The organism is Sphingobacterium sp. ML3W (assembly GCF_000747525.1).
Lineage (GTDB): Bacteria > Bacteroidota > Bacteroidia > Sphingobacteriales > Sphingobacteriaceae > Sphingobacterium.
Map to the genome: position 1 here is coordinate 1959306 of NZ_CP009278.1, position 922746 is coordinate 2882051.

778 protein-coding genes, 4 tRNA genes and 6 pseudogenes (2 of these 788 running past the window's edge) are annotated in these 922746 nt (G+C 37.0%); 455 read left to right on the plus strand and 333 right to left on the minus strand.

Going from position 1 to position 922746, the window contains the following annotated elements:
- Nucleotides 1–1107, minus strand: partial view of a lysine--tRNA ligase gene (gene lysS, locus KO02_RS08510; RefSeq protein ID WP_038697526.1) — the 5' portion only. The gene continues 612 nt to the left of window position 1, outside the view; the window shows 1107 of its 1719 coding nt (coding positions 1–1107); the start codon lies at nt 1105–1107; its stop codon lies beyond the left edge, outside the window.
- A gap of 232 nt (nt 1108–1339) precedes the next feature.
- Here lysS and KO02_RS08515 point away from each other — a divergent pair, with 232 nt between their 5' ends.
- A complete protein-coding gene (locus KO02_RS08515; protein WP_038697528.1) occupies nt 1340–1945 on the plus strand; it encodes an RNA polymerase sigma factor in 606 nt (201 codons plus the stop codon).
- Between the two features lie 17 nt (nt 1946–1962).
- Entirely contained in the window at nt 1963–3381 is a 1419-nt protein-coding gene (locus KO02_RS08520; RefSeq protein WP_038697531.1) for a hypothetical protein, read from the plus strand.
- Here KO02_RS08520 and KO02_RS08525 read toward each other — a convergent pair.
- Nucleotides 3378–3989 carry an HAD family hydrolase gene (locus KO02_RS08525; protein ID WP_038697533.1) on the minus strand — a complete coding sequence of 204 codons (612 nt, stop codon included), beginning with the start codon at nt 3987–3989 and terminating at the stop codon, nt 3378–3380. The two genes, KO02_RS08520 and KO02_RS08525, sit on opposite strands and share 4 nt — an antisense overlap.
- 43 nt (nt 3990–4032) lie before the next feature.
- Entirely contained in the window at nt 4033–5229 is a 1197-nt protein-coding gene (locus KO02_RS08530) for a proline dehydrogenase family protein (protein ID WP_038697534.1), read from the minus strand.
- Nucleotides 5230–5322: 93 nt separating this feature from the next.
- Between KO02_RS08530 and KO02_RS08535 the strand changes: the two genes are divergently transcribed.
- From KO02_RS08535 to KO02_RS08545, 3 genes are read left to right on the plus strand one after another with little or no spacing between them, the layout of a single operon-like run.
- Complete coding sequence (locus tag KO02_RS08535; protein ID WP_038697536.1) at nt 5323–5529, plus strand: RNA-binding S4 domain-containing protein; 207 nt, start codon at nt 5323–5325, stop codon at nt 5527–5529.
- A 48-nt stretch (nt 5530–5577) separates the two neighbouring features.
- Complete coding sequence (aroB, locus tag KO02_RS08540; RefSeq protein ID WP_038697538.1) at nt 5578–6642, plus strand: 3-dehydroquinate synthase; 1065 nt, start codon at nt 5578–5580, stop codon at nt 6640–6642.
- Between the two features lie 11 nt (nt 6643–6653).
- Nucleotides 6654–7376, plus strand: a complete 723-nt coding sequence (locus tag KO02_RS08545; RefSeq protein WP_038697540.1) for a ThuA domain-containing protein — start codon at nt 6654–6656, stop codon at nt 7374–7376.
- Nucleotides 7377–7412: 36 nt separating this feature from the next.
- On the opposite strand, the gene KO02_RS08550 is transcribed toward KO02_RS08545, so the two are convergent.
- Nucleotides 7413–9308, minus strand: a complete 1896-nt coding sequence (locus KO02_RS08550; protein ID WP_038697542.1) for a TonB-dependent receptor plug domain-containing protein — start codon at nt 9306–9308, stop codon at nt 7413–7415.
- Nucleotides 9309–9394: 86 nt separating this feature from the next.
- The gene (locus KO02_RS08555) at nt 9395–10339 is read right to left on the minus strand and encodes a zinc dependent phospholipase C family protein (protein WP_038697544.1); all 945 of its coding nucleotides are present in this window, start codon (nt 10337–10339) and stop codon (nt 9395–9397) included.
- Between the two features lie 148 nt (nt 10340–10487).
- Between KO02_RS08555 and KO02_RS08560 the strand changes: the two genes are divergently transcribed.
- The 3 genes from KO02_RS08560 to KO02_RS08570 are packed head-to-tail and all read left to right on the plus strand — an operon-like array spanning nt 10488 to nt 13086.
- Nucleotides 10488–11474, plus strand: a complete 987-nt coding sequence (locus tag KO02_RS08560; protein WP_038697546.1) for a glycosyltransferase family protein — start codon at nt 10488–10490, stop codon at nt 11472–11474.
- A 6-nt stretch (nt 11475–11480) separates the two neighbouring features.
- Nucleotides 11481–12191: an FKBP-type peptidyl-prolyl cis-trans isomerase gene (locus tag KO02_RS08565; RefSeq protein ID WP_038697548.1), complete on the plus strand. Its 711-nt coding sequence runs from the start codon at nt 11481–11483 to the stop codon at nt 12189–12191.
- Nucleotides 12181–13086, plus strand: a complete 906-nt coding sequence (locus tag KO02_RS08570) for an aldo/keto reductase (RefSeq protein WP_038697550.1) — start codon at nt 12181–12183, stop codon at nt 13084–13086. The genes KO02_RS08565 and KO02_RS08570 overlap by 11 nt, the downstream gene beginning before the upstream one ends.
- A gap of 1 nt (nt 13087) precedes the next feature.
- On the opposite strand, the gene kdsB is transcribed toward KO02_RS08570, so the two are convergent.
- The 7 genes from kdsB to hutH form a co-directional block, all read right to left on the minus strand.
- Entirely contained in the window at nt 13088–13831 is a 744-nt protein-coding gene (gene kdsB / locus KO02_RS08575; RefSeq protein ID WP_038697552.1) for a 3-deoxy-manno-octulosonate cytidylyltransferase, read from the minus strand.
- Between the two features lie 105 nt (nt 13832–13936).
- Nucleotides 13937–14551, minus strand: a complete 615-nt coding sequence (locus tag KO02_RS08580) for a deoxynucleoside kinase (protein ID WP_038697554.1) — start codon at nt 14549–14551, stop codon at nt 13937–13939.
- Between the two features lie 17 nt (nt 14552–14568).
- The gene (gene trpS, locus KO02_RS08585; RefSeq protein WP_038697557.1) at nt 14569–15567 is read right to left on the minus strand and encodes a tryptophan--tRNA ligase; all 999 of its coding nucleotides are present in this window, start codon (nt 15565–15567) and stop codon (nt 14569–14571) included.
- 109 nt (nt 15568–15676) lie between these two features.
- Nucleotides 15677–16636, minus strand: coding sequence for a formimidoylglutamase (gene hutG, locus KO02_RS08590; RefSeq protein ID WP_038697558.1), 960 nt, complete (start codon nt 16634–16636; stop codon nt 15677–15679).
- Complete coding sequence (locus KO02_RS08595; RefSeq protein ID WP_038697560.1) at nt 16626–18641, minus strand: urocanate hydratase; 2016 nt, start codon at nt 18639–18641, stop codon at nt 16626–16628. Before KO02_RS08595 ends, hutG begins: the two co-directional genes overlap by 11 nt.
- Nucleotides 18638–19891 carry an imidazolonepropionase gene (gene hutI, locus KO02_RS08600; protein WP_038697562.1) on the minus strand — a complete coding sequence of 418 codons (1254 nt, stop codon included), beginning with the start codon at nt 19889–19891 and terminating at the stop codon, nt 18638–18640. Before hutI ends, KO02_RS08595 begins: the two co-directional genes overlap by 4 nt.
- Before the next feature lie 3 nt (nt 19892–19894).
- The gene (gene hutH / locus KO02_RS08605; RefSeq protein ID WP_235212369.1) at nt 19895–21475 is read right to left on the minus strand and encodes a histidine ammonia-lyase; all 1581 of its coding nucleotides are present in this window, start codon (nt 21473–21475) and stop codon (nt 19895–19897) included.
- Nucleotides 21476–21778: 303 nt separating this feature from the next.
- Between hutH and KO02_RS08610 the strand changes: the two genes are divergently transcribed.
- Nucleotides 21779–22687: a LysR family transcriptional regulator gene (locus KO02_RS08610; protein WP_038697564.1), complete on the plus strand. Its 909-nt coding sequence runs from the start codon at nt 21779–21781 to the stop codon at nt 22685–22687.
- 107 nt (nt 22688–22794) lie between these two features.
- Here KO02_RS08610 and KO02_RS08615 read toward each other — a convergent pair whose 3' ends face one another.
- Entirely contained in the window at nt 22795–24339 is a 1545-nt protein-coding gene (locus KO02_RS08615) for a SulP family inorganic anion transporter (protein WP_038697566.1), read from the minus strand.
- A gap of 403 nt (nt 24340–24742) precedes the next feature.
- On the opposite strand from KO02_RS08615, the gene metA reads away from it, so the two are divergent.
- Entirely contained in the window at nt 24743–25687 is a 945-nt protein-coding gene (metA, locus tag KO02_RS08620) for a homoserine O-succinyltransferase (RefSeq protein WP_038697568.1), read from the plus strand.
- 130 nt (nt 25688–25817) lie between these two features.
- Here metA and mazG read toward each other — a convergent pair whose 3' ends face one another.
- A complete protein-coding gene (gene mazG, locus KO02_RS08625) occupies nt 25818–26630 on the minus strand; it encodes a nucleoside triphosphate pyrophosphohydrolase (protein WP_038697570.1) in 813 nt (270 codons plus the stop codon).
- A gap of 54 nt (nt 26631–26684) precedes the next feature.
- Nucleotides 26685–28172: a PLP-dependent aminotransferase family protein gene (locus KO02_RS08630; RefSeq protein ID WP_038697572.1), complete on the minus strand. Its 1488-nt coding sequence runs from the start codon at nt 28170–28172 to the stop codon at nt 26685–26687.
- Between the two features lie 392 nt (nt 28173–28564).
- On the opposite strand from KO02_RS08630, the gene KO02_RS23750 reads away from it, so the two are divergent.
- The 4 genes from KO02_RS23750 (at nt 28565) to KO02_RS08645 (ending at nt 34758) form a co-directional block, all read left to right on the plus strand.
- A complete protein-coding gene (locus KO02_RS23750) occupies nt 28565–28714 on the plus strand; it encodes a hypothetical protein (protein ID WP_158500275.1) in 150 nt (49 codons plus the stop codon).
- Nucleotides 28704–31640 carry a DNA polymerase III subunit alpha gene (gene dnaE, locus KO02_RS08635; protein ID WP_038702359.1) on the plus strand — a complete coding sequence of 979 codons (2937 nt, stop codon included), beginning with the start codon at nt 28704–28706 and terminating at the stop codon, nt 31638–31640. The genes KO02_RS23750 and dnaE overlap by 11 nt, the downstream gene beginning before the upstream one ends.
- An 802-nt stretch (nt 31641–32442) precedes the next feature.
- On the plus strand, nt 32443–34041 hold the full coding sequence (locus KO02_RS08640) for a hypothetical protein (protein WP_038697574.1): 1599 nt from the start codon (nt 32443–32445) through the stop codon (nt 34039–34041).
- A 75-nt stretch (nt 34042–34116) separates the two neighbouring features.
- Nucleotides 34117–34758: a hypothetical protein gene (locus tag KO02_RS08645; protein WP_038697575.1), complete on the plus strand. Its 642-nt coding sequence runs from the start codon at nt 34117–34119 to the stop codon at nt 34756–34758.
- Nucleotides 34759–35170: 412 nt separating this feature from the next.
- Here KO02_RS08645 and KO02_RS08650 read toward each other — a convergent pair whose 3' ends face one another.
- Nucleotides 35171–35806, minus strand: coding sequence for an MgtC/SapB family protein (locus KO02_RS08650; RefSeq protein WP_038697577.1), 636 nt, complete (start codon nt 35804–35806; stop codon nt 35171–35173).
- A 390-nt stretch (nt 35807–36196) separates the two neighbouring features.
- Here KO02_RS08650 and KO02_RS23215 point away from each other — a divergent pair.
- The 4 genes and pseudogenes from KO02_RS23215 to KO02_RS08660 all read left to right on the plus strand — a co-directional run.
- Nucleotides 36197–36386, plus strand: a pseudogene (locus KO02_RS23215) (transposase); the annotation flags it as partial.
- Between the two features lie 552 nt (nt 36387–36938).
- Complete coding sequence (locus KO02_RS23220) at nt 36939–37109, plus strand: integrase core domain-containing protein (protein ID WP_081918330.1); 171 nt, start codon at nt 36939–36941, stop codon at nt 37107–37109.
- A gap of 148 nt (nt 37110–37257) precedes the next feature.
- Nucleotides 37258–37830: a Crp/Fnr family transcriptional regulator gene (locus tag KO02_RS08655; protein ID WP_081918483.1), complete on the plus strand. Its 573-nt coding sequence runs from the start codon at nt 37258–37260 to the stop codon at nt 37828–37830.
- Nucleotides 37831–37900: 70 nt separating this feature from the next.
- Nucleotides 37901–38380 carry an SRPBCC domain-containing protein gene (locus KO02_RS08660; protein WP_235212370.1) on the plus strand — a complete coding sequence of 160 codons (480 nt, stop codon included), beginning with the start codon at nt 37901–37903 and terminating at the stop codon, nt 38378–38380.
- Between the two features lie 69 nt (nt 38381–38449).
- Here KO02_RS08660 and KO02_RS24245 read toward each other — a convergent pair whose 3' ends face one another.
- Complete coding sequence (locus KO02_RS24245) at nt 38450–38578, minus strand: hypothetical protein (RefSeq protein WP_262506689.1); 129 nt, start codon at nt 38576–38578, stop codon at nt 38450–38452.
- Between the two features lie 57 nt (nt 38579–38635).
- On the opposite strand from KO02_RS24245, the gene KO02_RS08665 reads away from it, so the two are divergent.
- The 3 genes from KO02_RS08665 to KO02_RS24345 all read left to right on the plus strand — a co-directional run bounded on the left by KO02_RS08665 (nt 38636) and on the right by KO02_RS24345 (nt 40401).
- Nucleotides 38636–38860, plus strand: a complete 225-nt coding sequence (locus KO02_RS08665) for a helix-turn-helix domain-containing protein (RefSeq protein WP_038697579.1) — start codon at nt 38636–38638, stop codon at nt 38858–38860.
- A gap of 143 nt (nt 38861–39003) precedes the next feature.
- A complete protein-coding gene (locus KO02_RS08670) occupies nt 39004–39996 on the plus strand; it encodes a hypothetical protein (protein WP_038697581.1) in 993 nt (330 codons plus the stop codon).
- A 204-nt stretch (nt 39997–40200) separates the two neighbouring features.
- On the plus strand, nt 40201–40401 hold the full coding sequence (locus tag KO02_RS24345; RefSeq protein ID WP_410528211.1) for an integrase core domain-containing protein: 201 nt from the start codon (nt 40201–40203) through the stop codon (nt 40399–40401).
- A gap of 190 nt (nt 40402–40591) precedes the next feature.
- Here KO02_RS24345 and KO02_RS08680 read toward each other — a convergent pair whose 3' ends face one another.
- From KO02_RS08680 to KO02_RS08690, 3 genes are all read right to left on the minus strand, one after another.
- Nucleotides 40592–41395 carry a hypothetical protein gene (locus KO02_RS08680; protein WP_038697585.1) on the minus strand — a complete coding sequence of 268 codons (804 nt, stop codon included), beginning with the start codon at nt 41393–41395 and terminating at the stop codon, nt 40592–40594.
- Nucleotides 41396–41903: 508 nt separating this feature from the next.
- Complete coding sequence (locus KO02_RS08685) at nt 41904–42932, minus strand: YhcG family protein (protein ID WP_038697587.1); 1029 nt, start codon at nt 42930–42932, stop codon at nt 41904–41906.
- 362 nt (nt 42933–43294) lie between these two features.
- Nucleotides 43295–43843 (minus strand): hypothetical protein, encoded by a 549-nt coding sequence (locus KO02_RS08690; RefSeq protein ID WP_038697589.1) that lies wholly within the window; start codon nt 43841–43843, stop codon nt 43295–43297.
- Nucleotides 43844–44862: 1019 nt separating this feature from the next.
- Here KO02_RS08690 and KO02_RS08695 point away from each other — a divergent pair.
- The 4 genes from KO02_RS08695 to KO02_RS08710 all read left to right on the plus strand — a co-directional run bounded on the left by KO02_RS08695 (nt 44863) and on the right by KO02_RS08710 (nt 51662).
- Nucleotides 44863–45561: a hypothetical protein gene (locus tag KO02_RS08695; protein WP_038697591.1), complete on the plus strand. Its 699-nt coding sequence runs from the start codon at nt 44863–44865 to the stop codon at nt 45559–45561.
- Nucleotides 45562–45660: 99 nt separating this feature from the next.
- Nucleotides 45661–49005 carry a SusC/RagA family TonB-linked outer membrane protein gene (locus KO02_RS08700; protein ID WP_038697593.1) on the plus strand — a complete coding sequence of 1115 codons (3345 nt, stop codon included), beginning with the start codon at nt 45661–45663 and terminating at the stop codon, nt 49003–49005.
- Nucleotides 49006–49016: 11 nt separating this feature from the next.
- Nucleotides 49017–50375: a RagB/SusD family nutrient uptake outer membrane protein gene (locus KO02_RS08705; protein WP_038697595.1), complete on the plus strand. Its 1359-nt coding sequence runs from the start codon at nt 49017–49019 to the stop codon at nt 50373–50375.
- A gap of 18 nt (nt 50376–50393) precedes the next feature.
- Nucleotides 50394–51662, plus strand: a complete 1269-nt coding sequence (locus tag KO02_RS08710) for a TlpA family protein disulfide reductase (RefSeq protein WP_081918331.1) — start codon at nt 50394–50396, stop codon at nt 51660–51662.
- A 57-nt stretch (nt 51663–51719) separates the two neighbouring features.
- Here KO02_RS08710 and KO02_RS08715 read toward each other — a convergent pair whose 3' ends face one another.
- From KO02_RS08715 to KO02_RS08725, 3 genes are all read right to left on the minus strand, one after another.
- Nucleotides 51720–51950, minus strand: coding sequence for a hypothetical protein (locus KO02_RS08715; RefSeq protein ID WP_038697599.1), 231 nt, complete (start codon nt 51948–51950; stop codon nt 51720–51722).
- Between the two features lie 301 nt (nt 51951–52251).
- Nucleotides 52252–52875: a Crp/Fnr family transcriptional regulator gene (locus KO02_RS08720; protein WP_038697601.1), complete on the minus strand. Its 624-nt coding sequence runs from the start codon at nt 52873–52875 to the stop codon at nt 52252–52254.
- 3 nt (nt 52876–52878) lie between these two features.
- Complete coding sequence (locus tag KO02_RS08725) at nt 52879–53481, minus strand: hypothetical protein (protein WP_038697604.1); 603 nt, start codon at nt 53479–53481, stop codon at nt 52879–52881.
- Nucleotides 53482–53833: 352 nt separating this feature from the next.
- On the opposite strand from KO02_RS08725, the gene KO02_RS08730 reads away from it, so the two are divergent.
- The 15 genes from KO02_RS08730 to KO02_RS08790 all read left to right on the plus strand — a co-directional run bounded on the left by KO02_RS08730 (nt 53834) and on the right by KO02_RS08790 (nt 71831).
- Nucleotides 53834–54823: a hypothetical protein gene (locus KO02_RS08730; RefSeq protein ID WP_038697605.1), complete on the plus strand. Its 990-nt coding sequence runs from the start codon at nt 53834–53836 to the stop codon at nt 54821–54823.
- 973 nt (nt 54824–55796) lie between these two features.
- Nucleotides 55797–56441, plus strand: coding sequence for a DUF6266 family protein (locus KO02_RS22725; RefSeq protein ID WP_051959822.1), 645 nt, complete (start codon nt 55797–55799; stop codon nt 56439–56441).
- A 52-nt stretch (nt 56442–56493) separates the two neighbouring features.
- Nucleotides 56494–57048, plus strand: coding sequence for a DUF6266 family protein (locus tag KO02_RS08740; protein ID WP_144243281.1), 555 nt, complete (start codon nt 56494–56496; stop codon nt 57046–57048).
- A gap of 15 nt (nt 57049–57063) precedes the next feature.
- A complete protein-coding gene (locus KO02_RS08745; RefSeq protein WP_038697609.1) occupies nt 57064–57510 on the plus strand; it encodes a DUF5675 family protein in 447 nt (148 codons plus the stop codon).
- A gap of 40 nt (nt 57511–57550) precedes the next feature.
- Nucleotides 57551–57838: a hypothetical protein gene (locus KO02_RS08750; protein WP_038697611.1), complete on the plus strand. Its 288-nt coding sequence runs from the start codon at nt 57551–57553 to the stop codon at nt 57836–57838.
- A complete protein-coding gene (locus tag KO02_RS23935) occupies nt 57825–57989 on the plus strand; it encodes a hypothetical protein (protein ID WP_200878618.1) in 165 nt (54 codons plus the stop codon). Before KO02_RS08750 ends, KO02_RS23935 begins: the two co-directional genes overlap by 14 nt.
- A gap of 223 nt (nt 57990–58212) precedes the next feature.
- Entirely contained in the window at nt 58213–58719 is a 507-nt protein-coding gene (locus KO02_RS08755; protein ID WP_038697613.1) for an RNA polymerase sigma-70 factor, read from the plus strand.
- Between the two features lie 121 nt (nt 58720–58840).
- Nucleotides 58841–59980 (plus strand): FecR family protein, encoded by a 1140-nt coding sequence (locus tag KO02_RS08760; protein WP_038697615.1) that lies wholly within the window; start codon nt 58841–58843, stop codon nt 59978–59980.
- Between the two features lie 180 nt (nt 59981–60160).
- Complete coding sequence (locus tag KO02_RS23940) at nt 60161–62281, plus strand: SusC/RagA family TonB-linked outer membrane protein (RefSeq protein WP_200878619.1); 2121 nt, start codon at nt 60161–60163, stop codon at nt 62279–62281.
- Between the two features lie 6 nt (nt 62282–62287).
- A complete protein-coding gene (locus KO02_RS23945; protein WP_200878620.1) occupies nt 62288–63538 on the plus strand; it encodes a hypothetical protein in 1251 nt (416 codons plus the stop codon).
- A 21-nt stretch (nt 63539–63559) separates the two neighbouring features.
- Nucleotides 63560–65338, plus strand: a complete 1779-nt coding sequence (locus KO02_RS08770; RefSeq protein WP_038697617.1) for a RagB/SusD family nutrient uptake outer membrane protein — start codon at nt 63560–63562, stop codon at nt 65336–65338.
- Between the two features lie 32 nt (nt 65339–65370).
- The gene (locus KO02_RS08775) at nt 65371–66228 is read left to right on the plus strand and encodes a discoidin domain-containing protein (protein WP_038697619.1); all 858 of its coding nucleotides are present in this window, start codon (nt 65371–65373) and stop codon (nt 66226–66228) included.
- 76 nt (nt 66229–66304) lie between these two features.
- Nucleotides 66305–68602, plus strand: coding sequence for a M60 family metallopeptidase (locus KO02_RS08780; protein ID WP_051959823.1), 2298 nt, complete (start codon nt 66305–66307; stop codon nt 68600–68602).
- A 434-nt stretch (nt 68603–69036) separates the two neighbouring features.
- The gene (locus KO02_RS08785) at nt 69037–70419 is read left to right on the plus strand and encodes a DUF1080 domain-containing protein (RefSeq protein ID WP_038697621.1); all 1383 of its coding nucleotides are present in this window, start codon (nt 69037–69039) and stop codon (nt 70417–70419) included.
- Complete coding sequence (locus KO02_RS08790) at nt 70419–71831, plus strand: Gfo/Idh/MocA family oxidoreductase (protein ID WP_038697623.1); 1413 nt, start codon at nt 70419–70421, stop codon at nt 71829–71831. Before KO02_RS08785 ends, KO02_RS08790 begins: the two co-directional genes overlap by 1 nt.
- A gap of 135 nt (nt 71832–71966) precedes the next feature.
- Here KO02_RS08790 and KO02_RS08795 read toward each other — a convergent pair whose 3' ends face one another.
- From KO02_RS08795 to KO02_RS08820, 7 genes are all read right to left on the minus strand, one after another.
- Nucleotides 71967–73793, minus strand: coding sequence for an alpha-L-fucosidase (locus tag KO02_RS08795; RefSeq protein WP_051959824.1), 1827 nt, complete (start codon nt 73791–73793; stop codon nt 71967–71969).
- A 53-nt stretch (nt 73794–73846) separates the two neighbouring features.
- Entirely contained in the window at nt 73847–74656 is an 810-nt protein-coding gene (locus KO02_RS08800; RefSeq protein WP_038697625.1) for an endonuclease/exonuclease/phosphatase family protein, read from the minus strand.
- Between the two features lie 82 nt (nt 74657–74738).
- Nucleotides 74739–76274 carry a SusD/RagB family nutrient-binding outer membrane lipoprotein gene (locus tag KO02_RS08805; protein WP_038697627.1) on the minus strand — a complete coding sequence of 512 codons (1536 nt, stop codon included), beginning with the start codon at nt 76272–76274 and terminating at the stop codon, nt 74739–74741.
- A gap of 19 nt (nt 76275–76293) precedes the next feature.
- Entirely contained in the window at nt 76294–78951 is a 2658-nt protein-coding gene (locus tag KO02_RS08810) for a SusC/RagA family TonB-linked outer membrane protein (protein WP_200878621.1), read from the minus strand.
- The gene (locus KO02_RS23950; protein ID WP_200878622.1) at nt 78938–79600 is read right to left on the minus strand and encodes an STN and carboxypeptidase regulatory-like domain-containing protein; all 663 of its coding nucleotides are present in this window, start codon (nt 79598–79600) and stop codon (nt 78938–78940) included. Before KO02_RS23950 ends, KO02_RS08810 begins: the two co-directional genes overlap by 14 nt.
- A 186-nt stretch (nt 79601–79786) precedes the next feature.
- Entirely contained in the window at nt 79787–80998 is a 1212-nt protein-coding gene (locus KO02_RS08815; protein ID WP_051959826.1) for a FecR family protein, read from the minus strand.
- Nucleotides 80999–81132: 134 nt separating this feature from the next.
- Nucleotides 81133–81729: an RNA polymerase sigma factor gene (locus KO02_RS08820; protein ID WP_038697629.1), complete on the minus strand. Its 597-nt coding sequence runs from the start codon at nt 81727–81729 to the stop codon at nt 81133–81135.
- A 538-nt stretch (nt 81730–82267) separates the two neighbouring features.
- On the opposite strand from KO02_RS08820, the gene dinB reads away from it, so the two are divergent.
- Complete coding sequence (dinB, locus tag KO02_RS08825) at nt 82268–83443, plus strand: DNA polymerase IV (protein ID WP_051959827.1); 1176 nt, start codon at nt 82268–82270, stop codon at nt 83441–83443.
- A gap of 60 nt (nt 83444–83503) precedes the next feature.
- Here the strand turns inward: dinB and KO02_RS08830 are convergent, their stop codons facing one another.
- Nucleotides 83504–84382 (minus strand): AraC family transcriptional regulator, encoded by an 879-nt coding sequence (locus KO02_RS08830; RefSeq protein ID WP_038697632.1) that lies wholly within the window; start codon nt 84380–84382, stop codon nt 83504–83506.
- 143 nt (nt 84383–84525) lie between these two features.
- On the opposite strand from KO02_RS08830, the gene KO02_RS08835 reads away from it, so the two are divergent.
- The 8 genes from KO02_RS08835 (at nt 84526) to KO02_RS08870 (ending at nt 98121) form a co-directional block, all read left to right on the plus strand.
- Nucleotides 84526–88020 (plus strand): PVC-type heme-binding CxxCH protein, encoded by a 3495-nt coding sequence (locus KO02_RS08835; RefSeq protein WP_038697633.1) that lies wholly within the window; start codon nt 84526–84528, stop codon nt 88018–88020.
- Between the two features lie 15 nt (nt 88021–88035).
- Nucleotides 88036–88773 carry a ThuA domain-containing protein gene (locus KO02_RS08840; RefSeq protein ID WP_038697635.1) on the plus strand — a complete coding sequence of 246 codons (738 nt, stop codon included), beginning with the start codon at nt 88036–88038 and terminating at the stop codon, nt 88771–88773.
- Between the two features lie 18 nt (nt 88774–88791).
- Nucleotides 88792–89901 (plus strand): Gfo/Idh/MocA family protein, encoded by a 1110-nt coding sequence (locus KO02_RS08845; protein ID WP_038697637.1) that lies wholly within the window; start codon nt 88792–88794, stop codon nt 89899–89901.
- A 9-nt stretch (nt 89902–89910) separates the two neighbouring features.
- Nucleotides 89911–90765: a sugar phosphate isomerase/epimerase family protein gene (locus tag KO02_RS08850; RefSeq protein WP_038697639.1), complete on the plus strand. Its 855-nt coding sequence runs from the start codon at nt 89911–89913 to the stop codon at nt 90763–90765.
- Between the two features lie 5 nt (nt 90766–90770).
- Nucleotides 90771–92294: an MFS transporter gene (locus tag KO02_RS08855; protein WP_051959829.1), complete on the plus strand. Its 1524-nt coding sequence runs from the start codon at nt 90771–90773 to the stop codon at nt 92292–92294.
- A gap of 104 nt (nt 92295–92398) precedes the next feature.
- Nucleotides 92399–95578: a SusC/RagA family TonB-linked outer membrane protein gene (locus KO02_RS08860; protein WP_081918332.1), complete on the plus strand. Its 3180-nt coding sequence runs from the start codon at nt 92399–92401 to the stop codon at nt 95576–95578.
- 28 nt (nt 95579–95606) lie between these two features.
- Nucleotides 95607–97436 (plus strand): RagB/SusD family nutrient uptake outer membrane protein, encoded by a 1830-nt coding sequence (locus KO02_RS08865; protein WP_038702382.1) that lies wholly within the window; start codon nt 95607–95609, stop codon nt 97434–97436.
- Between the two features lie 16 nt (nt 97437–97452).
- On the plus strand, nt 97453–98121 hold the full coding sequence (locus tag KO02_RS08870) for a DUF3823 domain-containing protein (protein ID WP_038697641.1): 669 nt from the start codon (nt 97453–97455) through the stop codon (nt 98119–98121).
- A gap of 226 nt (nt 98122–98347) precedes the next feature.
- On the opposite strand, the gene KO02_RS08875 is transcribed toward KO02_RS08870, so the two are convergent.
- The 4 genes from KO02_RS08875 to KO02_RS08890 all read right to left on the minus strand — a co-directional run bounded on the left by KO02_RS08875 (nt 98348) and on the right by KO02_RS08890 (nt 101770).
- Nucleotides 98348–99004: a 4'-phosphopantetheinyl transferase family protein gene (locus tag KO02_RS08875; RefSeq protein ID WP_038697643.1), complete on the minus strand. Its 657-nt coding sequence runs from the start codon at nt 99002–99004 to the stop codon at nt 98348–98350.
- A gap of 45 nt (nt 99005–99049) precedes the next feature.
- The gene (locus KO02_RS22730; RefSeq protein WP_051959830.1) at nt 99050–99376 is read right to left on the minus strand and encodes an EthD family reductase; all 327 of its coding nucleotides are present in this window, start codon (nt 99374–99376) and stop codon (nt 99050–99052) included.
- Between the two features lie 4 nt (nt 99377–99380).
- Nucleotides 99381–100403, minus strand: a complete 1023-nt coding sequence (locus KO02_RS08885) for a methyltransferase (protein ID WP_038697645.1) — start codon at nt 100401–100403, stop codon at nt 99381–99383.
- A 197-nt stretch (nt 100404–100600) separates the two neighbouring features.
- A complete protein-coding gene (locus tag KO02_RS08890; protein ID WP_038694775.1) occupies nt 100601–101770 on the minus strand; it encodes an IS4 family transposase in 1170 nt (389 codons plus the stop codon).
- A gap of 159 nt (nt 101771–101929) precedes the next feature.
- Here KO02_RS08890 and KO02_RS08895 point away from each other — a divergent pair, with 159 nt between their 5' ends.
- Nucleotides 101930–108076 (plus strand): non-ribosomal peptide synthetase, encoded by a 6147-nt coding sequence (locus tag KO02_RS08895; RefSeq protein WP_038697647.1) that lies wholly within the window; start codon nt 101930–101932, stop codon nt 108074–108076.
- Nucleotides 108077–108284: 208 nt separating this feature from the next.
- On the opposite strand, the gene KO02_RS08900 is transcribed toward KO02_RS08895, so the two are convergent.
- The 4 genes from KO02_RS08900 to KO02_RS08915 form a co-directional block, all read right to left on the minus strand.
- Nucleotides 108285–109217 (minus strand): 1-phosphofructokinase family hexose kinase, encoded by a 933-nt coding sequence (locus KO02_RS08900; protein WP_038697649.1) that lies wholly within the window; start codon nt 109215–109217, stop codon nt 108285–108287.
- 122 nt (nt 109218–109339) lie between these two features.
- On the minus strand, nt 109340–110398 hold the full coding sequence (locus KO02_RS08905) for a class I fructose-bisphosphate aldolase (RefSeq protein ID WP_038702386.1): 1059 nt from the start codon (nt 110396–110398) through the stop codon (nt 109340–109342).
- A 319-nt stretch (nt 110399–110717) separates the two neighbouring features.
- On the minus strand, nt 110718–112319 hold the full coding sequence (locus tag KO02_RS08910; protein WP_038697651.1) for a Na+/H+ antiporter: 1602 nt from the start codon (nt 112317–112319) through the stop codon (nt 110718–110720).
- Nucleotides 112320–112905: 586 nt separating this feature from the next.
- Nucleotides 112906–113313 (minus strand): hypothetical protein, encoded by a 408-nt coding sequence (locus tag KO02_RS08915; RefSeq protein WP_038697653.1) that lies wholly within the window; start codon nt 113311–113313, stop codon nt 112906–112908.
- 163 nt (nt 113314–113476) lie between these two features.
- Here KO02_RS08915 and KO02_RS08920 point away from each other — a divergent pair, with 163 nt between their 5' ends.
- A complete protein-coding gene (locus KO02_RS08920; RefSeq protein WP_038697655.1) occupies nt 113477–113713 on the plus strand; it encodes a hypothetical protein in 237 nt (78 codons plus the stop codon).
- 261 nt (nt 113714–113974) lie between these two features.
- Here KO02_RS08920 and KO02_RS08925 read toward each other — a convergent pair whose 3' ends face one another.
- From KO02_RS08925 to KO02_RS08935, 3 genes are all read right to left on the minus strand, one after another.
- Nucleotides 113975–114562 carry a hypothetical protein gene (locus KO02_RS08925; RefSeq protein WP_038697657.1) on the minus strand — a complete coding sequence of 196 codons (588 nt, stop codon included), beginning with the start codon at nt 114560–114562 and terminating at the stop codon, nt 113975–113977.
- 7 nt (nt 114563–114569) lie between these two features.
- Complete coding sequence (locus KO02_RS08930) at nt 114570–115253, minus strand: PEGA domain-containing protein (RefSeq protein WP_038697659.1); 684 nt, start codon at nt 115251–115253, stop codon at nt 114570–114572.
- A gap of 257 nt (nt 115254–115510) precedes the next feature.
- Nucleotides 115511–115984 (minus strand): Lrp/AsnC family transcriptional regulator, encoded by a 474-nt coding sequence (locus tag KO02_RS08935; RefSeq protein WP_038697661.1) that lies wholly within the window; start codon nt 115982–115984, stop codon nt 115511–115513.
- 86 nt (nt 115985–116070) lie between these two features.
- On the opposite strand from KO02_RS08935, the gene KO02_RS08940 reads away from it, so the two are divergent.
- The 3 genes from KO02_RS08940 (at nt 116071) to KO02_RS08950 (ending at nt 120102) form a co-directional block, all read left to right on the plus strand.
- Nucleotides 116071–117516: an MFS transporter gene (locus KO02_RS08940; protein WP_235212371.1), complete on the plus strand. Its 1446-nt coding sequence runs from the start codon at nt 116071–116073 to the stop codon at nt 117514–117516.
- Between the two features lie 722 nt (nt 117517–118238).
- Nucleotides 118239–119054: a hypothetical protein gene (locus KO02_RS08945; protein WP_038697662.1), complete on the plus strand. Its 816-nt coding sequence runs from the start codon at nt 118239–118241 to the stop codon at nt 119052–119054.
- A 409-nt stretch (nt 119055–119463) separates the two neighbouring features.
- Nucleotides 119464–120102 carry a hypothetical protein gene (locus KO02_RS08950; protein WP_038697663.1) on the plus strand — a complete coding sequence of 213 codons (639 nt, stop codon included), beginning with the start codon at nt 119464–119466 and terminating at the stop codon, nt 120100–120102.
- Nucleotides 120103–120374: 272 nt separating this feature from the next.
- Here KO02_RS08950 and KO02_RS08955 read toward each other — a convergent pair whose 3' ends face one another.
- Both KO02_RS08955 and KO02_RS23755 read right to left on the minus strand, forming a co-directional pair.
- A complete protein-coding gene (locus KO02_RS08955; protein ID WP_038697664.1) occupies nt 120375–120971 on the minus strand; it encodes a methyltransferase domain-containing protein in 597 nt (198 codons plus the stop codon).
- A 72-nt stretch (nt 120972–121043) separates the two neighbouring features.
- Nucleotides 121044–121217, minus strand: coding sequence for a hypothetical protein (locus KO02_RS23755; RefSeq protein WP_158500276.1), 174 nt, complete (start codon nt 121215–121217; stop codon nt 121044–121046).
- 423 nt (nt 121218–121640) lie between these two features.
- On the opposite strand from KO02_RS23755, the gene KO02_RS08960 reads away from it, so the two are divergent.
- Nucleotides 121641–122789, plus strand: coding sequence for a GAF domain-containing sensor histidine kinase (locus KO02_RS08960; RefSeq protein ID WP_038697665.1), 1149 nt, complete (start codon nt 121641–121643; stop codon nt 122787–122789).
- A gap of 184 nt (nt 122790–122973) precedes the next feature.
- Here KO02_RS08960 and ilvD read toward each other — a convergent pair whose 3' ends face one another.
- From ilvD to KO02_RS08975, 3 genes are all read right to left on the minus strand, one after another.
- Entirely contained in the window at nt 122974–124662 is a 1689-nt protein-coding gene (ilvD, locus tag KO02_RS08965; RefSeq protein WP_038697666.1) for a dihydroxy-acid dehydratase, read from the minus strand.
- 11 nt (nt 124663–124673) lie between these two features.
- On the minus strand, nt 124674–125240 hold the full coding sequence (locus tag KO02_RS08970; RefSeq protein WP_038697667.1) for a Crp/Fnr family transcriptional regulator: 567 nt from the start codon (nt 125238–125240) through the stop codon (nt 124674–124676).
- A gap of 606 nt (nt 125241–125846) precedes the next feature.
- On the minus strand, nt 125847–126068 hold the full coding sequence (locus KO02_RS08975; protein WP_235212372.1) for a DUF1456 family protein: 222 nt from the start codon (nt 126066–126068) through the stop codon (nt 125847–125849).
- A 161-nt stretch (nt 126069–126229) separates the two neighbouring features.
- On the opposite strand from KO02_RS08975, the gene KO02_RS23530 reads away from it, so the two are divergent.
- The 9 genes from KO02_RS23530 (at nt 126230) to KO02_RS09015 (ending at nt 136845) form a co-directional block, all read left to right on the plus strand.
- Nucleotides 126230–126427 (plus strand): hypothetical protein, encoded by a 198-nt coding sequence (locus tag KO02_RS23530; protein ID WP_144243283.1) that lies wholly within the window; start codon nt 126230–126232, stop codon nt 126425–126427.
- Between the two features lie 388 nt (nt 126428–126815).
- Nucleotides 126816–127634: a sugar phosphate isomerase/epimerase family protein gene (locus tag KO02_RS08980; RefSeq protein ID WP_038697670.1), complete on the plus strand. Its 819-nt coding sequence runs from the start codon at nt 126816–126818 to the stop codon at nt 127632–127634.
- A 38-nt stretch (nt 127635–127672) separates the two neighbouring features.
- Nucleotides 127673–128434, plus strand: coding sequence for a phytanoyl-CoA dioxygenase family protein (locus tag KO02_RS08985; protein ID WP_038697672.1), 762 nt, complete (start codon nt 127673–127675; stop codon nt 128432–128434).
- A 28-nt stretch (nt 128435–128462) separates the two neighbouring features.
- The gene (locus KO02_RS08990) at nt 128463–129302 is read left to right on the plus strand and encodes a helix-turn-helix domain-containing protein (protein ID WP_038697674.1); all 840 of its coding nucleotides are present in this window, start codon (nt 128463–128465) and stop codon (nt 129300–129302) included.
- A gap of 46 nt (nt 129303–129348) precedes the next feature.
- Complete coding sequence (locus tag KO02_RS08995) at nt 129349–132477, plus strand: SusC/RagA family TonB-linked outer membrane protein (protein ID WP_038697676.1); 3129 nt, start codon at nt 129349–129351, stop codon at nt 132475–132477.
- 11 nt (nt 132478–132488) lie between these two features.
- Entirely contained in the window at nt 132489–133976 is a 1488-nt protein-coding gene (locus tag KO02_RS09000) for a RagB/SusD family nutrient uptake outer membrane protein (protein WP_051959832.1), read from the plus strand.
- Between the two features lie 5 nt (nt 133977–133981).
- Complete coding sequence (locus tag KO02_RS09005) at nt 133982–135355, plus strand: glycoside hydrolase family 47 protein (protein ID WP_144243284.1); 1374 nt, start codon at nt 133982–133984, stop codon at nt 135353–135355.
- The gene (locus KO02_RS09010; RefSeq protein WP_051959833.1) at nt 135346–136002 is read left to right on the plus strand and encodes an HAD family hydrolase; all 657 of its coding nucleotides are present in this window, start codon (nt 135346–135348) and stop codon (nt 136000–136002) included. Before KO02_RS09005 ends, KO02_RS09010 begins: the two co-directional genes overlap by 10 nt.
- A 582-nt stretch (nt 136003–136584) precedes the next feature.
- Complete coding sequence (locus KO02_RS09015) at nt 136585–136845, plus strand: TlpA family protein disulfide reductase (RefSeq protein WP_038697678.1); 261 nt, start codon at nt 136585–136587, stop codon at nt 136843–136845.
- Nucleotides 136846–137166: 321 nt separating this feature from the next.
- Here KO02_RS09015 and KO02_RS23955 read toward each other — a convergent pair whose 3' ends face one another.
- The 4 genes from KO02_RS23955 to KO02_RS09030 all read right to left on the minus strand — a co-directional run bounded on the left by KO02_RS23955 (nt 137167) and on the right by KO02_RS09030 (nt 140269).
- On the minus strand, nt 137167–137745 hold the full coding sequence (locus KO02_RS23955) for a helix-turn-helix domain-containing protein (protein ID WP_200878623.1): 579 nt from the start codon (nt 137743–137745) through the stop codon (nt 137167–137169).
- The gene (locus KO02_RS23960) at nt 137733–138629 is read right to left on the minus strand and encodes an FAD-dependent oxidoreductase (protein WP_200878624.1); all 897 of its coding nucleotides are present in this window, start codon (nt 138627–138629) and stop codon (nt 137733–137735) included. The genes KO02_RS23955 and KO02_RS23960 overlap by 13 nt, the downstream gene beginning before the upstream one ends.
- 207 nt (nt 138630–138836) lie before the next feature.
- Nucleotides 138837–139634: a DNA alkylation repair protein gene (locus tag KO02_RS09025; RefSeq protein WP_038697680.1), complete on the minus strand. Its 798-nt coding sequence runs from the start codon at nt 139632–139634 to the stop codon at nt 138837–138839.
- Nucleotides 139631–140269: a peroxiredoxin-like family protein gene (locus tag KO02_RS09030; RefSeq protein WP_038697682.1), complete on the minus strand. Its 639-nt coding sequence runs from the start codon at nt 140267–140269 to the stop codon at nt 139631–139633. Before KO02_RS09030 ends, KO02_RS09025 begins: the two co-directional genes overlap by 4 nt.
- 92 nt (nt 140270–140361) lie before the next feature.
- Between KO02_RS09030 and KO02_RS09035 the strand changes: the two genes are divergently transcribed.
- The 5 genes from KO02_RS09035 (at nt 140362) to KO02_RS09050 (ending at nt 145266) form a co-directional block, all read left to right on the plus strand.
- Nucleotides 140362–140703 carry a winged helix-turn-helix transcriptional regulator gene (locus tag KO02_RS09035; protein WP_038697684.1) on the plus strand — a complete coding sequence of 114 codons (342 nt, stop codon included), beginning with the start codon at nt 140362–140364 and terminating at the stop codon, nt 140701–140703.
- A gap of 503 nt (nt 140704–141206) precedes the next feature.
- Complete coding sequence (locus tag KO02_RS09040) at nt 141207–142379, plus strand: M20 aminoacylase family protein (protein WP_038702394.1); 1173 nt, start codon at nt 141207–141209, stop codon at nt 142377–142379.
- A gap of 320 nt (nt 142380–142699) precedes the next feature.
- Nucleotides 142700–143440, plus strand: coding sequence for a substrate-binding domain-containing protein (locus KO02_RS09045; RefSeq protein ID WP_038697686.1), 741 nt, complete (start codon nt 142700–142702; stop codon nt 143438–143440).
- A 25-nt stretch (nt 143441–143465) separates the two neighbouring features.
- Entirely contained in the window at nt 143466–143552 is an 87-nt protein-coding gene (locus KO02_RS24350) for a LysR family transcriptional regulator (protein WP_410528212.1), read from the plus strand.
- A 289-nt stretch (nt 143553–143841) separates the two neighbouring features.
- Complete coding sequence (locus KO02_RS09050) at nt 143842–145266, plus strand: amino acid racemase (protein ID WP_038697688.1); 1425 nt, start codon at nt 143842–143844, stop codon at nt 145264–145266.
- Nucleotides 145267–145632: 366 nt separating this feature from the next.
- Here the strand turns inward: KO02_RS09050 and KO02_RS23540 are convergent, their stop codons facing one another.
- Complete coding sequence (locus tag KO02_RS23540) at nt 145633–145797, minus strand: hypothetical protein (RefSeq protein ID WP_235212373.1); 165 nt, start codon at nt 145795–145797, stop codon at nt 145633–145635.
- 264 nt (nt 145798–146061) lie between these two features.
- On the opposite strand from KO02_RS23540, the gene KO02_RS09055 reads away from it, so the two are divergent.
- Nucleotides 146062–146775, plus strand: coding sequence for a hypothetical protein (locus KO02_RS09055; protein ID WP_051959834.1), 714 nt, complete (start codon nt 146062–146064; stop codon nt 146773–146775).
- A 67-nt stretch (nt 146776–146842) separates the two neighbouring features.
- Here KO02_RS09055 and KO02_RS09060 read toward each other — a convergent pair whose 3' ends face one another.
- Complete coding sequence (locus tag KO02_RS09060; RefSeq protein ID WP_038694773.1) at nt 146843–148018, minus strand: IS4 family transposase; 1176 nt, start codon at nt 148016–148018, stop codon at nt 146843–146845.
- 133 nt (nt 148019–148151) lie between these two features.
- Between KO02_RS09060 and KO02_RS09065 the strand changes: the two genes are divergently transcribed.
- The 7 genes from KO02_RS09065 (at nt 148152) to KO02_RS09090 (ending at nt 154099) form a co-directional block, all read left to right on the plus strand.
- On the plus strand, nt 148152–148667 hold the full coding sequence (locus tag KO02_RS09065; RefSeq protein ID WP_144243285.1) for a hypothetical protein: 516 nt from the start codon (nt 148152–148154) through the stop codon (nt 148665–148667).
- Nucleotides 148668–149514: 847 nt separating this feature from the next.
- Complete coding sequence (locus tag KO02_RS09070; protein WP_038697690.1) at nt 149515–149748, plus strand: hypothetical protein; 234 nt, start codon at nt 149515–149517, stop codon at nt 149746–149748.
- A 31-nt stretch (nt 149749–149779) separates the two neighbouring features.
- Nucleotides 149780–150019 carry a hypothetical protein gene (locus tag KO02_RS09075; protein WP_038697692.1) on the plus strand — a complete coding sequence of 80 codons (240 nt, stop codon included), beginning with the start codon at nt 149780–149782 and terminating at the stop codon, nt 150017–150019.
- Between the two features lie 144 nt (nt 150020–150163).
- Entirely contained in the window at nt 150164–150703 is a 540-nt protein-coding gene (locus KO02_RS09080) for a GNAT family N-acetyltransferase (RefSeq protein ID WP_038697694.1), read from the plus strand.
- 451 nt (nt 150704–151154) lie between these two features.
- Nucleotides 151155–151604 carry a nuclear transport factor 2 family protein gene (locus KO02_RS09085; RefSeq protein ID WP_038697696.1) on the plus strand — a complete coding sequence of 150 codons (450 nt, stop codon included), beginning with the start codon at nt 151155–151157 and terminating at the stop codon, nt 151602–151604.
- 411 nt (nt 151605–152015) lie between these two features.
- A complete protein-coding gene (locus KO02_RS23235) occupies nt 152016–152192 on the plus strand; it encodes a hypothetical protein (protein WP_235212374.1) in 177 nt (58 codons plus the stop codon).
- Nucleotides 152193–152212: 20 nt separating this feature from the next.
- Nucleotides 152213–154099, plus strand: a complete 1887-nt coding sequence (locus KO02_RS09090) for a fimbrillin family protein (protein ID WP_144243286.1) — start codon at nt 152213–152215, stop codon at nt 154097–154099.
- A 117-nt stretch (nt 154100–154216) separates the two neighbouring features.
- On the opposite strand, the gene KO02_RS24355 is transcribed toward KO02_RS09090, so the two are convergent.
- On the minus strand, nt 154217–154348 hold the full coding sequence (locus KO02_RS24355) for an IS3 family transposase (RefSeq protein WP_081918336.1): 132 nt from the start codon (nt 154346–154348) through the stop codon (nt 154217–154219).
- Nucleotides 154349–154398: 50 nt separating this feature from the next.
- Entirely contained in the window at nt 154399–154902 is a 504-nt protein-coding gene (locus tag KO02_RS09095; protein WP_051959836.1) for a hypothetical protein, read from the minus strand.
- 1148 nt (nt 154903–156050) lie between these two features.
- Here KO02_RS09095 and KO02_RS23760 point away from each other — a divergent pair.
- From KO02_RS23760 to KO02_RS09145, 9 genes are all read left to right on the plus strand, one after another.
- The gene (locus KO02_RS23760; protein ID WP_158500277.1) at nt 156051–156197 is read left to right on the plus strand and encodes a hypothetical protein; all 147 of its coding nucleotides are present in this window, start codon (nt 156051–156053) and stop codon (nt 156195–156197) included.
- A gap of 74 nt (nt 156198–156271) precedes the next feature.
- Nucleotides 156272–157447, plus strand: coding sequence for an IS4 family transposase (locus KO02_RS09105; protein WP_038694773.1), 1176 nt, complete (start codon nt 156272–156274; stop codon nt 157445–157447).
- A gap of 140 nt (nt 157448–157587) precedes the next feature.
- Complete coding sequence (locus tag KO02_RS09110) at nt 157588–159618, plus strand: right-handed parallel beta-helix repeat-containing protein (protein ID WP_038697702.1); 2031 nt, start codon at nt 157588–157590, stop codon at nt 159616–159618.
- A 677-nt stretch (nt 159619–160295) separates the two neighbouring features.
- Complete coding sequence (locus tag KO02_RS09115; RefSeq protein ID WP_038697704.1) at nt 160296–160754, plus strand: hypothetical protein; 459 nt, start codon at nt 160296–160298, stop codon at nt 160752–160754.
- 275 nt (nt 160755–161029) lie between these two features.
- On the plus strand, nt 161030–161839 hold the full coding sequence (locus KO02_RS24110) for a hypothetical protein (RefSeq protein ID WP_235212375.1): 810 nt from the start codon (nt 161030–161032) through the stop codon (nt 161837–161839).
- A 929-nt stretch (nt 161840–162768) separates the two neighbouring features.
- The gene (locus KO02_RS09130) at nt 162769–163803 is read left to right on the plus strand and encodes a hypothetical protein (RefSeq protein ID WP_051959837.1); all 1035 of its coding nucleotides are present in this window, start codon (nt 162769–162771) and stop codon (nt 163801–163803) included.
- A 463-nt stretch (nt 163804–164266) separates the two neighbouring features.
- Complete coding sequence (locus KO02_RS09135) at nt 164267–164755, plus strand: transcriptional regulator (RefSeq protein ID WP_038697709.1); 489 nt, start codon at nt 164267–164269, stop codon at nt 164753–164755.
- Between the two features lie 65 nt (nt 164756–164820).
- The gene (locus tag KO02_RS09140) at nt 164821–165414 is read left to right on the plus strand and encodes a nucleotidyl transferase AbiEii/AbiGii toxin family protein (RefSeq protein WP_235212376.1); all 594 of its coding nucleotides are present in this window, start codon (nt 164821–164823) and stop codon (nt 165412–165414) included.
- A gap of 189 nt (nt 165415–165603) precedes the next feature.
- Nucleotides 165604–166005, plus strand: a complete 402-nt coding sequence (locus KO02_RS09145; RefSeq protein ID WP_038697713.1) for a hypothetical protein — start codon at nt 165604–165606, stop codon at nt 166003–166005.
- A 185-nt stretch (nt 166006–166190) separates the two neighbouring features.
- Here KO02_RS09145 and KO02_RS23245 read toward each other — a convergent pair.
- From KO02_RS23245 to KO02_RS09160, 4 genes and pseudogenes are all read right to left on the minus strand, one after another.
- A pseudogene (locus KO02_RS23245) lies at nt 166191–166406 on the minus strand (IS66 family transposase); the annotation flags it as partial.
- Nucleotides 166407–166558: 152 nt separating this feature from the next.
- A protein-coding gene (locus KO02_RS23250; protein WP_410528205.1) for an IS3 family transposase occupies nt 166559–167679 on the minus strand; the annotation gives its coding sequence in 2 pieces (ribosomal slippage) (nt 166559–167430 and nt 167430–167679; 1122 coding nt in all).
- A gap of 50 nt (nt 167680–167729) precedes the next feature.
- Nucleotides 167730–167927, minus strand: a pseudogene (locus KO02_RS23255) (integrase core domain-containing protein); the annotation flags it as partial.
- A 150-nt stretch (nt 167928–168077) separates the two neighbouring features.
- Nucleotides 168078–168443: a winged helix-turn-helix transcriptional regulator gene (locus KO02_RS09160; RefSeq protein ID WP_038697717.1), complete on the minus strand. Its 366-nt coding sequence runs from the start codon at nt 168441–168443 to the stop codon at nt 168078–168080.
- A gap of 155 nt (nt 168444–168598) precedes the next feature.
- Here KO02_RS09160 and KO02_RS09165 point away from each other — a divergent pair, with 155 nt between their 5' ends.
- From KO02_RS09165 to KO02_RS09180, 4 genes are all read left to right on the plus strand, one after another.
- Nucleotides 168599–169273, plus strand: a complete 675-nt coding sequence (locus tag KO02_RS09165; RefSeq protein ID WP_038697719.1) for a YceI family protein — start codon at nt 168599–168601, stop codon at nt 169271–169273.
- Between the two features lie 175 nt (nt 169274–169448).
- A complete protein-coding gene (locus KO02_RS09170) occupies nt 169449–169916 on the plus strand; it encodes a hypothetical protein (RefSeq protein WP_038697721.1) in 468 nt (155 codons plus the stop codon).
- 211 nt (nt 169917–170127) lie between these two features.
- Nucleotides 170128–171864, plus strand: coding sequence for an alpha-L-rhamnosidase C-terminal domain-containing protein (locus KO02_RS09175; protein ID WP_038697723.1), 1737 nt, complete (start codon nt 170128–170130; stop codon nt 171862–171864).
- Nucleotides 171865–171941: 77 nt separating this feature from the next.
- A complete protein-coding gene (locus tag KO02_RS09180; RefSeq protein WP_051959839.1) occupies nt 171942–174812 on the plus strand; it encodes an alpha-L-rhamnosidase in 2871 nt (956 codons plus the stop codon).
- A 75-nt stretch (nt 174813–174887) separates the two neighbouring features.
- On the opposite strand, the gene bglX is transcribed toward KO02_RS09180, so the two are convergent.
- The 5 genes from bglX to KO02_RS09205 form a co-directional block, all read right to left on the minus strand.
- Entirely contained in the window at nt 174888–177176 is a 2289-nt protein-coding gene (bglX, locus tag KO02_RS09185; RefSeq protein WP_038697725.1) for a beta-glucosidase BglX, read from the minus strand.
- 34 nt (nt 177177–177210) lie between these two features.
- On the minus strand, nt 177211–178557 hold the full coding sequence (locus tag KO02_RS09190; RefSeq protein ID WP_038697727.1) for a glucoamylase family protein: 1347 nt from the start codon (nt 178555–178557) through the stop codon (nt 177211–177213).
- Nucleotides 178558–178644: 87 nt separating this feature from the next.
- Nucleotides 178645–180072: a RagB/SusD family nutrient uptake outer membrane protein gene (locus KO02_RS09195; RefSeq protein WP_051959840.1), complete on the minus strand. Its 1428-nt coding sequence runs from the start codon at nt 180070–180072 to the stop codon at nt 178645–178647.
- Nucleotides 180073–180091: 19 nt separating this feature from the next.
- Nucleotides 180092–183208 carry a SusC/RagA family TonB-linked outer membrane protein gene (locus KO02_RS09200; RefSeq protein ID WP_038697729.1) on the minus strand — a complete coding sequence of 1039 codons (3117 nt, stop codon included), beginning with the start codon at nt 183206–183208 and terminating at the stop codon, nt 180092–180094.
- Between the two features lie 360 nt (nt 183209–183568).
- Nucleotides 183569–186454 (minus strand): triple tyrosine motif-containing protein, encoded by a 2886-nt coding sequence (locus KO02_RS09205; RefSeq protein ID WP_038697731.1) that lies wholly within the window; start codon nt 186452–186454, stop codon nt 183569–183571.
- Between the two features lie 401 nt (nt 186455–186855).
- Here KO02_RS09205 and KO02_RS09210 point away from each other — a divergent pair, with 401 nt between their 5' ends.
- Nucleotides 186856–187305, plus strand: coding sequence for a c-type cytochrome (locus tag KO02_RS09210; protein WP_200878626.1), 450 nt, complete (start codon nt 186856–186858; stop codon nt 187303–187305).
- 61 nt (nt 187306–187366) lie between these two features.
- Here the strand turns inward: KO02_RS09210 and KO02_RS09215 are convergent, their stop codons facing one another.
- From KO02_RS09215 to KO02_RS09235, 5 genes are read right to left on the minus strand one after another with little or no spacing between them, the layout of a single operon-like run.
- Nucleotides 187367–188641, minus strand: coding sequence for an MFS transporter (locus tag KO02_RS09215; protein WP_038697733.1), 1275 nt, complete (start codon nt 188639–188641; stop codon nt 187367–187369).
- Nucleotides 188642–188658: 17 nt separating this feature from the next.
- Nucleotides 188659–190812 (minus strand): FN3 associated domain-containing protein, encoded by a 2154-nt coding sequence (locus KO02_RS09220; RefSeq protein ID WP_038697735.1) that lies wholly within the window; start codon nt 190810–190812, stop codon nt 188659–188661.
- A gap of 6 nt (nt 190813–190818) precedes the next feature.
- Nucleotides 190819–191844 (minus strand): peptidylglycine monooxygenase, encoded by a 1026-nt coding sequence (locus KO02_RS09225; RefSeq protein ID WP_038697737.1) that lies wholly within the window; start codon nt 191842–191844, stop codon nt 190819–190821.
- 9 nt (nt 191845–191853) lie between these two features.
- Nucleotides 191854–193305 (minus strand): DUF1501 domain-containing protein, encoded by a 1452-nt coding sequence (locus KO02_RS09230; protein WP_038697739.1) that lies wholly within the window; start codon nt 193303–193305, stop codon nt 191854–191856.
- Nucleotides 193306–193308: 3 nt separating this feature from the next.
- Nucleotides 193309–195630 carry a PSD1 and planctomycete cytochrome C domain-containing protein gene (locus KO02_RS09235; RefSeq protein ID WP_038697741.1) on the minus strand — a complete coding sequence of 774 codons (2322 nt, stop codon included), beginning with the start codon at nt 195628–195630 and terminating at the stop codon, nt 193309–193311.
- Nucleotides 195631–196526: 896 nt separating this feature from the next.
- Here KO02_RS09235 and KO02_RS09240 point away from each other — a divergent pair.
- The 3 genes from KO02_RS09240 to KO02_RS09250 all read left to right on the plus strand — a co-directional run bounded on the left by KO02_RS09240 (nt 196527) and on the right by KO02_RS09250 (nt 199824).
- On the plus strand, nt 196527–197777 hold the full coding sequence (locus KO02_RS09240; RefSeq protein ID WP_038697743.1) for a site-specific integrase: 1251 nt from the start codon (nt 196527–196529) through the stop codon (nt 197775–197777).
- Between the two features lie 144 nt (nt 197778–197921).
- Nucleotides 197922–199094, plus strand: a complete 1173-nt coding sequence (locus KO02_RS09245; protein WP_038697745.1) for a DUF262 domain-containing protein — start codon at nt 197922–197924, stop codon at nt 199092–199094.
- On the plus strand, nt 199084–199824 hold the full coding sequence (locus KO02_RS09250) for a hypothetical protein (protein WP_038697747.1): 741 nt from the start codon (nt 199084–199086) through the stop codon (nt 199822–199824). Before KO02_RS09245 ends, KO02_RS09250 begins: the two co-directional genes overlap by 11 nt.
- 64 nt (nt 199825–199888) lie before the next feature.
- Here KO02_RS09250 and KO02_RS09255 read toward each other — a convergent pair whose 3' ends face one another.
- Together KO02_RS09255 and KO02_RS09260 are read right to left on the minus strand one after the other, a co-directional pair.
- Nucleotides 199889–200170 carry a helix-turn-helix domain-containing protein gene (locus tag KO02_RS09255; protein ID WP_038697749.1) on the minus strand — a complete coding sequence of 94 codons (282 nt, stop codon included), beginning with the start codon at nt 200168–200170 and terminating at the stop codon, nt 199889–199891.
- On the minus strand, nt 200167–200463 hold the full coding sequence (locus tag KO02_RS09260; RefSeq protein WP_038697751.1) for a helix-turn-helix domain-containing protein: 297 nt from the start codon (nt 200461–200463) through the stop codon (nt 200167–200169). Before KO02_RS09260 ends, KO02_RS09255 begins: the two co-directional genes overlap by 4 nt.
- A 194-nt stretch (nt 200464–200657) precedes the next feature.
- Here KO02_RS09260 and KO02_RS09265 point away from each other — a divergent pair, with 194 nt between their 5' ends.
- The 3 genes from KO02_RS09265 to KO02_RS09275 all read left to right on the plus strand — a co-directional run bounded on the left by KO02_RS09265 (nt 200658) and on the right by KO02_RS09275 (nt 202962).
- Complete coding sequence (locus KO02_RS09265) at nt 200658–201452, plus strand: helix-turn-helix domain-containing protein (protein WP_038697753.1); 795 nt, start codon at nt 200658–200660, stop codon at nt 201450–201452.
- Between the two features lie 65 nt (nt 201453–201517).
- Nucleotides 201518–202372, plus strand: coding sequence for an SDR family oxidoreductase (locus KO02_RS09270; protein WP_038697755.1), 855 nt, complete (start codon nt 201518–201520; stop codon nt 202370–202372).
- A gap of 2 nt (nt 202373–202374) precedes the next feature.
- Nucleotides 202375–202962 (plus strand): ASCH domain-containing protein, encoded by a 588-nt coding sequence (locus tag KO02_RS09275; RefSeq protein WP_051959841.1) that lies wholly within the window; start codon nt 202375–202377, stop codon nt 202960–202962.
- A 265-nt stretch (nt 202963–203227) separates the two neighbouring features.
- Here the strand turns inward: KO02_RS09275 and KO02_RS09280 are convergent, their stop codons facing one another.
- Nucleotides 203228–203722 (minus strand): DUF3408 domain-containing protein, encoded by a 495-nt coding sequence (locus KO02_RS09280; protein ID WP_038697757.1) that lies wholly within the window; start codon nt 203720–203722, stop codon nt 203228–203230.
- Between the two features lie 549 nt (nt 203723–204271).
- Between KO02_RS09280 and mobA the strand changes: the two genes are divergently transcribed.
- The 6 genes from mobA to KO02_RS09310 all read left to right on the plus strand — a co-directional run bounded on the left by mobA (nt 204272) and on the right by KO02_RS09310 (nt 213092).
- Nucleotides 204272–204706, plus strand: coding sequence for a conjugal transfer protein MobA (mobA, locus tag KO02_RS09285; RefSeq protein ID WP_038702414.1), 435 nt, complete (start codon nt 204272–204274; stop codon nt 204704–204706).
- 4 nt (nt 204707–204710) lie between these two features.
- Entirely contained in the window at nt 204711–205973 is a 1263-nt protein-coding gene (gene mobB / locus KO02_RS09290) for a conjugal transfer protein MobB (RefSeq protein WP_038697759.1), read from the plus strand.
- A 713-nt stretch (nt 205974–206686) separates the two neighbouring features.
- On the plus strand, nt 206687–210706 hold the full coding sequence (locus KO02_RS09295; protein ID WP_051959842.1) for an RHS repeat-associated core domain-containing protein: 4020 nt from the start codon (nt 206687–206689) through the stop codon (nt 210704–210706).
- Between the two features lies 1 nt (nt 210707).
- Nucleotides 210708–211385, plus strand: coding sequence for a hypothetical protein (locus tag KO02_RS09300; RefSeq protein ID WP_038697761.1), 678 nt, complete (start codon nt 210708–210710; stop codon nt 211383–211385).
- 639 nt (nt 211386–212024) lie between these two features.
- Nucleotides 212025–212339, plus strand: coding sequence for a hypothetical protein (locus tag KO02_RS09305; protein WP_038697763.1), 315 nt, complete (start codon nt 212025–212027; stop codon nt 212337–212339).
- Between the two features lie 378 nt (nt 212340–212717).
- Nucleotides 212718–213092 (plus strand): hypothetical protein, encoded by a 375-nt coding sequence (locus KO02_RS09310; RefSeq protein ID WP_038702418.1) that lies wholly within the window; start codon nt 212718–212720, stop codon nt 213090–213092.
- A 123-nt stretch (nt 213093–213215) separates the two neighbouring features.
- Here KO02_RS09310 and KO02_RS09315 read toward each other — a convergent pair whose 3' ends face one another.
- Nucleotides 213216–213764 carry a DUF6705 family protein gene (locus tag KO02_RS09315; protein ID WP_144243287.1) on the minus strand — a complete coding sequence of 183 codons (549 nt, stop codon included), beginning with the start codon at nt 213762–213764 and terminating at the stop codon, nt 213216–213218.
- A gap of 11 nt (nt 213765–213775) precedes the next feature.
- Entirely contained in the window at nt 213776–215146 is a 1371-nt protein-coding gene (locus tag KO02_RS09320) for a hypothetical protein (RefSeq protein WP_144243288.1), read from the minus strand.
- 337 nt (nt 215147–215483) lie between these two features.
- Between KO02_RS09320 and KO02_RS09325 the strand changes: the two genes are divergently transcribed.
- The 9 genes from KO02_RS09325 to trxB all read left to right on the plus strand — a co-directional run bounded on the left by KO02_RS09325 (nt 215484) and on the right by trxB (nt 225714).
- Complete coding sequence (locus tag KO02_RS09325) at nt 215484–216539, plus strand: sugar phosphate isomerase/epimerase family protein (RefSeq protein WP_038697769.1); 1056 nt, start codon at nt 215484–215486, stop codon at nt 216537–216539.
- Nucleotides 216540–216631: 92 nt separating this feature from the next.
- Entirely contained in the window at nt 216632–217756 is a 1125-nt protein-coding gene (locus KO02_RS09330; protein ID WP_158500278.1) for an AraC family transcriptional regulator, read from the plus strand.
- Between the two features lie 244 nt (nt 217757–218000).
- Nucleotides 218001–218912, plus strand: a complete 912-nt coding sequence (locus KO02_RS09335; RefSeq protein WP_038697771.1) for an AraC family transcriptional regulator — start codon at nt 218001–218003, stop codon at nt 218910–218912.
- 283 nt (nt 218913–219195) lie between these two features.
- A complete protein-coding gene (locus tag KO02_RS09340; RefSeq protein WP_038697773.1) occupies nt 219196–220200 on the plus strand; it encodes an NAD(P)H-dependent glycerol-3-phosphate dehydrogenase in 1005 nt (334 codons plus the stop codon).
- Between the two features lie 6 nt (nt 220201–220206).
- A complete protein-coding gene (gene hemF, locus KO02_RS09345) occupies nt 220207–221106 on the plus strand; it encodes an oxygen-dependent coproporphyrinogen oxidase (RefSeq protein ID WP_038697775.1) in 900 nt (299 codons plus the stop codon).
- Between the two features lie 19 nt (nt 221107–221125).
- Complete coding sequence (locus KO02_RS09350) at nt 221126–222379, plus strand: M16 family metallopeptidase (RefSeq protein ID WP_038697777.1); 1254 nt, start codon at nt 221126–221128, stop codon at nt 222377–222379.
- The gene (locus KO02_RS09355; protein WP_038697779.1) at nt 222369–223673 is read left to right on the plus strand and encodes a M16 family metallopeptidase; all 1305 of its coding nucleotides are present in this window, start codon (nt 222369–222371) and stop codon (nt 223671–223673) included. Before KO02_RS09350 ends, KO02_RS09355 begins: the two co-directional genes overlap by 11 nt.
- A 92-nt stretch (nt 223674–223765) precedes the next feature.
- Nucleotides 223766–224716, plus strand: a complete 951-nt coding sequence (locus tag KO02_RS09360) for a 3'-5' exonuclease (RefSeq protein ID WP_038697780.1) — start codon at nt 223766–223768, stop codon at nt 224714–224716.
- A gap of 44 nt (nt 224717–224760) precedes the next feature.
- On the plus strand, nt 224761–225714 hold the full coding sequence (gene trxB / locus KO02_RS09365; protein WP_038697781.1) for a thioredoxin-disulfide reductase: 954 nt from the start codon (nt 224761–224763) through the stop codon (nt 225712–225714).
- Between the two features lie 104 nt (nt 225715–225818).
- Here trxB and rnhA read toward each other — a convergent pair whose 3' ends face one another.
- Nucleotides 225819–226316 carry a ribonuclease HI gene (gene rnhA / locus KO02_RS09370; RefSeq protein WP_038697783.1) on the minus strand — a complete coding sequence of 166 codons (498 nt, stop codon included), beginning with the start codon at nt 226314–226316 and terminating at the stop codon, nt 225819–225821.
- 108 nt (nt 226317–226424) lie between these two features.
- Here rnhA and KO02_RS09375 point away from each other — a divergent pair, with 108 nt between their 5' ends.
- From KO02_RS09375 to KO02_RS09405, 7 genes are all read left to right on the plus strand, one after another.
- Complete coding sequence (locus KO02_RS09375; protein WP_144243289.1) at nt 226425–228266, plus strand: alpha-L-fucosidase; 1842 nt, start codon at nt 226425–226427, stop codon at nt 228264–228266.
- A 43-nt stretch (nt 228267–228309) separates the two neighbouring features.
- On the plus strand, nt 228310–228756 hold the full coding sequence (locus KO02_RS09380) for a hypothetical protein (RefSeq protein WP_144243290.1): 447 nt from the start codon (nt 228310–228312) through the stop codon (nt 228754–228756).
- A gap of 21 nt (nt 228757–228777) precedes the next feature.
- Nucleotides 228778–229479 (plus strand): Sir2 family NAD-dependent protein deacetylase, encoded by a 702-nt coding sequence (locus KO02_RS09385; RefSeq protein ID WP_038697787.1) that lies wholly within the window; start codon nt 228778–228780, stop codon nt 229477–229479.
- Nucleotides 229480–229612: 133 nt separating this feature from the next.
- Complete coding sequence (locus tag KO02_RS09390) at nt 229613–231115, plus strand: alpha-L-fucosidase (protein WP_144243291.1); 1503 nt, start codon at nt 229613–229615, stop codon at nt 231113–231115.
- An 89-nt stretch (nt 231116–231204) separates the two neighbouring features.
- On the plus strand, nt 231205–232305 hold the full coding sequence (locus KO02_RS09395; RefSeq protein WP_038697789.1) for a DUF2891 domain-containing protein: 1101 nt from the start codon (nt 231205–231207) through the stop codon (nt 232303–232305).
- A gap of 150 nt (nt 232306–232455) precedes the next feature.
- Nucleotides 232456–234345, plus strand: a complete 1890-nt coding sequence (gene htpG / locus KO02_RS09400) for a molecular chaperone HtpG (protein WP_038697791.1) — start codon at nt 232456–232458, stop codon at nt 234343–234345.
- Between the two features lie 117 nt (nt 234346–234462).
- A tRNA-His gene (locus tag KO02_RS09405) sits at nt 234463–234536 on the plus strand.
- A gap of 37 nt (nt 234537–234573) precedes the next feature.
- Here KO02_RS09405 and KO02_RS09410 read toward each other — a convergent pair.
- The 3 genes from KO02_RS09410 to KO02_RS09420 form a co-directional block, all read right to left on the minus strand.
- Complete coding sequence (locus KO02_RS09410; RefSeq protein WP_038697793.1) at nt 234574–234993, minus strand: DUF1801 domain-containing protein; 420 nt, start codon at nt 234991–234993, stop codon at nt 234574–234576.
- A 2-nt stretch (nt 234994–234995) separates the two neighbouring features.
- Entirely contained in the window at nt 234996–235847 is an 852-nt protein-coding gene (locus KO02_RS09415) for a TraB/GumN family protein (RefSeq protein WP_038697795.1), read from the minus strand.
- A gap of 139 nt (nt 235848–235986) precedes the next feature.
- Nucleotides 235987–237573: an ABC-F family ATP-binding cassette domain-containing protein gene (locus KO02_RS09420; protein ID WP_038697797.1), complete on the minus strand. Its 1587-nt coding sequence runs from the start codon at nt 237571–237573 to the stop codon at nt 235987–235989.
- 307 nt (nt 237574–237880) lie between these two features.
- Here KO02_RS09420 and KO02_RS09425 point away from each other — a divergent pair, with 307 nt between their 5' ends.
- From KO02_RS09425 to KO02_RS09470, 10 genes are all read left to right on the plus strand, one after another.
- Nucleotides 237881–238303: an HYC_CC_PP family protein gene (locus KO02_RS09425; protein WP_038697799.1), complete on the plus strand. Its 423-nt coding sequence runs from the start codon at nt 237881–237883 to the stop codon at nt 238301–238303.
- Between the two features lie 89 nt (nt 238304–238392).
- Nucleotides 238393–239787: a TolC family protein gene (locus KO02_RS09430; RefSeq protein ID WP_038697801.1), complete on the plus strand. Its 1395-nt coding sequence runs from the start codon at nt 238393–238395 to the stop codon at nt 239785–239787.
- Nucleotides 239788–239797: 10 nt separating this feature from the next.
- Complete coding sequence (locus KO02_RS09435; protein ID WP_038697803.1) at nt 239798–242941, plus strand: efflux RND transporter permease subunit; 3144 nt, start codon at nt 239798–239800, stop codon at nt 242939–242941.
- 9 nt (nt 242942–242950) lie between these two features.
- Nucleotides 242951–244045, plus strand: a complete 1095-nt coding sequence (locus KO02_RS09440) for an efflux RND transporter periplasmic adaptor subunit (protein WP_038697805.1) — start codon at nt 242951–242953, stop codon at nt 244043–244045.
- Between the two features lie 13 nt (nt 244046–244058).
- Entirely contained in the window at nt 244059–244502 is a 444-nt protein-coding gene (locus KO02_RS09445; protein WP_038702426.1) for a hypothetical protein, read from the plus strand.
- 275 nt (nt 244503–244777) lie between these two features.
- Complete coding sequence (locus KO02_RS09450; protein WP_235212377.1) at nt 244778–245335, plus strand: RNA polymerase sigma factor; 558 nt, start codon at nt 244778–244780, stop codon at nt 245333–245335.
- Between the two features lie 3 nt (nt 245336–245338).
- Nucleotides 245339–245701, plus strand: coding sequence for a hypothetical protein (locus KO02_RS09455; RefSeq protein WP_038697809.1), 363 nt, complete (start codon nt 245339–245341; stop codon nt 245699–245701).
- Nucleotides 245702–245893: 192 nt separating this feature from the next.
- Nucleotides 245894–246181, plus strand: a complete 288-nt coding sequence (locus tag KO02_RS09460; RefSeq protein ID WP_038697811.1) for a hypothetical protein — start codon at nt 245894–245896, stop codon at nt 246179–246181.
- Between the two features lie 16 nt (nt 246182–246197).
- On the plus strand, nt 246198–246632 hold the full coding sequence (locus KO02_RS09465) for an Hsp20/alpha crystallin family protein (RefSeq protein WP_038697813.1): 435 nt from the start codon (nt 246198–246200) through the stop codon (nt 246630–246632).
- A 399-nt stretch (nt 246633–247031) separates the two neighbouring features.
- Entirely contained in the window at nt 247032–250151 is a 3120-nt protein-coding gene (locus KO02_RS09470) for a GH92 family glycosyl hydrolase (RefSeq protein WP_038697815.1), read from the plus strand.
- A gap of 246 nt (nt 250152–250397) precedes the next feature.
- Here KO02_RS09470 and arsB read toward each other — a convergent pair whose 3' ends face one another.
- Genes arsB through KO02_RS09490 form a run of 4 tightly spaced genes read right to left on the minus strand, consistent with a single transcriptional unit; the run spans nt 250398 to nt 252893 of the window.
- On the minus strand, nt 250398–251429 hold the full coding sequence (gene arsB / locus KO02_RS09475) for an ACR3 family arsenite efflux transporter (protein ID WP_038697817.1): 1032 nt from the start codon (nt 251427–251429) through the stop codon (nt 250398–250400).
- A 6-nt stretch (nt 251430–251435) separates the two neighbouring features.
- Nucleotides 251436–252044 (minus strand): low molecular weight phosphatase family protein, encoded by a 609-nt coding sequence (locus tag KO02_RS09480; RefSeq protein ID WP_038697819.1) that lies wholly within the window; start codon nt 252042–252044, stop codon nt 251436–251438.
- 13 nt (nt 252045–252057) lie between these two features.
- A complete protein-coding gene (locus KO02_RS09485) occupies nt 252058–252513 on the minus strand; it encodes a DUF6428 family protein (protein ID WP_038697821.1) in 456 nt (151 codons plus the stop codon).
- 53 nt (nt 252514–252566) lie between these two features.
- Entirely contained in the window at nt 252567–252893 is a 327-nt protein-coding gene (locus tag KO02_RS09490) for an ArsR/SmtB family transcription factor (RefSeq protein WP_038702428.1), read from the minus strand.
- A 244-nt stretch (nt 252894–253137) separates the two neighbouring features.
- Here KO02_RS09490 and KO02_RS09495 point away from each other — a divergent pair, with 244 nt between their 5' ends.
- The gene (locus tag KO02_RS09495) at nt 253138–253977 is read left to right on the plus strand and encodes a universal stress protein (RefSeq protein ID WP_038697823.1); all 840 of its coding nucleotides are present in this window, start codon (nt 253138–253140) and stop codon (nt 253975–253977) included.
- Nucleotides 253978–254013: 36 nt separating this feature from the next.
- Here the strand turns inward: KO02_RS09495 and KO02_RS09500 are convergent, their stop codons facing one another.
- Entirely contained in the window at nt 254014–255546 is a 1533-nt protein-coding gene (locus KO02_RS09500; RefSeq protein ID WP_038697825.1) for a SulP family inorganic anion transporter, read from the minus strand.
- A gap of 391 nt (nt 255547–255937) precedes the next feature.
- On the opposite strand from KO02_RS09500, the gene KO02_RS09505 reads away from it, so the two are divergent.
- The 3 genes from KO02_RS09505 to KO02_RS09515 all read left to right on the plus strand — a co-directional run bounded on the left by KO02_RS09505 (nt 255938) and on the right by KO02_RS09515 (nt 259544).
- Nucleotides 255938–257170: a DUF418 domain-containing protein gene (locus KO02_RS09505; RefSeq protein ID WP_038702430.1), complete on the plus strand. Its 1233-nt coding sequence runs from the start codon at nt 255938–255940 to the stop codon at nt 257168–257170.
- Nucleotides 257171–257692: 522 nt separating this feature from the next.
- The gene (locus KO02_RS09510) at nt 257693–258814 is read left to right on the plus strand and encodes a sensor histidine kinase (protein ID WP_038697827.1); all 1122 of its coding nucleotides are present in this window, start codon (nt 257693–257695) and stop codon (nt 258812–258814) included.
- Nucleotides 258789–259544, plus strand: coding sequence for a LytR/AlgR family response regulator transcription factor (locus KO02_RS09515; protein WP_038697829.1), 756 nt, complete (start codon nt 258789–258791; stop codon nt 259542–259544). Before KO02_RS09510 ends, KO02_RS09515 begins: the two co-directional genes overlap by 26 nt.
- 109 nt (nt 259545–259653) lie before the next feature.
- Here the strand turns inward: KO02_RS09515 and KO02_RS09520 are convergent, their stop codons facing one another.
- From KO02_RS09520 to KO02_RS09545, 6 genes are all read right to left on the minus strand, one after another.
- Nucleotides 259654–261066, minus strand: a complete 1413-nt coding sequence (locus KO02_RS09520; protein WP_038697831.1) for an efflux transporter outer membrane subunit — start codon at nt 261064–261066, stop codon at nt 259654–259656.
- The gene (locus KO02_RS09525; RefSeq protein ID WP_038697833.1) at nt 261066–264221 is read right to left on the minus strand and encodes an efflux RND transporter permease subunit; all 3156 of its coding nucleotides are present in this window, start codon (nt 264219–264221) and stop codon (nt 261066–261068) included. The genes KO02_RS09520 and KO02_RS09525 overlap by 1 nt, the downstream gene beginning before the upstream one ends.
- Before the next feature lie 19 nt (nt 264222–264240).
- A complete protein-coding gene (locus KO02_RS09530; protein WP_235212378.1) occupies nt 264241–265383 on the minus strand; it encodes an efflux RND transporter periplasmic adaptor subunit in 1143 nt (380 codons plus the stop codon).
- 407 nt (nt 265384–265790) lie between these two features.
- On the minus strand, nt 265791–266774 hold the full coding sequence (locus tag KO02_RS09535) for an aldo/keto reductase (RefSeq protein WP_038697837.1): 984 nt from the start codon (nt 266772–266774) through the stop codon (nt 265791–265793).
- A gap of 12 nt (nt 266775–266786) precedes the next feature.
- The gene (locus tag KO02_RS09540; RefSeq protein WP_038697839.1) at nt 266787–267074 is read right to left on the minus strand and encodes a putative quinol monooxygenase; all 288 of its coding nucleotides are present in this window, start codon (nt 267072–267074) and stop codon (nt 266787–266789) included.
- Nucleotides 267071–267676 carry an NAD(P)H-dependent oxidoreductase gene (locus tag KO02_RS09545; protein WP_038697841.1) on the minus strand — a complete coding sequence of 202 codons (606 nt, stop codon included), beginning with the start codon at nt 267674–267676 and terminating at the stop codon, nt 267071–267073. Before KO02_RS09545 ends, KO02_RS09540 begins: the two co-directional genes overlap by 4 nt.
- A gap of 227 nt (nt 267677–267903) precedes the next feature.
- Here KO02_RS09545 and KO02_RS09550 point away from each other — a divergent pair, with 227 nt between their 5' ends.
- Nucleotides 267904–268800, plus strand: coding sequence for a LysR family transcriptional regulator (locus tag KO02_RS09550; RefSeq protein WP_038697843.1), 897 nt, complete (start codon nt 267904–267906; stop codon nt 268798–268800).
- Nucleotides 268801–268924: 124 nt separating this feature from the next.
- Here the strand turns inward: KO02_RS09550 and KO02_RS09555 are convergent, their stop codons facing one another.
- The 4 genes from KO02_RS09555 to KO02_RS09570 form a co-directional block, all read right to left on the minus strand.
- Nucleotides 268925–269344: a GNAT family N-acetyltransferase gene (locus tag KO02_RS09555; protein ID WP_235212379.1), complete on the minus strand. Its 420-nt coding sequence runs from the start codon at nt 269342–269344 to the stop codon at nt 268925–268927.
- A 138-nt stretch (nt 269345–269482) separates the two neighbouring features.
- Nucleotides 269483–269887, minus strand: a complete 405-nt coding sequence (locus tag KO02_RS09560) for an NUDIX hydrolase (RefSeq protein ID WP_038697845.1) — start codon at nt 269885–269887, stop codon at nt 269483–269485.
- Nucleotides 269888–270031: 144 nt separating this feature from the next.
- Nucleotides 270032–270493, minus strand: coding sequence for a hypothetical protein (locus tag KO02_RS09565; protein WP_038697847.1), 462 nt, complete (start codon nt 270491–270493; stop codon nt 270032–270034).
- Nucleotides 270494–270866: 373 nt separating this feature from the next.
- A complete protein-coding gene (locus KO02_RS09570) occupies nt 270867–271691 on the minus strand; it encodes a helix-turn-helix domain-containing protein (protein WP_038697849.1) in 825 nt (274 codons plus the stop codon).
- A 291-nt stretch (nt 271692–271982) separates the two neighbouring features.
- Between KO02_RS09570 and KO02_RS09575 the strand changes: the two genes are divergently transcribed.
- From KO02_RS09575 to KO02_RS09600, 6 genes are all read left to right on the plus strand, one after another.
- Nucleotides 271983–272999, plus strand: a complete 1017-nt coding sequence (locus tag KO02_RS09575) for an alpha/beta hydrolase (RefSeq protein WP_235212380.1) — start codon at nt 271983–271985, stop codon at nt 272997–272999.
- 114 nt (nt 273000–273113) lie between these two features.
- Entirely contained in the window at nt 273114–274265 is a 1152-nt protein-coding gene (locus KO02_RS09580) for an efflux RND transporter periplasmic adaptor subunit (RefSeq protein ID WP_038697853.1), read from the plus strand.
- Nucleotides 274266–274268: 3 nt separating this feature from the next.
- Nucleotides 274269–277418 (plus strand): efflux RND transporter permease subunit, encoded by a 3150-nt coding sequence (locus KO02_RS09585; RefSeq protein ID WP_038697855.1) that lies wholly within the window; start codon nt 274269–274271, stop codon nt 277416–277418.
- A gap of 28 nt (nt 277419–277446) precedes the next feature.
- Entirely contained in the window at nt 277447–278859 is a 1413-nt protein-coding gene (locus tag KO02_RS09590) for an efflux transporter outer membrane subunit (protein WP_038702434.1), read from the plus strand.
- 13 nt (nt 278860–278872) lie between these two features.
- Nucleotides 278873–279352 carry a hypothetical protein gene (locus KO02_RS09595; RefSeq protein WP_038697857.1) on the plus strand — a complete coding sequence of 160 codons (480 nt, stop codon included), beginning with the start codon at nt 278873–278875 and terminating at the stop codon, nt 279350–279352.
- A 59-nt stretch (nt 279353–279411) separates the two neighbouring features.
- On the plus strand, nt 279412–279891 hold the full coding sequence (locus KO02_RS09600) for a cyclophilin-like fold protein (RefSeq protein WP_038702436.1): 480 nt from the start codon (nt 279412–279414) through the stop codon (nt 279889–279891).
- 157 nt (nt 279892–280048) lie between these two features.
- Here KO02_RS09600 and KO02_RS09605 read toward each other — a convergent pair whose 3' ends face one another.
- Nucleotides 280049–280945 carry a helix-turn-helix domain-containing protein gene (locus KO02_RS09605; protein ID WP_038697859.1) on the minus strand — a complete coding sequence of 299 codons (897 nt, stop codon included), beginning with the start codon at nt 280943–280945 and terminating at the stop codon, nt 280049–280051.
- Between the two features lie 196 nt (nt 280946–281141).
- Nucleotides 281142–282317, minus strand: coding sequence for an IS4 family transposase (locus KO02_RS09610; protein WP_038694773.1), 1176 nt, complete (start codon nt 282315–282317; stop codon nt 281142–281144).
- A 104-nt stretch (nt 282318–282421) separates the two neighbouring features.
- On the opposite strand from KO02_RS09610, the gene KO02_RS09615 reads away from it, so the two are divergent.
- Complete coding sequence (locus KO02_RS09615) at nt 282422–282895, plus strand: GNAT family N-acetyltransferase (RefSeq protein WP_051959844.1); 474 nt, start codon at nt 282422–282424, stop codon at nt 282893–282895.
- A gap of 94 nt (nt 282896–282989) precedes the next feature.
- On the opposite strand, the gene KO02_RS23260 is transcribed toward KO02_RS09615, so the two are convergent.
- Nucleotides 282990–284075, minus strand: coding sequence for a carboxymuconolactone decarboxylase family protein (locus KO02_RS23260; RefSeq protein WP_081918342.1), 1086 nt, complete (start codon nt 284073–284075; stop codon nt 282990–282992).
- Nucleotides 284076–284314: 239 nt separating this feature from the next.
- Between KO02_RS23260 and KO02_RS09625 the strand changes: the two genes are divergently transcribed.
- The 5 genes from KO02_RS09625 (at nt 284315) to KO02_RS09645 (ending at nt 290543) form a co-directional block, all read left to right on the plus strand.
- Entirely contained in the window at nt 284315–285490 is a 1176-nt protein-coding gene (locus KO02_RS09625) for an IS4 family transposase (protein WP_038694773.1), read from the plus strand.
- Between the two features lie 506 nt (nt 285491–285996).
- Entirely contained in the window at nt 285997–287166 is a 1170-nt protein-coding gene (locus tag KO02_RS09630) for an IS4 family transposase (RefSeq protein ID WP_038697861.1), read from the plus strand.
- A gap of 258 nt (nt 287167–287424) precedes the next feature.
- Nucleotides 287425–288183, plus strand: coding sequence for a hypothetical protein (locus tag KO02_RS09635; protein ID WP_144243293.1), 759 nt, complete (start codon nt 287425–287427; stop codon nt 288181–288183).
- Between the two features lie 227 nt (nt 288184–288410).
- A complete protein-coding gene (locus KO02_RS09640) occupies nt 288411–289010 on the plus strand; it encodes a hypothetical protein (protein WP_144243294.1) in 600 nt (199 codons plus the stop codon).
- Nucleotides 289011–289403: 393 nt separating this feature from the next.
- Complete coding sequence (locus tag KO02_RS09645) at nt 289404–290543, plus strand: hypothetical protein (RefSeq protein WP_038697867.1); 1140 nt, start codon at nt 289404–289406, stop codon at nt 290541–290543.
- A gap of 380 nt (nt 290544–290923) precedes the next feature.
- On the opposite strand, the gene KO02_RS09650 is transcribed toward KO02_RS09645, so the two are convergent.
- Nucleotides 290924–291394, minus strand: a complete 471-nt coding sequence (locus KO02_RS09650; protein ID WP_038697869.1) for a hypothetical protein — start codon at nt 291392–291394, stop codon at nt 290924–290926.
- Between the two features lie 655 nt (nt 291395–292049).
- On the minus strand, nt 292050–293225 hold the full coding sequence (locus KO02_RS09655; RefSeq protein ID WP_038694773.1) for an IS4 family transposase: 1176 nt from the start codon (nt 293223–293225) through the stop codon (nt 292050–292052).
- A 150-nt stretch (nt 293226–293375) separates the two neighbouring features.
- On the opposite strand from KO02_RS09655, the gene KO02_RS09660 reads away from it, so the two are divergent.
- The 9 genes from KO02_RS09660 to KO02_RS09695 all read left to right on the plus strand — a co-directional run bounded on the left by KO02_RS09660 (nt 293376) and on the right by KO02_RS09695 (nt 309558).
- Complete coding sequence (locus KO02_RS09660) at nt 293376–295898, plus strand: DEAD/DEAH box helicase (protein ID WP_038697871.1); 2523 nt, start codon at nt 293376–293378, stop codon at nt 295896–295898.
- A 365-nt stretch (nt 295899–296263) separates the two neighbouring features.
- A complete protein-coding gene (locus tag KO02_RS09665; RefSeq protein WP_051959845.1) occupies nt 296264–296713 on the plus strand; it encodes an IS110 family transposase in 450 nt (149 codons plus the stop codon).
- Nucleotides 296714–296764: 51 nt separating this feature from the next.
- The gene (locus KO02_RS23765) at nt 296765–296935 is read left to right on the plus strand and encodes a hypothetical protein (protein WP_158500279.1); all 171 of its coding nucleotides are present in this window, start codon (nt 296765–296767) and stop codon (nt 296933–296935) included.
- Between the two features lie 249 nt (nt 296936–297184).
- Nucleotides 297185–297574 (plus strand): IS66 family transposase, encoded by a 390-nt coding sequence (locus tag KO02_RS22735; protein ID WP_081918343.1) that lies wholly within the window; start codon nt 297185–297187, stop codon nt 297572–297574.
- 324 nt (nt 297575–297898) lie between these two features.
- A complete protein-coding gene (locus KO02_RS09675) occupies nt 297899–299458 on the plus strand; it encodes a type I restriction-modification system subunit M (RefSeq protein ID WP_038697873.1) in 1560 nt (519 codons plus the stop codon).
- On the plus strand, nt 299448–300707 hold the full coding sequence (locus KO02_RS23265) for a restriction endonuclease subunit S (protein ID WP_144243295.1): 1260 nt from the start codon (nt 299448–299450) through the stop codon (nt 300705–300707). The genes KO02_RS09675 and KO02_RS23265 overlap by 11 nt, the downstream gene beginning before the upstream one ends.
- A 37-nt stretch (nt 300708–300744) precedes the next feature.
- Nucleotides 300745–304011, plus strand: coding sequence for a DEAD/DEAH box helicase (locus tag KO02_RS09685; RefSeq protein ID WP_038697875.1), 3267 nt, complete (start codon nt 300745–300747; stop codon nt 304009–304011).
- Between the two features lie 99 nt (nt 304012–304110).
- Complete coding sequence (locus KO02_RS09690) at nt 304111–306411, plus strand: AAA family ATPase (RefSeq protein WP_038697877.1); 2301 nt, start codon at nt 304111–304113, stop codon at nt 306409–306411.
- 9 nt (nt 306412–306420) lie between these two features.
- On the plus strand, nt 306421–309558 hold the full coding sequence (locus KO02_RS09695) for a type I restriction endonuclease subunit R (protein ID WP_038697879.1): 3138 nt from the start codon (nt 306421–306423) through the stop codon (nt 309556–309558).
- Between the two features lie 62 nt (nt 309559–309620).
- Here the strand turns inward: KO02_RS09695 and KO02_RS09700 are convergent, their stop codons facing one another.
- The 4 genes from KO02_RS09700 to KO02_RS09715 all read right to left on the minus strand — a co-directional run bounded on the left by KO02_RS09700 (nt 309621) and on the right by KO02_RS09715 (nt 314983).
- A complete protein-coding gene (locus tag KO02_RS09700; protein WP_038697881.1) occupies nt 309621–313445 on the minus strand; it encodes an ATP-binding protein in 3825 nt (1274 codons plus the stop codon).
- A 115-nt stretch (nt 313446–313560) separates the two neighbouring features.
- On the minus strand, nt 313561–313821 hold the full coding sequence (locus tag KO02_RS09705; protein WP_038697884.1) for a GNAT family N-acetyltransferase: 261 nt from the start codon (nt 313819–313821) through the stop codon (nt 313561–313563).
- A 249-nt stretch (nt 313822–314070) separates the two neighbouring features.
- On the minus strand, nt 314071–314328 hold the full coding sequence (locus KO02_RS09710) for a helix-turn-helix domain-containing protein (RefSeq protein ID WP_051959847.1): 258 nt from the start codon (nt 314326–314328) through the stop codon (nt 314071–314073).
- A 34-nt stretch (nt 314329–314362) separates the two neighbouring features.
- On the minus strand, nt 314363–314983 hold the full coding sequence (locus tag KO02_RS09715) for a hypothetical protein (RefSeq protein ID WP_038697886.1): 621 nt from the start codon (nt 314981–314983) through the stop codon (nt 314363–314365).
- 987 nt (nt 314984–315970) lie between these two features.
- Here KO02_RS09715 and KO02_RS09720 point away from each other — a divergent pair.
- The 4 genes from KO02_RS09720 (at nt 315971) to KO02_RS09735 (ending at nt 322759) form a co-directional block, all read left to right on the plus strand.
- On the plus strand, nt 315971–316669 hold the full coding sequence (locus KO02_RS09720; RefSeq protein ID WP_038697888.1) for a hypothetical protein: 699 nt from the start codon (nt 315971–315973) through the stop codon (nt 316667–316669).
- Between the two features lie 97 nt (nt 316670–316766).
- Nucleotides 316767–320111: a SusC/RagA family TonB-linked outer membrane protein gene (locus tag KO02_RS09725; RefSeq protein WP_038697890.1), complete on the plus strand. Its 3345-nt coding sequence runs from the start codon at nt 316767–316769 to the stop codon at nt 320109–320111.
- Between the two features lie 10 nt (nt 320112–320121).
- A complete protein-coding gene (locus KO02_RS09730) occupies nt 320122–321480 on the plus strand; it encodes a RagB/SusD family nutrient uptake outer membrane protein (protein ID WP_038697892.1) in 1359 nt (452 codons plus the stop codon).
- A gap of 25 nt (nt 321481–321505) precedes the next feature.
- Nucleotides 321506–322759, plus strand: coding sequence for a TlpA family protein disulfide reductase (locus KO02_RS09735; protein WP_038697894.1), 1254 nt, complete (start codon nt 321506–321508; stop codon nt 322757–322759).
- A 78-nt stretch (nt 322760–322837) separates the two neighbouring features.
- On the opposite strand, the gene KO02_RS09740 is transcribed toward KO02_RS09735, so the two are convergent.
- The 3 genes from KO02_RS09740 to KO02_RS09750 all read right to left on the minus strand — a co-directional run bounded on the left by KO02_RS09740 (nt 322838) and on the right by KO02_RS09750 (nt 325051).
- Nucleotides 322838–323065: a hypothetical protein gene (locus tag KO02_RS09740; protein ID WP_038697896.1), complete on the minus strand. Its 228-nt coding sequence runs from the start codon at nt 323063–323065 to the stop codon at nt 322838–322840.
- Between the two features lie 497 nt (nt 323066–323562).
- Entirely contained in the window at nt 323563–324450 is an 888-nt protein-coding gene (locus KO02_RS09745) for a helix-turn-helix transcriptional regulator (RefSeq protein ID WP_158500280.1), read from the minus strand.
- A gap of 211 nt (nt 324451–324661) precedes the next feature.
- Nucleotides 324662–325051: a hypothetical protein gene (locus KO02_RS09750; protein ID WP_144243296.1), complete on the minus strand. Its 390-nt coding sequence runs from the start codon at nt 325049–325051 to the stop codon at nt 324662–324664.
- Between the two features lie 465 nt (nt 325052–325516).
- On the opposite strand from KO02_RS09750, the gene KO02_RS09755 reads away from it, so the two are divergent.
- The 6 genes from KO02_RS09755 to KO02_RS09780 all read left to right on the plus strand — a co-directional run bounded on the left by KO02_RS09755 (nt 325517) and on the right by KO02_RS09780 (nt 329935).
- On the plus strand, nt 325517–326518 hold the full coding sequence (locus KO02_RS09755) for a hypothetical protein (protein WP_038697902.1): 1002 nt from the start codon (nt 325517–325519) through the stop codon (nt 326516–326518).
- Between the two features lie 98 nt (nt 326519–326616).
- Complete coding sequence (locus KO02_RS09760) at nt 326617–326988, plus strand: hypothetical protein (RefSeq protein ID WP_038697904.1); 372 nt, start codon at nt 326617–326619, stop codon at nt 326986–326988.
- Between the two features lie 428 nt (nt 326989–327416).
- On the plus strand, nt 327417–328088 hold the full coding sequence (locus tag KO02_RS09765) for a DUF6266 family protein (protein ID WP_038697906.1): 672 nt from the start codon (nt 327417–327419) through the stop codon (nt 328086–328088).
- 112 nt (nt 328089–328200) lie between these two features.
- Nucleotides 328201–328725, plus strand: a complete 525-nt coding sequence (locus KO02_RS24115) for a DUF6266 family protein (protein WP_410528213.1) — start codon at nt 328201–328203, stop codon at nt 328723–328725.
- A 26-nt stretch (nt 328726–328751) separates the two neighbouring features.
- Nucleotides 328752–329183, plus strand: a complete 432-nt coding sequence (locus tag KO02_RS09775) for a DUF5675 family protein (RefSeq protein WP_235212381.1) — start codon at nt 328752–328754, stop codon at nt 329181–329183.
- 425 nt (nt 329184–329608) lie between these two features.
- Nucleotides 329609–329935 (plus strand): hypothetical protein, encoded by a 327-nt coding sequence (locus KO02_RS09780; protein WP_038697911.1) that lies wholly within the window; start codon nt 329609–329611, stop codon nt 329933–329935.
- Nucleotides 329936–330474: 539 nt separating this feature from the next.
- Here the strand turns inward: KO02_RS09780 and KO02_RS09785 are convergent.
- From KO02_RS09785 to KO02_RS09795, 3 genes are all read right to left on the minus strand, one after another.
- Nucleotides 330475–331428 carry a nucleotidyl transferase AbiEii/AbiGii toxin family protein gene (locus KO02_RS09785; RefSeq protein WP_038697913.1) on the minus strand — a complete coding sequence of 318 codons (954 nt, stop codon included), beginning with the start codon at nt 331426–331428 and terminating at the stop codon, nt 330475–330477.
- Nucleotides 331428–331997 (minus strand): hypothetical protein, encoded by a 570-nt coding sequence (locus tag KO02_RS09790; protein WP_038697914.1) that lies wholly within the window; start codon nt 331995–331997, stop codon nt 331428–331430. The genes KO02_RS09785 and KO02_RS09790 overlap by 1 nt, the downstream gene beginning before the upstream one ends.
- A gap of 191 nt (nt 331998–332188) precedes the next feature.
- On the minus strand, nt 332189–333319 hold the full coding sequence (locus KO02_RS09795) for a hypothetical protein (protein WP_038697916.1): 1131 nt from the start codon (nt 333317–333319) through the stop codon (nt 332189–332191).
- Between the two features lie 335 nt (nt 333320–333654).
- On the opposite strand from KO02_RS09795, the gene KO02_RS09800 reads away from it, so the two are divergent.
- Entirely contained in the window at nt 333655–335094 is a 1440-nt protein-coding gene (locus KO02_RS09800) for a serine hydrolase domain-containing protein (RefSeq protein ID WP_038697918.1), read from the plus strand.
- Nucleotides 335095–336037: 943 nt separating this feature from the next.
- Here the strand turns inward: KO02_RS09800 and KO02_RS09810 are convergent.
- The 4 genes from KO02_RS09810 to KO02_RS09825 all read right to left on the minus strand — a co-directional run bounded on the left by KO02_RS09810 (nt 336038) and on the right by KO02_RS09825 (nt 339403).
- The gene (locus KO02_RS09810) at nt 336038–337018 is read right to left on the minus strand and encodes an LLM class flavin-dependent oxidoreductase (protein ID WP_038697922.1); all 981 of its coding nucleotides are present in this window, start codon (nt 337016–337018) and stop codon (nt 336038–336040) included.
- A 61-nt stretch (nt 337019–337079) separates the two neighbouring features.
- Complete coding sequence (locus KO02_RS09815) at nt 337080–337886, minus strand: TIM barrel protein (RefSeq protein WP_038697924.1); 807 nt, start codon at nt 337884–337886, stop codon at nt 337080–337082.
- A gap of 13 nt (nt 337887–337899) precedes the next feature.
- Nucleotides 337900–338709 (minus strand): sugar phosphate isomerase/epimerase family protein, encoded by an 810-nt coding sequence (locus KO02_RS09820; protein WP_038697929.1) that lies wholly within the window; start codon nt 338707–338709, stop codon nt 337900–337902.
- A 94-nt stretch (nt 338710–338803) separates the two neighbouring features.
- A complete protein-coding gene (locus KO02_RS09825) occupies nt 338804–339403 on the minus strand; it encodes a Crp/Fnr family transcriptional regulator (RefSeq protein WP_038697931.1) in 600 nt (199 codons plus the stop codon).
- Nucleotides 339404–339864: 461 nt separating this feature from the next.
- Here KO02_RS09825 and KO02_RS09830 point away from each other — a divergent pair, with 461 nt between their 5' ends.
- The gene (locus KO02_RS09830) at nt 339865–340143 is read left to right on the plus strand and encodes an integrase core domain-containing protein (RefSeq protein WP_200878627.1); all 279 of its coding nucleotides are present in this window, start codon (nt 339865–339867) and stop codon (nt 340141–340143) included.
- 235 nt (nt 340144–340378) lie between these two features.
- Here the strand turns inward: KO02_RS09830 and KO02_RS09835 are convergent, their stop codons facing one another.
- Nucleotides 340379–341803, minus strand: coding sequence for an aldehyde dehydrogenase family protein (locus KO02_RS09835; RefSeq protein WP_051959848.1), 1425 nt, complete (start codon nt 341801–341803; stop codon nt 340379–340381).
- 365 nt (nt 341804–342168) lie between these two features.
- Between KO02_RS09835 and KO02_RS09840 the strand changes: the two genes are divergently transcribed.
- Both KO02_RS09840 and KO02_RS09845 read left to right on the plus strand, forming a co-directional pair.
- Nucleotides 342169–342408, plus strand: a complete 240-nt coding sequence (locus KO02_RS09840) for a hypothetical protein (RefSeq protein WP_038697933.1) — start codon at nt 342169–342171, stop codon at nt 342406–342408.
- A 494-nt stretch (nt 342409–342902) separates the two neighbouring features.
- Nucleotides 342903–343124, plus strand: coding sequence for a tautomerase family protein (locus KO02_RS09845; protein WP_038697934.1), 222 nt, complete (start codon nt 342903–342905; stop codon nt 343122–343124).
- Nucleotides 343125–343344: 220 nt separating this feature from the next.
- On the opposite strand, the gene KO02_RS22740 is transcribed toward KO02_RS09845, so the two are convergent.
- Nucleotides 343345–344244 carry a helix-turn-helix domain-containing protein gene (locus tag KO02_RS22740; protein WP_051959849.1) on the minus strand — a complete coding sequence of 300 codons (900 nt, stop codon included), beginning with the start codon at nt 344242–344244 and terminating at the stop codon, nt 343345–343347.
- A 335-nt stretch (nt 344245–344579) separates the two neighbouring features.
- Here KO02_RS22740 and KO02_RS09855 point away from each other — a divergent pair, with 335 nt between their 5' ends.
- The 9 genes from KO02_RS09855 (at nt 344580) to KO02_RS09895 (ending at nt 360046) form a co-directional block, all read left to right on the plus strand.
- Complete coding sequence (locus tag KO02_RS09855; protein ID WP_038697936.1) at nt 344580–345821, plus strand: TolC family protein; 1242 nt, start codon at nt 344580–344582, stop codon at nt 345819–345821.
- A 53-nt stretch (nt 345822–345874) separates the two neighbouring features.
- A complete protein-coding gene (locus KO02_RS09860; RefSeq protein WP_158500281.1) occupies nt 345875–346894 on the plus strand; it encodes an HlyD family secretion protein in 1020 nt (339 codons plus the stop codon).
- Complete coding sequence (locus tag KO02_RS09865) at nt 346894–348531, plus strand: hypothetical protein (protein WP_038697940.1); 1638 nt, start codon at nt 346894–346896, stop codon at nt 348529–348531. Before KO02_RS09860 ends, KO02_RS09865 begins: the two co-directional genes overlap by 1 nt.
- A gap of 131 nt (nt 348532–348662) precedes the next feature.
- Entirely contained in the window at nt 348663–349268 is a 606-nt protein-coding gene (locus KO02_RS09870) for a Crp/Fnr family transcriptional regulator (RefSeq protein WP_235212382.1), read from the plus strand.
- Nucleotides 349269–349465: 197 nt separating this feature from the next.
- Entirely contained in the window at nt 349466–350182 is a 717-nt protein-coding gene (locus KO02_RS09875; RefSeq protein ID WP_144243298.1) for a hypothetical protein, read from the plus strand.
- A 623-nt stretch (nt 350183–350805) separates the two neighbouring features.
- On the plus strand, nt 350806–351813 hold the full coding sequence (locus KO02_RS09880) for a cell envelope integrity protein TolA (RefSeq protein ID WP_051959850.1): 1008 nt from the start codon (nt 350806–350808) through the stop codon (nt 351811–351813).
- A 590-nt stretch (nt 351814–352403) separates the two neighbouring features.
- Nucleotides 352404–358388 (plus strand): alpha-2-macroglobulin family protein, encoded by a 5985-nt coding sequence (locus tag KO02_RS09885; protein WP_038697942.1) that lies wholly within the window; start codon nt 352404–352406, stop codon nt 358386–358388.
- 139 nt (nt 358389–358527) lie between these two features.
- Complete coding sequence (locus KO02_RS09890) at nt 358528–358851, plus strand: MazG-like protein (protein ID WP_038697944.1); 324 nt, start codon at nt 358528–358530, stop codon at nt 358849–358851.
- A gap of 262 nt (nt 358852–359113) precedes the next feature.
- Complete coding sequence (locus tag KO02_RS09895) at nt 359114–360046, plus strand: hypothetical protein (RefSeq protein WP_038697946.1); 933 nt, start codon at nt 359114–359116, stop codon at nt 360044–360046.
- A 685-nt stretch (nt 360047–360731) separates the two neighbouring features.
- Here KO02_RS09895 and KO02_RS09900 read toward each other — a convergent pair.
- Nucleotides 360732–363119 carry a glycoside hydrolase family 127 protein gene (locus KO02_RS09900; protein ID WP_038697948.1) on the minus strand — a complete coding sequence of 796 codons (2388 nt, stop codon included), beginning with the start codon at nt 363117–363119 and terminating at the stop codon, nt 360732–360734.
- A gap of 599 nt (nt 363120–363718) precedes the next feature.
- On the opposite strand from KO02_RS09900, the gene KO02_RS09905 reads away from it, so the two are divergent.
- From KO02_RS09905 to KO02_RS09955, 11 genes are all read left to right on the plus strand, one after another.
- A complete protein-coding gene (locus KO02_RS09905) occupies nt 363719–365680 on the plus strand; it encodes an alpha-L-arabinofuranosidase C-terminal domain-containing protein (RefSeq protein ID WP_038697950.1) in 1962 nt (653 codons plus the stop codon).
- Nucleotides 365681–365697: 17 nt separating this feature from the next.
- Entirely contained in the window at nt 365698–368277 is a 2580-nt protein-coding gene (locus tag KO02_RS09910) for an alpha-L-arabinofuranosidase C-terminal domain-containing protein (protein ID WP_038697952.1), read from the plus strand.
- Nucleotides 368278–368285: 8 nt separating this feature from the next.
- Nucleotides 368286–369362 (plus strand): glycoside hydrolase family 43 protein, encoded by a 1077-nt coding sequence (locus KO02_RS09915; RefSeq protein WP_038697954.1) that lies wholly within the window; start codon nt 368286–368288, stop codon nt 369360–369362.
- Between the two features lie 426 nt (nt 369363–369788).
- Nucleotides 369789–372914 carry a SusC/RagA family TonB-linked outer membrane protein gene (locus tag KO02_RS09920; RefSeq protein ID WP_038697956.1) on the plus strand — a complete coding sequence of 1042 codons (3126 nt, stop codon included), beginning with the start codon at nt 369789–369791 and terminating at the stop codon, nt 372912–372914.
- A gap of 12 nt (nt 372915–372926) precedes the next feature.
- Nucleotides 372927–374783, plus strand: coding sequence for a RagB/SusD family nutrient uptake outer membrane protein (locus KO02_RS09925; protein WP_038697958.1), 1857 nt, complete (start codon nt 372927–372929; stop codon nt 374781–374783).
- 11 nt (nt 374784–374794) lie between these two features.
- The gene (locus tag KO02_RS09930) at nt 374795–375472 is read left to right on the plus strand and encodes a DUF3823 domain-containing protein (RefSeq protein WP_038697960.1); all 678 of its coding nucleotides are present in this window, start codon (nt 374795–374797) and stop codon (nt 375470–375472) included.
- Between the two features lie 76 nt (nt 375473–375548).
- On the plus strand, nt 375549–377471 hold the full coding sequence (locus KO02_RS09935; RefSeq protein ID WP_038697962.1) for a family 43 glycosylhydrolase: 1923 nt from the start codon (nt 375549–375551) through the stop codon (nt 377469–377471).
- 46 nt (nt 377472–377517) lie between these two features.
- Nucleotides 377518–379461, plus strand: a complete 1944-nt coding sequence (locus KO02_RS09940; RefSeq protein ID WP_038697964.1) for a glycoside hydrolase family 97 protein — start codon at nt 377518–377520, stop codon at nt 379459–379461.
- 113 nt (nt 379462–379574) lie between these two features.
- Entirely contained in the window at nt 379575–380690 is a 1116-nt protein-coding gene (locus KO02_RS09945; protein ID WP_038697966.1) for a glycoside hydrolase family 88 protein, read from the plus strand.
- A complete protein-coding gene (locus KO02_RS09950; protein WP_200878628.1) occupies nt 380687–381922 on the plus strand; it encodes a DUF2264 domain-containing protein in 1236 nt (411 codons plus the stop codon). The genes KO02_RS09945 and KO02_RS09950 overlap by 4 nt, the downstream gene beginning before the upstream one ends.
- Nucleotides 381923–382425: 503 nt before the next feature.
- Nucleotides 382426–384930 (plus strand): cation-translocating P-type ATPase, encoded by a 2505-nt coding sequence (locus tag KO02_RS09955; protein WP_038697970.1) that lies wholly within the window; start codon nt 382426–382428, stop codon nt 384928–384930.
- A gap of 179 nt (nt 384931–385109) precedes the next feature.
- On the opposite strand, the gene KO02_RS09960 is transcribed toward KO02_RS09955, so the two are convergent.
- The 3 genes from KO02_RS09960 to KO02_RS09970 form a co-directional block, all read right to left on the minus strand.
- Nucleotides 385110–385808 (minus strand): DUF1003 domain-containing protein, encoded by a 699-nt coding sequence (locus KO02_RS09960; protein ID WP_038697972.1) that lies wholly within the window; start codon nt 385806–385808, stop codon nt 385110–385112.
- 38 nt (nt 385809–385846) lie between these two features.
- A complete protein-coding gene (locus KO02_RS09965; RefSeq protein WP_038697974.1) occupies nt 385847–386191 on the minus strand; it encodes a cupin domain-containing protein in 345 nt (114 codons plus the stop codon).
- 187 nt (nt 386192–386378) lie between these two features.
- The gene (locus KO02_RS09970; protein ID WP_038697976.1) at nt 386379–386939 is read right to left on the minus strand and encodes a helix-turn-helix domain-containing protein; all 561 of its coding nucleotides are present in this window, start codon (nt 386937–386939) and stop codon (nt 386379–386381) included.
- 374 nt (nt 386940–387313) lie between these two features.
- Between KO02_RS09970 and KO02_RS09975 the strand changes: the two genes are divergently transcribed.
- The 11 genes from KO02_RS09975 (at nt 387314) to KO02_RS10020 (ending at nt 404140) form a co-directional block, all read left to right on the plus strand.
- Nucleotides 387314–387979 (plus strand): BON domain-containing protein, encoded by a 666-nt coding sequence (locus KO02_RS09975; protein WP_038697978.1) that lies wholly within the window; start codon nt 387314–387316, stop codon nt 387977–387979.
- Nucleotides 387980–388031: 52 nt separating this feature from the next.
- A complete protein-coding gene (locus KO02_RS23270) occupies nt 388032–388202 on the plus strand; it encodes an SDR family NAD(P)-dependent oxidoreductase (protein WP_081918348.1) in 171 nt (56 codons plus the stop codon).
- A gap of 104 nt (nt 388203–388306) precedes the next feature.
- Nucleotides 388307–389689: an NAD-dependent succinate-semialdehyde dehydrogenase gene (locus KO02_RS09980; RefSeq protein WP_038697980.1), complete on the plus strand. Its 1383-nt coding sequence runs from the start codon at nt 388307–388309 to the stop codon at nt 389687–389689.
- A 589-nt stretch (nt 389690–390278) separates the two neighbouring features.
- A complete protein-coding gene (locus KO02_RS09985) occupies nt 390279–390869 on the plus strand; it encodes an RNA polymerase sigma factor (protein WP_038697982.1) in 591 nt (196 codons plus the stop codon).
- A gap of 90 nt (nt 390870–390959) precedes the next feature.
- Nucleotides 390960–392054 carry a FecR family protein gene (locus tag KO02_RS09990; protein WP_038697984.1) on the plus strand — a complete coding sequence of 365 codons (1095 nt, stop codon included), beginning with the start codon at nt 390960–390962 and terminating at the stop codon, nt 392052–392054.
- Between the two features lie 73 nt (nt 392055–392127).
- Complete coding sequence (locus tag KO02_RS09995; protein WP_081918349.1) at nt 392128–395226, plus strand: SusC/RagA family TonB-linked outer membrane protein; 3099 nt, start codon at nt 392128–392130, stop codon at nt 395224–395226.
- Nucleotides 395227–395235: 9 nt separating this feature from the next.
- On the plus strand, nt 395236–396918 hold the full coding sequence (locus KO02_RS10000) for a RagB/SusD family nutrient uptake outer membrane protein (RefSeq protein WP_038697988.1): 1683 nt from the start codon (nt 395236–395238) through the stop codon (nt 396916–396918).
- Nucleotides 396918–399395 carry a hypothetical protein gene (locus KO02_RS10005; protein ID WP_038697990.1) on the plus strand — a complete coding sequence of 826 codons (2478 nt, stop codon included), beginning with the start codon at nt 396918–396920 and terminating at the stop codon, nt 399393–399395. Before KO02_RS10000 ends, KO02_RS10005 begins: the two co-directional genes overlap by 1 nt.
- Nucleotides 399388–400329 carry a hypothetical protein gene (locus KO02_RS10010; protein ID WP_038697991.1) on the plus strand — a complete coding sequence of 314 codons (942 nt, stop codon included), beginning with the start codon at nt 399388–399390 and terminating at the stop codon, nt 400327–400329. The genes KO02_RS10005 and KO02_RS10010 overlap by 8 nt, the downstream gene beginning before the upstream one ends.
- Entirely contained in the window at nt 400319–402238 is a 1920-nt protein-coding gene (locus tag KO02_RS10015; protein WP_051959851.1) for an FAD-dependent oxidoreductase, read from the plus strand. The genes KO02_RS10010 and KO02_RS10015 overlap by 11 nt, the downstream gene beginning before the upstream one ends.
- Nucleotides 402239–402286: 48 nt before the next feature.
- Nucleotides 402287–404140: a carbon starvation protein A gene (locus KO02_RS10020; protein WP_200878629.1), complete on the plus strand. Its 1854-nt coding sequence runs from the start codon at nt 402287–402289 to the stop codon at nt 404138–404140.
- Between the two features lie 160 nt (nt 404141–404300).
- Here the strand turns inward: KO02_RS10020 and KO02_RS10025 are convergent, their stop codons facing one another.
- The gene (locus KO02_RS10025) at nt 404301–406094 is read right to left on the minus strand and encodes an erythromycin esterase family protein (protein ID WP_038697992.1); all 1794 of its coding nucleotides are present in this window, start codon (nt 406092–406094) and stop codon (nt 404301–404303) included.
- Nucleotides 406095–406272: 178 nt separating this feature from the next.
- Here KO02_RS10025 and KO02_RS10030 point away from each other — a divergent pair, with 178 nt between their 5' ends.
- On the plus strand, nt 406273–407571 hold the full coding sequence (locus KO02_RS10030) for a Gfo/Idh/MocA family protein (protein ID WP_235212383.1): 1299 nt from the start codon (nt 406273–406275) through the stop codon (nt 407569–407571).
- 350 nt (nt 407572–407921) lie between these two features.
- Nucleotides 407922–408278 carry a two-component system response regulator gene (locus KO02_RS10035; protein WP_038697993.1) on the plus strand — a complete coding sequence of 119 codons (357 nt, stop codon included), beginning with the start codon at nt 407922–407924 and terminating at the stop codon, nt 408276–408278.
- A gap of 242 nt (nt 408279–408520) precedes the next feature.
- Here KO02_RS10035 and KO02_RS10040 read toward each other — a convergent pair whose 3' ends face one another.
- The 6 genes from KO02_RS10040 to KO02_RS10065 all read right to left on the minus strand — a co-directional run bounded on the left by KO02_RS10040 (nt 408521) and on the right by KO02_RS10065 (nt 416053).
- The gene (locus KO02_RS10040; RefSeq protein WP_038697994.1) at nt 408521–409528 is read right to left on the minus strand and encodes a purple acid phosphatase family protein; all 1008 of its coding nucleotides are present in this window, start codon (nt 409526–409528) and stop codon (nt 408521–408523) included.
- Between the two features lie 12 nt (nt 409529–409540).
- Nucleotides 409541–411190, minus strand: a complete 1650-nt coding sequence (locus tag KO02_RS10045; protein ID WP_038697995.1) for a RagB/SusD family nutrient uptake outer membrane protein — start codon at nt 411188–411190, stop codon at nt 409541–409543.
- A gap of 15 nt (nt 411191–411205) precedes the next feature.
- A complete protein-coding gene (locus KO02_RS10050) occupies nt 411206–414010 on the minus strand; it encodes a SusC/RagA family TonB-linked outer membrane protein (protein ID WP_200878630.1) in 2805 nt (934 codons plus the stop codon).
- Nucleotides 413968–414231, minus strand: a complete 264-nt coding sequence (locus KO02_RS23965; RefSeq protein WP_038697996.1) for a hypothetical protein — start codon at nt 414229–414231, stop codon at nt 413968–413970. The genes KO02_RS10050 and KO02_RS23965 overlap by 43 nt, the downstream gene beginning before the upstream one ends.
- 20 nt (nt 414232–414251) lie before the next feature.
- Nucleotides 414252–415361 carry a FecR family protein gene (locus KO02_RS10060; RefSeq protein ID WP_038697997.1) on the minus strand — a complete coding sequence of 370 codons (1110 nt, stop codon included), beginning with the start codon at nt 415359–415361 and terminating at the stop codon, nt 414252–414254.
- 167 nt (nt 415362–415528) lie between these two features.
- Nucleotides 415529–416053, minus strand: coding sequence for a sigma-70 family RNA polymerase sigma factor (locus KO02_RS10065; RefSeq protein ID WP_038697999.1), 525 nt, complete (start codon nt 416051–416053; stop codon nt 415529–415531).
- Between the two features lie 84 nt (nt 416054–416137).
- Here KO02_RS10065 and KO02_RS10070 point away from each other — a divergent pair, with 84 nt between their 5' ends.
- A complete protein-coding gene (locus tag KO02_RS10070; protein ID WP_144243299.1) occupies nt 416138–416338 on the plus strand; it encodes a hypothetical protein in 201 nt (66 codons plus the stop codon).
- Nucleotides 416328–417251 carry an NAD(P)-dependent oxidoreductase gene (locus KO02_RS10075; RefSeq protein WP_235212384.1) on the plus strand — a complete coding sequence of 308 codons (924 nt, stop codon included), beginning with the start codon at nt 416328–416330 and terminating at the stop codon, nt 417249–417251. The genes KO02_RS10070 and KO02_RS10075 overlap by 11 nt, the downstream gene beginning before the upstream one ends.
- On the opposite strand, the gene KO02_RS10080 is transcribed toward KO02_RS10075, so the two are convergent.
- A complete protein-coding gene (locus tag KO02_RS10080) occupies nt 417229–418029 on the minus strand; it encodes an aspartate dehydrogenase domain-containing protein (protein ID WP_038698003.1) in 801 nt (266 codons plus the stop codon). The two genes, KO02_RS10075 and KO02_RS10080, sit on opposite strands and share 23 nt — an antisense overlap.
- A gap of 439 nt (nt 418030–418468) precedes the next feature.
- On the opposite strand from KO02_RS10080, the gene KO02_RS10085 reads away from it, so the two are divergent.
- Nucleotides 418469–419806, plus strand: a complete 1338-nt coding sequence (locus KO02_RS10085; RefSeq protein ID WP_038698005.1) for a M60 family metallopeptidase — start codon at nt 418469–418471, stop codon at nt 419804–419806.
- Nucleotides 419807–420353: 547 nt separating this feature from the next.
- Complete coding sequence (locus tag KO02_RS10090; protein WP_038698007.1) at nt 420354–421412, plus strand: NAD(P)-dependent alcohol dehydrogenase; 1059 nt, start codon at nt 420354–420356, stop codon at nt 421410–421412.
- A 96-nt stretch (nt 421413–421508) separates the two neighbouring features.
- On the opposite strand, the gene KO02_RS10095 is transcribed toward KO02_RS10090, so the two are convergent.
- Nucleotides 421509–421838, minus strand: a complete 330-nt coding sequence (locus KO02_RS10095; protein WP_038698009.1) for a DUF6122 family protein — start codon at nt 421836–421838, stop codon at nt 421509–421511.
- A 231-nt stretch (nt 421839–422069) separates the two neighbouring features.
- Nucleotides 422070–423410, minus strand: a complete 1341-nt coding sequence (locus tag KO02_RS10100; protein WP_038698010.1) for a WG repeat-containing protein — start codon at nt 423408–423410, stop codon at nt 422070–422072.
- A gap of 169 nt (nt 423411–423579) precedes the next feature.
- Here KO02_RS10100 and KO02_RS10105 point away from each other — a divergent pair, with 169 nt between their 5' ends.
- Nucleotides 423580–423924, plus strand: coding sequence for a DUF4870 domain-containing protein (locus tag KO02_RS10105; RefSeq protein WP_038698012.1), 345 nt, complete (start codon nt 423580–423582; stop codon nt 423922–423924).
- 87 nt (nt 423925–424011) lie between these two features.
- Nucleotides 424012–424587 carry a hypothetical protein gene (locus KO02_RS10110; RefSeq protein WP_038698014.1) on the plus strand — a complete coding sequence of 192 codons (576 nt, stop codon included), beginning with the start codon at nt 424012–424014 and terminating at the stop codon, nt 424585–424587.
- Between the two features lie 140 nt (nt 424588–424727).
- On the opposite strand, the gene KO02_RS10115 is transcribed toward KO02_RS10110, so the two are convergent.
- Complete coding sequence (locus KO02_RS10115) at nt 424728–426212, minus strand: TPM domain-containing protein (RefSeq protein WP_051959853.1); 1485 nt, start codon at nt 426210–426212, stop codon at nt 424728–424730.
- A 546-nt stretch (nt 426213–426758) separates the two neighbouring features.
- On the opposite strand from KO02_RS10115, the gene KO02_RS10120 reads away from it, so the two are divergent.
- The 4 genes from KO02_RS10120 (at nt 426759) to KO02_RS10135 (ending at nt 430316) form a co-directional block, all read left to right on the plus strand.
- Nucleotides 426759–428252, plus strand: a complete 1494-nt coding sequence (locus KO02_RS10120) for a right-handed parallel beta-helix repeat-containing protein (RefSeq protein WP_051959854.1) — start codon at nt 426759–426761, stop codon at nt 428250–428252.
- 423 nt (nt 428253–428675) lie between these two features.
- Nucleotides 428676–429500 (plus strand): NAD(P)H-hydrate dehydratase, encoded by an 825-nt coding sequence (locus KO02_RS10125; RefSeq protein WP_051959855.1) that lies wholly within the window; start codon nt 428676–428678, stop codon nt 429498–429500.
- A gap of 150 nt (nt 429501–429650) precedes the next feature.
- Complete coding sequence (locus KO02_RS10130; protein ID WP_038698016.1) at nt 429651–429833, plus strand: hypothetical protein; 183 nt, start codon at nt 429651–429653, stop codon at nt 429831–429833.
- A gap of 72 nt (nt 429834–429905) precedes the next feature.
- Nucleotides 429906–430316 (plus strand): hypothetical protein, encoded by a 411-nt coding sequence (locus tag KO02_RS10135; protein ID WP_038698018.1) that lies wholly within the window; start codon nt 429906–429908, stop codon nt 430314–430316.
- A gap of 82 nt (nt 430317–430398) precedes the next feature.
- Here the strand turns inward: KO02_RS10135 and KO02_RS10140 are convergent, their stop codons facing one another.
- A complete protein-coding gene (locus KO02_RS10140) occupies nt 430399–431295 on the minus strand; it encodes a helix-turn-helix domain-containing protein (RefSeq protein WP_038698020.1) in 897 nt (298 codons plus the stop codon).
- A 281-nt stretch (nt 431296–431576) separates the two neighbouring features.
- Between KO02_RS10140 and KO02_RS10145 the strand changes: the two genes are divergently transcribed.
- The 3 genes from KO02_RS10145 (at nt 431577) to KO02_RS10155 (ending at nt 434884) form a co-directional block, all read left to right on the plus strand.
- Nucleotides 431577–432719 carry an aldo/keto reductase gene (locus KO02_RS10145; RefSeq protein WP_081918351.1) on the plus strand — a complete coding sequence of 381 codons (1143 nt, stop codon included), beginning with the start codon at nt 431577–431579 and terminating at the stop codon, nt 432717–432719.
- An 85-nt stretch (nt 432720–432804) separates the two neighbouring features.
- Nucleotides 432805–434343 (plus strand): SulP family inorganic anion transporter, encoded by a 1539-nt coding sequence (locus tag KO02_RS10150; RefSeq protein ID WP_051959856.1) that lies wholly within the window; start codon nt 432805–432807, stop codon nt 434341–434343.
- A gap of 70 nt (nt 434344–434413) precedes the next feature.
- On the plus strand, nt 434414–434884 hold the full coding sequence (locus tag KO02_RS10155) for a DinB family protein (RefSeq protein WP_038698022.1): 471 nt from the start codon (nt 434414–434416) through the stop codon (nt 434882–434884).
- Nucleotides 434885–434949: 65 nt separating this feature from the next.
- Here KO02_RS10155 and KO02_RS10160 read toward each other — a convergent pair whose 3' ends face one another.
- The 4 genes from KO02_RS10160 to KO02_RS10175 form a co-directional block, all read right to left on the minus strand.
- Nucleotides 434950–435909: a helix-turn-helix transcriptional regulator gene (locus KO02_RS10160; RefSeq protein WP_038698024.1), complete on the minus strand. Its 960-nt coding sequence runs from the start codon at nt 435907–435909 to the stop codon at nt 434950–434952.
- 209 nt (nt 435910–436118) lie between these two features.
- Complete coding sequence (locus KO02_RS10165; RefSeq protein WP_038698026.1) at nt 436119–437117, minus strand: ATP-grasp domain-containing protein; 999 nt, start codon at nt 437115–437117, stop codon at nt 436119–436121.
- A 13-nt stretch (nt 437118–437130) separates the two neighbouring features.
- Complete coding sequence (locus KO02_RS10170; protein WP_038698029.1) at nt 437131–438969, minus strand: flavohemoglobin expression-modulating QEGLA motif protein; 1839 nt, start codon at nt 438967–438969, stop codon at nt 437131–437133.
- The gene (locus tag KO02_RS10175) at nt 438956–439741 is read right to left on the minus strand and encodes an N-formylglutamate amidohydrolase (RefSeq protein ID WP_051960272.1); all 786 of its coding nucleotides are present in this window, start codon (nt 439739–439741) and stop codon (nt 438956–438958) included. Before KO02_RS10175 ends, KO02_RS10170 begins: the two co-directional genes overlap by 14 nt.
- A gap of 119 nt (nt 439742–439860) precedes the next feature.
- On the opposite strand from KO02_RS10175, the gene KO02_RS10180 reads away from it, so the two are divergent.
- Genes KO02_RS10180 through pdeM form a run of 4 tightly spaced genes read left to right on the plus strand, consistent with a single transcriptional unit; the run spans nt 439861 to nt 445595 of the window.
- Nucleotides 439861–440877, plus strand: a complete 1017-nt coding sequence (locus KO02_RS10180; protein ID WP_038698030.1) for a ligase-associated DNA damage response exonuclease — start codon at nt 439861–439863, stop codon at nt 440875–440877.
- A gap of 14 nt (nt 440878–440891) precedes the next feature.
- Nucleotides 440892–442472 carry an ATP-dependent DNA ligase gene (locus tag KO02_RS10185; RefSeq protein ID WP_316929687.1) on the plus strand — a complete coding sequence of 527 codons (1581 nt, stop codon included), beginning with the start codon at nt 440892–440894 and terminating at the stop codon, nt 442470–442472.
- Nucleotides 442469–444961: a ligase-associated DNA damage response DEXH box helicase gene (locus KO02_RS10190; protein WP_038698034.1), complete on the plus strand. Its 2493-nt coding sequence runs from the start codon at nt 442469–442471 to the stop codon at nt 444959–444961. Before KO02_RS10185 ends, KO02_RS10190 begins: the two co-directional genes overlap by 4 nt.
- Nucleotides 444945–445595: a ligase-associated DNA damage response endonuclease PdeM gene (gene pdeM / locus KO02_RS10195; RefSeq protein WP_051959857.1), complete on the plus strand. Its 651-nt coding sequence runs from the start codon at nt 444945–444947 to the stop codon at nt 445593–445595. Before KO02_RS10190 ends, pdeM begins: the two co-directional genes overlap by 17 nt.
- Before the next feature lie 80 nt (nt 445596–445675).
- Here the strand turns inward: pdeM and KO02_RS10200 are convergent, their stop codons facing one another.
- Nucleotides 445676–446668, minus strand: coding sequence for a 2-hydroxyacid dehydrogenase (locus tag KO02_RS10200; RefSeq protein WP_038698036.1), 993 nt, complete (start codon nt 446666–446668; stop codon nt 445676–445678).
- Between the two features lie 424 nt (nt 446669–447092).
- Here KO02_RS10200 and bla point away from each other — a divergent pair, with 424 nt between their 5' ends.
- The 8 genes from bla to KO02_RS23970 all read left to right on the plus strand — a co-directional run bounded on the left by bla (nt 447093) and on the right by KO02_RS23970 (nt 457166).
- The gene (gene bla / locus KO02_RS10205) at nt 447093–447998 is read left to right on the plus strand and encodes a class A beta-lactamase, subclass A2 (RefSeq protein ID WP_038698038.1); all 906 of its coding nucleotides are present in this window, start codon (nt 447093–447095) and stop codon (nt 447996–447998) included.
- A gap of 65 nt (nt 447999–448063) precedes the next feature.
- Nucleotides 448064–448432 (plus strand): DUF2200 domain-containing protein, encoded by a 369-nt coding sequence (locus KO02_RS10210; RefSeq protein WP_038702480.1) that lies wholly within the window; start codon nt 448064–448066, stop codon nt 448430–448432.
- Between the two features lie 369 nt (nt 448433–448801).
- Entirely contained in the window at nt 448802–449338 is a 537-nt protein-coding gene (locus KO02_RS10215) for a sigma-70 family RNA polymerase sigma factor (RefSeq protein WP_038698040.1), read from the plus strand.
- Nucleotides 449339–449377: 39 nt separating this feature from the next.
- Nucleotides 449378–450415 (plus strand): FecR family protein, encoded by a 1038-nt coding sequence (locus tag KO02_RS10220; RefSeq protein ID WP_038698042.1) that lies wholly within the window; start codon nt 449378–449380, stop codon nt 450413–450415.
- A 23-nt stretch (nt 450416–450438) separates the two neighbouring features.
- Nucleotides 450439–453762: a SusC/RagA family TonB-linked outer membrane protein gene (locus KO02_RS10225; protein WP_038698044.1), complete on the plus strand. Its 3324-nt coding sequence runs from the start codon at nt 450439–450441 to the stop codon at nt 453760–453762.
- An 80-nt stretch (nt 453763–453842) separates the two neighbouring features.
- Entirely contained in the window at nt 453843–455612 is a 1770-nt protein-coding gene (locus KO02_RS10230; protein WP_038702482.1) for a RagB/SusD family nutrient uptake outer membrane protein, read from the plus strand.
- Nucleotides 455613–455970: 358 nt separating this feature from the next.
- Nucleotides 455971–456891, plus strand: a complete 921-nt coding sequence (locus KO02_RS10235; protein ID WP_038698046.1) for a hypothetical protein — start codon at nt 455971–455973, stop codon at nt 456889–456891.
- Nucleotides 456892–456989: 98 nt separating this feature from the next.
- Nucleotides 456990–457166: a quinol oxidase subunit 4 gene (locus tag KO02_RS23970; RefSeq protein ID WP_200878631.1), complete on the plus strand. Its 177-nt coding sequence runs from the start codon at nt 456990–456992 to the stop codon at nt 457164–457166.
- Between the two features lie 135 nt (nt 457167–457301).
- On the opposite strand, the gene KO02_RS10240 is transcribed toward KO02_RS23970, so the two are convergent.
- Nucleotides 457302–458045, minus strand: a complete 744-nt coding sequence (locus KO02_RS10240; protein WP_038698048.1) for a DUF1080 domain-containing protein — start codon at nt 458043–458045, stop codon at nt 457302–457304.
- 374 nt (nt 458046–458419) lie between these two features.
- On the opposite strand from KO02_RS10240, the gene KO02_RS22745 reads away from it, so the two are divergent.
- From KO02_RS22745 to KO02_RS10255, 3 genes are all read left to right on the plus strand, one after another.
- Nucleotides 458420–459199 carry a hypothetical protein gene (locus KO02_RS22745; RefSeq protein ID WP_051959858.1) on the plus strand — a complete coding sequence of 260 codons (780 nt, stop codon included), beginning with the start codon at nt 458420–458422 and terminating at the stop codon, nt 459197–459199.
- 42 nt (nt 459200–459241) lie between these two features.
- Nucleotides 459242–460048, plus strand: coding sequence for a class I SAM-dependent methyltransferase (locus KO02_RS10250; protein ID WP_038698050.1), 807 nt, complete (start codon nt 459242–459244; stop codon nt 460046–460048).
- 112 nt (nt 460049–460160) lie between these two features.
- Nucleotides 460161–460790: a hypothetical protein gene (locus KO02_RS10255; RefSeq protein ID WP_038698052.1), complete on the plus strand. Its 630-nt coding sequence runs from the start codon at nt 460161–460163 to the stop codon at nt 460788–460790.
- A 746-nt stretch (nt 460791–461536) separates the two neighbouring features.
- Here the strand turns inward: KO02_RS10255 and KO02_RS23555 are convergent.
- Complete coding sequence (locus KO02_RS23555; RefSeq protein ID WP_144243300.1) at nt 461537–461689, minus strand: lmo0937 family membrane protein; 153 nt, start codon at nt 461687–461689, stop codon at nt 461537–461539.
- 888 nt (nt 461690–462577) lie between these two features.
- On the opposite strand from KO02_RS23555, the gene KO02_RS10260 reads away from it, so the two are divergent.
- Nucleotides 462578–463084, plus strand: a complete 507-nt coding sequence (locus tag KO02_RS10260) for a sigma-70 family RNA polymerase sigma factor (RefSeq protein ID WP_038698054.1) — start codon at nt 462578–462580, stop codon at nt 463082–463084.
- A 232-nt stretch (nt 463085–463316) separates the two neighbouring features.
- Here KO02_RS10260 and KO02_RS23770 read toward each other — a convergent pair whose 3' ends face one another.
- On the minus strand, nt 463317–463484 hold the full coding sequence (locus KO02_RS23770) for a hypothetical protein (RefSeq protein ID WP_158500282.1): 168 nt from the start codon (nt 463482–463484) through the stop codon (nt 463317–463319).
- A gap of 26 nt (nt 463485–463510) precedes the next feature.
- Nucleotides 463511–464716 (minus strand): glycosyltransferase family 4 protein, encoded by a 1206-nt coding sequence (locus KO02_RS10265; protein ID WP_051959859.1) that lies wholly within the window; start codon nt 464714–464716, stop codon nt 463511–463513.
- 411 nt (nt 464717–465127) lie between these two features.
- Between KO02_RS10265 and KO02_RS10270 the strand changes: the two genes are divergently transcribed.
- The 9 genes from KO02_RS10270 (at nt 465128) to KO02_RS23560 (ending at nt 474080) form a co-directional block, all read left to right on the plus strand.
- Nucleotides 465128–466594 carry an ATP-binding protein gene (locus KO02_RS10270; protein ID WP_038698056.1) on the plus strand — a complete coding sequence of 489 codons (1467 nt, stop codon included), beginning with the start codon at nt 465128–465130 and terminating at the stop codon, nt 466592–466594.
- Nucleotides 466595–466597: 3 nt separating this feature from the next.
- Complete coding sequence (locus KO02_RS10275) at nt 466598–470179, plus strand: response regulator (protein WP_038698058.1); 3582 nt, start codon at nt 466598–466600, stop codon at nt 470177–470179.
- Between the two features lie 15 nt (nt 470180–470194).
- Complete coding sequence (locus KO02_RS10280; RefSeq protein ID WP_038698060.1) at nt 470195–470566, plus strand: response regulator; 372 nt, start codon at nt 470195–470197, stop codon at nt 470564–470566.
- Complete coding sequence (locus tag KO02_RS10285; RefSeq protein WP_038698062.1) at nt 470567–471397, plus strand: CheR family methyltransferase; 831 nt, start codon at nt 470567–470569, stop codon at nt 471395–471397. It abuts the gene before it with no gap.
- Between the two features lie 13 nt (nt 471398–471410).
- Entirely contained in the window at nt 471411–471986 is a 576-nt protein-coding gene (locus tag KO02_RS10290) for a chemotaxis protein CheB (protein ID WP_038698064.1), read from the plus strand.
- A 63-nt stretch (nt 471987–472049) separates the two neighbouring features.
- Nucleotides 472050–472424 (plus strand): response regulator, encoded by a 375-nt coding sequence (locus tag KO02_RS10295; RefSeq protein WP_038698066.1) that lies wholly within the window; start codon nt 472050–472052, stop codon nt 472422–472424.
- A gap of 288 nt (nt 472425–472712) precedes the next feature.
- Entirely contained in the window at nt 472713–473237 is a 525-nt protein-coding gene (locus KO02_RS10300; protein ID WP_051959860.1) for a ferritin-like domain-containing protein, read from the plus strand.
- Nucleotides 473238–473321: 84 nt separating this feature from the next.
- Entirely contained in the window at nt 473322–473534 is a 213-nt protein-coding gene (locus KO02_RS10305) for a hypothetical protein (protein WP_038702490.1), read from the plus strand.
- 186 nt (nt 473535–473720) lie between these two features.
- Complete coding sequence (locus tag KO02_RS23560; RefSeq protein WP_038698068.1) at nt 473721–474080, plus strand: hypothetical protein; 360 nt, start codon at nt 473721–473723, stop codon at nt 474078–474080.
- A gap of 176 nt (nt 474081–474256) precedes the next feature.
- On the opposite strand, the gene KO02_RS10315 is transcribed toward KO02_RS23560, so the two are convergent.
- Nucleotides 474257–475474 carry an MFS transporter gene (locus KO02_RS10315; protein ID WP_051959861.1) on the minus strand — a complete coding sequence of 406 codons (1218 nt, stop codon included), beginning with the start codon at nt 475472–475474 and terminating at the stop codon, nt 474257–474259.
- 101 nt (nt 475475–475575) lie between these two features.
- On the opposite strand from KO02_RS10315, the gene KO02_RS10320 reads away from it, so the two are divergent.
- On the plus strand, nt 475576–476412 hold the full coding sequence (locus tag KO02_RS10320; RefSeq protein ID WP_051959862.1) for an AraC family transcriptional regulator: 837 nt from the start codon (nt 475576–475578) through the stop codon (nt 476410–476412).
- A gap of 273 nt (nt 476413–476685) precedes the next feature.
- Nucleotides 476686–478398, plus strand: a complete 1713-nt coding sequence (locus KO02_RS10325; RefSeq protein WP_038698070.1) for an FAD/NAD(P)-binding protein — start codon at nt 476686–476688, stop codon at nt 478396–478398.
- Nucleotides 478399–478489: 91 nt separating this feature from the next.
- On the opposite strand, the gene KO02_RS10330 is transcribed toward KO02_RS10325, so the two are convergent.
- A complete protein-coding gene (locus KO02_RS10330; RefSeq protein WP_038698072.1) occupies nt 478490–478786 on the minus strand; it encodes a hypothetical protein in 297 nt (98 codons plus the stop codon).
- 1195 nt (nt 478787–479981) lie between these two features.
- Between KO02_RS10330 and KO02_RS10335 the strand changes: the two genes are divergently transcribed.
- Nucleotides 479982–480614 carry a fibronectin type III domain-containing protein gene (locus KO02_RS10335; protein WP_038698073.1) on the plus strand — a complete coding sequence of 211 codons (633 nt, stop codon included), beginning with the start codon at nt 479982–479984 and terminating at the stop codon, nt 480612–480614.
- A 204-nt stretch (nt 480615–480818) separates the two neighbouring features.
- Here the strand turns inward: KO02_RS10335 and KO02_RS10340 are convergent, their stop codons facing one another.
- A complete protein-coding gene (locus tag KO02_RS10340; protein ID WP_038698075.1) occupies nt 480819–482999 on the minus strand; it encodes an ATP-binding protein in 2181 nt (726 codons plus the stop codon).
- A 226-nt stretch (nt 483000–483225) separates the two neighbouring features.
- Nucleotides 483226–484401, minus strand: a complete 1176-nt coding sequence (locus KO02_RS10345) for an IS4 family transposase (protein WP_038694773.1) — start codon at nt 484399–484401, stop codon at nt 483226–483228.
- Nucleotides 484402–484730: 329 nt separating this feature from the next.
- On the opposite strand from KO02_RS10345, the gene KO02_RS10350 reads away from it, so the two are divergent.
- The 4 genes from KO02_RS10350 to KO02_RS23775 are packed head-to-tail and all read left to right on the plus strand — an operon-like array spanning nt 484731 to nt 486458.
- Nucleotides 484731–485351 (plus strand): hypothetical protein, encoded by a 621-nt coding sequence (locus KO02_RS10350; protein WP_038698077.1) that lies wholly within the window; start codon nt 484731–484733, stop codon nt 485349–485351.
- 2 nt (nt 485352–485353) lie between these two features.
- Nucleotides 485354–486010: a response regulator gene (locus tag KO02_RS10355; RefSeq protein ID WP_038698079.1), complete on the plus strand. Its 657-nt coding sequence runs from the start codon at nt 485354–485356 to the stop codon at nt 486008–486010.
- Between the two features lie 48 nt (nt 486011–486058).
- On the plus strand, nt 486059–486280 hold the full coding sequence (locus KO02_RS10360) for a hypothetical protein (protein ID WP_038698081.1): 222 nt from the start codon (nt 486059–486061) through the stop codon (nt 486278–486280).
- A gap of 13 nt (nt 486281–486293) precedes the next feature.
- On the plus strand, nt 486294–486458 hold the full coding sequence (locus tag KO02_RS23775; protein ID WP_158500283.1) for a hypothetical protein: 165 nt from the start codon (nt 486294–486296) through the stop codon (nt 486456–486458).
- 71 nt (nt 486459–486529) lie between these two features.
- Here the strand turns inward: KO02_RS23775 and KO02_RS10365 are convergent, their stop codons facing one another.
- Nucleotides 486530–486997: a hypothetical protein gene (locus tag KO02_RS10365; protein WP_038698083.1), complete on the minus strand. Its 468-nt coding sequence runs from the start codon at nt 486995–486997 to the stop codon at nt 486530–486532.
- 23 nt (nt 486998–487020) lie between these two features.
- Nucleotides 487021–487527 (minus strand): pyridoxamine 5'-phosphate oxidase family protein, encoded by a 507-nt coding sequence (locus KO02_RS10370; RefSeq protein WP_038698085.1) that lies wholly within the window; start codon nt 487525–487527, stop codon nt 487021–487023.
- Nucleotides 487528–487894: 367 nt separating this feature from the next.
- Here KO02_RS10370 and KO02_RS10375 point away from each other — a divergent pair, with 367 nt between their 5' ends.
- Together KO02_RS10375 and KO02_RS10380 are read left to right on the plus strand one after the other, a co-directional pair.
- Nucleotides 487895–488605 (plus strand): type 1 glutamine amidotransferase domain-containing protein, encoded by a 711-nt coding sequence (locus KO02_RS10375; protein WP_038698087.1) that lies wholly within the window; start codon nt 487895–487897, stop codon nt 488603–488605.
- Nucleotides 488606–488628: 23 nt separating this feature from the next.
- Nucleotides 488629–489567 (plus strand): YihY/virulence factor BrkB family protein, encoded by a 939-nt coding sequence (locus tag KO02_RS10380; RefSeq protein ID WP_038698088.1) that lies wholly within the window; start codon nt 488629–488631, stop codon nt 489565–489567.
- 135 nt (nt 489568–489702) lie between these two features.
- Here KO02_RS10380 and KO02_RS10385 read toward each other — a convergent pair whose 3' ends face one another.
- Both KO02_RS10385 and KO02_RS10390 read right to left on the minus strand, forming a co-directional pair.
- On the minus strand, nt 489703–490857 hold the full coding sequence (locus KO02_RS10385; RefSeq protein WP_038698089.1) for a hypothetical protein: 1155 nt from the start codon (nt 490855–490857) through the stop codon (nt 489703–489705).
- Nucleotides 490858–490977: 120 nt separating this feature from the next.
- Entirely contained in the window at nt 490978–491904 is a 927-nt protein-coding gene (locus KO02_RS10390; RefSeq protein WP_038698091.1) for a diacylglycerol/lipid kinase family protein, read from the minus strand.
- A 65-nt stretch (nt 491905–491969) separates the two neighbouring features.
- Here KO02_RS10390 and surE point away from each other — a divergent pair, with 65 nt between their 5' ends.
- Both surE and KO02_RS10400 read left to right on the plus strand, forming a co-directional pair.
- Entirely contained in the window at nt 491970–492695 is a 726-nt protein-coding gene (surE, locus tag KO02_RS10395) for a 5'/3'-nucleotidase SurE (protein WP_038698093.1), read from the plus strand.
- Nucleotides 492696–493078: 383 nt separating this feature from the next.
- Complete coding sequence (locus KO02_RS10400) at nt 493079–493756, plus strand: DUF421 domain-containing protein (RefSeq protein WP_038698095.1); 678 nt, start codon at nt 493079–493081, stop codon at nt 493754–493756.
- Between the two features lie 11 nt (nt 493757–493767).
- Here the strand turns inward: KO02_RS10400 and KO02_RS10405 are convergent, their stop codons facing one another.
- The 4 genes from KO02_RS10405 to KO02_RS10420 all read right to left on the minus strand — a co-directional run bounded on the left by KO02_RS10405 (nt 493768) and on the right by KO02_RS10420 (nt 497157).
- Complete coding sequence (locus KO02_RS10405) at nt 493768–494268, minus strand: hypothetical protein (RefSeq protein ID WP_038698097.1); 501 nt, start codon at nt 494266–494268, stop codon at nt 493768–493770.
- 4 nt (nt 494269–494272) lie between these two features.
- Nucleotides 494273–494767, minus strand: a complete 495-nt coding sequence (locus KO02_RS10410) for a ferritin-like domain-containing protein (RefSeq protein WP_051959863.1) — start codon at nt 494765–494767, stop codon at nt 494273–494275.
- Nucleotides 494768–494978: 211 nt separating this feature from the next.
- A complete protein-coding gene (locus KO02_RS10415; RefSeq protein WP_038698099.1) occupies nt 494979–495362 on the minus strand; it encodes a sensor histidine kinase in 384 nt (127 codons plus the stop codon).
- Nucleotide 495363: 1 nt separating this feature from the next.
- Entirely contained in the window at nt 495364–497157 is a 1794-nt protein-coding gene (locus KO02_RS10420; protein ID WP_038698101.1) for a hypothetical protein, read from the minus strand.
- 509 nt (nt 497158–497666) lie between these two features.
- Between KO02_RS10420 and KO02_RS10425 the strand changes: the two genes are divergently transcribed.
- Together KO02_RS10425 and KO02_RS10430 are read left to right on the plus strand one after the other, a co-directional pair.
- Nucleotides 497667–497876, plus strand: a complete 210-nt coding sequence (locus KO02_RS10425; protein WP_144243301.1) for a hypothetical protein — start codon at nt 497667–497669, stop codon at nt 497874–497876.
- A 166-nt stretch (nt 497877–498042) separates the two neighbouring features.
- Entirely contained in the window at nt 498043–498927 is an 885-nt protein-coding gene (locus KO02_RS10430) for an SDR family oxidoreductase (protein ID WP_038698105.1), read from the plus strand.
- A 196-nt stretch (nt 498928–499123) separates the two neighbouring features.
- Here the strand turns inward: KO02_RS10430 and KO02_RS10435 are convergent, their stop codons facing one another.
- Nucleotides 499124–499624, minus strand: a complete 501-nt coding sequence (locus tag KO02_RS10435; RefSeq protein WP_038698107.1) for an RNA polymerase sigma factor — start codon at nt 499622–499624, stop codon at nt 499124–499126.
- Between the two features lie 577 nt (nt 499625–500201).
- On the opposite strand from KO02_RS10435, the gene KO02_RS10440 reads away from it, so the two are divergent.
- The 3 genes from KO02_RS10440 (at nt 500202) to KO02_RS10450 (ending at nt 502858) form a co-directional block, all read left to right on the plus strand.
- Nucleotides 500202–500804 (plus strand): DUF4142 domain-containing protein, encoded by a 603-nt coding sequence (locus tag KO02_RS10440; protein ID WP_038698109.1) that lies wholly within the window; start codon nt 500202–500204, stop codon nt 500802–500804.
- Between the two features lie 245 nt (nt 500805–501049).
- On the plus strand, nt 501050–502039 hold the full coding sequence (locus tag KO02_RS10445; RefSeq protein WP_051959864.1) for an aldo/keto reductase: 990 nt from the start codon (nt 501050–501052) through the stop codon (nt 502037–502039).
- A 324-nt stretch (nt 502040–502363) separates the two neighbouring features.
- Nucleotides 502364–502858: a hypothetical protein gene (locus KO02_RS10450; RefSeq protein WP_038698111.1), complete on the plus strand. Its 495-nt coding sequence runs from the start codon at nt 502364–502366 to the stop codon at nt 502856–502858.
- Between the two features lie 123 nt (nt 502859–502981).
- Here KO02_RS10450 and KO02_RS10455 read toward each other — a convergent pair whose 3' ends face one another.
- Together KO02_RS10455 and KO02_RS10460 are read right to left on the minus strand one after the other, a co-directional pair.
- A complete protein-coding gene (locus KO02_RS10455; protein WP_038698113.1) occupies nt 502982–504775 on the minus strand; it encodes a glycoside hydrolase family 15 protein in 1794 nt (597 codons plus the stop codon).
- The gene (locus KO02_RS10460; RefSeq protein WP_081918355.1) at nt 504753–507014 is read right to left on the minus strand and encodes a bifunctional alpha,alpha-trehalose-phosphate synthase (UDP-forming)/trehalose-phosphatase; all 2262 of its coding nucleotides are present in this window, start codon (nt 507012–507014) and stop codon (nt 504753–504755) included. The genes KO02_RS10455 and KO02_RS10460 overlap by 23 nt, the downstream gene beginning before the upstream one ends.
- A 661-nt stretch (nt 507015–507675) precedes the next feature.
- On the opposite strand from KO02_RS10460, the gene KO02_RS23780 reads away from it, so the two are divergent.
- A complete protein-coding gene (locus KO02_RS23780) occupies nt 507676–507840 on the plus strand; it encodes a hypothetical protein (RefSeq protein WP_158500284.1) in 165 nt (54 codons plus the stop codon).
- 143 nt (nt 507841–507983) lie between these two features.
- Here the strand turns inward: KO02_RS23780 and KO02_RS10470 are convergent, their stop codons facing one another.
- Nucleotides 507984–508448: a hypothetical protein gene (locus KO02_RS10470; RefSeq protein WP_038698117.1), complete on the minus strand. Its 465-nt coding sequence runs from the start codon at nt 508446–508448 to the stop codon at nt 507984–507986.
- 37 nt (nt 508449–508485) lie between these two features.
- Nucleotides 508486–508740 carry a hypothetical protein gene (locus KO02_RS10475; RefSeq protein ID WP_038698119.1) on the minus strand — a complete coding sequence of 85 codons (255 nt, stop codon included), beginning with the start codon at nt 508738–508740 and terminating at the stop codon, nt 508486–508488.
- Nucleotides 508741–509095: 355 nt separating this feature from the next.
- Between KO02_RS10475 and KO02_RS10480 the strand changes: the two genes are divergently transcribed.
- Nucleotides 509096–509503: a hypothetical protein gene (locus tag KO02_RS10480; protein WP_144243302.1), complete on the plus strand. Its 408-nt coding sequence runs from the start codon at nt 509096–509098 to the stop codon at nt 509501–509503.
- A 127-nt stretch (nt 509504–509630) separates the two neighbouring features.
- Here KO02_RS10480 and KO02_RS10485 read toward each other — a convergent pair whose 3' ends face one another.
- Both KO02_RS10485 and KO02_RS10490 read right to left on the minus strand, forming a co-directional pair.
- Nucleotides 509631–510041: a response regulator gene (locus KO02_RS10485; protein WP_051959865.1), complete on the minus strand. Its 411-nt coding sequence runs from the start codon at nt 510039–510041 to the stop codon at nt 509631–509633.
- 166 nt (nt 510042–510207) lie between these two features.
- A complete protein-coding gene (locus KO02_RS10490; protein ID WP_038698123.1) occupies nt 510208–511149 on the minus strand; it encodes an alpha/beta fold hydrolase in 942 nt (313 codons plus the stop codon).
- A 386-nt stretch (nt 511150–511535) separates the two neighbouring features.
- On the opposite strand from KO02_RS10490, the gene ligD reads away from it, so the two are divergent.
- Complete coding sequence (gene ligD, locus KO02_RS10495; protein ID WP_038698125.1) at nt 511536–514025, plus strand: DNA ligase D; 2490 nt, start codon at nt 511536–511538, stop codon at nt 514023–514025.
- Here the strand turns inward: ligD and KO02_RS10500 are convergent.
- The 3 genes from KO02_RS10500 to KO02_RS10510 form a co-directional block, all read right to left on the minus strand.
- Nucleotides 514022–514777, minus strand: a complete 756-nt coding sequence (locus tag KO02_RS10500) for a Ku protein (RefSeq protein ID WP_038698127.1) — start codon at nt 514775–514777, stop codon at nt 514022–514024. The two genes, ligD and KO02_RS10500, sit on opposite strands and share 4 nt — an antisense overlap.
- Nucleotides 514778–514847: 70 nt before the next feature.
- Nucleotides 514848–515036 carry a hypothetical protein gene (locus KO02_RS10505; RefSeq protein WP_038698129.1) on the minus strand — a complete coding sequence of 63 codons (189 nt, stop codon included), beginning with the start codon at nt 515034–515036 and terminating at the stop codon, nt 514848–514850.
- Between the two features lie 299 nt (nt 515037–515335).
- Nucleotides 515336–516187 (minus strand): YeiH family protein, encoded by an 852-nt coding sequence (locus KO02_RS10510; protein ID WP_200878632.1) that lies wholly within the window; start codon nt 516185–516187, stop codon nt 515336–515338.
- 405 nt (nt 516188–516592) lie between these two features.
- On the opposite strand from KO02_RS10510, the gene KO02_RS10515 reads away from it, so the two are divergent.
- The 8 genes from KO02_RS10515 (at nt 516593) to KO02_RS10550 (ending at nt 529906) form a co-directional block, all read left to right on the plus strand.
- Nucleotides 516593–517198, plus strand: a complete 606-nt coding sequence (locus KO02_RS10515; RefSeq protein ID WP_038698137.1) for an RNA polymerase sigma factor — start codon at nt 516593–516595, stop codon at nt 517196–517198.
- 103 nt (nt 517199–517301) lie between these two features.
- A complete protein-coding gene (locus KO02_RS10520; protein WP_038698139.1) occupies nt 517302–518465 on the plus strand; it encodes a FecR family protein in 1164 nt (387 codons plus the stop codon).
- Between the two features lie 102 nt (nt 518466–518567).
- Nucleotides 518568–522188 carry a SusC/RagA family TonB-linked outer membrane protein gene (locus KO02_RS10525; protein WP_038698141.1) on the plus strand — a complete coding sequence of 1207 codons (3621 nt, stop codon included), beginning with the start codon at nt 518568–518570 and terminating at the stop codon, nt 522186–522188.
- A 16-nt stretch (nt 522189–522204) separates the two neighbouring features.
- Nucleotides 522205–523653, plus strand: coding sequence for a RagB/SusD family nutrient uptake outer membrane protein (locus KO02_RS10530; protein WP_038698143.1), 1449 nt, complete (start codon nt 522205–522207; stop codon nt 523651–523653).
- A 171-nt stretch (nt 523654–523824) separates the two neighbouring features.
- On the plus strand, nt 523825–525015 hold the full coding sequence (locus KO02_RS10535) for a thioredoxin family protein (RefSeq protein ID WP_038698145.1): 1191 nt from the start codon (nt 523825–523827) through the stop codon (nt 525013–525015).
- A gap of 2 nt (nt 525016–525017) precedes the next feature.
- On the plus strand, nt 525018–526166 hold the full coding sequence (locus KO02_RS10540) for a TlpA disulfide reductase family protein (RefSeq protein ID WP_051959866.1): 1149 nt from the start codon (nt 525018–525020) through the stop codon (nt 526164–526166).
- A gap of 928 nt (nt 526167–527094) precedes the next feature.
- A complete protein-coding gene (locus tag KO02_RS10545; protein WP_200878633.1) occupies nt 527095–528204 on the plus strand; it encodes a D-TA family PLP-dependent enzyme in 1110 nt (369 codons plus the stop codon).
- A 223-nt stretch (nt 528205–528427) separates the two neighbouring features.
- Nucleotides 528428–529906, plus strand: a complete 1479-nt coding sequence (locus KO02_RS10550; protein ID WP_038698149.1) for a glycoside hydrolase family 130 protein — start codon at nt 528428–528430, stop codon at nt 529904–529906.
- Here KO02_RS10550 and KO02_RS10555 read toward each other — a convergent pair.
- A complete protein-coding gene (locus tag KO02_RS10555) occupies nt 529884–532100 on the minus strand; it encodes a glycosyltransferase family 4 protein (protein ID WP_038698151.1) in 2217 nt (738 codons plus the stop codon). The two genes, KO02_RS10550 and KO02_RS10555, sit on opposite strands and share 23 nt — an antisense overlap.
- Nucleotides 532101–532675: 575 nt before the next feature.
- On the opposite strand from KO02_RS10555, the gene KO02_RS10560 reads away from it, so the two are divergent.
- Nucleotides 532676–532864, plus strand: coding sequence for a CsbD family protein (locus KO02_RS10560; protein ID WP_038698153.1), 189 nt, complete (start codon nt 532676–532678; stop codon nt 532862–532864).
- Between the two features lie 198 nt (nt 532865–533062).
- Nucleotides 533063–535183 carry a catalase gene (locus tag KO02_RS10565; RefSeq protein ID WP_038698156.1) on the plus strand — a complete coding sequence of 707 codons (2121 nt, stop codon included), beginning with the start codon at nt 533063–533065 and terminating at the stop codon, nt 535181–535183.
- A gap of 1427 nt (nt 535184–536610) precedes the next feature.
- Here the strand turns inward: KO02_RS10565 and KO02_RS10570 are convergent.
- Nucleotides 536611–536684, minus strand: a tRNA-Ile gene (locus KO02_RS10570).
- Between the two features lie 88 nt (nt 536685–536772).
- Here KO02_RS10570 and KO02_RS10575 point away from each other — a divergent pair.
- From KO02_RS10575 to KO02_RS10610, 8 genes are all read left to right on the plus strand, one after another.
- On the plus strand, nt 536773–537411 hold the full coding sequence (locus tag KO02_RS10575; RefSeq protein ID WP_235212395.1) for an HAD family hydrolase: 639 nt from the start codon (nt 536773–536775) through the stop codon (nt 537409–537411).
- An 88-nt stretch (nt 537412–537499) separates the two neighbouring features.
- A complete protein-coding gene (gene rpsU / locus KO02_RS10580; RefSeq protein ID WP_038698160.1) occupies nt 537500–537694 on the plus strand; it encodes a 30S ribosomal protein S21 in 195 nt (64 codons plus the stop codon).
- A 93-nt stretch (nt 537695–537787) separates the two neighbouring features.
- A complete protein-coding gene (locus KO02_RS10585) occupies nt 537788–538666 on the plus strand; it encodes a tyrosine-type recombinase/integrase (protein ID WP_038698162.1) in 879 nt (292 codons plus the stop codon).
- A gap of 15 nt (nt 538667–538681) precedes the next feature.
- Complete coding sequence (gene hpf, locus KO02_RS10590) at nt 538682–539026, plus strand: ribosome hibernation-promoting factor, HPF/YfiA family (RefSeq protein WP_038698164.1); 345 nt, start codon at nt 538682–538684, stop codon at nt 539024–539026.
- Nucleotides 539027–539236: 210 nt separating this feature from the next.
- Nucleotides 539237–539611: a DUF6686 family protein gene (locus KO02_RS10595; RefSeq protein WP_038702506.1), complete on the plus strand. Its 375-nt coding sequence runs from the start codon at nt 539237–539239 to the stop codon at nt 539609–539611.
- Between the two features lie 179 nt (nt 539612–539790).
- Nucleotides 539791–540318, plus strand: a complete 528-nt coding sequence (locus KO02_RS10600) for a ferritin (RefSeq protein WP_038698166.1) — start codon at nt 539791–539793, stop codon at nt 540316–540318.
- A 138-nt stretch (nt 540319–540456) separates the two neighbouring features.
- Entirely contained in the window at nt 540457–543210 is a 2754-nt protein-coding gene (locus tag KO02_RS10605; RefSeq protein WP_235212385.1) for a TonB-dependent receptor, read from the plus strand.
- Nucleotides 543210–544181: an NAD(P)H-quinone oxidoreductase gene (locus KO02_RS10610; protein WP_038698168.1), complete on the plus strand. Its 972-nt coding sequence runs from the start codon at nt 543210–543212 to the stop codon at nt 544179–544181. The genes KO02_RS10605 and KO02_RS10610 overlap by 1 nt, the downstream gene beginning before the upstream one ends.
- Here KO02_RS10610 and KO02_RS10615 read toward each other — a convergent pair.
- Entirely contained in the window at nt 544150–545046 is an 897-nt protein-coding gene (locus KO02_RS10615) for an AraC family transcriptional regulator (protein ID WP_051959867.1), read from the minus strand. The genes KO02_RS10610 and KO02_RS10615 overlap by 32 nt on opposite strands.
- 141 nt (nt 545047–545187) lie before the next feature.
- On the opposite strand from KO02_RS10615, the gene fucP reads away from it, so the two are divergent.
- From fucP to KO02_RS10650, 7 genes are all read left to right on the plus strand, one after another.
- Complete coding sequence (fucP, locus tag KO02_RS10620; protein ID WP_051959868.1) at nt 545188–546444, plus strand: L-fucose:H+ symporter permease; 1257 nt, start codon at nt 545188–545190, stop codon at nt 546442–546444.
- 17 nt (nt 546445–546461) lie between these two features.
- A complete protein-coding gene (locus tag KO02_RS10625) occupies nt 546462–546794 on the plus strand; it encodes an L-rhamnose mutarotase (RefSeq protein ID WP_038698170.1) in 333 nt (110 codons plus the stop codon).
- 4 nt (nt 546795–546798) lie between these two features.
- Nucleotides 546799–548463, plus strand: coding sequence for a UxaA family hydrolase (locus KO02_RS10630; RefSeq protein ID WP_038698172.1), 1665 nt, complete (start codon nt 546799–546801; stop codon nt 548461–548463).
- Nucleotides 548464–548627: 164 nt separating this feature from the next.
- Entirely contained in the window at nt 548628–549392 is a 765-nt protein-coding gene (locus KO02_RS10635; protein ID WP_038698174.1) for an SDR family NAD(P)-dependent oxidoreductase, read from the plus strand.
- A 57-nt stretch (nt 549393–549449) separates the two neighbouring features.
- Complete coding sequence (locus KO02_RS10640) at nt 549450–550307, plus strand: fumarylacetoacetate hydrolase family protein (protein ID WP_038698176.1); 858 nt, start codon at nt 549450–549452, stop codon at nt 550305–550307.
- Nucleotides 550308–550316: 9 nt separating this feature from the next.
- Entirely contained in the window at nt 550317–551144 is an 828-nt protein-coding gene (locus tag KO02_RS10645) for an amidohydrolase family protein (protein WP_038698178.1), read from the plus strand.
- An 8-nt stretch (nt 551145–551152) separates the two neighbouring features.
- Nucleotides 551153–551944 carry an SDR family oxidoreductase gene (locus KO02_RS10650; RefSeq protein ID WP_038698180.1) on the plus strand — a complete coding sequence of 264 codons (792 nt, stop codon included), beginning with the start codon at nt 551153–551155 and terminating at the stop codon, nt 551942–551944.
- A gap of 81 nt (nt 551945–552025) precedes the next feature.
- Here the strand turns inward: KO02_RS10650 and gap are convergent, their stop codons facing one another.
- From gap to pfkA, 3 genes are read right to left on the minus strand one after another with little or no spacing between them, the layout of a single operon-like run.
- A complete protein-coding gene (gene gap / locus KO02_RS10655) occupies nt 552026–553024 on the minus strand; it encodes a type I glyceraldehyde-3-phosphate dehydrogenase (protein ID WP_038698182.1) in 999 nt (332 codons plus the stop codon).
- 4 nt (nt 553025–553028) lie between these two features.
- Complete coding sequence (locus tag KO02_RS10660; RefSeq protein WP_038698184.1) at nt 553029–553880, minus strand: hypothetical protein; 852 nt, start codon at nt 553878–553880, stop codon at nt 553029–553031.
- A gap of 21 nt (nt 553881–553901) precedes the next feature.
- Complete coding sequence (gene pfkA, locus KO02_RS10665; protein ID WP_051959869.1) at nt 553902–554834, minus strand: 6-phosphofructokinase; 933 nt, start codon at nt 554832–554834, stop codon at nt 553902–553904.
- Nucleotides 554835–555054: 220 nt separating this feature from the next.
- On the opposite strand from pfkA, the gene KO02_RS10670 reads away from it, so the two are divergent.
- The 7 genes from KO02_RS10670 to KO02_RS10700 all read left to right on the plus strand — a co-directional run bounded on the left by KO02_RS10670 (nt 555055) and on the right by KO02_RS10700 (nt 566310).
- The gene (locus KO02_RS10670) at nt 555055–555726 is read left to right on the plus strand and encodes an NUDIX hydrolase (protein WP_081918356.1); all 672 of its coding nucleotides are present in this window, start codon (nt 555055–555057) and stop codon (nt 555724–555726) included.
- 158 nt (nt 555727–555884) lie between these two features.
- Nucleotides 555885–556496, plus strand: coding sequence for a TetR/AcrR family transcriptional regulator (locus tag KO02_RS22750; RefSeq protein WP_051959870.1), 612 nt, complete (start codon nt 555885–555887; stop codon nt 556494–556496).
- A 20-nt stretch (nt 556497–556516) separates the two neighbouring features.
- A complete protein-coding gene (locus tag KO02_RS10680) occupies nt 556517–557845 on the plus strand; it encodes a TolC family protein (protein WP_038698189.1) in 1329 nt (442 codons plus the stop codon).
- 12 nt (nt 557846–557857) lie between these two features.
- Nucleotides 557858–558916 carry an efflux RND transporter periplasmic adaptor subunit gene (locus KO02_RS10685; RefSeq protein ID WP_038698191.1) on the plus strand — a complete coding sequence of 353 codons (1059 nt, stop codon included), beginning with the start codon at nt 557858–557860 and terminating at the stop codon, nt 558914–558916.
- A gap of 16 nt (nt 558917–558932) precedes the next feature.
- Nucleotides 558933–562109: an efflux RND transporter permease subunit gene (locus tag KO02_RS10690; RefSeq protein WP_038698193.1), complete on the plus strand. Its 3177-nt coding sequence runs from the start codon at nt 558933–558935 to the stop codon at nt 562107–562109.
- A 175-nt stretch (nt 562110–562284) separates the two neighbouring features.
- On the plus strand, nt 562285–564126 hold the full coding sequence (gene glmS / locus KO02_RS10695) for a glutamine--fructose-6-phosphate transaminase (isomerizing) (RefSeq protein WP_038698195.1): 1842 nt from the start codon (nt 562285–562287) through the stop codon (nt 564124–564126).
- A gap of 6 nt (nt 564127–564132) precedes the next feature.
- Nucleotides 564133–566310, plus strand: a complete 2178-nt coding sequence (locus KO02_RS10700) for a DUF4954 family protein (protein ID WP_038698197.1) — start codon at nt 564133–564135, stop codon at nt 566308–566310.
- 253 nt (nt 566311–566563) lie between these two features.
- Here the strand turns inward: KO02_RS10700 and KO02_RS10705 are convergent, their stop codons facing one another.
- Nucleotides 566564–566836 (minus strand): hypothetical protein, encoded by a 273-nt coding sequence (locus tag KO02_RS10705; protein WP_038702516.1) that lies wholly within the window; start codon nt 566834–566836, stop codon nt 566564–566566.
- Between the two features lie 186 nt (nt 566837–567022).
- Nucleotides 567023–567862 carry an aldo/keto reductase gene (locus KO02_RS10710; protein ID WP_038698199.1) on the minus strand — a complete coding sequence of 280 codons (840 nt, stop codon included), beginning with the start codon at nt 567860–567862 and terminating at the stop codon, nt 567023–567025.
- A 129-nt stretch (nt 567863–567991) separates the two neighbouring features.
- Between KO02_RS10710 and KO02_RS10715 the strand changes: the two genes are divergently transcribed.
- The gene (locus tag KO02_RS10715) at nt 567992–568636 is read left to right on the plus strand and encodes an NAD(P)H-binding protein (protein WP_038698200.1); all 645 of its coding nucleotides are present in this window, start codon (nt 567992–567994) and stop codon (nt 568634–568636) included.
- Nucleotides 568637–568902: 266 nt separating this feature from the next.
- Nucleotides 568903–571116: an NADP-dependent isocitrate dehydrogenase gene (locus KO02_RS10720; RefSeq protein WP_038698202.1), complete on the plus strand. Its 2214-nt coding sequence runs from the start codon at nt 568903–568905 to the stop codon at nt 571114–571116.
- A gap of 78 nt (nt 571117–571194) precedes the next feature.
- On the opposite strand, the gene KO02_RS10725 is transcribed toward KO02_RS10720, so the two are convergent.
- The 8 genes from KO02_RS10725 to KO02_RS10760 all read right to left on the minus strand — a co-directional run bounded on the left by KO02_RS10725 (nt 571195) and on the right by KO02_RS10760 (nt 581578).
- Nucleotides 571195–571422, minus strand: a complete 228-nt coding sequence (locus tag KO02_RS10725) for a hypothetical protein (protein ID WP_038698204.1) — start codon at nt 571420–571422, stop codon at nt 571195–571197.
- An 81-nt stretch (nt 571423–571503) separates the two neighbouring features.
- Complete coding sequence (locus tag KO02_RS10730) at nt 571504–572010, minus strand: MepB family protein (RefSeq protein ID WP_038698206.1); 507 nt, start codon at nt 572008–572010, stop codon at nt 571504–571506.
- Nucleotides 572011–572322: 312 nt separating this feature from the next.
- Nucleotides 572323–573588: a hypothetical protein gene (locus KO02_RS10735; RefSeq protein ID WP_038698208.1), complete on the minus strand. Its 1266-nt coding sequence runs from the start codon at nt 573586–573588 to the stop codon at nt 572323–572325.
- Nucleotides 573589–573594: 6 nt separating this feature from the next.
- Nucleotides 573595–575595: a hypothetical protein gene (locus KO02_RS10740; protein ID WP_038698210.1), complete on the minus strand. Its 2001-nt coding sequence runs from the start codon at nt 575593–575595 to the stop codon at nt 573595–573597.
- A gap of 6 nt (nt 575596–575601) precedes the next feature.
- Nucleotides 575602–576285, minus strand: a complete 684-nt coding sequence (locus KO02_RS10745) for a hypothetical protein (protein WP_038702518.1) — start codon at nt 576283–576285, stop codon at nt 575602–575604.
- A 178-nt stretch (nt 576286–576463) separates the two neighbouring features.
- Nucleotides 576464–577093 carry a response regulator transcription factor gene (locus KO02_RS10750; RefSeq protein ID WP_038698212.1) on the minus strand — a complete coding sequence of 210 codons (630 nt, stop codon included), beginning with the start codon at nt 577091–577093 and terminating at the stop codon, nt 576464–576466.
- On the minus strand, nt 577071–579347 hold the full coding sequence (locus KO02_RS10755; protein ID WP_144243303.1) for an ATP-binding protein: 2277 nt from the start codon (nt 579345–579347) through the stop codon (nt 577071–577073). The genes KO02_RS10750 and KO02_RS10755 overlap by 23 nt, the downstream gene beginning before the upstream one ends.
- A gap of 719 nt (nt 579348–580066) precedes the next feature.
- Nucleotides 580067–581578, minus strand: a complete 1512-nt coding sequence (locus tag KO02_RS10760; RefSeq protein ID WP_038698214.1) for an FMN-binding glutamate synthase family protein — start codon at nt 581576–581578, stop codon at nt 580067–580069.
- A gap of 557 nt (nt 581579–582135) precedes the next feature.
- Here KO02_RS10760 and KO02_RS10765 point away from each other — a divergent pair.
- From KO02_RS10765 to KO02_RS10775, 3 genes are all read left to right on the plus strand, one after another.
- Nucleotides 582136–582660, plus strand: a complete 525-nt coding sequence (locus tag KO02_RS10765; RefSeq protein WP_038698216.1) for a hypothetical protein — start codon at nt 582136–582138, stop codon at nt 582658–582660.
- A 209-nt stretch (nt 582661–582869) separates the two neighbouring features.
- Entirely contained in the window at nt 582870–583838 is a 969-nt protein-coding gene (locus tag KO02_RS10770) for an ROK family protein (RefSeq protein ID WP_038698218.1), read from the plus strand.
- 280 nt (nt 583839–584118) lie between these two features.
- Entirely contained in the window at nt 584119–586776 is a 2658-nt protein-coding gene (locus KO02_RS10775) for a DUF5916 domain-containing protein (RefSeq protein WP_038698220.1), read from the plus strand.
- Nucleotides 586777–586823: 47 nt separating this feature from the next.
- Here KO02_RS10775 and KO02_RS10780 read toward each other — a convergent pair whose 3' ends face one another.
- A complete protein-coding gene (locus KO02_RS10780; protein ID WP_038698221.1) occupies nt 586824–587330 on the minus strand; it encodes a GNAT family N-acetyltransferase in 507 nt (168 codons plus the stop codon).
- 391 nt (nt 587331–587721) lie between these two features.
- Between KO02_RS10780 and KO02_RS10785 the strand changes: the two genes are divergently transcribed.
- The 4 genes from KO02_RS10785 to KO02_RS10800 all read left to right on the plus strand — a co-directional run bounded on the left by KO02_RS10785 (nt 587722) and on the right by KO02_RS10800 (nt 591431).
- On the plus strand, nt 587722–588888 hold the full coding sequence (locus KO02_RS10785) for an MFS transporter (RefSeq protein WP_038698223.1): 1167 nt from the start codon (nt 587722–587724) through the stop codon (nt 588886–588888).
- 425 nt (nt 588889–589313) lie between these two features.
- Nucleotides 589314–589787: a hypothetical protein gene (locus KO02_RS10790; RefSeq protein WP_038698225.1), complete on the plus strand. Its 474-nt coding sequence runs from the start codon at nt 589314–589316 to the stop codon at nt 589785–589787.
- Between the two features lie 90 nt (nt 589788–589877).
- On the plus strand, nt 589878–590678 hold the full coding sequence (locus KO02_RS10795) for an SOS response-associated peptidase (protein WP_038698227.1): 801 nt from the start codon (nt 589878–589880) through the stop codon (nt 590676–590678).
- An 18-nt stretch (nt 590679–590696) separates the two neighbouring features.
- Nucleotides 590697–591431 (plus strand): hypothetical protein, encoded by a 735-nt coding sequence (locus KO02_RS10800; RefSeq protein ID WP_038698229.1) that lies wholly within the window; start codon nt 590697–590699, stop codon nt 591429–591431.
- A gap of 199 nt (nt 591432–591630) precedes the next feature.
- On the opposite strand, the gene KO02_RS10805 is transcribed toward KO02_RS10800, so the two are convergent.
- From KO02_RS10805 to KO02_RS22755, 3 genes are all read right to left on the minus strand, one after another.
- Nucleotides 591631–594168, minus strand: a complete 2538-nt coding sequence (locus tag KO02_RS10805; RefSeq protein WP_038698231.1) for an outer membrane beta-barrel family protein — start codon at nt 594166–594168, stop codon at nt 591631–591633.
- Between the two features lie 160 nt (nt 594169–594328).
- Nucleotides 594329–595021 carry a LytR/AlgR family response regulator transcription factor gene (locus KO02_RS10810; protein WP_051959872.1) on the minus strand — a complete coding sequence of 231 codons (693 nt, stop codon included), beginning with the start codon at nt 595019–595021 and terminating at the stop codon, nt 594329–594331.
- Nucleotides 595011–596051 (minus strand): sensor histidine kinase, encoded by a 1041-nt coding sequence (locus KO02_RS22755; protein WP_051959873.1) that lies wholly within the window; start codon nt 596049–596051, stop codon nt 595011–595013. Before KO02_RS22755 ends, KO02_RS10810 begins: the two co-directional genes overlap by 11 nt.
- 377 nt (nt 596052–596428) lie before the next feature.
- Between KO02_RS22755 and KO02_RS10820 the strand changes: the two genes are divergently transcribed.
- A complete protein-coding gene (locus tag KO02_RS10820) occupies nt 596429–597301 on the plus strand; it encodes an alpha/beta hydrolase (protein WP_038698233.1) in 873 nt (290 codons plus the stop codon).
- Nucleotides 597302–597501: 200 nt separating this feature from the next.
- On the opposite strand, the gene KO02_RS10825 is transcribed toward KO02_RS10820, so the two are convergent.
- Nucleotides 597502–598065, minus strand: coding sequence for a DUF1648 domain-containing protein (locus KO02_RS10825; RefSeq protein WP_200878634.1), 564 nt, complete (start codon nt 598063–598065; stop codon nt 597502–597504).
- Nucleotides 598066–598208: 143 nt separating this feature from the next.
- Between KO02_RS10825 and KO02_RS10830 the strand changes: the two genes are divergently transcribed.
- The 3 genes from KO02_RS10830 (at nt 598209) to KO02_RS10840 (ending at nt 601246) form a co-directional block, all read left to right on the plus strand.
- Nucleotides 598209–598547, plus strand: coding sequence for a cupin domain-containing protein (locus KO02_RS10830; protein ID WP_038698235.1), 339 nt, complete (start codon nt 598209–598211; stop codon nt 598545–598547).
- Nucleotides 598548–598616: 69 nt separating this feature from the next.
- Complete coding sequence (locus KO02_RS10835; RefSeq protein WP_038698237.1) at nt 598617–599111, plus strand: GNAT family N-acetyltransferase; 495 nt, start codon at nt 598617–598619, stop codon at nt 599109–599111.
- 350 nt (nt 599112–599461) lie between these two features.
- Nucleotides 599462–601246, plus strand: a complete 1785-nt coding sequence (locus tag KO02_RS10840; protein ID WP_144243304.1) for a DUF4091 domain-containing protein — start codon at nt 599462–599464, stop codon at nt 601244–601246.
- 105 nt (nt 601247–601351) lie between these two features.
- On the opposite strand, the gene KO02_RS10845 is transcribed toward KO02_RS10840, so the two are convergent.
- Together KO02_RS10845 and KO02_RS10850 are read right to left on the minus strand one after the other, a co-directional pair.
- Nucleotides 601352–601822 carry an SRPBCC family protein gene (locus tag KO02_RS10845; protein ID WP_038698239.1) on the minus strand — a complete coding sequence of 157 codons (471 nt, stop codon included), beginning with the start codon at nt 601820–601822 and terminating at the stop codon, nt 601352–601354.
- 311 nt (nt 601823–602133) lie between these two features.
- On the minus strand, nt 602134–603198 hold the full coding sequence (locus KO02_RS10850) for a 3-oxoacyl-ACP synthase III family protein (protein ID WP_038698241.1): 1065 nt from the start codon (nt 603196–603198) through the stop codon (nt 602134–602136).
- Nucleotides 603199–603555: 357 nt separating this feature from the next.
- Here KO02_RS10850 and KO02_RS10855 point away from each other — a divergent pair, with 357 nt between their 5' ends.
- Nucleotides 603556–604254 (plus strand): formylglycine-generating enzyme family protein, encoded by a 699-nt coding sequence (locus tag KO02_RS10855; RefSeq protein ID WP_051959874.1) that lies wholly within the window; start codon nt 603556–603558, stop codon nt 604252–604254.
- 183 nt (nt 604255–604437) lie between these two features.
- On the opposite strand, the gene KO02_RS10860 is transcribed toward KO02_RS10855, so the two are convergent.
- On the minus strand, nt 604438–605760 hold the full coding sequence (locus KO02_RS10860; RefSeq protein WP_081918358.1) for a mechanosensitive ion channel family protein: 1323 nt from the start codon (nt 605758–605760) through the stop codon (nt 604438–604440).
- Between the two features lie 549 nt (nt 605761–606309).
- Here KO02_RS10860 and acnA point away from each other — a divergent pair.
- Nucleotides 606310–609084, plus strand: coding sequence for an aconitate hydratase AcnA (gene acnA / locus KO02_RS10865; protein ID WP_038698245.1), 2775 nt, complete (start codon nt 606310–606312; stop codon nt 609082–609084).
- Nucleotides 609085–609334: 250 nt separating this feature from the next.
- On the opposite strand, the gene KO02_RS10870 is transcribed toward acnA, so the two are convergent.
- Nucleotides 609335–610273 carry a metallophosphoesterase family protein gene (locus KO02_RS10870; RefSeq protein WP_051959875.1) on the minus strand — a complete coding sequence of 313 codons (939 nt, stop codon included), beginning with the start codon at nt 610271–610273 and terminating at the stop codon, nt 609335–609337.
- Nucleotides 610274–610681: 408 nt separating this feature from the next.
- Here KO02_RS10870 and pepF point away from each other — a divergent pair, with 408 nt between their 5' ends.
- Nucleotides 610682–612556, plus strand: a complete 1875-nt coding sequence (gene pepF, locus KO02_RS10875) for an oligoendopeptidase F (protein ID WP_051959876.1) — start codon at nt 610682–610684, stop codon at nt 612554–612556.
- 104 nt (nt 612557–612660) lie between these two features.
- On the opposite strand, the gene KO02_RS10880 is transcribed toward pepF, so the two are convergent.
- Nucleotides 612661–613167 (minus strand): pyridoxamine 5'-phosphate oxidase family protein, encoded by a 507-nt coding sequence (locus tag KO02_RS10880; protein WP_038702536.1) that lies wholly within the window; start codon nt 613165–613167, stop codon nt 612661–612663.
- Nucleotides 613168–613417: 250 nt separating this feature from the next.
- Between KO02_RS10880 and KO02_RS10885 the strand changes: the two genes are divergently transcribed.
- The 10 genes from KO02_RS10885 (at nt 613418) to KO02_RS10930 (ending at nt 626049) form a co-directional block, all read left to right on the plus strand.
- The gene (locus KO02_RS10885) at nt 613418–614317 is read left to right on the plus strand and encodes a helix-turn-helix domain-containing protein (RefSeq protein WP_038698247.1); all 900 of its coding nucleotides are present in this window, start codon (nt 613418–613420) and stop codon (nt 614315–614317) included.
- Nucleotides 614318–614507: 190 nt separating this feature from the next.
- On the plus strand, nt 614508–615668 hold the full coding sequence (locus KO02_RS10890) for an efflux RND transporter periplasmic adaptor subunit (protein WP_038698249.1): 1161 nt from the start codon (nt 614508–614510) through the stop codon (nt 615666–615668).
- A 21-nt stretch (nt 615669–615689) separates the two neighbouring features.
- On the plus strand, nt 615690–618854 hold the full coding sequence (locus KO02_RS10895; RefSeq protein WP_038698251.1) for an efflux RND transporter permease subunit: 3165 nt from the start codon (nt 615690–615692) through the stop codon (nt 618852–618854).
- Between the two features lie 26 nt (nt 618855–618880).
- Nucleotides 618881–620308, plus strand: coding sequence for an efflux transporter outer membrane subunit (locus KO02_RS10900; RefSeq protein WP_038698253.1), 1428 nt, complete (start codon nt 618881–618883; stop codon nt 620306–620308).
- A 117-nt stretch (nt 620309–620425) separates the two neighbouring features.
- Nucleotides 620426–621745, plus strand: coding sequence for an inositol-3-phosphate synthase (locus KO02_RS10905; RefSeq protein WP_038698255.1), 1320 nt, complete (start codon nt 620426–620428; stop codon nt 621743–621745).
- A 70-nt stretch (nt 621746–621815) separates the two neighbouring features.
- Nucleotides 621816–622529: an NDP-sugar synthase gene (locus tag KO02_RS10910; protein ID WP_038698257.1), complete on the plus strand. Its 714-nt coding sequence runs from the start codon at nt 621816–621818 to the stop codon at nt 622527–622529.
- On the plus strand, nt 622526–623434 hold the full coding sequence (locus tag KO02_RS10915; protein ID WP_038698259.1) for a hypothetical protein: 909 nt from the start codon (nt 622526–622528) through the stop codon (nt 623432–623434). Before KO02_RS10910 ends, KO02_RS10915 begins: the two co-directional genes overlap by 4 nt.
- The gene (locus tag KO02_RS10920) at nt 623427–624353 is read left to right on the plus strand and encodes a CDP-alcohol phosphatidyltransferase family protein (protein WP_038698261.1); all 927 of its coding nucleotides are present in this window, start codon (nt 623427–623429) and stop codon (nt 624351–624353) included. Before KO02_RS10915 ends, KO02_RS10920 begins: the two co-directional genes overlap by 8 nt.
- Before the next feature lie 49 nt (nt 624354–624402).
- The gene (locus tag KO02_RS10925; protein WP_235212386.1) at nt 624403–625329 is read left to right on the plus strand and encodes a lysylphosphatidylglycerol synthase transmembrane domain-containing protein; all 927 of its coding nucleotides are present in this window, start codon (nt 624403–624405) and stop codon (nt 625327–625329) included.
- 12 nt (nt 625330–625341) lie between these two features.
- Nucleotides 625342–626049 (plus strand): HAD family hydrolase, encoded by a 708-nt coding sequence (locus tag KO02_RS10930; RefSeq protein ID WP_038698265.1) that lies wholly within the window; start codon nt 625342–625344, stop codon nt 626047–626049.
- A gap of 115 nt (nt 626050–626164) precedes the next feature.
- Here KO02_RS10930 and KO02_RS10935 read toward each other — a convergent pair whose 3' ends face one another.
- From KO02_RS10935 to KO02_RS23290, 3 genes are all read right to left on the minus strand, one after another.
- On the minus strand, nt 626165–626911 hold the full coding sequence (locus KO02_RS10935) for a glucose 1-dehydrogenase (RefSeq protein ID WP_038698267.1): 747 nt from the start codon (nt 626909–626911) through the stop codon (nt 626165–626167).
- A 70-nt stretch (nt 626912–626981) separates the two neighbouring features.
- Nucleotides 626982–627977 carry a helix-turn-helix domain-containing protein gene (locus tag KO02_RS10940; protein ID WP_144243306.1) on the minus strand — a complete coding sequence of 332 codons (996 nt, stop codon included), beginning with the start codon at nt 627975–627977 and terminating at the stop codon, nt 626982–626984.
- A gap of 205 nt (nt 627978–628182) precedes the next feature.
- The gene (locus KO02_RS23290) at nt 628183–628407 is read right to left on the minus strand and encodes a hypothetical protein (RefSeq protein WP_081918361.1); all 225 of its coding nucleotides are present in this window, start codon (nt 628405–628407) and stop codon (nt 628183–628185) included.
- Nucleotides 628408–628803: 396 nt separating this feature from the next.
- Here KO02_RS23290 and KO02_RS10945 point away from each other — a divergent pair, with 396 nt between their 5' ends.
- The gene (locus tag KO02_RS10945) at nt 628804–629367 is read left to right on the plus strand and encodes a Crp/Fnr family transcriptional regulator (protein ID WP_038698271.1); all 564 of its coding nucleotides are present in this window, start codon (nt 628804–628806) and stop codon (nt 629365–629367) included.
- A 230-nt stretch (nt 629368–629597) separates the two neighbouring features.
- Nucleotides 629598–629987 carry a RidA family protein gene (locus KO02_RS10950; protein ID WP_038698273.1) on the plus strand — a complete coding sequence of 130 codons (390 nt, stop codon included), beginning with the start codon at nt 629598–629600 and terminating at the stop codon, nt 629985–629987.
- A 226-nt stretch (nt 629988–630213) separates the two neighbouring features.
- Here the strand turns inward: KO02_RS10950 and KO02_RS10955 are convergent, their stop codons facing one another.
- Entirely contained in the window at nt 630214–630858 is a 645-nt protein-coding gene (locus KO02_RS10955) for an alpha/beta fold hydrolase (RefSeq protein ID WP_038698275.1), read from the minus strand.
- A 352-nt stretch (nt 630859–631210) separates the two neighbouring features.
- Between KO02_RS10955 and KO02_RS22760 the strand changes: the two genes are divergently transcribed.
- From KO02_RS22760 to KO02_RS23305, 5 genes are all read left to right on the plus strand, one after another.
- Nucleotides 631211–631750: a hypothetical protein gene (locus tag KO02_RS22760; protein WP_051959720.1), complete on the plus strand. Its 540-nt coding sequence runs from the start codon at nt 631211–631213 to the stop codon at nt 631748–631750.
- A gap of 47 nt (nt 631751–631797) precedes the next feature.
- Nucleotides 631798–632727 carry an IS3 family transposase gene (locus KO02_RS10965; RefSeq protein ID WP_235212387.1) on the plus strand — a complete coding sequence of 310 codons (930 nt, stop codon included), beginning with the start codon at nt 631798–631800 and terminating at the stop codon, nt 632725–632727.
- 412 nt (nt 632728–633139) lie between these two features.
- Entirely contained in the window at nt 633140–633262 is a 123-nt protein-coding gene (locus KO02_RS24360) for a heavy metal-binding domain-containing protein (protein WP_410528206.1), read from the plus strand.
- Nucleotides 633259–633486, plus strand: coding sequence for a hypothetical protein (locus KO02_RS23300; protein ID WP_081918363.1), 228 nt, complete (start codon nt 633259–633261; stop codon nt 633484–633486). Before KO02_RS24360 ends, KO02_RS23300 begins: the two co-directional genes overlap by 4 nt.
- Before the next feature lie 60 nt (nt 633487–633546).
- Nucleotides 633547–634062: a DDE-type integrase/transposase/recombinase gene (locus tag KO02_RS23305; protein ID WP_081918364.1), complete on the plus strand. Its 516-nt coding sequence runs from the start codon at nt 633547–633549 to the stop codon at nt 634060–634062.
- A 199-nt stretch (nt 634063–634261) separates the two neighbouring features.
- On the opposite strand, the gene KO02_RS10975 is transcribed toward KO02_RS23305, so the two are convergent.
- The 3 genes from KO02_RS10975 to KO02_RS10985 all read right to left on the minus strand — a co-directional run bounded on the left by KO02_RS10975 (nt 634262) and on the right by KO02_RS10985 (nt 636750).
- On the minus strand, nt 634262–634555 hold the full coding sequence (locus KO02_RS10975; RefSeq protein ID WP_038698277.1) for a hypothetical protein: 294 nt from the start codon (nt 634553–634555) through the stop codon (nt 634262–634264).
- A 346-nt stretch (nt 634556–634901) separates the two neighbouring features.
- The gene (locus tag KO02_RS10980; protein WP_038698279.1) at nt 634902–635432 is read right to left on the minus strand and encodes a hypothetical protein; all 531 of its coding nucleotides are present in this window, start codon (nt 635430–635432) and stop codon (nt 634902–634904) included.
- Nucleotides 635377–636750, minus strand: a complete 1374-nt coding sequence (locus KO02_RS10985; RefSeq protein ID WP_144243308.1) for a hypothetical protein — start codon at nt 636748–636750, stop codon at nt 635377–635379. The genes KO02_RS10980 and KO02_RS10985 overlap by 56 nt, the downstream gene beginning before the upstream one ends.
- A gap of 461 nt (nt 636751–637211) precedes the next feature.
- Here KO02_RS10985 and tnpA point away from each other — a divergent pair, with 461 nt between their 5' ends.
- Complete coding sequence (gene tnpA, locus KO02_RS10990; RefSeq protein ID WP_038698283.1) at nt 637212–637421, plus strand: IS66 family insertion sequence element accessory protein TnpA; 210 nt, start codon at nt 637212–637214, stop codon at nt 637419–637421.
- An 884-nt stretch (nt 637422–638305) separates the two neighbouring features.
- Here tnpA and KO02_RS22765 read toward each other — a convergent pair.
- A complete protein-coding gene (locus KO02_RS22765; protein ID WP_051959879.1) occupies nt 638306–638740 on the minus strand; it encodes a hypothetical protein in 435 nt (144 codons plus the stop codon).
- A gap of 493 nt (nt 638741–639233) precedes the next feature.
- Nucleotides 639234–639392 (minus strand): DUF1398 family protein, encoded by a 159-nt coding sequence (locus tag KO02_RS23310; RefSeq protein ID WP_081918489.1) that lies wholly within the window; start codon nt 639390–639392, stop codon nt 639234–639236.
- Between the two features lie 26 nt (nt 639393–639418).
- Between KO02_RS23310 and KO02_RS11005 the strand changes: the two are divergent.
- Nucleotides 639419–639718, plus strand: a pseudogene (locus KO02_RS11005) (transposase); the annotation flags it as partial.
- Between the two features lie 151 nt (nt 639719–639869).
- Here the strand turns inward: KO02_RS11005 and KO02_RS11010 are convergent.
- Nucleotides 639870–641036, minus strand: coding sequence for an MFS transporter (locus KO02_RS11010; protein WP_038698288.1), 1167 nt, complete (start codon nt 641034–641036; stop codon nt 639870–639872).
- Between the two features lie 107 nt (nt 641037–641143).
- Here KO02_RS11010 and KO02_RS11015 point away from each other — a divergent pair, with 107 nt between their 5' ends.
- Both KO02_RS11015 and KO02_RS11020 read left to right on the plus strand, forming a co-directional pair.
- A complete protein-coding gene (locus KO02_RS11015; RefSeq protein WP_038702544.1) occupies nt 641144–641533 on the plus strand; it encodes a VOC family protein in 390 nt (129 codons plus the stop codon).
- Between the two features lie 276 nt (nt 641534–641809).
- Complete coding sequence (locus KO02_RS11020; protein WP_038698290.1) at nt 641810–642559, plus strand: DeoR/GlpR family DNA-binding transcription regulator; 750 nt, start codon at nt 641810–641812, stop codon at nt 642557–642559.
- 203 nt (nt 642560–642762) lie between these two features.
- On the opposite strand, the pseudogene KO02_RS23315 reads toward KO02_RS11020, so the two are convergent.
- A pseudogene (locus KO02_RS23315) lies at nt 642763–643972 on the minus strand (IS3 family transposase).
- A gap of 210 nt (nt 643973–644182) precedes the next feature.
- Here KO02_RS23315 and KO02_RS24365 point away from each other — a divergent pair.
- Together KO02_RS24365 and KO02_RS11040 are read left to right on the plus strand one after the other, a co-directional pair.
- The gene (locus KO02_RS24365) at nt 644183–644407 is read left to right on the plus strand and encodes a C10 family peptidase (protein WP_410528214.1); all 225 of its coding nucleotides are present in this window, start codon (nt 644183–644185) and stop codon (nt 644405–644407) included.
- The gene (locus tag KO02_RS11040) at nt 644404–644733 is read left to right on the plus strand and encodes a hypothetical protein (protein WP_144243309.1); all 330 of its coding nucleotides are present in this window, start codon (nt 644404–644406) and stop codon (nt 644731–644733) included. The genes KO02_RS24365 and KO02_RS11040 overlap by 4 nt, the downstream gene beginning before the upstream one ends.
- A gap of 561 nt (nt 644734–645294) precedes the next feature.
- On the opposite strand, the gene KO02_RS11045 is transcribed toward KO02_RS11040, so the two are convergent.
- From KO02_RS11045 to KO02_RS11055, 3 genes are read right to left on the minus strand one after another with little or no spacing between them, the layout of a single operon-like run.
- A complete protein-coding gene (locus KO02_RS11045) occupies nt 645295–645690 on the minus strand; it encodes a hypothetical protein (protein WP_038698297.1) in 396 nt (131 codons plus the stop codon).
- Nucleotides 645691–645750: 60 nt separating this feature from the next.
- Nucleotides 645751–646323: a hypothetical protein gene (locus KO02_RS11050; RefSeq protein ID WP_038698299.1), complete on the minus strand. Its 573-nt coding sequence runs from the start codon at nt 646321–646323 to the stop codon at nt 645751–645753.
- A 3-nt stretch (nt 646324–646326) separates the two neighbouring features.
- A complete protein-coding gene (locus KO02_RS11055) occupies nt 646327–646689 on the minus strand; it encodes a hypothetical protein (RefSeq protein WP_038698301.1) in 363 nt (120 codons plus the stop codon).
- A gap of 649 nt (nt 646690–647338) precedes the next feature.
- Between KO02_RS11055 and KO02_RS11060 the strand changes: the two genes are divergently transcribed.
- From KO02_RS11060 to KO02_RS11080, 5 genes are all read left to right on the plus strand, one after another.
- Complete coding sequence (locus KO02_RS11060; RefSeq protein ID WP_038698303.1) at nt 647339–648043, plus strand: hypothetical protein; 705 nt, start codon at nt 647339–647341, stop codon at nt 648041–648043.
- 98 nt (nt 648044–648141) lie between these two features.
- The gene (locus KO02_RS11065) at nt 648142–648804 is read left to right on the plus strand and encodes a hypothetical protein (protein WP_038698304.1); all 663 of its coding nucleotides are present in this window, start codon (nt 648142–648144) and stop codon (nt 648802–648804) included.
- A complete protein-coding gene (locus KO02_RS11070; protein WP_038698306.1) occupies nt 648794–650185 on the plus strand; it encodes a TlpA family protein disulfide reductase in 1392 nt (463 codons plus the stop codon). The genes KO02_RS11065 and KO02_RS11070 overlap by 11 nt, the downstream gene beginning before the upstream one ends.
- Before the next feature lie 12 nt (nt 650186–650197).
- A complete protein-coding gene (locus KO02_RS11075; protein WP_038698308.1) occupies nt 650198–653431 on the plus strand; it encodes a SusC/RagA family TonB-linked outer membrane protein in 3234 nt (1077 codons plus the stop codon).
- Between the two features lie 12 nt (nt 653432–653443).
- Nucleotides 653444–654823, plus strand: coding sequence for a RagB/SusD family nutrient uptake outer membrane protein (locus KO02_RS11080; protein WP_038698310.1), 1380 nt, complete (start codon nt 653444–653446; stop codon nt 654821–654823).
- Between the two features lie 95 nt (nt 654824–654918).
- Here KO02_RS11080 and KO02_RS11085 read toward each other — a convergent pair whose 3' ends face one another.
- The 4 genes from KO02_RS11085 to KO02_RS11100 form a co-directional block, all read right to left on the minus strand.
- Entirely contained in the window at nt 654919–655299 is a 381-nt protein-coding gene (locus KO02_RS11085) for a hypothetical protein (protein ID WP_038698312.1), read from the minus strand.
- Nucleotides 655300–655448: 149 nt separating this feature from the next.
- Nucleotides 655449–656033: a MauE/DoxX family redox-associated membrane protein gene (locus KO02_RS11090; RefSeq protein ID WP_038698314.1), complete on the minus strand. Its 585-nt coding sequence runs from the start codon at nt 656031–656033 to the stop codon at nt 655449–655451.
- Nucleotides 656034–656415: 382 nt separating this feature from the next.
- Nucleotides 656416–657297 carry a hypothetical protein gene (locus tag KO02_RS11095; RefSeq protein ID WP_038698316.1) on the minus strand — a complete coding sequence of 294 codons (882 nt, stop codon included), beginning with the start codon at nt 657295–657297 and terminating at the stop codon, nt 656416–656418.
- Nucleotides 657298–657302: 5 nt separating this feature from the next.
- Nucleotides 657303–658280 (minus strand): AraC family transcriptional regulator, encoded by a 978-nt coding sequence (locus tag KO02_RS11100; RefSeq protein WP_038698318.1) that lies wholly within the window; start codon nt 658278–658280, stop codon nt 657303–657305.
- A 710-nt stretch (nt 658281–658990) separates the two neighbouring features.
- Between KO02_RS11100 and KO02_RS11105 the strand changes: the two genes are divergently transcribed.
- Nucleotides 658991–659719 carry a hypothetical protein gene (locus KO02_RS11105; RefSeq protein ID WP_144243310.1) on the plus strand — a complete coding sequence of 243 codons (729 nt, stop codon included), beginning with the start codon at nt 658991–658993 and terminating at the stop codon, nt 659717–659719.
- Between the two features lie 89 nt (nt 659720–659808).
- On the opposite strand, the gene KO02_RS11110 is transcribed toward KO02_RS11105, so the two are convergent.
- Both KO02_RS11110 and KO02_RS11115 read right to left on the minus strand, forming a co-directional pair.
- Complete coding sequence (locus tag KO02_RS11110; RefSeq protein ID WP_038694773.1) at nt 659809–660984, minus strand: IS4 family transposase; 1176 nt, start codon at nt 660982–660984, stop codon at nt 659809–659811.
- Nucleotides 660985–661058: 74 nt separating this feature from the next.
- Entirely contained in the window at nt 661059–661445 is a 387-nt protein-coding gene (locus KO02_RS11115; RefSeq protein WP_038698322.1) for a hypothetical protein, read from the minus strand.
- A 419-nt stretch (nt 661446–661864) separates the two neighbouring features.
- On the opposite strand from KO02_RS11115, the gene KO02_RS11120 reads away from it, so the two are divergent.
- Nucleotides 661865–663340 carry an MBL fold metallo-hydrolase gene (locus tag KO02_RS11120; RefSeq protein ID WP_081918366.1) on the plus strand — a complete coding sequence of 492 codons (1476 nt, stop codon included), beginning with the start codon at nt 661865–661867 and terminating at the stop codon, nt 663338–663340.
- Between the two features lie 66 nt (nt 663341–663406).
- Here KO02_RS11120 and KO02_RS11125 read toward each other — a convergent pair whose 3' ends face one another.
- From KO02_RS11125 to KO02_RS11135, 3 genes are all read right to left on the minus strand, one after another.
- Nucleotides 663407–663808, minus strand: coding sequence for a hypothetical protein (locus tag KO02_RS11125; RefSeq protein WP_038698324.1), 402 nt, complete (start codon nt 663806–663808; stop codon nt 663407–663409).
- Nucleotides 663809–663880: 72 nt separating this feature from the next.
- A complete protein-coding gene (locus tag KO02_RS11130) occupies nt 663881–664342 on the minus strand; it encodes a hypothetical protein (RefSeq protein WP_038698326.1) in 462 nt (153 codons plus the stop codon).
- Nucleotides 664343–664490: 148 nt separating this feature from the next.
- On the minus strand, nt 664491–665102 hold the full coding sequence (locus KO02_RS11135) for a hypothetical protein (RefSeq protein ID WP_038698328.1): 612 nt from the start codon (nt 665100–665102) through the stop codon (nt 664491–664493).
- A gap of 410 nt (nt 665103–665512) precedes the next feature.
- Between KO02_RS11135 and KO02_RS11140 the strand changes: the two genes are divergently transcribed.
- The 5 genes from KO02_RS11140 to KO02_RS11160 all read left to right on the plus strand — a co-directional run bounded on the left by KO02_RS11140 (nt 665513) and on the right by KO02_RS11160 (nt 672772).
- On the plus strand, nt 665513–665725 hold the full coding sequence (locus tag KO02_RS11140) for a hypothetical protein (RefSeq protein ID WP_038698330.1): 213 nt from the start codon (nt 665513–665515) through the stop codon (nt 665723–665725).
- Nucleotides 665726–665856: 131 nt separating this feature from the next.
- Nucleotides 665857–666474, plus strand: coding sequence for a peptide chain release factor H (gene prfH, locus KO02_RS11145; RefSeq protein ID WP_038702547.1), 618 nt, complete (start codon nt 665857–665859; stop codon nt 666472–666474).
- Nucleotides 666475–666905: 431 nt separating this feature from the next.
- A complete protein-coding gene (locus tag KO02_RS11150) occupies nt 666906–670301 on the plus strand; it encodes a SusC/RagA family TonB-linked outer membrane protein (RefSeq protein ID WP_081918367.1) in 3396 nt (1131 codons plus the stop codon).
- 43 nt (nt 670302–670344) lie between these two features.
- Complete coding sequence (locus tag KO02_RS11155; protein WP_081918368.1) at nt 670345–672291, plus strand: RagB/SusD family nutrient uptake outer membrane protein; 1947 nt, start codon at nt 670345–670347, stop codon at nt 672289–672291.
- A 34-nt stretch (nt 672292–672325) separates the two neighbouring features.
- Nucleotides 672326–672772, plus strand: a complete 447-nt coding sequence (locus KO02_RS11160; protein ID WP_144243312.1) for a DUF5018-related domain-containing protein — start codon at nt 672326–672328, stop codon at nt 672770–672772.
- 108 nt (nt 672773–672880) lie between these two features.
- Here KO02_RS11160 and KO02_RS11165 read toward each other — a convergent pair whose 3' ends face one another.
- On the minus strand, nt 672881–673279 hold the full coding sequence (locus KO02_RS11165) for a hypothetical protein (protein ID WP_144243313.1): 399 nt from the start codon (nt 673277–673279) through the stop codon (nt 672881–672883).
- A gap of 177 nt (nt 673280–673456) precedes the next feature.
- Here KO02_RS11165 and KO02_RS11175 point away from each other — a divergent pair, with 177 nt between their 5' ends.
- Nucleotides 673457–676630 (plus strand): PVC-type heme-binding CxxCH protein, encoded by a 3174-nt coding sequence (locus KO02_RS11175; protein ID WP_038698341.1) that lies wholly within the window; start codon nt 673457–673459, stop codon nt 676628–676630.
- Between the two features lie 78 nt (nt 676631–676708).
- Here KO02_RS11175 and KO02_RS11180 read toward each other — a convergent pair whose 3' ends face one another.
- From KO02_RS11180 to KO02_RS11210, 7 genes are all read right to left on the minus strand, one after another.
- Nucleotides 676709–677668 (minus strand): 2-hydroxyacid dehydrogenase, encoded by a 960-nt coding sequence (locus KO02_RS11180; RefSeq protein WP_038698343.1) that lies wholly within the window; start codon nt 677666–677668, stop codon nt 676709–676711.
- Between the two features lie 187 nt (nt 677669–677855).
- Nucleotides 677856–678341 (minus strand): VOC family protein, encoded by a 486-nt coding sequence (locus tag KO02_RS11185; protein ID WP_038698345.1) that lies wholly within the window; start codon nt 678339–678341, stop codon nt 677856–677858.
- Nucleotides 678342–678376: 35 nt separating this feature from the next.
- Nucleotides 678377–679543: a mandelate racemase/muconate lactonizing enzyme family protein gene (locus tag KO02_RS11190; protein WP_038698347.1), complete on the minus strand. Its 1167-nt coding sequence runs from the start codon at nt 679541–679543 to the stop codon at nt 678377–678379.
- Between the two features lie 203 nt (nt 679544–679746).
- Nucleotides 679747–680634 carry a sugar phosphate isomerase/epimerase family protein gene (locus tag KO02_RS11195; RefSeq protein WP_038698349.1) on the minus strand — a complete coding sequence of 296 codons (888 nt, stop codon included), beginning with the start codon at nt 680632–680634 and terminating at the stop codon, nt 679747–679749.
- A gap of 50 nt (nt 680635–680684) precedes the next feature.
- Nucleotides 680685–681554, minus strand: a complete 870-nt coding sequence (locus KO02_RS11200) for a ThuA domain-containing protein (protein WP_038698351.1) — start codon at nt 681552–681554, stop codon at nt 680685–680687.
- 384 nt (nt 681555–681938) lie between these two features.
- Nucleotides 681939–683150: a multidrug effflux MFS transporter gene (locus KO02_RS11205; RefSeq protein WP_038698353.1), complete on the minus strand. Its 1212-nt coding sequence runs from the start codon at nt 683148–683150 to the stop codon at nt 681939–681941.
- A 391-nt stretch (nt 683151–683541) separates the two neighbouring features.
- On the minus strand, nt 683542–683859 hold the full coding sequence (locus KO02_RS11210) for a hypothetical protein (RefSeq protein ID WP_038698355.1): 318 nt from the start codon (nt 683857–683859) through the stop codon (nt 683542–683544).
- A 205-nt stretch (nt 683860–684064) separates the two neighbouring features.
- On the opposite strand from KO02_RS11210, the gene KO02_RS22770 reads away from it, so the two are divergent.
- From KO02_RS22770 to KO02_RS11230, 4 genes are all read left to right on the plus strand, one after another.
- On the plus strand, nt 684065–684433 hold the full coding sequence (locus KO02_RS22770) for a hypothetical protein (protein WP_051959880.1): 369 nt from the start codon (nt 684065–684067) through the stop codon (nt 684431–684433).
- Nucleotides 684434–684609: 176 nt separating this feature from the next.
- Entirely contained in the window at nt 684610–687735 is a 3126-nt protein-coding gene (locus tag KO02_RS11220; RefSeq protein WP_038698357.1) for a SusC/RagA family TonB-linked outer membrane protein, read from the plus strand.
- A gap of 3 nt (nt 687736–687738) precedes the next feature.
- Nucleotides 687739–689190: a RagB/SusD family nutrient uptake outer membrane protein gene (locus KO02_RS11225; protein WP_038698359.1), complete on the plus strand. Its 1452-nt coding sequence runs from the start codon at nt 687739–687741 to the stop codon at nt 689188–689190.
- An 83-nt stretch (nt 689191–689273) separates the two neighbouring features.
- Nucleotides 689274–690524 carry a hypothetical protein gene (locus KO02_RS11230; RefSeq protein WP_144243314.1) on the plus strand — a complete coding sequence of 417 codons (1251 nt, stop codon included), beginning with the start codon at nt 689274–689276 and terminating at the stop codon, nt 690522–690524.
- Between the two features lie 184 nt (nt 690525–690708).
- Here the strand turns inward: KO02_RS11230 and KO02_RS11235 are convergent, their stop codons facing one another.
- The 5 genes from KO02_RS11235 to KO02_RS11255 all read right to left on the minus strand — a co-directional run bounded on the left by KO02_RS11235 (nt 690709) and on the right by KO02_RS11255 (nt 695173).
- Entirely contained in the window at nt 690709–691803 is a 1095-nt protein-coding gene (locus tag KO02_RS11235; RefSeq protein WP_038698362.1) for an alpha/beta fold hydrolase, read from the minus strand.
- Between the two features lie 842 nt (nt 691804–692645).
- Nucleotides 692646–693446: a tRNA pseudouridine(38-40) synthase TruA gene (gene truA / locus KO02_RS11240; protein WP_038702551.1), complete on the minus strand. Its 801-nt coding sequence runs from the start codon at nt 693444–693446 to the stop codon at nt 692646–692648.
- Nucleotides 693447–693658: 212 nt separating this feature from the next.
- Nucleotides 693659–694123 carry an OsmC family protein gene (locus tag KO02_RS11245; RefSeq protein WP_038702553.1) on the minus strand — a complete coding sequence of 155 codons (465 nt, stop codon included), beginning with the start codon at nt 694121–694123 and terminating at the stop codon, nt 693659–693661.
- A 74-nt stretch (nt 694124–694197) separates the two neighbouring features.
- On the minus strand, nt 694198–694542 hold the full coding sequence (locus KO02_RS11250) for a hypothetical protein (protein WP_038698364.1): 345 nt from the start codon (nt 694540–694542) through the stop codon (nt 694198–694200).
- On the minus strand, nt 694526–695173 hold the full coding sequence (locus tag KO02_RS11255; RefSeq protein WP_051959882.1) for a SatD family protein: 648 nt from the start codon (nt 695171–695173) through the stop codon (nt 694526–694528). The genes KO02_RS11250 and KO02_RS11255 overlap by 17 nt, the downstream gene beginning before the upstream one ends.
- 217 nt (nt 695174–695390) lie before the next feature.
- On the opposite strand from KO02_RS11255, the gene KO02_RS23975 reads away from it, so the two are divergent.
- Nucleotides 695391–695537 (plus strand): hypothetical protein, encoded by a 147-nt coding sequence (locus KO02_RS23975; protein WP_200878637.1) that lies wholly within the window; start codon nt 695391–695393, stop codon nt 695535–695537.
- 191 nt (nt 695538–695728) lie between these two features.
- Nucleotides 695729–696148, plus strand: a complete 420-nt coding sequence (locus KO02_RS11260; RefSeq protein WP_144243315.1) for a hypothetical protein — start codon at nt 695729–695731, stop codon at nt 696146–696148.
- A gap of 24 nt (nt 696149–696172) precedes the next feature.
- Here the strand turns inward: KO02_RS11260 and KO02_RS11265 are convergent, their stop codons facing one another.
- A complete protein-coding gene (locus tag KO02_RS11265; protein WP_038698368.1) occupies nt 696173–696943 on the minus strand; it encodes a LuxR C-terminal-related transcriptional regulator in 771 nt (256 codons plus the stop codon).
- A gap of 98 nt (nt 696944–697041) precedes the next feature.
- Between KO02_RS11265 and KO02_RS11270 the strand changes: the two genes are divergently transcribed.
- From KO02_RS11270 to KO02_RS23785, 6 genes are all read left to right on the plus strand, one after another.
- Nucleotides 697042–697692 carry a DUF1349 domain-containing protein gene (locus KO02_RS11270; RefSeq protein ID WP_038698370.1) on the plus strand — a complete coding sequence of 217 codons (651 nt, stop codon included), beginning with the start codon at nt 697042–697044 and terminating at the stop codon, nt 697690–697692.
- 575 nt (nt 697693–698267) lie between these two features.
- Nucleotides 698268–701324, plus strand: a complete 3057-nt coding sequence (locus KO02_RS11275) for a SusC/RagA family TonB-linked outer membrane protein (protein ID WP_038698372.1) — start codon at nt 698268–698270, stop codon at nt 701322–701324.
- A 13-nt stretch (nt 701325–701337) separates the two neighbouring features.
- The gene (locus KO02_RS11280; RefSeq protein ID WP_200878638.1) at nt 701338–702804 is read left to right on the plus strand and encodes a RagB/SusD family nutrient uptake outer membrane protein; all 1467 of its coding nucleotides are present in this window, start codon (nt 701338–701340) and stop codon (nt 702802–702804) included.
- 26 nt (nt 702805–702830) lie between these two features.
- Nucleotides 702831–704420, plus strand: coding sequence for an arylsulfatase (locus tag KO02_RS11285; protein ID WP_038698374.1), 1590 nt, complete (start codon nt 702831–702833; stop codon nt 704418–704420).
- A 20-nt stretch (nt 704421–704440) separates the two neighbouring features.
- Nucleotides 704441–706066 carry an arylsulfatase gene (locus KO02_RS11290; protein ID WP_051959883.1) on the plus strand — a complete coding sequence of 542 codons (1626 nt, stop codon included), beginning with the start codon at nt 704441–704443 and terminating at the stop codon, nt 706064–706066.
- A gap of 536 nt (nt 706067–706602) precedes the next feature.
- Nucleotides 706603–706749, plus strand: a complete 147-nt coding sequence (locus KO02_RS23785) for a hypothetical protein (RefSeq protein WP_158500285.1) — start codon at nt 706603–706605, stop codon at nt 706747–706749.
- Between the two features lie 188 nt (nt 706750–706937).
- On the opposite strand, the gene lon is transcribed toward KO02_RS23785, so the two are convergent.
- Nucleotides 706938–709406 (minus strand): endopeptidase La, encoded by a 2469-nt coding sequence (lon, locus tag KO02_RS11295; protein ID WP_038698376.1) that lies wholly within the window; start codon nt 709404–709406, stop codon nt 706938–706940.
- A 328-nt stretch (nt 709407–709734) separates the two neighbouring features.
- Between lon and KO02_RS11300 the strand changes: the two genes are divergently transcribed.
- Nucleotides 709735–710412 (plus strand): tetratricopeptide repeat protein, encoded by a 678-nt coding sequence (locus tag KO02_RS11300; RefSeq protein ID WP_038698378.1) that lies wholly within the window; start codon nt 709735–709737, stop codon nt 710410–710412.
- Between the two features lie 93 nt (nt 710413–710505).
- Here KO02_RS11300 and KO02_RS11305 read toward each other — a convergent pair whose 3' ends face one another.
- Together KO02_RS11305 and gpmI are read right to left on the minus strand one after the other, a co-directional pair.
- Entirely contained in the window at nt 710506–711060 is a 555-nt protein-coding gene (locus KO02_RS11305; RefSeq protein ID WP_038698380.1) for a hypothetical protein, read from the minus strand.
- A 2-nt stretch (nt 711061–711062) separates the two neighbouring features.
- Nucleotides 711063–712595, minus strand: coding sequence for a 2,3-bisphosphoglycerate-independent phosphoglycerate mutase (gene gpmI / locus KO02_RS11310; RefSeq protein ID WP_144243316.1), 1533 nt, complete (start codon nt 712593–712595; stop codon nt 711063–711065).
- A 202-nt stretch (nt 712596–712797) separates the two neighbouring features.
- On the opposite strand from gpmI, the gene KO02_RS11315 reads away from it, so the two are divergent.
- The 6 genes from KO02_RS11315 (at nt 712798) to KO02_RS11340 (ending at nt 716830) form a co-directional block, all read left to right on the plus strand.
- The gene (locus KO02_RS11315; protein WP_081918369.1) at nt 712798–713256 is read left to right on the plus strand and encodes a DUF4783 domain-containing protein; all 459 of its coding nucleotides are present in this window, start codon (nt 712798–712800) and stop codon (nt 713254–713256) included.
- Nucleotides 713257–713323: 67 nt separating this feature from the next.
- A complete protein-coding gene (gene nadC / locus KO02_RS11320; RefSeq protein WP_038698386.1) occupies nt 713324–714178 on the plus strand; it encodes a carboxylating nicotinate-nucleotide diphosphorylase in 855 nt (284 codons plus the stop codon).
- Nucleotides 714179–714194: 16 nt separating this feature from the next.
- Nucleotides 714195–714839 carry a glycerol-3-phosphate 1-O-acyltransferase PlsY gene (gene plsY, locus KO02_RS11325; RefSeq protein WP_038698388.1) on the plus strand — a complete coding sequence of 215 codons (645 nt, stop codon included), beginning with the start codon at nt 714195–714197 and terminating at the stop codon, nt 714837–714839.
- A gap of 49 nt (nt 714840–714888) precedes the next feature.
- Nucleotides 714889–715683 carry a M48 family metallopeptidase gene (locus KO02_RS11330; protein ID WP_038698390.1) on the plus strand — a complete coding sequence of 265 codons (795 nt, stop codon included), beginning with the start codon at nt 714889–714891 and terminating at the stop codon, nt 715681–715683.
- Nucleotides 715684–715816: 133 nt separating this feature from the next.
- Nucleotides 715817–716470 carry a DUF937 domain-containing protein gene (locus KO02_RS11335; protein WP_235212243.1) on the plus strand — a complete coding sequence of 218 codons (654 nt, stop codon included), beginning with the start codon at nt 715817–715819 and terminating at the stop codon, nt 716468–716470.
- 54 nt (nt 716471–716524) lie between these two features.
- A complete protein-coding gene (locus KO02_RS11340; RefSeq protein ID WP_038698394.1) occupies nt 716525–716830 on the plus strand; it encodes a hypothetical protein in 306 nt (101 codons plus the stop codon).
- Between the two features lie 71 nt (nt 716831–716901).
- On the opposite strand, the gene KO02_RS11345 is transcribed toward KO02_RS11340, so the two are convergent.
- Nucleotides 716902–719940 carry an AAA family ATPase gene (locus KO02_RS11345; protein WP_038698396.1) on the minus strand — a complete coding sequence of 1013 codons (3039 nt, stop codon included), beginning with the start codon at nt 719938–719940 and terminating at the stop codon, nt 716902–716904.
- 4 nt (nt 719941–719944) lie between these two features.
- Nucleotides 719945–721177: an exonuclease SbcCD subunit D gene (locus tag KO02_RS11350; protein WP_038698398.1), complete on the minus strand. Its 1233-nt coding sequence runs from the start codon at nt 721175–721177 to the stop codon at nt 719945–719947.
- Nucleotides 721178–721285: 108 nt separating this feature from the next.
- On the opposite strand from KO02_RS11350, the gene KO02_RS11355 reads away from it, so the two are divergent.
- From KO02_RS11355 to KO02_RS11365, 3 genes are all read left to right on the plus strand, one after another.
- The gene (locus KO02_RS11355; RefSeq protein WP_051959884.1) at nt 721286–722011 is read left to right on the plus strand and encodes a prolyl oligopeptidase family serine peptidase; all 726 of its coding nucleotides are present in this window, start codon (nt 721286–721288) and stop codon (nt 722009–722011) included.
- 322 nt (nt 722012–722333) lie between these two features.
- Complete coding sequence (locus KO02_RS11360) at nt 722334–725648, plus strand: carboxypeptidase regulatory-like domain-containing protein (RefSeq protein WP_038698400.1); 3315 nt, start codon at nt 722334–722336, stop codon at nt 725646–725648.
- A gap of 238 nt (nt 725649–725886) precedes the next feature.
- Nucleotides 725887–726738: a M12 family metallopeptidase gene (locus tag KO02_RS11365; RefSeq protein WP_235212397.1), complete on the plus strand. Its 852-nt coding sequence runs from the start codon at nt 725887–725889 to the stop codon at nt 726736–726738.
- 90 nt (nt 726739–726828) lie between these two features.
- Here KO02_RS11365 and lgt read toward each other — a convergent pair whose 3' ends face one another.
- On the minus strand, nt 726829–727653 hold the full coding sequence (lgt, locus tag KO02_RS11370; protein WP_038698404.1) for a prolipoprotein diacylglyceryl transferase: 825 nt from the start codon (nt 727651–727653) through the stop codon (nt 726829–726831).
- A 336-nt stretch (nt 727654–727989) separates the two neighbouring features.
- Here lgt and KO02_RS11375 point away from each other — a divergent pair, with 336 nt between their 5' ends.
- From KO02_RS11375 to KO02_RS11385, 3 genes are all read left to right on the plus strand, one after another.
- On the plus strand, nt 727990–729105 hold the full coding sequence (locus KO02_RS11375; protein WP_038698406.1) for a M42 family metallopeptidase: 1116 nt from the start codon (nt 727990–727992) through the stop codon (nt 729103–729105).
- Between the two features lie 35 nt (nt 729106–729140).
- Nucleotides 729141–729473 carry a DUF3467 domain-containing protein gene (locus KO02_RS11380; RefSeq protein ID WP_038698408.1) on the plus strand — a complete coding sequence of 111 codons (333 nt, stop codon included), beginning with the start codon at nt 729141–729143 and terminating at the stop codon, nt 729471–729473.
- Nucleotides 729474–729694: 221 nt separating this feature from the next.
- Nucleotides 729695–731203, plus strand: coding sequence for a carbon-nitrogen hydrolase family protein (locus KO02_RS11385; RefSeq protein ID WP_038698410.1), 1509 nt, complete (start codon nt 729695–729697; stop codon nt 731201–731203).
- 64 nt (nt 731204–731267) lie between these two features.
- On the opposite strand, the gene KO02_RS11390 is transcribed toward KO02_RS11385, so the two are convergent.
- Together KO02_RS11390 and KO02_RS11395 are read right to left on the minus strand one after the other, a co-directional pair.
- Nucleotides 731268–731717, minus strand: a complete 450-nt coding sequence (locus tag KO02_RS11390; RefSeq protein WP_038698412.1) for a cold-shock protein — start codon at nt 731715–731717, stop codon at nt 731268–731270.
- Between the two features lie 225 nt (nt 731718–731942).
- Nucleotides 731943–732509 (minus strand): YqgE/AlgH family protein, encoded by a 567-nt coding sequence (locus KO02_RS11395; RefSeq protein ID WP_038698414.1) that lies wholly within the window; start codon nt 732507–732509, stop codon nt 731943–731945.
- Between the two features lie 129 nt (nt 732510–732638).
- Here KO02_RS11395 and pdxH point away from each other — a divergent pair, with 129 nt between their 5' ends.
- From pdxH to ruvB, 5 genes are all read left to right on the plus strand, one after another.
- Nucleotides 732639–733292 (plus strand): pyridoxamine 5'-phosphate oxidase, encoded by a 654-nt coding sequence (pdxH, locus tag KO02_RS11400; protein ID WP_038698416.1) that lies wholly within the window; start codon nt 732639–732641, stop codon nt 733290–733292.
- A 3-nt stretch (nt 733293–733295) separates the two neighbouring features.
- Nucleotides 733296–733787 carry an NADH-quinone oxidoreductase subunit C gene (locus KO02_RS11405; protein ID WP_038698418.1) on the plus strand — a complete coding sequence of 164 codons (492 nt, stop codon included), beginning with the start codon at nt 733296–733298 and terminating at the stop codon, nt 733785–733787.
- A gap of 21 nt (nt 733788–733808) precedes the next feature.
- Nucleotides 733809–735005 carry an NADH-quinone oxidoreductase subunit D gene (locus tag KO02_RS11410; RefSeq protein WP_038698420.1) on the plus strand — a complete coding sequence of 399 codons (1197 nt, stop codon included), beginning with the start codon at nt 733809–733811 and terminating at the stop codon, nt 735003–735005.
- A gap of 239 nt (nt 735006–735244) precedes the next feature.
- Nucleotides 735245–735970 carry a polyprenol monophosphomannose synthase gene (locus KO02_RS11415; RefSeq protein WP_038698422.1) on the plus strand — a complete coding sequence of 242 codons (726 nt, stop codon included), beginning with the start codon at nt 735245–735247 and terminating at the stop codon, nt 735968–735970.
- Nucleotides 735971–735992: 22 nt separating this feature from the next.
- A complete protein-coding gene (gene ruvB, locus KO02_RS11420; protein WP_038698424.1) occupies nt 735993–737015 on the plus strand; it encodes a Holliday junction branch migration DNA helicase RuvB in 1023 nt (340 codons plus the stop codon).
- Between the two features lie 174 nt (nt 737016–737189).
- Here ruvB and KO02_RS22775 read toward each other — a convergent pair whose 3' ends face one another.
- The 3 genes from KO02_RS22775 to KO02_RS11435 all read right to left on the minus strand — a co-directional run bounded on the left by KO02_RS22775 (nt 737190) and on the right by KO02_RS11435 (nt 741740).
- Nucleotides 737190–737741 (minus strand): hypothetical protein, encoded by a 552-nt coding sequence (locus tag KO02_RS22775; protein ID WP_051959885.1) that lies wholly within the window; start codon nt 737739–737741, stop codon nt 737190–737192.
- Between the two features lie 3 nt (nt 737742–737744).
- Nucleotides 737745–740231: a S9 family peptidase gene (locus KO02_RS11430; protein ID WP_038698426.1), complete on the minus strand. Its 2487-nt coding sequence runs from the start codon at nt 740229–740231 to the stop codon at nt 737745–737747.
- A gap of 90 nt (nt 740232–740321) precedes the next feature.
- Nucleotides 740322–741740 (minus strand): ATP-dependent RecD-like DNA helicase, encoded by a 1419-nt coding sequence (locus KO02_RS11435; protein WP_038702565.1) that lies wholly within the window; start codon nt 741738–741740, stop codon nt 740322–740324.
- Nucleotides 741741–741831: 91 nt separating this feature from the next.
- Here KO02_RS11435 and KO02_RS11440 point away from each other — a divergent pair, with 91 nt between their 5' ends.
- The 3 genes from KO02_RS11440 to coaD are packed head-to-tail and all read left to right on the plus strand — an operon-like array spanning nt 741832 to nt 743618.
- The gene (locus KO02_RS11440; protein WP_038702567.1) at nt 741832–742620 is read left to right on the plus strand and encodes a DUF3822 family protein; all 789 of its coding nucleotides are present in this window, start codon (nt 741832–741834) and stop codon (nt 742618–742620) included.
- Nucleotides 742611–743144 (plus strand): 16S rRNA (guanine(966)-N(2))-methyltransferase RsmD, encoded by a 534-nt coding sequence (gene rsmD, locus KO02_RS11445; RefSeq protein ID WP_038698428.1) that lies wholly within the window; start codon nt 742611–742613, stop codon nt 743142–743144. Before KO02_RS11440 ends, rsmD begins: the two co-directional genes overlap by 10 nt.
- A gap of 3 nt (nt 743145–743147) precedes the next feature.
- Complete coding sequence (gene coaD / locus KO02_RS11450; RefSeq protein ID WP_038698430.1) at nt 743148–743618, plus strand: pantetheine-phosphate adenylyltransferase; 471 nt, start codon at nt 743148–743150, stop codon at nt 743616–743618.
- Between the two features lie 253 nt (nt 743619–743871).
- Here the strand turns inward: coaD and KO02_RS11455 are convergent, their stop codons facing one another.
- Nucleotides 743872–744120, minus strand: a complete 249-nt coding sequence (locus KO02_RS11455) for a hypothetical protein (protein WP_038698432.1) — start codon at nt 744118–744120, stop codon at nt 743872–743874.
- 87 nt (nt 744121–744207) lie between these two features.
- Nucleotides 744208–745539 carry an NADP-specific glutamate dehydrogenase gene (gene gdhA, locus KO02_RS11460; protein WP_038698434.1) on the minus strand — a complete coding sequence of 444 codons (1332 nt, stop codon included), beginning with the start codon at nt 745537–745539 and terminating at the stop codon, nt 744208–744210.
- A gap of 216 nt (nt 745540–745755) precedes the next feature.
- Here gdhA and KO02_RS24370 point away from each other — a divergent pair, with 216 nt between their 5' ends.
- The 3 genes from KO02_RS24370 (at nt 745756) to KO02_RS11470 (ending at nt 751671) form a co-directional block, all read left to right on the plus strand.
- The gene (locus tag KO02_RS24370) at nt 745756–746022 is read left to right on the plus strand and encodes a hypothetical protein (protein WP_410528215.1); all 267 of its coding nucleotides are present in this window, start codon (nt 745756–745758) and stop codon (nt 746020–746022) included.
- Between the two features lie 91 nt (nt 746023–746113).
- Entirely contained in the window at nt 746114–750436 is a 4323-nt protein-coding gene (locus KO02_RS11465; RefSeq protein WP_038698436.1) for a CusA/CzcA family heavy metal efflux RND transporter, read from the plus strand.
- A 5-nt stretch (nt 750437–750441) separates the two neighbouring features.
- Nucleotides 750442–751671 (plus strand): efflux RND transporter periplasmic adaptor subunit, encoded by a 1230-nt coding sequence (locus KO02_RS11470; protein ID WP_051959887.1) that lies wholly within the window; start codon nt 750442–750444, stop codon nt 751669–751671.
- A 49-nt stretch (nt 751672–751720) separates the two neighbouring features.
- On the opposite strand, the gene KO02_RS11475 is transcribed toward KO02_RS11470, so the two are convergent.
- From KO02_RS11475 to KO02_RS11485, 3 genes are all read right to left on the minus strand, one after another.
- Nucleotides 751721–752053 carry a HopJ type III effector protein gene (locus tag KO02_RS11475; RefSeq protein WP_038698438.1) on the minus strand — a complete coding sequence of 111 codons (333 nt, stop codon included), beginning with the start codon at nt 752051–752053 and terminating at the stop codon, nt 751721–751723.
- Between the two features lie 39 nt (nt 752054–752092).
- Complete coding sequence (locus KO02_RS11480) at nt 752093–752623, minus strand: YceI family protein (protein WP_038702571.1); 531 nt, start codon at nt 752621–752623, stop codon at nt 752093–752095.
- An 897-nt stretch (nt 752624–753520) separates the two neighbouring features.
- Nucleotides 753521–754696, minus strand: coding sequence for an IS4 family transposase (locus KO02_RS11485; protein WP_038694773.1), 1176 nt, complete (start codon nt 754694–754696; stop codon nt 753521–753523).
- Nucleotides 754697–754804: 108 nt separating this feature from the next.
- On the opposite strand from KO02_RS11485, the gene KO02_RS11490 reads away from it, so the two are divergent.
- The 3 genes from KO02_RS11490 to KO02_RS11500 all read left to right on the plus strand — a co-directional run bounded on the left by KO02_RS11490 (nt 754805) and on the right by KO02_RS11500 (nt 760978).
- Entirely contained in the window at nt 754805–755182 is a 378-nt protein-coding gene (locus tag KO02_RS11490; protein WP_038698440.1) for a hypothetical protein, read from the plus strand.
- Between the two features lie 104 nt (nt 755183–755286).
- On the plus strand, nt 755287–756396 hold the full coding sequence (locus tag KO02_RS11495; protein ID WP_038698442.1) for an efflux RND transporter periplasmic adaptor subunit: 1110 nt from the start codon (nt 755287–755289) through the stop codon (nt 756394–756396).
- Nucleotides 756397–756418: 22 nt separating this feature from the next.
- Nucleotides 756419–760978 (plus strand): efflux RND transporter permease subunit, encoded by a 4560-nt coding sequence (locus KO02_RS11500; protein ID WP_038698444.1) that lies wholly within the window; start codon nt 756419–756421, stop codon nt 760976–760978.
- 66 nt (nt 760979–761044) lie between these two features.
- On the opposite strand, the gene KO02_RS11505 is transcribed toward KO02_RS11500, so the two are convergent.
- Genes KO02_RS11505 through KO02_RS11530 form a run of 6 tightly spaced genes read right to left on the minus strand, consistent with a single transcriptional unit; the run spans nt 761045 to nt 767376 of the window.
- Complete coding sequence (locus KO02_RS11505) at nt 761045–762289, minus strand: sulfate adenylyltransferase subunit 1 (RefSeq protein ID WP_038698446.1); 1245 nt, start codon at nt 762287–762289, stop codon at nt 761045–761047.
- 35 nt (nt 762290–762324) lie between these two features.
- Nucleotides 762325–763215, minus strand: a complete 891-nt coding sequence (gene cysD, locus KO02_RS11510; protein WP_038698448.1) for a sulfate adenylyltransferase subunit CysD — start codon at nt 763213–763215, stop codon at nt 762325–762327.
- 11 nt (nt 763216–763226) lie between these two features.
- Complete coding sequence (locus KO02_RS11515) at nt 763227–763928, minus strand: phosphoadenylyl-sulfate reductase (RefSeq protein ID WP_038698450.1); 702 nt, start codon at nt 763926–763928, stop codon at nt 763227–763229.
- Nucleotides 763915–764499, minus strand: a complete 585-nt coding sequence (locus tag KO02_RS11520) for a bifunctional precorrin-2 dehydrogenase/sirohydrochlorin ferrochelatase (RefSeq protein WP_038698452.1) — start codon at nt 764497–764499, stop codon at nt 763915–763917. Before KO02_RS11520 ends, KO02_RS11515 begins: the two co-directional genes overlap by 14 nt.
- Nucleotides 764500–765258 carry a uroporphyrinogen-III C-methyltransferase gene (gene cobA / locus KO02_RS11525; RefSeq protein WP_038698454.1) on the minus strand — a complete coding sequence of 253 codons (759 nt, stop codon included), beginning with the start codon at nt 765256–765258 and terminating at the stop codon, nt 764500–764502. It abuts the gene before it with no gap.
- Nucleotides 765259–765273: 15 nt separating this feature from the next.
- Nucleotides 765274–767376, minus strand: a complete 2103-nt coding sequence (locus KO02_RS11530) for a HEPN domain-containing protein (RefSeq protein ID WP_038698456.1) — start codon at nt 767374–767376, stop codon at nt 765274–765276.
- Nucleotides 767377–767521: 145 nt separating this feature from the next.
- Between KO02_RS11530 and KO02_RS11535 the strand changes: the two genes are divergently transcribed.
- From KO02_RS11535 to KO02_RS11555, 5 genes are all read left to right on the plus strand, one after another.
- Complete coding sequence (locus tag KO02_RS11535) at nt 767522–768493, plus strand: PstS family phosphate ABC transporter substrate-binding protein (RefSeq protein ID WP_038698458.1); 972 nt, start codon at nt 767522–767524, stop codon at nt 768491–768493.
- A 1-nt stretch (nt 768494) separates the two neighbouring features.
- Nucleotides 768495–769391, plus strand: coding sequence for a phosphate ABC transporter permease subunit PstC (gene pstC, locus KO02_RS11540; protein WP_038698460.1), 897 nt, complete (start codon nt 768495–768497; stop codon nt 769389–769391).
- Nucleotides 769384–770238, plus strand: coding sequence for a PstA family ABC transporter permease (locus KO02_RS11545; RefSeq protein ID WP_038698461.1), 855 nt, complete (start codon nt 769384–769386; stop codon nt 770236–770238). The genes pstC and KO02_RS11545 overlap by 8 nt, the downstream gene beginning before the upstream one ends.
- Nucleotides 770193–771002 carry a phosphate ABC transporter ATP-binding protein gene (locus KO02_RS11550; RefSeq protein WP_038698463.1) on the plus strand — a complete coding sequence of 270 codons (810 nt, stop codon included), beginning with the start codon at nt 770193–770195 and terminating at the stop codon, nt 771000–771002. Before KO02_RS11545 ends, KO02_RS11550 begins: the two co-directional genes overlap by 46 nt.
- A gap of 73 nt (nt 771003–771075) precedes the next feature.
- Nucleotides 771076–772308, plus strand: a complete 1233-nt coding sequence (locus tag KO02_RS11555) for a PQQ-dependent sugar dehydrogenase (RefSeq protein ID WP_038702572.1) — start codon at nt 771076–771078, stop codon at nt 772306–772308.
- Between the two features lie 110 nt (nt 772309–772418).
- Here KO02_RS11555 and KO02_RS11560 read toward each other — a convergent pair whose 3' ends face one another.
- The 5 genes from KO02_RS11560 to KO02_RS11580 all read right to left on the minus strand — a co-directional run bounded on the left by KO02_RS11560 (nt 772419) and on the right by KO02_RS11580 (nt 775248).
- A complete protein-coding gene (locus KO02_RS11560) occupies nt 772419–772862 on the minus strand; it encodes a GNAT family N-acetyltransferase (RefSeq protein WP_038698465.1) in 444 nt (147 codons plus the stop codon).
- On the minus strand, nt 772853–773233 hold the full coding sequence (locus KO02_RS11565; protein ID WP_038698467.1) for a diacylglycerol kinase family protein: 381 nt from the start codon (nt 773231–773233) through the stop codon (nt 772853–772855). Before KO02_RS11565 ends, KO02_RS11560 begins: the two co-directional genes overlap by 10 nt.
- 71 nt (nt 773234–773304) lie before the next feature.
- A complete protein-coding gene (gene bshB1 / locus KO02_RS11570; RefSeq protein WP_038702573.1) occupies nt 773305–774030 on the minus strand; it encodes a bacillithiol biosynthesis deacetylase BshB1 in 726 nt (241 codons plus the stop codon).
- 68 nt (nt 774031–774098) lie between these two features.
- A complete protein-coding gene (locus KO02_RS11575) occupies nt 774099–774593 on the minus strand; it encodes a glutathione peroxidase (RefSeq protein ID WP_038698469.1) in 495 nt (164 codons plus the stop codon).
- Between the two features lie 16 nt (nt 774594–774609).
- Nucleotides 774610–775248: a DUF4294 domain-containing protein gene (locus tag KO02_RS11580; RefSeq protein WP_051959889.1), complete on the minus strand. Its 639-nt coding sequence runs from the start codon at nt 775246–775248 to the stop codon at nt 774610–774612.
- Between the two features lie 150 nt (nt 775249–775398).
- Between KO02_RS11580 and KO02_RS11585 the strand changes: the two genes are divergently transcribed.
- From KO02_RS11585 to KO02_RS22785, 24 genes are all read left to right on the plus strand, one after another.
- On the plus strand, nt 775399–777615 hold the full coding sequence (locus KO02_RS11585) for a RelA/SpoT family protein (protein ID WP_038698471.1): 2217 nt from the start codon (nt 775399–775401) through the stop codon (nt 777613–777615).
- A gap of 82 nt (nt 777616–777697) precedes the next feature.
- On the plus strand, nt 777698–778192 hold the full coding sequence (locus KO02_RS11590) for a Fur family transcriptional regulator (RefSeq protein WP_038702577.1): 495 nt from the start codon (nt 777698–777700) through the stop codon (nt 778190–778192).
- Between the two features lie 126 nt (nt 778193–778318).
- Nucleotides 778319–779596, plus strand: a complete 1278-nt coding sequence (locus KO02_RS11595) for an adenylosuccinate synthase (RefSeq protein ID WP_038698473.1) — start codon at nt 778319–778321, stop codon at nt 779594–779596.
- A 3-nt stretch (nt 779597–779599) separates the two neighbouring features.
- Nucleotides 779600–780886 (plus strand): anthranilate synthase component I family protein, encoded by a 1287-nt coding sequence (locus KO02_RS11600; protein ID WP_038698475.1) that lies wholly within the window; start codon nt 779600–779602, stop codon nt 780884–780886.
- A gap of 66 nt (nt 780887–780952) precedes the next feature.
- The gene (locus KO02_RS11605) at nt 780953–781609 is read left to right on the plus strand and encodes a TatD family hydrolase (protein ID WP_038698477.1); all 657 of its coding nucleotides are present in this window, start codon (nt 780953–780955) and stop codon (nt 781607–781609) included.
- A 3-nt stretch (nt 781610–781612) separates the two neighbouring features.
- Entirely contained in the window at nt 781613–782338 is a 726-nt protein-coding gene (locus KO02_RS11610; RefSeq protein WP_038698479.1) for a ThiF family adenylyltransferase, read from the plus strand.
- 56 nt (nt 782339–782394) lie between these two features.
- Entirely contained in the window at nt 782395–782634 is a 240-nt protein-coding gene (locus tag KO02_RS11615) for a hypothetical protein (RefSeq protein WP_038698481.1), read from the plus strand.
- 500 nt (nt 782635–783134) lie between these two features.
- Nucleotides 783135–785966 (plus strand): heavy metal translocating P-type ATPase, encoded by a 2832-nt coding sequence (locus KO02_RS11625; protein ID WP_038698484.1) that lies wholly within the window; start codon nt 783135–783137, stop codon nt 785964–785966.
- Nucleotides 785967–786092: 126 nt separating this feature from the next.
- Nucleotides 786093–786383: a LapA family protein gene (locus KO02_RS11630; protein ID WP_038698486.1), complete on the plus strand. Its 291-nt coding sequence runs from the start codon at nt 786093–786095 to the stop codon at nt 786381–786383.
- 139 nt (nt 786384–786522) lie between these two features.
- Nucleotides 786523–786595, plus strand: a tRNA-Lys gene (locus KO02_RS11635).
- Between the two features lie 256 nt (nt 786596–786851).
- Complete coding sequence (locus tag KO02_RS11640) at nt 786852–788159, plus strand: tyrosine-type recombinase/integrase (protein WP_038698488.1); 1308 nt, start codon at nt 786852–786854, stop codon at nt 788157–788159.
- Between the two features lie 56 nt (nt 788160–788215).
- Complete coding sequence (locus KO02_RS11645) at nt 788216–788482, plus strand: hypothetical protein (RefSeq protein WP_038698490.1); 267 nt, start codon at nt 788216–788218, stop codon at nt 788480–788482.
- Nucleotides 788482–789054 (plus strand): hypothetical protein, encoded by a 573-nt coding sequence (locus tag KO02_RS11650; RefSeq protein ID WP_038698492.1) that lies wholly within the window; start codon nt 788482–788484, stop codon nt 789052–789054. Before KO02_RS11645 ends, KO02_RS11650 begins: the two co-directional genes overlap by 1 nt.
- A 9-nt stretch (nt 789055–789063) precedes the next feature.
- On the plus strand, nt 789064–789672 hold the full coding sequence (locus KO02_RS11655) for a 3'-5' exonuclease (RefSeq protein WP_038698495.1): 609 nt from the start codon (nt 789064–789066) through the stop codon (nt 789670–789672).
- Nucleotides 789673–789705: 33 nt separating this feature from the next.
- Nucleotides 789706–789996, plus strand: coding sequence for a hypothetical protein (locus KO02_RS11660; protein ID WP_038698497.1), 291 nt, complete (start codon nt 789706–789708; stop codon nt 789994–789996).
- 2 nt (nt 789997–789998) lie between these two features.
- Nucleotides 789999–790340 carry a hypothetical protein gene (locus tag KO02_RS11665; protein WP_038698498.1) on the plus strand — a complete coding sequence of 114 codons (342 nt, stop codon included), beginning with the start codon at nt 789999–790001 and terminating at the stop codon, nt 790338–790340.
- A 4-nt stretch (nt 790341–790344) separates the two neighbouring features.
- Complete coding sequence (locus KO02_RS22780) at nt 790345–791025, plus strand: hypothetical protein (RefSeq protein ID WP_144243317.1); 681 nt, start codon at nt 790345–790347, stop codon at nt 791023–791025.
- Between the two features lie 2 nt (nt 791026–791027).
- Nucleotides 791028–791300 (plus strand): hypothetical protein, encoded by a 273-nt coding sequence (locus KO02_RS11675; RefSeq protein WP_038698500.1) that lies wholly within the window; start codon nt 791028–791030, stop codon nt 791298–791300.
- Complete coding sequence (locus tag KO02_RS11680) at nt 791300–791938, plus strand: hypothetical protein (RefSeq protein ID WP_038698502.1); 639 nt, start codon at nt 791300–791302, stop codon at nt 791936–791938. Before KO02_RS11675 ends, KO02_RS11680 begins: the two co-directional genes overlap by 1 nt.
- 249 nt (nt 791939–792187) lie before the next feature.
- The gene (locus KO02_RS11690) at nt 792188–792469 is read left to right on the plus strand and encodes a hypothetical protein (protein ID WP_038698505.1); all 282 of its coding nucleotides are present in this window, start codon (nt 792188–792190) and stop codon (nt 792467–792469) included.
- 147 nt (nt 792470–792616) lie between these two features.
- The gene (locus tag KO02_RS11695) at nt 792617–792985 is read left to right on the plus strand and encodes a hypothetical protein (protein ID WP_038698507.1); all 369 of its coding nucleotides are present in this window, start codon (nt 792617–792619) and stop codon (nt 792983–792985) included.
- Nucleotides 792972–793337: a hypothetical protein gene (locus tag KO02_RS11700; protein WP_038698509.1), complete on the plus strand. Its 366-nt coding sequence runs from the start codon at nt 792972–792974 to the stop codon at nt 793335–793337. Before KO02_RS11695 ends, KO02_RS11700 begins: the two co-directional genes overlap by 14 nt.
- Nucleotides 793321–793677 carry a hypothetical protein gene (locus KO02_RS11705; protein WP_038698511.1) on the plus strand — a complete coding sequence of 119 codons (357 nt, stop codon included), beginning with the start codon at nt 793321–793323 and terminating at the stop codon, nt 793675–793677. The genes KO02_RS11700 and KO02_RS11705 overlap by 17 nt, the downstream gene beginning before the upstream one ends.
- On the plus strand, nt 793674–794129 hold the full coding sequence (locus KO02_RS22785) for a hypothetical protein (RefSeq protein ID WP_051959891.1): 456 nt from the start codon (nt 793674–793676) through the stop codon (nt 794127–794129). Before KO02_RS11705 ends, KO02_RS22785 begins: the two co-directional genes overlap by 4 nt.
- 130 nt (nt 794130–794259) lie before the next feature.
- Here KO02_RS22785 and KO02_RS11715 read toward each other — a convergent pair whose 3' ends face one another.
- The 9 genes from KO02_RS11715 to KO02_RS11750 all read right to left on the minus strand — a co-directional run bounded on the left by KO02_RS11715 (nt 794260) and on the right by KO02_RS11750 (nt 801150).
- Complete coding sequence (locus tag KO02_RS11715; protein ID WP_038698513.1) at nt 794260–794781, minus strand: hypothetical protein; 522 nt, start codon at nt 794779–794781, stop codon at nt 794260–794262.
- The gene (locus KO02_RS11720) at nt 794738–795157 is read right to left on the minus strand and encodes a hypothetical protein (RefSeq protein ID WP_038698515.1); all 420 of its coding nucleotides are present in this window, start codon (nt 795155–795157) and stop codon (nt 794738–794740) included. The genes KO02_RS11715 and KO02_RS11720 overlap by 44 nt, the downstream gene beginning before the upstream one ends.
- A 9-nt stretch (nt 795158–795166) precedes the next feature.
- Nucleotides 795167–795706, minus strand: a complete 540-nt coding sequence (locus KO02_RS11725; protein ID WP_038698517.1) for an N-acetylmuramoyl-L-alanine amidase — start codon at nt 795704–795706, stop codon at nt 795167–795169.
- Nucleotides 795707–795825: 119 nt separating this feature from the next.
- Nucleotides 795826–798786 (minus strand): hypothetical protein, encoded by a 2961-nt coding sequence (locus tag KO02_RS11730; RefSeq protein ID WP_038698519.1) that lies wholly within the window; start codon nt 798784–798786, stop codon nt 795826–795828.
- 11 nt (nt 798787–798797) lie between these two features.
- Nucleotides 798798–799028, minus strand: coding sequence for a hypothetical protein (locus tag KO02_RS23575; protein ID WP_144243318.1), 231 nt, complete (start codon nt 799026–799028; stop codon nt 798798–798800).
- Nucleotides 799021–799278, minus strand: a complete 258-nt coding sequence (locus KO02_RS11735; RefSeq protein ID WP_038698521.1) for a hypothetical protein — start codon at nt 799276–799278, stop codon at nt 799021–799023. Before KO02_RS11735 ends, KO02_RS23575 begins: the two co-directional genes overlap by 8 nt.
- Nucleotides 799256–800044 carry a hypothetical protein gene (locus tag KO02_RS11740; protein ID WP_038698523.1) on the minus strand — a complete coding sequence of 263 codons (789 nt, stop codon included), beginning with the start codon at nt 800042–800044 and terminating at the stop codon, nt 799256–799258. Before KO02_RS11740 ends, KO02_RS11735 begins: the two co-directional genes overlap by 23 nt.
- A gap of 135 nt (nt 800045–800179) precedes the next feature.
- Nucleotides 800180–800854 carry an antA/AntB antirepressor family protein gene (locus KO02_RS22790; RefSeq protein WP_051959892.1) on the minus strand — a complete coding sequence of 225 codons (675 nt, stop codon included), beginning with the start codon at nt 800852–800854 and terminating at the stop codon, nt 800180–800182.
- A complete protein-coding gene (locus KO02_RS11750; RefSeq protein WP_038698525.1) occupies nt 800854–801150 on the minus strand; it encodes a hypothetical protein in 297 nt (98 codons plus the stop codon). The genes KO02_RS22790 and KO02_RS11750 overlap by 1 nt, the downstream gene beginning before the upstream one ends.
- Nucleotides 801151–801509: 359 nt before the next feature.
- On the opposite strand from KO02_RS11750, the gene KO02_RS11755 reads away from it, so the two are divergent.
- Entirely contained in the window at nt 801510–801986 is a 477-nt protein-coding gene (locus KO02_RS11755) for a hypothetical protein (RefSeq protein ID WP_038698526.1), read from the plus strand.
- Between the two features lie 10 nt (nt 801987–801996).
- Nucleotides 801997–802428, plus strand: a complete 432-nt coding sequence (locus KO02_RS11760; protein WP_038698528.1) for a hypothetical protein — start codon at nt 801997–801999, stop codon at nt 802426–802428.
- Nucleotides 802429–802457: 29 nt separating this feature from the next.
- Here the strand turns inward: KO02_RS11760 and KO02_RS11765 are convergent, their stop codons facing one another.
- The 12 genes from KO02_RS11765 to KO02_RS11820 all read right to left on the minus strand — a co-directional run bounded on the left by KO02_RS11765 (nt 802458) and on the right by KO02_RS11820 (nt 823553).
- Nucleotides 802458–809726, minus strand: coding sequence for an LPD38 domain-containing protein (locus KO02_RS11765; RefSeq protein ID WP_038698530.1), 7269 nt, complete (start codon nt 809724–809726; stop codon nt 802458–802460).
- Between the two features lie 3 nt (nt 809727–809729).
- On the minus strand, nt 809730–811181 hold the full coding sequence (locus KO02_RS11770) for a hypothetical protein (protein WP_038698533.1): 1452 nt from the start codon (nt 811179–811181) through the stop codon (nt 809730–809732).
- A gap of 4 nt (nt 811182–811185) precedes the next feature.
- A complete protein-coding gene (locus tag KO02_RS11775) occupies nt 811186–811914 on the minus strand; it encodes a hypothetical protein (protein ID WP_038698535.1) in 729 nt (242 codons plus the stop codon).
- Nucleotides 811911–812303 (minus strand): hypothetical protein, encoded by a 393-nt coding sequence (locus KO02_RS11780; protein WP_051959893.1) that lies wholly within the window; start codon nt 812301–812303, stop codon nt 811911–811913. Before KO02_RS11780 ends, KO02_RS11775 begins: the two co-directional genes overlap by 4 nt.
- A 2-nt stretch (nt 812304–812305) precedes the next feature.
- Nucleotides 812306–813217: a hypothetical protein gene (locus KO02_RS11785; RefSeq protein ID WP_038698537.1), complete on the minus strand. Its 912-nt coding sequence runs from the start codon at nt 813215–813217 to the stop codon at nt 812306–812308.
- The gene (locus KO02_RS11790; protein WP_038698539.1) at nt 813214–817464 is read right to left on the minus strand and encodes a DUF5977 domain-containing protein; all 4251 of its coding nucleotides are present in this window, start codon (nt 817462–817464) and stop codon (nt 813214–813216) included. The genes KO02_RS11785 and KO02_RS11790 overlap by 4 nt, the downstream gene beginning before the upstream one ends.
- Before the next feature lie 2 nt (nt 817465–817466).
- On the minus strand, nt 817467–818198 hold the full coding sequence (locus tag KO02_RS11795) for a hypothetical protein (RefSeq protein WP_038698541.1): 732 nt from the start codon (nt 818196–818198) through the stop codon (nt 817467–817469).
- Nucleotides 818199–818230: 32 nt separating this feature from the next.
- Nucleotides 818231–818842 (minus strand): hypothetical protein, encoded by a 612-nt coding sequence (locus KO02_RS11800; protein WP_038698543.1) that lies wholly within the window; start codon nt 818840–818842, stop codon nt 818231–818233.
- Nucleotides 818839–819510, minus strand: a complete 672-nt coding sequence (locus KO02_RS11805; protein ID WP_038698545.1) for a hypothetical protein — start codon at nt 819508–819510, stop codon at nt 818839–818841. Before KO02_RS11805 ends, KO02_RS11800 begins: the two co-directional genes overlap by 4 nt.
- Nucleotides 819511–819540: 30 nt before the next feature.
- A complete protein-coding gene (locus KO02_RS11810) occupies nt 819541–820710 on the minus strand; it encodes a hypothetical protein (RefSeq protein ID WP_038698547.1) in 1170 nt (389 codons plus the stop codon).
- Nucleotides 820711–820864: 154 nt separating this feature from the next.
- On the minus strand, nt 820865–822316 hold the full coding sequence (locus KO02_RS11815) for a hypothetical protein (RefSeq protein WP_038698549.1): 1452 nt from the start codon (nt 822314–822316) through the stop codon (nt 820865–820867).
- Between the two features lie 34 nt (nt 822317–822350).
- A complete protein-coding gene (locus tag KO02_RS11820; protein WP_038698551.1) occupies nt 822351–823553 on the minus strand; it encodes a hypothetical protein in 1203 nt (400 codons plus the stop codon).
- A gap of 98 nt (nt 823554–823651) precedes the next feature.
- Here KO02_RS11820 and KO02_RS11825 point away from each other — a divergent pair, with 98 nt between their 5' ends.
- The 3 genes from KO02_RS11825 to KO02_RS11835 are packed head-to-tail and all read left to right on the plus strand — an operon-like array spanning nt 823652 to nt 824332.
- Nucleotides 823652–823846, plus strand: a complete 195-nt coding sequence (locus tag KO02_RS11825; RefSeq protein ID WP_038698553.1) for a helix-turn-helix domain-containing protein — start codon at nt 823652–823654, stop codon at nt 823844–823846.
- 17 nt (nt 823847–823863) lie between these two features.
- Nucleotides 823864–824136, plus strand: coding sequence for a co-chaperone GroES family protein (locus KO02_RS11830; protein ID WP_038698555.1), 273 nt, complete (start codon nt 823864–823866; stop codon nt 824134–824136).
- A gap of 22 nt (nt 824137–824158) precedes the next feature.
- Complete coding sequence (locus tag KO02_RS11835) at nt 824159–824332, plus strand: histone H1 (RefSeq protein ID WP_038698557.1); 174 nt, start codon at nt 824159–824161, stop codon at nt 824330–824332.
- A 77-nt stretch (nt 824333–824409) separates the two neighbouring features.
- On the opposite strand, the gene KO02_RS11840 is transcribed toward KO02_RS11835, so the two are convergent.
- The 13 genes from KO02_RS11840 to KO02_RS11905 form a co-directional block, all read right to left on the minus strand.
- A complete protein-coding gene (locus KO02_RS11840; RefSeq protein WP_038698559.1) occupies nt 824410–826806 on the minus strand; it encodes a hypothetical protein in 2397 nt (798 codons plus the stop codon).
- An 11-nt stretch (nt 826807–826817) separates the two neighbouring features.
- Nucleotides 826818–828929, minus strand: a complete 2112-nt coding sequence (locus tag KO02_RS11845) for a hypothetical protein (protein ID WP_038698561.1) — start codon at nt 828927–828929, stop codon at nt 826818–826820.
- Nucleotides 828930–829017: 88 nt separating this feature from the next.
- Nucleotides 829018–830010, minus strand: a complete 993-nt coding sequence (locus tag KO02_RS11850; protein ID WP_038698563.1) for a hypothetical protein — start codon at nt 830008–830010, stop codon at nt 829018–829020.
- A gap of 9 nt (nt 830011–830019) precedes the next feature.
- Nucleotides 830020–830220, minus strand: a complete 201-nt coding sequence (locus KO02_RS11855) for a crAss001_48 related protein (RefSeq protein WP_038698565.1) — start codon at nt 830218–830220, stop codon at nt 830020–830022.
- Between the two features lie 4 nt (nt 830221–830224).
- Nucleotides 830225–830809 (minus strand): hypothetical protein, encoded by a 585-nt coding sequence (locus tag KO02_RS11860; protein WP_038698568.1) that lies wholly within the window; start codon nt 830807–830809, stop codon nt 830225–830227.
- A 1-nt stretch (nt 830810) separates the two neighbouring features.
- On the minus strand, nt 830811–831059 hold the full coding sequence (locus KO02_RS11865) for a DUF2829 domain-containing protein (RefSeq protein ID WP_038698570.1): 249 nt from the start codon (nt 831057–831059) through the stop codon (nt 830811–830813).
- 11 nt (nt 831060–831070) lie between these two features.
- Nucleotides 831071–831391: a hypothetical protein gene (locus KO02_RS11870; RefSeq protein WP_038698571.1), complete on the minus strand. Its 321-nt coding sequence runs from the start codon at nt 831389–831391 to the stop codon at nt 831071–831073.
- Nucleotides 831392–831424: 33 nt separating this feature from the next.
- A complete protein-coding gene (locus KO02_RS11875; protein WP_051959894.1) occupies nt 831425–832408 on the minus strand; it encodes a 3'-5' exoribonuclease in 984 nt (327 codons plus the stop codon).
- A 4-nt stretch (nt 832409–832412) separates the two neighbouring features.
- Nucleotides 832413–833399, minus strand: a complete 987-nt coding sequence (locus tag KO02_RS11880) for a hypothetical protein (protein WP_038698573.1) — start codon at nt 833397–833399, stop codon at nt 832413–832415.
- 2 nt (nt 833400–833401) lie between these two features.
- The gene (locus tag KO02_RS11885; protein ID WP_038698575.1) at nt 833402–833746 is read right to left on the minus strand and encodes a hypothetical protein; all 345 of its coding nucleotides are present in this window, start codon (nt 833744–833746) and stop codon (nt 833402–833404) included.
- Nucleotides 833747–833748: 2 nt separating this feature from the next.
- Complete coding sequence (locus KO02_RS11890; protein WP_038698577.1) at nt 833749–834360, minus strand: hypothetical protein; 612 nt, start codon at nt 834358–834360, stop codon at nt 833749–833751.
- Nucleotide 834361: 1 nt separating this feature from the next.
- Entirely contained in the window at nt 834362–834796 is a 435-nt protein-coding gene (locus KO02_RS11895; protein ID WP_038698579.1) for a hypothetical protein, read from the minus strand.
- A gap of 415 nt (nt 834797–835211) precedes the next feature.
- Nucleotides 835212–835940, minus strand: coding sequence for a hypothetical protein (locus KO02_RS11905; RefSeq protein WP_038698582.1), 729 nt, complete (start codon nt 835938–835940; stop codon nt 835212–835214).
- Between the two features lie 69 nt (nt 835941–836009).
- Between KO02_RS11905 and KO02_RS11910 the strand changes: the two genes are divergently transcribed.
- Nucleotides 836010–836441: a hypothetical protein gene (locus KO02_RS11910; protein WP_038698584.1), complete on the plus strand. Its 432-nt coding sequence runs from the start codon at nt 836010–836012 to the stop codon at nt 836439–836441.
- Nucleotides 836442–837392: 951 nt separating this feature from the next.
- Here the strand turns inward: KO02_RS11910 and KO02_RS24375 are convergent.
- Nucleotides 837393–837476, minus strand: a complete 84-nt coding sequence (locus KO02_RS24375) for a DUF2158 domain-containing protein (protein WP_081918371.1) — start codon at nt 837474–837476, stop codon at nt 837393–837395.
- Between the two features lie 1660 nt (nt 837477–839136).
- On the opposite strand from KO02_RS24375, the gene KO02_RS23790 reads away from it, so the two are divergent.
- The 18 genes from KO02_RS23790 (at nt 839137) to KO02_RS12005 (ending at nt 848446) form a co-directional block, all read left to right on the plus strand.
- Complete coding sequence (locus tag KO02_RS23790; RefSeq protein ID WP_158500286.1) at nt 839137–839286, plus strand: hypothetical protein; 150 nt, start codon at nt 839137–839139, stop codon at nt 839284–839286.
- 2 nt (nt 839287–839288) lie between these two features.
- Entirely contained in the window at nt 839289–839513 is a 225-nt protein-coding gene (locus tag KO02_RS11915; RefSeq protein ID WP_038698586.1) for a hypothetical protein, read from the plus strand.
- Between the two features lie 180 nt (nt 839514–839693).
- Nucleotides 839694–839909 (plus strand): hypothetical protein, encoded by a 216-nt coding sequence (locus tag KO02_RS11920; protein WP_038698588.1) that lies wholly within the window; start codon nt 839694–839696, stop codon nt 839907–839909.
- 83 nt (nt 839910–839992) lie between these two features.
- Entirely contained in the window at nt 839993–840793 is an 801-nt protein-coding gene (locus KO02_RS11925) for a hypothetical protein (RefSeq protein ID WP_038698590.1), read from the plus strand.
- 422 nt (nt 840794–841215) lie between these two features.
- The gene (locus tag KO02_RS11930) at nt 841216–841575 is read left to right on the plus strand and encodes a hypothetical protein (RefSeq protein ID WP_038698592.1); all 360 of its coding nucleotides are present in this window, start codon (nt 841216–841218) and stop codon (nt 841573–841575) included.
- A gap of 176 nt (nt 841576–841751) precedes the next feature.
- Nucleotides 841752–841955, plus strand: a complete 204-nt coding sequence (locus KO02_RS11935) for a hypothetical protein (protein WP_038698594.1) — start codon at nt 841752–841754, stop codon at nt 841953–841955.
- 218 nt (nt 841956–842173) lie between these two features.
- A complete protein-coding gene (locus KO02_RS11945) occupies nt 842174–842431 on the plus strand; it encodes a hypothetical protein (protein ID WP_038698598.1) in 258 nt (85 codons plus the stop codon).
- Nucleotides 842432–842476: 45 nt separating this feature from the next.
- Nucleotides 842477–842848 carry a Cas9 inhibitor AcrIIA9 family protein gene (locus KO02_RS11950; RefSeq protein WP_038698600.1) on the plus strand — a complete coding sequence of 124 codons (372 nt, stop codon included), beginning with the start codon at nt 842477–842479 and terminating at the stop codon, nt 842846–842848.
- Nucleotides 842848–844134, plus strand: a complete 1287-nt coding sequence (locus KO02_RS11955; RefSeq protein ID WP_038698602.1) for a PcfJ domain-containing protein — start codon at nt 842848–842850, stop codon at nt 844132–844134. Before KO02_RS11950 ends, KO02_RS11955 begins: the two co-directional genes overlap by 1 nt.
- Nucleotides 844135–844418: 284 nt before the next feature.
- Complete coding sequence (locus KO02_RS11960) at nt 844419–844730, plus strand: hypothetical protein (RefSeq protein WP_038698604.1); 312 nt, start codon at nt 844419–844421, stop codon at nt 844728–844730.
- A 19-nt stretch (nt 844731–844749) separates the two neighbouring features.
- Nucleotides 844750–845097 (plus strand): YopX family protein, encoded by a 348-nt coding sequence (locus KO02_RS22795; RefSeq protein WP_200878543.1) that lies wholly within the window; start codon nt 844750–844752, stop codon nt 845095–845097.
- A 185-nt stretch (nt 845098–845282) separates the two neighbouring features.
- Nucleotides 845283–845642, plus strand: a complete 360-nt coding sequence (locus KO02_RS11975; RefSeq protein WP_051959896.1) for a hypothetical protein — start codon at nt 845283–845285, stop codon at nt 845640–845642.
- A complete protein-coding gene (locus KO02_RS11980) occupies nt 845642–845905 on the plus strand; it encodes a hypothetical protein (protein WP_038698606.1) in 264 nt (87 codons plus the stop codon). Before KO02_RS11975 ends, KO02_RS11980 begins: the two co-directional genes overlap by 1 nt.
- A 5-nt stretch (nt 845906–845910) precedes the next feature.
- Nucleotides 845911–846264, plus strand: coding sequence for a hypothetical protein (locus KO02_RS11985; protein ID WP_038698608.1), 354 nt, complete (start codon nt 845911–845913; stop codon nt 846262–846264).
- Between the two features lie 7 nt (nt 846265–846271).
- Nucleotides 846272–846748 carry a hypothetical protein gene (locus tag KO02_RS11990; RefSeq protein ID WP_038698610.1) on the plus strand — a complete coding sequence of 159 codons (477 nt, stop codon included), beginning with the start codon at nt 846272–846274 and terminating at the stop codon, nt 846746–846748.
- Nucleotides 846749–846960: 212 nt separating this feature from the next.
- Nucleotides 846961–847914: a reverse transcriptase domain-containing protein gene (locus KO02_RS11995; protein WP_038698612.1), complete on the plus strand. Its 954-nt coding sequence runs from the start codon at nt 846961–846963 to the stop codon at nt 847912–847914.
- On the plus strand, nt 847901–848203 hold the full coding sequence (locus KO02_RS12000; protein WP_038698614.1) for a hypothetical protein: 303 nt from the start codon (nt 847901–847903) through the stop codon (nt 848201–848203). The genes KO02_RS11995 and KO02_RS12000 overlap by 14 nt, the downstream gene beginning before the upstream one ends.
- 18 nt (nt 848204–848221) lie before the next feature.
- Nucleotides 848222–848446: a helix-turn-helix domain-containing protein gene (locus tag KO02_RS12005; protein WP_038698616.1), complete on the plus strand. Its 225-nt coding sequence runs from the start codon at nt 848222–848224 to the stop codon at nt 848444–848446.
- A 54-nt stretch (nt 848447–848500) separates the two neighbouring features.
- Here the strand turns inward: KO02_RS12005 and KO02_RS12010 are convergent, their stop codons facing one another.
- From KO02_RS12010 to KO02_RS12055, 10 genes are all read right to left on the minus strand, one after another.
- A complete protein-coding gene (locus KO02_RS12010) occupies nt 848501–848827 on the minus strand; it encodes a hypothetical protein (RefSeq protein WP_038698618.1) in 327 nt (108 codons plus the stop codon).
- Nucleotides 848828–848856: 29 nt separating this feature from the next.
- Nucleotides 848857–850332, minus strand: a complete 1476-nt coding sequence (gene dnaB, locus KO02_RS12015) for a replicative DNA helicase (RefSeq protein ID WP_051959897.1) — start codon at nt 850330–850332, stop codon at nt 848857–848859.
- A gap of 12 nt (nt 850333–850344) precedes the next feature.
- Complete coding sequence (locus KO02_RS12020; RefSeq protein ID WP_038698619.1) at nt 850345–851019, minus strand: hypothetical protein; 675 nt, start codon at nt 851017–851019, stop codon at nt 850345–850347.
- 17 nt (nt 851020–851036) lie between these two features.
- Nucleotides 851037–851771, minus strand: coding sequence for an MBL fold metallo-hydrolase (locus tag KO02_RS12025; RefSeq protein ID WP_038698620.1), 735 nt, complete (start codon nt 851769–851771; stop codon nt 851037–851039).
- Between the two features lie 2 nt (nt 851772–851773).
- Complete coding sequence (locus KO02_RS12030) at nt 851774–852652, minus strand: hypothetical protein (protein ID WP_051959898.1); 879 nt, start codon at nt 852650–852652, stop codon at nt 851774–851776.
- Between the two features lie 163 nt (nt 852653–852815).
- Nucleotides 852816–853538: a hypothetical protein gene (locus KO02_RS12035; RefSeq protein ID WP_038698622.1), complete on the minus strand. Its 723-nt coding sequence runs from the start codon at nt 853536–853538 to the stop codon at nt 852816–852818.
- Between the two features lie 5 nt (nt 853539–853543).
- The gene (locus KO02_RS12040; protein ID WP_038698624.1) at nt 853544–853969 is read right to left on the minus strand and encodes a hypothetical protein; all 426 of its coding nucleotides are present in this window, start codon (nt 853967–853969) and stop codon (nt 853544–853546) included.
- Between the two features lie 27 nt (nt 853970–853996).
- Nucleotides 853997–856138, minus strand: coding sequence for a hypothetical protein (locus KO02_RS12045; RefSeq protein WP_038698626.1), 2142 nt, complete (start codon nt 856136–856138; stop codon nt 853997–853999).
- A 273-nt stretch (nt 856139–856411) separates the two neighbouring features.
- Nucleotides 856412–856483: transfer RNA gene (locus tag KO02_RS12050), tRNA-Phe, on the minus strand.
- Between the two features lie 173 nt (nt 856484–856656).
- Entirely contained in the window at nt 856657–856953 is a 297-nt protein-coding gene (locus tag KO02_RS12055; RefSeq protein WP_038698628.1) for a hypothetical protein, read from the minus strand.
- Between the two features lie 132 nt (nt 856954–857085).
- Here KO02_RS12055 and KO02_RS12060 point away from each other — a divergent pair, with 132 nt between their 5' ends.
- Both KO02_RS12060 and KO02_RS12065 read left to right on the plus strand, forming a co-directional pair.
- Nucleotides 857086–857652: a helix-turn-helix domain-containing protein gene (locus KO02_RS12060; RefSeq protein ID WP_038698630.1), complete on the plus strand. Its 567-nt coding sequence runs from the start codon at nt 857086–857088 to the stop codon at nt 857650–857652.
- Nucleotides 857649–857921 carry a helix-turn-helix domain-containing protein gene (locus KO02_RS12065; RefSeq protein ID WP_038698632.1) on the plus strand — a complete coding sequence of 91 codons (273 nt, stop codon included), beginning with the start codon at nt 857649–857651 and terminating at the stop codon, nt 857919–857921. Before KO02_RS12060 ends, KO02_RS12065 begins: the two co-directional genes overlap by 4 nt.
- A gap of 354 nt (nt 857922–858275) precedes the next feature.
- Here the strand turns inward: KO02_RS12065 and KO02_RS12070 are convergent, their stop codons facing one another.
- Nucleotides 858276–858620 carry a YciI family protein gene (locus tag KO02_RS12070; protein WP_038698634.1) on the minus strand — a complete coding sequence of 115 codons (345 nt, stop codon included), beginning with the start codon at nt 858618–858620 and terminating at the stop codon, nt 858276–858278.
- 72 nt (nt 858621–858692) lie between these two features.
- A complete protein-coding gene (locus tag KO02_RS12075; protein ID WP_038698636.1) occupies nt 858693–859529 on the minus strand; it encodes a sigma-70 family RNA polymerase sigma factor in 837 nt (278 codons plus the stop codon).
- Between the two features lie 668 nt (nt 859530–860197).
- Here KO02_RS12075 and KO02_RS12080 point away from each other — a divergent pair.
- Complete coding sequence (locus tag KO02_RS12080) at nt 860198–860563, plus strand: nuclear transport factor 2 family protein (RefSeq protein WP_038698638.1); 366 nt, start codon at nt 860198–860200, stop codon at nt 860561–860563.
- Nucleotides 860564–860602: 39 nt separating this feature from the next.
- On the opposite strand, the gene KO02_RS12085 is transcribed toward KO02_RS12080, so the two are convergent.
- The 3 genes from KO02_RS12085 to KO02_RS12095 form a co-directional block, all read right to left on the minus strand.
- Entirely contained in the window at nt 860603–861217 is a 615-nt protein-coding gene (locus KO02_RS12085; protein WP_038698640.1) for a class I SAM-dependent methyltransferase, read from the minus strand.
- Nucleotides 861218–861449: 232 nt separating this feature from the next.
- Nucleotides 861450–862151: a helix-turn-helix domain-containing protein gene (locus KO02_RS12090; RefSeq protein WP_235212244.1), complete on the minus strand. Its 702-nt coding sequence runs from the start codon at nt 862149–862151 to the stop codon at nt 861450–861452.
- Nucleotides 862152–862511: 360 nt separating this feature from the next.
- Complete coding sequence (locus KO02_RS12095) at nt 862512–863117, minus strand: hypothetical protein (protein ID WP_038698644.1); 606 nt, start codon at nt 863115–863117, stop codon at nt 862512–862514.
- 420 nt (nt 863118–863537) lie between these two features.
- Between KO02_RS12095 and KO02_RS12100 the strand changes: the two genes are divergently transcribed.
- From KO02_RS12100 to estT, 3 genes are all read left to right on the plus strand, one after another.
- On the plus strand, nt 863538–863807 hold the full coding sequence (locus KO02_RS12100; RefSeq protein ID WP_235212245.1) for a DUF4180 domain-containing protein: 270 nt from the start codon (nt 863538–863540) through the stop codon (nt 863805–863807).
- Between the two features lie 213 nt (nt 863808–864020).
- Nucleotides 864021–864269, plus strand: coding sequence for a methyltransferase type 11 (locus tag KO02_RS12105; RefSeq protein ID WP_235212246.1), 249 nt, complete (start codon nt 864021–864023; stop codon nt 864267–864269).
- 316 nt (nt 864270–864585) lie between these two features.
- Nucleotides 864586–865455 carry a macrolide hydrolase EstT gene (gene estT / locus KO02_RS12110; RefSeq protein WP_051959900.1) on the plus strand — a complete coding sequence of 290 codons (870 nt, stop codon included), beginning with the start codon at nt 864586–864588 and terminating at the stop codon, nt 865453–865455.
- 252 nt (nt 865456–865707) lie between these two features.
- Here estT and KO02_RS12115 read toward each other — a convergent pair whose 3' ends face one another.
- Nucleotides 865708–866076, minus strand: a complete 369-nt coding sequence (locus KO02_RS12115; RefSeq protein ID WP_038698648.1) for a winged helix-turn-helix transcriptional regulator — start codon at nt 866074–866076, stop codon at nt 865708–865710.
- Between the two features lie 117 nt (nt 866077–866193).
- Between KO02_RS12115 and KO02_RS12120 the strand changes: the two genes are divergently transcribed.
- The 3 genes from KO02_RS12120 to KO02_RS23980 all read left to right on the plus strand — a co-directional run bounded on the left by KO02_RS12120 (nt 866194) and on the right by KO02_RS23980 (nt 868470).
- Entirely contained in the window at nt 866194–866556 is a 363-nt protein-coding gene (locus tag KO02_RS12120) for a DoxX family protein (protein ID WP_038698650.1), read from the plus strand.
- A 312-nt stretch (nt 866557–866868) separates the two neighbouring features.
- Nucleotides 866869–867372 (plus strand): dihydrofolate reductase family protein, encoded by a 504-nt coding sequence (locus KO02_RS12125; RefSeq protein WP_235212247.1) that lies wholly within the window; start codon nt 866869–866871, stop codon nt 867370–867372.
- Nucleotides 867373–867531: 159 nt separating this feature from the next.
- Complete coding sequence (locus KO02_RS23980) at nt 867532–868470, plus strand: DUF1348 family protein (RefSeq protein WP_200878545.1); 939 nt, start codon at nt 867532–867534, stop codon at nt 868468–868470.
- A gap of 843 nt (nt 868471–869313) precedes the next feature.
- On the opposite strand, the gene KO02_RS12140 is transcribed toward KO02_RS23980, so the two are convergent.
- On the minus strand, nt 869314–869943 hold the full coding sequence (locus KO02_RS12140; RefSeq protein WP_038698654.1) for a DUF6266 family protein: 630 nt from the start codon (nt 869941–869943) through the stop codon (nt 869314–869316).
- 400 nt (nt 869944–870343) lie between these two features.
- On the opposite strand from KO02_RS12140, the gene KO02_RS12145 reads away from it, so the two are divergent.
- The gene (locus KO02_RS12145) at nt 870344–871519 is read left to right on the plus strand and encodes an IS4 family transposase (protein ID WP_038694773.1); all 1176 of its coding nucleotides are present in this window, start codon (nt 870344–870346) and stop codon (nt 871517–871519) included.
- A 367-nt stretch (nt 871520–871886) separates the two neighbouring features.
- Here the strand turns inward: KO02_RS12145 and KO02_RS12150 are convergent, their stop codons facing one another.
- Nucleotides 871887–874148 carry an inorganic phosphate transporter gene (locus KO02_RS12150; protein WP_038698656.1) on the minus strand — a complete coding sequence of 754 codons (2262 nt, stop codon included), beginning with the start codon at nt 874146–874148 and terminating at the stop codon, nt 871887–871889.
- Between the two features lie 215 nt (nt 874149–874363).
- Here KO02_RS12150 and KO02_RS12155 point away from each other — a divergent pair, with 215 nt between their 5' ends.
- From KO02_RS12155 to KO02_RS12170, 4 genes are all read left to right on the plus strand, one after another.
- Entirely contained in the window at nt 874364–876868 is a 2505-nt protein-coding gene (locus KO02_RS12155) for a DUF1549 domain-containing protein (RefSeq protein ID WP_081918372.1), read from the plus strand.
- A gap of 22 nt (nt 876869–876890) precedes the next feature.
- A complete protein-coding gene (locus tag KO02_RS12160) occupies nt 876891–878315 on the plus strand; it encodes a DUF1501 domain-containing protein (RefSeq protein ID WP_038698658.1) in 1425 nt (474 codons plus the stop codon).
- 193 nt (nt 878316–878508) lie between these two features.
- The gene (gene gltS, locus KO02_RS12165; RefSeq protein WP_038698660.1) at nt 878509–879708 is read left to right on the plus strand and encodes a sodium/glutamate symporter; all 1200 of its coding nucleotides are present in this window, start codon (nt 878509–878511) and stop codon (nt 879706–879708) included.
- 45 nt (nt 879709–879753) lie between these two features.
- Nucleotides 879754–880578, plus strand: a complete 825-nt coding sequence (locus tag KO02_RS12170; protein WP_038698662.1) for an ATP-binding protein — start codon at nt 879754–879756, stop codon at nt 880576–880578.
- A gap of 146 nt (nt 880579–880724) precedes the next feature.
- Here the strand turns inward: KO02_RS12170 and msrB are convergent, their stop codons facing one another.
- The 15 genes and pseudogenes from msrB to KO02_RS12240 form a co-directional block, all read right to left on the minus strand.
- Nucleotides 880725–881141 (minus strand): peptide-methionine (R)-S-oxide reductase MsrB, encoded by a 417-nt coding sequence (gene msrB, locus KO02_RS24380; RefSeq protein WP_410528216.1) that lies wholly within the window; start codon nt 881139–881141, stop codon nt 880725–880727.
- 153 nt (nt 881142–881294) lie between these two features.
- Nucleotides 881295–881819 (minus strand): annotated as a pseudogene (msrA, locus tag KO02_RS24385) (peptide-methionine (S)-S-oxide reductase MsrA); the annotation flags it as partial.
- Between the two features lie 432 nt (nt 881820–882251).
- Nucleotides 882252–883166, minus strand: coding sequence for a sugar phosphate isomerase/epimerase family protein (locus KO02_RS12180; RefSeq protein ID WP_038698666.1), 915 nt, complete (start codon nt 883164–883166; stop codon nt 882252–882254).
- A gap of 5 nt (nt 883167–883171) precedes the next feature.
- Nucleotides 883172–884494 carry a Gfo/Idh/MocA family protein gene (locus KO02_RS12185; protein WP_038698668.1) on the minus strand — a complete coding sequence of 441 codons (1323 nt, stop codon included), beginning with the start codon at nt 884492–884494 and terminating at the stop codon, nt 883172–883174.
- A 17-nt stretch (nt 884495–884511) separates the two neighbouring features.
- On the minus strand, nt 884512–886026 hold the full coding sequence (locus tag KO02_RS12190; RefSeq protein ID WP_038698670.1) for a RagB/SusD family nutrient uptake outer membrane protein: 1515 nt from the start codon (nt 886024–886026) through the stop codon (nt 884512–884514).
- 12 nt (nt 886027–886038) lie between these two features.
- The gene (locus KO02_RS12195) at nt 886039–889344 is read right to left on the minus strand and encodes a SusC/RagA family TonB-linked outer membrane protein (protein WP_081918373.1); all 3306 of its coding nucleotides are present in this window, start codon (nt 889342–889344) and stop codon (nt 886039–886041) included.
- Nucleotides 889345–889456: 112 nt separating this feature from the next.
- Nucleotides 889457–890659 carry a FecR family protein gene (locus KO02_RS12200; protein ID WP_038698672.1) on the minus strand — a complete coding sequence of 401 codons (1203 nt, stop codon included), beginning with the start codon at nt 890657–890659 and terminating at the stop codon, nt 889457–889459.
- A 64-nt stretch (nt 890660–890723) separates the two neighbouring features.
- Nucleotides 890724–891323: an RNA polymerase sigma factor gene (locus KO02_RS12205; protein ID WP_158500287.1), complete on the minus strand. Its 600-nt coding sequence runs from the start codon at nt 891321–891323 to the stop codon at nt 890724–890726.
- Between the two features lie 245 nt (nt 891324–891568).
- Entirely contained in the window at nt 891569–892075 is a 507-nt protein-coding gene (locus KO02_RS12210) for a 4'-phosphopantetheinyl transferase superfamily protein (RefSeq protein WP_038698674.1), read from the minus strand.
- Nucleotides 892072–892326 (minus strand): acyl carrier protein, encoded by a 255-nt coding sequence (locus KO02_RS12215; RefSeq protein WP_038698677.1) that lies wholly within the window; start codon nt 892324–892326, stop codon nt 892072–892074. The genes KO02_RS12210 and KO02_RS12215 overlap by 4 nt, the downstream gene beginning before the upstream one ends.
- A gap of 4 nt (nt 892327–892330) precedes the next feature.
- Nucleotides 892331–893602, minus strand: coding sequence for a beta-ketoacyl-[acyl-carrier-protein] synthase family protein (locus KO02_RS12220; RefSeq protein ID WP_038698679.1), 1272 nt, complete (start codon nt 893600–893602; stop codon nt 892331–892333).
- Entirely contained in the window at nt 893599–894036 is a 438-nt protein-coding gene (locus KO02_RS12225) for a 3-hydroxyacyl-ACP dehydratase FabZ family protein (RefSeq protein ID WP_038698681.1), read from the minus strand. The genes KO02_RS12220 and KO02_RS12225 overlap by 4 nt, the downstream gene beginning before the upstream one ends.
- A 19-nt stretch (nt 894037–894055) precedes the next feature.
- Entirely contained in the window at nt 894056–895108 is a 1053-nt protein-coding gene (locus tag KO02_RS12230) for a type III polyketide synthase (protein ID WP_038698682.1), read from the minus strand.
- Complete coding sequence (locus tag KO02_RS12235) at nt 895105–895818, minus strand: methyltransferase domain-containing protein (protein WP_038698684.1); 714 nt, start codon at nt 895816–895818, stop codon at nt 895105–895107. The genes KO02_RS12230 and KO02_RS12235 overlap by 4 nt, the downstream gene beginning before the upstream one ends.
- Nucleotides 895809–896942, minus strand: coding sequence for an NAD(P)/FAD-dependent oxidoreductase (locus KO02_RS12240; protein ID WP_038698686.1), 1134 nt, complete (start codon nt 896940–896942; stop codon nt 895809–895811). The genes KO02_RS12235 and KO02_RS12240 overlap by 10 nt, the downstream gene beginning before the upstream one ends.
- Before the next feature lie 933 nt (nt 896943–897875).
- On the opposite strand from KO02_RS12240, the gene KO02_RS12245 reads away from it, so the two are divergent.
- Entirely contained in the window at nt 897876–898736 is an 861-nt protein-coding gene (locus KO02_RS12245; protein ID WP_038698688.1) for a DUF3347 domain-containing protein, read from the plus strand.
- A gap of 388 nt (nt 898737–899124) precedes the next feature.
- On the opposite strand, the gene KO02_RS12250 is transcribed toward KO02_RS12245, so the two are convergent.
- Complete coding sequence (locus KO02_RS12250; RefSeq protein WP_038698690.1) at nt 899125–900507, minus strand: M20/M25/M40 family metallo-hydrolase; 1383 nt, start codon at nt 900505–900507, stop codon at nt 899125–899127.
- Between the two features lie 185 nt (nt 900508–900692).
- Nucleotides 900693–901034 carry a Rieske (2Fe-2S) protein gene (locus tag KO02_RS12255; protein ID WP_051959903.1) on the minus strand — a complete coding sequence of 114 codons (342 nt, stop codon included), beginning with the start codon at nt 901032–901034 and terminating at the stop codon, nt 900693–900695.
- Nucleotides 901035–901104: 70 nt separating this feature from the next.
- On the opposite strand from KO02_RS12255, the gene ychF reads away from it, so the two are divergent.
- The gene (gene ychF / locus KO02_RS12260) at nt 901105–902205 is read left to right on the plus strand and encodes a redox-regulated ATPase YchF (RefSeq protein WP_038698692.1); all 1101 of its coding nucleotides are present in this window, start codon (nt 901105–901107) and stop codon (nt 902203–902205) included.
- A gap of 55 nt (nt 902206–902260) precedes the next feature.
- On the opposite strand, the gene KO02_RS12265 is transcribed toward ychF, so the two are convergent.
- Nucleotides 902261–903919 (minus strand): GLPGLI family protein, encoded by a 1659-nt coding sequence (locus KO02_RS12265; RefSeq protein ID WP_038698694.1) that lies wholly within the window; start codon nt 903917–903919, stop codon nt 902261–902263.
- Between the two features lie 661 nt (nt 903920–904580).
- Between KO02_RS12265 and KO02_RS12270 the strand changes: the two genes are divergently transcribed.
- Nucleotides 904581–905171, plus strand: a complete 591-nt coding sequence (locus KO02_RS12270; protein WP_038698696.1) for a riboflavin synthase — start codon at nt 904581–904583, stop codon at nt 905169–905171.
- A 17-nt stretch (nt 905172–905188) separates the two neighbouring features.
- Here KO02_RS12270 and KO02_RS12275 read toward each other — a convergent pair whose 3' ends face one another.
- Nucleotides 905189–906997 carry a chloride channel protein gene (locus KO02_RS12275; protein ID WP_235212248.1) on the minus strand — a complete coding sequence of 603 codons (1809 nt, stop codon included), beginning with the start codon at nt 906995–906997 and terminating at the stop codon, nt 905189–905191.
- An 8-nt stretch (nt 906998–907005) separates the two neighbouring features.
- Nucleotides 907006–907944 (minus strand): hydrogen peroxide-inducible genes activator, encoded by a 939-nt coding sequence (locus KO02_RS12280; protein WP_038698698.1) that lies wholly within the window; start codon nt 907942–907944, stop codon nt 907006–907008.
- Between the two features lie 140 nt (nt 907945–908084).
- On the opposite strand from KO02_RS12280, the gene KO02_RS12285 reads away from it, so the two are divergent.
- A complete protein-coding gene (locus KO02_RS12285; protein ID WP_038698700.1) occupies nt 908085–910250 on the plus strand; it encodes a S46 family peptidase in 2166 nt (721 codons plus the stop codon).
- Nucleotides 910251–910437: 187 nt separating this feature from the next.
- Here KO02_RS12285 and KO02_RS12290 read toward each other — a convergent pair whose 3' ends face one another.
- From KO02_RS12290 to KO02_RS12300, 3 genes are all read right to left on the minus strand, one after another.
- Nucleotides 910438–913044: a hypothetical protein gene (locus tag KO02_RS12290; RefSeq protein WP_051959904.1), complete on the minus strand. Its 2607-nt coding sequence runs from the start codon at nt 913042–913044 to the stop codon at nt 910438–910440.
- A gap of 227 nt (nt 913045–913271) precedes the next feature.
- Complete coding sequence (locus KO02_RS12295) at nt 913272–914507, minus strand: DEAD/DEAH box helicase (protein WP_038698702.1); 1236 nt, start codon at nt 914505–914507, stop codon at nt 913272–913274.
- Between the two features lie 246 nt (nt 914508–914753).
- Complete coding sequence (locus tag KO02_RS12300; protein WP_038698704.1) at nt 914754–915053, minus strand: DUF2892 domain-containing protein; 300 nt, start codon at nt 915051–915053, stop codon at nt 914754–914756.
- 106 nt (nt 915054–915159) lie between these two features.
- On the opposite strand from KO02_RS12300, the gene KO02_RS12305 reads away from it, so the two are divergent.
- Both KO02_RS12305 and KO02_RS12310 read left to right on the plus strand, forming a co-directional pair.
- Nucleotides 915160–915948: a sulfite exporter TauE/SafE family protein gene (locus KO02_RS12305; protein WP_038698706.1), complete on the plus strand. Its 789-nt coding sequence runs from the start codon at nt 915160–915162 to the stop codon at nt 915946–915948.
- Between the two features lie 61 nt (nt 915949–916009).
- Nucleotides 916010–916852, plus strand: a complete 843-nt coding sequence (locus tag KO02_RS12310; RefSeq protein ID WP_038698708.1) for an ATP cone domain-containing protein — start codon at nt 916010–916012, stop codon at nt 916850–916852.
- A 162-nt stretch (nt 916853–917014) separates the two neighbouring features.
- Here KO02_RS12310 and ispE read toward each other — a convergent pair whose 3' ends face one another.
- The 6 genes from ispE to KO02_RS12340 form a co-directional block, all read right to left on the minus strand.
- Complete coding sequence (gene ispE / locus KO02_RS12315; RefSeq protein ID WP_038698710.1) at nt 917015–917827, minus strand: 4-(cytidine 5'-diphospho)-2-C-methyl-D-erythritol kinase; 813 nt, start codon at nt 917825–917827, stop codon at nt 917015–917017.
- A gap of 35 nt (nt 917828–917862) precedes the next feature.
- Nucleotides 917863–918276, minus strand: coding sequence for an NUDIX hydrolase (locus KO02_RS12320; RefSeq protein ID WP_038698712.1), 414 nt, complete (start codon nt 918274–918276; stop codon nt 917863–917865).
- A 77-nt stretch (nt 918277–918353) separates the two neighbouring features.
- A complete protein-coding gene (locus KO02_RS12325) occupies nt 918354–919082 on the minus strand; it encodes a menaquinone biosynthetic enzyme MqnA/MqnD family protein (protein WP_038698714.1) in 729 nt (242 codons plus the stop codon).
- A complete protein-coding gene (locus tag KO02_RS12330; protein WP_038698716.1) occupies nt 919075–919701 on the minus strand; it encodes a histidine phosphatase family protein in 627 nt (208 codons plus the stop codon). The genes KO02_RS12325 and KO02_RS12330 overlap by 8 nt, the downstream gene beginning before the upstream one ends.
- An 8-nt stretch (nt 919702–919709) precedes the next feature.
- On the minus strand, nt 919710–920909 hold the full coding sequence (mqnE, locus tag KO02_RS12335; RefSeq protein WP_038698718.1) for an aminofutalosine synthase MqnE: 1200 nt from the start codon (nt 920907–920909) through the stop codon (nt 919710–919712).
- 98 nt (nt 920910–921007) lie between these two features.
- On the minus strand, nt 921008–922746 hold the 3' portion of the coding sequence (locus tag KO02_RS12340; RefSeq protein ID WP_038698720.1) for an ABC transporter ATP-binding protein. Its footprint extends 88 nt past the window's final position; the window shows 1739 of its 1827 coding nt (coding positions 89–1827); its start codon lies off the right edge, out of view; the stop codon is at nt 921008–921010.

Sequence of the window (922746 nt, forward strand, 5' to 3'; positions counted from 1 at the left end):
AATTAACTTACCCTTACCCATCGTTGCATTAACTGGAATTCCCATTCCTTTAGCTGCTTCGAAGATTTCTTGTTCAGATTTCCCAGTGATATCAAAACCCGTGAATTCTTTAATCGAATCGGCCATTGTGATTCTTTTGTACGGAGCACGGAAATCTATTTCATGTTCGCCAAATGTCGTTTTTGTAGATCCGTTTACAGCAATCGCACAATGTTCTAGCAATTGTTCTGTGAATTTCATCATCCAGTTGTAGTCTTTATAAGCTACATAGATTTCCATTGCTGTAAATTCTGGATTATGCGTGCGGTCCATACCTTCATTTCTGAAGTTTTTTGAAAACTCATAAACACCATCAAAACCACCCACAATTAAGCGTTTTAGATATAGCTCATTTGCGATACGCAAATATAAAGGCATATCCAAAGCATTGTGATGTGTTATAAATGGACTAGCTGCAGCACCACCTGGTATGGACTGTAATACCGGAGTTTCAACTTCCATGTATCCTGCGTCGTTAAAATAATTACGCATGGCTGTAAACAACTTCGTCCTTTTGATGAAGGTGTCTTTGATTTTTGGATTAACCACTAAATCGACATAACGCATTCTGTAACGTAATTCGGGATCCGTAAATGCATCATATGTTTTTCCATCAGCAATTTTAACAATTGGAAGGGGACGTAGTGACTTTGCTAATACTGTGAGTTTTTCAACGTGAACACAGGTTGCTTCGGTTTGTGTTGTGAAAACATAACCTTTTATTCCAACGATATCACCAATGTCTAATAATTTTTTAAAGACAATGTTGTACATTGTTTTATCTTCATCAGGGCAGATGTCATCACGTTTGATATAGGCTTGAATACGTCCAGAACTATCTTGAATTTCAAAAAATGAGGCATTCCCCATAACACGACGACTCATGATACGTCCTGCAATGCTTATATTCTTATAGTTAAGCTTATCTCTATCGTAATTTTCTAATATATCAGCTGCATTTGCATTGATTTCAAACTCTTCAGCAGGATATGGGTCAATACCCAAATCGATAAGAGATTGCAACGCTTGTCTTCTTAATTGTTCCTGTTCGGATAATACAGTACTCATTGGTAAGGATTAAATAATATAAAAATCAAGCAAAAATAGCTTTTTTTTTGCATTTATGGGTGTTGGAACTGTATAATATTTGTAAAATGATCCTGTAGCGTTTTGCTATAAGGTTTCGTTATGAAAATGTACTTAATATATAGCATGACAAAAATTAAAAGAAAGACTTTCCTAATCTTAGTTTAGAAAGTATTATTTTAGATGAAGATTAGGGGTTAATACAGTCTATCGAGTGGGTATTATTAAAACATATTTTAAAAAACAAAAGCAACAAACACTTAAAAGTGCACTAGAAGAATGTTTACAAAATCGTGAGCAAGGGAAAGCTTTTGTCTATAAAAAATATTATGGTTACTTGATGGCTATCATTATTCGTTATGTTAAATCTGACGTAGATGCAGAAGAATTGACAAATGAGTCATTTATTAGAATTTTCAGACGGTTGGATTCATTTAATCACTTGGTAGAGGAGGATGTTTTAGAAAAATCTTTTCGATCATGGATTGGTAGGATTTCTGCTAATATTTCGATAGATTTTTTACGTTCAAAAAAGCATATGGCTTCTTTGGACGATGTGGACGAAAGGAGTGTGCATGTACCCATGGTGTATAATTCGAGTAATTTGGAAGTTAGCGATATCATGAAATTATTGGACTCGTTGCCAGAATTGCAACGCGTTATCTTTAATCTATATGAAATTGAAGGATTTTCACATGACGAAATTTCAAAAAAACTGCAGATTCCAGATAGTACTTCTCGGACCTATCTTACCCGAGCAAAGCAAAAGCTACGAGTGCTTTATTTGGAACAAAATAAGATAGGACAAGAATTTAGATAATAAGAAGAGGTAGTAAAATGGCAAAAGAAAAAAGTAAGGAATTAATAGACAAAATTGTCGATAAAATGCAAGCTCATGAGCTTCCTTATTTAGAAGGTGCGTGGGAAAAATTTGTGTCAAATAATAATCCTCTTATCAGTAAGAAATCTTCAAATTGGAAATATTGGAGTTCAGCAGCGGCTTTATTGCTTGTATCTAGTGCTGCGTTTCTATATCTAGCTCCTAGTGGTGTTCAACAGGAGACAAGTATTGCAGCAGGTGGTAGTAAGGAGAAGAAAGTTTCAGATGTTCGTTCGGGCTCAGAAGCAACAACAGTTGATGAGGTTGTGGCTGTAGGAAGTCAAGATAATGATGTCTCAGAGGGCCCAATGGAAAAAAAATGGGCTAACCAGAGTCCTTTACAAATTAAACATGGTGGAGAAATACGAGATTTGTTACCTAAACAAGTTGTGTATACTCATATTGACGAGGTTGTGCCTCATATGGGAGTTGTAGATGCGCAGTCCGTATTTATTGATATACCATTGGTTGCAAAGGATAAATTCAGTGACAACCGTTTTGTCACAAATGAAGGTGCTCAGATCGAGAGGAAAGTCGATCTCTCTGTTGATTCAAAGGAGAAACTGAAGGATAGTCGTTTTGTTACAAATGAACGTGTGAACAATGAGAAGAGGGCTGATGTGTCTGTTGGTGAAAAGTTGGAACGACTTGGTACATTGTTTCCGTCAAATTCGCAAACGCATGATTTTGCGTCAGCTTTGAAGAAATGGGAAATTGGTGCTTTTGTATCGCCAACTTCAACCGTTGATGAAATAAGTTTAGGTGGAGGTTTAAGTTTAGCTTATCAATTAACGGATAAAATAAGTGTTCGATCTGGTGTTTCAATGCAAAGTTATGGAGCGGGGGCTGATAGACAACGTAATCCAGGTGCCGTAATGTCAGCAAGTATGGCTTATAACGATGCTTTAGCACAAAATATGCCTATCAAAGGAAATAATGGGTCGATGCTTCTGACGAAACAAGATGTTGGCGCTGATTTAAGTGCTGTGAACAATAAACTCTTAACGATTGATATACCAGTTGATGTTCGTTATCATGTTAGTAAATCATTTTATACCTCGATAGGTGTTTCTTATGTTGGAGTATTAGACCAAACTCAAGATAATTATTTTGTGAATGGTATAAATGAAAATACAGCAATAAATAATGGAAAGGCTGTCTCATCTCCTGAAAATATAAAACAGACATTTAAAGGAAATGCTGTTAATACAAAAGAGTTTAATGGGTTTATAAACCTCTCCATTGGAAAAAAGATGGAAGTAGGATCAAAACTATCTATAGCTGTCGAACCCTTCGTGAAACTTCCTGTGGGAGGCCTCAAATCAACAGATCTTAATTATACCAATGGAGGATTAAAAGTGGTGACAAGCTTTTAAATTTGGTCAATACGTACAGCACCCATACCTGCAGCTATAGCTCCCTGTACTCCAGGTATACCGTCTTCATAGACTAAGCATTTGGCAGGTTCAATCTGTAATCTTTCTGCGGCTAAGATAAAAGGTTGAGGAGAAGGTTTTCCAAGAGGTGTATCTCCTGCACATACCAAAGTTTCTAATTTATCCAATACACCAAGCACCGTCAATGTAATCGTCAATGTCGATCGAGATCCACCCGAGACAGCGGCAATGCGTTTTTTTCCAATTTGAAATTTCAGATGCTCAACAACATAATCGATGGGTTGAGTTTCTTGAATGTATCGTTCTATAAAGATGGCAGATTTTCTTGTTGAAAACTCTTGCACATCGAACGCAGTATGGTAACGAATACATATTTCTTTCGCTACAGCAACGGTGGGCCAACCTGCAGTTTCGTCAATCAGGGCATCATCTAAGATGATATTGTATTCGGCAGCTGTGGCTACGTATGCCGCTTTATGAGCACTTATGTTATTGGCTAAAGTTCCATCAACATCAAATAATAAGGCGTCGTATGGTTCAGCTATTTCGTTGAGTTTATTAAATTTCTCTAATGATTCAGGTGACATATCTAAATTTTGGAATAATACAAATTTACAAAAAAAGCTAGTCTTAATGACTAGCTTTTCTTCTTCTTTGTTTTTCTTTGATGATTAAGCTGAGTTCTCGCCCAGTTTGACCAGATACTGAAGTATTTTCTTGCGCTCGGCGGAATAAATAAGGCATTACTGCTTTAATAGGTCCATAAGGCATATATTTAGCAACATTATAGTTCGATTCAGAAAGATTGAATGTCAAATTGTCTGACATTCCTAACAATTGAGCAAAGAAGATACGATCACTTTTATGATCAATTCCGCGTCTTTCTAGCTCGTTTGCTAATAAGAGACTACTGGCCTCATTATGTGTCCCAGCCATAACCCCAAATCGGTCAATATGATCAAGGATGAAATGTATGGCCGCATCATAGTCCGTATCCGTTGCTTCTTTTGTCGGTTGAATAGGAGATGGGTATCCTTTTTCTGCTGCCCTTTGTCTTTCGATTTCCATGTACGCACCACGGACTATTTTGGCGCCTAAGAAGAAGTTTTGTGTTTTGGCATAATCAAAATCTGCTTTTAAAGAAGCTAGCTTGTCATGTCTATACAGTTGATAGGTATTATATACAATTGGTTGTTCTTTATTGTATTTTTCCATCATCTCACGTGCAATATCGTCTATAGCATCTTGAATCCAAGAATGTTCAGCATCAATGAGTACCTTAACATTAGCCTCATAACAAGCTTTACAGATCTGATCACAGCGATCGTACATTCTGTCATATTCAGCTTGCTCCGACTCGCTTAACGGTTCATTTGCATTCACTTTTTCAAATAATTCGAAGCGACCTAATCCTGTTGGTTTGAAAACTGAAAAAGGAATATATTTATTCGTTTTTGCTGCTACTACAGTACGTAATGTTTCTTTAAAAGTAGCATCAAAAGCGGCTTCAGTATCTTCACCTTCCACAGAGTAATCTAAGATTGTCCCAACATTATTTTGACCTAAATGATTGATTGCAGATGTGCAGCCTTCGATGGTTTCACCTCCGCAAAATTGTTTGAAGATTGTAGATTTTATGATTCCCTGAATAGGCAATCCAATATTTAGCGCAAAATTAGCAATAGGAGGTCCTACCTTTACTAGAAAGTTGCTTGCTATTACTTTGTAAAGTAAATAAGCACGATCTAAATCTTTATTGGTTTTACTTTTGAATGCAATTTCTGTATTATCAAAAGAAAGTTTTCTGGGTTCTGCAATCTGTGTCATTATTTTAATCTAATCCACACAAATGTAGCAAATTCAAAAATATTACCACTTATTGATTAGGAGATTCCTGAAATATTAACTTATTTTTGCCTTATGCAAACATTCAAAATCGAGGGAGAATACATTCAATTAATTCAATTACTTAAAGCTTTAAATTGGGTAGAGCATGGTGCTATGGCTCAGTTAGTTGTTACTGAAGGTATGGTGACTATTAACGGTCAGGTGGATTATCGTAAAAGACTAAAAATTAGACCCAATGATGTGGTCGAGTTTGAGGGGCAACAAGTAAAATTGGTATAATATTTAACAAAATTTGTTTATAAAAAACATCAACTGATCATAACAGAAATGCAATATATCGAAAGTTTAGGCTATCAAGTAGTCTTTGATGACTCACTGCAGTCTCTAAAAACCTTTATACAAAAACGTAATTATTCTAAGATTTTTGTCTTAGTTGACCGAAATACGAATGACCACTGTATGCCCATTTTACAGCCTATTTTGGCCGAGCTCGGAAACTATGATGTAATTGAAGTCGATCCTGGGGAAGAGAATAAAAATATTGATTTCTGTATTGGAGTATGGAAAACGATGCTTGACTTTGGTGCAGATAGACATAGTCTCTTAATTAATTTAGGTGGCGGTGTTGTAACCGATATGGGCGGATTTGCCGCTTCAACTTTTAAGAGAGGTATTGATTTTATTCAGATTCCAACGACATTGTTATCTCAAGTAGATGCATCTGTAGGCGGTAAGACAGGAATCGATTTAGATAATTATAAAAATATCATCGGTACATTTACGCAGCCACAAGCCGTGTATATATCTAGTGTGTTTTTGAAAACATTGGAAAGAAGACAGTTAGTTTCGGGGTTTGCAGAGGTCATTAAACACGGCTTGATTTTCGATGTAGCTTATTATAATAAGGTGAAAAACCTAGATGTTACAGCTATTACTACTGAACATGTTAGACAGTCTGTGGGTGTTAAGAATAGTGTTATAACACAGGATCCGACTGAAAAGGGATTACGCAAAATATTGAATTTTGGACATACGATTGGGCATGCAATAGAAGGATATTCACTGGTGCATGATGAAAATTCTTTATTACATGGTGAAGCCATTGCTGTTGGTATGATCTGTGAAGGCTATCTCTCTCATAAATTGAATGGACTTTCGATTGAAGAGTTGGATGATCTAATAGCAACGTTTAGAAAGAACTTTACGGATTATAAATTTGATGATTCTATTGACCATGAGCTTCTTAGTTTGATGAATAATGATAAGAAAAATCATTCTAATCAGATCGGTTTCGCTTTGTTAAATAAAATTGGTTCTTGTGATTATGATATTTTTGTTACTGAGGATTTAATTATTGAAAGTTTAGATTTTTACCGTAATTTAATTGCCTAAACCTAAACAATATGATAGGCAACATTTTTAAAAGAGTAACACTCTTGTTCACTATTTTCTTTGTCACACAATTGAGTGCGCAGGAAAGAGTCTTGATTTTTTCAAAAACTACTGGATTTAGACATGAAAGTATTGAACATGGCGTCGAAGTGGTAAAACATATTTTATCTTCCAATATGATGCGAGGAGATCATTCTGAAGATAGTCGATTGTTTACAGATTCCATTCTTTCTAAATATGATGCAATCGTTTTTTTAAGTACAACAGGTGATATTCTTGATGATAGTCAAAAAGCTGCATTTGTTCGCTTTATCCAGTCGGGGAAAGGTTTTGTAGGTATTCATGCCGCAAGTGATACAGAATTTAATTGGCCTTGGTATGGGCAACTTGTGGGTGGATATTTCTCATCTCATCCGGCAGTCCAGGAAGCTAAAATAGAAGTTAAAAACCGTAAGCATCTTGCTACAAAGCATTTGCCGAAAGTTTGGTTTCATCGCGACGAATGGTATGATTTTAAATCTGTGAAAGAGGGCCTTCACATTTTAATGGATTTAGATGAAACAAGTTATGAAGGTGGAAAAATGGGTAAATTTCATCCAATTGCTTGGTATCATGAATTTGATGGCGGACGTTCATTTTACACCGGTTTAGGACACACCTTAGAGGCATTTGATAGTGAAAAATTTCAAAAACATATTTTAGGAGGCATTCGATATGTCTTGAAAAAGAAATAGTAATAGGTCAGCCTAATTCAGGCTGACCTATTTTGCTTAATAACCAATAGTATACTTAGCTCCCAATGTATACCAAGTACCAGGCATTGGTACAGCTCCTGCCTCGATATACTTCACATTAAATAGATTTTGCGCGTCGGCATAGAGGTTCAATTTGTCGAGTTGATGTGCAAAACGCAGATCTGAAATAAAATAAGATTTATAGGATAAACGTTCATTAAAGCGATTGGCAGTCGTTAGACTCCAAGCCATGTGGCTAATTGTAAAGTTTAGGTTTATTTGATTTCTAAGACTTTCAATAGCATATTTTGACACATTGTTTTCAGCGGTATTATCATTTATTTTGGGATGTAAGTAGCTATAACCCATTGTCGCATAATATTTCGTGTTCGAGTCCAGTGCATTCAGATTCACGCGGAAATTCACATTAAATCCTTGCACCTCATTGTTATCCATATTTTGTGGCTGCCAGGGTTCCGTGCTCTGGGAGCGCGTCCAATCGATAAAGTCAGTTATTGTTCGGTAGAAATAACCCGCTTGCGCAATGATATGGTTACTGGTATACTTTATAGCACCTTCAACTTGTCTGGCACGCTCAGCTTGTAATTGCGGATTCCCAATATTAGCTGGTCTTTGATTTATATATAAGTCCGTAAACGATGGGATTCTTTGACTGGAACCAGCGTTAAAAATTAATTTCCAGTGATTATTGATATCATAACCCAAATCTATACCAGGAAACATTTGCCAGCTGTAGTCACTGTTATAATTTAAGTAGGTTCCTAAATTTACAAATAAGTTGGGAATTGATTCCGTTTTGAACTCTAAATAACCACCATAATTCTCTCGATTATGTCTACCTATGTTTGAACTGTTAATATTTTCGAAACGACTTTCCATCCCAATACCAAATGAACCAAAGTTTTTCTCATAAGTGGCATTTAATTCGGCCATAAATGCGTTATTATAATGAAGGCTTCTGGCATTGTTTAAGTCATGCCTAAAATATTGATAGTCGTCTTCATTGTACCGATTAGAAATTCTTGGCGAAATGGTTAAGGCATTAGTTATTTTATGTTTGGACTGTACCGTTGCGAATGCTGTTTTAACCAATTCATAGGATTCCTTATCTCCTGGACTAGCATAGTAACCATTGGCACCAAATTGATTATCAATAAATCCAACAGATGTTGATATGTTATTTTGATCGTTTGGAGCATAGCTTCCCTGATAGTATATTTTGTTGTTTCTCGAAGCGGTATTGTAGCGTTGACCATTGGAATCCTCATGCCCTAAATAGAGCTGTTGTTCAAGTTTTCCTACTTTATTTGTGATGCCAAGTTGAAATCCCTTTCCATAGTACTTTCCAGTATGTGTGTCTTCGCTATTTTGAAAAGAGCTACCGCCATATATTTGGGCACTTACAAGATTATTTACCGCTTTTTTTGTGACAATATTAATAGCTCCTGTTAAACTATTAATTCCATAAATACGTGAAGCTGGCCCCTTGATAATTTCTATCCTTTCTATTGCATCTGTAGGAATTGGTAGGTTAAGTGAATGATGGGCTGTCTGTGGATCTGATATTTTAGCTCCATTCAATAATATAAGTGTTTGTTCAAAGGATCCCCCGTCAATAGTTACATCTGCTTGTGAGCCAAATGGGCCTCTCTGGCGCACATCTACACCGTTGATGTAACTTAGCAGCTCATTAACGGAACGTGCTGGTAGTCTCTTGATATCTTCCTGTGTTATAATCTGAATATTTCTAGTTTGTTTAGAAAAAGGAATCTGCAAACGATTTTGATTAATAATAACTTCACCTAAATTGGTGGTATCTTTTAATGTGGATGCTTGCCTCTCTGAAATTTGACTGAAAGCATAAGAATACCCGATTAATGATAATGTTAATAGTGTAAATTTTTTATTCATTTGGCTTCTCTTAAAATTTATGGGACAAAAGTACTGTTGCCTATTTTAATTTTAAGGTGCCAGTTCTTATATAGGTAGTAGTCCGGTTAGAGTTGCCAATCTTCTCTACCCATATTTTTTTTATCCTTAGTGTCAATGGGCGATTCTTTTGATTTTACTTTTTCCACATTTTTGAGATTAGGTTGTCCAGCTTCTACCCATGCCGAATACCAAAATGAACCTACCTGTTGTATGGCGCTTGTCATTCTTTTTTCAACCATTCCATTGAGAGCAAGATGGTAGGCTTTAGCATATTCATCCGAATAAGTCCTAATCAGTATATTGTTTCGTTCAATAAAGCCATATTTTTGATATTTTGAAAAGGATTGGTCGAGCTTTTTCTCTATGATCAAAACGGAATCAACTAATAGATTGCTTTGTTTGACGATATCCCAAGCTGTATTTAATGGGTCTTTTATAAAATGTGCCCGACCTTTTATAAAAGAGTATTGACTCGCAAACATTTCGGGTAGACGACTTTCCCAGAAGGCGTGGATCCCAATTTGGTTGCTTAATTGTCCATTATAGTTTTTGGTTGTGTGTAAAGGGACATGCGCATCTCCGATGTAATGTCCCAGGTCTGCTGAAAATCGGATAATCTGCGTAACATTTTTGTTTTTAAATGCTTCTACCAATTTGTTGTAACTGAATGAAATCTGCCACGGAACGATGCCATTTAGCAATAGTTGTTTTTCTTGGTATTTTTCCTTGGCTTTTGACCAGTGTATAGGAATAGAGTCTATCGTAGGTTCTTCATAGTCATCGATGTCGATATAATGACGTGGTGATTCAAGGCTATCGATATAGCATCTTTTATCTGCATCTACCGCTTTTTCAGTAATTAAGATAATATTTTTCTTATAGAAAGAGGCTAAAGTTGAAGGAAGGGTGTAAACAGCGTATTCATTTATTTTTTTATGGGCAAAGAATCCCCAAGAATTACATAGTAGAAAAATAAATGATAAAGAGATCATGATGAGTAATCTTTTCATGTTTTTATAATTGGTTAATAGAAAGTAAGTTACGGAATATTCAGTAGAATCGAAGAGGTTTATTGAAATGAAATATAAAAAGCTAATCTAAATTTAACTTTAATGTCATCAAAAATTTTTATTTTGGCGATAAATAATCGCAAAGTTTATGAAAATACTTTATGCGGTACAAGGTACTGGTAATGGCCACCTCAGTAGAGCGATGGATATTGTTCCTTGTCTACGTAATTTTGGAGAGGTTGATGTTTTAGTTAGTGGTATTCAGGCTGACTTAGTGCTACCTTTTGAGGTGAAATACCGACTACATGGTTTAAGTTTTATTTTTGGGAAATCGGGAGGTGTAGATCTGTGGAAAACATTTATGAGCTCTACAGTCCGTAAATTCACACAAGAAATCAAATCTCTTCCGCTTGATCAATATGATTTAGTCATCAATGATTTTGAACCCATATCTGCTTGGGCAGCTCATATGAAGGAGCAACCCTGTATTGGTTTGAGCCATCAAATGGCTGCTTTGGATCCATCTAGTCCTAAACCTGACGAAACTGATATGTTAGGAAAGTTTATTATGAAAAACTATGCACCTTCCACCCATGCCTATGGTTTTCATTTTAAAAGTTATAATAAGAATATATTTACCCCTGTTATCCGTAATTCCGTTCGCGAATTGGAGGTGCATGACCATGGACACTATACGGTGTATTTACCAGCTTATGATGATGCACATCTCTTAAAACACTTAATGAAGTTCTCGGATGTCAAGTGGCAGGTTTTTAGTAAACATAATTCGCGTGCTTTCGATATGAAAAATGTTTCGATAAGGCCCATTAACAATGATGCCTTTATTGCCAGCATGGCGAGCTCTTCAGGTGTCCTTTGTGGGGCAGGGTTTGAAACTCCCGCAGAAGCACTTTTCTTACAAAAGAAACTTTTGGTAGTTCCGATGAAAAATCAATATGAACAACATTTGAACGCTGCGGCATTGGAAGAGATGGGAGTTCCAGTAATTTCGAGTCTGAAACAAAAAAATATGCTGTCCATTGAAGCTTGGTTAAATAGCAAATCTAGAGTTGCTATTGATTATAAAAACAATACTCAAGAAATTATTACTAATATTGTCACAAAACATACTTAAAATTATATGAAATATATTGCTTTAGCATTATTGTCTTTGGCTACACTATCTGTATCTGCACAACAAAAAAAGAAAACTGTAAAAAAGAATACTACAACAGTCAAACCCTTATTAGCTACAAAAGCGGATTCGGTTTCATATGCATTTGGACGTGATATCGGAGGCTCTTTAAAAAGCTTAGGCATTACCAGTTGGAATAAAGAATTAATTGGTAAAGCATTAATAAGTGCACTTGATGATCAGAATTCACTGATTGAAGAAGATAAATTGCGCGATATTATCCAAGGTGCCGTTACTGATGCGAGAGATCAAAAAGAAAAAGAAAACCTTGCAAAAGAACTCGCTTTTTTTACTGAGAATGCTAAAAAAGCAGGAATGAAAAGTACGGAAGAAGGATTGCAATATGAAGTGTTAGTAGAAGGGAATGGTGATAAACCGAGTCGTGAGAATGAAGTAACAGTACACTATACAGGCACATTATTGGACGGTAAGAAATTTGATAGTTCACTGGATCGCAATGAACCTTTGAAAATGAAATTGGATAGAGTGATAGAAGGTTGGAAAATAGGCGTACCATTAATGTCTAAGGGTGCAAAGTTTCGTTTTTACGTTCCAAGTAAATTGGGGTATGGAAGTCAAAATATGGGAGCGATACCACCAAATAGTATTTTAGTTTTTGATATTGAGTTATTGGATTTCGTTCAAGATGCAATATAATAAATTAGGTAAATCAGCAATAGAAGTTTCATCCATCGGTTTGGGTTGCATGTCTTTAAAGGGCAGTAAGCATAAGCAAGGTGTAGAAATCATCCGTAAAGCTTTTGACAGCGGTATCAATTTTTTTGATACTGCTGACTTATATGAAAAGGGATTTAATGAGATGTTGGTAGGTGAAGCATTACAAGATTTTAGGAAGCGTGTAGTTATATCAACTAAAGTTGGAAATAGTTGGCGAGCAGATGGAAACGGTTGGGATTGGAAAGCTTCTAAAAATTATATATTAAAAACTGTTGAATCTTCATTATCGCGATTAAAGACCGATTATATTGATTTGTATCAGCTCCATGGTGGTACAATAGAAGATCCTATTGATGAAATTGTTGAAGCCTTTGAGTTGCTGGTAAGTGCTGGCAAAATTAGAGCCTATGGGCTATCGTCTATTCGTCCTAATGTTATTCGTCAATACGTTGCTAATTCTAATATCAGTGCTGTGATGATGCAGTACAGTTTATTGGATAGACGTCTAGAAGAAGAAATTGGGGATTATTTATTTGAAAACCAAATTTCTATTCTGGCTAGAGGTGCTATTGCTAAAGGCATGTTAATTAATAAATCAGCGGAAAGTTTTCTGCAATATAGTTCCAGCGAAGTACAGCATATCGTACGAAATCTCACTAGTTTTGTCAAAAGTCATCCTTGTAATAACCTAACTGCAGCGTTATCTTTTGTGCTTTCGAATAAAACAGTTGCTTCCGCGTTATTGGGTATCAATACACCTGTACAATTATCTGAGCTTTTACAGATAAAAGATCAAGTTGCTCCTTTAAGTGAGTTAGAAAAATTAGAACTGATTAGCGGTGTCCGTGAATTGTATTTCACAGAACACCGGTAGTTTATGCATTAAAATAAGTTTGTAAGATACGTTCTAAATCTTCTTTAGTATCCACGGCAATTGTTTCATGTTCTGTTTCTGCAGTTTGAATAACGTATCCATGCTCTATCCAGCGCAATTGCTCTAAGGCTTCCGTCTCTTCCAAGCTACCCATAGGAAGTTTGGTTAATTCCGCCAAAATATCTGTCTTATACCCATATATCCCAACATGTTTGAAATAGGTTTGTTGTGAGAGCCAATCTTTCTGCTCAAATCCTCTTAAATAAGGGATAGTTTGTCTTGAAAAATAGATTGCCTCACTGTGAATATTACGAACTACTTTTGGAATATTGACGTTAAACAATTCGTCTGGTGTATGTATTTTTTTTACAAGTGTCGCTATCTGTGTTTCTGGTTTATTGAAGCAGGATGCCAGTAATTCGATTTGCAATGGGTTGATAAATGGTTCATCTCCCTGTATATTGATAGCAATATCAAATCCATTCACTTTAGACACAACCTCTGCACAACGATCAGTTCCCGACTGGTGAGTAGAGGAGGTCATCACTACATTTCCACCAAAGGATTGTACATGTTCTTCTATTCTGGAGTCATCAGTCGCTATGATAACCTCTTGTAAGCAACTTGTGTTTTTAACTTGTTCATATACCCGTTGAATCATGGACTTGCCAGCAATATCAACTAGTGGTTTGCCCGGTAATCTTGAAGAGGCATACCGTGCAGGAATGATTCCGATTATTTTCATGGATTCTAATTATTTCATGAGCACGTCAGCTCGATTTTTTATCCTTTTTAAAAGTAAAGCCAGTCTTAAACTAAAACTGGCTTTAAAATATGATTAATCTTGAGATTAGAGCAATCCAAATAATTTGGCTTCGATTTTTTCAACGATAGCTCCTAAATCTTCTGGATTTTTAGTGAAGTCTAAATTATCTTTATCCAGTACCAATAATTTACCTTCTTTATAGTTATCAATCCATTTATCGTACTTTTCATTCAATTTGGATAAATAATCCAAACGAATGCCAGATTCATAATCACGTCCACGTACTTGAATATTATTAACTAGGGTAGGAACTGATGCCTTTAGATAAATCAATAAGTCTGGAGGTTTGATATAGTGTATTATACTCTGAAATATGTTGCTGTAGTTTTCAAAATCCCGCGCACTCATTAACCCCATATCATACAAGTTTTCCGCAAAGATGTAAGCATCTTCGTAAATTGTACGATCTTGAATCATATCAATATTAGTCTTTTGCAATTCAACAATTTGTCTAAAACGACTATTTAAGAAAAATATCTGCAAATTAAATGACCAACGTTTCATATCAGCATAAAAATCTTCCAGATAAGGGTTATTATCCACTGCCTCAAATTGAGGTTCATACTTAAAATGATCCGCTAATAATTTTGTTAGGGTTGTCTTTCCTGCACCAATATTTCCGACAATTGCAATATGCATGTTTTTGGGTTTAATTTTTAATAAAATCTTCTAATACCAATAATCTCACGAACCTCTTTCAATGTTTTTCGAGCAGATTCGCTTGCTTTTTCTGCACCTAACTTGGCAACTTTAGCGATGTAAGCATCATCGTTCGATATATCTTCGATGCGTGAACGTACGGGCTCAGTAGCATTAACCATATCTTCTGCTAATTGTTTCTTAAAGTCACCATAACGAATTGCACAATTATTATATAGCTCTTCAAAATGTTGTAAAGTATCTGGAGTGGAAACGACTTTCATCAAATCAAAAAGGTTTTGGATAGAATCTGGCTTAGGCTGGTTCATTTCTGTAGGTCCTGAATCAGATACTGCACGCATCACTTTTTTACGAATAACAGCAGCGCTATCAGACAAATATATACAATCTGCCTCACCATTAGATTTACCCATTTTACCTTGTCCCGCTAAACCAGGTATTTTCACTAATTTATCTGAGTATGAAAAAGCAAAAGATTCTTTAAAATAATCTACATCGTACAGACGATTGAAGCGATTACCAAATGTTCTTGTCATTTCCAGATGCTGCTCTTGATCTTTTCCAACAGGGACCTTAGTACCATGATGAATTAAGATATCACAAGCCATCAAAACAGGGTATGTTAGTAGTCCTGCATTGACATTATCTGGGTTGCTGCGCACTTTATCTTTAAAAGCAGTTGCTCGCTCAAGTTCACCTAGATAAGCATTCATGTTCATATATAAGTATAATTCTGCAACTTCAGGCACATCAGATTGCACGTAGATCGTAGATTTCTCAGGATCTATCCCAGCTGCGAGATATTCAACTATCACTTGACGAACAGTGCTTTGAAGGCCATGAGGAGTCGGGTGAGTCGTTAAAGAATGTAAATCGGCAATGAAGAAATAGCAATTATATTCATTTTGCATTTTCACAAAATTGCTTAATGCGCCGTAATAGTTTCCTAAATGTAATTTTCCGGTACTTCTGATACCACTGACAACAGTTTCCATATTGCTTGCGAATTTAAGGATAAATTCCTTAAATATGGTTCAACGAACTTTTTCTTTTTTTTGCCCCTATAATTTTATGCTATGTCATGTTCAATTGAGAATATAGCATTTAATCATTTACTAGGCGAAACAATAGATCAGCAGCTAATTTTGCGGTACGATTGTCACAATCGTATTCAGGATTAAGCTCGGCAATATCGATGCTGACTAATTTATTTGATGAAATAATAAAGTGAAATATTTCAAGAAAAAAAGCATCTGGAACGATACCATTAAAAGCAACTGCGCTTACTCCTGGAGCATAGCATGCGGCAAATACGTCCAAATCGATTGTAAGGTAGAGATGATCGATTGAATCGATAAATGATTTAATTTTTTTCTTGATTCTAATCCGATTGGCAATTTGAAAATCTTGAGCCTCTATCCAGGTAATTTGATGGTCTCGTGCCGTATCAAATAAGATTTTTGTATTACTGATTTTTTGTATTCCAATAGGTAGGTATCTGATGTTTTTTTCTAGTAGAGCAATTTGATAGAATCCAGTTCCCGATGTAGCAATTTGCTGTTGCGGTTTACGCATATCAAAATGAGCATCAAAATTTAGAATACCAATTGATTTGTTATAATTTGCTTTGAGCCCTAGGTAATGGCCAAAGGTAATCTCATGACCACCACCTAGTACTATTGGAAATCCTCCACGCTTTAGAATCAGATGGATGATAAAGCCTAGCGATTCTTGTGCCGCTTCCAATTGTTCATTTTTACAATTAACTGTGCCAGCATCGATTATTTTAGTATTTTCACCACTAAAGACAGGGAGATTTGCAAGAGTCTTTTTTAAAACTTCAGGGCCTTTTTTAGCTCCTGCTCTGCCATGATTTCTCTTGACACCTTCGTCACACGCGAAGCCAAGGAGTATGAAATAGCCACTCAGGTCTTTATTATCTTTTAAATCAATACATTTTATTATTTGATGCCAGCGCAAATGATCATCCGTTGTACCATCTACTCGTCCTTTCCAGATTTGTGGACTTGCTGCTTCGTAGTATTCCCAATGCTTAATTTCCATGCCCCTTAAAAATTTGGTCCATTGATTCCGTATCCACTAAATTTGCTAAAGTCACTTTTAACGTTTTTGTACGCTCAAGTTCCACCTCGATAGCCTGTCTAGCCGTATCATTTCGAGCCCAGGCACGACGGGCTATCCCATTATTGACATCATAAAAAAGCATATTTTCCAATTTTCGATCTGCATCTTCCGTACCATCCAATAACAGGCCAAAACCACCATTGATGACTTCACCCCAGCCGACACCACCTCCATTATGGATAGATACCCAAGTAGCTCCTCTAAAACTATCTCCAATCACATTATGAATAGCCATATCGGCAGTAAATCGACTACCATCATAAATGTTGCTTGTCTCCCTATAGGGAGAATCTGTTCCGCTGACATCATGATGGTCTCTACCAAGCACAATAGGTGCAGTTAAGGTGCCATTTCTCACCGCAAGATTAAATGCTTTAGCAATTCGAATCCTACCAATAGCATCAGCGTATAGGATTCGGGCTTGAGAACCAACTACGAGTTTATTTTGCTCAGCTTGTTCAATCCACTTGATATTATCCAGTAATTGTTGTTGAATTTCGGGATACGCTGTATCTTTTAAACTTTTTAGTATTTGGAGCGCTATGTTATCTGTTGTTTTTAAGTCTTTAGGGTCGGCAGAAGTACATACCCAGCGAAAAGGTCCAAATCCATAGTCGAAGCACATGGGGCCTAAGATATCCTGTACATATGATGGATATCGGAAATTGATGCCATCATTGTCCATTACATCAGCTCCTGCACGGCTACTTTCCAGTAAAAAAGCATTACCATAATCGAAGAAATAAGTCCCACGAGAGACGTGTTCGTTAATAGCCGCGACATGGCGGATCAACGATTGTTGTACATGTTGCTTAAAAAGCTCAGGTTGTTCCGCCATCAGGTTATTGGACTCTTCGAAACTTAGTCCAATAGGGTAGTAGCCTCCAGCCCAAGGATTGTGTAAGGATGTCTGGTCAGAGCCAACTGTAATGTGGATATCTGCATGCAAGAATGCCTCCCACACTTCTATAACATTGCCCATGTAAGCGATCGAAACAATACGTTTTTTTTGAATCGCTTCCCGAACATACTTAATGAGATCCTCTATTTTTTCTATTAGAATATCTACCCATCCTTGTTCATGTCTTTTACGAGCAGCATCAGGATTTACCTCTGCACAAACTGTGATACAACCTGCAATATTACCAGCTTTAGGTTGTGCTCCACTCATTCCTCCTAAGCCAGATGTTAGGAAAACTTTTCCATGAATGGTATCATCTTTTGATAATTGCATACGGAAAGCATTCATCAAGGTGATTGTTGTACCATGGACGATTCCTTGAGGGCCTATGTACATGTATGATCCTGCCGTCATTTGGCCATATTGCGTAACACCTAGCGCATTATATTTTTCCCAGTCATCAGGTTTAGAATAGTTTGGAATCATCATGCCATTTGTGATTACAACTCTTGGGGCATCCTTTGAAGATGGAAATAACCCCATTGGATGGCCGCTGTACAGGTGGAGTGTTTGATTGTCAGTCATTTGTGTTAAGTATTGCATCGTGACTAAATACTGGGCCCAATTTTGAAATGCAGCCCCATTTCCACCATAGGTGATCAGTTCATGCGGGTGTTGCGCAATTTTTGGATCCAGATTGTTTTGTATCATGAGCATTATACTGCGGGCTTGCAAGCTCTCTCCGGGATAATTAGCTATTGGTCTAGCATACATAGTGTAGCTAGGACGGAAGCGATACATATAGATTCGTCCAAAATGAAGCAATTCCTCTAAAAATTCCTTTCCCAATTCGACATGCCAATCGGCAGGGAAATAACGTAATGCATTTTTTATGGCTAACTTTTTATCTTCCTGAGATAGGCTGTCCTTTCGTTTTGGGGCATGACTTATACGAAAGTCATACGAAACCTTTTCCGGTAAAATGCTTGGTATACCTTGTAATATTTCTTCCTTAAATGTCATGCTTCATCTCCTTCCATATAGCTAATAGTTCCCCTTTTCCAAACTTGCACAGGTTTTAAAGTGCCTTGTTTGTAGGTGATGTTTTGATAGTTGTCTGTATTGTACACGACAAAGTCAGCGATTTCACCACTTCGTATTCGCCCTCGGTCACTTAAATTTAATGCTTGGGCAGCCCGGAAAGAGATTGCTGCAAAAACTTCAGCATTCGATAATTTTTCAGCAGTAGCTAAAATGGTCGCTTGGGTCATTAACTGTCCCATTGGGGCTGACCCTGGGTTCCAATCTGTGGCAATCGCCAAGCAGGCACCTTGATCTAATAGTTTTCGTGCAGGGGTGAAAGCGCAACCAATTCCGATAGATGCACCAGGTAGGGCTACGGCAACAGTATTGCTGGTGGCCAGAAGTGTAATTTCGGCATCTGTTGACGCCTCGAGGTGATCAGCGCTAACGGCATTAAACCGAACAGCAACTTTAGAGCCTGACGTTGAAAATTGATCTGCATGTACCGTAATATCAAAACCCATTTTCTGAGCTTTAATAAAGTAATCTTCAATATCATCCGCCGAAAAGGCACTTTGTTCTATAAAAGCATCGATTCTATTACAGAGATTTTCCGCTTTCAATATCGGGAATAATTCAGAAGCTATTTCATTAAGATAATCTACAGCACTACCTGCAAAGTCTTTGGGCTTCATATGAGCCGCTAAGCAAGTAGGTATGAGGTCGACAGCAACAGATTGCTGGGCCTTTTTTATCGCACGTAGTATTTTCAATTCCTCTTTCACCGATAAGCCATAGCCACTTTTCACTTCGATCGTTGTGATACCTTGTGCTAATAGATCCTTTGAAAAGTTAATGATATTATCGGTCAGTTCTTTTTCACTTGCAGCTCGGGTATGCAGGACTGTGCTCCAGATACCACCTCCCGCTTGTGCAATTTCCAAGTAACTAGCTCCCGCATTTCTTAATGCAAAATCGTTAGCTCGATTTCCTGCAAAAGCAATATGTGTGTGGCAATCAATATATCCAGGTACACAGACTTTATCTCCTTCCATGAATCGTATTTCTGCCTGATCTCCATGTTTTGATATTAAGTCGTCATAGCTGTCCATTATTACAATTATACCGTCTTCTACCAGTATACCGGCGTATTCCCTAATCGTCATCTGTTGATCGGTGAGGGCACCCTTCAAAGGTGTATCAACAAAAGATAACAACTGTGAAAAAGGTCCAATTATTTTTTTACCCATAATTTAATAGACATTAAAATATTCATGATGTAATCCGTGATAAGGCACTTGTTGTTCGTCAGCAATTTGATTTGCAATCTGAACTAAAGTTCCTGAAGAAATGAGTTTTTGTGCAGCTGATAGTATTTCCTCCATTATTTGATCTTCTTTAACATGAGGAATAACTTTTCTAATCTCTTGATGTACCGCTTCTACAATGGTAGTCGATCGGAGGGGCCTATGAAAATCAAATGCCTGGGCTGCACAAATTAGCTCTATACTTAATATCTTACTGACATTATTGATTACCTGAAGCAGCTTACGTGAGCCAATAGAGCCCATACTTACATGGTCTTCTTGACCTAGTGAAGTAGGAATGCTATCAGCACTGGAAGGGAAACATAATCCCTTATTTTCACTTGCTAGTGCCGCGGTACTATATTGTAAAATCATAAATCCGGAGTTGAGTCCGGTCTCTTTAAGGAGTAATTTTGGAACATTAGGCGTATCGCCTTCAAGTGAAAGGTATACACGTCTGTCTGATACATTCCCGATTTCCGATATGGCTAGTGTTGCATAGTCAATTGGTAAGGCAATTGGTTGACCATGAAAGCTACCGCCGCTTATGGTCAATTCACGATCGATGATGATTGGATTGTCGGTAACAGCATTGATTTCGATTTCAATTGTGTCCTTTAGATGGAGCCATGCATGACGAGAAGCCCCATGTATTTGCGGGATACAGCGTAAGGAATAGGGGTCTTGAACACGGGAACAATTTTTATGAGAGCTCACAATTTCAGATACCTCTAATAAATTATAAATAGTACTAGCTACGTACTCGTTTCCTTTATAAGGTCTAAGTTGGTGTAGTTGTGCGAAAAAAGGTTTAATGGACCCATTAAGTCCCTCTATCATTAAAGTAGCGATCAGATCAGCATTGTCAAGTAGGTTCTGCATTTCCGATACTGCTTTTACAGCATGGGCCGCCATAAATTGAGTGCCATTGATTAGTGCTAAACCTTCTTTTGCACCAAGTGTGATCGGCTGGATGTTAAATGAGGTCAATACCCGTGCTGTCTCCTGTATTTCATTGTTATACCAAACTTTTCCTAATCCAATTAATGGTAAAAATAGATGGGAGAGTGGAGCAAGATCCCCAGAAGCTCCAACTGAACCTTGTTTGGGGACGACAGGAATAACATCATGTTCTACTAACCATAATATACGTTCTAACGTTGCTAGTTGAATACCGGAATATCCTTTTGCTAAAGCATGTACTTTTAGGATCAGCATCAATTTGGACAAGAGCTTATCGATGGGTTCCCCAATACCGACGGCATGGCTTTTCAATATGTTTTCTTGTAATTTCTTGGTATCTCCAGGGCTAATTAGCGTGGTGCAAAGGGGACCAAATCCGGTATTTATACCATAGACGATATTACCAGAATCTACAATTTCTTGAACATATTGAGCACTTTTAACAACCTTTTCTATTGTTTGAGCAGTTAATTCTCCCCTGGTTTCTCCTTTTGCAAGTTGTATTGCGAGAGAACTGGTCATCGTATCATTACCGTATTGAAATTTTGTTATCATATTTTTCATCGGAATAAATTATAGTATGCGTGTGGTTTTTCAAGTGTAAAGATGAAGAGCTACACACAATTTGTGTATCGATCATTGTGTTTTCAAAGACTTGCGTACCGCATTTCGCGGTTTAAAGCTGGTCAATTTCTCATGCGTATATGTTGATTTTTAAACTCTTTTTCAAAGCGTTTATCTGTTCCCTTTGGGCAGTATGCTTCGCTGTGTTAAAATGAGATACGCATGATGTTTCATTATATTATCTCAAATTTAACTCCTATATTTAATAATTATAAATACCAATTTTGACAATTGTTGATTACTATGAGTTATCAAATCGAACTTAGACATCTCTATTATTTTAAAGTCTTAGCAGAGGAATTGCATTTTAGAAAAGCAGCTGAAAGGCTCTATATTTCGCAACCTGGTTTATCACGTCAGATCAAGCAAATGGAAGAAATCTATCAAGCAACTTTATTTGATAGAGGAAAGCGATACGTTCGATTAACAGGAGCAGGGTTTTATTTGAAGAAGGAAGTTGATAGCTTATTTAACCAAATTGACAAGATAACACGGGAACTTCGAATTATGGGGTCGGATGATGTCACAGAACTTCGTCTTGGTTTTATAGGATCGGCTGTACAATCCGTGCTTGCTAAAGTCTTGGTTCGGTTAAAGCAAGACTTTCCTGCCGTGGAAGTGGATCTACAAGAACTTAGTAACGAAATGCAGGTTGCCAAAGTATTAAAGGAGGATTTGGACTTTGGACTCGTTCGATTAGATGATTTTCCTAAAGGACTTCAAAGTATTCCAATCCTGAAGGAACATTTCTCCTTAGTTGTGCCCCATGATTATCCAATTCAGAAGATGAATTTTAAAGGTTTAGGTGATTTTAAAAACGAATCTTTTATTCTTTTTTCGAAAGATTATAGTCATTCATATTTTGACTTGGTCATGAGTATTTTCAAGGATGCAGCATTTGAACCTCATGTCGCTTTGCGCACGGTAAATGCATTGACGATCTTCAACCTAGTTGAACAAGGGCTGGGGGTTGCCATTGTGCCCGCATCTCTAAAAAAAGGGTATAATTCAAAAGTAAAGTTTATTGATTTGGACCATATTCAACAACGAACAACTTTATCCTTAATTTATAATGCTAATGTAAGCCATCCCGGGATTGATCTTTTTTTGGATGTTATTCATAAGGAATTAAACCTGACCAGAAAAGTTTAAAACGAGCAAAATCACTATTTATCGTCATATGGATTTTTTAAGGGCAAAATTCCTAGCTATTGGATCCTTTCTCGTGAAAGTTTGCAATAGCTAGGGGCGATTACAAATTAATGCGAATTTGCCACTAACACGTAACCGAAAAACTCTCGAAAAGATTCCGGATTATCAACCGTTCCACGCTCTGAAATAAGTTTGATATTGATATTATTGTTTCTTGCTTTTACTTTAAATTCATCTAAGTATTCAATAATATCATAATCTAGTATTTTAGTTTTGCGTACATCAAGTTCTAAATATGCTCCAGGTTGTAGTCCATCTAATTCTTTGACAATAGCACCTCTATTGACAAAAGTAACCTCTTCGGCAAAATTCATATGAAATACATTTCCCTCTTTTACCAACATCACGTGTGAGTTATTGTACGATTTAATGAGTGACACGACTACAGCGACAACCAATCCTACAATAATTCCCTTTAACAGATCTGTAGCAAGTATTCCGATGACCGTTACAGCGAATGGTATCAATTGATCTTTTCCCAATTTTTTCATATCAAGGAATTGTTTTGGATTGCCGAGTTTGTAGCCAATAACCAACAATATTGCAGCTAGTACTGCATTGGGTATTAAATTAAGGAATGCGGGAATGGAAATGACACTGATGACAAGCAGTAAGCCGTGGAAAATAGTGGATAGTTTGGAAAGTCCACCACTCATTGCATTAGCCGATGAACGAACGATTACCTGTGTAATGGGTAATCCTCCGATTAAACCAGAAAAGGAGTTACCAATTCCTTGGGCAATAAGTTCACGGTTTGTTGGCGTTTGTCGTTTTAGAGGGTCTATTTTATCAGTTGCTTCAACAGATAAAAGCGATTCGAGAGATGCGACGATTGCTATGGTAAACGCAACTTGCCACACAGCGGGATTCCATATGCCATTTGCAAAATCGGGAAGCGTAAATTGCCCTAGAAAATCAGAAACATTTTCAGGAACAGGTACTTTTACGAGTAAATCTTGATCAATCGAGAAAACCTCATGATTCTTATCTCCAATGGTTATCTGATAAATAATTCCGACCATTACGGCGACAAGTGAGCCTGGTAATAATTTAAAGATGTTTGATGTTTTCCCAAGATAATTATCCCATATTATGAGGATGGCTAAAGATATAGTCGTAATAATAATAGCTCCAGGGGTGATAAATGAAGCATCAAAAGTTTGAAAAGAAAATGCTTCACTATATCCAAATGCTAAAGGAATCTGTTTTAAAAAAATAGAAATACCAATTGCGCACAACATCCCCTTAATGACCGACGATGGAAAATAATAACCAATTACACCTGCTTTTAAAATCCCAAGAACAATTTGAATCAATCCTGCTATAAAGACCGCGACTAAAAATACATTGTAAGAACCCAAATCGTTGATAGCAGTGTATACGATGACAACCAATCCAGCTGCTGGTCCCGATACACCGATTGGCGATTTGGAAAGAAATCCTACGAGTATTCCCCCAATAATACCTGCGATAATTCCTGAAAATACGGGCGCTCCACTTGCAAGAGCAACACCAAGACACAAAGGTAAGGCGACAAAAAAAACGACGATACTAGCAGGTATGTCTTTTTTCCAATGTTGAAATAGATTCATAAAAGAGCTTTAGTATTAGATTTAACATATATTTTTATTATGCAACTATCGTTCCTAAAGCGGTTTATGGATATTAAATAAATATTATTTTAATATATTGAAGTTAAAGCGAAGCTCATATCTCCTCATAAAGTATAGCATATTATTTACGGGATCCCGATTCATGAATTTTAGAATTTGTTTAGAAATGAATGGGTAATTTATACTAGTTGTATGGCTAGTCATTTTTTCAGTAGCAACTCGTTTCAGTTATTAGATTCCAAAGGTATTATTACCTAATCGAGCGTTTAAAAGCGGAGTGCTAAATAAAAATGAAGTATAGTTATTACAGACTTAGGTGGGATAACTAACTTATATTTTTTACCTTTATAGCCAAACTAAACCAAGGCGAGGGGGAAAGCATATGCCAGTCAAGATACCAGATAATTTGCCAGCTATTGAGCTACTGAAAAAAGAAAATATTTTTGTGATGAGCGATCTTAGAGCCAACGAACAGGACATCCGTCCAATGAAGGTTCTAATTTTAAATTTAATGCCATTAAAAATTACGACGGAGACTGATTTTATTCGGTTACTCTCGAATAATCCTTTACAGGTGGAAGTGGAGTTTTTAAGGCTAGATACGCATATGTCCAAAAATACGCCACAAGAACATTTGGAAATGTTCTATAAATCGTTCTCTGCTGTTGAAGATCAATATTATGATGGGATGATCATTACAGGTGCTCCCGTAGAGATGATGCCATTTGAAGAAGTTACCTATTGGGATGAAGTTACCCGTATTTTTGATTGGGCAAGAAAGCATGTAACCTCAACATTATACATTTGTTGGGCATCACAAGCAGCACTTTATCACTTTTATGGTGTTGAAAAGACCCCATTAGCCGAAAAATTATTTGGGGTATTTAAACACACTACTTTAGACAAGACCAACCCATTATTTAGGGGGTTTGATGATGAGTTTTTTATACCACACAGCAGGCACACTACAATTTTAAAATCTGAAATTGAAGATAAACCAGAGATTGAGTTACTCTCCGAATCTTCCGAAGCAGGTCTTGCTATTTTATCCTCTCGAGGTGGAAGAGAATTTTATCTGACGGGACATTCCGAGTATGCTCCACTTACGTTACATACCGAATACATGCGCGATGTCGAGAAGGGGCTAGAACTTGAGGTTCCAAATAATTATTATATCGACAATGATCCAACGCAGGCACCGTTAGTCAGGTGGTCCGGACATGCTAATTTGCTATTTAATAATTGGTTGAATTACTATGTTTACCAAGAAACCCCATATGATTTGAATGAACTCAAATCATTAGAAGAAATAAGGAAACAAAATTAAAGCTTGCTTTTAGCATATAGCTCATGCTCTCTAGTTACATTCTTGTATTACAATACGTGTGCTATCGAGCATGAGCTTTTTTTATTAGCTAGGTCCTTTTAAGTCCACCTATTTAAAGGGGGAGTATTTATTATGGTTGGGTCACTTTTTTTGCTTCATTCCAAAAGATATCCATTTCCTCAAGGGTCATATCCTGCAATTTTCGTCCACTTTCTTCAGCTTTCTGTTCCACATAAGTAAATCGGGAAATGAATTTTTTATTGGTACGTTCCAGTGCATTTTCAGGATTGATACCAATATGACGAGCATAATTGATCAATGAAAAGAGTAGATCTCCAAATTCGCCTTCAGCTTTACTCATGTCCGCTTGCTCAGGGTTATCAATGTCGTATTCCGCTTTAAATTCGGCTAATTCTTCTTCTACTTTTGCCCATACTTCTTTTTTATCCTCCCAATCAAACCCTACTCCACGCACTTTATCCTGTATGCGGTAAGCTTTTACTAAGGCAGGGAGACCTTTTGGTACACCTGATAATACGGACTTGTTTCCTTCTTTTAATTTGATGGTTTCCCAATTTTGTTTTACCTCCTCATCGTTCTTTACGTCGATATCGCCATAAACATGGGGGTGACGGTTGATTAATTTATCACAGATACTATTTAGAACATCCACTATGGTAAAGCGATTTTCCTCTTCTGCTATACGGGCATAAAAAACCAAATGCATCATTACATCTCCCAATTCCTTTTTGATTTCAGGATAATCTTCATCTAAAATAGCATCTGTAAGTTCATACAATTCTTCGATTGTAAGATGACGTAATGATTCCATTGTCTGTTTCTTGTCCCAGGGGCAAGCTACACGAAGCGTGTATAAAACATCTAGTAATCGTTGGAATGCCGCAGCAGGAGTCGACTCGCTGGCTGGAATGGGGTAGCTCATATTGTAATAGTTTAATACAAAATTAGGGATTAAAAGATTAATAAATGCATGCTTTTATGTGATCATAGCTAATGATTCGGCTAGAATTGCCACGCTTTCTTCCATTTCCGAGGCATTTAAATTACCGAAGCCAATCCGGATTGCAGCAATATCTTTTGCTTGGTACAGTATGTTTTTTGGAAGAAAGAGATTTGATTTTTCACATTGTCTACGCAGTTGGATTAAATTGATTTCTTTTCTCCATGTAGTCCATAATGCAAGACCGCCGGTAGGAATATCAAAATCCACATATTCATTAAGTTCCCGTGCTAGCAGATAGCTCATGTAATTACGGCGTTCCTTATAGAGTTTAACCGATTTTTTTAGATACCGATGTATTTCACCTTCTGCTATCAAATCACTGAGCACCTGTTCCATTATAAAATCGCCCTGGTTATCCAATAGGTTCAAAAGTTTTTGCAATTCAATAACTAGGTTTTCAGGTGCAACGATAAAACCAGTACGAAAACCTGGGGCTAAAGACTTTCCAAAGCTACCGGTATGAATAATCATTCCACCATAATCAATTGCAGCCATTGGCATTATCGGAGCATCGTCGTAATGAAAGTCATAGTCGTAATCGTCCTCAATGATTGCGAAGCCATAGGTTGAAGCCAATTCCAAAATTATTGCCCTTCTTTCTGAACTTAGGGTTACTGTTGTGGGGTAATGGTGATGGGGTGTTAGATATAGGAGTCTGATTTGTTGTTTTTTGCATAGTTGTTCAAGAGCCTCTGTATCGATTCCATCATCGTCCACAGGTATGGACTTTATTTTGGCTCCAGCTTGCTGAAAAATCATGTTGGCTGCAAAATAGCTCGGTTGGCCAACAACAACCATATCGTCGGGTTGTAATAGTGTTTGCGCGATGATATAAGTGCTCAACTCAACAGAACGTGTTATCAATAGGTTTTTAGGTTGAATATGTAAACCTCTGCTTTGGTTTAGAAAATTGCACAATTGCTCCCGAAAAGTTGTAGGTCTATTTTGATCTGAATAGCCGAGATACTTTGAGTTTTTTTTCCGCTTAAGATTGGCCGTATAAAATTTAGAAAGTTCCTGTAATGGAGAAAGTCTACTATCGGGCATACCATCATCCAATCGTAATGTACATGTGGTCGATTCAAATGGATTTTCTAAGATGGTGCTTTTTTCAAAATCGTACCCCGTCTGAAGAGCATATTGATTTTGATTTAAGTTTTTAGCGTAACCCGTATTTTTTTTTGCTTTAGTTGTGTTCTTCAGGACATATGATCCGATATTCGCTTTGATCTCGACCCATCCCTGAGCCTCTAGCTCTTGCAGCGCAGCGACAACCGTATTCCGATGTATAGACAACACTTTTGCCAATTGACGGCTTCCAGGAAGCTTTGTCCCGATAGGTATAAAACCACGTTGAATAGCTTGAATAATCTGTTGCGCTAATTGAATATAGATAGAAGTTTCTTCCTGTCTGTCTAGACTAATAAAACTATTAAAAGGAATTTGCCCCGGACTACTCATATGCTGTGTTTATTGATTTTATAAGATAGTCCGGAAAGTTAAGTATTATTATAGTATTGTTAGGTAGTTTTGAATATTTCTCTGCTCTATTCCGTATCTGATTTTTGTGTATTTATACTTTTAAGATTCTTTCTTAAGGTTTATTTAATCAATTGCATTACGTATTTATCAGGCTTGTACAATCTTCATGGCTTTTGTTGTTACATCGTACAAATCGTTTTAATTTTACAAACCTCATTGATTATAAATATATTAGCATTTATAATCAATCACTTACCTCTTTAATACTATAATTGTTGGTTTTAAAGCTAAATATGTTAGTATATTTGAAACGATGCATCTATACCAATGGGGTGAAAGATGTTAGTAGATATGGATGATGGTTTTTAGGTATGGAGAGGAGTATAGTACATGGTGATCTGGATACATTTTTCGTGTCGGTCGAGCGTTTTCTCGACGTTAGTTTGACAGGTCGAGCGCTCATGAAAGGCACCTGTGCTCCAGAACTTATCGTCAAGAAAGGAGGCCATCGTGCTCCTTAATCTACACAGTTATTTTAGCCTGCGTCACGGTACCTTGAGTCTCGATGAGTTGTTGGCCGGCATGCTTGCCAATGGCTATGATACCGCCGTGCTCACCGATATCAACAACAGTACGGGTTCCCTCGACTTTATCCGCAAAGGCCAAAAGAAAGGGGTCAATATTCTGGCGGGTATGGAGTTCCGTCAAGACGACACCTGCTGCTTCATCGCCATTGCGCAGAACGAGCGCGGTTTCAGCGAAATCAATGCCTACCGCACGCAGCTCAACTTAGAAGGGACGAAAGTCCCCCTGCAAGCACCCGAATTCAAGGAAGTGTTCATCATCTATCCTTTGCAACGGATGGGAGTATTTGGGCTCAAGGACTATGAATATATCGGTATCCGTCCGTCCGAGCGGGGCAAGGCTATGTTTATGGATAAACAGCAACTGTCCAAAGCCGTCATACTTGCACCCGTTACTTTTCGAAAGGCTGATCATACGTTACACCGTCAGCTGCGTGCCATCGATCATAACCTGTTGATATCACAGCTCTCTGAAGATCAAGTGGCACCCATTGATGAGGTGTTCTTACCTAAAGCCAAACTAATGAGTCATTATGCCGATCTACCGCAGCTTCTGCACAATACCCATCGACTGTTGGCGGAGTGCCGCTTTCAGATGGACTTCGAAGGTGTTAAGAACAAAGCGACCTTTACCGGCAATCGATACAATGACAAGCAGCTACTGATCAAGTACACTGAAGATGGATTTGGCCATCGCTACGATAAAAAAGATCCAATTGCAAGGCAGCGTATTGCGCGTGAGCTAGAGATCATCGAGGAACTCAATTTTTCGAGCTATTTCCTTATCACCGATGATATCTGCCGTTACGCCAGACATCGCGACTATCATTATGTCGGCCGTGGTTCCGGAGCTAACTCCGCCGTTGCTTATTGTTTGGGTATCACGGATGTTGATCCTATTGCACTTAAATTGCCATTCGAGCGTTTCCTCAATCCCAAGCGGAAAAGTCCACCCGATTTCGATGTCGATTTTAGCTGGAAAGAGCGCGGCGATATGTACGATTATATCTTCAACCGCTATCAGGATGGCCGCACCGCACTGATGGGAGCGATGAGTACTTTCCGTTCACGGAGCATCTTGCGCGAGCTCGGCAAAGTATATGGTCTCCCAAAAGGAGAGATCGATCGGTTGGTGCACCAACCCGAGCATATGCTCAATAAAAACGAAGTGACTAATACCATCTTGAGCGTATACAACCGCATGGCCGACTTTCCCAATCAGCGTACTATCCACGCCTCCGGGGTGTTGATATCCGAGCAGCCACTGGTCAATTACTGTGCACTTGACTATCCACCCAAAGGGTTGCCGACCATGCAGTTCGATATGTATGTCGCAGAGGATATCGGGTTCGAAAAATTCGATATCCTGTCCCAGCGGGGCATCGGGCATATCAAGGACTGTCGCGAGATCGTCAAGATCAATCAGGGGATTACCATCGATACGCGAGAACCGAAGCGTTTTTTTGAAGACCCCAAGATTGCCGAGCAGTTGCGCTCTGCCAATACCATCGGTTGCTTTTACATCGAGAGCCCCGCTATGCGTCAGTTGATTACCAAACTCAAGTGCGATGATTATTTAACCTTAGTTGCAGCATCATCCATCATCCGACCCGGAGTGGCCAGCAGTGGTATGATGGGGGCATTCATCCAGCGCCACAATAATCCCTCACAAGTTGTTTATCCACATCCGGTGTTCAAAGAGCAGCTGGAGGAGACCTATGGTGTCATGGTCTATCAAGAGGACGTGATGAAGATCGGTAATGCCTACGGAGGACTGGATATGGCCGATGCCGACGTGCTGCGTCGAATGATGTCCGGTAAGTACAGGAATAAGGATCATTTGATTAAGATCGAAGATAAATTCTTTGATCACTGTAAGAAACAGGGCTATCCCGAACAAACCAGTAGAGAGATCTGGCGTCAGATGGAGAGTTTCGCAGGTTATTCCTTCAATAAGGCCCATTCTGCATCCTTTGCCGTGGAGAGCTATCAGAGTCTATACCTTAAGACCTATTTTCCGTTGGAATTTATGGTCAGCGTACTCAACAATTATGGTGGCTTTTATAATAGAAAAGTCTATGTCAACGAAGCTCGGGTGGCAGGGGCTAACATCTGCTTACCCTGCGTCAATCGATCCGAATATCTGACCATCATCCAGGGACGAGACATCTATCTGGGCTTTGATGGTATGCAGCACTTTGAATCCAAGCAGGCCGAGTCAATAATCAACGAACGCTTGCATAATGGACCCTATACCAGTTTACCACAGTTTGTGAAACGTACTGGCATCGGTCTGGAACAACTTATCCTGCTGATCCGTGTCGGCGCATTGCGTAGTTTTGGGAGTGGTAAAAAAGAAATGCTCTGGGAGGCCCATTTGCTATTGAGCAAGCATGCAAAAACCAACCCTACCGCCGAATTGTTTGAAGTCAACAGTCGTAAGCCCGTTCTGCCAGCTCTGGAAAGTCATATCCACGAAGACTATTACGATGAGATGGAGCTGATCGGCTTTTGTGTCAGCGGTACGCTGTTCGATCTGGCAAGGAGCGACTTTCGGGGCGATGTGCAGGCCCGTGAACTTATCAACCATGTCGGGCAGACCGTCCGGATGGTAGGCGATTTTGTAGCCGAGAAATTTGTCAAAACCAAACGGCGCGAACTGATGAAGTTCGGGACCTTTCTGGATAGTGAGGGCAAGTTCTTTGATACCGTGCATTTTCCACCCTCGTTGGTGCAATATCCTTTACTTGGGGCAGGTATCTACCTGATAGAAGGCAAGGTGGTGCAGGAGTTTGGCTGTCCATCCTTGGAAGTTATCCGCTGTGCCAAGATGCCTCTGCAGCCCGATCCACGGAGTGTGTAGTGGTTATGTTTTCGGTAAACCGACCGAATGGAGCTCATGCGAAGCATAACTTATTTCAATCTTTTTATCGTATTTTCTACTATTTAAAATTAGTAATTCTATCCGGAATTCTCTACTTTAAATGCTCCAGTTTTTTGGGAGGAGGTCATGCCAACTAAGTTAGCAACCAAGTGATATTTTAGATTACTAAGGTTGTCTAAAAATGTTTCCTAAAGTAATAAGCAGTATGATCTAGCTATACTACCCACTCTTGAATTCCTGTTTTATATATTTTATAACGGTGTTTGAGTTTGAGTAAAATAGAACAATCGGTTGCATCGCGATATTATTTTAGTCATAAGTAATAATTTCATATATTAGAGTATAAACCAAAACGTTAGTAAACATATTAAAGCTTATGCGATAGTTTTCTAATCAACTAAATACTTAATTTATGGGTGGATTAATGCTTTTAAACTGTAAAAAATACAGTGATCTTACTATACCAGTGCATTTATACTCGGTAGTGTCAATGTTAGATGTACCAAATTAAACCTTCAGAATCTTTTAGAAACCTATATTGATTACCCTTCAATAAAAGATATTCAAACATCAATGCGCACGATCCATTTATCAGGGAAGTGTGTGGTGCCTTTGGTAAAAAATTAAACTGTACCTCAGTACTTTCTTCTAAGTAACCAACATTTTTCGGTCAGTATGGGGGCTTTCTTTACTAGCTATAAGTACCCAAGTTAGAATTTAAATTGTACTATTTAGAAACTCGATTGAAGTGGGATTTCCCACCTCGATTTAGAACCAAATTATGAGAAACTATTTGTTGATCTTGCTACTGCTGCCTTTTTTGTTAAAATCGCAGACACTTCCACAGATCTTTGTACATACCGATCGTGGCGCATATTTTCCTGGCGATACCGTTTGGTTCAAAGCTTATGTTATGAATGAAGGCCTATTGGCTGCAGAAAATCATAATCTTTACCTGAATATTGGGAATGCGGACGGTATTATCCAGCAACGATCTGTAATGTTACTCAAAAATGGGATGGCGGCTGGCCATCTTGTTATTCCAAGACACGGAATAACAACTAGCCTCTTCCTTAATGCTTATACCACAGCAATAGCTGAACAGCCCGACCTGTATTATATCAAGGCAATACTTTTGATTCAAGAAAGCACAACAGCTCCGTCTACAGCAAGTGCTTCATTTCAGGGTAATGAGGTTCAAGTGGAGACTTATCCAATTGGCGGTAACTTTATCGCTGGAGTTGACAATGAGTTACTGGTCAAGTCCTATTTTAAAGGAGGGAAGGGTGTTTCCACGAAAGGACGAATTACCGATTCGGCAGGAACATTTAATATTCCCTTTCAAACGGATAGCACTGGTTATACACGAATAAAAATTAATCCCGAATCGAAAAATATCTATAAAGTTTTTTGGACAAACACAGATGGTGTACATGAAACAATGAGTGTCTTGGATATCAATTACGCATCCAGTAAGGTGCTTGTGCAGGATATTGGTAGTGATTCCATTCGGATTACAGTCCAAAGTAATATTGAAGCACATTATGATTTAGAAGCTCGGATCAATTATCGTAAGCTTTTTAGCAGTCCAGTTGGTTTCTCAGCAGCGGGACAGAAGCATATATACCTTAAGAAATCAGATGTGGAGCAGGGTGTTCTGCAGGTGTTCCTTCGGGACAATGCCGGAAAACTATTCGGGCGTTCAGCCCATATGTTGGGTGTACCATCAGCACATTACCTAATACCTAAATTGACTTTTAGCCAAAGCTCAATGGAAGAAAAAGGAAAAAATACATTTTCAATATCACTTCCAGGAGAAGCGGTAGCCTATCTTTCAATTGCCATTACTGATATCCAGATGCCAGTGGATACAATCGATAATATCATCGGAGATCTTTATCTCAAACCATTTTTAATCAGTAAAAATATTGATCTTAAGCGTTATCTAGAAAATGGAAATAAGTTGGAAGATGTTTTACAAAATGATTTGAAGCCCATTGATTTTGTAGCGCTGGATCAATTGCCTATCGTTAAAGATAGTCTTCTTTATTTAAGAGGACAGATTCAGATGCCTAAAAATGAATGGCCAAAATTTTATGCACGTTATCAAAAGTTAATTTCCAATGACAAGAAAAGCAAGATAGGTCAGCGTGGCGCATCTTTTGGCTATAAGAAACAGGGTGATAAGCAGATGGTGTTCACCGAAGTAATCCCTGATGCAAAGGGCTGGTTTTCCCTACCGGGATTAACGTTTTATGATTCCTTAGAAACCCGATTTTCACAGATATACCGGGATCTGAAGTTTGATGAATATAAGATTTCCTATCAATTTTCAGATGTTCCTCAATTGAATAAACTTTATATCCCATCCGTAGAATAGCAAATTGCACAAGTCGGTATCGGACACAACCAGCGTTATTACTACGGTCCAGATTACTACATTGACAATAAAGGTATGCGACATATCCGCGAAGTTCCGGTATTCCGTTCTAAGCAACAAAAGCGGTTAGATGCATTGGAAGAAAAGTACACCAGTGGTTTTTTCAAAGGTAAAGCTGAGTTTGTTTTTGACCCTAGTTCTGAAGAGCAAGTGATAAAAAGAAGTATGTCTTTAAGACAATATTTAGATGAGAAAATTAGAAGACCTGGACTGGGCGCTGTTTTTTTGAATGGCTGGGAGGTGGTAGAACCCAAAAGAGTTCATGAACTGCTTGAAACAGATGTAAGTCAATTTGCCTACATTAAGTATTTTGAAACTTTTGCTTGGGCAAGTCATAGATCTGCAACTTGCCTTTATCAATTAGCCCCCAACGAGATCGATAGTGAATTTGGAAAACGTATTGACGAGCAGACAGTCGCCGGCTATCTAGGGAGTGGAACATTGCAGAATAAAGTATATGACAATACTTTGGAACGTCTGGTTTCCGATTATGATTATCGGCCTACCTTATATTGGAATCCTGATTTTGAAATAAAAGAAAAAGAGCAAAGTGTGACATTTTACAATAACAGCCGTGCTAAGGGATATTGGGTCACAATTCAGGGCGTTACTCAGACAGGACAGTTAGTTTTTTATCAGAAAAAATATTCAAATTAAATGATCTATATATCAGCACAACCAGATGAGTTATTTTTATTTGGTAATTGGAGGTCCAGCTCACAAATTTTATTGACTTGAGTGTTGGGAAAAAATGGAATTACTAACTTAGTCGGCAGTGTAAGATAACAATAATAAATATTTCAATTTTGAATTGATGACTAAAATCCGTGATAAAATCCGATTGAACAATTAGAGAATGTGCAGTGGAGTTATACAGTATTAGTTTCAAAGACATCCGTATTCCGAGTAGCTTAGAGCGAGAATTATGGATACTTTTAATTTGTTTGACAAAGAGGGAAGTCTACCAAAATGGGAGGACGTCATTTAAACATAAGTGTGACAAACATTGCAATGGGATAAATATTTGACTCCATCTAGCGTTAGCATTAACGATCAACTTTTTGTGGGATTAAGAGAAGCTTAAGATTTCTGTTCGGGTAGCAAGTGTTTCGCTCATTTCTAATAAGTATCTTTTTTTACCTGATACTTTGAAGTTTACAATTAAATGATCGTTTTCTTTTACAATTTCCATCCGTTCTAAAGTAAGTCCTTTTGTATTTAAAATATTTTCCAATTGCGGGATCTGATCAAAGTCAGGATCACGAAAGGTTACACTCAGGCGCTGTTCCTTTTGTAGTTGTGCAATCATTCGTTCCACCCTGGTAACCATTAATAATACCCCAAGAGTAATTAAAGTTAGGCATAGTGCAAGCGCGTGATAGCCTATTCCTGCTGTCATTCCGATTGCTGCAGAAGTCCAGATTACAGCAGCAGTCGTCAAGCCACGAATAGAAATTTTATCTTTAAATATTACACCTGCCCCAATAAATCCAATACCTGTAATAATATTTGCCGAAATTCGGTCATCAGTACCTGCACCATGCTGGGAAACTATGGTGAAAATGGTCGAGCCCAGTGAAATTAGAATTATTGTTCGAAAGCCGGCAGACTTATTTTTGTATTCCCGTTCAAAGCCAATGACTCCTCCACATATGATAGAAATAACCATTGCTACCATGTCTTTGATTTCTACTGTAAAATCCATTAGTAAATTCTCTTAAATTTATTGCTCCTTTTAAATGTTTTGGCTGATTTTGTTAAGGCTGCAAAAGGCATTAGCTATTTTGCAAACCTGTTGACAGAGATGTATAGAAATCAAGCCCGTATTTATTCAAAGACCCTTCGGTCAATATGAGTACAAGTAGTAAAAACTGCGACCCATTTCTTTTTTGCATAATGATGAAATTATTTGAAATATATAGTTCACGAATATAACTAAATCAGTTGAAAATTATATTGTATGATAGGTTTTTACGAGGAAGCTGATATTGTTTTTTCCTGAAATAGCTTTACGTTCAAAATGTATAGAAGATGAAAAGATCGAAATAAGTTATGCTTCGCATGAGCTCCCTTCGGTCGGTTTACCGATGCACAGATCGTCCTTGCAATCAAACAACCCGAGGTGGGCACCCATGTGGAGGAAGTCTGCCGCAAGATGGGTATCAACGAGGCTACATTTTACAATTGGAAGAAGAAATATGAGGGTCTGGGTATCTCCGAACTTCGAAAACTGCGCCAGCTTAAGAAACTTAGTTGCCGATATGAGCTTGGTTAAACAGATGTTGTAAGATGGCTTAAAAAAAACTAACTACAGAGTCTCATGAATCCCGATAAAAATATACTAGAGTGAATAATTTATATCAAATAATTGGACTATGCCAATGCACAATTGGGGGCTTGGCCATGTTACAACTATATATTATATTTGGAAAGGCTCAAGCTAGATAGAAATTTTTAAAGAGAGAGCAACGACAAAGTTCGTATTACATTCCCTTAATTGCCTGCTCAAAAAAAAGGCGAGTTCGTGAAAAATCAAGATGTAAAAAGGCTTTTAATATTTCTCCTAGTACGCGTAAAAGGTTATTATATGTGCTATAATGTCTAGAAATCGGAATCAGATAAAGAGTAAAAAGAAAGATCAAAACGATAAGAGCTCTGGAAGCCTACACATTGTATGGCGGATAGCAATATTATTGCACATTCTTATTATGCTGTACTTTCTAATTACATGCGGTGGCAACGGAGCTGATTGGTATCCGGGAAAACCTATACACACAAGATAGTTGAGGTAGAATGAGTAGAACTTACTTGTATTAAACACCAATTGTTTTCTTTCAATGGATGAAGCTAAACAAAAAGTAGAGGACTGGCAGGTAGAATATTCTACCTTCAGACCTCATAGCTGTTTAGGGGATTTAACACCTCAAATGTTTATTGAAAATCAGGGCAAAATAGCAAATTCTTCTACTTTAGAAAAATGGGAGGAGGTCAGCTGGTATTTCTTTTAGATATAATAAAAAGCAGTAAACCTTGGTGTTTGTATTTCCATTAGCAGGTGTTATTGAACATTTCTCAAATCTTGAAATTGAAGAAATTTTCAATTAAATTTAATAGACTTTAACATTAGTAGGAATGTTTCCGAAAAAACGACACAAAATGACAGAACTTGAAATTAGCATAAAAACATATTTTGGAATAATTGAACCACAAGACTTGAAAGAAATTACTTCGCTATTCCAATTAGAAATTTTGAAGAAAGGAGATTATTTTCTTAAAACAAACAAACGTTGCGATAGACTCAGTTTTTTGCAGAAGGGATTTTTGCGGATATTTCTTGAAACCGAAAAAAAAGAAGTTACTCAATGGATTTCGACACAAGGATATTTCGTGACAGATTTATCAAGTTTCATTTTTGAAAAACCTGCTCGTTGGACAATTCAAGCATTAACCGATACAGAAATTTATACCATAAAGAAAAGCGATTACGACAACATCAAAAATATTATTCCGAAATGGGCTGAATTGGAAAAATTATTTATTGTTCATTGTTTCACTACACTCGAAGACAGAATATTTAGTCATCTTTCTATGTCAGCAGAGGAACGCTATGATTTTTTCTTCGAAAATAACAAAAAGCTATTTAATCAAGTTCCTTTACAATATATAGCTTCTATTCTTGGAATGACACCTGAAACTTTTAGCCGTATAAGAAAAAAACAACTTTCTTAAATTCTTGATTTTTATCAAGTGAGTATAGTTAGATAAGATAGAGCTTTGTAACATTCAATAACAATAAAGAATGAAGTATTTATCTCTATTATTAACAGCCCTTTTTACAAATCTAACGGTTATGGCAAAAGAAATCAAAACAGAAATTATTATACAGGCAACACCCGAAGAAATATGGACAATCCTTAGCGATTTTGAAAATTATCCAAATTGGAACCCATTTATAACTTCCATAAATGGACGGTTAGAAGAAGGTACTAAAATCACAGTTAGAATCGAGCCTCCGAATGGTAAAGGAATGACATTCAAGCCAACGGTAACAAAAAAAGTAGACAATAAGGAAATAAGTTGGATGGGTACATTTTTATTTAGGGGGCTATTCGACGGAGAACATAAATTTGAGTTGATAGATAATAGGAACGGAACAGTAACATTTATACAAAGCGAGAAATTCAAGGGTATTTTTGTATGGCTATTTAATCCTGAGAAAGCAAAAAATGGGTTTTACGAGATGAATCGGAAACTTAAAGAACAGGCAGAAAAAGACTAAACTACCACTATCTTTTGACGATTTTTTTTACTAATTGGTTTTAAAACAAAATTAGTAACGATCATAGGACTAATCATAATGCTGGTCTTGATTTTTGGTTTTCCCATATAGCAGAACTGGAGTGCCATTTCCAGATGTATCACGGACTTTTTTACTCGGCGTTTTGGCATTTCTTCCCAATCGGATATACTGGAGCATACTGCCCCCTTTTCGAGTAGTTTTTGTTACTTAGTGATCAAACAATTGGGATCACTGATGGCTGGAAAACCAAAACAAATGAGTCAGATAAAGCAATTAATTAGATTGTATCAGGGCGGCAGTGGAATAAAAACGATTGCCCGCATTCTAGGAATGAGTAAGAATACGGTGCGGTCCAATCTGAAGAAGATGGCCGATGGCGGGTTCAATACCGAAGAACTTCTTGAACAAGAGGATCCGTTCGCGCTTGTATTTAAAGGATACTATCGGGCTCATATCTGAAATTTTATAGAATCAAAAGTAATAACTATAAAAAATTTGTCAAGATGCGCTATATCGTGAGCTTATAAAATACTAAAATAATTAGTTTTAATATTTATTATTCTGTATCTTTATTTTGTTAACCAATTTAAAGACAATCTATTATGAATCATTCATCCAGTCGTGTCGACGATTTGCTATGGAAATCTATCTTAGAGCAGACGTTTGCGCATTTTTTACGATTTTTCTTTTCAGATGCCGATGATGTATTTGATTTGCGCAAACCCTTTGACTATTTGGACAAGGAGTTCGAGACCTTGTTTCCACCCGTGCCCAATGGTAAGGGTGTTCGTTTTGTGGATAAACTGGTCAAGGTATATCTTAAAGACGGAGGCGAGCAATTTGTGCTGTGCCATATTGAGATACAGTCCAGTAAAGGTAAGGGGGATCTAGCGAATCGTATGTTCCAATATTTTTATAAAGTATCGGATAAGTATCAAGTTCCTGTCACCGCTATCGCTATTTTAGCAGATGGCAATAGTAATTATCGACCGTCATTTTATATGTACAAATTTATGGGTACCAGTTTGCGTTATGATTTTAATAGTTATAAGATCTTGGATCAAGATGAATCCTTATTACGTGCCAATGCCAATCCATTTTCTGTTGTGGTACTGACGACATTATTGGCTATCGTTAATAAGAATATCAGTGATGAAGCCTTGAAAGACATCAAACATGATCTTTATGAGGAGATGATGAAACGTAAGATGGATAAGAAAACGCGTCAAGGTCTCTATGATTTTTTAGCCTATTATGTTAGTTTTCAAAACCCGGAAAATTTCTATACCTTTGAGAGAGAGGTTGAAAACAAATTAGGAAGGAGCAATATTATGGGCACTCAAGAATATTTATTGGATAAGGCGGAAAAGAAAGGCATTGCTGCGGGACTAGAAGAACGCGCTAAGATTATTGCTGAAAAGAAAAGGATTTCAGAGGAAAAGCATGCATTAGAATTGAAACTTCAAACCATATTGGAAGAAGCTCATGAGCAAGCATGCCAATCAGCTCACATGATGCTTGAATTAGGAGTTGATAAAGAGAAAATTGCTAAAGCTACAGGCCTTACTATCGAAGAAGTTGAAAATTTAAAATAAATCTACCTTAAATACATAAAACACCAAAAGCCATTCTACGCAGAATGGCTTTTATTGTTTAGCATTACTACGAATACCTACCAGTTCATTATCCCGATGTGCTCATCTACAATCAGATGGTTGCAGAAGACATCCTAGCATTACGGGATATCTTTTGGATATACCCAAGGATGGGGAAGGGGCAATGAGGATGCCAAGCAGAAAATTGAAGACTGGAGGAACGAATATAATACCTTCAGACCTCATAGCTGTTTAAGAGATTTAACACCTGAAATGTTTATTGAAAATCAGGTCAAAATGACCTCCTCCCAAAAAACTGGAGTATTTAAAAGTAGAGAATTCGGGTTTGAATTACTATTTTTAAATAGGAGGAAAACCGATGAAAGTAAGTTATGCTTCGCATGAGCTTCGGTCGGTTTACTGATGCTCAGATCGTCTTTGCGATCAAGCAGTCTGAGACGGGTACCCGAGGGATGTGTTAAAAAAACTAAGTATAGCGTCTCATGAATCCCTTTGAAATTAAACAATGATGAATAAAAGTATTGAGGCCTTCCCAGCGTAGAAAAAGAAAGGATTAGTTGCGGACTATCGGGTTTCATTCATTCTTAAATGATACCATTAAACGGAATTTTGTATTAACTGGTTCACCACCTAAAAACAAGGCGGGCTGAAACTTTCTGTTTTTGATTGTTTTATTCATGTAATTGAATAGTTCTTTGTCCAAACTATCCTTTTCTTCTTTTTGCAAAGCTAAGGAATCTACATTACCAGAATATGAAATAGAGATATTATAGAAATATTTAGGAAATACATTTTTTCCATTTTTGAGTGTTAAGATTTTGTTCGAAATTATTAGCCTTATCTCCTCAGGTAATGAATCTACAGGTAATAATATTGTGCCATGCCCTCCGTGATAGGGAAAGTCCTGCAGATATTTTTGTTGTTCTATAGCGTAATAAGTGTCTTTATTAAATAAACGAAATTTTTCGATAAAAATTTCTCGAGGTACTTCAGTATAAATAACTCTCGCACTATCTGTGGTTTTAATTAGGATTTTATTATATGAATCGTAATCAATTCTTTTTATAGAACGACACGTTACATCACCTTTATTTCTAAATATTATTTGATTATTGCTTTGTGTAAAATTACATCTTGTACAAAAAATTGAGGATAAACTATTCTGAATTTCTAGGAATGAATTTTGTAAAGAATCGCTTTCTAGTATAATCAGACTATTTAACGTGTCATTAAAGAAAAAATTTATATTAGATTTTTTACCATCATTAAACTCTTTCCTATTTAATGATGATTCATTACCCTTGTTAGATGAATGCGAACAAGATATAAAGAGTGAAATAAGAATGTAAGATGAAAATTTATATAAATTTTTGCGCATATTATCTAGTAATTAGTTTTAAGAAATATTATCCTTGAGCTGTCGTTGTATAATATCCCTTTGTAGAACTGGTTTAACTGGGCGTGAGTGTTATTTTTTGCTGAATTCTATTTCTATATGAGCCACTCTTTTTCTAATGAGTGCGTAGCTTTTTATTTCATTAAGAAATGGTAATTCTGCAGACAATTCGTGAATGTATTCCGAATTATTAGAGTCATAAATTTTCTTTACATAATCTGTATAAAATGGCCTGGTAAAACGTTCAATATTAGTGGTATGAAGAATCTAGGTACATTAAGTAATGCTAGTTATAAATAGATATGTAAGGAGTAAAGTAAGTTTGATTTTCATAAATTTATGTAGTAAATAATGCCCTTATTATAGGGTAATTAGTTAGGTAGCAGTTGTCTTTACATCCTCAAGGAACTTGTCACAAACTGTGATAAGCTGTTTATATTCTTAATTACGATGGTTCGATCCTTAAGTAACTGTATGGAAAGAGGAATTTCTAATCATATCTTGAAATTTGCTTTTCGTATTCAATACCTTGCTCTCTAAGTACTTGTTTTTCTCTTTCTATCTCGGCCACCAGTTCATCTTCCGTCGGAAGGTATGGGAGATATTTGGTAGCAAATAGTTGTTTATTATCATTGAGCACAGAGTATTTTGCAATAGTTTTGTCGGTCTGTGTACATAGCAATAGCCCGATTGTCGGATTATCACTATCTTTTCTTTCCAAATCATCGAACATTTTTACATACATATCCAGCTGACCAATGTCCTGATGCGTAATTTTATCGGTTTTTAGTTCAATGATGACGAAACATTTTAGAATGTAGTTATAGAATACCAAATCGATGAAAAAATCAGAAGTTTCTGTACGAATATGTTTCTGGCGGGCCACAAAAGCAAAACCTTTACCCAATTCCAATAGAAATTGTTGAAGATTATTGATCAATGATTGTTCTAATTGTTTTTCAGTATAGGAATAATTCGATGGGAGATCAAGAAATTCAAGCACAGTTGGATTACGTATAAAATCTTTCGTATTAAATTGCTGTTTATTGGAGCTCGTCATTTCATTTTCTATTGCTTTTGGATTGTGAGATGATATTAGACGTTGATAATATAATGTGTTTATGTTCCGTTCCAATTGTCTTACTCCCCAATTCTGACCAACTGATTCTATCAAGTAATATTTTCTTGCTAAAGGGTCGCTGACTCTTGTAATTGCTCGAATATGAGACCATTCCAATTTGGCACACACGTGTGCCAAATCTTCCCACAGTGGAAAAATCAGGTAGCATTTTCTTATATCTCTCAATGTTCGAGTGCTAAAACCTTTACCCAATTCATCTGATAGATTTTTAATGAGCTCCTTGCCATATGCAGCTCTATCATGCCCCAGTTGTTCTTTATCTACGATACGTTTCCCTATTTCCCAATAGCATTCGAGCATTGTGTAAGAAACTGTCGAATACACTTTTTCTCTTGCTGTATTAAGTAAATATTTTATTTCCTGTACAAATTCCTTCATAGCTGTCAATATATTCTTTAATTACTTCTAATATTTACTGCGTATTAACTTCTGCTTTAGTTTCACTGTCGATAACAATTTCTCATCCACTTCTTTATCAAATCATCAGTATGTTCAGGATCTTTATGTCTCGCAATATCTGTTAAAGAAATAAAGTCATTGTCTTTATCTTGATAAGTGGTGATACTAATCCCATGGACATCAATTTTTTTATTCCTACTCATAATCTCCCCGTGTTTATAATTGGTCGTGAGTGTTACTTTTTGTTTTATACACAAGAATCTGCTACTGGAAAGGCTTTTAAAAATTCAGGACTGTATATTTCCTTGAAATTCTTCAGTAAATCCGCTTATTAATGCTAATTACTTCTTTCTTCGATTATTTGCTTCTCTATTATATTCTTTAATCTGTTGCAAATTATGTAAATATTCCTCTTCGGTATTAATTCTTAAATCTGGAAATCTAAGAGTACATAGACGACCTAAATCTTCCCCTAAGGTTAGCTCTAACTTTGTGATTTCCTCAATTTTAATGTTTTCATCCTCCTGAAAAATTAAATAGTCGATCCTACTTGATTTTAAGAATGAATTTTGAACAACTTCTTTTTTTGGAAGAATTTCAAATTGATGCCTATCTTTTAATATTTCACCTATTTTTGTAAGTTTAGGTGAATAATTAATGCTTTTTACTTCATTAAAATAGCCTTCCCCAAAAATTTCAGTTAGAAAAGATTCATGTTGTTTTTTTAACAAAATTTTTAGTGCTAAAAATTCTTTGCATGTAAAATTTGGATGTTTTTTGAGTTTCATATCCGAAAGTTTAGGAACTTCGATATTAGTCCAAGCACTGATTTCCGATAATAAGTATTCTGCATTTTTAATAATATCCGATAGGTTAGTTTTCCAAATCATATTTTACACTTATTATTTTTTTAATTTGATATTATGATAAGTGTTACTTATCTTTGTTATAGTTAATAGCGATAAAGTAGGGTGTAACCCTAACTTAGCGATGTTACTCATGAACGAAAACGACCAAAATTCCACATGAGCTAATCGTGAGTTCGCCATTTCTATTAGATTTTTATATCTTAGGGATATAATCTAATAGGGCGGACTTCATGTCAGTCTTTTGTGGAAAATAATCTTTGGATTATTGGCGCTTGGTCGTGCCTCGTTCAAAAGCATTGAAGTTCGCCCTATTGGCTTTTAGGCCAAATTGGCTTATTCAATGTTTGATTAGCATCGTTCACATAAATTTTAAAATTATGATGATACGATTAAAAACCACCAAAAGAACCACCACAAACCTGATCCAGGATCAAGGTCATCGGTTCGCCTTTTGCCAAATTTTAAAGAACAATTTTCGTCCACCGCAATAAGCCTTTAAAATTTAAACATAGTCCAAGTAGGATGGGGGTAGCTTATGTCCAATCGAAAGGTTGAGGTCATTAGTAATTAAGTAAGGCGTATACACCAAACTAAATACTAAAGATATCTTGCTCTTGATAGGTCAATATCAGCTTCTTAATATCCAAAAATGGAATATGTTACCGACTATTATTTAATTGGTACACAATTTCTTGTGAAGCCCAACTAGAATTAATCAGTATTTTAAAGTATAGCAACTTAAAATTACAATTTTCTAGCGGTAAAGCAACTATTTGTTGTCATATTTTATCGTGATACACTAATGTTTTAATATCGGTTTTAGTTCTTTAAACCAAATTATGCAATAACGAAGACCCTATTATAACCAATTGACGAAGACTTAAAATTGCATTTTTCTTATTTATTTTTTTAGACTGGTTTCCTTAAAGGCCAATGCTATGTCCAATTAATAAGGTCTTAAGGGAACCAATTTAAAATCTTAATACTTAGCGAAGCGATTTCTTTCGTGCCATTAAGTAGAAATTAACTAACGAAAAATTATGCAAAAATCTTGCACAAGGGAGAGCTATGCGCTATCCCAAGAGGAAGAAAAGTCTTCGTATTTGAGTGAAAAGAAGGTTCCAGTTATCAAAAAACCAGTTATGATAACACTTTTACCAGAGCGATCATTTAAGAAACGAAAGCCTTATGAAGGGCGGCATGCAGATGCACTGAAAAGTCCTATTAAAGTAAGACCGAAGGAGCGTTACTATTCGTTCCTGACTCCGTCCAAAGAGCAAGTAAGTTCTTACAGTGCCGTCGTGCGCGATGACCGTAGCGATGTACTTCGGATATCACTTGCGCACATGGCTATTTATGAGTGCTATTTGTTTGCGCTAGGACTACCTGCCAATTTTCCGACAGAGCAGATCATCGTTTATGGCTACGAACGTGCCAAGTACATTCCCTGTAAAATCTGTCCCGATAGTGATAAGCATCTGTACGATTATGAGCTAAGTGTCCCTGCTAATACAGAAAGGGAAGAGTACCGACAACGGATGCTCAATGATCTGAACGAACACTTTCAGTTGGATGTCCGAGTAGAGAAGCTTTCCATCGTAAAAGACAGCCGGCAGATTATGACCAAACGTGGTGAATCCGTGGAGCTCATCTGGCAAGAACAGCCAACGATGATAATGAAAACAAAGCGAGGAATGGTAGCAGCATCAGTAGAAAATAGATTGGCTGCAAGTATTTAAAGAAAAAAGAATCATAAGCTTTTCTAGCCCCTGTTTATCAGGAGTAATATATAGCCTGAAAAAGGGTAAGGGGAGTGTTATGCCTAAAAATTCAAAATAATGAGAACAGAAAAATTCTATATAAATAAGCACTGGGAATACCTCCGGATGCTATTAAAGCCAGGAGGTGAATGCCTTTTGGTCATCAGCAAAATGCTGATGTTAATCCTGATATTGCCCTTATCCATGGTCGGTATTGTACACAATGTACATGCAGCAAATAAGGTAAATGTACAAGTAGATTACGTACTAAAAGGTACCGTTTTATCAGCAATAGACGGTAAACCACTCGAAGGCGTATCCATCAAAGTCGAAGCCGAAAAGGGCAGAGCTTCCACTAAAAAAGACGGAACATTCAGCATGAACGTCGAACATAGAAAAGGCTTGGTTAAGTTCAGCTACGTCGGCTACAAAAGCCAAGAAATCAATTATACCGCAGGAGTATCATTGAACGTGAAATTGATACCCGAAGACAACAAACTCGATGAAGTAGAGGTTGTATCTACCGGATATCAAAAAATACCCAAGGAAAGGGCTACAGGTTCTTTCGAGTTCGTGGACAACAAGCTTCTTAATAGAAAGGTATCGACGGATTTTATAAGTAGGCTGGAGGATGTGGTACCGGGATTATTGGCTCTTAAAACTAGATCTGATCAGAGAGGGGATTTATTGAATATACATATAAGAGGGCAGAGTACATTAATGTCAGAATCTTGGCCTTTAGTCGTTATTGATGGAGTTCCTTATGAAAGTAGATTTGGTGATTATGGTTTTGGCACATTCAATAATATCAATCCCAATGATATTGAAAATGTTACTGTATTAAAAGATGCTGCAGCATCTTCTATTTGGGGTGCTAAAGCGGGGAATGGGGTGATTGTTATCACGACGAAGCGTGCGAAATTTAATGAACGTGTAAATGTTACTGTAAATGCCAATGTCAGTATCAAGAATAAACCGGATCTATATTATTACCCTCAAATGTCTACCCCTGATTATATCAATCTGATCCGAGAATTATTTGATAAAGGAAGGTATGATAGTGACTTGGATTATTGGGCAAATAATCCAGAACCGATAATATGGTTGATGAAAGACCAACGTGATAGTAAAATTACGGAAGATAAACTGAATACCGAATTAGATCGTCTTGGTAAAATTGATATACGGGATGATTTTATGAAATATATCTATAGAAAAACCATCAATCAGCAATATAGTGCACGCATCAATGCTGGAGGAGAGAAGGTAAATACTTCTATTGGTATAGGTTATGATAAAAACTTAGAAGAGCTAGTCACTTCCAATTATAATCGGTTTAATCTGCAATCCAACACTCAAATTAAACCATTAAAAAATCTTTTGATTAATCTAAGAATAACTTATACGGAGTCTAAAAAAGTTAAAAGTTACCTACCCGTAAGTTACAATGGATTAGCAAATGGTTTTTCAAATTACCCATATATGCGGTTGGTCGATGAATTGAGTCGTTCTAAAAACATAGATATTACAGGATATAGTCCGGGTTTTAGGGATACGGTTGCTAATGGCCGTTTATTGGATTGGGGATATAATCCCTTAGATGAACTGTTTGAGTCTAAACAAACCCAAATCAATCGAGATTTACTCGCAAACATTTCAGCCCAATATAGTTTACCTTTTGGATTAGTTATAAATGGTCTATATGCATATCAACGAAATTTGAATCCAATGACAGAATGGCGGAGCATTGAAACGAACTTACAAAGGAACCAAGTAAATAGTTATGCAAGTTGGGATGATAAGCAAGTATATTGGAATATGCCCATTGGGGACTTCTTAAGAGAAAACACTTGGAATAGTTCAGTACATCAAGGACGTATTAGTACTGAATATAATAAAAAATGGCGAAAAAGTGATGTTAATTTGCTTATAGGCTATGACATCCGGTCTATGGCTAAAGGCCTTAAGGTTGCACAGTATTATGGTTTTGATCCTGAAAATGGGACTTTCCAACCTATGCATGTCGGAAAAGTTGTGCCTTATCTGAATGGTATGTTAGGAGTTCAGGCCTTACCTGATAATAATCAATTTCAAGAATTGTTTAATCGTTTTGTTTCGTATTATGGAAATGGGACATATACTTATGCTGATCGGTATATCCTGAGTGCTAGCTTTCGAAAAGATGCTTCCAACCTTTTTGGTGTCAAGACAAATGATCGTGGACAGCCTTTTTGGTCTGTAGGTGGGGCATGGATTTTATCAAAGGAATTATTTTTTGAGAAGTCGGTGCTTTCTATATTAAAACTACGGGCTACTTATGGCTATAACGGAAATGTCAACACAGGTATTTCAGCTTATCCGATTATGAGTATTGCTACTAATTCCAATAGTATTACAGGACAGAATTATGCGCAGATCAGTACGCCGCCCAATCCAAAATTGAGATGGGAAAGAGTGGGTAATCTAAACTTGGGTTTGGACTTTGCCTTTAAAGGAAATGTTTTGAGTGGGAGTGTCGAGTATTATCATAAAACTCCCAAGGACTTAGTTGCTCCTGGTCAGATCGATCCGTCAACAGGATTCTCATCGATGAGAATCAATACCGCTAATTTAGATACGAAAGGTTGGGATATCTCCCTCAATGGAAAACCGATAGCTGGCAAAGATTGGGAATGGAATAGTAACCTCGTTTTTGCTTACTCAAAAACGATGGTCACCAAGTCATTTCTGGCAACAGATCGGGCAAGTTCGAGTGTTAGTAAATCTCTTTCAACTGTTGCAACACCCATTGAAGGAATAAATCTGTATAGTTTGTTGACCTATAAGTGGGCAGGTCTCGATCCGGATGATGGTACACCACGTGGTTATCTTAATGGTGAGATTTCAAAGGATTATTTTGCCATAACCAGTAGTAAAGTTGCCGAATTAGAAAATCAGGGTACACAAAAGCCTTTGTATTTTGGCTCTTATCGTAATAGTATTCGTTATAAAAACGTGGAATTGTCTTGGAATATTTCTTATCAATTGGGACATCGGTTTATTAGGCCATCATTTGATAATGCTCTTTTTTTAGATCAGAATATTGGACATACTGATTATGTGCGACGTTGGAAAAAATCTGGGGATGAACTAGTAACCAATATACCATCGTTTACTTACCCTAATAATTCATCAGCGAGTGAGGTGTTTAGAAGTTCTTCCATCATGGTTGAAAATGCGGGTCAAATCAAGTTTCGTGATATTCAAATGAGTCTGCAGCTACCTCAATTACGACCCTATGGACTAAAGAATTTAAGTGTTTACGGTTATATCCAAAATGTGGGTACTATATGGCGTGGTAATAAAAAAGGTATCGATCCTGAATATGGTAGTTCAGTACCTGATCCGCTAATGTGTTCTTTAGGATTGAATTTTAACTTATAGCCCCAGTCAACATGAAAAATATATTTAAAATTGGAATAGGGCTATTTGTGTTAGTCACTGTTTCCTGCAATAACTTTTTGAGTAAAAAGCCGGATATTAAAATGGCAATACCGAAGACTTTGGCTGATGCCAACCTGCTTCTCAATGATTATAATTCGCTTAATGGTGGCTATCCTACTTATGGAGAAATGGGTACAGATGATTATTATTTGACGAAAGAGCGCTGGGAGGGGATATCAAATGTAGATCATCGTAATGCGTTTATTTGGGCAGATGAGCCTTATAACGATATTATTCAATGGCAACGCCCTTATAAAGTGATCTATATCGCAAATCAGGTCATAGAAATCTTGCAGGGGTTGGACTCGCAAAATAACGAAGAAAAATATAAGCGGGTTTTGGGTGGTGCTTATTTTTACCGGGCTTTTGCATTACATGACCTAGTCGAATTGCATTGTGCTGCTTATCAGGAAAATTCTGCAACTGAAGAAATGGGTATACCGCTTCGCTTAAACACAGGGGTGGATGAAAAGTCTATTCGTGCATCCTTAAAAGATACTTATCAGCAAATTATCAATGATTTTAAAACTGCAATCAATAATCTTCCAATTATTGAAGTGGTTAAAGGTAGACCCAGTAAAGCTGCTGCATATGCTGGTCTTGCTCGTGTATATCTTGATATGGGGGAGTTTCAAAAAGCTTATCTGTATGCTGATTCTTGTCTACAGTTGAGTCCAGAATTAATGGATTTTAATGATCTGAAAGAAACAGATTCATACCCTATACCTAAATTTAATGTGGAGGTTCTATTCCCCGTATTAGGAGCTGCATCAATACCTATGAATGCAACGACAGCATTAATGGATACTACATTACTAAGGTCTTATGCTGTAAACGACTTACGTATAAAGATGTTTTTTAAGACCAATAATAATCCTAAGGATTCTTATTATTTTAAAGGAAGTTTTGATAAAAGTAATGCCTTTTTTTTCGGGATCACGAGCAGTGAAGTTTATTTGATCAAAGCAGAAGCTGCTTGTCGAATAAATCAGGTCGGTCAAGCTCTTAAAGCCATCAATAAACTTCTCAAAACCAGGTGGAATAATCAAGTTCCGTATGATGGTATTGCTGAAAATGATGCAGGTCAATTATTGAACATCATTTTGGATGAAAGACGGAAAGAACTGGTTTTTAGAGGTCGACGTTGGGCCGATTTGAAAAGATTGAACCTAGATCCCCGTTTTCAGAAAACTTTAAAAAGAACAATTGGCGATAAAATTTATACGCTCGAGCCTAACAGTCAAAAGTATGCTTTTCGTTTGTCGGAAACCGTAGTCGAATTGGCTGGTATCCCCCAAAATAAACGATAATCCTAATCTAAATACAACATGAAAAATCATAATAAATTTATAATATTATTACTGTGCACATTGTTTTATACAAATATCGTGCATGGACAGCAAGGTAAAAGTGTCGACTTTTCAAAAGCCCTGAAAGTTGGTGATACTTTTATAGCACCAAAGCAAGTTCAACTGATGCGGGGTGTTGAGAGTTCTATTGATTGGAAGACATTAAAAAATAAAGTGGTGCTTTTGGATTTTTTCTCCACCTCCTGCGGTACTTGTATCCAGATTATGCCACATTTGCAAGAACTGGAACAAAAACATCCTGATAAATTTAAGGTTATTGTGGTTACGGCACATGATAAGGCTACATTGGAAAAGTTTTTTGAGACAAATGCGTATTTGAAGAAGCATAAAGTGAACTTACCAATTATCTATGCTGATCGTTATTTCCATGAGCTTTTTCCGCATCAAACGGAGCCTCATGGGATTTTATTGTATCAGGGTAAGGTACAGGCTATAACAGGTAGCGGTTCTATCAATGAAACCAATATACTGGAACTGTATGCTGATAAGACTATTGACTTACCATTGAAAGATGATTATGGTAAAGGAAGCCTTTTAGATCAGATGGACGATGTGAAAACTGCGGTTAAAGCAGGAGTAATATTCTCTGGGTATCAAGATGGTGTGCCTTATCAAGCTTGGACATTTGAGAAGGATAGCCTGACAGGTCTGCATAAGAGTTCAGTATATAATACGACATTATATAGTGCTCTATTAAGTTTAACTACACGAGCAAAAATAAAAGACAGTAGTTACATTCCTAGAATGGAACGTGTGATATGGAAAGTCAAAGATTCGACTCAGTACTATGATTTTGAAGATGAACAAGATGAATGGGTGCTGAAGAATGGGTTTTCATATGAACGCTATGATATCAGGGAACGGCCAGATTCCGTTCAGGCACGATTGGTATTAGCTGATTTCTTGAGTTTTTTTGGTGTTAAAGCTTATGAAGGGAAGAAGCTAATGAATTGCTTGGTTCTAGAAAATGGTCCAATTGTGCCCTATTCAGGGAGTCTAATTGATCCGATGAGCTATACGAGTAGTACTACATTTTCTATTTTTACTGATTATCTACATAAGTTACCACCAGTAATCGATCGTGTTAATAAAAATCTTAAGATGCAGATAGGAAGTTACGAAACGTTAGATGAATTGAATGCACAACTCGGTGCGTATGGTATAGTCGGGAAAATTCAATTAGAAGAGATTTCGGTACTGGTTATTGAGGAAGTGTTTGGAGAATAGAAAATTAAGGGGTGTGAATACTTGCACATCCCTTAATTTCCCAAAGCAATTTATGTACTAACGCCTTTTTAATATGACATTAGTGGTATTTGCTTGACTTTGCAATGCTTGCACCATTTCTAAAGCAATAAGATTAAGGTCAGCGTCGCCGTTAACATCATTGTCTGTAAAAATAGCACATAATTGTTGTGTAGGAGATGAACAAGTTGGGGCTGTTCCGCCTACTGCTGTATAATTGTTTGAATCAGCTGGATTACCTCCAGTGAAACTATACCATTGTGTGGCCATAGTTGTAGAATTTAAATTGTAAAACTTTTTGTTATTTCAATGTGTATACCTATACGCATTGATTTTTTTTCATAATAATTTTTGCACGTTAAATTACTGTGGCGAAGCAACTGGCTCACCATCTGAACGTGGCTTGTTCTTGGTTAGATCTTATTTATGCACCGCAATATGCGGGGAACGTCGCAAATTTCTGATCGTGTATCTTTTTCATATCCAATTTTTCTTCTTTCGTATATTTCAAAGATATCGCACATATTTTGGCGATAGACATTCATATACTGAATGAAAAATCGATGAATTTTTATCTCTTCAACCGTTTTCGTACAAAAAGCAACTTAGCTCGATATATGGAGCTTTCGGATATTTGCAGGAGTTGAGCAAGTTCTTTTTGGTTAAGATTCTGATATATCGATGAAAGATGATCTGTTACATAGAAAAAACGATTGGTCTTACATCGAATGGATGCCATAACCCGAAGATGCTCCAATTGATATTTCTTTTTATTCATTAAAAGTTGTAATAAAGTATCGATACCAGGATCATTGCCGAGAAAAGGGTTTATTTTTTTATAAGGGATCTTGAGTATGAGTCCTGGTCGGATGGAAACGATATTGCCCAATGCTGGACTTTGACTGTAATAATGCATGGTCGTAAAAAAACCTGTATTGGGCAGAGCAACACTCAGGATCTGCTTTTCGTCTCCTTCTGTGTTACAGCGTTCTTTAATCAAAATACCGCGTAGTACGATGTACAGATTCTCTTCATGTTCAGTCGATTCAAAAAGTACTTCCCCTTTTTTGACACGCAATACCTGCGCATTCTTCTCAAGCCAAGTTTTGTGATAATCATTCAAAGGTGGATATACCTTTTTCCAATAAGTGTAGAATGAATGAAATGCTTTTTTTGCTGTATAATAAGTGCCCATACGCTAGTCCAAGTTTTTATATAGCACAGCGGTATCGCGTAAGCCTCGCATCCGCCTATCGGTAATATTGGTAAATAAAGCGATTTCATTGTCGCTTAAGTAGTCCATATACGGTGCGTACTCTTCTAAAAAGTAATGTAACCGTTCATTACGGTCCTTCAGCTCTCTCAAAAAATCCGAAAAATAATGTTTAGAGGTGTAAAACAAGTCGATATGTGCTAAAAAATGCCGAATCTCTTTTGAGTCTGAGCTGATTAAATGTAGTTTATCCAGGGGTATCTCAAGTAGCCAAGTTGGTGACATCGCCTTGGTATAAAATCGAAAACAGACTTGATCATAGATCCAGCAGCTATCGGGTGTTAATAGCTGGATCAAAGACGAGGGTTCGATGCTTCGTTTGGTACGATGGTACTCTTTGATGAGGCCATGTACTAAAAAGAAAAGGCTGGGACAGGGGTGCTTTAATCTTTGACCAGGTGCTAAATAATGTACCTGAATACTCGCCGTTAATTCATGCACATGCTGACAACTACGGAGACCTAATTCTTTTAAACGATAAAAGAAAAAGGGCAGTAGTTGCTCTTTTATTGCAATACTATGTTTCATACTTATAATGATTAATAGATCAGCATATACACGAATTTCGGTGGTATAATCTTTTCATAATAGGTCATAGCAAATAGCGCATATGGAGATCTTACATAAAATTAAGATCTAATGCGGAGGTTTGAAAGGTATGTTTTCTTCCAATTTTATCGTCTGATGGAATATTATACCGCTAGAGTATTGTTGTAGGTGTTATTATTGTCGCATAAAGAAAATATTTGGAATATTTTATGTCTTTCCCATAGGGTTACGCTGAAATTACAGGAAACCATTTTTATTTAATACGATATATTTGTAAATTCAGCGTTCAGATTATTTATACAATTAAATAGAAAGTAATATAGGGGAAATTATGAAGAAGTTTTATGATGTCATATTTGAATTAATCGCAAAAAATGAGACAAATTCGAAAATTCGTATGGAAAAATTGACCAAGGTTCTTGGCGTGGGCCAAAGATCTGTAATGAATCGTATGAATGGGAATACTGTACTCAGAGGTGATGAAATAACACAATTGATGTCGAACTTTGGAATCAGCTGGACAGAAATTGCAAAGGTATCTGGAGAAACATGTATTGATAGTTCTTCTTACGATTATATATCGCTAACAAAGGAAAATTTTTTCTATAAACTGCCTCGATATTTGCATTTATATCAGGAAACTTTGGGCAATCTGTTGAAAATGGAGGATCCTTGGGTAAAGATCGTATGTTCGGAAGTACCGATGTTTCATCTTTTCCGTTTTAAGCAATTGACTTATTTTAAACTTTACATTTATTATTATCAGACTTTTGATACGCAGCTATCTTTTGAAGAGTTTAGGGAAAGAGTCCAACTGCTGTGCCTTGATTTATCTTTTGAAAAAGTTGCTCAAACTTATACCCAGATTAAAAGTGAAGAAATATGGGATCGCAATACTTTTGAAAAGTTGTTGTTGCTGATAAAGGAATGCCAACAATATGGTAAATTTAATGAACAGGAGACCATACAGCAATTATGGGATGAGGTTGATGCTTTAGCCACTTACCTAGAAAATTGTATAGAGTCGACTCGAAAAAATAATCTGGAGGCAATAGAGATATACGAGTTTGAGTCTACCTTGCGCGAGGGTTTTATGGTCTTGGGTCAAGGTGAAAATGCGGTAAAACTATGTCAAAAAATATTTATGATCCAAAGTTTTATAAGTAGTGATCCCGAGCTGCTTGCAGATTATAGCAGTTCATTTGCAGCACAGATGGACAGGTCCAATTACTTGTTCAAAAGCTCGCGCTCTAAACAAATTACTTTTGCGAAGCATTTTAAGGTACTGGTAGACCAGTATAAAGACCGGATTTACTATTAAAGCAGCGCTTTTTTTCTTTAACCAAGTCAGTTGCAGACTATACCAGAGTTTAGGAGGGAATTGACGCTAATATGAATTCATATGCATAAAAAACAATCTGGTAGTTGCCCCAAACTACCAACAGAACCGCATGACTGCCAGCACTTTTGCTGGCCTATTCTTTTTGTTTCATTGACGAAAGAAATCCTTGATTGTAAAGAGGAAATCAAGGATCTTATTCGCAGTAAGATACCCCGATCAACCTTTGGTCTTGGTCAATAGCAGAGAGGTCTGCAAGTTTGTGGCCATTGAACCTAAAACACTCTATCGGTGCGAGAAAAAGAACATGATCAGCTATCATAGCCGGAACAATAAAGGTAAACTGTTCCGCTATGAGGATATGGTCAAACTGAGAAAAACATACCACAATCTACCTGATTAATAGCTCTTTTAATCAGCTCATATTCCAATCTGAATATCATTCTTCTTTCGTATTTTCTGTTTTTATTTTATTGCAACTTGATTGATTCAGGATATCCTGTGGGCGATTGACTTATAATTGTCTTCGCACCATGTTCGGGATGGCTTCGGCTATGCGCTACTATTTGCCTACAGTTGTTCTACTAACTGTCTACAGTTTGCCTAGAGTTTTAGTAGGCGCAGGGTAGGGAATGTGTAGGCAAAAGGTATACCCGTGCCGAAGCTGGTCTGAATAAAGTCCGAATAAGACTTGGACAGTTACCTGCTTAAAATTGTTTTTCAATATTGGGGTGGCCACCAAGGGTCTAACTCTTGCTCAAAAAAGTATAGGACAGCAAGTGGACAATTTATTTTACCCGTGTTTTCTAAAGCCTGATTGGTCTGGACAGCAACTGGATAAACGCTAATTACCTATTGACTTTGGGGGTCTTTCTGTTGTATGTTTGCTTTCGTAAAGTGAGCTATACCGGTATGCATCAATACTTTATGATGGTTTGAATTTAAAGAAAAGACAATGGGAACAATTTTGCAAGGAGCCCTTGGAGGTTTTAGTGGAAAAGCGGGAGCGATAATTGGCTCTAGCTGGAAAAGTATCAATTACATCAAAGGTCTGTCCAAGAAGAGGACAAAACCAGCAACGGAAGAACAGCTTATGCAACAGGCTCGTTTTTATACGATTGCCAAATTTATCATGCCGATAGCTTCTTTTGTTAACCTCGGTTTTGGTCAGGTAAACGCAAATAGGATGACTGCTACAAATGTCGCACTGCAGGCGAATATCAATACGGCAGTGGTAGGCACTTACCCCAATTTTACATTGGATTATAGCAAGATACTTATTTCAAAGGGTGGTCTGCAACCTGGTGGTATGATGTGGGCTACTGGTATCGCTGGTATTCTGAAGGTAAATTGGTCGCCATCGGCCATAAAAATACAGAAAGGGGAACTGGATGATCAAGTTCATATCCTGCTTTATGTGCCAACAATCGACGAATTTTTGACAGCTCCCGAGCCTCCTGTCCGAGGTGATGGATCGGTCGATATCGAATTTCCAGAACACTTTAATGGTGAAGTGGGACATGTGTGGGTCTTCTTTGCCGACAGAAAAGGAAAACGGGTAAGTAAAACTACCTATCTAGGTGAGGTTGAATTATCGTAATGGTTTAACGCTGTAGCCGGTGTAAAGTGCCGGCTACTTTATATAAATGTATATGAAAGTATTATCTCTACAGTCGACAAATAAGCCCAAAATTGAAAATGGAACGCAAACAGTTCGTATGAAATTTCAAAAGGCTCGTCTGTTTTTAAATCCTGTAAATCTGGTGATTCAAATTGGATTTAAGCATCGCAAAAATAAAGGTACAGCAATTGGCCGTGCCATGGCATTTACACTGCACAGTGCGATGGAAGGTGCATATCCAAATATCTCAGTCAATCCGGCTAAGGCAAGACTGAGTATAGGTGTCAAAGGTAACCTCCATGGGACTAGCGTTTCCCGATCTGGCAATTCCATCTCTATGTCTTGGGATCCTCAAGATGTGGGAATACTGAGTATTGATGCTAATGATGATCGGGTTTTATTATGTGCATATGCAATTGATCAAGAATTGGCAGCCATCAATGAGGAGGAAATTTGGCGAAGTCACGGTCAATTGTTAATGGACCTTCCACATGGAATGCATGACTTGAAGGTGCATCTTTACTTAATCGTACACGATCGTACCAAGCAGAACTGTAGCAACAGTCGGTATCTGGGAGTTTTTTAATGTAATGTATTTATCATGAAATCTGTATTAAAAGTAGTTCGTATACAGCAGGGGAAGAATAGTACCTTATCTGAAATATACTGCAATGATGTGTTTGTGTGTTATGGTCTGGAGGATGTTCCTCGAAAAATTAAGATACCGGGCAGTACCTGCATTCCTCTAGGCACTTATCGCTTAGGTATAAACAACGATGGAGGTATGAATGGCAATTACTACGATCGTTTTCCTAAACTGCATCAAGGTATGATGGAAATCCAAGGTATCCCAAACTTTAGTCATGTGTATATCCATATTGGCAATACCCATCGGCAAACTGCTGGTTGTGTGTTGGTAGGTAAGAGATATGTGTTCGAGAATGGGGACTATCGGATAGAGCAGTCGGTTACGGCGTACAAGCGCTTGTATGCGCTGTTGGTGGAGGTGATGAAGGAGGGGGAGATGTTTGTTCAAGTAACGAAGTGACGGACTAACTAACCTCATAACTTTCTAACAATTAAACAAAATGAAAAAGATACTGATGAAAATAAGTCGTGTGCTGCAAGTGGTCTTGATGGCGCCGATAAAATTGCCTGGGAAGGCGTTGAATATACTGAAATATATTGCCTTAGGATTGGGTGTAGTGGAGACGGTGTTGGATAAAGAGGAGAGTCTTGATGACAGCGCAAATCGAGTGGAACCTCATGGGACGGATGATAAAAATCAATCCGTACATGCACGAGCTGATGAAGTGTCTGCTAAACAAGAGTTAGTACGCAATAAAGAAATGGAGGTGCCGGATGAAAATGAATGATATCCGTATTGGTACCGTAGGTGGTACGCTTTGCTCCATCTGGGCGTCGCTGTCTTTAGGAGATATCCTGCAGACAGTAGTGATGGCTGCCATAGGTACAGTTGTGAGCTTCCTTACGAGTCGATTGTTGGGGAGATGTCGAAAAAAGTAAATTAATATGATTGTTTAATCGATTAGCCTCTCACAGGTGATATGGGAGGCTATTGGGAGTTTACCAATTTGCAGAAGTTTTAAATTAAGCTGGATACTTATTGAGATTGAAGTCATGTTTGTTGTAGTCAATTATTCGATATTTTAGCTAATTAACCACATTTGTTTTTATATATTGTTAACTTTTGTATACATTAGTCTACTAGCAAAATTAAACCTAAACAATGTCTTCTGTTGAACTAATTTTTAAGGATTATTATTTAAAACTCTGTGAGTTTGCTTATCGTTGGACTAAATCACAGGATATAGCAAAGGATATAGTTCAGGATGCCTTTATGATCCTTATTGAAAACGAAGGAATGTTTGATAAACCTCCCCTTGTGTTAAAGAGTTTTTTATATACAACAGTAAAAAACCTAAGTAATAATTATCTGAGACGCTTGCAAGTCTCAAACAAAATTAATCAGCTAATTCAACCAGATGAGGTAGATGATATCGATATGCTGAATAATTTGATTCAAGCGGAGATAGTTGGTGAATTGTATAAGGAATTAGAACAGCTTCCCGGGGGATGTCAGCATATTTGTAAATTAATTTATTTTGAGAATAAAAAATACGAAGAAGTTGCTGACGAACTAAAGATAAGTATCAACACCGTAAAGACACAGCGACAAAGAGCATTAAGGATTCTTAAAAGTAAATTTTTGACATTCTTTAGTTTCCTGCTATGATAACTGCTTAAATGTATGTCTCAGTGTATTAGTTGTTTGTGTCTATGCCAAGATGGATGCAAATAAAATTTAAAATTCACAATCACCCTTTTTAACTTTTCAAGTTACTTAGCCTTAAATTATGATAGAAGACGATAAAATATTATTAGCCGAATTGTCAGCATTAGTACTTCGTGGAGTTCCGCTTACGGTAGAACAGGAATTGGTTTTGGCCCGATTAGCCATAAATTACCCTGAAGCTGATGCTATGGTTAAAAGGATGGCAAAAAATAGAACAATAGAAACACATATAGACTTTAGAAAATTAGACTTAGATAAAGAATGGTCTGATTTTAATTCGAAACGAAGTTTAAAGAGTAAAAAGGTCAAACAAATTAAATGGAAACGAATTATTTCTGCTGCTGCTTCTATCGTATTAATAGCGAGTTTTTACATGTGGATAAATGGTAATGAAGAGGAAAAGTATATCATAAAAGATGAGTATTACGGGCAAAAAAATGATATTCTGCCAGGTGATACATTAGCTATTTTAGAGATTGAAGGGGATGAACGGTTTATATTGGGAAAAGAGAGTACGGATGATATACTGAGGTTAACGGGAAATAAAGAGGGGGAAATAAAATCCAATTTGAAGCACAAAGTAATAATTCCAAACAGATCGGTGTATCACATGGTTTTGAGTGATGGTACTAAGGTGTGGTTGAATTCAGAATCTAATCTCGAATATTTTGTAAATTTCAGCACAAACGAAAGACGTGTGATACTGCAAGGAGAGGCTTATTTTGACGTAGCTAGTGATTCTAAAAGACCCTTTATAGTTGAAGCTAATCAGATGACTATGCAAGCTGTAGGGACTGCTTTTAATGTGACAGCTTATTCGAAAGAATCAAAAGTTGTTCTAACAGAAGGTAAGTTAAAGGTTAACAGTAAATCTCAAGAAGTTCAAATTGATGCAGGAAAACAAGTTGAAATTAAAAATAATTTATTGCTAGTGGAAAATGTACCTGACATGGAGGGTACAAAGGCATGGATGAATGGTTATTTTTATTTTGATAATAAAGCACTTCAACAGATAATGGAAGAAGTTAGTCGTTGGTACGGTGTGGAGTTACAATATCATGGAGATATTTCTAATAAGAAATATCAAGGTGGAATAAAAAAGGATGTGACACTTGCTAAATTATGTGCAGTATTAACGGAATTGACTGGTTACCAGTTTAAAATAAATGAAAAGAAGCTAATTATAAACAACCTAAATTAAAGAGGAGGAAATATGAATTAAAGACTAAAAAACAGAGGTACTCCAATACCTCTGCTCCAATTGTAAATTAACAAGTATTGTAAACCATTAATTCTTTACCAATCTATGAATAAAAAACTTTATTCACAAGTTTCGTATTGCCCGAAACCTAATAATTCCTTATTGAAAATACTACTCATAATGAAATTAACTTTTTTTATGTTGATTGCTTCAGTTTTGGGTTCTTATGCATCTTCTAATGCACAGGGAATCCATATGAATGTATCTAACTCGAAAATAGAAACCGTTTTAAAGAATATAACCCAACAGACAGGTGTTAGGTTTATCTATGAAACAGGAATATTAAATGATCTTAAAACAACTATTTCTTTAAAAAATGAAACATTAGAACATGTGCTCAAAAAAGTGTTCGCAAATAGTGATTTTAAATATACAATATTTGATCAATCTGTTGTTATCAAAAAACGAGAGCATATTAAAAACAACACTGAACAGTCTCTAGAAATTATCGTAACTGGTAAAGTTTTAGACGAAACTGGAGCAACGATAGCAGGAGTGAGCGTTACTGAATCGGGAACTGCAAATGCAACACAAACAGATTTTGAAGGGAATTTTCGCCTTAAATTAACCAAATCCAATGCCCTCATTGTATTTTCAATGGTGGGATATGAAGAGCAGAAAATAGAGAACAGTAATGCAAGATTGAATGTGGTACTTAAAAAATCTTCTGCTGCTATTGAGGAAGTGGTCGTCGTAGGTTATGGTACTCAAAAGAAAGCCAGTGTGGTTGGAGCAGTACAGACGGTAAAAGTAGATGATCTACGTGTACCTAGTGCTAATTTATCTACTGGTTTTGCTGGAAGATTAGCAGGAGTTGTGGCTGTACAAAGATCCGGAGAACCAGGTGCTGATGGTGCTGATTTTTGGATTAGGGGGATATCCACTTTCAGTGGTATGACATCTCCATTGATCGTGATCGACGGAGTCCGTGCAAGTTCCGGAGACTTGAATACATTGGATCCTGAAGTGATTGAAAGCTTTTCTATTTTGAAAGATGCAACTGCAACAGCACTTTATGGTACAAGAGGGGCTAATGGGGTTATGATTGTGACTACTAAATCTGGCCGTGACTTGGATAAACCAATTATTAATGGACGATTTGAAACCACTTATACATCTCCTACAACGGTTCCCGAATTTGTGAATGGTGTAAATTATATGACACTGTTCAATGAAGCAGTAACCACTAGGAAAACTGGTGAAATCTTATATCCCATTGATAAAATCGATGGGACGAATCGTGGCCTAAACCCTTATTTATTTCCTGACGTAAATTGGTACAATGAGTTGTTTAAAAAAGGTGCATTGAATCAAAATGTCAATTTTAGTGTGCGAGGTGGTGGAAAAAAGATGGATTATTTTAGTAATGTATCTTATAATGGTGAATCTGGTATGCTCCAGAATGTAAAGGACTTTTCATACGATAATAATATCAAAATCAATCGATATGTCCTGCAAAATAACATTAATGTCTACCTGACGTCAACGACCAAAGCAACGGTTAAGGTTAATGCACAATTACGAGATTATCATGGACCCCATACGGGTGCTAATGATTTGTTTGGGTTGATTATGCAAGCTAACCCTGTGGATTTTCCAATTCGATTTCCACAAGATTCTGAATATAGCTATATCAAATGGGGAGGAAGAAGTGGTGGAGCATTTAACAATGGTTTTCGAAATCCATATGCTGAAATGGTAAGAGGATATTCCGACAATTTTCAAAGTACGGTAATGGGTAATATTGAATTGAATCAAAAATTGGACTTTTTTACCAAAGGATTGTCTGCTAGTGGATTATTTTCTTTTAAGAACTGGAGCTCGACAAATACCACACGGTCGGGGGGGTATAATCAATTTGAAGTAGCCGATTACAGTTGGAATAGTGATCATTCGGCTATAGAAAACTATGATTTGCGTCGTGTTGGTGCTGAACAGGTGACCACCTTAAATACCAATACAAGTTCTTCGGGTGATCGACAGATCTATTTGCAGGGTATGATAAACTATGATCGAACGTTTGCAAATGTTCACAATGTGACAGGGATGATACTTTATAATCAAGAAGAGTATAATGTAAATAACCCTTCTGGATTAATTCAGTCTTTACCAAAACGGAAACAGGGTATCGCTGGAAGGATGACTTATGCTTATGACTATAAATATTTAGCTGAGGTAAATTTTGGTTATAATGGTACTGAAAATTTTGCAAAAGGCCATCGCTTTGGTTTTTTTCCATAAGTAGGATTGGGGTATGTTATTAGTAAGGAAGATTATTTTAATGGTCTGTCAGAAACAATTACAAATTTAAAGATAAGAGGTTCTTGGGGATTAGTAGGGAATGATCAAATCAGTAGTGATCGTTTCCTATATTTGTCTGACATTGCTTTGGAAAATGGTGATTTAGGTTATACTACTGGTCGTGATCAAAATGTAACTAGAAATGGTCCAAAGTATTTTCGATTTGCCAATCCTAATATTACCTGGGAGATTGGTGAAAAAATTAATATGGGTCTAGACCTAAGTATTAAAAACAGTTTCAACTTAACTATTGATTTCTTCCGTGAGATGCGCCGTGATATTTTTATGGAGCGAAGAAGTATTCCTGAATTTGTAGGTATCAATCCAAAAGATAAATATATCGATTTAACAACTAAGGTTTTTGGTAACCTCGGGAAAGTGAAAAATCAGGGATTTGATTTATCGCTTGATTATGCTAAACAAGTTTCTAGTGATTTCTCTGTCTCCTTAAAAGGAACATTTACTTATGCTAAAAATACGATTTTAGAATACGATGAACCTGCTTTTACACGATATCCAAATTTATCTCGCGTAGGGCATTCAACTTCAACACCATTATTATATCAGGCAGAACGATTATTTATTGACGATGCTGAAGTGATGAATAGTCCGATACAGAATATAGGTGGATTTATAAGTGCAGGCGACATAAAATATAAAAATTTGGCGGATGCTTATGGTGAGTATGATAATGTAATAGATGCAAATGATCGTATGTATACCGGAAGTCCTGAAATTCCTGAAATTGTTTACGGATTTGGTCCCTCGTTCAGGTATAAAAAGTTTGATTTCTCCTTTTTCTTTCAGGGGGTAGCAAATGCTTCGATTGTGATGAGTGGTTTTCATCCTTTTGGTACTGATGGTACCCGAAGTGTGTTACAGTTTATCGCAGATGACCATTGGAGTGAAGGAAGTAATCCAGATATCAATGCCAAATATCCACGGTTAAGTAAGATGGATAATAGCAACAATACGGTAGCGTCTACATATTGGCAAAGAGATGGTGATTTTCTAAAGTTGAAGAATGCAGAAATTGGTTTTAATCACCGCATGTTTAGGGTATACCTAAGAGGAACAAACTTGTTGACATTTTCTAAATTTAAATATTGGGATCCTGAACAAGGTGGTGGTAACGGATTGCGTTATCCAACGCAACGAGTGGCTAATGTAGGTATACAAGTAAACTTTAATAAGTAGTCCTTTTTAATATTAATTCAAATGAAACACATAGTTATTTTTATACTTATAACACTGTTGGGATTTTCCAGCTGTAATTATCTGGATGTGGTACCAGACGAGAGACCTACAGAGGCCGATGCCTTTAAAGATAAGAATGCTGCAGAGCGTTATCTGTATTCATGTTATTCGTTTATGCCCAAAGAAAGACAGGGTGCAAACCTTTATCAAACATCCGAACTAGCAAGGTCTGAAGAGAATCTTTCGGGTAACTATTCAGTAGCTAATTTAGGAAATTTTACATTTTGGAGCCGTATGTATGGTGGTATCCGTCGCTGCTATACCCTGATCAACAATATTGATCAGGTACCCCACATGGAAGAAGATCTAAAAGCGGTTTATAAAGCGGAAGCAAAATTTCTGATTGCATATTTTCACTTTGTACTATTAAAAGCATATGGACCGATTATTTTGGTAGATGGAGAATTTGATCTTGATATTAAAGAAGATAAATTTCCAAAACGGAGTTCATTTGATGATTGCGTCGATTGGATTGCAAATAAGTACGATGATGCTGAGCATGGACTACTAGATGTACAATCAACTAGTTATTTTGGGAGAGCAACGAAAACTGCAGTAAAAGCACTAAAGGGCAGACTTTTTCTTTATGCAGCTTCTCCATTATTTAACGGCAATAGCGAGTTTTATGCAAATTCTCTTAAAGATACAGAAACTGGTCAACCATTAATGAATTTGACAAAAGAATCCAGTAAATGGGAGCGTGCGTACAAGGCATGCCTTGAGGCGGTAACTTTTGCCGAAAATAATGGTTATAAGCTTTATAATGGTGTACCAACAGAGGAATTACCATTTCCAACTAACCCGGCAGAATGGTCACTGAGAATGACCTATATTGATCGTAATTCTAGTGAAATCATATGGGCAGATACTAGACAAGAGGAGGCGAACGATTTTCAAAATAATGCTACACCACGTCACCCAACAGATGATGGAGCATCGTGGAGTAATAATGCACCTACATTGGATGTCGTGAAAAGATTCTATACAGAAAACGGTTTACCAATAGACGAAGATCCAGCTTATTTTAACAAACAACAGTATTATGCTATCGGTCTTTATGATGGTAGAAGTACAGCGAATCTAAATTTGAAAAGAGAACCAAGATTTTATTCCTGGATATCGTTCCATAATGGTTGGTATGAAATGCAACGTGATGGCCAAAAAAGAATCATAACGAAGTATAGAAACGATGATGTACATGGTAAAGGTAACCGTTCACGAAACTTTACACGGTCTGGTTATTTAGTGAAAAAAAATGTTGGACCTTCTTATGAAACTAGAAATGGTTTCCCAAAATATGCATGGCCTTTGATTCGTCTTGGAGAATTGTATTTAAATCTTGCTGAAGCGGCGATAGAAAGTAATAATCTAACGGCAGGGAAGGAATATTTAGATAAAATCAGAACGCGCGCCGGTATTCCAACTGTTGAAGATGCCTGGAATGGAGTAGCAGCATTGACGCAAGATAAATTGAGACAGATTGTACGTCAAGAAAGATCGATTGAGCTTTTCATGGAAGGTCAATTTGGATGGGATATCAAACGCTGGAAAGTGGCTGAACAATATATGGGACAGAATCCAAAGGGAATGAATATAAATGGAGCATCTGATGCTGATTTCTTTAAAGAAACAGATGTCGTATTGGCTTGGAAGTTTGTTTCACCTAAGAACTATTTACTTCCAATTCAAGATAAGGAATTGAATATCAATCCAAAGTTGGTTCAAAATCCTGGATACTAATTAATTGAAAATCAAATGATGTGTGATAGATTATGAAAAATAAATATAATTTACTTTTATCCTTGATGGTATTTTTATTTAGTGCCTGTAGTACTAAAGACGAAGTGAATATTCCATCGGATGTAACGAATTTGAGGGCAGAGGCGCGCGCTGGTAGTATTATGCTCCGTTGGGATAATCCTTCAGATCTGAATTTTTTATATGTTCCTGTACAATTTAAGAACCCACTTACAGGAGCAATAATCAAGACGAATGTTAGTTATTTAACGGATTCTCTTTTGATTGATGATATCCTTGCTAAAGATGGAGAATATACGTTTGAAATCTATACAGTGGGTGAAGGTGGGGAAAGAGGGGGCAATACATTGCAAGTCAGTTGTACGGCATTACCACGCACTCCTGTGGTTACTGAGCACGCTGAGAAGATTGATTTTCAGGTAAGTGCTCTTTCTGCTAATGCTTCAGATCCAACTGAGGGCAATTTAGCGAACTTAATCGATGGCGATTTGAAAACGCATTATCATACCAATTGGCATGAGAAAATACCCTTTCCTCAATGGATACAATTTGACTTGAAAGAACCTGTGGAAGGGGTAAAGTTCGTCTCTTGGAACAGAAACGGTAGTAATAATGCGAACGCCGAAGAAGTATATATTACGGGTAGTAATGATGGAGAAAATTGGGTTGAAATTGGTAGAATATTGCCTGATGAATTACCTACTACTGGGGGAGCTAAGTTTGAGTCTAAAATGTTTTATAAGCAGGATATGACGTTTACCAAAATTCGGTATAATGCCAAAAGTGGTGTTGGAGGTAAAGCGTGGTTCAGTATTGCTGAGCTCGAATGGTATAAAACATGGGTAGTAGTAGTGGACCCTGAGCGTAATTAATGAAATTTTAAGTTGGAATTAGCATTTAAATATGCGCCAAGTAGTTTTAAATAACGATAAATAAAAATTTACTGAAATGAACTTGAAATCATATATAATACTTATAGCACTGTCAATCTTCTTTGTGCAATGTAAAAATAATCCTTTTGAAATTGATGAGCCTATCCCTGTTAAATATGAGCCTGGGATACCTGATGAGATTGAGGGCGATAGTCTGATAAAAATTGTAAGTGGAACGGCATCATCTTTTCAACAAGGTGAGGGAATTGAACTATCTTTTGACGGTGATTTAAAAACGATATACCATTCCCCTTGGAGTGGTAGCAAACTTCCGATTACATTGGAATTTAACTTTGGTGAACCTCAAGATATAGATTATTTGGTCTATAAACCAAGAACAAATAGTAACAATGGCCTCATAGGAGAGTTTGAATTGTGGTATTTGGCGGATGGAAGTTCGGAATATACCAAAGTTGGGGATTACGATTTTCAACAACAGGCAAGGGTTGCAACCATTACTTTCTCTGATGTGATAAAAGATGTACAATCTTTTAAATTTGTTGTAAAGACCGGGTATAATAATTTTGTTAGCTGTGCTGAAATGGAATTCTATCAAAAAGGAGCAGGAATTGAAGGGTTATCTGAAATCTTTGCTGATGAAACTTGTTCTGAATTGAAAGCTGGCGTTGGTCAATTGCAAATCAATGCAATGAAAAACTCATTCTTTAAGGCAATTGCACAGAGTTTGCATCATAAAAATTACCCCGGTGAATTTAGGATCCAAGAGTATCAAGCTTATCCTAGTGTACAAAGTACTGCTAAATCTTTGAAAATAGGACAATATAACCCATTTGAAAACCCAACAGGTATCTATTTTTCTGCTGGATCTGAAGTCGTAATTCTTGTAGGAGATACAAAAGGAGAAGAAGTTTCACTTAAGGTACACGATTTCGATAGCCATGCTGATGGATCCTACAACTTAAAAATGGGTTTAAATAAAGTTAAGATTACCAATGATGGTCTTGGTTATATCTCTTTTTATACGGACAATTATAAAACAGCATTACCTGTTAAAATTCATATTCCAAGTGCAGAAGTGAATGGATATTTTGATAAATCAAAACATAACCGTGAGGATTGGACTAAATTATTAAATGCATCTGTTGCGGGTTTTTTTGATATTAAAGGAGAGTATGTAAATTTAGCTTATTCAACTCCTGAGCTTAAACTTTATTGTGATGATGGCCTTGCTTTGATTAATTTTTATGACGAGGTTGTTAAGATGGAATTCGACATCATGGGGCTTACTAAATATAATAAGATTCCAAAGAATCATATGTTTGGACGTACTGTTGAATCGGGTCTTTTTGCAGATGGATGGGGAGCGGCTTTTGCTAGAAATACAATGAAAGAATTGGCAAATCCTGAGGTTTTAAAAACGAAAGGAATTTGGGCGATAGCACATGAGTTTGGACATGTTAATCAAATAAGACCTGGATTGAAATGGGTAGGTACTACCGAAGTGACCAACAATATTTATTCCGTAATGTTGAGATACCATTTTACTCCAAATAACCTGAACTTAGAGCAAGAACGCGTAAATGATGGTGATAATAATCATGTTTTAGGAGGACGCTTTAATTCGTTCCTAAATTACGGAGTGGTTAAAGGAGAGCAGTGGCAATGTCAAAAAGGTCAAGATAAGATGACAGGCTATGAAAATGGTGGTGATCCTTTTGTCAAACTAAGCCCAATATGGCAGTTATTATTGTATTATGATATTGCTGAAGGAACTTCATGGCGTAAACAGGGCTGGTACGCAGATGTTGCTGAAATTGTTCGGAATTCCAATGAATCAAATTTGAGCAACGGTCAATTACAGCTTAATTTTATGAAAAATGTCTGTGATATTGTACAAGAAGATTTGACTGACTTCTTTGTGAAAGTTGGAATGTTGAAGCCTATTGATAAGCTTATAGAAGATTATACAAAGGCACAGCTTACAATAACGCAAGCAGATTGTGATCAATTGATTCAATATGCTAAAAAGTATAATAAACCTAAGAGTCCAGTGGTATATTATCTTACTGCTAATAGTTTGGATGCATATCAAAAGCAATTGTCTGTTATTGGGAACTTTAACCAAGGAGTGACTATGCAGATGGATAAAGGTTATGGTTATATTGATCATAATGTTTGGAAAAATGTTGCTGTATTTGAAACATATAAAGGCGATGAGTTGGTGAAAGTAGCAATGGTTGGCACTGATTCACCTGATAAAAGTAGCACATTAGTACGGTACCCTCAAGATGCAACTCGTATAGAAGCCGTGGCTTGGAACGGCGATAGAACACTAGTATATGGAAATAGATAATCATGACAATGTGTGATACGCTGTCAAATGGTTTAACAATAAAATTTCAATTTTTTTTTATTTAAATCAAAACTAGTAGTAAGTACCTTAGAAATTTTCAAGGTGCTTACTAATAGTTCTTTTAGTGCAATATTACTTAATCAATACTGTTTATTGAATCTTGGAATATGAATATTATTCTTAATCGTAATGTATTAATATGAATCAGCTTACTGAAACAAGAATGAATTGGCTAGGATTCACAAGGAATCTAGTAACCATGTTGAAATGGTCTGTGAGCGTATTTGAATCCCCAAGGTATTGCCTATTAAAAAAGGTCAAATTGAACAGGAGCTTTACTCAAAACTCCAGATATAAATAACCTAACAAATTAATTCACATTAAATATTTTTTAATGTGAATCTATATATGCAGTATCTAATAATAACATAAATATGAAAAGAAACTTTTTAATGGCAATAGGCTGCAGTATGCTCTTATTTGCATCGCCAATTTTTGCCCAAAAGAAATCACAGAATACGTTTACCCCATTATTTGATGGGAAAACCTTTGAAGGCTGGCGCGTATTGGGAGGAAATGCGAAGTACAGTATAGAAGATGGTGTCATCGTAGGAGAAATGACCAAAGGTACACCCAATTCCTTTTTAGCAACAGATAAAGAGTACGGTGATTTTATCTTGGAACTTGAGTTCAAAATTGAAGGAACAGAAACCAATTCAGGAGTTCAGATCCGAAGTCATATCAATCCACAAGGGAATAAGGGGCGTGGCCGTGTATTCGGAAAACAGGTAGAAATCGATCCAAGTGAAAGGGCTTGGTGCGGTGGACTATATGAAGAAGGTACAGATAGAAGTTGGATCTATCCGTTGGGTTTATATGAACCTGCTCAAAAAGCATTTAAAGCGGATCAATTTAATAAACTTAGGATAGAGGCTATTGGTGATGAGGTGCATGTATGGATGAACGATCAGCCAACGGCTGCTGTTATCGACACCATTGATAGAAAAGGGATCATTGCACTGCAAGTGCATAGCATACCAGAGCGCTTAAATGGTAAAAAAGTTTATTTTAAAAACATAAATATCAAGACAGAAGCACTCTCTTTTACCAAACTTCCGAAGGATATGTTCATTGTCAACCTCAAGAAAAATAATCTTTCACCTGATGAGAAAAAATCTGGTGTGAAGTTGTTGTTCAATGGCGTGAACAACAATGGCTGGCGCAGTATCGATGCTGCACATTTTCCTAAAAAAGGGTGGCAAGTGAAAGATGGTGAAATCATGGTTTTAAAATCGGATGGTGGCGAAGCAACCAACGGCAGAGACATCATCACCGAAAAACAGTACCGCGCATTTGATCTTTCTTTTGAATTTCAATTGACTCCTGGAGCGAATAGTGGTGTGAAATATTTTGTCACTCTAAAAGAGCAAACGAAAGGATCGGCTATTGGCTTAGAATATCAAATTTTAGATAATGAAAAACATCCGGATGCTAAAATGGGTAAAGACGGCAATCGTACTATGGCTTCATTATATGATTTGATTACATCGAGTCGCGATGGAAGAGCGCCAAGAGAAATTGGCGAATGGAATAGAGGGCGTATCGTTGTTACGCCAGATAATCAAGTCACGCATTATTTGAACGGAATTAAAATGCTTACCTATAAACGTGGTTCAGCAGATTTCAAGAAAATTGTTTCAGGTAGTAAATATAAAGATTGGCCTAATTTCGGCGAAGCTGAAAAAGGGCATATTCTACTACAGGATCATGGTGATGCAGTTCGTTTTAGAAGTATTAAAATCAAGGAGCTGAAATAATGACACAGATATCAAGAAGAAATTTTCTGCGTAATACAGCATTAGCAGGCGGTGGTCTGCTGATGGCCGATAGCGTATTGGCAAATGCGAAACTGGCCAAGCCAAATGAACGTGTAAATCTGGCGTGTATAGGTATTGGTAACCGTGGCGCAGATATTATCAAAGATCTGTATCAGACAGGACTATGTAATGTGGTTGCATTATGTGATGTAGATCTAGAAGCGCCGCACACTGTCGAGATCTTAAAGATGTTTCCTAATGTTCCCCGGTTTAAGGATTTTAGGCAAATGTTCGATAAAATGAGCAATCAGATTGAGGCAGTATCAATTGGGACACCTGATTTTTCCCATTTCGCACCGACAATGATGGCTATCGATCTGGGGATACATGTGTATGTTGAAAAGCCAATGGCGAGTACCTTTTGGGAAGTGGAGCTCATGACTCAAAAAGCAAAGAAATTCAATAAAGTAGTTACCCAAATGGGTAACCAAGGGCACTCAGAAGCAAATTATTTCCAATTTAAAACATGGAAAGAAGCGGGGATCATTAAAGATGTGACCCGTATCGATGCGCATATGAACTTTGCTAGACGTTGGCATACTTGGGATGCTAATATTACAGGATTTCCATATCCAGAACGCATTCCAGCCACCTTAGATTGGGATATATGGCAGATGCAAACCTTAGGGCATGATTACAACAAAGATTTTGTGAACGGACAATGGCGTTGTTGGTTCGATTTCGGAATGGGAGCATTAGGTGATTGGGGTGCACATATTTTGGATACCTCACATGAGTTTTTACAATTGGGACTACCGACACGTTTGGAAGCCGTCAAATTGGTGGAACATAATTCATACTTTTTTCCAAAATCATCTACTTTAAGATTTAAATTCCCAAAAAGAGGAAACATGCCCGCTGTTGACATCAACTGGCATGATGGACTGAATAATTTCCCAGAGATTCCAGCAGGTTATGGAGTATCGGGTTTAGACCCTAATATCCCACCGCCAACGACAGGTAAAATGGAATCTGTACAGCTGAACCCCGGTAAGATAATCTACAGTAAAGATTTGACATTCAAAGGAGCCTCACATGGGAGTACGTTACAGATCATACCCGAAGAAAGAGCTAAGGAGATGGCGAAATCATTACCTGAAATTCCAAAGTCGCCATCTAATCATTTCGCTAATTTCTTAAAAGCTTGTAAAGGCGAAGAAAAAGCACGTTCAAGGTTTGAAGTAGCAGGTGAATTGAGTCAAGTATTTTGTTTAGGTGTTATCGCGCAACGACTGAACACAAGTTTTGATTTTGATCCTATTAAGAAAGAAATCATCAAGGATCGTTTTGCAAATGCCCTGCTTTATGGACCTCCTCCAGCAAAAGGATGGGAACAGTTCTACAAAGTTTAGAGAGATTAATCGCTTTCGAATTAAAATACACTATAAATTTTATAGTGTATTTTAAACTTTCATCTAATCTTGATCATAAAAGATATACATAATACCATACCTATATTTTTTATGACTCCGATATTTTTTTACTACTTATAGTACCGGAATTAAACTGATTGCGCTAATTTCTGGTAATGCGTCTCCTGAGATTTCAAGTGCTTTAAGTTGCACTTTTAATGCTGTGTCACCTAGAGATTGTTGCGATACCTCAAATGCTCCTGTTTCGATTTCGATAAACTGATTTCCTTTGGATCCTTTTAGTTGGTATGTCAAGTTGTTATTTCCGAGTGATAGCGAAATCATTCCAGATCGCTGTTCGTTAGGAAGATAATTGATGACAACCTTATAAGTTCCTGGACGTTGAATTTTAACATCCCATACAACCTGATCTGTTTTCTTGGACCAATTGCCAATAGCATTAGGTCGAGTATGATCATGTGTAGTAGCACCAATGAGTTTAATTCCACCATCGCCAATTAACTTAGCATTGTTGGCAGTCAGTATGATACGTCCATCTTTTTGAGTTTGTACCTGTTGCTGGATCACTTCTGGAGTACCCTTGATCTCCGCAACGACAACAAGTGGCATGCGTCCTTTGAAGTCTACGGGTAATTGGATTGTTTTTCCTGAAGATGTCTTCGTTACTTTTAGGGATTTTTTGGCACTTCCCATTAAATAAGCTTTGTTGATTGAACTTGCTAAGGGTATTTCTATTGCCCCATTCGATGGTATATCAACTATATGGAAATAAAGTTTTCCGTCTTTTTGGGTACAATAACCCCAATCCAGTCCCTGAAATGGACTTGCAGTAGTACCATATATCGATTCGCTGTTGACTTTCATCCATTGGCCGATATCTTTAAGTAGGGTGGTAGCCTGTTCTGGAATAGCACCTTCGCCATCTGGCCCTACATTAAGTAAGAAATTGCCTCCTTTGCTCACTGTCTCTAGAAACAGGCGCATGGTCTGGTCAAATGACTTCCAGTTTTGGTCGTGTGCACTATAACCGTAGCTTTCATTCATGGTATGGCTCACCTCCCAATCCATTCCTGGGAGACCGGTCGGTGGTATGTATTTTTCGGGAGTCCCAATATCACCATTCTTGTTTTCTAGACCATCCCAGAATCGGTTATTGACAATGACCTGTGGTTGCCATTTGATCAGATCCGTGAGGATACGTTTTGTTCCCCAGCTCTCACCTTGACGATTCTTACTACTATAATCGAGCCATAGGACGTCCAGTCCGCCATAGTTATTAGCGAGTTCCTTTACCTGTCCGTATAGGTAATCTTTATAGACTTCATGATTCGGTGTATACCCTGTAGGATTGGGGTTCAGATAAGACAGACCTTCATAGGAATCTGGGTGCTGCCAATCCAAAAGCGAATAATAAGCTCCAGCTTTTAGACCTTTTGCACGAAAGGCTTTGACGACTTCTCCATAAAGATCACGACCCTTTGGAGAAATGTTGGTGCCACCTGTGATGTCATTTTTTAATGAATAGGGTTGTTGGCTATTGAAGATAGAAAACCCCTCATGGTGACGAGAAGTTATGATGACGTATTTCATACCTGCTTCCTTGGCCAAGGAAGCCCAAGCCGTCGCATCAAATTTTGCAGCTGTAAATTTAGGTTTCAATACCTCAGCATAAGGGGTGCTAGGTACTTTTGCCCAAGCTTGTATCCATTCAGCATAATGCTGAGGATACTGTTTCCCATCCCAACTACCAGCGGCAGCACTATATAGTCCCCAGTGGATAAATAGACCAAATCGAGCTTCTCGAAACCATTCCATGCGGCTATCTTTGGTTTCTTCCCAGCCCGGGACTCCTTCGTATGGAATGGATGAAGCTTGCCCATGAACCGACAATGTTGCGGCCGATAAAAGACCTAGCAGTGTGATTTTCTTAATTATTTTCATTTAAGGTTGTGATTATAGGTTTAAAAATAGCACATACTTTTCATGTATGATACTTATTTTTTGATATGTGTGTCTTTGAATAGAAATTCTGCCCAAATAGGTTTGTGATCAGATAGGAGGTCTGGTAATTCAATGATTCCGCCGTCCTTGACCTTGATGGACTTATTGTTTTTAAATAAGATGTGGTCGATAACCCCAAATTTCTCTTTGGTATACTCATCCCAAGAAGTCCATTGCCCAGTAAGATCTTTGTTTAAAGAGACCCACGTATTTCCGAAGTTGTTTTTCTCAAATACGGACATTACAGGGTTGTCAATATGGTTGTTGAAATCTCCCATTACGAAGACCTGAGGTGTCTCTTCTTTCAATAAAATCTGTTCAGCTAGGTATTTAGCTTGCGAAGTGGGAGGGGTGTCGCCCCAACCGCTGATATGAAGGGCATAAATAGCAATCGGCATTTCATTGATTACGGTCACGGCCCTGACCGTACTTGCCGGTAACCAACCTTCTCCATATACCTGATATTCTTCCGTTTTGATCAGGGGTGTTTTACTCAGGATACTTTTATATTTGTCCTTATGGTCAGCAGAAGAAGTTGTTCCCGTATAGCTATACTTCATCCCTAAGACTTGTCCGACACGCATGGTCCAATCTCCACCCGGCACTTCGTTAAAACAGATAATATCCAAATTCCATTTCTTAAACATTTCGCCGATGTCCTCTGCGCTAGCATGATGGCCAAATTCAACATTGAATGATGCAACGCGTAAATCAATATTACCTTGACCATTCTTTTTCTGCTGTTGTGAGAAACAGGTAAATGCTATGCCTATCAACCAAGTGAAGACTAAAAAAGATTTCATTTTTATTATATGTAAAATTGTAAATAAATCGATACATCCATCAGCTTATGAGTTGACGGATGTATCAGGTGAATTTAAGTTGCTATTTTTTTAACAACCACATCAAGTCATTATTATCATCTTTTCCACTATATTGACGTTGCAATGCCTCTTTAATATTTGCAGAGTTTTCGTTGTATTCATTTTGAGGATAAGTCCATCTTTTTGGAAGTTGACTGACAACTTGATTCATATTTGTATTGGGGTTAATAGGTAGTCTAGGAAAGTCAGTTCTTCTATTTTCATAGTAGCCATCCCATGGATTCTGGAGGAAGTAGATAAAATATTTCTGCTGAAAAATCTTATTCAGTTTAGTTGCTCTGTCGCCAATATAAGAAGCCTTAGGGCTTTTGAGATAGCTATCGATGAAGTCGTCGGAAATGGCGGGGCGTTCTTTTACAAATTCCGCAGGCGTATTTGCTTTCACAAAAGACATGGCTGCTCTCACTCCTTTTTCGTAATATGCTTTTGCATCTCCCTGTGCCCAACCACGTTCTATACCTTCTGCGATGTTAAAGCACTGTTCTGCATATCCAATACGGACAATAGGTTCGCCCGCTGGGTTATTTAAAGCCATGTATCGATTATTTAGACCTGTATATTTTTTTTCGTCATATAATTTTGTGATTTCATTAAAAGGCGATGAAGGGTCGATGGATACGTAAGCATTGAAATCGTCCTTAGTTTTGCCCTGACTCGTCATATATACTGCAGGCTCGGCAAAGTAGAACAGCCTATTGTCTCGATAGATCTTTAAGGAGTCCACGAGGTTGCTGGATAGCATGACATAGCCGTTACTACGTGCATTCAAGTCATTGAAAGGGTAGATCTGACTGCCTTTATTGGAATAAACCAACTGTAGGTTTTCTTCGTTTTTCTCCAGTAAAATACGTTGGTTAAGTAATTCTGCAAATTGCTCTTTCACTTTTAGTTCAACGTCTGCTTCATGTACATGTAAATTGATCAGTACTTTTATTTTGAATGCATTGACGACCTTCATCCAGTTAATAGGATTGCCGTTTAATAATGGGTCACCATCAAAAGGAATATTCAAAGCAAAACGTTCATTGGCAAGATCCAGATCACGAAGTACGTGCTGCATGACCTCTTTTTGGGTGTCATATTTAGGTTTTACTATTCCTTCAGATTCACCAAGAGAAGCCTCACTATAAGGAATATCTCCAAGATCTAAAGAGAGATAAAATAATTGGTACGCTCGGATAAAAGCACCTAACCCTTCGTACGAGGGGCGTACACTTTCCGCAGCATTCTCGATCATCTTGTTTACATTACGTAGGTTGCCATATGCACCAAAAGAACCGGTAGCAAATTTATTGTATTGGTAATCGCGTATCAGTTCTGCTGTTAATGCATGTTTGCTTAAAAAATTATGGTCAATAAAAGATCCATATTCCTGATCTTGCTTCGTCATACCGATCAATAGCCCAGTAGCTAGCATGCCTGATGTTACCTGTGTACTTGCATTGGGGTTTGTATTGATATCGTCAAAGTTGGAGCATGACCACAGTGTCATTAGAGATAATCCTATGCAAATCGATGATTTTATATTGTTGTTCATAAAAATGTCTATAAGGGTGTTAAAAAGAAAACCTAAAGTTAAAGCCCAAGTACCTCATGGAAGGAGAATTAAGATTATCGCTGCCTTTATCGGGGTCGGAGTATTTAAATTCTTTGGTCCATAAGAATAGATTGTTACCAACAGCAGCAATCCTAAAATCATTTACACCTAGTTTTTTTGCGAATGTGGTAGGAACATTATAGCTTATAGCTACTTCTCTTAATTTAAAAAAGCTTTTGCTGAAGAAATTTTGAGGAGCGCTTTCATAAGAGTCACCTTGGTATTGTCTGATATAATTCTCGTAAGAGACTTCCTTGTCATTTGGCGCATAGGTGCGATTATCCGAAATTACTTGGCCATATTCATCCCGTTCAATAGTTCCCGACACTACTTGAACGCCCTTTCCAATGTAATTGTTTAAGCCGTTTACCACTTGGTCATAGCGCCATTTGTTGTCACTTTCTATATGAGAGCCCGAGTTCCACATGGCCTGCTCAGTTCTGTTATAAGCAACACCACCCACACTACCGTCAAATGTGATATCCAACATGAAATGTTTGTATTGAAAAGAATTGGTAAAGCCCCATACCCAATCAGGAGAGGAGTATCCCATTTTTCCGATTTTTCGGATATTGATGGGTAATCCGTTCGATCCATGAACAATGTTTCCTTTACTGTCTGTATCCCAAATGTAATGCGAGGTAGTGGCTACGTCCGTTCTTTCACCTACACCTGCCCATGGATATTTAGAAGAATACTTTTCATCCAATTTCTTATATACTTGTCTATCCAATGCCCAATTGAAAAGCGTGTTCCAAGAGAAGCTATCATTTTTCATTATTTTTCCACCGATGGTCACCTCGACACCTTTATGCTCCAATTGTTCATCCGTATTCAGGTAGATACTTGAAAAGCTTGAAGCTTCGCTCAAAGGGGCACGTGTAGCAAAATCATAGCGTAGCTTATTATAATAAGTTAAGTCTAACCATAAGCGATTCTTAAGAAAGTTAGCTGCGGTTCCGATTTCGTACGAACGGGAACTCTCTGGGCGTAGTGCAAATCCACGGATACTACCTGGATAGTAGGCTGCATTAAGTCCATCCCATATGTTGGTTGACATGGAATACGTATTATTCGTTTCGTATACTCCGATGTCATTTTTGGTTTTGGTCCATGAACCTCTAAGCTTCCATAAGTCCAGCCATTGTGGCTTTTCGAAGATTTCGGAAAGGATCAAACTACTGGATATGGATGGATAGAAATAAGAACGAGTTGATGAAGGAAGTGTACTGGACCAATCATTACGTGCAGTTATATCTACATAAAACATATTATCCCATGATAATGTAGCTTTTCCGAAAATACTGTTGACCTGTTTTTTTGAACCGCCCTGTCCTGTCGTTGCTGGATCAACAGATGCATTGATTGAATAGAAACCCGGAATGGATAACCCATTTTTTGTCTCGCCCCATACATTACTTCCTTGACGGTAATATAATGTGCTACCGATCAACGCATCAATTCCTAATTTACCGATCTTATGATTTCCCATTATTATCAAATCAGTATTGGAGCTAAATGCCGTTTCTTGATCCATTTTATAGTATCCTTTCTTGTTGGATATTAAACTTTTCGCATATTTCCATTCCTCCTTATCCGAGTAATAATCAAAACCTGATCGCAATGTGAAATTCAACCAAGGTTTGACATCGTATTTCATGGACATAAATCCGTTGGTCACATCATAATCATTGCTATGGCGCTTTTCATTAGCGATGAAATAGGGGTTGTCATACCAATTGTTGTCCATCCAGTTTTGTTGTATGCCTTCTTTACCTTTTACCCAATAGTTCTTATAATCTCGAATATCAAATTCAGGTCCTGACCATACCAGTAGATTGTAGATATAACCTCCAGAGCCATAGCCCGTACCCGAATTGTTCGGATAGAATCGTTTGTTATAGGTCATGTTACCTTCGAACGTGAATTTGTCCACTTTCATATCACCTCCAACAGTGTACGTGAGTTTATTCAGTTTTGATCCTGGATATTGTCCTTTGTTATAGACATGGGTCAGTGAGGAACGGAAACTTCCTTTTTCTCCCTGATGCGATATACCAATATTGTTATTGGTAATGAACCCCGGTTCTAGAAAATTGGTCAGATTATCCTTGCCTTTGGAAACGAGTGGAGCTTCACCCCATTCGTAAGTATAGGGGTCATATTGTAAAGCAGTACGACCGATATCCAATTTGTCACCCCATACAAAATCGCCAGAGCCGTATTTACCTGCACCACCCGAACTGTATGATTTTTGGACCTTGGGTAATGCAAGATAACCTGCTTCAAACATCGTATTACTATTAACAGCGACCTCTAAACCACCTTTTTTGTTACCTTTTTTAGTGGTTACGATCACAGCACCACTTCCACCTCTCGAACCATATAATGCTGATGCGGTAGCCCCTTTTAAAACGTTTATACTTTCAATATCATCGGGAGCAATATCTCTTAAAGAGATATTGGTATAAGGCACACCGTCTATGACAAGTAAGGGCGACTCGCCTCGAAGACTCATAGTTGGCGCTTCGTTAAATTCAGAACTGCTCTGAATATGCAGGCCGGCAATTTTACCTATCAGCCCAGATGTAGCATCTACATTTTTAACAACATTCATTTGATCCCCCCGATACTTTCTGGATCGCGTATCCCAATCCCTTTTCTGATCTCTTTATACCCAAAGCGGTAACGACAACTTCTTCGAGCTGAGCTTGATTCTGCGTCATTATTATCGTTAATTTTTCCTGATTTGCGATAGTGATATTTTGAGATTGAAAGCCCATATAACTTAATATTAGGACAGATCCTTTGAAGACTTGTACTTTGAAAAATCCATTTTCATCTGCTTTAACAGTGCGATGGGGCATATCCTTGATCTGAATAGTTACTCCAGGAAGGGCTAGACCTTTGTCATCGAGAACTTTGCCTTCAACGGTAAAATCTTGCTGTATGGCATCAATTTTACTTGGGGCTTTATCTTCTTCCGAAATGATGATGTTTTTTTCAATGATGGCGTAAGTTAATCCATTATGCATTATCGCCGCTTTTAATGCTTCTTGAATACTAACGTTTTTTACATTAATATCGATGGGCTTGATTTTATCCAAAAGCTTGACATCGATTAATGTATTGTAGCCTGTTTGTTTTCTTATTTCCTTGAAAACATAATTAATGGAAATATTTCTTTTGTCTAATGTGAACTTTTGAGCATAAGTCGCTGCTCCCACATTTAAGGAAAGAAATAAATAAAGAAAAAACACTTTCATAATGATGAGATATTTGCCAATGTTTCGACAAGGAATTTGGTCATGAAAAAATCTGGTATAAATTTTATACATTTGAATTGGTATTAATAATTGGTTCATCTTTTTGTTGATATTCGAGCAGTTGTCCTAGACAACTTATGTCAGAAGCGTTCCAGCGCTTCTGATTTTTTTCAGGTTATGGCAGTCTTATTCTTCTACGATTATTGTCCTCCCTTCAAGTTTAAATTTTGCAATTCCGGTTAGTTGTAATGCTTTTATCAATGTACTTGGACTTTCCATTCTAGAAATGGTGCCTTCAAATTTTCTATCTTCTAACTTTCCTTTGAATTTGATATCAAGATCATACCACCGGCCTACTTTTTCCATCACACCGTGGATATCCTCTCTATGGAATATAAAATATCCATTTCTCCACGACATTGCATCAGCTGTGTCTATCTGAATCAATTTAATAGGATCAGACTTTATTGTGGATACAATAGCTTGCTGACCGGGAGTCATGATGACAGGTGATGAGCGTTGCGCTAAAGCGTTGTTGCTGATTTGGACAGAACCTTCTAGTAAAGTTGTTTTTATTTCAGGATCGGAAGCATATGCCGATACATTAAAATGTGTACCGAGTACTTTTACCTCTACTTGATTAGCGTGTACAATAAAAGGGCGTTTGCTATCTTTCGCAATTTCAAAGTATGCTTCCCCTTCAATATGCACTGTACGGTTATTGGGTGCAAATGGTATATGGTAAGTTAGTGAGCTCATCGCATTGAGCCATACTTTACTACCGTCAGGCAGGGTTACTTGATACTCACCTCCTTTGGGAGTGTTTATGGTGTTTGAAATGGGGGTGTCGTTAGCCAATGGATTATGAAGATTATATTCATAACGAATAGTTCCATCTGCAGTTTTTCGGATGATGATACCCTTTAGTGTTAGCGCTTGACCATTTTGAAGATCATCAAGATTGATTACCGTTCCATTTGATAATTTCAGTGTTGCTTTCTTACCCCAGGTCATTGCCTCTTGGTTTATGCTTGCAGAAGATGCCGTTTTAGCTATATTTTCAACTTGGTTATTCCAGGTCAGATAGCTAATGAATGAAACTAAGGCAATTGCAGCAGCAACACTCGACCAGTACCTCTTCATGCTATCGAAAATGGATTGTTTTTTAGTAATAGAAGTATCCGTGATTTGTAGGTGGATATGGTCTAGCAAGATTTTAGCATCTTCTAAATTATGATGTTCTTCTATGGTAGCATCTTGAATAAAGTGCTCATGCATCAATGCTCTTAGTTCAGTGTCTTCATACTCCTCTAAATATTGTAATATCCATTTTTTTTCGTCGTAAGACCAAATAGGTTTACGCAATAAATCAATGATTTTGGTTTTTATGTTTGTCATTATTTAATCTGGTCAGCTCTTTTATCTATCTCTCGATTAGGTGCTACAAATTAATGCTGCAAGAATCTATTATAAATACAAAGAGAAGATTGAAATGGGGGGGTGTGAAAAAAAATAAAATTTTATGGAATAGATTAGGAGTTATAAGACTGGTATAGGTACAATAAATATAGAAGTGTTGTACCAGAAGGTTGACCATTTAATCTTACATAGCTTTTTACATTTGCAACTGCACCTGAAAGGTATTCCTTCACCGTATGTTTCGATATATTCAATTCAATGGCAGTTTCTTCATAAGTTTTCCCCTGTAGTTTACAGAGGTCAAACACTTTTCTTTTTTGTGGTGAAAGTTGATTGATTGCTTTGTCAAGTAAGTCTAAATGATCTTTCTCAACATCAACAGTATCATTGGTTTCGACTTGTAGATCTTCGTTATATTCGTCAAATATGAGTGACTTTCTGATGTTGTTTTTAAGTAGGTTGATTGATTTGTTATAACTTACAGTGAAAAGCCATCCGATTATCTCCCTATTTGAGTCAATATCATTCCGTTTCTCCCATAGTGTTACAAATACATCCTGAAGTATATCTTTTGTCGCATCACTGTTTTTTAATAATTTGTAAATATTAGCGTACAGGCGCGATTGGTATTTCCAATAAATAGCATTGAAAGCTTCTATATTACTATTTTTAAGCCTAGTAATTAGAATCTTATCTTCATAATTTTCCACTTAAATCTATTTGTATGTGACGAATATAATTAAATGAATATCAAAAAAAAAATTATGTCAATAATTGAACATGGAGTTAACAATTAGCTAACATTGAGCAATATGTGCATTTATCTTTTAATGGACGTTTTGGCTGGTACACTTTGCTCCATCTGGGCGTCGTTATCTTTAGGAGATGTTCTTACGGACCGTAGTGATGGTTGCTATCGGTACAGTTGTGAGCTTCCTAACGAGTCGATTGTTGGGAAGGTACCGGAAAAAGTAAACCAATAGGATTGAGTAATCGATTAGCCTCTCACCTGATGTGGGAGGCTATTCATGGGTTTACCTATTTGTGATACGCTGTGAGTTTGCATATCGTTTGATTAAATTATTAGATGTTGCAAAGGGCTTTAGTTTTTAAGTTTGAATATCAGGTAATTACGGCATTAAGGCTATTGATATTAGTTTTTGAGCTAAAAATGTTAGTATATTTGAAAGGACTTCTTTATACCAAAGGGTAGAAGTGGTCAGCGGATATGGATGATAGTTTTAAGGTATGGAACGGAATATAGTACATTGTGATCTCGACACATTTTTTGTGTCGGTCGAGCGTTTGCTCAACGTTGCTTTGGTGGACAGACCTGTGCTTATCGGGGGAACTTCCGACCGCGGTGTGGTGGCATCATGCTCATATGAAGCCCGTAAGTACGGAGTGCATAGTGCCATGCCGATGCGGTTGGCTTTACGGATGTGTCCCGAAGCTATCGTGGTACGTGGTGACCATGATCGTTATAGCCAATATTCTTCCATGGTGACCGAGATTATCGAAGAGTGTACGCCTGTGGTCGAAAAGGCCAGTATTGATGAACACTATCTGGATGTGACGGGGATGGACCGTTTCTTTGGCTGCTGGCAGTGGACTCAGGAATTGCGACAGCGTATTATTCGGGAGACCGGTCTACCGATCAGCTTCGGTCTTTCGGTCAATAAAACCGTGAGCAAGATTGCCACTGGTCAAGCGAAACCCAGTAATGAACTTTATGTAAAAGGGGGTACCGAAAAGGGATTTTTAGCACCGTTATCGATCCGTAAGATCCCGATGGTGGGTGAGAAATCTTTTTCCTTGCTACGCAATATGGGGATCAACAAGATCGGCACCTTACAACAGATGGAAGTCTTCACCATGCAGCGGGTGCTAGGGGAGAACGGTGTCAATATTTGGCGAAAAGCCAATGGGCAGGATGATTCTCCGGTATTGCCCTTCCGCGAGCAGAAGTCCATGAGTAAGGAGACCACCTTTCCGCAAGACACCATCGATATGGAGGTTCTACGCCGTACTTTGATCGGCATGATCGATACCTTGGCTTTCGATCTTCGTAAGGATCAGAAGCTCACCAGTTGCATCACGCTCAAGATCCGATACAGCAATTTCGATACCCATACCCAACAGGTGAAGGTCGGTTTCACCAACTCCGATCGGCTGATCACTGAAAAGGTGATGGCGCTGTTCAAAAAGTTGTATAGCCGTAGGATGTTGATCCGTTTGATCGGTATCAAGTTCTCCAATCTGATCTATGGTGCTTATCAGACCGACCTGTTCAATGATAGCAGTGAGGAGGTCAATCTGCTGCAGGCCATGGACAAGATCCGCCAGCGTTACGGCAGTCAATACCTCATGAAAGGTATCTGTGCACCAGAACCAATAGTCAAGAAAGGAGGCATTAAGTCTTGATTAATTGCATGCCACTATGTTGATTATTGCTGCAGTACTGATATAGGTATATAAAAGGTGCTAAATTAGATTTAGAAAATTATCTCGATACTGTCTGGGCTGAAGGCCAATGACACTTTTGAATTGTTTGTTGAAATTTGTTATGGATGGATATCCACATTCGTAGCTGATCATTTCTATCGAAATGCTATCGTCTTTCAACAGTTTACAGGCATAGTTTACTCTGATTTCTTTGAGGAAATCTGAGAATGATTTATTAAGCCTAGTTTTGAAGTACCGACTAAAAGAGGTGCTTGTCATATTGGCGATTTCGGCAACTTGCTCGAGACGGATCTGCTTATCAAAGTTTTTAATAACAAAATCATATACCTTATGGATACGTTCGGTTTCGGCTTCCTTGTAGTTGATAGCCTCATCAAACTCATTGATATAACTACATGTTGTAGAAATTACTAAGGTGTCCAATATTTTTAATAATAAAATGATACTTTCTAATCCTTCTGTATTTAATAGCTCAAACATCATCTCTCCGATGATCGTTCTGGTTTCTCCCTTAATTTCAATACCTAGATTACTTTTATTGAAGAAATTTTTCAGTTTATAGAACTCTGCTTTGCCATAGATCTCTTCAGAAAAAAAATTGTTATGAAAATAAATGACAATTACAGAGGTATCTAATTGGCTGTCTTTTTTGAAATAGGATAAATGGTTTTTCCACACGTGCGGTAGATTGGGACCGATAAATACCATGTCATTGGCATGGAAGGGCTGCAGACTATTGCCTACGATCCGATTGCCCTCTCCCTTTATGACATAAGAAAGCTGAAATTCTGGATGCGCATGGAAGGTAGGGTCAAAATGGGGTTCATCAATCCTTTTTATTGAAAAAGCTTTATTCTCTGGAATAAGTGATTTTGAAATAACTCTCTTATCTAGCATTATAATTTCTGTTTGTCAATACAAATCTAATGAAAAATGATACAATATGTCTTAAACTTGATAAAATAGCTAAGTTCGAAGCTCTGACATATATCTATATTTGCTTATAACAATTATAGATAAATCCAAATATCATCTAAATCATGAAGAACATATTAAGACTTTTACTTTTATTTTTAGTGTTTTTTACCTCCTGTCAACCTGATAAACCTAGGCGAGCAGAAGTACTATTTATTGGTGCGGGAAATGAAAAGTCATCTAATCAAGCTACTTGGTTAGGTGTCGAACTTTTTAAATCGGGCATCAATTTAACCTATAGTGATACCTTATCAAGCTTGGATCTTGAGTACCTAGATAAATTTGATGGCGTTGTATTATTAGTCAATCAGCAAGAATTAAGTGCCGATAAGGAACAGGCATTAAAGAAATTTCTTGAAAAAGGAAAAGGGGTCGTCGCATTGAACTCTTCTGCTAATTCATTCAAAAACTCGGAATGGTTTACCGATTTAGTGCAGGGTGGTTTTGATGATCTGGGTGATGGAGAAGTTACTGTTTCAATTGCAGATGCTAAAAACATGCTGGATTCATCTGTCAATAATATCAAGGTCAATAACGAAAAGTATGCGTTTAAATCTAAGACGAGCAACCATAACGTGATTGGAACTGCAGATGTAAATGGCGAGAAACAAAACTATATCTGGTATAGTGAAGAGGGTAATGGTCGGTTTTTATATCAAGCATTAGGAAAGAATGATGAAACCTGGAAAAACCTACACTTTTTAAAGGTATTAAGCAGCGGGATATGGTGGTCGCTTGGAGAAAAGGTGCGTCGATTGGTAGATGAATTGGCTGTTCCACATGTGAGTATATATCCAGATTCTATAGCTGATTTTACAGCACGATATGATGTGCCTAGAGTCCAAGACCCTCTTACTCCTGAGGAGTCTATGAAATTGATTCAAACACCATTGGATTTTGAACTAAAACTTTTTGCATCGGAACCTAATATCACCAACCCTATGGCGATGAGTTGGGATGAAAGAGGGCGTTTGTGGGTGATAGAAGCAGTGGATTATCCCAATAATTTTGAAAAGATTAAAGGTAAAGGAAATGATCGAATTGTGATCTGTGAAGATACCGATGGTGATGGGGTGGCGGATAAGTTTACGGAGTTTGCCAAAGGCCTTAATATAGCTACGAGTTTAACATTTGCGAATGATGGTGTGATCGTTTCCATGGCTCCTGATTTCGTCTTCTTAAAAGATACGGATGGTGATGATGTGGCCGATCAAGAAGAAGTAATCATGACCGGGTGGAGTAAAGGGGATACACATGCTGGACCATCAAATTTACAATATGGATTTGATAATAAAATCTGGGGCGTTACCGGATATGCAGGGTATAATGGTGTCATTAATGGTGAAAAGCATATTTTTTCGCAGGGTCTGTACCGATTAAATTCAGACGGTTCTGATTTTGAATATTTAGCGACAACTGGTAATAACACCTGGGGACTGGGTATGTCTGAAGATAATAACGTTTTTATATCGACTGCAAATAACACGCATTCTGCATTCTATTCGATGCCCGAAAAATATTTACAAAGACGGGTGGAAAATATACCGGGTGTCAATCCAATCAATGCTATTCAAAAAATTGATAACCATTATGAGGTACATGCCTTAACACCTAACCTTAGACAGGTAGATGTAGTGGGTGGCTTCACCTCTGCAGCTGGACATCATATGTATACCGCAAGAGATTTTCCGCAATCTTATTGGAACAGTGTCGCATTTGTGAATGAACCTACGGTACGATTGATCCATAATGCAATCATTGAAAAAGATGGTGCTGGTTTCAAAGAAAAAGATGGTTGGAATCTATTGGCTAGTTCGGACGAATGGTTTGGACCTGTTCACTCTGAAGTAGGGCCAGATGGTGCAGTGTGGGTGTTAGATTGGTATAATTTTATTATTCAACACAATGTTTTTGTTCCTGCTCAAGCACCTTCAGAAAAAGTACTTCCTTTTAAAGATCAGGTTGGAGGACCGGGAAATGCATTTGAGAGCGACTTGAGAGATAAAAAGCATGGTCGGGTATATCGTGTGGTATATAAAAATGCCAAGCATAATGAAAGTTTCAAACTCTCTAAGGATAATCCCAAAGAACTCATAAAAGCATTAAACAGTAAGAATAAATTCTGGAGAACACATGCGCAAAGACTTTTGGTAGAACGCAAAAAAGCGGATGTTAAACAAGATCTGATCAAGATCATTAACAACAAGTCTGTCGACGAGATAGGGTTGAATGCACCAGCTATCCATGCGATCTGGACGTTGAAAGGCTTGGGATTGTTAACAGATGAAGAAGTGAATGATGCGTTATTAACGGCATTGTCCCATCCGTCTGCAGGGGTAAGGAAAGCAGCTGTTCAGGTCTTGGATCTGAATGCTAAAAGCTTTGATAAAATAGCTAAATCAAAGATTTTTGAAGATAAAAATTTAAATACCAGATTAGCAGCATTTGTTAAAATTGCAGATTCAGCACCTTTTGCAGAAATAAGTACCGTGTTAAAGGCTGCGATCAATGATCCCGCGAATGCGCAGGACAAGTGGTTGTCGCCCGCTTTATTTGCTGCGATTCAGACCAATCACAGTCATATGTCCAACTCAACTGATCAGGTATCAAACAATACGTATGAGAAACAGATCAATCAAGCATTGGGTGAAGAGATCTATACGCTTGGAAGGAAAAACCGAGTGCAGTTTTCACCAAATGTTAGGGATAAGGATATCATCATAGAAACGGAGGTTTTGCGCCGTGATCAGGATCCATACAAAGGATTGATTATAGGGCAAGGTGATGCCAAGGATGGTTTTGCTTTATATATGCAGGGAAACAAATTGTTCTGGGAAGTTTTTAATGATGGACAGAAATATAGTATCTCATCATCAGATGGAATTGGGAATGCTTTTAAAGTGAATGCCAGTATAACTGAAAAGGATGGTTTAAGTCTTTATGTCAATAACAGGTTAGTGGGGCAAATGAAAGAAGTGAAACCCTTCAAGAAACCACTAAAATCCTACCTGCGTTCTGGTGAAGATCTGGATGAATCAGTAGCATTGACCAAGTATGACCATGGTTCTGAATTTATTGGAAATATCAGTGAAATTAAAGTTAAGCTCCAATTGAACGGTGGGCATGTGCATGATCATATGCATATGGCAAGTGCTGTGGAAGTAAACCAAAATGAGGCTCCGGCTGAAGTAATTGTTATAAAAGCGATAAAAGATATCATGCAATATGATAAGCGGTCGATCACCGTGAAAGCCGGTAAGCAGATTACATTGATCATGGAGAACCCTGATGGGATGCCGCATAACCTGGTTATTATCAAACCCGGGACAACGGAAATAGTCGGTAAAGCAGCGGATGAAATGCTGCAGGCTTCTTCAGCAGCAGAAAAGGATTATATACCAGAGGTCAGTGAGGTACTTTTTCATACCAAACTGGTTAACCCTGGACAAAGCTATACGCTGAAATTTCAAGCACCAAAAGAAAAAGGTGAATACCCGTTTATCTGTACATTTCCAGGGCATTGGAGAGGGATGAACGGAATCATGAGAGTTGTGGATTAATATAAACTAAAACGGATGAAATATAAATCAGTAATGCTATTACTTGCTATAGTAGTAAGTAGTATAGGGTCTTTATGTGCGAAAACAATGGCACCTTCTTTTGATAACCAGCAAAAGAAGAAAAATGTATTAGTTGTTGGAGGTGGTGGATCGCACGATTTTGATCGCTGGTACAAGATAGAGGATACGAAATTGATCAATACGATGGCAGATGTAAATGCAATCTATACAGATAATACCGATTCGATACGCTTCTATTTGAAAACGACCGATCTATTGGTGTTAACCAATAATCAACCTATCTCAAAAGCGTCTCAAGTAGCGATTGAAAAATTTGTAGCACAGGGTAAACCCTTGATCTTACTTCATGCTGCAGTATGGTACAATTGGGAAGACTGGTCTAAATATAACTTGGAATATGTAGGAGGGGGGAGCAAAAGCCACGAAAATTTTCAAGAAATCAAAAATATCGTCGTGAATACCGCGCACCCGATCAATCAAGGAGTTTCGCCGGAATTTACATTTAAAGACGAACTATACCGCCACGAACCTAACGCTACGGGTAAGGGTATCGATGTATTGGTTATTAGCCAATCGTTAGAAACGGCTAAAGTTTATCCGGCTGTATTCACGGTCAACCATGATAAAGCTAGAATTGTAGGCATTACACTGGGTCATGATGAACATAGTCATTTAAATAAAGACTATAGAAAAATATTAATAAACGCGATCCATTGGGCATTAAATATATAATCTAAATAAATAATAAAAATGAAAAAAATCACTGTCGTTATCGTAGGAATGGGATTTGGAAAAGAGTTTATACCCATTTATCAAAAACTTCCTAATATCAAAGCTGTAGGTATTTGTACTAGAAATCCTGAAACACTGAAAGAATTAAAAGAGAAGTTCAATTTAGACGATGATTTACTGTTTACAGATTTTAATGAAGTCATTAAAAGAGATGATGTGGATGCCATTCATGTGGTAACACCTGTTCCAGAGCATGCTAAGATGACATTAGCCTCTTTAAATGCGAATAAACATACAGCATGTACCATACCGATGGCGATGACGGTAGCCGATTGTCAGGCTATTGTTGAAGCTAAGAAAAGAGTCAACAAAGTGTATATGATGATGGAAACAGCTTTGTATACCAGAGAGTTTTTGTATGGATTGAAACTTGCCGATACGGGTAAATTGGGGAAAATACAATTTGTAAGAGGTTCGCATATCCAAGATATGAGTATGGAAGGATGGGCAGAATATTGGAAAGGTTACCCACCGATGTTGAATGGTACACATGCTATTTCACCTTTGCTCCGTATCAATAATACGATAGCCGAATCTGTTGTCTGTCATGGATCGGGTCAATTAAGTGATGATTTGGCAAAACGCTATAATTCTCCATTTGCTGTTGAAACCGCAACTTTTAAATTGAAAGATTCGAATGTTGTTGCTGAAGCAACTCGATCATTATTCGACGTGGTGAGGCAGTACCGTGAAAGTTACGATGTATATGGTGATAAAATGTCTTTCGAGTGGGAACAATTGCAGGATGAACAGCATGTTATTTTCGATGGTGGTGAAAATGCTGTACGTATGGAAGCCCCAGATACAGATGATCTATTGATACCGGAAATTGCAGATTTTACAAAAAGAGAGCGAATAGACGATCCAAATCATGTTTCTTTCTTACAAGGAGCTGGTCACGGTGGTTCCCATCCTCATTTAGTGCAAGAATTTGTAGCAGCTATTGTGGAAGGTAGAGATTCTGCAGTTGATGCTGTTTTAGCTGCAAATTATACTTGTGCTGGAATTTGTGCACATAAGTCGGCCATGAAAGGTGGAATTAGGGTAGAGATACCATCATTTGATTAAAGTAAAACTATGAAAATTGGAATTAGCTCTTTTGTATGGGTGTCGCCATACGCAGCAGATCATATTGATATTCTATATAAAGCAAAAGACTATGGCTATGATGTCATGGAGATTGCTATCGAAGATCTATCCTTGATCGATGTCAAGCAACTTAAGAAAGTCGCACGTGAGGTTGGTTTAAATCTGTCTGTGAGTGGTGCATTTGGTACAGAAAGAGATATTTCAAGTGAACATAGCAGTTATCGAAAAATTGGTCTTTCTTACATTAAGGATTGTATTGCAATCGCTAATGAGTTAGAAAGTCCAATTTTTGGTGGACCTCTTTACTCTGCTGTTGGGAAAACAAGATTGGTTTCCAAAGAGCAAAAGGAGATGGAACGCAACTTCTGTTTGGAAAATTTACTTGAAGCAACGAAATATGCAAAAGAGCATGGTGTGGTATTAGCGTTGGAACCGTTAAACCGTTTTGAAACGGATATGATCAATACGGTAGACCAAGCCCTCGAATTGATCAATGAAATAAATGACCCTTCTTTAAAGATCTTGTTGGATACTTTTCATGCTAATATCGAAGAAAAAAGTATCGTTAATTCCATCCATCTATTAGGTGATAAGCTTGCCCATGTCCAAGGTAATGAAAACGATAGAGGTACACCGGGTACTGGACAGGTCGATTGGGAAGGGATAAGAGATGCGTTGAACCAAATTGGTTATCAGGGAAGTGTTGTTTTAGAGACTTTCGGATCGCCTTCTAAAGAATTGGCCAGAGCTGCAAGTATTTGGCGTCCATTGGCTGAAAGCTCAGATATTCTAGCGCGTGACGGGGCAACCTTCTATACAAAAATCTTTAAAAATAACCCATAATAATTATGACTGCTGATCAAGAAATTGTCAATACAAACAATGATAGAAAGAGTACCCTTTTCTGGGGTTGTTTTATTGTATTAGTGGCATCTGCTTTTGGATTTGTTTTCAGATCCTTTCTTATGCCTACATGGGCGACGATGTTCGACTTAAGTAAAACGCAACAGGGAGAAATATTTGGTGTCAGTTTTTGGCCATTTGCATTGAGTATAGTTGCTTTCAGTTTGATCATCGATAAGATTGGCTATAAGAAATCGATGATATTTGCATTTATCTGCCATTTGATTTCGGTGGTGTTGACCATTTTTGCAACGGGATATTGGATGCTATATGCAGGGACGTTCTTCTTTGCGCTAGGAAATGGAGCTGCCGAAGCAGTGATCAATCCGGTTGTAGCATCGCTATATCCGAAAGAAAAAACAAAGTGGCTTAATATTTTGCATGCGGGATGGCCGATGGGTATTGCGATATCTGGTTTATTGGGCATCGGGCTTTTAGCGATGGATATCAACTGGAGAATCGTGATTGGTTTTATATTGATACCAGCAGTTGCATACGGAGCCTTGATTATCAATCAAAAATTTCCGGTAAATGAGCGGGTAAAAGCCGGAGTTGGGTATCTGGAAATGTTAAAAGAAGTTGGTGTCTTGGGGGCCCTGATCATTGTCACATTATGTGTCTTCGAATTAGGCACTTTGTTTCATTGGGATTATAAATTTAATATTTTTCTAACTGTAGCAATCGTTGCTGTATTTGGATATTATGTCCGGTCTTGGGGCAAGGGACTTTTTGTTCTGCTCTTATTGGCTATGGTACCGCTAGCTACAATGGAGTTGGGTACGGATAGCTGGATTACAGATCTAATGACTCCTGAAATGAGCAAAATGGGATTTCAAGGAGGCTGGGTATTGGTCTTTACTGCGATAATTATGACAGTATTACGGATGTATTCAGGTGTAGTGGTTAAATTCTTATCACCACTAGCGATACTATCCATCAGTGCTCTGGTGTCTGCAGTGGGACTACAACTATTATCGATTTCTTCTGGTCTTTACATTCTTTTAGCTGCTGTGTTATACGCTTTTGGAAAGACCTATCTCTGGGGAACGATGTTGGGTGTAGTATCCGAGCGTTTTCCAAAAGGGGGTGCTTTAGCATTGAATATCACAAGCGCTGTAGGTCAACTTGGAGTTGGGATCATTGGAGCTGTGTTTTTAGGCTATATCCAAGATAGCAATATTGACAAGAAACTGGTCGAATATGATCAGGTTAACAATACGCAATACCATGAAAAACTGGTAACTGGGACGAGGTCAAGTATTTTTGGAGAATATAAAACGATTGATTATGCACATGTATCATCTCTCGATGAAACAAGTCAGCAAGTGGTGGAGCAGATGGAAAATCAAGCTAAGAAATCGGCGTTATCAACCGTTTCTCTACTTCCGATCGGTTTATTTGTATTCTTTATTTTATTAATCATTTACTTCAATAAGAAAGGAGGGTATAAACCTATAGATATTGTTTAATTGTTGAAAATAGTCTTTTTGAACCGAAAGATTATTTGAAGTGTTTTTGCAAGTCTGCTTTGCAAAAACACTTAAACTTTATAACCAAAAATAAATTTAAAATTATGATTAAGTTTTTCTTTAAGGTTAAGTTCCTTTTGAAGGTACTCAATCTAAAAACAGACTGTGCACGTTATTTTGTTCTTATTTCCAGCATTTGTTCCATAAACCTAGCATCTGCCCAAAATAGAGAAATAAAAGGTGCTGTCAAAAGTGCTGATGGTACGCCATTGTATGGCGCATCAGTTCTGGTCAAAGGAACCAGTGCTGGAACATCGACCAACGATGCCGGTGGGTTTTCTCTAAATATGAACCCCACTAATGCGACCCTAGTTGTCAGTTATAAGGGTTATGAAACGAAAGAAATCCAGCTGAATGCTTCAACCCAAAATTTGGACATTACATTAGCTTCTAGTGGTCCAGAATATATTGATGAAGTTGTAGTGACTGGCTTTGGTTTGACTCAGAAAAAGGAATCATTAACTTCGGCAATCTCCACATTGGGATCCAATGATATCAAGCGTTCCACTGCTTCAACGACTTCAGGTGCTCTTGTAGGAAAAATTCCAGGTCTAAATTCTAGGCAATCTGACGGCCGTCCAGGCTCAAGTACAGCATTACAGATTCGAAACATGGGCGATCCATTATATGTGATCGATGGCGTTCAAAAAGATGCGGGTCAATTTAATAATCTGGATTTTAACGATATTGAAAGCGTATCCGTTTTAAAGGATGCATCAGCATCTATCTACGGAGTACGTGCCGCAAACGGAGTGATTGTTGTGACAACAAAAAGAGGTAAGAAAAACTCCGCAAATACGGTTAACTTAATTGCTAATTATGGCTTTCAAAACTTATCCACATTTCCTAAGCCTGCAGATGCTGCGACATACATTCAAAACTATATCCAATCTGAAACGGTACAAGGTATAAAGGATTATAAGTATTCGGCTTCTGATTTCGAAAAATGGAAAGCGGGTACTGAAAAAGGTTATGTGCCCTTTGATTGGCAGGATTACATTTGGAAAACTTCTCCGCAACAGTATTATTCTGTAAATGCTTCAGGGGGGTCGGAAGATATCAACTATTATTTTAGTGCTGGCCATATGAATCAGGAGTCCATGATTGTTAATTATGGCGGTTTTGAAAGAACCAATGTGCAGATGAATGTAGATGCTCAGATTTCCAAAAAACTTAAGGTGGGCGCATCATTAAACGCACGGTATGAAAACCGGACGAATCCTGGAGTACCTGGTGCCGACGATTATTGGTTACCTATTTTTGCGACCTATAGAAATTTACCTACAGCGAGACCTTTTGCAAATGATAATCCTGATTATCCAACATTAACATCAACAGATCCAGGGACAAATTTTGCTTGGTTAAATTATGATCTGTCTGGAAAATATACAGAGACATGGCGTGTTGCTCAGTTAAATTTCAATGCTGAATATGATATTATTGATGGCCTGAAAGCAAAGGCTTTGGTGGGGTATTATTATGCCAATCAGAAATTAGATAACCATGAGTACACCTACAAATTATATGGATATGATGACGCAACGGATACGTACCCGGTTATTTTTGAGAATAATAATCCTTGGCGCGAAAGGAGAATGGGGCATAATGAAGAGCTTACTTCCAATTTTCAACTTGCGTATACGAAGGTGTTCGATAAACATAATCTGAATGTGATCGGTGGTTTTGAAACCATTATTAGAAATACGCCAACAACTTGGGTGCATTCCATTCCAACGGCAAACTCATTGAACTTGATCGATTATGAAACCATGGATACCTATGACGATAATGGAAATAGGACCGAAGGCCGATTAGGGTACCTAGCTCGAATTAATTACGACTACAGTAGTAAATATCTCGTAGAACTTTCGGGAAGGTATGATGGTTCTTGGAAATTTGCTCCGGGGCAACGTTGGGGCTTTTTCCCATCAGCTTCTTTGGGATGGAGAGCATCAGCAGAAAATTTCTGGAAGGATAATGCGGTACTAAGTAAAATCAATGATTTTAAATTGAGAGCATCTTATGGTTTGTTAGGGGATGATAAAATTGAGGTGAATAATGAAGCTGTTTATAATGCATTTGATTATTTACCAGGTTATGATTATAAATCAGGGGGTTCTGTGATCGATGGCAAATATGTTATTGGCTCACAACCTAGAGGGTTACCGGTGACGACATTATCATGGATCAGAGCGAAAATATTGGATATCGGGGTAGATTTCTCTGCTGTCAACTCTAAGTTAACGGGTAGTTTTGACTATTTCAGACGGATTAGAACAGGTTTGCCTGAAAGAAGATACGATATTTTATTGCCATCTGAAGTGGGATTTAATTTGCCGTATGAAAATCTGAATTCGGATGTTCATAAAGGTGTTGAAGGAATGATAAGATGGTCTGACCGCATAGGTGAATTGACCTATAGCGTAGCTGCTAATGCCACCTACTCGAGGTTTTACGATTGGAGTCAATACAAACCTAGATTTAGCAATTCGTGGAATGTTTATAGAAACTCCCTGAATGAACGTTTTGGCTATATCAATTGGGGGCTAGAGTCTGACGGGCAATTTCAAAGTTGGGAGGAGATAGCAAATTGGAAAATTGATAACGATAGACAGGGGAATAAAACTTTACGTCCTGGCGATATCAAGTATGTGGATAACAATGGAGATGGTGTTATCAATGGAATGGATGAACGCCCTATTGGTTATCGTCAAGATGCTACACCTATCTTAAATTTTGGTCTTAATTTTTCATTTGGATGGAAGAATTTTGACCTGGCTTTTGATCTAACAGGTGGCGGATTGAATTCATGGTATCAAGAGAGCGAACAAAGAAATCCTTTTCATGATGGTGGAAACAATGCGCAATATTACATGGAAGATACTTGGAGACTGAAAGATATATACGACCCAAATAGTGAATTGATACCGGGTAAGTATCCGATGTTATTGATCGGGAATTCTTCACACAGTAATTATTGGAACAGTGATTTCTGGAAACATAATGTGAAATATATTAAACTACGGAATCTAGAATTTGGATACTCACTGCCAGAGAGTTTGCTGAAAAGAGTAAATATCAAAAGAACGAGGGTGTATTTCTCTGGGCAAAATCTGTTTACAATCTCGAATTTAAAAGGGGTAGATCCAGAGATAAATGCAACCAATGGTCTTGTATATCCAACCACTAGGATTTTCAATTTTGGTCTGAATATGACTTTTTAATTGTACTGTTTGATTTAAAAAGATGAATATGAAAAAGTTATTTAGTAATAAATTTATATTATTGGCTCTTGTCGGGTTGCTGTCCACGGGTTGTAACGATATACTTGATCAAGATCCGGATAAAATAATAACTGACGAACAGGTGTTTGGTGATGAGATCATGATTAATTCTGTTCTAGCGAATTTTTATGGACGTGTTCAATGGGGGCAAAGTACGTCAGACGGCTATGGCTATACCCTTTTAGATGAGGCCGGGAAATCAGACGGAGGTCCTGATAATATTCAAAACTATGCCGACGATCTATGGCGGATCTATGATTATACACTCATTCGAAATATCAATCAGTTTTTAGTAGGTCTGAGGAGTGCGAATGCACTTAACGCCGATAAGAAACTAGCTTACGAAGCCGAAGCACGATTTTTAAGAGCTTGGACCTATTTTAATATGGCTCGAGGTTTAGGTGGAATGCCAATAGTGGGGGATGATGTTTTTGAATATTCACCTGGAAAAGATATTACAGCCCTTCAATATGCCCGTTCTACAGAATCGGAGGTCTACACCTATATCATGAAAGAGATTGATGAAATCAATGAACACTTAGGTGATAGTCCGACGATAAATGCCGCTCGAATAAATAAGTGGGGGGCATTGATGCTTAAAGCCAGGGCAGCGGTATATGCAGGGTCATTGGCCAATTATAACAATAAAATGGCCAGCCCTATTAAAACGACTGGTGGAGAAGTGGGTATACCGGCATCGGAAGCACAGAAATTTTATGAAGCAGCACTGGCCACAGCTGAACAGGTGATCAATAGTGGAAAATACCAATTAAGTCTTAAAAAACCGGATGACTTAAGTCGTAATTTTTACGAAGCTATAAATATAAAAGAGAATAATGTTGAAGTGATCTGGGCAAGAGATTATAAGTATCCAGGACAAACTGTTGATTTTACCAAAAATAATATTCCAGCATCTCATGCTGAAGATATCGATCGTGCTTACGCAGGTCCGATTTTAAATTTAGTAGAAGACTTTGAATATATCAATGATAGAGATGGTGTTCTCAAGAATAAGGATAATCAAGGTAATTACATCTTCTATGATACTCCATTGGCTATTTTTCAAGATAAAGACCCAAGATTGGAGGGGTCTATCATTCTGCCAGGATCTATATTTAAAGGTGAAGTTGTAACATTACAAGCAGGGCAAAAGATCTTACAAGGCGGAGCTTATGTTACTAAAATTGGGCAGCCGGGTACAAGTGATGGAAATGGTCTAATTACGTCAACTAATGGTCCGATTACCTCAAATCTGCAATATGTGAATAAATCTGGTTTTTTCTTTCGGAAATTTTTAGATGAAACTCCGGGTGCGTCAACTAGAGGAAGAAATAGTGAGATGTGGTTCCCTCGGTTTAGATTTGCTGAGGCTGTATTGATTGCGAGCGAGGCTGCATTCGAATTGGGTAATCAAGGTAAAGCAATAGGTTATCTGAATCAGGTCAGGTCTAGGGCGGGCTTAAATGCTCTGACGAACATGTCTCTAAATGATTTGGTGCAAGAAAGAAGAGTGGAATTTGCATTTGAAGATCATCGTTACTGGGATCTGAAGAGATGGCGATTGGCTGATAAAATATGGAATGGTTCGACACAGAATCCGGATGCCATACAGTATGCATTATTTCCTTATAAAGTGGTAGCTCCAGGCAGTCCGAATCATGGGAAATGGGTTTTTGATAAACAACCGTTTTCTAATTCACCTAATCCACGGTTTTTTCAAATGAAGAATTATTACAATTTTATCCATCAAGATTGGATAAATAATAATCCGAAAATTATTCGAAATCCTTATCAATAACTTAAAATCAAAAGATATGAAAAATATATTGATTATGATGACCGTATTATCGCTACTCTTTATAGCTTGTGGTAAAGATAACTATGATGAACCTACGTCTACAATAAGTGGTACGGTTAGCTATAAAGGAAAGCCCATTGGTGTCAGAGGAACTGGAGAAGTAGTAAAATTACAACTTTATCAGGAAGGCTTTCAACTAAAGGCACCTGTGCAGGTGTATGTGGGCCAGGATGGTAGTTTCAAGGTTAAGATTTTTGATGGTAAATATAAACTGATCGGTACAAATAATAATGGTCCATGGTTAAACAACACCGATACCATACAATTTGAATTGAAGGGAAATATCGATGTAAATTATGAAGTTGTACCTTATTTTACTATTGAAAATGTGAAATTAACATTAGGGAGTGATAAAAAACTATCTAGTAGCTTTACGATAAATAAAGTTTTTGATAATGCAACGGTCGATTATTATATGCTGCTTGTTAGTAGAACTTCTTTTGTTGATGATGGAACAAATATTTTCAGAAAAGATTATAAAGATGGCGCAACCTCGGTTAGCTTATCTGAGGATCTTAGTCAGTTAAAGGAATTGAGTGGGGATGGACCTCTTTTTGCAAGAATTGGCGTACGCGCAAATGCTGGTGACCAAGCTGTTTATTCTGAAGTCATAAAAATTAAGTAAGACTATTTGCCGATGATTTTGTAGCGTAGAAACCTAAAAGTAACGCTCTTTTCATGAGGGTAATGAAAGTCAAGCATAAATAAAGGGCTTGTACAGTTGTATGTATATACGCCCATTGAAAAGCCATGTCAAGCGATGTGGCTTTTCTATTTGAAACTAGTGCTTACTACGGTCTAATATCTTATTTATTTGAGAAATATTTCATTTTTAGAACTAATCAATCATTTTAACTTATCAAGTAAATATTTTCTATATAAATAGGGCTGGAAATATTTAAATGTTGATCTGTTGTGGCTATATGGCAACAATATTGTTTGTCTATATAACACTCTTTTAGATAATAGTTGTGACCGTAAATAACAGTTTTAAGGTCAATTATTTCAAACGATTGGAGAGGAATCGCGAGTCCTTGTCCCACAGCTTTGATAGCGGCTTCTTTTTGGGTCCAATAATCGTAAAATTCCTTCTTTTGATTAAATGTACAATTTGCTATGCGTTTCCATTCCAGCTCTGTCATTTGATTTCGAAAGTCTGATAGTGTGACATTAGCCATCTTTTCAATATCTATACCCATTTCGAATTGTTTGGAGACGGCCATAATCACAAAATCACCGGCGTGTGAAATATTAAAAAAAACGTCGTTATGGGTATACGGTTTACCAAAATTATTTACTTTTAAAGTTTTTAACTCGGAGATTTCTCCTTTGAAAACAAAATGAACAATCAAGGCAATTCCCAATAAACAGCTCAGTTGGTCGTGCCAATTACGATACTGTAAAACCCTTGATTGTTCATTTAAAGGCAACTTTTTAAAATAACTTTCAAAGTGTTCAAAAGTTATTTCTCCGGAAATGTTTGTAAAGTGTATCGTGGTATCCCTCATTTTATATAGTTGCTGTATAGTTATCAGCTAGCCTTATTCGCTATATTAAATTCCAATTTCCCAAGGTGTGTGCCATAGTTTGATTTCGCTTATCTGTAAAATGGGTGTGATATCGGTATATTGAATAGCATCATGTGTTAACATTTCTTGCGCAGGTAAAAAATTATTGTAAAAATCAGCTGTATTCTTAAAATATAAGGCACCAGTTACTTGAGTAATCCGATGATTTTCATCTGTCATACAATCGATGGTGATACCTTTTAACACACCTGAAAAAACGGATTTTGACAGCGGTACATGCTTGTTGAGGTAGTAGTCCATATCAAACCAGCTCTCCATTTTTACGGGGTAGGAAATCGTTATTTTAATCATCAGCTTAAGGTTTTTCACACTCAATTATGCTTGACAATTCGGTGTTTGTCAGGATTAAACGATTGTATCGCAATCCTGCGCGTTCCACTAAGTTTTTAAATTCACTAACGGTGCGTTCCTTTCCTTTGGTCATGGCAAAAATATTGATATCTAATAATTTTCCAGCATGAGGGGAGTTGATTTCATCGGGTAATACCGATTCTATAATGAGCAATTTGCTGCCGCTTTTCATCGATTTAAAGCATGTATCAAATATTTGAAGTACCTGTTCGTCGTTCCAATCGTGTAAAACCCACTTTGTCATGTACAGATCAGCATCTTTTGGCAAGCTTTCGAAAAAACTGCCCCCAGCAACGGAGCATCTATTTTTTAAATTCTCGGGTATATTTAATTTGGTTTGTTCGATAATATATGGTTCATCAAATACAATACCTTCGCTATTTGGGCTGGCTCGTAAAACACCAAACATCAAGGCACCATTACCTCCTCCGATGTCGACAAGGGTTTTATAAGGAGAAAAGTTATAATGTTCAGTAATACCTTCAATTACCGCTCCGGAAACTCCTGCCATAGCTTTGGTTAAGTTTTCTGCAGCTTTAGGGTGGGTTTTGTAGTAGTCCCAGACTGGCATGCCGTGAACTTGATCAAATGGAACATTGCCTGTAGATATACCGTAGGCAAGATTTCCAAAAGCGGGGAAGTGCTCACCTAGATTAGCCAATGCCCAAGGTTTTACTGAACCTGCAGTATCGGTTAGTAACGCATTTCCCAAGGCATTGATTTGAAATTTTCCATCGACTGTTTCTTCAAAAATACCTACGCTAGTTACTGCTCTAAGTAATCGATATAGCGAAGGGGCATGGGTATCGGAAATTTTTGAAAGCTCATCAATCGTTTTAGGACCATGTGCTAAGAAATCAGCGATGTTTAATTGTGCTAATGCATGTATGCTACAGGCAATCCAGTAACCGCTAATCAGCTCATACATTTTAAAGGTTGCTTCAGGTTGAATAATTGGTTTGGTCATATTATTGATTAATATAAAGTTAATTTAATTGTTAAGTAATATAGTGGTTTTGAGATAAATATAATACAATATAGGATTTATTTTGTATTATTGAATCAGTAGCGTCCTAAATAAAAATTAGGGTTAAAAAAATCTCATTATTTACCCTCAATACGCTTGTATTTTGAGTTTTTACAATGTTATACCCTCTGTTATTTTCAAAAGACACCTAATTGTCCATTTTTATCTGGGATTTTATCCTTTATAAATGGATCATTTGCCCATTTCCAAAAGTCAATTTTCACAAATATATTCATCCTGATAAAACTGACCAAATTGGATAGATTCCATTTGTAGATCACCTTGTTTTGAATGTATTTCAATAAAAGTATCCCGATCAATGCCGTCCATATCTGGATCTGAACTGCATTTTCCGAAGTTCCAATAAAGCTTGTCACCTTGAGTCTTTGTTTGAGATGTTTAAAAAAGATCTCAATCTGCCATCGCTGTTTATATATCATAGAGACCATGGCAGGTTTCCATTGCAGGTTATTGGTTAAAAATTCATACTCATTACCTGTTGTGCTGTCCAAAACGTGTACCAGTCTAAGTTTTTTGTTTCCATAACGTTTTGATGCCGTTCCCTCCAAGGTAATGATCTGATCCTTAATGATGCCGCTTTCTCGCATAGCCTCGCTCTGATAGCTCTTGTTTACGCTGTATCTCATATTGCTTTTGCTACGCGTAACAAAATAACACCCCTTGCTGTCCAAAACGTTCATCCACTGAAAATCAACGTATCCACGGTCCACAACAACGACACTTCCCTTAGGGAAAGCAAAGCTGTTTGCCTTTTTGCTTTCATGTACCTTACCATCGGTAATCTCCATGAAAACCGGAAGACAGCCATCATAATCCAGGACAGTGTGCAGTTTGGCAGCCCCTTTATTGCTGCGAAATGTGGCCCAGTCAAACATCGAAAGGCACAGTGGGATCACGCTGGCATCCATCAGGTATACCTCACGTTTCAAGGACCGTAATTCTTTTCGATGATTAACATCCTTATTCCATAGGCTGGAAAGAAGAGCAAAATATAGATCCCTAAACAGATTAAAGTCCCGATGCTCATTCATATAAGAGATACTCGATTTACTGGGTGCTCTGGAAATGCCCATATGGCTCATGTTGCCAGTAGTACTACGTAGACCATTGCTGATATCACGTACCGAATCAGAGGATGATAAATGACAGAATAACATGCTCACAAGGTGGGTCCAACTGGTAAGGCCTTTCTGATGCTTGTCACTATTGTAGCTACTTACCAGGTTTTTGAAAATATCCCGATCGATCAACGACAGAATCTGGCTAAAAACATTTATATTTATCATGGCGGTGTGTGATTTTTTCCAATTTCAAGTTAGCTATTTTTTAAATAGCTAAACACCGCCTTTTTTAACCCTTCTCCAAATCGTTTAGGACGCTACTGTTATTGAATATATTATTTGGATTGATGATAATTTCATATTAATCTAATAACAACCTAAATTATGATAGAACATTCAAGCATATCCCCAACTGTACTTGGCTTATTGGAAAAAGTGGTTTTAAAAAAAGGCTCAAAAACGGCTTTAATTTTTAAGGATCAAAAAATGTCTTATGAGCAGTTGCATTTAAAATCAAATCAATTGGCCCAATTTCTATTGGAGAATAAAGTGGGGAGCCAAGGGGCTGTAGCTTTTTGTCTTCATCAGTCCATCGAAAGGGTGATTGGTATGATAGGAATTTGGAAGTCTGGAAATGCATATGTCTCACTGGACCCTTTGTATCCTGACGAGCGATTGCAATTGATGGCAGAAGATGCGGGAGTGGAAACCCTGATCACTACTGGGGCATTAGTTGATAAATGTGCTTTTTTTAAGGGCAGGATAATCATTATTGATGATGAGAAAACGGAGAAGGCTATTCAAAATCGACCTGGAGATCATATTGTATTTTCAAACATAAATCAATTGGCGTACTTAGCCTATACTTCAGGTAGTACTGGAATTCCCAAAGCAGTGATGGCAGAGCATCGCGGATTGGGAAATTTTGTAAACAATTTTAACCAACATTTGAATGCGAATGAGAACGACTCTGTACTTCAGATTTCTGGATCCAATTTTGATGGTATAGGATTGGATCTTTGGGCTCCATTGTGTAATGGTCTAACCATATATCTCTATCCGGACAATAGGATTATTGGTGAACCTTTACTCGATTATATCGTTCAAAATCAAATTACGATATTGCCATATCTGCCCGTTTCCATTTTAGCAACCCTTCCTATGGGCAAGCAAATTGGAAAATTGAAAAAAGTTTTCACTGGCGGAGAGGCGCCTACTGATCAGGTGATTAGTTATTGGAAGAACCAAGTAAATCTATTTAATATGTACGGACCTACAGAAACAACTGTCGTCACCTGTATGTTTAAGTGCTCAGATACACATCCAATAACTACTATAGGTAAACCCTTTGACCAAGTATCTTTTTATGTGCTGGATGAGCAGCTGAATGAAGTATCAGTTGGAGAACAGGGGCAGCTGCATATAGGTGATGTACAAGTTTCTAAGGGTTATCTCAATCAAGCAGAACTTACCGAAGAACGATTTATTAGGATTACGTTGTCTAATGGAGAAACAAAACGAGTGTATAAGACAGGCGATATTGTTACGCAATTGGCAGATGGAAACTATGTCTTTATCGGACGTGCCGACCTTCAAGTCAAAATAAGGGGATTTCGCGTAGAACTTTCTGAAGTTGAAGAGTTGCTCCGTAAATCTGGACAGGTAGTTAATTGTGCTATTATTGTAAAGGGGGAAGAGGATAAAAGTATGTGCTGTTTTTATACGACTACAGGAGTAGTAAACTCAGAGACACTTCGAAATTATCTTATTGAAAAAGTGCCGGCATATATGGTTCCTTCTACTTTTATTCATCTTGAAGAATTTCCGCTGACTTCCAACGGTAAAATCGATCGGAATTTCTTATTAAAACTTGATGTTAATGAAAATCACGAGCTTCGAACTTCTTATGTGGAACCTCAATCGGATTTGCAACAGCAGTTGGCAGATTTATGGTCCTCCAAGTTAGGGATGATAACTATCGGTATTGATGATAATTTTTTTCACTTCGGAGGCAATTCAATTCTTTCGTATAAGCTTATTTTTGCGATGAGAAATCAATTGCATATTGACACTCAAATAGCCGATCTCTTTTTATACCCTACGATACGGGAATTTGCGAACTACATTGAGGAAAAAGAATGGACTGAAACACTTCATACCAACATTGGTTTAGCACCAGACGGACCAATACCTCTTTCTGCTCAGCAGCGAAGTTTATGGTTTTTAGATCGATTGACAGGAAGTCTTCCTTACCATATCGGAGTTCAATATAACATAAAGGATGATGTAGATTCTAATATTTTGGAAAAAGCTATTCAATGTGTGGTACAACGGCATCGTATTTTGAGAACGGTAATCCATGAAGAGCGTGAAGTTCCATATCAAACGGTACTTGAAGCTGACTATTGGCAAATGAAACATGTTTCTTCTTCTTTTGATATTGTAGAGGCACTGGAAATGCCATTTGATCTAAAGTGCGACTTTATGTTGCGGGCGTTCCTCATGACAAATGCAGGAAAAGGGCAACACTTGTATGTTGTGGCGCATCATATTGCTGTTGATGGCTGGTCTATGTCCATTTTGGTGGAAGAAATTAATCGTGAATACCAACTATTGCTCACAAAGAATTTAGTTAGTACTACTGATAAGTCGCTCGTGCAATATCGAGATTATGCCTTTTGGCAGCATCACAAAGAAGAGTTTGAAGTTGATAAAAGGGGACTGGATTTTTGGAAACAATACCTTGAGGAAATCCCCATCCTGCAGTTGCCATATGATTATAGTCGGTCTCAGCAGCCACAAATATCAGGGAAACAACATCGTTTTGTCATTACCGACACATTGCGGACAGACCTGGAGCAATTGTCCATAAAAGAACATAGCACTCTTTATATGACACTATTATCTGCATTTGGTCTGTTGTTGCAGTATCATACTGGACAAGATGATATTTGTATAGGAACTCCGGTTGCAAATCGAACTTATGCTGCTATTGAAAAAACCATAGGATATTTTGTCAATATGTTACCGATACGTCTTCGAATAAACGGGAATCCCGATTATGCAACCTACTTACGAGACATTCGACACATGCTTCCTTTGGTGTATTCGTATCAAGATGTTCCCTTAGAAGCTATTGTCCAACATGTTGTTCAAGACCGGATGAACGGCTACAATCCGTTGTTTCAGATCGTCTTTATTTTGCAAGAAGAACCTGATAAGAAAATAGAATCTCATGATGTGGTAGACAATAAACCCCAATGGATGTTTAATGGAAAATCCAAATTTGATTTGCAATTCGAAATCATTCCTAATGGAAATTCTTTAGATGTTGTGATCGAATATGCCGATAATTTATTTAGCGAAGAAACGATAGCCGATTTTGCGCGGGACTACGAAAGTATATTGCGTGCAATTGTCAAAAAGCCAAAAGATAAGATTGGGGATATCGTTATAAGGGAAGTTCCTTTACAACTTTCAAAACCTGTAACACCAAAGAAAACCCTAGTAGGGCTATTTGAAGAACAAGTACATGCCTTACCCGATAAAATTGCTTTGGCGTTGTCTGGTGAGCACCTCAGTTATAAAGAATTAGATGATAAATCTAGTGTAGTAGCTGATTATTTGATGTCGATAGGGATTAAAAAAGGGATGTTTGTCGCTTGTTTACTCGATCAATCCATCGAAAGGGTGATTGTTTTGTTGGGAATTATAAAAGCAGGAGCTGCCTATGTTCCTTTAGATATAAATTATCCAGAAGCACGTATTCATGCTATCTTAAAAGACACGCTTCCTCCATGTATTATCAGCTCAGAGGTATATACAGAACTCGCCAGTCGAACCGGCACTTCGGTCTTATACATCGAACACCTCTTATCGAACAAAGAGGTGTTACCGTTGCTCAATAGCTATGTAAACACCCACACACCTTTGGATTTAGTTTATGTTATTCATACATCAGGTACTACAGGTGCTCCTAAAGGGGTTTTGATAAAACACGAATCGATAAGTAATTTTGTGATGGAATACGGAGATTTTATCGGTATAGAAAGTAGAGATCGCACGCTACAATTTTCTCCATATAACTTTGATGGATCTGTTATGGATCTGTGGATTCCCTTAACAAAGGGGGCAACTTTACACTTGTATCCAAACAATAAAATATTAGGAGAAGCGCTCAGTGATTTTTTGCGTTTACACAGTATAAGTATTTTACCCTTTATTTCCCCATCTGTTTTATCAACATTGCCGCAAAATACAGACTATTCAGCTGTCCGGGTTATTGCAACTGGTGCAGAAAGCTGCCCTCCTTCTGTGCGGAATTTCTGGGAGAATAGAGTGAAGTTCATCAATGCTTTTGGGCCTACAGAAGCAACCGTTGCGGTGAATAAATTTGTTTTTCAATCGGGATATGCCATCAATACTTTGGGGAAATCCTCGGACAATAATAGTTGGTATGTATTGGATAAATACATGCGTTTATGTCCTAAAGGTGTGGTAGGTGAATTGTATCTATCGGGAATCCAACTGGCTCAAGGTTATTTAAATCAACCGGAATTGACCGCAGAAAAATTTGTTTTAAATCCTTTTGTTGCCATACCCAAAGATCAACAAAACCACCACAAACGGATGTATAAAACAGGAGATCAGGCTCGTGTTTCTCGTGCTGGATTAATGGAATATATGGGACGAGTAGATCATCAGGTTAAAATTAGAGGATACCGCGTTGAACTCGCCGAAATTGAAAATGCTTTGATGGAAGTGGATGGGGTTGAAAATGCGGTAGTACAAGTGCTCTATTCTGGAGATGACTCTTTGATGTCTATTCGGGCGTTTATTTGTGGTACGGCAAATAGAAAAGATATACAACGGGAATTGATTGTGAAATTACCGGCATATATGATTCCTTCTGAAATCATTACGATAGCATATATTCCAGTTAATGCTAACGGAAAAATAGATAAAAAGGTATTGGCAACATGGGCTGAAGAAAGTTTTGAGATCGATCAGGCATCGGAAGTCCCAGCTACAGCTGAAGAAGCCGTTTTACAACAAATCTTTAAAGACGTCTTACAGCGTGCAAATGTCGGTTTAGAAGATGACTTTTTTTGTATAGGAGGGCATTCGTTATTGTTGGTGAAATTGTACAGCCGTATTTTGGAAGAGTATCCGGGGAAAATCTCTTTGAGCGAATTGTATGTTCACAATTCTGTTCGTAAGTTAGCCGAATTAATGGCAACTAGGGGAGATGCCTATGAAGGGCATTATCGTTTAGGAACGGACCCGTTAAGTGAGGAGATAAAGCGCGATGCAGAAAGAGAAATTCTAGGACTAGAAAGTCTTAATGATTTAAAAGAACAAGGGGACTTTGTAAACCCAAATAATATTTTGTTAACTGGAGCAACAGGGTTTGTCGGAACGCACTTATTGCTGGAGTTTTTAGAAGAATCAACAGCCGATGTGCATGTATTAGTTCGCTCTCGCAATAGATTGCATGCCGAAGAACGGTTGTATTCGGCTTTAGAAGAGCAACTTCTCAACCTTTCTACAGATCAAAAAAAACGTGTAAAAATATGGTGTGGCGATCTCTCACAGCCGCTATTGGGATTGTCTGAACCGGACTATGAATATTTGGCGAAAACTATTGATGTAATCTATCATGCTGGAAGTGCGGTGAATTTTATTCAACCGTATTCCTATATGAAAGCCGCCAACGTGGATGGATTGTTGGTGTTGATTAAATTGGCTACCTATAAAAAGCTAAAGCAAATTTCGTTGTTATCAACTGTTGGGGTTTACAGTTGGGAACATTATTTTACCAAACCCGAGTTGATGAGGGAATTAGACAGCATAGACTCGGCGTTTAAATATCTTAGTAAAGATATGGGATACATCCAGAGTAAATGGGTGATGGAAAAAATTGCCGCACAAGCTATTTCTAAAGGTGTTCCCATAATTGTATTTCGATTGGGATATGTTTTTAGCCATGGAAATTCAGGTGCAACTGCTAAATACCAATGGTGGGGATTGTTGGTTAAAACGTGCATGGAACTCAAAAAATATCCAATGTTACAGGGGCAGAAAGAAGAATTTGTAACTGTAGACTTTATAGCAAAATCGGTAGCGCATATTTCAAAAAATAGCGAAGCTATAGGTAAGATTTTTCATTTGAGCCCTAAACCTGAAGACAATATTACGGTCATTGATTTTTTCGAAATCCTTCAAAATGAATTGGGACTGGAATTGGAAGCAGTTCCCTATAAAGAATGGGTTGCTTTGTGGGAATCGGATGAAAATAGTCCGCTTTATCCGTTGTTGAGTTTATTTGCATTTAAGGTTCACGACGATAAATCTATTATTGAAATTCACCAAAATACACCGAATTTTGATATCGCCAATACTTTGGAATTTCTTACAGATAGCAACATCCAAACTACTAAAGTTGACAAGGAGATGTTAGCACAATACTGCAAGTATCTCGGAGTTCTAGAGGCGGGTATGGTTTTGTCTAATTCGCAAGAAGGGAAGTAATGCCGTAAGATGATTATTCATTTTATTTGAAATGGGTCGCTTCCACAGCAATGGAGGCGGCCTTTTTTATTTAGAATGGAAGTTAATAATAACATCAATATCTCAGATCATTTGTAGTGGCTTTTGTCAGAAGGGGAATATCCTGATGGATGAAGAAGTTGTTACAAATGAAGTGATGCCGATATTCAATTGGATTATGTAACTAAATCTAAGCCCGATTGCTAATTTCCTTAAATAGCGATTCTACATCTTTTTTGTGGCATAACGACGTTCCATAGTTCATAGTTGCTGCCGTACCACAGGCAACACTAAATTCAAGTGATGTTTTAAGATTATTTCCTTTTGACAATGCGTAAACCATTCCGGCTAACATACTGTCTCCTGCGCCAACGGTACTTTTTACTAATACAGCAGGAGGTTTAACGGTGAAAGACTGGTTTTTAGTTACCAATAATGCACCTTGTGCGCCAAGCGAGACCAGTATAATTTCGCAGTTTCCTAATGCTATAATTCTCTTAGCAGCCGGCTCAGCATCCGAGGCTACCAGTGATTTTCTTCCCGATAGGTAGGCTAGTTCAGCAAGGTTTGGCTTTAGCATAAATACTTCGTTTGCCATGACATTTTTTAAGGCAGGCCCAGATGTGTCGACAACAAATTTTGCTTTTTTTATTTTAGATATTTCTGCCAATTGTTCTAAAATTTTAATGGGGATGCCGGGTGGCAGGCTTCCACTTGCAATAATAAAATCAATATCATTTATATTTTTTATTGCCTCGAGGCAGGCATTACATTCCTTTTCCGACAACTTATTGGCAGGCATGACGAAACGGAACTGTTGCCTTGTAGATTTATCCTGTACCACAAAGTTTTCCCTTGTTTCGTGTTGTACTTTTACAATGATTGATGGAACGTTTTCTTTTTCAAGTAATTCATTGAAAAGGCTTCCGTTATAGCCACCTGAAGGGAAAACTGCAATTGCTTCTGTTCCCAATTTTTTCAGAACTCTTGCAATATTGATACCACCGCCACCTGGCTCCAGTTTCGGAGTACTGCATTTTAGTTTCTTTTCAGGTTCCAATGCACTGATCATTGTACTTTTATCAACGGAAGGACTGAATGTAATGGTAATTATTTTGGACATTGTTTTTTCTCTAGAGGTGGAAGCGAATAGATTTTCCGCCCAATTTTTTTATTTACCATCGGATTGTTCTTTATTATTCGGGCTATCCAAAAAGTGTAATTTGTAGCAATTGATACAGATTACTATGCTATTGAAATTGTCTTGTCTAGGTAAACATCTTGTATAGCGCTGAGGAGTTCAACACCTTCGTTGAACGGACGCTGAAAAGCTTTTCTTCCCAATATTAATCCTGTCCCTCCGGCTCGTTTGTTTATTATTGCTGTTCTAATTGATTCTGTAAGGTCACTTGCTCCTTTTGATTCTCCTCCGGAATTAATAAGGCCGATTCGACCCATAAAACAATTAGCGACCTGATAACGGCAAAGGTCAATTGGATGCATGGAAGAGAGCTCAGAATACATTTTAGGATCGCTCTTGGCGAAATTAATCGCTGTAAAGCCCCCATTGTTTTCAGGTAGTTTTTGTTTAATTATATCGGCCTGTATGGTAACACCTAAATAGTTGGCTTGGCCTGTAATGTCAGCAGCAACTTCATAATTAACATTATCCTTTTTAAAGCTATTGTTGCGGGTATAGCACCATAAAACACAGGGCATTCCTAACTCATGTGCTCTTTCAAAGGCTTCGGCTACTTCGACAATTTGTCTATTTGAATTTTCTGAGCCAAAGTAAATGGTAGCACCTACAGCAGTGGCTCCTAAATTCCAAGCATCTTTTATACTCCCAAACATTATTTGGTCGTACTTTGTGGGGTAAGTAAGTAGTTCGTTATGGTTGATTTTTACTAAGAATGGAATTTTATGCGCATATTTTCGAGACATTATTGCTAGGTTCCCAAAAGTTGTAGCAACTGCGTTACATCCCCCTTCAATGGCAAGCTTTATGATATTTTCGGGATCAAAATACAAAGGGTTTGGAGCGAATGATGCTCCTGCAGTATGTTCTATTCCTTGGTCTATTGGTAATATTGATAAATAGCCAGTGTTTGCTAGATGTCCGTGATTATAGAGTGCTGCAAGGTTTTTAAGCACCTGAGGGCTGCGGTTGCTTTGCAGAAAGATTTGATCGATAAATTCTGGGGAGGGAAGATGGAGATGCTCCTTTACAATTTTGGGAGTGCTAAAATTTAGAAGATTTTCTGCTTCAGCACCTAAATCTGATAAAATATCTTTATAGTTCATGATCGCGTTGTTTTTGCATCCACTATCCATATCGTGAATAATGGATGAATTGAATCTTAACCTGCTCTTTAACTTATTTAAAGTTAACAAATTAATGCAATAATCTCTAATAATATATTGTATGCCAGCGCTATAAAAGCAATCACCTAATTTCGGCATTAATTGGCCAAAGTCTGCTATAAAATTTATGGAAGAGGAAAATGGATATGATTTCTGGCTTATAATAATCAGCGGTTATTTAAAGATCATCTTGAGCATTAGTTTTATATGCGTCCATCTTTATAAAGCATTGTTATAATGCTGGTAATTTAAATAGCTGTTATTTACGCTTTAATCTTGATTCTTCTAAATCAAGTGTATATTCTAGTTCTTTAATAATACTGCTATCATAATGCTTTTCTTCTCGTATTTTGTACAATCCATTTCTTCTAATGCCAACTATTTCCAACATTATTTTATTATAAAGACTTCTTACGGCAGTCAATTGGGCACGGTTATCTGCTAATTTAGCATTTTCAGATAAAGTTATACTTCTTAACAATTGCTCTTTAATTCTTGCAATTGTTTCGTACTCTTGCATTTCTTTGCTGTAATTATTATCTAGGTAGGCAATAGATTCTTTAGCCAACTGAACTCGAATTTCATCAATCTGATTTTCTACAGGTTCCTCAACATCTATTTCATCTATTTTTATTATTCTTATAAGAATAGGAAGTGTCAATCCTTGAATAACTAACGTAATTAAAATAACGACAAACGTGATAAAGAGAATTAAATTACGGTGAGGAAACGGTTCTCCATTATTTAAAGTTAATGGTATCGCCAATGCAGAGGCCAATGAAACTACTCCTCTCATACCTGCCCAACCAACGATCAATGGTAATTTCCAACCGGGACTCTTTTCTCTTGTTCTGATTTTTTTTGAGATAAAGCGAGGTAGATATTCTGAAAGGTAAACTAATAAAATTCTTAATACGATGACAATGCCACTAATAATTAAAGCATAGTTAATCGCCTGGCCCTGCGAATACTGTCCCAATCCTGCTACAATTACTGGTAATTCTAATCCAATCAGAATAAACACGAATCCATTTAATAAGAATCCTAAAGTAGCCCATACCTCTTTTGTCTGAATCCGTGTATGATAATTCAAATAGTCACCAGAACGGAATGATAAAAATAATCCGCCACTAACCACCGCGAGTACACCCGACCAATGAAAATGCTCTGCAACGAGATACATGATATAGGGAGCTATCAATGTGATAGGAGTCGAAATGCTTGATGATTTTGCAATATAGCGTAAAAATAAATATAATATATGTGCTATGGCTAACCCCACAACAACGCCCATGATTGATAATACTAAAAATTCTGAAGCTGCTTCTTGAAATACAAATTGACCAGTCAGGATGACTGCAACTGCAAACCTGAAAACTGTTAATGATGCAGCGTCGTTGACTAAACTTTCTCCTTCCAATAGTGTTATCCCTCGTTTGGGAATCTTCACACCTTTCAACACCGATGTAGCAGCTACAGCATCTGGAGGAGAAATAATACCGCCTAATAAAAATCCCAATGCCAATGTGAATCCAGGAATGATGTTTACAGAGAAATAAGCGATAGCAATAGAAGTAAAAAATACTAATCCAAAGCCCAAACTCATAATTGATCGGCGCCATTTTTTCAAACTATCCCAATTGGTATACCAAGCCGCCTCAAAAAGTAGAGGTGGTAAAAACACTAAAAATACCAAATCAGGATTGATACTAATTACTGGCATACCTGGAATTAGGGAAATTGCTAAGCCGCCAATTACCAGTAAAATAGGATAAGAAATTTTGATTCTTTGACTTACCACAAATAACATTGCCATTACAAAAAACAACGATAAAACTAATAAGAGATTCTCCTCTACCATAAGTTTATTTTGATTATTGATATATCCTTAAATTCAAGAAGTAAAGGTAAAACATTTCATTTTATTGCACGCTTATGTTAACAGAAAAATATCCTGTCAGTTCATCAAGTAGATTGAAGTTGATAATTTAGTCATTATATAAAGCTAATATTCTAAAATATTTTCATTTTTGAGTTATTGATAAAAGTCCGTATGGAGTAAGGCTGTATTTTTAACGTGCAGTGCAATTCAGTAGAGCCAGGAAATATATTCAGAATTTGAGCGTGATCTGGGTATGTCTGCTGCGTAATTGAATCAAGACATAAAGAATCAGAGGGATTTGGTGCAAATAGTTTTTCCTGGTAAAGGAAACATGCACCTAAACAGAATGTATAAACGTTTAGGTGAAAAGCTCCAAGCTTCAGATTTTGAGATATTAAGCTATCTCAAAATCTTTTGAATTTGCAATATTTCTTTCCGAATTTAGCTTGGGTCAGGTCTGGAAATCTATGCAGAACTGATTATCATGATTTCTTGTATGATCTGAATCTTAAAGGAACAGGCTAGTGCAGGTTTTAATTTTTAGACCTTTTTAACAAGAAGAGAATTATAATTTTACAATTCCTTTTTCAATCATTTCCAGCATTACCGGAGAAGCATTTTTAAATGTAGGTACTTGTTGGGTAAGGCTTCCTGCATTTTTTTTATTGACTTTAAAAGTTAAATCCATTTCAGTCGTGAACAGCAAAGCGGTTGTGAAAGGATTTTTAATGTATGAACTTAAAACCGTGAGAGCCTCATCAACGGTATGGAAACTCTCAATCTCTTCTGTTTTGTATCGTAAAGTTAAAGCAAAGTTATATCCTCCGGTTTCTAAAATATGAAGTCGGACATAAATATTTTTAAGCTCAGTATCGCCCATTGTTTTGGCTAAGGTAAGTTTTGCAAAAGTTCCTTGATTGATACTTGATTTTATTTGTTCGTAAAATTCAACAAAAACAGTCTGATATGGCATTTTTAATATAGTTTGAATTGCAAAATTACACTAAGAAGTTGATAAGTAGCTTCTTTTTACAAAAAATAAAGAGTAAATTTATAAGTAGCTTCTTATAAGCAGCTTTCCGATTGTAACAAAGTATAGTGGCCAAGGTGTAAATTTACATCAAGTGGCAGGCTATATGTCTACGTTAACGTTTTATTCACCGCAATATAATACCGCCGAAAAGCAAGTAAATGTACCTTATGATGATCGATTGACTTTATATTGGAATCCCTATATTAATTTGGATTCAACGAACTCGAGCAAGGAAATATTATTCCACAATAATTCGAACGCAAAAGGATTTCATGTCGTTGTTAATGGAATGACAGATAGTGGCAAACTGATATATTACAGTAACAGCTTTATGAAGTAATCCGGCTCAAAATTGCTAATTTTTCCTTATTGGTCGGTTATGATTGAAAGAAAAATTTAGGGTAATAGAAATTGGGAAAATATGCTGTGACTCATGCTTCGGTTATTAGTATTGTGTTATTGGGCAAAGGAGGTTAAATAAGTAAGGCTACCTCCTGAGATGTAACCTTACTTACTTACTTACTTACTTACTTCAAATTCATCTATAAGGTATAGTTATAACATGATTCTGGACAAATACTATTTACTGCTCAACTACAATTTACTGCTCAACCTTTAGGTTATCAAATTCGACTTGCTGTTCTCCAATTACACAAAATCCTACACCACTAGATGTTAAATCTAAATATCGAGCTTCGATAGCAAGCATATCGTTGACTTCAAAGTAAAGACCTTTAAAATTTTTGGTGATTTTAAGATTTACTTCCGCTTTCTTTTCTTTTTTAAGTTTGATACCATTTTTTATAGTTCCTACTACTTTTCCATCCTTTACTCTAGTCATAATTGCTACTCCTTCCCAGACTAAGAATGAAATATAGTTACCATCATCTTTATAATCTACGATGATGCCAAATTTACTTTTATCATTTACTTTCTTTACTGTACTCATGCAGGTAAGGGTGAAGTTCTGATTAGGGTCAAAATCTAAAAATGTATGCGAAGTTAGGGTATCTTTAGTATTGGATTTAATGCGCATGACTCCATTCGTGACTAGTGTTTCCCCGGTGTTCAATACGACCTCTGTCCAAGCATTGTTATTTGAATCAAAATCATCCTGAAAGACAGTTTGCGATGAGCAAAGGAAGGGTGTAAACACCAATAGACCGATTATTATGTATATAGCTTTCATGTTTATTCTATAAGGATCCTATTCTAGATTGAAACTCTGGTATTAGTTGCTCGTATTGCTTTAATACCCTATCCGTATTTATAAATGATTCTTCTCGATTTGACGAGAGTGGTGCTTGTTGTGATTCTATTTTGATCGAATATGTAAGTTTTCCACCCAAATTAGATTCTTTTACAGTAACCCTCGTACGTACCTGTGTATTTGCTTCTCCAAATGATGTTTTGCTCCATGGAGTTTGTACAAAGCCCGAAAGCATGTCAGAAGTAGCTATTTCACTATAGTAATTTAAGAGAATTTGGTGAATCATCTTCCACACCAATAAAGAAGCCCCTTTCTCATCTTTCGCTGCTTCTATATACTTGTCAGAAACATTTACATTAAAAAATTTATTAGCATTGGCGGATTCTGTCGAAGAATCGTAAAAATCATCTTTTTTCAATGTAAATTCATATGCATTTCGCTTGTCCTTAAAGTAAACTTTTGTTTGTAAGGTAACAAAACCCGCATTTTCGATTTTTATCGCTATAAAATCATCTTTTTTACGGATTGTAGTCGATATAATTCCGTCGCCGACATAGGCTCCATCAATATATATTTTTGCTGTTGATGGGACTGCCACAATTTTGATTTCTTTTGCTAGGCTTATAACACCGGTAAATAAAAGAAGCAGTAATAGATGTAAACTTTTCATAACTAGTAATATTTTAATCAAAATTAAGGTAGATTCTGATCGTTTAAAATACCTAGCACTAGGTATATTTTTCGGTTATGTGCGACGATCAATCAGTAACATTAGAGCAATTTTTGCTTCCTATTTTAGTCAAAAAGTAAATATGACCTATAGCCATCCCTAAATATTTTCTTTCTTAAAAGTGGATAAATGTTGAATTGTAAAACGAGTACCAAAAAGATTGAATGTTATATGATTATAGAAATGACTTAAGTTATCTAATAGATGATCTGAGAACTTTCTTTAATACTATTCATAACAAAAATACTTTTTGTCTGTCCAATCCCCTCTATTTCTGAAAGCTGGTTGACGAAAAATTCATGAAATTCATCCATATTAGGAGCCAATATTTTTAGCATAAAATCAAAGTCACCGCTGATATTATAAAATTCGACCACTTCTTTCAATTTAATTACCTCTTCTATAAATTTCGATGCTGTTTTTTTATTGTGCGCATTTAGAGCGATCATACATATGACCATCATACCTTTGTTCACTTTCTTACGATCTAAAACAGCTATGTATTCTTTTATAATTCCCAATTTCTCCATACGTTTAATTCGCTCATGTGTTGGAGTGGAACTTAGATTAATTTGGGCTGAAAGATCGCGAACACTAAGCTTAGCATCCTTTTGCAATAAACGCAGAATAGCAAGGTCCTTTTCATCTAGGGTGTAGTTTTCCTGTGGCATTTGTTCTTTTATTTAGTGTTAAAACACGTTTTAAAGTGTGTTTGTTCTTTATTTTTTATTAAAAACAATTTATTGTTCCAAATTTAATGAATAGTTTCCTTATCTGTTCCAATAAAATTACTTTTGCAGGAAATTTGAAAGGTATGGGAACAAGAAGAAATATAATATTAATACTGGCATCGATAGGAACTTTTGTTGAAGCTTTGGATATTGCCATCATTAACTTAACCATTCCCTCGATTCAAGCGCAGTTTGATATTGGAGCGGATAAAGTACAGTGGTTACAGACATTATATGTTTTGTTTTTTGGAGGTTTTTTGATTATCGGCGGAAAACTTTCAGACTCGTTGGGGCGTAAAAAAATGTTTCTTTTAGGAGGGGTAATTTTTATGTTAGCATCTTTAGGGGCAGGGCTTGCAGCGAGCTTCGATGCATTGGCATCGTTCCGTGCGCTACAAGGATTTGGTGCAGCCTTAATTATGCCAGCATCCTTGTCAATCGTGACGAATACGTTTACTGAAAATCAAGAAAGGAGCCGTGCATTGGGCGTGTTTAGTTCCTTTGCGGCCATAGGGTCTGGTAGTGGTTTATCGATAGGAGGGATTATCAGCACCTATCTTAGCTGGCACTGGGTTTTTCTAATCAATGTACCGATTCTTTTGATTACGTTAATCCTATCTTATTATTATTTGCCAGCAGATGAGAAAGTGGAACAGGTACAGAAGACAGATAGTGTTTCTGCTTTAATGCTTGTTTTAGGTTTATTAAGTTTAACCTATGGGACCCATGAACTCATCAATATCCATGAAACTCCGCTTTTGATCGTAGGCTCACTAGTTTTGGCAATCCTCTTGTTAAGTGTCGTTATCTATCGTTTGAAAACCGTATCTCAGCCACTAATTGACCTTGAGCTATTCAAGTATAGGTCATTGAAGGCATCCAATCTTGGATTCTTTACCTTAGGTGCGTTTTTTATAGGCTTCTTATTTTTGATTTCATTGATGCTTCAGAAAGATATGTCTCATACTGCCGCTTCGGCAGGCTTAATGTTGGTACCTTTTAGTATCTTGTCGGCTCTTGTGGCGAAGTTTGCCATACCAACTATCTGTAAAAGGTTTGAACCGGCACAGATGGGTATCCTAGGTTGGTCCTTTATGCTAGTCGGAGCCCTTTCTTTATTATTATCTATTTACTTGGGACATCCGCTGCAAGTTGTCTTATTGGGAGCTGCATGTATCTCTGGGATTGGGATGACGATTTGTTTTACTAGTTTATCAATCTTGGGCGTTCGAGATGTAGATCCTATACATTATGGTGTAGCTTCTAGTTTAACCAGTACCAGTTACTTTTTGGGGGCAGGGATCGGACTGTCATTTATGACTTTTATGAGTCATCTTTTCCCATCAAATTTGGCCGTTAATCAGCCTAGCTTGCTTATCTTGGCGAGTTACGCAGTCATAGCTATGGGGATATTGAGACATTTGATGGTCAAGGAGTTTAAACCAGATACAACACAAGTTGCTGTATCTTAATTCAAAATAATTCATTTTTTTATAGATTAATAATCATTTTACTGCATCCGCTTAAATCGATGAAAAATATATTACACTAAGTTGGAGAATGATGAAGAAGCTATGAAAACAAATTACTGGAGTTTTATAGCGTATTGTTAGATTTTTTTATGCAAGGTTTAATACCTGTCGATCTATTGAGCATTGGTTATTTTGGATTAATAATGACAATCAAATGTCTACTACATTTGTTTTCGTCAAGAAGGAGTGACAGCGGATGTTAGAATCCGTATCTCAGCTAGCCGTTTGCAATATGCAAACGGCTATTTTATACTTCCAATGAAACTTGCTTCTTAAATTCAAATTCGTCATCAAATGCGCAATATATGGCTCCTGATTTCTAAATTTATAATCACACCATCTTTTAACCAAACTGATTTGTACAGTGATATATGAGATTGTGTTATTATCTTTGTTTATTTAATCAACTATATGGGAATATCATCCAGTGAATTCCCATCCAACTTATAATTTAACAAAATCCTTTCTATCAAAATACGTATTTCCCTTTATATGTGAATTTTAATGAATTCTTGTATTTACAATTAAATATTGTAAATAACTTTTTGCTCCATTAGTTCATTCTTCTTATTTACGTGAAGAAGAATGTCTTTCAATCTCTTCTTTTTCACTAATTTAGTTGCATTAAAAAAATATTAAAAGGAACTTTACTAATAAAGAAAATGAAAAAAACTATATCTATCCTATTTACCCTTCTATTTTCAATATATTCCTTTGCACAAAAAACAGAAATTATTGTTCTTGGCAATATTCACCAACCAGTTCCTAATTACAACTCAGATACAATAGTTACAATTCTTGATAAGATTAAACCAGATTTTTTATTACAAGAAATTGATAGTTCATTTTTTAATGTTGATTTTACATTTAAAACTCCTCCAAAAGAAAATGAAGGGTTAGCCTCTGTTAAGTACATTGACAAAAACACCAAAGCTCAAATGAGACCATTTGATTTTGAAGGAAGGAATGAATACAGAAAAATAAATGGATTTAATCCGACCGAAGGACTTGCTCTTAAATTGGTCGATAGTTTGTATAATGAAAACAGATTAACAAAGAAACAGGCCAAAGTTTATAAAAAATACATCGATTTATTGGAGCCTTTAAAAATTGCTGCTTCAAAAGACCCTAGAAGTTTTAATAATTCAATAAACGACAAGATTTGCAAAGAAAGACAATACTATCAATATCACAAATTATTGTCCGTTATGAAAGAAAGATCTGAATTGTCAAACACTTATTATACACAAGCAAATGCTCAAAAAATATCTTATTTAAAAGGATTTCAATTAGCTTCTGAATTTTGGGATCTAAGAAATAAAACAATGGCAAAAAACATTTTAAAAATTGCAGAAGAGAATCCTGGAAAAAAAATAATTGTATTGACAGGCTTTATGCATAGATATTATATCATAAGTGAACTTAAGAAATTGACTAAAAAAGATAGAAATATTATAATGAAGGAATTTTACGATTAACAAAAAAGCAAGATATAAATATAGTTATCTCATTTTATATGCTTTAGTGAAGGCCATGTCGCGAGATATGGCTTTTTCGATGGAGAGAACTTTCTCACATACTTAAATGTTAAATTTCGTTTTTCTTCTAATCTTGAGAGCCGATTATCATAGAACTTGATTTTAAAATCATCTATCTGATATTCAGATGCTAAACACAAGTCGACTCTTTTGGCATTTCAATAATGATAATCAAAAGCAGTAAACAAAATCGGTTTAAATTTTGTTCTTATATTAAAATATAGGCGCCGAAATGGATAGTATGAGATATCTTTCTTAAAGCAGCTTGAAATGGTTCTATATAGCCACTATTAATGTAGTGATATTGTATTGAAAATGTAAAGAATTAAAAACATTAAAATTTACCATTATGAAAAAATTAATATTACAAATTTGCACAATAGTGCTTATTTTTTCCAGCTGTGCAACGAACAGTATGATTACTGGATCTTGGCGTGATCAATCTATTGATCTGAAGCAGTACAATAGGATATTTGTAGCTGTTATGACGGATAATGTACCTGCACGCCAAAAGGTGGAAGATGAAATTGCGTCATCCCTCAAAGCACTAGGGTTAACTACCATAAAAAGTATAGATGTCTTTCCTCCCAATCTTGTTAATATGGGACCCAAACGGTCTGATTTAGCTATGCAAAAAGTCGCTGCCACAAATAGCGATGCCATATTAACTATAGCTTTGATTGATTCTAAGTCAGAATCTAGGTATGTTCCGAATGTTTCTGTTTACCCTGTGAACTCTTTTGGATATTATAGGACATTTGGAGGTTATTATGATTTTTGGTACGGTAATCATCTCTATAATAATGGTTATTATACGACAGAGAATACTTACTACATCGAGACAAATCTGTATGATATGAACTCAGGAAAACTCGTTTGGTCGACCCAGTCCGAAAGTTACAATCCAGGCTCTTTGGATAGTTTTTTAACAGGCTATAAAAAAGCGATGACCAAGCAGTTAGAGAAAGATAATTTAATAAAAAAATAATGCATAATCAATAATATTGGGGGCGATTAAAGCTTGATTACTTCCAATATTAATACCAATTTCATCAATAAATTTCTCTCCATAGAATATATGCCTAAGCATAGATTTTATTTGATGAATTATTGACGTATAGATCTTACATGGCTTGACCAAAGAACTTTATTTATATCGATACTAATATTATTGATTGCGCTTTATTATGACCGGCTATTGGGATATTACAGGTCATGATAAATCATCAGGGTAAACATGAATAAATATTTGAATAAGATCTAAATAATTTTTCTCCAAAAGTTAAGTAATCCACTACAGGCAGTTTTATCCAGATCAAAACTAGTAGGAATTTCTTCCCATCCACTCCAATAAGAGACAATCCGAGTTCCAACTGGCATTTGCTTAAGTTGTTTCCTAAGATATTCGGTATATGAATAATAGAGTTCTTGATCTGGTAAGATAGAATGGTCTATTGGAGAAGATGTATCCATATTTTCATAGAAAGAGTTATAAAAATAAAATGAATCATAATCCGAAAAAGAGATTTGATCAATATTGGCATGAATAAATTCTACATTATCTATTTGATGCTTTTGAGCTATCTCATTGGAAATCTCAACGAGCGATTCCCGTTGTTCCACCCCATAGAACATACCTTCTGTACAAGCTGCTCCCACAAGGCAAAACTTTCCGGCACCGGCACCAATATCTAGAACCTTATCATTTGGATGTTGAACCAAATAATTGGCTGCCATCTTTGCTACATCGACTGGAGTCCAGTGACGTTGTGCCAATTCTTTTATGTCAGGGGGGTATAAATCGTTAAATGTACTATCATCAACATTTGCATCTGATCTTAATGCTTTAAAAATCATTTGTTTTTTGTGCTTACGGTTAAAAGGAATGTGTTATAAACAGATTAACCCTATTTATTTAATTTGTGTATATTAAAGTTCTCTAAGAAAGTAGATTTTTCCGGATTCAGGATTTATCTCTACAAGTACCTTTCGGTGATTTTCATATTCATAAATGTACCAATTAGGGTGCTCTGGGTCTTTTGCTGAATATGATTTTAAAATGTCGTCGATTTCTTTTGATGTTTCCAAAGATTTGTTCTCCATGGTGGATAATTATTTTTACTAAGTTACAATAATCTATTTTTTACTACAACTATTAAAAAGAAAATAGTCCTATTTTAACCTTTACAATTATTGAAATGGCATTAACTTAACTATCACTATGTTTTAATTGATTGACTTTTATGTGCAAAATAATTTTTGAAATGTAATATATCTAGTTGTAATAAAGATGTATATAATGGCTTAAGTCATGTTAGATGTGACTGTATAATTGCTTGCGTTCAGATTTTTTATGACGATTTTTATTAGTTATTTTAACACCATGTAATTCGCTGAAATTTACTATTTTTTAATAGCTGAAGAAATTTGTACGAAATATTTTTAATTGGATTTATCAGGATATTTAGTAATCTTTGGTGGGGCAATATTAATTGATAATAAGTTCAAAAGAACAAGCAGATTTCTATGACTATATTACAAATCGACTCAGTATCTTCTATAAAAAACATTCTTGAAACAGTATGTGCCATTACTGGGATGGGCCTAGGTGTAGTGGCACACGTAACCGAACGCCAATGGATCGCATGTTCGGTAAGAGATACTATTGGGATAGGTTTAAGGGTAGGTCAACCTCTAGATATTCATTCCACTATATGTAGTGAAATCTTTAATCAACACGAACCAATCATCATTTCGGATATAGACCTGTGTTCGAATTCAAGATGGAAAGAAAAGCTGTCGCGCAAAGGTTTTAAGAGTTATATATCATTTCCGGTATTTGATTCCGACGGTACTTTCGTTGGAACCTTATGTGCCTTAGACTTTAAGACCACAGAGATAGAGCAGGAGAAGATCATACCTCTTTTCAAAACATTATCGGAACTTATTACCTTCCACTTGGGGACTTTGGATAAGCTCAAAAGGACAGAAGAGCTATTACTTGAAGAACGGAGGTATTCCAAGCGGAGGGATACCCTGCTCTCGGTGCTTGCACACGACCTTAATAATCCCTTAAGCGCAATAATATCATTATCTCAGTTCCTTCATAATAAAACGGAAGATTCTCGTGAAAAGAGAACAACAGCCATTATATATGATGCAGGATTGAGAATGAAAGGACTTATCGGCAACATACTTGATTTTGCGAGGGGTAAATTGGGGGGCGGTATAAACCTACAAAAATCACCTCAAATTCTTGAGCCACTTATCGTAGACATCCTGAAAGAAGTCCATGCTGCTGATCCAGAGCGAGATATTGTTATTGACATCCAATTGGATCAACCTGTCATTTGTGATAGCGGTAGGATGGCACAGGTTTTTTCCAATCTGATTGCCAATGCATTTCGACATAGCAATAATAGTTCGAGTATATATATAAATTCCTCTATCCAAAGCGATAGATTCATTTTTAAAATAGAGAACAACGGACAGAGTATCCCATTATATATTCTCAAAAATCTTTTTAAGCCATTTGTGCGGACAAAAAATAATGAAGGTGAGGGCTTGGGACTAGGTCTTTATATTTCTAAAGAGATTATTATAGCCCATGGTGGTGAAGTCGACGTGCAGTGTCAGGATGGAAAGGTTACCTTCACTGCGTGGATTCCGGTTTGATTATGGTTCTAAAAAAACTTTATGACCTAGGGATGTTCCAAAAAAGTTAGACAATTTTAATTTGTAATAATGAGATTGAAAATTTCATCAAATCCAATGTCTCCTAACTGTAGACTTGAAATATTTTAGATGCAACAATAAAACCGAAAGTCATTGATAAAAAAAATATCAATGACTTCCATTATTAAAATTCTGTTCTAAGGATAGCCCCACTACTTGCATTTCCAACAAGTATGCGGTACTGACGGAGCCATCTTGACTTTAATTCTCTTTTAACAGGTATAAAATTTTTTCTTCGCAATCGGATTTCTTCCTCAGATAAATTGACCGACAAAATATATTGATCAATGTCGATATGAATTTCATCACCGTTTTCCAATAGGGCAATCACTCCCCCTTCTGCTGCTTCTGGAGAGACATGGCCTATAGATGCTCCACGTGTGGCCCCACTAAATCTTCCATCCGTGATCAATGCCACGGCACTTCCTAATCCCATACCCATGATTAAGCTTGTAGGACTTAACATTTCCTGCATTCCAGGTCCACCTATCGGTCCTTCATAGCGTATAACCACTACATCTCCTGCTTTGACCTCACCAGCAAGTATACCTGTAATGGCCTCGATTTGCCCATCATAACATACTGCCTTTCCTGTAAAAACACGATCACCTATTATTCCAGCAGATTTGATTACTGCACCTTGCTCGGCAAGGTTACCATACAAAATAGCCAAACCACCTACTTCACTATAAGGATTGTCTATGGTACGTATTATATTTTTATCAGTTATCGCTGCATTTGCAATCTTTTCATATAGCATTTGACCTCCTATAGTGAGGTTATCCAATAGTACATGTGAACCTCGCTTGGTCATCTCGTTCATGACCGCATTTACACCACCTGCACGATTAATATCCTCCATATGAACAGTACTTAGGCTTGGAGATATTTTAGCGATATGCGATACTTGTTGTGATATGACATTAATGTCACTTAACTTAAAATCGACACCTGCCTCATATGCGATGGCAAGCATATGAAGGACTGTATTAGTACTTCCTCCCATGGCCATATCAACAGCGAAGGCATTTTTTATAGCATTTTCATTTAAGATATATTTGAGCTTGAATCGCTCGCGCTTTTCATTATCTTTAGCAATTTCACATATCCTTCGAGCGGCTTCTCTATACAATTCTTCTCGTTCAGGAGTTAACGCTAGGATCGTACCATTTCCTGGCAATGCTATACCCATAGCTTCCATTAAGGTATTCATGGAGTTAGCAGTAAACATCCCAGAACAACTTCCTCCACTTGGACAGGCATTGCATTCGATATCCATTAACTCATCGTCAGTTATAAGGCCTGACTCATGTTTTCCTACAGCTTCAAATGCACTAGCAAGATCTATTGGGGTTCCATCTTGTGTATACCCCTTTTTCATTGGTCCACCACTGACAAAAATGGTAGGTACATCTACCCGTAGTGCTCCCATGATCATACCTGGTACAATTTTATCGCAATTTGGAATTGCGATCATTGCATCGAGCTTGTGCGCATTCATGACACTTTCTATAGAGTTAGCAATAAGTTCACGACTAGGTAATGAATAGAGCATGCCATCATGGCCCATAGCAATACCGTCGTCTATTCCTATAGTATTGAACTCAAACGGTACACAGCCGTTTAATCTAATTTCCTCTTTGATGATTTCAGCCACTTTATTTAAAAAAAAGTGACCTGGAATTATTTCAATAAACGAATTGGCTACACCAATAAATGGTTTATTGAAATCTTGGTCTTTTAATCCTGTAGCGCGCAATAAAGCCCTATGTGGAGCACGGTGATTCCCTTTTTTTACTTCATCACTTCTCATCTGCTTATATTTTAGATATTTGATTTCATTCTGCTTAACGTCTCTGGAGATATATTGAGATAGGCTGCTAGATTTGTATTGGATAATCTTTGAATAAGTTCTGGATTATTTTTTAGCAAATTTCTATATCTCTTTGTCGCATTTTGGGTAAGGAGTATACTTAGCTTTGAATTGATTACTGTGAGTCCATACTCAAGAATAAAAATGTATATTTTATCCCATTCTGGGATTGTCTTTCTCAAATAAAAGAAATCGCTGTAAGATATACTGAGTATCTCCGAGTTTTCTACCGCTTGAATATATTCTAATGTGGGCTCTCTCGAAATAAAACTGACAATGGATGTTAAAAAGGTATGTTCAAAAGCCATAAATCGGGTAGCAATTGCTTGTTCTTCCCTAAAGTACAATCGTAGACAGCCTCTATTTACAAAAAACAAATGATTTGCTACTTTATTTGGTTCTAGCAAATGTTCATTTTTTTCCACGACTTGAAACTTAAAAAAGTCAAGTACCGTCTCCAATTGGTCTTTACTGAGAACTATCTTTTCTTGTATTAATTGTGCAAGCACTTTTTTCATCTCAATCCTATTATTAACAATCAAAGATGCGTGAAAAATCTTTAAAAAAGATTGACCTTAGTCAAAATCGTACTTTCGAAGTTTTAAATAAAGAACATAGGCTAGAACACTATATCATGTGAATGGCACTCGGCAGGAATAGAGCAATTTATCGCAACAGATTTCAACCAAAAAGTACATGCTATCAAAACTCAAGAAAATTTTAGACACCTGATGAATTTATTGAGCAATAGTCAATACTGTACATACAAGTAGAAAAGGAATGAGTAACAATAAAGAATTTGCTGTTAAAAACCTCTATTTTGTCAAACAACGTTTAGGATGGATAAATAATGCTAATGAGGAACTGCAATCTTGAAATCTATGAAGCAAAATTAAAAGTAAAAAATAGCCCATTGACTTAAATAGAGTGGTATGGCTATGAATTTCCAAAGTGAAGATGACGCTTGCATTTGAATCTTTGAAACCTTCTTATGGAAGGGATGAACAAGGAAATCTTCCAAAAAAGAAAGGGTCTAAGAGTCATCGGTCTAGTTTGAATGTATAAATCTGGAGCTCATCTCAGCTCGCATAATGAGGTGAGACGAAGAGCATTTCCAGATAAATTTATGCATTCAAATCTGTAGTGGATTTGGAGCCGCGATTGTAAATAATGAGTCCATTTAAGAAGTTACGAAGTAACTGGTCACCGCAAGGTTTGAAATTAGGGTGATCGTCTTTACGAAATATCGCACTCAGTTCAGTTTTAGTCGCCCTGAAATCCACTAGAGCTAATACTTCAATAATGTCGTTGTCAGTGAATTTTAAAGCCACTCGAAGCTTTTTCATGATATCATTGTTGCTCATGGTATAAATTTACGTTTAATAGAAATTTCCCTTTGTTTATTTTCTCTTTCGTTCGGGTTCCAATCCAAAGCGTTGTTGATGCGGAATATTGATGTCAAAGATAATGAAAAGTATACAGGCATGGATAGGAAAACGTTAAAAAATTGACAATACTTGCATCAGTAGGGCATAAAAGTAGAAGAAAAGAATTAACCGTTGATAAAACCAATAGCCGTTCTGACAATATTTCATTCTTGAAAAAACAGAGGGGAGAGCCGCTGAATTATAAAACGAATACGACAATATTAGAGGAGTCAAACGATTATATTGTGGCTAAAGTCATCAATAATTTGAAGGAGTGACCAAGACCGATCTTGTGACTTTCGTCAATGATGGTGAAACTCGGAAAGTAACCCAATCAATCAACTCTTATAGGTAATAAGGATTTATTCCTATATCATCTTATTGGACAGTGGAAGAGGATTATGATTCTTGGGTTAACAGATAAATTTGAGAAGATTCCTCAAAAAGTTACAGACTCGATAGATGTGCTCCTAACTTTATTTGATGAATTTGACTAGGGGAAAAAATATAAAATTTGCTAGGGGATGAATAGCAAACCCGAATAAAAAGATGTAAATAATTTTGAAAGTCGGTACAGCATAACGAATTGAGTAATTAGACTAATATTTAATCGTTTTAAAATTAAAAGGTAGGTATTACTTTTGGTTAAGTAATTTTCACTCATACATGAAAGATCAAATTGTAAGCTGCTGCCCTTATTGGGGAATGAAACATTTAACTTATCCTGAATTTGCAAAATTAGCGCATAGTCAGGGTTTTCAGGGTGTAGAAGTTGCAATTGATCCTCTTCTACAAAACGTGTGCGAGGTGAAGAAATATTTTGATGATTATGATTTAAAACTGATCGTACAGCTCCCTTATGCAGCTGGTCTTACTGCAGAAATAATGAGAGGTCAATTTTTAAGGATGATTGAAGAGTGTCTGCAATATGATCTTTTTTGGCTGAATTGCCATACGGGAAGAGACTATTTTACTTTTGATGAGAATCTCTTATTCTTAACTGAAAGTCAGAATCTGATTCGGGGATCTTCAACTTGTTTGAGCCATGAAATCCATCGCGGAAGATTTAGTTATGATCCGATGAGGATTTTGGCCTATTTGCAAGAAAGTCCGGATTCGATGTTGACAGCAGATTTTTCTCATTGGTGCGTCGTAACAGAATCTATGCTTGAAAATCATCAGGAAGTAATGAAGAGGGTATATGGGCGCTGTTCGCATATACATGCACGGATAGGTCATGAACAAGGGGCCCAATTAGTGGATCCATTTCATATGAAAAATGAAGCATATCTAACGACTTTCCAAAGTTGGTGGCAAGAAATCATCCGGGTAGGTGACAACTCAGATTCAACAAAAATACTGCCCATAACATGCGAATTTGGCCCAAAACCCTATCTTTTGGAACCATATGATATTGATGTAACGGCTGAGCAATGGAAGCAAAATGGTATGATGAAAGATTTTATTTTAAAAAATTTTGGCTAAAGAGATAAATAGGAAGTAACTAAAATATTTGAAGACAAATGATGAAGAAAGAAAAGCAAAATTTAAGTGCTACGGAAGTACAGTTTTACGAAAAAAATGGATATCTATTGCCAGCGCAACCTTTGTTTAGCAATGAAAAGTTTAATAATTTATTCCATATTTTTGAAGAGCACCTACAGAACAAGGGTAATCTGAAACCGGATGAATTGGATGTGCCTCATCAAAAGGATGAGCGTCTGTTTTCTTTTTTGATGGCTGATGAAGTCTTGGATATTATCGAACCCCTCATCGGCCCTAATATCGGTTTGTGGAGTAGCCATTTCATCTGTAAAGAGGCTTTTTCAGGAACTCGGACCCCATGGCATGAGGATAGCGCTTATTGGGAAGGTAGATTTGACAGATTTGATGGTATCGTTACCTTATGGTTGGCTATCGATCCATCATTTCAGGACAATGGTTGTATGGGTGTATTACCTGGGACACATCTGGGCACAGGGAAAATCTATGAAAAGATGAATACTGATCATAAAATATTCAATCTTGAAATTAAAGATGCCGCGCATTTGCCGGAAGATCAGGTGGTTTGGTTCGAACTGAAACAGGGGATGTATTCGTTACATGATTCACGAATCGTACATGGTGCAAATGCCAATGGAAGTGCTTTTAGAAGGACTGGTTATACCATGCGGTATTTTAATACTGACCTGGTGTTAAATCGTGAACACCCCCATAATGAACAACATAAAATCTATCACTGTCGTGGTGAAAATAGAGGTAATAATCCTTTGATTTATCGTTAGATAAATCAGTATACTAAGGTATTGAAGTATGGAAATAAAAAACTTTTCTTTTAGTGATTTTATACAGTCAGGTGAATGTTTTCATCTTGCTCGTACGACTGTTTACAATAAGCAGGATATTTCGTTGCATAATCACGATTATGCTGAAATATTTTGGGTAGAAGAGGGAAGTGGGTATCACCTGATAAACGGTCAGAAAATCGAGCTAGTACCCGGACACCTATTACTGATAAGACCCTCAGATACGCATGCGTTTTTAGCTGGAAAAAATGGTTTGACCATTATGAATTTTGCCTTTGCAGTAGAAACATTGCAGTTTTTTAAAACGCGGTATTTTAATGATTCTAATGCATACTTTTGGACGCTGGATCAGCAACCATTTTCCATATTATTGGAGATGGAAACGATAAAAAAAATAACCAAAAGAGCTGAGCATTATGGTATGTCCTGTCGATCAAATTTGTACGGAGATAGCTTATTATTAAGTATACTTAGATTTATAAAAATTCATGAACAAAGCTATTTTGATGCAAATCATATTCCGGGCTGGCTGTCGCATGCTGTGCAACATTATACTGGACCGGCTTATTTTAAAATGGGGATACAGGGATTTGTCGATCTTTGTCAGAGAAATGCAGACCATGTCAATAGAAGTGTCCGTAAATGTTACGGTGTGACGTTGACGGAGTTGGTCAACAAGGCTAGAATGAATTATGCAGCGGTTCAGCTCTCCTTAACTAATGTGCCCATTAAAATTATAGCACAAAATTGTGGCATCAATACCTTAAGCCATTTTTACAATCAGTTCAATCATTTTCATCATCAATCCCCATCTGCCTATCGAAAAAACACACAATTGATTGTGTAAACTTTTCTATAATTAAACCAAAAATAATAAACCTTTATTCCAAATTATGAAAAATGCAAAAGTTTCATCACTTGTTGCTATGGCACTTGTCATGTGTAACATTCCGCTTTATGCTCAGCAAAAACAGCTGATAAAAGGCAAAATTTCTAATGTTCAGGGGAAGGGAATTCCCCTTGTAAATTTAAAAATCAAGGGACAGCAACAGGGAACTTCAACCAACAATGAGGGAGAATTTCAACTTTATGGCTCTTCAAGTGATACTTTATTAGTGAGTTGTGTGGGGTACCAGTCTCTCGAGTATGTGTATATGGGTCAGGCATCTGTTCAATTTCAACTTAAAGAAAGCGCTCAAGATCTAAACGAAGTGGTTGTGGTTGGCTATGGCTCTATCCGTAAAAAAGACCTGACTGGTTCTGTCGCTAGTATTAAAGGGGAGGACTTAGCCGCAATGCCAGTTTCTAATCCGCTTGTGGCTCTCGGCGCTCGAGTACCTGGCCTTAATATCAGCAATAATTCTGGTCGTCCGGGTGGTGGTGTCTCTGCAACTATTCGAGGCATAAATTCTATTAATGCCTCTAGTGCGCCGCTGTTTGTGGTGGATGGGGTGATCGGTGCGGATTTCCAGTCGATCAATCCTAATGATATCGAATCTATTGAGGTTCTGAAAGATGCTTCTTCAACGGCAATCTATGGTTCTCAGGCTTCAAATGGTGTTATTATTGTCAGCACTAAAGCTCCCAAAGTGGGCGAGTATGTTATTGCTGCACAGGTTAATCTAGGGTTGAACCAGTTTGCCCGACCCCTAGATATGCTAAATGCAAACCAGTATATGGATTACATGAAAAGATCTTGGGAATATGACCCTAAAAGAGGGACTTTTCCTACAGATCAATTAAACAAATTGTATCCTGATTTATTTGGCACAGACAATAAACCCTTATATGATATGGATTGGCAAAAAGAAGCTAGTCGTAATGCAACTCCTATTTCTTATCATTTTACGATCTCGGGAGGTACTGAAAAAGCAAAACAGGTCTTGAGTGTTGGAGTCATCAATGATGAAGGTCTACTTCGGGAAACATATTATAAAAAACGGACGGTAAGGTATACTACGGACATTAAATTGAGGGAATGGTTAGATATTGGGGCCAACCTTTCTTATCAATTTAATCGTAAAAATCAGGTCGATGATTATGCTGTGGGATCTATGAATGCGACACGGCTACTAGGAGGTATGATTCCGATATTGCCGGTTGCGTATCCGGATGGATCGACGAGTACGATGCAGGATTTTGGATTCGGTTATAATTATGATAGTAACGGTGATTTTCTGGGTTTTTATAAAACTGGAATTTACACAGCCAATAATCCGGTCAAGCTGCTGCAGGATCTGAAGTATTATCGTACGGAACATCAGTTTTTAGGTAATGTCAATATGCGGGTCAAATTGATGGAGGGCTTGGAGTTTAAATCTACGTTTGGAGCGCAGTTTTTTGATGCCAACAATCAATTCTATGCGTCTAAATATTTGTTGGATCTAGGTGTGGATGTCAGTGGTCGGGCTGCTATCGATTATGGAAAGACGCTCTACTGGCAATCTGAAAATTTCTTGAATTACAATAGGGTTTTCGGCGCAAACCGTATCAATGCTGTCTTGGGTACAAGCTGGACGAGCAGTACGGGTGATGGATTTGGTGCTGGATCTACGGGTTTTTCGGTTGATTATTTCCAATATAACAACCTCGCAGCTGGGGCCGTCCCAGGTACTCCTACTTCGTACTATAGAAAAGAATTGTTGAATTCTTATTACGCTCGTTTCAATTATAGTTACGACGATAGATATTTGTTGACTCTGACGGGTAGGTCCGATGGTTCTTCAAAATTTGGCAGTGGCAATAAATATGCCTTTTTCCCTTCTGTAGCATTGGGATGGAACGTTTCGGAAGAGTCTTTTTTGAAATCTAATGAGCTGTTAAACCAGCTTAAAGTACGCAGTAGCTATGGAATAACGGGTAATTCTAGTATTTCACCGTATATGTCATTGGGGACGTTAAATAATAATACTTTGGTGTACCTAGACGGTAAAAGGTATGTAGGGACGACTATGGGCAATATTGCTAATCCTGATCTTAAGTGGGAGCGTACTGCACAAATCAATGCAGGAGTGGATATGGGTTTTCTGAATAATAGATTTACTCTGGTTGCTGATATCTATCATAAAAAAACGACCGATCTATTGCTTGATAACCCGACTTCTTTTGTTTCAGGTTATAATAGTGTAACCCAAAATATTGGCAGTGTGCAAAATAAGGGAATAGAGGTGGCATTGAATGGTAAAGTAATTCAGACTAATGATTTTTCGGCAGACTTGGGGTTGGCTATTGCTGCTAACCGAAACAAAATCTTGGGTCTTGGGGATAATAATGCTGATATTTTGCCTGGGCGTGTTCCAGGGGGCTTAGTTTATAATGTATTGCGTGTTGGGGGACAGGTCGGGGATATTATTGGTTATGAGCGACTGGGGACCTGGGGTACGGAGGAGGCTACTGAAGCAGCCAAGTACAATAGAAGGCCAGGTGATATCAAAAGGGATGATGTCAATAAAGACTATGTATATGATGATCAGGATGTAAAGATTCTGGGTAATTTATTTCCTAAGTATGAGCTTTTTATCAACCTGGGAGTTCGGTATAAACAATTTGATCTGAGTGCAACCATTCAGGTGAGAAAGGGTAATAAAGTTGTCAATGCTTCTAGTTTTGAATTGGAAGATCGCCAATATTATCTTAACAGTTATGCTAGTTTATTGGATGATGCCTGGACACCTTCACATCAAAACACTATGGTGCCTGCTATCCGCACGCAACAGGATGCGCTGTATAGTGATTATCCATCGGGCTATGTCGATAGTCATTTTGTTGAAGATGGGTCCTTTATTCGTGGACGTAATCTGAATATTAGTTATTCTTTTCCTCGCGCGGTATTAGATAGATGGAAAATAAAGGGACTTAAAATTTCAGCTAATACCCAGAATTTTTTCTTGAGTACGAAATATCGCGGATATGATCCGGAGCTGTCTTCGGTGTCGGCAGGCAATACGTTTACGCAAGGTGTTGATTATTTTAGTTACCCGAATGCGCGTACTTATGCTCTGGGATTAAACCTTACATTTTAAATCTTAAAATCATGAAAAGATCATTATATACATTGTTAGTAATTAGTACATTGACCGTTCATTTAAACTCATGTACTTCTCAGTTGGAAGAGGATGCTAGGTCTTCTATTCCGGTCAAAAATTTCTTTACAAATGAGGAAGAATGTAACTCTGCGGTAATTGGTATTTATAATTATATAAAAGCTCCTTATAATAAATATGGTTATGACGAAATGCCCTATGCTATGCTTGAGCTCCCTACTGGGATGTTCGATAATAAAGCACAATGGCAATTTGCATCAGACTATGTCAATCTGAAATTTGATGCAACAAGTCCCGATTTTTCAATTTGGTGGGAAAGCTGCTATAAGGGAATTGAGGCTGCCAATAGCTGTCTTCGTTATATACCTGCAGTCAATATGTCGGAGAATAAAAAGAATGAACTGCTGGCGGAGGCGAGTTTTTTGCGCGCTTATTTCTATTTCCAGTTGGTCCATATTTTTGGTGATGTGCCTTTAAAAATGGTTCCTACGGCAAACCCAGGTGATGCACTGATCGGTAAAAGCCCGGTACGGGATATTTTTGAAAAAGCTATTATTCCGGATCTGAAATTTGCTGAAGAGCAACCTTTGGCGGCGACGACACAGGGTAATGGTCGCGTCTCCGTGATGGCAGTGAAAACTCTTTTGGCAAAGACTTATTTGAGTATGGCGGGATTGCTGAATGATAATAGTTTTTATGGTCTTGCTAAGACCAAGGCATTGGAAGTGATACAGTCAAATAAACATAAACTATTTGAATCGGATCAAGAACTGACCTGGTTCAATAAATTAAATAATCCCACTTTTGACAATAAAGAGGAACATATTTTTATGGCCAACTATGCAATCAATAATGCCAATAGCAGTCTACCTGTTTATTTTTTACCTAAAGAAGTTAAATTGGTGAATGCGTTGCAATTTGGTGGTTTTTCACCTAGTTCGTTCTTTTTGGATGCATATGATGCGGCAGATCTTAGGGGAAGACATAATCAGGGATTTTTTATGAATACACTTCAAATAGGAGATGAAAAACACGAATTTCCCTGGGCAATTTATAAATTTATGGATCCTGGAATCTTAACTACTGCTCCCAATTCGGCGAAGAATTTTCCTTTATTGCGGTATGCGGATCTGTTAATGGTATATAGTGAAGCTCAAAATGAAGCTGACGGAAGTCCTGATAAGTCGGCCATTGATGCGGTCAATCAGATTAGAAATCGCTCGGGTTTGCCGGACATCTCAAAATTATCGCAGGCCGAATTTCGAGAGGAGGTACAGAAACAGCGCTATTTTGAATTATGTGCCGAGGGTAAAATCTGGTTTGATATGGTGCGAACGAAAAAAATATTCGATACAAAAACAAATAAAATGGTCGATTTAATCGGCTTTAAACTTCCTAGTGGCGCAATTTTTAAAGAAGAGAATCTTAAATTCCCAATTCCGAGCCGAGAAGTTCAGATTAATCCATTATTAAAATAATACATATGATACAGACAAAACAATTTATGAAGTCATTGCTACTTATGATAAGCCTATGCTTTACAATAGTCATGGCTCAGGCAGGAAGCTCAAAACAGGATGAGAATGAAATGTATGCCGAAAGGGTGAAAACGGCATTTATTAAAGGTTGGGGTGCATATATGGACTATGCTAAAGGGCAGGATGCTGTAAATCCTTTGGCAAAGAAGGGCCATAACTGGTATAGCCATTCTTTATTGATGACACCAGTTGATGCGCTCAGCACCATGCACATCATGGGCTTGAAAAAAGAGATGGAGGAGGCTAAAGAACTGATTTTTTCTCAATTGAATTTTGATATTGATATGGAAATTCAACAATTTGAAATTGCCATCAGGATTATGGGAGGATTACTGTCGGCTTACCAATTGGATGGAGATCCCAGGTTTTTAAAATTGGCAGAGGATTTAGGAAAACGTATGTTACCGGTCTTTGAATCTAAAACAGGTATGCCCTATAGATTGGTTAACTTAAAAACAGGTGCCGTTGCTGGAGAAATTACAAACCCATGTGAAATTGGATCCATGTTATTGGAATATGGTATGCTGAGCAAATTGACAGGAAACCCCATTTATTATGAAAAATGTAAACGTGGTGTGGTCGCAACTTTTGATCGCCGTTCTAAAATAGGTTTGGTTGGTACAGAAATCAATATCAATACTGGAGAATGGGTAAATAAAAGTGCACATATCAGTGGGCGTATTGATGCGTACTACGAATATTTGTTAAAAGGTTGGTTATTATTTGGTGACAAAGATCTTAAGAAGATGTGGGATATTCACAAAAAAGCAATAGCCAATTACCTAGCAGATGATGTGAGTACTGGATTTTGGTATGGATATGCAGATATGGATACGGGTGTCCGTACAGCTACACGTTTTGGAGCATTAGATTGCTTTTATGGAGCTGTCCTTTGTTTGGATCGTGATTTTAAATCAGCGAAAAAACTGCAACAGAGCATCTATAAAATGTGGACGTTAAAAGGTCTTGAGCCTGAAATGATAGATTACAGTACGATGAATATAATTGATAGTTACTACATGATCAGACCGGAAGCTATCGAATCTACTTATTATTTATGGCACTATACAAAAGACCCAAAATATTACGAGCAAGGGAAGCATATGTTTGAATCGATCGAGAAATACTGTCAGGTGGATAATGGGTATGTACAGATTAAAAATGTGGAAACCATGGAGAAATGGGATACGTTAGAGAGTTTCTTTTTTGCTGAAACGATGAAATACTGCTATTTGTTTTTTGCACCCAAAGAAGCTTTTAACTTAGACAAATGTGTTTTAAATACCGAAGCTCATCCATTCTTTAAAACATGGAAATAAATCAAGTAGATAGTATATTGTTTGATCTGGACGGCACGCTATGGAATGCCGCTGTTTTATATGCAAAGGCTTGGACCGTAGCATTACAACAACATGGTATTGACACGATTATTGATGAGGAAGACATTGCTGGCTTAATAGGTTTGGAGCAAAGTTTTGTGATCCGCTCTTTAATTCCTGCTTTCTATCTGAATAAAGCGAGTATAATTGTGGCTGCTGTTGAAGTTGAAACGGAGCGATTGATCCAAACAGAGGGAGCTCCTCTGTACAAGCGTGTCAAAGAAGGATTGGAGGAATTACACCAACGGTATCCTCTTTTTATTGTCAGTAATTGTGATAAAAATGTGGTCAAATTATTTTTAAAATATCATGGTTTGGAATTGTTGTTTGTAGATCATAGGACTCATGGTGAAAATCATAAATCTAAATTTGAAAATATAGAAGACCTTATCGTAAAATATAACCTTAAAAAATCGGTGTATGTGGGAGATACGTTATCTGATCAAAAGCAGAGTGAATTAGCTAAAATACCTTTTGTACATGTTAATTATGGTTTTGGGAGATTAGAAAATTATATGCCGAGTTTTAGTGATTTTGAAAGGTTGACGGCTTACTTTTTACAAGAATGCTATCAGTCATCAAAATAATTAATTTGAAGGCGGGATGTTTCCTTCGTAAAATAAATTGCTCCACTACATTAGTGGGGCAATTTATTGATTGAACATTATTATGTATAAGCAAAATATTGAAAATAATAAGATGCACAAAGTATACGTTTCATTCAACCTAATGAATGTCGAATAATAGAAAATTGTCTATTTTAGGCATTCCCAATTTTTAAATAACGCATTGAATTCAGCACATCTAAAACTATGCTAATTTCTAAATATTAAATAAATAAGCACAACAGCTGGGAAGAGGAATAAGCCCATTATTACAGAACTAATCGGTTTTGCAAAATTCAGTGTGAATCCATGCATACTAGATAGTTGTTTAGGAACCAAAAGACGAGGGTCTGAAGGGTTATAATAGAATATACCGAACTTATAATTTTTTAGATTATTCATTGATCGTAATTTTAGTGGTTTATAATAATGTGCAGTAAGTCTTCAAGGTAAAGGTGTTCTGCTGTCTTTAGTTAGAATCCATGTTTGGATTCTAACTAAAGTTAATAACTTACAATGAAAATTTCAAATTTTTGATGCTATTTCTCACAATATATTTATCACTTGACCAAATTATTGGGGGTTTTCTTTAAAAGTTTTAATAATGATACTATTCATGTTTATGACTTGGCAAAGGATAAAGTTCTGTTAATTGATTTTTGGGCGAGTTGGTGTATTCCGTGCAGAAAAGAACACCCGCAGTTGCTAGCTTTGAGAGGAAAATATAAAGATAAGGTTCAAACACTAACCATATCCATTGATAAGAATTTGGTAAAATGGGAAAATGCTATTTCTGATGATAAAATAGATGTATGTGAGCACTAATCCTATAAATCGGGTGTTCTACAAAGTATCAGAAGGGAGCTTTTGATCTTTGCGGTAACTTTAAGGTTATTGGTAAATAGAAATGGAGAAATTCTGGGCAGATGGGAAGGAGCCGATGAGTTATTTTTAAAGGAAATAGAACAGAAAATTAAAGAGTTTTCACTTCCCCTTTGAAGCACTTAATAAGGTGAAGCCCTGGATAAAGAGAAAAACAAATACGAATGAAAAGTCGAATAAGCTCTTTACTTTCATGCACTTTTTCAGGCTTAGTAATAATCGAATGGTAATTTAATTTTTGACAAACTGCTGAGCTTTGTTGTTTTATTTGTAATGTTCGTAAAATTTGTTGTTAAATAATTCAGTTGGATCATATTTTAGTTTTAGTTGAAAAAATATGTCTGCGTTTGGATACGATTTTCTCATTTTGACCCTGTCAATATGTAAGCGATAAGGTAAATAAAAAGTTCCTTCGTTTTTTAATGCATTATCGACAAGTAGGTTTGTCAATTTTTTCATTTCTGTCTCTTGGGTATCTGTTTTCTTTTGATTGAATAAGATGACAAAACCAAAGACATTTTCTCTTGCATAATTTAAATAACTGTCATTGTCTTTTTGAACGCCGCGAATAGTTATGTTCAGTAAATCTATCTTTGAGTTCTTGAGAACAGGTTTTATATCCGCAATGAATTGATTAAAATTCCTTTCAGGAATAAAATATTCTTGAAGTAAGTCAGTCGAAGAAGTGTCTTTATTTTCAATTAGTGAAACGTGGTTGTTTAAAAGTTCATTTCTTGAATAAATTTCGTTTTTAAAAACTTTACTCACTCCAGTTTCCAAATCCCAACGAAGTCGTTTTCCATATTCGTTGTTTACACTGCCTCTAAACACTAATCTTTGCATTTCAGTGTTTTTTTGGTTTGTAAGGTAGGTATTGTCCCGTTAACCTTCTCAAAAAAGTTTAATGTTGCTTCTTCTAAAAAATGCTTGTCTGAAATTCGTAGTCGGCCAAAAACTAGATTTACATTTGGATTCTGTGAAATGTACTTTTTGTAATGGTTTACATAATTGTCAGGATTTAATCGAATATATTTATATTGTAATGCTTCGTTTTCTACAACTTTTAACTTTACGTCTAAAATAACTCCAAATAAACCATAACCTCCAATTACCAATTTGAAAAGTTCATGATTCTCTTGTCTGCTACAATTGACAACTTCTCCGTTTGCTTTCATTAAAGTAAATGAAACTACAGTTGCAGCGATTGGTGGTAAGTTTTTTTGCCAACCGTGCCCATTTACACTAATTGATCCACCAATCGAAAACGAACTGAATGCTTGCATTATGGCAATAGATTTACCGTACTTCTCTAAATAATTTAAGGCGTCTTCCCACAATGCACCTGAGCCAATAGTCAAAATATTATTAGTTGTGTCAAGTTCCATTTGATTGTAAGGAAGCATATTTAGTAATATTCCATTTGGATAAATGGTGTGTCCTCCCATACTATGTTTTGCACCCGCAATTGAAATTTTTAAATTATTTTCTTTTGCATATTTTAAGACATATTTTAGTTGAATTTCAATTTCTTTTTTGTCGGTAGGAACTTGAATGATTGTATCAACTTTTGTTAGGTTCAGCTGACTAGCATCATCTGTAAAACCTTTGGGAATATCAATGATTAAATTCTTTTCATTCCATTTTATTTTTAAGATATGAAAAGTTGGAATAGACAAAAATATGATTATTGTCAAAAGTCCAATTATCCAAAAATGTTTTTTCTTCATTTGTTTGTTAGTTCTAAAATAGCAGAAAACGATTTAGGGATTAGCTAGATGGAAAAGAATAGAAGTGAAAAAAATCCATTAAGGCGCAACGTAGCAAAAATGAATTGTTACTCTAATATATGAAAAAAAAATTGAAAAGTTGTTTTCCGCTCCATGTAAAAAGGAGAGGGGAGTCTCACTTGTTTTTAGTAATCTGAGTATTATCTGTTACTTATTGATAGTCCGCAATGCCTTTTTGATAATGTATTTTGTTTCTTTTGTTTCGCTTTCTTTTTCCCAACGTTCACAAAGTTCTTTTACAAAATCGGGACAGGTTTTACTGACATCATTGAGCCAATTGCCAATGCTGTCCATAACGTATTTTGATTTGTCGGATTTTAATGGTTCTAAAATTGATAAGGCCAATTCGGGATTTTGTTTTAGTTCGTCGATATGTTCGCACCAAACGCCACGAGGTCTTGTTGCTTCAGTGGTAAATCTTCTTATATTTTCATCTTGGATTGAGGTCCATTCTGAAAGTATTTCAATGCTTTGGATAAGGTTTTGAGATATTTTCTTCCTTACAGCCAACCAACTGATTTCTCTTACTCCAAAATGCTTATCAGCTGAAAATGGTTGAATTTGTTCAAGTATTTCTATAATGTTCAGTTCTTCGTTTTTTTCAATAGTATATGCAGCCCAACAGCGGACTAAATCAGCTTTATGTTTAGACACTACCGTTAAAAAATCGCTATCATTATTTTTTATTGCTTGCTCAAAAAGACCTGTTCCGATAGCTTCATTTATCGTATTTACGGTTTGCTTTTTCAGTTGGTCAATTATAGATAGCATGGGTTTTAAATAATCCGTTCTTTGATGTTCTACAAGTAAGTTTTCCAATAAAAACCGTTGATCAACGGCCAACCATTCTACGAGATTGGCTGTTTCAATTTCCCCACGATTAAGCTGTGCTAAAATATTTTTCGGAATATCCTTTGTGCTTCTTGCTCCTTTTCTTTCAGTCATAATTGTTCAATCAATTCTTGGATATTTATCCTGTTCATATAATTTGTATCAACAAATTTGTATGTAATGTTCCCGTTTGTATCTATTACGAAAATGGCAGGGGTAGGCAATTCGTTATTGTCATTCTTGTTGTATTCGGATAGTTCTATTCCTAAACTACCATAGACTGGAATTACATAATCCTGAAGTCCGAATGAGATACCAATCTGTTTAGCTAATTTATTGTTTTTATCCGTCAGTAAGTGAAAATCTAAGTGATGATTACTTCTTAATTCGTCGCTGTAATCTGGCGTTTGCGGTGAGATTGCTATAAGCGTTGTTCTTCTGTTAGTAATTTGCTTTAGATTATCTTGCAATGCTTTCAGTTCGAGATTGCAATATGGACACCAACTACCTCGAAAAAAAGCTACAATTACTTTTCCGTTTTTTAAAAGCTCTTTTAATGCTACAATTTCATTGTTTGTATTTGGTAAGCTAAAATCAGGAAATGTATCGCCTGTATCGATGCTATCTTCTTCGATGTTTCGGGCTTTCAAATCCTGAATAGATTTACCGAATACCTCTAAAATTTTTGTTGGAAGTTGTTTTGCCAAATTTTCATTTAATTCCTCAATTTGTTGTTTTAAATTTTTCATATATTGTTTTATACTTTTGTAAAGTTTTGAAATTAAATTCAGAACCACAATACCGCATATAATTGTCCCTATGGGACAAAAAAGTCAATTTTATGAATACAAAAGAACGAGCGATAGAAGAAAAAATATGTCCATTGGAATTTGCCGTTAATGCTATTAGTGGGAAATGGAAAATCCCTATCGTATGGCGTATTAACGCGGGTGAAAAACGGCCTAGTGAAATGTTAAGAGGTATCGTAAAAGTAGATAGACGTGTTTTAAACCAACAATTAAATGAAATGGTTTCGGACGGAATTTTAACCAAACAATCTTTCAATGTATTACCTCCAAGAGTAGAATATTCTCTTACTCCCCTTGGTGAAAAATTGGTTGATGTCCTTTGGAAACTAAATGACTGGGGCAAAGTGTTATTAGAGCATTCTAACGAAGAATAATTGCTGTCGTCTGTAAAGTACTCATTTTATAATCTTCTCACTTTTTTCACTCGTACAGCTGAGATTCAGCAACTGAAATAGAAGTTGTATTTTGGTTGCGTTGTTAATAAAGTAAATATGCTAACTTTCAGATATTCTGGAAGATTTTTTTGAGTAAATTTAATCACGAATGAGAGTTGTTTTTTTATATTGTTATTTATTCTTTTGCCCAAGAGATTAATATTAATTCAAGTGTTATTCACAGAATGGATTATCAGATTGAAACTAACGACTCTAAAACTAGGGTTCTACCTATATGGAATTATTATTAGGAGAAAAGGTCTAACTCTCCAACTTCACTTTTGCGGAAATAGGATAATATTGTGATGCGTTAAGCTGCAATGATTGGGCTATTCTTTAATCTGTTTATGGTAATTCTGACTATTATTGCTATCATGAAAACCGTGCAAAAGAATTATAATGAACTATTCTTCTTCTATTATGTTAATAATAAAAATCCAATTATGAATACAACCATATTAGAGTGCACTAAGGTTCTTCACAATGAAATGAAGGAGTGGATGGAGCATTTACATCAGTCCCCAGAATTAGCCATGCAGGAGGCTGAAACGTCAAAGTTTATTGCCGAGAAAGTAAAATATTTTGGTTTTGATGTAGTGGAAGGTGTCGGGAAAACAGGCATCGTAGCATCCATGACAGTTGGGGATGGAGGGAAATCTATTGGATTGCGAGCTGATTTTGATGCACTTCCTATTCAGGAAGTAAATGATCTTCAGTATAAAAGTAAAGTGGAAGGTAAAGCACATCTTTGCGGGCATGACGGACATACAGCCATGTTGTTGGGTGCCGCAAAATATTTATCAGAAACTATGAATTTCAATGGGACTGTCCGACTCATTTTCCAGCCTGGCGAAGAAACAATGGAAGGGGGTCCTGCGATGATAAAGGATGGCTTGTTTGAAAGATTCCCTGTAGATGCAGTTTACGGAATGCACAATATGCCCGGATTGGAAATAGGCAAGTTTTATTTTTACGATGGTGAGATGATGGCTGCAGTAGATAATTGGGAAATTGAGATCATTGGTAAGGGAAGCCATGGTTCCATGCCAGAATTAGGAATAGATCCTATTGTGTGCGGATCGTCATTGGTAATGGTAATGGTAATGGCTTTGCAAACCATTGTGTCTAGAAATGTATCTCCTTGGCAAAATTCAGTGATTTCGGTTGGCGCTTTTATTTCAGGGAATGCGGGTAATGTTGTTCCACAAAATGCTATACTTCGATTAAGTATTCGGAATATGGATTCTAAGTTACGCGAAATGGTTTTAAATAAAGTTTGTTCCATTACGAAATCACAAGCCGAAGCATTTAACTGTCATTACGAAATAAGGGAGGGTATTCTAGGGGCGGTACTTGTTAATACTCCTGAAAATACGCAATGGGCTGCAAATGTAGCTCGTGACATTTTTGGAGAAGGAAAAGTTGTGTATCCAGGAAATCCTTATATGGGAAGTGAAGATTTTGCTTTTATGCTTCAGAAGAAACCAGGTAGCTATTGTATGCTTGGCAATGGTGATACATTTATGGTTCATCATCCGAATTATGTTTTTAATCAAGATATTTTACCTCTTGGTGCAGCTTATTGGGTAGGGCTGACAGAGGAATATTTAAAGTAGTTTAGAAAATTAAAAACCGCCAATATTTCCCTCCTTGAGGTAGGATTAGAAAAAAAAGTAATCTTATAAACCTTAGACAGTGACAGAATGAGCGCTTTTAAAAGATGCTATTTTAAAAATTTTAATGCTAACTTACACAGTCATGGTTTCAAATTAATAAAATCAGACTCTTCATTTATTCAGAAGACTAAATTTGGGTGGAATAAGTCAGCGTAACTTTTTTAGTAATTGATAAAGTATTTATTTTTAGAACTTTGACTATCAGTGATGCCGCCAAACAAGTTAATCGAAAATATGGTTTTACAACTAGATAACAGGTTATGAAAAAAGTAATATCGATTATAGCCATAGCTTTTATGACCAGCTCAGCTATGGCTCAGTCAGACACATTGTATGTATACGGACCAGGAGGACCATTGTCTCCCATGAAGGAATGTGCGCAATTGTTCGCAATTAAAACCGGGATTCCGGTGAAAGTTGTGGGTGGGCCGGAAAGTAAGTGGCTGGCGATGGCAGAGCAGAATGCAGATCTGATATTCGGCGGATCCGAATACATGTTGACCCAATTCGATCAACAGCATCAGGGATTAATTGATTCCAAAGACCGTATATCGCTTTATCAAAGACGCGCTGCAATTTTGGTCAGACCAGGCAATCCCAAGCAAATAAAAAGTATAGCGGATCTGGCAAAACCTGGAATCCAAATCCTTGATGTGAACGGTGCCGGTCAATTGGGGTTGTGGGAAGATATAGTAGGCAAACAAAATCTCATTGCAAAAATTCAATCCCATATCGGACAGTCCTTTGCCAATACAGGGCTTGGCATCGAAGCTTGGAAAAAAGATTCTTCTTTTGATGCATGGATTACTTACGCGTCCTGGCATGAGAACCTCAAGAATGAAACTGAAATAGTTGAATTGTCATCGGAACTCCAGACCTATAGGGGAACGCCTATAGCACCGACCTTAAAGGGCGCTCATCAAACACAGGCGTTATCATTCATGAAGTTTCTTCAAAGTGATCCTGCGCACAAGGTTTTTAAAAAATGGGGTTGGCAATAGCCACTCCATGATTGATTTCTTATAAATGGTATTCTACACCGTTGTCAAAAGGTTGAACTTTACTAAAGCGGCAGCTGAGTTTTTTATTAGCCAGCCCGCTGTGACCAATTAGAGGAATTAACACTTGAAATGTTTATTGAAAATCAGGTCAAAATAGCAAATTTTTCTACTTTCAGAATACTCCTGAAATTGGGCGGAAATCATCTGATTGGAATTCTTTAGTTTTGCGTGTAGTTAGTTAAGGTAAGATTCAGATATATACATTAAACTTATAAATGCTGAATAATATTAATAAATTCATGTACAAACTTTGTTGGAAGATGGTCAATGTTAGTGATAACATAAATACGCTCATTTTAAACAAATAAGAGTATTAAAGTAAATTATCCTCATATTTAATCATGATAAACGAAAAAATTGCTGTAATTGGAGGGCTCGGAACGTTGTCTGGTGCAGACGTCCTATTTAAGCTTCTTAAGAATCCAAAAGTGCTTAAAAACCAAAAGGAATATGAATTTATTTTTGAACAACAACCTTATAGTCAGATAAATTCACCTCTATATCATGAGGACGATATTAAATCTAGGAAGTTTTATTCTTACAATTTATGTAAAAGTTTTGAGAGCAAATCAGTAAGTAAAATATTATTGCCATGTTTTGCCAGCCATACTTTTTTTGAAGAACTTCAAAAGGAAATTTCTATTCCAATTGTTAATATCTTTGATGCACTTTCACTGTATCTAAAATCTTCATTTGAAAAGAATGTTAAGATTGGTATTCTTACCTCTGATTATGTAAAAGAGAATCATATTCTTAAACGTTATTTCCAAGGATACGATTTGTTTTTTCCAACTGACCAGGAGCATATGATGGAAGCTGTTTATGGGGAAAATGGTATAAAGAAAGGATATTTCGATGGAATACCATTGGAATATGTTTATACAGCTTGTTCCGAGCTGATGGATAAGGGGTGTGAAGTTATTGTACCTTGTGTTTCCGAGCTTTCACTCGTTACGGAACAACTTTGGAAAAGAGGTGTCCCTATACTTGATGTTAACCAAATTTATGTAGATTATGCATTGGGAAATTTTACTAAGGATGTTTTAAAGCCCTTTAAGTTAGGTATTGTAGGAGGTGTTGGTCCTTCTGCGACGGTGGATTTTATGAATAAAATTATTATTAATACTGCAGCAAAGAGAGATCAAGATCATATTAAGATGATCATTGAACAAAATCCACAAATACCTGACCGCACAGCACATTTGATTCGAAAAGAGACAGATCCAACAATAGCTATGTTTTCTATTTGTAAGAAGTTAGAAGCTGCAGGTGTAGATGCAATTGCTATTCCTTGTAATACAGCACATGCATTTGTTAAGAGCATACAGGAGCATTTAACAGTTCCTATCATCAATATGCTTACCGTTACAGTTGAGTATATTAACAGGAATTTCGGATCAAATACGAAAGTAGGTCTTCTTGCAACAAGTGGTACAGTCCAGAGTAATGTATATTTAGATGTACTAAGTGAATTTGGTTTTGAAGTCATTATTCCGGATGAAGAACATCAAAAGTATGTAATGGAGAGTATCTATGGAGAACGGGGTGTAAAAGCTAATTTTACTGCTGGTATTTGTAAAGATAATATACTAAAAGCTGTAGATTTCATTATTCGAAAAGGAGCTGATGTTATTATATTAGGTTGTACAGAACTTCCGTTAATGTTTCCAGATGAATCGGAAATTGTTAATGAAGATAAAATCATACCTTTAGTCGATCCGACACTTGTGCTAGCAAAAAAAATCGTGAATTTATCTAAAGTTTAGATTTTTTTAATATCAATAAAATTTTAAATTGTTTTACTTGTAATGGTAAATTTCCCTCTTTGTGAAGTTTACCCACTAACCGAATTACTCACCATTTTTATATAAGTTTTAGCTGCAAATGCTTTTACTAAAATAAAAAATGTTGGTATCGAAGTACATAAATTCGATATAATTTTTTGTAGACATTCTTTAAAAGTACAATATTGCCTTTAATGCTAAAGTGCGTTAATTGTTTGTTTATCAACTAATTGAATTTTATTCTTTTAGAAGCTCGCAACCCTTATCTCAAATTTATTATGAGATTGATAATATTAATATTTCTTATTTACTTATCAAATCAGCTTTTTGCACGCATCACCCATTACATCAGTACCAAAAAAAAGAGAGATTTACTTTCTGTGCAGTAGCAAATCCTTCGGACTTGATCATATCTTCATAAATCTTGTCGATGCGGCCTCGAATGTTATCCAGGTTTTGATTAATGCTCAATACAGTAAACTCTGTACCGCAAGGTAAAAGTGGTACATTCATTACGTTGTATTATTTTTCAGCTCCATTCAGTCACCATTTTTTTTATTGTACCTTGCCAAAATGCCAGCCACTAGCAGTTTGGCAACATTGTGGGTTTAGTACTAGATCCAAAATGTATACTTTAAATTCTACCACTCTGCCCAGCCCCACACCATTAAGGGGAAGCATAAAGAAACACTCCATCCATTGACAAGTCTGGAAATTACAAAAATAATAGTCCTAAAATTTTGGGTACTATATACTTAAACAAAACGCAAAGAAATAATGAGTGATAAAAAAACAATTAATATTGGAATTGGGTTTGTTACTGGACGTGTACTTTTTCAAAATCTATTAAAAACATACATCAACAGTTGGCTTGAACACGGCTTGATTGAAAATAAAAAAGTGAGAATTCATGTTTTAGTATCATATGACTTGCGTTATAAAAACACCAATACCGATGATTTTAAAAAAGTACCACAGGAACTAAAAGACTTGGTAGATTCGATACATTTCTATGGTGTAAACGAAGTAAACAGGGAGATTGATCTATTGGTTGAAGCAGATAATATGATTAATACTGAAGATTGTCATTTGCTTTTTGGAGAAGGTTTTGCAAAAAAAAGAAACATTATAACCTACTTTGCTATAAAACTAAAAATGGATAAACTGCTTTTCATTGATGACGATGAATATCCATTAGCTACCTACCAAAATGATAATGATAAATTATTGTGGATGGGTCAGAGCATTTTAAGTACACATTTGAAATTTAATGATGATGCTGATATTACCCATGGATTACATTGCGGATATATTTCCCCTATTCCTTATTTGGAATTTAATGATATTCTTACTGAAAATGATTTTCAATTGTTTATTGAAGCATTGAGCAACGATATTATTACTTGGGACAAAATGAAACAAATCATTATAAATCAAAAAGGGGTAACTTATGCTGATGAAACTATTTTGAATCACTTCCGTCCTAAATAAATTTTAGGCGCGTGTTTCCCTTGAAACAGTATCTATTTTTAGATAATTTCAATTTTGACCCTATTTTTTAGTCTGAGAATATCTGTAGCTGTCCATTTTTACCCTTAACTGGTGGCCTGATAAAAGGATCATCTATCCATTGCCATATATTTATTTTCACGAATATATTCATCCTGATAAACCCGACCAAGTTAGACAGATTCCAATCGTATTTAGCCTTCTTCTGAAGGTATTTGAGCAGTAATATTCCAATCAACGAAGTCCATATTTGGATCATGACCGCATTTTCAGAAGTACCCACAAAAGATGATATTTTTAAGCGTTGCTTCAGATGCTTGAAGAAAATCTCGATCTGCCATCGCTGTTTATAAATGTTAGCTACTAGTGATGCCTTCCATTGGATATTATTTGTCAGAAAGTGGTACTGGTTGTCTGTGCTGCTGTCCCAAAAGTGAATCAAGCGTAATGGTTTAGAGTTGTATCTATCTGCTGATGGACCAGAAAGCTCAATGATCTCATCTTTAATGATTCCCTTTTCAAGGAGTGCTTCACTCTGGTATGACTTGATAACGTTGTACTTCATGTTAGTTTTACTCCTGGTAACAAAATAACAACCTCTGCTGTCCAAATCCCCGAGCCAGTTGTAATCCACATAACCTCTATCCACCACTACAACGCTTCCTTTGGAAAAACTATAGCTACCCGCACGCTGGCTTTCATGAACTTTCCCGTCTGTAATCTGCATGAAAACAGGAAGACATCCATCATAATCCAGCACAGTGTGCAGTTTTACAGCACCTTTGGTGCTTCTAAATTTAGCCCAGTCAAATACAGATAAACATAAAGGGATGATACTGGCATCCATCAGATAAACCTTGCGCTTTAATTGCGTTAGATCTTTGCGCAAATGGGTATCCTTTTGCCATAGCTTATCTAATAGCGAAAAGTACAGATCTTTAAAGAGTTCATGGGTGCGGTGCTTGTTGATATAGGAAATATTGGACTTGCTGGGTGCTCTACCAACACCTAAATGGTTCAAATTACCAGTCGTACTACGTAAGCCATTACTGATATCACGAACTGAATCTGCAGAAGAAAAATGGCAAAACAACATGCTAGCAAGATGCGTCCAGCTGTTGATCCCTTTACAATGTTTGTCACTCTTGTGCTTAGCAACCAAAACCTTGAATAATTCGCGGTCGATAAGTGATAAAATCTGACTAAAAACGTTTAAATTTACCATGGCGGTGTGTTAAAATTTGACGATTTAAATATAGCAACTTTGCTATAGCAAAACACCGCCACTTTTTTCAACGTTTAGGACGCTACTGATTTTGAATAATTCCACTGCTTACGAAGTAAGTGAAACTAATGGAATGAAATTTATTTCTGGAGCTAATCTCTGTTTTAATTTAAAAAACTACCAGAAGTTTCCACCATTTTATAACCCTCCCGGAGCAAGAGGTGAAGATACTTTTATGAGTACAGCATTAACGGATTTAAAAGTTGTAAAAGTTCCATGTTATGCGTTTCACGATGGATTTTCAATGTATAAAAGAATATTAAATGGTGTATTACCGGTGGCTCTGTTACCTATAGAAAATACAAGTAATGAAATACTAATGCGATTTGTAAATGCTACAATCGGTTGGATAAGATATAAGCCATTGTTGGTTTACATAATAGATAATGAAAATTTTGAAGCGACAATGCATACAATCGAAGAAAATCTAAAACTTACTATACCAAAACTTTGTGTTTATTTTAAAACAGAAGATTTTCACAAAATATTAGTTGAATTTGAAAAATACAGAAAAAATGTAAAAAAACATTTTAATGATTTTGAAAAAACTAAAACCACTTGGACAAGGTTGCTTAAAAATTGTATGTAGCAACATAATTGTCAAAGGTCTGCTTGAAATAACAGTTTGGTAAAAAAGCAGTTTTCGTGCCAAATTAAAATAGATTTATTTGAACTTCTTTAGTTTAGCTGAAAGTTTTGAATCCAAAGCATTGGAACATTAGTGATAAGTTTAACCAACCACTTATCAAAGAATAAATACAAATTAAGATGATGTAATCTTACACTAACTAGCTACAACCAAAACTAAAAAATTCCAATCAGATTTGCTATTGTTTTCCTGTTGGAGTTAATTGCCCCAATGACGAATGTTGTCTTATATTATTGTACATCCAAACCCCTGGTAGATTACAGCAAACAGAAGTTAATATATTTAGTTTACTTATTTATGTTTGGATATTGAATAGGGATGGACATAAAATGTTAAGATCAAAGAAAAAATAATACTGAAAGCGGGAAACACTCCGAATCCACCATCTTGATTGCTCTTCCATTAGGAATAAGATGGTTATTAATTACGGATTTATATAGTATAAATTTTTGCGAACATAATTGAAAGTCAAAATAAATATTTACGGTAAACCGTAATAGAATAAAAGGAGTAGGGTACTCTAATTTTTAAAATATTGAATATCAATCGAGCTAAAAATAATAGTAAAATTTTACTAATATATTTAGTTTTATTATGTATCTTTGGATATTGAATCAGGGAAGGCACGCTCCAAGATAACTGGTTGCTCAACATTCTGGCGTGCCCGACCTGTTCAATATTGTTAATTCAAAATAGGGTGGTAGTAGGCTGCGGGTGGTTGTTAAAGTAAAAGCAGTCTAGAAGAACTACCTGTTGGAAATAGGCGAAAAGATAAATAATTATTGCGATGTATGTACCATTGACTATCGAAATCTTGAAGGATCTTAAAAGTAAAGGATTCAATATCCTAAAATCCGATAACAGTGTGGACGACGTAATCCAACATTTTGTTCCGACAAAAGTAAACGACTTATGGGAGTTTATGAATGAGTTCAAAAAGGAGTCAGCGACAGTAGTAATCGAGCAGATCCTAGATGTACCCGAAGAAGTGTTAGAAGGAAAATTCCTGAGAGTTTTCTAATTGATGATCGATTAAATTAAAACGACGAAAGATGAAGTTAAAGCAAATACACCAAGAATATATACTCATGCATCCTACAGCTGTAAAAACAGGCAAGAGCAGAGCACAGTTATCCTTTAGACAGATTGCAGGCATCCGTGAGTCTGCCTTTAGCATCTCCCAATTGTTCACGCTAGAGGATGGTGAGCATATCATTAAACAGGGCTTCGCCCGATGGCCAGATATGATAGCAGGGGAGTTGGCGCTGCTCAAGAAAAGATTGGTAGATTAAGTTCAATAACAATACAAATCCTATTCAGAATTTCCGGCTATTTTTACACTCTGGAAACCATCAAGTAGTCAAGAAAGTTCAATGTTAATGATATTGTTTTTTTTGTAAATTAGGTCTTGATAAAAACAACTTTGGCAATTCATAATGGATATATTTATAGAAACAGATCGCTTAGTTTTAAGAGAATTAGACTATTCTGACGAAAATGATTTGTTTGAAATGGACTCTGACCCCGAAGTTCATTTATATATTGAAAATAGTCCCGTTAAATCTATTGTCGAAATAAGGAAAGTGATTGAAATGCTAAAACAGCAATATGTGGAAAATGGGATTTCTCGTTGGGGTGTTGTTGAACAAATAACTAACGAATGTATTGGTTGGGCTGGGCTAAAATATTTTAGAGAACCCTTGAATAACCACGTTAATTTCTATGAGCTTGGTTATAGGTTTAAAAGAAAACATTGGGGCAAAGGTTTTGCGACCGAAGCGTCAACCGCAATACTGAATTATGGGTTTAAAAACCTCAATGCTGATAAAATTTATGCAATAACCGACCCGAAAAATGTAAATTCAAAAAAGGTGTTAACGAAATTAGGCTTTGACTTGCAAGAAACTTTTGATTATGAAGGCAACCTGACAGATTGGTTTGAATTGAAAAGAGCTAGTTGGGAGAATAAAAGTTAATTCTGCTAATTAATATATGAGAAGGTTACAAAGGGAGTGTATCAGACTTTATTGGCATCCAATAGCATATTGTTATATATTAAAAGGGTCTAATTCTCATTAGACCCTTTATCTTGGCGTTCAACCGCACAGTAATTTTTTGTTTCTTATCGTTTCCTCTTTTTTGTTTCATCATCCAACGATTTTACATGCTGTCGGATTTATTACTGTACTACGTCATTTATCCTTTTCACTTTCGTACTGAAAGTATGTTTGTTACTGTTTTGTATAATAAGAACACCCGTCGGCTAAAATAGTTCAAAAAAATTTAAAATAGGTTCACCTCTTTATTTCCTCCATTCACCGAATTTTTTGTTGAGTTTGTCTAATTGCCATAGGGTAGGTATGGATTACACCCTACTTTTGAGTCAACAATTAGAAACAATACTAACATTATAAAAATAAAGACATTATGAAAACTTTAGCAAAAACATTCACAGCAGCAGCCTTGATTGCAGTATCTACCTTCACTGTGGCAGCAGGCAAACCAGTAGTAAGCAATACAAAAAATGCAGTAGTCAATCTATCTACAGCAGACCTCGCCATCGACCATTATGTTGCCGTAATGACAGCAGGGCTGTCAGCAGGAGTAGAGCAATTGTTCGCAGCAGATTTTAATCAAAAAATAAAGGCGTCGGACGATAAGACAAATAGCCGTTCAGAAGTTATTTCATTCTTGAAAAGACAAAGAGGAGAGCAGTTGAACTGTAAAACGAGTACAACCATATTAGAGGAGTCCAGCGATTATATGGTGGCTAAAGTGACTAAACAATTTGAAGGATTTACTAAAACCGATCTTGTGACCTTAGTCAATGACGGCGAAACGTGGAAAGTAACGCAATCGATCAATACCTATAAGTAATCAACTTTAATCATACGTTTAGTGAAGGCCATGTCGTGAGATGTGGCTTTTTTTTAACCTCACAGGGTAGAAAATAGAAAGGTAATTCCATATTCTGTTGCAAATCTGATATTCTTTGCATACCATCCTAGAAGGGGCAAGAAATCTCTAAAAAAATATTACAATAGTATAAAGGATATCTCCAGGGTAACAGATTTATTGAGGTTTCAGCGTAAAAATAATACTCTGCTAAACCGTGAGTTTACAATAAAATGATATATTTGAGCCATTATATTATTAATACCTGAGTATACTACCTAACCAAAGAAATATTTTATATCAAAAATTACGTTGAGACAAACAAATATGTAGTAGTTTATGTTTGTTTGATATTGTTTAACTAAGGTTTAGACCCTTGTAACTAAAATTATTATGAAAAACAAGAAGTTAAATTACGTAGCGCCAAAACTATCCGTTGAGGCAGTGCTGCTAGAGCAAGGCATTGCCGCAGGTTCGGCAGGTCTAGTCCCTGGAGGACCGGCTGGTTCCAACAATCCTGGAGTGGACGATTTGGATACTGAAACCTCTTCAAAAGACCTCAATTTTTAAGGATGTACAACAGGACTACAATGATAAAAAGAAAAGGAGCAAGGTCCTCTTTTTTTGTAGCGCTGATCATGATTTTGACCATTTTTTCAAACTGTTCCAATAAAGAAGAGTTAGCGGTTTCACCTGATGGGAATCAAGTAAAATTGGTTGTCCAAGTAGCAGGTATTGCTGATGGTGAAGCCATCGCAACGACAAAAATGAAAGCGACAAACAGTATTAGTCAAAACGCTACTGTTCCACAGCAGATAAAATTTAAAGATTACAAAGGCGTTGTCAATTCGACTGAAGCATCGATGCATGATACCCAGCAATTGGTGTTAAATAATATCGGGACCAATAGCAATCTGAGTGTCGCTAGAAGTGCTAAGCGTGCCGGAGTTATGGTCAACGGTATTAAGTATCGTATCTTACTGTATAAAAAGTCTGACGGATCTTTCGTTAATTCTGTGGAGGCTACAGCAGGTCAAAGTCTTGAAATTGAAGTTACTCTCGGAGAACAGTACCAGTGGTACGCCTATTCCTACAATACCGAAGCAAGTATTGCAGCACCAACCAGTACAGCAACTCCAACAGTGGAAACCCCTATTGATAAGGAACTATTATATGCTTCCGGAGATGTCACTGTGAGTGCTGTAAGTACCGCGCTTCCTATCACTTTTGCACATAAACTCGCACAGGTTTTAGTAGAAGTCAATACCGAGCAATTGGGCGGTAATATTGCGACAATAGATGCCAGTTTTATTTCAGATAGCTATTTCAACAAAGGGACATTTAATCTTAAGAGTGGTTCAACAAGTGCTATTGAGTCTTACACGACCGGTCCTTTGGTATTCACTGACCTTGTAGCAGGATCCAGTAGTATCAAGGTTGCGCGGTTTTATACGGCAGATCCAGCTAATTTGAGCCAATTTTCGGTCAAAATCAACGCTTTGACTTTCCGACAAACCGCTGGTGGTATTGTTGAGTTAGTTAATCCATTGACCCCTGCTACTATCGCATTTGGACCATATACGCCAGCATTAGGAAAAGTATTGCGAGGAGAACTTAGGTTAAGTAAACCGCTTTCACCCCTAAAAATAGTTCATGCGGGTCAAATATACTTTGGTACTTCTGGTGGGATGCTTGCATCTTATAATTTATTGAAGGATTGGCGTAATTTTGGAATTGCAACAACAAGTCTAGTGAAAACCGATGGGTTTGAACATGTCAATTTGCTGAACGCAGGAGCACTTGCAACGAATTTGAATGCAGCTGAAAAACCTGATATCGTTATACTTGCTTCTGATGATAGATATGCAAATGCGGCTGACTATACCGCATTATTGACTTATTTACAAGAGGGTGGAGTTGTACTTTTAATGATGGAACCAAGATTATTTGATCAGCCATATTTGCAAAGTTTTTTTAATGGAGTTTTCAATAATTCACCTATTGTTCTAAACGAAGTTTATACGGATGGAGATGTTCATCAATTGTCCAGTACTAATGACGAAATTTTGAATGGCGTATTTGGAGATGTAAGAGGTAAGTATTGGGGGTCAAGTACGCAATTTGCGCTGGGTTTAACAGGTATTCCAGCTGGTGCTGTTACGAGCTATTCAACAGGTGCACCAGTCAATAGTACAGTTGTGGTACCTGGGGTAACCATGTTCAAGCATAATAGCCTGAATCTTTTTTGGGTAAGCGATATAAGTTTTCTAGGGAATGACTTACAAAGTGGAACTCCCAGCGTAAATTACTATCCTTTTGCAACGAATGCACAAAATTTCCCGGTAATAAGACCTTTCGGTATGGCTGGGAATGGACATACAGCAGGGAGTATGGCTGTTAATAATTCGATTGTTTTTGCCAATTTAATGGCTTGGGCGATAGAAAGAGCTACCTTAAATGGAATCAATACACCTTAATTATTATTCAATCTTATATAGCCATTTGCATCTTGAAGTGCACCCAAAAGTTTGGATAAAGTTAATTTAAAAATTTTAAGCGACAAGGGCTCGGTACTTTACCGGGCCCTTTGCGCTTTATTTGAGTTTTATTCTCTTATTATTGTAATCTTCAATGTCCTCTTTAAGCTCATCTATCGAAGTATATTTTTTAGTGTAGAACAATTCTAACTTTAATATGCCGAAGAAATAATTTACAAGCAAACTCATCGGCGACGAGGAGTGTACCCAGTTTTATTGAACAAGGTTTGCAATCATTACTAGTGACCCTTTATGGATATTTTAATTTCATTACCTGTTTGTAGGCCGCTAATACCTCCACCTAGATATCTGACCGTGTATTGTCCAGATTTAAGGGAATAGTTTTTTGCAAGGTCGAATACTGTCCTTACACTATCATGTGGAGGTACTTGAATATAGCTTTCCGCAGGAGGGGGCATTACTCGTCTGGCCATTGCTCCCGTAAATTGCGCTTCGTTCCCTTGTTGGTCAATAATCTCCATATATTTCCCTAACCTGGGCTCAAAGGGTGTTTCCCATTTGCAAAATTGTTGGGCCGTATCAGCATTGTTTATTACAGTGAAAGATAATTGTACAGAGTCGGCGGTGACATTATTGGCTACCGTTCTTAAATGCGTTTCAAGTTTGGGGGCCTCCGAGGCTGTTTGTTTAGCTTCATTTGTAGCGGATATTGGTTTTTGGTTTTGACAGCTGACAGAAATAGTAGCTGCAATAAATATTACTAAATAGAATTGACGAATCATATTTTTTTGAGTATAGGTTATTTAATTAGTATAATTTTTCTAGTTTGTTAAAATCAGTTTGTGTCCGATAGGGGCGGTAGACATTATTTACTTGATCGAAATCCGTGATACTTCAATCAATTCAGGACCATCTTCCAATGTCCGGGAACTTTTTTACCTATAAGCGAGACTGATTTATTTACATAGTCATTTAACTGTACGTTTGAACTTTTCAAAACGTATGTTTTGTTCTCCGCCTTTATCACATGTGTTCATATTGAAAGGTAGTCATTCTAATGGTGTTATTATTCCTGTCAAGCTGACTGAGGTAATATCCGTAGTATCTTTCATGCTGCTACAGCTTGATAATAAGCCAATGAGAATTGAAAATATCAATATCTTTTTCATAATTTATTAAACGATAAAAACCACTCTTATGCTACATCATAGGTAAATGATATTGGAAATATATATCGAGTTTGTTGCTTAGATGGTTAAGTTCAACATACCAGTACTTTAGCACCAAGTCTAGTTTTCCAAAACTGAGTAACCAGATCATTTCCTGTCTCTTTCTTAAATTGTATAGAGAGCGTTCTTTCTGGGATGTTAACATAACCGTTTCTATTACTCGTTCTCGTGCCCTTTATTCGCATTGGCTTTACCATGTGGAATCATGATGCCTTCCCAATTTTGTGCTGGATTGCGAAGTTGCAGCATCATTTTGGGTCAACCATAAAACTGATATTAATCTTACTTTCACCCAAAGTAGTTTCATTGAAAACTCCGCACAGAAAATTGAAGACATGACCTCCTCCCAAAAAACTGCTTTATTTCAATATTTTTAAGGCTTCTAATCCTGCACTCACCAAATTACTTACCACTTTTATTTACGTTTTAACTGTAAATGCTTTTACTTAAGTAAGAGAAAATGCCGCTATCTAAGCAGGTAAGTTCGACATAGTATTGTATAGGTTTTTTAAGTTAATGTTAAAGTGTGTTAACCTTTTTGTAGTCAACTCATTGATTGTTAGTTTTGAAGAACTCACAGCTTTAACCACACCTGTATTATGAGATTGATAATATTAATATTTCTTGTTTACTTTTCAAATCAGCTTTTTGCACAACAGGTAATCGGGTTAGTGGTTGACGAAAAGACAAAAAAACCTATTATGAACGCAAGAGTAACGACATCTTCTTACGGCACATTTACTACTGCAACAGGAGATTTTAGTCTGAATAATGTTCATTTTGGAGATACCGTAACAGTTAACCTTATGGGATACGAATCTTATTATTTCAGGTCAGTAGCGTCCTAAACGTTGAAAAAAGTGGCGGTGTTTTGCTATAGCAAAGTTGCTATATTTAAATCGTCAAATTTTAACACACCGCCATGGTAAATTTAAACGTTTTTAGTCAGATTTTATCACTTATCGACCGCGAATTATTCAAGGTTTTGGTTGCTAAGCACAAGAGTGACAAACATTGTAAAGGGATCAACAGCTGGACGCATCTTGCTAGCATGTTGTTTTGCCATTTTTCTTCTGCAGATTCAGTTCGTGATATCAGTAATGGCTTACGTAGTACGACTGGTAATTTGAACCATTTAGGTGTTGGTAGAGCACCCAGCAAGTCCAATATTTCCTATATCAACAAGCACCGCACCCATGAACTCTTTAAAGATCTGTACTTTTCGCTATTAGATAAGCTATGGCAAAAGGATACCCATTTGCGCAAAGATCTAACGCAATTAAAGCGCAAGGTTTATCTGATGGATGCCAGTATCATCCCTTTATGTTTATCTGTATTTGACTGGGCTAAATTTAGAAGCACCAAAGGTGCTGTAAAACTGCACACTGTGCTGGATTATGATGGATGTCTTCCTGTTTTCATGCAGATTACAGACGGGAAAGTTCATGAAAGCCAGCGTGCGGGTAGCTATAGTTTTTCCAAAGGAAGCGTTGTAGTGGTGGATAGAGGTTATGTGGATTACAACTGGCTCGGGGATTTGGACAGCAGAGGTTGTTATTTTGTTACCAGGAGTAAAACTAACATGAAGTACAACGTTATCAAGTCATACCAGAGTGAAGCACTCCTTGAAAAGGGAATCATTAAAGATGAGATCATTGAGCTTTCTGGTCCATCAGCAGATAGATACAACTCTAAACCATTACGCTTGATTCACTTTTGGGACAGCAGCACAGACAACCAGTACCACTTTCTGACAAATAATATCCAATGGAAGGCATCACTAGTAGCTAACATTTATAAACAGCGATGGCAGATCGAGATTTTCTTCAAGCATCTGAAGCAACGCTTAAAAATATCATCTTTTGTGGGTACTTCTGAAAATGCGGTCATGATCCAAATATGGACTTCGTTGATTGGAATATTACTGCTCAAATACCTTCAGAAGAAGGCTAAATACGATTGGAATCTGTCTAACTTGGTCGGGTTTATCAGGATGAATATATTCGTGAAAATAAATATATGGCAATGGATAGATGATCCTTTTATCAGGCCACCAGTTAAGGGTAAAAATGGACAGCTACAGATATTCTCAGACTAAAAAATAGGGTCAAAATTGAAATTATCTAAAAATAGATACTGTTTCAAGGGAAACACGCGCCTAAAATTTATTTAGGACGGAAGTGAATTGTAATTACCTATTTTTAGTATTTTAGGAACTATAAATCTAAACGAAACTTTATGAATAATCAATTTCTTGTTAAAAGTACTATGGCAGAGCTGCGAGCTTTGACATCATCTGAAATTTCGGATCTTGTAAATGATATCTATGATGGAGTGATTTTATTAGGTTATTATGAACGTGGTGATACGCCTGCACCAATATTATATTATAAAAGTTCAACTTCCAAAGTTGATGATAGTGGTAGTGTAATTGTAGTAAATAACTTTAAGTTGGAACATAAATTTTCTGATAAAGTTAATGTATCTTATTTCGGTGCAAGAGGAAATGGCATCAGTGACGATACGGTCCCTATTCAGAAGGCAGTGAATTTAGGTAAAGATATCGAATTCTTGAAAAATAAAAATTATAAGGTAACAGCCTGTGCAATGGGTAGGCCAATAACTGCAACTGGTTATTTAGTAGGTGAGGGTGGTGTTGCACTATCATCTAATACAATTGTTTATGGTAATAATGCAAAAATTACAGCATTTGCTGATTATAATCAGCCGGCTTACAATATTTTTCGAATTGAAAATATAGAAAATGTGATTGTTAAGGATCTGGAGTTAATTGGTGATAGAAATTCGCACACAGGAACGCTTGGTGAATGGGGTTATGGAATCGCAGTTTTAGGTTCAAGAAATATATTGTTAAACAATGTAGTTTCAAAAAACATGTGGGGTGATGGAGTTAACATACAGATGCTTAACGCAAATCAAGCAGGAGTTACTCAAGACACACATTGTAGCAATGTGACTTTAGAAAATTGTATTTTCAGCAATAACCGACGTCAGGGTTTATCCATTGAGGACGGGTCAACCATTAGAGTTTCAGGTTGCACTTTCGATAAATCAAATGGAAAAGCACCACAGTGTGGGATTGATATTGAACCCATTGTTGCGGGACGCGCATTTGTCGACGGAGTCACCATAGAAGATTGTATGTTTTCAGATAATGAAAATTCTGGAATTTTGATGGAATCCTTAAATGGCCCCATTTCAAATGTTACCATTCAAAACTGCTTTTTTCATCATAAAAAAGCAAAAATTTCAAATGCAGTTTATATTGGTATAAATACTTCAAGAAATAATTTGAACACAAAGATTCTTGGAAATACTTTTGATAAGAGTTTAGATCGGAGTCTTTATATTACAGGAGGTATGTATATGGCAATAAGTGGTAATTATATCGCAAAAGAATTTATCGTAAACAGTACTGACACAAATTTACCTGAATTTTATACGGATAATCTAGTTATTGATAATAATACCCTATTATCAGGACTGACTTTAGAGTCGGGTGTTAGAAAGGTTACCATATCCAATAATAAGATTGAGAGCCCCATCCGACCAAATACTTCTTCTATAGGTATTTTTAATAAATCCCAACGACTGATTGCAAATAATAATGAATTTAATAATTGTGAGACTGGTATACATTCTTATAATACAACTACAACTTCAGCAATCATCAATGAAAACATTTTTAAAAATATTAATATAGGTGTAGTGGCACAACTGAATTCAAAAATAATAAGTAATCAGTTCATTAATACTGGGATTAATAAGACATCTGGGTATGGAGAGTGCATTTCATTAGAACTAGGTTGTCATAATCTTTATATCAGTAACAATCATTCTCTATTGGATCAGAGTGAGGCAACGAAAGTAATCCAAAGTTCAAGTTTTTCAGGAGTGACATTTATTGGCTTCAAATACAATAATAGCCAGTATAATTACCATTGTTTTATTGGGTATAATGTTATTGCCAATTTCCCTGTGGACCTATCCAAAACCAATGTTTCTCTATTACCAGAGGCAATTTCAGGAAATTTATCTAGGCGACAAATCCTGTTCAAGGATGAAAAAGGTGTTATTGTAACTAGTTCGAGTGCTTTATCTCCACAAGGGACAAAAGTTGGGGATTTCATTAGAGGTTCAGATAATAAGGTTTTTACTGTAATTACAGCACCTGTATTTTCAGGTATTGGAGATAATTTTACTGTTGTTACACAAGCAGTACTAAGAGAGTTAACGAATACAGTTTAAAGTATTAATGATAAGATCTAAAGTATAGGTTAAACTATAAGCGCATCAGTAATATGATGGCTTGGATGAGATTACAGTTTCAATCATTTTTTATAATGATTGAAATTGTAATTATTAAGGCTGAATTAAACGTAGGTAATTTGCATTTATCAAATAAGCTGTTGATAAAAGCATTTTTTTTCTTCAGCTAGCAGGTCTATCTATAAAAAAGGGTTTAAATCTTCCAATTCACCCCATAGAAGAGCCGATTGGGATGACCAGTCGGTTTTTTTCTGCCTTTGTTAATGATTTATCTGTTTTATCACCATCATTAACCATATATTTTGGATTCAAGCCTTAACTTTCATTTCCTATAGCTGGCTTAGGGGGGCAATGACAGGCTCTATGGGTTTTTTAGGAAGTCCTTTAGTTACTTCACCTACTTGGATTAGTGGTAGTATTAGTGACTATAAGGTCTCCGGCTTAGGAACTACAAATTTGATTGTTAGATGATTTGTTTATAGTTCTGGGGGAATAGGTCTTTTAAGTTTTTGTGGTTTATGGACGCTATATTCTGTCTTTAGGTAAAGTAGGTACAGAGACAACCTTTTTGGATACGATTACCTTCAACTATAACTAACGGGGCTGGTTGATCAAGAGCAGTTCACCGAAGTTCAGTCAGCAACTGAAATATTAGGATGGTACCGATCCACAATGGAACAGCAACATCAGCCAGCAGCTCTGGTGAGATGATGCAACACTTCCCAACACGTTCAGCTAAAGCTATGATAAGCACAAGTGTTAGCTATATATATGATGTCATAGGAACCAAACTTCAGAAAAAGTCTACCATTGGAACGATTAACAGTAGTCGTGACTATGTAAGGGGCATTGAGTATAAAGGTGCAGATATCGATATCATCCACAATGGAGTTGGATATGCCTTAAAAAGCGGAACGAACTATGTCTACCATTATAACCTTACGGATCATCTGGGCAATGTCAGGGCTATGCTCAAGCGAGGGGGCACAGCTACAGCAGTAGATGTGACGCAACGTGACAATTATTCATTAGAATTTAGATTTAATTGTATTCATGAGCTCGATACATTTGGATGTATCTCGGTTTTTATCCATTCGGGAAGCAAAAAGTTGTAGCTGGAGGAAATAACCGAAGAACGTAGTGATGAGTTCATTTGAGGCACTAAAAAGAAGATAAATAATACAAATAATAAGTAGCTTTATAACGGTAAAGAATCCCGGTATAGGGAACATGAGGACTATATAAAACAAATAATTACCGAATAAATTCAGGGCGAGCTTGGAGGTCAGTACGATTATTCGTTCTTTGATTTTCTTGTTAAGGTACTCATGAAATCACTTCGTTTGGTTACGGAGCAAGGTTCTACGACGCAGAGATAGGCAGGTGGAATGTGGTTGATCCGCTGGCGGAGGGGTATGCTTCTTATTCGCCTTACGCTTATGTACTTAATAGTCCGATAAACCTTATTGATCCCAACGGTATGTGGTCTTCTATACCGGGTGGTTATTATACCGATGATCCGAATGATTTTGTTGCGTTTCAACAGTATTACCAAAATCAAGGAGGTAATATGTTATGGGAAGAAATGTCCAATCATATTGAAAGTAGACCAAACTTTTCGATTCGTCTAAACGAGATTTTGGTTAATTCTACACAGAATTACTATAATGGTTCTTGGGTGCCAGAAGCTGAGTCTCAAGTGGCTTATTATTCGAGTAGATTAAGTAGCCAACAAGAAAATAAAGGAATTGAACGGTCAAATTTTTTAAGTGAAAATTGGAAAGATGTGGCTTTTATGGCAAATGATTTAGCTCAAGCATATGTTAAAGTAGGGACAACTTTTAAGATATCGGCAGGGTATAATTTATCGAATACAACAGTTCGACTTCCCTTTGGATTAACTGCAAGGATGAGTACTAAAGCAGTAGGAGTTGTTGCAAATTCGGGGAAATTTATAGCTAATGCAGCACCTTGGGTTGCTGCAGGAGGAATAGCATATGGTTTATTGGCGGAAAGGCAATTTACTGCAGGGGATCTTTATCAGTCAATAGTTACTGGAGCTTCAGTTGTGCCTGGTTGGGGATTAGTCGTGGGGGGAGGAGCATTGGCGTTGGAGGGAACCTCTTATTATTTTACAGGCAAGAGCGTTTCACATATTGTAAATAGACAACTTAATGGTGGTGTTATAATTAGTTGGTAATAATAAATTAATATATATGAAATTTCTAGAATACTTATACTTTAGAATGTATAAAGCTTATGATGAGAAAAATGATAGTCCAGTTACTCGATCCTTCATGTATTTAACACTTGTACAGCTTTTTATTCTAATTCCTCTAATAATATACCTGGAGAAATTATTAATTATTTCAAATATATTTCCAGAAATTTTTATATTTAAAATTATTAAGAGTAATTTATTTTTTTTTGCAATTATTATTTTAATTTTTTTATATACATATCTAATGTTTACTCGAAAACCTTTTTCTTATTATTTGGATAAGTTTTCTCAAAGTGCTATAAATAAATATGTCAAAATATGGATGTTGATAGTTTTTCCATTTCTTTTTTTATTTTTAACTATGATTTTTTATGTTCATCTATTTGGAGGAATGATATTAGGAAAGGAAATTATTGGAATATTTTCTAATTGATCTCTACCCAAAATCTGGTTAATTAAGTTTACTTTTAACATAGGAGGCAACGGTTTTTATTTTACGATTAAACCTAGCAAAACATGTGTAAAACACTTCTTTTTTATGACCTCCTCCCAAAAAACTAGAGTATTTAGAAGTAGAGAGTTGAGCTTGAATTACTAATTTTAAATAGGAGGAAAAGCGATCAAAATAATTTATGCTTCGCATGAGCGCTATTTATAATGGCAAAGAATCCCATTAAAGGGGACGTGATGGTTATATAAAACAAATAATTACCGAATAAATTCAGGGCGAGCTTGGAGGCCAGTATGATTATTTGTGCTTTGATTTTCTAGTTAAGGTACTCATGAACTCACTTCTTTCACTTACATGTTCGATTGAATGATGTTTTATTTAGTATTATAAACTAAATTAATTAGTTTTTATAAATATTGTTTTGTATCTTTAGTGTAATAACCAATTCACTGAATTTATGAATTCAAGACAGACTGATCCAGGCATTATTCCGCGTAAGCAGAATGATGAGTTGCTCAAAGGCGTATTCGAGGAAAATTTTCATGATTTTTTACTTTTTATGTATCCAAATGCAAAAGAGTTATTTGATTTTGATCGTGGATTCTCCTTTAAGAATAAGGAGCTATTTAAGATTATCCCTGACCGTGAGCGTTCAGATGGTAAGCGTATCGCAGATTTACTAGCGAAAGTTTACCTGAAAGATGGCACGGAGAAGTGGATTATGGTGCATACCGAGATTGAAGGAGGTAATAGTTGCGATTTTGCGCATCGTATTTTTCAATATCACTACCGTATTCGTGATAAGTTTGACGTACCTGTGGAGACCATTGCAGTCTTTACTGGTGACCGCAAGCAGCGTAGGCCTTGTGAATATTTGGAACAGGGGATACACACCTCTATACATTTCAAATACCTGTCCTATCAAATTTTTGACAACTCGGCGACAGAACTTCTAGATCTTGACAATATCTTTGCTTATATTGTAGTAGCCTGTCAAAAGGCATTACTAGAAGGTAAGGTTGCAGAAGAGGAGTTGGCAGAAGATCGAAGCACGATCGTTCGCGCACTATTGGCGAGTAAGAAATATGATAAAGAGCGTATTATGCATTTTTTATTTTTCTTAAAAAGCTTTATCTTTATACAAGATGAAACAATAAACAATAATTTTGATTCATATATTTACCAAGTGTCTGGAGGCGCTATCAACATGGGAGTTATAGAAATAATTAAAAAACAAGAAAGAGAAGCTGGAATGTCGGCTGGAATGTCAGCTGGAATTGAGAAAGGGCTCGAAGAGCGCGCTAAGATTGTTGCAGAAAAGAAAAGGATTGCAGAGGAAAAGCATTCATTAGAATTGAAACTTCAAACGATATTGGAAGAAGCTCATAAGCAAGCATGCCATTCAGCTCGCATGATGCTTGAAGTAGGTGTTGATAAAGAGAAAATTGCTAAAGCTACTGGCCTTTCAATAACTGAAATTGAGAAGTTATAATAAGAATACGATAAGATATATTGAACCGATTGTGACCAGTCGGTTTTTTTGTGTCTTTGTAATTGATTTATCTGTTTTATCGAGACTGTAACGCAAACTGTGTCAACGGAATAATTTGATAAGATTTTATATATTTAATTATTCAAAGGGTATGGTCATGAAAGACGAGATTTCATTCGTGTTCGTTATTAGTTGAATTCAAGAGGGCTTCGCCGTATTGAATGGTTCAAAGAGGAAACTATGCAAGGTCTTTATAACGGAAGGTGTTTTAAACCAGATTGCTGTCCCTTCAAAAAACTGAAGTATTAACAAGTAGAAAATTGATAATAATGAGAGCTGCAAAGTCATTTTAAGCAAAGGATACAGTCAATCAAGAATTGGGCTTGCGTTATGACGGGGCTTGGTAATCTTACGGAGTACAAATAATATTCAAAATGTAATCAAAATTGATTACATTTGTTTTATGGAAAGAAGTTTAGAACGATTTAAAGGGATTCATCCTGGTATTATCTTAGAAAGAGAACTTAAGAAGCGTGCCATTAAACCAAGTCCGTTTGCACTTTCTATAGATACGCACAGACAGATTTTCAATGCGATCATTAAAGGCAAGCGAGGGATTCCAGTACCTTTGTCATTGAAGGTTGATAAAGCGCTAGGTATTGAAGAGGGAACTTTTGCCTTGCTGCAAACATATTATGATATTGAAAGGGCTAAAGACACTTTTTTACATGGCGAAAAACCAAATTTGAATATCTTACGAAAAATTCTTTTTTGGGATACAGATATGAATAAAATTGATTGGCAAAAACAATCTAAAGCAGTTATTCAACGTGTTTTTGAACGTGGTAGTCAAGAAGAGCAAAATGAGATAACAAGGTTTTATGGAGATAATAAGATTCAAAACGCTTTGGTTGAACGAATAACAGAACCAATGTCATTACATAAACATTAACGTGTGCACATATGTTATACTACAATACAGTTAATGAGCTGTTAAGAAGTACATTATTGACATTGATGAAAGCAAATGAATTTTCGTCTTTTCGTTTGGTGGGAGGTACTGCTTTAAGCTTGCATTTGGGGCATAGAGAATCTATTGATATTGATCTTTTCTCCGATGTCCAATATGGAATTTTAGATTTTGATTCAATTGACAATTACTTAAAGAGTTCATTTCCTTACGTAGATTATTTGTCAAATATTACTCCTGCAATGGGGAGGTCTTATACGATTGGGACTGATATTGGTAATTCTGTTAAACTAGATATTTTTTACACTGATTCTTTTATTCAAGATTTCGTTGAAGAGGATAATATCCGTTTAGCATCAATTGAGGAAATTATAGCCATGAAAATAGATGTTATCCAAAGAGGTGGACGCAAAAAGGATTTTTGGGATCTGCATGAACTACTGGAGCAATATTCAATCTCAAAAATGATTGATTTACATGAACAACGTTACCCATATTCTCAGGATAGAAGCCAAATATTGAAAAATCTAATAAAATTCGAAAACGCAGATAACGATTTTGACCCTATATGTTTTAAAGGTAAATACTGGGAGTTTATTAAAGCTGATTTTGAGGAGGCAATAAATGGAATTGCAACTTAACATAAAATTCTTTATTTCGTAAATCTGTCTCCACTCAAAGGTAGCAACTCCAGTTTTTGGTGTAGCAGCAGGTGCTGCTTTTATTCCAGTTGTAGGTTGGGGAGTAGCCACAGGGATAGGTGTGGCTGATTATATTTGGGGAGACAAGTTTTACAATTATGTTGAAAATCGAATGCGATAAAAATATTTATGAGAGTATATAATTATTTGTTTTACAAAAGTTATCAATTAGCTGTCCGGTCAAAAAACTTTGATGACATGCCTGCCTTAGGCGGAATTATTTTTGTAGTTGTATGTATAATGTTTAATATCTTCACGATTTCATTTGTCTTAGAGGGCTTCGGGGTTATTTATATTTCTTTTAAGAAGGAATATAAATATCCTTTCGCATTAGTACTGGTACTTTTAATTTTGATGTATTATTTCCTTAATGGTCGCTATAAGAATATTGTAAAGGAATATGAGAACAGAGAAAGAGAATTGGGTAAAGGTATTCACCCAATTTTTGTAATCATTGTATATTACATAATTAGCTTTGGTTTGATGCTATTAGCAGGCTTGTTTAAGAATGGTGACTGGATATTTTCGTAATGATGTGAAAAGTAAAGAAAGCAAAAGAGGGTGTCTAAAAGCATCTTCTTTTGTTTGTGTCAGTTTTTCGTAACCGCCCGGTTTAGCGCATCTTGACAACTTTTGTATATCTTTTATTTTTGTTTCCATATGACAATGAATATGGAACAAAAAAAGAGATGCACTTTACGTATCCAGCCTAGGAACTACATATTTGATTGTTCGATGAATTTTTTATAGTTCTGCGGGAATAGGTCTTTTAAATTTTTGTGGTTTATGGACGCTATATTCTGCCGGTTATGCTTTAGCCAATTGAAAGGATTGACCTCATGTTTTTTGCAGGTAGCGAAGAACGAATAGATCATTGCTGCACGCCTGGCCGCCTCAGGGCTTCCTGCAAAGAGGTAGTTTTTGCGTCCTAGCTTATGTAAAGCTTTACATAAAATGGGGCGGTGATATTACTGACCTCCTCCCAATTTCAGGGACATTGTAAAGTAGAAAAATTTGCTATTTTGACCTGATTTTCAATAAACATTTCAGGTGTTAAATCCCCTAAACTGACCTCCTCCCAATTTCAGGGACATTGTAAAGTAGAAAAATTTGCTATTTTGACCTGATTTTCAATAAACATTTCAGGTGTTAAATCCCCTAAACAGCTATGGGGTCTGAAGGTGTTATATTCGTCTCTCCAGTCTTCAATTTTCTGCTTGGCATCCTCCAACGAAAGGAACCAATTGGTGTTTAAGCATTCGTCACGAAAGCTTCCGTTGAACGACTCAATATACGCATTATCCGTTGGTTTTCCAGGTCTTGAAAAGACAAGTTCAACTTTTTGTTCGTAGGCCCACCTGTCCATTTCTTTTGATATAAACTCAGACCCATTATCCACTTGAATTTTCTTTGGCTTAGTTCCTTTAAACAACCTCAGTTCTTCCAGAACTTCTACAACCTGATAACCTTTTATACCCTGTCCAACATGGATTGCCATGCATTTGCGACTATAATTATCCACTATAGTTAAGCAACGGATTTTCTTCCCATCGAACAGTGCATCTGCTACGAAGTCCATGCTCCAGCAGTCATGTAAATTGGAAAACGAAGGTCTTTCAGAACGATGAGAGGCTGCTCTGCAGCGTCTCGGGCGTTTACTCCTTAAGTTCAGACCTTCTTCCTTATAGATCCGATATACACGTTTATGGTTGTCAGACCAGCCTTCGCGACGTAAAAGAATATAGACGCGCCAAAGTCCATAACGTACCCGTGTTTCGGCTATATTACGTATCCTTATACGTAATGGAAGATCTTCGCGACGGTGGGTCTTATAGTACCAAACAGAAGTACTTAGTAGTGATACCTCGCATGCTTTCCGTAATGAAACCCGATAGTCCGCAACTAATCCCTTCACTATTTTTCTTCGTTGGGAAGGTCTCAATACTTTTTTTTTAACACATCCTGCAACATCTGTTTATCCAAACTCAGATCGGCAACAAGCTTTTTCAGCTGAGCATTTTCTTCTTCAAGCTGGCGCAGTTTTCGAAGTTCTGAAACTCCTAGGCCACCGTACTTCTTCTTCCAATTGTAAAATGTAGCCTCGCTGATGCCCATCTTGCGACAGACTTCCTCCACCCGGGTGCCCGTCTCGGATTGTTTGATCGCAAAGGCGATCTGAGCTTCGGTAAACTTCGATCTTTTCATCGTTTTTCCTCCTATTTAAAATTAGTAATTCTATCCCGAATTCTCTACTTTTAAATGCTCCAGTTTTTTGGGAGGAGGTCAAAACAGCTATGGGGTCTGAAGGTGTTATATTCGTCTCTCCAGTCTTTAATTTTCTGCTTAGCATTCTCCAACGAAAGGAACCAATTGGTGTTTAAGCATTCGTCACGAAAGCTCCCATTGAACGACTCAATATACGCATTATCTGTTGGTTTTCCAGGTCTTGAAACTTTCATTTCCTTCAGCTGGATTAAATAATAAGCCTACAATAGGACGGGGCGCGGATCTATAGAGAAAACGAAGCGGAAAATATAATATTAGATTTATTCTATTGAAAATAAACTTATTATATCGCGAGTGCCATTTAGCGTTGCTGAACATCATTCTGTTTTCTTATATAGCGCTTCTCTGTAGTCCACTCCCCATTTTGCGATTTCATCAATAATGGGTTCTAATGTTTGACCATATTCGGTCACCTCGTATTCTACGGTAATGGGTTTTGTGTTCATCACCGTACGGCTGATCAAATGGTTCATTTCCATATCCTGCAACTCTTTAGATAACATTTTGGCTGCGATACCGTCGACTTCACGTAGCAGATCCATAAAACGCATTTTACCGCCTACCATGAGGGTACCTAGAATGTGGAATTTCCATTTCCCAGATAATATTTCCATCGTATCTTTTATAGCAATCATGCGTGCTTTACAGACGGGTTTATCCTTTAATGTTGGACTTTTCTTCATCTTATTTAACTGAATGACAAAATTACGTCGTAAAATTACCGATTCTGTAGTTAGTTTCCTATAGGAAACCAGTTTCAAAAAGGAAACTGATGACGATAGTAAACTATCACTATGTTACTTTTGCACAAGATTTAATTAAAAGAAATTATATAAAAATGAAAAAATTATCAGTTTTAGCAGTATTGGCTTCTGTAATATTAGCTTCTTGTGGTGGTGCAAACGGTGATAAAGCACAAACGGGAACAGAGCAACAAGTAGCGGAACAACAGGGTACAACTTTTAATGTTGATTCAACGAGTTCAATTATATGGAAAGGTTACCATAAAGGTGGTTTCGATCCAAGATTTGGTACTTTGAACAGTGAAGGTACAGTATCTGTTGCAGATGGTGCAATCACAGGTGCAACGATTACGATCGATATGAACTCTGTAAAAACAGATGAAAGTGCAGTGGATCCAGCAAAAACAGGTGGTAAAACAGCGGCTGATCTAGATGGTCACTTGAAAACTGGTGACTTCTTTGAAGTTGAAAAATACCCAACTGCTAAATTTGAAATTACTGCTGTAACGGCTTTTGATGCTGCTAAAGATAAAAGTGTGATCGCTGATGCTACGAATATCATCAGTGGAAACTTAACGATCAAAGATAAAACAGTGAATGTTACTTTCCCTGCGAAAGTAAGCGTAACAGAAAATGAAGTTACGGTACAATCTAAATTTACGATCAACAGACAAGATTGGGGATTGGCATACGGAACAGAGGGTGACCCTAAAGATTGGATGATCTCTCAAGAAGTGGATATGGAGTTGAATATCAACGCTAAAAAATAATAAATTAACGAATGCGCAGGTAATGATAACATGCAAACAGCATAATTATCTTACTTAATACCTGCCTTTTAGCAAAAATGAACCGTTATGGGCCATCGCCTGTAACGGTTTTTTTGTATATTAGTTTTGCCATCTAGCTTGAAAATGGCTCTACTTAAATCAATATCTTATAATCATGCATACTTATTATGAAAAGACAAGAATGCCGAGAACGATGCTGGTCATACTCGTATTTCAGTTCCTATTACTCATGCTCCTCTATATAAGGGATAGGGAGAATCAGTCTTTTATGATTATTGCTCTAATAATTGGCTTATTAGTATTTTTTTTATGGTTTAGCAGTCTTAGTTTGAAAATAGATAGCGAAGCAATTGCTTACCGGTTTACACCCTTTATTTCAAATCGGATACCCTGGCATAACATCAAATATACTGAAGTAATAAAACTGGAAGCTTTGCAAGATTTTGCTGGTTGGGGTATTCGACATTCAAAAAAATACGGATGGGCCTATATTACTGATGCTGAATATGGGCTTTTTATCGAAAGAAAGGATGGAAAGAAAATGACTATAGCCATCAAGGATAAAGATGCACTCGAAAAATGTCTAAAAGAAAATATGCTTTTAGATGTGTACAGTAGTTGATTACAGAGTTTTTATAATCAGTAATCTACTGCTGATCATCTTTGGACAACTCCTTAAAAGTTAGCTGGCAGGATGTCCATATCTCGATGGAAGTTAGTCCATCGACGACTTCAAATTGTCTCCCAGACACTGAATCCCACCTTTTTTCATGACAGCGCAGGATAGTATCGCTTGATTTATTTATATATTTATCATTTAGAACTATACCATTATGAAACCTAGTCCAGTGATTATTTGCCTGTTATTTTTAATAACCTGTTTTCCTGAAATTCATGCACAAACCAAATTAAGCGACCAGCATGATCAAATCAGTCCGTTAACGACTGCCTTTGTCTATCCCGAGCGTATCGTATGGAAGGAGGGGAACGTGATGCACGACGAATACTTACTCCGAAAAGGTAATGGCCAAGCAAATCTTCATAATCCACATACCGTTATTTTAAAAAATGATCAAGATCATCGTAAAAGTAGTGTATTGCTAGACTTTGGTAAGGAAATGAACGCTTCACTTGATATCATTACGGGCATGTGGGGAGGTAATAATCTGCCGAAAAGTGTACGCATCCGATTTGGTGAATCTGTAAGTGAAGCGATGTCGGAAATTGGCGTCAAAGGAGCGACAAATGACCATGCCTTACGTGATTTTACGATGCAAGTGCCTTGGCTAGGTCGTAACCGTTCTGGAGAATCTGGATTCAGATTTGTCCGTATTGATTTTCTAGAACCTAATGCTGAGTTACATTTAAGAGAGGTACGAGCTGTTGCTACTTATCGCGATGTCCCGTATTTAGGGAGTTTTAAAAGTAGTGATGAAAGACTTAATAAAATATGGGAGGTGGGGGCTTATACCGTACACATCAATATGCAAGATTATTTATGGGATGGGATAAAAAGAGACCGCCTGGTTTGGGTCGGAGATCTTCATCCTGAAGTGGCAACCGTAAATGCCGTATTTGGCTTTAACGATGTTGTACCTAAGAGTCTAGATCTGGCGAAAGAATCGACTCCGCTGCCAAGTTGGATGTCTGGACACAGTAGTTACTCGATGTGGTGGATCATCTTACATTATGATTGGTATATGAATCATGGCAATAAAGCCTATCTAGCAGAGCAACAAGGTTATTTACAAGGATTGGTCAAGCAGATCATTGGAAAGGTTGTCGATGGTACAGAACAGATGGATGGTGCTCGATTTTTAGATTGGCCATCAAGTGAAGATAGTATTGCTGTCCACGCAGGTCTTCAGGCACTAACCATTAAATCACTGGAAAACGCTTCTTTTCTTTTTGAAGTTTTAAATGACCGCAGCTCAAAAAAATTATGTGATGAAACTGTTGCTGAAATGCGGAAAAAAGTTCCGGCTCATAACAATTCGAAACAAGCGGCTGCATTGCTATCATTAGTGGGATTGATGGATGCAAACACTGCGTATACAGATGTACTCGCAGTGGGTGGCGCCAAGAATTTCTCAACCTTCTATGGTTATTACATGCTTGAAGCGATGGCGAAAGCGGGTAAATACCAAGAGGCAATGGACATCATTTCGACTTATTGGGGTGCGATGCTGGATTTGGGAGCGACTACATTTTGGGAAGATTTTAATATGGATTGGCTGCCCAATGCTGCGCGCATAGACGAATTGGTTCCAGAGGGGAAAACAGATATACATGCTGATTTTGGTGCTTATTGTTACCTTGGTCTACGCCACAGTCTAGCACATGGATGGGCTTCAGGTCCAACGGCTTGGATGTCTTCACATATACTCGGGATTCAGGTGGCTGAACCAGGGGGAAAGGTCTATACGGTAAAACCTCATCTCGGTGATCTGACTTGGGCGGAGGGAACTTTCCCGACACCATATGGGCTGATACACGTGAAGCATGTAATGGAAAATGGTCGTGTAAAATCGGTCATTAAAGCACCTAAAGAAGTTAAGATTATACAATGAAGTACTTCATCAATTTAAAAAAATCAACCGCCTTTCATTTGGCAATAGGAAATATTCAAATCAACATGTAATCGCATATGAATTCAAAATTTAGCATCAAGTTATTGTTCGTTACGAAGTGTCTGCTACTTTGTTTGGTAACTTCTGTATGTGCAGAAATTACGCCCACTTACCTGCGAACTGAATATAAAGTAGATCCTTTTATTGATGAACTGAGTCCGCGTTTAAGTTGGGAACTGCAATCAAAAGAATTTAGTCAATACCAATCGGCTTATCGGATTTTAGTGGCCAGTTCTTTGGAAAATTTAAATAAAAATAAGGGTGACCTCTGGGATACGGGTGAAATAAAAGGACAGCAGATGAATCAGATACATTATGCTGGTAAAACCTTAAGTTCTGAAAAAAAGGTATGGTGGAAAGTGAAAGTGTGGGATGCTGATGGAAAGGAGGGTGCATGGAGTACTGCAGCTACCTGGGAGATGGCTAAGCTGCAAGCAGCAGAATGGAAAGCCAAATGGATAGGTGCAGATTTAAATCATTTGGCTCAAGTTGGTGCCTATCATTTGCCGCCATCACCTTATTTAAGAAAACAAGTGAGTGTAACTAAAAAGGTGAAATCGGCGCGGTTGTATATCAGTTCGCTTGGTTTACATAATTTTTATATCAATGGTGAAAAAGTGGGGAGTGATTATTTTGCTTCAGGTTGGACGGATTATGATAAGCGTGTGTATTACAACGTCTATGATGTAACCGATAAAGTAAAGAAGGGACAGAATGCTTTCGGAGCAACACTTGCCAATGGTTGGTATGCCGGATATTTGGGTTATGCGCTACTTGTAGGCTCGCCAGAGGTAAACCGCTTCTATGGTGATTTTCCATTGCTGAAGGCACAGGTCGATGTACGCTATGAAGATGGGTCGAAAGAAGTTTTTGCTACAGATCGGAGCTGGAAGATTGATACTGGTGCCGTATTGGAAGCGGATATGCTACAAGGTGAAACGTATGATGCGCGAAAAGAGCCTGCTAATTGGAATAAAGTTGGATTTGATGATAAGCAATGGAGCGAGGTACAGGAAGTGGCTAATAAGGATGGACAGGCATTACAGCTGTATCCAGGTCAACCCGTTCGGGTTGTTGAAGAATTGGCTGCAAAATCCATTAAAAAAATTGCTAAGGACAAATATATCGTAGACTTTGGTCAAAATTTTGCAGGTATTGTTCGACTTAAATTAAAAGGAAATGTGGGGGACAGTGTGGTGTTACGCTATGGTGAAATGTTGCACCCGGATGGTACTTTAATGACCGAAAATCTAAGAAAAGCAAGGGCTACGGATACGTATGTTTTTAAGGGTGAAGCAACAGAGGAGCGCTGGAGTCCCAGTTTTACTTTTCACGGTTTTCAATTTGTTGAAGTATCGGGATTAAAACAAGACCCAGATTTAGATTTCTTGACTGGTTTGGCCTTAAGTTCTGATTTAGCACAAGTGGGGAGCTTTACTTCAGACAATAGCATGCTCAATCAATTGTATAGCAATATCGTATGGACACAGCGCGCCAACTACTTGGATATTCCTACGGATTGTCCCCAAAGAGACGAACGATTGGGTTGGACGGGAGATGCACAGGTTTACATGCGTTCGGCAATCTATAATGCTGATGTCGCTTCATTCCATAAAAAATGGATACGGGATCTGAACGATGCGCAGTGGTCTAATGGCGCTTTTCCTATCTATGCACCCATGCCGGTCAATGCAGCGGGGGTGGCGGCTATTCGGGCTACAGATAGTTTTTCTCCTGGTTGGTCTGAGGCAGGTATAATCTGTACATATGAGATTTTTAAAGCGTATGATGACCGTGATATTGTGAAGGAATCGTTGCCCTATATGATGAAATTCATGTCTTTCTTGAAGCGTAGAGCTCAGGATAATGTGCTCAAGGAAGGTGCATTTGATGATGTTGATCCGAAAGGTGGATTTGGCGATTGGTTATCTATCGGTGATAAGACTAGTCCGGATTTGGTAGCGAGTATATATTATTTTTATTGCGCGAGATTAATGGCGGATATGTGTGAGGCTATCGGTGAAAAGGAGCTGTCCACTTCATTTGAGCAGGAGGCGTCGGTTATGCGGGCAGGATTTAAAAAACATTATTTAGGGAGCGATAATAAATTGAAGACGAATAATGCGGCTTATGGTGACGGACAGGGGTATGTAGAAGGGGGAAATGGATTTTATGGACATACGCAAACAGCATATGCCAACGCAATCTATTCGGGGATATTTGAAGGTGAGGACCTCAGAATTGCTGGAAATCATTTAAGGCAGCTTGTCGCCAATAATGGTGATAAACTAACAACAGGTTTTTTAGGATTTAAACCATTATTGCCAGCACTTTCCGCTACTGGATCGGTAGATAAAGCATATAAACTATTGTTAAGTACAGAATACCCGTCTTTGGGCTATGAGGTGGCCAACGGTGCAACCTCAATATGGGAGCGCTGGGATAGTTACACGCAGGATGAGGGCTTCGTTCATAACGCTGCCATGAACTCTTTCAGCCATTATGCTTTTGGCTCTGTGAATGAGTGGATGTTTGAGCATATGGTCGGTATCAGCGCATTGGAAAGAGGTTACAGTACGTTTGTGATTAAGCCCGAAATCCCAACGGGAGATTTGGCCATTAGGCAAGTAAAGGGAGCATATCATTCCATTGCAGGTAAAATCAGATCTGAATGGGATTATTCGGGACCGGTTAAACTCCATACGCTTGAGGTTCCGGTCAATACAACAGCCTATTTTTATGTTAAAGCTCCTGCAGATCAAATTTACATCAATGGAACATTGTTGTCCAAAAGCGACTTTGTCCAGGATATAAAAGAAGAGGAAGGCTATCTTAAGCTTCGTATAGGTTCTGGGATATATCAAATCGAGATAAAAGATATCTCTTAAGGACGCGCAGCATTTTTATATCAAAAAAGGAGCTATCTCGCAAAAGATAGCTCCTTCATTAATAAATGAAAATTATTATTTCAACTCGAAGTTAGCTTCTAAAAGCTCTTGCGAGTTTTTACCAATGAATAACGTGAAGTCTCCTGGTTCAGCAACGAATTTCAAATCGTTATTATAGAATTTCAAATCTTCCTCAGTAACGGTAAAGGTTACAACTTTGGATTCTCCAGCTTTTAAAAATACTTTTTGAAAGCCTTTTAATTCTTTAACGGGGCGCGTGATCGAACCAACTAAATCTTTAAGATAGAGTTGAACAACCTCTTCACCGTCATATTTTCCAATATTGCTCAATTTTACCGTTGCTGTGATAGCCTGTCCTGGTTTCATTGAAGCTTTGTCTAATGTTAAATCTGCGTAATCGAAAGTGGTATAACTCAAACCATATCCAAATGGATAAAGTGGGCTATTGATAACGTCGATATAGTTGGATCTAAACTTTTGGAAAGTTCCACCTTCAGCTAAAGGTCTACCGGTGCTTTTATGCCCATAATAGATGGGTAATTGCCCTACATTTCTAGGGAAAGTAGCCGTTAATTTACCTGAAGGATTGACGTCTCCGAATAATACTTCAGCTACTGCTGCTCCTGTTTCAGAACCTCCAAACCAGGTATTTAAGATGGCAGGAACATGTTCGTCTTCCCAGGTTAATGTCATTGGTCTACCCGCAAATAAAACCAAAACAACTGGTTTTCCTGTTTTTAGCAATGCTGCTAATAGACGTTGTTGGATAGCAGGTATCCCGATTTCTGTCCGACTGGAGCTCTCTCCAGACATCTCTGAGGATTCACCTAATGCGGCAATGATAACATCTGCCTGATCAGCTGTTTGTAAAGCTTCAGCTATAATTTCAGATTCAGGTCTGTTGTCTCTGGGGATCGTACGTCCAAACATGGTGGCATGTTCTTGGTAAACGGCATCTTCCAATAAGTTAGAACCTAAATGTGTCACTATCTTGACTTGATTGCCCAAAACAGATTGCATACCTTCCACAAGAGAAGGGGTATTGATCAAATCCGAACTCACAGACCATGTACCCACCATATTGGCGCGTGTATTTGCTAGTGGACCGATGACAGCAACTGTTCCTTTTTTCTGTAAAGGAAGAAGTTGATTTTCGTTTTTCAATAAAACGAAAGACTTTGTTGCTGCTTCGCGAGCGACTACAAGATTTGCAGGCGTCAACAACTCGCTTTTAGCGCGGTCCTCACTGATGTAGCGGTATGGATCTTCAAATAGACCTAATTTATACTTTGCTTCCAAGATTAAGCGACATGCGCGATCGATATCAGCTTGAGATACTTTTCCTTCTTTTAATGATTTCTTTAACGTATTTAAAAATCCTTCAGAGATCATATCCATATCGACACCTGCTTTTAATGAAAGTGCCGAAACTTGTTGTAAATCTCCTAATCCATGCTCGATCAGTTCTGCAATTCCGGTATAATCCGTTACAACCATACCATCAAAGCCCCATTCTTTACGAAGGACATCTGTCACTAACCATTTGTTAGCAGTTGCTGGAATACCGTTGATATCATTGAACGAAGTCATTACGGTGCCTGCTCCAGCTTCGATAGCAGCTTTATAAGGAGGGAAGTATTCATTATACATACGGTGTAAACTCATATCCGTCGTGTTGTAATCTTTTCCAGATTCTGCAGCCCCATAGAGTGCCCAGTGTTTCACGCAAGCCATCATCGTATTGATTGCTGTCAGATCATCACCCTGATATCCTTTAACCATAGCACGTGCTATCTGTGACCCTAAATAAGGGTCTTCTCCCGAACCTTCAGAAATTCTTCCCCAGCGCGCATCTCGAGAGATGTCGACCATAGGCGAGAAAGTCCAGTTGATCCCATCGGCAGTGGCTTCTTGTGCAGCGATGCGAGCTGTCTTTTCAATTAAGGGAATATCCCACGTTGCAGAAAGCCCCAATGGAATGGGGAACGTTGTTTTATAGCCATGGATGACGTCGAGTCCGAATAGCATCGGAATTTTAAGTCTCGTATTATTGACAGCAAGTTCTTGAGCAGCACGAATTTTTTGAGGTGTGGTCATCGAGAAGATTCCTCCAATCTGTCCAGCAGCAATTTTCGCTTCAACTCCGGTACTAGCGGTGGCACCTGTGGTTACCTCACCTGCAGTAACTAAGTTTAACTGGCCAATTTTTTCGTCAACCGTCATTTTTTTCATTAGTGCCAAAACAAACTTATCCATTTTAGGATCTTGTTTGTTAACGGGCTGTGTAAAAGCCAGAGTCGGAACCAATGCAACAGCGACGAATAGGGAAGTCCAATGTTTCATGTTCTAATAGGTATTATGTATGTGAATAAAATGCTTATTGATTTGGACTTTTAAAACCTAAGGTTTTCAGTCCTGCTTTAATTTCTGGTGCCTGCATAAACAAGTTCCAAATTAACCCTGTTCTATAATTTTCAATCATGACAACAATGGGGCCTTGATCAATGGCTAAATAGCGTTGTGGATACCAGTTTGCTGTTTCTGAAAAAGCATCGTAAAATCCATATTTACCAAATAGCTCAGTTCCTTTTTTCTCATAGAAATAACGCATGGCCTTGATACTTTCTTTTGGGGTATAGGGCATAGAAGATAGTGCAGCTGTTGGAGAAACAACACCTTGATCATTGTCTGGATGATGGGCATTATAGCCATCTACAGAGTAACTCGCTGTAAAACCCCAAGAATTTTCACCGTAACCCGTATACTTAAGTGGGTTTAGTTTAGCGTGTTCAATATTAATTCGAGTATGATTGACATTTAACTTCCAATAATCGGCATACTGATCCTGAAGGCCCTTTGGATTTAACCCTAAATAGGAGTAATGCGACCAAAATAACGGACCAACACCATTTTCTGGCGCATTATGTTTTAAAACAAGTGGAATTCCGAATTTCTCAGCCGAAGTAACGATAGCGCCGCTTCGTGCCCAACCTTCATGGTATGTGGAAGCGGGGATAGGATGCGTCGGTGAACTTGCGCCCAATACATAACTGATTAAACATTCGTCATAACCTTGGATAGCATGGTTCATACCCCAACCATGCGTAGGACTCCAGTGCCAGTATAACACATCTTGTCCATTTCTAAAGAAATCCCAATCAATACCTTTCCATAAAGCATCCGCTTTTTTTGCAACTTGCTTTTGTTGATCGTTTCCGTTCTGATAATATTCGCGTAGACAGATTAATGCTTGGGCCATAAAAGCGGTTTCTACGATATCTGCAGCATCATCTTGATCTCCAAAAACCTTGGATTTACCGGTAGGACCATCGATCCAATGCGACCAAGCGCCATGGTAGCGATCTGCCTTTGCTAGAAAATCTACAATTCGGTCAAATCGTTGCGTTGCCTCATCTGCTGTTATAAAACCGCGTTCCGCAGCAACTATCGTGGCCATGATACCAAAACCAGAACCTCCAACAGTGACCACATTAAAATCATTAAGGGGGTATACACCATCTATGTGAATTCTTTCTCTTGCCATTCCAGAATTAGGTTCGGCACCTTCCCAGAAATAGTTAAACGTCTGCTTTTGGACCAAAGTCATTAAAGAATCATCCGTAATACTTGATTTTAGCATGGTTTGAGGCGTTTTACACGAGGTAGCGAAAGCACCAACTAACAATAAGCCTAAGATCAGCTTGTGATTAAATTTTAATTTCATAGTAGATAAGTAATGCGAAAAAAATCAAAGAACTTAGACTTAGCAGTGCTAAACCTAAGTTCTTTCATGTATTATTTAAATGCTGGATTAATACCCTGGGTTTTTCACCATATCAGGAGTTTGCGTTAATTGTTCGTAAGGTATTGGGAACAAGTAATGCTTTTCAGTAAATGTTTTTCCATCTGCTTTCATGGCTTCGGGAGCTTGTTTAGTACGTACTAGATCAAACCAACGGTCATGTTCAAAAGCTAATTCCAGACGACGTTCTTTCCAAATCGCTTTGCGTAAATCAGCTTGAGTTGAAGCTGTTGTATTGGGCAATTTAACGCGGTTACGAATGGTATTAAGTGCTGTTGTAGCTTCTGCTGTGTTGCCCATTTCATTGGCAGCCTCTGCTAAGATGAGGTATACTTCTCCTAAACGTAAATAGCGCACATTTTTATCACCATCACCAGCACCAGCATTTGCTGATGAATAAGCTTTCTCGTTGTACATTGGGTTTTCAACACCTGTTCCAACTAATCGACCGTCATATAAGGTTTCGCCTCGGAAAATAATGGTTGCATCGCGACGGATGTCATCCTTCTCTGCGTTAAAAGCATTTAATAGATTTTCCGATGGTGTATTGAAACCCCATCCCCAACCAGTTATGCCACGCGCTCCTTGAACTTCTGAATACTGATTAACGCCATGTGCAATCGCTTCGCCACGTCCCTGGAATTCAAAGATAGACTCTGTTCCATTTTCCGAACTTGCGCGCCACAGTACTTCATATTTTGATTCTAAGCCATATTGTCCAGAATTGATGACTTCTTTGGCTGAATTATAAGCCTCTGTCCAATTCTCATTATACAAATATACTTTTGACAATAGGGCTTGTGCCGCACCTTTTGTTGCACGACCTAAATCTTTAGGTGCATAGGCTGATTTTATTGGTAGTGCTTCGATAGCCTCTTTTAAATCTTTGATGATATAAGCATAAACCTCTGCCTTGGGTGCACGGATGATCAAATCTTGCTCTTGAATGGGAACATCTCCCCAACCGCGTACGAGATAGAAGTAGTTTAACGCACGTAAAAACTTAGCTTCACCGGTAAGTCTGCTTTTATATGCGGCATCTTCAATTTCAGTTGATTCTGTCAACTCAATAGACTGTGTCGCACGACCAATAGCTTTATACCAATGAGACCATAACGCTCCGAATGAACCGGAAGAACTTGTGTAGACAAGATTATCAATCTCTTGCTTATCGCCCCCTGGATCGGTAGGAGAAGACCCCTTATCGGCGTTATCCGAAAGCATATCGGTAATGGCAACATAAGAAAAGGCGTAATTCCAGTCGGTAAACATACCGTAGATGGCATTGACAAAAGACTCAGGTGTGTATACCTGATCTTTATCACCTTCTTCCACAATTTCTTGTGAAGGGACGTCTAAAAATGCGGAATCCTTACAGGCGGACATGCTCAATCCTGCTGTTAAAATTAAGGCGATATGTAATTTGTTAAATTTCATGATTTTTAATTTTTAAAGTTTAGAAGGAAACATTTACACCGAAAATAAAATTGCGTGTTGTTGGGTACGCTGAAAGCTCGATTCCTGCGGTTTCAGAAGGAATACCCGAGTTGGCACCTGAAATTTCAGGGGAGAAACCGGTATATTTTGTAAAGATAAACGGATTCTGTGCTGTTACGTACATTCTAATTTTTGATGATGAGTTATATAATTTTGGAATGGTGTAACCTAATGTTAAGTTGTTGATTCTAAAATATGCTCCCGATTCTAAATAGTAACTCGAAGCTAACGCATCATGAGCTGCACCTGGATGTGTGTTGGACGTTCCTGCTCCAGTCCAACGGTTATCAAAAGTTTCTTTAGTGATGTTCTCTCCACCATCAACACGCGTTCCCTTTAGACCATTGTAAATCTTGTTGCCTGCAACTCCATAGCCTTGCGCAGTGAAATCCCATTTTTTATAGTTGACACTTAGATTTAAACCAAATGTAGAAGATGGTAAATATGATCCATGGAAGATTTTGTCATTTTCATCGATAACGCCATCTTCATTTTGATCTTTATATCTTAAGTAACCCGGTTTTGCTCCAGTTGTTGCAACTCCTCCCGCAATTTCGGCATCTGTTTGCCATACACCAACGGCCTCATACATATACCATGCATAAATAGGTTGATTTTCTTTTAACTGCTTGGTGATTTGACCATTATTCAAACTTCCACCGATAGCTCCGTCATAGGCTGGTTCGACATCTTTCAAGATATTTTTATTGTAAGAATAGTTACCACCGATACTATAAGATAGGTTTTCATTGATCTGATCCGTCCAGTTTAACCCAAGCTCAATTCCTTTATTAGATACTTTTCCACCATGGTCAAAATACCTTTGTGAGAATGCTGAGTTAAGTAAGGGTGTTACTTCTAAAATAACATTGGTATTGGTCTTATTATAATAATCAATATTACCACTTAAACGGTTATTTAATAAGGTGAAATCAACACCTAAACCAGATTCTTCGGTTACTTCCCATCCTAGGTTTCTAGCCGGACTTCCATACGCTGCTCCAAAAATTAAGTCTTGACCTGGTCCGAACACATAATTATAGTTGTCTGAACCTGGAGATGATAAGACTTGAGAAATGTTTAGCGGAACGTTTTGATTACCCAATCGACCCCAGTTTGCACGTACTTTTAAGAAATCAATACCTGAACCTTGCATGAAGCTCTCATTGGACACGGTCCAACCTGCTCCAAATGATGGGAAAATACCATAGTAGTCTCCTGAAGCTTTAAATGTACTTGAGCCATCACGACGGACAGTAGCTGTTAAATAGTATTTGGAATCATAATTATACTGTGCACGTGCAAAATATGAAATCAATGCTCGTGGCGTATAGTACGTTTGATTAACTTGTTTGGTGTATTGTGAAGAAGCGAAATTGATATTCCAATACTGCTCTTGATTAGGAACATCATATCCCGTCAGATCAGACATATCGCCAATACCTGATTTCTCTCTTGAATTCCCTAAAGTTGCGTCTAGATTATGCTTCCCAAAACTTTTTTGATAGGATAGGAAATTCTCCCAAGTCCAACGGAAAGTTTGTGTTTTAGCGATATTTAAACTATTATTTGCATAAGTCAATGAGGTAGGATTTTGCGCTTTTAATTGCTCAAATTCCGTAGCTGTATTGAGAGGGTCCGTATTTAAATAACGATCTTTGATATTATTGAAGCCTCTGTTTTGAGAAAAGTACTGCGTAACTCCAAGACGGGAAGTGAATTTTAAATCACTGGTGATTTGATATTCTGCTTGAAGGCCACCTTGAATTGACATGTTCTTATTGTACTGTTGTTGCATCATGTTTTCGTATACAGGGTTTCCTGTATCATTCAACTTTCCTCCAACTTCTCCTGCGCCAAGGACATAGGTCGCTTCACCCGTAGTTTTATTATAAATAGGTCTTCCATAGCGACCATTAGCATACTGTACTGGTACTAATGGCGATTGACGGTATGCTGCATCAAATGCGCTAAGTGGCTTATTACGGTCATTAGCGAAAGAGATGTTCAGTGTCTGGCTGATCTTTAATTTATTATCAAAAAATTTGTAGGTATTGTTATTACGGATTGTGTTTCGAACATATTGCGAACCTTCCGTAATTCCTTTTTCTGTAAAGTTGTTATAACTAAAGAAATAGTCCACTACATCTGAACCTCCAGATAAGCTAACGACATTATTCGTCACCATACCAGTCTGAATCAATTCGTCGTACCAATCCGTATTGTTAGCTTGATCAGTTGCTAAAAATCCAGATGTTGTACCAATACCTTTTAAGTTTTCATTAAAATGTGTCACATACTCATTAGCATTTGCCATTTTGACACGATTTAGGATGCCTTTAGCACCCACATATCCATCATAGGTAATCTGAGCACGACCTACCTTTCCTTTTTTTGTGGTGACTAATATCACACCATTTGCAGCACGAAGACCGTAGATAGAGGCCGAAGAAGCATCTTTTAAGATATCAATGGATACGATATCTGCAGAATTGATATTGGTAATATTATCAACAGGAAATCCATCTACGATATACAAAGGCTCTCGTCCACCTAATGCCGTTCCTACACCACGGATAACAACTGTAGGAGCAGAGCCTGGGGCTTCATTGGCAATGATATTGACTCCAGCAACTTTTCCCTGAACGGATTGTACGGCATTTAATGCCGGTTGTTTAACAATGTCACTTGCAGTTACGCGTGCAATTGATCCTGTTAAATCCACTTTCTTAGCGGTACCGTAACCAATAACTACAATCTCATCTAAAGCTGTGTTTTGTTCAGCTAAATTAATAAGTACATTATTTTGTTGGCCGATGATGACTTCTTTTCCGTCGTAACCAATATAACGGAATACTAATACTTGATTTGGGTCGGCTGTAATTTTAAATTCTCCATTGGCGTCTGATTGCGTTGCAACGCTCGTCCCCTTAACCGCAATGGTCACTCCTGAAAGAACAGCATTTGATGATTTATCTGTAATTTTTCCAGTAATCACTTTACCGCTTTGCGCATATACCGACACATTAATGTGACAAAATGCAGGGAGTAATAGTAATGTAAATAACTTCCTCATAGGTGAATTTTTTAGTGACTTTTAATTATTTAATTCTAATTGTTCTGAATGTTTGTTAACAGAATTTAACGTTTATGTTAAATTTCATTACAACAAAGATGTGATGTAGTATTCGGAATGTATAATTTAACACTTATACATTAATACATCAGCGCTTGCAATAACTTGTATTTGCTGAATAAAGCCAAATATGTAGTAGATAATCAGCTTGTTAAGGTAAGTGTTGCGTTACTTTATTTTACACTAAGTGTTTAATATACACTATATCGTATGAGAGGTAATGATGTAGTGTTTTAAGGTATTGAAACAGGTAAATGCCCTGATGTCGTAGTTGAGATACTCCGATATCAGGGCATTCCTTTAGTTGATATTCATTAAAAAGTCGCTTAAATTTTGTTCAGTAGGTAGGTTCAGTTTTTTACGTAATCTGTACCTTCTTATTTCCACTCCGCGGGTTGTAATGTTTAATAAACTTGCGATTTCTTTACTGCTCATGTTTAATCTGAGGTAGGCACATAGTTTTAAATCGTTGGGCATTAATTCTGGAAATTGTAACTTCAATTTTTTAAAGAAGTTTTCATGTGTTTCATTAAAGCTCTGTTCAAAAAGATGCCAATCCATATTGTCCTCGTATGCATTTTTAAGAATCTTAGCCACTTTCTGGAGCTGTTCTGCTTTTAATTTATTACCATTCTCATCCTTCAACTGTGAGAGCTCATGATTTAGTGAGTTTAACAATTCATTTTTATGCACAATGTTCATCGTTGCATTGGTCAACTCCTTATTCTTATTGTAGAGTTCTTGCTCCAATTGTTTGTTTTTAACCTCAATCAAGTGCTGTTGTGCGCGAACTGCTTCTTGTTTTAAAAGTTCATCTTGCTTTACTAGATAGTCTTCTCGCAATTTTTGTTCATGTTTAACTAGTTTTTTCTTATACCATATGCGAATAGATTTAGTCATAAAGACTAAACCGATAAGATAGGCCAGATAGGCATACCATGTTCTATACCAGGGCGGCAGTATTTCAATCTCAATCTTATTTTCTTTGGTAATATAACCGTTGGGAAGCTTCGCGCGGATCACAAAGCTATAATTACCTACTGCCAGATTTGTAAACTCCTTGTAGGGTAGTTTGGTCCAATCGGACCATTCATCTTGGACACCATTTAATTTATATTGATATTGAATAGCACTTTCTGTGTAATATGGAAGTGCATAAGATACTCTTATACTGTTGTTTTTGTGTTTTATTTCTACTAATTCTTTAACACTGTTAAAATAAATACTATCAGTACCGGATAGTGTTCTTATGTTTCGAATTAGTGGAATAGGTACTGCATTAGGTTGAAAATTGTCACGATTTAAATTTAACAATGAGAAACCATTATCAATACTGATGAGGTACTGTTTGGGGTTGAGGGCGGTTATATTTTCATAGTATTTCATCATATTACCTTCTAGTGGAGCTAATTTGATGGAATCAATCTGAATCTGTCCACCTGGCTGTAAATCGACTAAAGCAATACGGGTTTGATTAATAAACCAATAACTATTGTTTCCAGCAGCGGTAATTTTATTGGCTTTGGCAAATGTTCCCAGTTTCTTATTCAAGTGCTCGTAAGGCGTGAACTTATCCGCCAGTTCATCGTATAGATATAAACCACTATCCGTTGTAAAGACATTGATATCGGCTAATTTGAAAACACCGATATTAGCAGATCTAGGCAACCCTTTCTGTTGTGCATAGGGTTTAATCTGTTTAATAGCGTCAAAATTATCTGAAAATGTAATTAGATTCAGTTCATTATAACCAGCAGCCCATACGTTGTTTTTACTTTGTGTTTCTAATAACTGTACTCCAGATTTAAAGTTTGGATACTGTGTACTAAATTGTAATGCATTGGGCATACTATGGAATAGGGATATTCCGGTATAGTTGCCTTGTAATACGGTAGGGAAATGTGGTGAGAGTTGTTTTATGACCCATCCACCTGTTTGGGGTGACAATAAAGACATTTGCGTGCCTTTTACTTGAAATGTACCTGTATTATGTCCACACACCAGAACTTCGTTGATGACCTCTAAATTCCATACTTGACCCTGAGACCCCGCAATCATCTTAAAATCTATCGGTTGATATTTCTTATGCTGGTTCCATGGCGTATAAAATAACCCTTGATTAGTACCCAGATACAGGAAGCCTTGGTATATTTTTGCGGAATAGATGGTGCCAAGTTTGCCCGATTTATCGGAATAATAGTATAGATCAGCGTTAATAGCAATACGGTCTATGCCGTTATCCAAGCCTGTCCAGATATTGGATTGTTTGTCTATACTCAAACTCAGGACCGTATTATTCTGTAAACCAACACTTTTATTGATGTGCTGGACGAGATGCCCAGACTGATCTAAGATATAGACCCCATTTAAGATTGTGCCGTATACGTAATATTGCCCAAGTAGTTTTATACCATTGTTGATTTGTGCATTTTTAAGTTCCTCATTTATTGCATTTTCCCATGGTGCTATATTCCCATTTTTATCCATTAAGAACAATCCAGATTTAGCTGTTCCGATTAAAAATGAACTCGTATCGAAAGGGAGGATGCTGAGTATATTGGATCCTTTGATCCGGTCTTTCCCCGCAACAGGGATTAATGTGTTATTTTTTAATTCATGAAGACCACTAGGTATTTTCTCTATAAAAATTCTTTTATTCGTTTGAAATGCAAAGAGAAAGGGTTCTCCATCTCCAGTAATAGTTCTTATTTTTTTATTTTCATAAATATAGATGGTGGAGAAAGATTGAAAGATAATCCGATTATCTTGGATGATAATTTTCCATATTTCATCATTCAGATTTTTCAGTAGTTGGCTGCTTATGGAATGATATGCCAATCGTCCTTTGTCATTTTTTTCCCAGTAACCAAACTCCGACTGACCGCCTGTATAGATTTTCCCATCGGAATGTACTTGTACGACTCTAACGATTCCTTTATTGGGGTGTGGATGTAGATTCCAATAGGCACCATCGTATACTAATAGACCTTCAGAATTTGCAGCATATATCAATCCCTCTTGATCGACACTTAATCCCCAGTTTTGATTTCCAGCTTGATATGTTGATTTACTATATTGTTGAACCCAAGGGCTTGCCAGATATTGAATATCGCCAGCTAATGATTTGGTAATGAAACTAAAAAGTAATAAAAATAGAGTAAAAAAGCTTTTTAATAAAAATTTCATGCACTGTATGTTGTATCATTAAAAAATATTCCAGATTTATAAATTAATACGCTGAACTATCTTTTGGTGTAATTTATATAAATTTTTAGATATAGGAAGAATCCTAGTCACCTCATAGTCAAAATATGAATTTAGGCTTACAATCAATCCAATAGTCAGCTGCTTCGTTATTTGATCTAGTCTTCAATAGGACGCTCATCTTCGTATACGTCATCGAATGCAACCTGATAGGCTATAACGCGACTGTGTATGAAAGTTTTCTTGGTTCTAGTAGCGCTATTATTAGCTTTATTTGGTTGAAATAAGTTATATTCATAGAGCAGAAGTACGGATCTTGAATCGTCACTTGTTTAAAAAAAGGTATAAATCTGGAAGGAGATTCCATTAAGGGCTGTGTTAAAATGAAATTGTTAAGGAATAAGTTCATACCATGTCATCCTATCCGAACGTATTGGTGGGTTTTTTGTATGCTGATCCTTGTGATAGGCTGCCATTCATCCAGAGGTAAGGAAGAGGTTATTGTTAATCAGGTAGATCGCATAAAGGATTACATCAAACCCATTCCAGGGAAAAATGATTCCATTCCTTTACCAGTAATTGAAAGTGGAAAAGTGCTGATTGCCTATTCAGATTGCTTTACCTGCCATAAAGAAGATAAAAGGTCATTTGGTCCGGCCTTTCGTGATATTGCTGCACGATATCCTACAAATACGATCTATATTCAGATACTCGCTCAAAAAGTTGTATTGGGTGGGACTGGAGCATGGGGTAATGCAGTGATGTTGGCTCATCCAAAATTGACGGATACAGATGCTGAAAGAATGGTGAGCTATATTTTGTCGTTAAAGTGATGAAGAAACAAAAGCTGCATGTACTACATGCAGCTTTTGTTTCTATATAATTTCTTTTAATTTACTGTGCTGTTAAAAGCATGTTTTGTCTCCTTTTGGACATGTAGATGTATAACCCTCCGAATGCAAAGATGAGTATGACTGGGAGAATGAGGGTAATCTGCAATACTTCTGGACCTGCCAGATTTTTAGCTGCGACATAAGCAAGACCCTCTGTGGTGCCATCAGCAGCCGAACTGTATAAGTTGATATCAGAACCTTCGGGCAAATGTTTTATGATTAACCCATCATAATAACTCCCCATAATCATGGTATAGATAGATACGGCAAACATACCCGCCCCACCAATGAGGTTTAGACCTAAGGCTCCTGACTGGGGTATGTTTTCAGCAACAAATCCAATCATGGTTGGCCAGAAATAGCAGACACCTACACCAAATATTAAGGCCGCAAAAAACACAGCGTTACCCGTCAATGTAGCGAGCATGTATAAGCCTATAGCAGCAAAGACAGCTGAGAAAAGTAAAACACCTTGTGGTGCTAATTTCTCTACAATAGGTTTGGCAAATGCACGTCCTACAACCATAACTCCAGTCGTAATGGTTAGGAGTAAAATAGCGTTGTCAGTTACATTTTTAAGTAGCAAACTGATCCATTGACCGGTAAACAATTCGGTGATAGCGGTCATAAACATACAGATGAATAGGAACAAAAATAAGGGTGAACCTACTGCTTTGTACATGTCTGCTGTTGAATATCCCGAGGAGACACGTTCGGTAACGGGAAAATCTAATTTTGAAAATAGGTAGCCATAAATAACTGTTGGGATCAACATCATAGCCACTTGAAACTTCCAGCCGATACCGAGGTAAACAAATAAGATGACCAACAACGTTCCAATGACAACGCCTCCGGGAAACCATAAATGAAAATAATTAAGTCGGGTAGTTTTTTCTTGAGGATATAACGCCGCGACTAATGGATTGCAGGCAGCCTCAACTGCTCCATTGGCAATACCTATGAGTAGTGTGGAGAAAAATAAGGTCCAATACCCTTGTGCAAAGATGGTCAATAAGATTCCGATGAGATGAAACAGGAACGCCATCACGAGTAGACGTTTCATACCGATAATATCAACAATAAACCCGCCTATTACAATTGCTAGTGGGAATCCCCAAAATACTGTTGCAGTAATGGTGCCCAATTGTGTGGCACTCAGTTGGAAATCAAGTCCGAGTTGATTCATCATACCTGCACGGATTCCAAAGGATAGTGAGGTGACTAATAGAGCAAGACAGCTTGCCCAGAATAATTTAGTGGTTTGAATTTGCTTCATAATGTTAGTGTATAGTGTTAATTCAAGAGTATTTCATCCATAAATATCCATGCTGGTTGTCCTTTGCCAGTATGCCACTCAGGTAGTTTTTTGAAATTTTTACCTAAAATCTTGATACAGGAGATGGGTTGTGATGCAAACGTTGCATCCAGCTTGATAAAGGCATCTGCTTCATCTTTTACGGGCATTTGATTTTTTATGACCTGAAGTAAACGTAGGTTTTTATCACTGGTACCGCCCCATATTTCAAGTTCTTCTGGAAGCAATATATGTGACGGTACTTTTTTCATGAGATGTACCGATACCGACTGGAGTGGTATTGGCTTTTTAAAGTACATGATGAAAGCCATATTGTCGTTATAGCCAATCCATTTGCCATTTTGAATATCATGGGTACCCAATTGATCATCTATGAGTGTTTTGGGACCATCCCCTTTATATTTCTCACTGGGTGCTACAATAAAAGCGATACTATCGGGTTTATACTTGCTTTGTAAAAAGTCAAATGCAAAGACATCACTTCCGTACCACCCTTTTTTATAGGCTTTTGCTTTTAATGTACCTGATTCTTTGATTTCAATACCTTGATTATAGAAAGGGGATTGGAGACTATCGGGTTCTGTACCATCGGTTGTATACCTGATTTCAACCCCATTGATGGCGTGTTTGATCTGAATGGGCAAGGTGTTTTTAAAAATGGATATAGCCGTGTTTAAACGAGGTTGGTTTAATTTTATAGGATTATTACCATCGTCTTTAAAACCTACGATAATGTTGATTCCTGTACCCATTTTATGTAATTGGCCTATCTCAGCATCACTTAGGCTGGTACGCCATAAGGACAACTCCTTTAGATTGCTCATCTTTAGAAGTTGCTTCACGGAATTAAAATCTACTGCGGTACCCGATAACGACAGTGCATTTAAATATTTTAAACCTGTCAGCTGTTTTAACCCTTCACCTTTAATAGAGGTGAAGTTGAGGTTTAACTTCCTTAAATTTTCAAATGTCGCTATAGTCTTTAATTCTTCATCCTTTACAGGTAATCCATTTAAATTAAGAAAGACAATTTGCTTTTGTATAGCGGTCAATTCTTGGATCGCTTCGGGTTTGTAAATGCTTTTATTATAAATATTAACTGCTAATGCTGGAGATGCTTTATCCAAACTGCTTATGACTCGGTAATCGTTATTGAGCTTTTTGACAGTCTCACTATTAGCTGATGAAAAATTGTATTTCTCTTCCATAGGTGCCTCCGGCCCTAAGAATGCTGTCGCTAATATCCTTAAGGAGTCTTGCTGAGAGAGGTCGATTACTTTTTTATCGATTTCAGCATTCCCTTTTACCCATAGGGTTAAAATTGCCATCTCTTCTGCCGTAAGGGCTGGTTTTCCTTTAGGAGGCATCCGTTTCTCATTATCAAACGGGAGATGGATGCGCTCAAGCAATAAACTAATCTCGGGATTTCCGAGGATAAACAATTTGCCATTTTTCCCTCCCTTTAACATGGATGCAGCATCGGCGAGATTTAAATTTCCTTTTGCTTTTTCCATATTATGGCAGTTTAAGCACTTGGTATTGAAAATCGGTAATATGACATCTTGAAAGAGTATAGCTTGATCCACGGTCACCTTTTCTGGAACAGGTGTTACAGCAGCCAATACAAAATTGTCCCCATGTGTCAGCGTGGCACCGTAATGGCCGGTGACCAATAGGCAAATGACCGTTATGATAGCCGTTACCTTTGCTAATGTGGCATTGTACCATTGTTTATCCCTAAACCAATAAAGCAGGGATGAGATGAAAACAAGGCTTACACCTGACCATTTATGCCACTGTAAGGTCGTACCACTATAACCATCTTCTTGCGCTAACAACAGGCCCATAATTACTGTGGTGGATGCTAAGAAGATTCCTGCTAGGAAGATGCCAGATGTAAATTTTTGATAAAATGCCTCATTGGTATTGGATTTTCTAAAACGGAAAACTTCTAGTAGCATCGCCAAAAGGAGCAGTACGATTGGAAAATGCAATAATAGCGGATGTAGTCTTCCCAAAGGCTGTAACCAATAAGGCACAACGATGATATCTCCAAATAATAATAAAAAGACAATAAATATATTTAACGCAAATAATGCCTGTTCAGTAAAACCTTTAAGCGTAATTTTCATAAAAAATTAGACACGGGTGAATTTATAGGGATATACTTTGCCTGATGCCCATTGTGCTACATAAAGATTCTCATCATCATCAATACAAACATCATGTGGATTCAATAAGATTTGCGCTGCTTGTGACATAGGCTGCAAAACACCATTGGTATACAGTGGGGCAGTGCCACCAATATTGGATATTACTTTATTGTCTTTATCTAGAATGGTTACGAAGCCACTACCATCTTTATTGAGGTCTGGAGATCGTAATACGGCAGCATAGAGGTAATCGTTTTTTATTACGGGTCTACATACGCAAGCACCTGGTAAGGCAATGACCTCCATTAAATTTCCTGCCATATCAAAGCGCTTGAAACAGTTGCGCGTGCGGTCTGTAACCAATAAAGTAGGTTTGCCACCTCTCTTATCGATTGTGACACCATGTGCATTGTCCAGATGTTTCATTTCAGAGCCTTTACCTCCAAAGTAATCTAAAAGTTTGCCCGACGCATTGTAGTGTAAGACATATTGTAGGCCATAGCCATCTGCAATATAGAAATCGCCATTGTCAGCGACGGCTACTTCAGTTGGAACAAATTCTTCCTTTTTATGATACAAACCTGTTTCCATTGGACAGTCTATTGTCATCAATATTTTTCCGTCTAATGTCGTCTTGAAAACCTGATGCCGATCTGTGTCGGTGATAAATAGTGATTCCTGATTACCTTCGTTTGCGAGGGTCAATCCATGGCCTCCGGGAAACTCATGACCCCAAGAGTTGATCAGTTTACCTGATTTGTTATAGATCAAAACATTGTTTTTGGTCTCATTGGTCAATAATAGGATACGCCCTTTCTTATCCTGTACCATTTCATGACAGTCGTTTACGGGGTTTTTTAAGGGATTCAATTGTCCCCATTTTGTGTCCATGGTATAGCGCATGTTATGGTGACCAAAAATAGGACCTTTGGGTTTCGCAAATAGGTCTTTCATAATGAAAAAACTAGTGGAGACCATTGCGGTATTTTTGATAAATTCTTTTCTTTTCATAGTATAAATTTAGGCTAATATATCGGTGATTATTTTACCTGCGACATCGGTCAATCGGTAGCGTCTGCCCAAATGTTTGTAGGTCAATTTTTCATGATTCAAGCCAAGCTGATGTAAGATAGTGGCATGGAAATCATGGACATGTACAGGGTCTTTAACAATGTTATATCCAAGCTCGTCCGATTCACCATAGACGATTCCAGGTTTGATGCCACCTCCTGCCATCCAAATGCTGAAGCATCGTGGATGATGGTCACGGCCATAATTATCTTTGGTCATAGCGCCTTGGCTATAATTAGTGCGTCCGAATTCGCCACCCCAGATGACCAATGTTTCATCCAATAATCCTCTTTGTTTCAAATCTGTGATCAGGGCTGCTGATGCCTGATCGACGTCTTTGGCTTGGCTGGCCATCTCGGTTGGAAGATTGCCATGTTGGTCCCATCCTTGATGATAGAGCTGGACAAATCGAACGCCATTCTCACTTAATTTACGAGCCAATAGGCAATTGGCAGCAAAAGTACCTGGCGTGAGACAGTCCGGGCCATAGAGTTTGATGATATCATCGGGTTCTTTTGAAAGATCTGTTACTTCGGGGACAGCGGTTTGCATGCGATAGGCCATTTCGTATTGTTGTACTTTAGCATTAATCTCAGGGTCACCAAACTCTTTGTAGGATAGATCATTCATCTCCGCCAATTGATCCAACATTTTTCGGCGTTCAAATCGGTTTAATCCTTCAGGGTCTTTCAAGTACAGAACAGGATCTTCTCCACTGCTGAATTGAACGCCTTGATGCGTAGAATCTAGAAAACCATTGCTCCATAATTTTGAATACACGCCTTGTCCATTACCTTTACCACGAGATAATAAAACGGTATATGCCGGTAGGTTTTTGTTTTCGCTGCCTAGACCATAGCTTAACCATGCTCCCATACTTGGTCTATTTCCTTGTTGTGCTCCGCTTTGAAAAAATGTCAATGCAGGGTCATGGTTGATGGCCTCGGTGAACATGGATTTGATGATGCAGATATCGTCTACAACTTTTGCGGTATGCGGAAACAGATCGCTGATCCATGCGCGGGACTCCCCATACTGTTTGAAATCAAAATAAGAACCTACTAATGGAAAGGAAGCTTGATCAGCTGTCATTCCGGTAAGACGCTGTGCACCACGAATCGATTCTGGAAGTTCTTGCCCCATCATTTCTCTGAGTTTGGGTTTATAATCAAACGATTCGAGTTGGGATGGCGCACCATTTTGAAACAGATAAATCACCCTTTTAGCTTTTGGAGCAAAATCGGGAATACCCGAGGGTAATCCAGCTTGTTCAAAACTACCTTCTAGTAGATCCGGAATCAATAGTGAACCCAATGCAACACTTCCCAAGCCCAAGCTTAATCTTGAAAGAAATCGGCGTCTATTAAAATTAAGACCATGTTCTAAAATATTCTTGTCCATAATTTAGGATTTTGTAATGGTTTCTTCTAAGTTATATATCACGGTGATAACACCCATTAAGGCAGCTAGTTGTGTCTTGTTGACTTTTGGTGAAATAGGAAATTCTCCAACTGCTAAAACCTTATTTGCATTTGATTTTTCTTTAAATACAGCTAATTGATCTGCATAATAGGCCGTTAATTGTTTTAATTCTTGTTCTTTGGGTTTACGACAGACAATCCGACGGAACGCTTTTGTAATTTTGATTTCTGCAGTTCCTTGCTCTTGTAATAGTTTATCGGCCAAAACGCGTGAAGCTTCCAATACGGTAGGATCATTTAACATCGCGAGGGCTTGAAGTGGGGTATTCGTGTTGAGTCGCTTTACTTCGCATTGATCTCGATTGCTTGCATCGAATATAGCCATCACCGCGGGTGGTACCGTTCTTTTAATAAATGTATATAAACCTCTACGATATAAGTTCGATTGATGATCTTGACTATAAGAAGCCAAGATTCCGCGACCAGATGTAGCAGCCTCCCAAAGTCCAGCTGGCTGATAAGGCTTGACACTTGGGCCCCCAATAGTTCGAACTAAAAGACCACTACTCGATAGCACAACATCGCGCACATGTTCGGCAGGAATCCGGTACCGAGGGGCTCGTGCCAAGAAAATATTTTCAGGATCGGTATTGTATTTTTCTGGAGAAACAATCGCAGATTGCCTATAAGTTGCGGATAATACGAGCTGTTTCACCAAACGTTTGATATTCCAACCGTGATTCATAAAATCTACAGCAAGCCAATCAAGCAATTCTGGATGAGAAGGCAATTCACCCTGCATACCAAAATCTCCTGAAGTTTTTACAAGGCCTCTGCCAAAGTACTCTTGCCATATTTGGTTGACGAATACCCGAGATGTTAAGGGGTTTTTCTTGTCAAATAACCATTGCGTCAATCCGAGTCTGTTTTTTTGATATGTATCGCTAAAGGGAAGTACTGATTTTGGTGTACTGGCTTCTACAACCTCTCCATGTGCATCATATTCGCCTCTGTTCAGTACATATGTTTTGCGCAGCGTATCTTGGTCGCCCATAACAGAAACGATCAACTTGTTGGTATCTTGCTTATTGACAAAGTTCAAGATGTCTTTGATATCTGCATTACTGATTTCCATAAATGGTTTTTTAGCATAGGTTTCGGGACCTCCAACTGTCGATTCTAGACCTACTTCTTTCACGTTATTGAAGAATGCCGTCATCTGGAAATATTCCTTTTGGGAGAAGGGGTCATATTTATGATCATGACATTGTGCACATTCTAAGGTAATCCCCAGAACAGCTTTACCAAGGGTATTGGTTCGATCCCTTACATATTCTACGCGATATTCTTCATCGATAACACCGCCTTCTTCGGTTATTTTATGATTACGATTGAATGCTGTTGCCAATAGCTGTTCTTTGGAGGCGTTAGGCATCAAGTCTCCCGCTAGTTGCCAAGTAATAAATTTGTCGTAAGGGGTATTGTTGTTAAATGCATGAATGACCCAATCTCTCCAGGGCCATTGGCTCCGATAGTTATCATCCTGATAGCCATGTGAATCGGCATAACGTGAGACATCCATCCAATGTAAGGCCATTCTTTCGCCGTAAGCAGGACTTGCCAACAAGCTCTCAACCACTTTTTCGTATGCATTGGGACTAGTGTCTGCCATGAATTTTTCCATCATTTCTAGTGAGGGTGGTAAGCCTGTAATATCCAAGCTAGCACGCTTGAGAAGTCTTTCTTTATCAGCTTCAGGATTGGGCACAATGCCTTTATGCTCCAATTTGTCAAGCACAAAATAATCGATCTCATTTTTCACCCATTTGGTATCTTTGACCTGAGGTAATTCTGGAGTCTTAGCAGGGGTAAATGCCCAATGTTTTTCATACTTAGCACCTTGTTTGATCCACTTCTCTATGATGCCTATTTCAGTTGGAGTTAATTTCAGGTTGGATGAAATGGGTGGCATCATATAGCTTGTATCTGTAGAAGAAATTCTTAAAAAAACCTCTGAATTACGGGGCTTAAAGGGAACTATGCCATGCGCAGCGGGGTTGTCTTTTAGTGCCTTATAGGCATCTTCTTGGATATCTAATCGTAAATCCGCGTCGCGTTTATTTGCATCGGGGCCATGACAAGCAAAGCATTTGTCGGAAAGAATGGGCCTGACATGGAAATTGTAACTAATACTATCAGGTATAGTTTCTTCACTGTCTTGATTTGCAAATGGTCTATTGCAGGCTTGTATCATGTACACAAGACCAAAGATCATGAGCATTAAATAAATAAGTCTTCGATCCATATTTATTAATGGTTAATAAGTGCGTTATACGCAAATTGGGTTGTTGGTTTATAATCTGTTTAGCTTTTTGGAGCTATTGGATAACCAAATATAATTAGAAGGAAAAACAAAAGATGAGTCTATATTAACCCTTACTGATTGTATATAAACCTTTTTTACGAAGAATACGCATTTAGGTTATTAAATACATTAACAGGCCTGTTTCTGATGTTTGTAACTTATTTGTTAGAATTAGTCTGGGTTAATATTTGATTATTTTCTATCAATATAGATAGCTAATTGTATAATTTGTACTGCTACATTTATTCTGAAATCTATACTAAATCAATACATGCAGGGTAATATTGAAAATATGAGCTCCATTTAATTTTGTAATTAGGATATTATAGTAATGAACTGATGTCTGCTAATCATTGATATGTATTGAGTTGCGCAGGGTTTGCTTTGAAGAGCAGCTGTGAAATACAATTTAATGGAGCTATATTACTGCGGTAAACTTAAGCTGTGGATTTGATAAAAGGAACATGGTCTGAGTAATGAGGTTTCGATTATGCAGATCACGGAATAAGAGGTATGATTTTTTTGATACGCTGATTAGGCGTGGTGAAAGTGAAGAAAAATTGACTATTTTTAAAATAAATTTTCAGTAAAAATACATCAAAGATTAAAAACAGGTAAAACGGTTGTAAATAAAGACTTTACAACCGTTTTATGATTTTTTGGTAATGAGGTAAAAAGCAGTAAAAAGCGAGGTTTGGCAAAAGTAAGGTTACTAAAACGTTACTTTTGAAAACAGAGAAAGCACTTTTAAAATACTGTATTTCAGCTTTCTGCATAGTTTTTCATATTGTTCCGTAGCTCACATAAGTTTAATTTTATCATTAAGAATTGTGAGTATGGAAACGACAAAAAAATCAACGTTTAAGGTATTGTTTTACCTTAAAAAGAACGCCCCAAAGAAAAACGGAAAAGTTACAGTTATGTGCAGGATTACCGTAAACGGCAAGCAGTCTGCATTTAGTACCAAGCTGGATATTTCTGCATCGAATTGGGATTTGAAGTACGGTAGGGTTTTAGGCAAGAGCCGAGAAGCCCAAGAGGTAAACGGCAAACTTGATAAAACCCGTTTGAGTATCGAGGAATGCTATTCCAAAATACTGAAAAACGAGGGAGCGGTAAACAGTGCAAAACTTAAAAATGCGTTTCTCGGTATGGAAAGCGGAGAACTGACTTTTTTCAAGTTCTATGAACAGTTCCTTTCCGATTATGAGAAAAAAGTAAAAAGCGGGCTTCGGGTAAATGGCACACGCAGTAAGTACAAAATACTTTTAAAACACCTGCGAAATTTTGCACTCAAAAAATACGGTTACTCTGACTTATCATTCAATGACCTTACATCTGATTTTGTGCAGGACTTTGATTATTACCTGCGTGACGACCAAAATTTGACACACAACACTATTTGGTTGTATATGATTGGATTTACCACGCTTTGCCGATTGGGAATGAGCAGAAAGCATCTTGCTTTCAATCCGTTCAGTGAATACAAGAATACCAAAAAGGACAAAGACAGAGGTTATCTGCTACGAAATGAGTTAGAACATCTTGTAACGTTCAACTGCGAGAAAAAGAAAGATGAATTGGTTAAAGATTTGTTTGTTTTCAGTTGCTTTACAGGGCTTTCTTATTCAGATATGAAGGGTCTAAAAAACAGTAATATTCAGGATTTCTTTGACGGCAACCAGTGGATTATTGTACGCAGAAAGAAAACGGCAACATCATCAAACGTGATGCTTTTGGATATCCCAAAAATGATTATTGAGAAATATGCAGGATTCGCAAAAGACGGAAAGGTATTTCCCGTACCATCAAATACAGTTTGTAATGACAGCCTAAAGCGAATATCCCAACAAATCGATTGCCTAAAAGAAAAGAAAGTAACCTTTCATTTGGCACGGCACACGTTTGCTACGCTGTTTTTAAGCGAAGGTGTTCCGCTCGAAAGTTTAAGCAAAATGTTAGGACATAAGAATATTGCCACTACTCAGATTTACGCCAAAATTCTCAACGAGAAAGTTGGTAAGGATATGCAAAAGGTATCGCACAAATTTAAGGGTATGGAGCAGTCTTTTGTGACTCAACTCTAAAACCTAAAAAGCGATTAAAGAAAGCCAATGTTATTTACGTTGGCTTTTTTTGTATTTTAGCGGTTGTGTTTTTTCAGTAGGATAACGGGACTTTGTACAAGAATAGCACACAATGGCAAGAAAACCAAATAGTATACACTTTATATGGACAACAGAGTTTATTACGGAGAATATTCTCTGAAACATTGGATAGATTTAATCCTAAAAGAAAATATAATTCTTCCAGATTATCAACGTCATTTTGTATGGGATGAAAAAAAGGTTGAAACTTTAATTGAAACTTTTAAAAGTAAGCAATTCGTTCCACCTGTTACAATTGGTTCATTTAACCTAAATGGCACTAATCAAAATTTAATACTTGACGGACAACAACGGCTAACAAGTATTTTGTTGGCATATCTTGGTTTATATCCTGATGAAACAACATACAAACAAGCAATTCAAAGATTTGCCGATGAAAATGATGACGAAGAAGAAGCAGAAGAGCAATTTGATAATGTTTTGAAATGGACGTTCAAGAAACTAACTAACAAGGGGAAAAATAAGGAAGAAATATTAGCAAAAATTACTGCGGGTAATTATAAAAATATAAGTTTAACAATTCTGCCTAATTTTTTTGAAACTACATTTTTAGGATTTTCATATTTAGTTCCAGTCATTTCAGACCAAAAGGAGCAACAAAAATATTATTCTTCTGTTTTTAGAAATATCAACATACAAGGTGTAGCCTTATTGCCACAAGAAAGCAGAGCCTCTTTATATTTTCTGGATAAGGATTTGGAACACTTTTTTGTTCCCACCTTTACAGAAGAATTCGCTGTGAAAAATCTAAGTAATGAAACGAAAATTGACTTTGTTAGATGTTTATCTTTATTATCACAATATTATAATGATGGCTCAGAAAGTAGTGTTGCACGTAGTTACAAACCAAAAATGGAAAATTACTACGAAGAATATGTTTATTCTGTTGTTGCTGACAGCGATGCAAAATATGGAAAATTTTCAACTATTTTTCCAAATAGAGAGTATAGTGACCGTTTTTCAAATTTACAACAAGCCTTAATTTCTTTAGAAATCAAAAAGGAGTTTCCATCAATCATTGATTTAGATATGTACTTCTTTGGATTGACTTATATAATAGTCTTTGAAAATAGAACAATAGATTTTACAAAAAAAGAAGAACTTAAAAATGAAATTGATGCTAAAATAGCGGTATTAAAAGCAGACTCTTCTCACACTAAAGCACCAAGCAATTTGGGGCATTTAAGGTTCAGAATTATTTCATCAATTGAAATCTACGAAAAATATGCGTCCTAACATTCACACAGATTTCATATTATCCCCCATTACAGATATTTTAAAAGATGTTGTGTCAGCAAGCACAGGGATTGGAAGTGGAATTGAAACGTATCCAATGTGTGATTACGTAATGCAATCTGTTTTTTTAAAACTGACAGGTTTTCAGGAGCAAAAATTAAAATGTGTCTGTTGGGAGTTGGCAACTGTTGATTTTGAGTATAGATATGACTATCATACAAAACCTGTTGGAGAACGTTCTTCGTATAGTGATAAGCAAGCCCTGTACAAAGATTTGGTTGAACAGATTGTAAAACGCACAACAAATTTCAATGTTCAGAACGATATTAACAAAGACAATATTCTTACAATAACAACCAACTCAATAAAGAATATTTTCGAGAAAACAAACTTATCAATTTGGTCTCAAAAAAATTTCAATGAATATGGTGCGATTTGGTCAGAAATAGAAAAAAAGCATTTCGCAAATGATAATACTAATCTATTCACAGCTACCAAAGAAGATGAAATTTCTTTACAAAGAATATACAGAAATTACTTGTATAAGCATAGAAACAGGATTGCACACAATACTCAATCATATCAACAGAATTTACCAACTTTAAAAACATTGATAAATATTGACTACAAATATGAGAACTATTTTATTTGGTTTTCGACACTTGTGCTAATAGATGAGATTTTTAGAGCTTTATACGTAAAGTATTTAAATACATTTGATGACAATTAAAAACGAACCTCTAAAATGGTTTTGCAAAATAAAGGAGCTAATGTTGAAGTAGAAAGTTAATCGGCTAACGCTGATAGTTATCTTCCAATACCTTGATAATATCGCTTTCACGGAAAAGGATTTTCCGTGAAAGCTTGATAAAAGGTAATAGTCCGTCATCCCTGTACTGTTGCAACGTACGTTTGCTGATGTGTAAAATCTCGCAAACCTGTTCGCCTGACAGATAGATTTCCCCTTTCAATAAAGGGTGGAAATATTCCCTAATATACAGCAGTTCATTTTTGATACCTACCACAGCTTCGAGTAGGGCAAGCATATCTTCGTTTGAATCTCCAATCTGTTTCATTTCTTTTGCTTTTTTAATGGTCGCTCTCCCTGCATCAGTAATTCCACATCGGATAATCTAAAATACGTCTTCCGATTGATTTGCGTTGCCCCAAGAATACCTTTTGCCCTGTACGTTTGTATAGTTCTTTTACTAACATTTAGCAGTTGGCATGCTTCCTGCTGGTCGAGCCATTTCGTTGCCTGTTGTAATGCTTTATAGGGTGCAGTGATTTCCTTAATCAATAGAGAAACTTCCTTTACTTCCCTATGTAGTGCCTTTAAAATCTGAATGTCTAAAACTGTTATTTCCATATCTACATCATTTAAACCTCGAAAATAAAAGCTATTCACATAGGTTATTGTAATGTTGCATCCAGTGGCGATATTTGGCGTACAGATGCCAAATACTCGGCTATAATCTTTTTGTTTTTTGGACGAGCCAAAAGCGTACCTTATAATTAATTTTGTATTTTTATAAACTATACAAATAACGACAATCAGACAAAATGAACTATCAGAAAATATATCCTACAGAGCCATTGCGAAAGTACGTTCGCTACTTTTGGATATTGGAGGGTAATATTCTGGATTTTTCTGAAAAAATGTTCAAGATAATGTCAGACGGTATGCCAGGTCTTATTTTTCAAACCAACAAAGAGGCATTTCGAGACAAGAACACTCAGGAATTACCACAATTATTCCTATATGGACAAACCACAAGGTATACAGAACAAATAGCAATAAACAGCTTCCAAAATATTGGGATTTATTTTCAGCCGAGCGCACTTAAATCAATCTTCGGAATAGATGCAAACGAACTGACAAACCAGCATATTGACATAAACGACATACTGAAAACTACTATAACCGAGCAGATTTCAAATACTGCAAGCACTGATGAAAAGATAAAATTACTCTCAACATTCTTATTGCTACAGGTGCAACGAACAAATATCAATAGTGAAAAACCAAATTTTGCAATTGCACAACTGGAAAAAGGAATGAGTTTGCAGTATGTACAAAATGAGCTTAAAATATCCGAACGTTCATTGGAGCGATATTTCAAACAGTATATTGGCATCTCGCCCAAGTTGTTTTCGAGAATAGGTCGCTTTCAATCTGCCTTAGAAATCATACGACAAACCCAATTTGACAAGTTGACCGACATCGCTTATCAAAGTGATTATTTTGACCAATCTCATTTCATCAGGGACTTTAAAGAATTTGCAGGAACAAGTCCAAAGAAATTCAAGATCCATGCCAATGAGATAGTTTCGAATTTTCCAGAATGGAAAGTTTAGATATTGTCGGTTTTATCCAATTTTGTCGAAAACAAGCCTAATAACTTTGCTTCAAAAAAAGATTTATGATAGCCATTACAGGAGCAAACGGAAACTTAGGCAGAGCAACTATTCAATTTTTATTGCAGGAAGTCGCACCTACAGACATTGTTGCCATTGTCAGAAACCCCGAAACGATAAATGATTTTAGAGAGCAGGGCATTATTGTCAGACAAGCCGACTACAATGACTATGACACACTTTTGCAGGCATTCAAAGGTGTGGAAAATGCCTTGCATATCTCCACTATCGGAGTAGACGTGAAAACAGCCAAACGGCAGGAAAAAAATGTGGTAACTGCATTGGTAGAATGCAATGTAAAACGCATTGTTTATACAAGTATGGTTCAGACCCAAGCCAACAGTATATTTGAAGGGACTAAAACATCATACGAAACGGAAGAATTAATAAAAGAAACAAAAATACCTTATTCGTTTTTCAGAAACAGTATGTATATGGAAGCCATTCCCGAACTTATTGGAGATGCGTTGCAAACAGGCGAAATCCGTTATCCGTCAGGCGAGGGAAAGATAAGTTTTGTTTCCAGAGCGGATATTGCAGAAGCTATTGCAAACGTACTGACAGAAAGTACACACGATAATCAAATCTATGAAATAACAGGTAATAAAGCTTATTCATTTGCTGAATTGTCACAGTTAATCCATACAGAAAAGGGCATAACTATACAACATACGGATATTTCAGAAGAATTATTTAGAAAAGAATTGACTAGCTACCAAATGCCTGTTGAAGTGGTCGATTTATTGGTCAGTATGGCAAATGGGATTAAATCGGGCGAATTTTCCTATATAGATAATACGATTGAAAAATTGCTTGGCAGAAGGTCATTAGATCTGAACGGATATATAAAAGGTTTGTAATTATGCTTTTTAAGAAAGTACACCTGCAAGGCATCAAATCGGGGAAAATCACATTTGCATTCCGTAAGTGGCAAAAGTCTTCTGTAAAATGTGGAAGTCTTTTACATACCTCTGTCGGCTTGGTTGAAATCGGTAAAATTGAAACCATAAGTGAAAATGATATAACCGAACAAGACGCAATACAGGCAGGTTTTACAGATAAGCAACAATTACTAAAATCATTTACTCCCAACAGCAAAGGAACGATTTTCAAAATATCCGTCAGCTATCATTCCGCAGACCCACGAATTAAGTTGAGAGAAAAAATGCAACTATCAGAACAAGGGTTTACAGTTTTAAAAAAGAAGTTAGAGCGGTTGGACAATTACAGTAAACAAGGTTATTGGACAAACAAAGTTCTATTAACCATAAAAGATAATCCTAACTTACACGCCATAGGTATTGCAAAATTGACAGGATTTGAAAAAGAGTGGTTGAAGCTGAATATCCGAAAACTTAAAAATTTAGGATTAACGATAAGCCACAATGTAGGTTATGAGCTTTCGCCATTAGGCAACGAATATTTACGTAAGCAATATTTTGGAAAATAATCCAAAAAAAGAATAAAAAGGTAGCAAAGATAAGGCGTACACCCACCGCACCACCCAACCAAAAGACTACGGCATAATGGCAGGACAAAATTAAGGTGGCTTCGCCGAGTTTTTTTGTTGTCCTGCCACCCTTCGGGACTTATTCCGTTTCCTTTTGGTTTTTCCGTCTGTCCGCCTTGTTAAAATGGCTTTCTTTTTTTTCTGTTTTTTTCTTTTGGAAAATAATTTTAAGAGAGAGAAATGTACCACCCACCACGTATAGTTATCAGAATAACGGTTTGTGTTTCTCGTTATAGATTTCCCTAATCAATTCACCGAACTTCTGAAAATGGTATTCGATAATGTTGTCCAGATACGCATAAATCGTCAGTTTGTCGATGCCCATAATATTGGTTAGCCTGTTAAATGTTTCGTGGTGTTCCTGTCGTACATACACCGATTTACCCCTGCTTGCAGTACTGTTCGGGATTTTAAAGAACTGCCCGCAGTAGTCCTCTTTGGTCAGCTTCTTTGGCTTGTAAGTCATCTTTCTTGTATTGCTCGCAGGTGTTTTTGTATGTTCCGTTTCAGTTTCCGAAGTTTCTTCGCCTGCCATTACACGCATAATAGCTTCCTCATCTACTTCGGGTTTGTCAAAATCTTCCCGATGTGTTACTGCCTGTTGTTCCGTCAAAGGTTGTTTCTTTTCATCAGTTAGGAAATTTTCAATAGAGAAATCCTCTTTTTCGGGTTGCTGATTTTTGTTTTCTTCGTGTATCATATCTCTTATTTTTAATATTATATCCAATTAGCTGTTTGGTTAACTAAGCAATCAGCTGTATATACTTTAGTACCTATGTAACTACCTATCTACCTAAGCACCTGCATACCCTTAATTGGCTAGTTCATTGACTTAAAAATCTGTAATTCGTCTGCATTCAATCACGCAGATTTGCTGTCAGGATTTATGCTGATTGGTTACATAGTTAAGGATATAAACAATCAGCCAGCTAGCCATATACAAAGAAAGCAAAAGCAGTCCCAGTCTATGTTGATATGGCACTCAAAGGTAGCATTTGGCGTTCATTGTCGTGATTGTAAATAGCTGTTATTCAAATAGTCTTGCCGAAATTTGCAATCGGTAGCGATGGGTTTTCCCTGCTAACTCCAATCCGTTTGCAAAACGGATTTTCTGAACTCCTGTTCAGAGCAAGTTATCTTTTGAGGTACTCGAAATGAATTTCGGCACCGCAAAAGCACTTGCCCTTGCAGGGGGCTGGAAACGGCTCCGAAGTCGCCCGTTTGTTTAAAAATTAAAATGGATTTTATTATGGAAGAAATGAACAGAAAACAGATTAAAAAGACAGGAAGAAAACCGAAGAACGATCCTGCGGTCAATCGGTATTCCATTAACCTAAATGAAGAAGATAATGCAAAGTTTCTTGCCCTTTTTGACCAATCAGAAATGAAAGTAACGGCTCATTTTATTACGGCTTGTATCTTTCAGAAGACGGTTAAGACTGTCAAAATTGATATGGATGCGATAGAATACCACGCAGAATTGACCCAATTTTTCGGTCAGTTCAGAGGAATAGCAACCAATTACAATCAGATTGTAAAGCTTTTGAATACCAATTTTTCGGATAAAAAAGCATCTGCATACCTCTTTAAATTGGAAAAGGAGACCGCTGAAATGAAAGAATTATTGCTAAAGGTTTTAATTCTTACCGATGAATTTGAAAAGAAATATCTGAATAAAGAGTAAAATTATGATTGCAAAAATCGGAAAGGGAAGTAATATGTACGGAGCGATTTTGTACAATCAGCAGAAAGTGGATAATGAGAATGGAGCAGTTTTGTTGCTGAACAAGATACCCGACACAATGAACGGCAGGTATTCCACCCAATATTTTAACAAGTGTTTTGAGCCGTACCTGTCTGCCAATATCAAAACGGAAAAGACGGTTCGGCACATTTCATTGAACCCCGACCCGAAAGACAAAGTTAGCGATGAGCAGTTTACGAAGATGGCTGAAGAGTATATGGAACGTATGGGCTACGGCAATCAGCCCTATATTGTTTTCAAGCATACGGATATAGACCGTACACATATCCATATCGTTTCGACCTGCGTGGGAATTGACGGCAAGAAAATCCCAGATGATTACGACCACCCACGCTCAATGGCAATCTGTAGGGATTTGGAAACTAAATATAGCCTGAACAAAGCCACCGAGCAAGAGCAGAAACAATTCAACAAAGTTTTCAAGCCTGTAAATCATAAGAATGGCGACATCAAAAGTCAGATTGCTTCGGTAGTACGGCATTTACCAAAGTATTATAACTTTTCTACTATGGGTAGTTACAATGCTTTACTATCTCTTTTCAACATCACAGCGGAAGAAGTCAAAGGCGAGCGGAACGGTCAGACCGTAAACGGTTTGGTTTATGTGGCATTGGACGAGAACGGAAACAAGGTAAGCAATCCGTTCAAAGCATCACTTTTCGGAAAAGATACAGGCGTGGCACAACTGCAAAAACGCTTTGAACAGCCCAAAGAAAAAATGAAAAACAACCCTGCAAGGTCTGTACTAAAGAATACCGTTGAATTGGCTATGCACACGACAAACAATGAAACGGATTTTAGAAAGCAACTTACAGAACAGGGTATTAATACAGTTGTAAGACGTAATATTGAAGGACGAATTTACGGTATGACTTTTATTGACCACGAAGGTCGAGCCGTTTGGAACGGCTCACAATTAGACAGAAACTTATCGGCAAATATGTTTAACGATTGGTGGAACAATGGAAATAAACCCGAATTGAAGATACAAGATAACCCCGTTTCTAAAGCAAATGAAATAGACAACCTACCTACAAAACACCTTTTTGAGCTTCTCTCACAGGAACATTCGCCTAATACCGATTTGGGATTGTTTACCCTGTTACCCAATGCACAAGGCGAGGATTACGAAGAAGAACAGTTTGCTAATCGGATGAAGAAAAAGAAGTCCCAGAGAAGATTATAAAAATGCCTGTTATGGATAACAGAAGAAGCTGACAACAAAGCAAACTAACAAAAAAATATGTAATTAACTGGTAGTCCTTTGCGACAAAGAAGAATATATTTGGAAAGTTCTTAATAAATCAGATGGGTCATTTAAGAAGATTTTAGATTGAGGTAACAAGTTCGGTTTTGATAATTACGCCCAAGAATTACGGAGTATGGAAAATGACATTATAGAACTTCGTCCATTAAACGAACCACATAAACTTTATGGAAGTGAGTAGCCGAAATAGCCACTTGTTTCGTTAATCGATTCTAGAGCTATTCCCTACAAGTCCTTATATCCTACTGTTATTTAGTCAGAAGATAGGGTCAGTTAAATAGCCTGTTTGTTTTATTAGGCTGTACGCGAAATGAATGCAAACACCTTGTAGCCTTACACTTACAAGTGTAAATAAAACTAAAAAAAAATGAAAATTAAGTAGTAAGTTGTGATAAAAAAACTAAATTTAGCATACCGAGGTGGTTAAAACCATTTGATTCTTTACGGTTTATGCTGTTTACAAAGTGGAATGTATACAGTCATTTTGTATAGACTAACCTTTAACCAAAAGAATTTATTATTTCATTAAATAAAATAGAAATAGCAACTGTATATGTAGCGAGCTGGTCTATAGAATGTCAAGGTCTCATACCGGAGAAAAAAGAAAGTGAATCTTAAAAAAGAAAACGGTTATGTTGTTAACAAATAATCATTTTACACCTGTAATTGGTATTGATCTCCATTTCAATACATTGCCTCCTTTTAATCCGATACACCCTTATATTGGGATTGTTATTGACCCAATGGATTATATCCCGTTTATTGGATCTTCTGTAAATGTAAACGGTATCCCACGGGGTGTAACAGATACCGGAGGAAGAATCATAACTTTTGTACACATTCCTTTATTCACAGGGCCATTTGCAATGACTCCTGTAATTGGACATGAATCAATGAATTTCTTTGGGAGTAAAGATGCCTATATGGAAGGAAGACGTATCAGTCCAAAAGGGTATATGGAAATGACCTGTAATGATATCGGTATTCCATTGAGTTTATCACCAGGTAAAAAATGGTGGAAACCAGTTCCGTCATTGTTCGCACCAACCAGTATGAGCCTGCCGATACCCACCGGTAATCCTGTAAATATTGCAGGGCCCTATGTTCCGGATTTAATGGGGATTTTTATCAACCTAGCAGCAGGATTGGGTTTTGGGGTTTTAATGAAAGGTTTAGGAAAAGTACTTAGCTCCATGCTAAAAAAGTTAAATAAGCTGGCTAAAAAAGCCGCCAAGGGCCCAAATCGACTGAGCAATTTTTTATGTAAACATGGATTTGAACCCGTAGATTTAATACAGGGAATTGTTTTTTATGAGACCGTAGATTTTGAGTTGCCGGGTCCTATACCATTAATTTGGACACGCATCTGGAACTCGGATGCATCCTACGATCATCAATTGGGGCATGGCTGCCATTTCAGTTACAGTCTTGATTTAGAAATTCATTATAATGATAGTTTTATTGGTGTTATGCTTGCAGATGGACGTAGTGTTGGATTTCCGCTTTTAGAAGATGAGCAGGAATTTTACCACCGAATGGAACGATTGACCTTAAAAAGAATTGGAAATAATTATACGGTATACCATCATACAGATCAATTAACCTACCATTATGATGCCGTTACAGATGCAAGATGTGTGGCTACTAAAATCAGTAATGTGGCAGGATTAGCCATTTGTTTACATTATGTGACAGGAGTATTTACAGGAATAACAGATAGTGGAAATAGGGAGTTAGCTTTTGATCTAGATGGATCAAAACGCATTACAGCAGTATATCTAATTACCAAAAAAGGAAAAGAACTGTTAGTAGGATACCGATATGACAAAGAAGGAGATTTAATTGCGATTTTGGATGCTTTAGAACAGGCTACAACAATTACATACGATAATCATCTGATGGGTTCTAAAACAGATCGCAATGGGCAGACTTTTTATTGGGAATACGATAAACAAGGCCGTTGTATCCATACATGGGGAGATGGTGGCGTTTTAGAAGGACGTTTGGCTTATTATCCCGAATTAGGATACAATGTGATTACAGATGCTTTGGGAAATGAAAGTCTATACTATTACAATGAGGACTTTTTGTGTACCCAGATTCAGGATGCTTTAGGTAATTCAAAGTTTTTTGAATATACGGATATGTTCGAGTTGTATAGAGAAATTGATGAGGAAGGAAATTTAACCGGCTATACCTATGATGACAAAGGGAATTTAACTTCTGTAATTCAGCCTGATAGTACCCGATATACTTACGTCTATGATGAAAATGACCGATTAATTATTGCCAATGATCCGGAAGGAAATAGTAGGATATGGAATTATGATGAATCAGGATTGTTGGGAAGTACTGTTGCACCCGATAAAGGGATAACAGCTTTTCAATATAATGATCAGGGATTAGTCTGCGAGATTCGGGATGTCAGCAAACGCAGAACCCGTTTAGAATATGATGATCAGCATAATTTAACTAAGATGTTCTTAGCCCAGACAAAAGTAGCGACATGGGTTTATAACGATCGTGGGGAAGTCGACAGGTCAACAGATCCATTGGGCGATACTCAGAAGTTTAGTTATGATGCTTTGGGGCGTGTTACTCAGATCATTCATGCGGATAATAGTTCTGTACAATTACAGTACAATGCTTATGATGAGGTGATCCATGCGCGAAATAATCATCACGATGTGCGTTTTGAATATACCCCAATGGGTAATCTAAAGGTGCGTGAAGAAAACGGAACGAAAGTGCAATTCACCTACAATAAAAATGAAGAATTGATACATATCCAAAATGAACACCTAGAACTGTACCAGTTTAAGAGAAATGGAAATGGAGATGTGGTAGAAGAAATTGGATTCGATGGTTTGAAGAAAGGTTATCATAGAGATCGTGCGGGAAAAGTAATTCGTATCCAGCGACCGGACGAGCGGTGGACGGAATATGAATATAACCTCAGGGGACAGATTATACGTTCTGAATATTATGATCAGAGTTGGGAAACTTATAGTTATGATAAACGAGGTCTGTTGGTTGGGGCGGTCAATGAGCAAATTTCTGTGCAGCTCAAACGAAATGCAATGGGTAGAATCATTGAAGATCAGCAGGGCGAACATCAGGTACAGAGCAGATACAATCGCAATGGACAACGGACAGCAGTAACCAGTAGTTTAGGGGCTGATATCCAACATGAATACGATACGTTGGGCAATCTGATTGCAACTCAAGCAGGAACCAAGGATTTAGAAAATTCATGGAGAATGCAGATGCAATATAATAAATTGGGGCAGGAAATCAGCCGCACCATGAGTGGAGCAATACAGAGCAACTGGGAATATGATACAGGGGGACATCCTATTGTACATCAGGTAAAAACAGAAAAAGGAACGGTTCGCCATCGCCGATATAGTTGGAGTGCCAATAACCGCTTGTGGAAAATGTTTAATGAACTTACACAAGGACAAACCGATTATGCATATGATGCTTTTGGAAACTTAGCCTGGGCAAAATATGAAGATGGACAATATGATTATAAATTACCAGATGAGGTAGGGAATCTATTTGAAACCAAAGAGCGCAAAGATAAGCAATATGCAGAAGGAGGAAGATTAATACGGGACAAGGATTTTTTCTACTGCTATGATGCAGAAGGAAATCTCATTGAGAAAACAGGAAAAGAAAGCTGGAAATACCAGTGGCAGGGAAATGGAATGCTAAAGCAGGTTGAAAGACCCAATGGAACGAAAGTAACATTTGAATATGATGCCTTAGGAAGAAGAACAGCTAAAATTGTCGAAAAGAATATTACCCGTTTTGTCTGGGATGGAAATACCCCGTTACATGAATGGAATTATGCAGTGGAGAATCGCCCCGAATGGATTGTAGATGATATTGGATTTTTGCAGCAAGATCAACCAGAATCAATTACTTCCGATTGTATCACCTGGGTTTTTGAAGAAGGCACATTTAAACCTACGGCCAAAATTATTGGAAATCAAAAATACTCTATAGTAACCGATTATTTAGGAACACCTTGCCAGGCATTTGATGAAAAGGGCGAAAAAGTCTGGGAAATGGAGTTGGATATTTATGGTAAAAGACGTAATATTGAAGGTGCAAGTTCTTTTATTCCATTCCGTTTTCAAGGGAAATATGAAGATATAGAAACAGGATTGCATTATAATAGGTATAGGTATTATAATCCAAATTCTGGAATGTATTTGAGTCAAGATCCTATTGGATTGGCTGGAGGTAATCCCACTGTTTATGCGTATGTATATGATAGTAACACGCAGATTGATCCATTTGGTTTGGATTTACACCATATAATTTCACAAGAAGTTTATAAAGTCTTTAAAAATGATTTAAAAAACATAAAAGATTATGTTCAAAATGTTTCCAAAAAAGCTAAAGATATATCTAATTTAATTGATTTAGATAAACCTTTTCACGGAAACCACCCAAAGTATAATGAATATGTGAAAGACAAAGTTCAAAAATTGATTGATAAAAATAATTTAAACTTAAAAAGCATTAGAAAGTTACAAAATGAAATGTTAGGACATATAGATAATGCCCTGAAATCTGGTAAAAACTTGAATACCTACTTTAAAGAAGGACTTCATTTGAAAAATAAAATAAAATGTCATTAAAATGAATTTTTACAAAACTGATACAGACACTGAACCTACAACTACAGGAAGTAGAAATGGTGTATATTCCGTAGAAATCAAAGAGAAATATTCTTTTGTTTCTCTAGAAGATAAAAAGGTTTGGAAAGACTATTGTACTGAAAACAGAAAAAACAGAAGCAGAATACTTTTGAATAGCTATGTACCATTAGATACGTCATTATTGAGTACAATTACATTTTTTTCAATTGGGAAAAGAATTAAACAATTGGATTTTATGGCTTTTGCACCTTACGAACACGGAATACAATTTTTAGTTACTAAAAAGGTTTATGATATTATTTCAAAATATAAATTACCTATACACAATAAAATACCTGCAAAGATTGATACTTATAATCAGAACTATTATTTAATTGGTTTTCCTATGTTAGAGAAATCGACCTTTGATTTTACACGAAGTAGTTTTTATGAGCATTCACAGAATAGGGAATTTTTTTTTAAAACTCTTGAAAATTATGAAAATGCTGACAATGTGGTAGGAGATTATGTTCCTGTAAAATTAGTACTAAAAGAAAAATTGATTTATGATGTTATTAAAACTGTTGAAGGAATATTTTTTTCACCAAAAATCATAGAAGAATTTAAGAGAGAAAATATTACAGGATATAGAATAAAAGAAGGTGTATTAGAAAATTAATTAGTTGGCTAAAAGCCGACCAATTAATCTCTTTCCGCTCCAAAATAGGAAGAGAAAATAGGCGAAAATGAGAAAATCTAATCAACTAAATAAAAGAAGTTTATGAATTTGGTGCTGCTTTGACTGGAGAAATGAATGTTAAAGAACTTAAAATAAGGATGAATAAAAACCATGCCCGATAAAATCATTAATTCTTTATTCATACGTCAATGATGTAAATTGTCAAATAGATCCGTTTGGATTAATAATTGTATATAGAGCATTGAATGGAGCACAAGAAGCAAGTGCCAAAGCTGGGCAGGTAATTTAATCCAAAAGATATTACTGCTACACATACAATACAACAACATATTGATGACGGAAGTCTGCAAACCCAGTATATACCGACTACAAACAAAAAAGGAACTGCCGATTTTTATGGTAAACCAAATCCTAAGAGGGGGAAAACGAGTGCGAGTACAATAATTGAAATTGATACTGATAAACTCGATCCATCTAAAGTTTTTGATATGTCAAGCGGAATTGATCCACAGAAAGGTAAACAACTAGAAACGCCAGCATTAAGATAGTCTACAAAAGATGCAGAAGTATTAATCGAACGTACAATACCAGCAGGTGCTTATAAAATTTGTAAATAAGATGGATGATTTTCAAAAAATAGAAAATATTGAGAATTTAATTTCTCAATATTATAAAATGTCATTTGATGGTGATATTGACGATTATAATTATAATAAGATGCTTAAAAATCAATTAAAGGAAGTTATAATGAATTCAAAAAACAATTCCATTATAGTTGAAAAAGCATTACTTGTATTGGCTAAAGCAACAGGTTGTGCTGAAGATCAGGAAATTGCTAAAGAAATCATTGATTACTTATTCGAAAATAAAATTATTAGTAATAAAGAGTTAAATTTATTCTATGATAATTTAGGCACTAATAGATGGTTGTAAATCATCAAACAGAATACAACAAAAAAACGAGCATAACAGCTCGGTTTTTTTGTTTAAAACGAAAATTAAAAAACTGATAAGAACACAAAAAAGCGGTCTCATTCCAGTCGTTCGTTCCTCTCTCCGTTTCTGTTCCTCACTTCGCACTGGAACAGTCCCATGGAATGCTAAAACAGGTTGAAAGACCCGATGGAGCGAAAGTAGCATTTGAATATGATGGCTTAGGAAGAATTAACAACTTACTTTAAAATTCACATATTAGTAGTAAATACTATTTGAAGACTCACCATAAACAGGTAAGTCTACCAAAATGGGAAGTCTTTAGTAAAACAGGCTTAATGGTTGTAGATGTAAAAGGTAAAATAATATGTCAATAATATGGAGAAAATAATCAGCCCAAAAACAAAAAAAAAATTGGATATTATTCTGGAGTTAAAAACTCAAATAGAAAATTGGAAATCTTATAAAGAAGAAGAGCTTTTTCAAATAGTTAAGGAATTTGAAAAAAAACCACGAGATGAAGTATCATTTTGGTATGATGAAGCTTTATCAGATAAAACTTTAGCTAAAACTTTGCTTGCTATTGCAGATAAACACCCTGAAAACATAAAAATGAATCAATGTATAATTTCAACGTTGGGTTATATGATTACAAGGTATAAATTAGAATCTTCTGAGGAGATTTTTAATTATTTTTTAAAAAGTTCTGAAATAAAAAGTCTAGCCTTAAATGTATCTTATTTTTTACCATAGGCACTGTCTCTTAAAGTGTGTAAGCTAAAATCAGTTCTTAACTTTTTTTTAAAAAGTCCAGTTATAAGAAATATAACTGAACTCCATATTTTTTATTTACAGACTTGGTGGGACAGTCCCTTATTATAAATTCTGCTTCGTTAAAATTATATCCGTAGGAAGTGAAAAAGTAAAATCTGTTTTCGTAGTTGGATTAATCCTAATACCACCAGGTACATTTGTTAATGCCATTTTTATTTGATTATTATTCAATAATTCTAAATCTATATAGAAATTCTTCTTCTTAACCATATCATAACACATAAAATGAGCTTTAGTTCCACTAATAGCACTTCCAGATTTTAAAAAGTTATCCTCGCTATCATTTGAGATTATATTACTATCTCCGTTGTCATAAAAATATTCTAATGTCAACTTATCTATATAAAACTCTAATTTAGGCATGAAAACCTTTTTAATACCAATTTTTAGTTTTAAATTTTCAGTTCCATTTTTATATTCCCAAAACCCTTCAAAGGATTTTCCATTTTCGGTGGCTTCTGGGGTTTTATAATAAGTCCCTTTTTCTAATCCTGGAAGTTTCGCTCCTTTTTTAAGTATTACAATCTTTTCTTGTGCTTGTAAAAAACAAACACATAACAACAACAACATTAAACTTATATATTTTTTCATATCCATTTTTATTAATTACAATTACTAATATTAATATTCATTCCTACTTGATTTACAACACCCCACTGGCTAAAATCAGAATTTCCTTTCATTAATTTCAGCCCAGAGCCTTCTAATATACTTAGTAATGCAAATTCACGAGCTTTAATTTCTGGCATAAAAACTGGGTAAACTGCTTCAAATGCTTTGTCATATAAATTTTCCATTGTATAAAAATCACTATCTGTACTTAAATAGGTTGCTCCAAACGAAATTAAAGAAGATATATCATTAATCATCAATGTATAAGAGGTTCCATGAGTTGATACCACTCCCGCTACAAAAGAAGCATGATCTTGCATTTTATTCGCTTTATAGATGTCATAAATTGCTTTTACATCAGCCATTGAAAATGTGGAATAACCAGTTTTAGAATCTCCTACTACATGAGTATGCATATATCCACTAATAGGATTAGTTGGTGAAAGTTCTATTTCATGTTTATTGGGATCACCTTCAATAGCTTCGTACGCAGTAGAAGTTCCATTTGTAGTCATTAAATATCCTGTTTCATAATTTAGATTTAAGTTTTCACTTATTTCATTCAGTTTCCCTTTAAACTCTGCATCATCAGCTTTCTTTTTCATTTCTTTACAGGGGTTGGTCGCTGCTTCCTCAGGGTTGTTCGTTCCCGCACCGCTACTGCCACCACCATAATGCCAGCTTCCAGAATTAGAAGAATTTGCACCACTTCCTGTTTGTGGTCCATAAGCTAACCATACATCTCTAATGCCTCCTTGTCCAGAAGAACTGCTTCCATCTACCTTTACAGGATCTAGTATTCCTCCATCAATGGGATCATCCGGTATAAATCCAACAACACCTTTATTGTTTTGTTCTCTTATTTTATAAACTAAGTAATGCGTGATACTACCATCTTTTACATTATATGCACTAGAAAAATTCCCTTCTAAATCTGTAATAAGAATTACTCCAGTAAAGTTTTTATCAGTACTGCTCTGATCCCGTTTCATATTAAAAACACGTGCGATAATCCGATCTTCTAATCTAAATAATACTACTCTACTATAGTATTTTGGATAGGCAATTACTGCAGGAATTACAGTCATCTTCTGATCGCTATTAATCAATGGTTCGTGATTAATTTGATCTTGAAATAGTGTTACAAAATTTGTAGATAGCGGAATTGTGTCACCTTTGCCTTTTTCACCTGTTTTGAAAAGTTCATTGTTATTAAGGTAAGCTTTGGCTTCCTCTACAGTTACTGTAGTAATGCCATTAGAATTTGATTTATTGAGCCCTTCTAATCCATTGTCGTAATGGCTACAACTATAAATAATACACAGAAACATCAATAAGTAGTAGTAAATTTTTATTCTCATAATAATATTTAATTATTCATATCATTATGCATAAGTATAACAAAAAAATAAAAAAACAAAGACATTACAGCTCAAATACTATTTGTAATCAAGCATTTACGGTTTTACCGTAATTTCCATTAGGCTCGGAGGATATTTGGCAAATGGGTAAAATTTCCTGTTAAGGGTAAATAATAATTTGTATATTTGCTATAGAGCTAATGGAAACATGTTGAAATACAAAGCAATAAGAACCGTTACCAAATCGTTACCTGTCTTCTTCGATATTCTTTATAAAAGCCTAGTATTCAAGCGATACGGTTTTTCTCTGAAAACTTTAAAATAAAAAAATTAAAAGATGCAAACACTTAAAGGACCGGGAATATTTTTAGCACAATTTTTAGGAGATGAACCTCCATTTAATAATTTAGAATCTATTTGTCAATGGGCACAAAGTATCGGTTTTAAAGGAATCCAAATACCCACTTGGGCTAGTCATTACTTTGACCTGCAGTTAGCAGCGGAAAGCAAGGACTATGCACAAGAGATTAAAGGAATCGTTAATAGTTACGGGTTAGAGATTACAGAGCTGAGTACGCATTTACAAGGTCAACTCGTGGCCGTGCATCCTGTCTATAATGATCAGTTTGATGGGTTTGCTCCAGAAAAGTATCATAATAATCCTAAAGCAAGAACAGAATGGGCCGTAGAACAAGTGAAGTTTGCGGCAAAAGCTTCGCAGCATTTAGGTTTAACTGCTGCTGCGACTTTTAGTGGGGCACTACTTTGGCACACCGTTTATCCTTGGCCACAACGCCCTGCAGGATTGGTAGAGACAGGTTTTACGGAATTGGCAAAGCGTTGGCTTCCGATCTTAAACGTGTATGAAGAGTACGGGGTTGATTTATGTTATGAAATACACCCGGGAGAAGATTTGCATGACGGTGTTAGTTATGAACGTTTTCTTGAAAAAGTAAACAATCATGCAAGAGCTTGTTTGCTATATGACCCATCACACTTTGTATTACAAGCGATGGATTATTTATCCTATATAGACCACTATCATGAACGTATAAAAATGTTTCATGTAAAGGATGCCGAGTTTAACCCAACGGGTAAACAGGGGGTATATGGTGGTTATTCCAATTGGGTGGATCGTGCTGGGCGTTTTCGTTCGTTGGGTGATGGACAGGTAGATTTTAAATCCATATTCAGTAAACTAGCTGCCTACGATTACAAAGGCTGGGCAGTGATGGAATGGGAATGTGCTATTAAGCATCCTGAAGACGGGGCAATTGAAGGAGCGAAATTTATAGCTGATCATATCATTCATGTAACAGATAAGGCTTTCGATGATTTTGCCTCAACAGGAAGTGATGAAGCTTATAATCGTAAATTAATTGGTTTAACCTAGCCGGTTTTAGGAAATTTAGATACGGAGTGTCCGCTTGAACAAGTAGACACTCTTTTTTATATTGATTCATGTTGATGGGTCTCCTTTTAAGGATGATCTATTCAATCTTATCGTTGAAGTTGAGTAGTACTGGTCAAATAATTGCGATAATAGAGGAGCAAAGCCAATTAGATTTATTGATGAAAAAGAAACAAGTAAAGAATTTTTACGAGTATTATAAACCAGATCGGTGCGAACAACTCATTTACGCTTCGCAGATCGGTGCTGTTGGCATGAAAGGTCTAAGTAGATTTGATTATCCTGGGCAAGAATTACCAGATACGGTTTTACCAGGTATCTATAGTATGGGGTATTGGGACGCTAAAATGGACCAAAATTGGGGGTTAGATTGGCACAGGAATGAAGGAATTGAATTTTCTTTCATGGAGTCGGGTAATTTATATTTTTCGACAGAGAAAGAAACTGTCCATCTTCATCCCGGTAGTTTAACGATAACCAAACCTTGGCAATTGCATAAAGTAGGAAATCCGAAAGTGACGGTAGGGAAGCAATATTGGATCATCATAGATGTTGGAGTAAGACAGCCCCATCAAGAATGGGTATGGCCCGATTGGATCATTCTTTCAAAAGAAGACCTGGAATACCTGACCAAAATCTTAAGGGAGAATGATGACCTGGTCTGGCAATCTGATAAAAAAATACAGGAGTGCTTCTTGGAAATTGGAAAATGTTTGGATCTTGCGGAAATTGAAATACAACATTCTAAACTTAAAATTTTAATCAATAGTCTATTACTTGAAATTCTAAACCTCTTCAAGCGAGGTCATATTGAATTCGACCAATCGCTTACCTATAATCTAAGAACTGTTGAGATTTTCTTGAATCATTTGCGCAGTGATTTTGTAAAATCTTGGACACTTGAAGATATGGCAGAACACTGTGGTCTTGGAAAAACAAGTCTGTCGAAATATTGTAAGCATCTCACGAATATGACTCCAATTAATTACCTCATCAATATCAGGCTGGAGGCTGCGGCAAAAATGTTAATCGATAGGGAAGAAGAAAACGTCACCGACCTTTGTTATGACTGTGGTTTTACAAGTTCGCAATACTTTGCCACTGCATTTAAAAAGAGATTTAAATGTAGTCCAAGTGAATATAGAGTAAGGTTTAGTAAGGAATTTGCCGTAAAATCATCATTATTGAGTGTCTCTTAAAGTTTTTTTTGTGCTATGTTGATGTCTTATTGCAGATTAAACATGTTCAATATTTAACAACGGTATATATTAAACATGTTGAATGATATTTAGTATTACATTTAACATTACTACTGCATTTTTTTGTAATCTCTTTATCGGTGTAACTATAGCCCGATAAATAATATAAACAAGAAAAATGTGGGAATGTTGCTATTAAAAAAGTATAAACCAAAACTTTAAACCACCAATAAGAACTATTAAGATGAAGGTACTTCCATTTACTTTGCTTATGCCTGATGGTAAGAGTATGATGACAGAACGCGTTGTATTACCACATTTTTACCAGCACATGCACCGTCATAGTGAATATCAGATTACTTGGGTGGAGCAGGGAGAAGGAACCTTACTAGTCGGAAACAAAATGCATCCTTTTCGTGCTGGAGATGTTTTCCTTATTGGTGCTAATGTGCCACATGTATTTAAATCTAATCATGAATATTTCAATACGGTTGGACATCATCAAATTATGGCCTGCTCGTTATACCTAAACCTTTCGGGTAAATTATCCGGTTTGTTCAATCTTCCCGAAATGGATAGATTAAGTTCATTTTTGAATAATAGCAAAGAGGGATTTCAGGTGCCCAATCAATACGCAGATGAAATAGCGACTATACTATTATCGGTACACGAATCTAGTGGTGTGGAAGTTGTCATTAAGCTTATTTCGCTTTTGGTTCGCCTCCAGGAAATTTCAAGTGTTGCACTACCGCTTTGTTCCCATGTATATGCCTCTGATCTTTCGAGGAATGAGGATGTCAAGTTTGATAATATTATCAATTACATCATGGACAATTATAATAATCATATTACATTGGATGATGTAGCGAACGAAGCTTATATGACTCCACAGGCTTTTTGTCGCTACTTTAAAAAGCGTACTGGAAATACCTTCGTAACCTTTCTGAATGAAATTAGGATTAATGATGCTTGCAAAAGTTTATTGACCGGAAAACATAAAGATAGTATTTCGGGTGTTGCATATCAAGTAGGTTTTAATAGCCTAACCAATTTTAATCGGGCTTTTAAAAGTGTAATCGGGCAGTCCCCAAAAGCTTATATTAATGCTTACCATTATGTAAGGCAAGTTAGGTCATCGGATTGTATAACGATATAAGCCTAAGTTCATATTATGGTGATTGCCGCCTCGTTAGCTTAGACCTGCATTCAGCTGTTGATGACAATATGATTCTATAGATAACTTGCGATTTTTGAAAAAATAGTGTATTTTCAAATGGGATACCCGCTGTGTGAGTTAGGGATATGTGTTTATTTTTATATCATCAAGTAGATTCCTGCAATATAAAAATTAGCAAAGGTTGGTGAGAGAACGATCAATTCACTTTTATATCAACGTAAATTTATCTAAGTTTGCTCAAACTGTCTAGTAACAAAATTTAATGCAAAAAAATAGAGTAGGGCTTATTGGTAGTGGTAGTTGGGCTACAGCAATGATTAAAATGCTGGGTGACAACGTTGTTGAAAAGGATGTACATTGGTGGGTCCGTAAACAAGAGGATGTCGACTATATCAAAAAGCATAAAAAAAATCCAAGTTATTTAAGTGCTGTCGAAGTAAAATTAGACACAGACAATATTTCGACTGATGCTAGGAAAATTATTCAGGTATCAAATATCATCATTTTAAATACACCTGCGGCTTATCTAAAAGCTGCTATGAAAGATGTCACTAAAGAAGATCTTAAAGGTAAAATAATTGTTTCCGCCATAAAGGGTATCGTTCCGGATGAAAATCTGATTATCGGTGATTACCTGCAACAAGTATATGATATCCCGTTAGCGGATATTTTAGTAGTTGGTGGACCATGCCATGCGGAGGAGGTCTCGTTGGAAAAGTTGTCGTATTTGACTTTTGGTTCGAAATCGCAAAAGAATGCCGAAAGGATAGCTGCCTTACTTGAATGCCGTTATATCAAGACAATTATCTCGGATGATGTCTATGGTATTGAATATGGAGCAGTATTGAAAAATATCTATGCATTAGCTGGAGGCATCTGCCATTCGCTAGGTTATGGTGATAATTTTCAGGCTGTTTTGATTTCCAATGCAATCCGTGAGATGGAAACTTATGTAGAGACTATTGATCCGAACCCAAATCGTGATATCAACAAATCTGCTTATCTGGGCGATCTATTGGTAACTGCTTATTCGCAGTTTAGCCGAAATAGAACGTTTGGAGCCATGATCGGTAAAGGTTATAGTGTGCAATCTGCCCAACTCGAAATGAATATGGTTGCCGAAGGGTATTATGCATCGGCTTGTATCCAACATTATATGCGTAAACATCAAATCGAATTGCCGATTTGTGAGGCCGTATACCAAATCTTATATCAGCATAAATCTGCTGCAACAATCATAAGCCAACTGGCTGAAAAATTAAGTTAATCCGTGATGATCGATAGATTAAAGATAGCTGAAGCCTATAAAACAATTCAAGACGAAATATGTCAAGCGTTGGAAAAGTTAGATGGTACAGCAAAATTTGTAGAAGAAATTTGGGAACGAGATGGTGGAGGTGGTGGCCGGACCAGAATCATTCAAAATGGTCATATTTTTGAAAAAGGTGGTGTCAATTTTTCTGCTGTCCATGGTAAATTACCTGCGGTAATCAAAAAGTCTTTTGGGGTTGATGAAGATGATTTTTTTGCAGCTGGAGTTTCCATCGTAATCCATCCCAATAATCCTTTTGTGCCCATCATTCACATGAATATTCGGTATTTTGAATTGAATGAGCAGATTCGTTGGTTTGGTGGAGGTATCGATCTGACCCCGCACTATGTAATTGAAGAGGACGCGCAGTTTTTTCATCAGCAGATGAAAAATGTATGCGATGTGCATCATCCTGATTTTTATAAAGATTTTAAAAAATGGGCAGATGATTATTTTTACGTCCGTCACCGCGAAGAAACTCGCGGTATAGGTGGGGTTTTTTATGATAAATTGACCCCCGAAAAGACTGGATTATCTTTTCAGGAAATTTTCGAATTCTCCTGTGATCTGGGACGCACTTTTGCACCCACATATGCAGAATTGGTCAATAGAAATCGTCATAAAGCATATACTGACCATAATAAAAACTGGCAATATTTGCGTAGAGGGCGTTATGTGGAATTCAATCTGGTCTGGGATTCAGGTACAAAATTTGGTCTGGAAACGAATGGTCGCATCGAATCGATTTTAATGAGCCTACCACCGCAAGCGAACTGGGCTTATGATTTTCATCCGGAAGAAGGATCGGAAGAAGAAAAAACACTCTCTTTGTTGAGAAAGGATATCAATTGGATACAATAAATTAATCTAAACAACCTGAATGGTTTCATATCAGAAATTTGTACTAGAAAATGGTCTCCGTGTACTTGTACATGAGGACAACAACACAGCAATGGCCTGTGTCAATATATTATACGATGTGGGTGCGCGCGATGAGTCGCCGGACCAAACGGGATTTGCACATTTATTTGAACATTTGATGTTTGGTGGTTCGGTCAATATACCGGATTACGACACTCCCTTACAGCGTGTAGGAGGAGAAAACAATGCATTCACAAGTAATGATATCACAAATTACTACATCACTTTACCCTCCTCAAATCTAGAAACTGCTCTTTGGTTGGAATCTGATCGTATGCTGAGTCTTTCTTTTTCAGAACAGAGTTTGGAAACGCAAAGAAGTGTTGTTTGTGAGGAGTTTAAGCAGCGCTACCTCAATCAACCCTATGGTGATGTCTGGTTGAAATTAAGACCGCTATCATATCAGGTACATCCATACCGTTGGGCGACTATCGGTAAGGAACTCAAGCATATTGAAGATGCCAAGATGGCGGATGTGAAAGCTTTTTTCAAAAAACACTATACTCCTCAAAATGCAATTATGGTCATTGCGGGTGATGTGAAGTTCGATCAGATCAGAACGCTTGTTGAGAAATGGTTTGCAGACATTCCTGCAGGAAATAAATACTTACGTAATTTGCCACAGGAACCGGTTCAAATGCAAGAACGTAGGGAAGTGGTTGAAGCGGATGTACCACTCGATGCATTATTCATGTCTTTTCATGCTCCTGCACGAATGGATGAAAATTACCACGCTATGGATTTGGTGTCCGACCTACTTTCTAGAGGTTCTTCTTCACGTTTGTATCGTCGTTTAGTAAAAGATCAAGAGCTATTTAGTGAAATAAATGCTTATGTCATGGGCAGTATCGACCCCAACATGTTCATTATTGAAGGAAAACCTTCTGAAGGAATCTCATTAGCAGAAGCAGAAGCAGCAATTTGGAAAGAATTGGATATCCTAAAAACGATTCCAGTACCAGCGGAAGAGCTTGAAAAAGTAAAAAACAAAATCGAGTCAACGCATGTATTTGCTGAACTTTCGATTTTGGATAAGGCCATGAATCTAGCTTACTATGAACTATTGGGTAATGCAGATGACCTTAATAATGAAACAGACAAGTACTTAGCCGTTCAGTCGGATGATATTAAGCAACAGGCAAACGAAATTTTTAGAAAAGAAAACGCGTCGATATTGTATTATAAAGCAAAGGAGGTGTCCCATGCTGAATAGAGCTGAAGCACCTGTTGCCAATCCTATTGGTGACATCCATTTAAAAAGTCCTAAGGTCCTTTCGTTTGAGAACGGATTGCCTGTCTATGTATTTCATTCGCCGGATCAAGAGTTGGTTAGGATAGAGTGGATTTTTAATAATGTCTTTAATGAGGATGAAAATCCATTGCTGAATAGTTCATTAAGTGCGCTTTTGAAAGAAGGAACCAAAAATTATAGCAGTGCTGAGATTGCGGATAAAGTAGATTTTTATGGTGCTTTTCTTATGCCAGAATATGGCTTTGACATCACATCACTTACGCTATATACGCTCAACAAGCACAGCGCGGTTCTCTTACCTTTGATAAAAGAAATCCTGACCGAGTCGACATTGCCCCAAAAAGAACTCGATACTTACTTACGCAACAATAAACAAAAACTGCAGGTTTCGCTGCAAAAGAATGATTATTTGGCAAGGAAAGCATTTTATAAGCATGTTTTTGGGACTGGGAATCGTTACGGGAAGACCCCTTCAGTAGAAGAGTACGACCAGATAACGAGACCTGATTTAGTAGCATTATATCTTAAACAATTTTCACCATCTAATTGTCGCTTAATTGTTTCTGGCAATGTTTCTGAAGCCTTACTTCAGGAGTTGAGCCAACAGTTTGGCCGTGATTGGATCTCTCCGCAAACAGTACATTTATCAGCACCGGCATTGACACCCGATAAAGGGCAGTTGGTCTATGAAGAAAAAGCTGATGCAATTCAGTCTGCTATCCGTATTGGTATGCCAAGTATCAGTCGAAATCATGTAGACTACCCAGCATTGCAATTTGTCAATACGCTGTTTGGTGGTTTTTTCGGCTCGCGATTGATGCGTAACATCAGAGAGGAAAAGGGGTATACCTACAGTATTGGGTCTGCGGTTGGCACTTTAAGATATGCTGGATTTATGACGATTGCAACGGAAGTAGGTGTAGAGGCTACGGATGCAACTTTGGTTGAAATTCAAAAAGAAATGGCTATCTTAAGAACCGAACTTGCGACAGAGGAGGAATTGAACTTAGTAAAAAATTACTTATCGGGATCTATGTTGGGTTCCTTGGAAAGTATTTTTTCACATGCAGATAAGTTCAAGAATGTATTGCTTTCTGACATGGATTTGGTTTATTATGACCATTATATGAAAGAAATTAATGCCATGACTCCCGAGAAAGTAAGGGAAATTGCTTTACAATATCTGGATTACGACCAGATGATTAAAATTGTTGTTGGAAAAATGGATACAGCAGTATTAGTCTCTGAATTGTAATTATAGACTTACAATAAACAAAAAATCATTCATACTTTGTATTTTTGTTTTATACAATGATGTATTTAACAATCTAATAATAAAAATTCGTAATGGAATTGAAACTTAAGAAACCTTTAGCTTTCTTCGATTTAGAAACTACAGGAATCAATATATCAGCAGATAGAATTGTTGAAATATCAATATTAAAGGTATTGCCTAATGCTGAGGAACAAGTATATACGAAACGGATTAATCCGCTTATGCCTATCCCTGCAGAATCGTCCATGTTTCATGGTATCTATGATGAAGATATCATCGATGCACCAACATTTCAGGGCATAAGTCAGGAAGTTGCTGACTTTATAGGCGATGCTGATTTGGCTGGCTATAACTCTAATAAATTTGATATCCCGATGCTTATGGAAGAGTTCCTACGTTCGGGTGTTGATTTTTCTTTGGAAAACCGTGTATTCGTCGATGTTCAAAACATTTTCCATCAAATGGAACAACGTACATTGAAAGCTGCTTACAAATTCTATTGCAACGAAAGTCTGGAGAACGCACATAGTGCTGAAGCTGACGTGCGTGCTACCTACGAAGTATTGAAGGCACAATTGACGAAGTATGAGGGTGCTGTATATGAAGATAAGCACGGTAAGCAATCTGTACCTGTTGTCAATGATGTGCCTGCCTTGTCAGAATTCACCAATATGACTAGGCCTGTCGATTTTGCAGGTCGTATCGTGTATAACGATGAAGGAGTAGAGGTAATTAATTTTGGTAAGCACAAAGGCCGTCCGGTGACGGAAGTTTTTGATGTAGAACCGAGCTATTATGCATGGATGCAAAATGGCGATTTTCCTTTGTACACTAAGAAGTGTTTAGAAAATATCTGGAATAGCCATAGACAAGCTAAGAGAGCAGCAAAGTCTTCGGAACCAATTCATGCTCCTGAAGATAAAAAGCAAGCCAAAAAGGAGTTTCAGAAGCAAGAAAATAAAAGTGAAAAAAGAGAGATTACCAATGATATGTTAGCTGGTCTAAAAAATAAATTTGGTTAGGTCTCCTTATTAATAAGTAAAAAAAATTTATAAATAAATATTTTATGTCTCAAGAAATAGAACACGTACAGTGTTTAATCATTGGTTCAGGACCAGCGGGATACACAGCAGCGATTTATGCAGCTCGCGCTGATATGAAGCCAGTTATGTATACAGGTATGGTACCAGGTGGTCAGTTGACGCAGACAACAGAAGTAGATAATTTCCCTGGATACCCTAAAGGAATCACAGGCCCTGTTATGATGGAAGATCTGCGTATGCAGGCTGAACGTTTTGGAACCGATGTTCGATTTGGATATGCGACTAAAGTAGATTTCTCCGGTGCTGTTCATCAGGTTGAAATCGATGGAATCAAAACCGTTACTGCAGATACAGTGATTATTGCAACTGGTGCTACGGCAAAATGGTTGGGATTGGATAGTGAGCAGAAATATAATGGTTTTGGTGTTTCGGCATGTGCAGTTTGCGACGGATTCTTTTATAAGAACCAAGAAGTAGCTATCGTAGGCGCGGGTGATACTGCTGCTGAAGAAGCAACTTACTTAGCAAAATTGTGTTCTAAAGTACATATGTTGGTACGCCGTGATGAATTTAGAGCTTCTAAAGCAATGGTTCACCGCGTCTTGAATACGCCAAATATTGAGATTCACTATAACTCTGAAACGTTAGAAGTATTAGGTGATGGTCAAGTGGTGACGGGTGTACGTGTACTCAATAACCAAGATCAATCGGAAAAGGTATTGGATGTAACTGGATTTTTCGTTGCAATCGGCCATAATCCGAATACCGATCTTTTCAAGGGTATCTTAGATATGGATGAAACGGGTTACTTAATTACTAAGCCAAATATAACTGCGACGAATATTCCAGGTGTATATGCTTGTGGTGATGTACAGGATAATGTATACCGCCAAGCAATCACTGCGGCTGGTACTGGTTGTATGGCTGCTTTAGAAGCAGAGCGTTATTTAGCTTCTAAAGAGACCGTTGCAGAATAATTTGTTCTGCACAAAAAATCAGTTAGGATTTTAAAGATTCTGAAAATGCCCCGAAAAGTAGCTAACTTTTCGGGGCATTTTCTATGTTACTAAATTAGAACAACCTATCCTTTTGCTTCTTCCATCTCAAATACCGAATCTATCTTCCAACAAGATTTGTCTTTGGCAGCCTTTACGGCCAATTGGTCACAACGCTCATTAAGGGGATGTCCGGCATGCCCTTTTACCCATACTAACCGAACCTGATGCAGTTTGTACACCTGGATCAAACGAATCCATAGATCTTTATTCTTTTTACCCGCAAATCCTTTCTGCATCCATCCAAATACCCATTTCTTATCGATTGCATCGATGACATATTTGGAGTCGGAATAGACCGTTACCTTTTGGTTTAGATTTTTCAAGGCTTCGAGCCCTACAATCACTGCCATTAATTCCATGCGATTATTGGTGGTTTTGCGGAAACCACCAGAAAACTCTTTTTCAATCAATTTTCCTTTATACGCTTCGTTATCACCTGTATAAATAGTTCTTAAGATCGTACCGTAGCCTCCTGGTCCTGGATTACCGCTTGAAGCACCATCCGTATATAATTCAATCATTAGTACAAAGATAATTTATTCAGTCAAAATAGCGACTTTAAGTTTGAATTGCATAAATAAATTTCTTACTTTTCACTTTTTAAAAACCTAATATCTCAATTAGTAACTATGATTCGAAAGAAGTCAATATTAGCTGTGTTTTTATTAGCGGTATCTAGCTATAGCGTTTTTGCACAAGAAAATAAAAACAAACAAGAGGAAGAGAAAAAGATGGAATGGTTTGAGGATGCCAAATTGGGCGTTTTTATCCATTGGGGAATTTATTCGGTGAAGGGTATTTCTGAATCTTGGGCTTTTTTCAACAACTATATCAGCCACGACAACTACATGAAGCAACTGGATGGTTTTACAGCCAATCAGTATCAGCCAGAAGAATGGGCAAAATTAATCCATGAGTCTGGAGCGCAATATTCGGTTATCACCACACGTCATCATGATGGTGTATCGCTTTGGGATAGCAAAAAAAATGATGCGATTACTACAGCTAAAGATGCTGCAGCGAAAAAGGATGTCCTGACTCCATTTGTTACAGCGCTTCAGAAAACAGGCCTGAGAACAGGTCTTTACTATTCGCTACCCGATTGGAGCCACCCAGATTATGACGTGAACACAAGAACTAAAAAACGTTATGCAGTGGCTGATGATGCGAAACGCTGGAATCGGTTTGTTAACTACTATCAAGGGCAGTTGGAAGAATTATCAAAAGCCTATAAACCTGATTTAATTTGGTTCGATGGCGATTGGGAGCATAATGATCAAGAGTGGCGTTCTACCGAAACATTGGCACAGCTCCGTAAATATAATCCCAATATCATCATCAATTCGAGATTGAACCATTTTGGTGATTATGATACTCCAGAACAAGGTATTCCTGTAATACGTCCTGAATCACGCTATTGGGAATTGTGCTATACGATGAATGACTCATGGGGCTATCAGCCTTTTGATCAGCACTATAAGTCGCCAAACATGATCGTTCGCACGTTGGTGGATTGTATCGCCATGGGAGGTAACCTATTGGTGGATATCGGTCCACGAGCGGATGGTACTATCCCAGAACAACAGGTGAAAGTATTGCAAGAATTGGGAAGATGGACATCAAAGTATAAAGAGGCTATCTACGGTACACGTGCTGGTCTTGATGCCCAATTTCTAACGGATAAAAATGCTTTTTCTAAAGATGGTAAGACACTTTATATCTATCTTGACCAAATTAAAGATAGATTGGTATTAGAGGGATTACAGTCAAAACCTACTTCGGTTAAATTTGTTGGAAACAACGAAAAAATAGCTATGAAGTACGAAGACAATACCCTGAGTCTAAATCTTCCTACCAGCAACTTTGACCCAACTGTAACCGTCTTAGCCATCACATTTGACCAAAAGCCTGAGTTTAATAAAAACAAGGCAAACGCCTTACCTGATGTAAATACAATAGTTAAACAAGGGCAGGTAGAAGAGACGATTGCAGAAATTAGCAAGTACACTAATCTGGGAGCGAATCTATTTAAAGGAAAAATCAGCTCTGACGGCGATTTATTGGATAAGCAACTGAAGTTTACTTCACCTGATGTAAAAGAGTGGGTTGCCAACAATGCAGAAGTATTGCACGATGCAGAAGCTGGCCTACCTAATGGTCATTTTGCGGGATTAAGTGCTTTATCTAAAGATAAGCAAACGCTATTTCTTTTTGTGGAAGGTACCCCAACTGGGCCTATCGCACTGAAGGGGCTTAAAAATACGATCGCACGTATTCGTATCGTTGGAGAGGGATCAATGATAGGACATGATATCTTCAATAAACTCTATTGGAGTTCTACTCCTGGTATCGTATATATCGATGTACCGAAAGAACGACTGGACAAGCGGATGACCGTCATCGCGGTTTTATTGGATAAACCAATTGAATTGTATCGAGAAAAGGTAGGTGCTATTGAAAGTAATTTATAGATTTGTAAAGAGGCAATTAAAAATTGCCTCTTTTTTTATGCATATGAAATATATTTTAACACCTTTACTTGCTGTATTTTTTTTATCTTGCCATAACGGAAATGGTACTCAAGTACAGCGAGCAGAGGCCGACTCACTTGCACAGGCTGTGCTTGACGGGCGTCTAGACTTGAAAGAATTGGCAAATTCAAACCACTTTATGTATTTTGATGAATCTTACATGCATGATGGTACAGATATAAAAAACCTGGAGGGAATGGAAAAAGTTAAAGCCAAGGTGGTTGCTTTTCGGATTTATAAGCACCTAAGCTTAGAAAATAATCGGTATATCCTGAAAGCGAAGTCGTCCTTAGATCTTCATATACCTAATGTACTGTTTGTTAATTTTGAACGCGCTTTTATCGCTTCAAACAATAAAGCAATCAGTAGTAATGATTCCATAAAACTAGCATTGCCTATCAATTTTCAAGATTCGGTGTTGACTTGGTAATTTGCACATATACGTTGTCATATGAGAAAAAAGATCGTTGTTTTTACAGGGGCCGGTATATCAGCTGAAAGTGGTATTCAAACTTTTCGTGATGCCAATGGCTTATGGGAGGGCCATGATGTGTCTGAAGTAGCAAGTATCGATGGTTGGTATCGAAATCCTGAATTGGTACAAGATTTTTACAATAAGCGCAGAGAAACAGCGATGGAGGCTAAGCCAAATGCCGCTCATGATGCTTTAGTGCGACTCGCAAAATATTTTGATGTACAAATCATCACCCAGAATGTCGACTTGTTGCATGAGCGCGCAGGATCTGTTGACGTATTACACCTGCATGGAAGATTGGATCAAGCTTGCTCATCGGTCGATAAGAGTATGTTATATCCGGTCATAGGCCATGAAATCAAGATGGGGGATCTATGTGATAAAGGTTCGCAGTTGCGTCCTAACATTGTATGGTTTGGTGAATCAGTCCCGAATATGCCGACGGCAATAGCAATTGCCCAGGCTGCCGATATCATGCTTGTAATCGGAACTTCTTTACAGGTTTATCCTGCAGCCAGTCTGGTTGAAGTCATCACCCATAGATGCGATCTTTATGTTGTCGATAAACAGATCAATACCACTCGTATACCTAGGAAAGCATGTGCGATAGAGCGCTCAGCTTCGGACGCTGTTCCTGATTTGGTCGAACAATTAATCAGTCGATACCGCACATCTTAATTTGTAATCTATTCATTACGCTAACGTTTTCGTCTTTGGAACAATCGTTTGCATGCTTTTAAACATTTCCTATACCTACCTAAATCAATATATTTATTATTTAAAAGTGATAACCCTGCGTAATCTAATAGATATGAATCGTTTGCTAAGAAAATCTTTACTAGTCACAGCCTTACTTGTTGCGACTGCTACTGTCCATGCACAATGGACTGGCCCTAAGGCTAAATCTACCGAATTGAAGGAGATTAAATACGGCCCACTATCGCCTCCTAATCGCGATGATGAAGCTATGGTAGCCTTTCGAAACTATGGTCTTGGTCAATTTATACATTGGGGATTATATGCAATTCCGGGTAATGAGTGGGAGGGTGTAAGTGCTCGCGGAGGCGCTGCAGCTTCCGAATGGATACGGGCTTGGAGAGGACCTGATACTCCGAAAGATTGGGTAAAAACCTATGATAATCTATACAAACAGTTTAACCCAAAAGATTTTGATGCCAAGCGATGGGCCAAACAAGCGAAAGAAATGGGTGCGAAATATCTGATTTTCACGACCAAGCACCATGATGGATTTGCGATGTGGCCAACGCAGTATTCAGACTATAATATCAGTAAATCACCTTATAAGAAAGATATCGTCAAGGAAGTTGTCGATGCCTATACGGCCGAAGGAATAGATGTCTACTTGTATTTTTCGGTAATGGAATGGAACAACCCTGACTATATGGGTAAAGAACCTAAGACAGCAGCAGAAAAGAAAAAATTCGACCGGTTTCTGAATTATACGCGTAACCAACTGTTGGAGTTGATGACACATTATCCACAGATGAAAGGTTTTTGGTTTGATGGCACTTGGGATCAATCTTGGATTAAGTCCTATGATTTTACCTACAAACTGGAGCAGGAACTCCGTGAAAAACACCCCGGATTGATTATTGGCTCGCGTTTCCGCAATGATGAATATGGCAAGCGTCACTTTGATTCGAATGGCCAGATGCTGGGTGATTATGAACAGGGTTGGGAGCGTAAATTGCCTGGAGATATCACTTGGTTGGAAGGTCGTGATTGGGACTGTGTGATGACTATCCCGCCAAATGGTTGGGGGTATATGAAGGACTGGTCAGGTATTTATACAAAGACAACAGATGATCTTTTAGACATGCTCGTCTATTCCGCCTCATTAAGTGGTAATTTTGTGTTGAATTTTGGACCTGATGGTCAGGGGAATATGCACCCAGAGGAAGATCGATTGGCAAAAGAAATTGGAGATTGGATGAAGGTTAACGGTGAGGCGATATATGGTGCTCGTCATGCTGGAATGACCAATTCTAAGTTGGGATATTTCACCAAAAAGGAAGATAATCTCTATTTAACTATTTTCAATAGACCGATTAACAATATCGTGCGCATATCGGTGCCAAAGACAGCGACCGAGGTGCCTGTTACAGCTACCTTATTGGCAAACGGACAGGTATTGGAAGTGAAACACGCGGATCTGGGCATCGATTTGGATAAAAACACCTATTATGATATTGTAGTTCCCCATACATTTCAAACGGATAGGGCATTTGTCATCAAGATGAAGGTGGACAGCCCGAAAGGCAAGGCTGAAAAATTAATGGACGCCAAGATGTAACAGGAACATGAAACTGTTATTGAAAAAGCTATAATCTACGGATTTTAGCTTTTTTTTGTTATTTTTAGCTTTAAATTAATGTCCTAAAAATGTCCAGAATATTCTTAACTCTTTTTGCCTGCACAGTATTATTGTCTTGCGATAATGGCGCTAAAAACAACCCATCAAACCTTCAGAACACAACGAAAAATGCTGTTTTACTAGATACTACTGAGGCTAAGCGGATTATGGCACTTCCGTTACATTGTCTCGAAACCGAATATCCGAATAAATTGGGACAGGTCATTGGGTCGGCACAGGACCTTAAGTCACCGAAACAATTGCATCCTATTTTTTATGGATGTTTTGATTGGCACTCTTCCGTACATGGGTATTGGTCCATCGTAAAGATACTGAAGACTTTTCCGGATCTGGCAGAAAGTAAGCAAGCACGATTGATTTTAAATGATAAGCTAACTGCAGCTCATGTAGAACAGGAGATTGCCTTTTTCTTGGATGCGAACAATACCAGTTTCGAACGTACCTATGGGTGGGCATGGCTTTTACAGCTACAGGCTGAGCTGCTGACATGGAAAGATCCAGAAGCCGAAAAATGGGCTGCTTCTTTACAACCCTTAGCAAATTTACTGGTCAAGCGTTATGAAGAATACTTACCTAAATTAGTCTATCCAATCCGTTCTGGACAACATGATAATTCGGCTTTTGGTTTTAACCTAGCGATAGATTATGCACGAACGGTCCAAGACTCTGCATTTGAATCAGTGCTTGAGCAACATATTAAACGTCTTTTCATGAAGGATAGATCATGCTCCATAGCTTTTGAACCAAGTGGTACTGATTTCCTTTCACCTTGTCTGGAGGAGGCACTTGTGATGGCTAAGATTCTACCAGAGGAAGACTATCGAACCTGGCTGAAGGGTTTTATGCCAGATCTGTTTGCAAAAGATTTTAAACTTGAGCCTGGTATTGTCAAGGATCGCACAGATGGTAAATTGGTGCATTTGGATGGCCTTAATTTCAGTCGGGCGACTTGCCTCAATGGAATCGCATCAAAATTGCCTGAACTCCATCATTTACACGAACAGGCTACAAATCATCTCGCATTCTCCTTGCCCCACATCAGCAATGATGACTATATGGGGTCGCATTGGTTGGGCACATTCGCTTTGTACGCGATTACGCATCAATAATAGACCGGTTAAATAAGGCATCTGCATACGTGAAATGACAAAAGTTAGATTTTTAGTGTTAAAATGTGACATCTTGTCCTAAAGTGCTCGTTTGGAATATGGATTGATAATTAACAGTTGAATCATTAAGCAATTAAATATAATATATATATGAACACAGAAAAAGGATCTATTTCAATCCACACGGAAAACATCTTTCCTGTCATTAAAAAATTCTTATACTCTGATAACGAGATTTTCTTACGCGAATTAATTTCCAACGCGGTGGATGCATCTCAAAAGATCAAACGTTTAGCTTCTTTAGGTCAATACCAAGGAGAAGTGGGCGATTTACTTGTTGATGTTAAACTTGATGAGGCTGCTAAAACAATCACCATATCTGATAATGGTATTGGTATGACTGCCGATGAAATCAAAAAATACATCAATCAGGTTGCATTTTCGGGTGCAACTGAATTTATGGAAAAATTCAAGGAGGCTAATGATGCGAATGAAATCATCGGTCGTTTTGGATTGGGTTTCTATTCAGCATTTATGGTAGCGGATAATGTGGAAATCGATACTTTATCTTACCAAGATGGAGCTGAAGCGGCACATTGGACATGTGATGGTAGTACTTCTTACGAAATCTCTACGGGTACTCGTACGACACGTGGTACGGATATCACATTACACATCAATGAGGAATCAGCAGAGTTTCTAAACGAGTCCCGCTTGCAGGAAATATTGGATAAATATGCTCGTTTCCTTCCTGTAAACATTCGTTTCGGTACAAAAACGACTACCGAGCCTGATGGTGAAGATGAAGAGGGAAAAGCGAAATATAAATCTGTAGAGGTTGATAATATCATCAATAACACAAGCCCAGCTTGGACAAAAGCGCCTTCTGAGTTGAAAGATGAGGATTATTTGGCATTCTACAAAGAGCTATATCCATATTCAATGGACGAGCCATTATTCTGGATCCACTTGAATGTTGACTATCCATTTAATTTGACTGGAATTTTATATTTCCCTAAAATCAAGAACGAATTAGAAATTCAACGTAACAAAATCAAATTGTATTCTCGTCAAGTCTTTATCACAGATGAGGTCAAAGATATTGTTCCTGAATTTTTGATGTTGTTACATGGGGTTATCGATTCACCAGATATTCCTTTAAACGTGTCGAGAAGCTTCTTGCAAGCGGATAGTAACGTGAAAAAGATCAATAACTATATCACGAAGAAAGTAGCAGATAAGTTGCAGGAAATTTTTAAAGCAGATCGCAAAGGATTTGAAGAAAAATGGAATGATATCGGCATGTTTATCAAATACGGTATGCTGAGCGACGAAAAATTTGCTGAAAAAGCAAATGAGTTCTGTTTATTGACTAACACAGATAAAGAGAGCTATACGATCAAAGAATATTACGAAAAGGTAAAAGATATTCAAGTTGATAAAGATGGTAACGTTGTCTATCTATATACTCATGATACAGCACAACAAGATAGTTTTATCGCTAGTGCAAAAACGAAGGGTTATGATGTATTGGTATTAGATGGACCGCTAGATACACACATCACTTCTTATTTGGAACAAAAAGGTGGTGAAAAAGTGCAGTTGAAACGTGTGGATGCTGACGTCATTGATAAGTTGATTCAAAAAGATGAGAAACAAGAATTATCAATCTCTGAAGAGGAATCTAAACAAGCTTTATCGATATTCGAAAAAGCAATCAGCCGTCCAGATATGAAAGTTGAAGTAGATGCTTTGTCTGCAGATGAATTACCTGTATCGGTGACGATCGATGAGTTCATGCGTCGTATGAAAGATATGGCTAAAACGAATGGTGGAATGAATTTCTACGGTAGCTTACCTGATAATTATAAAGTGACTGTAAACGGTAACCATCCATTGGTGAAACGGATTTTATCAAGTTCTGAAGAGGAGGGATCTGAATTGGCAAAACAAGCTTTTGACCTGGCTTTATTGTCGCGAGGATTACTTACAGGAGCAGCATTAACTTCATTTGTGAAGCGTAGTGTTGAAATGATCTAATCATTCAAAAAATAATGGCTTAATCCTCATTACGATACGTTGTAATGAGGATTTTTTGTTTAAAAACATTTGGAGGATATCAAATAAAAATCTACTTTTGTAGCACAAACAATCACGGTAGATGTAGCTCAGTTGGTTAGAGCATCGGTTTGTGGTACCGAGGGTCGTGGGTTCGAGCCCCATCATTTACCCAAAAGGCGAAAGATTATATCTTTCGCCTTTTTATTTTTAAGGGTATTTTCTTTTTACTGATGCTATGCTTTCCTTTATGATGTTGGACAACATATCCGCATTGATATCGGACAGTCTTTTAATATAGACACAAGCTTTGCTCATCTTAAACTTACCTAAACCCGCTAGGTTTGATTTTTCACTATCTTCATCACAGCTACATATGTAAAGGGAAATAGCTGTTTTACGCGGAGAGAATCCTATTAATGGAGCATCACCTTCGTGCCCACTTGCATATTTATAATGATAGCTGCCAAAACCGATGATGCTGGGACCCCAGAGTATTGCAGGTTGACCCGTAATCTCCGACATTATTTCCACGAGTCTAAGACTGTCAGTTTTCTTCTGTTCATCCGGTATTTGGTCAATAAAATCCGCAACAGAATTTGTAGTTGCCCTTGTTTTATTTTTTGCCATAACTAGAAAATAGGAGTGAGCTTGTAACCTTTCGCGGACAATAGTTTGATTAACCCCTTGTCACCAACTAAATGTCCGGCACCAACCGCGAAGAGATTGGACGACTCCTGCATTTTTGAAGGCATCTTGGTTATCCAATCTTGGTTGCGCTTGGTCAAGAAATCAGCTTGCTCTTCTTTGGACAGATAGCTGTTGTCATAAATGATTGTTTCTAAATCTTTTAGATTTTCTGCTTGATATGCTGTAACCATTTTCTTAGATATGGCTGGCATATCATCCATCATATTTAAATAGGTAACGAGATCAGAGGCTTGAAACATTTTGTTCAGCATATCCATCTGAAATTTCAGTGTTTCTAAATCATCTATTCTTTTGCCTGCTGCTGTAGCCATGCTCTGCAGATCTACCTCCATTGTTTTAATATTCCGAGGGTCACTACAATTCAACGTTTTTAAGCTTAATATGGATACAAATACTGCTGGCGACATCATGTCAAGCATCCGTATAGATAGCTGTTGTGAGGTCAGTATACTATCTACCTTTGCTAATTCAGCAGGTGTCAACCCTTTTAGAAACGTGGTATCTGGCTTCATCATTTCAGGGATAATCGCTTTATTTTCTTCTGAGCCAATATTCACTTCAAGAGTCAGGACGTCTACCAATGGAATCAGGTTTTTGATTTTATCTTTTAAACTATAATCTTCTTCACACATCACGTGTAAAGTCCCCAATAAATAGGAGTCTTTCTTCAACCCATTTCCTGAAATTTTCCATAACAGGGAATTCTCCTGAGCATGAACTGAAATTGTGGCTACAATAAAAGCAATGATAGCCAAGAATGATATTTTTTTCATATTATAAAGTGTTAGTGCTGTGTTAGTCTATTAAAGTGAAATAATGTTACACATATAAAAGAATCTTTTCTCCACATCTGTATTAAATCTTCATTTATGTGATTCGATTTTTTGAGATAATGGATTAGATTCCTTTATTTTAAAGGTTGATTTCACGTTCAATATTAATCTCACTTAAGAAATAATCATCATGTGACACAATCAATAATGTACCGCGATATTCTTTGATAGCCGCAGTTAAGATCGCAATATTTTGGATATCTAAATTGTTGGTAGGTTCGTCCATGATTACCAGATCTGGAGCTATGTTATAGGTGGTCAAGCAGCATAGACAAAGTCTCATCTTTTCACCTCCGCTCAAGCTCGAACAAGGTTTGTCCCAGCTTTCCTTCGCAAATAGGAATCGATTTAAACGGATTTTGATTTCATGCTCCTGTAATCCCGTATTATTGAACTGTTGGACTTGATCATAGATGCTGCATTTTTGATCAATCATTGAATAGTCTTGATCGATGTAGACAGATGTATGTTCGGCACGGTATAGTTCACCGCTATAGGTTTGAATTTTTTGTAATAAGATCTGTATTAGTGTAGACTTACCAGCTCCATTCTTTCCTTTTAGGGCAATACGTTCGGTACTGGAGATACTGAAACTCAAGCCTTCTTTCCATAACAATTGGCCCGTATAACGCATGTTGAGATGACTTGTTTTGAAAAGTATTTTTCCAGGATGTAATGCGGAGTCTGCTAGGCCAAATTTTATCCTATCACTATCGGGGATTTCCATACGCAAGCTTTGTAGCTCGTCTGATAATCCCTTGTTTTTTTCGCTATGTGTATCTTTCAATTTGGCGGTGCTTTTTTCAGCATTATTGCGTAGCGTATTCATCATTATCCTTGAAACACCTTCTTTTTGTTGTTTGGCTTTACCTCGTGCATCTAATTTTTGTTGACGCTCTATCGTTTCGCGAGCTTTGACTTTTGATTTCCGAATTTCCTTTTCTAGATGCTTGACGTTTCCATGCAGCGCTTCGAGGTATAAATTTTTCTCCTCGAGGTAAAAGTCATAATTACCATTATAGTATACCAGTCCTGAAGAGCTCAATTCGTAGATGGAATCAAGTTGGTTTAATAAAGAGCGATCGTGGCTTACTAATATCATCGTACATGAAGTATCTCGAATAAGTTGATATAACAATGCACGATGGTTAGCATCGAGCTGATTACTGGGTTCATCGAGTAAGATCAAATTAGGCTGATGAATGCTGATTCCTGCTAAGAAGACTTTAGTTTTTTGTCCACCGCTCAACGATTCCAATTTTTGTTGCAGGTCCAGATGTGACAGGTTCCAATAACGCAATGCCTCTTGGCAGCGATCTTCAATATTCCAATCGTCGTCAAGAGTCGTTAAATTATCTTCTGTGACAATACCTGATAATATTTCATTTAATGCTGCTAATTTTGATTCAATTTTTAAAGCTTGAGCAATGGTGAGGTGATTGTACTGTCCAAATATCTGGGGAACATAATAGGTGTTACCTAAAATACTAATTTGGCCTTCCGAAGGCTGCAGTTCTCCAGCAATTATCTTTAATAGGGTGGATTTGCCGACACCATTGTTACCAATTAGAGCGATTTTTTTATTGTCTTGTATACTCAGATTGATGTTACGAAACAGTACATCTTTATTGAGATGCTGATAGGAAATATTTTGTAAAATAAGCATAATTTCTTTTTTTGATGCATAGAGGATGGTAAGCTTATTAAATGCTTACATTTTTATTTTTGCAAAAAGAAATTATTGATTACATGGATGTGCTTGATTTTGAGATTTCTGAAGCAAAGATAGTAATGTTTTTTTAAGATTAAAAATAATCCTAAATCCTTTAGAAGAATAAGCGGAGTATTTTCCTAGTGGTTTACCCATATCTAGATCTATGGATTTACCCATGGAAATCTTAAAGTTTTACAAGTTTTAACCATAATATTGCAAACAGTGAAGGGGAGTTTAAGATTAGCTTTGCGGTAACATTATGAAAAAAATACTCGTCATACTCCTTTCCATGGTATATCTGGTGCTGTCTTCGGGCTTTACCCAGTATGCACATTTATGCAAGGGAACTGCTATGATGCAAATCAGCTTGACGAATATCAACGATAACCCCAATAGCCCATGTGCGATTTGTGTTGCTAAAGAAAAGGGGTTAGACAAGAAAAAGAAAGATTGTTGTAAAATAGAGGCTCAGGTCTTTAAAACCGATGAGGCAGCCAAGAAACAGTCTAGTTTTAAGTTTTCGGTTAAGTTTTGGGGCGATGCTATTCCCAATAGAACATTAGGAGCTGTCTTTGATAAAGGATTGTTATTAACGGCTTCTAACCATAACTATTATTCGTCTGCCAAAATCCCGCTTTTTAATAGACCGCTTTATATCCTAAACTGTATTTACAGAATTTAAAAATATAGGTATTGAATTCGATATTAAGTATATCCGACTGACTGTGATATGCTATTCATTCTTTATGTATAATTTTTAATTTTTTGTCTATGAATCTAAAATTCATGGCATCAATTAGTTTCTTGTTTGCTTTAAACTCTTCGAGTTTCGCGCAAGTATTGAACTTATCTGATGCGCTAGAACGTGCTATTGCATACCATGATAAAATAAAATCAAAACAGATCATTGTGCAATCCACCGCACAGAATACAATCTTTCAAAACAAACAATACCTACCTGACTTGACCTTGGGGGCACAACAAAGTTTTGGCACAATCAACGCACAGAACGGGCCATTATATGCTCATAGTGGGTTGGGATCAGCGGCAACTTCCATGCCTCTGGCAGAACAAAACTGGAATGCAGCATTTGGGTCGCTGTATTTTGCCAACATCAATTGGAATGCATTTACTTTTGGGAAACGAAAACATCAGATAGCATTAGCAACTACTAAAGAAGGTGTTGCAGTAGCCGATATGGACCAGGTTGTCTTTGAATATCAAGTTAAGGTCACGGCTGCATATCTCAATTTACTGGCAAGTCAAAGACTCAAATTTGTACAGCGGAAAAATACGGAACGTGCCCAAGTATTCTTTGAGATGACAGATAGTAGGGCAACAAGTGGACTGATACCAGAAGTGGACGCTTCATTAGCTAAGGCAGAAGTGTCGCATGCCAAATCGCTAGAAATCAAAGCTTATGATAAAGAACTGGCATTCTCCAAAAATCTTGCAGTGCTACTCAATGATAAATTTCAATCCTACCAATTGGATAGTCTTTACAATACGCGTGTGCCTGTGATGAATTGGGACGGCAATATTTCAGTCGTTAAAAATCATCCGGCATTGGAATGGCAACAACGTAGGATAGAAGAAAGCAAACAGCACGAACAGTTTATCCGAAGTCATAAAATGCCTAATTTCAATCTATTTGCAGTTGCACAAGCACGTGGTTCTGGATTTGATTGGAATTACGTTCAAGATAATACAGCTTACTCTTCTTCCTACCTGAAAGGTGCAGGTATCCAAAGAAGCAATTATCTGTTGGGCGGGACATTGAGTTGGAATCTGACGAATATCTTCCGTTTTAATAGTAAAGTTAAAGAACAGCAGTTCCAAACTGCTGCTTTAAAACAGGATTTCACCCTATTGCAAAAGGAGTTGCTTGCAGAAACTGGGTTGGCTCAAGAGCAATTTAAAAATGCAAGTGATAATCTGGAGGAAACCAAGATACAACTCACGGCATCGCAGGTAGCATACAAACAACATACTGCGCTATATGAAAATGGACTAACAAATCTGGTCGATTTTACACAAGCTTTGTACAGTTTGAATAGGGCAGAAATTGATTATGAAATAGCCCAAAATAATGTTTGGCAAGCGCTGCTATTACTAGCATCGGCTCAAGGAGATATTTCCATTTTATTAAAAGCGACTCAATACTAATTTTACAAGAATGAATTTAATCAGATTTGCACTTCGCAAGCCAATTTCCATTATGGTTATGGTGTTGGGGCTTTTATTTTTCGGAATTAGAGCGGCAAAAGAAATACAGGTAGATATTCTTCCAGAGATGAATTTACCAGTTGTCTATGTAGCGCACTCTTTCAACGGATACACACCGCAGCAGATGGAAGGCTATTTCACCAAAATGTACGTTAATATGATGCTTTTTACGAATGGTATAAAAAGTATCGAAACGAAAAATACGCAAGGATTGACCTTAATGAAAGTTAACTTTTATGAGGGAACGGAAATGGGCGAAGCTATCGCTCAACTGACGGCATTATCCAATCGTTCACAGGTATTTTTACCACATGGTGCTCCACCACCATTCATTATCCGGTTTGATGCTTCATCTCAACCCGTGGGGCAGTTGGTTTTTCGAAGTGAGACGAAAACTAATAATCAATTGCAGGATATTGCCAATTTTACGGCACGTCCTTTTCTAATTGCTATCCCGGGTTTGACAACAGCTCCACCATTTGGTGGGAGTCCGCGGACGATAGAAATCAATATAGATCCAAATAAGCTTCGTGTGCATCAACTATCACCAGAGCAAATCGTGGAAATAATAAGTCGACAAAATATAACCTCTCCATCCGGGAATGTATACATTGATGATATTAATTACCTGACACCAACCAATAATACGTTGAAAAATGTTGAAGAATTTGGTGATATCCCGCTATTTAAAGGTCAGGTAGACAACGTGTATCTTCGAGATGTAGCAACTGTAAAAGATGGTGCCGATATCACGGCTGGATATGCGCTTATTGATGGTAAACGATCCGTATATATCAATATCGCCAAATCAGGAAAAGCATCGACTTATGATGTAGTCCAATACTTAAAGAAGGTCATCCCTAATATTCAGAAAAACTTACCCGAAGATGTGCATATTTCCTATGAATTCGATCAATCCGTCTATGTCATCAATGCGGTGAAAAGTTTAATTATAGAAGGAATATTAGGAGCATTGTTAACGGGCCTGATGGTTATCTTATTCTTAAGGGATAGACGGGCTGCACTTATCGTCATTCTGACGATTCCGATATCCATTATTTCGGGGGTACTTTTTCTTAAATTATTCGGCCAGACTATCAACATCATGAGCTTGTCGGGATTAGCTTTAGCAATCGGTATTCTGGTCGATGAAAGTACGGTGACCATTGAGAATATCCACCAGCATTTTGCCCTGAAAAAAAATAAGGCAAAGGCTATATGGGATGCTTGTCAGGAAATCGCTTTCCCTAAATTATTGATTTTACTCTGTATCCTCGCTGTATTTGCACCTGCCTTGGTCATGACGGGTATACCAGGGTCATTGTTTATGCCTTTGGCATTGTCCATTGGTTTCTCCATGATAATCTCCTATCTCATGTCCCAAACATTTGTGCCCATCATGGCCAACTGGATCATGAAAAACAATCATGTAGCAGAGGAAGAACAGAAAGAAACCGCTTTTGATAGATTTAAAGTACGCTACAGCAATTTTTTACAAAAATTAATGCAACATAAGAAGTTGGTCGTTTCTTCAAGTATGATTTTGATTATGGGTCTTGTGGGTATTTTATATCAATACACAGGTAAAGATGTATTACCAAATGTCAATTCAAGTCAGTTTCAAGTCCGTATTACGGCACCTGAAGGAACGCGGATAGAAAAGACCGAGGAAAAAGTAAAGGCGGTATTACAGGAGTTGAACGCGCTGATTGGAAAAGATAAAATTGCTATTTCTTCAGCTTATGTAGGTTTACACCCCTCAACCTTTGCCGTAAGTCCAATATACCTCTATAATGCTGGTCCACATGAAGCGCTATTGCAAGTGGCTTTGAAAGACTTTAAAGGTAACGCAGATCTTTTGAAGGATGAGATTCGAAATCATATACAAAAGAAAATGCCCGAGCTTAAATTGTCTTTTGAACCGATTGAGCTCACCGAAAAGATACTGAGTCAGGGAGCGAACACAGCTATTGAAGTCCGTATTTCAGGAATGATGAAAAAGATGAATGCGATGTCTGCGAATAAATTAATGGGCAAGCTAAAGGAATTGGATTATCTACGTGATCTGCAAATTCCACAATCAATGAATTATCCTGCTTTGGAAATTAATATCGACCGAAATAGAGCCGCTCAGTTGGGGCTTGATGCACAAGATATTGCAAAGTCTATGGTAGCGAGTACCGCATCCTCAAGGTATACGAGCAAAAATATGTGGGTAGGTGGTATGATGGGTATTGCTTATGATGTGCAGGTACAAATGCCTCAAAACATATTAAACAGTCAAGATGAATTGGCCAATATTCCACTTGCTAGGGATTCGGATAGACCTGTTTTGGGGGATGTAGCAACTATAACGCCAGTCAAGGAACTTGGTGAAAGTTACAATTTAGGAACGATGGGTTATACGACAGTCACTGCCAATGTGCATCAAACTGATCTAGCGAGAGCTCAAAAGGATGTTGAGGCGGCGATAGCGTCTTTAGGTGAGTTGCCTAAAGGGGTCAACATACAGGTTGCCGGAATGTCTCCAGTTCTAGATGATACGATGGCGAGTCTTGCCAATGGTTTGTTGATTGCTATTATTGTCATTTTCTTGATGCTTACGGCTAATTTTCAATCCTTCAAAGTATCACTAACGATTTTAACAACAGTACCTTTTGTTGTGTTTGGATCATTGATACTCCTCAAATTGACAGGGTCGACCATCAATATGCAGTCGTATATGGGTGTCATCATGGCTGTTGGAGTTTCCATAGCCAATGCTGTGTTATTGATCAGTAATGCAGAGACATTACGCCTGAAAAACCAGAATGCCATGCAGTCTGCATTGACGGCAACGAGTCTCCGAATTAGGCCGATTATCATGACAACTTTAGCGATGACAGCGGGTATGTTACCTATGGCAATTGGTTTTGGAGAGGGGGGCGATCAAGTATCACCTTTGGGAAGAGCAGTAATCGGTGGGTTAATCGCTTCTACGTTTTCTGTTTTGATCATCTTACCATTAGTATTTGCTTGGATACTGGGTAAAAGTAAAGTTCAGTCACCATCCCTAGACCCAGAGGATGAAAATAGTGTGCATTTTAACAATTAGAATAAAAAAATGAAAAACTTAATATATATAACAGCAGCATCGGCACTTATTTTCATGTCTTGTACTGACGCTAAGAAAGAGCAAAAAGGAGAAAAGAAGACCGAAATGGGAAATATGATGATGAATCCTTTTGAAACGGTTCTGATTAAAAAAACGAATCCATTGGTGATTTTGAAATTGGCCGGTGAGCTGCAGTCAGATCAAAGCACGGAGCTATTTGCCAAGATCAATAGTTACGTTAAAAATATACGAGTCGACATCGGTGATCGGGTATCTCAGGGACAAGTTTTGATGACTTTAGAAGCCCCAGAGATACAATCGCAGGTTGCTAATGCTAAAGCTAAATTCAAGGCACAGCAAGCAGTCTATCTTTCCACAAAGGCTACTTACGACCGCATGATTAAGGCGAATGAAACCCAAGGTGCTTTCGCTCGCGATGCTATGGATCAGATAACAGCTCGTAAATTGGCCGATGAGGCTCAATTGGCTGCTGCTGAATCTGCTTATAAGGAGCTCCAAAATATAGATGATTATCTGGTTATCCGAGCTCCTTTCGACGGTGTTATCACCGAAAGGAGTGTCGACCTAGGAGCTTATGTTGGTCCCATGGGTAATGCACCTTTATTGATCATTCAAAACATCCACAAAATGCGATTGAAACTTTCTATTCCGGAAGCGAATACACCCTATATTAAGCTTGGTGATACAATCGAGTTCTATGTAAGATCCCAACCTCAACATAAATACTTCGCTAAGGTGAGTCGAAAATCTGGAAGTCTCGATCTAAAATTACGTTCGGAAAAAGTAGAAGCTGATTTCATCAATATCAATCATGCGCTGAAACCTTTTATGATTGCTGAAGCACGAATTGCTCTACAAAATAATGAGGCGACATTCTTTGTTCCAAAATCAGCTATTGTAGATAGCAATTTGGGAATTTATATCATCGCTGTAGCTGGAGGTAAATCGAAAAAGATTCCCGTGAGTAAAGGTCGTATCATGACTGATATGGTGGAAGTGCTTGGCGAACTGCATGAAAATGATGTTATTCTTAAAATGGGTAATGAAGAAATACAGGATGGAACAGCTATCCCAAACAAATAAAATAATTAAAATCATGATAAAACAATTCAATAAAATAACGATGATGGTTCTGGCTGACATTGTATTGATATCCTGTAATAATGAAAGATCGAAAGAGACGGACGTAATGAGTGGTATACCAGCACAAACGAAGGTTGCTGATAATCATGTTACGGGCAATTCTACACCTCAAAAAGGAGATCAGGTGCCCAATAATCTGGTGTGTATGGTCAATGATGCTTATATGGGGAAGCAACAATTGGAAGTTCCGCATGACGGAAAGATGTATTATGGTTGTTGCGAGATGTGTAAAGAACGAATCCCCAACGATGCCGCAGTCCGTGCAGCTATCGACCCCCACAGCTTAAAAAGTGTAGATAAAGCTCATGCTTATATTGTTTTGATAGGAGATCATGATGAGGTTGCTTATTTTGAAAGTAAAGATAATTATGAAGCATTTCTGCAATCGGCTAAGTAGGAGTAGGTAATGGATGAAAGGCTCAATCGAAAGGTTGGGCCTTTTTATTTGTTATGGTTCGCCCATCGTGTTACTTTGAATTGCTATCATTGAAAGTACTGACAGCTCTGAAAAACGAACATAGCATCGTTTCAAAGCCTTTATGTAGCAATAAAGATAGGATTCGAGATATTTTAATATCATCAAAATAATCTAGTACATTTATTGAAATATTTTAAAGTAAAAACTTGTGATATCCGTCTACTAAGTATATGAACGCTATTCATACTTTAAACATGTCTTATAAAGAATCATCTTCTATATCCGAAGTTGTCAAAAACTACGGCACTCAATTGCTTCGTTTCATTAATGGAAAGGTGAAGAAAATAGAAGATGCTGAAGATATTCTACAAGAAGTTTGGTATCAGACTAGCCGACTTACTAATGTTGATCAGCTTGAGAACATAAGCGGATGGCTTTATGCAATTGCTAAAAATAAAATAACAGATCTTTATCGAAAGAAAAAGACAGAGTCTCTCGAAGATCATAGTTATGAAGATGATGAAGGGCGATTGCAGATAAAAGAACTATTGCTCTCCGACGATACAAATGATGCAGAATTGAAGATGTTTAAAGATGTTTTTTGGAATCATCTTATGAAAGCTTTAGATGAATTGCCCGAGAAACAAAAGAATACTTTTTTATGGCATGAGATTGAGGAGATGACCTTACAAGAGATCGCTGATCAAGAAGGTGAAAGCATTAAAACCATCATTAGCCGTAAAGGTTACGCAGTCAAGCATCTTCGAAAAAGACTTCGTGCGCTATACGATGAAATCGAATATAATAGATAAGATATGAACAATAGATTTAGTAGCAATAAAAAGGGTAAGTTTTTATTTATAATACCCTGCGTGATCATACTTGCCTTACTATTTGTATGGGGAGTGCAGTTATTATGGAATGTGCTCATTCCCGAAATATTTGGCATGAAGACCATCTCGTTTTGGGAGGCATTTGGAATCCTACTTTTATCTAAGATTCTTTTTGGAGGATTTAGATTTAAAGGTAGAGGGAATAGAATATGCAATAAACGTGACTTCAATTCACCATGTCGGCATATGACAGATGATGACCGATCCAAATTTAAAGAAGAATGGAAGCGTAGGTTCTCATCCGTATGTCAAGATCGTAAAAATGATGATGAAAATCAAATTTAGTATTGCCTAGAAACCGAAAAAAGGGCAGAGAATTTTATTTCTCTGCCCTTTTTTATGTCTTAAAATACTGTTTATTCAATGATTATCCTTGATAATTGATTTTTATGCTCAAAAAAGTATCGTTCGTTTAAAGTATTATTATTGTTCATGCGTCTTCTATTTAAAGGCCTTTGAAATAATTATTAACAAGACATGAAAAATAAAATGAGATTTATCATACCAAAACTTATAGGCGCTACCCTCATTGTTGGATTGCTGACCTTTGTCCTTGGACTTCTATTTAAATTATTAATAATGTGTACTTTTTTAGGCACAGCAATAATGCTTATAGCAGCTAAATTGCGAAATAGAAAATCCCGGAAAGTATTACACGGCCACAGAAGTGCCATTTCACCAGATCCGCAAACAGAATCTTATACAGCGGTTCGTCCGCAATCTGTTGACGTTCAATCTAACTTTGCGATTATTCCCATTCATTAATATTAATAAAAAGACAATGTTTAATAACAATAACAACACGACTGACTGTTTTGAAAGATACGGAAATTTGAAAAATCTATTCGAAAAACAATTTGGGAAATTAAGAAAGGAGGAATCGATAAATAGTCGACCACCTGTAAATATTGAGGAGAATGCGGAATTTTTCACTTTACAGTTATACGCTTCAGGTCTAAAAAAAGAACTGTTTAAAATTGAGTTAAAAGATAAGATCCTGACCATTTCTTATCAAATTGAAGACCAAGAGTATGAATCCGAGGGGCAGTACATGTATCGCGAATTCGTGCCGCAATCATTCCAAAGATCATTCCAATTGAACGAACAGGTATCTACAAGAAATTTAACGGCGAGCTACGAAGACGGAGTCTTGACAGTTATTTTACCAAAAGACGTATCGTCTTTTAAACCAGCTCAAGATATCAAGGTTGGCTAATAATCGATAGGATAATAAAGCCATTCTATTAAGGATGGCTTTATTATTAACAGTATTTGACATTTGTATTTTTGTTACATTCTTTATTAACATAGTTTTGTAATAAGCATTAGACAATACATGTATGTACAATCTATTTTTAATTCTTGCATATGTAGATACAAAGTTTTATTATTGTATCGTAAACCGAGTAAATTATTCTTTCTAATCGTGTGCAAGTACTTCTTATGTCTATATCATTCATTGAAATACACGAACAAATTTTATATTCTGTAGCATAAGCTATGCCTGTAACATCAGTAAAGATTCGGTATTTTTCACGCTAAGAGCCTATGAGTGATCCATTTTTTAAAGAAAGTTGGACAGGCTCTGAATAAATGACCAATAAAGACAGTGATTATGAATAGGCACAGTAGATTTTTATTAACAACGGGAATACTTTTTCTTGTTTTTGGGCAATCAGCCTTAGCACAGCAAAGTGTGATTTGGCAATTGGGTACTGCCGACTCTTCTAGTGCGGAGTTTGCACTATCGCCAGGAGATTATAAAAATTTTCTAGCCCATGATATGGGATATGAGGATAAACAAGTCATCATTGGTCAAAGTCAGTTGCGTAAAGATGTACCCTATGTACTTCCGGGTCCTGCAAATGAGTGGGGAGGTACAGGGCCTACCTCGGGGCTACGGACTCATTTTCTCAATTTTTACTATGTTTTAGATCAAGTAAATGCCACTGATTCTTATAATTTCGAAGTCGATTTGGTTAATTCTGACCCTAAGAATCATCCTACCTTGCAAGTATCGATCAATGGCAAAAACTATAATTATGCGATCGAAAATGGTGCAGGCACAGGCCAACCAGGTGTTGGGGCTCTGGGTAAAAAGAAGCTTATTGTGAAGCCTGACCCATCCTTACTTCGTTCAGGATACAACCATATCACATTAACAGTTCTGAAAGGTGGCTGGGTAGAATTTGATTCTTTTCAGCTATTGGGACCTGAAAAAACAAAACTTATCACAGATTATAATACGTTGGTGAAACAGATTAAGGTCGCCGATTTTGAATCTAATAGTGCTTCAGGGCGGGTACAAAATCTTTTAGTTGAGGTGCTACGTCTCAAAGATGACCAAAACATCAAAGTTTTGGTAGATGGGAAACCTATTTACCAAGGAAATTTAAACAAAGGCTTATCGCTCTTGGAATTGCCTCTTGCAGCTGTAAAGGAACGTAAGAAGAGTATATGTGAAATCTACATCAATGATAAGCTATCGGCTCGTCAGCAATTCATAAGAGCAGCTAAGCGACTTGGCGGAGCATCCGACTATGTTAATACCATGATGGGTACAGCCCACTCCCGATGGATGATTGCTCCAGGACCGTGGATGCCTTTTAGCATGGTAAAGCTAAGTCCTGACAACCAGAATGTCGGTTGGCAAGCGGGTTATGAACCTTCGATGGAATCGATAGGTGCTTTTAGTCATATTCATGAATGGACTATGGCAGGATTGGGTACTTTCCCTACTTCGGGTAGACTAAAAACGAAGGTTGGAGACCAGTATGATCCCGATTCGGGTTATCGCTCACGCATTGATAAAATGACGGAACATGCTCCTTTGGGTTCTTATCACGTGAAGTTGACCGATCATGATATCGATGTCGACCTGACACAAACTACGCGTGCCAGCTTTCAGCGTTACACGTTTAATAAATCGGATACTGGACGTGTGATGATCGATTTGAAAGTTAATGGTGAGTATCCTTACCAGATTGTAGACTATAAGTTGAAAAAAGTATCTGATACCAAGATCATCGGATATAGCAGTCAGCTTTCTGAAAACGTCTGGTCTACCGATGCTAAGCAGGATTATATCGTCCATTTTGCAATTGAATTTGATCGTCCAATTATCAACTTCGGGACATGGGAAGGCGATAGTATCAGCTATATACATGATGGTGAAGGTACAAACGTTACTGATGCAGGTATGTTTGTGGAGTTCGATGTACGCAAACAGAAAACGGTACAATTACGTACGGGTGTTTCTTATGTCAGCATCGAAAATGCTGAGGGAAATCTTCGAGAGGAAATCAGTCAACCATTTAAGTGGTCTTTCGATCAGATTGTTGCTCATCAGCACGCTGTATGGAATGAATTGCTTGGTAGATTGGAGATTACTTCTGATGACTATCTTGAGAAGGAAAAATTCTATACAAATATGTACCGGGCATTAGCCAGTAGAAATACCTTTAGCGATAGCAACGGTCAATGGCGAGATTCGCGCGAAGTTGTCCGTGTTTTAGGTGATAAGAACGATCTAGCGCTTGGCTGTGATGCCTTCTGGAATACTTTTTGGAATTTGAACCAATTTTGGAATCTCGTGACTCCAGAGTGGTCGAGTAAATGGGTCAAATCACAATTGGCCATGTACGACGCCGACGGATGGTTAGCTAAAGGACCGGCAGGGATGGAGTATATCCCCGTTATGGTTGCAGAACACGAAATCCCACTGATAGTCGGAGCATATCAAATGGGGATTCGCGATTATGATGTTCAAAAGGCATTTGCAGCAGTAAAAAAGATGCAGATGACCAGTCCATTGAAATTTGAGGGTGGTTTCGCTGGAAACCGAGATTTAGATGTCTACCTCAAGTATAAGTATGTTCCATCAGATTTGGGACGATTTTCTAATAGTCTGGAATATAGTTACGATGATTGGACGGTTGGTCAATTTGCTAAGTCGTTAAATAAAACCGCTGATTATGAATATTTCAATGATCGTGGTACATGGTGGAAAAATGCAATAGATACCTCGACGGGTTATGCACGGATGAAGGATTCAAAAGGAGCATGGTTAAAAGATTTTGATCCATTTAAATCAGGTGCAAATCATCATTATGTAGAAGGAAATGCTTGGCAGTTGACTTTCTTTGTGCCACAAGATCTACCTGGACTTTCAAAGTGGATAGGCGAAGATGTTTTATTGAAGCGATTAGAATGGGGATTTGGGGAAAGCGAAAAATGGCGTTATAATGGACCAAATGACCAATATTGGGATTACCCAGTCGTACAAGGTAACCAGCAATCGATGCATTTTGCCTATATCTTCAATTATATGAACAAACCTTGGTTGACTCAAAAATATAGCCGTTCCATCGCCGAACGTTATTATGGACAGGGAATTTCCAATGCTTATCTGGGAGATGAGGATCAGGGACAGATGAGCGCATGGTATATTATGACCGCAATCGGTTTGTTCCAGATGGATGGCGGTACCCGAAGTAATCCGGTATATGAAATTGGGAGCCCGATGTTTAAAGAAATAACGATCAAACTGGATAATAGGTATGGTAGAGGCAAGCAATTCGTGATAAAGGCTCATAATAACAGTAAACAGAATATGTACGTGCAAGCAGCTACTCTAAATGGAAAGAGACTCGATACGTTTTATTTTGATGCTTCCGAACTATTAAAAGGAGGGGAGCTTGTACTTGAAATGGGGCCAGAACCAAATAAACAATAGGGACTCATGAAGCGCTAATATATAGATCCTGCTACTTTTATTGCAGGTAAGTCTAAGGCGGAAATTCGTAAAGGTTGGAAACAGGGTCTTCAAATCAATAAAGTGATGCGGAAAAAACACCTAATTTATCAATAATAGTTTTCTAATCCTGAGACTATTTCTTAACTTAAATAGCGGTTTTATCTCTTTACCTAGGCATGTATAGGTAAAGAGATAAAAAATCAATGCCTATTCAAATATCTGTTTCTAGCTGTAATATTTCTTTTTAAGCCAAAGACTAGTCCTCACTAGGAGAATTAATACCGGTACTTCAATCAATGGACCTATAACACCCACAAATGCCTGAGGCGAGTGTATCCCAAACACCGCTATAGCCACTGCAATAGCTAGCTCGAAATTATTTCCAGTAGCTGTAAAGGATATAGCCGCATTCTTATCATAGTCCACCTGCATAGATTTATTCATGAAAAAGCTAATAAAGAACATCAGTACAAAATAAATTACCAATGGTACTGCCACTTTAACAACCTGCATGGGCAATTGAACTATTTGTTCACCTTTGAGGCTAAACATGAGGACAATCGTAAATAATAAAGCATATAGAGTGAATGGGGATATGAAAGGTATAAACTTACGATTGTACCAATTTTCACCTTTTACTTTAGCGAGGTATCTATGGCTTAAAAACCCAGCTAAAAAAGGGATTCCCAAATAGATGAATACGCTTTTTATGACTTCGCTCATTTCAATTGAAACCGTATATGCTGCAAATCCAAAATATGACGGTAAAACATTGATGAACAACCATACGAATAAACTGTAAAAGAATACTTGAAAAATACTATTTAAAGCAATCAGAAGTGCTGCGTATTCTCTATTCCCTTTTGCAAGGTCATTCCATACGATTACCATGGCAATACATCTCGCGAGACCAATAAGAATCAATCCCACCATATAATCAGGTTCATTTCTTAAAAAGAGAATTGCTAGAATAAACATCAAGATAGGTCCAACAAACCAATTCAAGACAAGTGATAAACTAAGTACCTTTTTATCTTTGAAGGCCAAAGGCAGTAAATTATAGTTTACTTTTGCCAGTGGGGGATACATCATGACTATTAATCCGAAAGCTAATGGAATATTTGTCGTCCCAATTGACATGCTATCCATTACATTGGAAATACCTGGGAATAAATTTCCAATAAGTATCCCCATTCCCATGGCAAGGAAAATCCAGAGGGTTAGATACCGATCTAGAAACTTCATTTTGACTTGCATAATGTATTAATTGATATTTGAAAAGATGTAAAACATTTCGGATGCAATCTCTAAACTTCGGTTCTTATATACTTGATCCTGTTGTTCAGTATTGTCTGAAATTTTAGGGTCTTCATAAGTAATGGGTATGCGTTTTTCGGCACCGGCAATAAAAGGGCAACCAGCGTCAGCCTGTGAACAGGTCATAATAGCTACAAACATGGATTGCGGATTGAAAGGGGCATCGTATTTTTTTGAAAACCCTATTATCGGTAATGCATTTTTATCATATTTTAGCGCATAGATTGGATTCGAAGTATTGGAAATAATATTGACATCGAGTCCTGCATGTTCAAATGTTTCTGCAATTTTAGAAAACATCGCTGTTGCTTCTGTACCACCTGAATAACAATTTACCTTTGCTATCGCATAATATGAAGCGGCTATTTGTGCCCATACTTGAGACAGGTGACTTCTTCGTGAATTATGGGTGCAAATAAAATTGATGTTGATATCTGAGCCAGATGAAACTTTATTTTGGATATAGTCAATCAAAGGCTGTAAAACAGATTTGCGCCCTTGATTGATTTTTAACTTTAGAATGCTCGAAATGGTATTGTTTAATTTAGCGTTCATAATGGTGTTATGATTAACAACAGCCTGAACCTGGTGTACAGCTATTCGTACTAGAAGCAACAACTGTCAATGGGGTGGGAATACCACAAGCATCCTGAGCTAAACATGCAGTTGTCTTGTTTGTTAATACGAAATTCTTTCCATTGAAATCTAACCCATATTTCCCAATCGTTCCACTTTGATACTCTACTTCAATCTCATGATCCCCGATGTTTAATTTCTGTTCAGATAGTTCGATGATATGCAATAGCTTTCCAGGTTTCAATCTGTGCTCGTAATCATCGGCATTCCATAGTTGGAAATTTACAGTGTTTTCTGTACGGGTTACACCGCCACAGTCAATAAATGTTTTAATGACCTGACCAACTTCCGTAACATGGAAATGTTCTGGAACGAATGTACCATCTTCTAATTGGAATTCAACATTTTCTAATGTTGGAAGGATTTGCTTAATTTCTGATAATTTCATTGTAATACTATATTAATACATCGTTATATTACGATGTATGTAGGTAAAAAATTTTAACAACATTTTTGATCGTTCACAGACAAGATGATGTCTCCAAAATAGGACTTCATGAATCTGAATGTGTTTTCGTCTATACAGTAGCATATTGACGAACCTTCAATACTCCCTTTTATAAGACCAGCATTTTTTAACTCTTTCAAATGTTGTGAAATCGTAGACTGTGCAAGAGGTAATTCTTCTACAATATCACTGCAAATACAGGTATTGACTTTTAAAAGATATTCTATTATTGCAATACGAGCAGGATGTCCAAGTGCCTTTGTGATTTTGGATATGAGCATTTGTTGATCAGTAAAGTAATCTGTTTTTGTAATTCCCATAATAGAATATTGATACATCGCAATATTACGATTATAGCATTAATAAATAATAATTTATTTAAAAAAAAGATTTAGAAATGACAAAATCGATGTGCTATGTTTTGTATTTCGATCCCTAAATGGAAATATTTTCATCGATGATTATAAACCTAATTTATTAAGCGAATTCTCAAACTTTTGTATTTGCAAGATTGTTTAAGAGATAAAATACCCCATTGAAAAACCGTATAAAGAATTCAATACCATGGAAACAATTGTTTTTTTAACTGACTTTTCTGTCCCCGCTCGGCATGCCTTTAATCAGCTATTGACCATTGCTAAACAGACAAAAATTAAGAATGTAATTATTTATCACTCGCTTGCATATTTTAATAACGGGTTTTATAGTACAGGAGATTTTATGTTACCACCTCCGCTGATGGATGAGGCAGAAATAGCTGATGTATCTGGAAAATTACGCCTTTTGAAACAAGAACTGTTGAACATTTCTCCCATGACAGAAGTAGGTGCACATTACGATAAATTGACCGTTAAAGAAGGTATTCTCCGAATCTCTGAAAGTGAAATTATCGACCTCATTGTGGTTGGTTTGAGAGGAAGTGACGATGGAGGCAAAAATAGTATCGGATCAACGACAATCGATCTTATACAAACACATGCCTACAATCTGTTATTGGTACCAGAAATGAATCCGGCACATGTATATAGAAATGCGCTCCTGGCTGTAGATTTATCGCATTTACGAGAAAGGCTACCTGTAAAAACGATATTCCGAATTCATAAATTTTTTAATTTAAATTGGCATGTTGTTAATGTAAGCGTTCAAGGTAAACAGTCAGCGGCAGAATTGATAGAGGAGCAGTCATTTTTACATACGAGTTTAGATAGTCTTGAACCATCCTATTCTTATTTGGAAGGAGAAAACATGATTGAAATGCTTAGCTCTTATGCAGAGGACCACGAAATCGACATCTTAGTTACTGTGCCTCGGAAATTGGGATTTCTGGCTACATTCTTTCAAAAAAGAGCTTCAAAAAAAATGGCGGTCCACACCAAGATTCCAATTTTGATGTTAGTTCCTTAAGTAAGGTAGCGCAAAAATCTCCATTATAACCATTTCTTATTTTGTCATCACTTTATAAGTGGGGTCGTCAAGGATATTAACTACAATCACACTTTCTGCATTTTTCAATAATTGAGTACACTCGTGGCTCAAATGGAGCAAGTGAAGCTTCTTGTCCAATCTGTGATACTTTGCTGTAATCTTACTCAGCGCATCAATTGCAGACATATCAACCACTTTACTCTCTTTAAAATCTATGATGACTTCGTTTGGATCGTTGGCAACATCAAATTTTTCTATAAAAGCAGCTGTTGAACCAAAAAAGAGAGGCCCAAAGATTTCATAATGCTTTATACCTTGGTCATCTACATATTTCCTAGCACGGATACGTTTAGCACTTTCCCACGCAAATACCAGTGCAGAAATTATTACACCAATCAAAACCGCTAAAGCAAGGTTGTGCAATAGGACAGTTATAATTGCTACTAACATTCCAATAAAAATATCATGACGTGGCATTTTATTGATAATTCTGAAACTTACCCATTCAAAAGTACCGATAGCAACCATCATCATCACACCCACTAATGCAGCCATTGGTATCTGTTCAATTACTGGACCAGCCACTAAAATCACAACTAATACTGCAAGAGCACCAACAAGCGCAGAAAGCCTTGATCTACCTCCGGCACCTATATTGACCAAGGTCTGCGCTACCATGGCGCATCCACCCATTCCACCAAAAAAACCATTTGTTATATTAGCAATACCTTGTGCCACAGCTTCACGGTTTGATTGTCCTTTGGTATTGGTTATTTCATCCACCATATTTAATGTTAGTAGGGATTCAATTAAACCAACTCCGGCCATTACCAATGCGTATGGGAAAATGATTTTTAAAGTCTCCAAACTAAATGATATATGAGGAAGATGAAATGAAGGTAGGGATCCACTGACAGCTGCTATGTCTATTACTTTTTTTGTGTCTATATTAAAGAAATAAACAATACCAAATACAAAGAGTATAGCAACAAGCGAGGCTGGTACTGCCTTCGTCATTTTTGGCAATACCACTACTATCGCAATTGTTAAAAGTGTTAGCCCGACCATAAGGTATAATGAAGGGCCCTCCATCCAACTTGTGGTCCCATTTTCTGTAATTTTGAATTGTTCTACCTGTGCCATAAAAATAATAACAGCAAGTCCGTTCAAAAAGCCGTACATAACGGGCTGTGGAATAAAGCTCACAAATTTTCCAAGCTTAAAAAGACCTACAAGCAACTGTAGGATCCCAGCTAATACTACTGCTGCGAAAAGATATTCAATACCATGAGAGGCTGCTAAAGCAATAAGTACCACTACTGTAGCACCGGCACCACCAGATACCATACCGGGTCTGCCTCCCAAAACTGCGGTAACTATACCCATTAAAAATGCAGCATAAAGTCCTGTTAAAGGAGTTAGACCCGCTAATATTGCAAAGGATAAAGACTCCGGGATCATAGTCATAGCAACTGCTAGACCAGCTAAAATTTCATTTTTGTAGTTTACTTTCTGTTTAAAATCAAACAGATTTACGATTTTATGCATATCATATAGAATTAAAATTTGACAAATGAAGCTGTATCGATAGATTGAAAAATCTTCGGTAGGGGGTATTTACCAATAAATGTTAATTGGGAAAAAGCAACAGGTTAGCCTTTATCTAAGGCGTGGTAACTTGGGATGTTATGTATGCTGTTTTTGTCATTGATGCCGTAAAATTAATACTTTCAATTTATTTTAAAGAGTATTTTTTAAAAAAACCTATTATTGGTAATTCATTTTTATCATATTAAGCCCATAGATAGCATTCGAAGTATAAGAAATAATCATTGTTTCGTGTTTAAGATTCAATATTTCGCTTTGACCCCCCATTACAGTTCTCGTAGATCTATATTAAATAGTTTTGTACCCGATGGATGTAAATTTCAAATATAATATGGATCGTAACAAAACATTTTCTACAGTGCTCAACCGTATCACACTTTTAGATGCGCTAAGAGGTTTTTCTTTACTAGGGGTAATACTTATGCATATGTTGCAACAATACAGTGTTTTTTCATTCTCTCCTGAACTTAGCCGACCACTGTTTCCAGAGATGGATGAGACTATACGTTGGATCGGTTCAAATGTTATTATGGGGAGGTTTATCAATATCTTCGCGTTCCTATTCGGTTTGAGTTTTTTCATTCAACTAGACCGATCGGCTAAGAAAGGAATTGATTTCAGAAGCCGTTTTATTTGGCGGATGCTGATCATGTTGGTCATCGGTCTCATAGGCAATATGTTTTATAGCGGCGAGATTATTTCCCTATACGCAGTCTTTGGTGCTATCTTAGTTTTGTTGTATCGGGCCAAATCTTGGGTATTGATTGCTATAGCGGCTTTATTGTTAATAGGAACACCTCGAATTTTACAAGTAAGTTATGCTTCTTATGTCAAGACTGAACAAATCGATCAGCAGTCTGATCAGCGTCAATCGGTAGCTCCTGCACCAGTTGATAAGTCTACTTTTCTCAATTCTGTCAAACATAATTTTACGAGAGGTCTTGAAGGTAAGTTAAATTATCAATTTGGTTTATTTGGTCGTGGTTATATTACATTTGCTCTATTTTTACTTGGTTTGGTGGCTGGTCGTATAGGATTTTTCGAAAGGGTTCAACCTACAAGGCGAGTTGCAAGCTTATTTGCGCTATTTGTCATTTCAGCAGTATCTATCAGCTATATTTCTGGTCTATTTCCTAATTTAAACTACCGTTCTTTGGCAAGTGGCCAAACCGATGATATCTTCTCTGGACTTACCTTAATGACTCTCAATGACTTAAAAGTTGTTGCTATTTCAGGAGCCATTATCACTGGATTTATGCTTTTACATCAGCACCCATTTTTCAATCGCTATTTAGATGTTTTTTCCCCTTATGGTCGCATGAGCCTGACCAACTATGAGTTGCAGAGCGTTATTGGTTGTTTGATATTTTCAATGTGGGCATTTGGGCCATTTTTTGAAACTTGGGGAACTACAGAACTCTTTATTTTGGGTATAGTGATTTATATAGCCCAATTATTATGGAGCAGGTATTGGTTAAAAAGATATCTATATGGTCCATTAGAATGGTTTTTGCGTTCGGCAACGTATCTAAAAATACAACCTTTACGCAAAAAGAAACAATAACTATAGGCCAAGGTTTAATCTCTGTTAAACCTTGGCTATTTTTGTTACAGCTTGCTCTTCCTAAAATCGTCCAATAAATACAGAAACGTTCATATCCTTCAGCTGAAGGATGAGCGAGGACTTACTAATAAATCCCTTACATGACTATACTTAAATCCTCCAATCGTTAAACGTGAATATGGAAATCTATTTATTATTGAATAAAATTTAGCTCGCTTAAGATTTTAACGATATTAAATTTACGCCTCAATGTAAGAAAGGTCATATTCAGGAATCAATTTTGTGGGTTGAGACAATAATTACTGTTATATTCAGTCAATAAATACCACCTTTGTAAAATGAAGAATAACGACATAACTAAAGTTCTGCACAATTAATAATTCCCGGATTTTTAATAAGCTAAGTGAAGTCATTATTAGTTGATGGAATAAGTTGAATTGATACTCACAATGACAGAACTTGATATGTGACTATACCATGAAGCCATCTGTGAATTATCAATAGATAAAAAAATATACAATTATGGGTCAAATAGATAAACGATTTTTACCAACTCGTTTCAAACAAATGCTGTTAGTTTTTTTTGCATTTATATTATTTTATCTTGTTTCGTATATATTAGATCCATATAGTATTTTTTGGAAAGAATATTTTAATAGAAAACTCCACGAAATTTTTACTGAATGGACAGTGTCATTTCTATTTTGCTATCTAATATCTGAATCTAGCGTATTTATCCATAAAAAACTAAATTCTCGAGTACCTTGGACAGAAAATAAGACCAAGCGATTATTTCTTGAAGTTTTTCTAAATTTCAGTGTCGTTGTTATACTGATCTTGATGAATATGCTTTGTTTTTCTTTGATTTATTCCGACTTACCTGACATAAATTCTGTTGAGGAAATTACAGGATTTTTACAGTGGATAGTGACAAGCTTGCTCATATCCTTTATGATTATAAGCGTTAATACGGTGAGCTATCTCATTAATAATTGGATAGATACCTCGTTGGAAATGTCTCAGCATAAGATTCAAGCAGCTGAATTGAAACAGGCATCCGTAGAAGCAGAACTCAATACTTTAAAGCTACAACTTGATCCACATTTTATTTTTAATAACCTGAGTGTATTATCTGAATTGATTCTAGAAGACCAACAACTCGGATTTGAGTATTCCGAAAATTTCGCGAAAGTGTATCGATTTCTACTTGTAAATAGTAAAAAGAATCTAATTTGTTTAGATGATGAAGTCAAATTTCTCAGTTCATATATATTTTTAATAGAAAATAGGGTAGGTACGGCTGTACATTTTAATATTGAAATTCAGGATCACAGTAGAAATTACTATATACCACCGCTAACATTACAGTTATTGATTGAAAATGCTATCAAGCATAATACTACTAATCAAAAAAAACCACTGATTATCAATATATCAAATCCTGAGGTTGGACGGATAGTTGTTGAAAACACACTTTCTCCTATTGATAACAGTAAGATTATATCAACTGGAATAGGATTAAAAAATATAAGCAGTAGATTTAAACTTTTGGGGAAAAAGATTCCAGAGGTCAATCAAGATAAATATACCTTCAAAGTTTCTATTCAATTAATAGAGTATGATAGAGAAAATAGTAATAGTTGAGGATGAAAAACTCAATGCAGACCGTCTTAAACGCTTAATTAAAGAGATAGATCCAAACGTGACTATTATTGCGGTCTTGGACAGTGTTATGGATACAGTGGACTGGTTCAAGGAAAATGAAGAACCTGATGTGGTCATGATGGATATCCGCCTATCTGATGGGGTGAGTTTTGATATTTTTGATAAAGTCACGATCCAATGCCCTATTGTTTTTACAACTGCATATGATGAATATGCAGTACAGGCTTTCAAATATAACAGCGTAGATTATATATTAAAACCAGTTCAAAAAGAAGAGCTAAAAACAGCATTAGACAAAGTAAATGCTTTTAAAGCACCTGCAGAAAATCAATTGTCGATAGACAAATTACTCAACTATATCAAGAAGAAAGACTATCGTTCTAGATTTTTAATACCCTATCGGGATGGTTTTCAAACGATATTGGTCACCGAAGTGTCTATCATTTATATGGACTCAAAACTGACGAAAGCACGTTTGAAAAATGGTAAAGATGTCATTTTAAATATGAGTCTTGATGATATTGAAAAGCAACTCGATCCAAAACTATTTTTTCGAGCTAACCGCCAATTCATTATCCATATAGATGCGGTCAATCAATTAGTGAACTATTTCAACAGGAAACTTAAAATAATCATTTCCGATTCGGATTTTGAGATAATTGTGAGCAGAGAAAAGTCGACTTTATTAAAAGAATGGCTTGATTCATAATCTGTATCACCATGTTTATAGATTAATGCTATATCAGTGAGGTTTCAAAGAAAACGATCGGCTCTAAAATCAGAGCCGATCGTTTTTCTACCTATTCATTGAAGTTTTGTTATTCCACTCCACCACCTAAGGCACGATATAAATCTGTGGTTGCATCAAATCTCTCTTTTTGGATTGAGATAGCTTCAAGATCATTTTGAAGAGAACCATTCTGTGCCGTAATCACATCTAGATAAGTTGCCATTCCACTTTTATAGAGCAACATGGCATTATTAACAGCTTTCTGCAATGCTGATTTTTTCTGATCTATCAAGAGCATACGCTCACGGATATGCTGTCTTTTTGCTAAAGCATCAGATACTTCTCCAACAGCTGTCATCATTGCCAGTCGGAACTGTTCTGCAGATTTTTCCTGTTCAATTTTAGCTATTTCATATGCCGTTTTTAATCTCTTATTTTGAAAAATTGGTTGTGTAATATTACCCGCAATATTCTTAACAAGGGACCCAGGTAAATCAAACCAGTTGTTAAACTGGAACGAATTGATACCTATCGAAGGAGTGAGCTTAAAGGATGGGTACATCTCTGCCTTGGCAAGACCCGTATTCGCGTTGGCAACTACAACAGCATATTCTGCAGCTCTTACATCAGGGCGCCTGCTGAGCAGATCTGCAGGTATACCCAAAGGGAAACTTTCAACAAATGGAGTACTGTCCAATGTATTTGCACGTTGGACACTATCTGGGAATGATCCACACAGAATACGCAATGCATTCTCCTGTACAGCAATATTTTGCTGGGCAAGCGGAACAAGTAATTCGGCAGTTTTCAATTGCGCCTCAGCTTGATTGACTGCCAGTGAATTGGTCTGTGCCGACTGAAACTGAAGTTGAATCATCTGTAGCGTAGTATCGCTTAATTCAATATTTCGGGAAGCAACTTTAAGCTGTTCATCCAAAGTGATTAAATTGTAGTAAGCCTGTGCCACTTGACTTACGATACGTGTTCTTAATGCAGACAGATTTTCGTGTTGCATGAAGAAGTTTGCTCTTGCAGATTCTTTTTGCATCGCTACTTTACCCCAGATATCTGCTTCCCATGCAACAGTAAGCGTAGCGGAGTAATCATCCATATACTGATTCCCTGTAAATTGTTCGCTCAAAGAACCGTTCATAGAACTTTTTGACAAATAGTTTCTTGCCGCAGATATCGAAAGATCTGCCGTTGGAACAAGTCCCAATTTTGCCTGTTTATAGGAAAGATCTAGCTGACGGAGACTCATCATAGCGACCGATATATCCTTATTCTTTTCAAGTGCTCTATCAATCAAAGCCGTCAAATGAGTATCTTTAAAGAAGGTTTTATAGGGAAGACTAATGGTATCACCTGTCACCTCAACCGTATTCCTATAATTTTGCGGAGTCTCCAACTCTGGACGAATATACTTTTTGTTTACGGAGCAAGAGGACAATAAAATTGCCACTCCAACACCGTAAATTATATTATTTATAGATAATGCCATTATTCAACATTTTGAATTTTTTGATTTTTATTTTTACCCGATATCTTTTCCTGAAGATATTGAAAGAGTATATAAAGGATCGGTATTACAAATACACCTAATATTACGCCTGAAAGCATCCCAATTGCTGCCCCCGTACTGATCGACCTATTACCCATTGCCGAGCCACCTGTCGCAAACATCAATGGAATCATACCTGCAATAAAAGCCAAAGAGGTCATGATGATAGGACGTAACCTCGATTTTGCACCATCAATAGCAGACTCTACGATAGAAGAACCTGCTGCCCGACGTTGTACGGCAAATTCTATGATTAAGATTGCATTTTTAGCTAATAGACCCACAAGCATAATTAAACCTACTTGTACATAAATGTTATTATCCAATCCAATTGCTTTGATTGAAGCAAATGCCCCAATTATACCTGTCGGAATAGACAGGAGAACTGCTAGAGGTAATAGATAACTTTCATACTGTGCTGCCAATAAGAAGTAGACAAATAGGAGACACAACGATAAAATTATCATCGTTTGGTTACCTGCAGACTTTTCCTCTAAACTTAATCCAGTCCATTCATATCCATAGTCCGAAGGGAGTTTGCTTAAGACATTTTTCTCCAGATTATCCATGATATCACCATTACTAGCTCCTGGTAAAGGCACTACGCTAATCGTAAGTGCGTTAAACAAATTATATCTGCTTAAGGACTCTGGGCCATAGACCTTATGTAGTGTCACCAGCGACTTTACTGGAACCATTTGATTCTGGTCATTACGTACAAATATTTCATTAAATGAATCTTCATCTGTTCTGAATATTCCATCAGCCTTTACATTGACCCGGTAGAATTTACCAAAGCGGGTAAAGTTCATGGATTGATCACCTGCGAAATAGGTTTGGATTACGTTCATCATGTTACTGATTTCAACGCCCATTTGCTGAGCTTTATCCTCATCGACTTCAAGTTCTAGCTGTGGAAAATCGGTACGGAATGTCGTATAGGCAAACTGTACCCCGGGTTGCTGCATAATTTGTCCGATAACCTCATCAGACATCTGTTTCAGTTTTTCAGGAGATTTCCCGCTTTTATCCTGTAGAACGATTTCGGCACCGCTTGTTACCCCGTAGCCATCTATCGGAGGACTTCTAAAAGCCATTATAGTAGCCTCCTTGACAGTCGCAAACTGTGCTGTTAGATTTCCTAAAATCACATCGATGTCTTTCTCTTCACCACGATCTTTTTTATCTTTCAACTTGATAAAACCCATCGCATATGCTGGACTGGCACTATTAGATAAAATATTGAATCCTGTAATAATGGTACTATTTTGAACAGATTCTTCTTTTTCCAACATATCATCTACACGTGCAGCAGCAGCAGTTGTCCGATCTAAGGCAGTACCCGGAGGCATACTTAAACTGAAGATAATAAATGAATCATCTTCCATAGGAACAAAGCTTTTTGGTGTACTGATCATCATCCAGCCTGCTAATGCAGTAATCAGAATAACTAAACCTGCACCGATCCACTTTTTAACAATTAGGAATCGTAATCCTTTAATGTATTTACCCGTTAGGTTTTCAAAGCCAGCATTGAATGCTGTAAAGAATCGCTTCCCAAATCCTTGTTTTTCAGATTCCCCATGATGACCATCGGCATGATTATTTTTCAATAACAAAGCACATAGAGCAGGAGTAAGGGTTAATGCATTTACTGCCGAAATGATAATGGCAATTGCTAAGGTATAAGCAAACTGCTTATAAAAAATACCCGCAGAACCTGTCATAAATCCGATCGGTATAAAGACAGCCGACATCACTAATGTAATCGAGATAACTGCGCCAGTGATTTCACCCATAGCGCTATGAGTTGCCTCTTTACCGGTCATATTGGTGCCTTCCATTTTACTATGGACGGCTTCGACGACGACAATAGCATCATCGACGACAATACCAATTGCCAACACGAGTGCGAAGAGTGTCAGTACGTTTATGGTAAAACCAAAAGCAAGTAGAAAGAAGAATGTTCCTATGATCGCTACCGGTACCGCAATTGCAGGTATGATGGTGGATCTAAAATCTTGTAAAAATAAGAATACGACGATAAACACAAGTATAAATGCTTCAATCAAAGTAGATTTTACCTGCCCTGTAGCTTCGTCAAGTCGTTCTTTTGTACTCATCAAACTCGTGTAATCCACGCCTGGAGGAAAATTTTTGGAGGCACTCTTCAGTACATCGCGTACACCGATTTCGATATCATTGGCATTCGACCCCGTAGTCTGGAGAATCGCAACAGTAACTGAATTTTTACCGCTCATGGTTGTATTTCCACTATAACTAAGTGAACCAAACTCTATACGGGCTACATCTTTCAAGCGTACCAAAAGTTCTCCATCTCGTTTTACAACGATATTTTCATATTCATGAGGCTGGCTCTTTTTACCTTTATAGCGCATCACGTACTCCAAAGCTGCATTTGATTCTTCACCCAATTTACCCGGTGCCACTTCTAAACTTTGGGTACCGATTGCATTACTGACATCAGCAGGTTCTAAACCATAAGAGGCCATTTTCTGCGGATTGAGCCAAACACGCATCGAATAGTCCTTTAAGCCAAATACTTGTGCTTGGCCTACACCAGGTACACGTTTGATCTGGGGTATGACATTGATGTTGACATAATTTTGTAGAAACAACTCATCATATTTATCATTATCATCCGTATATACGTTGAAGATCATGATCATACTATTTTGTTGTTTTGAGGTTGTCAGTCCCATCCGGATTACCTCTTGAGGAAGTATCGGCGTAGCCTGTTGTACTCTATTCTGCACGTTTACAGCGGCCTGGTCAGGATTGACACCTTGTTTGAAGATGATGGAAATGGAAAAAGAACCATCATTACTTGCAGTTGATTTGATGTACTGCATGTTCTCGACTCCGTTAATCTGTTCCTCCAGAGGTGTAACTACAGAACGGATAACAGCCTCACTATTTCCCCCTGGATAACTTCCCGACACCATGACAGTTGGTGGTGAAATATCTGGAAACCTTGTTACAGGGAGTCTTAATAACCCTATAACGCCCAATATTAATAGCACAACCGAAATAACGGTGGCCATTACTGGTCTATCTATAATCTTTTTTAACATGTTGATACTCGTCTAAAAATTAATTTTTCAATGAGTCTTGACTTATTAATTTAGGTTGAACAGCGACTCCCTCTGTCAATTGGTCAATACTATTTACCGCTATTTTATCGCCCGATATTACACCCGATTTGATGATATAATCTGAACCTGTTCTACCATTTATTTCGATAGCTTTCATGGCCACTTTATTACTATCAGCGAGTACATAAACAAAAAACTTGTCCTGTATATCTTTCACTGCCGCCATCGGTAAGGTAACTGCACTATTTAGATTCTTTGTTAAAACAACACGAGCAGCTCCGCCCGAACGTAAAATTTTATCAGGATTTGCAAATACTGCCTTTAACGCTATTGTTCCCGTGTTACGATCAATGTTACCACTTGCGATTTCGACCTGACCTTTTTGACTATATCGGTTACCATCGGCCATGATAATTTCTACCGTGTTCATTCCTGCATCATTCTTTCTATCATTCATGAATGCAATAAATTTTGCCTCATTGAGATTGAAGTAGACAAACACTTGGTCTATTTCGGACAGGCTTGTTAGTGGATTAGCATCGGAAGGTGTTACCAAATTTCCGACTCTGCTCGGGATACGTCCGATATATCCACTTACTGGTGCTTTGATAATTGCGAAAGCAGCATTCAGCTGGGAAGAGCTCAGCGCTGATTTTGCCTGAGCAACTTGTGCGGTCGCCGCATCATATTGAGCTTGTGCAGTTTTTAATTGTAGCTCTGAAACAACTTTCCCCTGAACTAGCGGTTTTATTTTCTCAAGTTCGACCTGTGCGTTGGTTTGAGAAGCCAAAGCCGATTGTAAAGACGCATTACTGTTATTTATCTGTTCATTGAATACGTCACTTTTGATCTTAAACAGTGATTGTCCTTTTTGTACGTATTGCCCTTCCTTCACATATGTTGCTTCGAGGTAACCAGAAACCTGTGCTCTAATATCGACATTGACTGTTCCCTCTATGGTACCCGGATAAGTTTCTACGATGGTGGTCGGAGATTCTTTTAGTTCAATGAAATCAGCATGAATAGCTTGCTGTTCATATGATACATCCTGTTGTTGTCCGCCACATGAAATAAATAATAAACCGAAAGCAAATACGGCTATATATAGATTGAAATTGTTCTTTGCTTTGAATTCTTGCATGACCATTTTTTTATGATTAAAATTTCAGGCACAAAGAACAGGAGATTCGACCGTTTAAGAAAGAGATAAGTGACTGAACTGGAGAAAATAGCATCTGAAACGAAACTGTTGCCATCTGAATCAGCAGATACACTTCGTTAAAGAACCTTATAGTTATGAAGTCATCTGGAAAATGTCAAATAGCGTTTTCGTTTGTACTATTATTACAAACGAAAACGCTACACAATTACTGACATAAAGAAAAGATTTAATATTGGCTTACCTAATTGGATTCGAATCTAATTTTATAAGGCGTTTAATGTCGGTATTTATATCATCCACTTCAAAACATAGGTGCCTCTGATATATTCTTCAATATCAGAGGCACCTACTGTCATTATTTTTAAATATTCCTTTGCTTTCAACTTTTATAATTTTAAAAGTTCATTGTCTATGACTCTCAATTCGTCTTCCGACAACTTGAAGTCAAGTGCCTGTGCATTGGCAATTGCCTGCTCTGCATTTCTGGCTCCAGCCAAAACAACACTGATCCCGGGTTGAAGGATCGTCCACTGTAAGACCAGTTGCGAAAGTGTAGCACCTTTGCTTTTTGCAATAGGTTCAATTGCCTGCAAAAAAGATTTTACTTTTGCCAGATCAAATTGGGAGAAATAACCATTTCGGTGGTCATCGCCTTTTAGTTTGCTTTCTTTGAAGTATTTACCTGTTAACAAGCCTCGTTCCATTGGACTGTACACGATAATTCCCAATTCATTTTCCAGTGCATAGGGCACCAATTCATTTTCGATCGTACGATTCAACATACTGTAAGAAACCTGATTGCTGGCTAATTTAAAGGTTATTGAAGCTTCGCCTAATTGATCTACACTGTAATTGCTGACTCCAGCGGCCCGGATTTTACCCTGTTGTATCAATACTTCTAGTGCTTCCATCGTTTCTCCGATGCTTGTTGAATTGTCTGGCCAATGCAGCTGTAATAAGTCTATATAATCCGTGCCCAAGCGTTTTAGGCTTTCTTCAACCTCTTTAATAATGCTCGCTTTAGCTGCATATTTGTAAACAGGTATTTTCTTTCCACCTTCTTCAGCATCAAAAAAAAATTCACCTTTACCTGCATTGCTTTCATCCCAAACCAACCCGAACTTGGTTAACAATTGGATATTGCTTCTGTCTTTTCCTTTAATAGCTTCACCGATTATTTCTTCACTTAGACCAAAGCCGTAAAAGGGAGCTGTGTCAATACTAGTAACACCATGATCCAGTGAAGCATGGATAGAGTCGATGGAGTCTTTCTTCTCATTGCCGCCCCACATACTTCCTCCGATTGCGAAAGCACCGTGTGTAATAGTAGATAATTTCAGTTCTGTATTTCCTAATGTTCTATATTCCATTTTGTGTAGATTTTATAGTAATGTTGTTAAAATAATTGTCGGTTGTTCCTGTAACTTCTCCGTAACAAGTTCTCCAAATGCCCTGATGTAGGGTTGATCATTGTGCTCCGTTAAACCGTCCCTACTTTTCCATATTTCGTAGAATGTGAATAGGTTTGGATCTTCCAAACCTTGATGGAGATTGTAGAGCTCACATGCTTCTTCTTTTCGGGTTTGAAGCACCATGTTTTGCAATATGGAAGCAACTTCTTCACGGTATTCTTCTTTAACCATAATAATGGCTGTTAAATGGATCTTCATTTTTTTAATTGTTGTCCAAAAACCTTTTCAAGATGTTTGGTATATTCAGTCATATCTCTTGTAACGTCAGCGTTTTTTTCTACATCATAGAAGTGGAAGCTCTCCATTTTTTCAAGTGAGGCAAAAGCATTCATACGGTGGAAGCCGAACAAAGGGCCATTGTCAACGCTGGTTTCGTTAAAAAATTCACCAGGTAGCGTAAATGCTGTCTTCGGGGCATTCCAACTGCTTGTTACCATATATTTCCTGCCTTGTAACATCCCTCCAGTGCCATAGTTGATTTCAGGGTTTTTCGAAGTACGCCCATCGCTGTTATAGATTCCTTTCTTGTGTCCAACCGTAAAGACTTCATCAATGTATTTTTTAAATCCGTTAGGGATCTGAAACCACCACATGGGGGTGTGATAGATGATGTAATCTGCCCAGACGAAATTCTCTACTTCTTCTTCATTGTCATATCCGTCTTCGATATTGGTCAATTTCACTTCAACGTTTTCGAATCTTTCAAAAAAGGAAAGCGTGTTTTTGGTAACTGTCTGATTATATCTTCCGCCGGAATGAGCAAATTTTTGTCCTGCATTTATGATTAATACATGTTTCATGTTTGATCGTTTTTAAATTCTGATACAAAAGTATAACAGTAATTTCTATTACGAAAATAACCTAATTAATAGCCTGATATCATAATTATAATAACTACTCAATACTTGGCTTTTATACCTATTTCAATTGTTTATCAGCTCAATCTTATATTTTAGGATAAATTAAATCAGAACATACTATTATTAAAGTAATACAATTTATACCTTTACATAGTAATTTTAGTATCATGGTTAACTTAGAATGGTATCGCACTTTTAAGGCGATTTACAAAACAGGCACATTGACAGGTGCAGCTGGAGCCTTATTCATATCCCAACCGGGAGTAAGTCTCCATTTAAGTTCTTTGGAATCTTATGTGGGCTATAAGCTATTTGACCGCACTGGCCGCAAAATGATTCCAACGGAACGAGGAAAGGTACTTTTCAATGCATTAGTGGAACCGCTGACAAAACTAGAAGAGATTGAAAAGAATTTTCAGCAGTCTACCGAAAAGCATACCCCAACTATCAGCGTTGGTATGTGCTTTGAAACCTTTCAGATTACTTTGGAGCAATATGTATCCACATTGCCTTTTAATTTGATCATCAGCTTTGGTGAGTATCCGGAAATGCTGGATCAATTGGAGAAGGGCATTTTAGACCTAATCATCACGCCAAAAAAAGGCGTATCTCCCAATATTGAACATGAGGCTTTTTCTTGTGAAAATATCGTATTGGTCGGGGGAAAAGACATTGACCTGAAAGCATTCAAAGATGTTCACAAAACGAAAAACAGGACAAAGATTGAGCTTTGGCTAAAACAGCACAAATGGTATGGAACTACGGGCGATATGGAACATTTGTTTCAATTCTGGAGTCTGAACTTTGGAAAAAAGCCAGATTTCAGACCAAACTATATTGTACCAAATCTCAATTCCATTGTGCGCTGCCTGAGCGGAGGAAGCGGTCTGGCTGTTATCCCTGATTTCTTATGTCATGATGAAATACAAAGTGGCGAAATCCAATTGGTATGGGAAGGAGAAAAGAAGCTAAAGAATACGCTTTATTTTGGAACACGTAAAAAAACGACCCATAATCAGGAAATTAATCATATTAAAGACCTGTTCAAAAAAGTGATGAGCTGAGCGAATGATGATTAAAGTCCGTAGGAAATACGACAATTCCTCTTCAACCATTCCTATGCATAATATCTAGACAAACAAAAGGTATAGCGGGGCCTACATTAAGGTGACTTTTCAATATATCACCTTAATGCTCATTGCCCTTATAAATCCACATCGGTTCGGTTTGGCCAGCACGTGAAAACCCCATTTTCTTGTAGAATTCTGTAGCGTCGCCATCAGCAGTAAGCATCTGCATATGAAATGAACCATATTTCTCCTGCATCTTATCCATGATCATTTTACCGATACCTTTGCCCTGATAATCCGGATGTACGAGTAGGTGAGGGTAGTATACAACTAGATGGCCGTCAGAAATAGCATTACCAAGCCCCACGAGCCGTTCATTGTCCCATGCAGTGATCAATGAGTGCGAATTACGCAACGCATTATAAAGCTCTGCAGGCTTATCTGCAGAGCTCCATTCGTTAGCACGGTATAAGTTAATTATCTCTTCAGGTTCAATGTTTCTACGTTCAGAAATACTAATTTCCATATCATGTTCCATATTATTTTTTTAATAAAGTAATTTCAAGAAGATAATTCCCGAGATGCAAGTCTGATAAACTTAATTATAAAATTTAAAAGAATTCCGTTTTCCATCGATAAGACTCGATATGACATCTCCTTTAGATTTATTCAAAAGCTAATCAATTAATTTCAAGCTCTTTAATTGCTCCAATATCAAGTGGTCTACTGGAGAAGTTCTGTGCTTATCCTTGTAGGTTATCCATTCAAATGATTCTATTTCGTTCGACGCTATCAAAGCGCCTTCAAATTCAGCAATATAGCATAGCATTTGCACCACAACACCTTCTTTGCGACCATCAGCGGGGGCTTCGAAACAACCAAAGAAACTGACAGTGCCATCAATAATGTGTACATTGAGTTCTTCGAATATCTCCCTTTTGAGGCATTCTAAATCAGACTCATTATTTTCTCTCTTTCCTCCAGGGAAATATAGCTTATTCTTTGACTTGGAAAGAGTACTCAAGACCTTTCCAACGGATATATTAATTAAGGCAACTTTGTCGATAACAGTATGCTCCATAATTTACTTTTTAAAACGGGATTTATGATAAAACTTTCTGAATGACCCTATTTTCATGCACCTTGCCCATAATCATTTAACTTATACCTTGTATATATGGTTAATAGAGCCGTTTCAGTGGCCTTATTACCAAACAGATGTTAGCTACAGTTTTTTTATTAATTTATCAATTCTTCTTTTATTCTGTTGTTGCAATAAAGAAGGGTTTAAATTCATCAATATATTCACGATCATTATTGTCAAACCAAATAGCCATTCAGTCTTATTAAATTTCACTAAGGCAAAAATTGTTACAAAAACAAAACCTATTAAATGCTCAATTTCTGAATTTGTCATTTCTTCACGCAATTTATGCAAGTCGGTTTTTTCAATTTTATTACTCAGTTTAAGTTTTTGATTAAAAAATTTAAATGGTGTATTTTTCACCGTCCATTTAACAATTCCAACTCCAAACCATTTGTTCAATTTTTCGCTTCTAATAAAACTAAAGTCTGATAATCCATTGTTGTAAAACTTTGTTTTTTTCAAGATTGCATTAACGGCCATTCCAACAATAAACGAAATAAATGTTATTGCTATACTGAATGATAAATATTTATAAACCATTTTTAATCTTCTATTTATATTTGGTCATTTGGAAAACTTTCCTGTTTTAGGAGACCTCCAATTTCTCAAACAGTTAATAAATATAAAAACATACTTTTAAGAAACCAAAGATTCTTGGAACAGAACTGCCAAGATCTTGTAAAACGTTTCGATTGTTCCGACATCAGTAAAAATCCTTGTGATGTGTTTACATTTAAAAAAAGTCTATTATTTTAAGTAAAAATAATACCGATCTGATTTAGGATATTCAGACCAGTAAAAACTGTTTTTTAGAGGATGCTGCATGAAGATAAAATTGATCAAGAGTTCGTCGAAAAACTACAATTGAGGTATTCTTGGCAATGTAATTTAAGACCTAGATTAGAAACAGATTTTAGAACTGTCGTCTATATTCGCTTGGACTAACTCCTAACACCTTTTTTACATATCGGGTAAAAAATGAATAGCTAGAAAATTCCATTTCATTTGCAATTTCCGAAACATTCATATTCTTGTTCCGCAGCATAACAACTATTCGGTCTTTTGTAAGACGTTGTATCCACTGAGAAGCAGGAACACCTGTATTTGCTTTGCAGATTTGATTCAAGTATTTTGGAGAAACATTGAGTCGATTACTGTAGTACTGCACCTCACGTTCCTTCATACAATTATCTTCTACCAATTGTAGAAATCTTTCATAAAGTGTTCCTGCCTGTAACGAACGTCTTCGTCTATCCAACTGATTGGCAAAAATATTCCACATCTCCAAAACGAACAATTGTATCTGAAGTTTCAATACTTCATCATAAAACCGATGTTCTGTTTCTAAATACCTATTGTTCAGCATTTGGAAATTGACAAGAATCTTTTTTTTATCATTTTTATCGTCAGGATGCAAAATAGGGTTCTCCTTATGATATACAATAGAATCTATACTCAGGTTCTGATTGGGGAGGTTGTCCAAAAGAAATTTTTTTTCAATAAATAATACCATTGCCAGAAAATTTCCGGAAAGGAATAGATCTGATACCTCACTTCCAGCAAGCCAAAAAATAAATTCACCTGTTTTACAATGGAATATCTGGTCATTGAATCTGAATTCTGCGTTTCCACGTTGACAGTAAATATGTGTGTGAAATCGGGATTGAAAATCCTTGGGAAATTGAGCTAAATTCGAAGCCTTAAATGATATTATTTTTTGATTCTCATCTATCTGCATACTCAATCGTCATAAAGTTATACGTAAACATAAGTAATATTTAAAATAGTACCGACCTACTTTTTAATAAAAAAATTAATTATTCAAATTTATCAAACGATCAATAATATTTATTATAAGGTTCGATATGTGACATTATTGCTGTACAATATGTAATATAATAGCGCTACTTAGTATCTACTTTTGTACTGTCGCTAGAATGCTAACACATTAAATCCGTGTGATCACATTCGGTTTGTCATTAACAAAAGCAATAATATGAAAAGGATATCAATTTTATTAATCGTTTCTATGATAGTTTTATCTCAGGCTTACGGTCAAGTTTCATCTTCTAAAGATCAAATCAAAATGGAAAATCAAGAACATTATACCTTTCAATTAAGTGAAAAGGTAACACGACAAAAAATTACCTTTAAAAACCGCTACGGTATAACATTGACAGGTGATTTATACACACCCAAAAATAATAACAATCGGTCGTTACCAGCACTAGCAATTAGTGGACCATTTGGCGCAGTCAAAGAACAATCATCGGGATTATATGCTAACCAAATGGCAGAACGTGGTTTTATCACACTTGCATTCGACCCGTCTTATACAGGAGAGAGCGGTGGCGAACCTCGTGCCGTAGCATCGCCCGACATCAATACAGAAGATTTTAGTGCGGCAATAGATTTTCTTGGAATACAGGAAAATATTGATAGAAGTAAAATAGGCATCATCGGGATTTGTGGTTGGGCCGGTTTCGCATTGAACGCCACTGCTATCGACAAACGTGTGAAAGCCGTGGCAGTTACCAGTATGTACGATATGTCAAGGGTGAACGCAAAAGGCTATAATGATGCAATGACATTGGAGCAGCGTACTGAAATTTTAGAGCAACTAGGCAAACAACGCTGGAAAGATGCAGAAGCAGGGATATTCCACGCAGGAGCAATATTAAATGCTGAAAATTCGAGTGATGATGCACCGCAATTTGTAAAAGAATATGCTGATTACTACAAAACTGAAAGAGGTTATCACGAACGTTCTCTAAATTCAACAGGTGCTTGGAATGCGACAAATGCGTTATCGTTTATGAATATGCCCTTATTAACCTATATCAAAGAGATTTCGCCAAGACCACTTTTGATGATTGCAGGAGAAAATGCACATTCACGTTATTTTTCTGAAGATGCTTTTAAGGATGCATTAAAACCAAAAGAACTTATCATTATCCCAAATGCTGTCCATGTGGATTTGTATGATAAGTTGGATGTCATTCCGTTTGACAAAATGGAAACATTTTTCAGGACAAACCTAAAATAGTTTTCGTACTAAACAGATAAGCAAAATAAATCTAAAAAAGAGTTTGGGCGGTCTCAAAAGGATCGTTATAGGCTACTTTTTGACTTTATTGAGCGTGATAATTAAAATAATAAGATGATTTATTTAATCAAAAATATAACAATAGCTGTATTGTCTACTACGCTTTTTGCTTCTTGCATTGCAAGTGAAATCACTCAGGAGGAAGAGCGTACTTACCCAGTTGTGGAGGTTGAAAACAGGGATGTTTTAGGGTATCAAACCTATCCAACCTCCATACAGGGGATTAACAATAATGATGTTCGCACTAAGATTCAGGGCTATATAAGTGAAGTATTGGTAGATGAGGGACAACGTGTCAACAAAGGACAGGTCATGTTTAAGCTGGAAACCAATGTACTCTCCCAAACTGAAAGTGCGGCACAATCAAGTGTTGCTGCAGCACAGGCCAAAGTAGCAGTTGCCCAAGTTGAAGTGAAAAAATTGGAGCCATTGGTCGATCAAAACATTATAAGTCCAATATTATTGGAAACAGCCCAAGTTAGGCTATTGCATGCAAATAGTGAATTGAAGCAGGCAAAGGCAAATTATAACAGTATTGCTGCCAATGTAGATTATGCAATCATTCGTGCACCTGTGGATGGTGTGGTCGGTAAAATAAATTTAAGGACGGGCGCTTTAGTAGGACCTTCCGACCAGACACCTATTACCACCGTTTCAGATATTCGAGCCTTGTATGCCTATTTCTCAATGAATGAATCTGAATATCTCAATTTTCTATATGAAACAGCGGGTAACTCATCAGAAGAAAAACTGAAAAATATTCCTCCTGTTGAATTGTTAATGGCCAATGGTAGGATTTATGACGAAAAAGGTACTATAAGCGCCATTACTGGCCAAATCAATCCACAAACAGGAAGTATACAGTTCCGGGTTTCTTTTCCGAATAAACAAGGAATACTTACTAACGGCAACAGTGGTACGATTCGAATCCCCAAACCTTATAAAAATACTCTCGTTATACCTGAAACAAGTGTTTTTGAACAACAAGGAAAAGTATATACATATATCGTTACAAACGATACTGTACGATTGACAGAGATAAAAGAAATTGATCGAATCAATAACCTTGTACTGGTTGAAAGCGGATTGAAACAAGGCGATATCGTAGTGGCAGGAGGTATGTCAGGTTTACGTTCAAACACGGCAATCCGTCAGACGAAAACAGTAACAGATAGTATTATTAACAACATTAAGCCAATATTCTAAATTATGATTAAGAAATTTATTGAGAGACCGGTGTTTTCTGCCGTCATCTCTATTTTTATAGTTGTTTTGGGAATACTTGGGTTAAAGGGACTTCCGATGACACAGTACCCTGACATCGCACCACCTACTGTAAAAATAACCGCTAATTATCCCGGAGCAGACGCGATGACTATTATCCGTTCTGTCATTACGCCTATTGAAGAGCAGGTAAACGGGGTGGAGGGGATGACCTATATTTCTTCATCAGCTACCAACGACGGGACAGCAAGTATCGACGTGTTTTTTGAATTAGGGACCGATCCAGATATTGCAGCGGTAAATGTTCAGAATCGGGTAAGTAGGGCTACACCTTTACTTCCCCAAGAGGTTACAAGATCGGGAGTAGTGACACAAAAACAGGAAACCTCGGCTTTGATATTTGTCCGATTTTATTCTACAAACCCTTCGTTCGACCAAGTCTATATCGAAAACTATATCAACATCAACGTCATTCCTGCGATTAAGAGAATCAAGGGTGTGGCAAATGCCGATATACACGGCGCTAAAAATTACGCGATGCGTATTTGGCTTTCTCCGGAGAAACTTGCTGCATATAGTCTGGAACCCGATGATGTGATTGCAAAAATCAATTCCCAAAGTAGAGAAGCCGCAGCCGGTCAGGTTGGCGTCAACGCAGGACGAACCAACGAGTATGTAATCCGCTACAAGGGAAGGTTCGATACTGAAAACGGATATGAAAACATCATTATTAAGGCGTTAGGGAACGGACAATTTTTAAGATTAAAAGATGTTGCCGATGTATCATTCGACTCACAAAGTTATTCTGGCGTAGGTGAAACAATGGGTTATGTCAACGGCGTATTCGGCGTGTATCAAAGTCCAGGTTCCAATGCCCAGGAAGTCAACAAAGCGGTGTTGGATTACCTTGACAGTATCGAACCTAACCTGCCTGAAGGTTTACATTGGTTAAACGATTACGATCTCAATACGTTTTTGGATGGAGCTGTCGACCAGGTAGTCATAACACTAATAGAGGCGTTTCTACTTGTATTTTTAGTCGTATTGCTTTTCTTGCAGGATTTTCGTTCTACCCTTATTCCAGCCATTGCGATACCCGTTTCACTTGTGGGCAGTTTCTTTTTTCTAAATTTGTTTGGTTTCTCCCTGAATCTGCTGACCCTTTTTGCGCTTGTACTCTCGATCGGTATTGTCGTTGACGACGCCATTGTGGTGGTCGAAGCCGTTCATGCTAAATTACAGCAAAAGAAGCAAGATAGCCGTTCAGCAACTATTGAGGCAATGGGAGAAATCTCAGGAGCCATCATTTCCATTACCTTGGTTTTGGGTGCTGTTTTTGTTCCTGTAACGTTTATCAGTGGACCTGCGGGCGTTTTCTATCAACAGTTCGGGATCACCCTGATGGTTGCCATCTTTATTTCGGCAGTCAATGCCCTGACCTTAACGCCTATGCTGTGTGCCTTATTTCTAAAATCTGATCATACAGACAAAACATACGCAGAGAAAAATGTGGTACAGAAATTCAATTATAAGTTCAATGTTGCATTTGATTTGACTACTAAACGATATGGCGTATTGGTAAAAGGATTGATTGATAAAAAATGGATTGTAGGTACGATGTTTATCGTTGCAATCGGTCTGCTGTTTTGGGCAAATAGCTCCATGCCAAAAGGTTTCGTGCCTCTGGAAGATAGAGGAGTAATTTATATTAATGCAGAACTCCCTCCAGGCTCATCAATGGAACGATCTTATGCGGCGATGAAAGAACTGGAGAAAAAAGTAGTAGATATTCCAGGGGTGGATAGGTTCAGCATTTCTACTGGAGCGAGCTTATTCTCTGGAACTGGAAGCAACAATGCTACAGGTTATATACACCTACCTCCATTCAAAGACCGAAAAGGAAATGATGAATTGAGCGTAAATACTGTTATTAGGAAACTTTATAAAGAGGCGGCCACCATTCCTGATGCCAACTTCGTGTTTTTTGGTCCCTCGAGCGTGCAGGGATTTGGTAGTAGTGCCGGATTTTCCATGGTGCTGCTCGATAGAGCTGGAAACGATATTCAGGAGCTCGACAAAGTAGCCAAAAATTTCATTGAGGAGTTAGAGAAACGGCCGGAGATTGAATTTGCACAGACCCCGTTCAATGTCAGCTATCCACAGTATGAAATGGACATTGATGTGGAACGAGCGGAGGAGTCAGGAGTGGAGGTTTCCAGTATCCTTTCTGCGATGCAGGGCTATGTGGGTGGTTTCTATGCTTCCGATTTTACGAAATTCGGAAAGCAATATCGGGTGATGGTGCAGTCGCTACCGGAAACCAGAAAGGATGAAAAACTTTTGGAACATTTTACGATAAAGACTGGGTCGGGAGAAATGGCACCTATATCCCAGTTTGTTTCACTGAAAAGGACTTATGGTCCGCAGGTGGTCAACCGGTTCAACCTGTTCACATCGGTACAGATCGATGGGGCAAATGCACCAGGCTATAGTACCGGAGACGCGATTACGGCATTCCAGGAAGTAGCAGCACAGACCTTGCCTGTTGACTATACCGTAGATTATGCCGGTTTGACAAGAGAAGAAATCGCCGTGGGAAATCAGACCCTGTTTATTTTTCTCCTCTGCGTTATGTTCATTTATTTATTGCTGTCAGCACAGTACGAAAGTTTTATACAACCACTTACAGTAATTCTTTCCTTGCCTTTTGGCATAATGGGTGCTTTTCTGGGGCAGCATCTTGCGGGATTGGAAAACAATATTTATTTCCAGGTTGCCTTGATTATGCTGGTCGGTTTGTTAGCGAAAAATGCGATTTTGATTGTTGAATTTGCGCTACAACGAAGACACGCTGGGGAATCTATTACCGATGCTGCCATCAATGCTGCCAGAGCAAGATTACGACCAATTCTAATGACTTCGTTGGCATTTGTAGCAGGTATGATTCCCTTGGTATTCTCTTCTGGAATGGGAGCAGTTGGAAACCGGTCGATCGGTACTGGAGCGGCAGCAGGTTTGCTGATCGGAACCGTATGCGGTGTATTGGTGATCCCTGTTCTGTTTGTCATTTTCCAATGGTTACAAGAGAAAGTAAAACCGATAAAATCAAAAGAAATTTCGATTGAAAAACCATAAAATGTTTAACGATAAAAAAACTAAAGTTTTGAAAAATATAAAAATTGCAAAATGGCTCCCATTGATTGCCCTACTATTTACGTTGCAATCCTGTTTTGTAGCGAAACGATATGAACGACCACAGAATGCCCTGCCCACAGCAGATCTGTTCAGAAAGGAATATCAGCAGGTGGATTCCGCGAACATAGGGTTGATAAAAAGGGCTGAGTTTTTTACCGATCCACTTCTTCAGGTGTATATCGAGACCGCACTGCAAAATAACTTAGATATCAACATTGCTTTGGAAAATATAAAGGCAAGCAGATCTTATTATTTGCAATCTGGTAAAGCATTCCTACCGTCCCTGAATGTAGGTCCAGGTGTAAACTATACTTCCCAGTCGTTGAATACACAGTTTGGTCAAATGATTGGCGAACGGCAACATCTCTTTCAGTTCGATCTGACGGCTTCAGTATCTTGGGAAGCCGATATATGGGGAAAATTGACGAGCTCGAAGCGTGCGGCTCTTACCGAAATGCAACGTACAATTACGGGGCAACAGGCTTTGCAGACCACATTGGTAAGCCATGTCGCTTCGCTTTATTATCAATTGTTGATACTGGATGAGCAGCAGAAAGTAACGGAACATACCATTGAAACAAGGACAAAATCGTTGGAAACTTCAAAGGCTTTGAAATTGGAAGGCACGTTGAGCGAAGCAGCAGTAAAGCAAAGCGAAGCATTGATATACAATGCACAGTCACTTTTGGTCCAGGTTAATAATCAGATTGAAGTTACCGAGAATGCTTTTAACCTGCTCTTGGCAGGCGAATCGAAAACAGTTGAAAGGGGAACATTGGACGACCAACAGATTGTAATGGATTTAGCAATTGGTGTACCATATCAGCTTTTGTCCAACCGTCCGGATGTCCGTGCAGCAGAATATGATCTTATGCGTAATTTCCAATTGGTCAATGTTGCAAAAGCCGAATTTTACCCCAGTTTTAGACTGACAGCAAGTTCAGGTTTTCAAAGCATTGATATCGATCAGTTATTTAGTCCGAGAGCTCTGTTTGGGAATGTTATAGCGTCACTGACCCAACCCGTATGGAATAGACGTCAACTAAAAACCCGACATGAAATAAGTTTGGCAAACCAACAGATTGCCTATCTGAATTACCGTAAATCTATTTTGAATGCAGGTAAGGAAGTATCCGATGCGTTGAGCAATTTCAAATCACAGACACAAATCGAAAAATTTAAAGAAAAGGAATATTTAGCTTATCAGTCCGCCACAATATATTCACAGAAATTGATGAACCACGGTTTGGCGAATTATCTCGAAGTATTAAGGGCACAAGAGCATGAGCTCAACACACAAATTAATATTCTTGACGCAAAATATCAAAAGCTAAATGCTATAGTACAATTGTACAAAGCTTTAGGAGGAGGAACGAAATAATTAATAGAAAAATATGTATTTTTTATATTCATTAGGCCTATTTATTCATATAGTAGGCATCACTATTACATCTGGAGGATCTATTGGAGGATACCTATTGGAGAGGCAGATCTGGAAACATATACCTGAATCACCTTTAAAGTCTAAATCACTGACTTGTTTATTATCTAAGTACTCTATGATAATTCATACTGGCACTTTATTGATGATTATAAGTGGGATTATGATGTTGGCTGCTTTAGGTTGGGCTGCAGTTGGGCAACAGTGGTTTGTCATAAAAATGGTATTTGTTATAGGCTTGTTTTTAAGTGGATTTTTTATTGCTGGAACAAATAGTATGCGTTTAAATAAGTTAATCATCCGGCAAATGAATGCTGAAGAAGTATCAATAGAGCTTAACAAAGTGAAAAGGAATATGATCTTGTTTCGTATATCAGAGGCCTTGATGGTATTAACCATCTATTTATTAGCCATATTTCGCAATAGTATCTAACATTATATTGCATGTTCATTAAATCAATACTTCAAAATGTTAAGTCAAATATAAAACTTATGAAATCTCAATATTCAATTTTACTATTTTTGCTTTTCTTTGTCATCAATGCCTCTGCATGTGATAGCAAAGATGCGCGTCATGAAATCCAAAACAATGTTGTGAATAAGGAAAATGACAATATGAAAACGATTAAGATAAAAATTAAAGTCAATTCAAAAGATTTTACCGCTACTTTATTAAGCAATAAAACCACAGAAGATTTCATAAAGCTGCTTCCACTGACAATAAAAATGGAAGACCATCTCCGTAATGAAAAACATGTTGATCTGGCTACAAAACTTCGCATTAATCCATCAAATCCAGGTACAATCAAGAACGGTGACATTATGCTTTTCGGTTCAAAAACGTTAGTTCTATTCTATGACAGTTTTCCGACATCATATAGCTACACAAAGCTAGGTAAAGTGGATGATCCAACTGGTTTGGCCAAAGTTCTAGGTTTAGGAAGTATAACAGTCCATTTTGAATTAAAGTAAATTTCCAATTAAAATAGGACTCTATTTGTATTCTCTCAATTTCACGAATTAATGGACATGATGTGCTTGAAACAAACTCACATCTACAGTCAAAATGGCTGCCGAAGACATATGATTCAACGTGCTGTTAAGCAAACTATTTTAAATCCATTTTTAGCTAGATCAGTTTTTTATATTCGTTCGGAGTTTGCCCGACCCGCTGCTTAAATAGTCGCGTAAAATGTTGCTGGTAGTTGAAACCCAGTTGATGGGCAACTTCACTGATCGGTTTTTTCTTATCAAACAGCATGATTTTTGCCTCATTTATCAGCTTGCTTTGAATATAGTCCAAAGCTGTTCTTCCGGTTTCTTGTTTTATAAGATCACCAAAATAATTAGCTGAAATATTTAGTTGCTCAGCACAATAACCAACACTTGGGATACCTAAAGTAAGCTGTTTTTTGGTGCTAAAATATTCATGTAATAAATGTTCAAATCTACTAAGTATATCTTTATTGACATTACTACGAGTTATGAATTGGCGATTATAAAATCGCATACAATAATTCAGAAATAATTCAATGTAAGAGACAATAAGCACCTTACTGTATTTGTCAATGTTTAGATCTATTTCATAAGCTATTTTATCTAAGCAATCGTTTATCAAAACACGTTCTTTTTTTGAAAGATGAAGTGCTTCGTTCACCTCATACGAAAAGAAAGTATAGTTTTTCATTTTCTTGCCTAGGTCAGTATTTGCGATAAGATCGGGATGGAATACAAGTGCTTTACCCGCTGGTTTTATTATCTTTCCTTTACTATCGATACCATAAACTTGACCTGGTGCTATGAATACCAAAGTTCCATCCTCATAATCATAAGGTTGACATCCATATCGCATATCTCCACATTTAATATACTTTAAGAAAATGGCATAAACTCCCATTTTACGTCTAAAATATTGATAAGTTGGCATCATATCAAAGTCTACAATACTAACAAGCGGATGGAGGGTATCAACGCCTACCGTATCGTTATACTGCTTTATCGTATCAATCCTTTCTATTTCTACCATACTTATAAAAATGCTTATATAAACAAATTTACAAAACCTAAATATAAGATCTATATGAGAATATCATAATCCGTAAAACTGGTAAATATATCTGTATTTTGTATAAAATGACACTTCCGTCCTAAATAAATTTTAGGCGCGTGTTTCCCTTGAAACAGTATCTATTTTTAGATAATTTCAATTTTGACCCTATTTTTTAGTCTGAGAATATCTGTAGCTGTCCATTTTTACCCTTAACTGGTGGCCTGATAAAAGGATCATCTATCCATTGCCATATATTTATTTTCACGAATATATTCATCCTGATAAACCCGACCAAGTTAGACAGATTCCAATCGTATTTAGCCTTCTTCTGAAGGTATTTGAGCAGTAATATTCCAATCAACGAAGTCCATATTTGGATCATGACCGCATTTTCAGAAGTACCCACAAAAGATGATATTTTTAAGCGTTGCTTCAGATGCTTGAAGAAAATCTCGATCTGCCATCGCTGTTTATAAATGTTAGCTACTAGTGATGCCTTCCATTGGATATTATTTGTCAGAAAGTGGTACTGGTTGTCTGTGCTGCTGTCCCAAAAGTGAATCAAGCGTAATGGTTTAGAGTTGTATCTATCTGCTGATGGACCAGAAAGCTCAATGATCTCATCTTTAATGATTCCCTTTTCAAGGAGTGCTTCACTCTGGTATGACTTGATAACGTTGTACTTCATGTTAGTTTTACTCCTGGTAACAAAATAACAACCTCTGCTGTCCAAATCCCCGAGCCAGTTGTAATCCACATAACCTCTATCCACCACTACAACGCTTCCTTTGGAAAAACTATAGCTACCCGCACGCTGGCTTTCATGAACTTTCCCGTCTGTAATCTGCATGAAAACAGGAAGACATCCATCATAATCCAGCACAGTGTGCAGTTTTACAGCACCTTTGGTGCTTCTAAATTTAGCCCAGTCAAATACAGATAAACATAAAGGGATGATACTGGCATCCATCAGATAAACCTTGCGCTTTAATTGCGTTAGATCTTTGCGCAAATGGGTATCCTTTTGCCATAGCTTATCTAATAGCGAAAAGTACAGATCTTTAAAGAGTTCATGGGTGCGGTGCTTGTTGATATAGGAAATATTGGACTTGCTGGGTGCTCTACCAACACCTAAATGGTTCAAATTACCAGTCGTACTACGTAAGCCATTACTGATATCACGAACTGAATCTGCAGAAGAAAAATGGCAAAACAACATGCTAGCAAGATGCGTCCAGCTGTTGATCCCTTTACAATGTTTGTCACTCTTGTGCTTAGCAACCAAAACCTTGAATAATTCGCGGTCGATAAGTGATAAAATCTGACTAAAAACGTTTAAATTTACCATGGCGGTGTGTTAAAATTTGACGATTTAAATATAGCAACTTTGCTATAGCAAAACACCGCCACTTTTTTCAACGTTTAGGACGCTACTGGAACTAAATATATCTTATGGAGACTATACAAGTAAAAAAAGTATCGATTAATGATATTGAGGAATTGCGAAAAATCGGTAGACAAACTTTTCTTGATACTTTTGCTGCAAGCAATTCTGACGAAAATATGGCCAAATATCTAGAAGAAGGTTTCTCTTTAGAAAAGCTAACAAATGAATTAAATAATAAAAACTCTGATTTCTATTTCGCCATGATTGGCAATAATACTATAGGTTATCTAAAGCTTAATATAGGACAATCTCAAACAGAACTTCTATATGAAAAAGCATTGGAAATTGAACGTATATACGTCTTAAAGGAGTATCATGGAAAGAAGGTGGGACAGATACTTTATGATAAGGCTTTACAGATTGCTATTCTTAAAAATGTTGATTTTATATGGTTAGGTGTATGGGAGGAGAATCCTAGAGCTATTAATTTTTATAAAAAGAATGGTTTTGTTGAGTTTGATACGCATATTTTCAAATAAGGTGAAGATGAGCAAATGGATATCATGATGAAAAAAATGATGAGCTAACCAGAATGGGCAACATTCACGGACTGTTATTGGGTATGACCCTTTTCTATCTCAATTTTTTAAATATGTCAAGCATGGCGTCATGGTCTATGCTAGTCATATCAACCAGTTTCAATGCTTTTACCATTGGTAATGTACTTGTTTTGTAATGTAGGAAATGAGGTGTCTTTAAATGCGATTGATATGCTTCATTATTTGTATAGATTTCTATAATTCGTACTTGTGTTTGATCGTCTTGTTGGTACATCGGAAAAATTGCAACAACTCCTGGTTCAAGCGTTACAGATGCAGCAGCCTCCTCTTTTAAAATAATTTTGTACTCTTCTAAATATGTGGGATGTATTTCTATTTCTGAAACACGAACAATCATGTCAGGTTTTATTATCGAGACCAGAGGTTTTTCAATCAGTTTTCTGACAGTATTGGCCTGTGTCGTACTGACTTTTTCATCAATAAGATCGGCAATTTTCTCAAACTGACTCTCAGTGATACCGATATTCTTTCCGATGTTGATATGGGACATCAATTGTCCTTCTACTCCCTCCATGGATGCCAGTGCAGCAATGGTCACCAATTCTCTTTGCAGATAGCTCAAGACGTCGCTTGAAAAGATATCGGCAAAAAGATGTTCTTTCAGAAAAGCATCAGCACGAAGAGCAAACGCTCCAAAACCTGCTGCCGGTTTTAATTGCGGAGCATTAGTTAATTCCTCGAGGACCTTCCTTCCTTGTTCATATCTGTCTTCTACATTGTTATGCACAATAATAGGTTTACCAGACTTATCTTCAATACCTTTACCTATTCTATCATCCAATACGGACATAAACACCTGAATACTATTTAGGCTTCTCGGGAAACCGCAATACGCATAAAGTTGTACCAGTGCTTCTTTTATTTCATTAATAGTAAGACCATCATCTAACCCCTTATTCAATTCAATTTTAAGTTGTTCCAAATCCCCAACTGCAGTTAGTGCCGAAATGCTTATCAAGCTTTGTTGTTGATTAGATAAATCAATTTGACTTGTAGCGCGCTGCTGCGCGCTTACCATTGTCATAGGTATTGTAATCACAATAAATAACACCACTTTAATAATTATAGTTTTGTTCATAGTTTTATTTTTATCTACCATCTTCTGTCAAGTTATTAAAGTTCGTATCTGTATTGTATGCGTATCCTTGAACCGTGGTAATTGCAGCTAATAACATTATATTTTAAACTTTTGTTTGTCCTGAAATTATCGCCTAATACAAAGTTCCTGATTAAATAGGTAGTCATTTTATCAGTAGCGTCCTAAACGTTGAAAAAAGTGGCGGTGTTTTGCTATAGCAAAGTTGCTATATTTAAATCGTCAAATTTTAACACACCGCCATGGTAAATTTAAACGTTTTTAGTCAGATTTTATCACTTATCGACCGCGAATTATTCAAGGTTTTGGTTGCTAAGCACAAGAGTGACAAACATTGTAAAGGGATCAACAGCTGGACGCATCTTGCTAGCATGTTGTTTTGCCATTTTTCTTCTGCAGATTCAGTTCGTGATATCAGTAATGGCTTACGTAGTACGACTGGTAATTTGAACCATTTAGGTGTTGGTAGAGCACCCAGCAAGTCCAATATTTCCTATATCAACAAGCACCGCACCCATGAACTCTTTAAAGATCTGTACTTTTCGCTATTAGATAAGCTATGGCAAAAGGATACCCATTTGCGCAAAGATCTAACGCAATTAAAGCGCAAGGTTTATCTGATGGATGCCAGTATCATCCCTTTATGTTTATCTGTATTTGACTGGGCTAAATTTAGAAGCACCAAAGGTGCTGTAAAACTGCACACTGTGCTGGATTATGATGGATGTCTTCCTGTTTTCATGCAGATTACAGACGGGAAAGTTCATGAAAGCCAGCGTGCGGGTAGCTATAGTTTTTCCAAAGGAAGCGTTGTAGTGGTGGATAGAGGTTATGTGGATTACAACTGGCTCGGGGATTTGGACAGCAGAGGTTGTTATTTTGTTACCAGGAGTAAAACTAACATGAAGTACAACGTTATCAAGTCATACCAGAGTGAAGCACTCCTTGAAAAGGGAATCATTAAAGATGAGATCATTGAGCTTTCTGGTCCATCAGCAGATAGATACAACTCTAAACCATTACGCTTGATTCACTTTTGGGACAGCAGCACAGACAACCAGTACCACTTTCTGACAAATAATATCCAATGGAAGGCATCACTAGTAGCTAACATTTATAAACAGCGATGGCAGATCGAGATTTTCTTCAAGCATCTGAAGCAACGCTTAAAAATATCATCTTTTGTGGGTACTTCTGAAAATGCGGTCATGATCCAAATATGGACTTCGTTGATTGGAATATTACTGCTCAAATACCTTCAGAAGAAGGCTAAATACGATTGGAATCTGTCTAACTTGGTCGGGTTTATCAGGATGAATATATTCGTGAAAATAAATATATGGCAATGGATAGATGATCCTTTTATCAGGCCACCAGTTAAGGGTAAAAATGGACAGCTACAGATATTCTCAGACTAAAAAATAGGGTCAAAATTGAAATTATCTAAAAATAGATACTGTTTCAAGGGAAACACGCGCCTAAAATTTATTTAGGACGGAAGTGATTGTGGATAATTAAACATCTTGCAATAGCAGCTGCCTCCGCATGATTTCAGGCATTAATGTAAGTCTGATAAGCAAAATAATAATTTTATTAATAAATCTTTCTAGTCCTTCATTAAACCAATATGCTATTTTTTAACCAGGTTCTTTTAAAGGCGTCCAAGAATTCATACAAAAACTCACTAACGAAAATCTTTCGATTCCAGTGATCTGGTGTATTATTTTAGGTTCCATAAAATATATAATGGTATTATCAAGTTGAATGTACTTACTTAGTCCCTAAATAAATTTAACAATAATTCTTCACAATAGTATATTTTATTTCAGTAGCGTCCTAAACGATTTGGAGAAGGGTTAAAAAAGGCGGTGTTTAGCTATTTAAAAAATAGCTAACTTGAAATTGGAAAAAATCACACACCGCCATGATAAATATAAATGTTTTTAGCCAGATTCTGTCGTTGATCGATCGGGATATTTTCAAAAACCTGGTAAGTAGCTACAATAGTGACAAGCATCAGAAAGGCCTTACCAGTTGGACCCACCTTGTGAGCATGTTATTCTGTCATTTATCATCCTCTGATTCGGTACGTGATATCAGCAATGGTCTACGTAGTACTACTGGCAACATGAGCCATATGGGCATTTCCAGAGCACCCAGTAAATCGAGTATCTCTTATATGAATGAGCATCGGGACTTTAATCTGTTTAGGGATCTATATTTTGCTCTTCTTTCCAGCCTATGGAATAAGGATGTTAATCATCGAAAAGAATTACGGTCCTTGAAACGTGAGGTATACCTGATGGATGCCAGCGTGATCCCACTGTGCCTTTCGATGTTTGACTGGGCCACATTTCGCAGCAATAAAGGGGCTGCCAAACTGCACACTGTCCTGGATTATGATGGCTGTCTTCCGGTTTTCATGGAGATTACCGATGGTAAGGTACATGAAAGCAAAAAGGCAAACAGCTTTGCTTTCCCTAAGGGAAGTGTCGTTGTTGTGGACCGTGGATACGTTGATTTTCAGTGGATGAACGTTTTGGACAGCAAGGGGTGTTATTTTGTTACGCGTAGCAAAAGCAATATGAGATACAGCGTAAACAAGAGCTATCAGAGCGAGGCTATGCGAGAAAGCGGCATCATTAAGGATCAGATCATTACCTTGGAGGGAACGGCATCAAAACGTTATGGAAACAAAAAACTTAGACTGGTACACGTTTTGGACAGCACAACAGGTAATGAGTATGAATTTTTAACCAATAACCTGCAATGGAAACCTGCCATGGTCTCTATGATATATAAACAGCGATGGCAGATTGAGATCTTTTTTAAACATCTCAAACAAAGACTCAAGGTGACAAGCTTTATTGGAACTTCGGAAAATGCAGTTCAGATCCAGATATGGACGGCATTGATCGGGATACTTTTATTGAAATACATTCAAAACAAGGTGATCTACAAATGGAATCTATCCAATTTGGTCAGTTTTATCAGGATGAATATATTTGTGAAAATTGACTTTTGGAAATGGGCAAATGATCAATTTATAAAGGATAAAATCCCAGATAAAAATGGACAATTAGGTGTCTTTTGAAAATAACAGAGGGTATAACATTGTAAAAACTCAAAATACAAGCGTATTGAGGGTAAATAATGAGATTTTTTTAACCCTAATTTTTATTTAGGACGCTACTGAGTTACGCTATGCTTATGTGCTTGTACTAAAAGTCCATCCGTTAATTCTGAGCTTTTCCCTCCTGAAAATGCACTAACAGGAAAAGAAAAAGAATTTAGAGATAAATACACTAAAATATTACCTGAATTAAACGATTTCACAAAAATTACAGGTCATTTGGTAAAAGAAAATGGAACTATGGTTGTGGGGGGAATAAGTAATGAAAAATATATTTTCGCAATTTTTTCTAAAGATAACAATTTGATATCAAGGAAAATATATGATTTAGATAACAGCTGGAAAAACAAATTAAAATTTTCATATGTAGCACCTGCTCCCGGATACAATAATATATTTTATTTAACATTCTCCCCAGAAGAATTAACTTTAAGCAATTCAGTTATACGTGATGGATTTGTGCAAATTTTAAATGTAGTTGATAATACAATTTATAAAATAGGAAATTATCAAAATAGTGATATCCATTATAAAAGTCACTTTTTACAAAAATCTTATGGTGTAATTTCTTTTTTGAGTGAAAGTAAGCTTTTGGTATTTTCCCAAAAAGGTGAACTATTGAACACTTTATCATCTTTTGATGCTGTAGGGGGTTATAATGAATATGTTGTTATAAACAAAGATCAGGCAGTTATTGTTTCAGATGAAGATGATAACCTTTCATTTAAGTGCGTGACTTTAAGAAAACCATTTGGAGAAAGAACAATCATATGGAGCAAATCACACAAAATATCTGATTGGATAAGAACTGGTGAAGAAAGCAAAAATGTTAACTTAAATTGTTATGATGATGAAGATAATGTGATTTGCGAATATTCAGCAATTGGCAAAAAGTATAATTCGAAAGGTGAATTTCAAGACTTCTCTGAGACTAAACTTATTAAAGTTAATAAGAAAACAGGTGAATTAATAAAATAACACATATGCCTGGGGATATTGGGCACATTTCTATAGAATCTTGCTAGAATTGATTTTTATTCATATTTATTGTTGACCTTGTCAAGGGCTTTCTTAAAGTCATTAACCAATTTGATTAATGTTCGTAACCTTAAATTTTCAGCAAGACCAAAGGGTACAACATATTGACCTCAAAAAATACCGTCGATGACGAAAACCCAACCTGGTATCCAGAAAAGGTTGACGACGTGTGGGAATACATTGTGGAGCTAGATAGCGAAGGTAAGTTTGTTCCATTGCAAGAGCCAGCTATTCTGGTCATCGATGATGCTATTCAGAATATCGAAGATTGGCAGCTTATCGGCGAGGTATTCATCGAAGATGACCATCAGCAGAAATTGCAGCAGCGGCTCTTTGTATATAACGAACATTATCAGTTCGGAAAAGACCTCGACAGGTTCGATTATGCCTACGACCCACAGCGGGTGTTGCTACGCAATCATGCCCTGCACAGTGGCGATCAATCCTTATACCTCAAATACCTCAGTGTACAATACCCTGAACATATCATAGCAGGCATACAAGATCTGGAATACCTGACACAGCGGTTGATCTGCCTCGATAGAGCGCAAGCGCGTGAGTGGGTGACTGCCAAGAGGGTAGAGGTACTCGAGTCCGATATCAGTATCTTTGACCAAGATGCTATCCTGAAAGCAGTAGACCAATACGAGCAGGTTCCAAGTATTTCTACTGATAAACCTACCGACTCACTCATCTACAATCAGATGGCTGCCGAGGACGTCCTAGCATTACGGGATATCTTTTGGATAGACCCAAGGATGGGGTAGGTATTCGAAAAAGGTATTTATAGATGTCGTTCGTCCCCGAAATAGGCCAATCGTCCTTCAAAATAACCATTAACTAGCACATATCTAAAACATAAAATAAAAGGTAAGAGCTAGGGATTCACTTCTTTGGAGGAACCTCAGTTTAGGTCTGTCTGGTGTAAGTCTCAATAATATTTACATCAGACAGACTTAAAAGCGAGATTAAGAATAATTATTACGAATGAATAGAACGGTTTATCAAGAGCTTCTTTCTTTTTATTCGGGTTTGTGCTTTTACTATTTTTAAATTCGGTAATCTAAGAAAATCCTAAGGACCATCGGCTATCTTGGATGATCACCAGTTTAAAGACGCAACACTTATTGTTTTGTTATACCAATAATAACTGATCAATCATGAGGTATTTAAATTATTGTAAAGATTGCATGTATCAACTACAGAAGGTAGATCAAAAAGACGCTTTATATATGTTGAACCAATTATTTAAAGATGCTGATTCAGCAGAACTGATTCAAGAAGAGTGTTGGGAGGTATTCGCACTCGCCTTCAAACCAAATTTGTGGAAGACCTATACCTCTCCACTCATTCTTTATAAAAAGTATAAACAATTGCTACACCTGCTAGATCTTGGCTCCATGATCACGAGCCTAAAACCTAGACAACACACTATTGGGAGACAGCAGGAGGTATCTATTCTCAACCTAGTCAATAGTGATGCAGGAGCAGCAGTGTTTAAAAATGAAAAAATCCAACAGACTTACAAGACCCTTTCAGCCGCTTACGCAGACAATATGTTGCAATTTTACCGTATGGACCTATTCCAGATCCTATTGGCAGGCTTCGATCATAAGGGTCAACTCAATGACACCTGCCTGGGCGAAATGTTATTCCTTCGGTTTAGAGCGATACGAGAAATCGTCAATTGCTTATTTATTATTCATTTACATGAAAAAGTGCATTGGCATTTTCATAGCTGTGTGCCTCAGTATAGGCAGACTATTGGCCATAAGGTAGAAAGGTCTTATACCACCGATCATGATATCTATGGTATCATTGATGGGGCTACTACAATACCCCACATGCACGAACAGCTGAAGGTTAGCCATAAAATAATATTAGAAAGCAATTATTGGAAAACACATGAAGATCCAGGTACTGTACTCGTTCGTTTTCAATATTTTCGAAACATAATCGAGACATTCTATTTACATTTTATGACCATTAGCGATGCTGATTTCAATATAGATGTAGATTGGCCGATTCCCGCAAAGCAGCAGAAGGCACTCAATAAGATGGCTAAAGAAGTAGTCAGAAACCCATGGCGCTATGTTGAACATAAATTAAAGGAAAAGCCATTAGCATGCTGGCTTAAAGGTGTAGATGAATGGGAAGAAGCCGTATTGAGCAATGAGGCATCTGCACCTTCATTTATTCAGCGTATCGATGTTGTCAAGACCTTTTTAGCAACATTGATTGTTATTGCAGACCTCATGGTCTATGAACCACTCTATGAACTACATGATGATGTTTTTTAATACATCTGTTATTAACACGAATTAAAAAGATGAATTAAGAGAGCGATTCTTGTCGGAATGGCTCTCATAGTTCATCTTTTCACGACGATCCAATAAGATAAAGTATGAATCACGATACCATGAAAAGAACAAAACTCCTGCTGTTTCTGGATACAGCCACGTCACTTTTCAACTAGGATAGCATGTGGCTCCGTTTTTCTTGTGCTGTAATCATATAAGCAAAAGTTTTAGCACAAATAACCAATCAAATATGTACTTCCTAGTACGGATATTCTTTTCATTTGTCCAACGCAATGGATAAATGGATCTATGAGGAGCCAGACATCCAAAAAGTCAGATCGGTAAGGTCATGACTTATGCCTATGCAAAAATGCACATTCTCAATAAAAACTAGGATGCTGGTTATATTTCGGTTCTGTCAAAGGCAAGGTGATGTTGTGTTCCTCAAAGTACGGCAGTAAATGTGAACGAAATTTTTGAAAGGCCTCTTCGGGTGAGCTAGCAAAACAGTAGAAATCAATATCGGGTAATTCATCTCCATCAAATCTCAATTGATTTGTTTCATTTTCATATATATTGTCCGAAGTTCTGTCTACCTGCACACGATAAAAATCCTCGTCATCTTCAACATATGCAGCTGCAAAATAATAATGATTCTCATTATTTATTTCTTCTTCCAATGGATCTAGCAATGTCTCTACGATATAGCGTTCAGTATTTTTTGCGTTCTTAAAAAAATGGTTTAAATATCTTTCAGCCTTGTTACGAGTTGAAAATACAGCTTCGACTGCCGTACTATTTCTCACATTCCTTTCAGTGGTTACGACCGTGTATAGTTTTTTAGGTTCCATAATTTTATCATGTGGTTTATAAAGTTCTCCATATTAGATCGGAGAACCTCAATCTACGTAATTTTCTTTTCAGAATAAAATAGGGGGTAGGTTATGCTATATTTCTTAACACTTTTTCGTTCTGCTATTTACACGATGTCAGTAGGTGTAAGTTATTCATATGTAGGTTGATATTCCGAAACCGTAATTTCTAAAACTTTACTCGAGTTCAAGATGTGTAAAACTATTTTACATTTTATTTTGTAATATTTTATTTTCACTTTATATTGTAGTTGATTTTGAGAAGAAAATATTAAGCCAATTATCTAAATACCTTTTTATGAGCTGCATTTGCATCGTTATAGAAAGGAATAAAGAGTTAACCTTATCACTCCTAAAAGTCAAAAATTATTTATTGTATCAATGATTAACACGATTTAATCCTTTATGGGTTTCATTTATAGTCGATTGTGTTGATTTTTTTTATCAATAGTTGCAGAATACTGTAGCTAAATTCATTTACTATAAACGATTTTACAATATAAACCGAGCTAGATTGATTAAATAATTACGAAACCTTGTATATAGTTACACTTCCGTCCTAAATAAATTTTAGGCGCGTGTTTCCCTTGAAACAGTATCTATTTTTAGATAATTTCAATTTTGACCCTATTTTTTAGTCTGAGAATATCTGTAGCTGTCCATTTTTACCCTTAACTGGTGGCCTGATAAAAGGATCATCTATCCATTGCCATATATTTATTTTCACGAATATATTCATCCTGATAAACCCGACCAAGTTAGACAGATTCCAATCGTATTTAGCCTTCTTCTGAAGGTATTTGAGCAGTAATATTCCAATCAACGAAGTCCATATTTGGATCATGACCGCATTTTCAGAAGTACCCACAAAAGATGATATTTTTAAGCGTTGCTTCAGATGCTTGAAGAAAATCTCGATCTGCCATCGCTGTTTATAAATGTTAGCTACTAGTGATGCCTTCCATTGGATATTATTTGTCAGAAAGTGGTACTGGTTGTCTGTGCTGCTGTCCCAAAAGTGAATCAAGCGTAATGGTTTAGAGTTGTATCTATCTGCTGATGGACCAGAAAGCTCAATGATCTCATCTTTAATGATTCCCTTTTCAAGGAGTGCTTCACTCTGGTATGACTTGATAACGTTGTACTTCATGTTAGTTTTACTCCTGGTAACAAAATAACAACCTCTGCTGTCCAAATCCCCGAGCCAGTTGTAATCCACATAACCTCTATCCACCACTACAACGCTTCCTTTGGAAAAACTATAGCTACCCGCACGCTGGCTTTCATGAACTTTCCCGTCTGTAATCTGCATGAAAACAGGAAGACATCCATCATAATCCAGCACAGTGTGCAGTTTTACAGCACCTTTGGTGCTTCTAAATTTAGCCCAGTCAAATACAGATAAACATAAAGGGATGATACTGGCATCCATCAGATAAACCTTGCGCTTTAATTGCGTTAGATCTTTGCGCAAATGGGTATCCTTTTGCCATAGCTTATCTAATAGCGAAAAGTACAGATCTTTAAAGAGTTCATGGGTGCGGTGCTTGTTGATATAGGAAATATTGGACTTGCTGGGTGCTCTACCAACACCTAAATGGTTCAAATTACCAGTCGTACTACGTAAGCCATTACTGATATCACGAACTGAATCTGCAGAAGAAAAATGGCAAAACAACATGCTAGCAAGATGCGTCCAGCTGTTGATCCCTTTACAATGTTTGTCACTCTTGTGCTTAGCAACCAAAACCTTGAATAATTCGCGGTCGATAAGTGATAAAATCTGACTAAAAACGTTTAAATTTACCATGGCGGTGTGTTAAAATTTGACGATTTAAATATAGCAACTTTGCTATAGCAAAACACCGCCACTTTTTTCAACGTTTAGGACGCTACTGATATAGTTATTATTAATTTAATGTTGCTTAAAAAATTTACAACCAATTATTAAACATTTAAAATGAATATTTTTAAAAAGAAATTAGAGAGCAAAAGCAAGCCGTCGTTGCCAATTGATCCCATCGATTTATATCAGTCCTTGTACCATAAGGAAGGTTATGCATATTTGCGTGGTATCCAAGAGGAAGTTCTTAAATCTTGGCATCTTCGACGAAACGATAAGGAGGTTTTATGCAAAATGAACACTGGTTCAGGCAAGACTTTAGTCAGTTTGTTGATGCTATATTCTAAATTAGTAGAGGGGGTAGGGACTGTAGTATATACTTGTCCTGATAAATATCTGCTAGAACAGGCTAAAAAGCAAGCTAATCTATATGGCATTCCTGTGTGTGAAATAGAGTCTGGAAATCAATTTCCTGCTGATTTTCTTAATTGTAAAAGCATATTACTTTGTAATTTTCATAAGATATTTAATGCTAAATCTATATTCACACGAGATAATATAGAAATAGGAGCAATAGTTATTGATGATGCACATACATGCGTGGATATAGCGCGACAAAATACAACATTAAATATATCAAGTACTCATACAATATTTGATAGATTAATTCTGTTATTTCAAGATGAATTAAAAAGGCAGGCCCCTGGTTCATATAGAAGTTTATTAGATGGAGATCCATATGCAAAAATACTAAAGGTACCATACTGGTCTTGGCTGGATAGAAAGGATGAAATTTTGGATATTCTTAGTGAATTTTCTGATGATGATGAGCTGAAGTTTAAATGGCAAATGATTTGCGATACTTTAGATACATACGATTGTTATATAGGGCCAAAGGGAATTCAAATATCACCTTCAATAGTTCCATATGAAAGCATAAGGTCATTTTCTGAAGCAAAATTTAAGTATATTCTATCTGCTACTTTTGAGGATCAAGTTGATTTAATAAAAGATTTTGGAATAGCAGAAACTAGTGTTTTAAACGCAATTATACCAAGAAATAGGAAAGATGAAGGTCAGAGACTAATTTTAGCTCCTAAACGTTTTGACCCCAAAATAGAGGATAGTGATTTGAGAGTGTTAGTTAAGGAGTTTGCAGAAAATGAAATTAATGTTGTTGTATTAGTACCTTCAGAGGATAAGGCAAAAGTTTGGTATAAACTTGGGGCACAAAATCTTAATAGTGATGGCAATATTTCTGATAATATTGATAAATTAAAATATTCAAAGGGAGGATTATATATTCTTGTTAATAGATATGATGGCGTTGATTTACACGGTGATATGTGTCGATTGTTGATTATGGATGGCTATCCAAGATTCACTTCATATAATGACCTATACAAAGAAATCAGAGTAGACACCATACAAGCCTCATTAAAATCACAAATCATCGAACAGGGTTTGGGAAGAGCAGTTAGGTCTGGTAGTGACTATTGTGCAGTTATCTTAATGGGAAATGATCTAGTGCAATTTTTAGGAAATAAGTTTAATTATGGATATTTTTCACCCGTAACAAGGAAACAAATAGAAAGTGGCCTTACTATTCTAGATGATGTAGAGGATAAAACAGATTCTTTAAATACAATAAAAGAAACTATTTCATTTTGCCTAAAACAAGACGAAAATTGGAGAGAATTTCATAAAACAATCTTGGATGAAGTTCAAGATGATGAATTAGGTGAAAATAAGAAAAAGGATTTACATATCGCTCAAATAGAAAAAGAAGCCTTAAATGAATTCAAACTTCGTAGATACAATAATTCTTGTGATATAATTGCGGTTAAAATTATAAATAATAAGGATTTAGATTTAAACCTAAAGCATAAAGCATGGTATTATGAATATGCTGGAAAAATGATATATCAACTCGATAAAGTTAAAGCCAATGATCTGCAAATTAAATCAACTATGGCGCCTCATATGCTTACACCTAGAAATGGTGAAAATTATAGTAGACTTAATAAAAATGAAGGACAGTCCTCAATGATCCTAAATTACATAAACCAATTTAATAAATCACAAGATCTGAAAATTCATCTTCATAATATTATTGATGATTTAACTTTTAGCCAAGATGTTAAGGCTTCAAAATTCGAAACGGCTCTTAAATTAACAGGAAAACTCCTAGGATTTGATGCTCATCAGCCTGAAAATGAATTTGGTAATGGCCCAGATGTGTTGTGGATTATGAGTGAGAATCACTATCTAATTCTCGAAGCTAAATCAATGGCAATTCATAAAGAAATAACAAGAGATAATATTGGTCAATTATTACAATCAGGTGAGTGGTTTAAAAAGCATTATGGAAATACGACACATCATACGTTAGTCACTTTGCAAGCACCCGATACTAAAGGATGGAATGTTAACCCTAGTGAAAATACAAGAGTCATTGATAATGAAGCATTGTTAAACTTAAAAAAGGATATTGAACAGTTTTATAATGCAATCATTTCTAAGGGAATTGGAGCAATAAATAAAGAGGAAATTGGGAGATTAATTAATGCACACCGTTTATCGGCAGACAATATTAGGAACAATTATTTGAAAGCTATAAAGGTAAATCAAAAAAAATAATACTTTCAATCTACTCTAAGATTAAAAATAGTTAATAAAAGAGGGTGTCATTAATGAAGTGCACCCCAAAAGTTGGATTAAAATAGAAATACAATCAATAATTTGGAGTTGAAGTGATCGGTTTTTTGTGAATTGACATTAATTAGCGAAGGTGTAAATTTAACTGTCGAACATTTGAATAGAATAACTAAATTTAAATAAGCGCATGGAGCAAGACCGATGAACTGTTGGTAGAAAATACCGTGTGACACGTTTTGTCCCCATGCGCTTTAACATCTCAAAACTGGATAGTTCGGTAGGCAAAAAGCCTGTGTATACGACGATAGTATCTGAGGTGTTGATTTGTTTTATCTAATCATAAGGTTATGAAATTTATTGGAATTGACATTGCAAAAAACCCATTCGTTGTTGCCTACCCTGGATTAACTGGATTCAAAACAACAGAATTCACCAATGATGCAAAAGGTGTCAAAAAATTTATTTCCTCTTTCTCCCATTCGGAATACCATTGCGTAATGGAGGCCACTGGGAACTACAGCACTCTTCTTCTTTACATGCTTTGCAACAAGGAAGTCGCCACCAGTTTGATCAATCCTAAACAAACCAAGCATTTTGCAAGAATGATGATGGCTACTATTAAGACCGATCAGGTGGATGCAAAGTTGATTGCGTTGTATGGAGAAAATATGAAACCTGAAATTTACAAAATACCTTCAGAAGAGATTATTGTCCTAAAGCAAAAAAGGGTTGTGCTGAGACAATTAAAGAAGCAATTGATTGCATTGAAAGTAACCGCCCGGTTTAGCGCATCTTGACAAATCTTCTATATCTTTTATTTTTGCTGTCATATCACAATCACAAAGAATATGGAACAAAAAAGAAGACATTCATCACGCCAGTTGGTTCATCGTAATCCATCAGAGATCTACGGTATATTGCAGGATTTTGAGGAGCAAAAGGGTAAGATGACTACCAGTGAATTTTGTAACAGCCGCGGTGTGGCCTCAGGCAGCTTTTATGCTTGGCGTAAAGATTAAGCGCAGCATGGTAAATATTCTAAAAGTTTAAAGTTCGTAGAAATCAAGCCAGTAGAGCCCGCATTGATAAACAATGCTGAAGCTGTCCAGCAGCCGGTATCCTCCATTTTTGCAAGCGTACGTTTAGGCGGTTTTGAATTGGATATCCATAGGCAGGTTGATGCAGAGTATTTACGTAGATTACTCATCGGATAAGCCAAGCATATACCTATTTGGAGAGACTTTGGCACATGGTTAACAGAAAATATCGTGCACTTAAATAAAAAAAGTGCCATTTACAGAGTCTTTGCTTATACAATGGCTCGGTTCAACCGTTTTGCCGTATATTTGAACTGCCAGAAATTGAATATTGACAATAATCCCATTGAGTCATCTATCAGAGGAATTGCATTAGGTCGTAAGAATTTTTTGTTCTGTGGGTCACATCAGGCTGCACAGCGTAGCGCCATGTTGTACTCTTTTATCGCCACATGCAAACTGCACCAGATAAACTTAATGGATTGGCTCACCGATATCATCGGTCGTATCTCCAATACTACCCAAAATCAGTTAAACCAATTGTTACCACATAATTGGATGAAATATCAAAAAATTCAAGAAATAAATCCGTTTAGAGAAATAATCGAAATCGGAGCTTAAGTTGTATTAAACAGAGTATTCACTCACTCGAAGGCATTAAGCATGCGGTAAAGCGGAGAATTACGATTTTTCAAAGCAAATAGAAAATGTTAAAGAGCTTATTTCAAGAAGTTTTTTGGAAGATGATTATAAAGTGGGTTATCTTCAAATATTTGAAAACAAGCTTAAGCTAATAGGAATTTAATTTTTGAACATTTATAATTATTACTCATTACGGTTTCTCTTATGTTTTTTAAGGTTTTTCTAAGTATATTTAAACACGATATTCAATATAGTAATCGACGATAATATTGAATTATATTAACCTACAGTATCATATTAAAAATGGCTAAAAAAGTCCAAACAAAAAGTACCGAAGAAATCCTATGGGATTCAGCAAATAAATTAAGAGGTTCTGTAGAACCTTCCGAATATAAGCACATAGTATTAAGTTTAATCTTCTTGAAATTTGCCAACGATAAATTCTTAAAACGCAGAGAACAACTGATTGCAGAAAACAAAGAAGCCTTCTTAGAAATTCCAGAGTTCTATCAGGCAGAAAACGTTTTCTATTTACCTGAGGAATCTCGTTGGACGTACATTATCGAAAATGCGAAACAAGAAGACATTACTCTAAAAGTAGATTCTGCTTTAAAAACCATTGAACGTACCAATAAATCTTTGGAAGGCGCATTGCCTGACAATTATTTTTCTCGTTTGGGACTGGATCAGTCTAAGTTCTCCGCTTTGTTGGATACGATTAACAATATCGACACCCTGAAAGACGAATCACAGGATATTGTGGGGCGTGTGTACGAATATTTCTTGAGCAAGTTTGCCATTGCCGAAGGGAAAGGAAAAGGAGAATTCTACACGCCGAAAAGCATCGTAAACTTAATTGCGGAAATGATTGAACCTTACAAAGGGAAAATCTATGACCCTTCTTGTGGTTCAGGTGGTATGTTTGTGCAATCGTTGAAGTTTATTGAAAAACATCAAGGAAACAAAAAAGACATTTCCATTTACGGACAAGAATTGACCAATACCACGTTTAAACTGGCAAAGATGAACCTGGCTATTCGTGGAATTTCTGCCAATTTAGGAAACAAAGCGGCTGATACTTTTGGCGACGATCAACATAAAGATCTGAAAGCGGATTACATTATGGCAAATCCACCGTTTAATTTAAAAGATTGGCGTGCGGAGAACGAATTAACCGACGATCCACGTTGGGCAGGTTACGAAGTTCCTCCAAAATCGAATGCGAATTATGCATGGATTTTGACAATGATTTCCAAGCTATCTCAAAATGGTGTTGCCGGATTTATTTTGGCAAATGGAGCATTGAGCGGTGGTGGCGAAGAATATAAAATTCGTAAGCAGATTATTGAAAACGATTTGGTAGAAGCAATAGTTATTTTGCCAAGAGCCATGTTTTACTCTACAGATATTTCGGTGACGCTTTGGATTCTGAACCGCAATAAAAACGAAAGAACCTTTGAAGTAAACGATGGTGTTAAAAAGTACCGAAACCGAAAATGCGAAGTTTTGTTTATGGATCTGCGTCAGAAAGGGGAACCGTTTGAAAAGAAGTTTATCCAGTTTGACGATGAAGAGATTACAACGATCGCTGCTCATTATCACAATTGGCAACAGAATAATTGGGAAGAAACTTATCAAAACGTTCCTGAATATTCTTACAGCGCTAGTTTAGATGAAATCCGTAAAAAAGATTATTCGTTAGTACCGAGTAAATATATCGAATTTGTAAACCGTGATGAAAATCTGGATTATGATGAGCAAATGCAAAGTTTGCAGACTGATTTGAAAGATTTGTTTAAGCAGGAAAGCCAGTTGAAAAAAGAAGTTTCCGATGTTTTTAAAACCTTGGGTTATGAGTTATAAAATTCTTGGAGATTATATTCAGCAGGTTAATTTCAGAAATAAAGATTTAGAAGTTGAAACTTTATTAGGCGTTAGTAATACGAAGAAAATGATTCCATCTATTGCAAATACGATTGGAACAGATATGTCAACTTATAAAATAATTGAAAAACGACAATTTGCTTACGGAACAATAACCTCAAGAAACGGAGATCGATTATCCGTTGCTATCTCGGATAAGCACGAAAAAGCTTTAGTTTCTCAGATTTATATTGTTTTTGAAGTAATTGACGATACTAAATTATTACCGGAATATCTGATGATGTGGTTTTCCCGTCCCGAATTTGACCGATATGCTCGTTTTCATTCACACGGAAGTACTCGAGAAGCGTTTGACTGGGCTGATATGTGTGAAGTTGAATTGCCAGTTCCTTTCATCGAAGAACAGCAACAAATTGTTGCACAATACCAAAGCATAACGAAAAAAATAAAAGTCAACGAGCAGATTTGTGAAAAGTTGGAAGCTACTGCGCAGGCTTTGTATAAACATTGGTTTGTAGATTTTGAATTTCCTGCTGTCACATCGAGCGGAGTCGAGATGCCGTATAAATCTTCCGGCGGTAAAATGGTTTGGAATGAAGAGCTTGGGAAGGAAATTCCGGAGGGCTGGGAAGTGAAGAATTTAGGCGAAATATGTGAAAAAATAGCTAGTGGTTCAACACCTTCCGGAGGAAAAGAAAACTATAAAAGAGAAGGGATTTCTTTAGTAAGAAGTATGAATGTGTATGATTTGGATTTTATTTATGACGATTTGGCATTTATTGATGAAACACAAGCAAAAAAACTTGCAAATGTTATTATAAAAGAAAATGATGTGTTAATTAATATTACAGGAGTATCTGTTGCGAGGTGTACTATAGTACCTTCAGATATTTTACCCGCTCGAGTTAATCAACACGTAATGATTATTAGGTCTAAAGAAAATTTTAGGTTAAACTATTACATGCTATTTAATTTAGTTAGTCATGAGTCAAAGAATCAATTGTTAGGAGTTAGTCAGTCTGGCTCTACAAGGGAAGCAATAACAAAATCTGATATTGAAGGTTTTTTAATTTTGTTACCAGATTTAAAATTAATTGATTTATTTAATTCAACTGTGAAAATTACTATTGAATTTATAAATAAAATTAGAAACCAAAACCAAAAACTCACTCAACTGCAATCATTGTTGTTGGCGCGGTTGGCGGTTGGGGAGGAAGTGAGTGCTTAAATAAAAAACTAAAACATATAACTATAAAAAACTACATATGGCTAAAATTTTACTTCCTGAATTAAGATTATCCTATTTTAATAAAGTAGGTGTAAAAAATACTGTTGAACAGATTATTGTAGAGAAAGCTTATGTAGATTATTTTTTTCAAAATAGCAACAGAGGTTATGTTGTTGTTTTAGTTGATGGAACTCCAATTTGTATTACATCTAACAAAGATTTTGAATCGCCTAATTTTGAATTCATAATTCTTTCCAATAAAAAGCCAACAGATCAAACTTTAGAGATTGAAGGAGAAATTGTGTTGAAGAGATGGCTAAAGCATCCCTCAAAAAGAGAATACTCTAATACAGAAATTATAAACTCATGGACAAGGAATTTCAATTTTTTAGAGGAAGATTTAGATGCTAATATAAATGGTTTACGAGAACCTCAAATTGCAGCGCTTTATTCAATTTTAAGTCATTTAAAAGTCTCTGATGAAATTGGAACTATTGTGATGCCAACTGGTACAGGAAAGACTGAAACAATGTTGTCTACCTTGGTTGCAGGTAAGTTAAATAAAATTATAATAACCGTTCCCTCAGATGCATTAAGAACTCAGATTTCAAATAAGTTTTTAAAATTGGGTCTATTAAAACAATTTGGAATTATCAACCCAAGTGTTATTAATCCTAAAGTTGGAATTATTTATCAAAGTTTTCAAAGCGAGGAAGATTTAATTGAATTTATCGAAAAGTCAAATGTTATTGTGACAACAATGAATATTTTGTCAAATTTTCAATCAAGTGTATTAGAGACTCTAAATTCTTCTGTTTCAAATATCCTAATTGATGAAGCACATCATGTTGAAGCAAATTCTTGGAAGCGTGTTAGAAAAGCTTTTGATAATAAGAAAATTTTACAATTTACCGCAACCCCTTTTCGTAATGACCAAAAGCGTATAGAAGGAAAAGTGATTTTTAATTTTAGTTTAAAAAAGGCGCAAGAACAGGGGTATTTTAAGCCAATTAATTTCCTGGCAATTAGAGAATATGATTTAAAAAAGGGAGATAAATTAATAGCAGAAAAGGCTGTTAATAAACTCCGTGAAGATTTAGAAATTGGTTTTAATCATATTCTAATGGCTAGATGTGTGAATACTGTTAGAGCCGAAGAGATTTTTAAATACTACCAAGAATACGAGGATTTAAATCCGGTCTTAATTTATTCGACTATTACTGGTAAAAATGAGATTCTGAAAAGAATTGTTAATGGTGAACATAAAATTATTGTAGCTGTAAATATGCTAGGAGAGGGGTTTGACTTACCACAATTAAAGATAGCGGCATTTCACGATATTAGAAAAAGCTTACCTATTACATTACAATTTGCTGGAAGATTTACGCGAACATCTTTAGACAATGATCTTGGTAATGCTACTTTTATAGCGAATTTGGCAGATTCTGAAACGGAAAATGAACTAAGTGAATTATATGCTCAAGATTCTGATTGGAATACTTTACTATCGACGTTAAGTTCGGAACAAATTGATGAACAAATAAATTTTGATGAATTTATCAATGGATTTCAACATTTAGATAATTCAAAGATTCCTTTTCAGAATATAAGATTTGCGTTAAGTACAGTCGTTTATAGAAATTTAAATCAAGACAATTCTTTTGATTTATTGAATTTTAGAAAAGGCTTTAAAAGATATGAAGAACTAGAATATAAATTCGATGATTATAATCCTAATGAGAATACGGTGGTTATTATTACAGCTTCTAAATCTGAAGTTGAGTGGGTGAACTATAAAGAAGTCTTTGGTTTAGATTGGAGATTAACAGTGCTATATTATAATGAAGAACATGATCTTCTATTTATTCATAGTTCGGATAAATCTAGCTTGTATAATGAATTAGCCAATTCTGTTTTGTATGATAAAGCCGAATTAATTAATAAACTTTTGGTTTATAGAAGTTTTTATGATGTAAATCGTGTTTCATTACAAAATGTAGGACTGAAGGAATTCTTAAATAGAAAGATACGGTTTACAATGAGAGTTGGTACAGATATTCAAGATGCACTTTCATTAGCTGAGCAACAAAGAGGTGAAAAAGCATTTGTTTTTGGTTCAGGATATGAAGAGGGAGAAAAAATCACCTTAGGATGTTCTTATAAAGGAAGAATATGGAGTTATTTAAGGAATGATTTAAAAGGTTTTATTGATTGGTGTGGTAACTTAGGGAAAAAGTTGATTGATGAAAGCATAGATGCAAATCAAGTTTTACGTGATACTTTAATTCCAGAGATAATTTCTGAAATGCCTAGGATATATCCAACTCATATTGATTGGGATAATAATTTTTATGATTTTCCTGAGTCAAAGATTGAAATTAATATAAATGGAGTTTTTAATTCAGCTTATTGTTCCGTTTCTATTATTAATGAAAATGATAATGGAATTGTTGAATTTGAAATAATAACACCCAATGGTTCAGCTAGATTTAAAAAAGAATTGTTTATTGATACTGATATCCAAGGAAATCAATTCCCCAATTTTAGAATAACCAAATTAGATAATGTTCAATGTGAGATAAAAATTTCATCTAAGACTTTTGATATAGCTGAATATTTAAATTTATATCCACCAATTATATGGTTTGCTGATGGTTCTGCATTACAAGGAAATGAATATGTTCAACTTAAGCAAATAATACAACCTTATTCTATAGATATGTTACTTGCATGGAATTGGAATGATGTTGATTTAAGTAAAGAAGCTCAGGGAATTAATCCATTAAAAACTGATTCAATACAATATAAAGTTATTCAAGAGCTAAAACAAGGTGATTTTGACATCATTTACGATGATGATTATTCAGGGGAAATAGCCGATTTAATCACAATAAAAGAAAATGATAATGAAATTAATATTCAATTTTATCATCTTAAGTTTGCAAAAGATGGATTGGTAAATACTAGAGTTGACAATTTTTATGAAGTATGTGGTCAAGCTCAAAAATCAATTCATTGGAAGCATAAAAGCGGTTTAGAGTTTTTTCAACATTTATTGAGAAGAGAAGTTAAAACTCGAAATGGAGATGAAAGAAGTAGAATTGAAAAAGGAACAAAAGGAGATTTAGAAAGATTATTAGCCATTGCAAAAAACAGAAAGCCTATGAGTTTTGAAATTTTCATCGTACAACCAAGTTTATCAAAGCAAAGAACTTCTGAATCAATTTTAACTATATTAGGCGTAACAGCTAATTATTTAAAGGAAGTTGGGGATATTGATTTAAAAGTAATTGTAAATGAATAATATTATAAAACGAATCCAACTCCAAAGTTTGTTGCTTCTTTTGGTAACGTTGGAAGGATATACTATTGACTAATAAAAACTACTAGAGAACTTAAGATTATGATTAATTCGATACACATAAAAGCAGTAGCAACATACAATTCCAATGAAGGTGTTTCAATAAATGAATTAAAAAGAGTCAATTTCTTTTTTGGTTTTAATGGTTCAGGTAAGTCAACAATAGGCAAATACCTACATAACCTTAGCTTAGATACAAATAGTCAAAATTCAGACTTCAATCAATGTTCACATGTAGGATATGATGAGATTCAGCATCAGATTTTAACCTTTAACGAAGATTTTATTGAAGAAAATTTTGTGAGTAATAGTGACCTAAAAGGGGTGTTTTCTTTAAATCAATCAAATGCAATAATAGATCAACAGATTAAAGATGAAGAAGATAATGTTGAAAATTTTAAAAATCAGATTGATAAGTATAAAGCTAAGATAAAAGCAGTTGATACCAATAGGGAGGAAAAACAAACGAATTTAGTAAGTCATTGTTGGAATCAACGAAAAACGTTTGACAGTTTTACAAAGGTTAGATTAGCTCATTCTGGTAGCAGTTCTAATCATTCAAAAGAAGTAAAGCGCATATTGCAAAATCCATTAGGTACAATTCCTACAATTGCCACCCTCACAGGAAGTTATCAAAGCTTATGTGAAAAGGAACTTAAAGAAATTCAAATAAGTGTTGATGCTAAGGTATATTTGGAGTTACGTAAGTTAGAAGAAAAGATTAATAGCCTTTTACGAGAAGTAATTGTTGGAAATGAAGATGTTAATATTTCCGGATTAATTCAAACACTTAATTCAAGAAATTGGGTCGAGCAAGGATTAGATTATATTGAATCTTCAGGTAGTACTTGTCCTTTCTGTCAGCAAGAGACCATTGATGTAGAATTAAGAGAACAGTTTTCTAAGTTTTTTGATGAAACTTATAAAGAAAAAATAGCTGAATTAGAAGTATTGAAATCTTCATATAGAGAGAAGGCGTATATTTTTATTTCCAATATCTCTCAAATGCAAAATGAGTTTAATCCTCAAAATAAAGTATCAAATCTTGTGATAACCTTATCATCATTATTTGACGATAATGTAGGTGTAATAAAATATAAAATAGTCCATTCGAACGAGAAAAAATCAATTGTCAGCTTGACCACAAAAAAAGCAGATTTGTCTGAAATTATAAAACTGATAAAAGGTAATAACCAACTATTTTATGATTTAGATGCTAATAAAGAAACTTTGCTTGAAGACATATGGAAGTATATAGCTAATAATTGTCAAAATGAAATTGATCTTTTTACAAGGAGAGAAGTTAAATATGATAATATTAAACAGTTATCCAATCAATTGAAAACTTATAATGATGGTAAAATTACAGCAGCAAAGCAAAATATTGAAACCCTAAGAAACCAAACAGCAGATACAAAAGAAGCGGTCGATTATATCAATGATTTACTGAAAAATGCAGGCTTCGAAGGTTTTGAAATTGCAGAAAAAGATAAGGTAAATAATATTTCTAGATACTATTTGAAGCGTCCTAAAACACAGGACAATAAATCAATATTTGAAACACTTAGCGAAGGCGAAAAGAATTTTATTTCGTTTCTATATTTCTATAGGTTGTGTTTAGGAACTGATAACCTTCAAAATAATAGTAATAAAAAGAAAATAATTGTCATTGATGACCCTATTTCCAGTTTAGACAGTCAGGCTCTTTTTATTATTACCACTTTAATTAGAGACTTAATCCAAAGAAAAGGTAATAGTAATAAACCTGATAAACAGTTATTTTTGAATCAAAATATTAATCAGGTATTTATCTTAACTCACAATTTCTATTTTTATAAAGAAGTATCATTTGAAAAAAGATTGATTTGCACAAACTACTATCATTTTAATATCAAAAAGGTCGAAAACAGTACATTAATCAGTGGGCAATATGATAGGATTATCAAAGACGACTATTCTTTGCTTTGGTCTAGTTTAAAAGAGATTAAAGATAATCTTCAAAATGTAAATGCTAATAATATCTTTATTTCAAATACAATGAGAAGAATAATTGAAAGCTATGTAAATTTTATTGGTTTGGGAACTGATGTATGGTCAGTACTTTTAAATGAAGATAAAAATTTGCCAACATACTACATTAAATGTGCTTTTATTTCTACAATAAATGATGAAAGCCATAAAGTATCAACTCTTGATGGTATATATTATCAAAAAATAATAAATGAGCAACCTCAAGTATTATTTGATGTGTTTCTATCCATATTTAAAACCATAGGTAAAAATCACTATGAATTGATGATGAGCGAAGAAATTCCGAATAATAATATACCGAAGCTTCAATAAACTAAACCAATGAAATACACCGAATCACAATTAGAACAAGCTTTTATTAGCCTTTTGGAAACAGAAGGTTATCAATATATCAATGGGAAGAAATTAGTAAGAACTTCCAATCAAGACGTTTTGATGAAAGATGATTTACGTGCTTTTTTCTTAGCTCGATATCCCGATTTAGAAGAAATTGAATTGGAAAGTTTAATCAATGAATTGGCTTTTCAATCGGCGTCTAATTTATATGAATCCAATAAATACATCTGTAAATTGTTGGCAGATGGGTTGATTTTTAAACGTAACAATCCAGCAAAAAAGGATTTGCATATTCGTTACATTGATATTGATACGGTTAGTAATAACACGTTCAAAATTGTCAATCAATTAGAAATTCTAGGATCGGAACTGCGTATCCCTGATTTGATCTTGTATATCAATGGAATTCCTGTAGTCGTTTTTGAATTTAAAACAGCTATTGAAGAAGAGATTACCATTCACGATGCGTTTAAACAATTAACGATTCGTTACCGCAGAGATATTCCGGAACTGATGAAATACAATGTGTTTTGTGTGATTAGCGATGGTATCAACAATAAATCGGGTACAATCTTTTCACCGTATGAATTTTATTACGGTTGGAACAAAATTACAGGTGACGAGAAAAAAGCGTTGACAGGTATTGAAACCACAACATCTATTGTACATGGAATGCTGAACCAAAATCGGTTAGTTGATATTATTCATCACTTTGTATTGTTTCCTGATACATCAAAAAACGAACTAAAAATTTTAACTCGCTATCCACAATATTACGCTTCTAATAAACTGTATCAAAATATTTTAAAACATCGAAAGCCCGAAGGCGATGGTAAAGGCGGAACCTATTTTGGTGCAACAGGATGTGGGAAAAGTTATACCATGTTGTATCTTTCTCGGTTATTAATGCGCTCAACCGACTTTGCAAGTCCTACAATCATCATTATTTCAGATCGTACAGATTTGGACGATCAATTGTCGAAAGATTTCACCAATGCAAAGAAATTTATTGGCGATGAAAACATCATCAATATCGAATCACGGGCTGATTTAAGAGATCGCTTGCGTGGAATCGAAAGTGGCGGTGTGTATTTAACTACCGTTCAAAAGTTCGCAGAAGATGCAGATATTTTATCAGATAGAACGAATATCATTTGCATTTCGGATGAAGCGCATCGTTCACAAGTTAATTTAGATTTAAAAGTCAAAATTGATGAAGAAAAAGGCGTTACCAAATCGTATGGTTTTGCTAAATATTTGCATGATTCCTTACCCAATGCTACGTATGTTGGCTTTACAGGAACACCTATTGATAAAACCTTAGAGGTTTTTGGAGATGTCATTGATCAATATACTATGTTTGAATCGGTAAACGATGAAATCACCGTTCGTTTGGTTTATGAAGGTCGAGCTGCAAAAGTCAATTTAGATTACAATAAAGTTCAAGAAATTGAACAGTATTATGAAAATGCGGTGGCAGAAGGCGCTTCGGAATATCACGTAGAAGCCAGTCAAAAAGCCATTGCCAAAATGGAAGTGGTTTTAGGCGACAAAGATCGTATCAAAGCGATTGCAAAAGATTTTATCAACCATTACGAAAACCGCATCGAAGAAAAAGCAACCGTTGCTGGCAAAGCCATGTTTGTTTGTGCTTCACGTGGCATTGCTTATAAGTTGTATCAAGAAATTTTGGCATTGCGACCAGAATGGGGCGAAGAGACGCTTACGGAAGGATTAACCGATAGAGAACAAAAGGAAATCAAGCCGATTGAACGTGTCAAAATGATTATGACACGTAACAAGGACGATGAGAAAGATTTGTGGGATTTGTTGGGTAGTAAAGAAGATCGAAAAGAATTAGATCGTCAGTTTAAACAAGTTAAATCCAATTTCAAAATTGCGATTGTCGTGGATATGTGGTTAACTGGTTTTGATGTTCCTTTTTTGGATACCATTTATATTGACAAACCATTACAAACACATAATTTAATTCAAACAATTTCTCGTGTAAACCGTAAATATCAAGGAAAAGATCGAGGTTTGGTCGTAGATTATATCGGAATTAAGAAGAATTTGAATCATGCTTTAGGATTGTTTAATAATCAAACCACCGATGATGATTTTGAAGATTTAAGTCAAGCGGAAATCATCGTGCGAGATCAAGTTGATTTATTGCGTCAGTTTTTCCATCAGTTCGATACTACGAATTATTTTGAAGGTTTGCCTGTGGCACGTTTACAATGTTTAAATAAAGCATCAGAATTGGTGTTACAGACCGAAGAATCAGAAAAATTCTTTGTGAATGTAACCAAGAAATTAAAATCTGCTTACAACTTAGTGAGTGGATCAGAATTATTTACATATAACGAAGTAGATGAAATTCATTTCTACTTTGCAGTGAAATCGATTGTCGTAAAACTAACCAAAGGTGAAGCTCCAGATACGGCTCAAATGAACGCCAAGGTTGCAAGATTGGTAGAAGAAGCAATTATTTCGGAAGGGGTCGAAGAAATCTTTAAGTTAGATGATAATAAAGCAAATGCTATTGATTTGTTTAATGATAAATTCATAGAAAAAATTTCCAATTTAGAATTACCGAATACCAAAATTAAAATTTTAGAACGTTTACTAAAAGAAACCATCAACGATTTTAAGAAAATCAATAAAGTTAAAGGACAAGATTTTTCCGAACGTTTACAAAGCATCATCAACCGATACAACGAGCGGAGCGAACGAGATATTTTAGATTACGACGGCATTCAAGCTGACACTGCGGAGCAAATGTTGGATTTAATCATCAAACTTCGATCTGAAATGGATTCCTTCCAAGATTTGGGTATTGATTATGAAGAAAAGGCTTTTTATGACATTCTAGATTTGATTTGTAAACAATATGGTTTCGAATTTGACAACGAAAAAATGTTGGAGCTAGCTCGTGAAATAAAAAAGATTGTAGACAACGCTGCGAAATATCCAGATTGGGCAGATCGTGACGATATCAAAGCACAGTTAAAAATGGATATTATTGTGAAACTGCATCAATTTGGTTATCCACCCATTACACAAGACGATGTATATAAAAATGTGTTAGAACAAGCAGAGAATTTTAAGAAGAATAGGTGATCTATGTCTGTTAAAAGCGCTAGTAAATTAAATTTTATTATAAATTATGAAATCAATTTTTGCTATTTTTTATAATAAATTGTAACCTTTTCTTTGCCGTCTTTTATAGTGCCTAAATGGTCGCTAAATAGCTTTTGTACGTTATGAACAAAAGGCTTTAATCCTGTGAAATTTCGAAAACTCCTCTGTCTTGTGTCATTTTGAGAAATTTGGTTGTATGGTTCTGAAAAAGTGGATTCAATTTCTTTATAAACTTCTCTTGATAACTTAGTTACTACTGGTGTAAGTGCTCGTATTCTTACACTGGTGCTAAAAGCCCCTTTTAATAAACCCGTTGTTTCTGCATAATCAATTTGCATTGGCCAAGATTGATATTCTGAGAGAAAAGCAACTATTATCTGCCCTAACTCGTGGTTTTCCATACTGTAGTTTGTAAGTATATGCTGAATTAGGTTAGCTTTATTTTCTTGACTAATATTAGGGGATTGAATCATTCTGACAAATGCTTCGTCTTCTATCGATAGATCGGAGAGACTTTCAAAAAATAGATCTAGATGCTTCTCTACATATAAAGAAATTAATTTTGGATATTTAGACTGTATTTCGCTAAACGTGTTAGATGCAAAATTTATGAGACTTTTATCTATTAGATAGTTGATTTTTTCTTCACTAAGTTTATCTATCTCTATTTGATCAGGGTTAAGAGGGAGGGGTTCTAAAAGTGACGAGTAGCTTTCTATTGTTAGTTCATTTCTGTATAGGATTTCATGGCTTATGTTTATTTCATCATCGGAATCAGAATGAGCAGTTAAATCAAATGGTATCTTTTTCAGAGTAGCATAGACTGAAGGTTCATTTAAGTAGGTGGTCAATGTGTCCTCTAGTTCGCCATGATAAAAAAGATATTTCTGTACATTTAACCACGTAGGTACAATACGTTGTTCTTCAAGTAGAAAATCCCAGTATATTTCTGGAACATCTTCAATACTTGATAAAAGAGATTCTTGCTTTCTTATGAAATTTTTAACCATCTCAATATCGGCATCTTTGTTTTTCAATACCATTATTATTGTGTCTTCACTTTCTTTAATATTTAGATCGTTTTTATTTAAAATATTCAAGTAAGTTTCTAAATTGTCGTCAATATAGTTTTTCAAATTGGTAGCGGCCGAAGATAGAATTGTCGTCAGTTGTGCAGATTCCCAGGCTTCTTTAGGGAATGTCTCATATTCTCCAAAATTTTGAATGACATACTTTAGGTTTTGTGAGTTTATTGTATAGCTATTTGATTGATAAGTAGCCTTTAATGCAGTAGGGAGCTTGTCTAGTAGCCTTAAATCATCAAACTTAACATTGAGTTCATCAATTACTTGTACAAGGGTGTCTTGTGTATTCTCCATATACTCCCTTTCATAAAGGTTAGGGATAATTGACATGAACTTGCTAAATTTTTTATTCTTGTTAATATCCATAGAAATTTTTTCAAGAGGAAGGTATTGGATAATTAGACTTGCGTATTGAGCTAATATCTCATCGCCATATAATGACTCATCATAGAGATAGTCCCAGACTTCCGGCCAATAATTTCCCAAAGTGCGGATCAACTCACTTTGATTTTTATTGAGTTTGCGATAATCATCAATAAACAAAATATTTTCATTTTTTCTTAGCAACCCAATAAAGAGACTAATTTCTTCCTCACAACTTTCCTGCTGTAATAACCAGTTTAGAAGATCAAAGTTGAGTATTGCCGTATTTGAATACTGACCAATGCTTATCCATTCTTTATGGATAAGCCCGATATTAGTTAGCTCATGATCATGAGGTAAGGGCTGGCGGTTAAGTACACTCATCACAAAGGACATATCTTTTTCACTCAAACTTCCTTCAATAAAGTGAGAAATATATGGATGATAATACTCATCAATGTAGCCGTTTGACATTAGATAGATAAGAATAGGAGAGATATGACTATCTTCAGGAAATTCGAATTTCCCTCCTGAATCCATAATTTCCTTGAGGCTCTTTCCAGTTGTTACAGCAGTTTCCTTTTTGAGTATCTCAATATTGGCTCTGATTTTATTAATTCCCTCATCATGAAACAAATTAATCTGCTTTTCTCTCTCAGAGTAGTTGTTGTGAGGGTCTACTTCATCTTCTATTTGATTAAAGCTAAAGTCAAGTCTATGCTGAGCGGTAGTATTGTACCCCGAAATTAGATAGGCTAAAGGCTTTCCTCCATCGTGCCACCAAATGAAAGTTTCATCTTCAATAAAGTTAGAGGGATTTTTTTTTCCATCGAAATCTAGAAATCCGTTATGCGGAAGCTTTGATATTGCCTTATAAAGATATAGGGAGCGGAGTTCACTAATATCTTTAATCTTAATAGATTGTATAACTTTAATATCGTTTTGCAAAGCAGCTATATCCTTATTGTTTTTTTCCTTTTGTTCGGTAATATATTTCCTTTTTTTATCTATTACTTTTATAATCATGCCTTTACCTCTGTGGAGGTCAGAAAAATCTTCAGGATGAAGATTTTTAAATATAATTAGAGATAGTAATTTTTCATGATTAAGGTCATTAGATAATTGTTTAGAATAGAGGTTGAATTCGTTGGTGATGTTCAAGAGCATTCGCATGTCCTGAATATATAATGAGACAGCTTTTGATAACTCTTGGCTTATTGGCTTATCAGGTATAATTGAGCTTAATTTACTAGAAAGAGCATCTCCAGCATTAGACACACTAATAATAGGTATTACGGGGATTATTACTTCAAAAAACTTAGTCCTGTCATTGTTTTCAAATATATTGTCGCGAACTGCATATATAAATGTTACCCTATGTTTGACTTGTTTTGAATTATTGATTAAAATGTTTATTTCTCTTAATTTAGTGAAGATTTCTGTGTCGTTAAAACGATCTAGGTCTTCAATGACAACAAGTTTAATTCGAGTGCTTTCAAAGAAATATATAATCTCATCAAGGTGCTTGTTAAAAACAGATCTAATCTCACCATCAGAAATTTCAGCATCTGCTGATACTACGGAAAGTTTGGTAAATCTTAAGTTTCTAATAGTACGATAGAGCTTGTACAATAAATACATCGAACCAAAAATCAATAGGGTTGGAAAAACAACATCTAAGATTGACTTTGTTTTTACGTCAATAAATTTCAATTTATTGAAATAATCTGTTTTAGTAATATATAGATAAGAAAGTATTAAAGTTCCCAAAAAGATAGTTCCTGCCAGCCGGTTATACCAACTTATGGTTCTTATTTTTGCGAATCGCGAATCTGGCAATGAATTACTCTTCTCATGGTATATGAGTTGTTGTAATACACTGAGTTCAACCTTGTTTCTCCACTCTCCGTCGTCATCCTTATTTTCATCAAATGAAGCAAGTGAAACATTCACACTTCTAAATTCTGGATGGCGCTTTTGGAATGTTCTAATCACACTGCTTTTTCCAGATCCATAAGGACCGGTAATTGCAACGTTAGTAACTTTTGGGTTTTTTAGACTCCAAAGTAGCATGTTTGTATATTTTCTTTCATCATCAGCGTAATCAATCGGAGCGAGATCTTCGTAATTTTCAAAGTTTGGGTTGAATGAATGCTGAGTTAAATATGCATCTAGTAGTCTAGTCGATTTACTCAATCGTTCACCGATTCTGATTAGAGTTTTGCTAATTCCTATTTTTATTTTCAGAGGAATTTGAGTAAAGAAGTGATAAAAAGCTCTCCATTCTCTATTCAACCAAGACTTAAGATATTTTAACTTTTTGATTACATTGCTGGGCCGAATATTTTTTTGCTTATTCGAGTTTGACTCTGAGAATTCAGGTTCGGTGGTTGTAACTGTACCTTGGTTGCTTGCCATCTCTGAAAATTAGGTGATGCTTAATTTGTTCATAATTTATTGGTTTTTCATTTCTATACTCATACACCACATTGTCCGGATTATTGTTATCGACAACACCTTCAAGAAGCGTAAATCAATTCCTTTCAGCCAGTTTGCGTAACTTTAAGTTGACTCGATGCATTTTTGCTTCGATATGGTTGATGTTTAGAGTAGTAGAATGATTTAATATCAATTTCAATGCGCTATCCATTAAAGCTTTTCCTTGAAATTCTGGTAGCATTTCATAACCTAATTTTGCATACTCATTTTCAAGGTCGATAAGCCATAATGCAATGGCCCCTGCAAACTCGTTGGTATCAATTGTAATGATGGCGAAAAAATGATTAATTTTCATTCTATCCTCAACGATAACTGGATTTCTTCGAGCGACTTATTTAGAATTCTGTCCAAATATTTCCCCACTTCAGAATTAGACCGCAACCTGTGGACATTCTTAGCATCATCAATGTCTACATATTTTAAAGAAATTTACCCCTTATTCTCTTTATTAACCTCTGCTTTTGTATCACCATCAACGACAACTATTTCTACGACTACATTTTTCATTAGTTTAGATAGGGGAGTGTTAGCCTTCTCCTTAGTTTCAATTTTGTTCTGATGATATTTTATCACTTCCTTTTTTTGTAACCTCCGTTAATGTTAACTCCAGCGCATCACATAGTTTCAAAAGTTTTGAGAAAACAAAATCCTCTTTACCATTTTCCATATCACTGATTTTTGCTCTATCCATTTTAGGGATTTTATCTGCTAGAACCTGTTGAGATAGCTTTAATTCTATGCGCTTATTTTTAAGGTTAGAACCAATTGTTTTAAATAAATCTGAATGTATATCTTCAATCATAAAAAAATATTTTGTGGTTTTACTATCACAAATGTTATTTGTCTGATTTTTCGTACTGTTGAATTAACCATTCCGCATCTACTTTTTTTATAGCTTTTTCAATTATCGAATCAGGAACTTGGTCTTCTAATACATAGATTACTTCTCCTCGGTTCTTTGGGTCAATATCATCTGGAGATTTTCTATATGTTTTTGTATTTTTCACTAGCCCTTTTAGTAATCCACTGCTCCAATCAATGGAGGTTTCTAAATTTAAAATAGGTGGTAGATTTGGGATTATATCCGTATTCGTAAATTTTGTTCCCTTTGCAAAATCTCTTATATATATTATTACATAAGCATTTATAAACTTCGTTATTAGTTTCGGGTCTTTATTCGTCTTTTTATTTTGTTTAATATAGTTTTGGGTTTTCGTATTGACGTATTCTAAATCTAAGGGAGTAAAATTATCACAAATAAAATACTCAATGTTTTTATTAAAAATTTTTGATAAGTGATAAGCTAACTCTATCGATACAGATTTTTTAGCCATAGTTTCAATGCCAGAGTATATTAACCCGACTTCACGAAGTAAATTGTCCAAGTCTTCCTCAGAAAGATTTATATGCTTTCGTGCGATACTCACATTTTTGATAAAAGAATTAGGTATGTTCATGATGTTAAAAAAATATGAGTTCCATTTTTTATTTTACTTTGAAAAATGGAAATGATTAATTATCTTTGATTTATAATTTAAAGCGACACTAAGTGATGGAGCAATCCTACACTAACGATGTCGACTCGTTCTAAATCCGCCAGATTGCCACGAGTTGATTGAGTGATCGCCTATTGCTGGAATTTTCTATCTTCGTGATATATTCCAGTATGGCGTTCCTCGTTAACTTCTGTGGCAACCTTGAATCTTATGATGAAAAGGAGGTTTCTGGCGGAACCATGAACTTAAGTTGCGAGGACGCGTACTGGTATTGTTTTTTACCAGTTGCTATCCTTAAACTTTATAGGGTCACATCGTTTCATAACCATAAAAAATAATTATGATGAATCGAAAAATCACCGCCCCAAGAACCACTACAAACCTGATCCAGGATCAGAGTCCAAGGTTCGCCTTTTGCCAAATTTTAAAGAACAATTTTCGCCCGCCTCAATAAGCGCACAAGTAAAAAAACATAATGCCATAGGTGAGGGTAGCTTGTTCCAAATCAAAAGGACGATTTATGAGTATTGCATAATGGCGTATACACCAGACTAGATACTCAAGATGTCGCACTCTAGATAATTTATAACTAGCTTGTTCCCATCAATATATGGCTTATGTGACTGATTATATTCTATTGGTAGACGGTAATTGTAAACCATAAAACGAAATCAATTGTCACTTTTTTGTGTTGCAACTCTAAATGTACAATCTTTCTTTTATTTAAGCAACTTATTGTCGTCACCTTTTATTGTGATACACCAAAAATGGATAGTCGGTTCTAGTTCTTTAACTAAATTATGCAATAACGAAGACCCTATTATAACCAATTGACGAAGACTTAAAATTGCATTTTTCTTATTTAATTTTTTAACCTGGTTTCCTTAAAGGCCAATACTATGTCCAATTAGTACGGTCTTAAGGGAACCAATTTAAACTCTTAAAATTATGCAAAAATCTTGCACAGGGGAGAGCTATGCGCTATCTCAAGAGAAAGAAATGTTTTCGTATTTGAGTAAAAAGAAGGTTCCAGTTATCAAAAAACCAATTATGATAACACTTTTACCAGAGCGATCATTTAAGAAAAGAATGCCTTATGAAGGGCGGCATGCAGATGCACTGAAAAGCCTTGCCAAAGGAAGACCAAAGGAACGCTATTATTCGTTCCTGAATCCGTCCAAAGAACTGAAAAGTTCATACAGTGCTGTTGTGCGTGATGACCGTAGCGATGTACTCCGGATAACACTGGCTCATATGGCCATCTACGAGTGCTACCTGTTTGCATTTGGACTTCCTGCCAACTTTCCGACAGAGCAGATTATTGTTTATGGCTATGAGCGAGCTAAATATATTCCCTGTAAAATCTGTCCGGACAGTGAAAAGCATCTGTACAATTATGAGCTCACTGTCCCAGCTAATACAGAAAGGGAAGAGTACCGACAACGGATGCTCAACGATCTGAACGAACACTTTCAGTTGGATGTCCGAGTAGAGAAGCTTTCCATAGTGAAAGACAGTCGGCAGATTATGACCAAACGCGGCGAATCCGTCGAGCTCATTTGGCAAGAACAGCCAACGATGATCATGAAAACAAAACAAGTTAGGGTAGCAGCATCAGCAGAAAATAGACTGGCTGCAAATATTTAAGGAAAAAGGATCGTAAGCTTCTTGACACCCTGTTAATCAGGAGTAAAACATAACCTGAAAAAGGGTAAGGGGAGTGTTATGCCTAAAAATTCAAATTATGAAAAGTAAAATAGAATATATAAATAAGCTCTGGAAATACCTCCAGACGCTCTTAAAACCAGGAGGCGAAAACCTTTTGGTTATCAGTAAGATGCTGATGTTAATTCTGATACTGCCATTTCCGATGGTCGGTATTGTACACGATGTACATGCAGCAAATAAGGCGGATGTACAAGTAGATTACGTGCTAAAAGGCACCGTTATATCAGCAGTAGATGGAAAGCCCCTCGAAGGCGTATCCATCAAAGTCGAAGCCGAAAAGGGGAGGAGCTCCACCAAGAAAGATGGAACCTACAGTCTGAATGTCGAGCATAGAAAAGGCTTGGTAAAATTCAGTTACGTCGGTTACAAAAGCCAAGAACTCAATTATACCGTAGGAGTATCATTAAGCGTGAAATTGATACCCGAAGAGAATAAATTAGAAGAAGTAGAGGTAGTATCCACCGGATTCCAGAAGATCCCAAAAGAAAGAGCTACGGGGAGTTTTGAATTTGTAGACAACAAGTTGTTCAATCGGAAGGTGTCGACAGACTTCGTGAGTCGATTGGAGGATGTGGTACCGGGAATAACCGCAAGTAAGGTGTACAATAATAGGGGAGGTTATTTGAATATCAATGTCCGTGGAATGAGCACCATGAGGTCCGAACGGTGGCCACTTGTTGTGGTTGACGGTGTACCATATGAGACATATTATCAAGTTGCTGGAATGGGTGCGTTTAATAACCTCAATCCTAACGATATTGAGAGTGTGACAGTCTTGAAGGATGCCGCAGCATCTTCTATATGGGGAGCACAATCGGGTAATGGTGTTATCGTTGTCACGACAAAGAAAGGCAAGTTCACTCAAGCAATGCAAATTTCCTTTAATGCTAATGTTAGTATTAAGGCCAAGCCAGATCTGTATTATTATCCGCAGATCAAAACCTCTGATTACATCGATATGCAGCAGTTTCTTTTTGATAAAGGGAAATTTAACGGACAGTTTAATACTTGGTATTACAATCCAGAACCCGCAGTTCGGCTGATGGAAGATAGGCGGACTGGTGCCATATCTGAAGCTGAGTTTAACGAAAAAATAGTTAAGCTTAAGGCTATGGATGCGCGTGATGATTTTTTGAAATACATCTACCGGAATGCTGTTAAACAACAATATAATTTCCAACTGCAGACTGGGAGTGAAAAAGCAAATACGCTGTTTTCTGTTGGTTATGATAAGAACTTAAACGATGTGGTAACTTCATCATACCAGCGTTTGAATTTGAAATCTAACTCTCAATTCAAACCAATTAAGAATATGTTGGTGGATATTGGTCTGTTGTATACAGAATCTAAAAACATAAGCTCTAGTGTGCCAGTTGGGTACAATCTATTGGGGAAAGGTTTGCAAAATTATCCCTATATGAAATTGGCAGATGAAAACGGTGAGCCTGCAGTAGTGGAGGCTAACTCCATTAGCAATATATACCGTGATACCGTAGCTGGTGGAAGGCTATTGGATTGGACCTATAGACCATTAAAAGAATTGTACGATTCAAGAGAGACGCAAAAAGTACGTGAGTTGTTTACCAATTTTAACATGAATTATACTTTCGATTTTGGTCTGAGTTTGAATATGCAATATGCCTATCAACGTTCCATGAATCCAAGCGAGGTATGGAGAGGAGTCGGGTCTTTTTATCAACGGGATGCCATTAATGCAGTGGCGAGTTATAATGCGGATGCCGTTACCTGGAACTTGCCAATAGGTGATAACCTGAATATTTTCAACTGGGATAGCTATACCCATCAAAGTAGGGCAACAGCTGAGTATAATAAGAAGTGGAAGGATAGGCATGAAATATCAGTATTTGCTGGGATGGAAGTCCGTAAAACCCATAAAACCTTGACAACGTCACAATATCAAGGTTTTGACCCGGAAACTGGAGCATTTAAGCCAGCACCATATGGTGTTGCAGTTCCATACTTTAACGGTGCTTTTGGAACATTTTATATGCGTGATTATAACCAGTATCAACTATTTCGGAATAATTTTGTTTCTTATTTTGCAAATGCTTCTTACACTTATGTAAACAAATATATATTGAGCGGAAGTTTTCGGAAGGATGCTTCTAATTTGTTTGGTGTTAAAAGTAATGACCGTGGACAGCCTTTCTGGTCAGTAGGCTGTGCTTGGGTGTTTTCTCGAGAACCGTTTTTGGAAAATGGTCCTTTTAGTTTATTGAAGTTGCGTTCCACCTATGGATATAATGGCAATGTCAACAATTCGGTTTCTGCCAACCCAATCATGTCTATAGAAAATGAGGTGAATTACATTAACAGTCAGAAGTATGGAATGATCATGACTCCACCTAATCCTAGATTACGCTGGGAACGAGTAGCTATTACTAATCTTGGGCTTGACTTTGCTATGAAGGGCAATTGGCTCTCTGGTAGTATGGAGTATTATGAAAAAAATGCAAAGGACCTTATCGCTCCCGATAGGATAGATCCGAGTACTGGTTTTACCAGTATGATGGTCAATAGTGCCAACATCAAAACAAAAGGTTGGGATATTTCAATCAATACAATACCTGTCGTGTCAAAAAATTGGACATGGAACAGCAATCTTGTATTTTCTTATGCACGTACAAAAGTGCTTAAAGCTTATGTGCAGAATGAAATTGGGCAGGATTATATCAGTACGGGCTTAGCTAATGTGATGACCCCTATTGAAGGAAGGGATCTGTTTAGTCTGCTTACCTATAAATGGGCAGGTTTGGATCCTGAGACAGGGGCGCCACGCGCATCTCTCAATGGTGAAATTTCCAAAGATTATAGTGCCATTACCAACACGAATGTTAAGGACCTAGAATATCAAGGTTCTACAATCCCTTTGTATACTGGTAGTTTCAGGAACAGTATTCGGTATAAAACAATAGAATTATCGTGGAATATCTCTTACCAACTGGGACATATGTTCCTGCGCGATTCTTATAACAATCACTTATTAGTAAACAGCAGTGTTGGACATAAGGATTATGCACTGCGTTGGAAGAAATCCGGGGATGAGTTGATAACAGATGTTCCAGCTGTAACCTATCCTGCAAATTCGATTGCTAGTAATGTGTTTATAGGATCTTCGGCATTGCTCGAAAGCGGAAGTCAGATTAAACTGCGAGATATTCAATTGACTGTCGATCTTCCGTTTGCTTCCAATTTTAAACTCAAAAATTGTAAAGTATATGGGTATGTTCAAAATGTGGGGACCATCTGGCGTGCGAATAAATGGGGAATCGACAGTGAATACGGTTTTAATATACCTGATCCAATGATGACAGCACTAGGATTTAGTTTTACCCTTTAATCTATCTAACATGAAAACAAATAATCTTACTGTAGGGATTTGGACTATGCTTCTTTTTTGTGGCTGCAGCAATTTTTTGGAAGAGAAGCCTGATATTAAAATGGTCATTCCAAAGACATTGAATGATGCAGAGTTGTTGCTCAATAATTATAGTGCCATGAATACTGGATATCCTTTATTTGGAGAATGGGGTGCGGATGAATATTATCTGACTGATGAAAATTTTGATGGTGCTCTAAATTTTGAGCAGCAGAATACCTATAGCTGGTTGGATGAACCTAATAATGATATCATGCAATGGCAAAGGCCCTATAAAGTTGTATATAATGCGAATCAAGTATTGGAGATTATAGATAATTTGGGTACAATTGGCTCAGATAAGAAGAGTAAAAACTTATCTGGGATTGCACACTTTTATCGAGCTTTCGCCTTTCAGCAAATGCTGGAAGTATTTGCGCCAGCTTATCAGGCCGGAACTGCTATGACCGATTTAGGTATTCCATTGCGCCTTGATCCAGGTATTGATGAACCCTCGACTCGAGCAAGCGTACAACAAAGTTTTGATCAGGTTATTAAGGATTATAAAACTGCTGTATGGCAGTTGCCATTGCAGGAAGCGATAAAGGGTAGGCCATTTCGTGCCAGTGCCTATGCAGGTCTTGCTCGTACTTACCTCTATATGGGTAACTATCAACAGGCATACCTCTATGCTGATTCAAGTCTACATATTCACGCTAATTTGATGGATTTTAATACCCTGAATGCTTCTGCAGATCTTCCTATTGATAGATTTAATGTGGAAGTACTATTTGCAGCTATTACAGGTACTTCAGGTCCAATGAGCTTGAACAATGGATTAGTGGATTCTACCTTATACAGGTCATATGCAGATAACGATTTGAGAAAGACGCTATTCTTTAGAAAAAACCTTTTCCCGCAGAATACTTATGGTTTTAAGGGTAATTATGATAAAGCTCTTGCAACCATTTTTGTCGGGTTGACCAGTAGTGAGATGTACCTAGTAAAAGCTGAAGCAGCAGCTCGGATTGGAAAAGTAACAGAAGCATTATCTACTTTAAATACCCTTCTTAAGAAAAGACAGGATGAGAACCAATTTATTCCTGTAACGGAGATGAGCCCAAATCTGCTTTTGCCTTTGATATTGAAAGAACGGCAAAAGGAATTGGTGTTTCGAGGACGTCGCTGGTCAGATCTGAAACGGTTGAATCTGGATCCGCGCTTTCAAAAAACACTTAAAAAAGTGGTGAAGGGTAAGGAGTATACGCTCAGTCCTAATAGTATAAAATATGCTTTTCGACTTCCTGAACCAGTCGTTATTATTGGAAAAATACCCCAAAACTTACGTTAAACTATCATTTATAATTAAAGAAACCATGAAATATTTAAAATTGATCGCTCTCCAGATCTGTTTACTGATGCTATGCAGTACTTCACATGCCCAGACGGACCAAAAAGTAGATTTAAGTAAAGCGCTTAAAATAGGAGATACTTTTATTCTCCCAACTACGGTCAAATTGACGCGTGGCTTGAATAATACAATAGATTGGAAAAAACTGAATGATAAGGTTGTCATATTGGATTTCTTTGATACCTCTTGTGGCACCTGTATACAGACAATGCCCAAGTTGCAAAAACTACAGGATAAATTGAAAGATAAACTGCAGATCATCAGCGTTGGATGGCAGGACAAAGCGACTTTGGAGAAATTATTTGAAAACAATGAATTTCTAAAGGAAAATAAGGTCAATTTGCCTGTTATCTACTCTGATGTGTATTTGAAAGAGCGGTTCCCACATCAAGGCGTTCCTCATGTTGTATTTCTTTATAAAGGCATAGTGCAAGCGATAACGAGCAGCAAGTTAATTACGGAAGATTATATCTTGGAGTTATATGATAAGGGAACGATTGACTTACCATTAAAGGACGATTTTGGGAAAGGAAATCTGATGGCTTCAAGTAAAAATGGTTTACAAATAAAGGGAATGGTAACACTATCAGGTTATCAAAATGGTGTGCCGTTTGAATCCTTTAAAAGACAAAAAGATAGTATAAATGATTTACAAAAAACATCTTTTTACAATGTCTCTATCTATAGTGCGGTCCTATCTACTTGGGCTAAGATACAAAAAGCAGATTTTATCCCAAGACCCGAGCGGTTGCTGTTGAAGGTAAAAGAACCGAACCGCTATCGAGATACCGCAAACATTGGCGATGTCTGGTATGCGCAGCATGCGATTTCGTATGAACGTTTGGACGCGATACAACGGACAGATTCGGCTCAGGCAAAAGTTGTGTTACAGGATTTACATAGCTTTTTAGGCATTCGAACCTATAAAATGATGAAGAGTATCCAATGTTTGATTTTAAAGCCTTGTCCAATAATACCATATACAGGAAAAGCACCCCTGAATGGTTTGACATTTGAAGGCAGTTCGGTCCTCGCGGTCATGACTGATATGGGGCGACAATTTCCCCCAGTTCTGGACTTGGTCAAAAGTAAGGTGGTGATAAAACTTGGGGACTATAATAATTTGGAAGAGCTGAACGAGCAGCTTGCAACCTATGGTATAGTTGCAGAAATCGGGATGGGAGAACAGGAGGTGTTGGTTATTGAAGAAATGGAGTAGCCAAAATATTATAGGGTATGATGATTCATACCCTATTCTAAGTTTAGCAAACGCTGATTTCTTAATTCTTATAACAAGCTACCTTGATTTTAATGACACATTAGGACCATTGACCTGATTCTGCAAAGAATTGATCATTTCGTCTTTCAATGCAGGAGTGATAATAGGTAGTCCACTACCGTCATTATCAGCTTGTAGTGTACACATTTGCTGTGTCGGATTAGCACATACAGGTGGCGTTCCAGTTATATATGTGTAATGAGCAGGATTTGACGGGTTTAAACCCGTAAGAGCGAATAGTGCCATAATTGACAAATTTTTAAGTTAAACTTTTTGTTTTTCAATGCATATACCTATATGCATTGAATTTTTTTTCATAATAATTTTTGCACGTTAAATTACTGTAGCGAACCAACTGGATCACCATCTGAACGCGGCTTGTTCTTGGTTAGATCTTATTTATGCACCGCAATAAGCGGGGAACGTTGCAAATTTGCGACGGTATGCTTTGATAGCTTTCTTAATATAGTTCATATCCTTTATTTTTTAATTCTTAACCTCAATTTGTCTTTTCAAAAACCCCTAGCTCCGAAGAGCTAGAGGAGTCAGCCAATCATCTCAATCGCATATAACCAATCTATTATAATCCATATCTTATCTTTTCAAAAACCCCTAGCTCCGAAGAGCTAGTGGAGTAACAAACATCTTATCTCAAAGATAAAGGGCTTTTGAATGCGGAAATTAGCCGAATCGGGACAAAGAGTTGCCCGAATCGGGATAAAAAGCTACTTGAAGGCGTTACTTTAGATTTTTGTGGTGTAATCTCTTTGATAAGCAATAGGAGTACGCTTCGTTTCGCGTTTGAAGAATCTGCAGAATGACGTTTGGTCTTTAAAGCCACAGCAAATGGCTACGTAGGCCACTTTTTCATTCTGCTCCAATAATCTTTTAGCCTTTTTCAATCTAATCCCTTGTTTGTAGCTAATGAGGCTGATGCCGTAATGCCTGGTATGCAAATTATGGAGGTAATCGCTGCTGCATTGGAGATTAATAGCAATCTGCTTGATGGCAATGTCTTCATCTTTGGTCGCAAAGTGTTGTACAATCATGTCGCGTGCGCTATCGATAAAGATGCGGCTGGGATGGTGCATTTCAAATGTGGGGATGAGCTTCTTGATGCTGATCTCAAAAACATCGTCCAGCGTCTTACTGAAACAGATTGCTTGGCTGGATTTGCCTTCCTGCAGCATCTCGAATATATCGAGGTGTTTTGCTCGGGTATTTTCTTCTGCCCGAAATGGGATACTGGCCACGAGATGTTGACCATGATGGTAGTAGGCATCCAATAGGGGTTTTAATATGGTTTTCAATTGGCTGTTTTTGCCGATCTGTACTTCGGGATCAAAGCAGAAGCCATAAACCAGATACCTGCCTTTGTCCAATTGTACGGTATAGTGGTCGGCAGGGGTGTACAGGTATACGCCTCGTCGGTTCAATAAAGCAAAATCTATTGCGCTCCCGTGCTGGGTAAGTTTTGCTTGTCCCGTTATTTCCATCATATGATAGAGTTGGATAAACGATTCGTTGACCTTGATATGTACCTGTATGCGGTGCTCAACTTGAAAATCATAGCAATATACCGTACCGCCAATGGTGGGTAAGATGTCTTCTTGTAATGTGGTGTTGCCCAAACGCCAATGTCGGGTCTCTGCTCCGGGCAGATGGATGGTTGTGGTACTGACCGGACCGGGATGTTCGGGCAGTTCGGGACCTATGCTGATCAGTTCAAAAGTTGCGCCCATAATTGAGTATTGAGGTTCATAATTGGTTCTTCTTTTTTTTGGAAATCTCCGAGCACATGGATCTCGATACATGTGCTCGGAGGAAGGAGATTAGCTATACTTATTTATAATTGTAGCGGATACGGATCATTAAGGGATGAGCATAGGTTTGTGCAGACTGACTGTCGTTGGCTACCGTAGGATCTAAGCCGAATACTGTCATCTCTTTGGGGTCTGGTACCTTGTCTTCATCTTTCTCCTCTTTGTAAAAGTCTACCCGTACTCCTTGTTCCCAACTGTTGGCAATTGCTTGTCCAAGTGACGTGGAAAAAGAGGGGGACATCGTCTGTAGCTGTTGTTGTTGACTGCTGCTCAGATCGAACCGACTGTCTACATACAGTTGCAAATCTGTCCGTAATAGGTTGGTCTCGAGTAGAAGGTCTGACGCTAATAGAGCGAGTACATGGTCTTGTAAAGCGGCAACGCCCGCATTGTCTAGATTTTGTTTCATAAATAAAAAATATGTTTTTGAATATTTTATAAATTTCCTGAAATAACAACGGCTTTGCATCTCAGGAAAACGTGGGAACGGATAAGATGTACTTTTTAGCATCTTTTTAGGGATAAGATGCCCTTTTTGAGGATAAGATGCATCGTTTTGCATCTTATTGGATGTTACAAATACTACAGTACATCCATCTCTTATACATTTGTCCACCCTTTGTCCACCCTTTATCTAATGTTTATAATGAGAGTTTTATATATATTCTTGGGTGCGTGTTTTTAGTCTCACAACTATTTGATAGGGAGCTTACTAAAGCTTTTTTTTGGTCCTGGTATATCTTCGCGGTTGGGTATTTGTGATGGGTTAAAAAAAATGACCGTAAGCATAATCGTGAATTTGTTACATCGAGTTATTTGAAGTTAAAGGTAATATTTATATCTTTTCTGTTATTTTGAAGACCAACTTAACCTTATGAACTTTAATAACCAGACTGCTATCCGCCAAAAACAGATTCTTTATTTTACGATATTGTTCGTTTTTCCAATCTTTTTCAATTTGATGGGCTACGATTTTAAATGGAACGAAATAAAGATATTGAGCGCTCCATTCTTATTGCTCAGCATGGCGATGCTGTTCATCATGTTGGTCGCAGTGGTCTGGATATCATATGTACGGCATTATTTTGGAGATTCACTGAAAGAACACGGTAATTTTGAAAAGCAATGGCGCATCAGGGTGGCTTATTATAGTGCAGCTTTACTTCCATTTTTAGTGTTTTTTACCGTTTTGCTGCTGATATGGATCTGGCGATATGATAGATTTTGGGATATATGGAAAATGTATGCCATCTGGCGATATCCCCAACTAATTGTTGTACTAGGTATATTCTCTTATGTTCTCATCAAAAATAGTACCTGGGCACTAGCCATATTAAAGGGTCCGTCAACCGTTGATCGTGCTGTTGCTGAAGATAAACAAGCACATGCCGAGGAGAAGGTGCTCCCGCAGGTGTCTCTCCAACTGAACGAACTGTACGATCATATCTTGAACGTATTGGGAGCGACCATAGGACCTATCTATCGTGATATGATCTATGTACGTTTCTTTGATATCGTCGGGATATTGACCCGTAAATCGGGTTATCAGCTGATCCTTTCGGATGGATCGATGATCGATTGCCCGAATATCTTAAAAAAGATAATCGATCTCCATTTGGGGCATTGGATGGTCAAGATATCGGATAATTATACGATCAACATGCTGTTGGTCGATTGGCCTGATTATTCCAAAGGCCTACAACTGATTATGAAAGAGCCGACTTTGGACGGTCTCCGTGAAAAACTGTCCGAAGCGGAAATAGAAAAGATGTTTAAGATCGGTACGGGAATAAGGACGAGAGAAATAAAGAATTTTTTGGAAAAGAAGGAACAACTGACACTACAGGGTTGGGATACTTGGGTGCCATTGAGATGATGATCCTGCAATTATAAACCTAGACAAACTGAAGTGTCTGCTTGAAATAGGGGCTGACACTTTGATCTCGACGGGAGGTCGTTAGATTAACCAATCTTATGAAAACTATCATGACCGTACCACCTGAGCTGGTATGGAACAGAACGCTTGTGTCCCACACGAGCGGTACATGCACTTCGGTGAACTTTGTGCTGGCTGCCCTCAAGGGGGACAGTACTTTACTTATGGATGAAAAACTGGACCATATCGTACGGCTCCTGGAAGGAGAGAAGGACGAATTGTTGGGCTGGATGTCCAGCAAAGATTGCTGTGATTATGTCGCGATCAGTGACAGAACACTCTACCGGAAAATAAAGGAAGGCTGGATAAACGTAGCCTACCTGGAAAACAAACTAAGATACTTCCGTAAGCAGGATGTACTGAACCTGTACATCCGATACCATCAGAAAACGCCTAAATATATGCCGTAATCTCCAGATACCTTAAGGGTATCTGCTTCGTATTGTATTCGTACCTGCTTCGGAGTTTTTACTACCCTAAAATCACTTTCTAATTACCTTTTAATACCGATTTCTTGGGGAAGGGTTGTTGGGGGGATGTGCCAGCGATGTGCGGGAGATGGGTAGGGGCCGAAGCTGGTACCTATCTGGTATCTATTTGTTCGCTATTTGACCATTATGAAGTTCTCGATTTTTCTGCGATAGGACCTGCGAGGTCTACTATTCATACTCGAAATTACCTGTCGGTCGAAAGTTGTTGGACAGTTATCGGACAATTTGTTATGGGATATCGGACATATACCGGACAACCCTATTCTGCCTCTTGACAAGCCCTATGTTTAGGTGCTATGTTTGTTTCCGTAAAGCAAGATATACCGGTATACATCAAGTCTTTATGTATGGTTGAATATTTTAAAAAAAATAAAATGGGAACAATTAGAAATGGAGCAAATGGGCGATTTTTGGGTAAAGCGGGATCCGTGATAGGATCCAGCTGGAAGGGTATCGACTACATCAAAGGGCTATCTAAAAAGCGGACAAAGCCATCCACGGAGGAGCAACGTATCCAACAGGCTCGCTTTTATGCGATATCAAAATTCCTGATGCCGATAGCGCCGATCTTGCGTCTGGGTTTTGGTCAGGTGAATGCCGATCGGATGACGCCTACCAATGCGGCACTACAGCTGAATATCGCGCAGGCAGTGATCGGTACCTATCCGAGTTTTGAACTGGATTATAGTAAGATCCTGATCAGTTCGGGTTCGTTTATAGGTGGTGGTGCCACGGCAGCCTCGGTCAATTCGGGTGTGCTGACGGTCGATTGGGATTTTGCGCTCAGCACCTTGTATAACTCTAAGGCGGATGACCAGGTGATCATCCTGCTCTACCAGCCTACGGTTGATGAGTTTATGACGGCACCTACACCTCCGCTGCGTGCAGAGGGTACGGTGGACATCACCATCCCCGATCATCTATTGGGTGATAAGGGGCATGTCTGGGTCTTCTTTGCGAACAGAAAGGGGACTAAGGTCTCCCGTAGTTCTTATCTGGGAGAATTGGATCTGGTGTAAGTATCGTTGAAGAGATGCTGGGTAGGGTCATTGAGCCTGCCCAGCTCTTTTTCGGTCTTTTCTTTTGACTTAAGCAAGTAATACCATGAAATTGATAACTAAAAGTATCGATATGCCTCGGGAGGGTAGCAATCTGCTGCTGATCTCTAGGACTCGGTTCCGGATGGCGAGATTGTTCTTAGCTCCGTTGAACCTGCTGATCCATAAAGGTTTTTCCAGCCACCGAAGGGGTAAGACGCCTTTGGGACGTGCGATGTCGCACTTGTTGCTGAATGCAGTGGAAGGCGATTACCCGAATATCCTGGTCAATCCTGCAAAAGCCAAGCTGAGTGACGGGCTTTTGCCTACCGTTACGATGCGGAAGGTAATTCGTGAGGGTGCTGCGGTTATGCTGAGTTGGGAAAAGGGGCATAATCCTGATCTTGGAGCCAGCTGGGATGATGTGCTGATCTTTTGCGCTTATGACATCGCAGGTGCATCGGCTGCCATCAATGAGGAGGGTGTGATTCGTCAGGATGGTCGGTTGACCATGGAGTTGCCTTCGGGTCTGCATGGTCGCCCTGTCCACCTTTTTCTGGTCGTTCATGATCGGGATGGGGTCGTTTACTCGAGTAGTGTATACCTAGGGTTGTTTTAAGGGCTGATGTTATGCTGTTGAAAATAATGCGTGTCGAACAGGGGAACAACAGTACCCTGTCTGAAATCTATCTGAACAACCAATTTATCTGCTATGGTCTGGAGGATATCCCGCGCGAAAAGAAGATTCCTGGTAGCACCTGTATTCCTATTGGTACTTATCGATTGGGCTTCAATCGGGATGGGGGGATGAATGGTAACTACTACGACCGCTTCCCGAAACTGCACCGTGGCATGATCGAAATACAAGGAGTTCCGAACTTTAGTCATGTCTATATCCACATCGGTAATACGCACCGTCAAACGGCGGGCTGTTTACTGGTCGGTACCCGGTATGTATTCGAACATGGTGATTATCGCATCGAGCAATCGGTTACGGCGTACAAGCGCTTGTACGCGCTGTTGACAGAACTCATGGTTGTAAGGGAAGTGTTTGTTCAAGTGATGGTAACGGAGTGATGGAGTAACCCAGTGACAAGTGAAGGAGTGAAGGAGTATTTTTGTGCCTCTGTCGCCGGCACAGGCTTGTCACTCATGCCGTGACGGGCAATTACTTGTTTGTCTTGACACAAAAAGTAATCAAAAAACTCAAGGCTGCATTCCTTTATGCTATTTCACCTCAAAGAGGCTAAATGAATTTAAACTCGTTTCACTCGAACAGAAATTCATTTGATACGCCTCTTAGTCGATTCAATAACGCAATCGGAATGCTAGGCCTTTTGGATAAGCCTGCGGCTGTAGAGTAGTGAAGGAGTAGCCCAGTGACAAGTGACGAAGTGAAGAAGTAACGGAATACATAGTGAAGAAGTGACGATGGTGTCAAGTGAGGTTCTTCTCTAACTAACTAACTAACTAACTAACTAACCTTTTAACAATTAAACAAAATGAAAAAGATACTAATAAAAATAAATCGGGTGCTGCAAGTGGTCTTGATGGCGCCGATAAAGTTGCCTGCGAAGGCGTTGAATATCCTGAAATATATTGCCCTGGGATTGGGGGTGGTGGAGACGGTGCTGGAGGATAAAGATGAAAAGGAGAGCGGAGCACCTCCTGATGAGGCAGGTCAATTGCGGGCTAAGGAAGATGGTCTACCGGTTTCTGATATGGAAGATGTTTCGAGTAGTAATGTGTTTAGTAATGAAATTGATAATGTTATTGACTTAAATAAAGAGTTTACTACAGGAAAGGAGGCTATTGATGAAACTGAATGATATCCGTATCGGAACTCTGGGTGGTACGCTATGCTCGATCTGGGTTTCGTTTTCTGTTGGCGATCTGCTGCAAACGGCTTTGATGGCTGTCGTCGGCACAGTCGTGAGTTATGTGACGAGCCGGCTGTTAGGGAGGTGGAGGAAGTAATGATAGTTTTTTTGTGCCTCTGTCGCCGGCACAGGCTTGTTACTCATGCCGTGACGGGCAATTACTTGTTTGTCTTGACACAAAAAGTAATCAAAAAACTCAAGGCTGCATTCCTTGATGCTATTTCACCTCAATGAGGCTAAATGAATTTAAACTCGTTTCACTCAAACAGAATTTCATTTTATACGCCACTTTGTAGGTTCAATAACGCAATCGGAATGCTAGGCCTTTTGGATAAGCCTTCGGCTGTAAGGTAGTAACGGAGTAAAGGAGTAACATAGTGACCAGCCTGCTGCTGGGGAGGTGGAGACGTAAGAAAATGAAATGTATAGGCTTATCTGTTATCGGATAAGCCTATTTGTTTTCAAAGTATTGGATATTATGTTGTAAGTTATAATAAATCTAAGTAGGACTTAATATACTCCACCATTATTTTGAAGTCGGGTTGTCCATTATAATAGAGTGCATTACTATTGATATACAGTTTGTCTAATTGTTCCTCTATTTGTTTGTCGTGAATTAGAAATGCCTGATTTTCATTCATTGGTATTGCAAAATCAATAGCAGGAAATCGACGTTCTTTATGGGTGTAATATTCGTTTGACCCTATAAAGTTTTGTATCTCGGTTTGTTGTAATAATTTGTAGACATCATAGTATTGACGCATAAAGTTGACTTGCATGGTATTTGTCTGTTGCATCACTCTGAATTTGGTCGCTATTGTTTGTAGTTTTTCTACAAATGTATAGCGCATATCATAACAAGGAATAGCTACCGCATTGTTATCGATGAATTTCACTTGTGTTTTTTTTGCTGTGTCATATACCCACGACGTAATATCAATTGGTTTATTAGGATTGATATTGTCAAATCCTACCTCTAATAAAACTCCTTCTTTAATACCTGGTGCTGCTTTAAAAAGGGATGAGTATATCAAACGAATACCACCACTTCTATAATATTGTAAATCATCAAAAGAAGTATCTCTTATTATATCTATTATACCATCAATTTTTATATCCTTAGCGAGGTTATTATAAAAGTTTAATCGCTTTTTACTGTTGGAAGGCTTGTAGTTCTTGGGATTTTCATTTATTTCTAAGTCAACGGGAGGATGGATATGAATATCAATATCTTCTGAAAATCGGTCAATAATTTTAAAAGCTTTTGAAAGGGAAGTACCTCCTTTGAGTTCAAATACATATCCTGCCTGTTTTAGCGCAAATAGACAATGCATGATCCAATAATCTTTCTCTATCAAAATAGGGTCAATTCCTTTTTGTTCTGAGACAATCAGTATTAGGCTTTTAAAGTCCTTGTGGTGGTGTAGATAATTTGTTGGCATTACATGATCTGCTCGAATATTTTTCGTGTATTTATGCTTCCGTATCTTTGTACTTGTTTTTTTAGATCAAGTTTGTCCCAATTCGCTATGTTGTTTTTAAGGTTATGGAGTATCATTCCCTGATCTTCTGCCATGTTCTTAAGATTATTGAGCAAGTCGACGACAAGATATTCTTGTGATAGTTTTTTAGGAAATTTAGACTTTCTTCTAAATTCATAGATCTTATTTCCCAATTGAACGTCTTCATGTTTTTTATGATTGTAAACACGCTTTCTATTGTACAGCTGTGTGGTTCCAAGACCTAAGGTATTGTAATAGTTGGGTGAGGTAAGTAAATAATCATCCCCTTTAAGGTATTTTTTTATAACCTCATCCTCGTCTGGAGGAGTTGATCCAAATGCCGATTGATTGGGAACATAATAAAGACCTTGTGCAAGTTTTTTTAATTTACCTTCTTCGAGTAGTTCCACTAAATGACGATCTACTGATTTGGACCAGTGAGCCAAATCTTCGCGACGGTATACTTTTCCTTTGCGCAGTTTTTTTCGTAAATCATCTAACTTATACATGATTCAAATGTATGAAATAAAATTCAAATTTCATGCAAATATAGTATATAACTATTTAATAGTCTAGTTGGTTGGTGATTTTTTAAAAATAATTCTTGCGCTGCAAGTGGTCGTGATCAGCGCTGAAACCTTATCATTTTCTTTAAGCCACTATCTGGATGGATGTATATTTTATTTTTTCCATATAATTTTTAGCGTTTATTTTTAGGTGTTCTTAAAGACATAATTTCATCTTTATCCATTTCAGCAAGAATTAATTTTATTTGTCGAACAAAATCTTTTTTTTCATCATCGCTTTTGTTGTTTTGCCAAAGAAATTGTTCTTCTAAAAGTTCCGATCCATTGAAGAATTGTAGAAAACTAAAAAAATTTTTAATATCAAATTTAGTGTATTTCCCATTTTTAAAACTTGCTTTACACATATAGTTGAGCAAAACAATGGTTTCTTTTTTATTAAAAGTATTTTGTACGTAAGTGGCTTCAGGTTGATTGCCGTCTTCTGTGGAAAAGAGATCTATTGTCATTGTTTTTCTAAATTCTAAATTCTGAGTAAGAAGATCAGGAAGAGGTGCACACATTATATCGTAGTGTAATATTGGATCGCGGGAAGCACAGCTTATACGGAAGAGCATCATATTAATTTCACCTATTTGTCTTTTTATTGAAAGGTTAATTAATTGATCATGGAACAAATCGCTACAGTGCTCGAAAAATCCCGCGTGATTGAAATTGATGTCGAGCATGGTCTCAATAAAACACTTTGTCCAGTCTTTTTCGCTTGTATCTTTTGCTATATAGGCTAATTCATGGAGTAGTCTACGGAGGAAAATGTACTGGTGATAGTGAAGGTTTGAGTTTTTGCTGTCAAACTGAGCGTCTATCGCTGCTTGAATGTCAAATATAAAGAGATATGGAATGTGTTTTTTGTAAAGAGCCACTTTTATTTCTGGAAATTTTCCCAATATCTCAGTTTTTAATAAATCATACTGATAATCGCTTAATAATCCTCTCATATCCATACTTTTACGACAGATTTCTTCAAATTGCTTAAGCAAATCATGAAATTTTAAAATGATAGGATCTACCTGCTTATTTTTTTTGTGATAAACGACATTGAAAATACTACGAAGTTCACTGTAGAATATTTGAAAGGATGATAGGTTTGTGATTGTTTCGATATCACATGTATATAGTGGATTGGATTTGAACTCAAGGTCAATAAGTGCTGCTAACAGTTCTTGATCCCTATCAAACTCTTGATCAAACTGGGGATTGTTATAGGCTGTTAAAGCCTTTTTTAGGTTTGTTAATGTGCTAACCATAATGTTTAAAGTTGTTTATAATCAGTCTATTATTGAAGTTAAAGAATAATATTTGAGTTGCCAAATATTTTTCTCCTTATTGAGATAATTTGTGTTGATGTTGTATGTAACTGCTGCTTAATTAGACGGCTGTTTTATGGAGTAATTGCAACTTCTAAAACAGCTTTCTTTACATCCACTTATCTGATGTTGATACCACGTATGACGTAGAGGTATGATGATATGGAACCAATAGGTCTTTCGGTGGAATCTATTTTTTGTGTTTTTAAGTTTATTATTATTTTCATTTTTTTAACTTAATTTGATATATTCAAACCTTATAAACCTAACTCAAAATGAAATTTAAGCATATATTGACCATCTTGTTTTTGATGGTATTACATATTACGTTAATAGCTCAATCTGCACATAATCGATTGGATTCTTTGTTTAATAATATTAATCAAGACGGTGAACTAAGTGGGGCAGTTCTCGTAATGGATAGCAGTAGAGTGGTATACGAAAGGTATTTCGGATATGAAGACCTCAAAAAAACGAATAGAATTCAACAGTCTACTAAGTTTGAATTAGCTTCCGTGAGTAAGCAATTTACTGCAATGGCTATTATGCAACTGGAGCATCAGGGGAAATTGTCTTTTAAAGATAATATTCAGAAATATTTTCCAAATTTGAAACTTAAAAATGTCACGATAGACCATTTGTTAAGACATACATCTGGTATCTCTGACTTCATCAGTTGGGACAAAAGTTGGTTTGATCATGCTATAATCAATACTAATGATGATGTATTATCACTGCTAGAAAATAAATTGGATAGTACAGATTTTGAACCGGGGAGTCGTTTTTTGTATTCAAATACTAATTATGTACTCCTTGCTTTAATTGTAGAACGAGTTTCTAATAAGGCCTTTAGTGCATATATGCAAAAGTTTATATTTGAACCTTCAGGGATGAAAAGTACTTCTGTATTTTCTTCTAGATCACCAGGTGCGGATTTACAAAATTATGCGTTGGGTTTAGGTTATGATGATCACACGGGTAAATATCTTTACATTGATCAGTTATCGTCTAATTCTGCTAAGTTTAATACTTATATGGACGGTGTATCAGGTCCATATGGAATCAGTAGTACTGCCCGGGATCTATTAAAATGGCACAAAGCGCTAAATAATGGAACAGTTTTGCCAAAGGAACAATTTCAACAAGCCCTTCGTGTCGGTTATCTCAATGATCGTAAGCCCAATTTCGCAGATATGCTGGGGTATGTTGGATATGGTTGGTTGTTTACAGATACGACAGATGTTAATAAAATGCACTATCATACTGGCAATTGGCCTGGCTACCAGTCTATCCTTGTGCGTGATCCAAAATCCGATCGGTTTGTAGCTGTTTTGGTCAACAAATGGAACTACATAGGTGTACTTCCTTTAATGACTGCAATCCAAGCTGTTTTAGATAATAACGAAGTACCTGCTATAGCTCCACAATACAGAGGGGATAAAGTATCATTGACGGAATATCAAGTGCATGAACTTATTGGTCAATATAGCTATACCGATTCCCCAGACCTTTTATATACCATAACAGCAGATAAAGAAGGTCGAATATTTGCTCAATATGCAGACCAACCAGCCGTTGAGGTAATACCAAAAAGTGAACTCGAGTTCTTCTATACCGGAATCGATGCAACATTGAAGTTTGAAAAAAAAGAAAATAAAGTTCACAAATTGGCCCTTTTTCAACACGGAATGGAACTGGATTTTATTAAGAAGTGACCGTGTCTCCCGAACCGAGACAGACTTTAGTTTTTTCGTTAATAATTGAAAACAAATAGGCTTATCTGTGATTGGATAAGCCTATTTGTTTTAATATTTATTTAATGACATAGCTAGAGAATATTTGTTTTTTGTAATAAAACAAGCCCAATTTTATTTCATTTTGTAATAAAACAAAGGCAATTTATGATGATTCTTGTAACAAAGCAAACCCAGTTTATATTTTTGACTCACCTCCAGATTTTTGATCATCATTTTTGATGTTTGAATCATATTTATCTTGATTGGAATTGCTATAGCCAAACTTCCAGGAGAAATTAATTCCAAAGGATCGGCATATTATTACTTACATGAATCTGAAGTGAAAGCTATAGGTCTATTTTTTATACGAGATTGAAGGAATTTCGATAAGTAGCATGATGCGAAAGTTTACTCTAAACTTTCTGCTATACCGCTGATTTAGATTAACTGTTATAAAATACCTTGCACTGGTATTGGGGGTGGTGGAGACGGTGTTGGAGGATAAAGCTGATCAAAGAGAAACGCATTACAAGGATGGGTGTCGGACCGCATTGTAAGTTGTTTGGTAAGACCCGGCAGGCTTATTATGATCACATCTGGCATCTCCACGACAAGAGCTGTCAGGATGATCTTGCCGTGGAAATGTTACAGTTGGTCCGGAAGGAACTCCCGGGATTGGGTGGGCATAAACTCTATAGATGCCTTTATGCACCATTTCGCAGTAATGGGATTACGATGGGCAGGGATAAGCTATACCCAGATCTAACTTTTAATACCTTAAATTTCTGCTTAGATTTTGGGGCGCAGCATAGTTTAAGAGCATTCAATTTTTAAGAGTGCTTTCTCCTCAAATTTTAATGATTGACCCTGTTCTCAAATCTTCAAATAAAGAGTTCGTGTAATATAAGAATAGGTTTACTTTTTAGAGTTCCTGAACGGCTTTTGCAGCAATGCCATAGGATTTACAACGGGCAACGGGATCATAAATTCTTGCATCGATCATTATTTCATCGACTTTTGTAAGTTCAAGGAATTTCTCCAGCCAGTTTTTTATCTGCGTTTTATCACCGATGGCGCTACAGGCCATCACACCCTCTAATACGGCCTTTTCTGATACCGTTATGCTTGACAGGTATTTGTGTTCCGGCTTTGGAAGCAGTCCCGTTTTTCCGGAATGTAATTGGTTTACCCACTTTTGATGTGAACTGGCAATATAGAAAGCCTCCTCTGTGGTGTCTGCTGCAATTATATTTGCACCTGCAATAACGTAAGGCTCTTGTAGCATTTCAGAAGGGCGAAATGCTTCACGATATATCTCAATAGCTTGCACCAAGAAACGTGGAGCAAAGTGGGAAGCAAAAGCATAGGGCAAGCCCAGCTTTGCGGCCAATTCTGCACTATTGGGGCTTGATCCCAAAATGTACGGGACCAGGGGATGTGGTTCAGGAATTCCTCTGGTCATTTGGCGTCCATTATCAGCAAGATAATCCGTAATCTCTTCGATGTCATTTTTGAAATCTCGAGGAGAAGCATCACCCCTGATAGCACGAACTGCAGGTCCCGCTGCCCCCGGAGCTCTACCAACGCCCAAATCGATACGATTGGGAAACATGGTGTCCAATGTTGCAAATTGTTCGGCAACGATTAATGGTGGATGGTTCGGTAGCATGATACCACCAGCACCTATGCGTAGCGTATCGGTTGCATGAGCAAGGTACTGCATAAGGAGTGTGGTCGAAGATGATGCTATACCGGGTATATCATGATGTTCAGCTACCCAATAACGTGAATAGCCAAATTTCTCTACAGCTTGCGCCAGCATTTTTGCACCTTCAATCGTGTCTAAAAATTGTCGGTCTTCCCCAATCATCATGAGGTCAAGAACCGAAAGTTTCGTTTTCATTCTTACTATAATTTTAAAATGTAATTCAAGAATTTAGGCGACCATAAAGATCTTATCGATATCAAGCGAGCTGAAATCCATCTACACTTGTTAATCTGTTTATTCTTTCTTCCATGGCATGGAAAGTCGTTAGGCTACGTTGAAGTTTTGTGTACACATCTCCAGCGTAATCCCAACCAAGCACGCCAATGCTCCCTGTGTAGCCGATTCTATGAAGTTCCGACAGGATTACGAAATTGTCTAGACTTCCTCTGTCCAACGGCTCCATCGTTGCAATCTGGCCCCAACCTAAGGGGGATATGCTACTGCCTGACAATACAACCTGCATTAACCAAGGCTTCATATTATTCAATCGTTCGCGAAGCTTTCCTTCTTTGCTGCCATACCAATGAAATCCATTGAATGAGACTCCTAATTGAGGATGGTTAAAATACTTACATATTTCAACTACTTGCGCTGTGGTTTGGGTTACGTGAAGCAGATGAGGGTACAAGACCAGTTTCAATCCACGACGTTCAACTATTGGCAAAATGCTTTCAATAAAACGTAAAATAGCAGGCATTCCGTTGATTGACGTCTGAACAGCCAGCTCGATCATTGTTACTCCTTCAACGGTATCGATTATCTGTCGGATGATCGCATCGTTACGACCCTCATGTAAGACTGCATATAAAGCAACCACGTCTAGGCCATACCTTGATTTTACTGTGGGTAGTAGGCTTAAATCTGTGTAAGGGGTACCGCCCCAAGCTGCAACGGTTATTCCATCATAGCCTAATTCAGCTAACATTTCACATTGCGACTGAAACTGATACACGCCCATCGACGTATAAAAGAAAGAATCTAAAGCATGGATAGGATAAGTCATAAGTTGTTTTTTATTAGAATTGAGAAGTCATAATGGACCAGTCTGGATGTTTATCCAACCGTTGTTCCATTGACCGAAAAGTTTTCAATGATCGTTGTAGGTTACCATAAACGTCGCCGCTCATGCTTTCCCAGCCTAGAAATCCATACCCTCCCTGATAGCCTTTCCTTTCAAGTGCACCTAGCAGCACAAAATTGTCCATTTCGCCTTCGTCAAGGGTTTCAATCGTGGCAACATTCCCCCAACCTAATGGTGATAATCGGGTTCCGGCTATATTTACCTGCTTTAAAAAGGGCAAAACAGCATCCAGTCTTTCTTCAAGGGCTTTTTCCTGAGTGGCGTACCAATGATATCCATTAAAAACGATGCCCAACTGTGGATGGTTGAACTCTTCACACAGAGCAACGGCTTCAGAAGTAGTCTGCATTCCATAGTGAAGATGAGGATATAACGCGATCTCAATCCCTCTTCGTTCACAAATCGGGAGAAGCTTTGTTAACATTTTCCGGTCCGCGTCAGTCACTTCTTTTCCGGAATGCAACGCCAGTTCGATTCGACTGCATCCTTCAACTGTTTCAAAAATATTGGTAACGAATTGTTCAAGCCCTAGCCGGTAGATTAGATAAATGGAAGCAACATCCAATCCCCATTCCGGTTTCACTTTCGGCAATTTGTCCAGCTCTTTACTCCAAGCTGAAACTGTAATCCCCTGATATCCGACTTCGGAAAGCATCTGACACTGCGTGGATAAGGGATACGTACCTAAGCTATTTTGAAAAATAAAGTCCATATGATGTATGGGACGTATTTTTGCATTGTTCATATTACATTGATTTAATTAACAATGCAAAGTTACAAGGGCTTAAGGTGCCATCCAATGAACTAGATCAAGGGAAAGGCTTAAACTAGATCAAGATTTATTCTGAATTTTTATTTTTCAAGCGACTTAAGAACTCAGGAGAGATTCCTAAAAATGAGGCGATTTGGGTTTGTGGTAACCGATCAGCTATATGGGAATAAGCTTGTAAAAAAGAAAGATAATTTTGTTCAGCATTGCTGCTCATATTTTGTACCAATCTCTTTTGAAGAGAAACATAACAGCTCTCTATCAGAGACATAAATATTTGTTTGAACTTGGGATGTCTTTTGTACAGTAATTGTAAATTATCGTTAGTGATTTGCAATACGATGGTATCTTCCAGTGCGTCAATATTGAATTCCGAAGGCTTTTTGCCGTGATAACTTTCAAAGTCGGTAAGCCATCGGTTTTCTGCTATAAACTGGGTAATGTGAATATTTCCTTTCTCATCCAGTTTATACATACGAAGGCAGCCGCTTACCACAAAATTAAATTGTATACAAATCGCACCTTCTTGTAAAACATACTGCTTCTTTTTGTATAGGCGTGGGTTAAACAGTTCGGCAGCAGATTGTTTTTCCTCATCTGTAAGAGCCAACACGCTCTCGAAGTACGGATATAAAGACTCCGTATAAAGTTGATTGGTATCTGTTTTCATTAAAAAAATATAAGCTTTGCTACTATTACAAATCTACGAAAAAAATAAAGAGGTCTTGTCTATATGTTATCATATTAGTCATTCTGACAGGGCAAAAGAAATGTTGCTTTTTTGGCAAAGCAAGTTACCTTGCCTATCGATGGATTACGGAAAATCCATTTGTCTTTACTTTTGCCATAATGGTGACTGGAATTGCTATATTTAACCGAAGACTTTTTTAGGATATATATTTAGAAATAAAGGATTCAATAATTAAATTTAGAGAATGAGTAAGCGATATTACTTACCTGAGAACTGAAAAACTTCTTCTATAGCTCGCCCGCTGCTTTATCTAAGTTGTACGTATAGGGGCTTTGATTGACACGTTTTGGCAAATGTTATCAGATGTTTTTCAAGATTGTCAGTACCCCGATAACGTTGTTATACGAACTGATAATGGCAGTCAGTTTATAGCACATAGCGTGCGAGAATATTTAACCATGGTAGGTGTTTTACATGAGTTTACCCATGTGGCAACTGCAGAAGAGAATGCGTATATAGAAGCATATCATGGTACGTTAAAACATGATGTTTTTACTAAATATGAATATCATACTTTTGGTCAAATAGAGCAAATTTTAAAGAAATATGTCGTCTTTTATAATGAAAGAAGAATACATGGTCTACTGGGTAGAATAACTCCGATACAAAAATGGAATCAGGATAAACACCTCGTATTAAACAAAAAAAAGGCCGCTTAAAAAGATTACAAAAAAATACTCTAGGATAACAGGGGCCAAGACATGAAGTACTAAAATTTGTTCTACCTTATTTTCCCTGTTATTGAATATTTATTTTACTTATTTAAAGAGAAGAAAAATTTTGAAAAACTTAAATTTCACCCATAAGAAAAGTCTAAGAAATGAAGTTTTTTATGGGTGAAAGTAGTGAAAATTATTATGCTCCAATAATCTAAAAATGATACCTATTATAATACTATTTCAATCCCTCTAAAATTATTTCTGCCTTTCCTTCGTAAGGAGGTTTGAAAAATTCATCATTCGGAACTTCAGGTGATTGATAGACTATTGCACGGGCATTTGTCAATTCCAAAAATCCATATTTGCCATATCCTTTACCAATACCACTATTGTTGACACCACCCATTGGTATTGCAGGGTCGAAAGCATGAAGCATTACGTCGTTAACCGTAGTGCCTCCGGAAGTCGTATGACGGATGATATAATCGGTAAATTCACTGTCGTTGCTGAATACATATAGGCCAAGCGGTTTGTCTATCTGACGGATAATTTTTATCGCTTCTTCTTTTGTAGAATAGGTAAGAATAGGCAACAACGGTCCGAAAATTTCTTCTTTCATAATGGCTGCATTAGTAGAGACATTGGTCAGTACCGTTGGTTGTATCTTGCGCAGTTTTTCTTCAAAAACACCACCAACTTCCACATTTGCACCAGTTGCCACAGCATCGTCAAACAATCGTTTTAACCTGTTATAATTAGCTTCATTAATGATTTGATCATAGTCTTCATAGTTGAAATCGCCTTTAGCATAATATGCATTTTTAAGATAAACATCGGCTTTTTGAATGAACTCAGCTTTAAGGCTTTCAGGAATCAATACATAATCGACATCCATACAAATCTGACCTGCATTAAGTGCTTTTCCCTTAATAATACGGAAAACAGTTTTATCCAAATCAGCAGATTCGTGGATAATGGCTGGTGCTTTTCCTCCCAATTCAAGCGTTACGGAAGCAAGATTTTCTGCTGCAGCTCTCATGACCACTTTGGCAACCTTTGGACTTCCTGTAAAGTAAATATGATTAAAAGGTAGTTTCAGTAATTCTGTAGTTTCCGTAACACCTCCTTCTATAACTGTTACTTCTTGTTCATCAAAACATTCAGCAATCATTTTTTTTAGCAGTGCACTGTGATGAGGTGTTAGTTCAGAAGGTTTGATTATAGAAGTATTTCCTGCTGCAATTGATGAAATCAAAGGATAAAGTGTGAGGAAAAATGGTACATTCCAAGGTCCAACTATAAATACTACACCTTTCGGCTCATGAATGATTTCCGCAGTGAAAGGTATCACAGCCGGATAAGCTGGCTCTACCGGTTCTTTTTTTAGCCAATCTGCCAAATTGTTAACAGTATAATCAATGTGGTTTAAAAGTGTGCTTACTTCCAATGCATACGTTTCTGCATAAGGTCTTTGAAAATCGGCATAAAGTGCTTTAGCAGCCTCTACTTTATATTTTAAAACAACTTCTCTGAATTTTTTAAGTTTTGCAACTCTATCTTCGACCGAAGTTTGTTTTATAATATGCTGATATTGTTTTTGTGCATCGAAAACTGTTTGAATTTTTTTAACAAACGAAATGTCCTGTGTTGTTGTTTCCATAGTTTTTATTTTTATATTTTTTAACCTTAAACCTTAAACAATTATCCTGTTAGCTTTAAGTAAGCTGTACAAGATGTTGTTGAGATTTATTTTTCAACAACAGAAATTACTTTCTATTGACCTATCAAAATTAGCTAAGATACAATGCCCCTACAATATGCAAAAGGAAGTAATCAATGTCTAAAAGGAAGTTGACCTCCTCCCTAAAAACTGGACATTTTAAAAGTATATAGATAACCAACCTGGTTTTATTTTTTCAGTTATTGCAAATAAGTAGCATTAACACACAAAAACACCTAGTGCTAGCGATTTTATGGTAATTGAAAATTCATTTAGTTTGTATAACATATTTTAATTCAAAAATTATGAAAACAATTACAAGAATCTTAATGGGTATTTTCGGGATGATATGTTTGCTGTTTTCTCAACAGGCACAAAGCCAAGTTTATCTAAACGGCCCGTTGTCTGTCAGAGTGGATATGCAATCAATTGCTGGTGAAGGTGGAGGAAGTAATGGTAGTTTTTTTGTGCCTCTTTCGCCGGCACAGGCTTGTCACTCATGCCGTGACGGGCAATTACTTTTTTTCGTTAATGATTTGACTTAATTAGTACTCAAGAGTCTCTTCGAGGTTTTACTTGATAAAAAAAGTAGTCAAAAGCCGACCGAAGGGAGACCATGGATGCCGAAAAAGCAAACACGAATCCATAAATCAAGGCTGCATTCCTTGATGCTATTACACCTCAAAGTGGCTAAATGAATTTAAACTCGTTTCACTCAGACAGAAATTCATTTTATACGCCTCTTAGTCGGTTCAATAACGCAGTCGGAATGCTAGGCCTTTTGGATTAGATAGTAACTTATTTGTTAATAACGTAGATGAAGTTGTTTTGTTAAAGTAAAGGTTTACTTTAGTGAAGGAGTGACTAGCCTGCTGTTGGGCAGTGCAGGAATCTTGTTAAACTAGTTTAAGATTATTTCTTAAACTAGTTTATAGGTGCAGTGTCTTTTTTGTTCTCAATTTTGTGCAAGAATATAAGTATGTCATGCGGTTTTGAAAATTGATGATGAATGCTTGTAAAGACTTAAAAAAGAAAATATATGCCACACGTAGCTATTAAAATGTATCCCGCTGATTCGGAAGAACAAAAGGTAAAACTTGCTGAAGAGATAACAAAAGTAATCATGAGTATTACAGGAAAACCTGAGGCTGCTGTATCGATAAAAATTGATGAAGTATCTGAGGATAAATGGATGGATGACGTGTACAACAAAGAGATCCTTCCGAATATAGATGATCTTTATAAGAAACCTGGATATTAATAATATCCGGAATATAAATGATTGAAATATGAATATATATCAAATCCCGAAGAAAAACAATTCGTAGAAGTATGTAAGGGATATTCTCTTGCAATTAAGGCTGTATTATTGATCGGAGATTATAATCAGTTAACAGATACTTCAAAAAGCGCTATATCAGTTTTTTACAGGATGTAGCGCTTTTGATTTTACCCTAGTTATATTGCGGTATTACAAATATCTATTTCGTTTTTTGACTCTTGCGATACGCTTGCGGTGGTATTCCAACATACTGCTTGAAGAAACGGCTAAAATGAAACGGATTTTCAAAATTCATCATTTCGGAGATTTGTTTTATAGAAAGAGATCGCTCATCGAGTAAGACTTTTGATTCTAAAACAACCATCTCGATAATGAACTGCCGTGCTGTTTTTCCTGTTTTTTTCTTGAGTAATTGCGATAGATATTTTTCGTGGATATGAAGCTCTGAGGAGTAGAAAGTGACTTCCCTATGCGCAACATAATGTTCGGCTAACAGTTTTAAAAACCGATAGATGATCGTTGAAGAAATATCCTTGTCGATTTCCATATCATCAAAATACTGCTGTACTTTAAGTAAAATAGTCTTACATAAATTTCTGATAATCTCCAGATCACTATTATAAAGTGCTTTTCTTTCCAATAGTCGATTGATGATGCCCATAACTTCGACTAGCATGACATGATCTAGGGGTTCTATTTTGCGGTACGGTACCAAACCTTCCTTTACAAAGTTTGCGATATCAAAATATTTACCAAGAATGCCGGACTCTCGTAGAAATACTGGTGTAAAGATCAGTGATACAATATGCAAATTTTTATTTTCCCAATCCATTTCCCGTATAGCACCCGGAGGAATAATGATTACATTGCCACTTGTGAGATGATACGACACTAAGTTGACCTTTAAGTCAAGCTCGCCATCAACGATAAAGATCAATGAAAAATGCGTCGAACGAAAAGCCCTTTTCCGAATAAATTCTGATGCATATTTGACGGAATCATAGACCACTAGATCGGGTAGCTGCTGCTCCACTCCAATACTTTGAAGGATGGCAGGAATCTCCATATTCAGCAGTGGTGCCTCTATTTTGTTTTTCATAAAAAAAATTAATAACTTTTATATATGATTGTTGGGATGTGTGCTACTGTATTTTTATAGATATTTTAGTGATATCAACTTTTAATCCCTTTAAAAGTCTCTAATCGTGAAATTTATCTTTACCTATCAAAGGTACTGACTTTATGTAATATTACTTATAGATATGTTTAGGTTTCTTTCTTCTATGGTTATTGAGGTCTGTAATGTCGAATTTTGCTTACTTATTCGATATAAGAATGAACACATGGTTTAACCTTAAGAAAATAGTTTTATGCACCTGTCTTTTATGTCAGGGTAGCATTCTTTGTGCACAGCAAGATTCCCTTAAATTGTCAATGTCCAATTTGTTTGAATTGGCTATGGAGAGGAACAGGGATATAAAATTGAGTACGGCATACCTTTCTCGAGCAACGTCAGTTGTGCAGGATAAAAAAAATAACAGACTCCCTGTTGTTGGTTTATCCGCTTCAGCGGGCTATCTCACCGATGTCGGTGTATTGGGATTGGGTACTATGCCTACAGGATATTATGACATGCCCCACTTTTCCAATTCGTTTTCATTACAGGCAAGTCTACTGTTATATTCAGGAGGACGGTTAAGTACAGACATTGATATAGCCCAGTTGGAACGCAATATGGCTACACTCCAGATCGAGAAAAATAAACAATCTGTAAAACTGATCCTTGCAGGTTATTACCTCGATTTGTACCAACTGTACCAGCAGAAAAAGGTGTATGAAAACAATATAGCAATAAGCAAAGAATTATTAGAAAAGATAGATACCCGCTACCAGAGTGGAGTTGCTTTGAAAAGTGATAAAATAAGAAATGAATTGCTGGTGTCAACTTTTGAATTGGCACTATCCAGGTTATGGGAACGTATACAGATTGTTAATAATAATATGCTCGCAACATTATCGCTGCCGGATAATACGGTTATCGTTCCAGACACCGATATTGAAATCCCAGACAAGATCGTGCAGCTGTTATCATCGTCGAAGTTAGAACATCTGCAGGGCAATAGCCTTAAAAATAATATAGAGGCCAGAGAATCAGAAATAAAGAATGTTATTGCAGATGAGAAGTTAAAGTTAGCACGCTCATCCAATCGTCCCGAAGTATCATTATTCCTTTCGGGTGCAGTCACCAGACCCTATACTTTTGATATTCCGGCAAAGGATATATATGCCAATACAAATGCCATTGGTGTGAAGGTGAATATTCCTATTTCTAATCTATATCTGTCAAAAAAGAAAATAGAGATCGCTACCACGGACATTGAAATTAGTCATATATCAAAGAAACAGACAGAAGAGACCGTCAGAAGAGACTTAAAGAATAATTATATCAAATGCAGGGAAGCTTATAGGCAGTTGAGTACGCTGTATAAACAGCAAGAACTAGCCGATGAGAATTACAGGAGAATCACGGACAATTACATGGAACAGCTAGCACTAAATACAGAGGTTATGGATGCCAGTAATCAAAAACTGGACGCTAGTCTACGTGTGACTCAGGCAAAAGTGGAGATTATATTCAGTTATTATAAATTGTTAAAAACACTCGGAGAACTTTAAAAATGAACGGAGCAAATCAACATACCCTTAATAAAAAGAGGACATTAAAAATCATGGCAAATATATTCATCAGTATTGCTGCTGTGTTGACAATCTTATTTATTGGTTACTACTTTATACGTTTTGATAAAAATCGGCACACCGATGACGCACAGGTGCAACAACTTCTGACCCCTGTCAATGCAAGGGTAAGCGGGTATATCAAAAGTGTGCATTTTAAAGATTTCGACTGGGTGAATAAGGGAGATACGCTTGTCATTATAGATAATACGGACTACCTGGTACAAAAAGAGCTAGCTGAGGCTGCGCTGATGGATGCACGAGCTGGAAAAAAAATAACAGTATCAAACATCAGTACAGTGGAAAATGGTATTAATATTTCAGAAGCTCGTGTATACGAAGTGAAAGCTAAACTATGGAATGCCCAGAAAAATTATCAACGCTATAAAAGCTTACTAAAGAAAGAATCCGTTACCCAGCAGCAGTTTGATCAGGTGAAGAGTGATTATGAGGTATTGGAAGCACAGCTAGAAACGCTGGAAAGAAGTACGACCGGAAACCATCTTAATGCTCAGGAAGCATCTAGCAAGATTGATGTCAACTTAGCCGCTATAAAAAGGGCAGAGGTTCAGTTTAAGATGGCTGAGCTAAATTTAAATTATACAATCATTACCGCGCCATGTAATGGGTATGTTGGAAGAAAAACCATTACTGCTGGGCAACTTGTGCAAGCAGGACAGCAATTGTCCAATGTAATTGACAATGACAATAAATGGATTACGGCCAACTTTAAAGAAAAACAATTAGCTACTATTAAGATTGGAGATCTTGTGAACATCAAAATAGATGGTCTTCCGGATGTCATTTTGTTGGGGCATGTGCAGGCATTTGCTTCAGCAACTGGGTCGGTATATTCCATGGTTCCTGTAGATAATGCTACTGGTAATTTTGTTAAGATCCAACAACGGATCCCCACTCGGATAGAGTTTGATAAAAGCACTGATCCGGCTATTCTAGCTCAGCTCAAAGCAGGTATGAATGTCGTTGTAGAAATACAGAAAGGAGATCGGTAATGCGCACCGTTCCGCCCATTCATACCATTATTGCTTTTAAAAGTTTTGTGCCTCGGACCGTTCGGATTTTGCTGTTTTTGGTTTTTGCATTCATCTTTCAATTTTCAAATACTGCTTATCTTACCCTGACGGGGACATTTACTGGAGTAAACCAGCTGCTAAAGGAAGATCTGAATTTTCTTTATCAGATGACGATGGTGGGTGTCTGTTTTATATATCCACTGTTATTTCGGTTTAAATTAAGATTTACATCTCAGCAGTTAATTATTGGCTGTTCGATCGTCGTCATCATCATGATGTATACGATGACGGTGACAGACGCTATCCCGATATTGGCACTGGCTTCCTTTTTTATCGGGGCGGCCAAAATGCTCGGAACTTTTGAAACATTGGTTTCGATACAGCTCATCATCACACCCAATAAAGATTATGGGGTTTTCTTTAGTGTGGCGCTTGGTATCGTATTATTAAGTGGGCAAATTTCTGGTATTACCGCCATTGGGTTCAATTATGGTTACGATTGGAAGGCTATCTATTATATCATGATTGCGTTAAATGCGCTTATGATCCTGCTCGTACTACTGTTATTACGGCATACCAGATTGGTTAAAAAATTTCCCTTATATGGCATCGACTGGTGGGGGTATTTTTTATGGAGCAGCTTATTTACAGCTGTTACTTACCTCTTTACCTATGGGCAGGTGTTGGATTGGTTTCATTCTGAAAAGATAAGAAGTGCGACCTGGCTATCGCTGGTATTTGCCATTTTAGTCATCATAAGAATGTTTACGGCTCGTCGTCCTTATATCAAAGCAAGGGTATTTGCCATTAAATCAGTCCATATTGGTATTCTCATGATTTTACTCCTGCAGCCTTTCCTTAGTGCTAGTGGCACTGTACTCGGATCATTTACGACACGTGTATTGCAAATGGATGACATCAATACAGGGCTACTGAACTGGTGGATTGCGCTTGGCATTCTGATAGGGGCAATCTTCAGCTATTACTGGTTCTTGAAAATAAATGGTCCATTTAAAGTATTCTTTATTATTGCTTTTTCATCCTTGACCTGCTCTTATATGATCCTTTATTTTGTATTGGGTAGTTATGGAGATATGCAATTTTTGATCATTCCATATCTTTTGAGAGGATTTGGCAATATGCTCTTGTTTGCCGGAGTTGGTAAATATGTAACGCGAGATGTAGGACTTGATATTTTTACTCAGGTGCTCTGTTACTTGGCCATGGCCAGAAATGCATTGGGAAGTTTGATTCCGAGTTCGCTTATTGCATATGCCGAATATTGGAGAACACGGGACTATCACTATAAAATAAGTTCAAAAATAGATAACTTTAATCAAATTGCTTTGGACTTATATCAAGGTATGCACAATAAGTCCATATCTGGAGGTAGCAGTACCGCTGAAGCTTCGATTGCAGCAAGCAAAGCGCTATTCTCAAAGATAAATCAGCAAGCTGTGCTGCTAGCAGGTCGTGAGATTTTTGGCCTTTTGACCTGTTGGGGTATCGCAGTAATTCTGTTGCTGTTAAGTATACATTTCGGTAAACCATTTATCCGTCAAATTCCTACTTGGAAAAGACTTCGAATAGTATTGTCGAAAATGTACAGCAAATAGACGATTGTAAGTACAGCATGTGATAGGCTGTGCTTGATTTTAAATATTTACTGGTATGCTGCATAATTATTGTGACCAATAGAGCTGTAAAACAAAAAATGATATATTTACTTATTCTAAATGCAATTTAATTGGAACAACCAACATATAAAGAACAGACATTTGACATACTGATTGATTATTTCAAGCAATTTTTTCAACTTGACACCGCAGAGCAAGCTGAAATTAAAAGACTTTTTACTTCAAGAGTAATCAAGCGTAAGGGGTATTTACTTCAAGAAGGGGAGGTCTGTCAATATTATTATTTCGTTGTGTCTGGGTGTTTCAAGATGTTTGCCATTGACTCCAATTTTCGGGAACATAATCTCCAGTTTGGGGCTGAGGGTGATTGGGTCGCTGATTTTCAGAGTTTCTACGACCAGTCTCCCAGTAAATTATATATTGAAGCGACTGAGCCTTCGGTTGTCCTCCAGATAAAGCACGACGACCTGCTTTATTTATACATTAATTATCACAAATTCGACCGTAATTTTAGAATCATTACTGAGCGAAAATTAATAGAGTACCAGAATCGTATATTACAAAATATAAGCTCCACAGCTGATGATCGCTATGACGCTTTCCTAAAGAAATACCCACACTTGATCAATCGTTTGCCCAATACTCAGATTGCTTCTTATTTGGGCATCACTTCCGAATTTTTAAGTAAGATCCGCAAAAAAAGAGCAAATAGGTAATAGTCGATTTTATTTTAAATCTTAAACTATATTAAGAGTATTTCTTAAGCTAGTTTATTGGTATTATCCGTGAGCGCTTTTTAATTTTATATTTTTTAATTTATAACAATAAGAATAGAGCATGGATTGCAGTTGCTACTGTGCGAAATGGTGTTGGTAAGAGCATCAAAAATGGAAAGATATAAAACGGTTTTAATATGATGAAAAATAGAACAAAGCAGTTTCTCGGTACTATTACTGGGCGTACGGTATTTTTACTTACTTTAGTTTTTACAGTATTGTTGACTAATCAAGTCTTTGGCCAAAAGATTAAGTTAGAAGAAGATCGTCTAACTGCTGTACAGACTTCTATGTCGATCGTACATGTAAAAGGTAAAAAAGCAGTGCGGGTAGTCAAATCTGCGGCAGTTAAAGAAGATGATGAAGCAACTTATGTCAAGATCAATGATTTAAACTTTAAAGACGGGATGATAGAGGTAGAGGTTTTATCGCGTTTACTGCCAGATGCACCGTCACATGCCAGAGGATTCATAGGTCTTGCTTTTCGTATTAATGAGGATAACTCAAAATTTGAAAGCATTTATGTGCGACCTACAAATAGTACGGCAAACGACCAGCTTAGAAGGAATCGTTCGATTCAGTATTTTTCTTATCCTAATTTTAAGTTTACACATGCTAGAGCAACCGCACCTGGGCAATATGAGTCTTATGCACCGATAGCGCTTGATGAATGGATAAAACTAAAGATTGAGGTAAAAGGCGATAAAGCCAAATTATTTATCAACGGTGCAAAGCATCCTTATTTGATTGTTAATGATCTTAAAATGGGTTCCGACCAGTCTGGGTCTCTAGGTCTGTTTGTCGATATTGGCACAGAAGGATTTTTTAGGGATCTTAAGGTTTCTTTTTGGTAAACCGATATCACATATAATGAAGGTAGTGTGTTTGTGTGCCTCTTTCGCCGGCACAGGGCGAATTACTTTTTTCGTCAATGATTTGATTTAATTGGCACTCAAGAATCTCTTCGAGAATTTTCTTAACAAAAAGTAATCAAACGCCGACCGAAGGGAGACCATGGATGCCGAAAAAGCAAACACGAATCCATAACTCAAGGCTGCATTCCTTGATGCTATTTCACCTCAAATTGGCTAAATGAATTTAAACTCGTTTCACTCGAGCAGAAATTCATTTTATACGCCTCTTTGTCGGTTCAATAACGCAATCGGAATGCTAGGCCTTTTGGATAAGCCTTCGGCTGTAGTGTAGTGACGAAGTGACCAGCTTGTTGTTGGGGAGAGTGAGATGTAAATAGTTAAAAAGAATAGGCTTATCTGCGATTGGATAAGCCTATTTGTTTTCAAAGTATTGGATATTATGTTGTAAGTTATATTTTTTAGAATAAGTATTTGTTAAGAAGTGACGGAGTGAAGTGGTTAGTGATGAAATGCTAAATTAATTAGAATAAAAAGCTATTATATTTAGTATAATTAATAATTTATCATTATATTAGCTATTGTTAATCAGTTGACTATGTGTTATGGTAAAGTACAAATTAAGACGTGTTGATGATCCCTTGTGGAAATCGATACTGGAACAGACTTTTGCAGATTTCCTGCGATTTATGTTCCCCGAAGCTGAATCGTTATTTGACTTGAATAAACCTTTTGAATATCTCGACAAAGAATTTGAGACTTTATTTCCACCAGAAAAGAGTAATAAAGGTAAAAGATTTGTCGATAAGTTAGTAAAAGTCTATATGAAAGGTGGAGGTGAACAATTTATCTTCTGTCATATCGAGGTTCAGTCCAATAAGGGTAATAATGATTTGGAAAAACGGATGTTTGAATATTATTATAAAATCACAGATCGCTATCAGGTGCCAGTTTGTGCCATAGCGATATTGACGGATGAGAATAAACATTATAAACCAAAGTTGTATGAACAAAGCTTTTTAGGAACTAGCTTAAAATATGAGTTCAATTACTATAAGATTCTAAGTCAAAATGAGGAAGATTTACGGTCTAATCCGAATCCATTTGCTGTTGTGGTATTAACGGCGTATTTGGCTATTGTTTATAACCATGTGACTGACCAAGAGCTTAAGGATATCAAACATGATCTTTATGAACAGATGATGAAAAGAGACATGGAAAAGACTACACGTCAAGGTATTTATGATTTTCTGGCATATTATGTAAGCTTTGAAGATCAAGAAATTTTTATTAAATTTGAACAAGAAATCGATACAAAATTAGGAAGGAGCACAACAATGGGTACACGTGAATATTTATTGGATAAGGCTAAGCGAGAGGGACAGGAGCAAGAACGTGGATTAGCGGCAGTACGCATCAAGAAATTGGAAGCTCTTGCTGAGGCTGAAAGGGAGAAAGCTGAAGTAGAAAAAGCGAAAGCTGAGGTTGAAAGGGAGAAAGCTGAAATGGAAAAGTTCGAATCAGCTACTAAAATGTTGAATAGTGGTTTTGATGTAGCGATGATTTGTGATATTTTATCTCTGACACCGGAGCAAGTCGAAAAATTGAAATAAAGTTTTACAGAGTTAATATTAAAAAAAGGTGCCTTTGGTCACCTTTTTTTGTTGATATCAATTCTTTTTTAGAATAAGTATTTGCGCAGGGATGGTTGTGTACCATAGTAGTATGCCTTCGGCTGTAATGTAGTAATGGTAGTTTTTTTGTGCCTCTTTCGCCGGCACAGGGCGACAAACGTTTGTCTTGACACAAAGTTTGACAAAAGTCAAGGCTGCATTCCTTTATGCTATTTCACCTCAAAGAGGCTAAATGAATTTAAACTCGTTTCACTCAGACAGAAATTCATTTTATACGCCTCTTAGTCGGTTCAATAACGCAGTCGGAATGTTAGGCCTTTTGGATAAGCCTGCTGTTGGGGAGGGTGAGATGTAAGTAAATGAAAAGTATAGGCTTATCTGTTATCGGATAAGCCTATATATTTTCAAAGTATTGGATATAATGTTATAAGTTATATTTTTTAGAATAAGTATTTGCGCATAGCTGGACTCTTATTTCTACGCGAAAATTTGTGCGTTTAATGAAGTGAAATAGTATGTGTGTGTTTAGAAAATTTACTTATTTTTAAAGGAATTTAGTCAATACCTTTATGAGTTGGAAACCCATTATCTTCAGTATTTTAGCCTTTTTATATTCGATAGCCTTATTTGGGCAGTCGACATTATTCAACAGTCAACGTCAATCTTCGGATTTTTATATCTATAAATTAAACCCCGAGGTCTTAAAAAAGATCCATAACGGAAAGGTAAAATTTAACGAGGATATGCTGACCGATTTTGTTCAAAAAGGGAAGTCTCGTGCGCAAAAATCCAGTTTACCACGTGGCAATTATGTTGAGGTCCGTGCTGATGAAAATAACTTGGTATATGATGAATTCATCGTTGATGATCTGTACGCTAAGGTCATTCCGACCGAAGCATTTGCGGTTTGCCTGTACGATTCATTGGGTAATATGATAACCGATGCCCAAGTGACCATGGGCAAGCATCAGGTATCTTACGATGGGGAGTTGGGCTATTATAAAGCTAAAAATGCTAAAACAGGTGATGTTGTCAGCATCTTACATAAAGGGGTATATCATTATCTGCGCGTAGAAAAGAACTGGCCTTATGAAGAGAAGGTGTCCTTTTGGCAAAGTCTGAAAACAACGTGGCAGCGGACAAAGTATAATTTTAAAAGTCTTTTTCGTAAGAAAAAACATATTGATGTACAAAGCTTTATGGTCTTCAATAAACCAATGTATAAACCCAATGATCAGGTCAAATTTAAGGCTTATCTCGAAGATGGTAAATGGAAACCCAATCTAGATTCGGTGGATGTACATGTAGTGGGCTATGCGAAAGATACGGTCATAGCAAAACTTGCTCCATATCGTCCTGGAATGTATACCTATTCTTTTGACTTAAATGTGGGACTGGATCTTACCCTGGATAAGCATTACCGTGTTGTACTGAAGTCGAGCAAATCCAAGCAAGCTTTGCTTGAAGAGTCATTTCGACATGAAGACTATGAATTGAAAAGTCTCACTTTTAGCATGAAATCTGATAAGACGGATTTTGCAAAAGGGGATAGTATACGCTTGAAGTTAAAGGTTGTCAATGAGAATGATATGCCAATTTATGATGGTCGAGTTGAATTGAAAGTTGTACCAAACATCTACCGTACAGGAAAGATGAAGGCCAATCAGGTAAATTTTGTTCCGGACACGTTATGGCAGACAACGGTATCTCTTACTGAGGTGGTCGAAAAGGAAATCGTCTTACCAGATTCGATTTTTCCGTCAGGTATTGGGCTTCCTTTTCAAGTTCTAGCTACCTACCTCAGTTCTGATAATGAGCGACATGAACAAAGACTGCAACTCAATTTGCTCGATACGGAGAGAGAAATTCGTATCGCCGTTAAAGATGGGCAGGCGGAGATTAAATATTTTGAGAAAGGTATAGAAAAATCAAGCGATGCTAAGATCGAACTGTTGGGTGAAAACGATGAAATGTTGCGCATAGAACAAGTCCGTCTACCGCATATTATGCCGCTCGCATGGCAGGCAACGGAAATAGGAGTCGAGGCGAATGGAATTTCCGAAATCTTGGATTTGGCTCGGGAACAAACGGCACAGCTCACTTATCGGTTTTATCGTACGACCGATTCGGTGTTATTGACGGTGAATAATCCGGCTGCTATTCCTTTTTGGTACCAGGTGAGGAAGGCTAATAAGATGATTGCGTCAGGTTATGGTACGCAATTAAACCGAGCATTTTTAGAACGAGGAAAAGATGGGTATAGCATGCAGATTACCTATCTTTTTGCAGGTCGTGCCAAAGTTATGAAGGAAGATCTTCCTTTTATGCAGAAAAATCTGAATCTAGAGGTCAATACAGCGACGACGGTGTATCCTGGTCAAAAGGCTGCAGTGCAGTTGTCCGTAACCGATAAGTTGGGTAAACCTGTGCCGGATGTCGATATTACGGCGTATGGATTTACATCAAAATTTAAATATGCAAGTGTTCCAAATGTCAAGATTGGAGGGCTGATGCGGACTGCTCAACCGTTCCAGAATTTTAATTTTGATCTGGATGAAGACCAGTTGAGACATCAGGAGGCATTAAAGGACTGGGCGAGATGGTCTAAAGAAATGCAGCTTGATACGATTGCTTTTTACCAATTTTTATTTCCTAAAGTTTATTATCAGGCATCGCAACCGATAGCAGAAGTCAAAAGCCAAATTTCGCCATATCTGATGGTAAACGGTTTGGTGCAAGGGGTTCATATGATGTGGATAGATGGTGTTTTGACTTATGCGAAACAGAGTCAGCACCACGATGATTATATTTTTGAGATCTATCCGGGGCAGCATGAATTTAAATTCAGAACAAACGATAAAGAGGTTGTGGTGAAAGGATTCCGCGTTGAAAAAGGTAGCAGAACGATTGTATCCTTTAATATATCGCAGGATACAATTGGATTCACCTATCCGGATGAAAAGTTGGGAAAAGGACAGATCTTGGTCAAAGTGCTGCCTAAGGACGATGTTGGAAAACTGAAAGATGCAGAAGTAACGGAACTCAAAAAACAGTTGATCTCGGTAACCAATAATTTTGGCGTTTGGCAATTGCCAAACCTAAATGTGCCTATCGAAATGCCAGCTTATATCCAGACTTCAGGTGATCTTTTTTATCTGAATCCTATTCTGAACAGGGCCTATAATAGCAGGCTTCGGACCCAAGTGCCACTACCTGTTTTGGTAGGTCCGTTTCCGCGTACAGAAATGTATAATGGAGTGCCCAAAATAGCAACATTGATTGTGGATACGACATCAATTGGTCGTTTTGAAATAGAGGGTGGCTATCAATATACGCTTTATGAGCAGTACCAAAAATTGAAAAGCTTCGATGCGGACTATATTCGGAAAGATGCACCTTATTATAAACCGCAAATGGATTTTAAGAGGAAGTTATGGACACGTAGTGATATTTATGAAAATGTGGCAAGCAAATTTAAGGAGATCATGCAAAATAGCAGTGGAATCGCACAATCTGTATTGGCCAAAAAAGACCCCAAAGAACCAACCTTTAGCCTCAATTTAAGCTATGGTTTGGATGCTGAACAAAAGCTTATCAAGCCTGCTTTGATCTTCATAGAGCCTGCAAAAGCGGAAGACCGTAGGTATTATAGATTGTATTATGGGGCTGAAAATAGTTTGCGTAATTTACCTGTTGGTGATATCATCTTGCATGTGGTAAAAGACGATTCGACAGCATATAGTTTGGCCGTATCGCTAAAGTCGAATGGGCTAAATTATCTGAAACTAGACGGTATACAGTGGCAACCGCGATCAACTCATGCTGCGGTGGCTTATAAAATGGTCCGTGATGAAACTGTTGCGCACAAGGTATTGCATCCGCTTCGTGATTCTATTCAATATGAACAACGGGGTAATGGTCAAGATCTAAAAATAAACAAGGCTGAATTCACTGCAAAGCGTAATAACAGTTCGTCTGTTAGAATTTTGGTTTATGATGGTGATGCACCAGTGATCGGGGCTACGGTTAAAAATATCCTTACGAAACAGCAGTATTTTTCCAATTTTGATGGTAGTATCGAATTGAAGCTTTCGGATGAAAAAGCAGTACAGTTACAGATTATTGCGATAGGCTATACTCCTGCGGATATTAAGGTGTCTATGGGTAAGGATTATTTTGTTGAACTTAAGGCGGAGGACAATCAATTGGATGAGGTGGTTGTATTGGGGATGGTTGCCCAAAAGAGGGTAAGTATGACCGGGTCAGTTACAAGTTTCACGACCAATAATACGGCAAATTTACTAGAAGGGAAGGTGAGCGGTGTCTTGATTCGAGGTAATAGCAGTACGGATGCTGGTGCAAAACCGCTGATATTGGTGAATGGAGTGGTATTCGAAGGTGATTTTGCTACTTTAGATCCGGCTACAATCGCTTCAGTGAATACGGTAAAGGATCAGTCCATGGTTGCATTATATGGCGCAAAGGCTGCCAATGGGGTCATTATGATACAAACAAAAACTGGAACTGCCCCCGCAACACAAACTAATGCTGCTATGCCTTACCTGGAATCGGGTAATACGATGCGGGTCAATTTTCATGATGATGCTTTCTGGCAACCGAAGCTAATCACAGATGCAGCGGGAAAAGCAAGTTTTGAGACCACTTATCCAGATGATATTACCAATTGGAGAACAATCTTTATTGCCAAGGGCGTGAAAGATTTTGCAGATATCCAAGAGTTGAACATTAAAGCTTTCAAAGCTGTTTCTGCACATCTGGGTACTCCTAGATTTGCTATTCGTGGCGATCAGTTTAACGCAATGGGTAGAATAGTGAATTATCTTGGCGATAGTTTGGATGTGTTACGGACAATCCATAATGGGATGGATTCGATAAAAACGAATTTGAAAATAGCGAAGTCATACCGCGATCCGATTGCTGTTCGGGCGGAGAGGGGCGATAGCTTGCAGCTTTCGTATGCGATTGGTCTTTCCAATGGCTACTTTGATGGCGAGAAACGAAGCATTCCGATTTTTGAAAAAGGACTGGAGCAGCATCAGGGTGATTTTAAGGTGTTGAATGGAACAGAAGAATATCAGTTAAAAACATCATCTGAGCTGGGAGAAATCACCGTGCATGCCGAGGCAAATTCATGGGAATTCATCCAGCGCGAAATCGCACATATAGATGCTTATAAGTTTTTGTGCAACGAACAGCTGGCATCAAAATTAAGTGCGCTACTTTCTAAGAAAGAACTAACAAAACTCTTGGCGAAACCGTTTGAAGAAGAGAAAAAAATCCTTAACCTTTTGAAAGAATTGCAGAAAAACAAGAATGCAGTTGGGGGTTGGGGCTGGTGGAATAAAGGTGAAACGGTAACATGGATCAGTAATTATGTCGTTTCTGTACTATTGGATGCCGAGGATGCAGGATATCGTACAGATTTGACAAGAAAGCTGTATATCGAACGGGAAGAGGAGAGCTTGAAAAGAAGTCTGGCTTCTTTGGACGTTCTTTGGAATAAAGATAAACTCAATATGGCCAAGGAAGGGCTGTTTAACTCATTGGTGTTTTTAAACCGACTGGATCCTAATACGGATTATAAAAACTATTTCCTTGCTATTGATGGAAAGTTGAAGAGTAAGTCAACGAAGGATATGTTGCTGAAATATCTGTTGATGGCTAAATTGGGGGTCACGGATGCTCATGCCGCGGATACTGTGCTCAAATATGCTTCAAAAACAATTTTGGGCGGTATGTATTGGACTGCGAGAAAGGCTTCTGATAAGAATGAAAGGGTATTTCTCAATCCGACCGAGACGCATACTGAAAATACGTTATTGGCGTATGAGGTATTGAAAACAATCGGCGGGCATGAACCAGATCTGGAGCTTATTCGAAATTATTTCTTTGCACAGAAGCAACAGGGTAACTGGAACAATATATATGAGTCTTCACGGATCATTCGAAGTATTCTTCCAGATTTATTGAAAGAGGGTGAAACCTTTGAGGCACCTGTGGCGATTGTCAACGCAAAGCGTATTACCGAATTCCCTTATACGCAGAAATTTGCGCCGAATGAACAGATTCGTGTCCGGAAAGAAGGGACAGGACCGTTGTTTCTGACTGCATATCAAAACTTTTGGAATGCCAATCCTGCTCTTGAAAAAGATAAGGGTTTGACTGTTTCTACTCGATTTAAAGATGGAAATGGGACAGTAACTACGTTAAAAGAAGGTCAACCGATCAAAGTTGAAGTTACTGTATCGTTGACGGGAGAGGCTGAATACATCCAGCTTGAAGTTCCGATTCCTGCGGGATGTACTTATGAAAGTAAATCGCCCGGATATTACCGTAATGAAGCGCATCGCGAACATTTTAAGGATAGGGTAGTTATCTTTTGCCCCAAATTGAGTAAAGGGACGCATACTTTTGAAGTCGAGTTATTACCACGTTATACGGGGGTGTATACGGTAAATCCGGCAAAGGCCGAGTTGATGTATTTTCCGGTTTTTTATGGTAATGAAAAGATGAATGAAATCGTGGTGGAGTAGCAGAGTTAAGAAGTAACGAAGTGAAGGAGTGACTGAGTTAAGAAGTGAAGGAGTTAAGAAGTAACTTAGTGAAGGAGTAATTTAGTGACGAAGTAAAGGAGTGTTGATTTCAAATTCAATAGTATAAAAGTATATAATCATGAGTAAAGATAATTTTGAAGAAATCATTGGTCGCTCCGTAGCGATTAGAGAAAAATACCACGAGCTGGAGATGATGCATCATGGAAGCGAATGGACTGTAGAGGAAGATGCGCTTGCTTATTTGACTGATGCTGGATTGGTAGGGCGAAATATAATGGCGCAACAGCAACGCTGGCCCAAAAGTGGTTCTGAAGCTGATCTGGAGCATAAACTAGGTAAAAATATTTGGTGGTTGATTGTATTGGCAGAAAGGTCCGGGATTAATATACAAGATGCTGTTAATAATTTTCTAACCAAAACAGAGACAGCATTAAAAAAGTAACTTATACCCGATAGGGTATTTTTTGTCTTGTTTTTGATATTTCATACCCGAAAGGGTATAAAAAAGATTAATTCCTCTATTTTATACCTTATCGGGTATAATTTGTAGATATTTCTTGTACTTATGGAAGACAAAGGAATAAGTATGAATACAATAGGTTAGTGATTAAATGCTAAATTAATTGGGATTAAAAGCTATCATATTTAGTATTATTGATAATTTATCATTATATTAGCTCTTGTTAATCAGTTGACTATGAGTTATGGTAAAGTACAAATTAAGACGTGTTGATGATCCCTTGTGGAAATCGATACTGGAACAGACTTTTGCAGATTTCCTCCGATTTATGTTCCCCGAAGCTGAATTGTTATTTGACTTGAATAAACCTTTTGAATATCTCGACAAAGAGTTTGAGACTTTATTTCCGCCAGAAAAGAGTAATAAAGGGAAAAGGTTTGTCGATAAGTTAGTAAAAGTCTATATGAAAGGTGGAGGTGAGCAATTTATCTTTTGTCATATCGAGGTTCAGTCTAATAAGGGTAATGATGATTTGGAAAAACGGATGTTTGAATATTATTATAAAATCACAGATCGCTATCAGGTGCCAGTTTGTGCCATAGCGATATTGACTGATGAGAATAAACAATATAATCCAAAGTTGTATGAACAAAGTTTTTTAGGAACGACTTTACGGTATGAGTTCAATTACTATAAGATTCTAAGTCAAAATGAGGAAGATTTACGGTCTAATCCGAATCCATTTGCTGTTGTGGTATTAACGGCATTTTTGGCTATAATCAATAATAATGCGACTGACCAAGAACTTAAGGATATCAAACATGATCTTTACGATCAGATGATGAAAAGAGATATGGAAAAGACTACACGTCAGGGTATTTATGATTTTCTGGCTTATTATGTTAGTTTTGAAGATCAAGAAATTTTTATTAAATTTGAACAAGAAATCGAAACAAAATTAGGAAGGAGCACAACAATGGGTACACGTGAATATTTATTGGATAAGGCTAAACGAGAGGGACAGGAGCAAGAACGTGGATTAGCGGCGGTACGCATCAAGCAGTTGGAAGCCGAAAAGTTCGAATCAGCTACTAAAATGTTGAATAGTGGTTTTGATGTAGCGATGATTTGTGATATTTTATCACTGACACCTGAGCAAGTCGAAAAATTGAAATAAAGTTTTACTGAGTTAATATTAAAAAAAGGTGCCTTTGGTCACCTTTTTTTGTTGATATCAATTCTTTTTTAGAATAAGTATTTGCGCAGGGATGGCTGTGTGCCATAGTAGTATGCCTTCGGCTGTAATGTAGTGACGGTAGTTTTTTTGTGCCTCTTTCGCCGGCACAGGGCGACAAACGTTTGTCTTGACACAAAGTTTGACAAAAGTCAAGGCTGCATTCCTTGATGCTATTTTACCTCAAAGAGGCTAAATGAATTTAAACTCGTTTCACTCAGACAGAAATTCATTTTATACGCCCCTTAGTCGGTTCAATAACGCAGTCGGAATGTTAGGCCTTTTGGATAAGCCTTCGGCTGTAATGTAGTGACATAGTGAAGGAGTGACAAGTGAAGGAGTAACAAATAGTGTTGGAGTAACATAGTGAAGGAGTGACTGTGTTAAGAAGTGACGAAGACGGAGTTAAGAAGTTAACAAGTGACAGAGTGAAGGAGTGACAGAGTTACGAAGTGACGCAGTGAAGGAGTAAAGGAAGTGACAAGTAAAGTAATTCGCGTATAGCTTTCCAGAAAACTGTAAAGCTATACACGGATTAGGCCCAAGCCATGATACCAAAAGAACAAGTCTGGTCCATGATGAACTATTGGAAGAGTTGGTTGGGTAATTTTTTAATTTTCTGATACCTTTAGTTTATTGTGTTGTACAACTGTTGTTTGAGTATACGAATTTCGAGAATTTTATGACTTTTGATTTGATCGGCTCCTCTTATTGTAATAGTTAACTTCTCTTGAGTTAATAAGGTTTGTTTCAAGTGTATTAAATTGTTTTTAACTCCTTTATCGGTCGGTTGTGATATTAATTTACCAATGACAACACCGTTGATCAAGATTTCTGTGGAACGTGGACTTTCTTCGTCTAAGTATTTGATATAAATGTCTGCATTGGTGTTACCTTGTTTTTTTAAAGTATAACTAAACCAGCCATCGGCTTCTCGCCAGCGAGTATCGTCAAATACCCCAGCATGACTATGCTCTTGTTGAATAAAATGGTCGGATTCTGGTTGTTGCTCACCACAGACTATTTTGTCAATTGTGAGGGCATTTAAACGTAAGCTTTCTTGTTCATCTACCTCCATTTTTTCCTGTATACCTTGCAACTGTTTTTCTGTTGCTTGTGGCCAATAGATGATGTATCGGCTGTCGTGGATTTTATAAAATGGTTCTAGTTCCATGTTTATGTTTTCCTTACCTAAGCGTAGTCCCGATAATGTAAAATGTAGCGGCTTTGCTTCAATAGGCTTGATTAAACTAGGAATAGCTGACGCTTCACTAGTTAGTATAGGTAAATCACGTAATGGTACTTGTGCGCCTTTTGCGACATGCCCCATACGGCTATCGTCGGCAAGTAAATCGGGTAATGCTTCAGTTGCTGTACGGGCTCCTAATACAATAGGACCATAAAGCAGGCTATAATAGTTACTGCGATCGGGCAGCTGCTCGGTATGGATACCCATAGGGAGTTCGATTTCGACGCGATCTGCTTTTTTCCATGTCCGCTTGATGGAGATAAAGTCTGTTTTTTCTGAATTAGTCTTTTGGACTTTTCCATTGATCCTGACCGTTGGCGTTTCCGTTAACCAAGCGGGTCTGCGGATATGCAAAGTAAAAGTTGCCGCTTGCTTTTTCGGATGAATGTGTAAGGTGGTACTTGCTTGCTCTGGGAAATTATTTTCCTGAATGATTTCGACTCCTTGTTCTTGCCAGTTTAAACGAGAAGGAATAAATAGGTTGACAAAAAGCTCAGCCTCCTTGTGCGCATAGATCATTTCTCCATATTTAGCGTGATTCTCGATACCCGAGCCGACACAGCACCACATGCTGGTATGGGGTTGTGAATAGACGCGGTAATGGCCTGGACGGATTTGTGTAAAATAGACAAATCCACCATTTTCAGGATGCTGACTGGACAGGATATGGTTATATAAACTGCGTTCGTAATAATCCAGATATCGGCCTTGTGGATCGGTTTGATGGAGCATTTTTGTTAGACGGAGCATGTTATAAGTATTGCAGGTTTCGGGCCCTTCAATACTGTGTATCATCTTTGAGAAATCATTGGTCGGGTTAAAATGTTCACTGACGCTATTGCCGCCAAAAGAGATAGAACGTTGCGTTACGACACTTTCCCAGAAATAATGGACAGCATCTGCCCAGGTTTCCTCTTGTGCCAGATCTGCTATTCTTTTAAATCCCAACACTTTTGGAATCTGTGTGTTGGCATGTTGTCCAGTAAGTTTATCTTGGTGTTTGATTAAAGGGTCTAAAACTTCATGATGACTGAACTGGCGTGCAAGTGCCAGATAAGTTGGGTTTTGTGTGATGCTAGCAACATCTGCAAAAGTTTCGTTGAGTCCGCCATGTTCACTTCGCAACATATCCTGAATTTGTGTTTCAGACAATTGTTGTACCAGAGTAATAGCCCAATCCGTCATCTTGATCAGCATATCCTTAGCTTCCTGGTTACCTGTTAGGAGATAGGCATCTCGTAAGCCAGCATAAGTTTTATGTATATTATACAAAGGTACCCACTTTCCATTCAGCGTGAATCCGCTAGCTTGGATATTACCCTTTTTGATTTCCTCCCAGATGGTTTTTCCTCCGGGAACTCCACCGATGTATCCATTGCCATTGGCATCTTGGCAATTTTTCAGATTAGACAACATATAATCTAATCTTTGTTTGATCTGTACATCACCTGTTGAAGCATACATATGAGCCAGAGCGGAGAGGTAGTGTCCGCCGATATGGCCATCTAAACCTGTATTTTCCCAGTTGGTATAAGATTCTTTTTTTTGTGGTAAACCCGCCTCACGAAGAAATGGAGCCAACAAACGGTCTGCATCTAAGGTGAGCAGATAATTTAAATCAAGATCTTCGGCATGTTTGAAGGGGCTTGGAAGTAAGCGAACATCTTTCAGTTCAAAATAGGTCAATTGTGGTTTTGTCTGGGCCGATAACGTACCCGTAAAGATAACTACGCATGTAAAATATGAAAAGATTCGTTTTAGCGTCATAACAATTCTGGTTTAGGTATTTATATGTAACAAGTTGTCTGTTCAACATGTGAAATGTTGCTCAGTCATTTATTTAGATGGTCAAAAAAAACGTGTTGTGCGTGAGCACATCTGGTTAGCCATTCAGGGACCCGCTAGGCTGGTATCTTGAAAAGGACATGATTTTTCAATACAAATCAACGAAAAAAAAAAGTTAAAATTTCATTATTTAAAAAATAAATGTTAATTTGACATTAATTACTTTAAAAACCTAATCTTATGCTAGATTAATGTAGGTGTTTTTATATGTAATATAATATGAACCAATATTATAAACCAAAACAATCAATAATGAATAAAGCTTATGTGATCGGCTTAGATTACGGGATTAGGTTGTGGGATTAGCTTTTGCTTTTACTTTGGCCTTGATGATTGGTGTCAGCTTATTGACAACTGCATTGGCTTGCTGTTGTCAACAGACTTCATATAAACACAGCATTATCCGGATGCACCAATTCATCCTACACTTGCTTCTACGGTGGTGAAACCAGAACAGACTTAATATCACAAAATCGGAATATAGATTTACGATAAAATAATTTATGATAAAATAATATACAATGAAAAAAATCGAGCTATTACTAGCAGCTATGCTTACGGGATCTACGCCTTTATTTGCACAGACCCCTGTAAGTTTTAAAGTGGACCTTGACCAATCAGCTGGAATGATGTCGCAAGAAATGTGGGGTGTATTCTTTGAAGATATTAATATGGGTGCCGATGGTGGGATATATGCTGAATTGGTTAAAAACCGATCTTTCGAGTTTAACGAACCTTGGATGGGATGGAAAAAACTGACCAAAGAACCGGAGGGTACTTTTCTGATTGTAAATAACAGTAAACGAAAAGGAAATCCGCGGTCATTGAAGATTCATAATCCAAAGGGTCTACAACTTGGTGTGCAAAATGAAGGGTTTCGTGGTATGGGAATCAAGAAAGGGGAGCAGTATGAATTTTCGCTGCTTTTTAAAGATGCTACTGCTGGAATGCGCATTCGTGTCGAATTGTTGAATGAACAGGATAACGTGATTGGATCAAGTGAATTAACATTGTCTAGTGGAAGTGATTGGCAAAGTGGCTCGGCAAAGTTTACGGCCTCAGAGACCGTTGCTAAAGGTAAGTTGAATGTCTGGATCGAAGGAGCGGGCGATGCGGAAGTGGATATGATCTCTCTTTTCCCGAAGGAGACTTGGAAAAGTAGACCTAAAGGCCTGCGTAAGGATATGGTCCAGCTATTGGCAGATATGAAACCTGGATTCATTCGTTTTCCAGGAGGTTGTATTGTGGAAGGCAGGGATCTAGCGAGTCGTTTCCAATGGAAAAAAACAGTAGGTCCGATCGAGGAACGTGAATTGATCATCAACCGTTGGAATACGGAATTTAAGCACAGACCGGCACCTGATTATTTTCAAACTTTTGGATTGGGATTTTATGAATATTTCTTAATGGCTGAAGATATTGATGCTAAGGCAGTACCCATCTTAAATTGTGGGATGGCCTGCCAGTTCAATACGGCAGAACTTGTTCCGATGGATGAGTTGGATACGTATATTCAGGATGCCTTGGATCTGATTGAATTTGCCAATGGCGATGTGACGACGATCTGGGGTAAACTTCGTGCTGACATGGGGCATCCGGCTCCTTTCAATATGGAAATGCTAGGTGTGGGTAATGAAAATTGGGGTCCTCAGTATGTAGAACGTTTAGCTGCGTTTAAAAAGATTTTAAATGAAAAACATCCAGAGATCGCCATTATTGCAAGTTCAGGGACTGATCCCGATGGAGAACGTTTTGCCTACTTGGATGAGCAGCTGCGTGATATGAACATCGATATCATTGATGAGCATTATTACCGACCACCGGGGTGGTTTTTGTCAAGTGCTTCCCGCTATGATGATTATGACCGTAAGGGTCCAAAAATATTTGCTGGAGAATATGCTTCACATACGACCAGACCTAATGGTCCTGGCCGTAGTACTTGGGAGGCAGCGTTGTCGGAGGCCGCTTTTCTAACGGGCCTAGAGCGTAATGCCGATGTGGTACAAATGGCCTCTTATGCACCTTTGTTTGGTCATGTCGACGGTTGGCAATGGACTCCAGATTTGATCTGGGTGGATAATTTAAATGCATATGGAACACCTAGTTATCAAGTGCAAAAATTGTATTCAACCAATACGGGTACGGATATCATACCTATTAAATGGAATGGAGCTGCTGTAGCAGGTAAAGATAGTTTATTCGCATCGTCTGTTTATGACAGTGCTACGAAGGAACTGATCATTAAATTTGTGAATTATAATAGTAAACCGGTACAGGTTAATTTTGATATCAACTCGAAGAAAAAACTGAAACAAGCCGCTGTGAAAACGACATTGGCAAGTGCAGACTTGAGTATATCGACAAGTTTTGAAGAACCATTGAAAATACAGCCCAAAGTGGAACAAGTTAACTATAAAGGGAAAAAGATAGCAGAAACGTTTGCACCTTACTCCTTAACGGTCATCAAGCTGGGCGTTCAATAATATTAATTTTTATGCTAATGAAAAAACAGCTTATTTATACATGTTTATTGTTTTTCTTTCTGATACGACATACATCGTTGTATGCTAATGAACCAGATTCGGCTTATATTTTTGCCTATAGCTCGGGAAAGAATGACCACCATAATGGCTTGCATTTTGCATGGAGCCTGGACAAGAAGAAATGGAATAGCATTGGCGCTGAAGCGAGTTTCTTACGGTCTGATTATGGTCGATGGGGATCGGAAAAAAAGATGATTGATCCTTTCTTGTTTTTATCTCCAACGGGAACTTGGCATTGTGTCTGGAGTTTGAATAAAGAAGATGGTGCTTTTGCACACAGTGCATCGCGCGATTTGATTCAATGGGAAAGCCAGTCCTATCCTTTGGTATCTGCAGGAGGCAATTGCCTCAGTCCTGTAATAGATTACAACAAAACGACTGGTACTTACCAAGTCGTCTGGAAGACGGATCGGAGTGTGCAAGGATATTATGCTGTAGAAACAAAGGATTTTAAAACATTTTCTGCAGCTAAGAAAGTGACGGATGTGCAAAACAATAAAGTAGAGGTACGTCTAGTAGATGGAATCTATACGGGGACGGTTCATAAAGTTGCTTGGCAAACACTTGAAAATCTGCTTAAAAAACAGCAATTGGATGCTTATAAAGCAAAGTTGAACAGTGAGCGAATGGCGGATGATAGCTATCGCTTTGCTGATTTACCTGCTCTGAAAGGAAAACTAAAATTAGATGAACATATTGCTGAACGGAAGATTAGTGATCTGCTTATTGGAGCATTTTTTGAAGATATCAATTATGCAGCTGATGGTGGATTATATGCAGAATTGATCCAGAATAGGGGATTTGAATACTCTTCTATGGACCGAAAAGAATGGAACAGTTTGACTGCCTGGAGTACCACGAATAGTGAAACGATTCTTGCGATTGATACGCTATCTCCAATTCACAAAAATAACCGCCACTATGTGAGCATGCATGCTAAAAATGGGGCTGGGATTGTTAATGAAGGATTTGGTGGTATTTCTATCCAGAAAGGCGAACACTATAAATTTTCGGTATATGCTCGAACAAAATCTGGGCAATTTGGGCAATTGATAATTCGGTTGGTAGATGGGAAGGGGATTACTATTGGTGAAACGAAAACAAAAAAAATAGCTAAAAAATGGGAACAGTACAAATTGGAAATGGTCGGAAATGCAACCGTTCCAGATGCTCGATTGGTGATTGCTTACTCAACCGATGGCGTAATCGATATGGACATGGTCTCGTTATTTCCAAAAAATACTTTCCGAAATAGAGATAACGGACTGAGAGCAGATCTTGCTACCACTATTGCTGATATGAAGCCTCGTTTTGTTCGTTTTCCAGGTGGTTGTGTAGCTCATGGTGATGGTATAGATAATATCTATCATTGGAAAAATACGATCGGACCATTGGAGCAACGAAAGCCACAGCGTAATCTTTGGGGATATCATCAGTCATTTGGCTTAGGATATTTTGAATATTTCCAATTTTGTGAAGATTTAGGTGCAGAACCTGTACCTGTTGTGGCGGCAGGTGTACCATGCCAAAATTCGGGACATCATGGTCACGAACTTGGTGGACAGCAGTGTGGTATTCCTATGGAAGATATGGGCGATTATATTCAAGATATTTTGGATTTAATTGAATATGCCAATGGAGATAGTAAAACTTTTTGGGGTAAGAAACGTGCTGAAGCGGGACATGCTGCTCCTTTTAACTTGAAATATATAGGTATTGGTAATGAAGATTTGATTACTGATATATTCAAAGAACGCTTTACTATGATCTATCAAGCTGTAAAAGAGAAATATCCTGATGTTGAGGTTATTGGTACAGCGGGGCCTTTTTACGAAGGATCGGATTATGTGGAAGGGTGGGAGTTGGCAACAAAATTGGAGGTTCCTTTAATTGATGAGCATTACTACAATCCTCCAGGATGGTTTATCCATAATCAGGACTTTTACGATCGTTATGACCGCAAGAAGGCTAAGGTATATCTTGGAGAGTATGCTGCGCATCTTTCTGATCGTGCCAGTACAATTGAAACAGCATTGGCCGAGGCACTGCACTTGTGTAACGTGGAGCGGAATGCCGATATCGTTACGATGACTTCTTATGCACCTCTACTAGCAAAAGAAGGTAATACGCAGTGGTCTCCTGATCTGATCTATTTCGATAATACAACGGTGAAACCTACTGTGGGTTATTATATTCAACAAGCATTTGGACAACATGCTGGGCATACCTATCTATTCAGTGATTTACAGTTGTCAAATCAAGATGAAGCGGTTCGTAAACGAGTTGGAAAATCAATCGTCCGCGACGCTAAATCGGGTGATATTATCGTGAAACTGGTGAATTTGTTGCCTGTTGCAATTGACCTTGAACTTGATCTTTCGGCGATTGGTATTACAGGGCAAGAGGTACATGCAACTGTTATATCAGGTGCACCGGCAGACCGAACAGCTAAACCTGTGCGGACTACGCTTCAATTGGAAAATTGCAAATTGTCTCCTTATTCGTTCACCGTTTTTCGCATACCTGCTCAAAAATAAGTAGTAACATGAAAAAGATACACATTATAATCCGATGGCCATTGCTATTGGTGGCAATATTGATGGGAATCACAGCATTCGGACAACAAAGTATAGCTTCAAAACCTGGCCCAGTAGCTTATCTGTTTGCTTATTTTTCTGACAATAGTCCAGACGGCGAGCAGGTCCGTTATGCGATAAGCAAAGATGGTTTAAATTATCAGCCCTTGAATGAGGGGAAACCGGTTATTGCATCTGATAGCATTGCTTTAAAAAAGGGTATTCGCGATCCCCATATCATGCGTTCTGAAGATGGAAAAACGTTCTATATGGTGCTGACGGATATGCGCTCAAGCGAGGGCTGGCAAAGCAATGATGGTATTATCCTGATGAAAAGTACCGATCTAATCCATTGGGAACATCGAGCGATTGATTTTCCAACGCGGTTTCCTGATTTGGAAGGATTTGATCAGGATAATTTACACGCGGTCTGGGCGCCGCAAACCATTTGGGACAATGACAAACAACAATACATGATCTATTATTCTATAGGTAGACATGACTGGGAGTATGCCGTAGGAGATAAAAAACAGCCTTATTTTAAAATCTATTACTCGTATGCGAATGCAGATTTCACGGATATCAGTACGCCTCAACTTTTATTTGATTTTGGAACGGCAGCTATTGATGGTGATATTGTGTATGATAAACAGAAAAAGAAATACGTGTTATTTTTTAAGGATGAGGGCTTATCTACGATCAATAATGGTTTACGGACCAGGAGTGGGGTGATGCGAGCACTAAGTAAAAATGTGACAGGACCCTATCGTGCAGAATACCGTCACCTCAATCCGGATCAACATAAACCTGTTGAGGGTTCCAGTGTGTTCAAGCTGATTGATTCGGATGAGTACATACTAATGTATGACTGTTACACGGAGGGCTATTATCAGTTTTGTAAAAGCTCAGATCTATCGCATTTTACTTTTGTTCAAAATACACCATTGCACGGTCAGTTTACTCCCAGACATGGTTCGGTCATGCCCATAACCAGTGTTGAGTTGCAAAAACTGACTGATAAATTTGGAATTCCTTCTGGGTTTTAAAGCGTATAATTTTTGTTTTATTTTTGAAAATTCAACAAGATTTTAAACTTATTTGGTTTGTATATCCTTATTGTACAAGCTGTTGTGTTGATGATTTTTGTTCGGATAGCGTGTTTGATGAATATAAAAAAAATAAATGTTTGTTTTACATTTATTTTTTTATATTTGTTATACAATTATAACCAATATAGTTTTTTCACCTTAATTAGAGACTATGGATTCCTAATACTATGCTTGAATTTTTTATCAAGGATAAAAAAATTTGTCACTTTTTTTAAGTGTATGTTTAACATTTAATAATAATGGTTTTTACATTTCAGTATTTTAAAAGTTCTGGTGCTTATGTCATCTGATTTTGCTCATGAACCGTTTTAACCTGAACGGAATTTTAAAAAAATGAAACCAATTATCGAAAACGACTAAATTATGAAAAACAAAAAAATTCTTTTTTTATATGTTTTTATGTGGTTATTGCCCTTATTGACATATGCACAAACCAAAATTACGGGGCAGGTAATAAATAAGGACAAAGAGCCGATCGTAGGCGCCAGTGTGCTTGTTGGAGGAATGCCCAATTTAATTACAAGTACAGATCATGATGGTCGTTTCCAATTGAATGATGGAAAAGGCTTCCTACTGATTACCTATGTTGGATACAAAACACAGCGTGTCGCGATCGGTAATGAAACCAAATTTTCTGTTACTATGGAAACGAGTGATCAATCTTTGGAAGAGGTGGTGGTGGTGGGTTACGGAACGCAGTCCAAGCGAAATATTACAGGAGCCGTAAGTAATATTAAATCGGAGGATATTGTGCGTTCTTCTTCAACAACTGCAGCCGGTGCATTAGCGGGTAAGGTACAGGGTATTTCTGTACGTGGTAAAGATGCTCGTCCAGGAAGAGGGGCAGCGCTTGAGATTCGTAATATGGGTAATCCACTTTATGTCATCGATGGAGTAGCTTATGGTGGTCAAACAGGTACGGACTGGGTAGGAACTCAAAATGGTTCTGGTGCGGATATCTTTAATGCCCTGAATCTGGAGGATATTGAAAGTATATCCATCTTGAAGGATGCTGCCGCCGCTGTATATGGATTCAGAGCATCTGGTGGGGTGGTTTTAATCACCACTAAAAAAGGAAATAAAGGTGAAAAGGCAAAAATCAATATCAATGGATATCAGGGATGGCAGAATTTAACACGTTTTCCTAATCTGGCAAATGCCGCACAATATACACTCGGGCTAGTGGAAGCTGCCCAAAATGAGGGAAAAGATCCGAATGCGGTCTACACCCCAGATGAGCTTGCAAAATGGCAAATGGGGACAGATCCTGGATATAAAAGCTATGATTATTACGATATGATTATTCGCAAGAATATTCCGCAACGTAACATCAGTGCCAACGTGACAGGAGGTAGTGATAAGTCTAATTATTTTCTATCGATAGGGCATCTCACTCAAGATGCGATGATTAAGGATTTTAATTATAAAAGAACCAATCTACAGGCCAATATGGAAGCCCAGGTTTTGGAGGGTTTAACAGTAGGTACCCAGATTTCAGGAAGACATGAGGGGACACAAGATGTTGGTTTGCCTGGGGGAGATGGCTACTTTTCATCGATTCTGGCCATGTTCAAAAACAGACCTACGGTGTCACCCTATGTAAATGATAATCCAGATTACCCAACACACACCAATGATTTTGCGTACAATCCCGCTGTTTTTGACCGTGATATTGCAGGTTATAAAGACAATAGATATTTAGCTGGAAATGTAAATTTATTTGCCTCTTATAAAACCAAGTTCGGTCTTTCTGCTAAAGGAACAGTTTCCTACAATTACACGAATAATAAGTTCGATGGATTTCAATATACCTATGATGTATACCGTTTTGAAGATAATGAATATAAAGCTACTGGAGGAAGTCGTTCAGGATGGCGCTATGATACCAATAGGGATATTGTTTCCCGTTTTGCGCAGTTCTTAGTTGATTATAACAAGCAGATCGGTGATCATTCTTTCTCGGGTACACTCGGGTACGAACGTTCCGATTGGGAGAGAACGATGAAGACGCTTGGAGCAAATCCATCCAATAATTATATCCCGCTGTTGCGTCTTTCTGAATTAAATGAGCTTGGGGATAACTGGGATTATCAAGCTCGTGCCGGATATATCGGTCGATTGAACTATAATTATAAAGGGAAATATTTACTTGAATTACTGGGAAGATACGACGGTTCGTATCTGTATTATAATGATCGCCGCTGGGGATTTTTTCCTGGTGCTTCTCTCGGATGGCGGATTTCTGATGAAAACTTCTTTAAACCCCTAAAAAGTGTGGTTAATGACCTGAAGATCCGTGCATCTATCGGGCAGACCGGCCTGGAAGAAGGAGTGGGTATGCATGGCTATCTAGCTGGTTACAACTGGGCTTCGGGCGATGCCGTACTGGACGGGAATTACGTACCTGGTTTACAGCCTCGTGGTTTACCAGTAAGGAAACTTTCTTGGGTGAAAAACACCAACTATAATATTGGCGTCGATGTGGGGATGTTGGACAATAAATTGACCATGACGGCCGATGCCTTTAAGATTATCCGAACTGGATTTCCAGGGAAGAAATACGATGTTCTACTTCCGGTAGAAATTGGATATGACCTTCCTAATGAAAATTTGGGTAAAAATGGATATTACGGTGCTGAAGGGATCATTACCTATACGGATAAGATCGGTGAATTGAACTATGTGGTGAGTGCTAATCTTACTTATTCACGCTTTAAGAATCTCGAGTCTTATAAACCAAGATTCAGTAATTCGTGGAATGAGTACCGGAGTTCGGCCGAAGACCGTTGGGGTGGTGCTTGGTGGGGTTATCAAGTGGTTGGACGATTCCAGTCGGAAGACGAAATTAATAATCATCCGATCAACAATGATGGCGCGAATAATCGTACGCAACTGCCGGGAGATTTTATCTATAAAGATGTTAATGGTGATGGTGTAATCAATGGTATGGACGAACGTCCTATCGGCTACCCAACAGGTTGGGCTCCAATTATGTCATTCGGTGGAAGGATAGGGTTGAACTGGAAAGGTATCGACATGAATGTTGATTTTTCTGGGGGTACGGTACAGTCTTGGTTTCAAGATTACGAACTGCGTAATGCCTTTCACGGAGGCGGTAATTCTCCAGCATATCTATTGGAGGATCGCTGGCATCGTGTCGATCCTTATGATCCAAATAGTGAATGGATTGCAGGTTATTATCCGGCACTAAGAAATGGAAATTCTGGTCCCAATAGTAGAAACAGCGACTTTTGGTTAACCAATGTTCGTTATTTAAGAATCAGAAACCTAGAGCTTGGTTACAACTTTTCTACTGGTTTAGTGAAAAAAATAAAAGCAGAGAAAATCCGCATCTACGCCAATGCGTCCAATCTGTTTTCTTTTGATAACGTGAAAAAATTTCAGATCGATCCAGAGATCGAAGCAGCAGCAGCCGTAGTATATCCGCAACAGCGCGTAGTTATGGTTGGGTTTAATGTTACATTTTAAAGAAAATCAAGAATGAAAAAGCTATATACATGTTTGGCTCTGTTTGTATGCCTTGGATTTGGAGGCTGTAAACACGACGAATGGTTTGATCGGGATTCCAAAAGTATGATCACGGATGATCAGCTTTGGAACGATCCAAAATTGCTGACTTCACTATTGGCAAATTATTATAACCGCTTACCAACTCTTCATGGTGTTTTTAACACGGGTGGTATGAGTGAGCTGGATGATGCGATGTGGTCCGGGCACCGTGATCAGAATTGGCGTAATGATTTTCAATTTGGTGATGACTACGGCCGTTATTGGGATTATGGATTAATTCGTGATATCAACCTTTCATTAGAAAACGTAGAAACATTAAGTATCAAGTTAACTGAAGCAACAAAGAAGCAATATCTGGCGGAACTTCGATTTATTCGGGCACTGGTTTATTTTGAAATGGTAAAACGTATGGGAGGAGTTCCTTTGGTGACGACGCAACTCATCTATGATTTTAGCGGTGATCCAACGCCGCTTCAGGTACCTCGGGCTAAAGAGCATGAGGTTTACGATTTTATATACCAGGAAATGGAAGCAATAAAAGAGGATCTTGCGGGTAATAGTACGAGTAAAACCCGAGCCAATAAATATACGGTTCTTGCTTTGGAAAGTAGAGCAATGTTGTATGCGGCATCCTTAGCTAAATACAATGGTTTGATGGCAGAACCAATCGTTACTGCTGGTGGTGAAGTAGGAATACCTGCAACTATGGCGAATGATTATTATCGTAAATCATTAGCAGCTTCTAAAGAGCTGATGAGTGGTCCTTATCGTTTGTTCAATGAAAATCCGGATAAGGGCAATAATTTCTACGAAATGTTGAACAAAAAAACAGGATCTGAAGTAATTTTTGCAAAGGATTTTGCAGTTGGTCTTAAAATCCATCGCTTTACCTATGATAATATTGTCAAAAGCCTGACAGAAGACAATGAGTCCTCATCCACCATTTCTCCTTCGCTCAGTTTGGTGGAGAGTTTCGATTATCTTGATGGACGGAAAGGGACGCTTCAAGATCGTGATGCGAATGGAAATTACATAACTTATACTGGTATTGATGATATTTTTAAGAACAAGGATGCCCGTCTATATGGTACTGTGGTTTATCCAGGAAGTTCTTTCCGAAATAGTGGCGTGAGCATACAGGCAGGTGTTGCGACATGGCAAAACGGAACGTACCAACTTGCAACAGCTCCAGAATTGGGCCAGCAATTAGGAAATCAACTTGGGGAAGCAAATGCAGGTGGATTGTGGACTGGTTTTGATGGTCCGAAGGATGATGCACAGGATGTGAGCAATACGGGTTTCTATATCCGCAAATTTGTGAGTGATGCTCCTGCTGCTAGTGCCAGAGGGACATCTGCGGCAAATTGGTGGCCTTGGTTCCGTATTGGCGAAGTTTACCTAAATGCTGCTGAAGCTACATTTGAGCTTGGACAAACCGGTGAAGCTACTCAATACATCAATACTTTACGTGAGCGTGCTGGATTTCCGGCCAATAGTATCAGCACATTAAGCATGGATATCATTCGTAATGAACGTAGGGTAGAACTTGCTTTTGAAGATCACCGCTTTTTCGACTTGAAACGATGGCGTTTAGCGCATACGGTATGGAATGGATCTGAAAATGACCCCAATGCTGTGGTATGCGGTCTGTATGGTTATCGTGTGGTACGTCCAGGACATGTGGACCATGGTAAATTTATCTATGCACGCATGAAACCTAGTCGTTTCCGCAAAGCTCGTTTTTTCCGTTTAGCAAATTATTATTCTTCTATTGAGCAAAGGGTGCTGGACAATAATCCAAAAATTGTTAGAAATCCATTGCAATAATCTACTGAGTCATGAAAATAAAATTTTTAACAGTACTAACTGCTATACTAGGTCTTTTGGTAGTTGGTTGTGAATATGATAATTTTGAAACACCTAAAGATTTGTTAACCGGAAAAGTAGTTTTTGAGGGTAAAGCTGTCGGTGTTCGCAATAATGGTCCTGAACTGGAGTTATGGCAGGATGGTTATCCTTTAAAATCATTGATTCCGGTATATATCAATCAAGCAGGTGAGTTTTCTGCCAGCTTATTTAAAGGAAAGTATAAATTAGTCCGAAAAGGAAATTCACCATGGCTTCGCCAATCGACCGATACGATTGATGTAAATGTGGATGGAAATACAGTTCTGGATGTACCCGTTACTCCTTATTTTTTGGTGGAAAATGAAAGTTTTCAGACAACAAACGGTCAACTATCGGCAAACTTTACCATCAAAAAAACCGTTGAGTCTTCCAATCTGGATCAAGTAAAGGTTTTCTTGCGGAAATCTATGTTGACCGATCATGTCGTTTTCGATCAGGAAATTAAAATTGATCTTAACAACATCGTGCTTGGAGCGGAAACACGTGTTACCGCACAGTTGTCTACTGGATTGAAAGACCAGGATTATATTTTTGCGCGTGTGGGTGTGAAGGCTTCCTCATCGGAAGAGTATACTTACACTCCTGTACAAAAGATAATCTTAAAGTAATTTATGCGGTACTATTTGTAAATTCGTGAAAAGCATGCTCAATATCATTCTATTAACCTTATAACATAAACCTTACATGAAGACAAGAAAATGGCAGCTAGCCAGAATCTTAATTACTTTTTTTGCCGCTAACATGATCGGTCAGGCAATCGGTCAGGAATATAAATCCGGTCCTGCCGAAAAGGACTTTGTCGGTTACCTATTTGCGTATTTTAAAGGCAATGCAGTAGCAGATGAATCTGTTTGTTTTGCTGTTAGTACCGATGGTTATACCTATCGCGCATTGAACAACAATCAACCTGTCTCGGACTCAAAGCTTATCAGTACAACGGGTGGAGTACGCGATCCACATATTTTGAGAGGGGAGAACGGTCAGTCTTACTATATGGTGCTGACCGATATGACCTCATCAAAAGGTTGGGATTCTAATCGTGCTTTGATATTGTTAAAATCGGATGATCTTATTCATTGGGAACATCATGTAATTAATATTCAAGATCGATTTAAAGGTCATGAAAGTTTGAAGCGCGTTTGGGCTCCACAAACCATATATGACCCCGCTGTTAATAAATATATGGTTTACTGGTCAATGAAGCATGGCGATGGTGCTGATATCATTTACTATGCTTATGCTAATAGCGACTTCACTGATTTTGAATCTGAACCTAAAGTACTGTTTGTTCCTAAAAATGGTAAATCTTGTATCGATGGTGATATTATCAATAAGAATGGGCTATTCTATATGTTTTACAAAACTGAAGGACATGGTAATGGTCTTAGGTTGGCTTTGACGGATTCTCTTACTTCTGGAAAATGGATTGAGCAGCCTGGTTATAAACAACAGACTACTGACGCTGTTGAAGGATCGAGTGTGTTTAAACTTAATCAATCAGATCGATACATTTTAATGTATGATGTGTATGGGAAAGGTAAGTATCAGTTCTGCGAATCGGAGGATTTGGATCGTTTCAAGGTGATTGATCATGACGTTAGCATGGATTTTCATCCGCGACACGGTTCTATTATTCCATTGTCAAGAAGTGAATTTAAAACAGTGACAGATCGTTGGGGTACACCAAAGGATATCACAGTGCCAAATCGAAAAAATCCCATATTGGATGGGTTCTATGCAGATCCAGATGTTCTGTATTCCAATAAAACAAAGAAGTATTATATCTATCCAACGAGTGATGGATTTGATGGCTGGGGAGGTTATTATTTTAAGACTTTTTCTTCCGATGATTTGAAAGAGTGGAAAGATGAAGGTGTTATTCTGGATTTGAAAAAAGACGTGCCTTGGGGAACCCGCAACGCCTGGGCTCCAACCATAACGGAAAAAAAGGTCAAGAGAGATTATAAATATTACTATTATTTCACTGCCGCGCAAAAGATAGGCGTTGCTGTTGCTGATGAGCCTACAGGTCCATTTAAGGATTCAGGAAAACCCTTGATCGATTTTAAACCTGATGGTATTAAAGGTGGACAGGAAATTGATCCAGCAGTTTTTAATGATCCGAAATCTGGCAAAAGTTATTTGTATTGGGGAAATGGTTATCTAGCTGTTGCAGAATTGAACAAGGATATGGTATCAATTAAACAAAATACCATGAAAACATTAAAGATTGATGGTACATTTCGTGAGGGTATATATGTTATTTACCGAAATGGAACTTATTATTTCTTCTGGTCTGAGGATGATACCCGAAGTGAGAACTATCGGGTACGTTATGGTACGTCATCATCACCAATGGGAGAGATCCATATCCCGGAGAATAACATTGTTCTTGAAAAAGATCCTGCAAAAGGAATTTATGGTACGGGACATAATTCTGTATTGCAAATACCAGGTACCGATGAATGGTATATCGTCTATCACCGATTTAATTATCCTGATGGCATACATATGGGTGATGCAGCAGGTTATAACCGGGAGGTATGTATGGATAAGTTGGAATTCAACACGGATGGAACCATTAAAAAAGTAATTCCTACACATTAGTAGGATTTGCTTTCTTTATAATTTTTACACAAAAACTTACACTATAATGAAACGTTTACTTATCGTCACTGTTCTTAGCTTGAGCTCACTGTTGGTCTTTGCGCAAAATCTGACTATTTCTGGACCCGATAAACGATTAGTGGTCAATATCTCTTTGGAAAAAGGGAAGCTTTATTATGATGTCCAATTAGATGGAAAGGTGATGCTTGAAAGATCTGCGCTTGGATTAAAAGGACGTCATGTTGATCTATCGACTAATTTGAAATTGGTTGGTCAGATAAATAATCAAGTTGATGTGCAGTATGAGGAACCGAAAATAAAACGTAAACAGGTACATTACCAGGCGAATGAGCTGATATGTAAATTAGAAAATAGCGATAAAAAAGCTTTACATGTAGTGTTTCGGGTTAGTAATCATGATATTGCTTTTCGGTACCATGTGCCACAGGTCGGTGAAGAGGCCAATCTTTATATTGAAGAGGAATTGAGTGCATTTAAATTCCCGAATGTGACGACCACCTTTTTGACTCCTCAAGCACCACCCATGTCTGGTTGGATGAAAACGAAACCAAGTTATGAAGAGGAGTATACGGTGGATGCGCAATTGGGAGTTCCCTCCAAGTATGGGTACGGCTATACCTTTCCAGGATTATTCCGTGTTGGTGACCGTGGCTGGGTACTCGTTTCTGAAACTGGAGTAGGAGCACTGTACTGTGGGTCTAAGTTGAGTGAAGGAAGCGAAGACGGTCAATATAAGGTTGCATTTCCGGAGATCGGGGAAAACAACGGGATAGGTAGTGCGCAACCGGCTATTGCTTTACCAGGTAATACACCGTGGCGTACACTGACTGTTGGAAGTACGCTAAAACCTATTGTAGAAACTACGATCGCATTTGATGTGGTTGAGCCTGTGTACAAAGCATCAAAACAGTATACTTATGGACGTTCAACTTGGAGTTGGCTGGAGTGGCAAGACGCAAGTATTAATTTTGAAGATCAGAAAAAATTTGTAGATCTCTCTGCAGCTATGGGCTATGAGTTTGTTTTGGTTGATAATTGGTGGGATAGCAAAATCGGACGGGATAAAATTGAAGCCTTGATTGCTTATGGAAAAGACAAAGGTGTTGGCATCTGTTTATGGTACAATTCCAACGGTTTTTGGAATGATGCGCCACAAACACCTAAAAATATGATGAATACTGCCACTGCACGAAAAAAGGAAATGGCCTGGATGCAAAGTGTCGGTATAAAAGGTATAAAGGTTGATTTTTTTGGTGGTGACAAACAGGAGACCATGAAGCTCTATGAAGATATTTTATCGGATGCGAATGATTATGGTCTATCGGTTATTTTTCACGGCTGTACTTTGCCACGAGGATGGGAACGTATGTATCCCAATTTTGTGGGAAGCGAGGCTGTACTGGCTTCAGAGAATTTGATCTTTACACAACATGCGAATGATACTGAAGCTTTTAATGCGAGTTTACATCCTTTTATTCGGAATGCTGTAGGATCAATGGATTTCGGACCCGTTCTACTCAATAAAAGACATAATCGTGAAAACAACGGTGGCATGATTCGAAAGACAACAGAAACATTTCAATTGGCTACAGCTGTTCTGTTTCAGACACCGGTTCAGAATTTTGGAATTACACCCAACAATCTTACGGAGATGCCTAAACACGTTATTGATTTTATGAAAGCAGTACCAACTACTTGGGATGAAACGGTCTTGATAGACGGATATCCCGGTAAGTATGTGGTATTAGCTCGGCGACATGCTGATCGTTGGTACATCGCAGGAATCAATGCAGAGAAAGAGGAAAAGGAGCTAACGATTCATTTACCTATGCTTGCGGGAGATAAGTGGGAATTGTATGTCGATAATAAGGATAGAACAGCGCAATACCAGGAAATACCTGCACGAAAAGATAAGCTGGTAAAAGTGACGCTTCAGGCAGACGGTGGGTTTCTGATCGTTGGACAGTAAGGTAATATTAGTCTGTAATGATTTTATCTAGATGTGATTAACCCAAGCTTCAAGAGTATTTGATACTTCAAAATACTGATGATTGGAATTTTTAAACCTATTAATCTTAAAATATGCGTAAATACGTTCTTCTTTATTTTCTTTTAGTTACTTATTCTGTTTTTGGACAGGAGGCAAGTAAGAAAGATGTTTTATCGAAATTGACTCTCGCTAATCAATATTGGCAGACTAATCATAAACCCGAAGTATGGGCTTTTTGGGATCAAGCGGCCTATCACAGTGGAAATATGGAGTTTTACAAAGAATTTAAAAATATTGATTTTTTAAAATATTCTGAAGATTGGGCTAATTTTAATGAGTGGAAGGGTGCAAAATCAACTGATAGATCAAATTGGAAGTATAGTTATGGTGAAACAGATGATTTTGTGCTGTTTGGCGATTGGCAGATCTGTTTTCAAACTTATATTGATTTGTATCATATTGATCCTAAGGCAAATAAAATAGCGAGAGCGTTAGAAGTTATGGATTATCAAATTCACACTAAGGAGAATGATTATTGGTGGTGGGCTGATGGATTATATATGGTCATGCCTGTGATGACAAAGATGTATAAATTAACGAAAAACCCACTTTATTTAGAAAAGCTACATGAATATTTGGCGTATGCAGATGATATCATGTATGACAAAGATGAGAAGCTCTATTATAGAGATGCAAAATATGTCTACCCGAAACATAAAAGTACGCATGGTAAAAAAGATTTTTGGGCTCGTGGAGATGGTTGGGTTTTCGCGGGTTTGGCAAAGGTACTGCAAGATCTTCCTAAGGACAATATCTATTATAATCACTATGTAAGGCGTTTTCAGGATATGGCATCCGTTATTGTATCGTGTCAACAAGAAGAAGGGTTTTGGACACGGAGCATGTTGGATCCTGAGCATGCACCTGGTAGAGAATCTAGTGGAACTGCGTTTTTTACCTATGGACTTTTATGGGGCATTAATAATGGACTTCTTGATCATGACAAATTTGAGGTAGGTGCAAAAAAAGGGTGGGATTATTTGAGTAATCATGCTTTACAATCTGATGGGAGGGTGGGTTATATACAACCTATCGGAGAGAAGGCGATACCTGGTCAAGTGGTAGATGCCAATTCAACTGCACCATTTGGGGTTGGAGCATTTTTATTGGCGGGTGTTGAGATGTATAGATATTTAAACGAAAAATGATGAGAAAAATATTGGTATTACTGGTATTACTATGTTGTGTCACGGTTAGTTTTGGGCAGGACAAAACTAATAGCACATTAAACGAAACTTCAAGAGTATTTTGGCTAAGGGAGATGGATCGAATGGCCAGACCTGTTATGCGTAGTTTGGCTTATGATAGTTTAAGGATTAATATGCCCAAAATTACCTCTATAGCGGTTGACAACAAAGAGCATCGTGTTCAAGTACAGTATGTAGAAGTATTAGGTCGAGTTTTATGTGGGATATCGCCATGGTTAGCGTTGAATGACGGTTCAGAAGAAGAGCAGGCACTAAGAAAACAATATCGGAATTGGACTATTCAAGCCTTAAGCAATGCTTTGGATAGTAATGCAAATGATTTTATGCGTTTTGATTTGGGCGGACAACAATTAGTTGATGCATCATTTATTTCAGTTGCATTTTTGCGTTCTTCTTGGTTATGGAATAATCTTGATACTAAAACTCAGAAAAGTTTGATCAAGGCTATTAAAACTACTCGTCAATTCAAACCAGTTTTTTCAAATTGGTTGCTTTTTTCTGCTATGAACGAAGCTTTTTTAGCTCAGTACAGTAAGGATTGGGATGTGATGCGTGTAGACTACGCCTTGCAGCAATTGGAACAGTGGTATGTGGGTGATGGTATGTATAAAGATGGACCATATTATGCCTATGATTATTACAATAGCTATGTTATCCATCCTTTTTTATCTGGAGTCATGGATGTTATTGAACAAAAAACTAAAAGTTATGATGGTATGTTTGCAAAAATCAAACTACGAAATCAACGATATGCTATTATATTAGAGCGATTGGTCAATACAGATGGGACTTTTCCACCATCCGGGCGGTCAGTAATTTATCGTGGAGCTGCATTTCATCATTTGGCTGACATGGTATTAAAAAAACGATTACCCGAGGAACTCACAGAAGGACAGGTTCGCGCTGCTTTATCTGCCGTTTTGCAAAAAACATTTGAAAGTCCAACTACTTATCACCAAAATTGGTTAACGATTGGTCTATACGGAGATCAACCAGGTTTAGGAGATTTTTACAATAATCAAGGAAGTCCTTATTTGTGTAGTACGATTTTTTTACCACTAGGACTTTCGGAAAATGATAGTTTTTGGACTTCAAAAGAAGAAGACTGGAGTTCTAAACGTATTTGGTCTGGACAGGATTGGAATAAAGATAAAAGTAAGGGCATTCAGTAAGAGATAAAAAGTCATGAGATTAGTAACATTTTGTAAAATTGGAGTCGTTCACTGGGCTGCTGATACCCCTAATTCTCGGGCTAGCTCTGACATGTTTTTCCTGTATTAAATTCCCAGCACGTTCTTTAAAGGTGCGATCGTATTTTTTACGGATTTAGTCATCATTTCAAAATTAAGATATTTATTGTTCTTAACTTCATATGCCCACTAAGTTAGCAACTCCAGTGAAGGAGTGACGAGGTAAGGAAGTGAAGAAGTAACAAGAGATAAGTGAAGAAGTAACATAGTGACGAGTAGTTTAATAACTGAGTTATGCGACGAGCCGGTTGCTGGGAAGGGTGAGGGGAAAGTAATCGACTCATTGTACTGTCATTAATACATGGATGCCATATTGGTAATGAAGGGATAAAAAGGAAATTATTCTTCTCAAAACTATTATTTTTCAATTATGTTTTCTTCGATATAAATGTGTTAACTTATCTGAATAACTAACTGATACCGATATGGGTTATCCTATTCCTAAAGATCTGAAAGGGCTGAATGCCGAGCAAATAAAAGTGTCTGTTGAAAAATATGGTGATAATAGCCTGAAAACAAAACGTGACAGCGGGACATGGGTTGTGTTGATGAATATTCTGAAAGAACCGATGTTGATCCTGCTTATCGTGATATCTGTTATTTATTTAGTGGTTGGAAATTATGCTGAAGCCTACTTTATGTTTGCGGCTGTAGTTTTTGTGTCAGGTATTTCTTTTTATCAGGACACGCGGAGCCGCAATGCGATGCAGGCATTGGAAAAGTTAAACGAACCGCACAGTAATGTCATCCGAGATGGTCATATCGTTGCTATCAAAACACATGAAATAGCTGTTGGAGACTTATGTATCACGGAAGAAGGCCAGATTATCAATGCTGATGGCCGTATTGTGCACAGCAATGATTTTTCGGTCAATGAATCTTCTCTTACTGGTGAAAGCCTTTCGGTGTTCAAGGATGCCGATGGTTCGGACAATAAGGTGTATAGCGGCACGATCACTGTTTCGGGTTTGGCAGTTTTTGAGGTGCAGGAGATAGGAGAGCAGACAAAACTAGGAAAGATAGGTCACTCTATTGCTTCTATTATAGAAGAAAAATCACCTTTGCAGTTACAGATTGAGCGCTTCGTGAAAAAGATGGCACTCGTCGGATTAGTAGTCTTTATACTGGTATGCTTGGCCAATTATTTTCAAACTAAAAGTTTTGTTGACAGTCTTTTAAATGGTCTTACTTTGGCCATGTCGATCCTTCCGGAAGAGATCCCTGTAGCATTTACGACTTTTATGGCGCTAGGGGCATGGCGACTCATGCGTGATGGTGTTATAATTAAAAAATCGAGCATCGTAGAGACATTAGGGAGCACCACGGTAATCTGTACTGATAAAACAGGTACAATAACCGAAAACACGATGCACCTGGTTGCTGTGTATAGTGAGGCTGGTGAACGCACTGCATATGAGCAGGATTACCAGCTGCCCGAAATTGCAAGTGTAATTCAGAATGCCATGTGGGCCAGCGAACCCGTGCCTTTCGATCCGATGGAGAAAGAACTCCATCGCCTTTACGAGCAGACTGAAAAAAATGATCGGCGTGCACAGTTTGAGTTATTCCACGAGTATCCTTTGGAAGGAAAGCCACCCATGATGACCCATCTATTTAAAAATAATAGCGGTGAGCGTATTATTGCAGCAAAAGGGGCACCCGAAGCTATTCTCGATGTGAGTAGGCTGTTGCCTGAAAAAAAAGTAGCATTGCGGCGATTAGTGGATCAATTTGGTCAGGAGGGTTACCGTGTATTGGGAGTTGCAACTGCAATTTATGGAAGCGATGAATTTCCTGAAAAGCAACAGGATTTTCCGTTTGATTTTGTAGGGTTTGTTGTTTTTTACGATCCGCCGAAAAAAGGTATCGAAAAGGTGTTTAAGCAAATTTATGAAGCAGGGATCAAAGTTAAAATGATAACTGGGGATAATTCCAATACGGCTGGGTCTATCGCGGCCCAAGCGGGTATCATAAATGCTTCGGCACATATAGAAGGTAAAGAATTGATTGCGCTCTCTGAGGAGCAGCTGGACAGAAAGGTCCAAGAAAGTACCCTCTTTGCGCGCATGTATCCTGAGGCAAAGTTGGCCGTGATCAAATCGCTAAAACGAAATGGTGAAGTGGTGGCCATGCTCGGAGATGGTGTAAATGATGCGCCCGCATTGAAAGCTGCACATATTGGCGTAGCGATGGGGCATAAAGGAACTGAAATAGCGAAGGCAGCAGCAGCTGTAGTGCTGATCAATGATGATTTTTCAAAGTTGGTGCTTGCAATCGCTGCAGGTAGACGCATCTATGCCAATATTAAGAAAGCTATTCAGTATATTATTTCTATTCACATTCCCATTATCTTGACCGTATCACTACCGCTCTTTTTGGGGTGGGTATACCCGCAGATCTTTACCCCTATACATGTCATATTTTTGGAACTGGTGATGGGACCTACTTGTTCTATTGTCTATGAAAACGAGCCAATGGAAAAAAATGCCATGCAACGTAAGCCACGTCCGATATCGGAGACTTTTTTAAACTGGAAAGAATTGATGATCAGTGTGGTTCAGGGTTTGGTGATTACTGGTGGTGTTCTTTTTATCTATCAATATACCCATCAACAGGGAGGTGACGAGAAGATGGTACGGAGTATGGTCTTTACGACATTGATCTTTGCTAATATCCTGCTGAGTTTTATCAACCGTTCTTTTTACTATTATATATACGAGACCATCAGGTATAAGAATCGTCTTATTTATTACATTACCGGTATTACTTTGCTGTTCATGTTTATGATGCTGTATGTTAAGCCTGTTTCCAATTTCTTTAGCATGACGAATCTGGGATTTACCCAATTGTTATTCTGTTTGTTAACAGCGGCAATCAGTACGCTCTGGATGGATCTTTATAAATGGTGGAAACGATCAAGAAATGCATAGCAATTGTTGCTATTTTTACATGTAATTCAAACCAATGGATTGAACTTTTTGATGGTATTACTGCAAAAGGATACTGTTTCCTGACCTTTAATATAACAGGTCGGGAAAGTCAAGATAGCACGTTACCTTTGTTAAGTGTTATCTTTAATTTCAGTTTAGTATAATTATGATTTTAAGGTCTACTTTCCTTTTTTCTTGAGTTCTTTCATCAGATCTTCAAGATAGTCGGTTTGCACTTCCTGAATTTCTAATAACATCTTATTTTGATGCACCAGTAGATGGTCAATTTTGTCACTTAATAATTTTATTTCCAATTCTGCTTTCAGATTGATTTTATAGTCATGTTCACCTCTTATTCTGTCTTTCTGTTCTTGTCTATTTTGACTCATCATAATAATTGGTGCTTGGATGGCAGCTAGACAGGAGAGTATTAAATTGAGTAAAATAAAGGGATAAGGGTCAAATGGTCGACTTGATAAAATTATTATATTGATAATCATCCATATTAAAATGAATGAAAAAAACGTAATAATAAAAAACCAGCTCCCTCCAAAAGCAGCAACTTTATCAGCAAGCTTTTGCCCTGTTGTAAGTTCAGTTTCTATTTCTTCCTGTATATTTTCTGAAAGGATAGAATTTTTTTGAATTGCATCTAGCACATCTTGATCTATGACCGCTAATTCTCCTTTTTCTGTGCTTATAAGTGATGTCAGATAACGTCTTCGATACAGATTAAGTTCGTCCAATGAAATGTAATCGTCTCTTTTAATGTTAGGAAAGTCAACCCTTAATAAATTAAAAATTCCTTCTCTTACATCGCCAGCTCGTATTGCTTCACCTTCTGCTATGGCTATTTTTGTGATTGAACTGCTTTTCATTTTTCAAGTCTTTAAAGTACGAACCAATTATTAACTCCTTATAATTCATATCCGCTCTTGATTATTGTAGTTATCATTTTAAATTGTTCTTTTGCCGCAATTCGATGTTTAGCATGAGCAGGAATAATAATACTTTCACCAAATTTCAGCATGTTTATTTTACCATCAATAGTTACGGTAGCAACACCATCAATGATCTGAACATAAATATCAAAAGCAGATGTTTCATCTTTCAACTCTCTGCCAATATCTAAAGAAGTAGCAGTAATGCTACCAGTTGTTTTATTTAAGATTGTTGTGTTTACCACAGCGTTTTGTACATAGTTAACCATTTCAACGGTTGAATGTACTTTACCTTTATCTAATTCGGGGTTTCTCTTCATTTTAATTTATTTAGAGATTATTGAATGATGAAAAGAGTTGACGAAATCAAAGCCTACTTACTTACCATATTATTGTAAATAAAATATAGCGATAGAAATCAAGACAAAGTTTCTTGAAAATTTGCATTGGTTTATTATACAATTAAATATTTTTATGGTATAATTAGTAGACGAAATTCCCTGTAATTTATAGATCTTCTAAATTTCTGCGCTGTCTATCAGGTAGGTTTTTGAAAAAAGTAGGAGTGAGTCCCGTTATTTTTTTAAATTGTTTAGATAGATGTGAAACACTGCAGTAGTGCATTTTATAAGAGATTTCAGTTAGGTTTAATTCATCATATATAATCAGTTCCTTGATTTTTTCGACTTTGTGAAGTATGATAAAATGCTCTATTGTTATACCTTTTGTTTTTGAAAAGAGCTCCGCTAGGTAATGGTAGTTATGTTGGAGTTTTCCGCTCAGAAAATCAGAAAAATTTATATGAGGCAATTCATCTGCATAGTGAACTGTTTCAATAATAATATTAATTATTTTTTCAATAAGGAGGGCTTTTTTATCATCCATTAGTTCTAATCCTGATCGATGTAATGTTTCTTTAAGCCTATTCTGAAGTGCTTTTGAAATAGGTTTTGCTAATTTTACTTCACCCAGTTCTATTTGATTGAATTCAATACCTAACTTATCCAGTTCAGACTTTACCATCATTTTACAACGAAGGCTTACCATATTTTGAATAAATAATTTCATACTATTCAGTGTCAGGTTTCGGGTGAGTATTAGTGTGCAAAAAATTGAATGACAAAAATGTATATTATTATATTTCGTCAACGATTATATTTTAGTTCCTCAATGCTGCTTACCAATTTTGAATAAGACAGTTAAGTAATATTATACACTTCATTTCAGCAAATCGGACCTCCGCTCTATATACAATGTATTTTTTTTCATTTTGTTTTAATTACTTGATTATATATAGCGGTATGCTGTTTTTTTAGAAATAATTTAAGGTTTACAACCTACCAATTATACAACAAATATTTTTAAATGTACAACTGATACGGGTTTGTAAAACAGAACTTTATCTTGATCAATAAGTGGATTTTTTTTAAAAAAAATAGTAGATGAAAACAGATACAGCATTACAGTTGGATGTTCAAAAGGCCATCCTATGGGAGCCTCTGCTAGATGAAGCAGAAATAGGTGTTACGGTTAAGAATGGTGTTGTTACACTTTCAGGTTATGTGGACAATTATGTAAAAAAACTAGAAGCTGAAAATGCCACAAAGCGTGTTATTGGTGTCAGGGCTTTAGCAGAAAATATCAAAGTAAAATTTGCTAGCTCTTTTTCAAGAACTGATGCCGAAATTGCTGATGAAGTACTTGTAGCACTAAAAAGAAACTGGTCTATTCCCAGTGAAAAAATTAGTGTAAAGGTTGAAGACGGCTGGGTTACATTGGATGGAGAACTGACATGGAACTATCAGAAGGAAGCTGCGCAACATGCTGTACATTATTTCGTAGGAGTTAAAGGAGTGGATAATAACATTAGGATCAAATCTGGTAGGAATGATGCAATTGAGAAGAAAGATATTGAACATGCTCTTAAAAGAAGTACTATAGATGATAGCAATATCAAGGTTTCAGTATCTGATAATGTGGTTACATTAAGTGGTACTGTTGATTCCTGGTATCAAAAAGGAGAGGCCGGTCGCATTACTTGGAACACACCTGGAGTTTCCCATGTGAAAAACGATCTGGATATCGACTACGAAATAGACTTCGGCTAAGTCCTTAATTAAGTAATAATACATTGAAGTAACAGGAAGTAAGGATGTTGATATGAAAAAACTGGAGAATAAAATAGCTATCATAACCGGCGGTTCAAGTAGTATCGGTAAAATAACTGCTCAACTATTTTTAGATGAAGGAGCAAAAGTCATGTTGGTGAATCTTTCTGAAGAGCAATTAAAAGAAGCGGTGACAGAGTTGAGGAGTAAGCACGTTGATTGATGGTGGTATGTGTACGCAGTAATCAAAAGATTATTTAAAGTGTAGTTGTATACCCATAGTGGCAAAATTGTAAAATAATGACAGCGTATTAAAAAATAAAGTTCATGGCAATTCAAACCATAAATCCTTCCAATAATAGAATCATAAAGACCTATTACGAAATGAGCGGAGCAGCTGTGGACACAGCTGTTGGACAAGCAACAAATGCTTTTCAAGAATGGAAGAAAACAGATTATAAAGCCAGAGCACAACTGCTCCATAATGTTGCTGGTCTGCTTCGGAAAAATAAGAAAGAACTTGCAAAGTTGATTACTTTAGAGATGGGTAAATTACTTATTCACGCAGAAGGGGAGATAAAACTGAGCGCTGAAATTTTTGATTATTATGCTAAAAATTCGGAAAAGATGCTCGCTGATGAAGTGCTGAATCCAGTTCACGGTAAGGCGTTTATAAGAAATAGCCCTATCGGTGTATTGCTCGGTATTCAGCCATGGAATTTTCCATTTTACCAAATAGCTCGATTTGCTGCACCTAATATAATGATTGGTAATACCCTATTGATAAAACATGCATCCATTGTGCCGCAATGTGCTTTAGCTATAGAGGAATTATTCAAGCAGGCCGGTGCTCCGGATGGATTGTACACCAATCTTTTGATTTCTAAGGAGCGGGTAGCTGCATTGGTTGCAGATATAAGAGTCAAGGGAGTTTCGCTCACCGGTAGCGAAAAAGCGGGGGCCAGCGTAGCGATAGAGGCCGGCAAGCACATTAAAAAATCAGTACTTGAATTAGGTGGAAGTGATGCATTTATTATACTTGAAGATGCTGATATAGATAAAGCTGTGGAATGGGCTGTGGTAGGAAGGATTAACAATAATGGGCAATGTTGTGTGGCGTCAAAGCGCTTTATCGCCGTGGAAAGTATTGTTAATGAATTTTTAGAAAAATTCAAAATTAAAATGGCTGCATTGGTATTGGGGGATCCTATGGATGCGGAGACAAACTTAGGTCCGCTATGTACAGAGCAAGCCGCCGTAAAAATCGTTGATCAGGTAAAAAGAGCGGTTGAAGGTGGTGCAAAAGTTCTGTTGGGTGGAAAAAGACCAGATAGAGATGGAGCTTATATGCAAGCCACTATTCTCACCGATATAGAACCAGGAAACCCGGTTTATTACGAAGAATTTTTTGGTCCTGTCGCGCTTTTCTTTAAGGTAAAGAATGAAGAAGAAGCCATTGCTTTAGCTAATGATTCACCTTTTGGATTAGGAGGTTCGGTATTTACGCAGGATATTGAAAGAGGGAAGCGCGTAGCCGATCAGATCGATACCGGAATGGTCTTTATTAATCATCCAACCTGGACGCAAGCCGATCTGCCATTTGGCGGGACAAAAGGTTCTGGATATGGAAGAGAAATGGCAGAGTTGGGATTACAGGAATTCGTGAATAAAAAACTGATCAGAATAAGTGAATTGACTGATCCCTTTTAGCTTCTTCCTACTGCTATTAAAAAAAAATCGATAAAAAATTTATCTACTGCTAAGTCTAACTTAAAGGTAGCATCATTTTATACCCGTTAGGGTATAATTTGTCTTGTTTTTGAGTTTTTATACCTGATAGGGTATAAAAATGGTGAATTTCTATATTGTATACCCTAACTGGTATAATTTGTGGATAAAACATCGAATAAACGATTGACTTTGGTTGGTAAATTTTATACCCTTTCTGGGTTCAATTACGAAGGCGGAGATATCTTGCAGACCGTGCTGATACCTGCCTTCTCAACGTTGTGTGCTATAAGTATACCCCATTCTTTCGTGTTCATTATATCTAATCGTTCACGATACATGAACGATCAGATATAATGAACACAATCTAAATAGACAATTTACTTTTCGTTACTGATTTGGTTGAATTTAGTTTTTAAGTGTCTCTTCAATAGTTAATCCAAATGTAGAAGGTATTTACATTTAAGAGTATGCTTTTTTACCGTGTATAGCTTTTAATATTTTTATTTTGAAAAATTTATCTCTACCTTAACTTTAACGTTCATGCCAATTAAATGTTAAACCAATAGTGATGTCTCCAAAAGAAATAGCTACACTCGAAAAATTGAAGGATGGAGATTTAGCTTCATTTAATGATATTTATTTTCAATATTCTCCAAAGATTTATGTGAGGTTGATCAAATTGGTGAAAGATCAAGTTATTGCAGAAGAAATCTTGCAGGATGTATTTACAAAAGTATGGGTCAACCGCACTAAGATCGATCCTGCTAAAGGTTTTGTGTCTTTCCTCAATCATATTTCGGATAATCTGGCTATTGATTTTTTTCGGAAAGTGCAGCGGGATAAAGCGCTGCAATTAGAGCTGTGGGTATCTGCAGTAGAGTTGTATTATCATACGGAAGAACATGTTTTTTTTAAAGATACGCAGGACATTTTAACAAAGGCAATCGATTCGTTGAGTCCAAAACGCAAAGAAATATTGATGCTCAATAAGTTTCATGAAAAAAGCTATAAAGAAATTGCCGAAGAGCTGGGTATTTCTGTTTCCACTGTTAGCAATCAATTGGTGAATGCACTAAAAGATATCAAAGAATATATTCGTAAAAACTACCGTAACGAGGCTATAATCAGCTTTTTGGCCACTCTACTATTTAAAATATAAAAAAAAAGTGAAATACCGATAGTGTGTTTCTTTCGGACAGACGTATAGAGAGTTAAATACAGCAATGTATCCAACTAATTATAAACTGTTTTGAAAGGACATATTTTTAAATATAAGCTGCAAGAGTATATTCATAATAGACTCGACCTAAAGGAATATGAGGCATTCTTTGATGAATTGAATGTGGTGGATCCTATTCTGCTTCAACAATGGGTTGCAGAAATTTTAGAGGAGAAAGAGGATGATGCAAGTCATCGTATTCCAATTCCTGACCTTTCCAAAGTTCATAAACAGGTACTTCAAAATGTTTATGAGATAGATCCTCCAGTAACGGGAACAACTCGAAAAATGACGTATTGGATGTGGGCATCTAGTGCGGCGGTATTCCTTTGTGTGCTTTCTCTGCTCTATATATTCAATTTTAAAACACCTAGCGAAGTCAATGACAGGTCCAGGTTGTTTGCGTATGAAAATACCCATTCTTATACGATCGATATGCAGCTGCCTGATAGTTCCATAGCTATTCTGTATCCAAATGCTAAGATCAGCTACGTGCTGAACGAGGAAGGGGACCGAGAAATTAAACAATTGCAGGGAAAGGTGATTTACAAAGTACATAAGAATCCAAAATCTCCTTTTACGGTTAATTATCGGGACTATGTCACGAAGGCGCTAGGTACGGTATTTAGTGTAGATCCTAAATCGGATGAAAATATACTGATTAAACTTCTGGAGGGCAAGGTTTCAGTTGGCCATTTTGATGCGCTACCAAAAGATCTGGTATACCTGAATGCGAATGAAGAGGTGGAAGTTGATTTGAAGTTGCATAAAATGACCAAATTGTCGGAGAAGGTATTGGAAAAATCTCGTTTAGCACGTGTTGATAAAAAGCTGAGTGAGCTTATCCCTAGTTTTAACGCTAACGTAGCCTGGACCAATCAAGCAGTTGAATTTAGTCAAACCAAAAATACACAACTCTTACAGGTCATCGAAAATCTATATGAAGTATCGATTATCTGTGAAAGCCCGGAATTACTATCCAATTCATTTACGGGAAGCCTCAATAGAAAAGAGCCTCTTGAAAAATTCTTAACCAATTTCTGTCAATTAAATGGTTGCTCGTTCCGTCTTGATAATGGAATCGTCCATCTGAGCAATTTAATAAGAAAGGAGGGCCCAAATTAGGAAATCAACCCGCAATTATGCCTAAAAAATAAAACGACCAGTTTTTAATTTTTAATAACCAATACTTAATATTATGAAGCATATTTTAATCAAATTAATGCTAATGGGACAGCTATTCCTATACTTTTCGGTAGGATTTGCCCAATCCAACCTGAAAGTCAGTGGTAAGGTTGTGGATGCCGAAGGAAATTCTTTACCTGGTGCCAGCATCGACCTCATTCATGAAAAGACAAATAAGAAAGTGAATTTTGTTGCTGACAATGACGGATTATTCATCTTGAGCCCACTTACTGGAGGAGAAAGCTATTCCATTTTTGGACATCATATAGGTTATGCTGCCGATTCTGTCAAACATTTTGTAGCTACTGCTAACAGTAAAAATACGATTCTTATTCGATTAAAAACCAATACGGGTACCATTGATGAAGTCGTGGTGATCGGTTATGGTTCTGTACAGAAAAAAGATTTGACAGGAGCTATTTCTACTGTATCTGGTAAGGATATACAAGTTCGTAAATCCACGCAATTATCCCAAGCATTGCAGGGTTCGGTACCAGGGGTTATGGTCACGAGGTCCAATAATGCCCCAGGTAGTACTGCTCAGGTACGTGTGAGGGGTATAACGACGATCACGGAGGGTGGGATGAACCCATTGATTATTTTGGATGGAGTTCCTATTGCAGATATGAATGCTGTGAACCCAAATGATGTTGAGAATATAACGGTGTTGAAAGATGCAGCTTCTGCTTCCATATATGGGGCTAGGGCAGCAGCAGGTGTGATTTTGATTACGTCAAAACGTGGTGAAGAGGGGAAAGTGGCGTTGGAATATAATGGCGAATATGGTTTTGAAAAACCGACTAAGTTACCTGAATATGTAGATGCGGTTAGGTATTTACAATTAAGTAATGAGTTGCGCTGGAATGACAACAATAATAATGACAATCAATATCCGATATATGGCAAAGATCTGATCGATAATTACCGACAAAATAATGCGGAAAATCCAGACCAATATCCAATGACAGATTGGAGAAAAATGATTTTAAAGAATTCGGTTCCCCGGCAATCACATTTGCTCTCCGTTACAGGTGCCGGAAAAGCATTGCGCACGCGTTTTTCTCTTGGATATGACAATGCCGACGGCTTATATATCGATCGGAATTATAAACGTATCACTGCTCGTGTGAACAATGATGTGAAAATAAATGATTTTATTTCATCGATTATTGATATAAATTTTAAACGTAGCATAAACGAAAATCCTTCGATAGACCCCATGTATAGAATAGGAATAACAGCGCCTATTTATGCCGCACAGTGGCAAGATGGACCTGTAGCATCAGGGAAAGATGGCGACAATATTTATGGAATGATTACCCAAGGTGGGTTTAAAAATTATCAGTATAATCAAATCGCTGGAAAATTGGCACTGGATGTGAAACCTTTGGATGGATTGAAATTGACAGGTGTTTTTTCGCCACTTTTGAATTTTGATAAATCGAAACTGTTTACCAAAAAAGTACCCTTTACGGCTTGGAATAATCCGGCTCAAAACATTGGTTTTATCAATGGATATAATCAAACTAATCTGGATGAGAGTCGGGTAGAAAGCTATGAATATACTGCACAATTTTTAGCAAATTATCAAAAAAGCATTAAAAAGCATAACTTCAATGTGCTCGCCGGATATGAATCTTACTATTATTTTAATGAGAATCTGTCTGCCTCAAGAGATCAATACCTATTGACCAATTATCCCTATCTAAATTTAGGTCCGCTCGAATTTAGAGATAATGGTGGTGGGGCATACGAAAATGCGTATCGCTCATATTTTGGACGCATCATGTATAATTTTGCCGATAAATATTTTGTCCAAGCCAATGTTCGTTATGATGGTTCTTCACGCTTTGCTCCGCAATACCGTTGGGGTACTTTCCCTTCTTTTTCTGTCGGTTGGACCGTGAGTGAAGAAAGTTTTTTAAAGGATATTTCATGGGTTGACTTTTTAAAGATTAGGGCATCTTACGGTACGTTAGGTAATGAACGTATTGGTAATTATCCATATCAGGCACTACTGAAATTTGAAAACAGCTCCTTATTTTATAAAGGTAATGAAGCCGTTTCTGCTCAATCAGCAGCTCAATGGCAATATGCTATCCGTGATATTTCATGGGAAAAAACAGAATCGTTTGATGTAGGGTTGGATTATGTTGGTTTTGGGAATCGGTTGAATTTTACTTTTGATTATTATAAGAAAATTACCAATGATATGTTACTGGAACTGCAGATACCGCAGTATATTGGGTTTGATAACCCAAATCAAAACACAGGTAAAATGCATACCAAAGGTTGGGAACTGGTGTTGGGATGGAAGGATAAAGTAGGTGATTTTAGTTATGGCGTAAACTTTAATCTCTCAGATTTTAAATCTGTGATGGGTGATCTTGGGGGGACAGAATTTTTAGGTGATCAAATTAAAATCGAAGGAAGCCAATTTAATGAGTGGTATGGTTATGTAGCGGACGGCTTATACCAGACGCAAGAAGAGGTCAATAATTCAGCTGTGCTGAATGCGAATGTCAAAGCTGGTGATGTCCGATACCGCGATATCTCGGGACCTGAAGGTAAACCTGATGGGAAAATATCGCCAGAATATGATCGGATGCTGTTGGGAGGATCACTGCCACGATATATGTACGGTGGTATGTTGAATATTGGGTATAAAGATCTGAGTTTTTCCTTTGTATTTCAGGGAGTTGGGAAACAGCATGTTCGCCTCACAACCGATATGGTGCAACCCTATCAACAAAATTGGGGGAATTTTCCAATGATTTTAGATGGCGAGACTTGGTCCAATTATAATACGGTAGAGCAGAACAACACTGCACGGTATCCCCGTTATTCTAATACTTCCGCTAATAACAATTACGCAATGTCCGATTTTTGGTTGTTTAATGGTCGTTATTTTAGATTGAAAACAATCGGAATCAATTATAATATCCCTTCTTCTCTCTTGACCAGATATAAAATCAAGGGACTCGGTATTTCGGGAACAATCAGCGATCTGTTTACGGCTAATAAATATCCTAAAGGTTGGGATCCAGAACTGACGAGTTTTGCTTATCCCATCACAACTTCATTTTTATTAGGGTTATCATTAAAATTTTAAATCATCATTATGAAAAATTTATTTCTCTTGATTTGTGGTTTTATCCTGCTGCAGGGTTGTCACTCTCTTGATCTCAATCCTTTATCTGATGGGTCAAGTGAAACATGGAATAGTACACCAGAAGAGTTGGAAATGTCTTTGAACGGACTTTATAAAGAAGTGTTCTGGAAAAAAGATCTGGATGATTGGACGGATGACTGGATCTTTCGTGATGGTTTGACAGAAGTGACAAATGCGACTCTTAATGGACAATCTTCCTTTATTAAGACCTGGTGGTTGGATACCTATAAAGCGATTGCTCGGGCTAACACGATTATCAAAGGAGCCGATCGGGCGAAAGATAAACTGTCTCCAGAGCAATTGACCATTTTTGTGGCTGAGGCAAGATTTGTCAGAGCTTGCATGTACTCGACTTTGTTGAGCCACTTTGGAAATGTGATCTATACCGATGATATACTTGATATTGAGCAGGCGAGAAATCTGAAACAGTCAGAACCTGAAGTGGTGCTGCAGAAAATATATGAAGATTTTGACTATGCCATCGCAAATCTGAAATTAAAGAGCTCAAGTACGGAGTTGCAACGTGCTACAAAAGGGGCTGCAATGGCTATGAAAAGTCGCATCGCATTATACAGCGGAGACTTTGCTACTGCGCGAGATGCTGCTAAGGCCTGCATGGATCTGAAGCAATACAGCCTGCACCCAAGCTTTGCTAACCTTTTTCTCTCGTCAACCAAAAACTCGGCAGAAAGTATCTTTTTATTACCCAGATCTATTGCCTTGAAGGTTGCATTGGGAGATCGTCAGAATTTTATTTCACGTAATTCGGGTGGTTGGGCAGCGAAAGATCCTTCTTGGGATCTGCTCTTTGCCTTCACGTGCACAGATGGACTGCAGGTCGATAAATCGCCTTTATTTGTTTCTTCAAACCCATTTATCAATCGGGATCCAAGATGTAAGGAAACCATCGCTGCTTTTGATGAACCACTACTTGATTATATCTATACCCCGCATCCTGAGGCTATTAATGTCCTGAAAATTTCAACGGGTAAACAGGTTGTCAATAATGATAATCGCGTTAATGCGCAATATGCTTCATTTAATGGTTTGATTTGGAGAAAAGGTGTGGACAGCGATTGGTTGTTGAATAGTTGGCAAACGGAACCTGATAATATCATCATCCGATATGCTGATGTGCTATTGATATATGCCGAAGCTAAGATCGAATTGAATGATATCGATCAAAGTGTTGTTGATGCGATCAATATGGTCAGAGCTAGGGCTTATGGTGTAACGTCCGATTCGCCAGATTATCCTGCCCTAAAAATGCTTGATCAGTTGAGTTTAAGAAAGGTTTTACGGACTGAAAGAAGGATGGAATTTGCGCTCGAAGGACTTCGCTATATGGATCTGATCCGCTGGAAATTGGCGGAGAAGGCCTTGAATAAATCAAACTATGGTCTTCTGGATCCAGCAGATCTGTTGGCTAAAGTGGTTAAAACAGGGAAATGGTTTCTTCCTAATGCGCCTACCATAGATGCTGATGGTTTACCCGATTTTAGTGCCTTTCAACAACAAGGATTAATCAAAACAATTGCAGTTCGAAAGTTTGATGCTTCTAAGCAGTATTTATGGCCAATTCCTTCTACGGAAGTGTTGACTAGTGGTTTAATCCAAAATCCCAATTATTGATGAATTTATTGAAATCAAGTTTATTTGTTGCTGCCAACCTCGTTTTCTGGACACCTATTATGGCTCAGCTCAAACAGTATAGTGGTATATATCCACATTTGGCGATGTATAATAATGAAGGTGAATGTGGGACAGGGGCAGTTGTTCCGTGGAATGATTATTTATATGTGATCACCTATGGTCCACATTTACCTTTGGGATCCAGTGATAAGTTTTATAGGATAAGCGCGGATCTGAAACAGGAGGTTATGCCTGAAAGTGTAGGCGGTACTCCTGCGAATCGATTTATCCATCGTCCGTCTAATCAACTGTTGATAGGCCCCTATATCGTCGATAAGGAAGGGAAAGTTGACATTATCCCAATCAAGGATATGCCAGGACGATTGACAGGGACTGCGGCCCATTTGTATCATCCAGATTCGTTGGTCTACTATGGAACGATGGAAGAAGGGATCTATGAAGTGAATGTCTATACTAAAAAGGTGCATGAATTATACACCGATGGTAATTTGAAACAACCAAGTTACCAGGCACAGTTAGAAAACATGACACCCCCTAAGCCACATCAATTTGCCGAACTATTAGGGGCTCATGGCAAGGGTTTGTACAGCGGACAAGGTGTACTCGTGTATTCAAATAATGGTGAATCAGGAGATCTTGCTTTGAAGCAATTTGATATACCCGCAGGTTCTTTATCGGAATGGGATGGAAAAAATTGGAAACTGATCAGAAGAAATCAGTTTGTCGAAATTACGGGACCAGGTGGGATTCAGGGCAATGCTTCCCCAGATGATCCGATATGGGCAACAGGCTGGGATCATAAATCGGCTATTCTAGGAGTCAGAGATATCAATACAGGATGGAAATTTTATCGTTTCCCAAAAAGTAGCCATAGTTATGATGGGGCACATGGTTGGAATACGGAATGGCCTAGAATCCGGGATGTAGGTCAGGAAAATGACCCTTACTACCTCATGACTATGCATGGCCTATTTTGGCACTTTCCGAAAAATTTTTCAATTGGAAATACAGCTGGATTACGTCCATTATCTTCTTACTTGAAGGTTATCGGTGATTTTTCACGCTGGAATAATCAATTGATTTTTGGCTGTGATGATTCTGCTCAAAAGGAGTTTTTGAACAAACGTTCTGTAAAAGGACAGATCGAGGGGCCGGGACAATCGAATTCTAATCTGTGGTTTACCGACTTTGATAAAATAAAATCTCTAGGAAATAATACTGCGGAAGGTGCTGTTTGGCTGAATGAAGCCGTTAAAATAAATGTAGCATCAGACCCCTTTTTGTTTGCGGGTTGGGGATTTCGAAGTTTATGGTTGAAAAATGAAGGTTCCTCAGAAATGAAGATCGAGATACAATTGGATAAGGATGGTACTGGTCAATGGACGACCTATAAAACGTGTACTGTAGCGGGTGGAAAATCTTTTGTCCAAAATTTTCCATTTGATACCGAAGGTGAATGGATTAGATTGATTAGCCATACAAATGCTCAAATTACTGCTCAGTTTACCTATGTCGATAACCATAAAGTGCAACGTGATGATCAAATCTTTCAAGGAGTAGCGGATCTTGGTACCCCATCTGTTTCTAGCGGATTGATGGTCGGACTAGGTGATAATAAAAGATCGATGGGTATAGTCGCTAGTCAATTGAATGGTGGTGTTTTTGAAAAAGCTGGTTATTATGAATTGACTTCGGATATGCTATTGAAACCAAAAGTTGATAAGCAGGAAGAAAAATATATTGAGGAAAAATTTGCGCTTAGCAATAACCTGGTTGAGTTAAAAACGAGTTCTATTCTTGTTGTGGATGAAAAGGGTAGAAGGTGGCGATTGCCCAAAGGAGATAAAAGATACGACAATATTGTTCAAAATGGGTTGGCTCGGATATGTAGAGAAGTGGCCACGGAACGGGATTTATTGAATTTGCATGGTACTTTTTATGAGCTTCCTGCAGAAAATGCAGATGGGTTTGCAAAAATAAGACCCATTTCGTCGCATCAATTAAATATTGTGGATTATGCTTCATATAGGGGATTATTAGTTTTATCTGGTCTGGATATCACACAAGCAAATCCGAAACATATCATTACTTCGGAAGATAAAAAATGTGCTGTCTGGGTTGGAGCTATCGATGATCTTTGGAAGTTGGGGAAACCTCAAGGAAATGGTGGTCCTTTGGATAATGAAGTTTTAGAAAAGGGGAAGTTTAGTGATCCTTATTTATTTGGGTTTTATGACAGAAGAAAGTTAAAGCTCGCTAATCATGAGAAATTTCCCGTCACATTTTCCGTACAGATGGATCCTGTGGGAAATGGAACTTGGATGGAATACCAACAAATTACTGTCAAAGGCAACGCTAGTGCTGAGATCGAATTTCCAAAAAATGTAGAAGCGCGATGGATTAGGTTTGCAGTTGATCGCAATAGTCAAGTTTCAACGCTATTAAATTATGATTAACTATTGGATGATCATGTTCTTGTTTATGTTGTCTTTTCAATTGAGGGGGCAACATAAACATCTTGTTCCCGAAGTATCTATCGAATACCGGGTAAATGATACACTTGAAATACAAGTCAATTTGATTCAAGATCAGGAGACTGCGGCCTATTATTATCATGCTTTTCTTTCTACTGATATCTGTAATGATAAAGTATGCCTTCCTATTCAGGTAGATCTATTCTGGAATTTGTTGGGAGATTATGATCATTTTTCAGTTCCTCAGGGTCATGTTTTTACCAAATTTGATCATCAGTATTTTGATCAAACTGATTATGGTTTACTTCAAGAAATCTTGCTCGATACGCTCTCTCCAATTCGGGATTATGCTGTTGAAGAGTTTTTGGATAAGAAGGAACAAAAATATTCGGTAGAACTGGATGCGATAACCCGTCCTACATTGAAAGTTTTTTCAAATGTGACTGTTCCTGGAGCTTTATATACGGTATATGCTTTATGGCATATTGTCAATGGGAATATCAAACAATTGATTCGAAATGAGTTGGATGTGGTTTATAAGCAACATCATTTAGCAGATTTTTTTGCAGCATCGAATAGTGCTTCTTATGAAGCATATTACCTGGAGAAGTTGGCCGATGATCAGATCAATGCTGCGGAACCAGTGTTGGTTCGTTTGCTATTTTCAAATGATGAATACATTCCTCATTATGCTTGGAAAAAATTGGGGGAAACTTACTATGCAAACCCTGATAAATATAATAACCTACTTCAGGAACTGGAAAAACTTAAACCGCATTTGCAATTAGTGGTTTTAAGAAGCATAAGTCGACCAAACTTAAGAACCAAAGAAATTTTAGCGGATAAAGCTCAAGGTAAAACTTTATCAAAAAATCAAAAAGAACTTATTTATAAATTATTGAATTATGAAAAATAATCGAAGATCATTTTTAAGAAATTTAGGAATTGGGTCTGGAGCCCTATTGGTAAATCCTGTGTTTGGTATGACCACGGGGGATTCTGGTGAATCTCAAGATAGGACGGAAGAAAACACCGGATTTATTGCGTCGGATGTTTTTGTGAAGAGAAATCTTACTACAGATTTTCTGGTTGCTGGGGGCGGTATGGCGGGTGTTTGTGCAGCTTTGGCTGCTGCTCGGAATGGGATGAAAGTTATCTTCATCCAAAATCGTTCGCGCTTAGGGGGAAATGCAAGTTCAGAAATCCGAATGCATATCTGTGGGGCATCACAGTTAAATCAAGTCTGGCGAGAGTCGGGACTTTTGGAAGAGATATTGTTGACAGAGGCAGCCATCAACCCACAGCGTTGTTGGGAAATGTTGGATTATGTCATGTACGATAAGGTATTGACAAATCCCAATATAACCTTACTGTTTGATACCTCTTTGTATGAGGTGGTCCGAAAAGGGAAGAGTATCGATTCCATCAAAGCTTACTGTTCGCAAACAGAGGAGATCTATGATATCAAGGCGAAGTATTTTGCAGACTGTACAGGTGATGGGACTTTGGCCGCTTTGGCGGCAGCAGATTTTATGCGTGGAAGAGAGGCTAAATCTGAATATAATGAAGCTCTAGGTTTGGAAAAACGCGATGATATCACCATGGGAAATAGTTTATTGTTTCAATCAACAGAACATGATAAACCAATGCCCTTTAAGGCGCCAGCTTGGGCAAGAAAGTACCAGTTTGAAGACTTTAAGTACCGGAAGATTCACTCATGGGAATATGGATATTGGTGGATTGAATTGGGAGGTTTAGAAAATATTGTTCATGATGGCCAAAAAATTAGACATGATTTAATGGCCGTGGTATTTGGTGTTTGGGATTACATCAAAAACTCTGGAAACCATCCTGAATCTGCTAATTGGGCACTTTCATGGCATGGGGCTATTCCAGGTAAACGCGAGAGCAGACGGATCAAAGGTGATTATGTATTGACACAGAATGATGTGCTTAAGCAAGAAAATTTTGAAGATCGGGTAGCCTATGGAGGATGGCCACTGGATGATCATTTACCTGCAGGTATGGATGATACCTCGTTAAGCCCATTTCGGTCCATCGGTCTTAAAGGTCCATATTCTATCCCTTTGCGTTGTTTATATAGTAATTCTGTTGATAATCTTGTCATGGCAGGAAGGAATATATCGGTCACCCATGTTGCTTTATCGACTACTAGGGTCATGGCAACATGCGCAACACTGGGACAAGCGATAGGTACGGCTGTTGCTTTTGCTGTGAACAATAAAATTAAGGTCAATGCCTTAGTTGGAAATAAGGAAAAGCTGAAAGAATACCAACAACTGTTGTTGAGACAGGATCAAGCGATATTGAATGTTCAGAATTCAGACAAGAAGGATCTGGCATTGCAGGCCTCTATTTCTGCCAGCAATGAATCGGACAATGGTCAGGCTATTTTGGTGATCGATGGTATAAACCGCGATATAGCAGATGGTAAATTACATCAATGGCGGGCAGATATGACTTCGGGCGAGCAGTTTTTGGAATTACAATGGAAGAGTCCACAAGCGTTGTCGTTAATTGAATTTACCTTTGATACAGGTCTGAATAGACATTTGAGACTTTCTGGAGAAAATGGGACGATGAAAAGTCAAGTGCGGGGTCCGCAGCCTGAGACCATTAGTGATTATCAAGTTGAGTTCTATTTGAAAGATCGTTTGCTGCATAAAATTGAAGGTAAAGACAATTTCTTACGAAAGGTAGCACATTCATTTAATACCAGTGAAGTTGATCGTGTGCGATTTGTAGCCAAGAAAACACATGGTGATAAATATGCTAAAGTATTTGAAATTAGATGTTATGCCTAGCAATAACGGACGGTTTTTTGCTCGGTTTTTCTCATTAATCCTTAACGTATGGTTGCTACATTTGAATTTCTCGATAATATGAACGCCCTAACGCTGGTTTTTGTTTCGCTTTTGATCTTTGCGATCGCTTATCGTTTTTATGGAATTTTCATTGCCAAAAAGGTCTTACGCCTTAACGATACGATACCTACACCGGCAGTTGAGTTTGCTGATGGACACGATTATGTGAAGACTGATCGTAAAGTATTATTTGGTCATCACTTCGCTGCTATTGCTGCTGCAGGTCCACTCGTTGGACCTGTATTAGCGGCACAGTTTGGCTATCTCCCTGGCACTTTATGGATCCTGATCGGTTGTGTATTGGGTGGTGGAGTTCACGATATGGTCGTTCTATTTGCATCGGTTCGGCATAAAGGGCAGAGTTTGGCGACTATTGCTGCTAAGGAAATTGGACCAGCCGTTGGTGGAATTGCGGGGGTAGCGGTATTATTTATCCTCATCTTGACCTTAGCTGGTCTATCTTTGGCCTGCATAAGCGCTATGCACGAAGCTCCATGGTCTTTATTTACCATCATACTCACGATGCCCATCGCTATATTTATGGGTTTATTGATGCGTTATCGTGCGGGGTCGGTCACATTGGCAAGTGTATTGGGCGGTATTTTACTGTTAGTGGGTATTATTGCTGGCCATCGGCTTATGGAAATACCAGTCATCCATGATATGTTTGATTGGGATGTGAAAACGATTTCGATCGCCATAGCGGTGTATGGTTTTTTTGCTTCTGTACTACCGATCTGGTTTCTTTTAGTGCCCCGCGATTATCTTTCTACTTACCTCAAAATCGGCACGATACTGATGCTTGCCGTTGGTGTAATATTTGTTCATCCGACTATTCAGATGCCGGCATTGACGAGTTTCATTCATGGTGGCGGACCGATTATTGGTGGTCCGGTGCTTCCTTTTATTTTTATAGTTATTGCTTGCGGGGCTATTTCTGGCTTTCATGCGATCATCGCAACGGGTACTACTCCCAAAATGTTGGGTAATGAAAGGGAAATACTTTTTGTAGGCTATGGCGCTATGCTTGTCGAAGGGTTTGTTGCCCTCATGGCATTGATTGCCGCTTGTACATTAATGCCAGGAGATTATTTTGCGATCAATACTCCTGCGGAAGATTATGCGCAATTTTTGAAGCTTCATCCTCATTTACATACGGTGGATCTGCCACATTTTATCGACAGGATAGGCGTGGATCTACATGGACGTACTGGAGGTGCTGTTTCCTTGGCTGTGGGTATGGCACATATTTTTGATAAAGTACCCTTTATGGACGATATTATGGCCTATTGGTATAATTTTGCTATTATGTTTGAAGCGGTATTCATCTTGACAGCAATTGATGCAGGTACGCGGGTGGGACGTTTTTTTTTACAGGAAATGTTGGGTACGGTGATTCCTGCATTTAAAGATAAAGATTGGAAACCTGGCGTTTGGTTGTGCAGTGCGCTGTTTACATGCTCATGGGGTTACTTAGTGTTTACCGGTAACGTGAGTAGTATCTGGCCGTTATTTGGAATTAGTAATCAGTTGCTGGCCGCCTGCGGATTGATCGTATGTACAACCATGCTGCTCCGGATGAATAGGGGTAAATATGCATTATGTACGGCTCTTCCTGGAGTATTTATGGCTATCATTACTTTTTGGGCCGGATACCTGCAGATCGTGGATATTTATCTACCAAAAGGTCAAATGCTTTTGGCCGCATTAGCGATCTTGGCTATGCTGTTAATGTTGCTGGTATTCATAGGAACTTTCAGAAAATGGTACTTATTATTAAGAACGGATACAAGAGTTGTAGACCAAAACGGAGAGATAGTAAAGGCTGTCGTAGAGCGATAATGTTGGGGGAACAAATCGCCTATTCCAATAGTTGGAAAGGGGTTCTGTGATTAATAAAAAAGCGCCTTAAATAAGGCGCTTTTTAGGATATTACATGTGCTTGAAAACGGAGATTATCTCTGTTTTGCGCGTACAGTGATTGAGTAATACGGAAGTTTGTCTAATTTAAAAAATGAGAGTTTGTTGATGTTTTAATAAATATGAGATAATCAAAGGCATCGGCAATATTTGTGTCGCGAAATTCATTAGCTTGTTTATCTGCGCCAACGATTCGAAAGGGAAGCGTTGACAATAACCAGTCTAATTCGACAGGTTTGTCCGCTTTGACTTTCTTAAGATCAAGAATAAAGATTGGTTCATCCATTTGATTTAAAAAATGCTCATAAGTTCCAGGAAAGGCGGTTTCTGCAGGAAATGGCTTTATATCATTTGGATCCATAGCCGTATAGGAACCGTCATAAAAAGTAAAGCCAATTGACAAAGATTTATCTGGAAAGGCATCGGCGATATAACCACCCATTTTCATTGGTGAATCAAAGAATCCTTTATCGATTGTTTTGTTGCTTTTAGAAATATGACCGTTATGTGCCCATGCTATAATTCTTGGGTCAGGATGATGATCCATTAACCATAAAAGATTTTCTGCCATATAGCGATCGCGCTTTTCCTCAGGATTTCCATCACCAATTTTCTGATCTACATATTGTTCTAAAATTCTCATGTTTTGTAGTAGCCAGTCTTTCTCTGTTCCCGTTTTATCACTTTTTTGGATTACAGTTTTTAACTGTGTGTGCAATTGAGTAGTACGATGGATCTGTTCATCAGGTAAGCTCACTTTTCCATTTTGGTTAGCGTACTGGTATGCTATTGTTGAAATAAAATATTCAAATTCATATAAATCTTTTTGGATATCAGTATTTGTTTGGAGTGCTTTTTTTACTTCTTCTATTGCTCCTTTGTAAAACTGCATATCAAATCCCGCAAATTCAATTTTTGGTTTCCCTTGATTAAAGTCTTGCACCCAGTTCAATAGGTTACGAATTTCAGTTGTATGCCAAGTCCAAAAGTATAGTGTTTTCATCAAGTTTATCTGGTCAAACTGTTGATTCATAATAGCTTTGTTTAATGTGTTAGATTCAGGCATATTGGCCTCAAAAGCAAGCATGTTGAAGTTGTCATATTGCGTGAGGTATTTGATGATGCGGTGCTTCATTTTAAATATTTCACTGGAACCATGAGATGATTCCCCTAAAGCAACGATTTTGGCATCTTTAGTCAGTTTTTTTAGAATGGATAAGTCTGCATCGTTATTAAAATTTGGATCAAATGACTTTAAAGGATAGCAGTACTTTTTTAATACGGCTAGTTCATTTTTTGTTAGTGGAGCTGTTCTGGGTACTGGTGTTATATACTTTTGGCCATCAATAAAGAGCTCAAAATCGTCAAACCATGCAGTGATAGCACCACCGTAGCAAACACCTCCAATAGAAATCAATGCGGCATTGGAATCAATTTTGGCTGAAATGCTGACTTCTTGCCACGATGATGTATGATTAATCCGTTTTCCAGCCATGTCATCGAACTGGATTGGTTTTCCCATTTTATCATAGGCAACTAGAACTAAGCCTGCTTCGGCCTTTTCTTTAATGTCTGTTTTTATTCTTCCCTTTAGAATAATATCCTTTCCTTTTACGAGTTCAAACGGTAATGTATTTGAAAAAAAAGCATCTCTTTTTTCATTTGGATTTGTTTTGTTGATTTTGTAGCTGTAGTCTCCGCTAACTTTTTCGACGCTGTCTCTGCTGTATACAGCAGCATTATTGAGAGTAAACCAACTTCTTACTTGATTGCCACTCATGGTTTCGAAATCTAAATTTAAATAGGTCTGTGCAGATAATGTGGGTATACTACAGGATAATAGGAGTAAAGTAGCTAGTTTCTTTAAGGATTGCATATGATTGGTTTGTAGTCTATAAAATGGTTGTCATAAGATAATAATTTTTTTGCTTTTGTGAAATAAAATATGGTTATTTATATATTAAATGTCATCAAGACGTATAATTTAGATCATGCATAAACCTTTGTGCCATGGTATGATAATCCAAAAATAAACGAACAAATTATAAACAATTATGATGCATACATCAAGAAGAAAATTTATTAAAAACTCAACTACGGTTGTTTCTATAGCTGGTTTAACGGCTATGTTTCCTAAGCTATATGCTGCTGCAGGTGCTGATAAAAAAATCCGTGTTGCAGCCATTGGTATCAATGGTATGGGATGGGCCGATTTAAATGCTATACTAAAACATCCAGATGTGCTGTGTACCGCGCTTTGTGACGTTGATGATAATGTCTTACAAAAACGTATAAAAGAGCTTGGAGGAAGAGGTATTAGAGTTAAGGGTTTTAATGACTATCGTGATTTATTAAAAAGTAAAGACGTCGATGTGGTGGTTGTCGGTACGCCCGATCATTGGCATTGCTTACAGATGATAGAAGCTTGCCAGGCAGGAAAAGATGTTTATGTTGAAAAACCTTTGGGTAACTCGATCGCAGAATGCAGATCGATGGTAGCTGCAGTAAAGAAAAGTAAATCGATTGTACAGGTGGGACAGTGGCAGCGGAGTCAGCAGCATTTTCGCGATGCGATTGCGTTTGTGCACTCCGGAAAGTTAGGTAAAGTACGCTTGGTGAAAGCTTGGGCATATCAAGGGTGGATGAAAAGTATTCCCGTTAAGCCAGATGCACCCGTTCCTGCAGGTGTCAATTATGATTTGTGGTTGGGCCCTGCAAAGAAACAACCTTTCAATCCGAATAGGTTTCATTTTGATTTTAGATGGTATTGGGATTATGCTGGTGGATTAATGACGGATTGGGGTGTTCATATGCTTGATTATGCACTTTTAGGAATGAAAGCTGCTACGCCAATTTCAATCATGGCATCAGGTGGGAAATTTGCTTATCCGCAAGATGCTGCCGAGACACCTGATACGTTAACGACTGTATATGAGTTTGAGGGTTTTAATATCCAATGGGAGCATGCTACTGGTATTGATGGAGGTCCTTATGGAAAAAATCATGGCGTTGCTTTTATTGGAAATAACGGAACTTTAGTGCTTAACCGAAGTGGCTGGGAGGTCATTCCTGAAAAGGGCCGTATGGATGGTGTTGCCTTTCAGAAATCAGTCGATGATGGATTGGATCTGCATGCCGCTAATTTTATTGAAGCAGTTAAAAGTAGAGATTCATCGGCTTTAAATTGCTCTGTAGAGGCTGGTGCAGATATTGCAATATTTGCGCAAATGGGTAATATCGCATACCGTACACGTAAGAAAATCTATTGGAACAAAGATACCGGATCTTTTGGTGCTGAAGACGCTGATCAATTAATTTCGGCATCTTACCATAACGGCTATCAATTGATTTGATTATAGATATTGTGGCTGATTTTTACGGTGTAAGCCCTGATATTGCTACTTGATGTATTTGACGGCAATTTGGTTTTGGGGGTATCTGGGAGGACTTGAGCTATACTGAACACGGTTCCCCTGATTGGGTTAGGGAGTCTATGGTAGGGACATTGATTTTCTGATTTTTTGTGTAGTTTGGGATGGGGCATTTGTAAAGCGCTTGTTAAATAAACTATTAAATTTATTGAATAAAAATTTAACTATTTATTTTACTGATTATCAATTTATTAGGTAGTTTGTGTTGTGTCTCGAAGGAGTTCTTGGATATTAATTTATATCAATATATTTGCGTCAAAATTGGTGGAAATATGAAAAAGAAGGTTGTGCTTATTCAGGATGATGAAGATGTCCGATATATTATGGATGAAGTGTTGACGGATGAAGGTTTTGATGTTACGTCTTCGTTAACAACTGAGCCCATTGATAATATTGAGAAGATCGACCCCGATATTGTCATAGTGGATGAGCATATCAAGGGCGGGAAGAAGGGTAATAAAGTAATCGAAGAGCTAAAAAATGATCCAGAAACTGAAGATCTATCTGCTGTACTAACTTCAACATCTCATAATTTGGCTCAAACAGCTAAAGATTGTAAAGCTGATGATTATATCGAAAAACCATTTGATTTGGATCATATGGTCGATGTTGTTAAGAAGAATTCATAATCACTGCATCGCTTATGCCGAATGAAACGGAATGATGTCCGTATCGGTACTTTAGGAGGTACGTTATGTTAAATCTGGTTCAGTTTTGCCTTTGTGATGGTTATGATAAGTAGGTACATGGTGAGGTGGAGCTATAATATCGTTGAAAGGTATAGGCTTATCTTTAAAATAGAAAAAGGAGATACAGCTTGTATCTCCTTTTTTTACACATAGACTTGTTTCCAGCGATGAATGTATCTACTCTATTTACTGGCAGGAATGATTGTACTGTAAATGATCTTTCCTTCATGGTCGATGCACTGGGCCAGTAATTGTTCTTGATTGACGGCGAAATACATAAATCCATAAGTAGAGGCTTCAAATTGACTATAGGTCAAACCGTTTTTTACAGGGGTTATTTCAGATCCACTACCGGAAATGAACTGATGGAAAGACTTGTCCTGCACTTTGAGATGCTGCATCGAATGTTCGTGACCAGATAGATACAGAGGAATATGATGTTTCTCAAGCACGGGTTGAAGGACTTTTCTGACGGCTAATGTATCATAGTTTTCCGTTCTTGGCCCCGCGGTATACATGGGGTGGTGTCCTACCACAATCTTCCATTTGGCATTTGATGATTGTAGTAATCCATCCAACCATGCGAGTTGTTTTTCGGGTTGTTGGCCGGCCACATGTGGTCCATATTCGCTATTCTGATAGAATTCTGGAATCAATGGGTTGGTGTCGATAAAGGCAATCAATACCTCAGCGTTACCCTTAATCTTAAATGTTTTACTATAATAGCGTGCTGGCATTTTCCACCTGCGGCTGATGGCACTATAGCGCACCTGGGCATCTGGGTCTGACTTGTAATCATGGTTTCCCAATATGGGATACCAATCCCACTGCAATGAGAAATCGGTATAAATATTTTCAAACGAATAATGCCATAACGGATCGTGCTCACTGACAACCCCTGAAGGGTAAAAATTATCTCCGGTCGAGATGATAAAATCGTTGGGATGTTCGGTAGCCCATTTACCCATTTGCTGAGCCACCTGTACCTGATGGTCGGCACCATTTCGTCCCCAATCACCGATGGCTAAAAAATGCAGATCGTACTCGTCTTTAAGTGCTGCTCGGCTATTGATGTCTTCACTTTCTATTCTCCTAGGTGCTCCCATGGCCATTCCGGCCAAGGGTACAGCAGCCAGACTTGTAGCCATAGCAGTGCCCAGCGTACTTTTTACAAATGCTCTTCTTTTCATGCTCAACTGTTATTAATATCCGTTATTCTGCGTCCATTTTGCATTTACTTCCATGACCGGTCGTGGAACTGGAAATATGCGTCGGAAACGTTCTGAATATCCTGCACTGTATAAGGATTTGAAACCCCAGTCTTCCTCAAATTTGCCATAACGGATCAAATCGTTTCTACGCCAAGATTCATCTGAAAATTCTCTTGCACGTTCGTCCAGTAGATCTGCTAAAGTGGGTTGCACGGTTAACGTAGGGGCATTGACATAAGCACGTACCTGATTCACGAGTGAAAGGGGAGTTTCACCATTTGTAGGTGCAGCTCCACGTAGGATGGCTTCGGCTTTCATCAATAAAATGTCGGCATATCGAAAGATTGGAACATCATTGCTTTGGTTTCTATTGTTTGCCGCTGTAACGTTTACATCCATATAAAATTTGACCGATCGGTAGCCCATTGATCTTCCTTTTTGATCATTACCTCCATTGAGGGTCGGTCCTCCATCCGGACGAAGTTTGATTTCTTTTGTCGTTTCCATGTGCCAGTCAAACGTGGCATTTGCATCGCTTCCTGCATAGTCTTGGTCGATACCTTTTTTAGAGGTCTTGATTAAAAGCGGACGGCTTAAGTCTGGTGCATAGTCTGACCAATAGTATTGAAGACCGCCCATGTAAGCGGCATTTCTATCGTCACCTTTGAGATTGAATTTGGCTAGAAAAGTAGGTAATACGCGGAAAGTACCGCCCACACTTTGAGGTAATGGTGCAAATTGATTTTGCCCACTACGGTGTATCCAGTAGCGTGCATAATTCATTCCTTGCTGTTTTTCTCTGTCGAAAGGCATGGCAAATATGAAATCTTTGATCTGCGGACCATTGTCGGGACGGAATTTTTCCATGAATTTGTGGCTACTCAAATTAAATTGACCCGAGGCAATAATATCATCGCACATGGCTACCACTTGCGATAGTTTTTCATTGGGCATGGTGGCGGTGTAGGTCGCGACATCACTCGTGGTATATACAGACCAATTGAGGTACAGTTTGGCTAGTAAAGCATCGGCCATATACCGCGTTGCTTTACCATATGTTGCGGCAGAAACTTCTTTCGGTAATCGATCTCTAACGGCTAGAAGTTCGGACGAGATGAAGTTGGCGATTTCAGATCGTGATGATCGATCTGGAATTTGGTCGACCTTGCCCGTGATAAGTGGTGCACCACCAAAATTATCCATCAATATAAAGTAAAAATAAGCTCTCATGGCACGCATCGGTGCGGCTTTCTCACTTTCATCGTCACCAAAAATAGCCAATACGTTGTTCGAGAGGTTGATACCAGACATGGCCGCATTCCAGATATCGGGGAGTATGGCATTGTCGGGTGTCCAATTGTGCACATGGAGTTCGCGGAAACGACCACCATCATAGTAATCTGTACCCAAAGCAAGACTTACTGCCTCGTCTGAAGACAGGGTTTGCGCCATCCAATGGTTGTACCCCAATGCACCTCGATATGCTGCATAGACATCTGCTGAAATGGCTTCTGCGGCTCTTTCTGTGGTTGGGAATTCGGTATATTGCGATTTGATATCCACATCGAGGTCGGTGCAGGCAACGAGTGTTGCTGCAAACGCTGATAGGGTAAATAAACGGATATATTGTTTTGATTTCATGATTAGTTTTTCTGATTAAAAGTTGAAGTTTAGACCAAACAAAATGGTGCGGGTGCGTGGGTAGGTCTGACGGTTGTCAACACCAGGAGTAAGACCTCCAAGATCTACTTCAGGATCCACACCCTTATAGTTTGTGAGTACAAATACATTGTTCATGGAAGCATAAAGCTTAACATTTTTCAATTGACCACCGATATTTCGGATGTTGTATGCAAGTCCCAGGTTAGCTAAACGTAGGTAACTGCCATTTTCGAGGTATCGGTCTGATAAATAATGCGCATTGATGTCGGTTGCTTTTTCTGTCTCCATCACACTGGCCAATAGATTCTTTTGGCCGGCATTGCCCACTACATTGGAGTGTCGCGCACGTGTCGCATTCATGACTTTATGTCCAAAAACACCTTGGAACATACCTGTTAAAGCGAAGTTTTTATAGGTTATCGTATTGTTCCATCCTAAGGTTAGTTTTGGCTGTGCACTGCCCGTGATGGCACGATCTTTATTGGTAGGAGTGATGGTAGTTTCACCCGTGCGTTCTTTTGTTTGTGCATCGCGGACATAGAAGGTAGAGATACCATCTTCATTATAACCTGCCCATTCCCAGGTATAATACTGCCCAATCGGAGCACCTTCCATAAGGCGTTGCTGAAATGCATTGCTTTGACCTGCGCCACCTAGGTCGGCTAAATCTACGTAGTCTGTCGAAAATTCTTGGTTTGTGATTCGAGTGACCACATTTTTATTATGGGAGGCTACTATTCCGGTGTTCCAGCTGAAATTTGCTGTTTTTACGGGAACCGCATTCAAGGTCAGTTCGATCCCTTTATTGTTGATTTCACCAACATTGGCTGTCAAAGATCGATACAGATATTTAGTGGTAGAGACTGCATAATCATAGATAAGATCTGTGGTGTTTTTATCGTAATACTCCAAAGTTCCGCTCAATCTATTGTTGAGGAATGCGAAATCAATGCCTAGATTGAGCATTCCTGTGCGTTCCCAGCGTAGATCGGGATTTGAATTGCGGAGTGCTGCTAATGTGCGAAGATCATTGCCGAAAGCATCGGTGTAGAAACTCGAAGTTGCGCCGTAGACTTGTCTGGCGGTAAACACATCGAATCCTAAAGAGTTTCCACTGACACCGTATCCGGCACGTAGCTTAAGGTCATCGAAGAAATTCATATCTTGGATGAACGATTCTTCGGATAGTCTCCAGGCTCCAGAAATTGAAGGGAAGGTTGCCCATCGGTTGTTCGCTCCAAATGCCGAAGATCCGTCTCTTCTTACTGTGGCTTGAAAAAGGTATTTATTGTTATAAGCATAGTTTATACGGCCATAAACAGAGATCATACGTAGGGTGGAAAGGTAATAATTGCCAAATCCCAATAGATCCACCACATTGGCCATGCCCGGATTATAATAACTTAAACCATCATCGTAATAGTCCGAAGTGGTCAGTTGAAAACCGTCGTCATTATTGTTTTCTTCCCAGGAATAGCCCGCTAATGCTGAAAATTTATGCAATTCTCCAAATGTGCGGTCGAAAGTCAGGTTCATTTCCATGATCTTGCGCTCGTCTTCTACTGCCGCGCGGATAGATTTTCCATTTTGGTTACGTGCGGCCATGGATATACTGGAGTAGTATTGTGCGTTATTATATTGGCGGTTTTGTAGAGAGAGATCGATATTATATGTTAAGCTAGGTAAAATTTTATAACCAAGTTTGGCATGTGCCTGTATCATTTTGGTTTTGGTATAGTTCGTGTTTTCCGCTATTAATGATACTGGATTTACGTATTGCGATCGGTCCGTTTTTTCAAACCAAGCACCCGATTCTGTCCGAACAGGTGATACCGGTAGATAATAATACATAGCATCGTATACACTTAATCCATCGCCAAGTGCTAATACATCATTTTGTTTGGAGATACTGGTATTGATATTGAACGAAGCCGTCAGACGATTGTCTAGTGCTTTGGTCTGTACAAATCCGCGCGCAATCTGGCGCCCCAAGTCTGTCCCTTTAATGATCCCATTATTTTTAAAGGTATTGAGGCTAGCGCTATATTGCGTTGTTTCGGTACCACCGATCAGGGATACATTATGATTATTGGATATACCAGTGCGTTCTATCTCACGTTGCCAATCGGTATCTGCACCTAGGTCATCTGTCGGTTCCATCGAAAATTTGTTATCAGCGATGTACTGTCTATACTGTTCACCGGTCATCATTTCATAGCGTTTAGCAATCTTGTCGATCGCTAAATAGCCGTTGTAACTGATGCTTGCCTGTCCAGCTTTGCCTCGTTTGGTGGTGACGATAATCACACCGTTGGCCGCTTTGGATCCGTATATGGCTGTTGCCGAGGCATCACGTAAAACGTCTATCGATTGGATATCATCTGGTGCTACAAGTGCAAGGGATGCCCCAGGTACCCCATCGATTACATAATAGGGTTCCATCGCTTCACCACTTCTTAAGGTAGAAGCGCCTCGTAAACTGATCGATGGCGTAGCATTAGGGTTACTATTGTTGGTCGATATGGTCAGTCCGGGGACCTTTCCCTGTAACATCTGCGCGGGCGAGGTCATGACTCCAACATTCATATCTTCTGCTTTTACCGTAGTGATGGAGCTTGTCAGATCTTTTCGAGAGATACGACCATATCCGATAACGACCTCATCCAAAGCTGTGGACATAGGGGTTAGCTTGACACTTAAAGATAATGGTTTTCCTGGTTGAACGCTGTATCCGGATAGCGTATCCGGCTGAAAGCCTACAGAAGAAAATATAAACTGATAAGGACCACCTTCTGGCAAGTTGTGGAAGGCGAAAAGTCCTTTTTCGGAAGAGCTTGTTGTGAAAGCCTTACCCGATTCCCGATTAAGGCCTTGATGCTGACTCCAGATAAAAACTTGCCATTTTCATCCTGTGTTGCTCCCTTTACTTGTTCCTGTTGCGCCTGTGCATAGGATAACCCCGTAGCAAATAGCGCAAAGAACAACACGCTTTTTTTGAATTGGTTCTGTTTGTTAAACATGATTTTATTAGTAATTGATTTTATGGATTTGTAAGTTGATTGTCGAGGTCTTCATTTTGACGATAGATGGTAAAGGAATCGTCAGATTCTTGTACATAACGGAGGTTGTTGATGAGGCAGATCACTGCAAGGACATCTTGAATTGTTTCACGCTGTGGATCGATACTGCCTGTGTATTGGATTTTGGAGATTTCTTGGTCACCTATTTTTATCGCAATATCATAAGTAGCTTGAAGAGTAACAAAAACTTCCGGTAATGGAATATTGTTCAGTTGGATCAAAGAACGGTTTTGTTTATTTTCAATAGGTGTGCTGATGGTTGTTGCTGCTTTTTTTACAGTACCCATTTGATGCGCTACAATCTGCATATTGGCATCGAATGAAAGTGACTCTCCAGCATTTTTTAAGATGATATTTTTAAAGTGAGGTAGGGCAGCTACCGCGGCAACAACAACTTTTCCGGTATGCAGCTGTACGGAAGTATATGTCGACCTGCTACGTGTATCAATGGTAAAAGCTGTACCTAAGGCTGTCGTTTTCGTTCCGCCGGCGTATACGCTAAATGGACGGGAGGAATCTTTCTTAATTGAAAAATAAGCTTTTCCATCTAAGTAGATTTCACGGTTATGATCAGTGAAATGTTGCGGGTAACGGATGGTGCTCTGTGCGAATAACCTGACCGTTGATCTGTCGGGTAAGGTATGTGTTTGGATGGATGTCTTTTTATTGGTCAATGAGATCCAAGTGGTATCCTGCTTGCTATCTGCTTCTTCGTGCTGTTGTACCAAGGTTGGCATAGCGGCGTATGGAGCTGGTTTTATCCAAAGCCAAATACCCAATGATAATAACAAGAGCACTGAAGCAGCTGCATAATAGGTAAACCGCTTAAGATGACGTTTATTGTTACTCTCATTTTCTTGCTGTTGCGTTTCCTTGTTGATTTCGTCATGAATGTGCTGAGCCATTTTTGTTGAAGGAGCGACCTGATGAGTATCTATTTCATGGGACTGCCATTCGTGATCGGGAAATAGATCCTCAATAATGGATGGATCTTTCCAGATATACTTTCGTATTAATTGCCTTTCAGGACGGTTATGCTGGTTGTTTGTTTTCTTTCTTCTGAACCTCATATTAGCATTACGTGGTCCGGCATGCTTTCCCTAGCGAGTTAACAATTATTTAATCTAACCATTGGGTTAAAGAGGGAGTGTTTGTGATGTAATAGGCTTATTATGAATCTGATATAGTTGATAAAAATAATATATTTATTTTTATGCTAGGTATGCCTGAGCTTCTTTTAAAGCATAATAGAATATAGGTGCTGCTTGAGTTGTAGCAATGCTTTGCCGATATGGTGTTCGACAGTTTTTGGAGAAATGGAGTATAGTTGCGCTATTTCTTTATGTGATAGTCCTTGTTTGCGGCTAAGCTCAAATACAAGACGACGCATTTTTGGCATATTTTCGATATCCTGTTCCATGATTTGCAACAGATCTTTACTTTCAATCGCTGTAATCAAGCTGTCTGTAAATGGCGTGTTTGACGATTCGCCTTCATATTTAAAACGATTGGCTTCTTTTCGGAGAAGATCGATCATGACTTGACGAGCCATACCAAAAATTTGGATATTGATGCCTAAATTCTCGTTCAATTGGCTCCGTTGCTTCCATAATTTGATAAATGTAAGTTGGGTTACTTCCTCAGAAATGTATTCGGAACGTGTTTTTAGTATAATAAAGCTATAGATCTGCTGATGATACTGTTCATACACCAGATCAAAAACTTTATGGTCATCTTCTTTAATAGCTTTAATATGTTGCATACTAGAGCAAAGGTATCATGTCCTTTCTGATTATTTGTTAAGTGAATATTATGGTTTTGTAAATTAAAATATATTGCACTGGAATTGGTGTTGTTGGAGACGATGATGGGGGATAAAGATGAAAAGAAGCGTGAAGGATCTCCTGATCTAACAGGACAAATGTGGGATAAGGAAGATGATCTATCGGAATCTGATTTGGGTTTATTTAACCTGTTTTTTTGCTTTTCTAAGAAAGTTTATCTACTATCACGGTTCAATAACAAATTAGGTAGCGATGATGTTTAAAAAACTAGTGTCTGTAGAGCCATTAAATTTAAATCTGGCAGCAGAAAGGGCACTGCATAATTTTGCAGAGGAGGTCATCATGTATGATGATATCCCATCTTCTACTGTTGAAATGGCCGATCGCATCGGCGATGCAGATGCTGTATTGATCAGCTATACTTCAAGGCTGGGTAAAGAAGCATTGGACGGTTGTCCGAATGTAAAATACATCGGGATGTGCTGCTCTTTATACAATCCTGAAAGTGCCAATGTGGATATTGCTTATGCACAGACGCGTGGTATCGAAGTATCAGGAATAAGGGATTATGGAGATGAAGGTGTGGTTGAATATGTGATCAGTGAGTTGGTACGTTGTCTACATGGTTTTGGAACGACCAATGATGGTGGACCGAGAGCACCTTGGGATGGTGTGCCTAGAGAAATAACGGGAATCAAAGCGGGTATCATCGGGTTAGGTAAATCGGGTGGTATGGTGGCTGATGCACTCAAGTTTTTTGGAGCGGATATTGCTTATTTTTCACGGACGGAAAAGGAAGAAGCTCATACAAAAGGCTATCGGTTCCTACCTTTAAAACAATTGCTCGAGGAATGTGAAGTGATCATCACCTGTTTGAATAGAAATACGGTGTTGTTGCACCAAGAAGAATTTGAGGTACTGGGCAATCGAAAGATCATCTTCAATACGGGATTGTCACCAGCTTGGGATGAAGCACCTTTTTCGGAATGGATCGATGGCAATAACCGATGTTATTGTGATACGTTGATCGCTTTGGGGGATGAACGTTTTCTGTCGCATCCGAATGTCAATTGTATGGAGATTTCTGCAGGCCGTACTCGTCAGGCGTTTGACCGCCTGAGCGAGAAAGTACTGGCAAACCTGACCAATTATATTAAAACACGATCGGAGAGGTGATGTTGATCAAGGTATTGACCACACTCCAACCGGCTATTTGAGCTGTTGAGCTATAGACATCGATCACCGCGTGGACTTGTTCGTTTTTAACTTCTATACGGTGATTGTCGCCTATAAAATTGGGGGTGGAGGTTACCGATACTTTTATGTTTTCGGGACCAACCGATGCCAATGATGCTGCCACTGCTACGTTTACACTGGTCGGAAATAAGGCGATCGCTTCTTTTGCATTACCGCGGAAGACGGTTCGCTTCGCGGTTTCCAATGTTTCGTCATATACGCTAGATTTGCGTAACGAATGGGGGCTTTTCTCGGTATCAAATGTAGCGACACAATTGCCCATTAAGGCAGCGGTACGCATTACATCGAAACCTCCAATGGCTCCAGATACGAGATGCACGCGCGCATTGTTTTCCTTGGCGGTCTGCTTTACTTCTTCGTAAAATTCGGTATTTGCAAATGCACCTATGGATAGTGTGATGATGGAAGAGCCATTTCTTAAAGCGGGTAGAGCCAATTCGCGCATCGCATAGGGGGAAGCGGCTTCTATGATATAATCGGGTTTGAGGCTAAGGAGCTCTTCTATCGAGCCGCAGGCTGTACAGCTATATCCCGTTTTAGCGGAATCTATTTTATCGGCAATAGACTGCGCTTTTTCAGCTGTTCTGGAATAAGTCGCCATTAATTTATAATCGGGTAGCAAGCCTCGATTTAATGCGTCTGTAACGATTGTAGCCAATCTTCCACAACCGACAATAGCAAGGGTATATGTTTTCATAATGCTTACAACTTACTGTTTTTTTTTGATATAAATTCAATGGACAGGCTTGGAATGGGATTTTCATAATGAAATTATTACAACGTTTTCGTCTTTCGGACAATCGATTGTTTACTTAATCGGATAGGAATAGTTATACATGGTCGGTACTTTCGAATATATAACAAATAATAAAACTAAATTATATAAGACCATTAGATAACCCATATTCTATCTAATTTTTTATATTATATCCATCTACCAAACAATAGCAAGTTGTCATTGATCTTATCGCTTTGCGGAAATTTGTAGCGTAAATGTTTTGCTGCCTTTAATTTTGGTATAGCTAGATGAAAATCGGGAGAAGCGATGTTGTTATTCTCATATGGTTTAGTTTAAGATATGTTATTTGAAATTGGATATATTTTATTCATTAATATATTGTAAACCAAATTTTCGTATGAAAAAAAAACCTTTTTATGCACTAACGATGTGCTTCATTAGTTTATTATCTTCTTGTAAAGTAACCGAAGATAATTTAAATCCGGTTCCCCAGCCGGAAACGACTGAATTGGCAGTGGCTGATTCTATTCAGCGATTTCTCGTTACTCCTTCGGCATCTGCAGTGGCCGATCGGTTACAATTTAGGGCCAACCACAATGATATGCAGGCCACAGGCTATTACGCGATCCCCAACAGTAGTGTTACCCTAAAAGTTAAGACGCTCTCAGGAACTACCTCCGCTCGTGTAGCTATAGGAACTCCATTTAGAGATAATATTCGTCCAGTAAGACAGTATGTCGACTTAGTAGAGGGCGAACAAACATTTCAGGTCGATCAATATGGTGGATTGGTATACTTGATCTATACCGCCAATAATGGAAATACGCAAGGCGAAATGGAGATTTCTTTTAAAGATGGATTTGTTGCCGCACCATTTTTCGAGAAGGGAAAAACTACCCATAATCAATGGGTAAGAACATTGGATTCGTTGAAAAATATGGTTCCAGATGTGGTTTTCTCTTCTGATCGTACGGTTATGGTAGCGAATATGGATGAAGCTTTATTGTATAAGGATGAAGATCAGCAGCTTATTGTCGAACGACTTGATTCCATCATTGGGTATGCAGATTATATCAGTGGTTTAAGTGGCACTACGGGCATACATGCCATTCCAGACAATAAGCATTTGATCACGGTTAGAGATTCTGCTTCTGGAGGTTATATGGCTGCTGGTATTTCGATTTACTATACTGAGTCTCTTTCTTACCGAATGCTACAACCTAAATATCTATCGAACACCAATGGATGGGGAATCTGGCACGAAGTGGGTCATACTTATCAACAGAAAGCGTGGACATGGGGTGGACTGACCGAAACTACGGTCAATATATATTCTTTGGCAGCAGAAAGGGGATTCGGATTACCGGTTAGTCGTATTACTGCTAACAATTCATGGCCAAAAATGGATAGTTATTTTCAGAAACCTATAGCGACCCGTAGTTATAATGCTGGTGATAATGATTTGAAACTTATTATGTTCTATCAGTTGGGATTGGCTTTTGGAGATGACCTTTATATAAAAATGAGTCGATTGACGAGAGAAGAGCGACCAACGGTATCAAGTGATGAGGAGAAAATGCGTTATTTCATGCTCAATACTTGTAAAATAGCTCAAAGAGACTTATCGGACTTTTTTAGAAAATGGGGATTTGTAGTGAACGAGTCTATTTATACAGCGATAGCAGATCTAAATCTACCTGCACCTGATGTGGACCTGACTACACTTAGGGATTAGTCTTTAGACCGGTGCAATTTTTTAGATGCTAGGGTAATATGCCTTGTAAAGAAAAGACAATTACCTTAGCATCTTTATGCCATACACCAACTCGACCGTGATGTAGATTTGGGATGAGGTGACTATTGGAATAAAAGTTAGGTGTCCTGAAGGGTTATTATCAATTGGCCAAGGTCAATTTTTTTCGTTCTGAGACAGTTAATATCGGACTTTTAAAGTCCCTCTGGAGGTGTAGATAATTTGTTAGCATTACATGATTTTTTCGAATATTTTATCTCCTTTCTACTCTCTTTTTTTAATGAATTGTTGTCATTGTTGTATCTGTAACCGTAAAAATGGTATGCATTGCTGTAATCTGTATAAGTATAATTCTAATTAAGCTAGCGTAATTTGTATTGTTATTTTATATCGGTGTTTATTGTAACAAACGTTGTTCGGAATCCTGAATTGTATATCCTTAAAAATTAAGGAGTAAGTAAACCCAATTGATATCTTGAAATTATAACAAGTAATTGAATAAAGATTTAAAATTAAAATATTGTAAGCTATGGAAACAACAAATATAAAAGCTTTCGGAATTGAAGAATTAGGTGAAAAAGTAAAAGAACTAGTAATTCAGCGACGAGAAGTTAGCGCTAAAGATATTGAGATTGATATCTTGTATTGTGGAGTGTGTCATTCTGATATGCATCATATTCATGGAGATTGGGGCAAGGAAAAATATCCTTTGATTCCGGGACATGAAATTGTGGGTAGAGTAACAAAAGTTGGTAGCGATGTGACGAAACTGAAAGTCGGTGATCTTGCAGGTGTCGGCTGTTTGGTAGATTCTTGTCATACTTGTGATAGTTGTAAAAAAGATCTTGAACAGTATTGTTTATCGGGATCAACAGTTACTTATGGCGGTATGGATAAACACAGTGGTGGCCATACTTTTGGTGGATATTCTGAAAAAATTGTAGTGGATGAACATTTTGTGCTGAAAGTGCCTGCTAATCTTGATCTGGCAGCTGTTGCACCATTGCTTTGCGCGGGAATAACAACGTGGTCTCCATTGAGACACTGGAACGTTAAAGCAGGAAGTAGGGTTGCAGTAATCGGATTAGGAGGATTGGGCCATATGGCAATCAAGTTAGCGAAAGGTTTGGGAGCGGAAGTGACCTTATTCTCTAGATCTCCAAATAAAGAAAAAGATGCATTTGATTTAGGGGCTGATGCGGTTGTTATATCGACAGATGAAGATCAAATGAGTTCAGTGCAAGGCAAATTTGATCTGATCATTGATACTGTGCCTTATATTCACGATGTGAATCCTTATATTTCTACCTTATGTATTGACGGGACTTTGGTTTTAGTGGGGTATCTAGGTGGACTTGAGCCTATACTGAATACTGTACCTTTAATTATGGGTAGGAAATCTGTGGCCGGATCCTTAATTGGAGGTCTTGCTGAGACACAAGAAATGCTCGATTTTTGTGGGAAACACAATATTGTTTCGGAGATTGAAATGATCAATATGCAGGACATCAATGCGGCTTATGAAAGAATGCTTAAAAGTGATGTAAAGTACAGGTTTGTAATCGATATGGCATCCTTGAAAGGTTAATTGGGAATAAAAGTATCGGCAATCTATTTTTTTGAACAAGGAAGTTTTAAAGATACAAATTCACTTAAATGCAGCCGTTTAATGGGAGCTTATGCCTCAAGGCCATTGGCAATCTTGCCAGTCTGTAAGCATATGGAATAGTAAACCTACAGCAACAATACGTGTTTTAGGGAAAAAGAGTAAAAGGAAGTAAACTGCAATTGCATAATAGGAGTGAAGTGGGTGAAATCCTATACTGCAGCGGTCTGCCGCGAAAATTGGAGTAGCTAATAGGTGGTCCAGATCGACTAACATCGTAGCAATCATAATAAGCCAGGCACGTTTCCATTGTTTCCTGAAAAACAAAAAGGAAAGTAATCCCGGTACTAAAAAGTGTAAACTATAATGAACGAATGGTTGTAGGTAATGTAAGATGTCAATATCCATTTGTAAACGAAATGTAGTGATAGTAGTAGCTTTTTAATCCTTTTAACTGCTGTAAAGATAAGAATCCAAAAGTTAAATATTAATAGCAATCACTAAGCTATTGTCTGTTTTTTTATAAAGCGCAATAGTTGAAAACAAAAAGGCTTATCAGTTATTGGATAAGCCTTTTTGTTTTTAGTAGTTTATAAACGAATGGGTATGTTTTTGACTCTTTTAACGATAAGATAATCTCTACATAGCTGCTTCAACCGCAACGATCTTTTGGCCTTTTGTATCAATGAAATAATATTCATAGCTATCTTCATCTTCCGAGACCATGGCCATATTGTCTTCGAATGGAATTGCGGTCGCAAATTTGAAAGGGATTACTGTTTTACCGGTATTATCGATATAACCAAATTTGCCATTTTTTTGCGCTAAAAAAATATTTCCTTGATCAGGTAAACCTAGATAATCATACCCACTGGCTATTTTTTTGTTGTCTTTGATGCTATGTAAAGCATATGTGAGGTCTTCCATCGTCACAAAGTAATCTTTATTGTGCATGAATATCATTTCATACTTTGCGGGAATGATAATTTGTTCCTTTTCATTCATCAGCCCCATTTTATTATTGATCGTAAATTGTAAAAGACCTTCTTTTGGAAAGCTGATCATTTCATATTTGGCAGGGATAAATACGTTTCCATCGGCATCTAGTAAACCGTATCTATCATCGTTTCCACATAGAAATTTGGCGTCATCTTCAGAATAGGTTAGGTAGTCATACTGTACAGGTATAATTTCTTGTCCTTGTAAATTTATTGCTCCTTGTTTGTCCGCTGAATCATAAACGATGGCTACTCCATCTTGAAAATAACCGATATTAGCATATTTTGGTTGGATGATTATCTCGTTATTTTCATTTCTCAAACCATAGGCACCATGCTCATCGACAAAGAAATAGCGGTCCTCAGCGACTTGATTTTCAGTATAACCAACAGCACTATCAACTTCCATTGGGCTGTAATCCTCTGGAATTTCGAATAATGAGGTTGCCAATTCTTCTGTTTTTACTTGGCTGGCCATAAAACCATTTCCAGCGACCATGATTGATAATGGCGCACCTGGTAACATTTCTAAGAAATTATACTCTGACCACGAAACAAAAGGGATCTGTTCGGTATACCAGACCTCCAACTCTATTCTCGTATCTGTATCTTCATTCGGCTCAAAAGTGATCAGGGCAAGTTTACAGTTATATCCCGCGATGTTTTTTTCTTTTCCTTTGATATATTGAATCGGGATTTGGCTATAATCATTTTTAACACCGTCATTAAGAATGAGATATTCTTGTGATTGTGGTATCAATAAAAACGTTCTATTGCTTTTTTTATTGGTAATTTCGACATGGCTCTCGTCATGTGTATAAGAAATGCGTGTAAAGTCTTTATTTACCCATGCACGCACGTGATCATCGAGTAGTTCTTCAGCATGGACACTGTAATCAATTCGAAAGAACTTGGTAGATTGTGCTAATACAGTTAAACTAGTTAAGCAGACAGCAGCGATTGTTAACGTTAATTTTTTCATATTCTTAAATTAATAATGCAAATATTCTGTTTTTAATCATAGCTTTTTATCCCTGCTTTCGGCTAGTTTTGTGGAACAGTTCATTCCTTCAAATATCCCTAATTTCAGCTATAGGATAAAGTTTCCAATAGGCATAATTTTGCAGTCAGTAATTGTAAATAATTAAATCATGGATAAAAATAAAATGAATTTGGGTGAAGCTAATCAAGGAAAAACAGTGGCGATTGTGTCGTACCTGACTCTTATCGGGCTTGTTGCAGCTTTAGTAATGAATAATAGTAATCCAACTTCGCTTGGACGGTTCCATATCCGTCAAAGCATCGGCATTACCGTTTTTGCTATGGCTTTGGGAACATTAAGTTTTATACCTGGAATAGGTGGGATACTTTCAAAAGTAGCTGGTATTATCGTTCTCATTGCACTTGTTTTGGGAATCTTAGCTGCTGTTAATAAACAAGAAAAAGAAGTACCTGTTGTTGGTCAATTTTTTCAAAAATGGTTTTCAATGATCTAAAGTAAAGTTTAAAGAGGTGCCTATTCTAATTGGCGGCTTTTCTGAATAACTACGCATGAATGAAAACTTATTTAAATAAAGAATCTTATGAAAAAAGCAGGTTTATGTCTTTTAGCTGTACTAATCTCTAGCACTGCGTGGGCACAATCACCTAGTTTTAAGGTGAAAATTATTCAAAATGGAATTGCCGTAGAACCGAAAGATGATGTTTATTACCTTAAAAGTGAGGCGTTTTCATTTGCATTCACTGCACAGGATGTGGACGGGTTTCTGGTAGGGGCAACTTTTGATGATGATTTGTATCGCTCTGCAATAGGAACCGTAGATTTGGAAGTAAGCTGGTTTGCAAATACCGGAATCGCAGATGGTCGTTTTAATCCAGATCAAGAACTAATGGTGACTAATGATGCCCCAAGTTACTGGTATTATACAGACAATATGGACCATCGATTTGATGAAAATCCCACGGGAACTGCGGATAATTATGTGGCAAAGAGAACAATTTTAAGGTTTAAGGATCTTGCCGTAGACAAAGTAATTCCTGTGGAAGATTTTAAAAAATCTGTTTACATCTATATGTACAGTGGAGATCGTGATGATGATTTCAATTTAATTGATATCGAGACGCTTTTTTATGGAGAATTGAAATTCAATACGCTATAAGCTTAAATAGAGAGCTATTATAAATTTTATTTATAATAGCTATTCTTCTTGTTTAAGTATGGATACCCACCATCCTTTTGCTCAATAGGATGGCGGGTATTTTGTTATACAGTTCAATACTCATGAATTGAAAATGATTGTTACCAGCGCCCTCCTGCGCCTCCTCCTCCTGAAGAACCACCTCCAAAACTTCCACCTCCCGAACTTCTTGAGCTGCTGGATCCACTTCCAGAACTACTTGAGGTGGACCTGACCAATCGTGCTGTGCTACTGGTGCCATGAGATAGGGTATAGCCACAGTATTTACACAATTCATACTTTTCTTCTAATCCTCCAGCGGTATAAGTTGCCTTGGTAATCGTTTTTCGTAGATCTTTTTCTAATGTTTTATAATGGCATTGCGGGCATGCCACTGTATTGTTGTTCTTGTCCCAAGGGATTAATTTAGTTTCACTCGTCTTACTGTTTACCCATACTTCGTATTCACGACTATTGATTTTTTCTTCCATCAATTGTCCTGCGTCTAAAAATGACTTGATCTGTTTTGGACTGGTTTGGTCTCTGTTCATTCTTGACCAATTTCCTGAACTGTCGGGTGCTTCCAGTCGTCCTGCATGGAGCTGTAATCGTTTGATGGATCTCCCAAAATCTATCCATGCCAAAGGACTTATCAACAAGGGGATGAAATTCCATTTCAGAAATCGGCGTACGGCACGCTGAATATTTTCCTCATCTTTATACGATGCTGTGACCACTGTAAGTCCGGCATTGTACTTCATCGCTAGCGTAATAACAGCAAAAATGAGCAAGAAATAGGGCAGGTTTTTAACTTGGTATACTTGTTCGACATTCTCCAAGACAAATGCGAAAATAAATATGGTGATAAACATCAACATACCCATACAGCCGCAACCACTGATCAAAGGTGTGAAGTAATTGCTTTTTTTGGTTATTTTCCCTTTTGTCATTTTGGTTACAGCGGTAATCCAGCCATAGAGCAATATAAATAAGACTATAACTAATACTGAATTTCGTAAGGTCGGGTTTTTAATATTCCAGAAAGGGATGGATTCGGGCATTAAGCTGTCCAATTCGGCCTGTGCATCTGGCGAGCCCAACACTTTTTGGATAAATCTTGCGGTCTCCAAGACCCCTCTGTCATATTCATCCTGTCGGAAATTGGGTACTAGATACTGCTCGCCAATACGCTTCAGGTAGGCATCTGGCAATATGCTCTCCATGCCATAGCCTGATATAAAGCGATATTCATGTCTGTTTTTAGCAATAAAAAGAAGTAGACCATTATTACTTTCTTTCTTCCCGATCCCCCAGGTATTGAATAGTTTTAGTGCAAACTCAAAGTCGTCATCGCCCAAGTAGTCGTCGACGATAACGATTGCAAATTCACATTTTGTGACCGAATCGATTTGCCAACTTATCGCATCGAGTTCGTTCGCTACGTTTTGAGAAAGGATATGATCGGGATTGGAAACAAAATGGATCTGCCCTTGAGTTTTGGGATTAGGAATGTTCTCAACGGTATACTGAGCAAAAGTAGCGGATGACCCTATTAGAAGAATTAGGGTAAAAACGGTGTGACTAATTTTTTTTAGAATTGTTGACATTACCTAAATTAAATTTTGTGTTTCGAACGTTAAAAACCCTTCATGCCCAGCTGTTTGATCCTGCTATACTATTTTGGATCTTAGAATGGAAAATATAAATGCCTATAATTTGGTCAATCAGATTAATTTTCATAGAGGTTTATTTTTCAGTGGAAATATACGGATTTTTTAGATGGTCGTATGTGAAAATTAAAGCCTTTTGACTTGGGTTAATTTGTTGTGAATTTAGGAATTTATGGTAAAGCTTGGTAAAATATAGAGTGTAATCTCTCTTCTTTGATTTTATTGTTAATCGCTGATACGTATAATACGCAGCTAAGATTAATAAAAACAGGGCCTCAGTTTTTCATCCCAGTTTTTATTGATTCAAATTATTTGTATCATTGTGTAATCACGACCAATTGCGTGTATGATAAATACTTAATATTAAACCGCCATGTCAATCCATAGTAAGAAAAGTTGATTTCTGCTTTTTCAGAACAAGATGCTGTTAAGTTTGAACGAGCTCAATCATACAATTGAAACTAACCCTTATTCATAAATTAGATGAAAAAAATCCAGTTATTGATTTTATTGCTGATGCCTTATTTTTTATCAGCAAGCACCTATTATTTAGACCCAACAGCAGGTAAGGATACTAATTCAGGCCTTTCTCCTCAAGACGCCTGGAGAAGTTTTAATAAGTTAGCTAACCTTCGCCTGAATGCCGGAGATTGTATAGCATTGAAACGAGGGGAGGTATTCGATCAAGTTCTAGAGCTTTCAGCTCAAGGTAGTTTTTTGGAGCCTATTATGGTTTCCGCCTATGGTCAAGGTCATAAGCCGATCATCAGAGCACCTGATCATTCATTATATGCCGTGCGCATCTTCAATAGTTCCTATTTGCAGCTCAAGGATATAGAAGTTGTCAACACGGGTTCCACAATATTGCCCAACCGTACCGGTGTTAAGCTCGAGAGTAGCAATTATGGAACAGCCCATACCCTTGTATTGAGTGGTTTAGATATTAGAGATGTTAATGGCAGCTTGGTGAAGGGCGAAGGCGGAGGCTCGGGTATTTTAATCGAAAGTCGAGGTGATTCCATCCTTTCTAATTTTGATGCATTATTGATCGAGGACTGTACCATCAAGAGATGCCAGCGGAATGGGATGATTTGGAGCGCCAACTGGAATCGGTACCACCGATGGTTCCCCAGTACCAATACCATTGTCCGAAATAATTTTATCCAGGGTGTTCCTGGGGATGGTATTGTACCCATTGCCTGTGTCAATACCTTGATAGAATTCAATAAAATGGTAGATTGCCCAGAGATTTTGCCACAAACCGAAGCTGCGGCCGGATTTTGGCCTTGGAGCTGTGACAATACAACAATCCAATTTAATGAAGTTACGGGGCATAATGCTCCTTGGGATGCACAGGGATTTGATTCCGATTATAACTGTCGGAATACCGTTATTCAATACAACTACAGCCACCAAAATGCTGGCGGATTTGTATTGATATGCAATTCTGGTGAATCGCGCGATCAAATAGGCAACATAGGTACTCGGGTGCAATACAATTTGAGTATAGATGACGGAAACCGCATTAAACCTACTCGTGTGGGTATGTTTTCACCATCCATTCATATTGCCGGGCCTGCAAAAGAGACATCGATTTATAGAAACATCATCTATGCTGGCCCCAAAAGTGCTGAAAACGTACATCGCTCAGTACTCACCTCGGATTCCTGGGGTGGGTATGCCGATCAGACTAAGATTTTTGAAAACATATTCATAGCACAGCAAAAATCGAGTTTTGATCTGCAGACTTCTACCAAGAATTTAACGATGGACAATACCTTTATCGGTGAATTTGATTCAAAGGTTATTCTAGCGAAGACCAATAGGATGAATCCGGATTTGAAGGGCTATTCAGCAGAGGCATTGCGAGCTAGATTTTTAAAAATTAAATGTATCGCGCAAGGCAAGCAGGAAATCGTTTATTTGGATAGACAAGCGTTGGAAGATTTTTTTGATCAGACCGCTATTTCCAAATGATAATGATTTAAACACTAGATGCTGAAACTTTATGTCAAAATGATACAGGGTTCATTCTCTGTGTTTTCTATACAAAAAATAATGTTGCCATGAGATAATGCTGTTTGCTTTTTCTTTGGATGCTATTCCACTTAGTATTTGACCTTTTGAAAATCTTATCTATTATTTTTCATATTGTTTTAATCTGAGTGAATTATTATTTTATATTGGCCAGAATGGCATAACGTGGATATTTTTAATCTGCAAATAGCGGAATCGTATCATTAAGAAAGTCAGCCCTATGAACGTAAAAAAAAATGCTTAGCTTCAGGTCAGATTTCTATAGAAGTGTATTTTTTTGAACACAAAAAAAGTAATCTGTACTCTTGTATGCCTCAAAATATTTGGAATTCACATTTCTTAACTACTAAATTGTAAAGTGCAATGCATAAACTTAAAAGAAAAGGTATCAGATCTCAATTGAAAGAAAGAGATATATTTTCCAATAAAGGAGATTATGGTCATGCACTTATCATTGCGGGTCGAAAAGGCAGTATGGGAGCTGCTGTGATATCAGCCAAGGCAGCGATAAGGTCGGGTGTTGGATTGTTGACGGTAAGCGTACCCGCTGATGAAAGACTTATTATGCAAACTACTGTCCCCGAAGCAATGCTCGATATGAGAGAAGAAAAGCAGCATCAGATAGAAAAGTTCTCGGCAATAGGGATAGGCCCGGGTCTGGGTACCGATAGCGCTTCGGAAGAATTGTTGATTAAGGCCCTGACGCAATTTAACAAGCCTTTAGTGTTGGATGCAGATGGATTGAACATCATTTCTAATGCAAAAAAACTGTTGCTGCAGATACCAGCAGGGACCATCATCACACCTCACCCCAAAGAGTTCGATCGGCTGTTTGGCACCCATCAAAATAGAGAAGATCGGATCAATACCGCAATCAAAAAAGCAAAAGAATACCATATCATTATTGTATTAAAAGGGCATGAAACGGCGGTAATATCGGATGAGCAAATCGTGTACAATACCACCGGTAATGCTGGTCTTGCAAAAGGCGGGTCTGGAGATGCGTTGACCGGGTTGATCACCTCCTTTTTAGCTCAGGGATATGTACCTTTTAGCGCCGCGAGTATAGGTGTGTTTATTCATGGTTTGGCAGCTGACCTTACCTTAAAAACGCAAACTATGGAAACCATGATCATAACTGATGTTATTGAGAATTTTGCTAACGCTTTTAAAAGAGTCCGTCAATAAAATTTGTTTCTAAGTAAGCCTTATCTCTCTTATTATAAGGTTAATTGATGTTATAGTCTATTCTTGAATGTTTCATAGTTTGTTGAATTTTATTTGCATTAAAATTAATTTTATTATTACCTTTACTCAAGGTTATAAGCCAATCATTTTATGAAAAAAACACTGCTTTTGCTTACCTTATCTTCGGGGTTATTAACGCTGCAACAAGGGCTAGCGCAACAAATGAAAGATTATGTTGTCACGATGAAAGGAGATACCATCTATGGTGAAATGGGCTCTGTGAAAAATAAAAAGGTCTATATGCTGGTTAATGGTGAAAAGAAAACTTATTAACCTCCTCAAATTTATCGTATATATAACCACAATACGGATAAGCATTACGCGACCTCTTTTATAGAATTGGGGATGGAGAAGATAAAAGATTCGGATCCCAAAATGTATGTCATAAAAGAAAAGGTGAGATTGAAAAACAAACCACTTTTTACAGAAATATTGCATGATGGGGATATCATCGTATATAATTTTAAAAGGCAAGGTAATAGAGGTAGTTTTTCGACACCTACTAATTTTTATTATGCGCTGAAACGATCAACTGGTGAAATTGCAGAACTGAAGATGTCTGGTTTTTTCCTGTTGGGAAGAATGTCTAAGAAAAACCGTAATCTCAATTTAACTAAAATGATGGAAGATGAGCCTGAATTGATTGAAAGACTAGAGAATGAGGAAAAGGTGGATTATGATGTGTTTTCCAATTATATAAAGGAATACAATGTGCTAAAAAAAGCACAAAATGTAAATCCGCTGGAAATATTCTAGTCCAATAAAACCCCACATTAAACATATCTGTTTACCTATAGATGAGAGGAAGAAGGAAGCCTAAAGTTGTGACTAGGGCTTCTTAATTTACTGTTCTATATTCAGTAGGCGACATCCCTACTTTTTGCTTGAACAGTCTGGTGAAATGTTGGGGGTAGCTGAAGCCCAACTCATAGGCGATCTGGCTGATGGATTTATCATGGTCGAATATACGTTGCTTGGCTAGGTCGATTACCTTCGTTTGGATATATTCTTGCGCTGTAATACCCGTTTCGCTTTTAATCAGATCTCCAAAGTAATTTGCGGAAAGGTTTAGTTCCCAAGCGAAATAGGCAACGGTAGGTAAACCTTTGGTTGATGCCTTGTTCTCTGAAAAATAAGCCATTAATAAATCTTCAAATTTTTCCAGTACTCCTTTATTCGAGTGATCTCTGGTTACGAATTGTCTATCATAAAAACGGTTACAGTAGTTCAAGAACAGTTCAATATTAGATGAGATTAATGTTTTACTATGTTGGTCTATGCTGTGTTCCATTTCATATTGAATTTTGGAAAAGCAATCCAGTGCAATCTGTCGTTCTTTTTCGGATAAGTGCAATGCTTCGTTGACATCGTAAGAAAAGAAGTTATACGCTTGAATTTTATCTCCTAAAGAAGTCCCTTTTATTAAATCGGGATGGAACAGCAGGGCCCATCCATAAGGTTGAAATGTCGTAACATTGGGCTGAACACCTAGTACTTGTCCAGGTGCGATAAAAACGAGGGTACCTTCCTGAAAGTCATAGTTATGACGACCGTACTTCAATTCTCCACATTTTATTTCTTTTAAATATATAGCATATAGGCCAAAGTTGAACGTCTGTGCTGGCATCGGTACGGCTTGCGATAGGTCGATGACGGTAACTAAAGGGTGCAAAGTCTCTACACCACGCATTTTGTTGTAGGTGTCTACACTATCTAATTTTATTATATCTTCCATAACCATTTGCTTTATTAATTCAAAATTAACGATTTAGTATCATATCTGCATGGGATTGAGTAAGTAACCGTAAAAATGGTAGGTATAACCGTAATCTGTATACGGACAAATCAAATTAATCTGTTCAATTTTGTTATATCGTGCTAAAAGGAAGATGGCATTGAAGCATTTACTGAGTTTGAACATAGTTATTAATAAGCTTGTCTCTTTTGTAATATAAAACTCTCAAAAGAGTTTTAAATGTTTGTGAAACTGAAGTATAACCATTAAAAATAAAAAGAATGGAAAATAATAATCGTAGAGATTTCTTGAAAAAAGGAGCATTATTTGGTACCACATTATGGGCGAGCTCTGCATTAGGAGTTGTTGGATGTAGTAGCGCAGCTGATAAGGAACAGAACAATAGTGAAAATAATAAAGCTGTTCTAAAATCAAAAATTAGGACGTTAGGAGCAGGAGAACATCGTATAGAGGTGTCGGCTATGGGTTTAGGATGTATGGGGATGAGTTACCACAGGAGTTTTGTTCCTGATCGAAAGCTAATGATCGATTTATTACGCAAATCTCCAGAATTGGGACTGAATTTTTATGATACTGCAGAAGCTTATGGTCCATTTTTCAATGAAGAACTTGTGGGAGAGGCCGTGGCTCCGTTCCGTAAGGAAATCATTATTGCAACCAAATTTGGTTTTAAAAATGGTAAGCCTGCAGATGGTTTAGATAGTCATCCCGATCGTATACGAGCTGTAGTTGAGCACTCATTAAAAAGCCTGAGAACAGATTATATTGATCTGTTGTACCAACATCGGGTGGATCCTAATATCCCGATTGAAGATGTCGCAGGAACAGTTAAAGATCTGATTGCTGAAGGTAAGGTTAAGCATTTCGGAATGAGTGAAGCTAGTGTGGAAGTAATCAGAAAGGCGCACGTCGTTCAACCTTTGACTGCTTTACAGAGTGAGTACTCTCTATTTACACGCCAGCCCGAAAAGGATGTAATTCCATTATGCGAGGAATTGGGTATCGGTTTTGTGCCTTACAGTCCATTGAGCCGTGGGATGATAACCGGCTATCTGAATGAACGTTCTAAATATGATGCTCGTAATGATAATAGGCCATCTTTACCTAGATATCAACCTGAAAATGTGATCGCTAATTGGAAATTGATCGACACGTTGAAAGAATTTGGAGATTATAGGGGATTAACGGTGGCACAAGTTGCTTTAGCTTGGCTATTGGCTCAAAAACCTTTTATCGTTCCCATTCCAGGTACAACTAAATTGGCTCATTTACAAGAAAATCTTTGGGCTGCTGATTTTGAATTTTCGACAGAAGAGCTACAGGGGCTCACGTCAAAATTGAATCAGATAACGATTGTAGGCGATCGCTTGACTGGTATTTCTGCAGAGCAGGTGAGAAAATAACAATTGCAAGGTATCTTTCCAATAAAAAGAATATAAAATACACAAGCATCCGCAGAAGCTTGTGTATTTTTGCATAAAAAAAGTAATGAACGCAGTACTTCGATATTTGAATCCACATGGTAAAATAAATTATAGCGTAGAGCTATTAGCCGGATTGACCGTTGCTATGACCATGATTCCTGAATCATTGTCATTTGCAATATTGGCAGGTCTGTCTCCATTGACAGGTCTTTATGCCGCGTTTATGATGGGTTTGGTCACCGCTTTTTTAGGAGGACGGCCCGGCATGATATCTGGTGGTGCGGGTGCAACTGTCGTTACACTCATCGCGCTGATCAGTATGCACGGTGTCGAATATCTGTTTGCAACAGTGGTACTCGCCGGTGTTCTGCAGTTTTTGGTGGGTGCTTTTAAATTCGGAAAGTTTGTTCGATTGATTCCTCAGCCAGTGATGTATGGCTTCTTGAATGGTTTAGCTGTTATCATCTTTATGTCTCAGGTAGAGCAGTTTAAAGTAGTCGATGCTGATGGTGTCACGCATTGGCTTTCGGGTTCTACTGGATACATTATGCTTGCCTTGACGTTATTCTCTGCGCTTCTGGTTTATATATTTCCAAAGATATCGAAAGCTATCCCAGCTTCCCTGGTTGCCATCCTTGCTACTTTTCTGGTCGTATACTTCTTTAAAATAGATACCAAGACGGTTGGTGATATTGCTTCTGTTAAAGGTAATCTACCTGCGTTCCACATACCGATGATACCCTTCAATTGGGAGACGTTGACGATTATCTTTCCTTTTGCGTTGGTCATGGCTTCTGTTGGTATGATTGAATCCTTGTTGACGTTATCGATGGTCGATGAGCTTACTGCAACCAAAGGTAATGCTAATCGAGAAGCTATGGCACAGGGTACAGCAAATGTTGTTAATGGCTTCTTTGGTGGCATGGGCGGTTGTGCCATGGTTGCGCAAACTTTGGTCAACATCAACGCGGGCTCACGCTCGCGTCTATCGGGTATCATTGGGGCATTGACCATTTTAGCGATTATTTTGGTGGCAGCACCTTTTATCGAGCTGATACCTATGGCAGCCTTGGTAGGGGTGATGATGGTCGTGGCTATCGGCACTTTTCAATGGGTTTCTTTTCGGATCATCACGAAAATGCCTAAATCGGATATCCTTGTTGGTATGTTGGTTGCACTGATCACAATTGTGCTGCACAACCTGGCTTTAGCTGTGCTAGTTGGTGTCGTTATTTCTGCCCTGGTCTTTGCCTGGGATAATGCAAAACGTATCCGTGCACGAAAAACGACCGTTGAGGAGGGAAATAAAGTATACGAAATATATGGGCCGTTGTTCTTTGGTTCTGTGGCTGGTTTTTTGGAGAAATTTGAAGTTAGCGAGGATCCAGAGCTCGTGATTGTCGATTTTAAAGAAAGTAAGATAACGGATATGAGTGCTATCGATGCGGTCAATAAGTTAGCTGAAAAGTATAGAATGCAATCCAAGACGCTAAGATTGCGTCATTTGAGCCAAGATTGTAAGGCAATCTTGAAGAAAGCAAATAGTTCGGTAGCGATAGAGATTTCGGAAAATGATCCAACTTATAAAGTAATGCCCAAATAAATTTTAGCTACTGACAATAGGTTGTCAATATCACGGCTATTTTTGACATATCAATTTAAAATAGAGCGATATGAATACAGTAGCAATTATTTCGAAAGAAGAATTATTGAAACATTGGTTGGGACATCGAAACCTAACAAGAAAGACAATTGAAAAATTTACTGAAGAGGACCTTTTTACTTTTTCGATACCGGGAATGCGGACATTTGGTGAATTGGCCAATGAGTTGATATCAATCGCTGTACCTGGGTTGACAGGTATTGTCAATAGACAGGTAACCGGTTACTCCGAAGCGAATAAATACGAAACCAAAGCTGCTATATTGGAAGTATGGGATCAGCATACAGAAGAGCTCAAACAACTTTGGGCGCAACTCAAAGAGGAGGATTTTCATCAGACTTTTAACCTGTTTGGTGAATATGAGTTCCCGATTATAGAGAATGTTCTCTATTTTATCGATAATGAAGTACATCATCGTGCACAGGGATTTGTGTATCTGCGCGCTTTAGGTATCGTACCTCCATTTTTCTGGGACCGTTAAGATCTTTTTCTATAATAGCAGTTATCGATAGGAGAGAAGGCCTAATTTGTATGAGGCCTTCTTTCTTATTTTAAACGCAGAAGTTGTAATTGCAGGATTGATTTTACCTTTTCTTTTAAGGAATCGGGGCTGATTATATCTGCATGGTCGCCAAACATCATAAACCAGCGCGCAAAGCCCATGTCAGCGTTTTTGATATCAAAAATCATCTCCACTTGACCATCTTTTAGGCTTTCTTCTTTAAAACCAAAATATTTGCGTTCCCAATGCAGGTAATGCGCAAATAATGGGTCGACATGAATGACCACACGTGTAAATGTAGCTTCTAATTCTCGTTCTGCTAGGTATTGTTCTAGATCGGGATGTTTCTTGAATTGCAGCTGATCCAATATCTTGATATTGGAGATACGATCCGTTCGAAATTGTCTGTAATCGTTCCGTACTAGACAAAAGGCATAGATATACCAATGATTACTTTCATGAAAGACACCTATGGGTTCTATTTCCCTAATGGTAGCCTCTTGTTGATAAGCGGCCTGATAACTGATCTCCAATACATTTTTTTGTGCAATGCACTGGAAAAGCGTAGTTAGTGTATTAGGAAGTGCTTTGCTCAATTGATTGTGTGATATGGACCTCATAACCACATTTTTGTCTATGGTTTCCATCCAATCTTTATCCGAGCTTCGTATAATTGCCTTTAGCTTATAGATCGCCGAAGAAAAATGATCTTTCATTTCTTTGTCGATAAATTTAATCGCGAGTTTCTCAGCTGCAACAAAACTCGATATTTCTGGTTTTGTAAACATCATGGGGGGTATTTTGTACCCTTCTACCAGTTCGTAACCTAGACCAGCTTCGCCGATAATGGGTATCCCTGCCGCAGTTAGGCTTCTAATATCGCGGTAAATAGTCCTAAGGCTGACCTCAAAACGGTTCGCTAATTCTTGTGCTTTGACTGTCTTCTTCGACTGTAGTTGTATTAAAATAGCGAGTATGCGATCAAATCTGTTGAGTTCTTCCACTTTAAAAATCTTCTTCTGAATGCGATTGAATATGGGTTTAAGATATAGAATAAATTTTAAAGAGAACCATTGAAACGGATATATTTATAGATTTTGTTTTGATATCTTTCATTTAATTAATATAGTTATCCTTGCTCACCTTAATGAAAGGTTGAGTATTTCAGTTTATATTTCATAAGCATTCATTTCGTCTTAGATGGTTCAATATTTTATTTTTTCAAAGTTGATTGTTCAAGATCCGCGATGATTGCGGCAGCATAATCTTCACCATTTAGTGCAGAGGCTAGTAGTAAAGCGCCGGGGCTGAAGACGTTAATCTCCATGATTTTATCTGCAATAATATCGAGGCCTACGAAATACATACCATCTTTCGCTAGTTTCTCTGCAACTTTTTCGACCATAGCTAATAGTTCCGGGCTGATGATTGCTTTTTGTGCCTTGGCTCCCTGATGGATGTTGCTCCTTAGCTCGCCAGCAGGTTGCACCCGATGTACACTGGCGTATTTTCCATTGATGACGAGAGGTTTTCCGTTGAGTAGGAAAAAGCGGATATCACCATATTGCGCATCGGGTAGGTATTCCTGTGCGATCAAATAACCATCGCGGCAGATGACTTCGACAATTTGCTTGAGGTTTTTACTTTCTAGCTCATTTACAAGAAATACATTCTTTCCGCCCGAGCCTTTTAAGGGCTTTAATATGATCTTATTATTTTCCTTTTCAAAAAACTCTTTTACATCGTCATAACTACGGGTGACGATGGTTCTCGGACGTATCTCCTCAGGGAAATTTTCAAGATAGAGTTTGTTTTCGGCATCAATAAGGGCGCGCGGGTTGTTCAGCACTCTGACACCAAGATTTTGTGCTAGTTGTGCAAATTGCAGCCCCATAGCGGCAGCCCATGGTCTATTGATCATATCAAGAACCGGGTCATATCGGAGCCATAGGATATCCAATTCATGTAGAAAGACTCTTTCCTTAGTTGTGGATCGGAGCGTGTCAATCAGTTGTTCGGTGTCTGAAATATCATCGATATGGTGTACGGCTCGAGCATGGGCACCAACCTGATCTTGATCGAGATAAACAAAATCTGCCAGTCCGATATAATAAATAGAGTGGCCTCGCTGGAGCGCTTTTAGTGCTAATAATGTGGTGGTGAAACTTGCCTTTTCTTTGTGTGTCTGATTGATGATAAATGCGATTTTCATGTCGGATAGTGCTTTAAAAATTTGAAAGGTTGAAAATATTGTCTCCTGCTTTGATTTTATCTATATTCTGTAAATATGGTTCTGATAAGTAACGCGGTTTTAAGATTGGATTACTTAAAAGACCTCTTTGTGTCAATTCTTCTACAATCGGAATGTAGTCCTCTCTAATTTTGCCAATAAGAAGTGGAGATAAACTTCTTCCTTCTCGGATGTAGGTAATAATGCTCATAAGACCCTTGAGGTAAAGCGCGTCTTTGGTCAATCCGCCACCACGATAAACACGAGTACAGATCGAAAAGGCTGTCTCCTCCGTGAAGTGGTAATGGTCTACCAATAAAAAGAAAGTATCACTAAAATTATGACCAGCCAATAGATGATGTACGGCGACTACTCGGGCTGCAATGATGCGTAATCGATCGCCGCTCAGTTCATTGACCATATATTCCGAAAACACAGCTAACCCTTCTTGCAATTGCTCGTATCCTGGTACTCCCAAGCTGAACAATTTAAAGGGTTGTGACTTACCATTGAAATAGGTGACGATATGCGTACCGACTTCATGTTGGATCAGTGCTCTAGCTCTAGATTCTTCGACTTCGTAATATTTACTGATGTTAAGGACACCGCGATTGACCATAATGCCCGTGATGTCTTCTCGAATTCGGACTCCGGTCTCCAGCGTGGGCAGTTGTTGCCGGAGGTATGCGAGCTCTTCTTTTGCCAATTTTGCAAATGCTGTAGCATTGATCATTTTTTTTGGTGGCGCTTTTTTCTTCCCATTACGCTCATATACCAATAATATCGCTTTTGCAGTCTCGAGTAAATTATCACTCACATTACCAAAAACTTGTAGGCTGCCATGTAAAAAGCCCTCATTTCCACGGTCGATCAACATGGTCATCATGGCATCTAATTCTTTACGCTTGTCCCTAAAAAGATAGGCTATGGTCGGATCGTCGATATCTTCTATTCTCAGGTCATATAAATGCCTCTTGACCAACTCTGGGTCGATTGGCATTGGCCTATACCTGAATTTAGGTGATTTTAAGAACTTATCTTTTTTGAACTGTAACCAAGCTTCACGTGTATTTAGGGGACTTACTAATAATAGAAAATCAAATTTTTGACTTTCGACCGCTAGATTTTGATCTATTTCCATGACCAGAGGCTGTAGTTCTGTGGTCTTTAACATTCTGAACTGAGAGACCTTCAACGAAGTATAGAGTCGCACAAATTCCAAGAAATTCTTGCGCAGGCTTTTTGTAAAAACGTCGCGATAATTTCTCAGAATAAGAGGGTATGCATTTCCTGTAAGCGCATCGATATAATGTGGCTTTATCGCAATTCCCGTATAAATAAGCTGTTTGTATTCCTCGGCCAAAGGGTTGATGAATGGGACTGTCCCAGGAGGTGTAGGCGATTTGGCATCTTTTTGAATTGCAATCGATAACGCCAGATTCTGGTCATTGGTCTTAAAATCCTTGATAAACTTTTGGGCGATTGGTAAGGCCGATTTTTGAGATATGTGTAGTGTTACATCGTTGTCCATGTCTTTGTTCTGCCAGATTTCGATCAGTTGACAGGCACCGAATTCATCAATCAGTTGCCGGATAATGGGCGCTGCAACAGCGTTAAAGTCTAAGTCGGACTCTTTTCCCACCACTGAACAAGTTTCCGACTTTGCCAAAGTGGATAGCATCTGATCTTTCCCTTCGGGAGGTATGCGGTAGACTAAAAGTAAGGGAATAATGCGCTTTAGAACAAGTTTACTATCTTTTGAAAACTGTATGTGAACGGGTTCTTTTTGTGTGATGGATGTAACTGCTTTTGCGATTGCTTTACTTTGATCCATAATGATTTTGATAGCTTTGTTTAATGAAAGAGATGGAAGAATATAGTATTTTTTTGAGTGACTCAATATGCTCAAGATTAGGGACACCGGTCCATTCATTCATAAAATCCTTTCTAAATTCAATGGATAGAACACAGCCTTTTTGACCATATTTACTGCTGATCCACTTAGAAAGATATCCTCCAGAAAATTTAACGTTTTCTCGAGCGTCAATAGTTTGTCCATTGATTTTGTGCTCCTTCAGGTATTTCATGAAGTTGTCAATCAACGGTCTCCAGATACCGGTATTATTAATCGTCCCGATATTGATTTGTGGATTAGTCTTAGTATCTACCACCTCATCAGGACCCAAGCGCTTGGCATTGTAGCTGTGGATGTCATAAATGATAAAATAGCCAAACTGTTGGATGCTGTTTTCGATTATGAGTGACAGCAACTTCTGAATATAATGATAAGATTGATGCAGTTGTGCTACAATTGCTTTGGTAGGGGGCTGTTTCCATACCTGTAAACCCCAAGCCTGGTCCGGATGGATATAAACAGCATCTTGAATGGGTCTATTAAGGTCTATTTGAAATCTAGAAGTTTTGATCAGGAGCCTATTGGTATCAAGATCTGTTAATAGTCCTGTATAAGGGTCTTCTTCTCTTAATCTTTCGGATTCAGAAAGATTCATGAGAGGGGAGATTTGATTTGCAATTTGATGTCCATCGTGAATGGCCAATGCTAGAACTGGTCCACCTTTTTCTTCTAAAACATATTGAATTTCCATATTGCTTTTTTGCTTATATAAGTAGATCATATAAGGGATAAACAATTGGGTAGCTAAATAGTTTGTATGCCATGAAGGAAGGTGTGTAAACTAATTTTCAAGATACTTGTTATTTGATTATGGGATTGATAAGTTTTACGAATCGGGGTATCTATTGTCAACAGGGTGATTTTTATATAGACCCTTGGTTACCGGTAGATTATGCGGTGACCACACATGGGCATGCCGATCATGTACGATGGGGAAATAAATATTACCTGTGCCACCATTTAACCAAGGCTATTATTAAATGTAGGATAAGTGAGGACTTGATTGTCGAGTCTTTAGGGTATGGCGAGACCATAAGCCGAAATGGTGTTCAGATTTCTTTTCATCCAGCAGGACATGTAATTGGTTCGGCGCAGGTGCGTTTAGCCTATAAAGGGGAGGTATGTGTGCTCTCTGGCGATTATAAGACCGAATACGACGGTATAAGTACTGCTTTTGAGCCTGTCAAGTGCCATACTTTCGTTTCTGAAAGTACTTTTGGACTTCCAATCTATAATTGGCTGCCGCAGGAAACCATATTTCAGGATATCAACCAATGGGCCGACAAGAATAGGGAAGAGCATAAAACGACCGTACTCATCGCATACAGTTTGGGTAAGGCCCAGCGTCTAATGCAAAACCTGGCAGGACATAGGCCTATTTATGTTCATAGAAGTATTGCACGGTTAAATGCGGCAATTCAACAGGCTGGTGTATCCTTGCCATCATATACAGAGATTTCAGCAGAGACAGGTAAGGACGAGTTGCAGGCTGGGATATTGATCGTTCCCCCCGCTATGCGGGATACCAAGTGGATCAAGAGTCTGCATACGGCAGCGGTAGGAGTCTGTTCTGGATGGATGCAGGTGCGATCGCACAGGAGGTGGCAAAGCGCTGATGCCGGTTTTGCTCTGAGTGATCATGCGGACTGGAACGGATTGATCGATGCGATTCGGGCAACTGAAGCAGAGAAAATATATGTTACTCATGGTTTCACCTCTGTTTTTGCTCGTTACTTGACAGAGCAAGGATTGGATGCCGAAGCGGTTTCAACGCAATTTGGAGTGGAAGATGATGAAAGGATAGAAGAGAAGGAGGTGAGCATTTGAAAAGGTTCAGTAATTTGATTTCCAAACTGGAGCAAAGCAATAAGACGAATGATAAACTAGCGGCACTTGTACACTATTTTTCGGAGGCTGATGAGGTGGATAAAATATGGGTGATTGCGTTATTTACAGGTAAAAAACCCAAAAGGACCATCAATACCAAGTTATTGAAAGAATGGATAACAGAAATCACTGATCTACCCATTTGGCTCTTTACCGAGTGCTACCACAATGTAGGTGATTTGAGTGAAACAATTGCGCTACTATTACCCCCTCCAACCGCACATTCGGATATTCCTTTACATCAATGGATATTGGATTTGAAAAGGTTAGTAAGCAGTAGCGATGAAGATAAAAAACAGTTTGTTTTCGATGCTTGGATGAAGTTGGATGTACAGGAACGGTTTGTCTTTAATAAATTGATCTCGGGTAATTTTAGAGTGGGTATCTCTGGTAAGAATTTGATACATGCCTTAGCCAAGCTCACGGGGCTAGAGGTAAACCACATTACCCATAGTATAATGGGAAAATGGGATCCTGAACAGATCACCTACACAGACCTGTTAGAAGGGGTGCATGTCAATACCGATAACTCATGGCCTTATCCCTTTTGTTTGGCAAATCCAATCGAAGTTCCGGTGCAGGAATTGGGGGCAATTGCCGATTGGCAGGCAGAGTGGAAATGGGATGGTATTAGAGGACAGCTCATTAAAAGGAATGACGAGCTATTCATTTGGTCCCGCGGTGAAGAGTTGATCACGGATCAATTCCCTGAATTGCATATTGCGCTGGAGGGTCTTCCGAATGGAACGGTCTTAGATGGCGAGATTTTGGCTGTGAGAGATGGCGAAGTGCTGTCTTTCAGTACGCTTCAGCAACGGTTGAATAGGAAGACCATTCTCAAGAAGCAATTGGAACAAGCACCTATTTCTTTCTATGCCTACGATCTGTTGGAGTATGGCGGACAGGATATGAGGGGGGAAAGCCTACGAAAAAGGAGATTCCTATTGGAACAGCTATTGCCCATCGGTAAGATCATTCAACCCTCACCAATTGTTTCTTTCGATACATGGGAGAGTTTAGTGGAAACGAGAAAAAAGTCACGAGAAATGAACAGTGAGGGGCTTATGTTGAAACATCAGGATTCTTTATACCATAGCGGACGAAAAAGAGGTGATTGGTGGAAATGGAAGATAGAACCTTTTACCGTTGATGTGGTAATGATATATGCGCAGAAAGGTAGTGGAAGAAGGGCTAATTTTTTTACTGATTACACCTTTGCGGTAAGGGATGGAGATCAATTTGTGACCATAGCCAAGGCGTATTCTGGATTGACAGATAAGGAGATTAAAGAGGTCAATCGATTTGTAGTGAAAAATGCCATTGAAAAGTTTGGGCCTGTAAGAACAGTAAAGCCGGAATTGGTGTTTGAAATTGCTTTTGAAGGGATAGCTTTAAGTAAAAGGCATAAAGCGGGGCTGGCACTGCGTTTTCCAAGGATCGTGCGCTGGAGAAGGGATAAGAAAGTCGAGGATATCAATACAGTGGAAGATCTACGAGTGCTATTAAAATCAACGATGAGGGAAAGCGAGTTATGAAAAAAACTGTTGGCTATCAAAAGGTCTTAAAATGGCTTAAGGTAAATAAGAAGAAACCCTTTCCATTTCAGGAAAAAACCTGGGAAGCTTACCTCGCGGGTTATAGCGGTCTACTGAATGCGCCTACAGGTTTTGGGAAAACCTACGCTGTCTTTTTGGCTCCGATCATCGCCTATCTGAATGAAGGGCCTATACCTAAAAAGGCTAAGCTTGGGTTGCGTGTTATCTGGATTACACCATTGCGGTCATTGTCCAAAGATTTAGCTCGTGCTATGGAAGAGGCTTTATTTCAACTGGATATCGGATGGCGAGTAGGGGTGCGCAATGGCGATACTTCGGTGTCTGAAAAGCAGAAACAAAAACGTGCGATGCCCCAAGTACTATTGATTACACCTGAAAGTCTACATCTTCTTCTGGCACAAAAAAACACGGAAGCCATTTTTGATAATCTTTCCTGTATCGTAGCAGATGAATGGCACGAATTATTGGGGAGTAAGCGTGGCGTGCTTGTCGAATTGGCGCTTTCGCGGATAAAGGGAATCCTACGATTTCGGGAAAACAGGGTGCTACAGATTTGGGGGATTTCGGCGACTATCGGTAATCTTGAAGAAGCATTGGCAGTGTTACAACCGGATGCTGCGGTCTTAAAAACGATTGTAAAAGCCGATTTTGAGAAAAAAATTCAGATACAATCGATCATTCCGGAGACAATCGAGATGTTGCCTTGGGCAGGGCATTTGGGTATCAAGCTGGCGGATAAATTGATTCCCGTTATCAAAAAAAGCAGAACGACATTAGTCTTTACAAATACGAGAAGCCAAGCTGAAATCTGGTTTCAACATCTTTTGAAGATCCACCCAGATTTTGCGGGACAGATAGCCATACATCATGGCTCTATTGATCATGAACTGCGTAACTGGATTGAAGACGCGCTTCATACTGGCATCTTAAAGGTCGTTATTTGCACTTCTTCATTGGATCTAGGTGTCGATTTTAAGCCCGTTGATACGGTCGTCCAGGTAGGGTCTCCGAAGGGGGTGGCTCGGTTTTTACAGCGTGCCGGAAGAAGTGGGCATTCACCATTTGAAACATCAAAGATCTATTTTATGCCTACGCATGCACTCGAACTCCTCGAAGTAGCGGCAATCAAAACGGCCGCGAAAACCGGCCAGATTGAAAGCAGGGAGCCTTTTGTCTTGACTTTTGATGTCCTGATACAATATCTGGTCTCATTAGCAGTGGGAAGTGGGTTTGATGACAAGATTATCTTTGACGAGGTCAAAAATACCTTTGCATTTGCGGATTTATTGGAAGAGGAGTTTCAATGGTCCATGCACTTTATAACGCAAGGAGGGAGCAGCTTACACGCTTACCCTGAGTTCCATAAAGTGGTACTGGATGAAGCGGATGGATTATGGAAAGTAACCAGTCGGCAGATTGCTATGCGGCACCGCCTGCATATTGGGACTATCGTGAGTGATGCGATGCTGAAGGTTAAATTTATGAAGGGTGGTTATATCGGTATGATAGAGGAATATTTTGTTTCCAAACTTAAGGCTGGTGATCGTTTTAATCTAGCCGGGAGGAGCTTAGAGTTTGTCATGGTCAGGGATATGCTTGTGCTGGTGCGAAAAAGTAATCATAAAAAGGCGATAACACCGAGCTGGCAAGGGGGGAGATTGCCGTTAAGTTCCAATCTGGGAGCTATCTTGCGTACCAAGTACAGTCAAGTATTAGAAGGAAATGAAGAGGAGGAAGAACTGAAAGTCATAAAGCCCCTATTCCAATTGCAGGAGGCCATTACACATGTTCCATTAGTGGATGAGTTTTTGGTCGAATTGATTAAAACCAGAGAAGGATATCATCTTTTTGCTTACCCTTTTGAAGGGAGACTGGTACATGAGGTAATGGCTGCATTGGTTGCCTATCGGATTTCCAAATTAATGCCTATCACATTTTCTATCGCTATGAACGACTATGGTTTTGAGCTGTTGAGTGATCAGCAGATCCCGATGGATGACGCCATCGTCTATGAAGTCTTTTCTCCTGAAAACTTGAGTGAAGATATTAATGCAAGTATCAATGCTACCGAGATGGCCAAAAGAAAATTTAGGGATATTGCTTGTATATCGGGTTTGGTTTTTCAGGGTTATCCGGGCAAATATATCAAGAACAAACAGATCCAATCATCTTCTTCTTTATTTTTCGATGTCTTTGAATCTTATGATCCTCGTAACCTATTATTGCGACAGGCCTATGATGAGAATTTTCATTATCAACTGGAGGAACCGCGATTGATGATGGCTTTACAAAGAATACAGAAAAGTGCCATTATATTGAAGACTGCCACTAGGTTTACGCCCTTTTCTTTCCCTATAAAAGTGGACAGTATGCGCGAGAGTATGAGTTCTGAGGAACTTGAAGCACGAATTGAAAGAATGAAGGCCGAAGTATTTAAAGATTTGGATAAAGATGGTGAGCCTAATTAAAAGAGGTTTGGAGATCGTATTGGATAATGATCGAGCCCTATACATTCCGCAATATGGCCTATTGGTTATCAGCGATTTTCACTTGGGCAAATCCGGTCACTTTAGACGGGAGGGATTACAGATTCCAAGTGCGGTATCGCAGCGAGATATCATGCGATTGGATGGATTGGTGCAAAGGTATGATCCGCAGGTACTTTTGGTGACGGGAGATATGTTCCATCATCAACATAATGTCGATTTGGAGGAATTTCGAGTTTGGCGCCAATATAATAGGCACTTGGAGATCATTCTAGTAAAGGGTAACCATGATAAATTACAAGCATCTTACTACGATGAATTGCAGATCCAGCTTTATCTGAATCAGTATGAAATAGGTGAATTTTGTTTTGTACATGACAGTAAGGATGCTCCTGATAACGGTCGGTTTGTCTTTTCTGGACACCTGCATCCAGGAGTTTTATTAAAAGGATCAGCAAGACAAAAGATGCGATTGGCATGTTTTGTCTTTGATGAAAATACAGCCTTACTACCTGCTTTTAGCTTATTTACGGGTTTATATATGATTGCGGCCAAGCCAGGGCAGCAAATCTTCGCAGTGACTGAAAGCCAGGTCATGCCGGTCAATATGTGCTAATAAAATTTTTCCTCTACTGGGATAGGATTGCCTTTTTTCAAAAGGAGAAGTATGAGCAATGTGTTTTTTTATAATACGTTCTATAGCAATACCTCTAGGTCGGTTATTCCATTATGTGCCAAATCTGAAATACTTTTAAGTGTTCTTTTAGCTATTTCCTCCATAGCCTCTTGGGTAAAGAAGGCCTGATGCGCAGTTACCAAAACATTCGGAAAACTCATCAATAATTGAATTGTGTCATCTTGTATGATAGTGGATGATAGGTCTTTAAAGAAAAGTTTTTCTTCCTGTTCATAGACGTCAATCCCCAGTAGTCCAATTTTTCTTTCCTTTAATGCTTTGATTGCATCGTGGGTATGGATAAGATTTCCTCTACTGGTATTGATGATGGTCACACCTTCTTTCATCTTGTCAATAGATTCCTTATTGATGAGATAATGATTCTCAGGGGTAAGTGGGCAATGTAAGGAGATGATATCAGATGTTGAAAATAGAGTGTCTAGCGTAACATATTTTACTCTTAGATCCATTAATTCCACGTCTGGGTAGAGGTCATAAGCAACTACCTCTGCACCAAAACCCAGCGCTATTCGGGCAAATGCTTTGCCTATCTTACCTGTTCCTATGATACCTATTTTCTTCTGGTACAGGTTAAAACCCAATAATCCATTGAGGGAAAAGTTTTGTTCCCGTACACGGTTATAGGCTTTATGTGTTTTTCGGTTTAAGGTCAAGAGCATCGCCATGGTATGTTCAGCCACTGCTTGGGGTGAATAAGCAGGTACTCGGCAGACCCGAATGCCGAATTCTTTTGCTGCTGCTAAATCGACATTATTAAAGCCAGCACATCTTAATGCGATGAATTTCACTCCTTTCTGAGCGAGAACTTCCAATACTTTCCTATTCAAAACGTCGTTGACAAAAACACATACAGCCTTTTCATCTTCAATCGCATTCACAATATGTGGACCAAGATGCGTTTCGAAAAAATTAAAATCAAAGCTATATTTTTCATTTTCTTTCTCGAAGAACTCTTTATCGTAAGGTTGGGTTGAAAAGAAAGCTATTTTCATAAAAATTATTATTTATTGGAACTAATGCGTTTTTATTTACACGGGCACACATTCAATTCCGTTCTGCTGAATGAGTTATGATTTGTATTTCATGCGTCTTTTAAAGTTACGAAACTTTCGGGTAATATGGTCAGCAATTTTCAACTTGATTTCTGTTAGTTGTAGTCTGTAGGGTAATTTCAGTTTTAATTTTTTTTAGATAGATATGCATTTTTATAATTTATTTTTTAGGCGTAACTAACGCTCACTTTATATATACATAATATGATGACTCAGATTGAATTTGCATAAAATGCTAAGCATATTTTAAGTGCGGATAATCAAGTAGGTTTAGTAAGTTGTTTAAAGCCTTTTTATTGTGTTTCTAAGTTTATATCTTTGGGTATCGGTCATCTGTTAAAGACATGAATATAACAAACATCTTATGCTAAAGCTTATAAAATTAACTTTAATCTTGCTCCTTTTTTCGTTGCAGATTCATGCTCAAAGTATGGATAGTTTACGTACTAATTTAGAAAACATCGTGCAGTTGAAAGATGCATTAGTAGGCATTGCGATTACAGGAATAGATAAACAGGATACGTTGGGGATTAATGCGGATCGTCATTTACCCATGCAAAGTGTTTTTAAAGTACCGATCGCTATTGTCATGTTATCTGAAATCGATAAGGGTAATTTTGAACTTGACCAAGAGATTAAGATTACTAAAAAAGATATGACACCTGAGATATGGAGTCCGATTAGAGAGAAATATCCTAAAGGGGTAACGCTTACTATACGGGAGATTTTGGAATATACGCTGACATTAAGTGATAATATTGGATGCGATGTCATTCTAAAGCTCCTTGGTGGACCTCAGGTGGTGGAACGTTATTTTACCAATATGGGGTTTTCAGATATTTCCATTAAAATTAACGAGAAAACGATGCAAAGTGATTGGGAATCCCAATTCCGGAATTGGGCTACCCCTCGGGAGATTAATAAGATATTACAAACTTTTTATGTCAATGAAAAGAATTTATTATCGTTGGAGCAATATGATTTTTTATGGAGCACGATGATATCCACAAATACCGGATTGAATCAATTGAAAGGCCAACTACCAAAACATACCGTCGTTGCTCATAAAACCGGGTCGTCTGGTACCCATAAAAAAACGGGAATAACAGCAGCTTTAAATGACGTAGGCGTTATCTTACTTCCTAATGGAGAATATTTTGTTATAAGCGTCTTTGTCACGAATTCAAAAGAAAACCAGGAAACGAATGAAAATATAATTGCGGATATAGCCAAGCAGGCTTGGGATTATTTTGTGAATAAAGGGAATTAAAATACGATGGTGCACAGGATATGCATCGTGGACAAATAGATAATGGAATACTAAATAAACCGGTAATGAAAAATAATATTGCTCATGACGAGCGCATTGCCCATTTGACTTTTGCTTCGGTTTACCCGCATTATCTTGCGAAAGTAGAGAAGAAAGGTAGAACAAAAGAAGAGCTCCAGCAGGTGATAGCTTGGCTTACTGGTTTTGACGACAAGATGTTGGAGGAACAGATCACGAATAAAGTAACTTTTGAAACATTTTTTCAAAATGCAGTGTTAAATCCCAATGCAGAACTGATCAAGGGCGTGATATGTGGCTATCGTGTAGAAGATATTGAAAATCCATTGACGCAAAAGGTCAGGTATTTGGATAAAATTATAGACGAGTTAGCTAAAGGGAAAAAGATGGAAAAGATTATGCGCAGTACGCAATAACTATCGAATTTGGGCTATAGATATAAACAGGCGTAACTTAAGTTCATTCGTGCGATCTGTTATTTTAAAATCGTTTAGGATTATATAAGCCTAAACGATTTTGTGGTTTTATTATTGATATTATTTCAAATAAACTTATCTTATTTTAATAAAAGGGTTCTCTAAATGGAGGAAAAAAAATCTAATTTCAATATTTGTCCTTATCAGATACTAATAATGAGCTGTAACCTATAATGCTATATTTTATAACCTGATAATCCCTTTGATAATTCCACTATATTAGGAATTTTACTGTAATTATGAAGAGTAGTCTTTAATGCATATATTAGTATGATACTAATCACATTAGTCACCATACTAATCTAAATCATGCCTAAACAAGCCTTAATTTCGAATTCGGAATTTGAGTATATTTATGAAAAATGGAATAAAAGAGTTTATCACTATGCATTGAGCAAAACTTCTTCGACGTATATTTCGGAAGAGGTTGTGCAAAGGGTTTTTATTAAATTGTGGGATAATCTTTATACTAAAAAGGTAACCGTCGAATTAGAATCTCAATTATTTTGCATCGCTAGAACTACGTTATTAGATATCCTAAAAGAGGAACGCAAGCGACAAATTATATTGGAAGAACCCTATTTACAGGAGTCCGTGCAAACACCGTCTGAACTCTATCGATTGAAAGAAATCAGTGCGCACTATGAGCGGGTTGTGGATGGTATGCCTCCTTCTAGAAAAAGGATTTTTTTACTTAGTCGGTTCGACAATTTAAGTTATAAAGAGATTGCCAGCCGCTTGGCAATATCACCGAAGACTGTTGAAAATCATATTTCCCTAGCACTTAAGGCATTGAAAAAAATATTCTTCCTGTTTCTATCGGCTCTTCTATTATTCTTAAAATAATTTTGGGGGTAAGGGACGATTCTGTCGTATTCTTATTATATGAAGATTACGTCAGAATTAGTTAATCGTTACTTAAAGAATCAATGTTCTGCAGAGGAGGCTACGTATTTGGAAAATTATATCCGATATGGAGATCCAAACTTAGAGACACTGCTTCCTGAGGAAGATTGGAATTCGGTAGATGGAGATCTTGATTATGCCAATCAAGAAGATATACTAAAAAACATATTTGCTAGTATAGAAAAAAATAGAATCCGTATTCATAGAATCCGTATTTTTATTAACCTATCTAAAGTTGCGGCAGCCTTTATTTTGTTTCTGGGAGTTTATGGAATCCTAAATCAGTTCACGAAAACACTGGTTTCAGTTCATAGTGAAACGGCTACTATGAGCATTAATTCGACTGAAAGCAGCAACTTATATTACATCAATTCAGGAAATGACATCATGACTCTGACTGCAAGTGATGGCTCTATCATTACCCTCTATCCAAAATCAGAAATTAAATACCCGGAAGATTTCAGTAACCTAAAAGAAAGGATTCTTTATTTAAAAGGTAAGGCCAAGTTTAATGTGACCAAGGATATAAATAAACCATTTAGAGTGCATTCGACAGGAGTGACAACTACAGCTTTGGGAACGATATTCATCGTTGATGAGTTAAGATCGACGCAGACACAGGTTAAGTTATTGGAAGGGAAGATAGAAGTGAAGGCCCAAGCTGCTAACGAGCAACGAAATCTAGTACGTACCATTATGCCAAATGAAGAAATCACATTAGACCATCATGATTTAACGATAGTACAGGAAGTGAAAGTACATAAATCAGGAATAGATCGGGGTGGATATTTTCTTCAAAATGCTGCTGTTATCCAATTTAAGAATATTGCTTTAGAAGATGTGATTAATGTCCTGATTCAAAATTATGACATAGATCTTCATTATGATAAAAGAAAAATCAGTAATAAATTTTATAGTGGTCATTTTAACAATACAAAACAAGTCTACAAAGAAATCATTCAAGAGATTAATTATTTACATCATGTAGAAATCAGTTATACCTTTCCAAATAAATAAACACTTATATCAAAACGCTAATTATGAACATTTTTTTTTCCAAAAAGCATCAATTGATGACGATGCTGTTCCTGAGGACTAGGAACCCTCAGACTAACTGGGCCCTTCGCTTGGGTGTGCTGGGTATTGTCAGCATGAGTTGCCAGGTCGGATTTGCACAATCGACAGCTTCCGTTAACGGCGTGGTCAGGGATGCGAGTAATCATCCAATTACAGGAGCAACTGTTAGTATTGAAAATCTGACAAGTAAATTTAAGCAGGTCAATACAACAAATGATGATGGCATGTTTTCATTTGAACGCATTCCAGAAGGGCAGGGATATGTCATCACGATCAGCTATGTGGGCTTTAAAACCAAAGTGCTCAATAATTACAATATTGACTCCAAGGATAAAGTTGCCATAACGGTTGCACTGGATCAAGAGCAAGAAAGTCTGGAAGAGGTAGTCATAGTAGGGTATGGGAAGCAACGTAAAGCAAACATAACGGGTTCGGTCGCTTCTGTTAATGCAGATCAATTGAAGAATATTGCTCCCTCAAATCTATCCAATACCTTAGCAGGACGAGCGGCAGGGATTAATGTGACCAATACTTCCGGTATGGCTGGGGCTTCTTCTAGTTTGCGTATACGAGGTAGCTTTGCAGAACCCTTATATGTTATCGACGGAATCGTTCGAGATAAAGCGGCTTTTGATGCTCTGGAGGCCAATGAGGTCGATCAGATGAGTTTTCTGAAGGATGCCGCTACTGCTGCGGTGTATGGTACGCGAGCTGGAAATGGAGTTGTCGTGGTAACAACGAAAAAGGGGTCTGCTCAAGAACCTGTTTTCAATGTACAAAGCAATTATACTTTCGGTGCACCCACTCAAACACTTTTGGCGGATATTACTACAGCAGCAGATGAGTTGACCTATCAAAATAGAGTTTCTCAATTTAATTGGGAAAATGGAGATCGTTCTAAGCCTTGGGTAGCACCTAATGGACAGACCGAGTTCGACTATTTTAAAGATAAAGATTACAGCGTCAATGATGTGATCTGGAGGAATCCGTTTAGCCATAGACAATCAATTTCAGTTGCCGGTGGAGGAGATCGGATTACCTATTATAATTTGGTTAGTTACCGTAAAGAAAATGGGTCGTACCAATCTTTAGATCACGAAAAGTTCAATTTAAGAAGTAACGTTAGCGCTAAAATTTCAGATGATTTTACCATAGATGTCAATATATCTGCCAACCAGACTAATTCTAAACGGTTTTATTGGCCATTCAGTACTGCGGCAGAGGATGATGATTTTGATGTTTCGGATTTTTATCGGGTCACTTTCAATTGGCCAAAGATGTATCCATTTTACCTCAATGCCGATGGTTCTCCCAGTAATTCACGCACGGATTTTCCAGTCCAGACTCCTATGGGAAGCTGGCAGGCTTGGAATGTAATCGATCAAGTGATGGGAGATCGTTATATCGACCGTAAGGTGCGACAAGTTAATCCGATTATGACCCTAAATTATAAATTGGATAAACTTGTAGAGGGCTTGTCTACCAAAGTGGTCGGTAGTTATCTAGCACAAGATTATATGCGGAAACGATTCATGACGTTCCAGAAGAATTATACGTTCACGTCATTGAATCCTGATGGTAATCGATTCATTCCCGCACCTCCTTCTGAAGATAAGGTGAATATATTTACGTTCAGTCAGGCACAACCATTTATGGATTATTCTCCTGAGCGGGAATGGGAATACCAAGTCAACTGGTTCTTGAACTATAACCTGAAATTCAATAAACATACCATCGACGCTTTACTGGTCTATGAACAATTTAAAGCGGGAGGTACATATGTGAATTCGCGTGCTGAAAATCCAATTGTGAGTTTAGATCAGATGTTCATCTATCCAACAGATCGTAATTTTAGATCGACAAATGCATATGAAAGTATCAATTCGAGAAGAGGGATCATCGGACGAGCGAACTATAATTATTCGGATAAGTATATTGCAGAATTTTCGTTCCGATATGATGGATCTCCGCTGTTTCCAGGAGACAAACGTTGGGGATTGTTCCCATCCGTATCTGCGGCTTGGCGTGTATCTGAAGAAGGTTTCTTTTCCAATATTAAAAACACTTTCAGTGACTTGAAGCTTAGAGCTTCTTATGGTACTACAGGAAATGATTTGAATGTCAATGCCGAAAGAATTGGACAATTTCTTTATCAAGAAAAATATAGACCGTCTGGCGGGTACATGTTTGGAGACCGCTACTATAATGGTGTAGCTTATGGAGCGACTCCTACTCAAAACCTGACGTGGACGACTTCTAAGAGTGTCAATATTGGTGTAGATTTTGGTTTTATCAATAACAAATTGACGGGTTCTTTGGATGTATTCAACCGTAAAGAAACGGATATCTTGGGTCCACGGTCGCTGACTGTTCCGGACAATTATGGACGGGAACTAGCTCCGGAGAATTATGCTGCAAGAAGTTATAAAGGTGGCGAGATATCCCTAAATTGGAATGACCGTATAGGAGAAGTGTCTTATGGCCTGACTGCAAATATGGGGTATGCAAAAGACCGTTGGGATATATACGATGAAGAACCTTCGTACGGCCCTGATGGGACTCAAAATTTCAGGACCCGTATCGGAAGACCTGAAAATCGGATCATCGGTCTTGAGGCTGTCGATCTAGTGAGGACACAGCAGCAGCTCGATGAACTGAAAGATCAAGGTTTCAAAACCTACGGACGTGATCCATATTTGGGCATGATTATGTATAAAGATATTCGAGGAGCCAACTATTCGGACACACCGGATGGGAAGATCGATGATAACGATATGATGTTGCTTTCTGAAAACAATACGCCCCGAATCAATTATGGCTTTGGGTTGAATGCCAATTGGAAAGGGTTTTCAGTTTCAGCATTGCTTCAGGGGGTATTGGCCTATGACCGGATCATCAGCAATCAAGAAGGAGGAGGAATGCGCCAGCATGGGGGTGCTTTCCGACCATATTATCCCATATGGGCTGGCGATGTATGGACTTCAGAAAATGAAGACGCACAATATCCAAGGGTCGTAGGTTCAAACTGGGCAGAGGCAGGTACTGGCACTTCGAGTTTCTGGATACGTAATGGCGCATATTTACGTTTACGTGATTTGAACATTTCTTATGGATTGCCAAAATCTGTTTCCGATGCCATGAAGATAAAAAGTGTGAACGTCTTCTTTAATGGAACAAATTTATTTGTACTATCACCAATGAAGGAATTTCATGATCCAGAACAAAAAATGTATGACTCTTATCCCGTCATGAAAACGTTCACATTAGGTTTGGACATTAAATTTTAAATGGAGTATGCAAGTTTATGCCACCATTGCGTGGACATATGCTCGTGAATGTTCTACTATTATTACTAAATTTTATTCTAATGAAAATTATATTTTATCCCATAATAGCCCTTTTACTGGCCACATCATCTTGTAAAAATGTGCTTGATATCGAAGATCTCAATTCACTCGATGAAAGCAAGGTGTGGAATGATCCTAATTTAGTCAATGCCTATATTACCAATCTCTATCCGTTGTTTGGGAACTGGATTGCAGGTGCTGATGGTAACTCAGAACAATTGGTGGGTATTTCATTTCCCTTGGATGCTGTGACTGTAAATAATACAGCCTATAAGGCATGGGACTACACAACAATTAGAAAAATCAATACAGCTATTCATAAGGTTAACGAAAGTACAGGCTTAAGTTCTGATGTGAAAAATTCGGTATTGGGTCAGGCATTATTCATGAGAGCCTATATGTATTTCAATATGGTGAGGCATCATGGTGGAGTTCCCTATATCACGGTTCCGCAAGATTTGAAAAAGGACGATTTGCAGACGCCTAGAAATACAACTAAAGAATGTTTTGATTTGCTGATTAAGGACTTGGATGCTGCAATCGCACTATTACCGGCTACAATAGAAAAGGGTTCGGAAGATTATGGACGTATTGATGGCAATTTTGCTGTAGCATTTAAAGCCAAAGTGTTGCTATATAAAGCTTCCCCACAGTTTAACCCATCAAACCCTTATGGCAATGCTTATTGGACAGAAGCTCATGCAGCCAATAAAACGGCGTACGATCGATTGAAAGCTAATGGTTATGCTTTAACTGAAGACTATGCACAGATTGCGATTCAGGAAAAGGGACCAGAGGTTGTCTTTGCAGTTATAAATTCCTACCCCAATAAGGTCGCCAATTGGGATAATGGTGTTCGACCGGGTTCGGAAAGCCGCGGACCTGCATCAGCAGTGCCTTCTTGGGATTTTGTAAAGACTTTCCCTATGAAAGATGGTAAACTTTTTTCAGATGCTACAGGGAAATACCATAAGACCAATGATGATTTCTTACAATCTTATTGGGAAAATAGAGATCCTAGATTTGATAAATCCATCGTTTGGAATGGAAAAATTTATGAAGTCTCTGGAAAAGCAGGTAAGAGACAGTACACTTCTGTGGGTATAGCGGCCGATCTGGATAATTTTGGGGTCAATCCAAAAGCTAAAACGCCATCGGAGAACTTAAGTCGCTATAGTGGTTTTTTTATTCTTAAAAATTCTAAACTCTCCTTGAAACAAACAGAGGTGGAGACTCAATATGATGTTGATTTTGTATTGATGCGCTTTGCAGAGGTGATGATGAATTATGCCGAAACAGCAAACGAAACCGGCGACTTCAATACCGCTTTGGATATTATGAAACAAATCCGCCAACGCGCAGGAATCGAAATTGGATCTGATGGGAAATATGGTATCACGGCTTCCAATCGTTCGGAAATGCGAGATGCAATCTTGGCGGAACGTAATATCGAGTTCTGTTTTGAAGGACATCGATTCTGGGATTTGAGAAGAGCACGTAAATTGAATACCCTCAATAATACAACTAAATATGGAGTAGAGGCAATTGCTATCAACGATAATGGAACTGAGATGGATTTGGATGTAGCTGTTGATTTGGCTAAAAGTTACAATTTGAAAGAAAATCAATTTAAATATAGCGTATTGCAGGTTCCTAATACAGGAAATAAGGTGAACCTGGTACCCGATACTTATTATTTCTTTCCAATAGCACAATCTGTTATTGATAAGAATAGTAAAATTCAACAAAATAAGGACTGGGGCGGGACATTCAATCCGACTATGGAATAATTTGATTTTAATGCATATTATATTATAATTATGCTATTTTAAAGTGAAATATCGTTATTCAGAAATAATATCAAGAAGGGTAGGCTGTTGTCGAATGATGACAGCCTATTTTTTGCTTTACTTGAGGATAAACAATCCATCATTTAAAAACAATCGTCCTTATCATACTTGTGGCAGATATAGCAGAGGTTAAACTAGCTTATCGTCTGTTTTCATCCGAAATTATTGTATATATAAAAACGATTAATCATCTTTACTTAGTAATTATACTTGAACAAAAAAGCTCAAAATGAGTTGGTCGGTTATTTTGATCGGTAACATCGATTTTCAATTTATAGATTAATATTTTTTGCACGAAATGAAAACAACATATGAACAAATAGTCGACAGCCAGTATATTGCTTCTCCTGAGGCACGAGGGAATATTCCTGAAATCCTGTCACTTGCAGGACATGAAAGTTTCTCTCCTGCTGCTGCCGATGAGAAACGGACGCTTCTTTTAGCAATTGATGTACAAAATGATTTTATGGAAAACATCGGTAGTCTTCCTGTAGCAGGTTCGAAAGGTGATGTACAACGCCTGACGCAATGGATGTATCGTAATGTGGCGTCGTTGACTCAGGTTATATGTAGTCTTGATTGTCATTCATTGTTGCAGATATTTCACCCAGGATGGTGGCTAGATCAAGAGGGCAGGCACCCCGATCCCTTTACCACTATTACCTATACCGACGTTGTAAATGGTCTATGGAGTGTTGCAAATGGAGAATCAGAACGCTCGCTAGCGTACCTCCGTAATTTAGAGTTGTCAGATAGAAAACAGCTTTGTATATGGCCTCATCACTGTCTGGAGGGAACATATGGTGCTATGCTCGAAAGCCAATTTACGTATATGCTTTACTTCCACGCAGCGGCACGTAAGACCCGACCGATATTAGTTTATAAAGGGCAAAACCCGTATACCGAAATGTACGGAATCATTAAGGCGGAGTATGATAACGATAATTATATCAACCAAACGGTATTGGATGCCGTAGGCCAGTATGATGCTATTTATATCGCAGGCGAAGCTTCTAGTCACTGCGTATTAGCCTCAACCTTACAAATTCTCGAACATTTTGCCGATAACAGGGCTATTACTTCACGCATTACGCTATTGGTCGATTGTATGTCGCCAATTTCTGGTTTTGAAAAGGGTACTTTAAAGCAGTTTGATGAACTGAAAGATAGATACGGTATTCAAATCAGAAATTCTACAGATGTAAGTTTAAGTGTTTAGGCTAATTTTAAGATTTGTTCTACGCACTTTAATAACAGATATTACTCATTCATGGCTGTTTGGCACGTTAATAGATAATTATATACTTAAATTTAAATATGAAAAAGATATGTTTAATATTCGGTTTGGCAACAATCCTCCTCACCACTTCATGTTATAGCATTAGAACAGCGGGAAATAGCGGTAAGGTTCCTCCAGGGCAAGCAAAAAAAATAACAGGTTCAAAATCTGCCAAACCTTATGCTCCTGGGCAGCAACATAGAAAAAAGAATTGATCTATTGCATTGTGTAAAGTATTAGAAAAGATTCAATAAGTTCAAATGAAATCATGGATATTTTATTATAAAATTACCTTAAAAAAAAGGGGGCGAATTTGCATAAATTCGCCCCCTTTTTTAAGGTATAGTATTTTAAAGGCGTCTGATCCAGATATTACGGAAGCTGACCTTATCGCCGTGGTCCTGTAATACGATTGGGCCAGGGCCATGAACCAAGGTTTTTGGCAATCCGATGTATTCTGTAGTTCCTTCGATCTGCGTATTGTACTGTACCACTATACCATTGTGCAAGATGGTTACAATACCTTTTTTTATTAAAATACCATCTGCGTTGAATCGAGGTGCAGTATATAAGATATCATAGGTATGCCATTGTCCAGCAGATTTCACTGCAGATACAAGTGGAGGTTGTTGTTTGTATATCGAGCCAGCTTGACCGTTTACGTAGGTAGGATTATTGTTGTTGTCCAACACCTGTATTTCGTAATGTCCTTGTAAAAATATACCGCTATTTCCACGTCCTTGGCCTTCGCCCTTAATTACCTCCGGACTTTTCCATTCGATATGCAGTTGGAAGTCTTCAAAGTTTTCTTTTGTTTGAATATCCCCAGATTGTGGCGTACACGTCAATATGCCATTTTCGATATTCCATGGAGCTTCGCTCTGTATGTCTTTTGCGCTTACCCATTGGTTGAGGTTAGTGCCATCAAAAAGCACGATAGCATCTGAAGGAGCTTGATTTTCTGAAGTAGTCACCGTTCGGATAATCGGGGTATAGAATTCGGTGTCCTGCGGTTGGAACTTGGTCTGCGCATAGGTTAGGGTGCTGATTAAACTCAAGCAAAGGATACCAGAGGTTTTGTATATTCTGTTCATGTTTTAATTGATTGATTATACGTAAATATATGAAATCATCTATAAATGTAATATGATTTACTAAGATTTTGTTGTTATTCATGTATAGCTGGGATGAATTGATTTGTTCTCATGAAATAAATCAAAAATCTATAAACGCGTATCCAATCGTCAACTATTTTAAAAAAATCAATGTAATATTTATAAAAATTATAGGTGAGCTTTTGATCCAATATAAGGATTTACTAAGAAATCAATAGCATAAAAGACAGTATATTATTGTTGTAAAAATGAATTAAGCCGATGAGATAGGGCAACAAAAAGCTAATTTTATACAATATGTCAGTAATAAAAATTAAATTTATAAAAACTGATTACACTTAGAAATAGGAAATATGAAAAAGCTAATCGTATTATCATTTGTATTATTGACAATAATAGGCTGCAGAAATAAGGAGTCAACAACAAAGAATTCCAATGCTGAGACGCAGGAGGTTTCTGAAGTGAGTATAAGCCCAATTAATTTAGGATGTTATGTTTTTGACGATAATAAAAGCACGATCTCTTTGGAAATCACCGAGAATGTGCATGAGAACGAGGTTAAGGGAAATCTAACTTATGCTTTGGCAGAAAAGGATAAAAACTCGGGGAGCTTTATAGGACAATTAAAGAACGGTATTTTGGTCGCAGATTATACTTTTCAATCTGAGGGAATTCAATCGATTCGACAAATTGCTTTTAAAGTAAACGGAGATACGCTTATTGAAGGATATGGTGAGTTGAATCCTGAAGGTACGGCTTTTAAAGACATAGATAGTATACAATTTGTATCGACTATGCCACTCGTAAAAAGCGAATGTACTAAACAACGAGTAGCTTGCTTGTATGAGGAGGGAAAAGTATATTCTGAGATAGAACAATCTTGTTTAACATTGGCGACCTTAAAAACTAAGCTAAATCCCTTAGAAAACGGTGCGAGGATTGACGGAATCGCTGCCTATTTAATATTCAGTTCAGATAATACCAAAGCTGAAATTTTTCTACCAAAATCCAACACAGGTATTGTATTGGAAAAATCAGGAGAAGGTAATTGGGTATCTAAAAACTTTACGCTATCTGCTTGGAAGGGATATGTTTTATTAGAAAATGGGGTCGCTATTTATGCTGGTCAGTAATGCGATACATCCATCATTTATTTTTATAGAATAGCAGATTTAATGAATCCGATAGACAATTACATTGCCATAAACCGACAGTCTTGGAATAACAGGACAGACGCACATTTAAAGTCTGAATTTTACGATTTGGACAGTTTTTTGAAAGGGGAAACATCACTTAATGACATTGAACTAGCACTCCTCGGAGATGTAAAAGAAAAGACTATTCTGCACCTGCAATGCCATTTCGGTCAAGATACAATTTCACTGAGTAGACTTGGAGCTAGCGTGACAGGTGTTGATTTAGCAGATAAAGCCATTTTAAACGCAAGGAGGATTGCCGCCGATACAAATTCGAATACACAATTTATCTGTTGTGATATTTACGATTTACCAAACCATTTGCAACTGCGGTTTGACATTGTTTACACGAGTTATGGTACCATTGGGTGGTTGCCAGATCTTGATAAATGGGCTCAAATTATCGCCAAATATTTAAAACCTGGAGGAAAGTTCGTTTTTGTGGAGTTTCATCCAGTTGTGTGGATGTTTGACGACAGCTTTGAAAAAGTAGGGTATAGTTATTTTAATTCAGGTGCAATCTTAGAAACAGAAAGTGGTACGTATGCTGACCGGTCCGCAGACATCACACAAGAGTATGTTATGTGGAATCACGGACTTAGTGAAGTGATGAGCAGCTTGATAAATAATGGATTTGAAATCAACACTTTCGAAGAGTTTGATTATTCACCCTATAATTGTTTCAATAATACAATTGAACTGGCACCAAAAAAATATAGGATTGCACATTTGGGTAATAAAATTCCAATGGTTTATGCGTTAGTTGCGACAAAGAAAGGAGTATAGAAATGATACGATATACCGCACTATGGTTTCATTGAAATACTACCAGCAATGCAAGTAGACAATAATCAGTAATTGTAATAACGAGAAATCGATAACATCTAAAAAATTATAAATGATAAATAATCTAACATTCAAAACGATAATAACAGGTAGTATAATTTGGCTATTAAGTTCGTGCTCGCAACCCACAGGAGACAACTATATCGGTTATTGGGTTGAAAAAGACAAAAAGCTTACTGAAGCCGTCGAAATCAGAAAAGATGGACAGAAACTTTATTTAATTGCGGAAAACATCGAAGTACCCGCCAGTTATAATAAGGAAGATAAAACATTAAAAGCAGAGATTTCCAATGGATTAGCTACTGTTGCTATTGTTATGAATCTTCAAGAAGAAACCGGTATGCTCAAGGTGAGTATGGGGAATAAGTCCGAAGAGATGACGCGGATAAGTAAAGAAGAAGCGGAGCAACGAAAAACGTATATTGCTTCTTACTATAATCCAGATTTCTTTGTCGGTGGCTGGAAGAGTGACGTTGCACAAGAAGATCCTTTTAATATCATAAAAGAAGGGGATACCTATTATTATGTTGGTAGTTTCTTAGGCAAGAAGGCGATGAAGTATGACGAAAAAAATCATAACTTCAAATATCAAATAGGTTTTACCACATTAACTTTGCGTCGTTCTGGAGACAATGAGATTACTGGAAATGGAAATCGTGTGTATCGAAAAGTAAAGAGATAATTCATCCAGATTAGCATTGTATATATAATTAAATACTATCCATATTACGAAGTGGATAAAAAATAATTGTAGGATGGTCATGATTTTTTTCTTTGATATACTCATCCCAAGAAGTCCATTGCCCAGTAAGTTCTTTGTTTAAAGAGGATGGGTATTGGTATAGATTGACTCACGATGTTACTAGCAGGTCAAACGACTATTCAAGAAGTATTGTTGTTCCCTCAAATGCGTCCTGAAGCTTAATAAAAGGATGTTTTAATTGGTGTTCAGGAAAATCGGAAGTTTTGAACTGGCTGTAGGACTTTGTCAATTATAAAAGTATTCATAATAAAAACAACCACTATTCTTTGGATAAATTTTTATAAAAGTCAAATAGACAAATCTATAAAAATTAATTTTCCTTTATATGGGAAAAATTGATAAAATATTTTCTATATTTGTAAAAATAGCTATGTATTGAGATGTTATTACGGATGAAATGCTGATTGATTTCTCCTATATTACAAACTATTTTGTCTAAATGACGCAAGCTATGGACCAAGTGTATTAAGCAGCAAAGTGTATGCTGCAATAAGATTTTTAGTGGGTTAAGTTTATTTACAAGTAGAGAAAGAGTCATGTGAGCAATTGCATGGCTTTTTTTTTGAAAAAACTAGACAATTTCCTCGAGATTAGGTAGGGGAGTGCAAAATACTAATCTCGAAGTTCTTGCAAATTGTCTAGTCAATTGATGTTAATATTATTTATTATACATTACCCCGAATTACTCGTAGTAAAATAACGATAATGGCGATGACTAATAAGGCATGGATGATACCCCCAGTAAAGAAGCCTCCTAAAAAACTAATAGCCCAAATAATGACTAAAATAACAGCGATGATGTATAATAAATTTCCCATAATATTTATATATTTTTTTAATTTGATTTAATAGACTTCCTTATTTTATATTATTAATTTCACGTAATACATTTCAGTACACTGACAAAAATGAATTTCTTTTTTTATAAAAGAATTTGGCAGACAGATATGTTATTTGGTAAGACGTTTAGTAAAGATTTACCTATAGAAAACTAATAGCCAACTCTAAAAATATTACATTTTGCACCTTTAAAGATTGCTAATAATAATGCTATCTCAACATTGAATAATGTATCTGTATTAAAGTTCATATCCAAATTCAATAATAGATTGAAATGTTTACATTATAACACCACAGTGCCTTGTTGGTTTTGAATTTAACAGAAAACCCGTATAAAATGAGTTTTGACCCAATTTAAACGAGAAAGTCGAGATTAATACTGCATGATATGTATAAAATTAAAAGATAGACAAACCACGAGGTATACAAACTTTTAAAATAACAACCTGGTCATTTTTTTGTTAATAATGAAATTAATTGGAATGTGATTTTTTGAAAATAGTTTTTTTTCCAAGGTTGTACACAGAAGTAGACAGTCAACTCCGTGTTTTTAAAGTACCATTTTTTACTGAGATACAGGATTGACTTATATTTAGGGCTGCACGCTTGTTAAATACCCGAGAAAAGCGTATAAATGCCCTCCAAAAAAGAAGGCCTACCGTGTAATAAATTATAATTTTCTACATACCCTACAATTCAATTCGTATTAATACCTGTTTTTTAGGATTTATTCAGGCATAAATAGCATGCTGTTTGTCTTATATTAAGCAGCACTCTATAGTGTGACTTAAATCACATTGATTTTGCCCGTTTAATTTAATAAGTATTAACATTAAAGTACGCAGGTACGAAAAAAAACTATCCTTATGACGAAGACAGAATTTAACATGAAAGTAATCGAGCAGACAAATGAGCTTAAAGGTTTTGCCCTACGTTTCACTAATGATCATGACGAAGTCAACGATTTACTACAGGACACGATGCTTAAAGCGGTAAGTTATTTTCGTAATTTTCAAGAGGGGTCAAACCTGAAAGCTTGGCTTTATACTATTATGCGCAATACCTTTATAAACAATTATAGACGTGTTACTAAAAGCCGCTCTTTTATTACAACAGAAGATGAGATAGGTCCTGCTAATCTCTATTTTTCGTCTGTAAGTAATGGTGGAGAAGAAAAATTTATATCAGAAGATATTCAAAATGCACTGAATGAATTGGATGAAGGATTTTATGTGCCTTTTACCATGCTATTTGAGGGGTATAAGTATAATGAGATTGCAGAGCACCTCAATATTCCAATAGGGACGGTTAAGACGCGTATCCATATTGCGCGTAAAAAACTAAAAGGGAGTTTGGCAAATTATAAGAATTAATAAGATTATTTTACAGGTTTAAAATAAAAGGGCTATTCATTTTTTAAAATTGTGAATAGCCCTTTATTTTTCATCATTGGCATCATCTGTTAGAAGCTAAGTCGACCAACTCGGTTCTATTGACGAAAGAGCTAGGTTCTGTGAATCAAAAAGATATTCAGAAACTGATATAATCTACTTGCATCCCCAGCCTAAGTAAGAATTAACTTTTTCTTTATGCATGCTAAGCTCGCTATTTATCATCATGATTATCTACCTGGTTCGGATTGGGTGGTAGGGGATTTGTATCTTTTTCAGACTGTGAGCCGGTATCGCTCTTTACTTTGGTCTGTGGGCGGTCAGCAATATTTTTTTTCTTCTTTAATTTTTCTGATTCTGATTTGAATGTTTGTTTTTTCATGAGTTTTGTATTGAATGATATTTATTTTAAGAAGATAATCGATTTTGATTTTCAAATAATGACGTAATTGTATGCTTTTGGACATCTCTTTCCAGACATATCGTTGATGATGCTTTTTTCGCACATAAGTTTTCAGCAAGTTCCAACTGTCGTTTTCCGACTGTTTCCCATAACATTTGCTTACCATATTGAGCCGCATTATTTCGGTACCGTTCTAGCTTATATGGGTTTTCTAATAATCCATTGATAACGGTTGCAAGAGCATCTGAATCATTGAATGGAAAAAAAAGCCCTCTATTATCTGCGAGTAAATCGGTAGCATAACGGTATGGTGTGGAAATCACAGCTGCACCAGCCCCGAGGGCAAAAGATAACGTGCCACTACTGATTTGGTTTTCATTTGGATAAGGGGTCACATAAATATCGCAGGCTGTGAGGTATTGTTTCAATAATTCCTCTGTCGCAAAATGATTAACAAATTGAACTTTATGCCCGATACCGAGAGTCATAACGAGATCCATGAGTGTATTTCTGTAAGATTCCCCCTCTTCCCGAAGTGTATTGGGATGTGTAGAGCCTAATATTATATAAACGAAATTTTCCTCTTGGATTTTTGCTATGGCTTTAATCGCAGTTTCCAGTCCTTTACTTCTACCGACAAACCCAAAACTGAGCATGATTTTTTTATGTTCCAACCCCAATTTCTTTTTCGCCAAGCTTTGATTACCATCAAAACGCGGTACTCCGTGAGGAATGACGGAGACAGCCTCTTTGTCGATATGGAAGATGTTTTCTAACATCTCTACCGCTTTTTGTGTCATGACGGTAATTTTCGTACTAAGTTTAGCCAGTTGATTGAGAATGCGATATTCATTGGAATGGGGGGCCTGAAGTACCGTATGCAGATTGGTTATAACAGGAACTTTTAGTTTCACTAATAAATCTATGATATATTTGCCGGTTTCTCCTCCAAAAATACCATATTCATGCTGAATGATACAGGCATCATATCTTTCATTGATGAGTTGTGCTGCAGCAAAATAACTGTTGATATTTTCTTTGTCTATGATAAATACAACCTCTTGGGGGAAAACATACTCGGAACCATCGGAGATGGCGAATATTCCGTGTTTACCTATAGCATTGGCTGCCAATGAACGAAAGAGATCCTGCGTAAACGTAGCGATACCACACTGCCTTGGTGGGTATGTCCCGATGATTGCTATTTTCATATCTAAAAAAGTAAATTGTCAATGACTGCATTGCTTATGAGCATCTTTATTTTATGCTTCTGTTTAGTATATATAACAAAACAAAACCAAGTTATGTTCCACTGCTATGACGCATAATAAACAAACAGGCATTAATTCTTTTAGAGCAGGTATAAACATCAATTACTATTTATTTTATAAATTTTTTTAATTGTTAATTTCTAATATTTCTTGTAATTCAATAAATCATAATTTTGGCCACACTTATTGAGGAAAATGGTCTGGAAGAATATAGAGCGTGCTATATTGGTCAAGGTCACTCCATAATAGGCAGTCATTATTAAAAAATAAAATGCTATTTTTAAACTTTATCATTCGAAGACCTATGTCAGAGGCACTGTATTTTGCAAAGGAAAAAGAATTAAACTAACTATGATTTTAATTGTTGATGACCAAGAAGCGAATATCTATTCACTGAAGAAATTACTGGAATCCAAAAATTTTTTGGTGGATACAGCGCTATCTGGAGAGGAAGCCCTTAAGAAGGTGTTGAAGAATGATTATGCTTTAATCATTCTGGATGTTCAGATGCCCGGTATAGATGGGTTTGAAGTCGCAGAAACGCTATCTGGTTTTAATAAAACGAAAGATGTCCCCATTATTTTTTTATCTGCAGTAAATAAAGATAAAAAGTTCATCACAAAAGGATATGCTTCAGGGGGAATTGATTATGTTACCAAGCCTATTGATCCTGATATTCTGATGTTGAAAGTTAAAACCTTTTATCGTTTGTATGAGCAGACCCTTGCCTTGAACGAAATTCAGAATGTGCTTCGATCGGAAATAGAAGAGCGGAAAAAAGCGCAGCAAGAACTTAAAGAACAGGTAGATTACTTGCATTCTATTTTGGAATCTCTTCCACAACTTGCTTTTACAGCAAATGAGGAAGGGCATATTGAATTTGTTAATAGTAAATGGTTGGCCTATGCCGAATCGACCCTATTTCCCGAAACACATGTTAATGATGCTGATATCAGAGCTGCGTGGCTAACGTCAATAGCGGCTGAGGCGCCTGTCGAAATGGAGGTTCGGATTAAGGAAAAGAAGGCTGAGATTTTTAGGTATCATTTATTGCGGATCATTCCAATTAAAGAAAAGAATAATCAGATTAAGTGGGTAGGAACCTTTACGGATATTGACGATCAAAAACAAATCGAAAAGAAAAAGGATGAATTTTTGAGTATCGCAAGTCATGAACTTAAGACTCCATTGACCAGTATTAAGGCTTATGCGCAATTGCTGGAAAGAACCATTAATACCAACGATGATGAATCAGCAGGAAAGTACATCAATAGAGTGCAATCTCAAGTATGCAAATTGAATGCGCTTATTACCGATCTTTTGGATATCTCCAAGATCGAAAATGGAAAATTGAAGATTACCAAAAAAAGTTTTGATTTTGAAAGCTTACTAACAAATGCCATAGATATTATTTACCAAACACATGACAATAATAACCTTGATATTCAAAGAGAAGGGGATATGATAGAACGGCTGTTTTTAGGAGACGAGATTAGAATTGAGCAGGTCCTGATCAATTATTTGACCAATGCTATTAAATATGCACCTAATTCAGATCGGGTTATTGTGAAGACAGATTGGCTTGATAATCAACTGAAAGTGTCTGTAATCGATTTTGGAATTGGTATTCCAGAGCATAAGCAGCAGAATATTTTCAGTAAATTCTATCGTGTGGAGGAATCCTCTGTTCGGTTTCAAGGATTAGGGATTGGTCTTTATATCTGTTCAGAAATCATTAAACAACATAATGGTACAGTGGGTGTCCAAAGCAATTTGGGACAAGGATCGACTTTTTATTTTACTTTACCTCTCAACTAAGAAATGTCTAAACCCTTTTTAAGAAATCTACAGATTGGCTTCGGATTTTCCTTGCTGCTGTTATTAACAAGTTCCACAGCGTCTTATATCAGTATAAAAGAACAGATCAACAGTCGTACGAAAGTTGATCATAGTCGCCGTGTTATAGCTTCGGCTAACCGTATCCTCAGTAACCTACAAAATGCAGAGACAGGCCAAAGGGGCTATCACCTTACTGGCAAAGAATCTTTTTTAGCCCCTTATCAAAATAGTTTAGAGCTGTTGCCACAATCTCTAAATCGGACTAAAGAACTGGTTGCTGATAATCCAGAGCAAAGATTAGTCGCTGACAGTCTTTCTTTTTTTGTAAAATCACGATTGGATATCTTAACGCATCTTGTAGAAGAAAAAAAACAAGGTAAGCAAGTGACCTTAGCTCAATTGGAAGAGGGTAAAAATTATATGGATAGTTGTAGGGTCATGATTGCCCGTTTCATCGATGCCGAGGAAGTATTGTTGGATAAGCGTGCTAATGAACTGAACAAATCGTCTTTCTATACTTCTATTTTTATAGTTATCGCAGCGATTTTTTCATTGCTGATTACCATCATATTTTACTTGCGCATCCGTACAGATTTCAATCAACGGGAAAAATTGCAACAATCATTGAAAGATAAGGATAAAGAGATAGGCCGACGGTTGAAAGTAACGCAACGAATTGCCAACCAGATAGCTGGAGGAGATTATACTGTCAATGACGTAGAACAAGATGATCTTGGAAGTTTAGGTGGCTCTTTAAATCAGATGGCACGCGCTCTTCAACGATCTTTTGACGATTTGAATAATAACGAATGGCGACAAACGGGACTAGCCAAGCTCAATGAAGTTCTTGTAGGAAATAAAACGGAAGATATTTTAGTGTCAGATTCTCTAAATCAGCTCATCACCTATGGCAACTGTACAAATGGTGCTTTTTATTTATGGGAGTCAGAGCAGATTGTCTTGAAGTATGCATATGGTCTGGAAAAAAATATAGTTAAAACGCTAGCACCTGGGGAAGGAATGGTTGGGCAGGTTTTTAAAGAAGGTAAGGTGAAACGCTTTGAAAATCTTAATAATAACGATTATATCGTGAGTTTTGCAAGTGGGCAGTTGCGGATAGGTCATGTGCTTTTATTACCTGTGTTTGTTGATTACCATTGTATAGGTGTAATCGAGTTGGGATCTATAAACCCTTTTGAAAATGTGAAATTACCATTTTTTATAGAGGCTACCCGAAATATAGGTATTGCAGTTGCTGCTGCTAAAAGCCGTGATCAGGTGCAACAACTTTTAGAAGAAACGCAAACACAGACAGAAGAACTACAGGCTCAACATGCAGAACTGGAAAATTTAAATACAGAACTCGAAGCGCAAACTCAAAAACTTCAGTCCTCCGAAGAGGAATTGCGTGTTCAGCAAGAGGAACTCGTTCAGTCTAATCAAGAGCTGGAAGAGCGTTCCAAATTGCTGGAAGAAAAAAATCATCTCATTGCAGAACGAAACCTAGAGATACAACATAAAGCAGAAGAGCTGGCCCTGAGTACAAAATATAAGTCCGAATTCTTAGCCAATATGTCGCATGAACTCAGGACTCCTTTGAATTCGATCCTTCTTCTATCACGACTGATGTCGGAAGACACTGATGGCAATCTGAATGAAGATCAGATTGAATCGGCTAAAGTGATCCAAAGTTCGGGAACGAGTCTCTTGAGTCTGATTGATGAGATATTGGATCTATCAAAGATAGAGTCTGGTAAGATGGAGCTCGATTATCAACTGGTAAAATTAAACGATATCAAACATGATTTGAAAAGTTTATTTTTACCTATTGTTAAAGAAAAATCTCTCGAACTTGATATCATTTTGCCTACTGATATATCTGAATCACTTGAAACTGATCGGTTAAGACTTGATCAGATCCTGAGAAATTTGTTGTCCAATGCCATTAAGTTTACAGCCAGTGGTACAATTACACTTACAATTACAGAAGATTTCGATAACATGATTTTTGCTGTTAAGGATACAGGAATAGGGATAGCAGAGGAAAAACAAAAGGTAATATTTGAAGCTTTTCAACAGGCAGATGGATCTACACGTCGTAAATTTGGCGGTACTGGATTGGGACTTTCAATCAGTAGGGAAATAGCGCGATTATTGGGTGGAAAGATTTTATTGGTCAGTAAAGAAGGAGCAGGCAGTACGTTCACTTTGATTTTACCAAAAACGAAAATAGCCGATACAGTAAAACCAACTTCCGAGGAACTGATAGATATCATTGCCTCAGATGTCAATGAGATTGTAACCATGGTGGCCCAATCACCAAATAGTAATGTGGTATATGACATCCCAGAAGAAGTGGAGGATGATCGAGATAATATTGTGAAGGGTGATAAGGTAATTCTTATCGTAGAGGATGATACCAATTTTGCCAAAGCGTTGTTAAAATATACGCGCCAGCAGCAATATAAGGGAGTGGTTGTCGTTAGGGGTGATATTGCTGCTGAATTTGCTGCACGGTACCTTCCATTGGCCATTCTATTAGACATCCAATTACCAATTAAAGATGGTTGGCAAGTGATGGATGAAATAAAAAATAATCCAACGACTCGCCATATTCCGGTCCATATTATGTCATCATTACATGTCAAGAAAGAAAGTTTACTGAAAGGAGCTATTGATTTTATCAATAAACCCGTTGCTATCGAGCAGCTCGGGCAGATGTTTAAAAAAATAGAAGAAGCATTGACACGTTATCCGAAAAAGGTGCTCATCGTAGAGGAGAACCCTAAACATGCCTCTGCTCTTTCTTACTTTCTGAGTAACTTTAATATAGTTGCAGAAATCAAAACAAATGTGGATGAAAGTGTTCAAGCACTAAGCTCGGATTCCGTCAACTGTGTAATCTTGGATATGGGCGTGCCCGACAAGATTGGTTATGAAACGCTAGAAGCAATTAAAAATAATGCAGGTCTAGAAAATTTACCGATTATCATTTTCACTGGAAAAAACCTGTCCCATGCAGAGGAAGTAAAAATAAAACAATACGCCGATTCTATTGTAATAAAAACGGCTCATTCTTATCAGCGGATTTTAGATGAAGTGGGACTTTTTCTACACTTGGTGGAAGAAAAGACAGCTGATGTGCAAAAAAGGAAAGCGAATAAATTGGGTTCCTTAAATGAGGTTTTAACTGGTAAGAAGGTGTTGATTGCTGATGATGATGTTCGGAATATATTTTCGCTTTCGAAAGCTTTGGAGAAATATCAAATGCAGATTATTTCGGCCACAAATGGAAAAGAAGCATTAGTGCAACTGGACAACCATCCCGATGTATCGATAGTGCTGATGGATATGATGATGCCGGAGATGGATGGTTATGAAACGACCAGGCTGATTCGCAAAAATCCGCAATATACCAAATTGCCGATAATGGCCGTGACAGCAAAAGCAATGACAGGTGACCGGGAGAAATGCATTGTGGCGGGAGCTTCAGATTATATTTCTAAACCTGTAGATACCGACCAATTGCTATCTTTATTGCGTGTATGGTTGTATGATAATTAAGTAAAAAATAACAAGATGAAACAAGCTAAGGTTATATTGGTTATTGATGATGACAATCGTAACATCTTTGCATTGCGGCTGGCGCTAAAGTCGAGGGGATATCAAGCGCTCGCGAGTAGCAGTGCTAGAGAGGGACTTGCCATATTGGCTTCCAATAGGGATATTGACATTGTACTCATGGACATGATGATGCCCGATATGGATGGTTATGAAGCCATTCGGGAGATAAAAACTTCGAGTATTTTCGGTAATACGCCTGTGATTGCTGTCACGGCACAAGCCATGCAGGGCGACCGGGAAAAGTGTATTGAAGCAGGTGCACGTGAATATGTTTCCAAACCCATAGATTTAGACAAATTAGTCATGATAATTGAACAAGCTTGTTAGATGTGGGAACCGAATATAATCAAAAATGAAGAGATCGACCTTCTCTTGACGGATGTCGCCGATCGATATGGGTATGACTTTACACAATATAGTAAGGCTTCATTGAAGAGACGCTTAAACAGACTTTGCCTTATTGATAAATTCACCAGTTTTGCTGAGTTACGTTATACTGTATTGAACCAACCAGAATATTTACAGCGGTTCGTTGAAGAGATTACGGTCAATGTTACGGAGATGTTTCGCGACCCTAATTTTTATAAGTCTTTGCGTGAAGAAGTATTTCCGAGATTAGGTACGTATCCATTTATACGGATTTGGGTGGCTGGATGCTCTACCGGAGAGGAGGCCTACTCGATAGCAATTTTACTGAAAGAAGCTAAATTGTATCATAAATCATTGATTTATGCTACGGATATCAATCCAGGGGTATTAGAGCGCGCAAGTAAGGGAATCTTTCCGATTAGCCAGATGCAACAGTATTCAGAAAATTATAGACTTTCAGGTGGAATAGAAGACTTTTCAAAGTATTATACAGCAAATTACGACTCCGTAAAATTTCATGGTGACTTAAAGGAAAAGATGGTTTTTTCAACACACAATTTAGTGTCCGATTCTTCTTTCAATGCCTTTCAGCTCATCCTTTGTCGCAATGTGCTCATTTATTTTGATAAAGAATTACAAAATAATGTTTTTAATCTATTTGATGTAAGTCTTGATACATTTGGTTATTTAGCCTTGGGGTCGAAAGAAACGATTCGTTTTTCCAATTTAGAACAACAGTACAGACCAATCGGTCAGTCGCGAATTTGGCGAAAAAATAAAGTCATCTAATACTCCTAGAGCTATGGTAAAGAATAGGCGTATATTGGTGATTGGAGGATCTGCAGGATGTCTGAAAGTATTATTAGAGGTATTACCAGACTTGGAGTTAGGTTTGCCATTTCCAATTGTCATTATTGTCCATCGTAAGCCTCATCCGGATTCTGTATTGACCAAATTATTGGCGAATAGTACAGCAATGGAGGTGATCGAGGTAGAAGATAAGGAGACAATCATGCCGGGGTGTATCTATATAGTTCCACCTGATTATCATATGCTCTTTGAAAACGAGACGCTCGTTTCGTTAGATTTTTCGGAAAAGATTAATTTCTCACGTCCTTCTATTGATATTACTTTCCGATCTGCAGCTGAGATTTATAAAGAAAATACAATCGCACTGCTTTTATCGGGTGCAAATGCAGACGGAGTAAAGGGTTTACAACAGATTAAAAACTATCGCGGGTTGGTTGTTATTCAGGATCCTATAACAGCCGAAATTGATTATATGCCAAAGCAGGCTGCTTTGAATGTAGCTGTTGATTTTATATTAAAGCCTGAAGAAATTGCGGCTTTTATCAACGGATTGAGTACTTACCGCTGACAATTTATCCCTACTATTTTATTATATTAGCGTCTTATCAACATTACTACTACACTGATTACTATGGGAAATAAAAAGATATTACTCTTTGACGACGATGTAAATATTTTAGAGGTATGCACGATTATTTTGGAAAGTTCTGGATATCAAGTAGCAACCTCCCAGACTTCGCACGATATTATCGAAAAAGTAACAGAAATTCTTCCAGACCTTATTTTAATGGACAATTGGATTCCAGAAATTGGAGGTATAAAGGCGACTCAACTTGTGAAAAATCACCCCGATTTTAAACACATACCAGTCATCTATGTTTCTGCAAATAGTGATATTCATCTACTTGCAGAAGAAGCAGGAGCAGACAGCTATCTTGAAAAACCATTTAATTTGGATGACTTGGAGAACCAGGTAAAGCTTATGTTGGACACTGAAAAGCATTAACCAAAAAATGTTTTATAATTATTGCAAACTGACGTCGTAACTCAAATTCTTAGAAAGAAGATATTGATTATTCAGAATCATTTTTTTTAGATATCACATGCAATCAGTTTTTTAGAGGTTTAAGTCTAGCATTTACCTCTTGGTATTTGTTTCCTGACCATGTTAAATGCATATATAAAATAAGAGTTTTTACCTGGTGTTTCATATTAATACGCATTATGATTGGTTGTGGAAACTAATAGCACAACTGGACGTTCTATAGATAGATAAATTTAAAACTTATATATCATGGCTAGAAAAAATAAAGAAGGCAATATGCCTAACGCCCATCTCCACGAATTATTTGTAGACGAATTGAAAGATATTCTAGGAGCGGAAAAGCAGCTTCTCAAAGGGCTTAAAAAACTATCTGCTGCTGCAAAAAGCGATACACTAAAAAAAGCATTCGAAACACATTATGAACAAACCGAAGGGCATATTGAGCGTTTGAAATCAGTTTTTTCAAGTTTAGACATGACTGCTCGGGGTAAAAAGTGTAAGGCAATGGAAGGACTTTTGAATGAGGCAGATGAAATTTTGGAGGAATTCCAAGATAGTCCTGAAGTATTAGATGCCGCACTGATTGCTGCAGCCCAAAAAGTTGAACATTATGAAATTGCGAGTTATGGCTGTTTAGTAACATATGCTAGATTGATGGAACATAGCGAAGCTGAAGGACTTTTGGCTTCTACCTTAGAAGAAGAAAAGGAAACGGATGTTTTATTGACCGAAATTGCTATGAGCGAGGCCAATGTCGGCCAATCGGTGGATTAAAAACTCTTCTAATTATCATATATGCCACTGTCATCTTTTAATTAAAAGATGACAGTGGCTTTTTGGAAACATAATTTGAAACTCATGGCGACTAAAAATGAAAACTCAAAAGTAGGTATTGTTAATAAGAAACAACAACCTAAAAAAAAGAAGACTATTACTTCTATTATTGATAAAAGAAATAAGAAACAGGAAGGGGATGGCGAAGCTGGAGTAGATCCACAAGTCGAACAATTAAATCATATGCCAGAGCCAGATACCTTTCCAAAAGAGAAAATCGAACCTAAAGAAAAATAGTGAAAAATAAATAATCAATAAATAGAGTGGAACCGATAGAATTTTATGATTACCAAGTATACAAAAATAGGGGACTTAGGATGCTAATTTATAAAATTGGATTTCAAAAGTAAAAATGATTTTCTTTATAAAAGAAGCTTATTAAACCTTTGATATCATTTGCTTATAATCTTAATAATTGTAGAGATGAATGATAATATAGAACGCGAACTCCTCAATGAAGGAAACAACAATATATATGAAACTTTAGCATATGTCGGTGAAATTGATTCAGTTCAAACCATAAAATTCCTTACAGAATTGAATAATTTTGCTTTTCAGAGATTTATCTGCCGCAATATCAACTTTCCGCAGATGAAATATGAATTATTGACACGATTTCATGTCGCTATATTCGATAGAAATCGCAATAGGAATCTAGGACTTTTGAGCTGTGCTTATAAGTTTATATATCAAGAAGATGACCAGTTTCATTTTGATATAATAAAAGTATATTCTCTTGAAGAATTTGAACAAAGATATAAAGAATACCAACATAAAGAGTAGCGATAAGCTACTTATGTTGGTATTATTGCTTATCACAGGGATCCAATGTTTACTTGTAACTAGCGTATCTGACTGAGCGTGAGGTCTGTTTTGAAGGAAATCCAAACGGTCCATACTTTGCGGGAGGTCTTTAAGATATGGAAGAATATACGGGGCTATCTGATAATAATAATTGATTAAATCTCTTTGTATTCATTTTTTTTATCGGCGTAAGTTATTAAAAACTTGATTATCCCCATTAAAGTAATTGCTGCTGCTAACATTAAAGGCCCAAAGATATTTAGAATTATTGCACCTATAAATGCACCTCCTGCAATTGCTGAATTAAAGATTGTAGCATACATGGATTGTGCGACATCAGAATTTTCTTGTGATTCATCAGCCAATCTTTTTTGAAGTAATGTTGGAACTCCCCCAAAAGAAATGCCCCATAAGATGATACCGATATAAATAAATAGAGATGAGTAAATACCCAGGAGCAAAAATATAGAGGCTATTATGTATAGTGTAAGACAAATAAAGATTAATTTATTTAAAAATCTATCCACTAGAAGACCTATAATTAGAACACCCAATAGTGCCGAAAATCCAAAGATTAACATAAAGATATCTAAATTTGATTCTAAATCATATTGACGTAGATAATAACCTAAGTAGGTATAAAGCGAATAATGCGTTACCATCCACAAAAATAAGATGAGAAAGATTTTACTTATTTCTTTGTTCTTAAAGATTTTAAAGGAACTTTCCCTTTTCTTTGCTTTCGTAGAACCAGGAAAATCCTCAATAAAGAAGACTATCGCCACTAATAGTACAGCTGTTACTGCTGTAACAAGCCAAAATGCACCATACCACCCAAAATGTAAGCCTAGCCAAGTCGCAAATGGAACGCCCATAGCTAGTGCTAGTGGGATGCTCGAGCTAACCAGCGCTATTGCTTTTCCCGTTTGCTGTGGGCTAACAAGCCTCTTTGCGTAACCTACTAATAGGCCCCAAGCTACGCCTGCAGCCATACCACCACAAAACCTGGTCAATAACATGATATAATAGTTTGTCGTTGAGGATGTTGCGGCATTAAATACTAGATATCCAAAAATTGCGAATAATAGCACTTTTTTTCTTGGCCAATGTGCGGTAGCAGAGATTATAGGAACACCAGCTACGACTGAACCAAGTGCGAAAATGGAAATAAATTGTCCGGCTGCTCCAGCAGAAATATTTAGATCTCTGGCCATTAATGGCAACAGACCAGCTGGCATTGTTTCCGTCATAACAGCGACAAAACCAACCATATTAAGAATTAGTAGTTGAAAAAGAGGAAAGTCGGATTTTTTTTTCGTTACCTGATTAGCTATCGTATTATTATTAGTGTGAAGAGTTGTATTTTGTTCCATTTATTATTGAAATTATTCTAGATATAAAGAGTGGGTCAAAATTAGGATGTAGATAATAGCTAATTAGGTACATTCATGTTCTTTTTCGGTACTTTTACAACATGATAAATAATGTTAAATATAGACCGATAGAAGCTTATTTACTAAGTGCAGAAAATTCGTTTAAGGATGTCTCTGTTAATTTTTTTAATTTTATTTACGTTATTTCAGGTAGCGGTGACCATTATTATAATGGCAATGCGTACGCATTTAAGGCTGGGTATTTTATGGTATCTACCCCTGATAAAGGACATCAGTTCAAAATGACTGAAAGGGTCGAGTTTTTAATCATGCAGTTTCATATCAATACAATTATTCACTATCCATGGAAGTCAATTAAAGATCTAGACCGATTACTTTTCAATTCATCACAAACTTCTGGGAAAATAAATTTTTCTGAAAATGACAGTCAACTTGTAATTTTTTTTGTTAATGGGCTGATTTCAAACCTGAAAGATAAATCTCTTTATTATAGAGAGTTAAATATGTCATATATTGATTCTCTTATTTTTATTGTTGCCAGATCTCTCTCTAGTATGAAACCTGCTGGCTTTTCAGAAAATACCGAAAATAAAATCGAAGATGTTTTAAATTATATTGAAGAAAATATTCATTATCCTAAAAAACTAACTATACAACAAATTTGTTCTTCGTTGCAGATCACACCCAATTATTTCAGCACATACTTTAAAAAAAATTGTGGTATTAATTTTCAAAAATATATCAACGATTATAGGCTACGTCTCATTGAACATCGTTTAAAATATAGTGATAAAAGAGTTGGTGAGATAGCCGAGGAATTTGGTTTTGTTGATGAGAGTCATATAAATAAATTTTTCAAAAAGCAGCGAGGTATGAATATGTCATCGTTTAAAATGTTGCTTTTTAAAAATAAATAATAATTTTTATACAGTTCAATAGTAAATAGCGCGGATTCTTCAGTAAGAAAAGAGTATGGTGACATATTATAAGAATTATTTTCTTGAAAAATGACCAAATTTTAGTTTGAATTTTGATAAAGTGGAACTACATCAATATAAATCAACTACTAAAATACCGCTAATATATTATGATCAAAGATGTCATTCAATATTTTTGTCTCAAAAATCGAAAAGACAGCAAGAAGGGTACGAATTTTGAATATGATTTTATGTCATAATCCAGCAATTTTTATGGAAAATCAAAAATCAAGATCGATTGCACTAATAGGTGGGGGACCCGCGGCTTTATTTATGTTAAAGGAGATTGTCAATCAAAATCTTTCGGTTGAAAGTATCTATATTTTTGAAAAAAATGAGCGGTTGGGAGTTGGTATGCCCTATGGTAAATATGGGGCGTGCAATGAACATCTCGCTAACGTTTCTGCTAATGAAATTCCAACATTAATTTCCGATATTCCTTCTTATTTGTCCAGATATCCAATTGATGATTTTCCAGATTACTATTTAAATGGCGAATTCAATCCAGATCAGGTTTTACCAAGACTTCTTTTGGGAAATTATCTCGAAAACCAATTTCACGAATATATTAAGTTGGCCGTAAAACATAAGATAAAGGTAAATGTTTTTACAGAATCTGCTGTTATTGACCTCGTATATGACAGTGAAAAAGAAAACTACACGGTGGTTATTACAGATGATAAAGAATATGAAGCCGAAATCGTTGTGTTATGCACAGGGCATCATTGGCCGATAACTTTTGAGGGACAAACAAAAGGATGGTATGATTCTCCTTATCCACCATCAAAATTTAATCAACCGACAAATTTTCCCGTCGCTATTAAAGGAGCCTCTCTTACTGCTGTGGATGCCGTCAAAACCTTGTCACGTTTGAATGGTCGTTATATCCATGAAGATGATAAAATCAGCTATGTTCTGAATGAAGGTTCCGAAAACTTTTCTATACATTTATTTTCAACTGGAGGCTATCTTCCTGCATTGAGATTTCATTCAGAAGAAGAACCATACGAAGTTTCCTGGTCAATGACACTGGAAGAGATATATGATTATAAGGAGAAAAATAACGGTTTTGTTGAGCTGGATTACGTTTTTAATAGAAATTTCAAATACCCACTTAAGGAAAGAGACCCAGCATGCTATGAGAAGATAAAAGATATGACGATTGAGGAGTTTGTAGAAGAAATGTTGACGATTAGAAAAGAGCTCGACAGTTTTACTCTTTTTAGAGCGGAATATTTAGAGGCGAAAAAATCCATTAACAGGAGACAGTCTATATCCTGGAAAGAAATATTGTCTGCCTTTAGCTATGCTATGAATTATCCTGCCAAACACTTTTCAGCAGAAGATATGCTCAGATTACGCAAAGTTTTAATGCCTCTTATCAGTGTTATCATTGCGTCTTTGCCACAGGAATCGTACAAAGAGATTATTGCTTTATATGAAGCTGGTGTAATTGATCATATTAAAGTTGATAAAGAAAGCCATGTTGATTCCCATAAAGATGGAGGTGCAATCTATCGTTTTATTGATACGGGAGGGAAGAAACATGATCTACATTACCAACTATATATTGATGGAACCGGACAACAGCCGCTGGAATTTAACGATTTGCCATTTGAAGGACTTAAAAATAATGGATTGATCAGTACAGGATATCTAAATTTCAGGAATAGGGATGAAGGGCTAAAATATTTTAACGAAAAAGGCCTAAATGTAAAGAAAGATAGTAACCAAGGTTTCTATATGCAGGTAAAGGGTTTAAGTATAAATGACCATTTTCAAGCACTTGACTCCTTTGGAAATGCGACTAAAAATTTATTTATTATGGCAGTGCCATTCATTGGTGGTCTGAATCCGGATTATTCCGGACTTGACTTTTGCGATACAGCAAGTGAGAGAATTGTAAAGTTTATAAAGAACAATTAAATTCGTATTATCATAAAACATAGTAAAAGTACATGTGAATTTCTAGAGATTTGTAATTTTTAGATAAATTAAAGTGAGTTTTCTCTGCCCATTACCATACCTTTCGGTTGGAAGCATTTAATGAATCCTTCACATAATTTGCGATCTCATCATCGTCTTTTGCTTTCTCTAATCTTTTCTTTAGAGTATTTTCCCAGTCTTGAATAGCCTCATCTGAAGAGTCTCCACACCCAAATATACCTTCTTGTTGATTTGGTCCTAGCAGACAACAGAAGCTTTCTCCTTTCATGTATACAACAGGTCTTAATTCTTTAACAAAATCTGACAATTCATTTGAATCATAATCAATTGGGATAATAGCATCCTCGGAAATTTTCATCTGTATCATAGCGTAGTTTTAGAAATAACAGTTGGCCTTCAACTTTAGTTTTTAATAGTTGTAAAATTATGTTAATACTATAAAAGGAGATAGTATGTTTTTTCATTTCCATATTTATACTCCACACAACAGTATTTTTCATAAGATTCACGATGCATACCTCAAAGGGTTTGAGGTAAGAAGGTTTACCGGTGATATTCCAAAGTTCTAATTGGGCTTCAGTAGTATGTGCTGTACTGTTAGCTTACAGGTGCTTTTTTTATCATCTGGATCCTTGATAAGTTAGACATCAAACGCTCTACCTTTTATAGGTCGGTCAATAAGATTTTACTTTCCCTGTATTGCCAGTGGGGAAGCGATCTTATTTTTTGAAAGCTGATGTTGTTGCATTATTTGATAAAACAAAGGGAAAAGACCCCTATATTTTAGGGAAATTGGCACATCAAGTGCGCACAAGGTAGCGAGCGGAGCTATAAAGTGCCACTTTCTCTAGTTACTTCTTTTGTTTTGGTAACCACTTCTTGTGGATAGGTGCCCCCTTGTTGTTAAAAGGGGAGTATTTGTCCGCAACTTGTGGACACTTGTAGATATAAGTGGCTACTTGTTTCGGATAGGGAGACACCTCTTTGAAAATAGCATGTACTTGTTGACTATTTGTGAACATTTCTTATGAACAACCAGTCCCTTGTTAGCAATAAGTGGATACTACTTTAGAAAATTTATCCACTTGTTGTGAACAAATGAACAGGAATAGTGAAAAAGTGTCCACGAGTTTTGGATATCCGTCCACATCTTGTGCATAAGTGTTCAGTTCCTCAACAGACCGAGTACTTCTTTTGAATAAAGGTCCACTTGTTCCCTTGAATGTACTCCTTCTTTAGAAAACCTATTCAGATTTTGGGAATAAGTGGTCCTTTCTTGTGCGTAAGTGTTCACTTGCTATCAAGTGTGGGTCGCAGGTTTAAAAGAAGTGAAACCTGCTTTTAAACATAGTACTAGAGAAAGCCAAGAAGTAGTTGGTTTTTGGTGCTGTTTCTCATTTTTCCAGTTTTTTATTGTCCCACATTTCCATTCACTGTCCCATTTTGTCCCACTTTTCTAATTTTACTGTTGTCCTCTTTTATGTTTGTTTCATGATGTTCGTCCGGAAGTGCATCTGAAACTAATTTTTTAACAGTGTGTAGGCGCTATTATAATTCAAAACATGAGAAAGAAAAAAGTAATCTTGGACTACTCGTTGGTCAGTGACGATGAGTTCAATACGATGGTGGGTAAAGTAATGGACTGTTTGGAAGGACATGCTATTTTGGTCGATCTGCCGGTGAGTCTGGTGGAGCTGAAAGCACAGGCGGATGACTATAAGGCGAAATGGCAGAAAGCGAGCCGCGGTGGTAGCGTACTGGAAATAGCAGAAAAGAATGATAGTAAGAAGGCGGTATCACGACAGTTGAAAAACATCGCTTTTTATGTCAATACGGTGGCTGATGGTTCGCGCTCTATTTTGCTGAGCTCGGGGCTGATCTTGGAGAGTGATCCAAAAAGCTCGCAAATACCAGGAATGGTGCAAGAGGTGGTACTGGTCGATGGAAAGCAGCGTAATCAGTTGCAGGTCAAGTTCAAACCATTGAGAGAAGCTATTTTATACGAATATCAGATAGCAGGTACCTTGGATGCTTTTGATCAGCCGGTATGGGGAGAGATGTTGCAGACCAGTACGAGTTATGCTAATATATTCTCGCCGGTGCAGCCCGGTTTTACCTATTACTTGCGTGTGCGTGCCCGTAATAAAAGGGGAATAGGGGATTGGTGCGATGCGGTGAGCCTTACAGCACGATGAATCGGGTAGTAGTCAAACGAATCGGACAGGGGAATAACAGTACCCTGTCTGAAATCTATATCGACGAGATTTCACAATCCTGCTCAGTTATATATAACCGCAGTAAACCATATCATCTTGGAGCTTAACCAATTTGTATTGCACAACAGCCTTGGAACTAAATAATATTTAGGAAAAGATAGTGATTCTATCTTTTCCTAAGTGTTAATCAAGCAGCATACTAGGAGGAAAGTCTTCTACCATCGGGAAATAGAGATAAACGGTTGTCCCGCTGCCTATTTCCGATTCGATTTTGACATTGCCTCCCAATCTTTCCATGATACGTTTGACCAAAGAAAGTCCGACACCTGTCCCTTCAATAGCATTTACATTGTTCCCTCTTTTAAATATTTCGAAAATTTGGTTTAAATTTTCGTTTGGGATTCCGATTCCTTGATCTTGAATACAATAACAGACTTGGCCATCTTCGAAATAACTGTTGATATGTATAGTAGCTCTTACGGAATTGGTCGAATATTTAATGGCATTGCCGATAAGGTTGCTGAAAATTTGATAAAGGGCTCCCTTTTCTGCCCATATGGGTAATAATCGGCCATAGGAGATATCGCACGGATAATCATTATATATGACCGAGCTGTCTTTAAATATCTGTTGCAGGTTATAGGCCATAGGAATGGGCTCTTTTGTTAACGTGCTGGTTTTATGTTGGCATAATAACACCACATTATTGATGATATCTTCGATGCTCTCCGTGCTGGCAATCAGATTGCTGTACCATTTGTGTATGGATGTAGGATCAATAGTATCTTTATTGTTCTGCAAGAATTGAAGTCCAATTTTCAATATGGAAAGTGGGTTTTTAAGGTCATGGGAGAGGGTAAATGTCAACATTTCCAATTCGTTGTTTGTTGCTAAAAGCTGTTCATTCCAAAGTTGTCTTTCTTTCAGTTTACTGACAATGGTTTCCTTTAAAATCTGATTCAATTTCAATACAAAATTGATTTCAAGGTCGTTCCAGGGCTGAGCAATATCGTGATTGATACTTTCGGATACGGATATCTTAGGACTATCACGTTTAGACGTGGCAGGAGTAAATTGTAAGTTTAATGCTTTACTTGCACTTTCTTTTCGAAACCACATTAATATATGGTCATTTGATAATCCTACTTTTAAGTATAAAAGTCCTGCAAAGGGTAGTTTTCCGGAAATATTTTTGGCGTGGTTCAGTCGGAAATTATTATCTTTAAAAAGGGACTTTTCGGTATGTGATTGAATGAAGGATACGATTTCATAAAGTTGTTGAGTAGTTGGACATAAACCTTCAAAATAGACATCACCTTGATTAAAAATAGCAAAACCATCTGCATGCACCATATTCATAAGAGTAGGCATATGCTGTACTAAAGCACAATTTACAGTTTTACTTTTGGATAGGTCAAGTTTTAATTCAGTTTCAGCTGACTTTAATATTTCATGTCGATCTAATAAGTTTTGTTTCAGATAATTTTCATACTTGCTGGTTGCATTCTGAATGGCAAATGTACAAAGTTTACGCTGTTGCAAATCGATATGCTTTTCTTTACTATGATGAGCTACTAAAAGACCCCAAAATTTACTATCGACATGAATGGAAAAAAATAGTGCACTTTTTATACCTTTTTGGGATAGAAATATTTGGTGAAGCTCGGGTATAGGTGCTAATTGACTTTCCAAGAGGTTGACTTTCGAACTGTTGAAATAGAATTCCTGATTTTTATCTTCAAGATTAGGGCTATACCGGTAGGAACACATGCTGTAAAAAGGAAACACTTCCTTTGGCATAAAGCTCTTGGAAAATTCTATGTTTTTATAATGTTGTTTACCGTCTGAGGTGTCTTCAGCGATGACTTGACTATACCCCGTTTCTTGAACTTGAACAACAAAGACGTGTTCGAAACGCAATAAACGATTTATGGCATGGCAAACCAAGTCCCAATTGTTCGGTTGAATTGCATCTAATAAAAAACTGAACTCGTGTATCTTTTTTGCTGATGTATATTTTTTAAATTGCTCTTCCCATTCAATGAAAAGCTGATTATGGTGGAGACTTAATTTAAGATAGACTCTTTTATTGGCTAGTTTTAAAGGAATAATTTGACGCGAAATAACATGATCTTTGATGTTTGTTAAAAGTCGAAAGACCTTTGCTGTATGTTTTCCGAAAATATTGGCGCCAAAAGCTTTTAGTGATTCACCCAACACATTTTCTTGATTTCCTAATTCAAGTTCTTGAAGCGCGTTTTCACTGACTCCCAAAACATGGAAATTTTGGTCCAATATGATGACACTGCCAAATTGCTGTAAAGTACTCGTATCAAAATTTTCAAAGTCTGAATCGTTTTTCATATATGATATATATTCAAGGAATGTTCTAAATTAACCAAAATATGTCAAAATTTTAATTGTTCAATCTTATCCATATAAGGTGGAAAGATATAAAACCTCATTTTGTTAAAAACTTATAAATAGTAAATAAACAAAGCCATTCACTTCCGTCCTAAATAAATTTTAGGCGCGTGTTTCCCTTGAAACAGTATCTATTTTTAGATAATTTCAATTTTGACCCTATTTTTTAGTCTGAGAATATCTGTAGCTGTCCATTTTTACCCTTAACTGGTGGCCTGATAAAAGGATCATCTATCCATTGCCATATATTTATTTTCACGAATATATTCATCCTGATAAACCCGACCAAGTTAGACAGATTCCAATCGTATTTAGCCTTCTTCTGAAGGTATTTGAGCAGTAATATTCCAATCAACGAAGTCCATATTTGGATCATGACCGCATTTTCAGAAGTACCCACAAAAGATGATATTTTTAAGCGTTGCTTCAGATGCTTGAAGAAAATCTCGATCTGCCATCGCTGTTTATAAATGTTAGCTACTAGTGATGCCTTCCATTGGATATTATTTGTCAGAAAGTGGTACTGGTTGTCTGTGCTGCTGTCCCAAAAGTGAATCAAGCGTAATGGTTTAGAGTTGTATCTATCTGCTGATGGACCAGAAAGCTCAATGATCTCATCTTTAATGATTCCCTTTTCAAGGAGTGCTTCACTCTGGTATGACTTGATAACGTTGTACTTCATGTTAGTTTTACTCCTGGTAACAAAATAACAACCTCTGCTGTCCAAATCCCCGAGCCAGTTGTAATCCACATAACCTCTATCCACCACTACAACGCTTCCTTTGGAAAAACTATAGCTACCCGCACGCTGGCTTTCATGAACTTTCCCGTCTGTAATCTGCATGAAAACAGGAAGACATCCATCATAATCCAGCACAGTGTGCAGTTTTACAGCACCTTTGGTGCTTCTAAATTTAGCCCAGTCAAATACAGATAAACATAAAGGGATGATACTGGCATCCATCAGATAAACCTTGCGCTTTAATTGCGTTAGATCTTTGCGCAAATGGGTATCCTTTTGCCATAGCTTATCTAATAGCGAAAAGTACAGATCTTTAAAGAGTTCATGGGTGCGGTGCTTGTTGATATAGGAAATATTGGACTTGCTGGGTGCTCTACCAACACCTAAATGGTTCAAATTACCAGTCGTACTACGTAAGCCATTACTGATATCACGAACTGAATCTGCAGAAGAAAAATGGCAAAACAACATGCTAGCAAGATGCGTCCAGCTGTTGATCCCTTTACAATGTTTGTCACTCTTGTGCTTAGCAACCAAAACCTTGAATAATTCGCGGTCGATAAGTGATAAAATCTGACTAAAAACGTTTAAATTTACCATGGCGGTGTGTTAAAATTTGACGATTTAAATATAGCAACTTTGCTATAGCAAAACACCGCCACTTTTTTCAACGTTTAGGACGCTACTGAAAGCCATTATAATAATTGTTTTACAATAGGCAGGTTTTCAATATCCTGGAAAAAAAATATCCTTCAAAGGTGGATGAAACATATTTTTTATTTATAGTCCATATGAAATGACGTTTATTTCCATACGTATAAATACGTAGCTAGAACGGGTATATAAATTAAAATAATCGGATTGATATTTGCAATTGAAAACTGCGAATCATAAATGTTAGGTGGTTAGCATTTTTCTAAAAAGCCCGTATGCGATCAAGAGAAACATTATACAAATCGATTATTAAAGACTATGAAAATCAAAATTTGTTGATTGGGAAGACGCTTCATGAAAATATCGCACAGGATTTATACGCAATACGATTGACGTTACAACGTTATTCCATAGAACAAGGACATGAAATACCAATAGATCAAGTGAAAAAGATCTTGGAGGGAACTATTGAAAAAGTTCAGCAAATAGCGAATGATTTGTTACCTGTAGTATTACGCGATTTTGGATTTCAGCGCGCCATTAAAGATCTTTTTGTTTATTATAATGGTATCAAAAATAATATCATTATAGACAAAAATGTCAATAAACTCGATTTTAACGCTCAACTTAGCATTTATCAATTAGTACAGCTAGTAGTAAAGGCTACGGTTTTACCGGATGATAACTCTATATTAGTTTGTAAATTATTTGTAAATCAAGATAAACTATTGTTAATAATGCAAGGACTAAGTAAGTATTATATTAAAGAATTCAATAACTATAATCAAGAAAATATTAAGAAGCTACAGGAACGAGTAAATTTATTAGAAGGGACACTAGACATCAATACAAATCCTCAAAATAGTGAAGTTGTTGTCATTGTAAAATTAGATTAATTATGATTAAAATTGTTTTGGCCGAAGATCATTTGGTCGTCCTCAATGGAGTTAGATTACTACTGGAATCACAAACAGATTTGGAAGTTATAGGTGAAGGTACTAATGGTAATATGATTTTGGAAGGCTTTAAAGCCGGAAACATTCCCGATGTGCTCATCACAGACATCAATATGTCTGATATGGATGGTTTGGAATTGATAAATCAGGTAAAAAAATTATACCCTACTGTTAAAGTAATCGTGCTCTCTATGTTAAATAATATGCAGTATGTACTACAAGCTTTCCAAAATGGTGCCAATGGGTATCTTGTAAAGAATGTTGGCTATGAGGAAATGCTCTATGCTATAAGGCATGTGGCAAAGGGTAGAAAATTTATTTGTGAGGACATCAGTTTGCTGATGTTAGATACCTTGCAGAAATCCCCAACTTCTTTTCTTGATATTGAGCAGATTATGCTGAAAATTGGTTTAACTGAACGAGAGATGGAGGTATTGGAGCTCATTGGCGAAGGATTTACCAATCTCCAGATTGCTGACAAGTTATTTTTGAGTAAACGTACGGTCGAGGGGCATAGACAAAACCTGCTTGAAAAAACAGGTGTCAAGAATACAGCTTCTTTAATTAAATACGCAATCAAGACAGGATTGATGCATTAGCTTGTTTTCAGTCCTTATAAAATGTAGATAAATCAAAATTATAATATTATGAGAAACTTCAAATGGATAGCATTAACAGGATTATTATCTGTAGGATTACTAAATGCCTGTCAGAATAATGCAGAAAATAATACCAGCGAAGGAAATTCGGGTAAAATTGCTCCATCAGCTGGTGATGAGACACGTTATAATTTAAGTGAGCAACAGAAGATGAGCATGCAGGGTGATACCATAAAGGTAGACTCTACAAAATCCGATACTATAAATTAATAGGCTATAAATCATGGATAATAATTTAGATAATAAAACCAATTCCTCAGAGGAAGAAGTTCCAGAAGCTGCCCACGATGAAAAGGGGGATAAGCCTGCTGCCAAAACGATACCTTGGGCCATATGGATAGCCGTTATCGTAATGATCATTGTATTTCTATATATGTGGCAAAGGTAGTCGGGTTAAACAAAATAAGGGTCAGTATTTTATAAAATACTGACCCTTATCTATTATAATAATAGCAGTTGCTATAATGCCCCTCTTGCTGCTGCTAAACAATCTTCTCCATATTTTAATATTAGGTCTTTATCTGATGCAGTTATTGCTTTGTCTAAAAATGCCTTTTCTACATCTGTTTTGTCCTCTAAATAATCTTTTTGGGTATTAATGATGTCATCATTCGTTTTTGCATTAATGCGATTGATAATAGACTTACCTATTTCGGAACAAAGGGCTTTCGCTTTGTCATTGGATAGCTGAGGCATCTCTATTTTAGCAACAGCTGCATTAGCTGCAGCCATATTGGAGTATATCGTCTTTTCGAGCTCCTTATTGGAAACATCCCCTGACTTCTTCTCAGCATCTGCCGCAGCATCTAAAGCTTTTTCTTCTGTTCTTTCCATGGCCTGTTCCGCCTTCTCTTGTGGTGTATTGTTATTGCATGCATAGAGTAATGCACTGGATAACATAATTGATAAATACGTTGCTTTTTTCATTATATTTTCTTTATTGGTTCAACTTAAATTTGAATGTTTCCTTCGCGGTCTTGATCACTTAAATTGCTGCCCATAGCATTTAGTAAGGTTACTGCATAAGATACCAGTTTGTGGTGTTTGGTATCCCAGTAATGGGCCTGCTGGGGGATAATTTTAAATAAAACAATATTTGGGTCTGCACGCCCTTTTTCAAACCAGCCTGCTACAAAATTGTTCCAATATTTGTCAATTCTTTTCTGATCGTCCACCAATTCTGCTTTTGCAAAAAGAGATAGGTATTTCATAGAAGATGGGTCGGAGAAATAAAGTTGTACTTGTTCATTGATTTTGATGTTTTTATATTTTTCGCTTTCTTTTGAAGCTAAAAACCAAATACTAGCATTATCGTCAACTTCTTGCACGCTCATAGGGGTTGATTCGAATGGGGGTTGTGCTAAATCTGTGCAGAAGAAGCAAAAATTGATTCCCTCAGCTAATTCTTTAATTTTTTTTATGGCTTCGCTTCTGTTGTTTATATTCTCTTGACTCATAAGGAATGTATATATATTGAAATATGTTTTTTAAAATTTGTTATCTATTGGTGAGTTTTTATTAATTGGATTCTTGAACTGAAACATTGAATATTAAAAGTAAAACACATGAAAGGTCGTTAGGTTTTTTTGAAGTAAAAAAAACATCAATTTACCTATTTATTTCCTTGATTGCTCAATAACAGTAAATTGTGTTAGTCAGAAGTTGGCTAATAGATGATGCGCAATGGCTCTTTAGAAAAATGACCGATTTGATTTAAAGAGGGTTGGGAAGACATTTTATAATAGCAGTTTTGCAGCAAACTTTGTTTAGTTATAACTGTTATAATAGTCTATTGTCATTAATTCCTTCTAACATGATTATAAAATGGAAAATAAACGGAATATACTAATGATACTAACCTCCCATGATCGAATGGATGGGACTGATAGTAAAACAGGGGTTTGGTTAGGTGAAATGACAGACCCCTATTATAAATTTGAAGAGGCAGGATACCATATTCTCTTTGCTAGTCCACGTGGAGGTGAACCACCAATTGATCCTATGAGTAAGTTGACAGAACATTTGACGGGTTCAAATCGAAAGTTTTTGGATGACGAAAATGCACAACAGCGATTTAAAAATTCAGTTGAACTGGAAAGTATCCAATCCTCGGCTTTCGATGGTGTTTTTATTCCAGGTGGACATGGTCCTTTATGGGATTTAGCACGTCATCCTGAAGTAGCTCGCTTGCTGGCCGATTTTATAAAAGAAGATAAACCAATTGGGGCAGTGTGCCATGGACCTGCGGCATTGGTATCTCTCGCTCAAATACAACCTGATTTTTTAGTTGGTAAGAAAGTCACAGCTTTTACCAATATGGAGGAAAAACTGGCGCTACGAAGTGATAATATCCCTTTTAAACTAGAGTCGAGACTGAAAGAGCTGGGGGCAGATTTCAGCGCTGCTGCCTTACCTTTTGTATCACATGTTGTTAGGGATGGGAATCTGGTCACCGGTCAAAACCCGTTATCTGCGGGTCCGACAGCTACAAAACTAATCGAAGTACTCCATGAGATAAACCCGAAAGATATTTAAAAGTTGAAAATAAAGAATAATATATGGAAAATAAAAAGGATGGATTTTTAAAGAAACAGTTCGGTATTTTCAAAGCTACAGTGTCAGGCTTTATGAATGAAGATTGTATGAAATATAGTGCTTCTCTCGCTTATTATACTATTTTTTCAATAGGGCCAATTTTGGTCCTCATGATTTCACTAGCTGGTATTTTCTTTGGGGAAGATGCTATACAAGGCAAAGTGTTTTCGGAAATTAGGGGACTGGTGGGACCAAGTGCTGCTAGACAGATTCAAGAAGTGATTATGAACCTGAAACTGTCGGGGAAATCAAATCTTGCTTTGGTTATTAGTATTGTTACGCTATTGGTCGGGGCAACATCTGTATTTGGTGACATACAAAATTCTATAAACCGGATATGGCATGTGAGAGCTAAGCCTAAAAGGGGATGGGTGAAACTGATAACTGATCGTTTACTATCTTCATCATTAGTCATCGGTCTTGGCTTCTTATTGATGGTTACGTTGGTCGTAAATGGTGTTATATTGGCTTTTACCGAACGTCTGCAAATCTACTTTCCTGATATAACAGTTTTCTTTATGGACGCGGTCAATTTCGCCTTAAGTTTTGTGATTATCTTTATTCTGTTTGGTATCATATTCAGAACTTTGCCGGATGTAAAAATAGCGTGGAAAACAGTCCGTTCGGGTGCTTTTTTTACGGCTATATTTTTTGTGATCGGTCGTTTTGCAATAGGGCTATATTTACAATCTTCGGGTACAGAGTCCACTTACGGTGCTGCTGGTGCATTGGTGCTGATACTTTTATGGGTGTACTATACTGCGGCCATTCTTTATTTTGGCGCAGTATACACGCGAGAATATGCGATAGCAAATGGTATACCAATTAAACCGGCAGATTATGCAGTATATGTGGAAGAAAAGGAACAAGAAAAGGTGGTGAAAGAAATACCAACAGATTAGCAGTACGAAGGTGAAATTCAAAAGTTGCTCGATTGATGTGGGGATTTATTTTTAAAAATCGATTATAAGATAGTTGGTAATATAAAGGTCCAGATGTATTGATTTGTCATCTGGACCTTCCTGTTATAGGAGTTCTTAAAAGCGATTGATAGAGACTGCACCAGTTTGATGGGGCATCTGGTCTTTTTGTAGAACCATAATAGACCCCGATTTTTCTACGACCATGGCTGCTAAGTCGTCCAATAGGTCGTCAAAGAGCTCTTCCGCGTCTACTGTAGGAAATTGAATACGTCTTTCTGCTGCGATGATCTTACCCAAGATCATGCGATCCTCTTCAATCAACAAAGTTTCTATCTTTCCATCTAGGGCATCTTTCACCACTTCGCTGAGTTCCCAATGGCTTCGTCCGATTTGTTCTGCAGCTTGCTGGTGGTCCAAAAGTTCCTGTATCTGTTGTTCATGTTGCGGTGCGATAAGTTCCCATGCCAATTCGCTCAATTCCTCAGGACTGAGGTTGCGCGTGTTTTGGTTGATCCCTTCCGCCATCAAGTGCGGGTTTTTACTCTGTCTTCTGAAGATCGTCTGATGCTCGGGTAAGGAGGCCAATATTAAGGGTAAGTTCGTTGGCTTTGTATAGTGTTCATAGATGGATTTATCCACAATCCTAAAAAAACGTTCGGCATCATTCTGTTGTTCATTACTCTTTTCTTGATAGCCATGTACGACATTTCCTGTCCCTTGGTTTGCTTGTTTACGAGAACCATTTCCAGTGGAAAAGGCTGTATTAAGATGGTTGTCCGTAAGTTCACTTCCCAATGCTTCTTCCATGGTCAGGGGTACGTTACCTGCCAGTTCCACGGGTTCGAGATGGTAGCGGTCTCCTTGATAGAGCTTGACATCATCCTGACTAATCGCGAGTAATTGGAAGGGTTGATTGTCTTGGAAATAGCGATATAAAGGTTTGATATGGAAACTGTCTGCAACGATAGCAATCGCAGGAAGTGTAATCGGGACCTGAAAGATATTTATACGCTCGGGATTGATATAGATAGCAAGACCGTAACTCTGATAATTCCAAAAGTCTCTGTCTTCAGCAAGCTTTTCCAATGGTGCGAGAAGTTCTGCTTCATCTCCCAATGCCTGTTTAATGTCTTTGAGTAGATTCTTAAAGGTTATAGGGTCGCCATTTTTGTCTGGCGCGGTACGGTGGGTGGGCATCAACAGAGAAACGCTTGGATATTGTTGGTTCTGAGCGAGTTCCTGAAGTTTTTTTCTATTTAAGATGTCCATAGCAATATTTTTTTTATGAATTATTTTATGGTAGGCAATGAGCGCCTATATATTTATAGCTATTCTATTGGAGATTTGTTTGCAAATTGGGTATTTTCTCATGACATCGGGTATTTAATACTAGGAAGGATTATGCGCAGGAACCATAAACTCGAGCACATAATCACGCACTTCCATGGTCACGGCATCTTTTAAAGGTAGCACCAGTTGGTCGTCTATGTGCATATGCTTGCTTTCGCAGATCAGGGTCAAATGACGAGATTTAAAGGAATGGTATTCGAAGAGTACCTCTTCATGATTGATCCGTTTTTTTATATAGGCGGCGAAATCTGCGCGTTGATTCTCATCTACATACACGATATTAAATTGACCGTCATCTGTTATAGCCTCTGGACATAAGAGAAGTCTCGGACCGACTGATGGGATATTGATAACTTCCAGTAGGAGGCATTTTCCTTGATAAATTTGTTCATCGGCTTTAATCCAATATTTTTCTGCCGGCGCAGTTAGGATAATTTGATGGAGCACTTCTAGCGCTAACTTTAATTCCTCGTCGGTGTTTTCTACTTGACTTTTGTCTACATCAATCATCTTTTGGATGAGTTGTGGAAATACTCCATAACCAGCTCCTTCTAGGAAGAAATCTGTAGAGTCCATATTTTTTAGAACTCCCACATCAAATCGTTGCCGTTTGCTTGTCGCCCATTTTTCGATATGTTGCTCACGCTCGAGTGCCCTATCTATGCCTAATGCCATTGATAGGTTGTTTGCGGTTCCCATGGGTAGAATGGTAAGGGGTATTTTACGTTCCAGCACATTGCGTTTGACGAGTTCTTTGACGACCCCTCGAACGGTACCATCACCACCTGCAACCACCACAAAGTCGGCCTGATCTAGCTGTTGTATCCAGCGGTCGTCGTGTGCAACAGAAAAGTAGACGCAACTGTATCCGGCTTGTTCGATAGCAGTGACCAATTCAGATTCGAGATGGTCTTCATCGCCAGCTCCTGGATTATGTAATAGTATTGCTTGTTTTATAGATTGCATATATAAATAAACATTCGGCCTGTCCAATTGTTGTTGTATAAAAGAAATATTTATTTGCAGAAACGATGAGAATTTTAGTAACGAACGACGATGGTATCTATAGCCCGGGAATTGCAGCTCTTGCAAAGGTGGCTAAAAAATTTGGGCAAGTGAAGGTGGTGGCACCTGATGTAGAGCAATCTTCTATGGGACATGCTGTCACACACTCTAGACCTCTGAGCTATAAAAAATCACCAATTGAATTTGGGGATATTGAAGCTTACCGGGTGAATGGTACACCTGCCGATTGTGTCGCAATGGGGACACACCTTTGGAAAGATGTTGATGTGGTGTTATCAGGAATTAATATGGGACCAAATTTAGGGAACTCGATGTGGCATTCGGGTACCTTGGCTGCGGCAAAACAAGCCGTATTATTTGGTATTAAGGGTATTGCGTTAAGTACACCCGTAGGGAAGACTGAACCTGATTTTGAATCTTTGGAATTGTATGTTGAACGCACCTTAGAGTTGCTTTTGCAGGATAAAGAATTGGCGCTCTATAATGTTAATTTTCCACCTAACCCGACTGAAATTATCTGGACCAGACAGTCGGTGCGCTTGTACGATGGAACGATTATACCAGGCACCGATCCCATGGGGCGTAAACATTATTGGTTTACGGTGTCACCGTTGGAACCTGCAGACGAAGGTACCGACCGATGGGCCATGGAGCATGATATGGTATCCATCACGCCTCTGCGGTTGGACTTGACTGATGAAAGGACTCTTCAAAAGAAATTAAGACGTTAGAATCATAGTTTTTGTTGTCAACCGCTAGGTGATGTAAGGATTGGAATTGAATTAAAAAGATATATTAAATGAAACCTTTAAGAAGAATAATACAGCTTTTGGCCCTCGTCTTACTGTGCATGTCTTGTACAGGAAATAACAGTTCTGAGCCTCTAGCAAAGCAAGACACGATTAACATAAAGTCAAAAGACAGTAAAGGTTTACCTCTAGATAATTTGCATAGAAGTAGAACTTCGGATACTAGCGCCATATCTCCTGAACCAACAAGCGGTGTGCCCTTGGATAATATACATCGTACACCCGATTCAGCTCGGAGAGATAATGAATAACTTAATTTTTATAAATACACCATATTTGGTTAGGATAAACCCTATAAAAAATATATGTTAGAAATAAAGAAGATTCTTTTTGGAGGTGCCCAATGGGATTTCCTTTTGGAGATTGTGGGGAGATCCATCATTATGTTTGTCATGATTTTGGTGATTTTACGGCTTTCAGGTAAGAAAGGTGTTAGGCAATTAACGCTTTTTGAAGTAGCTATCATCCTGAGCCTAGGGTCTGCAGCGGGGGATCCTATGTTTCAAGAAGAGTTACCGGTTATTTATGCGCTTGTCGTCCTTTTTTCAGTTATCGTTATCTACAAATTTGTGACATGGCTATCATCGAAATCTACCTTAATTAATAAAGTGTTAGAAGGTGAGGCAATGGTGGTGGTGCGTGATGGTATGTTTGATTTGAAACATGAACATGATGGTGATTTTTCTAAAATGGAATTTTTCTCCGAATTGCGTAATCAATCTGTCGAGCATCTGGGTCAAGTGCGTGTTGCTGTTTTGGAGGTTGATGGTACGATGAGTATATTGTTTTATGCAGACTCAGATGTAAAGTACGGACTTCCACTTTTCCCCGACCACTATATGCAAGTGCTACCCCATGAGAATGTTGACACGTTTGCATGTATGTACTGCGGACAGATTGAACCAACCATAATAGAGAATCAAACCTGCAAACGATGCAAAAGAAAAGAGTGGTCCTTGGCTTTGAAAACCAAAAGAGTTTAATAAAAAATTTATCAATTTTTATCGGATTGATAGTAAAGCCATCCTTCAAGATGCTTGACTGTTTCGGGTTGAGAAAGGTCGACAAGGGAATGACCATTCATGGCTAAAGATGGTAAATGCTCGATATTTAAGTGACGTATAGGGTGAAATATGGCATTTTCATTAGGTAGCTCCACATTGCTCTGTAAAGCGATGTACCCTTCTGCACGTATATTATCTAATAAAGTATCTGTAATCGCATTGAGGTAGCGCATCATTTTTCCTATCCATACTCGTTCATTGTCAATCTGATCAGGGTAGTGCTCCTTTGTGAAGTCCAAGATTACTTGCTCGCCTTCTTTTTCCAATCCATCTCTTATCATGCGTAAACCCATGCAGCGTGCTTCTTCTTGATAATGGTCTTCCCCATATTGAAATTTAATCTCACCAGCAGCCAGACTATCTTCAATTCTTGCTCGGAGGGCCATTTGACGATTTCGGAGTTCGTGGATATAATCATAGATTTGATTCATATTGTTAGGTTTTTATAACATGTTTTTCATTATTGTGCCCATGTCTATTGTCCCTTAAATCCCTAATATAATCATGAGCTGCTTTTTGCACTTCAGCATGATAGCGAATGATATCTACGATGTGGTCGGGAAGGTCTGGCGCTTCTTTTAACGCCTCCTGATACGCTTTTTTGGTTGCATCTTCACCACGTTCACATTCCTCCAAAATCCCTTTTCGGTCATGTCCACTTACATGGGCCTTGATATCGAGCCAAAAACGATGTAGCTTACCGGAAATTCGGTTACCTGGGGAAAGCCTTTCCCCATTGATGATTACAAAAGGTAATAGTTCGCTATTGAATTGGCGGCTCTGCTCAATGTAATCATGAAAAAGGGTGCGTAAGTCGGTATCTTGTCCTTCCCTTAGTGCTGTTATGGCATGGGTATAGCCTGCAATCCTATCATAGTTGGTCTGTATGAGATAATTGATGATGCCCGCTATGGTACTTTCAGTATACATAATATCTTTATTATAAGTAGACTATTATAATAACAAACATCAAGTGTCAAAAGTTTTCTCTGAAGATTTATTTTAAATCTATCTTCTATTATTAATTTAGAGAACCCATTATCTGAGTTGTCCATGGCCTATAAAAACTTAGCTTATTATTGGTCAAACTGTGATTTGGTATATTTTTTATCTTAACTGTTTTTAAAGTTATTTATATTTGTCATTCTGCTAACATGCTGGCAGGAAATTCTTCTACTATTGGAAAAAAGAGGTGCACGGCAGTGCCGCTTTCCACTTGTGACTCAATCTTGATACTACCGCCTAGTCTATCCATGATACGCTTAACTAAAGAAAGTCCGACTCCTGTTCCCTCAATATTGGCCACATTATTCCCTCGTTTAAAAATATCAAAAATATGAGCGATATTTTCTGCAGGTATGCCAATGCCGTTGTCTCTGATGGTATAGCAAACCTGCTCATCTTCAAAATAACTGTCGATATGCAATTGTGGTTGCGGTGCTTGGGTGGAATACTTAATTGCATTTCCAATCAAATTACTGAAAATCTGATAAAGCGCGCTTTTCTCTCCCCATATCGGTAACAATCTACCAAATTGGATATTGCAGGGTACTGATTGGTATAGAATTGAGCTTTCTTTGTAAATCTGCTGTAGGGTATAAGCCATTGGGATTGGATCTTTTGATTAAGGCACTGTCCTTATGTTGGCAGAGCAGTACAACATTATTGATGATGTTTTCGATATTTACAGTGCTGGATATGAGGTTTCCATACCATTTTTGCATAGCCTCAGGGCTTAGCGTATTTTTGTTCTGTTGTAAAAATTGGATGCCGATTTTCAATATCGAGAGTGGATTTTTTAGGTCGTGTGAAAGGGTAAAGGTCAACATTTCTAGCTCATTATTCAACGCTAGCAATTGTTCGTTCCAATGTTGTTTCTCTTTGAGCTTACTAACAATGGATTCCTTGAGGATTTGATTGAGATTTAAAACAAAATTTATTTCGATATCATTCCACGGTCTTGCAACATCATTGTATGTGGTTTCTGTAATCGTAAGTGGTGGGGTATCCTGCTCAATTGTACTATTGATATGCAGATTGATCACCTTACTCGCGCTTTCTTTTCGAAACCAGATGAGCACATGGTCATTGAGTAGACCAATCTTGAGGTACATCAGTCCTGCAAATGGTAACTCTCCACTGATTTTAATACCATGATTAAGCCGGAAATTATTATCCTTAAATAAAGACTTTTCAGTATGTGCATGGATAAAGGTGATGATTTCATCCAATTGAAATTGTGTCGGGCAAATCCCGTGGAAATAGACATCCCCTTGATTGTAAATAGCAAATCCATCAGCTTCTACCATGTCTTTCAACGTATCCATATGGTGGATTAGGGTCGAGTTGATGGTTTTGTTTTTAGCAAGGTCGCTCTTTAAATCCTGTTCTGCAGCTTTTAGAAATTCATTACGCTCTAATAGATGTTGCTTGAGATAGCTTTCATATTTACTGGTGGCATTTTGAATAGCAAAAGTACAGAGTTTGCGCTGTTGGAGATCTATCTTTTTCTCTTGTTGATTTTGTGCAATTAAAAGTCCCCAAAATTGACCATCGATATGAATTGGGAATGCTATGGCACAAGTAATTTGTCGCTGTGAGAGAAAAAGTCGATGCAACTCCGGTGCTGGGTAAAATTGGCTCGGAAGGATGTTGACATTGGAGTCAATACTATAAAATGCTTGAACATTATCATTCAAATTGGGGCTATAGCGATAGGAGCACATACTATAATAGGGGACGAGCTCTTTCGGCATTAAAGTTTTAGCATATTCGAATCCCTTATAATAGGATTGTCCATCGCGATTATCTTCGGCGATGACTTGACTGGAACCCGATTCTTGCAATTGCAATACCAAAACATGGTCAAAACGCAGGATACGGTTGATTGCATGGCATACGATATCCCAATTGTAGGTTTGAATGGCGTCCAATAGGAAGCTGAATTCATTGATTTTTTTTGCAGACGTATATTTCTTAAGTTGTTCTTCCCATTCAATAAAGATTTGTTGCCCTTGCATACTTAGTTTTAAGTACGATTTTTCACCTTCTAGTTTGACTACTAAAACTTGCCTTGGAGATTGAAAGTCTCGCATATTTTCGAGCTGGCGGTTTATCTGAGTTATATGTTGACCGAAAAAATCAGCAAAATTAATGGAAAATGCATTTCCGATTACATTTGCTTTATCTTTATGCTTCGAGTGGGCGAGTGCATTTTCGCTAATTCCTATTACTTTGAAATCAAAATCCAATATGATTAAGCTTCCAAATTTCTGAATATAGGTTGAGGTAGCAATTGGTACAGTCGATTTGTTTTCCATATATCGTTTATGATGGTAGTTAGATTAAATTTATAAAATTAAATCCTAATTATAAAATAATAATCTCAGTCGATGTAAATTATATACAAATTAAAGTAACTTGGAAGAAATGTTTTTGTCTGAATCATGGGGTAAAACTTAGCTTAACAATGATTTTTAAATGTAAATCGCAATTTGGCATAACTACTTTTAATCGATGACTATTTGTTTTTATTGATGGAGACAAATTATGGGTTCTTTTTCTTGCTTCGGATATTATAATTCTTTCTGACTAATTTACCATCAATATAAGCCGTAAGGTCAAATGAAAACTCGAAAAGAAATACATTGGGATGTCTTACGTATGTAACAACAAACTGGAAGCATAGTTTAAGTCCACCTGCTATCTGAGCGGCTTGTATATTTCAGTATTTATACTTGCTTTTAAAAGTTTAATGCGGTTTGTTTTTTCTGTTTGAAACAAAGATAGATATGACTCGTTATCTTTTTATAGACTAAAATGAGACGTTATGATGGAAAATTGGAAACAAATATTAACAGCTGGACTTTTACTCACGATCTTGATGGCTGGATGTCAGCAAAAAACAGAAACTACTACTGATAATATAGCGCCTTCTGCTGGAGACGAAACTCGATACAATCTTAGTGAACAACAAGAAATGAGCATGCAAAGTGATACGCTAAAGAATGATTCTACTGCTTTGGACTCGCTTGAATAAATAGTTAGTTTTAAGTAGGAAATCTGAATAATGCATTTATGAAGCTATCACCTACGTATAAGTCGAAATTAATATGCTCATGACAGCTCCGTATTTTTCATCCTGCTGAAGTCGGAATGAATGCTTTAAAAGAATTAATAGATTAGTGAATAAATAATTTATTCTCATGAAAAATACAGAAAATCCGCAGACACAGTATCCCAGACCTCCATTTAAAAAACAAACGCAATCTGTTCCTGGTGTTTCAAAGAAAATGGACCCTTTACCTGATCATGGTGAATATTCATATGTAGGGAATCGACTATTGACTGGAAAAGTTTGTTTGATTACTGGGGGAGACTCGGGTATAGGGAAAGCAATAGCTATTGCGATGGCGCGTGAAGGTGCCGATATTGTTATTATTTATTTGGATGAAATCGAGCAAGAGGATGCTGCTGATACCGAAAAGTGGGTTAAGCAGGCTGGAAGAAATGCACTGCTCATCCGTGGAGATATTCGAGATGAATCATTTTGTCAATCTGCGATTTACCATACCTTGGAGACCTTTGGCCGATTGGATGTATTAGTCAATAATGCAGCATACCAGATGAGTTATACTTCCATTATGGATATCTCGGCAACGGAGTGGAATAAAACATTTGAAACAAATGTAAGTGGTATGTTCTATCTATCGAAGCATGCCAAGCCACATCTTCCTCCAGGGGGGAGTATAATCAATACGACTTCTGTAAATGCATATGATCCAAATCCTACTTTGCTACCTTATGATGCGACTAAAGCTGCTATCCAAAACTTTACTTCGAGTCTAGCCCAGCAATTTTTAGAGGAGGGTTCCGGCATACGCGTCAATGCTGTTGCGCCTGGGCCAGTTTGGACGCCGCTGATTCCGAGCACCATACCTGATCATGAAAATTTCGGTAAAAATACACCAATGGGTAGACCCGGTCAACCTGCTGAAATAGCACCGATATATGTTTTTCTTGCATCTGCTGCGGCATCTTATATCTCAGGGGCAACTATTGCGGCAACTGGTGGACGTGTGACCATCTAAACCGAAAGCCTATTGCAATAGACAGCTTGCTTTTGACACATACTATACCATCCTATTTTCAAGATTGCTAGATGCGCTCGTTGTATAGAATTTGATTATGCCAGCATGATCGCTGGCATAATGATTAAAAGTTGGTAACTTTTGACCTTACAGGAGCTATTTTTTTTTAGAATCTGTATGAGTGTATCTTGCAAGATTAATTGTCTTGGTACATTTTTAATTTTTTTTGTAGCATCTTACGTGCAAGGTGGATACGAGATTTGATTGTGCCCTCTGGATAAGTGAAAAATTCCGCTATCTCATGATATTTATACCCCTCGAGATAAAGCCTGAAAATTTCGGCATTCTCGGGCAACAGACTGTCCATAGCTTTTTGTATATCAGCGCCAAGTAGTTTATCTTCCGTAGCATTGTTTTCTGTATTGTTTGAATAATCGGCCATGGCATAATCTTCATAAAGGGCCGTTTGACGCTTTTCATGACGATAATGATTGATATACGTATTTTTCATGATCACGTATAGCCAAGTCATCAGATTGGGGTCGTCCCTAAAATGATCGATTGATTTTAGGGCTTTTATTAAAGTGTCTTGAATCAGATCTTCTTTTTCATTGTAATCTGATGTAAACTGACTCGCAAAGTGGTTTAGGATTTGTCTTTTCTCATGAAATAAGACATTTAAATCTATATTTTTCATATCCGCCTCCTTGTTATTGGGTATAATATATATATAACGATCGAAATGTTAAAATATTTTGTACTAGATAGTTGCGATATAGAAAACAAATCTAACCGGGGGCTATAGATTAATTCGTTGCATTTCCTGTAAAGCTTTGTTATAACGAATAGTCCTTGTTTTTCAGTAGGCTACATCCTGAAAATAAATGAAAAGCAGAAATAAGGGTGGTTTATCTGCTTGAACGTACTTATATCCGCTTTTGGTCGGTAATCATTATGTTTGAAATCATGTACTCAGGTAGGTTGACTGATTGGTTAAGAATTAATCACCGGAAATTAAATTAAATGCAATTTTCTTGTTTTGAATGTCTTACTAGAATGAATATAAATACCTGCTTGACTCGGGTAAAACACCTAAATATCATTTTTTATGAACCATTTATAGAGATTATCGCTTCTTTTAAAGTAGTACGAATTGTATTTTGTCGTAATAAACGCAATCGATAAAAAATCTTGTACTAAGAATCGTGAAGAAGATATTTTTATTTATGTGGTGAATCTAGTAATAGTAAACTAATCATTTTAAATTTTAGAAAATGGGTAAGTATTTGAAATTGAGTAGCATTGTGCTAGGCATAATTGCCCTATTAGCATTTAAACAGCAAAATTCTGAGAAGGATTTTTTGGGTCAGGCATATCTGTCGAATCATTATGAAATATCAATTGCGCAATTAGCACGAGAAAAATCAAATAATGATGTGATAAATGCCTATGCAGAATTATTGATTGATGATCATCAAAAGATAATACGAGAATTTAAAGATCTTGCTAAAGGTCATAAGATGAAGTTTGTAGATGGTCTTGGTGAAGATCAAAAGAAACATTGGGACATGTTGAATAGTACAGATTCGACTCATTTTAATCAAACCTTCAAAGAATTGGCCATCGCCTCTCATGAACAGACTATCGCCTTATTTGTTCGGGCATATGAAGATTATGCCATTCAGGATATTCGGTTGAAAAATTGGATTTCTAATAGGTTGCCTTTGCTGCGGGCTCAATTGGACCAAGCTAGGGATTTGCGAGTGGATCCTATACTCAATACGGCAGAAGGTATTCCTCCGCATACACGAGGTGGCTCGATTCGTTCAGTTGACCTGGACCTAGATAGGGTCAATGTTCGTGTAATGGTGGAATGATATAGTGGTCGCTGTATTTGGGTTGCTACGAAAAAATGAGTAGCTGCAGGACTATTATTTTTTTCATCAGTAACGTAGCTTGCATGGTAATATAAATTTCAACAATGACTATGTCAGCAGTTGTAGGCATAATCTCAGTACTTGGAAGTTTTAGACTTTAAATGAAACAGTTCGTCCGTGTATTGAACATTTTGGTGGTTGGCTTGTTATATAATTAGAGATTAATGCATAAATAGAGGGATATTATGGCTGAGTTATTTGAAGAAAAACACCGTTTGGGTTTAGGTGGTGTAGCAATTGGAACGGGTTTTGAAAAACTCTCCGATGTACAGGCTCAAGAGGTTTTGAAGAAGGCATGGGAATTGGGCATTCGTTATTATGATACATCTCCGTGGTATGGTTTGACAAAAAGCGAAGCTCGCTTTGGCGAATTTTTAAAAGAACAAAAACGAATGGATTATCTGATTTCGTCCAAAATTGGTAGATTATTTACACCAGTTATTCCGGAAGCAGTGCCACCAACTATGTGGAAAGATCCTTTTCCTTTTGACTTTAAACACGATTATACAGCAGATGCTACCAAGCACTCGATAGAGGATAGTCTTTTACGTATGGATGTGGACCATCTCGATATTGTCTTTGTTCATGACTTATCTGAAGAGCAAGTAGGTGATCGTTATGACTATTATTTTAAGCAGGCAGAAAAGGGTGCTTTTAAAGTATTGTCGGATTACCGAGCGCAAGGAATCATCAAAGGATGGGGGATGGGAGTTAATACAATAGAACCGATCTTGGATTGTCTGGAAGTGGCGGACCCTGACATATGTTTATCAGCGACGCAATACTCCATTCTTCAGCATGAGGATGCCGTGGACCGTCTTTTGCCAGCCGTTAAGTCTAGAGGTATCAAATTGGTATCTGGTGCTGCTTATAATTCAGGTTTTGTATGTGGTAGGGGTCGTTATAATTATAAAGAGGTGATTCCGAAGGGAATGATTGAAAAAAGGGATAGGATTGCGCAGGTTGGGGCACGCCACGGGGTGGATATCATCGCAATAGCGTTACAGTTTGTATTAGCTGCGGAAGCCTTTGTGTCTGTTATACCTGGGGCAAGTACCGCTAAGCAAGTGGAGGATAATGTGAATGGACTCCACAAAGATATACCTGCTCAATTGTGGCAGGAACTGAAAGAAGAAGGGTTGATTTATAAAGATGCCCCTGTGCCATTGAACTAGAACCTCACATGGTGATGTAAAAATGCCTTCATGAGAAATTGGGGCATTTTTTTTGCTATCATATTAAAGAGCTGGAAGCATGCAGATTCTCGATAGGTTGATGGATGTACTACTACCAGTACAAGATGAAGACTTTTATCAGCTGTATTGCTTATAAAACCGGTAGGTAGTAGATGTGCTATTAAAAATATATTAATAAGGTGTATTATAAGTGTTTTGCTTATGAAAAAATGAATGCTACTGTGGCCTGTAAACTTTTCGATGCAAGACGGGTACTAAGGGGTTTCTTTATAGCCGTACAAACAATGAAAATAATTAATTAAAATGAATATACAGGTGTACTTATGGATTGTGCTGTCTTCTTTTCTAAGTATGCCTGCTGTTTCTCAGCAGGGAACTACTGAAGAGTCGATGCTACGTAACATTGTATTCATGCGAACGGAGGGATTGATCATGACACAGTTCATGGAGAAGTATTCTAAAGACAAAAAGATATTGATGCTCTGTAATAGTGCTAAAGACTATTATGAAAAAACTCAACCTACATTGCTTGAAGTGGTCAAAGGAAAATCGTTGGATTTGGATAAAGGTCAATTTGAACAAATTTGGAAAGCCGCGCAGAAAAGTTTTGAGACCTACGATGTGAAAAATCAGGCTATATGGAATAGCCTATATGAAGAACACGTACAGGCCAGTATTCGAGCCTATATGATGCTTCTACAGGAAAGAGAATGGCCAGATGTAACTTATTTTGCCCTAGAAGCATTACCTGGATTGATAAATCTACAAGAAGAATTTACAAAACTTAAGTTAAAGTAATTGATTAAACATGAAACAGTAAAATGTTAAATTTTAGTTAGTTACATTAAATATCACTTCATTGACATCATTATTTTACTGTTCATAAACTTATGCCCCAATTTAGGGGCATAAGTGATATGCTTATAAAAAAGTTGGATTATCCAACTTAACAGAGATGCGGTAGGCCGCATTGACCAAACCAACATGGCTATAGGCTTGAGGGAAATTTCCCCATTGACTTCCATCTTGTTCATCGACATCTTCACTGAACAACATAAGGTGATTGCCGAAGGTGAGCAATTGCTTGAATGTTTCTTGAGCTTCTTCAATCCGCCCTACACATGCCAAAGCTTCCACATACCAGAATGCACATACCAAGAAGGTAGATTTAGGTTTTCCGAAATCATCTTTGTGCAAGTAACGATAAAACAGACCGTTTTCACCTTTGAGCTCTTTCTCCAATGCTTCTAGATGCAATTTTGCTTTCTCGCTTGCTGGATCTAAATAATTCATCATAATCAGTTGCAGCGTTGAGGCATCTAGGTTTTTGTTTTTAGTTGCCGTACTATATACAGCTCGTTCGGGATCATAGCAATCTTCGATATGATGACTGGCCTGTACTCTTAAGCGTTGTGCCTGAATTTTCATATCTTCAAAACCATATTGCTCTGCAATTTTCAGGGCTGCTGTAGCACCTGCCCATTGAAATAGGTTGGAATAACAGTGTCGATTTTCAAAATTTCTGAATTCCCATATCCCGGCATCAAATTCATCAATGGTACTTTCAATCTTGTTTAAGATAAAGCTGGTCCATGATTTGGCAAGTCCCATGTTTTGATGTCGGAAGCGATGATCGGTAAACATCGGAAGTAGGGCAATCAGAGCCTGCCCATATACATCGTTTTGGATATGTTCGAATGCTTGATTACCTAAACGGATGGGCTTGTTGCCCATATAACCATCAAGATGATCCAGAGTAGACTCGGTCAAGTCGTGTTCACCCATTATTCCATAAAGTGGTTGTAATCTCCCGCGGTCGGTCTGGGTGATATTGGCAATATAAGAAGCGTATTTTTCCATTTCTTCGAATTGGCCAATATGGCTCAGAGCAGTCAGCACGTAGTAGCTGTCGCGTAACCAACAATAACGATAATCCCAATTGCGTCCGCTGCCGGGATGTTCCGGCAGGCTTGTGGTGCTTGCAGCAATCAATGCGCCAGTATCTTCGTATTGATGTAGCTTGAGTACTAGTGCCGAGCGGATAACCTCTTTTTGATAGAAAGAAGGCATCGAGGCATTCTTGACCCAACGTTGCCAATAGGCCGTGGTACGGCTTAAGAAATCTTCAACGGTGCGTTCGATTGGAGCTTCAAATGGGCTGCCAAAAGTCATTACCAAATAGATGGGGCTACTGAGTACATGGGGGATATCATCGAAAAAATGACTGACAGGCATATTGGTTGCCAAGCGGATTTTGATGTCTTCTTGCTCGAACTGGATATGGTTACTACCTCGGTTTTTGCTGAAATCTTGTTTCCCATAAGCATACTTTGGAGTACACCGGACATGGATTTTTGGCCGCCCATGCAGGGGTTCGACCTTACGGATCAACATCAGGGGTTTGTAATAGCGCTCGTATTGTTCAAAGCGAGGAGCAAAATCAGTGATGCGGTAACTTCCTTCTGCTGTCGTCAGTGTGGTGCAAAGGATATTGGTGTTTTCGATATAATGTTGTTCGCTGTGAGTCAATTCTGAAGTGGGGAGAATGGAAAATTCTCCCCCCTTTTCTTTATCCAATAGACCCCCGAAGACAAATGAATCTTCAAATGTGGGCCAACAGAGCCACGTAATATTGCTATTTGCATTGACGTGAGCGATGTAAGAACAATTACCTATAATGCCACTATTATATTTATGCTTCTTTGGTTTCGTCATGGGTATTTATTTTGGTTTCATGTTTCACAGTGTCGTTCTGTTGCTGCGAATTTTTATTATATGCAAAATATTCAATCAGTTGTATTGCTTCTTGTTGGCTGTCCACATAAAATTGTGCAGCTGATTTTTTGTTACCTACCTTGATTGTTATGGCGGTGGAGGGAAGTTCTAAGAACATGTCTTCGTCTGTAGCATCATCACCTATGGCAAATATAAAGTCGGGCTTATAGCTATTGACGATATCCATGGCTGCTTTACCTTTATTAAGTTCACTGTTTTTTACTTCGATGACCTTATCGCCCATTAGTAGTTGTAAACCATGCTGTTGTACGAGGTAGCGCAAGCTTTCTACGAGCTCCAATGCGCGTAATTGACCTAATCCAGGTTGCGCTTTACGGTAATGCCAAGCAAGGGAGTACGATTTTTCTTCTATGACACAACCTGCGGTATTGTTAGCGAACTTACTCATAATGTGTTTAACTGGAATTTTCCATCGCGTGGATAGAATAGCACCACTTTGCCATTTATGAGTCGGATAATTGCTCCAAGCACCGTGTTCTGCAACCAGGAAGTAGCGTTCATTGGCAAACCAACTGTCTAGCGTTTCATGTGGTCTACCACTGATGATGACGACCTGACTAGCATCATCTTCCTGTAACATGTTGAGCGTGTCGTATAGGGAACGAGTCGGTATTGCGGCAGCAGCGTCATTTTGGAATCCAATCAAAGTACCGTCGTAATCTAGAAAGAACAACCTGCGTTTGGCTCGATTGTATTGGTCGAGTATCGACTCCTTTGTCTGTGTATTGATTCTACGAGCCATTTCATTTTGTTGGAAGACCTTAATTTCCCTTAGGCGATTGAAAAATAGCCTGACCCAATGGCGGACGTTGAACTTTTTAACGATGTCGATGCTGTCCTGGAGTCTTCTGCGCTGTTCTGTTACGGGCATATGCAATGCTTGATAGATTGCTGCGGTTACCTGGTCGGTGGCATTGGGATTGATCTGAATAGCTTGTGTCAACTCTTTTGCTGCACCTGCCAATTCACTTAATATCAGTACGCCATTGCTATTTTCTTTGCTCGCGATATACTCTTTACATACCAGATTCATTCCATCTCGCAAGGAGGTGATCAGACAGATATCTGCAGCTACGTAGAGAGCAGACAGCTCTTCTAACGGATATGAATTGTAGAAGTAGGCAATTGGTGTCCATTCATTGCTTCCATATATGGCATTGATATGGCCAACAGTACGATCTATTTCATCTAGCAACTGTTTATATTGTGCAACATGATCTCTCGACGGTACCACGATCATGTACAGAAGCACTTGTTCTTTTAGCTCTGGATAGGTCAACAAGAGATTTTCATAGGCCAACAAGCGCTCAAGTATCCCTTTGCTGTAGTCTAAACGATCTATGCTTAGGATAATTTTTTGATCTTTATAGTAATCTTTTATTTCTTGGGCCCTAGCTTGGATAGGTTTACTATTGGCGAGTTGTGCGAATTTATCATAATCGATACCCATTGGATATACTTCAGTAAAGATACTTCGTCCCCCAGCATGTAGACAATTGTTGTAGACGTTGAGCCCGAGAATGTGTGAGCAGGAGTTGAGGAAGTGTTGGGTATCGTTGAAGGTATGAAAACCAATTAGATCGGCTCCCAATAAACCATTTAATAATTCGTTGCGCCATGGGATACTTCTAAAGACTTCATCATTGGGAAAGGGGATGTGTTGGAAATATCCGATGGCGATACTGGGATAGGACTTTCGGACCATTTGAGGTAGGAGCATCAGCTGGTAGTCATGTATCCAGACCTCATCTTTCTCCTGGACGTTCTGTCGTGCGATAACAGAGCAGAATTTTTCGTTGACGCTAATGTATGTCTCCCAATCTGTCGTGCGGTATACCGCATAGGAGGGGCGGTAGTGAAAGACGGGCCAAAGAACTTCATTGGAAAATCCTTCGTAGTAACCTTTTAACTCCTCTTCTGTCAAGAATACAGGTATCAGATTGAATTCGGCTAGTCGGGTAGTTATGATTTCTTCTTCCGCTGTATCTAAGGGAATGATTCCTGGCCAACCGATCCAAATGTTTTCATCACTCTTGTAGACGGATCCTAGGCCTGTTGCTAGGCCGCCTTCACTGGAAATAAATACGAGTTCGTTGTCTTGACGCTCAATGCGTATAGGTAATCTATTGGAAACGATAATCGTTCTCTTCTTATACATATGTAATTTATTTTTGGTATTCGATTAGATAATAAGTTGGAGGATTGATTTTTTATAGTCAAACTGTTCTTTTTTAGTGTACGTCCAGGTGACGAGTATGTCCTCCATTGGACATGAATATTTTTTTTGCTGCATATAGGTATTTTTATATTGACTGTTTTATCGTCCTAAAGGGACTGGAGGTAAGGATGCATTTCCGTTGATTTGCTATCCAAATTAATGATAAAACAAGCTTTTATTTTAATCATTAATATTGTTTTCATATCGGCAAAAGATGGGAGTTGGATACTTCGCTTTAATATAGGCAGATTTCCACCCATGGGCTTTTGCGCTATTTGATATATTTTGATTGTATTTTCTTCGATATGGCTTAATGTACACATTTTCGATGAGTAAAAAGAATCTAATCGTTCCCACATAGAATATGAATATTTTAATAATTATTGATTATAAGCATGTTATGTATTTACTGGGCTCTAGTGAGTTTCAACTGGGAGTGTCACAACATATCAGCACCAAAATTTTTATTCTTCCAAATATCTCGCCGTTTAATTACGAAACAGAATAAGCAGTACATCATCAAACTATCATCACCTCATCCCTAAATGAAACAATCCTAGGCCTAAAATGTTTATATTATGTAAACAAAAGGAATGAAGCTATGGAATATAATAAAACTAATAAAGCCGATTCCTCAAAGGAAGAGGTGCCAAAAGAAAAACATGATGTCGGCGATGATAAGCCTGCTGCAAGGACTGTACCTTGGACCATGTGGGTAGCCGTTATTCTTCTCGTAATTTTCTTGATTTATATGTGGCAGCGATAATGGTTACTTTTCAATAAAATACACACCATCATGTAATTTAGACAATTGTATTTAACTTTTGTCGATCATGACGGTGTGTTTGTAAATAGAAAATCTAAAATTTTGACTAAATCGAAACTATATAACCATAATCTGCATAAGTACTATAATGTTGCTCGAGCTGCAGCAATACAATCGTCGGCATATTTTAGAATCAAATTTTTATCATTCTCAGTAATTTTATTTTCGAGTAATGCTTTGGAGACATCTGCTCTATCCTCTACAATATCTTTTTCAGTATCGATGATATCGTCGGTATCGCGCGCATTAATACGGTCAATAATAGATTTACCTAAGTCGGAGCAAAGCTCTTTTGCTTTGTGATTGGATAAAGTAGGCATATTTATTTTAGTAATTGCTTCATTTGCGGCCGCCATATTGGAATAGATAATCGTTTCCATGTCTTTACTCGAAAGCTTACTTGAAGCTTGATTTGCATCTTCTGCTGCTGATAGGGCTTTTTCTTCTGTTTTTTTCATCTCCTGTTTAGCCTTTTCTTGTGGCGTATTGTTGCAAGCATATAGCATACAGCCTGATAGAGCCACGGATAGTAAGGTTAATTTTCTCATAGTAATGGTTGTTTATGGGTTAACAATTTAAAAGTAATTAAGCTTTGCAGCTCTCACTGTTGCAAGAGTCTGCTGAACATCCTAGAAATGAAAATAAACTATTCTTTGATTTTCCAGATTGACAGCAATGCCACATGAGGTAAAGGCCTATTGCCCCACCAATCCATAGCAGATTTTTGTTGCATTTTGCTTTTTTGGGTTTCTGGTATGCTTCGGTACTATAACGATGGGGGGAAGTGCCACTGCTTTCGTTTACTTTCTCAAATTCGTCTTTCAATTTCGTGTTTTTCATGATATCATTCCTTTGGTAAACTTAATTTGTTCTTAAAAAACAAATCAGTTTGGAAAAGGTTTTCAGGAATCAAAAATTGGTATCTTTCTTTTTAGATATCGTTTTTGAATAAAATTCTTTATATTTAAGAAGGTATGTATGGTGCAGCAAATGACTGCAGGACGAATGCTTTATCCAAATTGTGTCGATAAATAGATTAGGCAACTTATTGGAGGAGTTTTCTTTTCGAAGTATTAATATACTAACATATTTTTTGAAATTAAACTATATTTTAAGTTGTTAATTGTCAGTTGTAAAATGCGATTATATGATGTTTTTGTTTAAATGTAAAAAGTGTTTTTTTAATTTAAATTTTGTGTTGATTTTATCGCTTGTATCTTATGTGGGTATGGCTCAAATAAAAGGACCACAATTGGTGATGGATGAGATGGGAAAGCAAGAGAGTTTCGATAAATTAATTGAATACGCTTTGGATAAGGATTATTTTATTCAGGCGATGGACTCTAAACGTGGATTTGTACAAATTAAGGTAATCCAAAAGGGTAAAGGTATATTTGGAAGAGATCGACGATTGTTGGTCAACTATCTGATTGATGAAACGAAAAAAGATCAGGCGCGTATTCGCGTGCAAATCAATGAGGAAATTATTGAACTTGCAGCTGACGGTACCAAACATTATGATGATTTAGGACGTGCAATTAAGGAGAAGCTCTATGTGACCTATTTGGAAGAGTTATTGCTTTTTTACGAGAAGGTAAAATAGTTTGTGAATGGTGAAAAAAGCTGTTGTTGTATGCCGTATGGCATTCAATAAAAGATTACTGATCATGATTTCGGTCAGACTGCTGTCGCCGCTCACATTGACGCTGCTTTGGACCGCTAACTGTAGACTAATATCTTTTTTGCTCCATATGTTCTTGTAACGTTTCTACACTCTGTAGTACGAGATTGTCAAAATGAAAATGTTGGGTATTGTCAAATTGGCTATTATCAATCTTGGTAATCAAAAGAAGATTTTCATTTTGTTTGATTGTATTGGCATTGCTAATTTTTTTGTGACGGATTATTGAATAGATACGTGCCGTTAATTCGGAAAGATGGAAAGGTTTGGTTAAATAATCATTAGCTCCGATTTGAAGCCCATTTATTTTATCGTCCAAGGCGTTTTTAGCCGATATGATGATGACTCCTTCTTGCTTTCCCTGTGGTTTAAGAGCTTCTAAGACACTTAAACCATTGGCGTCAGGTAATCCGATATCTAGTAAATTGCAGTCATAGTCGTGCAATTGGATTTTATCCAAAGCTTCAGCACAAGTGGAAGCAAATTCACAATGGTACTGTTCTTACGCAAGGTAGGCAGCGATGCTTTTGGCTAGTTCGTCCTCGTCTTCTATGATCAGGATTTTTATGATGCTCATATAGTGAAGGATAAAATGACTTAGTTTTGCGATGCAATGCCAAGGTTTGTTAAAGCTTTTTGGATAACCATTGCTCGATTTCTTGATAAACCTGGGCCTTTATGGACTCGTTGAGCAGCTCATGCCGCATTTTGGGGTAAAGATGGTACTGCACATCTAAATTGCCATGGTCAGTGAGGTCCTTTACTGTTTGTATTACACCTTTGCCAAAATTGCCAATGGGATCTTGCTCTCCGCTTTCCAATAGAAATGGGATATTGGTGGGAATTCCTTTGGTCCAATTGGGACCGCTGCCGCGGTTGGCAACATAGGCAGTAGCATAAAAAGCATTATTAGAAAAGGGAATGCCGCAGAGGTCATCTGCTAGAAAATGATCACGATTGTCTTTGGCAAGGCTCAACCAATTGGTGTTTTGTTGATTAGGTTCGTCCTTGAATTTTCGGTTATTAACTATAGAGAATGTTTTGTTGAACAATGTAAACTTCCTTTGGGGCAATACTTTATTTAACAATGAAAGTAGTTTTTCGCCTATAAGGGTGGCACTATTCATTGTACCTGTTCCTATAAGTACCACGCCAAGAAATAATTCACCTATTTCCTGTAACACACAACGGGTAATGAAGGAGCCCATTGAATGCCCGATGATAAAATGGGGTAGATTAGGGTACATTTGCGCGACGAGGTGAGCCATCTCTATGGCATCATCAACCAAGCGCTGTCCTGGGTTTTCGGTTTGGATAAAGCCAAGGAAAGACTTACTCTTAACTGAACGCCCATGACCAAGATGATCGTAGGTCATAACGATATATCCTTTAGTTGAAAGGTATCTTGCAAAATCATCATAACGACCGCTATGTTCCTGCATACCATGTAAGAGCAAAACAGTTGCTTTTGCTTCTTCTAAAGCTGGATAATATAGCGTTCTGAATATATCATGTGTATTACCTTTTGGGTCTGTGATCTCATAGAAACCTGATTCTGGATTTACCATTTTACATGCATTAGGATTGTTTCTAATTTAACTATTTTCTTTGTCAATATGTTTTCAAATTTTGAATTTTTACTTATTGCAGATAACGGTTACTTTGGAGTGTCTAAGTATGTCAGACTTCTTGGTTCTAGAAGTATTGATGTAACCCGGCTTTAAACAGTTTAGTGCATTCTAGCTTGCTGCACTGTTTGAAAATGACATCAGAAACTGATATGCCCACTGAATGTTTTTTCATTAATTGTATTATAATTTAAAATATATCCATAACGTATTGCATTTTATTTCTCGTAGATATATGCTAGAAATAGCGATGAAAGATAGGTGAGCTATTTCTGTTCTTTCTGTAAACAAATTGGCGATGTAGGCTGTTCAATAAAGAAAAGTGTATGGATAATTTAAAAGCATATCGGGATAAACGTGATTTTAAGAAAACTAGGGAGCCGCATGGAGCAAAAAGCAAACATAAAACAGAACGATTACGTTTTGTGGTTCAGCGGCATCATGCAAGTCATCTGCATTATGATTTCCGCTTAGAGTTGGATGGGGTTTTAAAAAGTTGGGCTGTGCCTAAAGGACCTTCGCTAAATCCCACTGATAAACGATTGGCAGTGCAAGTGGAGGATCACCCGATTGATTATGCTTCTTTTGAGGGTAGTATTCCGAAAGGTCATTATGGTGCTGGACAGGTATACATTTTTGATGCGGGGTATTATGATTTTTTGGAGGATGCTAATACAAGTGAGTTTAGCACAAAATTAGAAAAAGGGTCTATTAAATTCGTATTACACGGACATGTTTTAAAAGGTGAATTTGCATTGGTTAGAATGCAAGATGGTAAGAATAAAAACTGGCTATTAATTAAGCATCGGGACAAGTATGCTTTGGATGGACCATTTGATATTGAAGATTTTGTAGATGATAAAATCAAGAAAATCAGTCGGGCTATTGAAACTGATGGTGAACATATAAATAGAAGGCGGGATAAAAGAGATAAGAAAAAATTGGTTGAACATGCAGGGACTGAAAAACAAGATTTAATGAAGGTCAAACTAATTGAAAAAGTGCCGCAGGAGCAGGGTTGGGTGTTTGAGAGGAAATATGATGGTTATCGCATAGTCGCCACTAGAGATAAGAGTAATATTGAGGTTATGTCTCGTAATGGCATTAATATGAGTCCTTTATTTCCCAGCTTAGTCACCTGCTTGCAGCAGGCTGTAGTGCAGCGTTTCCAATTGGATGGGGAATTGATATTGGAAGATGTAAGAGGTAAGTCATTCTTTCAGTCTTTACAGAAAGGGGAGCCTTTTAGGGGAGGATTAACCTTAAAATATATTGCTTTTGATTTATTGGAGCTGGATGGGAATGACCTAACAGGTTTTCCTCTAATAGAGAGGAGAGCGCTTTTAGAACTGTTTTTAAAAAAGAATAAGTTTTCGATGGTCCTTCCTGCGGAGATACTTGACGGTAAACCAAATGAGTTATTGGCCTATGCTGAGGAAAAGGGTTGGGAAGGTGTTGTCGGTAAATTGACAAGCAGTAGTTATCAGAGAGGTAGACGGTCCGGAGACTGGGTAAAAATCAAGGTAAGAAAAAATTTGGAGGCTTTGGTTTGTGGTTTCTCCAAGCCTTCGGGTAGCCGTGCTTATTTCGGTGCGCTGATTCTTGGCTATTACGAAGAGGGACGTTTAATCTATTTGGGTAATTGCGGTACAGGTTTTACGGATGCCGATTTAAAGGAAATCTATGAGCTTGTTGAAAAATTCAAAGTTAATGATAAACCTTTTGCACCGACGATAATGGTGGCAAAAGAAAAAGAGGTCAGTTGGTTGGATCCGCAATTGGTGGTTTCAGTATCTTATAATGATTGGACTCAAGACAGGCGCCTGAGGCATGCGGTCTTTAAGGGTATTAGAACGGATAAAACACGTGATAATATCAACTTTGAGGAAATAAGAGCAACACTTCCGCCTGAGCGTATACAAGAAGAAATGATAATTGATGGGAACCTTGTCCAATTGAGTAACCTAAATAAAATCTATTGGCCCGATGAAGGTTATACCAAAGGTCAAATGTTGACATATTATGATGAATTTGCAGATTATATGTTACCTTTTTTGCACGATAAGCCAATTTCATTAAATCGCTTTCCCAATGGTATTGCAAGCAAAAGTTTCTTTCAAAAAGATGTGCTCCCCAAAAATTTGCCAAGTTGGTTAGAGACCAGTATTATTTTTTCTGAAAGCAGTAATCGTGATGTACATTATTTGATTTGTAATAATCGAGAATCCCTGCTTTATATAGCCAATTTGGGTTCTATTGAAATTAATCCCTGGTTATCGACATATCAAAAGCCAGAAATGCCAACTTTTGCGGTGTTGGATTTAGATCCTAATGGAATGGATTTTCAGGAGGTCATACGTGTAGCGTTGACGGTGAGTGAATTGCTGAGGCAAATTAAGGTCGAAGGGTATGTGAAGACGTCGGGATCTACGGGTTTACATATTTATTTTTACCTTCAGGAATACTACAACTATGAAGTTGCGCGAAATTTTGTGGAGTGGTTAGCTACCTCTGTTCACCAACAACACCCACAAACTACGAGCATGGAAAGGAATGTGAACAAGCGGAAAGGATTAATCTATTTGGATTTTATGCAAAATAGAAGAGGGCAAACCGTAGCAGCACCTTATGCTATACGCCCAAAAAAAGGAGCAACCATCAGCACTCCATTAGATTGGGAAGAAGTTAATGCAAAGTTGACGATTGCCCATTACGATATTCGCAGTGTGCCCATTCGTTTGCGAAATATGATTGATCCATGGCAATCGATATGGAATAACCCCATCGATTTAAAAAGTGTACTGGCAGCACTCTAGGCTAAACTTGCTTTGAGTTTAGCTAATAGATCTTCAGCCATGGTATTATCGACATTGATTTTTCTGATTGTAGCGCGCTTTCCTTTATCTTTTAGATGGATGATCTTGAGCAGATCCTCGGAATAGTCGTTCTTATATTTACGGATGTCAAATGCTTTGCTATGTTGTTTAATTAATTGTAAGGCCATATCCATTTCTTCCTTCTGTATTTTGATACCGCTTGGTAAATGCAGTTCGTCTAGCGTTCGGATTTCTTGTTCATACCTAATTTTATTGAGGAGCAAGCTGCCTTGGTACGGTTTGACAATCGCAAGATGCTCTACATTACGCATAACAAATGATCCTAAGCCCGCCATTTTACTTTTTTCCAATGCTTTTTCGAGCAATTGATAAGCTTTTTCTCCACCTTTTTGAGGTTCAAGATAATAAGGGGTATCAAAGTAGATGCTATCGATTTCACTGAGTTGTACGAAAGCATGGAGTCCAATCATCTTAGTTTTCTCGGGACTGGCCTCTTCAAAATCGGCATCTTCTAGTATGACATAGTGGTCTTTAAGATAATAGCCCTTTACTATATTTTCCCAAGTTACTTCCTTCCCAGTTTTTTCATTTACTCTCTTGAATTTTATATTGCTTTGGTCTTTACGGTCTAACATATCTAGATCTAAACTGCTACTTTCAATAGCGCTATACAGTTTTATTGGGATATTGACGAGCCCAAATCCAATGGCCCCGGTCCAGATTGCACGCATGGTGATATGATTTATTGATTCTTAAATAATAAATTTTGTTTTCTACTGAAAACTGTCCCCTGTATATGGGTTAGCTGCAGGTTTGACGCAGTCTTCCCAATACTTCGTCGATGTATTCAGGGAATAAAGCCAAACCCTCACGTAAATGTCTTTCTCCTTCGATAAACCCATCCCTACGTGCAATTTCCAATGCTGATTGATATACTTTTTCTAGGTATCCTTCGGGTAATTGTGCTGAGTCTAAATCCGTACTGCTCATAGCTATTTTGTTTTAAGATGATGTGTGTTCGATTGCGATAAATATATCATTTGCTGCCTCTTGTTTAGCAATTGAAATTACTTAGATATAACAGCTTGACTAGTAAATGGTTTTAATTAAATGTGAAGATCTATTTTGCACAGTCATCTTATGCCCCTATTTGACGTAAATAAATCAATTGGTCAGCAACGGATTGACCAAATTATGATAGATTCTATTTAAAATGTAAATGCTGAAATTCTAAGTCCTTTGTATGTCTATTTTAAGAGTTAATGGCTGTTAAAGCCGAGGGGGCTTGGTTAGATAAGCGCAATGACAGCAAGTAGGGAGGTAGCGGATATGATAACCCAGAGTAGGACCCCTTGCAGTAGAGGCTTCAGTCCCATTTGCTCGAATAGTTTTCGATCTAATCCATTGCCTATAAGAAAAAGGGTTAACGTAAAACCGGATTTAGCTACTGTATTGACAATCTGTTGAAATTGCTGGATAAAGGGTAGGAAACTGTTTGCAATCATCGCTAATATAAATAATCCAATAAACCAAGGTATCTTAATTTTTGTTGTTTGATTCTTGAATAAGAAAGTGGAAAGGAACGCTAAGGGTATAATCCATAATGCTCTGCCTAGTTTTGCAGTAGTCGCAGTTGTCAATGCTTCTGCACCATATTTGCTTGCTGCTCCAACAACAGAGCTGGTATCGTGGATGGCAATCGCAGACCATATACCAAATTGTACTTGTGAAAGTGCACAAATATGTCCAATCGCTGGGAAAATGAACAGTGCGATAGAATTTAGTATGAAAACGGTTCCTAAGGCAACTGATAATTGTCGGTCATCTGCTTGTATGACTGGAGAAAGAGCTGATATGGCACTCCCCCCACATATAGCTGTGCCTGCAGCAATTAAGAAAGATGTTTTCTGTTCGATTTTTAAAAATTTACCAATTAGATGGCCCAAAGTTAAGGCAGAAATGAGAAAGATAACTGTTAAGAGGAAGCCAGTCTTTCCGACTTCCAGTACGCTATTCAACTGCATGCTAAAACCCAAGCCGATTACTGATCCTTGCAAAAGTAACTGTGTGGTTTTCTGTTGGTCGTGTGAATAGGGTTTGCCGATGATGAGGCTAAGCAAAAATCCTAGCAGTAATGCCATTGCTGGAGAAAATAGGTTCGGAATGCAACAGCATAGAGCTGTTGTTATGAATATGATTTGACGGAGATTCAAACCTTGTTTAAATAATCTTTTCCATTTTCTTTGCTGTCGAATCCTTTTCTTGTAGTTTATATGTCCGCTATATTTAGATACAAAGTTCGTCAATCTATTAGGGTCATTTAAAATACTGAATTCTTATTGGGTATTACCTTAAGTTATGGTTGATTATTACCGTTAATTATGAAAGTGTACATTTTGTATAAATCAGGATTTATGATAATGATTTGTTGTTTTTATTTCAATTTTTATAAATTTTTAGATTTTTCATTCGTTGGCTAGAAAACTTATTGTGGATTTAATAAGCTATTTTTTTTATTTTCTTTAAATTTAGTTAATATTGGAGCTGTGGAAAATATTGAGAAACCCCGGAAAGAAGAAGAGCAGTATTTACTGTTATTCAAAGCTGGTCGTCCGGAAGGTTTACGATTCTTATATAAGACTTTCTACGGTACGATGTGTTTTTATTTGGAAAAGATGCAATTGGAATCCTATGAAGTGGAGGAATTGGTACAAGACGTTTTTCTGAAGCTATGGGAACGTCATGCCGACTTTGATCACTTGGGTGCTATTAGAAGCTTTTTGTATACGAGCTGCAGAAATGCCGCATTAAACTTCATTAGTAAAGAGAAGCGTCAGAAGGAGCAGTCTAAGGTGTATGGAAGTCAGTTGGATATATTAGAGTTGCCTTTCACTAATCAAATGATTTATTTGGAGACGCTCCGTGAAATTCACGAGGCTATCTATGCATTGCCCGAACAATGTAGCAAAGTAATGGCAATGCTGACCATTGAAGAGCTGTCCCCTCAAGAAGTGGCAGATCTTTTGGGCATCACAACGAGTACAGTCTACAATCAAAAGAAGCGAGGTATTGAGTTATTGCAATCCCGCTTGTCTCCAGATCAATTTTTCTGTTTCATACTTGTAAGTGCAACTCTTCTGCCCGCACTTTAAATGTTAATTTAAAATTTTCTAACTGAATACAAGTGTTTTATGAATTAATTGTTCCTGTCTTTAGAGATTGGGTGTTGGTTTTTTGTTTATATAATAAGAAAACATGGAGCATATACCTCAACATATCATCAATATTTTGCGAAATACAGCATTTCGAAAGTTAAACCAACAGGAACAATCACAATTGGACCGATGGCTGGCGGAAAGTGAGCAAAACAAACAGCTTTGGATGCGCATTTCTTCAAAAGAAGAACTGAAAAGTGATATTGCTGTATTGGACAAATACAACTGGCAAAAATCTTTTACTGATTTTGAACAAAAGCATCACCTAATATTAGATGTTAAGGTGAAGAAGCTCTGGAATACTTGGAATGCACTAGCAGGATTGCTTTGCGCGTGTTTTATGATGGGCCTCGCTTATTATATCTTATCAGGTCAATATGATAGTCAGCCAGATATAGCGATTGTTCCTGCTGGTAATCATGCAGAAATAGAACTGTCAACTGGTGAACGAATCATGTTGCAAGATAGTACCAACATGATGGTGCTCGATAGTACTTTTAATCAGAAAATAGCATCGGTAGGCTCTAGTGAATTGGATAATGTTCTTTTCAATTTTAGTATCGTAACGCCAAGAGGGAAAAGATATGCTGTGCAATTACCCGATGGTACAAAAGTATGGATGAATGCAGATACTCGTATTGACTACCAACAATTGGATACGATACGTCGTTTGATTTTATCGGGTGAAGCTTATTTTGAGGTGGCCAAGCAAGTGTATGTCAATGCAAAAGGCACCAAATGTATGACTCCCTTTTTTGTAAAGACGAAGGAAATGAATGTGGAGGTCATGGGGACGCATTTCAATGTAACGGCTTATCCTAATGAAAAGACACAACGGACAACGCTATTGGAAGGTAAAGTACGTGTAAGCAATGGAAAACAGGCTTTTGAATTGGTTCCAGGAGAAGAAGTTCAGTTGCAGGATGGCAATTTGGTGCGTAAAGAAGTAGAGTCTGGAAAGAGTGCTGCTTGGAAGGATGGTTATTTTATTTTCGCCGAAGACAAATTATCCGATATTTTGTCGGAAATGTCCAAGTGGTACGATGTGGATATCGTTTATCTGGATGAAGATATTAAAGAAGAAAGATTTGAAGGAATGCTATCGCGCAATAGTCCATTGAAAGACATCATCAAAGTCTTGGAAAGTACGGATAAAGTGACATTCAAATATAAAGGAAGAACGATCTATGTGAGTAAAAAATAATTTGTAGAAAACAAAAAGGCCCAAGGTGGTTGCGACACCCTGGGCTGTTAGGGGTCAACATAATTTAACTAAATCTAAACTATTGCTATTAACCTAAAACAAATGTATAAAAATTATGCACAACTTGGTCGTGCCCAGCAGGATCGAGCTCAGAAAATGAAAAGTAGCGATTCCTCAAATTTCTGGGGGAAGCCGCAAATGAAAAGTAAAATTATGCGTATTTCGCTTACGTCGTTATTGATGACATGTAGCCTTGTGCATGTAGGAGCCACTACCTATGCACAGAAGGTGTCGATTAAGGAGAAGTCTATCTCCTTGCGCCAGGTTTTCGGTACGATTAACAAACAAACTGGCTATAGTTATTTTTGGGCTGCGAAAACTATCGATCCAGCCACAAAGGTGAGTTTGAACGTTTCCAATGGTTCATTACGGGAAACATTAGGGGATGTATTGGGAAAATTGAACCTAGACTATGAAATTAAGGATAAGACGATTGTTATCAGAGAGGTGTCCAATCAAGTAGAACGAATCCCTTTGATGCAACAGATCAATGCGACTGGACATGTCGTGGATTTTAATGGGAATCCGTTAGTTGGTGTTACCGTTCGATTAAAAGGGACAAACAAAGGTACGTCTACTAACAATACCGGCCGCTTTGAGTTGGCTCAATTGCCAGAAAAAGCAGAACTGGAATTCAGTATGTTGGGATATGCACCTATGACCAAATCTGCAGCTGTGGATATGGGGCGAATTGTGATGCATATTTCGGAAGGGCAGTTGGACGAAGTGAATGTTACAGTGAACACAGGGTATCAGAAAATCAGTAAGGAACGTGCAGCGGGTTCTTTTTCGCAGGTAACCTCAAAAGAGTTGGAGGGAAGGCTCCAGATGAGTTTGTTAGAACGTATCGAAGGCTTTTTACCGGGTATGAACCTAGTGACCAATGCAAATAGTCCTCAAAATACCAGAAATAATTTAGGAATTGAAATTCGCGGTCGTGCAACTTTAAATGGGCAGGCTGCTCCATTGGTAGTAGTGGATGGTATGCCTTATGAAGGTGACTTGACAGCATTAAATCCCAATGATATTGCTACAGTCACGGTATTAAAAGATGCTTCTGCAGCGTCTATTTACGGGGTGCGCTCATCTAATGGAGTCATCGTGATTTCGACTAAGATGGGAAAACCCGGAAAAACTAAAATCGATTACAGTAATACCCTTTCATTTAGAGGCCTGCCTAGCCGTTCATACTTGAACAAAATGAATAGTGCCGAATTGGTGGGTTTTCAAAAAGAAATGTTTGCTTACCGTTCTGGTGACTACGACGCCATAGATCCACGTAAATCGATGAATGACGTTTACCGTATATTATATGATCATAAAGGAGGCATTATATCGGAGACCGAGATGGAAAGACAACTGGATGTATTGCGTAATCGCAATCGATATTCCAATATGGAAGAATTTTTGAATACTACTCGTTTTGACCAACAGCATAATTTAGCGCTTTCAGGTGGTGTAGATCGTTATACTTACCATTACTCATTGAACTATACACAGCCTGGTGATTATAATAAAGGGCGTGCAACTACGAAAGCTATTGGTTTCAATTTGAAAAACAATTTTAAATTGAATGATTGGTTGACTCTTCGTGCCAATGTTTTGGGAAAGAATCAAAGTCGTGAAGGGAATATTGGCTTTAATTTCTATGATAATTATATAGGAGGGAAGGCATCTTATTATTTGTTACACGATGAGAATGGTAACCCTGCTCAGTGGTATAATAATAAATCGCAGTTTGAAATCGATCGTTTGAATGATCTTGGACTGGAAGATGAGACCTATAAACCTCTTGAACAACTTAATTATAGAAATGAGAAATTTTATAATAAGTATATCAATTTGAATTTTGGAGCTAATTTTAAATTAGCTAAAGGTTTGGATTTCGACCTTTCTTACCAAACAGAACGTACTGAAGGCTATAATGGAACGTTGAGTAGAGGTCAGTATTATGAGGTAGCTTCTATGGTGAATGATGCGACGCAGATTGATAAAGATGGTCTGATCAAGCGACACATCCCGCAAGGTGGTCAGTTTTCTGAATTGCGTAACGATATTAATAGTTACACGTTAAGAGGGCAATTGAATTATCAAAATACATTTAATGATAAACATGAAATTGTCACTATAGCAGGAGCTGAACGAAGAGAGATTAATGAGCGCTTTACAGATATTTATAAATATGGTTATGATGAAAGCAGTTTGGTGTATAAGGGTATTAATGAAGAGAATTTTGGTATTAATATAAAAAATACCCAATCGCTTTTCAATAGTTATACGATTGCGAAAAAGGAGAAGGGATTTATAGATATAGTTGATCGTTTCATTTCATTTTATGCTAATGCTTCGTATACATATAACCGTAAATTGACATTGAGTGGAAGTATGCGTATTGATCAATCCAATCCTTTTGGTACAGATATCAAAACTCAGTATAAACCACTATGGTCTGTTGGCGCCCTTTATCATTTACCAAAAATCAACTGGGATGGATTGGATAAATGGTCGGTTCGGATGACTTATGGTGTGAACGGTAACGTACCGAAGGATAATGGGCCATATTTAATCGCTCGTGTAGACAATAATCTGAACTCATTAACAGGTGAGATGCAATCGTCAATTTCTTCTCCACCAAACCCGCTATTGCGTTGGGAACGGACTAATGTATTCAATTTTGGCTTGGACTTTTCGATGTTAAAAAATAGATTAAATACGACGATAGATATATATAATAAGAATACTTCAGATTTATTAGGCCCTACAGCAATTGATCCAACCTTGGGGTGGAGTAATTTGAATATGAATTATGGAGATATGCAAAACCGAGGTATTGAAGTAAGTTTGAATGCTCTTGTCTACAAAAATGATAATTTCACTTGGAATTCGGGTGTTAATTTTAGTTATAACCGTAATAAAATTACTCATCTATATGTTTCTCAGAATACACCTTATTCTTATTACAGTACGACACAGAATCGTGTTGGTATTCCAATGGGAAGTTTGTACAGTATCGATTACGCCTGCTTGAATGAGAGTGGCGAGCCTTTAGCTTTTAAAAGGGATGGTACGCTTGTTGGGAATACACAACAGTTAAGCGTTGATGATTTGTTATACAGTGGTACTACAATAGCACCCTATAGTGCATCATGGAGAAATGGTTTTAATTACAAGAATTTATCTTTGAATTTTAATTTTATTTTCAATGGTGGTCATGTAATGAGAGGGGTTCATCCTGAATTTTTGAGTAAATATGCTGAGTTGAATTACAATAGTAATTTTGATCGTACTTGGTTGAATTACTGGAAGGTACCAGGTGATGAACTGAAGAATCCAGAAATGGCTCCTAAGTTTATTTCTGCTGCTTCTGGTAATATTTCAGACATTTATTCAGCAGCAAATATTTTTGTTCAAAAAGCAGATTATATTAAATTGAGGGACGTTTCGATTTCTTATACTTTGCCTCGCCAATGGGTGTCAAAAGCTAATCTTAATTTTGTACGTGTGACAGGACAGATTCAGAATCTTTGGAGATGGACGGCAAATTCGGATAATTTGGATTCTGAAGTGTGGTCGGGTTTTAATGGAGTCAGTTCTTTGACTAGTCCATCAAGAGGCGTTTTGACTCCGATAGTGTATAATTTAGGGTTATCTGTAGGACTTTAAAATTTAGAAAATTAGCATGAAAAGAGTATATTTAAGTTTGTTATTGGGTCTTTTAACATTGGGAAGCTGTAGTAAATATTTGGATATTAAGCCTAAGGGTTTTACAATTCCTGAGTACATAAAAGACTATCAACTTTTACTAAACAGTTCGTCTCTAATTGCGTCGACACCGGGTTATCCTGTTTTTTTGACAGATGACTTGTATTCTGGTGATCGTAATGACGTGCAGTCCGGTGCACGATATGACTATTATTCTTATTTGAAGAAGCAACTCTATAGTTTCGCTCATGGAGCAGTACTTGAAGATGGGCAGACGGATACTTATTGGGAAACAGCCTATAGCCGTATTTTTACATATAATGTCATCATTAATAATATTTTAAAGGCTTCTGATGGTACGGATATTCAAAAAAGAAGAATTTGGGCAGAAGCGCTAATAGGGCGTGCATTCGAATACCTGAATTTGGTCAATATGTACGGGGCACATTATAATGTTAAAACAGCATCGACAGATCTTGGGGTACCAATGGTGTTAGCAGAAGATGTCAATGCTTCCTATGAACGTGTTTCTGTGCAGGCTGTGTATGATCAAGTAGCGCTCGACGTGAACGACGCCTTACCCTACTTGAATGAGGTTCAAGCAAATAAATTCCAAGCCATGCGTTCCGTAGGTTTTTCATTTTTAAGTCGATCGCATTTGTACCAAGGTAATTATAAGGAAGCCTTGAGCAATGCAAAACAAGCATTGGCATTGAATGATAATTTAATCGATTATAGCTTATATACCAATAAAGATAAGACGACTTGGGGAAGGGTATGTCTGAAAACAGATGACTTGGTGGAGTTTCCAGATTTGAGAACGAGTCCTGAACGGATTTGGGCTAAAAAAGGAACTAGTAGCGACGGTGCCTTCAATGCTGAGTTTTATGCGTCGAAAGATCTGATCCAAACGTATGCAAACGATTTACCTGCTGATGCTGTGGATAAGCGTTATGAGTTGTTTTTCTGTCGTGACCGCGCATCTTTTGGACCTAATGAAGTTAAATTTCCGGGCCGCGTATTATTTGCGCCTTATGTAGACTTTAATATGGGCTTTGGTTCAGCAGAACTTTTTTTAATTGCTGCCGAATGTGAAGCTCGTTTGGGTGACGCAACGGCTGCAGTTGCTTATTTGAATATGTTGAGAGCAAGCAGAATTGAAAATTACTCGCCATTGGTGGTTAACGATGCCCGAAAAGTACTTCAAATAACTTTGGATGAGCGTCGACGTGAATTACCATTTATGGCCTCCCATCGATTAATTGATCTGAAGCGTTTAGCAGTAACTGGCGATTTAAAGAAAACCATTCAACATCCTTTGGAAGATGAAATGTTTGAAATGGAATCGACCGATCTGCGTATGATCTTACCGGTACCTCCAAAAGTGTTGTCGCTAAATCCAGAAATCCCTCAATATGAGCGTTAATTATAAATAATAGTCAATGAAACCATCATGAGTCTCGTTTTATTTTAAGGCTTTATTCATGGTGGTTTTCATTTCCTAACAAATATAAAATGAGCTATTATGCTCCTTAATTATTTTAAATGTTTCATGTTTAGCTATACAGAAGAGCATGAAATTTAATATTATCATTCGATGAAAAAAACCATAATTACCTTATTTGCTTTAGCGCAATCAGCCATTATATATGCTCAAGATCATATACAATTTCAAAAACTGACATTTGAACAAGCTAAAGAAAAAGCATTACAAGAAAATAAATTGATTTTCTTGGATGGTTATACATCTTGGTGTGCCCCATGTAAATGGATGGAAGGGAATGTATTCAACCAAGCATCTGTAGCGAACTATTTCAATACAAATTTTATCAATACAAAGTTCGATTGTGAAGTAGGGGAAGGTATTACGATCGCTAAAGAATACCAGATCAGAAGTTTCCCTACATATTTGTTTTTGGATCATACGGGTGCTTTGATATATCGTACGCAATCGCGTATGGAAGCTGATGCTTTCTTAACCGAAGGCAAACAAGCAAATAACCCTAAGTTCCATATTCCAACTTTGAAACCTGCATTTGAAGCTGGAAATAGAGAGTCAGAATTCTTGTTGAAATACATTCAGGTGATGACCAATGCAGACTCTAAGTCGGCTGAAGAAGCTAAAAAAGTTTTGGCTGAAGTAGCGACAGATGAATTTTTGTTGAGCCCTGCGGGCTGGCAGACTATCTTGATGATGTCAAGAAGTAGTGAAGATCGTTATGGTAAGTTTTTCCAAGAAAACAAAGCATACTACAAAGAAATTGCCGATCCAGTAGACTTTGAGAAAAAGGATGTACAATTATTACGTTATGCGATGTATACCTATATCCGTACGAAAGACAAGGTAGCATTTGATGCGGGATTAACTTATTTTAAGAACAGTGATGATAGCGCTAAGCAAATTGATGCCGCTATGTACGAAGTAGATTGGGTAGGAACCAATGGTACGGCCAAAGAGTTTGTGCAACTAACCAACGCCTTGCGTAAAGGTGTTTTGAAAGATGAAGATGAAAAATTAAGTTTTATTGCACGTAGAAATGCTAGTATTAAGGTAGAAGGAGCTGATCCTGCTAAATTAAAACAATGCTATATCTTGGCCAAGCAGGCAGCTGACTTGAATGAAATGAGCTATTCAAATCAAGGAACATTAGCAGACATTTGCATTAGTTTGAAAAAGAAAAAAGAAGCTGTGAAAGCAGCAGAGGCCGCTCGCGCATTGGCAGAATTGGAAACTTCGAAAATCATTAAAATAGCTGATGCTCTTGTGGCACGTGCTAAAGCAATATAAGGATGAAAAACATTATTAAAAGTAGTTTATTGTTATGTGCACTGATAAGTACAGCCGTAGCACAAAAAAAAACATTCAAATTGAATGTTGAAGGGGTAGGGGTACCAACAAAGGCAAAGGTCTTCATCCGTTATATGGTGGATAGAAACCTTGTCTTGGATTCGATGGTTTTTACTGAAAATAAATTTCAGTACGAAGGGGATATCTTAGAGCCTACTCATGTCAGTTTGTTCTATTCGGTAGAAGGTACATCATTCTTTAATCGCAAAGGTACGCCTTTGGAAAGGTTAGCTTTTTATATTGATCCCGTAAATCCGGAAACGACGGTCAAATTTTCAAATTCATTTAAGCAAGGTACTGTGAAAGGTAGTTTATTGCAAGATGATTTTAAAAAGTATAGTGATTATTTGGCAAGTTATGACCAGAAATTGGAGACATTGGCATCGAAAAGAAGTAATTTATATGGGGCAAGTGTAAAAGATGATGAAGCTATTAAAGATGTGATGCAACAGATGGATGAAATAAATGATCAAAAATCGAGCGCTAAAGTTGATTTTATTCGTGAGAACCCTTCTTCATATTTCAGTCTTTTGGCTTTAAATGAATTAGCGGGATACTCGATTGATGTTCCTAAAATTGAACCCTTATATTTGGCCTTAAGTTCTTCATTAAGAGGTTTAGCTCTTGGTTTAGAATTGGGAAAGAACATTGAATTGACAAAAAAGTTAAGTGTGGGCCAATTGGCTCCCAACTTTGCACAAGAAGACCCTGATGGTCAAACAATCAAGCTATCCGACTTCCGTGGTCAGTATGTTTTGTTGGATTTTTGGGCTTCATGGTGTGGACCTTGCCGTGCCGAAAACCCCAATTTAGTGAGAGCATACGAGGAGTTTAAGGACAAAAATTTTGAAATACTGGGTGTATCTTTGGATAAAGAAGGTAAACGTGATGCTTGGTTAAAGGCAGTTGAAAAAGATGGATTGACATGGCCTCAAGTCACTGATTTAAAAGGTTGGCACAATGAAGCTTCGCAGTTATATGGGATTAAAGCGATTCCTCAAAACTATTTAATCGATCCACAGGGAAAGATTGTTGGTATTAATCTCAAAGGTGAACGATTAATAAATAAATTGAAAGATTTGCTAAATTAATAAAAAGACAGTCTTTCAGTTCAGTATAGGAGGGGGGCAGAACAGTATTTCTACCCCCTTTTCTATTTGAAAAAATACCTGATTTCAGGGATAATTCTTCTCATTCACTTATCTTATTTTTGTAACAAGATAGGGCGGATCTGATTGTGGGGTAGACATGGTTCTTTTTCGTCTTATCTAATCGTAATATAAAAGTTGTTTAAAATTTTGGATTGCGAAATATGGTCAGGTCTTGATTATCGAATAGTGTGCGTTTCGTCAAGTTGCCTATTTTGGTGGATAATTGCGTCACATTGAAAAATCACATGATTTGGCCGCAAATATAAAGATTGCTAGCCATATCAGGCCTTTGACCAAAAAAAATATAAATGCGCCTATCCCAGCACGTTTTAACCGTTCGATTTTCTTCTTCTTTTCCTGCATGATAGCCTGTTTTTAAACGTTATGTCCATGTAACCATTGCTTGTAAAGTATTTATTGTAAGTTTTACAATCTTATCCTGATGACCTTATTCTGGATGTATACCTCACTTGTCCTAAGGTATTTATTTTAATTCAATCAAAAAAGCCATATAGCATTATTAATGATCGTATTCTCTTACTTTCCACTTCTATTATTTACCTAAACACTCCGTGTAGCAGAAGATAATTTTTTTAGCTATTGTCCAAAGTTCATTAAATTTATCTGAGGGTATCATGAAAAAGTGTTAGGAGATGTAAATGGATTTTGCTAAATTCATTGTTATAAGGAATTATAAACCAATTTTTCATTAGCTAGGACTAAGATTAGCTCCAACACCTAAAGGTCTATTTAAGTATTATGTGACGGATGGTCATTATCACTCAGACCACGGTACTATTGATCATACGTCGTTACTTGATCATATTCCAGCTAAAATTGAGGCATTGTTTACACTTAAAGATGAAGCATGATGAAACCATGGTATGTATTAAATGAGGAGTTGATGGTAGATTCGCCAGCACTCTTGGTCTACGAACAAAGGGTAGACGATAATATACAAAAGGCAATCGCTATGGTCGGTGGGGATACTAGTCGTATCAGGCCCCATGTAAAAACGAATAAATCGTTTGATGTTTGTGCTGCATTTCGAGCCTCAGGTATCCATCAATTTAAATGTGCGACGATTGCCGAGGCCGAGGTGTTAGGAGAGGTGGGGGCAAAAGATGCACTTTTGGCCTATCAACCAGTTGGACCAAAGATTACACGCTTGATTCAGTTGAAAAAGCATTATCCAAAGACTATCTATTCATGTCTTATCGATCATGTACAAAGTGCTAGAGCATTAAATGAGGCTTGTCTGGCTGCAGATTGTCATATGGATGTGTATATTGATGTTAATATTGGCATGAATAGAACTGGTGCCTCAATAGAGCGGGTGGAAGCGTTGGCGATGGAAATACTAGCGCTTCCTGGATTACGATTACTAGGAGTGCACGGATATGATGGTCATATTTACAACGGTAATTCACAAATGAGAGAAGAACAGAGCCATGCTTCATACGTTCTGTTGCTTGAAGCCCATCAAGTTTTATTGGAGTTATGCAGTTCAGTCTCCAGAATGATTATTGGTGGTACCCCATCTTTTAGCTATCATTCGGAAAGACCAGATGTGGTCTGCAGTCCAGGTACTTTTGTGTTTTGGGATTACGGTTATGAACAAGCTTTACAAGAACAACCTTTTGAATATGCTGCGCTCTTAATGAGTAGGGTAATCAGTATTATAGACAAGAATCACCTTTGTCTGGATCTCGGTTATAAAGCTGTGGCTTGTGAATCGTCTCTACCTCGTGTTCATTTTTTAAATGGAGCTGAATTAGAACAAATTGGACAAAGTGAGGAACATATGGTGGTTAAGGTTCCTGATTCTGTGAAGTACGAAATTGGTCATGTCTTCTATGCTGTACCTAGACATATCTGCCCGACGGTAGCTATGTACGAGAAATTAGTGGTCGTTGTAGATGGGGATATTGATGGCTATTGGTCTGTGAAAGCACGTGACCGAAAAATTAAATATTAAAAGATGAACGCAACCATTCAATTTGTTTAAGTTGCTCAATGGAAAACATGAGCATAGTAATTTTATTTTTGCGAAATAAAAGTTTTATTGTTAAGTCTGCATTTTTAGTAACATGCCTAACTATGTTGATATTTATGTAAAAATAAGTATAAATATTACAACAATGTGTGCAGTGAAACGTTTATAAATTAAGTTATTAAGTCATATAAGTAGTTAGTCGTTTATGTATAAGCCCGTTCAAGTTAATAGGAAGAATATTTATTTTAGACCTGATACAAAACGTGTACTTGCGCGGTTCTTTTCATTGGGCGATGAGCGCTCGGTAAAAGTTATTCATCGGGTGCTGAGATTATCAGATACGCAGCAAAAAGAAGTTTTTGGTCAAGTGCTGCGGAGTTATTCGCAGCGACACCGTAGTATTGTGAAGGTTTTCGAACGTAATTTTGACCGGATACGGCATTTAATGGAAAGAATTGAAATGCCTACAGATAAAATATCAATGACGGCTAAATTGTTAATTGGCTCTTATTTCACGATGGAATATTCCATTGAATCGGCAGCTTTATTTAACCCTTCGATTGTAGAACACCCGGATCAGACAGAACTATTTGAAGGAGAGAAACGCGTTATTATCAGCTTTAGGGCAACAGGTGAAGGGCATGTTTCTTCCATCGTATTTCGTTCAGGATTTATCGACAAAAGTAATGATATTCATTTGGATGTTGTCGGAACTTTATTGGATAAACCTATTAATATCAAGAATCATCGTTATAATAAGAATAGTTTTTTTTCTAAATTGTTAGAACTGCATCCGCATACGGCAGAGGCAATGGAAAAGTTAAGTCAAAAGCTGACAGAAACATTTACTTACGAAGAATTGAAGCGCTATGTGGAAGAGATTAGGGCTGAAATAGAGCATACTGAAGATAATGATAGTATATTGAAACAGGCGGTATGGTTGGGTTCATCGCATTATGAGATGACTTTTTCATTGGATACATCAATATCTGAACGTGTTATTTTTCCGATTTCTGATACTGAAAAAAGAGGGATTGAAGATGCACGTTTTGTTCGTTTTATCACCCCAAAAGGAGAAGTTATCTATTACGCGACCTATACCGCTTACGATGGTATTAGTATTTTGCCTAAATTATTGACAACCAAAGATTTTTATCATTTCACAGTGAAGCCTATCCATGGTGAAATTGCTAATAAAGGGGCAGCTATTTTTCCGAGAAAGGTGAATGGTAAGTATGCAATGCTCTGTCGTATCGATGGCGAAAACAATTATATCGCTTATTCGGATTATATCAATATCTGGAACGAAGCCATCCACTTGGTACAAGAACCTGAGAATCCCTATGAGTTTATACAATTGGGTAACTGCGGCTCCCCAATTGAAACCGCAGAAGGTTGGTTAATTATTACGCATGCTGTTGGCCCTATGCGTGAATATGTGATAGGTGCTTCATTGTTGGATTTGGAAAATCCACATATTGAAATAGGAAGGCTGAGCCTTCCTATCTTGACACCAAATAATATGGAACGCGAAGGCTATGTACCTAACGTTGTATATTCTTGTGGTGCAATTGTGCATAATGACCAACTCATTATGCCTTATGCAATGTCGGATTACGCGTCTACGTATGCCACGATAAATCTGAAGGATCTAATTCAAGCTATTCTGCTACCTGGAATTTGATTTTAAGAGCTTTATAAACGGTGATGTATGATATAAAATAGCATAGTGTACTTTCGGCACCTTGATTACGATTGATACCATAGGTCTCTAAGCCATCGCAACAACCTTTGGTATTATGGTCGTAAAGCGGGAGTTTTAAGTCATTTTCGCCTAAAAACCATTCAAATGAACGGATCATTTTTTCGAAATATTCTTCATTTTTGGTGATTTCATAAACCTCTCTAAAGAGAAGCACGGTTGCTGTTACATCAATGGGTTGTTGACCAAATTTGCTCATGTTTTGGTTCTGTTTAGCCCATTTTTGATTTCCGATAATGGATAGGAATCCGTGTTGCATGATGATGTTTTCTAAGAAATGAAAGCTTGTGAATCCAATTTTTTTGAGCTTATCATCATTTAAAAATTTGGTAGACATGAGTATAGCAAGTGGAATGATAGCGTTGTCATATGCTAGTACAGGTTCAAACCACTTCCATTCTTCATCGGCACTGGCGTCGTATTCATGTACTAATTTAAAAGCCAGTCTACGTAGTAATTCCGTTACATGCTCGTCGTTGGGTTGTTGTTTAAGGTATTCGGCTATTCCCATCATGGTATAGGCAATGGCGCGTATGGATTTTAAATTTTCAAAATGAGGAAGTGCCTTGAAAAACATATTTGACCCCAATTGGTAGAAGTCGACGAAAGGAGCGGTATTGAATAAATACCCCAATGCCCAAATAGCTCTACCAAAAGAGTCTTCGGATCCGGTCTCTTCTAAAAACTCATTTTGGAAGTTCATGAAGTTGTGAAATAAGCCATCTTCTCTTTGTGCATAATAAATGTAGTTCAGGTAGGTGGATATCCGTTTCTTTGTGGCCTTTTCTCCAAAGGCATCGTACTGCATCAGGCTGACTAATAATGCTCGGGCATTATCATCAAGGCAGTATCCTTCCCGATAATTGGGTGTTGCAAAGGTTGCATGTTGGATAATACCGACATGGTTGGTTAAGCGGTCTAAATGATCCCATCTAAATTTGGGTAGACTCTCGAGTCTGGATATTTTTGTTTTAGCATCACTGCTGACTTTGGTCGAAGATAATTTCTGAAGTACCTTGGTATAGGTAGCTCCTAATTTTCGCCATGTTGTCTTTTCACCGTGATGACGGGCTCTGCTTCGGAGTTCTTCGAGTTTTTTCGGATTGTCGAATAAGTCAATAAGTATGTTTTTTAATTCTTTATAATTTTTGAAGTCAAATAAAATACCACGGCCATCAGCTAATAGATCTTTAGCATGCCAATAGGGAGTAGAGAGAACCGCTGCTCCAGCGCCTACAGCAAATGATAATGTTCCACTGGTAATCTGAGCTTCGTTGATATACGGTGTTATATAGATGTCGCAAGCAGTTAGGTAGGTGGTCAATGCCTCGGTACTAACAAAATCATTTACAAAAATAACATGTTCTTCTAGCCCTTTTTCTTTGATGAGGCTGATGAGGTACTCCCGGTATTCTTCTCCCGATTCGCGTAAAACATTGGGATGGGTTTTTCCGACCAGAAGGTAAACGGTGTCGGGATATTCCTGTACGACTTTTGGGAGCGCAAGAATCACTGTTTCAATACCTTTATTTCGGGCGATGAAACCAAAAGTTAGGATTATTTTTTTATGTGCTAACTGTAGTTTCTCTTTTGCACGATCTTGTTGATAATCAAAAGCGGGTACACCGTGCGGTATTAAACGGATCTTGTCTTCATGAACATGGTATATTTTTTGCAATAAATTTATAGCGTAAGAACTCATGACGACTATAATAGAGGCGCGCTTAGCAATTTCAATAAGAATAGCCCTTTCATCGATATTTGGTTTTTCAAGGATAGTATGTAAGTTGACCAATAGAGGCATGTGTAATTGATTGATCAATGACAGGATATACACACCACTATTGCCCCCAAATATGCCGTATTCATGCTCCAATACAACGCAGTCATATTTGTTTTCATTGATAAAATCTGCTGCTTGGATATAGTCTAATTGTTGCTGTGGGTTGATTTGAAATACAACCTCTTCAGGATAGGAATACGGACGGTCAGAGAGGGCAATAACATGTTGAATTATTTCCGAATCTTGGTGGTCTATGGAATGGATTAGATCATTTGTAAAAGTTGCTATTCCACACTGTTTCGGTAAATAAGTACTGATGTAGGCTATTTTCATGGTGATTTTCTAAAATTAATTATCTAAATTAATGGATGTGATTTGACTGATCTGCGTTGGTACGGAGGGTTTGTTGCTTTATTTCTGTTCCAGTCTTATTGATCAGGGAAGCAGATGTCGCACAACAAGTGTTATTAGTTTTAATGATACCGTTCCTGTTGCATATGGGCCGGGTAGAAAATAGGAATTGCGAACTGTCTATTACTACTTTAATTGCATTCATATATTAACTTCATTATATGGTGCTCGCATATTATAATTCGATGTTGCTCCTTTTTGTAGTTTTTTCAGGTGATGCGGATGGGGGTACGGTACCGCTTAATTGAAATTATTATTGAAAATAAGGAATCCTAAATCGATACAAGATGCTTTGCTCTGATTCAATTAATAAACAATCACTTATGCTTAAAGTTTTAATTGTTTCAAGATACTTCTTTTAAATCATCAATAGTGAATTTGTTTCGGCCTATCGTTAAATCGGTCATGGAGACTCAAGAAATTTTCAATTTTAAAAAACAATTAGTCGACTTAAGGGTTTTATATATAGTAATTCATTAAAAAAAGGAGAATTTATTATGAGCGAATTAACATGGAAAGGCCGTTGGAACGAGCTAAAAGGTAAAGTAAAACAGCAATACGCAGAATTGACCGATGATGACTTGCTTTATTCGGAAGGAAAAGAAGATGAATTGTTGGGTAAGTTGCAAACAAAAACAGGGAAAACTAAGGAAGAAGTTGAAGATTGGTTAGATAAAATGAAATAGCAGTTTATCAATTTTATATAAAGTACGAATCGGTTGGATAATTTAAAATATCCAACCGATTTTTTTATGGGTTTATGCTTAACATAGTACAATTGTACCTTGAAGCATGTGTTTTTGAATTATGAAATAATTTGACAAACTATTTTACCCGCTAGTATGTTATTTAGAGAAGAAGTTATAAATTAAATTGGATGGCAAATGGAAAAGAATGGAAAACCTCAAATCAATGTAGATCAACACATTGTTGATCATACTGGGCATGTAATGACTACCAATGATGGCGTGCCGATACATGATAATAATAATACATTAAAGGCTGGAGAAAGAGGGCCTTCATTGATGGAAGATTTTATTCATCAGGATAAGATGGCCCATTTTGACCGTGAAAGAATCCCTGAACGCGTCGTTCATGCTCGTGGTGCAGGAGCGCATGGTGTTTTTGAAGCAACAGCAGATTTATCTGCTTTTACCAAAGCAAATTTTTTAAAAAAAGGTACAAAAACTCCCATGTTTGTTCGTTTTTCAACTGTAGCCGGTTTTAGAGGAAGTACCGATCTAGCGCGGGATGCCCGTGGGTTTGCAGTCAAGTTCTATACAGAAGAAGGAAACTACGATTTGGTTGGAATTAATATACCTGTGTTTTTTATACAGGATGCGATGAATTTTCCAGATTTGATTCATGCCGTCAAACCTGAGCCAGACAAAGAAATTCCACAGGCTGCTTCGGCACATGACACATTTTGGGACTTTATTTCCTTGATGCCAGAATCTGCTCATATGTCTATGTGGATTATGTCCGATCGTGCTATACCTAGATCTTTTAGGATGATGGAAGGATTTGGAGTGCATACCTATAAGTTTGTCAATGATGCTGGAAAAGGTACGTTTGTTAAATTTCACTGGAAACCACGTTTGGGTGTATTGCAGGTAGCGTGGCAAGAGGCACAAAAGATATCAGGTTACGACACTGATTTCCACCGAAGAGATTTATGGGAGGCTATTGACAAAGGTAATTTTCCAGAATGGGATTTAGGTGTACAATTGATGCCGGAAGAAGATGAAATGAAATTTTCATTTGATATACTCGATCCAACTAAATTGATTCCGGAAGAATTGGTACCGATTAAAATTATTGGAACAATGACTTTAAATCGCAACCCTGCAAATTTCTTTGCCGAAACAGAACAAGCTGCTTTTCACCCTGGAAGATTGGTACCAGGCATTGATTTTTCTAATGACCCCCTGTTACAAGGTCGTGTGTTTTCATATGCCGATACACAGAATTATAGATTGGGAGGAGCCAATTTTCATGAAATACCCATCAATAGACCGATTAATGACAAGCACAATAATCAAGTAGACGGATCCAGCCGTATGGATATCCTAAAGGGAAATGTAAGTTATTTCCCGAATAGTCTCGGAGGTGGTTGTCCATATCAGGCAATGATGAAAGGAGAAAAAGGTTTTGAATCACATGCTGAGAAAATCGATGGAGAAAAGATTCGAGGTCGTTCCAATTCATTTGCCGATCACTTCACGCAAGCCAGATTATTTTTTCATTCTCAAAATGAAGCTGAGCAAAACCATATCGTGAGTGCCTTTAGCTTTGAATTGTCTAAAGTGACATCAGTTGATGTTAGAAAGCGAGAGCTAGCCATACTAAATCAAATTGATAAGACCCTTGCGGCTAAAGTGGGTAAGAATTTGGGTCTTACCCCTGCGGAAGAATTGGACCCTTTGACCGTGCAATTTGCGAAGCAAAATCATCCAGAATACCCAATAATGGCCAATAAACCCGAAGTAGAGAAATCACCCGGGCTCAGTATGGCTAATAAAGCTGGTAATGAACGTTTAGATACTAAAAAAGTTGCATTTTTGGTTGCAAATGGTGTCAGTAAAGCTTCTGTCGATAAATTGAAAGGTGCATTAACCAAAGAAGGTGCTGAGGTTGTTTTGGTTTCTACCCATGTGGGTAAATTGACCTATAAGGAAGGAGGAGAGGAAGATATCGCACATACTTATTTAATAGATGCTTCAGTCTGCTTTGATGCGTTCTATACTCCAGAAGGTGATTCTGTAGCTGTTTTAAAAGGCGAGCCAGATTATTTTCAATTTATAAATGAAGCGTTTAGACACTGCAAGGTAATTGGATTTGCCAAAGGTGCCGAAGAACTGATTGGAGGTACATATTTGAAAGACACAGAAAATGATAAAGGCATTGTATTAGAATCGAAATCAAATCTCAGTGAAGATTTTATAGCGACTCTGCGTCACAACCGCATTTGGGAAAGAGAAGATAGTCGTAAGGTACCTGTGTAAGTTATTTTTGCGATGGTATTGTAACCTTCCCCTAGCGCAAAGTTAGGGGAAGGTTACATCCATTTTATTGTTTCAAATTATATCATTTAAAATCAATAAGACCGTAAGTCATCGATATGATGAATGCGGACAAAGACACTGCCTTGTATGATTCATAGCGTTCGATTCAAAGCAATAATCGATACGAATACCATTTTTCCTCTCCTCGTTAACAGCTTTTATAAACGGGCTTTAAATGACAGAGCTTAAAGTAAACTCCAATTTATCACTGATCTGTGCTGATGATCCAGCGTTGGATATCTCTATTTTTAAAATCAGGTATTACATTAATATCCACGATCGAAGGGAAGATAGTTGTAAAATTTTTAATGTCTCTTCGGTCTGGGACAATGCAATAGTCATCACCTCTAATTGTAGGGTGTCAAAAATAAAATTGAAGTCTTGAGAAAGGCATATAGTTTAGCTTCATAATAGTTAACACGCTTAATAGTTGAGATTTTTGTTGCTTCAGTTGAAGAAATGGAGGCTTCAGTAGGAATACTTTATCGCTTTCTCTAGGCGCAGGTTTTGTGATGGTGACACGTTTTGTTGTATAAGATGCTTCTTATTTGGGATAAATAATTTGTTTTTGAAAAAACTAGCCTATATCGTTAATAAGAGCTGGTACCTATTTTATTTAATGAACGCATTGTTCTCGAATTATACCTGCGAATTGCGTTAAAAGTTCCTGCTGTTTTATAAGCGATAAACACCTAGTTATAAAAGCGTTGAACATGTTATTATAATTGCTATTTCTATTGATCATATAGTCAGTAGGTGAAAATTGCTGTCCCCTAGTATTGAAAAAAAGATTAGTTATTCATAGAACATGAATACTTATAAGCGTAAAGATTCTTTGTTGTAAACAAAGAATCTAGAGGTGAGCATTAAGTACCCTGGATTTCTTCAAATTTGACTTCGTTTTACAATTAAGGTATCGCTTAATTATACGAATTACATAATTTGAGCGAAAAAGTGGCTAGCAAAATCTAAAAGGTAATCTCGGAAAGGGACAGATTCAATGTGAAAATGGGGTGTATGGTATTTAAAGCGTGTTTTAATTTATGTGAATAGTATGAATTAGTGCTTTTTTACCGAGGCGAGATGATACTTGCAGTGCTAACTTATTGAATTTTTAATAGTTCGTTATCCACATTCCAATAGTTCTTTAGGTATCAATAACGATAATCGCTCATTTTCAATGTTTAATATTCGAAGAGGTTTACAGCCATACGTGATTCAGGGGTGATATTATACAAAGGGAAGGGCCAGCTTCTGTCCGAATGATGATAATGATAAGGTCGCCATGATTGGAGGAAGGAAAAGATGGTGAGTGATGGTTTAATTAAACAGAAAAAGCCTTACTTTTAGTAAGGCTTTTTAAGCAGTGCTCCCAACTGGGCTCGAACCAGTGACCAAAAGATTATGAGTCTTCTACTCTAACCAACTGAGCTATAGGAGCGGTTATTTTTGCTTTGTCAATTTGTGGCGTTTACCCCGTTTTGACGATGCAAATATGGATACAAATATTAATATTTGCAAATAAAATGATGAAAAAAATTAAAAATATTATCCTCGATTATGGGGATGTGGTCTTTATGATAGACTTTTTAAGGATGGAGTCTGCCTTTAGTGACTTGGGTATCAAAAATGTACGACAATATTACGGTCATCGTGCACAAACAAAACTTTTTGACGATTTTGAGCAAGGAAAAATTCCTGCAAAGGCATTTCGAGAGGGGATTCGTGAAATTTCAGGACTTTTGTCATTGAGTGATGCAGAAATCGACGCTGCTTGGAATGCGATGTTGATCGGTGTTGCTGAGGGAAGTCATGAATTATTATTGAAATTGAAAGATAAATACCGCTTATTCTTATTGAGCAATAATAATGAAATCCATTATCAATGGATTATGGATCATCTGAAAAATAAGTTTGGGCTGGCAGATAATACCATTTTTTTTGAAAAGGATTATTATTCACATTTGATGGGTATGCGTAAACCTAATTCCGATATTTTTGAATTCGTATTGAATGCCCATGATTTAGTCCCGGCGGAAACCATTTTTATTGATGATAGTCCTCAACATTTGAATACCGCTAAAGGGCTGGGATTGCAAACTTATTTATTGACAAAGCCCGATACTTTGCGTGAATTGATTTACCGTGAGGGTCTGTTGGAAAATTAGTGTAAATTTGTTTTGCAAATGCCAATGATAATTGTACCTTTGCATCACTTTAAAATTAAAAGGCTACGAAAGGAGGTATATACAGAGCATGATTATCGTAAATGTAAAAGAAGGTGAATCTTTAGATAGAGCATTAAAACGTTTCAAGAAGAAATTCGAGAAAACTGGAGTTTTAAGAGAACTACGTTCTCGTCAAGCTTATGAAAAGAGATCTGTAACTCGTCGTATTCAAGTTAGAAAAGCGATTTACAAACAAGGATTAAACCAAGAGGTTTCAATCTAAGGTTTCTTAGAAGATATAAAAAAAGGGAAAAGTTTACTTTTCCCTTTTTTTATGCGCTTTATTTTGCTAAATTAGTTATAAATAGGATGGAGTATGTATCAGGAAGAGTTTGAGAAGTATCTACAATTTGAAAGGCGTTATTCTAAACACACTTTAATGGCCTATTTATATGAAGTGAGTTTGTTCTTGACTTTTTTAGATAATGATCATCTGGCATTTGAAGAGGTTAATCATCGGGATATGCGCCACTATTTTGCACAGATGTCCGAGTCGAAGAAATCAGCTACGACAATCAATCGTAGTATTTCGGCGCTGCGTACTTATTTCAAGTTCTTGCAGCGAGAAGGTGTGGTAAAAGGAAGCCCGATACAAATTAAGGCATTGAAGACACCTAAGAAGCTGCCTGTGGTAGTAGAAAAGGATAAGTTGATGTCACTATTAGATCAGTTGGAAATAAATGTACACGACTTTGAAAGTCGTCGGGATAAATTGGTGATGGAGCTTTTGTTTGGTACAGGTATTCGTCTATCTGAATTATTACAAATTCAGGATAGAGATATTGATTATTATAGTAAAAATTTACTTATATTCGGTAAAAGGAGCAAAGAAAGACTGGTTCCGATCAATGCAACATTAATAAAGGAGTTACAGCTTTATTTACAAGCTAAAACTTTGTATATTGATAATAATAAATCTAGTTTCTTAATCGTTACTAAAGAAGGGAAACCTGCCTATGAGAAATTAATCTACAGAATAGTACATAAGTACTTGTCGATGATTTCTTCGCAACAGAAAAGAAGTCCGCATATACTGCGACATACTTTTGCGACAGCACTGCTGGATAATGGTGCAGATCTGAATGCAATAAAGGAGCTCCTCGGGCATGCAGGCCTTGCGGCAACGCAGGTGTATACGCATAATTCAGCGGAGCGATTAAAGTCTATTTATAAACAAGCTCATCCAAAAGCTTAAAAAAAAGGAGGAAAAATGAACATTACTGTGCAATCAATTAAATTTAATGCTGATCAAAAGCTAATTGAGTTTATCCAAAGAAAAACAGGTAAATTGAATCAGTTTTTAGACTCAATCATTGGTGGAGAGTGCTACTTGCGTTTAGAAAATGTAGACGATGAAATAAATAAGATATCGGAAATAAAAATAAATATCCCCGGGAGCCAACTTTTTGCGAAAGGACAAGCTAAGAGTTTTGAAGAAGCGACTGATATTGCAGTGGAATCCTTAAGAAGACAAATTAACAAACATAAGACCAAAACCAAGACACAGATCAGTAACCATAAAGAAATTTTGGCGACTGAAGAAGAAGAATTTTAATAAATAACGGTTCAATAATGAAAAGACTAACCCATATGTGGTTAGTCTTTTTTTATGCTAATAAAAGAATGACTAACCGTCGTTTTGGATTTAATATGTATAACATATTATTGTTATTTATAATTATTAAAAATAATCTTTACACTTACTTGGATTGATTATAAATAATTATTATTTTTGTCGCATCATCAATAATAAATGAATACCCTTATGTTAAATGCAATCTGTCCGTTAACAAATGTAGAAGAGGTTTTTAAAACTGAAGCTGGTGCGATCTATCAATGTAGTCGTAAAAATTGTTATTGGTTAGAGTTTGGGGGTACAACGACTTCTTTTTCTGTTTCTGATTTTTTGAAATTCAAGAAATCAATCGACAATATCAATATTGAATCCATGTTGACTGACACTGCTCGTTCTTCTGATTTCACTTTGGTGATGCCTTTTCGTACCGAACGCTGTTACTTATTAGATGTTCAAGCTGTTTTGAACTTAAGGGAGGTATTGGATGGCGCTAAGTTTATGATGGAATTGAACAGTGTAATCAAAGCTTGTTTACGCAATTCGCAGCTTACAGTATTGGCTTAAATAGCTTCTTTATAATTATACTGATTCTAAACAACTTATCTTTTTAATGTCTAATTTAGACTGAATTTGTATTGCATATTTAATATACAAATCTCAGTTATCTCCTCTATATTTGTATTGTTCAAGTAGGTCAGGTGTTCGAAACTTGATTATTAATATTGGAATTAAAACTTACGGATATGAAAGATTTATTGAAATTAAAATCTTCTTTAACAGAAGAAATCGAAAATATATTAAATGCGCAAATTAAGGTAGAAGCTCACTCTTCATCTTTGTATTTAGCGATGTCATCTTGGTGTGATGATCAAGGCTTAGAAAATGCTGCTGAATTTTTTGCTAAGCAGTCAAATGAAGAACGCGAGCATATGTTGAAGCTTTTTAATTATATCAATAATAGAGGTGGTCGTGCTATTTCTCCTGAAGTAACTGGTATTCCTTCTGATTTTGATTCGTTCCGTGGAATTTTTGAATCTACATTGGAGCAAGAAATGTTCGTAACAGAGCAGTTCAATAATATCGCTGATAAATGTGTGAAGGCTAAAGATTATGTAACCTTTAACTTCTTACAGTGGTTCTTGTCTGAACAGGTTGAAGAAGAGTTTGTAGCAAGAAGAATTTTAGAGTTATTTGACGTGATCGGCGAAGAGGGAACTGGACGTTGGGAAATTGACAAGCATTTGGTTAAGGTAACTTTTGCAGGTGAATAATTAATTTATTCTAGTAAATAAAAAAAAGGCGGTTTATTTTATAATAACCGCCTTTTTTTATACAATAAATCGTAATTCTGCGTTAATGTTGTGTGAATTAATGTGTATATTGACATACTAATAGAATAAGTTGTTTTGATGTCGGATAAATTCGAAATATCAGGAAATAATCATAAGATCATTTTATTTATTATGCTCTTCTTTATTGTTTGTAGGGCTGAAGCTCAGTTGCAAAAAAAGGAGGTGTATGGTTTTGTTGTGGATATTGATGGACAACCTCTTGCTGGGGTTAATGTGCGCCTAACAACTTCGCTAGATACCATTATGGTTGCGTCTTCAAATACTGGATTCTACAAATTTGAGGAAGTTAAAGGGAAAAACATCCGATTGAACTATAGTTTGTTGGGCTTAGAAATCGTAGAACGCTCTTATCCACAATATAACTCAACCAATCGAGTGGTTGCAGAAACGATTACTCTGAAGCCCCAGACCTCGGTGCTAAAAGAAATTCTTATTAAAAAATATAAGCCAATTGTTTTTAAGGAGGATACGGTACAGTTCAATATGGATGCATTTCAATTTAATCGTCGCATGCTTCTTGAAGACGCTTTGAAGCAAATTCCTAATTTTCAAGTTTCTAGAGATGGATCTGTTTATGCATTTGGAAAACCAATCATGTCTGTTCAGGTGGATGGTAAGAAGTTTTTTGGAGGTGATGTGCTGACAGCAACTCGAAATCTTCCTGTAGACTTTATTAAGAATATTCAGGTGATTGATTACTACGGCGATGAAGCGTATGCAAAAGGAACAAAAGGCGGAGAGTCTGAAAAGATCTTAAACATCGTCTTAAAAGATGATAAAAAGAAAATTTCTTTTGGTCAAGTAACAGGTGGTTTGGGCAATAAAGACCGCTTTTTAGCAAGTGCGGGGATTAATAGGTTTAATGATGGGCAAGAGTTGTCATTTGTTGGGTCTCTTAATAATACGAATACGAATTTATTTTCCTTTGGTTCTCCAAATGGTGGTGGATCGCGTGATCGCGTTATGGGAGAACTGGCTGATTTTGCAGACCCAACTGATGGGTTTAACAATATAGGTTCTTTGGGTACGAGTTTTTCAAGTAATTTGACGGATAAAATTTACGCTTCTGGACGATACAGTTTTTCGAACATGAAGAATGTCACAAAAGGAAATTCTTACCTTCAATCAGTGTACGGTGATCATATCATTTCTAATCTAGAGGATTACGTAACCAAATCAGTAGATAATAGCCATCAGATGAATTGGGATTTTGATATTAAATTGTCTGATACGGATTTGTTGAAAATATCGCCTACATTTTCATGGAGCAAATCTAAAGGTGAAGAAGTGCGGGACAGGTATGTAAAAAACAGAACCATTACGAATAACGGAACATATCTTGCGGATAATACGAGTACAAGTCCAAATGCGGAACTGGATGTGCTATATGCTAAAAGTTTTAAAAAACCGGGTAGAAAATTGGTTTACAATTTACATCTAGGCTATAATTCGGTTGAAAAAAATGAAAATATCTTAGACCGTAACACCATTATTGACTCTGCATTCAATGATGTGAGCACGAAGACTAGTTTTTTAAATCAATTTGTAAGAAGTGATAACCAGAATCAAGATATAAAAAGCTCGCTCTCCATTATCGAACCTGTGGATAAGGGTGGGGTCTTGGAAATCAATTATGATTTTACTTATACAGCAATTGATGCGAGGCGCATGGTTCATGAACGTGATAATGAACTGTGGGATATGCAGCTTGTAGATTCGTTGAGTTTGCGCTATGATTATGCTTTTGCCTCCAATAGAATCGGAATGAAATACCAACAAGATGTCTTTAGTAAGTTTAAATATAATGTGGGTTTTGCGGTACAACCAACTGAATTGACGGGATATTCTCGGGACAAGTCTATCCGGACTTCCTATGGGAACGTTAACCTCATACCCGCAGCAGGTATAAAATGGAAGTTTAATGAAAATTCGGATTTGTCCGTAGACTATTTGGGTAAGAATAATCAACCTAATTTTTATCAAATTCAACCTATTTTGGATAATACAAATTCGCAAAACATTATTCAGGGAAATCCGGATCTGAAAGCTGAATTTGTAAATCGTATTTTAGCGAAGTATCGAAAATCAATTGTGAAAAAGGGACAATATTTCGAAAGTAGTCTAGCCTATAATTTCGTGTTTGATAAAATTGTGTCAAACCGAACTACTATGCCTAATTCTACGATTCAAAAAACGACATTTTTAAATACTTCGGGATATTATGATATTAAAGCATATTATTTATTTACCTCTGCATTGTTTGATGGTAATATTCAGATGAGTTTGAATGGTAATGCTGATTTTTATAATAATGTGACTTATATCAATGATACGCGTAATGATGGAGGGCATATATTGTATTCACAATCGCTTCAATTCCGTTATATGTTCAGTGATATTTTTGAAGCAGAGTTAAATGGTAATTACTCGTTGAATAGTGCTACTTATAAGCTTCCTTATAATGATCAAATCATCGCACATTCAGGGGTGCTTGGTCTGGGGTCAAAATGTTATGTTAGCCAGCATAGTTCATTTGGTGTGGAGGTCTCACAAAGGCTTAATGCGGGTTATTCATCTAATTCGTGGACGAATGTCAATCCAACAATTATCAATGCTTATTTTGAATATACTTTTATGCGCAATAATTTGGCCATGTTACGTGTTCAGGGATTCGACTTGCTCAATCAAAACTCAGGAATAACTAGGGATGTTATCGGAAATGATATTTTGGATGTCCAAAATCAAAGATTGTCACGTTATTTTATGTTATCTCTTAATTTTCGTTTGCAAAAATATCCAAAAAAATCATAATGAAAGCTGTTGTAATAACCCATTTTGGAGGACCTGAATGCCTAGCGGTAAAAGAGGTCACTGAACCTTTGTATTCATCTCATGAGGTATTAATAAAAGTGCGAGCTGCGGGTATGAACCGTCCGGACGTTTTTCAAAGGAAAGGAAACTATGCTGCGCCTGAAGGGGTTTCGGCCGATATCCCAGGTTTGGAGGTTGCGGGAGAAATAGTAGCTGTTGGTGGGTCTGTGAGCGAATGGAAGGTGGGGGATCGTGTGTGTGCGCTTTTGTCCGGAGCCGGATATGCGCAGTATGTAGCTGTAAATCAAGGTCAGTGCCTGCCTATACCTGAAGGTTTTAGTTATATAGAGGCTGCTGCACTTCCTGAAACTTTATTTACAGTTTATCATAATGTTTTTCAACGGGGGGCATTAATGAATAGTCAAGCTTTTTTAGTTCACGGCGGTAGCGGTGGTATCGGTTCAATGGCTATACAATTAGCAAAATTGTGTGGTGCAAAAGTGTATACGACCGTGAGCTCTGATAAGAAAGCTGTATACTGCAAAAGTTTAGGGGCCGATGTGGTTATTAATTATAATGAAGAAGATTATGAAGTGGTTATCGGTGTTGATCAAATCGATGTTGTGTTGGATAGTATTGGAGGCGATTATTTTGCTAAAAATATCCAGGTAATGAAGCCAGATGGTCATTTGGTATATATAAATGCGATGAAGGGTGGGAAGGTTGAATTAAATCTATTTAAATTGATGCAAAAGCGAATTTATTTATCTGGAAGTTTGCTGAGAAGTCGTTCTGTTTTATTTAAACGTACTGTGCGGGATGAGATTATGCAGCAAATATTCCCATTACTCAATAAAAAGACGTTCCAGAGTAATGTCTACCGGACCTTTAGGCTTGAAGAAGCTGTGGCTGCACATCAGTTATTAGATTCGGGTGATTTTATGGGTAAGTTGGTGTTTGATCTTCAATAATGTTATACAATTGTTTTTGATATTGTAGGGGTGTGCACCCTGTTGCTTCCTTAAAATATTTGTGAAAACTGACAAAGTTTTGGAAACCCGATTCAAAACAAATCTGTTTAACATTCATCTTGCGTTCATTGAGCAATTTGCAAGCATAACCGATCCGCATTTCAATGAGGTATTGAAATAGCGTTTTGCCAGATTTAGCTTTGAAATAACGGCAGAAAGAGTTAGTCGTCATTCCTGTCATTGAGGCAATGTCTTCAAGTCGAATCTGTGTTTTATAGTACTGGGTAATGTAGTCTATAATTACGGTCATTCGCCCGAAATCTAGATCTTGACTATCAATGGGGTAATTTTCACTGGATAATAAAGTATAGGATTCGGACTCTGCAATTAGGGTAAGTACCTCAATTAGACCTATGATTTTAGTTGAGTTATAGCTATTTAAAATCTTTTCTATAAGATCTTTAGATGTAGTGATGATGGAATTATCGAGCTGTATACCTCGTCTTGATTTTTTGAGTAGATTTTTTAATTTATGATTTTCCGGTAGATTGAAAAATTGATCACCTAGAAAATTTTCTTTAAAATGTGTGACTCTTATATCCGCGGGATCTATATAATTGCTATCGAGGTACTGCGCGTCAAATAACCAATAATGGGGTAAGTTGGCCCCAACCAATACAATATCTCCACTTCTGAAATTCTTGACACTATCTCCAATAAACTGTGTTCCAGAACCTTTTGCAAAATGAATCAATTCAAGTTCTTCATGATAATGCCAAATATTGTGGTTTTGGGGCATAATGTCGTTCCTGACACTGAAAGATTTTATGCTACTGTCCTTGACTTTTAATAGTTGTGGTTTCATTTATTAATAAATATATGCACTATATTTTAGATATATACGAATAAGTATGTTAAAATAGCTTAATAATTGGGTAAAATACCTAAATTATGTTTCATTATTTATGCCTTATTTTACATAAACCAATGATAAATTATATTTTTTATGTCAGTAAGTAACAGTAATAAATTAGCAATCGCTTTAGTAACATCTCTATTTTTCTTTTGGGGATTCGTACATAACTTAGATCCAATCCTGATTCCGCATCTTCGCAATGCTTTTAGTCTGACTCATTTACAAGCATCTTTAGTGGATTCGGCAGTTTTTATTGCCTATTTTCTATTGGCTATTCCTGCGGGAATAATCATGAAGAGATATGGTTATAAAGCGGGTATCCTGATAGGATTATGTCTTTTTGCAGTAGGTTGTTTTCTATTTATTCCCGCCGCTAATCAAATCAGTTATGCTTACTTCTTGGGCGCTTTATTTGTCGTGGCCTGTGGCTTGACTATTTTAGAAACAGCAGCAAATCCATATGTGACTATTTTGGGAGACCCGAGTAAAGCAACCCAACGATTGAATTTTGCACAGTCTTTTAATGGATTGGCTGCATTTATAGCTCCAATTTTGGGCGGTAAGTATATTTTAACGGAGCAGCCGAAGTCGGATACCGAAATTGCAGAAATGAGTGAGCAAGTGCGTATTGCTTATATTCAAGCTGAGACTGCCGCAGTTAAAGGGCCTTATATCATCTTAGGCTTAATTATCCTAGTGGTTGCTGCAGTGCTTTTCTTTACTAAGTTGCCAGATATCAAAGATGATGAAGGCGATGGAAAGGTCGGGTTTTTCCATACCTTGAGACATAAAAATGTGAAATGGGGTGTGATTGCTCAATTTTTTTATGTTGGTGCACAAGTATGTATTTTGAGTTTTATGGTTTTATATGCCACTGAAGTTGCTGGGATAGCACCCATGGATGCTGCAAAGTATGCTAGCTTTACAGGTTTAGCTTTTATGTTAGGAAGGTTTGTAGGTACATTTTTTATGAAATACATACAGCCACTCAAGTTATTAACACTTTATGCAATAATCTGTATTGGTTTGTCTTTTATCGTGATATATGGTAGCGGTGAACTTACGGTGTATGCCTTGATTGCAGTTGCATTTTTTATGTCAATCATGTTTCCGACCATATTTGCTGTAGGTGTACAAGGCATAGGTTCGGATACTAAATCTGCGTCAAGTTTGATTGTTATGTCTATCGTAGGTGGCGCTATATTGCCGCCTTTACTGGGCTTAATTTCGGACATGACAGGAAATCTACAACTTGGATACTGGGTCCCTTTAATCTGTTTTGTGGTTGTGCTTTTATTTGCTCTAGCAAACAAAAATATAACGGATCAAGCTGGAAAAACTGCTTAGAAATAATTTATAATAAGATGATACAATATACGTTTGCGCTAGATTTGGTTAATGATCCGAAATTGATTGCTGAATATGAGCAGCATCATAAAACAGTGATGCCAGAAATTAAAGAATCAATCCGAGCTGCTGGTGTTACGAAGATGGAAATATTTAGATTTGAAAACCGTTTATTTATGATCATGGAGGTGGACAGTACGTTTTCTTTTGAAAAGAAAGCTAAAATGGATGCTGAAAATGAAACTGTACAGAAATGGGAGAAATTGATGTGGAAGTATCAAAGTGCGATACCAGGTGCGAAGGGGGATGAGAAGTGGGTTTTAATGAATAAAATATTCGATTTGAAATAATAAGATGATAAAGGATAAGAAAAAATATTTGCAGATACACCCGAACGATAATGTTTTGGTCGCTTTGCAGGATCTGCCCCAAGGTACTGAAATTGAATGGCAGAATAACCGTTTTCAATTGTTGGAAAATATTGCTGCTAAACATAAATTTACCATAACTCCTCTAACTAAAGATGCCGAGGTATATATGTATGGGGTATTGGTTGGTAAGGTCAATTGTGACTTAGGAATGGGGGCTTTGATTTCAACAGAAAATTTGAGACATGCTGCAGATGATTTTAAGTTGAGTAAGCGGAATACAGCGTGGACTCAACCTGATGTTTCGAATTTTAAAGATAAGACTTTTAGTGGTTTTCATCGTTCTAACGGAACTGTTGGTACAGCTAATTATTGGCTGGTTATTCCGTTGGTTTTTTGTGAGAATAGAAATGTACTGACGCTGAAAACAGCTTTTGAAGAAAAGTTAGGATATAAAGTAAAAGCAAATGATTATACGACCGAGGTCGATGAGTTGATTCGTTTATATCAATCAGGAGCTGATGTCAACCAGATTATCTCAAGTGATCTGAGTGTATCTGTTGGATCTGCTAGTCAACAGCGCTTATTTGATAATGTGGATGGTATCAAGTTTTTGAATCATGAGATGGGTTGCGGAGGTACACGTCTGGATTCTGATGCATTATGTGGTTTGCTAGCGGGTTATATTACGCATCCTAACGTAGCTGGGGCGACAATTTTGAGTTTAGGTTGTCAACATGCACAGGCTTCAATATTACAAGCGGAAATAGCCAAAAGAGATCCGAAGTTTGATAAACCTTTATATATTTTTGAACAACAAAAAGAGGGCACGGAAAAAGAATTGATGCAGAAGGCTGTTAAAGCAACATTTGCGGGTATGATGGAGGCAAATCAACACACTCGCAAACCGGCTTCTTTAGATAAGTTGTGTATCGGTTTGGAATGTGGTGGTTCGGATGGTTTCTCAGGTATCTCCGCTAATCCAGCATTGGGATATCTATCGGATATCTTAGTGACTTTGGGCGGATCGGTTATATTGGCTGAATTTCCAGAGCTTTGTGGTGTGGAGCAAGAATTGAGTGATCGTTGTGTGGATGAACCTACTGCTGATAAATTTATGGAACTGATGCGTGTGTATAATGCAAAAGCTGAGGCTGATGGTTCAGGTTTTTACATGAATCCTTCACCAGGGAATATACGTGACGGACTTATTACGGATGCTATTAAATCTGCTGGAGCGGCTAAAAAAGGAGGGACATCACCCGTAACGGCTGTAGTGGATTATCCCGGATTGGCTAATAAACCAGGGTTAAATCTTTTATGCACACCTGGGAATGATGTGGAAAGTACGACTGCTGAGGTTGCAGCGGGTGCAAACATCGTGCTGTTTACAACAGGATTGGGCACTCCAACAGGAAACCCGATCACTCCTGTCGTAAAGCTGTCTACGAATACGAAGACATTCGAAAAAATGCCAGATATTATCGATATTAATTGTGGGACAATTATCGAAGGAGAAGAGTCAATTCAAGAAGCTGCTCATCGTATATTGGATTATGTGATTCAGGTGGCTAGTGGAGAGGTCGTTCCTAAAGCGGTTCTTTTGGGACAAGATGATTTTATTCCTTGGCGAAGAGGAGTATCTTTATAATCAGTATTGTTAATTGATTGTTTTGTAGTCAGATATATGGTTCAATCATAGATATTAGGAGTTGTGCCGAGAAAGATTGCGTAATAAAATATAAGAAAAATTGTAAATCATTATTTGATTGTCTTGAATAAGGTAGTCGGATATTCATTAAATAACATATTAAGATGTCAAAATTGCAGAATAAAGTAGCTGTAATCACGGGTGGCGGAAGCGGAATAGGACGTGCCATTAGTTTACTCTTTGCAGCAGAAGGTGCCACAGTCCATATACTGGATCTAAACATAGATGGAGCAGAGGCGGTTGCCACTGAAATAGCAACTGAAGGTGGTAAAGGGTATGTCCATAAATGTAATGTAAGTCAGCAGGAAGATGTCTTAAATATCGTCAGTAAAATTGATAAAATTGATATCTTGGTGAATAATGCAGGTATAGCTCATGTGGGTAATTTGGAAAACTGTGCGACCGAAGATTTTGAACGTGTTTTTAATGTCAATGTTAAGGGTGCGTACAATGCGTTATATGCAATTATTCCGAAGATGAAACTTAACGGTGGTGGTGCGATATTGAATCTTGCTTCTATTGCTGCCTGGGTGGGGATACCGGATCGTTTTGCTTATTCGATGAGTAAGGGTGCTATTTTTGCGATGTCTCTTTCTGTAGCACGTGATTACATGGCAGACGGGATACGTTGTAACAGTATTTCTCCTGCACGTGTGCATACACCATTTGTTGATGGTTTCATTGCCAAAAATTATCCAGGACAGGAAGCAGAGGTTTTTGATAAATTGTCCAAAAGTCAACCAATCGGAAGAATGGCACAACCGGAAGAAATTGCTAAATTAGCTTTATTCTTATGTAGTGATGATGCTGGTTTTATCACAGGTAATGACTATCCGATTGACGGAGGTTTTATTAAATTAAATAATTAAGCGAAATTGAACATGGTAGCTTTGGTGCTACTTTGATATAATATTAATACTAAAAATATGAAATTAATACGTTTTGGAGCAATTGGAAAAGAGAAAATTGGCGTTCAGATTGATGGCGTAAATTATGATACATCTGCTTTTGGAGGTGATTATAATGAGGCTTTTTTTGAGAATGACGGTTTAGCGGCTTTAGAGGAGTTTGTGAAGGCAAATAAAGGTAAGTTAATTCCTATCGCTGATACTGAACGAATAGGGGCGCCATTTGCGAGACCGTCTAAAATCGTTTGTATTGGTTTAAATTATAAAGATCATGCAGAAGAAACTGGTGCTGCAATTCCTGCAGAGCCTATTATTTTCATGAAATCCACAACTTCTTTAGTCGGACCGTATGATCAGGTTGTGATTCCGCGTGATTCTGTAAAGACAGATTGGGAAGTGGAGTTTGGTATTGTAATTGGCAAAAAAGCTTCTTATGTAGAAGAATCTGATGCCTTAGATTATGTAGCCGGCTATGTGTTGCACAATGATGTTTCAGAGCGTGCGTATCAATTGGAACGTGGCGGAACATGGGATAAGGGTAAAGGTTGTGATACTTTTGCGCCAATGGGACCTTATATGACTACTAAAGATGAAATCAAGGATATCAACAATGTGAATCTTTGGTTGAAAGTAAATGGTAAAGAATATCAAAATGGGAGTACAAAAAATCTTATTTTTTCTGTCCCTTTTGTTGTGAGCTATGTATCGCAATTTATGACACTATTACCAGGTGATGTTATCTCTACAGGAACACCGGCAGGCGTTGGTTTAGGCTTTAATCCACCTATCTACCTAAAAGAAGGTGATATTATTGAATTGGGCGCGGATGGTTTAGGTGAGTCACGTCAAGAAGTTATCGCTTATTCTAAAAAGTAATTTAGTGGTATGCGTATAGATGCTCATCAACATTTTTGGCAATATGATTCCGTTCGTGATAATTGGATCACTAGTAAAATGAAAGTCTTGCAACAAGACTACTTACCGTTAGATTTAAAATTTATTCTAGAAAAGAATGATTTTGACGGTTGTATTGCTGTACAAGCTGATCAGTCTGATGATGAAACTAAATTTTTAGTGCAACAGGCTAAAGATTATCCTTTTATTAAGGGAGTTGTGGGGTGGGTGGATTTGCGTGCAACAGATATTGATGAACAACTGCATCAATATCAAGATGAAAAGCTCATTAAAGGTTTTAGGCATATAGTTGAAGGTGAGGAAGATCCTGATTTCTTAAAGCGTGACGGCTTCTTAAAAGGGGTGGAGGCATTGACTAAATATGGGTATACTTATGACCTTTTGATTCGTCCACGTCATTATGCTGCTGCATTAGCATGTATAGGTGCTAATCCTAATCAGACATTCATATTGGACCATATCGCTAAACCGGAAATCAAATCCAAAGCGTTTGAAGAGTGGGCATTGTTCATTGAAGATCTAGCAGCTTTTTCTAATGTTAATTGTAAAGTTTCTGGCTTAGCAACAGAGGCGGACTGGAAATATTGGCGTTTGGATGATTTTAGTCAATATTTAGGTCATGTATTTCAATCTTTTGGCAAAGAGCGTATTATGTATGGTTCTGATTGGCCAGTGTGCCTGTTAGCGGCTTCTTACGAAGAAAGTGTCGCCATTGTCGAGTCCAAATTGGAATCTTTCACTGAAACAGAAAAAGAAGCTTTTTGGGGGGCAAACGCATTTAAAATCTATAATTTATAAGAGACAGTATGAATCTAAATTTGAAAGATAAAGTTATAATCGTCACTGGTGGTGCAAAAGGAATTGGTAGGGCCATTGCTCTTGGTTTAGCACAAGAAGGTGCTATCCCTGTGATAGTCGGTCGTAGACAAGAGGATAATACGCTCGTCGGGCAAGAGGTTGAGGCTCTTGGTGGTCAAGCTTTTTCCGTGCAAGCCGAATTGGCGGATCCGAAGGATTGTGAAGCTGCTATTGCGCAAACATTAATTCGTTTTGGACGTATCGATGGTTTGGTCAATAATGCTGGTGTTAATGATGGTGTAGGTTTAGCTTCTGGTAATTATGAAAAGTTCGTAGCGTCACTGCATAAAAATTTAGTTCATTATTATTTAATGGCCCATCATGCTCTGGATGCATTGAAAGCGTCAAAGGGTAGTATTGTCAATATTAGTTCTAAAACTGCGGAGACGGGACAAGGGAATACTTCGGCTTATGCGGCAGCAAATGGAGGACGTAATGCCCTAACTAGAGAGTGGGCAGTGGAGTTGCTACCTTACCATATTCGTGTCAATGCAATTGTTGTTGCTGAATGTGCTACGCCACAATATGATACATGGATACAAACCTTGGATAACCCAGAAGAAATGTTGAAGAAAATAACCGATCGTATCCCTTTGGGGCATCGCATGACGACATCCGAAGAAATAGCAAATACTGCTTTATTTCTTTTGTCTGATAAATCGAGTCATACGACTGGTCAGCTTATTCATGTGGATGGCGGCTATGTGCACTTGGACCGGTCTATAATTGCTGAAAAGTAAACCTTTTTAAAAAAAATAGGTATCATAAAAAGGGCTTTTAATTTAATTAAAAGCCCTTTTATAGTAGTATTGATACCAGGATTAACCTAATTTACCAACTTCTTGAACTAAATCAACGATTTTGTTTGAATAACCCCACTCGTTGTCGTACCAAGAGATAACTTTTACAAAGTTGTCATTCAATGAAATACCCGCTTTTGCATCAAAGATAGATGTACGTGGATCACCTACGAAATCACTAGATACAACTTCATCTTCTGTATAACCTAAGATTCCTTTTAATTCGCCTTCAGATGCTTCTTTCATTGCTGCTTTGATTTCTTCGTAAGAAGCAGATTTAGCCAAACGAACTGTTAAATCTACAACTGAAACGTCCGCGGTAGGAACACGTAGAGACATACCTGTTAATTTACCTTTTAATTCAGGTAAAACCAAACCAACAGCTTTAGCTGCACCTGTTGAAGAAGGGATGATGTTTTGGTAAGCACCACGTCCACCTCTCCAGTCTTTTACTGAAGGGCCATCTACTGTTTTTTGTGTAGCTGTAACTGCGTGTACAGTTGTCATTAAACCTTCAACGATACCGAACTTGTCATTCAAAACTTTAGCAACTGGTGCTAAACAGTTAGTAGTACAAGAAGCATTAGAAACGATATGTTGGTCAGCTTTTAAATCTTTATGGTTAACGCCCATAACGAAAGTAGGAGTATCATCCTTTGCAGGTGCTGACATTACTACTTTTTTAGCTCCAGCATCAATGTGTTTTTGAGCTAATTCTTGTGTTAAGAAGAAACCTGTTGATTCGATAATCACTTCAGCACCAACTTCATTCCATTTCAAGTTCGCAGGATCTTTTTCTGCTGTAACGCGAATAGTTTTACCGTTAACAACTAAGTTTCCGTCGACAACCTCTACTGTACCATCGAATTTACCATGAGTTGAATCATATTTCAACATATACGCCATATAATCTGGCTCTACCAAGTCATTGATACCAACAACTTCAACACCTGGACGATTTACCGCAGCTCTGAATGCTAAACGACCAATACGGCCAAATCCGTTAATTCCAATTTTCATATTATTAATTTTTATTGATATAATATTTTATAAGATTATGAATAGGTTCTTTTGTAATTGTTCCTATTGATAAATTAAATTCTTCTATTGCAACCTCTTTTAGAAGGCTTTCAAAATTTGCAGCTACAGATCCAGTAAAATTAACATGATTATCCGGATGTTCTTTGTACAAAGGCTTGATGAAAGTTTTTAAATACAAACGGAAACCATTTTTTACAATCTGAATAATAAATGGATGATTTTTATTTTCCAGAACAAAATCAGAGAAGGAATTCAAGAAAATCGTTGGTTGTGGCGAGTTATAGACCTTTTCCAAGATAATTTTCCTGTCAATAGCAAATTTATTTAATAACTTGTCTTCCAAGTCTTGAGGAAGTGTGTCTGTTAAATAATGTTTTAATAACATCCTTGAGGTCCAATTTGTAGAACCCTCATCTGCTAATATATAACCTAGTCCGTAATTATTGGACATGATTTTTTTCCCAGTGTAATACGCGGCATTTGACCCACTTCCGATGATGCCAATAATGCCTTTTTCATCACCAAATGTAGATATTGCAGATGCAATAACATCATGTTCAACTTTTACTTTGGCATTTATGAAAAACTTTTCGAATACAGTTTTGATTTTGTTTTTTCGTTCTGGAGAAGATGATCCTGCACCAAAAAAATAGATTCGTTTAATCTTTTCAGCATTATTGATCAGATTCGTGTTCTTATTTAAGAGTTGGGCAATATATCTTTCATCTTGCAAGTAGGGGTTGATTCCACTGGTGCGAAATCCAGTTACCACTCGACCCTTGTCGGCTAATCTCCAATCTGCGAATTTTGAACCACTGTAGACTACTGCAATCATCTGAATTCTATTTTCTTTTACCTAGATAGCTAATACTTGAACAAGCTCTAACATATCGGAGCTTAATTTGTATTCTTTGTTATTAATAGCATCCTCTAAAGGACTTGTAACAACTTCATTTCCTCTAACACCGACTGTCATACGATTGTTTCCTTTTAACAATTCTTTTACCGCAGCGAAACCCAATCGACTTGCTAATACACGGTCAAAGCTTGATGGAGAACCACCACGTTGTAAGTGTCCTAAGATACTAACTTTTGTGTCATAATAATCAAATTTTTCTTTGACTTTTTTTGCGACATTATAGGCGCCTCCATTTTGATCGCCTTCGGCAACAATAACGATAGAGGATGATTTCTTGCCACGGCCATCTGCAGCTGATAAATGATCGATTAATTCATCAATCGCGGTTTCCTTTTCAGGCAATAAAATCGCTTCTGCGCCACCAGCTATACCTGCGTTCAATGCAATACAACCTGAGTCGCGACCCATAACTTCGATAAAGAATAGGCGCTCATGTGAAGCAGCAGTATCCCTGATCTTGTCGATAGCCTCTATTACCGTATTGGTAGCTGTATCATAACCTAAGGTGAAATCTGAGCCGTATAAATCATTATCAATTGTTCCTGGTATACAAATTACAGGAATGTCGTATTCTTTTGAAAAGTAATCAGCACCTGTAAAAGTACCATCACCACCAATTGCAACTAGTGCATCTATACCAGCAGCTTTGACGTTTTCATATGCTTTTGCTCGTCCTTCTTTCGTTTTAAACTCTAGGCATCTAGCAGTTTTGAGAATAGTCCCGCCCAATTGAATAATATTACTCACGGAACGCGATGTCATTTCTGTAAAATTAGCGTCCAACATACCTTGGTACCCTTGGTATATACCTGTAACACTTAAATTCTCATATAAAGCTGTACGGACTACCGCTCGAATGCAAGCATTCATGCCGGGTGCGTCTCCGCCAGATGTAAAAACTCCAATTCTTTTAATATTCACCACAGTCAAAAATTTTTAGGTTTTACGAATATAGTGTATTTTCTACACTATTGAAATTATTTTTTATTTTTTTGTTTCAACAAAAATTAAGGTAAAGTTATTAACTTTATAGCATAAGCTACATATTCAACTCATTGGTTTCAGTAAAGATATTAAATTAGAAAAAGGTTTGTATACAACATTTACAGTCGATTGTGTCATTTTTGGATTTTATGAAGGGGAACTACACGTTCTGCTAACAGAGAGAAATGAATATCCTTTTAAGGATTGGTGGGCATTGCCTGGTTTTTTTGTTAATAATGATGAAGAAATGGAAGATGCCGTTAAACGGATATTATATGAGAATACAGGTCTTAAAGACGTATTCTTGGATCAATTATATGCTTTTGCAGGCTTGAAGAGACATCCTCAGGGAAGGATTTTAACTGTAGCCTATTATGCGTTGCTACAATTGGATAAAACTAAAATTAAACTTAAGCCAGTAACGTCTTATATGCGTCAGGCTAAATGGTTTCCATTGAATAAAGTGCCTGATTTGGCTTTTGATCATAGCACAATTTTAAAACAAAGTGTTGAAAAACTGCGTCGCAGGATTGCTAATACACCGATAGCTTTTGAACTTCTTCCTGATAAATTTACGCTAACTCAACTGCAATTGGTCTATGAAAGTATTTTAGGTAAAGAGTTGGATAAAAGAAATTTTAGAAAGAAAATGATAAATTACGGCTTTCTTAAAGAGCTAGATGAGGTACAAAAAGGTGTCGCTTATCGAGCGGCGAGACTTTATAAACTTGATAAACGGAAGTTTTTAAAACAATTTCAAAATAGTATAACCTTTTAGTTTTGGGGTTTTATAAAATAAGAAAGTGCAAATCATTTGATTTGCACTTTTTTATTTTATAAAAATTGACGTTCCGCTGACAAAAAAATTGCGGCTGTTTTCGTCTTTTTGTATCTTTGACCAAATGTTATATAAAGTCAAAAGTTTAAAAGGAAAGTATGTTGTCAAATATAGATAGTAAAAAGGATCTTATTATTGCGGCTGCTTTAAGAAGATTTGCACATTTCGGTTTTTCGAAGACTGCTATGAATGAAATTGCTGAGGATGTCAAAATTACGAAAGCCAATCTGTATTATTATTATGCTGATAAAGCTTCGCTCATTCATGATGTTGTTTTAAAGGTTACAGATGATTTCATCAAGTTGGAGCAAGATTTGATAGAGAAGTCTGATTCTCCAATAATTGAGTTATTATTAGAGCTATTGGAATTAAGGTCATCCTTTATCGAGCGTCATTATATGTTACACATGAATGAAAATATGGAATGGATCAAGGGAGCATCTCTACAGACATTGATGCGCGATATTCATGCTAAGCAAATCGTTCAAGTGAGTAAATTGTTGCAGAAAGGTGTGAATAGGAAGGAGTTGGCAATTGCTGATATAGATAAGACAAGTGAAACTTATGTTTATATCATGAAAAGTATAGGGCTGATAGGTATTCTTCCAGATGTTTTTACTGGAATACCTACTCAATGCAATGTGGGTGAAGTTTTACAGAAGCAAAAAGAAGCAACAATATTAATATACAACGGATTAAAGTTTAATTAAGGTTTCGAACAATTATAAAAATGAAAAGAATAAAAATCGTAGGGGTGCTTTTAGCAGCTTTGTTCTCAGTGAATTTTTTGCATGCGCAAGAGATTTTGACTTTGAATCAGGCACTTAAATATGCACTCGAAAACAAAGCTGAGGCGAAAAAATCTACACTTGATTTAGAAAATGCCCAATACCAAATAGATGAAGTTAGAGCAGGAGCACTTCCACAGATTAGTGGATCCGCATCACTTAAGTATAATGTATTGATTCCTGGAATGGCGTTAGAAGCTGGTGGAGTGACTCAGATTATCAAGATGGGACAGCCTTGGAATTCTAATGCAATGCTTTCTGTTAATCAGCAGCTTTTTAATCAGTCATTATTTACAGGCTTAAAGGCTGCAAAAACAACAAAAGAATTTTATTTGATTAATAAAGACTTATCTGATGAACAATTAATTGAAAAAGTGGCTAATGCGTATTATGATGTTTTCCAATCTCAATTGCAGTTGCAAACTGTTGAAGATAATTTAAATAGTACGACAAAGACACGCGGTGTGATTGCGGGTCTCGTTCAGGCCGGTTTAGGAAAGAAAATTGATTTGGATCGCACAAGTGTTGCTGTCAATAATCTAAAAGCAAATAGACAAATATTGGTAAATGCATTGGAATTGAAAGAAAATGCATTAAAATTTGCTATTGGTATGTCGATGGACCAGGAAGTGATTCTGCCTAATGAAACATTTGAAATAAATCCATCTACAGCAGACTTGCTAGCTTTGGATTTGTCATCAAGAACAGAAGTTCGATTGTTGGAAAAACAACATCAACTTTTGGAATTAAATCGGGATGCCATTAAAGCTGCTTATTATCCAAATTTATCATTTGGTGGAGATATTGGTTATACCGGTTTTGGGACTAAATTTCCTTTAGGAGGAAGAAATTTTAGCTGGAACTCTACTTCTGGACTAGGTCTTAACCTCTCTATTCCAATATTTACAGGTGGTGCAACTAAAGCAAAAGTTAATCAAGCGACGATTCAATTGAAACAAGCTCAAGTAGATTTAGAAGATACAAAACTTGCTTTAAGTCTAGCAAATGAAAATGCTAAATCACAGATTACAAATAGTTTATTGACAATAAATAATAATCGTGCGAATGTGAGTTTAGCAAAAGAGGTGTTGGATGATACGCAGAATAATTATAAGAATGGACTGGCAACTTTGACAGATCTTTTGGATGCGGAGAATGCATATGCTGATGCACAAAATAACTTAAGTACTTCATTATTGAATTATAAAGTTGCTGAGGTACAGTTGATCAAAGCAAAAGGGGAATTAAATACATTATTAAATAGCAAATAGTAACCGATTTATATGAAAAAGATATTTATAACAGGAGTCATTGTAATTGCTGCTTTAGCAGGAATTATGTATGTGTTAAACAATAACAAGAAAGAAAACGATTCACAAACAGCTGTGGTGGCACAAAAAAATGCAGCAGTAGCTGTGCGTGCGACCGAAGCTGGTATCAAGGAAGTTAATAATGTATATGTTACTAATGGTACTTTCTTACCAAAACAAGAGGTAAAGCTATCAGCGGAAGTTGCCGGTCGAGTTGCACGTGTTCTCGTAGAAGAAGGCGCTTATGTAAAGACGGGACAGACTTTAGCTTTTATTGAAGGTGATAAACAGAATGTTAGTGTTATTAATGCACAAGCCGTTTATGAAAACGCCAAGAATGAGGTTGCTCGATTTGAAAGTGCATTTTCTACAGGGGGAGTTACTAAACAACAATTGGATCAAATGAAGTTACAATTGGAAAATGCTAAAAACAATTTGCGTTCTTCTCAAATTTCGGCTTCTGATGTGAATGTAAAAGCATCTTTTCCGGGTATCGTTAATCGTAGAAGTGTTGAACCTGGTGCTTATGTAAGTCCTGGTAATGAATTATTCGAAATTGTAAATGTTTCTTCTTTGAAATTGAAAGTAAACGTTGATGAAAAGAATATTGGTGCAATCAAATTGGGTCAAAATATTAAAGTAGAATCAGCTGTACTTGCTAATCAAACCTTTCAGGGTAAAGTTACATTCATAGCGCCAAAGGCAGATGGGAGTCTTAATTTTCCTGTAGAATTGGAAATCAACAACAATGCCACGCATGACTTAAAGGCAGGTATGTATGGTACTGCATATTTTGGAGATGGTCAAGTATCTAATGCTTTGGTCGTACCAAGAGATGCTTTTGTAGGTTCTGTAAGTTCAAACCAAGTGTTTGTTATTAAAAATGGTAAAGCTGTTCTTACAAAAGTGACTTCCGGTCGTGTGTTTGGAGATCAAGTTGAAATCATTTCTGGAATTGAAAGCGGAGAGCAGGTTATTACGACAGGACAGATCAATTTATTGGACGGTACTGCAGTAGAGGTTATTAAATAATTAACGCAAGTTTTAAATGAAAATTTCTGAAATATCTATAAAACGACCGAGTATCATCATTGTCATATTCTTATTATTGACAATTGGTGGTATAGGGTCTTATTTAAATTTGGGGTACGAATTAGTTCCTAAATTTGATGTGAATGTGATTACGGTACAAACGGTTTACCCTGGTGCTGCTCCATCAGAGGTGGAAACTTCTGTTTCTAAAGTGATAGAGGATGCTGTCTCTTCTTTGGAAAACGTAAAAAAAATCGAAACAAAATCAATGGAAAGTGTTTCGGTCGTTATGATTACACTGAATACGGGAGCGGATGTCAATTTTCTATTGACAGATGCCCAGCGTAAGATTAATGCCGTTATTAATGATTTACCCGAAGATGCTGAAACTCCCTCTTTGAGTAAATTCTCTTTAGATGATGTGGCAATCATGAACTTGTCGGTAACATCTAGCTTATCTGAAAAAGAATTATATGATTTATTGGATCAAAAAATTCAACCTGTTTTTGCACGTATATTAGGGGTTGCCAAAATCGATTTAACTGGTGGTGAAGAGCGTGAAATCCAAGTTAGTGTCAATCCTGAAAAACTAGAGGGATATGGATTGACTATAAGTGATGTTCAGAAAATTATAGCTTCTTCTAACTTGGATTTTCCAACTGGAAGTATAAAATCAAGAAATAGTCAAACAACCATTCGTTTATCGGGTAAATTTACTTCTTTAGATCAGATGCGTAACCTTCCGATTACGACGCCTTCAGGTGTCTCTATTCGTTTGAGCGATATCGCAGACGTGCAAGATGGTATTAAGGACATCGAGAAAATCTCTCGTATAGATCAGAAAAATACAATTTTGATGCAAGTATTTAAACAGTCCGATGCAAATGCGGTGGCCGTTTCTAAACTTGTTAAGGAGACTATTGCAGTTGTTGAAAAAGATTATGCAGAGCAAAAAATCAAAATCGACGTAGCGAGTGATTCAACGGATTATACTATCAATGCAGCAAGTAATGTGATGCATGATTTGATGATTGCCGTTGCATTGGTAGGTTTTATTATGCTGTTTTTCTTGCATAGTTTACGAGATGCCTTTATAGCAGTTGTGGCGATACCATTATCATTGATAGCAACTTTTATTGGTCTATTTGTCATGGGCTATACGTTAAACCTGATGTCCTTATTGGGGCTATCGCTGGTGGTGGGGATTTTGGTCGATGACGCTATTGTTGTAATCGAGAACATCCATCGTCATATGCAGATGGGTAAAAGTAAGGTTCGTGCAGCTTATGATGGTGCTGCAGAAATTGGTTTTACAGTAACGGCTATTACACTGGTAATTGTTGTTGTATTTTTACCGATTGCACTATCAACAGGTTTGGTTTCGGATATTCTTCGCCAGTTCTGTGTGACAGTTATATTTGCAACGTTAATTTCATTACTTGTTTCCTTTACGGTTGTACCTTGGTTATACTCTCGATACGGAAAATTATCGCATATCAGTAACAACACATTCTTTGGTCGTATTTTAGAGAAATTTGAAGCTGGGTTGCAGAAATTGACACACGGGATATCAGGTATATTGGAATGGTCACTTCATAGTAGAAAGAATAAGGTTATTACCTTACTGCTTACGATAGTTATGTTTGTGGCGTCATTAGGGTTATTATTCAAAGGTTATATAGGAACAGATTTCTTTCCAGGGAATGATAAAGGTGAATTTTATCTACAATTGGAATTAAATAAAGATGCTTCTATTGAGCAAACCAACTTTATGACGCAGAAAGCAGAATCTTATTTAGCTGGACGACCAGAAATCGAACGCGTTATTACCACTGTTGGTCAAGCTTCGGATGGTATGATGGCCGGTACATCAGGTACAAAATATAAATCGGAAATGCAGATCTATTTAAAGGAGGGGCAAAATAAACTAGAATCAACGAAAGTCTATTCGGCTAAGTTGAAGAGAGAAATGGAAAACCACTTGGTAGGAGCAAAGGTGAAAACGGTATCAATTGGTATCATGGGTGCGGAACAAGCTCCATTGAATCTTACTGTAATTGCATCTTCACAAAAAGATGCATTAGAGTTTGCTGATAAAGCTGCGGCATTGTTACGTAATATTTCTGGAGCCACCGAGGTGAAATTAACCTCAGAAGATGGTAATCCTGAAATCAATGTGCAGTTGGATCGTGATAAGATGAATGCACTAGGTCTAAATGTAGCTACAGTGGGTATGACTATGCAGACTGCTTTCTCTGGTAATACAGACACAAAGTACCGTGCTGGAGATACGGAATATGATATCAATATTCGATACGATGAATTTGGAAGAGGTAGTATGGATGATGTGAAAAACCTGAAATTTATCAATGCAAAGGGTGAGTCGATTAAATTAGAGCAATTTGCGGATATTGGATATGGTTCTGGGCCTACTTTATTGGAACGTCGCGATAAATCTCCTTCGGTTTCTGTTCAAGCACAAGTAGTAGGAAAACCTGCAGGAACGATTGCTACCGAATGGGAAGCAGAATTCAGTAAATTGAAATTAAAACCTGGTGTCTCATTCAAATGGGGTGGTAATATGGAGAATCAACAAGAGGGGTTCGGTACCTTGGGTATCGCTTTACTAGCATCAATTGTATTGGTGTACTTTGTTATGGTTGCTCTTTATGATAGCTTTGCAACACCATTTATTGTTTTATTCTCGATTCCATTATCTTTCATTGGAGCATTCTTACTGTTAGCATTGACCAACCAAACATTAAATATCTTTACAATTTTAGGTATTATTATGTTGATAGGTTTGGTCGCAAAAAATGCTATCATGCTGGTTGACTTTGCAAACCATAAGAAAGAGGCTGGATTTAATACTTACGATTCTCTAGTAGCAGCAAATCATGCACGTCTACGTCCGATTTTAATGACGACGATTGCGATGGTGATTGGTATGGTGCCAATTGCAATGGCACAAGGGGATGGCGCAGATATGAACCGCGGTATAGCGATTGTAATTATTGGTGGTTTGTTATCTTCGTTATTCTTAACATTGATTATTGTACCTGTCGTTTATTCGATTTTTGATGGAATACAAAGGAAATTTGGTAAGCACGAGAAAGTAGATTACGAGGCAGAAATGGTTGCGGACTATGTACCAAGCGATGACTATGTAGATGAGATGTCTACGAAGCACTAAAATATAAGTTAAATCAAATAAAAAAGCCCTGCTCAATCAGCAGGGCTTTTTTATTTTGGTATATTTTATATTGTTTTAATGTTAAATTTTGATAAAATAACATAAGGCAACCGATTGCATATAAAAAATTGCTACTTTTGTTCTGATTATTTAACTAAAAACGTAAAATTATATTATGTGTGGTATAGTTGGTTATACAGGTCCTCGTCAAGCTTTTTCAATTGTTCTTGATGGACTAAAGAGATTAGAGTATCGTGGATATGACAGTGCAGGAATAGCACTGCTTCAGCAAAATAAACTGGCTGTTTTTAAAAAGGCTGGTAAAGTAGCAAATTTGGAAACGGCAGTAATTGATCATGATGTCAGTTCCCATACTGCAATTGGACATACAAGATGGGCTACTCATGGTGAGCCTTCGGATGTAAATGCACACCCACATTATACACCAGATGGTCAAATAGCAATGATACATAATGGTATTATTGAAAATTATCAGACCATTAAAAATGAATTGCTAAGTAAAGGGTATGAGTTCAAAAGTGATACTGACACCGAAGTTTTACTCTATTTTATATCGGAAATCAAACAGAAAAATAATTGCAGTTTGGAGGAGGCGGTTCGGATAGCACTAAAGCGTGTTGTGGGAGCTTATGTCATCTTGTTGATCGAGCCAGAACATCCAGAAACTATTATTGCTGCCCGTAAGGGTAGTCCATTAGTTATTGGAATAGGGAAAGGAGAACACTTTTTAGGTTCTGATGCTTCACCGATGCTTGCTTATACCAATGAGGTGGTTTATATAAACGATTATGAGTTGGCGATTGTTAAACCAAATGAACTTATTCTTAAAAATTTGGGAAATGAACGCGTAACCCCCTATGTTCAAAAATTGGATCTGGAGTTAGCCGCCATTGAAAAGGGAGGATACGAGCACTTCATGTTAAAAGAGATTATAGAACAGCCTCAGGCTATTTTTGATTCAATGCGTGGAAGACTAGATTTGGAAAAATTGACGATCACATTGAGTGGTATTGAACAATATGCCGAGCAGATTTGCAAAGCGAATCGTATTGTTATTGTTTCATGTGGCACCAGCTGGCATGCTGGACTCATAGCGGAATATCTAATCGAAGAACTTTGTAGAATTAATGTTGAGGTAGAATATGCCTCGGAATTTCGTTATAGAAATCCTATCGTGAACGAGGGAGATGTTATTTTGGCTATATCGCAAAGTGGTGAAACGGCAGATACATTAGTAGCATTGGAAAATGCTAAAAGTAAAGGAGCCATTATTTTAGGTGTGGTCAATGTAGTAGGTTCATCTATTGCCCGTTTATCACATGCGGGAGCTTATACACATGCTGGACCAGAGATTGGTGTCGCCAGCACGAAAGCATTTACGGCGCAATTAACGGTATTGGAATTAATTGCACTCAAGATAGCACATATCAAAAAAACTATCGACCAAGAGCGGTATGCACATTTGTTGAAGGAATTGAGCGCGATACCAGATAAAGTACAAAAAATCTTGGATACACAGATTCCGAAAATTAGAGAGATTGCACGGAAATATAAAGATGCCCGAGATTTTCTATATTTAGGAAGAGGTTATAATTTCCCTATTGCCTTAGAGGGTGCTTTAAAATTAAAAGAGATTACCTACATACACGCTGAAGGTTATCCCGCAGCAGAGATGAAACATGGTCCTATTGCATTGGTTGATGAAAATCTACCGGTTGTTTTTGTGGCAACCAAAGATCGATATCACGAGAAGATTGTTAGCAATATTCAGGAAGTAAAAGCAAGGAAAGGTCATATCATTGCTGTGATAACAGATGGTGATGAGACGTCGAAAGCGTTAGCAGAAGACTATATTGAGATCCCTGATGCGGATGAAATTGTTGCGCCAATTCTTTCTGTTATACCCTTACAGTTGTTGTCTTACTATATGGGCGTGGAGCGTAATCAAGATGTTGATAAGCCTAGAAATTTAGCAAAATCAGTTACTGTTGAATAATGATACATGAGCAAGATTAAAAAAGGAAATATTAATCGCTTGGGTTTTGACTTTATTCCTGAAGAGTTTGTTTCGAATGGTAGAGATGAAAATTATTTAAGGTTTGAACAAAACCCCAAGTTAGATTATAGGAAGTTGACTCCAGAAGAAATTGTCATTTTAGTTCAGAATGATAATCGTGCTGATGATTGGGGCAATATACAAGTGAGTACATCATTTATACCCAATCAAATTAAACATAATAATTTCTTTGGATTGGTGCGGATTGGTGATATGGCACCTATTTATCTAGAATATCGGAACCTGAAGTTAGAATCCGGAATTTACAACAGCACAATTGTGAGCTGTGATTTAGGTAATCATGTTGCGATTCATCATGTCCGCTATATGGCACATTTCATTATTGGTAACGAGGTACTATTGAGTAATATTAGTGAAATGGAAACTAGTAGTACTGCTAAATTTGGAAATGGAATATTAAGGGAAGGAGAAGTCGAGCAGCTGCGGATTGCTTTAGAGTTATGTAATGAAAATGGTATTAGGTCCATTTTACCTTTTGATGGCATGCAGGCTGCAGATGCTTATCTATGGACAAGAAATAGGCAAGATCATCAATTGCAGAAGCGGTTTAAAGAAATTACTGAGAAACGATTCACTAAAACCCGTGGGTCATATAGTGTCATTGGAGATCGTTGCATTATCAAGAACTCACAGAATATAAAGAATGTAAAGATCGGTTCAGACGCCTATATTAAGGGTATCAATAAACTCAAAAACTTGACCATTAACTCTTCTCCGGAGGCCTACACACAAATAGGGGAAGGGTGCGAGTTGGTGAATGGTATCGTCGGTTATGGCTGTCGCATTTTTTATGGTGTAAAAGCCGTACGTTTTGTTCTTTCGTCATTTTCTCAATTAAAATATGGGGCACGTCTTATTAACTCATTTTTAGGTGATAATTCGACAATTTCTTGCTGTGAAGTTTTGAATTCATTGATTTTCCCAGCGCATGAGCAACATCATAATAATTCGTTTTTATGTGCTGCAATGATAATGGGACAAAGTAATATGGCAGCAGGTGCTACTGTTGGTTCTAACCATAACTCTAGGGCTGCAGATGGAGAGATTATAGCAGGACGTGGGTTTTGGCCTGGTCTGTGCGTGAGCCTAAAGCATAATTCAAGATTTGCCTCATACACACTTTTGGTGAAAGGTGATTTTCCATATGAAATGGATATCAAAATTCCATTTTCTTTGGTGAATAATGATGTTAAGAATGATAAGTTGACAATCATTCCAGGTTATTGGTTTATGTATAATATGTACGCACTCATTCGTAATGCAAATAAATATGAAGTGAGAGACAAAAGGTTGCTGAAAAATCAATATTTAGAATATGATATTTTAGCTCCCGATACGGTAAACGAATTATTTAATGCTATAAAAATGATTGAGCATGCTGTAGGGTCGGATGATAATGCGGAAATACAATTGTCTAAAGAAGAGACTATACATAGAGGAAAAACTAAATTAACTCATGGTGGTGACCAAGTGCCATCAGTGGTTCATATGTCAGGTTTTGAACATTCGAAACGAAAAGTTGAAATCGTGAAAATTCAGGAAGCTTATTCTCTTTTTAAGCGTTTTATCAAGTATTATGGTACTATTCATCTCATCGATTTTTTAATTAAACATCGTTATGAAGATTTGCGTATTAAGATGCGCGATTGTCAACGTAAGGATTGGGAAAATATTGGAGGACAATTAATTGAGAAGGATGCTATACAGCATCTTTTAAATGGAATTAAATCTGGTGAAATTGATCATTGGGAGGATGTACATAAGAATTATCATGAACTTAGTAGGGGATATCCCGAAACTAAGCTTGCACATGCTTTAGCCTCCTTGCTTGAAATAACAGGAGAGTCAGCAGAAACACTTAATGTTGAGGTCATAAAGTCTTGGCTAATTGAAGCTATTGAACACAAAAGGTGGATGGTAAAGGAAATTTACGGGAGCAGGGCTAAGGATTATCAGAATCCTTTTCGAAATATGGTGTATAATAGTACAGAAGAACGCGATGTTGTTGTAGGGAGTTTAGAGGATAATAGTTTTATATTACAGCAACGGCAAGAACTTATTGATTTTGAAATGAGTGTCGGCAATCTTATTTCTGTCTTATAAAGATGCGGATGAATCTTTTAGTTATTAACGATACCTATTTGTTTATAGTCTAAATATTAAAGTGATGATACCCTAATACACTTAAGTATATCCATCATTAAGGGATTATGTTGCGAGAATTGAATCGTAAATATAATCCCTTTTTAAAAAGACCTTCGAAATCTATCGGAGTCATATTTTATTTATGCATTTTGCTAGGATGCGTTTAGATAATGCTTACATCTTTAGATTTGACAATATGCAATGTTAATTATTAATCTTCCAAATCTGCCATATAAATATCATGTACGACAAATTTAATATGGGGATTGGGAAGTAACATGTCGAAAATATCTTCAGAATCAATCGGATATAAAGTTTCAGCATCAGCATCCAACATTTCAGAGTCAGGAATAAGTTCATAGAAAGTAGTCCCATTATTTTCTGATAGTTCTTCTACTTTTATGCAGATTACATTTTGACTTTTCCAGTTAGACCAGATTGTTTTATTAAACAGTTGATAAGGATTTTTTTCTGTGTTGGACATATTTGCAAACATAGGGAATAGGATGGCTATTGCAAAATTTCAATTTAAAAAAGTTGAGCGCTCTAAATGTAAATGATTGAACATATTCAGGTTATTGTTTTTGAAGAAGATAGATAATTCTTGATGTATTCAGGATGGAGAAACAAAATTTAGGTTAGCAAAATTAAATCTTGCTAACCTATTTTTTTAAAAGGGTACCTCAGCTGGATTAAGGCCGGAAAAACCTAATTCACCTATATTTTTAATCGCTTGTATATCTTCGTTTGACAACGAAAAATTGTTTATTTCAAGATTAGCTTTTATATTGCTGGGGTTCGTGGATTTTGGTAGTGGGTTGATACCCTCTTGCAAAGCAAATTTTATACAAATCTGCCCGACACTTACCCCATATTTAGCTGAAAGTGATACTATTACTTCATTTTGTAAAATCCTGCCAGAGCCTAAAGGAGACCATGCTTGAATTAATATATCTTTTGATTTACAAAAGGCTATTGTTTCTTCTTGAAGAAAACCGGGATGAAATTCCAATTGATTGACTGCAGGAAAAACTTTTGCAACCTTTAATATTGCTTCGACATATTTTTTTGGAAAATTACTCAAACCAATAGCTTTGGCTCTACCTTCTGTATATAATTGCTCCAAGGCTTTCCAAGTGTCTGCATTGATTGATTCCCAGTTCTCAAACTGTGTTTCGTTAGCAGGCCAGTGAATGAGATAGAGATCTACGTAGTCCATTTGAAGTAGGGCAAGAGACTTGTCAAATGCGACTAAGGTGTTTTCGTAACCGCGATCGGCATTCCAGAGTTTGGTGGTGACAAAAAGATTTTCGCGCTTTATACCACTATCTTGTATTGCTTTTCCGGCACCATGTTCATTACCATAAACCGATGCTGTATCAATATGGGTATATCCTGCTTTTAAAGCCTCGTAAACGGCAGTATAAGCAGGTTCTCCTTCTTCGATTTGCCAAGTTCCAAATCCAATAGCTGGGATTTTTGAACCGCTATTTAATGTATATGTATTCATGTTTTTTCGCTTTAATGGATGAAAATTTAAAATTAGTAATTATAAAAGTCTTTGTTGGTCTTACCCCACAATTTTATAGGAATTTGACAAGCTAGTGAAACTTAAGAACCGAATTTGTACCTTTATCTTATGGAAGCAATTGTAATTGGGGGCAGTGGTGCCACAGGTAGGGAATTGGTTAAACAATTGGTAAATGACGATCGTTTTTCTAAAATTCGTGTATTTCTCCGTAAGTCTTACTTTGAGCCTGACGAAAAGTTGGAAGAAATTATTATAGATTTTGAAAAACTAAACAATTTTAAAGATCAGATTAAGGGAGACGTAGCCTTTTCTTGTTTGGGAACTACCTTGAAAGATGCGGGGAGCAAAGCTGCGCAATGGCATATCGATTACGACTATCCCTTTCAATTCGCTGAGATGGCTTTTGAAAATGGTGTTTCAAGTTTTGTATTATTATCAGCTGTTGGTGTTGATGCAAAATCTCAAGTTTTTTATAACCGTATGAAAGGATCTTTAGAAGATGTCATTAAAAAAATAGGATTCCAACATTTATTAATCCTCCAACCTGGATTCATTGATAGACCTAATACCAATCGCATGGGAGAGAAGGTGGGAATAAAAGTAATTCAGATTTTAAATAGATTAGGTTTGTTTGAGAAATATGCACCTATAAAAACAGGGGAGTTGGCAAAAGCAATGTTAGAAAGTGCGTTTAGGAATAATAAAGCTGTGGAAGTGTTACCATTAAAAAAAATCAAAGCAATCTTAAATTAGTTTGTACGTTTGACCTTTAATGTTATTTATAATTGTAAAATGAGAACTGAAGTATATCTGTGCATTTTGAATGACGATGTCCATGTGTATCGATGATTCATTTAATTCAGTCTAGCCAATATTTTACTTTTAAGCGTCATAATTCAACCTTTTGTGGCGATTTAAATTTCAATTTCTTATCTTTAGGCGAATTTTGAACCAGCCTAAGCGTTCGTTTTCAATTTCAATTTTGTTTAAGCAAATTAAAAGATTTCAATAAAAAAATTATGTCATCTAAAATCATTTACACCAAGACAGATGAAGCGCCATTATTGGCTACGTATTCATTCTTACCTATTGTACAAGCTTTCGCGAAAACTGCTGATATCGATGTTGAATTAAGAGACATTTCTCTTGCAGGTCGTATTTTAGCTAATTTTTCAGACGCATTAAAAGAGGATCAAAAAGTAGCTGATGCTTTAGCTGAATTAGGTCAGTTGGCCACAACTCCAGAAGCGAATATCATCAAATTACCAAATATTTCGGCATCTATTCCGCAGTTAAAAGGAGCAATTGCAGAATTGCAAGCTGCCGGATATGTTATTCCAAATTTCCCTGATAATCCAGAAACTGCAGAAGAACGTGCTGTAAAAGCAAATTATGCTAAAGTATTGGGGTCTGCTGTAAATCCAGTTTTACGTGAAGGAAACTCTGATCGACGTGCGCCTAAAGCAGTTAAGAATTATGCTAAAGCAAATCCACATTCGATGGGTGCTTGGTCGGCAGATTCAAAAACCCGTGTAGCATCAATGTCACATGGTGATTTTTATGAAACTGAAAAATCCGTTACAGTAGCAAACGAAGGTCAGTTTAAAATAGAATTCGTCAACGCTAGTGGTACTCCGACTGAATTGAAAGGTCTTGCTCCATTGAAAGCAGGTGAAGTCATAGATTCATCAGTATTGAGTTTATCTGCATTGAAAGGTTTCGTTGCAGATACTATTGCTGCTGCTAAAGCTGAAGGGGTTTTATTGTCAGCTCACTTGAAAGCGACGATGATGAAAGTTTCAGACCCAATTATCTTTGGTGCTATCGTAGAAGTTTATTTCAAAGATGTTTTTGCTAAATATGGTGAATTATTCAATTCTTTGGGAATTAATAAAAACAATGGTCTAGGTGAGGTATTTGCTAAGATTGCTGGGCATTCACAGGAAGCTGAAGTTAAAGCTGCGATTGAGTCTGCAATAGCTAACGGTCCAGATTTAGCTATGGTAAACTCCGATAAAGGGATTACAAATCTACACGTACCTTCAGATGTTATCGTTGATGCCTCGATGCCAGCTATGATCCGTACTTCGGGTCAGATGTGGAATAAAGAAGGAAAATCTCAAGATACAATTGCTATGATTCCAGATCGTTCTTACGCTGGTGTTTATGAAGCAACCATAGAGGATTGTAAAGAAAATGGTGCTTTAGACCCTACTACAATGGGCTCTGTTCCCAATGTTGGTTTGATGGCTCAAAAAGCTGAAGAATATGGTTCACATGATAAAACTTTCCAAGCTTCAGAAAATGGTACGATCAGAGTAGTTGACGCTGAAGGAAATGTTTTGATGGAACAAACCGTTGAAACAGGAGATATCTTCCGCATGTGTCAAACAAAAGACGCTCCCATCCAAGATTGGGTAAAACTAGCTGTTAACCGTGCTCGATTATCTGCAACACCAGCAGTATTCTGGTTAGATGAAAACCGTGCTCACGATAGAGAAATCATCAAGAAAGTAGAACAATATTTAGGGGATTTTGATACTAATGGATTAGATATTTTTGTGATGAATCCAGTAGAAGCAACTAAGTTCTCTTTAGATCGTATTCGTGAAGGTTTGGATACTATCTCTGTTACGGGTAATGTATTGCGTGATTACTTAACTGATTTGTTTCCAATTTTAGAAGTTGGTACCTCTGCAAAAATGCTTTCTATTGTTCCATTGATGAATGGTGGTGGTTTATTTGAGACAGGTGCTGGTGGTTCGGCTCCAAAACATATTGAACAATTCTTACATGAAGGTTACTTACGTTGGGATTCGTTAGGTGAATTTTTAGCTTTAGGTGCTTCATTAGAGCATTTATCACAAACACAAAATAATGCAGCTGCTTTGGTATTAGCAGAAACTTTGGATGTGGCTACAGAAAAATTCTTAGCGAATGATAAATCTCCAGCACGTAAAGTAGGTCAAATTGACAACCGTGGTTCTCATTATTACTTGACTGCTTATTGGGCGGAAGGATTGGCGACGCAAACAAAAGATGCTACTTTGGCAGCCAAATTTGCACCTTTAGCGAAAATGTTAATTGAAAATGAAGCTAAAATCAATGAAGAGTTGATTGCTGCTCAAGGTAAGGCACAAGACATTGGTGGTTACTACTTCCCTAATGATGCATTAGCAACAGCAGCAATGCGTCCTTCGGAAACTTTTAATAATGCAATTGCTTCTTTGTAGATTGCAAATTGTATTGTAAAAAAATGCTCCATTCTAATGAATGGAGCATTTTTTATTACTATGATAATCAATCTGCTATTAATTTTTGTTTTTGAGCAAGTTAATTTCTAGAAGTACTTGTTCTAGTGCTTCTTGTTTAACGATTCGAGTCTGATTAGATGGCTGGATCATCGCGAATTTTATATTCTCATCATCTACCTCTAACTTCTTTTGACTCCTTAAAAAAGGATGAAAACTTCCTTTTAGCGAACCATTATTTCTATGCCACGTAGCATGTTTCCCGTTGTTTTTATGAAATGGATGCATAATGATTGAATTATGTCTGTAATCGGTATATCCAATTTACATAAAATAATTGGATAATGTAAAGAAACAATTATTTATTGGTTACATCCCCAAAAGGCACTTTCCTTTTTTTACATCAATCTGATTTTCATTACTTAAATCTAGAAAATACAGTTTCTGCCAAGATTGCGTCTGTTGTGCTTGTTTGCTGATAGTCAAATCCCAATTTGGATATACTCTAAACCCACGTTTTCCTTCTTTTCCATGTCCAGATAAAACTCTTCTTTGAAATAGTATTTCCTTAGGGAAAATGAATAATCCCATCTTCTTATCGTTTCGTATTGCTATAATATAGAAATCAATATCATCATTAACATCGAAAGGAGCGATAATACCAGTTGACATTCGGTACCATAATGTTACAAATTGGCCTGCTTTTTTTGGTGTTATTTTAGCGCTCCTATATTTATATTTATACTTGCCCAGGTCAAAATTATGAGCAGCATATGCTTGGCTTTCTTTTTCTGGCAGTAAATTCGTTAGCGGTAAGCCACAGATTTGGAATAAATACTTAGCGATATGTTGTAGTTCTATTTTGGAATTTGCCAATTTAAGGTATGCTTAAAGTTGAGTAATATTATTTTGAGCGTAAGATTCTATAATTTTTATAGAAGCCATTATAATAAGGTGCTTTGTATATCTAAGGGAATGAAATTATTCATATTTTTGATAGACTTCTACTTCAGACATTATTATTTTTCACTCTAATTTTAATGAAATAAACATAAATATAGCAACTCTTATTTGATGGGCTTATATCCATATTAAAAAAATAGATTAAGGTAACGTAATTGGTAGGATAGTGGTATTTAAGGTTGTGCATTACAAAGCCTTAAATACCACATATGTATAAATTGTGTTTTAATAGTTTATTTGTCCTTGAATGGATAAGCTATTTTTATTTTGGATTATAGTACTTACTTCGACTTTAACCTGATTAGCTTTTAACTTGTCAAAAGGCTCGACAAGCCAAGTGTCAGGCCATTTTCCAAAATTGATATAAAGATAAAATGGATAGGGTGTTTCTTCGATTTTAACAAGATTGGGAGTACTTTGTGAGGTTGTATTTAGTAAAAAGCCGCTTTTTCGCTGTTTGTAAAATTTATAAAACATTGCTGTTGGAAGAGATTCCGCTAATGCATTATTATCTATCCAAGCATGCGCGATATAAGGCACATTGATTTCATTTATTTTCTTTTCTTCTATTGGATTGAAATCATCATCATAGCTATATGTAATTAAGGTATCCCGCTGTATCGTTACATCTGATTTAACCTGCAAATCAAAATAGTTAGCATAAGCATTTTGCAATTGCAGTTGATCAAGGCCTGTGTATTTATGCATTAAATCAGCAAGTAATGGCATATCATCTAAAGATAACATGGTCCAGAAAGTCATAGCTTGATTTGTCGTGTCCATTGCTCTAACTGGAAACTTTTTATCTAAATCTTGAGAAATTAGCCACTCACCTGTGATATCTATTTTATGCTTCGCAATAGATGCTTCTAGTTTAAACTTTTTATCTTTTTGTATATAGCTGATGTGCTTATTTGAATGAATATTTTTAAATTCTGGAAAGGAATCTATTTGAACCCAAGTGTTGGGTTGTTTTAAAAGTAAATGAAGATCCTCAAACCCACTATTTCTTTCCCTATCAATTTTGTAAATAAGGTTATTCCGATCAAATATTACTTTGATATGGTTATTAACACTAACACGCACTACTCCCTGTTCCTTATCCAAGAAACTGATTCCGTTGGGATAGCGATTTGCAAAAAAAGAAAAGCACTCATCATAGTTCTTTAATGCTAATATTCCGTAAAATTGAGGAGCTCGGTCTGTCATACTGAATAAATAAATGCGGGCCGGAATTTCAATACCAGCATGCCAAAATAAGCCAGTTATCCAACTTTCATCAACAGCTGTGTCTACGGACTTGCCCGACCAAGGATTAAAACTGGATAGATTGTCCAATATTAAATCATCAACAGCAATGGAGAATATATGTGTACTTTCTTTGCTCACATATTGTTTTTCAATGTTGTTTTTTCGGATAATGTAGTATGTCCAGACCGTAGCTGAAAGTAAGAGCACAATAGAACATATGATAATTACTATTCTTTTCATGGGCGATTAGTTCATGACATTATTATTCAAGTTTTCAATGATATGCTTCAATAGGTATTGAAGTGCATTTTTATCTTTTTTAGGTAATGATATCGACATCTCTCCAGAGAACCTGTTTTTAATCAACTTACTTGATTTGATTTGAAGATTACCATATCCAGCAAGGTCTTGTAAAGTTTGTTCCCTAGATTCTGTTATTGGAATTTCTAGTTGATTGACAACCTCAGGTATGGCAGAAGTTTTTACGACAAAATTAAATGGATGTGCAAGTAAATCCTTTTTCACACTTGCATTTCTGTTAGTTTTAAAACGATTCTGTTGAATAGCAGTTAATTGTTCGACATCGCTTCCAACAAACACGATATTATTTTTGAAAAGGATATAGATTGGTTCTAGTTTTTTCTGTGGTGCGATTTTATATATGCCATCCTCCAATGTTACTTCCTGTTTTTTGACCGCAAATTCCAGTATTTTTTTATACAGACGTTGATCTTCAGAAGTGAACATCCATAAAAAGTTGGGTACAAATTCTTCTTTTGTTTTGGTAACCTCTTCATAGTTGTAATCATCATCATATTCGTAAGAGACATATTCTTTTGTTACTTTTTGTAGATCGTTGAGAAAAAACACGTTGTCGCCTCTCATCACTTTTCCGATAGCTTTTTCGTCTAACCCAATCTCTAAAGCAGTGGCTGCTATCGTCAAAACATCTGCATATTCCCCAGCTAAAGGAGCATACCATCGCGAAATCAATGCTGGTAATTGTTTCAAATAACCTTCCGTACTCATGTTCACAGAGGCGTAAGCCAAGTAGTTCTCAGGAATATATTGCGCAAATTTTTTATTGGTTCTGTTGCTATATAATGCCTTGAAAACTTTCTCCATTTCAGCGTCAACACCTATAGAACCCGTAAGTTTTAGCGTATATTGATCTTGAATCAAATCAAAAATAGCGTCATTATAGCCATATTTCATATTCTCAATGTCAACACCATAAGCCATTTTTAAAATATCATAGGGAAGGGCATTTTGATATAATTCATCTAGATTAGGTATCCAGAGACGTAATAGGTGTTTTTTATCGGTTAATTTAAGTGCTTTATTCTTGCCTAAGTTTTCTTTAGGGTCTAAATAATCATTAAAGCCTGCTGTTAACCAATCAGCTAATAATTTATTTTTGATGGAGTCATTTTTTGCTTCTCGTGCTTGATTTAATAAGTAAAGGGAGTCAGATTCTAAATCGTAGTCTTCCACATCGGTTGTATCGCTATCATATTCCCATTCATCAATATCAATACTTGATAAAGTATCAGGAAATACATCTTCGGCTTCAACATATACAGCTTCTTCCTCGGCTTCGGCCGTAGCTACTATAAGTGAATCTGGTATTGAATTTTCTTCTTCTATATCTATTTCTTCTTCATCCCAGCTGTTAGCGGCTGCATCAAGTGTTTCATTGTATGTCCAGTCTAATGTATTGTATAATCCCAAGTCTAAACCATAACGTTCTGCGATTTCTTTCGTTTGGAAATAGCTTGTATTTAGCTCTCCAATTAAAATAAATAAGCTTTCTTTATTCCATGCAACTTGCATTTTATGATCTTTTGAAACTCTTCTTTCATAGTTATTATAAATCGGAAGAGATTCAAATTTCGAGAACATATGCTCCTTAACTTGATGATTTTCTTTTAAAGGGATTAATATTCCGATATAGTTTAGGCTATCTGTAGTTGACCGATATACGTAAGCTTGCTTATCAAGATTAAAATCCAATTGCATCAGGTTTTTGATTGGATAGTTAATATCATTGCTCGTGTTTTCAAATGCACCTAGTTTAATTAATGTTTCATTTAACAACTCGATAGAGCTATTTTCAACTATAGCTTTATTATTAATGGTAAAAACAAATTGTGCTTGAGCAGGTATCATACTGGTCAAATCTTGTGCTGTAGCTTGCAGACTTGCAAATGCAACACATGCAAATAATGGAACGTGTTTTATATTCATGTTTTATTAATTATTTAGGGTAATGGTATTTGCCAGTGATGCCTTTCCACTGATCAAATCTGTTGCTTTTAATTTGAGTAGTACAGCTTTGGATGTACTTGATATTTTTGCAGATATGTGCTGTTGCGATTTAATTTTTTTATCAAATCTGATGATTTGTGTGTAATAGGCATCGTCAAAATATTTTTTATCAGTTTCTGAAATTTTGACATACTCTTTATTTAAAGATGGCGAGTAGGTGTAGGATCTGGTAAAAACTCCCGTTTTTGTATTAAAAGCATAACTATTGTTATTTCCTAAAGCGCTTTTGAAATAAGTGCCAATAGCTTTACTAAAATTATTTAGGGCATTGATCGTTTCAAATGAACAAGATACTGTTGCGATATAATTATTGAAATCAAGACTATATTGTACTTGACTAATACCCTCAGTATTCTTTAAGATTCTACTCATCGTTTCCGCTTCACTCTTTATTTTTTCTTTTGTTGGAATTGTGATGCCATTTATACTTTTAAGTTTCATTAAAGAGGCTACCTTCGTACTACTTTTACTGAAGTTTAGTGTTGCTTTAATATGACCCGAACCATTACTATTCATATTTATATCCTCGATAAAGTCAAAGCATCCAGTAAGTAAAAAACTGCTGCAGATTATACTTAATAGCAGTGATATGGATTTCAGCTTTCTCATTTTTAATTTCATTATGTCTCTATTTAGTTTTTTTCATGTTATTTTACGATAAGGTTCACCGAGGATTTACCCTCTCTGAAATCCATTCACTACCTAACTTTAGGAATGAAAAACAAAGTTAATGAATAGGGAAGCGTACACCCATCCCCGAAAGTAGGGGTTTTGTTTATACACCAAGCTATTTACGAATTAGACCATATTCCAATGCTAATTTGATGGTTGAACTCAAATTCTTAGCACCAAATTTCTCAATGAGATTCTTACGATGGCTTTCCACAGTATGCGGGCTTATAAATAATTTTTCAGCTATTTGGGAGGTTGTTAAGCCCGATGCAGCTTCAGTCAATACTTCTTTTTCTCTTCTTGTCAATTTTGGGACACTATTTAAGCCATCTTTAGCCTTTTTATCCACGATGCTTTGTGTTTGGGAGCAAAGAAACTTGTTACCTTTTAATATTTGTTCAACACCAGTAATAATTTCGTCCACAGAAGCATTTTTTTGAATGTAACCGTGAGCACCTTCTTGCAGTACACTGTTGATTACAGCATATTCGTTATGTACACTAATGATAATGATACGCATATTAGGATACTTTAGTTTCAAAGGTTTTATGAGCTCAATGCTATTTGCATCAGGGAGGTTGATATCTAATAGGAGTATATCAATATTCGTATTTGACAACGCTACATGCATAGTTGAAGCGTCGGGATAACAACCAACTACTTCAAAGAAATCTTCTTTTGATAATATATTTTTTAGTCCCTCTAGTAGTAGGGGATGATCGTCAGTAATCGCAATTTTTATCATGTAATATTTTTTTGAATATGAATTCTACACTTGTTCCAACTTGTTTTTCAGATTGTATGCTGAATTTTCCTTTTAAAAAATCGACTCGAGATTGAATATTATACAAACCAGCTGAATTGTTTCCTTTAATCTGATGAATATCAAATCCATCACCATCATCTTCGACAGTAATGCTATAGTGATCGGTTTCTTCTACAACTTGTATTATAATCTGCTTTGGCGAGGCATGTTTAATGGCGTTGTTGACAAGTTCTTGAATAATACGATAAACTAGGAGCTGTCTGTCTTTTTCTAAATCACTTTTATAATGCAAGAATTGTACATCAATATCTAATTGATCATTTGACATACGCCTCGCATAATCTTGAAGAGCTTCTTGTAAGCCATACCTGTTTAGCAATTCTGGCATCAGATTATGAGCTACACGACGGAGTTCTTCTACAGCTGTATCCAGTTTCTCTATGGATTTTTGCATGTTATTTTTGGCTGGTGAAGCTACCTGATCAGTCAATTGCGATAAGCTAATTTTGGTACTTGATAGTAAGCCTCTCAGACCATCATGAAGATCACGTGCCAATCTGCCTCGTTCTTGTTCTTGTCCTGATAACATGGCGGTCAGTGTGGCGATTTTCGCATTCTGCCTTTCTTTATCTAAAGTCGCGTTATAAAGTTCTTTATTTTGACGAAGTCTTTTAGAACGTTGTTTATAGGCATAGAGCAGGAGCATCAAGGCCAGCAAGAATACTAAAATTAGACTGATATAGTATTTGTTTATCTTTTCTTTATAAGATATTTCGTTTTTATAATTCAGAATATCTTGCGCACGACTCTGCGTTTCTAATCTTGATAATTTGAGTTCTTGTGTTCTTTTTTCCGATTCTAATTGCGTTAGCTCCAGCTGTTTTCTTTGATTTTCTTCATGCAATTTCAAATTTTCCAACTCCTGTTTTTGTTGTAAACTGATGGTCTGCATGAGACTTATTTGTTGCTCTTTTTTATCAGCTTCTAACTGCATGGTAATGAGCTGTTGTTGTTGTCTTTCCTTGTCAAATTGTGCTTCCAGTCTTCTTCCCAATTCCAGTTGTTCTTGATTGTATATGGATTTAAATGTTTCCATATAAGCCTTATAGTAGCGAATTGCCTCAGGTAGATTTTTCTCTGATTCAGCAATTTCGGAAAGACTTTCATAAATACTGAGAATTATATTTTCATCAGGAACACTACTTTTAGAAACTTCTGTTAAAGCAGCAAGCAAATATTCTTTTGCACGGTCGGGTTTGCCATCTTTAATCGCTAATTCTGCCATGATGCCATATGAAGAAGCTACATGCGTATATTGTTGAGTCGCTAATCCTTGCTTTCTAGCGAGTTCGGCATAATAAAGCACTTTATTTTGATAACTATTTGGGAAATAGCTAAAATAAAGATGTGCTAAATTGTTAGCTACAAAAGAAAGGTTTGAAGGGAAGGGAATCTTACTTTTATTTTTATCATAAGTATTGATAGCTTGCAAATAATATTTTTCAGCCAGATTGCGCACGTCCTGCTTGCTCTCGTCTTTCATATATTGCTGTTCGTACATATAACCCATAAGCATATAGGCATCAAAAATAGCAATTGGATCATTTTGTTTAATGGCTAAATCTAAAGCGAGCAAGCTATATTTTTCCTGTAATTGGTGTTCATTCCAATTGGCGTAGACTGAGGTTAGTTCCTTATAGGTTGTCGATTTGCGACCATTCAGTGTTGGCGATGGAGGAGCTTTGTCGAAATAGGTAATCGCACGTAAGAAACTTCTTACAGCTTCGCCCTCTTTATTGTTTCGTACATGAAGCCAGCCTTCACAATAATTAATGTAGCCTTTTATTTCTATATCTTTTGAATTGTCTGCATATGCTTTTGCTTTTTCCAAGCTGGTATCAGAGTCCTTCAGTCGTTCAGCTATTCGGTTATTCATAGCTGAGATGGCATACAGGTTGGCAGCATATTTGCCATCTTTTAGAAGAAGTGCAACCTGCAAGTTTTCATCAAGTATTTGAGCAGCTTTCTCTTCTTGTTGATTGAAAAATAAAGCCGTTATATATTTACCGGCCACGTAGAGCCTATCAGGATTTGTTATAGCAATGTTTTCGTACTGAAGTTTTAGATTATTTAATACTTCTTGCGCAGAAGTGTGATGCATCAAAACACAAAAACTGAGGGTGACAAAAATATGTCTTAACTTATGCTTGAAACTAATCTTATTTTTGCTCATCGGTATTCCTTATGAATCTGTATTTAGGAGACTAAGATATCACTTTTCATAAACACTGAAGGAATTTTTAATGAATATAATGACCGTTTAATGGCTCTTAAGTAAAGAAAAATCCCATAATCAAATAGTTGAACAAGAAGCGCTTTAAGTTTTAATCAGCTTCTAAATCAACCACTTTTTGATTTTTCGTGCCTATATAATAACACGCTTCGTTTCTTTTATCTTCTGAGACTAAAGCAATACCAATTTCAAAAAGTATCTCTTAAGTAAGGGTATTATTTTTTTTTTAACTCATTGATATCAACATATTTTCCATTTTCTGTCTTTGGAAAGTAATTCCATAATCAATCCTAAACATTTTTTTATTGTACTATTGCTGAAAGTATTATGAAGTATATTGTGGCAAGTGCGTACGTTAGCTTCTTCATGATATTAAAGTCATATTACAAAGATGCCATTTCTAACGCATCAATTTTATCCCTGAAACTAGTGATTTTGCGTATTTATAATAAGATTACTAAAATGGTATCCATAAAAATGGGGACATGATAAAAGACGTACTTAATATTTTTTGGTTTATTTTATTCAGTTACAGATGCATAACAATTTTTTCACGGATTGATTTGGATAGAAAAGAAATACAAATTTTGATTTCAAATTTATGGAGTAGTCTTTAAACGGATTTTCCATCTTGTAAACCTTTAAATGAATATGCTTTATTATTTGATAAATGCACCTTCAGGAATAGATGGATAGATTTCTTCAAAAGAACGATGTTTGTTATTTTGTCTTTTATGGATTAACGATCTGTTGAGATGTTTCAAGTTAGGGCTACCGGATGCTGCAAGTAAGTCTAAAAAATCTTTTAATATTTCTTCGTGATAATTTTTCACGCGTTTCCATTTTTCCTCCACAACCAATCCATTCACTAATCTCGCATCATTCGTTGCTACACCAGAAGGGCAGGTGTTTGTGTGGCATTTAAGGGCCTGTATACATCCTAAAGCCAGCATCATACCTCGAGCAGAATTGCAAACATCTGCTCCTATACAAAGCGCTTTAAAGATGTCAAAAGCTGTGAATATTTTAGTGGCAGTGATAATCTTAATATCTTTTTTTAAATCAAATCCGCGAAGTGTATCGACGGCAAATACCAACGCTTCCTCCCAAGGCATGCCAACGGCATTCGAAAAATCAATAGGAGCTGCACCTGTGCCACCTTCAGCACCGTCGATGGTGATAAAATCAGGCTTTATTCCTGTTTCCAAAATAGCTAAGCAGATGTCTATAAATTCCTTTTTACTACCGATTGCAAGTTTAAATCCGATTGGTTTACCTGCTGATAACTCTCGCAGTTGCTGTATAAAATCAAGAAGTCCTTTGGCGTCGTGGAAAGCTGTATGGCTTGGAGGAGAAATGACCGCAGTATGGGGCTTGACACCTCTGATTGCTGCAATTTCGTCATTGTTTTTAGATGCAGGCAACACACCTCCATGACCCGGTTTGGCTCCTTGTGAAAGTTTAATCGCAATCATTTTGACCTCAGGTCGATTTCCATTTATTTGAAATTTCTCTGGAGAAAAGAAGCCATCTTCGGTACGACAACCAAAATAGCCCGTTCCTATTTCGAAGACAAGATCTCCTCCCATGAGATGATAGTTTGAAATACCACCTTCCCCTGTATCGTGAAAGAAACTTCCAGCTTTTGCTCCTCGATTTAAAGCCATGATTGCATTTTTACTTAAAGCACCAAAACTCATGGCCGAAATATTAAAAATACTAGCAGAGTAGGGCTGTTGACAACCTTTAGAGCCTATGATTTCTCGAGGTGGGCTTGGCAATTTGGGAGCAGCATAAATACTATGTTGCATCCAACTATAGTTTTCTTGATTGACGTCAAGCTCCGTCCCGAACGGATGATTTTCATTTTCTTTTTTCGCTCTTGAATAAATATAATCGCGATGATTGCGATCTATCGGTTTACCGTCAGTTCCTGATTCGACAAAATATTGATGTAGTTCTGGACCAATCGCCTCTAAAAGAAAACGCATGTGACCAATAACAGGATAGTTACGCAGTATGGCATGTTTCGTTTGCGTAAGGTCATATATTCCAATAAGTAATATCGCTAAACCTATGCCAATTAAACCCCAAAATGGCCATGTAAATACAATGAAAATAATCAAGAATAGCACTATTAGTGTACTTGTAAATCTGACAACTTCTCTCATGTTTGTGAATTAGGTTATTAAAATTTCTTTATTATATTAAAACCCCACTTTGACAGTTTTTGTTTCTTTTATTTCCAACCACCTCCTAATGCCGAATATATTTGGACTACAGCTTGTAGCTGTTACAATTTGTCATTGACTGCGTTGTGTTTCGCATTTAATAGATTTTGTTCAGAGGTAAGGACATCTGTGTAATTTGTTGTACTCGTATATTTAAGTAATTCTTTCGTAAAATGCACTGCTTTCTCCAAGTTGATTATTTGTGATTTCCGAGAAGAAGAATTTTCATTTGATAGCTTGGGTGGTTTGCGCTGGTAAAATAGTAATCGATGAAAGTAAGAAAGCACAGGAGTAAAATCCTAACCATTAAAACAATATTGGAATAAACAAAGGAAATCTATTTAAGATGTCTTTGTGTTTACAGGCTCATTTTATCAAGTATAATGTGTCGGATCTTCAGTTGTAAAATTTTCTTGTCATAAGACAAGCATATTTGGGACTCTATTTCTTTAATTTTGATACTTAGAATATAAATAAACTGTTGTAAATCAATAAATATGGATAAATCTAAATCAACTAAATTAGCGGCAATTATTCCAGCTTACCGCATGCATACCCAGAACTTTTTAAGTTTGCTTGATGGAATTTCAGAAATTGATGCCAGGAAGAGAATAGATGGACGAACTAATCATATTATTTGGATGGCAGGCAACTTTGTCAATGTGCGATATGCAATAGCTCATCTTCTAGACCTGAATGAAGTAGATCCTTATCAGGATTTGTTTTATATGGGTAAGTCATTGGATGAACAATTTAAATATCCAAATCTAATCGATTTAACAAAAAATCTTCACTTCATATCCCCCAAAGTTTACCAAGGTCTATTGGATATCCATGACGAGCAATTATCAGAGCTTTTTCCGATCGGTATGAATATTCCATTCATTCACGAAGATAAGCTCAATTTTATTGGCATGTGCATTGGAAGACAAGATTATCTTTGCGGACAGATGGCACTCATGAGACGCATACTAGACTATCCTGCGATGAATTATGGTGTAGATGAAAAGATCGGATATTAATATGGATCCACATGTAGCACAAGATTTTGACGTAACAAGAAATGATCTGTATCACGAAATTTGGAGGAAACCCTTACTTTTCATACATGGTTCTGGAGGTTAGATACGGGAGGACTTTTTAAGTTAATTCTTAATATTAACTAATATTAAATAGCATATTTTATATTTTTTTTTATAGTTTTAGCGCTTTAGAATATTTAAATACAGAAATGGCGTTAACAAACTTATCAAGACATGTCGCTCTTGGAATTGATATTGGCGGGACGAATACTAAATTTGGAATAGTAAACCATCGTGGTGAAGTTCTGGAAAAAGGTAATTTACGTACGGATGAATATAAAAAGGTAGAAGAGTTCATTGATGCTTTACATGAAAAAGTAAATCCATTAATTGAAAAATATGGAAGCGTTAATAATTTTGATGGTATAGGAGTTGGAGTACCAAATGGTAATTATTATACAGGGACTGTAGAACAAGCTGCCAATTTACCATGGAAGGGGGTAATTCCTTTTGCCGAGATGATTGAAAGCAAATTTGGGTTAAAATGTGTCATAACTAATGATGCAAATGCTGCGGCTTTGGGCGAAATGCTATTTGGAGCAGCTCGGGGAATGAAAGATTTTATTATGATAACATTAGGTACAGGGGTTGGTAGCGGAATAGTCGCCAATGGGAATGTAGTTTATGGTCATGATGGGTTTGCTGGTGAATTGGGGCATACAATAGTGAAGCCAGGAGGGAGAAAGCATTGGAGTACAGGATCTGAAGGAAGTTTAGAGGCTTACGCATCTGCAACAGGAATTGCTATCACGGCAAAGAAAATGAGGGCAGAGTTTCCGAGCTCTATGCTTAATGAATACCCTGAAGACGAGATCAACTCCAAAACAGTTCATGAGTGTGCTCTAAAAGGTGATCCAATTGCTATTGAAGTATTTCGCTATACAGGACAAAAGCTTGGGGAAGCTTTGGCTAACTTTGTGATGTTTTCATCTCCAGAAGCTATTCTGTTGTTTGGTGGAGTTATACAAGCTGGGGACTTTATATTAAAACCTGCTAAACTACATATGGAAAGGAATCTTTTTCCAATTTTTAGAGATAAAGTTAGATTGGTTTTTAGTGAACTACCTGAAGCCGATGCGGCAATTCTTGGTGCAAGCGCGTTGGTCTGGGAGCAATAACCACGACTTTTTCGATCATATTATCTATCCGACCTACAATTTAACCATAGCTATGGTTAAATTGTAGGTCGGATTTCTGCTGTACTTTTCTCTGTAATTAACTTCGCTATGTTATCCTGAAAGTTAAGTTAATAAAATTAAGCCCCATTTCTTACACTACTCGGTTTCTGACAAATGTTTGAAAATTTCAGATTGTTTTATTTTTTGTAACTTGGCTCAGATTAACTTATATATAATAACCAATATTATATAAACCGATACAAAAATAGTTGAATTATTTATGAAATACTATTGTTTACTGTCTGCTCTGATACTACATTCTTTATGTCAAGCACAGGAGGAAAGAAAAGAAGTAGTTTCTTTGGATAGCGCTTATAAAAGAGGGTATCATATTACAAAAATTGCCAATCAACAACCACGTATAGATGGTAAATTGGATGAGGATATATGGAATAATGTTGGCGAGTGGTCTGAGAAATTTTCTCAAGTTATTCCTTTCGAACGTGCACATACAGATTCATGGACGCGCATGAAGATATTTTATGACGATCAAAATGTGTATGTAGGTGTTTATTGTAAAGACAAACATCCTGAGACGATGAATTCTTTTATTGGCAATCGAGACGATAATACTAATGGAGATCTTATTAGCATTGCTTTCGATACTTACCATGATTATCGAGTTGCTTCAGAATTTAATATAAACCTCGGTGGAAACAAGACCGATCTTACCGTTACAGATAAACTCTCTGTCAATTTAAGTTGGAATACGGTGTGGGAGGGACGTACACATATTAACTTAGCAGATTCAAGTTGGACTGCCGAATTGCGAATTCCCTTTAGTCAATTGCGTTATAATCAGAAAAGTTCTGATGGTATCTGGGGTTTGCATGTCAGACGTATTATTCGTAGAAATAATGAAGTTCAGAACTGGAGCCTTATTCCAATCAAGAATAATGGGCATGTGTTTTCATTCGGTGAGATGAGCGGCATGACCGATTTGCCAAAACCAAGGGGAATAGAGTTTTTACCTTATACCATGAGCAAGTTTGTTAGAGATCCAAAGATTCCGAACAGTCCTTTTCAGAAAGGTAGCAAATGGCAGGCAACGGGGGGATTAGATGCAAAATTCGCGCTGAATGATTTCACCTTGGATATGACTATCAATCCAGACTATGGTCAGGTGGAGCTTGACCCATCAGTTATGAATCTGTCTGCATATGAGATTTTCTATGACGAGAAAAGACCCTTTTTCCTAGAAGGGAAACATATTTTGGAATTTGACAATAATGAGGATGGGATGATGTTTTATTCGCGCAGAATAGGTGCCATGCCCACCTACCGACCAAATGCTATTGACAATCTCAATAGTTATTCGAGCACAGCCAATCCTATCCCTATCCTAGGAGCTATGAAACTGACAGGTACAAATAGAAATGGGGTCACCGTTGGTTTCTTGGAGAGTGTTACAGCTGAAACGAGCTCAAAAGTGATGCGTAATGGTCAATCGGATAGAGAAGTGACAGAACCTCTTACCAATTATACAGTGGCTCGTGTGCAGAAAAATTGGGATGGTAATACTTTACTTGGTGGTATGGTGACCTCGGTTAATAGGAAGCTAGGGGAGAGGCATCTAGAAGAAATTATGGTAGACAATGCTTTTACTGCAGGAGTAGATTTTACGCAGTATTTCGCTAAAAGACTCTATTATGTCGATGCTAAGGGAATGTTTAGTACCCTACATGGCTCATCTGATGCAATTTTGCATACCAAGATGAATGCAACGCACTATTATCAACGTGAATCAGGGGCGAATTATTTGAACTTAGATCCCAATAAAAATAATTTACAAGGTACTGGTGGTTATGTTAAAATAGGAAAGAAAGGAAATGCACAATGGAATTTTGCACAAACTTTTAGTTGGTCATCACCAGGGTTTGACCTCAATAACGTCGGATATCTTCGTCAATCAGATTATAAATTTAATGAATCAGAGATTACATTTCGAAAAACGGATCCTTGGGGCCCCTTTCGTTTTGCAGGAATTAATTTGACGCAAAAAAATATGTGGAACTATGGTGGAAAGGCAATCAATAATGATATTGCACTTAGGTGGAGAAGCTTAAGTACCAAGCATCGAATAGAGATGGATGTCAAAGAAACATTCAACTGGAATACGATTGATAGCCGCCAGTTGAGAGGTGGACCAGATTTGCGCTATAATTCGAATATTGAGACAAATGTCGTCTTGAATTCGGATAGAGCTAAGCGGGTTGTTTATAAATTGGATTATAATGGAAGACATTATTTGGGACAAGAAACGGGATATAATACGATAAACCCCAGTATGATTTTCCGACTGGGTAATCATGTTCGCCTTACAGGTCAGCTCAATTACGCCTGGAATCAAGACAATCTGCAATATGTCAGCACTGCCTCTCCAGAAGTCCACCCAACTGATCCAGCAACTTATATCATGGGGCGGATGAAACAGCAAACCTATGGTATCACATTGAATATGCAACTCAATCTAACTCCCGATATTTCTATTCAATATTATGGTTCTCCTTTTACATCGGTTGCCAAATATGACCGATTTAAGCAAGCTGAAAATACAGATTCACGCGTATACAAAGATCGCTTTACCGAATTTACAACGGATGAAATCAGTTACAATGCTGGTCTTTATCAAGTCAATAAAGGTGGAACTCAACTGTCGTTTAATGATCCGAACTTTAGTTTTAATGAGTTTCGTTCCAACTTGGTGGCGCGATGGGAGTATCTTCCGGGTTCAACTTTATATCTTGTTTGGGAACATAATCGGTCCAATCGTGACGATATTTACCAAACCGGCTGGGGAAACAACCTAGACCGTATGTTTGGCCTACCCGCAAGCAACACATTTATGATGAAGTTCAATTACTGGCTCAATATGTAACAAAATTCCTTTCCCTATCCAATTGGATAGGGAAAGGAATTTTGCGACTATAATGCAATCTCAAATAAGCTAAAAGATCCCTCTTTGTAATGTTCTGGTAATTCAGCCGTCCATTCTACCATAGTCACCCCTTTAAAAGTAAAGCCACAATTGCTGTAATAATTGTTTATTTTTTCATTTCCACTATGCGTATCAAGTCTGATATATTTTTTATTAGTTGTAGCCGCATATTCTTTAGCCCATAAAACGATTTTTGTTACATACGAATTTCCCCTAAAAAGTGGGTTTGTAGCTATTCTGTGAATATAGATTGAGGAATCGTTCGCAGCTTCCTTCCATAAGACATCATCATTGAATGTGAGTAAAAATGTACAGGCTATAGCTTCCCCCTCTAAAATAACATAATGTCTATTTTCTCCAATCTCCTTTTGTATCTGGGATAATTCAAAACCCTTCCAACCTTTATTGCCCACTTGCAATTTATAAGCTGAGGCTTGTTCGTAAACTTGAAAGATTGCCGCAATATCGCTAGTCGTACTATTCCTTATATTCATTGTTTAATTTGAATTCTGATGCTCGTGGTATTTCTAATCTTATAGCATCATATGATGATTTTTAGCAAATATATTTATTTTTTCGTCTTTTGACTAAGTAGATTTCACTCATTTGGCAACTTAGGTTGCGTGGGAAATAAAAAATAAAAACTATCTTTTGATATTTAGTTGTTGTACAAGTTAATATCCATGTGCTCCCATCCATCTATATACCTAATTTTAATGTGATTATGGTTGTGCGATGAAGTTGTAAAACAACAGTTTCAAAAGGCGCAGGTAATAAATGCTTTAAATTGAATTACCTTCATACTTTTATTTTACAGAGTACGTGAAAATAAACATGATTTGATAGGCAAAGTTCTTAGGTTTGCTTATTGTAATAAAGTTTCAAATGTCAATAAATAAAGAGAATAAATGGATCATTCCTGTTATGGCTTTTTCAGCAGGAACCATAGTTGCCAATGTGTATTATAGCCAGCCCATTCTTAGGAATATAGCTGAAACCTTGGGGAAATCTGAAAGTGCTGTTGGTAAAATTTCTGTGCTGGCACAATTGGGATATGGTCTGGGTATGTTTTTTCTACTGCCTTTAGGTGATAAGTTAAATAGAAAAAAATTAATTTTATGTATTTGTCTTACCCTTATAGTGATGCTTTTAACGCTCGCTAATACCACAAATTACAGCCTCTTGCTTATCCTTAGTTTTGTAATTGGCGTATGTTCTACACCTGCACAGATTATCCTACCGATGTCCGCAGCCCTAGGTAAAGAAAATCGAGGTAAAAATGTCGGTATCGTATTTAGCGGAATCCTGTGTGGTATCTTAGGTTCACGGTTATTGAGTGGTTTATTGACAGACTTATGGGGTTGGCAGAGTGTGTTTATCAGTTCGGCGTTGCTTGTTTCAATAAGCAGTCTATTGTTGTTTTTTGTTTTACCGGAAGTACCCAGCAAATTTAAAGGTACTTATCTTGGGTTACTTAAATCTACAATCACATTAATAGGTAAATATAAAATCCTCAGACAAGCATCTTTACTTGGGGCCTTCACTTTTGGAGTGTTCTGTTCTTTTTGGACAACTTTAACTTTCCACCTTAGTGATGCTCCTTTTAATTTTCCAGCCTCTACAATCGGCCTTTTTGGTCTAATTGCCATAGGAGGGGCTTTAGTGGCTCCATACTTCGGAAAAATGGCCGATAAAGGTCAAGTGTTTAAAAACCTTTACCTCACAGTGGGTATGTTATTTTTAAGTATTTTGGTCATGTGGTTTTTCCCACATTCCATATGGGTTTTGATTATTGCTATCTTTTTTTTGGATATTGGCGTTCAGGCAACTCAGATCACAAATTTCACACGTATCTATTCTCTGGATGAGGAGGCGCATAGTCGGTTAAATACCGTATATATGACCACCTATTTTATTGGTGCAGGCACCGGAACATTCTTTGGTCTATTAAGCTGGACATTTGGAGGATGGAATCTAGCGCTCTCACAGATGCTTATCTGGAGCACTGCGGCTTTATTTGTTGTCTGGTTATCCAGTAAGAATAAACTTTAGAAGTAAGGCAATGTTCAACTTTATACTTTACGAATATTTTTGTAAAAATTCCCATTAATGAGAAAAATGTCGTATTATTGCAGAAGTAACGTTTGAAAATGTTTTTTTATCTATGTTCTTACCTCTCTATTGAAATATGATTTTTAAAGAGACATAATGTTGACAAGAATTGTTCTGACAATTGGTAAGTAAAGGATAAATTATTAATATGATAATACCAAAACCATTATAGAAAAGAATACCTTTTATCGCTATAGAATCTCATTTCTATAGCGATTCTTCTGTAAGATAGACTCGAAAACTAGTATAAAATTAATTGCAACCTCTGTTTGTTTATTATAATATAAATGAATTTATATTTCCAATTTTGTTAAGCAAAAATTTGTCTAAGTTCACTAACTTTGTATCAATAAGACAAGTCCATCATGTTGTACAATCCATTCGAGCAACTTAGCCATAGCAGCTTTCAAGAACTCTTGGATAAAGGCTATCGTGACTTTGTGCTACAGCGATTTGAATGGCCAGATATCAGTAAAGGCTCCGGCTTTTTATTGTCTCCATACTGGAAGACAGAAGAGGCTCAAGAACATGCTGCACAGTTAAATTCTAAAGAAGGTAAGGCCGTCAGTATACCAGCAGATACCCTGCGTATACATCAATTGTTAGCGTCGAATTCCAGTTATCGCATCTTCATCAACCGCTTTTACGAAGAGAGGTGGAACAAACGAATGTTGCTCATGTATGAAAACAAGATCATCAACTATCTTCGGAGTAAAACTACCTTCAAACGCAAAGATCCTATAGATATCCTATTTACTCTGGAGCACGGGCGTGTATGGGCAATCATCAGCAATGGAAATACTAAAAAGAAAGTCAGCGCCATTGAACTCCTATCTTAGCGACCTAAGATCTATTATTTCTGCAAACAACTTGATTACTTCAAGTGTTTAAAATCAAACAACTTAACATATTACATATAAACAATCACTATGTGCTGGGACATATCATTACATACAGACATCGAAATTGTCAAGAAAACCTTTTCCAAACTACGAGACGAACGTAAGAAAGTCGATTATGATTATCGTTATTTTGAAAATGTGCAGGCTATTACCTTCCCTGGTTATCCCATAATATATAAAGATAAGGAAAGCCAGAATCTTGGTCTTGTCGAAATGGAGTGGGGTGTATTGCCTACCTATATTCAAGATCCTAAGGAGCAGGACGACCGAAGGCGCAGTATGGTCAATATCCGTAGCGAACGCATTTTTGCCGATGGCAAGTCTTACTGGCATCGCCTGAAAGACCAGCGCTGTCTTATTCCCGTTTCCGGTACCTTTGAACATCGGAAGGTACATGGATGGAAAAAGAAAGTACCGTATTACATCAAGGATAAAAACCGAGAAATTTTCTATATTCCAGGGTTATATCAGTGGCATGAATCCGTTGACCAAGATGGCAGATCTCAGAAAGTAGGCAGCTTTGGTATGTTGACTCGAGAGGCCAATACCATCATGGGCCATATTCACAATGATGGTCCCAACAAAGGACGTATGCCGCTTTTTCTAACTCCGGAATTAGAACAAAAGTGGCTATCTGCTACCGATGACGAAAATCTGACACCAATATTCAACTATGAAGTCCCAGATTTATCACTCGAGTGTTACCCAGTGTATACATTGAGAGGATTCCCAAATAGACCCGATGGCAAATTGCGGTATGATCCTTACCCATGGTCCGGTTTACCACTATTGGGACAGGATGGACCCACTCAGCTAAGTTTTTTTTAATGTCAAAATAATCACACCATGAAGTTCGTCTCTTTAACCCTAACCGTTTTGCTAGACCTGAAGTCTAAAGGATACAATATATTGACTTCTAGAAATAACGTCGGTGATGAAAATCCAAGCTACTATCCGATTAAGGTACCTGATGTCCGGGAGTATCTGCTACGCTTGGATTGCAGAGCAATGATTGCAGCCTTTCAAGAGCCAGCCATCTTGGTAATCGAAGACGTTCTCAATAATTCAGATGATGGGACGATTGAAGGACAAGTGTTTATCGAAGACGACTATCAACAAAGGTTAGAGCAGAGGCTTCAGCTCTATAACCAGTACTATCAGTTTATCGCAAATCCCGAGGTATACGATTTCTCATTCGATCCACAGGGCGTACTGATACGCAATCATGCCGTGCATACCGGTGATCACGCTATGTATCTGGAATATTTGCAATTGCATTATCCCGACCATGTCAGTTCGGGAATGCAAGACTTAGAAGACCTTACACGGTCTTTAATCTGTTTAGATACCGCCCAAGCCTGTGATTGGTTTTTGACACATAGAGTTGCAGTCATTGAGTCAGACATTTGGTTCTGTGATGAAGACGCTATCTTAAAAGTTCTGGACGTGCAACAAGCGGATTACGTCTGGCACATTTCGGATGATACTGAAGAACTTATCTATAGCCAGATAACACCACAAGATATTCTACCATTGCGAGATCTCTTTTGGATTGACCCTAGAATACGAAAAAAAATGTAATGAAAACACTTCCCCTAATTTCATTTTACATTATGGCTGATAACGGGATATATTGTTACAGTTAATAGGAATGGTAACAAAATATAATTGGAGTTTATGTACCATCCTAGTACTGGTAGTAAATGAAACAACGGCGGAGAAAGGTTTTAAGCTTTTCCGCCGTTGTTTTTTGGCCTCAGTTTAATCAACTCCGAATAGGTTATTGCATCTGCAAACCTTCCATTGAGTTTTGATTTTTGTTTTTCTTGAATATATTCATGTCCATTTTCCCAAAACGGTATGATAAGTTTAATTTGACAAGTTGAGGATTGGAGATACGGTAATAGGTTTGGGAAAATCCCTCTCCAGCAGATACAATTGTGTTACCTCGGGTTCTAAAAATATCATTTACTGCTAGTGTTACTGAAGCAGCTTGATTCTTCAAGAAACTTTTCTTGATTGCAAGGTCAACTCCATAAAACGGTTTGATGTAGCCCTGTGAAGAGCTTTGAGCTTGATTCATAGGCGGACCGAAAGTTTGACCTTGGGTTACCGGCATATTCGTTTTGCCTTGATATTCAAAAGCAAGCTGTAGATTCCAATTGTTTTTAATATTGAAGGTATTGTTTAATTTTCCAAAAACCGTCCACATACCTTCGGCCGGAGTACTGTCATCAACCTCTATTTTTGAATTGTAAAAGTTAAGGTCTGCTGTCATATCCCACCATTTTTTCAGGCTGTTGGTATAGGTAAATTCCGCTCCATAGTTTTGGCTTGAATTGGCATTGATATAGGTATTGATGAAATCCATTTTATCTGTGATCGGGTTTAGCTCCTGTGTCAGATAGCGTGTAATCAGATTGTTCGTTTTTTTGTAATAAACTGAAACAAGAAAAGTTCCTTTGCCATGCGTTCTGCTATAAGAAAGTTCTCCTGAAGTCGTAAATTCTGGGACCAGGTCTGCATTACCACGGGTGATGTTTAAACTATCGGTATAATCAATAAAAGGAATCATTTGAAAAAAATTGGGACGGTTCACACGACGTGTTACACTCATCTGAACTTGATCTTTCTCCGATAGCTTCTTGCTTAAGAACAGAGATGGAAATAAGCTAAGTGGGTAACGATTATGGAATTTCTCATTTGTGTTCAAAAGTTCTCCGTCATAAGTAGAACTTTCTGCGCGGACACCAATTTTGTAAGACACCCAATCTTTTAGATTTCCACCTAGCGAAACATATGCTGCATAAACGCTATTTTTACTATCGTAATTGGCAGATGCTGATGAAATATTTTCAAAATGATCTTGGCCTACTGCTTTTAGGGAATTGTTATTCAGGTTTTTTAAATTATTAATCTGAGCGCGCAAACCAGTTTCCAACTTCATCCCATTTTGAAATGGTTTGACATAATCCGTTTGAATCGTCATAAATTGATTTTCACCAGAACCGATATTTTCTTGAACCTGTGTGCCTGTGATTTGATTTATATCATTTAAGTAATTGGTGCTATAACGACCTTTGGAATTATTCTGTCCACCAAAATAATTAAAGTCAACCGTAAATTCTTCTCCTTCTGTTTTGAATTTCTGTACTAAACCAGCTTGCAAGCCTCTCGGTTTAAAGCTTCGCTCCGAATCTGAGATTCTTTGGCTTAATGATGTGTTTCCACCAGTCTGTGTCGATATCAGTGTGTTTTCGTTTGGAGTAAATTTTCCTTCAACCAATATTCCTGCTATTGAGACCGAAGTACGGGGACTAAAATCATAGTCTACCCCAAGTCTTCCAAAAGTGATCATCCCCTTTGTTTTACCTTCAATATCTTGATCTACACTCGAATTTATGCCGTTGATACTGCTCGTTCTATGGCTGTCACCTTCGGAGTTTGTACGCATACGCATGTTCATTCCTGTCAATGATATATTTAATTTATCTTGACGCGCATTTAGGCTACCCATAAAATTGGTTCCGCCAAATCGGTCTCCTCCGGCAGTAACCATACCATTGTAACCAGTTTTTTTATTTTTTTTGAGAATAATATTTATAATTCCAGCCATGCTTCCAGAAGCATCATATTTAGCAGAAGGATTGGTGATAATTTCGACCTTCTCGATGACGTCGGCCGGTATTTGGTCGGGTGTAAGCGTTGTTGGCTTTCCGTCTACGAAAATCGTTGGAGCGGCATTTCTGAGTTTGACATTACCATCGATATCGACCTGTACAGATGGCATATTACGAAACACATCGATAGCTGTACCGCCTGTAGCTACGATATTCTTTTCTACATTGAATACTTTTTTGTCAATGTCCATTTCTAGCAATGCCTTACGCCCAGTAACAATTACTTCATCCAGTTTCCGATTATCGTTTTCTAGTGTTATAGCACCTAAATCTTTTTCCGAAATTTTGTTATCTGTACCATATTCAACAGGTAAGTCAATTGCTGTATAACCAATTGAGCTTATTCTTAGCTTCCATTTGTCGCTGGTTGACACATTTGAAAAACTAAATTTCCCGTCTTCCCGTGTACTTGTGCTTTTTAATAATACCTCTCTTTGTTTACCTGTAGCGTTATCATTAATTACTTGAAGGAGATTGATAGAAGCTTGTGCAATAGGTTTTCCTTGATTGTTTACAATTTGACCTAAGAGCCTGCCCTCAGAAATGGTGATATCACTTGAACGATTACTCGATGGAGTTTGGGCATGTAGCGTAGGGATAGCCGTTGCCAAAATAACTGCAGATATGTATCTTTTCATTTTTTCTTTTATCGATTTATTCGGTTATCCACTTTAAGATGGACCGATAGAAAGCAAATTTGAAAAATATTCTTAATCTACACAATCATCTGTAGACGGACAGCGTGTATGTGTAGACGAATGCGATTATTGTGGTTGAAAAGGGCAGCCTAAAGCTTTACTATAAATGGAAAAGTTCGATGTTTCGGATATATTTCTTACCTATTGGCAATGCTGTTTTAGACAATGTGAGTTTAGTTTGAGTCACATTTTCAATCCTATTTTTGTTGACGATAAAGGAATTGTGGATTCTTAAGAAATCGGTTTTAGGGAGTATCTTTTCCATACCCCGTAGGTTGCTCCGTGTGAGAAGAGGAATATCCCGGTTTATTAAATAGATTTTAACGTAGTCCTTAAGACCTTCAATATAACTGATTTCATTGAGTAATATTTTTATCTTTTTGTATTCAACATTGACAACAATATGATCGTCCACAGGTAATTGTTTTGCACGCATCATCATGATATCTTCCACCTTTCTAATGGCACTTGTCAATCGTTCCTTGGAAATGGGCTTCAATAGATAATCGACTGCATTTAACTCAAATCCTTCCACAGCGTATTGATGATAAGCAGTGGTGAAAATAAACAATGGGGGTTCTTCAAGTTCGCGGATAAATTGTGTCCCCAATTTTTCGGGCATCTGTATATCCAAAAAAATCAAGTCTACGGGGTGATTTTTTAAAAAATCGTTAACATCAGTTGGAGCATTGAATTTGCGTAGTATTTCGATATTATCAAAACCCAGCAAATCGTCTTCCAAGATGTTCAGTGCAAACGGTTCGTCGTCGATAAGTATACATTTAATCTTCATCGGTTGTCAGTTTGAGTATTACTTTGAAATATCCATCATCAGTGCTTTGGATAGAAAGGTTGTGCCTATTCGGATAGAGTAATTGTAAACGTCTCCGTACATTTGTCAATCCGATGCCTTCACTTGCTCGTGGTTCATTGTACACCAATATCCTGTTACGGGATGTAAAGGCTATCCCACCCGTTATCTCTACAAATTCAAACGTTATCTCTGGAGCGGTTTTGCTATCCACCCCATATTTAAATGCATTTTCTACGAAATGAATAAACAATAAAGGTGGTATCATTCTATTTTTTAGATCATTTTCAATTTTGAGATTTACGTTACCCGCTATAGGTAGGCGTAAGGTCTGTAGAGCAATGAAATTTCGCATATGCTCGATTTCCTTAAATAGTTCTACTTGTGGGCCATCAACTTCATAGAGAATATACCGTAATATTTCGGATAGTTTGATTATTGTGCTTTCAGAATCTGGCGATTGCTTACGAATCAACCAGCGAATGTTGTTGAGCGTATTGAATAAAAAGTGGGGACTGATCTGAAGTTTAAGAATTGTTAGTTCAGCTTTTGTTTTTTCCAATGCAATCTGTTTGTTCAGTTCCTTTTGCCTTGCCTGTTCGTCATAAAGAAAAATCATCGAAGAGGTAATCATACAAAGAGAATAAATAATGCCTGGCCCTATTACAAGACGTACAAATAGTATGTTTTCCTTTGTGAAATGGGTCAATTCGCCATTAGGGTTAAAGTATACGATAGCATAGTTTAGTGCCACATAGGCTATAAAACCTAGAAAAATCAACAGCTTAAAAGTTTTTTGACGACCAAAGAAATATTTTGGTGCCACATAATAGCATAGTAGGTAAAAATTGGACGCTAGAAATATAATGTTTGCAAGGTGAGATAATGCAGAGTAGGGTTTAAAATCCGCTATCTTATCTGGTTGATAGAGATAGGTAATAAAAGGCAAAAACAATAGTATGGTCCAGATAACTATATGCAAATAGAATTTTCTAAAGAATCTACCAATCATGATATTTATTTTAACTAGTGTATACAAGGACCATGTCAAAAATATAAAAATATTTGACACTTTTTCGGAAATACCCTCAAAAGAGTTCTCTTAGCATAGATGGAAAAATCAAGGTAATCCGTATAGGTTTCGTACCATCTCAAAAGTTAGTTGTTCTAAAAGATAGGGTATGACTGTAAGGTATGTAGCAATTGTACGTTTTCAAAGTAAATTAAACATTTTAATGGAAAGATTTTTTTTAACTGATTATTCTCTGTCGCTTAGACAATTTAACTATCTTTAATAGTTATAAAAATTGTATCTATAGAGAGGATGTTACATCTTGTATCAATATCAGATTTTCGTAAACAATAAAATATTCCTAAAACCTAATCACTATGAAAAGAAATTTATCTTTAATTTTTGTTTTATTAACCCTATTTGCATGGACTGCTACCTTTAGTCAAACAACAGGAAAAGTCTTTGATAACCTAAGCTTACACAGTAAAATACTTCATGGAGAACGGAAGTTTTCAGTTTATTTACCCCCCGACTATGAAAACTCTTCAAGGAGTTACCCTGTCCTATACTTATTACATGGTGCCGGTGATGATCATACTGGATGGGTTCAATTTGGCGAAGTGCTTCACATAACCGATAAAGCGATTAAAGAGGGGAAAGCAACCCCTATGATTATCATTATGCCAGATGCCAATTCCGGACAGAGGGGCTATTTTAATTCCTTAGCAGGTGATTGGAATTACGAAGACTTCTTTTTTCAAGAACTAATGCCTTATGTTGAAAAAACATACCGTACAAAGGCTGAAAAAAAATATAGAGCGATAGCCGGATTGTCCATGGGCGGTGGGGGCTCATTTATATATGCATTGCACCATCCCGAACTTTTTTCTTCAGCCTGTCCCTTAAGTGCTTACGTAGGTCCATTATCATTAGAGGAGGCGAAAAGTCGGTTTGTTGACGCTAAATCAACAGCATCTGATGGAGATATCCTAGCATACTATAAAAAACATAATGTGCTATCACTGCTTGAAGAAATTCCTGAGGACAAGAAGAATGCGGTACGGTGGTATATCGATTGTGGAGATGATGATTTCTTATATGAAGGAAATAGTTTGGTTCATATTGCTATGAAAAAGAAAGAAATCCCCCATGAATTCCGAATTCGAGATGGTGCACATACATGGACGTATTGGAGAGATTCTTTACCAGAAGTACTATCTTTTATTACCAAGGAGTTTCATCAATACTAGAAATGATACTATCAAGATGCTTTCTTCTCGTTTCTTATTGAGAAATTCTAAATATTATATATTATAAAAAACTGTTATTTACACTTAGCGTAAGGTGTCGTTGAATTTTTTATAAAAAGCCCTCTATAATATGAAGTGCTCCCAAAAAGTTAGACACTTATTGGGGGCATTTTTTAATCATTATAAACACTGAGATTAGGTTAATTATCAGGTATATCTTCTGTAAATTTCTTTATCCTATTAGATTTAATGGTGAAATAGATCATTGGAATAATAATGAGACACAAGGTTAATGGTAACATCCATATCCCAAGTTTGGCACTGTTATCCTCCGAGATTTGAATTGTTTTAAACAAAATCAGACCAAAGGTGAACACGATTACCAATTTCAAACACCTGAGCATTCTGGTTGCATTGGTATATTGTTTTAAGGCATCTTTTTCCATTATAGTGGTGGGATAGTTGAAGATATGTGGAAACTTGTTCAAAATCGTTAATACAATAAATAAAATAGACGAAATAAGAGGTAACGTAATAATAGCGCTCTTTTTTCCAAATCCGTCAGCTTCTCCCAATATGTTGTAATGGATTGGAATACGATCAGGCAATGTGCCATATTTATTTAACGTTAATAACCACATACCTAGCACAAGGATCCAACCTAGTATTTCGCATGTTAAATCAATAGATGTAAGGTGAATTTTTACTCGTGGCCTATCTTGCATTTGTTCTGTACTAAACTGCAATTTAATGAAATCCAACATTAAAAACAAAAATGCTCGTTCTAGAGATATTTTTCAAACACATTAAATAAAATGGTTTTAAATTCCTTTTTTTGACCGATTCCTTTCTATATTAGATAAAAATAAGGTCAATTGATCCGCTCATACAGATAGCAATTACAAATATGGAAAATGAATTATTTCACTTTGAAAATCAAAATGATTGGGAAGTTGTAGGAAAAGGAGTAAAAAGACAGATTGCAGTACATAGTCCAGTCATGATGCTGACTAAAGTAAAGTTTGAAAAAGGTGCAACAGGTGAACTACATCGACATCCGCAAACCCAAATTTCTTACGTTAAATCTGGAGTTTTTCATTATGTAATTGATGATATTATGCATGTACTTCACGGAGGTGACAGTTGCATTATTCCTAGTAATGCTTTGCACGGCTGTGAATGCATAGTTGCAGGAGAACTTATTGACACATTCAATCCTGTTCGAGAAGATTTTCTTATAAAATAGTATCTTTAATCCTATTGTTTTAAAATTTCTACACCCATGTTTAACCAATATTATATAAATTAAAATCGAATGAACTTAATATTAGAGAAGTATGTAGCAATTGATTATGATATTTTTAAAGGGTTGGTCATGAACGATGAAATTATGAAATATATCTCGGGAAATGCATGGACAGAGCATCAGGCGAGAGAAAAATTCGATGTTATTCTTGCTACTAATAATAGCGAAGACGGGTTAGGATATTTTAAGGTATTTAATCAAGAAGGTGATTTTGTAGGCTATTGCAAATTAGAACGCTACAAGCAGGACGATTCAATACTTGAAATCGGTTATGTTTTAAAGAAAGAGTTTTGGAGTATGGGAATTGGATCGGCAATATGTCAAGTAGTCCTAGACCGAGCAGATAAATTATTTCCTGCCGTGGATATTATAGGAATCATAGACCCAGAAAATCTAGCGTCAAAAAAAATACTAGAGAAATTTGGTTTTGAACGTAGTTTTCTAGGAATAGAAAATGACTTACCAACCGAAAAATTGACACTAAAAAAGTTTCATACCATTTAATCTCTTTTTTCACATCATCCATTCCGTTTGCCTCCTGACTGAGTCGTAGGAAACGGTTGAATCAAAGCAATTAAGGAGCATTTTTTATTAGTGATATCAAAAAAATAGAAAGCACCCATTCTCATAAAAGTTAGCTTTCGGGTAATGAGTTTGATATCAATTGCTTAATAGAATTTTCCTTTCTTGAAATTAAAGCAAACGTTTGTTTTAGTTTAGCATTTGTATACATCTAGAAATTTAAGTAGTTTGGTTTCATATTGCGGAAATATGTTAAGTGCAGACTTTTATCATTCATGTTTCTAAAACACAAGGATATTCCAGATCTCAATTGAAAACCAAGTCAAATAAATATGAATTTTAAGAATACTACTTTAGCGTCAGCTCTTCTTGTTGGGGCGCTATGGAGTGTACAACCTGTTAAGGCGCAAACACCAGCCTTCGAGATGGTAAACTTCCAAGAAATGGCCGACCCAACGAAAGACGCGTTGGCTGATTGGTCTAATGTAAAGAAAGGCCTACATAGCTCATTTGTAACTATTGATAAACGCTATGCTAAGTCGCTAGTTCCTGATATAAATAAAAAATCAATTGATGCGTTAACCGGTTGGCGTGGAGAACGTGTTTCGGCACAAATATTACTATGGACGAAAGAAGCTGCGCCAGATGTGACCGTAACGGTAACTGATTTTAAAGGAGCAAATAGCACCAAAATGCCCGCTAGCATAGCTTCAGCACGTTTCGTTCGTTACGTGATGACCGATGAATTTGCAGCTGGATGTGGATACCGTAAGAAAGAAGATTTTGCAGCGTCACTGTCTCCAGATATGTTAGACGACCTAACATCTTTAGATTTGGAAGCGAGCAAGGCGCGTCCAGTTTGGTTAACTGTAAAAATCCCAAGTGATGCCAAAGCAGGGGAATACCAAGCTAACGTACGCATCGAGAGCAAAGGAAAGGTTGTCGATCAATTAACTTTGAAAGTTAGGGTTTTAGAAAACGTATTGCCTAAGCCAAGCGAGTGGATCTTCCACTTGGATCAATGGCAACATCCATCCGCTGTAGCACGCGTGAATGGTTTAGAGATGTGGAGTGATGCACACTTTGAAGCGATGAAGCCTGTTATGAAGATGTTGGCCGATGCTGGACAGAAAGTAATCACGACGACCATGAATAAAGACCCATGGAATGTGCAGACTTATGATCCCTATGCAGATATGATTCTATGGAACAAAAATGCAGATGGTACTTGGGCTTATGATTATAAAGTGTTCGACCGTTGGGTGCAGTTTATGATGGACCTAGGCGTAACTAAGATGATTAATATGTATTCAATTGTGCCTTGGAACAATGAGGTGCACTATCGCGATGTAGCCAAGAATGAAGTCGTCAATGTCGTTGCCAAGCCAGGGACTCCTGAGTTTGAAGAGCTATGGACACCGTTCTTGAAAGATCTTGTGAAGCATTTGGATTCAAAGGGCTGGCTAGAAATTACAAACATCGCTATGGATGAACGCACAAAAGAAGAAGTAGATGGAGCGCTGTCACTTTTGAAGAAAGTAGCACCAGTTTTGGGTGTTTCTTACGCGGATAATCAAAAGACTTATCAGCGCTATCCAGACAGTAAAGATATCAGTATTGCGGCAAATCATCCCTTCTCGCATGAAGATTTGCTAGATCGTAAAAAGAGGGGGTTGATTACCACATTTTACGTGTATTGTGGTAATGATTTCCCAAATCAGTTTACATTCTCCGATCCTGCAGAGTCTGCTTATATGGGATGGTATGCTGAGGCGGCTGACTTTGATGGCTTATTACATTGGGCATTCAACTCATGGGTCGAAAACCCAATTTTAGATTCACGTTTCCGTACTTGGCCAGCAGGCGATACCTATATCGTGTATCCGAATGGCAGGAGTTCGATTCGTTATGAAAGAACCTTGGAAGGGGTACAGGATTACGAAAAAGTTCAGATTGTAAAGAAAGCGCTAAAAAAGAAGGGTATGGTCGAGGATTTGAAACGTTTTGAAGCAGCTATCCAGAAGTTGAATAGTGCCGAAAGAACGAAAGTTTGGAATACAAATCTAAACGAAGCGAAGGCATTACTACAAGAACTGTCGATAAAGATCGCGAGCTAAATAAAAATAAGCAAGGCAGTATTTAAAGCGCTTTGCTAAACGGATTTGCAGCTCTCCGAAAAAGTTATTTTAGGAGAGCTGTTTTTTATGTTTAAGTTCACGTATTTAAATCACCATTTTCCATTTGTCACTTTCGGCATATTCTTTAATTATATTATTTCGCACAGTACGAAATTGCGTCAGGTAATCCGTTAAGATGAAGTGATTGAATAAGCGTCCAAATATTCCAAAAGGTGATTGAAATTCAAAGATATCTTTCATGATTACCTTTTCACCAACCTGTTCAAATATATGCTCGTGGTAAAGAGATGTAAATGCACCTTTTACTTGTTCATCAACAAAGTAATGTGGGCTGTCAAACGCCGTTATTTTTGAAGTTAGTTTTTGCCTTATACCAAAGTGAGTGGCCTGCCAAGTCACTAATTCATTAAGACCTATCAGTCCTGTAGTTCTACCATCAATAGCATGTTCATTTGTTCTCGAAGTTGAAATTGTGTGCAGGTCAATACTTCTAGCGAGGTCAAAACAGATGTTTATTGGCGCATCTATTTCAGTTATAATTTCAATACTCGGCATTTATTTTTTTTCATTAGTAATTTACACTGTTCTCCGTTATTTCAAATGTATCGATTTTTTTAAAAATCAAAAGGGCCTAATTTTCATTAGACCCTTTATCTTGGCGTTTAACCGTACAGTAATTTATGTTTCTTATCGTTTCCTCTTTTTTGTTTCGTATCCAAAGTTTTTGAAGACATTTGGATTTTTTACCGTACTACGTCATTTATCTTTTCATACTAAAAGCAAAATTTGTTATCGTTTTCTATATTAAGAACACCTGTCATTCATAAAAGTTCATTTTTTTTTAAAATATTTGATGATTTATTTTATTACCATCTGTATGTGATTGCATTTATATTCATTCCCGCACCGACAGATGCAAACATAACTAAATCTCCAGGAGCTAGCTTATAAGAACTTATTTCTCCATTTAGAACCTGATGCAATAAGGTTGGGATTGTAGCCACCGAATTATTTCCCATTTCAGAGATATTCATCGGCATAATATTTTCTGGAAGTTCTTTGCGTCCATAGAGTTCGTAAAATCTTTTAACGATAGCTTCATCCATCTTTTCATTAGCTTGATGAAGAAAGATCATTTTAAGGTCATCGATACTTTCTCCGCTATGATCTAAACATTCTTTCATGGATTGTGGTACGTATTTAAGTGCATATTCATATACTTTACGCCCCTTCATTTTGATATAACGAGGTTCAGTCTCATCACCCTGATTGGTTCCGAAAGAGTATATATATTCCAGTTCAATATCCGTATCCGATCTGAGTATTTTATTAATAATTCCACTATCATCAGACACGTTGCTTTGTATGATACATGCACCGGCGCCATCCGAAAATATCATACTGTCTCTATCTGTCGAATCGAGTACCCGCGATAGCGTCTCCGTTCCAATAACAAGACATGTTTTTGCAGCTCCCGATTTGATTGCCATATCGGCTTGGATAAGCCCCTGTAACCATCCTGGACAGCCAAATATAATGTCATATGGAATACAATTTACGTTCTTGATTTTCAAATTATGCTTTATCCTAGCGGCAAGCGAAGGAACCATATCCCTTGGAGCTCCTGGATATTTCATGTCTCCGTAGTTATGTGCAACAATAATGAAATCAATCGATTCACGTTCTACCTGGGCATTTGCTATAGCTTCTTCCGCCGCCAGGGTTCCCATCTCCGAAGCTGTCATTCCTTCTGGCGCGTACCATCTATTTTCAATTCCGGTAATTGCCTTGAATTTTCGAATAATTGTTTCAGCAGATTGCTCGATTGCTATTTGGTCCGGGCCAAAGAATGTATGGTTTAGAAAATACTCGTTTGATATTTTTCGTGAGGGTATGTGGGCCCCGGTACCTATTATTTTTGATTTTAACATATGAAAATACTGGTTTTGACTAGCTTAAATATTGATATGATAAAGAATAACAACTACACCAATACATTGGTGTAGTATGATTTTCTTGGTTAACTTAGTTTTACTTATGATAATGAGCATATTACTAATATACTTTTAAGTATATCAAATTACACAAACAAGTTTATAAAAAGAAGTCATCTAAGAAGTTTATTGTTTTAAATAAACTTCTTAGCTATATTTTGACCATTAGAGGAGATTATCTAAGAATACCAAAATTTCACATTTCTGGAAAATTCACAAAACAATAAACATTTTTTTATAAATTGAACCTTTATAGTGATATGTTAGGAATTTTATAGAATCTCTTTGATATAGATGAATTTGAATAGGACAGAGGTTTCGTTATTAAATACGATCAGCGAACTAATGGTTGAAATACCAAAAGGAAAGGTTCATTTGCGAGATGATCGGACAAAAGTACAATGGTGTGTAGAGATAGATCCATTTTTACTTTCCAAATATCCTGTTACCCAGGATTTATATATTGAAGTAACAATGGAAAATCCAAGCACCTTTCAAGAAAGCAAACGGCCAGTAGAAACAGTCACTTGGAAAGAGGCCGTAAATTTTTGCAATAAACTTTCAATCCAAACAGGATTGAATCCCTGTTATGTCATTCCGGAAAACAATGGAGATATAACATTTGATAATACAGCCGACGGATTTCGTTTGCCAACAGAAGCAGAATGGGAGTATGCCTGTAAAGCAGGAACAAGCGAAATAAGATATGGCGAGCTTGATTTAATAGCTTGGTATAAAAATAATGCTCGAAATACGACACAAGTGGTAGGCCAGAAGAAACCTAATGCTTGGGGACTTTTTGACATGTTGGGTAATGTTTGGGAGTGGTGTACCGATCTATATGACACTGAAGTGTACGGTTCATACCGTATATTCCGCGGCGGTGGTTTTTGTGATCAAGAGAGAAGCGTTATGGCCACGACTAGAAGAAGGAGCCATCCTTTAAAATTCAAGATTGAAGACCTTGGATTCAGAATTGCGAAAAATAAATAGAATGAGGATAAAGCTATGTGGTGATAAATTACCCGTAAAAAATTTACCTAAATCATGAAAACAATAAAAGCCATTCTTCATAGAATGGCTTTTATTGTCTACGATCATAAAATGTCTCTAGTGTTCAAACCTTTTATTAAATCTTGCATGCATTAGAAGAATTGAATCTTCATACAAGGTATATTATTGATTTATATTAGATGATTCTGAGTAGTTTTTAAGAAGAGATCGAATATCATCAGATGCTGGAAGTTCAAATACTTCAAGGTCAAAAGATTTAATAGCAGCGAATAAATGATCGAAAATATCTGACATTGTATCTTCAAAAAAAGACCATTGTGTACCTTTGGTAAACATATAGAGTTCTAATGGAAGCCCATGTTCATTAGGAGCTAATTGACGAACTAATAAGGTTAATTCCTTATGTATATTAGGGTTTTGAGCTGTATAAGCCTTGATATATGCTCTGAACAACCCGATATTGGTCATTCTTCTACCATTAACAAGAACTTTGGGGTCTACTTTATTCAGGATATTATATTCCTTTATTTCATTTTCTCTTTTTTCAATATAAGGGGCTAAAAGTGCAATTTTTTTAAGCTCTTCGATCTCTTCAATACTGAGATATCTAATGGTTGAAATTTTGATATTGATAGCTCTTTTGATCCTTCTACCTCCACTTTCCTGCATTCCTCTATAATTTTTTAAGGAGTCACTGAGCAGCGTGTAAGTCGGGATCGTGACAATCGTCTTATCCCAATTTTGAACTCTCACATTGTTCAGGTTTATTTGTAAAATATCTCCATCGACACCATATTTTGGCATTTCAATCCAATCACCCACACGTACAGAATCATTGGCAGAGACTTGTATACTTGCTACAAATCCAAGTATGGTATCTTTAAATACCAACATCAAAATAGCTGAAGCAGCACCGAGTGAAATTAGAAAAGACCAGGGCGACTGTCCCGTGATCAGAGAAACAATAAGAGTCCCAATCACAAATATCAAAAATATTTGCAGTACTTGAAGGTAGCTATCAACAGGTTTATCCACAAAAGCTTTGGAAGATCTCAAAATATCTCTTCCGGTCTTTAATAGACCATTTACAACACTATAAATAGAAATGACTAACAGGATGCCGAGCAACTTTGATAATGTCGAGGTGAAAGATGGAAATCCCATAAATACATAAGGTAGTAAGTATTGTGATATCGCTATGAGAATAAAACGGCTAAAATGAACCTGTACCTTATTTTCAAGTAGCTTATTATCCCAATTGGTTTTACTTTTTTTAATCAATCCCGTAACTATTGAATTGAAAAATATACGCAAAAGATAGTCTACAAATAGTAAGAGGATAAAAGCTGAGATGAGGAGAAAGGTAGAAGTCAAGATATGAGCAGTCTTATCGTAAATCCCTATAGCTTCAGCAAGGTTGAATGTCCATTGATAGATTGAACTTGTAGTTCGTTCGGTGATGTTAATGATGTTTGATTTTTCCATATTAACAAACAAATATACAAAAATGAAATTGATGTAATTTCTGAACCTACTATTATGAACAATCTAATAACATATATTTCAAGATATTCTAAGAAACTGAGGCTGATTATTTATAAATCAAAAGGGCCTAATTCTCATTAGACCCTTTATCTTGGCGTTTAACCGTACAGTAATTTTTATGTTTCTTATCGTTTCCTCTTTTTTGTTTCGTTATCCAAAGCTTTTGAGGACCTTTGGATTTTACCGTACTACGTCATATCTTTTACATTCGAAGCAGATTTGTTATTGTATTCTATTATAAGAACACTTGTCGTTCAAATAAGTTCATTTTATTTTAAGAAAAGTGTTAATGGTTCTAATATTGAAAAATAGCTCCTCTGTTATGTTTGATTATCTGAATTATTTAAACTTGAAGAGCTATACGTAATCCCAAAATATTCTACTTCAAAATATGATAAAGCAACAAAAAAGAAACATTTTACGCATGCTGTTTGTTTTGCTTCTAAGTACTTAATAGCGTATATTTATATACCAACAAAACTTGTTATCATGAGCACAACGAAAGCCAAATCTCTAAAAACAATCAGTATAAACGGAAAAAACTATAACTATTGTTCACTTAAAGATCTTCCCGAAGGATCGGTAGCCCATCTACCGTTCAGTATCCGCATCTTACTTGAAAATGTATTGCGTAATTACGACGGTTTCAGTATTACCGATGAACATATCAAGACACTCATCAACTGGACACCCGAACCTGTCGATAAAGACATTCCTTTTAAACCAGCCCGTATCTTGATGCAAGATTTTACAGGTGTTCCAGCTGTAGTTGATATGGCATCGCTCCGAGCTGAATATGTCCGTCACGGAAAAGACGGTCAAAAAATCAATCCTGCTATTCCTGTAGATTTAGTGATCGACCATTCCGTACAAGTGGATTATTATGGAACAGATTACTCTTATGGGAAAAACGTAGAATTGGAGTACCAACGGAATAAAGAACGCTACGAATTACTCAAATGGGCGCAACACGGTTTGAAAAACTTTACAGTAGTCCCTCCAGGAATGGGCATTTGCCATCAGGTGAATCTTGAATATTTAGCCAAAGGTATTATCGAACGTGTAGGTTGGTTGTTTCCAGATACTTTGGTAGGTACCGATTCGCACACACCTATGGTAAACGGTATGGGTGTGGTAGGTTGGGGGGCAGGAGGTATCGAAGCCGAAGCAGCTATGTTGGGGCAGCCCATCTTTTTCACCTGCCCAGAAGTGATCGGCCTCAAGTTGACCGGTAAAATTCCAGAGATTTGTACTGCTACCGATATGGTATTATCGATAACCAAAGTCCTTCGTGATAAAGGTGTAGTCGGCAAGTTTGTCGAACTTTTTGGAGATGGCTTGGATTACCTAACTGTTACCGATAGGGCTACCATTGCCAATATGTCGCCAGAATTTGGTTGTACCATTACCTATTTCCCTATCGACGACCGTACGTTGGAATATATGCGCACCACTAATCGCTCAGCCGAACAGATCAAGATAGTTGAAGAATATTGTAAAGAAAATCTTTTGTGGCGAACAGGTCATGAAGAAATCCGTTTTTCTTCTATAGTAGAGTTTGATCTGGCCACTTTAGAACCAACTGTTTCTGGACCAAAACGCCCGCAGGATAAAATTCTGGCAAAAGACCTTGGCAACCAATTTGCCACTCTGTTGAACCAAGAATACCAACGCAACTATAGCCTCCCGAATCAAAGAAAAGAATCGGCATGGCTTGCTGATGGAGGTTCTGGAACCGAATTTACTTTTGGTAAAGTTCCTAAGAGTACAGAATCCACGATGGAAGTTGTGAAAGATACGATGCAGTCTGTTCGTATAAAATATAAGAATCAAGAATTTGTTTTGAGTGATGGGAGTATTGTTATCGCCGCCATCACAAGTTGTACCAATACATCCAATCCGGCCGTGATGATAGGCGCAGGGCTGTTGGCACGCAATGCGATAGAAAAAGGACTACGCACTAAATCATGGGTCAAGACTTCCTTAGCGCCAGGCTCTAAAGTTGTTACGCAATATTTGAATCGCTCAGGACTGAGCAGCGACCTGGAGGCCCTTCGCTTTCACACCGTGGGTTATGGCTGTACATCCTGTATCGGAAACTCGGGTCCTTTACCACCACATATCGCAGAAGCTGTAGACAAGGGAGAGTTGGTCGTAGCATCGGTGCTCTCGGGTAATCGAAATTTTGAAGCAAGGGTCCATCCACAGGTTAAGATGAACTTCTTAATGTCACCCATGTTAGTGGTGGCTTATGCCTTGGTAGGAAGGGTAGATGTCGACCTTATGAATGACCCACTGTCGTATGATCCCAATGGTCAACCTGTATATCTAAAAGACATCTGGCCAAGCCGTGAAGAAATCGTCCAGACCGTCAATGATTGCGTCAAACAAAGTGATTTTCAGGAAGTCTACGATGTTATTTTTGACGGTTCCGAAGATTGGCAAAATCTCGAGGTCAACCTCGATGAACGTTTTGAGTGGAATAAAGATTCGACTTACATTAAAGAAGCTCCATTTTTTGAAAACCTACAGGCAAATCCTGAACCTGTTTCAGATATTACCAGTGCTCGTGTCTTATTGTATTTAGGCGATTCGGTGACGACGGATCATATTTCACCAGCCGGTTCTTTCCGAGAAAACAGTGCCGCTGGACAATACCTGGCTTCACACGGAATAGATAGCGCTGATTTTAACTCTTACGGTTCGCGTCGTGGAAATCATGAAGTCATGATGCGAGGTACATTTGCCAATGTCCGTATCAAAAACAAAATAGTTGATAAAGAAGGAGGCTTCAGTATTTACTTTCCAAGCGGTGAAGTAAAAACAGTTTACGAAACAGCTATGGAATATCAAAAGACCCATACGCCGCTTATCGTACTGGCGGGGAAAGAGTACGGGTCGGGTTCCTCGCGTGACTGGGCCGCCAAAGGAGCTTTTTTATTAGGAGTCAAAGCCGTAATCGCAGAGAGCTTCGAACGCATCCATCGTAGCAATCTGGTAGGTATGGGGGTGGCACCATTGGTATTTACCGACGGGCAAAATGCAGAAGGCTTAGGGCTGGATGGCACTGAAGTTTATGACATTTCAGGACTTGCCGATAATCTAACACCACATAAGTTGTTGTATGTAAAAGCCACGCACCCAAGTGGCAAGATAACCGAATTTAAAGTTCAGGCGCGTATGGATTCAGCTATCGAAATAGAATATTACAAAAATAACGGTATCCTGCAATATGTGCTAAGAGATTATCTTAAAAACAGTTAATGTATTTACTCTAGTAGGAGTATAGGTGAAAACTAAAAAGGGATTGGCTACATATAGTCAATCCCTTTTTTAGTTCATCGTCATTAATAGTTTTGGTTAGATCCCAATGTAATAAATGAAAGCGCTGCATTGCTTGCTTTGTAGGTTGCTATCGCTGCGGTTAGCATTACGATTTTCTGGTCAGTGAAGTTACCCACAACATATGACCTTCTTATCGCTTCAAAATTGTTCAGGCAGAAAGACCTTTCTATTATTGCTTTTTAAAAGGAAAATCCGTACGATTCAAAATGTTTCCATCATACTCTCGGATATAAGTGTAGAATCCTTTCTTTCCTTCTTTAAGTTCAATGATCCGCGCCCCATTTTTATCTCTGACGTAGGTATTTTCACTTCCTGAAAAACAGCCGTAGGCTAAACCGATTCCATAATAGTCCACCAAGTAATCATTCACATGGTCATGCCCTACAAATGTTCCAATCACGTCTTTCCGCCCTAACATAGCAGCATACATACCCGAATTGATGATCGGACTACCCTCATTTTCATAACGAACACCAATACGTTTATTGGCTAGTTTGTCAAATGCAATTCCGTATTCCGGAAATGGGATATGAAAAAAGGCTAATGCTGGAATTACACGACCATTCGACGCCTCTATCTTCGCGCTTTCTTTTAAATACCAGTTCACTTGATTAAAACCAAACCAGTCATAACCCTTTATACCATCAACCTGTGAATACGCTTTTGAATCCATAGCATACAAAGTAAATGCTGCTTTATGATCGTTCCCCATTACAGCTATGCTGGCATTGAGTACACCATCTACTTCCTGCAAACTAGCCCGATTGTTGATCAACAATGGTTTTTTGGACAAATAATCAGCAACCTGCGATCTGCTCCATTCACTTTCATCATCATGGTTTCCTAAAGTTACGATGTAAGGGATATTGCGCGAGATCACCACGTCCAACACCTCATCCCAACCTTTGGAAGTCGGAGCTTTGACCACCACATCCCCAGTAAAGATTACGACATCCGGTTTTTCACTTTCCAGCGTGCTTTCCATCATTTTGATAGATTTTGCAGAAGGAACTGCTCCTGCAGCATAATGCAGGTCGGTGAATTGAACAATCTTGAAATCGCCATGTTTGTTAAATTTCAATTGTTGCGCAGATACAGTCTGCATCATGAAAAATAAAATAATTTCTGCAAAAATTGTAGAAAAACGCACTATATACATGGTTTAAGGATTTAATATGTGTTAATAGATGAAGCTTGTTGCAGTCTTAATTTTCATTTGATTGCAATATTAAGCATTTCCGCAAAGTAAGCTGAATATTGTTAATACAGTTTTAAGTTAACTTTATAAAAAGGTTAACTAATTTTAAGTAGTTAAATCTTTTTGAAGGTACCTTTCATCAAACCTAGATCTGTACTTCATTCAAGCAAGATCAAAATCAACTATTTAGGCTAAGCCACATCCATAGATGTGGCTTTTATATTAATCAAGATTTTATGGATTTATCATCTGGCAGGGTTTATAACTTAGAAAATCTGAAAGATGTTTTGTAAATTGGTAGCACTATTTATATACAGTATGCGTAGAAAAACACAATTGATCACCGCGATGATGCTATTTTCAACGACGGTTGCGGTAAGCCAGATGAAAGTTCGTGAAGAACTGCCTGAAAAGTATAAGTGGGACCTTTCCCAATTATATGCTACGGATGAAAGCTGGAAAGAAGAAAAAGAACGAGTGCAACAAAAAATGCAGAAAGCTGCCTCGTACAAGGGAAAGCTTACACAGTCAGCCGCCCTACTTTTAGAAGCATTAGAGCTGAACAGTACACTAATCAAGGAAATGTCAAGACTTTCATCGTATGCAGCGATGAAGTCTGATCAAGATACCCGTGTGACCAAATATGCAGGAATGAATCAAGGACTGCAACAACTTTTTTCGGAATATGGAGCACTGACCTCATTCATGGAGCCTGAGTTATTGACCCTGAAAGAAGAGCAGCTCAATGCTTTTATTGCAAAAGAAAAAAGGCTGTCCATCTATAAGTTTTACCTAACAGATTTACTGCGCAAACGCGCACATAGAGGATCCGAAGAAGTAGAGAAAGTATTGGCATACTCCTCCTTAATGTCTGGCAATGCCGCTAATATCTACAGTACATTCATCAATGCTGAGTTTCCATATCCAGAGGTTGAATTGAATGGAGAGCATGTCAAGCTTAACTCCGCCAATTTTGCATTATATAGAGCCAGTGAAGACAGAGAAGTTAGGAGCAAGGTATTTGCCACCTATTTTGGTAAATTGAATGAATTTCAACGGACCTTCGGCGCACAGCTCTATGGTAATATCAATGCAGGATTGTTTGCTACAAAAGCCCGTAATTATGAGAGTACCTTAAATATGGCGCTTGATGGTGGTAATATTCCGACTGATGTCTTTCACAACCTCATCAAAAATGTCAATGGCAATTTAAATACCTTCCATCGCTATTTAAATCTTCGCAAGCGCATGATGGGGTTGGATACCCTGCACTATTACGATCTGTATGCACCTTTGGTTGACAAAGTTGATCTATCCTATACCGTAGAAGAAGCAGAAGAAAATATTCTGAAATCATTGAAACCCTTGGGCGACGACTATATAGCAGTGTCCAAGAAAGCATTTGAAGAAAGATGGATCGATATGTATCCAAACGAAGGAAAGAGATCAGGAGCATATTCCAATGGCTCTGCTTATGATGTACATCCGTATATTCTCATGAATTATAATGGAAAGTACAACGACATGTCTACATTGACACACGAATTAGGGCATACTATGCACAGTTATCTGACTAATAAAAAACAACATTTCGCTAATGCGGATTATTCGATTTTTGTAGCAGAAGTAGCTTCCACATTAAATGAGGAGTTACTAAACGATTATATGTTGAAGCAGATTAAAGACGATGAGACTAGGTTAGCTATCCTTGGTAACTACCTCGAAGGCGCCAAAGGAACACTATTCCGTCAAACGCAATTTGCCGAATTCGAATATATGATCCATGAAAAAGTGGCTAAAGGAGAAGCGCTCACTGGTGAAGATTTTGATAACATATATCTTGAACTGACCAAACGGTATTACGGACATGATAAAAATGTTTGTATTATTGATGACAACGTGAAATCCGAATGGTCTTACATCCCACATTTCTATTATAATTTTTACGTGTACCAATATGCGACATCATTCACGGCTTCAACCGCACTCTCCGAAAAGGTATTGCGCGGAACAGATGCCGATCGTAAGAAATATCTTAATTTTCTAGCTTCCGGAAGTACCAAATATCCGGTAGACCTTCTTGTTGATGCAGGAGTGGACATGAATACTACCGAACCCTTTGACCTGACGATTGCAAAGATCAATAAAGTTATGGCCGAGATGGAGGCTATTCTGACGAAACAAGGTAAATAAGAACAGTAATTGACCGAAACAACAAAAGCCGTAGCAATACGGCTTTTGTTTATTACGACTATTAGAAGCTGATATAAATTTCAGGCGCTAATATATACATCAAGCTAAATATTTAATTCTCCCTCTCGTCCAATATCTATTTTCTGACCAGAAATAGCACTTTTCGCAACTTGGAATATGGTCACCAGTTTATTCGTTTTATTATCCCAATAATGGGCATCCTGAACTTTCACTTTCAATATGCGTATATGAGGATCATCTTTTCCTTTTTCAAACCAAGCTTCTACAAATCTGTTCCAATATTTCTCAATACGTTCTTGGCTATTAGATATTTCTACTTCGCCATTTATACTCAAGAAGTTGTAGTCATCAACTTGAGAAAATAATAGACTTATTAAATTGTTGCTTTCAAGGTTTTTAAATGTTTCACTTTCTGCGGAAATAAGATACCAGATATTACCTTCTTCATCTACTTCCTGCCTACTCATAGGTACAGCATGAACAAAGCTGTTCGCTACAGGATAGGTGCACATCATTCCAATATCAATCTTGTTGACGAAATCTCGAAGTTTGTGAATAGCTTCAAGATTATGTAAATTCTCTGTACTCATAAAATTATGTTTTTTAAAACCAAACCTATATTGATAACATTTGAAGACAGATAAAGTTCGTTGCAGAATCAGGTATATACTAGAAAAATTAAAAAGCAAAAGAACATATTCAGAACGATGTATCTTTCCATCGTTCATCAAAAAAGATTAAAAGCTGACTTTTAACAGGTAATTGTCAAATAAATCAAAAGAGAGATTGTAGCTCTAAAAGATATTTTAACTTAGGTCAACTTTTTGGACGCGAATAATTATGGAACGTAAAATCACATTTTTCTCATTGAAAGAAATTGTTGAGGAACAAATGAATACGCAGTTGTATGACGGGTATACAATATGTCGTTTGCACAAAGACACTATGAGCGATTTACGCATGCAAGAACCCATGCGTACAGATAGTTTTGGTATGACGCTAATTTTAGCAGGCTCATTACGTATGCGGATTGGTTTTTCAGAACATGAGATGGGTGAAAGGATGGCTTTTTTACATTCACCAACAACAATATTAGAGTTTATCGAAATGGATGAACAGCTTGAAATGATCAGTTGCATGTTCTCGCTCGATTTCTTAAAAAGTATTGGCATATTTTTTCAAGGAAAGTCTTCTCTTGACTTTTTATTTGATAACTATTTAAAAGTATTTGATTTACAAGAGCAGGCGGTTAAGAGATATGCTATCCACATGGAGCATTTACAGGAATTAAACTTACGTAAAAGCCCCATTAAAAATCAGATGGAAATTATCCATAGTACCTTCTCTCTTTTACATTATGAAATAGAATCAATTCTTATGCAAGAGATTGTACATAATGTGGCGTTAAGTGGACGAAAGGAAAAATTATGTATGGAGTTTATTACCCTTGTTATGGATGGATTTAAAATCCATAGGTCGGTACAGCATTATGCAGATGCTCTTTTTATTAGTCGTAAATATTTGAGTAGAGTAGTCAAAGAAGTAACAGGTCTCAATCCTTTACAAATTATTGAGCAAACATTGATGGCAGAAATTATTAGCAAATTGCGTTCTAATTTGTTTTCTATTTCAGATATCATGCATCAATTAAATTTTAATGACCTTCCGACATTTAGTAAGTTTTTTAAAAAAAATATCGGTATTTCTCCCAATATGTACCGAAAAGAATTGTTGAAGTAAAAAACATCATTATTGATTTGGTGTCTTTTTGACAAGTTAAAATTCCTTTTTGACTTTTTATCATATTTAGTCAGTCTTATATTTGTTCCATTATTAAAATGAACGGTTAACAAGTTTAATTACCCACATCCTAGATGTCTAATAAATAAACTACTGTTTCTTAAATAATGAAAAACATAATATATTTCAGATGAATCGAAAATCAGTTTTTAGTACAACTTTGCTTGGACTTAGTTTAGCCTTCTTAACAAGTTGTAGTCAAAACCCAAAGCATGGTCCTGGGGCAGCAGCTCCGGTTGAAGTTCCTGTGATGACACTTCAAAAGGGGAGTGGAACATTAACAAAAACATATGCTAGTAGTATAGAAGGAGTTGTTAATGTTGAAATCCGTCCTCAAGTTTCGGGGTATTTACACAAGATCTATGTAGAAGAAGGTGCCACAGTCCGTGCGGGTCAAGTTTTGTTCCAAGTCGACGATCGTATGTATAGGGAGCAATATAAAACTGCGCAAGCTGCTATTTTAGCTGCGAAAGCGAATCTGTCCAATATTAAAATAGATTTAGATCGTAAAAAAGAATTAGTAAGCAATAAATTAGTGTCTACACTTCAGGTTGAACAGGCGCAAGCTTCATTCGATGGAGCTCAAGCAGCATTAGCCCAAGCGATGTCTGCTTACGAAACGGCGAAAATTAATTTGGAATTCTGCACGATTAAAGCTCCTGTTAACGGAACTATTGGTCGTATCCCATATCGTTTAGGTAGTTTAATTAATCCAAGTGCTGTCAATCCATTGACTATGCTGTCAGATACACATGCTGTATACGCTTACTTTTCAATGAGTGAAATCGATTTTGTGAATTTTCAAGATAGATTGGAAGGGAGCTCAACTGCTGAGAAGTTAAAGGATGCGGAGCTAGTCACTTTATTGACTGCCAATGGCCAAGCATTCTCTCAGCTTGGAAAGATTGATGCCATCGAGGGACAATTTGACAAGAATACGGGTTCGATTACTTTACGCGCTAAATTTCAAAATCCAGAAGGACAGTTACGCACAGGCAATACCGGAAAAGTACTTATTGAGCAACCTGTTGATAATGTCGTATTAGTCCCGGTTACAGCCACTACAGCTGTTCAAGATAAAATTTTCGCTTATACCATTGATAAGGATGGCAAAGCAGCACAAACTGCTATTGTAGTCAGCGGTAAACAGGGAGGGGACTATTTCGTTCAATCAGGTCTTCAGTCAGGAGATCAGATTATTACTAATGGACTGAGTTTTCTTCAAAACGGCATGCCTGTAAAGGTCAAGTCCGTAAGCACAACAAGTCAAGACAGTTTAAAAAAGTCCTAGGTATCATTTTCAGAAGACATTATGTTAAAAAAGATAATAAAACGGCCAGTATTGGCGACCGTTATATCCATTTTATTGGTTATTCTCGGCGTAGTTGCTATGATGGGATTACCGATAACCAAATTCCCAGAAATCGCACCCCCAAGTGTGATGGTTACTGCTATGTATCCAGGTGCCTCGGCAGAGGTAATTGCTAGATCAGTAGCACCACCCCTTGAGAATGCAATCAATGGGGTAGAAAATATGGATTACATGACCTCTACATCAAGTAATGATGGAAGTTTAATGCTTACTGTTGTATTCAAGTTAGGCACTGATCCTGATCAAGCAGCCGTCAATGTTCAGAACCGAGTCTCACAGGCAACGAGTATGTTACCTGCTGAAGTTACTCAATTTGGAGTAACAACCCTTAAGAGGCAGAATAGTATGGTTGCTATGATTACTCTTTATTCTGATGACAGCAAATCGGACGAGCTTTTTATCGAGAACTATGCTAAGATCAATATTGTACCAGAATTAAAGCGTATTACAGGTGTCGGTGATGCTCAGGTGTTTGGTAATAAAGATTATTCCATGCGTGTGTGGCTCAATCCAACACAGATGGCATCTTATAGTATTACTCCACAAGAAGTCTCCGCTGCGATTCAAAGTCAGAATCTGGAAGCTGCCCCAGGAAGATTTGGTGAAAGTACAAAAGAAGCTGTTGAATATGTTATCCGTTACAAAGGTAAGCTCATAGAAGTTGAAGATTACGAAAATATAATTGTACGAGCTAATTCAGATGGATCAGTTCTGCGACTTCAAGATATCGCAAAAGTAGAGTTTGGTTCGTATACCAATACGGTTAGTACAAGTTACAATAAGAAACCGGCGATCATGATTGCCTTATTTCAAACAGCGGGATCAAATGCAAATGCTGTTGAAGTAGCTATGCAAGAGCGCTTGGCCGAGCTTGCTAAATCTTTCCCCGCAGGTCTCAAATACACTACACCTTATTCTTCCAAAGAATCATTGGATCAATCTGTTGAGCAGGTAATTACGACGCTTATAGAGGCGTTTATATTGGTGTTTATTGTTGTATTTATCTTCCTGCAAGATTTTAGATCTACCCTAATTCCTGCCATTGCAGTCCCTGTTTCGATTATAGGTACATTCTTTTTTATGCAGTTGTTTGGATTCTCTATTAATTTGTTGACACTGTTTGCGCTGGTTTTGGCTATTGGTATCGTAGTGGATGATGCTATTGTCGTGGTTGAAGCAGTACATGCCAAGATGGAAAAGAAAAAGTTAAATGCTAAAGCAGCGACGATGTCGGCCATGAGTGAGATTACGGGCGCGATCATATCCATTACCTTAGTGATGTCTGCTGTCTTTGTCCCAGTAGCCTTTATGGAAGGCCCAACAGGGGTATTCTATCAACAATTTGCATTGACATTGGCGATGGCTATTCTGATTTCTGCACTTAATGCTTTAACTCTAAGTCCAGCTTTGTGTGCCATTTTGTTAAAATCACATGATGGTCATACGGAAGGAAAGAAAACCAATTTTAAAGAACGCTTCTTTGCAGGTTTCAATGCCGCGTTTAATAAGATGACATTTCGCTATGGTAAATCGGTACTCTTTTTAATCAAGCGTAAGTCAGTAGCATTTTCAGCTTTAGCATTGCTCATCGGTTTATTCATATGGATGTTTCGTACGACTCCGACTGGTTTTATTCCAGATGAGGATCAAAGTTTCTTAATGGCGATGGTCAACACACCTCCAGGAGCTTCTTTAGACCGTACCACGCAATTGATGACAGCAGCTGAGTTGGATATCCAAAAGCACCCAGCAGTTGAATCTGTTATTAATGTTTCAGGTCTTAATATGATGACATTCAGCACATCCTCTTCGTCAGGTGTCATGATGATCCGTTTAAAGCCTTTAAAAGAAAGGGGGGATGTTAAAGATATCGATCAGATTTTGGGAGCTCTCCAAGGCCAACTCCAGAGTCATCAAGGAGCAAATTTCTTTGTGTTAGGAATGCCTACGGTTTCAGGGTTTGGTAATACATCAGGATTAGAAATTGTATTACAAGATAAGACAGCAGGTAGTTTAGCTAAATTCAGTGAGGTGTCAAATGGTTATATGGGTGCATTGATGCAACGCCCAGAGATAGCCTTCGCTTTTACCACATTTAATGCCTCTTATCCACAATTTGAAATAATTGTTGATGAAATGAAGGCAAAACAACTTCATGTCAATGTTTCGGATCTTATGGCAGTTATGCAAGGTTATTACGGAAGTATGCAGGCATCTGATCTAAATCGATTCGGTAAATATTACCGTGTCGTGATTCAGTCGTCTCCCGAATTCAGAGCAGATCCGTCATCCTTGGATGGAATTCAATTAAAGAACCAATTGGGTCAGATGGTACCCATCAATAGTTTAGTCACATTGAAACCGGTTTCTGGTCCAGAGACTGTTGAGCATTTTAACTTATTCAATGCCATCAATATCACAGCAATGCCCAATCCTGGATATAGTACTGGGCAAGCTATGGAAGCAGTAGAACAGGTTAGTGCTAGCTTCTTACCAAATGGCTTTGCACATGATTGGAAAGGGATGAGCCGGGAAGAGAAGTCTTCAAGTGGACAGACAGCGGTAATTTTTGGATTAAGTATCATATTCATTTACTTCCTTCTTTCTGCCCAATACGAAAGCTATATTTTGCCATGGTCAGTATTGATCAGTATCCCTGCCGGGTTATTAGGTGTATTCATTGGGATAAGTCTTGCAGATTTATCCAATAATATATATGTGCAGGTCGCACTGATAATGTTGATTGGTTTATTGGCCAAGAACTCTATCCTGATTATCGAATTTGCGATCCAACGCAGGCGAGCAGGAAAGAGTTTAGTTGCAGCAGCAGTTGAAGGTGCTAAGGCGCGACTTAGACCTATTCTCATGACTTCGTTAGCTTTTATAGCAGGTTTGACACCTTTATTATTTGCTGTCGGTCCATCCGCAATTGGTAATCATTCCATTGGTTATGCAGCTGTATTTGGCATGATAGCAGGGACTATTTTCGGTTTGCTATTAACTCCAATATTATTCGTGGTATTTCAATATCTACAAGAGCGTCTAAGTGGTAAACCAGTTGATGAAAGTGATTGGGAATACGAAGAAGCCGAAGTTTCAAATTAATAGTAAATCAAATGGTACGGATTGACATGAATAAAAATAAAATAAACATGACTTGTCTATGTGTAAGCCTACTACTGGCTTACTCATGTAAGTCTTCGAAATACATACCACAAGAAACCAATGTCCCAAGTGAATTTCCGCAAGGACAGACAGTGACAATTGTGGATACTACTAATTCCATTGGAGCTATTTCATATCGAGAATTTTTTAATGATCAAACGCTACTTACGTTAATTGATAGTGCATTGTTAAATAATAATGACCTACTGGTTGCAATCAAACAGATTGAGATCGCTAATGAATCGATGAAACAAGCAAAATGGGGTCATATACCGCAAATCGGACTAACGGCAGGAACAGGTTCTGTGACTCGTCCATCAGATAATAGTATAAATGGGACGACAGTTGTTCAAGCGACAGGGAAAAGGTACATGGAAGATTACTCTTCTACGCTCAACATTTCTTGGGAAGCAGATATCTGGGGTAAGATCAAAGGACGCAAAGAGATTGCTTTGACCAGCTATCTCCAGACTCAGGAGGCTAGAAAGGCTGTACAGACACGATTGGTCAGTACTATAGCGCAAGGCTATTATAATCTTTTGATGTTGGATTTACAAAAGGAAATCAGCCTGAAGAATTTAAGTTTGATTGACAATGTACTACAAATGTCACGTGTCCAGTACACTTTGGGACTGACTACGTTATTAGCCGTTCAGCAACAAGAAAGTAATCGAGATGTTGTTGCCAAGACAATTCCAGTATTAGAGGAGCAGATTACTGTGCAGGAAAATAGCCTGCAAGCATTGGTAGGTCGTATGCCAGGTCAAATTGAAAGAAGGACAAGTCTGTTATCGTTAACAGTAAAAGACCAGCTGTCTACCGGTATCCCCGCAGAAATGCTTGCTTTAAGACCAGACGTACGAACAGCAGAACTAGCCCTTCAAAAAGCAGTAGCACAGGTGCATGTATCTAAAGTTAGTATGTATCCTAGCTTGAATATTACTGCACAAGGTGGGTTGAATGCTTTCAAGGCGAGTGATTGGTTCAATATCCCAGGATCGTTGTTTGGAGCAGTTGCTGGTTCCATTACACAGCCAATATTACAGGGTAGACAATTAAAGACAGCATATAACCAATCCATCCTAGCTGGAGAACAAGCAGAGATTCAGTTTAAAGAAAGTGTCTTGCAGGCTGTGACCGAAGTTTCCAATATTTTGGCAAATATCGCCTCGTTAGATGAGCAACAAACGATATCAACAGGCTTGGTACAAAGAAACCTTGAGATGATTGTTAATGCCGACCAATTATTCAAAAATGATATGGCGACATACATCGAAGTAATAACAGCTCAACAAAGCAAATTACAATCAGAGCTTGATAATGCAGCTCTCAAAAACCAAAGGCTCTTAGCGGAAGTCAACCTTTACCGCGCATTGGGTGGTGGTCGCTATTAGCATAGTACGTAGTAGTCTATATATGTTCAACGATGTGTCCTGAATGCTTGCGTTCAGGACATTATTAAAAATCAGATTTCATTGTAACCACATTAATTATCACTTAAAAAGAACAACATGAAACAACAAGTAAGCGAAGCAAAAGGTAAACTAGGTATATTGATACCCGGATTAGGAGCCGTAGCAACAACATTGATTGCAGGTGTAGCAGGTGTTAATAAGGGCTATTCTAAACCCATTGGCTCAGTTTCTCAATTAAGCCGTATTCGATTAGGTAAGCGTACAGAAGATCGGAATCCATTGATAAAAGATTTTGTTCCTTTAGCAAAATTAGAAGATATCGTTTTCGGAGGTTGGGATGTTTATGCCGATAATGTGTATGAAGCGGCATCAAAAGCGGCAGTTTTAGAACCACATCAATTGGAGCAGGTACGTGCTGAACTTGAGAGTATCGTACCTATGAAAGCTGTCTTTGATCGCGAATTTGTTAAAAATTTAGATGGAACACACATAAAGGAGGGCTTAACTAAAAGAGATTTAGCAGATGCAGTACAAGCAGATATTGAAAATTTCAAAGCAACACATCATTGTGATCGTATAGTAGTTCTTTGGTGTGGATCAACAGAAAAATACATAGCAGGTTCGGATATATTTGATAGTTTAATGAATTTTGAAGACGCTTTGGATCAAAATGACCAGCGTATACCTCCAAGTATGATCTATGCTTATGCAGCATTGAAACAAGGGGCACCATATGTCAACGGAGCTCCAAATTTAAGTTGTGATGTACCTGCCATCGAGGAATTGGCCAAGCTCAACAGAGTTGCCATTGCCGGAAAAGATTTTAAGACAGGTCAGACCTTAATGAAAACAATTGTTGCTCCAGGTTTACAAGCTCGCGCATTAGGAGTAGAGGGGTGGTTCTCTACCAATATTTTAGGTAATCGAGATGGACTAGTATTGGATGACCCAGAAAACTTCAAAACAAAAGAAGTTTCCAAATTGAGCGTATTGGAGGAAATTCTAGATGCTAAGAAAAATCCTGAATTATATGGCAATTTATACCATAAAGTACGCATCAACTACTATCCACCTCATGGCGATAACAAAGAAAGTTGGGATAACATTGATATTTTTGGATGGATGGGTTATAAGATGCAGATCAATTTCTTATGTCGTGACTCGATATTAGCAGCTCCAGTAGCATTGGATCTAGCCTTATTTATAGATTTAGCACAGCGTGCCGGTATGCATGGTATTCAAGAATGGCTTTCATTTTATTTGAAATCACCACAGACAGCACCAGGTCTACCAGCCGAGCATGATATTTTTAAGCAGTTGATCAAATTACAGAACACCTTGCGCCATATGATGGGCGAAGATTTGATCACACATCTAGGTCTTGATTATTATCAAGAGCTGGTAGACAATATGTAACTCATAATAGCCACATTTACATCTCCCTCGAGGGACAAAACATCTCCTTCGAGGGTTATACCAATTATACATGGAATATGCGATTATTGCTGCCGGAGAAGGACAGCGTTTAAAAGATGAAGGATTTAAGAAAGCGAAGCCATTATTGACGCTTTTGGGCATTCCAATGATCGAACGATTGATTAATGTCTTTGCAGACCAAGGCGCTAGATCAGTTTTTATTATTATCAATGAAAAGAATAAGGAGCTCCATAAATTTTTAAAAAACTACGCCTTTAGTATACCTATTCATCTTTTGATTAAAAATACTGAAAGCTCGTTGCATAGCTTTGTTGAATTGCATAAAGCCTTTCAATATTGGGATTCCTGTTGTTTGACCACGACAGATACGGTCTTCGAACCTGAGACCTTCGGGCGTTATATCGAAAAATTTCAACAAGGTGATATGGATGGGTTATTTGCAGTAACACCTTTCGTTGACGATGAGAGTCCATTATATGTTACAGTAGATAATGACCAACGCATTGTTTGTTTTTCAGATAAGAAATATCCACAAGCATCCTTTGTATCGGGCGGGATCTATTGTCTACGCAGAAAAGCAATCGATGCTGCTGCCACATCTTTAGCGGCAGGTAACCATCGTATGCGTAATTATCAACGATTTTTAATCGATCAAGGTTTGGATATAAAGGCATATCCTTTTGCCAAAATAATAGATGTTGATCATTTGCATGACCGCGAAACGGCCGAATATTTTTTATTAGAACAAAAGTTAAAAGTATGAGAGTGTATGGTATATGGAGAATGAATGATTTCTCACCCAATCATATCAATAATGATGCGGCCATCTTTAAGGCCGTTATTGAATTAGTAGAAAAAGAAGGTGTTACTATAACATCAGTTACTGAGGGAGCATTCTTGAAATTGGAAGATTACAACGATGAGCCTATCATTACAATGGGGAGATCCAAAGAATTGGTCCATCATTTAAAAATGTTGGAACGAAGAGGAGTACTGGTTATTAATTCTGCTCAAGGCATACAAAACTGTTTTCGAACCCTCATGACGCAAGCGCTGTTGCAAAATGACATTCCATATCCTGAAAGTGAGATTGTCGCTACCCATTCAGATATAGGTTACCTATTCGATCGATTTGGATCCCCTGGCATCTGGATCAAACGAGGAGACTTCCATGCCGTGCACAAAGAAGATGTAAGCTTCGCTAGCACAAAAGAAGAAGCAAACAATATATTGGCCGAGTATGCCATACGTGGTATTGATGAGGCTGTGGTATCAAAACATCTCTTTGGAGATCTGGTCAAATTCTATGGCGTAGACGGGACTGACTTCTTTTATTGTTTCCATCCCTACGATCTGAATCATCATAAATATGCAGCTTATGAGCAGATCAATGGACTAACGGCTCACTATACTTTTGATAAAGAAGCACTACAGCAGGCCGCAATACGCGCAGCTCAGGTATTGGGGGTCAGTATTTATGGCGGAGATGCCATTGTACATGCCGATGGTAGTTTCCATATTATAGATCTGAACGATTGGCCAAGTTTTGCGCCCTGTCGTGAGCAGGGAGCCGAAGCTATAGCCACCCATATTTTTAACCAATTTTCAAGCTATATAGATCATATGATTTATAAGGATGAAGATTCAACAGATATCAATTATGTCTAACTCAGAAGATAATTTATTTGAACAATCACTCAAATCCAACGATACAGAGGAACGTATCGATATCTGGTTTTACAGACCCATAGGCTATCGTATTGCGCAGTTGTGTGCTTCACGAGGCATTACCCCCAATGCAGTGACGATTACCAGTATATTCTTCGGGGTAGGAGCAGGTATCCTGTTCTACTATGGAGATTTATGGATCAATATCATCGGTATGCTCTTGTTGATCTTTGCCAACTCCTTGGATAGTGCCGATGGCCAATTGGCACGTTTAACAGATAATAAAAGTCGTTTTGGTCGTATTTTAGATGGTTTCGCTGGAGATTTTTGGTTTGCCTCTATCCACATAGCCCTATGTTTTCGGTGTATGGACCAAGGTTGGTCCGCTTGGATATGGGTACCAGGTGTGCTAGCAGGTGTTTCCCATGTTTTCCAATCAGCTATGGCCGATTATTATCGCAATGTGCATTTGTATTTCATCAAAGGCAAGGCCGGTAGTGAATTGGACAATTCGACCGACTTACAACAAGAATTAGATAAGATGAGTTGGAAACATGATTTTTTTCAAAAGTTTGTTTTAAACGGCTATAAAAACTACACCAGATTACAGGAAAATCTATCCCCCAAATTGCAGGATCTTTTACTAATTGTCAAGCAAAAGTACGCCGATACTATGCCAGCAGAATTCGTGTCCAGATTTCGAATTTTAAATCGACCATTAATGAAGTATACCAATATTGTTCAATTTAATACAAGGGTACTTTTCCTGTTTCTCTGGCTATTTATAGATCAAGTATGGTTGTATTTTTTCTTTGATATGTTTGTATTGAACCCTATCTTGATCTATATGTGCAGGAGACAAGAACAAGTGAGTGCTATATGCATACAAAAATTAGGTCAATCAGTAGATGAGGCGTAAATTTTACAAGGCACTATTTTTAATCCTCGGCATCCTAACATTGTTGTGGATGATCTATCGCATAGGACCTCATACCATTTGGGACAATATGCTACAGGTGGGGTGGTGGTTTGTACCGATATTATTGAGTTGGTTTGTTATTTATTTAATGAATGCAGTGGCATTTCGTCATATTATAGTAGAAGCACAACGACCAGAAACACGATTGTCATTCTCGACTATTATGCAACTGACTGTTTCAGGTTATAGCATTAATTATGTTACACCCTTTGTAGCCTTAGGCGGAGAACCATATCGTATCATGGCACTTACACCAGCTTTAGGACAGGCAAAAGCAAGCTCATCTGTATTGTTGTATGGTATGGTACATATCTTATCGCACATCGTTTTTTGGTTAATATCTGTTTTTTTAATATTGGCTTTCGTGCCACTAGGAAAATTGATGGTATTGACCTGTTGCTGTATCGTCATTTTGGGGTTGGTGGTTTGCTGGTGGTTTTCTCGGATATATAGATCAGGCTTGGTCGTTTCGGTATTCGAGTTTCTAACCAAACTACCTTTTTTAGGTAAATACTTCAGTAAACTTATTGCGCATAATAAAGCAGTCTTTGAAGATATCGATATCCAGATAAAAGACCTATTCGATAACCGTAAAAAGAACTTTTATGCTGCTCTTTCTTGGGAGTTCTTTGCAAGGGTAGTAGGCTGCGCCGAACTTTATTTTATCGGTATAGCATTAGGGCTCAATATGGATGTCATTCAGGCTTTTATAGTTAGCTCGGGTTCCTCGTTATTTGCCAATTTAATTTTTTTTCTACCCATGCAGTTGGGTACGCGCGAGGGTGGTTTGGCGATGGCATTAGTCAGTATTGGTTTCCCAGCCTCAGTAGGAGTGATCATGGGTTTGGCCACTCGTATTCGAGAAATAGTATGGATCGGAATCGGGTTGATCTGGATGAGTATAGTCCGAAAATAAATATAAAAAGATATGAATAAACTTACAGGTATAGCAGGTATTTTAGTCGATTATGGCGGTACATTAGACACCAATGGAAGACACTGGACCTCGGTATTTTGGGAGCAATACCAATTGGAAGGTATACCGGTTCGGAAAGAAGAGTTTTATCAAGCATACGTTTACGCAGAACGTAAAATGGCCTTAGAACCTATTATTAAATCGCATTTTACATTCAAAGATGTGCTGTTTGTTAAAATTCAGGCACAATTTGAATATTTAAAGCTGGAATCGTTGATGTCAAGCCTTGGCACTAATATCGTGCTGGCATGCCATGTTTTAGTATTGACATCTTTAAAACGTGCGAAGCCCTTATTAGCGTCCTTGTCCAAACAGTATAAGTTGGTCATGGTATCGAATTTTTATGGCAATCTCGAAAACATATTAGCAGATTACCATATAGGGCAGTATTTTGATAGTGTCGTTGAATCGGCACGTGTAGGTGTACGTAAGCCTGATCCCGAAATATATACATTAGGTGTTCAAGCTATTGATCTTCCTGCCTCTAGCTGTGTCGTCTTAGGGGATTCTTATAGTAAAGATATGGTGCCAGGAAAATTAAATGGATGCACCACGATTTGGTTGAATGTTGATAGTTGGGAAGAAGCAGATTTGGAATCTAGCAGTGCAGCAGACCATATTATAACCGATGTTTTGCAATTAAAGGAATTCTTGATCTAATTCCTTAAGTTGTTCTCTTGAGACCTCCACTACTACCGGCTTTCTTGATTTCTGCCGGTGGTATTTGGAGGTTTGTTTAATTGTATTTTTGACGATAAACAGTTAATGTACCTATCTAGAATGCAAGCATTCCGCCATCTATAACATGCTCTTCTCCGGAAATGAATGAAGAATCGTCTGAAGCTAAGAATAATATTAACATAGAAACTTCTCTAGGTTGTGCAACCCTACCTAAGGGAATGAAGTTTAGGCCATCACCGGCATCCTCATTAGTAGCTTCTACCATCATGGGTGTATGAATAAATCCTGGATGTACGGAGTTTACACGAATATTATTAGGGCCATATTCGACAGCTGCACTTTTTGTCATTCCTCTAACTGCAAATTTACTAGCCGTATAGGCGACGCTAGGAACACCATAATGAGCTCTGAATCCGGCTGAAGAAGAAATATTGATGATTGAACCTTTACCTAATTTAATCATAGATGGAATAACGGATTTCATTCCGAAAAAAACACCGTCTTGGTTAATTCTACAAACTCTATAATATTCTTCTTCACTTAGATCTGCAGTTTTTGAAATATTACCTAATATTCCTGCATTGTTGACTAAAATGTTGATTGTACCAAATTTTTCCTCTCCAAGTTTTACTACTTTTTTCCAATCTTCTAGACTAGAAACATCATGTTTAATGAACAATGCATTATCACCAAGTTCATTAGCCAAAGCTCGTCCAACTTCTTCATTTACATCTGTTAAAATTACCTTAGCACCCTCTTCTATAAATACTCTAGCATGCGATTCCCCCATTCCACGTGCAGCGCCCGTTATAAGAGCAATTTTTCCTTCTAACTTTTTCATATTATATATATTAAACTTGAATTACATCAAATTTAACCAAGTCAGAACCGATAAACCATGTCAAAACAACCTATTTGATGTCAATTTTTTCGATAATGTTTTTTCGGAATTCTGACGGCGATATACCTGCATTGTTTTTGAAATATTTACTAAAGGTGTAAGGATCAGGGAAGCTCAACAGAAATGATATTTCTGCAATTGTGTTTGTATTCTGTGAGGAGGATAGTAAAAATTTGGCCTCGCGAATAACCATTTCATCAAGAACAGTTCGAGGGCTTTTACCTGTTATTTTTTTTACGATAGCGTTTAGATAATTCTGGCTTACAAATAACGTATTCGCATAATAATCAAGTTTTCTTTCTTTTCTGAAATCTTGAATTACCAATGATAAAAAATGATTAACAAGTTTATTGTTTTTATTTGTTTTCTGAACGAAATGTTTCGTGTAATGTTCTAATTGATAATCTGTTTCGTAAATTAATACAGAAAGCAAATTGCGTGCGGATAGCCTCCAAGTATTTTCTGAAATATTGTTTAACAATTTTAAAATATCAACAAATAATATCTTTAACTCTTTTGCTTCTTTTTTCGAAACGTCTATAAAAGAAGGCATTCCATAGCTAAGGAAAGAGAATTCTTTCACGGTAAACATATTTTCATGAAGATAATCAAGAAATTTCTTTGTAAAAAGTATAATGATACCTTTTGATTTTGGAAGTATATCTAAAATTTTAAAAAGCTGTCCAGGTCTGTATACAAAAATGGAATTAGGAAAGAGTTGTATTGTTTCACTGTCAATTTCAAATTTTAATTCCCCATCGGTAATTAAACCAAAGGAGTAATAATTAGGGTTTATATGAAATATCTCATGTTCAAGAGGTACATCTTCTATAATAAGAAATTCATCACTTTTATTCCACTTTAAGTTTCGAAAATTAATGATGTTTTGAATACTATAATTTTTAATGTCAGACGATTTCTTCATAATTTTACTAATTAAAGCCTTATTAACTATATATCTTCGAACATTTCCATAATACGTAATAATCATAAATAATGTTTCCAATAAAGTTAAATAGAAATACGACTATTAACCAAAGAATTCGTCTGTCTTTAGACAAATTTTTATTTTTGATAATGTGATATATAGTATAGACAACAAGAATAAAAGGGATGATAAAAAGACCCAGAAAAATTTCTGATGTTCATACGTTAAGAAAGCATAATTTCATAATTTTTAGTTTTAAAAGATTAATACTGTCTTATGGATATTACCGCGTAATAGCAAAGTAGATTACATAAAACCAACTACAGATACCGTGAAAAATAGCCCATAGTATAGATTTGTTTCTGTCCCATGAAGTAACGACAGCGATAACTGATCCTAACCCGATACCAGATTTAGTAACGATTTGAGTCGTATTCTCAGTGAAACTCTGCCCGAATACGATAGTCGTAATGGATAGTAAGAATAATATTAAGGATATTTTTTTCATGTTCAATATGTTTTATAATTTGAGTTGCTGCATGGTTTTGGACTAGGTCAATTTGTTATACATCAATCCTTTTTTCCTGAAATTTAGGTAGCATTTCATAATCAAGTCAGTATACTTACTTTAAAAATACAGTCTTTCCTTTATTTAAGCAAATAATTTTCGCCGTTACTTGAATTTGACTTATTCAAGTCATTGTTAACATCTCTTTCAAGAACGAAATTATTCCATCAGCACCTTCGTATAGTTTAATCCAACTATTTTTGTAAAAATATCTTTAGAGAGCATTGCTAAGAATTTCGAGTGAAATTTTATGTTGAATTAGAAAAGAATGCTTGATATAACCGAGTTCCACTATTTTTTTGTATATTTTCTACAAATTTTTTCACCCAAGTAGACATGTTTGATATACTAAGAAACCATATTAATAAAATTGTTCCACTTACAGATCTGGAATTTGAATTCATAGCTTCCTTATTCACCGCAAAATCCTATAAAAAAGGTCAATTCCTTTTTCAAGAAGGAGAGGATGTTTCCAAGCATTACTTTATATGTAAAGGATTGCTGAAACTAGTTTACAACGATTCTGACGCACGCGAACATATTGTAGGTTTTGCCATGGAAGATTGGTGGGAAAGTGATTTTGAGGCGTTTTATACACAAAAAAAAACTTCGATGTCTTTGATATGTCTGGAAAATACGGATGTACTATTTATTGGTTTTGAAAACTATATCAACTTAGTTCGTACTTTACCTAAAATAGAACATTTCTTTCTTGAGAAAGCTTACTTTGGGTTTATAGCTGCTCAAAAGCGAATCATTTCAAGCCTGACCTCTGATACGAAAGAACGTTATCATCAACTTATCGAAAGACACCCAACTTTAGTGCAGCGCGTGCCAAAATCCCAATTGGCGGCTTATCTAGGTGTTTCTAGAGAGACATTAAGCCGAATTACGATCTAATATTAATTCATTATCATCATTTTTAGCAGTTTGCAGAGACCTTCTTCTTCCGTAATGAAATAGTCTTCTTTGAACCTATGATTTAATCATGGGCCATACCGGACAACCGGTGAAAGTTAAGTGTGATATACATCACGCAATAAAGGTGATCTATGTCAAGGGATAGATCAAAGAATGCTCCTTAATTTTGTAATAATAAATTATTTAGATCATCTTAAAAAATTATTACAATGGAAAAAAGAGCATTTAGTCCTTGGAAATGGCAAAAAGAAAGAAGTTATGTCCAAGCTGTTGAAGTTAAAAACAGCACAGGTACTTTATATTGTTCCGGTCAGGCTGCGATTGATGAAAATGGCGTATCAAGCAATGAAGAAATGAAATTGCAACTGCAACAAGCGATATCAAATTTGGAAGAAGTAATCACTTCGTCCGGTTATGAATGTGGGGGTATCGTCCGATTAAATATTTATACCACATCTACGGCCGAGCTCTGGCCACATTTCCCTATCCTTCAGGAATGGATAGCCAAACACAATATTGAACAAGCCTTGACGATGTTGGAAGTAAATGGTTTGTTTGAAACATTAAAAGTTGAATTAGAAGCTACAGTCGTAAAATAGTTGACATTAAACCGAAAGGAATTTTGTAATAATAAGGTAGGAGTGTAGAAGCAATAAAAGATCATCGTTTCCAGAAGGAGCGGTGATCTATTCTTTAGAAATAACGCTCGCTATTTCTTCGGCATAGTTTCGGTAGACTTATTCTTTGCTTTAATAGTTCCAATATCGCACTATCCTATAAGTTATTCCTGACGATACAAGCAACATTATTTGTAATCAGAATACATTATATAACTCTTTTTAGCAGCATCTCAATTTCTTTAGCATGGGTCATCGTCATAAAGTGACCTGCATTTTCAATCAAGTAAGTTGGCTTTATCTTGGTAGTGGGAATGATACGGTCTTTGTCCCCATGGATGTGGATAACAGGAGCAGGAATTTCTTTATTTCTCCAGTTTAAAATCTGATTGATTGCCCAGCCGAGAAATATAGGATCGGTGTCCAGCAATATCTTTTTAAGCATCAGTTTATCCTCTCGCGAAGATATACCAAAGAAATAATTCACGATTATGTTGTGCTGTTTAAGCAAAGCATTCGGGATTATACGGTTGAGCTTTAGTGTGCCGATTATTCTGTATAGAAAAGGCAGCTCACGATCGTTTTTTGCAGAAGCAAGTAATACAATTTTTTGCACCTCGATTATCTTGGCTATTTCCATAGCCATCATACCCCCAAAGGAGAGACCAACTAATATCGGTTTATCATCCATTATCTGTAAGGACATTCGTTTAGCATATTCTGATATAGATTCTTTTGGAAATGGAGAAATCCAATCTATGTATGTTACATGAAGGCCTTCAAAGTCTATTTTCGAAAATACCCTTTGGTCAACACCCAATCCACTCAGTATATAAATATGATTGTTGCTCATCTGCTTTTCATTTCATGAATTTTCTGACCTATCCTTCCGAAACCATTAATAAAACCTGCACCAATTGATATTGAACAATACGACAGTTAAAATCTACAGAATTTTTTATATTCAAGATGGATTAGATCCTAAAATTGCTCTAAAACTACATATTCAAATACTCACCTACTATTGGCAGGTCAGCTTCCGCCCAGTCGTAGTTCAATAATTCTGATGGTACTACCCATATTGCCTGTTTATGTTCAGTCGGTAATAGTTCTGCAGATTCCCAATCGCATATATAAGGGTAGAGGCATAAGGAGAAATTCGGATAGTGTCTAGTCCTAGAATAGTTATACACTAATTATAGTGTATGAACAAAATAAAAGCAAAGAAACCCGAACTCAAATCTACTCCTTATTATGACAAATCAGTCATAAAAAAATCGTTATCATTATTAAAGAAAGGTTATTCCAAACGACAAGTTTGCGAAAAATTAAGCGTTGGTGGCCAAGCATTGAGTAAATGGATGATAAAGTATACTGTTCAGGATGTGTGCACTCCAAAATATACTAAATTATCACCTCTCCAGCGTCGTTCTATCGCTCTTCAGATTATGCAAGGTACGCTAAGCATTTCAGAAGCTAACGAGATTTACAATATCCACGGTCATGATACCATTGCAAAATGGGTTAGATTACTTAAGAAAGAAAATGTCGATATTAGCATTTTAAAAGCTGATGTCGTGGAAGATGAAGATTTGTGTAAGGTAAATGATAGTGAACTAGAAGCATTAAAAGCTGCTTTATCTGCCGCTCAATTAAAAATTACTGCCTTAAACACTTTGATCGATGTTGCCGAAGAACAGTTAAATATTAATATCCGAAAAAAGTCTGGTGCCAAGCAGTCTTAGTCCTGCAGAACTTATTTCCAAAAATAGGGATAGGTAATTTATGCAAACTGTTTGGCAAGAGTCGTCATGCTTATTATGATCACCTTTGGCGCTCACGTGCGTCTAATTTTGTAGATGATATTATTTTACAGGAGGTTTTGAAGATACGTGAATATTTACCACGAGTAGGTGTACGCAAGCTTCATTTCATGTTGTCACCTATTTTAGCTTCTCATAATATAGAAGTTGGCCGAGATTATTTATTCGATTTGATCGGTTCGCATGGTCTCTTAGTTCGCACGCGACGGCGTAACGTGAAGACAACGAACTCTCGTCATCATCTACGCAAATATCCCAATATCATAAAAGAGTTAGTAATTAGTCGGCCAGAAGAGTTGTGGGTTAGTGATATTACCTATATTAGGCTTATAGATAAATGGGGATACCTTAGTCTTGTTACTGATGCTTATTCTCGAAAAATCATGGGCTATTGCTTTCGTGAGGATATGACTACGATAGGTTGTGTGAGAGCCCTTGAAATGGCAGTGAACAATAGAGAATGGATAGATTTACCTCTTATCCATCATTCTGACCGAGGAACTCAGTATTGTAGTACATTATATGTAGAACAGTTAAGATCCAATAAAATAGCTGTTAGTATGACTGAAAATGGAAGTCCTTACGAAAATGCATTGGCAGAACGTGTTAATGGGATACTAAAAAATGAATTTGAATTTTATACCAAAAAACTATCATTTCCCGAGATGTGCTTATATATTGATAAGAGCATTGATTCATATAATAATATTAGACCTCATAGCAGCTGTGATTATCTCACACCATCTGAAGCTCATCGCCAGAATGTGGCATTGAGGAAAAGATGGAAAGCATATTCTAAAAATTACGACGTTACCGAAAAAGAACTTATGGAATTGACAAATGAAGAAGATTTACATTCTTCGAGTGAAATTATTACATTTGACGAATATGCTGTATAGCTTATTTCGGATTAATGTCGAAAGTTGTATAGTTAAAACCAGGATTTATTAAATAAACTGTATAGCTATTTTAGGACGGGTCAGCTCAGCGTATTGGACATGATCAAGGTTTAAAAGAGGGTTTAAAAGAAGGTATTGCACAAGGCGAATACAAAAAAGCCATTGAGACAGCTTTGAATTTGAAAGAGATGGGTTTGTCTACTCATCAGATTGCCAAAGCTACAGGCCTTACCATCGACGAGATTGAAAAACTGAAATAAATTAAATAGATCATAAAAATAACAAATAAAGCCATTCTGTCAAGAATGGCTTTATTTGTTTTATACCATCCTTACGGCTTCCCGTATTTTTTAATCAAAGCGATCACCACAAAAATCCCATTTTAGCGACAGCTGTTATTGGAGCCAATGTTTTGAGTGAAATAGGAGCCAGCTTCGTAGATTTCTTCGGTGGGCGCTCCCGCAATTATGAAAACAAATTACAGGAGCTATATAAGAGCGTAGTGGAGTCTTTAAAGCAAAATGCCCGTTCATGATTGCTTCGCAGTTCCAAGAGCGATCAGTAATATATAAGTTTATCAGGCTGCATCAACAAATATATCCGATTGAAAAGATGTGTAAAGTTATGGGAGTCGGTTCCAGAAGCTATTATGCTTGGAAAAATGGTTTTAAACGCGCTGGTGGCTCTAAAGTTGCAGTACTTCAAGTTAAGATAAAAGCTATTTACTTCAAGAAAAAGCAACGATATGGCAGCCCGTGAATAGCTGCAGAGCTATTAAATGATGGAGTTGCAGTTTCTAGGGTTACACTTGCTAAGTGTATGAAAAAGATGGGGCTACGCAGTAAAATAGGCAAGAAATTTAAGGTAACAACAGATTCAAAGCATTCACATAAAATAATGGACAATGTCTTAGAACGTAACTTTAGATCTTCGGAGCCTTCTAAAGTTTGGGTATCTAATATTACTTATATTCATACCAAGGAAGGATTTCTATACCTGACCACGGTTCTGGATTTATACGACCGTAAATGTATTGGCTGGAGTGTTAGTGATAGCATGAAAACGGAAAAAACTTCATTAGCAGCTTGGAAAATGGCAATCAAGAATCGCAAATTGTCTCCTGGTCTGATCTTTCATTCTGATCGTGGAGTACAATATGCGTGCGAAAAATTCAGCAATACGGTAGATTCTTATAAAATCGTAACTAGAAGTATGAGCCGAAATTCGCTGTGCGATTCACGAATACAGAATAAGCAAACACGTATGAGTAACGGTGATTGCTGGGACAATGCAGTTGCAGAGAGCTTCTTTATACTATTATCAATGCGGACTTGAGTATGGGGTTAAGGGACGCATTAAAACATTAAAATCAGAGCAAATATATGGGAACAAATTGGTATCAAAAGAGCAAATGAGGAAGGATTTATTTGAATACATAGAAAGTTTGGTACAATAGAGAGCGTAGGCATTCTAGGCTGGGAAACCTTACCATAGAGCAATTTAATAACAAAAAACAAAATCTTAAAAAAACTGCTTAACTAGTACTGCCACTTTTATTTGCAAGTCCTGTGAAAGAATACTTTAAACCTTTTTTAAACTTATCATCTTTTAACAATTGAATTGGCAATAAAACTACAAGTAAAAATATAATGGATGTGATTGGATCAATATATTTTTTAACATATATCGACGCATGGTCTAAAATATTGGCATTACCCAAATCGTAATGATAATGCTCTCTATCAATTATTATTAAATCTTTAATAAAAAACACTAGAGGAAAAGCAATAACTGCAATAATCAAGTTTATTATTATTTTTCCTACCATAGAAACTAATTTAATCTTTACTTAAAGAACTTAGTGGTTTTTTACCATCAATGACGTCTTTTACAAGACTACAGTCTGGCCTATGAATATCCTCTTTCGCAACACCAGCATTTCCCCCGTTCTATATTTGCAAAATTTGTGACTAGGTTTTGGAACGAGGTCCATAATGCGTCGGCTTTTTTAAAAGGATACCGTTTGAATTTTAGCAGAAAAACATGATGACATTGCTAGAATCACTAATAATACGAAAGAAATCTGGCCCAACTTTACCAACTTTTCGAGCTGATTCGCCTTAGACAATTTCATAATGTTTTATAATAGATTTAAATTTTATGCTATCTAATCATTATTTTCTCTCTTTATTTACTTTTTCAACTTCTTTTCTCAATTTTTTCTGATCTTTTTTTGAAACTGATTCATTCCAATACACAGGCTGTCTTGGTAATTTTATATCTAAATAATAATCTTTAAAATTACCATCTATACTTACATCATCAATGGTCAAACTTGAACCGAACCTGTCAATAATAATTGTGCCCCAGAATCCATCGATAGAAAGTTCTTTAGAGAACTTTCCTTTTTCGTCCGTTATAAGAGTTTCAACAGTATCTTTACCACTGATAAACAGAACTTTTGCTTTAGAAACTATCTTATTATTATAGCACATGCGTATGTTTCCATGTATTGTGGCAGGAATATCTCCATCTGTGTATCCCTTGCCTTGCTGATGGAAACTACTACAATTATCTCTATCTATTTCCACGAACTCATCGTAGTGCTTTTTTGTAGTGCAACTAAATATTAATGAGAAAATAATAATTTTAGCAACCCAAACGAGTTCCTTTTTGCGTAACATTTTTTTCTTTTCTACTATCATATTGTTCAGCCATTATTCTATCTATTATTCTCGCTTTATGTGCGTCAGAAAGACTTTTAAACGCTTCTGTTTCTACCAATCCTTTCCAAGCAATATCATCATAAACTTGCTTATCTAGTTTATATCCCTTTAGCTCTCCGTAGTTTTTGATAGAAGCAGCAATATCGGTAATAAAATTTTTTGCAAAGGTTACATGTTGAATACCATTTGAAAATGCTTTTTGTTTGGAATATTTAACAAATAATTCAGGATAAGATAATTTTGCCGCAGCAGGGTCATTATAGTAAAATGCAACAAGGTATGCGTGTATAGATTCATGCAACATTGTAGTACCTAATGCTAAATCCGTAGCATTTCCAATTACTGTTGGATTGATATTAAAACCTATAATCATTTCACCATTGTAATTATTACGATTCGTACCTGCAACTTGCATGGGGTCACTAAAGTTTTCTGTAACAAATTTAAGATTATATCCCGGAACCTCACCAGCAAATTTTTTGATAATATCTGCGACAGTATTCCCATTTAAATTTTTTAAAGCAGCAAGGACCTGTTTCATACAGTCTGGCAGATTGGCGTCATCAATTGCATCATTAAAATTTTCAGCTTCCTTTTCAGGATTATCTGGCACTTCATTATAAGTTGGAACTGTACCGTCTCCACCGGTACCACCACCACCTCCTGAGGGTGGAAAATTTTGATAATCTCTGGGATCTCCTGGATAAGTTGGATTATTTTCATCTCCGCTAGAACCGCCACCTGAACAAGAGATCTCATTTAAGTATCCATTAATGTATCCATAAACACAATTGGTTGGCATTGCAGGTGCTTTTCCAGCTTTTTTCACCATCTCTGTAGACACTTTCACATTTGATTCGTAGAATGAAATATTTTGTGCCCCACTCTGTACAGATTTAGATATTATTGCTCCACTATAGTTTGTTGCTTTAGAACTTGGTATAAAAGTAAGGACGCTATATTTCCATGCTTCCCCATTTCTTGTTCCTCTTATCCAAACATTGTTATTAAGAAGGATTCTTGTTGAATCTGCAACTAAAACCTCAAGTCTATCTAATACTCTAACTTTTACATAAAGTGTATCTTTTCCGCTTTCATAAAATGTATTCCAGTTAATAACCGATCTAAAACTTGCATTGACAAAAAAAGAGTCAGTTTGTTGGTAACCAGTTTTCTTTTCAAAGTCAGCTTTGATCGATTTAATATTAATCTCGCTGTCTTCAAGGGATAATATTGGTTCATTCTTACAGCTTAATAAAAGAAGAAGAAAAGAAAAGTACATTAAAAATATTCTCATTCAAAAATAAGTTAGGTTATAAAATTTATAATAGCACTATTATGTAGAGTTAAAAAAATCATAATTAATTGTTCACTTTCAAACATCTCCATGTTTGCTAAATCCGCGTCAGATAAATTTATGAAATTAATTTTTATAATTTGCGATTAAAGTATAAAAATATATATTCATTTGTGGCAACTAAAGCTGTAAATAATGAAATAGCTTGTTCAATTTTAGATTATAACGCTATCAAGACCTTTCTGATCAAGCTGTGTGTGAAATAATATTGCGGACAATTGCATTTTTGTAAGCTTTTTCTATGTATTTCAACTATTTTATTTTAACAAAAATAATTTATTGCAGATAAGTAGAAACCCTTTCTTCCATAGTAATTTGATGTTAATTTCTAGATTTTGCAACGTTTCCGTCCTAGGAAGTACATATTTGAATGACAATTAGCTGTTGCTACTTTTGTTTTTATGAATACAGCACAAGAAAAACGGAGTCAGATGCTCTCCTTAGTTGAGAAGTGGCGTGGCAGTGGTAAGACACAGCAAGAGTTTTGTTCTTTTCACGGTATCAAGATTATCACTTTATCTTATTGGATTGGCGTCAGCAAAGAAGAAAAAAGCTCGTCAGGTTTTATTAAGGTCCTGCCAATAAACAATACGATTCAAAAGATCGATTGATCTATCCCAACGGGGTAAAAGTTAATGGTGGCGTCGATCTAGCCTTGGTATCCAAACTTATCCAGCTTTATTAAGTGTGGAAAAGGGAAGTCTTCAGAATAGGTAAGTCAAATCTATTGGCGTCCTCATAACTCCTTCAGAAGTAGGAACAATATGGGTATAATATAAGATAACAATCCAGCACTTGCTTTTTTACCTAAAACTCGTATATTAGGATTATAAATTTACTAAGCAATTTGTTGAACATAATAGGCAAATCGCTTTGTATCCAATGAAACCTAAATATCAAACAAGAAATAAGATCAATTTATTGATCTTATTTTAAGACAGATGGAATTTAAGAAGATTTTAATGTTGTACGTCAAGAATAGAAGATTCATTTTGACTGCAATTACCTCCATATTTATCGTGTATAAAATTGGGTATTACTGTGGGGGTCATGTCTTTAAATTGCTGTAATTATAGGTTGACAATATTAATTAATTTTATTAACAAAGAATATGTTAGAAAAATTAAAAAAAAGAAACGATATAAACAGTTTTATAAATTATTTTTTGAAACTTGGTTTATTTGCAATCGGAGGATTTGTTTTATACGAAATTGGAAAGTCCCTAGGTCAGATTTTAAAACATGTTTTCCATTAAAATTAGGTTCAATTTTATATATATACGCTAGTGTTCAATCGACATGAAATGAGCTAGATATAGGTAATATACGAAGTCATCTTTTTGGGCTAGCTCTTGTTCATAATAATTTTAAGGCTTGGTTTTATCTAAATGGTTTATATCGTTTCTGAAGGTGTTGCGTAGGGCCGTGACCTTTTTTAGCGATTAAAAACAAATATTTGGTTGACATATTTCTATATGCACACAGTTATCTAAAATTTAAGATTGATAATTTTGTCTGCAATGTTCCATATTACCGAAGACTTCCATAGTCTCAATTTCTATTTCATGCAACGTCTGTGCAATAGTTTCCTTATCCGCTCCAATATTTTTTAACTTAAATATTTTCGGTGTATAACTTTGATATTCGTCACTTGATGCAATATCGTTAACTCCAATTGGGTCCCAGTGGTTCCATAATATTAGGTCGATTGCTTCATTAAGATTAGTAGGTTCTTCATTTTTAAGAAGCTTATAAAAGTCTGTGAAAAGTGGTTCTATGCAAGTCTGGTCGATTTGAAAACTGAATTTTAAGCAATGCTCTTCATGCGAACCACCAACTTGTCCATATGCAATTACCTGTCCGTGAGGCATCATTTGGAAATTTACACTTGCGTCACTGTCGTTGTCCCCAAGTATTGTGTTGCAAGACATTGTTTTTTCAGAAAACTGTAAAGCTATACGCAGATAAGACCCTATTGCTTCGGGAACCACAAACGATGAACAGGCTTTTAATAAGCAGTTAAGGGAACAAGGCATTAACTGCCAACACCTTTAATGATTATTGGAACAATAATATCAAACCAGATATTAAAGAGTCAGTTGAATTACAACCGAAAATATCTACATCAAATGATGCAGATATTCCTGCGGAAGAACCACATTATTTGTTCGAGTTCCTGAATACTTCTGAAAAACACGAAGACGGTTTGATTGAAGTATTGGTCGGTTTACTACCCGAAGCACAGGTAGAAGATTATGAAGAATAGGATTTTGCCAATAATATGGAAAAGAAAAGACATAGGAAAAAAGGCAGGCAAAAATGACAATGAATAATAATATCAAACTGTTACCTAAATGTCATTCATTTAAAGTTTAAGCACACCACAGATTTTAAAATCATTGGTGTGCTTCGTGCGGTAACAATTTACTGTGGTATTTCCTCTACTAATATTTTACTTTCTGCTTTGTCGTAGTAAGTGCAGGTCATTTTATCAAGGCATACGAACCATTTTTCAATACCTGTTTCAGCACATTGGTTACAAAACGTAAAATAGTCTGTTTCTCCCTGTTGATGGATTTTCAGATAATGGCTGAATGTTTCTTTATTACTATCAGGCTAAGAACTGCGTAGGTTGTCCGCTGAACGGTGCTTGTCATAAATCCAAGGGTAATCGGATAGTCCAAGTGAATGAAAGGCTGGAAAAACACAAGGACATGGTGTTCCATTTACTCAATAGTGACATTGGGATAGAAAAACGAAAGAAGCGGTGTCACGATGTAGCAACAGTCTTTGGAAATATCAAACAGAACCACGGGTTCCGCCGCTTTATGCTTCGGTGCAAGGAAAAAGTTGCTATAGAATGGGGATTGTTGGCAATTGCACAAAACATAAGGAAAAAAGCAGCTTAAAAAGCTGTTTTTTTCTTATTTCCTAAAAATAGAAGCTAAATTGACGAGATATCTCACACGGTTGCCAAAACCTAATAGATTAAGGTATAAACAAAAAAGGCTGTCTCTATGATTACGAGACAGCCTCTTTTGGGGATTCATATTAAAAAAATTATTTACGGAAGCTATATAGAATTGCAATTAATATCATTAATGTAGCTGAAAATAAAAATGCGGCTTCGAGGTTAAATTGATGAGCAATTAATCCTAAGATTGCAGGCCCCATGAGTTGTCCCGCATAGCCCATTGTGGTTATTGCAGGAATACTAACGGAAGTGGTCACGGACTTTATTCTACTTGCATCACTAAAGAATATCGGAACAAGATTTGCAGAACCAATTCCCAATAATAAAAATCCAAAAAGAACTAAAGGAATCCAGCTTGAATATGTGGCAATGATTAAACCTAACGATGCTATTAGGCTTCCAGCAATGACAATTGTTCTCCCGTTAAGTTTTTCGACTAAACGATCTCCCATTAACCGCATGCTTGCCATTGCAATAGAGAATGTCGCATATCCTGCGCCGGTAAATGCCAAATCAATACCTTTGAGATCTTTTAAAAATACGGCACTCCAATCGAGCATCGCACCTTCAGAAAGAAAGCTGGCAAAACAGAGTAGGCCCAAAAATAATACTGCTTTATGAAAGAACATTTTTTTAAAACCTTGCTTATGATTTTGCTCAGAGTCATGCATCGTTTGTGATTTTTTTTCTGTGGTGAGATCAAGCAAATTTCTAAATTGACCGAGCACGATTAAACAAAGCAACAGTGAGATTGAAATTGCGGCTATTTGAGGAACTAATCCTATTTTAATTAAAAATCCCAAACCAAGAGATCCGAACAGTCCTCCTAAACTGAACAGACCGTGCAGAGAAGACATAATTGGACGTTGATACTTGTTTTGAACAAGTATACCATGAGAATTCATCGCAACATCGATGGTCCCAATACTCGCTCCAAAAATAAATATGCACAATGCCATAAGTGAAACAGATGAAATGACCAGTAAGAGAGGAAGTGTGATCGCAATGATTGCGGTTGAACAAAGAATCAAGATTCGATTGCCAAAGTGTTTTGACAAAAGGCCAGTAATAGGCATCATAATGACAGCACCTAAACCCAGAAATAGTAGTAATATTCCAAGTTCGGCATCATTAATTTGCAATCTTTCCTTTACATAAGGCACCATCGGTGCCCAGCTTGATATTGCTAATCCACATACCAAAAAAATGAATTGTGTTGCTTTTTTTGCGTTTTTTGTTTGTGTGTCTATCATTTGTTTCTTTTAAAAATGTTTTAGTAGCTTAAATTATTTGCAAATGTATGCAAATATATATTAATTTGCATACATTTGCATTTAAATATACTGATATCATAATGGAAATGAAAATTGAACACATTGGAATTTGGGTCGATAATTTAGAAGAAATGCGCACATTTTACCAGACTTATTTCAATTTAGAATGCGGCGAGAAGTATATGAATATCAAGAATGGATTTTCATCTTATTTTCTCAATTTCGGAACTGGTCATACCCGTCTAGAACTTATGAATAGGCCCGATATTGTCAATGGAACAGTAAAAAGAGGTTTTAGTAAAGGGATGGCACATTTTGCTATTTCAATAGGAGGTATTGAGGCTGTTAATCTCCTGACAGAGAAATTACGAAAAGATGGTTTTACTATTGCCAGCGAGCCTCGTACTACTGGAGATGGATATTACGAGAGTGTTGTGTTGGATCCTGAAGGAAATTATATAGAAATTTTCGCGTAATTGTGATAACTGATACCTATTCACAGATGATAACCTAGAAAAAGTAATGGTTTCCAATAAACTTGGATTTGTTGTTATACATTTTAAAGGCACAGCGACATTACAGATGGATATAAAGAAGTTGCGTATTAAAGCATTTAGGTGGATAACGATTATACTTCAAAAAAGTGTTTGCGATTTTTTGCGAATAAAAAAAATTAATGCATAATATTGTAAATCTGGTTTAGCGTTAATCATGAAATAATGCTAGTCAATAATTTATATCTGTAAATAGCTATGTTAAAAGAAAAACGATTTGAATTTATCTTAGATCAGCTAAAAAGTGAGGAGATGGTTAGCTATGAAATATTAGCTAAAAAGCTCAATGTATCCGAAGACACGATGAGGAGGGATATTGATCACTTGCATAAAATAGGTCTTTTATCTAAAGTTCGTGGCGGTGCGATCCAACGGGTCAAAAATCCACTTACCTTCGAAGATAGAAATAGTTATTTAAAGAAGGAGAAGGATATTATTGCGCTTAAGGCACAACAATTTATAAAAGAGGGGATGACTGTTTTTATGGATGGAGGTACCACCATATGTGCCATCGTTAACTACCTGCCAACAGAAATTAATCTCCGTATCGTAACCAGCAATGTTATGCTTATTCCAATTCTTGATCATTATCCAAATATTGAATTGATTTTATTGGGCGGCAAATACCATAAACAAACAGCAAGTACTATGGGGCAGACAACCAGCAATGAGGCAAGAAATTACATTGCAGATCTATATTTTATGGGCACATGTGGAGTAGATTGGAAATTTGGCATATCTGCATTTGTTAAAGAAGATGCAGAAGTTAAATTGGCGATGCTCACCTCTGCAAAGAAAGTAGTAGCTCTTGCAAATCAGGATCGTTTAGGAGTTACAGAATCTTTTAAGGTATGTGATGTAGAGCAGGTCGATGTACTGATTACTAATTTACCAACAGCAGAAAAAAGCTTAGACGAATTCAGGCAACAACCGATAATATTGGTTTAGAATTCTAGAAAATTAACATCACTTGTTTTGGGTTATATACTGTTTTTGCTGGAACAAATATTTATTAAATTTGTTATAGAAATCGTAAAAAAACAAGAAAGACAAATAGGCTTGCAACAAGGAATGCCGCAAGGACGTTTAAAAAAAACTGCTTAACTGGTACTGCCGATTTTATTTGCAAGTCCAGTGACGTCCTCCCAATTTCAGGAACATTGTAAAGTAGAAAAATTTGCTATTTTGACCTGATTTTCAATAAACATTTCAGGTGTTAAATCCCCTAAACAGCTATGGGGTCTGAAGGTATTATATTCGTCTCTCCAGTCTTCAATTTTCTGCTTAGCATCCTCCAACGAAAGGAACCAATTGGTGTTTAAGCATTCGTCACGAAAGCTCCCATTGAACGACTCAATATACGCATTATCCGTAGGTTTTCCAGGTCTTGAAAAGACAAGTTCAACTTTTTGTTCGTAGGCCCACCGATCCATTTCCTTTGAGATAAACTATTCACACGTGTTTGTTTTTATCGGAGTTCATGATTGCTTTGCAATTCAGAGCCATTATCCACTTGAATTTTCTTTGGTTTGGCACCTTTAAACAACCTCAATTCTTCCAGAACTTCTACAACCTGATAGCCTTTTATACCCTGTCCAACATGGATCGCCATGCATTTACGACTATAATTATCAACTATAGTTAAGCAACGGATTTTCTTCCCGTCAAACAGTGCGTCGGCGACAACCACGAAATAGCAGCGAAGCTAACTCCATACTCCAGCAGTCATGTAAATTGGAAAATGAAGGTCTTTCAGAACGATGAGAGGCTGCTCTGCAGTGTCTCGGGCGTTTACTCCTTAAGTTCAGACCTTCTTCTTTATAGAATCGATAGACACGTTTGTGATTATCTGACCAGCCTTCGCGGCGTAGAAGAATATAGACACGCCAAAGCCCATAACGTACCCGTGTTTCGGCAATATTACGTATCCTTAAGCGTAATGGAAGATCTTCACGGCGGTGCGCCTTATAGTACCAAACAGAAGTACTTAGTAGTGATACCTCGCATGCTTTCCGTAATGAAACCCGATAGTCCGCAACTAATCCCCTCACTATTTTTCTTCGTTGAGAAGGTCTCAATACTTTTATTCATTATTGTATGTTTTTATTGGTACTCATGAGACGCTATGCTTAGTTTTTTTAATACATCCTGCAACATCTGTTTATCCAAACTCAGATCGGCAACAAGCTTCTTCAGCTGAGCATTTTCTTCTTCAAGCTGACGAAGCTTTCGAAGTTCGGAGATACCCAGACCTCCGTATTTTTTCTTCCAATTGTAGAATGTCGCCTCGCTGATACCCATCTTGCGGCAGACTTCCTCCACCCGGGTGCCTGTCTCGGATTGCTTGATCGCAAAGGCGATCTGAGCTTCGGTAAACCGATCGAAGGGAGCTCATGCGAAGCATAACTTACTTCGATCTTTTCATCGTTTTTCCTCCTATTGAAAATTAGTAATTCAATCCCGAATTCTCTACTTTTAAATGCTCCAGTTTTTTGGGAGGAGGTCACTACCTTTAGTGATTATAATTCAGCTACGGTAGAAAGTGAAATAAGTGTTGGCAGACCAGTTCTTTTGAGTGGTAAAAATAATTCATCAGGTCACGCTTGGGTTGCTGATGGATATCAAACGGATAAAATTTTTTCTAGTAATTGTAATAATTCGTGGACTTATTTATATTTTCACATGAATTGGGGTTGGAACGGTTATTTAGATGGATATTATTCATTTGATAATTGGACTGCTGGTAGCTCTAGTTATAATGATAATAAAAAAATGACATATAATATTAAGCCATGAGATTAAATTTGAAATTTATAATAATAATATTATTATATAGTAGTCTGTTGATGAGTTGTAAAAAGGATCCGCGTGTAGGTCCTTATATTTACGATATTACTACATCTGTTAATGTATTAGATGAGCAAGGTAATGATTTACTAGACCCTTCAGTAAAGGTTGAAAAATCAATAGATATTAATAAAATTCAACTAAGCTACATAATAGGCGGAAATGAACGTATACAATCGCCAGGAGTAAGGTTAGTTGAACCAACTGATGAGTATGAAAATTACAGTTTGCAGTTAATTCTGACAAGCGTGAAAAAGAGCATGTCACATTATTAAAATGGACTTCAGAGCAAGTAGATACTATAAAATCGACTATTTATTTTACAGAAGATTCAGCTGGTGTTTTCTGCAGACAGTTAATTCATGATAATGTTATCGTTTGGGATTCAAAAACGAGCAATACTATAAGAATGTTTACTATCACAAAGTAGAAATATTATAAAAAATAGAAAGGCTTAGAATAATAATCTAAGCCTTTTTGATTTGTAAATCGTCAGCAAAAAGTGGATCACTTAGACTAAATTCTAAGCAAGTGTTGTCCTAACAAAGCTTTAACTTTAATCATGGGAAGACCAAAGAACAGTACTCCAGAAAATTAGATATATACTTAAGCATCCCACAGCTGTAAAAACAGTAAGGAGCAGAGCACAGCTATCCTTTAGACAGATTGCAGGCATCCGTGAGTCTGCCTTTAGCATCTCCCAATTGTTTTCGTTAGAGGAAGGTGAGTATATCATTAAGCAAGGCTTCGCGCGATGGCCAGATGTTATAGTAGGGGAGTTGGAGCTATTGAAGAGGAGATTGGTTGATTAATATGTAATGAAATTGTATCTATCGTCATTTGATGTCTTTGAATTGATCATTATATATTTTTACGTGATGAGGAAACTCTTCTTCAAAGAATGGATATGGTACACCAAAAATTGTAATTTCAAAAACGTCATTGTCCATTCCTTCAATATTTGATACTTGCCCTTTAATTTCAATTCCATTTGGATTAACCACTTTCAAATTAGGAATGTCAGCTGTTCCAATAAATTTCTCATCTGGATAGTCAGTAATGATTAGAATATTGTTTGTCAAGCAATAAGTTTTTAAAAAATCATAGCCTGAATCAATATGGTCCAGTGTTAAGCGACTAAAAACAACACCCATTGGTGCATCTGCTTTCTCAAGTTCAGTCGCACCTATTTTTTTGTTGTCAAGAAATACATCATACAGTTTTATTGTCATTGGTAGCGCGTTTCGTTAAATTCGATGATATTTATTGTAGTGTATTTATATCAATCACTGCTAAATGTTGTCAACCCAATAGACATCAAGTAGTCTTTTTCCAAAATCTCCATTTTTTAACTTAATTGGCTTCTTTTCGCTTTTTAACGTTTTCTTAATAACTGCATAGCGTAGAGCCTTAGAAAGTTGATCATCAATATAGATTTTTTGAAATTCTGTTTCTATAAAGGATTCGATTTCATTTAGATATCTAGGTATTTTAAGAAAATCTGATTTTGCAAGAATTTCTGAAAAAAATGCATCTATACTTCTGTCAGTTTTACCGTGTAGAAAGTATTCGGGATTATCTTTATTCTCTCGTTTGAAGTTAATAACAGCTTCGGCTTTGGAAATACTTGAGGGGATAGTAACATTCAAATTAAGAATCTTAGCGCCTTTAATTTCTAATTTTTTACCAATATGTTCGGCGAATGTATCATTAAATGGTCTTGACTGGTTAACAATTCCATAAATATGAGATACGTCTCTCTCTGTAAATTCGGCGAAACCAACATACGTCATATCAAGAATGTTCATAATATGACAAAATCTCTGTGCTAGTTTCTTATTATAGGTTTCATCTTGGTCTAACATTTTTTAGTCATTATTATTTTCAGGAAGTAATTCTGAAATATCTCTGCAGATATGATTTTTTTTCGCTTCATTTAATGCAATTTCTACAAGTAATTTTACATCTGTGTCGGTGATATCAGCTAGATTTAGCAGATCTTCTAAAGTTAAAGATCTTGGGTCTCTAAATCTTTTAATGAAAGTATCATATCCTAAACCCAAGGCGAATTGAATACCAGTTGAGTATTCTTGTTGTATTTCCCTCATTGCATGAATATCTTCTGTAATTACTTTTGATTTAACTGTTCTTAATGCTCTTGTTAAAGTTTTTGGATTAACCTTATCATTTCTGTTAGCTTTATTTGATTCTGTTATTTTATTAGATTTCATATTCTTAGTTGTTGTATCTTTCTAAGATCGGGCTAACTATTTGAATATCAATAATATAACACAATATCGGTGTTTTATAACAACTAAACTGTGTTATATTATTTTGTTTTACGGAAATATTGTTTTATTATTGTGTTTGAATTATTGTTTTCAGTGTTATATTTAGGAAGTTGAAAATAATATCAGGCATTAATATTAAGAGTCTCGGCTATAAAATTCGACAATTAAAGCTGAACGAGACGGTAGAATTAATGCCCATATTGATATTTTATGTACCTTAGGTGCACACTATAGCATATGGGCCTCTACTGTATCCGTTTTAGCAGGCGTCGAATCCTTATAGCGCGGTTGTAGAGCCCAGCTATAGTTTTTTAGCTCTCCTTCCGAAAGCAGGCTCGTTACCAATAACGAGTTATGAACAAAAAACAATCCACCAAAAACATCATCAAGCCGGCAGATTAGATCTGTTGCGCTAAGTCATTATGATGACTTTTCATTAAGAATGCAATACTGAAGACCAATTATAACGCAAAACGAAGACGTAAAATTGCATTTTTTTCACCTTATTTTTTAACAATTGAGCTGTTGGTTAGGGAGCATATTGCCTAGTTTTTAGCTTCCCATTCGCACTCAATTAAACATTTAAATAATGCAAAAAACTTGCAACAGGGAGAGCTATGCGCTATCCCCAAGGGAAGAACTGTCTTCAGTTTTGCTTAAAACACGTGTTTCAATTATTAAAAAACCAGTTATGATAACAGATTTACCTATACGATCATTGAAGAGACCAGTACCAGTCCCTTATGAAGGGAGGCATGCTTATGCACTGAAATGTCTTATTAAAGTAAGACCGAAGGAGCGGTATTATTCGTTTTTGAATCCGTCCAAAGAACAAGTAAGGTCTTACAGTGCGGTCGTGCGAGATGAACGTAGCGATGTGCTCCGGATATCACTTGCGCACATGGCTATCTATGAGTGCTATTTGTTTGCACTTGGACTACCTGCCAACTTTCCGACAGAGCAGATCATTGTTTATGGCTACGAACGAGCAAAGTACATTCCATGTAAGATCTGTCCGAGCAGTGAAAAGCATCTGTACGATTATGAGCTAAGCGTTCCAGCAAATACTGAAAGGGAAGAATACCGACAGCGGATGCTCAATGATCTGAACGAACACTTTCAGTTAGATGTGCGCGTAGAGAAGCTTTCCATCGTGAAAGATAGTCGACAGATTATGACTAAACGCGGTGAATCCGTCGAGCTCATCTGGCAAGAACAGCCAACGATGATCATGAAAACAAAACAAGTTAGGGTAGCAGCATCAATAGAAAATAGACTGGTTGCAAGTATTTAAGAAAAAAGGATCATAAGCTTTCTGAACCCCTGATAATCAGGAGTAAAACACAGCCTGAAAAAGGGTAAGGGGAGTGCTATGCCTAAAAATTAGAAATTATGAACACAATTAAAAATTATAAAATAGCGCTTTGGACTAGCGTACAGAAGCTATTCAAATCAGGCGGAGATAGCCTATTGCTCTTGAGCAAAGTATTGCTTGCGGTAGCTACTCTTGCAGTAAGTGGGACAAGTTTACTTGCTCAATCGAGCATTGAGATCAAACCGGTCAAGCTACTGGATCTACCAGAAATCAAAACATATGAATACCTACCTCAGGTAGTACAGGACATGCCGCTGGAGCTGCAATATTTTAATGGAAAGGAGCCTGTAACCACTTCTTTTGGAGCTTTGAAGGAAAACTTTGTACAGCTGTTTTTTTGGGATACTTCCTATCCCGAGCATTATGCGGATCTGAAGAGGATCTTTGAATATGGTGAAGAAATGGGAGCACAATCGACCTTTATGTTGGTGGTCAGTAAGTCGGATCAGGCAACTTTAGATGGGATTAAGGCTGATTTAGACCGTTTCAAAAAAGAGCTTGAGGTGGATATGGATATTGCTTTTGTGATCGGAAATCCAAATCTGGACAAGTTGTTTAAAATGGATGTATTTCCGAAATATGTGCAGATCAATAAGGATGCGGTATTTCTTCCAGAACAAGCTGCTGTAGATCTTTTCAAAATGAGAGACCGTAGAAAAACTGTGCGTAATGGGAAATAGATATTTACGGAATAACCATAATCGAAAATTGTCGATTATGGCCAGCTGTTTCATATTGTTGATTTGTCTATTGCCTCAAGTTTTGCGTGCCGACACCAAACAACAGGTAAAGTTAGATAGCATGATGCAAAAGCAAACTGTAGCCGAGTCGATGCAGGCCTTGAAACCGGGAGACCGGATGCCCGAAACCTTTTGGGATATGCCGATGGAGCTGGATAATTTCAGAGGTGAGAAACTGCAATACACCTATGCAGATATGAAAGGTAGGCTCATCATTTTTGACTTTTGGGCGACCACTTGTAAAAGCTGTATCGAAAACATTCCGCATATGGAGCAGATACAAGAGAAATACCCCGATGAGTTAGCGATTATCTTGGTTAACAGCAAGCGGAATCGGGATACGCCTAGGCGGATCAGTGCGACCATGAAACGGTATAAAGAAACGTACAAATACGATATCGCTTTATTTACACTTTTGGACGATACGCTCTTAACTACCTTATTCCCGCACAATACGATACCGAGCACAGCTTGGATAAGCCCAGATGGCATCTATATGGGCAATACGCTACCGAATGAGGTCAATACAAAAAATATTGATTTGGTTATAAAAGAAGGAAAAGTAGATTTGGAACTTATACCGCTTTTTCGAAACTCGGGTGATCGGTACAATGTGCCACCTTTGCAGGATACCGTAGGCGCTCAATTTATTTCTGAAATAACCCCTTACAATCCTTTTTATCTGCCGACTTATCCCAATGTTTTCCATAAGGATGGACATTCAAGCTATCAGACGATCAATAGCTCTTTTTCTTTCATGTTAGGTCAAGCTTTTAAGAAAGAGTTAGACGGTTTGGCTTGGACTGATTATGTATTTGATGCACAGGTAGCTCAAGAGGTCAAGGATAAACTGCTGTATAATTCAGAACAGCGAAATATTTTCAGCTATCAGCTGTATGTAAAGGATTCCATCAATCAGGAGCAAGCAGAAGGTTATTTTCGGAAAGCTGTTATAGAGCGTTTTAAAATGAAGGTAATTCGAAAGAAAGGAAAGATAGCCGTTTATCAAGTGAGTTTTAATTACAGATTTGAGAAGATTAAGACCAAAGGAGAGATGCCGATCAGCCAGCCTTATCCTAAGGACGGTATTGTACAGTATCGTAATGTTGCGGTGAGTGGTGTTTTAGGGAGTCTTTATTATTACTTCGATAAGCCACTTGTCTTCGATCGTGCTGATATACGAAAAATTGATATCGTTTTTCCTCAAAACTTTGCGAAGCAATCCTTAACAGAACGGATATCATTTTTGAAATCGCAGGGTATCTCATTGACTCCTGTGCGTATGGTTAGAGATTATGTATTGATAGCACCATTGAAATAACAGTCATACTATATGAAAGTTTTTTTTAGTACACTACTTTGTAGTGTCTGGGTTCTGCTGTGCCAGGCGCAGCAGACCGAACCGGAATGGGTCAAAGGTCAGGTTCACTCAAAAGATGAACGAAAGGCCTTGGCAGGGGTAACGGTTAAAGTATTACCGAGTCGAGATATGGGAGCTACTGGTCAGGATGGAAGCTTTATGGTTCGTGTCAATAGCTTAAGAGACTCCTTGCAGATTTCCATCGTTGGATATGTGACTGTAACTTTTGTCGCCGCTTATGTTCAAAAGCAGGGCAAAATTTATTTGTCCAAGAAGATGAATTATTTGGAAGAAGCAGAAGTGGTGAATACGGGGTACGAATCTATTCAGACCAAAGATCTGACAGGTGCTGTGGATGTGGTGACAAAAGAGATGTTGAACCAACAAACCGGGCTCAATATCTTGGACCGACTCAATAATATTACCCCGAGTATTCGTTTTGATAATAAGGGGATTCGTAACGGAGACTTACAAAAATTGAACTTTTCCGTTAGGGGATTGAGTACCATTAATGGGAATTTAGATCCTCTGGTGGTATTGGATGGTTTTATTTATGAAGGTGATATTCAGAATATCGATCCGAATAATGTGGAGTCGATTTCCATCTTAAAAGATGCCGCTGCAAGTTCCATCTGGGGAGCAAGAGCGGGAAATGGTGTGATTATCATTACATCCAAAAAGGGTAGCTTTCAGGTAAATCAAAAGACTAAAATCTCGCTGAGCAATACTTTTATCACGAAGGATAAACCTGATCTGAAACAATTGTATGAAGTGCCGAATAAAGATTTTATTGACGTAGAAAAGATGCTGTTTGATAAGGGGTATAATGATCCTATTTTACGTTTTAATCCGTATATAGCGAGTACGCCGGCTGTAAATTTGTTTAATAATCGTAAAAAAGGGTTGATATCCGCATCGGATTCTGCAGAGACCATGGATTGGTTATTGGCGCAAGATGGCAGGCAGAATTATATGGATGCTTTTTACAAGACACCCTATTCCAATCAGCTGTCGTTGAACATCAATGGTGGCAGTGCACTCAATGCCTATGGTTTTGGAGTGGGTTATACCACCGATCTGAACCATTTGGATGCCAAAGGTAAAAAGCTTAATATCCAGTTGTCGAATAGTTTCCGACCTGTAGAGCGCTTGCAGATTGATCTGAATGTACAGTTTACCGATCAGCAGAGCCGTTCTGGTAAACCAGAGTATTCTAGATTTCAATATTCTGGCAATGTAGCTCCTTACGTATTTTTTAGAGATGCTGTAGGAGAGGAGATTCCTTTTGATATTCATTATAATACTTCTTACCTGAATTCCAAATTTCCAAGTCCTTACCAAGATTGGGGATATTATCCACTCTCGGATTATAAGCAGGATATCCAGTATCGAAAATTGAACGAATGGTATGCCACCACAAGTATCCGGTATAAATTATTTTCTTTTTTAAGTGCGAATGCTTCTTTTCAGTGGCAACATCAAGAGAGTAATATGGAACATTACTATGGGAAGGAGAGCTACTATACCCGAATCTTGATCAATAAATATTCAACAGTTAATAAAACGAATGGGCAGGTGAAGTATAACGTGCCAGTGGGAGATATCAGGATGTTGAATAGGCAATCGGGTAATTCTTATACCGCGCGCGGACAGTTGGATTTTAATAAGGAAACAGGGAGGCATCGCATACGAGGTATTGTGGGCGCGGAAGTTCGGGAACGGACATTAGAAGGTTTTGAGAGTAGTGTATATGGCTATAATAAAGTGCCCTTGACTACTATACCTGTAGATCATGTGACAGTATTTTCGATAACAGCCCCGGCATCTGCTGGCGGGGTAATCCCGGGGCAACCTGGTTTAACAAAAACCAATAACCGATTTGTTTCGCTTTATAGCAATTGGAATGAGGTCTTCCAAGATAAATATGGATTATCTGCTAGTTTCAGGCAAGATGGTGCCAATATTTTTGGAGCAAATAGTAACGATAGATGGTCGCCCCTTTGGTCGGTAGGCGCCTCGTGGCAGCTGGACAAAGAAGATTTTTTTAAGGCAAACTGGGTGGATAACTTAAAAATCCGCACCACCTATGGCTATAGTGGTAATGTGGATCTGCGGAAGACGCCGTACCCAATTGCACAGGCTGGAGTGGATCTGAATGGAACTGGATACCCCATATTGAGTATCGAGACGCTCAATGACCCTTCTTTACGATGGGAGAAAGTGAGTACATTGAATTTTGGAGCAGATTTCTCCATCTTACAAAATCGGATATCAGGCTCTATTGACCATTACATCAAAAAAGGACTGGATCTGTATGGCTTGTCCAATTATGATTATACCACATGGGGAGCTTCTGGTACCATTAACAAAAATGTGGCAAGTATGGAAGGCCGAGGTTGGGACTTTACCATTAATACACGGAATACAATAGGACAGGTTGCTTGGAGTACTCGTTTATTATTGGGGCTGAACAAGAACAGGACTACGGCATACTATGCAGCTCCATTCACGGGTATTAGGTCATTTTTGGGACCTTCTGGAGATTTGTATCAACCTGTGGTGGGGAGACCTCTACATGGATTCTCAGGGTATACCTGGGTGGGGTTAAACGAAGAAGGGATGCCACAAGGTTTATTGAATGGTGAAGCGAGTACCGATTATGTGGCGCTAAATCAGATAGGGATCGATCAGCCTGAAGGTAGTGAATCCATCAGATTTGTCGGTTCTTCTAAACCACAGGTCTTTGGCAATATGATCAATACTTTAACTTGGAAAGGGCTTGAACTGGCCGCTAATGTCAGTTTTAAAGGAGATTACTATTTCTATAGACCAGTAACTGTTTATACTTCTTTGTTTGCTAGAGGAGACGCTTATCCCGATTTTGAGCAGCGCTGGAAGCAAACGGGTGATGAAAAAAGGACCAATGCACCTGTTATGGTATATCCCCATAATGGAAATCGGGATACTTTTTATCGAAATGCTGCAATTAATATATTAAAAGCAGATCATCTACGCCTGGAGTATATCTCGTTGGCGTGGCAGAAGCAATCGCAAATGGGCTATCGGAAGATGAATATTCGATTATTTGCCAATGTCAGCAACATAGGCATATTATGGACGGTCAATAAGGAAAATCTGGATCCTGAATTTGCTTACCGATTGCGCCCTTCTAAAACCTATTCAATCGGTATACAGATTGATTATTAAACTATGTAGATAATGAAAAAACTAAAATCAATAAAAACAGTGTTCCTATTCTGGATGCTGTTGATGTTAACAGCTTGTGGTAAATACTTAGATATCCAGTCTAATGATGCTATCATCGTACCTAAAGATTTGGTCAGCCTGCAAAAATTATTGGACAATTCCGAAAAGATGAATAGAGGAATTGCTTCGTATGGGGAAGCATCAGCCGATGACTTTTTTATCAAACAGACGACTTACGATAATTTAAATGAAGAGGATAAACGAAATTATACCTGGGACAATGACATGGATGAGTATGATAACGATTGGGCTAGGGGATATGCACCTGTCTACATCAGTAATCTGGTGTTGGATCAGTTGCAGGATATAGAGCCAGCTCCCGAGGAGGTTGGTATTCGAGATCAGGTGATGGGGTCAGCGCTGTTTTATCGCGCCAATCAGTATTTGTCACTGCTTTGGACCTATGCCAAAGCCTATAGTGTGGCGACGGCATCCTCGGATTTAGGTATTGTATTGCGTAATTCCTCGGATTTTAATGAAAAATCGACCCGTTCATCGGTTAAAGTCTGTTATGATCAGGTTATCCAAGATTTGCGTACGGCTATGGTCTTGCTTCCAGATCATGCTACGCATGTGATGCGTCCATCCAAAACGGCAGCTTATGGCGTGTTGGCACGTACGTATCTCTCGATGGGAAGGTACGATTCGGCCTATTATTTTGCAGATAAGGTGTTGGAAATTAATGATGAGCTGTTGGACTATAACAATCCCCTAGAGGTCAAACTAACAACTAATTTTCCGTTCACGCGTTTTAATAAGGAGGTTATCGCTCATTTTCAACTCACTATTATTAGTCCATTTCAAAATTATGCGAATATTCAAGCGGATACCATGTTATACCGCATGTATAGTTCGGATGATCTGCGTAAACAGGCTTATTTTTTAACGAATTCTTCTCCTTATATCACAGTAAAAGGTAACTATTCTGGACAAGCGGGGTATGTTACTTATTTGTTTGGAGGTTTGGCCACGGATGAATTTTACTTGGTTCGCGCCGAGTGCTTAGCCCGGGCAGGTAAATTGGTGGAGGCACAGGCTGATTTGAATGATTTGCTCGTGAAACGTTATCGAACGGGTACTTTCCAACCTTATCAATTGACGAATCAACAAGCGGTACTGCAATTGATCTTACAGGAAAGAAGAAAGGAGTTATTCCTACGGGGTTTGCGTTGGAGCGATATCAAAAGATTGAATTTGGAAGGGGCAAACATTTCGATAAAACGAAAGATAGATGCGAAAGAATTTCTATTGGAAGCAAATTCCAATCGATTTGCATTACCATTACCCATAGATATCATTCGGGAAACGGGGATGCCGCAGAATCCAACTTAATGTAGCTCATTTATACTGTTCAAATAATAGCTCATTAAAAAAAGGAACGGCTCAAATTTTTTGGGCCGCCCTTCCTTCAGAACCTCAACAATGGCTTATGTGCGATTGATAGCTCTGAATGGTGTTGGACTAGTTCCTCCAGTTCGGGTAGGGATGTATCCCGAAGGAGTATTCTGTGCACCTAAAGCGATTTTCACTGGATCTAAACTTGTACCAGTTAAATCGGTATGCTCAACCAATTGCATACAGGCTAGTTCGTTAGCCCCATCACAGGTCTCGCTATTTGGAGTGGTAGTCCAATTCGATGAATCTTCTACTTGGGCTTGATTAGTCTCATCACCATCGAAATAGACCGCCACAGTATATCTGGCTTGTTGTATATTTACACCAGTTGCTTTAAAAGCTGAAAAAGTAATTACTACAGCGGCAGCTACCATAGCTAGCGCATATTTTTTTATGAAATTTAAAGTTTTCATATTGCAATGTTTTATAGTGTATTTCGTGAAAAATACAGTTGGAATTAATTGTAAGTTTTTAAAATTGGTAATCATAATTTTTGCCTACGTCCTAAAAAACTGATTTCGACGGTTTTTATTGGTGACCGCACTACTATAGCGCAGTGAACCTACCTACTGGGGTAAGGTTGCATTTTTTCGGGTACGACAAAAACGTTATCTGCCCAAGCGAGTTGCTGCTTTTGTACCGTACCCTCAGCACTGAGTGTAGCATAGAGCAGAAATAGGGCTACACGCTTTCGGTATTCCCTATGTGGGTTTGGTGTGGTCGGCTTTAATTGTGTCAAATATAATCCTACTATCGACACCATAAGCAATACCATATTGATGACAAGGTGTTGTTCCCAGGATATATCATTAAAAATGCTGCTACAGTGACAAGGCGTTTTTTCATAGACATCAAGCACCCCCAATCCGATAAAAATAGTGAAGGCTGTCAAGAGCAGGATAGAACCCCAATAACCCCAGCGCTGCAATTGGTGGCCTCGAAATATCAGCAGGAAACCTGTCAGTATTTCTATCAAGGGTATCAGCCAAAATATAATTCCGATCGACCATACAGGTAGGGGTTGCTGATGTAGGGAGAGTTCAAAATTTTTCCAACTCGTCGCTTTCTCCAAGCCTACAAAAAGCCAAAAGATGATCAGAAAGATGCTGATGCTGTACGTGGTGATATTTTTTATCGTGTTTTTCATAATTGTTCCTTTTCACTTCCGCTTAACAGCATTCGTGTATGTCGATTGTTCCGTTGCTCTTTTCGTTATAATACCATTGTTCTTTTAGGAGTACTTCTGTTACTGCTTCCTCCAAATTGAGGTCCTGATTTTTAAAATTGAGAGGGGGCAGCCGAATGCTTCCCATTATTAAACTGAATAGACACGTCAGTAAAAAAACGATACTTATGTATATCTCGAGTCGATTGGTCTTATTATTCATCGTGTCTGTTTTTATATACCGGTCTGTTAAAATCTTTAATCAAAGATAAAGGGCACGGCTGGGCGAGCGTTAGGCATAATCCGTTTTTTATCTAGGCATAATCCGTCACTTAAAAATATATTGCCTGCTGCAGATGTAAGTTCAGCCATAATAATCGGATGCTTGGTAGGGATAGCCACCTGGTAAACAGTGGTAACTATGGAGGTAGGCAAGGATGCTATAATTGATCTTATGACGGTTGAATAGGGATAGTATAGCTGAAAAGTCTAATGGGTCTACCCCGTAGTTTGGGTAGGGACGCAGGATATCTTGTATGATTTGTATGAGCTCATTTTGCCTATGATAGCACTCTATATAGGGGATGTCATGTTCATCTAGGTCGTGATATTCCTGCTGGGCAGCGAATATATAGCGCAAGTCGGAATCGGTATGGTGCCAGTGATAATGTTCGGTTTCTAATATTTCGAAGATAACCTGCATGCAGTGGAATTGGTCCATATCTGCAACCAATACCGGTACATCTCGCAGATAACCGTTCGTCAGATTTTCTTTTTCTATCAGCTGCTGTTCATAGGCGATTTCGAGGGCTGTTCTCGATAAGTCCTCATAGTCGATGTAATGATATTGTTCACGTGGTTTTACTTCTTCAGCGGATATTAAGAGGCCCTCTTGGGTCAGATCAGATAGGAGATGCAGCATAAAAAAGAATACTTGCCCTTCGTCTTGGTCGATACGGGGAAACTGAAATGTAAAATAGTCCTCGTACCAGATGGCGTATTCTTGTAGATAGCTGCTATCTTCCATATTTTGAGCAATAGGACTGTTATTTTGCTTTTTTTCATGCAACAGTTCATCGAGATACAATTGATATTCTGCTGCTTGCTGCCCCACGATCTGTTGATAATAGGTGCATTGTTTCCATCCATCTGGGGCTATGAGTTGCATGATGTGTGGTACTTGCATATAGATTTTGTGGATGATCGCTTTCAGCTTATCACTGGATAGCTTTTGCTGTGTATACATATTGCTCAGGATTGATTTTTGTACTGACTGAGTGAATGACCGGTCATCCTTCGAAAAAAACGGTTGAGCTCGGTATGACCTGTAAAGTTTAGTTTTTCGGCTAATACGGCAAATTGATTGGGGTAGGCATCCAGTAGGCTGATAATGCGCTCGAGTAACAATTCGTTGCGGTATTTTTGCAGGCTGCATTGGTGGTATTCCTGGTGTAGCCTACCCAATTTATCTGGATTCACTTTTAGACTCTTTGCAATATCGCTGATGCGTGTTTGTGCGCCAAACTTGCTCACTGTGAGCTGTAGGTAATCCCGTGCATTTTCAACAATATCGATTTTTGTAGTTTCCTTCATGATCTTGAAGCGAGATAAGCTGATCATATAGATCTGATGATGGATCAATAGGTGCTCGTTGGCCATATCTTTCGGGCTGATCTGACGGAAGAGGTTGTGTATTTCGCCGTGTGTCAATGGGCCAAACTTAAATGTTATACTTTGCATGATAGCGGTATGCCCTGCTCGCTTGGCCAATACCAAGGGCATGACAAAGTCAAATACACGTTCACGATTTGGACGAAATAAGCCTGCATCTAAAGTAAGACCCATGATGATGTGGTGACCCACGGGTAGTACTAAGGCAATTGCAATGGTGGGTAGATACAGGTAAAAGGCCAGCTCATGTTGAAATTTGATCTGATGCTCGCTGTCATTTTCGCTCAGAAAAAAGTGATCGCTTTCGCATTTTAAAGGGTAACAGAGGTGGAGGTCGGGTGCCAGCGAACTGAAGGATAGTGTCATCGGCTTATGGATCCAGAATTCATAATAGTAGATGTAAGTGTACCTCCCATCAAAGGATTGTTCGGCATAGCGGTTGTCTCCACATTCCCAATAATGGGTTTCTCCATGGCACATGGGGTAGGTCACGCGTTCCTGCGGATGCTGCACTTCTGTGGCTCCTGCAGGTTGGTTAGCTTGAATTGTTTTTCTCATAAGAGGCTTGTTGTTAGCTTTTTATCGATAAAATCCTTGATGTTAGGTATTTCATAGCTTTTAAGCAAAAAATGGCGCACACAGCTGGTTTTATGGCGTGAAATGCTTATTTATGGCGCAAGATTTTTGGAGCCTATTTTAAAGCATTGATGCACTAAATAGGGTCGTGTGCGGTTATTTTTCTTAATCTGATAATTGATTGACAGTTTTGTGCTTGTTGCAACAACAGTAGTAGTTCTGACTGTCAATAGGAATGTACAACCTAAAAGATGGTTTTTTATTTATTTTTTTGATACCATAAGAAATGGAAATTTGTAATAAACAGTTTTTAATAGACACGAATTGTACAGTGGAACAGGTGAATGTAGTAGCGCGCGAGCAGCTCATCCAACTATTATCCCTGGAGTTTTGGTCGGAAGACCGCTGTCCAATTTTGACTATGGTTTAATTCGGCAGCCTCAATACCTTTCAGGAGTAGTTTCAAGTTTTTATGGCTTTAACCGCCTACAAGACTGGAGGCTGCTCCCTTTTTATACCCTATAATATGATAAAAAATGAGTGGTCATAATCTAAATGATTGGGCATATGCGTTGTTCTCCGCACATATATACCTCTACATGCCCGAGATACCTTGGTCTGAACACCCCGGTTTATTTCAAAAGTGGCAACTGCACCATCGACCCAAACCGCTGGTAACTACGCAATCCTTTATGATGCCAGCTGGGATGCACCTGCTGCTGGAAAAACCGAGTTTGCTGTGCTTGTACCACCTGGGCTTACATGGTCAGCTTCCAATAAAATTGGCCGAAGCGGGGCTACACTTTGATATCTTACTGGACAGTAAGGTGTACGAAGCACAGTGCTCTTATTTTACAGAGATGAAGGCACAACTGGATACGCAAGGGCAACAGTACCGATTTTTGATGAGTGATGACCCAGCTGTGCTCTTACAGATGCGTTCGACCTTCAAGCAAGGCAAGCATATGCTGGTATTTGCCGATGGCAATAGCGGTGCGCATGCGGCAGCGGCCGATAAAATAGAAGTCGATTTTTTTAATGATGCCTTACGTGTACGACGGGGGATAGGATTGATCAGCTACCTGTTGCAAGTGCCTATTTTTTCTTTTACTCATGATGTTCGACATCCGGATATACGGGTTAGGATGGGGGAGCGCATCGCTCCTGACCGATCAGAGTCTCGGTCGGATTATATCCAGCGCAGCACGCAGTTACTGTATACTTTTTTGGAATCGGAATTGCGAACGGCACCTTGGAAATGGGAGTGTTGGGGCTATTTGCATCGGATGGATGCTTTTACAAAACCAGAAGGAAAACAGGGGAATCAGCATGGCAGTGTTGATCCGGAGGCTATCCTGAAGTTACCGTTGAATAATAAGGTCGGAAGTTTTGATCGTAAAAACTATTCTTTTTATTATTAAATACCACTTCCGTCCTAAATAAATTTTAGGCGCGTGTTTCCCTTGAAACAGTATCTATTTTTAGATAATTTCAATTTTGACCCTATTTTTTAGTCTGAGAATATCTGTAGCTGTCCATTTTTACCCTTAACTGGTGGCCTGATAAAAGGATCATCTATCCATTGCCATATATTTATTTTCACGAATATATTCATCCTGATAAACCCGACCAAGTTAGACAGATTCCAATCGTATTTAGCCTTCTTCTGAAGGTATTTGAGCAGTAATATTCCAATCAACGAAGTCCATATTTGGATCATGACCGCATTTTCAGAAGTACCCACAAAAGATGATATTTTTAAGCGTTGCTTCAGATGCTTGAAGAAAATCTCGATCTGCCATCGCTGTTTATAAATGTTAGCTACTAGTGATGCCTTCCATTGGATATTATTTGTCAGAAAGTGGTACTGGTTGTCTGTGCTGCTGTCCCAAAAGTGAATCAAGCGTAATGGTTTAGAGTTGTATCTATCTGCTGATGGACCAGAAAGCTCAATGATCTCATCTTTAATGATTCCCTTTTCAAGGAGTGCTTCACTCTGGTATGACTTGATAACGTTGTACTTCATGTTAGTTTTACTCCTGGTAACAAAATAACAACCTCTGCTGTCCAAATCCCCGAGCCAGTTGTAATCCACATAACCTCTATCCACCACTACAACGCTTCCTTTGGAAAAACTATAGCTACCCGCACGCTGGCTTTCATGAACTTTCCCGTCTGTAATCTGCATGAAAACAGGAAGACATCCATCATAATCCAGCACAGTGTGCAGTTTTACAGCACCTTTGGTGCTTCTAAATTTAGCCCAGTCAAATACAGATAAACATAAAGGGATGATACTGGCATCCATCAGATAAACCTTGCGCTTTAATTGCGTTAGATCTTTGCGCAAATGGGTATCCTTTTGCCATAGCTTATCTAATAGCGAAAAGTACAGATCTTTAAAGAGTTCATGGGTGCGGTGCTTGTTGATATAGGAAATATTGGACTTGCTGGGTGCTCTACCAACACCTAAATGGTTCAAATTACCAGTCGTACTACGTAAGCCATTACTGATATCACGAACTGAATCTGCAGAAGAAAAATGGCAAAACAACATGCTAGCAAGATGCGTCCAGCTGTTGATCCCTTTACAATGTTTGTCACTCTTGTGCTTAGCAACCAAAACCTTGAATAATTCGCGGTCGATAAGTGATAAAATCTGACTAAAAACGTTTAAATTTACCATGGCGGTGTGTTAAAATTTGACGATTTAAATATAGCAACTTTGCTATAGCAAAACACCGCCACTTTTTTCAACGTTTAGGACGCTACTGAATGCTTACCTAATTCAAATGCACTTTTAGGTTTGTAAACATATTCTAATGTTCCTACTTTTGGGGTGTTGCCCATGCTGACAATAGTTTCATTTGTAGTTTCTTTATGTGACTCATCAGGGTAGAGGTCCTTAATAACCCATCCAAAATCAACAACTTTTTCATCGTTCAGATAAGTTAGTTTACTTGTAAATGTAACTTCGTTTTTTTTTAGGTTTTTGTATCCTCCAATTTCTACTGAAATAGGTGTTGAATCAACAAGTTTGATATGCTCTTTCTTACTACAGCCCTGTAAAGTAAAGAAGAGAATAATGAAAATTGAGCTGTAAAAAAGTACAGTACGACGGATGTAGTTAATAGGTTGGAAAAACATAAGAATTAGAAATGTGATTAATATTAATTTCGAGTAACAGTAGTGTCCTCAAAAGGTATCGTTTCAACCTTGTTGCAGGAGATTTGCGTAATGAATAGTAAGACTAAACAACGCACAAAATGATGTCCCTTCATAAATATAATAAAATGGCTATTTTTGATGCAAATATATGAAAAATCTCGTGTAAGTGAATTTTTTAATTTAATGGGTTTAACTCATAATAGGTCCTATGTGTGGTTATTTAAGAGCGGCACAGATCGACACTGGCATTTAGCCGCTTTAATGACCGGCTGATATATATATATGACATTATTAAAACTGTAAATGAATCATCTTTTTTTAAATTTGGAGTGAGACAATAGATAGGTGTGTTTTGATAACCTACTATAGACGATTGTTTTAAAGTAATTTAGTACTATATGAAATCATTTTTTAAAATAAATAGCGTAATCGGTTTACTCGTATTTGGGCAGTCCTGGGCTGTAAAAGCACAATCGCTAATTTTCGAGCGTGTATTTGACAAGACTCTGGCGCAGACCAGTTATATCATTGGCAACTCATTGACTAGAGAAGCGATTGTTATAGATCCTAAAAGAGATATCGATACGTATTTGGAGATAGCCCAAGATAAAGGGCTTAACATAACACATGTTACCGAAACACATATTCATGCCGATTATTTAAGTGGTTCACGTGAATTGGCTGCTGCTACTGGTGCCAAATTGTACCTTTCGGATATGGGGGGTAAAGACTGGCAATATCAATTTGCGCATCTTCCTTTAAAAGAAGGGGATAAAATCGAATTAGGAAGTCTTGCACTCGAAGTGATGCATACACCTGGCCATACGCCTGAGAGCTTAACCTTTTTATTAAGGGACCAAAGTGCACCGCTAACACCTATAAAAGCCATAACGGGTGATTTTATTTTTGTAGGTGATGTAGGGCGTCCAGATTTATTGGAGAAAGCTGCTGGTCAGGTGGGTACCCAAGAGACCAGTGCAAAACAGCTTTTTGCTTCTATAGGCCGCTTCATGAAATTGCCAGATGATACGGAAATATGGCCAGGGCATGGGGCAGGTTCATTTTGTGGGAAAAGTTTGAGCAGTGAACCTCAATCGACCTTGAAGCAAGAAAAATTGAATAATCATGCTTTGCAGTTCGTGAACAACGAGGCTGGTTTTATTGATTACATTTTAAGTGATCAACCTGTGCCGCCAAAGTATTTTGCAACGATGAAACACCTCAATAAGGTGCATCGCCCATTATTGGTCGAAATACCGAAACACCCTAAGTTATCAAAAATAGACGCAGATAGGGCAATCAACAACAAATTACAGATTATCGATACTCGCCCTAAAGAAATCGTTGCAAGTGGTTTTATACCTGGAAGTCTTCATATCGAAGGGGGAAATTCGTTTTCTACCTTTTTGGGAAGTTTGCTTGATTATGACCAACAACTCATTTTGGTAGCAGAAGAGGATAAAATAGAAGACCTGACACGAAAATTGATGCGGATTGGCTTTGATAATATATATGGTTATATCAGTAATGTCAATGATCAGGACCTAGCACTGCTAAAGTCTGATCGGGTTGACCTCGTTAAATTTGAAACAAAGATAGACTCAAAAGATGTACAGATGGTAGATGTTCGTACTGCTACTGAATTTAAGAATGGTCATATAAAAGGAGCTGAAAATATCTCCTTCACATCATTGGCCGAAAATATGGATAAAATAAGTCGAGATAAGCCCGTTATCATCCATTGTCAGAGTGGTGCACGTGCAAATATTGCCTATTCTATCTTGAAAAAGAATGGCTTCAATAACATCTTGAATTATTCCGGTGGAATCAATGATTGGGTGGAGAAAGGAAGAGAATTGGAAAAAAACGATTAAAGCATAATGGTGTTTAGCGTTCATAAAACAGCCCAATCGCAAGATTGGGCTGTTTTTTTGAGTCGATTATTTTTTAAATAATGTTTTATCGGCTTCTTTAAGCTCTTTGTCGGTATTTTCCCAAATCATCTGCTTGGAGGCCAACTCTTTCAGATAATATTGTCCGGTGTATAGCGCATCGCTCTTTTGGTAACGGTCTCCTTCGAAAATGGTGAGAATACGTTTGTCATTGCTGACTATATAGTTACGAATCAAGGTCGTGTCGGCTCCGGTTTCCGTTTGGAGGGCATATACCAATACGGTTTTACCAGGATTGTTAAAGGTGTATTTTACATCTTTACCCAATTCTGAAATCTTCCAAGTACCCTCAAGGTCTGAGATGTGGATATCATCTTCCTTTTTGCAAGAAAATAGCATCACTGTTGACAATAACAGCGAAAATAAAATTTTGAAACTGTTGATTTTCATGTTTGATTTATGGTGGTTATAAGATAGTATCAATCGATAATCATATCAAGTGTTACAGTAGTTTGGTAAGGCTTACTTCTTTAAAATGAGCAAGTCGTTCTCTGGAGTAACTGGCTGCCCATTAAAGGAAGCTGTTACAAATTTTCGCAGGTCGCAGGCGCTAGGTTCTTTGATGACATGGTACGATAAAGTATCCATGGGCAGGTCGGCCACTTGGAGTAAAAATCTACTTTGATCCACACTCTGGTTACTGAAAACAAAAATATGGTTATTTTCATGCGTCAAGCGCTTTAATACTATGGTGTCGCTTTTATTTGTATAGTTGAAGGGATACAGCTTGAGGTCTTGGGGTTTGTATTTGGCAGTATCGATTGAGAACAGGTCCTTATTTGAGCTTTCATCCAATAGCTGAAAAGCTACTACGGATTCTATGGGTGCGCAATAGATGGTACCGTTATCGTCGGTTTCCTTTTGACAGGCTGTCGTAGTGAGGACAGCAATCAAGACTGCGAGATATTTGTAATGATTTTTCATAGACTTCTTACTGGAATACGCTTATTTTTTTAGGTTATGGACAAATATAAAAATATTCTCATACAAGAGAAAATTATAGCTAAATTTACAATAAGGTTCGACAGGTAAGGGGTATATGGTCATACTGCTAATCTGAGAGTTTTCAATATTACTCTTCCCTAACATCATTGGCAAAGCCTTTTATCAATGCTTTCCATTGGGGGTACGAGGCACCCATGACTGCACCCAATCCAACCATAAAGTTCCGGACATTGTCAACGATATGGTCGTTGGCCGTATTGAGCACTTCATTTCGACCGGCATATTCAAATAAGAGGCTATTATTGCGTTGTTCGACGATCAATGTTGAGGTGGCCAAACCTTCAAAGAAATGTGCCGTTTCTTTGTTATCTGGGTTGGTTGGGTCTGGACAAGGTTTTAGACTGACGGATAATATCTTGAACTCGTTCATATCTTTAGATTCCATATGCACGACATTGACCCAATCATAACCTTTTGTTCGAGGTAAGCCTGGCCCTGGGATATCGATCTTGATATAGTCATGGAGCTGTAAGGGGCGATGGAGCGTATTGCCTTTGTTATCCACCAATATGAATACAGCTGCTGGTAATTCGGCGATGTGATGCCAATCATTGATCGCTAAGAGATTGTGAGATGCTACTATAAAGGCTTCACTTGCGATTTCTGTGGTGGAAAATTCTACTGTTTCAAAACAGTCTAGTTTATTTCCTTCTTTTTGTGTTGGAATGATGTTTTTCATCTTTTTTATTTAGATAACAATCCACGACAACGATATGTTCACATTTATTTATAGGGTTAAAATTAGAAAATGGGCTGATAAAAAAAAGTAGAATTTTTTGGCATTAATTAAAAAAAATATATATTTGTAGCGATAAATAATAAAAAACCCTTTTAAACGAAGAACAAAAATGTCTATAGTTACTATAACATCAACTAACATTACTGCAACGATTGCAGTCGTGATTCTTCGTGCCCAGATATAACGGATTACATCAAATCAATATATTTAAAGCCCGAAGATAATTCGGGCTTTTTTGTTTATTCTATTTTTTACACGCAAATTTTCCCGAATTGAAATCTGTTGGATCAGTTTCCAACGTATTTATTGTGTTTTCCTAAACACATTTTTTTCAATTTTATTAAACAATCATGGGAAGTAAAATCTCAGGGAAAGACCTTATAAAATTAGGCTTTCCACAAAATAATACAATTAATATAGGTTTGACGCAGATACAGCGCTACCGAAAGCGGGAGAAAAAAGAATCCATCTTGCTTGAAATCAAAGAAGTATTAATAGATCCTGCAAAGTTTGCGGGCGACGGTACTTGGGGTAAAGTCGTCGAAAGCTTGGTAAACAGGTGATTGGTGGCGGTATCGATGAATCGCCTATGGCATATAAAGACATTGAAAAAGTAATGTATTTACAACAAGAATTGGTGCAGGTTTTGGGGATGTTCAGACCCAAGTTTGTACGTATGGAAGGATAATAATCTATGGAAATTAATATTCAATTAAGTTCGGGAAAAGGTCCGAAGGAATGTGAGTTTTTTCTCACAAAGGTTTTAGATATTTTACAGAAGGAAGCCATGTCTAGGCAGATAGAGGTGACGATAATGAATCAAGATAGGAGTGGTGACGGTTTATTGAAATCGGCTATTTGTAAGTTAAGTGGAGATGAGTTGGAGTTATTTCTCCAATCATGGAAGGGTTCTTTGCTTTGGATCTGTGAAAGCCCTTTCCGTAAATACCATAAAAGAAAGAATTGGTTTATTGCAGTATTCATAATTTGCGAAACGAAGCAGGTAACGCTTTCGGATCATGATATTCTTTATCAGACTATGCGTAGTTCAGGTGCTGGAGGGCAGCATGTCAATAAGGTCAGTTCTGCTGTTCGAGCATTGCACATGCCTACTGGTATCATGACCGTAGCGATGGATAGTCGATCGCAGTTGCAAAATAGAAAGATAGCTAAGGAACGGTTGCAACAAAAATTGATGGAAAGACAACTGGACCTGGATCAGCAGCAGAGCGCCCAACAGTGGCAAAACCATACTGAACTAGAGCGTGGTAATCCGGTACGGATATTCAATGGTATGAAGTTTAAGGATTGAGTAGTATATGTAAAGTTATTGTACATGTTTTTCAAGAAAGATACTATTGAACTTGATCAATTATCTTGATATTTTGAGGGTCATAAGTGTGACTTAGTTCTGACTTTCAGAACTTCATTTTTAAGATAAAATAACAATTCCTTAATGTTAAATATTTATAAAAGCTAAACTTTAAATCTATTTTTGAAGTAATATTAGATTTAAAGTTTAATATATGTAAACTTTAAACAAATTTTATTATTATTGATGCATATATCTTCTATTGAAGAATAAACCTTGAAAGTGTAATAACCGATTTATAAAGAACTTAAATAAAATAGCGTATGATCAAGTAACTATTATTTAAATTAGAAAGGAGATGCGACAACATCTCCTCATTCTAAGGAATCAAAACTGTTCAAAATTTTTAATTAACCTTATTTTTTTCAAATATGAAAAATAATTTTCTCGTATACAAATGGGGCGGGAACTTTACTGCCCCATTTGTCCGAGTTACATTCATGTCAAGTGCGCTTTCGCTAGCCCTTGTACTATCATGTAATGATGCCTATTCACTGAATTCCAGAACGGATTTTAAGTTGAATCCTACTTTCGAATCAATGCTTTTAAGTCATCAGCAGAGTTATCATGTAAAAGCCCAGGTTCGGGATGAAAACGGACATTCGATCGAAGGAATCACCGTTACGGAAAAAGGTGCTCGAAATGTTACTAAATCAGATAAACAAGGGAACTTTGAATTATTAGTGGCACGCAAAAATAGCGTTATAGTTCTTTCAGGGGTGGGTTTTTCCACAAAAGAATTTGCAGCCAAAGATTTAGCTAATGCTAATGTTGTGATGAGTAAAGATCAACATGAATTAGATGAGGTAGTGATAACTGCCTATGGTAAAGTGAAAAAGAGTAGTATGACTGATGCTGTAGCAACAGTTAGTGGAGAAAAATTGGCAAATAGACCAATTCGTACCGTAACAGATGGATTAATCGGTCTTTCTCCTGGTGTTAATATCAGGATGCCAAGTGGTGCTCCAGAGAGCAACCCTACCATAAACATACGTGGATTTACATCCATCAATGGATCAGCTTCGCCCTTAGTACTAATAGATGGTGTGGAAAGACCTATACAAGATGTCAACCCTAATGATGTTGAAAGTATATCGATCTTGAAAGATGGGGCTTCTACTGCTATTTATGGATCTCGTGCTCCATATGGTATCATATTGATTACGACTAAGAGTGGTAAGGCCGGTAATTTGACGGTGACTTATTCTGGAAATGTAAAGGTAGGTAAACGAGTGACATTTCCCACTCAGCCTTCCTCTCCTGAATGGGCGAGATACATCAACATGGCTCAAAAGAACGGTTGGCCAAATGGAACGGGAACTGATGGTGTAGATGCTATCACAATAGAAAGAATGGAAGCTTGGCTTAGACAAGATTGGAACCATTCGTCCTTTGATGATCTAAGAGCACAATTTGGAGATAAAGCGCAGCAATATATTGAGAATGGTCAGTTTCCAACAACAAATGCAGGTTTTAAAAACTGGACTAGAGAACAGTCTTTCGCAACTACTAAACTGTATGATGCCTATCTGAATAAGTCGGCAGTAAGTAGTCAACATAATGTGAATATAAGTGGTGGTACAGACCGTGCCCAATACTTTTCCAGCTTTGGCTATAATGGAACTAAAGGCTTATTTAAAGGTGACCTCAATAATAATACACGCTATAATTTTCAGACCAAATTGAATTATAAGGCCGCTGATTGGTTAGATCTACGAACAGATGTTAATTATGTATCGCAGCAAAATATAGGACCAAACTATAGGGCAGGGTCTGCTACTGACCCTGGATCAGGGAGTACCTTAGCAAATTACGGAGATATTTTTGGTAGTATGATGCAATATTTTGCGACGCCTTTGCGTGTACCATCAGGTAATGCTTATTCGTGGATATTAGGTGCTGCAGGTATTATGGGTGAGGGTGGCGCGATCAGTAATGAAAGAAATGATATCGTGTTAACAGGTGGGGCTACGGTCAAACCGTTTAAATATTTTGAGATTAATGGAGATTATACCTATAGGGTTAATAACTCGAATTTTTCAAAGGTAGATAAAGTGGTTTATACTGAATTACCGGATGGTACAAAAATTCAAAACAATCGATCTGCAAATATTAGCAGTATTTCAAAGAGTAGCGGAATGCAAAAATATCAATTCGCGAAATTCAGTGCACAATACAATCGGAATTTTGTTGACAAGCATAACGTGCTGATTCAAGTAGGAATGCAAGCTGAGGAAAATAACTATCAGTCTCTTACGGGTAGTAAAACCGATCTGTTTGCGCAAGACGTAATTGAATCTCTTAATGGAGCAGCCAATAATCCTCTGGCAAGCGATAACATGTATGAATGGGCAACATTGGGTTACTATGGTGTTGCGAGCTATGACTATCAACAAAAGTACATGATTAAGTTTGCAGGAAGAAAGGATGCGAGTTCGCGCTTCTCTCCAGATTCACGTTGGGGGTTCTTTCCATCGATATCAGGGGCTTGGAATGTAGCTAAAGAGTCATTCTGGCCATTGAAGGATGTCATATCCGAGTTAAAACCTAGGGTATCTTGGTCGACTTCTGGTGACTTGACCTCTGTTGGATCAAGTAATTATTACACTTATTTGCCAACTCTTGGTTTTTCTGTTAATAAAAATACACTTTTGGGTGGCAATTTCTCCAATGTGGCAAGTGCACCAGGTTTAGTCAGTTCCTCTTTGACATGGGCGAAACCAACTGTATTGAATGTTGGTGTGGACGTAACAACATTGAATAGAAGATTAAATATCTCGTATGAATGGTACCAGCGTAGGATTATTAATCAGATGGGGCCAGCTGACCCTATTTCAGCAGTATTAGGTACTGCGGCTCCGCAATTGAACAATTCGGAGTCAGAAACCAGAGGATGGGAACTAAGTATTGCTTGGAATGATAAAATTCAATTGGCTGGAAAACCTTTTCTGTATGATGTTAGGTTCAATATGAGTGACTATATCGGATATGTGACTAAATACTCTTCCAATCAACTTGGTCTTCGTAGTGGTAGCTGGACGCCGGGTGAATTATTTGGTCAAAACTACATGTATCAAGGAAATGGTATCGCAAATAATACTAACGATCTAAATGGTAAAACCCTAACTGGTGAATATAATTATCCTGGATATTTGATGTATAAAGATCTAGATGGTGATGGATATATCGGGTCGGGTACAGGTGGATTTTGGTACAGTATGGGAGATCAAGTGAAAAATGGTTTCAATTATCCTCGAAAATCTTTTTCTATTCTTCCTTCATTTTCTTGGAATAATTTCAGCGTTTCTGCCGTATTGGAAGGGGTTATGCACTGGAAGATATTCACAAGTTCAGACTGGGTGTGGGGAAGTAGTGCTGGTTCTGGTGGAACTGCTTATTTCTACACGCCTGTATTTGAAGAAAGTTCTAAACTAGGCTACTGGACTCCTAGTAATAAAGATGCTTTTTTCCCCGCTCTAAATACCAGCAGATCATTGGCTTCGGATAGTTATACCTTGAATTTAGCACATCTGCGCGTTAGAAATATCACAGTTGGATATGATTTACCTGAAAAAATCATCTCTAAGGTGAAATTGAAACGTGCGAATATTTATTTCAGTGGTGAAAACCTTGGATTTTTGTACAATAAGTCCTTTATTAAATATGACCCTGAGTTGCTTAGTAATCTTGGTGGATTGTTTTCAGCGAGTACAAATGGATATCCACCGCTACGTTACTTCTCTCTTGGTGTGAACCTAAGTCTGTAATAGAAGTACATTAAGGAAATCGTTTAGAAATTAAAATAGACCTATGAAATCTCATATACAATTTAATAGCTATCAGAAGCTCATCATGTTTGGGCTTATGATATTGATTGGTTCTTGTTCCAAAGATTTTTTGAATCGGGAACCGCTTACTTCTGTAAATTCCACAAATTTTTTTAAAACAGCATCAGATTTACAGATTTATACCAATGGGCTTTACTCCAAGTTGGCGCCTCAATATAATACAATGGGCGGTAGTGGATCTGTTTCTGGTGGAAACAGTAATTTGGGATTGGATCTTAATACAGATGTAATGATTATGCAAGCTACCGTGACAGGTAGTTTGAATAGATGGAGTGTCGCATCGACGGCTCCTGAAACTAATGGCTCCTGGAATAATGGCTACGCTGCCATTAGAAGTGATAACTACTTCCTGTATCATGCAAATAAAAATGCTGAAAAGAACGATGGAACTAACCATTATATCGGTGAAGGATACTTTTTTAGAGCATGGGATTATTTTAATCTACTTCAAAATTTTGGAGGTGTTCCAATCGTTAATGAATTGCTTAATGAGCAAGATGCGGATAAACTATATAAGCCAAGAGCTTCTCGATATGAGGTAGCAAAGCAGATTATCAATGATATCGATTCGGCTATAGACAGACTGCATTGGAAAGGTGAGGGGGAGGCTGCTATGGTCGGTAGACTCAATAAGGAAGCAGCGCTTAATTTGAAGGCACGGGTAGCCTTGTTTGAAGGTACATGGGAATATTACCACAGTAAGAAAGGTACTGCATTTGCTGCTACTGGCAATGATGGTGTAGACCTTCTGAAACTTATTGAGCCAACGGTCAATTTGTTGATCAGTCGTCACGGTAGTCGTATATTTACGATGGGTGGTGATACAGATATGGCTTACAATCAGTTATTCTCTCAAAAAGATGCTAGTAATGTCGATGGTGTTTTCTTTTATAAAGTATATGATGCCTCTAAGCTTACTTATAGTCATAATTTCTTTTTTAAAATTAAGGACTTTGGTCATGCAATCACAAACCGTTTGGTTGATGTGTATCTAAAGAAAGATGGATCACCCCAAGAGATTGGATTAGCATATACGGCTTCTTTAAATGAGCTTGGGAATACTTTAGACCCACGTTTTAAACAGACTGTTTGGACACCCGATCGTGGCCCTCAGAATATGTTGCCTGGCCGTGGTGGTGATGGAGACCCATTTAGATATCCATTTATTGCCCATCAAGCTCCATATACGGAGGGTTATACTTCTACTGGATATCGTAATTATAAGGGAGCAATCTTTGCTCAGGAAGCTACAAAGGGTGAGACGGATGATATTTTGATGCGATATGAAGAATCGCTATTGGCTCTGGCTGAGGCTAAAGCGATATTGGGTACAATCTCCCAAATTGATCTAGATAAGACCGTTAATGTGATCAGAGCAAGAGTAGGTATGATTCCAATGAAAATAAGTGCAGGAGCTGGTGTCCAATACGATGAACAATATGGTTTTGATAGGGCTGAGTCTGCTCTAGTTAATGAAGTAAGAAGAGAAAGAATGGTAGAGTTGGCTTTAGAGGGATATAGACTCAATGATCTTAAAAGGTGGGCAGTTTATGAACGTGTAATCAATGGATACCAGCCGAAGGGTGCTTTACTAGAAGAATATTTGGATTATTATAATAGAACACCTGAACAGATAGCCTTGGATAAAGGAAGCAATTCTGCCTTATATAGTCAAATCCGTCAGGATGGTTATATGTTGGCTGAATTTAAACTCGATCCAAGTAGTAACGTGGCCCGATTTCCTGATGGAAGGATTAATCCTTGGTTTAAAGTTGCTGATTTTGTCCCAGGAGGCCGCGGATTGTTTATAGAAAAGAATAGAGACTATTTGAATGCAGTACCTCTACAGCAGATAAAACTTTACGAAGTGAATAACAGTACGCTTGTACAAAATCCAGGATGGAATTAGATAGACTTGAAATACGGATTAAAAAATACATATCATGATATATAAAATTATAAATATTTGCGGCATTGTTTTTATGCTCACTACCTTGTTTTCATGCTTAAAACCAAGTGTGGAGCTTGATCATGGTGCTTGGGGAGATAATGCTTTCATTACATCGGTGGTGTTGTTCCAATATATTGAAGTGACCAATGACCTGGGATATGGAGAACCAGTAACAGGATATCAAAATGTAGGAATCAGTACAATTTCTAATGTTGTAAATAAGGAAAATCAGACTATAACTGTTGTAGCGAAAAAGGGAACCGATTTAACACAAATGGGTATTCGATTTACACATTATGGAACCAAGATTGAACCATTGGATAATGCGCCTGTTGCAGGCGTAATCAGTGACTTTACTAAAGGTTATTTTAAATATAATGTATACTCAGCAGATGGGACGATCCGTGAGTGGAAATTGATTATTTCTGTTGAACAGTAACTGTTATCTGTTTTCCTGTTTTTTTTGATTAGCTCCGAGATTATTCTCGGAGTTTTTGTTTTCAAGAATGTTGAGGATATCTAATCAATAAAAGTTTTAATTCTAAAATTAAGTTGGCGTGTTTTGAACGCCTTCATCTTTTACGATTAATAGCAATGCTAATTGCTGTTGTTTAAAATCAGCATGTGGGTATATATTGCGAATGATCGTTTTACATGCATCAACTGAACAACCGGTATCCAATCTAGCGATGTACTCATCGATATCTTCTATATCAAGGTATCGTATGGCGGTGATCTTACCTACACCTTTAGATTCTTCGAGCAAAGTGATGTCAAACAATCGCCCAACTTGATATTTTGGATTTGGCAATCGTAATGTGGTAAAGGCCTGGCAGTCCAATTTGTTATTCCAGTTCTTCGAAAAATTTAATTGTTCCATTTGAGAGATTTTTTTGAAATGTACAATGATGAGGTCAATATAGTAATAAAGAAGATGTTTTTTCATCTGCTTTATTATTTATGGGCCCTTGATTATTTGGGTATTTATCCGACAACGGATTGTAAGAATCTTATTATAAATGAAATAGTGCCTCCATTAATAAATGTAATTTCAGGGAATTTATTATCTTGCAAAGTAGTTACAACCAAGCTTAATGAAAATTAAGTAAAACCTAATAACATAATGATAAAATTTCCAAATAAAAGGATGAAAGTTCTTTTTATTATCGCGGCTGCTGTTGTTGCAGCGTATGGTATCTTATTTCTCATACGATCAAACCAACCTGCATTACCATTGAAAAAGGATGCGCATATTGTGCTCATCGGTAACAATTTGGGTTCACGAATGATGAATTATGGGCATTTCGAGACGGAATTGCAAATGCGTTATCCTGACTCTAATCTCTTTATTCGAAACATGTGCGATGGGGGGAATACCCCTGGTTTCCGACCACATGCAAGTCGCCAAACACCTTGGGCATTTCCGGGAGCAGAAAAATTTCAAACAACGCTTGCTCATCCTTCGGATAGCCAAGGTTTTTTTGAAACGGAAGATCAATGGCTCACGCGTTTGAAGGCGGATATCATTATCGCTTTCTTTGGTTATAATGAATCTTTCGCGGGTGCCGCAGGTTTGGAAAACTACAAAGCTGAGCTAGATGCTTTTATCAAGCATACACTTAAACAGCAATACAACGGTACATCAACTCCAAAATTGGCCTTAGTTTCTCCCATTGCTTTTGAAGATTTGTCCGACCAGTTTGATCTACCTGATGGAAAGAAAGAAAACAAAAATCTAGCACTATATGCAGATGCCATGAAAGTAGTTGCAGCAGAAAATGGTGTTCATTTTGTAGATGTGTACACGCCAACGAAAAGATGGTTTAAGTGGACGAGAAAACCGATTACAATTGATGGTTCTCAACTGAGCAATGATGGTTATGCTCGTTTTGCACCTTTATTGGCTGATCTGATCTTTGGTAAGGAAGGTATCAAGCATGAAGAGCATCGTGATCTTGTGCATGCTGCAGTTATTGAAAAAAATTGGATGTGGCATAACGATATTAAAATTCCGAATGGTGTACATGTCAATGGGAGAAGATATGATCCTTTTGGCCCGGATAATTATCCTGCTGAAATTGTTAAAATCCGTGAAATGACTGCGATCAGAGATCGTGCCATCTGGGCGGCAACTCATGGGGAACAAATGAACGTAGCTATTGAAGATAAAAAAACTACTCCTGCACCTGAGGTTCAGACGAATTACAATCCGGATCAAAATGGTAGTCTTGCCTATTTATACGGGGATGATGCATTGGCTAAATTGAAAGTTGCTCCTGGCTTTAAAATCGAGCTTTTTGCTTCGGAAAAAGAATTTCCAGATTTGGCTAATCCATGTCAGATTACCTTCGATAATAAAGGTCGTCTGTGGGTAGCCACCATGCCTAGCTATCCGCACTATAAACCTGGTGATTCGAAACCTAATGATAAGTTGATTATTTTGGAGGATACAGATCATGACGGTAAAGCAGATAAGCAAACTGTTTTTGCTGATGGGTTGCATTTGCCTGTGGGCTTTGAAATTACAGCAGATGGGGTCTACTTATCTCAAGGAACTAATTTTATGCTATTAAAGGATACGGATGGTGATGACCGTGCTGATGTTAGAGAGATTATCTTAAGTGGTTTTGATGATCATGATACGCACCATAACATTCATGCTTTCACTGTGGATCCATCTGGAGCACTCATCATGGGTGAGGGTGTGTTTTTACATTCCAATATAGAGACTTCTTATGGACCTGTGCGTGCTACCAATGGTGGATTTTATCGTTATAGTCCGCAACGTCGCCATCTGGAACGTATGGCCCAACCTTACGTGCCCAATCCATGGGGTATTGCTTTTGATGACTGGGGACAAAATTTCTATGCAGAAACTTCTGGACCTGATGTGCACTGGATGCTTCCGGTAACTATCAAGCCAAAGTATGGTGTGGTTACGCCTAAATCGCGAAATCTGATTCAGGATGAACATCGCGTGCGTCCGACTTCGGGACTTGAGTTTGTGTCTAGCCGTCATTTTCCAGATGAATGGCAAGGTGATTTTTTAATCAATAATACAATCGGTTTTCTGGGAACCAAGCAACATAGTATAGTGGATGAGGGAACGGGGTATAAAAGTATGCATAGGCAAGATCTATTGCAAGGTGAGGATAAAAACTTTAGACCTGTGGATATGGAATTCGCTCCTGACGGTTCTTTGTATATCGCCGATTGGCACAATATGCTGATCGGGCATATGCAGCATAATGCGCGCGACCCGCTACGTGATCATGTGCATGGCCGTATCTACAGGATTACTTATCCTGCTAGACCATTGATCAAGCCTGCTCAAATTGCAGATGCTGGTATTCCTGTGCTTTTGGAAAATCTGAAACTTCCGGAATATAGAACACGCTATCGGACTCGTGCGGAATTACGGGGACGTAAAGCTGATGAGGTGCTGCCGCTGTTGAAAACATGGGTTGCACGATTGGATAAAAATGATCCGAAATATGCGCATCATTTGACAGAAGCACTTTGGGTAAGTTGGGGACTAAACCAAGTTGATCAACAATTGCTCCGTCAGTTGTTGCAGGCGCCAGATTATCACGCTAGGGCTGCTGCAGTGAGAGTGCTTAGGTATACAGGGCATCAGGTAAAGGACCAGGATAAGTTATTGATGCAAGCTGCTCAAGACACAAGTGGTCGCGTTCGTCTTGAAGCCATGACGGCAGCATCTTGGCTGCCAAAGGAAAAGGGCCTTCCTATTTTAATGTCAGTAGCTAAAGCTGGTCTCGATGATTGGATAGAGCCTGCGTATACTATGGCTTTTGCTAATCTTAAAGGAGAGGAGGATAACGCCGAAAAGAAAGACAAAGTAACAACCTCACTGCGGGGGGCGGAACGAGATTTATATGTTAAAGGCAAAGTAATATTTGCTAAAGAAGGTTATTGTGTTACCTGCCATCAAACAGATGGTAAGGGATTACCTTTAGCTGGTTTTCCTCCACTTAACGGAACAAAATGGGTTACAGGTAGTCAAGAACGTTTGATTAATGTTGTACTGAAAGGCTTACATGGTCCTATGGAGGTTAAAGGCGAGAAGTTTCCTGGGCAGGTACCAATGACACCATTTGAGGGGATGCTAAATGATGAGGAGGTAGCTGCCGTATTGACTTATGTACGTAATTCTTTCGGCAATAAAGCTTCGGCGGTTACACCAGAAAAAGTTAAGACTGTTCGTGCTGCTTCTATTGACAAAAAAGGATTTTACGCACCTGAAGAGTTACTGAAAAAGTACCCGTTAGAACGCTAATAGTTAGTGGGTTAATCGTTGTTAAAGGGGTAGGTAGCATAGGCTATTTACCCCTTTTTTGGTTTACTGTAAGACAAGTTATGATTGAGCCTGAAGTGCATTGAAGTTATAAATGCTCTTTTTGTCAGGGCCTTTGCCCTCTAGTACGGCAAGTACATTTTTGACTGTGGATACACACATCTGTTGGTAGGTTGTAGCGGTCAAGCTTCCCGAGTGTGGCGTAATGAGTACGCGGGGATGTTTGACTATCGGGGCGTCCTGTTGCGGTGGCTCTTCGGGCAATACATCCGCTGCGAATCCTGCAATAATACCGGTATCCAGTGCGAGAATAAGCGCATTGTGATCAATCAGTGCACCTCGAGCTGTATTAATCAATAGGGTATTTGATTTCATCAAGGCTAGTTGCGGTGCTCCTATTAATACGCCAGTTTCGGAAGTATAAGGCACATGTAGACTCACGACATCTGCTTGCTGTAAGAGGGAGTCTAATGAGACTTGGGGGTAAGGGACATCCTTGGACGTTCGACTCGAATACAATACCTGCATACCAAATGCATCGCCAAGTTTGGCGACCCGTTGCCCAATATTGCCCAAGCCGACAATCCCGAGAGTTTTTCCGTGGAGCTCATCGCCCGTATATTGGTTGCGCCAGTTCCAGTTATTGTTTTTCACCTCAGCTATGGATTGATAGAGGTTGCGCATGAGCATGAGCATCAGTGCGAGGGTATGTTCTGCTATTGTAGCAGCATTGGATGCCGGTGCATGAATAACTTTGATATTCCGAATTGTAGCTTCTTGTATATCCACATTATCGAGTCCGACACCACATCTTGCTGCGACGAGTAAATCGGGGCAAGCCTCAAGAAGTGCTTTATTTATTTGTCCCTTTCCACGAGTAATGATGGCATGAATCGTATGTTTTTCCAATACTTTATTTAAGGAAGCATCATCGTATCCTGTAAACAGGTTTACCTGGCCATCAAGCAGATGGTAGGCCTCTTCGGCGATAGTTTCCAGTAATAAAACGTTTTTTTTCATCCAAGTAAATTATGGTTAATAATGAGTGTCAGCTTTTAATCGAATTATTGAGCTTATTTCAATCGGTTAATGGTCATGAAGCTATCACGAGCAAATATATACGGGGCTCTTTTTAGCGTGGTATGTGTATAATTTGTAAATGCTCATGATGGTTTCATTGATAAGGTTATGTTTTACGTTCAATATGCTATTTATGGTATAGGGTGGCATCATCAGATTTAAATCCTCTGAAATCATTTCGATTTGAAATATAGATTCCTTCTTCATAGAGTTCGTCCTGAAAGATTTTAGGATCTATTGCACTGCCTGGCGCTGATGATATTTCTACGAGGTTACCTGCGGGATCGCGCACAAAAAGCTGCATTGCTCCATCAGGCAATTGTCTAACTTTCCCCCAAGGCCGGATATCGATTGCCTCAAGTTCTTTCATGCGGAAAAAGATGCTGTTAAAGTCATCTACTTCGACACAGATGTGCCCGCGGAATGATGTCTTGTCTTCCCATTCGGATAGGTGAAGTTGTTGCTGATCGTTAAATTTGAAAAACATCACTGGGTAATCAAATCTGAATGCTGCAAGGGGCTCTAGTCCGAGTTCATGTTGATAGAATGCCGTTGCTTTTTCTAGACTGTCTACAATAAGTGTAACGTGATTGATTTTGAGTGCACGTGCCATAAGGTTAAGATTGATAGTACAATTTATAGAATGCGTTAATTTTTTTGTTTAAATTCTTGGATAAAATCCCAATTTGGGGTCAAGCCCAATCCAGGGGCTGTTGGAGCTTCTATGACACCATTTGTAACTGTAATATGCTCTTTGACCAGGTCGTACATCATCGGATTTCCACCAAGAGAAAACTCAATGATGGTGGCTGCTGGTGAAGCGAATGCAACATGGAGTCCGGCCATAAATGAAAAAGCAGACCCCCAACAGTGCGGCGCTAATTCTAGCTGATGGATACTAGCTAGATGACCAACACGCATCGTTTCGGAAATACCGCCAATAATTGCGGCATCGGGCTGCATCACATCCAAAGCTCTAACTTCTAGCAGATCGCGCATATCAAAACTGGTGAATTCACTTTCCCCTGCTGCAATAGGGATGGAGGAGGAAGCTCTTACTTCAGCAGTTCCATGTCTGTTGTCAGGACTGATTGGTTCTTCAAACCAGTAGAGGTTGCAGTCTTCCACACCGCGACAAAATTGCTTTGCTTCAGGAACACTAAAGGTGCCATGGGCATCAGCCATGAGTTTAATGTGTGGACCTAAAGCTTCTCTTGCGGCTTTTACGCGATTAATACTGTTTTGAACGGTCTGATCCATTACTCCAACACGCATTTTAACGGCTTGAAATCCCTTAGCCACATAACCATTCAACTGTTCACCGATATGTGCTACATCTGCCCAGCCACCACTTGCATAGGCAGGCATCTGCTGGCGGCAGGCACCACCCAATATATCCATAACGGGAACGCCCAATACCTTACCTTTCAAATCCCATAGCGCCGTGTCGATGCCGCTCATTGCTGAGATGGTCAAACCTCTTCGGCCAAGGATAGGAAATCTTCGACCTCTTGTAAGGGCATAATGATCGCGTGTGCCATTGTACATTTCTTCCCAAAGACGATTGATGTTTTTAGCATCTTTACCTATCAATATAGGTTTTAGTTCGTTTTCGATACACGAGACAATCGATGCACAAACGCCAGAAGATCCAACTGCTGCTTTTGCCTCACCAAAGCCTTGAAGACCATCTTCGGTGGTGATGACAACCAATGTCATGTCAAAATTGGTCAGTAGACCATAGTCAGAAAAGTGTTGTTTTTCTTTGGGGATTGGACATCGTAGCCAAAATGCTTCTACGTTCGTTATTTTCATTATTATAATTTGTTTAATAGTGGAAATGAAACTATTATAAGCCTGTTATTGCATGTTTTGTCATGTGATTTACGCTCATGATGGTTTCATTATTGTAAATTGTTTTATAAGGGTATGACGTCACCTACGAAGGTTTGAGTTGTATGACCACCTATTTCGCAGTTTCTGAGTTTAAAGACGGTTGTACTGGTTTCCGACATCGGTTATTTAATAAATGGGGATAGGGTTTCGATTGATTTTCTAGTCAGCATGGTGTAGAATTCTTCGGACACGGATGCGCTACCATGGTCTTCTAAAAATTTCTTTTGCTCTGGAGAAAGGTCTTTCGGATTTTCATCAATCGAATTGGGGTGGGGATTGGCTGGTGTGCGATCTAGAGGTGCGCAGAATTCAACCGAAAGAACTTCATCATAACCGATATGGTCCAATGTTTCGATTATTTTATTCCAATGGAGTGTACCCATCCCTGGCGCCATTCTGTTATTGTCTGCGACATGAAATCCAACAAGTTTTCCCTTGGCTCTTATAATGGCTTGATAGAGGTCGTCCTCTTCAATATTCATATGAAAAGTATCTAGGCAGACGCCACAGTTAGGACCTACAGCTGCTGCTAAAGCCAATGCTTGATCGCCTCTATTGATAAAATGGGTTTCAAATCGGTTGATCGGTTCTATTCCAATCAATATGCCCGACGATTCGGTATAAGCATATACTTCTTGGAGCGATTCTACGGCCCATCGCCATTCTTCTTCAGGTCTACCGTCGGGTATGATTTTACCTACAGTACCGGGTACGACAGAAATCATGTGACCATCCAGTTCTTTCACCATGCGTGCAACATCCTTTACATACCGTACAGATTTTGCACGTTGAGCCTCATCTTTAGCAAGTAAATTACGATCTTCTAGCATTAAGGTTACAGATCCCCAGCAGGAAAGGCCGTATTCTTTTAATAGCTTTCTGACGTGTTTAGTGTCATAATGCTCTGGACTACCAGCAATTTCAATTTTGGTATAGCCTAAACTGGAAGCTCTGCGAATCGTGGTTTCTATTGTTTCGGCTCGCATCCAGTTGTGTATCGAAAGTTCCATAATGTGTTTAATGAAATATGTTTGAAATAGTACGAATTGATTTGAAGTTATTATTGTCTATATGGAACTTGAATATCCACTTTCCCAGCCCATTTTTTAGGGGTCGGTTTTCCTACTGCCCAGTGCATAGCATTGATGAGTAAGCGTTGAAAACTTTCGTCTTGAAAATCATCAGGATGACCAAGTGTCGTCGTAAAAACTTTGCCTCCTGCTGCGGTTTTCCATGTCCATGCAACGGGGTTTTCGACGGCTTTTTTATCGGGATCTACCGCTGTTCCCATCAGAAGCCAAGTCGCTCCTTTTGAAGGATAGTCAGGCACGATATGGTATAACCAAGAACGGACATGGAAGGCTGGTTTTACACCAGTAAGAATGGGATTGTTACGCTCGGCAGGTATGATAGCGACATCTGTACTGGACTCATGTCCATAATGAGTATGTCCACCTTTGCCCCATCCACCAGGAGCCCCTAATGCAAATTCTCCAAACGTATTCCATTTTTCTAGTGGATGCCCTTTGGGATAATTGAAGGCATGAGTACTTGTTCTGAATCCGATTACAGGCTTTCCTGATTTCAAGTAGTCATCAATGAATTTTACTTGATCAGCAGGTAAACGTCTCCAACGTAGGTAGAATACGGCGAGATCTGCATCTTTTAGCGCTTCCAATCCTGGAATGTTCTCTTCGGAATTATGGTCAGGGCTAGCTTTTAAAACAAGGGTACGCATGCCATAATTCTTTTCCAGTTCTGCCGCTATAAGAGGTAGGGTTTCTTCACCGCTATATTCGTGATCTCCTGTGACGAATACGATAAGCGGTTTTTTTGACTGCTTTTTTTGACTTTGTGCAGCAGATGTGAATACGGTTAATAGTAATATGCCTATCGTAAATAAACATAAAACGCTTTTAAGGTGTTTCATTATGGTTTTATAATTTGGTTTGATTACTAGCGCGAATAAACACAACGTGGTATAGGAACCATTTTGTTTATAGGTTTAGTTTTACCCAAATATATAAATTTTTAAGCAAAAAACAAGTGGGTTTACAACCAGTTTTGAAGCAATTTTCTACTTTTTGCGATTCTTATGCCTGGGAGATTTAGAGAGGCGCTGTAAATAATGGTTTGGTGAGATGATCAAATATTGATGCTGTGGGAACTTAAATAAAAGATCCTATTATCGAACAGATCAACAGAACTAAAGATACTTCATTGTTTCTTATTTCCTGTTGATCTGATATTTTATATTCGTTGACGGAAGTATCATAACACAACTACTTATGTTTAAATTGCTTCAAATAGCAGTTTAAGCATAAGTAGTTGTGCTTTGTGAAATGAAACGATTGCCTAAATTTAGTGCTATGAAGGCAACGACTGCACAGAAAGCCATAATACCTGCCATTGGTAAAGTTGATTGGCCTTGTATAAAACTAATCAATGCAGCAGCGCAGCCACCAACTGTCATCTGCATAGCACCTAATAAACCAGAAGCATTTCCGGCATTGCCACTTAATGGCGCCAGAGCAAGTGCTGTTGTGTTCGGAAAAATAAAACCTTGGCAAACTAAAAATAAAAACACGAGTAGTACGGTACTGATTAGATTCGTAAATCCAAAAAAAGCGAAACTGGCAAATAAAACGCCGATAATGCTTTGTGCTCCCGAGGCTACCAGGATTATTTTTTCATTTGAGAAGTATTTTAGCGCTATGTTATTCAATTGACTCGCACCGATCAAACCAATAGATATAAAAGCAAAGATCCATCCAAATTGTGTTTCACTGACTTTGAAAAGTTCCATGAATACAAAAGGTGCTCCACCAATATAGGCATACAGTCCGGCATAAGATATAGCTCCTGTTAAAGCATAGGTTATAAAAAGGGGGTGCTTTAATATTTTTGCAAAGCTTCGGAGTATCGGTTTTGGTTTTAGTGAAATACTAGGGTCTGGTTGTTTGCTCTCGGGTAGATAGAAATAGGTACCTGCCAAAATAATCGATACGATGAAAATGAGTGCGAAAAATATGGCTCTCCATCCGAAATAAGCTGTGATATAGCCACCGATAGTAGGTGCCATAATAGGTGATACGGAAACGACAAGCATTAATGTAGAGAATATTTTGGCGCTATCTTTTACGGTAAAAAGATCCCGTACCATTGCTCTTGCTGCCACCATGCCGACGCAGCCTCCAACAGCTTGTAAAAATCTAAAAAGAATTAAGCTTGATACGGTGGGTGCAAAAGCACAACCAACAGAAGCTAAGAAAAATAGACAAAGTCCTGCATATAATGGTTTTTTTCTACCGTAACGATCTAATAAAGGTCCGTAAAGCATTTGACCTGCAGAAATGCCAATAAAAAAGCTGGAAAGTGAAAGCGTAACTTCAGATACTGTCGTTCCTAAACTTTTGGCAATTGCTGGAAAAGCGGGGAGGTACATGTCTATTGAAAGCGGGCCTATGGCAGTCAATAGACCCATTATTAGAATGATTTTTAAATCTACTTTTTTGTTATTCGTCATGGAATGTGTAAATATGCACTATTTTAATACCTATTTTATAACAAAAGGAAGAATAGCACTGGCATATGGACTTAAGTTTTATAAGAATAATGGAGCTACAAACTGAAAACATGTTCTAATTGTAGCAATACGATAAATGCGAAAAATTAAGAACCTGAGGATTATTGAATACTTTGGATATTTCACCGTTGTATTTCAGGTCGTTTCTACTATTCGGAAGTTTGAATGTTAGAAAAAAGGAATTGTCATTCTCTTACTCTGAAAAAGAGGATAAGCGTATCGTTGACTTATATAAAAAGATTGCATGATCGGTAGATGTACTGTGGAATGGATAGATTGACCAGCATGATGCATATCCCTGTTCGGAAGATTTTCTGAACAGGGAATTCATTTAAGCAATACTTAATGTTGCTGTGATTGTCTTTGCGATAGCATCCAGTAGCGTGTCTTTGTATTCCATGAAATGGATTTGACGATCTACCTCTTCCGCGACTTTAAGAGCTGTCTTGCACTTCTTCACTTCTTGAAGTTCTGTCGTGTACAGTTCATTGAATGTTGCCGTATCTTTATTCTTTAGTATCCTTATCGTATGTGAATATTGTTCAAATATATCTGTAATGATTGCTAAATTTGCACTATCAAAGTGTTGAAGTGAAACTGTTTTTTCAGAAAGCTTCTCGAGCTTTTTTCTTTCTTTTGCGTAACCCATAATTCTTGCGAAGGTACAGTTTTTTCAATTGTTATCAACAATTGCGCTAGATCATTTTTTCATATCCTATCTGATTTTACGGAGTGACTATATCAAATTCATATTTTGAGAGGCTATTTTTTACTAACCTGGATATATTTAGAAATGACCTTTGTTTGAATAGATAAAAAAACTATTTTTGTGGTACTCTTAATTGGGATAACGAATGAATTTTGGGAAAATTTTTATTTTAACAATGGTGATGGTCTTTCTAACGAAACCATTCGTTCCCATCTTCTTTTATGTTGCCAATGTGGATTACATCAAGGAATATTTTTGTATAAACAAAGATAAACCCATGCTTCATTGTGATGGTACCTGTTTCTTAGCGAAAAAAATTGCGGAAGCAAAAAAGAAAGAACAATCCGACCGCCAGGTAGTAGACACTACCATGTTACAAGTAGATTGGATTTATAGCTTTCAACTTCAATTTAATGGTCCTATAGTAGCGCAATTGACGCAGACAGATTACATCTCGACTCCGTATCATAATATATATTTGGCAAATCCGTTTCGTCCACCGAAAACGGCATAAATTTCTTAAGTCATAGTGAAGTGCTACGCTGCTTCATGTTGGTAGCTTACGGCTACCATCTTAATCTTACATCAATTTTCTAACAATTGGTTGGTTTATCGTATTCGAATACTCCGTATGTTATTATTATAATTTACGGAACAACCGGATGGACTATATCAATATTATAAGTCATTATGCCGTTATCAAAATGTCCATTTGGACTATTTTATATACTCGGTTTGGTCATTGCTTTGCAAGTGACCAATGTCCGGGTATCATTTGCAAAGCAATATCTTAGAAAAATTGCTAATAATCAGGTTAATATAAAGGGAGTTGTGCAGGATTCGAGAGGAAATCCAATAGCTCATGTTACGGTACAGGAAATAGGAACCACTAATCGCACCCAAACCGATAATCTAGGTAGGTTTTTCATGAATATACAGCGTAATCCCATGTTACAATTTTCCATGTTGGGGTTTAAGCAGCAGGTCATTCAACTCGGTCCGAGGCAAGAGATTGTCGTTGTTATGGATGAAGCACCAAGTGTAATGGAGGAGGTGCTCGTGACTGCTTATGGCAATACCAATCAAAGGAGTTTTACAGGTTCGTTGCAGCAAGTAAAGGAACAGGATCTGACCAAAACCGCAGCTGCTAGTTTTGAAACATCACTGCAAGGCACTGTGACAGGTGTAAATATATACACAACTGGACAGCCAGGTGCTAGTTCGAGTGTGCAGATTAGGGGAATAGGTTCTATAAATGGGCTTCGAGAACCTCTATATGTATTGGACGGAGTTGTGATGAACAGTGATAATAATTCGAGAATTGGTGGTAATGGTACTGTTAATCAAATCAATCCTTTAGCTTCCATCAATACGAATGATATCGAAAGCATCTCGGTATTGAAGGATGCTGCTGCAGCATCCTTATATGGTTCTCGAGCTGCCAATGGTGTCATCATCATTACGACTAAAAGGGGACAAAGGGGAGGGACGATGCTTAATGTGCTTGCTCAAAGTGGATTGTTGACCAATCTAACACAAGAAAAAACAATATCAAATAAAGATTTTAAACAACTTTGGCAATTAGGACAGGTGAATCAATATATTCAAAATAAGGAGAATGCTGATTATGTTAAGATCTATAATAATCCGCAACTCTTGCAAAAATATCAATCACTAGCGAATAAGGACTATCAATCTATTTATGGTACTCATGATGCTAATTCGGATTGGTTAGATGCGATTTATAGAACTGGAAGTACGCAACACTATGCGCTATCAGCTAGTGGTGGAGCTGAATCGACTGTTTTTTATCTGTCTGGTGAATACCTCAAACAAAATGGTACGATTATTAAATCGGATCTTGAACGTAAATCTGGTCGATTGAATCTGGAAAATAAAGCTAAGTCATGGCTAAATCTAGGTGCAAATCTATCCGTGGCTCAAACGGGTCGCAACAGTGGTCAATATGATTCGGAATATGTAGGCGGTTTGAATCCTTTATTCATGGCACGAGTATTACCTCAAGCTGCACCTATATACGACGGAAAGGGTTATATGGGCTTGGCAAACCTACCTAATGAAATCGAAAAAAATGCCAACCCCATTGGCGTAATCGAAGTTGGGAAATACGCTAACAAAGATGTCAGATTGAGAGGGTCTGCATACGCGGAATTCATACTGCCATATGCAATCAAATTCAAGTCTACTTTGGGAATAGATCATCAGAGTTTAGAAGAGACGCTATATGACAATAAGGTCTTCGGAGCAGGCGGTGGTCAATGGAATGGTGCATTATATGTTGCCCAAGGTCAGCGATCTCAATTTACATCGTCCAATATTGTGACTTATCAGAAAAAGAGCAACATCCATGCTTTTGATGTTCTACTAGGTTTTGAGGCTCAAGAGTCAAATATGAAATCCATGAACAATTCAGGTTATGATATTTTGGACAACGAGCTGTTGTCTTCAAGTAGTATTGGTACGTTATGGTCCTGGAATGGTCAATCTGAGAACTATTCGCTATTATCTTATTTCAGTCGGATGAATTATAGTATGTCTGATAAATATTTTGTTTCTGGAAGCATTCGTAGTGATGGATCGTCTCGTTTTGGTAAAGATTCTCGTTGGGGCAATTTTTGGTCCTTGTCAGGCGCTTGGTTGCTAAGTGAGGAAAACTTTTTCAAACATACTGTATTTGATTATCTAAAACTAAGGACAAGCTATGGTACCAATGGAAATCTTCCACCTGCTTACTATGCGTCTTTAGCATTTTTTACCACGGCAGGTAAAGCATATGCTTCAGAATCTGGCTTATCTTATGGACAATTAGCAAACCCAAATCTGTCTTGGGAGCTCAGCAAGAATGCAAATTTAGGATTGGATGCACGACTCTTCAATACGATAGATCTAACCATCGAGTACTTTAATAAGAAAACCAGCAATTTATTATTGAACATACCCGTTTCCTCGACAACAGGATTCACCAGTCAACTACAGAATTATGGGGCAATGAAAAATACAGGATGGGAGTTTAGTGTAAGCTACCAGGCAATGGATAAAAGGGATTTTAAGTGGAATACTCGAATAAATGCCACGGTGCTAAAAAATAAAATCACGAAGCTACCTTCTGATATTATTCCGACTTACAGTTCGACTAATGGTCAGCACCCCATCATAATAAAAGAAGGTGAGAGTCTCAATTCTTTCTATTTAAGGGACTACGCTGGAGTAGATCCTACTAATGGATCTGCTATGTACTATAAATTGAAAAATGGAAAGAGAACTGGAGAAAAAACGACTGATGCAGAAGAAGCAGGATTTGGAATTTTTGGTCATGCTATTCAAAAGGTGCAAGGAGGATGGAGCAATCAATTTAAGTTCAAGAAAATTAGCTTGGACGTTTTGTTTACTTATGGAATAGGAGGAAAGGCGTATGACTGGACTGCATTTAAACGGGACGACGATGGTTTCCTACCACAATATACCAGTACACAAGCGCAGTTGAACCCATGGACACCACTCAACCCCGATGCTGAGGTACCGATAAGGGTTAATGGTAATAACAGCTTTTCTAATGATGTTTCTACCCGTCATTTATATAACGCAGATTATCTCAAACTTAGAAATGCTCGGTTGAGTTATCATATGGATGATTTGAGATTTTTAAAGGGTGCTACCTGCTTCGTTCAAGGTGATAATCTATTGTTGTGGACGAAAATAGATGATTTTGATCCTGAGGCGATTACCAATGGAGTTAATCTATTCCAAACACCAACATCACGCAGTATCCTACTAGGCATTCAATTTAAGCTATAACACATGAATTATAAATATACTATTTTAACCATTTTATTACTATCACTAACAGTTGTAAGCTGTAAGAATGATTTTTTGGATCAAAAACCCGATCATGTCATTTCTGAAGAACTGGTCATTCATGATGTTGATAAATTGAAACGTCTGCTTGTGGGTTCTTATAATGAAGTTTCGGGAAGTAATTATCTTGGCAGAATACTCTATAAACGCTCGGCTGTCAAGAGTCCTGATTTTAGATTTGTACAAACCATATACAATCCTCGAGAATATGAACAAATAGAATACCGATATGAAGAAAGCGGAAATAATAATGGAAGTGCAGCGGTGCTCTGGTTACAATGTTACAAAGTTATTGGTAATCTCAATCTTATTTTAGCAAATATAGATGATGCTATTGGAGATGATGTATTGCGTAAGCAAATTAAAGCTGAATCGCTCGCTCTTCGAGGGATGATCTTTTTTGATCTCGCTCGAACTTTTGCCTATCCATGGATTAGGGAAAAAGGACTATCGCAGGGTATCCCATTGAAATTAGATCCAAATGAGGTCGTAATAGAAAGGGGATCGCTGATTCAGACCTTCAATCAAATTGTGAAGGATCTGCAGACTGCTGAAAATTTAATGCAGGAGGATGACTTATCTTCCGGAAGTTCAAAGTACATGACGAAAATAGCGGTACGTTCATTATTGGCAAGAGTATATCTCTATCAGGAAAATTGGCAAATGTCTATGGATTATGCTCAAAAAGTACTGAACGTGATGCCTGAAGAAAAATTAATGGGCCTGGATAGCTACAGCTTTTCGGATTATACTTCTGAATCTATATTTGAACTCAGTGTAGGTAATGATAACTCCTCAGGGAGCAATGGTCTTGGTGCTCAATTTGATTATCGTTCGGGTGGACAGGGAGATGTCTTAGCCACACAATCTTTTATCGACTTACTGCAAGAATATGAGGGCGACCCGCGTGCCAATTTATTGATGAAGGATAAAGAAGGTAAACAGGCTGCGTTTGTAAAATATATAAATCGAAGTGGTGGAGCTGGACTAAGTATGCACAATATTCCCGTGATTCGGCTCTCTGAAATCGTACTTATAGCGGCCGAATCATGTGCGCATGGGGCAACAGGGGGTGATGAAAAGGCTTTATATTACTTAAATGTGCTCATTAAAAATCGTACGACCGATTTTCAAAAAAATAAAGCTACAGTGGGTGGACTTGAACTGTTAAGACGAATCGCGAAGGAAAGGAGAAGGGAATTGGCATTGGAAGGGCATGAAATCTATGATTTGATCCGTACCGGTACCCTTATTGAAAGACGACAGTCAGATCATGTCAACACAGGGTTGAACAGCAATGCATTGACCATTGCGGCGACATCTCCTAAGACGATATACCCAATACCAGCTAACGAGATTGTGGCTAGTGGAATGAAACAGACAAATGGTTACTAACAGCACTTTATGAAACCAGCAAGAGTATGCTGTGCTGAAGTATATGCTCATGCTAGCCTCGTTTCCTTAAAATCAAATAAATAATGAATAGACAAATAATTACAATGAAAAATACGACTCGAATAATAGGTCTATTATATCTGGTGATCATCATGTCCGCCTGTGAAAGAAATTTGAAGCAGGTGGATGGTCTTCAGGATATTCCATTTCCTCAGGGAGATAGAGCTATCCTACCTCACCTGACATCAAATGATGGTAAACTATATCTCTCGTGGGTGGATTCCCTGACGGGTTCCAGTACAAGGCTCCTATATAGCAGTCTTCAGGATGGAAGATGGTTAGAGCCGACGGTACTTACTACCGGCGAAAATTGGTTTGTAAATTGGGCGGATTATCCGATGATAGCAGCGCATGATGGCCATATATTGAGTCATTATCTGCAACAAACCGCTACAGGGAAAATGGCATATGGTATTCAATATAATGTTTCGACTGCAAATGGAAAGCAAAATGGAACCTACCAGCCTTTGAATAACGATCATACGGATACCGAACACGGCTTTGTATCGATGATCCCTTATCGGGATAGTAGTTTCTTAGTCGCGTGGCTGGACGGACGTAGTATGGAGGGTGCTGACCATGGACACAGTGGACATCATGGCGGTACTATGAGTGTAAGGGCCGCCGAAGTTACGGCTAGTGGCGATGTAATCGATGAACAGATACTCGATGCCAGTGCATGTACCTGTTGCCAAACTACGGCTAGTATGACCAGCAATGGTCCTGTAGTTTTGTATAGGGACTGCACTGAGGATAATATACGCGATATCGTTATCGTGCGGAAGGTGGGTGATGTGTGGACAAAACCTATCCCAATCTATGCAGATAATTGGTTTATACAGGGTTGCCCGGTAAATGGCCCCAAATCTGCTGCGGTGGACAATACATTGGCTGTGGCTTGGTTTACAGCAGCTGATGACAATCCTAGGGTACAGCTTATTTTTTCGAATAATGGTGGCGAAAAGTTCAATACACCAATTTTGATTAGTAATAAGGAGGTTCTTGGTCGGGTAGATGTTTCCTTGATTGACTCGACTCAAGCTGTTGTGAGCTGGATGCAATCTAAAGGTCAGGAGACATTTCTTTATGCGATGAAAGTAAATGTAAATGGAAAAAAAGGTCCTATTCGACAGATTGCAGCGCTTTCATCCAGTAGAAAGACTGGTTTTCCTCAAATGGAAATTTTTGATGGTCAGCTATATTTTGCATGGATGAGCGTTCATGATAATGGTACCCTATTGAAAACTGCTGCGATGGCAATTACTGATTTTTAGCAATAAAGCAAAACATTCAACATACAAGAGGCGATAATCTGATTTGAAATTGGGTTTATCGCCTTTTTATTTAAAGTATAAAGAATCTAATTGTTATGCACCATATGGCTAATGATAGAGGCATTTATTGGAAAATAGTAATGCAAGTCTTCGTTATGTTTAAGGATACTGAGTGTAATAAGTGTCAATCTTTAACCTGATGATCTAAGAAGGAAATAACCTCGTGTAGGAATCTGCTTGGGTAGGTATAGTGGATATTATGGGCTACATCTTCAAATACGACAAGTTTGATAAATTGAGGATGCTTCATGGCCAGTTCTCTGTTTTCAATTCGTACCGGTATAGGATCTTGTTCTGCATTTGCATCCATTATTAAGACTGGGGTAGCTAAATCTTTAAAGATATCAGTGGGTTTGACTTCGACTATAGATTTTGCGTATTTACTGACATTGGGTTTATGGAAGATCACTTCTGCCATATGCAAGCTATCTTGCATATGATTATATTCAAATTGCCCTCGATATGTAATCCACTGGTTGTTCTGTGGTTTCAAATAACTCAGAATTTCAAATTGATTTGTATTGATATCGGCATCGTATAAACTTTTATAGGCGTCAAATTTATGGGAGAAATATCCGGAATACTTGTCTACAACCTCTGCTGGGAGATCAACATCTTTCAGTTTTCGTTTTAATGACTCTTCATCGAGTTTGAGATAGCTTGTGGCAAAGGCTACAGAACCACCGTCCTCTAATATCAGTGCGCTTACGTATTGAGGCATAGTTTTGTAAATATGTGTTGCCAAAAATGCACCGCGTGAGAACCCGCCAATAACTGCTTTTTCAATTCCTAACGAATCCATCAAACACTTGATGTCTATACTGAGGTCGTCAAATGAAGCGTCAAAGTTTGGGAGAGGAGTTTTTCCGGCGTTGTATTGATCAATGGAAATCACTCGATATCCAGACTTTACGATGCTATCTGCATATGGATAAAATTCATAGGCATTGCTTAAGCTACCATGTAGCCATATTAGCACTTTATCTTTATTATCAAGATTGCCCCATTCTAAATAAGAGAGCCTTACATTTTTTACCTGCATATCTTTCCGGTGGTTTTGCTCATAGGATTCGTAATCCTTTAAAGCCGATTGATAGTCGTGCATTATCCTTTGATCTGCTATTTCTTGGCTGAAAACATCCAAATAACTTGCGCTTATTAAGATTAGCATGGTTAACACGGTGCGATAGTTTGGTACACTGGAGTAGTGGTCTTTCATAGGTGGATCTGATTGTTATTGAAGGTTAAACTAAGATTAATTTGTTTTAAATACAATTTTAATTTCATAGTATTTGAAACCAGTTTATCTGTTAGCATTAATTGTGTAAGAGAATTCTTCACCGCTTTACAATTTTGATCTCTGCGATAGCATCAGGAATTCGATATATAATGGAAATAGAAGGGGAGGCTAAATGGCTTTTTATTAAATACCAAATTTTGATTATTAGTTATGCCTTATTATAGCGACTTACAGTTATTTACCGAACCTCATAGTGCTAATATTATTAGTTTTATTGTGTCTGTAAAAAAACCAGACTCCAATCATTTCAATGCTATGGCACTCTAATATTCTTAATGAAGTAAATTATCCCCTTAAAAGTTGTTGCAAAATTAGGTTTCTTTTAAGCTAATAATATTAGTACATAAGTTTTAATATACTGTTTTTTAATGCGTTATTATGATATGATGTCAGATTAAACAATATGGGGGTGAATTATACGATGTTAAATGTGCATATAATTATCTCATTTATTGTCTGAATATGATGTGAGGGGTGTAGCGTGAATGCAGTGGCTAAAGGTTAATGAAAAAATAAATATTTGCGTAAAACAATCTGTTCAATGTAAGTCTGGCAATCTTGTAGCAATTGTAATGGGTGACATAATATTTTGAATCGAGGGTCATTCGAAACTCAAAAAATAGTGCATAGAGGGATGTGTTAAGTTAGGGGCAACAAATAGGTGCTTTAGTTAAGCTTGTGAGAATTGAAAATTTAAATAAAAAAATCTATTCATCAAAAATAACGTAACCTGAGAAATAGTAAAGTGAAGCGTAGTATTTCTAAATCAAGATCCAATCGGAACTTTGAGATGGTGTTAAAAAATCGGTGCGTGGAGGAAGGTTTAAATAGGGGTAGTTAACTTTGGAAAGGTATAATCCTATTGGATATGCGGGCTTTAATATTTTTGGTATTTCTAGTGTGATTAAATGGTGTTCGAATTCTTGTATAGATAGCTCTCCAATTCCAATTTGCAAAAGCTTTCCGGATAAAATACGAATCATTTTACCTAAGAAACGATTACTGGAAATATTAAATCGTATTCGGTCTTCACTGGCATTGACAAATATTCCGGCTGACGAAACATGACATATCGTATGATCGTTTTTATCGGGGTGGGTACAAAAGGAGCGATAATCATTATATTGAAGTAATAATTTCGCAGCATCACTCATTTTTTGAAAATCCAGATTCGGATATTGGTATAAAGAGCTTTGATTGCTTAAGAAGGGATCTTTATAAGTATGGATGAAATAATCGTATTCTCTTTGTACGGCGTCAAAACGGGCATGTGGCTTACCTTCCATTTTTATGATGTCGTAGATAGCAATAGAAGCAGGAAGAGCTTTGTTCAATCGATAAAGTAAATCAAAATCACATTCTTTCTCTATATCTGCATGGAAAAAATATTGACTTGCATGTACACTTGCATCTGTACGGCCACAACCATATATAGTCGTTGGTACCTTTAGAACTTTATGAAGCGTATTTTCCAAAATTTCTTGCACAGTTGTAACGTTTGGCTGTCTTTGCCAGCCACTATAACACTGTCCTTGATAGGCAATATGGAAAAAATATCTCAATTTGATTTTTATAAGCTGCAATTTTACGTAAAATAGCTAGCATAACCGCTATAAAGAAATTATAATTATGATTCGATTTACTATATGTTAATGCTTCTAAATATTAATGTTTGTTATACACGTTTTTCAAATAGTTGACTGCCAGATGTTATACTATTGAGCCATAGGTTATTTAATACCGTAAATTATGGGGTAATGGTCTTGTTTTTAATTTAGATTACTTTACAAGTGGGATTATGCAGCACTGGAAAGTTACAGGAATTTGCTATAAAACATAGTTGGTTGGCCTTTGTATGGAGATTTATGGCCAAGGTCATTTGCGCGGGATGTGCAATTGTGACTCGCGGGTTTAATCGTACTTCTATAAAACGACCACTGCCATCAGGTTGGACTTCAAGTATTGCTTCTGCATGGTCATCATAGCTGATAACGTCGATATTATTTTGGGCACAGACATATAAGTAGGACATCATATGACAGGAAGCTAAACTACTCAAAAGGAGGTCTTCCGGATTATATAATGCTGGATCTCCTTTGAACGCTTTTGCGGCTGAGATATCTAGATCGGGTTTGCCTGCTATTGATATCCGATGGGTTTTACTAGAGAATTTTGATGCGTATGGTTGTGCTTTGTTTCGCCATTTTAGTGTGGCTTTAAAAAGGTGTTTGAAAGTCATTTTATTTTGAATTTGGTTCTTTATCAAGAACTGTTATGGTCCGGAATCAATTTTTAGACAATACCACTTTCTTCTTACTTGAATAGACTGTAGTAAAAAATACTTAGGGCTACAGAGATCAGGTTTCCAATCAGGTAGTAATCATTATAAGCAGCTTCTTTTTTGATATTTTCTGGTGTATCTTCTTTATCAGCTCGTTTGAGTCGAGTCCCTAATTTTAGAGCGCCAAAGAGCGTCAGTACATGTGGGAACCCTTGACATAGGCTATAGGTCATAAAAAGACGTTCGAGCACACCCTTAACAGTGGATTTAAGATCAAATTTCTTGTTATTGACAGACTGAGGAGTGAAGATCCAAAATGCAAGACTAAGCAGCAGCTCTGCAACAAGGATGATCAGGATGTTATAAACGAGGTGCATAGGGTAGTTTACTGATTGTTCTTAATATTGCTTTGGTCGCTTCATATGATGAAATATTTAATGTTTTTTCCCGTTTCCAGATTTGGGACCTTGTTTTTTTCACTTGATCAGCAACGATTTTATAATCTTTAAATGTAATAAATGCTTCAATCAATTCATAATCTTTTTCTGGGTTCCACTTATCGATGATATTTTCAAGGATAAGAAAGGTATTGTTCAAAATCGAATCTAAGTCAGTGTTCCCGATCTGTATATAAAATCGTTGTGAGTTGGATTTCATGCTATTGAGTGTATAACGTGCATCGCGTAAGCCATCGCCAAGCATCTCATAAGCGATTTCTTTATTGATTTTCGTTTCGATATCACCATAAAGAAGTACATAGCGCAATTGAAAATCATACCCTTGTCTAATGATTTCTTCTTCTAACTCAAGAATGATGTCCAGCCCGGTCTCTAGATTGCTGACAAGTCCTTGAAATTCGTCTCCTAATGTAATCGTAAGGGGAGAAGGTAGACTATTTTTGTAATCATTATTTATCTTGGCTACGGTCTTCTTAAAGTCAACCATCAACGACGTTTGATTTTTTTGACCACTTCCAATGATATCGCTCATCAATATAAAATATTTCATGATATAGTATCTTTTAACTATTTTATGTCAAATATAGTGAAACAAAACTGTTTATGTCAATAAAAATGAAATGAATGAGTGGAGATATAGTATACATATGAAAAACCCATCATTAGATTACATCATCCACTGCGTACTATTAGGAAGATCGATGCATTTTACCAGTATTTTTAATTAAGTTTATGCTTTAACGATTTTGTAACAGAAATATAAAGCTATGAAAACAACATTGATTATACTGCTCATGTTAATCGCTATTGTGATGATTTATTTGGGTATGAAAGCAGCTATACTACCTCCAATATTGACTGGCGCGGGTTTTATAGTCATTGCGGCTTTGTTTTTAACCGGTGTGAAAAAATAGCTTCACCTAAAACTTCTGAGGGTCAAGTTTTCATTACGGTGGGTCAAATATTAAAAAGAGGAAACTTAATTAGTAACTATATTAGTATAATATTGTTAACTTAATTTAGTAAAGTTATATTTCATATTACTACACTTATGATGCGGATAGTCTATTCTTTTATTTTCATTATTTTTTCCTGCGCCTATATTGTGAAGGCACAAGAAAAAAACACATCTGACTCTCTAGTTCATACTTTTGTAGCAGTAGATGCTTTTCATCAACCTCCAAACGGAATAGATAAGTCCAAGATTCATTGGGTTAATTATTTAGATTCCTTGTATCAAATTGGTGTTTTAAAGAATGAAAAGTTATATTCAGATTATGTTTTTAATGTTATAATATCAATAAATGGTTCTTTGGTTCAAACAAATGATCTTCCCCAAGATTCAATTTTGAGAGACTTCTTGAAAATTCAGAAAAGATGGCAGTTAGGATTGCAATCAGGAAGACCGGTAAGTAGTTTATTAAAAATGAAAATACCGAAAGAAATTTTCCAGCGGTGGGAGAAAAGAAAACTTGTGCTGATTCCCGATTTAATAGTGCGTGAAGAGTTTCCAAAAGGAAAGTAAATATTCAAAGCCTCTCCGTATTAATTAAGTGAGCAGGTTTAAGGAGGATGCTACACGACATGCTTCTATGGAATTGTTAACACGTAGTTTTTCAAGAATATTCTGTCGATGCCGGTTGACAGTATTGATGCTAATGGAAAACACATCGGCGATTTCTTTACTTCGCTTACCAATTTTAATCTGACGAAGGATCTCTATTTCTCTTTTAGATAATAGATTACCACTTTCTTGCTTTTCCGACTGAATAATCTGGCCTGTGACACTATTGACAATACATCCTTCGTAGGATTCGGTCTGCTCTGAGAAATGAGCGAAATTATATAAACATAAAGCTAACCAGATGCTACCATTGGACGAATTACGGACGTAGTACATGCGGTGTGATATCCATATGTATTGCCCGGATTGATGACGCATCCTAATCTTACTGATTACATGGTAATCGTATCGTTTGGTATGTGGTACATGCTTTATATAATGAAAATACTGCAATTCTAACATGTGCTTTTGTAATAGATCATCGGGATGGATGAGGTTGAAAATAGCATCTTCCCATATGGAATCAATTTCCGAACAGATATCCTGATCAGATAGCCCTAATGCCGAGGCAATACCACCATAATATAGATAGCTTTTTTCACTCTTTAGATCGCTTAGTACTGCAATTGAATTTTCAACATGCGCATAGAGCTGTGCCATACACTGACATTGCTCAAGCTGTCTATAAGCATCTGGTTCTTGGTCAAATGCCTGTTTTAAAAGCTGATCATTAAGGATGCTTGCAATGTTGTTCATGTTGTAAAAAATGGTTATTAATCAGTATTGATTATCATTAAATACTCGTATACCTTTGCTAAAGTAAAGAATTATAAGGTTATTTTTGATAAAACAAGATGAAGAAACTCGTATTGGTCTTTTTGGCCGTAGTGTGCCAACAATGGGCGGTAGCACAAAATCTAACAAAAATGCAATGGTTCAACGAGCCTGCAAAGTGGGAAGTAAAGGATAATGCACTCAAAATATTTGTGACACCACAGAGTGATTATTGGCGCATATCACATTATGGTTTTACCGTTGACGATGCGCCCTTTTATTATGGAACATATGGTGGTGAGTTTGAAACTAAAGTAAAGATATCTGCCGATTATAAAGCACGTTTTGACCAAATGGGGCTCATGCTAAGAATTGATAAGGAGAATTATATTAAAGCCGGAATCGAGTTTGTGGATGGAAAATATAATCTAAGTACGGTAGTAACACATCGTACAAGCGACTGGAGCATCATCAGCTTGGATAGTGCAGTTCCTTATGTATGGATCAAAGCGGTTAGAAGATTAGATGCTGTGGAGATTTTTTATTCTTTTGATGATAAAACATATACGATGATGCGTAATGCTTATCTTCAGGATAATACACCAGTAATGGTTGGTTTAATGGCCGCTTGTCCCGACGGAAATGGCTTTGATGCAACATTTGAACACTTTTCTGTCAAGCATCTTGCAGATCAACGACGTTTGAAATGGTTAAAAGATAACGCTGATTAATCTATGTTCAGTATATATCAACTGTAGCTTTATAGGTGAATAACAAGGCCAATAACGCTGATTTGGTCATTATAATAGAACCGGACTATTGCATTTTTTTGCGATGTCCGGTTTTTCCGTTTATAGATAAAAAAACTGTCATCTGAACGATAAAATGAGCGGATTAATTAATCAAGAGATATATCCAAAACATAACGATTTAAAGGGGGTATAAAGGGCATAATATAGATTGTTGTATTAAATCTACTAATCTAGTAGACTTTTTGGAATTTATTTTTATATTTGCTTTGTCGTTATTCAATTGGCGTTGGCAACGAATTCTAAATCAGTATTAATTATTTAACAAAGTTTATGAAAAACAACTTCTCTAAACCATCAGAAAGAACAGTCTCCTTTGCTGATCAAGTCATCCTTTATTGCCTATCAACTCGGATGCGAATGTGTATCTAATCCTAAAAAAATCTTCTTAAAAAAATAGGGAAGCCATAGGCCTCCCCAAGTTTTCAATTCATGAACAACAAGTTTTCAATTGGCGTTGGCACTTGTAAGTATTCACTATAAAACATCGTAAAACTATGAAAAAATTAGGAGTACTTCGGTATTCTATACATATTTTGTTCTTTATATTGGGCATAAATGCTCTTTTTGCCCAAGAAGAACCTAAGCCAATTATCAATGCCTCTTTGGTGGGCAAGGTGATTGATGCTTCTAATAAAGAACCCATTTCGGGTGTTACCATTCAGCTAGAGGCTGTTACGCACAGCGTAAAAACAGATGGTGAGGGGCGGTTTCAATTTGTGACAGGTCAAAAGCTTCCTTTTACCCTTATTCTTTCTTTTGTCGGATATGAAAAGAAAAAAATTGTTGTCAATGCTTCTCCCGCTGTCATTGAACTGCGTCCAACAACAGAAGATCTCGACGAGGTCGTGGTTGTTGGCTATGGCACACAGAAACGTCGAGACCTCACTGGATCTGTGGCTTCGTTGTCTGAATCTTTACTTAAACAAAATGTAGCTTCTTTAGATCAAACTTTGAAGGGTGGTATATCGGGCGTTCAGGTTACACAGACATCAGGTCAGCCTGGGGGAGGTGTAAGTATCCGTATCCGAGGCGGGGCATCTATTCAGGGAGGAAATGAACCGCTATATGTCATTGACGGTTTTCCAATATATAATCAAACGGAAAGTACGGGTGTGGGAAGTGGAACGCCCGTCAACCCCTTGTCCAGCATCAATCCTAGTGATGTAGAAAGTATCGAAGTATTGAAAGATGCTGCTGCCACGGCAATCTACGGTTCTCGTGGTGCTAATGGCGTAATTCTAGTTACTACTAAGAAAGGTAAAGCAGGTCGGGTGCAATTGAATTATGATGGAAGCATTGGTCAGCAGCAGGTCTTGAAAAAAATAAATGTCTTGAATGCTCCTGATTTTGCTGCTCTTCGTAATGAAGCGCTCAGTGATGCCAATCCGAATTTAGGAAAATTCCAATACCTTTCACAGCAGCAAATCAATCAATTGGGAGCGGGAACCAATTGGCAGGAAGAGGCTTTTCAAAAGGGAAAGCTAAACAACCAGCAACTTTCCTTATCCGGTGGTGCAGAACAGGTTCAGTATTTTATCGGAGCAAACTATTTTAATCAAGAAGGAGTAATTAAAAACACAGACTTTAACCGCTTAGGTTTTCGATCAAATATCAATGCAAATCCTTTTAAACGGTTAAACGTTGGTACTAATATCTCAATCAACAGAACGACTTCTCAAGTAGCTCCATCAGGAATTGTAAACGCATTGCTCATAATGCCACCCACAGCAACAATATACGATGCTGATGGTTCGTATACCTTGAGGAATCCTTTTGAAAATATTTTCGCAAATCCAATTGCAACTTTAAAAGAAACTACGAATACTTCGAATGCATTACGTGTGTTGGGAACTTCTTTTGCCCAATATGATATTATCAAAGGATTGCAGGCAAAGATGCTGTTCGGTGTTGATCTGAATAATAGAACAGATAAATTTTATCTGCCTTCTAATATTTATGAAGGGTCTGGGAATAATGGAATAGCAGGTTTGGGAAATCTAGATACATACTCATGGCTGAATGAAAATACCCTCAACTATACAAGTTCTTTTGAACAACATAATTTGAATGTATTAGTAGGCTTTACACAGCAGGAAGCAAGAAATGAAGTATTTAATGCTGGGGCTGAAAATTTTGTGACGGATGATCTATTGTACAATAGTTTAGAAAGTGGATCAACGATTGTGCGGCCCAATTCTGACACCCATTCTTGGATACTACATTCCTACCTAGCGCGAATAAATTATAATTATAACAATAAATATTATGTGTCGGCGAGTATACGACGTGATGGAAGTTCCCGATTTGGTGCGGATAATAAATGGGGAAACTTTCCTTCTTTGGCCATTTCTTGGAGAGCAAGTAATGAACGTTTTTTCAAAACCACTTTTCCTGCAATCAGCGATCTGAAGATACGAGCAAGTTTTGGAACTACAGGAAATCAAGAAATCGGTCAATATCAATCACTCTCCACATTATACAACTTGAACTATCTTTTTGGGAATAAAATAGTCACTGGTTTTGCATCACAACGGATTCCGAATAAAAACCTGGGATGGGAAACGACGTACCAATATGACGGTGGGATGGACATTGCGCTACTGAACAGTAGATTACAGTTTACAATGGACTATTATTATAAAAAGACAACAGATTTACTGTTGAATGTCGAGATTCCTTGGACATCTGGCTATGCGTCTTCTTTACAAAATTTTGGTTCGGTCTCCAACAAAGGATTTGAGATAGGTGTTAAAAGCAAGAATCTGATAGGGCAATTTTTATGGAGCACAGATTTGAATTTTTCGTTTAATCGAAATAAGGTCTTAACCATTGGAGCGGAGTCGGAATCCTACATCACTGGGAATTATATCATCAAAGTAGGTGAACCATTGGGAACTTTCTACGGAACGGTGACAGATGGAATCTTGCAAAAAGGAGAGGAAGCGACCAAAGGGGCATTTACAGGCAATGCAATACCAAAAGCGGGGGATCGTCTTTACAAAGATATTGATGGCGATGGCAAATTTACAACGGCCAATGATCGCACTATCATCGGAAATGCACAACCTGATTTTATCTTTGGATTGACAAATAACCTGTCATACAATGGATTTGACCTTACTTTATTACTACAAGGTTCAATAGGTAACGAATTGCTTAATATCAACCGACAAAATCTGGAAATGTTTACGGGTCAACAAAATGCATCGAGAGATGCCTTAGAAAGATGGACAGAAACAAATCCTAGTCAAACTTATCCTAGAGCTAAACTGGATCCGGCACCTGTTTTTTCCAATCAGTTTGTAGAAGATGGTTCCTTCATCAGGTTGAAATCACTTCAGTTTGGTTACACCATTCCAAAGCAGCTATTGGCTACGACAGGTATTTCTAATCTAAATGTATATCTGTCTGCCCAAAATCTATTGACTTGGAGCAAATACCAAGGTTTTGATCCAGAAGTGACTTCAGGTAGTAACGTGCAGATTGGAACAGATTCGGGTATATACCCAGCATCTCGCTCATTGACTTTAGGTTTATCCTTAACATTTTAACACGGAGGTTTTAGTGAAAATTACACATATACTACTTGCTGGTACGATCCTAATTGGATCGGTATCATGCTCAAAGCTTGACGAAAAACCTGAAAGCTTGCTGGTGTCCGAACAATTTTATCTTAATGAAAATCAAGCTGTATCTGCAGTTAATGGTAGTTACAGAAAATTGTATGAAAGTGGGCAGTCGATTTATAATAGCCTTTTTCAAATTGCGGTAGAGATGGCTACGGATGACTATGAAGCTGGACCACGTGCGCGGAATGCGCACGTTCGTGCTATCAGTAATCTGACTCATGATGCCTCCAACGACCGGATGGAGCAACTTTGGAAACAAAGTTACGATGCAATCAATGCTTCAAATCAAAATATCGAATACATCGCGCAGATAGATACTGAAAAAATAAATGAATTTATTCGTCAACGCTTGATCAATGAAGCTAAATTTTTGAGGGCGTTGCATTATTTCAATCTTGTTCGCTGGTTTGGTCCCGTTCCGCTGGTTCTTCAACCAGCAACATCATTATCAGGGGATGAGCTATATGTTGCAAAGGCAACTGAAAAGGAAGTTTACCTTCAAATTATAGCGGACCTAAAGGATGCTGAAAATTTGCCTCAATATAAATCATATGGTGATAATGATAAAGGGAGAGCTTCTTCTGGTGCAGCTAAAAGCATATTGGCAAAGGTATATTTGACGCAACAAGATTGGTCTAATGCGAAATTAAAAGCGCAAGAAGTCATCGATAAAGAAGGATATGGTTTGTTTCCCGAATTTACTGACGTATTTAACATCGATATGAAAAACGGTATCGAACATATTTTTTCGGCTCAGTTCAAAGGTAATAGTGGTTATCAGGGGAATTCATTAGCAAGCCGATCGGCACCGACGGATATTCCTGGTATCAATGGTGATTATGCTGATGCATGGCATGCTGAGGGTGGATTATACAATAGTTTTTCTTCCCAAGATAAGCGATTGAGTACCACCTTTACGATTGGTATGACCTCTCCGATAGATGGAAAGTATTATGCATTGGCAAAGCCTCAGTTTCATAAATATTATGACGAAAGTGTCGTAGGGAACCAAAGTCAATCATCTAAAAACTTGCCTATCATCCGTTATGCAGAAGTGTTGCTAATCCTGGCGGAAGCAGAGAATGAGCTCAATGGCCCCTCGTCTTTGGCCCAGGCAGCGATCAATAAGGTAAGAGTACGAGCCGACATTGACCCTGTCGGAGCAGATTTAATCAAAGATACATTTAGGGAAGCTGTTTTTGAGGAGAGACGTAAGGAATTAACCTTTGAATATCAACGTTGGTTTGACCTAGTACGTCGGGGAGCAACATATTATGTTACTAAATTAAAAGCTGCCGGTAAAATCAATGCGGCTCCGAGACACCTCCATTTTCCAACTCCACAACGTGAACTGAATTTAAATCCCAATCTCAAACAACATCCTGATTGGATCAATAATTAGCTTTTTTACCATTAAGATTTTAAGCAATGAAAAGATACTATTATTTAATGATACTCTTATTCGCCTTCAGTCATAAAGCTGTTTGGGCACAGGATAAAAGACCGAACGTGATATTAATCCTGGTGGACGATCTGGGTTTTTCAGATATTGAACCCTATGGTGCTTCAGAAATACATACTCCCAATCTAACAGAATTGGCTGCCCAAGGAACACGTTTTCAGGAATTTTATAACAACTCCATTTGTGCGCCTACAAGGGCATCATTGCTTACGGGGCAGTATTCGCATAAGGCTGGACTTGGCTATTTCAATGTAAACTTGGGACTCCCTGCTTATCAGGGTTTTTTGAATAAAGAGTCGCCAACTTTGGCGGAGGTACTTCAAAAAGCTGGGTATTCTACTATCATGTCGGGTAAATGGCATGTTGGCGACGATTTTGACCAGTGGCCTGCTCAACGCGGTTTTGAACGTTCGTTCAATTTTGTGGGTGGCGCCTCTAATTTTTATGAGATTAATGCTCCTGAGCAAGCGACGGTGCCCCTATATCGAAATAATAAACCCTTTTATCTACCCAAAGATCGTTATTTGACAGATGAAATTACGGAACAAGCAATTGGATTTTTGAAAGAACAACAACAGGATAAAAAGCCATTCTTTTTATATTTGGCTTTTAATGCGCCACACTGGCCACTACAAGCGCCAGAAGAAGAAACTCAAAAATACCAACAGACATACCATATTGGGTGGGATAGTTTACGTATCAAACGTTATGAAAATGCAATCGATCGTGGTGTTTTTCCTGCTGACCAAGCGGTTACAACAAAAGATTCATTGACGGAGGAATGGAAAAATCTGACCTATAGCGAACAGCAATATTGGAAACGTCGACAGCAGGTATTTGCTGGGATGATTGATCGCGTGGATCAAAGCATTGGCAAGATTCGTCAAACATTAACAGATCTGCATGTCGCCGATAATACCATTATCATATTCTTATCAGACAATGGAGCGCAGGGTGGTGACCGAGCTCGAATCTATACCAGTCGAAATTCTGGACCTGTGGGGTCTGCAGGTTCATACGATATGCAGAATAGCAATTGGTCACAGACCGGAAATTCGCCATTACGCAGCTATAAGGATAATCCTTATGAGGGTGGTATTGGTGCTCCGTTTATTGTCTGGTATCCAAAGGAAGTGAAAGCTAATGTAACTAAGAAGGGGACAGGGCATATAATTGATATTGCTCCCACTTTGTATGATTACGCGCAGGCGAAATATCCAAACAAGAACTATGATGTTGAGACGCATAAACTCCCAGGAATAAGTCTCCGAAAGTTATTGAATACGGATCAAACCCAAGTCGATCGTACGGAAGCATTATGTTGGGAACGTGCCGGTAATCGTGCTGTACGTTATGGAAAATGGAAGTTGGTAACGACTTACAGGAGTGGAAGACCTGAACTGTACAACATCGATGTGGATAGAGCGGAAAATCATAATCTAGCTTCTCAGTATCCTGAAGTAGTACAGCAGCTAGAAGAACTATATCGAGCGTGGGCTAAGGAAAACAATGTTGTCAACTATGATCGTATCAAAGCTCAATCTTTATTTCGCTAATCCTTAAAATATACATCGAAATGAAAAGAATATTTTCAATACTTTATTTGATACTTGGTTTCACAGCACCAAGTGTAGCACAGCAAAAGAAACCCAATATCATCTTAATCTTAGCAGATGACCTAGGTTATTCGGATTTAGGGGCATATGGAAGTGAAATCGAAACTCCGAATCTGGATCGGTTAGCATCGGAAGGATTACGGTTACAGGAGTTTTATAACAATTCGATATGTGCTCCTACACGCGCTTCTTTGTTGACTGGACAATACCAACATAAAGCAGGAGTGGGCTATTTTTCCAATGATCTGGGCTTACCTGCTTATCAGGGATACATCAATCAGGAGTCGTTAACCATAGCAGAAGTATTAAAAGAGAATGGTTATAATACCATCACTTCTGGTAAATGGCATGTGTCTGGTAAAGGCACCAGCCTTCCATGGCAACGCGGATTTGACCTTGTTTTTCCAAAAGATGAAAAAAGCTCGGATTCGGGTGCACCCGGGTTCAAAGGCAAAACGGATTCGCTCGGATATCCGTTGCCTGAGGCTTATGCGACTAATGTGATTAATCACCATGCATTGCTCTTTTTGGACCAGGTTAAGGATGATAAGAAACCTTTTTTCCTATATTTGGCACATACAGCCCCGCATTGGCCGCTTGTGGCTTTGCCCCAGGATATTGCCAAATATAAAGGGAAATATAACCAGGGTTGGGAAACAATCCGACAAGAAAGATATGAACGCCAAAAGCAGCTGGGGTTAATTGCACCAGACACCAAATTATCTGTGCGGGATGAGGATATCTACGATTGGGATCGTTTGTCGTTTGATCAACGTCAATTGTGGGCTGAGAAAATGGAAGTATACGCTGCAATGGTGGATCGATTAGATCAGAGCATTGGCCAACTTATACAAAAGCTCAAAGATAATGGACAATTGGATAATACGTTAATCGTATTCTTATCAGACAATGGCGCACCTGCAGAAGATTTGGTAAAATGGCATCATGGGGCTAGAGTCAATACGGGCTCCGTCGGTACATTGGGCTCTTATGAGTCACAAAGTAAAAATTGGTCATATGCGTCTAATACCCCTTATAAATCTTTCAAAGATTATACGTATGAAGGCGGGATAAATACTCCTTTTATCGCCTGGTTCCCAAATCGGATACCTGCGAATGCCATTAAGCTTGGTGTTGGACATGTTATCGATTTAGCGCCAACTTTTTATGCTTTAGCAGGAGTAAAATATCCAAAAATATACCATGGGCTAAATCCGAATGTTTTAAAAGGGAAAAGTCTTTTACCGGTTCTTTTTACTGAAGTAAATCAAATCGACAGGCCGGAGGGATTATTTTGGGAACGTGCGGGTAATCGTGCGGCTCGTATTGGTAAATGGAAACTTATCTCGACATGGCCCTCTTATAAATGGGAACTTTATAACCTGGAGGTTGACCCTACAGAGATCAAAGATGTTGCAAGTCAAAATCATGATATTGTTTCCCAATTGTCACAGGCTTATTTTAGATGGGCTAAAGAAAATGGTGTTGTTGATTTCGCAGAGCTTGAGGATCGCGAACCGGCATCGATGAAAGAATTCAGAAAAAGCAAGATGCAGGAAATTGCAGCCCCGGCATTCCGTTTTTAAGGTATAAATCCTTTATCATAAAGAATAAAATGAAGAAGTAAAGAATCAGCATATATTCAATAAAGCTTTTACACACTCTTTGAATATGCACCAGGTCATGTTGCCCGCTTAGACAGATAACATGACTTGGTTTATATCTTTACATCATCAATATAACTCATTCCTTGATTGAAAGATGATATGCTATTTTATAATGTCTTGCTTATTGAATGTTTCAGTCAATGCAAGAGCGGAGTTTCTATGTTTGACTCAAAATTTCATTGGTGCCCTGGATAGATCCGCTTGAAAGCCATCGCTATACGGTATTTATGAGTGTTATACATTTACACCTTATACAATAAAGACCTTAGTACTGCATTAAGGAGTAATTAATGTATCAAAGTTTAGTAATTGGCTTTTTTATTTGTTTATATCAAATAAAAAACGTATATTACATTATAAGTAACTGAAGCAAATACGATTATAGTTATATAAACAGAGAGTTGAGCGAGTTTGGCTCGGTATTTGCATCTAATTTAATAATCAAAACAATATATATGATAAAAAGAGAAAGAACAAAAAAATCAAAAATCGAATTGAACCCATACATGTACTACATGACAAACTGGGGATTTATGGAAACGGAGATTACAGAAGATCGTCCCGTTGAATCGAAAAAAGAAAATGAGAAGCTTGAGAAATAATTCTCAAAGCTTTTAAAATTTAAAATCAGACACTTGCTTTTCTAAACAGAAAGCATTTTGTGTTTATAGACCTTTCCTCCACGTTTATTTATTATTTCACATATGTCACTGTCAAAAAAAATGGGCCTCATGTAAAAGCCGCTATAAAAATTAATTTATAGCGGCTTTTTATTTGCTCGATAACCTAATTATTTCTTTTCGTCTAGATACTGTAACAGATTTTTAGCATTTTTTACTTTTTGATTCAACAATCCCAAAGCGATTACTTCTGACATTTCGGTTACATAATGGAATTTCATGTCTGTTATATAGCTTTCTTTGATTTCTTCAATATCCTTTTGATTGGATTTACATAAGATAATCTCTTTAATGTTTGCACGTTTTGCAGCTAATATTTTTTCTTTGATACCACCAACAGGTAGAACTTTGCCACGTAAGGTAATCTCGCCTGTCATCGCTAGGTTTTCTTTCACTTTACGCTGTGTGAACAAAGATGTAAGTGCTGTCAACATCGTAACCCCTGCAGAAGGACCATCTTTTGGTGTAGCGCCTGCTGGGACGTGGATATGTACATCCCAATGATCGAATACACGGTAATCAATATTGAATTCTTCTGAATGTGAACGTAAATAGGCCATAGCGATTGAAGCCGATTCTTTCATAACATCGCCGAGATTACCTGTCAAACTCATTTTTCCTTTTCCAGGACTTAAGCTTGATTCAATAAATAAAATATCACCACCTACAGAAGTCCAAGCTAAGCCTGTAACGACTCCTGCTACTTCGTTGTTTTCATAACTATCTTTATCGAAAATAGGAGCACCCAATATCTCTACTATATCTTTATCGTTGACATTGACATTATATTCTTTCTCCATCACGATACGGGTAGCGATTCCACGAACTGTAGAGCCTATTTTTTTCTCTAGACCGCGGACACCTGACTCGCGTGTATATTCTTCAATTATTTTTTCAATTATTTTAGCTTTCAAAGAAACATCCTTTGCCGTCAATCCATGGGCTTCACGCTGTTTTGGAAGTAAATGTTTCTTCGCGATTTCAATCTTCTCTTCAATGGTATAACCATTGACTTCGATGATTTCCATACGATCTAACAACGCAGGCTGGATGTTGTTCAATGAGTTGGCTGTAGCGATGAACATGACTTTTGATAAATCGAATTCCATCTCAACATAATGATCATAGAAAGTGGTATTTTGCTCTGGATCTAGAACTTCTAATAGTGCCGATGATGGGTCACCTTTGAAATCTGCACTCATCTTATCGATTTCATCCAATACAAAAACTGGGTTTGATGCGCCTGCTTTTTTTAACGATTGGATGATACGCCCTGGCATTGCACCAATATAAGTCTTACGGTGTCCTCGTATCTCTGCTTCATCGCGAACTCCTCCAAGAGCCATTCTCGTATATTTACGTCCTAAAGCTTTTGCAATAGACTTACCCAGCGATGTTTTACCAACCCCCGGAGGGCCTACCAAGCACAGAATAGGTGCTTTCATATTGTTTTTCAATTTCAGAACAGCCAAATATTCAATGATACGTTGTTTGACCTTATCTAGCCCGTAATGATCTTTATCCAAAACTTTCTGTGCTCTGTTAAGGTCAAAATTATCTTTCGTGAATTCATTCCAAGGCAAGTCAAGTAGCAATTCCAAGTAGTTAATCTGTACAGAATAATCTGCAGCTGCCGGATTGATACGTGCCAGTTTTTCAATTTCTTTATCGAAATGCTTAGCTATAACTTCATTCCATTTTTTCTTGGATGCTCTTTTTCGAAGCTCGATTATCTCCAAATCAGGAGTATTGCCACCCAATTCTTCTTGAATTGTCTTCAATTGTTGGTTCAAGAAATAATCACGCTGCTGTTTATCTAAGTCTACTCTAACTTTATTCTGAATCTGATTCTTTAATTCTAAAATTTGAATTTCTGAAGTTAAGAACTCTAATAGTAGACGTGCTTTCTCATCTGCATTTAAAAGCTCTAATAATTGTTGTTTTTGAATTAAATCAACATTGATATTGGAAGAGATAAAATTAATTAAGAAAGTAGGACTTTCAATATTTTTGATTGCGATACCTGCCTCGCTTGGTAGGTTTGGCGATAATTGAATAATCTGAAGCGCCATCTCTTTTAATGTCGCAATCAAAGCTTTGAACTCCTTCGTTGATTTAGGCTTCTCTTCTTTATATTTTTCTACGTTTGCTTTGAGGTAAGGTTCAGTCTGAACTGCTTCTAGCAGTTTAAATCGCTGTTTACCTTGTAATATAACGGTCGTATTACCGTCAGGCATTTGTAATACCTTGATGATATGTGCTACTGTTCCTATTTGATATAATTCATCGATGGTAGGGTCTTCCATAGACATGTCTTTCTGAGCAACGACACCTATGGTTTTATCTCCTTGATAAGCTTCTTTAACTAATTTGATAGATTTATCGCGTCCAACTGTAATCGGAATTACCACACCTGGGAACAAGACTGTATTGCGTAAGGACAAAATAGGGAGTGACTCCGGAATTTCTGCATTGCGCATTTCATCTTCATCGTGCAGACTTAATAATGGAAAGAACTCGGTATCTTCAGATATAATGGGAATCGCCTGATTGAAATCAAATGTTTCGAATTTGCTCATATTATGTTCGGGTATATTTATGTTTTTATGTCAGTTTATGACAACATGTCGCAAAACTGCTAAAAAGTTATTTTTAAATAATGAATTAGGCTATTGCAAGTAAGGTGCCAAGCTCGTATTTGAATTTGAATCACACAATAAGACACTCCTATAAGAAAAAAAGGCAGTCTATGCTACTATTTTTGTCAGATTATTTCGTTTAAATATTGTGTAAATAGGCATAATAATTGTAATATTGAATGCGAATATGGCGTTGTAGGTTAGTGCGGAATCATTATAATTATGAAAGCACATACTAAATGCTTGAATATAAATTAAATACTTTAAAATGAAACGTAATTATTTAAATATGAATCTTAAATCGATTAAATTAGGCTTATTTACTGGCGCATTTGCTTTGATGTCGCTTTCAACCCAAGCACAGACTGCAAAAGAAGAGGAACACTCCAATCCAAATGTTCGTTTAGGTCAAAAAGCGCTATTAGATGGTGACTTTAAAAATGCAGCAATCTATTTAGAGAAATCTTTGCCTCAAGAAAGTAAAGATCCTCATGTATTATACATGTTAGGTTACTCTCAGTTTCAGAACGGCGATTTCAAGAAAGCTGCAGAATCTTTTGGTAAAGTCGTGACTTTAGATAGTAAAAATTCAAATGGTTACTATTTCAAAGGAAAAGCAAATAATAATTTAGCTACACAGACTTCTACTAAATTGAGTAGTGCTGCACGCGAATCATTATTGAAATCGGCAATCGAAGATTATTCGAAAGCAATCGCAATTAACGCTAATGATGTAAAATTATTTCAAAACAGAGCATTGGCATACCGTGATTATGGTATCTTAGTGGGTACAGCTGGTGTTGCTAATTATAACAAAACAGCAGCAACTGAAGCTTACAATAATGCGGTGAAAGATTACGAAAAGGTATTAACTTTTGATGCTTCACGTAAAGACATTCAATCGGAGATTAAGAAAGCGAAAATTTATCGTGACAACTTAAAATAGTCGTGATTATAATGCATTAAAAAAAGCGCTGTATAATTATTATACGGCGCTTTTTATGTAATAATCCAGTAAGATAGGTTTAACAATTATTTGTTAATCGTGTTTTAATCTTCCTGTTATTTTATAATGGCTTTTACCTAAAACCAATATATCCTGTTTTTTTTCAATTTGATAACTCGAGTCTACATCATAAGTCAGCTGTTCATTGCTAGAGTATAAACTATTATCAACTTTCCTTCTGATGACCACCTGTTTTATTTGGCCATCATTATCCTGTTCAATAGCTAAATATTGAATTGCCAATTGGGGCTTTTTCGCCTGATAAGTAATTTTACAATCAACTTCCTTAAAATCATAAAGATTAGAATCGGCATCTTGTGTGATATCGGCAGATATAAATCCACTGAGCTCATTTTGCCAATTGGAAATCCGCAATGATTTAACTTCCTTATCTTCATCCTTGATGACTGTTTTTTCAACGAGGGGATTTAATTTTGTTAATTTTTCAATCTCTCCATTGAAAAATGAATCTAAAGATAGCGTGGAGCCTTTACTGTATTTTGCCTTTTTATCAGTCTGGCAGGACCAAAATAGCAAAGCACTCCCAAGTAATAAGGGTAGTGCTTTGCCTATATATCTGTTTTTCATATTTAGTCTTGTACTAATACCTGACCATTCATCTCAACTGGAATTTCTACTTGCAACAATTTCAATATCGTAGGTGCAATATCACCCAATTTACCATCTTTAACTTGTTTGTAATCTTTATCAATCAATATGCACGGCACAAGATTGGTCGTGTGTGCTGTGTTAACTGAACCATCAGCATTGAGCATGAATTCGGAGTTACCATGGTCGGCAATGATGATAAAGGAATAACCGTACTGCAGACCTTTCTCTACGACTTGTTTAGTACAATTATCTACGGTCTCTACGGCTTTAACTACAGCATCAAATACACCAGTATGACCCACCATGTCTGGGTTGGCAAAATTCAAACAAATGAAATCTGGCTGTGTTTCTTCAATATCTTTTACAATCGCAGCAGTAATACCTTCTGCAGACATTTCAGGCTGTAAATCGTATGTTGCCACCTTTGGAGATGGTACTAATAAACGATGTTCACCTTCAAACTCCTGCTCGCGACCTCCTGAAAAGAAGAAAGTAACATGTGGGTATTTTTCTGTTTCGGCGATACGAACCTGTGTTTTGTGATTTGCAGCTAAAACTTCACCAAGGGTATTTGTTAAGTTATCTTTGTGGAAGATGACCTTCACATTTTTAAACGTCTCGTCATAAGATGTCATAGTCACATAATACAAATCTAGCGGCTTTAAATCATATTCTGGAAATGCTTTTTGTGTCAATGCTATGGTAATCTCACGACCGCGATCTGTTCTGAAGTTGTAACAAATCACAACATCACCATTTTGAATGGTAGCTACAGGCTTATCATCTGCATTTGTCAAAACAAGTGGTTTGATAAACTCATCCGTAATATTTTGGTCGTACGAGTCTTGAATTGCATGTAATACGTCTTTTGTACCCGTACCACTGCCATGAACCATTAAGTCATATGCTAATTTCACGCGTTCCCAACGGTTGTCGCGGTCCATTGCATAATAACGTCCTATTGCAGACGCTAAAGTACCTACGGATGATGGTAAGAAATCTTGTAAAGCTTTTACATAAGTCAATCCTGAATTAGGGTCGGTATCACGTCCATCTAGAAATGCATGAATAAAGACTTGGTCTGAAGTCAACCCTGCATGCTTTGCAGCATCACAGAGACCACGTAAGTGACTCGTATGTGCGTGTACGCCACCGTCAGACAATAGGCCTATAAAATGTACTTTCTTGTTATTCGCTAAAGCATATTTAAATGCGTCTTGAATAGTTGTATCTGTATTGAAGATACCATCGCGAACTGCCTTGTGTATACGCCCTAGCTCTTGATAAACAACACGTCCAGCACCTAAATTCATATGTCCTACTTCAGAGTTTCCCATCTGACCTTCAGGTAATCCAACGGCCTCACCTGAAGCTTCTAGTTTTGAATTAGGATAGGTTGCTTTTAAATAATCTAAATAGGGTGTATTCGCTGCATATGCTGCATCGGACTCATCTTCTTTTCCGTATCCTAATCCGTCTAGGATTAATAGTGCTACTTTTTTTTCCATAATTATATAAGCAAATATAATTTAAAACAACTGATAATTCAAGACTATAGGGTCGGGAATGAAAATTTAATGTTTTTTTAATGTAAATTTTATATAAATTTGGCACTGTTTGTGTTGCCTATTTATCAAATCACTATAGCTAGTCTTACTTATTACTATTGAGCAAGTTCTCGGACGAAACGGTGTTTTAAATTGTTTTGTTTAAATGAAGAAAATTACATTAATTATTTGCCTTTCCGTTTGCATGTTTATGCATTTGTTTGTTAACAACAATAGCGGGTACGCTAAAGTTTGCTACCACTCACCATATATTTTGGCACCCGATATGTCTGATATGAATGATGCTCTTTTGTTGCATTTGAGAGCTGGGAGTGCTAAAAATTTAGCGCGCTTTTTTGGGTCGAATGTGACCTTATCCATCCTAAATGAAGATGGGTTATATTCCAAATTTCAAGGGGAAATGCTTTTGCAATCTTTCTTCTCAAAAAATAAACCAAGTACGGTAAAGTTGCTGCAAAAAATAACGAATAAAACCAATTATAGTTATTACGTTTATCAACTAACAAGTAATAAAAATTCATTTCGACTTTTTGTTAAAGTCAGTTTATCGAAAAATATCGAAACAATCGAAGAATTTCGAGTTGAAAAACAGGCTTCTAAATAATATTTCCAAATTATTTTCTTGAATAAAATTTAAATTTCCATCTTCGCTATATAATTTGTGAGGATTCATGATGGAAAAAAAGGAATATATAAAAAAATTTGTTCACGAGGCTATTCTAGAAGACGTGGGGGATGGCGATCATACAACGCTATCGACCATACCAAAAGATAAGATAGGTGAGGCTAAATTGATCGTAAAAGAAGATGGTATTCTTGCTGGAGTAGAAGTTGCTTTAGAAATCATCAAGCAGATTGATGCTACCCTGGCTTATGAAGTCTTCATCCAAGATGGGAGCGCAGTCAAAGTAGGTGAGATCGCCTTTGTCTTAAAAGGGAAAATCCATAGCATTCTTATAGCAGAACGTTTGATTCTGAACGTGATGCAACGCATGAGCGGAATCGCGACGACGACTCATCGTTATGCCAAGTTATTAGAAGGTACCAAAACAAAAATTTTGGATACACGTAAAACAACTCCTTTACTTCGTTTGTTAGAGAAGGAAGCCGTCAAGATTGGGGGAGGTACCAACCATCGTTTTGGTCTGTACGATATGATTTTGATTAAAGACAATCATGTGGATTATAGCGGTAGTATAACACAGGCTCTAGAAAGCGCCAATGCTTATAGAACGACCCTTAATAAGCCTATTGATATCGAAATTGAGGTTCGAAATTTTGACGAACTAGATGAAGTTATTACCTTTGGACAGGTTGATCGCATCATGTTGGACAATTTTAGCCCTGCTGATGTAAGGAAAGCGGTCGATATAATTGCAGAAAGATTTGTCACTGAGGCTTCTGGAGGAATTACAGAAGAAACACTTCAAGACTATGCAGCTGCAGGGGTAGATTATATCTCAGTAGGGGCATTGACACATTCTGTCAAAAGTTTGGATTTAAGTTTAAAAGCCAAATTAATTTAGGACTTAACAATAATTAATGATTTCTATTTATTTAGTAAGTGCAGTATTACTAGCTTATTTATTTGGTTCGATTCCTACTGCGGTATGGTTTGGGCAAGCGTTTTACGGTGTTGATGTAAGGGAGTATGGAAGTGGAAATGCTGGTGCAACTAATACCTTTCGTGTTTTAGGTCCTAAAGCAGGTGCTGTGGTGATGTTTGTCGACATTTTTAAAGGTTATACCGCTACGAATCTTGCTTATTTAATTGAAGTTGGGCAAAGTACCAGCAACATTCAATTTGTGAATTATCAATTAGCCCTTGGTGTAATTGCCGTTTTAGGTCATTTATTTCCAATTTTTGCGGGTTTTAGGGGAGGAAAGGGTGTAGCCACACTCTTTGGAATGATCTTAGCTATCCATGCTCCAGCAGCTTTGTTATGTGTATCGATTTTTAGTATCATTCTATTAACGACACATTACGTATCATTGAGCTCCATAATGGCTGGTTTCACTTTTCCATTTAGTATAGCATTTCTATTTAAAACTTCGATTCCTTCTGTATTGCTCTATGGGATAGCTATTTGTGCGCTGATCTTAATCACCCATCAAAAGAATATCGAGCGTTTACTGAAAGGACACGAATCTAAAGTTTATCTTTTTAAAAGGAAAAAGGGTACTTAGGCATAAGAATTGCATTTACTATTTGCTTAAGCAGTATATAAAACAAAATATGAAAAAGGCTTTTAAATATACAAGTATGTTCTTAATTGGAGCTACTTTGGCATCTTGTTCGACTGTTCCTATTACAGGACGCAAACAGTTAAGTCTGGTTAGCGATAGTCAGATCCAAGAGCAAGCCGCTTCTTCGTATAAACAATTTTTAAATTCGTCTAAAACACGTGTTATTACGGGTACTAGTCAAGCTACGATGGTCAAAAAAGTAGGAAATAAATTAGCAATAGCTGTTAATCAATATTTGACTCAGCAGGGAATAGCAGATCAATTTAATTTCAACTGGGAATTTAACCTTGTACAAAGTGATGAAATAAATGCTTGGTGTATGCCTGGCGGGAAGGTGGCTATCTACACAGGTATTTTGCCTGTTACGCAGAATGAAACTGGGTTGGCTACAGTAATGGGGCATGAGATTGCGCATGCGATCGCAAGACATTCGATGGAACAAATGTCTAGACAATATGCTACACAGGCTCTTGGAAACGTTTTAGGAGTAGCTACCTCAGGTAGTTCTTATGCTGGAATCGTTAATGCTGCATATGGTATTGGTGGTCAATTGACCTCTTTAAAATATTCGAGAGGAAATGAGTCTGAAGCAGACCGTATGGGACTTGTGATCATGGCAATGGCAGGTTACAACCCGAGTGAAGCCGTTAAATTTTGGGAACGTATGTCGAGTGGTAGTACTAAAGGTAATCCTGAATTCTTGAGCACTCACCCAAGTGACGCTAGACGCATCAGCGATATACAAAAATTGCTTCCTGAAGCTTTAAAATATTACAAAAAATAATTATTTGCATACAAATAATTTGAAAGAGGTCCGAGGACCTCTTTTTTTGTTCTATATAACACCATGCTGAACGTGCATTGGCTTAATTATTGCCTCTCCATATTTATTATACTTAAATAAATTAATTATGGGAATGACAGATTTAATAACAGGCGGTTTAGGTGATAAAATGGCTGCTGGATTGTCCAAAAAATTAGGAATAGATTCTACTAAGGCGACCTGGATTTTAGCAATTGCTGTCCCCTTAATTGCGGGAGCGATTAAATATAACCAAAGTAAAGGTGACAGTAATCAAGCAAAGGGGTTTGCAGACGCTTTGGACACCAAACACGATGGCGCCATTTTGGATCATGTAGATAAAGTAATCGAACAAGGGCCTACGGATGATGGCAATAAGATTGTTCAACATATTTTTGGTAGCAAGACAGAATATGTAGCTGAAGGATTAGCTCAAAAAAGTGGTTTTAGTTCCGCTCAAATAACAGGTGTATTGGCTACTATAGCGCCAATTGTAATGGGTTATTTAGGTAAGGAGAAATCTAATGAGGCACAAAACGGCAATAACAATCCGTTAGGTGATATCTTGGGCGGTTTTTTAGGCGGAAATAACGCAAGTTCTGGTGGCTTGGGTGGAATGCTTGGAAATATATTTGGTGGAGATAAAAAAGTTGAAAATGAGAATCCTACATCTGGAGGATTGACAGATAAAATTTCGGATTTCTTTGATAAGAATAAAGATGGGAGTGCTATTGATGACATTATCGGTATGTTCACCAAAAATAAATAAACGCTAAAACTCTTTTCTTTACGGGTTGTTATTTTATATATAATATATACAATTATGGAATATAGAAATAAATATGATTCTGCTACTGTCGCGTTGGAAAAACTGAAAGATGACGGCTATGTTATTGATTATAATATTGAGCTGAAGCCTTTAATTGCAAATCCAACCAACTATAAAATTGATTATATCTATCGTTATGAAGGGGATTCGAACCCTGACGATGAAAATACGGTTTATGGTATCACAGAAAAGAGCGGTGGCACTCGCGGTGTTTTAGTAGTTGGAAATTTATCATTTGTTGAAGGTGACCTACGAGATGTTATCATCAATCTCGAAATGTCTTACAAACAAGAATTATAACGTAAATAAAGCATTATAAAGGGAATATGGAATCCCTTTATAATGCTATCAATCATCGGGATAGTAAAATCTTAATGATTTCGGACAACTAGGCTACCTTGATGCTCGTCTTTAACAATTTTGATGGAAGCAGGAATACGCTCCTGAAGCTCGTCGACATGTGATATTATACCGACAATACGATTCTCTTTATGCAGCGAGTTAAGTGTTTCAAAAATTAGATTAACGGATTCTGTATCTTGAGTTCCAAACCCTTCATCAATAAAAAAGAAGTTCTTTTCATTTTTGTTGAGACTGCGTGTACTCTCGGCCAATGCTAATGCAAGACAGAGAGAAGCTTGGAAAAACTGACCTCCCGATAATGTCCTGACAGACCTTGATTTACCACCATTCAGATGGTCTATTACTTCAAAATCATTATCCGCATTTATCATTAATTTTAGGTGACCGCGTGTCAATCTCTCAAATCGTTGATTTGCAATCAGGCACAGATCCTCTAAGTATTGGGTCGAGATATAGTCAACAAATCCATTTCCCTTAAAAAGATTTGAAAGAACATTCAGATTTTTACTTCTAAGATTAAGTTTATCAAACTCGACCTGTAATTGCAATTTTTCAGCATACTTTTTTTGAGCGATTAAAACTTGGTCTTTGAGAGATTGCAATTGTCCAATCAGTTTTTCTTTATCTTGTTTTATTTGCTGCAATTCGAGACTTATAGCTGTAATTTGAGATATATCCACAGCTTCTTGTTGTACCTTTTCTTCCAATTGTAGTAATGCAGCCTGTATAATCGCATACTGCTCTTCGAATTGTTTAATGCGTGTTTCTTCTTTATCTAAATCAAGTTGTTGTGCTAAAATTTGTTGCACCTCTACCGCAGACGAATAATTATGTTGTTTTAGCAAATCGTTAATCTGTTTTTGCTGATTATCGATTTGTAAAAGGATTCCGCTCAATTGTAGTTTCAAAGATTTAGTTGCCGTTGAACAAGTTGCTTCTTCCACATTAAGACGATTAACTTCATCAGATAATTTCTTGTATGATTGCTCAGTATCATTGATAAACTTAATGGATTGTACAATTCGATTTTCAATATCTGAAAGAGGTAACTGGTGGTAGTCTGATACATTTAATTGTTTGATCAACTGTAAGTGGCTAGTCAACCTTCCTTCTATTGTTGATTTAGAAAGTATGATACTGTTAAGTACATTATTGTATTTATCTCTTTTACCTTTGAGAATTTCTTGCTCATTTTGGAGTTCTGTAAGTTTATCTTCAGCAGCTGTGCATTTTTTCTCTATTTCGGATACTTGCAGTTTCCATTTTTCAAATGCAGTTCGATCATGAGGGGTGAAATCTTCCCAAATAAATTGATTGAGGTGGGCTTGTTGATCAGTTAAAAGGATCTGTAATTTAGCTTGAAGTGTTTCTACGTCTTTTTTTAAGCTAATTAGATTGGTTTCTACCTGTATAAAATACTGTTTCTGTTGCTGTATTAGCTGTACTTCTGCAAGTAAAGCAACCTTCTGTGATTTCAAAGAATCAAGGTGCATGGAAACATCCTCTGTCTGCATAATATGTGGATGTTGTTCAGATCCACATAGCGGGCAGGCTTGTCCATTTGTCAAAGCATGCGTATAAGTGGCCAGTTGCTGTTGCACCAGTGCTTTATTTGCTTCAATTTGTAGTTTTTCCAACTCAATTGACAACAGGGTTTCCTTCTGTGACAGATTTTCTAACCATGTTTTGGAATCCAGGCCCTGTGTCAAAAATTGCTGCAATATAGTTTGAGTCTCAGTCTGTTTACCTGTTAATTCAAGCTTTATATCTCGTTGATTTTTAACTAATTGTTCTTGTTTACTATACCAGTCATTTATTACAATCAACAAGTCGCTCGGAATACGACTCAATTTTAACTGCTTTAGTTCAAACTGCCTATCTTGAATTAGAGCTAACTTATCTGCAATTTCTTTTTCTACTGAATGAAGGTGAACCTGCCCTTTAGCTATTCGCTCTGTATCCGATGCAATATCATGTTGCAACTGTAGAATCTGAATGATATTCTTTAAATCCTCAACTTCTATTTTTCTGCTGTCAAGTTTATTATAGAGAAGCTCTGTTTTCGTAAGTTCTTGATTTGTAATTAATAGTTTCGTGCTCACCCCATCCATTTGCTTCTGAGCATGTTCAGTATCTGTCTGCAATTGGATGGCTACTTGGTGATCTTTTCTTAAATCTTCAAATAGGTATTTAAAGATTCGCTCGACATGTCTAAAAACTTGAATCTGTCTTTTTAAAGTTGCAATATTATCTTGATTGGCATTAAGTTTAGCGAATATCTCCTTTTTAGATGCAATCTCTCGATAAAGTAATTGTACTTCTAGCAATTTTTGATATTGCTGATCTAAATTTGCATGTTTTTTGGAAACTAGCGCTAAAGTTGATTCTTCTTTCGATAGCTGTGTTACCAATCCCTCGATATTTTCAGCTGTATATTCATCCAGGATTTGAACTGCTCCTGAAATATTTTGAATTTTAAGATCAGTTTCTTTATTCAAAGAAGCAACTTTGTAAAATAGGTCATAATGATCCAGATTGAAAAGCTCTTTCATCATAGCGGATCGTTCTGCTCCCTTAAGTTCTAAAAATTCCTTAAACTGCCCTTGTGGAACAATAACAGTACGATTAAAATTCTTATAGGAAATGCCTAATATCTCTTCAGCATCTGTACTCTCCAAGGGTATCTTTTCACCATTTTCAAAAACATATGCTTTTCTAATTGGTGTGGTCACTTTTTCAAACTGCTTGCTATTTCTCCGCCAAGAAGCTTCAAATGCATATTTTTTATTCTCTTTCCCTATGAAATGAAATTCAATACGTAATTGATTGGAATTCAAATTCATCATATTATACGCCCTATTGTTGGTATTGAGCCTGTTGGTATTTGCAAATAATGCAAATGTAATAGCCTCAAGGACGGATGATTTTCCAGAACCTACCTTGCCAAATATGCCAAATAGGCCTGCAGCAGTTAAAGATGTGAAATCAATTTCTTGTTTAGTCTGATAGGAATATAATCCTTCTATCGACAGATATAATGGCAACATAATACTAATTCTCCTGCTCGTTTTGACTGCCTAAAACTTCATTAAATAAATCTAACAATTCTGTTGATGGTAATTGATCATTGTTTCTGAAACGATAATAGTCAGTGAAATTTTCATTAATACTTTTGCTCCTCCTTGATATACTCATTGCTTGATTTAAACTTTTGGAATTGTTAACTTCTGGAATGAGATAGATGATTCCCTGATGGCTATCTTCAAGATACTTCTTTTCGGCTTGGGTCAAAGATGTTGAAGTCACAAGTGTTAGTTCAACTAAGCAATCCTGGTTACTTGTAAGCCAGTCGATAGCAGTAATTACAGAATCAAATCTTTTGCGCATTAACTTCTTGCCAGAACATATCGTAATAGCTTTATAAATTACTTCTTTATTGGGTTCAACAGTTAAGATGACCACTTTCTTATCTTGACCCGCCTCTGAAAATGAGTAGCAAAGCGGGCTGCTAGCATAAACAACAGGGGCACAGTGGCCTCCAATCTCTTGGTAACGATGTAGATGACCTAGTGCTGTATATTGAATTTGATGGGGGATACAATCTGTAAAAACGGTATCTGCAAACCCAATACGTAATGGTTTTTCCCCATCGGGTTCTTCGAGCACTGGACCACCTTTCTTATTCATATACAAATGTGAAACCAATAGGTTCGCACCTTTATCATCGCAATATCGATTGGCCAATGATTGCCACTTCCTCGTTAGTACTTCATTGAGTCCTTCTTGTTCATCTTCACCAAGGTATTCTTTGAGCCTATGCTCATTAGCAAATGCCGTTACGATGAGACGCAGCGGAAACTCGATATGAGGAAGTTTAATTTCCAAAAATCCGCTATCACCTTTACTTATCTCAAATCCCTGCTCTATTTGGTAAGGACTAAACTCCATATTAGGTTTTCCTGCGAAGATTATACCACAATCTCGTGCTAAACTATCTGGTGCATCCACGCGATCCGGTGAGTCGTGGTTACCTGCAATAGCGATAACTGGTCTTGTACCGTTTTTAGTCAAACGTTTAAGTGTGGTGTATAGTAATTCAATGGCTTCTACTGGAGGGTTGAATGCATCGAATAAATCACCCGCTACAATGACGGCATCCACCTGTTCATCCTCAGCAATTTGAATGATTTCTTCCAAGACCGCTTTTTGTTCTTCAAATCGGGAAAAATAATCCAATCGTTTGCCCAAATGCCAATCTGCTGTATGTAAAATTTTTAAGGACATGTTTTACTTGTGAAAGTTTAAAATTACCTCGAATTTTCTATAATAAAGAAGTTAATTTAGATTAATATATATTTTGCTGATTCAGAATAAAATGTATTTTTGTTACTTATGTATTTGACAAAAAAATATAATCAACCTATTTTTGGTATTTTAACTGTCGTTTTCATACTCTTCTTCGGTATGATGAACTTGGTTTGCCAAGCGCAATTGAAGGCTGTAGAAGGTGAAACTGCATACCCTTTTTTATTGAACCTACCTGAGGGGGAAGAACAACCAGAAAAGCAACCTATTTTGGTGTTTCTACATGGAAGAAGTCTTTCTGGAACTAACTTAGATCGTGTAAAACGGTATGGCGTACTTTATGCAATGAATAAAGGTCAAGAAGTGCCAGGGATTATCATTGCGCCACAATCAACAGGTGGATGGGATCCAGATAAAGTAATTGAAATCGTTGATTATGTAATTGAACACTATAATGCTGACCCTGACCGAGTGTATGTATGTGGAATGAGTATGGGAGGGTATGGTACTATGGATGTTGCCGGTAAATATCCTGACAGAATAGCAGCGGCAGTTGCTATCTGTGGAGGAGGTAGTGTTAAATATGCAGATAACCTTGCCCAAGTACCGTTATGGGTGCAACATGGTAATCGCGATCGTGCAGTACCCATGTCCGAATCTAAAAAAATTGTGAACGCAATTAAAAAAGCAGATCCAGAGGCTGATGTAACTTTAACGATTATTCCCGGCGGGACACATGGAAGTGTAGAACGTCTTTTCCATCGAGATGAAATGTACGAATGGTTATTCAAGCATAATAGAAAAGGCACATAACAGAAAACTGCTATGTTTGTTTTATTTGGTAGTAAATATTACAAAACATAATCGTTCATGATTTTATTTGTCTTCAAAATCGTCTATTAACACAATCGATTGCATTATAGTTTTTGTAATAATTGAAAGTGTCAAGTATTATAATTGCAAAATTAAATGTTAAAAATTGTTAAAATTCTCATTTTTTCAATTTTTAGCTATTTAAATGAAAAATATATAGCCTGAACATTCTTGTTATGAGTATGTTAAGTTTTTGTTAAGTGCTTCCAATGTTAAATTCTCTTTATACTTTTGTGGCATATTATTAACAAAAATTTTCTTTATGAAAAGACCTTTACTTTTTTTTGCACTTGTTTTAGCAAGTTATGGTACAATACATGCTCAGGTAACCACAAGTAGTGTTACTGGTGTTGTGAAAGAATCCACAGGCCAAATTACATCAGGAGCAACAATCAAGGCAACTCACGTGCCATCAGGTACAGTGTACTCAAGCTCAGCCAATGCTGCTGGACGTTTTAATTTAGCCAACATGCGTGTTGGTGGCCCCTACACTGTAACTGTTACCTACGTTGGACAACAACCAGTCACGTACGAAAGCATTTATTTACAATTAGGTGAAGCATTTGTTCTTAATCCTGTCTTCGGTGAATCTGCTACTAATTTAGATGAGGTGGTGATTACAGGACACAATAAGCTTAATAGTGAAAAAAACGGGGCTTCAACAAATGTTGGACGTCAACAAATTGAAAATTTACCTTCAATATCTAGAAGTATAAATGATCTAACGCGAATGAGTCCGCAAGCTAATGGAACAGCTATAGGAGGAGGTAATTATAGAGCCAACAATTTCTCTGTAGATGGCGCTAATTTCAATAATCAATTTGGTATTGGTCAAAATATTCCTGCAAATGGGTCTCCGATTTCTATTGATGCAATTGAACAAATTTCTGTAAATGTAACGCCTTATGATGTCCGCCAATCTGGTTTTACTGGTGCGTCTATTAACGCTGTAACACGTTCAGGTCGTAATGACTTTTTTGGTACGGCATTTTATACAGGTCGTTCGGATAAGCAACAAGGTACCCGTGTTAATGATATCTTAACGCAGGTGAATGATTTATCTGTAAAACAATATGGGTTTTCATTAGGTGGACCTATAATTAAGAATAAGTTGTTTTTCTTTGTGAATTTGGAACAAATGAAACAAACTGAACCAGGTCCTACAAAAGTTGCTTCTAACAAGTCACAAGTATATGGTGCACCTGGTACTCCATCATATATAGCCAGACCTACTGAAGATTTTATGGATGAAGTTTCAGGTTACTTAAAGAATAATTATGGCTATGATGCGGGACCATATCAAGGCTATTCTTTTAAGAGTAATAATGATAAATTGTTTGCAAGAATTGATTGGAATATTTCAGACAATCATAAAATCAATTTTCGGTATAATCAAGTAAAAGGAAAATCTCCATCAAACCTAAGTTCTTCATTTACTGGATCGAATATAAATACCGGAACATATCCAATGAATCGAACAGGAAGCAATGCATTAAGTTTCCAAAATTCAAATTATTTTCAAGAGACAAATTTATATTCCGCAACAGCAGAATATACTGGGAAAATTGGAAATGTTAATCAATCAGCACGTATATCATATGTAAATCAAGACGAACCTAGAAGTATAAATGGAACTCCATTTCCGCTAGTCGATATTCGTGATGGAGGAGTAGGTGGCAATGGAAACATTCTTACATCTTTTGGTACAGATCCTTTTACGTATGGAAATTTACGTTCTGTCAAAACATGGACTGCTAATTATGATTTAAATTATACATATAATCAACATTACTTTACTGGAGGCCTTCAATTTGAAACTAGTCGTACTATGAATGGTTTTCAACGATTTGGTACTGGTTATTATATGTTTAATACATGGGAGGATTTCACAAGTGGAGCAAAACCTATCAACTATGCGTTAACATATCCATTAACTGCTGATGGTTCACAAGCTTTTCCAAGTTTCAAATTCAATCAATATTCTATTTATCTCCAGGATCAATTTACTGTCAATGAGAAATTTAAAATAACAGGTGGTATTCGTTTCGAACTACCGACATATCCTGATGTTTCTGAAATGAAAACCCATCCCATACTGGAAGGTTTGGAATTTGCAAACGGTTTACATTTGAATACTGGTGCGATGCCAAAAACTAAGGTCATGATTTCTCCTCGTTTAGGTTTTAATTATGATATGTTTGGAGATCGTTCGTTAATTTTGAGAGGTGGGACTGGGGTATTCACAGGAAGAATTCCATTTGCTTGGATAGTTGCACAATCTGGTGATGCAGGTATGCTTCAGAGCACCGTTACATATGCTGCTGGAGACCCTAATATGCCTAATTTCAGCCCTGATATTAAGGCTAATTATCCAAGCACATTACCACAAGCGGGTACATTTCTACCGGGTAATGTATCTGCAATGGATGCTGACTTGAAATTTCCATCTACTTGGAAATCAAGCTTAGCGGTTGATTATAGATTACCTTGGAATATCATAGGAACTGTAGAAGCTATCTATAATAAAGATATCAATGCGGTAGTTGCTAAAAACGTCAACTTAGTTGAACCAACAGCGATGTCAATAACAGGATATGGTGATAATAGATTTATTTATCCGAACTCAAATAATGATAAATATATTTATAAAATTAACTCCTCAGGTCAATTGGTAGAAAGTGGTAGTTCATTTGTGCCAACTTATATGACAAACGCTAAAGGTGGTCATTATTATTCAATAACGGGTCAGTTACAAAAATCATTTGATCAAGGCTTTTCGGGTATGGTAGCATATACCTATAGTGCTGCAAAAAACTTTGGAGATGGATCTGGGGATCAAATAGCAAATTTATGGTCGCTCCCTTATCAAGCAAATGGAAACTCTAATAATCCAGAATTAGGCTACACAACCAATATCGTCCCACATCGTTTAATGGGGAGTGTTTCTTACACCAATAATTGGATTGGTAAACTAAATACCTCCATGACACTTTTCTATAGCGGTAGTTCAATGGGTAGATACTCTTATTATTATGGTTCAGATTTTAATCGTGATGGCCAAACCAATGATTTAATCTATATACCATCTGATAGATCACAACTAAAATTTACTGATATTCCAACAGGTCAATCTAACTATGGAGGAAAAGCATATTCTGCCCAAGAGCAAGCAGATTTATTTTGGAGTATTGTTGATGGTGACGATTATTTAAAAAGTAGAGTTGGTAAAACAACAGAACGTAATGGTGCAATTGCTCCTTGGAGACACCAGTTTGACTTCCGTCTATCTCAAGAATTGTTTAAAAATATCGGTGGAAAAAATAATTCATTAGAGTTTTTCTGGGATGTAATGAATATTGGTAATTTGTTTAATTCATCTTGGGGTATATACAAAATAAACAATAATATTTTACTAACGCCACAAAACACAAGTGCAATTACTCCAGATGGAACTACAGCTCCAACATTTCGCATGGGCTATGCAAATGGAGATATCATAAAGGAATTAAGTCGTCCTAATGAGACAATTTCATCAACTTATTTTATGCAATTTGGTGTCAAATTTAAATTTAATTAATATAAAGCAATGATTAGAAAAAAGGGTTTTATAATTTGATTGTAAAACCCTTTTTATTAACAATTTATGTAGATAATTTGTCCTTTTTTCTAGGTTACGAACTATAATAAATTTTCAAATGAAATTGAAACACAAAAAATCTAAAAGCTTAATTATGACTGATTTTGCGAAGTTATAGCCCAATGGTAAAATCTATTATACAATTAACAATAACGTTTCTGCTAATCTCAGCACTAATATAAATTCTGCCATAAATTGGTTGTCAATAAACACTCCATTAACTTTCGCTATTAAAAGTTCATCAAATTCTAATTTTGTAAAGTTTAACGCATCCACTGAAAATAATTCGTTAATCGGAATGACTGGTGGAGAGCAGCTGATAAATTTAACTTCGGATGCATCTGTCTCTACTGCAATTCACGAAATACTACACGCTTGTGGTATACATCATGAAATGGGAAGAAACGATAGAGATAATTATGTGACAATCAATACCTCAAATATTTATCCCAATAAAATGCATAACTTTAATAAAGTAGGCGTATTAGCGAGCGTGGATGTCGGTCTATTTGATAGCCGTTCAATAATGATGTATCCTTCAAAAACTAGTGATGCGACATTTGCTAAAAATATAAATCAAAATATAATTACAGCTAATAATTCTAATGTGGTAATTTCTCCCAGTTGGTATCCAACAACAACCGACTTGCTCGCAATCAATATGCTTTACGGAAATGAGAAACCATATCTCGATTACACTGTAACCTACAACAGAACTTACGACGACCCGCAATCAGGATCTTATGATAATGAAGTCATTTGTAAATTCACGTTTTATACCGACCAAGCGAAGACTATCCCTTACATTAAAGGGTACCCTGTGCCTGTTGTAATTGAATACTATTACGAAAAAATTGTTAATAGATTCCCAGAAGTTGCCAGAACTTTTGAAAAAAGTGTTCTTATTCCAGCTGGAGAGAATAGTTTTTATCTCTATGGAAATGACAACGTTGATCGGCAGTGGGGTGATATTCATTTTCTCGATAAATTAATATACCAACCAAAGTACCCATCTACGCATTATCGGTAGGATTAGTTCATTATAAGCAATTTCTCTTAAAAAAAGCTTAGCATGTTATATGCTAAGCTTTTTTGAAATATAGATATAGTAATCGTGTTCTTAACGTTTCAATGTTTTAGGCTTTCTAAAGATGAAATATAAACCTCCTAATATAAATGGAATACTTAAAAGCTGTCCCATATTTAATGCCATCCCTTGTTCAAATTCTTCTTGGTCAATCTTGAAGCTTTCTAAGTATAATCGAGCTGAGAAGAGCAACACAAAGAAGATACCCATTAATGCACCAGGTTTTTGCATCTTTTTATTTTTAAATAGGTATACAATAATAAAGAAGATGATAATGTAAGCAATCGCTTCATAAAGTTGGCCAGGATGACGTGGAATTTGGTCAACATGATCAAATATAATAGCCCATGGTTTATCTGTCGGTGTACCGATAATTTCGGAGTTGAAAAAATTACCTATTCGAATGAAGGCACCCGCTATCGGAACAACTACCACTAGTCGATCTGCCAACCACAGAAAATCAGTTTTTGTCTTCCGGCAGAATAGATATAATGCAGTAAGGATACCGATCGCGCCGCCATGACTTGCTAAACCTGCAAAACCTGTCATTTGAAATTGACCGTTTACGAAACGGAATGGTAATACCATTTCCAGTAAATGATCTTTATAGTAATCGAACTCGTAAAAAAGACAATGTCCGAGTCTGGCACCTATTAATGTTCCTAGAAATATATATATACTCAATTGATCCAGTAATTCTTGACTCTTATTTTCGTTTCTGAATATTTTGAGCATAATCATATACGATACTGCAAATGCGGCTAACCAGCATAAAGCATAATATCGAAGACCAAAGCTGCCTATCTTAAATATTTCAGGATCTAAATTCCAATGTATGACGCTGAATAAATTCTCCATATTGTTTAATTATTTTTTTTCAAGCGTAAACTTAGATAAATTTGGTTGGATTCACGATATAATTACGTGGATATAAACGTAAAAATATTCGTTCATGATCTGTTATTTTTCGGCAATCATGATTGCGCTGCAGATATTCGTCAGTTTCTCAGAATTTGGTCGTTTGTGTTTTATTTAATACGCGTAGAAACATTCTTTCCCTATCTTCATCATATAGAATCGTATAAAAAGTCGCACAAATGCCCCTTAATTTGCCCAAGATTAAAGAAATTCAAATTTTACTTTTGTCGTTAGTATTATTTTTCATAATTTGACATCGGTAATTAAATAATGAGCATGGCAGATAAGAAGAAGAAAGAAAGTAAACATATTTCAATAGTAACAAAGGATTCGGTCTCTTTTTTTGAAAAGTATATTAATAACCCTTCACCAACAGGATTTGAATGGGAGGGACAACGACTTTGGTTAGATTATCTAAAGCCTTATGTCGATGAAACATTTACGGATAATTACGGCACAGCAGTTGGCGTAATTAATCCAGAAGCTGAATATAAGGTGGTGATTGAAGCGCATGCGGATGAAATTTCGTGGTTCGTAAACTATATCACTAAAGATGGATTGATTTATGTAATCCGTAATGGTGGCTCAGACCATCAGATTGCACCATCAAAAAAAGTAAATATTCATACGGATAAAGGAATTGTAAAAGCGGTATTTGGATGGCCAGCCATCCATACACGTTCCGGTGAAAAAGAGGAAGCACCTACATTAAAGAATATCTTTTTGGATTGTGGATGTATTTCTAAAGAAGAAGTAGAAGCTTTAGGTGTTCATGTAGGATGTGTTATTACCTACGAAGATGAATTTAGTATATTAAACGACCGTTATTATGTAGGCCGTGCGATGGATAATCGTGCCGGTGGATTTATGATTGCTGAAGTTGCTCGTTTACTAAAGGAAAACAAGAAAAAACTTCCTTTTGGATTATATATCGTTAATTCTGTTCAAGAAGAAATTGGTTTACGTGGCGCAGAAATGATTGCCCAAAGAATCAAACCTAATGTAGCGATTGTGACAGATGTAACGCATGATACCCAAACTCCTATGATCAATAAAATCACGCAAGGTGATTTATCGTCAGGAGCAGGGCCAGTCTTGTCATATGCGCCTGCTGTTCAGATTAATTTAAATAAATTGCTTGTTCAGGTTGCTGAAAAGAATGGAATTCCATTCCAGCGTCAAGCTTCATCGCGTTCTACCGGAACAGACACAGATGCTTTTGCTTATAGTAATGGCGGTGTACCTTCAGCATTGATTTCATTACCTTTACGTTACATGCACACAACTGTAGAGATGGTTCATAAAGAAGATGTAGATAATGTCATCCGCTTGATTTATGAAACCTTGTTAAATATTGAAGCAGGACAAGATTTTAGAACATTTAGCAAATAATTAGAAACTTATATTAAATACTTATAATAAATTTTATGGAAAATAATCAAAATCAGAACGAATTGAGTATCGAGTTGACCGAAGAAGTAGCTGAAGGAATCTACTCAAATCTAGCGATCATAACGCATTCAAACACAGAGTTTGTGATTGACTTCGTACGTGTGATGCCAGGTGTTCCGAAAGCTAAAGTGAAATCTAGAATCGTTTTGACGCCTGAACATGCTAAACGTTTGTTAGGTGCATTACAAGATAATGTAACTCGCTTTGAAGCGATTGCAGCAGCAGGAAATCAAACTAGTGATGCGCAAGTAATCGGCGGCGACCCAACAGTTGCTTTCCCTTTTGGTGGCACAACTGGTCAAGCATAGTTTTTTCGGTATTAGTAATACACCGATAATATACGCTTATAAAAGAGTTAAGACTTAATTGTCTTAGCTCTTTTTCTTTATAAGAGCTAAAGAGCAATAGCTACAGACAATGACAGTCTATTGTATCTTATTATAAATAGATTTTTTGAAGTTATTTTAACCAGCCAGAACATGATTTAGGATTGATTTTTGTATATTGATGGAAACTAATTTTGATTTATATGGATATTCAAGTCAGAAACTTGACAAAAAAAGACTATGTTGATTTGAAGAGCTCCATGACCGAAGCTTATCAGGGGGTAGGCGAAATCTGGACGCGCGAGAATATTGTTGACTTAATTGACTTATTTCCAGAAGGACAATTGTGTGTGGAGGTTGACGGTCATGTTGTGGCTTGTGCTTTGTCCATTATTCTCAATTCGAAGAAGAGTAATATTTTTGATAGTTATTATGAAATCATCGATGATGGTAAATTTTCAAAACATACCAATGATGGAGATACTCTTTATGGTATAGAAGTATTTGTTCACCCAGACCATCGTGCCCTTCGGCTTGGAAGACGGTTATATGATTCGCGAAAGGAATTATGCGAACAAATGAACTTAAAATCTATCGTGGCAGGTGGTCGGATTCCAAATTACCACAACTACTCGGATAAGATGAGTCCGAGAACATATATTGAAAAAGTCAAAAGAAAGGAGATTTATGATCCAACACTCACTTTTCAACTGTCCAACGATTTTCATGTCAAAAAAATATTAAAACATTATTTGCCTGAAGACTCCGAGTCTATGGAGTTTGCAACTCTATTAGAATGGAACAACATTTATTACGAATCGGAAACACGCTCTATTTCAACAACCAAGCAGACGATCAGATTGGGATTGGTTCAGTGGCAGATGCGCCTTTTTGATAATATAGAAGCGTTTTATGACCAAATAGAATTTTTTGTCGATACGGTAAGTGATTATGGAACGGATTTCATTATGTTTCCAGAATTCTTCAATTCACCTTTGATGAGTCCTTATAATGAACTTCCAGAACGCATGGCGATGGAAAAATTAGCCGAAAAAACGGCGGAAATTATCGATAAAATCCAACAGTTTGCAGTTTCCTACAATATCAATATTATTGCAGGGTCTATGCCAATCATGGAAAATAAAAAACTTTATAATATATCGTATCTCTGTCATCGCAATGGTAAACTGGATTCTTTTAAGAAGATACATATCACTCCTAATGAATCGAAATATTACGGTATGGTCGGAGGGAGTGAAGTAAAGGTATTTGATACAGATTGTGGTAAAGTTGGACTACTAATCTGCTATGACGTAGAATTTCCCGAATTGAGCCGTATTTTAGCAGATCAAGGAATGCAAATCTTGTTTGTTCCTTTTATGACCGATACACAGAATGGTTACATACGTGTACGGAGTTGCGCACAGGCGCGAGCAATTGAAAATGAATGTTATGTAGCTATTGCGGGTTCGGTTGGTAATCTGCCTCGGGTAAATAATATGGATATTCAGTATTCACAATCTGCTGTTTTTACACCTTCGGATTTCGCTTTTCCAAATAATGCAATTAAAGCAGAGGCGACTCCGAATACTGAAATGGTACTGATTGCCGATGTGGATCTTTATGCACTTCGTGATTTACATGAATACGGGACCGTAAAAGTGATGAAGGATCGGCGTAAGGATTTGTACGAAGTTAAGTTGTTAAAATAATATAATGACAAAAAAAGGGGATTTAATTAATTAAATCCCCTTTTCCTATGTTATCCTTTAAATGTTATTTTTGTAATTTAACATTTACGGCATTCATACCTTTTAATCCTTTTTCTGTTTCAAAAGTTACTTTGTCATTCTCTTTAACAGCGTCAATCAGACCATTAACGTGGAAAAATATTTTATCCTGAGTTTTTAGATCACGTATGAAACCAAAACCTTTGTCTGTATTGTAAAAATTCACAATACCAGATTTAATTAAATCTTCTGGGTTTGCTTCATATTTAGCAGTTGATATTGCGATATCTTCTACATTAATTTTCTGTTTTTTTGTTGGATCAGGAGGAGTTGTAGTTATGTTTCCATATTCATCAACATATACAAACATTTCTTCTAAACTTTTACCTTTGTCGGTATTGTTTTTTCTCTCTTCTTTCTTTTGCTCCTTATCTTGTTTCTTTTTTAACTTTTTTTTCTCTTTTTCTTTTTTGCTGAAACTTTCTGAACTACTCATTTATTTATTTAAAATTAATATTAAACCATATTAAACTACTGAATCTGCGGCAGTTTAAGTAAACAAAAGTCATCGCATTAAATAAATTCAAAAGGTGAAAGCCATATCTCGAATTAAGATAAATTGAAATGTTTTAAAACGTAAGGACTCTGCTTAATGTCACAAATATACTAAAAAATAGTGAAGATTACATTTTATTCATAAAAATTACGTCGAAATAACAAATTAATTTAAGCTTGGTAATTGTGGGAAATTGGCAACATGGGCATACTTCGCACCCAAACTTATAACAGCCTCTTTCCAAAGTAGTTCGGTGTCTTTCTCAAAGACTAATGCAGCGGAAAATTTATTCTGAACTGCCCAACTATTTTCTTTGATTTCCTTATCTAATTGGCCTGATTGCCAGCCTGAATACCCCAAGAAAAATTTGATATCTTCTTGATTTATCTTATTTTCATTTATTAAGCTAAATAATAATTCTGCATCTCCTCCAAAATATATATTATCATTTATTTCCTCCCCACTTAGAAGTAAATCAAAACGGGAGTGGATAAAAAATAACTCATTCTGGGAAACGGGCCCACCTATATGTAAAGGAAAAGTACATGTTGCGATTTCTCTGATTAAATCTCCAACACAACCAATAACCTTATGATTGAGAATAAATCCTAAGGTTGTGTCCTGAGAATCGTGATCACATAATAGGATGACCGACCGTTCAAAATTTGGGTCGAGCATAAAAGGTTCTGATATTAATAAACAGCCTGTTTGAGGATCGAGTTCGTTAAACATTTGCATTTGTTTTAGACATATATTACAATAAAATTAATGCCAAAGTCATTTTGATAATTAATTTATACGAGTTTAGTAGATAAAAATAAGTGAAATTAGTATGTTTGTGACATATAAAAATTCAAAGTCATGGCAATCGAACACAAAGATATTGCCGCAATTAGACAAGATTATGCCTTGGGCAACCTGTCTGAAAGCGACGTGAGCAATGATCCTTTAGTACAATTTGAAAAATGGTTTAACGAAGCTGTTCATAGTGAGGCTCTTGAACCTAATGCTATGATTTTGTCTACAGTAGGCGATATGTCATTGCCTTCGTCGCGCGTGGTTTTACTAAAAGATCTAAAAGATAATGGTTTTAGTTTTTTCACTAATTTCAATAGCCGTAAAGGTACTGAAATGAATGCCAATCCGCATGTGGCGACTCTGTTTTTTTGGCCAGAATTACAACGTCAGGTACGTATAGAAGGACTTATTGAAAAACTACCGGAAGAGGATTCTGACGAATATTTTCAATCTAGGCCAAAGGGAAGTCGTCTTGGAGCCATTGCATCACCACAAAGTGAAACAATTCCCAATCGCAGTTTCCTAGAAGAAAGAGTCGCAAATCTTGCGCACGAATTTGAAAATCAAGAGCTCGTACCGCGTCCTGAGTTTTGGGGAGGTTACTTGATAAAGCCTCTTTATATTGAGTTTTGGCAAGGCCGTTCAAGTCGTCTTCATGATAGAATAGCCTTTCAAAAAGTATCTGATTCCTGGAAAATAGTTCGCTTAGCACCTTAAATAATGAATACGAAAGAAATTTCAACCTTAATCGTTGCCAGATTTGGGGATGAAGCCATTGAGAAAATAGAAGAATCAGGATTGCAATCAGCGATATTCGTGAATGCTGCCTTTCTGGAAGAAATTTGTTTTTTTTTACGGGACGAAGAGGGACTCTATTTTGATTTTTTAAATAATATTACGGCTGTTGATCTGAGTGAATTGGGCTTTATGATTACTTATCATTTGACCTCAATTCCTTATTTACATACATTGGTATTAAAGGTAATGAAGGAAAACAACCGTAATGTTGATCAACTACCAGAGCTTGCTTCTGTTGCTACGGTATGGAAAACTGCCGACTGGCACGAGCGAGAAGCTTTTGACCTCATGGGAATATTTTTCATCGGCCATCCCGATCTTAGACGTATCCTACTTCCAGATGACTGGGAGGGATATCCTTTAAGAAAAGACTATCAAGACCCAGAGAGTTATCATGGAATTGCTATTAAATAAATAAGAACTCGATTACTGCATATGTCGAATACGAAGTACAATGCTGCGTTTAAAAAATACGAAGCACATCTAGAAAGCATTGGTTCACAAGAGATGATCATCAACATGGGGCCTCAGCATCCTTCAACACATGGTGTTCTGCGCTTACAGTTGATAACTGATGGTGAACTTGTCAAAGAAGTGATTCCGCATTTGGGTTATTTACATCGTTGCTTTGATAAACATGCAGAATCCATGAGTTATGGTAAAACCATACCGTTCACCGATCGTTTGGACTATTTATCATCCATGAATAATAGCCATGCTTTTGTTATGGGAGTAGAGCGTATGCTCGGTATTGATGACAAGATTCCAAAAAGAGTGGAGTATATACGGGTATTAGTCTGTGAATTAAATCGCATTGCCTCACATTTGATTGGCATCGGTACCTATGGCATTGATATCGGTGCATTTACACCTTTTATGTGGTGCTTTAGAGATCGTGAACATATCATGAATATGTTAGAATGGGTTTCAGGCTCACGTATGTTATATAATTACATTTGGGTAGGCGGTTTATTTTATGACCTACCAGTTGGTTTTGAAGAAAGATGTGCTGAATTTGTTACCTATTTCAAGCCTAAATTGGTGGAGTTGGATGAGTTGCTAACTGAAAATCAAATATTTATATCAAGAACTGCAAATATTGGCATCCTACCTGCAGATGTTGCCATCAACTATGGTGTGTCAGGACCGATGCTTCGCGCTTCGGGAATCAAATGGGATTTGAGAAGAATAGATGCCTATTCCGTATATCCAGAAATCGATTTTGAAATACCTGTTGGAAAAGGTGAAATGGGGAGTTTGGGCGACTGTTGGGATCGGTACAAGATTCGTGTGGATGAGGTAAAGGAATCTGTCAAAATTATAGAACAATGTTTAGAGCGTTTATTAAAAGATTTTCCGCGTACCAATACATTTGATCCGCGCGCATTGGTGCCAAAAAAAGTCAACCTTAAAGCCCAGGATTATTATGTAAGAGCTGAAAACCCAAAGGGGGAATTAGGTTTTTATTTTGTAACACAGGAAAAATCTGATATCCCTAAACGGGTGAAGGCAAGGGGGCCGAGCTTTAATAATCTCTCCGTTTTACCTGAACTGGGGAAGGGAAATTTGATTGCCGACTTGATTGCTATATTGGGGTCGATGGATATTGTACTGGGAGAAGTAGACCGCTAATCAAGTGGTTTGTAATTTTTGTGTTATCAACAACTATTAAAGGTTTAATAGGTTTTGTTTTACATTCTTTTAGTCTATATTTGTAGTCTCATAATTTAAGTTTATAATTGGTTAATAAAAGTCTGCTATTGCAAAATAGCGGACTTTTTATTTTCCATCCATCTGCCATTAATGATCCAATAGGTCAATAAGAATCCCAATAAAATTAGTAACTTTACAGCATACAAAATGTTTATAAAGTGGCCGATAGTTTAGTTATCATACCTACATACAACGAGAAGGAGAACATCGAAAAAATAATTCGTAAAGTATGCTCTCTTCCCGTACCCTTTCATATTTTAATTGTCGATGACGGTTCTCCTGATGGAACAGCTAACATCGTGAAATCACTTCAAGATGAATTTCATGAATGCTTGTTTATTGAAGAACGTAAAGGAAAGTTGGGCTTAGGCACTGCTTACATACATGGATTTAAATGGGCTTTACAACGAGAATATGAATTCATATTTGAAATGGATGCTGATTTTAGCCATAATCCGGATGACTTGATTCGCCTACGTCAAAACTGTATAGCAAATGCCGACATGAGTATTGGTTCTCGTTATATCAAAGGTGTAAATGTAGTGAATTGGCCCATGAGTAGGGTGTTGATGTCATATTTTGCTTCTGTTTATGTACGTTTTGTAACAGGCATTGACATTCAGGACGCTACCGCGGGTTTTGTGTGTTTTAGGAGAAGAGTATTAGAGCGAATACCACTTGATAAAATTAGGTTCGTTGGCTATGCATTTCAAATTGAAATGAAGTTTACCGCGATTAAATATGGTTTTAAAGTAGATGAGGTACCTATTATATTTACTGATCGTACAGAGGGAACTTCAAAAATGAGCACAAGTATTTTTAAAGAAGCTTTTTTCGGTGTTATCCAATTGAAAATTTCTAGTTGGACGCGAAAATATAAATAAATCGAATAAAAGGAGAGCGTACATGAATGAGAACTTAGATCCGAATGCGGAAAACTTAAGTCATATGGATAGGGATATCGAACGTGTATTAAGACCGCAGGCGTTTGAGGATTTTACTGGGCAGGAAAAGATTTTGGAAAACCTGAACATCTTTGTTAAGGCTGCAAAATTGAGAGGGGAGTCATTAGATCACGTATTACTTCATGGGCCTCCCGGACTTGGTAAAACAACGCTATCCAATATAATTGCCAATGAAATGGGGGTCGGCATAAAGATTACTTCTGGACCAGTACTGGACAAACCAGGTGATTTAGCGGGTTTACTGACCAACCTTGAAGAAGGCGATGTATTATTTATTGATGAAATTCACCGTTTGAGCCCGATTGTAGAAGAGTATCTATATTCAGCGATGGAAGATTTTAAAATTGACATCATGTTGGAAACAGGTCCGAATGCACGATCTGTGCAAATATCTCTGAATCCGTTTACGCTTATTGGAGCAACTACCCGTTCAGGATTGTTAACGTCCCCTTTAAGAGCGCGTTTTGGCATCAATGCTCGCTTGCAATATTACGATGTAAAACTATTAACGACCATTGTCTTAAGGTCAGCAGACATTTTAAAGACACCTATCAGTGACGAGGGTGCTTACGAAATCGCTAGAAGGAGCAGAGGTACGCCTCGTATTGCCAATGCACTCTTAAGGAGAACTCGTGATTTTGCACAAATTAAAGGTACAGGTTCTATTGAACGTGAAATCGCGAAATATGCTTTAAATGCTCTGAATGTAGATGAAAACGGCTTGGATGAAATGGACAATCGTATCTTAAGTACAATTATCGATAAATTTAAAGGTGGTCCGGTTGGTCTCAAGACTATTGCAACTGCTGTGGGAGAAGATGAAGGAACTATTGAAGAAGTATATGAACCTTTCTTGATTCAAGAAGGCTATTTAATGCGAACTTCGAGAGGAAGGGAATGTACTGAAGCGGCTTTTAAACATATTGGTAGGGTATACACAAATAAAGGAAATACTCTTTTTTAATCTAATCTTTCATTATCTGATTATTAAATCAAAGTGATTTTAATAATTTTCGAAATGAGCTGTATTTAATCCAACTCTTCTAAGAAATGGAATCAATCGATGGGTCAAATCCTATTAGAGTGGGTATATTTTCGTATGCTTACAGAGGATTTATTTTTTTATTGTGGCGTAAAACTATTTCTTGCGACTTTTTAAAATCTTTAGACTCCTACTTTTAATTGCTGGAGTTGGGTTTATTCTGAGTTGATATTCAACTTGCGCATATAGTTCTTCTTTAACCCAAGTATGGTTTTCGCTCATTTGATTTAAGATATCCATACAATTTGTTAGTACAGCAATTGGGCAGGTAGGGTCTATTAACCAATTGAAAGACACTTCTATTATAGTCTCGTTTTCTTCTTTAGTCAATAGGGTGTACTTTGCTTTCTTTGAGGTCAAGTAGAGCAACACTTTACTAAGGCACCTTGCGCAACTCCAGTTCTCCAATGCCCTGATATTTTTGATGAGAAGCTGGCTAAGATCTCGATCTAGCAATGATTTTTCTTTTAAGACAATGGTCTCAAACATCCAAGCACTTCTAAAGGCAAGCTGTTTATCTTCTTGATAGGTGGACAATATCAATAGATCGGATAAGGATAACCCACGCAATATATTTAAAGAAAAATCCGCTACCTGATACTGCGTATAGATAGCGGAAAAAATTTCTAATTTTTGTTTTGTAATCATTGATTATCTACTCAATGGTATTTCTCTGTTTATTTCAGTCATATTAACTTCTTCGATTTTCGAATCACCAATAAGGTATTCTGCAAAATAATCTCCCATTTTCCAAAAGAAATATTCGGTCATATCACCAAATCCATGACGTTGTCCAGGTAGCAACAAGAAATCAAAACGTTTATTTGCTTTTATTAAAGCATTGACCATTCTGATAGAGTTGGCAGGATGCACATTGTTATCAATATCTCCTGTAGCAATTAATAATTTGCCTTTTAGATTTTTCGCTAAATCTGTATTTTTGTCAATCTGATAGGTAAATGTTGTATCACCTTTAGCACTTATTTTCTCTGTAACACCATGATGTCTTTCGCTCCACCATCTGTTATAGATGTTGTTTTCGTGGTTTCCAGCGCCAGAAACTGCTACTTTAAAGAAGTCAGGATAAACCAACATAGCAGCTGTAGACATAAATCCGCCGCCCGAATGTCCAGTGATACCAACGCGATTAATATCGATAAACTTAAACCGATCCGCTAATTGTTCTGCAGCGACCTTTTTATCCTCTAATCCATAGTCTCTTAAGTTGCCATATCCATATGTATGATACCATTGAGATCTTGCCGGATGACCACCACGGTTACCAACAGTAACGACAATCATCCCAAATTGTGCTAAACGATCGATTCTATCCATGCTTCTGCCGAAAGATTGATTTACTGCCTCAGTCTGTGGACCTGGGTAGATGTATTCAACTATAGGATAGGTCTTTGTGCTATCAAAATCAAACGGCTTGTACATCACTCCATACAGGTCTGTAATACCATCTCCTGCTTTAACTTTAAAAGGTTGTGGAAATTTATAGCCAGCTGCAAATAGTAAAGAAAGGTCTGCTTTTTCTAAAGTCATTAGCTTCTTTCCATTGGTATTAAATAATGCTATTTCAGGAACGCTGTTTACGCGAGAAAAATTATCAACAAAATAGCGAGCGCTTTCACTGACATCGACCTGATGATCAAAATTACCAGGGTTTAATAATTTTAGATTTGAGCCATTGAAACCTACACTATAATGATGTAAATAATAAGGGTCTTCATTATTCTCTTTACCATTTGCAGTGAAGTATAACATTCTTGTTGTTAAGTCAGATCCTGTAATCTCCTCGCAATTGAATGAGCCACTTGTCAATTGCTGTTTTAAGTTTCCCTGATTATCATAAAGATAAAAATGTCCCCAACCATCGCGTTGAGACCAGTGGATAAATTCAGCACCATTATTAATTAATAATGGTTTTTTGATATCTTGATAAACGTTGGAACGTTCCTCTACTAATACTTTAGTTGTTCCATCTATATTAACCTGTAACAAGTCAATACGTTTTAAATCGCGACTTGATCGAGCAATGTAAAATGCATCATTGTTACCTAACCAATAGTTGATAAAATAGTCACCTTTATAGCTATTCTTATCCGTGTTTTTTGACCAATTGCTTAATGTCTGATTTTTAAAAGCATCAACTTTTATTTGTTTATAAGTTTTATCAGAAGCTTTGAAAATATATAATTGAGTTTCTGTCGAGTCCGTCTCACCAGGCATTTGGTATTTATAGGTCTCTAATGTTGGGCGTTTACTTCCTACATTATTGATAACCCATAATGGATTTAAACTTCTGTTATCTTTACGAGTGATGACAAAATGTTTACCGTCAGGGGACCAATTCATCCATATACGTTTGCGTTTAACAACATCTTCCTCTTTTTTATCGTCACCTGTTGTTGTGCTGTATTCATCACCAGCCCAAGCATAATACTGAAGACCATCTTTGGTTATTTGATGTTCTATAATCGTACTGTCTTTTTCATTCTTTACCGCTTTTTCATAGTTGGCGCGATCCATCCAAAATAGATTAAAATCTTTTGCAAAGTAAATGGTATTGGTGTCAGGGGAGAAGGTTGCCCAAGATAAAGCTTTTTTCTCTTTGGTTTTGTCGCTCAGCTCGATGACCTTTTGTGTTGCTAAATCATATTCCAGATAGAAAAGCTTCTTTTTTAGGGTATCGGTTTTCACCTTGAGCTTTTCAATCTCTTCTTTAGACTTTAAAGTATCTTGAGTACTAGCAACTTCAAATCTGATTTTCTTTTCATCTTTTGTGAATCTTAAATTCTGAAGGGACAGGTGCTGCGCATCAAATGGATTTTTAACAATTTTGGTAATTTGTGCTGCTAATTTTTCATTGTCAAAAAGGGTCTCCTTTTTACTGCTTGCTGGATCCACTAAATACCAGTTTTTTCCTTGAGGAGTGGTGAAATCATACCAAAAGCGATCAGAAAAATTTATCCAATTGGGTTTAATCGTTGTGGAAAAAATCATTTTTTTAAGCTTATCTGGCGAAAATTTTGATGCTAACAGATAATTCGCTTTAGGCGGTGAGGTTGATTCTTGGGCTGTGGCATAAAAACATGTGAGCAACAGTCCTAAGAATAAGTAAATCTTATTCATTCTTTGGTTTTATATGAAATTTAAAAGTCAAAAGTATTAAGTTATCACATGAGAAAGAAGTAAGTCTTGTAAAATTTTAGTTAATGAAGGCTAAGAAAAGAACTTTTCATTAAAATTTACTAAAAATAGTTCCTCAGTAGCCCTTGTTATCCCTGTATATAGCCAGCGAAGAAATTCTGTCGTCAACATTTCGTCGGTCAGGTAACCTTGGTCAACGAAAACAGCTGGCCATTGCCCACCTTGAGCTTTATGACAGGTAATAGCGAAAGCAAATTTTATTTGCAAAGCATTGTAATAAGGATCTTTTTTAATCGCTTCCAAACGATCTTGTTTTAAGAAGATATCTTCGTAATCTCTGGCTACGGCCTCATATAGTTTTTTTTGATCTTCATAGGGGAGGTTTGGACTGTCGGTATATAGACTGTCTAAAATAACGCGACAAGTAATTGGTTCTTGATTTTGAGTATCCATAAATTCGAATGTGATATCTGCAAAGCGAAATCCGTGCTGCTCATGCACATGGCTGACTTTCCTTATTTTAGCCATATCGCCATTCGCAATAAAACCATTTTCAATGCCATTATCCTGTAACCAAAAATAGTTGTTGCGGACAACCATAATATGGTCACCTCCAGTAATTTCTTCTTCACGAAATAATATTTGGTTTCGGATATGCTGATTATAGAGGTTGGCAGATTTATTTGAGCGACAGATAATCATCGTGTTTTCTATGCCAAATTTATCGTAAGCATAATTAATCCCTTCAATTAAACGTTCTCCTGTCATCCTGTAAATGTCTTTAAATCCACTTGTTATGAATTTAGGAAATGGATAAGTTCCTTCTAATTCCTCAAGGTTTATTTCTTGTCTAATTTTAGTGGCATTAAAAAGAATACCCGAATTTTTTTGTTGTCGCACTACATCAGTCAGTTCAAAACTATAAGGATGAAAGTAAAATTCATTTTCTAAATATGCTGGATTTAATGCCGGACTTTCCCATAAGCCTACTGGTGGTAATTGAGCCGTATCTCCAACAAACATTAGCGCACAATTCTTTCCACTACGCACATACTTCACCAGATCATCCAATAAACTTTTTGAAAACATATTGACACTTTCATTCGAGATCATCGAAGATTCATCAATAATAAATAGGGTATCTTCATGTAAGTTTTCTGCCAAAGAAAAATCCATAATAAATGATACTGCATTTTTTTTTCGATATATTTTTTTATGGATAGTCAGTGCAGATCTCCCAGAATAATGACTCATCACCTTAGCGGCACGCCCCGTGGGTGCGAGTAAAATCGCTTTTTTCTTAATATAAGGTAGTGTTTTAACTAGCGCAGAGATAATCGTTGTTTTACCTGTTCCGGCATAACCTTTTAAAACAAAACAATCCTGTGTACGAAAGGAATTCAAAAATACAGCCAGCAATTCGAAAACATCATTTTGCTGTGGAGTCGCCGTCCAAGGGAAGCGTTGGATCAATAATTCTTTAATATGCACCATCAAAGTTATCTAAAAGGTTTGTCTTATCATTTAGAAAAGTTAATTTTGTTAGATTATACATTAATAATTGAAATTGGAAAGTGTAAATATGAATTATATATCTGAGGAGTTTAATATCCATTTTTTGCCAGAATATATATTATCTGCAAAAGCAGGTTTTAGTAAAGATGTCATAAGCGTAACAGATAGCCAGTTAAATCTGAAACTGTTGATGGAATATGATGCAGAAAACCCGAAACTGGAGGCTACTCAAATCCTGAGTTTACCTTTTCGATATGTTAAAGTGGTGATGCCTCATCAAAGCTTGACTTTTATTCCCCAGGAAGTCTTTCAAGCAGATAGGCTAACTGATTATGCGCCATACCTTGTTGAACATGTTCCTGGTCATATTCACACACATGAAATGAAAAACATTGGAATAGTAGCTGTATTTGAATATGACTTAACCTTATACAACAGGTGGAAGGCACTTTTTCCAGATGCTGAAATATATCCAGAGTTTAGTATCATTTTAGACCAGGCACAAGATCTTGTGCCAATCAGAGGGTCGGTCCTAGGTGTCCATTTTGTTTCTGATCATTTGGTGGATTTGTATGTATTTCAAAATGGGCAATTTATATTATATAACTCGTTTGATGTTCATTTTGCGGAGGATTTAAATTACTATGTTTTAAATGTTCTGCAACAATTTTCATTAGGAGATCAAGTGTCTAAAGTGTTGGTTTCTGGAGATATACCTAACGAAAACTATCTTAAATACTTAGAGAAATATTCAAGCACAATTGGGTATTTGGAATCTAAAAGTAAGATTCAAGTTAAACAGGATATGCAACAACGTAATTTCAATACTTTATTTGATGCGATATTATGCGAATAATAGGAGGACAATATGGTGGCATTCGTCTTAATCCACCTACAAATTTACCTGTAAGACCAACTACCGACATTGCAAAAGAAGCTTTGTTTAATATTTTACAAAACCGCATTGATTTTGACGGGTTAAATTGTTTGGACCTTTTTGCCGGCACAGGTAATATAAGCTTTGAGCTAGCTTCTCGTTATGCTGGTTCTGTTGATGCTATTGATCTGCATTTTAAATGCGTTCAATATATTACAGATACAGCAAAAAAGATGAATATCACAAGTATTAAGGCTAAAAAAGCAGATGTATTTAAATATATTCAAACTGCTAAGGGGAAATACGATTTCATATTTGCCGATCCGCCATATGATATACCAAAATTACCACAGTTAGCACATTTCATAATTGATGCTCAATTGCTAAATCAAGGAGGTTTGCTAGTGGTTGAACATCCTTCGACTAGGGAAATGGATCCACATCCAAATTTTATAGAAAAAAGAAAATATGGCTATTCCTCCTTTTCATTTTACACATTATAAGCTATGAGAATTGCTGTTTTTGCCGGGTCGTTTGATCCATTTACTTTGGCACATCAAGATATCGTGGAGCGCGCTCTTCCTCTTTTTGATAAAATCTACATTGCAATAGGTGTGAACAGTGCAAAGCAAGGTCTGCTGACTGTTGAAGAAAAATTGACAACTATTCAATCTGTTTTTAAAAATAAGGATATAGTCGAAGTTGTTTCTTTTCAAGGTTTGACCATTGAATTTTGTAAACTTGTCAGTGCTAATTTTTTGCTTAGGGGACTCCGTAATACGGCAGATTTTGAATTTGAAAATAGCATTGCACAAAATAATTTGATTTTAGCACCCCATATAGAAACGTATTTCTTAATGAGCAGGAGTGGGTTGGCTCACATCTCCTCTACCATCGTTCGTGATGTATGGCGAAACGGAGGGCCGATAGAAAACATGGTTCCAAAAACAATCAATCATTTTTTAAAGAATAAGTAAATCCATAAAAAAAGCATATCTCAAAAGATATGCTTTTTTTATGGATTCTCATTTTTTAAAGACCAAATTATATTTTGTCTAAAATACTATCGCTTTATTTTACAGCAACTTAAGTGATTTATATAAATCTATAGTTCATGTATTAAGTGATTAAACACGACTAAGGCCCTATTAGAGCCAAATTATATTTTGTTTAAGCATTTTTACAAAGCTAATAAGTTGATTTCTATTAATTTAACTCTATTTTGTAAACTTAAGAATCATATCTTTCAAAGGCATTTAAAAAGGATTTTCGCATCGTATTAAAGTTAATGAGCACTTCCGATATAAAAGCATCATCTAGTAATTCGAAAACGCCATTGACTCCGCCAACAATATCGGTCTCTGCAATTTTATAAGACTGCTCTAAAGTCCCTTGTTCAAACTTGATGATGAACTTTTGGTTCATTCCAAAGATGGATATCTTACATTCAGGATGTGGTAATTCTGCTAATATTCTCATGTTACTAATTTTTACAAAGTAAATAAAAAAAAAGCGGTTAATCCGATAGAAGGATTAACCGCTTTATGGAAAAAATACAACGTATTATTAAACGATTCCTTGTTCTTTCATTGCTCTCGCTACTTTCAGGAATCCACCAATATTGGCCCCTTTTAAGTAGTTGATATAGGTTTTGTCATGACCATATTTCACACAAGTCTTATGTATATTGACCATAATATCTTTTAGTTTACAATCGACTTCTTCTTTTGTCCATTGTTGACGAATAGAGTTTTGTGACATTTCTAATCCAGATACTGCCACCCCGCCAGCATTAGCAGCTTTACCAGGCGCAAAACTAATTTTTGCATCGTGGAAAATCTTTATTGCTTCTGCTGTTGATGGCATGTTGGCACCTTCAGCTACACATTGACAACCATTTCCAATTAAAGTAAGTGCATCTTCTTTAGTTAATTCATTTTGCGTTGCACAAGGAAGTGCGATATCACATTTAAAATCCCATGGTTTCTTATCGGTGTAATATTTCGCATTAGGGTATTTAAGAATATACTGATCTAAATCGCGACCAATTGTCCCAATGTATACTAATTTCTCTGAGGTTATACCTTCTTCATCATAAATGGTTCCTTGACTATTTGATAGAGTAATAACCTTCGCTCCTAAATGAATTGATTTTTCCGCGGCGTAATAAGCCACATTGCCCGCACCTGATATCGCAACCGTTTTGTCTTTCAAATCCTGATTATTAAAATCAAAGATACATTCAACAAAATAAAGTAATCCGTAACCTGTTGCTTCAGGACGTGTATAAGAACCACCCCATGCACTTCCTTTACCGGTTAATACGCCCGTAAATGCATTTTGCAATCTTTTGTACTGTCCGAATAAATAGCCGATTTCACGAGTTCCTACACCGATATCACCAGCAGGGACATCAGTATCAGGACCAATGTGTCTAAACAGCTCGGTCATAAAGCTTTGACAGAAACGCATAATCTCAGCGTCTGATTTTCCTTTTGGATTAAAGTCAGCTCCACCTTTACCACCTCCAATAGGTAATCCAGTCAAACTATTTTTGAATACCTGTTCGAATGCTAAGAATTTTAAAATACTTAAGTTGACAGAAGGAGCAAAGCGCAACCCTCCCTTATAAGGGCCTATAGCGCTGCTCATTTGAACGCGATATCCTCTATTGATCTCAACTTCATTTTTATCATTTAACCAAGCCACACGAAATGAAATAACGCGTTCAGGTTCAACTAATCTTTCTAAAATCTTTAATTTAAGTAATTCTGGATGAGTTTTAGTGATAAATGGAATTAAATCCTCTGTAACTTCCTCTACAGCTTGTAGAAATTCTGGTTCATTTGGATTGCGTTTCTCAACGTAATTTATGAATTCATTAAAAGTGTTTGACATGTAATTTAGTAAATTTTCCCTTTTGAATTGCTAATATATAAAAATAAAACTTATTTCATTACATTTTTTTTATAAAAAGTTCCAGTTACGTGTGAAAATTAAAAACTTAAGATTGATTTCATATTCTTGATTAATTTATTATTTTTGTAGTATATTCAATTAGAGAATTTGAAGATACTGGTCTATATACTAAGCTTATATTTCATCGCATTGACGTTGATTCCTTGTGCCGACCAGGTACAGGTATTTTCTTATGGACAGGAAACTGGCGCTAGGCATGTTAATCATGAGGACCTAAATCATACCGATAATTGTTCCCCATTTTGCATATGTTCCTGCTGCTCAATTGTCTTAAATATTGAACCAATTACCGCGATATCTTTTGTAGTAATCTTTCTGCATTCAAAGGGTGAAATCGCATATGAAAATAATTTCTATTCCTTTAATTACTCCAGTATCTGGCAACCTCCACAGCTCGTTTAGTAATATTTCTATTTAAGTTCTAACGAACTTCAATTCATGCACTCATAATTTGTTATGAGCTTTTTGTACAGCTATTTTAAAATAGAATATTATGTTGAACGCAATCATCAGGTTCAGTATCCGTAATAAACTTATTATTGGACTCTTAACATTGATATGGATTATCTGGGGGCTATGGAGCGCTTTGCACATTCCGATAGATGCAAATCCAGATATTACGAATAATCAGGTTCAAATCATCACCAGTTCTCCCGCTTTGGCGACTCAAGAAGTGGAACAGTTTGTAACTTACCCTATTGAACAAGAATTAAATAATTTACCCGATCTAGTAGAATTAAGATCCATATCAAGATTTGGATTATCTGTAGTCACTGCTGTATTCGATGATGATGTCGATATTTATTTTGCTCGCCAATTGATTAATGAAAAGTTATTGGAAGCAAAAGAAAACATTCCAAATGGTCTTGGAAGTCCGGAATTAGCACCAATAAGTACTGGACTGGGCGAAATTTATCAGTATGTGATTCACCCTGTGAAAGGGGCTGAGTCCAAATACTCTGCTGCAGATTTACGAACAATGCAAGATTGGATTATCGCCAGACAATTATATGGGACTCCAGGCGTTGCTGAAGTAAATAGCTTTGGAGGTAAATTAAAACAATATGAAGTCGCTGTTAATCCCTATAAATTAAAAGCTACAGGCGTCGGAATCAATGAAATTTTCACTGCCTTAGAAGAAAACAATCAAAATACAGGTGGTGCCTACATCGATAAGAAACCTAGTGCATATTTCATAAGAGGGGTCGGACTGCTAACATCAATGGAAGACATTGGAAATGTCGCCGTGAAAAATAAAAATGGTTTTCCAATTTACATTAGGGATGTGGCTGAGATCCGTGAAGGGTCAGCTGTTCGACACGGAGCGCTTACGTACAACGGCGAAAAAGAAGCTGTAGGTGGAATTGTTATGATGCTTAAAGGACAAAATTCTGCTGAAGTAGTTGCTGCTGTGAAGGAAAAGTTGGAGCGGATCAAGCAATCTCTGCCTCAGGATATTGTCGTAGAGGCATTTTCCGACCGTACAGACCTTGTAAATCGTGCAATAAGTACAGTACAAAAGAATTTGATAGAGGGTGCTTTAATTGTAATCTTCGTTTTAGTGATTTTTTTAGGAAATCTAAGAGCAGGTTTAATAGTAGCCTCAGCTATTCCATTATCCATGCTTTTTGCATTGGGAATGATGCGTGTATTTGGTGTGAGCGCAAATTTGATGAGTTTAGGAGCAATTGATTTTGGACTTATCGTAGATGGGGCACTTATTGTAGTAGAGGCAACTATGCACCATTTGGGGCTTAGAAAAAGTCAACATGTACTGTCTCAGGTTGAAATGGATGAAGAAGTCTATCAATCTTCTTCAAAAATACGTAACAGTGCCGCTTTTGGCGAAATCATCATTTTAATTGTCTATATCCCAATACTGACACTAGTAGGCGTAGAAGGAAAAATGTTTGGACCAATGGCACAGACGGTCAGTTTTGCCATTATAGGAGCCCTGCTTTTGTCATTGACCTACATTCCAATGATGAGCGCCTTGTTTTTATCCAAAAAGCTTCAAAACAAACAAACTTTTGCAGATAAGATGATGGCTAAATTGCAAATGTGGTATACACCACTTATTCAGAAAGCTGTTCGCTTAAGGAAAGCATTAATTATATTGACAATCGTATTATTGGGTTTTTCAGGATTCCTTTTCAGTAAAATGGGCAGCGAATTTATCCCTCAATTACAAGAGGGAGATTATGCTTTCCACTGTATTTTACCACAAGGATCATCCCTCTCTCAGAGTATCGAAACTTCTATGCAAGCAGCAAAAATTATCAAAAAATTCCCTGAAGTTAAGCTTGTTGTAGGTAAGACCGGAAGTGCAGAGATTCCTACCGATCCTATGCCCCCGGAAGCAACCGATATGATCATTACCTTAAAGCCTATGTCAGAATGGAAGTCTGGTGATACTTATACAGGACTAGCAGATCGGATGTTGGACTCGCTATCCGTGATACCTGGTGTCTTTTTCGAGGCCTCTCAACCCATACAAATGCGTTTCAATGAATTGATGACAGGTGTGCGCCAAGATGTTGCCATTAAAATTTTTGGTGAAAACATTGATACACTTGCGGCAATCGCAAGTCGTGTAGGACAAGTCGTACAAAGTGTTGACGGAGCATCAGCACCGCAGATAGAACGTACAACGGGGCTACCTCAGATATCCATTGTTTATAACCGGACACAGTTAGCGCTACATAATACCACCGTCAATGACTTGAATAAGGTAATCGCGATGTCTTTTGCAGGTACAAGCACAGGGTCGATATATGAAAATGAAAGAAAGTTTGATTTAGTTGTACGCTTAGATAGTGCTTTCAAAACATCGATGGCTGATGTTGAAAATCTTCCTGTCTTGACGGGAAACGGAGAGCAAATCCCATTGAGTCAGCTGGCAACAATTGACATAAAAGATGGTCCGGCACAGATAAGTCGAGAGTCCGGTAAAAGGCTGGTCGTTATCGGTTTCAATATTAAAGATCGAGATGTGACTTCTGTTGTCAATGAAATACAAAGCAAGCTGACACAAATGGATGTGATGCCAACAGGTTATTATTATACATTTGGAGGAACTTTTGAAAATCTCAATGCAGCAACAAAAAGATTGGCCTTAGCCGTTCCTGGAGCATTATTGCTTATTTTTATACTCCTTTATTTGACATTTAGATCATTTAAGGAATCTTTATTAATCTTTACTGCAATTCCTATGAGTGCTATAGGTGGTGTCTTTGCACTCCTGATTCGAGATATGCCTTTTAGTATCTCTGCCGGTGTTGGATTCATTGCGCTATTTGGTGTAGCGGTATTAAATGGAATTGTACTGATTTCTACATTTAATCAATTGGAGAAAGAAGGTGTATCCGATGTCTTTCAGCGCGTATGGGAAGGAACGAAAATTCGTTTAAGACCAGTTCTAATGACAGCTACTGTAGCCTCTTTGGGTTTCCTGCCAATGGCTTTAAGCACAGGAGCAGGAGCAGAAGTACAAAAGCCATTAGCAACCGTAGTTATAGGTGGATTGCTTTCTGCCACTTTCTTAACACTTTTTGTTTTACCATGTTTATATATTCTATTTTTTAATACAAAAAAAATGAAAATAGGAAAATCTACAATCCTAACTTCTATTGTTATCTTGTTTATTTCGTTCTCCAATGTCAGTTTTGCTCAAGAAAATATAAAACGGATTCAATTGGAGGATGCTATCGCACAGGCATTAGATGCAAATTTTAATTTTAAAAACACAGCATTAGAAGTTGAAAAATCAGAGCTTGATCAACAGAAATCTTTTGATGCAAAAACAGGTGTCTTTGTTGAAAATGAAGATTTTTCACCTTTAGAGCCAAACGGACTTTGGAAGATTGGGATAAGTCAGGACTTTGCTTGGCCAGGTTTCTACAAAGCCAGAAAAGAATTTTTAAAAAAGACTTCCCAAATGGTTTTAGAACAACGAGAAGATGCCAGAAAGCAATTGATACGAGATGTATCCCAGAATTATTATCAACTTATTTATCTTGAAGCAAGACAGTCTTTTTTTCTACAGCTGGATAGCACCCATCAAAAGTTATATGAATCTGCAAAACTTCGTGTCAAAACAGGAGAGGCAGCAGGATTGGAACAAATGGCTGCAGAAACAAAATGGCAAGAGAATAAAACAATAATGCTCCAAAATGAGCAAGATTTAGCAATGGCTGCTCAAAATTTCAGTGTTTTATTAAATTATAACACCCTTATTTTACCTATAAAAGCCTCATTGCAGAAAATTAGCACGATTCAATATCCAGATTCCGTAGGAGAGCACCCCTTAGTTAAAATACAGCAAAAAACAATTGAGATAGCAGAGGCGAATACAAAAATGGAAGAGCAAGCAAAATTACCTGATTTTTCAGGTAGAGCATTTTCTCAAAAACTTTGGGGACAGCGCAATCCTGTAACTGGAATTTCAATAACGGTAAATGCGCCTCTTTTCTCTAATAAATATTATCAAAATAAAGTAAAGGTAGCTGCATTGGAGACCGCAATAGAAAAGCAAGAATTGAAGCAACTAAAATTGACCCTAACAGCACAGGAGGGGAATGCAAAAAAAGAAATCATCAAAAATGAAAAACAACTGCAGTTTTATGAACAATCTGGATTAAAACAATCTGAGGGCATTATGAAGGCGGCCAATTTGGCTTATCAAAGTGGTGAAATCAGTTACGCAGATCTTATCCAATTTTTATCACAGTCCATTGATATCAAGATTAATTATCTAACAGCTTTGAATGCGTACAATCAAAGTGTGATTCAGTATCAATATTACCATTCAAATTAAATATCATGAAACTAAAGTTTTTAATTCGATATAGTTTATTTTTCACTAGCAGTATTATTGCTGTTAGTTGTCAAACAAATTCTTCCAGTGAAAAGCAGGGCACAGAGGAGCAAGGAGCTCACGAACACGAGGAAGAAGAAGCACTTACGCTTACACCAGCACAAGAGAAGCAAGTAGGTCTTACATATACAAAACTAACCTATCAGATGTTAAGTAACGGTTTAGTACTAAACGGTGTACTTGATGTTCCTAATGATAAGAAGGCATATGTTACATCAGTATACGGTGGAGTATTGGAAGAGTTATATGCAAGACCGGGAGATTTTGTTAAGAAAGGACAAGTCTTAGGTAAAGTTCTAAATCCGGATCTTATTAAGATGCAAGAACAATTACAGCTGATTAATAATCAAATTTCCCTGACGCAAATAGAAGTTAATCGCCAGCAAGAGTTGGTAGAAGGAAACGCTGCACCGCTAAAGAAATTACAACAAGTAGAGGTAGAGCTTGCGAACTTGAAGGCTCAGAAGAACAGTCTATCGAGGCAATTGTCTGCTGGAGGTGGCTCTTTACTTATATCCTCACAGATTACGATAAAGGCTCCTATTACTGGAGTTGTGGCATCCATTCAAGGATTGATAGGGACACGTATAGAGGCATCTTCACCAATCTTGGAGATTGTAAACAATGACGCTTTACATGTGGATATGTATGTATATGAAAAGGATTTTTCGAAAGTTAAAAAGGGACAAAAAATTCTATTTTCTCCTGTCAATAATGCAAATGTTTCTTACGAAGCACAAATCGATCATTTAGGACAAGCATTTGAAAAAGAGACTAATGCTATAGCCGTTCATGCACAGGTGCTAGGCAATAAAGAGGGGTTAATTAATGGTATGCAGGTGCAGGGAACCATTATCATTGGTGATTCCAAATCTTTAGCCGTTCCTGCAGAGTGCATTGTTAGTACCGAAGGTAAAGATTACATCTTTATATTAAAGGAAGAACAACCTAGTCATGAACAGATCGAAAGTGCAAAGAAGGGGGAGCATGAAGATCACAACCACGAAAGTACTGGAAATGAATATGAAAGAATAACAGTTGTTAAGGGAGTGTCTTCACGTGGATTTACTGCTATTACGCCTGTAAAAGAAATAAGTGAAGATACTAAGATCGTTCAGAAAGGAGCTTTCTTTTTGTTAGCAAAAATGACGAACTCAGGAGAGCATTCTCATTAAGTTTTAATCGATAGGCTATTGTGATTAACAACGGCCTATCGATTAAAACCTATTTTTTAGTCAAAACAACACCACTAAAGGAGACCGCGTCCCATCCATTATGCATGAATTGCCGTATATTTTGATGATTATCACCATTTGGATCATTTAAAACTGCTTGATAATGTTCTGCGAATAATGCCAATGTTTGATTCTTGTCCAGATTATTTATTTTGGCAAAAGCCAACACTTTTGCACTACCTTGATTTTCTGTTTCCTCATTAACTTGATTCCCATTTGTAAACGCAGTAGGAGTGTATACATATTGAGATGCTATATAAGTTAAAACATCGGAGAAAATAATCTCTTGATTCGCTATTCTTTTTAAAAGTTCGTGCGCCATTTTAATAAAATATAAATTTATGCGTGCAAAATAATACTTTTATTGTTGTTTACTCAGCAATAAGTGAATTGAAATATCAATATCTTCATCAATCAACAGGCTATTTGCTTCTAAGACAGAATTATATTTCATATCAAATTCCCATCTGCTAACTTTACCTGTAACTTCAAATGAAATCTTTTCCTGGCCATGCTGATCTATAATCTTACCATTGTACTCAACCTTTAATTCCACAAGTTTTGTATGACCATGCATGGTCAAATAACCTTCTAATCTGAATTTTTCATTTTTTATCTTTGTAAAATGAGTGGATTTGAAGGCAATCGTCGGATAGTGTTCAGTATCAAAAAAATCTGAACTTTTTAGATGCTTATCGCGTTCTTCTACATTAGTATTGATGCTATTCGCATCGATATTGAATTGTATTGCTGCATTTTCAAAATGCTCACCCCATTCAGCAAAGCCATCAAACGTGTTAAAACTTCCTCTAATTGAAGCAATTACCAAGTAGGTGATACGGAATTGAACAGAGGAATGTGTTGAGTCTATGATCCATTTTGATTTTTTCATACGATTTATACATTTATAGGTCATCGATACCTAAATTTACAAATTAATAGCCGATATCCAAAAGTATTGTAACTAGCTATGAAAGTCAAATACTTGAAAAATAAGTATATGCACGTTTGTCGACTCTTAAGTTTTTATAGTTCTTTTAGAGGTATGGTCAGTTCTAGTTTGGCTATTGGCTCTGATATCTTAACTTAAAACGGTTCAATTATGAAATAAATTGACTTCCATTTGATGATTTAGAATATTTTTCAGGCAAAAATCTTTGGGTAATAAGGAGTGAAAATAATTTCTATTTAACATAATATATATTATACGACTTATTAAAGCGCTGATTATAAGATACGCTGTGGTTCGTCGTTGCACTTGTAGTCTCAATTCAAATCTTCGGTTAGTTTTAAGTTTACATTTTATTTTAACAAAACCCAGTTCAATTAAATCAAATTCCCGAAATCTACATAGTATTGTTGATGACGTTTATAACATGATTAGAAATGAGTCCGAAATTTGAAAAACGTGGTTTAAATAAAATGGACATTTGTCTTGTAGAAAATTTTAATGCAATTCTCAGCCATTACAAAATAGCATCTTTTACCATCGCTTATATAGAATATCATTCTTATTCCAAGTATGGGACAATATTAGCAGAACATATCATTTAGTTTAAATGATTTCTATATCTAGTTTGAAAATTATATTCACTTCTCAGCCATTACAAATTACCGCATTATGCTCTTTATGCTATGTTAAGCTTATGTTTAACTTTTGTAATATTTATGTAGATGTTCCAACATAACTATTTGATTTTATAACACTTCCGTCCTAAATAAATTTTAGGCGCGTGTTTCCCTTGAAACAGTATCTATTTTTAGATAATTTCAATTTTGACCCTATTTTTTAGTCTGAGAATATCTGTAGCTGTCCATTTTTACCCTTAACTGGTGGCCTGATAAAAGGATCATCTATCCATTGCCATATATTTATTTTCACGAATATATTCATCCTGATAAACCCGACCAAGTTAGACAGATTCCAATCGTATTTAGCCTTCTTCTGAAGGTATTTGAGCAGTAATATTCCAATCAACGAAGTCCATATTTGGATCATGACCGCATTTTCAGAAGTACCCACAAAAGATGATATTTTTAAGCGTTGCTTCAGATGCTTGAAGAAAATCTCGATCTGCCATCGCTGTTTATAAATGTTAGCTACTAGTGATGCCTTCCATTGGATATTATTTGTCAGAAAGTGGTACTGGTTGTCTGTGCTGCTGTCCCAAAAGTGAATCAAGCGTAATGGTTTAGAGTTGTATCTATCTGCTGATGGACCAGAAAGCTCAATGATCTCATCTTTAATGATTCCCTTTTCAAGGAGTGCTTCACTCTGGTATGACTTGATAACGTTGTACTTCATGTTAGTTTTACTCCTGGTAACAAAATAACAACCTCTGCTGTCCAAATCCCCGAGCCAGTTGTAATCCACATAACCTCTATCCACCACTACAACGCTTCCTTTGGAAAAACTATAGCTACCCGCACGCTGGCTTTCATGAACTTTCCCGTCTGTAATCTGCATGAAAACAGGAAGACATCCATCATAATCCAGCACAGTGTGCAGTTTTACAGCACCTTTGGTGCTTCTAAATTTAGCCCAGTCAAATACAGATAAACATAAAGGGATGATACTGGCATCCATCAGATAAACCTTGCGCTTTAATTGCGTTAGATCTTTGCGCAAATGGGTATCCTTTTGCCATAGCTTATCTAATAGCGAAAAGTACAGATCTTTAAAGAGTTCATGGGTGCGGTGCTTGTTGATATAGGAAATATTGGACTTGCTGGGTGCTCTACCAACACCTAAATGGTTCAAATTACCAGTCGTACTACGTAAGCCATTACTGATATCACGAACTGAATCTGCAGAAGAAAAATGGCAAAACAACATGCTAGCAAGATGCGTCCAGCTGTTGATCCCTTTACAATGTTTGTCACTCTTGTGCTTAGCAACCAAAACCTTGAATAATTCGCGGTCGATAAGTGATAAAATCTGACTAAAAACGTTTAAATTTACCATGGCGGTGTGTTAAAATTTGACGATTTAAATATAGCAACTTTGCTATAGCAAAACACCGCCACTTTTTTCAACGTTTAGGACGCTACTGATTTTATATATTTGTTTTTTATGTGGATTAAAATATTTCACTTCTTGGCGTTATTTGGTTACTTGAACATCCTTTTTTACGAGGCTGGCGTCAACACTAATGCGCGTGCAACAAATGCTGCAATCCAATATTTTACTGGGGATTCACTACTTGAATTTGTTTTGGATGACGTATTGGATATTCCCATTGAAATTCCCGAAAAAGATTCAGAAGTTCAATTTGATGACTATCGCATATTTAATTTCAATCATCAGATTCTATCCATTTTCATTTTTGTTTTAGGAATTTTATATTCAGCATACTCCATACTAAAACATAAAAAACACCCACTTTACAGCAAGAAAAATTCCTGCTTATCAGGCTATTATCAGTATTTATACCGATATAGTTTATTCTAAATTAACTCCTACCCTATTTTCTACGGTGATCAAATAGGTCACAACACACTATGATATAGATGTTTAGTCTATTGTCAATCTATTTTTAATAATTTAAATTTCATATGAAAAAAAGTTCCATGTCTTGGTATGCTTTGTCGTGCCTTGCGATTTTATCTGCTTGTACGGCTAAGAGTAATGATAAACAAGTTAGTACATCTCTAAAAAAAGTACCTATTTCCACTTTAGTAGTTATGGATACTACTATATATAAAGATTATATTGCTGATATACAGTCGGTTAAAAACATTGAATTAAGATCGCGTTTAAGTGGTTTTTTAGAGCATATTTATATAGATGAGGGTGCTGCAGTTAAGAAAGGTCAAGTATTGTTCAAGCTTAGCGATGAAGAGTATAAGGCTGATTATGCACGTGCTAAAGCAAATTTTAATACCGCGTTGACTGATGTGAAAAAGGTGGTTCTTGAATTAGAAAGAACACAAGATCTAGCGGCTAAAAATATTGTAAGTAAAACAGAAGTTGAATTGCTTCAACTTCAACATACAGCAGCTGAATCTAAAGTCGAAGAGGCAAGGTCAATTATGCAACAAGCCAAAACGCAATTAGATTATACACTCGTCCGTGCTCCTTTTGATGGCAAAATTGACAGGATTCCCCTGAAAGAAGGTTCGCTCTTAGCACAGGGTTCACTGTTGACTACCGTATCCTCTCTTAAAGAAGTGAATGTATATTTTGATATTTCAGAGAATGAGTACCTCAGTATTGTGTCCGACTCTTCATTCAATCAAAACTCATTTAATAAAGATGTAAAATTAATTTTGGCAGACGGGAATACATATCCATATCCAGGAAAAGCTGCAATCGTAGAGAGTGAATTTGAAAAAAATACAGGATCAATCTCATTGCGTGCGAGATTTGTGAATCCCCAGGGAATGTTAAAACATGGTGCTTCAGGGAAAATATCTGTACCAATTCAAACAGGTGACACCAGATTTGTCCATCAGAAATCTGTATTTGAAATTCAAGATAAAACATATGTATATATATTAAACAAGGATAATACGGTTTCGATGAAGTCTTTCGAGGCTGGACAGCGTGTAGGTCACTATTATATTGTAAATGCAGGATTATCGGACACCGATAAAATTGTATATGAAGGTATACAAGCGCTTAAAGATGGTATGAAGGTCGAGGTTATTTCCAATAAGTTATAATAGTTTGTTTTAGAAAAATTTTATGTTTGATGTTTATATAAAAAGGCCAATCTTATCGTTAGTAATTTCATTATTTATAACGTTATTAGGATTATTGGCTTTATTTACGCTGCCTGTAACGCAGTTTCCAGATATTGTTCCTCCCTCTGTTGTTGTAACGGCAAATTATACTGGAGCTAATGCAGAAGTCAGTACCAATGCCGTCGCAATCCCGCTGGAAAGAGCGATTAATGGCGTTGCGGGCATGACTTCTATGAATACCGTATCAACTAATAACGGTACAACGCTTATTCAAGTAGTCTTTAAAGTTGGAATAGACCCCGATATTGCAGCCGTGAATGTGCAGAACCGTGTTACAACGGTTTTAGATGAGCTACCTGAGGAGGTAACACGAGCTGGAGTAACAACCGAAAAAGAAGTAAATAGTATGTTGATGTATTTAAATCTCTATACAGAAGATGAAACTGCTGATGAACGTTTTATTTACAACTTTACGGATATCAATGTATTAAAAGAGTTGAAACGCATCGAAGGTGTAGGTTTTGCTCAAATTATGGGTATGCGAGATTATGCGATGCGTGTTTGGGTTAAACCTGACCGCCTAGCGGCTTATCAAATATCCACAGATGAATTGATTGAGGCTTTAAGGAAGCAAAATATCGAAGCCGCTCCTGGACAGACGGGTATCAGTTCGGATAAAATGGTGAACATGCAACAATATGTGTTGCGTTATCCGGGTAAATTTTCTGAACCTGAAGAATATGCAAATGTGCCAATCCGCGCAAATGCGGACGGCTCAATCATTAGAATTAAGGATGTTGCAGAGATTGAATTTGGTTCATTAGATTATGAGATGGTTTCCAAAACTGACGGAAGGCCATCAGCGTCTATTATGTTGAAGCAATTGCCAGGTTCTAATGCGCAAGATGTAATCAAGAGTGTTAAAGATAGAATGGCTGAATTGCAAAAAGAAACATTCCCTGCAGGTATGAAGTACACCATGGGTTACGACGTTTCTCGCTTTTTGGATGCGTCTATTTCAAGTGTTATCAAAACGTTGTTAGAAGCATTTTTACTCGTGTTTATTGTGGTATTCATATTCTTACAGAATTTTAGAGCAACATTAATTCCCATTTTGGCTGTTCCAGTGAGTTTGATTGGTTCATTATTCTGTATGCAAATGCTTGGCTTCTCGATCAATTTATTGACCCTTTTTGCACTCGTATTGGCAATTGGAATTGTAATTGACAATGGTATTGTGGTTGTAGAGGCAGTTTTCGCAAAGATGGAAGAAGAAAATCTTCCTCCAATGGAAGCAACACTCGCGGCGATGAAAGAAGTGGGTTCTGCCGTAATTGCCATTACACTTGTCATGTCGGCAGTATTTATACCAGTGGCATTTTTAGATGGTCCAGTTGGTATTTTCTATCGACAATTCTCACTTACATTAGCGTCAGCTATTATTATTTCCGGTATCAATGCATTAACCTTAACACCGGCACTATGTGCGCTCTTGCTCAAAAATCCACATGACCAAAAAGAGAAAAATACTTGGTTGACACGCTTCTTTAAAAAGTTCAATCGTGCATACGATAAGTTAGCAGGTAGATATCGTGGATTTCTAACCAAAACGGTGGGTCGTAGAGGACTTACAGTGCTTGTGTTGGTGATATCATTTATCGCCACATGGGGTACAAGTGCAATCCTACCATCAGGTTTCATCCCAACAGAAGATCAGGGTATGGTGTATGTAAGTGTAACAACTCCTCCTGGTGCCACTGTCGATAGAACGGAAAAAGCACTAGACGAAGTAGATCGTATCTCTCGGAGTTTAGAATCTGTCGAAACAGTTTCTACACTTGCCGGATACAGTATATTAACCGAAGTATCAGGATCTTCGTATGGTATGGGAATGATTAACCTAAAATCTTGGGAAGACCGAAGCCAAACTGTTGATGATGTCATGAACGAGCTGAAAGAGAAGACAGCTCATATTGCTGATGCCCAGATTGAGTTTTTCCCACCTCCCACTGTTCCAGGATTTGGAAATGCTGCTGGTTTTGAAGTACGCCTTTTAGATAAAACAGGAACAGAGGATTTGAATAAAACAGCTATTGTATTAGAGGATTTTATGAAAAAGCTGAGTGCAAGTGAGTCAATTGAGAGTGTTTCTTCTGGATTTGACGTCAACTTCCCTCAGTATATGCTCGAAATAGACTATGATTTGGCAGCTAAGAAGGGAATATCAGTAGATAACGCAATGAATACATTGCAAACATTAATGGGTAGCTTCTACGCGACTAATTTCATTAGATATGGACAGATGTATAAAGTGATGGTACAAGCTGATGCCCATTATCGAAAACAACCTGAAGATGTTTTAAATCTTTTTGTAAAAACAGACAATGGAGAAATGGTTCCATACTCGGCATTCGTCACTATGAAGCGTGTGTTTGGTCCAGAACAGATTACCCGTTATAATATGTTTACAAGTGCTATGATCAATGGTCAACCAACTGCTGGATACAGTACCGGCCAAGCTATTGAGACAATTCAAGAAATCGCAAAAACGCTACCACAGGGATACAGTATTGAATGGTCCGGTATGACTAAGGAACAGATAGCCTCCGGAGATCAGACTATTTACATATTTGCATTGGTCCTACTATTTGTATACCTTTTATTAGCTGCGCAGTACGAGAGCTTCCTATTGCCCCTACCTGTAATTTTATGTATTCCCGCAGGTATGTTCGGTGCATTCATATTCTTGAAGCTTTTAGGTTTGGAAAATAACATCTATGCCCAAGTAGCTCTTGTTATGCTCATTGGTCTATTGGGTAAAAATGCCATATTAATTGTCGAGTATGCCGTTCTGAAACATAAGCAAGGCATGTCCATAATAGATTCAGCCATCGATGGTGCTATTGCCCGATTAAGACCAATTTTAATGACTTCATTTGCTTTCGTGGCAGGTTTGATTCCATTAATGTTCTCGTCAGGAGCAAGTGCTATTGGTAATAGAACGATTGGTACAGCATCTGTTGGGGGTATGTTAATCGGTACTATAATAGGTGTATTGATCATACCTGCATTATATGTACTCTGCTCCAAACGCAAACCAAAGATAAATAAGAAAAAAGCAGTAACCGTAACTTCCATTGTAATTGCTTTATTTCTCATATCAAGCTGTTCTGTTCCTAAAAATCTAATACCAAAACAGACATCCACTTTACCGGAAAAATTTACTCCTGAAATAGAGCGGACTGAAGAATCAATAGCACAAATTCCTTGGAGAAAAGTATTTGAGGATAAAAAACTCATTGCCCTGATTGACTCGGCATTATTATACAATCATGACCTGCAAATGGCTATTACACGTATTGAAATGGCACAAGCAAGTTTCAAACAGAAAAAAGCCGCTCTTTATCCAAAAGTAAATGCAGAAGTTGGTGCAGGTTTGACAAAATATGGTTTCTATACCGAAGAAGGGATTGGAAATTATGATGGTAATTTTTCTGAAAATTTAACAGCAGACCAAAAAATTCCATCGCCTGCGGTACCAGATTATTTTGTTGGTCTCCGTAGCTCATGGGAGATTGATGTTTGGGGAAAATTGAAAAAACAAAGAAAATCAGCTTACGAAAATTACCTAGCGCAGATAGAAGGAAAGCAATTGATAGCAACAGAATTAGTTTCCAATATTAGTTCTGCCTACTATCAGCTCATCAGTTTAGATAATCAATTGGCTGTTTTTGAAAGAAATTTAAAATTACAGGAAAAAGCCTTAGCCATTATTGAAGTACAAAAGGAGGCTGGACGGGCTACCGAGTTGGCTGTTCAACAATTCAAGGCAATTTTAGCAAATTCAAAATCAGATCGTTCAAAAACAAGACAAGAAATTAGTATCCTTGAAAATCACATTAACTTCCTAATAGGCCGTATCAATGAGCCGATTCAACGTACGGCGCTTAATTTGGAGGATGTGCATTTATTTGATAAGTTGGCTTCGGGTGACCCTGCGATGATGCTAGCCTTAAGGCCAGATATTCGTGAAGCTTCACATCAAATGTTAGCTGCAGAACAAGAGGTTCACGCAGCAAAGGCAGCCTTTCTTCCAACTATTGTATTGTCCCCGTTTGTAGGTCTGAATTCCTTCAGTCTTGATAAATTGGTCGATATTAACAAATCGGCAACATACAGTCTGTTTGGAGGTGTAACAGCGCCTATTTTCAACCAAAGAGAATTGAAAACTCAGTATGAGCATTACAAAGGTAACTACGGAATCTCTTTTTTACAGTATGAAAAGATTGTGTTGCAGGCCTACAACGAGGTTTCAAATGCCTTGTTGACCGAGGATCATATTGTCGATCGTTTTCAACATAAAAATGAACAAGTAGTTGCATTGGAATTATCCGTAAACTCTGCGAACGACTTATTTTTAGCTGGTCGAATCAATTACCTAGAAATCATCACCAGTCAAAGAGAGTCACTTGCGGCACAAATTGAACAAGTGAATATTCTAGAAGAGAAAATCTTAAATCAATTAGTGCTTTACAAAGCGCTAGGCGGAGGTTGGCAATAAAGATTAGTAATATGAACAAAAAGGTTCCCTTCTTTAAAGAAGGGAACCTTTTTGTTTATGAATAAGTTAAGCTACACACTCAATCATGATAGCCGCAACAGTTAAATTAGTCCGTGGATCGATGATGATACCTCGTCCTGTTGCTTGATGCTCTTGATAGATATCAAAAGAAAGATCTTCCGCAGCTTTAATGTGCACACGTCCAATGTCATTCAAGGCAATCACATCCCCATATTTATATTCATGGCTATTGATGTCTATCTTATGAATAACTTCATTAATTTTTATTTTTGTTGTCCGTCCAAAATTTTGGAATAAATAAACCTGAGATGTATCCAATGGTTTATTATCAAACCAACAGATATTCGCTTCAAAACTTCTTTCCACAAACCCAGGGGATTGAACGGAGACAATAGTATCTCCCCGACTGATATCCACCTGATCGGTTAAATGTACAATAACCGACTGACCATCTTCAGCTTTTTCTAGATGTTCTCCAGCCAATTCTATGCGCTTAATTTTACTTCTGATAGATGAGGGTAAAATCATAACATCATCTCCAGTTTTCAATCCATTGCCTACTACACGACCGGCATAACCACGGTAATCATGCAATTCATCAGTTTGCGGCCTTACCACCCATTGTACGGGTAAACGCCATGCCTGCCCCTCAGACTCTTGGAATTCAATAGTTTCTAGATAAGACAATAAGGAAGGGCCAGTATACCAGGCCGTATTTTCTGAAGGAGATACAATGTTATCACCTTTCAAGGCCGAAACAGGCATAAAATCAACATCGGTCAATGCTAATTTGTCAGCTAAAAGTTGATAGTCAGCCTTGATGTTATTAAATACCTCTTCATTATAATCAACCATATCCATTTTGTTGATACACACGAGCACTTTTTTCAAAGACAATAGTTTTGCCAAAAAAGAATGACGCTTTGTTTGTTCGATCACTCCCCTTCTAGCATCCACTAATATGATGATTAAATCAGAATTAGAGGCTCCTGTAATCATATTGCGCGTGTATTGTATATGACCAGGTGCATCTGCAATGATGAATTTACGTTTCTCTGTCTGAAAGTATTTATAAGCCACATCAATGGTAATCCCCTGTTCACGTTCCGCTTTCAATCCATCTGTTAAAATAGCTAAATCAACAGTTCCATCATTATTTTTACGATTAGCTTTTTTGATAGCCTCTAACTGATCATCCAATATGGAATCTGTATCATATAGGAGACGGCCGATCAAGGTGCTTTTACCATCATCAACAGAACCTGCCGTTATAAATTTTAAAATTTTCATTTGCTAAATTATAGTTTTCAAATCCCTGCTTTACCTTAAAAGTATCCTTGTTTTTTGCGATCTTCCATGGCAGCTTCCGATACTTTATCATCCATTCGCGCACCACGCTCACTAACTGTAGAAGCTTTTATTTCAGCTATTATATCATCCAGTTCAGTTGCTTGAGAGTCAACAGCTGCCGTACAAGTCATATCACCTACAGTACGGAATCGCACAAATTTAGTTTCCATGATATCATCTGCGTCCATATTTAAAAAAGATGCCGCTGCCATTAATTGACCATTTCTTGTAATGACCTCCCGTTCGTGGCTGAAATAAATACTGGGCAGTTTTATGTTTTCACGTTTAATATAATTCCAAACATCCAGTTCTGTCCAGTTTGATATTGGAAATACACGTACATTCTCTCCCTTATTTATTTTACCATTGAAAATATTCCAGAGCTCCGGACGCTGACGCTTAGGGTCCCACTGGCCAAATTCATCGCGTACTGAAAAAACACGTTCTTTTGCCCTTGCCTTCTCCTCGTCACGACGGGCGCCACCTATACATGCGTCAAAACCGTTTGCGGCTATAGTGTCCAAAAGTGTAACGGTTTGTAATGCATTTCTACTCGCATTTTTCCCCTTTTGCTCTACGACCTTACCCGCATCAATACTATCCTGCACATGCCCAACGATTAGACGTTCCCCGATTTGGTCAATCAACCAGTCGCGATATGCAATCGTTTCTGGAAAGTTATGCCCCGTATCTATGTGTACTAAGGGAAAAGGGAATTTACCAGGTCTAAATGCTTTTAAAGCCAAGTGAACCAATGTAATGGAGTCTTTTCCTCCTGAAAATAATAATGCAGGATTCTCAAATTGTCCAGCTACTTCACGTAATATATAAATTGATTCTGCTTCTAGTTGATCTAAATAATCCATTTAATCTTCTTTTATTTTGTTGTCACATGTAATCCACACTCCTTTTTACTTTGGTCTTCCCACCACCAACGACCAGCACGAAAATCTTCACCATCTTGTATCGCTCTTGTGCAAGGGGCACATCCAATACTTGGAAAGCCTTTATCATGTAAGACATTATATGGGATACGTTCACTTTTTACATAACTATTTATCATTTCAAAAGTCCAATCAAACAAAGGGTGAATCTTGATGATATCGTTCACCTCATCATATTCGATGTACTCCATGTCATGACGGTTGAGCGATTGCTCAGCTCTAATACCTGTAATCCAAATTTTCGCACCTTTTATAGCTCTTTGTAGCGGCTCTATCTTTCTGATATAACAGCATGTCTTTCTGTTTTCTACCGATTCGTAAAAGGCATTAGGACCTTTTTGCGATACAAATTTTTGAATCTCTTCGGTATTGGGATAATACGTATCAATCGCGATCCCGTAACGTTCCAAAGTTCTGCTCCAAAGCGAATAGGTCTCTTTAAATAATCGACCCGTATCCAAAGTGAATATTTTAATATCCAGCTTTTTATTACCGATCCAATCCGTAATGATTTGGTCCTCAATACCAAAAGACGTCGAAAAAATTACTTGGCCGGGATATTGCTCCGCAATTGCCTGAAGTAATTCTACACCATTTTTACCGGATAAAATCGCTTTAATTTTAGTAATTTCCATCTTTCTCAATCAACGATTTAGTATGTTTATTCAGTGCGGAGACCTTCTCTTGAAAATCCCCTTTGAGCTGCTCGCGCAATTGATTCATTAATTCCAATGTTTCATCAATTTCATTCGGTAACATTTCCTGTAGAAACTCCTTCACTCTCTTTGCAATTGTTGGTGATTTTCCATTTGTAGAGATCGCAATTTTCAAATTTCCTTTTTTAACAATTGATCCCAGATAAAAATCGCATAGTGCTGGTTTATCAGCAGCGTTTAAAAGTATGCATTGTGCTGTCGCTAAATCTCTTATCGCATCATTAAGTTCATGATTGTTTGTTGCTAAAATCACGATATGCTTTCTCTGTAGATCCTCTTGGATAAAATCACGTTCGGCAATAATGATATGGCTATACTGTAATAAAACAGCTTTAAATTCACTGCATATTTCAGAAGCGACAACCGTGATGTTAGCATTTTCATTATTTTGGATAATGGCCTGAAATTTTTCTAATCCAATAGGGCCGCCTCCTACCAATAGGATTTGAATTTGATCTGGTTTTATAAAAATTGGAAATAGTGTATTCATTTAAACCGTTGCAAATTTTTGAACAATCTGTTTGAAATTAGGGTGTTTAGAAACTACTTCCCCTAAAATAATAATTGCAGGTACACCAATACGTTTTTCCTGTGTTTCATCCAAAATATCAGCTATCGTACCGATGATGATTTTTTCATTGGGCAAAGAACCATTCTGTATTAAGGCAATAGGAAGGTTTTCCTTTCCATGCTGTTTATATAGGTCTACTATTTCAGTCAACTTACCAAAACCCATCAGCACGACAACAGTCGCATTCGTTTGAACAGCAGCGTATAAGTCATCCGAAAGCTTTCCCGACGTCGTAGAGCCAGTTATTACCCAAAAACTTTCACTAATACCACGATAAGTCAAAGGAATCTTTTGAAGACCAGTTAATCCTATACTAGAAGAAATACCTGGAACTACCGCTGTTTCAATATCATATTGATTCACGAAATCTAATTCTTCTCCTCCACGACCAAAAACAAATGGATCCCCACCTTTCAAGCGTACCACATGTCCATGCGTTAAGGCATAATCTACCAACAATTGATTGATTTGATCTTGCGAAGTAGACAATTGTTCTGCACGTTTTCCAACATATATTTTTGTACACGTTTCACTTGCGTAATCCAATAAACTTTCATCCACCAATGCATCATATAAAATTACATCAGCAGATTTTATAGCCTTAATTCCTTTTAAACTGATTAATTCGGGATCTCCAGGGCCAGCTCCGACCAAGGTAACTTTGGGTTTAATATTCATCTTCTAACCTCCTCATTAATTGACTTTCACTAAATTTCTATAGGCATACACCGTCTCAAAGAAAGTATTTAAACTCTTTATATACGTGTCTGCGAATGTTTGTGAAGGTTCATTTTTATTTATTTGTAACACTAACTCTGGAAATGGAGTTTCTAACTCAAATAATTCCTGCTCTACAAACTGAGTTTGAAACTCCTGTATAACAGCATGCTGTGTACTAACATTGACACCCTTATCCAATAATAATGCTTTAGCACTTCCTACAAATGAACTATAGGTATGATATATAGCATCGGCATATTTTCCTTCAGAATAAGCTGAAAGTGCCCAATCTCTTTTTTCCTCAGCTTCATAAATCAACGTTGTTACAAGATCTATCATGACACCCGCACACTCACCAACTCCAATGGCTGTTTCAAAAGTATCTTGATGTCCCCAGTCGATATATTCATCATCAGATAATGTTGTCAGATCCGCTAATGGCTTCAGCAATGTATAAAAGTGACTTTTTGTTTGGCGATCGTAGTAAGCATGAAAATTTTCCCCCTCCTGGACATTATTTTTATAGTCAGTCAATACCAGATCAACCACGTGCAATACCCTTTTGGTCGGGACTTTAATAATTCTCTCTGCCACACGGCCCACGCCGTCGCCAACCGTACCACCGCCAATCATCACTTGAGCCGCTGGTACTACTTTACCATTTGCTTTAACAGAACTACCATGGAACCCCAAATGAGCCAAACCATGTTGACCACAAGAGTTCATACATCCAGATATTTTAATCTTCAATTCACGATTGTAAACGAAATCAGCATAAAATTCGCGAATATAGGTTTCGATGACCCGTGCCATTTCAGTGCTATTCGAAATACCGAGGTTACAGGTGTCAGTCCCAGGACAAGTTGTAACATCAGTCGTGCTTTCAAATCCAGGAGAAGCAAGCTCTAGTTCGGTTAATAGTTTATAGATATGAGGTAACGAAACCGCCGTTGCATACTTCAACAGTAAGCCTTGATTTTGTGTAAAACGAATCTCGTCAGCAACTAAGCCTTCCAATCCTGCAACTAAAATCCTTGCTTTTTCGGTAGGAAGATCGCCCGTTAAAACCTTCACAAAAACACCATAATAACCTTTTTGCTTCTGTTCAAAAGTATTCGTTTCTTGCCACACCTTATAGGCAGCATCCGAATCAAGATCAAGAGGGGCAATAGCGCTATTCGTTGGAATGACAGGTTGAGAGATTGTCGTACGATCGATCGTAAATGATTTCAAATCATTAGCAACACGCTCTTCAGCAATTAATCTGAGCACCTCATCAATACCCAATTTTTGTATTAAATATTTAAAACGAGCTTTGTTTCTATTATTTCTTTCGCCATAACGATCAAATACACGTAAAGAAGATTCAACGAAAGGAATCAATTGATCTTCGGACAAAAACTCGTGTACCAAGTAAGCCAAAAAAGGTTGTGCACCCAATCCGCCTCCCAGCAACACTTTGAAACCACGTACTTCCTGACCATCAATAACTTTAATTTTAGGGATAAAACCAAGATCATGGATATAAGAAAAAGCAGTATCATCATCCGAAGATGAAAACGACATCTTAAATTTTCTACCCATTTCTGCACATATCGGATTTCTTAAACAAAATTCGAAAACAGCTTGAGCATAAGGAGAAACATCAAAAGGTTCTTTAGGGTCAATACCGGCAGTAGGTGAAGCTGTTACATTTCGGACCGTATTTCCACAAGCCTCTCTTAAAGTAATATCATCTTCCGCCAATTTTGCCCACAATTCGGGTGTGCGATCTAAACTAACGAAGTGAATCTGGATATCCTGTCTTGTTGTGATATGCAAATTGCGTATCGCATATTCATCAGAGACATCTGATATTTTTATCACTTGTTTGAAAGTTGCTTTCCCAAAAGGCAATTTAATACGAACCATTTGTACACCGGGCTGACGTTGGCCATAGACCCCTCTTGCGAGCCGCAGTGAACGAAATTTTTCGTCGGTAATTTTACCTTCTTGAAAAAGTCTGATTTTTTTCTCTAACTCAATAATCTCTTGTTCAACCACAGGGTTTTCAAGTTCTGTACGGAAACTTTGCATATGCTGAAATTGTATTTATTTGGTCTTCCTCTATTAGTAATTGTCCAAAAGTAGAAAAAAAAACCATATAATCTATAAAATCTATTAAATTAATATATATTTGTCAAAAATATTATTGTAGACCAACCCGATAGACATACATAAAATGATAAAAAACAAGGTTAATACATTTATTATAAGCTCTTTGCTGTTTGTCAATATTAATTCGTGCGCTCCAAAAATTGAAAATGGTTATTCTAAAGAGCGAGGTTTCGAAGGGAATATTTCATTGTCTGGGGCATTTGCACTCTACCCATTGGTCGTATTATGGAGTGAAGATTTTAAAAAGGAAAATCCTAATGTGCGCTTCAATATTTCTGCCGGAGGTGCAGGGAAAGGTATCGCTGATGCATTGTCAGGTATGGTTGATATTGGCCTTGTTTCTCGTGATCTGCATGCTGAAGAAATAAAAAAAGGAGCTTACCCAATACATGTTGCAAAAGACGCGGTAATCTGTACAATAAACGCAAATAATCCAAATTATAGTCTTCTTAAAGAACGTGGATTAACCCAGAGTGAATTAAAAAACATCTTCATTAATGATAAATATAAAACCTGGAATGACATTGATTCACGCTTCACGAAAGACCCAGTGATCATTTATACAAGAGCAGACGCTGCAGGAGCAGCTGAAACATGGGCCAACTTCTTTAAGAGTAAGCAGGAGGATTTAAAGGGCGTCGGTATATTTGGAGATCCAGGCATTGCTCAAGCGATTAAAGACGATAAAAATGCAATAGGCTTCAATAATATCAATTATGTGTATGACTTGAAAACAAAAAAAGTGATGCCGGAGATAGATGTCCTTCCTATTGACCTCAATGAGGACGGTCGCATCAGTGAAAATGAAAATTTTTATCAAACTATTGATGAATTGACAGATGCCGTAAGCAATAATCAATACCCCAGTCCGCCATCAAGAGACCTATCTTTTATTACAAAGGATAAACCCAATAATTTACTTGTTAAAGAATTCATCTCATTCGTCTTAAAGAAAAAATCGCAAAGTTATTTATTAGAAAATGGATATGTACCATTAACCGAATTATTAATGAATAAAGAACTGAATAAGCTATAATATGTTACGAACAAGGTTAATCAAAAATTCAATCGCAAAACAATTAAGTTTTGTTTTGCTGCTCATTTCACTTTCTGTAGTCCTTATTATCGGTGTTGGTTTGACTATTAAGTCTATTCCACTATTCGAATCATTTAACATCTGGGAGTTATTAACCAATCATATCTGGGCACCTATGAAAGGCAGTTTTGGTTTTCTTCCCTTCATAATGGGCACCTTGAGTGTTACCTTAGTGGCTTTGTTGATTTCCTGTCCACTTTGTATTTTAACTTCCATATATTTAACAGAGTACGCCTCAGACACATTAAAAAACATAGTTTTGCCACTCATCAATGTCTTGGCCGCTATTCCTCCAGTACTCTACGGTGTATGGGGAGTGTTATTTATTGTGCCCGCTATCCAATCCTACATTGCTCCCCTATTTGGAGTTTCTACCTCAGGTTATACCATTTTAGCTGGGGGTATTGTTCTGTCTGTTATGATTTTCCCTATCATGATCAGTATTATGGTTGAGGTGTTGAAAACAGTGCCTGCAGAGCTTAAAGCAGCTTCGTTATCTTTGGGAGCTACCAAATGGGAGACTGCCAAAAAAGTAATTCTGCGAAGAGCAAAGCCAGGAATCATAGCTGCGATTGTACTTGCTATATCCAGAGCATTTGGCGAGACCATAGCCGTTTTGATGGTTTGTGGTAATGTACCTAAAATACCCACTTCAATTTTTGATGCGGGCTACCCTATTCCGGCATTAATTGCAAATAATTTTGGAGAGATGATGTCTATTCCTTTATACGATTCGGCACTTATGTTTTCCGCCTTACTGCTCTTCGTCATTATTTTTGGATTTAACTTAATTTCTCGCATCATACTCAATAGACTGGAGGGCAAGCATAATGGATAATCTTAAAACAAGACTTTTAAAAGAAAAGATAGCAAAAGGATTCATGCGACTTTCAGGCATGTTGGTTACAGGATCGCTTTTCTTTATCATCGGCACTATCCTCTATAAGGGATTACCTTATCTATCATGGGAAATGGTAAGCCAGTTACCGAAGGGCGGTTTCTATATGGGCAAAGAAGGAGGAATCCTAAACGCTATTCTTGGTTCCCTTTATCTTGCAGGAGTGGCAACCTTATTGGCAACCATTATTGGAGTTCCAATAGCTTTGTTTTTAAATATATATATCAAAACATCCTCAAAATTGGCGCAATATTCAAAATTGATGTTCGATATTTTATATGGTATCCCTTCCATTGTATATGGAGCAGTTGGTTTTACAATTATGGTTTATTTCGGGATCCGTGCATCCTTGCTAGGTGGTATCATTACGATTACACTCTTGACCATTCCCATCGTAGTCCGAACGGTGGATGAGCTTATCAGAACCGTGCCAACAGACTTAAAACATGTTACACTATCCTTAGGTGCAACCAATTGGGAGGTTGCCAAAGTTTTCATTTTACATATTAAACAGGGAATTTTTACAGCAATCCTACTGGCTTTTGGACGATCTATAGGTGATGTTGCCGGAGTCTTGTTAACAACTGGGTTCAGTGACAATTTGCCTCGTTACATCGATGAGCCTGCAGCAACATTACCATTGGCTATATTTTTTCAATTGAGTAGCCCTATTCCAGAAGTTCAAGGTCGCGCATACGCATCAGCACTTATTTTAACGCTTATCATTTTAATTATAGTTATATGCACCCATATCCTATCATCGAAACAAAACAAACACAAATTGTAGCACCTATGGTTCAGCCCCATATTCAAATACAAGATCTAAATATCCATATTGATGGTCATCATATTTTAAAAAACATCAATTTATCACTACCCAATAATAGCATCACCTCAATTATTGGTCCATCGGGTTGTGGTAAAACGACTTTACTCAAGACGTTGAACCGGTTGATTGATGATACAAAAGGTGTTCAGGTATCCGGTTCGGTTTTTGTCAACGGTGAGGATATCTATGCACCTAACGCTGAAGTAACCCATATCCGAAAAAAAATGGGTCTGCTCTCGCAAAAGCCGTTTCCCTTACCCATGTCCATATACGACAATATTGCGTATGGACCACGTATACATGGAACTAAGAATAAGAAGGAACTTTCTGAAATCGTGGAAACACAATTAAAGAACGTTGGACTTTGGGAAGAAGTGAAAGATCGATTGGACCAATCTGCAACACGACTTTCCATAGGGCAGCAACAACGGTTATGTCTTGCTCGCGGTTTAGCAGTGAAGCCCGAAATCATCTTAGGAGATGAGTCTACATCTGCTTTAGATCCCATCTCTACCCAAACGATCGAAAACCTACTTATTGAATTGAAAAAAGATTATACCATTGTATTGGTCACGCATATTTTAAGGCAAGCGCGTCGCGTCTCGGATTATATCATTTTTGTTTATGGAGGTGAGATTCTAGAATTTGGAAAAACTGAAGATGTGCTGCTCAATCCTAAACATGAGATTACACGTCAGTATGTTAAAGGATTTATTTCATGATAACATTTTCCGATACATCATTTGTGATAAATTATTTATATTTTTATAAGATATGAAACAATTCGACTTGTCTATGAAAAATAAACTAGCCACCATACTCATTAGTTCTCTGGCCCTATACTCTTGTTCAAATGGCACTAGTAATAGTGCAGAAGCAAACGCGGTAGATAGCATATATCCTGCAGTAGAAACAAAGGAAGCTAATACCAAGTACAAACCCGCATTTGAAGGTCAGACGCGTATCCAGGGCGTCAAGACAAACACCGCATTTGAAGGTGTTGTATTGAATACTACCTTAAAGTCGCCTTGGGGTATTGCAGCTTTGCCAGATGGACGTTTACTTATAACTGAAAAAGAAGGAACTTTTAGAATTGCAACAACAGATGGGAAAGTCTCTGAACCTATTACAGGACTTCCTAAAGTAGATGCAGATGGTCAAGGTGGTTTATTGGGATTGACGATTGATCCAGCTTTTGCAACTAATCGCATGGTTTATTATGTATTTGCCGAACCTTCGGCAGAAGGTAATTTAACGGCTGTTGGTAAAGGCAGATTGTCTGATGATGAGAAAACAATAGAAAATGCAACGGTCATTTACCGTGCTACACCTAAATATAAAGGAAAACTTCATTACGGAGGTCGCATCTTATTTGATAAATCAGGTAACTTAATTGTAAGTACCGGAGAGCGTTCGGACCTAGAGACAAGACCTCAGGCCCAAGACCTAAAATCAGGATTGGGTAAGATCGTCAGAATTACAACAAATGGCGAGGCTGCATCCGGAAATCCATTTGCGAACCAAGCAGATGTCAGACCCGAAATTTACAGCTATGGTCACCGAAATGTACAAGGATTAGCCCTTCATCCTGAAACTGGAGACCTTTGGGAAACAGAATTTGGCCCTCGAGGTGGAGATGAGTTGAACCGTATTGAAGCAGGTAAAAACTATGGTTGGCCAATTATCACTTACGGTTTAGAGTACAGCGGAGAAAAAGTTGGTGAACCTATTCAACAAAAAGAAGGATTAGAACAACCTGTTTATTACTGGGACCCTGTTTTGTCACCAAGTGGAATTACATTTTATACAGGAGATCGTATGCCCGAGTGGAAAAACAATCTATTTATCAGTGGCCTAAGCAGTACACATATCGCTCGCTTGGTTATTAAAGACAACAAAGTTGTTGGCGAAGAACGATTGTTAGAGAAAGAAGGTCAACGATTTAGAGATATCACACAAGGTTCAGATGGTGCGCTATATGCCATTACGGATTTAGGTCGTCTTTATAAAATAGACAAAAAGAAATAAAACAGTTCTTAAAATAAAAAAGGTAACCATACAGGTTACCTTTTTTTATGAATACGTATTAACAACAAAAAGGTAGTATGATTAAACATGTTGTTATAAGAATTATATCATTAAGAACTTAATTCCATACGATACAGGTCAAAGTCTTTCGCCCAATAGTCCTTTACAATTTGATCCAAGACAAAGCCATTTTTTTGATAAAAGAGGTACGTTAACTGTGACGTGCGTACAGTGATTTTATCAATCGTATCCATACGCTTTAAAATGGAGATACGATAGTCCAGCAATTGGCTTCCATACCCCTTTCCCTGCTCGCTAGGAAGTACCATATCCCAACTAATCACCCCTCTTCGTTCCTCCAATTCGAGATTAATACCTCCACAAGCCACCACCTCTTTATTTTTTTCAACAACAAAAAATTGCTCTATTTCAAAATCCAGATAGTATTTGAGATCTTCCTTTTCGGCTTGTGCAAAATAGGCTGGAATATTCTCTTGCATGATCTGCAATACCACATCCCTATCTTTTACTTCATATGCTCTAATTAAAACCATAATATTTTAATTTTTGGAATAAAGATTATGATGGCTATAATAGCTGCAACAATTGCTGCAACCAATACTGCAGCCGCTGCCAAGTCTTTCGCTTTCTTCACTAAACTATTTTGTTCTTGGCAAACCAGGTCCGCGAGATTTTCAATTGCCGAATTGACTATTTCCAATGCAAAAACAGAACCAATACACAATAAGATAATCATCCACTCTACCGTAGAAATATCAAAATAAAACCCAGCAATTACTGTAACGACAGTTGCAACAAGGTGAATGCGTGCATTGTGTTCCTCAGCAAATAGCACCTTAAAACCATCAAAAGCGTAAGTAAAACTTTTTGCACGATCCTGAAATGAGAATTTTCGATTTTTCATATATTTATGCTGTAAAAAGCAAAAGCCGTTTCCTATATGATAAAGAAACGGCTTTTATTTGATTTTTAAAATTAAATCAAGTGAAATATATCATCTACACCCAATATTTTATGAGCTGTAAAACCCTCAGCATATTTTACCTGAATAGAACGACCGAATTCTCGCGCTCTAGCAGCTGTGGATTCCATGAAATCTGGATTTGAGATATAAGTTTGTGGCTCGTCAGTATTGTTCTCCTCACCCGTGTAAAACTGCGTCTTATAGGCTAAAACAGATTTTTCTTTTATTGCATAAAAATCAGTAATGTCCAATACGATATCAGGTTTAATATAATAATCTTGTACGATCTGTAAAACCAACCTCGGACGATGAGGCTCCTGCATTAAACCATCAATCTCAGTTTCTACCTTTCTTAGGCCAGCTAAAAAGCAAGCTTCAGAAATCATCTGCCCCGCTCTGCCATGATCAGGATGCCTATCAGAGACTGCATTGGTAATGATAATTTCTGGTTGATATTTACGAATAGCCTTAATAACAGCAAGTTTCTCTTTTTCAGCATTCTCAAAAAAACCATCTCGCAATGCTAGGTTCTCTCGGACTGTCAAACCTAATATTTCTGCGGCATCATTCGCTTCTTGGTCTCTGGTTTCAGCAGTACCACGTGTTCCTAATTCGCCTCTCGTTAAATCGACTATCCCCACCTTTTTACCTGCTGCAACATATTTGGCCATTGTGCCACCAGCACCTAATTCTGCGTCGTCCGGATGTACAGTTATCACTAATAAATCGAGTTTTATCATGGCGTATTGAAATTTAAATGTTTAACCAACTATTGTACACAAATGTAGTAAACATTTCGCTTTTTTTACTGCTCTGATAATAATTGCTCCACACGTTTTTTTACTTTGGTAGCATTTGGTGAAGTTATTGGGTAAAAATAATCTACTACTTCACCTTTTTTATTAATGAGGTATTTATGGAAATTCCAAACCGGTTTACTTTCAATATGACCATTTTCAATTTTACTGGCTAGGTATTTATACAAGGGCGATGCATATTCTCCAACGACATGTGTACGCTTGAATATGGGAAAATGCACCTGTTGATTTATTCTACAAAAAGTTTCTAAGGTATAGCCTGTCAAAGGCTCCTGTTTACCAAAATTATTGGAAGGAAAAGCAAGTATCTCAAAGCCCTCATTTTTATAGGTTTGATATAGCTTTTCTAAAGATTTATATTGGCGCGTAAAAAGACACTGACTGGCTGTATTAACGATCAGTAAGACTTTTCCTTTATAATCAGCTAATGATTTTTCTTGACCATTAAACTGTAAGGCAGCAAAATCATAAACTGTTTTCATAATTAGTTATTTATATTTAAAAATACCGATGCTCTAATCTCGATTTTTGAAACTCTCTAATAATATTTTCTATCTCATAATCCTCTCGGGGATCATACGTGTTTTTGAGGTTGTGACCAAATATTTTAGCCACACCCTGGTATAAAAATGCAGACAGCCCCCCTTTCATCTGTTTGACCATTTCATAGCTCGAGTGCCCGGTTTGTCTATCTATCAATTTGATGAGTATCTTGCCCTGGGTGATACTCATGTTCTTAATTTCTTTATTAAACATAGATTTCACCTCGTTTTCACAAACTTCGATTAATTTCTTTTGTTGTTTCTTGTCTGTTACCAATGCAAGTTCACGATCCAATTGGTCATATCTTTTTTGCGCAAAAATCGCATAAGGAAGCACCCGTAAGACGTTGCGTTTTAGTCTTAAGTACTCTTTTTTCGCATCTTCTGATTTCCAGACACGTTGTTTCGTTATTTTAACTTCAGGAACTAAGAACCAAGGTAGTCTTTCTCCAGTCTCTAAAGTCGTCATATTAAACTCCTCAAGTACCTCCTGTTCACCCTCTCCATAAAGGGGCACAGTCAATGCTTGAGCCATCCCCAAAACAGGGATAAAAAGCAGTGCAGAAAACAACCAACGTAAGTTTATCTTGATCATTACAATTTAAAAAATTGACTTTTTTTGTCAATAGTATTAAAAAATTATTACATTTAATAAAAATAAATTTGGTTTCCTATTTATTCCTTTAAATTAATATTAACTAATTTAAGAAATGTATTTTTAAAATCATAATGCAACTGCAAGTTTATGAAAGATTATGTGATTGATATAGAAGCAGAAAATAAAGAAATACGTAAGAGATACCGAGCATTATTACGCGCATGTAAACCAACGATGCAACGTGGCGACAAGCAAATGATCAGAAAAGCATTCGATCTAGCTTTAGAGAGCCACAAAGAAATGCGTCGTAAATCTGGCGAACCTTATATTTTCCACCCGATAGCAGTAGCACAGATTGCTGCAGAAGAGATTGGTTTGGGCACCACTTCGATTGTATGTGCACTCCTACATGATGTAGTCGAAGATACCAATATTACGCTTGATGAAATCGAGCAGATGTTTGGTAAAAAAGTTCGTCGGATTATTGATGGTTTGACAAAAATATCAGGGATCTTCGACCCCAACAGTTCGATGCAGGCTGAAAATTTCCGCAAAATGTTATTGACCTTGGCTGATGATGTACGCGTTATTTTGATAAAACTAGCCGATCGTCTACACAATATGCGCACCATGGAATTCATGGCCCGTGACAAACAGCTGAAAATTGCATCTGAAACAAGTTACCTCTATGCACCTTTGGCACATAGATTAGGTTTATATACGATTAAGTCGGAATTGGAAGATCTATCCATGAAATTTACCGACCCAGATACGTATAAATTTATTGCGCGAAAACTGAACGAAAAGAAAGCAGAAAGAGAAAAGTTCATAGCCGATTTCATTGACCCCGTACAAGAGATTTTACGTGAACAAGGGATATCTGCGCAAGTATTTGGAAGACCAAAATCCATTCATTCCATATGGAGTAAGATGCGTAAAAAATCTATTCCATTTGAGGAAGTTTATGATTTATTTGCCATTCGAATTATTATCGACACGGAAGACGAACGCGAAAAAACAGAATGTTGGAAAGTGTATTCTATCGTTACCGACCTCTATCGTCCAAATCCTGACCGCTTACGCGATTGGGTATCTTCTCCCAAAGGAAATGGATACGAGTCTCTACATACGACAGTAATGGGGCCACGTGGACAGTGGGTTGAAGTGCAGATCAGAACCAGCCGCATGAACGAAATTGCCGAAAAAGGTTTTGCAGCCCATTGGAAGTACAAAGAGTCGAATTCGGATAGCGGACTAGATCAGTGGATCAAAAAAATTAGGGAAGTGTTGAGCAATCCTGAACAGAATGCCCTAGATTTTGTGGATGATTTTAAAATGAACCTATTCTCTGATGAGATCTTCATTTTCACCCCAAAAGGTGCTTTGATTCAATTGCCTAATGATGCCACTGCATTAGACTTTGCGTTCGAAATCCACTCGGATATTGGTGCTACCTGTATCGGTGCAAAAGTGAATCATAAGTTGGTGCCATTGAGCCATGTCTTGCAGAATGGGGATCAAGTAGAGATTATCACCTCAAGTAAACAAACTCCAAAAGAAGATTGGTTGAATTTTGTAGTAACTGCAAAAGCAAAATCCAAAATTCGTTCTTCATTAAAAGAAGAAAGACGCCGCGTTGCGGAAGATGGAAAGGAAATTTTAGAGCGGAAACTGAAGACGTTAAAAATAACCTACAATACCGATAACATCAATAAAGTCGCTAATTATCTGAAGTTCGCAAGTTCACAAGACTTGTTTTACAATGTAGCAAAAGGACTTGTAGATATTAAACACTTGCGGGAGTTTGTCGCCCACGAAAAAAATAATGATGCCACACTCAGTACACAAAACACGCAATTCAATGCGCATATTGGTGGGCTTGTAGAGAAATTACACCGAAAAGACCAAGACACCCTATTAATAGGAGACGATCTGCAGCAGATAGACTATACATTAGCACCTTGCTGCAACCCTATTCCTGGTGATGATGTTTTTGGCTTTTTGACGGTCAACGACGGCATCAAAATTCACCGTACAAGTTGTCCAAATGCTTCCAAGCTCATGGCAAACTATGGGTATCGGATCATGAAGGCCAAATGGACTTCTAAAAACGATGTATCCTTCTTGACAGGTTTACGTATTGTAGGAATTGATGATGTGGGTTTGGTCAATAAAATTACGACAGTGATTTCACATGAATTTCATGTTAATATTCGCTCACTAAGTATTACGAGCAATGATGGGATTTTTGAAGGAAACATCATGGTCTTTGTAAATGACACTTCCCAGTTAGAAAATTTAATGAAAACGCTCAAACAAGTTAGAGGCATTACAACTGTTTCGCGTTATGAATCTGAAAGTTAAGATCAGATGAATCTCACATTTTTTTTATCTTACAATTATTGAATCAAAATTGGTAAATTTGTAAAGAATCTTAATGATTAATATGAACGCAGCTGAAAATTACGCAACAGTAAAAAAAATCTTTGAAGCTTACTTAGAGAATAAAAACTTAAGGAAAACTCCAGAGCGTTATGCTATTTTGGAAGAAATTTATTCCCGTACGGATCACTTTGACGTTGAGTCATTGTACATCCATATGAAGAATAAAAAATATCGAGTTAGCCGTGCCACTGTTTACAATACTTTGGAATTATTAGTATCCTGTGATTTGGTGACTAAACACCAGTTTGGTCGCAATATGGCACAATTCGAAAAATCCTATGGATTCAAGCAACATGACCACGTCATTTGTATTGAATGCAATATCGTAGTCGAATTCTGCGACCCACGTATTAACCAGATTCAAAGTTTAATGGGAGAGCTATTAAAATTCGACATTAAACACCACTCTTTGAACCTATACGGGGTTTGTAATGAGTGCCAACAGAAATTAGCCGCTACAAAAGCTAAAAACGAAAAAGAGGTTATTTCAAATTAATCTCCTAATTGGTCAAATATAATAGTACATTTGTTCAGAAAATGATTTGCTCATTTTTCTGAACATTTTGTTTTTAGATAATTCAAAAAATTAACATAAATTCTTAATCACAATACTTTAAAAGCTATGCAAGTTGATGTGCTTTTGGGCTTACAATGGGGAGACGAAGGTAAAGGTAAGATCGTTGACGTATTTTGTCCTCAATACGATTTAATCGCTCGTTTCCAAGGCGGCCCTAACGCCGGACATACATTGGAGTTTGATAACAAAAAATTCGTTTTAAACACGATCCCTTCGGGTATCTTCAATGAAGGAACTCTTAACCTAATCGGAAATGGTGTTGTTATCGACCCGATTATTTTAAAGAGAGAACTAGACAATTTAAAAACTGCGGGTTTCGATCCAGTAGGCAAAGGAAATTTAGTGTTAGCTCGTAAGGCACACTTGATCCTTCCTACTCACCAATTATTAGATGCTGCTTCAGAATCTAAAATGGGTGCCGGTAAAATTGGTTCTACGTTAAAAGGTATTGGTCCTACCTATATGGACAAAACAGGTCGTAATGGCCTACGTGTGGGTGATACTACATTAGCGGATTTCAAAGAACGTTACGAAAAATTGAAAGAAAAACACCTTTCTATTTTAGCGCATTACGGTGAAGTTCCAGATTTTTCTGAAAAAGAAGAAGCTTTCTTGGCGGCTATCGAATTCATTAAAACAATTCCGCATGTTGATTCCGAGCATTTGGTAAATCAATACCTTAAAGACGGTAAAAAAGTACTAGCTGAAGGTGCTCAAGGCACCTTGTTAGATGTTGACTTTGGATCTTATCCATTCGTAACATCTTCTAATACAACCACAGCTGGTGCATGTACTGGTTTAGGTATTGCTCCCAATAAAATCGGTGCAGTATACGGTATCTTCAAAGCTTATGCTACTCGCGTAGGTGGTGGTCCATTCCCAACAGAATTACACGATGAAGTAGGTGAAAACTTGCGTCAATTGGGTCATGAGTTTGGTGCTACTACTGGTCGTGCACGTCGTACAGGTTGGATTGATATTCCTGCTCTAAAATATGCAATCATGTTAAACGGAGTTACCGAATTGATCATGATGAAAGCCGATGTTTTGGATACTTTCGAAAAAATCAAAGTTTGTACACACTACAGACATGAAGGTAAAGTAATCGATTACATGCCGTACGAGATTATCACAAATGAGGCTGAGCCTATTTTGGAAGAAATTGATGGTTGGAATCAAGATTGCACAGGTATTACGAAAGAAAGCGAAATCCCTACAGCATTACAGAATTACATTACGTATTTAGAGAAAGCACTAGAAGTGCCTATTACGTTCTTATCTGTAGGTCCAGATCGTAAGCAAACATTAAAATTGACTAAATAGTTAATGCGGGTCGAAGACAATTTTGTTATAGATTCAACGAATAATTTTCATCAAAAAGCGCTGCAATGGGCAGCGCAATTTGATGAAGTTGCCTATCTCCATTCCAATGCACATTCCGATCAATGGAGTGCATTTGATTGTTTGGTTGCCGTAAAAGCTAAAGCACACTATTGCGCTACCAACGGAGACACCTTTCAAGAAGTTCAAAAATTTATTTCTAATCACCCCAACACCTATATTCCAGGTTTTTTTTCCTATGATCTGAAAAACGAAATTGAAGACCTGAAAACCAATCATGTTGATCAATTGGATTTTCCACTTGCTTATTTTTTCATTCCTACTACAGTTGTTAAGATCATCGGAAGTAAAGTATACATAACTGCCGAAAATCCAGCTGAAATTTACCAAGAAATAGACCAGTATCTACTAAAGTCTGACTTGGTTGGTTTTGATGGGAAAGTCCAAGCACGGTGGTCCAAGGAAGAATACTTCCATGCATTTCATAAAATGCAAGAACATATCAGTAGAGGAGATATCTATGAAGTCAATCTATGTCAAGAATTTTATGCCGAAAACGTAAGCTTAAATCCTCTAGCAGCATTCGAAAAATTAAACAGCATATCCCCTACACCCTTTGCTTCATTTTTCAAATTTCAAGATAAGTTCATCCTTTCTGCATCACCAGAACGGTTTTTAGCGAAGCGCAACAATGAACTCATTTCGCAACCCATAAAGGGAACAGCAAAACGAGGCAGTACTGTTGAAGAAGATCAACAGATCGTACAGACCATGTTGAATTCAAAAAAAGAGATTGCTGAAAATGTGATGATTGTAGATTTGGTACGCAATGATCTAACACGAAGTGCAGTGCCTAAATCCGTGAAAGCAGACCGCCTATTTGAAATTCAATCGTTCAAACTCGTCCATCAGATGATCTCTACGATCACCTGTGAAAAAAGTGATGAGGTCTCCGATGTCGAAGTCATTAAGAACACATTTCCAGCAGGCTCCATGACTGGGGCACCAAAAATTGCAGCTATGCGTATCTGTGATCAAGTAGAAGCAGCACAACGTTCAGTTTATGCTGGATCTATCGGATATTTTTCACCTAATGGCGATTTCGACTTCAATGTTGTTATTCGAACCATTTTATATAACACCAAAAAAAGACACCTATCTTTTCAAACCGGAGGCGCTATTACGATACAAGCAAATGCTAAAGATGAGTATCAAGAGTGTTTATTAAAGGCAAATGGCATGCTAAAAGCATTAAATGTACAAATAGACTAAATATCGACATATTTAGTAGATAATATTCCAAAACATCATTTATTTTTCAGAAATTTGAGCCTTATTATGGTACAGGTTTATATTGACATACACACCCATCGAAATCCTTCATCATTTCCTGATGTGAAAACCGTATGGAACAATATTCTCAATAAAGATCAGGAGATTTCATATTCCGGTAGCAGATCCGCGGGACTACACCCTTGGTATATTTCTGAAAAAGAGCCTTTTAATGGTATTTCAGCATTAAGAGTGCTCTTACAACATGATCAGATTATTGCTGTTGGTGAATGTGGATTAGATAAAGCAATTGAAATTTCCTTGCCCATACAGCAGGAAGTATTTCGAGAACAGATTAGCTTAGCACAACAGTACCATAAACCATTGATTATTCATTGCGTTCGCGCATTTGAAGAAGTGTTATACAGCATCAAGACAGCAGAGTTTAAAGGTCCTGTCGTGTTCCATGGTTTTAACAAAAATAAAATCGTCGCAGAACAATTGATAAAGAGAGGTTATTACCTTTCTTTTGGCGCAGCTATCTTAACAGGAAAACTAGATGCCGCACTTATAGCAGTACCCATCGATCAACTATTTTTCGAAACTGATGATAAAGAGGTCGATATCAGACAATTGTACTCTTATGCAGCACAATTGAAAGGCATGTCACAGGACAATTTAAAGAATAATATATTAAAGAACTATCAACTTGTATTTGAATAAAATATGAAAGACTTATCGTGGCTATCACGCACAGAGGCATTAGTGGGGCGTGCAGCTTTAGAAAAATTGGCAAAATCGCACGTCATGGTTTTAGGACTAGGTGGAGTAGGATCATTTGCCGCCGAATTTATCTGCCGTGGTGGCGTTGGAAAAATGACAATCATTGATGGTGATACCATTGACCCCTCAAACCGAAATAGACAATTACCGGCATTAGCGACCAATCATGGTCAATCCAAGGCACAAATCATGCGCGAACGGTTGTTGTCTATAAATCCCGAATTGGATTTAACCGTAATCGAAGATTTCATTCTTCCAGAAAAGATTTCAGATCTATTGGATCTCAATCCAGATTATACGGTTGAAGCCATTGATAGTATCACACCAAAATTGTTTTTTATCCGTCAAGCATTAGAACGAAAAGTGAGCTTTGTAAGCTCAATGGGTGCTGGTGGTAAAATGGATCCTACAAAGATTGTCATTGGTGATATATCAGAATCCCACAACTGCAAACTTGCCTATCATATTCGTAAAAAATTGCGGAAACATGGTATTAATAACGGATTTAAAGTTGTCTTTTCTACCGAGCTTCCGGATAAGTCATCACTTTTGTATACTGATGGTAGCAATTTTAAAAAATCGGCCTATGGTACTATGTCTTACCTACCAGCTGCATTTGGTGGCGCCATAGCATCCGTTGCTTTACGAGATCTGATCAATAATAATTAATTCAAATTTCTAGTCAATATCAACCAAAGTATTGACTAGAAATTGTAGTTTTGGCTATGGAAAAACTGTTAAAGTTAATTGAAACAAACAAACTTGCTAATCAACCAGTTGATGATTTTTCTTTGGTTATTGATGATAAGCAAGTTGTGCACGGTGCAATTTTTGTCGTAAAAATTGATAAGAAGACGTTTAAACTTTTTATTCCTGAACCGCATTTTCATGCTGTCATTGATGGTGAAACCAAACCCTTGATCAAAACGATTATCAAACACCCAGAGGTGATGCTTTTTATGTAGCAAAATATTGCGTTACCTTATATCTTGGGACTAAGATTCCATTGCCGCATCTTATATAATTCCATATATGTTATATTAAATATTAACAAGATAGAAGCTGCGAACAAAACAAATAGTCCAGTTAAGAAAATGATGTCAGCGATGTTCTCCAATCGCTTGACCTCTTTTAGCCCCCCTCTTTTCATGGCAATGAAAAGAGATGATGCAACTCGCCATAAATATAAAAATCGCTGTAGTTGCACACTCATCAATTAAACTACCTTCCGCCAATTTCTTTTTTTATTGTCGTCAATACCCAAAAAATAAACGCCAAGAAAATTGGCAGAAGTGTTTGTTTTTCAATTAAAACAAAGTAATGCATCATTTGTTATTTTTGAAATCTATCAGCATCACTCCTATTATTGTGCTTCAGTATAAAATCTTATAATTTAAACCTCAAATGTTACAGTATTAATTTTTATTTAAAAGAGATATTTGTATACGTTAATTTAAATCAAACTATGGATCATACATATCAAATAACGGGCATGACCTGCAACGGGTGCCGTTCCAAAATAGAAGAGACACTCAACCATATACCAGGAATAAAGGCAAAGGTGACTTTAGATCCTCCAGAAGCAATTATTGAAGGAGAAATTTTAATTGACATACAAGAAATAAATGAGGAACTATTAAAAATTGGTGATTATCAGCTAAATGAAAACATATCTGGCAAATACATATGCCCTATGTATTGCGAAGGTCATGACAAGACCTATGATCAGGCAGGTTCATGTCCAGTTTGTGGTATGCACCTGGTTCCCGTCGAGTCATTACCTAATCATAAAGATAAGACAACAAAATCTTCTTGTTCATCCAACAAAGGCAACAAAACTACAATCCATACTAATACGGTAGAAGCTTCTGGCAAATACATCTGCCCTATGTATTGCGAAGGTCATGACAAGATCTATAATCAGGCTGGTTCATGTCCAGTTTGTGGTATGCACCTGGTTCCCGTCGAGTCATTACATGAACATAAAGAAGCCGCAACAAAATCTTCTTGCTGTTCATCTAGCAAGAATAAGAATTTAGAAAAACCAAAAGCTACCGCTAAGTCAGCAGGCAAATACTATTGTCCGATGATGTGTGAGGGCGATAAGCTATATGATCAAGCAGGTTCCTGTCCAGTCTGCGGTATGAACCTGGAGAAGATACCCGAAAAAAAACCTTCTTTAATATATAGCTGCCCCATGCACCCAGAGGTAGAAAGTGACAAACCTGGCTCATGCCCTATCTGCGGTATGGACCTTGTCCCCAATGCTGCCGCAGAAGAAGAAGATCATACCTATTCAAATTTGAAGAAGAAGTTTTGGACCGCACTCCTATTTACCGTTCCGTTGTTTATACTTTCCATGGGTGAAATGATTCCTGGTAACCCAATTGGTCAAGTCATTACTCCGCAGATGTCAGGATGGATCCAATTGTTTTTAACGGTTCCAGTCGTATTTTATGCTACTTGGATGTTTTTTGAGCGTGCATGGACATCCTTTAAAACCTGGAACTTAAACATGTTCAGTTTAATTGGTCTAGGAGCTGGAGCCGGATTTATTTATAGTGTGGTAGCATTATTGTTTCCCTCTCTGTTTCCCGATGCCCTGCTTGGTCATCATGGTCAGGTTGCGCTTTACTTCGAGTCCGTTGCTGTTATCTTAACCTTGGTGTTATTAGGGCAACTGATGGAAGCAAAAGCACATTCTAGAACTAACTCAGCTATTAAAGAGCTCATCAAATTATCACCTGCAGAAGCAAATTTAGTTGAAAACGGAATCGAGAAGAAAATCGCTGTAGAAGATATTTTGTTGGAGCAGATCCTACGCGTTAAACCAGGAGAAAAAATTCCGGTAGATGGTGAGATTACCTCTGGCAACAGTACCATTGACGAATCCATGTTGACCGGAGAACCTGTACCCGTAGATAAATCGGTGGGCGATAAAGTAAGTGCTGGAACCATTAATGGCAATCAGACATTCTTAATGTCAGCCTCCCGTGTAGGTGACGATACGCTATTGGCACAGATTATTGAAATGGTCAACAGCGCTAGTCGCAGTAAAGCACCTATCCAAAAAATGACGGACCGTGTATCCCGTATATTTGTGCCTATCGTCATCGCAATGGCTATTTTAACGTTTATTGTTTGGATGATCTATGGCCAAGAATCCAAGTTAGCCTTCGCTTTAGCAAATGCACTAGCAGTATTGATTGTTGCCTGTCCGTGCGCCCTTGGTTTAGCCACTCCGATGTCCGTGATGGTCGGTATTGGCAAAGGTGCAAAAAATGGCATCTTGATCAAGAATGCTGAAGCCTTAGAAAAATTAGATAAGGTGAATGTATTGGTTACTGATAAAACCGGAACGATAACCGAAGGAAGACCAAGTTTAGAAGATGTGCAAAGCACATCCACGAACACACATGATGAGCTATTGATATTAGCAGCTTCCGTCAATGCAAATAGCTCGCATCCATTAGCCGAGGCTGTTGTGAAAAAAGCAAAAGAATTAAATTTGTCTTTATTAGAAGCAGATAAATTCGACACAGTCAATGGTAAAGGAGTTTTTGGCCATATCCACAATGAAAAGATATTGCTCGGAAATGAAGCTTTATTATTTGATGATGGCATAACCATTACAGACCAGATCAAAGCGCGTGTTGCTAGTGAGCAAGAAAAAGGTCGTACGGTATCGTACCTAGCCAAAGGAAATGCATTATTAGGTTATCTTGTTATTGCAGATAAGATAAAAGATACCGCTAAGCAAGCCATCCACTATTTGATGGATCATGGGGTCGATGTCATTATGCTAACAGGTGATAATGCAAAAACGGCAAAGGCAGTAGCCGACGAGCTTGGTATCAAGCATTTCAAAGCACAAGCACTTCCAGAAGATAAGTTGTTGGAAATAAAAAAACTACAACAGGAAGGTAAAGTTGTCGCTATGGCGGGCGACGGTATCAATGATGCGCCGGCGCTTGCACAAGCAGATATTGGTATTGCCATGGGTACCGGAACAGATGTAGCGATAGAAAGTTCAGAAGTAACCTTATTAAAAGGTGATTTATTAGGCGTTGTGAAAGCAAAAGTCCTCAGCCATAAATTGGTCCGTAACATTAAACAAAATCTACTTTTTGCATTTTTATACAATGTATTAGGTATCCCAATTGCGGCAGGTATCCTCTACCCTACCTTTGGTATCTTATTATCACCTATGCTTGCAGCAGCAGCTATGAGTCTAAGCTCATTATCCGTTATTCTAAATTCTTTAAGACTGAATGTCGTTAATATTGACGTCAAGTAAAATATCAAATGCAGGGTTTCCCATAATCGGAAACCCTGCTTATATTATCTCCAGCCCATAAACTTTCACTAGCAGTTATCAAAGTTTCAAATACAATGCTTAATTTTGGTGAAAAATAAGCAGAAAATGAATTTCAAAACAATCATACTACTGATATTGGTCGTCATCATTACCATCTTTTTCATGCAAAACACAGCCCCTGTTGAGTTTTGGTTTTTTGGAACACACAATTTTCCATTATCTTCTATTATTGCGGCTACATTGTTCATCGGGATGATTATTGGAGGTATCTTATTAAGACCAAAGAAAAGAAAGACAGAGATTATTCAGGTAAATGAAGCGACTTTACCTGAGATTGAGTCTATTTCCAGCCCAAAATCATCATTAACAACCGAAGATCGTGATTATATATCTTAATAATAAAAATTAATCCCCTCTAAATGAAAGCGAAGCAGTATTCATGTTAAATAAATAGGGAATTTAGTTGCAGTGTATGGTAGATTTTTCTACCTTTGTATCACTCCAAACAACGAAGGAAACTTCAAAAACAGAGTACGATTCAGTAGCTCAGCTGGTAGAGCAATACACTTTTAATGTATGGGTCCTGGGTTCGAATCCCAGCTGGATCACAACTAACAAAAATAGAGAAAGTTAAAAACAACCTCTAAAAAACTTCTTAAAAGGCTCAAAATCAATAGATTTTGAGCCTTTTCTATTTCTATTCAAAAATTAATTTAAATTTTTAGTTTCGTTTTTGTAAACTTATTACGTATAATTGTAAACATTAAAATACAATAACAAACAATAGCACTCCTATTTGGGTGTGAATTTGGGTGCAGATTTTAAAATTTAATAAAATTCGCACCCACTACAACAAACAACAACATGAAAATATTGAACACATATTTTTGGTTATGTACTAGGGATACATCTAAGAAGACAGGATTTGCTCCTATCAAACTTCGTATATCTTTCGGTAAAAAAGATGAAGTCAATATCAATTCCGAGATCAAAGTTTCACCAACCAATTGGAACAACGATTTTAAGCAGGTATATGGAATAGCAAAATCATCATCATATAATGATCAACTTAACCGCATACAAAAAAAAATAGAACTTATCGATAGACAGCTGGACGATCAAGATAAAATAAAAACTGCTGAAATTATCAAGAATATATATGAAGGCAAAGGCGAATATAAACGATGGACAGTATTAGAACTTATTGATGAACATAATAAAACTTTTCAATCTAACATCGGAAAGAAAAAAGGCTACTCTGATGCGACTTTAGAAAAATACGTAAGATTAAGAGATAGCGTTTCAACATTCATAAATCAATCCTATAATAGGAAAGACATTTATGCCCTTGAGATTGATTATACTTTTATCGAAAAATATGTTCAGTTTATGTTTACCGAACACCCTAATGGAGATGGTAAAGGATTAAGCAATGAAACTATCCGTTCAAGTTATTACGGGAAACTCAGGAAGATCATTTATGATGCTGAGAAAAGAAATCTTACAAAACGTAACCCATTTGCAACATTCTCCATGGAACGCGAGGAAGAAACTGACGATACAAATTGGCTAACAATGAGTGAGATTTTGTACATCACCAAATATAAATTTACAAGATCTCCTAAGCTTGAAAGAATCCGTCACCGTGTTGTTTTAGCTCTATACACTGGCTTAGCTTATCAAGATCTCGAGACTCTGAATGTAAATAATATTTATACAGATATAAATGGCTTCCGTTACATTAAGAAAAAGCGTGGTAAGACTGGAGCTGAGTCAATCATTCCCATAATAACAGAATTTGAAAAGCTTCTAAATTCCTATATCGAAACTGCAGAAGAGCGTAATGGTAAAATCCTACCCTCGTTATCCAACCAACGGTTCGGGACCTATTTGACGGAAATGTTAACAATAATGGGAATTGAAAAAGAGGCTCATCCCCATCAACTAAGACATTCATTTGCTCAAGCAAACATAGATGCAGGAGCATCTGCTGAAGCTGTTTCTAAAATGCTCGGACATAAAAACACAAAAACAGTTCTTAAAACATATGCTAAATTAAGTAAAAAGGTCGTGATGAATCATAAAGATACTTTACAAAGCGAAATGAATAAATTACAGGGACTTGTTCCTGAAGAAGATGATACAAAAATCAAAAATATGAATACTGGTTAAAATAGCCAGTCTTTATTTTTAAAAGATAAGATTAGTTATACTAAACAAATTAATAAATGGACATACAGAATATACATCAGATCCTAAAGGACCAACAGATCATTACAGAAGATGATCTTGCAATTGCTTTAGAAATTACCAAAACAACTTTGCGCCGATATAGAAATCAAGCTGATAATCCCTTAAAACATTCAAAAATCGGTACCAAGAAAATTATGTACACACGTAATCATATTATTGAATTCATTGTCGAAAATATGGTTAACATAACCAAAAAAGAAAAAACAGAACTCAAGCAGCAACTTATTAACGACTATAAATAATGAAAAGAAAAGCCCAAATCACCGAAGAACAAACTAAACAGCTTCCATTAGTACTTCGCAACACCCTTAACGATATTATAGGAGCTGCTGGTATGTTATACTTTTTAATTTATGAGGAATTTACTACCCAATGCGACACACTTCTTCCTCCTCTTGGTTTAGCTACAGACAAATATTACGACTTAAAGAAAGGTCTAGTTAACCCAATTAAAAAGCTATCAGAAACAGCACATATGATCAACATAAGAGGATCAAAGAGCTCTGCCTTTTTAGAAAACCAAAATGATCAATATGCATTATTTCTAGCGTTTAAAGCATTATGTAGATTAACTAGTGCTGAGATAAACGATGAAGCTATAAGGTTAAGTCGTAACGAACCAAACTTCACAACTAGAACCCATTTTATGGTATTCTTTGAATCGGTACTGGAAAAATCAAGACAATCAAATCATGATGCCATACAAATGATTCAAAGCCTTTATGACACATTGCAAAACGACGCTGATGGCAGAATCATTTATGACAAAGAAATATCAGATTTTAAACTATCACAAATATCAACAAACTCATAATATACAAACATGTTAGCATTAGTCCTTGATACCGAAACGAATGGATTTCCAACAGACTGGAATTTAGATTTTTCTCATACAGACAACTGGCCACGCATTACTCAGCTGAGCTGGGTAGTTGTAGATGCTAAATCCGGATATTACTTTTCCAAACACAACCATATTATTAAACCAGATGGATGGAGCGTACCAACACCGGACCAATTAGTCGGTAGCAAAAACCCAAATTTCTTTGTTGAAAATAATATTTCAACAGAACGATGTGAAAAAGAAGGTGTTCCACTTATAATTGCATTGCATTTCTTGATGAAAGATCTTTCATTATGTAAGTTGTATATCAATCACAATTTAAAATTTGACTACAATGTCGTTGTTTCAGAAATGGAAAGATATAATGTTTATCCTGAAAAAGATATCCAGAAACTTTGCACCATGGAAACAACAAAGGATTTACTTCAGCTTCCTGGACGTGGTGATTTTAAACTTCCATCCCTACAAGAACTTCATGAATATCTATTCAAAACAAAATTTGATGGTAATCATGATGCTTTTGCCGATGTTAAAGCAACAGCAGATTCCTTCTTAGAACTAGTAAGAAGAGGATATTACAAAATTTAATTTCACAGTTTAGTTATACTAATCATCAACATTATGTCACGAAAAATTTTAACACAAGCTATCCAAAAATGGGGTGAAATAGCCCAAGTAGAAATGCTTAATGAAGAAGCTATTGAGCTAGCACTTGCTGCACGTAAATGGATCCGTAAAAGATCAGAAGCGGAATTTGACAATCTCGCAGAAGAAATTGCAGATGTTTCTATTCTTATTGAACAGATGACCATTCTCTATCCCAAATTACCAGAGAAAATTGCGCAATACCGGACATTTAAATTAGATCGCTTACAACGTCGTATTGACGAATCAAATTTTGAAGGAGAATAATTATGAAAGCTACTTCATTGACAAATGTATCTAAGAAGCATTTTAAGAAAACGATACAAGAAGTAAAAGGACTTCCGATAACTGATAGAGCTACATTTGGTTACTCTAGCCACACTATTTTAGTTTATGGACATAAAAACAACGAAAGAAGATGTGGCATTTCCATGCGCAATCATTCTGGAAAAATATCATTGTTAATTACGGATTTTCAAGGGCGCTTTCTTTTCAATGGCGGATTTGATATATCTACACCAACACTCACTTTATTAAATCATTATTGGGCTATCTATCAATCTGTCCGGAAACAAATGAAACCAAGAATGTTAACAAAAACTAATTTCTAAAATTATGTCTCATACAATCAAAACTCCACAATACAAACCTATTCTATTTTCCTATCTAATGATTAAGGCTATTTTAGAGGGAACAAAAGTTCAGACAAGGCGAATAATTAAAAGTAAACATGAAAGTGGTTTATTTAGAATAAGTCGATCGCTAGAAGGAGACATTACTGAAGTGACCTCTTTAGATTATGATGAACGACCTAAAAATGACACCACAAATGATATCAAACCTATTGCTAATATTGGAGACATCTTTTGGGTAAGGGAAACGTGGGCCCCACTTGTAAAAGGAGGACCAACAGATTTTAACTTATATACATTTAGAGCTGATGACGATAATACTTTTACTGGCAAATGGAAGCCTTCTATTTTTATGCCTAAAGATGCCACCAGGATATTTTTAGAAATCACTAATGTTCGTGTAGAGCAATTACAAGATATATCAGAAATTGATGCAATGGCGGAGGGTATCTTAAGCTGTCAATCAGCAGATAATGAAAGAATAGCCTATTATGATTACTCCGGAACTCCTTATGCATCAAGCTTTAATTTTGACAGTTCTATTAGTTCATATAAAACACTTTGGCAATCGATCAATGGCAAAGAATCCTGGAAAGCAAACCCATGGGTATGCATTTATGATTTTAAAAAAATAGATAAGCCATTAAACTTTTTAGATAAATAAGCATGAATACAATACACAAATTTATCCTTCCTATGAAGGAAGAATCGACAATCACTATGCCCTTCGGTGCTAGAATTATCAAAGGTGAAAATCAAGAAGGTTTTGTTGCTATCTGGGCAATAATAAATACCGCAGCACCATCAGTTGATAGACATTTCAGACTTTATAAAACTGGTCAAGAAATTAAAGAAACACCTGAAAAACTCGTCTTTATCGGACGAGCAGATATACATGTCGGTATGGATATAGGAATGCACATTTTTGAATTAATATAATGAAAAATACGTACGGTCTTCCTCCGATCAAAATAGCATCAGATGTTATTATCGATAATTCAGAAATGTACTTTTATCAGTACCTACCTGTAAGACTATCAGGTAAAGGTTCAGCAATTCTACTTCCTAATCAATTAGAAAGGCTAAGAACTATAGTTAATAAAGCTTGTGAAGATTTCATAAAAGAATTTGGAGCAGATAAATACTATTTACAAAACATTTATTTAACTGCTAAATGTCTTTATACACCCACAGGATCAAACATAAATAGACCAGGATGGCATTCAGACGGCTTCATGACCGATGATATCAATTATATCTGGTCCGATAGTTTACCAACTGAATACATAACGGGTAATTTCCAGTTAATACAGGATCACGAAATTAGTTTATATGAGATGAATCATCTCATATATGATCAAAAACTGAAATGCCAAAGTAACTGTATTTATCGATTAAATCAATCTGTAATTCACAGACCACAAATCAATATAAATAATCCATTCGTTCGCCATTTCGTTAAGATTTCTTTTAGTAAAGAACAATATAACTTGAAAGGGAATGCTCACAACTATCTTTTAGACTATAACTGGGAAATGAAAGATAGATCTCTAGAACGTAATCATCCCATTAAATAATTCTCAAAATGGAAAATCAAACTTACAATGCAAACCAAGCTATTAAAGCTCAAAAATCATACTGTGAAAAGTCCGGAGATCCGCACTTCGCACCTACAAATGGCATATGCTACAGGTGCAAAAATCAAATTTATTTCCAAATTAATCATGGATCATACAGCACTGGTATTTCGGTTGAGAAAGCGACAAATCAATTAATAACTGGCTGCCCACATTGCCATAGATCATATTGCGACTAATCAAATAATTATGAAAACAATCGAACAATACAGAGAATCCTGGGCTAAACGTAAAGGCTACAATGACTGGAATGATGTTATTTCGACCTGTAGTACATCAACAAGGTTGTTAACAAACATTATTGATGAATTGTCTAAGGGATATGCAAAAGCAGTAGCTAAAAAAGCTTTGATTAATGCTGGCCATCCAAAAGATGAGTTTGGGAATAGTCTTGATTTGATATATGAAAATGATGACTTTCACATTCCTCAAACATTAGTTATGAATGAATCTAATATCCCAAAATTATAATTAAGAAATGAGAACAGAAGAATGGATAAAATTGGAAATACCAAACTTATTAGATGAGCTTAATAGATGTAAGGCTATAGTTAAGCGAAAAAAACTTTTAATAAAAGGGATTACGAGGCTTAGATTTAATGTAAGGAGGAACATAAAATGACAACAACAACTTTAAAACATCACGAAACGGATTTCTATACAGCTCAATGGGATTTATTAGCTCCTGATAAAGGTCGAATTATAAAGTTCAAAAATGAGCCTAAAGAATATCAATCCCCTCAATACGATTGGTACATGTCAGTAGCTCTTGAAAAAGCAGATAAGGTAAAAGTTGATAGGTACCTATTGACTTCTTCCCTACTACTTATGTATAGAAATGCAATTCGAGAGGGATATCAACATCAACTAGACCCAAATCTCATAAATAAATGGGACTATCCCCGGAATAAAAACACCATAGCTGGAATTCAAGGATATATTGACAGAATTTTCAAAAAAGCAAACGAAGAATATGAATACAGATAAATTAATAGAGACCCTTACAGACGCTATTATGGAATTACCTAAGTTTAGTCGTGAAGAGATAGAAAAGGTGATTATAGCGCATGTTAATATCGAAAACAAACGCTCACAACGAAGCCGTAATAAAGTTAGGGATGCCCAGCTGATAAGCCTAGACTCCTATAAGAAGTCAATAGATAGTAAGGTTTGGCTTAAGGACCAGGAGATCCAGCTTTATCGACGAAAGTTGCAGGAACTGACCAAAGGGACCGATCGATACAAAATTATTCGAACTCGAGTTGATAAAGCGTTGGCAAAGATTCTAAAAAACAAAGTAGAAAGCATAAAAAGAATTTGCCATGAAAATAACAATTGAAGGTGTTACCATCGAATTAACAAAAGAGCAGATTCTTGAAATAGAAAAAGGTAAAGCACTCCAGGAACTAGAATGCAAAAGTTTTGAAAGAATACTCAAACATTTTGGATTTACAAAAATGAGCACTAAAGGTTGGTTAGATTCTGATAAAAAATGTTATAAGCATGAATCTAATGGATGGTTTGCCGAAATTTTAGATCATAGAACATGGAAATGCTGCTTTATGGCAGGAAGAGGATTGCCTCATCAAAAAACCCCTCCAGGAGGTTATTTATATGAATCACCTGAAAGCATTGCAAAGGTATTAAGAGATGCTTTAGATAAAAAAGAAACATTATGACACACTCCCAATTAGTTGATATTGCTCACAGTTTAGTCTTGAGAAAATTTTCATGCGGAGTGGCATTCAAAGAAATGATGACTGGCGCAACATCTGAAATTCCCGATGTTATAGGGTTTGGAGGAGGGGGCCACTCTGTATTGATAGAATGCAAAGTAAGCCGTTCGGATTATAAACGTAATGCCTTGAAGCAGCACAATTCGCCAATGGGAAAATACAGATTCTTTTGTGTGCCAGAAGGATTAGTAAAAATTGAAGAAGTGCCTAGAGGATGGGGATTGATCCAAGTTAATGAGAAAGGTAAACTACTTAACATCTACAATCCTTTTGATACTTATATTGGAGGTCCCGCTAGTATCCCAAAAGAAGAGCGTCACTCCTTCAATATAGTTTGCCCTAGCGTTGAACGTAATTTCATGTACTCAGCACTGAGACGAATAAAAAAAGGATAGGTATCACTACCTATCCTTTCCCCTAAAATACAATGAAAACATCCGACTAATCACCAACAAACAACCAGTAGACAAATCAAATATAGTAAAAGATTAGTATAACTAAACTATTGTTGTTGATTTTTTATCTCTATTGATTCTTTGGAGGTGATTTTCTTCTTTTCACTCCAAAATACCAAAACAGAAAAGAGACAACTAGAATCAGCGCAACAGCTCCCCAAATCATCCCCTTAATGCTAGGCTCAGTCACCACATTACTATCTTTCGTTTCATCTTTTAAACTCTCCCTTACCCTCCTATCAGCATCTTTTGCGTATTCCAAATTACTATTTACTAAGGCAATACTATCAGTTTGTTTCTTCAAATCCTTATCCTCCCTCTGTTCAACCTCGCAATCCTTACACTTAATACCTGTAGACGTAATTTCGATTTCACGCCCCTTTACAGTTGTTTTTATGCGGCCTTGATCAGTAGTTAATGTGATAGTATTTTGAGATTGCTGGACGTTTAATTTAGCTTTTTCCGATTCAGATTCTTTAACATCAGATTTCTGCTCGACTAAAGCAGATTGTTTGATCGTCGTTTTTTTTCGGAATAATCCGCACCCGTTAATTAGGGTGCAGATTGTCAATAATAATATCAGTCTTTTCATTTTGCTTTCTCTCTAATATTTCCCGAAGCTTTACAACTTCATTTTGAAGGATATCACGTTCATCTCTTATTCTTTTTAGAGCAGACTTACAAGCGTGATTATCTGTTTTCAAACTGTCAATCGCACCGTTTAAAGCGGACACAGTATCTTCTAGCGTAGATATAACAGAACGCAAGTCTCCTATCGTTTTTTCATGTTCTGTACCTCTTTGCTTCTCCCTATCCGCAAGATCCTTGTACTCATCGAATAGCTTCTTAGCATTATCTACATTTGTTGTGTCGATATCTGCTTTCTGCTTTGGTCTTCCTGCTAACCAACCCCCGACAAAGGATCCTACAGGAAGTCCAAAACGCTCTAATACGTCTAGTATCTCCATATTTCCATTTTAGTTTAAGTCGTATTTAGCAATCACTTTTACCGTAAAGCAGGCTAGATTCATTTTATTCCTGTCGTATGCAGCCATGTCGCTCGCATTGTCAATGAAACAAATTTCAGGCAGACAAACAGCACCTTTCTTACGCATAAGTGCAAGTTTACCCCTAGCTGATTGGGATTCCGTTTTAACGCCACGATTTGGGATATCCATAATCTTAGCATAGCCGGCTACTAGTTCCTTTGCCATAGCCTTTGATCTATCATTTGCATTATCAGCAACCAACACCTCTACTCCAGAAGCCTTACCGTTGAACGCGTTAAAATGAGGTTCAATAACGACATCTTTATCGGTTGGTTCAATACGGCCTAGATATTGCCCTAATGTTTCAGTATCCTTGTCTTGAACCACTGTCCTACCCATTACTACCAATTCTTCGTTAACTAAATCCCGAAATATCATAGTTTCTTCGTTTTCTTTTCGACCGTTTACTCCTATTGCGCCTGAGTCTTTTAAATGATGTCCTGCACTTGAATATGTTGTTTTTTTCATGTAATCCCCTTCTTATTTTAAAGGAGTAGCTTTATAGGCTACTACTTGTAATTTCTTTATTTTTATTTTCACATTCGAAGCTCTTTATTAAGGATAAGCCCTTTTGTCATATCTTCATGTTATCCTATTTTTAATTCAATATGTCCTTGTCCTTCAGTAAGATTAACTTTAACTGTTATTGATCCTGTTGCAATTTCACTTACAAGCTCTACTCCTTTTGAATCTAAGACAGTTATTTTTTTCCCCGAGAACTCTACAGGGATATCTAATCGATCGTATCCGCTTACGTGATAATCAGCAAATACATATAAAGCATCATTAGCAATAGAATAGTCAAAAGATGTTCTTACTGGCCCTACATTAGTAAGGTCTACAATATTTCTAAATGCGACTATTGAAAAATATGTGCCTGCATCTTTTACCTGACCCAAATCAATCCCTTTCGGATACAACTTTTTAGTTGTATTCAGGAATATTGCATCATTAACTAGTGATTCCCTATTAACAGAGTCTCCAAGATCTCTGATATATCCTAAATGAATACCATAATTACCAGGAATAAAATTCATTACTCGAATTGGTGATTTTAAAGGATCTTCCCAAAAACTATCTTTTGTTAAATGTACTGCAGACGTGGGCGCAGCATACAAAGGCGCCAATCGGTAATCAACTCCGCCAAAAGTTTTTGATCGTGGGATGTAAATCCTAGCAGATGATGAAGACAGTGCACTCGCCTGAGTAAAGGAATGATAATTAAACTTTAATTTTTTGTAAAGATAAAAGTCATGGTAAATAGTGCATTTACCTGCATATCTAAACTCGTAAATAATGGAATGTGAGAAAAGAGCTTCAGCGTTAAAACTATTCAGATTAGGATTACTTGTATATCCCCCTGATGGGCGATTAGCAGTCAGTTTTATTAATACACTATCAAGATCAAGAATGTCGTAGTTTTCGGATATTTTAATGACACTTCCTGATGTAGTTCCATCTACGGCCTCAATGCCATCAACATATACCTTACTGTACTTTATTTTTACAAAGTTGAAAAGATTTCCCAAAGACGTTTGTGTATACCCTGAAATATTTCCTGTATTTACACCGTTGCTCTTATGCGTTAGCGCCCCGTTAACAGCAGGAAAATTATAAGAATATCCATCTGTAGCAATATTTCTCGCAACTACAACTAAATTGTTTGCGTCTATTATTCTTGTTATAACAAAATCCCTGGGAGATTCATCCGTATAAATAGATCCTATGTCAGAAAATGTTTTCCCATGAGATGTTAATGTAAGCTGTTTAGCGTATGACCATCCATGATTTCCTCCAATAAATCTTCCTGAACCGTCACTTGTATCGAAAATATTAACAGGGGCCACATCATCATTACTGTTTTTGAATAATACTCCAGACACATAATCGCTTTGTAAATTAAAATTTGGATTACTGAGATTATCTGCTCCTAATCTTGTAATGAAATTAGTAGTGAAAATAGTGTTGTCGCTGATTCCGTTTACGGAATATGAATTTCCATTTTTAAATAACCAATTTCTTGATATACTGGTTTCAGGTAAATATTGGCTTTTAATAGTTGTGTAACCAAAAGGCTCGTACTTTGTCGGCATAACATTACCGTCGACGATCATCAATGTTGCGTCGTCTCCACTTATAATTGTACCATTATCAAAAACATAAACAGCGGAAACATATTTAACGACATTGCCACCAACAAGCGGCTTTCTAAATACTCCAGTAATACCTTTACCATTCGCAATGGGATCATAATTACTGAACTCTGTTCCGTCATCTTTTACAGGATTTACCGGATTAATTCCATCAATTGAAAATCTTAAATTACCATTACTTGACGTCCTTCCTGAGATTGCAATATGTGTTTTAGTATCGTCTAACCTTAACCATTTCGTTGTTTTACTATTTAAGCTGTCGGTTCTCAATGCTCCCGTGGTAGAATTAATGTAACCAACATCGAACACAGATTTATCAAACAGATTATTGCTTTTATTAAGTAATTGAGTATACTTAACAGATTCAGGTATTAAATCTTCGCGAACTTCAACCTTAACACCTTGATTGTCTTTCTTAACAAAGGTGCTGCCTAAAATCTGCATGATTACTGTAGATCCTATATTTAAATTGGTGACAAATACCATTGCACTTGCAGGCGGAGTAAAATCTCCCTCTTGATTAAATGACAAAGTATAATTGGAACGTCCAGTTGGTTTTAATTGTGACCCGTTAACATCTAAAAAAACAACTGAAAAAGCAGAACCTGAATCGCGGTTAGCTTTAATGTGATATTCAAGCAATTCAACAGGTACCGCAATCATTTTAGAAGCAGAATCATTAACAATACCTGTATTATTATCAATTCTTCCAATAATCTGATAAGATTTTTTAAACAAATCAATCTGACCTTTTAATAAATCTGACTCTTTTAATAAGTTAGAATTTATCACATCTGATATCTTCCTAACATATGTATTAGAAAATACTCCATCTTGATTAACAACCTCCACTCCCCCTTCAATTACTTTATTGGTGCCGAGAGCTACAGGCAACAACTGCATCTTTGGAATACTCCAAATTTCCGTAGCACCATTCCAATAAACCATCCCGTCGTTACCCTCGGGCAATCCATCCGTGCCAGTTGGATTTTTTAAGACAATATTGTTGTACTTCCAGTATCCCCAACTAGCATCGAACCACCTGTTTTGTCCAGAAGGTCCGGCAGACAATGCAATTGCTGTAGCTGCAGTCGCACCTCCCTGAATAGCTGGAATTGATTCAGTTATCGTTGCCCAGGCTGCATCTTGGATTTCTTGAGTAATATCCGTCTGATTTTTTAGACCAGCCAATTTTGTAAGTTGATCTTGAGTCAGCTGATCCAATCGTAACCACTCATCTTCTTTTAAAGATGCAGAATATAAGCTTCCATCAGCAGCTACTTTCCAATCTTCCCACCGATACGAACTTCCAACACTTTTAATTATTCTAATTTCGTCCCCTTGCTCAAAAATAGCTCCTTCGGGAAGTGTATCTATGTATTTATACTTTTGCATTATCTCAATATTTAAGCGTTATCTCCAAACTCAAAAATTCCGTTAGCAACATTTACTGGTCGATTCAACCATTCATCAAAAGTCATATCTTCGGGTATAGCACCAGCTTCTTTAGCTAACTCAAAATCCGACAGAGCAGCTACAGGAACAGCAATCGTGGTATTAGTTTGCGTTTGCTCCTCAGTCATTAAGCGACCGCATGTAGCACAGCAATTTTCACATCCATTCATATGTTTATCCATTTATTAGGTTAAATATTTTAGATACCTCATCTGCATCTAGAACATTATAAAATTCAGCGGGCTCAAACTCTCCTGTTTTGTACCCACGCAAAGCTTCTAAAGCACAGTAAATTGGTTTTATAGTACAAACCACATTATCAATACCCAATCCCGATTTCATAGCCAAATAACCCGCATATACAGCTTCTTGGAACAAGACTTCAGCCTTGGCCAATAAGGCTTCAAACTCAACAGCAGATACCGTTATCATCGATCACGTTTTTTAATAGTTTACATCTAGCCACTAACAATTCATCAGCCTTAACATATTCTTCAGCATCATAATAAAGTTTAGCAGCCTCCTTGTTAGCCATCGCTACACAAATGGTATCCAAAGCCAGAGCATTACAACGGCCTGTGATAGCCACAGCTTTCTGCAATTGATAATCACCTTCTGATCTTAAAAATGCTTTATCATTAGCCCGGTACAGGACATCAAATGAAGTAGCATCCACATCAAAACTTCCCAACACATAAAGCACCGTATAGCCATTATGATCTTTATTTTTATCCAACTCATATACTACACCATCTATCAAAATAGCATCTGCATCATAAACTGAAAGAAATGATTCACCAGTTACAAATGAAGCCCCCTTAGTAATTACCACACCAGACAGACCATCAAATTGCACGTACATATTTATATCTACGATACCGTCAGAAAATATTGATGAGGCTAAATCTTGAAATCCTGTTGAATCCTTAAAAAGAGAAGAAGTGATTTTAAATGGGATACCCATAGCGATTTTTGAAGGCACCAGAACAGCAGAATTTGTACCATCAATGAGAGTCCACAGCTTTTCCACCATGTCAATACGAGAAAAGGAAATATGATAAGCTTTTATCTGACCAGGTTGGACAGACGAATATCCAGTCACACGACCAAAAGATTGGTGGCCTGTCGCATCTTTCAATACGATTTCCCTTCCACTTCGGTCTTGCCCCTGGAATTGTAGTTTAACTTGTAACGCCATAGTTCATTATTAAAGTAAACCACCAATGCTACAAGGCCTTTAACAACAAACTACTCCAAAGTTAATAAAAAAGTTTAGTACAACTAATCTATTAGCGCAAAAAAATAGGAGCTTCGATTAGAAGCCCCCTATTTTTTATTTTATAAATTCCTGTAACACACTGACAGGATAATTATTTACACCATTTTTCCATTTCTCCGACCACTCGTTACGCACACCTATACCCTTATTAATACAATGCCGGTTTACATCTTTGCTGATACGTATCACCTCAAACTTATTCATGAAAGAATTATTTTTATATTTTCTCAAATAATCTGTAACCGAAAGATACTCTTCCTCTTTTACAACTTGTACTTTTTTGACTTGTTCCGATGGCAATGGCCGTGTAAATTTCATATTATCAATAGGAATAGGCTGATTGGCCTTTAAAGCCTTTACCTCCTCCTCCAAGATTAACAATCTTTCTGCAATAACACCACTTAGTAAAGCATTATTATTTGAATTGTTTGCTCGACGTTCACACGCTATGAAATATTTACGCGCTTGCCTACCTTTATCATTAGCCTCAACCATGGCCAGCTCTTTTGCCGTGTCCAAAGTTAAGGCATATTCGATTGATGTAGCGTTGTTCGCTTCCACTTTTTGGGTGAAGCGAGAAAAGTCATCATTTTCAACGAACCCGTATTTTTGTATTCGTTGTTTAATCCATGTAGAAAAGTCTCTTTTACTTTCTAGAAATTCATGAAGTTCCCTTGCAGACACAACGGACTGTCCGTTGTGATCATTGATTTTAATAATCTCTTCCATTACGCTAACCTCCCTTTCCTAAGTACGATATTCAATACTTCTTTACGTTCCATTAGTTTAGTCACATCCCTCAACTTCGTATACAGAAATACAAAAGTGTGGCGGTCACTTTCTTCAAGAGATGAAAATGATTCCGAAGGAATGATACTTTCCATAAATTCATTTAGAAAAAGATTTACATCATCAGATGTCAGATAGTCAAAGAAAAGATCATTTAAGATTCTTTTAATTTCTAGGTCTAGTTCTTTACCGCTTAGCTTAGCAGATTTTGATTGGTTTGTTTGTAAGGTTCGCATTTTACTTGATTTACAGGCAACAAAAAGCCCCTGCCTAGTGGGGTGCGAACCTAAATGAAGTCAATAGAAAACTATTGAGAATCAAAACCACGTCGACAGGGGTAAACCTGTATAATTATGCAAATACCTAGTATCAGCTTATTTTTTGTAAAGAAATTTTATAGAAGCCCTCTACTACTTCATTTAAGTTCGCAATTCAAAACTGCAAAACTTTTTTGATACTGCCAAATAAAATTTTACTTTTGAATGAAATGTAAACAACAAAACCGAAGAGGTTTACAAAAGTAATTAAATAGTTTACATTTTAATAATAAAGTTTACAAAATAGCAATTATTAATTATTAACCAATTGATTTACAATGAAATATATTTTATTTTCAGCTGTACTCATTTTTTTATCATTTAACGCCCACAGCCAAAGCTTTGAAGAGACTTTAAAGTTTATTCAAACAAATATCAATGAATTTCAGTATAAAAATCCCGCCAGTCTATTAAGTCATAGTCATGAAATTACAGTTAGTCAATATGGTGAAATGTCAGTTCATAGAATTATCAACAATGAATTAAAGTCAAAAACAAAAGTATATCTACAGAATGTAGACACTTCTGTAGTTGAAACGATAGATAGAAATATGTATCGCCTTTGGCTAGGTTCTACCTCTTTAAAACCTTTTACAATCTTATCAATAGATGATGGTAATAACATAGAAACGAATGATTCTATAGCTTTCTTGATGGGAAGCTTAATAGATTCTAATAAACTAGCTAATGCTTTTAAGCATCTAATAAAACTAGCTAAAGAAAACCCAAATTTTAGAGAAAAAGATATATTTTAAGTGTTATATTATGAAAAAATTATTTACATTTTTATTAATCATCACTACACTTTCTTTCATTAGTTGTAGCAAGGACGATGATACCAAACCGTCAATTTCAATAATTGGAAAATGGAAATTATTGAAAGCGTCATTCTATAATCCAGTTACAAAAACAGATAACGAATTTAATATTGATTATAATCCGTACTTAACATTAGATTATAAATCTGGTAATCAAGTCGAGATTTCAGGATATAACACAAATAATAAGTTTGTTACTAATACATATTCATATTCAGAAAATGGTTCAAATAATTATGAAATAAAAATATCAGAAAGTAAGATATTAAGCGCTTATTTAGACAATTCAACCAAAGAGTTAAAAATAACTTATTTATATAGCACCCTTAATCCATCTGCAAGTGAAGATTATAATTGCACTAATTCCTATAAAAAATAACAAAGGGGCATTGCAAAATGCCCCTTTATTTAATCACTATTTTCCGAAGCTTCAAATTTCTCTCTTATTATATCAGCTTCGCGCCATATTTCTGATTGAATATCTCTTCGCTTATCTTCAGATTCCGTTGAGTAATATTTATCAATTAATCCGTAAATAAACTTTACTTCTTTGCTCCTTGTTTTTCCCTTTTTCTTTGCAACTTTCATAAGTAGACTAACAGATTTTGAATCCATCACCGGAGAGTCCTTCATAAAACCAGTTTTTGAAACACCAAATTTATGCTTGCTATCATCTCGACCTATATCCGACAGTGACATTGCCCAATCACCAACATATGTCGTATAACCTTTTACCACATGGTCTACTTTTCGAGCATCCCAATCTGTACCAACCAATCCCATAGTCGCACTAATACCTTTTCCCAACCGACTTGCTTTACTCTCACCTTTACGTAGACCCTTCTCAAGACCTTCTTCATATACAGGCACAATATTTCGATCGCGAAAAGTATCTTTGTTGGTCATTGCTTCAATTATTGGTTTGAAAGATCCAAATATCGCTTCCTGATGTAATGGCACCATAGCATCTACAGCAGTATTTCCAAATCCGGTAAAAGCATCTTTAGAGTCAGTTCCCGTGGCCACATCCCAACTACGATCTACCACATTGCTCAAAAGCGCTAATTCAAAAGGTTTTGGCATACTTATCCAGCTTTTTACTCCAGGGACTTTAAAGTTCCAAAACAAATCTCTTTGATAAGCTGGCAATTGTTTATATTCTTCTTCATCACCTCCATACGCAATAGCTACCCGACTCAAAATAGTCGGCACGACAGTATACATAAATATTTTAGCCGCAAATACAGCCGGTTTTTCTTTAGCTATCTTTGCAGTACGGACTAAACCTTGTACAGCTGCATTGGTAAATGGTATGATCTTATTCACTTCACGTATGAAATTACCCGCAACTGCAAAATCCATCAAATCACGAGCTTGAAACGCAGCATATAGTCCTGCATCCCGCTCACTCATCCCTTCAGTTATTGCTTTTTCGTAGGACTTTTTAAACTCTGCCATACGATTAAGATTTTCAGATCCTTCCAATAATTTTTTATATCCAGACCAGGCCTTGCGAGGGTCCAATACTATTCCACCTTTTTTCGTTATATCTCGAACTGTATCACTCAGTTTACGACTATAATCTACTTTATCAATAAGGTGAAATCCAGCTTGTGACCCACCAAATAAATGAAATGCATCCTCGTATGATTTTGCTCCGAAGAAATCTTTTATTCCACTATTACTACGTGAATGAATTAATCGTGCTACTGTATCACGTGTAGCATTTCTAGCGGCAAAAATAGGGAAATTTGTTACTGTAGCACGAATTACCTTCGCAGGAATAGAAGCATATTTAAAAAATGGGTGCTCAGATATACCTTCTAAGTTTTTTAGCGCATTATATACATCTTGATCAGCTATGCGCCATCTTTGCTTGACACCCTTATTATAAAAAGTGATCACTTGATCAACACCACTACTCGCTCCTACTTCATGGGCTATCTGAGCAAAATTAATAGCATCACCATTTCCCATGGCACGTTTAGCGGTCAATGGCTCTATAAACGTTCCAATAACTTCATTACGATCAGATTCACGAACCATATTTGCCATATTCATCAAAAGAGATTGATAAGGATTGGATATCATGTCGGTCCCCCCTTTTGCCTTGTATATAACTTCTTTTACTGAAGCTAAAGCACCACCACTTTTAGAGATAAATCCAAGTTGCTCTTCTAGAGGCGAGGATTCTTTTATACGTTTCATGGAAACATAAAATTGATTGTTTTCTTTTATTACCTCGTATTCAGACTGCGACAATCGACCTTTATCAACTGCATATTGTAAAGTGGTATCAGCATATTCCCGATACTTTTCTGCGGCCTTTCTAATACGTTCATATTTAATTACATCAGATTTTTTCATTTGTTCAAAATCCATCAAATAACCAGTAGCAACATCAAAATCCGATTTTAATCCTGCACCTATACCCGAAAGATTATCCTTACGACCAAATTTATTAGCGTACTCTAATGTTCGTTCAGAAATTAAGAGATTTACCACATCATCCATTTCACCATGAAGTGTTCCTTCAGAACTTGAATCTAAATCTTTTACCAACCATTCCACAGTCATTGCTTCACCATCTGCACTTTTTACCATTTTTCCATTAGCATCAAACAGTCCTTTTTCTAAAATGTGGTTAATTTTACCTCCTTCCCCAGCAAAATTACGAGCCATTATATCAAATTGTTTATGGATAGGCAATGGCTTTCCATCACCTAGTTCATCCACAGAAAACCGAAAAGCTTTATTTGCTATAGTCATACTATTAGTGAAATTCACCTTCAACTTATCCCACGCTGTCACATTAAACATTCCTTCTTTTTTATCAGGAAAATGTTTTTCTAACCACTTCCGAAATTCTGTTTTATCTGGTAATGAACTACTTTCAATATTGGCAGCCATAACTTCTCCGTTAGGCGCATTCCACAGATTACGATAGTCTTCAGAGAATTTATCTAATATCTCTCTAACTTTTGCATCGCCATATACTTTATCAGTGAAGTGTTTATCAAATAATGGGGCCAGTCGAACAGCTTCTTTAGGATTCGCTATTCTGGTTCTAAAATACTCAGCAATACCTTCCCGTTTCAGATACTCTATCTTTTGAGCATCAGTCATTCTTGCAGATGGATTGGAACCACCACGGTCAGCAAACCAGCCTAATTCTTTATATATAGTTCTTCGATCAGCCCCTGGTATACTACCAAATACATCATGACGATCATCCAATAGATGGCCCAATTCATGCGCCAAAGTATCAACATCACCAGCACGAGACAACTTTACCAAAGTATCCGTAGATCGATATGATCCAGCGACTCCGCGACGGCTGCTTTTCGCATGTAGCACAGTTGCTTTCAAGCCTTTTATCACATCAGCAGCTATTTCATTGAGCTTTCTTGGCTTTGCCTTTGGATCTCCTATTTCTGGCTTTACACGCTCATGTACAAGTCCACTTTTACGACTAAGTTCGCTATTTGCTTCGGTTATTCCTTCACTTTTTGTCTTAGCACTTACTTCATTTGCGACTGTTCCATTTGATTGCTCATATATACCCGTTGGTGCTACTTTCCCTCCAGATTCTGCTGATTTTTCTCCTCCTTCATCAAAGAGGTTTGCTCCTTCTCCTGGCTTTCCATTGCTTCTTCCGCTTCGGCCTCTGCTATCGCCTCCTGTAATAGTTGAGCCTTGCTCCACGATTTGTTTTCCACTTGTTTGTTCATTGATATTTTCTTTAAGTTCTTTAATTCCTACTTCTTTAGCTGCACCTTCCGTTTTTGGAGTAAACATATCTCCTTCATGGTCAGACACTTTATTCGCATACTTACCCAACGCATGATAGATCACCTTAGGCGACTTACCATCTGCCAATAATTTTGCGAGTATAAGTTCTACTTCTCCATGTTGATCTTTAGGTGATTTACTCCCATTAAATAAGTCTGCCTGATTAGTCCATCCTTCAAAAGAATCAACTCCCGATTGTTTATATTGTTGAACCAATCCAAAAGCTTTTTGCATTTCTGGTAATATCGATTTGGAGGCAGGTAATGATAATAATTTAGGCAATGATCGGACTATACCTTGCTGAGTACGAGAAGGCAGAGCATCATAAGCATCGGAAACGGACACATCTGCACCTTCAAACATAAAATGTGTAATCAATGATTCCATATCTTTTACCGCCTCTGCCCTAAATTCTCCATTAGGCTTAAATAAACTCGCTTTCTGCGTATCACTAAGATACGGTTTCAATACTTCAACCACTTGCTTCCCATTCACACGCAAAGCTTCATTGATCGTCATTTCTGTATTTTCACCAAAAACAGATTCAACCAATTTTGCTTTATTTGCCCTTGGCATTCTACGTGACACATTTATAGAATTAATTCTTGCAGAACCACCTGATTCAATATCTTTAAATTCATAGTTACCTAATGTAATTGCATCACTATCTGAAGCTTTCACTCGACGAACTAATACAGGTTTATCCAGACCTTGAACTTGCTCTTTAGTCAACCCAAATTGTTCCGCATTACTTTCTAAAGCAGACTTGTATTTATCTCGACCACTTTCATAATGCTTACGAATTGCATCACTACGATTATTTCCTTGTATAACTTCACCGCGTTCATTGATCACAGGAGCACCTGAATAAGCATTCGTATTATCTCCTAATTCACGCACATTAATTTTAGCTGCCATTTCATCTGAGGATTTCAAAGATGCTGCATCTTTACGATTCTTAGGCTGTGCCTCAGGAACAAAATGATTATGATTACGCACTCCGTTAGAGTGCGCTGGTTGAAGTTGATTAGCATCGACTAGTACGTAATCAAAATCAACATCTACACCATCAGCAAATTTCACTTTATCTGACTTGCCAGTTGGCATATCTGCTATTGGCTCTTGGCGTGTATATTCAACCCCATTTACTGTCTTCTTGCCTTCAGATCGAAACTTTTCAGCACCACCAGCCATTAAAGCATCCCATTCATCAGCTTCATGAGTTTCTGAAATAGCTTTACGTTCTGATTTATTTTCTTTTACCTCTTCAACCTTTCCAATTAAAACATTATCCCGTTCCTTTTGCAAATTAGACAATTCTTCTTGGTATGTCTTTCGAGTTGTTTCGCTATATAGCTTTTCAGCATTAGGGCTTTCTAATAGGGCGTTTATTCCCTCCACACGTTTATCAATTGCATCTATTTTAGAACGCTGATCCTCGGATAATGAACTAACATCATCAATATTTTGATCAATAATTTCAGATATTTCTTTTGTCTTTTCTTCCAAAGTTCGTTGAATGATATCACTAACTTCCGGGTTTAAATCTGGCTGTTCAAGATCTCGTTTCAAATCGTTCACTTCAGTTTGCAGAACTTCATATTTTTTAGATGCATCTTTATTTTTAAAATAGCTCCCAACCTTTGGGGCACTAGCCAAACCAAAGTCCATTGCACTTCCCAAAATAAATGAATCAACGACACCATGCATGGGATCATCCCCCTTGGTTATGTTATTTGCCAACGTAGTTGTCGCCTCAGTCAAACCACCTCTTAAAGTAGCTGGGGCAATTCCATTTGAATATAACATTCGGCTTACAAAGCCTCTCGACATCTTCTCTATCTCATCTTTGGACATAGATTTAAAGATATTCTCGCGAATCAATTTTTGTGTACCGCCAACTGCCCCTAAAGTATAATCAGTAAATCCTGCAATTGCTGACATCCCAATCTTTTGATTATAGCTTAAATCTTCGCGGTCTTTCAATTCCTGATAGTGACTATTCATCAATGGAACTGAATTAACCGCCGCGCGAGAAAATACCCCTAGATTTCCTACAGAAGATATACCTTCCGTTGCAATCATCTGAATTAGCGAGGGTATAGCATGAAGAATTCCTACAGCAAACTGTTCGCCAGCCTCACCATAATCACCTGCTTTCAACGACCCCTCTATTCCATCATGTTTAAATTGTAGTTTACTATTATAATAGTCAGCTCCTTCCTTACCTTTTTTAGCAAATTGATCTATCGCATAAAAAGGATTGATATAATTTAGTTTAGTTTCCTCATCACTCGTAGTCATTTTTATCATATCTTGATAAGGATTACCATTAGTTTTTAAAGCATCCGAATACTCATTCCTACCAGCATTATTTTCTACCGCACCGGCTATCAGATTACTAAAAGTTGAGGGTAGGTTATAAATGAATTCAGGTATACTAGCAATTGAGTTTTGCAATGAAGGCACAATAGACATTGCTGCATTACCCAGACGGTCACCAAAAAACGGCTCATTAATTGTTCCTAGTCCTTTTTCACTAACTTCAACCAATACTTTACCATTCTCATCTAATAGCCTTGCATCAGGATGATTAACCGAGAAATTAGATTTTAATCTTTCAATACTATCAAAATTCAAAGATTTGATTTCTTCTGCATTTAATTTATGAAACTTACCCCCTTCTCCTGTCCCCCAATTTTCTTTAAAATCCTCAAATGTTTTATATCCTCCTGCACTAGAATTTGACATAATAGGGTTACCAACTTCTGCTTCATTTAAAATACCATTTAATGAATCCAATATTTCCTTATATTTTGGATTTTTATCAATGTTTTCATTAAGGAATTTAAGAGTATTAATAGCCTCTGGCGAATCTAAAAGATCTCTATATTTTTCTTTAAGATTTTGCATAGCAGTGCCCTTACCTTCTTCAACAAGAGAAATATGTGCTACATCCCAATCTTCTAAATGATGCATACCAACATCTTTAGAAGCACTCCACAATACATCCTTGTAAAGTTGCTTATTTTTATCTGCATCAATTGGTTTACCGTCAACAGATAAAACATAGTCCCTTGCTGAATTAAAATTATGTAATGACACTGGAGATTGAGAATTGCCTTTGGCCAATATATCAGCTTGACTATTAATCGAACGACCTCCTTGATCATTATACAATTTATTTGACTTTTGAAAATCGACCTTTACTTGTGATCCAGGATATTTTGATTGCAAAATCTCAGTCGCCTTTGTTTCAAATTCACCAAATTTAACTTCGTGAGCTGCTCGGTTAACCACATCATTATTAGGTTCTTTTGCTATGACTGTTTTGATCACACTTTTATCTGAAGAACTACCTTTGGTATATTTATTGAAATCAACAAGTTTATCTTTCAGTAAGTTTTTGATCAACGGTGTATGATCTATATTATCTTTATTGACTGTATTAACCGAATTATCAACAAACTTTAATCCTGGTTCTCCCAATTTTACATCTGGAAAAACAGCAGAAGCAGGTACTATTTCTTTTATTGGTGCTACATCTGGAACTTTATCATCTTTTACTTCTGGAAATACTCCTCCACTTGGCATACTTGGTTCATTTTTACTTGTCCTCATTGACACTTTTGTATCATAACTAGTTGTACCAAAATACTTCCCATTAAAATCTTCTAATGATTTAGAATAAAATTTTTTGCCATTAAGAAGGTTATACAACTTCCCTATCTTTTCTGGATTGGAGAATTGTTTTTCAAAATCATCGTAGCTTTTAGTGTATACTCCTCGACCATTCAGGTCTGACCACAATTTCTTTTTTGGATCTTCTTGCTGCTGAGGCATAGCTTCAACCCCAGTATTTCCTTCGTATATATTATCTTCCATTTCTTATAAGTCGTCTGCACTACCCAAACTCAAATCATCCTCATCATCATAAGGAGTCACTTTGAGACTCTTCTCATTCCCAAAAACTTTGGACTTGTTTAATATCTGATTGATCATTTGTTTGCCATTCTCATTCTTGACACCTTTGGTAAATTTATAATCTTTATACGTCACTATTTCATTACCTACCTTATCCTTAGATTTTACTGGAACACGAACGATCATTTGCTTTCCATCTCGAGATAAAGTGCGGCTGGCTTGTTTTCCACCAACTTCGATTTCAAACAAGGCACTATCAAATCTTCTCAAAGCTTCAGTATTCCAATCTTGTACACCTTGTACAAACTTGTCTCGTGTATCTTCTTTTTTATCATCTTTAACTGCACGATCTTTTGCTAAAGCCAATCTTTCTTGAGAAATAGCTAGACTTTGATTTGCCCGAGAACCTGCTTCCCTAGCTAATTGCACTCTCTCACCCTCGTATACTCGCTTTTTACCACTACCGACCCCCGCATTCAAACCACTAGCAAGCGTGCTAATCATATTATCGTATCCTTTATTTGTTTTGGTTATCTCTTCATACAAACGCTCACCTGCATGATCATCATTAGCTATGTTGGCCTTTTCTAAAAAAGCTTCCTTGCTTGAAGAATTCATAATTCCTTCAGTCATCTTTCGGATACTCGCATCATCAGTAGGTATGTTATCACCCATAAAATAAGGAAGAACACCAGTATTTACACCAAATTGTTGCATCGCTGGACCAGTCCATTTCTGAGGATCAGCCATTATTTTTGCCAGAACCTGCGATTTATTTCCATTAATATCAGCTGCAACAGTCTCCCACGTACCATCATTATTTTTTAGTTCAGCTCCTTTCATTCCCTTCAATAAATCATCAAATGAAGGATCCTTAGCTTTCATATTAGAGAAACGTTTTCCTTGATCATACCAAGTTGTAGGATTACGCATTAATTCATCATATTCATCTTGTACGCGCTTCATTTCAATTCCATCGTACTTATCTGGATTATTTAGCATTGCATTTTGAAGTCTTACATATTGCTCTTTTAAATCATTTGAATATTTGGCCGTACGTGTAATCTCATCATATTTTTTGAGCATATTAGGATCATTAGTAGGATCAATTCCCTTAGCTTTTAAAGCAACCGCTTCTTGATTCCATGCACCCCATTTATCTCTTACAGTATTATTGAAAGGAGTCCAATTATCAGGACTATTATATTTATCACGAATAGTTTTATCAATTAAAGCAGATCTTTCTTGCCGCATTTTATCTTGCTGAAGCAATTGCTTATACATATTATCCCTACTCTCAATACTTTGCTGAAGAAAAAATTTGTCAGACTTCGTTTCTGGTAATACATACGCAAGCCCCTGACCTATTTGGCCAGTAGCATTACCCATCATTCCTTCTATTATTCCCTCATTCATATATTTAAAACTTATAGTTGCGTAAAAGAGAAGCAGCCGCTTCTGTTGCTGAATTCAATGAAGTGTTAGCAGTTACACCACTAGACTTCATTTCATTAAGAGGTTTACTAGATACCCCCATTACAGTACTAGGTTTAACAGTAAATCCAGTATTTCCAAATGCATCTAGAGCTTTCTTATTTGCGAGTTGAGTACTTAATCCCATAGCAATATTTGCAAAACCATCCAATCCCGAAGAAATATTAGTTTGGCCAGCCCCATATATAGAAGCAGCAGCATTGGCTTTACGCATATAGGGGTCATACTCATTCATTTGATATTTCTTGTCTTCAAATTGTGCCTGTCTCAATAATGCCTCTTGATATGCATCAGCCGCTTTCATCTTTAATCCCATTGATTGCGTCCCTAGATCATTATAGGCATTGTTCTGCGATTCTTGTATCTTCGCTATACTATCCAATAAATCATTACTTGATGTAGAAGCCTCACTAGCCTTTGCATAAGCATTAGCTCCGCCACGATCTATATCAGCTTTTGCACTTTCTAAGCCAGGTAGGCCATTCAGATATTGACGTTCAGCAATATTAGTTGCATTTTTCACTTCTCCAGGTACTTCATAGGATGCCAATTTATTAGCAGCCGCTAATTTATTAGCTTGATTTTTTTGACTAATACCAGATCCTATCTTTGTCCCTACACTTAAAATAGTGGCTCCAGCCATTACGTAACTCATATCTCAAGTTCTTTATGTACAATTATATCTTTTTCGACTTCTTCAGCCGTTGTTTTGTCTGTTACATGAAATGTTGTCCATACCGTATCTTCATGCGCAAACAAAATCCGTTTTGTTCCTGGAATAGTAACTCCCGTAAAAGGAGCTTCCATCAATACCCATCCTGTATCTTCAGTAAATACTGATATTTTTCCTTGTGATATTACAAAGGGGTGTTCTGTTTTATGCATCTTACTAACTACCATAGTCCTAGCTGGCATAGTGCATTCTCGTATATACATTTTACCGACAAAACGATCTCTAATCGGGCATAATACTTGATCACACATGCTTACCAACTCTTCAAAAGCATGTATTTTTCCTAAAGTTTCTAATCGATCATTTTTCATAACTAATTCCTCCCTACTTCAGATGAATAAACAGAAACTGATATTAATTTCATTTCTTCATCAGTATCACAACTCATTTGAATTTCTAAATAATTTCCCTGTAAAATACGTCCATCATTGAGTGCTGTAAGCTCACGTTGTTTTTCATCTATAATATTTGCAAATGCTGGATCATTCATATCTCGGAAGAAATCAGCCCAATATTTACCATCCAAAAGCTTAATATTTTTTTTGGGCAATCTACTCTGCATACCATTTGGAAATTGATCAGTTTTATTAGTTTTAACCAAGTCAACTTGCCAAGTACCCACTGAGTCAATTTTAATCCCGAAAAAGACTTTATTTACTGGATAATCTTTATTGGAAATAAAACGTATTTTAGATGGATATTTCGTTCCATAAAATTCATTTCTTATGTTGGATATATTATGCTCATACATAGCACCATTATGATACGAAAACAATAAACCTTTATATCGTATAAACTCATCAGGTACAAACCCATAACTTCCTACCCACTTTAAACCTTTTTCTGAAAATACCAGAGTCTCCCCTAAAGCGGTGCCGCTAACAATAGATAGATTAGTTATACTAAACTCACCGCTCGAAAAAAAAGAGATTGAACCATCGCTACCAGATAGGATTGTTTCTTCATATGTCCCATTGGAAGTTCGGATATTTCCGCCCGTCCCACCTACAATTATAAATACTTCTCCAGAAACAAAATCTTTAATTGTATATCGAATGGTATATGAAATGTCTTTAACTACACTAAGGTCCATATTTATTGCAAAACCAGACTTACCAGACTTATGAACTAATGATCCATTCGAAATAGACCAACCAGTGCTTTCTAAATCAGCTGTAACCGGAATTCGGTTTATTCCCATGTTTTGAACAATTATTGTACTCATGATACTGATAAAGTTAAGGTTTTTACCTCAATTGTAAAGAAAGTCACTATACTAAAATAGTATCGATAACCATTTTCCTCTACGATCGTAAACTCATCTATTACATTCTGTTGTGTTCCACCAGTAAGTTTCCATTTATTTTTAACAGGAGAAGATATGGGTTCGCGTATCCCAATGTATTGATCGATAGCGCCTGTACTATCAAATTCAATATCATATTCCACAGCATTTATTTTTGCTAATTTTGAGTTTTCAAAACTTCTGCTGGTATTACCCTCAGTTTCCCAATATCCAAATCTAATCGAAACCATAAGTGTACATACTCCATTTGCATTAGCCGTTAATTGTCCATTTTCCTCTATATCAACTTCTGCTAGATTATTTGCTGCTATTTTTGAAACTTGACTTTTATACTTTCCAGCTATTACAATATAGGTATATGGCTCAGGCGTTGTACCTTCATTACAGTTCGTTCTATAATAAACCCCTTGTTTCTCGTCATTTTCCCACGTACAAAATCCATTTGTATTTGCATATGTTTGACCATTTACGTTCAGATAATTTATAGCCTTACTATTAGCATCTTCTTCAGAAATTAATGACGTAAAGTGTCCTTCATTTGCAACCATATTAATCACAGACCCTTCTCCACTGTCAGCACAATTGTTCTTTGTAAAACTTATACTTTGCCTTACATTTACATAGATACAGGTACCATTTGTATTAGCATAAGTTTGTCCATTACTTACTAAATCTTGGATTGCTAGATTATTCGCTTCTTCTTTACTTGTTCCTTGATATTTTCCTACTTCAATTACATATTCTACTGCACTTCCTCTCCCATTTGGACATTGCTTATAAAATGTTTGCTTTTGCTCATCATTTGTATATGTCAATACTTCTGCCGATTCAACATATAACTGCATCACTATCGCTTCAGTCCACTCTCCAGAAATATATGCCCGGTATGTCAGTTCATCATTCCCTACATAATCTAAATCAGATTCATACAAAATATCTCGACCATCTACAGTTGCAATTCCATGTTCCGGCATATTTACAATTTGTATTTCTGTAGGAAGCCCACTGATATCATTATTAATTTTCCATGTTTGCTCATTAAAATAAGAATCATAAACAATAATATTATAATCAGACACACCTACCATCACACTCCGATTAGCACGATCATAACCAATGTTAATATGTGCATTACTCTTCAAAGCATCATGCAATACTTGACGTGTCTCTGTATCTAAACTGTAAATTTCAGAAATTGGATCAACACCATTTCCACCAACTCGACAAATTGACATAGTCCCAGGACTTAAAAAATAATGATTATTCTCATTTTTCACATACGCTTCAGGATGACGACCAATTCCTCCATCAAAAGAATAATACTCTAAGTTTGGACTCAATATCTTATCATAAAGTCCCAATTGAGATTGACCGGACTGATCTCTAATAATACGACCATATACCGGAGACCACCCACTTTTCAATTCTTTAAACACAAACAGTTTTCCATCACCAGCAACTGTTCGCATTATCCCCCCACTATTATCATTATAATCCACTCGATCAAGGTTATCAAAATCGTTGAATCCATTAATTTTTGTATCTTCTATTGTATTGTTAGAATAGCGACAACGATCGATAAAATTCACTATACCTGTCTTATCGTCCTTTGCTACAGGTCTTCCTGTATCATATAGTGAACTATCATAATAGTCCGAAAAAGAAGGATCTTCCACTGTAGAAACAACTCCATTTGCATTTTTAACCGAATTAGTCACCGGCATTTCTCTCTTCCGTATATAAGACATCCCATTACTAACTTTGATAATAGCAGGTTCAGTTTCAGTTTGTTGTTGAAAATTACCTCCATGCATTCGTAAATCAGTTCCCCAATTTAGGATAGGATACTTATGCCCAAACTCATAAAATGCTGCTAGGCCCAGAGATTCCGCATTTAAGGATGGAGTAAAAACCTCAACAACAGAAAAATTGATTATACTAGGTGCATTTGGTTTTTTTATACGAATGATACCGTTTCTATTGATAATTTGAAAACTTGGAAAACTTTTGCTTTCCGGCATCAAACGATCTAATACGTAACCATTATTTGTTACTTGTACAATAGTTCTTTCAACACCATCAATTGATATTATCAATCCAATATGATTATTATCTACTGTGGTCGTTTCTACTGTATTTGTACCATTGGTTTTGATGACATCATTTACTTCTTCAATGACTTCATCTTTATACTGAAGAATCTCAGTTTCAAAAAAATCATAATAATTTTCAACTTTTGTTGGACTTTCAACATCTATTGTCTTTATCAACCGAAGACGATCTCCTTTTTTAAAATTATATTTAAGTATGGTATTTGGATGAATTTTCTGATAGGTAAACAAGCTACCAATTACCAAATCTAAATAACTTTCACCACCATTACCGCTATCAATAGCCTTAAATTCAACTACCTTCTGAATCAGTAATTGAATAAAATATCCATTATTATAAGTCAAATCTGGCCCTATCAATAATTCCCAATACTTGGCCCATACTGGCGGTCTATGTGAAATATGAGCTGTTACAACAGATAATTTTGCAGCTTCAAAATTATTTATTGGATCAAACTTAACATTCATATTATGTGAAATATAATAGTTCGATTTACGGCCATCTTCATCATAGTATCGTACAGCAAAATTTCGTGAAGATCCTAACTTGAAAGTTCGTAAATTTTGACCATAGTCTTTTAGTACACTATAAAGAACTGGGCTCGCGGATACAAAGAATGGTTTAGAATGACTATTAACTTCATGCATATAGTCAAAAGTAAATTCTACTGTATTTCCAGATCCACCTGTAACAGCGCTTACGGACTGAAATCGACTAGCTTTTTGTATTTGACTAACTAAATAATTAGCAACAGATCGATTATCATCAATAGCACTTGCTTTATACTCAAAATTTGGTTTTGTGACAGCTCCATCAGACTTTAATATAAATATGTTACCCTTTTTCACATCTGGTCCTATAGTAACCGTCATAATCGAGTGTACCCATTCTTTAAACCAGCTTCGTTCAGAATAGGTATATCCATTTATGCCAATAAATGGCTTATTCATTTCAGTTTCATAAATACCATCATCAAAAAGATTTTGATATTCAACACTAAAAGAAACTGCAGGTAATATTGATTCGAAACCTTCAACTGAATTTGAATAAATCAATGCATTCCTAACCAGTGACTGACATTGTGGATATTTAGGCATATAACTATGGGCCCTAGTAACTTTTGCTTGATCAACATCTAGATAAGTACCATCATTATAAAATTTATAAGTGTAGGAAGCGTTATCTCCAATCCCCAATTCAGCTTTATTGATTACCGCAATTAAATACCAGGGGGATAAATTTCCTTCCGGTAAAGTCTTCATCATTACAATCTCAATATCAGTTACCAAAGCATTTCCTGTTTCAACTTGGATATCCAAACAGTTGTTAGTATTTGAAACAGAATCACTTCCTTGATTTGACTCATTTTCAGCGATAGCTACATTACTAAAATCACTATGATTTGATTTTTCAAAATCATCATATACAAATCGTTGTGCAAATTTATATTGTGAACCATAAAGTAGATTGTAAGGAATTGCTGGATTTGTTGAGTAACTAGCTTTAGGAGCATAAATTGCTGTCTGCTTATATGCCCTTGTATATTCTTCTAATATTTCATCACCATACCCAGTATTAGATTTATCTAGGCATTTGTTTATATTTAATTTCCAAGGGCCATCTAATACCCAATAAAGAAGATTACCATGATATACGTCTATATGAATAATTTTATCAGTTTTCTTCCATTTCCATATTTCATTTCCTCGAGTATCTGATTTGCACTCGATGACCTTTACAATATTTCGATCGACTTCCGAAAACATCATCCAACTATGAAATCCCGCACTATTCCAGATGGCAAAATAAACTTTATTATTCTCTTCATCACTACATGAACCGATACATTTATTCTCACCTTCCGCCAATGGAGTACGAACCAATTCATTTCCCTTTAAATTAGTTACAATACCATATTTTCCCTCACCACTTGATAATACCAAACAATTAAAGTAATAACGAACCTGATTAGCAGGAATTAATTCATCTGCAATATCTGTATTTTGACCACCTTCAAAGGTATTGATAGCAATTATTTTATTTTCCTCTGCCATAACTATCGCGGACTTGATTTACTATTACTTCTTATTGCTGACACCCAATCATCTATAGAGCCACTCTGATAAAATTTGCGTAATCGCATCACTTCCTCTTTATAATTCTTGCGATGAATTTCTGCAATTGTTGGTCTGTTAGTCAACTCATGCCGATGCAGCATAAAGTAAACCAATGCAGATTCTATTTCTGATGGTAACTCATCAGGACAATCTTCTAGACCATCTGATTTGTAATACATGACAAGACAATCCCCAGTTCTTACTCGACCAACAATATGACTAAGTCTTGAATTTTTATCATGATTGACATAGCCCAAGGAATTATAATTTCCATCGTAACCATACCACTCACCAAGTCCAGCGCTAGTAACATTCAATCTTCCTAAATCCGTATTTCCACTATAAAAAGCATCAATATCATTTTCGTAGTTACTGACAGATTTATGTGCTGCAGTATGATTCCCAGACATAATAGAAGCATCTACATCCAGCGCCATTATACGTCCATTGCACTTTATACCTAAAGCTAATGGTTGAATACAATCCTTCGGCCAAGGCACGGAATTAAACCGATTCACCTTTACCTCTTGTTCTCTAAAAAATGGTACTGTAAATATTAATAAATCCTTTATTCCCAAAAGTAAAAAACCAAGCATGGAATTATACTTACGCAAACCTCCCGTTTCTTTACACAATTCTCGGATTAATTTATCTGTCTTAAATGTTGCCATACCGAATGTATTTTAATTAAATTTACTTACCCTTACTTCTCCTGGCCATCATTTATAGGATCACTTGGCAATTCTCTTTGCCCTGTCATCATTTCAAATAGCATTTGCAACAGTTCCGGTTCTGTTCCTGTTGGTACATTTACTTCATCATCATCACCTAAATTATCCGCGCTCACAATCATCTTCACAATTGCATCATCTACCAACGGAGGAGAATTATAATACCATATTTTAGACCCCTCCAAATAGTAACTTGTGAGAGACTTTTTAAAACATGCATAATATTCTTCTAAATCTAGATCCTGCGAACTAATAGGTATATATCCCTTTCCTTGATATGAACCAATAAAATCGATAGATCTGCCAGATGGCAAAGTAATGGGCTTAGCCGGAAGATTACTATACTTACGATTACGTTTAGCATCATATAGGACCTTCATCTCATATGTTTGCAACATCAGTGGGTTTACATCTTTATTCCCATCTTCCTGAGATTTCTCCAGATAATATTGCTTAGTGTAGAGATAATTAACGCAAGGCGCAATTAAAACAGCGACATCATTATAGCGTACTGACATATCAGTATTTGGCCTACCTCCAGACATACGAAGTAATACCTGTCCAATTATTTCACCCTTAATCATCGTTCATTAACATTAGTTATAGGTCCTGCCAACGCCGTTTGAACACCCAGTTTAGCATATTCAGCTAAGACCATCTCCCTACTAGAAATGCCATATTTTTCCAATACCAGATTCAGTAGCAAATTGTAAGCATTTTCGTCCCACGTTAAGTTCACAGTTTCGACAGCATCTATAGATTGTATGATTTCACCGTTTACCTCGTCATAGATCATGACTAGTTTTGCTAAGGTTATTTTAGAGATATAAACACCTTTATAGTTTACTTTTTCTTCTGGATAGTATTGCATATTTTTACCCATTTGCAAATAGTAAGTCATCTCATTATCTAAGGATGGTTTACGCTGTGGAATTTTCTTGAGAACAACGATTTCATTATATTCAACAGGATAACAAGCAATCTCATTTACTTCCATAGATAAAAATTTAGAAATTCCCGGGGGTCTCACGATTAAACCATCATCATCTGTTTCACCAATCATAATCTCTATAAATGGTTGTAAAATCTCTTTCACCCGATCGTTTGTCTCCATAAAAGGTAATAACATATCCAAAGCCTCTTGCTGTGAATCATTCACCTTACCATTAAAATCAAAAACCGTGTCACGGCCGCCTTGATCTTTCTTAGCGTAGTCCTTGACACGGTTCCATATAGTCAATATTGAAATCATATTTTTTGATTAATCTGACATAACAATTTTCTACTTTTCAGTCTCTTTATTGCTATAATTTTCTAAATAGTATGTAATAGCATCTTGATTATCGACAAACCATTGTTCGGTTTGAGGGTGTAGTTTTTCTCCCTTATCTGCGGCATTTTGGCGCTTTACCAATTGTTCTGCTATACGCTTACGAAATGGTTCATCTTCATCGACGCGATTAACACTATCATTGATTTTCAATACATTTTTCCCATGAGCTTGATCTTCATATAAAGTAGTATCAACTTTAGCAAGAGTATCCAAATCCATAATCAAGGACTTATTCTCTGGGGTATTTAAGACAGAAGATTTTGTTTCGCCTACCAAAGCATTTTTGATCTTAGGAATCAATTCTTTTGTGTTCAATGCAATGTAGTCAGATAGTGCTTTCTGTGCATCAGCACCATATTGAATTGGTAATATCTCTTCTCCAACCAAATACCATCGTTCCAGACCATTGATTGTTTTTCTTTCCAAAATACCTTTATCTATAGCATCTTGGATAAATCCTTCGAATTGATAATCTGATACCTGAGTTTTTGAGTAGAAACCTACTGGATCTTTCTTTGCCAAATCCATCAATGATTTTTTCAACTCCATATCAGTCAAGTCATCTACACCTGCCATACGTAGCCCCTTAGCAAATTGCCGTAAACGAATTGTATTCCATGCTTTATCACCAAGAATAATAGATAAGGCATTTATGGTATATTCTTCTTTTGTGACCTCTTGGGCCGCTATACCGTCCTTGTTAAGATACTTAAAATCGAAACCAGCTTTTTTATCTCTAAAAGGACTGAATTCATGAAGTGGATGCAGATACCAAAATACAAATGTTACATCATCTTGTATTTCAACCTGTCCTAATTCATTAGGTATTAAGCTTAATAATATTGGTTGATACAAGGGGTCTTTATCCTTTCTTGGAGTTTGCGAATTAGCATAACGAATCTTTACGGTATGGCCATGTTTTTTCGAAAACACAACAAATTCTGGTACTCCACCTATTGATCGAGGCATACGTACACCTCCATTCAATTTATCTTTTACAATATTTCGTAATTCAAACACACGTTGCCTTACATTCTGAGGAAGATTATTTTCAATACCCAATTCCTCAAACACTTTCTTTAAACCAACTTTTTGATCGTCTATATAAATCGCTGCCATGCCTTTATTTTTTTAGCTTTTTTTAATATTTCACACAAATTATTTTGTTACGAGTTAGCTCCACATCAACAACTAAATTTAAACTGAAAAAAGTGCCAAGGGGAACTACCCCCTCAGCACTCAGGCATATATAGCATTGTGTGGTTTGCAATTATTATACTGGCTTGTACTTAACCCATTGGTTACCCAATCCAAAGTGACCTCCGATTTCAGAACGCCATTCCAAATTCATGGCATCAATACCGCTTGTTTTTTTGATAGGACCAGCTCCACCATGTTCATACATTTCAAACTCTCTACTGTATCCTCCTAGAGCTTTATACTCATATCCGATACAAGATTGTTTAGGATTTGTACCTCCTTTATTTTCAAACATGTCTACAGGCAAAGCATAACCAGTATTTTTCCAGCTATATCCTTCTGTACCAGCTCCCATTTGCTCATCCAATTCCGAGAAATGTTTTGCCAGCCATGTACGACCATTCTTACGAACTCCGGCAAAATCTAACCACAAGAAGTGATCGTTACCATCTGTTTCGCTGAAAAGTGGGCTATTCTGGAATGAACCTTTTACAAAAGGAAAACAATTGTCTTTTGAAAAATCAATCATATTATTATTCCAAGATTGGAATAAGTTATACCCCATTGGCATTAAATATACATCAGCACCTGCACGTTCACGTGTAAGAATTTCATCTGTTGCATCTAACGTTTCTATTCCAAATGTTCCTGGAGTAGTTGGCATAATATGTCCTTCTTGTTCTACATATTGATCCATTCCTTGAGTTGTCTTGATCTGTACATCATGACCCATACCTTCAGAAAATCCAGTAAGATTATTAGATGTTTGACCAAAAAACAAGCCTTTAGAAATACGCCACATTTGTAAAGCTTCACTATCAGAAGTACCCTCGATTAAAAAAGAACCTTCTTGACCTTCGATATTTTTGAAAGGTAATTGGTTTGTTAATGCCGTACCTGTAATGCCAAATTTTGATTTAAAGATTTGAAACTCGTTGGTATATTTAAAGTATCTAGACACTTTACTTTCTACCGAACCACTACCCTCAGGACTTGCATTATCACCAATGAAATAACGTCCTCCAGCTGTAATAACCCCAACTAAGGTATCATCCTCATTCAAAGGCTTTAAAGTGATTTGATGAGGATTTACAGTTGTATCCTTCTTCACAAGAAATGCAGATTTATTGTTTGGTAAATAAACAATATCGCGTTCACTTGGATAGGAGAATCTCACATTGCCAACACCTGGGAAATTAGAAGTCATCATCGAACCTGCGTCCAATGCGTATACTCCTGGTTGACCCGGACCTGACGGAGCAGTAATAATACCACCAATAGCAAAATTGTTAATTGGCCAGTCTTTTTCAAAATGACCCATTTCAGGGCCTGAAGCTCGCGTACCTAACCCTAATTCTTTTAACATTGAGAAAAAGTTCTTTTTCAATCTCGGATGTTTATCCATGAGTTGTCTACGGAACTGAGGGTTATCTTGCGTAAATTGATAAGCAGTAAACAGTTGTTCTGATGCTACTCCGCCTACCGCTGTAGGCATATTTCCATAATTATAAGCTGGTGCTGCCATCTTACTATTGTTTTAAATTTGTTAATGACTTTTGTTAGCTGTTATTCACCACGAATGCCATAGCCTTACTCATATCATTTGCATCCTTCACCTCTTTATCAGCTGTTCGCTCGATATTAGATGGATTATGATACTTTTCTGCCATTGATTTTTGCCCAGAGTTATATGCATGGATAATATTGTTTTCATATTCCATCATCTTCACTACATTAGACATAAATCCTTCAATGGCTTGCTTTCCTTCTGCACTGTTAACATCAATTTGATTATTGACAGCGAAATTTTGTACCACTTGATTGAGTTGACCTTTTGTTGTATCAGATATCGGCATATCGATAGTTAGAGCATCTGTTCCGCTCTTTCCATTAATACTTACGCCTTTAATACCGCCAAATCCATCAACCACTTGCTTCAAATAAGGAGTAGAAGTTTTCAAATATGCAGATTGTTGAGCTTGTGCATCTGCGTGTTGCTGTTCTGCAGTTTTAGGCTTTTCAAAAGCCGGTGTTTCTGACAATGTAGCTAGATGCTGCTCTAGGTAATTCAAATCAGCAACAGAATCTATCTTTAGGGTCACCTTAGATTGCTGTACAGCAACTGCATCATGTAGATCCTCATCTAGAGAATACTTCGAACGCAAATAGATTTCAGCATCTTCTGCCGTGATACCATTCTGTAGTACCAGTGCCATTTTTCTTATTTCTAATGGATCCAAGGACTTTAAGTCACCAGACTTATTCAACATGTTGAATGCGCCTATTTGACTTTCACTTGCACCGCTAGCGATAAGATTGTTTAGCTTCGACACGTAGTCGTTTGCAAATTTTGGTTGATTATCTATTAAACTTTTGTTTTCAGTTTGAAGTTCAGCTACGCGACTTTCCAAGCTCGTAAACTGATCACCTTTACTGATGAATGCCGTTAATTCTTCTTTATTAGAAAACTTTCCACCGCTAATCGTAGCGATAAATTGTCCCTCATCTAAAGAAGCCGTTACTGACGCTTCAGTACCTGCTGCGGTATGGGTACTTTCTTTAGTTATGTTTTCTTCAGTTACAGCCGCATTAACAACCTCCGTGGTTGCTGCTTGCTTAGTTTCTTCAGAATTTCCTACAGCTGCTTCATTTCTTTCTGCACCATCACCTTCTTCAGAAGCTGCTGCTTGCTGTTCATTATACACCCCAACAGTACCATTAACTACCGCTTGCATAAAATCATTAGATACACCACCATCCATAATTGCCTATTTTTTTAAAAAGATTAGTTATACTAAACTTTTACAAATCTAATTCCTTACTTTTGATATATCAATAAGATTATAATACGAGTGGGTTTATGCAGTTAGGAAAACAGATAAAAGAAATAAGAGAACGAAAAGGATTCACTCAAAAAGAGTTAGCTATTGTATCTGGTTTATCTGAGGATACCATCTCTAAAATTGAATCTGGCAAAAACCAGAATCCTACGGTATATGTAATCAAAACTATTTCGAAAGCTTTAGACAACATTCAATTTAATATATACAAGTAATTGAAAATAAGATAATTATGAAATTAATAGGAAGTAGAATTTTAGTGACCCCTGTTCAATCTGAAACAAAAAGAGAATCAGGTATTTATGTGCCTCAAACTGTAAAAAAACAGATAAATCGAGGTGAAATTTCTTTGGTTGGAAATACTGTAAAACCGTCAGGTGTATTCCCAAATGGATTAGATATCGGTCAAAAAGTAATCTTTAAAGATGGGGCTGGAATTGATTATGAGCACGAAGGAGTTCCATGTAAAATAATGTTTGATTACGATATCATCGCAATTATTTAATTCATCAATAAATTTATACAAAATGACAAATTTTAAAAAATTAGAGGAAACATTCCTTGAAGCAAAACAAGATCATGAAAAATTTGAAAATGGCAATAAAACTGCTGGTACCAGAGTAAGAAATCACATGCAAAAACTTAAATCCATTGCTCAAGATATTCGCAATGAAGTACTAGCTAAAAAGAAAAGTGCATAACTAAAATGCTATTGGTAAAATCAAAAAAAGGGACTAATCTTACGAATAGTCCCTTTTTTTATGCAATAAAATTATCCTTATTTATTTTTGCGAGAGTAATTGTCAGAACTCCATCCCCAGATATTTTGAACTGCTGCGGTTTTTCTTTCTTCCTCAGATTTAGCTCTATTTTCCTCTATCTTAAACATAGACTTAGCACGTTCGATCTCAATCTGAGATTGTAATCCTAATTGATGCTCCTGTTCTTGGAGTTGCGATTGGTTTTCTGCTGTTTGCTGATTAGACATCATCTGTGATTGCTGATTTTCTTGTACTGATTGAGCTCGTTCACGCTTATCTTCATCCGCACGTATTTCTTCAATTTGAGCTAAAATTAATTGTGCTTGTTTAACCTTACCAGCCTTAATCATTGACCATATTAAGAAATAATCTGATGGCAAAATACCTCCACTACCAGCCTGTCTCCGCAGATCACGCATACGAGCTATATCTTGTAGCAAAGCTAATTTATCATCTTCATTTGGAGCAATTTCTAATCTGATATCAAAATCATAGGAATCTAGATTGGTAGAAATCTTAATATATTGTAAAGCTCGGTTTATAGCCAATCGTTCACGGTCCTTATCAGATATAAATTTAGAAACTACTTGCCATTTATTTTTCTGACAGCCTATCATTCCTTCTTCCAATTGCATTTTGGCAAATGTCACGGGATATAAAGCATTTGAAGTCGCTTCTATCGCCATACGCGACACACCTAGTCCAGTTTCAGCACTTGGTGACTGTGCAGAAAACACTTCATTAATTCCCGTTACAATAGAAATCATACTAATATTCCATTCAATATCAGCACGCCATTCCATCAACTGCTTAATAACATCTGTCGGTATTGGTTCAATGGCACGAGAACTTGTATTTTGTCCTCCCCAAGGAGTTTGATCATCAACAATCAAAATTCCATCATCTTGCAACATTTTCAACAACATCTGTGGCGAATAACTCACTCCATTGATAACAACATTCTCCAATGGTGCTTTTTTGATAATAAATCCAGGAGGAGTCGGCATAGCTTTCTTTGCCACACGTAATTTCATTAATGAAAGATTCGCATCATCCACAAATGAAATACAACGTTCTACTATACTTGATGTTTCAGTTCTTTGTACACGATATGGAAATACTACACGCATACCGCCATTCAAATCTTTTTTATAGCTCAAAAATTCATCAATACCATAATCAAAGATATAATTGGTCCCAACAATCAATTTACATTTATAAATGACCTGTCGGCTATAGGTTTTCTTCTCCTTCCCATCACGTATATCACGTCCACTTAATTTAAAATTCCCCCGGATCTTATTAAAACGAAACCCCTCTCCACTAGTACGATTAACGGAACTATAAGATTCCTCAGCAGTTCCCACCCATCTACAATCGACAACATCTACTGTGATTTGATTCATCATATTTTGATCAAACCCCTCGTTTCTAAAAAATTGTTGTGCTTGATGATAAAAACCACTAGGCATAGATCCATCTGATGAAGCATATTTCTTCCCTATTTCCAGCAATTCCTGATCACTCAACTGAGTAGTTTCTCTTAACTGGGCAATTGAGAGAGATTGAATTTCTCCTGCCCAAGTCATATCGCGATAATCTTCATATTTGGAATTTGGAATAATTGCCATTTCTGGATCCACATACTCCGATTCTACCAATGTCGCTTCTTTATTTGTTTTCACCCGGGCCATTGCAACTCCAAGGGTTACCAAATCTTTAGTATGTTTAGCAGAAATACCTTCCCAACCACTTATCTCTTTAGATTTATCTAATAGATTGGCAATTGCTGCTTCTTGCTCTAGAAATACACCTCCCATCGACGCAAACATATCTACTTCCTTCTCACTACGAAATGCAATAGGTGAACCTTGTATAGCTCCAGCTGGCATCTCAGGGTCAGATGCAATTGGCGAACCCATCATTTGATTTAACTCTTCTTTCATCAGCTTATATCGGTCTGAAGTAGATAGTTTCATCGTCGCCAATATTGCTTGCTTACTTACATTAGATTGATAATCTACAGCACTAGTATCAACATCCCATTTCATTTTCATAAAATACCCAAGTACTACATCTAGCTTTTGAGCCAATATTTTCATAGGATCCCAAGATATATTTACTGTAGTTTTTGGTCTTTTCCCAGTATTTCTATTTTTTTGTCCAATAATACCATCTTTATATTTGTCAGGACTATTTTTACCTGCAGCATATGCGCGCAATGTGGCCACACTATAATTATCAATGACATCACTATAAGGTAACCAACATTTATTATTAACGTATTTGTGTAATATGGTTGAAGCACATTGCCTAAAATATTCTGGCTTGTTTTTCAATTCTTCACTCAAATTATCTGAAGGAAAATGCAAAGTTTTCGCTCCTTTTAGTTCTTTTTCCAGTTTAAATTTCATATTCTAATTATTTAGGCTACTTCGTGATAATCAAACCATTTCGGACCTTCTTGTCCTTCCATATGTCCTCTAGGTAATGTTCTTAATTGTTTATTGTCACAGGCAATTAATGCCCAACCGAATGCTACACCTAAATCATGCTTCCCTCGATTCTTGCGGTTCATGGCCTGTAAATCTTTAACAAGGTCAATGAACTTCATACCGTTCCAATAATTCATCACATAATGCGTTATCAATGTGAAATATTGATCGATGGTATCCGTCGTTGCGGCAATACCACCAGTTTGTTTAGCTTTAGATTGATCAGCAATTGTCTCCTGAGGTCTAAGCATGATGTATTGTGCATATCCACGATCTTTGAAATATTTTTTTATTGCAGTCTTATTATTTTCAGGTAGCATTTGGGTACCGTAGTAGATATGCATCATTAACATATCTTCAAAAAATACATTAGGATCATCTTCTCTATTACAATAAATTGCAACTGGACATTTACTAGTCCAATCCCAAGCACCATCCAGAGGAATAGAAATACCTTCTGAATCTTCTAGCTTGGCTCCATCTTCCAACTCACTGTACATTTTCATGATGACTCCAGCACCTTTTGAAGCCCGAGTTTTATCAGCAACATCTTCATGGTCATAAGGATCCACACCTCCACGGAATCGCTCTACATTTGCTGGATATTTTTCTCCTGCATAAATAATGTATTTGTTATCGTCCCCATCTTTTAAAAGTTCGCGAACATAAAACTTACCTTCAGGATCTACTTCAAAATAAACTTTAGAATCGAACACTCCTCCAGTCCATTTGAAATTACCTCTGACTGTTAAAGGATCATTAATATCTTCTTGAAAAGTCAATCGATTGTAGATATCAGACAAATTCTCTTTATTAAATGAGGACTGATTACCTGATGGCGTTAAAGCATCTTCTACACAACGGGGAGTTTTACGACGTAACTTTCCTAATTCCTTAATCTTACCTTTTCGTTCTAATTCTTTCTCCTGGTCATTTAAGAATTTTAGATTCTGTTCTTCTTGAGGAAATCCCCATGCATCATGATTCGTAGAAGAAATAGCGTCAATAAATACACGGTACAATCCAGAAGTTGTTCGACCATTCCCATCACGTTTTGTAGGATCTGAGTCCTCCCACAGATCAGTCATTTCATCAATCTGTTCATCATTGATTTCCTCGATGGTACTTTCAAACATTGCTTTACCTACAATGGTAATACCGTTATCATAGTGTAGACATGGCTTTACTTTATCCCAGCAATCAACAGCAGACATTTTCTCCAGTTTCCCAAACTCATTCAAGATATAACGATTCAATTCCTCACCATCATAGTGAACTGCTACAGATGGTCCATAATCGATAACACTACCAAGTTCTTCGTGTTCATAAATAGACTCTTCCTCCTCACCATTTTCAGCTAAATCGCGAAGTTTTTTTGCTGTTTGAACAGTCATCGGATATTTAAAATCCAAAGCTTCATTTGGATCATCCGAACCTTTATGAATTGGTTTCATAAACCAGATCATCCGTTTATGCGCTTTTGTTAAACGCTTAAAGTTTGTTTCCGCCGAATTATCATTCTTAGATTGCATACCGCACTTCACGTTTTGTACACGTGTCGCATATTCATATTCTAAGTGTAATGTAAATTCGGTGCCACCAACACGACGGGGTTTAATAAGAAACAGTCCATAACAATTTATATCCCGAACAATAAAATCCCACAATTGATATAGGAGCGCTTGTTCATAACGAAATTCGGGATGAACACCATTTTTGGTCCACCAGTAATTGAGAAAATGGTAATATGGACCAGTTATATATATTGGTTTATTCTTGATCAATACCCAAACGCCATGATGTCGCTTATGATATTCATCTTCAATAAATTTCTTTTCTTCTTCTGAAAGATGCTTTTTTTTCCTCTTTAAGGAATTCGGTATTTCGGTACGCCTAAATTTCTGTTCTTCCTCAGGCAGACCATAATTATCCATTAACTCCAATGGGGGCATTGCAGGTAATGGAATATCCAATTCACTCACCTTGATATAACTCGAAGGTGATGAATAATTTAATTCATATAGTTTCTTTTTCTTCTTCACTTAGCGCAATGGAAAGAACCACCAATGCCATATACGCCATGAAAACAACAAATAATACTAAACTATTACAATTATAAAAATTGTCAAATTATGACTTCGAAGACTTTTTATTCGAAGTTTTAGTGGTTTTAATATCATCTAAAACATCTGCTTTTACTTCTGATGCTTTATTGATATCAACGACACTATCTTTTAAAGGTACTTCAACCTCTACAGAACTAATTTCGGAATTATCTTCTAATTTACCAACATTATCCTGATTAGTAGAATCATCAACAAACAAGACTCCTGAACCAGAACTATTTTTCACCAATTCAATTAGTTCTGAATTTGATTGATGTTTTTCAAAAAATTCACCCAGTAAAACATGCTGCTCTTCCGTAGGAATAGCTACAATCCAATCCTGACGATCTTTATAAGAATCATTAGGTGTATCCAAGATATCACCATCCTGCGTCAACACAAAAATATGATCTTTAGTCAATGACTTAAACCAAAATCCCTTCCATTCTGGGACCTTAACACACTGACCAATATTCAGTAGATTTTCAGCCTGATCCCAGGACAAAAAACTAGTTTCTGGATTTGCTTCCACTTTGATATTTTCTCCAACAGATACTCCAGTTACTGCAACCTCTAATTCTGCATCTCGAAGTCTACCTAATTCTTTACCCAGCCAACAACGAGCCATTGTCGCTGATTTTAAAGCTTCTTGCATCCATAGGAAAACATGAGGATTTAAAGTACCATACAGTGAAGGATTAAGACCATTTTCGACCAAACCAATCTTTTCACGGAGAAGTTTAATATTGAAAATATGCTGCCCTTCTTGCATATCCGCAAATACTTTATCTGAAGTATCGGCACTCGGATCAATGTATGTAGTCGTTTTATCAGCGCCCAATGCATAAGGATATGGAGTTTCACCCAAAAATTTCAGTGCTAGTCCAATCTCCATTGAACCTTCCTCCAATTTTGTCTTGGCTAATGCCATTTCTCTACTTCCTGGAAGTACGGCCAATGAACCAACACACATCGCGATCAATATGCGAATTGATTTTAATTTTTCTGATTTTTGCATAACCTAGATTTATTTCGTTAATAATTCTAACCGGACATCCAGAACCTCTCGATAAGCAAACATTAATTCATATTGTTTGCGCAATAAAGCCTTATTGCCGGTACTTAATTTTTCAAATGATTCTGATACAAGAAAATTACCAAGACCAGTAGTTTTTTCGTTCAATTCCGAACGTTCGATTTTCAATCGATCTAAAAATGTTTCACCCATGATTTTATTTTTTACTTCTAAATTCTTCTTTTAAATGAGCGCTAATATGACCTCTATTATCTAGTGATATGTAGTATTTTTTATTACTTCCAAACACTTCAACGATCATTTTTTCCTGAGCATTCAGCTTTTTGCCTTTAAGCTTCTCCGCCATTTCTTGCGTCGTCACTTTGAAGGGATAAATAAGATCAATCAATTCGATAGGTGACACATTGTTTTTCTCGGCAAGCTTATAAATAGCATAAGCCATATTTCTTTCCTTTGAGATACCTAAACATTGTTCCATAGCTTCAATCATGCCCCACGCTTTACATGTATCGATAGTGAACTCAGCTGTAACTACGAATTCGTTATCCTCTTCGTCATAATCCTCTGTTTCGTAAGTTAACGTCAAATTAGAGTCGATACACTGAAAAGCGAATAATCCGCCTGGATCCTTCTGAGCATTATAAAACTTTTCAACAACGTCAAAGTTAGGAATGACAGCGATATAGCATTTTATTTCAAAAGGTCCATCAAATGCTTTAGACTTTTCGAACTCAGGGAATTGTTTAATAATTCCTTCTGAAACGTAATAGTAATCCTTCATATTAAGGTGCCAGTATTTGCCAATCTTCTGCTAGAATATCTGTCTGAGATGGTGCCCATGGAACTAGGTTTCGTCTTGCATCTAAATTGTCTGATATTAACCCTGTAGTATCAATGAATAGATATGGATGAGACATTTTACTGTGCATATTTGGAACTTGCATTTCAATGAAAATACCTTTCCCATTCCATCCCAATCTTTGTAGTTTTTCACCTTTTTTTAAAAGGCTTAATGCTTCTTCAAAATTCATAACTATCAATTTTAAGATTTGTATTTTACAACTTCGAAACTACCCGACAAAATATCAGCAGTTGAAAACTGATATCCAGTAATTGAATTACTCGGACCAATTATTGCAATTTGATCAGTATAGGAAATCTCGTTAATTTGAGCTGTCGCATCCTCGAACGACTTTTGAAAATAATCTTTCACCTGATCAGATAAAGAAGTCATTTTCGGAACTACACCAGCAGGAATTACTGCAGGTATTTGTTTAAAAACCCCAACCTTATTAACAGGCCAAAAACGGTTTCTTACGATCTCGCCCTCATCTAGGGCAGCAATTGCTTCTGAAAAATTCATATATAAATATTAAAATAGATTAGTTGTACTAATCTATTGGTTTAAAAAATAGTATAAATCTCTATTCCAGCGTGCATCTGAAATAGCCAAATGTTCATTATTTTGTTGTGGAAATTCTTGCATTTTTTTCAAAGCTGCAGAATCAGAAAAGATAGTTTCGATATCATACTTTGATGTATAAGTCCCATCTAGTTTTCGGTCAGCATCAATATAATCAAGAACCATTTGATTAAACTCAAAATGACTTTCCATCATCTGCTTTAAATCAATTGTAAACATTGGAAATCCTTCTGGTAAATCAATCATCTTACCGAATAACCAGCAAAATACAACATGATCATACGCTGAATAATAACCATATAATTCTATTTTATTATCCTCTATATCAGACACTGGATTACAAAAAGACTTAATATCTTCAGCAATTTGTGCCCGACCCACACCGTATTTATTGATCAGCCGCTTTAATGATTTATAAGTGAAAAACGTATCACTTTCTCCTCGTTCCACAGATTCTTTAAAATCAACCCAAGCCTGATCATTCGCATAGGCATACCATTCTTCTTCTGTATTGATAAACAAATTTCTCCATAAAGGCAGTAATACATTTTCACGTATCCAATACATCTTTACTTTTTCGATAGATTCAACAATACCATCTATTTTAATCGACCTGTCTTTTAATTCACATCTATTCCAAGCTTCTTTTAGATTAAATTCCTTCGAAACAGCATAATATTCTCTTCCATCATCTGCAACAATACCGATCGAAATCAAATCAATAGTTTCAGGACTTGATGGCATGGAAAGACTCCAGAAGAATATTGCGCCAAAAACTAAACCCAACCATGCTAAACCAGCTAAATTAAAATCAATACCAATAATCCAAGCAAATGCTATTGCCGTCACACCAAGACAACATCCGATAAATCTTAACCACAGATCAACAGTTAATCCACCCCAGGAATAAAGTGTTTGTTTCCCCTCAAGGAACTCTGTATCGTAAAAGTATTTCATATAGCTATTTTGTTTTTTCGAATTCTTCCCAATTAATAAGTAATAGAATTGGTCTAACCTTATCTTCCATAATTTCCACAAGAGATGAAAACTCCGCTCCCATAGTAATATGAGCACCTTGTTTTACCTTATTTCCAGAAACAAATGCATTTGATAATGCTAAATTGTGAGTTCCATTCTCTCCATCAGCCTCATTTAGTTCTTTGAATCTATCCCAGATAGATTTTTCAACTTTATCTCCCGAAGGCAAATTCTCTGTATTTAAATGATCATACATCAAATTCCAACCTATTTCGAATTTATTATGAAGATCTTTTAATCTTAACACAACAGAATCACTCCAATCATGCTGCACTTTTAGGTCCTTATAGGACTCATCATCCCATCCACAAATAATAGCATACAGGAATGCAATCATTTTATCCTTAGAACAATCTCTAGAGGTCGAACATAAAGTTTCTTTTAACTGTTGAAATGGATTCGTAGTATTCTCCATTTCGTCTCTTGTTTGCCATTTTAATTTAACTTCTTTCATATTTTTTTGTTTGTTATCTTTACAATTTAAATAATCTTCAAATGAAATTAAAGCTTCAGGATACATCCAAATTGCTTTTTTAATCCAGAGTTCCCATGCTAAATGTTTTTCTGTAATATGATTTACTAGCAAAGGCAAATATTCCTTTTCATAAATCTCTAGCTTTTCTAAAGCATCTAATTGATTCTCATATACTGCAGGTATAAAAAATCGATAACCATCTTCCGCTGAGGGTAAATATTCTCCCCGCCAGATATTCTCATTTAAGCTCATACTACCTTCTTCATCGATCGTTGAAGTCAACAGTAGTCCCCCAATTCCCTTATTGTGACCATAATCAATTTTAGGTTTTGCAATATCCCATAAATCAGAAGAACTACTATCTACATAATCAGGATCCATTTTCCCATACATGAATAGATTTAGTTTTGCTACATCAATTGGTTTTCCGTCCATGATTAATCTATTTTATTTAAGTCAGAATCTCCATGTCTCAAAATTTGAGTTAGTTCAGAACCAAAATCTCCACCAAACTGTAGTTCAACATAATCGCAACATAAATCTGATTCTTTCATCTTATTAAGGAATAATGCTCTATTAGTATCCATTATGTCAGAGTCCAACCATCCCTCTTTGCTGCCATCTGGAACAATAAAAAAAGTATATTGAGGATTAACATAGCCATAGAAAATTGGCGTCACCAATATTTCATCAATATATTCGAGTGCTAGTGCTCTAGCTTTTTCAATATCACGACTGTCCCAGTCTGTTACGATTATTGTGTGATGAATATTCCAGCTCATAATTATATCACTCTAACATTTCCAAATTCATCCTCCTTTTTTTGAGCAAACTGCTCTGGAGGTGTGTAATTTTTAGCAACTTGCTCCTTGACTATCTTTCTCGAAAAAGTGTCAGGAAAAACGACACGCTCAAATTCAACCAATTCCTTATGACTGGCTGGAAGTTCCTTTCTGATTTTTGCCCGGGTATCCATATTCTTCTCTGGATTATTATCAAAATCCAGTGGCCTACGAAGGAAAAGATTATTGATATGATAATTAATTTGCATTGAATACCAAGTCTCATAAGCCAAACTATCAGATAACATAAACCACTTGAAAACCATATTGTTAAAAACGAAATTATGGCCCTCATTAATTTCAATGAACATTGAATCATAAGTTTCCAATCCTAGATACTGATAAATCTTCTGCAATCTCATCTCCACATTATCACGATAAGCTTTAACAAATGGGCTATCCTCATCGACCATCAAAATCATGATCATCAAAATAGGATCCTGTTCTGACTTGCTGAATTCCTCATAATTACCCAACTCTGGGTAAACCTCCATCATCGTTTTACCAGACTTAAATGCCTGTTCAACATTGTATCTTTGTTTCGAAAAATCCATATTATTTTCCTCCCTGAAAATACTCGAAGTGCATTTTATCTTCAGAATCTTTTATAAATCTGAAAAAAACTTCACCACTTCCCCACTCGCTGGAGAAAATTGTATCTTTTAAGTAGATACACGTCAGAAAAAACTCAAAATGCTTGAAATCAGAATATGTGTAACTTTCCTTAATCTCTAAACATAACTTATGTTCAGGCACATAAACATGGGACTTTGTAAGATCTAAACGAGAAGCAACAATGTCCTTTAGCTTGCTATAAATTGGAGAATCCTTTTTAGGGTATATTAGACAATCATTTCCTTTGTGAACTTCAAACAACTCATCAAATTTGAAATCAGATTTAAATTCATGAGCTTTTGACACTTTATTTTTACCTAATAAAAGGACACCACTAAGAAGTGCTGATCCTTTTAGAAAATCTATTCTTTTCATATTCAAAAATTTAAGTAAAAAATTCTTCCATAAAATTTGACTTGTGATATTCGTGAAGATTACACTTGATTTTCGGCATTGGCTCCTGGTTCTCGAAATCTTCAAGGTATTTGCTAGGAAGATCTCGTTTTTCAGCTGCAAAAGTGTACATAAGAGTATTTTTTGTCATGCATTTAAAGCAGCTTGATTTTCTACTATGCAATATTGGTTCCCCATCTTCATAGGCATGATGGGAAAAGACATCAAATTCAATTTCGATATGCTCCAAGTGTCTACATCCTGAAAAACATGCAATTTTGTTTTTAGGATTCTGTTCACAACCTTCCTCATGCTTTAACATCGCATGTTTACGAAACAACTTCTTTTTACAGAAATCGCAATGATAAACTGTAACATTTTCTTGAGTCCTCATAAGCTATGAGTTACAAACTGCAATAATATTGGGACGACGCACAACCTCAATTTCCTTCAATTCCTCCGAAGCATGAATATCATATGCAATTCTGAAACCATGACCTTTTTTAACGAGAATACGATCGCTTTCATGTAATTTTAAACCATGATCATTATAGTTCGTAAATAGATAAGCTGAAACTGGTTCATCAGCCGCGATAACCGTTCCGTAATCCTCATGATAGTCGCCAGTCTTATATATGATTTCTAAATCTCCTTTTGCTACGCGTCCTTTAGCTTCATCGCGTTTAAAAAATACATAACCATTGATAGGTACATACTTATCACCATCACGAGAATAACCGAAAATAGAATCATAGGAAATTAGATAGCAATCCCCAATCCCTTCTATTTCTACTACCCTAGCCTCAGTTTCGCAGGTATTATTCAACATGTAATCGTATAAAACATCATCACCAACACGCAATACATTCTGTGTATCCCATTGTAATGAACTCGCAACAATACTTTTACGTTCATCTTGATTTGATGTTTCTTTTAGAAGATTTCCTAAAAAAATTAATGATTCCGGAAGTTTAATGACCTTACCTATGATCGAAACATGTCTGCCTCTTGTCTCATGGTTATAGCCTACTTTTAAATCGATACCACCGACAGTTACTTTATCATAGCTACCTTGAGGTTTGATTAATACGTAGTTGTTTTTTAGTTGTATAGTTGTTGTTTTCATGAACTAAAGTTTAATAGTTTAGCTGTACTAATCCAAAAGTACCTATTTTTGTTTAGTTATACTAATCTTATGCAACAGAAATTTTTAAAAACTACTCGTGTCACTATCAAGGGATACGTTTTTAATGGAAAGAAGCACATTTATCTTAAATCTCTTTATGAAATAAATTTTTGTCATTATCTCAACTTCTTGTTACAACACAAAGCAATCCAGGACTGGGAATACGAACCTGATACTTTTTGGTTTGAAAATATTAAACGAGGTACCAACAATTATTTACCAGACTTCAGGGTACTCGAGAACAATGGAGAATTTACGTACTACGAAGTCAAAGGATACATGGATAAGAAGTCCGCAACAAAAATCAAACGAATGGCCAAATATCATCCAGATATAAAACTCATTTTGGTAGATAAGCCGGTATATGAGGACATAAAGAAAAAGCGAGGAATAATCAAAAATTGGGGACACTACCTCACTGAAAAACCTATCTCTGTATAAAATTCAATGAATTTAAAGTGGTTGATTTCAATCACTTTTTTTATGCTTAGAACTAACCATCAGTTAAAATATAATTTTTAATCTATACTAACACTTAATGCAGAACACTGACAGAACAGTATCAGTACAAAAAAACATCTTAAGAATACACATAAAAACACTGATTTACAACTAATTAAAGTTAAAATGAATTATATAACAGTACAGCATCAGAACAAATGCAGAACATTTTTAATTTTAACTTACCTATCCTTAAAGTTCATTCTAATACATTTAAAAGCATATGATTTCAGCATCAAATTACTTATTGAATTAATATTTACATATAATACGTAAACAAAAACCTATAACAATGAAACATATATCACTCTTCTTTTGCTAAATAAAGAATTACTTAATACAGAACACCAGCAGAACAAACAAAACAACAAGTAATAAACTGAATTACAGATAATTACAACAATTAAAAAACATAACATAGAACAACATCAGAACAAATACTATTGATTTATGAACTGATTAATAATATATTTTAACTTTTTATCACTCATTATCAATTACTTATGGTATTTGTTAATTTTCAACAAAACACCACATTACAACTTGATTTACAAATATTTATAGTGTATATTTTTTTAGCAATATTTTTATACCTATTGTAACTTTGAAATTTTATTCAGACCATGCGCCCAAATATTATTAGACTATATAGTTTAAACTATATAGTCTATTATACATAGTTTACTAAGAAAAAAAACAAAGCAAAAAAAAGATGATTTTTTGAAGTTTCAATTTTTTGGAAATTGTCTTTAACAAAAAAGCCCTACGAGAATAGGGCCTTTATTTTATTTATTAATCTTCCGATTCTAATTGCAAAGCATCTTCCGAAAAAATATCTGATTGCTTTACAAAGCTGCTATCAAACCAAACACAACCAACTTTTGGAAAACCTTAAACTTGTGTTCTATCTGAATTTACTGTCATAGCTGGTCCACCACTTTTTAAGACCACTACATCCCCAATTTTAAATTTCATAAAATATTAAATTTTTATTCAATGATGTATTTCATTGAACTTGAAATATACAAACTTAAATAAAGAGATACAAGCCATTATTCACATGAATAGGCACTTACGACCATACCTGACACTTTTTATTTCTCTAAAGATCTGTTTCTGGCTTAAAAATCTAAATCTGATTAGATCTATTAAATTTAAAACTTAAAATAAGGAGTTTTAAGAGTATGAAAATTTATCAAGTGAAACTATGTACCACATTGGTATATACACATCCTTAAATCGCCTTATTATAGTTAAATTTTAAATGTTTGGTGCTTTATGACAGAACAGCCTTTTGTAGTTTACATAAATGAAACTATATAATACGAAAATAGACAACACAGTTGCTATGTAGTAAACTTTTAACCAACTTTGTTCCCGGAGATAGGTGTACAGATTGTAATCAATCATGTTGCTCCAGTTAGTAGCCTTAAGCATTTAGGGCTAATTGTTTAATCAAGTTTCTTTATCTCAGGATTTTAAATTTTATCGTGCAAGTGACATGGCGGTGTTATTAGATATAAATGGGGGGGCCTCGTTTTCGTTCCGAAACCGATCTCTGCCGAAGGGGTGGGTCCGATTCTGGAGAATTCATCGGATATGGCAACCTGATTACATAGTAATCAATCATTCAGCAACTTATCGAGATGAACTAATATGAATATTTCAACTTCAGGTCATCATGGGACTTGAACCCTGTTCATTTTTCTTACTTAATTTGCAGTAATCAAACACTTTTATAATAAGCGAAAAAACACGCACCCATAATTGCACCCACATATCTAATTATTAGTACTGTATTGGTTGATTTGAACTAATTTGACACAATTGTCAGTATTAACAAAAATTATCCAAAATTACTCAAAAAGCACGAAGCACGAGACAATAAGAGATAACACAAGCAATAACCCGTATTTTGCATTGCAAAGTCTATCTAAATTCATTTTATTGGTTGACAAAGGAATAATACTAGAGTCTGCTGTTCTCGGAAGAGCTTCAAGAGGGTTTAAATCCTGTCTATTTCTGCACGGAATTTATCCAGCATCTTCTAGCTCTACGCATATTTGTAGGGCATCAAACATTAATACCTCCAGCGTTAAGAAATATTTAGATTATTACATTTCAATTGGTCACATTGCTACCTCACGGAAAGTGATCAAATGTTTTAATAGATCCCGTACAATTGTAGGCTATAGGCTCACACCTTTGGGCAAGCAGCATGTTGATAATTTCTACACAACTCAATTTAGCCAATTGAAGATAAAGGATCAGGTAAAATTAAATGATTCTGATTATTTCAATCATTTCATTAATCATTAGTTTCATTTTGGTAAACTTTTTTATACTTGATTTTCAATAACTTACTAATAATATTAAAATAATATTTGCAAATATGTAATCTTATGTATTACCTTTGTTTCAGCAAATCAGGATAACGATTTGGTTATTCTTTGACATATCGATTAATATCTGCACGTAAGAAGCACCAAGCCAATGAGGAAACGAAGGGCGACTAATTAAGGCAGTGAGATATTAATGTTGCAATGTGGCCTACTGGTTTAGTTATACTAATCTTTAGAGGGTTCTAAGCCCCGAATAACACAGAAGACAACGAAAATATTCAAACAACAACATTATGAAAGCAATCATTCAAATCATTTGGGGTAAAACAATTCTTTGCCCTATCAATTTCAATTTACCGCAAGGTAAGAAGTTCATTCATTTTGAAAATGAAGTGCAACTAAAAGAATTCAGTTCAAAGCACAATATCAAATTATTGAATTAGTTATGCAATGGATCAATGTTTATTACTCGAATAAGCGAGGTAGTTATATCAAATACCGTGGTCGAGTCTATAACCTAAATTGGTTTGTTGGACCAGGACAACAAATACAACACCGCAAGGATGAATATTACGTTTCTGGTTGGCACGAAGATTTGGGTTTAATTCTACATGCTACGGATGAAGATGTAGTAAAAATAATACCGAGGGATAAGGCAACAATTTTGTAAACAGTAAGGCGATTTAACGATCGCCTTTTTTATTAAATCTATGAGAGATTATAAAGCGGTTATTGAACACAAAGGCTACAAGGTAGCGATAACTAATAATGGTGAATACAGTGCGATACGAGGAACTAAAATACATACTGCTGAAACATTGCTAAAGCTTTACTTTAAAATATCAGGATAATGAATAACGAAGTCAAAGTAAAATCAACTAGTGACGAAAAAAGTCAATGGTTTGAAGTTCATCCGAATAAGGATTCAAATCGATCAAGTCCTTTAGTTTTTGAATATGATAAAAGCAAAAGCGATTTACAATTGAGTTGTTATAAAGGCTGTTCATTAAAGCTAGATCAAGAGCAGATAATGGAATTATATATATTCTTAAAGGGTATAGTTTGATAGTGGATTGCGCCACTTTAAAAAGGTTTTAAGCGTAAAGCGTTGCAAGGTTTTGAGCCTTGCAGGTAACAAATATAAACATCATGAAAACATTAACAAATACAGTCGAGAAATTGGCAGAATTGAACGCAACTAATCAAAATTATATTGCGTTTTATAATGCACCGGTAAATATGCAGAAAGTCGAAAAAGATTTTTCTTTACTGCTAGAGTATTCTAACAATTACCAAAAAAGACACACCGAAAATGAACCAAGTTTAGGGGATTGCTTACATCTCCCCGATGGACAAAAAGTATATTTCTGTCATATTTGGGATGATAGCGTACAGACATGCGGAGGTGGCTCATACTCTTTAACAAAAAGCGGTTATCTATCCTTTAGTGGTGGGCTTGACAGCGGTATTCGTATTGATGAAATGGAGCTTACAGAAGAAACAGACGCTTTAAATATTTGGTTTGCACATGCAGGATGGTTACAAGCAAATTGCTCAATTATAGCTAATATTGAAGTTAGGGTTTGGAAGCCTAAACAAAACGCAGATCTGTCTGGCATTCCCCAAATTGAAAAATTAAGAAAACAAAAACTTAAAGAGCAAAGCGAGAAAGTTGCAAAAGTAAACGGAAACGGTATAGAATATTTCGAACATCTGCCAAGCATCTTTATAAATGAAGATGCTGTGAGTGATCAATTAATTAAAAAAATAGAAAGCGAAACGGGTTTGATCTTTGAAAAAACAATGTACTTCAATCCGTGCTACTGGGTTCAACCAATGAAGCAAAAACAAATTGATAAACTTAAGAAATTCAAAGAGCTGCAAATTGTAGAAGAAAGAACGTTATCGAGCTATGAATTAATGCTTATTGTCAGAAAGAATAAAAGCTAAAAAAAATTAATAACAAGGTTTAGTTATACTAATCTAATGAGAGAAAACAAAAGAATATGTAAGGCGGTCACGATTGATCGCCTTATACGTTTAAGACTCCGCCAATTGGCACAGTTACAACGTCCGACACAGATCAACACTTTTAAAACAGCAGTCGTTTGAGCGACTTAAAATAGGTTTTAAGCTCAAAGCGCCCCGATAATAATCGGGAGTAACAAAACAAAACATTATGAAATCAATAATTCCAAAACTAACAAAAATAGAACGGCTGGAAATGCTCGCAAACCGAGTTAAAGCACGTGGTTATAAGCACATAACCCCAACTAGACTGATGATAGAAAGTTTATTCCTTTCAGGAATGACAGTTCTAGACACAGATATTGAAGTAATCAATTATTGCAAAACTCTAACAATCAACTAAAATGCAGATAGTATTACACAATAATGGTTTTAAATATCGGTTAGAATTGACCGAAGAAAAAGCAAATTTCTATGTATTACAAAATGAGGGTGGAGAAACATTAGAAACTTATCTCCATGATCATTCAATGTCTCGTTTTGATTTCAACCCTGATTATTACGAATATTTAGACATGTTCGAATACATTGAACACCTTCCCGAAAACATTAAGGAGATAATTGATAAATGGGCTGAAATAGAAGTGAATAACGGTTTAACGTATACGGACTGTGAAGCATATGAAAAAGAGCTTTTACCGCTAGGTTATACGTTTGAATGGTCGCTTGATGCACTCCCCTACGATCTTAATCTAATTAAATAAAATTTAGAAATAACAAGCCTATTTCTAGGCTTTTTTAATGCTACCAAAGGCTGTCCCAAGTCAGCATAAAAGCAGAGGGTTCATAATTAATGTTTGTTTGTTGTAAGGCACTAGCGAAAGTTAGTGCCTTTTTTCATTCAAACCACCACTAAAATACAAATCAACAATTAAATATTATGACAACAATCACCTTAGAACAACATGAAGCAAAATTGCTTCGCTCCCTACTTGTAGGCTACATCGGTCAAAAAGAATTTGAATATCTGGAGATGGAAACAGAGGCAAAAATCGCAAGGGATCCATTGACAAAATTTTATGCTGATAATGGTAAAGCGCAGTTAATACGAGTTAGTGACCTTTTAAACAAACTAAAATCATGAAGGATTTCTATACTGAAAATCAAAAACGACTTATTACAGTAAGTGTATTAGTGGTCATATGCTCATTTTGCGTATTTGCTACATTTATTTTATTCGCAGTGTCTTATAATTTGGAACGGAAACACAAAAGACCATTCCAAGAAGAACATAAAACTGTGATTTTTGAAGGTGACACTTTACACATTAACAAATTTGGTGAAATCGTAAATAAATAACCCATGCATCTTACTGATAAAGAAATAGCTTATTTTGCTGATCAACTTCCCAACAATCTAGAGATAGCAGAAAAACCGGCTTACAGTTTTATTGAAGACAATCAAAAAGCTGATCATTATCGTTTAGTCTTCTTTCATAAAGAAGTTGTAATGAAATCCGCGACAACAACCAGTTTATCTAACTGGGTCGAATTTCTAAAACTTGAGTGCTCACCCGATGAGCTAGATGTTATTACACGATTTAAATTAAGCCAGTCATAAAGTACTGGCTTTTTTATTTTCCAACAAACTAAAAATACAAAGATTATGAAAGCATCAAATGATTTCCAAACAACTATTCAAGAGCATTTAAATGAGTTAGCTTCAAAAGATCCATTATTCGCGGAAACCCTGAAGAAAAAGAATAAAAATATAAATGAGTGCTGCCACTACATTTTGTCTGAGGTTCAAAAAGCAAAAAGAAATGCGTGGACGGATCCCGAAATTTTCAATATGGCAGTGCATTACTATGATGAAGATGACATCAAAAATGTAAAATCCATTAATAATTATAGTGCGATTCACACTACTGAAAAAGTATCAGAAGTCGAGGGAAAAGTGAAAAAAGAAGAACCTAAACAATCTGTTAAAAGAGTTCTTCCAAAGCAAATAATCGAAAACCAAATTTCCCTATTCTAATGAAGCCAAGAACAAAATTACACCATCAAGTTGTAGAACTTGCTCGTGATATTCCTCCGATAACAGATGAACAAAAAGCTTGGGCATTTGAAAATTGTATTAGACATATTGGTTTTAGGGCTAAATCAAATAAGGTTTCCTGCTTAAGTTGTGGACATGTTTTCCAAGGTATCCAATTACTTCCAAAATTGGACTGTCCTAGTTGTCAGCGTACAATTTCAATAGTAGACACTCGAAAAAGAAAAGACATGCAAAGAAGCATGATGGCAATAATTACGACACATAAAGGATTCCAAGTAAATAGGTATTTTGAAATTTATTGTTATCATAAGTCTGGCGAAATACCCAATTTTTGCATTTGGAGTGCTTGTGAACAATGGATAAATGAAAAAGGTAAAACAACTATTTTCGGCAAGCAACGAAACCTTTCTTGGTACCATGATACGTTTTCAGGTTATAATGAGATTAGAAATTGGGACCAAAGAAGTAGCAAATATAATTTGAACCCTACTAAAGTTTATCCAAAAATTAAGACTCTTCCAATTCTAAAGCGTAACGGATTTAAAAAGAATTTCCATGGTTTAACTCCTTACGAAGTGTTCTATGGGCTTATTACTGACAGTAAAGCTGAAACTCTTATAAAAGCTAAACAATACAGCTTATTTTTTGAAAGACTGGGAGATAAAACACGTTATGTAGATATGTATTGGGATTCTGTTAAAATCGCCATTAGGAATAATTACATTGTCAAAGATGCCAGTATGTGGCTAGATGAGCTTAGATTACTATCTCAACTAAGGAAAGACCTTAGAAGTCCAAAATATGTATGTCCAATTAATCTTGCTTTAAACCACCAAAGAACAATTAGAAAGCATGAACATATGTTGAAAATTAAGGCATTAGATACTAAGAAAACCCAAATAGAGAAGTACGAAGAACAATACAAACATGAAAAAGGTAAATATTTTGGTTTAAAGTTCAATGCAGGAGATATTACTATTAATCCACTTCGTTCTGTCGCAGAATTTGCAGTAGAAGGAGACCGTTTTCATCATTGTGTTTTTTCAAATGGCTATTATAAGAAAGAAAACTCTTTAGTCTTCTCAGCAAGTTTAAACGGAAAGCCAATCGAAACTGTTGAAGTGAATCTAATAACATTTAAAGTCGTACAATCCAGAGGGCTACAAAATAGATCTACAGACCTGCACGAAAAAATTGTAAACATATTAAATGGGAACATGCATCAGATTAAAAAGTGTCAACGAAAATTAGCGACCATCGCTTAAATTTTTGAACAAAATTATGATGAGTCGGCTATTTCTATAACCGACTCATATTTTCATAAGACTAGTAGTTTATTAGAAATATCATACGTGCTACATATTCTTTTACTTCTGCTTTCTCGTAAGCAGTTACGGTTTCATTATCTATCACCTTGAATAGCAATTCAACTTTACATTTTTTATTTGTCATTTATTTTTTAAGGCCACTTAATTGAGGCTCTATAAATAAATATCAAGCAACAAATGAAAGTGTCATTTATTTATTAAAAAAAATTATAAAAATCACAATGAGCAGATCATATAACATTCCACAAAAATATATCGACCTAGTTGGTACAAAAAGAAAATTCTCTGGAGGCTTATTTTCAGCAAAAAAGGAATTACCGGAAACTGAATACATGATACATAATATCCGCTGGGGATCAGCAACAATAATAAACTACAGAGAACTTAGTGAAACTGGTAAATCAAGTTATGAATATCCTACTGTTGAATATCTACTTAGTAATAGGTCTTCGAAACGTAAACAATGGTCAAGAGGTTTTGCGGTTAGAGAAATTGACATAAATAAATTAGAAAGCGAGGTATCAGGTGAATAGGCAAATAAAGTTCAGGGGTTTGAATATTAACGGTGATTGGGCGTGTGGGAATTATGCTGTCCTTAATCGAGATTATTCAACAGTAAAAAAAGGCCATTATATATCAAATAAAGGTGGGGCGCCATTTGCCTACATGGTACGCCCTGAATCAGTAGGTCAATTCACAGGACTAAAAGACAAAAACGGTGTTGAAATTTATGAGGGTGATAGGGTTAATTCAGGTTATTTCAAAGACTGTATAGTAGTTTTTTGGAATTCAGGCTGGCATTTTAAATCTGACGCACATAGTCATCACTCTTTTAATACAGCAAAACATTCATTTGAAGTAATTGGTAACATTCACGAGAAAGGGGGGAAAGATGCCTAAATCAAAATTCAAATTTGAAAGAGTCTATTTCCTGAATAGATGGAAGCAACCTAACTATGCTCGAAATGAAAATTGGGTGATAATTGGCATTTACAAATGGTGGTCATCACCATATTCATATGCATATATGATCGGGTTGTTCGGGTTAGAAGTAAGGTTTTGGTTTAAAAGAAGCGAGGTACAAGATGGAAAATAATCAAAAACAATTTAGCTGGATTAATAACCATTATGGTTTAAATGCTACCATTGGTCAAGATGTACTACACGGCAAACGTAAAGGAACTATATCAAAGGATATGGGAAATTATATCGGTGTAACTTTTCATGATGATACTGACAACACCTACCCTTGCCATCCTACCAGTGGTATCACCTATTTGGATTCTCGCACCGATTTATCAAAGTTCAAAAAAAAGAACTGGCGGTCAAAACAACGATATCAAGATTATAGAGAGGCTGGCGAATGGTATGGTGGTTCTTTCTTCGACTATCTACGGGACGAAAAATTAATTAAAAGTGGTAAATATTTCGAAAGGAGTTCCTGATGAGTAAAGCAACCAAACATCAGCAAACGATTATTCACTTCGTTAGATCCCACGATAATAAAATCACGAAAAAACAAGCCTGTGAACTTATCCCCTTTTATCATAATACAGCGAAACAAGTAGGTGACATTTTATCCAGAATGGTAAAATCTAAAATGCTCAAACGTATAAAGCCTGGGCATTTTGAATTAGGTACAGGACAAAAGCAAGATATAAATCAAATAGTCATTTTCAATCAAACAGAATTATCATTTAAATCATAAAAAACATGGATTACAAACAAATTGACACATTCGAGAAAGTACTCGAGAGCAAAGGTGAAACTATGGAACAGTTTCAAGAACGGACAAAATCATTAGATATCGACACTGTTGGTTACGAGAAAGTAAAAGCAATAGCTTTTGCTTTAAATGGTGGGAAACATGTAAAAGAAGGATATTATCCATGGTTCTACAACCCTAATCGTTCGGCTGTTGGGTTTTCGTGCTTCGACTACGACTACGACCTCGGCCGCGCGAGTGTCGGTGCTCGCCACCTTTTAATTGATAGCGAAAGAGCTCGTTATGCAGGGAAAACATTCCCATTGGAGTATAGTCAATATATTAACGGAATTACTGAATAATTAAACTATGGAAAATCTAACAATTAGTAAAGAAAATGCGATAAAAGCATTTGAAGAAGCAAATGAAAAAGGAAAGACACTCCTTAAAAATCTTTTTGGAACCAAAGTTTTTGTTAAAAACATCATTGATCAAATTGATAGTTTAGATGCTGCACTTGAATACAACGGTAAAACTAAAGAACGTTTCAACTGGGAAACTGAACGGGATACCGATGCACAAAAAGCAGAAAAAGAAATTGAAGAAATTGCTCTTGCTCTTAGAGAGGGTAAGGAGCTAGAGATGGGGCAACGATGGTATTATCCATATTTTTTAAAACCTACTGGTCCGGCTGTTGGGTTTTCGTCCTACGGCTACCTCTGCGACGACGGCATCGCGCGTGTCGGTGCTCGCCGATCTGTGGATACTTCAGAAAAAGCAATTTACATGGGTAAAAAGTTTATTGACATATACAACAGACTTTTAGGTCCTAATAATAACAAATAAGTAAAATCAGGTTGTGTGCCGTACTGGTTCAGCTGTTGAGTTTTCGTACAACGACTACAACTACGACAACGACAACGCGAATGTCAGTGCTCACAATGCTTTAAAATTTACAACGGCACAAACCTTACCGAATGGTAAAAAATTAACTAATCTTAAGGGGCGTTGGTAATCTAACTCAGATGAAGACGACCCGACAAGCATAGGCGAATTTCATGAAAAGAATAAGTAATCTATACGATCAAATCTGTAGCATTGACAATATATTGCTTGCAGATAAGATAGCACGCAAAGGAAAATCTCGACAATCTGGAGTAATAAATTTTGATAAAAATTATGATCAAAATATAGCAGATATCTATCGCGAACTAATCACAAAAACCTACAAAACATCAACTTACAGGTACGAAACAATTTACGAACCAAAAGAAAGACAAATTGCAATTCTGCCCTATCGTGATCGCATTGTTCATCATGCTATCATGAATATTTTGGAGCCTGTTTTTGTGAGCCTGTTTACTGCCGATACATATAGTTGCATAAAAGGACGGGGTGTACACAAAGCAAGCTATGCTTTACGTGATGCATTAAAGAAGGTCAATGAGACAACATATTGCTTACAACTTGATATACGTAAGTTTTATCCATCTGTTGATAATGATATCTTAAAAACCTTATTAAGGAAAAAAATAAAAGATAAAGAAATGCTTTCCTTACTTGATGGCATTATCGACAGTTCTGAAGGATTGCCGATCGGGAATTATCTCAGCCAATACCTGTCCAACTTTTATTTGACATACATGGATCACCATATCAAAGAAGTCTTGGGTATCCGCCACTACTTCAGATATGCAGATGATATGATAATCCTACATGCAGATAAATCATATTTGCACTACATACATCAAGAAATATCAAGTTATCTGTCCTCACGTCTTAAACTTAGGTTAAAACCTAACCGAGGACCATTTCCAGTGTCATTGGGAATTGACTTTGGAGGGTACAAACATTATCATACTCATACAATGTTAAGAAAGGGTATTAAAAAGAATTTTGCTCGAGCGGTCAAAGCAAATAAACCAAAATCTAGTATAAACAGCTACTTAGGCTGGGCATCACATTGCGACTCCAAAAACTTTATAAAGAAAATATTAAATGAGAAACTTTAGCGATTTCAACATTCAAATAAACAGATTCGAAGGAAAAAAAATAGAAATGGACGATGTTATTGACCAGGATATTCAAATACTTGATTATAAGATAGAACCCTCAAAATATCCAGAAAAAGGTAATGGTCTGAGATTAACACTTCAAATAAAATTTGAAGGGAAAAATCGTATAATATTTACCAGTTCAGTAATACTACAAGAACAATGCATAAAAGTAAGAGCAGTCGATGGATTTCCATTTACTGCTAAAATCATCTCTTTGAAACCCAAAGGGTTTAAATTCATATAAAATCTTTAATTTTGCTTTATGGACATGAATGAATACCTAAACAAACATATAGGATCGGAGATCCAAAAAGCTCGTAAAGAAGCAGGAATGACACAAGAAGAATTGGCAATTAAAGTTGGTTTTTCTACTCGAAACGCCCTCGCTAATGTAGAGTCTGGAGCAAAAGCAGTTTCTATATCAAAAATTGCTCAAATTTGTGAAATTCTCAATCTAGAAACTGTGTTTTTTTTACGCAAAAAATAGAGGGGATGCTACAATAATAAGTAGCACCCCCTCTATATATAAAATAATATATAACTACCTTCCTAACAAATAATTACCAATTACATCTTTTGCCAATTTTCCTTCTATTTTACTTAAGTCTTTATAATAGTCATTTAATATCATTAGGTCATCTATAGAATCAGCTTCAAATTCAGGCATAGCAATGACTAAACACCCTTTTATAAAGTCAATAACACCATATTCTTCGAAGTTATCCCCATCCAATACACCTTTCAGCATAACAACATCCCCAACCATGATCATTTCACCACTACTATACTCAAATGGAGTCGCCAGATTTAAAATATCATTTAAAGCATCCTCCACTAGAGAGGTTAATAAGTAATCATGTGTTTTCATATCTTTTATTGTTTTATATCAGTTTTTAATTAAAAGGGAGCATCATCGACATCAAAATTTTCACTTTCGGAGAAATCCCTTTGAAGGCTATCATTATTAGTAAAATTACTAAAACTATTAGTATCAACAAAGTTTTGTTGAGAAGTTATTGAATCTTGCCAATCTTTAAACTTCGTATATTTCCCAATGAACTCAATAGCAATATCATCTGTTTCCCCATGCCTATTTTTTGCCAGTATTAATTCTGCCAAACCTGCAGTACTTTCTCCATTCACATTTTCATTTATTCCATAATATTCTGGTCGATAAAGAAACATTACCGCATCTGCATCTTGCTCAATTGATCCTGATTCACGTAAATCGGAAAGCATAGGTCTTTTGTTCGGCCTAGATTCCACTGCCCTACTAAGTTGTGACAAAGCCAGTACTGGAACATCCAATTCCTTTGCTACTGATTTCAGCATCCTTGAAATGCTACCTATCTCCTGTTCACGATTCCCTTTACCATCCTTTTCACCGGTCATCAATTGCAGATAATCAACTATAATCATCTCAATATTATATTTAGCCTTTAAACGGCGACATTTAGCTCTAAATTCAAGTATTTTAATAGCAGGCGTATCATCCCAAAAAATTGGAGCATTTTCAATTATTTGCCCAACAATTTCCAACTGTTTAATATCATTTTCATTCAAGCATGATGGTTTATTTAATTTAAAAAGTGGAATTTCTCCAACAATTGACATTTGCTTTCTCATTAATTGTTCTGCAGTCATTTCAAGTGAAAAAACTGCAACCGCTTTATTGAAATCAATTGCCGCGTTAAAAGCAAACGAAAGGGCTAGAGAAGTTTTTCCCATTGCTGGTCGAGCTGCTAAAATAGCAAGGTGTCCTGGCTGCCAACCTCCTGTTAAGCGATCTAACTCAGTGAATCCAGAAGGAACTCCAGTAAAATCAACATCCCTACTAGCTATAATACTTTTAAAAGTTTGTTGATATAATTGAGCATTACTTAATTCCTTCTTTGTAATAATAATACTCTGTAAATCATCTCTTTTTACAGAATTTTCTGAAAGGATATCAAACACATCCTTCTGCCCCATATAACAATCTTCAATTGTATTAGAGCTCGATTTTATAAGATCACGTAAAATATGTTTTTCAACTATAATCCTGCAATGATGCTCAATATTAGCTGATGAAATAACTCGATCAATTAATTGAGTAATAAAATATGCACCTCCTAATTTTTCTAAAACTCGCTTTTTTCGTAACTGATTAGTTAACGTCATCATATCCAAAGGGATCAATGATTTATACATTTCAATCATTGTTTTATACAAAAGCACATGCTTCTCACTATAAAACATCTCAGGAAGTGGAAGGATCTCTAAAACTGTATCAATAACACCTTTTTCAGATAAGATAGTTCCCAATACTACTTCTTCTAAATCTGTCGCGTTAGGCGGTAACTTTGACATCTGTAAACCCTTAATATCCCCCATCGTATCAGCATATTATTTTTTCGGAAGCAAGCCTACTTGTCGCTTCTCGAAATTTGTTAATTCCACTTTCTTAGCCACATTTGGCTCATCTACTGCATTTATAAATCTATCAAGAACATCTGCGCGAAGTATATAAGAAGCTGTAATAAACTTCAACCCATTCTCGAGATGATACTTATCTTTAACAGCTCTACTTAAAGCTTTGAATATAACTGATGAATTATATCCCTCCTTAATTCTACTTCTTAAAAGTCCTTTTGCTTTATCAGTCATTTTATGATCAGAAGCCTTGGCCTTACTTCCACCCTTAATTTCATTAAATCTCTTTATGAAATATGCAAATCTCTCCTCCCAACTAGCTTCAGGTTTTTTAACTTCCATTGTTCCGAACAAAGTTGGAACCTCAACAACTGGACTATTTATAATAGTAGATTCCTCTGTAACTTGTATTATCCACTTCTTATCTCCCGATAAAGGATATTTACTTATTAAATACTGTGCAAACTTTTCACTCCTGGACATACCCCATCCAAATTTATCCGAAATATGCCTAGTACGGATGCAATATTTACCATCCAACTCAATTGTCGCCATTGCATCTAAGAGTGCTTCAGCACGAGAAAAAGTTCTTTTCTCTTCCCATTCTTTAGATTTAAAGAATGCAAGATCAATGGATAGTTTAGACATAGTCGTAATGGCATTTATTAAAAAGGTCTTTTATCAAATGGATCAATAATTAATCCTGTTTTAGCAATTGAAACACGTTTTCCTGTATTTTCAATTACAGTTTTAATATAAGATTGAGCATCGCTGTTTGTTGAAGATAGGTGACACAGTACTATATTATTTACTGCAGAAAGATCATTTTTACCCAAAGTCAACATTGTAGTCTCAAAACTCATATGGTCTTCTAAAATTCTATTTCTCAAGAATTTCATTTCATCTTTCAATTTCGAATCTAATATTTCTTGAGAAAAATTAGCCTCAATAATTATATTATTAAGATTTGGAAATGTATAAGGCACATACGTTGTATCTGTCACAAATAAAGTATCTCCCATTTCAGCATGATTAATTAGGTATCCAACAATAGGTACATTATGTTGCAATTCAAATGGCATAATCTTATATGGTCCGATAATAAATTCTTTCCTGGGAACTACTGGATTGTAGAAAAAATCATAATCTTTAATAGTCGTAATGGTTTCTTTCAACGCAAATATTTTCAAACCAAATTTTCTAGCTTGGACCACATATTTACAGTGATCGGAATGCGAATGAGTAATCAATACACCTTGCACATTTGCTACATCGTAATCAATAGCTTCCATTGCATTTGAGAATTTCACCCCAGCTTCCAAGATTAGTGTTTTTCCCTCACTATCGGTAAATAGGTAGCAGTTCCCCTTGGATCCACTACCTATAACTTGAAATCTCATATTTAGAATCCACGTTTTCTTTCTCCAACAGGATTCCCCTCATTTGGACTAGAAGTATCAAAATTTTCAGTTCGAGCCTCCTCCATTGCAGTGGGCTTTGGATTATCTTTATCTGGTTGTTCAGAAAATTTTAATTCTTCAGCATTAGCTTTTTCTTTAATTTCATTTTTAACTTTCTCAGCGGTAACATCAATATGATCAACATCTATAGTATCACTCATATCTTGAATTTCCTCTGTAGTTTTAATTCCCATTGATAATTCTGGTGCATAACTATTTGTCCAAAAAGTAACTGCACGATATTGTAGCATAAGCGGCGACATCGTCTTCCATTTGCTACCATCCTTAGTCATCCATCCCTCTTCAATAGCCATTTTTATAGTTACCGCAACTGACTCCATTACCTCATCACTCCCACGTTCACTTGTATAAGCAATACATTCAAAATTTTCAATTGGGCCTTTAAAAACTGATTTCTTAGCAATTTTTTTACGAAGTCCTGGATCCCAAACATGCTCTGTATATTCTACATTTTCAATCATTCCCAATGAAGTATGCTTATATTTCATCTTATTATATTGTCCACACGCATTCACTGTCGCAGTTAAAAATTTAGCAGACCAGGAAGGAGTACCCTGGATGATATTTAAATTTTGCATAACCAAAAGAGGATCTGCGCCAATTCTTTGAGCTGTAGAAATTGCAATCATACAATTGGCGATTGCCTTTTCTTTTGGGTTTTTGTCACTTACACGATATCTCTCTGGCACCAACTCACTATTAGAAAACATTGTAGAAATTCTCTGCATTGTCTCAAATTGTTGAGGATCAAAAAAATTAATCTCCCTATTTTGACTGGATTTTACTAATTGATTACTCATTTTATTACTTTTTTATATATACAATAACTTAGACGTTCACTACTCAATGGCATTTTAATTTTATTACACCAATGAATCCATTTATTAGAAGCATCTCTAAATACACAATCATCACATGAAACTTTTATAGATGAATTTAATGGTGCAATAATTTTCTTGGCCACTATTCTTCGATAATTAAAATTAATTCAGAAATATCCTTGATATTCTTGATCTGTTCATCAAAAATAGTATCCCTAAACTCTTCAATCACATCATTTGCAACTGGACTAACCAGCGTACAATTAAGAGATGCAGGATCGATATATACCTCAACTTCAAAAGAAATTTTACTTTGTCCTTTGAAAAGAGGCATTCTCAAATTAAACTTTTCAGGAATATTTGATTCTACTGCTTGAGCCTTTAATTGCACCACATCACCTCGATTATTATTCGACTGTTCAATTTGTTTGTTCACCTTTGCCTTAAAGTTTTTTAAAGCATGGACCAAAGTCATTGCAACGGCAGGATCTTCAAAATGAGATCTATTCATCTTAAACATATCAGCCAATGGCTCAGGAGCAGTATACTCTCCTTTATTTATTCCAAATTTTTGGAATAAAGGATGAGGAACTAATATCCCTTTAATAGTGTTTAGAAGAGGATTATGTTCATCTACAACCATTGTAATCGTATTTTTCTCTCTATTAACAAGTACGTGACATTTCGACGGATCAATTATATCTATCCTTTTTTCCAAGTAACGAACAGGAGAGTCTATTACACCTACAATCTCAACATCTAGATCACGTTCCAATTCAAGAGCCTTACCTTCGCGTAGAGTTAGTTGAGTTTCTCCACCTGCAATAGCTGCTAAAACAGCTTCGTTTTTAATTTCTTTATTCATTTTAATTAATCGTTTGTGCCTTCCTTAGGCATTTGAAAAATTGACTTTTGTCTTTCTTGTGGGAATATTGGCCTCTGCTGTACCATATCCCCGATAGCATTATAGTATCCAACTTGACCACTATCATGATCAACAAATTTAAAACAAGCCTCTTTCACGGCTATCGCTTTAAACTTAATATTGTCCTGAACCCCTGACAACTCATTTTTTAAGGGTTTTTGTTTAGATTTTATGTTAGACACAAAATCTTTTTTCTCTGACTCCAAGTCTTTTATTTCTATAGAAATTTCCGCATGGCGCTCTTTCATTGCCAATAATTCATCAGGACCGAATTGCTTCATATAGTTGATTTCCTCAACTGAATCCGCGTTATCCCTTAAGAAATCTGCTCTTTCAGCAATAGGGAGATCTTCACCTAAAATTTTTCTCATGATTTACTCGATTTTAATTAACTAATTTTATCCTTTAAGTTTTATTTTAATATATTCTTCAAGACTTAAACTCAGGTTATTATCAATATTATACTTACCATATTCAGCCAAAAATTCATCTGAATATTCAGGATTATCAACACTAAGTTTTGAGAATGGAGAAACTATAAGATTAATCACTTGAGCATCTGTCGTGATCAAATCTGTCACAGACTCCCTATTATCTATAAAAATGGGAGCACTTACGCCGTAGTGACTGGATATTGTATTAATAATATCAATACCGGCATTTATTTTTTTCGCATGGTTAAGATCTCCAAACGGCACACCATCAACCATGGTAATGCATGTAGGTTTTACTTCACCATCACCAAGATTTATATCAAAAAACTTAAACCTTACTAACTTAAAATGCTTCGCTACTAACTCTTCGATTATTTTAGCTTTATCTCTTTCAAAAAATCCGATTAGGGTTAATCTCCTTTGAATTTCAGCTACCTCCTGACCCCATAAAATTCCTTCGCTATTGATTTCTTCCTTACGTGCCAAAGCTTTAATTCTAACCTCACCGGACATGGATTTCCGTCTTAAGCTCTCAAGATCAGCGTTAATTAATGCTTTTTTAACCCTAAGATCCTGTATTACTTTATTAACTGATTCATCAGTTATAACCTCAAGCTGTTTCAATTTTAATGATGAAATTTCATCACTATTTGCTCTATAAATCTTATCCACAAATACACGCTCCTCAGTTGTTGTAATTTTCACTGATTCGAGATCTGGATCTGGCATATCTAACAATCTCGATTCTATTTCATTTTTTTCAACAACTATTTCATCTCGTCTATCAGATAATTGCTTCTTATAGATATCATGCAAATCTGTAAGTTCTTTTATTTCAGATTCTGATTTCTCCTTTAATTCTTTTAAAGTCTTTCCTTTCTGCTCTATAGCATCTAAATCGGTATTCATAACTTTATAAAAAGAAACCCGCATTTCTTCTCGCTTCTCTTTAACTTTATTTGGATCAGAAGGTAATTCACCACAATACTTACAGATAAATGAATTGTCATTTACATCAAATTTTTGAGAATTTTTATCATCAAACTGTTCGACTAATAAAAGTAAATCAGCGGAGATTTTTTCAACTTCCCTATTTAACAAATTAACTTTTCCTGGAGTAGATTCTGCTGAAACAATTTCAGCATCAAGCTTTGTTAATTTTAAGTTGATCTCAGATAATTCCTTATTTAAATTATCCCATTCAGATCTTGCCCCCATCAGTGCTTTTTCATAAGCCAGTTTGTGAGTATTCAAAATCGTGAGATTCTCTAATTCCTTTTCATGAATTTGATTGATAAGATTTTTTTTAGCATCATTTTTAGCATTATCTACTGTATTACTATCCAAGATCTTATCTTCCAACTCTTTATATTTAGTCTCATTGAATTTAATTTCAACAGACAATGCTTCTGTATCAAATTCCTCAGGAATATTATGAAGAGCCTCCTCAATACGTACCGAAATTCTATTAATGTCTTTTTGAACCTCAGCTTTACGATTTTTGAGTTTAGATTTTAAACCATTTAGCGTAATGAGATTTATCTCATCAATAAGTTCATTATATTTACTTTTACTTTTAGCTATATCTTCATCAGACTTTGTTCCGCAAATAGCCTCAATATACTTTCTGCGTATTTCTTGATCTAATGAATTGAAATGAAATGGATCAGTAATCATTTTAAAAGTCTCTTCGGAAATAATACTTCCAATCTCAGATTTATACTCCCCTGCTTTTCTAACAAGATCATTTATTCTGTAGATATTAGTGTGACCGACCAATCGATCCACACCATCTTCCGTTTTCCAATTTTCTACCTGAGAATGAAATGTTTTTAACTGTTTACCATTATTATCAAATTCACCCTCAACTGATGCAGAAGCATTTTTAATCGACACACCATCTTTGTTTAAATGCTTCTTAGTAAAATCACTGTTGTTTTCAGCATTTTTGTCCTCAAGCATAAATTTATACCCATGGATTAATGTTGTTTTCCCAGTTCCATTAGCACCGTAAACGTTTGTAATTTTTGGACCGAATTCAATTTTTCTATTCTCAAACCCCATAAAGTTTGCGAACTGTAACCAGTTTAATGTTAATTTTTGCATGCTATATATATAATAAAGTTTAGTATAACTAATCCATTTGTTTAAAAAAACTTCCTCGCCATTTTTAGAAATACAGTTCTCTCTACCCTTACTAATTCAGGTTGAACCAAAAAATAAAGAGAAACAATTTTTAATAAGGTTGAAATGACGAATAGCATTAATCCCACCAATAATAGTGGACTGATCAATATGAAAACTACTTTTTTCATCTGGCTATAATTATTTGTTATAAAATTAGTTTTGGCTAAAAAAACCAATCCCTTACCTTAATTGTGGAGATAACTGGAATCGAACCAGTCCACATGGATTTTCAGTCCACCGCTCTACCAACTGAGCTATATCTCCAAATTTCCTTCATAATAAACCGTGGAGAAACGGAGAGAATCCCCACGGCAGCCATTATTAACCTAAATTATGAAAAGAGAAAAAGGGCACGGAATCGAACCGCGATCTTGTGGTCTTAACAACATGTAATACCATTATACTATCCCTATTTATTCACCGCTCCTTACGTAGGATTAATCTTCTCGAAAACGGGGAGTACTTTTAAAATATTCATTAACATAATGAGGTGATTCAATACCTTGCTCATTTATTAATCCAACACTTTCTTTTAAAATCAGATCACTTTGATCAGAAGGATTCTCCTTCAATAAAAATGATAATGCATTTATTATTGTCACTCTAGTAACCTTAATTCCTGAAATTCTTGTTACACGATCTGCCAACATATTATATGCACCGTAGTAGCTTAAATTCGACAAAACCCAGTTTTGCACTAGACAACGCGGTACTTTTTCAAAAGAAATGTCCATAATTTCAAATTTTAAGCTTACATTTGCTCCATTAAATGTAAACTATATTGTTAATCCTTTAAACTTGTTATACAAAGGTAATTGAATAGTTTACATTATCAAAACAAAAGTTTACAAAAACGCAACCACAATATGGAAAATACTGATTATCAAATAGATAATTTTTCAAATAAAATTGCTGACAACCTAAATGTTCTAATAAATTCATTTTTTGATGGACAAGCGAAGAAATTAGCAGAAAAATTAAATGTTTCAAAATCGACTATGTCACACCTCACCTCTGCGCATAGACTTCCAAAATTTCATGATGTTATTAAGTTATATCAGTTGGGTATATCGGCTGATTTTCTAATAGGTGGAAAAGGCCCACAATTATTATTTGGATCTGATAATCTTGAAGAGGCGCAGATTGCCTACTCTAATAGTTTTGATATTGAAATTAAAGACGACAAGATGGCTACAACGTTAAATCACAGTTCTATAGCCACATTTAAAACAATTGAAAATCATGACCTAGATGTTGGAGGAATCTATTATGTAAAAAGACAATTAGGTTCACCATTTATCGCTAGATTAACCGGACAAAATCAATGGGTCTTTGATAATTCAAACTATAAGGAATTTGAATATATGGTTAGTGAAGCCGATCAAGTTGCAAAATTAATAAAGGCAGTAAACTATCATTTCCCAACAAAATGAATTTAAATAAAGCAAATATTTTTAAAGAAATTGGTTCTAGGCTTAGAAAAGCCCGGGAGATGAAAGACATGACAGCCACAGAAGTTGCTGCTAAAATAGGTCTTCAAAAAACGGCATTCTCGCACTTTGAAAACGGCACTAACATGCCAAAACTCTGGATATTTTTACAATTATGTGCAATTTATGAAGTCAATCCCTCATATATATTGTGCTTGGATGATACATCTACAATAAGTAAACAAAAAATAGAAAAACTATTTAAAATATAGTGGGTGCAAAACTGGGTGCAGAGCTGAAACTAGAAGTATAAATTATATAGATTAAGAGTCTTTAAGAAGGTTTTTTGTTAAAAGGTTAAAGTCCCAGCTGGATCACAAAAAAGCTTCACAGAAATGTGAGGCTTTTTTTGTATCTTCTGGATTCGAAAGAAGCGTTGGGATGGGTTCGACCATTCTCATTGCGGATATGTGTTCGGGATATGAGCGACGTAATAAATCCCAGCTGGATTACAAAATAAAAAGCTAATCGCAAGATTAGCTTTTCTTGTTTTAAAGCCCTACAGCGGTTTTGCTGTAAGGCTCTAGTTATTTTTCTGTAAAGCTCATTTTGCTTTTGATCAAATGTTAATCCCGTTTCAAAACTTCTCTCACTTCAATGTTTCCTCCTACCTGGTCAAAAATCGGATTGCCTTTTGCGATTTCTACCGCTTCATCAATGGTATCGGCTTTTATCAGAACGTATCCGCTGATAAATTCTTTGATTTCGGTGCAAGCACCATCTGTTACTACGTTGTTGGGTTTTACGGTTTTGGCACTTCCTACATTTGGTAGAAACGTGTTGCCTTTGTCAGTTAATTTGTTTTGTGAAGCAATTCCTGCTAACCAATTCATACGTTCCTGCATTTGCTCGGGCGAGGGTCTGAAATCGGAAATGTCTTTTAATCTGAAAATTAATGCAAATTCTTTCATTGTCTAAAAAATTTAATTGTTTCTAACAAGACAATTCCAAATGTTGTAACGTGACAAAAGAAAAAAAGGATTTTAAATTTTCAACAGTTTATCTGGGTCAACTACAGAAAAAATACTGGTGACTTTTCCGTCCGGGTTTAACTCAAATATCTGACAGTTTATCAAGGTTGTACCTCGGTAAAACAGTAATGCAGGTTGATGGTTGATTTCTTCGATTTTTATTTCAAGGTCTTTTTGATAGTATTCAAACACATACGTCATCAGCTTAACTGTGTCTTCAATTCCCGAAGTTAATTGAGCAATGACTTTTAATTTGCTTCCAGCGTCAGCCAAAACCCTGACCTCATCAGATAGCATTTGTTCCAAAGTTTTGACGTCACCCTTACGGATTGTTTCCACATATTTCTCTAAATGTAATCTATCTTTTGTGGACGATGGAAGGATGTCGGGCTTCCGCAACTTCAATTTCTTTTTAGCCCTTGTGAGTAGTTGGCGGGAATTGTCTATAGAAATGGTTAATATTTCCGCTATTTCATCGTGATCGTAATCGAACGCTTCTTTTAGCAGAAACACGGCTCTTTCTTTTATATTCAAAGTGTCAAGTAAAACCAACATTGAATAGTTGAGTATCTCGTCTAATTCAATGTTGTTTTCGCCTTGATTGGTAACGATTGGTTCAGGTAATATGAATTTTTTTTGCCTTTCTCTGTCGTTTTTCTTTTTTAGATTTATAGCCTGGTTAATTACGGCTTTTATCAGATACGCATTTTGATTGGAAATTGAACTGACATCTTTTTCATTATAACGTATAAAAACATCCTGAATGATGTCTTGGCTATCGTCAATATTCCCCAAGATGTTGTAAGCATAAGGAAATAGTTTTTTGTTAAATTGTTTCAAATCGTCCATTTTTTTGATTTTAGAGTTAGACAATGTCGAAGATAAGAATGTGACAAGTTTTGAAAAATTCTTTCCTTTTACTGTTCTTAAACATTTACAAACAGTTATCCCTCCTTATAAAGGCGCATTCTCCCGCTTTTATAATTGTCTTTTTGTTCCTGTCCAGAATTACCTGTTCACCTGAATAGAGATAAAGTAACTCATTATTTACCTATGTTATCAATGGCTAAAGTTACTCATTTCTCCATCGTCATGCATTTCTTGATAACGATTTAACAAAACAGTCCTAACTATATTTGAAAAACCACATTATGAAAAGTATTAAAAACTTAAGGAGGTGATTTCAATTTTTGAAGACGATGCAGAGAAATTCTTTGAAAGCGAGGTAACCGCTTGGAAGAACCCTTGATTTCAGCCTTGTCCCCCGATCATAAAGTTGATCGTACCAAAATCTGTGATGAGAACCTACTTTTAAACTGATCTAAGCTCGTTGCGGCATAGTTCTAAATTTCAAAACTGTGAAATCGAAAATGTAATCAAATGAAAATCAATGTGATTAATATTTTTTTGTATTTTAGTAGTTGAGGAAATAACTCATACATACAAAATGCCGTTGTGATAATTTGAGATTTGATTGTAACCTGATTAAAACATAACATCTCTATAAATTGAAAAAAATGATAACAAAAAACGATATCCTAACTCTTGAAAACCAGCTTTACGAAGCTATGAAAAGTAGTAACTTACAAATACTCGATAAACTATTGCACAATGATTTACTTTTCATCGTCCCAAGTGGTGAAACCATTACCAAAGAAATGGATTTAGAAACCTATCGTAATGGCAATCTAAAAATAGTTGAACTTATTCCAACAGTTGAACAGTTAAATATTATAGATGATTTAGCAGTTATTACGTTGAAAATGAAATTAAAAGGGAATTATAACAGTCAGCCATTTGAAGCCCAATATAGATATATTCGCTTTTGGAAAAATTTCTCCGATGGAATAAAAGTTGTAGGCGGAAGCGGTATTTCGATTTAATTCATCTTCAATAATCTGCTTACTGTTATTTTATTGCTCCTACTTAGCGGTATTTATTTTCTGGCATTTTATAAGGTAGAAAGGATAATTTTCGGCTACTTCTGTAATTTCAAATAGTCCTGTCTTACCAAATTCCTCTTGTATTGTTTCCTTATCATAAAAGAACATTTTAACACCACCAAACATTTCAAAACGATCTTTGCTAATTTGTTTACCTTGTCCATAAGTTTGCGCTTTTTTGGTAATGGTGGTAAAAACCATATAACCGTTTTCTGCTAATTGATTGTAGCAATCAGAAATAAGTTTCGCTCTTTCATTGTAGTCTAATAAGTGAATTAAAGCGTAACAAAAAATACCGTCATATTGGTTGTTGTCAAAAGGCATATCAGATACAGAACCGTGATGAATTATCATTTCTGTTCCGTAATGTTTCCATGCTAACTCAATTGCCGTTTTCGAAATTTCGATTCCCGTCACTTCAATTCCATTCTCTCTGAAAATTTGTGCATTACGTCCGTAACCGATACCCGCAATGAGTATATTTGTCACTCCATTCTTTACAAAGAAATCTTTGGTCAATACAGCAGATATAGCGGGTTCAAAGCCCCACATTTCTTGTTTATCCTTAAATGCTTCTTCCCAAAATTCTGCCATAGTATTTGTTTTTTACTGCAAATTTTATCTTCTATAAGGTAACCAATAAATCTCGATCGAATTATGAATGTTATTATTTTTTCTGAATTTATTGTATTCCCCTACTCTTTTATAATTGTATGTCATACAGAATGAGGTAGTTCGATTTCACTTAAATCTAAATTTATTTTTATCTCCGGCAATTCTTTTCAAGCGTGAGCAATATTCGTTCTACGTGAATTCCAATATGCTCTTAAAAACAATCTGAAGGAAGTTTTCCGGTACAAGACTTGAAATCTTTTATAAAATGTGATTGATCATAGTACCCTGCATCTAATGCAATGTCCGTTAAACGACTATTTTCAACTGGATTTTCAAATAAGTTTCTAAATCTTACAATGCTTGCATATTTCTTTGGAGTGGTCCCGACTAAATGCCTAAATCGCTTTTCAAAGGTATCTCTACTGATGGGGAGTTTATTGACCAGTTCTTTGATAGAAATGATTCCTCTCTTTTTTTTTATTTCTGAAATAGAATCGTATATAATACTATCTAAATTATTAGAAGCTATCTTATTAACTAGAAAACGTTCTATCACTTCAACCATTTTATCATGAGAATTCTGACCTTTAAGCTGCTGAAGCATAGTTAGATTTGTTTTACTGTTGAAAAACTCATCCATTGGGATAAACTTTTCAAAAAACTCATTCAAAGGTTTGTCGGTTATGGTCGAAGCAAAGCCTGGATTGAATATAACAACAAATAAGGTAACGAAATCAGAAAATGTAAAATGAAAGAATCTTTGCGTTATACCGAAAGAAACCGCCTTAGGCAAATCAATCTGTGAACCATCGTTTTGTAATAGATAAATACTTCCTCTCAAAATATAGTTGAGCGAAAATGAAGTGCTCGGCAGTGTTTCGAGAACCATACTCTCCGTACATTCTAAAATCATGTACTCTTTAATGGCTAACTTTAGAGCATCACAAGGTTCATATCTATATTCTACTCGCTTATTATTAGTATTATCTTTAAAAAAAATAATATTATTTTCTCCCCCGTCCATCATGTTCTCATTTAGCTGAATAAATGCAAAATATATAAAACTACATCAGGACGCTGAACTCATTTTATTTATGCAATTTACGTTTGTTTAACTTCATTAGCAGGTGTGTTACACCTTGCTTTTAGACTCACTTTAAGTGGATGTTTATATGAAGTTACTGAAAAATTATTTATTCCTATTCTTTAAATGCGGACAAATTGGATGGCATTATTTTCGGCAGCAAATTTTATTCAAAAAAACACAAACAATTTAATCACCTTTTTTCCAGGAAACTACACCTTCTTTATCATACATTTCAATTGCGGGAACACCTAAACTATCTACTTTTAAAACAAGTCTGGGTATTTCGTTTGCATCTTTTATGACCAAAGAGGCATTTCCATTTTCTGTAACTATATTTATTCGATTAATATTGTAACCAGGTTTACCAGAAAGATCCTTGTCATTGATGGATATCCCCGCTTTAAAATAATTCGTCAGTATGTTATCTTGGGCATACATACCAATTGCATCAGCATTTTGATAATCGAAGGCTATAGCATTCAAATTCATATTATCGTATTCTGATATGGCAATTCCACCGCGTTCGTCACCATTTTTATCATAGAAAATAATCCCAGCCGGTGTCATTTTTCGTTGATACTCTTTTCCTTTAATAATCGGTTTCGGTATGTGATTTTCATTCGAAATCACAACTCTGTTTGCACCATCTTGGTTCTTGATGTCTATTCTTTCTAATTGCAACGAGTTAGATTGCTTAAAACATAATAGATAGATTATAAAACCCACAAACAAAAGATTCAATGCGACTAGTATGCTTAAAAAAGACTTTAGTTTTCTCGGTATTTCCTGCATAGTTTTATGAAATTGCTGGTTTGCAAGCTACGTCATACCAAAATGTTAAGATTGTAAAAAATCAGGAAAAATGAACAAGCCTTTTATTTAAAATTTTCGTAGCCAGTATTTGGCGGTTGGCAATTTTTATTTATGCTGATAAATGAAACTATAATAATAGAATTCCTGATTTTATACAATTAAAATTAAGGTGCAAATCAGAACTTGCAAGGTGATTTACAGCAGGGTACAAAAGGAATATCCGAAGAGTCGGAAAAATCATTCGTATATTGATTTCTAATATATAGGAGACAAAGCGATAAGTTTAGCTGTCTTATAAAATAAATTGTTAACACGGATATTAAAACTCACAAAATAGACGATACAGCAATTGCTGAAATAATTTCTGATAAAATAATAATTAATAACACTGAAGATGCCTTGGATTTGCTAGGTAATATATATTATCAAGGTTTTGATCATATACTTATTTATCAAAAAAATATAACTGCTGATTTTTTTGATTTAAAAAACAAAATGGCAGGAGATATTCTTCAAAAGTTTTCGAACTATCGTGTTCATCTAGTAATAATCGGCGATTTCACAAAATTTACGAGTAAAAGTTTAAAGGATTTTATCTATGAAAGTAATAAGGGTAAGCATGTTAATTTTGTTGAAAATATTAGTGAAGCATTAAATGCTCTTAAGTAAAGTAAATTTTGGTAAAACGGTGAAATAGTAACAAAAATGTCGTTAAATTAAGAAATAAGAATGTTTTTAAGTATGCTGTCCGACAGGTAAACTTAGCCACTATATTGCAAAAGAAAAATATATTCCCTTGGATGAATTATTAAAAGAAGTAGAGTTTGAAGGATAAAATCAGTGTGATAGAACTTAGATAGTTTAATAGCAAACAATAAAATAATGGAAAGTGAATCTCAAATAACAAAGATAAAAACGGTTAAAATATTCAAGACAAACGTTCGAAATTATAAAGATGTAGCTAACATAGTAACTTCTCTTTTAATAATATACCCATCTTATAAGATAAATTTTGATCTTGCTGATGGCGATAATATCCTTAGGATTGAAGCCAATCAATGCGAAATTGATACTGACCAGATTATGCAGTATATGGTCAGTATCGGTTATAGCTGTGAGGGAATAGAATAGTTTTAAAATACAATTACCATTGAATTGCATTTATAAGGTAGACCGAATGAAAAATATTTTCAAAATATATTCATGCAGATTTAGTTTGATTATAGCTCTTTGTGCACCTGTTTCTCTTTTGTTGCCTCTTTCACCAGCTACACCCGCGGGGCCAGCATCTCTCTTTGAGTAGATAGTAAATTGGCATTGTGAATCAGGATATTATGGTTCTATTTTTGCTGTTTTGAAATCTTAAAGATAGAAATTAATCTTTTCATCTATCAATTGAAAATATAGATTGATTCCGAAAATAATATTTACTTTTTAAACGATTGAAATGAGAAAAGAAAATTATGATACAACGATAAAAGAAAAAATAATTAAAACAGGTGACATTGAACTTTGCACAGAAAGTTTTGGGTGCGAAACCCATCCTTCAATTTTACTTATTGCGGGAGCAACAGTTTCAATGCTCTATTGGGACGCTGAGTTCTGTCAAAAATTATCGGATAAAGGATTTTTTGTCATTAGGTACGATAATCGAGATGTTGGAAAATCAACCTTTTACGACCCTGGCACAACGCCTTATGATATCGTTGATTTGACGAATGATGCTATCTCAATATTAGATGGTTACAAGATAAAAAAAGCACATTTTGTAGGTTTATCTTTAGGTGGACTAATCTCCCAAATTTCTTCAATAAAGTATCCCGATAGAGTTAAAACGCTAACACTCCTTTCAACTGGACCATGGGGCGATTCAGACCCTTCTATTCCTGAAATGGATAATCGAATTTTAGAATTTCATAATAAATCTGGAACCGTCGACTGGACGAATGAAAATGCAGTACTAAACCACTTAATTGAAGGAGCAGCATTAATGAGTGGAAGAAAAGGAACTGATATAAAGCGAGCAGAAAAATTAATAAGGGCTGAATTTAAAAGAGCCAGAAACTATATTAGTATGTTTAATCATGCAACACTTCAAGGTGGTGAAGAATATTACAATAGATTAAACGAAATCGAACAACCGACTTTAATCATACACGGTACAGACGATCTTATATGGCATTTTAAAAATACAGAGGCTTTACTAGCAAAGATAAAAGGGTCAAAACTAATTCCGCTTGAAAGAACAGGACACGAGTTGCATCGTGAGGATTGGGATGTAATTATTGACGGAATCGCAAAGCATTTAAATGATTAGCGGACTTCGTTCCTAAATTTTTGGAAAATATCAGCGTCTAATTCTTCTAAAAGACTATTTTCATTCGGCTAGAAACTCAAGTTCATTTCTATTTAATCTATTTCTTAAATTGATATAGCGTGGTTCAGTACTGGCACCCTACCATTCACCTTTTTAACAATCTTTTCAGTAATGGTCTTTTTTCTTCATGTGCATCTATCGGATGCGAAGGCAGGGTGCTATAGCACGAGGTATGGATGTAATCCATTTGCTTCAGCCTTTATAATTAGCTGTAATTTTATTTTTGTGAGTGACACCCCATTCAGCCAGAGCAGTGATAATATCTTTAAGTGATTGACTGTATTCCGTAGGAACATACTCCACAAGAACAGGAGTTTGATCCGCAAAGATTGTCCTTTCTACTAAATGGTTTACTTCCAATTTTTTTAATTCACTCGAAAGTACTCTCGCAGAAATACTATTTAAACTTCGTTGTAAATCGTTGAACCTCGTATGTCCCTCTAAAATTGCTATCATTACTCTAATTGTCCATCTGCCACCTAGAACGTATAGAGCATCTTCTGTTGCTGATAGACGATTTGTGCATTGTAAGGGTGAGTAATCTAATTTATTTGTCGCCATATTTCTTTTTTTAGTAGGTAACTAACCCAAAAGTTACTACTAACATAATAGTAACTACTATAATTTAGTAAGCTAATATACATACTTTTGAAGTATCAAATTTAAAGAAATAAAGATATGAAATCAACAAAAATTACGTACTACACTACAACAGGAATTATTTCAGCAATGATGATATTTATTGCGTTTGAAACTCTTTTGAAACCCGAAGTGAAAGTTTCAATGGAACATTTAGGTTTTCCAGATTATTTCAGAATTGAGATCGGAATTACAAAACTTATCGGTGCAGTTTTTCTTTGGTTGCCAGTTCGCTTATTAAAGGAATCAGCATATATTGGTTTTGCAATTATGTTTGCTTCGGCTTCTTTAGCTCACTATATGGTAGGCGATCCTGTAGGTAAAGTTTTTACAGGATTTATTTTTCTCGCTGTTTTAATTGTTTCTTACGTAAGCCATTCAAAAATCCAAGAAATAAAATGAAGCGTCTCTTTCCGCAGATAAATTTGTCGTAAATTGACAGTTAAATTGTCGTATCTCACCCCTTTTAGTATCAGTTTTTACCACCAACTTTGCTAAAGCATGATGGAGGGTAGCCTTATAAATAATGGTTGAATTGATAGGTCAATTGGCAGAATCCGATGAAAAAACATTTTAAGTTGATTGAAACTGACATCGCGGAGGGCTAATTAATACCTAGACAATGAGGTCGTTAAGTAAATAACAAGAATGAGAAAGATTAGAATTTTCGAACACATCTCCCTTGATGGTGTCATTGAACATGATAAGAACTATTTGTACGGCGGATGGACAGCACCTTATCGCACACCTGCTGGGATGGCGATGCTACTTGAAGCGTATGGTACTGACTTTGACATGCTGATTGGCCGCAAGACTTACGATGAGTTTTTGGGATACTGGCCAAATGCTGGGTACTTTCCGATGGCCAACGCGATAAACGGTGCAACGAAATACGTAATCACCCACAGGCCCGAGAGTCTTGAATGGGAACCAGTAAAGGCCTTGGCTGGAGATATCATAGCAAGCATTCGTAGCCTTAAAACTACAGATGGACCTGACCTTATTCTTTTGGGAAGTATATCACTGACATCTTTGCTACTCTACGCCGGATTAATTGATGAGATTGTTCTGATAGTATATCCCGTATTGTTGGGAAGAGGAAAACGCATTCTTTCAGACAGCTATGATGCCCAAAAACTTCAATTTGTCAATACGGTGGCCACACCAACTGGCGTGCTGCTAAACACTTACAGGTATGTGGGGTCTCTAAATAGCTAATCACATTGGTGGAATAAAAGCTGTATTTATCAGTTTTAAACTTGTATCTTAATCGCGCAGTATTACTTCTGAATGAAGATATATTTTGCAATTTCAATACAGACAGACTTGTCTGTATGTTATTTATTACTTACATTTGCTTTCATAAAGGATATAGATATGCTTACTCCCAGAGAAAGAATTATAGAAACTGCGTCACTACTATTTCATCAACAAGGTTACAATAGTACAGGAATTAATCAAATTATTAAAGAGGCCAATGTTGCTAAGGCTAGTTTTTACCAACACTTCAAATCGAAAGATGATTTATGTCTAGCATTTTTAAGTACTAGACATGAATATTGGTTTTCTGAATTGATGACGTACATTTCAGAATCGAATGGAACTAAGAAAAGAATATTAGCCGCTTTTGATTTCATTATTTATATGAACGAAAAGGAAAACTTTAGAGGATGTAGCTTTTTAAACACCTTATCAGAAATATCAATAGAACAGGTTGCCATACTTTCCGTCATACAGTCGCATAAAAAAGATCTCAGATTATTCTTTGAAAAAGAACTCGGACAAAAATTGTTATCCGCTCATATCTATCTATTGTTTGAAAGTTCAATTATTGGGAGCCAGCTTTATAAATCGAATGAATTAGTGGAAAAATCGAAATTAATCGTAGATAACTTAATTTTAATTATGGAACAGAGACATCCGCTTCCTCCATTTACATTGGAGACAGCTAAACAAAAAATTCAAATGGCTGAAGATGCTTGGAACAGTCAAAACCCCGAAAGAGTTTCAATGGCTTACACTTTAGATAGCGAATGGAGAAATCGAAATCTGTTTATTAATGGTCGGCAAGAGATCGTTCTATTTTTGGCCAATAAATGGAAAAATGAACTGGATTATAAACTCAAAAAAGAATATTGGTCACATACAGACAACAGAATTGCAGTCAGGTTTGAATACGAGTATAGAAATAAAGAAGGAAAATGGTTTAGAGCCTACGGTAACGAAAATTGGGAATTTGACGAAAACGGTTTGATGCAAAAAAGATATGCTTGCATCAATGATCTCGAAATAAACGAGGCGGATAAGTACTTGTAAATCTAATATACTAATGTGTTAATAATTAGATAAAGAGTTACTTAACAAAAGCTAATCTTAAGGTTAGCTTTTGTTAAGTATAAACATATTCGGATGAGAATTGGTCCCCCCTGATTCTTTTTTCTCTTTATCATTCTTCATAGCCCCTACGGCACCCAGTCCCAGTGCAGTATATTTTAGGATATTTAATTGGGGCGATCAACACCCTTTGAAAATTTGAAGTACTTATTCCTTTAACTTAATTCATAAACACTTCGAGTTTAAATAATGATTAAAAGTTAAAATCAAGAATACTTCTGAATGTGAAATTTTGAGATTAAACGGGTTACCCTATTTAAAGTAGATTTTATGCAAACCTAAGCGATTACTGATGTCTGCAGAAAATTGCTTGTTAGTGATATTGCAGTGTGAAAATACTTCTTTCATTCATTAGCTAATATACTTAGTAAAAAGTTTGTTCTCACTATTTCAACTTAAGTAAACTTTATGATCAAATAAAAAGCTAATATAATTAGTATTCTAATGCTATTATTGATTATGTATCTTACTTCATGGGTAAGTGTAGGGGTGCTAATTATATTAGTATTATTAATCACTGATGATTAATATACAGCTCTTTATCATCCTAAATAAACCACATTACATACTTCAAATAACATAATTTCAGCCAGCAAAAATCACAAATCATCAATAGCTGAATTTAGGTCATGTTATAATAATAAGTTAGTAAATATGGAGTCTAATTAAGCATGAATTGAGGCGATGTAAACATATCGTTCTCTCACTTTTATAAATTCAATATTTATTACTTCCTTTACTACCTGACTGAATTATCAATTATTCTCATACACAGCCTCCATATACAGAATCAGATAGTTCGTCATGAAGCATATCGTAGAACCCGATGTAAATATGCACATGTTCATCACCACTAAACAACGAATGCTCCCAGGTCATCTTACCCTCAGTAGAATGAGCTCCGCCTTCATTCAAAGCACAAAAAGTATCAATTACATATGCGAGCACAACTAAAACAGTAGGTTGGCCATTGCAGACCTCCTTGTTCCATTCCACATGAAGTTTATTATCCTGACGTTCCACATTAATGAGCAATGGTGGCACCAGGTTTCCTCGAAAGACTAGTACTTTTTCCGGATTGACATACGGTACATGCTCAGCGTCAAAATCTATTGCATTGTTGAGTAAATAAGATTGAGCGGATTGAAAAGTCCCTATTCGGCTACCTTTAGGTGCAATATTTTTGTAGCCGAATGCGATTGGTGTTTTGATATGTCTCAAAAACTGGGATACAACCTTCATGCGCATGCGATTTATGAGCGTCAATTTACTTGGAGCTCTTTTTACAATTGCTGGAAGAGAACGAATAACGGTTTGGCCATTTAGTTCATAGCCTACTACGTTTCCCACTTTACCCGAAAATGGTCCATTTATTCCACTTTTTAGTATTGCCATAATGGTTTATTTTATATTGGAAATTGGATAGATATATCACCTGCTCTGATTGCATTCATATATCATTTTATTCTAATTTATGTATTAAATAGGATATCAACAAATTATAGACAGATTAAATAGAGGGTTTCTAGTGCTTTACCTCTATGAACCCTCTAGAAAACCTCTATTATCACTCTAAAATATCTCTAGGATAAGTAAACCATTTGCGAATCTATATACTAGCAGTTTACTATTTGACGTAACATGTAATTTTTAAATATTGGCGGTAAAATATAAAGAGGATTTTTTATTACGTACAATACCTTAACACAGTAGCGTCCTAAACGTTGAAAAAAGTGGCGGTGTTTTGCTATAGCAAAGTTGCTATATTTAAATCGTCAAATTTTAACACACCGCCATGGTAAATTTAAACGTTTTTAGTCAGATTTTATCACTTATCGACCGCGAATTATTCAAGGTTTTGGTTGCTAAGCACAAGAGTGACAAACATTGTAAAGGGATCAACAGCTGGACGCATCTTGCTAGCATGTTGTTTTGCCATTTTTCTTCTGCAGATTCAGTTCGTGATATCAGTAATGGCTTACGTAGTACGACTGGTAATTTGAACCATTTAGGTGTTGGTAGAGCACCCAGCAAGTCCAATATTTCCTATATCAACAAGCACCGCACCCATGAACTCTTTAAAGATCTGTACTTTTCGCTATTAGATAAGCTATGGCAAAAGGATACCCATTTGCGCAAAGATCTAACGCAATTAAAGCGCAAGGTTTATCTGATGGATGCCAGTATCATCCCTTTATGTTTATCTGTATTTGACTGGGCTAAATTTAGAAGCACCAAAGGTGCTGTAAAACTGCACACTGTGCTGGATTATGATGGATGTCTTCCTGTTTTCATGCAGATTACAGACGGGAAAGTTCATGAAAGCCAGCGTGCGGGTAGCTATAGTTTTTCCAAAGGAAGCGTTGTAGTGGTGGATAGAGGTTATGTGGATTACAACTGGCTCGGGGATTTGGACAGCAGAGGTTGTTATTTTGTTACCAGGAGTAAAACTAACATGAAGTACAACGTTATCAAGTCATACCAGAGTGAAGCACTCCTTGAAAAGGGAATCATTAAAGATGAGATCATTGAGCTTTCTGGTCCATCAGCAGATAGATACAACTCTAAACCATTACGCTTGATTCACTTTTGGGACAGCAGCACAGACAACCAGTACCACTTTCTGACAAATAATATCCAATGGAAGGCATCACTAGTAGCTAACATTTATAAACAGCGATGGCAGATCGAGATTTTCTTCAAGCATCTGAAGCAACGCTTAAAAATATCATCTTTTGTGGGTACTTCTGAAAATGCGGTCATGATCCAAATATGGACTTCGTTGATTGGAATATTACTGCTCAAATACCTTCAGAAGAAGGCTAAATACGATTGGAATCTGTCTAACTTGGTCGGGTTTATCAGGATGAATATATTCGTGAAAATAAATATATGGCAATGGATAGATGATCCTTTTATCAGGCCACCAGTTAAGGGTAAAAATGGACAGCTACAGATATTCTCAGACTAAAAAATAGGGTCAAAATTGAAATTATCTAAAAATAGATACTGTTTCAAGGGAAACACGCGCCTAAAATTTATTTAGGACGGAAGTGAAATATAATAAGCTCTTGTTTTTCATGAAATATATTTATTATAACTTGGGTTAATAATTAAAGCTACATTAAAAATAAGAAAAGCAAAGATAGATCTATAATATTTTCTACTAAAATATAACGACTATTTTTCCAATTTTCTCCGTCATTAACTAAAGTACAAAATCGATCTTCGTAAATCTTTCAAATTGTTGAGGCACTATTGCCACCATTCCGATAACGACGGTCGACAAGTACTAAAAAAGCCCGACGGAGTGTCGGGCTTTTGAAGACTAACTAAAGTTAGTTTTGTTTCTTATTGTTCAGTTTGAACTCTTCAAACTCCTTAAATAATCGTAAAAGCTTAAACGTGGAGCTAATCAGCTCGTTTGTCTCTAACAAGATTGAGAAGTATAGTTTACTGTTCTTAGGACTGTTTTCAGATGTCCGGATGTGTTCAATCTGCTTGTCCAAAAGATTGTTAATGACCTTCTGTAGCTGATCACGTTGTTTCATGGTTGAATCAAGATTTAAGAAGTCACGTCGCTTGTATAAGTTGTACACTTCGTTGTACCAGTTACCCAGCTCATCAGCAACTAACCTTAGGTCATTTCCTTGATAGTCTTTGAGCAACTTATGGTTGTTGTCTACGTGGTTCTGTGCATTGCCGGCAATAACGTAAAGGTTCTCTACGATATCTTGTAGATAGCCTAAAGATATGATGTAGAATCTACTTCCTTTCACGGAGGTATCGTCTAAATTGCGAATGAAATTGTATAGATTGTCGTTGGTCGAATCCAAATCACGCAAGAATTTCTTAATCAATTTCTTGTTCATGGAAAGACTCGTCAAATCGTTTTTGATGAGGCCGTCTACAATCTCTTTATAGAAAAGATTAGATTTGGCAAAAACTTCACTAATTTGATTGGCACTAGCGTCCGAAACCTGCTGTAGAGTATGTATATCTTCTCTACCAAGTTTCAATTTACGTTCTGCCTGTGCTGCGACTTTCTTTTTATGGCTTTTAGCGTTGAATACTAATAGTATCGCTAATAAGATCAAAGCACCTACAAAGGTAATGATACCACCAATCTTAAGTAAATAAGCGAAAATAAATGCACCTGCAAAAGCAGAAGCTGCAGTGAAGAACCATCCTCCGATAACATGGAATACGCCAGATACCCGGTATACTGCACTTTCTCTATCCCAAGCTCTATCGGCAAAAGCGGTACCCATGGCAACCATAAAGGTTACGTAGGTAGTAGACAATGGAAGCTTCATAGAAGTACCTAAAGCGATCAGGCTACTGGCCACCATAAGATTGACAGAGGCACGCACCATATCAAACATTGGCTCATCTTGCTTATTCTTTTTGCCTAAAGCAGTGTTCTCAAAACGACTATCTAGACGCGATTGCAAGGTGCGCGGCATCAAATAGCTGATGGCACCTCCAATATTTAGAAAGCCACGTACTATCCAACGTGATAAGGTATTGGGTTCGAACTTTTCTGTACCACCGTCTTGACTACTTAGACTCATTTCCGTTTCGATAACGGTCTTCGCTTTTTTGGATGTCCATAAGGTAATGATCATGATCCCTCCTGCGATGAATAAAATCCAAACTGGGGCAACGATATCTGCAGAAGCTAACTCCGACATCATATACGTGTCGGGATTGCCACCAGATGCCTGGAAGAAACCGATAGACTGGATGGCAGCCACTGGTACTCCGATAAAGTTAACCAAATCGTTACCCGCAAAAGATAGTGCTAAGGCAAACGTACCGATACCGATGATGACTTTAAGAATGTTGATTTTTAACCTGGTGAGGATAAAACTAAAGATGGTAAATAACACAAAGCATCCCAATAGCAACTGCAGCTCGTGCGTGTTAATCCAATCTTTCGTCGAAACATCGATGAAAGTAACTGTCTTTAGCCCTTTTATTATGATAAAATAACTAATCGAAGCTAAGGCGATACCACCAAATATAACCCCGAAAGATTTGATTTTACGTTCGTATTGAAACGTGAATATGAGTCGAGAAACATATTGCACTGCCATACCCACAGTAAAAGACAGGACAACCGATAAGAGTATACTAATTACAATTTCTGAAGCCTTCTCTGTATTGATATACTGTGATAAGGTTGACCAATCGCCTGAAGTGGTTGCAATTTTATACAATCCTAGACAGACTGCAGCCCCGAGGAGCTCGAAAACGATGGATACTGTCGTAGAGGTCGGAAGGCCGAAATAGTTGAATACATCCAAAAGTATGATATCTGTAATCATGACAGCGAGGAAGATGACCACGACATCATTAAAACTGAACATACCCGGAACGTAAATTCCACTTCGTGCAATCTCCATCATTCCACTTGAAAAAACCGCACCTGACAATATCCCCGCACTGGCGAGAATCATAATCAAACGGAAAGGAATAGCTTTGGAGCCAATTGCCGAGTTTAAGAAATTGACAGCATCATTAGTGACGCCGACCATGAGATCTATAACCCCTAAAAGGATAAGGGTAATGATTACGAGATATAAATAATTATCCATAGCTATTATTTTTGCAAAGGTATAAACAAAAGGTCAACCCTATATTAAGTTAATGTTAAGTATTGCTTTTGTTTAAAGTACAGAAATGTAGCCAATTTGTTTGGTACTAATTCGTGCAGGATAGTGCAGGATACCGAATCCTGATAGATTATGTATCTTTAGTATCCTAATTATGATACCCTGTTATTACACAATGTGTAAGATATAAACAAAATATGAGCAAACTCAAGGTCAATTTATCAAAGAGCATAGTTCTACTTCTTATATTTTCTTCAATCTTCCTCTTAAGGTCATTAGGCATTGAAGAGGATGTATCTGTTGGCCATGCAGCAGAAACAGAGGTGTTCTGGTTGTTTAAATTCTTAGGTCGTCTACATCTACTCATCGTACACTTTCCTGTATCGCTCATCGTGATTGCGGCCTTCATGGAAATGTTGAGCTTTAAAAACTACAATTCTAACCTGCGCGCTGGGATTCAGTTCCTTTTAATAATCGGCGCTATCAGTGCGGTCCTATCTGTCATCTTCGGGTTGCTACTAGCCAATCTTGAAAACTATTCTGCCGACACGCTGGCGCTCCATCAATGGATCGGTATTGGGACAGCGCTATTAAGCTGTATAAGTTTACTCTTCGTAAGGGCCATAAAAAAAGAACAAAAGAGAAGCCTCATCATCGCTTACCGGACAATCTTGATTGTTACCGTATTTGGTATTGCTATAACAGGGCATCTAGGAGCCTCGATAACACATGGTGCCGACTTTTTAAGTAGTGTGGCACCTTGGGCAGACAATAACGAAGACGGTGCGACATTAGCAACGAGTGATATTGACCTAGCTACTTTCGCTAAAAATGCAGATAGCTTGACGATAGAAGAGCAAGTGAAGCTAAACATAGGTGTACGAACGATCTTAGCGCATAACTGCTACAAGTGCCACAGTTCTGACAAAATGGAGGGTGAACTGAGACTTGATGATAAAGCCCTACTCTTCAAAGGGGGGGAATCGGGTCCAGTGATTACACCTGGCAACCTGCACAACAGCGAACTTTTTAGACGGATAGCACTACCTGCTAGTCACAAAGATGCGATGCCAGGAAAGGGAAAATCGCTATCGAAAAAAGATATCGAGCTCTTGGCTTTCTGGATAGATAAGGGCGCACCCTGGCCTGATCAAGCTGCTGCAGGGATATTTTCGAAAGCACCTCTAGCACCAAGGAAGCCTACACTTCCTGCCGTAACAAAAGCATTAAATAACCCCATAGATCTCTTTGCAAATGAGTATTTTACAGAAAATAAAATTGACTGGAAAAAGACTGTTGATGACCGCACTTATCTGCGTCGTGTGTATTTGGATATAATAGGTCTGCTGCCAACACCTGAAAAAACCGATGAATTCGTAAATGATAAACGTACCGATAAAAGGACGTTATTGGTGAATCAACTACTCGGTGATGACCATCAATACGCTACCCATTGGTTCACCTTCTGGAATGACTTGCTTCGCAATGATTATACCGGTACTGGTTATATCACAAACGGACGTTTTTCCATATCCGACTGGCTCTACAAATCGTTGGCTTCCAATAAACCTTATAAACAAATGGTGCAGGAACTATTAAACCCTAACGAAGCATCGAAAGGTTTTGTAGCAGGAATTCAATGGCGTGGTGATATCAACTCGAGTCAGACCGTACCTATGCAGGCCGCACAGAATGTATCGCAGGCATTATTGGGATTGAACCTAAAATGTGCTTCTTGCCACGACAGCTTCATCAGCGATTGGAAACTGAACGATGCTTATTCTTTTGCCAATGCTTTTTCAGAAGAACCGCTGGAAGTGAACCGCTGCGATATTCCGACAGGTAAATTTGTCGACCCGAAACTGCTATGGGACGAACTGGGTGCGATTTCTAAAAAAGCGTCAAAAAAGGAGAAAGCACAGCAAATGGCAGAAAGCCTGACCAAAGATGAAAACGGACGATTGTACCGAACCATTGTCAACAGAATATGGGCGCAGCTTATGGGACGTGGTATCGTAGCTCCAACAGATGAAATGGACAATAAACCCTGGAGTCAAGATCTATTGGATTGGCTAGCGGTAGATTTTGTGGAAAATGGCTATGATATGAAAAAACTGATTCGATTGATTGTCGACTCAAAAGTGTATCAATTGCCTGCTGTTACTATTGATGATGCAGCGAAGATCAATGCAACAGATTTTCAATTTACCGGTATACTGCGTCGTAAAATGACTGCCGAGCAGTTCGCTGATGCTGTCAGTAATACAATATCACCTATATATGGGTTGGACCGATTGAAATATAACCCTTACGAGGCTTTTCAATTACAGCCTAATCAGGCTTATTTCGCACGTGCCTCTCTGGTAGAAAATGACGATTTCCTAACCGCTATGGGTAGACCAAACCGGGATAACGTAATCAGTGTACGTGAAAGTCAATCGAACCTGTTACAAGCAATGGAACTAACAAATGGATCAAAACTGAATGAAACACTGCGAAAAGGAGCACAAAGTTGGTTAAAGCAATATAACAACAGCGAACAAATCGTCAACCAAGTTTACCGACGTACATTGGGGCGCAACCCCAGTAAGAAAGAGCTCAATATTGCTAAAAATATGTTTGCTGATAAACCCGATGAAAACAGTGTTCAGGATTTTTTGTGGGCGGTGATACTATTACCAGAGTTCCAACTTATTAATTAATAATTTAGAAAAGAATGTAAAGATGAGAGACAAGTGGAATAGAAGGGATTTTTTACGAACTGCCAGTGCTGCTACTATGAGCGCGTTGGCAGCAGGAGCTCCGCTTTCGAGTTTACTATCATCCTGCCAATCGGCTCATAAAGAAAGTAGCGCGGATACCGTAATTTTACTATGGATGGCTGGAGGAATGGCCCATACGGATACATTTGACCCTAAAATATATACGCCATTTAAAAAAGGCATGGATTCCAACGGGGTATTGAGCACATTTAAACCCGTACCTACTATTTTAGATGGCATCAACTTTTCAGAGGGTTTAGAATCAATCGGTCAGGTCATGGACAGAGGCACTTTGATCCGATCGTATATGGCTGCCGACTTAGGACATATTCTGCATGCTCGACACCAATACCACTGGCACACCTGTTATGAGCCGCCACAAACGGTAGCAGCTCCACATATCGGTTCTTGGATAGCCCGAGAATTGGGCCCTAAAAATCCAGTAATCCCCGCTTTCATCAATATTGGGCAACGGTTAACATTGGGTGAAGGTGAAGAGTTAAAAGCATTCCATACTGCAGGCTTCTTGGGTAGCGAATTTGGTCCATTTATGATCGCCGATCCAACAGCAGGTCTTGATGCGGTAAAACCGCCAGCAGGAATGTCTTTCCAACGTTTCGAGCGTCGCAATCAATTGTACAACGATTTGATCAGTGGAAGTGCTTTTGGCGAATTTGGAAGTGACTACCAAAAGGAATCCTTGCGTCGTGCAATGGAGCAATCTTACATGCTGCTAAAGTCGCCCGAAGCGAAAGCTTTTGATCTAAATAGCGAACCCAAAGCGAGCTATGACATCTATAACACCGGAAAATTTGGATTAGGTTGCTTAATGGCTAGAAGACTTACCCAACAAGGCGCCCGTTTTATCTCAGTAACGACCGAGTATGTGCCATTCGAAGGATGGGATACGCACGAAAATGGACATACAAGAGCTGCTGAAATGAAAAGACAGATAGACAAGCCAATAGCGCAGCTTATCAAAGACTTGGAGCAATCTGGGCACCTTGACCGTACTTTGATCATCGTGGCTAGCGAGTTTAGTAGAGATATGATGCTAGAGGGAAGACCGGGAGCTGAAGTACTGGAACAGGTTGATCAGCCAGACATTATAAACGATATCAAGCACTATGGCATGCATCGTCATTTTACGGATGGTGGTTCTATTTTAATGTTTGGCGGTGGCATCAGGAAAGGTTCTACCTATGGGAAGACAGCCGATGAAAGACCTTGCAAAACGATAGAAAAACCTATTCGAATCGAACAGATACACCAAACCATTTACCATGCACTGGGCATCGAGCAGGAGGCACATGCCGTCATCGAGGGGCGTCCCTTTTACACAACACCAGATGGGGTACACAAAGCTGAATTAGAATTACTTGCATAATAAACGGTTAAATAACTTTCGCATCTCTGCATTACTAATCTTAAATAATTCAATAGGGTCATTTAACGTTATGAAATAATCACGTTGGAAACATGTATTCATATCACGTGGTCACATAAAAGTGATGAAAACAATAGTTTTGTATTTTATTCTTAACTTTCCACTTTATTTTAAAATCAGAAACCCCATATATATGACATTTGGAATATTTGAAACGTTAGCTTTTGCTTGTCTTGTTTTGCTTTTAGGATTTTTTATTGTTAAAAAAGTACGTTTTTTTAGAAACTACAACATCCCCGAGCCCGTAGTTGGAGGGTTTTTTATTGCAGTTGTGCTTTATATCTTAAATTCAACTATGGGTCTTAGCTTCAAATTTGAAGGTTCGCTGCAAACGGCAATGATGCTTATCTTCTTTACCTCCATTGGTTTGAGCGCCGAATTTGAAAAGCTAAAAAAGGGAGGAAAACCTTTGTTAATATTCGTTCTTCTAACGGGTACATTCATGATCGTCCAAAATATTTTTGGCATATCAATAGCATCGTTATTAGATATAAACCCAAGTTATGGACTGATCGCTGGTTCAATAACACTAACTGGTGGTCATGGAACTGGTGCAGCATGGGCGCAAAATCTAACGGATATATTCCACATAAATGGCGCCATGGAGCTAGCTATGGCTTGTGCTACGTACGGCTTAGTGATGGGAGGCCTAATAGGTGGCCCAGTAGCAAAAGTGCTGCTGAAAAAGAAAAATATAAAACCAGCCAATGAGGTACAAGAAAAGGAACTTCCTGTAGAAATGTTCGAAAGTCCAGCTTCAAACAGACGAATTAATGTTCGTAACATGATTGAAACGCTGACGATGTTTGCAATTTGCTTATCAATGGGAAACCTACTATATGAGTATTGTAAAGATTCATGGCTCGAACTTCCAAATTTTGTTTGGTGCCTGTTCATTGGCGTTGTCATTCGCAACACGATTAATAGAACATCTAAATATGTCGTAAATGACCATGCTGTCGATGTGCTTGGAAATACGGGCCTATACCTATTTTTAACCATCGCCTTGATGTCATTACAGTTATGGGAATTGGAAGGACTAGCCACTCAGGTATTGATCATACTGGTATTACAAACTGTACTAATGGTACTATTTGCCATGTTTATTACCTTTAGAGTAATGGGAAGTGACTATGATGCCATTGTACTGAGCGCAGGACATTGTGGATTTGGATTAGGTGCAACCCCTACCGCGGTTGCCAATATGCAATCAATAACCGATAAATACGGTCCATCGCATAAGGCATTTTTAATCGTACCGATGGTAGGCGCATTTTTTGTTGATATATTAAACAACTTATTTATTAAACTATTTGTAACTTACTTATCTTAAAATATTTATAAACTAACAATTGAACCTTTTAAGAAACAAGCAATTATGAAGAAAGTACTAAATCTATCCCTAGCGCTAGTATTGGGCGTATCGGTCCAAGCACAGCATAAATTGGAGAAAATATGGGAAACTGATAGCATCATCAACTTACCCGAATCCGTATTGCCAGATACTAAGGCAGGTATACTCTATGTTTCCATCATGGGTAATAGCGCCGATGAGAAAGATGGCATTGGTGGTATCGGCAAATTAGATCTGAGTGGAAAGGTAATCGATCTCGAATGGATAAATGGGCTCAATTCACCAAAAGGACTTGCTAAACATGGCAATATACTTTATGCTGCCGATATAACAGATGTGGTTGTTATTGATATTCCATCGAGCAAAGTGGTCCGTAAAATCCCTATTGCTGGATCTGTATTTTTAAATGATATCACGGTAAGTGATAAAGGTGTTGTGTATGTTTCAGATTCTAGAACGAAAAAAATCCATCAAATCATCAATAATAAAGATGTCGTATACCTTGAAAATATTGATGGGGTGAATGGATTGAAAGCAATAGGTAACGACCTTTACATTGCTGGTGGAAATAAGCAATTGTTAAAAGCAAATGAGAAGAAGGAATTAACCACAATAGCAGATATGCCCTGTGGCGGTGATGGTATTGAACCGATTGGCAATGGAGACTTCGTGTACTCATGCTGGGGAGGATATATCTATTATGTACATGCCAATGGAAAATCAGAATTACTATTGGACAGTAGCGCAGAAAAGAAAAATACGGCAGATATAGGTTATGATCCTATCACAAAAATAATCTATGTTCCTACTTTTTTCAAAAAGAGTGTTGCAGCTTACCAGTTGAAATAATTAATGCTAATATCCAAGCTTAATTGAGCGTGCATGTACTCGAAAAGAGCCATGCGCAATTAATACCAAAGCCCAATTTTAAAAGATTGGGCTTTGGTATTTATACCTGCGGAATAGTATTCAGTTTTCCTTTTTTCAGTGTCAACTTATTTTGATGGTTCCTTATTCAATAAAGAAATAAATTTTCCATAACCTTTGGCATCCATTTCAGCTTTAGGAATAAACTTTAACGATGCACTGTTGATACAATATCTCATGCCTCCTTTATCAGCAGGTCCGTCGTTGAAAATATGTCCTAAATGCGCATCTCCTGTTTTACTTCTTACTTCCGTACGTTGCATTCCATAAGAATTGTCCGAAAGTTCTTTTACCGTCTTTTCATTTATGGGTTTAGAAAAACTGGGCCATCCGCAATCCGATTCAAACTTATCCGTCGAAACAAATAAGGGTTCACCCGTAGTGACGTCGACATAAATACCTTCTCTAAATTCGTCCCAATATGCGTTCTCAAATGCTCTTTCTGTTCCATTTTTCTGAGTTACCTCATATTGAATATCGGTCAGTTCTTTTTTTAATGTGTTCTTATCTTTCTTTTTATATTCACTTTCTTTAGGAGGATTTGCCTTTTTTGCTAATTCAAACAAAGCAGGTCCAATGTGGCAATAGCCACCTGGATTTTTATCCAAATAATCCTGATGATACGTTTCTGCATCATAGAAACTCTGGATTGGCCCAAATTCAACTACAATCTTTTGATGATAAGTACTGCCCAATTCTTGAACTTTTTGACGTACTAAACTTTCATCTGCTTGATCAGAAAAGAAAATACCAGTTCGGTATTGGGTCCCTACATCATTTCCTTGCTGATTGAGCAAGGTTGGGTCGATCGTTTTGAAGTAAAGATCAATTAATAGATCCAAATCAATCACTTCAGGATCATAGATTACTTTTACGGTTTCGGCGGCTCCTGTAACCCCTTTAGAAACCTCCTTGTAAGAGGGCTTCTTAACTGTCCCATTCGCATACCCCACTTCGGTAGCTGTTACACCCCTCACCTGTTTAAAAAAATGCTCAGTCCCCCAAAAGCAGCCTCCTGCAAAATAAATTTCTTTGGTCATTTTATTTTCATCCATCTTTATAGCTGTTTTTGAATCGTTTCCTTTATTCATGAACGTAAACCCCATAGCAGTCAATACAACTCCACCTATACAGCTCACTAATACCATTATAATCTTTTTCATCGTATTATTTTCAACGTTTACAGAATCTAGAAAATGGTCCTATTGTTTCTTAATACCCCGTTATTTTTTATATTTTTAGCTTCCAATTCTGCTTAAGTAAAGTTAAGGAATAAATTTTTCAATACGATAGACACTGTAAACGTCTGCATGTCGTTTTGGTAAGTTCTATGCCATAATTCATGTATACGGTTCAAATTTGACAATAAATAAACACTCTTTGGAGAGTTCGGAGGTATTTACTTGGTACAAATTCATCTTCATTTATCCAAGATGAATCAGCGTGAACAACCGAATGAATGATTATTACAAAAAAAGAAATGATCAATTAGATAGCTTGTTCATTTGCAGGCTACTGAATTGATCATTCCCTAATTGTGAGACACTGATTTAAAGAGGCATCAAGTATGATTGCTTTCTTTAAGTAGCGCCCATTTAATAGCTTAAAATAGTGTCCATTTGATTGGATATTTTTTTAAGGTAATCGTGATCACCACCTCCTAACTCAACAGTCAACCACCCTCCTTTATAATCCACTTCTTTAAGTGTTTTCATAACAACTGGCCAGTCAATATCTCCTTCGAGCAGTTCTACATTAAAACCGTTTCTTAATCCTTCATCATTCATTTTGACCCGACTAAACTCTTTGGCATGCAGCTTAAATATTTTTTTATTCAACACCTCAATCCAATGTTCGGGCCAACCGTATCGAAGTACATTACCGATGTCGAAGTACCATCCTATTAGCGGGTGATCGATTTCGTCGATAAACATCTTTGCCTCTATCGGGCTCAATATAAAATTATTCCAAACATTTTCCAACCCAATCCGGACTCCCGTTTTCTCGACATATGGAATCAATTTTCGAACTGAATCTAGTGCATTTTTGTATGCAGTGCCATAAGAAACCTTCTCATTGACAACTCCTGGCACTACAAGTAACGTATCTCCACCTAATTCCTTTACTTCTTGCAATGACTTAGCAACAGAACCAATTATGAACTGTCGCACTGACGCATCGGGATCAGATAAAGGTTTGGACCAATGATCCTTATTGACAAGACTTGGAATTTCGATTCCAGTTGCTGACTTTGCATGCAACAATTCCTTGATGCTAAAATTGACAGGACTATTGAACTCAATACCATCAAACCCTAAGTCTTTAATCAATTTGAACTTGTCGACCAAAGAAAGTTCTCCTTTAATCATATCATAACCAACACCTTTTTTCAACCATTTAGCATTCATACTCGTAATTGGTAGCTTACTTGCTGATGTGTTAAATATTGGGAAGGCCGCTGCTGCTCCAGCAACAAGGGCAGCTGATTTTATAAATCCTTTTCGATCCATAGCTCTTAAATTGTTGTGTTAATACCTGGAATTGATACTGGTATATCATATTTTAAATCCCATGAGACCTGCTCTGGAAATAATAGCTCGTTAGATGCTAATGCATCTTGAAGGTTTACCTTTTGACCTGTATAAGCAGCCATACGTCCGGCCAATGCGACAAGATTGGATTTCACCATCCAATCCCCATCGTTTTTAGGCTTATTATTACGAATAGAAGCAAAAAGCTCATCGTGCTCTTGCTGATACATGCTCCTTGAATTTGATTTTTTATAGGCATTTTCATCCGTAAACTTAGTTTCATCATCATATTTCCAAGGATTTGCTCCTGTAATAAGGTGTTCGCCTGTTCGACAGTCTACAATACATTTCCCATCTTTCCCAATGAGCTCCACAGCATAGGAAGGTGCCGTATTATTCTGTTGTCGACTCGAGAAATAACCTTTTGTGCCATCATCATACTCAAATACGACTGCAAAATGATCATATACATTGCCAAATTTTGGATCTACTCTTTTCTGACGGCCTCCTGTACCGACAACACTTACAGGCAATCGATCACCCATAGCCCATTGTAACATATCGATACTATGGATAGCCTGCTCAATAATGTGATCTCCTGAAAGCCAATTATAGTACAACCAGTTTCTTAATTGATACTCAAAATCTGTCCACTCCGGCTGCCTTTCTTTATACCAAAGTTCACCTGTATCATACGTGCACGCTGCTGATGTTACGTGACCAATTTGCCCATCCAATACTTTTCCAAAGATTTGACGCTTTGGAAGATGATAACGCCAACAAAATCCTGCAACCAATGCTAAATTTTTATCTTTTGCTTTTTTCGAAGCTGCAATTACTCTTCTTAACCCTGGGGCATCCACAGCAAATGGTTTCTCGCAGAAGATGTGTTTCCCTGCCTCTACAGATGCTTCCAAATGAGCTGGACGGAATGCTGGCGGTGAAGCCAATATAACAACATCAACGCCTGAAGATAATAATTTCTTGTAAGCATCTAGACCAACAAATTGTTGCTCTTTTTTCACTTGTATTTTTTCACCCATCTTCTCTTTTAAAGTCTTGTACGACTCGTCCAAATGGTCGCCAAAAGCATCTGCCATAGCATGAAGAACTACGTTGGGGTCGGCATTAAGTGCCTCCATAGCTGCTGCAGTACCTCTACCACCGCAACCGATCAGACCTACTTTTAGTGTTTTTGTACTGACGGACCATAGGCTAGTCGACGCCATGGATGTATTCGCTGCAACTACTCCTGCAACGGTCGTTAGACCAACTGCACTTAAAAATTTTCTTCTAGAAAAACTCATAATAGTTATATAATTTGTTAAGGATTTTGATTTAATTTATTATTTCTATTAATCTCTGCTTGTGGAATATAAAAAACGACACGATTGTCATTAGCACGAACTATTTGATGGATATCTGTAGTAGGCGTATTGTTTAATGAATGTGTACCAGGATAATTGCGTTCCATAGGCAGGTTGTTTCGGAAAAGATCATAGGCTCTATGTCCTTCAAATGCTAACTCCAAAAAGCGTTCTTCTAAGACAATATCGAGCATAGTTTTTCCAGAAGCTTGTACCTGACTAGCATTGTAGAGCTCGTTACCTGCTAAGCCTGCACGTTGACGTAATAAATTGACATCTGCTAATGCAGCAGCATCATTTCCTACTTTGGCTTCTGCTTCTGCCCTGATCAGATATATTTCACCAAGTCGCAAATAAACAGGTGAACTTAAATTAATCTGCCCTTCTTGGCGTGAGTATTTATTGACGTAATACATCGGTGTCGTAGGTGTCAACTTTTGGTTATATTGCAAAACACCGTTTTCAATATAAGGTGTGATAAACCCATTCCTCAAATCATGTGGATGTTGCCCCACAAAATCATAATACTTTTTAGAAGCGTAGATTTCTGCCCAACCACTAACCCCCTGCCCTAAAGGTTTCCCAGAAACATCTCCACTAAAATACATTGAACCAATAGAGGACATGTTACGATCTTCAACCTTGGTATGCCTAATACAAAAAATGGTCTCCCGGTTGTTATCCGGTAAGGACTGAAAATAACCGGCATATTCGTTCCCTTGCAAAAGTGAATAACGATTTGAATTGATGACGAGATTAGCATACTTAATCGCATTGATATTGTCTTCTTTATACAAGTATACGCGTGATAATAAGGCATAGGCAACCTCTTTGGATGCAAAAGAGTTACTTTTATCTTCGGTCATTAATTCTGCTGCTTTGAGCAAATCGCTAATGACAAAATCATAAACTTCTTTTACTTGACTTCGTGTTAGAGAAGCAGACTCTTCATCTGACAACCCTTCTCTTAAAATGGGGACACCTAGATTTGCGCCCTTATTTTGCGGATACGGGCGTCCAAAAATACGAACCAAGTTGAAATGCATCATGGCCCTTAAATAAAGATTTTCACCCTTTAGCTGCAATAGACCTGCTCCGGCATCATCTGGAACAAATGCAATAATTTTGTTAGCTGCAGCGACGACCTTGTAAGCCTGTGACCAAAAATTACTGCAATGTTCTGAAGTATTAATATGGGTATAGCGGTATGCTTTGGTCAGGTCATCACCGGAGGATTGTCCTTGTGCAACCGCATCTCCAGGATATTCCATTAAGAAATGACCACTGCGTACATAAGCGGCATTTTTTAAAACAGCATAAGTCCCAATTGTGGTGGTTCCTACGTCGGCTTCATTTTTTAAGGCACCTTCTTCATTGATAAATTCTGTCGGATCATAGTATTTCTGACAAGAATAAAGTGACACTGCTAATGCTATAGCGATCAAGGGGGTATAAAATAACGTTAGTTTCATCTTGAAATTGAGTTAGAATGTTAAATTAAGACCGAAAACAATTTTTTTACTAATTGGATATTTAAAACTGGATAGACCAGACACTTGATCTTGCTGACTTAGTGTAACTTCTGGATCAGGTCCTGAAAATTTAGTGGCTGTCCATAGATTGTCGGCACTGACAAATACATGCACACGAGAAAAACCAATTTTGCTCAACAGGGTTTCAGGTAGATTATAGCCCGCTCTGATATTTCTCAATCGAATGTAACTTCCGTCCTCTAAATACCTGGATGAGCCTTGATTTGAATCTTTATTCCCACCAACAATTGGTTTGGGGTGGGTAGCAATATCTCCTTCTTTTTCCCATCGGGTCCATCCTTTCGCCAAAACCATAGAGTTGAAAGCTTCGTATAGACCATCATTATCAAATGAAACACGGGTTTCATTATAGACGTAATTGCCATATACGAAATTGAAGAATGCCGATAGTGTAAAGTCTTTATATCTAAAGTTATTACTTAGACCTCCTGTAAATTTAGGAGCTGCGGATGTGCCTGTAAATTGACGAGAGTCTGAAGTAGCGGCTTCACTATAGACACTGGTTTTTGTGATCGTTTTTGTCCCATTGTCATCAAGCGTCACTTTTTCCCAAAGTGGATCACCATTCTTAGGATCTACTCCTGCCCAAATTGGAAGGTTAAATGCATCCATATCATATCCTACGGCAATTGGTTGTCGAGCACCAGCATTAAATACTGCAGAACCATCACTTAATTCAAGTACTTTATTTTTATTAAAAGACATATTAAAGCTTGTCTCCCAAGAAAAATTTGGTTTTTGAATATTCTGGGATGTAATATTGAATTCTATTCCTCTGTTTTGAACAGATCCTGCATTTACCCATACATAACTATAGCCAGTAGTAGCTGCTAAAGGTTTGCGATATAACAATTCGCTGGATTTCTTATCATACACATCGACACTAATAGCAACACGATTCCAAAGGGAAGCATCAATACCTAGATTAGCGGATCTGATCTTCTCCCAAGTCAAATCTGGATTTCCTTTTTGGAAAGGAGCTGCACCTGGTAAACCACTATAACTGGCATCTTGTGTGATGCTATATAATCCCAAAGCTGCATAATTTGAAATACCATCTGCATTTCCTACAGTTCCATAACTCGCCCTTATTTTAGCAAATGTTAACGTCTGGTTATCTTTCAAAAATTCTTCACCACTCATCAACCAAGAAGCTCCAAACTGAGCAAAATTGGCTGTAGGATTATTTCTTCCAAATTTTGATGAAAATTCATTCACAAAAGATCCAATCAAAAAATACTTATTGTCATAATTATAATCTGCTTGTGCCAGGTATTTTCTAAATCCAACTTGGTCTGTAGCACCATTTGGATTCGTCAAGACTCCTGTAGCAACTGACATCACATCTCGACCTGCTGGCAATCCTTTCCCGGATACATCTAACCATCCCGATGTAGTGGTCTCCACTTCAGCAGCCCCTAATAAGGCTAGGTTATGTAAACCAAATTCTTCAACATAACGAATACGATTGGACGTTAAAAAACGGTTTGAATTTGTTGTTCCATTATACAATTCGCCAATATTGGCTCCTCCGGGTTTTGAACGTCTGTCAAAATATCGAGCTGATTTACCATTTGAAACCTGTACCCGATTGTAACTTGATAATGTAATCTTACTACTTAGTTTATAATCTAAATTCAAATCCCCTGCAACGACCCAATTGTCATTTTTGTTATAGTTATATTGCAAAGAGTGTAAATAATTGTCTTTTTCTCTTCCTAACCAATTCGGATCAAAACGGGCATCAATCGGTTCGCCGTTACTATCATAAGCAGGATCAAAGGGAAGATTTATGTAAGCGCCATATTTAGTTTCACTATGCTCTAATTTATTCTTGTTTACCGTACCGTTAATGAATACGGATACTTTGAGTCGGTCATTGATTTGAGCATTCATATTATTACGGAAATTAAAAACTTCTTGGCCAGTACCTTTTAATGTTCCTGTTTCTCGATAATATACTGCAGATGTATAATATTGTACTTTTTCAGAACCACCTGAAATCGATAGGTTATCGGTATTGATCTGTCCAGTTCCGAACGCTTGGCCCCACCAATCGGTATTATTATCCAATACACTTGGCGCACGATTATAAAAGGTTTTTTGATAGTCATAAAGCTCTTGCGAATTCATCAAACGAAAATTACCCGTTGTTGGATTGGTAAATCCAACTGAATTATTAAATTCAATCTGTGTCTTACCGGGTCTGCCCATTTTGGTATTGACAATGATTACCCCATTTGCTGCTCGAGAACCGTATAATCCTGTAGCCGCTACATCCCTCAATATTGAAACGGATTCGATATCTGCTGCATTGTAACTACCGCCAATATTGCCATCGACAACAACAAGTGGTGCTGTACTGGCAGAAATTGTACCCGCCCCCCTAATCAGAATCTTCGGTTCACTTGAAGGGTCACCAGAACCGCTTGATACAACAACCCCTGGTGCTTTACCCTGAAGCATACTACCCAAATCATTTGAGGTTACATCTTTTAGCTTTTGCGCAGAAAGATTACTAATGGCACTTGATAAGTATTTCATCTTCTGAGAAGAATAACCAACGACAACCACCTCTTCTAAATTATCGACATCGGATTCCAACGCTACATCAATACGCGTCTTAGTTCCAATGGTAATTTCCTGACTCTTATAACCCACAATTGAAAAGAGTAAAGTTTGCCCTTGTTCAGGAACCTGAAGGGTATAATGACCTTCATTATCTGTTGAAGTGCCTATAGCTGTCCCTTTTACCACTACACTGACACCGGGCATAGGCAAATTCTGCAAATCTACGATACGTCCAGTAATCACTTTTTGTTGATTAGATTTCACTCCTAAATTTGCACTATAGGAAACCATATGATGCGTATTCTTTATCTCTTTGATTAGAACCGTATTTTTATCGATCTCAAAGGATAATTTACTGCCTGAAAGCACTTTAATCAATGCTTCATGAAATGGTACTGCTTTGGTATAGATGGTGATACGTTTACTATTTTTATTGATTAATGTACTATTATACAGAAGGTCTAAACCCGTTTGTTTTTGAATCTCTTCTAAAACAACACCTAATGATGCATTTTTAAAATTTAGAGATACTTTTTGTTCGAAGGTGGAAGCATTTACCTGAATAACCATTACCAGTAAGAAAAAGGTAATTATTGTTACGGTAACAAAGCCCATAATCGTGGATCTCCGTGCGGATACACGAATATTAAAATAGAATTTATACATAAGGTTAGCGTTTGTTGATAAAAGTTTATTTTTTAGGTCATTATTAAATAATATCACGAAACATTCAATTTGAAAGTATTGAGCGGACTTCCATTTTTATTTATTACTCTTTTTATCTCATAACATAGACCCTCCCTTCTCTAATATTAAATCTGTAATTGGAAATTTTTTCAAGTTGGTTTAGGAGATCGGACAATTTTTTAGTACGTACTATGGTACCACTAAATCGATCATGAGTGGACTCCTCTATTTGATAGTCTTTGATATTATACCAGGTTTGGATCTTCTCTAAAACAGTATAAATATCATCTTCTCTAAATTTAAATTTCCCGTCTTTCCAAGCAATTACGTCATGAACATGAACATCCCGACTGCTGATAATCCCAGTTTTCTGATTTGTTATCGCCTGGGTACCTGGGTTTATTAAAAGGTTGTTTTTCCTGACCTTTACTTCAACAGAACCTTCTACCAAGGTGGTTAGCACATTATCATTGGCTAAATTGGTCGCTACATTAAATTTGGTACCCAATACATTCACCTGAGTGGATCTTGCTGTTACGACAAAAGGTTTTAATGCATTGTGTGTTACATCAAAATAAACCTCGCCATCGATGGTAACTTCTCTATTGCTTTCTGTAAACCGAGTGGGATAACTGATTGTTGAACCGGAGTTAAGCCAAACCTGGGTACCATCAACTAAAACCAAGCGAGACATTGATCCTTTGGGAGAACAAAATTTTTGGCGCTGCTCAAGTCCCAGTGGGGCTTCTATAATGTTAAATACAGTATCACCTTCGGTAGTGACGGTAACCTGTACACCTCTTTTTGCTAACAGCTTAGCATCTAAATCTGATAAAGAATACGTAACCCCGTCTTCAAATAGTATGCACGCTTCATTATGGCTGGGCAAAATAACATCTTCTAAAGCGGAGTGCTTTCCATGATCAGCTTCATAATTTTCATGAATGAGATAGGTACTAAAAATGCCAAAGGCCAGTACCGTTGCTGCTACTGCAATTGGTTTTTTTAGAAGTGTGAAAAGATTGAATGACCTCTTCAATGAAATTTTTGGATTACAGTTTACACTATTGCCATGTAAATGATCCAACCTTACTTGGACACGATCAGCTATAGCTTGATAGTGCGATGGATATTCATCTAATTCCTCTTTTGAAAATTCTTCTAAAATACGTTTGCTAAACCCAATACAATCTTCTTGTTGAAAATAATCCATCAACAACTGCAGCTCTTGTTGGCTTGCAACACCTTCAAGATACTTATTAAATATAGCGTTAAATCCTTCGTTAGCTTTCAACTTATAATGGTTTTATAAGCTAATACGGACAACGATCAATAAGTACCTACTTCAAAATGAAAAATTATAAGATTTTAGAAAGAAATAAACAAACCAGTATGATATTGGTCTTATAAAAAGGTAATTCATGCCTCAATATGGTATTGGCTTTCGTTAAATGATTATTAACGGTTGACTTGCTTATGTTTAATAGATGGCTTATCTCTTCATAGCTTTTACCTTCCATCTTATATAGCCTGAATACCTTTTGGCATTGTGTAGGTAATTTGTCAATGGCATACATTAAGCTCTGCTCAGCTTGTTTATATAAAAGATCTTCTTCGATATGCATATAATTTTCAACATTGTTTGCAATAAAATCTTGACGATGTTTTTGATCTAAAGCAATGCGTCGAAAATGGTCACACACGAGATTCTGAGCTACTAAAAAAAGGAAAGATTTAAAGGAACGATCAGGATCTATGCGTTCTCTAATTGTCCAAACACGTGTGAAAAGTTCTTGTAGAATTTCTTCGGCAATCTCCTCAGTTTTCACCAATCGGATAATACGGCCCAATAACCGTAAACTATATAATTGATATATACACTGAAATGCCTTATAATTGCCGTTCTTTAAAAGCAGCAACAATTGTTTTTCATCTGTCTGATTTTTCAATTCTTCCACGTGCAAAGGAATATATCTCTTAAAAGTAATTGGTTATAACCAAATATAGGAATATTCTCGCAAATCAAACATAATAGATTTTGATATTATTCATTATTATTAATATCGAATTTCTATCATTAATATCACCATTTATAGCGTAATAACTTGTCGTTGAAATCACCTGTTTCGCAATACTTATTTATGGTACTTAAATGTAAAAGAATCAATTAGGTGTGTTCTATAAAAAAAACAATTCAGATAAATTACCACTCATGTGCTTTAATGGTTACCACTTTTTCAAAGCGACCATGATTACTAACTGAAACCGGCCTCCATTGGTCTTCTGTAATTTGGTAAGGAATACCATTCTCATATTTTAGCATACTTTTGCTGTCGATTTCAATGACATGCTCAAGTGCTTGAAAGTCAATCACGGCAATCGTATGTAGAAATTCTTTTGATAGGCTAGACTTTGTATGATAGATATTACCACAACAAACAACTTGCCCTGTGGCGCTATGGCTGTTTTGTGTCAGTAATGTACATACCAGTTTTCTAGGAATATATTCCCTAATTTTTGTTTGCCTATTCCATATTTTATAAGCTGCTTCTTTCATGCTCCATAATAACCATATAATCATCTCGGTATCCAGATTATTTGCTATTAGCAACTGTTCCTCTTCTGTGAATAATTTTTGTATAAATCCCTTACGCTGCCAGTTACTATCTAGCCGAGATTGACAGATATCTACAACATCATTACCGATCATTTTTCAGCAAGTTTGATTTCAATAATCTCAACGGCAGATCTTACATTAAGCATGCGCTCCATATCAGCATTGTCAATAATCACATCAAAACTTTCTTCAATATCCAATACGATATCTACAAGATTGGCCGAATTGACATTCAGGTCATGGATAAAGTCGGTATCTTCAGTAAGGTTCTCAAGAGCTTCATCATTTGTGGTATAAGGCTTTATAATATCTTTTAACTTCTCGATAAGGTGTTCTCTATTCATAAGATTAGTTTTTAAATTTTTTAAATATTATACAGGCATTTACATCGCCAAATCCAAAGCTTGCTTTGGCTATGATATCTAGATTTAAATTAAATGTTTTTAATGGTATTTTTGAAGGCGCTATAAGTGTTGTAATCTCTTGCTGCAAATCAATGCAATTTTTATTGCCAAATAGGAACCCTTCATGCAGCTGCAGGACAGAAGCCACACACTCTATACTTCCGGCTGCACTTAGACAGTGCCCCGTCATGCCTTTTAAGGAATTAATATAGGGGAATGACACTCCACGCCGTCCCAGTGCTTTAGTCCAGTTTTCGATTTCGAGACTATCTTTTACTGTTGCAGTAAGGTGGCCATTTATGGCATCAACATCATTCCCTGTGATACCTGCATTTTTAAGTGCCTCGATAATGCATCGTTGGACTGCAATACTGTTAGGGGCGGTCATGCTACCCGTACCGCGCTGCCCTCCCGAGTTGACATGACCACCTAATATCTCGGCATAAACGGTGGCGCCGCGCTGCAAGGCACTTTCCAAATCTTCAATGATCAATGCTCCTGCCCCACTACCGGGAACAAATCCTGAGGATGTTGCACTCATAGGGCGAGATCCTTGTTCTGGTCGGTCATTATAACTTGAGCAGCATACGCGGAGGGCATCAAAGCCAGCCCAGATGTAAGGACCACTGTCTCCAGTACTGCCCGCCAATATGCGTTTTGCTTGACCTAATCGAATTCGGTCATAAGCCATCATAATAGCTTCGGTACCTGTTGCACAGGCCGAGGAATTGGTCGTTACTTGATTCCCAAGTCCTAATTTTCCCCCGAGATATGCACTGATGCCACTGTTCATGGTTTGAGCAACTACCGTGCTACCCAATCTACGGGTCTGCAGAGCGTCTATTTTATAGATGCTTTCTCTAAATTTGTCAATGCCTGATGTGCCCGAGCCAAAAATGGCACCACTATCCCAATCGGGTTCTTCATTTTTTGTCATGGATAATCCCGCATCTTTCCACGCTTCGACCCCTGCAATAACGCCATACAGTATCCCTGTGCTGTCGAAACCCCGAAGTTCGAGATCGGTAAAATATTCCGACTTCAGCTCATCAGTAATTTGAGGCTTTCCTGCTATTTGGCAAGAGAACTGCAATTCTTGCAATTGTGGATCGTGTCTTATACCTGAAACGCCATTTTTAATAGCTTTGTTGAATGCTTTTACACCAACACCATTGGGAGCTACGACCCCCAATCCTGTTATGACAACTCTGTTCATAGCTTACTGGTTATTATGCCTGCTAAAATGCCTTTACACACCTCCTGCCCGGTTTCATTTTTCATAACGACATCGCACTTGAGTTTACCAAATCTGAAAAATATTTTTCGAGAAGTTACCGTTACTTTTTCTTTTGGATATACTGGTTTTAAAAACTGCATATCGGCAGAAGTAAAGACAATGACAGCCTCTTCTGTTGGCTCGTTTTGGAGTAGGAAAATTCCCAGACTGACCAGACCTATCTGTGCCATGGTCTCTGTTAAGATCACTCCCGGGGTAATCGGATTACCTTTAAAATGGCCTTTGTAAAATTCAAGATTTTCAGCAAAAGTATAGGTGCCTATGATACCATTTTCATCCACATGAAGGAGTTCGTCTACGAATAAAAAAGGTTTACTGTATGGCAATTGTGCTCTAATATCCTTTAATTCCATAGTTCGTTTTTTAGCATAATTACCATTGTAATAAAACGCGTTGAGCTGAAAATCCTGGGCCAAAACTCAGCATAAGACCTAATTCTCCTGGCTGGGGTTGACGATCCATAACACGTTCTAGGACATAAAGAACCGTAGCACTGGACATATTGCCATATTGCAACAATACCTCTTTCGTGTCGTCTATATTTTTCTCGAATTCGGAAAATAGTTTTTCTACGGTGAGGACTATTTTTTTACCTCCAGGATGGAAAATCATATGGTTTATATCTTGAATACCTAAGTTATTTTTTTGAAGAAATGGATGTATGATGGTTCCAAAATGCTCGGCAATGGTATCAGGAACACCAATATCAAGTATCATTTGCAGACCACCATTAGTAAGCTTAAACCCCATAATGTGTTCCGCATCATAAAAGTGATACATCTGCTCATCGAGTATCGCTGGTCCTTGATCGTCTTCATATGATGATAGCAGGCAGCAGGCAGCCCCGTCTCCAAAGATAGCGGCACTGACCATATTGGGCATCGAAAAGTCATCCAACTGAAATGTTGCAGTCGGAGCTTCTACAGCGATAACAGCAGCACGTTTACCAGGATTGGACTTAAGGAAATTTTTAGCATAAATGATTCCTGATATCCCTGCGACACAGCCCATTTCGGTAACAGGTAGCCTGACGATATCTTGCCTCAGATTCATCTTATTAATCAAGTAAGCATCTAATGATGGTATCATAATGCCTGTACAACTTACGGTGATGATATAATCAAGAGATTGTGGTTCCCAACCGGCCTTACTGAGTGCTTTTTCAAGCACCTGCTCGCCTAAAATAATAGCTTCCCTGCAGTAAATATTATTTTTCTCTTCAAATGAAGTAGCCGTAAAAACTTCAACTGGGTCTAGGATAGAATACCGCCTATTTACAGCAGCACCTTCAAATATCTTTTTTACTTTTTTTATAAAACGTATGTCTTGTCCATCCAGCCAAGTGTCCAACATGGGAATTACATCGGTTGTGCTGCATGAATATTTCGGTAGTTGCTTGGCAACTGTTACTATCTTTACATTCATATTTTAGCTATTATCCATTGGTAACGAAAGGCCCATTTCCACTGGATGGTATAAGATTTTAAATTTAATATATTGGAAAAACTTTCCAACTCGCTTTTCTTAAATCCCCTCAATATCGATATAAGTCCATCCTCTCTCAACATCCTATTTAAACCAAAAAGAAAACAGATGACCTCAAATAATCTATAAGCTACTTTACTGCGCTGCAGGTCGTTTATAACTATTCCCAGACTAGCGTTCTGATTAAAGATAGCGATTAAATCGAGTATTTTTTCATTTGTAAAATGATGTAGGGTAAGGGTACATAACACGATATCATATTTCATGGTTTTGAAGTCGTCTCCAAAAATATCGTCACAGATATAAGTTATGTTGGGATAATCTTTTGATAATGATTGCGCATATTGTATCGTACAGGAATTGGCATCTACACCGAACATTTTAAGATCGATGTTGTTTTTACAAGCGTAATCAGCCAACATACGGAGCATATCACCATTGCCACAACCAATGTCCACAATCGTTATCGGCTTAGTAATATCAACTCTTGCCAATAATTTCTTGACACCATTCAACGTAAGACTATTACCTCCAAGAAGCTGGTTGATACGTGCTATTTTATCCAATGCTTCGATTAAGTCTTCGCCCTCAAGCGAAAAATCATCCATGATTTCGGATTTATCTGTTCTGAATTTGGTATTTAGGCCCATTTATTTTCTTTTGGTTTACCGTGAGTTTGCTTGATTATCCAAGATAGTAGTGATGGAAATCTTGTCGCTAAATTAACGCAAAAGGCTGTACTGGTTTCATATTGGAGTGCTTTTGCTAAAAGTCTGCCAACAAACAATCTTTTTCCGAAATTTTGACTCCATTTCCGTGCATAGGCACTTTCTAGTACCTGTCGGGACGTTATTTTACCCGAATAGTAATCTAATATTAGCTCTGAGGCTATTTTAGCACCGTGCATGGCCATCGCCATGCCATTGCCACAAAGCGGATGAATAAGCCCAGCGGTATCACCTATCATGAGTATATGATCTTCAATGGTGGATTTTTTATCAAATGATACTTGACTTATCGTAATTTGCTTTTCAAAGAGAAGGGTGCTGTTTTCAAAAAAAGATTTGAGGTGTGCATTTTTATATAGGACATGCTGCTGATAATCTACGATATTCTTATATTTCTTAAAAGTATTCACATCAGCGAGGTAGCATACGTTTATCCTATCGTTTTCAACTTTGGAAATGCCACAATATCCACCATCAAAATTATGTAGCGCTACGACATCATTAGGAAAATTACCCGAATAATGAGCTTTTACAGCCAACCATGGCGCCGATTTACGAATAAAATCACGTGCAAGTATTTGATCGATATGCGCACGTTTTCCGTAGGCACCCAATACGATCTTTGTTATTAAAACTTGGTTTTGGCATGAGACCGTAAAGGTTTCTCCAGTAAAAGAGACTGCTGTGACAGTTTCCGTGATGATTGTACAGCCATTTAATATTGCTTTTTGGTATAGAAAATTATCGAATGAATAGCGACTGATACCAAAACCGCCTAGTGGTAATCGTGCTTTCACATGCTTACCTCTTGCTGTCGTAAACTCAAGGTCGGTAATCTTTGTTGGCTGTAATTCTAAAACATCTACACCAAGCCACTGTAGGTAGGGTAAGATTTCATTAGAAACATATTCGCCACACACTTTATGTCGGGGATACGCATTTTTTTCCACTAAAGTAACCTTCAATCCTTCCTTGGATAAATGTAGTGCTGCTGTTAAACCAGCAAGTCCACCTCCAATAATAACCACATCAGGATTTCTTTCCATATACAGCAATTTAGATATAAAAAAATGAAGTTTCACACATTTGATAAGACTACAATATTATTTTATTAATATTATTTTTTACATAAAAGTGGTGCCACTCTACTAAGAAACTTATGTATTTAAGAACAAAAAATTCTGATATTAGTTTGCATTTAGCTTGATAACCCATCGCATAGGTAGCCTTGTTATACGCTCAAAGTCATTTAAAATTTCATTTAACACCATGCATTGATTTACTATTCTTGTAACGCTATAGATTCTTAAAAGATATATTATTAGGCAAAGTGCTCCATATAATCGCTGCAGAACCTATATACAATATGAATATCAAATCTGCATCATAAAAACCTTCATTTTTCTATCTTGAAATGCACCATGTTATTTAAGATTAGAAGTGTCATATGAATGAAAAATTACCATATAAAGTTTAAATAGTACAATTAATTTATAAATTTGTGTTGTTGAAGAATTTGAGTATATATAATGTTTTTGTCTTAATATTCTGCATGGGTTTCTTACTGATACCAAGCAGTGGTTATACATGTACAATAGATTTTAAAAAGACAACCCATTCTTCAAATCCGCGACATAAGAATATAAAAGACAACGATTGTTGCCCAACAGATTCTAATGAGAAAAAACATCACGATAATTGTAACGATCATAAATGTGATCATTTATGTAGGTGTCTATCATCTGTTTGTTCATTAAGCTTAACAACCCCTGTGGACATCAATCATAAGGAATATTTTTTTGCTACTGAACATAAATTTGTATTCAAACAGAATTATTATTCTTCAGAATTTTCTCCCATCTGGTTGCCTCCCAAAATAGGTTAAATAGTGGCACTCATGCCCAAAGTATGTCCTTTCAAAAGCATTAAAATTGCTTTTGAAAATCCTATTTATATTATTTTAAATTAAAAAAATCATCATGAAATCAATATCAAAAATATGTTTAGCAATTACGCTATTGCTATCTGCTGCAAATACCTATGCGCAATCGGAAAATTTAAAAATGGAAACTGTAAAAATCAATGGAGCTTGTGATATGTGCAAATCAACCATAGAAAAAGCAGGAAATATCAGTAATGTCGCAAAAGTAGAATGGAATACAGATACAAAACAAGCGGTCCTAAAATATGATACTGTAAAAACATCACGTGGTGAAATCTTAAAGCGTATTGCATCGGTAGGTTATGACAATCAAGACTTTTTGGCTCCAGAAGATCTATACAACCAGCTTCCGGAATGTTGTCAATACACCAGAGAACCAACCTTGGATACCAACATATCTGACAATAATCTGGATAGCAATAAACAAGTGCACAAGCATGTTGGGAAGACTGATGCTAATCAAATCAAAACACAATTGCAAACTGTAATAAATGGTTATTTTGCTATTAAAGATGCTTTGGTAAAAACTGATGGAAAGTCTGCAGCTGTACAGGCTACTGAACTGATGGCAGTCATCAAAGCGATAGATATGGATAAGCTCGCAACCAATGAACATTCCACTTGGATGAAAGTACGCCAGAACTTAACCGAAAGTGTAGAAAGTATTTCCAAAACGAAATCTATATCAAGGCAGCGAGATAGCTTCTTAGATCTATCTAAATATACCTACGAATTGGCAATGGTAGCTGACCTAAGTAGTCCAGTATTTTATCAGCATTGCCCGATGTACAATTCGGGAAAAGGTGGACATTGGTTGAGTAAAGAGCTTAACATCAAGAACCCATACTTTGGCTCTAGTATGCTTACTTGTGGTAAGACAATAGAAACTTTAGACTAATATTTGTCTCGGTTCAAAATAATATAAATTTTTCTGAACTTTTTTAAACGACAGGTGTTCTTATAATAGAAAACGATAACAAATACTTTCCTAAGAAAGTTAAACAATAAATGACGTAGTACGGTAAAATATCCAAATGTCTTTAAAAACAATGGATAAGAAACAAAAAAGAGGAAACGATAAGAAACAAAAAAAATTACTGTACAGTTGAACGCCAAGATAAAGGGTCTAATGAAAATTAGGCCCTTTTGATTTACATAAACATCTGTAAAAAATTCTGATATAATACAATATCGGCACTAAAGTTTGCCTTTACATCCTGCAAACAGCGTTAATTTCGTGAATAATAAACCTGCACTAATTAAATGTCCAAAATTATGATTCACCACTAAAACTGATCAATCTGTTGATCAACCAGATACAATAAAGAAGCTATTGCGGCGACTCCTGATTGTAACTCCCGCTTATCTACGGTTTCAAAAACATCCTTTGCCGTATGATGCAAGTCAAAATAGCGATGTGGGTCTGGTCTGAAATTGAACATTACGGTATTGGGAAAATGCTGGCCCCATACACCCGAATCTACACCAGGGCTACCCTGCAAGAAACGCGATACCCAAAACTTCTGTTCAAATAATGGCTTCCAATGTTGTTGGATCCAAGTAACACGTTCGGCTGATGCTTTGATATCAAATCCTCGTGGTGCAAAACCACCCGCATCACTTTCAATACCAGCGATAATTTGTTCTTTATTGTCCTTAGCCACTTGCCCATATGCAGAGGCTCCGTGAACACCATTCTCTTCATTCATATAGAATACCAATCGAATCGTATGCTTAGGTTGGTAACCTAAAGCCATCAAGGTGCGTATAGCATCCAGTGTACCCATCGTTCCGGTACCATTATCATGCGCACCCTCTCCGACATCCCATGAATCAATATGCCCCCCGATAGTTATAATTTTGTCGGGAAATTTGCTACCCTTCCATTCTGCAATAACATTATGCGTATGTACAATCCCTTTCCATGCTGCATGTTGTTCTAAATAAACCTGAGCATGGGGATTATCCTTTAAAGTTTCGCCTAATTTAATAGCAGAGGCTGCGGATATCGCCATCGCTGGAATGCTATCAATGCCTTTTACATACGCTGTACCACCTGTATGTGGATAATCATCTGTTGATGACGAAGATAATGAGCGAAATAGATAAGCTACAGCACCGAGCTTTGCCGCTTCGGATGGTCCTCGGCTACGTTGGCTAGAATTTAACCCATAGGCCACACCAGTCTCTACAATAGATTCATCCCATGGCTTATTAACAAAGACAATCTTACCCCTTACCTGCTCGCCGTACTTCTTTAGATCACTCAATAGTTCGACTTCAATCACTTCTGCAACTAATCCATTCACCGGAGTGGAAACGGAACCTCCAAGCGCCAATATCTGTAAAGGCTCTTTTGTATCGACGATATATGCCTTCTCTTTAGGGCCCCTATCCCAATAAGGGAGATTTACATCTTGTAGATAAACCCGGTCAAAATCCATCCTTTCCATCAAACTTTTAGACCAGCCCACAGCTTTGTCGGCATTAGCAGATCCTGCTATACGATGACCAATTTCTTTCGTCAGATAACGCAAATTATCATAAGCTTGCCCATGATAGAATGATTCATAATAGATTCTATCCATCATGATGGAATCTTGCTGACCAAAAACCGCAGTTTTAGAGGTGAAAATTGAAAGTAGAGCAAATAGAACGGTTCTTTTCATTTTTTTCTTAGTTGTTGACAAAACTATCCTTATTCATAGGATATGGGTACGCCATTAATAGTTAGATTGAGAGGGCTAAACTTAAGCATATTTTTCAGCATATAACAATCAATCTCACGAAAAATAAGTAGAAATATACACACCTCTAACTTGTTTTCGCACCTATTCTTTCATGGATTTGTACCTCATTGAAACCATTTACCAAAAAAAGAGTTGGATTTTTCAATACCAACATAAAGATCATCATTTTCTACCTTTGTGGGATATATCGTAATAAAATCTCCTTGACCTGGGCAACCTTTACCCGTATTCAAATTGAATCGATGTCGGTGATAAGAACAGACAAGCTCCTCGCCTTCGCACCATCCTGTTACAAATGAAGCGCCAGCATGGGGGCATTTCCTTGAAAATGCTTTCCAGCCTTGTTCATATTGTACTATACAAACACGTATTCGGCCCGCCTCGACCTCATAAATCTGATTTCGTTCATAAAAACTCGTCTTATCTACCTTATACCATTGCAACATAATTAAAGATACATAGAAAGTTTCGACTTATTTTTTATCTTTGCGTAAATTCAAAAATCTAGCATATTTTATGGCTTTACAATGCGGTATCGTTGGATTACCTAACGTAGGTAAATCAACACTATTTAACTGTTTGTCTAACGCTAAAGCACAAGCGGCAAACTTTCCATTTTGTACTATTGAACCAAATGTTGGGGTAATCACTGTTCCTGATGCCCGTCTTAATAAATTAGCAGAATTGGTTAACCCTCAAAAAATTGTTCCAAATACAATTGAGATTGTTGATATTGCTGGTTTAGTAAAGGGAGCTTCAAAAGGTGAAGGTCTTGGTAATCAATTTTTAGGAAATATTCGTACAACAAACGCTATTATTCACGTTTTACGTTGTTTTGATGATGGTAATGTTATTCACGTTGATGGATCTGTTGATCCAATCCGTGATAAAGAAATCATTGACACGGAGTTACAATTAAAAGATTTGGATACCGTTGTAAAACGTATTCAAAAAGTAGAAAAAATGGCTAAAACGGGGGGAGACAAGGATGCTAAACGCACCTATGAAATCCTATCTGTTGTCAAAGACCATTTAGAAGCAGGTCAATCTGCTCGTACTGCCGCAATCACAGAGGATGATTTTGAATTTATTCAAGATTTAGCTTTGTTGACTGCTAAGCCTGTACTATATGTATGTAATGTCGATGAAGCTTCTGTTAATACGGGAAATGCTTATGTAGACCAAGTAAAAGAAGCTGTTAAAAATGAAAATGCGCAGGTATTGATTATTTCTGCTCAAATCGAATCAGAAATAGCACAGTTAGAAAGTTTTGAAGAGCGTCAAATGTTCTTGGATGACTTAGGTTTGAAAGAGTCTGGTGTATCTAAATTAATCGTTGCTGCTTATTCACTTTTAGACTTAGCGACTTACTTTACAGCTGGCGTACAAGAAGTGCGCGCTTGGACGATCGAAAAAGGATTCACTGCTCCTCAAGCAGCTGGTGTGATTCACACTGACTTTGAAAAAGGATTTATCCGTGCAGAGGTTATCAAGTATAATGATTTCGTAGAATTAGGTTCTGAAGCCGCTTGTAAAGAAGCTGGTAAATTATCTGTAGAAGGAAAGACATATATTGTTGAAGATGGAGATATTATGCATTTTAGATTCAACGTATAATTGATAAACATGAAGCAAAAGGGGCTGAAAATATATATTTTCAGCCCCTTCTGTTTTAATCATATAGCAATACCCCAGCTACATTCCAGCTACTGAAACTTGTACCCTCGCTTGCTCCTTGAGGAATCTGTACACGAATGGTATGTTTTCCTGCTTTTAATGTTCCTATATCGATAAATATCGGATAAGTGACGGTTCCGGGACACCAATTTGAACGACTGAGGTCCGATGAGGATAATCCATTGGAGAAGTTGCCAGAAGCTGGATTACTCAAACGGTAAGATCCACAATCATTACGCCAAGGTGTATAACTGAACAAAGGTGCTCCATTCAAATAAAGGCTATTGGTCTTCGGGACGAACTCATCTCCATTTCCCCAACCTCCGTGACCTGTTGTTGTATAGCGCAATTGTACATTTGCTGCATCTTCCTTTAATTCAAAAGTAACCGATAAGCCTTGTTCGTTATCGAACATGGTGCCATACTCCTGACCACCCATTTCCATCACATTTGTGCTATTGAAAATAGGTAATAGTTTTTTGAAAGATTGCTTTTTATCAAATCCAGGATGAACCGTTATTTCAAGACTCACTTCATGCCCATTTTTATCATAATTACCAATAAACGCGCCGATATAGACTTCTTGGTCGCTCAAAGCGCCTGCAAGTTCACTGATGTCCTGTCTATACATCACGGAGTCTTGCCAAGTTTTACCTTTCAATTTCAGATAGTTGAACTGGCTAACACCAAATGGTGTAAAAAAACGCATCAATTCTAGAATTGGAGTATAATTTGAGGTACGAATGACACCTTGATATTTCTTACCATTTCCATTATCATATAGTGGTAGCGTATCCATACCCTTTTGCATGCCATCTAAGAAAGAAAGATCTTGATCCTGAGGAATAATGAAGACAGATCCGGTGCGGTCATAGGCATCTCCTTTTGACTGTTCTGTCAACTGCACGAAAACCGTCTGCCCTGCTCCAATTTTTGGAAATTTCACCTTTTTGACAATTACAGTACCATTTGCAAAGCGTAGAATACTGTCAGATTTACTATCATCAGAAAAACTGATTTTCTCTTTATCGAATACCGGAACTTGTACAAACCTACTTTTCCACAGAACATCCTTATAAGTAAGATCATCTACATACTGTAATGAGGCAGGTAATGCCAGTGTTTTTGGCAAAGATTTCAAGTGTTCTATTTTACTTGCAGTAATCTTCGAATTTCCATTACGGATCACTTCAAGCACAAAGCCGAGGTCTTGACCCAAATCGGTAGGTCCGCCTTTTACGTTGAGCTCTGTCGTATACCAAATCTCGATACTGTTCGAATTTACAGTTGTTTTTGCTTTAAAACACGTATACCCTAATATTTTTTTTGTTTCCTTGGTAAGTTCCAATTGCTGCTTATTAATTGCATTGGAGTCAATCGTCGCTATCTGCTGCTTCGCATTGATCTGTGTCAATTTAAAATAGGCATTCGAAGGTCTTTTGATAACAAAAATCTCATATGGAGTCTTCGCTTCGCCGTTTAATATGTTACGACTTGTAATAGTTGTTTGGTCAGCATCCGCATAAACCAAAGTGGGATCTTGGCTTTCAATAATTTTATCATTATTGGATCTTTGATATTCAACCAAAATGCCTTTTTGGGCAAATAATGACTGCGATAAAATAAGCGAAAGAAAGAGAGATAATAAACGCATAGTATGGAATAAATGATTAATCTCCAAAAATAAAAAAAGGATTGATAATATGCCTAAAAATAAGAAAAGCCTGAGAGAATCGAGCGATTTCTCAGGCTTTAAAGTACCTCGTGAATGAGGTAATCAACCTAAACCTATCCAAAGGTAAAATATATTTATTATTCTTGCAAACCCAATAAAGGAATCGTGAAAAAATTATTGAGAAATAGAGATGAGAAACTGCGTTTATTTATTGTTTTATAATAAAAAAAGGTTTTCAAACGGGGAGAATGAAAACCTTTTAAACCAATTATAAACCTAAATTATGATACCACAAAGATAGTGTATTAATTACACTATTGCAAATTATTTTAAAAAATCTTCTTTATTAAAAAGTTGAGAGGAAAATCAAAAGAGTGAAGTCCTAAAGACTTGGGGGATAAATTTTATCGTTATAAAACAAAAAAGGTTTTCAAACGGGGAGAATGAAAACCTTTATAACCAATTATAAACCTAAATTATGATGCCGCAAAGATAGTGTATACACAACACCAATGCAACTTTTCTACTCCTTTATTTTAAACTAATTGAAAAATATAGCTAAATATTTACAATTTAGAATGATTCTAACTGTTTTTATATCTCTATTTTATCTTTATCTTTGGATAAAATTAAAAATAGCATGTTTACAGGAATCATTGAAACCTTAGGAAAGGTTAAAAACATCACCAAAGAAGATTCAAATATTCATTTATTTATTGAGAGTAATCTCGCTAATGAATTAAAAATAGATCAAAGTGTCGCTCATAATGGCATCTGCTTAACAGTTGTCGGTATAGAAAATCAGGTACATCAAGTAACCGCGATTGATGAAACGCTACAAAAAACAAATCTTAATGACTTAAAAATTGGGGATGTCGTGAATATTGAACGTTGTACACAGGCGAATGGTCGTTTCGACGGACATATCGTACAAGGACATGTTGATCAGGTGGCGACCTGCATAAGTAAGCAAGATCTGGATGGCAGCTTCCTATTTACTTTTCAATACGATCCTGCCCTTCAAAACATCACTGTGGAGAAAGGCTCTATAACGGTCAATGGCATCAGTCTAACGGTTGTGAATTCAAAAATAGACGAATTTTCTGTTGCAATCATCCCCTATACCATAGAACATACTAATCTTAAACATGTAGAAGTAGGTACTAAAATAAACTTGGAGTTTGATATCATTGGAAAGTATGTTTCAAAAATTATGGCTTTGAGAGGGTAATCTCAAAGCCATAAATACTATTCCAGATAATTACCTTGCCGCATCAATAGTGCTCGATACTTATTAAATACACTAGATTTCGAAACGAAACCTAGATAATTATCATCCTTATCGATAACTGGTAATATCCAAACATCATCCTTCTTCATCTTCAACATCACAGATTCCATATCCTCTTCATGGATTTTGACAATATCGCTGGGTATTTCGGCCAATTTGCTAAAAGGTTCTTCAATACCCTCCTGCTCTCCCAATAAAATGGCAAATAAACGTTCGCTATACAATATGCCTAATAACTTCCCTTTTTCAGTAACTATCGGAAAGATATTACGCTTGCTATGTATAATATCAGATTGCCGCATTTTTGGTGTCTCATCGGGCCTCAATATAACAAAATTAGTTTCTAAGACATACCTGATCTTCATCATACTCAGTACAGACCTATCCTTATCTTCATATGATAGCAAATCTCCCGAATCTGCTAAAACTTTGGTGTATATCGAATATTTCTGAATCGATCTGTTGATGAGATAAGATATCGATGTCACCAACATCAACGGTACCATCAGTCCGTAACCACCTGTAATCTCTGCAATTAAAAATACACCTGTCAATGGTGCGTGCATGATACCACTCAAGGCGCCAGCCATACCAACCACCACAAAATTTGGAACATTTAACTCTGTTATACCGGTAAGGTTTATCCCATAAGCAAAAGCAAAACCCAACAAGCCTCCCATTACTAAGCTTGGACCGAATACTCCTCCGTTACCACCTCCATTCAATGTAAATAAAGCAGCAAAAGATTTTGCAAAAAGTGTTAATACCGAATATGCCAGTATCACCAAACCGATATCCTGATACTCAGCAAACAAGCTGTTTTTGACAATAGCGTTGAACTGTCCATTTAAAATCTGTTGAATAGCGATATACCCCTCACCATATAATGCTGGGAATATAAAAATCATAACTCCTAGAGAAATACCACTTACCCATACTTTATTATAGGGATTCTTTATGGCAGCAAACCAGTTTTTAACAATGTTACTTATTTTGGCAAAGTAAACCGAATACCCCCCAACTAAAAGGGCAAGCAAGAGATAGAAAAATAATGCTGATACTTCCCAATCTGTACTAAATGTATGGAATAAGGGTTCGCTATATAATGATTGCGCTACAACGGAAGCCATGGCAGCCGAGATCAATAATGGAATCAGTACAGGAATGGAGAATTCTGGCAATAGAATCTCGATCGCAAAGACCATACCCGCTAATGGGCTATCGAACGCTCCTGCAATACCCGCTGCCGCCCCACATGCCAACAACATCGTTACCTCTTTATACTGTAATCCAAAAAAACGTCCCGTATTAGAACCTATTGCCGATCCACTTAATGCAATTGGCGCCTCTAGTCCAGAAGACCCTCCAAATCCTACGGTCATAGCAGATGTGATGATCTGGGAATAAATATTATGAAATGAGAGGTAACTCGATTTTCTGGATATGGCATATATGATAGGTGTAATACCATGTTCAAAATGTTTTGCCTTCAATACTTTTCTCACGTATAAAACACTTAAAAGTATACCTAGCAAAGGAAAAAATAGGTAAAACGAATATTTATAATGCCACTCAACATCATCTTGTAGCGTACTTGCGATAAAATGTGTCAAAGCTTTTAACACGGAAGCTGCTACTCCGCCAATAATACCAACAACAAAGGCCAATATAATGATGAAATTTCGATTCGAAATCTTATGCATCCGCCAATTGTTAAGTGCATTAAGTTTATTATTGAGCATGCTCTTAATTGTATTGTAATTCATTTATGATACTATTGAAAACTTAACACTTCCTTTTTTTTCTTTGTCTTGAACTTCTCCGGTATGGCTTCCATGATTTCTTGTGATAATGCATCAATCGCTTTCTTTTTGACAAAGTTTTGTGTGGTCAACAAACTAATCTCACGCACAGGTTCTGGGGATTTAAAATAACGTATTCGATTAAGCTGGTCTTCCGTATAATCGACAATTGATAACTCAGGTAGAATAGTGATGCCCGAGTTGATATCGACCATTTTCTTAAGTGTCTCTACACTACCGGTATTATATTCAAAACGCCCCGAATTATCATAATTATGCTTATGATGGCAAATATTGAGTACCTGTCCACGCATGCAATGTCCTTCATTCAGTAACCATAACTTATCGTCTCCAATATCGTCTGAGCTCAGCATCTTCTTATTAAAAAGTGGACTTTGCTCAGAAATGTAGGCAACAAAGTTTTCATAGAACAATGGTTTTTCAATTATCCCAGGTTCATGCAATGGTGTAGACAAAATACCACAATCTAAAATTCCTACTTTTAGCTCATGGATAATTCGCTCGGTAGTGTACTCCCAAATCTGTAGCTGGATTTTAGGAAATTTATTCATAAAATTTGTCAGTACAGTAGGCAATAAATAGGGTGCGATAGTCGGAATAACTCCTATTCGCAATTCTCCATCCAATTCTCCATTTTCATTTTGAACTATTTCGGCTATCTTTTTACTCTCAATAAGAATAATACGCGCCTGAGCTATAATCTTTTCTCCAATTTCAGTAGGCACTACAGGTTGGCGACTTCGGTCAAAAACCTTAGCACCTATAGATTCCTCCAATTTTTGGATTTGCATACTTAAGGTTGGTTGTGTTACAAAACACTTTTCGGCAGCGGCTACAAAATTACGATATGTATCGACAGCAACAATATATTCTAACTGGATGAGAGTCATCTTATCAATTTAATTTGTACAAAAGTAACAAACATATTCCATACCAAATGTCGATTCTCAGGCTAAACAGATGTTCTTTATATTTTTTATCTTTGGACTTGGATCGGGAATAAATTATTCCTTAATATAAATAAATAAACATGAAGTTATTGAATACAAAGTCATGGAGTCTACTCCTACTTTTAGCAACTACTGCTCCTACTCTACATGCTAAATCGCCTGATGAAGGTATGTTCCCATTAAGTGAACTCAATAGAGCAGGATTAAAGAAGGCAGGTCTAAAAATTAATGAGAAAGACATATATAATCCTGGCAAAGTTGGTCTAGTAGATGCGTTGGTGCAAGTAAGTGGTTGCACAGGTTCATTCGTGTCACCCACAGGTCTGATCATTACCAATCATCATTGTGCATTCTCTGCTGTCCAATTAGCAAGTACGCCAATCAATAATTATTTAAAAAATGGTTTCGTCGCACAATCTCATGAACAAGAAATCGAAGCCAGAGGCCTAACCATTCGTATTACAGATTCTTATGAAGATGTTTCTGACAAGATATTGGCTGCAGTTGCCCATGTAACTGACCCCTCTGAAAGAATAAATACCATTAAGAAAAAACAACAAGAACTCGTTGCTCAAGCACAGAAACAAGACCCGACTATTAAAGCTGAGGTATCGGAAATGTTTATTGGCAAAACATATGTCCTGTTTCGCTACAAGACCATAGAAGATGTGAGATTAGTTTATATCCCTCGTCAAAATATCGGTGAATTTGGTGGCGAATCGGATAATTGGGTCTGGCCTAGACATACAGGAGATTACTCTTTCTTACGTGCATATGTCGGAAAAGATGGTGCTTCTGCCAAATACTCAAAAGATAATATCCCATATCAACCAAAGAAATTTCTAAAGGTAAATCCTAAGGGAGTCAATGAGAATGATTTTGTATTTATTTTAGGTTATCCAGGACGCACATTCAGACACCGTCCTGCCCAGTATATTGAATACCAGCAGAACTTTCTCCTACCCTATGTTTCCCATTTATACGAATTTCAAAATGACCGCATGTTTGAAGCTGGTAAAACAGATAATGATGCCGCATTGTACCTAGCTACCCGTATTAAAAGAAATGCGAACGTATTGAAAAATTATAAAGGCAAATTAAAGGGTTTGCGTAATATAGATTTAATCGATACCAAGAAAAAGGAAGATCAAGCGCTACGAGCATTTATTAATGAAAAACCAGTATTAAAAACCAAATATGGCACCTTAATGAATGATATTGATGACCTATATAGTCTAATCAATCAAGATGCATATAAGGAAATGTGGATGAATAACATTTACACAAGCACAAGCTTGATGCGTGTAGCGAGAGAAATAAACTCCTTTAAAGCAGCTATGCAACAGCAAGGTAACCTGCAAAAGCAAAATGCATTTTTCAAGGAAAATATCAATAACTTAAAAACTGCTTTGAAGGGAATCTATGAAAGCTACAGTCTATATGCCGATCAACGTATTTTCGGAAAAATGCTGGCAGATGCTCATGCTTTCCAAGGTAATAATCAGATTGAAACCATTAAAAATTTAAAATTCCAAGATAATAATTTGATAGGTGCTTATGGTGCTGATTTGATTAAAGCTTCTAAGCTGAATAATAGTGCTGAAGTATACGACAGTTTACTATCCAGCCCCAGCACGCTATTAGCTTATACTGATGAACTACTCAATTTCCAATCTACACTGGAATTAGACATCCAACAATTTGCATCGGAGCAGAAAAGAAGAGATGGTGTTTTAAACAAATTAATGGGTGATTATGTTGCCGTTAAAGAACAATATCAAACCAAAAATTTTATCCCAGATGCAAATTCAACATTAAGATTAACATTCGGAAATATAAAAGGTTACTCTCCAGTAGATGCAACTTACATGAAACCTTTTACAACAGTTGCTGGTATTCTGCAAAAAGGAAATCTCGATGAAGCTGACTTTGAATATCCTGCAGAGATTAAAACAGCTTGGGAAGCGAAGAATTTTGGTCCTTATGTTAAAAAAGAATTGAATGATGTCCCCGTCAATATGCTATATAATATGGATACCACTGGTGGCAATTCAGGTTCTCCAATTATGAATGCCTATGGAGAATTGATTGGTGTTAATTTTGACCGTTCGTACGACGCTACTATCAATGATTTTGCATGGAACGATAGCTACAGTCGTTCTATTGGTGTAGATATCCGCTATGTACTGTGGGTAGCTGACAAAATCGACAATGCTCAATTTATATTAAAAGAAATGGGTATTTAGAAGATAAATCATGATTTTTATAGAATAGGCTTATCGAATCAACCGATAAGCCTATTTTATTATAAGGCTATATGAAAGGTTAATATTAGCTCTAGAGATCATATTTTTTATGTATTTAATCTTCCAAAGCATACAAATCGATAGGTATAATCGATCTCTTTTCTAATCCATTTGTTTAGGTTACACGCTAAAACCTAAGACCTAAACTTAGATAAGGCCGAAACCCTTCATTAGAAAATCCGCCCACAGCTTGAATTACTAAAAGATCAGCTGGCATAAAATAGAATCCACCGCCATATCCGTTGTGCCAGCGACTGGAAGATTCATCTGCTATCCAAACTCGACCTATATCATGAAAACCGATCAAGCCAACCGTACCAGGAACCAGATAAGAGTCGAAACTTAACACTTTAAGTCGTAATTCAAGATTGTTGAAAAGCATTGTGTTCCCGGAAAATCGTTTTGAGTTAAATCCTCGCAAACTATTTTCCCCACCCAATTGGGCATATTGAAAAAGTAATGGATCACCAATCAATGTTTCAAAACCTGTCCGATTGGCGAGTGTTAGTCTGTCTCCTTTATCAGTTTTGTAAAAGCTAAATATAGATTTTATTCTCAAATATTGGTTATCTGAGGTCTTCAATTGAGTTTTTGCTTCGATTAAATTATACCAAAAGACACCTTCTTTTGCATTATCTTTTTGATCACGGCTATCATATTGCAGTGATCCTAAAATTCCCGTGTAGAAAAATTTACCAAAAACTGGTGTACTTGGATTCTCTAATGCGTACTTTTCAAAATAATGACCTTTATTGTCTCCCTCATCGCTGAAGATAAGCTCGGAAGAAGACCCTGTCTTCCAGTTCCAATATTGACCAAAGTCCCTTTTTAACAAAAAATTGGCATAAACGATATCATAGCGATTTCGATAATACTGAATACCACGACTTTTACGATGCTCATATTTCGTGTTATTTCCCAAGCCGAAGAAGTTTTCCTGATTTTTTGGACCATCGGATTCCAATTCGATCAAGAAATCATTTTTATTCAATACCGACTTAAAATCAGCATTATACTTAAAACTAAAGGATTGACGCCCTGTCGCATAATGTCCCCAGAACTCCTGTTTAAAAGCATATGGTTCTTTTCTAAAACCTTGCTTCTCTATTACATAGCCCGCTCCCAATAAAAGGCCTTTATCTACCCCATATTGTAAGGAAGCTAAAATCCCTGTACGATCATATTTGAAACTATTACGATCATATTGATGGACCAAACTATCATTTGATAACTTCAATCTTAGAGAAGTAGTACCCGTAAATATATTTTGGTCAATATTATCATCGTAGATATATACCTGTTTACCATTTTCAAACGTGGAATCTACTTGATAGGTATCTGTTCCTTTGCCACCTATAACCCTGAGTTTTATTGGAGATTTATTATTCCCATCTAATTGATATACGTCAGTCCCTGCAATCCCATAGATCCTCAACTCTTTGGTTTCATCCGGGTAAAATGTTCTTTTCACCAATTTTCTACCTACTGAGCCGTCTTTTTTCTTATTCCTAATTTCTAACGCTATGGCACCGTCTTTCTTATATTTAAGATAGAAGAATTCATTTTTAGCTGAAGTGGCTATATCGACATTCTTAGCCAAACTCGCATAATACGTCAAGGCTGTCTCCATTAAGTTGTTTCTCCTTGCACGAATGTGGCCTTTCAATTGCTCTCCACTCAATCGAACTATCGTGTCAGGCATTTGTGCTATCGCCACTTCGATCAATGAATCTGTAACAACCTTTTGTACGTAGCTGATTTCCTCTTTCCAATCCTCTCTATCCAGTTGATTTAAAAAATAACGATCAAAGTGTCTTTCATTGAAGTTCCATTGATCGATATGACGGATATGATCTCCAAAAGGTTGCAAATGTGCTTTCAACCATTGCTTTGATAATAAGATTGGGAATACTCCTGAAGTCTTGTAATAAACTTTATCCCGATCTCTAGGAACAGGATCATAAATCTTTTTATCTTCAATCTTTTGCACATCCCAGCGCCAATTATCCTCGTGCCGATCCCAATCTCCCAGAATAAAATCCAATAGTCGAGCACGCAAAGTCAATCGCTGATTTACTTGAATATCATTATCCTCTTCCAGCTTCCGTTGTGCTTTGAGTGTATTATCGGTCTTAGCATCCTCATCTTCTAACGGCACTCTAGGCTCGAACATATAAGCTCTATTTTTAAAGAGTTCACGATATTCACCTAATCCTGGATCATCCCCTACAAATACCAGAGAAGGGCTCGCATGCGGTATTTGCAAAGCACGATTAAATGTTGGTACTGTTAGTGCACCATAAGGATGTGCAATCGAAATTTGATCCTGTACAATATCTTTTGCGATGGTATTTCTTAAATTTTCTGGAAGGCTCCGTTCCGGAAACTTATTTATCGAACGCAGTACCCATTCTCGACCGCTGCTATCTTTTAATCTTAAGGATTGCGTCTGCATGCCGCCACCTAATTTTACAATGGTAAGACCTCCAAATTCTTTCTGAAGATTCATCACCCGCATTTTAACAGGTGTATTATACAGTTCCCGATAAGAATCTCCCAACCAAAAGCGATGGAGTTTGCTCACCTGATTATAGGTAGGATCGATCACTGTAAAAACCGAATCCACTTCTGATCTTTCCGGAGATTGCGCAAATGTTACTACAGGTAATGATATTAAAGAGGAAATAGCAATATAATATGCCTGCTTTTTCAGCTGAAATTTACAACGGTTCATGTGATATTAATTAATACAAGATCAATTCTAAATCGAAAATACAGTAAAATATTCAGTTATATATGTAATTCCCATAGAAGACCATAACAACGACTATTTTTAATCCAACAACAGGCTTTTGGAAATATTGTTTGCAATAGCCGATACGTCACTCTTCCTTAAAATAGATTTGAAACTATACTCATTCCCTAATAAAAGAAGGTTTGACAAAATCAAACCTTCTTTTATTAATCTTTATTCACGACAACGTCTTTCTTGACAAATTTCTTGAATTTTTTCTTCTTCACACTCTTCTTTTTATGCTCTGTAAAACGCGTTGGATCATAAACTGGTCCTTCAGAGAAACCCGATGGTAAAGTAATCCTTTCAATACTTGAACCAATCAACTGTTCAATCTTGGCGAAACGCTGTTGATCTTTCTGATTGACAAATGTAATAGCGGTGCCAGTAGTAGCTGCACGTGCAGTACGTCCAACTCGGTGAATATAATCTTCAGGATCAGGAGGAACATCATAATTAATGACTAAACTAATTCCCACGATATCAATCCCTCTAGAGATAACATCCGTACCTATTAAAACATTTATTCGCCTTGCTTTGAAACGACTCATTACATCTTCACGCTGCGCCTGTTCCAAATCCGAATGGAAAGCTTCTGCTGCAATTCCATTCTTATGCAATTCACTCGTCAATCGTTTTACAATATCTTTTTTAGAAGCAAAAATAATTGTACTTGTAAACATAGGGTTCTTCAAAATATCCTGGATCAAAGCAATTTTTTGATCATCGTATACCATATATACCTGTTGGCTGATACCTTCAGAAGGTTTTGATAAAGCAATATTTATCTCAGTAGGATCATGTAAAATATTTTTTGCTAAAGTTCTGATCTTTGGGGGCATAGTAGCCGAAAACAATAAGTTTTGTCTTTTTTCAGGAAGAAAGCTGATGATTTTCATAATATCCTCATGAAAACCCATATCCAACATACGATCCGCTTCATCTAATATAAAATGTTTCACTTTATTAAAGTGAAGTTTTCCTGAAGCAAGGTGAGCAATCAATCGCCCCGGTGTAGCAACAATGATATTAGCTCCCTCTTTGATAGCAGTTCGCTGCTGTTCATAGTCCATGCCATTACCCCCACCATATACCGCAATAGAAGTCGCTCCCGTAAAATAACCTAACCCCATAATTTGCTGATCAATCTGCAAGGCAAGCTCTCGGGTTGGAACTAATATTAAGGTGTTGATATAATCAGATTGTTCTTCTGCTATCTTATGTAATACAGGTAATAAATAGGAAGCCGTCTTACCGGTACCTGTCTGCGCACACGCTATTAAATCTTTGTTATTTAGGACAACAGGAATCGCCTGTTCCTGTATAGGTGTTGCATCTTCATAACCCATGCTATCTAAGCCCTCTTCCAAAGAAGATGCTAAACCAAATTCTGTAAATTTCAATATTTTTTATCTTTACTGTAAAAATCACGATAATGTAGGTTTTTTTTTCTTATTTATCGAATAGAAAAAATAAAAGAATCATATTTTAGACTATTTTTATTAATTAGCGGTAAGTATGCTCCAATTTTTGCCCTTTCAATCAAAAATAATGCAAGCATCATCCTGCAATATTTTGTTTTAAAAACAAAAGGCCTAATACATGACATATTAGACCTTTTCAGTATAAACCTAAATTATTAGACGTAATTAATCTTTTTTCACGAAATAATGATGTTCGATAACCTCAACACGCTCACCTTCGTCTTCGATTGCTTTCTTTACGGCACAACGACCTGTCACGCCACGGTAGACTAGTGCCCCACCTAAAGATAAACCAGAAAGTGCGGTGAGCGGATGTTTAATTAAATAGCGAACACCTGCCCCGAGTATAAATCCACCTGCTACAACAGAAAGTATACGTTCTGAGGTTTCTATCTTGCCATTCTCACAGTTTTCATCTATCCTACTTTTTACTTTGCTTATTACTTTATCTACTAGCGTACCCATATATATAAATTTTATAAGTTGTCCTACACTATGATAACAAATGCACTATTATTTTGTTTTTGATTCCTAATAATTATTCCGTTCTTTGGCACACAATGTTTCAACGATGGAAATTATAGGTTACTTTTTGTCTATTTTCATCGGTATCACGCTCGGATTAATCGGTGCAGGTGGTTCCATATTAACCGTACCAGTATTAGTCTACCTATTCCATGTACATCCTACACTAGCGACCTCCTACTCTCTTTTTATCGTAGGCTTCACAAGTATGATTGGTAGCTTAATCAAAACAAGAGAAAAATGCGTCGATTATGCTGCTGCTACTTATTTTGGAATTTCATCCGTCATCGTTGTGCTTATCGTTCGAAAACTCTTATTGATTCACATTCCTGAAGTCATTTTAGACATAAATGATTTCCAGCTAACAAAATCAACGCTCACTATGATTGCGTTTGCTGTACTGATGTTAGGTTCATCCTGGAGTATGATAAAAAATAGGCCGGTACAAGCAGGTCTACATCATCCGATTAAACAACATACGACAAAAATGGTTACTTGGGGTATTGGCATCGGATTGGTTACCGGATTTTTAGGTGCAGGAGGTGGGTTTTTGATAATCCCTGCTTTGGTGATTTTACTCCAGATGCCAATTCGCAAAGCAATTGGAACATCTCTTCTTATCATAACGATCAATTCACTTATCGGCTTTCTTGGTGATGTTGATCATGTACAAATGGACTGGATATTTTTACTAAAATTACTTTCCATCACAATTGTGGGCGTGGCAATAGGAAATTATTTACAGAAAAAAATCGCCACGGAACAGCTAAAGCCCATTTTCGGATGGTTTATATTTATTGTCGGTATATATATTTTAATTAAAGAACTCTTTTAGTTATTTTTAGTAAGGTTAGCATACTAATTGCACCATTAACATTTTTAATATAAAAGATAGCATGCTGGTAAAAAAATATTCAGGAGAATTAGTTCCATTTAATAGCGAAAGTTTACACCATTCATTGACTCGTTCTGGAGCCAATAATGAGCAAGTGGAAAAAGTATACACACAGATAAAAGAAAAATTATTTGACGGGATAACAACAAGAGAACTCTACCAATTAGCATTCGAAGCCTTAAAATCACAACGTAATTCGTATGCCGCACGATATAGCCTCAAAAAAGCTCTTCGGGAGCTTGGACCAGAAGGCTTTTATTTTGAAAAATGGATTGCACGCTTATTTCAAGAATATGGCTTTGAAAGTACCACGGGGCAAACTGTTCAAGGTCATGCTGTCACACATGAGATTGATGTGGTAGCATCAAAAGGTGATGAAATGCTCGCTATCGAATGCAAATTTCGAAATGATATTGATGCAAAGATTTCAGTAACGACTCCAATGTACTTCTTATCTCGATTTAAGGATATCAGTAACCTCAACTATCAATTTTTTGGAAAAGATAGAACTTTCACACAAGGCTGGTTGGTCACCAACGCCTATTTGACTTCAGACTCAAAAGATTTTGGAAAGTACTATCAGGTCAATTTTCTTTCTTGGGATTATCCAGAAGACAATAGCATCAAAAAACGAGTAGATAAAGCAGTTTTTTACCCTGTTACCTGCTTAACAACCTTGACAGATGAAGAAAAAAAGACACTACTTCAAAACCAAATCATATTAGTAAAAGATATTATCAGCAACAAGAAAGCACTACAATCACTTCAATTAGGTTCTGAAAAATTAAAACTGGTACTTGAAGAGGCTAAAGAATTGATTGACTATAAACTGGAAGATGAGTAAGCCATGTAGTTAAACTAAACCATGTTTTTCTTTTTCCGCTATGTAAAAAGAAAAACATGCTTACCTTATTAATAACGTAAGCATCAACCGCTTTAATTCGCCCAATGTTTTTTCATCTTCACACTTAACACCTTAAAAATAATGGAAGATAATGAACGTTAATTATAAATCAATTGGGTAGTATATCTCGCCTAATGACCTCAAATGTTCCAATCTAACTTGCCGATCAAATATACCAAATACAGAGGATCCAGAACCGGACATCGAAGCATAAAGTGCGCCCGAAAGGTAAAGGGCGTCCTTAAGTTCCATTATTCTTGGATATTGTTCAAAAATTGAATCCTCAAAATCGTTTTTCAAATAAAACTTCCACTCTTGAACCGGCAATTTGACAATAGTTCTTAAATCAAATTCAGATTTTCTGGCCTCCACACCTCGATAAGCTTCGACAGTAGAAACATGGATCCCAGGATTGATTACCACAATATAATACGCATTTAAATCCAAATTTATCGATTCAAAATCAGTTCCTATACCAGTGGCATAAACAGGTTTGTTTTCTATGAAAAACGGACAATCTGCACCCAGCAGTTTCGCATAGACTTCGAGTTGAGCATTTGTCACCTGAAGATTGAATGTTTCATTCAACATCTTAAGAACAGAAGCGGCATCTGCTGACCCTCCGCCCATCCCTGCACCAATAGGAATTCGTTTAATCAAATTGATTGCTACTGCAGGAATATCAAAATCCTGTTTAACGATACGGTATGCTTTCTCACATAGGTTTATATCATCGCCAGGAATAGAAATTCCTTCAGAAGAAAATGTTGTTACACCTGTTTGAATTGGATTTATTTCAACTACATCATAGATTTTCACAGGGTAAAATATAGTTTCCAAATCATGATAACCATCAGATCGCTTGCCAACGACATGAAGACCTAAATTTATTTTGGCATTTGCAAAAGATAACATAACAGTAATCTAGGATAAAAAATAAGTACTTATTTTTAATATTCAAAAGTTCCCGCCAACCAAATGGGTAATGTAAATTCTTCAATCAGATGGGCTAATTTATAATTTTTATAATCATCAACCGTCAACCAAACAGCCTCAGCAATTTCAGCTAATGGAACAATCTGCACATTTTTTTTCAATTCAAGGCGAAAAACCTCTCCTCTTACTATGGTATCAGCTTCGTTAACGGCATCGGTTTCATGAAAACCAAGATATTCCAATTCGCGTGCAGAGATGTTGAGATCTAACTCTTCCTTAAGTTCGCGGATGAGTGCCTGAGCAGATAATTCCCCTTTTTCGATTTTTCCACCAGGCATCATATAGTACACAGAATCTTTCTTCCTGACAACCAATAGCCGATTAGCATGATCGACAATCATAGCGCCTGCTAAATAGATCTTATTCATAAATTTTCATTTTAAATACGAACAAATTAAAAAGCGATTATTATAGGTATAATCGCTTTTTAATTTGTTTTGACGCATTATGTATCTAAATCTGACAATAGCGTTAAATATTTTTTAATAGCTTCACGTTTTTCATCGGTAAGATGATAGTTTAGACTTTCTGTCAAATAATGACGGTAATCAAAATTTGCATATTCAGGCAATCCAACAATTACATCCTCTGGTTTGGAAACACCTTCTCGTAGAGCGTCATTGAATTCATAAATAAAATCCCTTGGCAACTCCTTTTTACTTACCCAAACCGCAAAAGCAAATGGAAGGCCCGTAAATTCTTTCCAATACAAACCCAAGTCATAAATAAAAGCAACGGTGTTTTTTTTTCCAAAAGTACGATCACCTATCAATACATAAGCATCAGCGACTTCAATATCATCCACAATCTTCACTTCTTTCTTCCAATGGTGCTTTAACAAAACTCTAGCCAATCCATTGGAAGTACGCGATTGTTTATCTAAATAGAGGGTTTCAACCTCAGTAATCGGTTTTTGAGAAAAAATAAAAACCGAATCCACAGCACCTTCAGTACCAATACAATAATCAGTAATAATATGTGCCTCTGGCAAACTCAATAATGCTGCAACGGGAATAATTCCCAAATCAGCTTCATCATCGATTACTTTTTGCGCACAGACACTTGGATTATCCAAACTCAATTCGATACGATCTAAAACTGAAGAATGTCTTATTCCATTTAAAAACGGCAATGTATTCGTATACGAAACTGCCGATACTCTCACTTTATCCATTTGTTAATACCTCTAGATGTTTAGTATTATAATAGTCAATAATTTCAAATTGACCATTAACATACGTTAATTTATATAGGGCAGTGTTTGTATGGGGAAATTCATCCATTTTAGAGGCATCTACACCTGTCAGTAGGCAAAGTATAATACGTAAGGCGCGACCATGCATGCAGACCAATATAGTCTCTTCATGCTCTTGCTTTACCATATGTTGAATAGCTTCACTTTGACGTTGCATTAATGCATTCGGAGACTCCCCCTGATCTACACTGACATCCAATTCACCATTTTTCCATGCTGAAACTAGTTCGCTAAAACCAGACATGATAGATTCATTTTGCTCTTTACCTTCGTAAACACCCCAACTGATTTCATCTAAACCCGCTAACTCTTGCCAGGAGACTCCATCGTTGATAAAACTAGCAACAGTTTGGTGAGTCCTTATTAATGTAGACGTATAGATTTTATCAAAATTAACATCTTTATAAGAATTATAAAAAGCTTGAGCTTGTGCCAAGCCTGTTTCGTTTAGCGGTGAATTTACGCCACGTCCTTGTACAATACCTTTCAAGTTCAGATCGGTTTGTCCATGACGGATAAAGTAAAAAGTCTTTTTCAAAATATATCTTAATTATTTACAACAGGAAGTGCATAATAATTCTTCTTCTTGCTGTTTTCTTCAAAAACCACGTCTTTATAATCCGTGACGACATGGTATAATGTATCCCGTTCAATTGGGTGACGACCTACATTCCGGATCAGCTCGACCAATTGTTGCGTTGACATACCTGGATTTTGTTCCTCAGCACCTGCCATACTATAGATCTTTGTTGTATCATCTAAAGTGCCATCAATATCATCAACCCCAAATGCCAACGACATCTGCGCCGTATCACGAGAAATCATTGCCCAGTATGCCTTTATATGAGAAAAATTATCCATATATATACGGGCTATTGCATAGTTCCTTAGATCCTCAATAACAGAAACCTCAGGAACATGGGACATTTGATTTTCTTTATTTCTAAATTTTAATGGAATAAAGGTTTGGAATCCTCCAGTCTTATCTTGTAGTTGACGAAGACGCTCCATATGATCCACACGATGCCAATAAGCTTCAATATGCCCATATAGCATAGTTGCGTTGGTATGCATTCCTAATGAATGAGCCTGCTCATGGATATCTAACCATTGCTCAGCGGTACATTTATCGTGCGCTATCTTTTCTCTGATTTCTGGATGGAATATTTCAGCGCCTCCACCAGGCATTGAATCCAAGCCACAGGACTGTAAATATTTCATACCTTCATAATGGCTCAGCTTCGCCTTCTTGAAAATGTAATAATACTCTACAGGTGTTAGCCCTTTTATATGTAATGAAGGACGATGCTCTTTGCACTTTTTAAAGAACTCTGCATAGAACTCTAGATTTTGTTTTGGTACAACGCCACCTGTAATATGTACTTCAGTGACAGCTTCGTCATCATACTTCTTTACGATATCCATCATTCCTTCCACATCCATCTCCCAGCCTTCTGCTCGTTCCTTAATCATACGCGAATATGAACAAAACTTACAGTCGTATACACATACGTTTGTAGGTTCAATATGAAAATTGCGGTTGAAATAGGTAACATCACCATGTCTTTTCTCGCGAATATAATTCGCCAAAACACCCAAATAACCCAATTCGGCTTTTTCGTAAAGGTATACACCTTCATCAAATGTGATACGTTCTTCTTGCATCACTTTATTTGCTATACCTCTTAACTCACTATCCAAAAGTGGATTAGAGATTAAGAAGTTTAATTTTTCTTTAGCATCCATTAGCATGTCTCCTAGTCTATAGCAAATGTACCAAAAACAAGGCTAAATCCGTAGAATTTAGCCTTGTTTTTGGTACATCAATATGAGGTCAGCAACAATTAGTCTGTGAATTGTTGCATATCTATCAATTTTCTATATAAGCCTTCTTTTTGAATCAATTCGCTGTGACTTCCAAACTCTACAATTTGTCCTCCATCGATAACAACTATTTTATCTGCATTCTGAATGGTACTCAATCTGTGTGCAATGACAATAGTTGTCCGATTGTCCATGAGTTTATATAACGAATCTTGGACTAGTTTTTCTGATTCGGTATCCAATGCCGACGTTGCCTCATCCAACAACATGATTGGTGGATTTTTCAAAACAGCTCTAGCAATACAGATTCTTTGACGTTGGCCACCTGAAAGTTTTGCTCCACGATCACCAATATTTGTTTGATAGCCTGCTTCAGTTTTTAAGATAAATTCATGCGCATTTGCAATTTTTGCTGCAGCCTCCACCTCTTCTTGAGTTGCATTTGTATTCGAAAATGTGATATTATTAAAGATGCTATCGTTAAATAAAATAGACTCTTGATTCACCATTCCAATCATTCTTCGCAAGGATTCCTGATCCAAATCTCTTAAATCTATGCCATCAAATAGAATTTTACCTGCAGTGACATCCATAAAACGTGGGATTAAATCAACTAACGTAGATTTTCCTCCACCAGATGGTCCTACCAACGCAATTGTTTTCCCCTTTTCGATGGTTAAATTGATTCCTTTCAAAATAGCTTTCTCTCCATAAGCAAAATCAACCTGCTGTAATTCAATAGATTGATTGAAATCAGACACTACTTTCGCATTGGGTTTATCCGTCACCTCACTTTTTGTGTCGATCAATTCCAAAACACGTTCACCTGCCGCAATGCCATTATGGATATTACTAAAGGCATCCGTCAATGCCTTTGCTGGACGCATAACCTGTGAAAATATAGCGATATAGGCAATGAATTCAGAAGCTCCAAACTCGTCACTACCTGACAAAACCAAATTACCTCCATATAACAAGATAATGGCAACCATGATTACACCCAACAATTCAGAAACAGGTGATCCCAATTGTTGACGTCTCGCCATTGCACGCATAATACCTGCATAATGATCATTTTCATCATTGAATCTTTTTTTAACGAAATTCGTACCATTAAATGCCTTGATAATACGAACTCCCGATAAAGCCTCATCCAGATAAGAAATCATATTGGCATAAGATGTTTGACCTGCGATTGCTTGTGCCTTTAAAGTTTTCACAATTTTAGATATGAAAAACGCCGATATAGGAATCACGAGCATGGCAAAAAATGTTAATTTTGCCGATATGATAAAGAGCATCACTAAATAAGCAACTAGCTGAAGAGGCTCTTTAAATGCAACCTGTAAGGTACCTGTAACAGAATATTGTACAACCTGAACATCCGATGAAACTTTTGAAATAATATCACCCTTACGTTGACCATTAAAAAACCCCAAATGCAGGTCCATGACATTGTCAAAAACTGTCTTACGCAAATTCAACAACGTGTGTATACGTAAATTCTCCATTATACGCTGTGCTAAATAGCGAAATAAGTTACTAATAAATACAGAAATAACGATGACTATACAGACGTATTTCAGAGCACCGTAAGCACCAAATTGTTGGTTTGCTAAACTAGCGTAGTAATTAAAATGGCCAAGAATATCAAAGTATCCTTCTGGTTTTTCTAATACTGCCTGTGCAGAAACCTGATCAGTATTAAACAAAGTCTGTAATAACGGAGCTAATAAGGCCAAGTTTAAAGTACTAAATA

Coding starts and splice junctions, on each gene's coding strand:
- KO02_RS11560 (WP_038698465.1), bottom strand. CDS start 772,862: ATGGTTTTAATTAGAGCATATGAAGTAAAAGATAGGGATGTGGTATTG.
- KO02_RS11765 (WP_038698530.1), bottom strand. CDS start 809,726: ATGGAAGATAATATATACGAAGGAAATACTGGGGTTGAAGCTATGCCT.
- KO02_RS09210 (WP_200878626.1), top strand. CDS start 186,856: ATGAAATTGTTAAGGAATAAGTTCATACCATGTCATCCTATCCGAACG.
- KO02_RS08990 (WP_038697674.1), top strand. CDS start 128,463: ATGGAAATAAAAAACTTTTCTTTTAGTGATTTTATACAGTCAGGTGAA.
- KO02_RS10520 (WP_038698139.1), top strand. CDS start 517,302: ATGGAGCATATACCTCAACATATCATCAATATTTTGCGAAATACAGCA.
- KO02_RS09060 (WP_038694773.1), bottom strand. CDS start 148,018: ATGGTAAATTTAAACGTTTTTAGTCAGATTTTATCACTTATCGACCGC.
- KO02_RS09270 (WP_038697755.1), top strand. CDS start 201,518: ATGATAGCCATTACAGGAGCAAACGGAAACTTAGGCAGAGCAACTATT.
- KO02_RS10410 (WP_051959863.1), bottom strand. CDS start 494,767: ATGTATACTGAAAGTACCATAGCGGGCATCATCAATTATCTCATACAG.
- KO02_RS11290 (WP_051959883.1), top strand. CDS start 704,441: ATGAAAAGAATATTTTCAATACTTTATTTGATACTTGGTTTCACAGCA.
- KO02_RS09845 (WP_038697934.1), top strand. CDS start 342,903: ATGCCACACGTAGCTATTAAAATGTATCCCGCTGATTCGGAAGAACAA.
- KO02_RS11915 (WP_038698586.1), top strand. CDS start 839,289: ATGCAATGGATCAATGTTTATTACTCGAATAAGCGAGGTAGTTATATC.
- bla (WP_038698038.1), top strand. CDS start 447,093: ATGCTAAAGCTTATAAAATTAACTTTAATCTTGCTCCTTTTTTCGTTG.
- KO02_RS11870 (WP_038698571.1), bottom strand. CDS start 831,391: ATGAATTTTTCAGAAGCAATTGCTGCCCTAGATGAGGGCGAGATCGTA.
- KO02_RS09110 (WP_038697702.1), top strand. CDS start 157,588: ATGAATAATCAATTTCTTGTTAAAAGTACTATGGCAGAGCTGCGAGCT.
- KO02_RS10950 (WP_038698273.1), top strand. CDS start 629,598: ATGGAAAAAAGAGCATTTAGTCCTTGGAAATGGCAAAAAGAAAGAAGT.
- KO02_RS09700 (WP_038697881.1), bottom strand. CDS start 313,445: ATGGCAAGCAACCAAGGTACAGTTACAACCACCGAACCTGAATTCTCA.
- KO02_RS09740 (WP_038697896.1), bottom strand. CDS start 323,065: ATGGCACTATTCGCTCTTACGGGTTTAAACCCGTCAAATCCTGCTCAT.
- KO02_RS11020 (WP_038698290.1), top strand. CDS start 641,810: ATGTTAAAAGAAAAACGATTTGAATTTATCTTAGATCAGCTAAAAAGT.
- KO02_RS08800 (WP_038697625.1), bottom strand. CDS start 74,656: ATGAAATCTTTTTTAGTCTTCACTTGGTTGATAGGCATAGCATTTACC.
- KO02_RS10265 (WP_051959859.1), bottom strand. CDS start 464,716: ATGAAAATAGCAATCATCGGGACATACCCACCAAGGCAGTGTGGTATC.
- KO02_RS08865 (WP_038702382.1), top strand. CDS start 95,607: ATGAAAAAGTTATTTAGTAATAAATTTATATTATTGGCTCTTGTCGGG.
- KO02_RS11890 (WP_038698577.1), bottom strand. CDS start 834,360: ATGGATTTTTCGAAACAAAGATACAATGTTGAACAGGCATTTAAGTCT.
- KO02_RS10235 (WP_038698046.1), top strand. CDS start 455,971: ATGAAAACAACATATGAACAAATAGTCGACAGCCAGTATATTGCTTCT.
- KO02_RS10255 (WP_038698052.1), top strand. CDS start 460,161: ATGATAAATAATCTAACATTCAAAACGATAATAACAGGTAGTATAATT.
- KO02_RS11740 (WP_038698523.1), bottom strand. CDS start 800,044: ATGGCGTTACAAGTTAAACTACAATTCCAGGGGCAAGACCGAAGTGGA.
- KO02_RS23975 (WP_200878637.1), top strand. CDS start 695,391: ATGAAAACAACATTGATTATACTGCTCATGTTAATCGCTATTGTGATG.
- KO02_RS10110 (WP_038698014.1), top strand. CDS start 424,012: ATGAAAAAAGCAGGTTTATGTCTTTTAGCTGTACTAATCTCTAGCACT.
- KO02_RS08870 (WP_038697641.1), top strand. CDS start 97,453: ATGAAAAATATATTGATTATGATGACCGTATTATCGCTACTCTTTATA.
- KO02_RS11865 (WP_038698570.1), bottom strand. CDS start 831,059: ATGAATTTTGAAGAAGCATTAAGCCTTTTAAAAAAAGGTGAAAAACTA.
- KO02_RS09225 (WP_038697737.1), bottom strand. CDS start 191,844: ATGAAAAGAAAAGAATTTATCAAAAATACCGCAATGGTCTCCACTAGT.
- KO02_RS11725 (WP_038698517.1), bottom strand. CDS start 795,706: ATGAAAAAAACAACATATTCAAGTGCAGGACATCATTTAAAAGACTCA.
- KO02_RS11385 (WP_038698410.1), top strand. CDS start 729,695: ATGGATATTCAAGTCAGAAACTTGACAAAAAAAGACTATGTTGATTTG.
- KO02_RS11930 (WP_038698592.1), top strand. CDS start 841,216: ATGCAGATAGTATTACACAATAATGGTTTTAAATATCGGTTAGAATTG.
- KO02_RS10220 (WP_038698042.1), top strand. CDS start 449,378: ATGAAGATTACGTCAGAATTAGTTAATCGTTACTTAAAGAATCAATGT.
- KO02_RS09035 (WP_038697684.1), top strand. CDS start 140,362: ATGAATACAAAAGAACGAGCGATAGAAGAAAAAATATGTCCATTGGAA.
- KO02_RS10030 (WP_235212383.1), top strand. CDS start 406,273: ATGATGCATACATCAAGAAGAAAATTTATTAAAAACTCAACTACGGTT.
- KO02_RS11090 (WP_038698314.1), bottom strand. CDS start 656,033: ATGAAAAACACGATAAAAAATATCACCACGTACAGCATCAGCATCTTT.
- KO02_RS08885 (WP_038697645.1), bottom strand. CDS start 100,403: ATGACCAAACCAATTATTCAACCTGAAGCAACCTTTAAAATGTATGAG.
- nadC (WP_038698386.1), top strand. CDS start 713,324: ATGATGGAAAAAAAGGAATATATAAAAAAATTTGTTCACGAGGCTATT.
- rpsU (WP_038698160.1), top strand. CDS start 537,500: ATGATTATCGTAAATGTAAAAGAAGGTGAATCTTTAGATAGAGCATTA.
- KO02_RS11430 (WP_038698426.1), bottom strand. CDS start 740,231: ATGAATAAGATTTACTTATTCTTAGGACTGTTGCTCACATGTTTTTAT.
- KO02_RS09860 (WP_158500281.1), top strand. CDS start 345,875: ATGGCAAATATATTCATCAGTATTGCTGCTGTGTTGACAATCTTATTT.
- KO02_RS11910 (WP_038698584.1), top strand. CDS start 836,010: ATGCAACAGAAATTTTTAAAAACTACTCGTGTCACTATCAAGGGATAC.
- KO02_RS09665 (WP_051959845.1), top strand. CDS start 296,264: ATGAAATTTATTGGAATTGACATTGCAAAAAACCCATTCGTTGTTGCC.
- KO02_RS09885 (WP_038697942.1), top strand. CDS start 352,404: ATGAGTTGGAAACCCATTATCTTCAGTATTTTAGCCTTTTTATATTCG.
- KO02_RS10650 (WP_038698180.1), top strand. CDS start 551,153: ATGAATCTAAATTTGAAAGATAAAGTTATAATCGTCACTGGTGGTGCA.
- KO02_RS11650 (WP_038698492.1), top strand. CDS start 788,482: ATGAAAAGAAAAGCCCAAATCACCGAAGAACAAACTAAACAGCTTCCA.
- KO02_RS11115 (WP_038698322.1), bottom strand. CDS start 661,445: ATGTTTTTCCAACCTATTAACTACATCCGTCGTACTGTACTTTTTTAC.
- glmS (WP_038698195.1), top strand. CDS start 562,285: ATGTGTGGTATAGTTGGTTATACAGGTCCTCGTCAAGCTTTTTCAATT.
- KO02_RS22770 (WP_051959880.1), top strand. CDS start 684,065: ATGAATTTTGGGAAAATTTTTATTTTAACAATGGTGATGGTCTTTCTA.
- KO02_RS08920 (WP_038697655.1), top strand. CDS start 113,477: ATGTCTACGTTAACGTTTTATTCACCGCAATATAATACCGCCGAAAAG.
- KO02_RS09380 (WP_144243290.1), top strand. CDS start 228,310: ATGAAATATATTTTAACACCTTTACTTGCTGTATTTTTTTTATCTTGC.
- KO02_RS10440 (WP_038698109.1), top strand. CDS start 500,202: ATGGGTAAGTATTTGAAATTGAGTAGCATTGTGCTAGGCATAATTGCC.
- KO02_RS08845 (WP_038697637.1), top strand. CDS start 88,792: ATGAAAAAAATCACTGTCGTTATCGTAGGAATGGGATTTGGAAAAGAG.
- KO02_RS09350 (WP_038697777.1), top strand. CDS start 221,126: ATGGTTTCATATCAGAAATTTGTACTAGAAAATGGTCTCCGTGTACTT.
- KO02_RS11065 (WP_038698304.1), top strand. CDS start 648,142: ATGAACACAATTAAAAATTATAAAATAGCGCTTTGGACTAGCGTACAG.
- KO02_RS09955 (WP_038697970.1), top strand. CDS start 382,426: ATGGGTTATCCTATTCCTAAAGATCTGAAAGGGCTGAATGCCGAGCAA.
- KO02_RS10450 (WP_038698111.1), top strand. CDS start 502,364: ATGAATATACAGGTGTACTTATGGATTGTGCTGTCTTCTTTTCTAAGT.
- KO02_RS12160 (WP_038698658.1), top strand. CDS start 876,891: ATGAGAGACAAGTGGAATAGAAGGGATTTTTTACGAACTGCCAGTGCT.
- KO02_RS09170 (WP_038697721.1), top strand. CDS start 169,449: ATGCATACTTATTATGAAAAGACAAGAATGCCGAGAACGATGCTGGTC.
- KO02_RS11925 (WP_038698590.1), top strand. CDS start 839,993: ATGAAAACATTAACAAATACAGTCGAGAAATTGGCAGAATTGAACGCA.
- KO02_RS09080 (WP_038697694.1), top strand. CDS start 150,164: ATGGATATATTTATAGAAACAGATCGCTTAGTTTTAAGAGAATTAGAC.
- KO02_RS12230 (WP_038698682.1), bottom strand. CDS start 895,108: ATGAATGTAAAGATAGTAACAGTTGCCAAGCAACTACCGAAATATTCA.
- estT (WP_051959900.1), top strand. CDS start 864,586: ATGAGAAAAGAAAATTATGATACAACGATAAAAGAAAAAATAATTAAA.
- KO02_RS11490 (WP_038698440.1), top strand. CDS start 754,805: ATGTGGATTAAAATATTTCACTTCTTGGCGTTATTTGGTTACTTGAAC.
- KO02_RS09195 (WP_051959840.1), bottom strand. CDS start 180,072: ATGAAATTTAACAAATTACATATCGCCTTAATTTTAACAGCAGGATTG.
- KO02_RS12255 (WP_051959903.1), bottom strand. CDS start 901,034: ATGTTGCAATGGTATAAGGTAGATAAGACGAGTTTTTATGAACGAAAT.
- KO02_RS09760 (WP_038697904.1), top strand. CDS start 326,617: ATGAAAACTATCATGACCGTACCACCTGAGCTGGTATGGAACAGAACG.
- cobA (WP_038698454.1), bottom strand. CDS start 765,258: ATGAATATTAAACCCAAAGTTACCTTGGTCGGAGCTGGCCCTGGAGAT.
- KO02_RS11270 (WP_038698370.1), top strand. CDS start 697,042: ATGAAGAAACTCGTATTGGTCTTTTTGGCCGTAGTGTGCCAACAATGG.
- KO02_RS23265 (WP_144243295.1), top strand. CDS start 299,448: ATGAGTTATAAAATTCTTGGAGATTATATTCAGCAGGTTAATTTCAGA.
- KO02_RS09575 (WP_235212380.1), top strand. CDS start 271,983: ATGATAGTTTTATCTCAGGCTTACGGTCAAGTTTCATCTTCTAAAGAT.
- KO02_RS09490 (WP_038702428.1), bottom strand. CDS start 252,893: ATGGGAATTACAAAAACAGATTACTTTACTGATCAACAAATGCTCATA.
- KO02_RS11455 (WP_038698432.1), bottom strand. CDS start 744,120: ATGAGAATATTAGCAGAATTACCACATCCTGAATGTAAGATATCCATC.
- KO02_RS08970 (WP_038697667.1), bottom strand. CDS start 125,240: ATGAAAAAAGTGCTTGCACAATTAATACAAGAAAAGATAGTTCTCAGT.
- KO02_RS10770 (WP_038698218.1), top strand. CDS start 582,870: ATGGCGTTAACAAACTTATCAAGACATGTCGCTCTTGGAATTGATATT.
- KO02_RS11110 (WP_038694773.1), bottom strand. CDS start 660,984: ATGGTAAATTTAAACGTTTTTAGTCAGATTTTATCACTTATCGACCGC.
- KO02_RS11485 (WP_038694773.1), bottom strand. CDS start 754,696: ATGGTAAATTTAAACGTTTTTAGTCAGATTTTATCACTTATCGACCGC.
- KO02_RS10810 (WP_051959872.1), bottom strand. CDS start 595,021: ATGAAGATTAAATGTATACTTATCGACGACGAACCGTTTGCACTGAAC.
- KO02_RS08830 (WP_038697632.1), bottom strand. CDS start 84,382: ATGCTAGATAAGAGAGTTATTTCAAAATCACTTATTCCAGAGAATAAA.
- KO02_RS08525 (WP_038697533.1), bottom strand. CDS start 3,989: ATGTCACCTGAATCATTAGAGAAATTTAATAAACTCAACGAAATAGCT.
- KO02_RS11340 (WP_038698394.1), top strand. CDS start 716,525: ATGGAATATAGAAATAAATATGATTCTGCTACTGTCGCGTTGGAAAAA.
- KO02_RS08890 (WP_038694775.1), bottom strand. CDS start 101,770: ATGATAAATATAAATGTTTTTAGCCAGATTCTGTCGTTGATCGATCGG.
- KO02_RS09190 (WP_038697727.1), bottom strand. CDS start 178,557: ATGAAATTAAAATTTAATCACAAGCTGATCTTAGGCTTATTGTTAGTT.
- KO02_RS23755 (WP_158500276.1), bottom strand. CDS start 121,217: ATGGAGAACAAATCTTTGGAAACATCAAAAGAAATCGACGACATTTTA.
- KO02_RS09495 (WP_038697823.1), top strand. CDS start 253,138: ATGGAAACAATTGTTTTTTTAACTGACTTTTCTGTCCCCGCTCGGCAT.
- pdxH (WP_038698416.1), top strand. CDS start 732,639: ATGGCAATCGAACACAAAGATATTGCCGCAATTAGACAAGATTATGCC.
- KO02_RS10765 (WP_038698216.1), top strand. CDS start 582,136: ATGGATAAATCTAAATCAACTAAATTAGCGGCAATTATTCCAGCTTAC.
- KO02_RS10120 (WP_051959854.1), top strand. CDS start 426,759: ATGAAAAAAATCCAGTTATTGATTTTATTGCTGATGCCTTATTTTTTA.
- KO02_RS08950 (WP_038697663.1), top strand. CDS start 119,464: ATGAAAAAATTAATATTACAAATTTGCACAATAGTGCTTATTTTTTCC.
- KO02_RS09065 (WP_144243285.1), top strand. CDS start 148,152: ATGAAATTTATTTCTGGAGCTAATCTCTGTTTTAATTTAAAAAACTAC.
- KO02_RS10845 (WP_038698239.1), bottom strand. CDS start 601,822: ATGCCGAGTATTGAAATTATAACTGAAATAGATGCGCCAATAAACATC.
- KO02_RS10360 (WP_038698081.1), top strand. CDS start 486,059: ATGAGAAACTTCAAATGGATAGCATTAACAGGATTATTATCTGTAGGA.
- KO02_RS08785 (WP_038697621.1), top strand. CDS start 69,037: ATGAAAAGAAACTTTTTAATGGCAATAGGCTGCAGTATGCTCTTATTT.
- KO02_RS11660 (WP_038698497.1), top strand. CDS start 789,706: ATGTCACGAAAAATTTTAACACAAGCTATCCAAAAATGGGGTGAAATA.
- KO02_RS12270 (WP_038698696.1), top strand. CDS start 904,581: ATGTTTACAGGAATCATTGAAACCTTAGGAAAGGTTAAAAACATCACC.
- KO02_RS10785 (WP_038698223.1), top strand. CDS start 587,722: ATGTCAATAAATAAAGAGAATAAATGGATCATTCCTGTTATGGCTTTT.
- KO02_RS08985 (WP_038697672.1), top strand. CDS start 127,673: ATGATGAAGAAAGAAAAGCAAAATTTAAGTGCTACGGAAGTACAGTTT.
- KO02_RS09795 (WP_038697916.1), bottom strand. CDS start 333,319: ATGGTTAGCACATTAACAAACCTAAAAAAGGCTTTAACAGCCTATAAC.
- KO02_RS09275 (WP_051959841.1), top strand. CDS start 202,375: ATGCTTTTTAAGAAAGTACACCTGCAAGGCATCAAATCGGGGAAAATC.
- KO02_RS24115 (WP_410528213.1), top strand. CDS start 328,201: ATGCCTCGGGAGGGTAGCAATCTGCTGCTGATCTCTAGGACTCGGTTC.
- KO02_RS10275 (WP_038698058.1), top strand. CDS start 466,598: ATGTCTAAACCCTTTTTAAGAAATCTACAGATTGGCTTCGGATTTTCC.
- KO02_RS10855 (WP_051959874.1), top strand. CDS start 603,556: ATGAATTTGAATAGGACAGAGGTTTCGTTATTAAATACGATCAGCGAA.
- KO02_RS10630 (WP_038698172.1), top strand. CDS start 546,799: ATGATAAAGGATAAGAAAAAATATTTGCAGATACACCCGAACGATAAT.
- KO02_RS24375 (WP_081918371.1), bottom strand. CDS start 837,476: ATGAAATTTAAAATTGGGGATGTAGTGGTCTTAAAAAGTGGTGGACCA.
- KO02_RS09085 (WP_038697696.1), top strand. CDS start 151,155: ATGAAAACTTTAGCAAAAACATTCACAGCAGCAGCCTTGATTGCAGTA.
- KO02_RS10575 (WP_235212395.1), top strand. CDS start 536,773: ATGAAAAAAATTAAAAATATTATCCTCGATTATGGGGATGTGGTCTTT.
- KO02_RS23220 (WP_081918330.1), top strand. CDS start 36,939: ATGGATGAAGCTAAACAAAAAGTAGAGGACTGGCAGGTAGAATATTCT.
- KO02_RS11315 (WP_081918369.1), top strand. CDS start 712,798: ATGAAGAAAATTACATTAATTATTTGCCTTTCCGTTTGCATGTTTATG.
- KO02_RS08655 (WP_081918483.1), top strand. CDS start 37,258: ATGACAGAACTTGAAATTAGCATAAAAACATATTTTGGAATAATTGAA.
- KO02_RS09925 (WP_038697958.1), top strand. CDS start 372,927: ATGAAAAAGCTATATACATGTTTGGCTCTGTTTGTATGCCTTGGATTT.
- KO02_RS09545 (WP_038697841.1), bottom strand. CDS start 267,676: ATGAAACATGTATTAATCATAAATGCAGGACAAAAATTTGCTCATTCC.
- KO02_RS11200 (WP_038698351.1), bottom strand. CDS start 681,554: ATGAAACACCTTAAAAGCGTTTTATGTTTATTTACGATAGGCATATTA.
- KO02_RS08650 (WP_038697577.1), bottom strand. CDS start 35,806: ATGGATTTTACAGTAGAAATCAAAGACATGGTAGCAATGGTTATTTCT.
- KO02_RS10625 (WP_038698170.1), top strand. CDS start 546,462: ATGATACAATATACGTTTGCGCTAGATTTGGTTAATGATCCGAAATTG.
- KO02_RS10150 (WP_051959856.1), top strand. CDS start 432,805: ATGAACGCAGTACTTCGATATTTGAATCCACATGGTAAAATAAATTAT.
- KO02_RS09045 (WP_038697686.1), top strand. CDS start 142,700: ATGAAAAAAGTAATATCGATTATAGCCATAGCTTTTATGACCAGCTCA.
- KO02_RS08670 (WP_038697581.1), top strand. CDS start 39,004: ATGAATCATTCATCCAGTCGTGTCGACGATTTGCTATGGAAATCTATC.
- KO02_RS10250 (WP_038698050.1), top strand. CDS start 459,242: ATGAATCCGATAGACAATTACATTGCCATAAACCGACAGTCTTGGAAT.
- ligD (WP_038698125.1), top strand. CDS start 511,536: ATGGATAATTTAAAAGCATATCGGGATAAACGTGATTTTAAGAAAACT.
- KO02_RS23785 (WP_158500285.1), top strand. CDS start 706,603: ATGATAAAAAGAGAAAGAACAAAAAAATCAAAAATCGAATTGAACCCA.
- KO02_RS10725 (WP_038698204.1), bottom strand. CDS start 571,422: ATGCATCCATTTCATAAAAACAACGGGAAACATGCTACGTGGCATAGA.
- KO02_RS10430 (WP_038698105.1), top strand. CDS start 498,043: ATGAAAAATACAGAAAATCCGCAGACACAGTATCCCAGACCTCCATTT.
- KO02_RS11175 (WP_038698341.1), top strand. CDS start 673,457: ATGATAAAATTTCCAAATAAAAGGATGAAAGTTCTTTTTATTATCGCG.
- KO02_RS10400 (WP_038698095.1), top strand. CDS start 493,079: ATGTTAGAAATAAAGAAGATTCTTTTTGGAGGTGCCCAATGGGATTTC.
- KO02_RS12170 (WP_038698662.1), top strand. CDS start 879,754: ATGAAGAAAGTACTAAATCTATCCCTAGCGCTAGTATTGGGCGTATCG.
- KO02_RS08905 (WP_038702386.1), bottom strand. CDS start 110,398: ATGAACTATAAAGATATTTTATCAGATTTAGGTGCTGAAGCAGAAAAT.
- KO02_RS10320 (WP_051959862.1), top strand. CDS start 475,576: ATGATAAATAATGTTAAATATAGACCGATAGAAGCTTATTTACTAAGT.
- KO02_RS08775 (WP_038697619.1), top strand. CDS start 65,371: ATGAAAAATAAATATAATTTACTTTTATCCTTGATGGTATTTTTATTT.
- KO02_RS10955 (WP_038698275.1), bottom strand. CDS start 630,858: ATGAGCAACAATCATATTTATATACTGAGTGGATTGGGTGTTGACCAA.
- KO02_RS22745 (WP_051959858.1), top strand. CDS start 458,420: ATGAAAAAGCTAATCGTATTATCATTTGTATTATTGACAATAATAGGC.
- gdhA (WP_038698434.1), bottom strand. CDS start 745,539: ATGTCAAACACTTTTAATGAATTCATAAATTACGTTGAGAAACGCAAT.
- KO02_RS09260 (WP_038697751.1), bottom strand. CDS start 200,463: ATGGAAATAACAGTTTTAGACATTCAGATTTTAAAGGCACTACATAGG.
- KO02_RS11655 (WP_038698495.1), top strand. CDS start 789,064: ATGTTAGCATTAGTCCTTGATACCGAAACGAATGGATTTCCAACAGAC.
- KO02_RS11810 (WP_038698547.1), bottom strand. CDS start 820,710: ATGGCAGCGATTTATATAGACGATCAAAAAGTTGGTTTAAAGAAAGTG.
- KO02_RS23955 (WP_200878623.1), bottom strand. CDS start 137,745: ATGCAAAGATTAGTGTTTAGAGGCAGTGTAAACAACGAATATGGAAAA.
- KO02_RS11345 (WP_038698396.1), bottom strand. CDS start 719,940: ATGTTGCCATTATATCTGTCGATAGAAGGATTATATTCCTATCAGACT.
- KO02_RS22785 (WP_051959891.1), top strand. CDS start 793,674: ATGACACACTCCCAATTAGTTGATATTGCTCACAGTTTAGTCTTGAGA.
- KO02_RS08975 (WP_235212372.1), bottom strand. CDS start 126,068: ATGAAAAAGCTTCGAGTGGCTTTAAAATTCACTGACAACGACATTATT.
- KO02_RS10500 (WP_038698127.1), bottom strand. CDS start 514,777: ATGCGTGCAATCTGGACCGGGGCCATTGGATTTGGGCTCGTCAATATC.
- KO02_RS11975 (WP_051959896.1), top strand. CDS start 845,283: ATGGAAAATAATCAAAAACAATTTAGCTGGATTAATAACCATTATGGT.
- KO02_RS23935 (WP_200878618.1), top strand. CDS start 57,825: ATGAAAATGAATGATATCCGTATTGGTACCGTAGGTGGTACGCTTTGC.
- KO02_RS09585 (WP_038697855.1), top strand. CDS start 274,269: ATGATTAAGAAATTTATTGAGAGACCGGTGTTTTCTGCCGTCATCTCT.
- bglX (WP_038697725.1), bottom strand. CDS start 177,176: ATGAAACATTGGACTTCCCTATTCGTCGCTGTTGCATTGGTTCCGACT.
- KO02_RS10175 (WP_051960272.1), bottom strand. CDS start 439,741: ATGGAAATTCAATATGTTTTAGAAGAAAAAGGTGGACCAGTTCTAGCA.
- KO02_RS10405 (WP_038698097.1), bottom strand. CDS start 494,268: ATGAATCAAATCTATGATTATATCCACGAACTCCGAAATCGTCAAATG.
- hemF (WP_038697775.1), top strand. CDS start 220,207: ATGATCGATAGATTAAAGATAGCTGAAGCCTATAAAACAATTCAAGAC.
- KO02_RS10045 (WP_038697995.1), bottom strand. CDS start 411,190: ATGAAATCAAAACAATATATCCGTTTATTTACCCTATCAGCGTTTGCA.
- KO02_RS09485 (WP_038697821.1), bottom strand. CDS start 252,513: ATGAAATTATCAGAAATTAAGCAAATCCTTCCAACATTAGAAAATGTT.
- KO02_RS09920 (WP_038697956.1), top strand. CDS start 369,789: ATGAAAAACAAAAAAATTCTTTTTTTATATGTTTTTATGTGGTTATTG.
- KO02_RS08770 (WP_038697617.1), top strand. CDS start 63,560: ATGAAACACATAGTTATTTTTATACTTATAACACTGTTGGGATTTTCC.
- KO02_RS10460 (WP_081918355.1), bottom strand. CDS start 507,014: ATGTATAAGAAGAGAACGATTATCGTTTCCAATAGATTACCTATACGC.
- KO02_RS08695 (WP_038697591.1), top strand. CDS start 44,863: ATGCAAAAATCTTGCACAAGGGAGAGCTATGCGCTATCCCAAGAGGAA.
- KO02_RS23965 (WP_038697996.1), bottom strand. CDS start 414,231: ATGTTTAACAAACAGAACCAATTCAAAAAAAGCGTGTTGTTCTTTGCG.
- KO02_RS11470 (WP_051959887.1), top strand. CDS start 750,442: ATGAAACTAAAGTTTTTAATTCGATATAGTTTATTTTTCACTAGCAGT.
- KO02_RS09305 (WP_038697763.1), top strand. CDS start 212,025: ATGGATGATTTTCAAAAAATAGAAAATATTGAGAATTTAATTTCTCAA.
- KO02_RS23960 (WP_200878624.1), bottom strand. CDS start 138,629: ATGAAGAAAAAACATTTTTGGATAATTGGACTTTTGACAATAATCATA.
- KO02_RS09810 (WP_038697922.1), bottom strand. CDS start 337,018: ATGAAAACGAAACTTTCGGTTCTTGACCTCATGATGATTGGGGAAGAC.
- KO02_RS10935 (WP_038698267.1), bottom strand. CDS start 626,911: ATGAAAAAGTTAGAAGGAAAAATTGCTCTTATAACGGGCGCTGCACGT.
- KO02_RS23260 (WP_081918342.1), bottom strand. CDS start 284,075: ATGGTAGATAAAAATAAAACTATGAACAAAACTATAATTATTAAAGTG.
- KO02_RS11010 (WP_038698288.1), bottom strand. CDS start 641,036: ATGATAGACACACAAACAAAAAACGCAAAAAAAGCAACACAATTCATT.
- KO02_RS11600 (WP_038698475.1), top strand. CDS start 779,600: ATGCGGGTCGAAGACAATTTTGTTATAGATTCAACGAATAATTTTCAT.
- KO02_RS24350 (WP_410528212.1), top strand. CDS start 143,466: ATGGTATTCTACACCGTTGTCAAAAGGTTGAACTTTACTAAAGCGGCA.
- KO02_RS09070 (WP_038697690.1), top strand. CDS start 149,515: ATGTATGTACCATTGACTATCGAAATCTTGAAGGATCTTAAAAGTAAA.
- KO02_RS08710 (WP_081918331.1), top strand. CDS start 50,394: ATGAAAAATCATAATAAATTTATAATATTATTACTGTGCACATTGTTT.
- KO02_RS08925 (WP_038697657.1), bottom strand. CDS start 114,562: ATGAAAGCTATATACATAATAATCGGTCTATTGGTGTTTACACCCTTC.
- KO02_RS11140 (WP_038698330.1), top strand. CDS start 665,513: ATGGGAAGTAAAATCTCAGGGAAAGACCTTATAAAATTAGGCTTTCCA.
- KO02_RS09525 (WP_038697833.1), bottom strand. CDS start 264,221: ATGTTAAAAAAGATTATAGATAGACCAGTAATGGCCACCGTTATTTCG.
- KO02_RS11610 (WP_038698479.1), top strand. CDS start 781,613: ATGAAAGACTTATCGTGGCTATCACGCACAGAGGCATTAGTGGGGCGT.
- KO02_RS08940 (WP_235212371.1), top strand. CDS start 116,071: ATGAATAGTTTCCTTATCTGTTCCAATAAAATTACTTTTGCAGGAAAT.
- KO02_RS11195 (WP_038698349.1), bottom strand. CDS start 680,634: ATGGAACTTTCGATACACAACTGGATGCGAGCCGAAACAATAGAAACC.
- KO02_RS09560 (WP_038697845.1), bottom strand. CDS start 269,887: ATGGAGCATACTGTTATCGACAAAGTTGCCTTAATTAATATATCCGTT.
- KO02_RS22755 (WP_051959873.1), bottom strand. CDS start 596,051: ATGATTGGTAGATTCTTTAGAAAATTCTATTTGCATATAGTTATCTGG.
- gltS (WP_038698660.1), top strand. CDS start 878,509: ATGACATTTGGAATATTTGAAACGTTAGCTTTTGCTTGTCTTGTTTTG.
- KO02_RS09905 (WP_038697950.1), top strand. CDS start 363,719: ATGAAAAAAATCGAGCTATTACTAGCAGCTATGCTTACGGGATCTACG.
- KO02_RS09685 (WP_038697875.1), top strand. CDS start 300,745: ATGGCTAAAATTTTACTTCCTGAATTAAGATTATCCTATTTTAATAAA.
- KO02_RS23765 (WP_158500279.1), top strand. CDS start 296,765: ATGGAACAAAAAAGAAGACATTCATCACGCCAGTTGGTTCATCGTAAT.
- KO02_RS23750 (WP_158500275.1), top strand. CDS start 28,565: ATGGAGAGGAGTATAGTACATGGTGATCTGGATACATTTTTCGTGTCG.
- KO02_RS12045 (WP_038698626.1), bottom strand. CDS start 856,138: ATGCAAAAATTAACATTAAACTGGTTACAGTTCGCAAACTTTATGGGG.
- KO02_RS09800 (WP_038697918.1), top strand. CDS start 333,655: ATGAAATTTAAGCATATATTGACCATCTTGTTTTTGATGGTATTACAT.
- KO02_RS11555 (WP_038702572.1), top strand. CDS start 771,076: ATGAAAAATAAACTAGCCACCATACTCATTAGTTCTCTGGCCCTATAC.
- KO02_RS11945 (WP_038698598.1), top strand. CDS start 842,174: ATGCATCTTACTGATAAAGAAATAGCTTATTTTGCTGATCAACTTCCC.
- KO02_RS09280 (WP_038697757.1), bottom strand. CDS start 203,722: ATGATACACGAAGAAAACAAAAATCAGCAACCCGAAAAAGAGGATTTC.
- KO02_RS10280 (WP_038698060.1), top strand. CDS start 470,195: ATGAAACAAGCTAAGGTTATATTGGTTATTGATGATGACAATCGTAAC.
- KO02_RS09765 (WP_038697906.1), top strand. CDS start 327,417: ATGGTTGAATATTTTAAAAAAAATAAAATGGGAACAATTAGAAATGGA.
- KO02_RS08750 (WP_038697611.1), top strand. CDS start 57,551: ATGAAAAAGATACTGATGAAAATAAGTCGTGTGCTGCAAGTGGTCTTG.
- KO02_RS09835 (WP_051959848.1), bottom strand. CDS start 341,803: ATGGAAACAACAACACAGGACATTTCGTTTGTTAAAAAAATTCAAACA.
- KO02_RS11960 (WP_038698604.1), top strand. CDS start 844,419: ATGAGCAGATCATATAACATTCCACAAAAATATATCGACCTAGTTGGT.
- KO02_RS23555 (WP_144243300.1), bottom strand. CDS start 461,689: ATGGGAAATTTATTATACATCATCGCTGTTATTTTAGTCATTATTTGG.
- KO02_RS12075 (WP_038698636.1), bottom strand. CDS start 859,529: ATGGACGATTTGAAACAATTTAACAAAAAACTATTTCCTTATGCTTAC.
- KO02_RS11585 (WP_038698471.1), top strand. CDS start 775,399: ATGAAAGATTATGTGATTGATATAGAAGCAGAAAATAAAGAAATACGT.
- KO02_RS12305 (WP_038698706.1), top strand. CDS start 915,160: ATGGAAATTATAGGTTACTTTTTGTCTATTTTCATCGGTATCACGCTC.
- KO02_RS11250 (WP_038698364.1), bottom strand. CDS start 694,542: ATGCACCTCGTTTATAACATCCTGATCATCCTTGTTGCAGAGCTGCTG.
- KO02_RS10505 (WP_038698129.1), bottom strand. CDS start 515,036: ATGAGCAGTACGGATTTAGACTCAGCACAATTACCCGAAGGATACCTA.
- KO02_RS09395 (WP_038697789.1), top strand. CDS start 231,205: ATGTCCAGAATATTCTTAACTCTTTTTGCCTGCACAGTATTATTGTCT.
- ychF (WP_038698692.1), top strand. CDS start 901,105: ATGGCTTTACAATGCGGTATCGTTGGATTACCTAACGTAGGTAAATCA.
- KO02_RS11785 (WP_038698537.1), bottom strand. CDS start 813,217: ATGAGTACAATAATTGTTCAAAACATGGGAATAAACCGAATTCCGGTT.
- KO02_RS08855 (WP_051959829.1), top strand. CDS start 90,771: ATGACTGCTGATCAAGAAATTGTCAATACAAACAATGATAGAAAGAGT.
- KO02_RS09430 (WP_038697801.1), top strand. CDS start 238,393: ATGAATCTAAAATTCATGGCATCAATTAGTTTCTTGTTTGCTTTAAAC.
- KO02_RS09460 (WP_038697811.1), top strand. CDS start 245,894: ATGAAAAATAAAATGAGATTTATCATACCAAAACTTATAGGCGCTACC.
- KO02_RS10750 (WP_038698212.1), bottom strand. CDS start 577,093: ATGATAAAAATTGCGATTACTGACGATCATCCCCTACTACTAGAGGGA.
- KO02_RS10305 (WP_038702490.1), top strand. CDS start 473,322: ATGGCGACTAAAAATGAAAACTCAAAAGTAGGTATTGTTAATAAGAAA.
- KO02_RS11840 (WP_038698559.1), bottom strand. CDS start 826,806: ATGAAATTTAAACTGGAAAAAGAACTAAAAGGAGCGAAAACTTTGCAT.
- KO02_RS23270 (WP_081918348.1), top strand. CDS start 388,032: ATGAAAAAACTGGAGAATAAAATAGCTATCATAACCGGCGGTTCAAGT.
- KO02_RS09095 (WP_051959836.1), bottom strand. CDS start 154,902: ATGATTCGTCAATTCTATTTAGTAATATTTATTGCAGCTACTATTTCT.
- KO02_RS10715 (WP_038698200.1), top strand. CDS start 567,992: ATGGAAGCAATTGTAATTGGGGGCAGTGGTGCCACAGGTAGGGAATTG.
- KO02_RS11630 (WP_038698486.1), top strand. CDS start 786,093: ATGAATTTCAAAACAATCATACTACTGATATTGGTCGTCATCATTACC.
- KO02_RS10420 (WP_038698101.1), bottom strand. CDS start 497,157: ATGGAAAACAAATCGACTGTACCAATTGCTACCTCAACCTATATTCAG.
- KO02_RS11690 (WP_038698505.1), top strand. CDS start 792,188: ATGAAAACAATCGAACAATACAGAGAATCCTGGGCTAAACGTAAAGGC.
- KO02_RS22760 (WP_051959720.1), top strand. CDS start 631,211: ATGAACAAAATAAAAGCAAAGAAACCCGAACTCAAATCTACTCCTTAT.
- KO02_RS11225 (WP_038698359.1), top strand. CDS start 687,739: ATGAATTATAAATATACTATTTTAACCATTTTATTACTATCACTAACA.
- KO02_RS10775 (WP_038698220.1), top strand. CDS start 584,119: ATGAAATACTATTGTTTACTGTCTGCTCTGATACTACATTCTTTATGT.
- KO02_RS10605 (WP_235212385.1), top strand. CDS start 540,457: ATGTCGGATAAATTCGAAATATCAGGAAATAATCATAAGATCATTTTA.
- KO02_RS11375 (WP_038698406.1), top strand. CDS start 727,990: ATGGCAGATAAGAAGAAGAAAGAAAGTAAACATATTTCAATAGTAACA.
- KO02_RS23575 (WP_144243318.1), bottom strand. CDS start 799,028: ATGGATAAACATATGAATGGATGTGAAAATTGCTGTGCTACATGCGGT.
- KO02_RS11050 (WP_038698299.1), bottom strand. CDS start 646,323: ATGTTAGACCAAGATGAAACCTATAATAAGAAACTAGCACAGAGATTT.
- KO02_RS09435 (WP_038697803.1), top strand. CDS start 239,798: ATGAATTTAATCAGATTTGCACTTCGCAAGCCAATTTCCATTATGGTT.
- KO02_RS09410 (WP_038697793.1), bottom strand. CDS start 234,993: ATGGCAAAAAATAAAACAAGGGCAACTACAAATTCTGTTGCGGATTTT.
- htpG (WP_038697791.1), top strand. CDS start 232,456: ATGAACACAGAAAAAGGATCTATTTCAATCCACACGGAAAACATCTTT.
- KO02_RS10105 (WP_038698012.1), top strand. CDS start 423,580: ATGGATAAAAATAAAATGAATTTGGGTGAAGCTAATCAAGGAAAAACA.
- KO02_RS10540 (WP_051959866.1), top strand. CDS start 525,018: ATGAAAAACATTATTAAAAGTAGTTTATTGTTATGTGCACTGATAAGT.
- KO02_RS09735 (WP_038697894.1), top strand. CDS start 321,506: ATGAAATATTTAAAATTGATCGCTCTCCAGATCTGTTTACTGATGCTA.
- KO02_RS09115 (WP_038697704.1), top strand. CDS start 160,296: ATGGTACCGATCCACAATGGAACAGCAACATCAGCCAGCAGCTCTGGT.
- KO02_RS10135 (WP_038698018.1), top strand. CDS start 429,906: ATGGAGAAGATAAAAGATTCGGATCCCAAAATGTATGTCATAAAAGAA.
- KO02_RS09330 (WP_158500278.1), top strand. CDS start 216,632: ATGATCTATTCAATCTTATCGTTGAAGTTGAGTAGTACTGGTCAAATA.
- KO02_RS08560 (WP_038697546.1), top strand. CDS start 10,488: ATGAAAATACTTTATGCGGTACAAGGTACTGGTAATGGCCACCTCAGT.
- KO02_RS12310 (WP_038698708.1), top strand. CDS start 916,010: ATGCTGGTAAAAAAATATTCAGGAGAATTAGTTCCATTTAATAGCGAA.
- KO02_RS23790 (WP_158500286.1), top strand. CDS start 839,137: ATGAAAGCAATCATTCAAATCATTTGGGGTAAAACAATTCTTTGCCCT.
- KO02_RS23940 (WP_200878619.1), top strand. CDS start 60,161: ATGAAATTAACTTTTTTTATGTTGATTGCTTCAGTTTTGGGTTCTTAT.
- cysD (WP_038698448.1), bottom strand. CDS start 763,215: ATGGATTATTTAGATCAACTAGAAGCAGAATCAATTTATATATTACGT.
- ispE (WP_038698710.1), bottom strand. CDS start 917,827: ATGTTATCTTTTGCAAATGCCAAAATAAATTTAGGTCTTCATGTCGTT.
- KO02_RS11545 (WP_038698461.1), top strand. CDS start 769,384: ATGGATAATCTTAAAACAAGACTTTTAAAAGAAAAGATAGCAAAAGGA.
- KO02_RS11700 (WP_038698509.1), top strand. CDS start 792,972: ATGAATACAGATAAATTAATAGAGACCCTTACAGACGCTATTATGGAA.
- KO02_RS11565 (WP_038698467.1), bottom strand. CDS start 773,233: ATGAAAAATCGAAAATTCTCATTTCAGGATCGTGCAAAAAGTTTTACT.
- KO02_RS11155 (WP_081918368.1), top strand. CDS start 670,345: ATGAAATCTCATATACAATTTAATAGCTATCAGAAGCTCATCATGTTT.
- KO02_RS10910 (WP_038698257.1), top strand. CDS start 621,816: ATGGAATATGCGATTATTGCTGCCGGAGAAGGACAGCGTTTAAAAGAT.
- KO02_RS11950 (WP_038698600.1), top strand. CDS start 842,477: ATGAAAGCATCAAATGATTTCCAAACAACTATTCAAGAGCATTTAAAT.
- pfkA (WP_051959869.1), bottom strand. CDS start 554,834: ATGAATGCTTGCATTCGAGCGGTAGTCCGTACAGCTTTATATGAGAAT.
- KO02_RS09780 (WP_038697911.1), top strand. CDS start 329,609: ATGAAAAAGATACTAATAAAAATAAATCGGGTGCTGCAAGTGGTCTTG.
- KO02_RS09090 (WP_144243286.1), top strand. CDS start 152,213: ATGATAAAAAGAAAAGGAGCAAGGTCCTCTTTTTTTGTAGCGCTGATC.
- KO02_RS11575 (WP_038698469.1), bottom strand. CDS start 774,593: ATGAAAACAGTTTATGATTTTGCTGCCTTACAGTTTAATGGTCAAGAA.
- KO02_RS11790 (WP_038698539.1), bottom strand. CDS start 817,464: ATGGCAGAGGAAAATAAAATAATTGCTATCAATACCTTTGAAGGTGGT.
- KO02_RS11015 (WP_038702544.1), top strand. CDS start 641,144: ATGAAAATTGAACACATTGGAATTTGGGTCGATAATTTAGAAGAAATG.
- KO02_RS09750 (WP_144243296.1), bottom strand. CDS start 325,051: ATGAAACAAAATCTAGACAATGCGGGCGTTGCCGCTTTACAAGACCAT.
- KO02_RS10380 (WP_038698088.1), top strand. CDS start 488,629: ATGGAAAATAAAAAGGATGGATTTTTAAAGAAACAGTTCGGTATTTTC.
- KO02_RS12080 (WP_038698638.1), top strand. CDS start 860,198: ATGATAACAAAAAACGATATCCTAACTCTTGAAAACCAGCTTTACGAA.
- KO02_RS09555 (WP_235212379.1), bottom strand. CDS start 269,344: ATGGAACATGATATGGAAATTAGTATTTCTGAACGTAGAAACATTGAA.
- KO02_RS11830 (WP_038698555.1), top strand. CDS start 823,864: ATGAAATTAATAGGAAGTAGAATTTTAGTGACCCCTGTTCAATCTGAA.
- KO02_RS08895 (WP_038697647.1), top strand. CDS start 101,930: ATGATAGAACATTCAAGCATATCCCCAACTGTACTTGGCTTATTGGAA.
- KO02_RS11980 (WP_038698606.1), top strand. CDS start 845,642: ATGAGTAAAGCAACCAAACATCAGCAAACGATTATTCACTTCGTTAGA.
- KO02_RS10645 (WP_038698178.1), top strand. CDS start 550,317: ATGCGTATAGATGCTCATCAACATTTTTGGCAATATGATTCCGTTCGT.
- KO02_RS10755 (WP_144243303.1), bottom strand. CDS start 579,347: ATGAGCAAAAATAAGATTAGTTTCAAGCATAAGTTAAGACATATTTTT.
- acnA (WP_038698245.1), top strand. CDS start 606,310: ATGAGCACAACGAAAGCCAAATCTCTAAAAACAATCAGTATAAACGGA.
- KO02_RS11265 (WP_038698368.1), bottom strand. CDS start 696,943: ATGAACAACATTGCAAGCATCCTTAATGATCAGCTTTTAAAACAGGCA.
- KO02_RS12040 (WP_038698624.1), bottom strand. CDS start 853,969: ATGAGAAAAATTTTAGGTGAAGATCTCCCTATTGCTGAAAGAGCAGAT.
- KO02_RS09715 (WP_038697886.1), bottom strand. CDS start 314,983: ATGAACATACCTAATTCTTTTATCAAAAATGTGAGTATCGCACGAAAG.
- KO02_RS09930 (WP_038697960.1), top strand. CDS start 374,795: ATGAAAATAAAATTTTTAACAGTACTAACTGCTATACTAGGTCTTTTG.
- KO02_RS08930 (WP_038697659.1), bottom strand. CDS start 115,253: ATGAAAAGTTTACATCTATTACTGCTTCTTTTATTTACCGGTGTTATA.
- KO02_RS10945 (WP_038698271.1), top strand. CDS start 628,804: ATGTTTGATATACTAAGAAACCATATTAATAAAATTGTTCCACTTACA.
- KO02_RS08645 (WP_038697575.1), top strand. CDS start 34,117: ATGCGACATATCCGCGAAGTTCCGGTATTCCGTTCTAAGCAACAAAAG.
- trpS (WP_038697557.1), bottom strand. CDS start 15,567: ATGGAAACTGTTGTCAGTGGTATCAGAAGTACCGGAAAATTACATTTA.
- KO02_RS10435 (WP_038698107.1), bottom strand. CDS start 499,624: ATGAAAAATATAGATTTAAATGTCTTATTTCATGAGAAAAGACAAATC.
- KO02_RS11605 (WP_038698477.1), top strand. CDS start 780,953: ATGGTACAGGTTTATATTGACATACACACCCATCGAAATCCTTCATCA.
- KO02_RS10735 (WP_038698208.1), bottom strand. CDS start 573,588: ATGAAAAGAATAGTAATTATCATATGTTCTATTGTGCTCTTACTTTCA.
- KO02_RS09975 (WP_038697978.1), top strand. CDS start 387,314: ATGAAAACAGATACAGCATTACAGTTGGATGTTCAAAAGGCCATCCTA.
- KO02_RS12300 (WP_038698704.1), bottom strand. CDS start 915,053: ATGGGTACGCTAGTAGATAAAGTAATAAGCAAAGTAAAAAGTAGGATA.
- KO02_RS10340 (WP_038698075.1), bottom strand. CDS start 482,999: ATGAAAAACGATTCAGACTTTGAAAATTTTGATACGAGTACTTTACAG.
- KO02_RS09215 (WP_038697733.1), bottom strand. CDS start 188,641: ATGAAGCAAATTCAAACCACTAAATTATTCTGGGCAAGCTGTCTTGCT.
- KO02_RS09825 (WP_038697931.1), bottom strand. CDS start 339,403: ATGAAAACAGATACCAATCAACTTTATACGGAGTCTTTATATCCGTAC.
- KO02_RS10170 (WP_038698029.1), bottom strand. CDS start 438,969: ATGGATCAAAGTAAAGCAATCGCAAAAGCAGTTACATCCATCACACAA.
- KO02_RS10820 (WP_038698233.1), top strand. CDS start 596,429: ATGAAAAGAAATTTATCTTTAATTTTTGTTTTATTAACCCTATTTGCA.
- KO02_RS10830 (WP_038698235.1), top strand. CDS start 598,209: ATGGAAAATGAATTATTTCACTTTGAAAATCAAAATGATTGGGAAGTT.
- KO02_RS12105 (WP_235212246.1), top strand. CDS start 864,021: ATGGAAAGTGAATCTCAAATAACAAAGATAAAAACGGTTAAAATATTC.
- KO02_RS09530 (WP_235212378.1), bottom strand. CDS start 265,383: ATGCAAGAATTCAAAGCAAAGAACAATTTCAATCTATATATAGCCGTA.
- hutH (WP_235212369.1), bottom strand. CDS start 21,475: ATGAAAAATATGATAACAAAATTTCAATACGGTAATGATACGATGACC.
- KO02_RS10780 (WP_038698221.1), bottom strand. CDS start 587,330: ATGAATATAAGGAATAGTACGACTAGCGATATTGCGGCAATCTTTCAA.
- rnhA (WP_038697783.1), bottom strand. CDS start 226,316: ATGATTGAATTATATACGGATGGTGCTTCAAGCGGTAATCCAGGACCA.
- KO02_RS11775 (WP_038698535.1), bottom strand. CDS start 811,914: ATGAGTTACGTAATGGCTGGAGCCACTATTTTAAGTGTAGGGACAAAG.
- KO02_RS11750 (WP_038698525.1), bottom strand. CDS start 801,150: ATGCGAACCTTACAAACAAACCAATCAAAATCTGCTAAGCTAAGCGGT.
- KO02_RS09710 (WP_051959847.1), bottom strand. CDS start 314,328: ATGATTGAAGATATACATTCAGATTTATTTAAAACAATTGGTTCTAAC.
- KO02_RS11075 (WP_038698308.1), top strand. CDS start 650,198: ATGAAAGTTTTTTTTAGTACACTACTTTGTAGTGTCTGGGTTCTGCTG.
- KO02_RS10470 (WP_038698117.1), bottom strand. CDS start 508,448: ATGAGAAAATTAACCTTACTATCCGTGGCTCTATCAGGCTGTATGCTA.
- KO02_RS09660 (WP_038697871.1), top strand. CDS start 293,376: ATGAATATTTTTAAAAAGAAATTAGAGAGCAAAAGCAAGCCGTCGTTG.
- KO02_RS12275 (WP_235212248.1), bottom strand. CDS start 906,997: ATGAATTACAATACAATTAAGAGCATGCTCAATAATAAACTTAATGCA.
- mobA (WP_038702414.1), top strand. CDS start 204,272: ATGGAAGAAATGAACAGAAAACAGATTAAAAAGACAGGAAGAAAACCG.
- KO02_RS08780 (WP_051959823.1), top strand. CDS start 66,305: ATGAACTTGAAATCATATATAATACTTATAGCACTGTCAATCTTCTTT.
- KO02_RS11985 (WP_038698608.1), top strand. CDS start 845,911: ATGGATTACAAACAAATTGACACATTCGAGAAAGTACTCGAGAGCAAA.
- KO02_RS12190 (WP_038698670.1), bottom strand. CDS start 886,026: ATGAAACTAACGTTATTTTATACCCCCTTGATCGCTATAGCATTAGCA.
- KO02_RS10075 (WP_235212384.1), top strand. CDS start 416,328: ATGATGTTTAAAAAACTAGTGTCTGTAGAGCCATTAAATTTAAATCTG.
- KO02_RS23970 (WP_200878631.1), top strand. CDS start 456,990: ATGAAAAAGATATGTTTAATATTCGGTTTGGCAACAATCCTCCTCACC.
- KO02_RS11390 (WP_038698412.1), bottom strand. CDS start 731,717: ATGAGTAGTTCAGAAAGTTTCAGCAAAAAAGAAAAAGAGAAAAAAAAG.
- KO02_RS10025 (WP_038697992.1), bottom strand. CDS start 406,094: ATGCAATCCTTAAAGAAACTAGCTACTTTACTCCTATTATCCTGTAGT.
- KO02_RS09595 (WP_038697857.1), top strand. CDS start 278,873: ATGTATTTTTTATATTCATTAGGCCTATTTATTCATATAGTAGGCATC.
- KO02_RS09820 (WP_038697929.1), bottom strand. CDS start 338,709: ATGAACAATGCAAAAATACGTCCCATACATCATATGGACTTTATTTTT.
- KO02_RS12185 (WP_038698668.1), bottom strand. CDS start 884,494: ATGAGTTTTTCTAGAAGAAAATTTTTAAGTGCAGTTGGTCTAACGACC.
- KO02_RS09310 (WP_038702418.1), top strand. CDS start 212,718: ATGGAGAAAATAATCAGCCCAAAAACAAAAAAAAAATTGGATATTATT.
- KO02_RS09650 (WP_038697869.1), bottom strand. CDS start 291,394: ATGGAACCTAAAAAACTATACACGGTCGTAACCACTGAAAGGAATGTG.
- KO02_RS10330 (WP_038698072.1), bottom strand. CDS start 478,786: ATGATACAGATGAAAATTTCCGAGGATGCTATTATCCCAATTGATTAT.
- KO02_RS11695 (WP_038698507.1), top strand. CDS start 792,617: ATGACAACAACAACTTTAAAACATCACGAAACGGATTTCTATACAGCT.
- KO02_RS10745 (WP_038702518.1), bottom strand. CDS start 576,285: ATGAGAAAGCTGAAATCCATATCACTGCTATTAAGTATAATCTGCAGC.
- KO02_RS12115 (WP_038698648.1), bottom strand. CDS start 866,076: ATGGCGACAAATAAATTAGATTACTCACCCTTACAATGCACAAATCGT.
- KO02_RS11165 (WP_144243313.1), bottom strand. CDS start 673,279: ATGAAAAAACATCTTCTTTATTACTATATTGACCTCATCATTGTACAT.
- KO02_RS08860 (WP_081918332.1), top strand. CDS start 92,399: ATGATTAAGTTTTTCTTTAAGGTTAAGTTCCTTTTGAAGGTACTCAAT.
- KO02_RS11780 (WP_051959893.1), bottom strand. CDS start 812,303: ATGAAAAATGATCGATTAGAAACTTTAGGAAAAATACATGCTTTTGAA.
- KO02_RS09980 (WP_038697980.1), top strand. CDS start 388,307: ATGGCAATTCAAACCATAAATCCTTCCAATAATAGAATCATAAAGACC.
- KO02_RS11515 (WP_038698450.1), bottom strand. CDS start 763,928: ATGGAAATTACTAAAATTAAAGCGATTTTATCCGGTAAAAATGGTGTA.
- KO02_RS11055 (WP_038698301.1), bottom strand. CDS start 646,689: ATGAAATCTAATAAAATAACAGAATCAAATAAAGCTAACAGAAATGAT.
- KO02_RS09135 (WP_038697709.1), top strand. CDS start 164,267: ATGGAAAGAAGTTTAGAACGATTTAAAGGGATTCATCCTGGTATTATC.
- KO02_RS10565 (WP_038698156.1), top strand. CDS start 533,063: ATGGAAAAGAATGGAAAACCTCAAATCAATGTAGATCAACACATTGTT.
- KO02_RS09625 (WP_038694773.1), top strand. CDS start 284,315: ATGGTAAATTTAAACGTTTTTAGTCAGATTTTATCACTTATCGACCGC.
- KO02_RS23305 (WP_081918364.1), top strand. CDS start 633,547: ATGAAAAAGATGGGGCTACGCAGTAAAATAGGCAAGAAATTTAAGGTA.
- KO02_RS09695 (WP_038697879.1), top strand. CDS start 306,421: ATGAAATACACCGAATCACAATTAGAACAAGCTTTTATTAGCCTTTTG.
- KO02_RS10315 (WP_051959861.1), bottom strand. CDS start 475,474: ATGGAACAAAATACAACTCTTCACACTAATAATAATACGATAGCTAAT.
- KO02_RS10180 (WP_038698030.1), top strand. CDS start 439,861: ATGGGATTGATAAGTTTTACGAATCGGGGTATCTATTGTCAACAGGGT.
- KO02_RS11665 (WP_038698498.1), top strand. CDS start 789,999: ATGAAAGCTACTTCATTGACAAATGTATCTAAGAAGCATTTTAAGAAA.
- KO02_RS08520 (WP_038697531.1), top strand. CDS start 1,963: ATGGCAAAAGAAAAAAGTAAGGAATTAATAGACAAAATTGTCGATAAA.
- KO02_RS10805 (WP_038698231.1), bottom strand. CDS start 594,168: ATGAAAAGATACATATCTGCAGTTATTTTGGCAACGGCTATCCCTACG.
- KO02_RS10925 (WP_235212386.1), top strand. CDS start 624,403: ATGATCTATCGCATAGGACCTCATACCATTTGGGACAATATGCTACAG.
- KO02_RS11360 (WP_038698400.1), top strand. CDS start 722,334: ATGAAAAGACCTTTACTTTTTTTTGCACTTGTTTTAGCAAGTTATGGT.
- KO02_RS09005 (WP_144243284.1), top strand. CDS start 133,982: ATGATACAGACAAAACAATTTATGAAGTCATTGCTACTTATGATAAGC.
- KO02_RS09775 (WP_235212381.1), top strand. CDS start 328,752: ATGCGTGTCGAACAGGGGAACAACAGTACCCTGTCTGAAATCTATCTG.
- KO02_RS10370 (WP_038698085.1), bottom strand. CDS start 487,527: ATGAGTCAAGAGAATATAAACAACAGAAGCGAAGCCATAAAAAAAATT.
- KO02_RS11720 (WP_038698515.1), bottom strand. CDS start 795,157: ATGGAGATACTAGACGTATTAGAGCGTTTTGGACTTCCTGTAGGATCC.
- KO02_RS10660 (WP_038698184.1), bottom strand. CDS start 553,880: ATGATTGCAGTAGTCTACAGTGGTTCAAAATTCGCAGATTGGAGATTA.
- KO02_RS22775 (WP_051959885.1), bottom strand. CDS start 737,741: ATGATTACAAAACAAAAATTAGAAATTTTTTCCGCTATCTATACGCAG.
- KO02_RS11095 (WP_038698316.1), bottom strand. CDS start 657,297: ATGTATACACAGCAAAAGCTATCCAGTGATAAGCTGAAAGCGATCATC.
- KO02_RS11300 (WP_038698378.1), top strand. CDS start 709,735: ATGAAACGTAATTATTTAAATATGAATCTTAAATCGATTAAATTAGGC.
- KO02_RS12325 (WP_038698714.1), bottom strand. CDS start 919,082: ATGGATAAAGTGAGAGTATCGGCAGTTTCGTATACGAATACATTGCCG.
- KO02_RS09725 (WP_038697890.1), top strand. CDS start 316,767: ATGAAAAGTAAAATAGAATATATAAATAAGCTCTGGAAATACCTCCAG.
- gap (WP_038698182.1), bottom strand. CDS start 553,024: ATGAAAATTGGAATTAACGGATTTGGCCGTATTGGTCGTTTAGCATTC.
- KO02_RS10090 (WP_038698007.1), top strand. CDS start 420,354: ATGGAAACAACAAATATAAAAGCTTTCGGAATTGAAGAATTAGGTGAA.
- KO02_RS09240 (WP_038697743.1), top strand. CDS start 196,527: ATGGAAACGACAAAAAAATCAACGTTTAAGGTATTGTTTTACCTTAAA.
- KO02_RS10210 (WP_038702480.1), top strand. CDS start 448,064: ATGAAAAATAATATTGCTCATGACGAGCGCATTGCCCATTTGACTTTT.
- KO02_RS10100 (WP_038698010.1), bottom strand. CDS start 423,410: ATGAAAAAATTAACGTTAACAATCGCTGCTGTCTGCTTAACTAGTTTA.
- KO02_RS12285 (WP_038698700.1), top strand. CDS start 908,085: ATGAAGTTATTGAATACAAAGTCATGGAGTCTACTCCTACTTTTAGCA.
- KO02_RS12180 (WP_038698666.1), bottom strand. CDS start 883,166: ATGGATCGAAAAGGATTTATAAAATCAGCTGCCCTTGTTGCTGGAGCA.
- hutI (WP_038697562.1), bottom strand. CDS start 19,891: ATGGGTAAAAAAATAATTGGACCTTTTTCACAGTTGTTATCTTTTGTT.
- KO02_RS09840 (WP_038697933.1), top strand. CDS start 342,169: ATGAAAACAATTACAAGAATCTTAATGGGTATTTTCGGGATGATATGT.
- KO02_RS12265 (WP_038698694.1), bottom strand. CDS start 903,919: ATGCGTTTATTATCTCTCTTTCTTTCGCTTATTTTATCGCAGTCATTA.
- KO02_RS08720 (WP_038697601.1), bottom strand. CDS start 52,875: ATGGGCACTTATTATACAGCAAAAAAAGCATTTCATTCATTCTACACT.
- KO02_RS11045 (WP_038698297.1), bottom strand. CDS start 645,690: ATGACAATAAAACTGTATGATGTATTTCTTGACAACAAAAAAATAGGT.
- KO02_RS11405 (WP_038698418.1), top strand. CDS start 733,296: ATGAATACGAAAGAAATTTCAACCTTAATCGTTGCCAGATTTGGGGAT.
- KO02_RS11990 (WP_038698610.1), top strand. CDS start 846,272: ATGGAAAATCTAACAATTAGTAAAGAAAATGCGATAAAAGCATTTGAA.
- KO02_RS24245 (WP_262506689.1), bottom strand. CDS start 38,578: ATGCTCCAGTATATCCGATTGGGAAGAAATGCCAAAACGCCGAGTAAA.
- KO02_RS12060 (WP_038698630.1), top strand. CDS start 857,086: ATGGAAAATACTGATTATCAAATAGATAATTTTTCAAATAAAATTGCT.
- KO02_RS22740 (WP_051959849.1), bottom strand. CDS start 344,244: ATGAAAAACAAAATAGAGGCACCACTGCTGAATATGGAGATTCCTGCC.
- KO02_RS11245 (WP_038702553.1), bottom strand. CDS start 694,123: ATGACTTTCAAACACCTTTTTAAAGCCACACTAAAATGGCGAAACAAA.
- KO02_RS10125 (WP_051959855.1), top strand. CDS start 428,676: ATGCATAAACTTAAAAGAAAAGGTATCAGATCTCAATTGAAAGAAAGA.
- KO02_RS12235 (WP_038698684.1), bottom strand. CDS start 895,818: ATGGGCCTAAATACCAAATTCAGAACAGATAAATCCGAAATCATGGAT.
- KO02_RS10445 (WP_051959864.1), top strand. CDS start 501,050: ATGGCTGAGTTATTTGAAGAAAAACACCGTTTGGGTTTAGGTGGTGTA.
- KO02_RS23235 (WP_235212374.1), top strand. CDS start 152,016: ATGAAAAACAAGAAGTTAAATTACGTAGCGCCAAAACTATCCGTTGAG.
- KO02_RS11350 (WP_038698398.1), bottom strand. CDS start 721,177: ATGTCCTTAAAAATTTTACATACAGCAGATTGGCATTTGGGCAAACGA.
- KO02_RS11825 (WP_038698553.1), top strand. CDS start 823,652: ATGCAGTTAGGAAAACAGATAAAAGAAATAAGAGAACGAAAAGGATTC.
- KO02_RS08960 (WP_038697665.1), top strand. CDS start 121,641: ATGACTATATTACAAATCGACTCAGTATCTTCTATAAAAAACATTCTT.
- KO02_RS11520 (WP_038698452.1), bottom strand. CDS start 764,499: ATGAATACACTATTTCCAATTTTTATAAAACCAGATCAAATTCAAATC.
- KO02_RS11355 (WP_051959884.1), top strand. CDS start 721,286: ATGTATTTGACAAAAAAATATAATCAACCTATTTTTGGTATTTTAACT.
- KO02_RS11855 (WP_038698565.1), bottom strand. CDS start 830,220: ATGGGTGAAACATTTTTAGATCGATTGAAAATCGAACGTTCGGAATTG.
- KO02_RS11755 (WP_038698526.1), top strand. CDS start 801,510: ATGAAATATATTTTATTTTCAGCTGTACTCATTTTTTTATCATTTAAC.
- KO02_RS08615 (WP_038697566.1), bottom strand. CDS start 24,339: ATGAATCTATTTCAACATTGGAAAAAAGACATACCTGCTAGTATCGTC.
- KO02_RS09105 (WP_038694773.1), top strand. CDS start 156,272: ATGGTAAATTTAAACGTTTTTAGTCAGATTTTATCACTTATCGACCGC.
- KO02_RS09565 (WP_038697847.1), bottom strand. CDS start 270,493: ATGGTTTATAAATATTTATCATTCAGTATAGCAATAACATTTATTTCG.
- KO02_RS11640 (WP_038698488.1), top strand. CDS start 786,852: ATGAAAATATTGAACACATATTTTTGGTTATGTACTAGGGATACATCT.
- KO02_RS24355 (WP_081918336.1), bottom strand. CDS start 154,348: ATGAGTTTGCTTGTAAATTATTTCTTCGGCATATTAAAGTTAGAATTG.
- KO02_RS09010 (WP_051959833.1), top strand. CDS start 135,346: ATGGAAATAAATCAAGTAGATAGTATATTGTTTGATCTGGACGGCACG.
- tnpA (WP_038698283.1), top strand. CDS start 637,212: ATGAATACAGCACAAGAAAAACGGAGTCAGATGCTCTCCTTAGTTGAG.
- KO02_RS09580 (WP_038697853.1), top strand. CDS start 273,114: ATGATTTATTTAATCAAAAATATAACAATAGCTGTATTGTCTACTACG.
- KO02_RS09900 (WP_038697948.1), bottom strand. CDS start 363,119: ATGACGCTAAAACGAATCTTTTCATATTTTACATGCGTAGTTATCTTT.
- KO02_RS08610 (WP_038697564.1), top strand. CDS start 21,779: ATGAGTTATCAAATCGAACTTAGACATCTCTATTATTTTAAAGTCTTA.
- KO02_RS10290 (WP_038698064.1), top strand. CDS start 471,411: ATGGTAAAGAATAGGCGTATATTGGTGATTGGAGGATCTGCAGGATGT.
- KO02_RS10795 (WP_038698227.1), top strand. CDS start 589,878: ATGTGCTGGGACATATCATTACATACAGACATCGAAATTGTCAAGAAA.
- KO02_RS23290 (WP_081918361.1), bottom strand. CDS start 628,407: ATGAAAAAAATATCCTTAATATTATTCTTACTATCCATTACGACTATC.
- KO02_RS09130 (WP_051959837.1), top strand. CDS start 162,769: ATGAATTCAAGACAGACTGATCCAGGCATTATTCCGCGTAAGCAGAAT.
- KO02_RS09550 (WP_038697843.1), top strand. CDS start 267,904: ATGGTTAACTTAGAATGGTATCGCACTTTTAAGGCGATTTACAAAACA.
- KO02_RS09445 (WP_038702426.1), top strand. CDS start 244,059: ATGATAAAACAATTCAATAAAATAACGATGATGGTTCTGGCTGACATT.
- KO02_RS11730 (WP_038698519.1), bottom strand. CDS start 798,786: ATGCAAAAGTATAAATACATAGATACACTTCCCGAAGGAGCTATTTTT.
- KO02_RS08565 (WP_038697548.1), top strand. CDS start 11,481: ATGAAATATATTGCTTTAGCATTATTGTCTTTGGCTACACTATCTGTA.
- KO02_RS11275 (WP_038698372.1), top strand. CDS start 698,268: ATGAAAAAATTAGGAGTACTTCGGTATTCTATACATATTTTGTTCTTT.
- KO02_RS11645 (WP_038698490.1), top strand. CDS start 788,216: ATGGACATACAGAATATACATCAGATCCTAAAGGACCAACAGATCATT.
- KO02_RS12070 (WP_038698634.1), bottom strand. CDS start 858,620: ATGAAAGAATTTGCATTAATTTTCAGATTAAAAGACATTTCCGATTTC.
- KO02_RS09205 (WP_038697731.1), bottom strand. CDS start 186,454: ATGAAATTTTTATTAAAAAGCTTTTTTACTCTATTTTTATTACTTTTT.
- KO02_RS08725 (WP_038697604.1), bottom strand. CDS start 53,481: ATGAAACATAGTATTGCAATAAAAGAGCAACTACTGCCCTTTTTCTTT.
- KO02_RS11860 (WP_038698568.1), bottom strand. CDS start 830,809: ATGAAGGATTACTATTACGTTTCAGAAGGAATTATTAAACAATTCCCT.
- KO02_RS12150 (WP_038698656.1), bottom strand. CDS start 874,148: ATGGATAATTATTTATATCTCGTAATCATTACCCTTATCCTTTTAGGG.
- KO02_RS11440 (WP_038702567.1), top strand. CDS start 741,832: ATGAATTATATATCTGAGGAGTTTAATATCCATTTTTTGCCAGAATAT.
- KO02_RS09360 (WP_038697780.1), top strand. CDS start 223,766: ATGGAATTGAAACTTAAGAAACCTTTAGCTTTCTTCGATTTAGAAACT.
- KO02_RS10140 (WP_038698020.1), bottom strand. CDS start 431,295: ATGGAAGATATAATAAAATTAGATAGTGTAGACACCTACAACAAAATG.
- KO02_RS11885 (WP_038698575.1), bottom strand. CDS start 833,746: ATGAGCTGGAATATTCATCACACAATAATCGTAACAGACTGGGACAGT.
- KO02_RS09985 (WP_038697982.1), top strand. CDS start 390,279: ATGTCTCCAAAAGAAATAGCTACACTCGAAAAATTGAAGGATGGAGAT.
- KO02_RS22765 (WP_051959879.1), bottom strand. CDS start 638,740: ATGTCTTGCAACACAATACTTGGGGACAACGACAGTGACGCAAGTGTA.
- KO02_RS08530 (WP_038697534.1), bottom strand. CDS start 5,229: ATGACACAGATTGCAGAACCCAGAAAACTTTCTTTTGATAATACAGAA.
- KO02_RS09250 (WP_038697747.1), top strand. CDS start 199,084: ATGCGTCCTAACATTCACACAGATTTCATATTATCCCCCATTACAGAT.
- KO02_RS23560 (WP_038698068.1), top strand. CDS start 473,721: ATGAATGATAATATAGAACGCGAACTCCTCAATGAAGGAAACAACAAT.
- KO02_RS11615 (WP_038698481.1), top strand. CDS start 782,395: ATGGAAAAACTGTTAAAGTTAATTGAAACAAACAAACTTGCTAATCAA.
- KO02_RS10600 (WP_038698166.1), top strand. CDS start 539,791: ATGAAAGATTTATTGAAATTAAAATCTTCTTTAACAGAAGAAATCGAA.
- KO02_RS10680 (WP_038698189.1), top strand. CDS start 556,517: ATGAAAAGAATAAAAATCGTAGGGGTGCTTTTAGCAGCTTTGTTCTCA.
- KO02_RS11905 (WP_038698582.1), bottom strand. CDS start 835,940: ATGAAAACAACAACTATACAACTAAAAAACAACTACGTATTAATCAAA.
- KO02_RS11230 (WP_144243314.1), top strand. CDS start 689,274: ATGAATAGACAAATAATTACAATGAAAAATACGACTCGAATAATAGGT.
- KO02_RS10880 (WP_038702536.1), bottom strand. CDS start 613,167: ATGAGTACAGAGAATTTACATAATCTTGAAGCTATTCACAAACTTCGA.
- KO02_RS10000 (WP_038697988.1), top strand. CDS start 395,236: ATGAAAAATTTATTTCTCTTGATTTGTGGTTTTATCCTGCTGCAGGGT.
- KO02_RS09815 (WP_038697924.1), bottom strand. CDS start 337,886: ATGACTTATCCTATCCATGCTTTAGATTCTTTCTTTTATACGTCGATG.
- KO02_RS12000 (WP_038698614.1), top strand. CDS start 847,901: ATGAGAAACTTTAGCGATTTCAACATTCAAATAAACAGATTCGAAGGA.
- KO02_RS09375 (WP_144243289.1), top strand. CDS start 226,425: ATGATTCGAAAGAAGTCAATATTAGCTGTGTTTTTATTAGCGGTATCT.
- KO02_RS09515 (WP_038697829.1), top strand. CDS start 258,789: ATGATAGAGAAAATAGTAATAGTTGAGGATGAAAAACTCAATGCAGAC.
- KO02_RS10425 (WP_144243301.1), top strand. CDS start 497,667: ATGATGGAAAATTGGAAACAAATATTAACAGCTGGACTTTTACTCACG.
- KO02_RS09220 (WP_038697735.1), bottom strand. CDS start 190,812: ATGAAAATTACGCTTAAAGGTTTTACTGAACAGGCATTATTTGCGTTA.
- KO02_RS09690 (WP_038697877.1), top strand. CDS start 304,111: ATGATTAATTCGATACACATAAAAGCAGTAGCAACATACAATTCCAAT.
- KO02_RS12005 (WP_038698616.1), top strand. CDS start 848,222: ATGGACATGAATGAATACCTAAACAAACATATAGGATCGGAGATCCAA.
- KO02_RS09385 (WP_038697787.1), top strand. CDS start 228,778: ATGAGAAAAAAGATCGTTGTTTTTACAGGGGCCGGTATATCAGCTGAA.
- KO02_RS08680 (WP_038697585.1), bottom strand. CDS start 41,395: ATGCGCAAAAATTTATATAAATTTTCATCTTACATTCTTATTTCACTC.
- KO02_RS08900 (WP_038697649.1), bottom strand. CDS start 109,217: ATGTCCAAAATAATTACCATTACATTCAGTCCTTCCGTTGATAAAAGT.
- KO02_RS12090 (WP_235212244.1), bottom strand. CDS start 862,151: ATGATTTTAGAATGTACGGAGAGTATGGTTCTCGAAACACTGCCGAGC.
- prfH (WP_038702547.1), top strand. CDS start 665,857: ATGGAAATTAATATTCAATTAAGTTCGGGAAAAGGTCCGAAGGAATGT.
- KO02_RS09895 (WP_038697946.1), top strand. CDS start 359,114: ATGGTAAAGTACAAATTAAGACGTGTTGATGATCCCTTGTGGAAATCG.
- KO02_RS11550 (WP_038698463.1), top strand. CDS start 770,193: ATGCACCCATATCCTATCATCGAAACAAAACAAACACAAATTGTAGCA.
- KO02_RS11190 (WP_038698347.1), bottom strand. CDS start 679,543: ATGAAAATAACGAACGTAGAAGCATTTTGGCTACGATGTCCAATCCCC.
- KO02_RS10975 (WP_038698277.1), bottom strand. CDS start 634,555: ATGGTAGGAAAAATAATAATAAACTTGATTATTGCAGTTATTGCTTTT.
- KO02_RS11235 (WP_038698362.1), bottom strand. CDS start 691,803: ATGAAAGACCACTACTCCAGTGTACCAAACTATCGCACCGTGTTAACC.
- KO02_RS10225 (WP_038698044.1), top strand. CDS start 450,439: ATGAACATTTTTTTTTCCAAAAAGCATCAATTGATGACGATGCTGTTC.
- KO02_RS10710 (WP_038698199.1), bottom strand. CDS start 567,862: ATGAATACATATACATTAAATAGCGGTTCAAAAATCCCAGCTATTGGA.
- KO02_RS11475 (WP_038698438.1), bottom strand. CDS start 752,053: ATGGCGCACGAACTTTTAAAAAGAATAGCGAATCAAGAGATTATTTTC.
- KO02_RS12035 (WP_038698622.1), bottom strand. CDS start 853,538: ATGAATAAAGAAATTAAAAACGAAGCTGTTTTAGCAGCTATTGCAGGT.
- KO02_RS11875 (WP_051959894.1), bottom strand. CDS start 832,408: ATGAAATACTTTTACGATACAGAGTTCCTTGAGGGGAAACAAACACTT.
- KO02_RS09730 (WP_038697892.1), top strand. CDS start 320,122: ATGAAAACAAATAATCTTACTGTAGGGATTTGGACTATGCTTCTTTTT.
- KO02_RS09890 (WP_038697944.1), top strand. CDS start 358,528: ATGAGTAAAGATAATTTTGAAGAAATCATTGGTCGCTCCGTAGCGATT.
- KO02_RS11760 (WP_038698528.1), top strand. CDS start 801,997: ATGAAAAAATTATTTACATTTTTATTAATCATCACTACACTTTCTTTC.
- KO02_RS08980 (WP_038697670.1), top strand. CDS start 126,816: ATGAAAGATCAAATTGTAAGCTGCTGCCCTTATTGGGGAATGAAACAT.
- KO02_RS10790 (WP_038698225.1), top strand. CDS start 589,314: ATGTTGTACAATCCATTCGAGCAACTTAGCCATAGCAGCTTTCAAGAA.
- KO02_RS11920 (WP_038698588.1), top strand. CDS start 839,694: ATGAATAACGAAGTCAAAGTAAAATCAACTAGTGACGAAAAAAGTCAA.
- KO02_RS09540 (WP_038697839.1), bottom strand. CDS start 267,074: ATGAAGATCCATTTAACAGCCATTATTATGGTTAAAGAAGAATACCGT.
- KO02_RS11335 (WP_235212243.1), top strand. CDS start 715,817: ATGACAGATTTAATAACAGGCGGTTTAGGTGATAAAATGGCTGCTGGA.
- KO02_RS09300 (WP_038697761.1), top strand. CDS start 210,708: ATGAATTTTTACAAAACTGATACAGACACTGAACCTACAACTACAGGA.
- KO02_RS12120 (WP_038698650.1), top strand. CDS start 866,194: ATGAAATCAACAAAAATTACGTACTACACTACAACAGGAATTATTTCA.
- KO02_RS12280 (WP_038698698.1), bottom strand. CDS start 907,944: ATGACTCTCATCCAGTTAGAATATATTGTTGCTGTCGATACATATCGT.
- KO02_RS10835 (WP_038698237.1), top strand. CDS start 598,617: ATGAACTTAATATTAGAGAAGTATGTAGCAATTGATTATGATATTTTT.
- KO02_RS09165 (WP_038697719.1), top strand. CDS start 168,599: ATGAAAAAATTATCAGTTTTAGCAGTATTGGCTTCTGTAATATTAGCT.
- KO02_RS08580 (WP_038697554.1), bottom strand. CDS start 14,551: ATGCATATTGCAATTGTCGGAAATATTGGTGCAGGAAAGACAACCCTA.
- KO02_RS09610 (WP_038694773.1), bottom strand. CDS start 282,317: ATGGTAAATTTAAACGTTTTTAGTCAGATTTTATCACTTATCGACCGC.
- KO02_RS10720 (WP_038698202.1), top strand. CDS start 568,903: ATGTCATCTAAAATCATTTACACCAAGACAGATGAAGCGCCATTATTG.
- KO02_RS10700 (WP_038698197.1), top strand. CDS start 564,133: ATGAGCAAGATTAAAAAAGGAAATATTAATCGCTTGGGTTTTGACTTT.
- KO02_RS11160 (WP_144243312.1), top strand. CDS start 672,326: ATGATATATAAAATTATAAATATTTGCGGCATTGTTTTTATGCTCACT.
- KO02_RS23300 (WP_081918363.1), top strand. CDS start 633,259: ATGATTGCTTCGCAGTTCCAAGAGCGATCAGTAATATATAAGTTTATC.
- KO02_RS10130 (WP_038698016.1), top strand. CDS start 429,651: ATGAAAAAAACACTGCTTTTGCTTACCTTATCTTCGGGGTTATTAACG.
- KO02_RS10020 (WP_200878629.1), top strand. CDS start 402,287: ATGGTTGCTACATTTGAATTTCTCGATAATATGAACGCCCTAACGCTG.
- KO02_RS10335 (WP_038698073.1), top strand. CDS start 479,982: ATGAGAAAGAAAAAAGTAATCTTGGACTACTCGTTGGTCAGTGACGAT.
- KO02_RS10385 (WP_038698089.1), bottom strand. CDS start 490,857: ATGGACATCTTAAATAGAAAAAAACTTCAGGAACTCGCTCAGAACCAA.
- KO02_RS11800 (WP_038698543.1), bottom strand. CDS start 818,842: ATGATTAAGGGTGAAATAATTGGACAGGTATTACTTCGTATGTCTGGA.
- KO02_RS09570 (WP_038697849.1), bottom strand. CDS start 271,691: ATGCAGATAGATGAGAATCAAAAAATAATATCATTTAAGGCTTCGAAT.
- KO02_RS09335 (WP_038697771.1), top strand. CDS start 218,001: ATGAAGGTACTTCCATTTACTTTGCTTATGCCTGATGGTAAGAGTATG.
- KO02_RS12320 (WP_038698712.1), bottom strand. CDS start 918,276: ATGAATAAGATCTATTTAGCAGGCGCTATGATTGTCGATCATGCTAAT.
- KO02_RS10015 (WP_051959851.1), top strand. CDS start 400,319: ATGAAAAATAATCGAAGATCATTTTTAAGAAATTTAGGAATTGGGTCT.
- KO02_RS12225 (WP_038698681.1), bottom strand. CDS start 894,036: ATGGAATTAAAGGATATTAGAGCACAATTGCCATACAGTAAACCTTTT.
- KO02_RS10760 (WP_038698214.1), bottom strand. CDS start 581,578: ATGAGAGAAGTTGTCAGATTTACAAGTACACTAATAGTGCTATTCTTG.
- KO02_RS09055 (WP_051959834.1), top strand. CDS start 146,062: ATGAGTGATAAAAAAACAATTAATATTGGAATTGGGTTTGTTACTGGA.
- KO02_RS08935 (WP_038697661.1), bottom strand. CDS start 115,984: ATGCCACAGGAAAACTACACCCTAGATGAAAAGGACCTTGCTATTCTG.
- KO02_RS10900 (WP_038698253.1), top strand. CDS start 618,881: ATGAATAAAAATAAAATAAACATGACTTGTCTATGTGTAAGCCTACTA.
- KO02_RS12010 (WP_038698618.1), bottom strand. CDS start 848,827: ATGAAAACACATGATTACTTATTAACCTCTCTAGTGGAGGATGCTTTA.
- KO02_RS11410 (WP_038698420.1), top strand. CDS start 733,809: ATGTCGAATACGAAGTACAATGCTGCGTTTAAAAAATACGAAGCACAT.
- KO02_RS09390 (WP_144243291.1), top strand. CDS start 229,613: ATGAATCGTTTGCTAAGAAAATCTTTACTAGTCACAGCCTTACTTGTT.
- KO02_RS10535 (WP_038698145.1), top strand. CDS start 523,825: ATGAAAAAAACCATAATTACCTTATTTGCTTTAGCGCAATCAGCCATT.
- KO02_RS10200 (WP_038698036.1), bottom strand. CDS start 446,668: ATGAAAATAGCTTTCTTTTCAACCCAACCTTACGATAAAGAGTTCTTC.
- KO02_RS12140 (WP_038698654.1), bottom strand. CDS start 869,943: ATGGCAATACTAAAAAGTGGAATAAATGGACCATTTTCGGGTAAAGTG.
- KO02_RS12155 (WP_081918372.1), top strand. CDS start 874,364: ATGAGCAAACTCAAGGTCAATTTATCAAAGAGCATAGTTCTACTTCTT.
- KO02_RS11150 (WP_081918367.1), top strand. CDS start 666,906: ATGAAAAATAATTTTCTCGTATACAAATGGGGCGGGAACTTTACTGCC.
- KO02_RS09050 (WP_038697688.1), top strand. CDS start 143,842: ATGATAAACGAAAAAATTGCTGTAATTGGAGGGCTCGGAACGTTGTCT.
- KO02_RS08805 (WP_038697627.1), bottom strand. CDS start 76,274: ATGAACAACAATATAAAATCATCGATTTGCATAGGATTATCTCTAATG.
- KO02_RS11205 (WP_038698353.1), bottom strand. CDS start 683,150: ATGACGAATAACAAAAAAGTAGATTTAAAAATCATTCTAATAATGGGT.
- metA (WP_038697568.1), top strand. CDS start 24,743: ATGCCAGTCAAGATACCAGATAATTTGCCAGCTATTGAGCTACTGAAA.
- KO02_RS09880 (WP_051959850.1), top strand. CDS start 350,806: ATGGTAAAGTACAAATTAAGACGTGTTGATGATCCCTTGTGGAAATCG.
- KO02_RS09655 (WP_038694773.1), bottom strand. CDS start 293,225: ATGGTAAATTTAAACGTTTTTAGTCAGATTTTATCACTTATCGACCGC.
- KO02_RS08755 (WP_038697613.1), top strand. CDS start 58,213: ATGTCTTCTGTTGAACTAATTTTTAAGGATTATTATTTAAAACTCTGT.
- KO02_RS09910 (WP_038697952.1), top strand. CDS start 365,698: ATGAAAAAACAGCTTATTTATACATGTTTATTGTTTTTCTTTCTGATA.
- KO02_RS10915 (WP_038698259.1), top strand. CDS start 622,526: ATGAGAGTGTATGGTATATGGAGAATGAATGATTTCTCACCCAATCAT.
- KO02_RS11500 (WP_038698444.1), top strand. CDS start 756,419: ATGTTTGATGTTTATATAAAAAGGCCAATCTTATCGTTAGTAATTTCA.
- KO02_RS10635 (WP_038698174.1), top strand. CDS start 548,628: ATGTCAAAATTGCAGAATAAAGTAGCTGTAATCACGGGTGGCGGAAGC.
- KO02_RS10690 (WP_038698193.1), top strand. CDS start 558,933: ATGAAAATTTCTGAAATATCTATAAAACGACCGAGTATCATCATTGTC.
- KO02_RS23775 (WP_158500283.1), top strand. CDS start 486,294: ATGGATAATAATTTAGATAATAAAACCAATTCCTCAGAGGAAGAAGTT.
- KO02_RS08570 (WP_038697550.1), top strand. CDS start 12,181: ATGCAATATAATAAATTAGGTAAATCAGCAATAGAAGTTTCATCCATC.
- KO02_RS10095 (WP_038698009.1), bottom strand. CDS start 421,838: ATGGATATTGACATCTTACATTACCTACAACCATTCGTTCATTATAGT.
- KO02_RS10285 (WP_038698062.1), top strand. CDS start 470,567: ATGTGGGAACCGAATATAATCAAAAATGAAGAGATCGACCTTCTCTTG.
- KO02_RS10300 (WP_051959860.1), top strand. CDS start 472,713: ATGGCTAGAAAAAATAAAGAAGGCAATATGCCTAACGCCCATCTCCAC.
- KO02_RS09450 (WP_235212377.1), top strand. CDS start 244,778: ATGTCTTATAAAGAATCATCTTCTATATCCGAAGTTGTCAAAAACTAC.
- KO02_RS08790 (WP_038697623.1), top strand. CDS start 70,419: ATGACACAGATATCAAGAAGAAATTTTCTGCGTAATACAGCATTAGCA.
- KO02_RS10455 (WP_038698113.1), bottom strand. CDS start 504,775: ATGACGAAACCAAAGAAGCATAAATATAATAGTGGCATTATAGGTAAT.
- KO02_RS09030 (WP_038697682.1), bottom strand. CDS start 140,269: ATGAAAAATTTAAAACAACAAATTGAGGAATTAAATGAAAATTTGGCA.
- KO02_RS08875 (WP_038697643.1), bottom strand. CDS start 99,004: ATGAGGGATACCACGATACACTTTACAAACATTTCCGGAGAAATAACT.
- KO02_RS10260 (WP_038698054.1), top strand. CDS start 462,578: ATGACGAAGACAGAATTTAACATGAAAGTAATCGAGCAGACAAATGAG.
- aroB (WP_038697538.1), top strand. CDS start 5,578: ATGCAATATATCGAAAGTTTAGGCTATCAAGTAGTCTTTGATGACTCA.
- KO02_RS09535 (WP_038697837.1), bottom strand. CDS start 266,774: ATGGAATATAGAACATTAGGAAATACAGAACTGAAATTATCTACTATT.
- KO02_RS08705 (WP_038697595.1), top strand. CDS start 49,017: ATGAAAAATATATTTAAAATTGGAATAGGGCTATTTGTGTTAGTCACT.
- KO02_RS10155 (WP_038698022.1), top strand. CDS start 434,414: ATGAATACAGTAGCAATTATTTCGAAAGAAGAATTATTGAAACATTGG.
- KO02_RS09615 (WP_051959844.1), top strand. CDS start 282,422: ATGGAGACTATACAAGTAAAAAAAGTATCGATTAATGATATTGAGGAA.
- KO02_RS11070 (WP_038698306.1), top strand. CDS start 648,794: ATGGGAAATAGATATTTACGGAATAACCATAATCGAAAATTGTCGATT.
- KO02_RS08595 (WP_038697560.1), bottom strand. CDS start 18,641: ATGACATTTAAGGAAGAAATATTACAAGGTATACCAAGCATTTTACCG.
- KO02_RS09320 (WP_144243288.1), bottom strand. CDS start 215,146: ATGAGAATAAAAATTTACTACTACTTATTGATGTTTCTGTGTATTATT.
- KO02_RS09180 (WP_051959839.1), top strand. CDS start 171,942: ATGAATTCAAAATTTAGCATCAAGTTATTGTTCGTTACGAAGTGTCTG.
- KO02_RS08690 (WP_038697589.1), bottom strand. CDS start 43,843: ATGATTTGGAAAACTAACCTATCGGATATTATTAAAAATGCAGAATAC.
- KO02_RS09940 (WP_038697964.1), top strand. CDS start 377,518: ATGAAACGTTTACTTATCGTCACTGTTCTTAGCTTGAGCTCACTGTTG.
- KO02_RS09755 (WP_038697902.1), top strand. CDS start 325,517: ATGAACTTTAATAACCAGACTGCTATCCGCCAAAAACAGATTCTTTAT.
- KO02_RS23540 (WP_235212373.1), bottom strand. CDS start 145,797: ATGAATGTACCACTTTTACCTTGCGGTACAGAGTTTACTGTATTGAGC.
- KO02_RS10640 (WP_038698176.1), top strand. CDS start 549,450: ATGAAATTAATACGTTTTGGAGCAATTGGAAAAGAGAAAATTGGCGTT.
- KO02_RS10850 (WP_038698241.1), bottom strand. CDS start 603,198: ATGTTAAAATCAAAAATAATAGGTACCGGGGCCCACATACCCTCACGA.
- KO02_RS12025 (WP_038698620.1), bottom strand. CDS start 851,771: ATGAGATTTCAAGTTATAGGTAGTGGATCCAAGGGGAACTGCTACCTA.
- KO02_RS09265 (WP_038697753.1), top strand. CDS start 200,658: ATGAACTATCAGAAAATATATCCTACAGAGCCATTGCGAAAGTACGTT.
- KO02_RS09935 (WP_038697962.1), top strand. CDS start 375,549: ATGAAGACAAGAAAATGGCAGCTAGCCAGAATCTTAATTACTTTTTTT.
- KO02_RS09970 (WP_038697976.1), bottom strand. CDS start 386,939: ATGAAATTATTTATTCAAAATATGGTAAGCCTTCGTTGTAAAATGATG.
- KO02_RS09630 (WP_038697861.1), top strand. CDS start 285,997: ATGATAAATATAAATGTTTTTAGCCAGATTCTGTCGTTGATCGATCGG.
- KO02_RS09950 (WP_200878628.1), top strand. CDS start 380,687: ATGATGAGAAAAATATTGGTATTACTGGTATTACTATGTTGTGTCACG.
- KO02_RS09720 (WP_038697888.1), top strand. CDS start 315,971: ATGCAAAAATCTTGCACAGGGGAGAGCTATGCGCTATCTCAAGAGAAA.
- KO02_RS09040 (WP_038702394.1), top strand. CDS start 141,207: ATGAATACAACCATATTAGAGTGCACTAAGGTTCTTCACAATGAAATG.
- KO02_RS12145 (WP_038694773.1), top strand. CDS start 870,344: ATGGTAAATTTAAACGTTTTTAGTCAGATTTTATCACTTATCGACCGC.
- fucP (WP_051959868.1), top strand. CDS start 545,188: ATGTCAGTAAGTAACAGTAATAAATTAGCAATCGCTTTAGTAACATCT.
- KO02_RS10980 (WP_038698279.1), bottom strand. CDS start 635,432: ATGATAGTAGAAAAGAAAAAAATGTTACGCAAAAAGGAACTCGTTTGG.
- KO02_RS11505 (WP_038698446.1), bottom strand. CDS start 762,289: ATGAAAATTTTAAAATTTATAACGGCAGGTTCTGTTGATGATGGTAAA.
- KO02_RS10530 (WP_038698143.1), top strand. CDS start 522,205: ATGAAAAGAGTATATTTAAGTTTGTTATTGGGTCTTTTAACATTGGGA.
- KO02_RS10800 (WP_038698229.1), top strand. CDS start 590,697: ATGAAGTTCGTCTCTTTAACCCTAACCGTTTTGCTAGACCTGAAGTCT.
- KO02_RS08995 (WP_038697676.1), top strand. CDS start 129,349: ATGAAAAATGCAAAAGTTTCATCACTTGTTGCTATGGCACTTGTCATG.
- KO02_RS12240 (WP_038698686.1), bottom strand. CDS start 896,942: ATGGAAAGAAATCCTGATGTGGTTATTATTGGAGGTGGACTTGCTGGT.
- KO02_RS08760 (WP_038697615.1), top strand. CDS start 58,841: ATGATAGAAGACGATAAAATATTATTAGCCGAATTGTCAGCATTAGTA.
- KO02_RS11180 (WP_038698343.1), bottom strand. CDS start 677,668: ATGAAAAAAAACGTTTTATTACTGGAAACTATCGCCGAAGAGGCCTAC.
- KO02_RS10550 (WP_038698149.1), top strand. CDS start 528,428: ATGTATAAGCCCGTTCAAGTTAATAGGAAGAATATTTATTTTAGACCT.
- KO02_RS09145 (WP_038697713.1), top strand. CDS start 165,604: ATGAGAGTATATAATTATTTGTTTTACAAAAGTTATCAATTAGCTGTC.
- KO02_RS10390 (WP_038698091.1), bottom strand. CDS start 491,904: ATGCAATCTATAAAACAAGCAATACTATTACATAATCCAGGAGCTGGC.
- KO02_RS10375 (WP_038698087.1), top strand. CDS start 487,895: ATGGAAAATAAACGGAATATACTAATGATACTAACCTCCCATGATCGA.
- KO02_RS10920 (WP_038698261.1), top strand. CDS start 623,427: ATGTCTAACTCAGAAGATAATTTATTTGAACAATCACTCAAATCCAAC.
- KO02_RS10490 (WP_038698123.1), bottom strand. CDS start 511,149: ATGGTAAATCCAGAATCAGGTTTCTATGAGATCACAGACCCAAAAGGT.
- KO02_RS10010 (WP_038697991.1), top strand. CDS start 399,388: ATGATTAACTATTGGATGATCATGTTCTTGTTTATGTTGTCTTTTCAA.
- KO02_RS11210 (WP_038698355.1), bottom strand. CDS start 683,859: ATGGGTTACGCAAAAGAAAGAAAAAAGCTCGAGAAGCTTTCTGAAAAA.
- KO02_RS10065 (WP_038697999.1), bottom strand. CDS start 416,053: ATGCAACATATTAAAGCTATTAAAGAAGATGACCATAAAGTTTTTGAT.
- KO02_RS12250 (WP_038698690.1), bottom strand. CDS start 900,507: ATGAAAAGAACCGTTCTATTTGCTCTACTTTCAATTTTCACCTCTAAA.
- KO02_RS12020 (WP_038698619.1), bottom strand. CDS start 851,019: ATGTCTAAACTATCCATTGATCTTGCATTCTTTAAATCTAAAGAATGG.
- KO02_RS11495 (WP_038698442.1), top strand. CDS start 755,287: ATGAAAAAAAGTTCCATGTCTTGGTATGCTTTGTCGTGCCTTGCGATT.
- KO02_RS11805 (WP_038698545.1), bottom strand. CDS start 819,510: ATGATTTCAATATTGACTATATGGAACCGTGTCAAGGACTACGCTAAG.
- KO02_RS10040 (WP_038697994.1), bottom strand. CDS start 409,528: ATGAAAAGAAGAGCATTTGTAAAAAGTACGCTGGGCACTGCTATGGCT.
- KO02_RS09470 (WP_038697815.1), top strand. CDS start 247,032: ATGAATAGGCACAGTAGATTTTTATTAACAACGGGAATACTTTTTCTT.
- KO02_RS09230 (WP_038697739.1), bottom strand. CDS start 193,305: ATGGACAAGAATATTTTAGAACATGGTCTTAATTTTAATAGACGCCGA.
- KO02_RS08745 (WP_038697609.1), top strand. CDS start 57,064: ATGAAATCTGTATTAAAAGTAGTTCGTATACAGCAGGGGAAGAATAGT.
- KO02_RS08955 (WP_038697664.1), bottom strand. CDS start 120,971: ATGATTTTTAAAGCATTAAGATCAGATGCAAATGTTGATGATAGTACA.
- KO02_RS09440 (WP_038697805.1), top strand. CDS start 242,951: ATGAAAAACTTAATATATATAACAGCAGCATCGGCACTTATTTTCATG.
- KO02_RS10885 (WP_038698247.1), top strand. CDS start 613,418: ATGGAACGTAAAATCACATTTTTCTCATTGAAAGAAATTGTTGAGGAA.
- KO02_RS09075 (WP_038697692.1), top strand. CDS start 149,780: ATGAAGTTAAAGCAAATACACCAAGAATATATACTCATGCATCCTACA.
- plsY (WP_038698388.1), top strand. CDS start 714,195: ATGATTTCTATTTATTTAGTAAGTGCAGTATTACTAGCTTATTTATTT.
- KO02_RS11995 (WP_038698612.1), top strand. CDS start 846,961: ATGAAAAGAATAAGTAATCTATACGATCAAATCTGTAGCATTGACAAT.
- KO02_RS22780 (WP_144243317.1), top strand. CDS start 790,345: ATGTCTCATACAATCAAAACTCCACAATACAAACCTATTCTATTTTCC.
- KO02_RS09500 (WP_038697825.1), bottom strand. CDS start 255,546: ATGCATAAAATCGTAAATCTGTTTGATTTTAAACAGAAAGTAAACTAC.
- KO02_RS09605 (WP_038697859.1), bottom strand. CDS start 280,945: ATGGTAGAAATAGAAAGGATTGATACGATAAAGCAGTATAACGATACG.
- KO02_RS22725 (WP_051959822.1), top strand. CDS start 55,797: ATGGGAACAATTTTGCAAGGAGCCCTTGGAGGTTTTAGTGGAAAAGCG.
- KO02_RS23770 (WP_158500282.1), bottom strand. CDS start 463,484: ATGAAAAAACAAACATTCAAATCAGAATCAGAAAAATTAAAGAAGAAA.
- KO02_RS12095 (WP_038698644.1), bottom strand. CDS start 863,117: ATGCAGGAAATACCGAGAAAACTAAAGTCTTTTTTAAGCATACTAGTC.
- KO02_RS11530 (WP_038698456.1), bottom strand. CDS start 767,376: ATGCAAAGTTTCCGTACAGAACTTGAAAACCCTGTGGTTGAACAAGAG.
- KO02_RS10555 (WP_038698151.1), bottom strand. CDS start 532,100: ATGAAAATAGCCTACATCAGTACTTATTTACCGAAACAGTGTGGAATA.
- KO02_RS11595 (WP_038698473.1), top strand. CDS start 778,319: ATGCAAGTTGATGTGCTTTTGGGCTTACAATGGGGAGACGAAGGTAAA.
- KO02_RS10475 (WP_038698119.1), bottom strand. CDS start 508,740: ATGAAAAACACGAAATTGAAAGACGAATTTGAGAAAGTAAACGAAAGC.
- KO02_RS10325 (WP_038698070.1), top strand. CDS start 476,686: ATGGAAAATCAAAAATCAAGATCGATTGCACTAATAGGTGGGGGACCC.
- KO02_RS10930 (WP_038698265.1), top strand. CDS start 625,342: ATGAATAAACTTACAGGTATAGCAGGTATTTTAGTCGATTATGGCGGT.
- KO02_RS08700 (WP_038697593.1), top strand. CDS start 45,661: ATGAGAACAGAAAAATTCTATATAAATAAGCACTGGGAATACCTCCGG.
- KO02_RS23760 (WP_158500277.1), top strand. CDS start 156,051: ATGAACGCAAGAGTAACGACATCTTCTTACGGCACATTTACTACTGCA.
- KO02_RS10705 (WP_038702516.1), bottom strand. CDS start 566,836: ATGTCCAACACAGAAAAAAATCCTTATCAACTGTTTAATAAAACAATC.
- KO02_RS09505 (WP_038702430.1), top strand. CDS start 255,938: ATGGATCGTAACAAAACATTTTCTACAGTGCTCAACCGTATCACACTT.
- KO02_RS10240 (WP_038698048.1), bottom strand. CDS start 458,045: ATGAACAGAATATACAAAACCTCTGGTATCCTTTGCTTGAGTTTAATC.
- KO02_RS12215 (WP_038698677.1), bottom strand. CDS start 892,326: ATGAATAGAGAACACCTTATCGAGAAGTTAAAAGATATTATAAAGCCT.
- KO02_RS11795 (WP_038698541.1), bottom strand. CDS start 818,198: ATGGCAACATTTAAGACAGATAAATTAATCCGAGAATTGTGTAAAGAA.
- KO02_RS09875 (WP_144243298.1), top strand. CDS start 349,466: ATGATGAAAAATAGAACAAAGCAGTTTCTCGGTACTATTACTGGGCGT.
- arsB (WP_038697817.1), bottom strand. CDS start 251,429: ATGCAAGTCAAAATGAAGTTTCTAGATCGGTATCTAACCCTCTGGATT.
- KO02_RS08535 (WP_038697536.1), top strand. CDS start 5,323: ATGCAAACATTCAAAATCGAGGGAGAATACATTCAATTAATTCAATTA.
- KO02_RS11535 (WP_038698458.1), top strand. CDS start 767,522: ATGATAAAAAACAAGGTTAATACATTTATTATAAGCTCTTTGCTGTTT.
- KO02_RS10585 (WP_038698162.1), top strand. CDS start 537,788: ATGTATCAGGAAGAGTTTGAGAAGTATCTACAATTTGAAAGGCGTTAT.
- KO02_RS12220 (WP_038698679.1), bottom strand. CDS start 893,602: ATGAACAGAGTTGTCATAACAGGATTGGGGGTCGTAGCTCCCAATGGT.
- KO02_RS10825 (WP_200878634.1), bottom strand. CDS start 598,065: ATGTTGGATTTCATTAAATTGCAGTTTAGTACAGAACAAATGCAAGAT.
- KO02_RS11135 (WP_038698328.1), bottom strand. CDS start 665,102: ATGAAAAACATCATTCCAACACAAAAAGAAGGAAATAAACTAGACTGT.
- KO02_RS09025 (WP_038697680.1), bottom strand. CDS start 139,634: ATGACTGAAAGAAAAGGAGCAAGAAGCACAAAGGATATTCCGAAAAAT.
- KO02_RS10985 (WP_144243308.1), bottom strand. CDS start 636,750: ATGAGAATATTTTTAATGTACTTTTCTTTTCTTCTTCTTTTATTAAGC.
- hpf (WP_038698164.1), top strand. CDS start 538,682: ATGAACATTACTGTGCAATCAATTAAATTTAATGCTGATCAAAAGCTA.
- KO02_RS08545 (WP_038697540.1), top strand. CDS start 6,654: ATGATAGGCAACATTTTTAAAAGAGTAACACTCTTGTTCACTATTTTC.
- KO02_RS11580 (WP_051959889.1), bottom strand. CDS start 775,248: ATGATCAAGATAAACTTACGTTGGTTGTTTTCTGCACTGCTTTTTATC.
- KO02_RS22730 (WP_051959830.1), bottom strand. CDS start 99,376: ATGATTAAAATAACGATTTCCTACCCCGTAAAAATGGAGAGCTGGTTT.
- KO02_RS10115 (WP_051959853.1), bottom strand. CDS start 426,212: ATGTCAACAATTCTAAAAAAAATTAGTCACACCGTTTTTACCCTAATT.
- KO02_RS09000 (WP_051959832.1), top strand. CDS start 132,489: ATGAAAAGATCATTATATACATTGTTAGTAATTAGTACATTGACCGTT.
- KO02_RS09510 (WP_038697827.1), top strand. CDS start 257,693: ATGGGTCAAATAGATAAACGATTTTTACCAACTCGTTTCAAACAAATG.
- KO02_RS12055 (WP_038698628.1), bottom strand. CDS start 856,953: ATGGACATTTCTTTTGAAAAAGTACCGCGTTGTCTAGTGCAAAACTGG.
- KO02_RS10685 (WP_038698191.1), top strand. CDS start 557,858: ATGAAAAAGATATTTATAACAGGAGTCATTGTAATTGCTGCTTTAGCA.
- KO02_RS09420 (WP_038697797.1), bottom strand. CDS start 237,573: ATGCTTATTTTACAAAATATTTCCTATCAGCATCTCAATAAAGATGTA.
- KO02_RS08555 (WP_038697544.1), bottom strand. CDS start 10,339: ATGAAAAGATTACTCATCATGATCTCTTTATCATTTATTTTTCTACTA.
- KO02_RS08840 (WP_038697635.1), top strand. CDS start 88,036: ATGAAATATAAATCAGTAATGCTATTACTTGCTATAGTAGTAAGTAGT.
- KO02_RS09675 (WP_038697873.1), top strand. CDS start 297,899: ATGGCTAAAAAAGTCCAAACAAAAAGTACCGAAGAAATCCTATGGGAT.
- KO02_RS09160 (WP_038697717.1), bottom strand. CDS start 168,443: ATGAAGAAAAGTCCAACATTAAAGGATAAACCCGTCTGTAAAGCACGC.
- KO02_RS08945 (WP_038697662.1), top strand. CDS start 118,239: ATGAAAAAAACTATATCTATCCTATTTACCCTTCTATTTTCAATATAT.
- KO02_RS10060 (WP_038697997.1), bottom strand. CDS start 415,361: ATGAGGTTCAGAAGAAAGAAAACAAACAACCAGCATAACCGTCCTGAA.
- KO02_RS12290 (WP_051959904.1), bottom strand. CDS start 913,044: ATGAACCGTTGTAAATTTCAGCTGAAAAAGCAGGCATATTATATTGCT.
- KO02_RS09855 (WP_038697936.1), top strand. CDS start 344,580: ATGTCCAATTTGTTTGAATTGGCTATGGAGAGGAACAGGGATATAAAA.
- KO02_RS11770 (WP_038698533.1), bottom strand. CDS start 811,181: ATGAATGAGGGAATAATAGAAGGAATGATGGGTAATGCTACTGGCCAA.
- KO02_RS09415 (WP_038697795.1), bottom strand. CDS start 235,847: ATGAAAAAAATATCATTCTTGGCTATCATTGCTTTTATTGTAGCCACA.
- KO02_RS11820 (WP_038698551.1), bottom strand. CDS start 823,553: ATGGATGGTGGTGTATCTAATGATTTTATGCAAGCGGTAGTTAATGGT.
- KO02_RS11480 (WP_038702571.1), bottom strand. CDS start 752,623: ATGAAAAAATCAAAATGGATCATAGACTCAACACATTCCTCTGTTCAA.
- KO02_RS10595 (WP_038702506.1), top strand. CDS start 539,237: ATGTTAAATGCAATCTGTCCGTTAACAAATGTAGAAGAGGTTTTTAAA.
- KO02_RS11040 (WP_144243309.1), top strand. CDS start 644,404: ATGAGATTAAATTTGAAATTTATAATAATAATATTATTATATAGTAGT.
- pepF (WP_051959876.1), top strand. CDS start 610,682: ATGCGTAGAAAAACACAATTGATCACCGCGATGATGCTATTTTCAACG.
- KO02_RS11705 (WP_038698511.1), top strand. CDS start 793,321: ATGAAAATAACAATTGAAGGTGTTACCATCGAATTAACAAAAGAGCAG.
- KO02_RS10165 (WP_038698026.1), bottom strand. CDS start 437,117: ATGAAAATCGCATTTATCATCAATCAGACACACAAAGAAAAGGCAAGT.
- KO02_RS09915 (WP_038697954.1), top strand. CDS start 368,286: ATGAAAAAGATACACATTATAATCCGATGGCCATTGCTATTGGTGGCA.
- KO02_RS10860 (WP_081918358.1), bottom strand. CDS start 605,760: ATGGAAAAATCAAACATCATTAACATCACCGAACGAACTACAAGTTCA.
- KO02_RS09455 (WP_038697809.1), top strand. CDS start 245,339: ATGAACAATAGATTTAGTAGCAATAAAAAGGGTAAGTTTTTATTTATA.
- KO02_RS09325 (WP_038697769.1), top strand. CDS start 215,484: ATGCAAACACTTAAAGGACCGGGAATATTTTTAGCACAATTTTTAGGA.
- KO02_RS10230 (WP_038702482.1), top strand. CDS start 453,843: ATGAAAATTATATTTTATCCCATAATAGCCCTTTTACTGGCCACATCA.
- KO02_RS09790 (WP_038697914.1), bottom strand. CDS start 331,997: ATGTATAAGTTAGATGATTTACGAAAAAAACTGCGCAAAGGAAAAGTA.
- KO02_RS11330 (WP_038698390.1), top strand. CDS start 714,889: ATGAAAAAGGCTTTTAAATATACAAGTATGTTCTTAATTGGAGCTACT.
- KO02_RS08640 (WP_038697574.1), top strand. CDS start 32,443: ATGAGAAACTATTTGTTGATCTTGCTACTGCTGCCTTTTTTGTTAAAA.
- KO02_RS10905 (WP_038698255.1), top strand. CDS start 620,426: ATGAAACAACAAGTAAGCGAAGCAAAAGGTAAACTAGGTATATTGATA.
- KO02_RS11625 (WP_038698484.1), top strand. CDS start 783,135: ATGGATCATACATATCAAATAACGGGCATGACCTGCAACGGGTGCCGT.
- KO02_RS11465 (WP_038698436.1), top strand. CDS start 746,114: ATGTTGAACGCAATCATCAGGTTCAGTATCCGTAATAAACTTATTATT.
- KO02_RS08630 (WP_038697572.1), bottom strand. CDS start 28,172: ATGAGTAGTCCGGGGCAAATTCCTTTTAATAGTTTTATTAGTCTAGAC.
- KO02_RS10215 (WP_038698040.1), top strand. CDS start 448,802: ATGCCTAAACAAGCCTTAATTTCGAATTCGGAATTTGAGTATATTTAT.
- KO02_RS11850 (WP_038698563.1), bottom strand. CDS start 830,010: ATGCAAAAATCAGAAAAATTAAAATCAATTCGCATATTGATCGCGATG.
- KO02_RS10035 (WP_038697993.1), top strand. CDS start 407,922: ATGAAAAAGAAGGTTGTGCTTATTCAGGATGATGAAGATGTCCGATAT.
- KO02_RS11880 (WP_038698573.1), bottom strand. CDS start 833,399: ATGGACGGAAAACCAATTGATGTAGCAAAACTAAATCTATTCATGTAT.
- ilvD (WP_038697666.1), bottom strand. CDS start 124,662: ATGAGAAGTGATGAAGTAAAAAAAGGGAATCACCGTGCTCCACATAGG.
- KO02_RS22750 (WP_051959870.1), top strand. CDS start 555,885: ATGTTGTCAAATATAGATAGTAAAAAGGATCTTATTATTGCGGCTGCT.
- KO02_RS23780 (WP_158500284.1), top strand. CDS start 507,676: ATGGAATATAATAAAACTAATAAAGCCGATTCCTCAAAGGAAGAGGTG.
- KO02_RS09965 (WP_038697974.1), bottom strand. CDS start 386,191: ATGAAGAGAAACCCCGAATTAGATAAAGGTAAAGTACATTCAACCGTT.
- dnaB (WP_051959897.1), bottom strand. CDS start 850,332: ATGGGGGATATTAAGGGTTTACAGATGTCAAAGTTACCGCCTAACGCG.
- KO02_RS12245 (WP_038698688.1), top strand. CDS start 897,876: ATGAAATCAATATCAAAAATATGTTTAGCAATTACGCTATTGCTATCT.
- dinB (WP_051959827.1), top strand. CDS start 82,268: ATGGAACGGAATATAGTACATTGTGATCTCGACACATTTTTTGTGTCG.
- KO02_RS11395 (WP_038698414.1), bottom strand. CDS start 732,509: ATGTTTAACGAACTCGATCCTCAAACAGGCTGTTTATTAATATCAGAA.
- KO02_RS08810 (WP_200878621.1), bottom strand. CDS start 78,951: ATGAATGTTGTTAAAAATGTAGATGCTACATCTGGGCTGATAGGTAAA.
- KO02_RS08715 (WP_038697599.1), bottom strand. CDS start 51,950: ATGGCCACACAATGGTATAGTTTCACTGGAGGTAATCCAGCTGATTCA.
- lgt (WP_038698404.1), bottom strand. CDS start 727,653: ATGGAGAATTTATTCAGCGTCATACATTGGAATTTAGATCCTGAAATA.
- KO02_RS10190 (WP_038698034.1), top strand. CDS start 442,469: ATGAAAAAAACTGTTGGCTATCAAAAGGTCTTAAAATGGCTTAAGGTA.
- KO02_RS11305 (WP_038698380.1), bottom strand. CDS start 711,060: ATGAAAAACAGATATATAGGCAAAGCACTACCCTTATTACTTGGGAGT.
- KO02_RS09235 (WP_038697741.1), bottom strand. CDS start 195,630: ATGGATCGAAGACTTATTTATTTAATGCTCATGATCTTTGGTCTTGTG.
- KO02_RS11680 (WP_038698502.1), top strand. CDS start 791,300: ATGAAAAATACGTACGGTCTTCCTCCGATCAAAATAGCATCAGATGTT.
- trxB (WP_038697781.1), top strand. CDS start 224,761: ATGTCTCAAGAAATAGAACACGTACAGTGTTTAATCATTGGTTCAGGA.
- KO02_RS10355 (WP_038698079.1), top strand. CDS start 485,354: ATGATTAAAATTGTTTTGGCCGAAGATCATTTGGTCGTCCTCAATGGA.
- KO02_RS11380 (WP_038698408.1), top strand. CDS start 729,141: ATGGAAAATAATCAAAATCAGAACGAATTGAGTATCGAGTTGACCGAA.
- KO02_RS11105 (WP_144243310.1), top strand. CDS start 658,991: ATGATGCCAGCTGGGATGCACCTGCTGCTGGAAAAACCGAGTTTGCTG.
- KO02_RS09945 (WP_038697966.1), top strand. CDS start 379,575: ATGCGTAAATACGTTCTTCTTTATTTTCTTTTAGTTACTTATTCTGTT.
- KO02_RS11590 (WP_038702577.1), top strand. CDS start 777,698: ATGAACGCAGCTGAAAATTACGCAACAGTAAAAAAAATCTTTGAAGCT.
- KO02_RS09705 (WP_038697884.1), bottom strand. CDS start 313,821: ATGAAAATTAATCATTTTTTCGCCATCATTACAATTGATACCAACGAG.
- KO02_RS08665 (WP_038697579.1), top strand. CDS start 38,636: ATGGCTGGAAAACCAAAACAAATGAGTCAGATAAAGCAATTAATTAGA.
- KO02_RS12065 (WP_038698632.1), top strand. CDS start 857,649: ATGAATTTAAATAAAGCAAATATTTTTAAAGAAATTGGTTCTAGGCTT.
- KO02_RS10870 (WP_051959875.1), bottom strand. CDS start 610,273: ATGATGCAGACTGTATCTGCGCAACAATTGAAATTTAACAAACATGGC.
- KO02_RS11125 (WP_038698324.1), bottom strand. CDS start 663,808: ATGAAAATCAACAGTTTCAAAATTTTATTTTCGCTGTTATTGTCAACA.
- KO02_RS08850 (WP_038697639.1), top strand. CDS start 89,911: ATGAAAATTGGAATTAGCTCTTTTGTATGGGTGTCGCCATACGCAGCA.
- KO02_RS08915 (WP_038697653.1), bottom strand. CDS start 113,313: ATGCCATATCAGACTGTTTTTGTTGAATTTTACGAACAAATAAAATCA.
- KO02_RS08910 (WP_038697651.1), bottom strand. CDS start 112,319: ATGGTAGAGGAGAATCTCTTATTAGTTTTATCGTTGTTTTTTGTAATG.
- KO02_RS09340 (WP_038697773.1), top strand. CDS start 219,196: ATGCAAAAAAATAGAGTAGGGCTTATTGGTAGTGGTAGTTGGGCTACA.
- KO02_RS11835 (WP_038698557.1), top strand. CDS start 824,159: ATGACAAATTTTAAAAAATTAGAGGAAACATTCCTTGAAGCAAAACAA.
- hutG (WP_038697558.1), bottom strand. CDS start 16,636: ATGGAAATTAAGCATTGGGAATACTACGAAGCAGCAAGTCCACAAATC.
- mqnE (WP_038698718.1), bottom strand. CDS start 920,909: ATGGATGCTAAAGAAAAATTAAACTTCTTAATCTCTAATCCACTTTTG.
- KO02_RS08730 (WP_038697605.1), top strand. CDS start 53,834: ATGAAGAAGTTTTATGATGTCATATTTGAATTAATCGCAAAAAATGAG.
- KO02_RS09295 (WP_051959842.1), top strand. CDS start 206,687: ATGTTGTTAACAAATAATCATTTTACACCTGTAATTGGTATTGATCTC.
- KO02_RS11220 (WP_038698357.1), top strand. CDS start 684,610: ATGCCGTTATCAAAATGTCCATTTGGACTATTTTATATACTCGGTTTG.
- KO02_RS11935 (WP_038698594.1), top strand. CDS start 841,752: ATGACAACAATCACCTTAGAACAACATGAAGCAAAATTGCTTCGCTCC.
- rsmD (WP_038698428.1), top strand. CDS start 742,611: ATGCGAATAATAGGAGGACAATATGGTGGCATTCGTCTTAATCCACCT.
- kdsB (WP_038697552.1), bottom strand. CDS start 13,831: ATGAAAATAATCGGAATCATTCCTGCACGGTATGCCTCTTCAAGATTA.
- KO02_RS09960 (WP_038697972.1), bottom strand. CDS start 385,808: ATGAAAAGCAGTTCAATCACAAAAATAGCCATAGCAGAAGGTGAAGCA.
- surE (WP_038698093.1), top strand. CDS start 491,970: ATGAGAATTTTAGTAACGAACGACGATGGTATCTATAGCCCGGGAATT.
- KO02_RS23980 (WP_200878545.1), top strand. CDS start 867,532: ATGCTTACTCCCAGAGAAAGAATTATAGAAACTGCGTCACTACTATTT.
- KO02_RS08795 (WP_051959824.1), bottom strand. CDS start 73,793: ATGAAAATAATTAAGAAAATCACACTGCTAGGTCTTTTATCGGCCGCA.
- lon (WP_038698376.1), bottom strand. CDS start 709,406: ATGAGCAAATTCGAAACATTTGATTTCAATCAGGCGATTCCCATTATA.
- KO02_RS12085 (WP_038698640.1), bottom strand. CDS start 861,217: ATGGCAGAATTTTGGGAAGAAGCATTTAAGGATAAACAAGAAATGTGG.
- KO02_RS11955 (WP_038698602.1), top strand. CDS start 842,848: ATGAAGCCAAGAACAAAATTACACCATCAAGTTGTAGAACTTGCTCGT.
- KO02_RS12195 (WP_081918373.1), bottom strand. CDS start 889,344: ATGTATAAATTCTATTTTAATATTCGTGTATCCGCACGGAGATCCACG.
- KO02_RS11185 (WP_038698345.1), bottom strand. CDS start 678,341: ATGGCACGTGCACTCAAAATCAATCACGTTACACTTATTGTAGACAGT.
- KO02_RS10365 (WP_038698083.1), bottom strand. CDS start 486,997: ATGAAAAAAGCAACGTATTTATCAATTATGTTATCCAGTGCATTACTC.
- KO02_RS10350 (WP_038698077.1), top strand. CDS start 484,731: ATGCGATCAAGAGAAACATTATACAAATCGATTATTAAAGACTATGAA.
- pdeM (WP_051959857.1), top strand. CDS start 444,945: ATGGTGAGCCTAATTAAAAGAGGTTTGGAGATCGTATTGGATAATGAT.
- KO02_RS10740 (WP_038698210.1), bottom strand. CDS start 575,595: ATGAATATAAAACACGTTCCATTATTTGCATGTGTTGCATTTGCAAGT.
- KO02_RS10345 (WP_038694773.1), bottom strand. CDS start 484,401: ATGGTAAATTTAAACGTTTTTAGTCAGATTTTATCACTTATCGACCGC.
- KO02_RS10080 (WP_038698003.1), bottom strand. CDS start 418,029: ATGAAAACATATACCCTTGCTATTGTCGGTTGTGGAAGATTGGCTACA.
- KO02_RS11085 (WP_038698312.1), bottom strand. CDS start 655,299: ATGAAAACTTTAAATTTCATAAAAAAATATGCGCTAGCTATGGTAGCT.
- KO02_RS10840 (WP_144243304.1), top strand. CDS start 599,462: ATGAATTTTAAGAATACTACTTTAGCGTCAGCTCTTCTTGTTGGGGCG.
- KO02_RS09245 (WP_038697745.1), top strand. CDS start 197,922: ATGGACAACAGAGTTTATTACGGAGAATATTCTCTGAAACATTGGATA.
- KO02_RS10270 (WP_038698056.1), top strand. CDS start 465,128: ATGATTTTAATTGTTGATGACCAAGAAGCGAATATCTATTCACTGAAG.
- KO02_RS10615 (WP_051959867.1), bottom strand. CDS start 545,046: ATGAAACCACAACTATTAAAAGTCAAGGACAGTAGCATAAAATCTTTC.
- KO02_RS09480 (WP_038697819.1), bottom strand. CDS start 252,044: ATGAACGCTAAATTAAACAATACCATTTCGAGCATTCTAAAGTTAAAA.
- KO02_RS10610 (WP_038698168.1), top strand. CDS start 543,210: ATGAAAGCTGTTGTAATAACCCATTTTGGAGGACCTGAATGCCTAGCG.
- KO02_RS11715 (WP_038698513.1), bottom strand. CDS start 794,781: ATGAAAAGACTGATATTATTATTGACAATCTGCACCCTAATTAACGGG.
- KO02_RS11080 (WP_038698310.1), top strand. CDS start 653,444: ATGAAAAAACTAAAATCAATAAAAACAGTGTTCCTATTCTGGATGCTG.
- KO02_RS11130 (WP_038698326.1), bottom strand. CDS start 664,342: ATGAAAAATCATTACAAATATCTCGCAGTCTTGATTGCTGTCCTCACT.
- KO02_RS11100 (WP_038698318.1), bottom strand. CDS start 658,280: ATGAGAAAAACAATTCAAGCTAACCAACCTGCAGGAGCCACAGAAGTG.
- coaD (WP_038698430.1), top strand. CDS start 743,148: ATGAGAATTGCTGTTTTTGCCGGGTCGTTTGATCCATTTACTTTGGCA.
- KO02_RS09995 (WP_081918349.1), top strand. CDS start 392,128: ATGAAGCATATTTTAATCAAATTAATGCTAATGGGACAGCTATTCCTA.
- KO02_RS10545 (WP_200878633.1), top strand. CDS start 527,095: ATGATGAAACCATGGTATGTATTAAATGAGGAGTTGATGGTAGATTCG.
- KO02_RS11895 (WP_038698579.1), bottom strand. CDS start 834,796: ATGAAAAGAATAGATTTTCTAAAAGGATCAGCACTTCTTAGTGGTGTC.
- KO02_RS11255 (WP_051959882.1), bottom strand. CDS start 695,173: ATGAAATATTTTATATTGATGAGCGATATCATTGGAAGTGGTCAAAAA.
- KO02_RS09140 (WP_235212376.1), top strand. CDS start 164,821: ATGAAAGCAAATGAATTTTCGTCTTTTCGTTTGGTGGGAGGTACTGCT.
- KO02_RS10085 (WP_038698005.1), top strand. CDS start 418,469: ATGAAAAAAAAACCTTTTTATGCACTAACGATGTGCTTCATTAGTTTA.
- KO02_RS10005 (WP_038697990.1), top strand. CDS start 396,918: ATGAATTTATTGAAATCAAGTTTATTTGTTGCTGCCAACCTCGTTTTC.
- mazG (WP_038697570.1), bottom strand. CDS start 26,630: ATGAGCTACCCCATTCCAGCCAGCGAGTCGACTCCTGCTGCGGCATTC.
- KO02_RS08835 (WP_038697633.1), top strand. CDS start 84,526: ATGAAGAACATATTAAGACTTTTACTTTTATTTTTAGTGTTTTTTACC.
- KO02_RS23950 (WP_200878622.1), bottom strand. CDS start 79,600: ATGAAAGTGTTTTTTCTTTATTTATTTCTTTCCTTAAATGTGGGAGCA.
- KO02_RS12030 (WP_051959898.1), bottom strand. CDS start 852,652: ATGAGTAATCAATTAGTAAAATCCAGTCAAAATAGGGAGATTAATTTT.
- mobB (WP_038697759.1), top strand. CDS start 204,711: ATGATTGCAAAAATCGGAAAGGGAAGTAATATGTACGGAGCGATTTTG.
- KO02_RS11815 (WP_038698549.1), bottom strand. CDS start 822,316: ATGGCAGCACCAGCTTATAATTATGGAAATATGCCTACAGCGGTAGGC.
- KO02_RS09175 (WP_038697723.1), top strand. CDS start 170,128: ATGAAACCTAGTCCAGTGATTATTTGCCTGTTATTTTTAATAACCTGT.
- KO02_RS08660 (WP_235212370.1), top strand. CDS start 37,901: ATGAAGTATTTATCTCTATTATTAACAGCCCTTTTTACAAATCTAACG.
- KO02_RS10295 (WP_038698066.1), top strand. CDS start 472,050: ATGGGAAATAAAAAGATATTACTCTTTGACGACGATGTAAATATTTTA.
- KO02_RS10560 (WP_038698153.1), top strand. CDS start 532,676: ATGAGCGAATTAACATGGAAAGGCCGTTGGAACGAGCTAAAAGGTAAA.
- KO02_RS08685 (WP_038697587.1), bottom strand. CDS start 42,932: ATGAAGGAATTTGTACAGGAAATAAAATATTTACTTAATACAGCAAGA.
- KO02_RS11735 (WP_038698521.1), bottom strand. CDS start 799,278: ATGATAACGGTATCTGCTGTTGAGTTTGAAGCCTTATTGGCCAAGGCT.
- KO02_RS09465 (WP_038697813.1), top strand. CDS start 246,198: ATGTTTAATAACAATAACAACACGACTGACTGTTTTGAAAGATACGGA.
- KO02_RS09425 (WP_038697799.1), top strand. CDS start 237,881: ATGAAAAAAATACTCGTCATACTCCTTTCCATGGTATATCTGGTGCTG.
- KO02_RS09520 (WP_038697831.1), bottom strand. CDS start 261,066: ATGGCATTATCTATAAATAATATAATTTACGGTGTTGGAGTGGCAATT.
- KO02_RS10525 (WP_038698141.1), top strand. CDS start 518,568: ATGTATAAAAATTATGCACAACTTGGTCGTGCCCAGCAGGATCGAGCT.
- ruvB (WP_038698424.1), top strand. CDS start 735,993: ATGAATGAGAACTTAGATCCGAATGCGGAAAACTTAAGTCATATGGAT.
- KO02_RS10145 (WP_081918351.1), top strand. CDS start 431,577: ATGGAAAATAATAATCGTAGAGATTTCTTGAAAAAAGGAGCATTATTT.
- KO02_RS11120 (WP_081918366.1), top strand. CDS start 661,865: ATGAAATCATTTTTTAAAATAAATAGCGTAATCGGTTTACTCGTATTT.
- KO02_RS09200 (WP_038697729.1), bottom strand. CDS start 183,208: ATGAGGAAGTTATTTACATTACTATTACTCCCTGCATTTTGTCACATT.
- KO02_RS10890 (WP_038698249.1), top strand. CDS start 614,508: ATGAATCGAAAATCAGTTTTTAGTACAACTTTGCTTGGACTTAGTTTA.
- KO02_RS08815 (WP_051959826.1), bottom strand. CDS start 80,998: ATGACAAACATAAAAACCAAAATCATTGATTTATTGCGTAAACCTATT.
- KO02_RS09865 (WP_038697940.1), top strand. CDS start 346,894: ATGCGCACCGTTCCGCCCATTCATACCATTATTGCTTTTAAAAGTTTT.
- KO02_RS10895 (WP_038698251.1), top strand. CDS start 615,690: ATGTTAAAAAAGATAATAAAACGGCCAGTATTGGCGACCGTTATATCC.
- KO02_RS08740 (WP_144243281.1), top strand. CDS start 56,494: ATGAAAGTATTATCTCTACAGTCGACAAATAAGCCCAAAATTGAAAAT.
- KO02_RS11060 (WP_038698303.1), top strand. CDS start 647,339: ATGCAAAAAACTTGCAACAGGGAGAGCTATGCGCTATCCCCAAGGGAA.
- KO02_RS09785 (WP_038697913.1), bottom strand. CDS start 331,428: ATGCCAACAAATTATCTACACCACCACAAGGACTTTAAAAGCCTAATA.
- KO02_RS09645 (WP_038697867.1), top strand. CDS start 289,404: ATGAGGTATTTAAATTATTGTAAAGATTGCATGTATCAACTACAGAAG.
- KO02_RS22790 (WP_051959892.1), bottom strand. CDS start 800,854: ATGGAAGAGATTATTAAAATCAATGATCACAACGGACAGTCCGTTGTG.
- KO02_RS10510 (WP_200878632.1), bottom strand. CDS start 516,187: ATGGCATTACTGCTAGGATTTTTGCTTAGCCTCATCATCGGCAAACCC.
- KO02_RS11285 (WP_038698374.1), top strand. CDS start 702,831: ATGAAAAGATACTATTATTTAATGATACTCTTATTCGCCTTCAGTCAT.
- KO02_RS09315 (WP_144243287.1), bottom strand. CDS start 213,764: ATGAAAAAATATATAAGTTTAATGTTGTTGTTGTTATGTGTTTGTTTT.
- KO02_RS09355 (WP_038697779.1), top strand. CDS start 222,369: ATGCTGAATAGAGCTGAAGCACCTGTTGCCAATCCTATTGGTGACATC.
- KO02_RS09255 (WP_038697749.1), bottom strand. CDS start 200,170: ATGAAACAGATTGGAGATTCAAACGAAGATATGCTTGCCCTACTCGAA.
- KO02_RS09600 (WP_038702436.1), top strand. CDS start 279,412: ATGAAATCTCAATATTCAATTTTACTATTTTTGCTTTTCTTTGTCATC.
- pstC (WP_038698460.1), top strand. CDS start 768,495: ATGTTACGAACAAGGTTAATCAAAAATTCAATCGCAAAACAATTAAGT.
- KO02_RS08550 (WP_038697542.1), bottom strand. CDS start 9,308: ATGAATAAAAAATTTACACTATTAACATTATCATTAATCGGGTATTCT.
- KO02_RS12210 (WP_038698674.1), bottom strand. CDS start 892,075: ATGATCGGTAATGATGTTGTAGATATCTGTCAATCTCGGCTAGATAGT.
- KO02_RS11675 (WP_038698500.1), top strand. CDS start 791,028: ATGAATACAATACACAAATTTATCCTTCCTATGAAGGAAGAATCGACA.